At 49.6% G+C, this 922,746-nt stretch carries 777 protein-coding genes, 5 tRNA genes and 1 riboswitch (2 of these 783 only partly in view); of the genes, 407 read left to right on the top strand and 375 right to left on the bottom strand.

Features of this window, described 5'->3' with window-relative positions; translation table 11 throughout:
- Together def and J2Y43_RS07760 are read left to right on the top strand one after the other, a co-directional pair.
- Window positions 1-96, top strand: the end of a protein-coding gene (def, locus tag J2Y43_RS07765; RefSeq protein WP_223401476.1) for a peptide deformylase. 492 nt of this gene lie to the left of the window's left edge; 96 of the gene's 588 nt are visible here — the last part of the coding sequence; its start codon lies beyond the left edge, outside the window; its stop codon occupies window positions 94-96.
- A 26-nt stretch (window positions 97-122) separates the two neighbouring features.
- The gene (locus J2Y43_RS07760) at window positions 123-914 is read left to right on the top strand and encodes an amidohydrolase (protein WP_309980483.1); all 792 of its coding nucleotides are present in this window, start codon (window positions 123-125) and stop codon (window positions 912-914) included.
- A gap of 24 nt (window positions 915-938) precedes the next feature.
- Here J2Y43_RS07760 and gatC read toward each other — a convergent pair whose 3' ends face one another.
- Window positions 939-1,226 carry an Asp-tRNA(Asn)/Glu-tRNA(Gln) amidotransferase subunit GatC gene (gene gatC / locus J2Y43_RS07755; protein ID WP_090156047.1) on the bottom strand — a complete coding sequence of 96 codons (288 nt, stop codon included), beginning with the start codon at window positions 1,224-1,226 and terminating at the stop codon, window positions 939-941.
- 627 nt (window positions 1,227-1,853) lie between these two features.
- On the opposite strand from gatC, the gene J2Y43_RS07750 reads away from it, so the two are divergent.
- From J2Y43_RS07750 to J2Y43_RS07720, 7 genes are all read left to right on the top strand, one after another.
- Entirely contained in the window at window positions 1,854-2,693 is an 840-nt protein-coding gene (locus J2Y43_RS07750; RefSeq protein WP_106594043.1) for a MotA/TolQ/ExbB proton channel family protein, read from the top strand.
- A gap of 61 nt (window positions 2,694-2,754) precedes the next feature.
- The gene (locus J2Y43_RS07745; RefSeq protein WP_106594044.1) at window positions 2,755-3,369 is read left to right on the top strand and encodes a biopolymer transporter ExbD; all 615 of its coding nucleotides are present in this window, start codon (window positions 2,755-2,757) and stop codon (window positions 3,367-3,369) included.
- 25 nt (window positions 3,370-3,394) lie between these two features.
- Window positions 3,395-3,976: a biopolymer transporter ExbD gene (locus tag J2Y43_RS07740; protein WP_291205002.1), complete on the top strand. Its 582-nt coding sequence runs from the start codon at window positions 3,395-3,397 to the stop codon at window positions 3,974-3,976.
- A gap of 26 nt (window positions 3,977-4,002) precedes the next feature.
- Window positions 4,003-4,827, top strand: coding sequence for an energy transducer TonB (locus tag J2Y43_RS07735; RefSeq protein ID WP_291205006.1), 825 nt, complete (start codon window positions 4,003-4,005; stop codon window positions 4,825-4,827).
- A 3-nt stretch (window positions 4,828-4,830) separates the two neighbouring features.
- Window positions 4,831-5,052 (top strand): hypothetical protein, encoded by a 222-nt coding sequence (locus tag J2Y43_RS07730; RefSeq protein ID WP_106594047.1) that lies wholly within the window; start codon window positions 4,831-4,833, stop codon window positions 5,050-5,052.
- Entirely contained in the window at window positions 5,049-5,996 is a 948-nt protein-coding gene (locus tag J2Y43_RS07725) for a substrate-binding domain-containing protein (protein ID WP_309980490.1), read from the top strand. Before J2Y43_RS07730 ends, J2Y43_RS07725 begins: the two co-directional genes overlap by 4 nt.
- 90 nt (window positions 5,997-6,086) lie before the next feature.
- A complete protein-coding gene (locus tag J2Y43_RS07720; protein ID WP_309980492.1) occupies window positions 6,087-7,829 on the top strand; it encodes a tetratricopeptide repeat protein in 1,743 nt (580 codons plus the stop codon).
- Between the two features lie 92 nt (window positions 7,830-7,921).
- On the opposite strand, the gene J2Y43_RS07715 is transcribed toward J2Y43_RS07720, so the two are convergent.
- Window positions 7,922-8,128, bottom strand: a complete 207-nt coding sequence (locus J2Y43_RS07715) for a hypothetical protein (RefSeq protein ID WP_309980494.1) — start codon at window positions 8,126-8,128, stop codon at window positions 7,922-7,924.
- Between the two features lie 147 nt (window positions 8,129-8,275).
- On the opposite strand from J2Y43_RS07715, the gene J2Y43_RS07710 reads away from it, so the two are divergent.
- Window positions 8,276-9,631, top strand: coding sequence for a BatD family protein (locus tag J2Y43_RS07710; protein ID WP_309980497.1), 1,356 nt, complete (start codon window positions 8,276-8,278; stop codon window positions 9,629-9,631).
- Between the two features lie 4 nt (window positions 9,632-9,635).
- Window positions 9,636-10,715 carry a chorismate synthase gene (gene aroC, locus J2Y43_RS07705; RefSeq protein ID WP_309980499.1) on the top strand — a complete coding sequence of 360 codons (1,080 nt, stop codon included), beginning with the start codon at window positions 9,636-9,638 and terminating at the stop codon, window positions 10,713-10,715.
- On the opposite strand, the gene J2Y43_RS07700 is transcribed toward aroC, so the two are convergent.
- The 3 genes from J2Y43_RS07700 to J2Y43_RS07690 form a co-directional block, all read right to left on the bottom strand.
- Entirely contained in the window at window positions 10,716-10,865 is a 150-nt protein-coding gene (locus tag J2Y43_RS07700; RefSeq protein ID WP_223401483.1) for a hypothetical protein, read from the bottom strand.
- A 174-nt stretch (window positions 10,866-11,039) separates the two neighbouring features.
- Window positions 11,040-12,383: a Gfo/Idh/MocA family protein gene (locus tag J2Y43_RS07695; RefSeq protein ID WP_106594053.1), complete on the bottom strand. Its 1,344-nt coding sequence runs from the start codon at window positions 12,381-12,383 to the stop codon at window positions 11,040-11,042.
- 25 nt (window positions 12,384-12,408) lie between these two features.
- Window positions 12,409-13,419: a formylglycine-generating enzyme family protein gene (locus J2Y43_RS07690; protein ID WP_409014375.1), complete on the bottom strand. Its 1,011-nt coding sequence runs from the start codon at window positions 13,417-13,419 to the stop codon at window positions 12,409-12,411.
- A 111-nt stretch (window positions 13,420-13,530) separates the two neighbouring features.
- Here J2Y43_RS07690 and J2Y43_RS07685 point away from each other — a divergent pair, with 111 nt between their 5' ends.
- Window positions 13,531-15,423, top strand: a complete 1,893-nt coding sequence (locus J2Y43_RS07685; protein ID WP_309980507.1) for an ABC-F family ATP-binding cassette domain-containing protein — start codon at window positions 13,531-13,533, stop codon at window positions 15,421-15,423.
- Window positions 15,424-15,519: 96 nt separating this feature from the next.
- A complete protein-coding gene (locus J2Y43_RS07680; protein ID WP_309980509.1) occupies window positions 15,520-16,152 on the top strand; it encodes a VTT domain-containing protein in 633 nt (210 codons plus the stop codon).
- Window positions 16,153-16,156: 4 nt separating this feature from the next.
- Here the strand turns inward: J2Y43_RS07680 and J2Y43_RS07675 are convergent, their stop codons facing one another.
- Entirely contained in the window at window positions 16,157-16,426 is a 270-nt protein-coding gene (locus J2Y43_RS07675) for a helix-turn-helix transcriptional regulator (RefSeq protein WP_309980511.1), read from the bottom strand.
- 514 nt (window positions 16,427-16,940) lie between these two features.
- On the opposite strand from J2Y43_RS07675, the gene J2Y43_RS07670 reads away from it, so the two are divergent.
- The gene (locus J2Y43_RS07670) at window positions 16,941-17,309 is read left to right on the top strand and encodes a hypothetical protein (RefSeq protein WP_309980513.1); all 369 of its coding nucleotides are present in this window, start codon (window positions 16,941-16,943) and stop codon (window positions 17,307-17,309) included.
- On the opposite strand, the gene J2Y43_RS07665 is transcribed toward J2Y43_RS07670, so the two are convergent.
- Window positions 17,270-17,797, bottom strand: a complete 528-nt coding sequence (locus J2Y43_RS07665; protein WP_309980516.1) for a gamma carbonic anhydrase family protein — start codon at window positions 17,795-17,797, stop codon at window positions 17,270-17,272. The genes J2Y43_RS07670 and J2Y43_RS07665 overlap by 40 nt on opposite strands.
- A 90-nt stretch (window positions 17,798-17,887) precedes the next feature.
- Here J2Y43_RS07665 and J2Y43_RS07660 point away from each other — a divergent pair, with 90 nt between their 5' ends.
- Window positions 17,888-18,448 (top strand): YqgE/AlgH family protein, encoded by a 561-nt coding sequence (locus J2Y43_RS07660; RefSeq protein ID WP_309980518.1) that lies wholly within the window; start codon window positions 17,888-17,890, stop codon window positions 18,446-18,448.
- A gap of 5 nt (window positions 18,449-18,453) precedes the next feature.
- On the opposite strand, the gene J2Y43_RS07655 is transcribed toward J2Y43_RS07660, so the two are convergent.
- The gene (locus J2Y43_RS07655; RefSeq protein ID WP_223401493.1) at window positions 18,454-18,675 is read right to left on the bottom strand and encodes a hypothetical protein; all 222 of its coding nucleotides are present in this window, start codon (window positions 18,673-18,675) and stop codon (window positions 18,454-18,456) included.
- A gap of 159 nt (window positions 18,676-18,834) precedes the next feature.
- On the opposite strand from J2Y43_RS07655, the gene J2Y43_RS07650 reads away from it, so the two are divergent.
- The 3 genes from J2Y43_RS07650 (at window position 18,835) to gcvP (ending at window position 23,448) form a co-directional block, all read left to right on the top strand.
- Window positions 18,835-20,091: a metallophosphoesterase gene (locus J2Y43_RS07650; RefSeq protein WP_309980520.1), complete on the top strand. Its 1,257-nt coding sequence runs from the start codon at window positions 18,835-18,837 to the stop codon at window positions 20,089-20,091.
- 97 nt (window positions 20,092-20,188) lie between these two features.
- Entirely contained in the window at window positions 20,189-20,422 is a 234-nt protein-coding gene (locus tag J2Y43_RS07645; RefSeq protein WP_309980522.1) for a hypothetical protein, read from the top strand.
- 131 nt (window positions 20,423-20,553) lie between these two features.
- On the top strand, window positions 20,554-23,448 hold the full coding sequence (gene gcvP, locus J2Y43_RS07640) for an aminomethyl-transferring glycine dehydrogenase (protein WP_309980524.1): 2,895 nt from the start codon (window positions 20,554-20,556) through the stop codon (window positions 23,446-23,448).
- A 78-nt stretch (window positions 23,449-23,526) separates the two neighbouring features.
- On the opposite strand, the gene J2Y43_RS07635 is transcribed toward gcvP, so the two are convergent.
- The 16 genes from J2Y43_RS07635 to J2Y43_RS07560 all read right to left on the bottom strand — a co-directional run bounded on the left by J2Y43_RS07635 (window position 23,527) and on the right by J2Y43_RS07560 (window position 41,535).
- Window positions 23,527-24,045: an NADH-quinone oxidoreductase subunit J gene (locus J2Y43_RS07635; protein WP_106594063.1), complete on the bottom strand. Its 519-nt coding sequence runs from the start codon at window positions 24,043-24,045 to the stop codon at window positions 23,527-23,529.
- A gap of 35 nt (window positions 24,046-24,080) precedes the next feature.
- Window positions 24,081-24,674, bottom strand: coding sequence for an NADH-quinone oxidoreductase subunit I (locus J2Y43_RS07630; protein WP_106594064.1), 594 nt, complete (start codon window positions 24,672-24,674; stop codon window positions 24,081-24,083).
- 18 nt (window positions 24,675-24,692) lie between these two features.
- Window positions 24,693-25,772, bottom strand: coding sequence for an NADH-quinone oxidoreductase subunit NuoH (gene nuoH, locus J2Y43_RS07625; RefSeq protein ID WP_106594065.1), 1,080 nt, complete (start codon window positions 25,770-25,772; stop codon window positions 24,693-24,695).
- A gap of 41 nt (window positions 25,773-25,813) precedes the next feature.
- The gene (locus J2Y43_RS07620; RefSeq protein ID WP_309980528.1) at window positions 25,814-26,929 is read right to left on the bottom strand and encodes a 2Fe-2S iron-sulfur cluster-binding protein; all 1,116 of its coding nucleotides are present in this window, start codon (window positions 26,927-26,929) and stop codon (window positions 25,814-25,816) included.
- A 17-nt stretch (window positions 26,930-26,946) separates the two neighbouring features.
- The gene (locus tag J2Y43_RS07615; protein WP_309980530.1) at window positions 26,947-28,467 is read right to left on the bottom strand and encodes a hypothetical protein; all 1,521 of its coding nucleotides are present in this window, start codon (window positions 28,465-28,467) and stop codon (window positions 26,947-26,949) included.
- Entirely contained in the window at window positions 28,467-29,807 is a 1,341-nt protein-coding gene (gene nuoF / locus J2Y43_RS07610; RefSeq protein ID WP_223401499.1) for an NADH-quinone oxidoreductase subunit NuoF, read from the bottom strand. The genes J2Y43_RS07615 and nuoF overlap by 1 nt, the downstream gene beginning before the upstream one ends.
- Window positions 29,808-29,837: 30 nt before the next feature.
- Window positions 29,838-30,335: an NADH-quinone oxidoreductase subunit NuoE gene (gene nuoE / locus J2Y43_RS07605; RefSeq protein WP_309980533.1), complete on the bottom strand. Its 498-nt coding sequence runs from the start codon at window positions 30,333-30,335 to the stop codon at window positions 29,838-29,840.
- Window positions 30,336-30,360: 25 nt separating this feature from the next.
- Window positions 30,361-31,587, bottom strand: coding sequence for an NADH dehydrogenase (quinone) subunit D (gene nuoD / locus J2Y43_RS07600; RefSeq protein WP_223401501.1), 1,227 nt, complete (start codon window positions 31,585-31,587; stop codon window positions 30,361-30,363).
- 17 nt (window positions 31,588-31,604) lie between these two features.
- The gene (locus tag J2Y43_RS07595) at window positions 31,605-32,105 is read right to left on the bottom strand and encodes an NADH-quinone oxidoreductase subunit C (RefSeq protein WP_223401502.1); all 501 of its coding nucleotides are present in this window, start codon (window positions 32,103-32,105) and stop codon (window positions 31,605-31,607) included.
- 6 nt (window positions 32,106-32,111) lie between these two features.
- A complete protein-coding gene (locus J2Y43_RS07590; RefSeq protein WP_015813533.1) occupies window positions 32,112-32,654 on the bottom strand; it encodes an NADH-quinone oxidoreductase subunit B in 543 nt (180 codons plus the stop codon).
- A gap of 27 nt (window positions 32,655-32,681) precedes the next feature.
- Window positions 32,682-33,056, bottom strand: coding sequence for an NADH-quinone oxidoreductase subunit A (locus tag J2Y43_RS07585; RefSeq protein ID WP_090375516.1), 375 nt, complete (start codon window positions 33,054-33,056; stop codon window positions 32,682-32,684).
- Between the two features lie 196 nt (window positions 33,057-33,252).
- Complete coding sequence (locus J2Y43_RS07580; RefSeq protein ID WP_309980541.1) at window positions 33,253-35,280, bottom strand: sialate O-acetylesterase; 2,028 nt, start codon at window positions 35,278-35,280, stop codon at window positions 33,253-33,255.
- Window positions 35,281-35,669: 389 nt separating this feature from the next.
- Entirely contained in the window at window positions 35,670-38,855 is a 3,186-nt protein-coding gene (locus J2Y43_RS07575; RefSeq protein ID WP_309980542.1) for a T9SS type A sorting domain-containing protein, read from the bottom strand.
- 75 nt (window positions 38,856-38,930) lie between these two features.
- A complete protein-coding gene (gene obgE, locus J2Y43_RS07570) occupies window positions 38,931-39,938 on the bottom strand; it encodes a GTPase ObgE (RefSeq protein ID WP_309980545.1) in 1,008 nt (335 codons plus the stop codon).
- A 26-nt stretch (window positions 39,939-39,964) separates the two neighbouring features.
- A complete protein-coding gene (locus J2Y43_RS07565; protein WP_309980547.1) occupies window positions 39,965-40,537 on the bottom strand; it encodes an adenylate kinase in 573 nt (190 codons plus the stop codon).
- A 158-nt stretch (window positions 40,538-40,695) separates the two neighbouring features.
- A complete protein-coding gene (locus tag J2Y43_RS07560; RefSeq protein WP_309980549.1) occupies window positions 40,696-41,535 on the bottom strand; it encodes a T9SS type A sorting domain-containing protein in 840 nt (279 codons plus the stop codon).
- A gap of 169 nt (window positions 41,536-41,704) precedes the next feature.
- On the opposite strand from J2Y43_RS07560, the gene J2Y43_RS07555 reads away from it, so the two are divergent.
- The 5 genes from J2Y43_RS07555 (at window position 41,705) to J2Y43_RS07535 (ending at window position 49,712) form a co-directional block, all read left to right on the top strand.
- A complete protein-coding gene (locus J2Y43_RS07555; protein WP_309980551.1) occupies window positions 41,705-43,546 on the top strand; it encodes a HAMP domain-containing sensor histidine kinase in 1,842 nt (613 codons plus the stop codon).
- A 78-nt stretch (window positions 43,547-43,624) separates the two neighbouring features.
- Window positions 43,625-46,267 carry a valine--tRNA ligase gene (locus J2Y43_RS07550; protein ID WP_309980553.1) on the top strand — a complete coding sequence of 881 codons (2,643 nt, stop codon included), beginning with the start codon at window positions 43,625-43,627 and terminating at the stop codon, window positions 46,265-46,267.
- 265 nt (window positions 46,268-46,532) lie between these two features.
- Entirely contained in the window at window positions 46,533-47,528 is a 996-nt protein-coding gene (gene fbp, locus J2Y43_RS07545) for a class 1 fructose-bisphosphatase (RefSeq protein WP_309980554.1), read from the top strand.
- Between the two features lie 37 nt (window positions 47,529-47,565).
- Window positions 47,566-48,903 (top strand): DEAD/DEAH box helicase, encoded by a 1,338-nt coding sequence (locus J2Y43_RS07540; RefSeq protein ID WP_309980555.1) that lies wholly within the window; start codon window positions 47,566-47,568, stop codon window positions 48,901-48,903.
- Window positions 48,904-48,971: 68 nt separating this feature from the next.
- A complete protein-coding gene (locus J2Y43_RS07535; protein WP_309980556.1) occupies window positions 48,972-49,712 on the top strand; it encodes a hypothetical protein in 741 nt (246 codons plus the stop codon).
- Window positions 49,713-49,769: 57 nt separating this feature from the next.
- Here J2Y43_RS07535 and J2Y43_RS07530 read toward each other — a convergent pair whose 3' ends face one another.
- Complete coding sequence (locus J2Y43_RS07530) at window positions 49,770-50,846, bottom strand: DUF5074 domain-containing protein (protein WP_309980557.1); 1,077 nt, start codon at window positions 50,844-50,846, stop codon at window positions 49,770-49,772.
- Window positions 50,847-50,856: 10 nt separating this feature from the next.
- Window positions 50,857-52,839 carry a TonB-dependent receptor domain-containing protein gene (locus J2Y43_RS07525; protein ID WP_309980558.1) on the bottom strand — a complete coding sequence of 661 codons (1,983 nt, stop codon included), beginning with the start codon at window positions 52,837-52,839 and terminating at the stop codon, window positions 50,857-50,859.
- A riboswitch (cobalamin riboswitch) is annotated at window positions 52,829-53,030 on the bottom strand. (Overlaps the previous gene by 11 nt.)
- A 64-nt stretch (window positions 53,031-53,094) precedes the next feature.
- On the opposite strand from J2Y43_RS07525, the gene J2Y43_RS07520 reads away from it, so the two are divergent.
- Entirely contained in the window at window positions 53,095-54,015 is a 921-nt protein-coding gene (locus tag J2Y43_RS07520) for a DMT family transporter (protein ID WP_309980559.1), read from the top strand.
- Here J2Y43_RS07520 and J2Y43_RS07515 read toward each other — a convergent pair.
- On the bottom strand, window positions 54,012-54,374 hold the full coding sequence (locus J2Y43_RS07515; protein WP_309980560.1) for a glyoxalase superfamily protein: 363 nt from the start codon (window positions 54,372-54,374) through the stop codon (window positions 54,012-54,014). The genes J2Y43_RS07520 and J2Y43_RS07515 overlap by 4 nt on opposite strands.
- 100 nt (window positions 54,375-54,474) lie before the next feature.
- Here J2Y43_RS07515 and J2Y43_RS07510 point away from each other — a divergent pair, with 100 nt between their 5' ends.
- The 3 genes from J2Y43_RS07510 to J2Y43_RS07500 all read left to right on the top strand — a co-directional run bounded on the left by J2Y43_RS07510 (window position 54,475) and on the right by J2Y43_RS07500 (window position 55,575).
- A complete protein-coding gene (locus J2Y43_RS07510) occupies window positions 54,475-55,041 on the top strand; it encodes a DUF255 domain-containing protein (RefSeq protein ID WP_309980561.1) in 567 nt (188 codons plus the stop codon).
- A gap of 109 nt (window positions 55,042-55,150) precedes the next feature.
- A complete protein-coding gene (locus J2Y43_RS07505) occupies window positions 55,151-55,348 on the top strand; it encodes a type II toxin-antitoxin system HicA family toxin (RefSeq protein WP_309980562.1) in 198 nt (65 codons plus the stop codon).
- A complete protein-coding gene (locus J2Y43_RS07500; RefSeq protein ID WP_309980563.1) occupies window positions 55,345-55,575 on the top strand; it encodes a hypothetical protein in 231 nt (76 codons plus the stop codon). Before J2Y43_RS07505 ends, J2Y43_RS07500 begins: the two co-directional genes overlap by 4 nt.
- Before the next feature lie 18 nt (window positions 55,576-55,593).
- Here J2Y43_RS07500 and prfA read toward each other — a convergent pair whose 3' ends face one another.
- Window positions 55,594-56,667, bottom strand: a complete 1,074-nt coding sequence (prfA, locus tag J2Y43_RS07495) for a peptide chain release factor 1 (RefSeq protein WP_309980564.1) — start codon at window positions 56,665-56,667, stop codon at window positions 55,594-55,596.
- 132 nt (window positions 56,668-56,799) lie between these two features.
- Here prfA and J2Y43_RS07490 point away from each other — a divergent pair, with 132 nt between their 5' ends.
- Both J2Y43_RS07490 and J2Y43_RS07485 read left to right on the top strand, forming a co-directional pair.
- Window positions 56,800-57,384, top strand: a complete 585-nt coding sequence (locus tag J2Y43_RS07490) for a hypothetical protein (RefSeq protein WP_309980565.1) — start codon at window positions 56,800-56,802, stop codon at window positions 57,382-57,384.
- Window positions 57,385-57,426: 42 nt separating this feature from the next.
- Window positions 57,427-58,035: a Uma2 family endonuclease gene (locus J2Y43_RS07485; RefSeq protein WP_309980566.1), complete on the top strand. Its 609-nt coding sequence runs from the start codon at window positions 57,427-57,429 to the stop codon at window positions 58,033-58,035.
- A 65-nt stretch (window positions 58,036-58,100) separates the two neighbouring features.
- Here J2Y43_RS07485 and J2Y43_RS07480 read toward each other — a convergent pair whose 3' ends face one another.
- Window positions 58,101-58,976 (bottom strand): aldo/keto reductase family oxidoreductase, encoded by an 876-nt coding sequence (locus J2Y43_RS07480; RefSeq protein ID WP_223401535.1) that lies wholly within the window; start codon window positions 58,974-58,976, stop codon window positions 58,101-58,103.
- Between the two features lie 30 nt (window positions 58,977-59,006).
- The gene (locus J2Y43_RS07475; RefSeq protein ID WP_309980567.1) at window positions 59,007-59,363 is read right to left on the bottom strand and encodes a hypothetical protein; all 357 of its coding nucleotides are present in this window, start codon (window positions 59,361-59,363) and stop codon (window positions 59,007-59,009) included.
- Window positions 59,364-59,613: 250 nt separating this feature from the next.
- Here J2Y43_RS07475 and J2Y43_RS07470 point away from each other — a divergent pair, with 250 nt between their 5' ends.
- Window positions 59,614-59,949, top strand: coding sequence for a single-stranded DNA-binding protein (locus tag J2Y43_RS07470; protein WP_309980568.1), 336 nt, complete (start codon window positions 59,614-59,616; stop codon window positions 59,947-59,949).
- Window positions 59,950-60,026: 77 nt separating this feature from the next.
- Here the strand turns inward: J2Y43_RS07470 and J2Y43_RS07465 are convergent, their stop codons facing one another.
- A complete protein-coding gene (locus J2Y43_RS07465; RefSeq protein ID WP_309980569.1) occupies window positions 60,027-61,511 on the bottom strand; it encodes an FGGY family carbohydrate kinase in 1,485 nt (494 codons plus the stop codon).
- A 306-nt stretch (window positions 61,512-61,817) separates the two neighbouring features.
- Here J2Y43_RS07465 and J2Y43_RS07460 point away from each other — a divergent pair, with 306 nt between their 5' ends.
- The 5 genes from J2Y43_RS07460 to J2Y43_RS07440 all read left to right on the top strand — a co-directional run bounded on the left by J2Y43_RS07460 (window position 61,818) and on the right by J2Y43_RS07440 (window position 67,357).
- Complete coding sequence (locus tag J2Y43_RS07460; RefSeq protein WP_309980570.1) at window positions 61,818-63,281, top strand: M20/M25/M40 family metallo-hydrolase; 1,464 nt, start codon at window positions 61,818-61,820, stop codon at window positions 63,279-63,281.
- Between the two features lie 25 nt (window positions 63,282-63,306).
- The gene (ispE, locus tag J2Y43_RS07455; protein WP_309980571.1) at window positions 63,307-64,116 is read left to right on the top strand and encodes a 4-(cytidine 5'-diphospho)-2-C-methyl-D-erythritol kinase; all 810 of its coding nucleotides are present in this window, start codon (window positions 63,307-63,309) and stop codon (window positions 64,114-64,116) included.
- A gap of 88 nt (window positions 64,117-64,204) precedes the next feature.
- A complete protein-coding gene (locus J2Y43_RS07450) occupies window positions 64,205-64,816 on the top strand; it encodes a heme-copper oxidase subunit III (protein WP_223401547.1) in 612 nt (203 codons plus the stop codon).
- A gap of 75 nt (window positions 64,817-64,891) precedes the next feature.
- Window positions 64,892-66,067, top strand: a complete 1,176-nt coding sequence (locus J2Y43_RS07445) for a helix-turn-helix domain-containing protein (protein ID WP_309980572.1) — start codon at window positions 64,892-64,894, stop codon at window positions 66,065-66,067.
- A gap of 90 nt (window positions 66,068-66,157) precedes the next feature.
- Window positions 66,158-67,357 (top strand): acyltransferase, encoded by a 1,200-nt coding sequence (locus J2Y43_RS07440; RefSeq protein ID WP_309980573.1) that lies wholly within the window; start codon window positions 66,158-66,160, stop codon window positions 67,355-67,357.
- On the opposite strand, the gene J2Y43_RS07435 is transcribed toward J2Y43_RS07440, so the two are convergent.
- The 5 genes from J2Y43_RS07435 to ettA all read right to left on the bottom strand — a co-directional run bounded on the left by J2Y43_RS07435 (window position 67,338) and on the right by ettA (window position 75,329).
- Window positions 67,338-68,918, bottom strand: coding sequence for an OmpA family protein (locus J2Y43_RS07435; RefSeq protein ID WP_309980574.1), 1,581 nt, complete (start codon window positions 68,916-68,918; stop codon window positions 67,338-67,340). The two genes, J2Y43_RS07440 and J2Y43_RS07435, sit on opposite strands and share 20 nt — an antisense overlap.
- A 16-nt stretch (window positions 68,919-68,934) precedes the next feature.
- Entirely contained in the window at window positions 68,935-69,531 is a 597-nt protein-coding gene (locus J2Y43_RS07430; protein WP_223401555.1) for a TIGR00730 family Rossman fold protein, read from the bottom strand.
- A gap of 42 nt (window positions 69,532-69,573) precedes the next feature.
- Window positions 69,574-70,956: a Mur ligase family protein gene (murC, locus tag J2Y43_RS07425; protein ID WP_309980575.1), complete on the bottom strand. Its 1,383-nt coding sequence runs from the start codon at window positions 70,954-70,956 to the stop codon at window positions 69,574-69,576.
- 71 nt (window positions 70,957-71,027) lie between these two features.
- Window positions 71,028-73,295 carry a T9SS type A sorting domain-containing protein gene (locus J2Y43_RS07420; RefSeq protein ID WP_309980576.1) on the bottom strand — a complete coding sequence of 756 codons (2,268 nt, stop codon included), beginning with the start codon at window positions 73,293-73,295 and terminating at the stop codon, window positions 71,028-71,030.
- Window positions 73,296-73,661: 366 nt separating this feature from the next.
- Window positions 73,662-75,329, bottom strand: a complete 1,668-nt coding sequence (ettA, locus tag J2Y43_RS07415; RefSeq protein WP_223401562.1) for an energy-dependent translational throttle protein EttA — start codon at window positions 75,327-75,329, stop codon at window positions 73,662-73,664.
- A 72-nt stretch (window positions 75,330-75,401) separates the two neighbouring features.
- Here ettA and J2Y43_RS07410 point away from each other — a divergent pair, with 72 nt between their 5' ends.
- Entirely contained in the window at window positions 75,402-76,682 is a 1,281-nt protein-coding gene (locus J2Y43_RS07410; RefSeq protein ID WP_223401564.1) for a DUF349 domain-containing protein, read from the top strand.
- A 53-nt stretch (window positions 76,683-76,735) separates the two neighbouring features.
- Here the strand turns inward: J2Y43_RS07410 and J2Y43_RS07405 are convergent, their stop codons facing one another.
- Window positions 76,736-77,758, bottom strand: a complete 1,023-nt coding sequence (locus tag J2Y43_RS07405) for a LacI family DNA-binding transcriptional regulator (protein ID WP_090156108.1) — start codon at window positions 77,756-77,758, stop codon at window positions 76,736-76,738.
- Window positions 77,759-78,039: 281 nt separating this feature from the next.
- Here J2Y43_RS07405 and J2Y43_RS07400 point away from each other — a divergent pair, with 281 nt between their 5' ends.
- The 5 genes from J2Y43_RS07400 to J2Y43_RS07380 all read left to right on the top strand — a co-directional run bounded on the left by J2Y43_RS07400 (window position 78,040) and on the right by J2Y43_RS07380 (window position 83,262).
- The gene (locus tag J2Y43_RS07400) at window positions 78,040-78,651 is read left to right on the top strand and encodes an RNA polymerase sigma-70 factor (RefSeq protein ID WP_309980577.1); all 612 of its coding nucleotides are present in this window, start codon (window positions 78,040-78,042) and stop codon (window positions 78,649-78,651) included.
- Window positions 78,652-78,797: 146 nt separating this feature from the next.
- Window positions 78,798-79,985, top strand: coding sequence for a mannonate dehydratase (gene uxuA, locus J2Y43_RS07395; protein WP_309980578.1), 1,188 nt, complete (start codon window positions 78,798-78,800; stop codon window positions 79,983-79,985).
- Window positions 79,986-80,002: 17 nt separating this feature from the next.
- Window positions 80,003-81,430, top strand: coding sequence for a glucuronate isomerase (gene uxaC, locus J2Y43_RS07390; RefSeq protein WP_309980579.1), 1,428 nt, complete (start codon window positions 80,003-80,005; stop codon window positions 81,428-81,430).
- 153 nt (window positions 81,431-81,583) lie between these two features.
- Window positions 81,584-82,579, top strand: a complete 996-nt coding sequence (locus tag J2Y43_RS07385) for a sugar kinase (protein WP_106594104.1) — start codon at window positions 81,584-81,586, stop codon at window positions 82,577-82,579.
- 17 nt (window positions 82,580-82,596) lie between these two features.
- Complete coding sequence (locus J2Y43_RS07380; RefSeq protein ID WP_106594105.1) at window positions 82,597-83,262, top strand: bifunctional 4-hydroxy-2-oxoglutarate aldolase/2-dehydro-3-deoxy-phosphogluconate aldolase; 666 nt, start codon at window positions 82,597-82,599, stop codon at window positions 83,260-83,262.
- On the opposite strand, the gene J2Y43_RS07375 is transcribed toward J2Y43_RS07380, so the two are convergent.
- Window positions 83,263-83,907, bottom strand: coding sequence for a Uma2 family endonuclease (locus J2Y43_RS07375; protein WP_309980580.1), 645 nt, complete (start codon window positions 83,905-83,907; stop codon window positions 83,263-83,265).
- A gap of 39 nt (window positions 83,908-83,946) precedes the next feature.
- On the opposite strand from J2Y43_RS07375, the gene J2Y43_RS07370 reads away from it, so the two are divergent.
- Window positions 83,947-84,666, top strand: a complete 720-nt coding sequence (locus tag J2Y43_RS07370) for a DUF3784 domain-containing protein (protein WP_309980581.1) — start codon at window positions 83,947-83,949, stop codon at window positions 84,664-84,666.
- Here J2Y43_RS07370 and J2Y43_RS07365 read toward each other — a convergent pair.
- The 6 genes from J2Y43_RS07365 to J2Y43_RS07340 form a co-directional block, all read right to left on the bottom strand.
- Window positions 84,644-86,134 (bottom strand): tagaturonate reductase, encoded by a 1,491-nt coding sequence (locus J2Y43_RS07365; RefSeq protein ID WP_309980582.1) that lies wholly within the window; start codon window positions 86,132-86,134, stop codon window positions 84,644-84,646. The genes J2Y43_RS07370 and J2Y43_RS07365 overlap by 23 nt on opposite strands.
- A gap of 108 nt (window positions 86,135-86,242) precedes the next feature.
- Window positions 86,243-88,759, bottom strand: a complete 2,517-nt coding sequence (lon, locus tag J2Y43_RS07360) for an endopeptidase La (protein WP_309980583.1) — start codon at window positions 88,757-88,759, stop codon at window positions 86,243-86,245.
- A 135-nt stretch (window positions 88,760-88,894) separates the two neighbouring features.
- Window positions 88,895-89,527 carry a DUF6702 family protein gene (locus J2Y43_RS07355; RefSeq protein WP_309980584.1) on the bottom strand — a complete coding sequence of 211 codons (633 nt, stop codon included), beginning with the start codon at window positions 89,525-89,527 and terminating at the stop codon, window positions 88,895-88,897.
- Entirely contained in the window at window positions 89,509-90,825 is a 1,317-nt protein-coding gene (gene rseP, locus J2Y43_RS07350) for an RIP metalloprotease RseP (protein WP_309981844.1), read from the bottom strand. The genes J2Y43_RS07355 and rseP overlap by 19 nt, the downstream gene beginning before the upstream one ends.
- Before the next feature lie 152 nt (window positions 90,826-90,977).
- A complete protein-coding gene (locus tag J2Y43_RS07345; RefSeq protein ID WP_309980585.1) occupies window positions 90,978-92,801 on the bottom strand; it encodes a MutS-related protein in 1,824 nt (607 codons plus the stop codon).
- A complete protein-coding gene (locus tag J2Y43_RS07340; protein ID WP_309980586.1) occupies window positions 92,798-94,600 on the bottom strand; it encodes an ABC transporter transmembrane domain-containing protein in 1,803 nt (600 codons plus the stop codon). Before J2Y43_RS07340 ends, J2Y43_RS07345 begins: the two co-directional genes overlap by 4 nt.
- 294 nt (window positions 94,601-94,894) lie before the next feature.
- Here J2Y43_RS07340 and J2Y43_RS07335 point away from each other — a divergent pair, with 294 nt between their 5' ends.
- From J2Y43_RS07335 to J2Y43_RS07315, 5 genes are read left to right on the top strand one after another with little or no spacing between them, the layout of a single operon-like run.
- On the top strand, window positions 94,895-95,464 hold the full coding sequence (locus J2Y43_RS07335) for an RNA polymerase sigma factor (protein ID WP_223401607.1): 570 nt from the start codon (window positions 94,895-94,897) through the stop codon (window positions 95,462-95,464).
- The gene (locus tag J2Y43_RS07330) at window positions 95,445-97,046 is read left to right on the top strand and encodes a hypothetical protein (RefSeq protein ID WP_309980587.1); all 1,602 of its coding nucleotides are present in this window, start codon (window positions 95,445-95,447) and stop codon (window positions 97,044-97,046) included. The genes J2Y43_RS07335 and J2Y43_RS07330 overlap by 20 nt, the downstream gene beginning before the upstream one ends.
- 54 nt (window positions 97,047-97,100) lie before the next feature.
- Window positions 97,101-97,613 carry a Rieske (2Fe-2S) protein gene (locus J2Y43_RS07325; protein WP_309980588.1) on the top strand — a complete coding sequence of 171 codons (513 nt, stop codon included), beginning with the start codon at window positions 97,101-97,103 and terminating at the stop codon, window positions 97,611-97,613.
- A 12-nt stretch (window positions 97,614-97,625) separates the two neighbouring features.
- Window positions 97,626-98,513, top strand: coding sequence for a DUF5777 family beta-barrel protein (locus tag J2Y43_RS07320; protein WP_309980589.1), 888 nt, complete (start codon window positions 97,626-97,628; stop codon window positions 98,511-98,513).
- Window positions 98,514-98,521: 8 nt separating this feature from the next.
- Window positions 98,522-99,085, top strand: coding sequence for a YceI family protein (locus tag J2Y43_RS07315; protein WP_309980590.1), 564 nt, complete (start codon window positions 98,522-98,524; stop codon window positions 99,083-99,085).
- 96 nt (window positions 99,086-99,181) lie between these two features.
- On the opposite strand, the gene J2Y43_RS07310 is transcribed toward J2Y43_RS07315, so the two are convergent.
- On the bottom strand, window positions 99,182-102,580 hold the full coding sequence (locus J2Y43_RS07310) for a glycoside hydrolase family 2 TIM barrel-domain containing protein (RefSeq protein ID WP_309980591.1): 3,399 nt from the start codon (window positions 102,578-102,580) through the stop codon (window positions 99,182-99,184).
- 176 nt (window positions 102,581-102,756) lie between these two features.
- Here J2Y43_RS07310 and J2Y43_RS07305 point away from each other — a divergent pair, with 176 nt between their 5' ends.
- Entirely contained in the window at window positions 102,757-103,524 is a 768-nt protein-coding gene (locus J2Y43_RS07305; RefSeq protein WP_309980592.1) for a type III pantothenate kinase, read from the top strand.
- Here the strand turns inward: J2Y43_RS07305 and J2Y43_RS07300 are convergent.
- The gene (locus J2Y43_RS07300; RefSeq protein ID WP_309980593.1) at window positions 103,514-103,912 is read right to left on the bottom strand and encodes a gamma-glutamylcyclotransferase family protein; all 399 of its coding nucleotides are present in this window, start codon (window positions 103,910-103,912) and stop codon (window positions 103,514-103,516) included. The two genes, J2Y43_RS07305 and J2Y43_RS07300, sit on opposite strands and share 11 nt — an antisense overlap.
- 93 nt (window positions 103,913-104,005) lie before the next feature.
- Here J2Y43_RS07300 and J2Y43_RS07295 point away from each other — a divergent pair, with 93 nt between their 5' ends.
- From J2Y43_RS07295 to J2Y43_RS07270, 6 genes are all read left to right on the top strand, one after another.
- A complete protein-coding gene (locus J2Y43_RS07295; protein WP_309980594.1) occupies window positions 104,006-105,466 on the top strand; it encodes a TonB-dependent receptor in 1,461 nt (486 codons plus the stop codon).
- A gap of 132 nt (window positions 105,467-105,598) precedes the next feature.
- Window positions 105,599-106,921, top strand: a complete 1,323-nt coding sequence (locus J2Y43_RS07290) for an Nramp family divalent metal transporter (RefSeq protein WP_309980595.1) — start codon at window positions 105,599-105,601, stop codon at window positions 106,919-106,921.
- 134 nt (window positions 106,922-107,055) lie between these two features.
- A complete protein-coding gene (locus J2Y43_RS07285; protein WP_309980596.1) occupies window positions 107,056-108,363 on the top strand; it encodes a Gfo/Idh/MocA family oxidoreductase in 1,308 nt (435 codons plus the stop codon).
- A gap of 79 nt (window positions 108,364-108,442) precedes the next feature.
- Window positions 108,443-108,775, top strand: a complete 333-nt coding sequence (locus J2Y43_RS07280) for a type II toxin-antitoxin system HigB family toxin (RefSeq protein ID WP_309980597.1) — start codon at window positions 108,443-108,445, stop codon at window positions 108,773-108,775.
- A gap of 1 nt (window position 108,776) precedes the next feature.
- The gene (locus tag J2Y43_RS07275; protein WP_309980598.1) at window positions 108,777-109,217 is read left to right on the top strand and encodes a helix-turn-helix domain-containing protein; all 441 of its coding nucleotides are present in this window, start codon (window positions 108,777-108,779) and stop codon (window positions 109,215-109,217) included.
- Window positions 109,218-109,252: 35 nt separating this feature from the next.
- Window positions 109,253-109,624 (top strand): DUF5618 family protein, encoded by a 372-nt coding sequence (locus J2Y43_RS07270; RefSeq protein WP_309980599.1) that lies wholly within the window; start codon window positions 109,253-109,255, stop codon window positions 109,622-109,624.
- 77 nt (window positions 109,625-109,701) lie between these two features.
- Here the strand turns inward: J2Y43_RS07270 and accC are convergent, their stop codons facing one another.
- The 9 genes from accC to J2Y43_RS07225 all read right to left on the bottom strand — a co-directional run bounded on the left by accC (window position 109,702) and on the right by J2Y43_RS07225 (window position 116,722).
- Complete coding sequence (gene accC / locus J2Y43_RS07265) at window positions 109,702-111,045, bottom strand: acetyl-CoA carboxylase biotin carboxylase subunit (RefSeq protein WP_106594124.1); 1,344 nt, start codon at window positions 111,043-111,045, stop codon at window positions 109,702-109,704.
- 28 nt (window positions 111,046-111,073) lie between these two features.
- Window positions 111,074-111,556 carry an acetyl-CoA carboxylase biotin carboxyl carrier protein gene (gene accB, locus J2Y43_RS07260; protein WP_309980600.1) on the bottom strand — a complete coding sequence of 161 codons (483 nt, stop codon included), beginning with the start codon at window positions 111,554-111,556 and terminating at the stop codon, window positions 111,074-111,076.
- A 4-nt stretch (window positions 111,557-111,560) separates the two neighbouring features.
- Window positions 111,561-112,127 (bottom strand): elongation factor P, encoded by a 567-nt coding sequence (efp, locus tag J2Y43_RS07255; RefSeq protein WP_106594126.1) that lies wholly within the window; start codon window positions 112,125-112,127, stop codon window positions 111,561-111,563.
- 47 nt (window positions 112,128-112,174) lie between these two features.
- Window positions 112,175-113,170 (bottom strand): beta-ketoacyl-ACP synthase III, encoded by a 996-nt coding sequence (locus J2Y43_RS07250; RefSeq protein WP_223401630.1) that lies wholly within the window; start codon window positions 113,168-113,170, stop codon window positions 112,175-112,177.
- Window positions 113,171-113,259: 89 nt separating this feature from the next.
- The gene (plsX, locus tag J2Y43_RS07245; protein WP_223401632.1) at window positions 113,260-114,198 is read right to left on the bottom strand and encodes a phosphate acyltransferase PlsX; all 939 of its coding nucleotides are present in this window, start codon (window positions 114,196-114,198) and stop codon (window positions 113,260-113,262) included.
- A 131-nt stretch (window positions 114,199-114,329) separates the two neighbouring features.
- On the bottom strand, window positions 114,330-114,524 hold the full coding sequence (gene rpmF / locus J2Y43_RS07240) for a 50S ribosomal protein L32 (protein WP_015813599.1): 195 nt from the start codon (window positions 114,522-114,524) through the stop codon (window positions 114,330-114,332).
- Window positions 114,525-114,681: 157 nt separating this feature from the next.
- Complete coding sequence (locus J2Y43_RS07235; protein WP_309980601.1) at window positions 114,682-115,293, bottom strand: DUF177 domain-containing protein; 612 nt, start codon at window positions 115,291-115,293, stop codon at window positions 114,682-114,684.
- A 45-nt stretch (window positions 115,294-115,338) separates the two neighbouring features.
- Complete coding sequence (locus J2Y43_RS07230; protein WP_309980602.1) at window positions 115,339-115,971, bottom strand: acetyltransferase; 633 nt, start codon at window positions 115,969-115,971, stop codon at window positions 115,339-115,341.
- 85 nt (window positions 115,972-116,056) lie between these two features.
- Complete coding sequence (locus J2Y43_RS07225; RefSeq protein WP_309980603.1) at window positions 116,057-116,722, bottom strand: hypothetical protein; 666 nt, start codon at window positions 116,720-116,722, stop codon at window positions 116,057-116,059.
- Window positions 116,723-116,829: 107 nt separating this feature from the next.
- On the opposite strand from J2Y43_RS07225, the gene J2Y43_RS07220 reads away from it, so the two are divergent.
- On the top strand, window positions 116,830-118,326 hold the full coding sequence (locus J2Y43_RS07220; RefSeq protein WP_309980604.1) for a M61 family peptidase: 1,497 nt from the start codon (window positions 116,830-116,832) through the stop codon (window positions 118,324-118,326).
- 112 nt (window positions 118,327-118,438) lie between these two features.
- Here the strand turns inward: J2Y43_RS07220 and J2Y43_RS07215 are convergent, their stop codons facing one another.
- Both J2Y43_RS07215 and J2Y43_RS07210 read right to left on the bottom strand, forming a co-directional pair.
- Window positions 118,439-119,347, bottom strand: coding sequence for a TIGR01777 family oxidoreductase (locus tag J2Y43_RS07215; protein ID WP_309980605.1), 909 nt, complete (start codon window positions 119,345-119,347; stop codon window positions 118,439-118,441).
- A gap of 29 nt (window positions 119,348-119,376) precedes the next feature.
- Window positions 119,377-120,237, bottom strand: a complete 861-nt coding sequence (locus J2Y43_RS07210; protein ID WP_309980606.1) for a lysophospholipid acyltransferase family protein — start codon at window positions 120,235-120,237, stop codon at window positions 119,377-119,379.
- Window positions 120,238-120,545: 308 nt separating this feature from the next.
- On the opposite strand from J2Y43_RS07210, the gene J2Y43_RS07205 reads away from it, so the two are divergent.
- The 5 genes from J2Y43_RS07205 (at window position 120,546) to J2Y43_RS07185 (ending at window position 128,318) form a co-directional block, all read left to right on the top strand.
- Window positions 120,546-122,015: a M48 family metalloprotease gene (locus tag J2Y43_RS07205; RefSeq protein WP_309980607.1), complete on the top strand. Its 1,470-nt coding sequence runs from the start codon at window positions 120,546-120,548 to the stop codon at window positions 122,013-122,015.
- A 157-nt stretch (window positions 122,016-122,172) separates the two neighbouring features.
- The gene (locus tag J2Y43_RS07200) at window positions 122,173-122,640 is read left to right on the top strand and encodes a MarR family transcriptional regulator (protein ID WP_309980608.1); all 468 of its coding nucleotides are present in this window, start codon (window positions 122,173-122,175) and stop codon (window positions 122,638-122,640) included.
- Between the two features lie 84 nt (window positions 122,641-122,724).
- Entirely contained in the window at window positions 122,725-124,056 is a 1,332-nt protein-coding gene (locus tag J2Y43_RS07195; protein ID WP_309980609.1) for a TolC family protein, read from the top strand.
- 61 nt (window positions 124,057-124,117) lie between these two features.
- Entirely contained in the window at window positions 124,118-125,170 is a 1,053-nt protein-coding gene (locus J2Y43_RS07190) for an efflux RND transporter periplasmic adaptor subunit (RefSeq protein WP_309980610.1), read from the top strand.
- Window positions 125,171-125,195: 25 nt separating this feature from the next.
- Complete coding sequence (locus J2Y43_RS07185) at window positions 125,196-128,318, top strand: efflux RND transporter permease subunit (RefSeq protein ID WP_309980611.1); 3,123 nt, start codon at window positions 125,196-125,198, stop codon at window positions 128,316-128,318.
- A gap of 203 nt (window positions 128,319-128,521) precedes the next feature.
- Here J2Y43_RS07185 and J2Y43_RS07180 read toward each other — a convergent pair whose 3' ends face one another.
- The 6 genes from J2Y43_RS07180 to J2Y43_RS07155 form a co-directional block, all read right to left on the bottom strand.
- Window positions 128,522-128,764 carry a hypothetical protein gene (locus J2Y43_RS07180; protein WP_309980612.1) on the bottom strand — a complete coding sequence of 81 codons (243 nt, stop codon included), beginning with the start codon at window positions 128,762-128,764 and terminating at the stop codon, window positions 128,522-128,524.
- 467 nt (window positions 128,765-129,231) lie between these two features.
- A complete protein-coding gene (locus J2Y43_RS07175; RefSeq protein WP_309980613.1) occupies window positions 129,232-129,609 on the bottom strand; it encodes a hypothetical protein in 378 nt (125 codons plus the stop codon).
- 14 nt (window positions 129,610-129,623) lie between these two features.
- Complete coding sequence (locus J2Y43_RS07170) at window positions 129,624-129,983, bottom strand: helix-turn-helix transcriptional regulator (RefSeq protein WP_309980614.1); 360 nt, start codon at window positions 129,981-129,983, stop codon at window positions 129,624-129,626.
- Window positions 129,984-129,995: 12 nt separating this feature from the next.
- Window positions 129,996-130,388 (bottom strand): hypothetical protein, encoded by a 393-nt coding sequence (locus tag J2Y43_RS07165; protein ID WP_309980615.1) that lies wholly within the window; start codon window positions 130,386-130,388, stop codon window positions 129,996-129,998.
- 274 nt (window positions 130,389-130,662) lie between these two features.
- The gene (locus tag J2Y43_RS07160) at window positions 130,663-133,146 is read right to left on the bottom strand and encodes a glutaminase domain-containing protein (RefSeq protein ID WP_309980616.1); all 2,484 of its coding nucleotides are present in this window, start codon (window positions 133,144-133,146) and stop codon (window positions 130,663-130,665) included.
- Window positions 133,147-133,251: 105 nt separating this feature from the next.
- Window positions 133,252-135,393, bottom strand: coding sequence for a cytochrome c biogenesis protein CcdA (locus tag J2Y43_RS07155; protein ID WP_309981845.1), 2,142 nt, complete (start codon window positions 135,391-135,393; stop codon window positions 133,252-133,254).
- Window positions 135,394-135,588: 195 nt separating this feature from the next.
- Here J2Y43_RS07155 and argB point away from each other — a divergent pair, with 195 nt between their 5' ends.
- The 3 genes from argB (at window position 135,589) to J2Y43_RS07140 (ending at window position 142,009) form a co-directional block, all read left to right on the top strand.
- On the top strand, window positions 135,589-136,377 hold the full coding sequence (gene argB, locus J2Y43_RS07150) for an acetylglutamate kinase (RefSeq protein ID WP_309980617.1): 789 nt from the start codon (window positions 135,589-135,591) through the stop codon (window positions 136,375-136,377).
- Window positions 136,378-137,070: 693 nt separating this feature from the next.
- On the top strand, window positions 137,071-140,400 hold the full coding sequence (locus J2Y43_RS07145) for a SusC/RagA family TonB-linked outer membrane protein (RefSeq protein WP_309980618.1): 3,330 nt from the start codon (window positions 137,071-137,073) through the stop codon (window positions 140,398-140,400).
- Window positions 140,401-140,419: 19 nt separating this feature from the next.
- Window positions 140,420-142,009: a SusD/RagB family nutrient-binding outer membrane lipoprotein gene (locus J2Y43_RS07140; protein WP_309980619.1), complete on the top strand. Its 1,590-nt coding sequence runs from the start codon at window positions 140,420-140,422 to the stop codon at window positions 142,007-142,009.
- A 99-nt stretch (window positions 142,010-142,108) separates the two neighbouring features.
- Here the strand turns inward: J2Y43_RS07140 and J2Y43_RS07135 are convergent, their stop codons facing one another.
- Both J2Y43_RS07135 and argH read right to left on the bottom strand, forming a co-directional pair.
- Window positions 142,109-143,665 (bottom strand): VCBS repeat-containing protein, encoded by a 1,557-nt coding sequence (locus tag J2Y43_RS07135; RefSeq protein WP_309980620.1) that lies wholly within the window; start codon window positions 143,663-143,665, stop codon window positions 142,109-142,111.
- Between the two features lie 10 nt (window positions 143,666-143,675).
- Complete coding sequence (gene argH, locus J2Y43_RS07130; protein ID WP_309980621.1) at window positions 143,676-145,010, bottom strand: argininosuccinate lyase; 1,335 nt, start codon at window positions 145,008-145,010, stop codon at window positions 143,676-143,678.
- Window positions 145,011-145,217: 207 nt separating this feature from the next.
- Here argH and tnpA (J2Y43_RS07125) point away from each other — a divergent pair, with 207 nt between their 5' ends.
- Window positions 145,218-145,661, top strand: a complete 444-nt coding sequence (gene tnpA, locus J2Y43_RS07125; RefSeq protein WP_310226414.1) for an IS200/IS605 family transposase — start codon at window positions 145,218-145,220, stop codon at window positions 145,659-145,661.
- Window positions 145,662-145,836: 175 nt separating this feature from the next.
- Here tnpA (J2Y43_RS07125) and J2Y43_RS07120 read toward each other — a convergent pair whose 3' ends face one another.
- On the bottom strand, window positions 145,837-146,343 hold the full coding sequence (locus tag J2Y43_RS07120) for a C40 family peptidase (protein ID WP_309980623.1): 507 nt from the start codon (window positions 146,341-146,343) through the stop codon (window positions 145,837-145,839).
- Between the two features lie 256 nt (window positions 146,344-146,599).
- On the opposite strand from J2Y43_RS07120, the gene J2Y43_RS07115 reads away from it, so the two are divergent.
- From J2Y43_RS07115 to J2Y43_RS07090, 6 genes are all read left to right on the top strand, one after another.
- Window positions 146,600-147,766, top strand: coding sequence for an AIR synthase-related protein (locus tag J2Y43_RS07115; RefSeq protein ID WP_309980624.1), 1,167 nt, complete (start codon window positions 146,600-146,602; stop codon window positions 147,764-147,766).
- A 158-nt stretch (window positions 147,767-147,924) separates the two neighbouring features.
- Entirely contained in the window at window positions 147,925-149,640 is a 1,716-nt protein-coding gene (locus J2Y43_RS07110; protein WP_309980625.1) for a PQQ-dependent sugar dehydrogenase, read from the top strand.
- 394 nt (window positions 149,641-150,034) lie between these two features.
- Complete coding sequence (locus J2Y43_RS07105; RefSeq protein ID WP_309980626.1) at window positions 150,035-150,982, top strand: SGNH/GDSL hydrolase family protein; 948 nt, start codon at window positions 150,035-150,037, stop codon at window positions 150,980-150,982.
- 85 nt (window positions 150,983-151,067) lie between these two features.
- Window positions 151,068-152,726 carry a hypothetical protein gene (locus J2Y43_RS07100; protein WP_309980627.1) on the top strand — a complete coding sequence of 553 codons (1,659 nt, stop codon included), beginning with the start codon at window positions 151,068-151,070 and terminating at the stop codon, window positions 152,724-152,726.
- Window positions 152,727-152,745: 19 nt separating this feature from the next.
- Window positions 152,746-153,468 carry an AraC family transcriptional regulator gene (locus J2Y43_RS07095; protein ID WP_309980628.1) on the top strand — a complete coding sequence of 241 codons (723 nt, stop codon included), beginning with the start codon at window positions 152,746-152,748 and terminating at the stop codon, window positions 153,466-153,468.
- Between the two features lie 25 nt (window positions 153,469-153,493).
- Window positions 153,494-154,642 carry an NAD(P)/FAD-dependent oxidoreductase gene (locus J2Y43_RS07090; protein ID WP_309980629.1) on the top strand — a complete coding sequence of 383 codons (1,149 nt, stop codon included), beginning with the start codon at window positions 153,494-153,496 and terminating at the stop codon, window positions 154,640-154,642.
- Window positions 154,643-154,647: 5 nt separating this feature from the next.
- Here the strand turns inward: J2Y43_RS07090 and J2Y43_RS07085 are convergent, their stop codons facing one another.
- The 8 genes from J2Y43_RS07085 to J2Y43_RS07050 all read right to left on the bottom strand — a co-directional run bounded on the left by J2Y43_RS07085 (window position 154,648) and on the right by J2Y43_RS07050 (window position 162,944).
- Entirely contained in the window at window positions 154,648-155,289 is a 642-nt protein-coding gene (locus J2Y43_RS07085; protein WP_309980630.1) for a response regulator transcription factor, read from the bottom strand.
- 2 nt (window positions 155,290-155,291) lie between these two features.
- Window positions 155,292-157,079, bottom strand: coding sequence for a 7TM diverse intracellular signaling domain-containing protein (locus J2Y43_RS07080; RefSeq protein ID WP_309980631.1), 1,788 nt, complete (start codon window positions 157,077-157,079; stop codon window positions 155,292-155,294).
- A gap of 73 nt (window positions 157,080-157,152) precedes the next feature.
- Window positions 157,153-158,454 carry a glycosyltransferase gene (locus J2Y43_RS07075; protein ID WP_309980632.1) on the bottom strand — a complete coding sequence of 434 codons (1,302 nt, stop codon included), beginning with the start codon at window positions 158,452-158,454 and terminating at the stop codon, window positions 157,153-157,155.
- Window positions 158,455-158,529: 75 nt separating this feature from the next.
- The gene (locus J2Y43_RS07070) at window positions 158,530-158,748 is read right to left on the bottom strand and encodes a hypothetical protein (protein WP_309980633.1); all 219 of its coding nucleotides are present in this window, start codon (window positions 158,746-158,748) and stop codon (window positions 158,530-158,532) included.
- 145 nt (window positions 158,749-158,893) lie between these two features.
- Entirely contained in the window at window positions 158,894-159,475 is a 582-nt protein-coding gene (locus J2Y43_RS07065; RefSeq protein ID WP_309980634.1) for a class I SAM-dependent methyltransferase, read from the bottom strand.
- Window positions 159,476-159,545: 70 nt separating this feature from the next.
- On the bottom strand, window positions 159,546-160,082 hold the full coding sequence (locus J2Y43_RS07060; RefSeq protein WP_309980635.1) for an antibiotic biosynthesis monooxygenase: 537 nt from the start codon (window positions 160,080-160,082) through the stop codon (window positions 159,546-159,548).
- A gap of 556 nt (window positions 160,083-160,638) precedes the next feature.
- On the bottom strand, window positions 160,639-161,823 hold the full coding sequence (locus J2Y43_RS07055) for a hypothetical protein (RefSeq protein ID WP_309980636.1): 1,185 nt from the start codon (window positions 161,821-161,823) through the stop codon (window positions 160,639-160,641).
- 80 nt (window positions 161,824-161,903) lie between these two features.
- Window positions 161,904-162,944 carry a PD-(D/E)XK nuclease family protein gene (locus J2Y43_RS07050; protein ID WP_309980637.1) on the bottom strand — a complete coding sequence of 347 codons (1,041 nt, stop codon included), beginning with the start codon at window positions 162,942-162,944 and terminating at the stop codon, window positions 161,904-161,906.
- Between the two features lie 136 nt (window positions 162,945-163,080).
- Here J2Y43_RS07050 and J2Y43_RS07045 point away from each other — a divergent pair, with 136 nt between their 5' ends.
- The 5 genes from J2Y43_RS07045 to J2Y43_RS07025 all read left to right on the top strand — a co-directional run bounded on the left by J2Y43_RS07045 (window position 163,081) and on the right by J2Y43_RS07025 (window position 165,948).
- Window positions 163,081-163,503 carry an Imm50 family immunity protein gene (locus J2Y43_RS07045; RefSeq protein ID WP_309980638.1) on the top strand — a complete coding sequence of 141 codons (423 nt, stop codon included), beginning with the start codon at window positions 163,081-163,083 and terminating at the stop codon, window positions 163,501-163,503.
- Between the two features lie 137 nt (window positions 163,504-163,640).
- Window positions 163,641-164,120: a hypothetical protein gene (locus J2Y43_RS07040; RefSeq protein ID WP_309980639.1), complete on the top strand. Its 480-nt coding sequence runs from the start codon at window positions 163,641-163,643 to the stop codon at window positions 164,118-164,120.
- 192 nt (window positions 164,121-164,312) lie between these two features.
- Window positions 164,313-164,546 carry a helix-turn-helix transcriptional regulator gene (locus J2Y43_RS07035; protein ID WP_309980640.1) on the top strand — a complete coding sequence of 78 codons (234 nt, stop codon included), beginning with the start codon at window positions 164,313-164,315 and terminating at the stop codon, window positions 164,544-164,546.
- 126 nt (window positions 164,547-164,672) lie between these two features.
- Window positions 164,673-164,957 (top strand): hypothetical protein, encoded by a 285-nt coding sequence (locus J2Y43_RS07030; RefSeq protein ID WP_309980641.1) that lies wholly within the window; start codon window positions 164,673-164,675, stop codon window positions 164,955-164,957.
- 328 nt (window positions 164,958-165,285) lie between these two features.
- On the top strand, window positions 165,286-165,948 hold the full coding sequence (locus tag J2Y43_RS07025) for a hypothetical protein (RefSeq protein ID WP_309980642.1): 663 nt from the start codon (window positions 165,286-165,288) through the stop codon (window positions 165,946-165,948).
- Between the two features lie 215 nt (window positions 165,949-166,163).
- Here the strand turns inward: J2Y43_RS07025 and J2Y43_RS07020 are convergent, their stop codons facing one another.
- From J2Y43_RS07020 to J2Y43_RS07010, 3 genes are all read right to left on the bottom strand, one after another.
- Complete coding sequence (locus J2Y43_RS07020) at window positions 166,164-166,412, bottom strand: hypothetical protein (protein ID WP_309980643.1); 249 nt, start codon at window positions 166,410-166,412, stop codon at window positions 166,164-166,166.
- A 244-nt stretch (window positions 166,413-166,656) separates the two neighbouring features.
- The gene (locus tag J2Y43_RS07015; protein ID WP_309980644.1) at window positions 166,657-167,268 is read right to left on the bottom strand and encodes a hypothetical protein; all 612 of its coding nucleotides are present in this window, start codon (window positions 167,266-167,268) and stop codon (window positions 166,657-166,659) included.
- A gap of 99 nt (window positions 167,269-167,367) precedes the next feature.
- Window positions 167,368-168,009, bottom strand: coding sequence for a hypothetical protein (locus J2Y43_RS07010; RefSeq protein ID WP_309980645.1), 642 nt, complete (start codon window positions 168,007-168,009; stop codon window positions 167,368-167,370).
- Between the two features lie 269 nt (window positions 168,010-168,278).
- Here J2Y43_RS07010 and J2Y43_RS07005 point away from each other — a divergent pair, with 269 nt between their 5' ends.
- From J2Y43_RS07005 to J2Y43_RS06985, 5 genes are all read left to right on the top strand, one after another.
- A complete protein-coding gene (locus J2Y43_RS07005) occupies window positions 168,279-168,554 on the top strand; it encodes a helix-turn-helix transcriptional regulator (RefSeq protein WP_309980646.1) in 276 nt (91 codons plus the stop codon).
- Window position 168,555: 1 nt separating this feature from the next.
- Window positions 168,556-169,803, top strand: coding sequence for a HipA domain-containing protein (locus J2Y43_RS07000; RefSeq protein ID WP_309980647.1), 1,248 nt, complete (start codon window positions 168,556-168,558; stop codon window positions 169,801-169,803).
- Window positions 169,804-170,036: 233 nt separating this feature from the next.
- Window positions 170,037-170,630, top strand: a complete 594-nt coding sequence (locus J2Y43_RS06995; protein ID WP_309980648.1) for a hypothetical protein — start codon at window positions 170,037-170,039, stop codon at window positions 170,628-170,630.
- A complete protein-coding gene (locus tag J2Y43_RS06990) occupies window positions 170,617-171,690 on the top strand; it encodes a DUF262 domain-containing protein (RefSeq protein ID WP_309980649.1) in 1,074 nt (357 codons plus the stop codon). Before J2Y43_RS06995 ends, J2Y43_RS06990 begins: the two co-directional genes overlap by 14 nt.
- 3 nt (window positions 171,691-171,693) lie before the next feature.
- Window positions 171,694-171,930, top strand: coding sequence for a hypothetical protein (locus tag J2Y43_RS06985; RefSeq protein WP_309980650.1), 237 nt, complete (start codon window positions 171,694-171,696; stop codon window positions 171,928-171,930).
- 154 nt (window positions 171,931-172,084) lie between these two features.
- Here J2Y43_RS06985 and J2Y43_RS06980 read toward each other — a convergent pair whose 3' ends face one another.
- The 3 genes from J2Y43_RS06980 to J2Y43_RS06970 form a co-directional block, all read right to left on the bottom strand.
- The gene (locus tag J2Y43_RS06980; RefSeq protein ID WP_309980651.1) at window positions 172,085-172,621 is read right to left on the bottom strand and encodes an antibiotic biosynthesis monooxygenase; all 537 of its coding nucleotides are present in this window, start codon (window positions 172,619-172,621) and stop codon (window positions 172,085-172,087) included.
- Between the two features lie 84 nt (window positions 172,622-172,705).
- Window positions 172,706-173,977 (bottom strand): relaxase/mobilization nuclease domain-containing protein, encoded by a 1,272-nt coding sequence (locus J2Y43_RS06975; protein ID WP_309980652.1) that lies wholly within the window; start codon window positions 173,975-173,977, stop codon window positions 172,706-172,708.
- Complete coding sequence (locus tag J2Y43_RS06970) at window positions 173,965-174,354, bottom strand: plasmid mobilization protein (RefSeq protein WP_019941598.1); 390 nt, start codon at window positions 174,352-174,354, stop codon at window positions 173,965-173,967. The genes J2Y43_RS06975 and J2Y43_RS06970 overlap by 13 nt, the downstream gene beginning before the upstream one ends.
- Window positions 174,355-174,922: 568 nt before the next feature.
- Between J2Y43_RS06970 and J2Y43_RS06965 the strand changes: the two genes are divergently transcribed.
- Window positions 174,923-175,915: a serine hydrolase domain-containing protein gene (locus J2Y43_RS06965; RefSeq protein WP_309980653.1), complete on the top strand. Its 993-nt coding sequence runs from the start codon at window positions 174,923-174,925 to the stop codon at window positions 175,913-175,915.
- Between the two features lie 41 nt (window positions 175,916-175,956).
- Here J2Y43_RS06965 and J2Y43_RS06960 read toward each other — a convergent pair whose 3' ends face one another.
- Window positions 175,957-176,556 (bottom strand): Imm27 family immunity protein, encoded by a 600-nt coding sequence (locus tag J2Y43_RS06960; protein WP_309980654.1) that lies wholly within the window; start codon window positions 176,554-176,556, stop codon window positions 175,957-175,959.
- Between the two features lie 427 nt (window positions 176,557-176,983).
- Between J2Y43_RS06960 and J2Y43_RS06955 the strand changes: the two genes are divergently transcribed.
- The 5 genes from J2Y43_RS06955 (at window position 176,984) to J2Y43_RS33550 (ending at window position 181,299) form a co-directional block, all read left to right on the top strand.
- Window positions 176,984-177,931: a histidine kinase gene (locus J2Y43_RS06955; RefSeq protein ID WP_309980655.1), complete on the top strand. Its 948-nt coding sequence runs from the start codon at window positions 176,984-176,986 to the stop codon at window positions 177,929-177,931.
- Window positions 177,928-178,683 carry a LytTR family DNA-binding domain-containing protein gene (locus J2Y43_RS06950; protein WP_309980656.1) on the top strand — a complete coding sequence of 252 codons (756 nt, stop codon included), beginning with the start codon at window positions 177,928-177,930 and terminating at the stop codon, window positions 178,681-178,683. The genes J2Y43_RS06955 and J2Y43_RS06950 overlap by 4 nt, the downstream gene beginning before the upstream one ends.
- A gap of 149 nt (window positions 178,684-178,832) precedes the next feature.
- Window positions 178,833-179,759, top strand: coding sequence for a DUF6268 family outer membrane beta-barrel protein (locus tag J2Y43_RS06945; RefSeq protein ID WP_309980657.1), 927 nt, complete (start codon window positions 178,833-178,835; stop codon window positions 179,757-179,759).
- Window positions 179,756-180,631, top strand: a complete 876-nt coding sequence (locus J2Y43_RS06940) for a lysophospholipid acyltransferase family protein (protein WP_309980658.1) — start codon at window positions 179,756-179,758, stop codon at window positions 180,629-180,631. Before J2Y43_RS06945 ends, J2Y43_RS06940 begins: the two co-directional genes overlap by 4 nt.
- A gap of 23 nt (window positions 180,632-180,654) precedes the next feature.
- On the top strand, window positions 180,655-181,299 hold the full coding sequence (locus J2Y43_RS33550) for a pentapeptide repeat-containing protein (RefSeq protein ID WP_310330792.1): 645 nt from the start codon (window positions 180,655-180,657) through the stop codon (window positions 181,297-181,299).
- A 65-nt stretch (window positions 181,300-181,364) separates the two neighbouring features.
- On the opposite strand, the gene J2Y43_RS06930 is transcribed toward J2Y43_RS33550, so the two are convergent.
- A complete protein-coding gene (locus tag J2Y43_RS06930) occupies window positions 181,365-182,480 on the bottom strand; it encodes a serine hydrolase domain-containing protein (RefSeq protein ID WP_309980660.1) in 1,116 nt (371 codons plus the stop codon).
- Window positions 182,481-182,642: 162 nt separating this feature from the next.
- Here J2Y43_RS06930 and J2Y43_RS06925 point away from each other — a divergent pair, with 162 nt between their 5' ends.
- A complete protein-coding gene (locus J2Y43_RS06925) occupies window positions 182,643-182,819 on the top strand; it encodes a hypothetical protein (protein WP_309980661.1) in 177 nt (58 codons plus the stop codon).
- A 381-nt stretch (window positions 182,820-183,200) separates the two neighbouring features.
- On the opposite strand, the gene J2Y43_RS06920 is transcribed toward J2Y43_RS06925, so the two are convergent.
- A complete protein-coding gene (locus J2Y43_RS06920) occupies window positions 183,201-183,647 on the bottom strand; it encodes a hypothetical protein (RefSeq protein WP_309980662.1) in 447 nt (148 codons plus the stop codon).
- A 418-nt stretch (window positions 183,648-184,065) separates the two neighbouring features.
- Between J2Y43_RS06920 and J2Y43_RS06915 the strand changes: the two genes are divergently transcribed.
- Window positions 184,066-184,389 (top strand): hypothetical protein, encoded by a 324-nt coding sequence (locus J2Y43_RS06915; RefSeq protein ID WP_309980663.1) that lies wholly within the window; start codon window positions 184,066-184,068, stop codon window positions 184,387-184,389.
- Window positions 184,390-184,424: 35 nt separating this feature from the next.
- Here the strand turns inward: J2Y43_RS06915 and J2Y43_RS06910 are convergent, their stop codons facing one another.
- On the bottom strand, window positions 184,425-185,519 hold the full coding sequence (locus J2Y43_RS06910) for an alpha/beta hydrolase (RefSeq protein WP_309980664.1): 1,095 nt from the start codon (window positions 185,517-185,519) through the stop codon (window positions 184,425-184,427).
- A gap of 206 nt (window positions 185,520-185,725) precedes the next feature.
- On the opposite strand from J2Y43_RS06910, the gene J2Y43_RS33545 reads away from it, so the two are divergent.
- Window positions 185,726-185,971 carry a DUF805 domain-containing protein gene (locus tag J2Y43_RS33545; protein WP_409014378.1) on the top strand — a complete coding sequence of 82 codons (246 nt, stop codon included), beginning with the start codon at window positions 185,726-185,728 and terminating at the stop codon, window positions 185,969-185,971.
- Window positions 185,972-186,187: 216 nt separating this feature from the next.
- On the opposite strand, the gene J2Y43_RS06905 is transcribed toward J2Y43_RS33545, so the two are convergent.
- The 8 genes from J2Y43_RS06905 to J2Y43_RS06870 form a co-directional block, all read right to left on the bottom strand.
- On the bottom strand, window positions 186,188-187,408 hold the full coding sequence (locus tag J2Y43_RS06905; RefSeq protein ID WP_309980665.1) for a site-specific integrase: 1,221 nt from the start codon (window positions 187,406-187,408) through the stop codon (window positions 186,188-186,190).
- A gap of 251 nt (window positions 187,409-187,659) precedes the next feature.
- Window positions 187,660-187,735, bottom strand: a tRNA-His gene (locus J2Y43_RS06900).
- A 127-nt stretch (window positions 187,736-187,862) separates the two neighbouring features.
- Window positions 187,863-188,471 carry a superoxide dismutase gene (locus J2Y43_RS06895; RefSeq protein ID WP_309980666.1) on the bottom strand — a complete coding sequence of 203 codons (609 nt, stop codon included), beginning with the start codon at window positions 188,469-188,471 and terminating at the stop codon, window positions 187,863-187,865.
- 64 nt (window positions 188,472-188,535) lie between these two features.
- Window positions 188,536-188,988 carry a nucleoside deaminase gene (locus tag J2Y43_RS06890; RefSeq protein ID WP_309980667.1) on the bottom strand — a complete coding sequence of 151 codons (453 nt, stop codon included), beginning with the start codon at window positions 188,986-188,988 and terminating at the stop codon, window positions 188,536-188,538.
- A 71-nt stretch (window positions 188,989-189,059) separates the two neighbouring features.
- A complete protein-coding gene (locus J2Y43_RS06885) occupies window positions 189,060-192,971 on the bottom strand; it encodes a T9SS type A sorting domain-containing protein (protein ID WP_309980668.1) in 3,912 nt (1,303 codons plus the stop codon).
- Between the two features lie 77 nt (window positions 192,972-193,048).
- A complete protein-coding gene (locus tag J2Y43_RS06880; RefSeq protein WP_309980669.1) occupies window positions 193,049-196,108 on the bottom strand; it encodes a glycoside hydrolase family 3 N-terminal domain-containing protein in 3,060 nt (1,019 codons plus the stop codon).
- A 174-nt stretch (window positions 196,109-196,282) separates the two neighbouring features.
- Window positions 196,283-196,993: an ATP-binding cassette domain-containing protein gene (locus J2Y43_RS06875; RefSeq protein ID WP_309980670.1), complete on the bottom strand. Its 711-nt coding sequence runs from the start codon at window positions 196,991-196,993 to the stop codon at window positions 196,283-196,285.
- Between the two features lie 178 nt (window positions 196,994-197,171).
- Entirely contained in the window at window positions 197,172-198,287 is a 1,116-nt protein-coding gene (locus J2Y43_RS06870; RefSeq protein ID WP_309980671.1) for a DUF5009 domain-containing protein, read from the bottom strand.
- Window positions 198,288-198,518: 231 nt separating this feature from the next.
- Between J2Y43_RS06870 and J2Y43_RS06865 the strand changes: the two genes are divergently transcribed.
- The gene (locus J2Y43_RS06865; RefSeq protein WP_309980672.1) at window positions 198,519-198,986 is read left to right on the top strand and encodes a hypothetical protein; all 468 of its coding nucleotides are present in this window, start codon (window positions 198,519-198,521) and stop codon (window positions 198,984-198,986) included.
- A gap of 212 nt (window positions 198,987-199,198) precedes the next feature.
- Here the strand turns inward: J2Y43_RS06865 and J2Y43_RS06860 are convergent, their stop codons facing one another.
- From J2Y43_RS06860 to asnS, 5 genes are all read right to left on the bottom strand, one after another.
- Entirely contained in the window at window positions 199,199-200,866 is a 1,668-nt protein-coding gene (locus J2Y43_RS06860; RefSeq protein WP_309980673.1) for an NADH-quinone oxidoreductase subunit M, read from the bottom strand.
- 29 nt (window positions 200,867-200,895) lie between these two features.
- Window positions 200,896-202,848 (bottom strand): NADH-quinone oxidoreductase subunit L, encoded by a 1,953-nt coding sequence (nuoL, locus tag J2Y43_RS06855; RefSeq protein ID WP_309980674.1) that lies wholly within the window; start codon window positions 202,846-202,848, stop codon window positions 200,896-200,898.
- 62 nt (window positions 202,849-202,910) lie between these two features.
- Entirely contained in the window at window positions 202,911-204,122 is a 1,212-nt protein-coding gene (locus J2Y43_RS06850; protein WP_309980675.1) for a serine hydrolase domain-containing protein, read from the bottom strand.
- A 96-nt stretch (window positions 204,123-204,218) separates the two neighbouring features.
- Complete coding sequence (locus tag J2Y43_RS06845; protein ID WP_309980676.1) at window positions 204,219-205,355, bottom strand: T9SS type A sorting domain-containing protein; 1,137 nt, start codon at window positions 205,353-205,355, stop codon at window positions 204,219-204,221.
- Window positions 205,356-205,439: 84 nt separating this feature from the next.
- Window positions 205,440-206,876, bottom strand: coding sequence for an asparagine--tRNA ligase (gene asnS, locus J2Y43_RS06840; protein WP_309980677.1), 1,437 nt, complete (start codon window positions 206,874-206,876; stop codon window positions 205,440-205,442).
- A gap of 211 nt (window positions 206,877-207,087) precedes the next feature.
- Between asnS and J2Y43_RS06835 the strand changes: the two genes are divergently transcribed.
- The 3 genes from J2Y43_RS06835 to J2Y43_RS06825 all read left to right on the top strand — a co-directional run bounded on the left by J2Y43_RS06835 (window position 207,088) and on the right by J2Y43_RS06825 (window position 208,669).
- A complete protein-coding gene (locus J2Y43_RS06835; protein ID WP_309980678.1) occupies window positions 207,088-207,708 on the top strand; it encodes a hypothetical protein in 621 nt (206 codons plus the stop codon).
- An 18-nt stretch (window positions 207,709-207,726) separates the two neighbouring features.
- On the top strand, window positions 207,727-208,506 hold the full coding sequence (locus J2Y43_RS06830) for an enoyl-CoA hydratase-related protein (protein ID WP_309980679.1): 780 nt from the start codon (window positions 207,727-207,729) through the stop codon (window positions 208,504-208,506).
- Between the two features lie 89 nt (window positions 208,507-208,595).
- Window positions 208,596-208,669, top strand: a tRNA-Arg gene (locus tag J2Y43_RS06825).
- A 372-nt stretch (window positions 208,670-209,041) separates the two neighbouring features.
- On the opposite strand, the gene J2Y43_RS06820 is transcribed toward J2Y43_RS06825, so the two are convergent.
- Genes J2Y43_RS06820 through J2Y43_RS06810 form a run of 3 tightly spaced genes read right to left on the bottom strand, consistent with a single transcriptional unit; the run spans window position 209,042 to window position 211,284 of the window.
- Entirely contained in the window at window positions 209,042-209,896 is an 855-nt protein-coding gene (locus tag J2Y43_RS06820; protein WP_309980680.1) for a HEPN domain-containing protein, read from the bottom strand.
- 12 nt (window positions 209,897-209,908) lie between these two features.
- Window positions 209,909-210,883 (bottom strand): hypothetical protein, encoded by a 975-nt coding sequence (locus J2Y43_RS06815; RefSeq protein ID WP_309980681.1) that lies wholly within the window; start codon window positions 210,881-210,883, stop codon window positions 209,909-209,911.
- Window positions 210,880-211,284: an EthD family reductase gene (locus J2Y43_RS06810; protein ID WP_309980682.1), complete on the bottom strand. Its 405-nt coding sequence runs from the start codon at window positions 211,282-211,284 to the stop codon at window positions 210,880-210,882. The genes J2Y43_RS06815 and J2Y43_RS06810 overlap by 4 nt, the downstream gene beginning before the upstream one ends.
- A 185-nt stretch (window positions 211,285-211,469) precedes the next feature.
- On the opposite strand from J2Y43_RS06810, the gene J2Y43_RS06805 reads away from it, so the two are divergent.
- On the top strand, window positions 211,470-212,075 hold the full coding sequence (locus J2Y43_RS06805; RefSeq protein ID WP_309980683.1) for a gluconate 2-dehydrogenase subunit 3 family protein: 606 nt from the start codon (window positions 211,470-211,472) through the stop codon (window positions 212,073-212,075).
- Window positions 212,076-212,089: 14 nt separating this feature from the next.
- The gene (locus tag J2Y43_RS06800; RefSeq protein ID WP_309980684.1) at window positions 212,090-213,805 is read left to right on the top strand and encodes a GMC family oxidoreductase; all 1,716 of its coding nucleotides are present in this window, start codon (window positions 212,090-212,092) and stop codon (window positions 213,803-213,805) included.
- A 40-nt stretch (window positions 213,806-213,845) separates the two neighbouring features.
- Here the strand turns inward: J2Y43_RS06800 and J2Y43_RS06795 are convergent, their stop codons facing one another.
- The 5 genes from J2Y43_RS06795 to J2Y43_RS06775 form a co-directional block, all read right to left on the bottom strand.
- On the bottom strand, window positions 213,846-216,011 hold the full coding sequence (locus J2Y43_RS06795) for a glycosyltransferase family 39 protein (RefSeq protein ID WP_309980685.1): 2,166 nt from the start codon (window positions 216,009-216,011) through the stop codon (window positions 213,846-213,848).
- Between the two features lie 159 nt (window positions 216,012-216,170).
- A complete protein-coding gene (locus tag J2Y43_RS06790) occupies window positions 216,171-217,118 on the bottom strand; it encodes a D-2-hydroxyacid dehydrogenase (protein ID WP_309980686.1) in 948 nt (315 codons plus the stop codon).
- A 194-nt stretch (window positions 217,119-217,312) separates the two neighbouring features.
- Window positions 217,313-219,694: a M1 family metallopeptidase gene (locus tag J2Y43_RS06785; protein ID WP_309980687.1), complete on the bottom strand. Its 2,382-nt coding sequence runs from the start codon at window positions 219,692-219,694 to the stop codon at window positions 217,313-217,315.
- Between the two features lie 28 nt (window positions 219,695-219,722).
- Complete coding sequence (locus J2Y43_RS06780; protein WP_309980688.1) at window positions 219,723-220,349, bottom strand: HupE/UreJ family protein; 627 nt, start codon at window positions 220,347-220,349, stop codon at window positions 219,723-219,725.
- A 133-nt stretch (window positions 220,350-220,482) separates the two neighbouring features.
- Entirely contained in the window at window positions 220,483-221,976 is a 1,494-nt protein-coding gene (locus J2Y43_RS06775) for a M14 family zinc carboxypeptidase (protein WP_309980689.1), read from the bottom strand.
- Window positions 221,977-222,257: 281 nt separating this feature from the next.
- On the opposite strand from J2Y43_RS06775, the gene hisH reads away from it, so the two are divergent.
- The 13 genes from hisH (at window position 222,258) to J2Y43_RS06710 (ending at window position 234,088) form a co-directional block, all read left to right on the top strand.
- Window positions 222,258-222,845, top strand: coding sequence for an imidazole glycerol phosphate synthase subunit HisH (hisH, locus tag J2Y43_RS06770; protein ID WP_309980690.1), 588 nt, complete (start codon window positions 222,258-222,260; stop codon window positions 222,843-222,845).
- A gap of 21 nt (window positions 222,846-222,866) precedes the next feature.
- A complete protein-coding gene (gene hisA, locus J2Y43_RS06765; RefSeq protein ID WP_309980691.1) occupies window positions 222,867-223,589 on the top strand; it encodes a 1-(5-phosphoribosyl)-5-[(5-phosphoribosylamino)methylideneamino]imidazole-4-carboxamide isomerase in 723 nt (240 codons plus the stop codon).
- 3 nt (window positions 223,590-223,592) lie between these two features.
- Window positions 223,593-224,366: an imidazole glycerol phosphate synthase subunit HisF gene (gene hisF / locus J2Y43_RS06760; protein WP_309980692.1), complete on the top strand. Its 774-nt coding sequence runs from the start codon at window positions 223,593-223,595 to the stop codon at window positions 224,364-224,366.
- A 62-nt stretch (window positions 224,367-224,428) separates the two neighbouring features.
- A complete protein-coding gene (gene hisIE, locus J2Y43_RS06755; protein ID WP_309980693.1) occupies window positions 224,429-225,070 on the top strand; it encodes a bifunctional phosphoribosyl-AMP cyclohydrolase/phosphoribosyl-ATP diphosphatase HisIE in 642 nt (213 codons plus the stop codon).
- A 13-nt stretch (window positions 225,071-225,083) separates the two neighbouring features.
- A complete protein-coding gene (locus tag J2Y43_RS06750; RefSeq protein WP_309980694.1) occupies window positions 225,084-225,419 on the top strand; it encodes a phage holin family protein in 336 nt (111 codons plus the stop codon).
- 60 nt (window positions 225,420-225,479) lie between these two features.
- Entirely contained in the window at window positions 225,480-225,818 is a 339-nt protein-coding gene (locus J2Y43_RS06745; RefSeq protein ID WP_309980695.1) for a phage holin family protein, read from the top strand.
- A gap of 97 nt (window positions 225,819-225,915) precedes the next feature.
- A complete protein-coding gene (locus J2Y43_RS06740) occupies window positions 225,916-226,320 on the top strand; it encodes a hypothetical protein (protein ID WP_291203180.1) in 405 nt (134 codons plus the stop codon).
- Window positions 226,317-227,090 (top strand): geranylgeranylglyceryl/heptaprenylglyceryl phosphate synthase, encoded by a 774-nt coding sequence (locus J2Y43_RS06735; RefSeq protein WP_309980696.1) that lies wholly within the window; start codon window positions 226,317-226,319, stop codon window positions 227,088-227,090. Before J2Y43_RS06740 ends, J2Y43_RS06735 begins: the two co-directional genes overlap by 4 nt.
- A gap of 149 nt (window positions 227,091-227,239) precedes the next feature.
- Window positions 227,240-227,431, top strand: coding sequence for a hypothetical protein (locus J2Y43_RS06730; RefSeq protein ID WP_223401799.1), 192 nt, complete (start codon window positions 227,240-227,242; stop codon window positions 227,429-227,431).
- A gap of 34 nt (window positions 227,432-227,465) precedes the next feature.
- Entirely contained in the window at window positions 227,466-228,113 is a 648-nt protein-coding gene (locus J2Y43_RS06725; RefSeq protein ID WP_309980697.1) for a hypothetical protein, read from the top strand.
- On the top strand, window positions 228,091-231,471 hold the full coding sequence (gene porU / locus J2Y43_RS06720; RefSeq protein ID WP_309980698.1) for a type IX secretion system sortase PorU: 3,381 nt from the start codon (window positions 228,091-228,093) through the stop codon (window positions 231,469-231,471). Before J2Y43_RS06725 ends, porU begins: the two co-directional genes overlap by 23 nt.
- A gap of 103 nt (window positions 231,472-231,574) precedes the next feature.
- Window positions 231,575-232,729, top strand: coding sequence for a type IX secretion system outer membrane channel protein PorV (gene porV / locus J2Y43_RS06715; protein WP_309980699.1), 1,155 nt, complete (start codon window positions 231,575-231,577; stop codon window positions 232,727-232,729).
- A gap of 78 nt (window positions 232,730-232,807) precedes the next feature.
- On the top strand, window positions 232,808-234,088 hold the full coding sequence (locus tag J2Y43_RS06710; RefSeq protein WP_309980700.1) for a pitrilysin family protein: 1,281 nt from the start codon (window positions 232,808-232,810) through the stop codon (window positions 234,086-234,088).
- On the opposite strand, the gene J2Y43_RS06705 is transcribed toward J2Y43_RS06710, so the two are convergent.
- The gene (locus J2Y43_RS06705; RefSeq protein ID WP_309980701.1) at window positions 234,089-235,417 is read right to left on the bottom strand and encodes a deoxyribodipyrimidine photo-lyase; all 1,329 of its coding nucleotides are present in this window, start codon (window positions 235,415-235,417) and stop codon (window positions 234,089-234,091) included.
- Between the two features lie 175 nt (window positions 235,418-235,592).
- Here J2Y43_RS06705 and J2Y43_RS06700 point away from each other — a divergent pair, with 175 nt between their 5' ends.
- Entirely contained in the window at window positions 235,593-236,456 is an 864-nt protein-coding gene (locus J2Y43_RS06700) for a DUF1080 domain-containing protein (RefSeq protein WP_309980702.1), read from the top strand.
- A gap of 70 nt (window positions 236,457-236,526) precedes the next feature.
- On the opposite strand, the gene murA is transcribed toward J2Y43_RS06700, so the two are convergent.
- The 4 genes from murA to J2Y43_RS06680 all read right to left on the bottom strand — a co-directional run bounded on the left by murA (window position 236,527) and on the right by J2Y43_RS06680 (window position 242,022).
- Window positions 236,527-237,834 carry a UDP-N-acetylglucosamine 1-carboxyvinyltransferase gene (murA, locus tag J2Y43_RS06695; RefSeq protein ID WP_309980703.1) on the bottom strand — a complete coding sequence of 436 codons (1,308 nt, stop codon included), beginning with the start codon at window positions 237,832-237,834 and terminating at the stop codon, window positions 236,527-236,529.
- Between the two features lie 45 nt (window positions 237,835-237,879).
- Window positions 237,880-238,680, bottom strand: coding sequence for a DUF4290 domain-containing protein (locus tag J2Y43_RS06690; RefSeq protein WP_309980704.1), 801 nt, complete (start codon window positions 238,678-238,680; stop codon window positions 237,880-237,882).
- Window positions 238,681-238,694: 14 nt separating this feature from the next.
- Window positions 238,695-241,427: a C25 family cysteine peptidase gene (locus tag J2Y43_RS06685; protein WP_309980705.1), complete on the bottom strand. Its 2,733-nt coding sequence runs from the start codon at window positions 241,425-241,427 to the stop codon at window positions 238,695-238,697.
- 91 nt (window positions 241,428-241,518) lie between these two features.
- Window positions 241,519-242,022 (bottom strand): dihydrofolate reductase, encoded by a 504-nt coding sequence (locus J2Y43_RS06680; RefSeq protein WP_309980706.1) that lies wholly within the window; start codon window positions 242,020-242,022, stop codon window positions 241,519-241,521.
- Window positions 242,023-242,367: 345 nt separating this feature from the next.
- On the opposite strand from J2Y43_RS06680, the gene J2Y43_RS06675 reads away from it, so the two are divergent.
- From J2Y43_RS06675 to J2Y43_RS06665, 3 genes are all read left to right on the top strand, one after another.
- Window positions 242,368-242,742, top strand: a complete 375-nt coding sequence (locus J2Y43_RS06675) for a PadR family transcriptional regulator (RefSeq protein WP_090151757.1) — start codon at window positions 242,368-242,370, stop codon at window positions 242,740-242,742.
- A 29-nt stretch (window positions 242,743-242,771) separates the two neighbouring features.
- On the top strand, window positions 242,772-245,312 hold the full coding sequence (locus tag J2Y43_RS06670; protein ID WP_309980707.1) for a PspC domain-containing protein: 2,541 nt from the start codon (window positions 242,772-242,774) through the stop codon (window positions 245,310-245,312).
- A gap of 69 nt (window positions 245,313-245,381) precedes the next feature.
- Complete coding sequence (locus tag J2Y43_RS06665) at window positions 245,382-246,077, top strand: head GIN domain-containing protein (protein WP_309980708.1); 696 nt, start codon at window positions 245,382-245,384, stop codon at window positions 246,075-246,077.
- Window positions 246,078-246,162: 85 nt separating this feature from the next.
- Here J2Y43_RS06665 and J2Y43_RS06660 read toward each other — a convergent pair whose 3' ends face one another.
- Entirely contained in the window at window positions 246,163-247,266 is a 1,104-nt protein-coding gene (locus J2Y43_RS06660) for a hypothetical protein (protein ID WP_309980709.1), read from the bottom strand.
- A gap of 131 nt (window positions 247,267-247,397) precedes the next feature.
- Here J2Y43_RS06660 and J2Y43_RS06655 point away from each other — a divergent pair, with 131 nt between their 5' ends.
- The 6 genes from J2Y43_RS06655 (at window position 247,398) to J2Y43_RS06630 (ending at window position 252,193) form a co-directional block, all read left to right on the top strand.
- Window positions 247,398-248,243, top strand: coding sequence for an outer membrane beta-barrel protein (locus J2Y43_RS06655; RefSeq protein WP_309980710.1), 846 nt, complete (start codon window positions 247,398-247,400; stop codon window positions 248,241-248,243).
- Window positions 248,244-248,261: 18 nt separating this feature from the next.
- Window positions 248,262-248,780, top strand: coding sequence for an acyl-CoA thioesterase (locus J2Y43_RS06650; RefSeq protein ID WP_223401820.1), 519 nt, complete (start codon window positions 248,262-248,264; stop codon window positions 248,778-248,780).
- 54 nt (window positions 248,781-248,834) lie between these two features.
- Window positions 248,835-249,203, top strand: a complete 369-nt coding sequence (locus J2Y43_RS06645) for a Rid family detoxifying hydrolase (protein ID WP_223401822.1) — start codon at window positions 248,835-248,837, stop codon at window positions 249,201-249,203.
- Between the two features lie 241 nt (window positions 249,204-249,444).
- Window positions 249,445-250,995, top strand: coding sequence for a glutamate--tRNA ligase (gene gltX / locus J2Y43_RS06640; RefSeq protein ID WP_309980711.1), 1,551 nt, complete (start codon window positions 249,445-249,447; stop codon window positions 250,993-250,995).
- A gap of 107 nt (window positions 250,996-251,102) precedes the next feature.
- Entirely contained in the window at window positions 251,103-251,360 is a 258-nt protein-coding gene (locus J2Y43_RS06635; RefSeq protein ID WP_309980712.1) for a hypothetical protein, read from the top strand.
- Between the two features lie 53 nt (window positions 251,361-251,413).
- The gene (locus J2Y43_RS06630) at window positions 251,414-252,193 is read left to right on the top strand and encodes a TIGR00266 family protein (RefSeq protein WP_106594214.1); all 780 of its coding nucleotides are present in this window, start codon (window positions 251,414-251,416) and stop codon (window positions 252,191-252,193) included.
- A gap of 54 nt (window positions 252,194-252,247) precedes the next feature.
- Here J2Y43_RS06630 and J2Y43_RS06625 read toward each other — a convergent pair whose 3' ends face one another.
- From J2Y43_RS06625 to J2Y43_RS06605, 5 genes are all read right to left on the bottom strand, one after another.
- Complete coding sequence (locus J2Y43_RS06625; RefSeq protein ID WP_309980713.1) at window positions 252,248-253,246, bottom strand: hypothetical protein; 999 nt, start codon at window positions 253,244-253,246, stop codon at window positions 252,248-252,250.
- Window positions 253,247-253,350: 104 nt separating this feature from the next.
- Window positions 253,351-255,420 carry a T9SS type A sorting domain-containing protein gene (locus J2Y43_RS06620; RefSeq protein WP_309980714.1) on the bottom strand — a complete coding sequence of 690 codons (2,070 nt, stop codon included), beginning with the start codon at window positions 255,418-255,420 and terminating at the stop codon, window positions 253,351-253,353.
- Between the two features lie 131 nt (window positions 255,421-255,551).
- On the bottom strand, window positions 255,552-257,132 hold the full coding sequence (locus J2Y43_RS06615; protein ID WP_409014380.1) for a RagB/SusD family nutrient uptake outer membrane protein: 1,581 nt from the start codon (window positions 257,130-257,132) through the stop codon (window positions 255,552-255,554).
- Window positions 257,133-257,158: 26 nt separating this feature from the next.
- Complete coding sequence (locus tag J2Y43_RS06610; RefSeq protein WP_309980716.1) at window positions 257,159-260,389, bottom strand: TonB-dependent receptor; 3,231 nt, start codon at window positions 260,387-260,389, stop codon at window positions 257,159-257,161.
- 700 nt (window positions 260,390-261,089) lie between these two features.
- Entirely contained in the window at window positions 261,090-262,181 is a 1,092-nt protein-coding gene (locus J2Y43_RS06605; RefSeq protein ID WP_309980717.1) for a Gfo/Idh/MocA family oxidoreductase, read from the bottom strand.
- Between the two features lie 215 nt (window positions 262,182-262,396).
- Between J2Y43_RS06605 and J2Y43_RS06600 the strand changes: the two genes are divergently transcribed.
- The 7 genes from J2Y43_RS06600 to J2Y43_RS06570 all read left to right on the top strand — a co-directional run bounded on the left by J2Y43_RS06600 (window position 262,397) and on the right by J2Y43_RS06570 (window position 273,264).
- Window positions 262,397-264,436 carry a hypothetical protein gene (locus J2Y43_RS06600; protein ID WP_309980718.1) on the top strand — a complete coding sequence of 680 codons (2,040 nt, stop codon included), beginning with the start codon at window positions 262,397-262,399 and terminating at the stop codon, window positions 264,434-264,436.
- A 15-nt stretch (window positions 264,437-264,451) separates the two neighbouring features.
- The gene (locus J2Y43_RS06595) at window positions 264,452-266,386 is read left to right on the top strand and encodes a DUF3857 domain-containing protein (protein ID WP_309980719.1); all 1,935 of its coding nucleotides are present in this window, start codon (window positions 264,452-264,454) and stop codon (window positions 266,384-266,386) included.
- A gap of 109 nt (window positions 266,387-266,495) precedes the next feature.
- The gene (locus J2Y43_RS06590) at window positions 266,496-267,428 is read left to right on the top strand and encodes a dihydrodipicolinate synthase family protein (RefSeq protein ID WP_309980720.1); all 933 of its coding nucleotides are present in this window, start codon (window positions 266,496-266,498) and stop codon (window positions 267,426-267,428) included.
- A 211-nt stretch (window positions 267,429-267,639) separates the two neighbouring features.
- Window positions 267,640-269,109 carry an aldehyde dehydrogenase (NADP(+)) gene (locus J2Y43_RS06585; protein ID WP_309980721.1) on the top strand — a complete coding sequence of 490 codons (1,470 nt, stop codon included), beginning with the start codon at window positions 267,640-267,642 and terminating at the stop codon, window positions 269,107-269,109.
- Window positions 269,110-269,244: 135 nt separating this feature from the next.
- Window positions 269,245-270,246, top strand: a complete 1,002-nt coding sequence (locus tag J2Y43_RS06580) for a 4-hydroxyproline epimerase (protein ID WP_309980722.1) — start codon at window positions 269,245-269,247, stop codon at window positions 270,244-270,246.
- Between the two features lie 198 nt (window positions 270,247-270,444).
- Window positions 270,445-271,704, top strand: coding sequence for an FAD-dependent oxidoreductase (locus J2Y43_RS06575; protein ID WP_309980723.1), 1,260 nt, complete (start codon window positions 270,445-270,447; stop codon window positions 271,702-271,704).
- Window positions 271,705-271,839: 135 nt separating this feature from the next.
- Complete coding sequence (locus J2Y43_RS06570) at window positions 271,840-273,264, top strand: amino acid permease (RefSeq protein ID WP_309980724.1); 1,425 nt, start codon at window positions 271,840-271,842, stop codon at window positions 273,262-273,264.
- Between the two features lie 79 nt (window positions 273,265-273,343).
- On the opposite strand, the gene J2Y43_RS06565 is transcribed toward J2Y43_RS06570, so the two are convergent.
- Entirely contained in the window at window positions 273,344-273,838 is a 495-nt protein-coding gene (locus tag J2Y43_RS06565) for an SRPBCC domain-containing protein (RefSeq protein WP_309980725.1), read from the bottom strand.
- Window positions 273,828-274,154, bottom strand: a complete 327-nt coding sequence (locus J2Y43_RS06560) for a metalloregulator ArsR/SmtB family transcription factor (protein WP_309980726.1) — start codon at window positions 274,152-274,154, stop codon at window positions 273,828-273,830. Before J2Y43_RS06560 ends, J2Y43_RS06565 begins: the two co-directional genes overlap by 11 nt.
- A gap of 159 nt (window positions 274,155-274,313) precedes the next feature.
- Here J2Y43_RS06560 and J2Y43_RS06555 point away from each other — a divergent pair, with 159 nt between their 5' ends.
- Window positions 274,314-275,345, top strand: a complete 1,032-nt coding sequence (locus J2Y43_RS06555) for a hypothetical protein (RefSeq protein WP_309980727.1) — start codon at window positions 274,314-274,316, stop codon at window positions 275,343-275,345.
- Between the two features lie 101 nt (window positions 275,346-275,446).
- A complete protein-coding gene (locus J2Y43_RS06550) occupies window positions 275,447-276,847 on the top strand; it encodes a S8 family peptidase (protein WP_309980728.1) in 1,401 nt (466 codons plus the stop codon).
- Between the two features lie 83 nt (window positions 276,848-276,930).
- Here J2Y43_RS06550 and J2Y43_RS06545 read toward each other — a convergent pair whose 3' ends face one another.
- Both J2Y43_RS06545 and J2Y43_RS06540 read right to left on the bottom strand, forming a co-directional pair.
- Window positions 276,931-277,329, bottom strand: a complete 399-nt coding sequence (locus J2Y43_RS06545; protein WP_309980729.1) for a type II toxin-antitoxin system VapC family toxin — start codon at window positions 277,327-277,329, stop codon at window positions 276,931-276,933.
- Window positions 277,326-277,571, bottom strand: coding sequence for a hypothetical protein (locus J2Y43_RS06540; RefSeq protein ID WP_309980730.1), 246 nt, complete (start codon window positions 277,569-277,571; stop codon window positions 277,326-277,328). The genes J2Y43_RS06545 and J2Y43_RS06540 overlap by 4 nt, the downstream gene beginning before the upstream one ends.
- A gap of 295 nt (window positions 277,572-277,866) precedes the next feature.
- Between J2Y43_RS06540 and J2Y43_RS06535 the strand changes: the two genes are divergently transcribed.
- A complete protein-coding gene (locus J2Y43_RS06535; RefSeq protein WP_309980731.1) occupies window positions 277,867-278,247 on the top strand; it encodes a hypothetical protein in 381 nt (126 codons plus the stop codon).
- A gap of 28 nt (window positions 278,248-278,275) precedes the next feature.
- Window positions 278,276-279,097: a DUF3800 domain-containing protein gene (locus tag J2Y43_RS06530; RefSeq protein WP_309980732.1), complete on the top strand. Its 822-nt coding sequence runs from the start codon at window positions 278,276-278,278 to the stop codon at window positions 279,095-279,097.
- A 189-nt stretch (window positions 279,098-279,286) separates the two neighbouring features.
- On the opposite strand, the gene J2Y43_RS06525 is transcribed toward J2Y43_RS06530, so the two are convergent.
- The 10 genes from J2Y43_RS06525 to J2Y43_RS06480 form a co-directional block, all read right to left on the bottom strand.
- Window positions 279,287-280,858 carry a glycoside hydrolase gene (locus tag J2Y43_RS06525; protein WP_309980733.1) on the bottom strand — a complete coding sequence of 524 codons (1,572 nt, stop codon included), beginning with the start codon at window positions 280,856-280,858 and terminating at the stop codon, window positions 279,287-279,289.
- A gap of 9 nt (window positions 280,859-280,867) precedes the next feature.
- Window positions 280,868-282,025 carry a divalent metal cation transporter gene (locus J2Y43_RS06520; protein WP_309980734.1) on the bottom strand — a complete coding sequence of 386 codons (1,158 nt, stop codon included), beginning with the start codon at window positions 282,023-282,025 and terminating at the stop codon, window positions 280,868-280,870.
- Window positions 282,026-282,103: 78 nt separating this feature from the next.
- On the bottom strand, window positions 282,104-285,865 hold the full coding sequence (locus J2Y43_RS06515; RefSeq protein WP_309980735.1) for a hydantoinase B/oxoprolinase family protein: 3,762 nt from the start codon (window positions 285,863-285,865) through the stop codon (window positions 282,104-282,106).
- A 423-nt stretch (window positions 285,866-286,288) separates the two neighbouring features.
- The gene (locus J2Y43_RS06510; protein WP_309980736.1) at window positions 286,289-287,161 is read right to left on the bottom strand and encodes an AraC family transcriptional regulator; all 873 of its coding nucleotides are present in this window, start codon (window positions 287,159-287,161) and stop codon (window positions 286,289-286,291) included.
- Between the two features lie 319 nt (window positions 287,162-287,480).
- Complete coding sequence (locus tag J2Y43_RS06505; RefSeq protein ID WP_309980737.1) at window positions 287,481-288,170, bottom strand: DUF3823 domain-containing protein; 690 nt, start codon at window positions 288,168-288,170, stop codon at window positions 287,481-287,483.
- An 11-nt stretch (window positions 288,171-288,181) separates the two neighbouring features.
- Window positions 288,182-290,029: a RagB/SusD family nutrient uptake outer membrane protein gene (locus J2Y43_RS06500; RefSeq protein WP_309980738.1), complete on the bottom strand. Its 1,848-nt coding sequence runs from the start codon at window positions 290,027-290,029 to the stop codon at window positions 288,182-288,184.
- Window positions 290,030-290,038: 9 nt separating this feature from the next.
- On the bottom strand, window positions 290,039-293,230 hold the full coding sequence (locus J2Y43_RS06495) for a TonB-dependent receptor (protein WP_309980739.1): 3,192 nt from the start codon (window positions 293,228-293,230) through the stop codon (window positions 290,039-290,041).
- Between the two features lie 277 nt (window positions 293,231-293,507).
- Window positions 293,508-297,248 (bottom strand): PVC-type heme-binding CxxCH protein, encoded by a 3,741-nt coding sequence (locus J2Y43_RS06490; protein ID WP_309980740.1) that lies wholly within the window; start codon window positions 297,246-297,248, stop codon window positions 293,508-293,510.
- A 48-nt stretch (window positions 297,249-297,296) separates the two neighbouring features.
- Window positions 297,297-297,770 carry an IS200/IS605 family transposase gene (gene tnpA, locus J2Y43_RS06485; RefSeq protein WP_309980741.1) on the bottom strand — a complete coding sequence of 158 codons (474 nt, stop codon included), beginning with the start codon at window positions 297,768-297,770 and terminating at the stop codon, window positions 297,297-297,299.
- A 448-nt stretch (window positions 297,771-298,218) separates the two neighbouring features.
- A complete protein-coding gene (locus J2Y43_RS06480; protein ID WP_309980742.1) occupies window positions 298,219-299,343 on the bottom strand; it encodes a Gfo/Idh/MocA family oxidoreductase in 1,125 nt (374 codons plus the stop codon).
- A gap of 302 nt (window positions 299,344-299,645) precedes the next feature.
- Here J2Y43_RS06480 and J2Y43_RS06475 point away from each other — a divergent pair, with 302 nt between their 5' ends.
- The 3 genes from J2Y43_RS06475 (at window position 299,646) to bioB (ending at window position 302,828) form a co-directional block, all read left to right on the top strand.
- A complete protein-coding gene (locus J2Y43_RS06475) occupies window positions 299,646-300,200 on the top strand; it encodes a GNAT family N-acetyltransferase (RefSeq protein ID WP_309980743.1) in 555 nt (184 codons plus the stop codon).
- A gap of 70 nt (window positions 300,201-300,270) precedes the next feature.
- Window positions 300,271-301,701, top strand: coding sequence for a glycoside hydrolase family 125 protein (locus J2Y43_RS06470; RefSeq protein WP_309980744.1), 1,431 nt, complete (start codon window positions 300,271-300,273; stop codon window positions 301,699-301,701).
- A gap of 146 nt (window positions 301,702-301,847) precedes the next feature.
- Complete coding sequence (gene bioB, locus J2Y43_RS06465) at window positions 301,848-302,828, top strand: biotin synthase BioB (protein ID WP_309980745.1); 981 nt, start codon at window positions 301,848-301,850, stop codon at window positions 302,826-302,828.
- Here the strand turns inward: bioB and J2Y43_RS06460 are convergent.
- The 7 genes from J2Y43_RS06460 to J2Y43_RS06430 all read right to left on the bottom strand — a co-directional run bounded on the left by J2Y43_RS06460 (window position 302,806) and on the right by J2Y43_RS06430 (window position 309,601).
- Window positions 302,806-303,084, bottom strand: coding sequence for a hypothetical protein (locus J2Y43_RS06460; protein WP_309980746.1), 279 nt, complete (start codon window positions 303,082-303,084; stop codon window positions 302,806-302,808). The genes bioB and J2Y43_RS06460 overlap by 23 nt on opposite strands.
- Before the next feature lie 326 nt (window positions 303,085-303,410).
- Window positions 303,411-303,794 (bottom strand): transcriptional regulator, encoded by a 384-nt coding sequence (locus tag J2Y43_RS06455; RefSeq protein WP_309980747.1) that lies wholly within the window; start codon window positions 303,792-303,794, stop codon window positions 303,411-303,413.
- Window positions 303,782-304,084 (bottom strand): type II toxin-antitoxin system HigB family toxin, encoded by a 303-nt coding sequence (locus tag J2Y43_RS06450; protein ID WP_309980748.1) that lies wholly within the window; start codon window positions 304,082-304,084, stop codon window positions 303,782-303,784. Before J2Y43_RS06450 ends, J2Y43_RS06455 begins: the two co-directional genes overlap by 13 nt.
- Window positions 304,085-304,194: 110 nt before the next feature.
- Window positions 304,195-305,370 carry a PepSY-associated TM helix domain-containing protein gene (locus J2Y43_RS06445; protein WP_309980749.1) on the bottom strand — a complete coding sequence of 392 codons (1,176 nt, stop codon included), beginning with the start codon at window positions 305,368-305,370 and terminating at the stop codon, window positions 304,195-304,197.
- 24 nt (window positions 305,371-305,394) lie between these two features.
- Window positions 305,395-307,869, bottom strand: a complete 2,475-nt coding sequence (locus J2Y43_RS06440; protein ID WP_309980750.1) for a TonB-dependent siderophore receptor — start codon at window positions 307,867-307,869, stop codon at window positions 305,395-305,397.
- Window positions 307,870-308,096: 227 nt separating this feature from the next.
- Window positions 308,097-308,924, bottom strand: coding sequence for a sugar phosphate isomerase/epimerase (locus J2Y43_RS06435; protein ID WP_309980751.1), 828 nt, complete (start codon window positions 308,922-308,924; stop codon window positions 308,097-308,099).
- 248 nt (window positions 308,925-309,172) lie between these two features.
- Entirely contained in the window at window positions 309,173-309,601 is a 429-nt protein-coding gene (locus J2Y43_RS06430; RefSeq protein ID WP_309980752.1) for an META domain-containing protein, read from the bottom strand.
- Window positions 309,602-309,860: 259 nt separating this feature from the next.
- Between J2Y43_RS06430 and J2Y43_RS06425 the strand changes: the two genes are divergently transcribed.
- A complete protein-coding gene (locus J2Y43_RS06425) occupies window positions 309,861-310,721 on the top strand; it encodes an AraC family transcriptional regulator (RefSeq protein WP_309980753.1) in 861 nt (286 codons plus the stop codon).
- Window positions 310,722-310,749: 28 nt separating this feature from the next.
- Here the strand turns inward: J2Y43_RS06425 and J2Y43_RS06420 are convergent, their stop codons facing one another.
- The 6 genes from J2Y43_RS06420 to uxuA (J2Y43_RS06400) all read right to left on the bottom strand — a co-directional run bounded on the left by J2Y43_RS06420 (window position 310,750) and on the right by uxuA (J2Y43_RS06400) (window position 315,890).
- Window positions 310,750-311,076 (bottom strand): helix-turn-helix domain-containing protein, encoded by a 327-nt coding sequence (locus J2Y43_RS06420; RefSeq protein ID WP_409014384.1) that lies wholly within the window; start codon window positions 311,074-311,076, stop codon window positions 310,750-310,752.
- Window positions 311,077-311,078: 2 nt separating this feature from the next.
- Entirely contained in the window at window positions 311,079-311,333 is a 255-nt protein-coding gene (locus J2Y43_RS33540; protein WP_409014407.1) for a type II toxin-antitoxin system RelE/ParE family toxin, read from the bottom strand.
- 178 nt (window positions 311,334-311,511) lie between these two features.
- A complete protein-coding gene (locus J2Y43_RS06415) occupies window positions 311,512-312,945 on the bottom strand; it encodes a Gfo/Idh/MocA family oxidoreductase (RefSeq protein ID WP_309980754.1) in 1,434 nt (477 codons plus the stop codon).
- A gap of 41 nt (window positions 312,946-312,986) precedes the next feature.
- Complete coding sequence (locus J2Y43_RS06410; RefSeq protein WP_309980755.1) at window positions 312,987-313,844, bottom strand: ThuA domain-containing protein; 858 nt, start codon at window positions 313,842-313,844, stop codon at window positions 312,987-312,989.
- 23 nt (window positions 313,845-313,867) lie between these two features.
- Window positions 313,868-314,659, bottom strand: a complete 792-nt coding sequence (locus J2Y43_RS06405) for a glucose 1-dehydrogenase (protein WP_309980756.1) — start codon at window positions 314,657-314,659, stop codon at window positions 313,868-313,870.
- Window positions 314,660-314,684: 25 nt separating this feature from the next.
- Window positions 314,685-315,890 carry a mannonate dehydratase gene (gene uxuA, locus J2Y43_RS06400; RefSeq protein ID WP_309980757.1) on the bottom strand — a complete coding sequence of 402 codons (1,206 nt, stop codon included), beginning with the start codon at window positions 315,888-315,890 and terminating at the stop codon, window positions 314,685-314,687.
- 143 nt (window positions 315,891-316,033) lie between these two features.
- Between uxuA (J2Y43_RS06400) and J2Y43_RS06395 the strand changes: the two genes are divergently transcribed.
- A complete protein-coding gene (locus J2Y43_RS06395; RefSeq protein WP_309980758.1) occupies window positions 316,034-317,062 on the top strand; it encodes a LacI family DNA-binding transcriptional regulator in 1,029 nt (342 codons plus the stop codon).
- 71 nt (window positions 317,063-317,133) lie between these two features.
- A complete protein-coding gene (locus J2Y43_RS06390) occupies window positions 317,134-317,688 on the top strand; it encodes a Uma2 family endonuclease (RefSeq protein ID WP_309980759.1) in 555 nt (184 codons plus the stop codon).
- Here the strand turns inward: J2Y43_RS06390 and J2Y43_RS06385 are convergent.
- The 7 genes from J2Y43_RS06385 to J2Y43_RS06355 form a co-directional block, all read right to left on the bottom strand.
- The gene (locus tag J2Y43_RS06385; RefSeq protein WP_309980760.1) at window positions 317,678-317,947 is read right to left on the bottom strand and encodes a Txe/YoeB family addiction module toxin; all 270 of its coding nucleotides are present in this window, start codon (window positions 317,945-317,947) and stop codon (window positions 317,678-317,680) included. The genes J2Y43_RS06390 and J2Y43_RS06385 overlap by 11 nt on opposite strands.
- Window positions 317,938-318,141, bottom strand: a complete 204-nt coding sequence (locus J2Y43_RS06380; protein ID WP_309980761.1) for a DUF2683 family protein — start codon at window positions 318,139-318,141, stop codon at window positions 317,938-317,940. The genes J2Y43_RS06385 and J2Y43_RS06380 overlap by 10 nt, the downstream gene beginning before the upstream one ends.
- 81 nt (window positions 318,142-318,222) lie before the next feature.
- The gene (locus J2Y43_RS06375; RefSeq protein ID WP_309980762.1) at window positions 318,223-319,545 is read right to left on the bottom strand and encodes a DUF3748 domain-containing protein; all 1,323 of its coding nucleotides are present in this window, start codon (window positions 319,543-319,545) and stop codon (window positions 318,223-318,225) included.
- Between the two features lie 56 nt (window positions 319,546-319,601).
- Window positions 319,602-321,821 carry a hypothetical protein gene (locus J2Y43_RS06370; RefSeq protein ID WP_309980763.1) on the bottom strand — a complete coding sequence of 740 codons (2,220 nt, stop codon included), beginning with the start codon at window positions 321,819-321,821 and terminating at the stop codon, window positions 319,602-319,604.
- Window positions 321,822-321,834: 13 nt separating this feature from the next.
- Window positions 321,835-322,884, bottom strand: a complete 1,050-nt coding sequence (locus tag J2Y43_RS06365) for a polysaccharide deacetylase family protein (RefSeq protein ID WP_309980764.1) — start codon at window positions 322,882-322,884, stop codon at window positions 321,835-321,837.
- A gap of 14 nt (window positions 322,885-322,898) precedes the next feature.
- Window positions 322,899-325,142 (bottom strand): two-component regulator propeller domain-containing protein, encoded by a 2,244-nt coding sequence (locus tag J2Y43_RS06360; protein WP_309980765.1) that lies wholly within the window; start codon window positions 325,140-325,142, stop codon window positions 322,899-322,901.
- Window positions 325,142-327,067: a PfkB family carbohydrate kinase gene (locus J2Y43_RS06355; protein WP_309980766.1), complete on the bottom strand. Its 1,926-nt coding sequence runs from the start codon at window positions 327,065-327,067 to the stop codon at window positions 325,142-325,144. The genes J2Y43_RS06360 and J2Y43_RS06355 overlap by 1 nt, the downstream gene beginning before the upstream one ends.
- A 571-nt stretch (window positions 327,068-327,638) precedes the next feature.
- Between J2Y43_RS06355 and J2Y43_RS06350 the strand changes: the two genes are divergently transcribed.
- Window positions 327,639-328,178: an RNA polymerase sigma factor gene (locus tag J2Y43_RS06350; protein ID WP_223401917.1), complete on the top strand. Its 540-nt coding sequence runs from the start codon at window positions 327,639-327,641 to the stop codon at window positions 328,176-328,178.
- 80 nt (window positions 328,179-328,258) lie between these two features.
- Here the strand turns inward: J2Y43_RS06350 and J2Y43_RS06345 are convergent, their stop codons facing one another.
- Together J2Y43_RS06345 and lgt are read right to left on the bottom strand one after the other, a co-directional pair.
- A complete protein-coding gene (locus J2Y43_RS06345) occupies window positions 328,259-328,873 on the bottom strand; it encodes a hypothetical protein (protein WP_309980767.1) in 615 nt (204 codons plus the stop codon).
- Window positions 328,874-328,958: 85 nt separating this feature from the next.
- On the bottom strand, window positions 328,959-329,789 hold the full coding sequence (gene lgt, locus J2Y43_RS06340; protein WP_309980768.1) for a prolipoprotein diacylglyceryl transferase: 831 nt from the start codon (window positions 329,787-329,789) through the stop codon (window positions 328,959-328,961).
- A gap of 50 nt (window positions 329,790-329,839) precedes the next feature.
- Between lgt and yidD the strand changes: the two genes are divergently transcribed.
- Window positions 329,840-330,049, top strand: a complete 210-nt coding sequence (gene yidD, locus J2Y43_RS06335; RefSeq protein ID WP_223401921.1) for a membrane protein insertion efficiency factor YidD — start codon at window positions 329,840-329,842, stop codon at window positions 330,047-330,049.
- A gap of 1 nt (window position 330,050) precedes the next feature.
- Here the strand turns inward: yidD and J2Y43_RS06330 are convergent, their stop codons facing one another.
- Entirely contained in the window at window positions 330,051-331,004 is a 954-nt protein-coding gene (locus tag J2Y43_RS06330; protein WP_106594270.1) for a MoxR family ATPase, read from the bottom strand.
- Between the two features lie 27 nt (window positions 331,005-331,031).
- Window positions 331,032-331,892 carry a peptide chain release factor N(5)-glutamine methyltransferase gene (gene prmC / locus J2Y43_RS06325; protein ID WP_309980769.1) on the bottom strand — a complete coding sequence of 287 codons (861 nt, stop codon included), beginning with the start codon at window positions 331,890-331,892 and terminating at the stop codon, window positions 331,032-331,034.
- Window positions 331,893-331,982: 90 nt separating this feature from the next.
- Between prmC and ribD the strand changes: the two genes are divergently transcribed.
- Window positions 331,983-333,047, top strand: a complete 1,065-nt coding sequence (gene ribD / locus J2Y43_RS06320) for a bifunctional diaminohydroxyphosphoribosylaminopyrimidine deaminase/5-amino-6-(5-phosphoribosylamino)uracil reductase RibD (RefSeq protein WP_309980770.1) — start codon at window positions 331,983-331,985, stop codon at window positions 333,045-333,047.
- Here ribD and aroE read toward each other — a convergent pair.
- Window positions 333,044-333,817, bottom strand: coding sequence for a shikimate dehydrogenase (aroE, locus tag J2Y43_RS06315; protein ID WP_309980771.1), 774 nt, complete (start codon window positions 333,815-333,817; stop codon window positions 333,044-333,046). The two genes, ribD and aroE, sit on opposite strands and share 4 nt — an antisense overlap.
- Window positions 333,818-334,074: 257 nt before the next feature.
- Here aroE and J2Y43_RS06310 point away from each other — a divergent pair, with 257 nt between their 5' ends.
- Both J2Y43_RS06310 and J2Y43_RS06305 read left to right on the top strand, forming a co-directional pair.
- The gene (locus tag J2Y43_RS06310) at window positions 334,075-339,465 is read left to right on the top strand and encodes a S8 family serine peptidase (RefSeq protein ID WP_309980772.1); all 5,391 of its coding nucleotides are present in this window, start codon (window positions 334,075-334,077) and stop codon (window positions 339,463-339,465) included.
- A gap of 87 nt (window positions 339,466-339,552) precedes the next feature.
- Window positions 339,553-340,536 (top strand): nucleoside hydrolase, encoded by a 984-nt coding sequence (locus J2Y43_RS06305; RefSeq protein ID WP_409014386.1) that lies wholly within the window; start codon window positions 339,553-339,555, stop codon window positions 340,534-340,536.
- Window positions 340,537-340,539: 3 nt separating this feature from the next.
- Here the strand turns inward: J2Y43_RS06305 and J2Y43_RS06300 are convergent, their stop codons facing one another.
- From J2Y43_RS06300 to J2Y43_RS06290, 3 genes are read right to left on the bottom strand one after another with little or no spacing between them, the layout of a single operon-like run.
- Entirely contained in the window at window positions 340,540-341,352 is an 813-nt protein-coding gene (locus J2Y43_RS06300; protein ID WP_309980774.1) for an aldolase/citrate lyase family protein, read from the bottom strand.
- Between the two features lie 14 nt (window positions 341,353-341,366).
- Window positions 341,367-343,784: a hypothetical protein gene (locus tag J2Y43_RS06295; RefSeq protein WP_309980775.1), complete on the bottom strand. Its 2,418-nt coding sequence runs from the start codon at window positions 343,782-343,784 to the stop codon at window positions 341,367-341,369.
- 3 nt (window positions 343,785-343,787) lie between these two features.
- Window positions 343,788-344,888, bottom strand: coding sequence for a heparan-alpha-glucosaminide N-acetyltransferase domain-containing protein (locus tag J2Y43_RS06290; RefSeq protein WP_309980776.1), 1,101 nt, complete (start codon window positions 344,886-344,888; stop codon window positions 343,788-343,790).
- Between the two features lie 157 nt (window positions 344,889-345,045).
- On the opposite strand from J2Y43_RS06290, the gene J2Y43_RS06285 reads away from it, so the two are divergent.
- The 4 genes from J2Y43_RS06285 to J2Y43_RS06270 are packed head-to-tail and all read left to right on the top strand — an operon-like array spanning window position 345,046 to window position 351,011.
- Window positions 345,046-347,652, top strand: coding sequence for a family 20 glycosylhydrolase (locus tag J2Y43_RS06285; RefSeq protein ID WP_309980777.1), 2,607 nt, complete (start codon window positions 345,046-345,048; stop codon window positions 347,650-347,652).
- A gap of 47 nt (window positions 347,653-347,699) precedes the next feature.
- The gene (locus J2Y43_RS06280) at window positions 347,700-348,530 is read left to right on the top strand and encodes an ROK family protein (RefSeq protein WP_309980778.1); all 831 of its coding nucleotides are present in this window, start codon (window positions 347,700-347,702) and stop codon (window positions 348,528-348,530) included.
- A 51-nt stretch (window positions 348,531-348,581) separates the two neighbouring features.
- A complete protein-coding gene (locus tag J2Y43_RS06275) occupies window positions 348,582-349,838 on the top strand; it encodes an MFS transporter (RefSeq protein WP_309980779.1) in 1,257 nt (418 codons plus the stop codon).
- Between the two features lie 12 nt (window positions 349,839-349,850).
- Entirely contained in the window at window positions 349,851-351,011 is a 1,161-nt protein-coding gene (locus tag J2Y43_RS06270) for a DNA-binding transcriptional regulator (RefSeq protein WP_309980780.1), read from the top strand.
- Between the two features lie 107 nt (window positions 351,012-351,118).
- On the opposite strand, the gene J2Y43_RS06265 is transcribed toward J2Y43_RS06270, so the two are convergent.
- The 8 genes from J2Y43_RS06265 to J2Y43_RS06230 form a co-directional block, all read right to left on the bottom strand.
- Entirely contained in the window at window positions 351,119-353,158 is a 2,040-nt protein-coding gene (locus J2Y43_RS06265) for a M13 family metallopeptidase (RefSeq protein ID WP_309980781.1), read from the bottom strand.
- A 37-nt stretch (window positions 353,159-353,195) separates the two neighbouring features.
- Entirely contained in the window at window positions 353,196-354,686 is a 1,491-nt protein-coding gene (locus J2Y43_RS06260) for a peptide MFS transporter (RefSeq protein WP_309980782.1), read from the bottom strand.
- Window positions 354,687-354,843: 157 nt separating this feature from the next.
- Window positions 354,844-355,752, bottom strand: a complete 909-nt coding sequence (locus J2Y43_RS06255; protein ID WP_309980783.1) for a hypothetical protein — start codon at window positions 355,750-355,752, stop codon at window positions 354,844-354,846.
- A 149-nt stretch (window positions 355,753-355,901) separates the two neighbouring features.
- Window positions 355,902-356,684 (bottom strand): YgcG family protein, encoded by a 783-nt coding sequence (locus J2Y43_RS06250; protein WP_106594285.1) that lies wholly within the window; start codon window positions 356,682-356,684, stop codon window positions 355,902-355,904.
- Window positions 356,685-356,687: 3 nt separating this feature from the next.
- The gene (locus tag J2Y43_RS06245; RefSeq protein WP_223401946.1) at window positions 356,688-357,131 is read right to left on the bottom strand and encodes a TPM domain-containing protein; all 444 of its coding nucleotides are present in this window, start codon (window positions 357,129-357,131) and stop codon (window positions 356,688-356,690) included.
- Between the two features lie 69 nt (window positions 357,132-357,200).
- A complete protein-coding gene (locus J2Y43_RS06240; RefSeq protein ID WP_090152000.1) occupies window positions 357,201-357,782 on the bottom strand; it encodes a LemA family protein in 582 nt (193 codons plus the stop codon).
- Window positions 357,783-357,929: 147 nt separating this feature from the next.
- Window positions 357,930-359,120: a deoxyribodipyrimidine photo-lyase gene (locus tag J2Y43_RS06235; protein ID WP_309980784.1), complete on the bottom strand. Its 1,191-nt coding sequence runs from the start codon at window positions 359,118-359,120 to the stop codon at window positions 357,930-357,932.
- 108 nt (window positions 359,121-359,228) lie between these two features.
- Window positions 359,229-361,172 (bottom strand): OmpA family protein, encoded by a 1,944-nt coding sequence (locus tag J2Y43_RS06230; protein WP_309980785.1) that lies wholly within the window; start codon window positions 361,170-361,172, stop codon window positions 359,229-359,231.
- A 474-nt stretch (window positions 361,173-361,646) separates the two neighbouring features.
- On the opposite strand from J2Y43_RS06230, the gene rpsL reads away from it, so the two are divergent.
- The 34 genes from rpsL (at window position 361,647) to carA (ending at window position 382,092) form a co-directional block, all read left to right on the top strand.
- On the top strand, window positions 361,647-362,060 hold the full coding sequence (gene rpsL, locus J2Y43_RS06225; RefSeq protein ID WP_026350530.1) for a 30S ribosomal protein S12: 414 nt from the start codon (window positions 361,647-361,649) through the stop codon (window positions 362,058-362,060).
- Window positions 362,061-362,180: 120 nt separating this feature from the next.
- Window positions 362,181-362,648: a 30S ribosomal protein S7 gene (gene rpsG, locus J2Y43_RS06220; protein WP_015813785.1), complete on the top strand. Its 468-nt coding sequence runs from the start codon at window positions 362,181-362,183 to the stop codon at window positions 362,646-362,648.
- Between the two features lie 227 nt (window positions 362,649-362,875).
- Window positions 362,876-364,996, top strand: a complete 2,121-nt coding sequence (gene fusA, locus J2Y43_RS06215; RefSeq protein WP_309980786.1) for an elongation factor G — start codon at window positions 362,876-362,878, stop codon at window positions 364,994-364,996.
- A 134-nt stretch (window positions 364,997-365,130) separates the two neighbouring features.
- Complete coding sequence (gene rpsJ, locus J2Y43_RS06210) at window positions 365,131-365,436, top strand: 30S ribosomal protein S10 (protein ID WP_015813787.1); 306 nt, start codon at window positions 365,131-365,133, stop codon at window positions 365,434-365,436.
- Between the two features lie 282 nt (window positions 365,437-365,718).
- Entirely contained in the window at window positions 365,719-366,339 is a 621-nt protein-coding gene (rplC, locus tag J2Y43_RS06205; RefSeq protein ID WP_015813788.1) for a 50S ribosomal protein L3, read from the top strand.
- A 5-nt stretch (window positions 366,340-366,344) separates the two neighbouring features.
- A complete protein-coding gene (rplD, locus tag J2Y43_RS06200; protein ID WP_106594289.1) occupies window positions 366,345-366,974 on the top strand; it encodes a 50S ribosomal protein L4 in 630 nt (209 codons plus the stop codon).
- A gap of 2 nt (window positions 366,975-366,976) precedes the next feature.
- A complete protein-coding gene (gene rplW / locus J2Y43_RS06195) occupies window positions 366,977-367,264 on the top strand; it encodes a 50S ribosomal protein L23 (protein ID WP_015813790.1) in 288 nt (95 codons plus the stop codon).
- A gap of 37 nt (window positions 367,265-367,301) precedes the next feature.
- The gene (rplB, locus tag J2Y43_RS06190; RefSeq protein ID WP_090152019.1) at window positions 367,302-368,129 is read left to right on the top strand and encodes a 50S ribosomal protein L2; all 828 of its coding nucleotides are present in this window, start codon (window positions 367,302-367,304) and stop codon (window positions 368,127-368,129) included.
- A gap of 7 nt (window positions 368,130-368,136) precedes the next feature.
- Window positions 368,137-368,415 (top strand): 30S ribosomal protein S19, encoded by a 279-nt coding sequence (gene rpsS / locus J2Y43_RS06185; RefSeq protein ID WP_015813792.1) that lies wholly within the window; start codon window positions 368,137-368,139, stop codon window positions 368,413-368,415.
- A 50-nt stretch (window positions 368,416-368,465) separates the two neighbouring features.
- Window positions 368,466-368,840 carry a 50S ribosomal protein L22 gene (rplV, locus tag J2Y43_RS06180; protein WP_309980787.1) on the top strand — a complete coding sequence of 125 codons (375 nt, stop codon included), beginning with the start codon at window positions 368,466-368,468 and terminating at the stop codon, window positions 368,838-368,840.
- 19 nt (window positions 368,841-368,859) lie between these two features.
- Window positions 368,860-369,684 carry a 30S ribosomal protein S3 gene (gene rpsC / locus J2Y43_RS06175; RefSeq protein WP_019941739.1) on the top strand — a complete coding sequence of 275 codons (825 nt, stop codon included), beginning with the start codon at window positions 368,860-368,862 and terminating at the stop codon, window positions 369,682-369,684.
- 44 nt (window positions 369,685-369,728) lie between these two features.
- Entirely contained in the window at window positions 369,729-370,157 is a 429-nt protein-coding gene (rplP, locus tag J2Y43_RS06170; RefSeq protein ID WP_019941740.1) for a 50S ribosomal protein L16, read from the top strand.
- A gap of 39 nt (window positions 370,158-370,196) precedes the next feature.
- Window positions 370,197-370,391 carry a 50S ribosomal protein L29 gene (gene rpmC, locus J2Y43_RS06165; protein ID WP_015813796.1) on the top strand — a complete coding sequence of 65 codons (195 nt, stop codon included), beginning with the start codon at window positions 370,197-370,199 and terminating at the stop codon, window positions 370,389-370,391.
- A 14-nt stretch (window positions 370,392-370,405) separates the two neighbouring features.
- The gene (rpsQ, locus tag J2Y43_RS06160) at window positions 370,406-370,669 is read left to right on the top strand and encodes a 30S ribosomal protein S17 (RefSeq protein ID WP_090380017.1); all 264 of its coding nucleotides are present in this window, start codon (window positions 370,406-370,408) and stop codon (window positions 370,667-370,669) included.
- A gap of 2 nt (window positions 370,670-370,671) precedes the next feature.
- Entirely contained in the window at window positions 370,672-371,040 is a 369-nt protein-coding gene (gene rplN / locus J2Y43_RS06155) for a 50S ribosomal protein L14 (RefSeq protein WP_015813798.1), read from the top strand.
- A 41-nt stretch (window positions 371,041-371,081) separates the two neighbouring features.
- Window positions 371,082-371,423 carry a 50S ribosomal protein L24 gene (gene rplX / locus J2Y43_RS06150; protein WP_019941742.1) on the top strand — a complete coding sequence of 114 codons (342 nt, stop codon included), beginning with the start codon at window positions 371,082-371,084 and terminating at the stop codon, window positions 371,421-371,423.
- A gap of 74 nt (window positions 371,424-371,497) precedes the next feature.
- Window positions 371,498-372,052: a 50S ribosomal protein L5 gene (gene rplE / locus J2Y43_RS06145; protein WP_015813800.1), complete on the top strand. Its 555-nt coding sequence runs from the start codon at window positions 371,498-371,500 to the stop codon at window positions 372,050-372,052.
- A gap of 29 nt (window positions 372,053-372,081) precedes the next feature.
- Window positions 372,082-372,351: a 30S ribosomal protein S14 gene (rpsN, locus tag J2Y43_RS06140; protein ID WP_015813801.1), complete on the top strand. Its 270-nt coding sequence runs from the start codon at window positions 372,082-372,084 to the stop codon at window positions 372,349-372,351.
- A gap of 77 nt (window positions 372,352-372,428) precedes the next feature.
- The gene (rpsH, locus tag J2Y43_RS06135) at window positions 372,429-372,827 is read left to right on the top strand and encodes a 30S ribosomal protein S8 (protein WP_026350532.1); all 399 of its coding nucleotides are present in this window, start codon (window positions 372,429-372,431) and stop codon (window positions 372,825-372,827) included.
- A 21-nt stretch (window positions 372,828-372,848) separates the two neighbouring features.
- Window positions 372,849-373,406 (top strand): 50S ribosomal protein L6, encoded by a 558-nt coding sequence (gene rplF, locus J2Y43_RS06130; RefSeq protein ID WP_309980788.1) that lies wholly within the window; start codon window positions 372,849-372,851, stop codon window positions 373,404-373,406.
- 47 nt (window positions 373,407-373,453) lie between these two features.
- Entirely contained in the window at window positions 373,454-373,807 is a 354-nt protein-coding gene (gene rplR, locus J2Y43_RS06125; protein WP_106594292.1) for a 50S ribosomal protein L18, read from the top strand.
- A gap of 14 nt (window positions 373,808-373,821) precedes the next feature.
- Window positions 373,822-374,337, top strand: coding sequence for a 30S ribosomal protein S5 (rpsE, locus tag J2Y43_RS06120; RefSeq protein ID WP_015813805.1), 516 nt, complete (start codon window positions 373,822-373,824; stop codon window positions 374,335-374,337).
- Between the two features lie 33 nt (window positions 374,338-374,370).
- Window positions 374,371-374,550, top strand: a complete 180-nt coding sequence (gene rpmD, locus J2Y43_RS06115) for a 50S ribosomal protein L30 (RefSeq protein WP_090152043.1) — start codon at window positions 374,371-374,373, stop codon at window positions 374,548-374,550.
- 12 nt (window positions 374,551-374,562) lie between these two features.
- Entirely contained in the window at window positions 374,563-375,009 is a 447-nt protein-coding gene (gene rplO / locus J2Y43_RS06110) for a 50S ribosomal protein L15 (protein WP_015813807.1), read from the top strand.
- A gap of 60 nt (window positions 375,010-375,069) precedes the next feature.
- A complete protein-coding gene (gene secY / locus J2Y43_RS06105) occupies window positions 375,070-376,383 on the top strand; it encodes a preprotein translocase subunit SecY (RefSeq protein ID WP_223401960.1) in 1,314 nt (437 codons plus the stop codon).
- A 1-nt stretch (window position 376,384) separates the two neighbouring features.
- Window positions 376,385-377,182 (top strand): type I methionyl aminopeptidase, encoded by a 798-nt coding sequence (map, locus tag J2Y43_RS06100; protein WP_309980789.1) that lies wholly within the window; start codon window positions 376,385-376,387, stop codon window positions 377,180-377,182.
- Window positions 377,183-377,194: 12 nt separating this feature from the next.
- Window positions 377,195-377,413 carry a translation initiation factor IF-1 gene (gene infA, locus J2Y43_RS06095; protein WP_015813810.1) on the top strand — a complete coding sequence of 73 codons (219 nt, stop codon included), beginning with the start codon at window positions 377,195-377,197 and terminating at the stop codon, window positions 377,411-377,413.
- A gap of 39 nt (window positions 377,414-377,452) precedes the next feature.
- Complete coding sequence (gene ykgO / locus J2Y43_RS06090) at window positions 377,453-377,569, top strand: type B 50S ribosomal protein L36 (protein WP_015813811.1); 117 nt, start codon at window positions 377,453-377,455, stop codon at window positions 377,567-377,569.
- A 5-nt stretch (window positions 377,570-377,574) separates the two neighbouring features.
- Window positions 377,575-377,952 carry a 30S ribosomal protein S13 gene (gene rpsM / locus J2Y43_RS06085; protein WP_090152054.1) on the top strand — a complete coding sequence of 126 codons (378 nt, stop codon included), beginning with the start codon at window positions 377,575-377,577 and terminating at the stop codon, window positions 377,950-377,952.
- A 42-nt stretch (window positions 377,953-377,994) separates the two neighbouring features.
- Complete coding sequence (rpsK, locus tag J2Y43_RS06080; RefSeq protein ID WP_015813813.1) at window positions 377,995-378,390, top strand: 30S ribosomal protein S11; 396 nt, start codon at window positions 377,995-377,997, stop codon at window positions 378,388-378,390.
- Between the two features lie 90 nt (window positions 378,391-378,480).
- Complete coding sequence (gene rpsD / locus J2Y43_RS06075; RefSeq protein ID WP_309980790.1) at window positions 378,481-379,086, top strand: 30S ribosomal protein S4; 606 nt, start codon at window positions 378,481-378,483, stop codon at window positions 379,084-379,086.
- 134 nt (window positions 379,087-379,220) lie between these two features.
- Window positions 379,221-380,210, top strand: a complete 990-nt coding sequence (locus J2Y43_RS06070) for a DNA-directed RNA polymerase subunit alpha (RefSeq protein ID WP_019941751.1) — start codon at window positions 379,221-379,223, stop codon at window positions 380,208-380,210.
- A 72-nt stretch (window positions 380,211-380,282) separates the two neighbouring features.
- Window positions 380,283-380,831, top strand: coding sequence for a 50S ribosomal protein L17 (rplQ, locus tag J2Y43_RS06065; RefSeq protein ID WP_223401964.1), 549 nt, complete (start codon window positions 380,283-380,285; stop codon window positions 380,829-380,831).
- A 151-nt stretch (window positions 380,832-380,982) separates the two neighbouring features.
- Entirely contained in the window at window positions 380,983-382,092 is a 1,110-nt protein-coding gene (gene carA / locus J2Y43_RS06060; RefSeq protein WP_309980791.1) for a glutamine-hydrolyzing carbamoyl-phosphate synthase small subunit, read from the top strand.
- Between the two features lie 59 nt (window positions 382,093-382,151).
- On the opposite strand, the gene J2Y43_RS06055 is transcribed toward carA, so the two are convergent.
- Window positions 382,152-382,853, bottom strand: a complete 702-nt coding sequence (locus tag J2Y43_RS06055; RefSeq protein WP_309980792.1) for a rhodanese-like domain-containing protein — start codon at window positions 382,851-382,853, stop codon at window positions 382,152-382,154.
- A gap of 128 nt (window positions 382,854-382,981) precedes the next feature.
- Between J2Y43_RS06055 and eno the strand changes: the two genes are divergently transcribed.
- From eno to J2Y43_RS06030, 5 genes are all read left to right on the top strand, one after another.
- Window positions 382,982-384,253, top strand: coding sequence for a phosphopyruvate hydratase (gene eno / locus J2Y43_RS06050; protein WP_223401970.1), 1,272 nt, complete (start codon window positions 382,982-382,984; stop codon window positions 384,251-384,253).
- A 60-nt stretch (window positions 384,254-384,313) separates the two neighbouring features.
- A complete protein-coding gene (locus J2Y43_RS06045) occupies window positions 384,314-384,646 on the top strand; it encodes a septum formation initiator family protein (protein WP_223401972.1) in 333 nt (110 codons plus the stop codon).
- Between the two features lie 40 nt (window positions 384,647-384,686).
- Window positions 384,687-386,219 (top strand): 2,3-bisphosphoglycerate-independent phosphoglycerate mutase, encoded by a 1,533-nt coding sequence (gpmI, locus tag J2Y43_RS06040; protein ID WP_309980793.1) that lies wholly within the window; start codon window positions 384,687-384,689, stop codon window positions 386,217-386,219.
- A 77-nt stretch (window positions 386,220-386,296) separates the two neighbouring features.
- The gene (locus tag J2Y43_RS06035; protein ID WP_309980794.1) at window positions 386,297-386,872 is read left to right on the top strand and encodes a hypothetical protein; all 576 of its coding nucleotides are present in this window, start codon (window positions 386,297-386,299) and stop codon (window positions 386,870-386,872) included.
- Between the two features lie 330 nt (window positions 386,873-387,202).
- Window positions 387,203-388,156, top strand: a complete 954-nt coding sequence (locus J2Y43_RS06030; protein ID WP_223401977.1) for a hypothetical protein — start codon at window positions 387,203-387,205, stop codon at window positions 388,154-388,156.
- A gap of 63 nt (window positions 388,157-388,219) precedes the next feature.
- Here J2Y43_RS06030 and J2Y43_RS06025 read toward each other — a convergent pair whose 3' ends face one another.
- The 4 genes from J2Y43_RS06025 to J2Y43_RS06010 form a co-directional block, all read right to left on the bottom strand.
- Window positions 388,220-389,113 (bottom strand): polyphosphate kinase 2 family protein, encoded by an 894-nt coding sequence (locus J2Y43_RS06025; protein ID WP_309980795.1) that lies wholly within the window; start codon window positions 389,111-389,113, stop codon window positions 388,220-388,222.
- A 31-nt stretch (window positions 389,114-389,144) separates the two neighbouring features.
- Window positions 389,145-389,720, bottom strand: a complete 576-nt coding sequence (locus J2Y43_RS06020; protein ID WP_309980796.1) for a non-canonical purine NTP diphosphatase — start codon at window positions 389,718-389,720, stop codon at window positions 389,145-389,147.
- 132 nt (window positions 389,721-389,852) lie between these two features.
- On the bottom strand, window positions 389,853-390,764 hold the full coding sequence (locus tag J2Y43_RS06015) for an FKBP-type peptidyl-prolyl cis-trans isomerase (protein ID WP_309980797.1): 912 nt from the start codon (window positions 390,762-390,764) through the stop codon (window positions 389,853-389,855).
- 47 nt (window positions 390,765-390,811) lie between these two features.
- Window positions 390,812-391,846 (bottom strand): bifunctional oligoribonuclease/PAP phosphatase NrnA, encoded by a 1,035-nt coding sequence (locus J2Y43_RS06010; RefSeq protein WP_309980798.1) that lies wholly within the window; start codon window positions 391,844-391,846, stop codon window positions 390,812-390,814.
- A gap of 205 nt (window positions 391,847-392,051) precedes the next feature.
- On the opposite strand from J2Y43_RS06010, the gene J2Y43_RS06005 reads away from it, so the two are divergent.
- Window positions 392,052-392,471 carry a nucleoside-diphosphate kinase gene (locus J2Y43_RS06005; protein ID WP_309980799.1) on the top strand — a complete coding sequence of 140 codons (420 nt, stop codon included), beginning with the start codon at window positions 392,052-392,054 and terminating at the stop codon, window positions 392,469-392,471.
- Window positions 392,472-392,544: 73 nt separating this feature from the next.
- Here the strand turns inward: J2Y43_RS06005 and J2Y43_RS06000 are convergent, their stop codons facing one another.
- Window positions 392,545-393,060, bottom strand: a complete 516-nt coding sequence (locus tag J2Y43_RS06000) for a fasciclin domain-containing protein (RefSeq protein ID WP_309980800.1) — start codon at window positions 393,058-393,060, stop codon at window positions 392,545-392,547.
- Between the two features lie 95 nt (window positions 393,061-393,155).
- Between J2Y43_RS06000 and J2Y43_RS05995 the strand changes: the two genes are divergently transcribed.
- From J2Y43_RS05995 to J2Y43_RS05950, 10 genes are all read left to right on the top strand, one after another.
- Window positions 393,156-393,791: a DUF1080 domain-containing protein gene (locus J2Y43_RS05995; RefSeq protein ID WP_309980801.1), complete on the top strand. Its 636-nt coding sequence runs from the start codon at window positions 393,156-393,158 to the stop codon at window positions 393,789-393,791.
- Between the two features lie 129 nt (window positions 393,792-393,920).
- The gene (locus J2Y43_RS05990; protein ID WP_309980802.1) at window positions 393,921-396,080 is read left to right on the top strand and encodes a TonB-dependent receptor; all 2,160 of its coding nucleotides are present in this window, start codon (window positions 393,921-393,923) and stop codon (window positions 396,078-396,080) included.
- Window positions 396,081-396,113: 33 nt separating this feature from the next.
- Entirely contained in the window at window positions 396,114-396,770 is a 657-nt protein-coding gene (locus J2Y43_RS05985; RefSeq protein WP_309980803.1) for a hypothetical protein, read from the top strand.
- A 25-nt stretch (window positions 396,771-396,795) separates the two neighbouring features.
- Window positions 396,796-398,244, top strand: a complete 1,449-nt coding sequence (locus J2Y43_RS05980) for a histidine kinase (RefSeq protein ID WP_309980804.1) — start codon at window positions 396,796-396,798, stop codon at window positions 398,242-398,244.
- A complete protein-coding gene (locus J2Y43_RS05975; protein WP_309980805.1) occupies window positions 398,228-399,010 on the top strand; it encodes a response regulator in 783 nt (260 codons plus the stop codon). Before J2Y43_RS05980 ends, J2Y43_RS05975 begins: the two co-directional genes overlap by 17 nt.
- A 317-nt stretch (window positions 399,011-399,327) precedes the next feature.
- Entirely contained in the window at window positions 399,328-400,080 is a 753-nt protein-coding gene (locus J2Y43_RS05970; protein WP_309980806.1) for an isoprenyl transferase, read from the top strand.
- A 6-nt stretch (window positions 400,081-400,086) separates the two neighbouring features.
- On the top strand, window positions 400,087-402,684 hold the full coding sequence (gene bamA, locus J2Y43_RS05965; RefSeq protein WP_309980807.1) for an outer membrane protein assembly factor BamA: 2,598 nt from the start codon (window positions 400,087-400,089) through the stop codon (window positions 402,682-402,684).
- Window positions 402,685-402,738: 54 nt separating this feature from the next.
- Window positions 402,739-403,392, top strand: a complete 654-nt coding sequence (locus J2Y43_RS05960; RefSeq protein ID WP_309980808.1) for an OmpH family outer membrane protein — start codon at window positions 402,739-402,741, stop codon at window positions 403,390-403,392.
- 11 nt (window positions 403,393-403,403) lie between these two features.
- Window positions 403,404-404,048 carry an OmpH family outer membrane protein gene (locus J2Y43_RS05955; RefSeq protein WP_309980809.1) on the top strand — a complete coding sequence of 215 codons (645 nt, stop codon included), beginning with the start codon at window positions 403,404-403,406 and terminating at the stop codon, window positions 404,046-404,048.
- 278 nt (window positions 404,049-404,326) lie between these two features.
- Window positions 404,327-405,928: a hypothetical protein gene (locus J2Y43_RS05950; RefSeq protein ID WP_309980810.1), complete on the top strand. Its 1,602-nt coding sequence runs from the start codon at window positions 404,327-404,329 to the stop codon at window positions 405,926-405,928.
- A 33-nt stretch (window positions 405,929-405,961) separates the two neighbouring features.
- Here J2Y43_RS05950 and J2Y43_RS05945 read toward each other — a convergent pair whose 3' ends face one another.
- Both J2Y43_RS05945 and J2Y43_RS05940 read right to left on the bottom strand, forming a co-directional pair.
- On the bottom strand, window positions 405,962-406,684 hold the full coding sequence (locus J2Y43_RS05945; protein WP_309980811.1) for a lipoprotein signal peptidase: 723 nt from the start codon (window positions 406,682-406,684) through the stop codon (window positions 405,962-405,964).
- 51 nt (window positions 406,685-406,735) lie between these two features.
- Window positions 406,736-407,938, bottom strand: a complete 1,203-nt coding sequence (locus tag J2Y43_RS05940; protein ID WP_309980812.1) for a proline dehydrogenase family protein — start codon at window positions 407,936-407,938, stop codon at window positions 406,736-406,738.
- A gap of 188 nt (window positions 407,939-408,126) precedes the next feature.
- On the opposite strand from J2Y43_RS05940, the gene J2Y43_RS05935 reads away from it, so the two are divergent.
- The gene (locus J2Y43_RS05935) at window positions 408,127-409,221 is read left to right on the top strand and encodes a chorismate mutase (RefSeq protein WP_223402017.1); all 1,095 of its coding nucleotides are present in this window, start codon (window positions 408,127-408,129) and stop codon (window positions 409,219-409,221) included.
- 71 nt (window positions 409,222-409,292) lie between these two features.
- On the opposite strand, the gene J2Y43_RS05930 is transcribed toward J2Y43_RS05935, so the two are convergent.
- Window positions 409,293-409,934 carry a GDSL-type esterase/lipase family protein gene (locus J2Y43_RS05930; RefSeq protein ID WP_309980813.1) on the bottom strand — a complete coding sequence of 214 codons (642 nt, stop codon included), beginning with the start codon at window positions 409,932-409,934 and terminating at the stop codon, window positions 409,293-409,295.
- Complete coding sequence (locus J2Y43_RS05925; RefSeq protein WP_309980814.1) at window positions 409,931-410,536, bottom strand: thymidine kinase; 606 nt, start codon at window positions 410,534-410,536, stop codon at window positions 409,931-409,933. The genes J2Y43_RS05930 and J2Y43_RS05925 overlap by 4 nt, the downstream gene beginning before the upstream one ends.
- 103 nt (window positions 410,537-410,639) lie before the next feature.
- Here J2Y43_RS05925 and J2Y43_RS05920 point away from each other — a divergent pair, with 103 nt between their 5' ends.
- Window positions 410,640-411,764: a hypothetical protein gene (locus J2Y43_RS05920; RefSeq protein ID WP_309980815.1), complete on the top strand. Its 1,125-nt coding sequence runs from the start codon at window positions 410,640-410,642 to the stop codon at window positions 411,762-411,764.
- Between the two features lie 59 nt (window positions 411,765-411,823).
- Here the strand turns inward: J2Y43_RS05920 and J2Y43_RS05915 are convergent, their stop codons facing one another.
- Both J2Y43_RS05915 and J2Y43_RS05910 read right to left on the bottom strand, forming a co-directional pair.
- Window positions 411,824-412,669, bottom strand: a complete 846-nt coding sequence (locus J2Y43_RS05915; protein WP_309980816.1) for a hydroxymethylglutaryl-CoA lyase — start codon at window positions 412,667-412,669, stop codon at window positions 411,824-411,826.
- A 283-nt stretch (window positions 412,670-412,952) separates the two neighbouring features.
- Complete coding sequence (locus tag J2Y43_RS05910; protein WP_309980817.1) at window positions 412,953-414,014, bottom strand: NAD-dependent epimerase/dehydratase family protein; 1,062 nt, start codon at window positions 414,012-414,014, stop codon at window positions 412,953-412,955.
- A 229-nt stretch (window positions 414,015-414,243) separates the two neighbouring features.
- Here J2Y43_RS05910 and J2Y43_RS05905 point away from each other — a divergent pair, with 229 nt between their 5' ends.
- Genes J2Y43_RS05905 through J2Y43_RS05885 form a run of 5 tightly spaced genes read left to right on the top strand, consistent with a single transcriptional unit; the run spans window position 414,244 to window position 422,513 of the window.
- Complete coding sequence (locus J2Y43_RS05905) at window positions 414,244-414,972, top strand: hypothetical protein (protein ID WP_309980818.1); 729 nt, start codon at window positions 414,244-414,246, stop codon at window positions 414,970-414,972.
- Window positions 414,969-417,740 (top strand): TonB-dependent receptor, encoded by a 2,772-nt coding sequence (locus tag J2Y43_RS05900; protein WP_309980819.1) that lies wholly within the window; start codon window positions 414,969-414,971, stop codon window positions 417,738-417,740. Before J2Y43_RS05905 ends, J2Y43_RS05900 begins: the two co-directional genes overlap by 4 nt.
- Before the next feature lie 15 nt (window positions 417,741-417,755).
- A complete protein-coding gene (locus J2Y43_RS05895) occupies window positions 417,756-418,886 on the top strand; it encodes a DUF4249 domain-containing protein (protein ID WP_309980820.1) in 1,131 nt (376 codons plus the stop codon).
- A 14-nt stretch (window positions 418,887-418,900) separates the two neighbouring features.
- Window positions 418,901-420,085 carry a DUF4249 domain-containing protein gene (locus tag J2Y43_RS05890; RefSeq protein ID WP_409021405.1) on the top strand — a complete coding sequence of 395 codons (1,185 nt, stop codon included), beginning with the start codon at window positions 418,901-418,903 and terminating at the stop codon, window positions 420,083-420,085.
- 25 nt (window positions 420,086-420,110) lie between these two features.
- Entirely contained in the window at window positions 420,111-422,513 is a 2,403-nt protein-coding gene (locus J2Y43_RS05885; RefSeq protein WP_309980822.1) for a hypothetical protein, read from the top strand.
- Here the strand turns inward: J2Y43_RS05885 and J2Y43_RS05880 are convergent.
- Window positions 422,510-422,971: an Lrp/AsnC family transcriptional regulator gene (locus tag J2Y43_RS05880; protein WP_106594330.1), complete on the bottom strand. Its 462-nt coding sequence runs from the start codon at window positions 422,969-422,971 to the stop codon at window positions 422,510-422,512. The two genes, J2Y43_RS05885 and J2Y43_RS05880, sit on opposite strands and share 4 nt — an antisense overlap.
- 172 nt (window positions 422,972-423,143) lie before the next feature.
- On the opposite strand from J2Y43_RS05880, the gene J2Y43_RS05875 reads away from it, so the two are divergent.
- Window positions 423,144-424,094: an NAD-dependent epimerase/dehydratase family protein gene (locus J2Y43_RS05875; protein ID WP_309980823.1), complete on the top strand. Its 951-nt coding sequence runs from the start codon at window positions 423,144-423,146 to the stop codon at window positions 424,092-424,094.
- Between the two features lie 101 nt (window positions 424,095-424,195).
- Entirely contained in the window at window positions 424,196-425,383 is a 1,188-nt protein-coding gene (gene kbl, locus J2Y43_RS05870) for a glycine C-acetyltransferase (protein ID WP_223402041.1), read from the top strand.
- Between the two features lie 267 nt (window positions 425,384-425,650).
- Here kbl and J2Y43_RS05865 read toward each other — a convergent pair whose 3' ends face one another.
- A complete protein-coding gene (locus J2Y43_RS05865) occupies window positions 425,651-426,451 on the bottom strand; it encodes a transglutaminase family protein (RefSeq protein WP_309980824.1) in 801 nt (266 codons plus the stop codon).
- A 183-nt stretch (window positions 426,452-426,634) separates the two neighbouring features.
- On the opposite strand from J2Y43_RS05865, the gene J2Y43_RS05860 reads away from it, so the two are divergent.
- The 4 genes from J2Y43_RS05860 to J2Y43_RS05845 all read left to right on the top strand — a co-directional run bounded on the left by J2Y43_RS05860 (window position 426,635) and on the right by J2Y43_RS05845 (window position 430,331).
- Window positions 426,635-427,168, top strand: coding sequence for a YceI family protein (locus J2Y43_RS05860; RefSeq protein ID WP_309980825.1), 534 nt, complete (start codon window positions 426,635-426,637; stop codon window positions 427,166-427,168).
- Between the two features lie 129 nt (window positions 427,169-427,297).
- Window positions 427,298-428,665: a neutral/alkaline non-lysosomal ceramidase N-terminal domain-containing protein gene (locus J2Y43_RS05855; protein ID WP_309980826.1), complete on the top strand. Its 1,368-nt coding sequence runs from the start codon at window positions 427,298-427,300 to the stop codon at window positions 428,663-428,665.
- Window positions 428,666-428,678: 13 nt separating this feature from the next.
- On the top strand, window positions 428,679-429,764 hold the full coding sequence (locus J2Y43_RS05850; protein ID WP_309980827.1) for a Gfo/Idh/MocA family oxidoreductase: 1,086 nt from the start codon (window positions 428,679-428,681) through the stop codon (window positions 429,762-429,764).
- Window positions 429,765-429,773: 9 nt separating this feature from the next.
- Entirely contained in the window at window positions 429,774-430,331 is a 558-nt protein-coding gene (locus J2Y43_RS05845; protein WP_223402051.1) for an acyl-CoA thioesterase, read from the top strand.
- A 193-nt stretch (window positions 430,332-430,524) separates the two neighbouring features.
- Here the strand turns inward: J2Y43_RS05845 and J2Y43_RS05840 are convergent, their stop codons facing one another.
- On the bottom strand, window positions 430,525-432,090 hold the full coding sequence (locus J2Y43_RS05840) for a helicase HerA-like domain-containing protein (protein WP_106594337.1): 1,566 nt from the start codon (window positions 432,088-432,090) through the stop codon (window positions 430,525-430,527).
- A gap of 221 nt (window positions 432,091-432,311) precedes the next feature.
- On the opposite strand from J2Y43_RS05840, the gene J2Y43_RS05835 reads away from it, so the two are divergent.
- The 4 genes from J2Y43_RS05835 to J2Y43_RS05820 all read left to right on the top strand — a co-directional run bounded on the left by J2Y43_RS05835 (window position 432,312) and on the right by J2Y43_RS05820 (window position 436,917).
- Window positions 432,312-433,316 (top strand): alpha-E domain-containing protein, encoded by a 1,005-nt coding sequence (locus J2Y43_RS05835; protein WP_106594338.1) that lies wholly within the window; start codon window positions 432,312-432,314, stop codon window positions 433,314-433,316.
- A 49-nt stretch (window positions 433,317-433,365) separates the two neighbouring features.
- The gene (locus tag J2Y43_RS05830; protein ID WP_106594339.1) at window positions 433,366-434,106 is read left to right on the top strand and encodes a peptidase; all 741 of its coding nucleotides are present in this window, start codon (window positions 433,366-433,368) and stop codon (window positions 434,104-434,106) included.
- 181 nt (window positions 434,107-434,287) lie between these two features.
- The gene (glmM, locus tag J2Y43_RS05825; RefSeq protein ID WP_309980828.1) at window positions 434,288-435,691 is read left to right on the top strand and encodes a phosphoglucosamine mutase; all 1,404 of its coding nucleotides are present in this window, start codon (window positions 434,288-434,290) and stop codon (window positions 435,689-435,691) included.
- A gap of 77 nt (window positions 435,692-435,768) precedes the next feature.
- A complete protein-coding gene (locus J2Y43_RS05820; RefSeq protein ID WP_309980829.1) occupies window positions 435,769-436,917 on the top strand; it encodes a cysteine desulfurase family protein in 1,149 nt (382 codons plus the stop codon).
- Between the two features lie 38 nt (window positions 436,918-436,955).
- Here the strand turns inward: J2Y43_RS05820 and hemH are convergent, their stop codons facing one another.
- From hemH to J2Y43_RS05775, 9 genes are all read right to left on the bottom strand, one after another.
- Window positions 436,956-438,029, bottom strand: a complete 1,074-nt coding sequence (gene hemH / locus J2Y43_RS05815) for a ferrochelatase (protein WP_309980830.1) — start codon at window positions 438,027-438,029, stop codon at window positions 436,956-436,958.
- Between the two features lie 77 nt (window positions 438,030-438,106).
- The gene (locus J2Y43_RS05810; RefSeq protein WP_309980831.1) at window positions 438,107-439,054 is read right to left on the bottom strand and encodes an N-acetylornithine carbamoyltransferase; all 948 of its coding nucleotides are present in this window, start codon (window positions 439,052-439,054) and stop codon (window positions 438,107-438,109) included.
- A gap of 70 nt (window positions 439,055-439,124) precedes the next feature.
- The gene (locus J2Y43_RS05805; RefSeq protein ID WP_309980832.1) at window positions 439,125-440,261 is read right to left on the bottom strand and encodes an aminotransferase class III-fold pyridoxal phosphate-dependent enzyme; all 1,137 of its coding nucleotides are present in this window, start codon (window positions 440,259-440,261) and stop codon (window positions 439,125-439,127) included.
- A 32-nt stretch (window positions 440,262-440,293) separates the two neighbouring features.
- Window positions 440,294-441,301 (bottom strand): N-acetyl-gamma-glutamyl-phosphate reductase, encoded by a 1,008-nt coding sequence (gene argC, locus J2Y43_RS05800; protein ID WP_309980833.1) that lies wholly within the window; start codon window positions 441,299-441,301, stop codon window positions 440,294-440,296.
- Between the two features lie 4 nt (window positions 441,302-441,305).
- Complete coding sequence (locus J2Y43_RS05795) at window positions 441,306-441,668, bottom strand: four helix bundle protein (RefSeq protein WP_309980834.1); 363 nt, start codon at window positions 441,666-441,668, stop codon at window positions 441,306-441,308.
- A gap of 34 nt (window positions 441,669-441,702) precedes the next feature.
- Window positions 441,703-442,905: an argininosuccinate synthase gene (gene argG / locus J2Y43_RS05790; RefSeq protein WP_309980835.1), complete on the bottom strand. Its 1,203-nt coding sequence runs from the start codon at window positions 442,903-442,905 to the stop codon at window positions 441,703-441,705.
- Window positions 442,906-442,958: 53 nt separating this feature from the next.
- On the bottom strand, window positions 442,959-443,363 hold the full coding sequence (locus tag J2Y43_RS05785; RefSeq protein ID WP_223402075.1) for a type II toxin-antitoxin system HigA family antitoxin: 405 nt from the start codon (window positions 443,361-443,363) through the stop codon (window positions 442,959-442,961).
- Window positions 443,364-443,376: 13 nt separating this feature from the next.
- Window positions 443,377-443,673 carry a type II toxin-antitoxin system HigB family toxin gene (locus J2Y43_RS05780; RefSeq protein WP_309980836.1) on the bottom strand — a complete coding sequence of 99 codons (297 nt, stop codon included), beginning with the start codon at window positions 443,671-443,673 and terminating at the stop codon, window positions 443,377-443,379.
- Window positions 443,674-443,836: 163 nt separating this feature from the next.
- Entirely contained in the window at window positions 443,837-444,568 is a 732-nt protein-coding gene (locus J2Y43_RS05775; RefSeq protein ID WP_309980837.1) for a GNAT family N-acetyltransferase, read from the bottom strand.
- 384 nt (window positions 444,569-444,952) lie between these two features.
- Between J2Y43_RS05775 and aat the strand changes: the two genes are divergently transcribed.
- From aat to J2Y43_RS05750, 5 genes are all read left to right on the top strand, one after another.
- Window positions 444,953-445,561, top strand: coding sequence for a leucyl/phenylalanyl-tRNA--protein transferase (gene aat / locus J2Y43_RS05770; RefSeq protein ID WP_309980838.1), 609 nt, complete (start codon window positions 444,953-444,955; stop codon window positions 445,559-445,561).
- A gap of 126 nt (window positions 445,562-445,687) precedes the next feature.
- Entirely contained in the window at window positions 445,688-446,719 is a 1,032-nt protein-coding gene (gene proB / locus J2Y43_RS05765) for a glutamate 5-kinase (protein ID WP_309980839.1), read from the top strand.
- Window positions 446,719-447,969, top strand: coding sequence for a glutamate-5-semialdehyde dehydrogenase (locus J2Y43_RS05760; protein WP_309980840.1), 1,251 nt, complete (start codon window positions 446,719-446,721; stop codon window positions 447,967-447,969). The genes proB and J2Y43_RS05760 overlap by 1 nt, the downstream gene beginning before the upstream one ends.
- Entirely contained in the window at window positions 447,963-449,045 is a 1,083-nt protein-coding gene (locus J2Y43_RS05755) for a M20 family metallo-hydrolase (RefSeq protein WP_309980841.1), read from the top strand. Before J2Y43_RS05760 ends, J2Y43_RS05755 begins: the two co-directional genes overlap by 7 nt.
- A gap of 39 nt (window positions 449,046-449,084) precedes the next feature.
- On the top strand, window positions 449,085-449,912 hold the full coding sequence (locus J2Y43_RS05750) for an enoyl-CoA hydratase-related protein (RefSeq protein ID WP_309980842.1): 828 nt from the start codon (window positions 449,085-449,087) through the stop codon (window positions 449,910-449,912).
- 42 nt (window positions 449,913-449,954) lie between these two features.
- Here J2Y43_RS05750 and J2Y43_RS05745 read toward each other — a convergent pair whose 3' ends face one another.
- The 3 genes from J2Y43_RS05745 to J2Y43_RS05735 all read right to left on the bottom strand — a co-directional run bounded on the left by J2Y43_RS05745 (window position 449,955) and on the right by J2Y43_RS05735 (window position 452,971).
- Window positions 449,955-451,517, bottom strand: a complete 1,563-nt coding sequence (locus tag J2Y43_RS05745) for an Rne/Rng family ribonuclease (RefSeq protein WP_223402089.1) — start codon at window positions 451,515-451,517, stop codon at window positions 449,955-449,957.
- Between the two features lie 267 nt (window positions 451,518-451,784).
- Window positions 451,785-452,636, bottom strand: coding sequence for a tetratricopeptide repeat protein (locus J2Y43_RS05740; protein WP_309980843.1), 852 nt, complete (start codon window positions 452,634-452,636; stop codon window positions 451,785-451,787).
- Window positions 452,637-452,665: 29 nt separating this feature from the next.
- Window positions 452,666-452,971 (bottom strand): HU family DNA-binding protein, encoded by a 306-nt coding sequence (locus tag J2Y43_RS05735; protein ID WP_015813879.1) that lies wholly within the window; start codon window positions 452,969-452,971, stop codon window positions 452,666-452,668.
- 159 nt (window positions 452,972-453,130) lie between these two features.
- Between J2Y43_RS05735 and mutY the strand changes: the two genes are divergently transcribed.
- From mutY to guaB, 6 genes are all read left to right on the top strand, one after another.
- Window positions 453,131-454,213, top strand: a complete 1,083-nt coding sequence (mutY, locus tag J2Y43_RS05730) for an A/G-specific adenine glycosylase (protein ID WP_309980844.1) — start codon at window positions 453,131-453,133, stop codon at window positions 454,211-454,213.
- A gap of 107 nt (window positions 454,214-454,320) precedes the next feature.
- Window positions 454,321-455,178, top strand: coding sequence for a phytanoyl-CoA dioxygenase family protein (locus J2Y43_RS05725; protein WP_309980845.1), 858 nt, complete (start codon window positions 454,321-454,323; stop codon window positions 455,176-455,178).
- Between the two features lie 230 nt (window positions 455,179-455,408).
- Window positions 455,409-456,614 carry a Gfo/Idh/MocA family oxidoreductase gene (locus tag J2Y43_RS05720; protein ID WP_309980846.1) on the top strand — a complete coding sequence of 402 codons (1,206 nt, stop codon included), beginning with the start codon at window positions 455,409-455,411 and terminating at the stop codon, window positions 456,612-456,614.
- Window positions 456,615-456,680: 66 nt separating this feature from the next.
- A complete protein-coding gene (locus J2Y43_RS05715) occupies window positions 456,681-457,184 on the top strand; it encodes a single-stranded DNA-binding protein (protein ID WP_309980847.1) in 504 nt (167 codons plus the stop codon).
- A 127-nt stretch (window positions 457,185-457,311) separates the two neighbouring features.
- Entirely contained in the window at window positions 457,312-458,628 is a 1,317-nt protein-coding gene (locus J2Y43_RS05710) for a transporter associated domain-containing protein (protein ID WP_309980848.1), read from the top strand.
- Window positions 458,629-458,704: 76 nt separating this feature from the next.
- On the top strand, window positions 458,705-460,177 hold the full coding sequence (gene guaB / locus J2Y43_RS05705) for an IMP dehydrogenase (protein ID WP_309980849.1): 1,473 nt from the start codon (window positions 458,705-458,707) through the stop codon (window positions 460,175-460,177).
- 155 nt (window positions 460,178-460,332) lie between these two features.
- Here guaB and J2Y43_RS05700 read toward each other — a convergent pair whose 3' ends face one another.
- Window positions 460,333-460,989 (bottom strand): DedA family protein, encoded by a 657-nt coding sequence (locus tag J2Y43_RS05700; protein ID WP_106594365.1) that lies wholly within the window; start codon window positions 460,987-460,989, stop codon window positions 460,333-460,335.
- A gap of 41 nt (window positions 460,990-461,030) precedes the next feature.
- Window positions 461,031-461,825 (bottom strand): phosphosulfolactate synthase, encoded by a 795-nt coding sequence (locus J2Y43_RS05695; RefSeq protein ID WP_223402106.1) that lies wholly within the window; start codon window positions 461,823-461,825, stop codon window positions 461,031-461,033.
- Between the two features lie 166 nt (window positions 461,826-461,991).
- Here J2Y43_RS05695 and J2Y43_RS05690 point away from each other — a divergent pair, with 166 nt between their 5' ends.
- The 4 genes from J2Y43_RS05690 to J2Y43_RS05675 all read left to right on the top strand — a co-directional run bounded on the left by J2Y43_RS05690 (window position 461,992) and on the right by J2Y43_RS05675 (window position 464,576).
- Complete coding sequence (locus J2Y43_RS05690; protein ID WP_309980850.1) at window positions 461,992-462,474, top strand: PaaI family thioesterase; 483 nt, start codon at window positions 461,992-461,994, stop codon at window positions 462,472-462,474.
- A 24-nt stretch (window positions 462,475-462,498) separates the two neighbouring features.
- The gene (mazG, locus tag J2Y43_RS05685) at window positions 462,499-463,332 is read left to right on the top strand and encodes a nucleoside triphosphate pyrophosphohydrolase (RefSeq protein ID WP_309980851.1); all 834 of its coding nucleotides are present in this window, start codon (window positions 462,499-462,501) and stop codon (window positions 463,330-463,332) included.
- Between the two features lie 108 nt (window positions 463,333-463,440).
- Window positions 463,441-463,911, top strand: coding sequence for a hypothetical protein (locus tag J2Y43_RS05680; protein WP_309980852.1), 471 nt, complete (start codon window positions 463,441-463,443; stop codon window positions 463,909-463,911).
- The gene (locus J2Y43_RS05675; RefSeq protein ID WP_309980853.1) at window positions 463,911-464,576 is read left to right on the top strand and encodes a thiamine diphosphokinase; all 666 of its coding nucleotides are present in this window, start codon (window positions 463,911-463,913) and stop codon (window positions 464,574-464,576) included. The genes J2Y43_RS05680 and J2Y43_RS05675 overlap by 1 nt, the downstream gene beginning before the upstream one ends.
- On the opposite strand, the gene J2Y43_RS05670 is transcribed toward J2Y43_RS05675, so the two are convergent.
- The 8 genes from J2Y43_RS05670 to J2Y43_RS05635 form a co-directional block, all read right to left on the bottom strand.
- Window positions 464,571-466,214 (bottom strand): M1 family metallopeptidase, encoded by a 1,644-nt coding sequence (locus tag J2Y43_RS05670; RefSeq protein ID WP_309980854.1) that lies wholly within the window; start codon window positions 466,212-466,214, stop codon window positions 464,571-464,573. The two genes, J2Y43_RS05675 and J2Y43_RS05670, sit on opposite strands and share 6 nt — an antisense overlap.
- A 27-nt stretch (window positions 466,215-466,241) precedes the next feature.
- The gene (locus tag J2Y43_RS05665) at window positions 466,242-467,222 is read right to left on the bottom strand and encodes a kelch repeat-containing protein (protein WP_309980855.1); all 981 of its coding nucleotides are present in this window, start codon (window positions 467,220-467,222) and stop codon (window positions 466,242-466,244) included.
- A 126-nt stretch (window positions 467,223-467,348) separates the two neighbouring features.
- Window positions 467,349-468,728, bottom strand: coding sequence for a glucoamylase family protein (locus J2Y43_RS05660; RefSeq protein WP_309980856.1), 1,380 nt, complete (start codon window positions 468,726-468,728; stop codon window positions 467,349-467,351).
- Window positions 468,729-468,762: 34 nt separating this feature from the next.
- Window positions 468,763-470,433 carry a glucoamylase family protein gene (locus J2Y43_RS05655; RefSeq protein WP_309980857.1) on the bottom strand — a complete coding sequence of 557 codons (1,671 nt, stop codon included), beginning with the start codon at window positions 470,431-470,433 and terminating at the stop codon, window positions 468,763-468,765.
- Entirely contained in the window at window positions 470,433-471,275 is an 843-nt protein-coding gene (locus tag J2Y43_RS05650) for a LamG domain-containing protein (protein WP_223402124.1), read from the bottom strand. The genes J2Y43_RS05655 and J2Y43_RS05650 overlap by 1 nt, the downstream gene beginning before the upstream one ends.
- Window positions 471,276-471,295: 20 nt before the next feature.
- Entirely contained in the window at window positions 471,296-472,789 is a 1,494-nt protein-coding gene (locus J2Y43_RS05645) for a RagB/SusD family nutrient uptake outer membrane protein (protein ID WP_309980858.1), read from the bottom strand.
- 13 nt (window positions 472,790-472,802) lie between these two features.
- Window positions 472,803-475,835, bottom strand: coding sequence for a TonB-dependent receptor (locus J2Y43_RS05640; protein ID WP_309980859.1), 3,033 nt, complete (start codon window positions 475,833-475,835; stop codon window positions 472,803-472,805).
- Between the two features lie 167 nt (window positions 475,836-476,002).
- On the bottom strand, window positions 476,003-478,804 hold the full coding sequence (locus J2Y43_RS05635; RefSeq protein WP_309980860.1) for a triple tyrosine motif-containing protein: 2,802 nt from the start codon (window positions 478,802-478,804) through the stop codon (window positions 476,003-476,005).
- Between the two features lie 185 nt (window positions 478,805-478,989).
- Here J2Y43_RS05635 and J2Y43_RS05630 point away from each other — a divergent pair, with 185 nt between their 5' ends.
- Window positions 478,990-480,366, top strand: a complete 1,377-nt coding sequence (locus J2Y43_RS05630) for a hypothetical protein (RefSeq protein ID WP_309980861.1) — start codon at window positions 478,990-478,992, stop codon at window positions 480,364-480,366.
- A 52-nt stretch (window positions 480,367-480,418) separates the two neighbouring features.
- Here J2Y43_RS05630 and J2Y43_RS05625 read toward each other — a convergent pair whose 3' ends face one another.
- Window positions 480,419-483,211: a TonB-dependent receptor gene (locus tag J2Y43_RS05625; RefSeq protein WP_309980862.1), complete on the bottom strand. Its 2,793-nt coding sequence runs from the start codon at window positions 483,209-483,211 to the stop codon at window positions 480,419-480,421.
- 174 nt (window positions 483,212-483,385) lie between these two features.
- Window positions 483,386-484,312, bottom strand: a complete 927-nt coding sequence (mdh, locus tag J2Y43_RS05620; RefSeq protein ID WP_309980863.1) for a malate dehydrogenase — start codon at window positions 484,310-484,312, stop codon at window positions 483,386-483,388.
- A gap of 208 nt (window positions 484,313-484,520) precedes the next feature.
- Between mdh and J2Y43_RS05615 the strand changes: the two genes are divergently transcribed.
- The 14 genes from J2Y43_RS05615 to J2Y43_RS05550 all read left to right on the top strand — a co-directional run bounded on the left by J2Y43_RS05615 (window position 484,521) and on the right by J2Y43_RS05550 (window position 503,680).
- Window positions 484,521-484,937, top strand: a complete 417-nt coding sequence (locus tag J2Y43_RS05615; RefSeq protein WP_309980864.1) for a YkvA family protein — start codon at window positions 484,521-484,523, stop codon at window positions 484,935-484,937.
- A gap of 70 nt (window positions 484,938-485,007) precedes the next feature.
- A complete protein-coding gene (locus J2Y43_RS05610; RefSeq protein ID WP_015813903.1) occupies window positions 485,008-485,208 on the top strand; it encodes a twin-arginine translocase TatA/TatE family subunit in 201 nt (66 codons plus the stop codon).
- A gap of 92 nt (window positions 485,209-485,300) precedes the next feature.
- Window positions 485,301-486,743 (top strand): Asp-tRNA(Asn)/Glu-tRNA(Gln) amidotransferase subunit GatA, encoded by a 1,443-nt coding sequence (gene gatA, locus J2Y43_RS05605; RefSeq protein WP_309980865.1) that lies wholly within the window; start codon window positions 485,301-485,303, stop codon window positions 486,741-486,743.
- A gap of 253 nt (window positions 486,744-486,996) precedes the next feature.
- Window positions 486,997-488,565, top strand: coding sequence for a LysM peptidoglycan-binding domain-containing protein (locus J2Y43_RS05600; RefSeq protein ID WP_309980866.1), 1,569 nt, complete (start codon window positions 486,997-486,999; stop codon window positions 488,563-488,565).
- 33 nt (window positions 488,566-488,598) lie between these two features.
- Window positions 488,599-489,189 (top strand): Holliday junction branch migration protein RuvA, encoded by a 591-nt coding sequence (ruvA, locus tag J2Y43_RS05595; RefSeq protein WP_223402144.1) that lies wholly within the window; start codon window positions 488,599-488,601, stop codon window positions 489,187-489,189.
- A 99-nt stretch (window positions 489,190-489,288) separates the two neighbouring features.
- Window positions 489,289-496,518, top strand: coding sequence for a cell surface protein SprA (gene sprA / locus J2Y43_RS05590; RefSeq protein WP_309980867.1), 7,230 nt, complete (start codon window positions 489,289-489,291; stop codon window positions 496,516-496,518).
- Between the two features lie 76 nt (window positions 496,519-496,594).
- On the top strand, window positions 496,595-496,975 hold the full coding sequence (gene gcvH / locus J2Y43_RS05585; RefSeq protein ID WP_106594383.1) for a glycine cleavage system protein GcvH: 381 nt from the start codon (window positions 496,595-496,597) through the stop codon (window positions 496,973-496,975).
- A gap of 80 nt (window positions 496,976-497,055) precedes the next feature.
- Window positions 497,056-498,339: a dihydroorotase gene (locus J2Y43_RS05580; protein WP_309980868.1), complete on the top strand. Its 1,284-nt coding sequence runs from the start codon at window positions 497,056-497,058 to the stop codon at window positions 498,337-498,339.
- Window positions 498,336-498,899 carry a DUF4199 domain-containing protein gene (locus J2Y43_RS05575; RefSeq protein WP_223402153.1) on the top strand — a complete coding sequence of 188 codons (564 nt, stop codon included), beginning with the start codon at window positions 498,336-498,338 and terminating at the stop codon, window positions 498,897-498,899. Before J2Y43_RS05580 ends, J2Y43_RS05575 begins: the two co-directional genes overlap by 4 nt.
- A gap of 6 nt (window positions 498,900-498,905) precedes the next feature.
- On the top strand, window positions 498,906-499,421 hold the full coding sequence (locus J2Y43_RS05570; RefSeq protein WP_309980869.1) for a DUF4199 domain-containing protein: 516 nt from the start codon (window positions 498,906-498,908) through the stop codon (window positions 499,419-499,421).
- 37 nt (window positions 499,422-499,458) lie between these two features.
- The gene (gldF, locus tag J2Y43_RS05565; RefSeq protein ID WP_309980870.1) at window positions 499,459-500,187 is read left to right on the top strand and encodes a gliding motility-associated ABC transporter permease subunit GldF; all 729 of its coding nucleotides are present in this window, start codon (window positions 499,459-499,461) and stop codon (window positions 500,185-500,187) included.
- A 243-nt stretch (window positions 500,188-500,430) separates the two neighbouring features.
- A complete protein-coding gene (locus J2Y43_RS05560; protein WP_223402159.1) occupies window positions 500,431-500,976 on the top strand; it encodes an RNA polymerase sigma factor in 546 nt (181 codons plus the stop codon).
- The gene (locus J2Y43_RS05555; RefSeq protein ID WP_309980871.1) at window positions 500,973-501,866 is read left to right on the top strand and encodes an anti-sigma factor; all 894 of its coding nucleotides are present in this window, start codon (window positions 500,973-500,975) and stop codon (window positions 501,864-501,866) included. The genes J2Y43_RS05560 and J2Y43_RS05555 overlap by 4 nt, the downstream gene beginning before the upstream one ends.
- A 92-nt stretch (window positions 501,867-501,958) precedes the next feature.
- Entirely contained in the window at window positions 501,959-503,680 is a 1,722-nt protein-coding gene (locus J2Y43_RS05550; protein WP_309980872.1) for an FAD-dependent oxidoreductase, read from the top strand.
- A 218-nt stretch (window positions 503,681-503,898) separates the two neighbouring features.
- Here the strand turns inward: J2Y43_RS05550 and J2Y43_RS05545 are convergent, their stop codons facing one another.
- The 4 genes from J2Y43_RS05545 to J2Y43_RS05530 all read right to left on the bottom strand — a co-directional run bounded on the left by J2Y43_RS05545 (window position 503,899) and on the right by J2Y43_RS05530 (window position 507,498).
- Complete coding sequence (locus tag J2Y43_RS05545) at window positions 503,899-506,061, bottom strand: AAA family ATPase (RefSeq protein ID WP_309980873.1); 2,163 nt, start codon at window positions 506,059-506,061, stop codon at window positions 503,899-503,901.
- A gap of 80 nt (window positions 506,062-506,141) precedes the next feature.
- Window positions 506,142-506,666, bottom strand: a complete 525-nt coding sequence (locus J2Y43_RS05540) for a hypothetical protein (RefSeq protein WP_309980874.1) — start codon at window positions 506,664-506,666, stop codon at window positions 506,142-506,144.
- Between the two features lie 89 nt (window positions 506,667-506,755).
- Window positions 506,756-507,070: a nucleotidyltransferase domain-containing protein gene (locus J2Y43_RS05535; RefSeq protein WP_309980875.1), complete on the bottom strand. Its 315-nt coding sequence runs from the start codon at window positions 507,068-507,070 to the stop codon at window positions 506,756-506,758.
- A 5-nt stretch (window positions 507,071-507,075) separates the two neighbouring features.
- Window positions 507,076-507,498, bottom strand: coding sequence for a helix-turn-helix transcriptional regulator (locus tag J2Y43_RS05530; RefSeq protein WP_309980876.1), 423 nt, complete (start codon window positions 507,496-507,498; stop codon window positions 507,076-507,078).
- A 177-nt stretch (window positions 507,499-507,675) separates the two neighbouring features.
- Between J2Y43_RS05530 and J2Y43_RS05525 the strand changes: the two genes are divergently transcribed.
- Window positions 507,676-507,948, top strand: coding sequence for a hypothetical protein (locus J2Y43_RS05525; protein WP_309980877.1), 273 nt, complete (start codon window positions 507,676-507,678; stop codon window positions 507,946-507,948).
- A 23-nt stretch (window positions 507,949-507,971) separates the two neighbouring features.
- On the opposite strand, the gene J2Y43_RS05520 is transcribed toward J2Y43_RS05525, so the two are convergent.
- Entirely contained in the window at window positions 507,972-508,265 is a 294-nt protein-coding gene (locus J2Y43_RS05520) for a DUF2695 domain-containing protein (RefSeq protein ID WP_309980878.1), read from the bottom strand.
- Window positions 508,266-508,352: 87 nt separating this feature from the next.
- On the opposite strand from J2Y43_RS05520, the gene J2Y43_RS05515 reads away from it, so the two are divergent.
- Both J2Y43_RS05515 and J2Y43_RS05510 read left to right on the top strand, forming a co-directional pair.
- A complete protein-coding gene (locus tag J2Y43_RS05515; RefSeq protein WP_309980879.1) occupies window positions 508,353-508,904 on the top strand; it encodes a 2'-5' RNA ligase family protein in 552 nt (183 codons plus the stop codon).
- Window positions 508,905-508,957: 53 nt separating this feature from the next.
- Window positions 508,958-509,407, top strand: coding sequence for a hypothetical protein (locus tag J2Y43_RS05510; RefSeq protein WP_309980880.1), 450 nt, complete (start codon window positions 508,958-508,960; stop codon window positions 509,405-509,407).
- On the opposite strand, the gene J2Y43_RS05505 is transcribed toward J2Y43_RS05510, so the two are convergent.
- From J2Y43_RS05505 to J2Y43_RS05455, 11 genes are all read right to left on the bottom strand, one after another.
- Window positions 509,397-509,927: a hypothetical protein gene (locus tag J2Y43_RS05505; RefSeq protein ID WP_309980881.1), complete on the bottom strand. Its 531-nt coding sequence runs from the start codon at window positions 509,925-509,927 to the stop codon at window positions 509,397-509,399. The two genes, J2Y43_RS05510 and J2Y43_RS05505, sit on opposite strands and share 11 nt — an antisense overlap.
- Window positions 509,928-510,036: 109 nt before the next feature.
- On the bottom strand, window positions 510,037-511,422 hold the full coding sequence (locus J2Y43_RS05500; protein ID WP_309980882.1) for a putative oxidoreductase C-terminal domain-containing protein: 1,386 nt from the start codon (window positions 511,420-511,422) through the stop codon (window positions 510,037-510,039).
- Between the two features lie 46 nt (window positions 511,423-511,468).
- Complete coding sequence (locus J2Y43_RS05495) at window positions 511,469-512,245, bottom strand: glucosamine-6-phosphate deaminase (protein WP_309980883.1); 777 nt, start codon at window positions 512,243-512,245, stop codon at window positions 511,469-511,471.
- A 14-nt stretch (window positions 512,246-512,259) separates the two neighbouring features.
- Window positions 512,260-513,450, bottom strand: coding sequence for an N-acetylglucosamine-6-phosphate deacetylase (gene nagA / locus J2Y43_RS05490; protein WP_309980884.1), 1,191 nt, complete (start codon window positions 513,448-513,450; stop codon window positions 512,260-512,262).
- Between the two features lie 147 nt (window positions 513,451-513,597).
- On the bottom strand, window positions 513,598-514,920 hold the full coding sequence (locus tag J2Y43_RS05485) for a sugar MFS transporter (RefSeq protein ID WP_309980885.1): 1,323 nt from the start codon (window positions 514,918-514,920) through the stop codon (window positions 513,598-513,600).
- Between the two features lie 268 nt (window positions 514,921-515,188).
- Window positions 515,189-516,565, bottom strand: coding sequence for a Gfo/Idh/MocA family oxidoreductase (locus tag J2Y43_RS05480; protein WP_309980886.1), 1,377 nt, complete (start codon window positions 516,563-516,565; stop codon window positions 515,189-515,191).
- Window positions 516,566-516,594: 29 nt separating this feature from the next.
- A complete protein-coding gene (locus J2Y43_RS05475; protein WP_309980887.1) occupies window positions 516,595-517,911 on the bottom strand; it encodes a hypothetical protein in 1,317 nt (438 codons plus the stop codon).
- A gap of 26 nt (window positions 517,912-517,937) precedes the next feature.
- Window positions 517,938-519,305, bottom strand: coding sequence for a neutral/alkaline non-lysosomal ceramidase N-terminal domain-containing protein (locus J2Y43_RS05470; RefSeq protein ID WP_309980888.1), 1,368 nt, complete (start codon window positions 519,303-519,305; stop codon window positions 517,938-517,940).
- Window positions 519,302-520,693, bottom strand: coding sequence for a DegT/DnrJ/EryC1/StrS family aminotransferase (locus J2Y43_RS05465; RefSeq protein ID WP_309980889.1), 1,392 nt, complete (start codon window positions 520,691-520,693; stop codon window positions 519,302-519,304). Before J2Y43_RS05465 ends, J2Y43_RS05470 begins: the two co-directional genes overlap by 4 nt.
- Before the next feature lie 31 nt (window positions 520,694-520,724).
- Window positions 520,725-521,744, bottom strand: coding sequence for a Gfo/Idh/MocA family oxidoreductase (locus J2Y43_RS05460; RefSeq protein WP_310226399.1), 1,020 nt, complete (start codon window positions 521,742-521,744; stop codon window positions 520,725-520,727).
- 324 nt (window positions 521,745-522,068) lie between these two features.
- Window positions 522,069-523,127, bottom strand: coding sequence for a LacI family DNA-binding transcriptional regulator (locus J2Y43_RS05455; RefSeq protein ID WP_309980891.1), 1,059 nt, complete (start codon window positions 523,125-523,127; stop codon window positions 522,069-522,071).
- Between the two features lie 185 nt (window positions 523,128-523,312).
- Here J2Y43_RS05455 and J2Y43_RS05450 point away from each other — a divergent pair, with 185 nt between their 5' ends.
- From J2Y43_RS05450 to J2Y43_RS05425, 6 genes are all read left to right on the top strand, one after another.
- Entirely contained in the window at window positions 523,313-524,521 is a 1,209-nt protein-coding gene (locus J2Y43_RS05450; RefSeq protein WP_309980892.1) for a sterol desaturase family protein, read from the top strand.
- A gap of 212 nt (window positions 524,522-524,733) precedes the next feature.
- Window positions 524,734-527,832 (top strand): TonB-dependent receptor, encoded by a 3,099-nt coding sequence (locus J2Y43_RS05445; RefSeq protein WP_309980893.1) that lies wholly within the window; start codon window positions 524,734-524,736, stop codon window positions 527,830-527,832.
- Between the two features lie 13 nt (window positions 527,833-527,845).
- A complete protein-coding gene (locus J2Y43_RS05440; protein ID WP_309980894.1) occupies window positions 527,846-529,441 on the top strand; it encodes a RagB/SusD family nutrient uptake outer membrane protein in 1,596 nt (531 codons plus the stop codon).
- Between the two features lie 151 nt (window positions 529,442-529,592).
- Window positions 529,593-531,032 carry a sulfatase gene (locus tag J2Y43_RS05435; protein ID WP_409014388.1) on the top strand — a complete coding sequence of 480 codons (1,440 nt, stop codon included), beginning with the start codon at window positions 529,593-529,595 and terminating at the stop codon, window positions 531,030-531,032.
- 55 nt (window positions 531,033-531,087) lie between these two features.
- Complete coding sequence (locus tag J2Y43_RS05430) at window positions 531,088-531,336, top strand: hypothetical protein (RefSeq protein WP_309980895.1); 249 nt, start codon at window positions 531,088-531,090, stop codon at window positions 531,334-531,336.
- Between the two features lie 471 nt (window positions 531,337-531,807).
- Complete coding sequence (locus J2Y43_RS05425; RefSeq protein ID WP_309980896.1) at window positions 531,808-533,253, top strand: arylsulfatase; 1,446 nt, start codon at window positions 531,808-531,810, stop codon at window positions 533,251-533,253.
- A gap of 57 nt (window positions 533,254-533,310) precedes the next feature.
- Here J2Y43_RS05425 and J2Y43_RS05420 read toward each other — a convergent pair whose 3' ends face one another.
- Entirely contained in the window at window positions 533,311-533,928 is a 618-nt protein-coding gene (locus J2Y43_RS05420; protein ID WP_223402207.1) for a response regulator transcription factor, read from the bottom strand.
- Window positions 533,929-533,978: 50 nt separating this feature from the next.
- Complete coding sequence (locus J2Y43_RS05415; protein ID WP_309980897.1) at window positions 533,979-535,910, bottom strand: sensor histidine kinase; 1,932 nt, start codon at window positions 535,908-535,910, stop codon at window positions 533,979-533,981.
- Between the two features lie 203 nt (window positions 535,911-536,113).
- On the opposite strand from J2Y43_RS05415, the gene J2Y43_RS05410 reads away from it, so the two are divergent.
- The 5 genes from J2Y43_RS05410 to J2Y43_RS05390 all read left to right on the top strand — a co-directional run bounded on the left by J2Y43_RS05410 (window position 536,114) and on the right by J2Y43_RS05390 (window position 540,521).
- Window positions 536,114-536,539, top strand: coding sequence for a hypothetical protein (locus J2Y43_RS05410; RefSeq protein ID WP_309980898.1), 426 nt, complete (start codon window positions 536,114-536,116; stop codon window positions 536,537-536,539).
- A 40-nt stretch (window positions 536,540-536,579) separates the two neighbouring features.
- Entirely contained in the window at window positions 536,580-537,485 is a 906-nt protein-coding gene (locus J2Y43_RS05405; protein WP_309980899.1) for a hypothetical protein, read from the top strand.
- A gap of 499 nt (window positions 537,486-537,984) precedes the next feature.
- Window positions 537,985-538,107 (top strand): hypothetical protein, encoded by a 123-nt coding sequence (locus J2Y43_RS05400; protein WP_262510530.1) that lies wholly within the window; start codon window positions 537,985-537,987, stop codon window positions 538,105-538,107.
- Between the two features lie 32 nt (window positions 538,108-538,139).
- Window positions 538,140-539,216, top strand: coding sequence for a sterol desaturase family protein (locus tag J2Y43_RS05395; RefSeq protein ID WP_309980900.1), 1,077 nt, complete (start codon window positions 538,140-538,142; stop codon window positions 539,214-539,216).
- Window positions 539,217-539,411: 195 nt separating this feature from the next.
- Window positions 539,412-540,521, top strand: coding sequence for a PDDEXK nuclease domain-containing protein (locus J2Y43_RS05390; protein WP_309980901.1), 1,110 nt, complete (start codon window positions 539,412-539,414; stop codon window positions 540,519-540,521).
- On the opposite strand, the gene J2Y43_RS05385 is transcribed toward J2Y43_RS05390, so the two are convergent.
- On the bottom strand, window positions 540,518-541,015 hold the full coding sequence (locus tag J2Y43_RS05385; protein WP_309980902.1) for a DUF1579 domain-containing protein: 498 nt from the start codon (window positions 541,013-541,015) through the stop codon (window positions 540,518-540,520). The genes J2Y43_RS05390 and J2Y43_RS05385 overlap by 4 nt on opposite strands.
- Before the next feature lie 217 nt (window positions 541,016-541,232).
- Here J2Y43_RS05385 and J2Y43_RS05380 point away from each other — a divergent pair, with 217 nt between their 5' ends.
- The gene (locus tag J2Y43_RS05380; RefSeq protein WP_309980903.1) at window positions 541,233-542,252 is read left to right on the top strand and encodes a helix-turn-helix domain-containing protein; all 1,020 of its coding nucleotides are present in this window, start codon (window positions 541,233-541,235) and stop codon (window positions 542,250-542,252) included.
- 56 nt (window positions 542,253-542,308) lie between these two features.
- On the opposite strand, the gene J2Y43_RS05375 is transcribed toward J2Y43_RS05380, so the two are convergent.
- Window positions 542,309-546,484, bottom strand: a complete 4,176-nt coding sequence (locus J2Y43_RS05375; protein ID WP_309980904.1) for a carbohydrate-binding protein — start codon at window positions 546,482-546,484, stop codon at window positions 542,309-542,311.
- Window positions 546,485-546,629: 145 nt separating this feature from the next.
- Window positions 546,630-546,890 carry a filamentous hemagglutinin gene (locus J2Y43_RS05370; RefSeq protein ID WP_309980905.1) on the bottom strand — a complete coding sequence of 87 codons (261 nt, stop codon included), beginning with the start codon at window positions 546,888-546,890 and terminating at the stop codon, window positions 546,630-546,632.
- A gap of 162 nt (window positions 546,891-547,052) precedes the next feature.
- Between J2Y43_RS05370 and J2Y43_RS05365 the strand changes: the two genes are divergently transcribed.
- Together J2Y43_RS05365 and J2Y43_RS05360 are read left to right on the top strand one after the other, a co-directional pair.
- Complete coding sequence (locus J2Y43_RS05365) at window positions 547,053-548,006, top strand: DUF898 family protein (RefSeq protein ID WP_309980906.1); 954 nt, start codon at window positions 547,053-547,055, stop codon at window positions 548,004-548,006.
- A 17-nt stretch (window positions 548,007-548,023) separates the two neighbouring features.
- Window positions 548,024-549,109 (top strand): M48 family metallopeptidase, encoded by a 1,086-nt coding sequence (locus J2Y43_RS05360; RefSeq protein ID WP_309980907.1) that lies wholly within the window; start codon window positions 548,024-548,026, stop codon window positions 549,107-549,109.
- 40 nt (window positions 549,110-549,149) lie between these two features.
- On the opposite strand, the gene J2Y43_RS05355 is transcribed toward J2Y43_RS05360, so the two are convergent.
- Window positions 549,150-549,989 carry a hypothetical protein gene (locus tag J2Y43_RS05355; RefSeq protein ID WP_309980908.1) on the bottom strand — a complete coding sequence of 280 codons (840 nt, stop codon included), beginning with the start codon at window positions 549,987-549,989 and terminating at the stop codon, window positions 549,150-549,152.
- Window positions 549,990-550,119: 130 nt separating this feature from the next.
- Between J2Y43_RS05355 and J2Y43_RS05350 the strand changes: the two genes are divergently transcribed.
- Window positions 550,120-550,308 carry a hypothetical protein gene (locus tag J2Y43_RS05350; protein ID WP_309980909.1) on the top strand — a complete coding sequence of 63 codons (189 nt, stop codon included), beginning with the start codon at window positions 550,120-550,122 and terminating at the stop codon, window positions 550,306-550,308.
- A gap of 65 nt (window positions 550,309-550,373) precedes the next feature.
- Here the strand turns inward: J2Y43_RS05350 and J2Y43_RS05345 are convergent, their stop codons facing one another.
- Window positions 550,374-551,231, bottom strand: coding sequence for an RHS repeat domain-containing protein (locus J2Y43_RS05345; RefSeq protein ID WP_309980910.1), 858 nt, complete (start codon window positions 551,229-551,231; stop codon window positions 550,374-550,376).
- 121 nt (window positions 551,232-551,352) lie between these two features.
- Here J2Y43_RS05345 and J2Y43_RS05340 point away from each other — a divergent pair, with 121 nt between their 5' ends.
- Window positions 551,353-551,553 (top strand): hypothetical protein, encoded by a 201-nt coding sequence (locus J2Y43_RS05340; RefSeq protein WP_309980911.1) that lies wholly within the window; start codon window positions 551,353-551,355, stop codon window positions 551,551-551,553.
- On the opposite strand, the gene J2Y43_RS05335 is transcribed toward J2Y43_RS05340, so the two are convergent.
- From J2Y43_RS05335 to J2Y43_RS05325, 3 genes are all read right to left on the bottom strand, one after another.
- Entirely contained in the window at window positions 551,554-552,408 is an 855-nt protein-coding gene (locus tag J2Y43_RS05335; protein ID WP_309980912.1) for a hypothetical protein, read from the bottom strand.
- A gap of 205 nt (window positions 552,409-552,613) precedes the next feature.
- Window positions 552,614-553,486, bottom strand: coding sequence for a hypothetical protein (locus J2Y43_RS05330; protein WP_309980913.1), 873 nt, complete (start codon window positions 553,484-553,486; stop codon window positions 552,614-552,616).
- A gap of 112 nt (window positions 553,487-553,598) precedes the next feature.
- Window positions 553,599-554,438, bottom strand: coding sequence for a hypothetical protein (locus J2Y43_RS05325; protein ID WP_309980914.1), 840 nt, complete (start codon window positions 554,436-554,438; stop codon window positions 553,599-553,601).
- Between the two features lie 168 nt (window positions 554,439-554,606).
- Between J2Y43_RS05325 and J2Y43_RS05320 the strand changes: the two genes are divergently transcribed.
- Complete coding sequence (locus J2Y43_RS05320) at window positions 554,607-555,398, top strand: SHOCT domain-containing protein (protein ID WP_309980915.1); 792 nt, start codon at window positions 554,607-554,609, stop codon at window positions 555,396-555,398.
- 53 nt (window positions 555,399-555,451) lie between these two features.
- Here the strand turns inward: J2Y43_RS05320 and J2Y43_RS05315 are convergent, their stop codons facing one another.
- Window positions 555,452-556,279, bottom strand: coding sequence for a hypothetical protein (locus J2Y43_RS05315; RefSeq protein WP_309980916.1), 828 nt, complete (start codon window positions 556,277-556,279; stop codon window positions 555,452-555,454).
- A gap of 246 nt (window positions 556,280-556,525) precedes the next feature.
- Here J2Y43_RS05315 and J2Y43_RS05310 point away from each other — a divergent pair, with 246 nt between their 5' ends.
- Window positions 556,526-557,398, top strand: a complete 873-nt coding sequence (locus J2Y43_RS05310) for a mechanosensitive ion channel family protein (protein ID WP_309980917.1) — start codon at window positions 556,526-556,528, stop codon at window positions 557,396-557,398.
- Window positions 557,399-557,449: 51 nt separating this feature from the next.
- On the opposite strand, the gene ahcY is transcribed toward J2Y43_RS05310, so the two are convergent.
- Window positions 557,450-558,766 (bottom strand): adenosylhomocysteinase, encoded by a 1,317-nt coding sequence (gene ahcY / locus J2Y43_RS05305; RefSeq protein ID WP_309980918.1) that lies wholly within the window; start codon window positions 558,764-558,766, stop codon window positions 557,450-557,452.
- 301 nt (window positions 558,767-559,067) lie between these two features.
- On the opposite strand from ahcY, the gene J2Y43_RS05300 reads away from it, so the two are divergent.
- From J2Y43_RS05300 to J2Y43_RS05275, 6 genes are all read left to right on the top strand, one after another.
- Window positions 559,068-560,165: a histidine kinase gene (locus J2Y43_RS05300; protein WP_309980919.1), complete on the top strand. Its 1,098-nt coding sequence runs from the start codon at window positions 559,068-559,070 to the stop codon at window positions 560,163-560,165.
- Between the two features lie 4 nt (window positions 560,166-560,169).
- Window positions 560,170-560,892: a response regulator transcription factor gene (locus J2Y43_RS05295; RefSeq protein WP_309980920.1), complete on the top strand. Its 723-nt coding sequence runs from the start codon at window positions 560,170-560,172 to the stop codon at window positions 560,890-560,892.
- Between the two features lie 149 nt (window positions 560,893-561,041).
- Window positions 561,042-562,511, top strand: a complete 1,470-nt coding sequence (locus J2Y43_RS05290; RefSeq protein WP_309980921.1) for a PKD domain-containing protein — start codon at window positions 561,042-561,044, stop codon at window positions 562,509-562,511.
- A 7-nt stretch (window positions 562,512-562,518) separates the two neighbouring features.
- Window positions 562,519-563,256, top strand: coding sequence for a hypothetical protein (locus J2Y43_RS05285; protein WP_309980922.1), 738 nt, complete (start codon window positions 562,519-562,521; stop codon window positions 563,254-563,256).
- Between the two features lie 9 nt (window positions 563,257-563,265).
- A complete protein-coding gene (locus J2Y43_RS05280) occupies window positions 563,266-563,589 on the top strand; it encodes a hypothetical protein (RefSeq protein ID WP_309980923.1) in 324 nt (107 codons plus the stop codon).
- A 25-nt stretch (window positions 563,590-563,614) separates the two neighbouring features.
- Window positions 563,615-564,439 carry a hypothetical protein gene (locus J2Y43_RS05275; RefSeq protein WP_309980924.1) on the top strand — a complete coding sequence of 275 codons (825 nt, stop codon included), beginning with the start codon at window positions 563,615-563,617 and terminating at the stop codon, window positions 564,437-564,439.
- 129 nt (window positions 564,440-564,568) lie between these two features.
- On the opposite strand, the gene J2Y43_RS05270 is transcribed toward J2Y43_RS05275, so the two are convergent.
- From J2Y43_RS05270 to murF, 3 genes are all read right to left on the bottom strand, one after another.
- Window positions 564,569-565,159, bottom strand: a complete 591-nt coding sequence (locus J2Y43_RS05270; RefSeq protein WP_309980925.1) for a carboxymuconolactone decarboxylase family protein — start codon at window positions 565,157-565,159, stop codon at window positions 564,569-564,571.
- Between the two features lie 109 nt (window positions 565,160-565,268).
- Window positions 565,269-565,820, bottom strand: coding sequence for a peroxiredoxin (locus J2Y43_RS05265; protein ID WP_106594439.1), 552 nt, complete (start codon window positions 565,818-565,820; stop codon window positions 565,269-565,271).
- Window positions 565,821-566,036: 216 nt separating this feature from the next.
- On the bottom strand, window positions 566,037-567,344 hold the full coding sequence (gene murF, locus J2Y43_RS05260) for a UDP-N-acetylmuramoyl-tripeptide--D-alanyl-D-alanine ligase (protein WP_309980926.1): 1,308 nt from the start codon (window positions 567,342-567,344) through the stop codon (window positions 566,037-566,039).
- Between the two features lie 110 nt (window positions 567,345-567,454).
- Between murF and J2Y43_RS05255 the strand changes: the two genes are divergently transcribed.
- From J2Y43_RS05255 to J2Y43_RS05160, 20 genes are all read left to right on the top strand, one after another.
- Window positions 567,455-569,722: an FG-GAP-like repeat-containing protein gene (locus tag J2Y43_RS05255; RefSeq protein WP_309980927.1), complete on the top strand. Its 2,268-nt coding sequence runs from the start codon at window positions 567,455-567,457 to the stop codon at window positions 569,720-569,722.
- An 87-nt stretch (window positions 569,723-569,809) separates the two neighbouring features.
- Window positions 569,810-570,892, top strand: a complete 1,083-nt coding sequence (gene rhaT, locus J2Y43_RS05250) for an L-rhamnose/proton symporter RhaT (RefSeq protein ID WP_309980928.1) — start codon at window positions 569,810-569,812, stop codon at window positions 570,890-570,892.
- 3 nt (window positions 570,893-570,895) lie between these two features.
- On the top strand, window positions 570,896-572,134 hold the full coding sequence (locus J2Y43_RS05245; RefSeq protein WP_309980929.1) for a DUF6786 family protein: 1,239 nt from the start codon (window positions 570,896-570,898) through the stop codon (window positions 572,132-572,134).
- Between the two features lie 118 nt (window positions 572,135-572,252).
- Window positions 572,253-572,852 carry a sigma-70 family RNA polymerase sigma factor gene (locus J2Y43_RS05240; RefSeq protein ID WP_309980930.1) on the top strand — a complete coding sequence of 200 codons (600 nt, stop codon included), beginning with the start codon at window positions 572,253-572,255 and terminating at the stop codon, window positions 572,850-572,852.
- Between the two features lie 87 nt (window positions 572,853-572,939).
- The gene (locus tag J2Y43_RS05235) at window positions 572,940-574,022 is read left to right on the top strand and encodes a FecR domain-containing protein (RefSeq protein WP_309980931.1); all 1,083 of its coding nucleotides are present in this window, start codon (window positions 572,940-572,942) and stop codon (window positions 574,020-574,022) included.
- 21 nt (window positions 574,023-574,043) lie between these two features.
- On the top strand, window positions 574,044-577,544 hold the full coding sequence (locus tag J2Y43_RS05230; protein ID WP_309980932.1) for a TonB-dependent receptor: 3,501 nt from the start codon (window positions 574,044-574,046) through the stop codon (window positions 577,542-577,544).
- 16 nt (window positions 577,545-577,560) lie between these two features.
- Window positions 577,561-579,453 carry a RagB/SusD family nutrient uptake outer membrane protein gene (locus J2Y43_RS05225; protein WP_309980933.1) on the top strand — a complete coding sequence of 631 codons (1,893 nt, stop codon included), beginning with the start codon at window positions 577,561-577,563 and terminating at the stop codon, window positions 579,451-579,453.
- A gap of 62 nt (window positions 579,454-579,515) precedes the next feature.
- On the top strand, window positions 579,516-582,593 hold the full coding sequence (locus tag J2Y43_RS05220; protein ID WP_309980934.1) for a SusC/RagA family TonB-linked outer membrane protein: 3,078 nt from the start codon (window positions 579,516-579,518) through the stop codon (window positions 582,591-582,593).
- A 14-nt stretch (window positions 582,594-582,607) separates the two neighbouring features.
- Window positions 582,608-584,377, top strand: a complete 1,770-nt coding sequence (locus J2Y43_RS05215) for a RagB/SusD family nutrient uptake outer membrane protein (RefSeq protein WP_309980935.1) — start codon at window positions 582,608-582,610, stop codon at window positions 584,375-584,377.
- Window positions 584,378-584,617: 240 nt separating this feature from the next.
- Window positions 584,618-586,354, top strand: a complete 1,737-nt coding sequence (locus tag J2Y43_RS05210) for a hypothetical protein (RefSeq protein WP_309980936.1) — start codon at window positions 584,618-584,620, stop codon at window positions 586,352-586,354.
- A 194-nt stretch (window positions 586,355-586,548) separates the two neighbouring features.
- Window positions 586,549-588,339 (top strand): hypothetical protein, encoded by a 1,791-nt coding sequence (locus J2Y43_RS05205; protein ID WP_309980937.1) that lies wholly within the window; start codon window positions 586,549-586,551, stop codon window positions 588,337-588,339.
- A 113-nt stretch (window positions 588,340-588,452) separates the two neighbouring features.
- Complete coding sequence (locus J2Y43_RS05200; protein WP_309980938.1) at window positions 588,453-589,487, top strand: tail fiber domain-containing protein; 1,035 nt, start codon at window positions 588,453-588,455, stop codon at window positions 589,485-589,487.
- 133 nt (window positions 589,488-589,620) lie between these two features.
- Window positions 589,621-590,709 (top strand): tail fiber domain-containing protein, encoded by a 1,089-nt coding sequence (locus J2Y43_RS05195; protein ID WP_309980939.1) that lies wholly within the window; start codon window positions 589,621-589,623, stop codon window positions 590,707-590,709.
- Window positions 590,709-591,767, top strand: coding sequence for a tail fiber domain-containing protein (locus J2Y43_RS05190; RefSeq protein ID WP_309980940.1), 1,059 nt, complete (start codon window positions 590,709-590,711; stop codon window positions 591,765-591,767). The genes J2Y43_RS05195 and J2Y43_RS05190 overlap by 1 nt, the downstream gene beginning before the upstream one ends.
- A gap of 93 nt (window positions 591,768-591,860) precedes the next feature.
- Window positions 591,861-592,895 carry a tail fiber domain-containing protein gene (locus J2Y43_RS05185; protein ID WP_309980941.1) on the top strand — a complete coding sequence of 345 codons (1,035 nt, stop codon included), beginning with the start codon at window positions 591,861-591,863 and terminating at the stop codon, window positions 592,893-592,895.
- 35 nt (window positions 592,896-592,930) lie between these two features.
- Window positions 592,931-593,926 (top strand): T9SS type A sorting domain-containing protein, encoded by a 996-nt coding sequence (locus tag J2Y43_RS05180; RefSeq protein ID WP_309980942.1) that lies wholly within the window; start codon window positions 592,931-592,933, stop codon window positions 593,924-593,926.
- 160 nt (window positions 593,927-594,086) lie between these two features.
- Entirely contained in the window at window positions 594,087-597,656 is a 3,570-nt protein-coding gene (locus J2Y43_RS05175) for a PVC-type heme-binding CxxCH protein (protein ID WP_309980943.1), read from the top strand.
- 53 nt (window positions 597,657-597,709) lie between these two features.
- Window positions 597,710-598,897, top strand: coding sequence for a VCBS repeat-containing protein (locus J2Y43_RS05170; protein WP_309980944.1), 1,188 nt, complete (start codon window positions 597,710-597,712; stop codon window positions 598,895-598,897).
- A gap of 6 nt (window positions 598,898-598,903) precedes the next feature.
- The gene (locus tag J2Y43_RS05165; RefSeq protein WP_309980945.1) at window positions 598,904-599,749 is read left to right on the top strand and encodes a sugar phosphate isomerase/epimerase family protein; all 846 of its coding nucleotides are present in this window, start codon (window positions 598,904-598,906) and stop codon (window positions 599,747-599,749) included.
- 109 nt (window positions 599,750-599,858) lie between these two features.
- A complete protein-coding gene (locus tag J2Y43_RS05160; RefSeq protein WP_309980946.1) occupies window positions 599,859-600,449 on the top strand; it encodes a Uma2 family endonuclease in 591 nt (196 codons plus the stop codon).
- Window positions 600,450-600,502: 53 nt separating this feature from the next.
- On the opposite strand, the gene J2Y43_RS05155 is transcribed toward J2Y43_RS05160, so the two are convergent.
- Window positions 600,503-602,029, bottom strand: coding sequence for a malate:quinone oxidoreductase (locus tag J2Y43_RS05155; protein ID WP_309980947.1), 1,527 nt, complete (start codon window positions 602,027-602,029; stop codon window positions 600,503-600,505).
- Window positions 602,030-602,271: 242 nt separating this feature from the next.
- Entirely contained in the window at window positions 602,272-602,865 is a 594-nt protein-coding gene (locus tag J2Y43_RS05150; protein ID WP_309980948.1) for a hypothetical protein, read from the bottom strand.
- A 320-nt stretch (window positions 602,866-603,185) separates the two neighbouring features.
- Between J2Y43_RS05150 and J2Y43_RS05145 the strand changes: the two genes are divergently transcribed.
- Together J2Y43_RS05145 and J2Y43_RS05140 are read left to right on the top strand one after the other, a co-directional pair.
- Window positions 603,186-606,107, top strand: a complete 2,922-nt coding sequence (locus J2Y43_RS05145; protein WP_309980949.1) for a C25 family cysteine peptidase — start codon at window positions 603,186-603,188, stop codon at window positions 606,105-606,107.
- Window positions 606,108-606,160: 53 nt separating this feature from the next.
- Window positions 606,161-609,469: a C25 family cysteine peptidase gene (locus J2Y43_RS05140; protein ID WP_309980950.1), complete on the top strand. Its 3,309-nt coding sequence runs from the start codon at window positions 606,161-606,163 to the stop codon at window positions 609,467-609,469.
- A 14-nt stretch (window positions 609,470-609,483) separates the two neighbouring features.
- On the opposite strand, the gene J2Y43_RS05135 is transcribed toward J2Y43_RS05140, so the two are convergent.
- The 8 genes from J2Y43_RS05135 to gcvT all read right to left on the bottom strand — a co-directional run bounded on the left by J2Y43_RS05135 (window position 609,484) and on the right by gcvT (window position 618,833).
- Entirely contained in the window at window positions 609,484-611,421 is a 1,938-nt protein-coding gene (locus tag J2Y43_RS05135; protein ID WP_309980951.1) for an asparagine synthetase B family protein, read from the bottom strand.
- 40 nt (window positions 611,422-611,461) lie between these two features.
- Complete coding sequence (locus J2Y43_RS33535; protein ID WP_409014389.1) at window positions 611,462-611,617, bottom strand: lasso RiPP family leader peptide-containing protein; 156 nt, start codon at window positions 611,615-611,617, stop codon at window positions 611,462-611,464.
- Between the two features lie 135 nt (window positions 611,618-611,752).
- Window positions 611,753-612,469 (bottom strand): hypothetical protein, encoded by a 717-nt coding sequence (locus tag J2Y43_RS05130; protein ID WP_309980952.1) that lies wholly within the window; start codon window positions 612,467-612,469, stop codon window positions 611,753-611,755.
- Window positions 612,470-612,491: 22 nt separating this feature from the next.
- The gene (locus J2Y43_RS05125) at window positions 612,492-613,145 is read right to left on the bottom strand and encodes a uridine kinase (protein WP_309980953.1); all 654 of its coding nucleotides are present in this window, start codon (window positions 613,143-613,145) and stop codon (window positions 612,492-612,494) included.
- A 48-nt stretch (window positions 613,146-613,193) separates the two neighbouring features.
- Window positions 613,194-615,020 (bottom strand): T9SS type A sorting domain-containing protein, encoded by a 1,827-nt coding sequence (locus J2Y43_RS05120; RefSeq protein ID WP_309980954.1) that lies wholly within the window; start codon window positions 615,018-615,020, stop codon window positions 613,194-613,196.
- A gap of 9 nt (window positions 615,021-615,029) precedes the next feature.
- Window positions 615,030-616,988: a hypothetical protein gene (locus tag J2Y43_RS05115; RefSeq protein WP_309980955.1), complete on the bottom strand. Its 1,959-nt coding sequence runs from the start codon at window positions 616,986-616,988 to the stop codon at window positions 615,030-615,032.
- Window positions 616,989-617,009: 21 nt separating this feature from the next.
- The gene (locus tag J2Y43_RS05110) at window positions 617,010-617,720 is read right to left on the bottom strand and encodes a 2-phosphosulfolactate phosphatase (protein WP_223402319.1); all 711 of its coding nucleotides are present in this window, start codon (window positions 617,718-617,720) and stop codon (window positions 617,010-617,012) included.
- Window positions 617,721-617,750: 30 nt separating this feature from the next.
- Window positions 617,751-618,833, bottom strand: a complete 1,083-nt coding sequence (gene gcvT, locus J2Y43_RS05105; RefSeq protein ID WP_309980956.1) for a glycine cleavage system aminomethyltransferase GcvT — start codon at window positions 618,831-618,833, stop codon at window positions 617,751-617,753.
- A gap of 160 nt (window positions 618,834-618,993) precedes the next feature.
- On the opposite strand from gcvT, the gene J2Y43_RS05100 reads away from it, so the two are divergent.
- On the top strand, window positions 618,994-620,163 hold the full coding sequence (locus J2Y43_RS05100) for a VCBS repeat-containing protein (protein ID WP_309980957.1): 1,170 nt from the start codon (window positions 618,994-618,996) through the stop codon (window positions 620,161-620,163).
- Between the two features lie 151 nt (window positions 620,164-620,314).
- On the opposite strand, the gene J2Y43_RS05095 is transcribed toward J2Y43_RS05100, so the two are convergent.
- The 4 genes from J2Y43_RS05095 to panD all read right to left on the bottom strand — a co-directional run bounded on the left by J2Y43_RS05095 (window position 620,315) and on the right by panD (window position 622,995).
- Window positions 620,315-620,989, bottom strand: coding sequence for a zinc metallopeptidase (locus tag J2Y43_RS05095; protein WP_309980958.1), 675 nt, complete (start codon window positions 620,987-620,989; stop codon window positions 620,315-620,317).
- 8 nt (window positions 620,990-620,997) lie between these two features.
- Window positions 620,998-621,486, bottom strand: a complete 489-nt coding sequence (gene rfaE2, locus J2Y43_RS05090; RefSeq protein WP_309980959.1) for a D-glycero-beta-D-manno-heptose 1-phosphate adenylyltransferase — start codon at window positions 621,484-621,486, stop codon at window positions 620,998-621,000.
- An 80-nt stretch (window positions 621,487-621,566) separates the two neighbouring features.
- Window positions 621,567-622,604, bottom strand: a complete 1,038-nt coding sequence (locus J2Y43_RS05085; RefSeq protein WP_309980960.1) for a lysylphosphatidylglycerol synthase transmembrane domain-containing protein — start codon at window positions 622,602-622,604, stop codon at window positions 621,567-621,569.
- A 40-nt stretch (window positions 622,605-622,644) separates the two neighbouring features.
- The gene (panD, locus tag J2Y43_RS05080) at window positions 622,645-622,995 is read right to left on the bottom strand and encodes an aspartate 1-decarboxylase (RefSeq protein ID WP_309980961.1); all 351 of its coding nucleotides are present in this window, start codon (window positions 622,993-622,995) and stop codon (window positions 622,645-622,647) included.
- Window positions 622,996-623,298: 303 nt separating this feature from the next.
- Here panD and J2Y43_RS05075 point away from each other — a divergent pair, with 303 nt between their 5' ends.
- Window positions 623,299-624,777: a Gfo/Idh/MocA family oxidoreductase gene (locus J2Y43_RS05075; protein WP_309980962.1), complete on the top strand. Its 1,479-nt coding sequence runs from the start codon at window positions 623,299-623,301 to the stop codon at window positions 624,775-624,777.
- Between the two features lie 87 nt (window positions 624,778-624,864).
- On the opposite strand, the gene panC is transcribed toward J2Y43_RS05075, so the two are convergent.
- Window positions 624,865-625,707, bottom strand: a complete 843-nt coding sequence (panC, locus tag J2Y43_RS05070; RefSeq protein ID WP_309980963.1) for a pantoate--beta-alanine ligase — start codon at window positions 625,705-625,707, stop codon at window positions 624,865-624,867.
- Window positions 625,708-625,913: 206 nt separating this feature from the next.
- Here panC and J2Y43_RS05065 point away from each other — a divergent pair, with 206 nt between their 5' ends.
- The 4 genes from J2Y43_RS05065 to J2Y43_RS05050 all read left to right on the top strand — a co-directional run bounded on the left by J2Y43_RS05065 (window position 625,914) and on the right by J2Y43_RS05050 (window position 630,273).
- On the top strand, window positions 625,914-626,720 hold the full coding sequence (locus J2Y43_RS05065) for a glycogen/starch synthase (RefSeq protein WP_019941941.1): 807 nt from the start codon (window positions 625,914-625,916) through the stop codon (window positions 626,718-626,720).
- Window positions 626,721-626,927: 207 nt separating this feature from the next.
- Complete coding sequence (gene glmS / locus J2Y43_RS05060; RefSeq protein ID WP_309980964.1) at window positions 626,928-628,769, top strand: glutamine--fructose-6-phosphate transaminase (isomerizing); 1,842 nt, start codon at window positions 626,928-626,930, stop codon at window positions 628,767-628,769.
- A gap of 126 nt (window positions 628,770-628,895) precedes the next feature.
- Complete coding sequence (gldD, locus tag J2Y43_RS05055; RefSeq protein ID WP_309980965.1) at window positions 628,896-629,489, top strand: gliding motility lipoprotein GldD; 594 nt, start codon at window positions 628,896-628,898, stop codon at window positions 629,487-629,489.
- Window positions 629,490-629,565: 76 nt separating this feature from the next.
- Window positions 629,566-630,273, top strand: coding sequence for a hypothetical protein (locus J2Y43_RS05050; protein WP_223402347.1), 708 nt, complete (start codon window positions 629,566-629,568; stop codon window positions 630,271-630,273).
- A 5-nt stretch (window positions 630,274-630,278) separates the two neighbouring features.
- Here the strand turns inward: J2Y43_RS05050 and J2Y43_RS05045 are convergent, their stop codons facing one another.
- Entirely contained in the window at window positions 630,279-631,070 is a 792-nt protein-coding gene (locus J2Y43_RS05045; RefSeq protein WP_309980966.1) for an SDR family oxidoreductase, read from the bottom strand.
- Window positions 631,071-631,134: 64 nt separating this feature from the next.
- Window positions 631,135-632,853, bottom strand: coding sequence for an IlvD/Edd family dehydratase (locus J2Y43_RS05040; protein ID WP_309980967.1), 1,719 nt, complete (start codon window positions 632,851-632,853; stop codon window positions 631,135-631,137).
- A 149-nt stretch (window positions 632,854-633,002) separates the two neighbouring features.
- On the opposite strand from J2Y43_RS05040, the gene J2Y43_RS05035 reads away from it, so the two are divergent.
- Window positions 633,003-634,217, top strand: coding sequence for a serine hydrolase (locus J2Y43_RS05035; RefSeq protein WP_309980968.1), 1,215 nt, complete (start codon window positions 633,003-633,005; stop codon window positions 634,215-634,217).
- Here the strand turns inward: J2Y43_RS05035 and J2Y43_RS05030 are convergent, their stop codons facing one another.
- Window positions 634,218-634,613, bottom strand: a complete 396-nt coding sequence (locus J2Y43_RS05030) for a MerC domain-containing protein (RefSeq protein WP_309980969.1) — start codon at window positions 634,611-634,613, stop codon at window positions 634,218-634,220. It abuts the gene before it with no gap.
- Between the two features lie 191 nt (window positions 634,614-634,804).
- On the opposite strand from J2Y43_RS05030, the gene J2Y43_RS05025 reads away from it, so the two are divergent.
- Window positions 634,805-635,215, top strand: a complete 411-nt coding sequence (locus J2Y43_RS05025; protein ID WP_291204040.1) for a Fur family transcriptional regulator — start codon at window positions 634,805-634,807, stop codon at window positions 635,213-635,215.
- Window positions 635,216-635,253: 38 nt separating this feature from the next.
- On the opposite strand, the gene J2Y43_RS05020 is transcribed toward J2Y43_RS05025, so the two are convergent.
- Entirely contained in the window at window positions 635,254-635,808 is a 555-nt protein-coding gene (locus tag J2Y43_RS05020; RefSeq protein WP_309980970.1) for a hypothetical protein, read from the bottom strand.
- A gap of 38 nt (window positions 635,809-635,846) precedes the next feature.
- Window positions 635,847-638,177 carry a TonB-dependent receptor gene (locus tag J2Y43_RS05015; protein ID WP_309980971.1) on the bottom strand — a complete coding sequence of 777 codons (2,331 nt, stop codon included), beginning with the start codon at window positions 638,175-638,177 and terminating at the stop codon, window positions 635,847-635,849.
- Between the two features lie 194 nt (window positions 638,178-638,371).
- Between J2Y43_RS05015 and J2Y43_RS05010 the strand changes: the two genes are divergently transcribed.
- A complete protein-coding gene (locus J2Y43_RS05010; RefSeq protein ID WP_309980972.1) occupies window positions 638,372-639,097 on the top strand; it encodes a hypothetical protein in 726 nt (241 codons plus the stop codon).
- A 49-nt stretch (window positions 639,098-639,146) separates the two neighbouring features.
- Here J2Y43_RS05010 and J2Y43_RS05005 read toward each other — a convergent pair whose 3' ends face one another.
- The 5 genes from J2Y43_RS05005 to J2Y43_RS04985 form a co-directional block, all read right to left on the bottom strand.
- A complete protein-coding gene (locus tag J2Y43_RS05005; protein WP_309980973.1) occupies window positions 639,147-640,208 on the bottom strand; it encodes a 6-bladed beta-propeller in 1,062 nt (353 codons plus the stop codon).
- A 72-nt stretch (window positions 640,209-640,280) separates the two neighbouring features.
- A complete protein-coding gene (locus tag J2Y43_RS05000) occupies window positions 640,281-641,240 on the bottom strand; it encodes a 1-phosphofructokinase family hexose kinase (RefSeq protein ID WP_106597721.1) in 960 nt (319 codons plus the stop codon).
- A 116-nt stretch (window positions 641,241-641,356) separates the two neighbouring features.
- Window positions 641,357-642,049, bottom strand: a complete 693-nt coding sequence (locus J2Y43_RS04995; protein ID WP_309980974.1) for an SDR family oxidoreductase — start codon at window positions 642,047-642,049, stop codon at window positions 641,357-641,359.
- Between the two features lie 112 nt (window positions 642,050-642,161).
- Window positions 642,162-643,406, bottom strand: coding sequence for an ATP-dependent Clp protease ATP-binding subunit ClpX (gene clpX, locus J2Y43_RS04990; RefSeq protein ID WP_223402369.1), 1,245 nt, complete (start codon window positions 643,404-643,406; stop codon window positions 642,162-642,164).
- Window positions 643,407-643,648: 242 nt separating this feature from the next.
- Window positions 643,649-644,323 carry a ClpP family protease gene (locus J2Y43_RS04985; RefSeq protein WP_106597724.1) on the bottom strand — a complete coding sequence of 225 codons (675 nt, stop codon included), beginning with the start codon at window positions 644,321-644,323 and terminating at the stop codon, window positions 643,649-643,651.
- A gap of 249 nt (window positions 644,324-644,572) precedes the next feature.
- Between J2Y43_RS04985 and J2Y43_RS04980 the strand changes: the two genes are divergently transcribed.
- Window positions 644,573-644,947 (top strand): helix-turn-helix domain-containing protein, encoded by a 375-nt coding sequence (locus J2Y43_RS04980; protein WP_106597725.1) that lies wholly within the window; start codon window positions 644,573-644,575, stop codon window positions 644,945-644,947.
- An 82-nt stretch (window positions 644,948-645,029) separates the two neighbouring features.
- On the opposite strand, the gene tig is transcribed toward J2Y43_RS04980, so the two are convergent.
- Entirely contained in the window at window positions 645,030-646,382 is a 1,353-nt protein-coding gene (gene tig / locus J2Y43_RS04975) for a trigger factor (RefSeq protein WP_309980975.1), read from the bottom strand.
- 166 nt (window positions 646,383-646,548) lie between these two features.
- Window positions 646,549-646,630: transfer RNA gene (locus tag J2Y43_RS04970), tRNA-Leu, on the bottom strand.
- A gap of 169 nt (window positions 646,631-646,799) precedes the next feature.
- On the opposite strand from J2Y43_RS04970, the gene J2Y43_RS04965 reads away from it, so the two are divergent.
- The 3 genes from J2Y43_RS04965 to J2Y43_RS04955 all read left to right on the top strand — a co-directional run bounded on the left by J2Y43_RS04965 (window position 646,800) and on the right by J2Y43_RS04955 (window position 651,090).
- Window positions 646,800-649,088, top strand: a complete 2,289-nt coding sequence (locus J2Y43_RS04965; protein WP_309980976.1) for a bifunctional (p)ppGpp synthetase/guanosine-3',5'-bis(diphosphate) 3'-pyrophosphohydrolase — start codon at window positions 646,800-646,802, stop codon at window positions 649,086-649,088.
- Between the two features lie 128 nt (window positions 649,089-649,216).
- Window positions 649,217-649,717: a Fur family transcriptional regulator gene (locus J2Y43_RS04960; protein WP_291204066.1), complete on the top strand. Its 501-nt coding sequence runs from the start codon at window positions 649,217-649,219 to the stop codon at window positions 649,715-649,717.
- Window positions 649,718-649,794: 77 nt separating this feature from the next.
- Window positions 649,795-651,090 carry an adenylosuccinate synthase gene (locus J2Y43_RS04955; RefSeq protein ID WP_309980977.1) on the top strand — a complete coding sequence of 432 codons (1,296 nt, stop codon included), beginning with the start codon at window positions 649,795-649,797 and terminating at the stop codon, window positions 651,088-651,090.
- 81 nt (window positions 651,091-651,171) lie between these two features.
- On the opposite strand, the gene J2Y43_RS04950 is transcribed toward J2Y43_RS04955, so the two are convergent.
- The 7 genes from J2Y43_RS04950 to J2Y43_RS04920 all read right to left on the bottom strand — a co-directional run bounded on the left by J2Y43_RS04950 (window position 651,172) and on the right by J2Y43_RS04920 (window position 658,825).
- Complete coding sequence (locus J2Y43_RS04950) at window positions 651,172-654,114, bottom strand: DEAD/DEAH box helicase (RefSeq protein ID WP_309980978.1); 2,943 nt, start codon at window positions 654,112-654,114, stop codon at window positions 651,172-651,174.
- 235 nt (window positions 654,115-654,349) lie between these two features.
- On the bottom strand, window positions 654,350-655,120 hold the full coding sequence (locus J2Y43_RS04945; protein WP_309980979.1) for an isocitrate lyase/phosphoenolpyruvate mutase family protein: 771 nt from the start codon (window positions 655,118-655,120) through the stop codon (window positions 654,350-654,352).
- 95 nt (window positions 655,121-655,215) lie between these two features.
- Window positions 655,216-656,028, bottom strand: coding sequence for a helix-turn-helix domain-containing protein (locus J2Y43_RS04940; RefSeq protein WP_309980980.1), 813 nt, complete (start codon window positions 656,026-656,028; stop codon window positions 655,216-655,218).
- A 100-nt stretch (window positions 656,029-656,128) separates the two neighbouring features.
- Window positions 656,129-657,664, bottom strand: a complete 1,536-nt coding sequence (locus tag J2Y43_RS04935) for an FAD-dependent monooxygenase (protein ID WP_309980981.1) — start codon at window positions 657,662-657,664, stop codon at window positions 656,129-656,131.
- 41 nt (window positions 657,665-657,705) lie between these two features.
- Window positions 657,706-658,524: a helix-turn-helix domain-containing protein gene (locus J2Y43_RS04930; protein ID WP_309980982.1), complete on the bottom strand. Its 819-nt coding sequence runs from the start codon at window positions 658,522-658,524 to the stop codon at window positions 657,706-657,708.
- Between the two features lie 78 nt (window positions 658,525-658,602).
- Window positions 658,603-658,688, bottom strand: a tRNA-Leu gene (locus tag J2Y43_RS04925).
- A 64-nt stretch (window positions 658,689-658,752) separates the two neighbouring features.
- A tRNA-Gly gene (locus J2Y43_RS04920) sits at window positions 658,753-658,825 on the bottom strand.
- A gap of 394 nt (window positions 658,826-659,219) precedes the next feature.
- Here J2Y43_RS04920 and J2Y43_RS04915 point away from each other — a divergent pair.
- On the top strand, window positions 659,220-660,293 hold the full coding sequence (locus J2Y43_RS04915) for a TerC/Alx family metal homeostasis membrane protein (RefSeq protein ID WP_223402392.1): 1,074 nt from the start codon (window positions 659,220-659,222) through the stop codon (window positions 660,291-660,293).
- Between the two features lie 25 nt (window positions 660,294-660,318).
- Window positions 660,319-664,314 (top strand): AAA domain-containing protein, encoded by a 3,996-nt coding sequence (locus J2Y43_RS04910; RefSeq protein ID WP_309980983.1) that lies wholly within the window; start codon window positions 660,319-660,321, stop codon window positions 664,312-664,314.
- On the opposite strand, the gene J2Y43_RS04905 is transcribed toward J2Y43_RS04910, so the two are convergent.
- Complete coding sequence (locus tag J2Y43_RS04905; RefSeq protein WP_309980984.1) at window positions 664,309-665,013, bottom strand: DUF1080 domain-containing protein; 705 nt, start codon at window positions 665,011-665,013, stop codon at window positions 664,309-664,311. The two genes, J2Y43_RS04910 and J2Y43_RS04905, sit on opposite strands and share 6 nt — an antisense overlap.
- A 127-nt stretch (window positions 665,014-665,140) precedes the next feature.
- Between J2Y43_RS04905 and J2Y43_RS04900 the strand changes: the two genes are divergently transcribed.
- Window positions 665,141-665,530 (top strand): HIT family protein, encoded by a 390-nt coding sequence (locus J2Y43_RS04900; protein ID WP_309980985.1) that lies wholly within the window; start codon window positions 665,141-665,143, stop codon window positions 665,528-665,530.
- 3 nt (window positions 665,531-665,533) lie between these two features.
- On the opposite strand, the gene J2Y43_RS04895 is transcribed toward J2Y43_RS04900, so the two are convergent.
- The 14 genes from J2Y43_RS04895 to aspS form a co-directional block, all read right to left on the bottom strand.
- Window positions 665,534-667,018, bottom strand: a complete 1,485-nt coding sequence (locus J2Y43_RS04895; RefSeq protein ID WP_309980986.1) for a capsule assembly Wzi family protein — start codon at window positions 667,016-667,018, stop codon at window positions 665,534-665,536.
- 107 nt (window positions 667,019-667,125) lie between these two features.
- Window positions 667,126-668,568, bottom strand: a complete 1,443-nt coding sequence (locus J2Y43_RS04890; RefSeq protein WP_309980987.1) for a capsule assembly Wzi family protein — start codon at window positions 668,566-668,568, stop codon at window positions 667,126-667,128.
- Between the two features lie 51 nt (window positions 668,569-668,619).
- A complete protein-coding gene (locus J2Y43_RS04885) occupies window positions 668,620-670,041 on the bottom strand; it encodes a capsule assembly Wzi family protein (RefSeq protein WP_309980988.1) in 1,422 nt (473 codons plus the stop codon).
- A gap of 37 nt (window positions 670,042-670,078) precedes the next feature.
- On the bottom strand, window positions 670,079-671,080 hold the full coding sequence (locus J2Y43_RS04880; RefSeq protein ID WP_291204107.1) for a sugar transferase: 1,002 nt from the start codon (window positions 671,078-671,080) through the stop codon (window positions 670,079-670,081).
- A 338-nt stretch (window positions 671,081-671,418) separates the two neighbouring features.
- Entirely contained in the window at window positions 671,419-672,486 is a 1,068-nt protein-coding gene (locus tag J2Y43_RS04875) for a glycosyltransferase (RefSeq protein ID WP_309980989.1), read from the bottom strand.
- A gap of 48 nt (window positions 672,487-672,534) precedes the next feature.
- On the bottom strand, window positions 672,535-673,650 hold the full coding sequence (locus J2Y43_RS04870) for a glycosyltransferase family 4 protein (protein WP_309980990.1): 1,116 nt from the start codon (window positions 673,648-673,650) through the stop codon (window positions 672,535-672,537).
- 29 nt (window positions 673,651-673,679) lie between these two features.
- Window positions 673,680-674,756 (bottom strand): glycosyltransferase family 4 protein, encoded by a 1,077-nt coding sequence (locus tag J2Y43_RS04865; protein ID WP_309980991.1) that lies wholly within the window; start codon window positions 674,754-674,756, stop codon window positions 673,680-673,682.
- Complete coding sequence (locus J2Y43_RS04860; protein WP_309980992.1) at window positions 674,749-676,056, bottom strand: hypothetical protein; 1,308 nt, start codon at window positions 676,054-676,056, stop codon at window positions 674,749-674,751. The genes J2Y43_RS04865 and J2Y43_RS04860 overlap by 8 nt, the downstream gene beginning before the upstream one ends.
- Window positions 676,046-676,777, bottom strand: coding sequence for a glycosyltransferase family 2 protein (locus J2Y43_RS04855; protein WP_309980993.1), 732 nt, complete (start codon window positions 676,775-676,777; stop codon window positions 676,046-676,048). The genes J2Y43_RS04860 and J2Y43_RS04855 overlap by 11 nt, the downstream gene beginning before the upstream one ends.
- 3 nt (window positions 676,778-676,780) lie before the next feature.
- Entirely contained in the window at window positions 676,781-677,932 is a 1,152-nt protein-coding gene (locus J2Y43_RS04850) for a glycosyltransferase family 4 protein (RefSeq protein ID WP_309980994.1), read from the bottom strand.
- Window positions 677,932-678,057: a hypothetical protein gene (locus J2Y43_RS04845; protein WP_309980995.1), complete on the bottom strand. Its 126-nt coding sequence runs from the start codon at window positions 678,055-678,057 to the stop codon at window positions 677,932-677,934. The genes J2Y43_RS04850 and J2Y43_RS04845 overlap by 1 nt, the downstream gene beginning before the upstream one ends.
- Window positions 678,058-678,180: 123 nt before the next feature.
- Entirely contained in the window at window positions 678,181-679,263 is a 1,083-nt protein-coding gene (locus J2Y43_RS04840; protein WP_309980996.1) for a Wzz/FepE/Etk N-terminal domain-containing protein, read from the bottom strand.
- A 2-nt stretch (window positions 679,264-679,265) separates the two neighbouring features.
- Window positions 679,266-681,689 (bottom strand): SLBB domain-containing protein, encoded by a 2,424-nt coding sequence (locus tag J2Y43_RS04835; RefSeq protein ID WP_309980997.1) that lies wholly within the window; start codon window positions 681,687-681,689, stop codon window positions 679,266-679,268.
- 132 nt (window positions 681,690-681,821) lie between these two features.
- On the bottom strand, window positions 681,822-683,591 hold the full coding sequence (gene aspS / locus J2Y43_RS04830) for an aspartate--tRNA ligase (protein WP_309980998.1): 1,770 nt from the start codon (window positions 683,589-683,591) through the stop codon (window positions 681,822-681,824).
- Between the two features lie 92 nt (window positions 683,592-683,683).
- On the opposite strand from aspS, the gene J2Y43_RS04825 reads away from it, so the two are divergent.
- The 9 genes from J2Y43_RS04825 to J2Y43_RS04785 all read left to right on the top strand — a co-directional run bounded on the left by J2Y43_RS04825 (window position 683,684) and on the right by J2Y43_RS04785 (window position 699,716).
- Window positions 683,684-684,622, top strand: coding sequence for a PE-PGRS family protein (locus J2Y43_RS04825; protein ID WP_309980999.1), 939 nt, complete (start codon window positions 683,684-683,686; stop codon window positions 684,620-684,622).
- A gap of 9 nt (window positions 684,623-684,631) precedes the next feature.
- The gene (locus J2Y43_RS04820; protein WP_309981000.1) at window positions 684,632-686,518 is read left to right on the top strand and encodes a CocE/NonD family hydrolase; all 1,887 of its coding nucleotides are present in this window, start codon (window positions 684,632-684,634) and stop codon (window positions 686,516-686,518) included.
- A 32-nt stretch (window positions 686,519-686,550) separates the two neighbouring features.
- Complete coding sequence (locus tag J2Y43_RS04815; protein ID WP_309981001.1) at window positions 686,551-688,641, top strand: prolyl oligopeptidase family serine peptidase; 2,091 nt, start codon at window positions 686,551-686,553, stop codon at window positions 688,639-688,641.
- A gap of 182 nt (window positions 688,642-688,823) precedes the next feature.
- Window positions 688,824-690,497, top strand: coding sequence for a T9SS type A sorting domain-containing protein (locus tag J2Y43_RS04810; protein ID WP_309981002.1), 1,674 nt, complete (start codon window positions 688,824-688,826; stop codon window positions 690,495-690,497).
- A gap of 26 nt (window positions 690,498-690,523) precedes the next feature.
- Window positions 690,524-692,383: a T9SS type A sorting domain-containing protein gene (locus J2Y43_RS04805; protein ID WP_309981003.1), complete on the top strand. Its 1,860-nt coding sequence runs from the start codon at window positions 690,524-690,526 to the stop codon at window positions 692,381-692,383.
- 24 nt (window positions 692,384-692,407) lie between these two features.
- The gene (locus J2Y43_RS04800; protein WP_309981004.1) at window positions 692,408-694,129 is read left to right on the top strand and encodes a T9SS type A sorting domain-containing protein; all 1,722 of its coding nucleotides are present in this window, start codon (window positions 692,408-692,410) and stop codon (window positions 694,127-694,129) included.
- A 26-nt stretch (window positions 694,130-694,155) separates the two neighbouring features.
- Window positions 694,156-695,988 (top strand): T9SS type A sorting domain-containing protein, encoded by a 1,833-nt coding sequence (locus tag J2Y43_RS04795; protein WP_309981005.1) that lies wholly within the window; start codon window positions 694,156-694,158, stop codon window positions 695,986-695,988.
- 251 nt (window positions 695,989-696,239) lie between these two features.
- Window positions 696,240-698,363, top strand: a complete 2,124-nt coding sequence (locus J2Y43_RS04790) for a bifunctional aldolase/short-chain dehydrogenase (RefSeq protein ID WP_309981006.1) — start codon at window positions 696,240-696,242, stop codon at window positions 698,361-698,363.
- Window positions 698,364-698,432: 69 nt separating this feature from the next.
- A complete protein-coding gene (locus J2Y43_RS04785) occupies window positions 698,433-699,716 on the top strand; it encodes a TIM barrel protein (RefSeq protein ID WP_309981007.1) in 1,284 nt (427 codons plus the stop codon).
- A gap of 76 nt (window positions 699,717-699,792) precedes the next feature.
- On the opposite strand, the gene J2Y43_RS04780 is transcribed toward J2Y43_RS04785, so the two are convergent.
- Together J2Y43_RS04780 and J2Y43_RS04775 are read right to left on the bottom strand one after the other, a co-directional pair.
- Window positions 699,793-700,812 carry a GntR family transcriptional regulator gene (locus tag J2Y43_RS04780; RefSeq protein ID WP_309981008.1) on the bottom strand — a complete coding sequence of 340 codons (1,020 nt, stop codon included), beginning with the start codon at window positions 700,810-700,812 and terminating at the stop codon, window positions 699,793-699,795.
- Window positions 700,813-700,954: 142 nt separating this feature from the next.
- The gene (locus tag J2Y43_RS04775) at window positions 700,955-702,256 is read right to left on the bottom strand and encodes a DUF6600 domain-containing protein (RefSeq protein ID WP_309981009.1); all 1,302 of its coding nucleotides are present in this window, start codon (window positions 702,254-702,256) and stop codon (window positions 700,955-700,957) included.
- Between the two features lie 128 nt (window positions 702,257-702,384).
- Between J2Y43_RS04775 and arfB the strand changes: the two genes are divergently transcribed.
- Both arfB and J2Y43_RS04765 read left to right on the top strand, forming a co-directional pair.
- Window positions 702,385-702,792, top strand: coding sequence for an alternative ribosome rescue aminoacyl-tRNA hydrolase ArfB (arfB, locus tag J2Y43_RS04770; RefSeq protein WP_309981010.1), 408 nt, complete (start codon window positions 702,385-702,387; stop codon window positions 702,790-702,792).
- Window positions 702,793-702,806: 14 nt separating this feature from the next.
- Window positions 702,807-704,048 (top strand): MFS transporter, encoded by a 1,242-nt coding sequence (locus tag J2Y43_RS04765; protein WP_309981011.1) that lies wholly within the window; start codon window positions 702,807-702,809, stop codon window positions 704,046-704,048.
- A gap of 4 nt (window positions 704,049-704,052) precedes the next feature.
- Here the strand turns inward: J2Y43_RS04765 and J2Y43_RS04760 are convergent, their stop codons facing one another.
- From J2Y43_RS04760 to J2Y43_RS04725, 8 genes are all read right to left on the bottom strand, one after another.
- Window positions 704,053-704,397, bottom strand: a complete 345-nt coding sequence (locus tag J2Y43_RS04760; protein ID WP_309981012.1) for a DUF6984 family protein — start codon at window positions 704,395-704,397, stop codon at window positions 704,053-704,055.
- A 30-nt stretch (window positions 704,398-704,427) separates the two neighbouring features.
- Entirely contained in the window at window positions 704,428-705,459 is a 1,032-nt protein-coding gene (locus J2Y43_RS04755; protein ID WP_309981013.1) for a hypothetical protein, read from the bottom strand.
- A gap of 49 nt (window positions 705,460-705,508) precedes the next feature.
- Window positions 705,509-705,715: a DUF433 domain-containing protein gene (locus J2Y43_RS04750; RefSeq protein WP_309981014.1), complete on the bottom strand. Its 207-nt coding sequence runs from the start codon at window positions 705,713-705,715 to the stop codon at window positions 705,509-705,511.
- A 410-nt stretch (window positions 705,716-706,125) separates the two neighbouring features.
- Window positions 706,126-709,557: a PVC-type heme-binding CxxCH protein gene (locus J2Y43_RS04745; RefSeq protein WP_309981015.1), complete on the bottom strand. Its 3,432-nt coding sequence runs from the start codon at window positions 709,555-709,557 to the stop codon at window positions 706,126-706,128.
- Between the two features lie 44 nt (window positions 709,558-709,601).
- The gene (locus tag J2Y43_RS04740) at window positions 709,602-709,925 is read right to left on the bottom strand and encodes a HigA family addiction module antitoxin (RefSeq protein ID WP_309981016.1); all 324 of its coding nucleotides are present in this window, start codon (window positions 709,923-709,925) and stop codon (window positions 709,602-709,604) included.
- 2 nt (window positions 709,926-709,927) lie between these two features.
- Window positions 709,928-710,206: a type II toxin-antitoxin system RelE/ParE family toxin gene (locus J2Y43_RS04735; protein ID WP_309981017.1), complete on the bottom strand. Its 279-nt coding sequence runs from the start codon at window positions 710,204-710,206 to the stop codon at window positions 709,928-709,930.
- A gap of 110 nt (window positions 710,207-710,316) precedes the next feature.
- Window positions 710,317-710,877 (bottom strand): Uma2 family endonuclease, encoded by a 561-nt coding sequence (locus J2Y43_RS04730; protein ID WP_309981018.1) that lies wholly within the window; start codon window positions 710,875-710,877, stop codon window positions 710,317-710,319.
- 75 nt (window positions 710,878-710,952) lie between these two features.
- A complete protein-coding gene (locus tag J2Y43_RS04725) occupies window positions 710,953-712,158 on the bottom strand; it encodes a DUF763 domain-containing protein (protein WP_309981019.1) in 1,206 nt (401 codons plus the stop codon).
- Window positions 712,159-712,315: 157 nt separating this feature from the next.
- On the opposite strand from J2Y43_RS04725, the gene J2Y43_RS04720 reads away from it, so the two are divergent.
- Window positions 712,316-713,608 (top strand): hemolysin family protein, encoded by a 1,293-nt coding sequence (locus tag J2Y43_RS04720; RefSeq protein WP_309981020.1) that lies wholly within the window; start codon window positions 712,316-712,318, stop codon window positions 713,606-713,608.
- Between the two features lie 84 nt (window positions 713,609-713,692).
- Here J2Y43_RS04720 and J2Y43_RS04715 read toward each other — a convergent pair whose 3' ends face one another.
- The 8 genes from J2Y43_RS04715 to atpA form a co-directional block, all read right to left on the bottom strand.
- On the bottom strand, window positions 713,693-714,382 hold the full coding sequence (locus J2Y43_RS04715) for an SDR family NAD(P)-dependent oxidoreductase (RefSeq protein ID WP_309981021.1): 690 nt from the start codon (window positions 714,380-714,382) through the stop codon (window positions 713,693-713,695).
- 20 nt (window positions 714,383-714,402) lie between these two features.
- Window positions 714,403-715,266 carry a UTP--glucose-1-phosphate uridylyltransferase GalU gene (gene galU / locus J2Y43_RS04710; RefSeq protein WP_015814067.1) on the bottom strand — a complete coding sequence of 288 codons (864 nt, stop codon included), beginning with the start codon at window positions 715,264-715,266 and terminating at the stop codon, window positions 714,403-714,405.
- A 184-nt stretch (window positions 715,267-715,450) separates the two neighbouring features.
- On the bottom strand, window positions 715,451-716,446 hold the full coding sequence (locus tag J2Y43_RS04705) for a mevalonate kinase (RefSeq protein WP_223402466.1): 996 nt from the start codon (window positions 716,444-716,446) through the stop codon (window positions 715,451-715,453).
- A gap of 184 nt (window positions 716,447-716,630) precedes the next feature.
- Window positions 716,631-717,158: a YceI family protein gene (locus J2Y43_RS04700; RefSeq protein WP_309981022.1), complete on the bottom strand. Its 528-nt coding sequence runs from the start codon at window positions 717,156-717,158 to the stop codon at window positions 716,631-716,633.
- Between the two features lie 126 nt (window positions 717,159-717,284).
- On the bottom strand, window positions 717,285-718,016 hold the full coding sequence (locus tag J2Y43_RS04695) for an outer membrane lipoprotein-sorting protein (protein WP_309981023.1): 732 nt from the start codon (window positions 718,014-718,016) through the stop codon (window positions 717,285-717,287).
- Window positions 718,017-718,092: 76 nt separating this feature from the next.
- Complete coding sequence (locus J2Y43_RS04690; RefSeq protein ID WP_309981024.1) at window positions 718,093-718,281, bottom strand: DUF433 domain-containing protein; 189 nt, start codon at window positions 718,279-718,281, stop codon at window positions 718,093-718,095.
- A 96-nt stretch (window positions 718,282-718,377) separates the two neighbouring features.
- Window positions 718,378-719,262, bottom strand: a complete 885-nt coding sequence (atpG, locus tag J2Y43_RS04685) for an ATP synthase F1 subunit gamma (protein ID WP_309981025.1) — start codon at window positions 719,260-719,262, stop codon at window positions 718,378-718,380.
- A gap of 88 nt (window positions 719,263-719,350) precedes the next feature.
- Window positions 719,351-720,928, bottom strand: a complete 1,578-nt coding sequence (gene atpA, locus J2Y43_RS04680; protein ID WP_223402478.1) for a F0F1 ATP synthase subunit alpha — start codon at window positions 720,926-720,928, stop codon at window positions 719,351-719,353.
- Between the two features lie 289 nt (window positions 720,929-721,217).
- On the opposite strand from atpA, the gene J2Y43_RS04675 reads away from it, so the two are divergent.
- Both J2Y43_RS04675 and J2Y43_RS04670 read left to right on the top strand, forming a co-directional pair.
- Window positions 721,218-721,976, top strand: a complete 759-nt coding sequence (locus J2Y43_RS04675; protein ID WP_309981026.1) for an FKBP-type peptidyl-prolyl cis-trans isomerase — start codon at window positions 721,218-721,220, stop codon at window positions 721,974-721,976.
- An 11-nt stretch (window positions 721,977-721,987) separates the two neighbouring features.
- Window positions 721,988-724,111, top strand: a complete 2,124-nt coding sequence (locus tag J2Y43_RS04670; RefSeq protein ID WP_309981027.1) for a carboxy terminal-processing peptidase — start codon at window positions 721,988-721,990, stop codon at window positions 724,109-724,111.
- A 79-nt stretch (window positions 724,112-724,190) separates the two neighbouring features.
- Here J2Y43_RS04670 and J2Y43_RS04665 read toward each other — a convergent pair whose 3' ends face one another.
- The 4 genes from J2Y43_RS04665 to J2Y43_RS04650 form a co-directional block, all read right to left on the bottom strand.
- A complete protein-coding gene (locus J2Y43_RS04665; RefSeq protein ID WP_309981028.1) occupies window positions 724,191-725,636 on the bottom strand; it encodes an efflux transporter outer membrane subunit in 1,446 nt (481 codons plus the stop codon).
- Window positions 725,637-725,702: 66 nt separating this feature from the next.
- Window positions 725,703-728,861, bottom strand: a complete 3,159-nt coding sequence (locus J2Y43_RS04660) for an efflux RND transporter permease subunit (RefSeq protein WP_309981029.1) — start codon at window positions 728,859-728,861, stop codon at window positions 725,703-725,705.
- A 27-nt stretch (window positions 728,862-728,888) separates the two neighbouring features.
- The gene (locus J2Y43_RS04655) at window positions 728,889-730,034 is read right to left on the bottom strand and encodes an efflux RND transporter periplasmic adaptor subunit (protein ID WP_409014408.1); all 1,146 of its coding nucleotides are present in this window, start codon (window positions 730,032-730,034) and stop codon (window positions 728,889-728,891) included.
- 190 nt (window positions 730,035-730,224) lie between these two features.
- Window positions 730,225-730,644, bottom strand: coding sequence for a hypothetical protein (locus J2Y43_RS04650; RefSeq protein ID WP_309981031.1), 420 nt, complete (start codon window positions 730,642-730,644; stop codon window positions 730,225-730,227).
- A gap of 374 nt (window positions 730,645-731,018) precedes the next feature.
- Here J2Y43_RS04650 and J2Y43_RS04645 point away from each other — a divergent pair, with 374 nt between their 5' ends.
- Both J2Y43_RS04645 and J2Y43_RS04640 read left to right on the top strand, forming a co-directional pair.
- Window positions 731,019-732,062 (top strand): GNAT family N-acetyltransferase, encoded by a 1,044-nt coding sequence (locus J2Y43_RS04645; RefSeq protein ID WP_309981032.1) that lies wholly within the window; start codon window positions 731,019-731,021, stop codon window positions 732,060-732,062.
- The gene (locus J2Y43_RS04640; RefSeq protein WP_309981033.1) at window positions 732,059-732,676 is read left to right on the top strand and encodes a YdeI/OmpD-associated family protein; all 618 of its coding nucleotides are present in this window, start codon (window positions 732,059-732,061) and stop codon (window positions 732,674-732,676) included. The genes J2Y43_RS04645 and J2Y43_RS04640 overlap by 4 nt, the downstream gene beginning before the upstream one ends.
- A gap of 54 nt (window positions 732,677-732,730) precedes the next feature.
- Here J2Y43_RS04640 and J2Y43_RS04635 read toward each other — a convergent pair whose 3' ends face one another.
- The 7 genes from J2Y43_RS04635 to J2Y43_RS04605 form a co-directional block, all read right to left on the bottom strand.
- A complete protein-coding gene (locus tag J2Y43_RS04635; protein WP_309981034.1) occupies window positions 732,731-733,312 on the bottom strand; it encodes an HmuY family protein in 582 nt (193 codons plus the stop codon).
- Window positions 733,313-733,331: 19 nt separating this feature from the next.
- Complete coding sequence (locus tag J2Y43_RS04630; protein WP_309981035.1) at window positions 733,332-734,723, bottom strand: HmuY family protein; 1,392 nt, start codon at window positions 734,721-734,723, stop codon at window positions 733,332-733,334.
- 36 nt (window positions 734,724-734,759) lie between these two features.
- Window positions 734,760-736,832, bottom strand: coding sequence for a TonB-dependent receptor domain-containing protein (locus J2Y43_RS04625; protein ID WP_309981036.1), 2,073 nt, complete (start codon window positions 736,830-736,832; stop codon window positions 734,760-734,762).
- Between the two features lie 133 nt (window positions 736,833-736,965).
- Window positions 736,966-737,496 (bottom strand): YceI family protein, encoded by a 531-nt coding sequence (locus tag J2Y43_RS04620; protein WP_309981037.1) that lies wholly within the window; start codon window positions 737,494-737,496, stop codon window positions 736,966-736,968.
- A gap of 24 nt (window positions 737,497-737,520) precedes the next feature.
- On the bottom strand, window positions 737,521-737,859 hold the full coding sequence (locus J2Y43_RS04615) for a n-acetylglutamate synthase (RefSeq protein ID WP_309981038.1): 339 nt from the start codon (window positions 737,857-737,859) through the stop codon (window positions 737,521-737,523).
- 53 nt (window positions 737,860-737,912) lie between these two features.
- Window positions 737,913-738,299, bottom strand: coding sequence for a VOC family protein (locus J2Y43_RS04610; protein WP_309981039.1), 387 nt, complete (start codon window positions 738,297-738,299; stop codon window positions 737,913-737,915).
- 67 nt (window positions 738,300-738,366) lie between these two features.
- Window positions 738,367-739,176 (bottom strand): helix-turn-helix domain-containing protein, encoded by an 810-nt coding sequence (locus J2Y43_RS04605; RefSeq protein WP_309981040.1) that lies wholly within the window; start codon window positions 739,174-739,176, stop codon window positions 738,367-738,369.
- A gap of 195 nt (window positions 739,177-739,371) precedes the next feature.
- On the opposite strand from J2Y43_RS04605, the gene J2Y43_RS04600 reads away from it, so the two are divergent.
- Window positions 739,372-740,226, top strand: a complete 855-nt coding sequence (locus tag J2Y43_RS04600; RefSeq protein WP_106597794.1) for a cupin-like domain-containing protein — start codon at window positions 739,372-739,374, stop codon at window positions 740,224-740,226.
- A 104-nt stretch (window positions 740,227-740,330) separates the two neighbouring features.
- Window positions 740,331-742,346 carry an excinuclease ABC subunit UvrB gene (uvrB, locus tag J2Y43_RS04595; protein ID WP_309981041.1) on the top strand — a complete coding sequence of 672 codons (2,016 nt, stop codon included), beginning with the start codon at window positions 740,331-740,333 and terminating at the stop codon, window positions 742,344-742,346.
- Here the strand turns inward: uvrB and J2Y43_RS33530 are convergent.
- The 3 genes from J2Y43_RS33530 to J2Y43_RS04585 form a co-directional block, all read right to left on the bottom strand.
- Complete coding sequence (locus tag J2Y43_RS33530; protein ID WP_409014391.1) at window positions 742,339-742,641, bottom strand: type II toxin-antitoxin system RelE/ParE family toxin; 303 nt, start codon at window positions 742,639-742,641, stop codon at window positions 742,339-742,341. The genes uvrB and J2Y43_RS33530 overlap by 8 nt on opposite strands.
- Complete coding sequence (locus J2Y43_RS04590) at window positions 742,628-742,840, bottom strand: hypothetical protein (RefSeq protein ID WP_309981042.1); 213 nt, start codon at window positions 742,838-742,840, stop codon at window positions 742,628-742,630. Before J2Y43_RS04590 ends, J2Y43_RS33530 begins: the two co-directional genes overlap by 14 nt.
- Window positions 742,841-742,930: 90 nt before the next feature.
- Complete coding sequence (locus tag J2Y43_RS04585) at window positions 742,931-743,464, bottom strand: 5' nucleotidase, NT5C type (RefSeq protein WP_223402516.1); 534 nt, start codon at window positions 743,462-743,464, stop codon at window positions 742,931-742,933.
- 115 nt (window positions 743,465-743,579) lie between these two features.
- Here J2Y43_RS04585 and J2Y43_RS04580 point away from each other — a divergent pair, with 115 nt between their 5' ends.
- Window positions 743,580-744,329 (top strand): DeoR/GlpR family DNA-binding transcription regulator, encoded by a 750-nt coding sequence (locus J2Y43_RS04580; protein WP_309981043.1) that lies wholly within the window; start codon window positions 743,580-743,582, stop codon window positions 744,327-744,329.
- Window positions 744,330-744,344: 15 nt separating this feature from the next.
- Here J2Y43_RS04580 and J2Y43_RS04575 read toward each other — a convergent pair whose 3' ends face one another.
- The 4 genes from J2Y43_RS04575 to ileS form a co-directional block, all read right to left on the bottom strand.
- Window positions 744,345-744,494 carry a hypothetical protein gene (locus tag J2Y43_RS04575; protein WP_309981044.1) on the bottom strand — a complete coding sequence of 50 codons (150 nt, stop codon included), beginning with the start codon at window positions 744,492-744,494 and terminating at the stop codon, window positions 744,345-744,347.
- 491 nt (window positions 744,495-744,985) lie between these two features.
- Window positions 744,986-745,765 (bottom strand): 3-hydroxyacyl-CoA dehydrogenase, encoded by a 780-nt coding sequence (locus J2Y43_RS04570; RefSeq protein WP_309981045.1) that lies wholly within the window; start codon window positions 745,763-745,765, stop codon window positions 744,986-744,988.
- Window positions 745,766-745,956: 191 nt separating this feature from the next.
- Window positions 745,957-746,400, bottom strand: coding sequence for a DUF6934 family protein (locus J2Y43_RS04565; RefSeq protein ID WP_309981046.1), 444 nt, complete (start codon window positions 746,398-746,400; stop codon window positions 745,957-745,959).
- The gene (gene ileS, locus J2Y43_RS04560; protein WP_309981047.1) at window positions 746,400-749,831 is read right to left on the bottom strand and encodes an isoleucine--tRNA ligase; all 3,432 of its coding nucleotides are present in this window, start codon (window positions 749,829-749,831) and stop codon (window positions 746,400-746,402) included. The genes J2Y43_RS04565 and ileS overlap by 1 nt, the downstream gene beginning before the upstream one ends.
- 177 nt (window positions 749,832-750,008) lie before the next feature.
- Here ileS and can point away from each other — a divergent pair, with 177 nt between their 5' ends.
- Window positions 750,009-750,638 carry a carbonate dehydratase gene (gene can / locus J2Y43_RS04555; protein ID WP_309981048.1) on the top strand — a complete coding sequence of 210 codons (630 nt, stop codon included), beginning with the start codon at window positions 750,009-750,011 and terminating at the stop codon, window positions 750,636-750,638.
- Window positions 750,639-750,854: 216 nt separating this feature from the next.
- On the top strand, window positions 750,855-752,015 hold the full coding sequence (locus tag J2Y43_RS04550) for a PepSY-associated TM helix domain-containing protein (protein ID WP_309981049.1): 1,161 nt from the start codon (window positions 750,855-750,857) through the stop codon (window positions 752,013-752,015).
- 28 nt (window positions 752,016-752,043) lie between these two features.
- On the opposite strand, the gene J2Y43_RS04545 is transcribed toward J2Y43_RS04550, so the two are convergent.
- The gene (locus J2Y43_RS04545; protein WP_309981050.1) at window positions 752,044-752,871 is read right to left on the bottom strand and encodes a glycoside hydrolase family 16 protein; all 828 of its coding nucleotides are present in this window, start codon (window positions 752,869-752,871) and stop codon (window positions 752,044-752,046) included.
- Window positions 752,872-753,056: 185 nt separating this feature from the next.
- Between J2Y43_RS04545 and J2Y43_RS04540 the strand changes: the two genes are divergently transcribed.
- The 8 genes from J2Y43_RS04540 (at window position 753,057) to J2Y43_RS04505 (ending at window position 760,331) form a co-directional block, all read left to right on the top strand.
- Window positions 753,057-754,070: a bile acid:sodium symporter family protein gene (locus J2Y43_RS04540; RefSeq protein WP_309981051.1), complete on the top strand. Its 1,014-nt coding sequence runs from the start codon at window positions 753,057-753,059 to the stop codon at window positions 754,068-754,070.
- A 3-nt stretch (window positions 754,071-754,073) separates the two neighbouring features.
- Window positions 754,074-754,697 (top strand): DUF4230 domain-containing protein, encoded by a 624-nt coding sequence (locus J2Y43_RS04535; protein WP_309981052.1) that lies wholly within the window; start codon window positions 754,074-754,076, stop codon window positions 754,695-754,697.
- Window positions 754,698-754,726: 29 nt separating this feature from the next.
- A complete protein-coding gene (locus tag J2Y43_RS04530; protein WP_309981053.1) occupies window positions 754,727-756,103 on the top strand; it encodes a glutamine synthetase family protein in 1,377 nt (458 codons plus the stop codon).
- A 41-nt stretch (window positions 756,104-756,144) separates the two neighbouring features.
- On the top strand, window positions 756,145-756,918 hold the full coding sequence (locus J2Y43_RS04525) for a glucose 1-dehydrogenase (protein WP_106597807.1): 774 nt from the start codon (window positions 756,145-756,147) through the stop codon (window positions 756,916-756,918).
- Between the two features lie 99 nt (window positions 756,919-757,017).
- Window positions 757,018-758,403, top strand: a complete 1,386-nt coding sequence (locus tag J2Y43_RS04520) for an aldehyde dehydrogenase family protein (RefSeq protein WP_309981054.1) — start codon at window positions 757,018-757,020, stop codon at window positions 758,401-758,403.
- A gap of 47 nt (window positions 758,404-758,450) precedes the next feature.
- Window positions 758,451-759,041 carry a Uma2 family endonuclease gene (locus J2Y43_RS04515; RefSeq protein WP_309981055.1) on the top strand — a complete coding sequence of 197 codons (591 nt, stop codon included), beginning with the start codon at window positions 758,451-758,453 and terminating at the stop codon, window positions 759,039-759,041.
- A gap of 8 nt (window positions 759,042-759,049) precedes the next feature.
- Window positions 759,050-759,754, top strand: coding sequence for a glutamine amidotransferase-related protein (locus J2Y43_RS04510; protein ID WP_309981056.1), 705 nt, complete (start codon window positions 759,050-759,052; stop codon window positions 759,752-759,754).
- A 58-nt stretch (window positions 759,755-759,812) separates the two neighbouring features.
- A complete protein-coding gene (locus J2Y43_RS04505; protein WP_309981057.1) occupies window positions 759,813-760,331 on the top strand; it encodes a phosphoribosyltransferase family protein in 519 nt (172 codons plus the stop codon).
- On the opposite strand, the gene J2Y43_RS04500 is transcribed toward J2Y43_RS04505, so the two are convergent.
- From J2Y43_RS04500 to J2Y43_RS04485, 4 genes are all read right to left on the bottom strand, one after another.
- The gene (locus J2Y43_RS04500) at window positions 760,332-761,789 is read right to left on the bottom strand and encodes an ATP-binding protein (RefSeq protein WP_309981058.1); all 1,458 of its coding nucleotides are present in this window, start codon (window positions 761,787-761,789) and stop codon (window positions 760,332-760,334) included. It lies immediately after the preceding gene.
- 90 nt (window positions 761,790-761,879) lie between these two features.
- Window positions 761,880-764,087 carry an alpha-galactosidase gene (locus J2Y43_RS04495; protein ID WP_309981059.1) on the bottom strand — a complete coding sequence of 736 codons (2,208 nt, stop codon included), beginning with the start codon at window positions 764,085-764,087 and terminating at the stop codon, window positions 761,880-761,882.
- Between the two features lie 95 nt (window positions 764,088-764,182).
- On the bottom strand, window positions 764,183-766,129 hold the full coding sequence (locus J2Y43_RS04490; RefSeq protein ID WP_309981060.1) for a KUP/HAK/KT family potassium transporter: 1,947 nt from the start codon (window positions 766,127-766,129) through the stop codon (window positions 764,183-764,185).
- A gap of 86 nt (window positions 766,130-766,215) precedes the next feature.
- The gene (locus J2Y43_RS04485) at window positions 766,216-767,568 is read right to left on the bottom strand and encodes an Nramp family divalent metal transporter (RefSeq protein WP_309981061.1); all 1,353 of its coding nucleotides are present in this window, start codon (window positions 767,566-767,568) and stop codon (window positions 766,216-766,218) included.
- Window positions 767,569-767,722: 154 nt separating this feature from the next.
- Between J2Y43_RS04485 and J2Y43_RS04480 the strand changes: the two genes are divergently transcribed.
- The 11 genes from J2Y43_RS04480 to J2Y43_RS04430 all read left to right on the top strand — a co-directional run bounded on the left by J2Y43_RS04480 (window position 767,723) and on the right by J2Y43_RS04430 (window position 779,714).
- Window positions 767,723-768,385 carry a metal-dependent transcriptional regulator gene (locus tag J2Y43_RS04480; protein WP_106597815.1) on the top strand — a complete coding sequence of 221 codons (663 nt, stop codon included), beginning with the start codon at window positions 767,723-767,725 and terminating at the stop codon, window positions 768,383-768,385.
- A gap of 14 nt (window positions 768,386-768,399) precedes the next feature.
- A complete protein-coding gene (locus J2Y43_RS04475) occupies window positions 768,400-769,482 on the top strand; it encodes an LptF/LptG family permease (RefSeq protein WP_309981062.1) in 1,083 nt (360 codons plus the stop codon).
- Between the two features lies 1 nt (window position 769,483).
- Window positions 769,484-770,407, top strand: coding sequence for a DMT family transporter (locus J2Y43_RS04470; RefSeq protein WP_309981063.1), 924 nt, complete (start codon window positions 769,484-769,486; stop codon window positions 770,405-770,407).
- A gap of 85 nt (window positions 770,408-770,492) precedes the next feature.
- Window positions 770,493-771,443, top strand: coding sequence for a glycosyltransferase family 2 protein (locus tag J2Y43_RS04465; protein ID WP_309981064.1), 951 nt, complete (start codon window positions 770,493-770,495; stop codon window positions 771,441-771,443).
- Entirely contained in the window at window positions 771,436-772,872 is a 1,437-nt protein-coding gene (locus tag J2Y43_RS04460) for a DUF6056 family protein (protein WP_309981065.1), read from the top strand. The genes J2Y43_RS04465 and J2Y43_RS04460 overlap by 8 nt, the downstream gene beginning before the upstream one ends.
- A complete protein-coding gene (locus J2Y43_RS04455; protein WP_309981066.1) occupies window positions 772,856-774,553 on the top strand; it encodes a hypothetical protein in 1,698 nt (565 codons plus the stop codon). The genes J2Y43_RS04460 and J2Y43_RS04455 overlap by 17 nt, the downstream gene beginning before the upstream one ends.
- Window positions 774,554-774,625: 72 nt before the next feature.
- Window positions 774,626-775,570 carry a glycosyltransferase family 2 protein gene (locus J2Y43_RS04450; RefSeq protein WP_309981067.1) on the top strand — a complete coding sequence of 315 codons (945 nt, stop codon included), beginning with the start codon at window positions 774,626-774,628 and terminating at the stop codon, window positions 775,568-775,570.
- Between the two features lie 4 nt (window positions 775,571-775,574).
- Window positions 775,575-777,044, top strand: a complete 1,470-nt coding sequence (locus tag J2Y43_RS04445; RefSeq protein WP_309981068.1) for an MBOAT family O-acyltransferase — start codon at window positions 775,575-775,577, stop codon at window positions 777,042-777,044.
- Between the two features lie 100 nt (window positions 777,045-777,144).
- On the top strand, window positions 777,145-777,525 hold the full coding sequence (locus J2Y43_RS04440; RefSeq protein WP_019942063.1) for a co-chaperone GroES family protein: 381 nt from the start codon (window positions 777,145-777,147) through the stop codon (window positions 777,523-777,525).
- 183 nt (window positions 777,526-777,708) lie between these two features.
- On the top strand, window positions 777,709-778,737 hold the full coding sequence (locus J2Y43_RS04435) for an aldo/keto reductase (protein ID WP_309981069.1): 1,029 nt from the start codon (window positions 777,709-777,711) through the stop codon (window positions 778,735-778,737).
- Window positions 778,689-779,714 (top strand): polysaccharide deacetylase family protein, encoded by a 1,026-nt coding sequence (locus tag J2Y43_RS04430; protein ID WP_309981070.1) that lies wholly within the window; start codon window positions 778,689-778,691, stop codon window positions 779,712-779,714. Before J2Y43_RS04435 ends, J2Y43_RS04430 begins: the two co-directional genes overlap by 49 nt.
- Window positions 779,715-779,776: 62 nt before the next feature.
- Here the strand turns inward: J2Y43_RS04430 and J2Y43_RS04425 are convergent, their stop codons facing one another.
- A complete protein-coding gene (locus J2Y43_RS04425) occupies window positions 779,777-779,968 on the bottom strand; it encodes a cold-shock protein (RefSeq protein ID WP_090386381.1) in 192 nt (63 codons plus the stop codon).
- A 114-nt stretch (window positions 779,969-780,082) separates the two neighbouring features.
- Between J2Y43_RS04425 and J2Y43_RS04420 the strand changes: the two genes are divergently transcribed.
- The 16 genes from J2Y43_RS04420 to J2Y43_RS04345 all read left to right on the top strand — a co-directional run bounded on the left by J2Y43_RS04420 (window position 780,083) and on the right by J2Y43_RS04345 (window position 804,762).
- Window positions 780,083-781,057 carry an alpha/beta fold hydrolase gene (locus tag J2Y43_RS04420; RefSeq protein ID WP_309981071.1) on the top strand — a complete coding sequence of 325 codons (975 nt, stop codon included), beginning with the start codon at window positions 780,083-780,085 and terminating at the stop codon, window positions 781,055-781,057.
- A gap of 236 nt (window positions 781,058-781,293) precedes the next feature.
- Entirely contained in the window at window positions 781,294-783,201 is a 1,908-nt protein-coding gene (gene serA / locus J2Y43_RS04415) for a phosphoglycerate dehydrogenase (RefSeq protein ID WP_309981072.1), read from the top strand.
- 90 nt (window positions 783,202-783,291) lie between these two features.
- Window positions 783,292-784,365 carry an aminotransferase class V-fold PLP-dependent enzyme gene (locus tag J2Y43_RS04410; RefSeq protein WP_309981073.1) on the top strand — a complete coding sequence of 358 codons (1,074 nt, stop codon included), beginning with the start codon at window positions 783,292-783,294 and terminating at the stop codon, window positions 784,363-784,365.
- A 77-nt stretch (window positions 784,366-784,442) separates the two neighbouring features.
- Entirely contained in the window at window positions 784,443-785,399 is a 957-nt protein-coding gene (locus J2Y43_RS04405) for an Rpn family recombination-promoting nuclease/putative transposase (protein ID WP_309981074.1), read from the top strand.
- A 153-nt stretch (window positions 785,400-785,552) separates the two neighbouring features.
- Entirely contained in the window at window positions 785,553-786,167 is a 615-nt protein-coding gene (locus J2Y43_RS04400; protein WP_309981075.1) for an RNA polymerase sigma factor, read from the top strand.
- 91 nt (window positions 786,168-786,258) lie between these two features.
- Window positions 786,259-787,404 carry a FecR family protein gene (locus J2Y43_RS04395; RefSeq protein ID WP_309981076.1) on the top strand — a complete coding sequence of 382 codons (1,146 nt, stop codon included), beginning with the start codon at window positions 786,259-786,261 and terminating at the stop codon, window positions 787,402-787,404.
- A 217-nt stretch (window positions 787,405-787,621) separates the two neighbouring features.
- A complete protein-coding gene (locus J2Y43_RS04390; RefSeq protein ID WP_309981077.1) occupies window positions 787,622-791,122 on the top strand; it encodes a TonB-dependent receptor in 3,501 nt (1,166 codons plus the stop codon).
- Between the two features lie 17 nt (window positions 791,123-791,139).
- Complete coding sequence (locus tag J2Y43_RS04385) at window positions 791,140-793,047, top strand: RagB/SusD family nutrient uptake outer membrane protein (protein ID WP_309981078.1); 1,908 nt, start codon at window positions 791,140-791,142, stop codon at window positions 793,045-793,047.
- Window positions 793,048-793,074: 27 nt separating this feature from the next.
- On the top strand, window positions 793,075-793,776 hold the full coding sequence (locus J2Y43_RS04380) for a DUF3823 domain-containing protein (protein ID WP_309981079.1): 702 nt from the start codon (window positions 793,075-793,077) through the stop codon (window positions 793,774-793,776).
- A gap of 49 nt (window positions 793,777-793,825) precedes the next feature.
- Window positions 793,826-797,398, top strand: a complete 3,573-nt coding sequence (locus tag J2Y43_RS04375; RefSeq protein WP_309981080.1) for a PVC-type heme-binding CxxCH protein — start codon at window positions 793,826-793,828, stop codon at window positions 797,396-797,398.
- Between the two features lie 36 nt (window positions 797,399-797,434).
- Window positions 797,435-798,163 carry a ThuA domain-containing protein gene (locus J2Y43_RS04370; protein WP_309981081.1) on the top strand — a complete coding sequence of 243 codons (729 nt, stop codon included), beginning with the start codon at window positions 797,435-797,437 and terminating at the stop codon, window positions 798,161-798,163.
- Between the two features lie 169 nt (window positions 798,164-798,332).
- The gene (locus tag J2Y43_RS04365; RefSeq protein ID WP_309981082.1) at window positions 798,333-799,451 is read left to right on the top strand and encodes a Gfo/Idh/MocA family oxidoreductase; all 1,119 of its coding nucleotides are present in this window, start codon (window positions 798,333-798,335) and stop codon (window positions 799,449-799,451) included.
- Between the two features lie 58 nt (window positions 799,452-799,509).
- On the top strand, window positions 799,510-800,382 hold the full coding sequence (locus J2Y43_RS04360; protein WP_309981083.1) for a sugar phosphate isomerase/epimerase: 873 nt from the start codon (window positions 799,510-799,512) through the stop codon (window positions 800,380-800,382).
- Window positions 800,375-802,450, top strand: a complete 2,076-nt coding sequence (locus J2Y43_RS04355) for a hypothetical protein (protein WP_309981084.1) — start codon at window positions 800,375-800,377, stop codon at window positions 802,448-802,450. Before J2Y43_RS04360 ends, J2Y43_RS04355 begins: the two co-directional genes overlap by 8 nt.
- Before the next feature lie 20 nt (window positions 802,451-802,470).
- Window positions 802,471-803,571, top strand: coding sequence for a family 43 glycosylhydrolase (locus tag J2Y43_RS04350; RefSeq protein WP_309981085.1), 1,101 nt, complete (start codon window positions 802,471-802,473; stop codon window positions 803,569-803,571).
- Window positions 803,572-803,592: 21 nt separating this feature from the next.
- Window positions 803,593-804,762 (top strand): cellulase family glycosylhydrolase, encoded by a 1,170-nt coding sequence (locus J2Y43_RS04345; protein WP_309981086.1) that lies wholly within the window; start codon window positions 803,593-803,595, stop codon window positions 804,760-804,762.
- A gap of 63 nt (window positions 804,763-804,825) precedes the next feature.
- Here J2Y43_RS04345 and J2Y43_RS04340 read toward each other — a convergent pair whose 3' ends face one another.
- Window positions 804,826-805,005 (bottom strand): hypothetical protein, encoded by a 180-nt coding sequence (locus J2Y43_RS04340; protein WP_309981087.1) that lies wholly within the window; start codon window positions 805,003-805,005, stop codon window positions 804,826-804,828.
- Window positions 805,002-805,454 (bottom strand): DUF6934 family protein, encoded by a 453-nt coding sequence (locus tag J2Y43_RS04335; protein ID WP_309981088.1) that lies wholly within the window; start codon window positions 805,452-805,454, stop codon window positions 805,002-805,004. Before J2Y43_RS04335 ends, J2Y43_RS04340 begins: the two co-directional genes overlap by 4 nt.
- 189 nt (window positions 805,455-805,643) lie before the next feature.
- On the opposite strand from J2Y43_RS04335, the gene J2Y43_RS04330 reads away from it, so the two are divergent.
- From J2Y43_RS04330 to J2Y43_RS04260, 15 genes are all read left to right on the top strand, one after another.
- Window positions 805,644-807,188 carry an arylsulfatase gene (locus J2Y43_RS04330; protein WP_309981089.1) on the top strand — a complete coding sequence of 515 codons (1,545 nt, stop codon included), beginning with the start codon at window positions 805,644-805,646 and terminating at the stop codon, window positions 807,186-807,188.
- Between the two features lie 122 nt (window positions 807,189-807,310).
- Window positions 807,311-808,324 carry a T9SS type A sorting domain-containing protein gene (locus tag J2Y43_RS04325; RefSeq protein WP_309981090.1) on the top strand — a complete coding sequence of 338 codons (1,014 nt, stop codon included), beginning with the start codon at window positions 807,311-807,313 and terminating at the stop codon, window positions 808,322-808,324.
- A gap of 103 nt (window positions 808,325-808,427) precedes the next feature.
- Complete coding sequence (locus J2Y43_RS04320; protein WP_309981091.1) at window positions 808,428-809,027, top strand: sigma-70 family RNA polymerase sigma factor; 600 nt, start codon at window positions 808,428-808,430, stop codon at window positions 809,025-809,027.
- A gap of 116 nt (window positions 809,028-809,143) precedes the next feature.
- A complete protein-coding gene (locus J2Y43_RS04315) occupies window positions 809,144-810,268 on the top strand; it encodes a FecR domain-containing protein (protein WP_309981092.1) in 1,125 nt (374 codons plus the stop codon).
- A gap of 190 nt (window positions 810,269-810,458) precedes the next feature.
- On the top strand, window positions 810,459-813,794 hold the full coding sequence (locus J2Y43_RS04310; RefSeq protein WP_309981093.1) for a TonB-dependent receptor: 3,336 nt from the start codon (window positions 810,459-810,461) through the stop codon (window positions 813,792-813,794).
- A gap of 37 nt (window positions 813,795-813,831) precedes the next feature.
- Window positions 813,832-815,271 carry a RagB/SusD family nutrient uptake outer membrane protein gene (locus tag J2Y43_RS04305; protein WP_309981094.1) on the top strand — a complete coding sequence of 480 codons (1,440 nt, stop codon included), beginning with the start codon at window positions 813,832-813,834 and terminating at the stop codon, window positions 815,269-815,271.
- 24 nt (window positions 815,272-815,295) lie between these two features.
- Entirely contained in the window at window positions 815,296-817,320 is a 2,025-nt protein-coding gene (locus J2Y43_RS04300; RefSeq protein WP_309981095.1) for an FAD-dependent oxidoreductase, read from the top strand.
- Window positions 817,321-817,480: 160 nt separating this feature from the next.
- Window positions 817,481-819,124 carry an FAD-dependent oxidoreductase gene (locus J2Y43_RS04295; RefSeq protein WP_309981096.1) on the top strand — a complete coding sequence of 548 codons (1,644 nt, stop codon included), beginning with the start codon at window positions 817,481-817,483 and terminating at the stop codon, window positions 819,122-819,124.
- Window positions 819,125-819,278: 154 nt separating this feature from the next.
- Window positions 819,279-820,520: an MFS transporter gene (locus J2Y43_RS04290; protein WP_309981097.1), complete on the top strand. Its 1,242-nt coding sequence runs from the start codon at window positions 819,279-819,281 to the stop codon at window positions 820,518-820,520.
- A gap of 226 nt (window positions 820,521-820,746) precedes the next feature.
- Window positions 820,747-821,268 carry a gluconate 2-dehydrogenase subunit 3 family protein gene (locus tag J2Y43_RS04285; RefSeq protein ID WP_309981098.1) on the top strand — a complete coding sequence of 174 codons (522 nt, stop codon included), beginning with the start codon at window positions 820,747-820,749 and terminating at the stop codon, window positions 821,266-821,268.
- A gap of 148 nt (window positions 821,269-821,416) precedes the next feature.
- The gene (locus J2Y43_RS04280; RefSeq protein WP_309981099.1) at window positions 821,417-823,129 is read left to right on the top strand and encodes a GMC family oxidoreductase; all 1,713 of its coding nucleotides are present in this window, start codon (window positions 821,417-821,419) and stop codon (window positions 823,127-823,129) included.
- A gap of 175 nt (window positions 823,130-823,304) precedes the next feature.
- A complete protein-coding gene (locus J2Y43_RS04275; RefSeq protein WP_309981100.1) occupies window positions 823,305-823,970 on the top strand; it encodes an RNA polymerase sigma-70 factor in 666 nt (221 codons plus the stop codon).
- Window positions 823,971-824,042: 72 nt separating this feature from the next.
- Window positions 824,043-825,059, top strand: a complete 1,017-nt coding sequence (locus tag J2Y43_RS04270; protein ID WP_309981101.1) for a FecR domain-containing protein — start codon at window positions 824,043-824,045, stop codon at window positions 825,057-825,059.
- A gap of 20 nt (window positions 825,060-825,079) precedes the next feature.
- Window positions 825,080-828,547: a SusC/RagA family TonB-linked outer membrane protein gene (locus J2Y43_RS04265; RefSeq protein WP_309981102.1), complete on the top strand. Its 3,468-nt coding sequence runs from the start codon at window positions 825,080-825,082 to the stop codon at window positions 828,545-828,547.
- A gap of 20 nt (window positions 828,548-828,567) precedes the next feature.
- Window positions 828,568-830,067 (top strand): RagB/SusD family nutrient uptake outer membrane protein, encoded by a 1,500-nt coding sequence (locus J2Y43_RS04260; protein WP_309981103.1) that lies wholly within the window; start codon window positions 828,568-828,570, stop codon window positions 830,065-830,067.
- Between the two features lie 101 nt (window positions 830,068-830,168).
- On the opposite strand, the gene J2Y43_RS04255 is transcribed toward J2Y43_RS04260, so the two are convergent.
- The 7 genes from J2Y43_RS04255 to J2Y43_RS04225 form a co-directional block, all read right to left on the bottom strand.
- A complete protein-coding gene (locus J2Y43_RS04255) occupies window positions 830,169-831,260 on the bottom strand; it encodes a phytase (protein ID WP_309981104.1) in 1,092 nt (363 codons plus the stop codon).
- Between the two features lie 61 nt (window positions 831,261-831,321).
- Window positions 831,322-832,599, bottom strand: a complete 1,278-nt coding sequence (locus J2Y43_RS04250; RefSeq protein WP_309981105.1) for a right-handed parallel beta-helix repeat-containing protein — start codon at window positions 832,597-832,599, stop codon at window positions 831,322-831,324.
- Between the two features lie 24 nt (window positions 832,600-832,623).
- Entirely contained in the window at window positions 832,624-835,380 is a 2,757-nt protein-coding gene (locus J2Y43_RS04245) for a TonB-dependent receptor domain-containing protein (RefSeq protein ID WP_309981106.1), read from the bottom strand.
- A 287-nt stretch (window positions 835,381-835,667) separates the two neighbouring features.
- The gene (locus J2Y43_RS04240) at window positions 835,668-837,383 is read right to left on the bottom strand and encodes a tetratricopeptide repeat protein (RefSeq protein ID WP_309981107.1); all 1,716 of its coding nucleotides are present in this window, start codon (window positions 837,381-837,383) and stop codon (window positions 835,668-835,670) included.
- A gap of 70 nt (window positions 837,384-837,453) precedes the next feature.
- Entirely contained in the window at window positions 837,454-838,782 is a 1,329-nt protein-coding gene (gene xylA, locus J2Y43_RS04235) for a xylose isomerase (RefSeq protein ID WP_309981108.1), read from the bottom strand.
- A gap of 234 nt (window positions 838,783-839,016) precedes the next feature.
- Complete coding sequence (locus tag J2Y43_RS04230) at window positions 839,017-841,131, bottom strand: peptidylprolyl isomerase (RefSeq protein WP_309981109.1); 2,115 nt, start codon at window positions 841,129-841,131, stop codon at window positions 839,017-839,019.
- 138 nt (window positions 841,132-841,269) lie between these two features.
- A complete protein-coding gene (locus J2Y43_RS04225; protein ID WP_309981110.1) occupies window positions 841,270-841,752 on the bottom strand; it encodes a hypothetical protein in 483 nt (160 codons plus the stop codon).
- A gap of 155 nt (window positions 841,753-841,907) precedes the next feature.
- On the opposite strand from J2Y43_RS04225, the gene J2Y43_RS04220 reads away from it, so the two are divergent.
- On the top strand, window positions 841,908-842,210 hold the full coding sequence (locus J2Y43_RS04220) for an SCP2 sterol-binding domain-containing protein (protein ID WP_309981111.1): 303 nt from the start codon (window positions 841,908-841,910) through the stop codon (window positions 842,208-842,210).
- Between the two features lie 64 nt (window positions 842,211-842,274).
- Complete coding sequence (locus tag J2Y43_RS04215) at window positions 842,275-843,726, top strand: Gfo/Idh/MocA family oxidoreductase (RefSeq protein ID WP_309981112.1); 1,452 nt, start codon at window positions 842,275-842,277, stop codon at window positions 843,724-843,726.
- A gap of 208 nt (window positions 843,727-843,934) precedes the next feature.
- Here J2Y43_RS04215 and J2Y43_RS04210 read toward each other — a convergent pair whose 3' ends face one another.
- Window positions 843,935-844,654 carry a pyridoxine 5'-phosphate synthase gene (locus tag J2Y43_RS04210; protein WP_309981113.1) on the bottom strand — a complete coding sequence of 240 codons (720 nt, stop codon included), beginning with the start codon at window positions 844,652-844,654 and terminating at the stop codon, window positions 843,935-843,937.
- A 318-nt stretch (window positions 844,655-844,972) separates the two neighbouring features.
- Between J2Y43_RS04210 and J2Y43_RS04205 the strand changes: the two genes are divergently transcribed.
- The 6 genes from J2Y43_RS04205 (at window position 844,973) to nadB (ending at window position 851,381) form a co-directional block, all read left to right on the top strand.
- Window positions 844,973-845,422: a GatB/YqeY domain-containing protein gene (locus J2Y43_RS04205; RefSeq protein ID WP_309981114.1), complete on the top strand. Its 450-nt coding sequence runs from the start codon at window positions 844,973-844,975 to the stop codon at window positions 845,420-845,422.
- Window positions 845,419-845,952, top strand: coding sequence for a CvpA family protein (locus J2Y43_RS04200; protein ID WP_309981115.1), 534 nt, complete (start codon window positions 845,419-845,421; stop codon window positions 845,950-845,952). The genes J2Y43_RS04205 and J2Y43_RS04200 overlap by 4 nt, the downstream gene beginning before the upstream one ends.
- 105 nt (window positions 845,953-846,057) lie before the next feature.
- Complete coding sequence (gene rlmN / locus J2Y43_RS04195) at window positions 846,058-847,110, top strand: 23S rRNA (adenine(2503)-C(2))-methyltransferase RlmN (RefSeq protein ID WP_309981116.1); 1,053 nt, start codon at window positions 846,058-846,060, stop codon at window positions 847,108-847,110.
- 87 nt (window positions 847,111-847,197) lie between these two features.
- Window positions 847,198-848,619 carry an inorganic phosphate transporter gene (locus J2Y43_RS04190; RefSeq protein ID WP_309981117.1) on the top strand — a complete coding sequence of 474 codons (1,422 nt, stop codon included), beginning with the start codon at window positions 847,198-847,200 and terminating at the stop codon, window positions 848,617-848,619.
- A gap of 155 nt (window positions 848,620-848,774) precedes the next feature.
- On the top strand, window positions 848,775-849,770 hold the full coding sequence (gene nadA, locus J2Y43_RS04185; protein ID WP_309981118.1) for a quinolinate synthase NadA: 996 nt from the start codon (window positions 848,775-848,777) through the stop codon (window positions 849,768-849,770).
- Between the two features lie 30 nt (window positions 849,771-849,800).
- A complete protein-coding gene (gene nadB / locus J2Y43_RS04180; protein WP_309981119.1) occupies window positions 849,801-851,381 on the top strand; it encodes an L-aspartate oxidase in 1,581 nt (526 codons plus the stop codon).
- 52 nt (window positions 851,382-851,433) lie between these two features.
- On the opposite strand, the gene J2Y43_RS04175 is transcribed toward nadB, so the two are convergent.
- Window positions 851,434-852,792 carry a vanadium-dependent haloperoxidase gene (locus J2Y43_RS04175; RefSeq protein WP_309981120.1) on the bottom strand — a complete coding sequence of 453 codons (1,359 nt, stop codon included), beginning with the start codon at window positions 852,790-852,792 and terminating at the stop codon, window positions 851,434-851,436.
- Between the two features lie 509 nt (window positions 852,793-853,301).
- Here J2Y43_RS04175 and J2Y43_RS04170 point away from each other — a divergent pair.
- The 4 genes from J2Y43_RS04170 to J2Y43_RS04155 all read left to right on the top strand — a co-directional run bounded on the left by J2Y43_RS04170 (window position 853,302) and on the right by J2Y43_RS04155 (window position 863,207).
- The gene (locus tag J2Y43_RS04170; RefSeq protein WP_309981121.1) at window positions 853,302-856,520 is read left to right on the top strand and encodes a TonB-dependent receptor; all 3,219 of its coding nucleotides are present in this window, start codon (window positions 853,302-853,304) and stop codon (window positions 856,518-856,520) included.
- 12 nt (window positions 856,521-856,532) lie between these two features.
- Window positions 856,533-858,407 carry a RagB/SusD family nutrient uptake outer membrane protein gene (locus tag J2Y43_RS04165; RefSeq protein WP_309981122.1) on the top strand — a complete coding sequence of 625 codons (1,875 nt, stop codon included), beginning with the start codon at window positions 856,533-856,535 and terminating at the stop codon, window positions 858,405-858,407.
- Window positions 858,408-858,499: 92 nt separating this feature from the next.
- Complete coding sequence (locus J2Y43_RS04160) at window positions 858,500-861,886, top strand: VCBS repeat-containing protein (protein WP_309981123.1); 3,387 nt, start codon at window positions 858,500-858,502, stop codon at window positions 861,884-861,886.
- A 13-nt stretch (window positions 861,887-861,899) separates the two neighbouring features.
- A complete protein-coding gene (locus tag J2Y43_RS04155) occupies window positions 861,900-863,207 on the top strand; it encodes a vanadium-dependent haloperoxidase (protein WP_309981124.1) in 1,308 nt (435 codons plus the stop codon).
- On the opposite strand, the gene J2Y43_RS04150 is transcribed toward J2Y43_RS04155, so the two are convergent.
- Genes J2Y43_RS04150 through J2Y43_RS04135 form a run of 4 tightly spaced genes read right to left on the bottom strand, consistent with a single transcriptional unit; the run spans window position 863,196 to window position 865,430 of the window.
- Window positions 863,196-863,954 (bottom strand): patatin-like phospholipase family protein, encoded by a 759-nt coding sequence (locus J2Y43_RS04150; RefSeq protein WP_309981125.1) that lies wholly within the window; start codon window positions 863,952-863,954, stop codon window positions 863,196-863,198. The genes J2Y43_RS04155 and J2Y43_RS04150 overlap by 12 nt on opposite strands.
- Window positions 863,955-863,956: 2 nt before the next feature.
- Window positions 863,957-864,346, bottom strand: a complete 390-nt coding sequence (locus J2Y43_RS04145) for a type II toxin-antitoxin system VapC family toxin (protein WP_309981126.1) — start codon at window positions 864,344-864,346, stop codon at window positions 863,957-863,959.
- Window positions 864,331-864,555, bottom strand: a complete 225-nt coding sequence (locus tag J2Y43_RS04140; RefSeq protein WP_309981127.1) for a hypothetical protein — start codon at window positions 864,553-864,555, stop codon at window positions 864,331-864,333. Before J2Y43_RS04140 ends, J2Y43_RS04145 begins: the two co-directional genes overlap by 16 nt.
- A 26-nt stretch (window positions 864,556-864,581) precedes the next feature.
- Window positions 864,582-865,430, bottom strand: coding sequence for an MBL fold metallo-hydrolase (locus J2Y43_RS04135; protein WP_309981128.1), 849 nt, complete (start codon window positions 865,428-865,430; stop codon window positions 864,582-864,584).
- A gap of 110 nt (window positions 865,431-865,540) precedes the next feature.
- Here J2Y43_RS04135 and J2Y43_RS04130 point away from each other — a divergent pair, with 110 nt between their 5' ends.
- Window positions 865,541-867,856 (top strand): GH92 family glycosyl hydrolase, encoded by a 2,316-nt coding sequence (locus J2Y43_RS04130; RefSeq protein WP_309981129.1) that lies wholly within the window; start codon window positions 865,541-865,543, stop codon window positions 867,854-867,856.
- 145 nt (window positions 867,857-868,001) lie between these two features.
- Window positions 868,002-869,150: an FAD-dependent oxidoreductase gene (locus J2Y43_RS04125; protein ID WP_309981130.1), complete on the top strand. Its 1,149-nt coding sequence runs from the start codon at window positions 868,002-868,004 to the stop codon at window positions 869,148-869,150.
- Here J2Y43_RS04125 and J2Y43_RS04120 read toward each other — a convergent pair.
- Complete coding sequence (locus J2Y43_RS04120) at window positions 869,147-869,329, bottom strand: hypothetical protein (protein WP_106597873.1); 183 nt, start codon at window positions 869,327-869,329, stop codon at window positions 869,147-869,149. The two genes, J2Y43_RS04125 and J2Y43_RS04120, sit on opposite strands and share 4 nt — an antisense overlap.
- A gap of 117 nt (window positions 869,330-869,446) precedes the next feature.
- Between J2Y43_RS04120 and J2Y43_RS04115 the strand changes: the two genes are divergently transcribed.
- Window positions 869,447-870,466 carry a GntG family PLP-dependent aldolase gene (locus tag J2Y43_RS04115; RefSeq protein WP_309981131.1) on the top strand — a complete coding sequence of 340 codons (1,020 nt, stop codon included), beginning with the start codon at window positions 869,447-869,449 and terminating at the stop codon, window positions 870,464-870,466.
- Here J2Y43_RS04115 and J2Y43_RS04110 read toward each other — a convergent pair.
- The 17 genes from J2Y43_RS04110 to J2Y43_RS04030 form a co-directional block, all read right to left on the bottom strand.
- Window positions 870,463-870,864: a DUF1398 family protein gene (locus tag J2Y43_RS04110; RefSeq protein WP_309981132.1), complete on the bottom strand. Its 402-nt coding sequence runs from the start codon at window positions 870,862-870,864 to the stop codon at window positions 870,463-870,465. The two genes, J2Y43_RS04115 and J2Y43_RS04110, sit on opposite strands and share 4 nt — an antisense overlap.
- A gap of 11 nt (window positions 870,865-870,875) precedes the next feature.
- Window positions 870,876-871,286, bottom strand: a complete 411-nt coding sequence (locus J2Y43_RS04105) for a hypothetical protein (protein ID WP_106597875.1) — start codon at window positions 871,284-871,286, stop codon at window positions 870,876-870,878.
- A 195-nt stretch (window positions 871,287-871,481) separates the two neighbouring features.
- Window positions 871,482-872,435, bottom strand: a complete 954-nt coding sequence (locus tag J2Y43_RS04100) for a DUF4249 domain-containing protein (protein ID WP_309981133.1) — start codon at window positions 872,433-872,435, stop codon at window positions 871,482-871,484.
- Window positions 872,436-872,444: 9 nt separating this feature from the next.
- Window positions 872,445-874,865 carry a TonB-dependent receptor gene (locus J2Y43_RS04095; protein ID WP_309981134.1) on the bottom strand — a complete coding sequence of 807 codons (2,421 nt, stop codon included), beginning with the start codon at window positions 874,863-874,865 and terminating at the stop codon, window positions 872,445-872,447.
- Between the two features lie 168 nt (window positions 874,866-875,033).
- Entirely contained in the window at window positions 875,034-875,954 is a 921-nt protein-coding gene (locus J2Y43_RS04090) for an SMP-30/gluconolactonase/LRE family protein (protein WP_309981135.1), read from the bottom strand.
- Between the two features lie 103 nt (window positions 875,955-876,057).
- A complete protein-coding gene (locus tag J2Y43_RS04085) occupies window positions 876,058-876,399 on the bottom strand; it encodes a protein-tyrosine-phosphatase (RefSeq protein ID WP_309981136.1) in 342 nt (113 codons plus the stop codon).
- 6 nt (window positions 876,400-876,405) lie between these two features.
- Window positions 876,406-877,518, bottom strand: coding sequence for a Gfo/Idh/MocA family oxidoreductase (locus tag J2Y43_RS04080; RefSeq protein WP_309981137.1), 1,113 nt, complete (start codon window positions 877,516-877,518; stop codon window positions 876,406-876,408).
- Window positions 877,519-877,596: 78 nt separating this feature from the next.
- Complete coding sequence (locus J2Y43_RS04075) at window positions 877,597-878,286, bottom strand: helix-turn-helix transcriptional regulator (protein WP_309981138.1); 690 nt, start codon at window positions 878,284-878,286, stop codon at window positions 877,597-877,599.
- Window positions 878,256-878,597 (bottom strand): type II toxin-antitoxin system HigB family toxin, encoded by a 342-nt coding sequence (locus J2Y43_RS04070; protein WP_309981139.1) that lies wholly within the window; start codon window positions 878,595-878,597, stop codon window positions 878,256-878,258. Before J2Y43_RS04070 ends, J2Y43_RS04075 begins: the two co-directional genes overlap by 31 nt.
- A 187-nt stretch (window positions 878,598-878,784) precedes the next feature.
- Complete coding sequence (locus J2Y43_RS04065; RefSeq protein WP_223402699.1) at window positions 878,785-879,165, bottom strand: DUF3244 domain-containing protein; 381 nt, start codon at window positions 879,163-879,165, stop codon at window positions 878,785-878,787.
- 290 nt (window positions 879,166-879,455) lie between these two features.
- A complete protein-coding gene (locus J2Y43_RS04060) occupies window positions 879,456-880,700 on the bottom strand; it encodes an MFS transporter (RefSeq protein ID WP_309981140.1) in 1,245 nt (414 codons plus the stop codon).
- 107 nt (window positions 880,701-880,807) lie between these two features.
- Window positions 880,808-881,578 (bottom strand): 3-ketoacyl-ACP reductase, encoded by a 771-nt coding sequence (locus J2Y43_RS04055; RefSeq protein ID WP_309981141.1) that lies wholly within the window; start codon window positions 881,576-881,578, stop codon window positions 880,808-880,810.
- Entirely contained in the window at window positions 881,575-882,720 is a 1,146-nt protein-coding gene (locus tag J2Y43_RS04050) for a Gfo/Idh/MocA family oxidoreductase (protein ID WP_309981142.1), read from the bottom strand. The genes J2Y43_RS04055 and J2Y43_RS04050 overlap by 4 nt, the downstream gene beginning before the upstream one ends.
- Window positions 882,721-882,894: 174 nt before the next feature.
- On the bottom strand, window positions 882,895-883,719 hold the full coding sequence (locus tag J2Y43_RS04045; protein ID WP_309981143.1) for a sugar phosphate isomerase/epimerase family protein: 825 nt from the start codon (window positions 883,717-883,719) through the stop codon (window positions 882,895-882,897).
- Between the two features lie 44 nt (window positions 883,720-883,763).
- On the bottom strand, window positions 883,764-885,146 hold the full coding sequence (locus J2Y43_RS04040) for a glycosyl hydrolase (protein WP_309981144.1): 1,383 nt from the start codon (window positions 885,144-885,146) through the stop codon (window positions 883,764-883,766).
- Between the two features lie 92 nt (window positions 885,147-885,238).
- The gene (locus tag J2Y43_RS04035; protein ID WP_309981145.1) at window positions 885,239-886,177 is read right to left on the bottom strand and encodes an AraC family transcriptional regulator; all 939 of its coding nucleotides are present in this window, start codon (window positions 886,175-886,177) and stop codon (window positions 885,239-885,241) included.
- Window positions 886,178-886,180: 3 nt separating this feature from the next.
- A complete protein-coding gene (locus tag J2Y43_RS04030; RefSeq protein ID WP_309981146.1) occupies window positions 886,181-886,735 on the bottom strand; it encodes a DUF4126 domain-containing protein in 555 nt (184 codons plus the stop codon).
- A 147-nt stretch (window positions 886,736-886,882) separates the two neighbouring features.
- On the opposite strand from J2Y43_RS04030, the gene J2Y43_RS04025 reads away from it, so the two are divergent.
- Entirely contained in the window at window positions 886,883-888,658 is a 1,776-nt protein-coding gene (locus J2Y43_RS04025) for an ABC transporter ATP-binding protein (protein WP_309981147.1), read from the top strand.
- A 67-nt stretch (window positions 888,659-888,725) separates the two neighbouring features.
- Here the strand turns inward: J2Y43_RS04025 and J2Y43_RS04020 are convergent, their stop codons facing one another.
- From J2Y43_RS04020 to J2Y43_RS04010, 3 genes are all read right to left on the bottom strand, one after another.
- Window positions 888,726-891,278, bottom strand: coding sequence for a transglycosylase domain-containing protein (locus tag J2Y43_RS04020; protein ID WP_309981148.1), 2,553 nt, complete (start codon window positions 891,276-891,278; stop codon window positions 888,726-888,728).
- An 81-nt stretch (window positions 891,279-891,359) separates the two neighbouring features.
- Window positions 891,360-891,755, bottom strand: a complete 396-nt coding sequence (msrB, locus tag J2Y43_RS04015; protein ID WP_309981149.1) for a peptide-methionine (R)-S-oxide reductase MsrB — start codon at window positions 891,753-891,755, stop codon at window positions 891,360-891,362.
- 65 nt (window positions 891,756-891,820) lie between these two features.
- Entirely contained in the window at window positions 891,821-893,368 is a 1,548-nt protein-coding gene (locus J2Y43_RS04010; RefSeq protein ID WP_309981150.1) for a DUF5723 family protein, read from the bottom strand.
- A 326-nt stretch (window positions 893,369-893,694) separates the two neighbouring features.
- Here J2Y43_RS04010 and J2Y43_RS04005 point away from each other — a divergent pair, with 326 nt between their 5' ends.
- Together J2Y43_RS04005 and J2Y43_RS04000 are read left to right on the top strand one after the other, a co-directional pair.
- On the top strand, window positions 893,695-895,125 hold the full coding sequence (locus tag J2Y43_RS04005) for a circularly permuted type 2 ATP-grasp protein (RefSeq protein WP_223402724.1): 1,431 nt from the start codon (window positions 893,695-893,697) through the stop codon (window positions 895,123-895,125).
- 113 nt (window positions 895,126-895,238) lie between these two features.
- Entirely contained in the window at window positions 895,239-895,970 is a 732-nt protein-coding gene (locus tag J2Y43_RS04000; RefSeq protein ID WP_309981151.1) for an alpha/beta hydrolase-fold protein, read from the top strand.
- 69 nt (window positions 895,971-896,039) lie between these two features.
- Here J2Y43_RS04000 and pheS read toward each other — a convergent pair whose 3' ends face one another.
- Window positions 896,040-897,080, bottom strand: coding sequence for a phenylalanine--tRNA ligase subunit alpha (pheS, locus tag J2Y43_RS03995; protein WP_309981152.1), 1,041 nt, complete (start codon window positions 897,078-897,080; stop codon window positions 896,040-896,042).
- Window positions 897,081-897,426: 346 nt separating this feature from the next.
- Here pheS and J2Y43_RS03990 point away from each other — a divergent pair, with 346 nt between their 5' ends.
- Entirely contained in the window at window positions 897,427-897,828 is a 402-nt protein-coding gene (locus J2Y43_RS03990) for a LytTR family DNA-binding domain-containing protein (RefSeq protein WP_223402727.1), read from the top strand.
- Window positions 897,829-898,065: 237 nt separating this feature from the next.
- On the opposite strand, the gene J2Y43_RS03985 is transcribed toward J2Y43_RS03990, so the two are convergent.
- Window positions 898,066-898,782: a porin family protein gene (locus J2Y43_RS03985; protein ID WP_309981153.1), complete on the bottom strand. Its 717-nt coding sequence runs from the start codon at window positions 898,780-898,782 to the stop codon at window positions 898,066-898,068.
- Window positions 898,783-898,947: 165 nt separating this feature from the next.
- Here J2Y43_RS03985 and radA point away from each other — a divergent pair, with 165 nt between their 5' ends.
- Window positions 898,948-900,321 carry a DNA repair protein RadA gene (radA, locus tag J2Y43_RS03980; protein WP_309981154.1) on the top strand — a complete coding sequence of 458 codons (1,374 nt, stop codon included), beginning with the start codon at window positions 898,948-898,950 and terminating at the stop codon, window positions 900,319-900,321.
- Window positions 900,322-900,356: 35 nt separating this feature from the next.
- On the opposite strand, the gene J2Y43_RS03975 is transcribed toward radA, so the two are convergent.
- Together J2Y43_RS03975 and J2Y43_RS03970 are read right to left on the bottom strand one after the other, a co-directional pair.
- Window positions 900,357-901,271: a DUF58 domain-containing protein gene (locus J2Y43_RS03975; RefSeq protein WP_309981155.1), complete on the bottom strand. Its 915-nt coding sequence runs from the start codon at window positions 901,269-901,271 to the stop codon at window positions 900,357-900,359.
- Window positions 901,272-901,285: 14 nt separating this feature from the next.
- Window positions 901,286-901,738: a septal ring lytic transglycosylase RlpA family protein gene (locus J2Y43_RS03970; protein ID WP_223402732.1), complete on the bottom strand. Its 453-nt coding sequence runs from the start codon at window positions 901,736-901,738 to the stop codon at window positions 901,286-901,288.
- A gap of 240 nt (window positions 901,739-901,978) precedes the next feature.
- On the opposite strand from J2Y43_RS03970, the gene J2Y43_RS03965 reads away from it, so the two are divergent.
- The gene (locus J2Y43_RS03965) at window positions 901,979-902,326 is read left to right on the top strand and encodes a DUF3276 family protein (RefSeq protein WP_019942161.1); all 348 of its coding nucleotides are present in this window, start codon (window positions 901,979-901,981) and stop codon (window positions 902,324-902,326) included.
- A gap of 162 nt (window positions 902,327-902,488) precedes the next feature.
- Entirely contained in the window at window positions 902,489-903,589 is a 1,101-nt protein-coding gene (gene ychF, locus J2Y43_RS03960) for a redox-regulated ATPase YchF (protein ID WP_309981156.1), read from the top strand.
- Window positions 903,590-903,650: 61 nt separating this feature from the next.
- On the opposite strand, the gene J2Y43_RS03955 is transcribed toward ychF, so the two are convergent.
- Both J2Y43_RS03955 and J2Y43_RS03950 read right to left on the bottom strand, forming a co-directional pair.
- Window positions 903,651-904,046 (bottom strand): hypothetical protein, encoded by a 396-nt coding sequence (locus tag J2Y43_RS03955; protein WP_309981157.1) that lies wholly within the window; start codon window positions 904,044-904,046, stop codon window positions 903,651-903,653.
- A 12-nt stretch (window positions 904,047-904,058) separates the two neighbouring features.
- The gene (locus tag J2Y43_RS03950) at window positions 904,059-905,339 is read right to left on the bottom strand and encodes a DUF5103 domain-containing protein (protein WP_309981158.1); all 1,281 of its coding nucleotides are present in this window, start codon (window positions 905,337-905,339) and stop codon (window positions 904,059-904,061) included.
- Window positions 905,340-905,438: 99 nt separating this feature from the next.
- On the opposite strand from J2Y43_RS03950, the gene J2Y43_RS03945 reads away from it, so the two are divergent.
- Complete coding sequence (locus tag J2Y43_RS03945) at window positions 905,439-906,017, top strand: Uma2 family endonuclease (protein ID WP_309981159.1); 579 nt, start codon at window positions 905,439-905,441, stop codon at window positions 906,015-906,017.
- A 37-nt stretch (window positions 906,018-906,054) separates the two neighbouring features.
- Here the strand turns inward: J2Y43_RS03945 and abc-f are convergent, their stop codons facing one another.
- The gene (abc-f, locus tag J2Y43_RS03940) at window positions 906,055-907,998 is read right to left on the bottom strand and encodes a ribosomal protection-like ABC-F family protein (RefSeq protein ID WP_309981160.1); all 1,944 of its coding nucleotides are present in this window, start codon (window positions 907,996-907,998) and stop codon (window positions 906,055-906,057) included.
- Window positions 907,999-908,106: 108 nt separating this feature from the next.
- Here abc-f and J2Y43_RS03935 point away from each other — a divergent pair, with 108 nt between their 5' ends.
- From J2Y43_RS03935 to J2Y43_RS03915, 5 genes are all read left to right on the top strand, one after another.
- The gene (locus J2Y43_RS03935; RefSeq protein WP_309981161.1) at window positions 908,107-908,694 is read left to right on the top strand and encodes a bifunctional precorrin-2 dehydrogenase/sirohydrochlorin ferrochelatase; all 588 of its coding nucleotides are present in this window, start codon (window positions 908,107-908,109) and stop codon (window positions 908,692-908,694) included.
- Between the two features lie 285 nt (window positions 908,695-908,979).
- The gene (locus J2Y43_RS03930; RefSeq protein WP_309981162.1) at window positions 908,980-912,339 is read left to right on the top strand and encodes a SusC/RagA family TonB-linked outer membrane protein; all 3,360 of its coding nucleotides are present in this window, start codon (window positions 908,980-908,982) and stop codon (window positions 912,337-912,339) included.
- 28 nt (window positions 912,340-912,367) lie between these two features.
- Window positions 912,368-913,840, top strand: coding sequence for a RagB/SusD family nutrient uptake outer membrane protein (locus J2Y43_RS03925; protein WP_309981163.1), 1,473 nt, complete (start codon window positions 912,368-912,370; stop codon window positions 913,838-913,840).
- Window positions 913,841-913,855: 15 nt separating this feature from the next.
- A complete protein-coding gene (locus J2Y43_RS03920) occupies window positions 913,856-914,788 on the top strand; it encodes a putative zinc-binding metallopeptidase (RefSeq protein WP_309981164.1) in 933 nt (310 codons plus the stop codon).
- A gap of 6 nt (window positions 914,789-914,794) precedes the next feature.
- The gene (locus J2Y43_RS03915) at window positions 914,795-916,099 is read left to right on the top strand and encodes a DUF4302 domain-containing protein (protein ID WP_309981165.1); all 1,305 of its coding nucleotides are present in this window, start codon (window positions 914,795-914,797) and stop codon (window positions 916,097-916,099) included.
- A 10-nt stretch (window positions 916,100-916,109) separates the two neighbouring features.
- Here J2Y43_RS03915 and J2Y43_RS03910 read toward each other — a convergent pair whose 3' ends face one another.
- On the bottom strand, window positions 916,110-916,901 hold the full coding sequence (locus tag J2Y43_RS03910; RefSeq protein ID WP_309981166.1) for a glycosyltransferase family 2 protein: 792 nt from the start codon (window positions 916,899-916,901) through the stop codon (window positions 916,110-916,112).
- Window positions 916,876-918,123, bottom strand: coding sequence for a glycosyltransferase family 4 protein (locus J2Y43_RS03905; RefSeq protein ID WP_309981167.1), 1,248 nt, complete (start codon window positions 918,121-918,123; stop codon window positions 916,876-916,878). Before J2Y43_RS03905 ends, J2Y43_RS03910 begins: the two co-directional genes overlap by 26 nt.
- Window positions 918,124-918,264: 141 nt before the next feature.
- Here J2Y43_RS03905 and J2Y43_RS03900 point away from each other — a divergent pair, with 141 nt between their 5' ends.
- Entirely contained in the window at window positions 918,265-919,173 is a 909-nt protein-coding gene (locus J2Y43_RS03900) for a class I SAM-dependent methyltransferase (RefSeq protein WP_309981168.1), read from the top strand.
- 78 nt (window positions 919,174-919,251) lie between these two features.
- Here J2Y43_RS03900 and J2Y43_RS03895 read toward each other — a convergent pair whose 3' ends face one another.
- A complete protein-coding gene (locus J2Y43_RS03895) occupies window positions 919,252-919,761 on the bottom strand; it encodes an ORF6N domain-containing protein (RefSeq protein WP_309981169.1) in 510 nt (169 codons plus the stop codon).
- A gap of 134 nt (window positions 919,762-919,895) precedes the next feature.
- Here J2Y43_RS03895 and J2Y43_RS03890 point away from each other — a divergent pair, with 134 nt between their 5' ends.
- Window positions 919,896-921,161: a nucleotide sugar dehydrogenase gene (locus J2Y43_RS03890; RefSeq protein ID WP_309981170.1), complete on the top strand. Its 1,266-nt coding sequence runs from the start codon at window positions 919,896-919,898 to the stop codon at window positions 921,159-921,161.
- A 7-nt stretch (window positions 921,162-921,168) separates the two neighbouring features.
- Here the strand turns inward: J2Y43_RS03890 and J2Y43_RS03885 are convergent, their stop codons facing one another.
- On the bottom strand, window positions 921,169-921,975 hold the full coding sequence (locus J2Y43_RS03885; RefSeq protein ID WP_309981171.1) for an FkbM family methyltransferase: 807 nt from the start codon (window positions 921,973-921,975) through the stop codon (window positions 921,169-921,171).
- A gap of 12 nt (window positions 921,976-921,987) precedes the next feature.
- Window positions 921,988-922,746 carry the 3' portion of a glycosyltransferase gene (locus J2Y43_RS03880; protein ID WP_309981172.1) on the bottom strand. Its footprint extends 135 nt past the window's final position, so 759 of the gene's 894 nt are visible here — the last part of the coding sequence; its start codon lies beyond the right edge, outside the window — the gene reads right to left on this strand; it ends in the stop codon at window positions 921,988-921,990.

Below are 922,746 nucleotides of genomic sequence, written 5' to 3'. Positions count from 1 at the left end.
ACGCTCAAAAAGCAGTTCATCAAAAAGAAACTGACCGATATTTCCAAGGGAAACGTGGACGCCGATTACCGCATGCGTTTTCCAAGCCGCAGATAGGCTTTTAACCCACATAATATTCGGTCATGCAGGAAAATAAGGAAATACTTTCCATCGCATTGGTCCAGGCCGATCTGCATTGGGAAAATGTGACGGCCAACCTTGCCTCCTTTGAAGAAAAGCTGGCTGCATTGCCGGAGCCGGTCGATGTGATCGTGCTTCCGGAAATGTTCAACACCGGTTTCACGATGAACACCGCGCTCGCCGAGCCGATGAATTTGACCACCACCCGCTGGATGAAGCAGATTGCCAAACAGCACAATGCATTGGTGGTGGGGAGTTTCGCAGTAAATGAAGGAGGAAGTTTTTTTAACCGCCTCCTTTGCGTACGCCCGGACGGTACTTATGCGCAAAGCGATAAGCGACATCTTTTCACAATGGGAGAGGAGAGTAAGCATTATACCGCGGGCAATGCGCGGCTCACACTGGAATGGAGAGGCTGGAAGTTGTGCCCGCTCGTGTGCTATGACCTGCGGTTCCCGGTTTGGAGCCGTAACCTGCAAAGCGATCCTTACGACATCCTATTATATGTAGCCAACTGGCCCACGCGCCGTGCGCATGCGTGGAGCACACTCTTGCAGGCGCGGGCGATCGAAAACCAATGTTATGTGGTAGGCGTCAATCGAATCGGTGCTGACGGGAACGGGCTGGAATACCGGGGAGATTCCGCGGCGCTCGATTACCTGGGCGAACCGACGGCTCTCCTGGGAAGCCAGGAGACCGAAAAAATCGTCCATATTTCGAGGGCCGAACTGGCCGCTTACCGAAAGAGTTTCCCCGCATTGCCGGATGCCGACGATTTTGAAATCCATTGTTGACGTATAGGACATTGTGTCCTATACTTACTCAATCACTTTCGGCACCATTATATAGGTACTATTTTTCGACGGGGCATTGAAGAGCGCTTCCTCGCGCGTGAGCGTATTTGCGCCTTTATCCTCGCGCCAGTTATTTTCTTCGTCGAGCACGTGCGTCAAAGGCTCCACTCCCTGCGTATTGATTTCGTTGAGCTGGTCCATCCAGGTAAGAACCGAATCCATACTTTGTAGGAGAGCCGCTTCTTCTCCGGGTCTGATCTCCAATCGTGCGAGGTGCGCGATCTTTTTGAGCGACTCCTGATCGATCTTCATGTATTTTAAGAATTTGTTAAGTTAACGGACACACTATCTGCCGAAAGCCAAAATTACCGGATTTTTGTCATTCCGCTAGTGGTAAGCTCCGGGAAATTGAGCGACGAGCGGTTGCAAGGGCGAAAAAAATCGGGGCGCGGGCCGGATTGATTTAGTCAAACTTTAGGGCGCGGCGGAAAATCCCGGTCGCCGAAATTTAAAATTGTTGTTAAGACACATAGTAGGAGAAAAATAATATTTGCTTTTCTAAGGTAATCTTGAAATATTTTGAAACGCAAATCTCCTCACTAAAAAACATGTTGTTACATATGAACGCAAAGAGTGCAATTATATAGAGGTTTGGGGGTAGTCGTTATATCCCTATAAGTCAGTATTAAAACTAGAAATTTTACTAAAAATAGAAGGGAGGGCATTCTTTAAATTATGCAATTCGGAGCCGTTTCGGAGAAAAATCTGAGAAAAAATCTGCCGAAACGCTTGCTTTTTTTTAAAAGGAAAACTCATACTTTTGTAGATGTCGTTTATCCGAAAAGCATTCAAAATTTTATTTTACGAAAACCAGTTTAAACCAAAAGTTTTATTTAATTCACAACCAAAATCTCAATTTAACCTTTAAAAGTAAGTCTGATGGAAAAGAAAGCTACAAGTCCGGCACCAGCTCCAAAGCCTGCTGCGGCAGCAACTAAAGGCAAAGGCGGTTTGAACCCGGCATTGGTAATCCCTCTCCTTTTTGCGATTGCATTGTGTGTTTACATTTTCGTTCTGGGTGCTCCGGAACACTTCAAAGATGGTGATCACGAAAAAGGGCCTATCGATGGTGATTACTACGGAATCGTTTACAAGGGAGGTCCTATCGTACCTATCTTGATGACGTGTTTCCTTGTTGTATTGACCTTTACAATCGAGCGTTTGATCACTTTGAGCAAAGCTAGCGGAACTGGCAGCATCGATTCGTTCGTGCGTAAAGTGAGAAGCCTGCTTGACAAAAACCAAATCGAAGAGGCTATCAAAGAATGCGACAAACAAAAAGGATCTGTTGGTAACGTAATCAAAGCAGGTCTTTTGAAATACAAGCAATTGACTACTGAAACTGCGCTCGACAAAGAGCAAAAACTGGCAGCTCTTCAGAAAGAGATCGAAGAAGCTACTACACTTGAACTTCCAATGCTTCAGAAAAACCTTACCATTATCGCTACACTGGCGGGTGCTTCTACCCTCTTGGCGCTTTTGGGAACGGTAATCGGTATGATCAAGGCGTTCGCGGCTCTTGGTACATCAGGTTCTCCTGACTCCGCTGCTCTTGCAACTGGTATCTCTGAGGCCCTTATCAATACCGCTCTTGGTATCGGTACTTCGGCTATCGCAACAATCTCTTACGCTTACCTGAACAGCCGTGTTGACGATCTTACTTACAGCATCGACGAAATTGGCATGAGCCTTCAGTCGAACTTTGCTGCACATTATTAATAGTTCTCTGAACTATTTTATAGTGAAGTTTCGTTAATATAAAAAAAACTTATATATTTGTATGGGAAAGGTAAGGCCTAAGAAACATGCGCCGCATACTGATATGACGGCCATGACGGATGTTGCCTTCTTGCTCTTGACGTTCTTCATTATGACGGCGACTTTTAAGTCGAACGATGCAGAGATTACAACGCCTACATCGATTTCGCAGATCAAAGTGCCAGATGATAAGATCATGGTCATTAGCATTGACAAAACAGGGAAAGTGTTCTTTGGTGTTGATGCCCAGCCTACTCGCGCTGCGATGCTGGACAACATTGGTCAGGCCAAAGGCATTACATTCACTGATGCTGAACGAGCTAAGTTTGCACTGCAGTCAAGCTTCGGTTTGCCTCTGAATCAGTTGAAGCCCTGGTTGAACATGCCGAAAGAGCAAATGAGCCAGGTGAAGCAGCCAGGGATCCCGGTTGACTCCACAGGCGCCAGCGAATTGGCAGACTGGGTTTATGCTGCGCGTAAAGCAGATAGCGGTCTACGTATTGCATTGAAGGGCGACAATCTGTCGAAATTCCCTGCGTTCAAAGACGTATTGGCTAACCTGCAATCGCAGAATATTAACAAGTTCAACCTGATCACAGGTAGCGAACAAGCACCGGCCGGTTATACAAACGAATAATGTTATCATTTAATAATTAGAAGAAATGGCAGCAATTGAAGAATCCGGTGGTGGTGGGCACGGTAAAGGTGGTGGTAAGGTTCGCGGTAAAAAAATGTCTACCCGTGTGGACATGACCCCGATGGTGGACCTAGGATTTTTGCTTATTACCTTTTTCATGCTTGCGACAACAATGTCTAAACCGACATCTATGTCGCTCGCTGTGCCTGACAAAACCGAAGATCAGGAAAAGCCGACAGAACCTTTGAAAGCGTCGAAAGTACTTACCCTGTTCATGGGAGCGAACGACGACGTTTATTATCTGGATGGTATCGCTGCAGATGACGATAAAGCACCTACTGAATTGAAGACTACCCGCTACGGGTTTGATCTCAGAAGCGTGATCTTCGCGTCTCAGAAGCGTATCAACGCGGCCAATCCAAAGGATAAAGACGGTAATGACGCGTTTGTGGTAGTAATTAAGCCAACGGACGTATCTACTTATAAAAACATGGTAGATGTTCTGGACGAAATGGCGATTACAAAAACCAAGCGCTATGCACTTGTGGACGCTTTGACCGATGCGGAAAAGAAAGTCCTGGGTGACAAAATCAAACCAAAAAACTAGTTTTAAACAAAATTAATCACAGCGCCATGGCAGAGATTAGCCCGAATGCAACACTGGATGATATAGTGTTTGCGGATCGTAATAAGGCGTACGGAGCTTTTGAACTTCGTCAGGGGTATCGTAAAGATGTGACGAAGGCCACTATAATCGGAGCTGCTCTTTTTGTTCTTGCCATGTTTACACCGTCAATTATCAATACGTTGACGGCTGGTAAGGAAGAAGAAGCGCCGATGGTTGAAGTGGACTTGATGAAGATCCCACCGCCGCCAATTGACCCGGCAGAACCACCACCGCCACCGCCGCCACCAGTGGAAGCGCCAAAGGTGAACACGGTGAAATTCTTGCCTCCTGAGGTTAAGAAGGACGAAGAGGTTCCCGAAGAGGTACCACCACCAACAGTTGAAGAAATTAAAGAAGCTGTTGTTGCGGATAAAACCGTAGAAGGTGATCCTAACGCGAATGAAATCATTGTTGCACCCGAAGCTGTTGCGGCGCCTAGCAAAGGAACAGTAGTAGAAGCAGCCCCTGAGCCTGAAAAGGTATTTACAGTGGTTGAGCAACAACCGGAATTCCCGGGAGGTACTGCAGAAATGTACAAGTACCTTGGAAAGAATATCAAGTACCCAAGTGCGGCATCCCGTGCTAACGTTTCCGGAAGGGTTTTCATGTCCTTCGTTGTTAACACTGACGGAAGTATCCAGGATGTTCAGGTTTTGAAAGGATTGGGTTTTGGTTGCGATGAAGAGGCGATCCGCGTAGTGAAAGCTATGCCGAAATGGAAGCCAGGAAAGCAGTCAGGACGTGCAGTTCGTGTAAAATATAACCTGCCTATCAACTTCCAATTGGAGTAAGGCATGAGGGAGAAACCATTGCACGAAAAGCTCGGTGATCTGGCCTCTTCGGTAATGGCTCTGGCATACGTAGGAGGAGGGGTCTTTTTGATCCTCTCCTCCTTCTCGTTTAGACTGCTGCCGATCGGCAGCGTATGGCGGTATGCTTTTGCTGGCACGCTTATTTTATACGGAGCCTACCGGGGTTACAGAGTGTTTAGAAATAACCAGGACGACGAGTCATGAAAAAGAGATTGGCTGGACTGCTGCTGTTGGTGACGCTCGGTATTGCAGGATTACTCAGATGTACCTCGTCCAATAGCGACCTGGACAACCCACGGCAAGGCACGATCACGATTGCGGCAGATGAATCCTTCAAACCGCTGATCAATTCGTTGACGAGTGCCTATGAGGGAATCTATCCCGACGCGCATTTCAAACTGGATTATAAGCCGGAGCAGGAAGCGATCCGACAGCTATTGAATGATAGCGCAAGGATTATCTTTGCAACACGGCAGTTGAACGACAAGGAGCTTGAAATTATCCGGAAGCAAAAAGGCAGCCAGAAATTTCAGCACATTGCAACTGACGGACTGGCTCTGGTGATTGGAAAGAGCAATCCGGATAGCCTTATCACGATTCCGGAGTTGAAAGCGATCATGGAGGGCAAACTGACCGACTGGTCGCAGATCAAAGGTGGGCAAGAGGGATTGATTACGCTGGTATTCGATAATGCGAATGCAAGCAATCTGAATTTTGTCCTCAATAAGTTTGGCATTAAAGATATCCAGAAGCTGAGGATTATTTCGGCAGGATCAAACGAGAATGTAATCAAGGACGTCAGAGAGAACCCGACACACCTCGGTTTTATAGGGGTGAACTGGATCAGCGACGGAAATTCACTGGCTTCGGAAGAGTTGTCGAAGGGGATTAGGGTAATGGGAGTTGCGAAAGATGCCCAGCCCGACTCACTTTCGGACTACATCCAGCCATTTCAGGCAGGATTGGAGTTTAAACGTTACCCGCTGCACAGGGATTTATATATTATCAGCAGGGAAGGATACTCAGGACTCGGAGGTGGGTTGATGACCTACATTGCCCGGGATGTCGGAGGGTTGATTATCCAGAAAATGGGTCTGCTACCGACCGTAGTTTATCCCCGCGAACTGGAAGTTAAGAAAGAGTTATAGTGAATGTAAACAATTAGTAGATTTGGGGCTTGTTATTGAAAAACCAAGTTTTTTATCATTATTTTAACCGGGTAAAAAATGAACAGAAACATGAGATTGAAATTAGTAGCATTGGTATTTGGTTTATTAGCGTTTGTTAACTTACACGCACAGACGGTACAGGATGGCTTAGCATTAATTCGTGGAGAACGTTATAACGAGGCGGGCGATATGTTGAAAAAGCTTGCCGAAGGAAGCCCTTCTGCTGATAACCAATATTACCTTGGTTATTACTATATCAAAACCAACCAACTGGACGAGGCGCAGAAAGCGTTTGACAAAGGTGTTACGCTGGACGACAAATCTTATCTGAACAGGGTAGGACAAGGAACGGTAGCGCTTGCGAAAGGCGACCGTGCAAAGGCGAAAGAACTCTTCGACGAAGCTGAAAAGAAGAAAAAGAAAGACGCAGAGGTTCTTTTCAGAATAGGCGAAGCATACACATTATTTGAAAAAAACAACGATCCGGCAGAAGCGATCCGTCTTTTGGACCTTGCTATTGCCCGTGACAAAAACCTGGCTGACGCTTACATCGCAAAAGGTGACGCGTTGATGTTGCGCAACGAGGGTGGTAATGCAGTAACAGCTTACGAATATGCTTTAACGGCAAAACCAAACTATGCAGCTGCACACAATGCGATTGGTTCTGTTTACCTGCGTGGTAAGAACTATAACCTCGCTTTGGAAAACTACAAAAAGGCGATCGAAGCGGACGCTAACTTTGCACCTGCTTATAAAGACCTCGCCGAGCTTTACTTCTTTGCTCAGAAATACAAGCAAGCTGCTGAAAACTTCGACCTGTATTTGCAGAAAAGCGGTAGCACAGACCCAGAAATGCAACTTCGTGGTGCTCAATTCGCATTTACTGCGGATGACTACACCAAATCACTTCAGTTCCTGGAACAAGCAAAAGGAAAGATCAACAACCCGATCATCAAGCGTATGTACGGATGGGCTTATTTCAAAACAAATAAGCCTGACGAAGCAATCCAGAACCTGGACGAATTCATCAAAGGGTCCCCTGATAAAGTAATCGGTGATGATTACAAATACCTTGGCCGTGCGCTTAATGCTAAATCAACAGATGGCAAAGGCTACGACTCATTGGGTATGGAGTATATGAAGAAAGGTGCTGAAATGGATACCAGCAAAGCGGATGCTGCTGCTGCTTACAAAGAAGTAGCTGGTTTGTACTATGCTGCGAAGGATTATCCTAAGGCTGCTGCTGCTTATGCAAAAGGTAATAGCTTGGATACTGCGAAAACAACTGCTAACGACTATTACTACGAAGGTCTTGCAAACTTCCAGACTGCTCAGGGTATCATTGTTCCCAAAGCCAGCGATGCCAACTTTGCTGATAGCGCGAAAATCGCTACCGACAAGCGTAACCAGTACCTCAAAGCAGATTCGATTTTCGCGATAGTAACCAAGAAATTGCCGGATTGGCCATACGGATACTACTGGCGTGCTAGTACGCTCTACAATGCGTACGACAGACAGGAAAACGTCGACAAAGGTATTTCACAGCCATATTACCTGAAATTGACGGAATTGGCTGAGAAAGATCCGGATCCAAGCAAATACAAATCTTATCTGAAACTGGCTTACGGCTACCTCGCATTCCACGCGCAGTCGACATTGAAAGACGAAGCGAAAGCGAAGGAGTACTGGGAGAAACTGCTTAAAGTAGACCCGGACAACGCCGCTGCAAAAGAGGCACTGGGACTTGCGGTTGCACAACCTGCGCAACCAGCTGCCGGAACAGCTGCGAAACCTGCTCCAAAGAAGAAATAAGTCCGAAATAGGCTATAAGCAAGAAAGCCGCCCGAATCCGGGCGGCTTTCTTGCTTTATAAGCTCTCGATTATCAAATGGTAGTTATTGTTGCTAATTCGAAGAGGAAAGTCGTTCAAAACAATTGTTCAGCACTGGCATATGGACGGTCGCGTAATGGTCGTAGCACCATTGTCTAAGTCTTTTAATCTCAGCGGGCATTAACATGCGGATCGCTTTTCGGAGTTCTTTTTCAAATAATTTGCGGTCGAAGCTGACTTTTTGGAGAATAATTTTAATGTATTCAAGCATCGAGGCCATAGTATTATGTAGTTTTGTGGTTTAGGGACAACGATAAAACAAAGAGAAACCCTTAAAACGCTTCGTTTTCAGCAATTCCAATAAAGATAACGAAAAACTGAAATGAAATTATATGCGTTATTAAATATTTTTTTGTGTTTTTTTAGTATGACCCTGGCGCAGACACCCGAAAATGCCGCCACAATCGAGTACGGATCCAAGAATCTGACAATGGATCAGCCGTTTCTGATATCGGTTGTATTGCGGGATGTGGAGACAAGGCCGTCCGTTATTTTTCCGGAAATCAAGGACCTGGAAAAGCGGAGCAAGTCGGCGACGAGTTCGATTAGTACCGTGGATGGTAGAAAGGTAGTTATCCAAACCATCACCCAGGAATATTATGCGACGAAGGCTGGAAATTACCTCATTCCTGAATTTACGCTAACAGTCAATAATGCAAAGTTACGCTCTGAGGAGACGATGGTCGTATTTGCGAAATCGGGCGAAGAGGGAGGAATTGCGGCAGCAGCTGAAAACGTTGATGTAGGCGAGGTCGATGACAATAGCCAGTCGGTGTTTTTATCGGTCCAGACAGATAAAAAGCAGGTTTACATTCGACAGGGCTTTGCGGTGAGGATATCCTTGTATATCGCCGAAAATGCCCCGGTTGAGATGGAATTTTATCGGTTCAACGAGCAGTTGCAGGCTATTTTAAAGACTTTGAGGCCCGTGAATTGCTGGGAGGAGAACGTGGGGGTCGAGGAAATCATTAAGCGAAAGGTGACGATCCGGGGTAGAAAATTCGCCGAATACAACATGTATCAGGCCCGTTTCTTCCCGATCACGACAGAAGATATCAAGTTACCAGCGGTGAAGCTGGATATGCTCGTAACGGAAAGTGGAAGGGTGGTGAATGTGGAGAAAAAGCTGGTGAAAGGCTTTTATTCGAGGCCGGTGACTGTGGTTGTGCGGCAACTTCCGGATCATCCGCTGCGCGATCAGCTGGCTGTCGGGCAATATAGCTTAAAGGAAAGATTGTCGAGTGACCTCGTGTATCCGGGCGAAAGCGTAAGGTATATGTTCAAGGTGGAGGGTGTGGGCAACATTACCGCGATTCCCGCGCCGGTAATCCAGGCGAGTTCGCCATTTGACATCTACCCTCCGGAGGTTAGCCAGATAACGAAGCGCAGCTATCAGAGTGTAGTAGGCGAAAAGACATTCAACTATTTTGTCGTTCCGCGAAAAGATGGTGAATTCCCGTTGGGGCGGTATTTTTATTGGATCTATTTCAATGTCGAAAAGGAGAAATATGATACGCTGCGATCGGCGGCCTCGCTGGAAGTGAGGGGAGAAGATTACAAATTGGCTAACTTGTCGCTTTCCGGCTCGTCGGGGTTGTACGACAACCTGGAAAACCTCGATAGCGGCAGGGAGACGATCGATTATAAAAAGATTTTGAAAGATTTAACCAACATCGTCATTGTGTTGTTGTTGGTAACAATGATTTGGGTATTTAGAAAGTAAGTTAATGGGCAGTACATACGGCAAGATATTTAAAATAGCCACTTTCGGCGAATCGCACGGGGTAGGGATCGGAGTAGTGATCGAAGGATGCCCGGCCGGCGTGACATTTGATTCTGATTTCATACAAAGCGAGCTGACCCGCAGAAAGCCGGGGCAGTCGAGGATTACGACGCAGCGCAAAGAAGCGGACGAATTCGAAGTATTGTCAGGTGTATTTGAGGGAAAAACGACCGGTACGCCCATCGCTATGGTGATCCGGAACGAAGACCAGCGAAGCAAGGATTACTCGCATATAGCGGCACAATTCAGGCCTTCCCATGCGGATTATACTTACCAGGTCAAATACGGCAATCGCGATTATCGCGGTGGTGGGCGCAGTTCCGCGCGCGAGACAGCCGCACGCGTAGCCGCGGGCGCACTTGCGAAGCTGATGTTGGCTGAACTGGGTGTGAGCATCCAGGCTTACGTATCGCAAGTGGGTGCCATGAAACTGGAAAAAAGTTACCAGGAACTGGATCTTTCAGAAACAGAAAACAATGCTGTTCGTTGCCCTGATCCTGAAATGGCCCAGCAGATGTTCGATTATATCGACAGCATTCGCAAGCAAGGTGATTCCATCGGCGGAGTTGTTAACTGCGTTGTTAAAGGCACACCGGCCGGTTGGGGAGAACCTGTTTTTGATAAACTCCACGCCGAGCTTGGCAAGGCAATGCTCAGCATTAATGCTGTAAAAGGCTTTGAATATGGTAGCGGTTTTGATGGCGTGTTGCTTCCCGGTTCGCAGCATAATGACGCATTCTATACCGACGAAAACGGCAATGTACACACCCGTACCAACCATTCTGGCGGTATCCAGGGTGGCATTTCAAATGGCGAGGATATTTACTTCCGCACGGCTTTCAAGCCGGTGGCTACGATCATGCAGGATCAGGAAAGCGTGGATCAGTTCGGGAATGTGGCGATTGTGCAGGGAAAAGGACGTCATGACCCATGTGTAGTGCCGCGCGCTGTTCCAATCGTGGAAGCAATGACAGCATTGGTATTGGCGGATTTTTATCTGCGGAACCGGTCAGCGAAGCTATAATCAGGCTTTGTGGCGTTTGCGGCGCTGGTTGAGGTATAATACCAGCCAGATTGTTCCGACGAATTCAATCGCAAGCCCGCTCAGAATGACCGGATCGCTGAATTGCGTTTTGGAAGAGTTTAAAAACGAACCGGTTGCCAGCACGATCATACCGGCAAGAAGGATAAGTACAGCGTTTCTCAGGCTAAGCTTCACCGACTACATATTTCGTTCCACAATAAGTATCGTCAAGAATTCTCTTACCGAATATAGGCATTCGCTCCGAGAAATACTATTATAACGCAAAATGGCCCTCGGCGGGCCATTTTGCGTTATAATCTTAAATTAGATCACCTGAGTTTTACCAGGGATCGCCACTGGGTAAAGTCCGTCCGGACCTGGCAGGATTTTTGGAGATGCATCCCACGCAAGTTTGTCAGGGAACAGGTTGATATCCGAGTTCAACGCTTCTTCCCATTTGATTTGCTTGCCAGAATATGTTGCCATACGGCCCATAATCGCTGTCATGGTACTTTTCGCGCCATTTTCAGCGTCAGCGAACTTGTACTCACCTTTCGCGATGGCGGCAAACAGTTCGTCGTGCTCTACCTGATATGGGTTTCTGTAATTCGAGTTATCGTGGTGATAAATCACGCCCCCTTTGTAGTCTTTTAGGATCGTTTTCTTATCATCGAAGCTGTCGATACGGCCTTTGGTACCTACGAAAGCCTCGTCAACACGGTTCCAGGTTCCTTCGAACTGGCGGCATTGGCTTGAAATCACCGTTCCATCCGCGTACACGAGGTCGAGCGTATGGTGGTCATATATCTCGCCATAAGCCTTGCCTGTGCGCACCTGGCGGCCGCCTGAGCCCTGGATGGTTACGGGATAACCTTGTTTCACCCAGTTCGCCACGTCGATATTGTGAACGTGCTGCTCTGAAATGTGGTCACCGCAAAGCCAGTTGAAATAATACCAGTTTCTCATTTGGTACTCCATTTCAGTCTGATTTGGCTGGCGCTCCTTCATCCAGGGGCTGCTGCCTACCCAGTAAACCTGACCACCTACGATATCACCGAGCGCGCCATCGTGAATGCGTTTGATAGCCTCACGGTAGTTTGCCTGATAGTGGCGTTGCAGACCTACTACCACGTTCAGTTTTTTCTTTTTAGCTTCTTCTGCCAGTTCAAGCACTTTACGGATACCTGGTGCGTCGGTTGCAACCGGTTTTTCCATGAAAATGTGCTTGTTGTTCTTCACTGCTTCCTCGAAATGCGAAGGACGGAAGCCCGGAGGCGTTGCGAGGATCACGACATCCACATCTTTCAATGCGATGGCCTTTTTAAATGCATCGAATCCTACAAATTTCCGGTCTTCGGGTACATCCACTTTCACTTTGGTGTCAACCGGCTTTCCTGAGGCATCTTTGTACTTTTTAGCAGTCAGGTTTTTGTAAGCATCGTCGAGACGGTCCTTGAAAGCATCGGCCATGGCCACGATCTGCACGTTTTGCGTGGTGCTCAATGCCTGCGCAGCAGCACCTGTACCACGACCTCCGCAACCGATAAGTGCCACTTTGATCGTATCACCTACCGCGCTGTTATAGCCGTAACCTGCGAGCGGGCTCAGGATGGCACCGCCGGCGATGAGGCCCGATGCTTTCAAAAAATTACGTCTGTTCTGTTCCATTTCGAATTTAAGAGTTTAAATATGATCAGTAGTCTTCAATCAACTTAGGGCTGTAATATGCTTTGATCTCCTCGGGAGAAGGCGTTTTCAGCGGTCTGACAACGCGAAAACCTACAAACGACGCGCTGGTCATCCACCATTCGGATTTCGGCAATTGTGGGTCGAGGATTTTCCATTCAGGCTTCGAAGCTACACGGGCTGCGCTGCGGAGATCGGCCGCTTCGTCGTCCCATGAACCACCGCGAACGGACGTAGGGTAAAGTTCGGTAACCGGTGCAAATGCTTCGCCTTTGGGCTGTTTCGCGTAATAATCAGGAATGTACTGGTCAAGCGTCCATTCCATTACATTGCCGTGCATATCGTGTAATCCCCATGCGTTCGGCTTTTTTGTTCCTACTTTTTTATAAGCGGCATCGCTGTTTTTGCGGTACCATGCATATTCATCGATTTTCGACTCATCACCGAAAGAATAAGCTGTTTTAGAACCGGCGCGGCAGGCATATTCCCATTCTGCTTCGGTTGGAAGGCGGTAGAAAACACCTGTTTTTTCATACAACCACTTGCAGAAATAGATTGCCGCGTATTGCGTCATGTTGATCGCCGGATAACCCGAACGGCCCATTCCGAAAGACATGTCTACATAAGGAGGGGAAGGGCGGGTACTTGCGTCGGTTTTCTGAACGCTCTTGTCAGGATCCGGGTGGCGTGCGCCCATTTCCTTTTCCATATTCTTGAAAGCGTACAAATCGTAAATGTCCCAGGTTATCTCAGTTTTGCCCATCCAGAAAGGCTCGATTTTGACCTTGTGCTGGGGACCTTCGTCGGCTCTGCGGCCTTTTTCATTGGCCGGGCTGCCCATCGTGAATTCACCGCCAGGAATCGCGACCATGTCGTACACCTGAGGGCTACCCCCGATTTTTTGGGTGTAAGTCTTGAAATTACTCTCCTGCGCTACTGCTTTAAAACAAAGAAAAACGGTTAAGATTAGGTAAAGGGATTGTTTGGACATGATAATGAATGTGTTCAATGGAACCATCTAACTGAATATAAGTGGCAATATTAGCCTATTTACCCTATGAAAGCGAATTTTTTCTTCGTTGTTTAATATCTGTCCTAACTTTGCATATACAGAATTTCACATTTGAACATGAACTATCTTTCGGCGGAAAATATAGCAAAGTCATTCGGTGACCGGTGGCTGTTTAAGAATATCAGTTTTGGGATCAGCAAAGGCGATAAGGTGGCGTTAATCGGAACGAACGGCACCGGAAAAACCACATTTCTGAATATCCTCACAGGCAAGATCCCCGCCGACGAAGGTGAGGTAAGCATCCGTAAAGACATCCGCGTTGGCTATCTCGACCAGAGCCCTGCATTTGATGAATCCCTGCCGGTGCTGGAAGTGATATTTTCATCGAATAACCCGGTTGCACAGGTGGTGAAGCGCTACGAGCATGCCATTGAGAATGACCTTCACGACGAGCTCGCGGAAGTAATGGAGGATATGGACAAGCTGAATGCATGGGATTTTGAATACAGAACAAAGGAAGTTCTTGGTCGGCTCGGCATTCACCACACCGATAATGCCTACGGAACACTCTCCGGCGGCCAGCGCAAGCGCGTGGCTTTGGCCAAAGTGCTCCTCGAAGATCCTGACCTGCTTATTCTGGATGAGCCAACCAACCACCTCGACCTCGATACCGTCGAATGGCTGGAAGAATATCTGAATACTTCAAATACGACATTGCTGGTAGTAACCCACGATCGTTACTTCCTCGACACCGTTTGCAACCAGATGCTCGAACTCGACCATGGTTCGGCATATACTTATAAAGGAAACTACTCATACTTCCTCGAGAAGAAAGCGGAGCGCGAGGAACTCGAAGCAGCGACGATCGACAAAGCGCGTAACCTTATGCGCAAGGAGCTGGAATGGATCAGAAGGCAGCCGAAAGCGCGTGGTACCAAGGCCAAATACCGCATTGACGCATTCGAGGATTTGAAAGAGAAGGCCAGTCAGAAGAAGTTTGATGTGCAAATGGAGCTCAATGTGCGGACCTCGCGCCTGGGCAGCAAGATCATCGAGCTGGAAAATATCAGCAAGGGCTTCGGCGAACGTCAGCTGATCAAAAACTTCGAGTATACGTTCCGTCGCGGCGACCGCATTGGTGTGGTGGGCAAGAATGGAATGGGCAAATCGACGCTCCTGAACATGATTACGGGCGAATTGCAGCCTGATAAAGGTAAGATCAGTACCGGAGAAACGGTCCAGTTTGGCTATTACAAACAAACGGATCTGGTGTTTAATGAAAACCAGCGCGTCATCGACATCGTAAAAGATGTAGCTGAGGTAGTACAGTTGGGGACTGGCGAAACAGTGACTGTGGGCGTTCTGTTGCAGGCATTCCTTTTCTCGCCGTCAAAGCAATATGATTTTATATCGAAACTAAGCGGAGGAGAAAGGCGTCGTTTGCAGCTTCTATTGATTCTGATCAAACAGCCGAACTTCCTGATCCTCGATGAGCCTACAAACGATTTGGATATCGATAGTTTGAATGTGCTCGAAGAGTTTCTGCTCAATTTCCCGGGCTGTCTGATGATCGTTTCTCACGACCGCTACTTCCTTGACAGGCTCGTGCAGCATATTTTCGTGTTCGAAGGAGATGGTAAGATCAGTGATTTCCCGGGTAACTATACTGAACTGAGGGATTATCAGGATGAGCAGGAGGCCGAAAAGAAACTAGCAGCGACGAATGCGCCCAAGCCTGCTGCGCCCGTTGTACTAGCTCCCAGGGAACCGGTAGCAGCAACGCCTGCGGCTACTGCAAAACGGAAACTAAGCTACAAGGAGCAAAAGGAAATGGAGCAGCTGGAAGCGGATATTGCTAAAATGGAAGTGACGAAAACACAGCTGGTAGAAAACCTGAACAAAGGGGGCTCCCACGAGGATCTGGCCAAATGGTCGAAACAGATAGAGGAAATCAACGACAGTCAGGCCGAGAAGGAGATGCGCTGGCTGGAACTGTCGGAAAATGCTTAATTTTAAAAAGTCAACAAACAGGTAGCTGCGGGCCGGAGACGGTCGCAGCTGGCCGCCGGCAGTTATTCGCCGGCAACCCAACTCAGATTATAGCTTATGGATTCAATTGTCGAGTTTTTCCAGTACATCGTTAATTCGGAGGAAATCATCCGTACTGGCGGGCTCCTGGTGATTACTTTTATTGTATTTGCTGAAAACGGGTTGTTTTTCGCATTCTTTCTGCCAGGCGATTACCTTGTTTTCCTCGCGGGGGTGTTTTGTGGTACCGGGATCCTCGATGTGCCGATCCTCATTTTGCTGACCAGCATGCTGACAGCCGCGATATTGGGCTCGCTGGTTGGCTATGTATTTGGAAAGTACTTCGGAGATATTTTCAAAAACCGGCCCGACTCTTTCTTTTTCAAGAAAAAACACATTGAAACCACCCATAATTACTTTGAAAAATACGGAAGCCGCACGCTCATTATCAGTCGGTTTCTGCCCATCGTGCGCACATTCGCGCCTATTCTCGCGGGATTGGTAAAAATGTCTTTCCCTTCTTTTCTGATCAATAATGTGGTGGGCGGAACGATCTGGATTTTTACGTTAACAGGCGGCGGCTATCTTTTCGGAGAAAAATTCCCATGGATCGTGGATTATGTGCAGTATATCATTCTCTTCTTCCTCGCAATTACGACTTTCACGGTGATTAAAGGTTACCTGAACGCCCGGAAAGGTATGGCCGAATAATACATCAGGCTGGAACAGGTAAGACCTTTCCGGGTTTCGGGGCTTTTTGCTTCGGCAGCGCCGCCTTTCCTTTAAACAGAACCGTTACTACCAGCGATATGTCCAGCTGCAAACTGGCCGCCAGCTTTTGCAGTATCTGAATATCGAGCTTCCTCTTATTGTTTTCGATCCTGTTGACGACCGAAGCAGATACATTCAAACTAATTCCCAGCGCCTCCTGGGAGAGCCCTGCCCATTCTCTCAACTTCCTGAAATTACTTCCAAAATCTGTCATAGTGTGCTTCGTTATGAGTGGCTTGACAAATTTAGTGGCTTTTTGAAATTGCCAAACAGCCCGCACCCTTTCCCATCAATTATGTGCGGAAACCGCAAGTACCCCTGCGCTTTCCGCAACAGCACCCGGCAAGTAATTCATTTGCTTTGTGAGGTAGTTTCACATAACGCAAAATAGATGGGTGATTCATCAACAAACTTGAACCGCAATGCACTGAATGAGGCATTATACGCCATAATGCTCCACTTCGACCGATGTGTAAAGGGTAATTACGTCTGCCTGGTTTCCGGTATTTGATAAATAGCTATTGAAGATGCTAAGCTGGATAAACCGCTATGTAATTTCGGTGTGCTTATTTTTGTTGTCAGCTTTTTCAGCTGCCTCAGCGCAGAAGCCTTACTTTCTGATTCAATCCGTCGAAACAAAACATACCATCAAAGTCAAAAGGGGGCAGTTTATACGATGTATCCAAAAGAATTCCTTCGGGCAGGAGGAATTCTTATTTGGAGAAGTGGTGACCATCCGCCATGACGGGATCGTTCTTCGTGCCAACCCATTCATTCCCGGAAGCGGCGGCTTCGCTTCTTATGAGGATATTGTCAATATTGATAAGATCAAACTAATCAAAAGAGCTATGCTGCCTTCATTGTTATGCGGTTTCGCTCTTGGGAAGTTGTCGTTCGCTTTTCAGCTTTCGAAGCCAGCTACGGGACCGCTCGTAAGTATCAGTACATATCTGGTAATGTACCGTTCCGTAAAACGCAAAAGAAAGTCGCTTTTCGAAAACCGCGTGCCAGAGGCAATGATCCTGATTCCGCCGGGTGTGGATGTCCGGAATGATCGTTATTTCGAGCCTTCTTCCTCCTTAAACCAGCCCGAATAAATCAGATAATTATTGGCGGTGCGATCAATGGCGGCGTTTAACTCCGGTGAAACGTCTTTCAGGTATTTGGCGGGGTTGCCGGCGTAGATGGTGCCGGGAGGGACTTTGGTGCCTTGGGTAACAATGGCTCCGGCGGCAATGATGGCCCCTTCGCCTACAACGGCGCCGTCCATCACGATGGCGCCCATGCCGATCAGAACGTGGTCTTCGATGGTACAGCCATGCACGATGGCATTGTGCGCAATTGAAACGTAACTTCCGATCGTGGTAGCGAATCGCTGGTAGGTACAATGGATCACGGCGCCGTCCTGGACATTGGAATGATGCCCGATCCGGATGCTGTTTACGTCGCCGCGGATCACCGCATTGAACCATACAGTGCAATTTTCTCCCATCACCACGTCGCCCACAATGGTAGCGTTTTCTGCAAACCAGCAACTCTCGTCGTAGGTAGGGTGATGTCCGCGGACAGGTTTTATCAATGCCATGATCTTATTTTTATTATATTTTGGGCAATATCAGTTTTTCAGTGCGAAAAATAAATATATTTCGTTGTTGAATTAACAATTTGCCAGGTCATGCCGTCAGCTGCGAAAGTTTCAAAAGGAAGCTTGCTCATCGCCAAGCCGTTTTTGGGCGATCCCAATTTTGAAAGGGGAGTTATCCTTATGTGCGAACATAATGAACAGGGAAGTTTCGGGTTTGTGCTCAACCAAACCACCGACTTGTTCTTGGGAGATGTGCTGGACGAGACCATTTATCAGGACATCACGCTGCACCTCGGTGGTCCTGTCGAAAAAAACACATTACATTTCATCCATCGCCGCCCCGACCTCGTTGCCGGGGGAACGGAGATTATGAAGGACGTTTACTGGGGTGGTGATTTCGAAAATGTCAAAACGCTGCTTAACCTGAATACACTCAAACAGGAGGACGTCATGTTCTTTATCGGGTACTCGGGATGGAGCGGCGGGCAGCTCGACGAGGAGATCAAGCAGGATTCGTGGATCATTTCCAGTACCACTTCCGATTTCCTGTTCTCGACACCGGCAGGGAATTTCTGGCGCGAAATACTCCGTAATATGGGCGGTGAATACCGTTCCATTGCACATTACCCCATCGACCCGCGCCTTAACTGACTCCGTTAGTTAGGCTGGTTCAAGCCTCTCACCGACTCATAATCCGACTTAATCCGCGCAACCTCGTGGGTGAGGAAATGCTGTAATTCCTCATTGAAAATCTTTTTCTCGTCATCAGGCAGCGACGCGTACAAATCTTTCAGTTCCTGATTGATCGCCGCTCTCTCCTGGTCCGATCCCGCATTCATCGACCGGATGTGGAACCGTTTGAAATCGTATTTGGGCATATTCGAGTAGAGTAAGGTACAAAAATACCGAAAACCGCTTAGCTGCCGAAATTAACCTTCATTCATCCATGACATACATTCATCCAAAATCCCGGTTGGCTGCTGAACGTGAAAGACTTTGCATATGTTTGTCGTTGATATGACAACTATCATTTTAAAATGAACAGAACCTTCTTTTTTATCATACTAACTTTTATACTCTTTGCCATCGACTGGTATGTCTGGCAGGGATTAAAACTGGCCGTCCGAAGCCTGAGCCCATTAACACAACGCTGGATCGGAGGGGCATATTGGGCACTGACAATCGTTACGCTGGGCGCTTATATCGGAATGCAATTACTCCCGCCCGATTATTTCAAAAGCACTACCCGGACATTTGTATTCGCATTTATTGCCATTCCCTACTTATCCAAATTACTGGCGGTTGTGATTCTGCTCGTCGACGATGTGCGTCGCTTTTTTCAATGGATCGTCAGCTTTTTTGCGCCTTCCGTTGCAACGCCTTCACCCGAAACGGGGGAGCTAACGATCCCACGTTCGCAATTTCTGGCGACGACAGCGGTTGTTGCCGGAGCGGGGTTAATGGGCACATTCGCATATGGTATTCTCTCCGGCGCGCACGACTACCGCATTCGTCGGGTGAAAGTGCCTTTGAAAAATTTGCCGAGACAATTTCACGGAATGAAAATAGCTCAGCTTTCGGATATTCACTCAGGTAGCTTTTTCAATAAAACGGCGGTAAAAGGTGGCGTTGAAATGTTGATGAAGGAAAAGCCTGACATTGCATTCTTCACCGGCGACCTTGTGAACGACCGTGCCAAGGAAGTGCAGGATTACATCCATATTTTCGATAAAGTGAAAGCGCCGCTGGGCGTGCATTCGGTACTGGGTAACCATGATTATGGCGATTATTTCCAATGGCCCGATGCGAATGCCAAGAGCAGCAACCTCGCCAATTTGAAAAAAGCGCACGAATTGTTGGGCTGGAAACTGATGCTGGACGAAAACCGGCCCATCACCGTAGATGGCGAATCCATCGGATTGATCGGCATCCAAAACTGGGGAGCCGGTAATTTTGCCAAATACGGAAATCTGGAAAAGGCTTACGCGCATACGGATGATTATCCTGTGAAAATATTGCTCTCACATGATCCCAGCCATTGGGGAGCGCAGGTTTTGCCTCAATACAAAGACATCGACCTCGCGCTTGCGGGGCACACGCACGGAATGCAGTTCGGCGTGGAAATCGGCAATGTGAGATGGAGCCCGGTGCAATACCGTTACAAGCAATGGGCAGGGCTTTATGAGGAAAATGACCAGTATTTGTATGTCAACCGTGGGTTTGGCTACCTGGGTTATCCGGGCCGCGTGGGTATCCTTCCCGAAATCACGATCCTGGAATTGGTAAAGGCTTAAAAATTTCGGAAAATTGTGAAAGGGTTGGCGCAATGCATACCGAAACCGGCGCGCATTGCGTTGCATTAGTAACCTTTGACGATCCATCACAACGAACATGATTAAGAAAATCACTCCCTGGCTTCTGGTACTGGCTCTGATTTGCAGTATTTCAGGCGTACAGACAGTTTCGGCAGCCGCAGCTTCGGCACCGGACGTAGCGACGCCCGATGCAACCAAAGTGGAATTGTTTGGTAAAAAGAAAAAATACAAAGGTTACAAGAAGCCAAGGTCCAAGAAATTTCTCGGAATCTTCAAAAGAAAAACCGATTGCGGCTGCCCTAACCACTAGGAACTTCCCGTTCATACATTTTGTACATATTCAAGAGTAAGCATAGCCATCGATCTCTGAGAGATTTGCTTGGATTTGCTTACTTTTGTATTTTAAAATCACCTAATAGCGGCATTCTCAGCCTAACTTGAATGAAAGTTAATCTTCGAAACCAGGACAAGTTTGAAAACCGTCACCACGGTAAAGATGAACAGGAATTGCAGGAAATGTTGAAGACTATCGGAGCCGGGTCAGTAGATGAACTGATTGACCAGACTCTGCCTTCTGCGATTCGTTTACAAAAACCACTGAATTTGCCGAGGCCCAAATCGGAGCAGGAATTTTTACAATACATCAAAAGAATTGCTTCCAAAAACGCGGTGCTGAAATCATACATCGGCACGGGCTACTACGACACCATTACACCGAATGTCATTCTGAGGAATATCCTCGAAAATCCGGCATGGTATACTGCCTACACTCCATACCAGGCGGAAATCGCTCAGGGGCGTCTTGAAATGCTGCTGAACTTCCAGACAGTCGTGACGGATCTCACTGGCATGGAAATCGCGAATGCATCATTGCTCGATGAAGCTACGGCGGCAGCGGAGGCGATGACAATGCTGCACGCGATAAAAGGTGCTTCAAGAAAAAAAGCCAATACATTTTTCGTTTCAGAGCTCTGCCATCCGCAGACGATCGACCTGATCTACACCCGTGCGAAACCTGTCGGAATCGATGTGGTAGTGGGTAACCACGCAACGGTTGATCTTACCGACGAAAATATTTACGCAGCGCTCGTTCAGTACCCGGCTACCGACGGCGAGGTGATCGATTATACCGACTTTATTGCTTCGGCTCATGAGCTGGGTATTTCAGTAGCGGTAGCGGCGGACCTGCTCGCATTGACGCTCCTGAAATCACCGGGTGAGATGGGTGCTGATGTCGTGATCGGTTCTTCACAGCGTTTTGGCGTGCCGATGGGCTATGGCGGCCCGCACGCAGCTTATTTTGCCACGAAAGATGCCTTCAAACGTCAGATCCCGGGCCGTATCATCGGCGTATCGGTGGATGGCGAAGGCAATCGCGCATTGCGCATGGCGTTGCAGACGCGTGAGCAGCATATCCGCCGTGAAAAAGCGACTTCCAACATTTGTACCGCGCAAGTATTGCTGGCCGTTATCGCCGGCGCTTATTCGGTTTACCATGGACCTGAGGGTATCAAGAGCATTGCCGCACGCGTGCACGGCCTTACCCGCCTGTTTGTGGATACAGTGAAGAAATTCAATTATGAGGTTGTTACCGAAACTTATTTCGATACGGTGACGATCAATACACCATTGACCCGCAAGCTGCGCGAGCAGGCGTTGAAATGGGGTATTAACCTGAAATACCACGGTGATGAAAGCCTCTCGGTTTCGTTTGATGAAGCCAAGACGTTCGATGATGTAATCGCATTGTTGAATGTATTCGCAGAGGTTTCGGGCTTCCAGGGCGAAATGGTGATCGATGAAGATCTCGAATTCTCGCTTCCGGAAAATCTGGCGAGAACGTCGGAATACCTGACGCACCCGGTGTTCAATACCCACCACACCGAGCACGAGATGCTCCGCTATCTGAAATCGCTGGAAAACAAAGACCTTTCTTTGGTACATTCCATGATTTCACTGGGTAGCTGTACCATGAAATTGAATGCGACCGCTGAAATGATCCCGCTTACCTGGCCGGAATTTGGTGGTATTCACCCGTTTGCGCCTACCAACCAGGTAGGTGGTTATGCACAGCTGGTGAGCGAGCTAAATACCTGGCTTTGCGAAATTACCGGATTTGCAGCGATGTCGTTCCAGCCGAATTCGGGTGCACAAGGTGAATATGCAGGTCTGATGGCTATCCGTGCTTACCACGAGAGCCGCGGCGAGGCACACCGCAATGTGGCATTGATCCCTTCCTCGGCACACGGTACCAACCCGGCATCCGCTGTTATGGCCGGTATGAAGGTAGTGGTGACCAAATGCGACGAGCGCGGAAATATTGATGTGGAAGATCTGCGTGCAAAGGCGGAGCAACACGCCAACGATCTGTCGTGTTTGATGGTAACTTATCCATCGACGCACGGTGTTTACGAAGAAAGCATTATCGAAATCTGTTCAATGATCCATTCATTCGGCGGGCAGGTTTATATGGACGGCGCGAATATGAATGCACAAGTAGGTCTTACAAGCCCTGCGAGCATCGGCGCGGATGTTTGCCACCTCAATTTGCATAAAACATTCTGTATCCCTCACGGCGGCGGCGGCCCTGGTGTTGGACCGATCGGCGTTGCCGAGCACCTGATGCCGTTCCTGCCAGGTCACGTGAATTTCAGCACGCAGCCTGAGCATTTGCCGAACGGACAGGCCGGAGCAGTTTCTGCGGCACCTTATGGCAGCGCCAGCATCCTGACGATCTCTTATGCGTACATCGCGATGATGGGCGGCGAAGGCCTTACCAATGCGACCAAATTCGCAATCCTGAATGCAAACTACATTAAGGAACGCCTGAACGGACATTATGAAGTGCTTTACACCGGCACAAATGGCCGCTGTGCGCACGAAATGATCGTCGACTGCCGTGGATTCAAGGCAGCTGGCGTAGAGGCCGAGGATTTGGCAAAACGTCTGATGGACTACGGTTTCCATGCACCTACGCTTTCATTCCCGGTTGCAGGTACATTGATGATCGAACCGACCGAATCTGAATCGAAAGCTGAGCTGGATCGTTTCTGTGACGCGATGATCGCGATCCGTAACGAAATCCGCGAAGTGGAAGAAGGCGTTGCAGACCGTACAGACAACGTTTTGAAGAATGCACCGCATACATCGCGTGTATTGCTGAGCGAAAACTGGACGCGCTCTTACAGCCGCGAAAAAGCTGCGTTCCCGCTGCCTTACCTGCGCTTCAATAAGTTCTGGCCAAGCGTAAGCCGCGTCGACAGCGCTTACGGTGACCGTAACCTGATTTGCTCATGTATCCCGGTTGAAGCTTACTCAGAAGTAGAAGAAGCTTAATCTGATAGCTGATAAAACAAAAATGGAGATGTCCGAAAGGGCATCTCCATTTTTTATGTCTTGAAATAAAATTCTAAACTAGAAGTGGCGCTCGCCGATCTCTCTTTTACCTAACAATACGGCTCCCACCATTGCTACGAGCAAAAGGATCGAGGCCAGTTCAAATGGCAACAGGTAATCGCGGAAAAGCATGTGTCCCAGGCTTTCGATCATACCGATCTGCGAATCATAAGTCTGCGGGTTGAATGGCTCGATAGCGGTTTTGCGGTAAGCACCGAAAAGGATCACGAAAACAGTCCCACCGACGATTGTCGCGGCTATTTTGGTCAAATTAGTCTTGGCTTCCTCCTGGTCCTGCTTCATATTGAGGAACATGATCACGAAGAGGAAGAGTACCATAATCGCCCCGGCATACACGATAATGTTCACGGCCGCGAGAAATTGCGCATTCAGCAGAATGTAATGCCCCGAGAGTGTAAAGAACGTCAGGATCAGGTACAGAACGCTGTGAATGGGGTTACGCGATACCACAACCATCACCGCGCTCAGGATGGTCAGGAAGGATAGAAAGTAAAAAAATGATACTGCTGAATTCATAATGTTAGTAACTGCTGACAGTCTTGGTTTACCAATCAGGGAATAGCTCGTGGAACAACGTTGGTGACCTCACCGCTGGCCCTTTTGGCATCCAGCGCACGCGCTTCCTCCTTCGTCCAGGCTTCGCGGGTATAGCGGTTGTTCATATCTTCCACGAGGAGGTCTTTACCCCAGATCACCTGGTCGCGCTCGGTAAATACCGGAACGAACTCATCGTGGCGCAGGTACACGGCCTGTTTCGGGCAAGCTTCCTCGCAAAGGCCGCAGAAAATGCAGCGCAGCATATTCACTTCGTACACTGCCGCGTATTTTTCTTCGCGATACAAGTTTTCTTCACCTTTCTCGCGCTCGGCCGCTACCATTGAAATAGCCTCCGCAGGACATGCTACCGCGCACAAACCACAGGCTGTACATCTTTCACGACCTTCCGCGTCTCTTTTCAGGATATGTCTTCCGCGGAAAACCGGTCCCAGGTACCGTTTCACTTCCGGGTATTGGATCGTTACTTTCTTTGAAAAAAAGTGCTTGATCGTAATCGCCAGACCTGTTGCGATAGCAGGCAGGTAGGCGCGCTCCGCCAGCGTCATTTCTTTATTGCTTACTTGCTTTGAGCGATTTGTCAATTGCATGGCAATACGATTTTGGAATTAATTCAACCACGCGGTGATCACAGGCTTCAAGAAAAGCACAGCTGCACCGGTGATAATAATGTTAAAAATAGCAAGAGGGATCAGCTTTTTCCAGCCAAGGTTCATCAATTGGTCGTAGCGGAAACGCGGGATTGTCCAGCGCACCCACATGTAGAAGAACACGAAGAACAATGCTTTTCCGAAGAAAACAGCCGTTCCGATCAATGTCGCAATGTTGTGACCTGTATCCGGCCCGAAAGACTTCACCAGTTGCGCATACACGAAATCCATTCCCGGATAGTTATAACCGCCGAAATACAGCACGGAAATAATCGCCGAAGAAATGAACATGTTGATATACTCGGCGAACAGGTAGAAACCGAGTTTCATACTGCCGTATTCGGTGTGGTAACCACCTACGAGCTCCGTTTCGCACTCGGGAAGGTCGAAAGGAACACGGTTACACTCCGCAAAAGAGCAGGTAATGAAAATGATGAAGCCCAATGGCTGGTAGAAGATATTCCAGTTCATACCATGCTGCTGCGCCACGATCTCGCCCAGTGAAAGCGAGCTGCTCATCATCAGGATGGCGATCAGGGAAAGCCCCATTGCCACCTCGTAGCTAATGTTTTGAGAAGCTGCGCGGATTGCTCCGAGAAGCGAGAATTTGTTGTTGGAAGCCCAACCACCGACCATGATACCATACACACCCAGCGCTACAACGCCGAAAACGTAGAGGATACCGATGTTAGATTCAACGCCCTGCAATGCCACTTCATGGCCCGCAATGCGGAATGTGCTGCCGAAAGGAATTACAGCGCTCGCAAGCAATGCCGTGAGCATCGCCAAACTCGGGCCGGCGATAAAGAGCCATTTGTTGGCCAGTGCGGGAATAAAGTCCTCTTTAAAGAACATTTTACCCGCATCGGCGAGCGGTTGCAAAAGCCCGCCCCAACCGGCGCGGTTAGGCCCGCTGCGGTCCTGGATGAAACCTGCTACCTTTCTTTCCGCCCATGTGGAGTACATGGCGATGAGGAGCGTTAGTCCGAAAACGGCAACGATGGTTACGGTTTTAACAAGAAATTCTACTAAATCCATTTGAAAGCAATTTTGTCCGGCTGCTTTGACTACTGATTCTCTTAATTATTGTTGGCGGCCAATGAACGGTGGTTGGCCTTGTCGTTATTCTCGATGCTCTGGTGACGGATAGTCTCTTCGTCCGTCACGTAAGGCCGCGAGTCGTCGATCTGTTTGAACTGCGATGCTGCCAGTTTCAATGCGAAATCCGGTTTTGCAACGAGATCTTTGCGGTATTTGTTGGCAGAGATTACCGAGCTGCGTTTTACTTTGGTAGGACCTTCCAATACCCAGTCACTGGTTTTTTTCTTCTCAAAACGGCAGGTATTACAAATGAAGTCATTCACTTCACCCCAGGTGTTTTTGCGGGCCGTCACGCGGATTATTTCATCACCGCGATACCATACAGTCGTTTTGCCGCAGCATTTGTCACAGTCGCGGTGAGCGTCTTCCGGTTTCGAGAACCACACGCGGTTTTTGAAGCGGAATGTCTTGTCGGTCAATGCGCCCACCGGACATACGTCGATCACGTTTCCGGAGAAGTCGTTATCGATCGCTTTCTCGATGTAGGTGCTGATTTCCGAAGCATCCCCGCGGTTCATGACGCCGTGCACACGTCCGTCGGTGATCTGGTCAGCGGTGTACACGCAGCGGTAGCAAAGAATGCAGCGAGTCATGTGCAGCTGCACGTGCGGACCGATATCGATCTTGTCGAACGTCCTTCTTTCCTCTTCGTAACGGGTTTTAACGGACCCGTGCTCAAATGCGAAATCCTGCAAATGACATTCACCGGCCTGGTCGCAAATAGGACAATCGAGCGGGTGGTTGATCAGCAGGAATTCTACAATGCTCTTGCGGGTATCGAGTACAGCCTGGTTGGTCGTGTTCTCAACCACCATTCCATCCTGAACCTGCGTGATGCAGGAAGGGACCAGTTTAGGCATCGGGCGGGGGTCCTTCGCGGAACCTGCCGACACTTTTACCAGACACGCACGGCATTTACCTCCGGAAACCGGAAGCGGTTTATAGTAGCACATCGCTGGCGGAACAAGGTGCCCCTGGCTCTCATCTGCCTCGGCAATCTTCCGCGCCGCCTGCATGATGGTAGTGCCGGGTTCTACTTCGACCTCGATGCCATCGAATGTAATTTTCAACAATTGGGGTTTAACTTCTTCCATGTCAGTAATACATTATGCTATCTCCTGTCGGCTTCATATATGTCGAACGAAGCCATTGTTGTCCTATATTTCAGCGTATTCGCAAAGTTATAGCCCAAAATGTTTGCAGGAGCTTTTCCTTTTGGTGAAATCACGTAACGAATTTCCCTTTCATCTACCATCCTCCTGAACTCGTCATAGTTGAATGTCCCGTTTTGGTCTGCAAGGTAAACCAGATCGGTGAAAGGAATCAAATTATTTTTATATAGAAACAAACTTAAAAAAGACCCTTGAAAATTCTCTGAAGAGGGACATATATATACATGTTCCGTAGGTTTCAGGCCCGCTTGCTGAGTCAGATATTCAGAAACTTTGCGGTCGTCTATGTAAAGCTTTTCAAAATTGTAAACCGCGCTGGCTCTGTATTTCATAAATACATACAAAGTGCAATGCAGGAACGTAAATGCCAGGAAGAGCGCGAGGCCGGCTTTGGTAAAACCGGTTTTCAGTCCTGAGAAATCGTTTGGTATCGAAAAGAACAGCGCGAGCTGAATGACCGCCACAATGAGGTAATCCTGGTAATAACCGACCCCGGCCCCGATTTTAAAGGCGGTCATAGTTGCAAAAAGGAAAAACAGGGCAGACGCGATTGCCAGAAAAAGATGAAAGCCGGTTGGGCGGTGAAAGAGGGTATATGCGCTCACAAGGGCATTCAGCACAATGAGTGCCGCGAATTGCAGCAGCCAATGTTGTAATGTCCAATCGTAGAACCAGCCCCAGCTCGTAGAGTTCGCTACGCCGCCGACGATATTGAGAAAAAACAGGTCGATGGTGTTAATGGGAAGAATGGCCAGGTACAATGCAAATGCCAGCAATCCGAAGCCCGTGAGTTTCAGGAACATCACGAAGTCGCGCTTGACCAACCAGTAAGTGCCTGCCGAAATGGCCAGAATGGCGCCGCTTTGTTTGACAAAAAACGCAGAAACACCAATGAAAATGGCCAGAAACCATAATTTCTGATCGCTGTTTTCCAGCGCATAATACACCGAAATAATAAAGAGCGTGGTAAGAAGTACCAGCAGGCTGTCGGGACGGGATGTGGTCAGAAACCAGAATGACAAAATATGAAAGAGCACCAACCCGGTAAGCAGGGCGGCGACCTTTTTATTTGTAACCCGGTAAATGAAATAACCCGCTGTACTCACGGTGAGTAATGTAAAAAAGTTTGACAAAAGGCGGCTCGCGACATAAATCTTGTGCACGTCGGTGCTCGCCCAGCCTGTGAGCTTCAAGAGGAATGTCACAAGGGTAAAATATAGCGGTGTGTATTGCGTCAGCCGGAACGGCGCTTTTTCAGGATCGGTGTAAATATCCTGGCCGTCCAGCAAGAGCTGAATAGCGGCGATCGAACTGGCTTCACTGCCGGAAATGTCTGGTGAATAGCTGAATACGGCCTGCATTTTCACTACCAACAACGCAATGCCGCTTAGCAACCCGAACACTGCCGATAGTAACAGAATTCTGTCTTTAACCCAAACAAAACCGCCTCTTACAATCATTAGCCCAATACCATTTCACCCATATAAACTGCGCCGGGCTGCGTTGCCTCGTGCGGATGGGTGATATGCCACACAAATTCGTCGCGGAAATGGCGGATCGCGCTGGCTACGGGCCAGGCCGCCGCATCGCCGAGCGGACAAATGGTGTTACCCTCTATTTTCTTCGAGATGTCTACGAGCAAATCGATGTCGTGCATGCTGCCGTGACCGTGTTCGATGCGGTGGAGCACTTTCTCCATCCAGCCGGTTCCTTCCCGGCACGGGCTGCATTGTCCGCACGATTCATGGTGGTAAAAACGCGAGAAATTCCAGGTGTTGCGAACGATACAGGCTGTTTCGTCAAAAACGATAAACCCGCCTGAACCGAGCATAGTACCTGTTGCAAAACCACCGTCTGAAAGCGATTCGTACGTCATCAGACGGTCTTCGCCTGCTGCGGTTTTCGTGATGAGATTGGCAGGAAGAATAGGTACAGACGAACCGCCTGCTACCAATGCTTTCAAATAATGCCCTTTGCGGATACCGCCGCAATATTCATCCGAATTTAAAAACTCATCCACGCTCACACCCAGCTCGATTTCGTAAACACCAGGCTTCTGAATATGGCCTGACGCAGAAATCAGTTTAGTACCGGTACTCCGGCCAATCCCGATTTGCGCATAAGCATCGCCGCCATTGTTGATAATCCACGGCATGTTGGAAATCGACTCCACGTTGTTCACTACGGTAGGGCTTTGGTAAAGACCTTTCACCGCAGGGAATGGCGGCTTGTTGCGTGGGTTACCTCTTTTTCCTTCGAGTGATTCGAGCAATGCAGTTTCTTCGCCGCAAATGTAAGCGCCGCCGCCCGGCTGCACGACTAGTTCAAGGTCATAGCCCGAGCCAAGGATATTTTTACCTAAAAAACCTTGCGCTTTCGCCTCCGCAATCGCTTTTTCGAGAATGCGGATCACGTACATGAGCTCGCCGCGCACGTAGATGAACGATTTGTTGGCTCCCAATGCGAAGCTGGAAATGATCATACCCTCGATCAAAAGGTGAGGGATAGATTTCATCAGATGGTGGTCTTTGAACGTACCCGGCTCCGATTCATCGGCATTACACACCAGGTAACGGGGAACGCCCTCGGGCTTGGCCAGGAAGCCCCATTTCATTCCCATCGGGAAACCCGCACCGCCTCTGCCGCGCACGCCTGATTTCTTTGCTTCTTCCACTACCTCTTCCGGGGTCATGGTTTTGATAGCTTTTTCAACGGCAGTATAGCCTCCCTGTTTGCGATAAACATCGAAGGTTTCGATACCGGGGACATTAATATGCTCCGTTAAAATTTTTCTAGCCATTTGAGGATAATATTTTCAGCTCCTGAAAGCTTATTTACTTAAATCTTCTATGATTTGGTCGACCTTCTCGTTGGTCAGGTTCATGTAGAACTGCTCGCGGATCTGGAAAACGGGTCCCCAGCCACATGCTGCGAGGCATTCTACTTCTTTCAATGTAAACTTGCCGTCGGCAGTGGTTTCACCCGCTTCGATGCCCAGTTTCTTTTTCAAATGTCCGTACACGTCTTCACCGCCCATCAGGCAGCAAGGTCCCGTACGGCAATATTCGATCACGTGCTTGCCAACCGGGTCGAGGTGGTACATGGTGTAAAACGTAGCTACCTCGTAAACCTCGACAGGTTTGATATCTAAAATACCTGCGACGTAATCCATCACCTCGCTGCTCAGCCAGCCCCATTGTTCCTGGGCTACGTGCAAAACAGGTAAGAGAGCCGATTTTTGGCGGCCCTCCGGATAACGTGCGATAATTTCTTTTACTGTTTCAAGTCGTTCGGGTGTGAACGCAACCAGATTAGGTGATTCGGTCATTTCTAAAATAGGTCTTTAACAAACTTTAAGCGTCCAGTTCACCTGCAATTACGTTCAGGCTACTCATCGTCAGGATTGCATCCGACAGAGATGAGCCTTTGCACATTTCAGGATATGCCTGATAATAAATAAAGCTTGGCCTGCGGAAATGCAGACGGTACGGAGCCCTGCCGCCATCGCTGATCAGGTAGAAGCCCAGCTCGCCGTTTCCTCCTTCCACAGCATGGTAAACTTCGCCCGCCGGTGCGTCTATTTCGCCCATTACAATTTTGAAATGGTAAATAAGCGCCTCCATATTGCGGTATACCTCATTTTTCGGAGGCAGGTAATATTCGGGAGCATCGGCGTAATACGGTCCTTCGGGAAGGTTGTTGATGGCCTGCTCCACGATGCGGAGGCTCTGCCACATTTCTTCGTTACGGACCATGTAGCGGTCGTAAGTATCGCCATTCTGTCCGATGGGGACGTCGAATTCAAAATCCTGGTAAGACGAATATGGGTTCATCACGCGCACGTCGTAGTCCACACCCGCAGCACGCAGGTTAGGGCCTGTGAAGCCGTATGATAATGCTCTTTCTGCCGAAATAGAACCTACATTAATGGTACGGTCCATGAAAATCCGGTTACGGTTGAGCAGTTTTTCAAGCTCTCTCAGTACCGGCGGGAAAGATTTGATAAATTCCTTGATTTTGCGGATAGCCGTGCTCGAAAGGTCACGCTCCATACCGCCGAGCCGACCCATATTGGTCGTAAGGCGAGCTCCGCACACCTCCTCGTAGATTTCGTACACTTCCTCGCGCTTCTGCATCACATACAGGAAACCGGTGAATGCACCGGTGTCTACGCCAAGGATACTGTTACAGATAATATGGTCGGTAATGCGTGCGAGCTCCATCATGAGCACGCGGATGTACTGCGCGCGCTTGGGAACTTCCACACCCAAAAGCTTCTCTACCGTCATGTGCCATCCCAGGTTGTTGATCGGGGAAGAGCAATAATTCATGCGGTCGGTCAGCGTGGTGATCTGGTAGAACGGCCTTCTTTCGGCTATTTTCTCAAAAGCCCGGTGGATATAACCGATCGTCTGCTCGCCCGAAACGATTTTTTCGCCATCCATTTTCAGGATGTTCTGGAAAATACCGTGGGTAGCAGGGTGTGTCGGGCCGAGGTTGAGGGTGGTCAGTTCTTCTACGAGTTCAGGCAACTCGCCTTGAGAAGGGACATTATGCGGTAATAATTCAATATCTGCCATATCTTACTCAATATAGATCATCGGCCGAAAAGGGCGTCAATTTTATCTTCACGGGTAGCATCTTCCAGCGGATATTCCTTGCGCATCGGGAAGTAATCCATTTCCTCGATGTTCAGAATGCGTTTCAGGTTCGGGTGCCCGTCAAACAAGATACCAAAAAAATCGTAGGTTTCGCGCTCCATCCAGTTGGCGCTGGCGAAAAGGCCTGTCGCTGTCGGAATGTGAATATCGGATGCCGGAATGGCCACTTTAATGCGGATGCGGAAGTTATGCACGAAGCTGTGCATATGGTAAACAACCACGTACTCTTTACCGGTATTGTCAGGATATTGGATACCTGTAATGTCGGTCAGGAATATCACCTGGTAGTTCTTATGGTCTCTCAGGAACTCCATCAACGGAATAATCTCTTCGCGGGTCGTTGAGAGCGTCAACAAACCATACGGCTCCTCAAAGTCGAAAACCTGATCACCGAATTTTTCCAAAAGCCCTTCGGCTACCTCCTGGTTCGTAAGCATAGGGGGTTACTGAATGTTATATGATGCCAATAGTTCCTGGTATTCGTCGGTATTCCTGCGGCGGAGCTTTTCATTCTGAGCCAGATACTGAATTTGCATCAGTCCGTCGATGATTTGCTCGGGGCGCGGCGGGCAGCCGGGCACGTATACATCCACAGGAATGATGCGGTCGATACCCTGCAAAACGCTGTAAGTATCAAAAATCCCACCGCTCGAAGCGCAAGCGCCAACGGCCATTACCCAGCGGGGCTCGGCCATCTGAAGGTAAACCTGCTTCACAACCGGCGCCATTTTCTTGGCGATGGTTCCCATTACCATCAGCAAATCGGCCTGCCGTGGCGAGAAGCTCGGACGTTCGGAACCGAAACGCGAAATATCGTAATGCGCGCCCATGGTAGCCATGAACTCGATCCCGCAGCATGAAGTAGCAAATGGCAACGGCCAAAGTGAGTAACTGCGTGCCAGACCGATCGCTTCGTCGAATGAAGTTGCAAAAAAACCGGATCCGCTATGTCCCTGCGGAGCCTCCACTATCTTTACTTCTTTCATAATTCTTTGTATTTCAATGTTCGAAGCCTATTCCTCCCAGTTCAGTACGCCCTTGCGGATCACATAATAGAAGCCGGATAGCAACAGAGCCATGAACAATAACATTTCTACAAAACCGAACATTCCCAGGCCTTTAAAATTCACAGCCCAGGGATACATGAAAATCACCTCCACGTCGAACAAAACGAAGAGGATAGCCACCAGAAAGTACTTAACGGAAATGGGCGTCCTGGCGTCACCAACTGACTCAATACCACATTCGAAGGGATCGTCTTTCTTTTTGCTTTTGCGGCTCGGACCGATAAGGTGAGTGACAATCATCGTGCCACCGATGAAGCCGGCGGCGAGCAAAAATTGCACAATGATGGGCAAATAATCGGAAGGGAGATATTCGTTTTTCATTATAATGATCCGGTTACAGAGGGCCAGGAATGAGAAAAAACTGTTGCCAGCGGGTTACATTCCTCCCCGTCTCTCAAAATTAGGCTTTGCAAATTTATCAATCAAATTCTTTCCTTTTTGTTTTGTCTAATTAGTATCATACTAAATAAGCCCCGTGGTGGCGGGGCTTATTTAGTACTTAATCAAGAAGGAATGTTTATCTTATCACAATTTGCTTCGTGAGGCTCTGTCCCTGGCCGGTTACACGGAGGATGTATTTCCCCGTCGGTAAAAGGCTTACATCGATCTGCATCCGGCCGCTGAGCAGCTGCGGAGAAGTCGTTTTGATCACGTTGCCGCGGATGTCGAAAAGCTCAATCGCCGCATCTTTTACATTATCCCGCGATTCGATGTAAATGTAAGCGCCCTGGCTCGGGTTCGGGTAAATCACCACCTCGTTTTGCTCATTGGTTTTGAACTCTCTGGAAGCGGTATCGGAGTAGCAAACCAGGTTATTACTGCCGATGGTATAAGTAACTTTCGCTTTCGTGGTATAAACGCCTGATTTCAGGATTTTAACCAGGGCAGCGGTAGTATCGGTTTCGAAACCCGGGCGTCTCCACAGGAATACTTCATTCACTTCATTGCCCTCCGGAATGCTCGCCGAGACGCTGAAAGGTCCTGACGGCTCGATGGTCGGTTTGGTGATTTTGGCACGAATAACCAATGAGGAAACCGAAGAGTTGTCGGAAGTACAACCAAAAATGTTCCGGCTTTTGACAAAGTAGTTGCCGCTTTCTCCCAATCTGGCAGACGCTCCTGTGGCGATGGCTGTATTAGAACCTTCTTTGTACCAACTATATATTTCACCGCCATTCTGCACGGAGAATTGGAATGTAGAATCTGCACATGCCTGTTGCTGGCCTTGCTGGATAATGCTTGGCTGCACCGGCTTCGCATCATTTTCCAAAACGATGATTGGCGTAAGAGTCGAGTTGCCAGAGGCATCTTTTACAGTGGCACGATACGTACCGGCTTTGGAAACTCTGATCGAGCTGGAAACCTCATTGGTGCTCCATCTGTAAGAAGAGAATCCGGCAGGGAGCGTCAGGGTAACACCGTTATTGTCTGTAACACAAGCTGCCGTAACTGTTGGAACAGTAGCAGGGTTAGCTGGTGTGACGGTCGAGAAGAAGTTGGCATCCAGCGTTCCAAGCCAGGCATTCGCCAGGATGGTTAAAGCTCTGAGCGTTCCTTCTTTGTCGTTCACGCCTTTGCCCACGAAGTGTGTTCCATCACCACGGTTAGGTACAAGGGGATCGGTTTCAGGACCCGGATAAGTAGGGTTAAAATTTGTATTGAGTACTGCGTTTTGCGCGGCAATGATTTCCGGGTTGATGTCCGATTCAATGTTGAATCCTGCTGATGTCCGGGAGGTACGGGCAATTACCCAGGTAATTCTTTTGCCGGTATCCGCACCGAGGCGGTTCATGATCGACTGAAGGTCACGGCTGTAATTCGCAGCGGGTGTCTTATATAATGCGTCGGTTTCGCCCTGCATCCAGAGAACGGCTCTTACTCCGTATTGGTTGGCATAGTTGCGCGCCGCAATGCGAAGGTTGGCGTAAGGCATTTCGGGAGCATACACAAAACCGCCGTACATGTTTTTAGTAGGGAGGCCTTTTGAGCTACTCGCCCAGTTTTCTACGGATGTACCTTCCCAGGCAGTGTTAATAAATACAACAGGCACGTTCAGTCTTGAAACCAGGAGGTCACCCAGGATACCCCAGCACCAGGCAGATTGCCCGCGCGGCGACATGATATCGAGGTTCTGATTGATTTTGCTAAACTCAGGTGGAGTAGGGTCGGTAAGTCTGTCAACGGAGTCGTTGCTGTAATTGGAAATATACAGTACGCGGTCGTCAGTGGCGGATGGCCCGGGGTAATTCCGGAGACCTTGTGCATTCGACTGCCCGGCAATGAGAAACACTTCGCCTACACCAAAACGGCTCAGTACATCGCGGCCTATTACCTTACCGTCGGACACACCCCGAACTTCCAGGGAGTACCAGCCGCCGATCAGTGTAATTGTTCCGGAAAACACGCCGCCCTGGGGAGCGCTCTGCAAAGTTTGCCAAGGTGTTTCAACGCCTTGCCCTTGAATGACAGGCACCGCTCTTACCTCAATTTTTTCAACAGGCATGGTGAATGTACCTGTCACCTGAATCTCCCTCTGACCGGCCATGTTCCGTTGGTAGACGGACTGAAAAACGGGGGAAGTAATTCTGATGGGGGATTTCTCTTGGGAAAATGCTGCTGATGAAAAAATGCAAATTAACAACAACACCTTAGCCACTACCGGAAGAATAAATCTACTACGCATTTGGGATTCTGATACAGGTAAAGTTTCTGAGCTCTAACGAAGTATAATTTTGTTAAAGTGTTCAATTACAAAACGGTCACAAATGTAACGGAATATTTTCGCTAAAATATCACTATTCCGTTTTTTTGATCAATCGGGTGTTCGTGCGGCATGTTACCGTTTGGCACGCCTACATTTTAAAATACAAAAAAGACGAAGCGTGTAACAGGCAGCGCTTCGTCCTCTTCGGCAAGCCCGGCCTGCTTCTTTACTTATCTTGCGATTACCAGCTTTTGGGTCTCACTGAACGTCGCCGAAGTCACGCGGATAATATATACGCCACTCGACAGGCCCGTCAGATTGAAGTACTGCGGGCGATCGAACTTCTGCACGCGGAAAGTGCGGTGGATGATACCCCGGCTGTCTATGATCTGAACATCGGCATTCACCAGATTGGCAAATGTCTCGACGGTCACTCTTTCGCTGGCATTAGGGTTCGGATAAGCCACAAAACCCGGATTATTCGTATCAAGGTAAAACAGGAACGGTTCTGAGAACTCGGAGTAGCAGGTAAGCGTCGGGCTGTACACAATCGTATTGTTAACGACATATTTACCTGCCTTCACGGCTTTCAGGGTCGCGCTGGTTTCTGGCAATTGCTCGTCGTTATATTTCCATACGTGATCGCCTGCATTAAGGTTGTTTTCTGCAAACAAGGTGTAAACGCCGGTTTTGCGGATTACCGGCACGCTTGGCGACGGCTTGACATCAATGGCTACCGGCGCGGAATAAGGAGAGTAGCATCCACGATCATCCTGGATGCGGGCCGAATAATTACCCGTTGCGAAAACTTCGATGCTTTCCCCTTCAAGCCCATTGTTCCAGAAAAATTCGTTGCCATTGGCAGCTTTCAGCATAATGGTGTCGCCGTCGCAGAATGTGGTTGGCTGCAATGCCGAAACTGCGGGGGCTGGTGGAAGTGCCAGCGTCTCGGTCGATATCTGGTTACTTGGATCCGAATAGCATTGAAACTCATTGATCGTTTGCACGGAGTAGGTTCCGGCAGCCGTTACTTTCAGCGTTTGCGAAGAAACGCCATTGCTCCATAAGTACCCCGCAGCGTTGGTTGAAATCAGGTTCACGCTCAGATCCGCGCAGAATGTGGTCGGGCCGTCGGCGGTGATCGTCGGCGTAGGCGGTAATGGGTTCATCACTACGACAACCACCGGGGAAACGGGCGAAACGCATCCATTTTCGTCTTTTGCAGAAATTGTAAAATTGCCTGATGCCCGAATTTCGATCTCTCGGTCGGTTGAGCCATTACTCCACAGGTAGGAGAAAGCTTCGCTGCTGCGTAATGTGGTATAATCGCGTTCACAGAAGGTAGTGGCGCGAAGGGCCGTTATGGTAGGTGTTGCCGGGAGTGGATTAACCTTGACATTTACTTCATCCGAAGTTGATTCGCATCCGTTTCCATCCCTTTGCTTCAAAGTGAATTTCCCGGTCGTGGTTACGGCGATGGACTTCGTGGTAGCGTTGGTGCTCCAGATATTTCCGGAATCGTAGCTGGAAGTCATCGTGACGTTGCCGCCGTCACAGAATGTCGTTTCTCCGCTCAGGGAAATTAAAGGTTTGGCAGGCAGTGGGTTTACTTTAACGGTTACCGGATCCGACTCAGGAGAGAAGCAGCCGACATCATCGAGCGCTCTTACGCGGAAATCACCCGAGTTGACGACCGTGATAGTGGCATTATTCGCGCCATTGGACCAGACGCTTTTCACTTTTGAGTCCGAGGTCAGGTTCACTTCTCCGCCCTGGCAGAAGGTGAGTGCGCCTGAGGCAGAAATCTTCGGTTTGGCTGGCAATGGAGAATTGAGCACCTGCATGGCCACTTTCTGAGAAGTAGACTCGCAGCCATAAATATTTTTGACCGTCACGAAGTACTCGCCCCCTGTCGTCACGGGGAGGCGGTCGCCGGTAGCACCCGTGTTCCAGACGGCATTTGTGGAAGTGCTTGATACCAGCGTAGCCGTGTTGCCGATACAAACCGGATTGCTTCCTTCGATAGTCACCGTCGGCTGGTTAGGCTGGATTTGCTCGTTTACACGGATTTCCGGCGAGAAAATGTAGTTGCCTTTGTCATCGCGTGCTTTCACATAGTAGGTTCCGTTACCGACCGTCACGCTGCTGGAAGACTGTCCGTTGTTCCAATTGAATTGGGAAAGCCCGACTGGGTCGGCGTTGATCGTTACATTGCCATTGCCAGCACAATCAACCGTGACTCTGAGCGGTCTTTGCGCTTGGTAGGGTTCTGATCTCGCGAAAAAATCATCCGTAAGGGAATTGGACCATGCATCGCCAAGCTGCATTAAACCGTCGCCGGAGAAATGGACGCCATTGGGAGCGCCATTCTCGCGGGGAATCTGGATAAGATCGGTGTTAGGCCCTTCGAAAACATTCGGAACATTAAGGATAACCTGCCTTTGCCCGTTTGTAACGTTTACATCGACGAGGCGTCCGTTGTCATAAGAAGTAATGGAAACCATCCATGAAATATTCCTTCCCGATTCATTCCGGCTGGCTTCAATGACGGCTTTCAGGTTATTGAAATAGGTATCAGTACTGGTATCTTTAAAGTTATCGGCCTCACCTTGAAGCCAGAGAATGCCACGGAGCCCAGTGATAGGTGTGTATCGCTGAATGACATTTCGCAGGTTGCCATAAGGCATTCCATCCGGCTGGATCCAAATCGGTGCATAGACAGACTGCGTATTGCCACTAATACTCTCGCGCCAGTTGACGGAGGCCATACCGTCCCAGCCCACATTGAAGAACAGAATAGGGACATTGAACCGTGATGCCAGGCGGTCGCCCAGGCGTCCCCAGCACCATGCGGCAGGTCCACGGGGAGAAATACGGCTTTGAGCGTCAATATGATGGAAAGACGGACGCTCTGGCAATTCAAATGGATAGTCGCCGGTTTCGTAATTATCGATGGAATTGACACGATCGTCTTGCGCGCCCTGGTTATTAAAGCTGGGGCCGTCAAATCCCTGTGCATTGGATTGCCCTGCTACGAGAAAAACTTCGCCGATACCGACGTGCTCGACGGTTCTGGAACCCACCAGCTGGTCGCCCTTCCAGCCCCGGACTTCAAGTCGGTACCAGCCCCCCTGGGCAGTAATGTAGCCAGAGAAAAAGCCTCCTTTAATGCTGGCGTCGCTAAGGCTGGTCCAGTCCTTGTCTGAGCCCTGACCGGGCACAAGTGCCGATACTTTGGCTTCCACACGATCGACTGGCTGCGTGTAACTGCCTGCAATGTTGATATTTGCGTTGTTAGCTTTATCTCGCTGAAGTACGATACGATCGGAAGGGAAATCAATGCTGATTTGTCCGTGTGCGGTAAAGGAAATAATACTTAATACTACCAGATAGAAATACGGTAGATAGTGTCTCATGGTGACTATAAATTCTTTGAAATAACTACTTGGACACACAATTTGCATCGAAAGGTTGCCTCTTTCAAGAAATTATTATTGTACGGGGAACGGTGAGTTGATCATTTCCCATATTTTATCTTTTAATTGTTCAATACCTTCTTGGGTTATTGCAGAAATTAAAAGCGTTGGGATACCGTTTGGTAGATTTTCTTGTAATGTAACCCGTTCTTCGTCAGTGATTACATCCATTTTGGAGATAGCTAGCAGGCGGCTCTTGTCGAGCAGTTGTGGATTGTATAAGCGCAGCTCTTGCACCAGCGTCTGGTATTCGGCCTGGATGTCCTCACTGGTAGCAGGTACGATAAAAAGGAGGATAGAGTTGCGTTCGATGTGTCGCAGAAACCGTAAACCGAGTCCTTTGCCTTGTGAAGCACCTTCGATGATGCCTGGAATGTCGGCCATTACGAAGGATTTATAGTCGCGGTAAGGCACCACACCCAGGTTTGGAACGAGGGTAGTGAAGGGGTAATCGGCAATCTCGGGCTTGGCGGCCGAAACTACCGAGAGCAATGTGGATTTTCCTGCATTCGGGAAGCCTACCAGACCGACGTCGGCCAGTACCTTCAGTTCGAGGATGAACCACTCTTCCTTGCCTGGTTCGCCGGGTTGAGCATATTGGGGAGTCTGGTTGGTAGCGGATTTGAAATGGTCGTTACCCATTCCGCCGCGTCCGCCGCGAAGCAGGATCATTTCCTGCCCGTCTTCGGTGATTTCGAAAAGCTGTTCGCCGGTTTCTGCATTTTTGGCGATCGTGCCCAGCGGTACTTCCAGGATAATGTCCTTTCCGATCGCTCCGGTGCGCCGCCCGCCCTCGCCGCCTTTACCGTCGAATGCCTTTACGTGTTTGGTGTATTTCAAATGCAGCAATGTCCAGAGCTGGGCATTGCCTTTCAATATCACGTGCCCTCCGCGTCCACCGTCACCGCCGTCCGGTCCGCCCTTCTCGACGTGCTTTTCACGCCTGAAATGCATGGAGCCGGCACCGCCGTTACCGGAGCGCGCATTGATTTTTACGTAGTCTATAAAGTTAGAGGAGGCCATGTGAGTATAGTGGGGGAAAAAAGAAATCAGGCTGCTTCGATCGCGTTCGAGATTTCCCCGAAAATCAAATCGATTTCACCTATTCCGTTGATGGCGACAAATTTACCTTGTTCCTGGTAATAGTCGGCAACGGGTTTTGTTTTACTGTTATATTCCTGAATGCGTTTCGCGATCAGCTCTTCGTTCTGGTCGTCTGGACGACCGGAAGTTTTGCCGCGGTTCAAAAGGCGGGCCAGGAGCTCCTCGTCATCGACAGACAATGCCACCATCACCGAAATGCCTTCATTGTAGCTCGCAAGCAGATTGTCCAATGCCTCGGCTTGTTTTACTGTTCTGGGAAAACCGTCGAAGATGAAACCCGCAGCGTCGCGGTGCTCTTTCAGCTTGTTATCGATCATCCCGATCACCACTTCGTCCGGCACCAGAATACCCTGGTCCATCAAAGTTTTGGCTTTCAACCCCAGCTCTGTTCCAGCCTGAATTTCCGAGCGCAGCAGATCTCCTGTTGAAAGGTGGATCAAATTGTACTTTGCAATTATTTTTTCACTTTGGGTACCTTTCCCGGCGCCCGGAGGGCCAAACAGTATAAGATTCAGCATAGTTGCTACAAAAATTGATGTCGCGGTAGATTGGTGAATAAGCGGCAAATTTACAACTCTTACTATGATGTGTGCGAAATTGTTGCATAATTTTTACAAGAAAAATCCCCGTTACCGTTTCCGGCAAAGGGGATTCGCTATCGTAAAAGTGGCTCCATTCAGGGAATAACCACCCTTTTCACCGCTCCATCTTCATTCTGAACCACCGTTACGAACAGCGTTCCTTTTGTATTTTTCTTAAGTTCGACCTGGCCAACGTACTCGCCTTCGAACTCGTGGATCTCTTTTTTGCCCACTTCTTTGCCTTTCGTGTCGGTTACGGTTACTGTCACATTGCCTTTTTGCGGTACGCTGAAACGCAGGTTAAGGACATCATCGGCGGGGTTATTGGTATAGGCATTCAATGCCCGGATGCTTGCTCCTTTCGCATTGTCGGCGTTATCCCAGGCGTAATCAAAGCTTTTACCGAAATTCCTGCCAAAATCCTCCATGTCCCGCATCATCATTTTGGCTTTGGGATGGAAGTTCTTGTCGAAATTTTTCTGGATCGATTTCATGCTTTCGTTGAATTTCTCCGAATCCCAGTCGAGGTCATGTTTGAAATCGCCGTCCCAGTGAAATACCATCGGTTCGCGTGGGTCGCGGTGGTCGACAATCACTTTTTTGCGTTTTTTAGCTGCTATCACACCGTCGGCGCCGTCATCCACGGTAATTGAAATGGTTTGTTTACCCTTTTTGTCGACATTCAGAGAATCGAGGACTTTGTCGATGAATTTCTGCCGTTCTTCATCGCTTAGCGCGCCCACCTTGTAACTTTTCTCGATGTCCCGGGTTTTGCCGTTATCATCCTCCATTACCCGGATTCGAATGCTGGTCTTCTGGTCGTCGTCATCCTTTTTAGGTTTTTTGTCGGATTGGGCCTGCGCAACGGATAGCAGTGCCGGTGCCGCTACGAGCAGCAGCGACCATGTCAGTTTTTGAATTGAAACAGTTTTCATAAGCATTTTTTGTTTTGAGTCTGAATGAATTGCAAAACCATGGCTATGTTGCTTGGGGCGTTGTTAAATAATGTTAAAAACACCTTTGGCCGGGGGCGAAACAGTAAATTTGTTCTTGGCAAAATGTCGGGCAAAGCACAGCCCGCGTTGCACATGGGAAGCGGAAATTATGACCAAGCGGAAAATACAAATTATCGTAGGGCTGATGTGTCTCGCATTGATCGGGCTCATCGGCTTTCAATGGTACTGGATCAGGGAGGCGATCGCGATCAGGAACGACCAGTTCAATCAGAAGGTCTCCGAGTCGGTACAGCAGGTGGTGCACCGGTTGGAAAAGCAGGAAATGATGTATCTCCTGCAACGCCGTATCGAAGCCGAGCAGCAAAAGAGCAAGCTCGACCGCATTGCGCAGCTGCGTGATATGCCCATGAAGCGGACCACCCCATCGAGTCCCAAAACACCCGTTCGCGAAGCGGTACCACGCGTGCAGCCTCGGATGGAAATCGCCATCGGCCCGAATGGCGAGGAAATACATTATCAGGTCATTACCGAGGCGGCGCCTACCGATGTGCTCAGCCCGAATATCAGGGTGATGGTGGATCATCAGCAGCGCATTATAGAGGAATTTTTTCAGGCACAGCAATATGGCATGGCCGGTATCGACGAGTTCATGCGCCGTCGGCTGGACGACGAGCGCCGTTTGGGAAATGCAATGCGCAGCATGGCTGATCCTGAGTTCCGCCGGAAAGGCAGTGATTTTCAGAAAAAGGATTCGGCTTCGAGAAATATAGCTAACCGAAAAGTAGCATTGCCGGACAATGCAAAAGGTGGCAAGCAAAAATCGCGTGCAATCCTCAGTGCCGGGGAGCCCGACCGCGCGGAGTTGCTGAAAGAGGTCATGAAAGATTTTGTTTACACCAAAAGGCCTATCGAGCAGCGAGTGAACCGTTTCTTGCTGGATACATTATTGAAAAAACAGTTGATCCAGAATGGCGTCACATTGCCTTACGAATTTGCCGTGAGGGGCGCTGTGCGTGGCCAGTCGCTGGATAGCCTCATTTTCTCGACTGTGAGCATGCGCCCGAGCGAATGGGAAGAGCGGTCGTATAAAGCGTCGCTGTTCCCGAACGAGACGCTGACCGCACAGAATGCATTATATGTATACTTCCCGGATCAGCAGCGTTACATTCTCAGCAATATGGGCGTGATGTTCGGTGGCTCCGGCATTCTGATCGTTGTGATTATGGCCTGTTTCTACCTGGCGGTTACCACTATTCTTCGTCAGAAAAAGCTTTCCGATATTAAGAATGACTTCATCAACAATATGACCCACGAGTTCAAAACGCCTATTTCCACCATTGCATTAGCGGCGGAAATGGCGCAGGAGAATTCGGCTTCGTTTATGGATAGCCCCAAGGGCTCACGGCTCGACCGCTACCTCGGCATTATCCGGGAGGAAAATAAAAGGCTCGGGACGCACGTGGAGAAGGTTTTGCAGATGGCATTGCTGGATAAGGGGCATGTCAAACTTAAAATCACGGAAACCAACATTCATGACCTCATCGGCGCTGCATTGAATGGACAGAGTGTGCAAATCGAACAGAAGGAGGGAGAAGTCGATCTGAACTTCGAGGCAGAGGAAGATGTAGTGGCCGCGGATGAGGTGCATATCTCCAATATTCTGAATAATCTCATCGACAATGCGATCAAATATTCGCCTGAAAAGCTGTATTTGAGTATCAGTACCAAAAATGAAAACGGTGGTATCGCTATTTCCATCTCCGACAGGGGCATAGGAATGAGCCGCGAGCAGCAGCAGCGCGTTTTCGATACTTTCTACCGCGTGCCTACGGGCAATGTGCATGACGTGAAAGGCTTCGGACTCGGGTTGAGTTATGTCAAAAAGATGGTCGAGGCACACGAGGGTACCGTTCGCCTGCTGAGCAAACCGGGTGAGGGGAGCACATTTACGATCTGGCTGCCGGTCCGCAAAGAGGAGCAAATAGTTTAGAAATATCGCCTGTAACCGCTAACTTGCCGTCTTTTTAAGATGACTAACCGACAGTTACGGTAAATTTCTGAACACGCAATGATTTCCAAAACTTATGCCCCTCAGGAGATAGAGGATAAATGGTACTCCTACTGGATCGAGAACAAGTTCTTTCAGTCGAAACCCAATCCTGACAAAGAACCCTACACCATCGTGATCCCGCCGCCGAACGTCACAGGCGTGCTGCACATGGGGCATATGCTCAATAATACCATCCAGGATATCCTGGTCCGCAAGGCGCGGATGGAAGGCAAAGAGGCTTGCTGGGTACCTGGTACCGACCACGCTTCCATTGCTACCGAGGCCAAAGTGGTGGCGATGCTCAAAGAGCGCGGCATTAACAAGCGTGACCTTACCCGTGACGAATTCCTCGAATATTGCTGGGAATGGACGCACAAATACGGCGGCATTATCCTGAAACAGCTTCGCAAACTCGGCGCTTCCTGCGACTGGGACCGTACGCGCTTCACGATGGAGCCGGATTTGTACGATTCAGTGATCGACGTCTTTATTGACCTCTATAACAAAGGAGAAATCTACCGTGGCCACCGCATGGTGAACTGGGACCCTCAGGCGCGCACGACCGTGTCCGACGAGGAGGTGATCATGAAAGAGGTGAATCAGAAGCTGGTATATCTGCGGTATCCTCTTGTTGGGGAGGATGGAGAAGGGAGCATGGAGGAAGGGGTTACTATCGCTACTACGCGGCCGGAGACTATTATGGCTGACGTGGCGATTTGTGTGAACCCTGCGGATGAGCGTTACCAGCATTTGATTGGTAAAAAAGTGCTGATTCCGTTGATCAACCGGGCTATTCCGATTATCGCGGATGATTATGTGGAGATGGAATTCGGAACTGGCTGTCTGAAAGTGACGCCGGCGCACGATACGAATGACTATGAACTTGGAAAACGGCATAACCTGCCCATTATCGATCTTTTGAATGAAGACGGTACGCTGAATGAAAAGGCGCAGATCCTGGTAGGTGAAGACCGTTTCATTGCCCGCAAGAAGATCATCAAATTGCTCGAAGAGTCGGGTAACCTCGTGAAAGTGGAGGAATATCGCTCAAACGTAGGGCATTCGGAGCGGACAGATTCGGTGATCGAGCCCAGGCTTTCGGAGCAGTGGTTTTTGAAAATGGAGAAAATCAGCAAGCCCGCATTCGAGAATGTGATGAATGACACAGTGCAGCTGATTCCCGCGAAATTCAAAAATACGTACCGCCACTGGATGGAGAATGTACGCGACTGGAATATCAGCCGTCAGCTCTGGTGGGGCCATCGCATCCCGGCTTATTATTTGAACGACGGCACCATGATCGTCGCGAAGTCGAAGCGGGAGGCATTGCGCAAGGCACAGCATGAGTTGCAGCTTTTTGCATTGACTGAGGAGGATATCAAGCAGGATGAGGATGTGCTCGATACATGGTTCTCGTCGTGGCTTTGGCCGATATCCGTTTTCAATGGTATTAAAGAGCCGGAGAATGAGGAAGTGAATTACTATTACCCAACCAATGACCTCGTAACTGCACCGGAAATTCTTTTCTTCTGGGTGGCGCGGATGATCATTGCGGGTTATGAATACCGCGGCCAGTATCCGTTCAAGAATGTGTACCTGACGGGTATCGTTCGCGACAAGCAGGGTCGCAAAATGTCGAAATCGCTGGGTAACTCACCCGATCCGATCGACCTGATCGATAAATATGGCGCGGATAGCATTCGTACCGGTATGCTTTTCAGCTCGCAGGCGGGCAACGACTTGCCTTATGACGAGAAGCTGATCGAGCAAGGTCGGAATTTTGGTAATAAAATCTGGAACGCATTCCGGTTGGTAAAAGGCTGGACTGTGGATAGCGAGCTTCCTGTTCCGGAAGGTTCAAAGCTGGCCGTTCAATGGTTTGAAAGTAAATTGAACCAGACTTTGGCCGAAGTGCAGGACCACTTCTCGAAATTCCGCATTTCGGATGCATTGGGCTCGATCTATAAGCTGATCTGGGACGATTTCTGTGCACAATACCTCGAAATGATCAAGCCGGGCTTCGAACAGCCGATCGATCTCTCGACTTACGATTCGACGCTCGACTTCTTCGATCGCCTGATGCGTTTATTGCACCCGTTCATGCCTTTTATTTCGGAGGAAATCTGGCAGAACATCATTGAAAGAGGGGAGAAGGAATCCATTTGTGTCGCGCATTTCCCGCAGGCCGGTGAATTCGATCAGGCACTGCTGAACGACTTTGATATATTGTTTGAACTCGTTTCATCGATCCGTAACCTGCGGAATTCGAAAGGTATCAGTCCTAAAACAGCATTACCGTTGGCGATTCGTACGGATTCAAACGAGCGCTACAATGCATTGACGCCGCTCATCGAAAAGCTGGCGAATGTGGAAGGCATCAGCTACGTATCGGGAGAAGCGGAAGGGACGTCGTTCCGTGTGAAGTCGGATGAGTTCTTTGTGAACCTGGCCGACGAGCTGGATGTGGAAGCTGAACGCGAGAATTTGCAACGCGAATTGGAATACACCAAAGGCTTCCTGGACTCGGTGATGAAAAAGCTTTCGAACGAGCGCTTTGTGGCCAATGCAAAAGGCGACATCGTTGAAAAGGAAAGGGCGAAGCAAGCCGATGCCGAAGCGAAGATCGTGACTTTGACCGAAGCGCTGGCAAGACTCAAATAAGCGTCAGAAATACAACTCTTTTGTAAAGCACAGGGCAATAGCGCCTTGTGCTTTTTTGTTGTGCAAGAATACCGTTTAATGTCCGCATGACATTTAAAAAGTGCAACGCGACGACCACGTAAATGGCTCACCCTTAGGATTAATCAATGAATTAATGGAGATAAAATTATATTAATTTTTAAAAAATTTTATTAGTTCAAACTGTTTGGAAATAGGAAAAAACCGGGCGTAAATTTCCCGCCAATCTCATGTAATTCAATTGACTATGGCGACGAAAACAGTACAGGATCTGGTGGTGCCGGTGGGTGTCACGCTCGACCGGTTTATCATGCACAGCCAAAGCGCATTCCCATACGCGACGGGCGAATTGTCGCAGCTGCTACGCGACATCGCGCTCGCAGGGAAGATTATCAACCGGGAAATCAACCGTGCGGGGCTGATCGATATTGCAGGTGGCAACGGGACTGAAAATGTGCAGGGTGAAGACCAACAGAAACTCGATATCGTCGCCAACATACGTTTCATCCGCGCACTGAAGAATGGGGGAGAGGTTTGCGCCATCCTTTCCGAGGAAGAAGAGGACATTATCCATACCGGCAACAACCACGGTAAGTACGTAGTAGCGATGGACCCGCTCGATGGTTCTTCCAATATCGATGTGAATGTTTCCATCGGATCAATCTTTTCTATTTACAGAAGGGTAACACCTATCAATGGTCCGGCTTCGATGGAAGATTTCCTGCAAGGCGGCCGGAAGCAGGTTGCGGCAGGGTATATTTTGTACGGTTCGTCGACCATGCTGGTGTATTCGACAGGGGACGGCGTGAATGGCTTTACGTTTGACCAGTCGCTGGGCGAATTTATTTTATCACACAAAAATATTGGTACACCTGCCGACGGTTCGATCTACTCCGTCAACGAGGGGCATTATCATAGTTACCCGCCGTTTGTGCAGCAGTATATTGCCCAATGCAAGTCGAGAAATTTCAGCGCCCGGTACATCGGTTCGCTCGTCGGTGATTTCCACCGGAATATGCTCAAAGGCGGCATTTACCTATATCCATCCACCAAAAAAGATCCCAAAGGCAAGCTGAGGCTGCTTTACGAATGCTACCCGCTCGCATTCATCGCCGAAAAATCGGGCGGGAAGGCAAGTGATGGATTTGGCAACATCCTTGATATTGTACCGCAGTCGTTTCACCAGCGTTCGCCGCTTTACATCGGCTCGGCAGGACTCGTCGACGACGTTGTGAAGGGCTGATAACCGGCTACCGTTTTAGTTTTCGTAACTTTGCGGAATGCAGACTACGCAAAACTCATTCGAGCAGTTTAAGCTCAACCGTCAATTGCTCAACGCGATTGAAGAAGCAGGTTACACCGAACCAACACCCATTCAGGAGCAGGCCATACCCGTGGCGCTCGCAGGACAGGATATACTGGGCATCGCCCAGACAGGCACCGGCAAGACCGCCGCTTATACATTACCATTGCTAATGCGCATCAAATATGCCCAGGGACAGCATCCCCGGGCATTGATTTTGGCTCCTACGCGCGAGCTTGCAATGCAAATCTCCGAAGCCATCGCACAGCTCAGCAAGTACACCGACATCCGTACCGTGGTGCTTTACGGTGGTGTGGGGCCTAAAACACAGATAGAGGCTATTCGCAAGGGCGTCGATATCATCGTAGCCACACCGGGACGGTTCATGGATTTGTATTTCCAGGAGGAGATTGTCGTGAAGCATTTGAATGTAATGGTGCTCGATGAGGCCGATAAGATGATGGATATGGGCTTCATGCCGCAAATCCGCAAGCTGCTGGAAATCATCCCGCGCAAAAGGCAGAACATGCTTTTTTCCGCGACATTTTCCGGCAAGGTCGAAAACCTTTCCTACGAGTTTCTCGAATTCCCTACCCGGATCGAAGTTACTCCGCAGGCTACCGCCGCGGAGATGGTAACGCAGGCGCTCTACGAAGTGCCGAATTTCCGCACGAAGATCAATCTGCTATCCTATTTATTGGAAGACAAGGAGGCCTTCACACGCGTACTCGTGTTCACGCGCAGCCGTGAGGTGGCGGGCTTAGTGCATCAGAATTTGCTGGGCAGAGTAGTACCTGAGGCGGAACTTCGCGTAATCCATGCAAATAAGGGCCAGAATACGCGGATCAATGCGATGGAGGCGTTCAGGGAAGGAAATATCAGGGTGATGGTTGCAACGGACGTCGTGGCGCGAGGGATCGATATCACGGAAGTGAGCCACGTGGTTAACTTCGACGTGCCCTTGATTTATGAGGATTATGTGCACCGGATCGGGCGAACCGGGCGCGCTAATACGGTGGGTAATGCGATCACGTTTATGACCATTGCCGATGAGTACCATATTCGCAAAATAGAGGCAATGATCCGGATGGAAATTCCGAGGGCGGAGTTCCCGGACGATGTTTACATTGCCGAGACGCCCTTCCAGGAGCGGCAGGATATGCTCCGCGAGATTGATAACCAGCGGCGTAAGGAAGATCCGACATTCAAGGGAGCGTTTCATGAGAAAAAACACAGTTACCCACCGGCTAAGAAGGGTTCGGGGAATACCAGTAGGGGGCGTAGGGCTGCGGGTGGAAGAAGTAAACGCCGGTAATGCAATACAATTCCAATAAAACCGTTTAACTTGGACAATAGAAACCTGTTCTTCTATTAAAGTCAATTATGAAAGAGTCTGTTGTAATTTGGCTTGCCCTGTTGATCCCTGTGCTGAGTTTTGCTCAAAACACGCATCTGGCAAGCGCGGGTCCAAGCACAGATACAAACGTAGCCCCCAAAAAGCCCCTTGATTTAAAGGAAAGGCGTATTATCCCGCTCTTCGGAGAAGTGAGTAAGACATCGGAGCAGATTGATGAAGAGATCAAATTCCTGAGTGAATGTGACAAATCATTTTCCAGCCGCACAGAGGCCAGCAGTTTTTTTGCGACCCGCGCCTGGGAATATTTGCAGGAAGGTTCTCTGGACACGGCCTGCTACCGGTTCAATCTCGCCCAACTGTTGAACGACAAGAATGTGGAAGCCTACTGGGGGCTCGGGGTTGTATCGTACCAGCGCGAAAACTGGGTGGATGCCAAAAGAATGCTGAGCAAAGGCGTAAGCCTGCAAGGCGACAATGTACCGTTGCTGGTGGATCTGTCGACAGTTGAACTTAAACTGTACGCGATTACCAGCCGGAAAGAGGAGTTGGACGAGGCGTCTGCGTTACTGAAACACGCGGTTTCCATTGATTCTACTTACGCGCTGGGCCAGTATAATCTGGCATTGCTGCACTACAATCTAAATGAACTCGACAAGTCGTGGGAGCATTTGCACAAGGGCCGAACGCTGGACTTCACCCAATTGAACCTCGACTTTGTAGAACTTCTAAAAGCGAAGATGCCCGATCCGCAAGGGTTTTTCAAATGAAGTGGTATCATTCCAAAACAAAAAAAGTCTCCCAAGCGGGAGACTTTTTTTGTTTTACTATTGAAAGAAGAAGCCTGCTGGTGCGATGCCTACTTTGACAGAATCGACCAGACTTCCATCGGCGCGGTAACGAACCGCGTAGCCTGCCTGTGTATAGGACGGGCTCACGCCTGCGTAAAGCAGTCCTTGTGACGGATCAACCGCAAGTCCGTAGAATGGGCGGGGGATCAATGGGGTTACCATGGCGATCTGCGTATCGGTAATCGAGAATTTGTAGGTCCCTCCTTGCTCTTTACCTGCGTTGTCATACCCCGAAAGCACGAAGAAAATGGATTTCAGGTCATTGCTGAATGTAAAATTGCCGGGTGTTTTGGTACCGCCCGTCGCAATCGTTAGCGTTGCTTCGGTAACATTGGTTTCTGTATTAATGCGTAGCATTTTATCGCCGGCATTCACCCACAGTTTTCCGTTGGCATCAACACCAACCGGATTGGCAGCGCCTGATGTCGCAATAGGCGATGTCGCCTCATCGGAGGCTGTATTGATAATCGCCAGTTTGTTTCCGGCACCCCATTGCGTAGTTCCTACATAGAGCTTTCCATTGGCATAGGCCAGGTTTTCGGGACCATCGGCGATGTTGATTTTTTTGGTAACCTTTTTAGTGGTCAGGTCAATAACCGCGATATAGCCGGTCGAATATTTGCCGACGTCCGTTCCCCAGCACGAAACATAAGCTTTCCGGCCTGCGATCACGACTTCGCGGGGATTCTCTATATCCGGCGCACCAATGGTACCTTCGTCCTTGAAAGTGTACCGTTGTACGAACTGGACTTTGTCCTGACCGGCAGACATATTATCGACAAGAATAATACCCTGTTCTTCGGAAGCTGTGTAATCCTGCACGCCGCCCTTCAACGCCGTTCCGTTTGCCACCGCGAAAACATCGGCGGTTGCCGTATTGTTTTCCCGCGCGAAGTAGGAAATAGCACCGTTATTCTGGGAGAAATTACCCTCATTCATTACAAAAACACCGCTCACATAATCGCCCTTCGGAGCCGGGTCGCTTTGGTTACAGGACCATACCGCGAGGGTAGAGAAAACTACTGCTAATGAACTGGCTAACTGTCTTTTCATTTTCATTGATTTATTGAGAATCGTAACTAAAGGTTAAACTTACTGCAAAACTTCTTCCCGGCATCGCATTATTTCGGACATTTAAATAAAACGTGTCGGTAACATTGCGGACTTGCCCCTGCAAAACCAGCTTGAATTTGTAAAATGCAAAGGTTGTTTCGGCCAGCAGGTTCACCAGGCCATAACCGTCCAGAAACTGTGAATTATCGAAGGTTGTATAGCGCTTGCTCGCTGCCTGTAACTGCCCGGTAAGCTTCGTGTATTTGAACTGCACGAATGCGTTTGCATTAGCCGTATGTTCAGGTACAAACACCAATTGTTTGCCTACAATATCCTGTGAGTAATTGTCATAGGCTTTCTCCTGGCTGCTTTTGTTGAACGCATAACCCGCATCCAGTCCTGTTCTCCAGGGGCCGGTTTGGCGCTGATAACCCAGTTGCAATTCAATTCCCCTGGCAAGCACCTGTTGCAGATTTTCGACCCGGTAGTTTCTGGAAGGATTCCAGTAAGTCCAGTCTTTAATGCGGTTGTGATAAAAGGTTGCGGAGGTCCGTAATGTGCCGCCTAATGCTGCTTTAAAAGTCTGTTCAAGGCCGATTTCCTTGTTCCAACCCGTTTCCGGACGGATATCCGGGTTACCGAGGTCTTTCCAGTAACGTTCGTTCAAAGTGGGCACCCGGTAGCTGCGGCCATAGGAGCCTTTCAGTGTAAGATTGTAAAGCGCCTTTTGAATTAAACCATATTCCAGACCAACAGATGGTGTGAACGGTGGATTGAAACCCGTAACGAGCCCTTGCCGGAGGTTCACAGAAGCAGTGAGCCGGGCTGTCGGCTGCCAGCGGGTCAGAAGGAAAAAGTCCGTGCGGTTCTCGTGCACGGGGGCGAGCGCATACCCGGGCACGCGCGAGCGATAATGTGTCCATTCTCCCCCGGTTTTGACGGAGACCGGATTGGCCTTACCTCCCAGACTTAGCGTAAAGTCCTTTTCAATCCTTGAAGCGAACTTGTCAGTTACCGAATGGTCGGGGTGGGAGAGGTCGCCTTTGGCATAATCGATGATGTCGCGTACCCAGGCTGTGCGTAGCGTGAGCGTGCGTACCTGGTAGCGGACCATCGTGCGATAGGCGGTGGTACGGGTCATTTCACGGCCTTGTACATCGTCGGGCGTCAGCGTCAGTTTATTGTCGGTGAGCCAAACGTGCGCGGAAATTTCCTGGTCGTTTTGTGAGCGTAGGAACAGGTCCTGTACAATGCCCTTTTGAAAAGTTTCGGTAGGCAGGAGTGCATACGTGTTCCGGGTTGGCTTCGGGTAGTCGTTGTTCATCCTGCCATAGTAAAGTGCCGTTTTGCCGGAGAATGCCCACGCGTTGTTTAGCGGGAACGCATATCGGATATCCGTTCTGCTCTGATGGTTGTGGAAGCTTTCTCGTTGTCTGCCGTCAGACACGTAAAGCGGCGTGACCGATGCACGGCTGTCAAGCAAAATGCTCCCGCCGACGGCATCGGAGCCCACAATGCTGGCCGAGGAGCCATACTGAACCGAAAGCTGGTCGAAACCTGCTACTGGAATGGTAGAGAAGTCCGTTTGTCCAAGCGTGGGCGCATTGATATTGAGCCCGTTCCACAAAACGGCGGTATGGTTGGCGGAGGTGCCCCGGAACGACGCGGTGCTGAGCTGACCAGGTCCGTAATTTTTAAATGCAATAGGGGTATATGCGGACAAAATGTCGCCAATATTCTGATAGCGTACTTGCGCGAGCGAAGCGGAGTCGATGCGCTGGATTTTCAGGCCGCTCATGAATTTTTGTGGGACAAATCCCTTCACAATGACGGGGTCGAGGGCAATGGAGTCTTTTTGTGCATAAACCGGCAACGCCAGTGCAAAACTTGCCCATAACATCCAGTAACCCACAAATCTCCGGTCGGTAAACACTCTAAATCGCAAATGATTGGCGGTGATCTTCTGTTTTTCCTCCGAAAACGATCCGATCAAATGCTCTGGCAGGTCTCCTGGCTCGTCTTTCGCACCCGGAGCCTTCCCGTCGCAGGACAGTGGCATGAAGAATCGGGCACGTGTTGGCAGACTTACAGTTGCGGGGACAGCTTCCGGTACTAGCGGAATTCCCTATTAAGCCTAATCGCTGACTAGAAGCAGCTTATGGCACCAAGCGGGTGCAAAGGTAGGTATTTCCCCCGACTTTTCGTTGTCTGCGATAACCGCTATCTTTGCGGCAAATTCTGATTGCTTTTGGCCGCTTCTACTGAAAATTTCCCGACCGCATCCTCCCTGAAAGGCATTTACCTCATGCTGGGCGCCGCATTTTTTTTCTCGCTCACATCCGCGATCTCGAAATGGCTGGGGAGGGAATTTCATATCGTACAGCTGGTTTTTTTCAGAAATATCGTTGGGGTGGTTTTTATCATCAGCAGCATCTGGCAACGGCCGCTGAGGCAGGAAGGCGGAAAGTTGGGACTGCTTGTTTTCAGAGGAGTTGTAGGTACGTTGTCGCTCTACATGCTTTTTTATGCGATCCAGACGCTTGGGCTCGGCCGGGCCTCTACCTACCAATATACCTACCCTATTTTTCTGGCGCTTTTCTCCTGGCTGCTCATCGGCGAAACGCTGAATGGGAAGGAGTGGATGGCCATATTCGTCGGTTTTACCGGCATTTTGTTCGTTTTTCGTCCCGATTTGTCGTCGTCGCTGCGAGATAATGCATTAGGCTTGGGTAATGCGCTGCTGACGGCCATTTCTTACCTGTCGATCCGTCAACTCGGCGTCGTGTACGACACGCGCGCGATCATCCTTTCATTTATGCTTAGCGGGATTGTAATGCCTATTCTGTCGATGCTGGTCGGTACGTATTACCCCATGGAGCATTTGGATTTTCTGATAGGTACATTCAAATGGCCGGAGAATGCCTGGCAATGGTTGGGCTTTCTCGCATTAGGCCTTACCGCGCTTTTAGGCCAAAAAATGCTCACGCAATCATTTACCTACGATAAAGCGGGGCGTGTCGCAGCGGTGGGTTATTCCAATATCCTTTTTTCGGTATTGATCGGCTTTTTGATGGGAGAGGCTATTCCCACGCTTTCGATGCTAACGGGCATGCTGCTGATCATCACGGGCGGTATTCTGGTGTCTTTGGCCAAAACTAAAAAAGCTTAAAGCCGCTCATTGAATGCGAGGCGGTTCATGAACGGGTCGATTACCGTTACTGAAATGGCATTCCACGGCTCCTCTTCTAGCCCAGGGTGGTTGTATTTGTATTGTTTTTCATTCAGCTCGCGGTGAAAATCCTGCACGCCAGTGCATTCGATGAAGATTTTGGCGCCGGGTGTGCAATCGCCGTGATGTTCTGAAAGGTGAAGTGTGACGCCACCACGTGAAACTTGCATGTAAAGTGGTGCATCGTCGGAAAAGCGGTGTTCCCAATCGACCGTGAAGCCAAGCCAGCCGATGTAAAATTCCCGTGCTTTGGTTTCGTCAAAAATGCGTAAAATTGGGATGACTTTGCTGGCTTCCATGTTATTGTGTTTTAAGGCTTAGACCGGACGCTTCATTCTAGACTCCACGCGATGATTTGTGCATGAGATTTGTTTAAGAGAAGAAATCTAAAAAATTACCATGAAACGACTCCTGTCATCACTGATAATATTTCCCGCAATGCTGGTATTGCTCGCCGGGTTCAAGACTGATACCGGTAAGAAGCGCGCGGCTGCCGAAGGTATTCAATGGCTGACCATTGAAGAAGCATACGCCAAAATTCAGAAAGAGCCCCGCAAAATCCTGATTGACGTCTACACCGACTGGTGCGGATGGTGCAAGGTAATGGATCGTGAGACGTTCAAGGACAAAGCCGTTACCGAGTATATCAACAAGAAATATTATGCCGTAAAGCTCGATGCAGAGCAGAAAGGAATGATCAAGTTGGGCGACAAGCAGTTCAAATATCTTGAACAGGGTGGGCGCGGCATCCATGAAATCGCATTGGCATTGACCAACAATCAGCCAAGCTATCCCACTACGGTATTCCTGGACGATAAATTTAACATGATCCAGCCGCTGCCAGGTTATCTGAAAGCCAAAGAGTTTCATCAGATCATTGCTTTTTTCGGTGAGGATTACCACAAAAAGCAAGACTTCGAAAGCTATAAAGCGAAGACGTACGGCACTTTGTATCCTGCGAAGTAGGATTTAAACTAGCAAACCACTCAACTTCCTGTCATAAAGTATTCAGCTGGCAAAATGTAGTTTGACTGAGTGTCAGATCACTTTTTGCATTAACCTGTAAACTCCTGATATGAAGTGCAGTGAACTCTTAAGGCTATTAAAGAGTGATGGTTGGTTTGCAGTAAGGCAAGAAGGCAGTCATGTCATAATGAGGCATCCCACTAAAAAGGGACAGGTGTCTGTTCCTAATCATGGCTCGAAAGAAGTGAAGAAGGGATTGTTGACAGCGTTGTTTAAGAAGGCAGATATAAAGACAAATAAGAGATGAAAAAGCCAAAAATAGTTCTGGAAGTCATCAAAGAAGAGGACGGTTTTAGCGCCATTGCTGACATTGACGACAAATTCATTGGCACGCAGGGCGATAATATGGATGAATTAAAACAAAACATCCTCGAAGTGGTCAATCTGACTTTCTCCGAGGATGGTTTCACTTATAGCATAGATGAGATTGAACTAAGGTTGCCTATCGAAAAACCTGAGACTTTGCTTCATTAAGTTAAAGGACAACATTTCCTAAACAACTTCACCTTCCTGCATTCTTTCCGCATTCTCAGCGATGCGCAGTTTTTCGATCAGCTCGGCGATGTCTCCTTCCATTACGGCTGGGAGGTTATAAACGGTGTAACCAATACGGTGGTCGGTAATGCGGCTTTGGGGATAGTTGTAGGTGCGGATTTTATCGGAGCGGTCGCCGCTGCCCACCATCGATTTCCGTTGCGAACTGATCGCGTCATTGTGTTTCTTCAACTCGATCTCGTACAGGCGCGAGCGCAATACGCTCAATGCACGTTCTTTATTTTTGAGCTGTGAACGCTCGTCCTGGCAGCTTACCACGAGTCCCGACGGAATGTGGGTCAAACGCACCGCGGAATAAGTCGTATTTACCGATTGTCCACCAGCACCCGACGATTGGAAAGTATCGATACGAACGTCATTCATATTGATCTGCACATCTACTTCCTCTGCTTCGGGCAGTACGGCTACCGAAGCCGCCGAGGTGTGAATGCGGCCCTGGGATTCTGTCGCGGGTACGCGCTGCACGCGGTGCACACCCGATTCGAACTTCATTTTGCCATACACATCCTCGCCTTCGACTTTGCAGATAATCTCCTTATAACCGCCGTTGGTACCTTCGGTGTAGTCCATTACGGATGACCGCCAGCCCATTTTTTCGAAGAAGCGCTGGTACATTCTGAAAAGGTCGCCGGCAAAAATAGCAGCTTCGTCGCCACCGGTACCGCCGCGGATTTCCAGGATGATGTTCCGGCTATCGTTCGGGTCTTTCGGGATAAGCAATTCCTTAATGGTCTGTTCGAGCTCTTCCAGTTTGGGGGCCAGTTCGTCGAGCTCCTCCTTGGCCATTTCGCGCAGATCTTCGTCTTTTTCAGTCGCTATAAGTTCTTTGGTGCCGGCGATGTCCTTCTGCAACTTCTGATAAAGTGCATATTGCTCCACGATCTTGCCAAGGTCTTTATATTCCTTACTGATCTTGGAATAACGTGTAGAATCGGATACTACTTCCGGTTGTATGATTTGTTGAGAAACCTCTTCAAACCGTTCTTTTATAGCTTCTAATTTATCGATCATCTTAATTGAATATCTTTGGGATCTCGCATTCGGGGCACAAAGATACGCATTTTAGCTAAATGAATGGTTTCAAGGGGCTGGCTGCGTGCTATGGGAGGAACCGTTTGATGGATTAAACTAATATTTGGAACAATGAAAAGGATCATATGCATCGCCATGCTGGCATTCGCTTTCACAAGCTGCGATTTTAAAAGCGGCCGCATCGAAAATACGAAAGAGCTAAGCAGGGAAATCAAAGCCTCGCAGATCAAGCGGGTTACGAATGTGCAGCTGGTGTCATCCGCTGACGAATGGGGCAAGAAAATCGCGCAGATCGCAGAGAAATCCTTGAAAGGCGAACTGGAAAAGAACCCGGATGCCGGATTGGCACATTGCCGTGACCTGAGCGGTATCCCGGTTATTGCCGCGTTGGAAAAGGAATATGGGGTTAAAGTCGAATTATTCGGTATTAATGACGTAAAGCGCGCCGATTTGCACGCCAAGGAGCGGGAAATACTCGACGCATACGCTTACAGTGCGAAAAGCAACACGCAAGCGGGAGATAATTTACAGCAGCTCAATGACAGCCTGCTCGTCTACAACGCACCCGTTGCCGCCGGAAGCGTCATTTGCAAAAAATGCATGGCTGCCCAGGATACTACTTTCGCCGTATGGCGTCTGCTTTTCAATAAAAAGGAGATCATCAGAAAGCTGGACGCGAAGCAGTTGAAGGATTGATTTACGTGTGATTTTTTGCTTACTTTAAGAAAACAAAGGATCATGATTACTCAGCAAAAAAAGAGCCTCTCTTGCCCGGAAAACTTCTCAAATCCCCTCGTTTTGGAGGAATGGGATGGTAAAATCTATTACCGGAAAGGATACCGCGAGGTTTTGAGCGGAGCCAAAACTGTTGAGCAAATCATGGGAAGCAGTAGCTTACAAGCTGAAATTATTTCCTACATCCTACAAGTTATCCTGCGGTCTGTCGATCTCCGGAAGTATCGAGTGCATACGAGTGAGCCGGGGATTCATATATCGAAACAGGTCAATATGGCGGGGGATATCCTGGTTTACGATAAATCCGTCCTGACCCCGGAGAAAATATCGCGAAAATATGCGGACGTACCTCCGAAAGTAGTCATTGAAGTAGACATTAGTGTTGAAGCGGAGGGGATCACTGAAATGGGATATGTTTTTCAGAAATCGGAACGACTTATAGAGTTTGGCTGTGAAAGGGTGATCTGGGTGTTGACTGAAATCCAGAAAGTTGTCGTCTTTACGCCGGGCGCTGAGGCGGAAATTCTTAGCTGGCACAGCGATGTCACTGTGCTGCATAATATGAGTTTCAATATAGGAACTTACCTTGACGCAGAAGGGATCAGCCTTTGATCTGGAAAGTCGGCATCGCATAAAAATGAAGGGATACTGTTAATGTGACAGTATCCCTTCATTTTTTATTTCCCGACAACCTGATAGATATCGTACCAATCTTCCCGGCTCAGCTTAATATCCGAAGCACTTGCACCGTTGCGGATGCGGGCTTCCGAGAGAGACCCGATAATGGGTAATGTCCCCAGTTTCATAAGCCAGGCAACGGCTGTTTGCTCGATATTGGCATCGTATTTCTTGCCGACCTCATCCAGTTTGGCTCTCAGCCGCACTGCTTTTTCGTCGGTGCCATTCAGGATTTTTCCTCCCGCGAGGGGTGCCCAGGCGAGCGGTTTGCTGAAACTCTGTTTGATAAAATCGATACGGCCATCTTCGATTGCAGTCGTATTCATGAGGTTCAGCTCAATATGGTTCGTTACGATCGGAATCCGTAGGTACGACGCGAGCAATTGGTGCTGGAAAACCGTAAAATTGGCGACTCCAATGTGTTTTGCCTTTCCTGAGGTCACGATTTCGGCCAATGCCATCGCTGTTTCTTCCGGGTCGGCCAGCAAATCGCTTTGATGCAGCAGGAAAATATCCAGGTAATCGGTTTTGAGCCTTTTGAGCGAACCGTTGATACTGTTGATAATGTGCTCGCGCGAATTATCGTAGTACGTGAGATACTTATCAGCCGACGTTCTGATGCCGCATTTGCTGAATAGTACAATGTCCTCCCGTTTGAAGGACTTGTTAGCGATGATCTTGCCGAAATGTTCTTCAATCGTATGGTCGCCGTAAACATCAGCATGGTCGAATGTGTTAATGCCCAGATCGAGGCAGAGGTTGACCGTTTTTTCAATTTGCGTGGTGGTAACGGCACCTTCGTCGGTCCATCTCCAAAAACCATAAATTGCTTCCGAAACCTTCGGGCCGGAATCGCTGAGGCTTACTTTTTTCATCGGTGGTAGTTTGAATTCCTGCAAAAATATCTATTTCTCCAATCGTTTATCCCTTACGATCAGATAAAAATCATTGTCCAGTTCAAGGTAGCCATAATCGTAAACGAAGCGGTAAATGCTTCCTTTGAGGGTCGGACGGACGTTGGTAATCAGGTTAAAATCAAAGCCTTTGGCCAGTAAAATGTGCTTGGTAGTTTTAGATTTTTCATCGGGACAAAGCTCTTCCAGAATCCGGCGGTTCTTCCGAAGCTGGTTATTGATGTTTCTCACGATGTTGTAAGAATCCGAATTGAGCCGGTTGTTGAAGCTGTTCCGGCACATGTCGGAGCAAAACTTTTTGTCGACCCTACCCGTGAGGGGTTTACCGCATTCCTGGCAATTGATCATATCTTTTTTGTTTCGCCGGACTGCTTGCAGCCCGGGCAGTGTGCATAGATTTTCCTGAACTGCAATATAGTGAAATTCATTTGCGAGGGCCGCCAGCCTGTATTTTTCCGTTTGCAAACGGCTGCAAATGCTTTCATATGATTATAAGCGCTTAAAAACCGACTCCTGTTTTCTGCTCCACACATCTTTGCATTGCCGGTTCACATTATCCAATCCGGCATCAGTATTCATCATCTAAACATGATTAACAATGAACTCAGTAAAATTAATCGGAAATGTAGGCCGCGAAATCAACGTGAAAGAGTTTGATGGGGGTAAAATGCTCTCCTTTTCACTGGCAACAGATGAAGGCTATGTTAACAAGGACAAGGAAGAGGTTAAGAGTACGGCCTGGCACACAGTTGTCGTGTGGCGGGAACTGGCGCAGCGCTGTGAGACATTCCTGACGACAGGCAAAATGGTTTCGATCGAAGGGCGGCTCACCTATCGGCAGTATGTCGACAAAGACAATCGTACGGTAAGGCGCATGGAAGTGACCGCGCACAAGGTGGAGGAAATCCAGAAGAAGCAGGCGACGGCGGTGTGAGGCTACTCCGGTGGTGCGGGCGAGTTAGTAACAGGCCTCATGCCTGGTTGTTCGACATGAGGCCTGTTTTATACTTATCAAAGGCTTTTTTCAAGCGTAGCTTTCCAGTTGCTGTACGCGTCGCGTGTTGCTTGTACGTGATTTGCGTCGGGCTCGATTGTGCGCAGCGCCGTAAGTCCGACAAATGCTTCTTCACGATTCTTGTAATAGCCGAGACCAAAGCCGGCTGCACGGGCTGCTCCTTGTGCGCCATCGGTGTTGTAAAGCTCGACAGTAGCTCCGGATACATTAGCAAAAGTTTCTCTGAAAACGGGACTGAGGAACATATTGGCTTCCCCGGCACGGATGTTCTTGAGAGACACACCCACCGTTTCCATGATTTCCATACCGTAGTACAGGGCGAAAACAATGCCTTCCTGCGATGCACGTGTGAAGTGGCTCAGCCCATGGCGGCTGAATTGAAGTCCTTTAAATGTGCTTCCGGGATCCTGGTTTTCGAGCATACGCTCGGCCCCGTTACCGAATGGAAGGCAGAAGAGACCGTCGGAACCCACCGGTGCCTGTGCGGCGAGGTTATTCATTTCAGGATAAGAGATATTCCCCTGGAAGAGTGCATTGCGGAGCCAGCCATTCAGGCTCCCGGTACCATTTACACACAGTAAAACGCCGTAACGGGATGCCGAAGAAATCGGGTTCACGTGCAGGAAGGTATTAACGCGTGATTTCGGATCAAACTTGATTTGATCACTGACGCCGTAAACTACCCCGGAAGTGCCGGCAGTTGCCGCAACTTCACCCGGTTCAAGTACATTGAGCGAAAAGGCGTTGTTAGGCTGGTCGCCGGCGCGGTACGTGACGGGAATGCCCGCGCGTAAACCGAGTTCGGCACCCGCAGCGGCGGTTACTGTTCCCTGCTCTGCAAATGTCGGGAGTATATCCGGAAGGATATTTTGATTGAACCCGAAATGGTCGAAGAGGAAATCGGCCGGACGTTGGTTCACGAAATCCCAGAATATCCCTTCGGAAAGTCCGGATGGGGTAGTCACCACTTCTCCTGTCATGCGGGCGGCGAGGTAATCGCCGGGGAGCATGAATTTATGGACTTTCGCGTAAACATCCGGCTCGTTTTGTTTCACCCAACCCAATTTGGATGCGGTGAAATTGCCCGGAGAGTTGAGCAAGTGAGGGAGTACGTATTCCTCGCCCAATGCTTCCATAGCCTGGTTACCCACTTCCACCGCACGGCTGTCGCACCAGATAATGGATGGACGGAGAACGTTCAGGTTTTCATCCACTACTACGAGCCCGTGCATTTGGTAGGATATACCGATCGCACCGACTTCGTCAGGGGATACGTTTGCTTTTTTGATAACAGCCTGAGAAGCAAGACATGCATTTTCCCACCACATCTGAGGCTGCTGTTCAGCGAAGCCCGGCTTGGGGGCTGCAATGGTCATTTCCCTTTCAGGATAGAATGCGGAGGCGGCAACTGCCCCGGTATCTGCGTGAATCAAACAAGCTTTGACGGACGAACTGCCTAAATCGAATCCAAGGAAATACATTGCGAAATATGATTATTTTGATTTGAAATGCTTCAATGTTTAAATATAAGTGCTAAAAAGTACAAAAATGTTCAAATAACTTTAAGAAAAGAAACATAATAAGTGTAATTTTTACACTTAAATATAAATGTGTTGAATACATACGGGAAAGTGACGTCAGAACAGTCAGAAATTGGGTATATTAATGACCTGATGAAACTAAAGGGTTGATTTTAGGGTCTCCTTTGTGTTTATCTTGCAAGAGGTCAAATATCTATGCGATATTTGAGGAAAATTTCAAGTTGCTGACATCCTTTATCGGGAATTATGAAGAAAGTTGTACAAGTCGTTCTCATTGGTGGGTTGTTTTTGTTGTTTTCGGAGTTTCGCCCGGTAGATCGGAAATGGGAGAAACAGTTCTCCCGCCTTGATCGGGAGATCAGGGAAAATAGTAAAGCCTATGCAACACTGGGGGATGCAACCAAAACCATCGGGCACCGGCTTACCGGAAGTGTCAATGGAGAAAAGGCGGAGGAATATGCATTCAAGCTTTTGAAAAGCTATGGCTTCACCGACGTGGTTTATCAGCCTTTCGAAGTGGAAGCATGGATGCGGGATACTGTGACGCTCTCCATCGCCCCTGGCAGCAGCGACAACTTTCGGGACGTTCCGGTAGTATCGCTGGCGCATTCGCCGGTGGAATCTAATCTGCAAGGCGAAATTGTGGACGTCGGCAACGGATTGGAAGAGGATTTTCTGGCACTTAAAGATAAAGTGAAGGGCAAGATTGCGATGGCGAACATCAATCTGGTGGGTGTAACGGGTAAAAAGAACCTGCACCGGTCGGAAAAGACTGCTTTGGCAATCAAATATGGAGCACGGGGAGTGATCATGGTCAACGGTGCACCGGGCAAGATTTTGCTTACCGGGACGGCATCGGTTACAGGAGCGATCATCTCTATTCCCGCCGTGTGTATTTCCAACGAAAGCGGCCACGAGATCAGAAAATGGATTCAGGACGAAGGACCTTTGGAGGCACATATTGATATGCACAACATTTCAAAGCCGATCAAAGCGCGGAATGTAATTGCCACGCTGAAAGGAAAATCGGACGAGAAAGTGATTATCGGTGGTCACCTCGATTCATGGGACCTGGCTACCGGCGCTATCGATAATGGTATCGGTTCGTTTGCGGTAATTGACATCGCGAGGGCGTTCAAGGCATTGAAAGTAAAACCGGAGCGAACCATTCAGTTTGTGTTGTTCATGGGGGAAGAGCAGGGCCTGCTAGGTTCAAAGCATTTTGTGAACGAGCTTAAAAAGTCTGGCACTATCGACAAGGTTTCATACATGATGAACCTCGATATGACCAACGATCCGAACGGGGCCAATACATTCGGACGGGATGAAATGACCGACTTTTTCGCGACGGTGGGGCAGGCTATCCGTTCCGTAGACAGTGACTATAAGAACGAAACGACAAACAGGGCCGGCCTGCATAGCGATCACCAGCCATTCATGCTGGAAGGTGTTCCCATTGCCGGTTTGTCGGGCCACCTCGATCCAAACGTTTTGCAATGCTACCATGCGGATTGTGATGATTTCAGCCTGGTGAACAAGGACCAGCTGGAAAATACCGTGCGCATTGCCTCTATGTACCTGTACGCTTTGTCCAATGCAGAGAATATTGCGGTAAAAAAATTGTCGGATCAGAAAACCCGCGATTATCTGATATCGCAAGGATTAAAAGAAGAACTGATTATCGGCCAGGAGTGGCGCTGGGAACAGTAAGCTGTTGGCCGCAATAGAAAGTACAATGCTAGTATTTCCAAATGCCAAGATCAATATCGGTTTAAATATCGTCGAAAAGCGCCCGGACGGGTTTCATAACATCGAGTCCTGTTTCTATCCCGTGGGTTGGTCGGATGCGTTGGAAATTACTTTGGCGGAGCAATTCTCGTTTCATTCCGACGGGATCGCGATCCCGGGCAATGCAAATGATAACCTCTGCGCAAAGGCGTACGAAATGCTCAGAACCGATTTTGACCTGCCTGCCGTCAAAATACACTTGTTGAAAACAGTGCCTATCGGTGCCGGACTTGGCGGAGGATCGGCAGACGCCGCTTTTACCATCAAAGCGTTGAATCAACTGTTCGACCTGGGGATTTCCATTGAAGAGCAAGAGAAATATGCCAGACTGATCGGCAGCGATTGCGCTTTTTTTATCCGCAACAAACCGGTGTATTGCTTCGAAAAGGGCGATCAGTTTGATGCAATCGATATTCATATTTCCGGGAAATGGATTGTGCTTGTGAATCCGGGAATCCATATCTCAACGATTGAAGCATATTCCGGGGTGGTCGCGAAACGCAGCACCGAAAATTTACGTAATATACTTAGGGAGCCTATTAGTGCATGGAAAGGTCGTGTCACGAACGATTTTGAAGCAACCCTTTTTAAGAAATACCGCTCTTTAGAGGAAATAAAGGAAAAATTATATGGCCTTGGCGCGGAGTACGCTGCCATGAGTGGTTCGGGATCAACGCTGTTCGGCATTTTCGGGCAGGAGCAAAATGTAAAAGAGCATTTTCCTGACTTTCGTCTCTGGCAGGGTTTTCTTAAATAAATTTAACCTTCGCGTTATGTATTAAGGTGCAAAATAGTCGTTATATTCACTTTGAATTGCGCTTTTCGAAGATATCAATGATTGGGAGATGAGTCCGAAGCACACAACTAAGCAAACCGAAAATCCTTTCACCAAACGTCGTGAGCCGCTTGGCTTTATGCTTTGGTTAGGGGTTGCAGGTAGTTCAGTGCTTTTTACTTCGATCTTCGTCATCTTTCTCTTGCGGGCACACAAAGAGACGGCGCACCTGGTTGCATTGCCGGATATGTTCTGGCTCAGTACGCTGGTTATCCTTTTCAGCAGTATCACTCTTCACGAAGCGAATCTCGCTTTTACAAACGAACGTTTCCTGCATTACCGGGTATTTTTGGGCGCAACGCTCTTGCTTGGGTTCACGTTCATCATGCTGCAAACGGGAGGATGGATGGAAATGGTCAATTCCGGCGTTTTTAGCGGTGTCAATACTTCCGAGGGATTCATTTACCTGTTGACGGGCCTTCACCTGCTGCACATGATAGGCGGTGTGTTATACCTGAGCTACCTGTTCAGAAAAGCCCTTAAAAACAGGAGCTATGTGGACTCTTTCGTGTACAGCGTCAATCCCCCGAACCGCCTTCGCATTAAACTCTTTACCCGCTACTGGCATTTCACAGGAGCACTCTGGCTTGTGGTATTTATTTTCCTGATCGTGCTTTACTGAGCATTCCGGCTGAAAAGATACCTTCCCTCAATTGCATTCCCGAATTCGTATATTTGGAATCCGAGATGTAACAACATGATCCCTGCTTCGCCGCCGATCCGTACCGACCTTTTTTCATTATTCATTCTGCTGGGTTGTGTGCAGGGGCTGATCCTTGCATACGTTTTCCTCTCGCATGCAAAGGGTAGCAACCGGGCTAATCTCTTCCTCGGAATGCTCATCCTGGCGATGTCGGTCATCATCAGCGACGTTTGGTTGGGATACACTCATTATATGTTCCGTGTGCTGTGGCTGGTCGATTTCAGTGAGCCATTGAACCTGCTGATGGCCCCGACGGCGTTTCTCTACACCCAAACAGGTGTGAACCAGAAAATATCTAAACGTGCATGGCTGCATTTTTTACCCTCGCTGGCGTACCTCGTGTACATGTGCCTGCTCATATACCCGCAAGACCTGGCATTTAAGTATAACTCGAACATCGGCTCTTTCCATCCTGAATTGGCGAGGATCGAGGCCGTGCGATATGGCAGCGATTGGATGTTCTATCCGAAATGGCACATCAACGACCTCACGTTCGCCAGCATGGTTGTTTACAGCATTGCCGGTTTCTGGTTCCTGACCAAGGCATTCCGGGAACGTGGGACGTCGTTCTTCACAGGTGAAAAGAACTCACTGACCTGGTTCAGGGACATGTCTTTACAGCTGACATTTCTGATAGTAGTTTTCTTTATCGTCCGGACTTCATTCCCGCACGATCTGGGCGATCACATTATAGCCGCATTCATTTCCCTGATCATTTACGTTATCAGTTTCACGGTGTTGAGAAAATCACTGTTTTTTCACGAACCGAGCGAGCGCACCACCCGGAAATATGAAAAATCGTCTTTGACCGAGGAAATACAATCTGCAACGCTGGTCAAGCTGGAAGCGGTAATGCTGGCGGAAAAGCCGTTTCTCGATCCCGGATTTTCTCTGCCGGCGCTTTCCAAAAGGCTCGGCGTATCGACCCACCATTTGTCACAAATACTCAACGAGGAATTGAAGCAAAGCTTTTTCGACTTCCTGGGCTCATACCGCATCCAGGAAGCGCAACGGTTACTCGCCGATCAGGAGAATGCTTACATCAAAATCGAGGAGATAGGGCAGATGGTCGGGTATAACTCGAAATCTGCATTCAACACGGCTTTCAGGAAAATAACCGGCTCTACGCCCTCCGAATACCGTAAAAAGCAGGCGAATCAGAAGTTCTGACTTATCGGGAAGAACTTCTAACGGATCAGGACGGTCGTTTCGGGCCGGTTTAGGGCACTAGTTTTGGGCATCACTCAAAACCTATTTGTCATGGAAACAAAGCCTGCCCAATCTCATTCATTATCCAATAACATCCGCCGGTACGACCTCGACTGGCTCCGTGTGCTCGCATTCGGAATTCTGATCTTCTTCCACGTCGGCATGTTTTTCAACCACTGGGGCTGGCACATTAAGAACAATGTGATCACGCATGCCGTAGAATGGCCGATGCGGTTCAGCAGCCAATGGCGCATGTCGCTGCTGTTCATGATTTCGGGGGCCGGCGTGTATTTCGCGCTTGGAAGTCGCGGACCGGCTGCTTTTCTGAAAGAGCGTTTTGTCCGGATTTTCGTACCACTTGTTTTCGGGATGTTTGTCATTGTACCTCCGCAGATTTTTTTTGAGCGGCTCACACAGGGGCAGACTTACGATTACGGAGATTTTTACAAAACCGTGTTTCAATTCGTCCCTTACCCCGAAGGCAGTTTCAGCTGGCACCATTTGTGGTACCTGGTCTACATTTTTTGCTATTCGTTGTTGGGACTGCCGCTATTGCTTTTGCTGCGTCGCCACGCAGGTTTTACACAACGTGTGGCGGCGTTCTTTGCAAACCCCTGGGCTTTGATCATCGTGCCGGTATTGTGGCATGTGGGGGGAAGTGTTTTACTGGAAGAACATTTTCCTACCACGCACAACCTGGTGAGGGACTGGAATGAGCATTTTCATGATTTTACGCTCTTTGTGACCGGTTTTGTAATTTGCACACAAACCCGCTTCTGGGAAACGCTTCAAAAATACCGCCAATTGACGCTGGGCATCTGGATTACGCTGACGATCGCTCTCTATGCCTATTACTGGACCGTCGACAGGGATATGGATGCGATGCAGTGGCTTGTTTATGATGCGATCAAAACGACGAACGCCTGGTGTATTCTGCTTTCGATTTTTGGATATGGATATACCTACCTGCAATTCACGAATCCGTTCCTGAAATATGCCAACGAGGCGGTGTATCCGTTTTACATCCTGCATCAGACGGTGATCATCTGTCTAGCCTACCCGATCATCCAGGCGCCTGTACATTGGTTCGTGAAGTTTGTATACCTGTGCATAGCCACATTCGTGATTTGCCTGGGTATGTACCACTTTCTGATTCGACGGAGCAATCTCCTGCGGGTATTGTTTGGAATGAAAACAGTGAAACGAAGGAAGCGCAGTGAGCCTGTGACGCCTATTTCTTCAATATCTTGAATTCCACACGGCGGTTCTGCTGCTGGCCTTCCGGTGTGTCATTTTTGGCAACCGGTTTGGTCTCGCCGTAGCCCTTGCTGGCAATGCGATCCGGTTCGATGCCTTTCCCGATCAGGTATTCGCGAACGGCGTCGGCCCGTTTCTGTGAGAGATCTATGTTGAATTCGGCACTACCCGTATTGTCCGTGTGCCCGCCTAGCTCGATGGAAAGCGTCTTGTTCTCTTCCATGGAGATAGCAATGCGGTTCAGCTCGCCAAACGATTCGTCGCGCAGCGTGGCTTTTCCGGTAGCGAAGAAAATATTGTTGAGCCGCACGATCTGCCCTTCTTCAATCGGGATCAGTTTCAGCGATTTGTTGGCGATTTCCTTGAAACCCTTATTGCCATGGCTGGTGGAGTCGGTAAGGTCGATATTTTCCCCTTCCGCGATGAAATTAGGGGCTACCGCCCGCCAACTGTATTTCTGGCCGTAGGGAAGTACGAGTTTATACTCGCCGGTAGTAGGGTTGGTCGTGGCGGTACCTACTTCTTCGCCGGTAGCAAGGTCTTCGTAAATAATCGTCGCTTCAACAGGTTTCCCCGTTTTGGAATCGATCACCTTTCCACTGATCATCACCACGGGATCCGAAGGCGGCACGACGGCCACGGGAGCCTCCGCAGCCGAATCAGCCGGAGAAGGTTTGGGTTGCAGGTTGTAGCGGACGATGTCGCCTTTGCCTTCGGTGTCTTTGAAGGAAACCATATAGGCGAAATCGCCCAATGCAGAAATGGTGTAGTAGGCGTCGTAGCCGTCGGTGTTAATGGCCGGGCCGAGGTTTACGGGCCTGCTCCATCTCTTCCACGATTTGTCGATCCGCTTGCTGTAATAAATATCGTTGCTACCCTGTCCGCCTTTCCGGTCGCTCGAAAAATAGAGCGTTACACCGTCAGGTGCTAGGAATGGGGTTGTTTCGGTAAAATCTGGGGTGTTGATTTCAGCGCCGAGGTTCAATGGTTTCGACCACGTACCGTCTTTTTGCTTGAAACTCACGTACAAATCGTCGACTTTGCTGTTTTTCTTTTCGCTGAAAGACATGACGAGGGTCTTACCGTCATTGGACAGATAACCGCAGTCGAACTGGCCTTTGCTGAGTTTGGTATAACCCGGAATATCCAGTTTGTTGGGAACGGACCAGCCCCGGGCTGTTTTTTTGCTCGTCGAAAACCCGCGTGTCTCGTAGGTGCCGTTTTTATATGCTCCCTTGATCAACAGGGTATTACCGTCGGGTGTGATGCTGTAAAGGCTGTTGTAATCCTCCTTGTTGAGGGGCGAAGGGAGCCTCCGGGCGGGCGTCCACTTGTCGCTTTTGAGTTCTGAATACCAGATATCCTGGCTGCCTTTCGGGCCGTGCGTATTCTGCGGATGGCTTACCCTTGAAAAATAGATCGTTTTACCGTCGGGGGAAATGATCGGACTGATCTCATTGTATTCGGTGTTGACCGATTTTCCGAGGTTTTCCAGCTGCGCATAGGCACAGATGGACGTGGCGACCGTAATGGCTAATAGGCAGAAAGCACGCATTGTTCTGACAGAATGGCTAGTTTTTATCTACATACAACGACCCATCCAACGGCTTATTTTCCGCGTTTTGCAAACGGAAGGCTTCCATTTTTTCAAGGAGCGTTGCGGGATCTTCCGCAACTACCAAAAGTGCGCGATTATCGGGCCTCAAAAAGCCTTCTTCCACCATTTTATCGAGTTGCAGAAGCAAAAGATCGTAAAATCCGTTGACGTTCAAAAGTCCGACCGGACCGTGAAATATACGGAGCTGTGCCCAGGTCAGTATTTCGAAAAGCTCATCGAAAGTGCCGTAGCCGCCGGGCAATGCAATGACGCCGTCGGACATCGATACCATTTTAGCTTTGCGCTCGTGCATCGTGTCGACGAAATGCAGCTCCGACAATGTCTTATGTGCCACTTCGAGCTTGGCCAGGAAGTTAGGGATAATACCCGTAACGAACCCGGCATTGTCCATTGCGCCGTCGGCCACGCGCCCCATCAGGCCCATGTTGCCGCCACCATAAATGAGTTTGATATTCCGCTTTGCCACTGCTGCGCCCAGTTCGTAGGCGGCTTCGGCATATAGCGCTTTCTTTCCCGGATTTGAACCGCAGTATACAACTATGGATTGCATCGGATAAACAGATAGGTGTTTTAAGGCAGGATACCCGGCAGGTTATGCCAGAATATCCGCAGCCAGTTTTTTCAGGTCAATATCGCCGAAGGTGCCGGAGCTCATCAGCAACAGGTTAGCGTCTTTCCAGGTAAGCGATCTCAAGAATGCTTCCAGTTCGGCGGAATTGGTAAACACTTTGAGATCATCGCGCTTGAATGCCGTTTTGATATCGTCTTCCGACAGGCTTTCCAGCCGCTTGTGTTCCAACGTCAGTGGGTTGAAATACACGATAGCCACATCGGCCGCTTTCAGCTTGCGGCGATATTGGGATAAAAATCCTTTATTAAGGCTGCTGAACGTATGAAGTTCCGCGCAGGCTACCAGCGTTCTGTCGGGAAACTGCTCTTTCAGCGCATTGGTAGTCGCCTCTACTTTGGAAGGTGCGTGGGCGAAATCGCGGTATACATTCACGGTGTCATTCGTTCCCAGCAATTCCAGGCGTTTTGAGGCTCCCTTGAATGTGCGGATCGCATTGTAGAACTGCTCGTCGGTCACGCCCAGTCGTTCGCAGACTTCGCGCGCGCCGCTGATATTTTTCATATTGTGGCTTCCGAAAACCAGTACCGGAACCTCACCCTGTTCGGCGGTGATCAATATCGTTTTATTGTCCTCGATCCGGTGTGGATGTACAGTATAAGGTGTACTCGCTACGTCCGGACGTTCCTTCTGTCCGATCACGTCGAGCATATCGTCGGTTTCGTCGAAGATGATCGCCCCGGCTTTCGGCAGGGAATCCGCCAGCAGTTCGAATTGCTTCACGTATGACTCCCAGGTAGGAAACACATTGAAATGGTCCCAGGCGATACCGCTGATCAATGCAATGTGCGGCTGGTAATGGATAAATTTCGGAGTAGGGTCGATCGGTGAAGTGAAGTACTCGTCGCCCTCGATCACGATCAGCGGAGCATTCTCGGAAAGCTTCACCATGTTGTCAAAGCCCTCGATCTGCGCGCCGACCAGGTAATTGAAATTTCTCTTATTGTATTTCAAAACGTGGAGTACCATGGAGGTAATGGTCGTTTTTCCATGGCTGCCCGCGATCACGACGCGCTGTTTGTTCTGGCTTTGCTCAAAAATATACTCGGGATACGAATATACTTTGATCCCCAGCTCTTTCGCTTTCGCGAGCTCGGGGTTGTCCTGCCTGGCGTGCATGCCGAGAATTACGGCTTCCAGATCGGTGGTGATTTTTTCCGGAAACCATCCCGTAACAGGCGGAAGCAGGTCATATTGTGCGAGGCGGCTGGACGATGGCTCATAGATCTCATCATCCGATCCCGTCACAATGAATCCCTTTAAATGTAGTTCGATGGCCAGATTGTGCATAACGCTACCGCCGATCGAAATGAAATGTATTTTATGCAAAGATGAAGATTGACTCATTGACAATTCTAAAAACTGATTCCGTTCGAAAGTTAGCAAGAATTGGCCTTTGGGCAAATCCCGGCCGTATGCTATTTCCCGGCCTCCTTCACGAACTTGATATTTTCCTGCGTGCCGTTGTCGTGCACAAGGCCGATTATGTAGGAACCCGAAGCAAGGTTCCGTATGTCGATCTCACGGCGTGGCTTGTCCGAACTATAAACTACCTGGCCTGCGACATTGATGATCCTGACTGATTTGACTTCCTCCCAGTCATCTGCCGCGATTGTGACCCTTTCGCTGGCCGGGTTGGGATAGGTACTTGCGATTGAGGATGTTTTGAAGTTCAGGCTGACGATCTTACTGTACGAGAAAGTCTGGTCGCGGTCGACCATTTTCAGGCGGTACAGATTTTCGCCGGCTACCGGGCTAATGTCGGTAAAATTGTAGCGTGTGACGGCATTCAACACGTCTCCTCCGGCAGGTAATGACCCGATGCGCGCCCATTTCCTGCCATCGGTGCTCCGCTCTACATCAAATTTCTCGCTGTTCACTTCTTCGGACGTCGACCAGGCAAGTTGCGCCTGCTGGCCTTCCTTCACCGCAGTGAAGTTGATCAGCTTCACTGGCAATGCACGCGTGACCGGAACGATTTTGGCTGCCGATTTGGCAACACAGCCGCTACGGTTCGATTTCGCGGAATAATTGTAGTCGCCAGGTGAGTTAGGAGCGTTGATGGTAATGGAGCTGCCGGTCCGGTTATTCGCTCCTTCGCCGCTCCAAACGTAGTTGGCAGTATTGCATTCGGGGCCCTGGCAATTGACGCTGAGTGTAATCTGACTGCCTACTACGGGCTTGCTGGGCGAGTTGCTCACATTGACGGAGTAGGAACACGGCAGGTAATTACCGCCTTCCCATACATTTTCCCAATAGCCCGTATCCGTCATCCTGATGGATTTCGGTTTAAGGTCCGTTTGCCCGAAGTCCTGTCCGCCGATCTGGTTCCAGGTCTCGAAGAGGAAGTTTCCGGTGAATACATTCGGATAAATATTGACCGTCACGGCTTCCGCCCGCGCCGGCGGCTGGTAGGAGGGCGTGAGGTATTGCTCGCGGCACAATGCGAGCGTGGGCGCGAGCTGCGCCATTTCAATATCATTAAAATGCATGGCAATATGCACGTAGTCCGCGCCATGTTTATAGGCACGGGGAAACCACTCGTACGGAATGCCGCCATTGATCCCCGAGCCTCCGCCGGGTTGGCCGAGGTCGGTCGGGTCGAATTCCAGGCCTGCTATTTTATTGGGATAAGTGCCTTTGATGACGTCGATCCCCATTATTTTTCTCCATAAATCCCATTGATGACTGCCGTCGGTATGGTAAATGCCATCCGAAAGCTCCAATGCGAGCAGGAGCGTGCTGCTGTGCAAATGCCAGTTGTTGCCCTGCACCGAGCCGAAGTCGGAAATGAAGTGTAGTACTTTAATCGAAGAATTACGGTTTTTGACGGTTTCGTAAAAACCCTTGAAAAGCTTCAACAAACCCCATCCTGCAAAGCGGTGCAGGTCGCGGCCCATCTCGGAATTGTAATTTCCGTCGGTTGGCTGGGGTGCCGTGGCGATAGGATAGGAGGTCCGGCCCCAGGTAGCGTTGGTCTGGCCCGGAAATCGCATCGGCAGGAACTTGGTACGCCAGGCCTGCAATGCCTTAGCTTCGAACATCCCGGCGTAGTTGACCGAGTTGACGACTTTGTTGGGCATATAAAACTCTTCGGATCCGTTGTTGCCCATCGCGACGTACAAAATCCTCGACGAGTAGCCCTGTACCTGTGCGAGCGCGTCGTCGACAAATGCCAGGAAACGCCCGGTGGCATATTCGGAGAATACAGACGGTACCGTGTGGGAAATGGCCTCGCGCATAAGCGAGCCGTTGGAGAGTTGCGCCACATCGACGGTCGAAAGAAAGTTGTCGTTCCAGTACCCGGGCCGCAAATAGGAGAAGTGAAGGGCGACCTTCATGTTTGGGTTGATGTCCAAAATGGCTTTGACGGCCTGGGCCATCTTTGCGCGCTGGTAATTTCCGAGCGTCGGCTCATAATGTTCCCATTGTATATGCAGTCTGACAGCCGTCGGGCTCGCGTCCTTTCCGTTGTATTTGAGGTTCGCAAATTTCAGGATATACTGCCATTGCTCGGTATTGATACCGTTGGGTGCCGTTCGGTCGAATCCATAGCCTGTGGTGTTGAGGATCAGCTCTCTTTGCGCCAGAAGCGCGGTTGGCCGGCCGGAGAACAGGGCCAGAAAAAGTGCGATGGTTAATAAACGTGAGTAATTGGGCGGCGACGTCAGACGTATGAAGCGCATAAAATTTTAGTTCGGTGGGCGGTTATAGCTTTTTAGGAATCGTTGAGACAGATTTAATTTTCTCTATAAGTGATATAGAAGTTTATGGAGTTACATGCGGCTGCCAGATTGGAGCGGTCGTTTGTAAAACCCTGTTGAGTGTCAGGATGGAAATAGAAGAGGAATCTTAGTTTTTAAGCCTTATAGGCGAACAGTTCAATATAATTTGAATTGACAACTTGATAAAGGATGGTATGAATAGGATAGAAAGGTAGAATATTAAAACTAGATTTCAAGAGAAATAGTAAATAAATTCTACAAGCGGTCACAAAAAAAGTGCTCGCCCGTGTAGGCAAGCACTTATTAAATGGTAAATCCGGCTTGTTACTATGCCAGCTTCTTGTATTTGATACGGGTCGGTGTAGCGTCGGTACCCAGTCTTTTGCGGCGGTTTTCTTCGTATTCGGAGAAGTTCCCTTCAAACCAGTAAACCTGAGAGTCGCCTTCGAAGGCCAGAATGTGGGTGGCGACGCGGTCGAGGAACCAGCGGTCGTGGGAAATGATTACCGCACAGCCCGCGAAGTTTTCGAGACCTTCTTCCAATGCACGGAGTGTGTTCACGTCCAGGTCGTTGGTAGGTTCATCGAGCAGGAGCAGGTTACCGCCCTCTTTCAATGTCATGGCAAGGTGTACGCGGTTACGCTCACCGCCTGAAAGCGTTCCTACTTTCTTCTCCTGGTCGCCGCCACCGAAGTTGAATCGGCTCACGTATGCACGGGCGTTCGATTGCTTGCCCCCGAGCATGATCCAGTCGTTACCGTCGGATACGCTCTGGTATACCGTCTTATTCGGGTCGAGGTTGTCATGTTCCTGGTCTACATAGGCGAGTTGCACGGTCTCACCTACTTCGAAATGGCCCGTGAGTGGTTTCAGCTGGCCGGTAATGAGTTTGAACAAGGTGGTTTTACCCGCGCCGTTTGGCCCGATAATACCCACAATACCATTTGGTGGCAATGCGAAGCTGAGGTTTTCGTAAAGCAGTCTGTCGCCGAAGCCCATCGATACATTATGCGCTTCGATAACCTTATTCCCAAGCCTTGGCCCCGAAGGAATGAAGATCTCCAATTTTTCTTCCTTCTCTTTGCCTTCCTCGCTGAGCAATCTCTCGTAAGCACCCAGCCTTGCCTTGGATTTGGCCTGGCGTGCTTTCGGTGCCAAACGCACCCATTCCAGCTCGCGCTGCAATGTTTTCTGGCGTTTCGATTCGGTTTTTTCTTCTTTTTTCAAACGTTCCTGCTTTTGTTCCAGCCAGGAAGTGTAGTTGCCTTTCCACGGAATACCTTCGCCGCGGTCGAGTTCGAGGATCCAGCCTGCTACGTTGTCGAGGAAGTAGCGGTCGTGGGTTACGGCGATAACCGTTCCTTTATATTGTCTCAAATGCTCTTCGAGCCACAGTACCGACTCTGCGTCGAGGTGGTTGGTAGGTTCATCCAATAAAAGTACATCCGGCTGGCGCAACAGGAGGCGGCACAACGCAACCCGGCGCTTTTCTCCACCCGAAAGTGTCGATATCAATGCATCCGATGGTGGGCAACGGAGGGCATCCATCGCGATTTCGAGGCGGTTGTCAAGATTCCATGCGTCGGATGCGTCGAGTTTTTCCTGCACTTCGCCTTGTCTTTCCAGCAATTTGTCGAAATCTGCGTCTTCTGCACCGAACGCCTCATTGATCTCGTCGAATTCTTTCAATAGATTTACGATTTCTTGTACACCTTCTTCTACAACTTCGCGAACGGTCTTGTTCGGATCGAGTTTCGGTTCCTGTTCGAGCATGCCGACAGAGTAGCCCGGAGAGAAAACTACCTCACCCTGAATGTCTTTGTCGATGCCGGCGATGACGCGGAGGAGTGTCGATTTACCGGAGCCGTTCAGACCGAGGACGCCAATTTTGGCACCGTAGAAAAAGGATAAATAAATGTTTTTGATAATATGTCTGTTGGGAGGAATGATTTTGTTAACCCCCGACATTGAGAAAATAATGGTTTCGTTACTCATTTTTTGTTTAATTTGTGCGTAACAAATATCGTTATATATCCCTACACTTAGCAGATAAAAAAAATTGAAAGAATGGAAAATGCCACATTGAATGATGAATACGGCTACGTTAAGGACAGCAAAGTATTTTTAAAGGGGTATCTGGATTTCCCCGACCGGCAAATTGGAGAAGTAAAAAGGACTGAGCAGGAAGCGATTGACTATTTCAAGAATCGTTTTAACATTGTCCTGAACAAAGTAGAGCAGCTGGAACGCGAAATTGATGAAGCACTTAATAAGGGCTCCTATCTTACCAAACTGATCCAGTTACAGCGCAAGTTGAAAAGTTTTGATGCATTGGGCGATTTTGTGCCTTTGCTCAGAAGGCTCGAAGAAAAAGAAGAATATCTCAAAAGCCTGATCGAGGTTAACCAGCTCAAAAACCTGGAAATCAAACGCGCACTGATCGAAGACGTGAAAGTTGCCGCCGCTGTTACCGATTACGCTACTGCAACGGACCAGATTCAGGAGATCAAAGCCAAATGGATCCGTACCGGGCCGGTCGACAAGGAATATCAGGAGGAAATCGAGACTACATTCCAGCAAATCCTGGATGATTTCTTCCAACGCCGTCGCGATTACTTCGACGAGCAGAACAAATTGAACCAGCATCGTATAGAAGAATACGAAAAGCTGATCAAAATCACTAAAACGCTTAGCTACGCCAAAGATCTCGACGAAGCTTACGCCAAAGCGAGAGATGTTCGTAATGCGTGGAATAATATTGGAGAGGTTCCGCCGAAGCGCTTTTTCAAAGTCAATAAGGCTTATCGCCACTTCCTTAAACTGTTCTACGATAAATATAATGCGGCCAAAGGCATCGAGCCGAAAGTTCGCGTCGACCCACGTATTGTTGAACAACAAAAGCTGCTTGCCCAGGCCGAAACATTGCTGAAATCGCCCGATATTATCGAGGCGTCACAGGAAGCCAAAGTCCTGCTTAGCAAATGGAAGGAGATCAAAATTCCGTTCAAACTTGCGGATAAGGAGCTCGCCGAAAGATTCCGGATGGTGTGCGACAAGATATTTGAACTCAGCTACCTGGCGCGCGTGATCAGCCGCAAATACCCGGCCTTCGACCTGAAAAGTCCCGAAGAGCAGCTCCGTACCAAATACCGCGAGCTCGAATGGCTTACCAAACGTGAGAAAAGCGACCTGGAATTCGCGCAGCTGGAATTTGACCGCACCGCTACCGGCGATCCTGAACAGGACAAGCAGGCAGTAGGCCGCATCAATATCCAGAAACGCAAGGTTCAGATGAAAGAGCGTATCCTCATTGAGTTTGAAAGAAAATTGAAAGCTATTACCGGGTGACGCTCACGGGCTGACCTTCAGCGGGTGACGCTCACTGGCTAATGTCTTACCGGCTAGTGTCGCATTGACGACTTATTAATCACCAAATTGGATTGCAATACCCTGGTCTCAAATTCGGCCGGGGTATTTTTGCTTTCAATGAGGTCCAAAAGCAGTGAGGTCGCCTGCTGCCCCATTTCGAACGACGGCTGCGTGACCGAGCTTACCGGCGGATCGAGGAGCGAGGACATGGCGATGTCGCAAAAACCTACTACCGCCACATCGTCGGGCATCTTGTAGCCGAGCTGCCGTAATGCCCAATGGATGCCCATCGTAATGCGGTCGCTGGCGCCGAAAATCGCATCGGGGCGCTCGCGGAGTGCCATAAGCTGGTAGGTGCGCTCGGTACCGCCGGCCTGGGTGATCTCGCTGTGGAGCACCCATTCTTCCTGGAAATCGATCCCGTATTTCCGCAATGCATCCTTATACCCTTCCAGGCGAAAGCGCGTAATGGACACTGGTTTCGGGCCGGCAATGTGTGCAATGCGCCTGCAACCCCTTTTAATCAAATGCTCCGTGGCATCGAATGCGCCTTTGTAGTCGTCCACACGCACCTTATGTGTGTGCATAGCGTCGCTCACGCGATCAAAAAACACTACGGGAATGCCCTGTTCCTGCAAAGATGCGAAATGGTCGATGTTCTCCGATTGACTTGAAATGGCAACCACCAGGCCATCCACCCGGCGCGACGCAATGTGGCGTGTTGCAGAGCGCTCCCTTTCGAGCAATTCATGACTTTGGTAAATCATCGTGTGGTAGCCGCGGCTGTACGCAATATCTTCCACACCGCCGATCGCCGAGGAGTAGAATCGGTTGGCAATGTCCGGCACGATCACGCCGATTGTCTGCGTGCGGTTTTTGAGCAGGCTGATCGCGATCGGATTGGGGTAATAGTTGAGCTGCTCGGCCAGGTCGATCACCTTTTGCTTGGTTTCTTCACTGATCTCACTGCTGTCGCGCAGCGCCCGCGACACGGTCGATTTGGAAATGCCGAGTTGTCTTGCAATCTCTTTGATGGTGATAGAAACCTTTTTCATAGGGCTGTATTGAAATAGTACAATCTTACTAAAAAACGTCGGAAATACCCCGACGGTCAATGTTGCGCAAAGTCGCTGGCGTCCGCACAAAGTTCCGGGAAAAATTGCGGGAATGGGAACGGTTCCGGGAACGGTTGCGTAAATTTATTGCTTTTTTTCAAGATTTATTTTTGTGTATCAGCGAATCAGTATTTAAACTAGGTAAATCATCGACGAAGACAAGGGGCTAAATACCACTACAATTCCAGGAAATTTTCTATAATTAACCTAGCTCAGCTAACATGGAGACAAACTCATTTGCCAGTGCATTACCATCAGCCTGTTCTCAGAAAAGTATACTGGAAACCCTGTTTGGCAGAGTGGTGACTAACGGTGATTATAATGCTTTCCGCGAGTTGTTCACGCGCCATTACCGGTCGCTTTGTAACTACGCCATGCGCGTGGTGGTGACGCGGGAGATCGCGGAAGAAGTGGTATCCGATGTATTTGTGAAACTTTGGAAAAATCGTGAGCAGATTGAAGTGCATACTTCGTTTCAGGCTTACATTTACAGGGCTGTGCGCAACCAGGCACTGGATTACTTGAAACTGCGTATCCACCGGCAGAATGAGCGGGATTCGCTGGAATCGGTGCAGTGGAATATGAACCACGCCGACCATTTCTCGCCCGCAGAGGAGCTGTCGTACAACGAGTTTTACTCGCATATAGAAGATTGTATCCAGGCACTGCCGCGCCAGTGCCAGCTCATTTTCCGCCTCAGCCGCGAAGAAGGCCTTCGCTACCGCGACATTGCGGAGCGTCTGGAAATCTCGGTGAAAACGGTAGAAACCCAAATGAGCCGGGCATTGAAGGTACTGCGCGAGAGGGTGCCGGAGCATAGGCTGGTGGCTTAAGGGGACTTCGGCAGTCGGCAATCGGCTGTCGGCCTTTTAATTCTTGTTAATAAATGTGTAAACCAAAAAAGCCGATGGCTGATTGCCGACGGCCGAAGTAAAAAAATGGCCGACGGCCGAAAGCCGACAGCCGAAGTACATTTAAAATGGCATTAGAACAAACCTGGCGTTGGTTTGGGCCTAACGACCCTGTTTCGTTGCAGGATATCCGTCAGGCCGGGGCAACCGGAATCGTAACCGCATTACATCACATTCCCAACGGAGAAGTTTGGGAGGTATCAGAAATTCAGGCGCGTAAGCAGTTGATCGAAGACGCTGGCCTTACGTGGTCGGTCGTGGAAAGCGTGCCTGTGCACGAGTCGATCAAGACGCGGTCCGGGGATTTTGAAAAACATATTCTGAATTACCAGCAGTCGCTCCGTAACCTGGGGCAATGCGGTATCGACACCGTCTGCTACAATTTCATGCCCATTCTCGACTGGACGCGCACCGACCTGGACGCGCCGATGAAGGATGGCTCCACGGGCTTGCGTTTCGATGCAACGCAGTTCGCCGCATTCGATCTTTATCTGTTAGAAAGACCGGAGGCCGGAGACTTGTACACCGACGACCAACAGCGCGCTGCCAAAATTTGGCTGGACTCGGCGTCAGAGGAAGATAAACAAAAACTCGTCCGTAACATTATAGCCGGTCTGCCGGGTTCGGAAGAGAGCTTTACCGTGGAAGAATTCAGGAAGGTTCTGAAAACTTACGAGCATATCGGCGATTTTGAGCTGCGTACGCATTTGTACCAGTTCATCCAGGCCATCGGGCCGGTAGCAGAAGAAGCGGGTGTTCAATTGGCGATCCACCCCGACGATCCCCCTTATCCGATTCTCGGATTACCACGCGTGGTAAGTACCGAAAATGATGCCGAAATGCTTCTCAAAGCATATGACAAGCAAGCCAACGGCATTTGTTTCTGTACGGGATCATACGGTGTAAGGCCGGATAACGATCTGGCCGGAATGGTCGACAGGCTCGGCAAGAGGATCCACTTCATCCACCTGCGCGCCACCAAGCGGGAGCACGACGGCAGCTTCTACGAGGCCGATCACCTCGATGGCGACGTGGATATGTATGGCGTGATGAGAGCGTTGGTGTTGGAGCAGAAAAGGCGGGAAAATGAAGGTAGAACCGATTTGAGAATGCCTTTCCGTCCTGATCATGGCCACCGTATGCTCGACGACCTGTCGGCTGCGAAGCGGACCAACCCGGGTTACACGGCCATCGGGCGCCTGCGCGGGCTTGCGGAGCTGCGCGGCCTCGAATACGGGATTGAAAGAAGTTTGTGATTGTAACAAGAAAGAGAATGGAAACGATTAGCACCGCTGTACAAAAGACCTTCATTTCCGAAGATTTCCTCCTCCGTTCGGAAACCGCGCGTATCCTTTACCATGATTATGCAAAGGAAATGCCGATCATCGATTACCACTGCCACCTTCCGCCCGATCAGATCGCCGAAGACAAGCAGTTTGAGAACCTGACGCAAATCTGGCTTTACGGCGACCATTACAAATGGCGTGCAATGCGTGCGAATGGTATCAACGAGCGGTATTGCACGGGTGACGCGAGCGATTGGGAGAAGTTTGAACAATGGGCGGCCACGGTACCGTACACGATGCGTAATCCGCTCTATCACTGGACGCACCTCGAATTGCTGCGCTACTTTGATATTGATATTGTTTTAAATAAACATACGGCGCGCGAGATCTACGATGAATGCTCGGCCAAGCTGCGCCAGCCCGATTATTCGGTGAAAAGTCTGCTGAACCGCATGAATGTGAAGGTTATCTGCACGACGGATGATCCAACGGACTCATTGAACTACCACAGCGCGATCAGCGAAAGCGGTTTCGATATTCGCGTGCTGCCGACATTCCGGCCGGACAAGGCGATGCTCCTGATCGAATCACCGGAGGATTTCAAACAGTATTTGACTAAACTGGCACAAGCGGCAGGCACTGGCGAGATTACTTCTTATGATGCATTGCTGGCCGCATTGCAAAACCGCCACGATTTCTTCGCTTCGATGGGCGGCCGCTTGTCGGATCATGGTTTGGAACATATTTACGCTGAATTTGATGAAGCAGCGGCGCGTGAAGCATTTGCGGCTGCATTGAAAGGCGAGAAGCCATCGGCAAACCAGGCGCTGGCGTTCAAATCGGTGCTGTTGTATGAAATGGCTAAAATGGACCATGCCAAAGGCTGGACGCAACAATTCCACCTCGGTGCATTACGCAATAACAACGAACGTATGCTTCGCGAACTCGGCCCGGATACCGGTTGGGATTCTATCGGCGATTACAGCCAGGCGCAGGCGCTTTCGAAGTTTTTGAACAAACTCGATTCGACGGACCAGCTAGCGAAAACGATTTTGTATAACCTGAATCCTGCCGACAATGAAGTGCTGGCGACCATGACGGGTAACTATAATGACGGTACCGTTGCCGGCAAAATGCAGTTCGGCTCAGGCTGGTGGTTCCTGGATCAAAAAGACGGTATGGAGCGGCAGATGAATGCATTGTCGAATATGGGCTTGCTGAGCCGTTTCGTGGGAATGCTGACGGATTCACGCAGCTTCCTTTCGTACCCGCGGCATGAGTATTTCCGCCGGATTCTTTGTAACCTCATTGGTCAGGACGTTGAGAATGGCGAGCTGCCGAACGATATTCAATGGCTGGGTAAGATGGTACAGGGTATTTCTTACAACAACGCCAACAAATATTTTGGCTTTTGATTGAAATCCGAATTTAAATACGCTAATAAAAGGAATAGCCCAGACATTTGTTGTGGGCTATTTTAATGTTAATACTTAATTTTGGCGCGTAATCATTTTTCAATGGCCCGTCAGGGAGCTTCATTCTTTCGCAAACGGGCAATAGTTTAAAATATGGCTCAGATAGTATCCTTCGGGGAAGTCCTTATGCGGCTTTCCACTCCTGGTTTTTCCCGTTTTGAACAAGCCCGTCAATTGAATGTAACATATGCTGGTGGCGAAGCGAACGTTTCGACTGCATTGGCATATTGGGGACACAGCACGGCGCATGTTACCCGTTTCCCTGACTCGCCCATCGGACGTGCGGCGGCTCAGTACCTGCATTTCCATGGCGTTGATACGTCACATATTCTTTTCGGGGGACCGAGAATGGCCGTTTACTTCCTCGAAACCGGCGCTGCTATGCGCGGTAGCCAGATCGTGTACGACCGCGCCAATTCATCCCTCGCAACGATCGACCCGAAAGAACTGGATTGGGACAATATCCTGAAAGACGCGAAATGGTTTCACTGGGCAGGTATTACCCCGGCATTGTCGCAAGAAGCTGCGGACGCATTGCTCGACGGTATTAAGGCTGCCCGCAAACGTAATATTACCGTTTCCGGGGACATTTTTTACCGTGCCAATTTGTGGAAATACGGCAAAAAGCCTTCCGATATCCTGCCTGAGCTGACTGCTGGAACGGATGTTGTAATCGCCAACAGCATCAATATCAAGGAGATTTTTGACATAGACGGAAACGATTTTGTCGAATCCTGCGTCAATTTACAGAAGGCTTTCCCGCAGGTGAAAACGGTGGTGGATACCAAAAGAACGTCAATCAGCGCGTCGCACAACCTGTTGCGGGCGTTTTTATGGAATGGCAAAGAGCTGCTCGAAACGGAAGACATCGAAATCAACCCGATTATTGACCGAGTAGGCGGCGGGGACGCATTCATTGCCGGCCTTATCCACGGCCTCATTACCTTCGACGACCAGCAAAAAGCGCTGGAATTCGGGGTAGCTGCTTCGGCATTAAAACATACCATTGAAGGCGATGCATTGATCTCGACGATCGCCGAAGTGGAAGCTATCCGTCAGGGAGAGACCTCAGGAAGAATCAAACGCTAGTAACCTGGCCAACAATCATGGATAAAGAAACAACACTGATACTTTTGAACGAAGTCGGCGTACTGCCGCTGTTCTATCATGCAGATATTGAAATTGCCAAAGAGGTGATCAATGCGGCGTACCGCGGAGGAGCGCGGGCATTCGAATTCACCAATCGCGGCGACAATGCCTTTAATGTGTTTACGGAGCTTCTGGCTTATGTAAAGGAAAGCCTGCCCGGCCTGTCAATGGGAATCGGTACGATTTATGATGCGGAAACCGCACAAAAATTCATCGATGCCGGCACCGATTTCATCGTAACGCCTTGCCTCAATCCGGCAGTAGGCGAGGCTTGTTTAAAAGCTGGCATCCCCTGGATTCCGGGGATTTCTACATTGACTGAAATCTACAACGCGCAGCAAGCCGGTGCGGAAGTAGTAAAGCTTTTCCCGGGCGAAGTAGTTGGTTCCGCATTCGTACGCGCGATCCGCGGGCCTATGCCGAAGGTGAAAATCATGGTTACAGGTGGCGTACAGCCTACCAAGGAAAGCATTAACGAATGGTTCGGCGCAGGTGCCTATGCCGTCGGTTTGGGCTCAAACCTCTTCCCGAAAGATGTAGTAGCGCAAGGAAACTACCCGTGGATCGAACAAAAAGTAGCAGAAAGCATCGCGCTCGTGAAAGAGTTCCGCGCGAACAGCTGATTAATACTCCAAAATATCGCTCAGGCGCGTGGAGAGGCCCACTAGCACTTCACCGCCTGAAAGCGTTTCTTCAAAATGTACTGCAAGCGGAGGCTTGCCCGGTTCGTAAACGTAGGTCGTCTGGCTTTTCAGACATACTAGCCAGGCAAGCCTCACGCCGTTTTCAAGCCACTTCACCATTTTTCGTTCCAGGTAACGGAGGCTATCTGTTTTGGATTGTAATTCAATCACAAAATCCGGAGCCATGTATGGAAACGAATTCTTTTCATCGTCTGTCAGCGCATTCCAGCGGTCTATTTGTATCCAGGCAACGTCTGGTACTCGCATGGACCTGTCTTGAAGAAAAAAACCTCCATTTGATTCAATTACCCTTCCTCCCTTTTTCTTGCGGTTCCAAATGATTAGTTCGCCGATTAATTCGCTGTTGTTAGAACTGCCAAGGAGAAAGGTAGGTGTCATAGTGATGTGTAGTTGACCGTGTTCATCCCTTTCGACCATTAAGTTGGGATTGGCCACGCAGAATGCGACCAACTCGTCATCGGTGAAGTGCGGATGCGCGGGTATGTTCAAGGGAAGAATCATAATGTGCTTTTTATCAAATATAAGCATTTGCCAAAATGAAAGCCAATTGACTTTCTCCTGCATAATTTTGTAACTTATAAGGCAATTAGCCGTGACAAAGTTATGCTTACCGTTGCCATCATCATTTCGCTGGTTCTGCTTTCGCTCGGGTTTATCGTTACGCCGGGTAATGCTAAATACCTGTTATCTGGGTACAATACGATGTCCGAAGCGGATCGCGCGAAAATGGACATTGTTTCCTACGTAAAATTTTTCAATCGCTTTCACATATTCCTCGGCATTAGTGAGCTGGCAGGAGTGTTGATCCTCAATGCCTTTAATCCCAACTGGGCTACGGTGTTCATGGTTACGTACCCGCTGCTGGCGTATGTGTACATGATCGCCGTGGGCAACCGCTATTATACGGGCACGAGCGGTCAGCGGGTGGGGACCTACATTGTCATGGCCATTATCCTCGTAGTGGTAGTAGGTGTAGGTTATTTGATGTTTACGGGCATGAGAAACAGCGAAATCTTCCTGACTTCACGTGCATTGGAAATCAAAGGCCTTTCCGGGATTAAAATTGCACGGGATGATGTGACCGAATTCGTTGTTACCGATAGTCTGCCCGACATTTCGAGCAAGGCGAACGGCTTCGCAGGCGGAGAGTTTGCCAAAGGTGCTTTCAAGACAGACGACGGCCGTATTGTCAGATTGTATATCAATAAAAAATCTCACCCGTACCTGCTGATCAAAACAGTGACGGATGAGATTTATTTCAGTTCCGATGCCATCTCGGCTAATGAACTTTACAATCAGCTCAAAGCGTGGAAGTCCCCGTGAATACCGGCTCGGTCATGTAACCTTTCACGGCATCGGCAAACCCCGGTAGCAATGTAAGGTCGGTATCCCAAAGTGATACATCGCTCAAAACCTGCTGAGCCAGATCGACCGGCGATGCTGCATTCTTCCATTTCTCATCAAAATAAGCCGCAGCGTCACAGCGGATGGAGTACGGCTGGCCGTCGCGTTCGCCATAGTAAGCGTTGTCTTTGTGCATTACCGGCTTCATAAATCGCAGGAATGCGGCAAAGCCTTTGGCAAATAGTGCAGGCACTTCATCCGATTTCTGGTAGTGGTTCAGAAGCGTCGGGATATTGCGCATTTTCATCTTGGCCGTGTATTGCACGGTAATGTCTATCAGCTGGTGGCGGATGAATGGATTGCGGAAGCGATCGAGTACCTGGTTGCCGAACTCCTGTGCCTGTGCGGGATCGACAGCGTACGGGATTGCTGGCGCGAGTTCTTTCAGCATCACATCCGCGATAAATTGCGCTGTTTCGGCATTTTCCATCGCTTCGCGAACTGTGTCCAGGCCGTGCAGGTAAGCAAGGCCCGAGGCCAGCGTATGGGTGCCATTCAGTAATCTCAGTTTCAATTCACGGAACAAGTCAATATCCGGTTCGATCACCACACCTTTGTCGGCCTGGGCAAAGCTCAGCACGTTGCGTACATGCTGGTCACCCTCGATGGCCCAGAGGCGGTACACCTCGGAAACGATCAGCAAATCATCGCGGAAGCCATGTTTTTCGGAGAGTGCAGCCACTGTTTCGGCGTCGGGTTTCCCGGGAACGATGCGGTCTACCAGCGAACTGCAAAAGTGGTTATAGTTTTCAAGCCAGTAGATAAACGCCCTGTCCAGATCATGCCGTTGGGCCTGTTCCAATACGATGGCTTTCAGTTTAGGGCCGTTACCGACAATCAACTCGGTAGGTACAATCACCATCCCCGATTCCGGAGCACCGTTAAATGCTTTGTAGCGCTCCAACAAATAGGCCGTAAGCTTACCCGGGAAGGACACCGGCGGGTTGGCGAAAATATCGTCGTCGACCAGCTGGATACCCACCTCTGTCGTATTTGAAATCACAATATTAAGCTCTGAGCTATGCGCACATTCGAGGATATCGGCCCAGTCGCTGCCGGCGGCCAGGGTGCGGCTAATGCTGCTGTTGATAACCGTTTCGTCGATTTGGTGGCCGTTTTCGATTCCACGAATGCTGTGCGAAAAAATATTCTGCTGCTCCGCAAATGCATCGGTTCCCCCGGTGCTGGTCGATTTCACCACCACGATCCGGCCATTGAAAATACCCTGCGCATTGGCCTTGTTTACAAAATAGTCGGGCAGGCCGCGCAACAGCACACCTGTGCCGAACTGGATGATTTTTTCCGGCAATGCAAGAAGTTTCCGATGATCGGCGAGAAGTTCGGGCTGCTGGTCGAGCAGTTGGGGAGAAAGCTGCGGTAACGACATTTTTTAGTAGATAAAAGGTTTGACAATATGACGCCGTTTGGAAAGCATAACCCCTAAACAAAAAGAGGCACCTTTTCGGTACCTCTTTCGCATATTTTTAAGCCTGGCCTAAACCGTCATAGTAACAAATCCGCTTTCTTCTCTTTCTTTCTTTTCATCGGGAAAAACGAAGTTCATCGGATTATTCACTTTTTCGGGAAGGAGTGCAATACCAAGCACTTCATCAACCTGGTCCACATAATGGAAGGTGAGGTCTTTGATATAGTTGGCTGGTACTTCTTCCACGTCTTTGCGGTTTTTAACACAAAGGATAATTTCTTTCACTCCCGCACGGCGCGCAGCAAGGATCTTTTCCTTCACGCCTCCTACCGGAAGCACCTTTCCGCGCAAGGTAATCTCGCCGGTCATCGCAATATACGGTTTCACACGGCGCTGTGTAAATATCGAAGCCATGGAAGTGGCCATCGTTACGCCTGCACTAGGCCCATCCTTAGGCACAGCGCCCGCAGGCACGTGTACGTGGAGGTCGTAATGGTTGAAAATGCGGTAGTCGATACCCAGCCGCTCTGCATTCGCTTTGAGATAGGATAATGCCGCCACGGCCGATTCTTTCATGACATCGCCCAGCTGGCCGGACAGTGTCAGCCCGCCTTTTCCGCGGCTCAGGCTCGTTTCGATGAAGAGGATTTCGCCACCTACCGAAGTCCAAGCGAGACCGGTCACAACGCCTGCGAAGTCGTTGTCCTGGTACAAATCCTTGTCAAAAATCTCCGCACCAAGGTATTTCTCGATCTGTTCGGCTTTCACGGTCTTGGGATAATCCTGCTCCATGGCCACCGATTTCGCGATCTTCCGTACCACCGTACCCACTTTCTGTTCGAGGTTACGCACGCCCGACTCGCGGGTGTAGCCCTCGATCACTTTCAGCAACGCCGCGTCGTCGACTTTCACGTCGGTCGATTTCAGGCCGTGATCTTTGCGCTGCTTCGGAACGAGATAGCGTTTGGCGATCTGCAATTTCTCTTCGATCGTGTAGCCCGTCATTTCGATGATCTCCATCCGGTCGCGCAATGCGGGGTGAATGGTGTCCAGCGAGTTGGCGGTGGCTACGAAAAGAACCTTCGAAAGATCGTATTCTACTTCGAGGTAATTATCGGTAAATGAGGAGTTCTGCTCTGGGTCGAGTACTTCCAACAATGCGGAAGAAGGATCGCCGCGGTAGTCGGAGCTCACCTTGTCGATTTCGTCGAGGATGAATACCGGGTTGGCAGAACCTGCCTTTTTAATGTTCTGGATGATCTTACCCGGCATTGCGCCAATGTAAGTCTTACGGTGGCCGCGGATTTCGGCCTCGTCATGCACGCCGCCGAGCGCCATACGGATGTATTCCCGGTTCAATGCCTTCGCGATGGACTTGCCGAGCGAGGTTTTACCGACACCCGGAGGGCCGTAAAGGCAAAGGATCGGCGCTTTCAGGTTACCTTTCAGTTTCAGTACTGCCAGGTATTCGATAATGCGTTCCTTTACTTTTTCGAGACCGAAATGGTCGGCGTCGAGCACTTTTTGGGCCCTTACCAGGTCGAAATTGTCTTTGGTATATTGTCCCCACGGCAAATCCACGAGTGTTTCCAGGTAATTCATCGTTACCGGGTATTCCGGGGCCATCGGGTTAACGCGCTGCAATTTGCTCAGCTCTTTCTCGAAATGCGCTTTCACGGGCTCCGACCATTTTTTCTGGCTGGCCTTCAGGCGGATTTCGTCGAGGTCGCGCTCGGGGCTATCCATTCCCAGTTCATCATGCAAAACCTTGATCTGCTGGCGAAGGAAATAGTCGCGCTGCTGCTGGTCGATATCCGAGCTCGCTTTCGTCTGGATTTCCCGTTTCAGTTCCAGCATTTCGATTTCGCGCATCATGTATTGCAGCAAAAGCGTTGCTTGCTTGTGGCCGTTGCGCTCTTCGAGCAATTTTTGCTTGTCGGCTATCTCTACATTGATGTTCGATGACAGAAAATGGATCAGGAAGATCGGGCTTTCGATGTTATCCAATGCAATGCGCGCTTCCTGCGGAATCTCCGGGTTCAGGCGCATGATCTTGTGCGCGCCGTCACGAAGCGATTGCAGCATTGCTTTCGCCTCTTTTTTGGTAGGTCCCACAAACGAGTCTTCAATCGGACGCACTTCGGCAGTCAGATAAGGTTCTTCGTTTATAATGGCTTTGATTTCGAAACGCTGGCGGCCCTGTACGATGATCGTCACGTTACCATCCGGCAGAGTGATCATTTTCAGGATTTGCGCGACGGTACCAATGTTGTAAAGGTCCTCGGCAGTAGGGTCTTCCTTGTTCGGAATGGCCTGGGTGACGGCACCGAGAATACGCTGATTGATATCGGAGTTGCGGTATATCTTTTTAACAAGCCTGATGGCTTTCTGGCGCACTACTGTCACAGGAATGACCATTCCCGGGAAGAGCACCGTTTGCCTGATCGGAAGTATCGCTAATTCATTGGGAAGTTCAAAAGGCTCGTCAGAGCCATCGGGGCCACCAAGAGGAACGATTTCAAGGCTATCCATGTCCGAGTCGGACATCAGCAGCCGGCTATATAGATCAGAAGGTTCAAATTTCATAGGCATTCTGTCAAATTGACAGATAATCTTTTCCCAATATATAAATAATGACTTTCAAAAGAAAGGCATTATAAAACAAAATAGCCGTGCCACTACACATTATGTCATGCATTTTTATGAGCGGTCACAAACTAATTACAGCAGGTGAGAAGTCTGTCCTTTTTTAAATAAAAACGTCTTTTTTTCGGACTGGAATTTAACGTTCGTCATATTAACCTGATCGTCAAAAACTTCCATGAGCGTAACATTCAAAAGTTTACAGCCGTTCAAAGCGCCCTGAAAAGGGATTTCGAGGTACACCCAAGTTGCATCCGCTTCCTGTTCCTTCCCGACATATTTGATAGGGGTATTTTTTTTCTGACTATCTGTCAAGACAAACGATTTGCGAATGTATTCTTCAACGAAGCGATCATTTTGATCATTGTCCTTGATCACAAAACGTTGTTTGGAGTGGCTTTGCGACAATGCTTTTTCAAGATCATCCGTAAATATCCGGATACTTACTTCGAACGATCGCGACGAGGCATTGTATTGCATTTGCGTCACCGAAACGTGGTAGTCGTGCTTCGGTTTGAAGGACGTCAGGAGGAGTAGGGAGGAAAGGAGGAAAGGGAATAATGGGAGGAAAGGGAGGAAGGAGGAAAGGGAAAAGGAAAAAGTCAGAAAGTCAGGAAAACGGAATGACCTTCCTGACCTCCTGACAACTACTTTCCTTTCTTCCCCTTCCTCCATTCTCCCCTTTCTCCCTTTTAGAATACAGCTTTCCATACGTCGTTGAAAATGGCGAATGCCATCAGGCCCAACAGGAGTACCATGCCTACTTTCTGAGCGTTTTCAAGGAATCTGTCGGAAGGCTTGCGGCCTGAGATGATTTCATAGGAAAGGATCACCGCGTGGCCACCGTCCAATGCAGGAATAGGCAGTGCATTCATGAATGCGAGTACCATTGATAGCAAGCCGGTCAGCTGCCAGAAACGGCCCCAGTCCCAAACGCCACCAAACATACGCGCGATGCCGATAGGGCCGCTAAGCGCTTTGGAAGCGGAAACTTCACCGCGGAATATTTTACCGAAACCTTTGATATTGTTATACACCACCCCAAAGGCATTCTCTGTGCCAATCGACACCGCTTCACCGAAAGAGTACTGAACTACCGTGGAGTTGAGGAGGCTCTCGGGATAGAAACCGAGCGTTCCGTCTTCGGTAATGGCCGCTTTCAATGATTTTTGTGCGCCACCGCGTTGCACCACCAGGATGGCTTCTTTTCCTTTCAGTTTTTCCAGTTCCGCCTGCAATTCGTGGAAGAAACGGATAGGCGTACCGTTGATCGAGGTAATCCGGTCGCCTACTTCTACACCCGCTTTTTCGGCAGGCATTCCCGGAATCAGTTCAGCGATTTTGAACGGTTCCATCGCACGAATGAAATTACGTTTCTCGTCCGGGTCGGATAGTTTTTCAATGAAATTGTTGGGAATTTCGATCTGTACTTCCTGGCCGTTGCGGTTTACGGTGTAAGAGCTGTTGCTTCCCAGGAAAACCTCGGGACCGATCACATCACTGAAATCCTTAAAAGACTTACCATTTACGCGAACGATTTTGTCGCCCGTTTTCAGGCCGATCTCCTGTGCGAGCTCACCTGCCACGATACCATATTTATTGACTTCGTCGATCGAAAGAAACTGCCTGCCGTCGTGATAGGCGATTGCGATGAAGATGATGATACCCACGACCACGTTCACGATAATCCCGCCAAGCATCACGATCAGCCGCTGCCAGGCTGGTTTCGACCGGAATTCCCACGGTTGCGGCTCCTGACTCATCGTCTCAGTGTCCATCGACTCGTCGATCATCCCGGAAATCTTTACAAACCCGCCCAGCGGGATAGCGCCTATGCCATATTCTGTTTCGCCTTTCTGAAAACTGAAAATTTTAGGAGGAAAGCCTATAAAGTATTTTTCAACCCTCATTCCGAACAATTTTGCGGCGGCCATATGCCCCCACTCATGCAACCCCACCAGGATCGACAGGCCCAGGATAAGCTGCCCTGCCATGATCAATATTTCCAATGCTTTCTGTAATTCCATTCAGGTTTTGTAATCGTTACGGGTTAATTGTTAATCAAAAAAAGTTCGATCTCCGCTACCGGATCAGTGTTTTAAACGTAAATGTAAACAGTAAAGTTACGCAAATCCTTAAACAACCGTGCAAATGCCCGGTATCAGTGTGCAAGCGGGGTTTTGTCGGGCCCGATGGCAATGCCCATCATCCGCATCAGCTCCGACGCGTTGAAACTCCGGCAGATGCCCTCGTGCAAGCGATAGTCGAAATGCAGCTGGCCATTCTCCACATCCGAGCGGAAGTGAAAGTTGTGGATGTAAGTTTCGGTTGCGCCCCACTCGCCGAGTTCGAGGTCGTGCGTGGATACCATACCAGAGGCAGTTTTTGCATGCAGCTGGCGGATCAGCGCCTCCGCACCCCGGTGGCGGTCGGCGGAGTTGGTACCTTTTAGTATTTCATCGAGTAAATAGAAAACAGGCGCATTAGCCTGCTCGTCGGCCAGTTCAAGGAGTTTTCGGAGCCTTTTTAATTCTGCATAAAAAGAAGAGGTGCTTTCTTCCAGGGAATCCTGTGTGCGCATGCTGCTGAACACCCGCACAGGCGAGCAAGCGAACGCGCCCGCGCTTACGACAGCGCCCATTTGCGCCAGGACGAGGTTCAGGCCAATTGTTCTCAGAAAAGTACTCTTTCCCGACATATTCGAGCCGGTTACCAGTATTGTTTTGCCCGTCCCCTGCATCGCGAAGTCATTACTGATCCGTTTGGCGGCCGGAATCAACGGGTGGCCGAGCGAAGTGGCGGCGATGGCAACTTCGGCAGCATTATCGACAGCGGGTACAATATATTCCGGATTGGCAAATGCGTGGCCCGCCAGACTGTTCATCGCTTCCGTATCGGCCAGTACGTCCAGCCAGTGGGTGAGGTGCCGGTGATGTACGGCTTTCCAGTCTTCCAGGCTGGCGAGGCAGTGCATGTCCCAAAGTGTGGGTATGCCGATGAAGACCGCAAAGTAGGGATTGTTGCGATAATCCAGCTTTTCGAAGAGGTTACCGACCTTCGCCAACGCAGCCGAAGAGCCGGTGATCTGCGCTTTTCTCACCTCCCACCACGCCGATTGATAGGGTGCGTGCTCTGCCTTTTTCAGCAAATCCGAATAAGCTGTGAGCGTTTGCCCCATTGAGGTCGTACGGTTTGCGAGTACTTTCACAAAATCGGCGTAGCGGCCTAATATGAAAAGATGGATTCCAAGGCTGATCAGCACGGCAATACCCGGGAGGACGCCTGCGAAATACAATAGCGCGATCAGCAGGGTAAGCACAGGGTACCAGCGTAGCGGCATTGCGCTTTTTAACGGGGCTGGAAATGGCTCCAATACCCATTCCTGAAATTCGCCCACGTGCTTGGCCGCGTGCTCGTGAAGCAATGCGGTCGCTTCCCATTGCTGGATGAGTTCGGGGTGATGGCTGAAATCGGTGGAGGCGGCTTGCCGGAGCCCTACCTCGGTTGCATCGGCCGGATTTTTGAGCCAGTTGGCGAGTCGGCGACTTCCTTCGGCGGTGCGGCTGCGGTTGAGCAGCTTGAATAGGGAAAACTCACCGAAAATGTCCAGGTCGTCGGAGTAGTTATGGTCTTTTTCGCGGAATTCCGAGCCGGTTTCAGGCCTCTTGAACCGCAGGTCTAGGCGCGCAAGCTCGTCATCGTTGATGGCAATCAGGTTTCTCTGGAAGTTGCGGTTGGTGCGGGCTTCCTGCTGTCTGCGCATTAAAATCAGGAATATTACCAGCAATATCAATATCCCGATGCCCCAATATCCCATGCCGGTTTTGTTCCAAAGCAGGGCCAGGATGACCATGCCTGTGAAAGTGCCCAGACGCATGAATGCGATGTTTTTGAACCGTTCATGTTCCTCTTGCTCCGCGATCGTTGCTTTTTGTTTTTGAGTCTGAAAAAATACTGCGGACTGATTTGGTTCAGCGTTTTTCATGAAAGGTTTTCAGCGGTTTCAAATTGTAGTTTGATGAGGTTGGCGTACAGGCCATTAGGAATAGTGCTCAATGCCTGGTGTGTGCCCGACTCCGCAATCCGGCCGTCGCGCAGGACGTAGATCATATCGACCTTCCGGATGGTGGCCAACCGGTGCGCGATCACGATCGTCGTGCGGTTTTTCATCAGCTCGTCCAATGCGATTTGTACCAGCTTTTCGGATTCCGCGTCGAGCGAACTGGTCGCTTCGTCGAGAATGAGGATTTTGGGATCTTTTAAAATAGCCCTTGCAATAGCAATGCGCTGCCGCTGGCCACCGGAAAGCTTAATACCCCGCTCGCCGACGATCGTCTCAAATCCTTCGGGAAAAGACTCGATAAATTCCAGTGCATGGGCGCGCTCGGCGGCATCAATAATGGCTTCACGCGAAGCCGAAGGTTTTCCGTAGGCAATGTTTTCATAGATCGTCCCGCCGAAAAGCATCACCTCCTGCGGCACAATCGCGATGTTTTTCCTTAATGCTGAAAGGCCATATTCCCTGACAGGCTTGCCGTCGACGAGGATTTCGCCGGATTGATATTCATAGAAACGCATCAGGAGTTGTACAATGGTGGATTTACCTGCACCGCTGTATCCTACCAAAGCTATTTTCTCGCCTGCCTGAACGTCCAGCGAAACACCTTTTAAAACCGGCAGATCAGGCCGTGAAGGGTAGGCAAAATGAATGTCCTCGTAAGTCACGCGGCCTTCCACATGACTTGCTACTGCGTTCTGAGCCTCCTCTACCGAAACTTCCGGTGTTTCTCCCAAAATTTCGAAAATGCGTTCCGACGCACCCACCGTGCGGTTGATCTGGGCATATAAATCGCCCATTCCGCTGATCGACGCGCCGATGAACGTGGTGTAGAGGATAAATGTAAATAAGTCCGAAAGCCCGAACTCGCCCGCCTGCACCAATGCTGCACCGTACCAGACCACACCCACTATCCCGCCAAACATGGCAAAAATGATGAACGAAGCGAATGCGCCGCGGAACCGCGCAGCATGCAATGAAAGATCGATCACGCGGTCGAGGATGGTCCGGTACCGATTGATTTCCAGGGATTCATTGGTAAATGCCTTCACCACATGTACCGACTGCAGCGTTTCTTCCACTACCACATTCGCTGCTGCATACTGGTCCTGCGCCTTGCGTGCGAGCAGGCGCGTGTGACGGCCGAAGAACACCGAAGCCACGCCCAGTACAGGAACCGTCGCGAGCATGAATAATGTCAGTTTCCAGGAAGTATAAAACAAAATGGACATCCCGACGATCAGCGTAGCGAGCTGCCGGAAGAGTTCTGCGAGTGTAAATGACAGCAAACCTTGCAGTTGCGAAACATCGGAGGTAATGCGGCTCGTGAGCTCGCCTACGCGACGTTCTTCGAGAAACGGAACAGGTAATGTGATGATCTTGCTGAAAACATCCATCCGGATATTGTTGACAGCCTTTTCGCTGACTTTGGAAAAAAGGTATATCCGGAAATACGAAAATACCGCCTGACCCAGCAACACGACGAAGAGCAACAGCGTGATCTGGTTGATCGTAAACGGAGATTTTCCCTCGATGACTTCGATAATGCTCCCGACGAGCTTCGGAAACGCGAGCGAGGTGCCGGTGGACAACACGAGGAACAGCATTCCCGCCGCGAACATCATGCGGTAGGGGCGCAGGTAGCGCAGCAGTTGCAGGGTAATTTTAAGGCCTTCCCATTTGATTTTTCTTACAGCAAATGGAGACGGGGTTTCCTTGTTGGCCATTATATCTGGTTAGGTGCACCGGAATTCAGCTTAAACCCGGTATTGATAGTACATTCGATAGCTTGCCTGTAAAAATAAGCATTATTTAAAAGCCGCCCGGTTGGGGCCGACTGGGTAGGGCCGTCAGGGCAAGGCATTCATGTCAAGTTTACGTGCGATTGTGGTTAAAAATTCCTAATTTTTCAATGAACGGACGATGTGCCTTTCTGCCGGTGTAAAAATGTTGTAAAAAACTTGCATGCGCCAGGCAACCCTGTGCCGGATTCCCTCGTATACGCTAAAAAAGCAAATAGCATGCCCGAGTATAACTCCGCCGTTCTTCAAGAACTACTCGACGGCTGTTTACAGAAAAACCGCCGCAGTCAGGAGCTGTTGTACAAGCAGTTCTACGGCTATGCTATGAGCATTTGTTTACGCTATACACGCAGCCGGGAAGAGGCGAAAGAAATACTCAACGATGGATTCCTGAAGGTTTTCACGAAACTGGAAAGTTTCGATGCAAGCCGACCATTTAAAACCTGGTTGAGCAGAATCATGATTAATACAGCCCTCGATCATTACAGACAGGAAGTTCGCAGAGATGTTTTTGACGACGTGGAAGTCGCGGAGCAGGTGTCCGTCGACGAAACGGTTATCAGCAAGCTTTCACACGAAGAGCTGATCGGACTGATCCAGCGCCTGACACCGGCATACCGGCTGGTATTCAGCTTGTCGGTTATCGACGGCTACACACACGAGGAAATTGCAGAACAACTGAATATTTCGGTTGGGGCGTCAAAATCCAATTTGTCGCGTGCAAGGGAAAAGTTGAGAGACATGTTATCCAAGATTAATATTGACGACTATGATAGAGTTGCCAGATGACGAACTGGACAAGCTCTTCAGAAAGTCATCAGAAGAGCTTGATCCGACATACGAACCCGATGACTGGAATGACCTGCGGAAGCGACTCGACAAGCAGGATGGAAAAACTCCGGCCGGATGGTGGCGGAAATGGTGGCCGCTGGGCGTACTGGTGCTGCTGATACCCGTGGGAATTGCGCTCTATTCCTTAGAAGGGGAGAATGGAGGAAAGGAGGAAGGAGGAAGGAGTGTTGCTTTAGAAGGGGAGAATGGAGGAAAGGAGGAAGGAGGAAGGGGTGTTGCTTTAAGAGGGGAGAATGGAGGAAGTGAGGAAGGAGCTAAGGATCGTGAGAGAACGGAGGATGGAGGAAGTGAGAGAGGGGTAGTGGAGGAAGGAGGCGTCAGTGAGTCAGGTGTGGTCGAGGAATCTGGTCGTTCGTCAGAAGTGGTCGGGAAGTCGGCTGAGGAAACAACCAAAAAACAAGCAATTGTTGATAACGGAAATCCGTCCGTGGATAACGAGCGTAAATTGGCTGCAGGTGTAAATGAAGTTGCACGCAACGGGAAAGCAGATATTAAAAACGAACTGAAAACCAGTGAAAACGAGGCTGGTAAATCTTCCTCGAAATCAGAATTGAATGCTGCTGTTGGTAACAATGGCAGAAACCCATTGCCCCGGAGCCAATCTAAGGCAGGCGGAGTGTTCTTAGAGCCTAACCGCTCAAAAGTGGAAGGAGGCGACGGGGCTCTTTCTTTTAAAAACAATGCAAAAGCAGCAGGTGGGGAGACGTCCCTGCCGCAAGCAGCGGGCCGGCCGGTAGCTACGGACGAGTCGGTGACGAAGGCCGATGAGCCAGCCCGGACGCTGATTTCCGCGTCCGCATTAAATAGTGAGGGCTTGAAATGGAATGCATTGCAGCTGCCCGGCATTACCGAACCGGTGTACGAGCTTCCGGAACCGCCTGCGCCGCCGAAGCGATCGTCGATGTCGGCAGAGGACCAGTCGCTTGTGGCAGTAAGGTTTGGCTATTCACCGGATCTGAGCACGGTCGGGTTGAAGGACTTTTCAAAACCGGGCACGTCGGTGTCGCTGCTCGTCGAATATTTGGTTTTACCGAGATTGTATTTGCAAAGCGGCGCGGTTTGGAGCAGGAAGGATTATTATGCTCCGGCAGAAGCTTACCAACTACCTAAAACTGCACACGTGTACCTGCCGAAAATGACCGGTATAGACGGCGTATGTAAAATACTCGAAGTGCCAGTCAATTTGAGATATGACATTGCACTGAAGCAGCGGTCGCGTTGGTTCGCAGGAGCGGGTTTCTCATCCTATCACATGAATAGCGAGAAATACAAATATTACTATGTAAACCCGAATGATCCTAATGCCGTCAAGTATCCGGGCTGGAATGGTAAAACCGGCTGGTACTGGCTGAGCCACGCCAACGTTTCGGCCGGCTACGAATACAGAATATCCCGTAAATTATCGCTCCTCGCGGAGCCTTCTATCCGGATGCCGCTCAAACGCGTCGGATACGGAAAAGTGAACCTCATTACTACCGGCCTCTGGCTATCGGTGCGCTACACCCCTGTTTTCAAGTGAGCACTATGCCCACATTATCATTGCATTTTATCTTCTAATTAATTTATCAATACTATGAACTCAATTGAAAAAGGAAGCATGAAAAGAGGCGAATTCCTGAGAAGTCTTGGGCTCAGCACCTCAACGTTAATGGCATTCTATTGTCTCGGCACCACTATGACGGCCTGCGGATCGAAAGACGATGATCCGAATCCTAATCCGAATCCAGATCCGGGTACCGGCGGCAGCGGAATAACAGGCACCACAAGCGGCACGGCTATCAATTTCACGGTTGACATGACCAAATCTCCCTACGACGAGCTGAAAACGGCTGGTAACGGTAAGGTAATCGGGGATGTGCTCGTAGCCAAAACGAGCGGCGGCAGCTATGTGGCTTTGAGCAAAATTTGCACTCATGAAGGAAATGAAGTCCGGTACCGGTCTACTTCTAACGACGTTTTCTGCCAGACTCATGGTTCTACATTCAGCACTTCCGGGGCAGTGACGAATGGTCCTGCCACAACTCCGCTTAAAACGTATAATATAACCGTTTCTTCCGACGGCAACACTTTAACGGTGAAGGCCTAATCTCAACCAATCATGAAAGTACTCCGCCTATTCGTGATGTTGATGTGTACATCAACAGTATTATATGCACAGGACGACTTGCTGAACGAGTTGTCGAAACAGGACAGCGCGCAAACCGTTCCGGTTACCGCCACTTTCAAATCGACCCGCGTGGTGAATGGGCAGTCGGTGGAAACGATGAAAAAGAAGCACCTCGATCTGCGTATTTCACACCGTTTCGGCAAGCTGAACTCGGGCGCCTACCAGTTTTTCGGGCTCGATCAGGCGACAATGCGGCTGGGCTTTGAATACGGATTGACAGACGACCTGATGATCGGCGTCGGCCGTAGCACGTCGCAGAAAGTGTATGATTTTTTTGGTAAATATAAATTGCTGAAACAGAGTACCGGCGCACGCAATATTCCGGTTTCGGTGACATTGTTCGGCGGAACGGGTGTGGCCACGGTGGATAAGGAGCGCGATTTTCAGGATAAGCTGTATTACTCCGCGCAGGTGCTCGTGGCACGGAAGTTCGGGGAGCGCTTGTCGTTGCAACTGTCGCCAACCTATTTGTATCGTACCATGCCGGACGTGACGGGTGACGAAAAAGTGCTCTTCGCGGTAGGTATCGGCGGTCGTTTCAAGCTCTCGAAACGCGTTTCACTGAACGGTGAATATTTCTATACCGCTCGCGAAAAGAATACTTTGACAGCCCCTTACCACGATTCAATGTCGTTCGGCGTCGATATCGAAACCGGCGGGCACGTTTTCCAACTGCATTTTACCAATTCCCTGGGCATGATCGAGAAACAGTTTATCGGCGAAACCACCGGCAGCTGGGGCAAAGGGGATATCCATTACGGGTTCAACATTTCCCGTACATTCAGCTTTGACAAGAAGAACAAGAAGCAGCCAAACTGATCCAGACTATGAAACCGCATTTTTTTCGCGTGGCCTGCCTGGCCATGTTCAGTACCGCTTTGCTTTCCGGAACAGCGTTTGCTCAAATGTTTGCCACTTCGGGCGGCAATACGCAATTCTCGGCGTCGACACCTTTGGAGAATATTGAAGCGGAGAATAAGAAGTCGCAGGTGATCCTGAATACGGCCAACAACGAGATCGCGATCCGGATGAACATGCGGGAGTTTTCTTTTCCCAATAAACTGATGCAGGAGCATTTCAATGAAAACTACATTGAATCGGAGAAATATCCGACAGCTACGTTTTCAGGAAAGGTCGATAAGGCACCGGACTACACCAAAAATGGCGATTATGATGTGTCAGCGACCGGAAAATTTACGGTTCACGGCGTTACCAAGGAACGGACGATCAAAGGGAAGATGAAGATCGAGGGCGGAAAGATCACGATCAGTTCCGATTTCGAGGTAGCGCTGGTGGATCATAATATCGAAGTGCCTAAGGTGGTTTTCGTGAAAATCGCGCAGATCATCAAGGTGAAGGCACAATATGCATTAGCTCCGTATAAAAAGTGATAAAGATCTGCGGTCCGGCGGAACGCAGGTCTTTATTAAAACTGTGGGGTGTTACAGACTTGGTAAGCCTTTCTTGAACTTGCCAAGTCTTTTTCTTTATCTCCTCCGGCGTCGGCGGGCGGGTTTTCTTTTGCGTACTACTTTTTTCCGTACCTGTGCTTTTTTGACAGTCGTTTTGCGTGCCGGTGTGGCTACGGCCTCCTCTTCCTCCTCCTCGCCTTGGCTTACAGCTTCTTCGGTGGAAGCTGCCGTTTCAGTGATGGCTACGGTCTCATTGGTTTCTTTCTGATCTACATAAGGCAAGCGAACAGCTGCAATTTGCTCGATATTCGAAGTGTTTTCGATCGGCCTCAGCCTGAATGCGTAGGAATAGGCTTTCGCGGGCAGCAGGTACGCATCGTGTACGCGCGGCGACCAGCTATCGTCACCACCGAGGCCCATTTGTGCGAGGTCGATGTTTACTACCGTCGAAGTACCGCGGCTTAGTACCGCCGCCCGGCGTTTGGCAGCGAGCAAGTCTTTGTCCGTATAATCATGGACGTTGAAATTGAATGCGGTGTCGCTCAGCACCAGCAGTCCGGCACCTTCCGCATTGGTCACCGCAGCCCAGCGGACGCCGGTTTTGTTGCCATTTTCCTGCGGAGTAATGTACGGGAAATGCTGCTCAGCTACTGTACCGGTGTAAATGCCTATTTTGCCGCTCGTTTTGCGATCGGGATACGTCTCATGCGGGCCATTGCCGTACCATTGCGTTTTGGTAAATGCAGCAGGCATTCTCAGCTGCATTCCCACCTTGGCCAGCGACGGCCATTCGCCCCGTGGCGTAAATGTGTTTTGTACATGAATGTCGCCCGAAGCATAAACCATATACACCGACTGTACATCCATTTCGCCTTTGGATTGCTTTAATGTCTGGTTGAGGGTCACTTTGTAAATCTGTGCTGTGAGCCGCTGGGTTTTCATTTCCGAGGACACACGCTCCAATGTGTCGAGGCCAAAATTGCGCCATTGGGTAGCATAGCTTTTCGCACCCCCGCCTTCGTCATTATCGGTTGGCACGCGCCAGAAGTTGGCATATGGGCCGCTTTCCAGCATTTCTTCCTTTTTGTTTTTGAAAGAAATCATACGGCCTTCGTTTTTATCGAAAACCACTGTAAAATCCTGTCCGGAAATCTGTACGCGTGCGGCGGTGATCTGCGCAATGCGGAGCGGACGTTCGCCATACAGGCTGAGGTTTGGCCGTGGAGTGGCCGATTTCACTACCGGTACCTGATGCCAGGCTACTTCGTGGCCTTTCGGCGCCCAGCGTGTGGCATCTTTTAATCTTATGCTGAGATTGAGAAAATACTCGGTATTGGGCTTTGCCGCAGCAGGAAGTTCATAAGGAATGGTTAGCTGCTGTTTCTGTCGTGCCAATGCATTCAAATTGGCAATGCTGCCGCCTTTACCTACCGGCTTGCCATTTTCAATCAGCGACCACACAAGTTCGTAACCGTGCAGCGATTGGAAATCGTAGGCATTGTGCAGCGCGATGGTCTTCGCGCCGGCTTTCAGCGTGTCCGGCATTTCAAATTTCACGTATTGATAAACCTTTTTCACCTCATTTAGCTCGGGCTGGGGTGTGCGGTCGGGGTTTACGAGGCCGTCGCCGGCATTGGCGCCATCGATGTAGTTGAAATAATCCCAGTAATCGGTACCATCCGCGCGTTTCAGTTTTAAGCCCTGGTCTACCCAATCCCAAATGAAGCCACCCTGCATAGTCGGGTACTTTTCGATCAGATCCCAATATTCTTTCAGGTTACCGATGCTGTTGCCCATTCCGTGCGCGTACTCGCATACGATAAGCGGTCGGGTTTTGTCCTTTTTGACGAGGTCGGTCATGTCCTGCGTGGACGGGTACATGACGGAAACAATGTCAAAACTGCTTAGTGTCGTCGGTTTGTAATCCTTGCGCCCTTCGTAATGGATCGGCCGGGTAGGATCGGCGAGCTTGATAAAATCCCCCATGTCCACGAAATTCTGCCCCATTCCCGACTCGTTACCCAGCGACCAGATGATTACCGACGGGTGGTTTTTGTCTCTTTCGACCAGCGCATTGCCCCGCGCCAGAAATGCGGCACGCCATTGCGGATTATCGGCCAGGATAATGTTTTTGCTCCACAGCTCGTGGCTTTCGATATTCGCCTCGTCCATTACATACAGGCCGTACTGGTCACATAGGTCGTACCATTCGGAGGCGTTGGGGTAATGCGAAGTCCGGACAGCATTGATATTATGCTGCTTCATTAAGGTAATGTCCTTGATCATCGACTCCCGGCTGACGACACGGCCCGTTTCCGGCTCGAATTCGTGGCGGTTGACCCCCTTAATGGTTATCGCCTTGCCATTTACCAATAGCTGGCCGCCTTTGATCTTCACATCCCTGAATCCCACGCGTTGGCTCGTCGCTTCGAGGACTTTACCGTCGGAATTCATGAGCTGGACCGTCAGCGTGTACAGGTTCGGCATTTCGGCGCTCCATTTGGCAGGGTTAACAACCGGCATTTCAGCGCGCACGGCGCCTTCTCGACCCATTTCCAATGTACCCACCATCTGGCTCACCGGCGTGGTGACCACGTTTTTGGACGCATCGTACAACGTGAAAAGCACCTGATGTGCGTGAATGGGCTGCTCGCCATAGTTTTTTACATATGCGCTCAGTTTCAGCGTTGCATGTTCATGGTTGGCGTCCAGAATCGTCCTGACAGAATAGTCGGTTAATACCACTTTGGGCAAAAGCAGCAGATCCACATCGCGGAAAATGCCCGAAAGCCGCCAGTAATCCTGGTCCTCCAAGTAGCTGCCATCCGACCAGTTGATCACCTCCACCGCGAGGTTGTTTACACCCACCTTCACATCCTCCGTCACATCGAACTCGAATGGAGTCATGCCATCCTCGTGATACCCTATCGCGACGCCGTTCAGCCATACGTAGCAAGCCGATTGTACGCCTCCGAAATGCAGGAACACCTGTTTATCCTTTAAATCCTGCGAAACAGTAAAGGTTGTGCGGTACATACCCACGGCATTGGTATCCGCGGTAATGCGCGGCGGCGTGGCTTTGAACGGGTGTTTGATATTGCTGAAAATCGGGCGGTCGTACTTGCGCCCCTCGCGTGCACCTACGATCTGCCAGTTGGACGGTACGGGGATATTGTCCCAGCCCGCATCGGCGATTTTGGGGTCATAGAAATTCAGTTGCGCTTTCGAGGGATGCTGCGCCCATTTGAACTTCCAGGTGCCATTCAGCGACTGCACGAACGGGCCTTTTCTGTCCATGGCCAATGCCGCTTTTTCCGTAGCGTAAGGGAAGAAATCGGCACGGGGTTTTTCGGTATTGATACTGATTACTTGTGGGTCCTGCCACTCGGGAATGGCCTGGGCCTGAACGTTCCGGTTCAGAATTTGTAGTAAAAAAAGCAGTATCGGAAGTCCGCGAAGGGTAGAAAATTGCATATTACTTTCTGTGGTAACATTCGGGCGGTGCTTTGTTTGAAAGGGAGAAAGCACGCGTTTTTATTTTGGAGGTTAAAATTAGGGATAATCAAAAAGAAACGGACGCAAAACCGGGGTACCATGAAGTTTTATTTGAAGAATGCCTTTATTTTGCCTCCACATGTAAATTCTCTGCTATGCTGTTAGCCGTCGACCTTGGCAATACCGACACTGTTTTCGGGCTTCATGATTCCGGTAACTGGGAGCACATCTGGCGGATGCGCTCGCTGGTGCAGGAAAACGAGGCACATTACGAGTCGAAGCTCCGGCTGCATTTCCTGGAAGCGGGTTTGTGGTTCGGGGATGTGGAAACGGTGGTACTGAGCAGCGTCGTTCCGGCGCTCACACCTGTGCTGCTGAGAGTGCTCCGGTCGCTGTTCGGCGATGGCGTGATTGTGGTCGGGCCGGAAATTTACCCTGCATTGTCCATCGAAATCGACCATCCGCATGAAATCGGCGCGGACCTGATCGCCAATGCGGTGGCGGTGTCGACGCGGTATAAAGAAAATTGCGTAGTCGTCGATTTTGGTACTGCATTGACATTTACGACTGTTTCCAAAGATAGCAAAATCCTGGGCGTAGCCATATTGCCGGGTTTGATCACCGCGGTGAAAGCTTTGTTTGCCAACACGGCACAATTGCCGGAAGTACCATTGCAGCTCCCGCCATCGGCTATCGGTAAAAACACCGTCGAGGCCATTCAGGCGGGTATTCTGCTGGGTTATGAAGGATTGGTCAAATCGCTGGTGGGCCGCATTCGTGCGGAGTTGGGCGGGGAGTGCATTGCCGTCGCAACGGGCGGTTTGTCTTCGATCATCGACACTCTGCGCGATGAATTCACTGAAATCGACAGAAAGTTAACGCTCGATGGCCTTCGTATTATCGGCGAGAGTCTCAGGGCTTAGTTTTGAAATATCCTTCTTCTATCAAAGACAAATCCAGAACCGGTTGATTGTACAAATACGCCCAACAATCAATGACCACCTCCTGACCACACCTGACAGGCACTACTTTCCTGACATACAAACTCGCCGCTTCATCTTCCAGAACATCTTCATATTCATCGAGTTCTTCAAATACTTCAAGGGAGTTTAGCTGGTAAATTTCCCCGTGTACGCGCGTAGGCGCATCGGGCTCGTACAGTGCGCCCGGGTACCATTCCACGCGAAACAATTTTCCATTGAAATACCCTTTTCCTATATAGTTTGAAGACAACCGGAGCTTCCGCGCGTAGGGGTTGTCAAAACCCTGCATCAAAGTGCCGTAAGTGAATAAACTATATAACTTTTCCATTCTGCTGCCAGAAGATCAGAAATTCCGCTAAATGCAGAACTGTATTTTTCTTATATTTACATGTAAGCTTCTTCATTATACTAATATACCGTTATGTACGAAAAGAATCTTGGTACAAAACAAAAAGCACTACGGATCAACCTCGACCGCCGGATCTACGGATCGTTTGCGGAAATCGGGGCGGGTCAGGAAACGGCGGCTTACTTTTTCAAAGCCGGCGGCGCATCCGGAACCATCGCTAAAACGATGTCGGCCTACGACATGACGTTCAGCGACGCGATATATGGGACAGAAGAAGGCGGAAGGTACGTGGTAGAATCCCGATTGATGAAAATGCTGAACCGCGAGTACAATCTCGTAGAAAAACGGCTTTCAGAAAAACGGGGTGTGGACAGCACCTTTTTTGCCTTTGCGAACACAGTTGTAGCCCTCAATTTTCAAAAAACAAACGAATCACACGGCTGGATCGGTCTGCAATTCCAGCTCACACCCATGGGCCCGACGAACTACGTCGTGATCCACGTGCGGATGCGCGATGATGAGAACATCCTGCAACAGCAGGCTTTGGGCATTATTGGTGTAAACCTGATTTACGGTTGCTATTACTACTATAAATCGCCCGAAATCCTGCTCATGTCGCTCATGGACGATCTGACGATCGATCGCATTGAAATTGACATGGTGCGTTTCAGCGGGCCCGATTTTGCCAAAGTCGATAACCGCCTCATGAGCCTGCGGCTGGTGAAGAATGGCTTTACCGACGCGGCATTGTTCGGCAGCGACGGCGGCGTTTTGCAGCCTTCCGAGGCATTGTACAAGAAGCACATTCTCATGATGCGCGGCCGCCTGCGTCCGATCACGAATGTGCATATAGACCTGATCAGCAACGGTCAGCGGCAGTTCCTGGCCGAGGAAGATGTGGATGAATCCAAAGTGGTGCTCATTTCGGAGCTCACGCTGCATAACCTCAAAGCCGGAGACCGCGACATCGACGAAAAGGACTTCCTCGACCGCGTCGATATTCTTTGCTCGCTGGGGCATATGGTAATGATCTCCAACCATCATGAATATTACCGGTTGGTGGCGTACCTGTCGAGACTGACAAAGCTGAAATCCGGCCTGCTCCTTGGCAGCCCCAATTTGCAGGACATTTTCGAAGAAAAGCATTACCAGTTCCTGCAAGGGGGTATTCTCGAATCGTTCGCGACGCTGTTCAGCCGGAAGGTGAAATTGTACATTTATCCTACATTGCAACCCGACGGTTCGGTTTACAGCTGTGAGAATTTCCGCGTACCGGATCACTTGCGGCCATTATTCCAGTATCTGATCGTGAACGACAAGATAGAGGATATTAAGAATTACAATACCGAGCATATGCACATCACTACCGACTCAGTGCTTGAAATGATCAAGCGCGGTGAGCCCGGTTGGGAAAAGCTTGTGCCGGAGAATGTGGCGCAGATTATTAAGGAGAAAGCGCTGTTCGGGCTTCCTAGTGAAAATAATTATGTGGATACGGTGAAGCAGATTCACCAGGCTGTGGGGAATTTGTAATAGCATTTAAAATGCCACCGCAGCGGCAGACCGTGAAGGCACGAATGTTACTCGAATACGTTTCGTGAATATTCGTGCCTTCGTGGCATTAAGAAATAGTCCTTCTTAGCTTTTGGATATAAAATCCCCCTTATGTCCAAAATCCTAACTCCGCCAACCACGTTCGTGGGTAGGCTCAAATACCTCGGTCCCGGTTTCATTCTTTCTGCTGCTATCGTCGGCTCTGGCGAACTTATCGCCACCACCGCATTAGGTGCCAAAGCCGGTTTCGTCATGTTCTGGCTGATCATCCTCAGTTGCCTTGTCAAAGTCGCATTGCAGCTGGAATTTGGCAAGAATGCCATTTACACCGGTACCTTCATCATGCACAACTTCAACAACCTGCCCGGGTTGCGGCTTGGCAAGGCACATTGGAGCATTTGGCTGTGGCTTTCATTACAGGGATTGAAATTGCTGCAAGTTGGCGGCATCGTCGGGGGCGTTGCTATTGTGCTCCATATGGCCTTCCCGCTGATTTCGGTGAATTTTTGGGCGATCATTTCCGTGCTGATCACTTCATTTTGGGTTTATAAGGGTAACTATGGTCCGGTCGAGAAAGGCTCGCTCGTAATGATCATTCTCTTTACGGCCGTCATTCTCATATCCGTTATTTCCCTTCAATGGACGCAATACGCCATCACCTGGCCGCAATTTGAAAGCGGCTTGCAATTTTCGCTTCCCACAGCGTTAGTCGCGACGGCCTTCGGGGCATTCGGCATCACGGGCGTTGGTGGTGATGAAATCATGTATTACAATTACTGGTGCATCGAGAAAGGGTACGCAGCTTACACCGGCCCGAACGACGGTTCGAAAGAATGGTCCGAGCGCGCCAAAGGCTGGTTTCAGGTGATGTACCTCGATGCGGTGCTGTCGATGGTGGTCTATACTATTGTAACGGCTGCATTTTATCTTCTGGGAGCCGCTGTATTGCACACGGGCGGTGCAGTGCCGGAAGGTTACCAGATGGTTGAGACGCTATCCCGCATTTTTACGGAAACGCTGGGCCCATGGGCCAAGAATATCTTTCTGGTAGGCGCATTCTTCGTGCTCTATTCTACATTGTTCACAGCCACGGCGAGCTGGGCGAGGGTTTGGGGTGATGCATTCGGGCAGATCGGCTGGATGAACTTCGGCTCGGAGCAGGAGCAAAAGCGGAGCATCGGCATAATGTCGTGGGTACTGCCTATTGCCTGGTGTTTGCTATTTCTCTTTTTTCAGGCGCCGGTGAGGATGGTCATACTCGGCGGCATTGCTACATCGGTGCTGCTGTTGCTGGTGGTATATGTGTCGCTCGTGTTCCGTTATCGCAACTTGCCCATTGCTTTGAAACCCTCCGTTTTATATGATGTATTTTTCTGGATCAGCGTGCTTTCAATCCTGTTTGTGAGCGGGTATGGTATTGTTCAAATTATTTAGGGAAGAATAGTACTTAATTTTAAATGAGTAGTACTTTTTGATAGCGAACGAATAGGGGAGTTACTTCTCATTTTCGTCTAACTGATTGCCGGTCAGGTAAAATGCATTCATTTCGAAATCCTAAATTCTTTCATATGGACAAACCAAACGAAGTATCGAGAAGAAACTTTATTAAGAACACCACGGGAGCCGCCGTAGCGCTTTCTATCCCGGCCATTATTCCCGCAAGCGCATTCGGCGCGAACGACCGCGTGCGCGTAGCGGTACTAGGCGTGAATGGGCGCGGACAGAGCCATATTTCCGGTTTCAATGCGCTGAGCAATGTAGAAGTCGCTACCCTCTGCGATCCGGACAACAACATTTTGCAGAAACGTGCGCAGGAATTCGAGCAGAAAACGGGTAAGAAGGTTAAGACGGAAAACGATCTTCGTAAGGTTTTTGATGATAAAACTATTGACGCAGTGAGCATCGCTACGCCGAACCACTGGCACGCATTAGCCGCCATTTGGGCGTGTCAAGCAGGCAAAGATGTGTACGTAGAAAAACCCGGCTCACACAACCTCCACGAAGGCCGCAAACTCGTGGAGGCAGCCCATAAATACAAAAGGGTGGTGCAGCATGGCGTACAGCTCCGCAGCTCGGAGGCATTAAAGGAAGCGGTGAAGCATCTCCGGGATGGCTTAATTGGCAATGTTTATATGGCAAGAGGCCTCGTTTACAAATGGCGGCCAGATATCGGTGATAAAGGTACCGAGCCCGTACCCGCAGGTCTCAACTACGACCTCTGGACCGGCCCGGCAGAAATGAAGCCATTCTCCCGCAATTACGTGCATTACGACTGGCACTGGCATTGGAACTACGGCAACGGCGACATCGGCAACCAGGGTATCCACGAAACCGACATGTGCATGTGGGGCCTTGGCGTGGAAAGCTTCCCGGATAAGATCACGTCCTCGGGCGGCAAATTCCTCTGGAACGACGCCAAAGAAACCCCGGAAGTGCTTAGTTCTTCATTTGTGTATACCAAAGAAAAGAAGATCATTGAATTCGAAGTGCGTCCGTGGATGACGAACGACGAGGGCGGCGTGGGTATAGGCAACATCTTCTACGGCTCAGAAGGTTATATGGTGGTGAAGGGGTACGATTATTACGAAACCTTTCTCGGCAAAGACAAAAAGGCCGGCCCTTCGCGCAAAGCCGGCGGCGATCACTATAAAAACTTCATCGACGCGGCGATAGCCAAAGATCCGAAGTTGCTCAATGGCCCTGTTGAAACGGCGCATTTGTCTTCGGGCCTGGCGCATTTGGGTAATATTGCCTACCGCGTCGGCCGTGCACTTACTTTTGATAACAAAACGGAGAAGTTTGTAGGCGATGAGGAGGCTAACAAGCTGCTGACAAGAAAATACCGCTCGCCGTACGCGCTGCCGCAGGTGGTATAGGCGCAGCATCGGAGTGATTTAATAATTGTTCATCGAAAAGTTCTCTTTATGAGAACTTTTCTTATATTCACACACTTGTATGAAAGTACATTTGATTAGAAAAGAAAGCATTGCGGGATTTGTTGCGGATCACGCAAGAAGTGCATCTTCATTTGATGATTGGCTTGGCAAGCTAAAAGGTGCAAATTGGCGATCGCCCGGAGATATCCGGGAAAATTACCCGACAGTCGATTTCCTTGGAAATGGATGTCCTCGCGTGGTATTCGATATCGGCGGCAACAATTACCGCATGGTTTGTAAATATGCATTTGGCAAGAGCTTTGTGCGCTTATATGTAAGCTGGATTGGCACTCATGCTGAGTACACGAATTTATGTAAACGCGGACGGCAATATTCTATAAATCAATTCTGACATGGGAGAGCTGAAATACAAGGTCATTAAGACCAGGGAACAATATTACGAGTATTGTAATGAGTTGGAAAGATTGGATGATTCGGGAGAATCCGAAGGCAAATATCAGGACGAAGCTGAGCTTTTGATGGTGCTCATCGAACACTACGATGCAGAGCACACGATCTTCAAGGGCGAGTTCGATCCTGTTGAGTTGCTCAAATCACTTATGAAGGACCATAAGATGAAGGCCAAGGATATCGCCGAGTTGCTGAATGTCAGCAAAGGATATGTATCCGAAATTCTTAACTATAAGAAAGGGATGTCGAAAGAAGTGATCCGCAAGCTGGCCACGCGTTTTGCGATGAGGCAGGAGGCATTCAACCGCCCTTATCGTTTGGAGGGAGAGAGAATGATGGAGGAAGAGGAGGACGCCGTAGCGCAGGAAGCCGTACATTCATAATGACACAATGTAATCACATTAATCACACTTTACTTATGAATCACTATCAGGAAATCACACGCTATCTCGACAATGCGCGGGAAATTTTGAGTACGAAGGCTAAGAAGGAAGGCCAGGAGTATAAAGACATTAAATACGTTCAAATGGCGTCAGGAACTGCTTATAACGCGGCCTTGATGATTGCTGACGAATATTTGAGAAAGAAGGAGGGAACGAAATTTTCGAAGCCTCAGAGTATCGACGAGTACAGAATTCGTCTTCGTAAACACAACCGGACAATGCTATCCTATTTGAATGAGGCGTATGACACATTGCATTTGGCTGGTTACTACCACGGAACCCCATCTGTAAGGACAATCAAAGACGGCCTGGATGCCACACAAAAAATGCTGGCAATGGTGGCTTAGTAACTTAAAACAAGTTAAAAAAAAAACGGCCGACAGGAATTACCTGCCGACCATTTGCGTATCTATTGCGGCGCTATTTAGAGCGTCGTAAAATCAAATGATTCCAAATATTTCGTCGTGAAATTGCCGGATTTAAACCCAGGATCGTCCATCAGTTTGATATGGAACGGGATCGTAGTTTTAATCCCTTCAATCACAAATTCCTGCAACGCGCGCTTCATGCGTGTAAGTACCTCCTCGCGCGACTGGCCACTCACGATTAGTTTCGCGATCATCGAGTCGTAATTTGGCGGTACGGTGTAGCCGCTGTACACGTGGCTGTCGATGCGCACACCGTGACCGCCGGGGAAATGCAGGTTGGTGATTTTACCCGCTGCCGGACGGAATCCGTTTGAAGGATCTTCCGCATTGATACGGCACTCCATCGCGTAGAGCTTTGGCGTGTAGTTCTTTCCGGAGATAGGCTCGCCCGCCGCTACTTTGATTTGCTCCTTAATGAGGTCAAAATCAGTAACTTCTTCGGTGATGGGGTGCTCTACCTGGATACGGGTATTCATTTCCATGAAGTAGAAGTCGCCGTGCTTGTCGACCAGGAACTCGATGGTACCGGCACCTTCGTAACCGATGGCCTGAGCGCCTTTGATGGCCGCAGCACCCATTTTCTCACGCAATTCAGGCGTGATGATCGGGGATGGCGTTTCTTCTACCAGTTTCTGGTGACGACGCTGAATTGAGCAGTCGCGTTCCGAAAGGTGGCATACTTTACCGAACTGGTCGCCGATGATCTGGATTTCGATGTGACGAGGCTCTTCCACGAATTTTTCGAGGTACAAACCGTCGTTTCCGAATGCAGCCGCAGATTCCGTACGTGCGTCGTTCCACGCTTTTTCGAATTCTTCGGGCTTGTTGATCACTCGCATACCGCGTCCGCCGCCACCTGCTGTTGCTTTCACGATTACAGGGTAGCCGATGCCTTCCGCGAGTTCTTTACCTTGCTCCAAAGATTCGAGCAAGCCTTCCGAGCCCGGCACAACCGGTACGCCGGCTGCGATCATCGTCGCTTTCGCAGTAGCCTTGTCGCCCATTCCGTTGATTTGGGCAGCAGTAGCGCCGATGAATTTAATGCCGTAATCCGCACAGATTTGCGAAAATTCGGCGTTTTCCGACAAGAATCCGTAACCCGGGTGAATCGCGTCCGCGCCGGTTACTTCCGCTGCCGAAATGATATTCTGGATGCTCAGGTACGATTGCCTGCTGGGCGGAGGGCCGATACAAACGGCCTCGTCGGCAAACCGTACGTGAAGGCTGTCGCGATCGGCTGTCGAGTATACCGCGACAGTCTTAATGCCCATTTCACGACAGGTCCTGATTACACGCAGGGCGATTTCGCCCCGGTTAGCAATGAGTATCTTTTTAAACATGTAATTCAGTGAGTTTTCGTTCGCTGCATTATGCAGGTTCAACCAGGAACAATGGCTGGTCGAATTCTACCGGAGTTGCGTTTTCAACCAGGATCTTCACGATTTTACCTGATACTTCGGATTCGATTTCGTTGAACAATTTCATCGCCTCGATCACGCAAACTACTTTTCCGGGTTTGATCTCATCACCGATGTTAGCGAATGCCGGTGTTTCGGGGCTCGATGCACGGTAGAATGTACCGATCATCGGGGATTTAATGGTAATGAGGTTCGAAGAAGCTGGTTCTTTGGAAACCGCTGGCTCGGCGGGAGCAACCGGTGCAGCTGCTGCGGGTGCCGCAGGAGCGATTGCAGGCGCAGGTGCCGCAACTTGTGCCGGCGTATAGGCTACTACCGGTGCAGTGGCAAAGCGTTTTACCTTGATTTTCAGGTCTGCCGTTTCAATATTCACTTCATCAAGTCCCGACTGGGCAATGAAGTCAATCAGTTTTTGGATTTCTCTGGTTTCCATTTAATTAAGATTTAACTCTTTCTACGTATTCGTATGTGCGTGTGTCAACTTTGATTTTTTCACCTTCGTCGATGAAAAGAGGTACCATGATGCGTGCACCGGTTTCTACTTCAATCGCTTTCTTCGGAGAGTTGGCGGTATCGCCTTTCAATCCCGGCTCCGAGTAAGTTACTACCAATTCCACGAAAGGAGGAAGTTCGCAAGTCAGCGCTGCATCGTTTTCAGTATTGATCAGGATCTCAACCTCTTGTCCTTCTTTCATAAGGTCGGCGTTGGTCACCAGTTTTTCGTCGATCAACACCTGGTCGAATGTCTCGGAGTTCATGAAGTTGTAGCCAACCTCATCTTTATATAGAAACTGGAACTTGTGTCTCTCCACGCGTACGGGCGTAATGCCTGCGCCTGACGAGAATGTGTTGTCCAGTACTTTGCCGCTAGTAAGGCTTTTCAGTTTGGTACGTACGAACGCGTTGCCTTTTCCGGGTTTCACGTGTTGGAATTCAATCACCTGAAAAAGATCATGGTTGAAATGGATCACCAAACCGTTACGCAAATCTGCAGTAGTTGCCATTTTTATGCTAATGAATTGTATGATAATGCTTTATTTAAATCACATGCCTACGCTCCGATACCCCATTTGAGGTACATTGCGCCCCAGGTAAAGCCTCCACCAAAAGCGGCCAGTATCAGATTATCGCCTTTTTTAAGTTGTGATTCGTAGTCCCACAAGCAAAGCGGAATCGTCGCCGCTGTGGTATTGCCGTATTTGTGAATGTTCATCATGACCTTGTCCATTCCCACGCCCATCCGATTGGCGGTTGCCTCGATGATCCGGCGGTTGGCCTGGTGTGGCACGAGCCATGCTACGTTATCGCTGTTCAGGCCGTTGCGCTCCATAATATCGGCGGCGATGTCGGCCATGTTGGTTACAGCAAATTTGAAAACCTGCGCACCATCCTGATAAACGTAATGCAGCCTGTTATCTACCGTTTCATGGGTAGGCGGGTAACGGCTTCCTCCGGCTTTCTGATTGAGGTAAGGATAACCTGCCCCATCAGATTTGATGATTGAATCCAGGATACCGTTTCCGGACGTGTCCGGTTCGAGGAGTACCGCCCCGGCGCCGTCGCCGAAGAGGATACAAGTCTTACGGTCGGTGTAGTCCACGATCGCGGACATTTTATCCGCCCCTACGACGATCACCTTTTTATATTTTCCGGTCTCGATGAATTGCGAGCCGAGTGTCAATGCATAAATAAAACCCGAGCAGGCAGCCTGGATGTCGAAGCTTCCGATATTACGGATGCCGACCATGTCGCAGATGAGGTTAGCTGTGCAGGGGAAAACAAAATCGGGTGTGGTAGTAGCGCAAATGAGCAGGTCAACTTCTTCGGGGCGTGTATTGGTTTTGGCGAGCAATCCCTTTACAGCCTCCGCACCCATATGTGAACTTCCTAAACCTTCGCCTTTCAGAATACGCCTTTCTTTGATACCTGTGCGGCTAACGATCCATTCATCGTTTGTCGCAACCATTGTTTCCAATTCTGCATTAGTCAACACATAATCAGGCACATAACCTTGTATTCCTGTTATAGAGGCTTTAATATGGGTCATGATAAATCAACTATTCAAAATCCGAATAGATTTGGTAAAAAGGGACAGTTTCAGTTTTTTCATAGTCATGTGGTTGTCAGCATCCGTCGTTAGCTCAATGCCTGGGCGATGTGCAGGTACGCTTTGGATTTCACCTGCTTGTAAGCCCAGTCAACCATATTTTTGATGGCCAGAGGTGTCGACACCCCGTGCGCGATCATCACATTTCCATTCACCCCGATAATGGGACTGCCTCCGATGGACTCGTAGTTCGTTTGGTCGATAAAATCGTCCTGGAAACCTCTTTTCTTCGAAATCTCATACAGAGACTCTCCGAGTTTAAACAAAATATTGCCGGTAAAGCCGTCGGTAACGATCACGTCGGCCTTGTTAATGAAGAGATCTTTCCCTTCTATATTTCCGATAAAATTGATTCGCTTGTTTTGTTTCAGCAGGGGATAGGTGGCCTGCGAAGTAAGGGAGCCTTTTTGCTCTTCTTCCCCGATATTCATCAGCGCAACCCGCGGCTTCTCGATCTGGAAAGTATGCTGGGCGAAAATCGAGCCGATTTCACCAAACTGAGAAAGGACCTCCGGCTTGCAATCGGCGTTGGCACCGATGTCGAGCATTACGGCATATCCTCCTCCTACCTGCGGCACGAGTCCTGCGATGGCTGGGCGAAGAATGCCTTCAATGGCTTTAATGCTGAAAAGGGCGCCCACGTGCATGGCACCTGTATTTCCTGCGCTGCAGAATATATCTACCTCTTTTTCTTTCAGAAGCTTGAAACCCACGCCAATGCTGGAATTGGGCTTTTGAGAAAGGGCTTTGGTAGGATGTTCCCCCATCTCGATTACATCTTCTGCGTGAACGACGTCAACATTAGTAGGAGTGAAATTGTGCTGGTTGAAAATCTCCCAGATCACGTTTTCACGGCCAATTAAAACGATTCTCGCCTCGGATGGTAGCTCAGAAGAGGCTTGAATGACCCCTTCAACAATTGCTTGCGGAGCTAAATCTCCCCCCATAGCATCTACCGCAATTTTCATTTACACGCTGTTATTTTGACAAATAAGTTAGAAACCGAAGGTGTAAATTTAGCAGATGTGCCGCAGTAAAAAAGAATTTCGCAACAACTTTTATAGGGCTGCTGCGAAATTGAATTGCTCATCGACTGAAACTAAACCGTTTTAGTATAGTTCTCAACTACAACTTTACCTCTGTAAACCAGGTTGCCTTCGTGTACGTGTGCACGGTGCAATTGGTGGATTTCTCCGGTTGTAGCATCAGTTCCCAACTGCTTTCCGGTAAGGAAATCGTGCGCTCTGCGTGAATCGCGACGGGTGCTGGAATGTCTCCGCTTAGGATGTGCCATGATATTTTTGGTCTATTGTTATTTACTATTTTATAATCTGAGCTGTTGTGCTCTATCTTTTTATCCGTCAGCTGAAGCAGACGGCAAATTGATTCTTTTTTGTTGCCTTTTAATCCTTTGCAGTTGATTTTAATCAACTGATCCAAAGAGAAAGCTTTTATTTTTTCAAATTCTTCAAGGCTTCCCAGCGAGGATCGATTTTTTCTTCATCCTCTCCTTCTTCCCCTTCCTCCGTTTCTCCTCCCGAAGTATACACCAGCGTTCCTTCTTCCTCATCATCCTCCAAATCGAACTCGTCTACCTCTGTCCGCAGGCTCGGGTGGAGCTTTTTCACGGGTAACGACAACGCGATGAAATCAAAAATGTAACGCGCTACGTTGATCCTGTTGGTATTACGGCTGATGATCTCGATCTCTTCCGTGAGTTCCTCATTGTGATCGCCGAACTTCAGTATAATGCGTTCGTCGGAATCAACCGGTTCTTCGAACGTTTCGAGGCTGCGGTCACAAGTCAGGGTTACGCTTCCTGTTGTGTGAAAACGAAGCTGGATCATCGTCGCCGATTTGCTGAGGACCACGTGCGTTTTGAAGTGCCCGTGCTCGATCAGATCCTGCTCCATTTCCTCAAAAAAAGCGTCGCCAGACTCCATATCATAGTCATACTGTTTGTCTTCCAAACCGTAAATGTCTATGTTGTATTTACTTAGCTCGTTCACTTTTTCTGTCAAAAGGAGTGCAAAGGTAATGTGTTTCAGTTTAATAAAAAACATTGGGCCGGAAAATTGTTGCCCGCCCGCCGCTATTCTTTGGTGTTATCAGATTTTCCGTGCCGGATTACCAAAATAGGTGGCACCAGCCGGTACATTCTCGACCACTACCGATCCCGCACCGATCCGCGCATTCTTGCCGACCTGAATACCCGCCACGATCACCGCACCGGAGCCGATGAATACGCCGTCTGCCAATGTCACGCGGTCGTTCACGATGGCGCCCGCGCCGATGGTTACGAAGTCACCCACAATAGCCGACGTGTCGATGATCGCACCCGTTTGCACGAGGCAATGATGGCCGACAACCGTGCGTGCGCCGATGGTGGCGCGTGCTGCAATGAGGTTACCATGCCCGATCGACGCCATGCCGGAGATTACCGCGCTGTCGTGGATCGCATTCACGGGCATATTCTTATACTCCTCGTTCAGTGATTCTACCAGGCGTTCCCGTACCGAGCGCTCGCCGATCGCGATGAATGCCTCGCATTTAGAGCCTATTATATTAAGGTAATTCGTGTCGTCGGTATTGCCGAGCACGCTCACTTCGCCGAACTCCTTGCCATGCAGCTCGGCGTGGTCGTCGAGGAAGCCGTACACGAGTACATTGTTTCTTCTGAAAATATCAAGGGCCTGCATACCGAGGTCGCCGGCGCCGAAGATTAATACGGGGTTTTCCATAATTGATGTTGCTATTGAATAAAAAGTCTTCATCCGAATGGTTAGTTCAAATGAAGACTTAAAAATTTAGGCCTGAATGCAATGCTTACAGGAATGTTACCCTGAAAACAAACGGGCTGCCGTAGGGCGACAGGTTCTGACCGCTGTATTTATCGATCTGGCTGTCGTAGCTGAAATTATACAGCGCCGTCAAATGCACCGCTTTGATAAATTTCCCGCCGATGGGCTGTGAATATGATGCCCCTGCCATAGGCGAACCCAGCCAATGCCGCTTCTGGTAAGATCCTTCAACATTCAATGCCTCGAACTCGCCGATGATATTGACAGGCGGAATTACATTATACATCATGAATGCACGGCCACCATAATAAGCGGTGTTGATATCATAATACTTATAGCGGAAATACATAATCGTCGCACCCACACCGCCCACGAGCTTTTCGGTGAGCTCATATCCCGCCATTGGCGAAAGGTTGATGTTCGTAACACTTCCAAGGCTCAGCCCGAAACTGCCGCCGAGGCGCAGCCTTTCGATGAACTTTTTGTCTTCGAAATCGGCCAGTTTCTTTTTCTCAGCCAGTACGGGTTTCTGATCTTGTGGTTTTCTTTCAACGGGAGGTATTTCCTTTCTTTCCGGCTGATCCTTCCGAAGCGAATCGGGGCGGTAGTATTCGTCGTTCTGCGCCATTAGCGAAGGACTTGTCAAAACCGCCAGGAGAAACAGGAATGGCAGGAGAATTTTACTTTTCATGTTAAAATCGTTTATTTTAGAATGTTGTAACTGGTAACGTAGGACTATCTGATTTTTGTCTACCGATACTGCGCTTCCGGCCCCTCTTAACACCACGCGTTTCGTATATGCTTTATCACATTTCGGTTCCTGACCCACAAACCCGTTTTCTTGACATTACCTATACCATCCCCGAAATCAATAGCGAACAGATCGAAATCCAACTGCCGGCCTGGCGCCCGGGGCGGTATGAGCTTCAAAACTTCGCCAAAAATATTCAATTTATCGAAGCGACCTCACCCGCTGGTCACAAACTGGCCCTTCATAAGGTAACCAAAGACCGATGGCGGGTTGGAACGGCCGGCCAAAACGAGGTGCGCATTCATTATACCTACTACGCATCCATTCAGAATGCGGGCAGCAGCTATGTAGATGAGGAATTGTGGTATCTCAACTTCATCAACTTCTGCATGTATACAGAGGGCAGAATCTCTGAGCCTTACCGCGTGGAGCTCGATTTGCCCGATGGCTACCAAATTGCCTGCGGATTACCCCCGGCCGGGAAAAACACATTATCGGCGAGAGATTTTTATCAATTGGTCGATAGCCCGATGCTCGCTTCGGAAACTTTGCAGAAATGCGAGTACGAAGTCCGGGGCATTCAGTTCAAAATATGGATGCACGGGAACCTGAAACCCAATTGGCGGCGTATCGAACGCGATTTCCGACGCTTTTCGCGCGAGCAGATCGGGATGATCGGAGAGTTTCCCGAAAAGGACTACCATTTCCTGAACCTGATTTTACCCAATGCATTCTACCATGGCGTGGAGCACCAGAACTCGACGATGATCGTGCTCGGACCAGACGACGAGGGCGAAGGCCTCTATTCCGACCTCCTGGGTGTGAGCTCGCATGAGCTTTTCCACGCCTGGAACATCATCCGCATTCGCCCGGCGGAGCTTTTGCCCTATGATTTTACCAAAGAAAACTACTTCCAAACCTGTTTCGTGGCCGAAGGCTGCACGACCTATTATGGCGACCTTTTCCTGAGACGTGCCGGCGTTTTCAACGACGATGCTTATGTGAAGGAATTGCAGGTGTATATGAAGCGCCATTTCGAAAGCAGCGCCCATGCGGCGCAGTCGCTCGCGGAATCGTCGTTCGACCTTTGGCTGGATGGTTACGAAAAAGGCATTCCGAACCGGAAAGTGTCGGTGTACCACAAAGGCGCATTGGTAGCGCTCATTCTGGATTTGTATTTAAGGAAGAAAACCAACCATGCCCAGTCGCTGGACGATGTGATGAGGCTGTTATGGGTGCGTTTCGGCAAGCCATTTGTCGGTTATACGCTCGAAGACTACATCAGCATCGTAGAAGAAGTAGCCGGCGAGTCACTGGAATGGTATTGGAATGAATGCATTTTCAGCGCTACCCCGCTCGAAGACCGCCTGAACGAAGCACTCGCATTTGTAGGGTTACAAATGTCGGTTTTCAGCAATGGCAATGTGCAGCTGAACGTGCTCGATGATTTTAAGGCACAAGTGCAGCGGGAAAAATGGCTCGAAACGGTGCAAGTGCTGACGATCGAGGAAGAGGAGTTGGAGGATGGGGATGAGGAAGAGTAAGGGAGGACTTCGGCTGTCGGCTATCGGCCGTCGGCTTTTTATGGGATGTAGCGTGGGAATGCAGTAGTTTTGTAACATTTTTCGATAGCCGATAGCCGATAGCCGAAGTTTATCACAGTTCCGCTCTCAAAGCCTCTTCGAGTTCCCCATATTGGTACCGAAACCCCGTCTCATTCTCAATCCGCTCGTTCACCACATAATTCCCTCCTAGTACCACCGCTGCCATTTCTCCGAAAGCGAGTTTTAATGCAAATGCAGGCACATTCGGAAACCATTGCGGGCGGTGCAATACTTTGCAAATGGCTTTGGTAAGGCCTTCGTTCGTGACGGGTGGTGCTGCAACTGCATTGTAAGCCCCGTGCCAGCTTTCATTTTCCAGCGCTTCCATATATAACCGGCACATATCATCGAGGTGGATCCAAGACATCCATTGCTTTCCCGAGCCCAGCGGTGCACCCACGCCGAAGCGCGCCGGCAGTGCCATTTTGGGGATCGCGCCGCCGTCTTTGCTAATCACAATGCCGGTCCGTAGCTTGACCGTGCGGATGCCCAATGCCTCAATTTCATCGGCTGCTTTTTCCCACTCGGTGCTTACGTGCGAGAGGAAATCGTTGCCTGCGGGCGTGTTTTCAGTATTTTTGGCGTCGCCGGTGTCCTGGCCGTAGTAGCTGATGCCCGAGGCCGACACGAATGCAACCGGTTTTACAGGCTTTTCGGCGAGTTTTCGGACGATAAGGCGGATCGATTCGGTGCGGCTTTCGAGGATGGATTTTTTGCGCTCTTCCGTCCAGCGGCCTTCGCCGACATTGGTACCAGCCAAATGCACGAGAAAATGCAGGTTATCCAAAGCTCCTTCTTCGATATAGCCTTTTTTAATATCCCATTCAAAAACCTGAACCGAAAGTATATTGGCCTTTTCCCGGCTCAGGAAAGCCACTTCATAGCCCTTTTCGAGCAGCATTTGCGTCAGCCGCTTGCCGATGAGGCCCGTGCCGCCGGTAATCAGTACTTTCTTTCCCATAAATACCGGTTTTAAAAAAGTATACCATGCTAGATTTCGGGGTGCTGAGAAACGTCGCCCGGCGAGGCGTCGCCCGGCGAACCGTCGCTCGGCGAACCGTCGCGCGGCGGCTCTTGCTCGATCGCCTGCGTTACGCGTGCGACCATTTCTTCCACCGTCTCGTCGGGGCGGAAATGCATGGGCGGTTTGAACTGCACCGTCAGTCGGGTGTTCCGTTTTTTGAAACGCAATCCTTTCTTATCAAAAGCCCTTCTGAAACCATTGATCACGACCGGGATCACGATCGGGTGGTGGTCGTTGATCAAATGCCCCGTGCCTTTGCGTACAGGGGCATACGGTTTGGTGGTTCCTTGCGGAAAGCTCACCACCCAGCCGTGCTGCAGACCCATGCCGATGCGGTCCTGTGCGGAGGTGTCGAGCTGGCGCTTCACGTCTTCGCCATTGGCCCGCCAGGAACGTTCGATGGTAATAGCGCCACCCATGCTGAACACTTTGGGTAAAAAACCACCTTTCATGGTTTCGGCCGCCGCCACATAGTACATCCTCGCCCGGGGCGAAAGCAGATAAAACGGCGGGGCCATGGTGTCTTTATAGCCCCATTTGACGGCGCAAAAAATATGAAAGAATGCGATAACGTCGGCGAAATAAGTCTGGTGGTTCGAGAGGAACAGCACGCCCTGGTCGGGCAGGTCCATCAGGTTTTCGGTGCCGGTAATGCGGATCTTATTGACGGCCGTGTAACGGTAATATGTAAACCAGCCTAGTATGAAAATAAGTAATCTTTTAACAGCCAGATAGTTGCCGAAGGGGTCTTTCTCAAAAAGACCCAGGAAATCCAGTCGGGCGAGCCAGGAGGGAAGCGCGCTATATGTGATCTTTTTAAAACTCATAGTGCAGTAAATGATGTCTCATGCAATGCAGATCGGGGTTTCTTTCGTAAAAGTTTTGTACCACCCGGGTGGACCCCGGGGTTGCGGACGAAGACGTAATTTAGATAATATGCGGAGGCAAAGGAAAATATTTTTTGCCGACCACCGTCAGCCGACCGCTGACCGCCGATCACATTGGTTCGCGCTCTCGGCCGTCAGTCGTCGGTGGTCGGTGGTCGACGTCACTATTTGGCATGATTCTTTGCATATAATTGGAGAGAACATTTAATTTTGACCATCTCCTTCTAACAAGTCATTTTTCAAATTTTATGAAAATGAAATACGCATTTCGCATTCTGCCGGCTTTTGTGGCGGCTGGAATGCTCGCAGGTTGTTCCAAAAATCCGGTGACGGGCAAAAAAGAGATCGTCTTTATGTCGCAAGAGAAAGAGATCGCGCTCGGGGCCGAATCGCACCCGTCTATCGTGGCCACAATGGGCATTTATGACGACAAGAACCTGCAATCCTTCATCAACGAAAAGGGTATGGCCATGGCGAAGATTTCGCACCGCCCCGATTTGCCTTACAAGTTCTTCATTGTGGACTCGCCGGTGGTCAACGCGTTTGCAGTACCCGGCGGTTACGTATATTTTACCAGGGGAATTATGGCGCATTTCAACAATGAGGCCGAATTCGCAGGTGTACTCGGGCACGAAATCGGGCACATTACCGCACGCCACTCGGCGCGGCAGCAGACTTCCCAGATCTTCGGCCAGGTAGGCTTGGCGGCCGGGATGATCCTCTCTCCGCAGGTACGCGCGATGGGTGAGCAGGCGCAGCAGGCGCTGGGTTTGCTCTTTTTGAGTTACAGCCGCGACCACGAGACCGAATCGGACAAAATTGGGGTCGATTATTCGAGCAAAATCGGGTATGATGCCAAAGAGATGGCCGATTTCTTTGGTACACTCAAAAGAATCTCTGAAAAAGCGGGCCAGGCCATTCCTACATTCCAATCCACCCACCCCGATCCGGGCGACCGTATGCAGAAAGTGGGCAAGCTGGCTGCCGAGTACCAGGCCGCACATCCGGGCAAGTACACCGTCAACCGCGATGTGTATCTGCGCAAGATCGATGGCGTGATTTACGGCAACGACCCGCAGCAGGGTTTTGTGGAAAACAATACTTTCTATCATCCGTCGCTGAAATTCCAGTTCCCGGTACCAAGCGGCTGGCAGTATGAAAACTCGCCAATACAGTTCCAGATGGCAGCCAAGGACGGTAAATCGATGATGCTCTTCACGCTGGCGCAGGGTAAGACATTGGACGAGGCGGCCCAGGCGGTGGTAAAAAATTATGGTTTGAAAGTGATCGAGAACGATAAGGCTACCATTAATGGCAATCCGGCGTTGGTGATGGTTTCGCAGCAGGCAGAGCAGGATGCGAACGGCCAGGCGGCGGCGGCAACGGCCAATACGATACAGGTTGCCACTTGGCTTATCCAGTACGGCGGCAACATTTACGCCATTCACGGCGTGGCTTCGGCGGGTAACTTCGCTGCTAATTCAGGCCAGTTCCGCTCGGTGGCGCAGGGTTTCAAGTCGGTTTCGGACCAGAATATCCTCAACCGCCAGCCCGAACGTATCCGTATCAAAACTGCTCAGCGTGAAGCTACACTCCGGGACTTGCTGAAAGACAATAACCAGCCCGATGGTAAACTCGACGAGCTCGCGATCCTGAACGGTATTGCACTGACCGACAAGGTGACGAAAGGTACTTTGTTTAAGACATTGGGAAGGTAAGACGGACTTTTAAAATAGTGAGAGCGGCGGCACGATCGATGTCGCCGCTCTTTTTGTTCACCGTTCATCCTGACCATTCTACCATTAGTCCAGAGATCAGAAACTTTTCACATTAAAATTTGGTTGACATATCAACACAATATACCTTTGTATCATCATGAGCGCAAACATAGATAGCTGGCAGAACCTTAGAGAAGAATTGAAGAACTCCTTGCAGTTTAAACTGGGGGCCGTAACAAAGACGGTTTTCAAGAAAATGAATGCGGAGCTCGTCAATGAAGGGATACCCGTTCTGGCAGAGCAGCTGCCTATCCTGATGGTTGTATATTTCCAGGAACAGGCGCGCACCCAGCAGGACATTGCCAATATTTTGCAAAAGGATAAAGCGGGAATCCAACGCTCTGTGCAGACTTTGCATAAGGATGGTTTCCTGAAAATAGAAAGTGATATTGAGGACAAAAGAAAGAACCTGATATCGCTTACGCCGAGTGGGAAGTTCGTCTGCGAGCGTATCCAATCACTCGCGATCGCATTCAATAGCCAGATTATGGAGCATTTTACAGAGCAGGAGTGGACGACGTTCCTGGGTTATCTGGATCGCGTCGTCAAAGTAGTAGACAAATAAATTTTTTTAAATTAATAGTTGATATATCACCAGTAGAGGTATCAACTATCGATCATTAGCCACAAATAATCAACAACAGGTCAGATGAAAAGTAAATGGATAGCCGCAATCATCGCAGTCGCCGCCTCGGTGGCGCCGGGCTGGGCGCAGACGCGCCTGACGCTCAAAGATTGCATCGCCTATGGAATCAAGAATAACGGGAACGTCAAAATAGCTCAGTACAAGGAAAGTACGGCGGTGCAGCAGGGACGCGAAGCATTGGCTGGTTATTTGCCGCAAGTAGCAGGTAATGCATCGCTCGACGATAACCTGAAACTGCAATCGACTGTGTTGCCAGGGGCACTTTTTGGGGGGGAAGACCGCCGCGTGGCATTGGGTACCAAATACCAGAGTAATGCATCGGCGCAGGTGGATCAGGTGATTTTCGACCAGTCGCTGCTTGTCGGCATTCAAGCCAACAAACCGAACCAGGAGAATGCAGCCTTGAACTCGCGCAAAACGAAGGAAACGATCATCTATAATGTAGCCAATGCCTATTACCAGGTGTTTGTGACCTCTCAGCAGATCGCGCTTTTGAAGGATAACCTGGATAAAACGAGCCAGATCCTGAGCACATTGAAACTGCAACTCGATAATGGCGTGATCAAAAAGGTAGATTACGACCGCACCCAGGTGAATTTGAACAATATCAAATCCCAGCTCACATTGGCGGAAAGCAACCTTACCCTTTCTGAAAACCAGTTGAAATTCCAAATGGGGATGCCGTTGAGCGACCAGCTCGTGCTGGCAGATAATCCGCTCGACCAGCCTTTCAAAATCGTAGAGCCCGTCGCATTCGATGCTTCCAACCTCACCGATTTTAAAATACAGAACCTGAACATGGATTTACAGCAACTGGAAAAAGCACGCATTAAAGCAGGCTATTTACCCAAAGTATCGGTTTACGGCCGTTATGGCGTGCAGGCACTGGGTAACGACCTCGGAGCTTCGTGGGGCAACTGGTTCAGCTACGGTGCCATCGGTTTGAAAGTGAGTATCCCGATTTTCGACAGCTTCCGCCGCGATGCACAATACAAACAGGCCGATTTGAACCTGATGACGCAAAAAGAGCAGTTGAAACTCAATGTTCAGAACTACGAACTGCAAAACAGCAACGCATTGACTCAGCTTCAAAAAGCGAAGTCGAACCTGGCCAGCGACGAAAACAACGTGACCCTCGCCAAAGAGGTGTACGATGTCACCACACTCCAATACCGCGAAGGCACCGTACCGCTAACCGATTTGCTCAATGCGGAAACTTCGTACAAAGAGTCGCAAAGCAACTATATCAATTCCATGCTGAGTTACTACCAGGCGAAACTCGGCCTAGAACAGTCGACCGGCAGTCTCAACGATTTTTACACAGCATTACCATAGCACTTCATCAACAACAAAAATTGACCTATTCGGTCATTCACTCATTCAAAATTGAATTCCCATGAAAAGAAAACTCATCATCATCGGTTCCATCGTCATTATAGGCGTTTTGATCGGCGTCAGATTGGTTGCCAACAAGGCGAAAATCGACGAGAAGAAGAAAATGCCCGAAAATAAGAACGTAACGATTCCCGTGACGGCCATTGCCGCGCAGGAAGGCAGCGCCGATCAGCAGCTGATTCGTACCGGTAGCCTTATTCCTTTCAAAGAAGCGGAAATCATGGCTACCGCGGCCGGTAAGGTATTGGCGGTTAAATACGAGCTCGGCTCGCACGTAACGCAAGGCGCGACGATCGTGAAAGTGGATAGCAAGCTGAAAGAGCTGTCGCTCGAAGCTACCGAGCTGAATATCAATAAACTGAAAAAGGACACAGACCGCTATTCCAAATTACTGGCAGGTAATGCGGCGACCGAAATTCAGGTGAACGATACTAAATACAACTACGAAAATGCATTGAACCAGGCCGAGCAGATCAAACAACAGATCAGCGACGCGTCCATTCAGGCACCGATCAGCGGCCGCATTGTGAAGAAAAACATCGAGCCCGGCGAGTTTGTGAACGTAGGTACTTCGCTGGGGACGATCCTGGACGTCTCACGCCTGAAAGTGCAGGTGATGATCAACGAGAATGATGTGTATAAACTCAAAGAAGGCCAGCACGTACAGGTAAGCACCAGCATTTTCCCAGGTAAGAAAATCGACGGCGTGATTTCCTACATCGCTCCGCAAGGCGACGAGTCGCACAACTACCCGGTGGAAATCGTCGTGAAAAACTCTACCGAATTGAAAGCCGGTACTTTCGTGACCGTTGAATTCCAGCAAAAAAGCAGCACACAATCACTCCTCATCCCGCGCAGCGCGCTCGTGGAGAGCGTGCGTAACCCGTATGTGTACGTGGTAGAAGGCGGCGTGGCGAAACAACGCAAAATTGAGGTCGGTCGCGAAGTGGGCGACAATGTAGAGGTGTTGACAGGCCTGAAATCGGGCGAAACGGTAGTTACGACCGGCCAAATCAACCTGAGCGAAGGCGCTGCGGTTACCATTACAAAATAATCTTCATCAGCAAACTGAAAGAATTATGTCAATTACCGAAGTAGCCGTAAAGAGACCGCTCTTCGTAACCGTAGTATTCGTGGTACTGGTACTATTCGGTTTGATCAGCTACAACCAATTGTCTTACAACTTGTTGCCCAAATTCGAGGCCAATGTTGTGAGCGTCATGACCACCTATCGCGGTGCTTCTGCGGACGAGGTGGAAACGAACGTGACGAAGCATATCGAGGATGCGGTATCGGCCATTGAAGGTCTGGATCAGATCAACTCGACTTCGCAGGAAGGTGTTTCGTCAGTGATTATCCAGCTGAAACAGGGTGTTAGCGTCGATTTGGCGCAGCAGGAAGCGCAACGGAAAGTGGAACAGGCGATTTCGCTCCTGCCCGATGACGCCGATCGCCCGGTTATCAACAAGTTCTCGACCGACGAAATCCCGGTTTTGAGAATGGGTGTGACTGCGAACCTTTCGCCGTCTGAATTGTACGATTTGATTGACGACAAGCTGAAACCACAGCTTTCGAACGTGACCGGCGTGGGCCAGGTGACCATTATCGGCGGTACCGAGCGCCAGATCCAGGTGAATATCAGTCAGGTTAAATTGAAGGCCTACCATTTGTCGATCAGCCAGGTTTCGGCGGCGATCAACAATGCGAACACATCTTACCCTGCCGGCCAGGTAAAAACCCAGGAAGACCAGTTGTCTATCCGTTTCGACGCCAAGCTCACTACTGTTGCCAATCTTAGGAATGTAATTGTTGGTAAATCCTCAAACGGCGGGCAGATCTTCCTGCGTGACATTGCCGAGGTGTATGATGGCGTGGCCGATGCTACGGCAGTGAACCATATCAATGGCCGTCCGTCTGTTGCATTGCAGATTCAAAAGCAATCCGACGCGAATGCGGTGGACGTGAGCAAGCTCACCCGCGAGCGCCTTACCAGTCTTGAAAAGCAATATGAAGCACAAGGTTTGAAATTCAACATCGCTTCCGACCAATCGATTTATACATTGGCTTCGGCGAATGCGGTGGTATTCGACCTTGGCCTCGCGGTACTGATCGTGTCCGTGGTAATGCTATTGTTCCTCCACAGTTTCCGTAGCTCGATGTTCATCCTCGTGGCATTGCCGTCGTCGATGATCCCGACATTTATATTGATGAGCCTGATGGGCTTCTCCTTGAACCTGATGACGCTCATGGCGCTCTCGCTCGTGGTAGGTATCCTCGTCGATGATTCCATTGTGGTTTTGGAAAACATCAACCGCCACATGGAAATGGGCAAAAGCCGCTGGCAGGCTGCATTGGATGGCCGGGCGGAGATCGGTTTCACCGCATTGGCGATTACCCTGGTGGACGTGGTGGTATTTGTGCCGCTGGCATTGACGCAGGGCCTCATCGGTAACATCCTCCGCGAGTTCTCCCTCGTTGTCGTGTTCTCCACATTGATGAGTTTATTGGTGTCATTTACATTAACCCCATTACTCGCTTCGCGTTTTGGTAAGGTCGAAGTTTTGGATAAAAACACCCTTTGGGGCCGTTTGAACCTCGGTTTCGAAAGATTTCTGGATAATGTAAAAGAAGAGTATGGTCGGATTCTGACCTGGGTACTCGGCCACAAACGCTATATTTTCCTGCTTTCGATCTTCCTCATCGTCGGTTCGATCGCATTGGTACCGGGCGGATTCGTGGGAGCGGCATTTATGCAGCAAAGCGATCGCGGTGAGTTGAATGTGTCCATTGAACTGGCACCGACCGCATCTGTTTACCAGACTAACCAAGTAGCGCAACGGGTTGAGAAAATCCTTTTGGCAAAACCGGAGGTGACCAAAGTATTTACAAACGTCGGTTATAGCAGCACCGGTTTAGGAACTACTTCAAATAGCAACATTGCTGATTTGACTGTTCAATTGGTTGATAAGAAAGAGCGTGCGGTATCTTCCGAAGAATTCGGTCAGAATATCCAGAAGGAAATCCTGCAAATCCCGGGCGTAAAAGTGACCGTTGCACCGACCTCGATCACCGGTAATGCCAATCAGGCGCCGATCCAGGTGGCTGTGAAGGGTACCGATATGGCCGTGATCCGCAAGACCGCCGCGCAAGTGAAGGACATTGTGGCTTCCGTGCCCGGTACTTCCAACGTCGATTACTCCGTGGACGATCCGAAACCGGAAGTGGGCGTAACCCTCGACCGTGAGAAAATGGCGCAGCTCGGCATTGATGCCGCCGAAGTAGGGGCCACATTGCAAACCGCATTCCGCGGCGACGACCGTTCGAAGTTCAAACAAAATGGTAAGGAGTACGATATTATGGTCAACCTCGACCAGTTCGACCGCTCCAAAGCCGACGATATTCGCCACCTGACATTCGTGAACAGCCAGGGACAGACCTTCGAACTCTCGCAATTCGCAACCATCCGCGAAGGGATGGGTGAAAGCGTGCTGCAACGCATCGATCGTCTGTCGTCGATCACCATCAACTCGCAGGTAGTGGGCCGCCCGTCCGGTTCCATAGGTGCCGACATTCAGGCCAAAATGGCGAAAGTGAAGCTCCCCGAGGGCATTAGCATCGAATACCGCGGTGACCTGAAAAACCAGGCCGACGCATTCGGTAGCCTTGGAGTGGCATTGCTACTTGGTATCGTGCTCATCTACCTCATCATGGTGGCGCTTTACGAAAGTACCATTTACCCGTTCGTGGTACTCTTCTCGATCCCGGTAGCGCTCGTAGGGGCACTAACCGCCCTCGCACTCACGATGGAAAGCCTCACGATTTTCTCTATCGTAGGTATGATCATGCTCCTGGGTCTGGTAGCCAAAAACGCGATCTTGATCGTCGACTTCGCCAACCAGCTCAAAGAAGAAGGCTACGCATTGAAAGAAGCCCTCATCGAAGCAGGCAAGGAGCGTCTCCGCCCGATCCTGATGACCACCATCGCGATGATCGCGGGTATGCTTCCCATCGCTCTCGCATCCGGCGACGGTGCCGAGGTGAAGAATGGTATGGCATGGGTGATCATCGGTGGTTTGACGAGCTCACTTACCCTGACGCTCTTCCTCGTACCTAGCGCATATTATGTGGTGGATCGGATTAAGGAGCGATTTGCGAAACGTAAGAAACGGAAGGTGAAGGAGGAGATGGTTTTGGAGGCCTAGGTTTTTCAAACAATGGCGCACCGTGAACAAATGTTACGGTGCGCTGCACCTACAAATATCTTGGGTGCTCTGCACCTGCTACAAGTATTACGGCGCTCTGCGCCTGGACCATAAAGCCAGGCGCAGAGCGCCGTAATACTTGTAGATGAAATTAAAAAAATCGGAAGGTGCCGCGCACCGTAAGACAATCGTGGGATGGTTCGTTACACCCTCACGCTTTCAATGCGTTGGATAAAGAACACCAGCTCCCGGAAAGTCATAAAAATGTCACTAACACGCGGGTTGTACCCGGCTTCCTGTTGAAATGCCATTGCATCGCTGTAAATGCACCAGAGATGGTCGAGCATTTCGGTAGGGGTGCCTGCGTTTAAAAGTTCTTTTACTTGCCTGCCATAAGCGAGGCATACCGAATCCTCGGATTCGGTAGTGTGTGATGAAGGTGTCATTACTTTACAATTTTTAGGTTGAAAAATAATGCCCTGCCTAAGGTGACCTAACGTATGTAACTACGTTCAGGGGGCTTTCGCCGCACCCACACCATCGCAGGGCAATGCTAGCAAGATTCTTCATTGTGTTACAAGTTTTTAGGTGAGTGTAAATTGGGGAGCGAGTGGAAAGAATGCAAGTAATTTCGCTATGAGTTTTCCTGCGGTAATGGAGAGGCAATAATTGAATATATCTAATGATCAGAGTTTGCTTACGAGGGTATATCTTAGTGGAGATCAATTATTCTTTCGCGCATGGCAATCGCAATTTCTATTGTTTCATTGTTAATCTCAGCTCTAACGTTTTAGGTGAGAGATTGCAAAAACGCAGTCCTTTTTGATTGGGCTCCAAATATGGGAGAATATATTTCAAGGGTAGGCAATTACAGTACCGAGCAAGCAGATTTAGGTAATCGTAAAGGCTAGAATCAAAACTCAATCAGCTCAATCACCTCGCATTCTCCAACACTTTTGTTGCCTTCCTTAAAATACTCAATTGTTCCGAGTTTCAAATACTCCTTATGGTAAGGGATAAAATCTTTGTTAACTATCCACATTGTAGCAGTCCCAGACATGGGTGCAAATTCCGATCCGTCAAGAATACGACCTTCTTCATCTTCGAACTCGGGCCAGATCATGTAGATTGAGTGTTTGAACTTGCCGTCGTTCTTGTAGTGAAAATCGCATCTATAATGTTGGGATGCGGGATTATACCTCCCACCTTCTTCGTAGGAAAAAAGCCGGTATTTTACCCGGAAATTGGGTTTGCGGTTAAAACTGATTTCGTAGGGCTGAAATTCCGGCATTGGAAATGAGTATTTTAATTAACGGAGATCTTTGAAGCCGGGTTATGTTTATTAGCAGCTTTCCTCCTCTTAGGTTTAACGTCCGCTTGCATCTGCGATGCCTCCGCTTTCAAAATCTGTTCAATCGTTTCGAACTGAATAATGGGCGCCTTTCCAACAAACAATGCCAGTTCAATCAATTTGGAAATCGTGAAGTTGAAATTTCCATTCAGAATCTGAGATACGTAGGAAGGAGAGACATTCAGTTTCTCTGCCACCTGCTTTTGGGTCAGATTGTTCTCTTCCATGTAAGTGTTGAGCAGGTTGAAAACCTGAATTTGAACTTTTGCCAGCCAGTAGCCGGTACCTCTCAAAATTTCTTCGCGTTCTGTCATGAATTCTTGCGGTTAAATTCCCTGTGAATGAATCTCCTTTAATAGGCCATGCAGATATTTAAAATCCGCTTTTTGATCAGTCTTGCGGCCGCCAATTAAAATTACTCTTCCTGTTTTTTCCAGCTTGAATAGATAGAAGCGTAAGCGTTTACTTTTGGCCTCGTAAAGCTGATATGGCAATTTGCCGAGCTTCAATTGGCGAAAAACAGTTTTCGGCAACGTTACAAGATTGCATGAATCTTCAATGGTGGAATAAATCTTTTCAATTTCAAAATTCAACGAAGCATCGCGCCTCATGGCTCTTTCAAACTCGTCGATTGGGCAAATCTGGTTAATAGCCAGCTTGAAAAGTTTAATTCTTGTAGATGATACCTTGCCAGATAACCGAATGCTGAACTTTGACATAAAGTTAAGTTTTAACTTAATATTTGTCAAGCCTGAAATCAAGCTTGTCTCAACATAAGGCATTGTGAGGTACTTCATTAACCTGTCTAAGAATAACCAATGAGTAGCCGGCTGGGACAAGTGTGTAAACGGTATCCTCCTTGCACATTTAACATCCAACGTTAAATTTACAAGGAGGAGATGCGGCAAAGGACCGCTAGAAGCAATACAGAAAGGGCCAGGAATCGCCCATACCTGACAACTCCTGACCCCATGACTTGTAACTCTAGAACTCCTATTTCCAGCGTTCCCCAAGCACCTTCATCCAATATCCCCCAACCACAGACCGTGCCCGGAAACCAACCGACTTCCCATTGGTCGTCTCATGCCAGTCCGAAAGGGGAATGCGGTCCGTAGTACCGTTGGCATACTTATAAACAGGCTGAATCAATGCCTGGAAGTCCTCCGGCTTTTCGGCCAGTGTTGCCGTCCAGACAATCCAGTCGGATTTCGTGTAGGTCTTCCGGCTATCAAGCGGCAGGCCGAAAGGCTGTTGTTTGGTGAGGTAATAGGCAATTTCTTTTTGTGCTACTGTTTTGGGAAACACATTCAATCCCAGAATCTTATCCCAAACGAGGTTATATTTCTGGCTCCAAGTACCTTTTTTGTCGAAGGTCAATGCATAGTGATCGCCGTCGGCGGCCATTTGCATCCATTTTTGGGCGAAGTCTTTGGTTAATGCATTTACTTCGGTGGCTTCTTTGGTATCGCCCAGTTGCTCCGCGAGCTTGGCGTAGGAGGCGAGGCCCATAATGGCTTTGATAGACAGGTTCGTGTTTCGGGCGAGGTGACCGGCGAAGTCATCGGTGCAGAGCTGGTTAGCAGGATCGAAGCCTTCTTTTTTCAGGTAATTGGCCCACACGCTGAGAGTTTTCCAATGCTTTTTGGCGTAATCGGCATTGCCTTCGGCTTTGGCGATGGCGTAAGCGAGGATGAGCATATTGCCGGACTCTTCCACGGGCATGTCCTCGCCGTATGTCTGCCCGTTCGCGAGCGGGTAGGTGCCTACGTCGTGTGCGGCGAAAGGTTTGGTCCATTTACCACTCTCGGAATAGTGGAAAATGGGCTCCATCATGCCTTTGAGCAATGTAGGGTTGTACAGCAGGAATAATGGCGCCGATGGATAAGTGATATCGACCGTTCCAATGGAGCCGTTGCTGAAGTTTTCTTTCGAGAAAAACAATGGCGTGCCGGTAGGGTCAGCGACGAGCTTGTGGGCTGAAATGGCCTGACGGTACGCCAATACACACAGCTCGGCGTATTGCTTGCCACCGGCTTTGAATGCGTCGTCGAAGATCGCCTTGTCGGTCTCGTTACAGGTTTGTAGGATTTTGGTGAAATCGGTTTCGGCGCTTTTCAGCTCGCCGGCGATGGTTTTGTTGCCGTCTTTATTCCACCACGGACGCAGGTTTTGGCCGAAATACTGCACTGAATAGCCGTCTTCATAAGCGAGCAATGCGTGCAGCGATTTGCTTTCAGCACCCACTTTTCCCGCATTCAATATCAGTCCCATTGATTTGGTATCCGCCGGAGCGGCGCCAGCCTGATCCACGCTAAGCGTGCCTTTGGAAGCAAATTCTTTAATAATATCCATTGAAAGGCCAATCGCCGAACCTTTCACAATGCCTTGCGGAGCCGCGAGGTATGCCTGGCCCCAGTCGATTCGGATGTCGTCGCCTTTTTTAGCCAGTAGGTTCTGGACGGTATTTTCAAGGGACAATGTAGTCAATCCATCCTGATTGGCCTTTTTGCCGGTTACCGACTGGCTGGCATCATTGGTGGCCCACAGTCCGGATACTGCATTCAAAATGCTTACATCATGCTGTTTGCCGTCGGCCGACTTCACTTCATAAACAATGTAATTTACCGGACGCGAAATCAGGTCGAGGTCCTTCATAATCAGCGGTGCCACAAACTGAACCGTCAGCTGCACAGGGCCCGCTTCGAAATGGTAAATCGACTGTGTAGCCGTCATTTCAAAGCCGGTTTGCTTCGCCGGCGCTACCGCGTCGGCACCTTTCGGAGCGATTTCGTCAGCCAGGCCAATATCGATATAACCCGGTCCAGCCCCATTTTTCACATAAGCAGCCAGCGTGTTTTTTCCCTTTTTCAAAGCCTTCACGGCTGCCGGGCTGATCGGTTTGAACTCGTAGTCGCTTGTAAAGCAAGGCGCGCAGTCGAATGCAGGCACCCCGTTGATGAATACCTGCACATCGTCGTCGTGAAAGATATTTAGGACAGGTTTTTCAAAATCGACATTGGTGAGGTTGAAATCGCGGCGGTACCAGAGCTCCTTCGGGAACTCGGTGCCGCCTTTCAGCATGGCATCGTTCCGGTCGTGCGTGCCGAATGGCGCGGGACCCTGTTTCCAGGTGCTGATATTGTAGCCTTCCTTGAACCACCATTTCGGGTCGGGTTTGGTGGTCGTGAATTTGGCAGTGTAGGCTTCCTGCTTGGCCGTCGGCAGAATAGTTTTCATTTCGGCCGTAGCGGCGCCCATGAAGCGGTAGGCTTTGCCGTCGACGCGGATGAGGCCGTCCATCGGATGCGGCTTGCCGGTCCAATGTTTGGTAATGGAGCCTGCCAGCTGGTCGCCGAATGACCATACGCTTGTGTAGGGATCGATAGTCACCAGCGGTGCTGCCGGCGGCCGGACAGATTGTGCAAAAATCGTTGAGGTTGTCAGTAGCGTCAGCGCGGTAAGCCAGCGTTTGAGCATGGTTTCGGTTGGTTTTATGGAAATAGGACAGCCCTGGACCTAAGTCCTGGGTTTAGAAAATCCCATAATGATAGGGGATAAGTTCTATAATGAACAGTCTGACACCTATTTCTTCAAAAACGCTGCCTTCCCGCTATCCAGAAATGCCGCAAACTTGGCCGGATCGAGGTCATAGTTTTTAGGCGCCACAAGCAGGTTCCCTTCGTGGTCAACCAGGCAGTAATGCGGCTGCGCATTGTTGTTATACTTCACAATTTGCAGGTCTGCATTCTGTGCGCCGATGGTCTTCTTCACCTTGCTGTCATATTTGGAAGTGTACCATTGGGCTTCGGGAAGTTCCGTTTTATCGTCGACGTACAATGCGACAATCACGAAGTCGTCGCGGAGGCGTTGCAGAACGGCGGGATCTACCCACACGCGGGCCTCCATTTCGCGGCAGTTGACGCAGCCGTGACCAGTGAAGTCGATGAAAACGGGTTTGTTCACTTTTTTAGCATAAGCCAATGCTTCCTGGTAGTCGTAGAAGCCTTCGAGTTCGTGGGGTAAATGAAAGAGGTCGGCATACTTGCGTGCTTCGCCGGCAAGGGCTGATGGCGTTCCAGCGGCAGCGCTTCTTTTATTCAGGTCGAAATCCAAAGTCGATTGCGGAGGCAGGTATCCGGCTAATGCTTTCAGAGGGGCGCCCCACATGCCCGGGATCATGTACACGACGAATGTGAATGTCACGATTGCGAGCAGCAGGCGCGGAACGCTTACTTTCTCAATAGGTGAATCGTGCGGCGTGCGGATTTTGCCGAGCAAATAAAAGCCCAGCAATGCAAAAATGACGATCCAGAATGCCAGGTACACCTCGCGGTCGAGCAAATGCCAGTGATACACCTGATCGGCAATGCTGAAAAATTTCAATGCCAATGCCAGTTCAAGGAAGCCCAGCACCACTTTCACGGTATTCAGCCAGCCGCCCGATTTGGGCAGTGATTTCAACCATTGCGGGAATAATGCAAACGAGGTGAACGGAATCGCAAATGCCGCGGAGAATGCCGCCATACCCACGATAGGCTTCACAACTTCACCGCCCGCCGAAGCCACCAGCAAACTGCCGACGATCGGGCCGGTGCAGGAGAATGATACGAGTACCAGTGTGAATGCCATGAAAAACACGCCCGCATAGCCGCCCTGATCGGCTTTCTGGTCCATTTTATTTACAAAGCCACTCGGCAGCACGATCTCGAAAAGACCGAGGAACGACAGACCGAACGTAATAAAGATCGCGAAAAACAGCAGGTTAGGCAGCCAGTGCGTGCTGAGGAAGTTGGCAAATGCGGGGCCATTCAGGCGCGAAACGACAGTACCTATTAATGTATAGATCAGGATAATTGAAATACCATATAAAAATGCCTTGAATTTGCCCTTCTCCTGATTGGTGAAAAAACTCACGGTCATCGGGATGATCGGGAAAACGCATGGGGTAAGCAATGCGAGCAAGCCTGAAAGGAACGCGGCTAATGCGAAGCCGAGTAATGAGCCTCCGCCAGCAGGAGTTTCGGCGCCGGACGCTAGGGTCCCCGATGCTTCGGATGCTGATTTCGGGGCTGCCTCGATTGCGGCTGAACTGTCGCCGGTTGCAGGAGTGTCCCCTGCTGAAACGGCTATCGAGGTGTCATTTGAGTTTGCGGGAGCGGCTGGCGCGGTGCCAGGTGTTACGGCTGGTTTGTCTGCCGGCGTGGCGGCTCCAACGGTGGGCTGCTCAGTTGTGTTGGTGGCAGCGGCAGTTACTTTCAAGCCTTTGAATTCAAAATCTTCTCCTCCCGGAATGCATAGCCCGCTCACGTGGCTGCAAGTCTGGTATTCGGAAGTGCCTTTGATGACCGGATTATCAGCAAGGATTTTTACGGTTTGTTTAAAAACACCCTTTCCTTCAAAATAGCGGACATTGCCCTGCCATACTTCTTCAAACTTGGTTTTCGGGTTCTGTGGTTTCAGTTTGCCGACGGTTTCGAAAGTATTGTTTTTTTCAAATGTAAATGTGGTGAGCATCGGGCCGAGATCGGGATCGAAGTCGGAGGAATACATGTACCAATCCTTGTCGATGGTCGCGGTAAAAACCAGGTCCACAGTCTCGCCTTTTTTGACTTCCGGTTTGGAAAAAGAATAAGTCCAGTGCGCCTTGGCTTTTTGTACTTGTGCCTGCGCGAAGCCGGTTATCAGTAGACAAAGGCTGAGAATAAGGATAATACCGCGTTTCATGTCGATGTTTGGGGTAATGGCTTTGGTCGGGATATTGTCGGCAGACAACCCGGCGATCAATCTACAATTTTGATAGAGCTTTCTTAACCAACGTAATTTTCACAAAAAAATTCATCAATTGAAATTCCCTTTTCACCGATTCGCGTTTCTGCTACCTTTGTCGGCTCAAATCCAGATAAGTTAACAGTTATTAACATGTCCCAGACCTTATACGTAGTCAAGATCGGCGGTAATGTGATCGACAATCCCGAAGCATGTACCCGTTTTCTGAAAGCCTTTGCGCAGCTCGATGCACCCAAAATTCTCGTCCATGGCGGTGGGAAGGTGGCGACACAGGTCGCAGCCAAGTTGCAAATCGAAACGCAGATGGTCGATGGCCGCCGCATCACCGACCAGCCAATGCTGGATGTGGTAACGATGGTATATGGAGGACTGGTGAACAAAAACCTGGTAGCGCAACTGCAAGCTGCCGGCTGCAATGCCATCGGGCTCACCGGCGCCGACGGCGGGATCATTCGTTCGATCAAGCGCCCCGTCAAAACGATCGACTATGGTTTTGTAGGAGATATTGAAGCTGTAAACGGAGAACAAATCAATGCCATTCTGTCAAGCGGTCTCACGCCGATCATCGCGCCATTGACATACAGTGCCGAAGGCCTGCTCCTCAATACCAACGCCGACACGATGGCCTCCGCAACGGCCGTGGCGATGTCGGAAGCATTTGAAGTTAATCTGATTTATTGTTTCGAGAAAAAGGGCGTGCTTTCCGATCCCGCCGACGACGATGCGGTGATCGGCAAACTAGTCCCGGGTACTTATGAAGAGTACAAAGCAACCGGTGCTATTAATAAAGGTATGATCCCCAAGCTCGACAATGCGTTTGCTGCATTGCATTCGGGTGTGAACCAGGTGACTATCTGCCATGCCGATGAACTTGGAAACGCAATTTCCGGCGGTGCCGGAACTGCAATTGTGCTCGCTTAGCGCAACTGCTAACCCCTAATCGGCTGTGGGCTCACTTAGGGGTTAGTTCCAGATTTAATGTCTTTTGGGACGGGTTTTCCGGGTTGTTTACGTATATAGATTAGCGTCCATATTTTTCGCCCGATGGATAATTGTTAACGTTAATATCTGGGTAGTTGCTCTTAATATTCAGGCAATATCCAATGCTTCAAGGGAGCAATCGGTGGTTCACGCCCGTTCAGCAAATTAATTTTACTAAAAGTGGTTACATACAAATAATATGTAACTAACGCCGCGTCCTTACCAAATACTCTATCCTTTTTAGGGACTATTTATTAATTTTTTTTAATAAATCTTGCTGAGTTTGTTAATAATATATTTATATTTGACATCCGAATATTACGGTAGTGTAAAGCCCTTTGACGCCGCCGGTACGTCCGGAGAAATAAAGAAGAAAATGACCCCGTTAAACCATCTAAAATTCATTTAAGGGACTGTATGACAAAACTAAAAATCTACTATTAATCCTTCTCGAACCCGCCTGACGCCGTCCCTGGATGTGTCCATACACCCGAAGGCACTTAGTCCAATCGCACAGTTTGCAATCTGTCGAACGTGTATGTATTAGTAAAAAATTTAATAAATGCACGATATTATACTAAATAATATTAAAATTGTATCCATTTTAATACCTTAATTAATCTAGCTTAACTCATGGGAAAAAATCTACTAAGACTTATCGTCATGTTGCTGATGGTAAGCGCCCCGGTTCTCGCTCAAACGATCACCGGAAAAGTAACCAGCGGTTCTGACGGCTCCACTTTGCCCGGCGTTTCCGTTCTGGTAAAAGGTTCTACCACCGGTACCACCACCGATGCCGATGGTACTTATAGCATTGCCGCTTCGGGCAAGGCTACGCTCGTATTTTCTTACATCGGGTACAAAACACAGGAAGTAGCGGTAGGTAACGGCAACGTATTGAACGTAATCTTGGTTGAAGACGCTTCTGTTTTGCAGGAAGTAACTGTAACGGCCTTGGGTATCGCGAAAGAATCGCGTGCGCTGGGTTACGCGACATCCACTATTAAGAGTGATGCGTTGATCAAAACTGCATCTCCCAACTTTGCAACAGCACTTTATGGTAAGGCTCCGGGTGTAACTATCAATGCAACACCTGGTGGAGCAACTTCCGGTGTGAGTATCAGCATCCGCGGGTTTAGCTCAATCACAGGTAACACCCAGCCATTGATCGTATTGGACGGTATCCCCATCCGTAACGGCGAATCCCGCAATGGTGATTACTGGGGCGATCAGCGTATCCGCGGTAACGGTCTCCTTGACCTGAACCCGGCTGATATCGAGAATATTACCGTATTGAAAGGTGCTTCGGCAGCTGCATTGTACGGTTCGGAAGCGGTGAACGGGGTATTGCTCGTGACTTCTAAAACCGGTAAAGGAAGAAAAGGAATCGGTGTTGATTTCAGCGCAAGTTACAGCGTTGATAAAATTGCATATCTGCCACGTTATCAGGATGTAAGAGGTCCTGGTTACCTGAAAAACTACGTAGATGCAGGCCAGGACGCAAACGGCTTCATTTATTATGATACAGATGGAGACGGTACCAAAGAAACCCGCGGCTTGCTGGGTGCGACTGTAAACTTCGGTCCTAAATTCGATGGGCAGCCGGTAATGGCATTCGACGGTAAAATTCGCCCTTATTCTCCATCAGGAAACAGCTACGCGGATTTGTTCCAGAACGCGAACAGCTCCAACATCAACCTTTCGGTGTCGAAAGCTACGGACAACTCTACCGTTCGTTTCTCTTTCACACGTCAGGACAACGGAATGATCAGCTACGACTCGAAAAACAGCAAGAACATTGCTAACCTGAACGCAAGCTTTAATGCGAACAAGAAGCTGAAAACGGATTTGATGGTGAACTACATCAACCAGAAGACGCATAACCGTCCATTCAAGGTTGACCGTATGATCAACAACTTCACCGGTATGATGAACCGTTTCGAGTCTGCTGACTGGTATTTTGATAAATATCAAACCAGCCAGGGATATAAATATGTAACGCAATCATCCGGTAACCCAAGCTTGACGCCGGCTGAAAACATCAGATACAACGGTTTCAAGACTGACATCGCTGACTATGTATGGAACACCAGAAAAAATACTGCTGACGAATGGAGCGACCGTGTGATTGCGAGCATTACCCAACACTGGCAAATCACCGACGAATTGAAACTCCGTGGCCGTATCGGTACTGACTTTACTTCGGAGCGTTTGCAAAACAACAACGCTACTGAGAAGCCATTGGCATTCGGTTACACAGGTGGTTTCAGCATGGCTAATAACATGTACAGAAACGTATACGGTGAAGCATTGGCGACTTACAACAAGAAGCTGACTGACGACATATCCATCGCATTGATGGCAGGTTACAACGCCTATAAGCAAATGGATACCAAAATGAGCAACGGTACCGACGGCGGATTGAGCACTGAGAATTTCTTTGACCTTTCTGCTTCTGTAAATAATGTTACAAGTTCAAGAGAACGTAACAACTGGACGCGTGACGCGCTTTTGGGAACAGCTCAATTCGACTATAAAGGAATATTCTTCGTTGAAGGTACTGTCCGCAGAGACCGTACTTCTACACTCGCTCCCGGAAACAACGCATTCGTTTATCCATCCGTGAACGCATCTTACGTATTCACCGACGGACTGAACCTGCCTTCTTTCTTTAGCTATGGTAAACTGCGCGGATCATGGGGTGAAGTAGGTAACTATCCTCCGACCTACGGCGCGAACGTAGCTTACAAGCAAGGTACATTGAACGTTCAGCAAAATGGTGGTCAGTCGGTATTGTACACTTATATCGATCCTAGCTACGGTAACGACAAAATCCGCCCGGAAAGAAAGCGCGAGTTTGAATTCGGTTTGGAGACTAAATTCTTCAACAACCGTATCGGCCTCGATGTTGCTTATTATAATGCACAAATCGTTGATCAGATCCTCCCTCTCACCATTGCAGCTACAACAGGAGCCCGCTCTATCCTGGCTAACGTAGGTACGCTGAGAAACCAAGGTATTGAATTTGCATTCAACGTTTCCCCAATCCAGGGTAAAACACTGAACGATTTCAACTGGGATCTGACTTTGAACCTCGCGAAAAACGTAAACAAAGTTGAGAAGCTGGCTAACAACTCTACCGAGTTGCTACACTCCGACCTTGATGGTAATGCAGCACAGATTCGTTCGGTAGTTGGTCAGCCAATGGGGGATATTTATGCGCACGGCATCCTTAAAAATGAAAAAGGTCAGGCTGTTGTAGGTCCTAACGGTCTTTACCAATTGGATGGAGCAAACTGGATCAAAGTAGGTAATGCAATGCCAAAACTGACCGGTGGTTTGATCAACAGCTTCTCGTGGAAAGGCTTTACGCTTGATGCGATTACCGACTTCCGTTTCGGTGGTTCGATCATGCCGACTGGTATCAACTGGATGACCTCACGCGGTTTGACCAAAGAAAGCTTGAACGCAATGGATGCTGAGCACGGCGGTCTTAGCTACTACCTGGATGCAAACGGAAAAGGCGTTCCTACAACAGCAGCAACAGGCCCTGCCGGACAGACTGTTTACCACGATGGTATGTTGATGGACGGTGTACTCGCTTCTGGTGAAGCTAACACCAACATCGTTTCACAAGCAGTGTACTACAACGCTACTTACAACTGGGGAGGTCCTCAATATGGTAACGCACGTTACGAGCTGTACGTTAAGAAAAACACTTACATCAAAATGCGTGAGATCTCGCTTGCATACCGCCTGCCTTCTTCTATCGGAAGCAAGATCGGTGCTTCGAACGTGACCGTCTCGGTATTCGGTCGTAACCTGTTCTTCATCTACCGTACTATCAAAGACCTCGATGCGGAACAAACCAACACTTCTACAAGATGGTATGAAAACATCTCCAATGCGGGTGCTAACCCATCGTTCCGCACTGCGGGTGTAATGTTGAGAGCCAGCTTCTAATTTCAATCAGACTATGAAAATGAAAAAGATATCATCAGTTATTTTGGCGGGGCTCATGCTGGTGGCAGCGTCCTGCAAAGAATCCGATTTCAGCGACATATATCCTGATCCTTCGAAGATCTCCGCAACGACGGTCGAGAAGCAATTCACAGGGTTCCTTCAATCCAACAAAGACTATGTATTGCCGGGTTATACGCATTACTTCACAATGCTCCGCATTACATTGAACCAGTATAACCAGTCCATCGGCTGGGTGAACGGTTCAGGTCAGTATGTACCGGGTTCGGCGGGTGTGGAGAACATCTGGTTCAACTACTACAACTTGCTGGCACAATACCGCGAGCTGCAAAAGGTTTACAATTCTAAAACTGCTGAAGAGCAAGCTGACCGCAAATTCTTCATGACAGTTGCGAAGATCTACCTCTACGACCAGACGCAAAGAATGGTAGACGTATTCGGTGCGATCCCTTTCACCGAAGCAGGTATGGTAAGTACAAATGGTGGTGACTACAATTCTTCTGCGGCGAAATTTGACGATCCTCAGGTGTTGTACACGATGATGCTGGACGATTTGAAAAGCATCGCTACCGAGCTGAATGGAACAACGATTAACGCAGGTTATCAGAAGTCGTTCCAGACTCAGGACTTTATTAACAAAGGAGACCTGACTGCCTGGAAACGTTATTGCAACTCCCTACGTCTTCGTATGCTGAACCGCGTTTCGGACGTAGCAGCATTCCAGTCGCGCTCCAACTCGGAAATCGCCGAGATCCTGGGCAATGCAGCAACCTATCCTATTGTTGAGAACAACGATCAGAACATTCAGATCAATGTATATGACCTCAACAGCCCGATCAACTCAAAAGGCTTCCAGGATGGTATGGGCCCTGGTACATGGTATGGTAACACCGCTGGTAAAAAGTTGATCGACTTCCTGAGCACTAACGCTGACCCACGGTTGCGCATGTTGTTCGAGCCGGGAGCTAACGCTGGTGGAAAGTATATCGGTATTGACCCAATGGCTACTGCTCAGGTGCAAACTGAACTTTCTAACGCAGGGGTCGTAGCGATCTACAACCGTTATGTAACCAACTACAACCAGTTCTTCCCAGGTATCATCATCAATGCGCCTGAGGTAAACCTGATCAAAGCGGAGTACTACCTGAGATCGGGTAACGATGCGTCTGCAAAAACTGCTTATGAAACGGCGATCGGCCAGTCGATGGATTTCTATAACCGTATCAGCAATGTGAGCAACGCGGCGCAAGGAACCAAACCTGCCAACGTAACAACGGCAGAAGCTGCGGCGTACATCGCTGGAAACGGCGTAAACTGGGCAAAAGCAACTACTGCTGCTCAGAAATTGGAACTGATCGCAGGACAAAAATGGGTACACTACAACCTGGTGCAACCATACGAAAACTGGGCAGATATCCGCCGTTTGAACTTGCCGGCATTGAGCTTCTGGGTTGACAACAACAACAACCAGACACTTCCTCCGGTAAGATTGAACTACCCTGGTAACGAGATTACTTACAATCCTGCTAACTACGCAGCGGTTCGTGAGAACGACAAACTCACTACCAAGCTTTTCTGGGACGTGAAATAATAATACCCGGATTGATAATACCAATCAGATTTAGTTAGGAAAGGAAAGAGGCGGGTCGGTTGACCTGCCTCTTTTTTTGTGTTAAACCGCCGTGGGATTTTATCTGCGCCGATTAGTGAGTACGAGTAGTTGCGGAAATGACAGCTGTCCCCGGGAGATCAGTTTGGTCATTTCGCCAATGGTGTGGAAATAGGAGCCCAGTACAATATCCGTGTCGCCGTCCTGGTCAAAATCGGCGGCTTCCATGGTGAGCCATTTGCCAGCCGCAGCCATCGGGGTAGAGAAGGCTTTGAAATCCATTTTGCCCTCATTGGACAGATAAACGAAACTGTGCGCCGGATTGGCAAGGTCTGAATAGAATGCGGTGGCGGCAATGTCGATATCGCCGTCGAGGTCGAAATCGCGGGCGACGGCCTTGCTGGCACCATAGAGCGGGAAAAACCAGGCGAGTTTGAAGTTATCCTTCCCGTCGTTCAAATACAGGCGCACACCGTGGTAGTTCTTGTCGATAGGCGATAGGTCCCAGTTGTCGCCATTGGTGAGCAGAATGTCCTGAAAGCCGTCCTTGTTAAAATCCACCATTTCAAAATAGCTCATGCCATAGGACGGCGGAAATTGCAAAACGCTTTTCTCTTTAAATTTTCCGTTGCCAAGGTTATAGAATATGGTTACCTGTTCCCAGGCCTGCGCCATAAGCGCTACGATATCAGGCTTTTTATCGCCGTTCAGATCCCGTATTTCGGCCCTTCTCGCTCCCGGTAGCTCTTTTAATATATGTTCCTTTCCCTGTTCGAAATTGTCCAGCCAGAATAGTTTCCCCGAGTGATTGCCAAAACCGCATATCAATGCGTCTTCTTTTCCATCCATATTCAAATCCCCGGCGGCAAATTGCACGGGACGCGGAAGGTTCTGCACGTTCACAAGCGATGGGTCCGTCGTTTTGGACAGGGACATCAGCCGGCCTGTGCGTTGGTCGGATGGTTTGAAAACACCGATGGAAAGCAAGCGCGGAGGGGCGTTTTTCGGGAAATCAATATCGGTCGGAGCGGAATCGATCCACCAGGTATCTTTCAATCCGGCCTTCCCGAATACATACAATGCATTCTGGTCGTCGCCAATGTAGAGTTGCGACGAGGCCGGATCATATTTCAAGAGTGAAGTTTTAGGAACCTCTTTGTCTCCTACGGTGAGGTCCGAGACGTGGAAAAGCCGTAGAGAGTCGGTTATGGGCGGCGCTTTTTCCTGCGGAAGCGGCTCGGCCGGGGCCGTTGAGTGGTAATAGGCCAGGATCTTTTTCCAATCACCCTCCGAAATGAGTTGCGTTTCGGGATAGACATTCAGTTCCTGCATTACGCGCTTTTCTTCCGGGATCAGATCGGCATAAGGATCCTCGCCATTTGCCCGGATACCCAGCCGCAGCCCCATATTAGGCAGCACGCTGGCCGCCCAGGTTTTTTTGTCCAGCAAAGTGGGATCGGGGAACAAATGGCAGCGCTGGCAATAGTCCATTGCCAGCTTTTTCCCTTCCTGAACGGAATCGGCTTGCAGCGCGCGGCTGGCGGTCCCGGATGCCGGCATCTTTTCCTGAAAAGAAAGAGAAAGCCCCGCCATTCCGATGGGTACAGAAATGAGCAGGGCCTTTTTTAAAAGTGTCATGACGGATCGCTTAACGGATCAGATTGTCGAGAGTGTCTAAAACTTTATCATACCCAAATGCCCCAATCTCCCGCTCCATCCGCGCACGAATGGCCTCCGTCTGCAAATTGCCGATGCTTCCTTCATGGCTATGCTTCAATTCGCGTGGTGCGGTATAAGTGCCGTCGCCGATTTCGGCGCCGACCTGCTTGTAGGCGTCGCGGAAAGGCACTCCGGCGATCACAAGTTCGTTCACGCGCTCTACACTGAACAGCAGATCGTATTTCGGGTCGTCGAGCAGGTTTTGTTTCACTTTTAAATGTTCCAGCATGAACGCGGCGATGTCGAGGCAGTCGAGGATCTCGTCGAATGCGGGCATCAGGATCTCTTTCAGCAGCTGCATATCGCGGTGGTAGCCCGATGGCAGGTTACTTAGCACCATCGTTACCTCCATCGGCAGCGCTTTCATGCGGTTGGTTTTCGCGCGCAGGAGTTCGGCTACGTCGGGGTTCTTTTTGTGCGGCATAATGCTGCTGCCGGTCGTAAGGTCGTCGGGCAAGACGATAAAGCCGAAGTTCTGGCTGTTGTAAAGGCATACGTCCATGGCGAGTCGCGAAACAGTCGCCGCCAGCGACGCAATGGCGCTTAATGCGGCTTGCTCCGTGCGCCCGCGGCTCATCTGCGCGTACACGACATTATGGTGCATTCCTTCGAAGCCCAACAACTCGGTGGTAAGCTGGCGGTTCAGCGGGAACGACGAGCCGTAGCCTGCTCCGGAACCCAGCGGGTTGCGGTTGGCGAGGCGGTAGGCGGCATTGAGCTGGATAATATCGTCGATAAGTCCTTCGGCGTAAGCACCAAACCACAATCCGAACGACGACGGCATCGCTATCTGCAAATGCGTGTAGCCGGGGAGCAGGTCATTTTTATGTTCTTCCGATTTACGCGTCAGCACGTCGAAAAGCTTTTCCGTAGCCTGCACCACCTCGAAAAGCCGCGCACGTGTGTACAGCTTCATATCCACGAGGACCTGGTCGTTACGCGAGCGGCCGGAGTGAATTTTCTTGCCGGTATCTCCGAGTTTGCGGGTAAGCAGCAGCTCCACCTGCGAATGCACATCCTCGATGCCTTCCTCGATGACGAATTCACCTTGCTGGATTTGCCCGTAAATGGCTTTGAGTTCGGTTTTCAATGCAGCCAGATCGTCGGCCGTCAGCAGACCGATGGTTTCGAGCATCGTCGCATGGGCGATGTTGCCCAGCACGTCGAATTCGGCCAGATGCAAATCCATCTCACGGTCGCGGCCGACCGTGAAACGTTCTATTTTTTTAGAAGTAACAGTATTTTCCTTTTGCCAGAGTTTCAAAATGCAGGAATGATAAAATTTATAGATCTAAAATTTCATCACAAATTTAACATCATTAGCCCATTCCTTTCCCTTTTTCCGTCGACTGAAGTCGACGGCCATCCAATTTTTTTGGTGCAAGTCGGGTTTTAGGGTGTTACCAAATTTTAGGTTTAGCGTATCAATGAGACCGCCAGGGGTTTATTGTTGGACGCGTTTAAATCTTTTATGGGTATGAGTTGGAGCCGGATTTGGATTCATGTCGTTTTTTCTACGAAATATCGTGCGCCAGTACTGCGGGACGAGATTCGAATGAAGGTGTTTATGCATATCAAGGAGTATGCCATGTCGAAGGGCATTGAGCTGGATGTGATTAATGGTTATTTCGATCACGCGCATTGTCTCATTTGTCTTACCCGCCAGCAGACGCTCTCGGATGTAATGAAGATCATTAAGGGAGAGTCAGCCTACTGGATCAATAAGAATAAGCTGACGACAACCAAGTTTGTCTGGCAGGACGACTATTGGGCTGTAAGCGTCAGCGAGCGGCATGTACTTCGTGTGAGGAAATATATTTTAATGCAGGAAGAGCACCACAAAGGCAAAACCTTTGAAACAGAAATCAACAGATTCATGCAAAAATATGGCTGGACAAATTCCAACAAGAACTAAGCTCCAAATACTCCTTGTCCCGTCGACTTAAGTCGACGGCAGGGGAAGTTTTCCCAATTTTGTGGCTGAATGAGCAGAAAAGCTGCCGCCCAGCCAAGAGCCAAAAAAGCAATCATCTTGCCGTCGACTTCAGTCGACGGATCAAAAGAGAAAGAAATTTTTTATTGATTAAAAATCATTCAATCATTCTTTTGATCGCCACAAACCGCTTACTGTAATAAGCTGCATTGAGCAAGTCATAGCGGATGCCGCCTTTCCAGGCTGAATGGATGAATTTGACGTAGCCGGGGGCCACTTCGGTGATAATGCCTACGTGCCCGATACGCTTGCTTTTGGTGCTGTTGCCTTTGAAGAAAATCAGGTCGCCGGGCTTGGCGTCGTCGAGTTCTACTACTTCACCGTGCTCGGCTTGCGCTGCGCTGGAATGTGGGAGCGTGATATTCCATTGGTTGAAACAATAGCGGACAAAGCCGGAACAGTCGAAACCTCGTTTGGATGAGCCGCCCGAACGATAGGGGATGTGTAAATGCTTGGTGGCGAACGATACCAGCGACTGGATCGGGTTCAAAGTGTCGGCGGCGATTTCCTGGGACTTCGGGGCCTGTGCGAAAGAACGGTTGCTAAATGAACTGGCAGCAAACAATAACGCGGATACAATGACTGAACGAATCAAAAAATGCATGAAATCAAAGGTGGTTCAGGACTTTAAAAGGTCAAACAGGAGATTCTATGGTTTTGTAATGCGAATACCTCAGCTTTGTAAAGCTAACGACTTTTTTGCATTTGTCTTATTTTAACAAATCGTTAATTTTTGCAATATTTTGTAAATCACTGATTTGCCTATTTAAGGGCTACTTTCATTAAAGTAAAGGTTTAAGCCCCCATTTTGACTACTTTTGTGCTGGAATCAGGATAGCTTACTAATTTAATACGCTCAGATGAAAACTACCGACCGTTATCTCCAGCGCGGTGTATCGGCTTCAAAGGAAGATGTGCATAAGGCCATCGAAAAGATCGATAAAGGGCTTTTTCCAAAGGCTTTTTGTAAAATAGTACCCGATACGCTCTCCGGCGATCCTGAGTATTGCACAATCATGCACGCCGACGGCGCCGGTACCAAAACTTCCCTGGCGTATTTGTATTGGAAAGAGACGGGTGATATTTCCGTTTGGAAAGGCATTGCGCAGGACGCGATCGTGATGAACACCGACGACCTGCTTTGCGTGGGTGCAACCGGCCCGATGCTCTATTCGTCCACCATCGACCGCAACAAAAACCGCATTCCCGGCGAAGTGATCGCGGAAGTGATCAACGGCGCGGAAGAAGTGCTGGACATGCTTCGCAGCTACGGCGTCGAGATTTACAGCACGGGTGGCGAAACGGCCGATGTAGGTGACCTCGTACGGACTGTGACCGTGAACAGCACGGTAATAGCCCGCATGAAGCGCTCGGAAGTAGTGGATAATGCCAATATCCAGGCCGGAGATGTGATCGTAGGGCTCGCTTCTTACGGACAGGCTACCTACGAAAGCGAGTACAATGGTGGGATGGGCAGCAATGGCCTTACCTCCGCAAGACATGATATTCTGGGCAAATACCTTTCAAAATATACCGAAAGCTTCGATCCCGAAGTGAGCGACGACCTTATTTACAGCGGAAGCAAAAAGCTGACCGACGAAGTAGAGGGAGCGCCTTTGAATGTAGGTAAACTAATCCTCTCGCCTACACGTACATACGCACCCGTAGCCAAAGCCCTGCTCGACGGAATGCGCCCGGAAATCCATGGCATGGTACATTGCAGTGGCGGTGCTCAGACGAAAATTCTACATTTTGTTGATAACCTTCACATTATCAAAGACAACCTGCTTCCCGTGCCTCCATTGTTCAGGCTTATTCAGGAAGAAAGCGGAACGAGCTGGCAGGAGATGTACAAAGTCTTTAATATGGGTCACAGGCTGGAAATTTACCTTCCCCAAGCGCATGCCGCGCGCGTGATCGAAATCTCCAAATCGTTCGGGATCGATGCGCAGGTGATCGGGCGTGTGGAAGCCTCCGACGAGAAAAAACTGACCATCAGCAGCGAATACGGGACCTTCTATTACTGATCGTCTTTTTAAATATTACAAAATACTGAACCTCCGGGAGTTACCTTCCGGAGGTTTTTTTTGTTTCCCTATTTTCGAGGGCAAATGCAGGCATGACAATTGTAGTATGATTTCGTAATAATAGTAGAAGTAGTGTTGTTTTATTAACCATAGCCAATATGAAACATATCAACCACTATCAAATACTGCGGGGCCATATCCTGGTACTTTGCTTCGTTCTCGCCGCCGTGCGCGTTTGCGCACAAATCCCGGATGTAACTATTAATCCGACAGCCGTTATCACCGGGCTGACCTCCGCCATGCAGCTTGTACATGCAGGAGACAATTCCAACCGGATTTTCATCGCCGAGCGCTCCGGTGTTATCACGGTGTTCAACCCGGGGGCATTGACGACCCCCATTCAATACCTCAACATGAACAGCGGCGGGCAGGTGGTTTCGCAGTCGGGAGAGGGAGGTTTGCTGAGTATCGCATTCCACCCCAATTTTGCTACCAATGGATTTGTCTACACCTACTACACCGATACAAATGGAGACCTGGTGCTGGCGCGCTATACTTCGGCGAACCCGTCGGGAAACATCGTGCCGGCCAATACGCGGGTGGAGATCCTGAAAATCCCGCATCCGGTTAACACCAACCATAATGGAGGGGAGCTGCATTTCGGCCCTGAAGACGGCTATTTGTACCTCTCTACCGGTGACGGCGGGGCCAGTTACGACCCTAATGCAAACGGACAAAGTACGACCAGCCTGCTGGGGAAAATACTGAGGCTGAATGTGGATCCGCCGCTGGGCTCCGGGCTTCCCTATGTGATACCGCCTTCGAACCCGTTTGGGAATGAGATCTTTATCCGTGGATTGCGAAACCCGTTCCGTTGGAGTTTCGACCGCGAAACCTATGACCTGTGGATCGGCGATGTAGGCCAGGATACCTGGGAGGAAATCAATCATGTAACGGCGAGCAATGCATCCGGAGCTAATTTCGGTTGGCGGTGCTTCGAAGGGAACGGCTACACGCCGGGCATCGCGATCAACGAATGCCCCGATTCCGCCAGTTTTACCAAGCCGGTTTACATTTACCCGACCCGTACCGCGAGGGGCAATTCCGTGATCGGCGGGGTGGTGTACCGCGGGAACGCCTGGCCGATCATGAAAGGTTACTACATCGGAATGGATTATGGCTCGGGTGATATTCATAAAATCAATTCGGACGGATCTGTGAAGGAATATGAAACGTCGACATTCACAGGTGTGAGGGATATCGGGGAAGACCAGTCCGGCGAGATTTATGCCGTTACAGCCACGGCTGTCTATCGCATTGAGACCGAGAATCCGCTTCCTGTAACACTGGTCGATTTTTCGGGAGCACCCAGCGCGGAAGGGGTCCGGCTTACATGGCAGACTTCCATGGAAAAGGATTTCGAGTCGTTCGATATTCAGTACAGTCGCGATGCCCGCCAATTCGAGCGTGTCGGCTCGATTCAGGGAGCCAATATGCCGGCTGGTAACCTGTATTCATTTACGCACAGTACTTTGGAAAACGGGGAGCTTTACTACCGGCTGAAAATGACGGATATGGATGAGAGTTTCAGGTATTCCAAAATAATAACGGTCAACCGTGGTACCGAGAGCAAAGGTGAGCTTTTTGTGCGGCCTTCGCTGATCAGTACGAGTGAAATGAACCTGTTTGTGGAAGAGCCTTTTCAAACCGTCGAGATTGTGAATGCGGGCGGGCAGGTGGTGCTGACGGAGAAAATCGGAGGCCGGAGCGGGCCCGTCAATATCCCGCTCGGCAATACTGCTTCGGGTATTTATGTGGTGCGCATGGCCGGCGCCGACCGGGTAATACAACAGAAGGTTTTAGTGTGGAGGTAGTTTCCTTTTCAATCCCTTAAAAACAGACATTCCGGAAGCAACACTTCCGGAATGTGATCATTATACAACCCTAAAACCCAATTTATGTATGGCAATATTGGATGTTCAAAGATAATGGAATTATTCCATAATACTGGATTTGATCCAAATTGTTTTGACCTAAACCTTGTAGAAATTTCCTGACAGTAGTTAGGCCGTCAACGCACCATTTGTGGAACGATTATTGCGATAATGCTTTGCACGCGTAGCTGCGTGTACCCGAAAGCACCTTTACAGCAACGTTCCATCCATGAAAATGAAGTCATTCCGACACACTAATCCCTGCCACACGACCGACAGGGGAATGAGCCGCAGACGCTTTTTTCGTCAATCTGGGGCAGCGGCCTTATCCACAATGCTCCTGACATCCTGCGATAATCTGCTCGATAAAATCATCCCTTCCAAAAAAGACAAACGCGACAAAACGCTCGCATTCTTCGGCGATAGCCTCACCATCGGTACCGGTGGCAGCAGGCCGATGGGCGCATGGGTAGGCGACGTTTTTACGGAACGGCCGGTATTCAGTGACGGCATCAACGGCCAGGTTGCATTATCGATCGCGATACGGCAGGGTGGGGTACCTCTAACGTTATCCGTGGCCGGCGGCAAATTCAACGGTGCGAAACCGGTGGCGGTCACGAAGATCAACAACGAATTCCTCTCGACGCCTCTGAACGGCAACGTTTACAGTCGTACCGGTACGCTTGCGGGTGTACGGTGCACCATTACGCGCAAATTCGTACCGGATTTAGGGGATCACTATACCGTGGAGCCGCTAGCGCAAAGCGACACAGCGGCTTCGACCGAAACGCCGGTTGACGTGGAGATCCCCGATGATTCGGTTTTTGAACTGGACGATGCCGTGAAGATGCGGACGGCGACACAGATTCTTTGGTACGGTCGGAATGACATTGGCCAGGGTAAACCGCAGGAAGGGATTCTTTCGGCGATCAAGAGTTCGGTGGATTACATTGCGGAGCCCAGGCGGTATCTCGTACTCGGCGTACTACCCGCGATTACAGAGAGCAAAGGATCGGCAGGATATGCCAAACTTACCGCATTCAACGACGAGCTCGCGCTGTTGTACCGCGATAAGTATGTTCCGATGACGCCGCCCACCGAGTCGGAGATGAACGACATCGGGTTTACACCGACCGCCGGCGATTTGGAGGATATCCAAAAGGGCATTTTCCCTTCGCGAATGCGCCCGGCGAATAAATCGGACGAGATTCACCTGAATGACTCCGGCTATCGGATTATAGCCAACAGGGTTGCTCAAAAAATCAGGGATTTGAAGTATTAGGCTGAAATTCACAGGGAGCTCGGGTATGAAAAGTATTTTTAGGGGACGACGTCTTTTGAAACTAATGGCGACTAAACTAACCCTTATGACAAAGTACAGACTCCTGACTTCCTTTTTGTTCGCCTTTCCGCTTGCTATGCAGGCGCAGCAAAAAGGCCCGGTTGAAAGCGTTACGGTTACGACTGAAAACACGAGAACCGGTGTTTATACCAACGACAAAGGCGAGCTGCAAGTGAATGTAGTGCCCGGGGACGTCCGCAAATACAAGGCTGCGGGTGTGGTGCACTATGGCGACTTTGGTGCGCGGGGCGATGGGAAAACGGATGATGTGGACGCGATCGCCGCGACCCACGCATTTGCCAACATGCACGGGTTGCCGGTGAAAGCCAACGACGGAGCGACTTACTATATGGGCGGAAAAGAACGTACCGTGGTAATCCAAACCGACACCGATTTCGGTAAGGCCGCGTTCATCATCGACGATGGAGAAGTGGAAAACCGGAATGCATCGGTTTTTACAGTGAGCTCAGGGCTCAAACCCTTTAAACTGGAAACCATTACTTCTCTGAAAAGAAACCAGAAAAAGATCGAAGCATCCCTGCCCGGCCCTTGCCTGATTACCGTTACCAATTCCAATGTAAAGCAATACATCCGCTTCGGACTTAACCAGAACAATGGATCTTCGCAAACGGATATTTTTGTAGTGGATAAAAACGGCAGGGTAGATATGAAAGCGCCGATTATCTGGGATTTTGATCAGATTACGGACATTACCGCGCTGCCAATCGACGAAAAGCCGCTGAAAATCACCGGCGGACGTTTCACCACCATTGCCAACAGGGCCGAGTCGAAATACACCTATTATAACCGCAACATCGCGATCCGCCGGTCGAATGTGCTCGTGGAGGGGATAGAACACCGCATTACCGGCGAAGGGGATCACGGGGCGCCCTATGGCGGCTTTATCAATATCGGTGACTGCTCCTATGTGACAGTGAAGAATGCGGTCCTGACAGGGCATAAGACTTATAGTACCATCGGTACGGCGGGTAAGCCTGTTACAATGGGTACCTACGACCTTCTGGCCAACCGTGCGCTCAATGTATCGTTCGTCAATTGCAGTCAGACAAACGACATTAACGACAATACTTACTGGGGCATTTTGGGTTCTAATTTCTGCAAAAACCTCCTTTACGACCATTGCACGCTCTCCCGGTTTGATGCTCACCAGGGTGTTGCCAACGCTACCATCCGGAATTCGACACTGGGGCATATGGGGATCAATGCGATCGGAAGCGGGTTGCTGCTGATCGAGAATTCCACCATCAGGGGCAGGAGTATCGTTAATCTCCGGCCCGACTACGGCAGTACCTGGCAGGGAGAGGTGGTGATCCGTAATTGCGTCTTCGTTCCTATGAATGGTAAGCCCGCCAATGCCTCTCTTGTGAGTGGTTCCTACTCCGGCCAGCACGATTTTGGTTATACCTGCTACATGCCCGAAAAAATTACCATCGAAAATCTCCGCATCGACGACGCCGCGCATCCTGAGAACTACCAGGGGCCAGCGATATTTGCCAATTTCAACCCGGAAATGACGGACGGCGCTTACCAGGAAAAGTATCCGTACGTTAAAACCAAAAGTGTTGTCATGAGAAATGTAACCACCGCCAGCGGCAAGGCTGTGAGGGTTAGCGATAATGCATTTATGTTTAAGGATGTGAAAGTGAATGGCGACGGGAAGTAATCCAATCGATTATTGGTTAATGCCTCCGGCTGAGGAGATCGCCCATTTGGTGGAGAGTTTTTGGATGCTGACCAACAAATCAGGAAAGCCTTTGGCGGTTACCGTGCTGCCCGACGGCCGGATCGATGCGAGTTTCTCGTTCGGCGAAAGGCAGGGTATTGTGTTGCTCGGGTTAGAGAGCGGGCCTTCGCGGGCGGAGATCCCACCGGATTTTACTCTTTTCAGCATCAGTTTCCGGCCGCTTGCCGCTACGTATTTGTTCAAAGATTTTTTGCCGATCCTGCCCGACAGCGCCACCGTTCTGCCTGCCGACTTCTTTGGGGTACCCCTGGATGGGTTTCAGGATATCGAACAGTTTTGTGCAAAGCTCACGGAGAACATCGCGGGTATGGTCAAAAAGCGCATTGATGAGCGCAAAAGGAAACTTTTCGACCTGATTTATGCGACTAACGGCGCGATTAGTGTGGGTGAATTATCCGAGAAGACTTTCTGGACGAGCCGGCAGATCAACCGTTATTTCCGCGATACCATTGGCGTATCCTTAAAGACCTATTGCAATATCATCCGTTTCAGGGCTTCATTTCTGCACATCAGGGAGGGAAGGCTGTTTCCCGATGAAAATTATGCCGATCAGTCCCATTTCATCCGGGAGATTAAAAAATACGCGGGCGTTGTTCCCAAAGAGCTCGCACGAAATAAAAACGACCGATTTATCCAATTTTCGACCCTGCCGCGAGCCTAGTTTTGTGTCATAAACAAAAGAAATTATGATACTTAACCATCTAAAAATAGCGATTGTCGGCGGCGGGCCGGGGGGCTTAACATTGGCAAGATTGCTCCAAATGGCAGGCGCTGACGTGCATGTGTTCGAACGAGATTTCGGCAAAGACGCGCGCGTACAAGGCGCCACGCTCGACCTGCACGAGGAGTCGGGGTTGGAGGCACTGCGGCGGGCCGGTCTGCTGGATGCATTTTATGATAACTACCGGCCCGATGCCGGGCGAATGAGGATTTTGGATAAGCATGGAGATATTCACGTGGATGACCACGTGACCGAAAAGGCATTTGCAGAGGACCGGCCGGAGATTGACAGGGCTCCCTTGCGAAGAATTTTACTCGAATCGCTGCAAGAAGGTACGGTGGTGTGGGACAGTCAGTTTGTCTCGATGGAGCGGCAGGACGCAGGCTGGCTAATGCATTTCAAAAACGGGACACGCGCTTATGCCGACGTCGTCATTGCCGCTGACGGCGCCAATTCCAGAATCCGGCCCTATTTAACAACAATAACGCCCCTGTATTCCGGTGTAACGATCGTGGAAGGCAATATTTATAATGCGTCCATCAATGCACCGTGCCTCTGGGAACTGGTAAAAGGCGGGAAGATCTTTGCATTTGGTGATGAGCAGTCGTTGATTCTGAGTGCCAAAGGAGAAGGAAGCCTGTCGTTTTACACCGGCTGTAAAGTGGGTGAAAACTGGGTACAGGAAAGTGGTATCGATTTTGGCAAAAAAGACGAGGTATTCGGCTGGTTTAAAGAAGCATTCGGGTCATGGAACGACGTGTGGCGGGAGTTGTTCGCCAGCGACGAAATAGGGCTCATTTCACGGCCGCAGTACCACTTTCCCGTCGACCAACATTGGGAATCTCTGCCTAACCTTACTATGCTTGGCGATGCCGCCCACAGAATGCCTCCATACGCAGGCGAAGGTGTAAATATGGCCATGCAAGACGCATTTGAACTGGCCGAATGTCTGACATCCGACGTATTTCCCGACATTCGCGCCGCCATTGCCGAATATGAACATCGGATGCTGAAAAGGGCGTCGGAAATCACGCAAGTGAGCCTGGAAATGACAGAAATGCTGCATTCGGCGGATCCGATACCTCAAATGGTGGCGATGATGAGCGGGGAATAGCCCTGTTACCCCCAGTTTTGCTCCAATGCAAACCGCAGCAGACTGTTCTTCCCCGTCAGGTTCAGCTTTTTGGCAATATTCATCCGGTGATTAGATACCGTTTTTTCACTGATGAAAAGTTCTTCGCCGATTTCCTTGCTGGACTTGTATTCCGAAATCAGCTTCATAATGTGCGTTTCGGAAGGCGTAAGCAATGCTTTCAGGTCGTTTTTCGATTGCCGTTGCAGGGCTGAGGTCTTTTTGAGCAGGTAGGCCGATATTTCGGGGCTTAGGTAAAGGTCGCCGTCTTTGGCCTTGTAAATGGCATGTACGATGTCGGAAACGGCATTTTCTTTAAGCACATAGCCCATCGCGCCTATTTCGAGGGCTTTCAGGAAAGGGGCCTTTTCCTTATGCATCGTAAGAAAAATGACCGGAAGCGTTGGCCGGATTTGCAGCATTGCTTCCGCCGCTTCGAGTCCGTTCATACGCGGCATGTCGATGTCCAGCACCACAACATCCACGTTTTGGGATTGAAATGCATGCAGCGCTTCCTGGCCGTTTTTGGCGCTGACGACCACTTTCAGATCGGCATCCATTTCGATCACTTCTTTGAGCCCTTTCAGAAATATAGGGTGGTCGTCGGCGATCAGCAGTCTGATTTCCATGGTCAAAAGGGAATTTGAATGTCAATAATGGTACCGGACGGTTTGTTTTCCAGGATCTCGATCTGGCCGTTGAGGATGTTGAGCCGCTCCCGGATGCCGATCATACCGAAACCTCCTTTGCCGGTTGAGGCGGGTCCGATGCCGACACCGTTATCTTCTATACGTATGGTTATCATTGCGTCTGTTTTGCTGATATGGATGCGCGCCGCCGTCGCCTGCGCGTGTTTGAGAATGTTGTTAAAGCACTCCTGAACGATCCTGAAAACGTTCATTTCATTGGATTTGGAGAGTATATTATCAAAGTTTTGAATGTCTGTTTCCACGTCGATCAGGCCCGTTTCGATCACATCTTCCAGTAAGCTGCGCAGCGACTGCGTGATCCCCAGCAGTTCCAGATGCAGCGGCCGTAAATTGTAGGAAATATTCCGGACTTCCTGAATGGCTTCCGTGACCATTTCTTCGAGGTCCCTGATCTGTTTTTCGCGCAATTCAGGTTTCTCAGTATCCCTTTTGATCATCAGTACCTTGTTCTTGACCATTCCCAGGCTTTGTCCCAGGCTGTCGTGCAGTTCGGCTGCGACACGCTTGCGCTCGCTCTCCTGCGAGCCGATCAGTTGCTGCGAAAAGCGTGTGGCCTGTGCCAGCGCCTCTGCCTGGGTCAGTTCTTTTTCCCTTTTAAATGTATTGAGCTTATTGGCCAATGCAAAGGAAAGGATAATGGCTTCCAGGCCGGAACCGATTTGGTAGGCGCCTTCTGTAAACCAGTTCTCCGGGAAAATAGCCATGTCCTTCATCATAAAAATAAAAATACCGGCCAGCAATGCCGTGAAGCCCATCAGGTAGTATCTGGCCGGCTTGAAACCTTGTTTCAGTACCGTAAAACCGACAACATTGGAGTAGATCAGGAAGAAGCCCACCGTGAGCCAGCTCAGTTGGAAACCCTGTAATAAATGCCCGGACAGTGAAAACCCAACGACGGCCACGCACGACACGACGATCAGCCAGCCCAGTTTCCGCAGCCGCGGGCAATAGTGCTTTGTATTCAGGAATGAATTGGTGAAAAGCAATGCGAATACAAAAGCAAGGCTGCCTGTATAGTTCGAATGGTTGGCCTGTGGGAAATCAGGGACGATAAATTGCAGAAAGAGGCCTTTGCTGTAACCGATATTCAATGCTACGAAGAAAATGTAAAACACATAGTACAGGTAAGTGTGCTCGCGTATTGAAATGAATACGAATAAGTTATAAATGATCAGCGCGGCGATCAGCCCGTAGTAAAATCCGTGCGCGATGTCGGTCTTCTGGCTGTTTTCATAAATGTATTGCAGGCTCGATATTTCAAGCGGCACGCGTATGATGGAGTTGCTGCGTACGCGCATGTAGATCGTCGTAGTGTCCCGCCAGACCAGGTTAAGCGGCAGGACCATCTGGTTGCTGAGGACGGGGCGTTCGCGGAACGGCAATGCCGAGCCTACATTCGTGATGTAATTAACCCAATTGTCGTAACTATGCGCCGTTTCCACAAAGAGGTCGACTTGTTGGAGGAATGGCGCCTTTACGTGGAGAAACCATTCGGCCGGCGTTCTGCTGACCACCCGCATTTTCAGCCAGAACGTGGAGGCGCTGGGGCCAACATTCAGCGTTTCCTGCGTCATTGGCCGGAATAGCTCTGGCTTGGCTTCCACATCGCTGTGTTGTAATTGATGGGTAGGGTCTTCCAATACCAGCATATTGCGCCCGACAGGATAATTGGGCCGCCCGTAAACCAGCTCGATTACAGGCGGTTCCATGTTTTGACCCATTGCGGCCATAGCGGACAGCAAGTGTAAAATGACTACGAATCGACCGATGGGTAACATTATATCAGTTCAGGACAGGTGTTTTGATATCGAGAAGGTCATCGATGTATTTCGTACAAAGTGACTGAGGGTTGTAATCTTTGAATTCCCGGCTGAGTTTTTTGACATTGTTCTTATAAGTATCATCCGCCAGTACTTTTTCCACACCCGTCCTGATTTGCGCCGGCGTCGGAAATTCCGTTTTAAGATCGATACCCAATTTGAAATAACCGATCCTCGCATTGATTTCGTTCTTGCCTTCATGAATACCGGCGGCAACCAGTGGCAGTTGATTTTGTATGCCCAGCATTACGCCTCCATAACCCCCGTTCGTGACGTAGACGTCGCAATGCGGCATGATATCGTTGAAAGGGATAAAGTCGCGTATAAGGATATTCTCCTGCGGGTACCGCGCCTGCAACTCCTCCGTGCCCATACCGCCTGTGGTAGCGATCACCAGCACGGGCGTGTCCTTAAATGCTTCCAACGTAGGAACCAGTATCTTCTCCGGATCCCTTTCCAGTGTGCCCTGTGTGACCAGGATCACCTTTTCATATTTTCTGAGTTGATCGCCGAGGTCGGTAACGTGCGTGCTGCCTTTCGAGAAGGGTAGGAGCGGCCCTACAAACCGGACTTTCTTGCTCAGATCGGACCGGCTATATTCGAATCCCGGGGTGCCGCTTTGCAGCATAAGGTCCGTTTTTTTACCGAGGACATCAAATATATTTCCCTCTACCGGCACCATTCCATGCTCGCGGAAAAGGCTGGCGAAGAGGTTCGCGGCTTCCCGGAAAATAACCTTGTCCGCGAAGAAGCGAAGCAGGTCCTGTTTTCTGCGCCCGAAAAAGCTGGTCGAAGGCGTCATAGCGAGCCCGGTAGGAGGCAAATCCCGGGAAGTTTCGACGAGTGGAAACACGCCCACCGACACCACTTTTTTGTTCAGCTTTTCCTTCACAAACGGCATACCGGTGAATGCGATGTCGCTGATCAGCAAATCGAAGGGCCACGACTCGTTAATCTCCCTGATATCTTCATAAAACTCTGTCGACCTGAGGATAAATGCGGTTTTCAGGTCATATTTCAGCTTTCCGATAGTCCCACGTATTTTGTCGCGCTCTGGAAAAAGGATATGTACATTGTGCTGGTTGAAATCAAGCGCATTCTTAAAAGGGTAGTAAGGAATGCCGAGACGCTCGATTTTGTCTTTGAAAATGCTTCCTGAATACCACCTCACATCGTGACCGAGTGATTTCAGGTGCATGGCGATACCCGTGAGGGGATTGAAATGGCCTTCGTAAGGCATGTTGGCAAAGAGTATTTTTTTCATGGCTAACTGGAATTGATATTATTGTAAACAGATGTATGCTATTGATTAATAGTGTATTGGTGCAAGGTTGACGGGTCAGTTTATATTCGCCAGGACGAATGCGACCTCGACACTTTTTGTGCCGTAAAACGGACCGGACGGAGCTTCCTCTTCACGCGTGAAAGCCCCGTTGCCGATCTGTACGGACTGCCCCGAGGTTGGGCGTACGGGAGCCGCAGACTCAGTCGCTGTTTCGCACGACTGGCTCAGAATGGACAGCGATATACTCAGGATCGATTTGAAGAATGTTTTCATGGCTGACAGACTTTGTGATTCAGATACATGTCTTTGTCTTTCGACATCACAAAATTACCAGCCGGAGTACCCGCGTAAAATGGAGGCTAACACCCATTTTTATGGGTAGTACTGCTCATATTGGGGAAGGGGGGAGGGGGCTTGTCTAATGCTTAACCGCATGGTAGTAATGATTGCCCCCTTCGTCTTCGAATTCTTCGATAAGCGAAAGCCCCGCGGCGGTTAGCAACGCTCGGTATCGATCCGCGCCAAGCGAACGCGACTCTATTTCTGTAATGGCATCTTTCCATTGCATTTGCCGGGCCGGAGCGGTAAATAACAGCTTTCCGCCAGCGTACAGTGCATTGGCCATTTTTTGAATCACCATTTCCTGTGTTTCTTCCGGCAAAAGGAACATCAGCCCCCAGGCAATGACGGCATCGAACTGCCGGTTGAAAAATGAAGAGTCTTCGGCGGCTTCACACGCGACGGGGCTATCCGGGAAACTCCGCTGGAAGGTTTGAACCATCGAAGCTGATGCGTCGATTCCGTAAACGCTCAAACCTTCTTCCACCAACGCCTTCGAAATCGGGTCGCCAGCGCCACAACCTACATCCACCACCGTTGCATTTGGAGGCAATGACCTGGCCCATTGCCGGACGGACGCCGCGCCGACTCCATCGATGCCTTTCGAGCGACAGCGGATAAAAGTTGTTGCATGGGTTTCGTATCCATTTGATTTGTCCATGGGGTAGTCTTTGCTTTTTGTTCAGTACTGTGGCTGCATTCGGGTGCAGCCATTTCTGTGACCAGTGATCTTACCTACTACTTCGCCGACTTCCGGTTAGCCAAGGTTTCAGCACCTTCGTAACCTGCGGCATCACAACCCAGGTAAGTAATCCAACCATACATCCGGCGACAATCAATGTCCTGAACGCAGGGTGCAGTCCCTGAATGAATGGGCCAAGCACATAGGTTAAGAATAAACTCGTGGGATATACACCGCAAAGCGTCGCAACTGCCATTTTCCATCTCGGCGGCGCAGTCGGAGAACGGAACCAGGCTTCCAGGCCCGTAAGCTCCCGGTAGACCGGTTCTTCCGTCAGCGTCGATGCATAAGCTTCCCAATCCTTGAATAGCTTCGAATTATAAAATGCATCCCGCTCAGCCTGATCGGCGAAGGTCCTTAATATGCCTATTTCGCGGCTTTCGCTGCCCGGCAGTGCCGTCATCATCGCCGCGCCGTGGACACCGCCGTGTAGAAATGAATCGCCCAGAAAGCGTCGTAAAGCTTCTTTGAACTCTTCTTCTTTTCCGGGGAGGACTTTGCGGGTGATGGCTACGTGGATGGGCATGGGGAAGCGATTGTCAAGTTCTAACAGGAGGCAATAATATAAATCAAATCTTTAATAATGCCACTTCCATAGGGTGAAACACTAAGGTTTCTCTTGTTATCTTTGAGTAAGGACAAAATGGAGAGTTTCGAGAAGATGGAGGAAGGTTTAGGAATACCTGGCTGTGGCAGCGGTCCTTGTTGTTGTGGTTCCATTCCATTTACGAGCACAAAAAAAGGTCCTGAATGTTCAGGACCTTGAAAACTTGGGGAGGGAGACGGGTCCCGAACTTTGCCTTTAATTGACTTGTAATCAAGTTTTTGTCTCCCGTATTTGAAGTGAACTACACGAAAGACTCACTATTTTTTATACATATAGTACAGCAGTATATTTGTTATGTATAATTCTTTTGGCGAAAATTGAGGTGTTTAAGTCGGATTTTCGCTGGTTTTTGAGTCTGTTTTCGGGTGGTTTTTGGTGTTCAAAGTTTGGAAAATGCCTGTGTTTTTTGGCTTTGGTAACTGTGATGTTGCAAGGTAAAAATAGCAAAAATTCGTTTGCTCTGGAAATGGTAGACTTAGTCCAATGTCATTCGAGGATTTGCTATTTCGTCGAGGTATGCTTCTAGCTTTTTCATAAAACGGTCATACAAAGGAATTAGCTCTGAAATTGCGACTTTTCGGTTCCAGCTTCCCAGTTTAAGAGGGTTTGGTGCAAGTCCGATAAAAATCGCAGCCGAATCGGCGCAGAAACGGTGATTGATATTGGATGGAATACCTAGGGCTTCAAGCTGCTTTTCAGCATAGCCTAACATGATTTGACCCCTTTTATCAAATGTCATAATACTAATTCTTAGCCCGCTTCCGGCCGGATCAGGGAATTGGAGTCCAAAACTGGATGTGTTCCATTCAACAGTTAGGCCAATTTGTTGACTATCTGCTATCACCTTTTTCACAAATTCGGCAGTATAGGAATTTGTATTTTGCAGCAGCTGCTCAAAATAATCCTGGGCTGAAAGTGTGGTTCGTCCTGATGATCTTCTTTGCAATGTTTCTGGTTCAGTCCCCAGGTCGCTGTCGATATTTAAAGTTAATCCAGTAGAATAGTCTCCTTCTACGCGTACAACAGCCCTTGTAATTTCCCTTGTCCTGGTCACGACTTGTGGAATGACTAACAAAGGATCAATAGAATCGCCAAGCCTGTATACTTGCAGTTCGACCAGTGCCAATGTAAAGTGTAGCTGGGGAGATTGTGACAGATACGCCACCATTTCTTCAACGCTTTCACGAATCCCGTCTCCAACGATTAAAAGTAAGATACGTCCTCTTCTTAGGTTTTTGTTGATGTTGTCGATCAGGGTATGTTCCTCGATGTCTTCGCATCCTGGCTGTTTGCGTACCTTTGCGATTAAGCCATCAGATATGTGAACGGAATTTCGCAGGCTGGAATCCAATTCGGAGAAAGTCCATTTACTTAATTCTTTAGCATAGTCAATGATTTGCCCAACCACCTCTCTTCTTGCCTGTGGGTTCCGCCAAAGTTTGGTTTCTACAATTGTTAAGTAGCCCTCTGGTGAGATAAACAGGTTATCTATAAATCCAGCATTCGTTTTTATTTCCCTCCCCATAGAAATTGCGGGTGCAAATCCGGACTCAATTTCACTGATTGGAAGAAGTGATGGGTTTTCGTGTATGAGTTTCTGCAACCAGTTCTCGCTAAACTCGTTGCAATGCAGTGCTACTCGCTCTATACTGCTGGCCACGTTGTTCGAGATTAACAGAGGTTGCCCATTCTGTCTCTTCCCATTTGCTATCATAGTCAATAATTTTCCGTTGAGTTTATTTAAGCGAGCGTAGAGGCGCTGGTGTTAGTTTGAGCAGCATCTGTCAAAGCATAGTCATCGAGTACTAGTTGTAGATTTTGAAGGTTGTTCAGAACGCGCGACATATCAAGCTCTTCATCTGGAGTCGATTGAAGAGCATTCACTGCAATAGCGAGCGTAGATGTATTCCCGAGCCTTAACTTTTGGGGCCTAATGACCAGAAGTCCATATTTTGACCCAAGTTCGCTTAGTTTAGAACACACGCGGTTCAAATAGTCTATGCTTGGCGCCCTGCCTTCAATTTTGACCTTGACCTGTATATCGACTCCGATTCTATTTTCGATTTGGATGTATAATTTAAAGCTGTTGATTTCAACCCAATGATACCAGAATCCCCAAAATCCGCCGGTGGGATTAGAAACGTAGTTCCAGTCAGTATGTTCGGGAATAAGCTCTTGCAGGTTTAGATAGAAGCCTTGGGCGGCACTTTCGTTAGTTTTGACTGCGTTGAAATTAGAGCAAGAATCTGTGAGCTCCTGCAATCGTCCTAGATGTGATCGAAAGTCATTAAAGATATCGTTGGTTACGGAGCGGGTATCGAGAATTTCCAACACCGTCCTTCTATCAACGATTTTATATCCTTCTTTGCTCTTAATCAGATCCAACGATGAAAGACTTTCGTTCCCGGTTTTGAGATATATAAATATGAGCTTGTGTGGCTTACCACCGAATTCACTTTCAACGAGTTCCTTATAACGTGCTAGTTGATTCGAATGCCTGCCGGTATTAGTTTTATCCTCTATGCTGATAAAATATTCCCCATTAATTTCTGCCCATACATCGATATTGTGCCATTGCCTGCCAACCTCTACTGTCATTACGGCATAGGTCTTAGGTTGCCCAATGAGCTTCCTTACGAAATCCTGTGCAGTATGATTCAAATCCGGGTTGATACCACCGTACTTTTCATCGGCCCACTGCAATAGCCATGCAAAGAATGCATCCTGGCTTAACTCCTTTGTTGCTAGTTTGAAGATGTTCGGGGTTTGGATTTCCTTCATATGTGTTTTTGGAATGATAAAATTTATGCAAATCTGATCGTGAAATTAGGAGTATCAGTGGGTGTTAGTATAGATGCACTTAAGTTGTGTGGTGAATTAATGTACATTGCTGCGGAGATTATCAAAATCAGCGAAGATGTGGCTATCACTAATTGAAAAATCCGAAGCGATACGAGCAATTTACCGCGATAGTATCCCACCGCTTGAAAATGTTACTCTTCATGAAATCAAGATCACGGTTGGTGAAGATACGATCATCACGATAAAAATTGATATCACCACGCTGCCTGGGGAGTTGCCCAAGAAGTGGCAGGCAAACGAAATAAATACAGTCCAACTGACATTCGATCTGATAAAGGCCAGAATCGAGAAATTCGATTTGAACTCACCAGTGTCTATGGTAACCCGAATATGCATACTTGAAGACAGCGGTAGCAAAAGAATGACTCTTACCAGTAGTTCTAATGCTGAGGTGCTTGTAATACGTTCGAGCTGGATATATCTTCAATCAATAAGTGCGTACCGAAATGCTTACAAGGCAGGTTCCGAATACAATTGATTTTTGGTGGTGTCGACTGCAATGTTGCAAGTGTCATATTCAGCCTGCGGTTATATTTTCGTTAACGGAATTTTGATTGGCCGGATTGTCGGAAATTCCTGATAAGTTACACACCTACCAATATTGATCTCAAACTTATGAGTCTTCCTGTCGCAAAGCAGATCGCCTGGGTTTCGTTGATTCCTCAGCTAGGTTTCATGGCCTTTTTAATAATAGTTTATTATTTAGTGGGAACTGATCAGTTCGTGATCTTTGGGGCAGGCACTTATATCGTAATATCCAATTTGCTCCGGTTCCTTGCATTGAAGGATCATAATGAAGCTGTCAAATCTATCAAAGAGGGTGATTTTAGGAATGCAATTCCCAGGTTTCAGTCTAGCTATGACTTTCTAGATAGCTATCCTTGGATTGATAAGTACCGGTATTTGACTCTTCTAAGTTCCTCGAAAATTTCGTTCAGAGAAATGGCGTTGAACAACATTGCCTTCTGTTACAGCCAAATCGGAGAAGGTGAGAAAGCGATATTCTTCTATAAGCGAATGCTCGAGGAGTACCCTGACAGCGACCTTGCAAAGGCAGCACTGAATTTCATCGCAGCGATCCAAAAGGATGGTTGACAGTATAAGAGCAGAAGGCTTGGTCGATAAAATAATCTGTCAGAGAGAAAATGCATCGGTTCATAACTGCTTATGTTGTCGTTTAACAACACTTTCGACATTTTTATTGATAATAATCAGCATTATTGCAACCCCAAAGCTGGTTCTTCTTCCTAGATTTCTGAAATACTGCAAAAATTCGGAGAAAACATAATGCTGGCTCGCAAGCGGCGGAAACTTACGACTATTCAGGTGTCTGAACGGGGAGGAATCGACCGCACCACGCTGTACCACATTGAAAAAGGCAATCCGCGTGTTTCTATTGGTGCATACTTCAATGTTTTGAGGGTTCTAAATCTGAATGAAGATTTTCTAAAATTAGCCGCAGATGACGAGCTGGGCAGGAAGTTGCAGGATTTGAAGTTGCTTGGTAAATCGAGCGAATAGCCGCTTATCAAAACGGGCTTCAAATCTTCTCCGCATGATAGCAATGACTTTAATCGACGTCATTGTCATCTAAGATTTAGCTGTTCGGTAAAGTACTAAGTTTGTCGAATGAAGGTAACGTGAATTATGAAAGCAAAATCAGTCAAAGAGATTGAAAAACTGTTGAGTCCAATTTCTGATGCGGAAACAATTGAGGTTAATTTAAAGCAACTTTTGTTGGTTTATCGGGCAATAGAAGACTGGCGAGGCTTCTTTCATAACCCGATGCACTACCCAACGGTAGAAGATGTATCTAAATATCTAGGGAACAGAAGGAGTGGGATGTACGCAGTAATGGACCATATTTATATGAAAACATTCGAACAGCTACTTCCTAGCGATATAGAGGACAGGTTGGAGGAGTTGTTGTAAGAAGACGCTACAGGCGGCGCAGCGAATGAATGTCGCCGCATTGTCCTTGCATCCGTTCGATTGTCCATCAGTTTTTTATTTGATGATAAATCAATTTTCAAAGCAGTGCAATCGCCTTTATAACTCAAAGTAAAAATTGGCGGGTTTACCCCTTGGCTGCAAAGCCTCAGGCGGTTTAAGGAGCGGCGGCAGCCGAAGGCGCCTAGCCGCGGTAAATAGCCTGGGGTTTTGTAGGCGGCAAATTTTGCTTTGTAACTTTTGTTGCGCTGAGTTGCAAACGCTTATATTTCGGCCCGAGTTGAATGCTAGAGACCTAAAACGTACAGACATGGCGATTCTTACATTGCACAGTGATCACTACGACGATATTGAGGATTTGATAGCATCTGTCAAAAGCGAGTTTAACGTGAAATTCGATAATGACGATTTTGTAAGCGTGAAGTCTGTTGGGCAGCTTTTTGATGTCATCGTTAACAAAGTGCCGTTAAGCAATTCTGAAACCTGCACGTCTCAGCAAGCATTTTACAAGCTTCGTGAAGCATTTAGCAATTTGGATTCTGTTTGCCCGATACAGCCAGCAACTCCGCTAGAAGACCTCCTGCCAAGACAAGGCCGCATTTCGACAGTCAAAGCGCTCGAACGGGAATTAGGAATGGCTCTCAATATATTGAGTCCGCCTCAATGGCTATCAAACATAATCTGGACGGCTGGGTTTGTTACGATAGGAGGGCTATTCTATGATACGCGAATCTTCTTGCCCTTACTCTTGGCTGTCATATTGATTGGAAAAATAGCTTATCAGTTTGGTAAAGAGTTGGATCACGTGACCGTTGCCGATCTCGCAAGACATCTTACCAGAAACAATTATTTGGTAGCTAGACGAAATCCAGACACCATTAACCGAAAAGAGCTCTCGCAAATTTTACTGGACAGGCTGAACTTGAATTATGACGAGGAAGGCAGGCTCGTGATGGAAACTGCGATAGGGTAACCTCTTCGGGATTTTTGATCCAAAATCCCATTAGGACTATATTGCTTGCCCAATGCACTGCCATTGAAGACGCACCATGTGCGGTGATCAATATATGTAATCCCGTACAGCATCCCTTCATAGTTCTGCCGTGTCACTGCCTTGATGCCGTCCTTTTCCAGAATGCCGAATAGCATTCATTGGCAGATCTGTTCATGAGCGTTAATATACCTATTCTAGCACCCCGAATATTCAGGCCGGAAAAGTCCATTGAGAGCGATGATTGTTTTCTCTGTAATGACCCTTCCGTCTTGCAGTTTGATGTAAGGTTGCGGATCGTTTGTGTGGATCTCATCTATGATGCCCTCTGCCCGTTCGAGCCCGTTGATGTCCAATATCATTTCCGCTTTTGCTCCACGATTTTTGCAGTCTGTCAACATTTCGAGAAAACTCTCGTTGACGGATAATGTCGTTCGTAAGTCCATTTTGTAAGTGAGAATGTTTATATTTTTAACATCGTCTGTAACACAAAAATGCCCGGCACTTGTGTTTTTTAACGAAAGTCGTTCATTTCTCGCTTTTGTACACGATAATAACGGTTCTTCCCTTCATCTTCCCTTTCCTCTTTAAGCGAAAAGGTGCGAAGCAGCCAGCAATACCTTGTATCGCTGGGCTCCAAGTGACATGGGGGTTCGACATTTCGACGATCTTTGAAAGCTATCGCCTACACTAAAATTTAGACACCTTTGTTCTAAAATGACCTTTCCCAAAATGCTCAGTTCTTTCGCCTTCATTGTCTGTTTCAATGGATTTGAATTCTATTTTTCCAAAAAGACTATCTCCAACAACATACTTGGGTTTATCCAATGTCAGTTTTTGGTATACGATCTTGTGTGTCGGCTTTACCTCCCACGGAATAATGTTGTCTGTTGCAAGGTATGCTTCCGTGTAGAATGTTTTGTCTTTGTAGTTGATTATAAAGCCTTGTCCACCGAAACCGTTGCCGATTCCGATTTTAATCGATAAAGTATCGGTGTTCCAGAAATAGGCTCTGCAATTATTGTACTTTGCATATTGGGTGTCACTGAGGTCAATTCGCTTGCCAGAGAAGTACGAGACATTGCTTGTCCTCCTTGCGAGTGGATCTCTATCGTCAAGTGCTGAAAATATCTCCTTTTCCTTGTCAAGCTGTTTGTAAATCGAGTCTTTAGAAAGATTAGCATCGATTGTGGCGTCGTCCCATTGATCTGTGGTTTTGTGGCCCGAGCAGTTGGATAACAATGGCATCATCGCTGAGAGAAGGAGAATACTTGCAAGTTTGGTTGTTAGTGGGCAGCGCATGGCTTAGTGTATCGGAAGTAAATGAAAATCAAAAGTGAATATATATAATTTAATTATATATAATAAAATTTACTTCCCGATTTCTTTTTACAGCTCTGTCTACTTGAGACCTTTTATCGACTTTATAATCATTGACAGGGTTTTCGACTTAGGAGCATCGCCCAGCCATGTCTCCATGACTTTTGTATCGAGCTCTTGCAAGTCATCTTCATCAATTCTCAAATTTTCGATGAGATATTCAGTAGCGGACTTCGAGCTATTTAGCTTTACGCCTATGGTAGTCACTACTTTATCAAATAGAGCTTTCTCCGGCGAAGCAATAAGAATATGTTGTTCATCTCCAAGTTTAAGGTTTCGAATCCCGAAGCTGTAATAGGGCAATGGCAGCCGCGCGAAGCTAAATGCGCCTATCGAGGTGATTAACCGCTCGGCACGTTTTGTGGTCGCTGAGGTCACTTCATATACTCGCTCAGGAATTAACCCGTAAAAGGATAGGGCACTGTCAAAGGATACATAGCTCGGGCCGAACAGATGGTTTGCGAGTAGGAATGGCTCCGGGCGAAAGGGGGAAAGCTTTTTAGTAGGCATATATAGGCCATCTCTCACGATTTCCAGAAGCCCGGCAGATAGCAGCTCATCGATTTTATGATTGGGCTCCTTGTGATCTTTGAGAAGCGATGCCAGCAGCTGCCGGGTAAGCGGTTGATTAGAGTGGCTTCTGATGCTTTGTAGGAGATTCATGACAGACTTTATATTATAGGTCTTTTAGATCACTAGCAATCTTACGATCTGGTCAAGGGATTTTGACTCAGTCCAAAGGTTCATGGTGGAAGACTTAAATGGTAAAAGCAATATAATGCTTAGTGGAATTTTAACCGCTTGCCAGTCACCCGAAATTATCCTTTGGGATTGTGCGACTGCTCACGAGCTGTAAACAATGTTGATTATTTTCAACATTATTTATATTTTTGTTTGTAATAATCAACATTATGCAGACTAAAAAGCAAGTCGTGCTACCCAGATTCCAGAAAATTCTGGAACAGCTGGGTGAAAATATCAAACTAGCTCGCAAACGGCGGAAACTCACCACTATTCAGGTATCTGAGCGGGCGGGGATTGATCGTACAACATTGTACCACATTGAGAAAGGTAACCCGAGTGTATCGATAGGAGCATATTTCAATGTTCTGCGCGTCCTGGGTTTGCAAGACGATTTTCTCAAATTGGCGGCTGACGATGAGTTGGGAAGGAAATTGCAGGATTTGAAACTGATTGGCAAGTCTTAGTATGGCAGACCGGACGGACATTTATGTTTATGCAGATTGGATCGGCATGGCAGGGCCAAAACTTATCGGGACGCTCTCCGCGCAACAGGCGAAGGGCAGGAAATCATTTAGCTTCACATATAACGGAGACTGGATCGCTTCTCATGAACAATTTCTGCTTGATCCCGACATCGCCTGGTTTGGCGGAGCGCAGTATCCTAACCAAAAGGAGAATTTTGGCGTGTTTCTCGATTCTATGCCGGATACCTGGGGGCGCACGCTTATGAAGAGAAGGGCGTCCATCCTAGCAAAGCAAAATGGAAAGCAGGCACCTACCCTGTATGATATAGATTTTCTACTAGGAGTCCATGACGAAAGCCGAATGGGAGCATTACGGTTCAAACTTGATCCGGACGGCCCATTTTTAGACAATGATCCTGTATCGCCTACGCCGCCCTGGGCGACCATTCGTGAGCTTCAACATGGAGCAGAGCTCATAGAATCCAATGAAGACACTGCGGAAGTGAGAAAATGGCTGGCAATGTTGATGGCACCGGGCTCATCTCTGGGTGGGGCAAGACCAAAAGCCAACATCCTTGACGAGAAGGGGCAGCCCTGGATCGCTAAATTTCCCTCCAAAAACGATACAATCGATCGGGCAGCATGGGAGTACTTGGCTTACCGACTGGCGATAAATGCAGGAATCGAAATGGCCGAAAGTAAATTGGAGCATGTGGCGGGAAAGTATCATACTTTCTTTACGAAGCGATTCGACCGGGAAAAGAGCTCGCGCATTCATTTTGCCTCTGCCATGACCATGACAGGTAAGAACGAAGAACTGATTCGCGACGACCTTCCTTCCTACCTCGATATAGTCGAATTTATACAGTTTTCAGGAGCTAACGTAGCCGAAGACCTAGCCCAGCTATGGCGGCGATTGGTATTCAATATACTCATATCGAATACGGATGACCATCTGAGGAATCATGGTTTTTTGCTCACTCCCGCAGGATGGAGGCTTTCGCCAGCTTTTGATATCAATCCCTCAATTGATAAGGATGGACTTGCGCTGAATATCGATATGGACAGCAATCAGCTTGATTTGGATCTGGCTAAGCAGGTTGGAGTTTACTTTCGCTTGGGGGAGAAGGAGATGGATGGAATTATAGTGGAAGTAAAATCAGCCGTGGCTGGATGGCAGAAGTTGGCAGGTGAAATTGGAATAAGTCGTGGCGAGCAAACGTTGATGGCTGCGGCGTTTCGGATTTAGTATTTATGGTTTACACAAATAGAACCAGGATGGACCAGTGAAAGCAGTATTGAATCCTGTTAAGTACTTGATTGTCAATTTTTTTTGCTCGTGTCTTTATCAGATATGGGATAAAGGGCTTGTAAGCTAGTAAATACTTAGGCCAGAAGGGGGGCAATCAATATTCATATAATCAGATTATAGGTAGTAAAGTAAAATTGTATACTTTTACATTTAACCTCCTCAAAAGCATAATGAATTATCTAGAATCAATTCAGCAGGGTCTGGATGCGCAAAGAAAGCACACTGATATTGCGCGAAAAATTTTCATAACGCATCCCACTTCGGCGTTTATAGAAAATGAGGAGAAGCAATTCGACATACTTGATGAAGTAAGTCAATTCTTTAAAATACCTATCACTCATGTTCATGTAGTTGGTTCCTCAAAGATTGGCCAAAGCCTACACAAAAAGACAAAATTTACCTTAGGGAAGTCAGACCTTGATATCGCGCTAGTTGATTCAAATCTATTTATATATTACTCAGAGATGATTTACACGATTACTCGCGGTTTTAACGATCTTAGTAATTTTTCTCTAAATAAGAACGGAGTTTCAAATTTTGAAGAGTATTCGCAATATCTGTTGAAAGGGATTTTTAGACCTGATTTAATGCCATCCTGTAAAGGAAGGGCTGACTGGCTGTCTTTCTTCGGTAAGTTGTCGAGAAAACACTCCGCATTGTTCGGAGGAATTAATGCTTCGATTTATCTTTCGCAACATTATTTCGAGGTGAAGCAAATTTCAACAATAAAAAATTATATCAAACTTCAAAATGGTGGACTATAGAGTTAGGTCTGTATCATTACTTAATCTCGTTAATGATATTCGTAATGAGCTGCTTATTCCCGATGCATACTTTCAAAGAAATCTCGTTTGGCGCGAAATTCATAACAAAGATTTTATAAAAACGATCTTGCTGGGGTTTCCATTTCCACAGATATTTATTTCAAAAGGGAAGGTAGATGTGATAAATATGACTACGGTCTCTTGTATCGTCGATGGACAACAGAGAAGTAACGCGATTATTAAGTTTATCGAAAATGAATTTGATGTTGATGGTCGATATTTTGACAATCTATCTCCCGATGAAAAATCGGCGTTTTTGAAGTATGAGATAGCAGTAATCGAGCTGGATATTGAGAATGATGATCCGAAAGTTCAGCAAATTTTCCAGCGAATAAATCGTACATCTAATGCGTTGACAGTAATTGAAAAGTTGGCGTCAGAGTACTCTGTTTCTGAATATATGCTCGTTGCTAAGCTTTTGTCGGACCAAATTGATTTGAATGGAAATGAGCAGGATTATGAGGATTTTAGAGAAGATCCGAATATTCCAAAATCTTTTTATACATGGGCTCGGGCACAGAAAGTATCAAAATTTGTTAGCTTAATAGTCGACAAAAACATATACAACCCCAGAGATATTGCAAGAAAGGTTCACTTAATGCACGTCTTAAATATGATGACATCAGTGCTTGCAGGATTTTTCAATAGAAATGAACTTTCTATGAGATTTCTTGAAGACTACACAGTAGACTTTGTAGAAAAGGAATTAGTTGTTTCAAAACTTGAGCGTTCCGCTGATATCATTTTAAAATTAAAATTGAAGGTGAAGTCCTATTGGCATAACAAGGCAAATATTTTTTCTTTAATTGTTGCGCTTGCTAATAATCTGGATGATATTGACATGTCTAAATTAGAAGACTTTAAAAATGCGCTTGCAGAGTTTGAAGCCGACATTCCGGCTGATTTTCGACTTGCTGCTACCGAGGCAGTTAATAATAAAAAGGAGCGAGAACTGAGGGACGATAAAATTGTTGCAATGATTCAGGAGTCCTTCGTCTAATCTTTGGCTGTAAAAGATATTGTGTTTCAGGGGATTGAGCCAGGAATTGCGAGCTTACGTGGTACGGCGGTGAGTCTCAGTTTGCTCGTTAACGCAACTGATATGGTTGGAGAGACATGGGGTGAATTTCGCTGCGCTTTCTCGCATCAGCTGATTTATCCTGTGGTTTATAATTGTCCTAATCAGGCAGATCAATTTCAACGCAGTGCAATCGCCGTTATTACTCAAAGTAAAAAGTGACGGGGTTTACCCTTGGGCTGCAAAGCCATTGGCGGTTTAAGGAGCGGCGAGGGCCGGGCGCCTAGCCGCGGTAAATAGCCTATGGATTTGAAGTCGTCACTTTTTGCTTTGTACCTTTCGGTGCGCTGAGACGCAGAGGGCGTTACCGGCGGTCTTACTTATTAACAGTCGAGCGCCCAGAAAGCCAAGGTTTCAGCACCTTCGTAACCTGCGGCATCACACCCCATGTCAATAGCCCGACCATGCACCCAGCCACAATCAAAGTCCTGAATGCAGGATGCAATCCCTGAATGTATGGACCAATTACATAGGTCAAAAACAAACTGGTAGGATACACACCGCAAAGCGTAGCCACCGCCATTTTCCACCTCGGCGGAGGAACGGGAGAGCGGAACCAGGCTTCCAGGCCAGTAAGCTCCCGGTAGATCGGTTCTTCCGTCAACGTCGATGCATAGGCCTCCCAATCTTTAAATAGCTTCGAGTTGTAAAAAGCATCCCGCTCAGCCTGATCGGCGAAAGTCCGTAATATGCCAATTTCCCGGTTTTCGCTGCCAGGCAAAGCAGTCATCATTGCTGCTCCGTGGACACCGCCATGCAAAAATGAATCACCAAGAAAGCGCCGAAGCGCATCTTTGAATTCTTCTTCTTTTCCGGGAAGGACTTTGCGAGTAATAGCGACGTGAATGGGCATGGGGTATTGTTGAGTTTTGAATTCGAGTAAGCATAAATATAATCAATGAGGGTTCTCGCATTACACTCCGTAAATCGCTTCACGTCAAAATCCCAGCGAAAACCCTCTCTGCTTTTTCTTCTTCGGTTTTCTGAGCTCCTGAGGAGTATAGCCATTATCCTGTAGAGGCGAAAACAGCGCATCTACTGCCGTCCTGCCGTTTTTGATTTGACCTACTGAACTTGCTTGTTGAGTATTTTGCTGATTTTCGGCCTGCTCCGCATTTTTACCGATCATTTGAGATCTCTGCTGGTGAAGAGAAAGATCAGTATCCCTGCACCATTCTGTAATCCCTTTCGCGCCGAATTCCTTTCCCAAAGCACTGCCATTGAAAACGGCTTTGCTGCGATGGTCTATGAAAGTAATGCCGTAGAGAGCTCCCTGCTCATTTCTGCGAAGCACCATATCAATTCCGTCCCGGCGCAAATTTTTGCTCAGACCAGGTAGCGTCGGATTCTTTTGACCATACATAACCAAACTGATGCTGTTTTTGATATTTCGATGTCCAATTTGACGGGTAACCTCATTTTCGACAAACAGTTTTTGGAGATTCTGCTGTGTCGGCTTAAAGTGAAAATCACTTGCTTTGATCGGAACGCCCACTTTGTTCCCAGCCTTGTCGAGTACCCGGTAGAGAATTCCTTTATTTTTCCTGATCTTCGACTCTGGGGATCCGATGTCAGCGGCTACATTATATAGGTTGAGCACAGCATTCAATTCTCCAATCGTGGTGAACTTATAGTCCTTGATAATCCTGCTTAGCACATTTGAGATAGCCTTCTTTGTTTCCATCTTCCCATATTCAACTTTGATGCTGACCGGCTGTATACGGAATTCTTGCGCATTTCTTTCCTGTGCTTTCACCAGTCCGAAACCAATCTCAATTTCCTTTCTGGTTTTCTCAGATTGGTTCCTGCCCAGGTTATGTAGCGAAATCCGACTCCCGTCGGCCTGAATGTTCGTTGTGACAATATGTACGTGCGGGTGACCTGCGTCCCGATGCTCGTAGACAAGCGCCGGTTGTTTTTCGAACCCGATGCCTTTCAGATAGGCTTTTGAAATCTCGGCCAGTTTTTCCTTGTCAAACTTTTCGGAAGGATCGAAGTTCAAGGAGATGTGAACCGTGTTGACCTTTGTCCGTTTGTTTAATGCGAGCTGCCGTTGAATCCGGTTCAGTTTCTGCTCGAAGGTGAGCGCGTCGGCGTCTTTTGGATAGTGAAATGCACTGATGCATTCGGCTTGTCCCTGTTTCAGCTTGTTCTCATTGTAATGCAGTACCGCCCGAAGCCGACTGCTGGTGTGAATCACTGCAACCATCGATCCGCCAGTTTATCGGTTTGCGCTTTGATCTGATCCAGCATTGAAAACAAGAATGTCTTTTCGACTTCATAACTGGCGATCCAGTTTCTGAACTCGGCAATCTGGTTGATGCTATGCAGGCGCTTGGTCGCTTGGTTAAAGTTGTTGCCAAGCCGGTTGAGCTCTTCGCGTAATTCGGAGAGCTCGGAAATCATTTGGTCTTGCGAGGCGTTTCTTTCGACCACGGTAACCGGCCTGTTGAAGATCAAAAGCCGCAAAAATTCACTTAATTTCCGGCACGTGGTCCGGCCGCGTTTGGCTTCCAGGTTAGCATATTCTTTGGGCGTCAGCCGGAAGATTACAAGCTTTGTCTTGTTCGATTTTTCTTCTTTCATCACGATCCTATCTACACTTTCAAACATTAAAACTCCTTCACAAACCTGGACCGACTTTGGAGGGGGAAGGCCAGATCGGGTGCGCAGCAACCGGCGATTGTATTACAATCGTACATCTGGCCAGACGCGCAAAGCAGGCGGCTCATTTGGATTTTGGGTTTCCGAAACTTTGCTGTTGTGCTGTTTTGTGAAGCTAGTTGATGGAAGCGAGATTTACCTATGCTGAGTAAATTTGACCTAGGATCAAAAGCTTTGATGATTGCTGATGGGCTGTTTGAAAAAAGTCGAGTTTGGTCGAAAAAAGTCGAAAATGGTCGAGTTTTTTCGAAGGGATAGTTTCCCGAGGCGGTTTGATGGCCTTAGTAAAACTTCTCTATCTAAAATGGACCCGGTTGTGACCGCTGGAAACTACTCATCAACACTATCAGCCAACAGGCATTCGAAATATCCATCGGTCTATATATACTTTCCCTAACAAGGATATTTCCGGACATTCATATCCAGTCGAACTTAGATACTGCAAATGAGGAAGTTTACATTACTCCTATTGAGCACAGCCTGTTTGCTCATGTATGTGCAATCTGCAACTGGCCAGAATCACAACAACCGTGCAGATCATATCGATCAGATGCTAGTCAAGCTCAAGTTTAATGGGTCAGTGCTGGTAGCCAGACGTGGAGAAATTATTTACGAGAAACAACTGGGTGCTGCCAATATGGAGTTTGACGTCCCGATTTCTAGGGATACAAAGTTTGAAATTGCCTCACTCACAAAACCATTTACCGCTATACTCACCCTCCAACTTGCGCAGGCTGGAAAACTGAATTTGGAAGACAGGCTGACAAAGTATTTTCCAGAACTTAGGCGGTCAGACGCGGAAACTATTACTATTCGGCATATGTTGTCCCACACTTCCGGCATTCAAGATTATGTTGGGATTTCTCCCGAGTTTGCCAGTTGGTCTGATAAAAAGGTGGTCGAGGAATTGGAGAAGGCAACCGTATCCTTCATTCCAGGGACTAAATTTCAATATTCGTCGTCGACATACATACTGCTTCGGATTCTGCTTGAAAGAGCAACTGGTAAATCATATGAACAGCTGCTTGAAGAACAAATTCTGACACTTGCTGGTATGACTGAAACGGGGGTTATTCATAATCAAAAAGTTATTAAAGGGAAAGCAGCGGGATATATTCGAACTAATGACGGGGTCAAAGGTGCATATCCTATTTTAAACCATGAGTTGTTTGTAGGAGCAGCTTCGGTATATACGACTGCGAACGATTTGCTTAAATTTGATCGCGCCTTGTATAGTGGGACCCTGCTGAACAATGAATTTCAGAAATTGATGTACACCCCTGTCCAAAAGCCTTACGGCTACGGCTGGTTCATAAAGGAAACCGATGGGCGAAATAAAGTAGTATCTCACGGTGGCGATACGTTCGGGTACACAAGCTTATTGCAGCGGGTGCTGGATTCGGAAACCCTGATTGTTGTATTAAGCAACATTCAATCGGTGGACCGAGATGCGATACTGAAGGTTTTGGAAGGATTGCTTTAGAGAATTGATGACCAGAATGATGAGGATCTACTCGCCATTTCTCATTCATCTGGAAACTGCGCAACCTTAGTTAGGATAGGTAGTCCGCCTCCATGATATCCGGAATCGGGGTAACTTTTAATCCATTTCGATCCGTCAGAATCCAAATAGTAGACATTCCAATCACTATCACCTCCCACGTTGACAAGAGTTTCCAGTTTAAGCTCGAGTCTTCTTCCCGTTAATACGATGTCAGGGGATCTGTTGTAGATGACAGAAAAGTTTGTTGCAAATGCCGGTAGGCAAATATCTATGTACCAGTCCTTTGGAATTTCTGGGAACGTCTCGTGGAGTTTTTCTAGAAATTCAGCCCACCCAGGCAGATCCTCACTGATAGAAAGAACCATGTCCTCATGGACGATATCCATGTCAATTCTATCTATTGTGATTAAATCTAACTTGAAAACACTGATTTGCGAAACAGCACTCCATTTTACTTCAGACGAAAACTCTTTATAGATAACCGTAAAGCCGTCAGAATCATAACGGAATGCACTGCTTTCACTATTTATCAGTTTTGTTGGATCCAGTAAAGTCCGATTCTGTTTATTGCCAAAAGAGCCAGCAATTCTTGACAGAGTCCCTTTAAGCCATTTCAGCATAAGACGTTAGCTAAACTATAACTGAGAAAATACCAGATTCAGATGAAATCTTGTCTTCTGCACAAGTATGTGCATTCAAACGGATGCAATTTTGTATAGCATACTTGAATATTCATTATGTTGGGCAAAGAGGCTTTTTCCTGAAAGTTACTATTTGTTGTATTAAGTATATGTCGCCAAGATATCTGCTGAGATGCTTGGGGCAGATGATATCGGACTGATCTGCGGGCGCGTTGATCAGGATACTGAAATTCATCCATCAAATAATGAACTTCGTCGGAAAAACCAGCACGATTGACCAATGGTCTGCCGGTAATCTTTTACTTTTCCGCCTTCATTGATTACGACACTGATGGTGAGGCAAGTAAGCGGCTTTAACGTAAAGCATATTTTCATCTTTTCTTCGTTATTGTATGCATTATGTCAGATGCTACTGAGCAACATCGTAATGCAGGACGATTTATGGGAAAAGTTTGCCATCCAGTTAACGGCCCATTATGTTGTGGTCCTGACAATGTGTGTGGCGGACTACAACTTGTTGCTATTCCTGAATAAACATATACCGTATTCTAAAAATATATTGTACCGCATCATAGCCGACCTGGCGGGGCTGACTTTGATATCTCTTGCGCTGCTATGGGTTTTTGATTTTATGATCTATAATATATTGCTTGTACCCCCGACGGGGCTGCCTCCGTTTGCAACCAAATTTGCATTGGGAATGCTCACCAATGCGCCGATACTGCTAGTCTTTGAGCTGATACATTATTTCCGGTCCGAACAAAAGGCGATCGCCGACTCTGAAAAGGCGAAACGTGAAGTGCTGTTGTTTCAGCATGAGACATTAAAAGCACAGATCAACCCGCATTTTTTGTTCAATTCCCTCAATGTGCTATCATCGCTCATATACCTGAACCCGAAGAATGCCAATAAGTTTACCAAGGCGCTTTCTAGAACTTATCGCTATGTGCTTTCCCTGAACCAGCAACCTGCCGTGACGGTCGCGGAAGAAATGGAAGCGCTTGACTCGTACATTTTCCTGATGCAGATGCGGTTTGAAAACGCTTTCACTTTTAAGGTTCATCAATCGGGTGGGATTGAAAACAATAAAATTGTTCCGCTCACCATGCAGCTTCTTATGGAGAATGTGTTCAAGCACAATATTGCCACCGAGGAAGCACCTTTGGATATTCAGATTACGATTGGAAACGAACATATTATCGTGGAAAATCAGGTACGACCGTCCAGCAACGCAGACAAAAGTGGTATCGGACTAAAATACCTGAAAAAGCAGTATCAACTATATGGTAAGGAAATTGCTGTCGAGCATACCGGCAATCAATTCATTGTGAAAGTCCCTTATATTGAGCCATGAAATACCTGATCGTAGAAGACGAACGGTTTGCCGCCGAAGAGCTGAAACGCATGATGACCGCATTGCGCCCAGGTTACGTTTTGGAGAAACGGACCAAGACTGTCATTGAAACCATAACCTTCCTAAAAACAACAAAAGTTGATCTGATACTCTTGGACATCAGGCTCGCCGATGGCAGTTGTTTTGAGGTATTCAACCACGTTGAGGTGAAAACCCCGGTTATATTTACAACTGCTTATGACGAACATGCGATCAGGGCGTTCAAGTTAAATAGCATCGACTACCTGCTCAAACCTTTTGAAGAAACAGAGCTGGAATCGGCACTCATCAAATTCGAGCATATTTTTCATAACCATTCATTTCAACCGGATTCCAGCAGCTTCAAATACCTGTTGCCAGCCAATACGAAGAACCGTTTCCTGATCTCAAAAGGGGAAAACTATCATTATATTGAAACGACCGATATCGCTCATTTTTACAGCGAGGAAGGCGTGGTTTTTCTGCATACGTTCAACGACAAACGTTACATTGTCAACTATACGCTGGATCAGATTGAACAGCAGCTCGATCATCAGTTGTTTTTCCGAGTTTCGCGCAACTGCATCGGCAATGTAAAAGCCATTGAAAATGTCGTCAAATATTTCAACAGCCGCTTACAGCTTTCGTTTTCACCGCCATGCCCGCACGAAGTGCTTGTGAGTCGCGTGCGCGTGCCGGACTTTCTGAAATGGATGGACGGCGTTCTTGAATAGCCGATAACCGGCATTCGAAATTCCATTTGCTGTATTCTGCACTTCAGCCTGCCCATTCTGAACCCCGTTGTTTTTGACTTTTGGTGTTGCATCATTCGGCTCACATTTGCTGAGAAATGAAACAATTAAACGCCAGTTAAGTCTAAGTCATGAAATCAGCATCATTATTTGCAGCAATGCTCGGGACCTTGGTCTGTCTGAAAGCAAACGCGCAACAAGCCTCTTTTAAGACCGAGTTCATCGGTAATTCAGGTTACTGGTTTTTGCCAAACGGAGATAAGCCGAAAGAAAAGATCGGTGATAGCAAAGGGTCTTCTATTGTGTACCAGGGCGCAGTGAATATCCCGCTGTCAACCAGACTCAATGAACATAACCGCCCAACCGCATGGGGCGTTGGCCTCAGCGGTGCTTACGCATCCCTGAACAACGAGAAATTCGCGCGCGAGATGGTTTCTGAGATCATGAACCTGCAAGTGGGCATTTATCACCTGCGGCCGCTCAACGAGAAATGGTCTCTCAGGGCCAGTGGAGGTATGGGTGTATTCACCCCATCGACCGATTTCTCAAAAATCAGGTTTAAAAACGTACTCGGAAGTGCCGGTGTTATTTTTATCCGCCATTTGAAACCAAACTTGTCGATTGGTGGCGGTCTGGCGCTGAACAGTTCGCTGGGCTATCCGATGGTATTCCCGGCCGTTTACGTGAACTGGAAACACCATGGGAAGTTCAATGTGAGCGCTGAATTGATTGATGGCCTGGACGTGGCAGCCAGCTACAAGTTGAACAACCATGTAAAACTTTCATGGGCATTAGAAATGAATGGGCAAGTGGCACTACTCGAAAGGGAGGGCAAAGATGTGATATTCTCTCACCAGTACATTGTCACCGGGCTGCGTCCGGAAGTGAAGCTGGGGAAAACCGGGCTCACGGCAACCGCTATGATCGGCCTGAACCTGTACCGCCCGGCTGCGTACAGCGACAGGACTTTAAAGGGGATGTTTGCCTCCAATAATGACTACTACTTTTCCGCATCTCCCTACGCGTCCATTGGCTTAAAATGGGATTTGAAACGATGAAACTCAAAGGCGCATTGGAAGACATCGGTTACAGGAGTGCCTATGGTTTCGCGTATGCATTGAGTCAGGCCCCGATGTCACTGCTGTACGGCATAGCAACCCTGGCCTTCATTTTAGCCTATTATATCCCGGGATACAGGAAAGCGGTGGTAGTTCAAAATGTTGCTCGCTCTTTCCCGGACATGCGGTATGGAGAGGTTATCGGCATTGTCAGGAAATTTTACAGCTGTTTCACCGGCTATCTCGCTGAAATCGTAAAAAGTATTTCGGCACCGGCAGCGGTGCTCGGCAAACGGATGGTTTTTGAGAACGTTGAGCTTATCAGAACGCACCTGAATGCCGGAACGAATGTCATTGTCTGCCTGGGGCACTGCGGTAACTGGGAGATGCTGAATTTGATGCCCTACAAACTTGGCCTGGACATGTATGCCGTGTATAAGCCTCTGCGTTCGCAAACTATGGACAAACTCATGATTAAACTGCGGTCGCGGTTCGGCATGAAGCTTATACCCGACAAGCAGGTGACGCGGCATATCCTCACCAGGAGATCAGCACCAGCCGCGTATTTGTTCCTGGCAGACCAGTGCCCGTCAATCGGGGATGATAAGATGAGGCTGGAACTACTGGGCCAGCCCACCTATGTCATTTCAGGCATGGAAAGGCTGGCCCAGCAGAGCGGCTCGGCGGTGGTGTTCCTGCATGTGACGCAGCTTTCGAAGGGATATTACAAAGTGCGCTGCCTGCCGATATGTTCCCAGGCGCAATGCACGGGCAAGGGAGAGATCACCAGCAAATATGTCTCCTTGCTGGAAAACAATATCCTCGCAGAGCCGTATGGCTGGTTATGGACCCACAAACGATGGAAAAGATAGGAGTGTAGCAACTTGATCCCAATATGAATATGTATCAATATCTTGCTGACGAGTCCTATCAAAACGAGTGCTTTTCTGATATCACAGATGTGAAATCAGATTTTAGCAAGCGCCAGTTTTTTAACTGCGTGTTCCGGCATTGCCGGTTCGAAAGGTCGAATTTCAGCAGCTGTAACTTTATCAATTGCCAATTTACCCGTTGCGAGCTGTATCGTGTCGATGTTCAGCATACCGGCTTTCACAATGCGATTTTCGATGAATGTGCAATCGTTGGTGTAGAATTTTCAAGTTGTAATGCTGCCTTGTTGTCCTTCGCATTCTCTGGGTGCGTTTTGGACTATTCCAGTTTCGCCCGGACGCGCATCGCGACGACCAGATTCGATAACTGCTCCCTGCGCAATGTCAACTTTAACGGAGCCGATCTGACGGGATCTTCCTTTGCCAACTGCGATCTCTCAGCTGCAAGATTTGACAAGTCCATATTGGACGACGCTGATTTTAAATCAGCATATAACTTTACCATAGATCCAAGGCTCAACCGGATTAAAAACGCGTCATTTTCAAGCCATAATATCACAGGGCTTCTGGACAGATTTGATATCCAGGTACATGAGCCTCAGTCATATTGTGAGCAGATCCTGGATGTGCTTATACTGCCAGAATTTTAACAGCATTGATCTAAATATCAGGCTATTATCCGCGTACGGAAACTTTCATATAAGAATAGTAAGCACTAGTGCCTGGTATCATTATATAAAGTTGCGATTAACGTTCTCCACTTGAAATAGTCGGATAGCTCTCCGTTCATGAGAATAACCAACCCTTTTTTCGAGAACGGGTCAAAAAGCATGTAGGTGGATATGCCAGGGCCAAGCCCGCTATGGCTGTACATGGGTGTCTCGGTATTGAGTAAATACATAAACCAGGTATGAAATCCCAAGCTCATATCTTTGGGTGTAAGCGCCTGAACTGCTTTCGCAGGAATGATTTGCCTACCATTAAAATTTCCGTCGTTAGACCAGCAGGCCAAAAAGGTGGCAAGATCCTTCAAAGTACATCTGAGCTGACCCGCCGGATAGTCGGGGTATTTCCCTTGCGGATGTTTGATGAAGGTTTTAAGTGAATCTGAATAGGAATGTGGTGTTGCCAGTTGGGCGTCAGGGAACTGGTGCGGAAACCAGCTTGTCTGGCTCATTCCCAAAGGTTTGAACAGATGTGTTTCGCAGTATCTATCAAATGGTACTTTTGAAATTCTCTCCACCAAATATCCTAACAACGCATAACCTACATTAGAGTATACGAATTGATCGCCTGGCGCTGCATTGATGAAGTTTTTGTTTGAATGAAATTTTTTGCCGCCCGCCATGAGGTATTCTCGCAGGAAGACGTCCAACGGAATATCCGTCTGCTGGTATTTGCTTTCCCAAAATGGCAAAAGATAATCCAGATTATCCGCGATCGAGGAGCGGTGCCGCAGTAACTGCCTGAATGTGATGGAAGCTCGTGGGAACGACGGGTTCAAGACCCGAAACGGTAGAAACCGGTTAATATCGTCATCCAGATTGAAGTAGCCTTTTGCATTAAGTTGCATGATGGCGGCTGCGGTGACTGTTTTTGATATGGAAGCGATATGAAAGACAGTTTCGGCAGTCACAGGTTTTTTCTGATCGATGTCTTGAAAGCCATAATGACGCATCCAGGAAATGTTGCCGTTCTCAATTTTTGCCGCGGCAAGTCCGGGAATATGCAATTCCTTCATCTGCGTTTCGATTAGGGAGTCCACTTCTATCTGGGCCTGTAAGGTGTGACACAGCAAAAGAAACACGCAGAAAAGTACACAATGCTTCATGAAGATTTTTAGAAGTGAGGCGTTGTCAAAAGCTGAAATTTAACTGCGATCAATGCAAACGAAAGTTACAATTCAAAGTATGGCGGTTATGTAAGCTTCCCCGCTATTGAAGAGAATTAATGAATTTCATTAAAGCTAGTTCTTACCGCTAACTTTGGTTATATGGAATTGATCAGCTTTGAAAACATAGTTTTCCTGGACGACAACTTCATTTCCGCGTTTGCCGATAAACCGAAAATTATCTTGCTGATTTTTCAGCTTGGCCTGGTAGTTGTCATCCAGGACGACGTAGTATCCCTGGCGGAAATCTGCATTTCCTTTGATGCGAATCGTATCTGAATTTGACAACCGAATTGTGAACGATTCTGTCAATGGGGCTCCCGACACGTAAAGCGTTATAGACCGAAATTCTTCTGTACAAATCACATCTTGCTGAGGCTGCTGGTCCTCGCAGCCTGATAGCGATATTGCTAAGAACGATATAAGACGTACGATGGAAATTCGAGTACCCATGATGCTATTGGTGTTGTAGATACTTCATAGACATAATTGGGTACTTATCCGTTGGAAATTGCGGAAATACCTTAGGGCAACTGATTATGAGATAGATTTTGTCTATGTCATTGATGATTCAAATCATTCGGTCGTTTTAGTGGTACATCGAATCAAATTGCAGCATATTACAACCATAGAGGTTAAAATGTAATTTGAGATGATTTCTTAATTCTGCTTTGCCAGCTTAATAGTAGTCGGAATATCGTTACCCATATTGTCGTAATCTATTATCATTCGGATTGTTAGGGTGTCGTTGAAAATTTGACCAGAGCCATTATACGAGACATTTTGACCATTGGCCAGGACGCGAGACGACTTAATATTTATCGACCGGTCGCTACTAACTTCAACGCTGTCTAGGGTATATGTATCAGTATAGTCATCAAACTCTCCCAGCAGTGATTCCCAGCGCTCACCTGCATTGATAGTCAATAGGGTATTTGAAATCCTTTTGATTTCATATGAGGTCCAGTATACTTGCTGGGTAGTTCTTTGCACTTCTGTTTTCCAGCTGCCGACATATTGCTGAGTTAGGTCTGGATTGGTTTCCTTTTCTGAGCATGATATCAGGCTGAAAATGAGGAGCACTGCGGCTACAATTTTATTTTTCATTTGTAATGATAGTTTTTTTCGATTGTAACGCTACATCGGAATTACTTTGAAAGATACGAGTGAATTGCTATAAGCACAAAATGGCAGTAGCAACTAAATTGCTACTGCCGGTAAGATGACTTCGTTGTAGTTAGTCTAGTACAATCCGAATCTTTTCAACAGGTTTATTGACTAATTTTGCATGATTTACACGTAGATAGTAGGTCCTGCGTGGAAGGTCCTTTACGTTGATTTCAATTTTGTTGTTGTCTTTGAAGGATTTCCTTCTAAAAAGGTCGACGGGACGGGTGGTTCTCAACGGCTGCTTGACAATCGAGTAAATCGGCTTATCCTTCCATCACAATCTGTTTGGGTATTGCAGCAGATTGCTCGACATTGTTGATATGTTAGTTAGCAGTCTCATAAAATAGCCGTAGCAATGAAAACCTTGACCGCAAATAGGTTCATATCTCGCGAAGAGCTTGTTTCAATTTTAGAAAAAGGACTGTCGCATGAGTACAAATACGAACTCGTCGACGAGAATCAGGAACGGTATGTGCTCGTGAAGAAGAATGCACTTGTTGGTGCCAAGATTTTTAATGTCGCAAACAAAATATCCATTGAGGGTGTGACGCCAACGCTCGGCGGGTATTTGTTCGTCTTTGCCGCTACATTTTACACCGGCATGTTTCTTGGGGTACCACAACCATGGCTCGATTTCGAGAAATCGGTCGGAACCGCGTTAGTGAAGGAATTGCAGTAAGAAATTATACAGCCCAACTCTCCCACGGAATAGCTTTATCGCGTAGTTTTCAATATCCAAGTTGATATTTCATCCAGGGCTGCTGGCGAAAACGTTTGTTTGAGCTTGGCGTACTCTTGCGGAGTGCATTCCTTGCATTCTTGAAAGAAGTGATTTAGGCCTGGCAATTCCTTCGTAATTACTAGATTATTGACATTCTTCAAAGCTCCCGCTATCGCCGTTAAGTTTTCCTTGGGAGTGACTTGCACGTCCTTATTCCCGTTCAACGCTAGAACTGGGCATGTTACCTTCGCGAGTGATGATACGGGATCGTACTTCAAAAAGAATATCCACCAAGGAGTAGTCACCGCCGCAACTTGCTGGCTAACGAATTGTTCTTTTGTAATATTCGCCGGCATTAGTTTCTTCGGATAGTCCTGAAACGCGTTTTCCGCCAACGTACTCAACTTCGCATTCCGCTCTTTGTCATTTACCGAGTTTTGAACGATGTGATAGGCTTCGCGACTTATAGCTTTCGCTCGACTTATCTCCGCCTGAGAAAGCCCCAAAGCCTTCGCAATCAGGCCAATTTGAATGAGTATTATGGAGTCTCCCCTAATTCCCGGAGCCGCTAGTAGCGTAATAAAATCAACGTCCTTCGAACGAGCCGCGACCATTGACGCGATCGTCCCTCCTTCGCTATGGCCAATAAGGCCTATTTTTGTGATATCGATTTCCTTTCTAGTTTTCAGATATTCAACCGCGCTTTCCACATCATCGGCGAAATCCATTGAAGATGCCTTTGCAAAATCACCAGTCGACTTTCCCACCCCTCGATCGTCAAACCTCAGAACTGCTATTCCTTGCTTCGTAAGATGGTCGGCCAATACGAGAAACGGCTTGTGTCCTCCACTTACTTCTTCGTCTCTGTTCTGCGGGCCGCTTCCTGTGATAAGCACGGTTGCTGGATATACGCCAGCCTTTCCGGGCACCGTTAATGTTCCTGCGAGTAGGTTGCCAGTTTTTGAATTCGTAAATACAATATCTTCACTGTAATAGGGATAGGGCTTCGAGGGCTCTTGTGGATGATTACTTCCAGAGGCATTTTCTTTCGAACCGCAGCTATCCTGAAAGATTGCTGCCAAAAGCATGCATGCGGCCAAGAGTCTTCCCCTTATCATTCGCATATGGGATATGTGCTAACTGCTAATGCTGTGAAATAAAATTCAATGACGCTTTGAAACTTAAAAGACGGCAAATCATAACACTTACTTACAAATTCAAAGCTCGTGCAATTCATAACATCTAACAGCTAACGGCGGGCAAGCCGTCGTGTCTCAATCCCTCTAGTCAAACTATGTCTGACAACCCTTTCGCATTCTATGGTCGCATAAGGCGCACGGAATATTGCCTTTCTTACCTTGGATGCTACGCCATACAAGTCGCGTTGCAGTTTCTCCTCGCCGACGCAGAAAAGGGAAGTGTCATTCTATTCCTTTGCCTTATCCCTCTTGTCTGGTTTATATTCGCCCAGGGAGCAAAAAGATGCCATGACATGGGCATAAGCGGATGGTTTCAAATGATCCCGTTATATTTTCTTTGATGTTCGCTCCGGGCCATCCGGATAGGAACAAATATGGGCCAAGCCCGAAGTACGCGGTTGAGCAACCTTCCTGAAATTTTGAACATTCCGTAAGTTCGAAGGATTCCCTGATTGTTGGTGGGTGAGGTCACAAACGTTAATTTATGGAATCATTTAGCCCATTGGTAGTGGAGCAAGCATGTATATGTATGAGTGATGCTTGCTCCACAGATTCTATCACACCTCCTTCAACCGCTCCCTTAACCCCTTCATATCCTCACTAATCTTCACATCCAAGATCTTAGCATAAATCATAGTCTGCTTCAAAGACCGATGGCCCAGCATTTTGGAAACCGTCTCAATCGGCACCTTATTACTCAAGGTCACCGTAGTAGCAAACGTATGTCGAGCAATATGAAAAGTAAGCGTCTTGGAAATCCCGCACAGGTTCGCTATCTCCTTCAAGTAAGCATTCATCTTCTGATTACTCAGCACCGGTAGCACTACACCCTTGTTACAGCACTGCGGATGCTCCTTGTACTTCTCGATAATATCAAGCGCAGTAGGCAATAATGGAATACGTGTAGGCGCATCCGTTTTCTGGCGAGTGGTGTCAATCCAGGGCTCGCCGTCCATGCCGACCACAATATCCGTCGTCTTCAATTGCTTTACATCCACATAAGCAAGTCCCGTATAACAACAGAACAGAAAAATATCCCGCACCTGGCTGATCCTTTCAACTTCAAAAACTTTCTCGGTAAGCCGTTTCAGTTCGTCTCTGGATAGTGGATTTTTAACAACTTCCTTCTTGGTCAGCTTGAAACCCTGAAAAGGATCTTTTTTCAGCCATTTATTATTAACACAGATCAGCACAACCTTTTTCAGATTGCTCATGTACTTAATCGCCGAGTTGTGGTTGCAACCTCGCGCACTACGGAGCCAGAAGTTAAATTCAGTGATGAACTCAAAGTTCAGGTCTTTGATCTCCATATCATCCTTCTTGTACTTCCACTTGATAAAGGAGGCAGTATGCTCCTTAGCGGTCTTGTACCGCTTCAAAGTGAGTGGTGCGAACTCCTGGCCGACCAGGGCTTCCATTTGCTCGTTATGTCGCTCGAAGACTTCAAGAATTGTGCGAGTTTCATTGCTCTTACCGAGCAGAATGTTTTTTAAGCCTTCGGCGGAGATTTCTTTGTCATCCTCGGTAAGAATCTTCTTAGCCTGGTAAACTTTGGCGGTGAGCATGTCCAAATAGGCATTCAGCGTCTTAGCATCTTCCTTGTTCCCGGCTGGTCGTCCGACTGAGGAATTCCACCTTTCGGTGTTCCATAGCTTCTTAGTTGATAGCTCGGCGACCTTGCCGTCGACGGTGATTCTCAGGTAAACGTAGCGGACTGTTCCCTTCTGATTTCTGGCGGGCTTTAAATAGAAAAGCAGGCCGAATGTTTTCTCCAACATAACACAAGCGTTTAAAAGTGGTTAAATATCGAGTTACCACGCTTGCCAGTCAAGATGTCCATGTGGTGAACATGTTGTCTATCAATTTGTTATGCCGTTCCCAGTGAGTCTTTTTCTCAAAGTGAGTGAACTACACGAAAGACTCACTGAAAACATGGGAATTTTTGCATTTTTTGACATAGTCTGAAAAACAAAAATGCCCGCAAATCATTGATTTACAGGCATTTTGTTTGACTTTGAACTTATTTCAAGGGAGGGAGACGGGTCTCGAACCCGCGACCTCTAGAACCACAATCTAGCGCTCTAACCAACTGAGCTACAACCTCCGTTTAAGTTGTTTCGAATGGGCAAAACCCTGCTTCGAGGACACAAAATTAGGAAAAGGTTTGCAGCTTGCAAGAAAATTTTGGAAAATTTTTGCGAACTGCAAAGCCTTTCGCAAGCCGGAGCTTGATTATTTAGCCGCAGTGTACAGTGCGTCAGCAGCTTTCCAATCTACAACGTTCCAGTAGGCGTCGATATAGTCGGGGCGCTTGTTTTGATATTTCAGGTAATATGCGTGCTCCCACACATCGAGACCGATCACCGGAGTGCCTTTTACTTCCGCGATGTCCATCAATGGGTTGTCCTGGTTAGGAGTTGAAGTGATGGCGATTTCTCCGCCTTCTTTCACGATCAGCCATGCCCACCCTGAGCCGAAACGGCCGATTGACGCTTTTTTGAATTCGTCTTTGAATGCCTGGAATGAACCGAATTTCGCGGTGATGGCTTTGCCTAGTTCACCGGTTGGTTCGCCGCCGCCGGTTGACGACAATGATTTCCAGAAAAAAGTGTGGTTCCAGTGACCGCCGCCATTGTTGCGTACAGGAGCCGGAGCTTTGCTGATGCCAGCCAAAAGTTCTTCTATGGTTTTGCCTTCCAGCTCAGTGCCTGCTACTGCTGCATTCAGGTTGGTAACATATGCCTGGTGGTGACGGTCGTGATGTATCTCCATGGTCAATGCGTCGAAGTGCGGCTCCAAAGCATTGTTTGCGTAAGGTAAGGGATCCAGTGTAAATGCCATTTTCAGTGTAGTTTAATGATTAATAAAATTGTTTTACCAGATAGGCTAACAGCAGAATGGCGCTTTATGTTCTTAACTCCCTGAAAAATTTGAGTAGTAACTGCTGGGATTCTATCGCCATTATGCCGGTTACAAGCTTGGTTTTCGGGTGTAGCAACGGTTGCCCGATCCTCGAAAATCCCCGCTTCTCGTCCGTCGCGCCCACAACCACCCGCTTTACCTGCGTCCAGTAGAGCGCGCCCGCGCACATCACGCAAGGTTCCAGCGTCACGTACAGCGTGCAATCGGTGAGGTATTTGGAGCCCAGGTGGTCGGCGGCGGCGGTGATGGCAATCATTTCGGCGTGGGCGGTTACGTCGTTGAGCCGCTCGGTCTGGTTATATCCCCTTCCTATAATCCTGTCCTTGGCGACGACAATTGCGCCCACGGGGATCTCGCCTTCTTCGTATGCCTTATGGGCGAGCGCGAGGGCTTCTTCCATAAAGTAGTGATCGGTAATGTCTGCCTGTATGTCCATATGCCGGTAAAGAAAACGGGACATCCATTGCATTGCAACAAATGTCCCGTGGTATTTTATTAAATCAATGATCAGGGCTTCATTACACGCTGAACGGTGCTCAGATTTCCATTCTGAATGCGCAGCAGGTAAAGTCCGGAAGGATAGTTAGCGAAGTCCACCTCTGTTTTTTGTTGTTTGATAACCTGTGTCGAGCGCGGGCGACCGTTGAGGTCTACTACTTCGATTTTCGCTTGTTTGGGCGAAATGGTGCCGGTTACTTCCACGGTGCATTTGCCGTTGATCACCGTCGGGTATACCTTCGCCCAATCTGCCGGAGCAGGCGGCTCCACGCCCAGGATGGGGTCAACCTGTACTCTCGCTGTACCCACACCCGTACCGACGCCGCAGCCGTTGGTCACTTTGGTGATCGCGTAGGTTGTCGTCGTTTTCGGCGCCAGTTTGAAATTGAATGGCGTTGCATTTGCGGTGATCAGCGTGTCTTTTGTTCCGTTGTTCAATGTGATTGTCCATGGCGCTTTTCCGGTGATGTCGGCTTTCAGGTTGGCGGACTCACCTACAAGAATGGTTTGTGTTCCTGTCAAAGTAGCCACCGGCAGCGGGCTTACATTGATCGTGATGGAGCTCACGCTTCCTTTTACGGTGAAATCGGGATTAGTACCCGAGCTGATAACCCTCACAAAATAGGTCCCTCCTTTGGTAGTGTCCGGGAATGTAGCCGAAACGGAGTTCGCTGTGGCTGTCGACGCAATCGTATAGAACTTGGCATCGACATTTTCTTTCGCTACCTGCAATTTAAAGGTATTGCCGGCAGGGAAATCACCCGACTGCTGGAATGGCACCGTAAATGCTTTGCTCGCGCAGATTTCCGACACGGACGGACTTCCCGAATTGATGGTCGGTACTTTTACGGTAACAACCGCCAGACCGTTGATAGTCCCCTTACCACAAGCATTGGAAACTTCGGTGAGAAGGTAGCTCGTGGTGGTGCTTGGCTTAACCTGCACCTGGTGGTCGGCCTGATCGGTCGTGTCGGTCAAGCCGCTCGACAAGATGTAAATCCACGGTCCGTCGCCGGTAAATTTGATATTGATCGTCGCTGTTTGTCCAAGGTCGATGGTCGGGTTACCCGAAATTGTCGCCGAAGGCAGCGATTTGATATGGATCTTAATCTCTTCTTTCGGGCTTTCGCAGCCATTAGAGCCGGTTTGGGTCACGTAGAAAGAGTAATCCTGAACCTTCTCTGTAAACGGTGTAAATGGAACTCCCTGGAAGTCGGTATCATTTGCTCCACGGTACCATTTGAGGATCGTTCCGGTTGCATCCAGTACCGGTGCCACTTCATTCTGGCAGTATTCGAGGTATGTTTTGGTTGCAGGTTTTGGAGTCGTGTTTACCTTAACGTCAATCTTCGCACGATCGCCAGCGCAACCTGCCAGTGTTTGTCCCACATAGTAGGAAGTAGTTCCACCCTCGGCAGTTGACGGGGTTGGCGCATTGGGGCTCGCAGAACCGCCGGAAGCGTTGGTGCCGTACCAGTCCAAAGTTGCATTAGCAGATGGCGTAGCTTCAAGCGGCTTTGCAGCGATAAACTGGCAATATTCGATCAGAGACTGGGAGATGCCTGGCAGGCCTGGAAGAGGCTTCACGAGGATTTTTTGTGAAACACGAGTGGTGCTTTCACAACCTTTGGCGCTCGACTGAGTTACATAATAAATTGTTTCTTTCGCTTCTTTCAGGTTAATCGTAGGTGCAGTTGTGTTGGCATTTCCACCGGTGGCGGCCGTATACCATTTCAAAGTGTTACCTGCGGATGCCTGTGTCGGGAAAGTGTAGTTTTTGTCCGAGCGCTCCTGGCAGAGTGCTTCCGAAAACGGGGCTAATGCTGCGGGAGTAGCATTGACAGTCACATCCAGCTTTGCACGCGGGCTCTCGCAGGTAAGGGTTCCGTAGGTGTTGGACTGGGTAACATAATAGGAAGTCGTCCCGGCAGTTGTCGCGGTCGGAGTCGGAGCTGTGGTTGTTCCGGTACCGCCGGTTGGCCCGTTGTACCATTTATAAACGGCGCCCGAAGGAGTCAACGGAAGAGGCTTCGCACCAACGCAATAATCCAATGGAGTAACGGCAGGTGCCGCTGGGGTATCTTTAATTACTACTTCAATTTTTGCACGTGGGCCTTCACATAGTCCTGCGGAGGTCTGGCTCACATAATAGTTTGTCGTTCCGACAGCCGTAGTAACCGGTACGGGGGCACCATCCAATGCAGTGCCGCCGCTTGAGGTGGTATACCATTTGAGGCCGGTACCGTTCGCCGTCAGAGCAGCTGGCGAGGAGTTCTGGCAAAGGTTTACGCTTGCGGTTACGGTAGGGGCAGTCGAAAAGTTCTTCACGACAACGGCCACTTCCTTTCTTTGTACGCTTTCGCATCCATTTACTGTCTGCGAAACATAGTATCGTGTTGTTCCTACGGCAGTGGTGATAGGTGTCGGAGCGGTGGTTGTTCCGGTACCGCCGCTGGATGACATATACCATTTCAGGCCGGAACCGGTGGCAGTCAGAGGTGTGGCGGTTTCATTCAAACAGTATTCAACCGGCGATGTAGCGGTTGGAGCAGGTGTTTCACGAATAGTTACTTTAATTTCCGCCTTCGCGCTTTCGCAGCCGGGAGGAACTCTTTGAGTAACAAAATAACTTGTAACACCTGCTGAGGCACTGGAGGGCTTCGGTGCTGACGCAAGAGCCGTTCCGTCGCTGTTATACCATTTCAAGTTTGTGCCGGTTGCAGTTAACGGCGTAGTCGGGCCATTGAGACAGAACTCTACGTCGGCAACACCTGGCTTCGCCGAAGGCGTACATGCGGTAACTACGACATCAATTTTAGCGCGTTCGCTTTCGCATCCGCTTACAGTCTGGCTTACATAATACGAGGTGGTTCCAACCGCATCTGTTTCAGGTACGGTAGCATCGGGGGATGCTGTTCCGCCGGTTGCATTGGGCCCGTACCAGTTGTGTGTTGCTCCACTCAGGAATGTTGCCTGTAATGGGGTAGCAGTTGTATTAACCACATAGTTAACGGGTGTTACTACCGTTGGTTTCGCTGGTGGGGGACATGCGGTAACTACAACGTCGATTTTGGCACGCTCACTTTCGCAGCCATCAACAGTTTGGCTTACGTAATAAGAAGTGGTTCCAACCGCATTTGTGGACGGTGTCGGGGCGGCGGGAGAGGCAGTACCTCCCGTGGCACTAGTTCCATACCAGTTTCTTGTCGCCCCCGAAACAACCGTTGCCTGCAATGGAGTTGCAGTCTGGTTTGTCACATAATTTACAGGGCTCACTACTGTCGGTTTCGCAACGGGCGGACAGGTTACTACCACGTCAATTTTGGCGCGCGGGCTTTCACAAGCGCCAGGCTTCTGAGATACCCAATAGCTCGTTGTTCCCGGAGTTGTAGTTATTGGTGTTGGGGCAGTTGCCGAACCGGTTCCGCCGGTAGCATCGTTATACCAAAGTAAACCAGTGTTTGGGGTTGCAGACAATGCGGTGGCGGTGGCACCCTTCGTATAATTTACCGGTGTAACCACAGTCGGTGCAGCCGGCACAGCATTCACAGTCAATGCATCACTCGGTGATCCTGTAACTTGTAGCACCAACGCAATCCTCGAAATAACCCTGATTTTATAAGCCGCACCGGCAGTTGTTCCGCCTGGTATTGTTGCGGTGATGGGCGAAGTTTTTGCCGAGCCGATTTCTGTGGGAGTTAAGCCAAATGCTCCCGCCGCATCCGATAATTGTGCGATAAAGTCTGTATTGGCTGCGGGGGTACCGGTGAAAGTAAATGCAACGCTGACATCGCTCCCTGCACAAACGGAGGTTGGCGTTACGGCCCCCGTGGTAATCGTAGTTTGTCCGAATGAAGCTGCCAGGCAGAATAGCGTGGCGAAAATGGTAAGGAAACTCTCTTTAATAAATGTTCTTTTCATGTATCTGTCTAAATATCTTTCCGCTAACCTTTTGACTGGTAAAGTTAGAGATATTTTTCAAATACGCTGAAGGTGATTTAAGGAAGCTGGCTTTTCCGTTGAATCAACGAACTGTACACTACATCCTGGATTTTCCGCCGTGTACGCTGGGTTGTAATAGCCGTATTTTCCGCATCAGGGTTCACCCGGTTGGATAGGAACACAAACACGAGGTCTTCCTCCGGATCCACCCACACCATGGTGCCCGTGAAGCCGGTATGGCCGAACGAGTTAACAGAAGCTTGCGGCGACACGTAGGAACTGTTGCCGTCCGCCGGTGCCTTGTCCCAGCCCAGTCCGCGGTGGTGCGACTCGTCATACATCCGCGAGAAGAATGGTACAGTTGCCTGCTCGTAATAGCGTTTTCCGGCGTAATTGCCCTTCCAGAGATTCATTTGAAGTAAAACGGCGAGCTCGCGGGCGGTACCGAAAAGGCCGGCATGGCCCGAAACACCGCCTACAATTGCGGCCATCTGATCGTGCACCGTTCCTTGCAGAAGCTGTCCGCGGAAGCGGTAATCCTGTTCGGTAGGTGCAATTTGTTTTTCAGGAAAACGGCGCAGCGGGTTGAAGCCCAGGTAAGGCAATCCCAGCGGCTCGTAAATATTGGCGGCCACAAAAATATCCAGCGGCTGCCCGGTAACTCTTTCTACGATTTTTTGCAGCGTCAAAAAGCCGAGGTCGCTGTACAAATAGCCATAATTGCCGGCCCGGTCGCGACGGTTGTTCATGGGCGATTCTACTACCCATTTCCAGACAGAATCGCGCAATGCGCCTTTGGCAAACAGCTTCGGCGCCACTTGCAAATAGTAAGCAGTATCCTGCTTCGAACTGTAATATTCGGGCAAAAGTCCCCCGGCGCTGGTTTTGGTCCTGTCCCAAAGCGATGGGTAGAACGAGATCAGGCCTGAGCGGTGCAGCAGCAGGTCACGAACGGTGAAGTTCTGTTTGGAAGTACCCGCCAGTTCCGGCAGGTATTTGGATGCTTTTTCGTCCAGGCTGATCTGCTTCCGGTCATAAAGCAGCATTACAGCCTGCAATGTAGCCGAAACCTTCGTGAGCGAAGCCAGGTCGTAGATCGTCTCAGGCGTAACGCGGTCGTTGGTGCGATAGCTCAGCCCGCCGAATTGTTTTTCATAAATGATCTTGCCCTGTCGGGCCACGAGTACCTCACAGCCGGGAAAAACATGGTCATTCACTGCCGCGGTGGCGATTTCATCGATTTTTTTAAGGGAAATACCATCCATGCCTACGCTCTCCGGTGTGCCGAATGCAATGCGGTTAATGGAAGTAGTGTTCACGCCGGTGCCTGTCTTGTAATCCAGTACCGACACCGGTAGGCGGCCTTTCGAGCTCAATGCGCCGAAAATAATCTGCGGTACGATCTCCTGTTGATCCTTTCCGTCCTGGTTAGCGCAGATCAGCACATCGGTCGTTGGAAAGTACTGAATCGCGTAAGGCGTTCCGAACAGACAAAGAATCACTTTTTTATTCTGCTGTTTGAGCTGGTTTACAAAATCAACCATACCCGTGGTCACGCCGTAATTCCGGCCCGGCTTAGAGCTGATGCCGTGAATGTCGACGATAATCGTATTGTAAGGTTCCAGGTAACCCAGCATTTCGGTGATCTGCTCCTGCGTCGACGGCCCGTCGTAAAACGAGTAGTTTCGCATGGGTTTATAGATCGAAAGCATTTTCTGGAATGCCGTGCTGCTGCCTTCTCCAATGCTGACGGACGCCATATTGTTGTCTATTACCGAGCCGATCGGGAGCAGGTTATTGTCGTTTTTCACGACGGTCACTGCTGCTTCGCACAACTCGCGGTACAGCTCCTTGCTCTTCTCGCTATTCAGGTCGGAATAGAGGTTGTTGATGTCAATAGGCTGGTACTTGCTCAATCCGGCCCAGTATTTCGCCTGCAAAATACGTTTGACCTTATCGTCGATGATCTTCTCGCTGATTTGTTTCGAGTTAATGGCGTCCTTAATGCGCGCCACCGTCTCGGCAATGCTCTCTGGGTAAAGCAACACGTCGTTGCCTGCTACCAGTGCTTTGAGGTTCACATCGGCAGGTTTGCCGTTTTTGAGCACACCACGCATATTCATGGCATCGGTAAATACCAGTCCGCGGAAACCAAGGTCTTTGCGCAGCAGGCCATTTACGACCTTGTCCGAAAGCGAGCTGGCCTGATTAGGCGTGTTATCCAATGCGGGAATGTACAAATGGGCATTCAGAACGCCCATAAGGCTATCCGCGATCATCTCGCGGTAAGGATAAAGATCCGTGTTATTGAGTTGCTCCAATGAATGCGTCAGCACCGGTAATGTGAAATGCGAATCCGCATCGGTGTCACCGTGGCCGGGGAAATGCTTGGCGGTGGCGATAATGCGGTTGTGCTGCAAGCCCTTCATATATGCGATCGACTTCCGGGCAACATTCTCCTTGTCCTCGCCGAACGAACGTATACCAATCACCGGATTGGCCGCATTGCTGTTCACATCCGAAACCGGCGCGAAGTTGATCTGAATGCCGAGACGTTTGCATTGGCGCGCGATATCATCGCCCATGCGGTAAATCAGCTGATCGTTTTGGATCGAGCCGAGTACCATTTGTTTCGGGAAGGAAATCGTGCTGTCGAGACGCATACCAAGGCCCCATTCACCGTCTATACCGATGAAAAGCGGGATATTCGAATGCGATTGGTAACGGTTGGTAAGTTGGGCTTGTCCCACCGGGCCGCCCTGAAAGAATATCAGGCCGCCGATCTGGTAATCGTTGATCAGCTTATCAATGTATTTGTAATGGGATTCGTCGCGGTTCGAGAAAGTAGCCACCATGAAAAGCTGGCCGATTTTCTGCTCGATGCTCAGGGATTGAAGGGTGCTGTCCACCCATTGGTTTTCAGGGAGAACAATGACCGGGTCGCGGTGTTTTTTAGGGGCTTTGTGCTTTGCTTCCGGAACGGCAGCAGGTACAGGTTTGACGGCCACTGTTTTGACCGTCATCATTTTCCACGCCACAGAAGCCATGGAGGTGAGCACTACCAGCGCCACTACGATCACTGCAACACGAAACCGGCCGAACCACCAATTTTTCATACCTGAAAACACTGACTTAACGAGGGAATGTTAGGTTTTACAACTTCAACAACTGATTATCAAAAGTTACAATAATAACAATTTTCCGGCGCTTTGAGTCCTGCAAAATATCGTTTTAATGCAATTCTAATATTTGCCTGGCCGAATATCGTCTTGGTAATTACTGTCGGTACATCAAACTTGCTGCGTGAGCTTTTTGAAAATATCTTCCAATGAACCGCCCGTTTCGCGCAGTGCCTGCAACGAGCTGTCGCTTACTACTTTTCCTTTGTTAATGATGATTACCCGGTCGCACAATGCTTCCACTTCCTGCATGATGTGCGTGGAGAACAGCACTGTTTTGTCCTTGCCGGCCGTGCGGATCACCTCGCGGATTTCCTGGATCTGGTTGGGATCGAGGCCGGTTGTCGGCTCGTCGAGGATCAGCACATCCGGATTGTGCAAAAATGATTGCGCTAATCCCACCCGTTGCCGGTAACCTTTTGAGAGTTGTCCGATCTTCTTCCTGCGCTCCGGTTCCAGCCCGCACATCGCGATCACTTCATCGACCCTTGTATTCAGTGCAGCACCGCCCATTCCGTACAGTTTTCCCGAAAAAAGCAGGAATTCGGTCACGTACGTATCCAGGTACAGCGGGTTGTGCTCGGGCAGGTAGCCAATGGCCCTGCGCGCAGGCATTGGCTGCTGCATCACATCGAAATCCGAAACTTTGGCCACACCTTCGGTAGGTTTGAGGTAACCTGTCAGGATCTTCATCGTAGTGGATTTCCCTGCTCCATTGGGACCGAGAAAACCTACGATTTCGCCTTTTTTGAGGGTAAATGAAATCCCGTCGACCGCGCGCTGCGTTCCGTATACCTTCGTCAGATTGGTGACTTCGATCATGTACTAATTTCGAATGAGTGAATAAAGAAGTCAGGAATTGTCATGTATGGTCATGTGTTGTTTCTTTTATCCTGGCATAATGGGCTATTCCTGACCACTCCTGACTAGACCTGACCCAATGACTATTCCTGACCACCCATGACTACACCTGACTATTCCTGACCATTCAAGACTTCCGTCAGACTTTCAGGAATAATTTATTTTTGTAAAGTAAATACATAAACGCCCATTGTACTGCGATAAATGCAATTACTTCACCCACCATTTCCACCGAATGCGGGAAATAGCTGAGCAGGCCGCCGAACAATGCACGGGCCGTATAGCCGAAGTCGATAAACCGGCCGACCATGTATATCACAATCGAATTCATGCCTATTACCACGAAAAACAGCGTCCATTTGCGGTAATTGAGCACATCCACTATCCAGTAGAACAACGCCAGCAGCAACGTGCTGAACCCGCCTGCGCAAAGCACGAACGAACTGGTCCACAGGTTTTTGTTAATCGGGAAAAAGTAATCCCAAACAAGGCACAGCAGCAGGCTGACGACCCCTGCAAAAACCAGGTAGGTAACTTTGCTTTTCTGAGAAATGATTTCGCCGCTGGTCCGCAGCAGCTCACCGGCGAAGATGCCCATTAGTCCGGTTGCAATGGCGGGGATCGTCGATACGAGCCCTTCCGGATCGTGAATGGTGAGGTGCAGGCGACCGGGGATCAGCATTTTGTCGATATAGCTCGCCGGGTTGCAATCGATGGTGAGCATGCCGGCACCGCAGCCCGGCACAGGATAGAACATCATGAACAGGTAATAGCCGATCAGCAGTCCGCCGAACCAGATCCAGCGTGCGCGGTAGCCGAAATAGAGGTAAATGATCTGCGCGAACATGCCCGCGAGCCCGATGCGCGCGAGCACGCTCGGGTAGCGCATCTGCGACCATTCCGTTTCGAAAAGGCCGTTGTTATAAATGATCCCTAAAATCACCAGGATAATGCCGCGCTGGATCACCTTACGGATCAGCTGCGACGGCGGTACACCTTTTTCGAGGCGGCTTCCGAGCGAGAAAGGCGTCGAAACACCGGCCATGAAGAGGAATGTGGGAAAAATAAGATCGTAAGCCCGGAAACCGTTCCATTCGGGGTGGGTAAACTGGTGAGCCAGGAATATCGCCCACGACCAGCCGGTCGCTTTGGCGAGCACATGGAAAATCTCTTCGCCACCCGAAATCCAGAACATATCAAAACCACGCAACGTATCCAGGGACAATAACCTTTGTGAAGGAGCACTATCTTTCATCTGACAAAACAGGGTGTAGGGAAATAAAATTTGGAAAATAGAATGGAGTTTGAAATAAAACCAATAGCAACTACTGTAAAGATTGCAAAAAATACCATTCGTGCTTCTGGCAAAAACTATATTTATTTGAATAAGTCTATAAGTCTCGCGGATAATGAAAAATGGGAGTGATATATGATGGTATACACAACTACCGTTATAAGCTTCGAATTTTTAACCCATCATCACCCCATGAAAAGAATCCTGACGCTGATTTTCGCTTTCGGTCTGCTGCTCGGCAGCCTTGTAACTTCCAACTCATTCGCACAAAGCCGCCGCGGTGGCGACCGCAGCGGTGGCGACCGCCGCGGTGACGACCGCCGCAGCGACGTCAGGCGGAGTGATGATTTCCAAGACGATGAGGCTGTCACCAACAGTAAGCTCAACAACCGGCGCCTCGAAAAGAACATGGACAAGTACGCCGACCAGCTTCAACTCACGAAGCGTCAGCAGAAACAGCTCAAAAAGATCGACCGCCGTTACGCGCGAATGGAAAGAAAAATGAAACGTCGAGGCGAGAACAAACGCAGTGACCGCCGGCGCCTGGCCGAAGAAAAGCGCATTGAAATCATTGAAGTACTAACACCCGAGCAACAGCAGACGCTGGAAGCACTATCGAAAAAGGGGCGGTTTAGTTTTGATCAGTTGTTTGGAAGATAGGACTCAGGATACCGTCAAATCGTAATAATTTGGGATTCAAATCCAGAATAATCATAATATTTTTGGATTTGAATCTTTAAATATTAGGAATGCCGGTTACTTAACGATCATTCCTGACCACCCTTGACCATTCCTGACAACTCTTGACCATCTCTGACCACACCTGACCATCCCTGACAACTCTTGACCATCTCTGACCACACCTGACCCCATCACTTCAACCCCTCCAACCAAGCCTCAACCGTCGGTCCGGACAAATCGAACAACAGCCCCGGCAGAATGCCAACCAGAATGGTAAGGATCACCAGCGGTACAAGCATGAACTTTTCGCGGCGGGTGAGGTCGGTAAGGACTTGAGTGGTGGCGTTTTTGTACCAGAACGAGCTGAAAAACATGCGTTGATAGGTCCACAGGAAATAGCCGGCAGCGAGGACGATACCTAATGTGGATAATGCGGGAATCCATACAGGCAGCGCATCGGACTGGAATGCACCCATCAGCGTGAACAATTCTCCGACGAAGCCCGAGAAGCCCGGTAGGCCAAGCGAAGCGAAGAATGCAATACCCGTGACGACGGTATATTGCGGCATCACGGTGATCAGGCCGCGGTAATGGTCGATGCGGCGGTCGTGGGTGCGGTCGTAAAGTACGCCGGTGAGCAAGAACAGCATTGCCGACAATATACCGTGGCTAACCATTTGGTAAATGGCTCCATTGAAGCCCTCGGGCGTGAATGCAGCGATCCCGAGCAACACGAAGCCCATGTGCGAAACCGAAGAGTAGGCGATCATTTTTTTCAGGTCGCTTTGGCCCAATGCATTGAAACCGCCGTAAACGATCGAGATCATACCGAGAATGGCGAGTGGGATGGCGCTGTACAGGGCTTCGGCGGGGAAGAAGCCGTCGACGATCCGGATGAATCCGTAACCCCCGATTTTCAGCAAGATACCTGCTAGCACGACGGATATGGGCGTAGGCGCTTCCACGTGCGCGTCGGGGAGCCACGTATGCACGGGCACGACGGGCAGTTTCACCGCGAAACCGATAAACAGGAACCAGAATGCGAGCAAACGTACCGGAATATCGGCAATGAAAAATTCCGATGCAGCATTCAGGATCGAGCCGGGAATATAATTGCCGGGATCGGCCAGGTAGGAGAAACGGAACGTGTGAATAAGTTGCTCCGGCGCGATCTTTCCATCAAAAAGCCATTGCTGGATCTGCGGGATCATGTCGGGGTGCACCGCGTCTTCGGGTCCGATGAGACCTACTGTACGTGCGGTTTCGACCGGATCGATCACCGAAAGGTAGAGGCCGATCATGACGATCAGGATCAGCAATGAGCCGAGGAATGTGTAGATAAAGAATTTCAATGCAGCATATTCACGCCGCGGGCCGCCCCAGAGGCCGATGAGGAAGTACATCGGCAAGAGCATGAATTCGAAGAACAGGTAAAACAGGAAGAAGTCCTGCGCGAGAAAACAGCCCATGACGCTCCCGCTGAGCAGCAGGTACAGGCTAAAATACGCCCTCGATTTGTGGTTGACATTCCAGGAACTGATAACACCCACCAGTAATACGACCACCGCCAGCAGCACCAGCGGAAAGCTGATACCGTCCACAGCCAGGGCATAATCAATGGAAACAACTCCTAATGAACCGATCGGGAGCGTGATCCAATCGCGTACTTCCGAAAGTTGCAGCGCAGCATCCTGACTACTAAATGACAAATACGATACCGCAACAACCACTACTTCCAACAGCAATGCAACCAGCGCGATAAGCCGGAAATTATGCTGGCTGTTGACCGGCCAGAATGCGACGGCGGCGGCGCCCAGTAATGGTATGGCAATTAAGAAGGTGAGTATATGATCAATCATCAAGCATTAGTTTAACCGGCGGGGCTGCATTACATCGCAACCAGCCACAATATCAACAAAAAGACGCCCATTATCGTCACGATGTAGTACGACTGTATCCGTCCGCTCTGCATATTCCGCGCGGCTTGTCCTGCTGAGCGGATGGAGAAAACGGTCAGATTTACGGCGCCGTCGACGAACATCCTGTCTATCCAGGCAATAAAGTGTCCGAACACCAGGCTGCCTTTGGCAACCAGATCGACGAGGGCGTCGACAATATTTTTTTCGAAGGCTTTGAGATACTTCGCAATCAACTCGAAGGGAATGAGGAAATATTGCTCGTTGGAATAGCCGCGCAGCCAGTTGAGCGGGCTCTGTGCAGGCTCGCCGGCTGGTATAGGATCATTCACTTTAAATGGGTTAGCAGTGATGGATTCGCGGTAAGCCATGAAAATCGAAACGAATGTAACGGCACTCGCTACAAACGGTACCCAAATCAAATGCTCCCCGTGCTCCTTGCCGATCCAATGCAGGAACCAGCCCTCGGCATTGAATGGATTGATCGAAAACCAGAAAAACAGCGACAGTGCCGAAAGCAGCGCCATAGGCAGCCACATCGCTATCGGCGACTCGTGCGGGTGCACGCTCGCGGGGAATCGTTTTTCTCCAAAGAATACCAGCCAAACCTGACGTGTCATGTAAAATGCCGTTAACCCGGCCGATGCAATGACCAGTATTGGAAATACGTAGCCCAACGCGCCAAATTCCGAAGCCCAAAGGAAACCTTCTGTGATAATGGCATCTTTGGAAAGAAAGCCGGAAAAGAATGGTAACCCGGCCAAAGCCGCCGCACAGATCACGTAGCAAATGAATGTGATAGGCAATGCCTTGCGCAAACCGCCCATGGTCCGCATATCCTGCGGGTCATAATCAGGCATTTCATTGCCCGGCGTTACCGCATGGATCACCGAACCGGCCGAAAGGAACAAGCCTGCTTTGAAGAAAGCGTGTGTCGCCAGATGGAACAAGGCCGTTTGCCAGCTTCCAAAACCGACAGCCATCACCATCAGGCCCAATTGCGACATCGTCGAATAGGCGAGAACTTTCTTGATATCCCAGCCTCTTAGTGCTTTCACAGCGCCGGTAACCATGGTAATGGCACCTATGATGAGGATAACTAGCCGCGCATCAACAGTGAGCAGAAAGGATATTCTTGCCAATAGAAAAATACCTGCGGCGACCATCGTTGCCGCGTGGATCAATGCCGAAACGGGGGTAGGACCCTCCATCGCATCGGGCAACCAGCTCGAAAGCGGGAATTGGGCCGATTTTCCTACACAACCACCAAAAAGACAAATGCCGATGGCGGTCAGAATACCAGGCGGAATAGTTCCGATTTCAAGCGAAAGCACTTCAAAGTCCGTAGAACCGATATAGTAGAAGAGCATTAATATACCCGTCAAGAAGGCGGCGTCACCGATGCGGTTGAGTACAAATGCCTTTTGCGCCGCCCAAACGGGTCTTTTTTTAGTATACCAAAAACCAATCAGCAGGTAAGACGACAGCCCGACCAACTCCCAGAAAATATACATAACCAGCAAACTGCCCGACAGCACAATGCCAAGCATAGAGAAAAGGAAGAGCTGAATGAATGCGAAATAGCGGTTCACATTCCGGTCGTCATGCATGTACGCAGTCGAAAACAGCTGCACGAGCAACGCCACGAAATGCACGATCACGAGCATCATCGCCGACAGCGAATCAAAGCGAAAGGAAAGATCAATAGAATGGCTGCCGATGGTGAGCCAGTGAAATCGAATGTAATGGTCGGCTCCCGGATCGGCGGACATCAGGCTGACCAACAGTCCCGCTGCGGTAACCAATACCCCGATCCAGCCTGCGAATTTATTTAGACTTTTTCCACCAATCCACAGCAACAAAAAGCACGAAAACGGCAAGCCCAACAGCAAATAAGCAGGTAAGTGGAATGCGGTGTCGGGCATAAGTGCGGGAATGCGTTTAATTTCGGCAAATATCCTGAATTCGTGGCCGAATTCAAACAATGCTAGATGTCTTTCTCAATATTGTCGATCTTCACCGAACCGTGGACAACTTCCAGCAGTTCGCGCAGGTCGTACGTGGAGCGGTTATACGTATTGCCGAGGACAATAATCACTGCGTCGTCTTCCGGGCATACCCATAGCATGGTGTTGTAACCTTTCCACCATCCGCCGTGGTAAATAAACCGGGGCGTATGGTCCTCCTTGATGTGCATACGGAAGCCATAACCATAATTGCGGATACCGTCGCGCTCGAAGCTGCGGGGCTTGAATGCCTCATCGAGCATTTTCTTTTCGAGGATCAGCCCCTTGGTGAGCCCATTGTAGAACCGGTAAATGTCCAGCGTGGTCGAGTAAAGGCCCTTGTCGCCCACCACATCATCGTAGTAATCCTTATCCAGCCTGCGCCCGTACTGGTGGCCGTCGGTGCGGTTTTTTGTAGCGGCAATGGTTGTGTCGGTTACGAGGTAGGTATTTTGCATGCCCAGCGGGGTGAAAATCTGGCTGTTCAGGTATTTCCCGAACGAATCACCAGTCACCTTCTCGACGATCGCGGCAAGGACGCAGTAATTGGTATTGCAATAGTTGAACGAGCGGCCCGGGCGATTATACGGCGTCGGGGTAGGGACCACTTTGGCATACCAATCCATGATATCGAGGTTATCCGGATATTTCCGGCCGTGCCGGACGCTGTCGTCGAACGAATAGATGTAATTGGGTAACCCGCTGCGGTGGCTGAGCAGCATATCGACCTTCACGCCGTGGTAAGGGAAGTCGGGGAAGAAGCGCTGCACCGAATCGTCGAGCGCCACACGGCCTTCCTGGATCAGCTTCAACACCGCAACCGCCGTAAATGGCTTGGACAGCGACGCCAGCTGAAAACGCGAGTCGGCTGTAAGTGTGTCTTTCGCCTTCATGTGCGCGAAGCCGAAGGAGTTTTGGTAAAGTATTTTGCCTTTTTGGACAATGAGCACATTGCCGTTGAAGCCGGCGTTCCGCTTGCGCCTGAAAATGTCCTGGATCTTCGCGATTTTCTCCTCCGTTTCGGCGTCAGGATTCGATACCGGTACGGGATCGAGGTTTTTGACAGACTTGCCAGACACGGCCACGTCCGGGGAATCGGCTTTGTTCTTTCTGACTAATCCCCAGGAGATCAACAAAATAACCAGGACGGCAATCGCCATCCACCACACTTTCGGCTGCACTTTTTTCAACATAGGCTTTTGGCCTTTAATAATCGGAACGTTGCCATGCTAACGACGGGTCGGAAGCATTTTCTATACTTTACTCTTACAAATTAAGTGCAGAATGCCTTACGGAACCAACACTTTCAAATGTTCTTTTCGACCATTCTTTTGATATGTAACAAAATAAATGCCAGGAACGAGCGCACGTATAGGGATAAGACGAATGTATCCGTGGGCATCATCTTCGCGCCGGAACGGGACAGGTATTCCCCATGATGTGTGCAGGGAGAGTGCTGCGTCGCGGCTGTCGGGAGCGATCAGGCGAATGGTTTGCGGAGTGGCGGGGTTGGGGGAGATCCGGATTTTAGCCAGTATCTCCGGGTTTAAAACGGCGATCGGTTTGCAAACGGTGAAGCGCCCGTCCTGGTCTATGAGTTTTAACCGGTAATAGCTGATTCCTGCCGGGGGATCGTTGTCGGAGAATGCATAGGAAGTCCGTCCGGCGGTTTCTCCGGAAGCAGCTATTGTTCCAATCGCGATGAAATTTTTCATATCGCCGCTTCGCTCGATCACAAATTTGCTGCTATGTTTTTCCCACGCGGTTTCCCATTTCAATGCCGTTTGCCCGCTTTCCGAACGGCCCTTAAAATAAGTAATATCAACCGGCAGTATAATGGCCAGCACATCTCCGTTCACCGAGATCTCGTCAAACCATAACGTCCCGTAAATGTCGATCGAATTGTAGGCATAAATGCGCACAGTGAAAGTGTTGCCCGACAGGTTATTGTAGCTCACCGGGATGTTGTAGGTATTGAATGTCCCGTTGTTGCTGATCACGAATGCATTCAGATCGGCGGCGAAGCCGTCCATACTCGTCCGCACTTTGATACTGTTGGGGCCGTTGTTGGAACGGCGAAGGCGGAAACCAATGGAAGTAATGTTGTATTTAAACGAATTGGCCGTAAAAGTGAACTCCATGTACCGCGAGGCTGAAAACGCGACCGGCCATGGCCTGATAATGTAACCGACCACAACAGCACCGCCGCCTCCGCTATAAACCGTGGGTAATGTAAATGTGTTGGCGCCGCCGGCCAGAAGGGCGTCCGAAGGGGTGAAATTGGCGTGGTCCGAAATACCTGCCTGCGTGTAATCCATCGTCCATTTGACGTGGAACGCCTCCTGCGCTTTTGCATTGAAAACAAAAAGCAGTATCGCAGCCAGGGCCACAATACTGCTCTTCAAAAATGGCATGTTCCTTTTCATGTGCGTGTTGTTTAAAGTAAAACTTACACCGACTGCTTTACTTTTTACGTAAAGCCATGAAAAAGGTAACAGCTTGTAGAATAATTAAAATTCTGCGCTCTTAGGGTAACGTGGGAATGGGATCACATCGCGGATGTTACCCATGCCGGTGACGAACTGTACAAGGCGCTCGAAGCCCAATCCGAAACCTGAATGCGGTGCAGTACCGAATTTGCGGGTTTCGAGGTACCACCACAGGTTTTCAGGGTCGATACCGATCTCTTTTACGCGGCCGAGCAGTTTCTCGTAGCTTTCTTCGCGCTGGCTACCGCCGATGATCTCGCCGATGCCCGGGAACAATACGTCCATCGCACGCACGGTTTTACCATCCTCATCGAGTTTCATGTAGAATGATTTGATCTCGCGCGGATAGTTGGTCAGGATCACCGGTTTTTTGAAATGCTTCTCCACCAGGTAACGCTCGTGCTCGCTCGACAAATCGATGCCCCAGCCCACCGGGAACTGGAATTTGCCCTCCTTATGCGGTTTCGATTTCAACAGAATGTCGATCGCCTCGGTATAGGTCAGTCGCTCGAACGGATTGTCCACCACAAATGCCAGTTTTTCCAGCAATGGCAGTGAGCGCTCGTTCTGTGGCTTGCTCTTTTCTTCTTCCGTCAGGCGGTTTTGGAGGAAATTCAGATCATCCTTGCAGTTGATCAATGCGTAAGTGATCACTTTTTTGACAAAATCTTCCGCGAGGTCCATATTGTCTTCCAACTCGAAAAACGCCATTTCCGGCTCGATCATCCAGAACTCCGCGAGGTGGCGGGTTGTATTGGAGTTTTCCGCACGGAATGTCGGCCCGAAAGTATAGATTTTCGAAAGTGCCATCGCGCCCAGCTCGCCTTCCAGCTGGCCGGAAACGGTCAGGTTAGCCTCACGACCGAAAAAGTCTTCTTTGAAATTGATAGCTCCTTCGTCCGTGCGCGGCAGGTTGTTCAGGTCGAGCGTGGTCACACGGAACATTTCGCCCGCACCCTCCGCATCCGAAGCTGTGATTACCGGTGTATGCAGGTAGAAAAAGCCTTTGTCATTGAAATACTGGTGCACCGCGAACGCCAATGCGTGGCGGATGCGAAGGATCGCGCTGAACGTGTTCGTACGCGGGCGCAGGTGTGCGATCTCGCGCAGGAATTCCAGCGAATGCTTTTTAGGTTGCAATGGATATTCCTCAGGATCAGCCGTTCCGTACACCTCGATGTCGGAAATCTTCACCTCCACCGTCTGGCCCGCACCCTGCGATGCGATCAGCTGGCCGGTTACTTTAAGGCACGACCCGGTGGTTACTGTCAGGAGCAGTTCGGCAGAAAACTGACCGGGTTCAGCCACTGCCTGGATATTATTGATGGTCGACCCGTCATTCAACGCGATGAAAATCGCGTTTTTGCTTTCTCTTTTTGTTCTTACCCAGCCCTTTACGACAACCGATTGGTTTTCAGGCGCAGTCTGTAAAATGTCTTTGATTTGCAACGGTCCCATTTTGTTCAATTCAATCTTTAAAATGTCAGCCGGGAAATGCCCGGTTTTTTACGAATGAGGCGCAAAATTACAAATTCGACCTCGAAAACCTATTGTAGCGCTGTAACTTACTTTTCTGTGGAACCCAATGATTGTACAGTCTGGTTTTCAACGTAATTTTACCCGCATCATCCTGATTAAAGACCCAATTGCCTTGAATAACCGACTTGCCATGATATTATCGGTGGCTTTCCACCCGCTGATACTCACTACATACTTGTTTGCATTGCTCTTTTTCCTCGCACCCGACCTCGTGGGCGTGAGCGCATTCGAGTTGCCCGCACTGGGGAGCCTGCTGCTGCTGCTTTGGCTCAACACCTTCATTGCGCCGGCAATCATGATGTTTTATTTTAAAAAGATGGGTATGATCACGTCGCTCTACGTGGAAGATGCCGCCGAGCGCCGCATTCCCTACATTGCCTGCGTGATCATTTATGGGTTAGCCACTTACCTGTTCGGCTGGCAACTGCAACCAATCGGTGAGATTGCACCTCAAATTTCCGTCATTCTCGCGAGTGTGACGCTTTCGCTCGTCGTTGTGGCCATGGTGAGCTATTTCTGGAAAATCAGTGCTCATGCAACGGGTATCGGCGGCACCATCGGTATGCTGGCGGGGCTCATGATCCGTTTCGAGGAAAACACGTTGCTGCTGCCGCTGCTGCTTACGATACTCGTCGGCGGCTGGCTCATGAGCGCTCGCCTGCAACTGAACGCCCACACGCCCTCGCAGATCGCGGCCGGCGTATTTTGCGGACTGCTCGTCAGTAGCGCCACCGTGTATTTCTACTTTTGATAGAAAACACTTCATGGCATGTATCAAAACCTCATTTTCGACAACCGTGACGGTGTCGCCCGCATTACGCTCAATCGCCCGGATGTTTTCCACGCGCTGAGTCCGGCGCTTATCGCCGAAATCACCAGCGCCATCCAGACCGCCGCCGATGACGACGCCGTCCGCGTAGTGCTCCTCACCGCCACCGGCGAAAAAGCATTCTGCTCCGGCGCCGACCTGAAAGAGGCCGCTGCATCCGGCAAAGGCGCGGGGGAGATACTGAAAGAGTATTACGAGCCGATGATCAACGTCATCCGCGACATTCCCAAACCTGTGATATGCCGCATGAACGGCCTGGCCGTAGGCGCCGGGTGCTCACTCGCGCTGGCCTGTGACGTAATCATCGCTGCCGAAGACACATACCTGAGCCTGCTGTTTGTGCAAATAGGCCTCATGCCCGACGCCGGAGCGACCTTTTTTCTGCCGAGGCTGATCGGCCTTGCACGGAGCTTCGACCTGGCCTCTACTGGTCGTCGGATTTCCGCTGTGGAAGCCGGGCAAATGGGTTTGATCACCCAGGTTGTCGCCCGCGAGGCGCTCGATGAAGAAACCGAAAAGCGCATAGTTTACTACCGGCACGCCCCAACCCAGGCTATCGGCGCCATGAAACATGCATTTAACCAGTCGATGCACTCGAACCTTCCCCAAATGCTGGAAAACGAGCGTGAAGGTCAGGAAATGCTGTTTGGTACGCGGGATGTGCAAGAAGGGATATCCGCTTTTTTACAAAAAAGAAAGCCTGATTTTCAGGGCAGATAGCGTTTTTCAGGAAAAAATTTCTTAAATTTATCTTCAAGAATTTGCTACTGCAAAAATCATCCCCTACATTTGCAGTCCGATTCGGAAACGGTTTCGTAGCTCAATTGGATAGAGCATCTGACTACGGATCAGAAGGTTTGGGGTTCGAATCCCTACGAGACCACAGAAAAAGCACCTCTCGCAAGATTGGTGCTTTTTTTATTTGTGCCGCAGGTGAATCACGGAAGAAGCGTTTTGAGTCTTCAAAATTAGGTTGTAATCTGATTTTGGAGACTTATTGCTAGCTTTGAGTTAGTCGTGGCTCCGGATTTATGCCGTAAGACTGAACTATGACAGCACTGCTCGTCCAGATGCCGTATTCGCCGAAATCAACTTTCAATTTAAAGCCGGCTTGCGTGCTTCGGGGAATTCGAAAATTTCCAGGATAGTGCCCGCCCGTAGTTCGACTTTTTCAAAATCGGCGCAGGTTATTTCTTGCATGTTTTGGTATTGGTTTTTTGAAACCACAACAAGCTGGTCGGCTTTCCTGTTCCGATCAGTCTCCGGTAAACTGCGCGATTCGCTCAATGCAAAGGCGTTCCGTCAAATATTTTAAAAGTTTCACCCGCTCGCCTAGATATTCGAGTTCGTGTTTCTCAACGTGATAGTGCATTTCATACCGTGCGTCGATGTAGGCTTTTTTGAGTAAGTCGAATAATCGCGCTTCCTCAGAAGTAGTTTTTGGGAAAATGGTTGCAAATGCTGAGTGCAGTTTTGCAACTTGATTGCCAAGTTCTTCAATATCATGAAGTTTTGGCTTGTAGTCTGTAAACACGAGCAGTATTGCTGAATAATATCTTTCAGTCGCTTGGTGCAGCTGAAATGCCGCAATTGTGAGGTCGTTCTCCTGAAAATTGAAGTGAAAAGTTTTCAGGAAACCATTTGCGTTCTCAAACCATTTATCAAATTGTGCTTTGGCTTTATTTGCTCTCGCTTCCGGCTGCAATTGTTTTGGCGCTGCCAGTCTTAAATTCCCGGAATCGAAAAGGATAATTCCTTCTTTTAGAATATCAATAAAGAAGTAAGAGTTCCGTTCGATTTTGTCATTGATAAATCCAATGCTATGTTGGATAATAGTAGTCCTTGTAACGTCTTCGTTGCCAGATAGTTCTTTATCCAACTCCCGCCATTTCTTATCGCGTTTAGCAGAAAGTCGATCTTCGGTAATCACCAAAATATCAAAATCACTCACATATTCATACTTATCCTGATAGTCCTCTACCCACTCACCGCGGGCATAGCTACCGAAAAGAATAATCATCTCCGCCGGGACCTTGAATCGAATCGTTTCCGTGACGGTTTTAAGTTCCTCTTGTTTGTTTTCAGGTAGATGGGATAGAGATATTTTCATAAATGTGTGTGATTATTGATATTTGATTAATTCAATCGCCTTATTGTCAAAAATAAGAATTCTGTCGCAGTCAATAGGATCCGAGTTCCCGGTGATTTCGCCGTCCTTGTAAATAAGTGTTATCGGATCATAAAATGAATAGGATATGAATTGGTAATTGTTCCTGTAAAGGCCATCTTTACTAATCGGATAGGAGTTGAATAGTGCTCGGTTGTATTTGGGTTTTAAAGCTTTAATAAGTGCTTTCTCAACATCGAGAAAGATCCGTTCTTGACTTGGTAAATCTTCTCCTTTAAACGCTGCGACCATTTGGTCGATTTGTGGATCTGCTCCGAAACTTTGAAATTGTACATTGTCAGCAAATTGAAACGCTAGTAGGGTGATCTCATTGGCAGGTAATTGTTTTTCGGTGACAGGTGTTTCCAGGGAAAGAATGTCTTGAAGTGTTGAATGTCCGGTAATTCTTTTGACGATATTTTGTTTGGTTGCTTTTCCCACATAATGTACTCGATATCGTGTAAAGAGCTCCAAGTTTCCCGCAAATGAGCAATTCAGGTGTTCATTCCACCAATTCCAAAGAAATTTCTCGGGCGAAAACCATGCGACAAATTGTTCTCTTAAATCAGATCTGTTTGTCAAAGAAAATCCTCGTAGCTCGTTGAATGGCATAAAGTAAGTCTGCTTGCCCGGATCCAAAAAATGAGGAGCAAGGCCAATATTTTGCGAATTCGCTAAATGGATGGCAGACTGTGTGAACGGCAGCTTGCAATGGAGGGTTTCGGGATTGTTCTTTTGACTAATATCAAACAACAATCCATCGCGGTCAAATCTCACATTGTCGAACGTCATCACCGGTCGCTGCGCCAAAATATACAAACTCGCCCGATCAAGCGCTTCTTCAAATTGCGGATCGTCTTTCATGACGGCAAACTCGTACGCCGTCAACGGCGCATAAGCGAGTTCAAGCTGATTGATCAGACGCTTCACCGCACCACCTCACTCACCAAAATCACCGGCATCACATCGGTATAATTCGCGAAATCCGCGCGGACGGTGTCGCGGTGCGGGGCGATGGCTTTTTGGTATTCGCTTAAACTTTTTACATAAAATGTACCGATCGCCATGTAGGGCAGGGGCTGGTTTGGAATGCCGCTGGCGACGCCTTTTTCTATCGTGTATTTCACCAGGTTTGTGCCCAAGAAAGCGGCCACCATCGGCATGTGTTTGGTTTCGTAGTAGGCCATGTCGAATTTTTTGCCCTCGGCGAACGGGTACATAATGCAAATTTTGATCAATCCCTTGTCATCGTCGGCACTGGGCTTATTGTCGGCAAATGACGCAATCGAAGCAGCAAAAAGCATAAGGGAGAAAAGAAGTTTTATTTTCATGACTGGTTGAATTAAAGTGATCGAATAGTCGAATAGTCTTGAAATATAGGTAATAAATTACATTCTGCTGCATAGTAAGCCAGCTGGGCGGCGGAGATATTTAGCACAGCCGAATATGGGTAAACGTCAAGAGCACAAAGCTTTTATCCCCGGTATATCGCCCGTTACATAGCCCGAATGAAACCATGAACAGAAGAAATGCCATTACGCACGTAGCTGCATTGTTCGGAGGCGCATTTTCCGCGCCGACTTTGCTAGCCATGCAGCGATGGGAAGCCTTCGCAAGGCCGGAAAGACTGGCGGAGTTTGCATTGACCGAAAACCAGCAGCGCATCGTCGCAGAGGCGGCGGAGCTGATCATCCCCCGCACTACAACGCCCGGCGCGAAAGACGTAGGCGTTCCGGCATTTATCGTGATGATGTTGCAGGATTGTTATAAATCGCCGGAGCACAAGAGTTTCACAGAAGGATTGGGAAATTTGGAAAAAAAACAGTTCCTGAGCCTGAGCGCGGAGCAAAAAATGGCGGTATTGAAGCAGGTCGAAATGGATTCCGTTGAAGAAATGAAGGCGTATCAGGTCCAGCAGACCAAAATGGGCGACAATGAAGACAGGGAACAAATGGCGGCCCAGGCAAAAGGGTTGCCTTTCTGGCGCCTGATGAAAGAGCTTACCATGCTGGGGTACTTCACTTCGGAGCAAGGAATTAAGTCGTCTTTTGAATATGTGCCTATTCCGGGTAAGCTGGAAATGATCAAGATGAAACCCAACCAGCGATCTTTCGCCTACTAATCGCCCATCTCACCATGAACTTAAATTTAAAATCGGATAAGGCACATACGTTCGACGCGATCGTGGTCGGTTCGGGAATGACGGGCGGGATGGCGGCCAAGGAGTTGACGGAAAGAGGATTGCAGGTGCTCATGATCGAGCGCGGACGGGAAGTGAAGCACATCGAAGACTACGACACGGCCATGAAAGGCCCGTGGGAGTTCGAGCACCGGGGAAAGGTTACTATCCATTCTGCGGAAGAATACTGGGCAAATAACCGTTTCGGGACCCTGGCCAATGAAGAAACTGGTCCGTTTTTTACCGATGATAAAAAGAATCCGTATATAGAGAAACGTCCTTTCGACTGGATCAGGGCATATCACACTGGCGGGAAATCCATGCATTGGGGCCGGCAGTCGTACAGGATGAACAAAAAGGATTTTGAAGCGAATGCCAAAGAGGGTATTGCGATCGACTGGCCGATCCGGTATGAAGATCTCGAACCGTGGTATACGCATGTCGAGAAATTTGTGGGCATTAGCGGCCAGGCGGAAGGCTGGGAGGTATTGCCGGACGGCCATTATCTGCCGGCCATGCCTATGAGCGCTCCCGAGCGGTATTTCAGGGAGACGATGATGAAAAAACTGAACCGCCCCGTTACGATCGGGCGCGTCGCCAACCTTACGAAACCGCAGCCCTGGCATACGGACCTCGGGCGGGCATCGTGCCAGTACCGCAGCAAATGCGCCAGGGGATGCCCGTACGGCGGCTATTACAGCTCGTTGTCGGGCTCGATACCGGCCGCGAGGAAGACCAACAGGCTCACGGTTCTGCATGATACCATCGCCAGTGAGATCATTTACGACGAAAAAACGCAGAAAGCCAAAGGTGTGCGGGTGATTAACCAGCATACGATGGCCGTGGAGGAGTTTTTTGCAAAAATCGTATTCCTCAATGCGGGATCGATGAACTCGGCCGCATTGCTGCTCAACTCGACGTCCAGCCGTTTTCCAACCGGATTGGGTAATGACAGCGATCAGGTGGGGAGGAATATCATGGACCATCACCTGGGTGTGGGTGCGAATGCGACGGTTGAAGGGTTTGAAAACGACTATATTTTCGGGCAGAGACCCAATGCATTGTACATCCCGCGTTTCAGGAACTGGGGATCCGATAAAAAGGACTTCCTGCGCGGATATGGGTACCAGGGAGGTGCGAGTAAGTCGGATTGGAAGCGGGGTATCGCGATGAACGGCTTCGGCGCCGGTTTCAAAGAGGATATGTCGCGCCCCGGCACGTGGATAATGGGATTTGGCGGTTTTGGAGAAATCCTGCCCGATCCGTCGAACCGGATGTTCCTGGACAAAGACAAGAAAGACAAATGGGGCATTCCGATGATCGTTTTCGACGCTGCTTTCGGCGAAAATGAGCTGGCGATGCGCAAAGATATGATGGCCTCGGCGGTGGAAATGCTGGAGGTGGCAGGTTTCAAAAACGTTGCGGGGTTCAACCGCCAGGACACGCACCCGGGCCTGGGCATCCACGACATGGGCACGGCGCGCATGGGTAAAGACCCGAAAACTTCTGTTCTGAATAAATTCAATCAGGTACACGCCTGCAAAAATGTGTTCGTGACCGACGGAGCGGCTATGGTGTCCTCCTCCTGCGTGAACCCGTCCATTACCTACATGGCTATGACGGCAAGGGCGGCTGACCACGCTGTGAAGGAATTGAAGCGGCAGAATCTGTAAGGGGATCTGTTTCGTTCGCCGCAGCCCGGGGGATTTTTGTTTAAAAAGGATATTTCTCGCAACTGATCTTTTTCAACTCCACCAAATGCAGCAGCTCGCTCGAATAAATGCGGGCGATGTTGCCTTTGGGTATGAACGAGTCGATCAGGGTCGGGTCGTCGGAGAGAATGTATTCATAGCAGAATTTTTTCTGCGCGTTTTTCAGCGGCGCCAGCTCTTTCATGTACCGGATGTAGTCCATCTGGCCGGGGCGCTGCACGTCGTTATCGGTAGCGCTCCAGAAGTGGTAGTAACCCACGTTTCTGCGGAACATTACACCTACGTTGCGATCAGCCGGGATATGCGAACGGATTTCCTTAAAGCTGAGGTAATTGTCGGGGTTGCTCAGGAAATAGGCCCTGTCGCGGTTCATGGACAGGATATTGGAAGTACGGTCCTGGTCGTAATAGCCCGCTTTTTCCAGCAATGCGAATACTTTGGTCCTTTCCGCGTAGTCGGGCCATCTCTTCAATGGATGGCAGTTGTCTTTGCCTGGAAATTCGTAGTAATCGCTCAGGTATCTTTCGTAAACTTTTCCTACTTCGGCGCTGCTTTCGCAAATCGCGATGGGAATATGTCCCAGGGCTTTTCGCGTCACAAAATTAATGGAAACAAGCTCTTTGCTGGGGTTGCCGTACACGAATGGCAGGGAGGAAATCAGCAGCGGAATGATCAGGTAAATAGCTTTCCAGCGTAATCTCAGCGAGTACACGCAGGCGATCATAATCGCGCCCATCGCGAACAGGGGCATTTGCGTACGCGTGCTCCAAAGCTGGAATTTCATTAATGTACAAAACAGCAGGAACCCGAGGGCCGAGCAGGTCCAGAACCATTTAATATCCCGGTTCAAAGGCAGAAATAGCAGGAGAACGCCCGCGCCGACGATCAGCCAGAAATGGATCGTATTCGGGATCATATCCTCATGCACGGAGTATTTGACCGAAAACGGATCGATGCTGAGATCGGGATCGTCGATGTTGACACCAATGGTTTCGTGAAACGCCCTGATCTGTTTGTCCACTGCCTGGTTGAAGCTGGTAATGGGCAAGCCGATATTCAATCCCGCGTTTTTGACCACATTGGACAGGGTGTAAACAACGGAGTGCTTTTTGGCAGGCAGCTCCTCGGAAGCGAACGGCGTGTTCTGCAAAGGGCTCATCACATGCCCGAAAAGCGAGTAGTTGCGGTAAAAGAAGGGAGAATAGGTAATGGCCATGAGGGCAAGCGCTACGCCCAGTACTTTCATGGCGTACGCGAAGCGGTATTGCAGCAGAATGCGGACACCGAAATAGATTGCAAACGGTATCGCAAAGATCAGGATCGTATATTTTGAAAACCCGCCGAATGCCAGCGATTGCATCATCGCCACCAGTGCCAATGCCGATTTCTTTTCCAGCAATTCAAATCCGAAATACACGAAAGCGATGAAGAAAAAGCATCCGCAGAGGTCGACCTGGGTGCTGGTACTTTCAAAGATGCCGATGGGTAGGGTAACGAAGCAGATCGCCGCCAGTAGTTGGCCGTCTTTCGCCAGGCCGAATTTTTTTGCGATCAGGCTGATCCCGCAGATCGAACCGATGAATGCACCGAACTGGATCAGGCCGGAGAATTGATCGGAACCGGATAGCAGCACGGTATCCAGCACAATATATTCTGCAAATACATTGAGGTACAGCTGCTGCAAATGCATGGTAGGGAAGTGGTCCAGGTTACCATTATAGATCCAGATCAGTATCCGGTTCAAATGGTACATATGGGAATCAAAGTTGTTCGGGGCGGCATATATCGCCAGGAACAGCAAAGGCAGCATGTAGAGCAGCGCTACCGAGGTGATTATTATTTTGTGGCTCGTTCCAAAGCCCGTGAGGCGGAATGCGCCTTTCAATACGTCCAGTTTTTTCAGATCGATTTTTCCGGACTGATGAAGGAAGTAAACCAGCCCCGACGCTCCCAATGCTTCTGCCATCCAGATTACCAGCGCCGATGTGGTATTAACGGCGTTGAAGAAAGAGGCTGTTTCGTTGTAAATGAATACAATGCCCGCGTTGGCGATCAGCGAGAGAATGAATGACCGGCGCAGGTTGGTATAAGCGCCCGTTTCGGTGGAACGCAGGAAAAAGATTGCAAAAATACAGGCAAACGAAATCAGGAGTAAACAAATACCCATAGGAGAAGTGTAAACGAACTGGAAAATTTCAGATCCGGGCTCTGGCGCAGCCGGTGCACCCCCGAAACGTGATTTAGTGATGCAAAGGTACGCGATTATTCGAGCCCGGAACAGGATTTGTTAGTGTACGCGCATGACACACGTATTTTTTGTCCATATTCAGGAAACCACATTGCGCGGGTTTCCCGATTGAAAACCTTCCAGATTGTCGGCCACCATTTGAAGTAACCGTTGTCGCGCCTCGAATGTCGCCCAGGCCACGTGTGGGGTAATCACGCAGTTGGGTGCCGATAGCAGTGGGTTATCGGCCTTCGGCGGTTCCACCGAAAGGACGTCCAGCCCGGCAGCTGCGATGACGCCATTTTTGAGCGCCTCAGAAAGATCTTGTTCATGAATGAGCGGGCCGCGACCGGTGTTGAGAACAATCGCGCCTGACTTCATTTTTGCAAGGCTTTCCCCGTTGATAATCTCTTTTGTCTCGTCGGTAAGCGGGCAATGGAGGCTGATAACGTCGCTCTGCCGGAATATTTCATCCAGCGGCACCATTTCCACGCCTTCGGTAGGTACGGGATGTTTCCGGTATGCGATTACCTTCATGCCGAAAGCCGCCGCAATTTTCGCGACCTGCGAGCCGATATCGCCGAGGCCGATCAATCCCATGGTTTTGCCGGCCAGCTCATGCAGGGGTGTTTTCCAGTAACAGAAATCGGCGGAGGCTGCCCAGTCGCCGGCAAATACACTCTGGCTATGCGTTTCCACGCGGTTCACGATAGCGAGCAGCAATGCGAATGTCTGCTGCGCCACCGATGCGGGGCCATAGGCTTTCACATTGGTGACGGTAATACCTTGTCTTCTGGCCGCCTCGATGTCGATGTTATTAAAACCCGTTGCCATCACGCCGATGTACCTGGCATTGGGCAGCTGCGCAAGTGTGTCGCCGGAAAGTACCACCTTATTAACAAGCAATATTTCGGCATCCTTGGCCCGTGCCACAATCTCCTCCTTCGCTGAGCGGTCATAAATAGTCACATTACCCAGCTTTTCAATAGGCGCCCAATCCTGGTCGCCGGGGTTCAAAGTATATCCGTCGAGAATTACGATGTTCATGAATTTGTATTTAAATGTTTTTCCAAGATGATACGTGCCCAGGTCCGCCGAGTACTACGAACGCCTTGTTCTACGGCTCAAACTTTGAAATTACATGAATTCTATTTTGAAATTACATAGACCCTATTTTGAAATTGCATAAAAAAGCCCTTCCGAAATAGCTCGGAAGGGCTTTGAAAATTATCGGTATAACGCTAATTCTTGGGATCTGTACTAACTTTTGCTCCGCCGACGCCTTGCATTTGCATCGGGTTAGGTGCTTTTTTCTGTTGCTGCTGCTTGAAGATCTGGAACCGGGTCGGTTGTGCGATGCGCGGGAACGAGTTGTTCTCGGTGTCGATGTCGGCGATCTGCTGGTAGGGGTCGAGCGTCCATTGAACGACCTTCTTTTTGGTTGAAATCACCTTGTTGATCTGCACATCGTTGAAACGCCAGATTTCCGCAGGGAATACCGCCACAGAATCGGTGCCGTCTTCGAAGCCCATTTTTACAATCACCGGCATCGGTACGCCGCCTTTGTTTTTGATAGACAATGTGTAAAAATTGGTATTCTCCTGGATCAGCTGACGCTCGCTTTCAGTCAATGTAGAGAGGTATTGCTCGTACTTCTGCTTGTCGGCGTCGGTCACCTTGAACGGATCGTAGCGGTTGTAGAAATCGGCCATGGTCGAATCCTGGGCCACTACGGTTTCACCTTTCGTTTTGGCATCCTGGATTTTGCTCATGGTCAATTTCTTGCGTGCATCTTCCTTGCGGGCGATTTCCTTCTCGATAGCCGGGTTCTGTGTGTCGATGCTGAACCAATCGACAGTTACCAGGTCCTGGTCAACAGGCTCGGTGCCATAGAACCAGCCCTTCCAGAACCAGTCGAGGTCCACACCCGAGGCATCTTCCATTGTACGGAAGAAATCGGCCGGGGTAGGGCTTTTGAAACGCCAGCGGGTGGCATATTCTTTAAATGCATGGTCGAACAGCTCGCGGCCCATGACGGTTTCGCGGAGGATGTTCAGCGCCGTTGCCGGTTTGCCGTAAGCATTAGGTCCAAGACCGATTACGTTCTCTGCCGAAGCCATGATCGGGCTCAGCACCGATTTGTCGGACGACATATACTCCGTGATCTGGTTAGGCTCGCCGCGACGTGTAGGGAAGTTGTAATCCCATTCCTTTTCGGCCAGGTATTGGCAGAAGGTGTTCAAACCCTCGTCCATCCATGCCCACTGGCGCTCGTCGGAGTTGACGATCATCGGGAAGAAGTTGTGGCCCACCTCGTGGATAATCACGCCGATCATGCCATATTTCACAGCTTCGGTGTAAGTACCATCTTCTTCCGGACGTCCGCCGTTGAAGCTGATCATCGGATATTCCATTCCGCCGCCTGCTACCGAGTGGCAGGAAATAGCCACAGGATAAGGATATTCAAATGTGCGTGCACCGTAGGATTTCAAAGTATGGGCTACTGCGCGGGTCGAGTATTGCTCCCATAGCGGGTTACCTTCTTTGGGGTACACCGACATACACCAGATCTTGCGGCCGCTTTTGTACACATCGCTCTGCATAGCATCCCAGATGAATTTCCGGCTGCTCGCGAAGGCGAAGTCGCGTACATTATCGGCTTTGTAGATCCAGGTTTTCTTGCCCGGGTTCTTGTTTTCGCGCTTCTCGGCCTTTTCCGCTTCCGCCTGCGTCACGATCATGACCGGCGTCTTGGAAGTTTCGGCTTGTTTAAGGCGTTGTTTCTGCGTTGCGGTAAGTACCTGTGCGTAGTTCTGGCATTCTCCGCTGGCTGCTACCACGTGGTCGGCAGGGACAGTGATGGCCACTTTATAATTACCAAAAATCAATGCGAACTCGCCCTGGCCAAGGAATTGCTTATGGTTCCAGCCATTCACATCGTCGTAAGGCGCCAGGCGCGGGAACCAGTGCGCGATGAAGTAATTCGCGTTACCATCCTTTGGAAAAAACTCGTAACCGCTGCGGCCATAGTATTCGGTGATATTGTAATTCCAATCCACACTGAACACGAATGGGGTACCGGGTTTCATCACGATGGGCAGGTCGATGCGCATCATCGTTCCGTTGATGGTGAACGGCAGTGCTTTACCTGCCTTATCCTTTACCGCGGTGATATTGTAGCCATATTCCACCTTGGGGTCCAGCGAAGAGCCGCGGCCGGTGTTCAGCGCCGCCAGTTGAGCGGTGCTCATTCCTTTTTCATTGACGGTGCCCGTACGCGAGAGTGCGGCGATGCCATCTTTTTTGAAAAGGTTCTGGTCGAGCTGCATCCAGATGTATTTCAGGTCATCCGGAGACTGGTTGTAGAATGTAATAGTTTCCGTACCCGTAATGCGGCGGTTGTCGTCGTCGAGTTCGGCTTTAATGTCGTAGTCGGCCCGTTGTTGCCAGTATTCCCTGCCGGGAGCACCGGAAGCCGTCCGGTAGGTGTTGGGCGTAGGCAATGTGGTGCCGAGTTGTTCAAAACGGTCGTTGGCCTGGTAGTTGGGGGAGGTGGGGAGCTGCTGTGCCTTGGCGCATAGCGACACGAGCAGCATTAGTAACGGGAGCAGCGTTTTTTTCATAAATCGTTGGTCATAGATAGTTTGGTTGTTATGAGTCGACAGGCATGCCTGCGAGTGTGCGGAAAAGTTCGTTGTTCAGGATCAGCGACAGCGCCATTCCGAAAATAATGCCGGATAATATCTGTATCCAGCTCAATTTCTGAACCCTCAGGAGTTCGATCATCGCAAATGCGATGACTAATATAATAAAGACGATAATGAGTTGCCCCAATTCGAGCCCGACATTAAAGCCGAGCAAAGGAGTAAAAATGTCCGCTTCCTTGCCCAGCAGTGCCCTCAGGTAGTTCGAAAAACCCAATCCATGAATCAAACCGAAGCCCAATGCGAGCGGATACCTGAAAGCCGGAGCCTTCTCTTTCGGGGCATAGGCGTTCTTGGGTGTTTTGTAAAAAAAATTGAGAAAAGCGGTAATGAGTATGGTAACCGGGATGAGCAGCTCGATCACGTCGGGATTGACATTGACATAACCCATGGTGGATAATGCCAATGTAATGGAGTGGCCCGCTGTAAATGCGGTTACCAGTACGATGACTTTCTTCCAGTCTACCAACGTGTAAACCGAGCATATGGCCATGATGAAAAGAATGTGATCATAGCCGTTGGAATCAGTAATATGGTTGAATCCTAATTGAAGGTAAGCCTGAAACTCGGACATTAAACTAGGGTTAGGAATATGTGACGCCAGACAATTTAATTGTCAAGACAAAAATAGATAAACCCGAAGATATTTCTTTCAGGAGTGGAAACCAACAATGTGGTTAAAATGCTACAAGAGGCAGCCCGGCTATCTATTCTACAATTCCCTGGCCTTTTTCGGCGCCGAAGTCGTCCAGATCGTGTACGAACCCGTTGATGACGGCATATTTCACTTTTCCTCCTTTTTTCAGGATGAACGTGGCGGTGGCGCCCAGGCCGGGTGTGCCGGTGGGTACCGCTTGCCCGCTTCTGAGAATATGCAATGGCGCGGTGGTAAAGTACAAGCCCAGCGCGCGGGTGTTCGCGTCGGGCGCGAGGCGTACGTAGGTGTAACCCTCTTTGAGCAGGTTCAGTGCATTCAGCTTGCTGATCTCACTGACATTCTTGAATGCGGTCGGATAAAGTTTCCCCTTTTCGATGGTAAGCCCCGTAGCGTCTACCTCCTGGCTGCCGTATTGCGGGTGAAGGTCGCCGAAGTCTTCGATCTTGCTGTAATAGAAGAACTTGCTGGCGTTGGCGTAATTGACTTCGCTCCGGTTAATGCCAAGGTCGGCGGTAAATGATTTGCCCGATTGGCGCACGGTTGCATTGCGTACCACGAGGTCGTATACCCAGCGGCCGTTTTCAGGGATATTGTAATATTCCTCGCGGTTCTCTTTGGTGAGTGAATTGTCCGAAATCTTGTCCAATGCCGACAAAATGGCCATGAAATTGAGCTGACGGATATATTGTTTTTCGGGATCGCCTACATAGCCGCCCGATTCGATCAATACCAAGGTGGTACCCCATTTTTGCACATTATCCCCGAACCCGCGCGGCTCGTGGTCGTCGGAGTAGCGCGCTACCTGGCCTGGAATGTACTTTTGCAGGACCTTGTTCATGCCCACAATGAGCTGCATCGAGCGCTCGCGCACATCGTTGATCGACAGCTCGTAATCATATGAAGTTGCCAGGAAAGAGATCGTTGCTACTTTCGGGCTGCGCCCGGCCGAGTAACGTGGGCTCTGGTCGTGGAGGTTGAAGCCGTAATCGGGTTTCAGGCGGTCCACAAGGCCTTTCAGGATTTGTGCTTCGGGTGTCTGGCGGGCGGCGGCGTCACGGTTCATGTCGATGCCCTGCATGGTCCGGCGCTGGTAACGTTCTGCCCCGTCCGGGTTTAGCATGGGGACGAAGTAAAGGGTGGTATTATCGAGGAGTTTCTTGCGGAGGTCGTCGAAACCATCGTTTTGGCCTTCGAGGAAGTTGAAAATATCGAAGCTCGCCATGGTGGCCGTCGGCTCGTCGCCGTGCATTTGCGTCCACAGGAGTACTTTCTTCTTGCCGTTCCCGACTTTGATCATCTGAATGGTCCTTCCCTCAAAGGATTCTCCCACTTTCTCGATCTGGTATAGGGCATTACCCTGCCGTTTTGAGATCAGCGGAAGGATGTCTTTTTGCTTGAAACGGCGCTGGGTAAGGGAGGCTTCGCGATAGGTCTCGTGGACTTTGAAAAGACGGTCGGCAAGTTCTTTGGATTGTGCCTGGGAATCAACGGTAATCAAGGTAATGAGCAGGAAAAATAGTGGCAGAATGATTGGTTTTGTCATGGTTCAGGGCCATTTGTTAACCGCAAGGTACGAAGTTTTCTCTAAGCAAATTTTAATGTAATATTTACGCCGTTTGTTAGCCGCTTATTGTAATTTTTGCTTACATTTGTGGCATGTTAACAGCTGAAACATATCATTTGCATCATAGCCTTTCGGCTTTCGGACGTCTAGGGTGATGTGTTTTTGCAAGTAGTGTTGTAATAAGGTTGAATACATAGTATCCCAGAAGCCCGATTGTTAAGATCGGGCTTTTTTGTTGTCGATTTCAAGCACAAATTGGTATGAAAACCGTCATTATCAAATACAATGCAGGCAACGTGCAGTCGGTCATGTACGCGCTCGACCGCATTGGCGCAAGCTACCTCTACACCGACGATGAAGCCGAGATCCGCTCCGCCGACAAGGTGATTTTTCCGGGCGTGGGCGAGGCCAGCACCACCATGAGCTACCTTCGCAATGTGGGGCTCGACAAGGTGATCCCCTCCCTCAAACAGCCCGTGTTCGGGACCTGCGTGGGAATGCAGCTTATGTGCCGCTTTTCGGAAGAAAACAATACCGAATGCATGGGCATTTTTGATGTGGATGTGAAGCGCTTTCCGGCTGCTTCCGGGCTGAAAGTGCCGCATATGGGCTGGAACAATATCTCCGGCTACCAATCTCCGCTTACCGCGGGCCTGCCCGATAATGCGTACGTCTATTTCGTACACAGCTATGCGGCACCGATCTGCGATTATACCGTTGCGAGCTGCGATTACGCATTGCCATTCAGTGCGATGCTGCATAAGGACAATTTCTATGCCGCCCAGTTTCACTGCGAGATCAGCGGCAATGCCGGCCAGCAAATCCTCGAAAATTTTCTCAAACTCTGATAAAACAGCCTGCCCTAATCCATGATCCAGATTATCCCCGCTATCGACCTGATTGAAGGCAAATGCGTCCGTCTCACCCAGGGCGATTATGGTCAGAAGAAGATTTATAATGAAAACCCGCTGGAAGTAGCGCTGCAATTCGAAGATGCAGGCTTGAAAAGGCTGCATTTGGTAGACCTCGACGGTGCGAAAGCCAAAAAGGTCGTCAATTGGAAGGTGCTGGAAAAAATTGCTTCCAAAACTTTGCTGCATGTGGATTTCGGAGGAGGGGTACAGTCGGACGATGATTTGAAAATCGCATTCGAAAGCGGTGCAAAGCAGGTTACCGGCGGCAGCATTGCCGTGAAACAGCCTGATTTGTTCGAGCATTGGCTTAAAACTTACGGTGGCGACAGGATCATTCTCGGTGCCGACGCCAAAAATGAGAAGATCGCGGTCAGCGGGTGGGAAGAGGGTACGAGCATTTGGGTGTATGATTTTGTGGAAGAATATGTGGCAAAGGGCGTGAAATACACGATCAGTACCGACGTAGCCAAAGACGGCCTGCTGCAAGGTCCTTCTTTTGATTTATATAAAAACCTCCAAGACAAATGCCCGGACCTGAATATCATCGCCAGCGGAGGTATTGCCGGCATCGAGGATGTGGAGAAACTGGCGGAAATGAACATCTACGGCGTGATCATCGGTAAAGCGATTTACGAAAACCGGATCAGCCTGTCCGATTTACAGCGTTTTTCAGTTTAAAATATGCTTACGAAACGAATCATTCCCTGTCTGGATGTAAAAGACGGCCGGACGGTCAAAGGAGTCAATTTTGTGAACCTGCGTGATGCCGGCGACGCCGTGGAGCTGGGTGCGATGTATGCCGCACAGGGCGCCGATGAGTTGGTTTACCTCGATATTACGGCCACTGTGGATGGCCGTTCGACATTTATCGACCTCGTCCGCAGAGTAGCGCAGACTATTAATATACCTTTTACAGTCGGCGGAGGTATTTCCTCGATCGCGGACGTATCGGCGCTCCTGCATGCGGGCGCGGACAAGGTTTCGATCAACTCGGCGGCGGTGCGCAATCCCGACCTGATCAACGAATTGTCGCTAGAATTCGGCAGCCAATGCATTGTGGTCGCGATTGACACGCGTTACATCGAAACCGAAAACGGCTTTGAGCACATCGTACACACGCATGGGGGCAGGAAGGCGACGGAAATCCGCTCGATACCCTGGGCGAAAGAAGTGGAAGAACGGGGCGCGGGCGAAATCCTGCTTACCTCGATGGACACCGACGGCACGAAGAATGGTTTTGCATTGGAACTGACGGCGACGATCTCGGGCAATGCGAATATTCCTGTGATCGCTTCCGGCGGCGCGGGCAGTATGGAGCATTTTTACGATGTATTTACCGAGGGTAAAGCCGACGCCGGACTGGCCGCAAGCATTTTCCACTTCCGTGAGATCGATATCCCGGATTTGAAAGATTACCTCAAAAACAAAGACCTGCCGATCCGGATGACCCGGTAATGGCGCGGAATTTATCAAATTATACCGCGGACAATGCGGGGTGTTTTAATTGACAATCAAAAATGAGCGAGACGTTTTCATCCATTGACTTTAATAAATCGGCCGACGGCCTGGTGCCGGCTGTTATCCAGGACGTAAAAACCGGTAAAGTGCTGATGCTCGGCTACATGAATGCCGAAGCGCTGGAAGTTACCAGGCAGCAGGGGACTGTTACTTTTTTCAGCCGGAGCAAGCAGCGCCTGTGGACAAAAGGAGAGACGTCGGGCAATTTTCTGTTTGTAAATGACATCGCGGCCGACTGCGACGGCGATACATTGCTCATTAAAGCTACACCGGCAGGACCTGTTTGCCACACCGGTGCGGATACTTGTTTTGGGGAAAAAAATAGCCAGCCGGAAATTGCTGACACACGTACAGGTGAGGCTGCATTCCTGAATTACCTGCAAAAAAGCGTGATCCGCGAAAGAAAGCTCAACCCGTCTGATTTATCCTATACCACCAGCCTTTTCAAGAAAGGGATCAATAAAATCGCGCAGAAAGTAGGGGAAGAGGCAGTCGAAGTTGTCATCGAATCGAAGGACAACGACGACAACCTTTTCAAGAACGAAGTGTCGGATTTGCTGTTCCACCTGCTCGTTTTACTGGAACAAAAAAACATTGACTTAGATGAGGTAATTGACGTACTTCGTAGCCGTCACCAATAAAAACCAGATCTATATGAAGCTACTCCTGCGTCTTATTATCAGTACTTTGGCGGTAACGGTTGCCGCAAATTTGGTGCCCGGGGTTGTTGTGGCCAGCACAGGCACAGCCATTATCGTGGCGATTGTACTGGGTATTCTCAATACATTCCTCAAACCGATCCTGCAAATCCTCGCATTACCCATTACGATCCTGACGCTGGGGTTGTTCTATTTCGTCGTCAACGTTTTTATTATTTACCTGGCTGCGTCGCTCGTCGATGGCTTCCGGGTCGACGGTTTCATTTCCGCATTGCTCTTCGGTTTGGTGATGTCCATTGTTTCTGCAATTCTTGGTATGTTTTTGGATTAATGTGAAAAAAGTCTGTTGTTCAGACCTTAAAACGTTTCACATGATTTGAAATATACCGCTATGCTGAGTCAACTGGAAGAAATCAAGGACACCCTTTTTAAATATTTCGAAACGAGGATCGATCTATTTAAAATCGAGACCCGCGACAGGATTGAGCGGGCCGTGGTGATCGGGATATATGCCGCCATATTGTTATGTATCGGTCTTACGATCCTGATTTTACTGGTCATTCTGCTCGGGACATTCCTGAACGAGTGGCTCCATAGCGATTATCTCGGGTTTGTGATATTGCTCGGCATTTTCATTATCAAGCTGGCGATAACCATCACCTGGCGGGAAACCTGGATCAGGCTGATCCGGAAAATAATCGTTCGTTTTGTCAGCACGAAAGAGGAATAATGCTTTTTGGCTGCTTTATTTGGCAATAAGTTTTCCTGAATTGCTATTTTTGGATTCCTTTTGAAAAATTCTCTGACGCTATTTAAACAGATTTGAAATGAGTTCTTCAATAGATTCTTCGGTAAAAATCACTAAGCCGTTTTCATCCGATACGGACAAAGAGAAAGAAGGTTTGTTGCAGGACGCCGATCTGTACCGCGACAAGCTGGAAACGCAATGGAGCGGACTTAAAAAAGAAGCTACTGAATATGGCAAGCAGGCGCTGATCATCGGCGGGGTGATGGCAACGACGTTTGTGGTCATGAATGCATTGCTGCCGAAAGGAAAAAAGAAAAAGGAAATTTTGGTCGAGCCGGTTGAACCTGTCGAGAAGAAAGTCACCAAAATCAAAACCCAGTCTGCGGTCGGACAAGCCGTTCAAAGTTTAGCCTGGACATTGGCTGTGGGGTGGGCGCGCCAGAAGCTGAAACATTTTATTGAAGACGAACGAAAAACCGAATGAAAGCAGCGAAACATCAAATCGCAGACCTCCTTTCCGAACGTAAGGCCGAAAAAAGGAAATCGTTTGCTGTTCTCCTTGATCCGGATAAAATTAACCTTTCCACATTTCCGAAATTCCTCGAATACGCGGCTGGGCATGGTGTTGACTTCTTTTTTGTAGGTGGTAGTCTCATTACCCACTACGCCATCGACAAACTCATTGCCGCTATTCACGAATATACCAGCATTCCCGCGATACTTTTCCCCGGAAGCAGCCTGCATATCGAGCCTACTGCCGATGCCATTTTACTGCTTTCGCTGATCTCCGGCCGCAATCCCGAATTGCTGATCGGCCAGCACGTTATCGCCGCACCGTTACTGAAAAGAAGCAACCTCGAAGTATTGCCGACGGGTTATATGCTTATCGAAAGCGGCAAGCTCACTACTGTATCGTATATCAGCAACACCACGCCGCTCCCGCGCGACAAGCCGGGCATTGCAGCATGTACCGCGCTTGCGGGTGAATACCTGGGGCTTCAAAACATTTTCCTCGATGCCGGCAGTGGCGCATTGTTCCCCGTTCCGGGCGAAACCATTGCGGCAGTACGCGCGGCGGTTGACACACCGATTATCGTCGGCGGAGGGATCGATTCCTACGAAAAAGCCGACGCGGCATTGCACGCTGGCGCAGATGTGATCGTGGTGGGCAACGGTATCGAAGCCAACCAGGAGTTGTTGCCGGAAGTGGCAGCTTGTGTGAGAGCTTATAACGAAAAGTTGCTGAGCGTTTAGGGGTAATGGCAGAATTAATAGGACAAATTAAAGCGAATTAAGAATTTTCTAAGGAAATTTTAAGTTCTTGGAAAAATACAAACTCAAAATTTAGGAATATTCAATTCGATCATATTACCTTTGCATCGAACCTTAATTACACCCAAGAAATGAAAAAATTCTTTGCATTTGCGTTTGTTGCCGGGATGGTAGCTTTCGCTGCTTGTACTAGCAAACCTGCTGACGAATCAGCTGATACTACTGCTGTAACTGTTGAAACTCCTGCTGTTGATACAACTGCAGTTGACACAGCTGCTGCTGCTGCAACTGATACTGCTGCTGCTGATACTACTAAGAAGTAATCAGACGTACAAGTCGAAAATCTTGAAAAGCCCTATGAAAGTAGGGCTTTTCTTTTTTTATTCGGGTATGAAAAACGTGTCTTTGGGTTCGTATGTGCCGGATGGGGCAGCCGAGTATTGCCAGGAGTTGTATCGCACCCACCGCTTTGATTTTTTTCTCTCGCGCCCACGTCGTACCCGCCTGGGTGATTTTACCGTAAAGCCCGGCATAGTCCCCCGGATCACGGTGAATGTCAATCTGAATCCATACAGCTTTCTCATTACCTACCTGCATGAGGTGGCGCACTGCGTTGTCCATGAGAAGTACAAAGGCCGCGGCCGCAGGAGGGTAGCACCGCATGGTGCCGAATGGAAGCACGAGTTCAGGGAGTTACTGGTGCCCGTCATGCATGAAAGTATTTTCCCGAAAGACATTCTGGCCCATTTGCTTCGTTATGCTCAAAACCCCGCCGCCTCTACCGGCGGTGATCAGAAACTTTTTAATGCGCTCAGAAAATACGATGAGCAGGAATTGAATACCGGCAAAGTATGCCTGTTTCAGCTGGATGAAGGAACCAACTTCGTTTTCCAGAACAGGACATTCACACGCGGAACGCTCAGGCGCACGCGCGTGCTTTGCACGGACAAGGCCTCTCAACGTCTCTACACGATCCCTGCTCATGCATTGGTTGAAGCCTGCTGATGTCCTGAAAATGGCCTGCCGAATAGCTTTAAGCTGTCTGGCGGTGCTGGTTTCTTTTATTTCCTATGCACAAAAATCGGTATTGTCGGAAGGGCTGTGGTTCAGGCTGGCTGTGACGGAATCGGGGATTTACCGTGTGGATGCCGATCTGCTGGCCAAAATGGGCGTCGATGTAGCCACTGTGCGGCCTGCCGGTATTCGTATTTACGGAAATGGCGGAGCAATGCTGCCGCAATCCAACAAATCGGGCTATGTGAATGCGTTGACGGAGAATGCGATCTGGGTCAGCGGTGAGGAAGACGGAAAGTTTGATAAGGGCGACGCTGTTTATTTCTACGCGGAAGGCCCGCATGTCATTCAATACGATGGTGCAAAGGCGGAGCTCCGGCATCAGCTCAATTACTACTCCGATTCGAGTTTCTATTTTATCACATTCTCTGAAAACAATGGGCTGAGGGTAAAACCGGCGGCCGGCCTTACCGTTGCGACCTCGAAGACAGTCCGCGAGTTTGACGATTACTGGTACCACGAAACGGAATCGTCCAATACGCTTAAATCGGGCCGGGAATGGTGGGGTGAATATTTGGGAAGCACGTCAGGTTTCAGCATCAACGTGGCCATGCCGGGCGTGATACCTTCGTCGGATTTTAAACTCAGGACCTCGGCGATCGGTGCCGCGCAGGTGCCTACCCGCTTCATCTGGCAGGTGAATGGCGGAGAGGTAGGGCAGGAGGGAATCGGGACGGTCAGCCCCGGCACTTACGACGTGAAAGCGTTGCAAACCGGGAATACGTATATTGTCAAGAATGCGCCGGCTTCGGGCAACTTTACCATTGGTGTAACCTATAATAAGAACGGCCAAAGCTCGGCAGAGGCTTATCTAGATTATGTCGGCTTGCAGGTAAAGCGGGAACTGAGGAATTACGGCGGTCAGCAGGTATATCATTTCCTGCCGCAGTTGACGGATACCGTTACCTACCAGTTTGCCGGTTCTTCCGACGGTTTCAGCGTTTGGAATATTACAAACCCGCTTACGCCGCTTGCAATATCGCAGAAAGATGCCGCGGGTGCCTACCGATGGACTGCTTCGGGCGCTAAAACGCTTCAAAAATACATTGGTTTCGAACCAGGTGCGGCATTTCAGCCGGTAAACTGGCAGCGTGTTGCCAATCAGAATATCGCTGCGTCACCGGCGCCGGATATGCTCATTGTTACGCCCGCCGCATGGGTGGCGGAGGCCAATCGCCTTGCTGGGTTCAGAAACAGCCGCGACGGCCTGGATGTGCTCGTTGTTACCACCGAACAGATTTACAATGAATATGCTTCCGGACGTCCGGACATCAGCGCAATCCGTGATTTTACGAGGCAACTTTATCAGAAGGCTCCGGGCAAGCTAAAATATCTTTTGTTGTTCGGCGATGCAACGTATGACTATCGAAATCTCGTCAATAATCAATCGCAGGCACAACGCGCTGCTTGGGTGCCCGTGTACGAGAGCAGGGAGTCGCTGAACCCGGTTTATACCTATTCTTCCGACGATTATTTTGGTTTTATGGATGCTAATGAAGGCGATTGGAACGAGACTACGGCCGGCGACCATACGGTGGACATCGGCATTGGCAGGTTACCCGTGAAATCGCTGGCAGAGGCAAAAATTGTTGTTGACAAGCTGATGCGCTACGAATCGTCATTCGGGATATGGAAGAATAGCGTGCGGTTTGTAGCCGACGACGGGGATGGGAATATCCATCAACGCCATGCCGATCAGCTTGCGAGCCTTATCCAGGGCAGGTTGTTTTCGACCAGATCGTTCCTCGACGAGGTGCCGCAAACGACCACCGACGCCGGGCAGAAAGCGCCAGCCATTAATCGGGCCATCCGCAATGCAATCGACAGCGGCACGCTGATATTGAATTATACCGGGCATGGCGGCACGAGTGGCTGGGCAGAGGAGCAGGTATTGACATTGGCCGATATGCTTTCGAGCCGCGGAATGGACAATCTGCCGTTACTGATCACGGCAACCTGTGATTTTGGCCGTTACGACGATCCGGGTGTCGTATCCGGCGCAGAGCTGATGGTTTTGAGCCCGAAAGGAGCGGCGGTTGGGGCAATCAGTACCACGCGACCGGTTTATTCCAGTACCAATTTTGCATTAAACAAAGCATTTTACGAGGCATTACTGAACGCGAAACCGGGCCAGCGGCTTGGAGATTTTTTCAAATACACTAAAAACAATGCGCTGGCAGGTAGCCTGAACAGGAATTTTACATTGCTGGCCGATCCGTCGATGATATTATCGCCCGGAAGAAAAGGAGTCCGGTGGAGTTCGCCGCCCGACACGCTGCGCGCCTTGCAGAAAGTGACGCTGAATGCCGAAGTTTTTGATCCGGGAACAGGGAAAGTCGATGCGGATTTTAACGGGACGGCCAGGCTGGTGATTTACGACAAGCCGATCGAGTTTCGCACATTAGGAAACGAGGGGAGCGCTGAAACCTATACCGAGTTCCGCAGCAAGCTATTCGATGGAAAGGTGACGGTGAAAAGCGGCCGTTTGCAATGCAGCCTGCAAATACCGAAGGACATCGATTACCGGATCGGCCTTGGGCGTGCGAGCGTGTATGTAATAGACAGCGACAGTACAGAGGATGCCTCGGCACAGCTGGCGTTGGTGGTTGGCGGAAGTGCGGTACAGCAGAAGGACAGCATTCCACCGAAGTTGGCGGGCTACCTTAACACCCCTGCTTTCCGGGACGGCGATACCGTGGAGCCGTCATCGGTACTGGTGCTGCAAATGAGCGATGCAAGCGGGATCAGCATTTCCCGCGCGGGTATCGGACATGATATTACGATGACTTTGAATGATACACTGACCGTCGTTTTGAATGATTATTATGTATCGGACTTGGATAATTATCAATCGGGTAGTATCAGTTATCCGTTGAATAATCTGCCTGCCGGAAAATATATTGTCCGCGTAAAAGTGTGGGATACGTATACTAACTTTTCTGAAATAGCGTTCGGGTTTCTAGTAGGTCCCGCCAAGGGAATAGCGCTCAACACCTTTAATATTTACCCTAACCCATTTCAGAAAGACCTTGTATTCGAACTCGGCCACAACCGGGTAAATGAGGACGTAGAATTAATTTTTAATATATTGCTTGTTAATGGGCAACGTTTGGGCACTTATAAAAAGCTTTACTATAACAGCGAACCGGTTATCAGGGAAATGCTGGACGTGACGCAGTGGCTGGGGACGGTACCGGTTGATCAATCCCTGGTTTACCATTTAGTCATCAGATCGTTAAAAGACAATTCTACCGATCTGAAAGCCGGTAAGTTAATCAGGTCTCCTTAAGATAATAAAACTTATCAAATTTTTAGTAATAACTATCTTTCATTGTATTTTTGACCCTTTAAAGAAGCTGACACAGGCACTTCCTATCGCAAATCCAATTTCTATGAAACTTTTTTTTGTTACATTATCCTCACTATTCTTTTTAACAACAGGTACGCTTTTCGCTCAGGATTCTACAAGGAGAATACCGGCATCACCACTTTCCTTTTTGACATTTGCCCCTGATGCTAGAAGTGCAGGAATGGGAGAGGCTGGTGTAGCACTCAGCCCGGACGCGAATTCAACCTACTGGAATGCAGCGAAGCTTCCCTACAATACCAAGGATTTTGGCGTTTCCGCTTCCTACACACCATGGCTCCGTTACCTGGTTGACGATATGTGGCTTGGTTACCTCACTGCCTACAAGAAATTGGGCGATCGCCAGGCGGTAGCGTTTTCTGTGAACTACTTCAACAACGGCGAGCTGGATTTGCGTGATGCGGTAGGTAACAATATCGGTTATTTCAACTCCCGTGAAGTGGCCATCAACGGAACTTACTCGCGCCAGCTGAGCAGAAACTTCTCCATGGGTTTGACCTTGAAATATATCTCTTCCAACCTCGCAGGAAATGCGGTAATCAACAACGTTTCACTGAGCCCTGCACGTGTAGCGGCGGGTGATATCAGCGCGTATTACAGAAAGGAATTCAAGAATGAAGATACAGGCAGCGAGCTCGTGTGGTCGTTGGGTGGTGTGCTCTCCAACCTGGGTGGTAAGATCAACTACGGTTCCAGCTCAGAAACAGAGAACTTTATACCTACAACGCTGAAAATCGGTACTGGTTTGTCATATACCGGCGACGGAAGAAACCGTTTCAATTTCATCATCGATTTCAGCAAACTGATGGTGCCTACCCCGGATGGCAAAACCAATATCAATACAAAACCATTGCTGAACGGCGTATTCGGCTCGTTCTCGGATGCTCCGGATGGGTTTAAAGAAGAAATCCAGGAAGTAGCGATCGCAACCGGTCTCGAATACTGGTACAACAATATCTTCGCGTTGAGAGCGGGTTATTTCGGAGAGAACAAAAACAAAGGCGACCGTCGCTTCTTCACTGCCGGTGCAGGTCTTCGTTTCGCCGACAAATGGGGTGCCGACTTCGCTTACATGTTCCCGACAACTCAGGGAAGTCCGCTTGCGCAAACATTGCGGATCACTTTGTCGCTTCAATTGAACAAAGCTGAGAAGCTGGACGTAGGCGACAACGAAAACTAAGCCTTAACAGAAATTTAATTATTCAGAACGAATGGCGTTATTGCAACGTCATTCGTTTTTTTATACTCACCGCTGCCCATGTCACTGGACCGTACTATTGCTCCTGATTTCAAAATCATTCAAACTGTAAACCTGCCGGAACCTCAAACCTACACCCTCGACAATGGGATCGCACTGCATGTGATCAATATCGGGGAGCAGCCGGTGGTGCGTCTGGAGTGTATTTTCGAAGCGGGCAACTGGTATGAGAGCGAAACGGCAGCCTCGTATTTTGCGGTGAAAATGCTGACCGAAGGTGTGGAGGGAATGACATCGCAGGAGATTAGCGAGGCATTCGACCGGCTTGGGGCATTCACCGATCTCACGCACACTTCCGACCGCGTGGGGATCGTGGTATATTGCCTTTCACGTTTCCTGCCGGAGGTACTGCCATTGGTGCAAAAGCTGATCCGCAGCGCAACCTTCCCGGAGAAGGAGTTTCAGGAACTGAAAAACATTACGGTACAGAACCTGAAAGTGAATAGGGAAAAAACGGCTTACCTGGCTACCACGGAGTTCAGGGCGCGGTTGTTTGGCGCCGGCCATCCCTACGGACAAAGCCAGAGCGCAGAGGAGATCGACGCATTGGGCATGGATGCCGTGCGTGCACACTATGAGCAGTTTATCCGCGACGGTAAGTTTACAGCCGTGCTCGCCGGCCAGGTTACCGAAGCCGATGTAGAGCATGTGAATGCTACTTTGGGCCAAAACTTTTTCGATGCAGCATCTGGTAAAGTTTCCTTTACTGCTTCGGAAGCGTATCAGGGCGACGAGGAAATCGTCGAACGACCGGAAAGCGTACAATCGTCTATCAGGATGGGCCGGGTGCTCTTTAATCGCCATCATCCCGATTATTTCAAAATGCTGGTCACGAATGAGATCCTTGGGGGCTATTTCGGGTCGAGGCTGATGAAGAATATCCGCGAAGAAAAAGGCCTTACTTACGGCATTTCCTCACACCTGGTGACCTTACGCAACGAAGGTTACCTGATGATCGGTACGGACGTGAAAAAGGAATTTACCCAGCAAACGATTGACGAAATCAAAAAGGAAATACATCGGCTGCAAACCGAGCCCGTCGGAGCCGAGGAATTGCAGACGGTCAAGAGCTTTATGGCCGGAGAGTTTGCCGGGTCGTTGAATACCGCATTCGAGGTTGCCGATCGCCGTAAGGTATTGCTGCTGGATAGTCTGCCTGCCAATTTTTTCAATCAATACATTGATCGCATTCACGCTACTACCGCCGAAGATGTGATGGCAATGGCGAATAGCTACCTGCGCCCGGAAGACATGGTAACTGTGATAGCGGGAGGCAAGTAGTTACTGATTGGCCTTGTCCAGCGCGGCTTTGTAGGTTTTCAGGCAACGCTCACGCGCCTCCTTATGATCAACCATCGGGGCCGGGTAGGCATCGGTACCAAACTCCGGAACCCATCGTTTGATATACTCCATTTTGGGATCGAATTTCTCTGCCTGGGAGGCCGGGTTGAATATCCGGAAATATGGTGCGGCATCGGTTCCTGAGCCTGCTGCCCATTGCCATCCGCCATTGTTAGCAGCAAGGTCGTAATCCAACAATTTTTCGGCAAAATAGGCCTCGCCCCAGCGCCAGTCGATGAGCAGATGCTTGGCCAGGAAGCTGGCTGTGACCATGCGTACCCGGTTATGCATGAAGCCGGTCGCATTGAGTTGCCGCATTCCCGCATCTACCAGCGGATACCCCGTTTTACCTTCGCACCACTTCTGGAAATCGGCCTTGTCGTAACGCCATTTAATGAGATCGTAGGCCTTTCGGAATGCCTCCCCCTTACCCACATGTGGAAAATTGGAGAGAATTTGCTGGTAGAAATCCCGCCATATTAGTTCATTCAGAAAAGTATCGCTGTGCCCGCGCGCCTGCCGTGCGAGCTCGCGTATGCTCACCGTGCCGAAGCGCAGGTGAATGCCCATGCGGCTGGTACCTTCTTTGGCCGGAAAGTCGCGGTCTTGGGCGTAATCCTTCAACAGCGCATTCCCGACATGGTCCGATGGAAATTCAATCTCGATTTTTTCAAAGCCCATATCCTTCAACGCAGGCAATGCTGCGCCATGCCATTTTTGAAAGCGCCCGAAGTACTTTTGGGTAGGGTAGGATTTGAGGTAAAAATCAGTGAGTTTTTCTTTCCAGGCCCGGCTGTAAGGGGTAAAAACGGTGTACGGCGTGCCCTGGCCCGTCAGTATTTCCTGTTTTTCAAAAATGACCTGATCTTTGCAGGTTTTGAAAGCAATGCCTTTTTTCTTCAAGATCCTGTACACCTCTCTGTCGCGGTCGGTGGCGTAGGGCTCGTAATCGGTGTTGGTGTACACTTCGGCGATGTTGTATTCATCCACCAGCTTTTCCCATATCTTAGCGGGGAAGCCGTATTCAACTAAAATATCGGCATTCTTTTGCCGCAATTCCTGCCGAATATTGGAAACAGCGTTGTGGATGAAAGTCAGCCTCGCATCTTTCTTTTCTTCCAGGTCATCGAGGATATTCCGGTCGAAAATGAAAAGCGGTACCACCGGATAGCCCGAGCGCAAGGCGTAGTAAAGCCCCGCATTGTCATGCAGCCGAAGGTCGCGGCGAAACCAGAATAGCGCGATTTTGTCTTTCGTTTTTAGGGGCATACAATGGTTTTAGACGTGGGTGAAGGAGATCCTGATATAACTTAACTACGAAGTAAGTCCATTTTTGGATGATGGGGATTTTCAAATCTTATATATTTACTGCGTGCGCCGGGCATCGGTCGCCATTAAATGATCCCCGATTGCGACGCAATACAATCTTAACTTAACTGTATTCATGAAATTACAACTCACGATCCTGTTCAGTCTCCTGTGCCTTACGGTTTTCGGCCAAAAGAATAATGCCGACAAGCAGGACTGGAAGCAGCTCTTTAATGGAAAAAACCTGGATGGCTGGGATATTAAAATCCGCGGTTATGAACTGAACGACAACTATAACAACACTTTCCGCGTGGAAGATGGTAAAATGGTGGTTCGTTACGACAAATACGATGATTTTGCCCAGAAATACGGGCATATCTTCTACAAAGGTGATTTCTCCTATTACCGCATTGCGGTTGAATACCGTTTCGTAGGCGAGCAAGCGCCCAAAGGCGAAGGCTGGGCGTGGCGTAACTCGGGTATTATGGTGCACGGGCAACCTGCTGCCACAATGGGTAAAGACCAGGATTTTCCTGCGTCGATCGAAGTGCAACTATTAGGTGGAAATGGCAAGACCCGCACGACTTGTAACCTTTGCACGCCCGGCACCAACGTGGTAATCGACGGCAAGCTCGTTACCCAGCATTGCGTTAACTCCAAATCGAAAACTTACAATGGCGACCAATGGGTGCGCGCTGAGGTGCTTGTATTGGGCGATTCGCTGATCCAGCATTTTGCCAATGGTGAAATGGTACTCGAATACAACAAGCCGCAACTTGGCGGAGGCAACTTGGGCGGCGCCACGGACCCGGAAGTGAAAATCGCCGGCAAATTGCTCGATCACGGTTCAATTTCACTCCAAAGCGAAAGCCATCCGGTGGAATTCAGAAAAGTGGAAATTCTTGATTTGAAGGGATGTATGGATCCGAAAGCGACAAATTATAAGTCTTACTACGTGAAGGCGGATAATAGCAAGTGCAGCTACGGGAAGAAGAAATAAATATTGGTAATAAAACAAAAAAATGCCCGGGGTTCATAAGAGCCCCGGGCATTTTTTTGTTTTATCACTATTACAATCTCACGATTTCCGCACCGATCGCGTTCAGGCGCGTGTCGATGTTCTGGTAACCGCGGTCGATCTGCTCAATGTTGTCGATAATGCTCACACCTTTGGCCGACATCGCTGCGATGAGCAATGCAACCCCTGCACGGATATCAGGGGAGGTCATACGAATGCCACGGAGTTGTGTTTCGCGGTTATGACCGATCACCGTTGCGCGGTGCGGGTCGCAAAGGATAATTTGCGCGCCCATTTCGATCAGTTTATCCACAAAGAACAGACGGCTTTCGAACATTTTTTGGTGGATCAGAACGGTTCCCTGCGCCTGCGTGGCCGTCACGAGGACGATACTCAGCAAGTCGGGTGTGAAGCCGGGCCATGGCGCATCGGCAACGGACAGTGTAGAACCGTCGAGGTAGTTTTCAATGCGGTAGCGTTCCTGTGCGGGGATGAAAATATCATCGCCACGGAACTCCATTTGAATACCCAACCTTTTGAAAACATCAGGAATAATGCCCAACTCAGGAATCTGGCAATCTTTGATCGTAATTTCCGACTGCGTCATTGCGGCAAGACCGATGAAGCTACCGATTTCGATCATATCCGGCAGCATGGTGTGCTCGGTACCTTTCAACTCGTTTACACCTTCGACGATGAGCATATTGGAAGCGATACCCGAGATTTTGGCACCCATGCGGTTTAGCATTTTACAAAGCTGCTGCAAATAAGGCTCGCAGGCCGCATTATAAATGGTAGTAGTGCCTTCGGCCATCACAGCAGCCATCAAAACGTTGGCCGTACCGGTTACCGAAGCCTCGTCCAGGAGCATATAAGTGCCTTTCAGGTTCGCAGCGTCCACGCGGTAGAACCCACCGTCTTCTTCATCATAGCTGAATTCCGCACCCAATTTCTCGAAGCCTAGGAAGTGGGTATCCAATCTCCTGCGGCCGATCTTGTCGCCACCCGGACGGGGAATGCGTCCTTTGCGGAAACGCGCCAGCATCGGGCCGAGCAGCATCACCGAGCCGCGCAATGCAGCGGCTTTCTGGCGGAATGAATCCGATTCGAGGTAATCGAGGTTGATATCGTCGGCTTCGAAGCGGATCGAAGTTTCGCTCAACCGTGTGCGACGCACGCCCAAATCGCCCAGAAGGTTGATCAGCTGGTTTACGTCGCGGATATTCGGGATGTTGTGGATCGTAACGGGTTCTTTGGTCAGCAGCACCGCACAGATGATCTGTAATGCTTCGTTTTTGGCGCCTTGCGGCACGATTTCACCCTTGAGACGACGATCCCCGGTAATTTTGAATGATGCCATATAAGATTTTGGGCAATTGAGACGGTATAAAATGAAACCTGGATGTTACATTCCAGGTTTTTTGCGGTTGTTATTCCGGTTGTTGTTATTGTTGTTGTTCCGGTTCTGGAACTTATTGTTCCGGTTGCGGTTCTGATTGCCCTGGTTGCCGCCGCCCTGCCTGTCGGAATTGTGGGGCTGAGCTTTGAAGTTGTTCCCGCCAGTCTGGTTCACGCGGTTGCGCTCCTGGTTGTTGTTGCGGTCTTTCGGTGCGGCATCGATTGGCCCCGATTTGCGGATATAATCGATTTCCTCCTTCAAACGGCCTTTGCTGAGTTGTTCCAGCTGGGCTAGTAAAACGTTGTCTTCGGGATTATCCTTGTTCCATGTGTTGAAGAACGAACGCATCAGGCGGAAAATGTAGGAAACAAATGCAAGGCGGTCTTCCGGATTTTCGGTCTGGGATGCTTTTTCCAGAAGCAGATCGATATTACGGCCGTAATGGCGGAATTGCAGGTTTTGCTGGTTGTACTCGACCCGTAGCGGTTTCTTGCCCAGCGCTTCTTTGGATGGCGGAGGGAAAGGGCTGTCGACATCCAGTTCGAAACCGGAAATAATGTACAGGTCGTCCCATAACTTGTTGGTATAGTCCTGGTTATCCCGCATGTTGGGGTGTATCTGACGCATGAGCTCGACCAGTATGTGCGCGTAGAGAGTGCGTTTTGCCTTATCCTCTATCTTGACGATGTGGTCGGCCAATTTTTGTACGTTACTGCCGTATTCTTTCAATGGGATATCTTTTTTATAATGGACAAAAATAATAAGTTTTTGTGGAAACAAAATGAGGTACAGCGGTAAAACAGGCATTCTGCGGCGCTACCTCAGGGAGCGTAAAGCAAATGTCCCCGCATACTTTCGAAGGGGAATGCAGGCAGGTGTGTAGCTTCCGGGGGACGGATCGTGTAGTGGTAAAGTCCGGCCGGAATTCCGGGAGAATGCGTGGCGGGGAACCAGAAGTACTCGTAACGGCCTGCATTGCAATGTAACAGTTTATGGAAAACCGTTGTTCCCAGCGTGTTGCGGATATTTAATTCCAGGTCGGCCGCAACTGGTGCCCGGTTTTGAATCGTAAACCTGAACCATCGGCCCGACGGGTTCGGAGAAACGGCTGCTTCTATGGGCTGGGCGCGGTCAGCTATTTCAAAATGAATCTGGTATGGCGGCGGCGAATGTCCCGCCTTGTCGCGACACTGGACGGTCAGCAGGTATTTGCCGGGGGGTAATGCAGGTTGCAGGGTAATTTCATAAAATCTCCCACCCTTATTTTTTCCGGTGGCGGTGCTTAACGGCACTCTGGCGTCGGTACATCCCGCGCAAATCTTTTTTAACCATACGGCCAACAGGGTCGTATCATTTTCAATATCCGGAAGGTTTTCATCGAAAATACGGACGCGGATAGACGGCTTTTCGGAGACGATCTCGCCATTTTGAAGCTGCCGTCCGTCTACGGAAACCTGCATTAATGGCGGCAGATCAACGAATTGGCTGTCGGCCACGGTGTCGGGCAGCAACGAAGGGAAAATGCGGATGGCCGGATCGCCGTGGAGCGTCATTTGCTGCACGGTAATGCTGTCGAGCATGTCGGGATCGCGCGCCAGGTTTCGGCGGACGGCTTCCCGCTGGATTATGCCAAACGGTTTGGTAGTAAATGCGGAGTCTGCGAGGACTTCGTAGAAAATTTCAGTGTACCGCTTCAATGCCGTCGACGGGCCGTTGAATGTATGTGCCAGAAAGAGTACTGCCCCGCTTTCGGGTGCGAAAATCCAGTCGGAACTCAATGTTTGGGTGGAATAGAAAATGCTGCCGGCCGCGCAGCCATTCACGATCACCGCCGGATAACGCGGATGGTTTCGGTAGTTGCGCGATAGATCGGTGGCGCGGCCGATGTCAATGTCGGTAATGTCAATGGAAGAATGGCCAAACAGAGTAATGAGCCCGACGCCCGCATTCACCTGTTTGTCGACGCTAACCTGCTCTACCGCATTGTCAGTAAGCTTCGAAATCGTTGTTACATCATTCGCGAGCGGTGTGTTTTCAAGCTTCTTTCCAAATGCCCGCATATAAGATCGGAACACATTCAACTCATCCCTCGACCTGCCGCCGCTTAAATGCAATATCCGTTTTCGCCAGGTTGCCAACGGGCGTTCGGCCTCCATCGCCTGCACTTTGCGAAGGTAATCGAGTAGCTGTTGTGAATTTAATGCATTGATGCGGCCGACAGGAACAATGGGATTGTGAGAGTCTTTCATGGTAACCAAGGCAATATCCGAACCCGGCCAGCCGGCATTCGGCACCATATCCGCCTGCCACGAATCCTTGATTTTTCGGGCTTTCTGGGGATCAACAGATCTGCCGGCCAACAATACAAATTGTAAATTTCCCTTGTCGTGCAGCCATCGGATCGCATTGCGGATGCCTTGCGGGCCCGGCTGCCCTGCATTGAACTGGTCATAGAGCTCGTGACTGTAAACGACGGACGTTTTATATCCACCGCCGTTTTCGGAAGCACGGTACCGCGCATATTCATCGACCGCATCTCGCCCGGCCACACGCATAAGCGGGTGTGTGATGATCAGGTATTCTGTTTCAGGGTCGATTCGGGAGAATTTCACAATGCGGGAAGGTAATGTCTGGAAATGCGCCGGGGCAATCCGCGGGCCTGCCTGCGGGTAGCGTATGCGTGCGTACGAGAGCGACACGTGTCCGCCAGTGCCCGCGGGGAGAAGTGCGACCGTCAGTTCACCGGTTTCATCGAAATCTTCAATGGGTATTTGAAACTGAATAACCCTGGTTTCACGGCCGTTTACATTCAAATCAACCAGTTTTCTTTTTAGATTTTTAGCATTACCGAGCCATAATACAAATGAATGCACGCCCGGCGACCAGCCTGCCAGGAGTATTTCACAATCAATGTCCTGTCGGCTATCCTTAAATAGATTATTGGTTTTAAATACAATTTCAAATGGCTTATGCTCTGCTATTTCCGGCCCTGTCCAGCCTTCTCCTTCGTCATAAGCACTCAATAGGGAGCCGGTTTCGTAAATGCTTTCTGAGGGGAAGAATCTCCCGGGGAGATAATGGGAGGTGAAAAGTTGCATGGACTCATCCCAATGGAATGCGGCGCTGTCGGTAGTCGTGCCGGGTGTTGGGAAGCTGGTCCTTAGTCCGGGTTTGCCGTTGTGCCAGGTCAGAAAATAGGCGGTGGTGTCGGAGTAAAGGTTGTAATAAGGATGCGGCATGGCGTCGGGCTTCGTGTAGAGTGCGGTATCGGCGTAGCCATCATTCTTTTTACCTGCAAATAACAGGTACCCATCGCGGGCTAACCTGCCCGAAGATTCGCCTGCAACTTCGATCGGAAGCTCGTTGCCGTGCGCGAAAATTTGAATGCCCGACGGCCATATCGAATCAATCGGAATGCCCTGGCGGGCGAGTTCACGGGCGGTAATTTTGTAAATGCCGGTTTCGACGACGGGGATGCGGAGGTAAGTCTGCCGGTAATCGATCCACTCGTTGCCGTAATGTTGCTGCGCATTGCATTTGGCATACCCAAGCATGCAATGGTAGATTAGTAAAGCGTGTGTAAAAATCCTTGTCATCGTTTTTCCGAATTTGATGCACAAGGATGGTCTGCAAAGACTGTCGGGCTTATGCCGGCTGTTTTCGGATATACAGGTTCATCGAAAACGAATAGGCATGATCGTCATCGGTGCCATGAAACTCCGAGCTTGCTAAATCCCAGTCGGCCAGGTCGAATACCGGGAAATACGCATCGCCTGCCACTTGTGCGTGTACAATGGTTAGATACATTCTGTCGGCAAGCGGAAGCATTTGCTGGAAAATACTTGCACCGCCTAATACGAATACGTCGGTTTCGCCGGAAAGTAACGCCAGCGCCTCGGAAATATCTTTGGCATATTCGGTACGGGGTTCGCCAGCGGCCGGTGGATTGGAAGTAATGATCACATTCCGGTATTCCGAATGCAGTGCGTCGGGAGCTTCAAAGCTCTTTCTACCCATGATGAACGCCTTGCCCGCAGTCACTTTCCGGAAATGCGCCCATTCATCGGGCAGGTGCCAGGGTAAGCTGTTGTTGAGCCCAATGACATGGTTCTCTGCCATGGCAGCGATGATATATAGTTGCTGTTTCATATTTAATGATTATTCTTTTTCTTCTTTTCTTCTTTCTTTCTTTTCTTCTTTCCTTCTCTCTCTCTCTCCATCCGTCGGTTGAAACCGACGGCAAAAGATAGTTTATTGCCCTCAGTTTTAACCGGCGGAGTATAGAGAAGGGTAGTGATTTGGCTGCGGCTTTTAGTAGTAAATCAATATTTAACCGATCGCCCATTTAAATTAACCATTCATCCCAACCGGAACATCTTTTTAACATGGTACCTTGCATCACAAAGTACCTGTGTATACCTTTGTATTGTTAGAAGTTTAAATTCTATCTGTTAGCCATGAACATATTCATTTAAAATTAACTCATGAAACCACATGAATATTGAAAATGCCCAAGTGCAGATGCGGAAGGGAATTTTGGAATTCTGCATCCTGCACATCATATCCCGGGGCGAAGTGTATGCCTCGGATATGTTGGATGAACTCACGTCCGCTCACATCATGGTGGTGGAAGGAACATTATACCCTCTTCTTACCAGGTTAAAAAACTCTGGCTGGCTGGATTATAAATGGGTGGAGTCGTCTTCGGGCCCTCCAAGGAAATACTATGTTTTGACGGATGAGGGGAAGGTCTTCCTGGACGCAATGCAAGCTACGTGGTTTGAGCTCGCCGACTCGGTGCAAACCGTGATTAAACGCACAGAGGAGTTGAGCAAAACGGCTTCAAGCAATCTTCCTGACCCTAACTGATCACTCAAAGACATTCGATTATTTCAATCATGAAAAAGACAATCAGCATAAATATAGGCGGCATTATCTTCCATATCGAGGAAGATGGCTACGAGAAACTGAAAGGGTATCTCGCCTCTATCCAGAAGTACTTTTCTTCATTCGCGGATAGCAAAGAGATCCTTTCGGATATTGAGGGGAGGATTGCGGAAAGGTTTCTGAATAAACAAAAAACGGAAAACAAGCAGGTAATTTCGCTGTCGGACGTCGATGAGCTGATCGCCGCCATGGGTACCGTGGCCGATTTCGAGGCGATCGAGGAAGGCGGGGAGTTCATTGCCGATCCGCTGGAAACGGCTTCCGCGCAAACATCGACGCCTAAGCAAGAGAGCTATTCAACCTACAATGCACCCAATCCGCCCAAAACAGAACCTGCAAAGCCCGGCACGCCCCGGAAACTTTACCGCGACCTTCGCCGGAAACTGCTCGGCGGTGTAGCGGCTGGCTTGGCGCATTATTTTACGATCGACGCGATTTGGGTAAGGCTTGCTTTCCTTTTCGCGGTGGTAGGCCTGCCGGCAGGTTCGGGTATGCTGGATATGAACGCGGAGGAAATCTTCGGACCTATTTCAGGGTTCAGTGTACTGGTTTACATTGCCATGTGGGTGGCATTCCCCGGCTCCACGACACTCGAAGAGGATGCGCATATCAAGAAATTTTACCGCGATCCGGACCGTAAGGTCGTAGGTGGCGTAGCGGCCGGTGTGGCCTCGTATTTCGGAGTAGACCTGGGCGTGGTGCGTTTTCTGTGGGTACTGTCGATCCTGCTGTTCGGAACGGGTTTCCTGATCTACATCGTGCTGTGGGTGATTGCGCCTAATGCGAATACGCTCACCGAAAAAATGGAAATGCAGGGGGAGCCTATTACCCTCTCCAATATTGAGTCGAACATCAAGCAGAGTCTCAATTTGGAAGAAAGAGGGGGAGAAGAGCATGTGGTTACCAAGATATTGTTGCTGCCTTTCCGTGCCATCGGGCTGGTTTTCTCGGCGCTGGGAAAGTTACTTAGAGGTCTCGGGCCTGTTTTGAGGGTGTTGATCGGCGCGTTCCTGATCGGGATGTCGGCCTTGGGACTGCTCGGCATTGTGATTGCCGCGGGCGTGGCACTGGGCCTCACCAGCGCCGGAGTATTCGACAACCTGCCGATCCCGATGCTGATTTACCAGGAATTGCCCGAAATACTGATTCTTTCCGGGATTCTGGTAGCCGCTATTCCTTTGGTAACCTTCCTTTTGCTGGGACTTACATTGGTTTCTAATAAAAGGATCGTCGGCGGAAGCGTGTGGCTCACATTACTGGGTCTTTGGATTGTGGGCGTGGTCGGCGCCACTGTCGGCGGGCTTAACTACCAGCGCAATTTTGCCAAAAGAGGCGAAGTGACCGAAACCACCTATTATGCGGTGCCGCGCGGGACGCTGACTTTGGATTACAATCATATATATGATGAAGAGAATATTGATGTAGATGTACGATTGGCCGGTTTCAATGCAGGCGACAGTATTAAGCTTGAAAAAACACTTCGTGCAAGAGGCCGCTCCCGCGAAGATGCAGAGAAGAATGCACGGGAGATCAAATATGACCCGAAGTTCCGCGATTCGGTTTTCGTTTTCACCGAAGGTCCGACGCTTTCAACCCGCACGCGGTTCCGCGATCAGGAGATCGATCTGACGGTGAATGTGCCTTATAATAAGCCTTTCGCCATGAAAAGGGACTTTTATCACCAATTGAACGATTGGGAGAGCAACCAGCAGCATCTGAAAAGATACAATCTGCATGACGCCGACGACGCGATCTGGAATAGCCTGATATGGGTTATGAAGCGCGATTCGGGACTGGTTTGTACCAACATTCCGCTGAAATACATCCGCAGCGAAAACAGCGAAGGCGATCAAGACGGTTATTCTTTTGAATACAACGACAACAGTGATCTTGAACTGGGCGAGCGCGGCAATTACAGCAAGCAATTCCCGGTTGCAGACTTCAAAAAAGTGGATATCGGCGGCGCATATTCGATTATCATCCGCCAGGGAACGGAATACAGCGTAACGGCCGATTCGGATAACCAGGAGAATATCGATGATATCAAAGTAGTGGTGGAAGATGGCGTCTTGCGTGTGAAGCGTAACCGCGAGCTTAACCTCTTCGATCATGAAAAATGGGAACGCATAGGCATCGTGATTACCATGCCGAGCATTGAAGACCTCTCGCTTTCCGGCGCTAACAAAACATTGGTAACCGAGTTCAAAGATGTGCCTAAACTGAATGTGGATATTTCGGGAGCTTCCAAAACAGAGCTGAATGTATTCGTAGATCAATTGTCGGTGAATGTCTCCGGCGCTTCGAAAGCTACGCTGAGAGGGTCGGCCAAGTCGGCTAAGCTCGATGCCCACGGAGCCTGCAAGGTGACGGCTACCGAAATGAATATCCAGAATGCGGAAGTGAGCGCTTCCGGTGCCTCGAAAGTGGAGCTGAGCCACGTGCCTAACCTGAACAAACATGCCAGCGGCGCGAGCAAAATCAATGTGCAGTAATATTTTGAATGCCGGTGCAACGTCGCCGGCATTCTTTTCATCTTTTCGGAAAATCTAACTTATTAAACCATGAAAAGAACGCAACTATTCCTTATTGCCGCCCTTTTGATCACCGCATTGTCGTGCCAGGTATCCGCGCAGGAGACCCGCAAATTCTCCGTTTCTGGTTTCAACAGACTTTCGATGGGCAGTGCATTCAAAATAGATGTGAAACAGGGAGGGAGTTTCAGCGTGACGGCTACCGGCCGTTCCGAAGACCTCGACGATATGGAATCGGCAGTGAAAAGCGGTACCCTGCATTTGGGCTATAAAAACAAAGGATGGAACAAAAACCGCAAGACCGTCGAGATCAGCATTACCATGCCGGCCCTCGAAGGCGTTGACTTTTCCGGAGCTTCCAAGGCCAATGTGGCCCGTTTCACTGGGGTAAAGAGTATGGAAATTGAAGTTTCGGGAGCATCTCAGGTGACGATGAGCGTTGCCGCTTCCAAGGTGGCTGTTGATCTTTCCGGCGCGTCGTCGCTCACGCTGACCGGCGAAGGCGACGTCCTGACCGGCGACGTTTCGGGTGCATCATCGCTCAAAGGCCGCGACTTTTCCGCTAAAACCGTCAATATCGATGCCTCCGGCGCCAGCAGTGCCGCAGTATTGGCCAGCAACACAGTAAATGCCGAAGCCAGCGGCGCGAGCAGCATCCGCTACTCCGGCGGAGCGAAGGACATTCATTCAAGCACCTCCGGCGCCAGCTCGGTCAAAAGAGATTAATGAGAATCATTTAATATTCACCACGAACTACAAAAAAGGCCTGCGGTTGCGGGCCTTTTTTGTTTATTTATGTCCTTGAGGATGTTCACGGACAATCTGTATACTTGTAGGTGAGTTTTGTGAAACCCCTGTTTACGCCGTTGTCGTTGTTCCAGCTGTCCATTTGGGTAGAAGGGTATTTGTTGGCATTGTAAGTATAAGTCAGGTTGATCGTTGCAATAAGGAGATTTTGCGTCTCCCAGCTCGTGGTCTCGATTTTTACCGGATTATTGACTTCGTCGTATCGCTGCCGGTTTTGAGGAGTGCCTGTTATGAACCAGGGCGTCGGTATACCTTTGTATGTAATGGAAATGGAACTTCCCGGCCTTGGGCTGTCGTCATACCAATATTGATATTGCGACCTTTTAATGTCATTCTTGGTTATATAGATTAACGTCAAATTCCCTTTCTGGTCGTATGTAAACTCCTGCGCGCTGCCGTCGGAGTTGGTAATCTTCTTCGTGAGTCCGTCTTTATACTCAAAAGTTTCAGTGTAGGGCCCATACATGTTGTTGCCGGTGATCGAGGTGATCAATCCGTTTTCATAATTGGTTATCGAATTCCATCCGGTCGATTCGGTAAAAATCAATGCCTTTAAATGGCCCTGCGAATCATATTGATAGACCTTTTTGTTCGTTAAAGTCGTGGTGATAGTGCCCAGGTTACTGGTCGTGTAGGCGACGGTCTGCTTGAAGCTGACCTCCTGCAACATGCCGTTTTCGTATCTAAAATCGGTTGTTTCCGAAGTTTCCGTATGCAGTTTCTTGGTCCGGTATTGCAGAAAGAAGATATCATCGGTTTCCGATTGCTGTTCGGTGACGTCGGTTCTCGTTATTTGCATGAGATAGCCGTCATTGTATGTGAAAATCGACTGATCGGAATCGGTGCTGGTGTACATATCGAGGCCTCTGGCGGTGTCGCGACGTACGTAGGTTCGCAGTGCCGAAATTTTCTTCGGATGGTGGTCGCTTGTTTGATCGATGTTGTAATCGTCGTTGAATACATTTTTTACGGCGCCGTTGTAGCTTTCCTGGACTTGGAAATACCCTTGATAAGTGCAGGAAGGTTGAGGTGGATGGTCTTCCAGTGAACAGGAGCCGACAACGAGCGGAATGAAGATGGCTTGCAGGTAGAACTTTAATTTCTTCATAGTTAGATGTGTGAATAGTAAATGGTTGCAAGTAAGACTCGTCAATGTAACTCGTATTAACTTCGCTAATTTGGGATAAATCAGTTTCTTTTACAACTTGCATCACTCAACACGCATTACTGACATCACACATGAGCCGAAAAATTTTACTTTCCTTCGCATTATTCCTGACCGTATTTCACCAGATGGCGATGGGGCAGGGCCGTTCCAAGTTCGGAGGACGCTATACCGATCCGTTCGGTGTGCTGAGCGTGACGGCGGGAGTAGGTGTGGCCTATTACATGGGTGATCTCAACGACGGCATTAATATGAAGCACCTCGGGCTCGGTCCGTCGGTGTCGCTGGGCGCGTTGTACAGGCTCACCGAGCACGTGAGCGCCCGCGGAGAGCTGCGTTTTTATCAGGTTTCGGGTGATCAGAAGTATTCCAAAAATTATCAGAATAACCTTTCATTCAAGACATTCAACCCGGATATTAACCTGGGTTTGCAGGCCGATTTGTTTGCCTATAACCGGCAGGCGCCGATCAATCCTTATTTGTTCGGAGGGGTAGGGTTCACGTACCTGAGCCCGAAAGCGAAACTGGGAGGCACCTGGTACAGCCTGCCCGAGCTTACAACCGAGGGCGTCAAGTACAAACGAATGCCGCTCGTATTGACCGCCGGTATCGGAGTTTCCATTAAAACTACCGAAAAACTGAGCCTCGGCCTCGAACTCTGTAATAACTTCGTCAATTCCGATTACCTCGACGACGTGAGCACGGTTTACCCTAACCCCGACCAGCTGCCGAGCGACATTGCCCGCGCGCTTTCCGACCGTGCGCCGGAAATCGGGGAGCAGCAGCGCCAGCCGGGCTGGAACCGTGGTAGCGCCAAAAGCAAAGACAGCTATTTGTTTTTGCAAGTGAGGGCAACTTATCTGATCGGCAACCGCGCCCAGAACCAGGAGCGCAAAAAGACCCGCTGCCCCAAGTTTTAAATACATCACCATATCAACATGCTGAAACCGAAAAAGCCCCATCAATCCGAAGTGACCATGACCGAAATGGTGCTTCCCAATGATACCAACACACTCAATAACCTGATGGGAGGAAGGCTGCTGCATTGGATGGATATTTGCGCGGCGATCTCGGCGCAAAAACACTCCAACCGCATTGTGGTGACGGCTTCTGTGGATAATGTTTCGTTTACCGAGCCGATCCGGCTTGGCAATATCGTGACCATGCACGCCAAGGTGACCCGGGCATTCAACTCTTCGATGGAAGTTTTTCTGGAAGTGTGGGCAGAGGATATTCCGGCCGGCCAGCGGGTGAGCACCAACCGCGCATTCTACACTTTCGTGGCGGTGGATCAGAACGGCCGGCCTATCGAAGTGCCGCCGCTGGAACCGGAGACACCCGAGGAAAACGAGTTATATCTGAGTGCCCTCCGCCGCCGCCAGTTGCGCCTCGTGCTCGCCGGCCGGTTGAATGCCGCCGAAGCCACTGAGCTAAAAGCGCTTTTTAAGGTAGAATAAGGCGGTATGCACGGCATAATTTGGTAATTTTGCGGCATTAACTCTATGTCACTTATGCCCAAACAAATCATATTTTCGGACAAAGCACCGGCCCCCATTGGTCCTTACAGCCAGGCTGTTAAAGTAAATGGTACTGTTTATGTTTCAGGGCAGATCGCCGCCGAGCTGGCGAAGTCCGGGGACATTAAAGCAGAGACCGGGATGGTTATGCAGAATATCGGGCATATCCTGGGAGCGGCCGGCCTAGGCTTTCAGAACGTTGTGAAAGCCAGTATTTTCCTCCGTGATATGAACGACTTCGCGTCTGTTAATGAAATCTACGGCAGCTTTTTTACCAAAGAACCTCCTGCCCGCGAGACGGTACAGGTAGCACGCCTGCCGAAGGACGTTAACGTTGAAATTTCCGTCGTTGCGGTTGAATAACGTCAGTTATGGTCAAGAGTGGTCAGGAAGTAGTCAGGTATGGTCAAGGGTAGTGAGGTAGGGTCAGTAAGTCAAGTAGTGAGAGGAGTGAGAGTTTAATAACAATGCTTGACAATCAATGACAGTACTTGACCGCGCGGCGGACCGCAATCAATGACTATTCATGACAACAAATGACAATACCTGACAATGTACGCTCGCGATGACAGTACCGAACCATTGAACTTAATTTTTTGAATAAATGAATAACAAACCTGTCAGGGTGCGTTTTGCGCCTAGTCCAACTGGTCCGTTGCATGCGGGCGGTGTGCGTACGGCCCTGTATAACTACCTGTTTGCCCGCCAGCAAGGCGGCCAGATGCTGCTTCGCATCGAAGATACCGACCAGAACCGCTATGTTCCGGGAGCCGAGGCATATATTCTGGAAGCGTTGGAATGGCTGGGTATCGGCATTGATGAAGGCCCGCAGCAAGGCGGCCCGCATGCTCCTTACCGGCAATCGGAAAGAAAAGAAATGTACCGCGAATATGCCGAAAGGCTCGTTCAGGAAGGAAAAGCGTACTATGCTTTTGACACTCCCGAGCAGCTGGACGATATGCGCAAGCGCCTGGAAGCTGCGAAAGTAGCTGCGGTGCAATACAATGCGATCACCCGCACGGAAATGACCAACTCGCTGACGCTCTCAGCCGAAGAAACAAAGGCACGGCTCGAAAGCGGTGATCCTTACGTGATCCGGATGAAGATACAGCCGAAAGAAGACGTTCGTTTCAACGACCTGATCCGCGGCTGGGTGGTGGTACACTCGTCGCAGATCGACGACAAGGTGCTTCTGAAATCGGACGGTATGCCTACTTACCATTTGGCAAACATCGTGGACGACCATTTAATGGGCATTACCCATGTGATCCGTGGCGAAGAATGGCTCCCGTCGGCTCCGTTGCACGTGCTGCTGTATCGTTACCTGGGCTGGGAAAGCACCATGCCGCAGTTTGCGCATTTGCCGTTGCTCCTTAAGCCGGACGGTAACGGCAAGCTCTCGAAACGCGATGCGGACCTGGGCGGTTTCCCGATCTTCCCATTGGAATGGACAGACCCTAATACCGGCGAAAAAGCCCGTGGTTTCCGAGAAGAAGGCTATTTGCCCGGTGCAACGGCCAACTTCCTCGCATTGCTGGGATGGAATGCCGGTACCGAGCAGGAGATTTTCAGCATGGATGAGCTCATTGCCTCATTCAGCTTCGACCGCGTGCATAAAGCAGGTGCAAGGTTCGATATTCAAAAGGCCAACTGGTTTAACCAGCAATACCTGAAACAACTGGACGATGCTGCGATCATCGAAGAGCTGAAACCATTGTACGCAGCGAAAGGCATTACTGTAAACCAGGATCAGCTCGTGCAGATCGTGCATTTGCTGAAAGACCGCGTACATTTCATCAAGGAAATCGTTTCGGAGTCGCTCTTTTTGTTTGCGGCGCCGGAGGAATACGACCAGGATGTAGTGATTAAGAAATGGAACGAGGAAGCGGTGAATGCGATCGGCGGTTTTAAAGACGCATTGATAGGCTTTGAAGGCAATTTCGTAGCACACGATATTAAGGAAGTACTTTCCGCGGCCATGGAATCGGCGGGTATCAAAATGGGCAAAATCATGCAGGCATTGCGCCTGGCGGTGACCGGCGCAGGCGCTGGCCCGGATTTGATGATCATCATGGAGATACTCGGTAAAGACGAGGTCGTGAAGAGGCTCGAAACAGCGCTCAGCCGCTTGTCAGCACAAATCAGGCTGGCGTAAGGCCGACGCAACCGCAGGATCAAAAACGATTGGCACGGCGGGGATCATTGCATATTTTCGTAACAAGTGAATAACGGACCGCACGGCGGCCCATTGGCATCAAACACATGGCTAAGAAAAAACAGTCGGAAACATCCAAGCCAGCACCTGAAAAACCACGCGTGCATAGGGACCTGGAAGGTTTTGATATCCAGATCAACTCGTTCGGTGAGATCACCACGAGCTTTGATATGGACCGTATCAATGAATTTTTGAATAAAAATGTGGATGATAAAAAACTCCGTGACCGGGAGGATATCCCCGGCCGAAAAACCCGGAAATCGAAGAAAAAGAGTTCCGAGGAAGAAGAAGAGGAGGAGGAATAACAGGCCGTCCACGCAGTTCATTTTGACCAACCTATAAAACTTTTTACGAAAAAATGATCTCACACGAAATCGATTACAAAATCATCGGCGACGACATTCAGGTCGTTGAAATCGAACTCGACCCGAACGAAACCGTGATCGCCGAAGCGGGTGCTATGCTTTTCATGGAAGACGGCATTCAGTTCGAAACCAAAATGGGCGACGGTTCGGAAGCGAACCAGAGCATTATGGGCAAGATTTTCCAGGCTGGAACCCGCTTGCTCACGGGCGAATCGCTGTTTATGACGCATTTTACCAACCGTGGTGTCGGTAAAAAGAAAGTAGCATTCTCGGCGCCTTACCCCGGGACGGTTATGCCGATCGATCTTTCGAAAATCTACGGAAACGAGCTGATCGTTCAGAAAGACGGTTTCTTGTGCGCGGCTATGGGCACGAGCATGAAAATCCATTTTAACCAGCGTTTCGGGTCGGGCTTGTTCGGTGGGGAAGGTTTTATACTTCAAAAACTGAAAGGCGACGGAATGGCCTTCGTGCACGCAGGCGGCGTGGTGATGGAGAAGCAGCTGAACAACGAAACCCTGCGGATCGATACCGGTTGCGTGGTAGCATTCGAGCAATCGCTGAGCTTCGATATTCAGCGTTCGGGTGGTTTGAAATCGATGGTATTTGGCGGAGAAGGAATGTTCCTGGCCACATTGCGCGGTACAGGCCGTTGCTGGATCCAGTCGATGCCGATATCCAAACTGATTCAGCGGCTTTCGGTTTACGGACCCAACAGCCGGAAAGAAAGCGGCTCGGTGATCGGAGGTTTGGGAAGTTTGTTTGAAGATTAATCTGCATTCATATTGATATAGGAGAGGCGAGCTTTACCAGGCTCGCCTCTCTTTTTATTTTAAAATATACACTCCCCGGCCGGTACCCAGCCATATTTCCCCGGTGAGGCTCTGGCCAAATGCAAAAATGCCTCCGCTTTCGTCGAGGTCTTTCAACTCCCATTTCCCGTTCCGGAAAATACCATATTCCTTATCGTCCCAGAATGCGGCCCATATCCGGTTGTCACGATCGACGAATACCTGCTGGGTCATATACACCTTTTTATCCTCTTCCGGCAGCTTGATTATCTGGGTTGATTGTCCGTTGAAACGGAATATCTGTGGGCGGCTTGGCGCAATGCTGCTCGAAAGTCCGTAGTTGATGGAAGCGAGCAAATCGTTGTTTTTGTCGGTTACAATATTGCCGTAATAGTAAGGGTTGAAACCGAGTTCTTTTTCGCCAAAAACATCCCATTTATCGTCTTTAATACGGACTATGGACGTAGCTGTAACTCCGTCGTTAAGTGCGATCCAGACGGTATTCTGCTGATCGATCGCAATGCCTCCTATCAGGTTGCCGGGAAGCTTGGAATTCTCGGGAGTGAATGCGGAAAAGCGTTTTCCATCATATTTTACCAAACCACCCTGGCGGGATGCGCCCGCCGAAAACCACACATTGTCGGCACCGTCGATGGCCACCGAACGCACCGCATTACGGGGCAGATTGTATTCGCCGGATCCGTACCGGGTGAATTTCGAACCGTCGTATTTGATCAGGTCGTCGGCTCCTAGCCACACATTGCCTTTTTTATCGATTTCGATATCCCAGATAGCCGCTTTGGTAAGAATAGAATTGGTGGAGTCAAATACTGCAATGCTCGTGCCGCTGTGCCGGATGAGCCCTTGACCGAGCGTACCGAGCCAGGCTGTACCCGATTTGTCGAAGGCGATGGAGATAACGTGGTAATCTTGCAGACTGGCGTCCGCAATTTCGAGCGGGACTGGGTTTTGGGTATCGTTCTTACAAGCATTCAGCAGAGCGAATGAGAGCACAATCAGTAGTATTTTTTTCATAGGGCAAGGGGTTTGCGGTTTGGGGAACGGAGAATCGACCTTAGGGACACGCCGTGTAAGGTGATAGTTGGAAGATGCTCATTATTAATAAGGTATGGGTTGTTTTAATTAAAAACAACGTTTCGAGAGCTGGTTTGCCCGTCCCAGGTTATTTGGAGAATGTACTTGCCGGCAGGTAATGGGTAACGCGGGCGAACGGAAACCAATCCGATGGCTTCACGTGAAGAGATTTGAACAGGGTGTTCACGACCCGCGGCGTCGAAAAGGCGGCAGGTAATGTCTGTTTCTGAGGTTGGAATAATGTAAAATTGCTGTTGCGTTACCGGGTTTGGGAAAACGGTCCAGGGTGCAGGGGCACCATCCCGGAATGCTGTGACAATCGTCGAATAGGCGGCCGCGCCATTTTCGTACACCATTTTGATTCTGTAAAAGATCGTCCCGCTGCCCGACTCGGTATCCGCGAAACTGAACACGCCCGACGAGCCGGCGGACAGGGCTGGTAAGGTTTCAAGATCCCTGTAATGCAAGCCGTCTGTCGTCCTCTGAACCGTCATCGAAGCCAGCCCGGGTGCCTGTGCTACGGCCCAGGCAACGTGGATATTGCCGCCTGCGTTTCGTAGGCCGATGGTATTCACGTATTCGATTGTCCGCGCGGAACGCTCTACATAAACCGGTTGGGAAACGCTGCCCGGCAAAACGTTGCCCGGCAGAGCGCTGCCCGGCAGCGTCGGATTCAAGCCTGTGAGCCGGATGCGGTATTGTCCGTCCGGCACTTCGGCAGGCATCCGGATTTTGAGCGGACTGGTATTGCCGGTGCTTATTTGAGCAACAAACTGCCCTTGCGCGTCCAGCAGCTCAGCGGCCATCTGCATTGTTACCGGGGCATTGCCTGTGATTGCAAAAGGCAGGTCGAATGCTGCGCCCGGGTATACACGTGCGGGCGTTACGCCTGTGTGTAATGCGTGCGCGGGCTGCAAGGGAATGGTTCGGGCAATCGCGGTGTCGGCCAGGCTTCTGTTCCAGGCTGCGGCTGCGAGGGTGAGCCCCTGTATGCCGCCGGGGACATTTTCAAAATGCGCCGAAGCAGGGCGCGGAATCTGGATGGTGTCGAGGTAAGGCCCCTGGAATGCATTGAAAGCGGGCAGGGCTATCAAGCGGTTCTGCGCATTCAGAACCGGCAGGTATGGATCTTTCAACTGGTTGCTGGCGGAGTTACGGGCAATGTACCAGGGTATATCGTAGCCCGAGTCCTTCCGGCTGTTCTGAATGAGCGTCCGGATTCCGTCGAAATATTGGGCCTCGTTAAATCCAAGCTGAGCGTCGTTTTCACCATGCGCCCACAGCACCGCGCGGACGCCCGTCAGGGATGTCATGTAACGCATCGTGTTGACGATATTGCTGTAAGGCTGCCTGTTGGGCCAGTATTTCCCTACATATAAGTTATAGGCGTCTTTGCCGGAGGCGGCGTCGCGATAATTTTCGGAGTTGGCAGCTGCCCAGGCGGTATTGAAAAACAGCACCGGGGTTTTCCATCTTCGAAACAGCAGGTCGCCCAATTCACCCCAGTACCACGAAGTTTCTCCGTTCGGAAAAATGTTGTGGCTGCTTTTGAGCGGCTCGAAGGAGGGAACAGTCATCGGGCCGTCGGGGGCCACGGTAATGTTTTCGTTGTTGAGGGTTTTGTTGATCGCATTAAAGGAAATCACATTCGAAGAAGCGTCTTTCGCACCGAGGCCGGGAAGGCCCATTGCATTGGAATTGCCGGCAATGAGGAAAACTTCACCTACACCCACGCGGGCGACCGTCGCCGAATCGGTGATTCCGTTGCTTGCCGTACCGGTCAGTTTGAGGCGGTACCAGCCGGTGCGGGCAGTGAATGCGATGTGCAGAAATCCCTGGGTCAGCTGGTCTGTTTCCAACAGCTGCTCTTGCGCAGTATTGGCATTTCCTTCGATGGGAATCAACGCAGCGCTGATCCGGGCGTACGGATAATGCGCGTAAGCGGTGACTGAAACGGAAGCCGCGCCCGATGCATTGCGCTGCATGACCTGGTTTGAAACCGGACTTGTGATCACCAGCTGTGCGTGCGCCGGCATCATACCCGCGAAGATGCACAGCAGGGGGAGCAAGCAATAGGCATGGCGTCCGGCAGCAGGGCAAATCCTATCCAACATCTGTAAATTGGTTTGGTAAACTTAGACTATGAATATAAACGAAAAATGGCTTTCGGGGGAGTATTGGTATAAGAACGAAAAAAACCGACCCTGAGATGAGGGCCGGTTTTTATAAAACAGATAAGAAAGTTCTAGTTGTAACCCGGGTTCTGAGGTTTCAGGTTCGGGTTGTTTCTCATTTCCTGGATACCTAACGGGAACAACAGGTGTTTTTCCAATAATGGAGCACCGCCGCTCACGTTCAGGTTTCTGTGACCAACGAAGTTGTCAAACTTCTTGGTTTCCTCATTGAACACTTTACGCAGACGTACCATGTCGAACCAGGTAATGCCTTCGTAAGCGAATTCATGCCAGCGCTCTTTCCAAACTGCCTCCTTGAAAGTAGCAGGCGTGTAAGTGCCGATGGCCGGAGTTTTCAACTTCGCGCGGTCACGGATGGCTTTGAATGCATCGTAGGCATCCTGATTAATAGTACCTAGTTCAGCTTGTGCTTCTGCGTACATGAGCAACACATCGGCATAGCGCATCTGGTTTACGTTCAAGTTGTTCAAACGCGTAGGGGTAATGCCAGGGCCACCCAATGCTGCGATGTTGAAGTACTTGAATACGTAAGGAGCGCCCAGGTCGAATTTATCACCGGTACCATTGGTATAGTAGGTGGTGTAGAACCAGCCTTCCTGATCTTTGGTACGAAGGTCGCCCGTCTCGTAAGAGTTATAGAACGACAGCGTAGGCACGGTGCTGCCCGTTCCGCTAGGTCCTGCATAAGTTACCGCCTTGAAGTTCGGGAAGAAGTCGTTAAGCGGGAAACCTTGTACCACGGTGTTGTACTGAATCTGGAACAGGTGCTCCATACGGTTTTTCAGTTTCTCGTCATGCAGCTCTTTGTATGTAGCGAACAAGCCCAGCGTAGAAGGGTTGGCCTTGGCATAGGTGATCACTTCAAACGCTTTATCAGCCGCAAGCTTGTAATGCGACTGCCCTTTCGACAACGGGAAACCAGCCATCGTCAGGTACACTTTCGCCAGATAAGCTTTTACCGCCATTTTGGACACACGTCCGTTGGTATTGAAATCAGCCAGGCCGGCAGCTTCCGCAGCTTGAAGATCTTCTACGATCAGTTTGTAAACTTCCTCCTGGGATGCTCTGGAAGGGAAGAAATCCTCTGAGCTTGCAGTTTGCGGCTTGGTGATCAAAGGCACATCACCCCACAATCTTACGGCATAGAAGTAAGCCCATGCGCGAAGGAAACGCGCTTCACCGAGCAGTCTCACTTTCTGAGACTCGTTGGCAGCAGGGAACTGGATACCCGGGATCTTTTCGATAGCCAGGTTCGCATTCGCGATCACTTTGTAAACACCGTTCCACCAGTTGCTGATGTGTCCGGTATTGCCATCGTAAATGAGGGCATACAGGTTGTTCAGGTCGGAATTCTGACCTGTTTCCGTTGTAGCGGTACCGGTAGGTGCTTCGAGCATTTGCCAGTTCGCAGAGAAAATACCGGCACCGTCACCAAAGAAGCGGGTATCCGCATAAATGGACGCCACCGCTGCTTCGGCGTGGTCAGGAATGGTATAGAAGGTATCCGGTTGAAGGTTCGACGGATCCTGCTCATCCAGGAAGTCGGAGCAGGCTGTCGGTCCCAGCAGGATTGCTCCGCAGAGCAAAAGTTGATAGAATTTTTTATTATTGAGTTTCATGCTGAATGTCATTTTGAATGATACAACGGTCCCGTCGATTAGAATGCAACCTGAATTCCACCCAGGAAAGTAGTTGGCTTAGGATAGCTGTGCCAGATCATACCTTGTGAGAACACGTTGTCGCCATCGCCACCACGGATAGGAGTCTGCTCTGGGTCGCCAAACGGATATTTGCTGATGATGAAGAAGTTTTGAGCAGACACGTAAAGTCTCAGTTTGCTCATTTTCAGCTTGCTCGCAAGTTCCGATGGGACGTTGTAGCCCAGCAACAGGTTCCGGCCACGAATGAACGAGCCGTCGAAGATCCAGCGAGTATCGACGTTGGTCACGTAACCAGCTTTGGTATCGCGAACCTGTGCGATCGGCGTGTTCTGGTTTTGTGGAGTCCATGCATCCAGTACGGTAGTGTAGCTGTTAGCCAATGCCTGGCGGTCTTCGCTGGCGTGCAGGTTCATGTCCATCAGGTCGTTTCCGTACGAGAATTGCAGGTCGAGGGTCAAATCGAAGCCCATGAAACGCAGGCTGTTGGAAAGTGATCCCCATCCTTTCGGAGAACCATTACCAATAATGCCGCGGTCGGCGTCGGTGATCGCATTGTCGCCGTTCACATCCTTGTACTTGATATCACCTGGCAGCATTTTCAGGTTACCGCGGTAGCTGGTGAATTTGGCAGCCTGGTCGGCTTCCGCTTCGCTCCATGTACCCAGACGGGTCAATCCCCAGAATGCACCCGCAGGCTCACCGATGCGGATTACGCTCGTTTGGTTGGTGATAGAAGGACCACCCACTCCGAAGATGTCAGCAGGAGTTGCCAGCGCCAATACCTTGTTTCTGTTGAACGAGATGTTGAAGCTGGTGTTCCATGAGAAGTTCTGCTTTTCAATGTTCACCGTGTTCAAACCAAATTCGAAACCTTTGTTCTCCATGGAACCGACGTTACGACGAATGGTCGCGTAGCCGCTTGTACGTGGTACAGGCGCATCGAGGAGCATGTCGGTAGTTTTGCGGTAATAGTAATCTGCTTCCAAAGAGATTCTTCCTTTGAGGAAACTGATTTCCAGACCACCATCCGTCTGAGCGGTTTTTTCCCAGCGCAAATCGCTGTTGGCAAGCCTGTTGATACCGGTTCCACCGAAGCGTGTATCGCCGTAAACCGCCGCATAGTTAGAACGCAGCAAGCCCAGTGACGAGTAGGCAGGAATTTCCGAGTTACCTGTCAAACCGTAGCTGGTTCGGAGTTTCAGGCTGGAAATGATCGGGTTGCCTTTCAGGAACTCTTCGTCAGACACTTTCCACGCGAGGGCCGCTGATGGGAAGAATGCAAACTTGTGGTTATCACCGAATTTCGAAGAACCATCCGCGCGGCCTGTCACTGTTACCAGGTATTTGTCAAGCAAGGTATAGTTCAAACGACCGAAGTACGAGTTAAACGCGAAACGTGATGCACCTGATACGTAAGGGTTAGACGAAGGCGCCACAGAGCCTGCGGCAAGGTTGTCGAACCCGTAATAGTCCGTCGAGAAGTTCTGAGAAGCTACGTTTGTCGTTGTCACATTGGTTTCCTGCCATGAAATACCCGCAAGGGCGTTGATCGAGTGGATACCGAATGTTTTGTTATAGGTCAACAAGTTCTCCCAAGACCAGAACGTCTCTTTTCTGTTTTCTTTTCTGGCAGTACCCAGTTCGTTAGGCGTCAATGTACGCGTCTGTGACTGGTTCACTTCCTGGTTGATCACGTTCACACCCAATACCGAACGGAATTCAAGTCCTTTTGCAAGCGTAACGTTTCCGTAAAGGCTACCCAGGGTAGTTTGGGTATTCAGGTTGTATTTGCGGCCCATCAAGCGGTGTACCGAGCTGAATGAACCCTCAGCACCAGGATAATCGCGGTTGTTAGCATAAGAACCATCCGGCCATTTCACAGGAAGGAAAGGAAAGTCTTCTACCATTTGACGAGGTACCGCGTCGTTAATATCGACAAGGTTCTCAGCCTGGTTGTTGTAGCTCAAAGTACCACCCAGACGCAACCATTTCTTCACCTGGTCGTCGATGCTGAAACGGGTTGCATAGCGTTTCAGGTAAGACGTTTTGATCAAACCCTGGTCGTCGCGGTAGTTGAGTGACAACGAGTAAGTTGTTCTTTCGTTACCGCCGCTGAAACCAAGCTGGTGGTTTTGAGAAACGCGGTGCTGGGTCGATTCTTTGAACCAGTCGGTGTCGTAGTTGGGAGCAAATGTACCGTCAGCGCGTTTGGTGAACACGTCGGGGTGAGCAGCCAACAATTGAGCACGACGGACGAGCGGATCGTGGGTTTTGTATTTACCTGCATCCCAACCCGCCTTGTCAAACTTCTCCATGTTCTTGTAAGCGAGGTCTTCCACGTCCATATATTGCTGGGCGTTCAATACTTTCGCTCTCTTCGGACCGGCTGTCGGCACGCTCAGGTCGAGACCGTAAGTAATGGTGCTTTCGCCCGATTTACCTCTTTTGGTGGTAATCATGATTACCCCGTTGGCACCACGCGCACCATAGATCGCTGTCGACGAAGCATCTTTCAATACCTCCACCGACACGATGTCGTTCGGGTTAATGAAGTCGATCGCCTGGCTTTGCTGGTTCTGGTTACCCTGAGGAAGCATTACACCGTCCACTACGTACAACGGGTTGTTAGACGAGTTGATGGAGCTGAAACCGCGGATACGCACGTTGGCACGACCACCCGGGCGACCCGAGTTGACGTTCACCTGTACACCCGAGATTTTACCTTGCAATGCCTGGTTCAAAGATGGAGCCGGGCGTTCCCGCAGTTGTTCCTCTTTCACGGAACCTACCGATCCCGTAAGGTCGGATTTCTTGGCGGTACCGTACCCGATCACGACTACTTCACTAAGCGCCTTGGAATCAGGAGCCAACGAAATGTCGAGAGAAGTGCGGTTACCAACGGCTACTTCCTGACTGATGTAACCTACAAAACTGAAAACCAGCGTAGCATTGTCGGGTACAGAAAGTGTATAGTTACCTTCTCCGTCGGTGGTAGTACCACTGCTGGTACCTTTCACAACCACGTTCACACCCGGAAGACCGTCGCCGGTTTCTTTGTCGGTGATCTTTCCTTTGAGTGTTTTATCGGCGCGGATCGTAGTTGTAATACCGGAGTTGGCGAGGGCTGCGTTCACCAGCAATGGGCTTGCGAGCGCGGGCAGAAGCAATAGAGAGTTACGGATGCTCCGCATTTGGAGCAACCATGGGTTGGTATCGGTAATTTTCATGTAGTAAGGCTTGTTAAACGTTTTTCATGCAGTCTTGGAAAACACGTAGAATTTTAGTCTCAGATCTCTGTTCGTTAGGCTTTTGCGTTTTTTGTTTAATCATAGTTTGCGGTTTACAGTTAAAATGTTTCGGTGAGTAGTTTAATAGTTATAGTTGGTATTCGATAAATCACATTCCAGTACGGCCGTAACTATCCTTGCCAAGGTTTTTGAATCACATCATGATCACGAGTCCTGACAGCACTATGTCAAAAAAGGGCAAAAAGATACGTTACGTTTTCTCTGACGGAGGATGGAATGGACGGCGGATGTTCGGGACTGCAACCGGTCATCTGCCAGGTAAATGCTTCAAAAAGTCAGTGGCGTCAGTTTGGTATTACTAAAAGTCTTTAAGAAAACGCGTTGCAATATTATAATATTTAACAATAGATTTCGAATAAAGCAGGCGGAAAAATGAAGAATTATTTATGCAAACGTTTGCATAGTGATTATACGAAATTGTCATTTTCTTACGAAAAATCAACCACTTAGAGGTTAATTTTGGATAAAAACAATGTTAATTTTCACTTCCGGCATCCGCTGAGATTTTGGTTAAAATCCTATAATAATGAAGTGTAACCGACCGGTTTTTTGCTAAAATACTATAAAAAAAAGCCCTGCTCCGAACGTTCGGAGCAGGGCTTTGAAAATGAACAGGAGATCAGGCCAGATCGACCGTGCGGCCGGTCTTCACCGATTCGTCGCACGCGAATGCAATCTGCAAGCTGGTCACGGCATCCTGCAAGTGGTCGGTAAGGTCGAGGTCTTCGCTGATCGCCCGCAGGAAATAGCGCTGCTCGCGGTTACAAAGTTCCTGGTGATCCGGCTCGTCTTCGAGGTTAATCCAGGTATCTTCCTTCGCGAATTCGTCAGAGCCGTTCAGGTCGGCATGGTGTACACGTATCGATTCGGTTTTCGTATGTGCTTCTACCGAAGAGGATTTTCCGGTCCCGCCCGCATCTTTGGCGACGATTGAAGCCGAACCTTTCGGTCCGATCACATCTTTCACAAAGAATGCCGTTTCGCTGATCATCGGGCCCCAGCCGGCTTCGTACCAGCCTACCGAGCCATCTTCAAACCAGATTTGCAGCTGTCCGTAGTTGTAGTTTCCTGCCGGGATATCTTCGGTAAGGCGGGCGCCGATCGCATTCACGCGGAGCGGCTTCGAGCGGGTCATCTGGCACATGACGTCGATGTAATGCACGCCGCAATCCACGATCGGGCTAAGGCTCTTCATCAGGTTGCGGTGCACACCCCACATATAGCCGTGGCTTTGCTGGTTGAGGTTCATACGCATGACCAGCGGCTTGCCGAGGCCCTGTGCTTCCGTTACAAAGCGTTCCCACGATGGGTGTACGCGGAGGATATAACCTACCACTACTTTCTTATTCGCTTTTTTGGCAGCCTCCACCACACGCTTCGCACCGTCAACAGTGTCGGCAAGCGGTTTCTCGATAAATACGTGGGCGCCGGCTTCGAGTGCCTTAATCGCGAAATCCTCGTGGGTATCAGGGTAAGTCGAGATACAAACCGCGTCGGGCTTCGTCTCTTTCAATGCCGTTTCGTAGTCATTGAAAAGGGCATAGCCGCCGCCTAATTTTTCATTGAGGACTTCCTTGCTTTTTCCGGTCGAAACGATCCCGCAGATCTCGAAACCATCCAGAAGCTGGTAGGCAAAGGCATGGGAAGCACCCATGTTCCCGCAACCGACTACCAGTACGCGGATGGGGCTTTCGTTTTGAAAAGATGACATAGATTAAAGATAAATGTTAAGATTATGGGTTAGCAGGAACAAAGGCATGCAACATTACAGCCTGGTTTGGGTGTCAAAATTAGGCATTAAAATCCGTATTCGTCCAGTTTCGTTCCAAGTGAAAAAAAATCCCGTTTCGGTGATAAAATTCTCTTTGAAAATCGAAATAAGTGTACGATAATGCATGAATTTTGTTACTCCTCACCTACTTGTTCATGACTAACTCTTTACTTCCTATCAGACTGTCCGGTCTGTGCCGCAGGAACGTTTTGTCCATCCCATTCCTGTTGTTTTTCTTCACTTTTCAAGCTTTCGCGCAAGATGAGTTCAAACCCAAACTGGGCCTGATCGACCGTGCTTCGCTCGAAATGATCGCTTACCCCGGCGATAGTACTGCCGATGCCGTTTACCTGTACGATTACGGCAAAGTCACATTCTCCTACGACAACCTCAAAGGCCTGCTCATGACGACCAATATCTGGGTCCGGATCAAGATCCTGAAAGAGTCGGCGCTCGACAGGGCCTCGGTGGCCATTCCGCATTATATGGGTTCCAGCTACAAGGAGCAGGAATGGATCGACGACCTGAAAGGCTACACTTACAACCTCGATAATGACCAGATCGTCCGCACAGAGCTGGAAAAGAAAGCCATCCGTCGCGAGAAAACTTCCGACACCCGGACTACTGTTAAGTTTAACCTTCCCAATGCCAAAAAAGGTTCGATCATCGAATACTCGTACTCGCTCGTTTCACCGTTGACCGTAAGGCATGAGCCTGATATGTGGGCTTTCCAGGGATCGACACCACGCAAATGGAGTGAATACAACATTACCATACCGGGTTTTCTGGACTACAAAATGACGATGGGCGGATACCTGACGCTCGATATCCACAAGCAGCAGCCGGAAAACGTGTCGGTTGGCCACTCGACCTATGACGGGCCCGGAATAGCCTACCGGTTTGTGATCAAAGACGTCCCTGCATTTGTGAATGAACCTTACATTACGACGGCGTCGGACTACATATCCAAAATCAACTTCGAGCTGGCGAGCATTACGATACCCGGAGAGATGAAGAAGAACTTTTCGCAAACCTGGGACAATGTGGAGCGGACGCTCGACGAAGCCCCCTGGTTTGGGGGTGAGCTGCGGAAAAGTAGTTTCCTGAAAGAAGTCCGGGATGAAATCACCGCGAAAACAACCGATCCGGCCGAACGCATGAACCTGGCTTACAAGCATATCCAGAACCACATGAAATGGGACGGCTACTCTGGCTTGTTTTCCGATACCGGTATTAAAAAAGCCTATGACAACCGAAAAGGCAATGCATGCGACATTAACCTGATGCTGACCGTGCTTCTCCGGGAGCTGGACCTGGAATGTAACCCTTTCCTGCTGAGCACGCGCTCGCACGGGTACCTTCACCAGGAGATCCCGATGATCGAGAGTTTCAATTACGTGGTGGCGCATGTTAAGATAGGCGAGAAAACGTATTTCCTGGACGCGTCAGAATCCTACACCAAGGCGGGTATGCTTCCGGAAAGAGCGTTGAATGGTTTTGGAAGGCTGATCCCGAAAAAAGGAGCGGGTAAGTTTCTGGAAATCATTCCGGGCGATTCACAAAGCAAACTGGAAATGATCACTGCCACCGTCTCGCCTGAGGAGGGGACAATGAAGGGTACTTACAGTATTTCCTACGGTGGCTACGAAGCACTCGACTGGCGCTCCGAATATGCGGCCGGAGCCGATAATGCAGTGCATGACGCATTAAAAAAAGAGGTGCCGGAATGGAAAATCCAGAATGTAAGTATCAAAAACAAAACGGAAGACCTCAAAGGCACCGTGAACGTCAGCTGCGATTTTGAGGCGGAGGATGAAAATGCTTCGCCGGGCGTGTTGTACTTCAATCCTATTATGGCTGGCCGTTGGACGAAGAACCCATTTAAATCCAAAGAGCGCATTTATCCGATCGATCTCGGAACGGGCATTTCAGCCTCATTCATCGGTAATTTCACATTGCCCGAGGGGTATGCTTTGGAGGAAATGCCGAAGGCGGAGATTGTGGTGCTGCCCGATAAGGGAGGTAAATTCTCTTACCAGGTGCGGCAGGTGGGCAATATCATCCAGGTCAACACGATGATCCAGGTGAGCCGGACCCGTTTCATGCCCGAAGAATATCCGGATCTGAAAGAGTTTTTCGAGCGTGTTGTGCAGAAGCACGCACAGCAATTGGTGATCAAGAAAAAGAACATTTAATATCCTCCTGTTTTCATGCAAAAATTAAAAATATCGGTCAGGCACGTGATAGCTGTGTGCCTGCTGTTTCCGCTCGGTGTTTCGGGGCAGTCGGATTTTAATGTAGATAAAATCAATCCTGCATTAATAAAGGATGCAAATGCTGTGGTGCGGGTGGATGAACTGATTTGGGAAATCAAATCGCAAGGTGAGGCCATTCAGAAGATCAGGACGGTAGTCACGATTTTGAATGAAACCGGGGAGGAAAAACACGGAGCGCTGTTCGTGCGGTACGACAAGTTCACGAAGATCTCCGATATCAGTGGAACCCTGTACGATGCGGGTGGCAAGCAGGTCAAGAAGCTGCGTAACTCCGATATCGAGGATTACGGCTATGGCTCAGGTGGTGACGATATCAGCGACGCCCGTGTGAAGCTCGCGAATTTCGGGAAGAAGAGCTATGCCTATCCCTACACGATCGAGTACGTATACGAGGCCCGCAAGCGTAACATGATGATGTACCCATGGTGGACGCCCGTGTCGGACGAGAAATCGGCGGTGGAGCTCTCGACTTACAAAATCAAAGCGCCCGCAGGATTTAAATTCAGGTATAAGGAATACAACGACGCCCCCGCGGTGGTGAAGTCGACAGACGCCGATGGGAGCGATCTGTACCAATGGACGCTCAAAGATTATGCCGTCAGAAAGTCGGATGATTTTTACCCTCTGCCCCAGGAAGACCGTGTGCCGCACATGATTGTGGCGCCTTCTGAGTTTGAGGTGCAGGATTATAGGGGCAATTTCAATACCTGGGCAGATTTCGGGAAGTTTTACCATTCGCTGAATGCCGGAAGGGATGTGCTGCCGGCCGGTACACTTGCGGAGATCAAGAATGTGGTGAAAACGGCCAAGTCGGACCGGGAGAAGGCCGAATTGATATATAAATGGATGCAATCGCGCTCGCGCTACGTGAGTATTCAGCTGGGGATCGGCGGCTGGCAGACGATCGACGCTACCACGGTGGCGAATACCGGCTATGGTGACTGCAAGGCCCTGACCAATTTCACGCTTGCTGCATTACGATCGGTTGGTATCCAGGGCTACACCGCATTGATCGCCGCCGGAAAAGATGAGCAAATTAAATCCGACTTTCCGAGTAACCAGTTTAACCACGCCATTGCGTGCGCATTGGTGGATAAGGATACATTATGGCTCGAATGTACAAGCCAGACTACAAAGCCCAATTTTATGGGTTCCTTCACGGGCGGGCGCTACGCATTGCTCGTGACGCCCGACGGCGGTAAGCTCGTGCGTACGCAAGACTATAAATCAGGACAGAACGTGCGGAACAGCCATGCGATGGTGAAGCTCGGCGAGACGGGCGACGGCGTGGTGGACGTGCAGGTGCTGTATACCGGCTTGCAGCACGAGAGCCGCGCGAGTGTGATCAACAGCGGGTCCAAGGAAGAGCAAAAGAAATGGCTTTTGAACCACATTAACCTGCCCAGCCTCGATTTGCAGCGCTTTGAACTGACCCAGGGGCCAGATCCCTCCGTGACGGAAAAGCTGACATTGAATGTGCGCAACTGTGCTACCAAAACGGGTACCCGGCTGTTTGTTAAGCCGAGCCTGCTGAGCCGGCCATTGGAGCTTCCTTCTGTGAGCGAGCGTTCATCGGATTTCTACCTGCCGGTTTCGGAATACAACTTTACCGATCTTGATACTATATCATATGAAGTTCCGGCCAACTATAAATTGGAAACTACATTGCCCGCATTCCAGATTGCTTCCGCATTTGGCAATTATGAACTGAAAACTACCTATGAGAACAACAAGCTCATTTGCGCGAGGAAAGTGGTAATGAACGGCGGACGCTACGGATCGAAGGATTTTGCGGCCTGGGTCGATTTTCTGAAAAAGATCAGAAAGGCGGACAGGGCGCAAGTGGTGTTTGTTGAAAACAAGCTTTGAGGCGATTTTGGAGAGTATGTTAAAATATGTAAGGAATTGATTAAAACATGTGAATATCCGCATGGCAGCATGGATTAATTTTGGACTAAAATTTTAACATAAGCAGGATATGAACAAAGAAGCATGGTCTGGCATTTTCCCAGCGTTGGTGACGCCATTCAAATCAGATGATACGGTTGATTTTGAGCTGTTCGGCAAGAACCTCGAAGCGCAGGTTGAAGCAGGTATTACCGGTGTAATCGTTGGCGGTTCGCTCGGGGAAGCCAGTACGCTCACCCGCGCCGAGAAAATGGAACTGGTGAAATATGCTAAACAGGCACTTCCTGCCGGCCTGCCCGTGGTGTTGGGGATCGCCGAACAATCGACAGCCGAAGCGATAAGCATTGCGAAAGAAGCAGAAAGCATTGGCGCCGACGGTCTGATGATCCTGCCTCCGATGCGTTACAAGGCTGATGATGACGAAACTGTGACCTGGTTTAAGACCATCGCCGAAAGCGTTTCGCTTTCGATCATGATCTATAATAATCCTTACGACTATAAAATCGAGGTGACGCTGCCGATGTTCGAAGAACTTGCCAAAGTTCCGAACATCCACGCGATCAAGGAGTCGACGCGGGACGTGAGCAATGTAACCCGCCTTTTCAATAAATTCGGCGATCGTTTCCGTGTGTTCTGCGGAGTGGACACCCTGATTATGGAAGAAGTAATGCTTGGTGCCGACGGCGTGATCGGTGGCTTGGTGGATGCATTCCCAAAAGAAACCGTTGCGATCTTCAATCTCGTGAAAGCGGGTCAATACAAAGAGGCATTGGCGATCTACCGCTGGTACCTGCCGTTGTTGGAACTGGATATTCATCCGAAACTTGTTCAAAACATCAAACTGGCCGCTGCCAAAATGGGTATCGGTTCGGAATACGTACGTGCGCCACGTCTGCCGCTTCACGGTGCAGAGCGTGAGAAAGTGCTCGCGATCATCGACCAGGCCATTGCCACACAGCCTGAATTGCCCGATTATCTGAATTTGACGGTTGACGTTGCGTAACACAAATCTTCCGGTGCGCTGCACCTACAAATGTCGCGGCGCTCTGCGCCTTGTGATTTTCAGAAGGTGCAGCGCACCGCAAGATTTGTAGCAAAGTTGTTATCCGGATGGTCTCTACCCAGCCAATAACCGTAATATTGACAAAAAAAGCGCCGTATCATCGTTAGATTCGCTGTGCAGGATTGTTACATTTTTGTCAAAACCATTCATTATGAAATTGTCCGATTTAGACCTTATTCTCGAAAAAGCCCAGGAGGCATTCGTTGCGATGAACGCCTATGCATTGCGCCGCCGGGTGGCGTTGATGAATACCATCGCCGATGAGATCGAAGCGCTCGGTCCCGAGCTGATCCAGACGGCCATGGCGGAGTCCAACCTGCCCGAAGCACGTTTGAACGGCGAAAAAGCAAGGACGGTGTTCCAATGGAGAAGCTATGCCGATGCATTGGGAAAAGGATATTCGCTCGACGCGAGCATCGATACCGCTAACCCGCAGCGTGCCGTGCCGAAGCCGGATATCCGCAAAACGAATGTCGGATTAGGCCCTGTGGCCGTATTTGGCGCGAGCAATTTTCCGTTCGCATTTTCAACGGCGGGCGGAGATACGGCCAGTGCTATTGCAGCAGGCTGCCCGGTGGTGGTAAAAGCACACCCCGGCCATCCGAAGACTTCACAGATCATGGCGGATGCCATTAGCCGTGGAGTAGCCAAAAGCGGTTTCCCGGAAGGCACATTTGCCCATATTTTTACGGATACCATCGAGGAAGCGCAGGCATTGGTTGCGCATCCGGTTATCAAGGCGGTCGGTTTCACGGGATCTAACCGTGGCGGGCTTGCATTGGTAGAGGTTGCCAACAAGCGGAAGGAGCCTATTCCGGTATTTGCGGAAATGGGAAGCATTAATCCTGTATTCCTGCTGCCCGGCAAACTGGGCACTGCGGGTGCCGAATTGGCAAAGCAATATGCCGGTTCGCTGACGTTGGGTGTGGGGCAGTTCTGCACTAATCCGGGGCTGCTGATCACAGAAGATAGCCCTGCCGTAGACGGCTTCATCGAAGCATTGAACCAGGAGATCGTGAATATCCTTCCCGCACCGATGCTGAATGCGGGTATTGCCGTTGCCTATCGCGGAAACCGCGAGAAAGTGATTGGTCAGTCGGGCGTGGAGCTGGTGGCGGTAGCTGCTGCGGAGGCGGCCGAAGGGCAGGGTGCGGCTACGGTGGCAACTGTTTCGGGCGTCGACTTCCTGATCAATGACGAACTGCAAACCGAAGTTTTCGGGCCGTTTGCATTGATCGTGAAATGCCGGAATGCGGATGAGATGCTGGCGGTAACCGAAAAATTGCACGGTCAGCTGACGGCAACATTGCTGGCGACAAGCGATGACCTGGCCTCGCACCGCGAGTTGGTAGCTGCCATTCAGAACAAATGCGGGCGCATTATCTTCAACAACTTCCCTACGGGCGTTGAAGTGTGCAAATCGATGCACCATGGCGGGCCATTCCCGTCGTCGAGCAATAGCCAGTTTACTTCGGTAGGCCCGGACGCGATCAAGCGTTTTACCCGCCCGTTGAGCTTCCAGAACTGGCCCGACGAGTTTTTACCAGACGAATTGAAAAACGCCAACCCGCTAGGAATCTGGCGGACGGTGGATAATGAGATAACGAGGGAAAGGCTGTAAGCTTTAGGCTATAAGCTGTAAACTATGAACACAGTTTGCATAGAAAAAATAGTAAGCTTATGGCTTAAAGCTTATAGCCTAAAGCCCCAACCATACCCGGCCTAAAGCATACAGCTTAAAGCCTAAAGCCACATTATGCGTAAAACTTTTTTCTGTATCGACGCCCACACCTGCGGCAATCCTGTACGCGTAGTCGCAGGTGGCGGGCCGCTCCTCGAGGGCAACAGCATGATGGAGCGCAGGCTCCATTTTTTGAGGGAATTCGACTGGATCCGCAAGGGCCTGATGTTCGAGCCCCGCGGTCACGACATGATGAGCGGGAGCATTCTATACCCGCCCATTGACCCGGCCAACGACATCGGCGTACTCTACATCGAAACCAGTGGCTGCCTCCCGATGTGCGGCCACGGGACGATCGGCACCGTTACGATCGCCATTGAAGAGGGCCTGGTAACTCCAAAAGTGCCGGGTAAGCTGCGCCTCGAAACGCCCGCCGGGCTGGTACTGGTGGAATATGTGCAGGAGGGCCGGAAGGTGAAGTCCGTCAAATTGATTAACATTAAGTCATTCCTCGCAGCGGAAAAACTGACCGTGGAATGCCCTGACCTGGGTACATTGACTGTCGACGTTTCGTACGGCGGCAATTTCTACGCCATCGTAGATCCCCAGGAGAATTTCAAAGGCATTGAAAACCACACGGCCGACCAACTCATTAGTTGGAGCCGCGTGTGCCGCCAGCGGATGAACGAGCAATACACATTCGTTCACCCCGAAAACGAGCATATCAAAGGGCTGAGCCACTTCCTCTGGACCGGCGCTCCGTTAGACCCTACTTCCACGGCGCGTAATGCGGTATTCTACGGCGACAAGGCCATCGACCGCTCCCCATGCGGCACGGGTACGTCCGCACGCATGGCGCAGTGGCACGCGAAGGGCAAGCTCAAAAAAGGCGACCGTTTCGTGCATGAAAGCATTATCGGCTCCAAATTCATCGGTACGGTGGAGGAAGAAACGACCATAGGTGACAAACCCGCCATGATCCCCGGCATCGAAGGCTGGGCCGTGATCACCGGCCACAATACCATCTTCATCGACGACGAGGAGGATCCTTATGCATTTGGGTTTCAGGTGATTTAAAGGCTGTAAGCTATAAGCTATAAGCTATAAGCGGGCGGTTGGTGCGGGTTGTAGAGAAATAAAAGAACCGATTTAAACAGCTTAAAGCTTACCGCGTAAAGCTGATAGCAGAATACCAATATTAAAAAAACGATAATAAAACAGCTGTAACATGTAGCCTAAGGCTTATGGCTTACAGCTTATAGCTTTCAGCTTCCAATGAACGTTCAAAAAGGCAGCTCCATCATCATCGGTGGCGGGATTTCGGGTCTGGCTTCGGCCTATTATTTGCTCAAAAGCGGATGGAAAGTGACGTTGCTCGATAAGGGCGATTTGTTTGATAATTGCTCCATCGGCAATGCGGGCATGATCGTGCCGAGCCATTTTATCCCGCTGGCTGCCCCGGGCATGGTTTCGAAGGGTATCAAATGGATGTTCAACAGTCGTAGCCCTTTTTATGTAAAACCGTCCCTCGATTTCTCACTCATTTCGTGGGGTTTGAAATTCATGAAAGCTGCTACCGAGGCTAACGTCGAGCGTGCCGCACCGCATTTGCGGGACTATCATTTGCTGAGTAAGAAACTGTACGAAGATCTCGTTCGTGACGAAAGCCTGGATTTTGGGCTGGAAGAAAAGGGCATATTAATGCTCTATAAATCCGACAAAACCGGCGAAGAGGAAATTCATGTAGGCAAGCAGGGGCAGCAACTCGGCCTGGACATCGATATGCTCAACCGCGAGCAGGTGCAGGCATTGGAACCGGGCATTAAGCTCGACGTGGCCGGCGCAGTGCATTACCGCTGCGACGCGCATTTGTACCCGACTGCATTGGTGAATGGTTTGATCAAAAGCATTACCGCGCTAGGAGCTGAAATTGTCAAAAACGCGGAGGGAACCGGGTTTGATATTCAAAACGGGGAAATCAAAAGAGTAAAAACCGCTGTTAAAACCTACGAAGGCGATTTGGTAGTGATGACCGGCGGCTCGTGGCTGCCGCAATTGGCCAGGCAAGCAGGGTTGTCCATCCCGGTGATGCCAGGCAAAGGTTACTCTTTCATGGAGCCGAATGCGGCGCATCCGATCGTACACCCCGCGTTGCTTCTCGAAGCCCGCGTGGCCGTTACGCCTATGAACGGGCAGGTGCGCTTCGGCGGTACCATGGAGCTTGCGCCGCTGAACAATCAGATCAATATGAACAGGGTGGAGGGGATTGTCAATTCCATCCCGCAGTATTATCCTGAACTCGATGTGGCTGTTCCGCAAAAGGACCGCATCTGGTATGGTTTCCGGCCTTGCTCGCCCGACGGCCTGCCGTATTTGGGTTATTCCAAAAAGCTCAGCAACCTGATTGTCGCCGGCGGGCATGGTATGATGGGCATCAGCCTCGGACCGGGTACCGGGAAAATAGTAGCCGAGTTGGCCGAGCGTGTGAAGCCTTCAGTGGATGTGGCTCTATATGATCCGGAGCGCTATCAGTAAACGGGTCCAAGGGTGCAGCCATACAGGCACTTTGGGGGCCATTTTAGCGCGTGGCGAGGCGGGGATATTGTGAGTAGTCCAAATACTTCGTAGTTTACACAGTTTAAAACCTGACCTAATAACCTATTACCCTTTATGCCACAAGAAAACACCTCTTTCAAGCCCTCACTAGGCCTTGTTGACGCCACGATGCTCGTTGCCGGCAGTATGATCGGATCGGGCATTTTTATTGTCAGCGCCGACATCATGCGCAATACCGGCAGTGTGGGCTGGCTGATGTTCGTGTGGCTCATCACCGGTTTTATGACGCTCACGGCCGCATTAAGCTACGGCGAGCTCAGCGCCATGTTCCCCAAGGCAGGCGGCCAGTATATTTATCTCAAAGAGGCTTACAACCCGCTCATCGGTTTCCTGTACGGTTGGAGCTTTTTCACCGTTATCCAAACCGCCACGATCGCCGCCGTGGCTGTGGCATTCGCGAAATTTACCGCTTATCTCATTCCACAATTCAGTGAAGACCTGGTCGCATTGGACCTCGGTTTTCTTAAAATAACTCCCGCCCAGCTACTGTCCATTGTGGTCATTGTCGTGCTGACGTTTACGAATACACGTGGTGTTAACAGCGGGAAAATCATTCAGACCACCTTTACATTAACCAAGCTTCTCAGCTTACTCGGCCTCATTGTTTTCGGATTAATATTCATGAAACCCGAAGTATGGGCCGCCAACTGGGGCGAAGGCATGTGGGATTTGCACAAACTTGCTCCGGATGGCAGCATTGAGTCGTATACCACCATTGCCGCTTTCGGCGCCATTGCCGCATCTATGGTAGGCTCCATTTTCAGCAGTGATTCGTGGAATAACGTGACATTCATTGCCGGTGAAATCAAGAATCCGCAACGCAATATCGGCCTTAGCCTTGCACTGGGGACCATTATCGTGACGGTCATTTACGTACTCACCAACGTGATGTACACCGGCGTGCTCTCTCTCGAAGAAATCGCGTCGTCCGATAAGGACCGTGTAGCTGTAACCGCATCGCACGTCATTTTCGGCAATTCCGGCACGATCGTGATTGCGGTAATGATCATGATTTCCACATTCGGCTGCGATAACGGACTGATTATGTCAGGCGCTCGTGTGTATTACTCGATGGCGAAAGATGGTCTGTTTTTTCAAAAAGTAGGGCAACTGAACAAGAATGCCGTGCCTGAAATAGGCCTTTGGCTGCAATGCGTGATCGCCTCCTTGTGGGCGCTCAGCGGCAAGTATGGTAACCTGCTGGATATGATTTCCTTTGTGGTGGTGGTGTTTTATATGCTTACCATCATCGGGATATTCATTCTCCGTAAAAAGCGTCCCGACGCTCCACGGCCATACAAGGCATTTGGCTATCCATTCCTGCCCATTATTTACATTATCATGGGTGTGGCATTCTGCGTGTTGCTGATCATCTACAAGCCAGAATACACCTGGCCGGGGCTGATCATTGTATTATTGGGGATTCCCGTTTATTATATGGTTGCCAAAAAAGAAGTGGCAGCTGTGGAGCAAGACTAACATCAACTGAAAGAAATAGTATGCCCCCTGACGGTTCCAACCGTTCAGGGGGCATTTGTTTGTTGATGAAATGCACTGATTACTTTTCCAGCAACTCATCCAGGTTACCAAGCGCCATTGTGAAGCCCTCCTTGAAGCCCATCTGCATGATTTGCTCGATGTCCTCATATTTGTCATATTGAATCACAACAGAAACGGTAGTGCTGCCGTTGGCTTCGGTGAAAGTATTGGTCCAGGTAGAGCGTGCAAAGTCCTTATTGATCTCCCCGTCGGCATCACAAAATGCGTCGATTGCCGAAAAGCTTTTTTTCGCATCGATGGAGAGGTAATCCGCTTTTGACCAATGCTCTTCGCCCTCGGGGCCTACCATAGCGTATAGCCAAGTGCCACCTTCGCGGAAGTCCATTGATTTGGTGCGTGCTTTCCAAGGGCGTGGTGCCCACCATTGATCGAGCAGCTCTTGCTGTGTCCAGGCGGCCCAGACTTTCCCCACCGGGGCGGCAAATTCCCGTTCCACATTGATACGGTTATTCTCCTTGTCTACCGAAAAATTCATTACTAAGCTAGTTTTCATCTGAATTGGAATTTAGGTTGATTAAAAGTTGATCTAATTGATTGAAGCGGTCTTCCCAGTGTTTTTTGAACTGTGTCAACCAGTGGTCGAACTCTTTCATTTTAACCGGATTGAAATAATAATGGATCTCCCTCCCGACCTTGTTCTGCGTGAGCAGCTCGCAATCGACGAGTACCTGAATATGCTTCGAAACCGCCTGCCTGGAAGTATCAAAATGCTCCGCCAAGGCATTAGGCGTCATGGACTGCGCCGCGATCAGCACGAGAATGGCCCTTCTCGTCGGATCCGCAATAGCTTGAAAAATATCTCCTTTCATACACGATCGAAATATGCAACTTGATGGTTGCAAATATATATGCAACTTTTGGGTTGCGCAAATTTTTTGTGAAAATTTTTGACAACGAATCGCTTCGCATGAATAAGTGACATTTAAAGCGTAGCTTCGGTAACCGATTATTTATTTACTCACCTCCTTATGAAACCTTTGTTGAGACTGTCTTTTGTAATTGCCTTGTTGTGTTATGTAGATGCCGCCTTCGGGCAGGAAATAACTGACGTGCGCTGGGTTTCCAGGGATACGACTGTCGGGACTGTTCAGGTGGTGGGTTACTGGAAAAAGGGCGAAAAGAAAAAGTTTCGGGCTTATAAGCTCGATAAAGTTTTTAAAGACGACAGTCTCATTTCCGAAAAGAAGGTATTGGATGCGATCATGCAGTTTGAAGTTACCGATTCTACCGCCAATTCGTATGACCTGGTATTCGCCATGCTGGAAAACAAGCAGATGAAGACCAATAAGGCTATCAGTGAGCTTCCGCTTGAACAATTGGACATACGGGACGAGGATTTGGCATTGCGATATACTACGGACGCCAATGGTATGCTGAAATCCTATACCAATCGCGTCGAGTTGGAAGGCAAGCTCGATCAAATCATGAAGATGGTCAGGCAAAAGCAAATGGACGCATTGAAAGATAAGAGTGAGGGTGAACGAAAACTGATTACTGCTGTCGGGGAAAAAATCGCAAGTGGCAAAGTGTTGTTCAGCACGATGTATGAAACATTTGTGAGCCAGTTCCATAATCTCCATGGCTACGCGACGGGCATTAATGACACGCTGAACTACCGCGAGTCGGTGATACACCCTGCGACTAACAAGCCGATCAGTTTCGATTGTTATCTGTACCTCAGTGCGATCGATACAATGGGCGTAGCGCAGTTCGATATCGAGAAATTTGCAGACATGAAAGATTTTGTCAAAGACTACGCCGCATTTCTTCAAACCACCCGCGAAGTATCCGGGCTGAAAAGGGATAAAAAATTCGAGCAGGAAGCTACCACCGTGGATATGCAAATGGAAACCTACGTCACGATGGTTGTTGATACGGAATCCGGCTGGCCCACATACATGAAGTTGACGCGCGCAATCTCCACCAAAGAGCCGAAAAACAAGGAAACGGATTATCGGTACGAGGTGTGGGAGTTGGACAGTGATTTGGAGGATCGGTAGTCTTGTTTGGTAATTTATTTGGAATTGTTTGTACTGAGCTCTTTACCGGAAGCTAATTTTTGTGCACCTTGGATCACAATCGCACCTTAAAAATTTGATCTATGAAAAGTATGTACAACTTCCTGACGTCGAAGGCATTGATTGCCTCGGTGGTCATCTCTTTTACCATTGCAAGTTGTCAGGAAACTTCCGTTGAAAATCAGTCGTCTGCACCGTCGGCCCCTACCGGCAGCGTGTTGCGGGTAAGCGGCGAAAGTGAGTTTGTGGAAGGGGAATTGCTCATCCAGTTTAAAGAAGGCGCATCGGCCGCTGCCAAACAAAAAGCTTTCGACAAAGTAAAAGGACAACCCGTGGAGAAGATCCTGACGAAAGCGATGGAACGGGCTGGTAGGAAAGAGGGCCTGGCGTTGGTGAAGGTCAATAAAAACGTTTTGGAGGCTGTTGCCGAGCTCAATGGAGCGGAAGGCGTCGAATTCGCCGAACCCAATTATTTGTACCAGCATACTGCCATGTCGACGGACACCTACTTCACAAACGGATCGCTCTGGGGCATGTACGGCCCGTCGACGAGTCCTGCGAGCCCTTACGGCAGCAATGCGGCGGCAGCCTGGGCGGCAGGAAACACCGGCTCAGCGACGGTGTACGTGGGCGTGATCGATGAGGGTATTCAGCTCACGCACCAGGATCTGGCAGGCCAGGTATGGGTTAACCCTGCCGATCCGACAGACGGCATCGATAACGACGGCAACGGACTTGTGGACGATACCAATGGCTGGGATTTTGCGAATAAGGATGGGTCTATCTACGACGGAGGCACCAAAGGCACACTCGACGACCACGGTACCCACGTGTCGGGCACCATCGGTGGTAAAGCCAACGGGCAGGGCGTTGTAGGTGTAAACTGGGATATCAAGCTCATTTCAGCCAAATTCCTCGGCCGCCGCGGCGGCACCACGGCCGATGCCGTGAAGGCTGTCGATTACCTCACGAGTCTGAAAAACCGTGGGATCAATATCGTGGCCAGCAACAACTCCTGGGGTGGCGGAGGCTATTCGCAAGCGCTTTTCGACGCTATCGCCCGCGCCAACAATGCGGGAATCATGTTCATCGCCGCAGCTGGCAACTCAGGAACCAACAACGACGTTACCGCTAGCTACCCATCCAACTACAATCTCCCGAACGTGATTGCCGTTGCTGCCATCGATAAAAACGGCGCCCTTGCCAGCTTCTCGCAATACGGCGCTACCACGGTAGACATCGGCGCGCCAGGCGTAGCCATTAACTCTACGACCGCTTATAACACCTACTCATCCTACAATGGCACTTCTATGGCTACCCCGCACGTGACGGGCGCCGTGGCGCTATACGCATCCACCCACCCGGGCGCGTCCGTCGCGCAGATACGTAACGCTATTCTGTCGAGTGCTGTACCTACGGCTTCGCTGGCTGGCAAGACGGTTACCGGCGGGAGGTTGGATGTGAATGCGGCTTTGAGTAAGTAATTGATTTTATATTGATGGAAGGGGATGGCTTTTGCTGTTCCCTTTTTTGTTGTGACGGGATTGATAGGTCTTCACCTATGTAATTAAATTGTCCAGTTTTCGAGCCTAATTTTATTGATTTTTTGAAGATGTCTGGTATTGTTGGTAACCATCGTCAGTTGATGTCTGACGGCGGTAACGCCAATAAAAAGATCAAAGTCGTCGAGCGGTGTGCCTATTCTTTGTAGCCGGGCCTTTTCTTTGGCAAATAGATCGATGGAATCAAAAATGGGTAATATCTGCACACCGCTCAGAAAGTTATGTAAGGCTCTGAGATTCTGTTCAGGCCGGTCGCTCTTCTCGACGCCAAATTTCAGTTCCGCGAGCGTGATTTCGGAAATATAGCATTGCTCAGGTGCAACTTTCTCGAAACGGCTTTGAAGATTAAACTTGCCTTTCATGAAGTAAATGGCAATGTCAGTATCAATGAGGTATTCGTTCAAAGCGGCTCTATTTGGCGGGTTGAAACTCGGCTGCTGCGAATGTCAGCGATGATCTCTTCGGCAGATTTGTCAGAAACGAATGCACCAAAGGCTTTGCGGAAGGTATTTTTCTTCTTTTTGGCAGACATTTCCTTTGTCTCGCTCAGTTTGGCTATGAGATCTATCTTGTCAGCAGGAGTCAGATTGCCCAAAATGGAGGCATAGGCATCTACAAGGGTGGTATTTCTTTTTTCTGGTTTCATATCAATTAAAATTACAAAAAAATGCCCGCATGTACACTAAGAGGGATACCCCTCAACGACCCGAGGTCGACCTTCATGCACCGCAGGCATTTTCGAAGTCTGGAATGCAAAGATAAATCGTCCGAAAGCGCTAAGTCAACTTGCTTGATAAGTGAAACCGACCGGTTATTCATTCCTATTTTTTTTAAGCGTTTTAGGCTTTGTAATTAGGAATAAGCGGTTTAAGTTTACCCCGTCCAATCCAAGAGTAGAGTTACTGCCGAACATTCCGTTAACAGCCATGAACTGGTTGTGAATGGTATTTCTATCAATGAACGGTGCCGTAACTACCGTAATGGATTACATTCCATTGCTCTACTCTTGGGCTGGACAACGGCAAGTGCGGCACCGTTTTTTGCTGCATTCCATCATCAACCTGATAGCTATGCACACCGATTTTCATCAACAGCGCCGTGATCACGCGGCATTCAAGTTGCTCAAAGATTTCCTGAATGACGATGTTGATCTTGTGGAGTTAGAACATGTTTTGAATGATATGCTTCTGCATTACCTGCGACCTGCACACGAATGGAACATCTCGCGCGAGCATGCGCTGTACGCGATTGACAATAGTGAAATTTTGATGCGGCTGTTGCGGAAAATGCGGGAGTTTGGGATGCGGGAGGAGATGATTTGAAACAAGAATTAACACACTTTTATATTACATGTCAACAATTATACTACCTACTTTTAAGCGCCATCGTTTTTTAGATGAAGCTGGTGATACAACCTTTTATGGTAAGGGTAAGGTGCCCATCGTGGGACAACAGGGTGTGTCGAAGTGCTTTATTTTGGGGATGTTAAAAATTAACGAGCCGCTGGAAAAGGTCAGAGAGAAGATTTTGAGTTTACAGGAGGCTATCGAAAAGGACCCTTATTTTGGTCAAGTGTCCAGTATAGAAAAACGCAAAGCAAAAGGTGGTTTTTATATTCATGCAAAGGAAGATATTCCGGAAATTAGGAGAATGGCATTTCAATTGATTAAGACTATTAATTGTAGATTCGAAGCCATAGTTGCACGAAAAATGTATGTTGTGTACGAGAGAAAGCATAACGGGACCGAAGCAGAATTTTATGCTGACCTACTATCGCATTTACTGAAAAATAAGCTAAATAAATATGATAAGCTAGTTCTGAATATTGCGAAAAGGTCAAAGTGTACTACACATGCGAATCTGCAAAAAGGACTCAATAAATCGGTGGAACGATCAATTATGCGAAATCCGGTCGGAGCTAATGACTGTGAGGTTGTTTTCAATGTGCAAGCGCCGACTTCGGAGCCTATTCTTAATATCGCTGACTATTTTTGCTGGGCAATTCAGAGAGTGTTCGAAAAGGGAGAGACAAGATTTTATGATTTCATCAGCGATAAGATTAGCCAAGTCATCGATGTTTATGACTTTGATAATTTCCGTCAACCGAAAGGTAAATCAGGTGCGCACTATGGTAAACGACGCAAGCTGACAAGTGAAAACCTTGTACAATAAAAAAGCCCGTAGGTGCACTCAGAGGGATACCCCTCAACGGCGTGAGGCCGACCTTCATGCATAACAGGCTGATTCAAAGGTAGCAATATTTGTGTTGAATATAAAAGTTCTTGATTTTTTTTCAACATTATTTATAGTGAAAGCCATATTTGGTTGAAAAATCAAGAATATTTGAATTGACAGATCACATTATTTTTTATTCAACACCACCGTCACCATCCCCCGCCTCGGAATCTTCACCCCGCCCTTCAAGTTCCCAACTTTCGACCGCTTCATATCAACCCCCTTCTCCCCGGTAGTCAGATAAACCTCCGCATTCTTTACTTTTAACCCACCGACCTCCGGCCGCAAAACCCGATCCTCATTCCCATAATTGATAGCCACCAATACCATTTGCTTCTCATTCGCATAAGCCGAAACCATCAGATCCTGCGCTATTTGCTCTTTGCTTAATTTATCGCCCCGCTCGATATTCAGCCGGTGCATTCCCGGCCGGACGAAGCGGCTGTAATGCCCTAATGCCCACAAATTCTTGGTAGCGGTAATCGTGCCATCCACGTACTCGCGTGACGAGGGCGCGAGGGCGATGAGGTAGTAGCGGGTATCAAAATCAGGATTTCCGGGTTCCCAGCTGTTCCAGAGCTGCCAGGCGGCGGCGTTGCCGTATACGAGGTCGTCGTGGATGACTTTGCAGAGGAACAATGCGCAGTCGATGGCGGGAATGGGGCCGGTTTTGCCTTCGCGGTAGCCATCGGCGAGCATGGAGTATTCGGTTTGCCAGAAGGTGACGTCGTATTTGGCGGTGGTGTCGGCCACGTGGCGGCGGATGGCGATGCGGGCGCTGTCGCCTTTATCGGTGAAGTAGCTGTGGCCGCCGATGAGGCGCGGGAGGTTACGGAGGCCGGTTAAGGTCAGCTTGCTTTTGGGGTCGAAGAAGGCTTGCGTTTGTTGGCTAGCGTTACCTGTTTTTCCGTATAGAAAATCGAGTTGCGCGGCTTCGGTGAGGAGGATTTTAGAGGTCGAGCTGGTAGCAGTCAATGCGCTGTCGAGGGATTTGGCTACGTGGGCGATTTCGTCGTTGCGCCACGGGCTGCCTTCCTGCTTGGCACCCTGGCCGGGGGCGTGGTACCAGTCCCATTGCGGCTCGTTCACGGGGCTGATGTAGTTGAAATGCAAACCTTCTTTATCGAAATGCTTCAAAACCGTGGCCAGGAAACGGGCATAGTCGCCGTAATGCTCTGGTTTGAGGTTCGATATGTAGTCTTTGGTTGTTTTATAACCCCGGCCGTTCTTCGTAAACTGCACCGGCGGCGTGTTGGAGAATGCGATCAGGTTTTCGACGCCGTAATCCCTTGCTTTTTTGGTAAACCAAACATACCCAGCCTGTTTCGTCCAGTCATAGGTGCCATCGGGCCTGAGAAAGCACTCCACGCGCTTGCGGAAATCGGTAATGCCGCTGCTGTCGCCCTGCTCGGCTGTACCACCGCCGATGTTGAAGCGCCAGGCCGAAAGTCCGATGCCTTTGGGACTACCGTTAGCATCGAATTCCTTACTGAAAAGCCATTCGGCCATTTGCTCGCGGTTTTGGGTGGGCCAATTCCTGGCAATGCCCTCGGTGAACCAAGCCCCGGCAGCACCGAAGTTGTCGATTTTTTGGGCCTTGTTTCTGATGTCTATTTTAATGACCAGCTCTTTGGGTTTTTGAGCGTAGCCAATAACTGTGGTAAGTATTGAAAAGGTAGTGAACAGCAGTTTTTTCATGGTTAACATTTAAAATACATTGAAACCCATTGCAAGGAGGATAAGCACGACGATCCAGCCCGCCGCTTGAAGCAATACGGGATGTTTATATTTTCTCATTAATCGCTGTTTACGGCTAGCTACAAGCAGAATGGCCAGGGCAATGGGAAGCACGAAGCCATTTAACGTGCCCACAAATACGAGTACTTTCACCGGCCGACCTGCCAGCAGGAAAATGATGGTAGAAATGAGGATAAACACAATGGTCACGTACGAATGGTACCGCTCGATCAAAGGATGAAATGTTCGAAGAAACGAAATGGAGGTGTAAGCGGCGCCCACCACCGAAGTAATGGCAGCCGCCCATATCATAAGCCCGAAAAGTTGCCTGCCGAATGCTCCTGCTGCATTTTCAAAGACCGAGGCGGCGGGATTGTCCGGGTTAATGCTTGCGCCGGTGAGGATAATGCCGAGCGTAGCCAGAAACAGCAAATAGCGGATCAATGCGGTGATAAGAATTCCGGTGGACGCCCCGCGATTCACTTCTTTCAGGGCGCTTTCGCCTTGCATACCCGAGTCGAGCAGGCGGTGCGCCCCTGCGAAGGAGATGTACCCGCCCACGGTGCCCCCTACGAGCGTGAGGGTGGCGATAGGGTCGAATTTTTCGGGGAAAAAGGTGTGCTGGATGGCGCTGCTCAATGGCGGATGCGAGGTGAATGCGACATAGAGAATGAGCGCTATCATGACAAAACCGAGGACTTTGGCGAAGACGTCCATGGCTTTGCCGGCCTCCTTGAACAGGAAAATGCCGATGGCTATGGCAGCGCTTAGGATGGCGCCGGTTTGCACGCTGACGCCGGTCATGGCCTCAATGCCGAGGCCGGCACCGGCTACGTTGCCGATATTAAAGGCCAACCCGCCAGCCACGATGAGAAATGCAAGAAGGTAGCCAAGACCAGGGAAAAGCTCGTTCGCGAGGTCCTGGGCCCGTTTACCCGAGACGGTGATGATCTGCCAGATATTGAACTGGACGGCGAGGTCGATCAATATCGATAGCAGAATGATAAAGCCGAAGCTGGTCGCCAGCTTTTCGGTGAAGACGGTCGTCTGCGTCAGGAAGCCCGGGCCAACCGCGGAAGTGGCCATCAGGAACGCGGCGCCTAGCAGGGCGTTTTTGTTTTTTGACATATTGTTTTTGCCACGGATTACACGAATTCACACGAAGTTTACATTCGTGCATATTCGTGTCTTCGTGGCATATTAAAGTTATACACCATACGCCCCGCCCCCGGGAGTCTCGATAGTCAAAACATCTCCCGCATTCACTTTCAGACTACAAATCCCAGGTAACTGACTAGATAAGCCATTTGATAACAACGTATGCCGCCCACAAAGCCCATCGCCACCACCAGCCATTCCATAAGGTGCATACCGCCGGTGCTGGCCCAGCAGAGTAACCTGCAACGGCGCCAGGAATTCCAGTTTCCGCACGATGCCATCCCCGCCGCGCCAGCACCCCGCGCCGCCGGAACCACGACGAACGCCGAATTCCAGCAGCCGCACCGGGTACTTCCGTTCCAGTTGCTCGGGATCGGTAATGCGCGTATTGGTCATATGCTGGTGCACCGCCGAGCGGCCATGGAACCCGTCGCCCGCGCCTACGCCGCCACCGATGGTTTCATAATAGCCAAACTGCTCGTTGCCGAATAGGAAATTGTTCATCGTGCCCTGGCTGCAAGCGGCTAGCCCGAATGCTTTCAGCAAAGTATCTACCAGCCGCTGGCTAACTTCCGTATTCCCGCCAACCACCGCAGGGCATTGCCAGGGATCGTCGGAAAACTGAGGATGCAGGAAGCTGTTTTCAGGTAGTTTGATCTCCACATCCTGCATTAAGCCATCATTCAAAGGAATTTCCTTATTTACCAAAAGCCTTAGTACATACAGAATGGCACTGTACAAAATGGAGATATTGGCGTTCAGATTATTCGGGTGCACGTCCGAAGTGCCCACAAAATCAAAGATTTGCTTATGATCGGCTACGCTGATTTTTACAGCTATCCGATGATTATCGTCCAGCAGTTCTGAGGCTTCAAAAGCCTGCCCCTGCAACGGTTGTAGTGCATTCCGAAGCTGCGAAACGGCCGTTTGTTTCAGCATTCCCATATATTTCCGAACCGTTTCCAAGCCGTGGTTTTCGACCAGTTTCAATAGCTGTGCGCTGCCCTTTTTCAATGCCGACAATGCAGCAATAATATCGGCCTCATTGGAAAGAAATGACCGGGTAGGATAAGGCCCGCTCGTGAATAGCTCCCGCAATGCCTCCCACTGAAACTCACCCGCCTTCACCAAATACTGCGGCATGATCACCACGCCTTCTTCGGCCAGACAAGTTGCGTCCGGCGGCATCGAACCCGGTGTTTTTCCGCCCACTTCGGCATGATGTGCGCGGTTGATCACATAGCCTACGCAAGTTTCATCCTCTGTGAACACCCCGGCTATCAAAGTAATGTCCGGCAAATGCGACCCGCCGTATTGCGGATGATTGGTAATCACCACATCGCCGGGCCCGATGGCGATGGCCTCGCGCACCAGGCGCCCGCATATGCCCATGCTACCCAGGTGCACGGGGATGTGCTGTGCGTTCACGAGGAGTTCGCCGTCGGCGTCGAGCAATGCGCAGGAGAAGTCGAGGCGTTCTTTCACATTCACGGAAAATGCCGTCCGCTGCAATTGAACGCCCATTTCATCGGCAACGGCCTTGAAACGGTTGGTGAAAAGTTGCAATGCTACTTCTTCGCTTTGTTTTTCTGCGCGTGTTTGCGCCACTTCCGTTTTCCAGGCAACAGCATCCAGGCCGTGCTGGATCACCAGTTTCCATCCCTCGGGCAAATAGGTTGTGGAAGTATTGTTGAGCAGAATGGAAGGGCCGTCCAGCTGATCGCCGGGTTGGAGATTATCCCATTCAAAAACGGTGATTTCAGGTCGTTTTAAATCAGTTAAAAATGGCTTGCTGTTACCTAAATACTGTGCTTTGGGGCCATTTTCAATGAGCTGCAATGGATTAATGCCGGGTCCGCGCTCCTGCACTTTTAGCTTAATACTTTCCAACTCCACTATCGCATTGGCAGGGTAGTAACCGAATTGCGTGCGATAGGTTTCTTCAAAAACAGCAAGCGTAGTATCGCCGGAATAGGGTATTTCAACCGTGTTTTCCTGGCCGGCAAAACGAAGGTAAACATGGTAAAATACAATTTCAAAAGCCTCAATACCCTGATTTTGTAAAATTCCGGCCGCTTGATTTCCAAGAACACCCTGCCATTCTGTAACGTTTTGGGCAGCTTCGGTCCAGGGCAGGAGAATCTGTTTGGAGACAATCGTGCTGATCAGCGCCTCACCAATGCCCGCTGCGCTGAAAAGTCCGCCATCGTAGGGTAGCAGCACGGTGTTCATCCCCAATAGCTCGGCGAGCTGGCATGCGTGCAAACCTCCTGCGCCGCCAAAAGTGACGAGCGCAAATGCATTAGGGTTAATGCCTTTTTCGACCGAAATTTTCCGGATGGCGTCGGCCATTTTCTCGTTGGCAATGCGTTCGAGGCCGATGAGGATTTCCTGGTGGCTCAGCAAGTTACCGGTTTGCGATTGAATGTAGGCCCGGAGCTCTTCCAGCCTCGCAATAGCGGCTTCGGCATTAATAGGAATGCTGAATTTCGAAGTTTCCAGCTTGCCGAGGAGCAGATTCATGTCCGTTACTGTCAACGGCCCGCCGGCTCCGTAGCAAGCCGGGCCGGGCGACGCCCCTGCGCTTTCCGGACCCACTTGAAGCGAAAAACCATCAAACCAGCAAACAGAGCCACCGCCCGCAGCCACAGTTTCAATGGCCAGCGTAGGGTTGTGGAATTCGATGCCGTCGATTTCGGTAATGTATTTTAATTCCGGTTGGCCGTCGATCAGCGCGGTGTCGGTGCTGGTACCGCCCATATCGAAGGTAATAGCCTTCGAAAAACCCATCTTTTGAGCGAAATTGGTGGCGGCTACCATTCCGCCGGCCGGACCGCTCAATAGGCTATCCTTTGCACGGAACCCGCCCACTTCGGAAAGACTGCCGGTGCTGGTCATCACTTGCAGACTGCCGCCGGTTAACGCGGCACGAATATTGGTCAGGTATTGGTCCAGGATCGGATCGAGGTAGGCATTCACTACTGCGGTTTGGGTTCTTCGCAAGTAATGCGAAAACGGAAACAGATCCGACGACGCGGAAATGTATTTTGCACCAATATTCCGGAACCACGTTGCAAGCTGCGATTCATGTTCCGGATTTTGATAAGAATGCAGGAGCGAAAGAGCAACTGACTTGTAATCAGTAGGTCTTTGTTTTGTGTTAAAATCAGCCAAATCCAATGCCTGAATCACATTCCCGACCGCGTCGAGCCGCTCATCCACTTCCAGTATTTCGCTGTAAAGTAATTTCGGCTCAGGGATATTGAGTTGAAAAAGAGATGGCCGTTGCTGATTGCCGATGTAAAGCAGATCTTTAAATCCCTTCGTAACAACCAACAGCGTTTTGGCCCCTTTCCGTTCGAGCAGTGCATTGGTACCCCGGGTGGTTCCTAGTCGCATGGCAATTGGCGGAAGTGGTTGATCGAGTGGTGTTTGTGTGAGCAGGCGCGCTGCGAGAATGGGCGCTTCTTCGCCGGTGGTTATTTCAAAATCGGCAGGCTGCGTAAATGAGAGATCGTCTGCTAATGTAATCGTTTGCCGCTGCCGGTCGATTTGTACAACGCGGCTTGGCGTATCGTTGCCGTGCAGTTTGAATGTATAATTTTTGAAAAGATCGCCGTCGTATGGCCATGCGGCTTCGAAACGGTAGGTATTCTGGCTGAGTTTTTCAGTGATGCGGCCGCGGAGGCAACTCGAACTGAGCACTTTGATGCGTGTTTTCTTTCCGGCGGGATCGATGCCCAGGCAATCGGTAAAGGTACCGCCGGTGTCGATCCAGATTTGCCAGCCGGTTGATGGGGTGTTTTTCAAAATGATGGTTTAGAATAGATAAATCCGTTTCCAATTTAGCCAATTCAAGGCATAGTGTGCGGATTTAAACGGTTATTAAATGGTCGGGGAGGTAGTTGGACGCCGGTCCGGTAGGAGGAGGCTCCGATGAGCCGCGACGAAGTTGTCGTATTATGTGCTATAAACAGGAGGCTCCGATGGAGCCGTGAAAATGGGTTCTATTGTGCTATAAACAGGCGGCCATTCTATGGCCTTGCGGTTCGCAGTTATGTGAACAAGCCCCACATGGCAGTAACGTGACCGCAGAGCGGTCCCCTATTTGTAGGAATGAAATGCATCACACACCGCCCGGCCCAAGCGGGGCCTCCTGACAATCCTTGACTATTCCTGACAACACATGACCATTCCTGACAATCCCTGACCATTCCTGACAACACATGACCCCTAAATATCCCTAAACCCCTTCTGATATTCCCCCGGCGACATGCCTGTCGTCTTTTTAAACACCCGGTTGAAATTCGTCACGTGGTCGAAGCCGGTCTGGTAGCAGATATCCGAGAAGCTGTCGAATTTCCCGGAAAGAATGATTTTGCAGGCCTCGTTGATCCGTACTTCGTTCAGGAAACTGACGAAGGTTTTGTCGGTATGCTTCTTGAAATACCGGCAGAATGCCTGCGGCGTGAGGTTGGCGATTTCGGAGATTTCGGCGAGGGAAATGTGGCGTTTGTAGTTGGTGACGAGGTATTGGAAAATGCGGTCCATGCGGATACCCTCGACTTCCGAAATGACCTGCTCGCTGTTGCTCGTTGCGAGCGGTTTCAGGTCGCGGGTAGTGGAGAATTGGTAGAGGAGCTTAATAAATGCGGCCACCCGCTGGCTTTCTTTGTGATGAATGATCTCTGAAATGATCTTCTGTACAGCCTCCCGCGCTTCTTCCGGGATTTGAAAGCCATTGTGTACGCCGTGGACGAACTTCCGGATATTGGCCATTTCCGGCAGGCTCAGGATATTTTGGGATAAATAATTGGGATCGAAAAAGATGGAAACGGAGTGGATCTGCCTGGGCTCATCGGGATTGAAATAGGACTCGTCGTTCTTGAAGATGTGTGATTGGTTGGCCCCGATAATGTAAATGTCGCCCGATTCGAACCGCTGCATGTAATTCCCCGCGACCAGGATTCCCGAACCTTCCACCACCCATTCGATCTGTACCTCGCGGTGGCGGTGCAAATGCGGGTAGTAATGCGGCAGCTTTTCCTCCTGAACAACAATTGTACTTTCGCGGGAAACGGGTATGGTGAATTGTACGACTTTCATAATATTAAATATACGCAGGAAGGTTGGTTAATGCTTCATGACGGACGATCTTTTCAATTGCGCTTTTGTATTTTTTGAGTACCATGGATGTGCGTGTGACACCCCGCCGACGTTCTATTCGTTGGTACATGCCTACGGCATTCATATGTCGCACCCGGTACGTTTTTGCGCGCGGCAACAATAACAATAGGAGGCAAAGAGGTAGAAATAATCAAATTTTATGAAACTAAATGGCGCCTCGATAGCTCCGTTATCAGTGAATCCTGGGCGCGACCAATCTGCGCGCCCAGGATGAGTAGTAAGAAAATGAATGGCCTCATTATCTCAGCATAACCTTCTGCGGCATGCCGAAAAGCATCTCGCCTACACCCGAGGTCTTCACACCTATACGCGCATAAATGTACTCGCGTGATGCAAGGTTAGCCGGAATGTTGGCTGTAAGCGTAATCGGTTTCGACAAGTCGGTAATATTCGCCGCCACTTCCTGTGCATTGCCGACATTGTTGCCGGGGTCTACGATTGTGGTGGTACCAATGTAAAGATTCACCCTTTCGATGGTACGGCCTGCTGTGACCTGCTGCACATTGAATGTCGCCGAAACCTTGCCTTCCCCTTTGGAATACACATCATTTTTGAGAATAAAGAAAGGATTAACCGGCACATCGATCTCCTTGGAACCGCGCAATTCCACATCGATGGAATCGGTATTGTCTACCCACGGGCCATTGCCGCGGAGCCTTACGAGTTTGTAATTGCCGTCGAACAGCGAGGCCGAAAATGTGCCGTCCTGGGCAACCATCACAGGTATTTTGGTAAAGAGCTGGTAGCCGTGCTGCCACAGTTCGAGCTGGACGCCGTTGGAGCGAAGACCGATCGGCTGCCCCTCAAAAACTACTTTTCCTTTCAAAACCGATTCAGGTTCGGTGCGGTTATCTTTTTCGCATCCCGAAAGGGCGGTCACCAATGCCAGCAGCAGCGCGGGAATGCTATGTATGATTCTTGATTTCATTGCTTTTTGGATTAATGGAATGGATTGCGGACGATTTTCGGATTGTTGTCGATCGCGTTCTGCGGGATGAACGAGTAGTAGTTCGCGATCTGGAAGAATCGCGGGGCTCGAAAACGCGGCGCTACCAGCTTGTCGAAGACATATTTGCCATGGGTAGCGTGGCCCGGGCGTACGACACGGTAGGGGTAGAGCGCATAAATCATCGCGTCGGGGTTGGCGGAGTTGCCATTCCAAACTTCATGGGCGGTACGCCAGCGCATCAGGTCCCACACGCGGTGATCTTCAAACGCCAGCTCGACACGACGTTCGTTTTGCAGTTTTTCGAGATTAATCGTTTTGAGACTATTGGCAGGGAAGCCGGCACGTTCGCGCAATGTATTGGTGTATTTCAATGCATCGGCGGTTTGTCCCAGTTCCAGTGCGGCTTCGGCTGCGTTCAAGTAAATTTCGCCTAGCCGGAATCTCACCCACCACATATCACTGCGGATGCCGCGCGTGCTCGACATGGCGGTTTGATCCACAAACTTACGCAGGTAAAAACCAGTGTTAGAAACCTCCGTTTGTGAACGCTGCGGGCCGGAAGCTCCGGTGAGCAGGCCGCCATCCTCGTAGGTCGAGCCCAGCACATTGGATTCGACGGTCTTGAATGCATTGGCTGCACTGTCCCAAACTTTTACACCGGCCTGGATTTGTACCTCTGTCCCGCGGAATGATGTGCCGGGATAGATAATGGTGCCATACAGCCGCGCGTCCTTGTTGGCGAAAATATCCTGCAATTTGTCGTAATACACGTAATCGGTATTGGCGGCGTTGCGGTTTTTCAGTTCGCCGGAAGTCCCGTCGAGGTATTCGTAATCTTCCACGAGGTTCAGCGACGGCGTGATGGACGACGACGAGAGGTTATCCTCGCGTACATTGCGCGCGATGTTGTCGTAGGTAAAGCCGTGCCGCTTGTCTTTGCTCACCAGGAAGTCCTGCGCCCAGATCACCTCCCGGTTGGCGCTTTTCTTGGTGATGGCTTCATAAAAATTCGCGCCTTTGTCGGGATTGGCTTTGTAGAGCTCAAAACTGCCGCTGTTGATAATTTCTGCCGATGCCGCCAGCGATTTGGCGTAGTAATCTTTAGCACGGGAAGCCGGAATGCCCACTTCGCCGCCCGGTGTCGAAATCGGCGAAGCCATCAGGTTGTTGTATTTTGCGATGGACGCCGCGTAAAGCATTGCACGGCTTTTTACCGCCAATGCCGTAAACTTGTTAGCCCGCGTATTGCTGGTGCCGTTGCCGAGCTGATCTTTCACCGCATCGAGCTCCGAGGCGATGAAATCGTACACTTCTTCCTCCTTGTTGCGCGGATTTTGAAGAGGCGACGGGTCCCCGCTGAAATCGTAAATGAGCTGTTTGGTGATCAGCGGAACACCTCCCATTCGTTTCACGTGCTCGAAATACACATAGGCCCGCAGGAAACGCAGCTCCGCGCTAAACTGGGCCTTTTGCGCATCCGAGAGCTTAACGGCGTGGGTTTCGATGCTTTCCAATGCGAGGTTAATGTCGCGGATCAAGCCATAATCCCATAGTGTCCAGCGGGTAGTGGGATAGTTGATGATGTTGTTACGCCCGTCGTCGTTGTTGGACCACATGGCTTCATCGTAAGCGGCAAATTCGGCCCAGCCGGTTGTCAGCGACGTGTGAGCAGGCAGGCGATCGTAATAGTTGGCCAAGAGCCCGGTGATCATCTTCGGATCGTTCCAGACCTGTTCTTCGAGAATGATATTCTGCGGCTTGCGTTCGAGCCAGTCGTTGCAGCCAGCGAAAACGAGCATGGAGGCAGCGACAAATATTTTTAGTGATAGTTTTTTCATAACCAGTTTTTAGAAAGTGAGGTTAAAACCTGCATTGAACAAGCGCTGCTGTGGATAAACCAATGCATTACCCGATGAAATCTCCGGATCGATCTCGTACTTCTTCACATTGTCGATCGAGAACAGGTTGGAGGCATTCACGTAAATGCGCAGTGCGGAGAGGCCTAGTTTTTTCGAGATTTTCTGATCGAAAGAATAGCCAAGCTCAATGTTGCGGAGGCGGATGTAACGCACATTGGTGATCCAGAAATCGCTTCCCCTGAAATTCACGTGGCTAGTATTGTCCTTGCGGATTGCCGGATAAGTGCCGGGGATCCATTTGCTGTTCGGATCGAACGGATCTTCGCGGTGCCAACGGTCTTCGAGCATGAAATGCGGCGAGGTACCGTTGTTCTGGTAAGGGATCTTTAACTCCCAGTTGCGCTGGAAGCTTTGCAGCGAAGCACCTGCGAAATCGAAGAATAGCGAGAAGCCTTTGTAAGCCACACTTCCATTAAATGCAAAGCTCAGATACGGGTTGGCTCCTTCTGCGTAACCGATTGGCCGTTGGTCGAGCTCGTTGATAATGCCATCGCCGTTCACATCTTTGTAAATGAAGTCGCCGGGCAGGTGCGAGCGGTTGCCCTGGCCGTCGTTGTCGATTTTGTAGCTTTCAATCTCCTCCATCGACTGGAACTGGCCGATTACCTGGTAACCCCAGTTAATGTTGCCCCAGCGATCTACGAACGAGGCACGGTACTCGTTGAAGGAATTACCAAAACGCGGTTTATAGAAATCCAGGTCGCGTCGGCGCGATAATGTCGCATTGGCACTCAAAGTATAATCAACCTGCCCCACCGAACTTTTGTAGGTCAAAACCCCTTCCAGACCGCGGTGCGTATCGGAGTTCAGGTTTTCGTTCGGCAGCGAGTAACCTACTTCGGAAGGCAGGAGTACGTCGTAACGGGCCGCAGGCAATCCTTCGCGCTTTCTTTCGAAAACATCAAACTGGCCGGTCAGCTTTCCATCCATTAAACCAAAATCCAGACCGATGTTGGTCGTAATGTTGGTGATCCACGAAAGCGTGGTAATCGGCAAACCTCTCGGGCGAACGCCAATGGTGTAGTTGCCGTCGAAAATAGCACTGCCTTGCAAAAAGTTGTAGCCCGGCAGGTAGCTGAATGGCGCCACCACAAAGTCGTTGTTGCTCAGGCGGTCGGCACCGGTGCGGCCGTAAGAGGCACGAAGTTTGAGGCTGCTGAATACATTTTCAAGCTTGCCTTTGAAGAAATTCTCTTCCGAAATACGCCATCCCGCCGAAACGCCGGGGAAGAAACCGTACCGCTTGCCGGGCGCGTACAGGAATGAGCCGTCATAGCGGCCTACGAGTTCGAGCAGGTATTTTTGCTTGAAATCATAATTGATCCTACCCACATAACCGGCCCGCGCTTCGGTGCTCCACTCGTCGATGAGCAAATCCTGGTTGGCGAACGACATCAGCGGGATGTAGTTGTTCGGCGGAACGGTGTGTACCACCAGGTAAGTATTCACATTATCGGAGCGCTCGTAAGCGGCCACGGCGGAAATATCGTGGTTGCCGAATGCCTTGGCATAGCTCAGCTGGAACTGTGCAAACCGGTCGACGATATTGCGTTTCCGGCGTTCGCGCCAGGGGTTCTGGTTACCGCCGCCGGGTACTACGTTATAGGAGTCGTTCTTGGCGTCGTAAGTGTAGGCGTCGTAGGTATATTCAAATCCGTCGAAATCGAAGTTGGTGAAGGCATAGGAATAAGTCCCTTTCGCTTTCAGGCCGAATTTGAAATCATATTCGGCATAAAAGTTGCCCTTCACATTCCGCCAGACCTCGTCGATATAGCCGGTTACGTCCTTTTTATAGGTAGCCGGATTCACGTTCACGTTGTGGGTCTGGTTGATGTATTTCGGATTGTCGTTCGCATAGGGACGTTCCGTGGGCCACATGGTGAAAATACTGAGGAACGGGTTGAAATAATCATCCAAACCCGGCACACCCACCTGGAACCGGTTTTCGATCCGGCCGCTGATCTGCGTTCCCACTTTCAAACCTTTCGTGAGGCTGGCTTCCACATTAGCCTGAATGTTAGTCCGTTTGAAGTTGTAGTCGCGGATCAATGCGTCCTGATTCAGGTGACTGATCGACAAGAAGTAGTTCATTTTGTCGCTGCCGCCCTGCACACTCGCATTACCGAAGTACTGGGGCACATTCGGGCGCATCACCATATCGTAATAATCGAAGCTCTGATAGCCCTTTTCGGTACCGACGCGCCATTTTTCCAGTTCAGCCGGCGTAATGGACGGCGTGCGACCCTGGTTCACATCCGACTCCACGAGCCCGCGCATGTGCTGGTAGGCATTGGCGGGCTTAGGATAGCGCGTGAAGTTCTGCAAACCATAGTAGCCCGACAGGCTGATCTTCGTCCCATCACCCGCCTTACCTCTTTTGGTGGTTACCAAAACCACCCCGTTGGCAGCCCGCAGACCATATACCGCCGCGGAAGCGTCTTTCAGGATCGAAACGCTTTCAATATCGTTCTGGCCCAGGTTGTTGAAACTGTTCGCGTCGGATGGTACACCGTCAATTACGAAAAGCGGCGTACCCATATTCCGGATTTGAATGGTGGTGGCAGCACCGGGGCGGGCGTCGGCCTTGCGGGCGGTGATACCCTGCACACGGCCCACCAATGCATCGGAAGTTCCGATAGACGGTGTACGGATCAGGTCCTTGGCCTGAATGTTGCTTACCGCGCCGGTTACCGCTGCCGAGGATTGTGTGCCATAACCCACCACAACCACTTCCGTGAGCTCCTCGCTGCTGGGCAGCAAAGTTACCTGGATGTTGGACTGGTTGCCGATCGCGACCTCCTGGGACGAGTAGCCGATGAATGAGAATGAGAGCGTCGTGGCTGTTTCCGCTACGTTCAGGGAGAAAGTACCGTCGGCACCCGTAATGCTTCCGGTGGTGGTGCCTTTCACGACGACGCTTACGCCGGGAAGCGGGCTGTTCTTTTCGTCGACGACCTTTCCGTTGATCGTTTTGTCGACCGGTTTCCGGTAAGTGACGGTCGGCTCGATGCGGAGTTTTTCCGACCAACCCTGCTGGGGCGACAGGCATCCTGCCGCCAAAAGGGCAAAAAGAGGCCTGCGAAGCCCCAGCAAGGGGTTTCGTCTGTTTGAGTTGTTCATTGTTAACCTGAGTTAGATGTGAGTAGTTATTACAGCATTGTCTTTTTATTGACCTTTATTATTATTTATTAATAAAAATTATTAAATAAATACTATTTAAAAAATGGTAAAAAAATAGCTCTCCGGTGGATCCTGACGATCCATCGCATATTTTGTGTTTTAAAATCAACCATCCAGATTCGCAAAGGCATTTTTAATGCCTTGCGAATCTGAACGTTGATAACTATACGCTAAACTTGAATTGCTTTTGAAACCATAGGCTAAGCGCAGTTTAGAATTATAACCCTTTGTCCTTTACAACTTTCATGACCCCGGTCATCAGACGCCAGTGGCCAGGGAACGTACATACATACGGATAGTCTCCAACCTGATCCGGTACTACAAACTTCAAGCGGTAAGTCTGGCCGGGGTTTACGAGCGGTGTCGCGGCCAAAACCTGAGGGATATTAGGTACATAATTCTTTTCTGCGCCGTCTTTGGCGGTGATCATTTTGTCGGCAGCAGCGCCGATGATCTCGGTAGACTTGGGACGTCCTACCACTATGTTGTGCTGCATCGCATCCGGGTTTTCGAACACGATTTCAACCGTTTTGCCAGCCACCGCAGTGAATTCGGTGACAGTAAACTTCATTTCTTCACGAATAGCCTTGATCGTCACAACCTGGACATTCGGGTCGGAAGCAACCTCTTCTTTGATGCCGTAAGATTCCAGCAATGTAGTGTAACGGCCGCTCAAATCGTCAGGAATCGTACTTTTCACGCTTGCCAACAGTTTTTTGCCTTCGTCGTTAGCCGTTTCCTGACGTTTAGGGTTCCATGCTCCGAGAATACCTTTCACGATCGCATTGCGGCCCTGTGCATCGAGTGATTGCGAGGTCTGGATGAGTTTCAGTACATCGTCACCGCTGGCATAAGAAGTATAGCCGCGTACGGTACGCTCCAATGCGAAGTCGGAGAGGCGATCCAGGCGACGCACTTCGAACGACTTGCTCATCGTGTTGTTTTTGTTCTCATCTTTTTCAGGAACCACATTATCCACATCCACGGTAGCTGTTACATTCACTTTACCCGCTTCGTCGGAACTAAAACCGAATGCGGTTTTCCAGGGGCCGTTGTTACCTTCCACGAGCTTCACCGTTTCGCCCGGCGCGATGCCGTTGGTCAGCTGGCGGCTGATGTAGTTGGTATTCAAAGAACGGCTGCGGATACCCACATTCACCGTCGGCACTTGCTCCTTGGTAACAGGTACTGATCCGATGTTGGTTATCTCGATCACCACGCGGGCATATTCACGTACGTAAGGCGTTTTCGGCTCGATGGTAATGTTAGTTACTGCGAGGTCTGCTGCACCCTGCACGGTCACTTTACTTGCGCCGTGCCCTTCGTGGTTCATTGCCGAGTGATCTGCGTGGCTGGCAGCGGCTGTTTGCTGGGTAGCCCCCGCTGAACCAGCTTTCGCAACACGTTGAGCAATGTATTTCGTACGCAATGCCCCGTCATGCGAGTTCAGGATGGCGGCAAATGCATCCGGCATCCAGCGGTCTTCTGCATTGGAATAGGTATCCAGCAACGTAAGTACTGCCGTTTCGATCTGCGGGGTCAATGGAATCTCAGAGAATGCGAGGAGCGTGTTCAGGACTACCAATGGCTCTTTGTCGTGCAATGCATCGGCGGTAAGCAACACTTCGCCCGTTGCGGCGGTGCGTGGGAGCACTTTCACAGCCGTTTTGCGTACGTCGTTGGATGGGTGTTTCAATGCTTCCACTACCACCGGCAATACTTGCGGGTCGGAGATGGCATTCAGGCCTTCCAATGTCCACAATGCGTGGATTGCAGCCGTATTCAGGCCGATTTCGTCAACCGATTTGTCTTTAACGAGTTCAACCAGTTTGGCTACCACATCTTTGTTGCCGCGTTCTACCAAAAGGCGTTGCGCGTGCTGGCGCCAGAACATGTTGTTGTTTTTCAAAGTCGCCACGAGCTCTTCCGGACGCGATTTGCTCAATGCAATCGGGGTGTACTTCGGCGCATTCTTCCAACCGATGCGGTAGAGGCGGCCGTGGGTGAAATCGCGCAGAGGCGTTTCGTAAGCGTTACCTTTTCCGTTTTCGGAGCCCTTAGGTGTAGGGTTGTGCTGGATAATGTAGCTGTACCAGTCGGCTACCCACACGGCGCCATCCGGACCAACTTCTGCAAATACGGGAGCAACCCATTCGTCGGCACCTGCGAGGAGGTTGAAGCCGAGCTGATCCTCATAATCCGTGCCTTTTTTCACCATTATGTTCTGGTGCAGAATGTGGCCGGTAGGCTCGGAAACGAATGCGACTTTGTTCCAGTATTGTTTCGGATAAGCGCGGGCGGTGTAGAAGTTGTGGCCTGCTGCGGCAGTGAATCCACCGAAAACGTCGACCTGGCGCACTTTCGGCGTGATAGGTTGCATGTCCTTGTGGGTATCGGTGCTGCGGCTGCCGTTATCCACTTTGCTTTGGCCGAAATAGCGGTTAGGAATGGCGCTGTACCAGCCGTGCGAGTTGTTGGCAGTAGAACCGAACAAATCGCCAGCCTCATTGAAGCCCAATCCCCAGGTGTTATTCGAAGTTTTAGCCACGATTTCCATGTCCGAGCCATCCGGCTTGAAACGGAACAATGCCTGACCGAAATCGAGCTGGTCGCTCTTGCCTACTTTGCCTTTGAAGCCGGAGTAACCTACTGATCCATAAACCCAGTTGTCGAAGCCGTAATGCAGGTTGGAAGGCCCGGCGTGCGTATCGCCGGTGCCGAAGCCCGAGAAGAGAATTTTCTTCACATCAGCCTTATCATCACCATTGGTATCCTGCAAGAACAGCATGTGCGGCGCTTGCGAAACGACTAATCCGCCGTTGGCAAATGCCATACCGGTTGGAATGCTCAAATCATCGGCAAACTTGGTGAATTTATCGGCCTTGCCATCGTTGTTGGTATCCTCGCAGATCAGGATGTAGTCGCTGCCGCCTGTGTCCTTGCGTTCGTTGGGGTAATCTTTGGTGATGAGCACGTACAATCTGCCGCGCTCGTCCCACGTCATCGCGATCGGGTGCATGACATCCGGCTCGTGCGCGAACACGCTCAGTGTAAAGTCTACCGGGATTTGAATGTGTTTCACAGATTCTTCCGGTGAAAGCGGCAACTGCTGCAATTGCGGGCCGGGGCGCTGCTCGTAGTTAGGAAGCTTTGCCTCGCGGTATTCGAACGGCTTCGGCGCCAATGCGGCCAATGCCTTGCGCGCATCGTCGTTTACAGCCCAGAGAATACCTTTTTCGATCAGGTCGGCAAATCCTTGCGTGCCCCAGGTGCGCTCGTCGTGGCCGTACGCGGTGTAGAAAATGCGGCCTTTGCCATGGGTTCTCACCCAGGTATAAGGCTCTTTCTGCTGTCCGGGGCGGTCTTTTTCCTGGTCTTTCTGGATCAGGCGTTCGGTAAGTACGATGTTGTCGGGTTGCAGCAACGTGTGCAAATACGTTTCATCCACCGTTTTGAATGGCTTCACGCCTGCGATGGCCGGGTGGTCGGGCTTGGTCCATACCGGCTGGATGGTATCCCAGGTATGGCGCCAGAACTGCCCGCCGATCAGTTTCACCACTTCAGGGTTGTTGCGGAAGCAATAAGAAGCGCAGTGAACAGGGATAAAGCCTTTTCCGCTGGCCACATAGTCGAGCAGCGACTTCGCCTGTTGCGGCGCAATCGAGTCCCAGTTGGCATACAGCATCAATGCGTCGTACTTGGCGAGCGTTTCAGGGTTCAGGTCGTTGAGGTTATCCGTGTAGGTAAAGTTGAAGCCTTTTGGACCCAATGCAGCCATGATCTGCGGAACGCGTTCGGCGGGCTTGTGATGGCCCTTATCGCCCAGAAACAGGATTTCCAAACGGCGAGCTTTCGCTTCGCTTTTGGAGCTTTTAACCGACGCGTTCTGGGAGTTTTGCTGAGAGGCACATCCCAGCAGGACAATACCTAAGATAAAGGATAACGCTTTGGTTTTCATTAGATTAATTGTTTCTTGTTGTATTTAGGAACTAATTAAAAAAATCTGTCAGCTCCATTTATAAATTTCCTGGAAATCAAACAGATATTCATTTTTGTATTCAACTTCAAAGTCTCGCAACATTTGAAGGTATTCTTCGCGGAACGTCGTTTTTCTATGATGCTCCTCCTGGTTGGCAATGTATCGAATCACATTGTCGATGCTGCTACGGCTGTACGAAAATGCTCCGTAACCTTTTTGCCAGCTGAACATCGGGATATTGTGATGCTCTTTAATCCATTTGTTCGAGGATGTTTTAATATCTTCAACCAATGTCGGTAACGGTGTTGATGGATTGTAACCGATCAGGATATGTATGTGATCGGGCATTCCATTAATCGCCAAAGGCTTCGATTTATGGTTGAGGATGATTCCTCCGATATATGCATACAGATCATTTTTCCATTCTTTGCTGACCAGACTTTCGCGGCCTTTGACCGAAAAAACAATTTGTATGTATAGCTGTGTATAGGTATTTGCCATTTTTGATAATGTGTGTGTTGTGATAAATTTTACTTGATTCTACAAATCTTGCGGTGCTCTGCACCTTGGCATTTGCGTTGGTTTACCGCGTTTTTTACAAATCTTGCGGTGCGCTGCACCTTGGCATTTGTGTTGGTTTACCGCGTTTCTACAAATCTTGCGGTGCGCTGCACCTTGGCATTTGTGTTGGTTTACCGCGTTTTTACAAATCTTGCGGTGCGCTGCACCTATGTTAATTTCCGATCCCTACGTATGGTGCAGAGCACCAAAATACTTGTAGAAAATCCAGGCATTGCGCATTTTTCAAGGTGCAGCGCACCGAAAGATTTGTGGCACAGAAAAATTTGTTGACGTTGTGGCGATTATGATTTGGTTATTGTTGTAATGGATCATAAACATTCATATTACCGTTTTATTGATTCATTTTATTCCACCCAAATCTTTTCACCTAAACATTCTTAAAATCCGGCAGCTTGATAAGCGCGCCGCCTTGCAATGCCGATTCGTGCGCGAGGATACCTACGCTCGTCCAGTTGGCCGACTGCCATGCATTCGGGAACGGTTCGCGGTCTTCGATGAGCGCGCTGATGAACTCATGCGCCAAATGCGGGTGCGAACCACCGTGGCCGCCACCTTGCACGAATGACAAGTGTGCGTTGTCGTCCAGGTTATAAACGCCGTGACCGGTAAAATGACGAATTTCCTCAGGCAAATAATGCGCGTAATCAGGCGTCGCTACTTTCTCAGGAATCTCATGCTCAGGCTTTTTCGCGGTGTGGATCACCGGATCTTCGCCTTCGATCAATGGCCATTCGAATGATTTTTTGCTGCCATAAACCTCGAAGCTTTCGCGGTATTGGCGTGCCACATCGAACAATGAGCGGTACACATAAGCCGACAAGTCGCTGTCTTTGAATTTAATATGTGCTGACTCAACGGCGAATGGCGAGTTGTGGATCTTGATCAGGTCCTCGGAGATCGTTCCTGAGCCGAAGCATGATACATATTCCGCTTCGAGTTTCAGCAAACCTGCTACCGGGCCTACGCAGTGCGTCGCGTAATGCATTGGAGGCAATCCGGGCCAGTAGTCGGGCCAGCCCTCCATATCCTGCTGGTGGCTCGCTTTGAGGAACTGAACTTTGCCGAGCTCGCCTTTTTCGTACAATTCTTTGACAAACAGGAATTCGCGTGCGTACACCACGGTTTCCATCATCATGTATTTCTTGCCCGTTTCGCGGGTAGCTTTCACGATCTCGATACAGTCTTCTACGCTCGTGGCCATGGGTACGGTACACGCCACGTGTTTGCCCGCACGGAGCGCTTTCAAGGTCTGCTCAGCGTGGTTGGGGATAGGGGAGTTGATGTGTACTGCGTCGATGTTCGGGTCTTTCAGCAACTCGTCATAGTCGGTGTAGCGTACTTCAATGCCGTATTGGTCGCCGATTTCATTCAGTTTCGATTCGGTACGCTGGCAAATCGCGTACATATTGGCATTGGGATGTTGCTGATAAATGGGAATAAACTCGGCGCCGAAGCCTAATCCGATAATGGCAACATTAATTTTCTTAGACATATTGATTAACAGGTTAATGATTCAGTAGATCAGCAGCTTAGCGAAAAAATCGATTTAGTTCTGCTCATGCTGCCCGCCGGATGGGCCGGTGTTTCAAGATGAGTTGGTGTGGATAGTAATCGACAATACAATTTTAAAGCAAAATAGTGCTAAAAACTTTTCAGGTTTTGATTAGTACTGTGCGTATTTTGATCTATTTTTGGGCTAATATCGGTTTTAATGCAAAAAATAGCTAGAAGGAGTGCCCGAAAATGCCGATTTTGCGATTATTGAGGCGTTTTCTTTACCAAAATTCCCACTTTATGATTCGATCCGCCCGCCCCGAAGATGTTGATGCAGTAGCCCCACTACTGATCCTTGGCATGGGACATATTGCAGGTATTTTTGCACGCTCGGATAACCACGCCGATGCAATACCTTTCTTCCGCGAATTTTTCCTGCATCCGGCCAATCAGTACAGCTATGCCAACACGCTGGTGTTCGAAACCGAGGCAGGCATCATCGGTTCCATCAATGGTTATGACGGGGCATTACTGCATGAGTTGCGGCAGCCTGTGCTCGATAAGCTCCGCGAGGCGGACCCGACCTTCGACCCGAACGACGAAACGGAGCCGGGGGAATACTATATCGATTGCGTGAATGTGCATCCCGATCATCAGGGCAAGGGCATTGGTAAAAAGCTGATCAATGCGCTTTGCGAACATGCGGGAGCCCTCGGACATGCGCGTGTGGGGCTTATTGTGGACAGGGAAAACCCGGCGGCAAAGCGGTTATATGAAAAATTAAATTTCCAGGTCGCTGGGGAAAAGGACTTTATGGGTCACCGTTATTTTCATATGGTGCGGGAGAGTTCGTAATGTCCCAAATTTCCCTAAATTGCTTTTTTATATTTAAAGAGCACCCGAAACCCATTAATATCCTACCTCTATGTTCTTAAGAAGAGACTTCATCAAGGCGGGCGCATTGGCGGTCGCTGGTATGGCTGTACCCAAATGGTCGTTTGCTAAAAGTGCCGACTTTCCGGTAGTGCGTATCCCGGTCGAGAAACGCAATTTCACAAGTCCGGCAGTGGAAGCGACCATTGCCCGAATGAAAAAGGTCATTAAGGATCCCGAGCTGGCTTGGCTTTTTGAAAACTGCTTCCCCAATACGATTGATACCACTGTACATTATAATCCGGTAGACGGTAAGCCCGATACATTCGTAATCACGGGGGATATCGATGCCATGTGGCTCCGCGACAGTACGGCGCAGGTGTGGCCTTACCTGCCGCTGCTGAAAGAGGATCCGAAGCTGAAAGATATGGTAGCAGGCCTCATCAACCGGCAGACCAAATGCATCCTGATCGACCCATATGCGAACGCATTTTACGATCGCCCTAAGGAAAGCGAATGGAGCAAGGACCAAACCAAGATGAACCCTATGCTCCACGAGCGCAAATGGGAGCTCGATTCGCTTTGCTACACCATTCGTTTGGCCTATAACTATTGGAAAACCACCGGCGACACCAAACCATTCGATGCCGATTGGTTGAAGGCCATGGAGCTCGTGCTGCAAACCTGTAAAGAGCAACAGCGCAAAGATGGGCCAGGCCCGTACCGGTTCGGTCGCGTTACTTCGTGGTCGACCGACACCGTGCCAGGCAATGGCTATGGCAACCCGATTAAGCCGGTGGGTTTGATTGCGAGCACCTTCCGGCCTTCGGATGATGCTACGATCTTTCCATTCTTCATTCCTTCGAATTTCTTCGCTGTCGTCTCGTTCCGCGAGGTGGCTGAATTGCTGGAAAAAGCATCCGCCACGAAAAACGCAAAATTGGCGGCTGATTTCAAGGCGTTGGCCAGCGAAGTAGAGGCTGCATTGAAAAAGCACGCGGTTGTCGAGCATACACAGTTTGGGAAGATTTACGCATTCGAAGCGGATGGCTTTGGTAACCATGTGATGATGGACGACGCCGGTATCCCGGGTCTTATCAGCTTACCTTACCTGAATGCTGTTTCAGTGAAAGACCCGATTTACATCAATACACGCAAATATGTGCTGAGCGATACCAACCCGTATTTCTTCAAAGGAAAGGCGGGCGAAGGGCTGGGCAGCCCGCATACGCTGGTGAACCAGGTTTGGCCGATGGGAATTATTGCACGTGCCATTACTTCTACCAGTGATAAGGAAATCGAAGCGCAGCTGAAACTGCTCAAAACGACCCATAACAACACCGGTTTCATGCATGAATCGTTCGATAAGGATGATGATTCGAAATTCACACGCAAATGGTTCGCGTGGGTGAATACGCTCTTCGGCGAGCTGATCCTGAAACTCGAAAAAGAACGTCCGCATTTGCTGGCGAAAGTATATTAAGGCATTGACATGATGCCATTCTCAAATGCCTCCCGGACTATAAACCGGGAGGCATTTTTGCATTACCGGACTATCACATTTCTTCCAAACCGGACGCAATCCTGCCCCGGCTGGCAGGCTACATTTGGTTCGAAAACAATGTCACCATGCAAACTGCAACCATCCGCAACGACTGGACGCTCGACGAGATCGAAGCCATTTATAACCGCCCATTACTGCAACTGATTTACGAGGCAGCGACTGTTCACCGCCAATGGCATGACCCGGAGCGCATTCAGGTGTGTACATTGCTATCCATTAAAACCGGTGGTTGCCCCGAAGACTGTGCCTATTGCGGACAGGCGGCACGGTACCAGACCGGTATTGATGTAAAAGCATTGATGAAAAAGGACGATGTGGTAGCCATTGCACGCCGTGCCCGTGAGGGAGGTTCAAGCCGTTTTTGTATGGCGGCTGCCTGGCGGGAAGTGAAGGACAACCGCGATTTCGACCGGGTACTCGAAATGGTGACCGAAGTAGCCGGGCTGGGGCTTGAAGTATGCTGTACCCTCGGCATGCTCACCGAAACCCAGGCCGAGAAGCTCAAAGCCGCCGGCCTTTACGCTTACAACCACAACCTTGACTCTTCCGCAGAATATTACGAGCAAATCATCACCACGCGTACTTACGACGACCGTCTGAACACCGTCGACCACGTGCGTAATGCGGGCATATCCGTGTGCTGCGGGGGCATCATCGGTCTGGGTGAAACCCGTGAAAACCGCATTCAGATGCTCCACACGTTATCCACCATGCCCGAGCACCCGGAGTCCGTACCCGTGAACGCGCTCGCCCGCGTACAGGGAACACCGTTGGGCGATATGAAAAAGGTGGATACCTGGGAAATGGTGCGCATGATCGCCACCGCCCGCATTCTGATGCCCAAAGCGATGGTTCGTCTTAGCGCCGGACGTATGGAAATGAGTGAATATGAGCAGGCGTTCTGCTTTATGGCCGGGGCCAATTCAATTTTTACGAATGAGAATGGGGAGTTGTTGGTGACGCCGAATCCGGGGATGGGGCAGGATCGGGAAATGATGGAGGTTTTGGGGTTGAAGGCGTTGATTAAAGAGGAGGTGAACGCTTAGCAATGTCGTCGTTACTGGCTTCGAGCTTCGCAATTAATGTCGCCACGCGCAGCTGATTGACAATGTGCTCTCGCATTTCGGGCGTGACGCGTGTGAGGTTTTCGGTAAAAAGATAGGCTTCAATTAAGGTGTTGAGGGATTCGATCATTTCGCTGCCGCTGTCTTTTTGGAAGAAGTTTTTGATGAGTTGTCGTTGGTAGCTGACCTCGTCGTTCAGTATGGCGGCGACGGTGGTTGAAGTTTCAAGTGTGTCCATAAGTGTGAAAATTTTAGGTGAATATTTGTGCAATTTTCCAACAAATGTGGTTGAAAAAAATTACTTCGGAGAATACTTGATCAAAGTCTGCACTTCTATTTCTCCGTACTCTGAAAGAATTTCTTTCATTCGTGCTTGTGAAATGCCCCTTTTATAAGTGAAGTCTCTCCAAGCGTAGGTCAGTTTTCCTTTCTTTACTTCGGCTGGAAGTGATGGGTAGATGTTCGTCAGCCACCACTGAAAAGCCTCCTCCATGGAAGTAAATGTCTTCATTGAGACAAATATAAGAATTTGTGTAGGCTTCCAACAAATGAGCTCGCTTTTGTTTACATGTGAGCTAACGTGATGTCAGCAGGAATGTCGAGTTTCTCTCTAATCACTTTCAGGAGCGAAATGTCCGGCCAATGATCTCCATCGATAATTGTTTGAAGCTCTTCGTTCGAAATTCCAAGTGTTTTAGCGAGGTCTTTACCTTCACACATCATATCGTACCTGCGAAGTTCGAGAATACCTTCGAGTGTCGACGGCTCGGGAATTTCGTATATACTTTGTTCGTAAGCCATTATTGCCTCTGCCATAGCACGTATCTGGGCATTTTCTTCGGCCGTAGTGTCAGCCTCGTCTTTTTCCATCAGGGCGCCCACTTTTTGGATCAAAGCAGCGTGCTCATCGTCGTTAGTAACTTTGTAATTCGGTGTTAAGTTTTCCATAGGGATCGAACGTCTATTTTGTCATATTGTTGATGCGTTCCAATAAATCGGATGTATACAGTGCGGCTGTTAAATTTGATCTTCACAATCAATCTGTAAGTGTTGCCTCGAATGTTAAACACATAAAGGCCGTGGCCAATTGCATCCACGGAGTTAAACGCTAGTTTCACATCATGAGATGTTGAGAAGCTAGCCTTCTGTGTTATTCTGTACCAGCTGATGAGTGCTTCTTTCGAATCAGGGTATTTATTGAAAAAGTCACGGAGGGTTGAATAACTAAATATAACCATAATGTGTGATGAAGTGTTAACAAAAATCCCTGATAAAGCTAAGTGAGTCTTAACTCTATCAGGGATCCCTTTATCAAGCAACCGGTTTGACTTACCCGGTGTAACAATGGCTAGCTAACAGTCACATTCGCCCGGCTACTGGCAGCAAGTGGCACAGCGTTTTTTCTTAGCTTCTTCTCCTTCTTCTTGAACTTCCTCCCAACCCAAATTACTACGCCGGTAACCGGCAACGTCGCGGTAATCAATGCTACAAGTAATGCCAGCACCTTCGAAGGCCAGCCCCAAATGCTGCCGGTATGGATCGGAAATACGAGCCGGCGCACTTTCATGCCGGTAGTTTCGTCGTCATAAAGGCGTTTGCTGATAAGCTTGCCGTCGGTTTGATCGAAGTAAAGGAAATCGACGACGTTGCTGACAGAGGCGTTTTCGTTGACTTTGGAAACGGTGATGGATAGGCTGTCGGATTCCGGTAGTGTGAGCTGAATGCGGCCCGGATGGGGGAGTAGGCGATGGGTTTCAGTGACGATTTTGGCTAATGTACCGATGGATAATGCATTAACGCTACCGATGTTCGCGGGTGCTTCACGTTTTTGCTGAAGCTTGCCGTCGAAGGTGAGGAAGATCATGCCGTTAACCCATTTGTAGCTCCAAACAAGGCCGGTTAGTGCGATCAGGAAGGTGAATGGCAGTACGTAAAAGCCGAAAACAGCGTGTAAATCCCAGTTGAGGCGCTTGAATTTAGCATTCCATTTGATGGTGAAGCGCTGTTTGGTTTGCTTGCGGTTGGGCCACCAGAGCACAAGGCCGGTGATCATGATCACAATGAACATAATGGTGGCGACGCCGGTAATGGCTTTGCCGGTGTCTTCCATGCACAGATAGCGGTGCAGTTGGAGTACAATGTGGAAGAACGAATCGTTTTCGCGGCGCGTATCGGTGATTTGAGCGGTGTAAGGATTTACAGCTACGGAAAAAACGTCTTTCTCTTTCTTACCTTTCACCAAACCGAATATGACCGTCCGGTCGGGGTGGCGCTCGATCTCAATGCGGGCAATGCGCTGCTTGGGATAGGCGTTTGCAACGGTAGCGCGGAGATTATCCATCGGAAGTCGCGACTGACCTTTCGGAGCTTCCACGACGTGGAATTTTCGGTAGATCACTGGTTCCAGCTCCTCTTCGAAAACCATGATACTACCCGTAAGCGCCACTACAAAAACCACAAGGCCGGAGGAAACCCCCAGCCATAAGTGCAGTTGCGATGCAATCTTCTTGAATGTCTTTTTCACGGATTTGATGAAACAGCACGCATTTTAGAAAGTATAAGAAATGGTCGCCATGAAATTGCGTGGCGCGCCCGGGAAGAGACGCAGGTAATCATACCCGCCTACCCAGTAGGTTTTGTTGGCCAGGTTGTTGAGGTTGACCTGGAATTGAAATTTGTCGATTTTGTAATAAACAGCCCCATTCAGCAATGCATAGCCTGGCAATGTCTGGGTGTTGTTCAGCGATAGGTTACGCTCCGTGACGAAGTTACCTCCGAGCCCGACGCCGAAGCCGCTCAGTAGGTTATCCACAAAGGTATATTTCGTCCAGACGCTCCCCTGGTTTTTGGGTGCATTGGGTTTTTGCAGGTTCACCAGCACCTGGTCGCTTGCCTTTGAGCCGGCATCGGTGATCTTCGCATCGTTGTAGCTGTAAGTGATGATCACGTTCCAGTTCGGAAGGATATTTCCTGTCACATCAAATTCTACCCCTTTTGCTGTTTCTTTACCAACCTGGATCATCAGGTCGGGGCGGTCGGCTGCATTGGCAGAATAGAGGGTGTTGCTTTGTGTGATTTTGTAAACCGAGACATTGGCAGTCAGGCGGCCGTCAAGCCATTCTGTCTTCAACCCGGCTTCCGAAAGGCTGCTGCGGATCGGGTCGAATGGCCCGCCGGATAATGGGTTGCTTTGTACAACCGGGTCCTGCGGGTTGTAGCCTTTGGTGTAAGTACCGTACACATTGACATGGTTCGTGAGCGAATAAACTGCCCCGATGCGCGGCAGTAATGCGTGCTGTGTTACATTCTGCTCGTTGTTGGTGGTATAGCCTTTCTTATCAATGTAGGTATCATAGCGTAAGCCAAGCAGAATTTGCAACTTTTTGATTTTCAGTTGTTCCTGTAAATACAAGCCATGCAATTTGTAAAGCACGGGCGTAGTTGCCGAGTTGGCGGTCACGTTGTAAATGTACTTGGAAGGGTCTTCCATGTTGTTGTTCTGCAACGTAAGGTCGTAATGCGAAATATTCGGCTTGGGAATGCTGTAAGTAACGCCGTTCTCGGTGTAGTTGTAGAAAACATATTTCTCAGGCGTTTTGGGATTGTAAGCCGCCGCGCCACCCGCTTTGAGCAGGTAACCGTTCGCGGTTTGCTGGCCGGAGCCTTTCGGGGTCGACGATTGGATAAAATCATAACCCGCCACCAGTTTGTGCTCTGCAATGCCCGTGTTGAAGTTATGGTTGAAGAATAGCGATACATTATCCATGAACGACTTCGTTTTGCGGACAAATACCTGCCGCGCTACGAGGTTTTCGATAGCCTTGCCAGCGGAATCCACCGCATTCACATTGCTGCTGCGGTGTTCGAGCAGGTCTTCGGAATAACCCGTGCGCAGGTAGGCGACATTGAATGAGGTATTTTGAGTAAACTGGTGGTTCAATGAAGTGGTAATCAGGTAAGTTTCTTCATTGAGATAATCATTCACCGCATTCAGCGACGTGCGGATTGAGCTGGAATAAAGGTCGTTGCCCTTTACCGACTGGCCGCGGTCGAGGCGGCTGTTGGAGCGGTTGAAAACGAGGTCGAAATTGATGCGGGTCTTCTCCGTAGGCAGGAATGATACCGACGGCGCGACAATGATGTTTTTGTCAAACTGCAAATTCCGAAAGCCCTGTGCATTCACGTATCCCAGGTTGAGGCGGTAAAGCAAAGTCTTGCTTTCGTTCATCGGGCCGGTAAAGTCGGCCAGGGTGCGTAGGGTGTTGAAGCTCCCGGTTGTAAAACTCAGTGATTTTTGTGGCGTGGCAAGCGGTTTTTTGGTCACCCGGTTGATCGTGCCGCCCGGCGAGGTGTTACCATACAATGCAGAGGCTGCACCTTTGATGACTTCCACGCGTTCGAGGTAGTTTACCGGCGGCTGTTTCCAGAAGCCCGAAAACGTGCGCAATCCGTTTACTAATTGGGTAGTGCTGCCGCCGTTCATGCGGAAGCCGCGGATCGTCAAATCGTCATAGAATGTAAACTGGTTCACACCGCTCATGTTTTTCACGGCATCGCCCATGAGGAAGGTACCTTGGTCGCGCATTACTTCCTTGGTAATGTAAGCGATCGCCTGTGGCACCTCTTTGATAGGCGTAGCAGTTTTGCTGGCGATGAACGAAAGGTCGTTTTTGTAGGTCGTTTCGCGACGACCAGTAATTTCCACCGTTTGCAATTCCTGGGTATTTTCCTCGGTGGTAATGTCGAGGGTAGCTGTTTCGTCGGCCTTCACGTGCACGGCGCGGTTGATACGCTTGATACCCACACCCGTACCTACGAGTACGTAATGGCCGGGAGCCAATGCCTTGAACTCAAAATCGCCGTCGGCGTCCGTCAGTGTTCCCTGGCCCGTTCCTTTGAGGATCAGGTTGATAGATTCCGCGGGTTGGCCTGCGGAATTTTTAATATTGCCTTTAATCTGGCCTGTTTGCGCGAATGTAAGGGAGCTGCAAAGAGAAAGGATGAGTAAACAAAATATCCTCATGATAATGGGGTTAAATAGACTGGCTGTTGGCAAAACGGTGTCAAAAGTAGTCTTATTTAGACCAATCCCAAATAATAGATTCTATTATTCTGCACTCATTTTCTTATTCGTTCTAATTGTTCAATTTTTTCTAATAATACTTTTATAGCCAGTTAAATATGCCTTTAATTTGCATTTAACTGGCTATAAGCTAGGTAGGACATCCTGTATGATGCAATTCCGGGCGATTACCCCAGGTTGGACTTGATGAATGCCAATCCATCGCGCATCAGTTGCTCTTCCGAAGCGAACATCTTGCGCCAGATGTTGGCTACCGGCAGTTTCGGGCTGAATGCCTCGATGCTGATCCAGCCGTCGTATTTGATGTCGCGGATCGACTGGAACACGCCTTCCCAATCCACATTACCCTTGCCGGGCGTGGAGCGGTCGTTTTCGGAAAGCTGGATGAATGAAATGCGGTCGCCGGCTTTGCGGATGGTGTCGCCGATATTTTTCTCTTCGATATTGGCGTGGAATGTGTCGAACATGATCTTGCAGTTCGGGTGGTTCACGTCGTCCACGAAGCGGATGATCTCGTCGCCGCAGCTGGTGAGGTACAACTCGAAGCGGTTGAGGTATTCCAAGCCGAGGGTAATGTCGAGCGATTCGGCATAGTCGGCTACCTCGCGGATTCCCTCGATTCCCCAGTGCCATTCTTCCTCGGTGGCCGGTTTACCTGTGAAGACGCCGAGTGCCGAATGGTACGGGCCCATCAGGCGGCTTGCGCCGAGTACGAGCGAGCAATCCAATGCACTTTTCAAATGATCGATCGTGTGGCGGCGCATGGCCGGGTCGGGGCTGATCAGGTGCTCAGAAGGACCGCAGATCGTGTCGGTCTCGCACGCGAGGCCCAAGCTGTCGAGCTTCTGCCGGAACTTGAACCAATGCTCGGGATTTGTATTGAAAATTGGCACCTCGACGCCGTCAAAACCGATCTCTTTAATGAGTTCGAGGGTAGGAAATAGGCTTTCGTCAATCTGGTTTCCCCACAAAAGGAGGTTCATGCTGTACTTCATCAAAAATCGAATTTATCTCGCTGGCGAATGGATTAGGCGGGATGCAAATGCCCCTGTCTTTTCAGTATACAATCTTAAAGTAAAAAAGTACTGTTCAATATACACGATTTGACGAGTAGTTAGCTGATATTGATAAGTTGGAATCTACTTGCACGAATATCAGGGTAAAATCGACTCATTGGCCCAATACAAAAGTGGCGGCCCTTTTGGAAAGACCGCCACTTTATGAATTTTATATTCAATGCACGCTACTGCACCCGGCTGAAAATGAGCTGATTGTTATTTTCGTAATACAGGATCAACCGGTTGGTTTTCAAATCATACAGGTTTACACTGGGCAGTGCATTGACGAACAGATTGCCCCAGTTCGTTTCCACTCTTTCGGTGCCGCCCCCCCCGATCTGGATCGTATTTTGTTGGGCGGTTTCGTAAAAACCTGTAAGAATATTGGTGGAAGTAGTGCCTTCCAGCTCGCCTTTCTCTTTAAAATTGAGACTTATATCCATCACTCCCTTCGTAGTAGCGGGCTTGCTGATGGTATCATCCTCCTGCACGATGCTCTCCAATTGCCATTTGCCGGTCAACTCCACATTGCTGCTGATTGTGGTAGTTTTTCCACAACCTGCCAGCAGCGAAAAAAACAGCACGGATGCTGTCGGAATTATAAGGGCTTTCATATGCGTAAATAAATTTCAGAACTACCTATGATTGACATCGTACTAGCAAAAAAGGTTGCAAAAAAGTTGAGCGGCTTTATAAATCTACAAAAAATATGCCAGTCGTCCGAGTAAGGACGGCATATTTTATAACGGTTCCAAACGCAGATTCTTTTGCCGATAAGGCAATCTATTTTTTGTGAATAAATTTCATTAATGATCGTATTTTGATAGTAATAATGTAATATTGCTGATCTTTTGGGTAAAATCCTGACAGAATATGAAAGCACCAATCCACAAAAACATCGAGAGTCAGGTCCGCACGGTGACGGTCCATGAGCTCAAAGAGCCCCATTTTGATCCCAATTGGCATTTTCATCCGCACTACCAATTATTTACCGTTCTGGAGGGAACCGGCAAACGGTTGATTGGGGATTCCATTCAAACCTTCGGTCCGGGCGATACGGTGTTTCTCGGCCCGGACGTGCCGCACCTTTGGCGCAGCGACCCGGCTTATTTCGAAGCAGGTTCGCCGTTGATGACCCACGGTATTGTACTCTATTTTCAGGAGGATTTTTTAGGGAAAGACTTTCTCGACAAGCCCGAAATGCTTGGTCTCCGTCAGCTGTTGGCCGACGCCAAGAGAGGGATTTCCTATAAGGGCGCGCTCTCCGAGCATATTCGCGAAGAGCTTATATCGCTTACGACTATGGAAGGGTTTAAAGGTATTCTGCAATTGCTGACACTGCTCGACAAACTTGCGCACGACAACTCGGGCGAGTTCATTTCAAGTTATGGTTATGTAAACAACTTCAAAGTATCGGAAACCGAGCGAATGCAGAAGGTACATAATTACGTGTTGCAGCATTTCTTCCAGGAAATCCGCCTGAGCGATGTCGCTTCCCTCGCCGGCATGACCGAAGCCGCATTCTGCCGCTATTTCAAGGCCCGCTCGAACAAGACCTTCATCGACTTCGTCAACGAAATCCGCATCGGCCACGCCTGCAAACTCCTGCTGGAAGACAAATGGACCATTGCACAAATCGCCTACGACAGCGGTTTCGATTCACTATCGAATTTCAACCGGAATTTCAAGAAGTACATCGGGCATACGCCGCGGGAGTATAAGGGGAATTATTGATGATATTGGAAGCTATTGGTATTTGTCGCTATCTAATGGTCAATGTTTGCTGATTGACTCTAACGTTGAACTGAACTTCTGCTTTTAAGGCGCTGAAAACTTTCAGGATGGTATCAATGGTTGCACTATTGGTGCCATTTTCGAGTTTAGATATCTGTGCCTTTTGCACCCCGACGAGTTCTCCAAGTTGCTCCTGCGTAAGATTCCGCTCTTTACGAATAGTTCTGATGGCCCGGCCGAGTAGGTCCATGCTTAGTTTATGTTCATGTGCATCTCTGGCAGGACTGCCAATAGGGCCTATGTACTGGTCTTTCAATTCTTCCAGCGTGTATACCTTCATTTTTGACTTTCCCATGATTATTGTTGTTCTTCAAAATATCTAGCTCTAATTCTTAACGCTCGTTGTATTTCCTGCGACGGGATTTTCGCCGACTTCTTAATGAAGCCATTGGAAGCTACTACCAGCGTGTTTTTTGTATCTGACTTGTCCCAAAAGGCAAGCAGCCGAATTTCATTACCATTATAAGTTGCCTTAATTCCCAAATATGCTGGTGAATTTTTTTTAACAGTCTGGGATCGTTCGTTTGTGCCGCCACTCCCATATTGTAGAATATTTTATCTATCGCCTGCGGATGAAGGGTACGAAGAAACCGATTGGCCTCTTCCAATATTAGTGTGTTGAAGTAGTGCATGTGGTCAATATAAAGATAATGTGTGTTTCTAAATTTGGAAACTCCTAAGGGAAAAAATATCCTGACCAGTCAATGCCGAGCCAGGATATTTCAAAGTATCAACCTTTTACATTATTCGTCCCATACTTCCCACGCTGAGGCCGTGAGAGCATTGCGGTAGCTTCCTTATCATTTATGAATTGCTCTTTTTTCGGGTCCCATTTCACTTTGCGGCCGAGTTTCATGGCCGTGTGTGCGAGGAGGCACGCGGTGCATGAGCGGTGCGCGATTTCGGCGTGGCTGATGGTCTGCTTGCCGCTCTGGATGCTTTCTATCCAGTTCTGGTGTTGCTCGGGGCTTTCGTACAAGTGGATTTCGTTGGGCTGGATGACCGAGCCCAGTATTTTTGGATCGCTGGCGTAGAATGCTTTGTTCTCTTTTGCATTCTGTGCCGCCACGGGGTCGGAGGCTGTAACGCCCACATTTCCCCGCGAAACGAAGATCCAGCCCTCCGTCCCTTCAAATTTTACGCCATTGGGGTTAGTGCCACCGATTTCCATTTGTACCCCATTTTCATACAATGCATTCACCAGGAAATCGCCATGCACGTCCCAAAGGCCGGAACCCTTTGCCGGGAACGTCGCCTTGCCTTCGATCTCGATCGGGCCGGTGAGCTCGGTGTCCATTCCCCAGTGCGCGATGTCGATGTGGTGCGACCCCCAGCCGGTGATCATCCCGGCACCGAATTGTTCCAGACGAAGCCAGCCCGGACGGTCGTTGATGTCCGTTTGTGAATGCACGCGGTCTAAAGTATAGTAAACCTCCGGTGTCGAGCCAAGCCACATATCGTAGTTCAGATTGGACGGAACGGGCATTTGGGCTGTATTTCCACCCGCAGGATCACCGGGGAGGCCCACATATACTTTTTTCAATTTGCCAATGCGGCCATTGCGCACCAGCTCACAGGTGCGCTTGAACTGCGGCCACGGGTTCATCGATCGCTGTTGGCTGCCCAATTGGAAAATAACCCCCTTCTTCTTGATCATATCGGCCATTTGGCGGCCTTCGCGTATCGTGAGCGAGGTAGGTTTTTGCATATAAATGTGCTTGCCGGCAACGGCCGCCTCCATGGCTGGCTGTGCATGCCAGTGGTCGGGCGTACTGATGATGACCGCGTCGATGTCCTTACGACCGAGAATTTCATGGTAATCGTCGTACGTTTTTACTTCCAGGTATTTGTCCTTTCCGGTACGCTCGACGTATTTCCGTTCGATCCATTCCTTGCCTTTCGCAAGGCGGTTTTTATCCAGGTCGGCCACGGCAATCACGTGTGCCGCCTCATTTTTGATAACTTCCGGTAAATCGTGCGTGGAGCCGATACGACCAAAGCCGATCTGTCCGATATTGATCTTGTTGCTCGGCGCATTTTTGCCGAACACACTCGATGGCACGATGGTTGGGAACATCGATGCCGCGATAATGCCCGCTGTACCTTTTGCAGTGGCTTTCAGGAATGACCTTCTGTCCTGATTTTGCTCCTTCTGATCTTTCATTTTGTATGCAGATTTAGGATTGATGACTGATATGGTTGTGGTTATTTCGAAAGTGCCGGAATAGTGTTCCGCACCGGATCCTGCGGGCTGGTAGCGTAAGCCTTGCTGTAATTTCTTGGTTTCTGCGGCCCGATTGCCCATTCAATGGCACCGAGGATGTGCTTGCGCAGGTCTTCCTTTTCATAGTCTTCCTTCTGATGCCCGAGTGAAGAGTAGAAGGAACGTCCGCCATCGTATTCATGCCACCATACCGACGGAAATACATTCCCGAAGGTATCCAGCGCTTTCCCGGCTGGTTTTTGAATGGTTGAGTGATCATTCACGGCCAATACATTCAGATTTACGCCGAGTTCTTTGATGAAATAAAATTCGTCGGTTTGCCGGGGCCATTCTTTGCCAAGGTGTGCAAGCGAGGGGTTCTTAGGATCCAGGATTTTTACAGAAAAGCTCTGCCCTGGCTCATGCCAGAAGAAAGTTCCGCCCAGCAGATCCTTGAACCACCGCCACTTACGCTCCGTACCGGACGCCGAATGCAGTCCCACAAAATTGCCGCCAGCCTGAATGTAGCGCATTAAAGCTACGCGCTGCGCGTCGGTGTCGAAAACGTCGTTGTTGGTATTCGAAAACACCAGGCAATCGTATTGTTTCAGGTTCTCATCGGTAAACTTCGACGGATCGGAAGTGGTGTCTACGGCAAAGCCGTTCTGTTTCCCCAGGGCGAGGATCGCTATTTTGGAATTGGCAATGTTGTCATGGACATAGCCCTTGCCGTTCTTGGTATAGACGAGGACCTTGACCTTGTTCCATTTGATTTTTTGCGCGTGTGTGCTTACGGACCCGCCCAGCCCGAGGAATAGCAGGCAGAGCAGGCATGTTGTCAGGATGTTTTGTTTTTTCATTGGTATTAAAAGAAAAGGTTTAACTAAAATCCAATTGAATTGCCGCCGTCCACGGGTAGTGAAACGCCGGTAATGAACTTAGCGGCCTCCGAGCTCAGGAACACGGCTGCCCAGCCGATATCGTCCGGTTTGCCCCATGTACCCATTGGCGTACGGTCCATGGCTTTGTCGCGCCGTGAAGGGTCGCCGTTCATGGCGGTGAGCATCATCGGCGTTTCGATGAAACCAGGCGCGATGGCGTTTACACGTACATTATAGGGTGAAAACTCCGTGGTCAACGCTTTCACCATTCCACCAACGGCCGATTTCGATGCAGTGTAAGCCACCACGCGATCGATACCGTACAATGCAGCCATGGAAGTGATCATGAGAATGGACCCTCGCTTGCGTTCCACCATGCGTTTACCGCATTCGCGGGTGATCGAGAAGACGGCATGCAGGTTGGTCTGGATAACGCGGTCGAAATCCTCGTCGGAAACTTCTACGGCGTGTTTTTTCATGTTAATGCCTGCGTTATTAACCAGAATGTCGATTTCTCCCACTTCCGCTTCGATCGTTTCGATCAATGCAGGCAGCGATTTGAGGTCTGTAACATCGTTGACAAAGTAGCGTGCATTCGCGCCGAGCTTGGGCAATGCTTCTTTCAAAACCTCCTCGCGTCTGCCGGTGATTACAAGCTGTGCGCCGGCTTGCGCGAGGCATTGTGCAATGTAAAAGCCGATGCCGCTTCCTCCGCCGGTGACGAGGGCAATTTTGCCTTCCAGTGAGAAGACATTCAGTGATGGTGTTGTTTCGATTTGACTATTTGTGGACATTACCTTAAAATCTATAAAACCTTGATTAAAACTCCCGGACTGACTGTGCGATGCTCATCTCCAATCCCCGCAGTTCTGCCAGCGCTTTGAGCCGGCCGATCATCGAATAACCGGGATACGTCTTTTTGTGCAGGTCGTCGAGCATCTGGAACCCGTGATCGGGCCGCATAGGCAGCAGGTTGTCGGTATAATGTGCGGCCTTGCGGCGCAGCTCCTCCTGATGCAGTGCCTTAACCACCTCATACATGTCTACGTCACCATCCAGATGTGGCGCTTCATGGAAATTGCGGTTATCTTCTGCTTCTCTTTTCGTTGTTCTGAGGTGGACGAAATGGATGCGGTCGCCCAAGCGCCGGATGATGCCCGGCAGATCGTTATCCGCGCGGACACCCAGCGAGCCGGTGCAGAAGGTAATGCCGTTGGCCCGTACGTCACACGCCTGCATCAGCTGCGCGAGATCGGCTTCGGTACTCACCACACGTGGCAGGCCGAGTAACGGCCGCGGCGGATCGTCGGGATGGATGCAAAGGTTAATGCCCAGCTCCTGCGCCACAGGCGCTACCTGGCCGACAAAGTAATAGAGGTTTTCGCGCAGCTCCTGGTCTCCGATTGCTGCATATGCATTGAGCAGCTCCTGAAAATTGGCAAGTTCAAATGCTTCTTCCGAGCCTGGCAGGCCCAGTAAAACCGTGTTTGTCAATCCCTGAATATCAGCGGGGGACATGCGTTGCAGTTTCTGCCTGGCCGATTCGCGCACCTGCTCGTCGTAATCTGCCTCAGCGCCCGGGCGTTGGAGAATGTAGAGATCGAACAATGCAAAGTCCTCCCACACGAACCGCAGCGTTTTATGGCCTTCTGGGAATGTGTAGGTGAGATCCGTGCGCGACCAGTCGAGTACAGGCATGAAATTGTAACACACCGTCCGGATCCCCTCCGCCGCTAGATTACGCAGCGATTCCTTGTAATTTTCAATGTATTGCTGGCGTGACGGCAGCCCTTTCTTTATATGCTCGTGTACCGGGAGGCTCTCTACTACCAGCCATTTCAGGGTGGTGTACCGCTCATTGCCCGCTTCAACCAGCGAGATCCTTTCGCGGATCGCCTCTTTTGTCCACACATCCCCAACCGGTATCTGGTGTAGCGCAGTGACGACTCCGCTGCATCCCGCCTGACGGATGTCCATCAGCGAAACCGGGTCATTCGGGCCGAACCAGCGCATTGTTTGAATCATAGCGGAACAAATTTTTTATAAAAATATAAATATTATCTTGTATTGTAACCGATTGCATTAACTTGCCGTAAATTTTGGCCGCAGGGATTCCTGCTCTGCAATAGACGGGAAATGCCCCTGTAATCCCCTACAAGAAAAGAATAATGGAAAAGGAAATTACCATTTACGACCTCGCAAAAATACTCTCCTTGTCGCCGGCCACCGTGAGCAGGGCATTGAACGACCATCCTGCGATTAACGCGAAAACCAAGGTGCTCATTGCTGAGAAAGCTGCCGAGCTCGGGTATCGCTCTAACACATTTGCGAGCCATTTAAGGACGCGCAAGACTAACACGCTCGGCGTGATCGTGCCGAGGTTGAATAGTAATTTCATGTCGACGGTACTGGCCGGAATGGAGGAGGTCGCCAATAATTTCGGGTATAACTTGTTGATCAGCCAGTCGTTGGAGTCCGAGTTGAAGGAGCAGGCCAATGCCAAAACTATGTTTAACAGCCGTGTGGATGGTTTGCTGGTTTCTGTGGCTTACGATACCGATTCATTTGAGCATTTCTCTACCTTCATCAACCGCAATATTCCGGTTCTGTTTTTCGATCGCATCATGAACCATCCGCAATGCGGCGCGGTGATTATCGATAACGAGCAGGCCGGGTACGACGCAACACGCCATTTGCTGGATCAAGGCTGCCGCAGGATCATGCATGTGACCGGTGACCTGCGAAGGAATGTGTACGCCGACCGGTTAGAAGGTTTCAAACGAGCGATTGCTGATCAGAACTTGCCGTTGGATAACCGACTTGTGATATCGACCGACCTCAGCCAGGAAGCAGGCAGGGCCATTGCGGAGCAAATTGACGGAATGGAGGAAAAGCCGGATGGCCTTTTTATTACCAACGACCTTTGTGCGGCGATCTGCCTGCAGGCATTGAAAGAAAGAGGATACACAATCCCACAGGAGATGGCCATCGTTGGTTTCAATAACGACCCGGTTTCGCAAGTAGTGTCGCCGCAGCTCACGACCGTTTTTTACCCGGGTTATCAGATGGGAAAGACGGCCATGACTACAATGATTGGTCAACTAAATGGAACGAAACTCATAGACAATTTAGAACCAATTATCCTACGCTCTGAATTGATTATCAGAAGGTCGTCGATTCGGTTGGAGAAGTCGTAAATTGCGTTACATTCAACGTTTGCCAATCGCATTCTCCTGTAATTCACTATTTTTGAAAACAAAGCAGAAATATGGAAGCTGTGGCTGAAAGACTCTATTCACTGGAAGAATACTTTGCCTTTTGTGAAACCCACGAAGGCCGGTTTGAATTCGTCAACGGAGAAATCATCGAGATGTCTGGAGAAACAACTACTTCCAACAGGATTGCCGGGAATATTCATCGCTACCTCGCTAAAATTTTAGAAGATAGCTCATACGAACTTTATCAAAACGCTGTAAAATTACGAGTGGAAGATGGCAGGGTTGTTCGTATCCCCGATTTTCTGATATGTGAAGAAAAGGGCGATGCTGTTCGGTATACTACCTTGCCATTGCTTATAGTAGAGGTATTATCGGAAAGCACAGCCAAAACCGATCGTGTTGAAAAGTTACAAGAGTATTCATCAGACCCATCATTGCAATATTATCTGATGATCGAGCAGACCAAATGCCGTGTTGAAATGTATATCCGCGACGGGGAACGATGGTATTTTGAATTCTACGACAAAATGGACGACGTGATCAGTCTGCCTTATTTCAAAGCAGAGTTGCCTCTTACCGTAGTTTACAGAAAAGTCAGCTTTTGATTTTGTAATGCCCTTTCAAAGAAAAAACGATGACATTGTCATCGTTTACGGAGTATACCAATCTGTGTTCCTTATCAATTCTCCTCGACCATTTGCCGGAAAGATTTCCTTTTAACCCTTCTGGTTTTCCTATGCCATGGAATGGTGCTGATTGAATGGCTTCCAAAAGTTGCTTGACCCTTTTTAGAATTTGTGTATTACCAGTCTTTTTCCAGTATTGCAAATCGTTCAAAGCGTCAGAAGTCAACTTTATTTCCATATGTCGTCCAGGGTTATCGTGGTAGTGCGTCCTCTCGCGACATCCTCATCACCCCGTTTGATTTTGGCTACAAAATCGGCGTCGTAAAGGGTTTCGCGATCTTCTGTTTTGAAAGTTATATTCAACTCTCTGAAGAATGCTTCGATCGCATTACGCTCATTCTGGTTCTTCGGCTGCACGATGAAAGTTTCCATAACTTTAAATGGTTTATATCAAAGTTAAGAATTTTCGAAAACCTCTCCAAAGCGATCAGAGGATATCAAATACCCAAATTCTCAATTTAGCCGCAACACAAACACCTGCTGCACACCCTTCCCGGCCTCATTCTTCAATAGTCTGTTAAATGCAAGCACCTTCCCGTCCGCTGACCACACGAGATTGCTCGCAGTAAATTCCGATGGTTCGGTCAAAACCTGGATTCTCTCTTCAAATGGTGCGTCGCTCACCTCACAAAGGACAATACTTCCATCATAAACATAGGTAACATGCTTGCCATCCGGATGCCAGCGGAGGTTGCCGGTAATGTTGGAAGTGCATTCGGTGACTTGGCGCGCCTTGCCGCCATTGGGCGAAATGGTGAAAATCTGGCTGATACCCTTTACGTCTTTGGCTATAAAGGCAAGCTGGCTGCCGTCCGGCGAGGAGCGAACAATACTCGTACAGCCTGGATGCGGTGTATTGGCCGTAAAAGTCAGACGACGTTGCATGGCGCCTGTGGGGGGCATCGGGAAGTCTGTGTGGGTTCCTTCCAATGGCCCTAGCGGTCCGGGCTGCGTAATGTCTTCTGGGATATCGACGATGAAAACTTCGGGTACGTCGTGGCCGTTTTTATCCTTCACGGTGCCAAGAAATGCCCGTGCGACCTGGCGGGTGCCATTTGTATTGATATAGCCATTCGTTCCAACCCAACTATCACTTGCAGCATGGCTGATTTCGTCGCTTCCCGGAGCAGGTTTTGGAACAACCCGTACTACTAATGCGCTGAACCATTCGCCGGAGACATTCTCCGCATTTTCATCTACTTTAACAGCCCTTACCTTTTTAGAAACACCGATCGTCCGCAGGTTACGCTTCTGACCGGTCGAGTCTTCCAGCGCTTTCAGGATGGCGTCGTTGTAGGTGAATCCGATCCATTGGCCGTCACCGCTCCACTCGTGCCGGTGCGTGCCCCCGCGTAGCGCGCCGGGCGTAAATGGGGGTGTAACGTCACGCGCATCGATGTACACGGGCACGTTCGGGCGGTTGTCGTAGATGATCACACCCGTGCGGCGCCATTGTTGGTAAGGATTCTCTTTGGTACTGGTGGAAAGGCCGTGAATGAATACAACAGCGTTTTCTTTGGGGCTATAACTCACAGCTCCTGCACCCGGACCCCAGCTTGCATTATCTTTAATATCAAAAAGGACTTGTTTCTCTCCCGTTTCAATATTCACACGCTCGATCCGCGCCGATTCTGCGATACCGCCGTCGTCGGTTCTGGTGTCATACACGAGCCATTCGCCATTGGGCGAAAAGTTGTCGTTGTTGTCCAGGTCGTGATGGTAGGTCAGGTCGTGCGTGATCTGTTTTTCTGCGATATCGGTCTGGCAGGATTGCATGCTCAAAAATGTTAGGAATGTTAAAACCGGGATAGAAACAAGTCTCATGGGCGAATCTACTTTTGAGGGCCGGTGATTATGCCCAGGTAGCGGCCCATCCAATAGGGGAGGAGCCAGATATCCCCGGCGCTATGCTCACCGGAACCGTTGCCGCCGCTCCGGTCGAGGCTGAACATATTGCCATTATGCCGTTGAATAGGACGTTCGTCAGGTGGCAATACTTCCTTCGTGGTTTGTTTGCGGAAATTGGGTTCGATTTTTTCAATATCCTTGCGGTGGCTGTTTTTAATCACCCAGTCGATCAGGTCCATTGGATGCTCCTGCAAATACCAAACAGATTCGTTCAGGTCAAAATCTTTGGTACCTGTTAATGCCGTGAAAATATTCCAGGCACCTTCTTTCTCCGGACGCTCCGCTTGCCAGTGGTCAATGATCTGCTTTTTGTAGCTGGCTTTCAGCGTATCGTTGAAAGCGTATCGGTACAGTCCCCAATAGCCGAGGAAATACATTTCATCGTCGGAGTGGTTCCAGCCGTCGGACATGTGTTTCGCGTGTTCGTCGGCATCCGCCGGAGCCATCCCGATTACGCTCATAGGCCGCATCATGTTCTCGTAGTAGCCGTGCTTGTTCATCAACTCGAATGCTTTTGCCTTGTATTTCTCCTTTTTGGTGAAATGGTAGGCGGTTTGCAGCATAGCTACAATGTTCGACGAGTTAAGCTTGCGGTCGCCCACATTGGTAGGGAATGCATTTACATAATCGGGGTGCCATTTACCCCACATTGTAGGCTTGCCATCGTAGTCGATCAGGTACATATTGTTTTTCACAATGTGCGACATGAGGGTATCGATGAGCATAACGGCCTGTTTCCTGATTTTCGGGTCGTCGATCAGTTCCGCTGCCGCGCCGAATGCGAAAATATGACCGATCACCTCATCGCTGCTGGTCGTCGATTTCCAATCCCATTCTTTTTCTGGCGAATGCTGCCAGCGCTCAACATCGTGCAGCTCATTGATATGTCCCGCACGCTCATAGGAACGGGCCGGGAATCCTGCCACGGGGTTCACGGTGTACAAGCGCTCCATGGCGTCCATCGACTCGCGGCAGTTTTGCAACGCATCCGGATCTTTGGTAGCCGCATACCGGAATATCTGGCCGCCAAGGTACATCGAGGTCCAGAGGCCATCATTGTCCGAATCTTCGGTATACCCTGTCGACAAATCGCCGTGATTCAGCCCGGTAAGCTGTGAATTGAAGCCATTGCGAATATGGCGCAGGCGTACCTGCTGGTCGAGCAGTTTGGCTTTCTCTTCCAAAGTCATCGATTTGAACTGGATTTGTCCCAGACCTTTGGTCGTTAATACCAGCACCGAATTTTTAGGTCCTTTTTCAATATCCAAAACATTGTTGCCGGGCAGCCAGCGTTCACCGAAATAATAGTCAAACTTGCCGTCCGTGCGCAATGCAAATGCGCCCATATCGGAGCCGAACCATACTTTGCCGTTCACTTCTTTCACTGCGGTAATTCTGGTAACAGGCAATTTGCGGTTGATGCTGCCGGTTTGCTTTCCGGTTGCAATATCCAATGAAAGATAGCCGTCCAGTGTCCCGATGATGATCTTCGTCTCTTTCGAGGCAATATCAAATGCGGTGAAATCGGTGCCGGTAAGCACTTTCGTCAGCTTTTTATCCTGTACACCCAGTTTGTAAAGCGACTTGTTCCCCAGAATCCAGAACTGGTTTGCATTACTCTGAAACGCCAATCCGATCACAGCATCGTCGGGCAGCTTGCCATTCCAGAGGCTTTTCGAGTCCTTGATCAATTCGAGCGAAGCGCCGTCGGAAACGAGGAAAGTAAAATCCTTGCCACCTGCGAGTAAGCCGGCCTTTGGAAGGTTATGTTTTGAAAACAGTGTTCCGGCCCATGCATTGCTGAATACCACCTGGTCGGTCAGATAAACGAGTTGGTTTTCGTAGGAAATAAGGTTGCTGATGTTCTTATCCTTCATGTAGCGGTAATTCCGGTCGGGAACGACTTTGCCCGGATACAGAAATTGCCCCGCAGAAGTATGGCGAAGGCCCTCTTTGGCGAGCATCTGTATAATGCCGTTTCGGTCGGCGGCCACCTGTTGGAGTGAGCTCTGGGTGGTATCAGCGTAATATTTGATACTTAAATCCTGCAAATAGGGCTTATCCTTATGCACAGGTTGTACCTGAGCATGCGTGGAAGCGGCGCCCGTCAGTAATAGGAGGGATAGTAAAAAGTGCTTTTGCATTGTATTGAGTTGGTTATTTAACTTTTTTCCTTCTTTCCATCATCTCTTTCCAGGTGGTGAGAATAATGCCTTCCGACTGGATGAAGTTTTTCAGGTCGGGATCGAGCATCGAGCGCATATCGGCATAGCGTGAGCCGCCGGATGCACTGATGTATTTGAAATCGTCGGTGACGTCGCTGCTGTGGACGATCATCATCGCCACGCCGGGTTGCATTTTGCGGATCGTTTCGATGAACTTTTGAGCCTTGTATTTGCCCCATTGCTCGGGCGTGACGTCGCTGCCCTCCGGTTTCCAGTCGCCGCTGATCGTGTGCAGGTCGTCGAGTACCGGTAAGCCCGCCGCCCATATTTTCTGCCCGAATTCTGCTGAGCGTATGGTAATTTCTGGCTCCGGCAGCTCCATTTCTTCTTTCCATTTGCCCTCCGCTTTCAGCTTTTTGACCAATGGATTGTTCAGGCATTCTTTCAAAAGCTGGTTATTCCCACCCGGGAACATCACCGGAATACCAAATTCCGCCCCGACTTTGATATATCTTTCCAAATAGGGAATGTGCGCGAACAGCGTGCCCATATGCGAATCCATATGAGTGGGTTTTAGCCCGAGTTTCAATGCACGGCTCAGTTGTGCGCGTATTTCCTGTTCCACCACATCCGGGCTGGCGTGTCTGATCACATCTTCTACCTCATGCCACATGCAGCCTTCATCGTCTACGAGCCCCTCCGAGTGCGTAATGCCGTTCAACGGAGGCCAGCGGTAATCCTGCCATTCCGACGTGAGCGTCAAATGCAGCCCGGCATCCATACCCGGGTTTGCCGATGCAAACTTGGCGAAACTGGCCGCCCATGGGCACGGCATCATAATGCTGCACGAGGTGGCAATGCCGTTCTGTATCGATTTTTTGGCGCCCTCGTTCGAGTAATGCGACATTCCCGCGTCGTCGACGTGGAATATGATGACCTTTGCGCCTTTGGGCCAGCCGAGTTTTTCGGCATAGGTCTGTTGTGCTGATGTTTCTTGCATGACCAGTAATAGCAGGTTGATGAGCAAAAGATAGGTCTTCATATCGAATGTTGTTTCTATTTTGAAATCATTCCCAAATACCGGCCCATCCAATAAGGTAGCAGCCAGAAAACCGGCTCACGTTCTACCTGCGGGTCGCCTCCGGCTAATGTCCAGGGGTTTTTGTCCCAACGGACGGTGAGCCGTATGCTGGCGGGCTGCAATTCACTAATTTGTTCGTCTTCCAGGACCGGCGTGCGTACCACTTTGATATCCTCCCTTTTCCGGTGATCGATCGGCCAGTCTACCAGGTCCAGCGGCGTGTCGATCAGGAAATCCACGGAGTTTTTCAGCTCCGCTTTCTTATCCAGGCTTTCGTTGTAAATAAAATTGACCAGCGGGTTATGGTCGCCTTTGCGCATCGCGAACCATTCTTCCAGGTGGTTTTTGTAAAATCTCAACCGCTCGGGATCCTGCTCGCAATGGATCAGGATCGGGTAGAGGTATGCCTGCAATACCACATCGAAATAGATGAACCACGCTGGATTTTGCCTGGTCACGTCCTTCATATTGTCGAGGTAGTGCTCCTTTTGGATCAGCCGGAGGTATTCGTCCTGGTATTTGGCATTGCCGGTCATGAAATGCGCCAGTTTCAGGAATGCGAGCATTTCCATCGAGTTCTGGTTACGGTCGGGCAGCCATTCCGGGTCGCGGTTCAGCTGGTCCGGTGACCATACCGACCAGCGCGTTGCCTTGCCGTCCACATCCGCGAAATTCAGGTGATGCTGCATCAGATAATCGACGATCCTGCCTACATGCGCAGCGATAACCTTCTTTTCCGCGGCGTCGGCCACGAGCGTATAGTAATGGTAATAGCCAAACATATGCCCGCACATTTCATCGCTGCTTGTATCGCCTTTCCAAAGCCACTTTTTATCGGCCGACAAGCGCCAGCGCGTTTCCACAGGTTTAAACCGCGGCTCTTTCACAAGTTCGTCCGCGCGCTCGCGTTCCGTGTAGGTGCGGTTGCCATCGTGCATGTGCGTCCACGTGGCGGGTATGATCGTGCGCGCGAAGAAGCCGTCGGTGCCGGTTACTTCCTGCAGCATTTTCAGGAAACCGAATGCTCTTTTTGCATTCTCCTTTGCGGCAGGATCTCTGGTAGCGGCATAGCGGAAGCTTTCCATGGCCAGATAGTTGCCGGTAAATTCGCCGTCATTGTCGTCGTCTTCCGGCTCCCAGGTGGTGGTATCGCCCGGAACGCGCAAATGTGCCTGTCCCGCGATCCACGGCGCTCGGATATGCCTCTTCATCAAGACGTCATAAAAGAATGCGTTTTTGGACGCCAGGGTCATATCCCGCTTTTTAATAGCACTTACACCTTGCGGCGTCGCTATCCACGCATTGCCTTCTTTGTCAAATGCAATATCATTGACCTGATCATCCAGGAGCCACCTTCTTGAAAACAGCAATGAATGACTGCCGTCTTTTCGGAAGCGCAACACGCCTGTTTGGGTACCGATCCACATCGAGCTATCGGGCGCGTAGCGGACGGCCGTGACGTAAGTAGAAGGAATGCCGTCCGTTGTCCTCAGTTCCGACTCTTTTTTACCATTGTTTTGAATGGTAACCCCACCCAGCCCGCCTATCCAGAGCTTACCGTCGTGATTGTATGCCAAACCTTTGGCATAGGCGGCGATCAAAGCGTCCGGTTTGTAGGTGTGTTCCAAATGCGAGGGAGTCCAGTGGTAAAGTCCTACATCGGAGGCTATCCACAATCCATCGTTCCTATCGCCGATCATATCGCGGATGGATCTCGCTATGACTGCTTTTTGTAATGTAAAGCCATTCGCATTACCCGTCCAAAAGCCATTCGGGCCGATGGCGTAAACGGTGCCTGCATTTGTGCAAATCGCAGAAATGGGCCCGGCCGGCCCATTCGCCTTTGAAATAACACCGTTTTGGTATTGATAAAGTCCATTCCAATTACCTATCCACACAACGCCGGACGAGTCCTGAGCCAATGCAAAAGCCGGCCCATCTGTTTTGCCGTCCAATACGGGTACCCAATTATGTGCATTGCCTATTTTACGAAAAACACCTTTTGCCGTGGCCGCCCACACATTACCGTCGCGGTCGGGTAAGACGGCCCTTACGTCGTTGCCCTCCATTGGATAGGCCTCATGATATTCCTGAATGAAAGCCTCATCCTGGTAAAAGGATGGTTCATTACCGACAGTTTTATCATTCCGGCACGAAAACAGCACAGGAAGTATGCCGTAAGCCAGCCAGGCAATCAGTTGTTTTTCAAAACGTAACATCAGGCTTCGGCGTAGTTTTCGCTCTCCTGGAACAGCAGGCTGATCAGCTTTTTATGCTGCGAGAAATCCGGGATGAGCAGTTGGGCACCTGCACGTACGAGGCGCGGACGCTTGGCCGGGTTATGTCCGAAGCGCTGCACTTCGTTGCTGGTAATACCCACCGAAATGCCGCCTGCGCGCCGCCCTTCGCGAATCTCGTCCGGTCCGTCGCCGAATACCGCCAATTCTTTGCCTTGTAAATTGTTGTCGCGGATGATTTTTTCGATCACCATTTTCTTCGAAAACTTGGTATAATCGCGCAATGCACCGTAAATGCCGCCGTCGAACAAATCGGCGTAGCCAAGCATTTCGGCTTCGTTTCTGACGTCGTCGGCATCGGTACCGCTGGCGAGATACATGGTTACGCCGCGCTCTTTGAGCTGTTTCAGAAACTCAACGGCGCCTTTCAATGTGTAATCTTCCTGACCGAGTTCCCCTTTGGCGAGCTTTTCCATGCGTTTGTTCACCATTTCCATCAGGCCGTCGTTGTAAATCTCCTTGTATTGGAATTTATCGAGGATCTGGTCTTCGGGTACAAAACCGAATTCGCGTACCAGGTTAACCAGCCCTTCCATCTGGTAAATGGTCTGAATGCCCGTGGTTTTGTGAATGAATGCCTTACATTCGGCCTGTACTTTATGAAACGTTCCGGCGTCGATGGTGTCATATTGTTCACCCAGAATGGATTTCATCATTACAGGCTCCATAATCTCCTCCCATCCCTGCCGCAGTGAGCTGATCGTACCGTCGTGATCGAAAACGGCATAGCGTATATGTCCGAGCTTGTCGAGGATCTCCGGTACGCATATTTCGAACTCCGTTTCGGGGTAGTAAACAGCTGCGCGCTCGTTTTCGGCGAGGTCGGCATTATAAATGTAGTCCGGGTCTTTGGCCACAATGGCAATTTCTTCACCGGTGGCTGTGCCGGTAGTAAACAGTTTTTGCACGGTCACCGCCGCCGCGAAGTTGCCGAACAATGCCGCTTCGGCCGGGGATAATCCGGCGGCAAGGCAAAGCGTAATGGCGCTGATCGCGGTATCGCCCGCACCGACGGTGTCGAGCTTGCCTTTCAACTGAATGCCGGGGACCTCGTGATAACCCTCATTGTCAAATGCGATAATGCCGCGCTCTCCGCAGGTCACGAACACCGGCTTGCGGTACCGATTGAACACTTCGGCGCCGTAACCTTTTACATCGCTTACGGGCACGTTTTCATCCGGCGTAACATTCAACCCATTCAAGGAGGCGATTTCACGGTCGTTACATTTAAGATAGGTATTCCGGAAACTGTCGTTGAAGTGCCGGGAATCCAGCATGACTATCTTGTCGGGATACTTATTAAAGAGGGCATTCACGTCGTCGATAAACGACGCGTTGGTAATGCTTCCGGTCACCTGCTGGTTAAAAATCAATGCATCGCACTCCTGCAATGCCTTTTCAAGCGCGGCCACGAGTTGCTTGTCCGTATCGACGCTTCTTTCATTATATACACCAAAATCGATGCGCGGTTCTTCCTTGCCGTCGACAAGCCGTTTGAGATAACTATATGTATTGAAACGCTCTTTCTGAATAATGAATGCGCTCGTGTCCGCACCGAGTTGTTGAAGCTGCGCCGTTAGTTCCCGTCCCTGCATATCGTCGCCCACGGCGCCGATCACCCGGATACCCGCTGGTTTCAGCGCGGCGAGGTTGGCCACCACATTCCCCGCGCCTCCCGGCGTATAGTAATGGCGGGCAACGGCCAGGGCCTGCAAACCGGTTTCAATGGAAACTTCGGAAGTGCGGTCGTCCATGACCCAGTACGAGTCGAGGCAGAAGTCGCCATACACGGCGACCTGAACGGTGGAGATTTTCTCCAAGATCTGATTGATGCGGCTTTGATCCATGAGCAAAGGTTGGTCTGGATTTAGGATAAAATGGATATGGATATTGAGGTGTTTTTGGGTAATACGACCGATGCCGGAAGGAGGGCTATCGCAACGTCCGCGATTTGAGGCAAATGTTATAAAATTGTTAAAAGCGGCATTCGTAAAACGAGGGTAAAACGGCCTGTTGTTTCAAAGTATTTTTTGCTAAGAACTGACTGGAAATGAGGAAATATGTGATAAATGATAAGTTACTATTATGTTATGATTAAATCGTACAATGGTGCGCAAAATGAAGATATTTTTACGCAGTTTGCGATTCAAATTTTAAAACGGGAGGTGTAGATTTATCAGACAATTGCAAATACGCCGCTCAATACAAAGCATCGCCGATTGTTTCGAAGGCAGAATTTTCCGCTGCCGGGGCGATGTTGGAAACAACTTTATTTTAATACCTGACTAATTACCTATTCATAATAAAGCAAATTTGATGCCGGCCGATAAATAGGATCAAACCAAGAATAAAAGTTTTTTAATTAACATAAGAATCTCATTATCTAGTCCCCTTTTCTATAAGCTAAACTGTACGACTGTGGCCTATCCCGACGAAAATACCCTGATCAGAGTGACGCAAGGCGACGAAGCGGCCTTTGCGGAGTTGTATAACCACTACAAAACACCTGCACTGCGGTTTACGGTTTCCCTGCTCAAAGACGAGGAAGAAGCTGAAAACATGGTCCAGGACGTGTTTATCAAAATTTGGGTGAGACGTACCCAGATCAAGCCGGACTATAATTTCAATTCATACCTGTTTACGTGCCTGCGGAATATGGCATTCGACCATTTTAAAAAGCTGGAAAAGAGCGAGCAGCTGCGTAAGCATTATATGGAGGCGATCCGTGCTGCGGGTGAGGAGGAGCGGGAAGAGGCCGAGAGAAGGCTGACCGTCGTGCAGGCGGCTGTCGAATCGTTATCGATCAAGCGCCGGCAAATTTTGAAACTGAATATTGAAGAAGGAAAATCCTATCAGGAAATCGCAGAGTTTTTGAGAATATCCAAAAATACAGTGAAGAACCAATTGGTGAAGGCAAAGCAGATCTTGCGGGAAAAAGTGGATCTGGCAACGATATAGCACCCGGATTAGTCCAGCATTACATATTCCTAAAACCTTGAAAAGCAGAAGCACCTACGCTTCTGCTTTCCTTTTTTGATCTATTTCATATCGTTCAGCTTGCTGAGGTCGATGGCTTTCAAGGCATCTTTCAGCTGGTCGACGCTCAGGTTATTGCCTTCCACATTTACGACGTAGCGGTCCGCGACCAACACGTTGATTTCACCGGACTTGCTTTCGTTGTTATATTTCTCAAAAGCCTTGTAGCCTTCGATTGTCGTGGTTTTTTCGTAACCGGTGGTGGTTTCCTTATCAATTTCAGCAATAGACCAGGCTGCGAGCGCCATCGTCGATACGCCGGCAATACCTCCCGTGTCCACGATTTCGACGTCGAGCGACTCATCCGAACTTCCTTTATATTTGGCCTCGGCCGTCGAAACGGTAAAGCCCATGGCGCCGGTTTTCTCGCCGGTAGCTTCCGTGCGGCTCATGCCGGCGAGGGTTTCGGGTAAAAGGTCTTTCAGCTTGCGGAAATCCACCGGGTCGACGGCCTTGCGGTCGCCCATTTCCTTGGCTTTATCGGCAATAGCCTGAAGAGCATCGGCCGGGCTGTCCGCGGCGGCTTTTTCTTCGGCTTCTTTTTCTTCCTGTTTGCTTCCGCAACCGGTCAAGAGCAGGGCGCATGAAAGAAATGCGGCTATAAAGGATGTTTTCATCTGACAATTGTTAGAGTTGTTTCAAACTAATTACAATGTAATGAAAACGCTGCACTGATGCACGCCTACTCTGTTGGGGGTACTTTCATCTTGCAACCTCCAGCGGATTCTGACGGGAGCGTATAATGAAATACAAGCCGAGCAGCACTGCGGGGATACTCAGGATTTGCCCCATATTCAATGCGTAGTTCGCCTCGAATGCCTCCTGGTTTTCTTTCAGGAACTCATACAGGAATCGCAACGTGAACACCCATACGAGGAACACTCCGACCATCAGCCCGCGTGGGGTAGCGGCCTTGTATTTGTTCCAGATCCCAAACAGGACGAACGTGAGGATGAAACACGTAATGGATTCATAGAGCTGGGCAGGGTGACGCGGGATTTGCAGGAACTCGGTATTTTGACGGAAAATGAATGCCCAGGGCGCATCGGAAGGCTTTCCGACAATCTCGGAGTTCATCAGGTTACCAAAGCGGATGAATGAGCCTCCCAATGCAAACGTGATGGTAAGGCGGTCGGTCACCCAGAAGAATGTCTGGCCTGTGCCCCTGCGCGAGCGGGCATACAACCATAGCCCGGTCACTGTTCCGATCACCGCGCCATGGCTGGCAAGCCCGGCGTAAGGAGGTAATATCACTTCCAGGGGATTTTTAAACAGTACTTCGGGTTCATAGAAAAGGAAATGGCCTACGCGGGCGCCGATAACGATCGAGAGCACCATATAAAGCGTGAGCGAGTCGATATCTTCCAGCGTCTTTCCTTCTTTCTTGAAAATATAGATCATAATTTGCTGGCCGATCAGGAAGCCGGCAGCGAAGAGAAGACCATACCAACGGACAGGGAAGGGACCAAAACCGGCGATTTCCGGAATAGTGAAAATTTCGGGACTTACGTCCCACATGATATAGGAAAGCATGCGTTTGTGATGTTAATGATCAAATATACTATTATGAGACAAGACGCGAAATGAAATTTTTACTCATAGCCCTCGTACGGTTTTATCAGGCGGCACTTTCCCCTTATTTGCCCAATTCGTGCCGTTACACGCCTACATGCTCGCAATATATGATTGAAGCTGTGCAGAAACATGGCGCGTTCAAAGGAGGCTGGCTGGGGCTGAAACGCTTTGCACGCTGCCACCCGTGGGGCGGCCACGGCCACGACCCGGTACCATGAATTATCCAATGGCAACTTTCCGGAGAATGGAATCGATGATCGTCATCGTGCGCACGCCGTCGGCTTCCGCCTCGTAATTCAGCAGGATACGATGGTTCATGATGTCGGGCGCGAGCTCTTTGATGTCCTCGGGCAATACATAATCACGCCCTTCGAGGTAGGCCAACGCTTTTGCCGCACGGTTGAGGTAAATGGTAGCACGCGGCGACGCTCCGAACTGAATGTAACGCGCTTCGTCGCGGAGCCCGTAATCGAGCGGGCGGCGGGTAGCGAATACGAGTTCGATAATGTAGCGTTCGAGCGTATCGGAGATATTGACCTTGTTCACTTCGTCGCGAATCGCGAAAATCTCCTCCTTATTTAATATCGGGCGGATTTTGTATTCATAGTTAATGTCCGACATCCGGCGCATTACTTCCAGCTCTTTCATCTTGTCGAGGTAATCGACGTAGACTTTCATCATAAACCGGTCGATCTGCGCCTCGGGAAGCGGGTAGGTTCCTTCTTGTTCCACCGGGTTTTGGGTAGCGAGTACTACAAAGGGCCGGTCGAGGAGGAATGTCTCGTCGCCGATCGTCACTTGCCTTTCCTGCATTGCTTCGAGCAATGCAGATTGCACTTTGGCCGGGGAGCGGTTCACCTCGTCGGCGAGGATGAGGTTGGAGAAAATAGGCCCTTTTTTGACTTCGTAGTCGCCTATTTTGGGTTTATAGATCATCGTCCCGATCAAATCCGCGGGAAGCAGGTCGGGCGTGAACTGAATGCGTTTAAATTCCAGATGGAGCACTTTGGCCATGACGTTGATGGTCAAAGTTTTGGCTAGCCCCGGAACGCCTTCGAGGAGGATATGGCCGCCGGTAAATAGGCCTATCAGCAGTCGGTTCAGCAGTTTGTCCTGCCCCACCACCACCTTACCCATTTCGTCCAGAACCTCCCTGATTTTTTCTACGTACATGAAAATGAGGTCAAAATTTTAAATGGATCAGGCCCAGATAGCTCTTACGAAGCGGTCCTTACCATTGATATCACGAAGGATTTCCACGTTTTTGTAATTCCTTTCTTCAAAAACCTTCTTGGTTTCCGCGCCGAAATGCTCGTTGATCTCGACATAGCATTTACCGTGCTGCTTCAAGTGGTGTACGCCAAAATCCGCGATGGCTTTGTAGAAAAGCAGCGGATCGTTGTCTTCTACAAACAATGCCTCGTGCGGCTCGAAACGGAGCACATTCGGGCGCATGCTTTCGGCCTCGGAATAGGTTACGTAAGGCGGGTTGCTCACCAGGCAGTCGAACTGGACGATGTTGCCGGGCAGCGGGAATGTCACATTGAGCATATCCTGCTTCGCGAACGTGACGTCGGCAATGAGCTGTCGGGCATTCTCTTTGGCTACTTCCAAAGCCTCGTCGGACACATCCCATGCATGCACGCTCACGTGCGGGAGGAAGCGCGCGAGCACGATGGCAATACAGCCGCTACCGGTTCCAATGTCGAGGATGGAGATATTCTTGTCCGGCTCCGCGTAGTCGCGCGTTACCATTTGTACGAGCTCCTCGGTTTCCGGACGCGGAATCAGCACCGCCGAAGAAACGCGGAATTCGAGGCCGCAAAACTCGGTAGAGCCGATGATATGCTGAACGGGTTCGTTGTTGTTCAGGCGTTTGATGATATTATCCCAATCGGGCTGCGCCGTGTTTTCGGGTATCGGGCGATCTACCAGCACATCGATATTACGGAGGCGCATATAATGCTCCAACAGCATGAACGAGATTGCCTGAGCCTCTTTTTCCGGATAAACTGTGATGTTTTTTACTATATATAAATAAAGCTGGCGTGCGGAAGTCATTTTCACTGATTTTGATCCAATGTCGGAAAGTTAGCAAATTATGGGAACTCCCGAAAGTTGAGTTTAAAAGGGCATTTGTATTTTTGCCACATGGAGACGCACAATCAATGGATGGAGCGGGCTTTGCAGCTCGCCGAATACGGCCGCGGGGCGGTGAGCCCGAACCCGATGGTAGGCTGTGTGATCGTCCATGAAGACAGAATTATCGGCGAAGGCTGGCATCGCGCCTATGGCGGCCCGCATGCAGAAGTACGGGCGATAGACGATGCCGACGCCAAAGGCAATTCGCATTTGCTGCCACAAGCGACGGCCTATGTTACCCTCGAACCTTGCTCGCACACGGGCAAAACGCCTCCCTGCGCGGACCTGCTTGTGAGCCGGCAATTGAAAAAAGTGGTCATTTGTAATGATGATCCCAATCCGCTGGTTTCGGGCAGGGGCATTCGCAGAATGCGTGAGGCCGGGATTGAAGTGGAATGCCACGTGCTGGAAGCACGAGGGTTGGAGCTGAACAAGCGGTTTTTTACGGCTATGACCCTCAAAAGACCGTATGTGATCCTCAAATGGGCCGAAACGGCCGATGGGTTTCTGGGATACGAAACCGGTAATCCCGTGCAGATCAGCGGAGCGTTATCAGGTATGCGCGTGCACCAATGGCGTACCGAAGAGGATGCCATTATGGTGGGTTATAAAACGGCTTTGATGGACAACCCGCGGCTGAATGTGCGCTATTGGGCCGGAACGAACCCGGTGCGGATCGTCACCGACAGGCGCTTACAACTACCTCCGCAACTTCACTTGTTCGATAATTCTCAAAGTACAATTGTGGTCAACTACAACCGTGAGACAGCACTTCCAGCCGATCCCGAACGCTACGCATTGCCGTCGACAGCCTATTTGAAAATAGACAAGGAAGGCGATGAAATAGCCCAGTTGCTCGAAGGCCTGCATCGGCGTAAAATACAGTCCGTTTTGGTGGAAGGAGGCGCAGCGGTGATCAATGCATTCCTGGAAAGCGGTTTATGGGACGAGATCCGTCGTTGCCAGGGTACACTCATCATTGGCAACGGCGTGGCGGCCCCGGTTCCGCGCGGCTTGTTCAAAGGTTCCGAGCAAATCGGTAATGATTTATGGACCCGCTATAACCGAATTTAAACACTCCAGAGATTTTCCTCGGTCGTCCAGATCTCCCAGGCTTTTTCTGCCTGCAATTCAAGCATTTTTAGCCCGTTCATTGTAGCGGCGCCTTGCTCGGTGCCTTTTTTCAGGAACAGCGTTTCGGCCGGGTTGTAAACGAGGTCGTACAGGTAATGGCTTCTTGTAATCCACTGGTAGGGGATCATAGGACATTCTTCGGTGTTGGGGAAAGTCCCCAACGGGGTTGTATTGATGATCAACCGATGGCCTTCGATTACTTCCTGGGTAAGTCCTTCATACGAAACGCAGTCGTCGCTTTTCTGGCGTGAAACGAGCGTGTACTCCATTTCAAGGTCTTTCAACGCCACCTGCACAGCTTTGGCGGCACCACCGTTGCCCAGTACGAGTGCCTTGATATACTTGCAGGACTCGCCCCGCTTGTCGAACCATTCCACGAGCGATTGCTGGAAACCGTAGTAATCCGTATTGAATCCTTTCGTACTGCCGTCGGCGTAGATTTTGATCGTATTCACCGCTCCTATGCGCTCGGCCGAGGCATCGTCGAGGTCGTCGAGAAAAGCAATCACATCCTTTTTGTAAGGGATCGTCACGTTCAGTCCGCGCAGGTCGTGCTTCTTTTTCAGCAATTCGGGCAATTCGTCGAGGGATTTTATCTCGAAAAGCTCATAGCTGCTCTCTTTGATTTTCTCTCTGATGAATTTGTCTGTGAAATATCGCTTTGAAAAAGAGTGGGTAAGCGGGTATCCGATCAGGCCGTATAAGTTCATAAGGATGCGTGTAGCGACGGTAAAATTTTGGGCTGCTAAGTTATACCAGCCACCAGCTAATTACAAATACGGGCAGAATTAGAGGCCCGGTAAATTCGCGTATACGATTTACGGTTCGCACGCTGGCGCGGCTTCATCGGGCTGAGTCTCAACTAGTTTCCTGTGCAGGTTAATTTATATTAAACAATGGCCGAATTAATTTGCATTATTATGCTAAATGAGGTAGAATTACCTATCCTTTATCTGTACCCAAAATTATGAAGTGGAAAAATCTTTACTACACACTATTGCTGGCTAGCCTGTTTACTGGGCATGTCAAAGGCCAGAAGCGCCACGACTACCAAATCCTCCTGAGAAGTGGCTCAATGCAACCGGAGCGGAATATTTCATCTGCCTCTGGTCGCTCCAATGCGGCATTCAGGCTTTCGAATGCGGGGCAGAAGTCGCTGGTAGTGATCCAATTCGATGACATTCCTACCGAACAAGAGCGACAAGAGTTGAAGCGGGAGGGTATCGAACTCCTTGAATATATACCAAATTACGCCTACACGGCAACGATAGCGCCAGGTAGTAATCCGGGTGCATTGGCAAGAACCAAAGGAAGGGCTATTATAGAACTTAGCGCCGAGCAAAAAATGCAGCCGGGGCTTGCTAACGGCAACATCCCGTCCTACGCATTTACCGGGCCGTCTACGATCGACCTGTGGATCAGCTATCCCAAATCTTTCAGTTACGAAGAGGTACGGGCCGCATTGCAAAGCCGGGAATACGAAGTCATTTCGGATCAATATAAAAACTACCAGATACTGACGGTCAGGGTGCCGCTGAAGGAGCTGAAAACGCTTGCCGGGCAGCCATTCGTGCAATATGTACAGGCAATACCGCAGACAGACCGTCAGCTGAACAACAAAAGCACTGCAAATGGCCGGGCGAATGTCTTGAAATCAGCGCTGCCAGGGAATAGAAACTTGTCCGGAGCGGGTGTGGTCGTCGGGATTGGCGACGAGTCTAATCCCCTGCGCCATGTTGATTTCAATTCCCGCATCATCAACCGGGCGCCTATCGAGGCCGGCTCGCACGGCCTGCACGTGATGGGTACGATGGCAGGTGCCGGCATTATGGACGAGCGTTTCGCGGGTTATGCGCCCAAGGCGACCGTCGTTGCTCAAAGCTATTCGTCGATCCTGGCCTATTCGCCGCAGTATGTGCAGGATTTTGGGATGGTGATCACCAATAACTCTTATGGATCAGACGTGATTACCTGCGAGACGAATGGAATGTATGACCTCTACTCGTATATTCTGGATCAGCAGGCGTTTGAAATGCCTTATCTGCAACATGTTTTTGCGGCCGGAAATAGTGGTAGTACCACCTGTGCACCGTTTGCGGTGGGTTTTGGAACAGTCCTGGGAGGATACCAGACCGCGAAGAACGTCATCACCGTAGGCGCTACCGGCGAGACCGGCGGGATTATGGCGAATTCCAGCCGGGGGCCCGTTAAGGACGGCAGGTTGAAGCCGGAGATTACAGCGCAGGGAAGTGGCATTATGTCGACGATTCCGGTTAACCTGTATGGGAGTGGAAGCGGGACGAGTATGGCCACGCCGGCGGTGTCGGGAGGGCTCGCAATGCTCTACGAACGATACAGGCAGCTGAACGGGAACCAGAATCCCAAGAATGGTTTGATGAAAGCACTGCTGGTGAACGGCGCGGTGGACAAAGGTAACGAAGGCCCCGACTATCGATTTGGATTTGGATGGCTGAACCTGCTTCGATCGGTCAAAATGCTCGAGTCGCAGAGCTATGCTACGGGCCAGGTTGCGCATCAGGGAACTAATAACTTTTCTATCAATGTCCCGGCCAATACGGCGCAGGTTAAGGTAATGCTCTATTGGAACGACCCGGCAGGCAGTACACTTGCATCCCAGAGCCTGGTCCACAATCTCGACCTTCAGGTGACGAATCCTGCTTCCAATGTGATTCTCCCGCGAATACTCGATCCTGCCGCTGCCAATGTCGGTAATGTAGCTACTACGGGCGTCGATAACCGCAATAACATGGAGCAGGTGGTGATCAACAACCCTAGTGCCGGGAGTTATACCATTTCTGTAAAGGGTACCACGGTAGGTCAGTCGCCTTCACAGGAGTATTTTGTCGTTTACGATATCATTCCCAATTCCCTCACCATTACCAACCCGATCGGAGGAGAGCGCCTGAAAGACGGCGACCCTATTTACATTTCCTGGGACGCATTCGGGAATAGCGCCAGCACTTTTAGCGTGCAATACAGCGGCAATAATGGGGGATTATGGACGAACATTTCTACGACCGTAGCAGCTGGTACCAGCCAGCTCGCGTGGGCTGTGCCCGTGGGGATGCGATCGGATAAGGTGCGTGTGCGGGTGATCCAGAACAGCACCGGTGCGCAAAGTATTTCCGAGCCTTTCACGGTGATCGGAGTGCCGGGTGTTACGCTCTCGGCCCTGCAATGCGAAGGGTACATTTCGCTGGATTGGACGGCGGTAACGGGCGCGGGTGACTACGAAGTAATGATGCTGAAAGGGAAGGAAATGGTTCCGGTGGCCATTACCGCCGGCACGACCTATTCGTTGGGTGGATTGTTAAAGGATTCGACCTATTATGTTTCCGTAAGGGCCCGCGTGAACGGGCAGCCCGGACGCAGGGCGCTGGCGATTTCGCGCAAGCCGGATACAGGAACCTGTGCAGGTAGTATTTCGGACAACGATCTTAAAATTGAGTCAATAGTTACGCCGACATCGTCGGGGCGAAAAAGCACATCCACCGAACTGAGTGGGGCCGTTTTTGTCAAAATGCGGATCAAAAATCTCGATGACGTAGATTTCAATGGTTCACTGGATGTCGGATATGAGCTCAATGGTACGGCGGTACCGGTTGAAACGATCACGCCTTTCATTGAAAAAGGTAAAACCTATGACCATACCTTCGCGGTGGGGGCCAATTTAGCCAACCCCGGGGATTACAATATCAAAGTGTATATCCATAGTAATGCGGATTTGGTGACGGCCAATGATACATTGACGAAGCTTTTCAGGCAGCTACCCAACGACCAGCTGACATTGCCGTTTAACGATGACATGGAAAGCCTTCCTGCACAGAATGTTACCGTCGCACAAATGGGGCTCACAGGAGATGGGCGGTACGATTTCAGCGCCGACACCGACGCAGGAAGAATCCGGACTTTCATTAATACGGGTTTTGCGGCTTCCGGTCAGAAAGCATTGACGCTCGATGCCAACCGGGCCTATTCGGCGGGCAACACGAGCTACCTCACAGGCACTTTCAACCTGGCGGGTTACAACATCAATGCCGACGATTTACGGTTGATATTTTCCTATAAAAACCACGGCCAGAAAACGAACAGTAATAATAAGGTTTGGATAAGAGGCAAGGACACCGACGCCTGGATCGAGGCTTACGATCTTTTCGCAAATCAGAACCTCACGACCCAGGGATACAAGACCACGGCTCCGCTTGAAATAAGCGCATTGCTTTCGGCAAATGCGAAAAACTTCTCGTCAAGTTTCCAAGTCCGCTGGGGGCAATGGGGAAAAATGATCACCTCCGATTACAGCAACGGCGCGGGCTATTCTTTCGATGATATCCGCATTGTGTCGGTGATCGACGATATTCAAATGCTGGCGTTGCTCGCACCGCCCACGGAAAGCTGCGGGCTGAGCAATGCGGAAACGATCGCTATCCGTATCCGGAACAGCTCCGCGCGGGATATTTCCAACCTGCCGATCGCATTGTCGCTCCCGAACGGGACCATCCTCCGCGATACGATCACATCGCTTGCCAAACGTACAACTATCGATTTTACTTTCGGTCCCAAGGCTGACCTTTCGGGGATCGGAGCGTTAAACCTCAAAGCATGGTCGGAATTGGCGACCGACAGCTTCCGGGACAATGACACGCTGGCGGTCAAAGTTTTTAATGCGCCGGTATTGAGCTCGTTTCCTTATCTTGAAAATTTTGAAAACGGTGATGGCTTCTGGAGTGCCAAGGGAACGAACAGCTCCTGGAAATGGGGTACGCCTACTTCGAGTGCTTTGAACAAAGCGGCCAGCGGAACCAAGGTGTGGAAAACAAACCTCGCGGGAGGGTATAACGACAAAGAAGAGTCGTATTTGTACTCGCCATGCTTTAATGTGAGCAGCCTGACTTCACCTACACTGAGTTTTAGTGCGGCAATCGACCTGGAAGTGTGCGAGCCTACGCCCTGCGACTACGTGTATATCGAATATTCCGGAAACGGTGGGCCGTGGACACGCCTGGGGGCGGTGGGACAGGGTACCAACTGGTATAACAAAACCTACTCGGGTAACGGCGCGTGGGCTATGCAGGACTACCTGCGCTGGCACGTGGCGAGCATGGCCTTGCCTACCGGATTTGTGAACCTCAAATTGCGTTTTGTACTGATCTCCGATGGTTTCACCCATCGCGAGGGAATTGCCCTGGACGACATTCACATTTTCGACAAGGTTGCCCCGATACTAGACAATACCGGCGGTGTGGCTACCCAGCAGGTGTCGGGCTCGGGTTGGGTGAATTTCACGACCAATGGGAAATTGATAGCTTCCATTAACCCCAACGGACAGAATATGGGCAATACCGAGGTACAGTCGTATCTGAACACAGTAGGCGTAAGAAACGGGAATGGACAGTATTATCTCGACAGGAATTTTACCATAAAACCTGCCAACAGCGAACTCGCAAGCCTGGCAACTGTCCGGTTCTACTTCCTCGAAACTGAAAGTGAAGCCTTGCTCAACGCGGTGGGCTGCGGTACTTGCGAAAAACCTGCAAATCCTTTTGAACTTGGTGTTTCCAAATACCGGAATGCGGCTAGTCCTGTCAAAGAGGATGGATCGCTATCCAATAGTGTCGATGGCGGCTGGTCGTTCCACCCCGCCGGCGAAGTGGCGATCGTCCCTTACGACAAGGGATATTATGTGGAGATGAAGTTGAAATCTTTTTCAGAATTCTGGTTTTCAAAGGCGTTTGTGGGAAATCCAGGCGCATTGCCTGTCGAGTTGGTGAGTTTCAATGCGAGGAAAAAGCAGGACGATCTGCCATCGAAAGACGTGATCCTGGAATGGGAAACTGCTTCCGAGGAGAATTTCGATCATTTCGATATTGAGGTGGCCAGCGGCGACGAAGCTTATCGGCAAGGGAATTTTGTGCGGCTGGCGCAGGTTTTCGGGGCAGGTAATTTGAAAAGCGGTCGAAAATATGAGTACGTCGATCAGCTGCCCGGCAAGTGGGGAAACTTGTATTACAGGCTCAAAATGGTGGATATCGACAGCACATATCAATACTCCCGCGTGCGGCCGGTTGCATTCGAAGCACAATCCGAATGGTCGGTTTATCCTAACCCTTCGAAAGGCGTTTTCTTCCTCGGCGACGACGTTCCTGCAAGCCGCTCGGTATCCGTGAATGTGTACGACCTGCAAGGAAGAATTTTGAAACAATTGGATGGTGATGCATTGAACCCGGCGCAGAAGCGCAAGGTTGACCTCTCCGGCCGCGAATTTGAGGAAGGAATATATGTACTGGAAGTAGTGAATGGAGAAACAAAACAGGCATTCCAGGTGTTGAAAAACTGATGTAACCTCTGCTATCGTTTAAAAAATCCTTCTGATGCAGCATATTGGCAGGTAAAAGCGAATAGCTTTACAACAGACCGCATTTTTATGAATGTCATGAACAAAGTTTTACTGATCCTTTGCCTCTTCACACTCTCTAATTCTTATGCTCAAACGGGCAGATCGGTCAATTCGCTGATCCTCGACACTGATATCGGTCCGGATTACGACGATGTAGGTGCGATGGCCATTATGCATGCAATGGCCGATAAAGGAGAGGTTAAGCCGCTTGCGGTAATTTCCTCTAATAAAAATGAACTGGTAGTACCTACGATCGAAATCCTCAATACCTATTTCGGCCGCCCTGAGTTACCCACCGGTGCCCCCAAAGGGAAAGGGGCGAGTTTCGGGGCCACGCAAAAATGGCCGGAAATGCTGGTGGAGAAATATCCGCATAAAATCGCCAAAACCTCGGATGCACCGGATGCGGTGGAAACCTATCGGAAGATTCTCGCCAAGCAGCCCGACCAGAGCGTTACCATTGTGACGGTGGGTTTTCTGACCAATCTTGCCGATTTGCTCGACTCCGGGCCGGATGCCAATTCACAGCTATCGGGTAGCAACCTCGTTCGCAAGAAGGTAAAGCAGCTTGTGTCGATGGCCGGCGGGTTCCCGAAAGGCCGTGAATATAATGTGCTGGTAGATTCGGTGGCGTCGGCCAAAGTCTTTGCCGAATGGCCTACCGAAATTCTTTTCAGCGGTTTTGAGATCGGAAAAGAAATTAAAACGGGTAAGCGGGTAATCGCTAACGAGAGTCTGAAAAGTCCCGTGAAAGATGTCTTTGCGATGGCAATGCCATTGTCCAAAGGCGACGCGGATGGCCGGATGAGCTGGGACCAGACGGCCGTGTTGGTGGCCATTCGGGGGATTCAGCCCTATTTTGGCGTCAAACGCGGAAGAATCATTGTCGACGGCGGTAACAACAGCTGGCAGGACGACCCTATGGGCCCGCACGCGTACCTCACGCCCAACATGCCCTTCGAGCAGCTTACTGCGCTGATCGAAGGACTGATGATGTGGCAAGGCAAGTAGGTTTTAAACGACCATTGAAGTATCAAGTTGAGCAGTTGGGACATCGCCGACTCCTCTTTTTATTTTGTCAAAATCCGCATTCAGTTTTTGCACGAAAAGTGCTACATCGAAGCTGTGTACAACGATATTCGCACCTTCTTTCATCCATCGAATCTGCCTTTCGGGTTCGAGCGAGAAGTGGATACCGATCGCTAATCCTTTGGCACGTGCGGTGCGGATGATGTAGGAAACGGCTTTTTCAAACTCCGGATGGTCGTATTGCTCTGGTAATCCAAGGCTGACGGACAAATCGTGCGGGCCGATGAAAACGGCGTCCAGCCCGGGCACCGACAATAATGCATCCAGATGGTCCATAGCCGGGACACTCTCAATATTAGCAATGCAAATATTTCCCGCATTGTATTTTTCCACATAATCCCGCATATGGTCGGGCATGGGCACAGCGCCGCTCAGGTAATTCTGCAAGACCTCGCCTTTCAGCGGCCGGTATTTGGTAGCACCGACCAGCTCCGTTACCTGCGTCACGGATTCCAGGTAGGGGGCGACAATGCCTTTTGCACCGGCATCGATGGCCTGGCAGGCCAGGTAGGGGTCAGGACACGGAATGCGGACGATGGGGGTAATGCCCAAATGCCGGAATTGCTGGCATAATGTTGCCATTTCCGTTCTGCCCAGCGGAATGTGCTCGGTGTCGATGAACACAAAGTCGACACCGGTCTTCTTCACGGCCGCAGGCCACATCGGGCCGGTGGAGGTAATGCAGGTGCCGTACACATTGGCGCCGTTTTTCAGTTTTTCGAGTAATGTGGATTCCATTGTGAGATCTTCAATTATTGTTTAATCAACCATATCTCCGTCACCTGCGAGCCGCGTTCCCCTTCGCCGCAAGTCCATTCAAAAATGACTTTGCCGTCGGCAGTCGCCGCCCTGGGTACACTGAATTCGAATGTGGGCTGCTCGCCGGTCTGGATAAAATCGTGGATTGTCTGGCCGTCGTCGGTGGTCATACGCATGCGCGAACGGAATCGTCCCGTGTACGAAATGCGGATGCGGTAAGCTGCTTCCGGATCGAGATTCTCGTAACGGATCTGTAAAGGCTGGTCGTAGAGGGTTTTGGCCTGTTTCATCCAGGCACGGGGTGTTACCTGCCCCTTGAAGCCGGTTGCTTGAATTTCATCCACCCATTCTTCTCCTACCAAACCGACGCCAAAACCGATCCGTGGCGATTGCAAACTACCCGGATCTTTTTCCCAGGACAGGCCGGGTACAACCCGGTACCAGCTTTCCGGATCACCGAAATGGTCGTAAAACCCGCCGGGTCCGGGGTCTGTGCGATGTAATAGCTGATCGATTTCCCGAAGCATTTCGGCTTCGCTGGTCAGCTTTTCAATCCTTTTAAATTGATCCAGCAAATAGGGAGCATCGTTCAGCGGCATATTGATCAGATCCACAAAATTACCGCGGCCGGACATAGCGCCATGTTTTTTCATGGTCAGCTGCGCGCCGATGCTTTTGAACAATGAGTCGGCCAGATCGTAGCATTTTTGCTGATGATCCGGAAGAATGCGTTCTTTCCAGGCCTTTGCCAGCAGGATCTCTGCATTGCGCATCGCTTTCATCGCCCCGGACTTGTCGGCAGATGCCAGGGCACGTCGGGCTTGCTGTTCCAGTTCGAGTTCGTAAATGAGCCGCTGGCGGGTGTAATCGTCAAAATAGGCGCGGATCAGCCCCATCTGGAACCTCGGGTTTTGCAGTAATTTTAAAGGCGCACTCTTTTCCATCGATTGCCATTGGCGGAGGGTAATTCCAATCCCGTTATTGTCGACAACCTCGCCACGCCAGTTCTTTTCAAGGTCGACGATCGCCTGTGCGCCTGCTTCTTTGTATTCAGGACCGAAAAAAAGGCTGGAATAATCGCGCAAGGTCTCGATAACCGGCATTTCCGGGTCCCAATCTTGGTCGCTCCACACAAACTTGTTGACGTCGTCGTTAGTACCTTCCGAGTAGCTCACACTCCCGATCCCATATTGGTCCAATGCATTATGGATCGCTTTTTCATCAAACGGACGCGGGTTGATACTCTCGCGCCCGAGCGTCATCGCCCACGCGAGGTCCCAGTGCGGTACCGGATATTGTGCCGAATAGTTGTGGGTGATATCAGGATAATGCCGGATCGGGATCGATGGTTTGAGCATCTCCCTGATCTTCTGTACCGGTATTTTTACCCATGGCCCGAATACCACGCCGCCGAACCAGGGATATTCCTTATTGGCGTGACTGAAAAACGCGTCGAACCATTTCTGGGTAGGGCGGAACACCTGGGGCGAAACCCATATTTTAGCTTTGGGATGATATTTCTGCAATAGCGTCGCCTCTTTTTCCAGCCACGCGAAAAGGACATCCGGCTCCAGTTCGCCCGGATCGCCTGCCGGTACAAACACGCCATCGAGCTTCGGTAAGCTTGCGAATACCTGGTCACGCTCGGCGAGCTCCTTTGCAATGGAGTCGGGGTGGACGTAATTTTTACCCATATTCGGATACCAGATCGAGACGTCGAGGCCATACGATTTGCAAATGCGCGACTGCTCGACGATCATCTGCGCGGCGGGAATTTTCATATGAGGGCTCGTAGCATCGTCGTCCGTGCGAGGAGGAAGAATTTCGATGGTATTGGCACCGAAAAGCGCCAGTTCGCGGATGTATTGATCGAAACCGGCGACGGTGAATGCGTCATACGCATTCGTTTTGGGGCGGTAGCCGAGCTGGTGACCGCGCATCGGATACCGCGGGCTGGTGCTGATCGCCAACCGGCCATCAACCTGCAATTTGCCACGGGTCATTTCCGCTTTCCGCAAGAACCGTCCTACGCCGTACAATATTCCCCGGGCGTCCTTTCCTACTATAATAAGAGTATTCGAAGGTCCTGCGACCAGTTTGAAACCCTCGCTTTTGAGTTCGGGCAATGCGGAAACAGCATTCCGGTATGGTTCCGGTAATTTGTCCAGTTCACTCTCCGATACGAGCAGGATCACATTTCCGCTTTTCGGGAGTTTTTTGGCTGCGGGGAGTTTAATGCCCGTCCGCTTTTCCACCTCATTTTGCAACACTTCAATGCTTCGGAGCAATGTAGCCTTGTCGCTAGGGCTGAAAATCTGGCTTTTGGATAAATCAATGGATTGCGAAAAGGCAGAGCCGGTCCACAGTACTAGCAGGAGGATAAGGAACCGGAAAGATGTTCGGTAAGGCATGGGTTAGAGCTTAATGAAAATCCGTTTTTTATAAAGAAGGTAGGCCGGGATGAAATTGATACACACGAAAAAGAGCGCGTAAAGCATGCTCGCCAGGCGCGGGTCCATTCCTGTCTGCGACAGCGCGGCCACAGCATGGTGGTTCAGAGTATCGCCACCGGCAGGCATAATGTAAAATAGCAATGCAAGAATATCGGCCAGAACGTAAGCGGCGATGGCATTTGCCCCGAAAATGACACCAGGTGCAATGCCTCGCCTGCCACAGCGAATGTCAATGAGGAAATACAGCGCGCCGAGCAGCATGGAAGCAAAGCCGGAAGTTACCAGCACGAAGGAGCTCGTCCAGAGGTTTTCATTGGTAGGGAAAATCAGGTTCCAGAAATAGCCCAATGCGGCAGTGGCCAGACCGGCGGTAAGGAGGTAGTTGCTTTTTTCGTTGGGAGATAGCGGCAGGAGCATCAATTGGCCTGCGAGCATGCCGGTAATGGTAGTTACGATAGACGGGAATGTGCTCAAAATCCCTTCCGGGTCCCAGGTCCCCTGCCACATTTTGCCGGGCAAATACTGCTGGTCGACCCAGGCGGCCAGGTTTACACCCGGTTCGAGCATTACCTTGCCGATGCCGGGCGTCGGGATGGTGGTCAATGCGAGCCAGTAGGCCAGGAGAATGGTAATGGCCAGTCCGAGTTGCTGCTTCCAGCTGGTGTTCAAGAAAAGGATCGCGCACACGAGAAACACGATCGCGATGCGGTGGAGCGTGCCGGTATAGCGAAGGTCGGAGAAGTTGAAATCGGGCAGCATGTTGAGGAACATGCCTACGGCGAATATTTTTAAGGAGCGAATGATGATTTTGCGGTACAAGGCACCCTTCGGCGCATCCCGTTTTTTGGAATAGGCCAATGCAATGGAAACACCGACGATAAAAAGGAAAGTGGGTGCGATGAGGTCTGTAAATGTCAGCCCGTTCCACCGGGTATGCCGGAGCGTGGGAAACACAAAATCCTCGTGTCCCGGAAAATTGACCATGATCATCGCTGCAATGGTAAAACCACGCATTGCATCCAGCGAGAGTAATCGGGACACCGAGCCCGAAGGGTTTTCCATATCAGCCGTTTTATAGGGTTATGTACGGAGGCGGTGCCCAAAAAGGCTATTCGCGACGCTTTTTGCACCCTTCACTAGTATATTTTGCGCAATTGTCAGTAATTAGAAAGTTATATTCCTAACACCGGAAAAATCATCCCCCAGCCTTTTTGACCCTATGAAGAAACTACTCCCGCTTTCGCTTGTCCTGTTTGGTATGCTGCTGTTTGCGAGCTGCAACAAATCGGGCAATGTATCCAAAGAACAGGCCGAGAAAATCGCGGTTTCGTGGAAGCTCGTCAGCAATTTTATCGAACCGCAGGGAAGGTTTGAGGCCCAGTTTACGATTAAGAACGGCAGCGATTTTACATTGGACGCCTCCAACTGGAAGCTGTTCTGGAACATGTCGCCCAGGCCGATCCAATCGAACAAAACACCGGAGCCGGCCACCGTCGAGCATATCAATGGCGACTGGTACCAGATGATAGCTGCGAAGGATTTCAAACTCGCGCCGGGTGATTCGGTGGTGATCAAATACACGGGTACCGAGGGAGTGGTGAAGGAAACGGATGCGCCGCTGGGCTTGTATTTCGTGTTTTATGACAATGAAGGAAAAGAGAAGGAGATCGTCGAGGTGGTGGATTATACCATCGAGCCTTTCACTACGAAGGAGCAGATCCTGCGGGGCAAAATGGATTTGAAAGAGGTGCCGACCGCCGAAACACGTTATAAAGCTAATACCGCATTTACCAAACTGGGCGAGGAGCAGCTTTTGAAAATCATCCCCAGCCCGGTGAAACTCGTTCCGGGTGCAGGTACATTCACATTGACGGGAAAAACAAATGTATTTTACCAGGAAGGGCTCGAAAACGAGGCTAAATACCTGATCAGTAAATTGAAAACGCTTACGGGTACCGACTTGCCAATGCGGGCCGGCTTACCGAACAAAGATTCTTCGGAAGAAGCTGCCATTGTTTTGAAAACGGGTAAAGTGGCGGTGAATGGTGTTTCCAGTGAAGCATATAACCTCAATATCGGGCAGACAGGCATTACAATCGAGGGTAGCGATGCTGCGGGTGTGTTCTACGGCGTTCAAAGCCTTTTGCAACTCGCGCCGACGGACGCCTATCAGAAGTCCGTCGCTTCGGTGGGTTTTGGGTTTGTGCAAGTGCAGGACGCTCCCCGGTTTCAGTTCCGCAGCTTGCATCTGGATGTGGCGCGTAACTTTCAGACGAAGGAATCGGTGAAGCACATTATCGACCTGCTTTCTTCTTATAAGGTAAATCATTTGCTGCTCTACACCACAGAGGACGAAGGCTGGCGAATCGAGATAGATGGTTTGCCGGAGCTCACGCAGGTAGGTGCGCAGCGCCAGCACACGTCGGGCATGAACGCGAACGCATTGCACCCGGGTTACGGGTCGGGGCCGGTTGCCAATGAGAAAGGCAAGCACGGCAGCGGCTACTATACCAAGGCCGATTTCATTGAAATACTCAAATATGCGCACGAGCGGCATATTAAGATTATCCCTGAGCTGAACTTTCCCGGTCACGCGCTGGCGGCTATCAAATCAATGGAGGCGCGGTATGAGCGGTTGATGAAGGAAGGCAAAGAGAAAGAGGCCAATGAGTACCGTTTGATAGACCCGGATGATAAGTCGGTTTACATTTCGGCACAGGGCTATAAGAACAATGTCGTGAGCCCCGCCCGGGAGTCGACCTACAATTTCTTTGTGAAAGTGGTGGATGAAATCGCGAAACTTTATGAGCAGGCGGGTTTGAAAATGGATACTTTCCATACCGGCGGCGATGAGGTGGCGGATGGTGTGTGGACGAAATCGCCGATGGCAGCCAAGCTGTTGCAGGAGCATCCCGAAGTGAAAGGGCCGCGTTATCTGCAAACCTATTTTTTCAGAAAGCTCCTCCCTATGCTCGAAAAGCGCAACCTGAAAGTGCACGGCTGGGAAGAAGTGGCATTGAATAAAACGGAAACCGGCGCTTATCTCGCGAATCCGGAGTTTGTGGGGCGCCAGGTGTATCCCTACGTTTGGAACAATGTGTATGACGTCGACCTCGGTAATCGCCTGGCCAATGCGGGCTATCCGGTGGTGCTCTGTAATGTGACCAACTTCTATTTCGACATGTCGTACAACAACGATCCCAAAGAGCCCGGCCTGTATTGGGGCGGGTTTGTAGACACGCGCGACAACTGGGCATTTGCGCCGTTCAATATGTTCCGCACCACTGAGGAAACCGCCATGGGCAAGCCGATGAAGGAAGAATTTGTAGGTAAGCAGCTGATGAAGCCAGAGGCGCGCAAAAACGTGTATGGTATCGAGGCGCAACTTTGGAGCGAGACGATCAAAGGCCGTGATATGATGGAATATTCGATCCTGCCTAAGCTTTTGGGCTTTTCCGAAAGCGCCTGGGCAGCCGAACGGAAGTGGGAAAACGTAGCCGACGATGCCGCCAGAAAAGCCATGATGGCCGAGGGCTGGAATATTTTTGCAAACTCGATAGCCCAAAAGCATCTCCCGAGACTAAAGTATATCAACGGGGGCTATAATTACCGCCTGCCTCAACCGGGCGCGATCATAGAAAACGGAATGCTGAAAGCGAATGTGGAGCTGCCGGGCCTGGCAATCCGCTACACGACCGACGGCTCCGAGCCTACCGAAACTTCACAACTTTACGAAAATCCTGTGAAGGTTTCGGGTACTGTTACGCTGAAAAGCTTCGATCTGGCCGGACGATCGAGCCGCAGCAGTGTAGTGACAGCCCGTTGACCGAACTGATCGTTTAACGCAGCTTACAGCTCAACTCCTCACCGTCGATGAACATTGGTGTAGATCTCGGCGGCACGAACATTCGTGCCGGCATCGAGTCGGGTGGCCATATTACCCGGCAAAATCAGACATTACTGGCCAACAAACATTCGCTGTCGGCAACGCTCGACCAGTTGATGGACGTGATTCGTCCGCTGACGGCCTACCCCGTAAAAGGGATAGGTATAGGGGTACCTTCGGTGGTGGATGTGAGCAAAGGCATTGTTTACAATGTCATGAATATCCCTTCGTGGGAGGAGGTCGCATTGCGCGATATTGTGGAAAAGGAGTTCAACCTGCCGGTTTCGGTGAATAATGACGTGAACTGCTTCATACTCGGTGAGCACCGGTTCGGACTGGCCCGGAAATTCCGGTCGGTAATCGGAATGGCGATAGGTACGGGCCTGGGCTCGGGCATTATCATCGATAACCATTTGTATGCGGGAAGGAACTGCGGGGCAGGGGAGATCGGAATGTTGCCTTACAAAGATTCCATCCTGGAAAACTATGTATGCAGCCGGTTTTTCGAAGATTCGTTGGGGATCGATGCATTTGCAGCGCACGAAGCGGCATTGAAAGGCAGCAAGGAGGCGATTGAAGTCTGGGAAGAATTCGGGGTGCATTTGGGCGCGGTGATCAAGGCAATCATGTACACTTACGACCCCGAGGCGATCGTCATGGGCGGCTCCATTGCCAAGGCCAACCGGTTTTTTCAGGATAGTATGCTGGAAAGCATTCAGGATTTTGCTTACCCCGAGTCTTTGAAAAAGCTGACATTACTGTTATCCGAAAACGAAAATATTGCATTGCTGGGCGCTGCGGCGCTGCTCGACGATTGATGTAATGCAGTTTTAGATTTAAATTAGGCTACCAAACCACGCGCGGCCCTCATGCAAAGGAACATTTTCATCGTAGTACTGATCTTCCTGATCTTTTTCGTCATTTCTTTCCTGACCAACATCCTCGGTCCGATCATTCCTGATATCGTCAAAAGTTTCGATCTCAGCATTGGCCTGGCGGGTTTTCTGCCATTCGCATTCTTTGTTGCCTACGGGGTGATGTCGATTCCGGCGGGATTGATGGTGGAGAAGTTCGGTGAGAAAGTAATGCTGATCAGCGCGTTCCTGTTAGCATTCGGGGGAGCATTACTCTTTGCATTGATCCCAGGTTTTGCCATTGCGCTATTTTCCTTGTTCCTGATTGGCATTGGCATGGCCATTTTGCAGGTAGTCATTAACCCGCTACTCAGGGTTTCGGGCGGGGAAGAGAAGTTTGCATTTTACTCTGTGCTGGCCCAGCTTTTTTTTGGCGCGGCATCGTTTCTAAGCCCGTTGCTTTATAGTTATCTGGTATTGAATGTGCATTCGGGGAATTCCGGTTTTTTGATTGATGTATTAAATGGCCTGGTGCCTGAGAACCTGAAATGGGTTTCGCTGTACTGGGTATTCGCGGTGATTGCACTGGCAATGGTAGTGGTGATCGCGTTGGTGAAATTTCCGAAGGTGGAATTGCTGGAAGACGAGCGGATCGATGTTGGAAAATCATTCGGTGAATTAGCCGGGAACAAATTGGTATGGCTCTTTTTCCTGGGCATATTTGCCTACGTAGGCACCGAGCAGGGCATTGCCAACTGGATTTCACAATTCCTGCAAACCTATCATGACGTGGATCCGGCGACGACCGGCGCTTCGGTTATTTCCTACTTCTGGGGCTTGCTCACGATCGGCTGTTTCCTGGGATTGATATTGCTGAAAATCTTCGATAGCCGGAAAGTGCTGATATTCTTCACCTGCGGAGGCATTGTGTCGTTGCTGATGGCCTTGTTCGGATCGAAAGAAATGGCTTTGATCGGCTTCCCGATGGCGGGTTTCTTTGCCTCTGTGATGTATTCGGTGATATTTTCACTGGCACTAAACTCAGTCCCGAAACATCACGGAACGTTTTCCGGTATTCTGTGCGCGGGCATTGCAGGCGGGGCGGTAGTTCCGCTGATCGTCGGCGGGCTGGGTGAGTTAGTGGGATTGCGCTTCGCGATGCTGTTCCTGTTAATCCCGCTGGGTTATATTTTGAGTATCGGAATGTGGGCCAAGCCGCTGGTGAACAATGAAACGGTATCGAGCGTGAAGGAGCTGTTCAAGCTCGGTTGAAAGGATATTTATATGTACAAAATCATTCTCCTGCTCGATTTTGCCGAGGAATACAGTAAGAGCCTGATGAAGGGGATCAATGCGTATTCCAAAGAATTCGGGCCATGGATCTTCTGCCGCATGCCGCTTTTCCATCGTGAGACGATCGGGATTGATGGTATCCTCAAATGGGCATTGGAATGGGGAGCGGACGGTATCGTAGGGCAATTGTATAATAAGGAGATCGACAAGATCGTCCGGGCCGGGATACCGGTCATTGCACAGGATTTCAAGGAGCGTTTCACCGAAATCCCCAACATCACCGGCGCCTACCACGAAGCCGGGCAAATGGGCGCCGATTACTTCCTCAAAAAGGGCTTTACCAACTTTGCATTTTACGGTTTCAACGACATTGTATGGTCGCGCGAGCGCGCGGAAGGCTTTGAAGAACATTTGCGGAAGAAAGGGCATAAAGTACACTACTTCGAGCATAAAAAGGCGCGTTCGACGGAGCTTTGGTATTATAAACCCAGCTCGCTGAGCCGCTGGCTGAAATCGCTGCCGAAGCCGATCGGCCTCATGACTTGCGACGATAACCAGGGTCAGCACATCACGGAGGCGTGCAGGCACGTGGGCATACGCATACCCGAGGAAGTGGCCGTGCTGGGTGTGGATAATGATGAAATGATCTGCGACCTGTCCGACCCTCCGCTTTCAAGCATTGCACTGGATGTGGAAAAAGGGGGGTATGACGCTGCGAAACTGCTCGATCACATGATCAGGCACGGCACCACAGATTACTACGATGTGGTGGTACGCCCTACCCAGGTCATCACCCGGCATTCGACGGACATTTATGCGACCGCCGATGACCATATCGCATCTTCATTGAAATACATCCACCAGAACATCGACAAAAACCTGCATGTGGATGAAGTCGTGAAACAGGTACCGCTGTCGCGCAGGGCGTTGGAAAAGCGTTTTCTGGAAATTACGGGGTACCCGATTTACAAGTACATCTTCAATTTGCGGATCGAGAAATTCACGCAGAAGTTGCTCGATACCGATATGTCGGTGTTTGAAATCGCGCTGGATATGGGCCTGGGGGACAGCAAAAATATAGCCCGCCAATTCAGGCAGGCCAAAGGATGCAGTCCAAGCGCTTATCGTAACAAATACGTTGCTGGGAAGTGAGGTTTGTGAAGTTTAGAGTTCAGAGTTTATGAGTTTAAAGTTGAGGGTTGAGAGTTAAAATTTAAAGTTTTGAACTTTCAACTCTGAACCCTCAACTCATAACTCCTCTACCAGATCACAATCCTCGACGAATCAGGCAGTACCATCTTGCTTCCGGCGCCGCAGCTCCATGCCGCCTGGAACTCCTTCAAATGCGGCAGCGGGCCGTTAATGCGGTCACGGGCGGGTGAATGCGGGTCGGTTTGTACCTGGTTGCGCAATGCCTCGTCGGTAGTGTTCATGTGCCATACCTGCGCCCAGCCGAGGAAGAAACGCTGTTGCCAGGTGAAGCCGTCGATCGGTGCAGGCTCTTTACCGTTGAATGATTTTTCCAAAGCGTAATAGGCCAATGTCAGACCGCCCAAGTCGGCAACGTTTTCACCGATCGTTAATGCGCCATTGATTTTGAAACCGGGCAATGCTTCGATACCGCTGAAATAGTCGATGTAACGCTTGGTCAGCTTGTCGAAGTTGGCGCGGTCGGCGGCGGTCCACCAGTTTTTGAGGTTGCCTTCATCGTCGAATTGCGAGCCCTGGTCGTCGAAACCGTGGGTAAACTCATGGCCGATTACGGCAATAATGCCGCCATAGTTGATCGCATCGTCGGCATTGCGGTTATAAAATGGCGGTTGCAGGATACCGGCCGGGAATACCACCTCGTTGTTCAGCGGGTTGTAATAGGCATTCACCGTCTGCGGGGTCATGAGCCATTCCTTCTTATCCACTTCCTTGCCGATCTTGTCTACATTCTCCTTATGCGCATACAGCGACGCTGAAATTACGTTCTCAAACAGCTTGTCCGGCGCGATTTCGATGGAAGAGTAATCCTTCCATTTATCGGGATAGCCTATTTTGTAGGTAAATGCTTTCAGTTTCTTATGCGCTTTGGCCTTGGTCGAATCGCTCATCCAGGTCAGCTTGTCGATGCGCTCGCCGTACACGGTACGCACGTTTTCGATCATTTCGGAAACTTTCTTCTTATCCTCTTCCGGGAAGTACTTTTTCACGAACAGCTTACCGAGCGGCATACCCAGCAAACCATCGGTAGAGCGGATCGCACGTTCCACACGGCCTTTCTGTTGCTTGGTACCACGCATAACGGTGGCGAAAAAGCGGAAATCTTCCTGATCGTACTTTTTAGGTAAATAGCCCGCAAAGGTTGAGAGCAACTGCCATTTGGAATATAGTTTCAATGTAGCAATCGGCGTCGCCTTCAACAGCTTGTTCAGGTTTTGTAAATAGGCTTTGTTTTGAACAATTAAGGTGTCGGTTTTGATATCCTGCTTATCTGCAAATGCCTTCTGGTCGAAATCGGGGATCAGCTTCTCGAAATCGGCGAAGGCCATTTTGTTATAAGTTTTCACCGGGTCGCGCAGCTCCACGTTGGTCAGTTGCAGCTTGGCTACTTTGGTTTCGAAGTCAAGAATGGTCTGGCCCGGGTTGGCTTCGGGAAAGCCTGCCATGGAGAACATTTTGTCGACGTGCTTCACAAACTCGCCGCGCACTTTCACCGTGCTGGAATCCGTACGGTCGTAGTAGCTGCGTTCGCCGAGGCTGAGGCCATTCTGGCCCTGGTAGAGGATATTGACCTTGCTGTTTCTCAAATCACCTTCTACGCCGAAGCCGGTTACGGTTTCCACGCCTACCTTCTGCATTTCGCCGGCAACAGCTGCAAGGTCTTTCAGCGAGGCAACTGCATTGATTTTATCGAGATAAGGTTTCAGAGGCTCCAATGCACGCTTTTCTACCGTTGTGGTATCGAGGAACGACTGGTAGTAATCGGCGATCTGCTGCTCTTCGGTACCTTTCTTGCGGTCCTGAACTTTGGTAATCTCCTCGATAATGCCTTTCAGGCGGACTTCTTTGTTCTCTTTATCCAAAATGCCGAATGCGCCCCAACGGCTTTCGGTGCCTGGGATCGGGTTTTTCTTTTTCCAACCGCCATTGGCGTAGGTGTCGAAGTCGTCGCAAGCTTTGGCTGTCGAATCGAGCGAGCTCACATCGAAGCCGGGTACTTTGGTGGTGTCCGTTTCCTCCTTTTCTTTTTTACATCCTGCCAGGCTCACTACAAGAGCCAAAGCGGCAGCACGGAATGCGGCTGATTTCATTTTTTGATGTATTTGTTTTTGAAGTATATAAAAAGACTTAGTGAATGCCGCCCATCCAGCCTTTGATCGGCTTCCAGAATACGAGCAGAATCAAACCAAAGATGGTCGTAATAATAGCCACCTGGTTGAACAATGCCGGCATTTGCAGGATATTGGATTCGTCGAAACCGCCCGCAAAGAGACCTGCAATGAGGTTACCCAGCGATGCACCTACGAACCAGATACCCATCAACTGGCTCACATAACGCTTAGGGGCCAGCTTGGTATAGGAACTCAACCCGACAGGGCTCACGCAAAGCTCTCCGATGGTGTGAAGGAAATAGGTAAATGTGAGGAAAAACGGCGAAGCCAGCTCGCCTTTCACCGCGATGTTCGAAGCCGCTACCATCACGAAGAAGCTTAGGCCGAGCAATATCAGACCCATTGCGAATTTGACAGGAATGGAAGGGTTGCGGTTTTGAGATGAAAGCGATATCCAGAGGCTCGCCAATACGGGTGCGAAGATCAGAACGAAGGTAGGCTGGAAGTTCTGAAACCAGCTTGATGGGACTTCCCACCCACCGATCACGCGTTGGGTGTGACGTTCGGCGAAGATCTGCAATGAAGTGCCCGCCTGCTCGTAACCCGCCCAGAACAATGCGATGGCAAGGAAGAGAATAATGAGCACGCCAACGCGGTATTTCTCCACGCGTGTAAGTCCTCCCGCTACGAGGATAAACAGGAAGTAGGCAGCAGAAATGGATACGATAATGATACCGGCGCCCTGCGCGAGGCCTTGGGCGGTGGTCATATTAATAGTACCTGTGGTTTGCAACACGATCAGGAACACGACCAGCAATGCAATCAATCCGTACCCCAGCATTTTGTTGCTGTTTGATGCAGGTGCGACTTCTTCGCTGGCTTCTTTTGCGGACGGCACCTCGCCAAGCCCTTTCAGGTGCGTAGCGCTTCCATACCGAAAGACGATCAATCCCAGCAACATTCCGATGGCCGCTGCTCCAAAGCCCATATGCCAGTTGACCTTTTCACCCAGGTAACCCACGATGGCAATACCCAGGAAGGAACCCAGGTTGATCCCCATATAAAAGATAGAAAACGCGGCATCGCGACGTGCACCGCCTTCGGGGTACAATTCGCCTACGATGGAGCTGATATTGGGTTTCAAAAGCCCGGTGCCGATTGCTACCGTACTTAACCCGAGAAAGAAAATGGCCGGTCCGGCGGGTACTGCCAGGATAATGTGCCCCAGCATGATGACGATACCTCCGTACCAGATGGCTTTTTTCTGACCCAGGATATTGTCTGCCAACCAGCCGCCGGGCAGTGTGAGCAAATAAACGGAAGCGGTATAAAGCCCGTAAATGGCCGTTCCTTCGGCTGCACTCATTCCCATTCCGCCTTTGATGTTATCGAGGAGAAAAAGCAGAAGAATGGCCCGCATGCCATAATAGCTGAAACGTTCCCACATTTCGGCAAAGAACAAGACATACAGTCCCTTGGGGTGTTTTTGGGAAATCTGTGAAGACATAGAAAGAGAAGTGTTTTATTTGGTTTTTGGGGTTGTAAACAGATGTTTTTATCGTGCAAGATAGGAATTATGGGTAAATATCAATCAATCATAAAAATAAAAGCGGTAGCAGTTTGTAATGACTGCTACCGCTGTGAATAAACGTTTTACGATCGGCTTATTTGACGGAGAAAGATCCTTCACCGATTGAAAATCCTTCTGAATAAAGCTCGATGGTATACTTGCCCGACGTGAATGGCGCGTCGCGGTCGTAGAGGATGCTTACATCCTGGTTGTTGTTGGTGTACAACACATCTTTGCTGATGGTATAGCCCTGTTCCTGCCCGTTATACTGGAAAACGCCGGAGCCGGTTTTGGTATCTGAAATGGTAGCGCCGCTTGGATCGATGATGCGGAGATAGATGGTTTTGTTGTCGGCCATCGTGAGTGGGTTCTTTTCAAGAATGAAGTCCACGCGGACTTTATCCACTCGCTTCGACTTCACATTTTCGCCCTCGCGCACCTTGCCTTTGGACGACACCGCGTACACTTTCACGTTACGAGCGCGCAGCGCTGCCGCCATGGTAACTTTCGATTCGAGCTCCGTGTTTTTGGCTTGAACGCCAGTCAGCGAGTCGCGTACGGCCTGACGGCTGGTCTGCAACTCGTTTCGTTCTTGGGTAAGTCCTTCATTCTGGCTGATGAGCTGCTGGTTTTCCTCGCGAAGCTGAGCAATCTCGGTGTCCTTTTTGGTGAGAAATTCCTCATATTCCTTGATTTTTCGACCCATGTTCGCGTTGCCTTTACGTAATGCGGCGCGGTCGCTTTCGAGAGAGGCTTTTACTTTTTGCAGTTCGGCAATATCGCCGCCCAGATTCTGTACTTCGAGAATGCGTGCGTCGAGCTGTTTGGAGATCGAATCCAGCTTGATTTCGGAGGCTGCCAGTTCCTGAACCCGGGCTGTCAGGTCAGTTTCCTGCTTTTGGGTGATGTTGTGTTCTTTATAATAAAGGTATCCGAACACTGCTGCCAGGATGGTCATCAGGATCAACCCGACTACCAGACCGGTATTGCTTTTCCTTTCCATAAAACTTTGTTTAGGTTTTGGTGATATAGTTTATGGAATATGTACAAAAAAGTATGCCACTAGTATACGTTGCGCTATAATGGTAAAACAAAAGCGGGTAGAAGACCGATGCTTCTACCCGCTTTCCTATTATGGATTGGTTTGGAATACTAATAATCACCACCTGCGCCGCCGCCTCCGAAACTACCGCCTCCGAATCCGCCGAACCCACCACCATCACCTCCGCCGAATCCGCCGCCCCAGTTGCCGGAACTGCTACCACGGCCTGAATGCGTAGTGTAAGGAAAGAAAATAGGAGGGATGCCGATATCGCGGTAGCCGCGGTTGCCGCCACCTCCACCCCGGTTACGGAATATGATGATGAGGATAATGATGAATATGATCACGACAATCAGTATAGGAGGGAAGCCGTCGCCCTCGCCGCTGTCCTGCTTCGGATCCGCCTTGTACTCGCCCGAAGCATATTTGAATATCATATCGACGCCGTCGTTGAGGCCCTGGTAAAACTGGCCAGCCTTAAACTGCGGCGTGATTACCTGCGAAACAATACGCTTGGCGATCGCGTCCGGGACTGCACCTTCGAGACCGTAACCCGTGGCGATAAACACTTTTCGCTCCTTTGGCGCCCACAGCAGCACGATACCGTTGTTTTTGCCTTTCTGGCCTACACCCCATTCTGTACCGAGCTTGAATGCGTAGTCGGCAATGGGATAGTCGCCCAATGTCGGTACGGTCACGATCACGATCTGGGAGGATGTAGAATCGTTGTAGGCCACGAGTTTCTGTTCCAGCATTTGCCGTTCATTAGGGCTAAGCTGGTTGGCAAGGTCGTTGACGAGCCTTGGAGGATCGGGCTTGGGCGGAATATCCTGCGCCTGTACGCCGGCAAAAGCCGCGATCACAAGCAGAAGGTAAATGATGAATTGCTTCATAGTTTATTGGCCGAATGAAATATCATCCGGAAGTTCATTGATGTCGCCGGACTGGTAGGGGAAGTGTTTTTTGAGTTGCAATCCCGCTTCCAGGATGCCATGGCGAAGTCCTTCCTTATACTCTCCTGCCTTGAAGTGGTTCCGAAGGAGCTCCTTGGTACTGTCCCAAAAGTCGGCAGTGACCTTCTCATCGATTCCTTTGTCACCGAGTACCGCAAATTTCCGGTCTTCATAAGCGAGGTAGAACAATACCCCGTTGCGTTCGGCGGTTTCGTGCAGGTGCAGGAAAAGGAACACTTCCTTGGCGCGCTCCATGACGTCGGGCGTAGGGCATTTCTTTTCGATATGCACTTTTACTTCCCCGGAAGTCTGTTTTTCTGCTTCCTGAATTGCCTCAATAATGTATTGCTGCTCCTCGTCGGTGAAAAATAGGGATTCGGTTGCCATGGGGCCGGATTGATACGGATGGATGAAAAACATTGCGCCGGGCTTTTTGAAATGGCCCGGCGCTGAAAGTTAGAATTGTACGGTAGGCGCTTTTTCGGAGCCCGGAGCAGCGGTGAAGTAGCCTTTCTGGGAGAAGCCGAACACACCGGCGAAGAGGTTGGTCGGGAAAGTGCGCACTTCCTGGTTATAATCCTTCACCACCGTGTTGAACTTGCCGCGTTCCACGGTAATGCGGTTTTCAGTGCCTTCGAGCTGGGCTTGCAGTTCGAGGAAGTTCTGGTTGGCTTTCAGCTGCGGATATTGTTCTACCGAAACGAGCAAGCGCGACAATGAACCGCTCAACTGATCCTGTGCCGCCTGGAATTTAGCGATGTTTTCAGGGGTAAGCTGATCTGCGTTGATCGTCGTTTGCGTGGCTTTGCTGCGCGCCTCGATCACGGCTGTCAATGTGCTTTTTTCAAAATCGGCAGCACCTTTCACGGTGTTTACCAGGTTGGGGATAAGGTCGGCGCGGCGCTGATACTGGCTTTCCACTCCGGCCCAAGCCTCTTTTACGACCTCATCTTTCTGCACGAGGCCATTATATTTACCGCAGCCAACAAATCCTAGAATCAGAACAACGACGATAACTGCAATGAGTCCTTTTGACATTTTAATATTCAGTTTAGAGTTATTGAATGTGGTTCAAAGTTGACCAAAGCTAGCAAAATCTTTAAGAAAAACTACATAACCGGTTCTCTGAGGCAATATGGGCTTGCTAGCGTAGGATGGCGGGTTTTGAAGTAAAAATCGGGTGAATTAATCTTCACCCACCCCGGCCAGGTTGTTCCAGCGGCCCCAGTTGACGGACGCTTCATAGTCCAGCAGCAGGCTTTCGAAATACATCGCGCCCCAGGTCCAGTTGATATCCAGGTCGTCCACCAGGTATTTGGTGGCGGTCTCGCGTTCCGCCGCCGTAATGAAGCCGGTAGCAGTTAGCTTTTGGACGATATCATTTACGGATTGGTTGTCGGTCTGCCCGTTTATCCATTTCTCAAATGCGGCATTATCATTCTTCCAACGGCGGTTGAAATGATGTTTCACACCGCTCGGCTTGAACATCCGCGGGCCGAAACGGAGCAATGTCCAATGCAGGAACTCCCTTTTCAGCAGGTTGATGATGATGGCGTCTTCCGTTACTGCATGTGACTGGGCGGTTTTGACGCTCCGATAAATGTAAGATGCCGAAATGCAGCCCAGCGAGAGCCAGTCGGAAAGCCGGGTGTCGGTAAGGGGTTCCGTCGAAGGGTAAGCAATGTCTTTTTTGACATACTGCTCCACATATTCTTTCAAAACAGCCAATGCATGGGTTTCTCCGCCGCGTGATACGTCCGAGGTTTCTGCCGGTATTTCGTTCGGATCGATGCCCAATTCGGGCAATCCGGGAATGGCCCCGGCTTCAAAATCCGCTGGCAATGTGATTGCCTCAGGTGTTGGGAACTGGTCCTTTATTTTAAGGTCGTTACTTAAGAGCCTTTCAAACTCCGGAAATCCCGACGGCAGCTTCGATACCCGGAATGGAAGGTCAAATGCACTGATCATCGTGTCCATCCAGAACAGTTTGATGTCGACGTTCGCTATTTTAAGGTTTTTGCTCAATGAAGATTCAATGCGGGTTTCCTGCGGGGCTATTTCCTTGCTGGTGTAAACATAGTCGGCATTGTAGTCTTCGGCCAGTTTAGCCACAATCTCTTCGGGCTTGCCGACGCGGATGAGCAAGTCGCCGCCCTTTTGCCGGATATTTTCACGGAGCTCGGCAACGGATTCGATCAGGAAGCGTGCTCGCAATGCACTCGTTCTGCGAAAGCCGAGTTTAGTTTTTTCGAATTGACGGGGATCAAAAACATATACGGGGATGATCTCACTCGCGGAACCAACGGCAGCAGAAAGCGCCTGGTTATCCTTTAACCTCAAATCATTCCTGAACCAATAGATTATGCGTCGGGCCATTAATACAAACTGATAAGTACTCTTTGGGAAATATTAAGAAATGCAATTATACGAAAAAGCCCGCTGCGAATAGTTCGGTTCACAGCGGGCTTTCCTATGGTTGGTAAATCAATAACTCAGGATCGTGAATTCCGTGCGGCGGTTGCGCTGATGCTCTTCCTCGGTCTTGGCGTTCGGGATAATGAGCTCCCTTTCCCCATAACCTTTGGCCTCCATTCTGTCGGCTTCGATCCCTTTGGAAGCGAGGTAAGCCACCGCGGATTCGGCGCGGTTTTGCGAGAGCGTCATGTTATAGGCGTCGGTGGCGCGCGCATCCGTGTGTGAGCTGAGCTCAATGGTCATCGTCGGGTTATCTTTCAGGATTTGAACGAGTTTATCGAGCTCTACCGCCGCATCCGGGCGGATATTGTATTTGTTCAAATCGTAATAGATGTTTTCCAGAACGAAGGTTTTGTTCAGTTCCAGCTTATCGAGTTTGATCGTCACATTGAATGTGGTGTCCGTCAGTTCTTTGGTCAGGAATATCGGCGGAATGTTGCGGCCCGACATCGAGAATGGCTCGCGCTTGCTGATATAGCCTTTACGCTGAACGAGGAGTTGGTATGACTTACCTTCTTCTACCGGCTGCGTACCAAACTTACCATCCTTGGCAGTCGGGAACTCGGCGATCTGCGTATCCGAGGTATCCGGCAGAATATGCACCACCGCCGAATCGATCGGGGTAGGGGTTTCTCCATTATCGAGCACGGTTCCGGCCAGGAAGTAGCGCACTACTTTCCGTTTGCCGTTAATGTAGTTCGGGTTGTTTGGATTAAGCGGGTCGTTCGGATCGTTGTGCTTGGCGATCTTCGTTGTGTCTTCTTCTTCCGGTCCGGCGAAGTAGTAAATGTCGTCGTCACCCTTGCCGCCATCGCGGTTGGATGCGAAGAAGCCTTTGGTCAGATTTTGGTAAAACACCAGTCCGAAGTCATCTTGCGGGCTATTGAACGGCAATCCCATGTTTTCGATCGTGATCACGCCTTGGGTTCTGGTTGCAGAAAACAAATCGAGCTTGCCGAGACCCGGGTGGCCGTCCGATGCAAAATAGAGCTTTCCACCTTCGGCTACGTAGGGGAACATGTCGTCGCCAGGGGTATTGATGTCACGGCCCATATTCACCGGACGGCTAAACCGGCCCGAGGCATCCATATTGGTGCGGTAAATATCGATGCCGCCTATGCCGCCGGCGCGGTTGGAAGCGAAATAGAGTGTTTTGCCATCGCGCGAGAATGCGGGCGAGCCGTCCCAGGCGAGTGAGTCGTTGATAGGCAAGATTGCAGGTGGCGTCCATTGGCCGTTGATATTGCGGCTCATGTAAAGGTCCACGTCCACGCCGCCATTCTTTTTACCGGTATTACCTCTCGCGAAAACGAGTGTTTTTCCGTCGGGCGAGAATGCAGGTGAGCCCTCGTTGGCGTCAGGCGAGAAAATCTCCTGGCTGAAAACAACGGGATTACCCTGTGTGTTGCCTGCATCGGATGCAATATTGATTTTGTATAGTCCCAGCATCGGCTGGCCGTTGTTCTTATAGATTTTTTCTTTTTTGGAAGAAGAGAAAACCAGCTCGTTACCGACTACGGTAGGCGAGAACTCGGAACCTGCCGTATTGAGGGGAAGCGATTTCAGCGTTACCTCCATTTTGGTAGTTTTCAGCCGATCGGCGATTTTCAGGATCTCCACCTCACGCAATGCACGTTCCTGCAAGTTCTGTGGTACGTTCTGGCCTTTGGCAAATTCAGTGAACTGGGCGGAAGCGTCGGCATAGTCCCCGGTTGTTTTCAATGCATAAGCATACTGAAAACGGGCATCAGGATTGGTAATGCCCCCGTCGAGTGCTTTTTTGTAGTAGGGGACGGCTTCTTTAAAGCGGTTGGAGAGGCGATAGGATTCGGCGATCAGGTAGCTTGTCTGTACCGGTTCAATGTTGGCCTCGGCAGCTTTCTGGAAACCCTTGATGGCAAGGTCGTATTCTCCGTTCGCAAATTTCTTTTGGCCGTCTTTGTATGCCTGCATCGCCGAGTTGCAGCCGGACAAGTATAAACACGAAGCAAAACAAACTATGAGAGTAAAGTAACTCCGGAAAAGTTTCATAATGTAGAGTATAAAATCAAACGATTCGACGCGCACTGGGTTTCTGAAAAACAATACTAATAAACAACGATTGGAAATAAAATTCGGGATACCAGATAGGAAGAATTTTATTCGAAAAATGAGCATTTCGTGATTTTTTGCTGCATTTCTCTGCCGGAACCCACCATTCTTTCAAATTCCAGCGGTTACATACTGACCATTTCCTGACAACAACCTGACTATTTCCTGACCACTACCAGACAACTCTTGACAATGAATGGTGGGAAAAACAGAAAAAAAGTTGTTAACGGTTTGTAAATCAAGGATGGTTTATTACTTTTGCAGTCCGATTTTTCGGGAAAAGTGTTTATATAACAAACGACCGGTTTGCTAACCGGATCAAAATCAAATTGTTAAATGCCTACTATTTCACAATTAGTCCGTAAAGGTAGAGAGACCATTACATGGAAATCCAAGTCTCCGGCTTTGGATTCATGCCCTCAGCGCAGGGGCGTGTGCACCCGGGTGTACACAACTACGCCTAAGAAGCCAAACTCGGCGCTTCGTAAAGTAGCCCGTGTTCGTCTGTCGAACAACAAGGAGGTGAACGCCTACATCCCAGGTGAAGGCCACAACCTGCAAGAGCACTCGATCGTATTGATCCGCGGTGGTCGTGTGAAGGATTTGCCAGGTGTTCGTTACCACATCATCCGTGGTGCATTGGATACCGCAGGTGTTAACGGCCGTAAACAACGTCGTTCTAAATACGGTGCTAAGCGCCCGAAACCAGGACAAGCTCCGGCAGCACCAGTAAAAGGTAAGAAAAAATAAAAAGTAACTCTCTCTGCTTTTATTAAGTAATTCAAATCTTATAAAAGGGAAGTAATCCTGATCATTACCTCAGGGTGAATAAGTTGCAAAACGAAACCTCGTTAAAAAAATTAAGACAAAATGAGAAAGTCGAAACCTAAGAAAAGATATATCCTTCCTGATCCTAAGTTCAGGGACGTACAGGTTACCAAATTCGTTAACAACCTGATGTACGAAGGAAAGAAGAGCATTGCGTTCACTATTTTCTACGATGCATTGGAATTGGTTGAGAAAAAAACCAGCGAAAACGGCCTGGAAACATGGAGAAAAGCATTGAACAACGTAACTCCATCCGTAGAGGTGAAGAGTCGTCGTGTAGGTGGTGCTACTTTCCAGGTTCCTACCGAAGTTCGTCCTGAGCGTAAGCAGTCACTGGGCATGAAATGGTTGATCAACTACTCCCGCAAGCGTGGTGAGAAAACAATGGTTGACCGTCTGGCCGGCGAAATCATCGCCGCTGCGAAAGGTGAAGGTGCTGCTGTGAAGAAGAAAGACGATACGCACCGTATGGCAGATGCCAACAAGGCGTTCTCGCACTTCCGTTTCTAATCAGGAGGGCAGACATAATTATGGTCGGGAGCCCGGTTTATCCGGGTTCCCGATTTTTATTTTAATGGTTTTGAGAAAAATAACTTTTCCTTAATTGTTTTTATAATCAACAATTTATACTTTTGCGCTCTGAATTTTCAAAACCAGCACTTTACGCTAAGAGGAAAGTTCGAACAGCTTCGCATTGAATTGCACTTTGAATATAAAAAAACACATCACCATCTGTCATGGCACGTGATTTAAGATTAACAAGAAACATAGGTATTGCTGCGCACATCGATGCCGGTAAAACAACGACAACGGAGCGTATCCTTTACTACGCAGGGGTTAGCCACAAAATCGGAGAGGTGCACGATGGTGCTGCTACGATGGACTGGATGGAGCAGGAGCAGGAGCGTGGTATCACTATTACTTCCGCTGCTACGACTGTTAACTGGAACTACCGCAACGAAAAATACCACATCAACATCATCGATACTCCGGGTCACGTTGACTTTACCGTTGAGGTAAACCGTTCACTCCGTGTATTGGATGGTCTTGTGTTCCTTTTCAGTGCAGTTGATGGTGTTGAGCCTCAGTCTGAAACAAACTGGCGCCTTGCTAACAACTATAATGTAGCACGTATCGGTTTCGTGAACAAAATGGACCGTTCAGGTGCTGACTTCCTGAAAGTTTGTACCCAGGTTAAAGAGATGTTGGGCAGCTACGCTGTACCTCTTCAATTGCCTATCGGTGCAGAAGATACTTTCCGTGGTGTAGTTGACCTCGTTAACTTCCGCGGTATCGAGTGGAACGAAGCTGATAAAGGTATGACTTTCACCGAGGTGCCTATTCCTGACGATATGTTGGAAGAAGCTACCGAATGGAGAGAGAAATTGCTCGAAGCGGTTGCTGAGTTCGACGAGACTTTGATGGAGAAATACTTCGAAGATCCAAACTCAATCACAGAAGACGAAATCCTTGCTGCATTGCGCGCTGCGACTATCAGCATGAAGATCGTTCCGATGGTTTGCGGTTCTTCTTTCAAAAACAAAGGAGTTCAAACCATGTTGGATTACGTGATGGCTATCCTGCCTTCACCTTTGGACCGCGAGAATATCGTTGGTACAGATCCACGCACTGGAAACGAAGTAAGCCGTAAGCCTTCAGAAACAGATCCTTTCTGTGCGCTTGCATTCAAAATCGCTACTGACCCTTACGTAGGTCGTCTTTGCTTCATCCGTTCTTACTCGGGTGTGCTTGAATCAGGTTCGTATGTATTGAACAACCGTTCAGGTAACAAAGAGCGTATCTCACGTATCTTCCAAATGCACGCTAACAAGCAAAATCAAATCGACAAGCTTGAAGCAGGTGATATTGGTGCGGTAGTAGGTTTCAAAGATATCAAAACAGGGGATACCCTTTCTGACGAGAAATCGCCTATCATCCTCGAATCAATGGTGTTCCCAGAGCCGGTAATCGGTTATGCGATCGAGCCTAAGAAAGCTGCTGACAGCGATAACTTCTCGAAAGCGATCACCAAGCTGATCGAAGAAGATCCAACCCTCCAAGTTGAATCAAACGAAGAGACTGGTCAGACGATCATCAAAGGTATGGGTGAGCTTCACCTTGAAATCATCATCGACCGTATGCGTCGTGAGTTCAAAGTGGAAGTAAACCAGGGTGCTCCTCAGGTTGCTTACAAAGAGATTCTTACCAAGAACTACGAGCACCGCGAGGTTTACAAGAAACAAACAGGTGGTCGTGGTAAATTTGCTGACATCGTATTCGAAATCGGGCCACGTGACGATAACGAAGAAGGCAAAGAGCCGAAACAAGGCTTGCAGTTTGTGAACGAAGTTGTGGGTGGTGCTATCCCTCGCGAATTCATCGCTCCTGTACAGAAAGGTTTCGAAGCTGCGATGATCAACGGTGCGCTTGCAGGATATCCATTGGATTCGATGAAAGTGCGTTTGTTCCACGGTTCATTCCACGATGTCGATTCAGATTCACTCTCTTTCGAATTGGCTGCCAAGCTTGGTTTTAAAGAAGCTGCGCGTCACGCCGGATCGAAATTGATGGAGCCTATCATGCACGTGGAAGTTCTGACTCCTGACGAGTACACTGGTCCTATCACAGGTGACCTTAACCGTCGTCGTGGTATCATGCGCGGTATGGATACCCGTAACGGTGCGCAGGTTATCAAGGCGGATGTACCTCTTTCAGAATTGTTCGGTTATGTAACTGACCTTCGTACGATGTCATCAGGACGCGCTACTGCATCCCTGACATTCGCTTACTACGAAATCGTACCGAATAACATCGCTGAGGCGGTGATCGAGAAAGCGAAAGGCCTCGTTAAAGCTTAATAAAACGAATGCGTTGCAGGAGCGATTCTGCAACGCATTTTCTATGATATAGCCTGTGAAGTAAATGGTTCTTTCGCAGGTGTAATTGTCAGGCAACCTGATGAGATTTTCTGAACCGGAAACAAACAAATACAATGAATCAAAAGATCCGTATCAAACTTCGGTCATTCGACCACAACTTGGTTGACAAGTCAGCTGAGAAAATCGTTAAGGCAGTAAAGGCAACAGGCGCGGTAGTAAGCGGTCCTATTCCTTTGCCTACAAAGACAGAGAAATTCACTGTTCTTCGTTCGCCGCACGTTAACAAGAAATCAAGAGAGCAATTCCAGCTTTGTACTTACAAGCGTTTGGTGGATATCTTCTCTACAAGTGCAAAAACGGTAGACGCCCTGATGAAGCTCGAATTGCCAAGCGGCGTTGACGTAGAGATCAAAGTTTAGTAATACCAGCTTATTCAGTTAAGCAACTACATAAATTGGATGAAGGTCCGGGTTCCTCTGGAAACCACATCTGAGCTCAGAAAAGCCTGACAGGCACAGGGTTATGCCACGGATCAGTCAGCTTCTCGAAAAATGAGGTCAGATGTTCGTTCATCTGACCTTTTTTGCTGATTATCAGCGAGAAATATTTTTAGGCTGTTAGGATATGAAAATCGTTTTTTCTACCTTTGCAGTCCGTTTTAAAGATTAAGGGGTTTTACCTGCTAAATTTAAATTTCAAACATGTCTGGTTTAATTGGTAAAAAAATCGGAATGACTAGTTTGTACAATGCTGACGGGCAGGCTCTGGCATGTACTGTGATCCAAGCTGGTCCTTGTGTTGTAACACAAGTTAGGTCCGAAGAAAAGGATGGCTATAAGGCTATCCAGTTAGGTTTTGGTGAGAAGAAAGAAAAGAACACCTCCCAGCCTCTGATTGGCCACTTCAAGAAAGCCAACACGACTCCCAAACAAAAATTGGTTGAGTTCAAGGAATTCGAAGTGGAACATGAACTTGGAACTTCATTGTCCGTACAGGACATCTTTGAAGAAGGCGAGTTTGTTGACGTAGTAGGATCTGCCAAAGGTCGTGGTTTCCAAGGTGTTGTAAAACGTCACGGATTCGGCGGGGTAGGTGGTCAGACACACGGTCAGCACAACAGGGCCCGTCACCCAGGTTCGATTGGTGCTTGTTCATTCCCATCACGCGTATTCAAAGGTATCCGTATGGGTGGACGCATGGGTAACAATCGTGTAAAGATTCAGAATTTGCGTATTCTGAAAGTGATACCTGAGCAAAACATTCTCGTTGTGAGTGGCTCGGTACCTGGTTCAAAGAATTCATTTCTAATCATTGAGAAGTAGTACCAATGGAACTGTCCGTATTAAATATAAAAGGAGAAGATACCGGCAAGAAGGTAAACGTGTCCGAGGAAGTATTCGGCATCGAACCTAACACGCACGCTATCTATCTCGATGTGAAGCTTTACCTGGCTAACCAGCGTCAGGGAACGCACAAATCAAAGGAGCGTGCAGAGGTTAGCCTCTCAACACGCAAGCTGAAACGCCAGAAAGGAACCGGCGGTGCTCGTGCAGGTAGCATGAAGTCGCCAGTGTTCGTAGGTGGTGGTCGTATTTTCGGTCCACGCCCGCGTACTTACGGTTTCAAACTGAACAAGAAAGTAAAAGCTCTGGCGCGCAAATCTGCGCTTTCAGTTAAAGCTGCTTCTTCCGCTATCTCTGTTTTGGAGGCCTTCACTTTTGATGCTCCTAAAACAAAGTCTTACTTGAATGTTTTGAATTCCCTTTCACTGGTGAACACCAAAACATTATTGATCCTTCCTGAGATCGATAACAATGTATACCTGTCGAGCCGTAACATTCCAAAAGCGAAAGTTACTACTGTTGATTCGGTAAATACATATGACCTGATGAATGCAGACCGTCTTCTGATTAGTGAATCTGCTATTTCTATTTTGGAAACCCAATTGAACAAATAACAATGAGTGTACTGAAACGTCCGATTATAACCGAAAAGGTAACGGCTCAGGGTGGTCAAGGTAAATACGCTTTCGAAGTCTCCCTTACTGCAAACAAGGTAGAGATCAAGAAAGCTGTTGAGAAACTGTTCGGGGTTACCGTAGAAAGCGTTCACACCATGCGCAGCATTGGTAAAAGCAAATCCCGCACATCGGGAGGTAAGTTTGTCACTGGAAAAACGTCAACTATCAAAAAGGCGATCATTACAGTAGCCGAAGGCGAAGCCATCGATATCTACGGTGAAGCCTAGTTGAACGATTTCAAATCATTAGACGAGTTAATAGCAAATGGCAGTTAAAAAATTAAAACCTACAAGTGCTGGTCAGCGTTTCCGCTCGGCTCCTACATTCGAGGAGATCACCGCGTCGAAACCTGAGAAGAGTCTTCTGGAACCCATCAAAAGAACAGGTGGTCGTAACAGCCAGGGACATCGTACCATGCGATATATTGGTGGCGGTCACAAGAAAAAATACCGCGTTATCGACTTCAAAAGAAATCGTTTCGACGCTCCCGCTACTGTCCTTACGATCGAATACGATCCAAACCGTTCAGCGCGTATCGCCCTGATCCAGTTTGAGGACCAAGAAAAACGTTACATCATCGCTCCGAACGGCCTGAAAGTTGGACAAGTTATCGTGTCCGGCAATTCAGTAGCTCCTGAGGTTGGAAATGCCCTTCCATTGGGATCTATGCCTGTCGGTACGATCGTACACAATATCGAATTGACTCCTGGTAAAGGTGGTCAGTTTGCAAGAAGCGCCGGTGCTTACGCGCAGCTGGTAGCGAGAGAAGGTGGTAAATATGCCGTATTGAAAATGCCATCAGGCGAAATGCGTATGGTATTGGCTACTTGTATCGCAACAGTTGGTGTTGTTTCGAATGCCAGCCACATGAACGTTTCGCTTGGAAAAGCAGGACGCAGAAGATGGTTGGGACGTCGTCCACGCGTACGTGGTGTTGCTATGAACCCTGTTGATCACCCGATGGGTGGTGGTGAAGGCCGTTCGTCAGGAGGTCAGCCTCGTTCTAGAAATGGTCAGTTCGCGAAAGGTCTTAAGACACGTAACCGCAACAAGCATTCTGAGAAATTGATTATCAGCCGTCGTAAAAAATAAGTAGAACATGGCACGCTCATTAAAAAAAGGACCATATATCGACTTTCGTCTCGAAGCCAAAGTTGAAACGATGAACAACTCGTCGCGTAAATCTGTCATCAAGACCTGGTCGCGGCGCTCAATGATTTCGCCTGATTTTATCGGGCACACATTTGCAGTTCACAACGGAAACAAATTCATTCCGGTTTACGTGACTGAAAACATGGTAGGACACAAACTGGGCGAGTTCTCTCCAACCCGTAACTTCCGTGGCCACACCGCAAAAAAAGATAAAGGAAGAAAATAATTTGTCGACGTAGCTGGTCCTAACGGACGAGCCGATATCTGAAAAGAAACATGGAAGCAAGAGCTATATTAAAAGACGTGCCTACCTCTCCTCGCAAGATGAGACTGGTGGCCGACATGATTCGCGGACAGAAGGTCAGCAAAGCGTTGGCACTTTTGAAATTCCAACCGAGAGCTTCATCGCCGGTTTTGCACAAAGTTCTTCTTTCTGCTGTTGCCAACTGGCAGCAAATGAATGAAGGATCAAAACTGGAAGACGCTGACCTGATCGTTAAAACCGTTTTCATCGACGGTGGACGTATGTTGAAGCGTTTGCGCCCTGCACCTCAGGGAAGAGCACACAGAATCCGTAAGCGTTCCAACCACATCACAATCGTGGTAGACGACGCGTCGGTGTCAGTAAATGAAGCAGTAATCGAATCATAAGTAAAACGATCTATTTCGAATGGGACAAAAGGTTAATCCGATAGGTCTGAGACTAGGAATTGTTAGAGGATGGGAATCTAGCTGGTACGGAGGAAAAGACTTCTCTGACAAACTGGTTGAAGACGAGAAAATCCGTAACTACATCAAAGCACGTATCCCGAAAGGATCGATTTCAAAAGTAGTTATTGAACGTACATTGAAGCGCATCACATTGACAATCCACACTGCCCGTCCGGGTATCGTGATCGGAAAAGGTGGTAGCGAAGTTGATAAAATCAAAGAAGAGCTTAAAAAGATTACAGGCAAAGATGTTCAGATCAACATCTACGAAATCAAACGCCCTGAAATCGATGCGAAACTGGTAGGCGAAGCAATCGCTCAGCAATTGCAGGCTCGTATTTCTTACCGTCGTGCGATGAAGCAATCGATCGCTTCTGCAATGCGTGTAGGAACACAAGGAATCAAAATTCGTTTGGCAGGTCGTCTGGGTGGTGCTGAAATGGCCCGTACAGAAGAATACAAAGAAGGACGTATTCCTTTGCATACATTGAGAGCGGACATCGATTACGCTATCTCCGAAGCACAAACTATCTACGGTAAGATCGGTATTAAAGTATGGATCTTCAAAGGTGAATTGTACGGAAAGCGTGACCTGACTCCAAGCGCGGCTACTGCGGCATCCGACAGAGCTGAAAGAAGCGCACAAGGCGGCGAGCGTGGTAACGATCGCGGTGGACGTGGCGACAGAAGAGGCGGTCGTGACAGAAACGACGGCGCTCCACGTGGCGAAGGCGGTGGCGGAGACGCAGATCGTCGCAAACGCAACAAGAACAAGAAGAAGTAATCAGATACTTTCCGGTATCAAACCGGTTCAAATAGAACAGAATCATGTTACAGCCGAAAAGGACAAAATTTCGCAAACAACAAAAGAACAAAGGTTCGCACAACGGTCTCGCGACCCGTGGACATGAGATCGCTTTTGGCTCGTTTGCAATAAAGGCACTGGAACCAGGTTGGTTGACTGCTCGTCAGATCGAAGCAGCTCGTATCTCGGTAACACGTGCGATGAAACGCGAAGGTCAGGTTTGGATCCGTGTATTCCCTGACAAACCGATTACCAAGAAACCTGCAGAGGTTCGTATGGGTAAAGGTAAAGGTGCTCCTGAGTATTGGGTAGCTCCTGTTAAGCCTGGAACTATCATTTTCGAAGCGACTGGTGTAGCGCTGGATACTGCAAACGAAGCATTGCGTTTGGCTGCACAAAAGTTGCCAATTAAGACAAGGTTCGTCGTACGCCGGGATTATCAGGAATCATAGTAGTCCGAACGTATTTAGAACCGCTAATTATCAAAAGCAATGACTAGTAAAGAAATAAAGAATCTGTCGCAGGATCAGCTGAAAGAGCAGATCGCCCAAGAGAGAGAGCGCTTACTCCGGTTGAAATTTGCGCATGCTATTTCTCCAATTGAGAACCCTTTGCGTATTCGCGCCTCACGTAAGGAAATTGCAAGACTCTTAACCGAGCTGTCGGCTAAATCTAACCAACAGTAAACAGTTTAGAAATTATGGAGGCAACAGAAAGAAATTTACGTAAAGAGAGAATTGGCAAGGTAGTGAGCAACAAAATGGAGAAATCCTGTGTGATCACTGTCGTGCGTAAAGTGAAACACGCCAAGTATGGTAAGTTTATGACTAAGACTACCAAGCTGATGGTTCACGACGAAACAAACCAGGTTGGTATCGGTGATACTATCCGTGTAATGGAAACTCGTCCGCTTAGCAAAAACAAGCGTTGGAGATTAGTAGAAATCCTTGAAAGAGCGAAGTAATCATGGTACAACAAGAATCAAGACTGTCAGTAGCCGATAACAGTGGCGCAAAAGAAGTACTCGTAATCCGGGTATTGGGCGGAACTGGAAAGCGTTACGCTTCGGTGGGCGATAAGATCGTCGTGACAGTGAAATCCGCTCTGTCTTCGAGCAACATGAAAAAAGGAACGGTTTCCAAAGCCGTGGTTGTACGTACTAAAAAAGAGGTACGTCGCAAAGATGGAACTTACATCCGGTTTGAAGATAATGCGGCAGTTTTATTGAACAACAATGACGAACCACGTGGTTCACGTATTTTCGGACCAGTTGCCCGCGAGTTGCGCGAGAAGCAGTTCATGAAAATCGTATCACTGGCACCAGAAGTGTTGTAAGAAACATCAGTATTTCTTTAAACTGTTAAGAGAATACCTCAATGGAAAGTACAAATAAAAAAGCACCGGCAAAATTGCACGTTCGCAAAGGTGATACCGTGAAAGTGATTTCAGGTAACGCAAAAGGCGAAACAGGCGTAATCACCAAGGTGCTTGTAGAAAAACAGAGAGCTACTGTGGAAGGTGTGAACATGATCACCAAGCACGTTAAGCCAAACGCGCAAAACCCACAAGGAAGCATCGAAAAACGCGAAGGCGCTATTCACATCAGCAACCTGATGGTAGTGGATCCTAAAACAGGAGAAGCTTCAAGAACCGGCCGCAAAGCGAACGACAAAGGAAAACTCCAACGCTTTTCGAAAAAATCCGGAAACTTATTGTAGTCCGGATTTGCCGAAAGCAGTCGAATTTTATAAAAAAGCGCGTGGGTCGGCAATCCACATAATCACTTTCAAACATGGCAACGCCTAGATTAAAAGAGAAATACGTTAGCGAAATCGTTTCGCAATTGAAGGGGAAGTTCCAGTATAAATCAAGCATGCAGGTTCCCCGCTTGACAAAGATTGTTATCAACAAAGGTATCGGAGCTGCTGTGGCAGACAAGAAACTTGTTGACACCGGTGTGGAAGAGTTGAGCCTGATCACAGGACAGAAAGCGATCGCTACTGTTTCTAAGAAGGCGGTTTCTAACTTTAAGTTGCGTGAGAACATGCCTATCGGAGCGAAAGTAACGCTTCGTGGTGACAAGATGTACGAATTCCTCGACCGTTTGACTACCATTGCAATGCCACGTGTACGTGACTTCAAAGGTATCAGCGACAAAGGATTCGATGGACGTGGAAATTATACGTTCGGTGTGAAAGAGCAGATTATTTTCCCTGAAATCAGCATCGAAAAAGTGGCAAAAATCACTGGTATGGATATCACTTTCGTGACTTCTACCAACTCTGACGAAGAGAGCTACGAACTGCTGAAAGCATTGGGAATGCCTTTCACCAACGCGAACAAATAAGATAAAATTACAAAGATTATTTACCGACAATGGCAAAAGAATCAGTAAAAGCACGGGAGAGAAAAAGACAAGCGCTAGTAGAGCGCTACGCTGAAAAACGTAGCAAGTTGAAAGCTGCCGGTGACTGGGTTGGTCTTGACAAGTTACCACGTAACTCTTCTCCTGTACGCCTGCACAACCGGTGCAAAATCACCGGAAGACCTCGCGGTTATATGCGTAAATTCGGAATTTCCCGGGTACTCTTCCGCGACATGGCGTCAGATGGAAAAATTCCAGGAGTTACAAAATCAAGTTGGTAAGAATACTTTCAATTCTGATTTCAATTACTTAACTTTGCACTCCCGTTCAAAAGGGGGTGTTTAAACTTGGCATAAACATGTTAACGGATCCCATAGCAGACTATCTGACGAGACTCAGAAACGCTATCAAAGCGAAGCACCGGGTTGTTGAGATACCTGCATCCAACATAAAAAAAGAGATTACAAAGGTACTTTTTGACAAGGGGTACATTCAAAGCTATAAATTCGACGAGGTTGGTCCTCAGGGAGTTATCAAGATCGCTTTGAAATACAATCCTGTGACAAAGCAATCTGCAATTGTGAAATTGGAGAGGGTTAGTAAGCCTGGACTACGTAAATATTCAGGTTCATCAACACTGCCACGTGTATTGGGCGGCTTAGGAACAGTGATCATCTCTACATCGAAAGGTGTAATGACAGATAAAGAAGCTAAGACACTGAATGTGGGTGGTGAAGTGTTATGTTTCGTGTATTAATATTTAAAAGTTATTCAGGAAATGTCACGAATAGGAAATAAAGTTATCACGTTGCCGGCGGGTGTATCCGTATCGGTTGCAGACGATAACGTAGTATCTGTAAAAGGCCCCAAAGGCACACTTACCCAAGCGGTTGATAGCGATATCACTGTTGAAGTGGAAGGCAGCGAGGTTAAAGTAACGCGCCCTACAGAGCAAAAGCGTCACAAAGCATTGCACGGCCTTTATCGTTCCCTGTTGAACAACATGGTGATCGGTGTAGGTGAAGGTTACAAGCGTGAGCTTGAAATTATCGGGGTAGGTTACAAGGCGAGCTCGGCGAACAATGTTCTCGAACTTCAATTGGGCTACTCGCACAACATCTTCATGGCGATCCCAGAGGAAATTAAGGTTGCTACGACCTCAGAAAAAGGTCAGAACCCTAAGGTGATTCTCGAAGGTATCGACAAGGAGTTGATCGGTGCAGTAGCAGCGAAAATCAAATCCCTTCGCAAAGTTGAGCCTTACAAAGGAAAAGGTATCCGTTTTGTTGGTGAAGTGGTCCGTCGTAAGGCAGGTAAGTCTGCTTCTAAGAAATAGTGCGTAGCCACCGATCAATGTTATAAACAAGTAAGATAAGATTTAAGATGGCTAACGCAAAAGCAGATAGAAGAACACGCCTTAAACTTCACATCCGTAAGCGGGTGAAGGGAAGCGCAGAACGCCCGAGACTATCAGTCTTCCGTTCGAACACAAGCATATATGCTCAGATTATCGATGATATCAAAGGAATTACCCTTGCAAGTGCATCATCGGTAGAACTGGGAGGCAGAAAAGAAAACGCAAACGTTGAAGTTGCTGCCCAGGTAGGTAAAAAGATCGCTGAGAAAGCGCAGGAAGCAGGTATCCAGGCAGTGGTTTTCGACCGTAACGGATATTTGTACCACGGTAAGGTAAAAGCATTGGCCGACGGAGCTCGTGAGGGTGGCCTGAAATTCTAAGTATAACAAAGACTATGTCTACAAATACAAGACCTTCAAAGGTTAACGAATCAGACCTGAAAGAGCGCGTTGTAGCGATCAACCGGGTAGCAAAAGTAGTAAAAGGTGGTCGTCGTTTCTCCTTCTCTGCCATCGTGGTAGTTGGAGACGGAAACGGAGTTGTAGGTTACGGATTGGGCAAAGCCAATGAAGTAACTGACGCGATCGCCAAAGGAATTGACGATGCTAAGAAAAACCTGATCCAAATTCCTATGCTTAAACATACCGTTCCTCACGAAATGGAAGGTAAGTTCAGCGGTGGTTTCGTTCTGATCAAGCCGGCTGCTCCTGGTACAGGGGTACTGGCAGGTGGCCCGATGCGCGCGGTATTGGAAAGTGCAGGTATCAAAGACGTACTTGCGAAATCCAAAGGTTCTTCGAACCCGCACAACGTAATTAAGGCTACAATTGACGCTCTTTTGAAAATGAGAGCTCCGCATCAGGTTGCTTTCCAACGCAGCGTTAAATTGGAAAAAGTATTCAACGGATAATCCTTCGGGATTATCCTCAATCTGAGAGTAATCATGTCAAAAGTACGTATTACACAAGTTAAGAGCACAATTGACCGCCCTGAGAACCAAAAGCTGACAATTAAAGCGTTGGGCCTTGGTAAACTGAACCGGTCTGTTGAGAAAGAAAACAGCGATGCCATCGCGGGAATGATCCGCAAGGTAAGCCACTTGGTTAAAGTTGAAGAAATTTAATATACGAATAGTATGAATTTAAGTTCATTAAAACCGGCTGCTGGTTCCGTTAAGGTAGGAAAGCGGGTTGGACGTGGCCAGGGTTCCGGAAAAGGAGGCACTGCTGCACGTGGACACAAAGGAGCGCAGTCGCGTTCAGGTTACAGCCGCAAGCTGGGCTTTGAAGGTGGTCAGATGCCTCTTCAAAGACGTTTGCCGAAATTCGGTTTCAACAACATCAACCGCGTTGAATACAAGGCGTTGAACCTGGATGCAATCCAGGCGTTGGTTGAGAAAACCGGAGCTGCGGTAGTAACTTTGGATCTGATTCGTGAAAATGGTCTCAGCGCAAAGAATGACCTGGTTAAGATCCTTAACCGTGGTGAAATCACTTCTGCGGTTGAAGTTCAGGCTCATGGGTTTTCTGCGTCGGCTATCGAGTCTATCGAGAAGGCGGGAGGTAAAGCAGTTAAATTGTAATTTAGCTGCGATACCCGACAGAATTTGTTTACTTTGAACAGAGCGTTGTAAGCCCAGAAGATGAAACGATTTTTAGAGACTATAAAACACATATTTGCGATTGAGGAGTTGAGAACACGTATTCTCAACACTCTTTTGTTTATAACGATCTTCCGGTTGGGGTCTTACGTTGCGTTGCCAGGTGTTGAACCTGATCAAATGAATGTATCCTCTCAGGGATTGTTGGGGTTGCTGGATACTTTCTTAGGTGGCGCTTTTAGCAAAGCGTCCATTTTTGCGTTGGGTATCATGCCTTACATCTCCGCTTCCATTGCAATCCAGCTTTTGACTATGGCATTGCCATATTTCCAGAAGATGCAGAAGGAAGGGGAATCAGGACGTAAAAAGCTGAACCAAATCACCCGGGTTCTGACTATCGTTGTTACACTTGTTCAAGGTACTGCGTATTTGAATACCACTGTACCTGACGAGGCTCTTCTGGTTTCCAGAAGCATGTTCACCGTTTCGTCTGTATTCGTACTGACAGCGGGTACAATGTTCTGTATGTGGCTCGGTGAAAGAATCACAGACAAGGGTATCGGTAATGGTATTTCGATGCTGATCATGATCGGTATCGTTTCGCGTTTCCCTGGTGCGATCTATAAAGAATTCGTATCAAGAGGTAGCGGCCAGATTCTTGTTTTTGTATTGGAAATTGTCGCTCTGTACTTTGTGATTATGGGTGCGGTAATGTTGACTCAAGCTGTTCGTCGTATTCCTATCCAGTATGCTAAGCAAGTGGTGGGTAACCGCGTAATGGGTGGTCAGCGTCAATATCTTCCATTGAAATTGAATGCAGCAGGTGTAATGCCGATCATTTTCGCCCAGGCTCTGATGTTCATCCCTTCACTGGGTGCGTCATATTTCGCTGAGAAAAGTGATTTTGCCAGCAACGTAGCCACGATTTTTGCTAACTACACAACCTGGCAGTACAACCTCCTGTTCGCAGTATTGATTATTGTATTTACGTTCTTCTATACCGCGATTTCGGTAAACCCTCAGCAAATCGCTGATGATATGAAGCGTGGAGGCGGGTTTATCCCCGGTGTGAAACCAGGTCAGCAGACATCTGAATACATCAGCTCTGTGTTAGACCGTATCACCTTCCCTGGCGCATTGATGCTTGCAGTAGTTGCTACTTTGCCGGCATTCGCAAGCCTGCTGGGAATCTCGACTGACTTCGCTCACTTCTTCGGAGGAACTTCATTGCTGATCATGGTAGGTGTGGTGCTAGATACCTTGCAACAGGTTGAAAGCTACTTGCTGATGCGTCGCTACGAAGGTTTGATGAAGTCGGGACGTGTAAAAGGACGCACCGAGAGCGTAGCAATCTGAAATGATTTATCTTAAAACAGAAGAGGAAATCAACCTGATAAAGGTTAGTGCTCAAGTGCTCGGCAAAGCACACGCCGAAGTAGCTACCTGGGTTAAACCGGGTGTTACAACCGGAAAGCTGGACGCAGTTGCTGAGGAGTATATCAGAGACAACGGTGGGATCCCTTCATTCAAGGGATTCAACAAGTTTCCGGCCTCTCTTTGTATATCGGTTAATGAAGTTGTAGTCCACGGGATTCCCGGGGGCTACGTGCTAAAAGAGGGGGACATCGTTTCCATCGACTGCGGGGTCAAGCTGAATGGCTATCATAGCGACAGCGCGTACACTTACCCGGTGGGAGAAGTTTCCAAAGAAGTGATGAACCTCCTTACCGCAACCAAGAAATCCCTGTACAAGGGTATCGAGCAAGCGGTAGACGGCCTTCGGATAGGAGATATCGGCCACGCGGTTCAAAGTTTTGTTGAAGACCGTGGTTATACAGTGGTGAGAGAATTGGTAGGGCATGGAGTGGGCAGGGATCTGCATGAAGCTCCGGAAGTACCGAACTACGGGAAGAGAGGCAAAGGAATACGGTTGAGAGAAGGGATGGTTTTGGCCATCGAGCCAATGATCAACCTGGGAGCGAAAGGAGTTGTGCAAGAGCGCGACGGCTGGACGATCCGGACTAACGACAGAAAGTATTCCGCGCATTTCGAACATACCGTAGTTGTGAGAAAAGGGAAGGCTGAAATTCTGACAACATTCGATTACATTGAAAAAGTGACGGCCAACACCAGCCTTATGGTTGAAGTACAGTAACAAACGCTACGAATGGCAAAACAAGCATCAATCGAACAAGACGGAGTAATTCTCGAAGCATTGTCAAACGCAATGTTTCGTGTTGTATTAGAGAACAAGCATGAAGTGATAGCGCACATCTCAGGTAAAATGAGAATGCACTATATCAAAATATTGCCGGGTGACAGAGTAAAGCTGGAAATGTCTCCTTACGACCTATCGAAGGCCCGGATTACATATCGGTACAAGTAAGGGGATCGATTACCTTAAATTAACACTTAGTTTAATCAGATGAAAGTCAAAGCATCAGTAAAGAAACGCAGCGAGGACTGCAAGGTTATCCGCCGGAAGGGTAAAGTGTACGTTATTAACAAGAAGAACCCACGGTATAAACAAAGACAAGGATAATAATTATGGCACGTATTGCAGGAGTAGACATTCCAGATCGCAAAAGAGGCGAAATCTCATTGACTTATATTTTCGGGATCGGCCGTAGCTCGGCTAAGAAAATCCTCGAAAAGGCAGGTGTTGATTTGAATAAAAAAGTGATCGACTGGACCGACGAAGAGTCTGGTGCGATCCGTGGGGTTATTGCTGGGGAATTTAAAGTTGAAGGCGCTCTTAAGTCTGAGGTTCAGTTGAGCATTAAGCGTCTTATGGATATCGCTTGTTATCGTGGTCTCCGTCACCGTAAAGGATTGCCTTTGCGTGGTCAGAGAACGAAAAACAACTCACGTACTCGTAAGGGTAAACGCAAAACTATCGCGAACAAGAAAAAGGCTACTAAATAATAAAGTGAGCGGTGGAGCGATCCACAACTTATTCCAAGAGCAATGGCACAGAATAAAAGAAAAGATAAAGCAAAAAAGAGAGTGGTTGTTGTTGAGCCTGTTGGTCAGGTTCACATCAAAGCTTCTTTCAATAATATCATCATCTCAATTACCAACAGCAACGGACAAGTTATCTCTTGGGGTTCTGCCGGTAAAATGGGATTCCGTGGTTCTAAGAAGAACACTCCATATGCAGCACAAACTGCTGCACAGAGCGCTGCGCAAGTTGCGTTCGACCTCGGAATGCGTAAAGCAGAGGTTTTCGTTAAAGGACCAGGATCAGGCCGTGAGTCTGCGATCCGTACTATCCAGAATGCAGGTATCGAGGTGACCACTATCCGTGACATCACTCCGCTTCCGCACAACGGATGCCGTCCTCCAAAACGCCGTAGAGTATAGTAATTAGTTAGTACCGCAAGGTACCCATTCGTAATTTGGACACTGGGGTTACAGAATGGTTTTTATCAATTTAGTAAACAAATAGTTTTAATGGCACGTTATACAGGTCCCAAAACCAAAGTCGCAAGACGTTACGGAGAGCCCATCATGGGCCCAAGCAAAGCGCTTGCAAAGAAAAATTACCCTCCCGGAATGCACGGAAAGGGTCGTCGGTCAAAGAAGTCGGAGTACGCTCTGCAATTGGCTGAGAAACAAAAAGTGAAATTCATCTACGGTATCCTCGAAAGACAATTCCGTAGCCTGTTTGAGAAAGCTTCTGTAAAAGACGGTATCACGGGTGAAAACTTGTTGAAGTTCTGTGAAGCACGTCTGGATAATACAGTTTACCGCTTGGGTATCGCTCCCACGCGTCGTGCTGCCCGCCAGCTCGTTTCGCACAAGCACATCCTGGTTGACGGTGAAATCGTGAACATCCCTTCTTATTCATTGCGTCCAGGCCAGGTTGTTACCGTTCGTGAGAAATCTAAATCTCTCGAAGCTGTAACCGACAGCCTTGCAGGACATAGTTCAAAAGGTTTTAGCTGGTTGGAATGGAACGGTCAGGAGCTTTCTGGCAAATTCATTACTTTCCCAGACCGCGAGTCAATTCCAGAAAACATCAACGAGCAGCTGATCGTTGAATTGTATTCTAAATAATAATCTTCATATTACATGCACTCCCCGGATATCCGGGGTAGTGCTTTTTTTGCTGGCAACAGCGCAATTTTGCGATCGCAAAGGTAAGGTAGCGTGATCAACTATCATTTACTACTATAAAAGGAGCAAGGACTATGTCAATATTAGCTTTCCAAATGCCTGATAAGGTCGTCATGGAGAAAGCAGACGACTTTCACGGGTTGTTTGAGTTTAAGCCTTTAGAGAAAGGATACGGCGTAACCATTGGTAATGCGTTGCGTAGGATTCTCCTTTCGTCTTTGGAAGGTTACGCCATCACGAGTGTGAAGTTCCCAGGCGTGCTTCACGAATTTTCTTCTATCGAAGGTATAGTTGAGGATGTTACGGAAATCATCCTGAACCTGAAAATGGTTCGTTTTAAAAAAGTTTCTGACCTGAGTGAAAGCAGGATCGTTGTAAACCTTAAAAATGTATCGGTAATCACTGCCGGCGACATTGGCAAGTTTACAAGCGCATTTGAGGTCCTGAATCCGGATCTGGTCATTTGCCATATAGATGATCAAAAGGAGTTCGAAATGGAACTTCTCTTGGATAAAGGTAGAGGTTACGTACCGGCAGACGAGCCACGGGCTAATGAGCTTCCGTTCGGCTACATCGCGGTAGACTCCATTTATACGCCTATCAAAAATGTGAAATACAGCGTTGAAAACACGCGTGTTGAACAGCGTACCGACTACGAACGTCTTTTGATCGACATCCAAACCGATGGTTCAATCCACCCGGAAGATGCATTGAAAGGCGCTGCCAATATTCTGATCCAACACTTCATGCTGTTCTCTGACCAAACTATGACGTTTGAGAAGCAGAAAGCAGAAGAAGACAATCAGGTTGATGAGGAAATGCTGCGTATGAGAAAACTGTTGAAGACTTCATTGTCTGAACTGGATCTTTCAGTACGCGCTTACAACTGTTTGAAATCTGCGGATGTGAAAACTTTGGGTGACCTGGTAAGACTCGAAATTTCTGATATGATGAAATTCCGGAACTTCGGTAAGAAATCACTCACTGAGTTGGAGCAACTCGTAGCCGACAAGCAGCTCACATTTGGAATGGACGTGTCGAAGTACCGTCTGGACGAGGATTAATTAAATTCCATCATAAGTATGTATTCTGTAGCGCGCTAACCGCGCCGCTCGAAGCAACTAAACAACAAAACAATGAGACACGGTAAAAAGGACAATCACTTAGGAAGAACCGCATCACACCGCAAGGCGATGCTCTCAAACATGGCTTCCTCTTTGATCCTTCACAAAAGAATTGAAACAACCCTGGCTAAGGCAAAAGAACTTCGCAAGTTCGTTGAGCCTCTGCTGACTCGTGCGAAAGAAGATACTACCCACAACAGAAGGATAGCATTCTCTTACCTGAACGACAAAGAATCTACGAAAGAACTTTTCGGTGTCGTTTCAGACAAAATCGCATCTCGTCCGGGCGGTTACACTCGTATCATCAAATTGGGCAACCGTTTGGGTGACGCGGCTGAAACTGCTTTGATCGAGCTGGTTGATTTCAACGATGCACTGTTGCTTGCTAACGCCGACAAACCTGCTAAGACTCGTCGTAGCAGAAGAGGTGGTAAGAAAGAAGGAGCTGTTGAAGCTGCTCCTGTAAAGAAAGAAGATCATCCGATCGTAGCGGAAACTGAGGCTCCTGCCGAAGAAGCTCCGAAAACAGAAGAAACACCAGGCGAAACTGAAAAAGAATAGTTTGGAAATCGGAAATTGAAATATAGGAAAAGGGTTGAACGGTTTCGTTTAACCCTTTTTTTTGAGTAAAAAGTCGTATTTTTGCACCAAAATTGAGCCGGCCGCCTGAAAATGGCCCAGAACAGGCCGGGAAATAGATTTAAACCATAATATGAATCAGAAAAAGGAAGCTCTGTTGTTGCTAGAAGACGGAACAGCATACAAAGGACTCGCTTTGGGTAAAAGTGGAACCACAGGTGGCGAAATTTGCTTTAACACGGGCATGACCGGCTACCAGGAGATTTACACAGACCCTTCCTATTACGGTCAGATCATCGTAAATACCAACTCGCACATCGGTAACTACGGCGTGCAGCTGGAAGACGAGGAGGAATCTGGCTCGGTTAAGATCCGCGGGATGGTTTGTAACACATTCTCACAGATCTACTCGCGTGACACCGCTGATTTCTCTCTGCAAGAGTATTTCGAAAGAGCAAACATCGTTGGTATCAGCAATGTGGACACACGCCACCTCGTGCGCCACGTGCGCGAGAAGGGGGTAATGAACGCCATTATTTCTTCTGAGATCCTCGATGAAGTGGAACTGATGAAAGAATTGAAGAAAGTGCCTTCTATGGATGGATTGGAGCTTTCTTCGGAAGTAACAACCGAGGAGCCTTACTTCATGGGCGACGAGGCCACTGCCAAGTTCCGTGTTGCGGTAATGGATTATGGCATTAAGAAGAGCATTCTGCTAAACCTGACTTCAAGAGGCTGCTATTGCAAGGTTTTCCCTGCACAAACGTCTTACGAAGAGGTACTGGAATGGAACCCCGACGGTTTCTTTATCTCGAACGGCCCGGGCGATCCTTCGGCAATGCCTTATGCGGTTGAAAACGTGGGCCAAATGGTGGAAACAGCTAAGCCGCTTTTCGGTATCTGCCTTGGTCACCAGTTGCTGGCGCTGTCGAGTGGGATCAATACCTATAAAATGCACCACGGCCACCGCGGCTTGAACCACCCGGTGAAAAACCTGATCACAGGTCTTTGCGAAATTACTTCGCAGAACCACGGTTTCGCAGTGAAGCCCGACGAGATCGAAAGCCACCCGGATATCGAGGTTACACACATAAACCTCAATGACAGGACAATCGAAGGTATCCGTAGAAAGGATTACCCGGCATTCTCGGTGCAGTACCACCCGGAAGCATCGCCTGGTCCGCACGATTCACGTTACTTGTTCGATGAGTTCATTAAGTTGCTCGAAGCAAGCAAAGCATAAAATCAAAAGGCTCCTCCACGTAATGTGAAGGAGCCTTTTTCGATAACGCTGGTATTGATTTACAGTTGGGCATCCAGCAACGCGCGAAATTCCTTTTCTTCCATAAAGCCGTTCTTGCGCGAAACGAGCTTGCCGTTTTTGTACAACAGAAATGCCGGGAGCTCTTCAACGCCGAGTTCTTTCACCAGTGCTTTATTGGGGTCGTAAGCGATCGTTTCGATCCTGGCCTTACCCATGTATTCCTTTTGCAAGTTCGCAACGGTAGGCAGCATTTTCACGCAAGGCGGGCACCATTTGGCGTGAATGTCGATCAGGACGACCTTTTCGGAATTTATGATTTTGTTAAATTCTGAGGAGCTCATTCCCTTCACGCCAGCCTTGTTGGCGCCTTCCACGGCCTTGCCCGAAGTATTCCATTTCAGGTAGCCGCCTTTCATATCATAAACTTCTTTAAAACCGCTTTCGTGCAATGCGGTAGCGGCTGCGGCGCTCCTTCCTCCGGAGAGGCAATACACGTACACCGGCTTGTTCTTGTCGAGTTTTGCAATTTTTCCCTTGAAATCAGGACTTTTATAATCTACGTTCGCAGCTTTCGCCAAATGGCCCTCGCCATACTCGTCGGGCGTGCGCACGTCCAGCAGCTGGGCGTCGCCGGATTTGGCCAGTTGTTTTTCGAATTCGTCGGTAGTGAGCTGTTTCTGAGCTTGTAATGCAAGGGGTAGGCTAAGTAATGCGGTGGTCAGAATGTGGGTTAATCTCATAGTAAATGGCATGGTTGACTAGCCTGTAAATTTAGCCTAAAATGAATTCGAGTTTATGGATAACGATTTTTTTGCGTTATTTTGTACCGTTAACCATATTCCAAATTTAATTAAACCACAAGCTGCAAATGAGTACGATTCAGTCAGTACATGCAAGACAAATTCTGGATTCAAGAGGAAACCCTACAATAGAAGTTGATATTCGTACCGAGAATGGTTATCTGGGACGCGCTGCAGTTCCTTCCGGAGCTTCTACCGGTAAGCACGAGGCAGTTGAGCTTCGCGACGACGACAAGAGCGTTTACGTTGGAAAAGGAGTTTTGAAAGCGGTTGAAAATGTAAACGACATCATTTTCCCTGAACTGATCGGCTGCTCGGTATTCGAGCAGAACCTTATTGATAAAATCATGCTGGAACTGGATGGCACGCCTAACAAAGCGAAGTTGGGTGCGAATGCGATCCTGGGTGTTTCTCTGGCTGCTGCGAAAGCTGCTGCACAGGAAGCTAACCTTCCATTGTACCGTTATGTGGGTGGTACCAACGCCAACACATTGCCGGTACCAATGATGAACATTCTGAACGGAGGTAGCCACGCGGATAACTCTATCGATTTCCAGGAGTTCATGATCATGCCTGCCAAAGCTGATACATTCTCGCAAGCATTGCGCATGGGTGTTGAAGTTTTCCATACTCTGAAAACCGTTTTGAAAAGCAAAGGCTACTCGACCAACGTAGGTGACGAAGGTGGTTTTGCCCCAAACATCAAATCGAATGAAGAGGCTATCGAAGTAGTGCTTCAAGCTATCGAGAAAGCAGGTTACAAGCCAGGCGAAGAAATCTTTATCGCTATGGATGCTGCTGTTTCCGAATTCTACGAAAACGGCCTTTACCACTTCAAAAAATCAGACGGCCGCAAGCTGACTTCTGATGAAATGGCTGACTACTGGACTCAATGGGTGGCTAAATACCCTATCATCTCAATTGAGGATGGTATGGACGAAGACGATTGGGCTGGTTGGAAAACCCTCACAGACTCTATCGGCAAGAAAACCCAGCTGGTAGGTGACGATTTGTTCGTTACAAACGTAACTCGTCTGCAACAAGGTATCGAATCACAAATCGCTAACGCGGTATTGGTGAAAGTAAACCAGATCGGTTCTTTGACTGAAACCATCGATACTGTAAACCTCGCAAAACGCAACAGCTATAAGAGCATTATGTCGCACCGTTCAGGTGAAACAGAAGATGCTACCATCGCTGACCTCGCGGTTGCATTGAACACAGGCCAGATCAAAACCGGTTCGGCTTCACGTTCTGACCGTATGGCGAAATACAACCAGCTTCTCCGTATTGAAGAAGAACTGGGCGAAAGCGCATACTTCCCAGGATTGAAATTCTAATTCAAACCATATAAGAGCCGGAGCCCAGTGCTCCGGTTCTTGTTTAAGGGTATTTCAAATATGAAAAACCACTCATTCTGGTCTCTGCACACATTAAAGAACTTCTATATCGCCACGTTCGTCGTGTGGCTGATATGGATATTGTTCCTCGACAATAACAATATCCGGGTCGTGATGTCGAACCGGATGAAAATGAAAGATCTCGAAAAGGAAAAAGCGATTCTGGAAACGAAGATCAAAGAGGTGAAAAAAGAGCGGAATGAGGTTTTCGGAAATCCTAAAATGCTTGAAAAGTGGGCGCGCGAGAAGTTTATGATGCGTAAACCCAACGAAGAAGTATATGTGATTGTGGACGAAAACAATCAGCCTGTCGAAAGTAAAAAGGAAGAGTAGGCTATTACTCTTTTAAATATCATCTTAATTTCAGAATACATTGAGCAAGAAAGTCATCCTCATTATCATGGACGGCTGGGGAATCGCCAAAGTCGGCGAGGAGAACCGTTCCGCTATCCTGGCGGCAAATACCCCATTCTACGATTCCATTCTTCAAAAATACCCGCATAGCAAACTCGAAGCGAGTGGCCTGGCCGTGGGCTTGCCCGACGGACAAATGGGTAACTCCGAAGTAGGGCATACAAATCTCGGTGCCGGTCGCGTGGTTTATCAGGACCTGGTAAAAATCAACCTCGCGGTATCCGAAGGCACGCTCGCACAGGAGCCCGCTCTCGCGCAGGCGCTCGACTACGCGAAAGCAGAAGGCAAGAAAATCCATTTCATCGGTCTCGTTTCAGATGGCGGCGTGCATTCGCACATCGATCATTTGAAAGGCCTTTGCCAAATCGCTGCTGACCGTGGTCTGAACGACGTCTTCGTACATGCATTCACCGACGGCCGCGATACCGATCCTAAGAGCGGGCTGGGCTTCCTGACCGAGTTGACCGAATCGATGGCGCAAAGCACCGGCCGCATTGCCAGCATTACCGGTCGCTATTACGCAATGGACCGCGATAAGCGCTGGGAGCGCGTGAAACTGGCTTATGATGCCATGGTGCACGGGGAAGGCAAGCACGTGCCGGCGGCCGACGTTTTGAAAGCTGTACAAGCTTCCTATGAAGAAGGTGTTACCGACGAATTCATCACGCCGATCATCGCTACCAATGCGGACGGATCTCCGCTTGCATTGATCCAGGACGGCGACGTAGTGCTTTGCTTCAACTTCCGCACCGACCGCGGCCGCGAGATCACGCAGGCGCTCACGCAGCAGGATTTCCACGAGCAGAATATGCATAAGCTCAATTTGAAATACGTCACCATGACCAACTATGATGACACTTTCAAAGGCGTGGATGTGATTTTTGATAAAGATAACCTCAACAATACCCTCGGCGAAGTGCTCGAATCGGCTGGTAAGAAGCAGATCCGCATTGCTGAAACCGAGAAATACCCACACGTTACATTCTTCTTCTCGGGAGGCCGCGAGAAGCCTTTCGAAGGTGAAAGCCGCTTGCTTTGCCCTTCCCCGAAAGTAGCGACCTACGATTTGCAGCCCGAAATGTCGGCATTCGACATTCGCGATGCGATCGTGCCTGAGTTGGTGAAAGAAGAAGTAGATTTCGTGTGCCTCAATTTTGCTAACCCCGACATGGTAGGCCATACCGGTGTTTTCGAGGCGGCTGTGAAAGCTTGCGAGACGGTTGATCAATGCGTACAGGCTGTGGTAACAACCGGTTTGGAGCACGGCTATTCGTCGATCATCATCGCCGACCACGGTAACTCGGATTACATGTCGAATGACGATGGCTCGCCGAATACTGCGCATTCATTGAACCTTGTGCCGTGCATTCTGGTGGATAATGAATACCAAAAGCCGATCAACAATGGAAAACTGGCTGACATCGCGCCGACTATTCTGGCATTGATGGGAATTCCGCAGCCGGCAGAGATGACGGGAACAAGCATTCTCTAAAACTTTCAGACATCGATTGATGTTAACCCACAGAGAGTCCTTCGGGCTCTCTGTTTTTTTAGCCACATCTTCAACCCATGCATTACCGCTTCCTTACTATCGTCGCAGTAGCTCTGTTATCTTTATTGGTATCCTGTCGTCCGGAAGAAACCCGCGACGACGCCCCGAAAGCCTATTATGATTTAAAGGGTTTCATTGAAAATCAGATCGTGTATTTGAATGAAAAGAAACCGGAAGTTAGCAAGACGGCGATCCTCGGAAGCAAACGCGAAACTTCGAAAACGCGCGAAGTAGATTGGAAGAAGGAGCTCGAACTGTTTGTACAGGCTGATATTAACAAACCTTCTTATCGCCAGAGTTACGAAGTGCTTCAAAACGGCCCACTCAGTTATGAATACCGCATTAAACCAGGCAATGACCTGCCCGTATCTTATTTGAAGATCGATACAGATTCCGTTTTAAAGCAGCCATTACGTGTCGAGGCTTTGATCCGCGCGTCAAATAAGGTCTATAACTCCGAGAAGAAACTACTTCTCAATGCGGTGAAACGGAATAACCTCCTGGAAATAAATACCTATGATGTAACCGGTTACCAGAAGCTCATATTTGTGGAGAAGAAGGTATTCGGTATTCATGGTGAAATAGGACTTTAACGGGGCAATTGCATTATTTTCTATGTACCTCTACACCATATTTTGTGGTAACATTACCCAATTTTCCAACTGTAAATTTGAGATAGCCAGCGGTTTGTAGGAATTTTCCGGATTGAAAAATATCATTTTAAAAGAGCCAAATTCATGATAATGAGGCTCTTTTTTGCATTTCAAGGGGATTTGTGGATTTCGAATATATGGCCTGTTTGAGTCGTCGGCATTGAGCGGCACAGAATTGTTTGATATGAAAGCAGAACAGCATGTAGACCCGGATTTAATTTTTAACCTGTCTCCATGAGAAACTAAATCACACAAGTAAACTTAATATCAATGCAACAAGAACAGAAAAATAAGCAGAGCATCGCCTGGGCAATGGTAGTTGTCCTTGGGCTTGCAACAGCCATGTTCGGCTACTTGTTCACAACTCAAAAACAAGAGTTGACCCAGCAAGAGTCAATGGTAGTCGAAAAGGCAAGAGAGTTGGCTGTAACCAAAACTAAACTGGATTCTATTTCCACCGTATTGGATGCGAAAATTGCGGAAGTTGAGAAATTGGGAGGTGATGTTACAGAGCTGACCAAAATGAAGGAGAAACTCGAAGCTGATAAGGTAGCATTCAGCCGCAGCAGAAGAGTTGAAACCAACAAGTATCTCGGCAAAATCAAGGAATACGAAAAATTCCTGGCTGAGAAAGACGAGATGATCGCACAGCTAAAAGCTGAAAATGAGCAACTGGTAGCAAGCAATGACTCCCTGCACACACACGTGGGAACGCTTACTAGCGAGCGTGAGCGACTGGTACAACGTCAGGCTGAGCTGACCGACTCGGTAACTACTTTCACTGCGCAAAACAAAGAGTTGAGCGCAAAAGTAAGCAAAGCTGCTGCACTGAAAGCACAGAACCTGAAAGTGCTTGCCGTGAATTCACGCGGTAAAACCAAAGACAAAGACGAATACAAAGCCAGCCGTGTTGACAAGCTGAAACTGGTTTTCAATCTTCCGGAAAACGAGTTGACTGCTCAGGAGCCAAAAGATATTTATGTACGTGTGTTGGATCCTGATGGAGCGGTTGTAGCTGACGATGCTACTGGCTCAGGTGAGTTTGAAATCGATGGCGCACCATCCAAATTTACAACCCGTGAGTCGATCGCTTATCAAAACAACAACCAGAAAGTGGAGATGTTGTACGATAACGCCAACAAGTTCCGCCCTGGAAAATATAATGTGGAGCTGTATGCGGAAGGATACAAAATTGGTGGCGGTAATTTCACCATCAAGAAATAAGATATAACTTCACACCATGCATAGCTATAAGGCCGTTGATCATTGATCAACGGCCTTCCTTTTTTAGGGCTGTTTCGTTTGGGCGTTGATAACGTCGATAAAATGGCGGAGCTCTTCGGTGCGCGCGGGCCCGGATTCGGGGTAGGACATTTTGAGCTTCTTCAATTCTTCGGCAACGATTTTAGCTACGGTCAGGCGCAGGTTTTTCTTATCATCAGCCGGGATTACGTACCACGGAGCCTTTTTGGAGGCGGTTTCATTGATACAATCCTCATATGCCTGCATATATTCGGCCCATTTGTCGCGTACTTTCACATCCTGCTCCTCAAATTTCCAGTTTTTGGAAGGATCTTCAATGCGTTCTATCAGTCGCTCGGCCTGCTCTTCTTTTGATACATTCAGGAAAAACTTGATTACCCGGATACCGTTGTGGTACAGGTATTTTTCAAGATTGCGGATATCGGAATAGCGGTGTTTCCAAAGCTTATCCAGATCCTCCGTCAGCTCCGCGGGCAGGCGCTGCGATTGCGTCAGGATTTCGGGCTGCACTTTTACGACCAGTACTTCTTCATAATAGCTCCGGTTGAAGATCGTGATCGTGCCGCGCTGAGGAAGTACCAGGTTGGTGCGCCAGAGAAAATCGTGACCCAGTTCGGTTTCGGTTGGTCGTTTGAAAGAATGGATTTTAACGCCAACAGGGTTCACGCCCGACAGCACGTGTTTGATAGTCCCGTCTTTCCCGGCCGCATCCATAGCTTGAAAAATAACCAGCAGGCCGTATCTATTGTGCGCGTACATCATGCTTTGCAATTCATCCAGCTCCTTCGCCGATTCTTCCTGCATCGCTTCATACTCTGCCTTGTCGGCGTAAATATCCTTGAAACGTGTTTTGGCCTTACTGATGTCAAATTTTTTGCTACCGTCGTAGCGATAATCATCCGAATTGAAGTCCGACATGTCCGTACGATTTAAATGATGAATAAAAATGTCACTGGCCTTTCAGGAAAGCCACGAGCTTCGCGAATGCGCGTGCGCGGTGGCTCAGTTCTGATTTTTCCTGCATGGTCATTTCAGCGAATGTGCGCGAGTGCCCCTCCGGAACGAATATCGGGTCATAACCAAAGCCATTGGTGCCGCGTTTCTCATCGATAATGGTGCCTTCCACGGTTCCTTCAAATTGATGGTACTGGCCTTTCCAGGATAATGTGATGACGGTCAGAAAGCGCGCCGCTTTGTTGGGCTTGTCTGCAAGGTTTTTGAGAAGCAGGTCGATATTGTCGTTGGAATCGCGCTGCGCACCGGCGTAGCGTGCGGATTTGACGCCTGGTTCGCCGTTCAGCGCGTCGACGACGAGGCCGGTGTCGTCGGCAAAGCAATCTATGCCGAAATTGTCCTGGACGAACCGCGCTTTTTCATGGGAATTTTCGGCGATGGTGTCGAACGGCTCGGGAATATCGGTATCGCAGCCGATGTCGCTTAATGTGACCAGCTCGAACTGGTCGCCGAGCAATGCCTGTATTTCTTCGAGTTTATGCCGGTTGTTGGTGGCGAAGCAAAGTTTCATGCGTAAAATGATTGTGATCGGAGTGCATTTTACGCAAAAAATGGGAAGGGTTAAATGCCACGAAGGCACGAATATTCACGAAACCATTCGTGTCAATTCGTGCCTTCGTGGCATTTATAAAAAGTCGAAGCTTTACTTAGCCGGAGCAGGTGTAGGTAATGCAGGGCCGGCAGCTGGTTTAGCGCCTTTTGTAAAGTCGATCAGTTCCATTTCGAACTGCAATACCGAGTTGCCCGGGATTGGTCCGTAAGTTTCAGGTCCGTAAGCAAGGCCCGAAGGGATCAGCAACAAGCCTTTCTCTCCTTTTTTCATCAGCGTAATACCTTCGTCCCAACCCTGGATTACCATTCCGGCGCCTACTTGCAAGTCGAGTGGTTTGCCCTGGTTTTTAGAGCTGTCGAACTCTTTGCCGTCGAGGAACTTGCCAGTGTAATGTACTTTCACATTGTCGCCCGCAGTAGGACTTGCGCCTGTTCCTTCGGTTTGTGGTACGTATACAAGGCCGGAAGCTGTTTTTCTTGCTTTTGCTTTCAGGTTGTTTTTAACCAGGTAATCGTCGATGATTTTCGCGTCGATATCCTTTTGTTTTTTACCAGCCTCAGCTTGCTGCTTCTGGAATTCTTCCGAAGTGAGTACGCTTACTACTTTCACGGTAAAGCTCAGTTCAGAACCCTTTTTGATCATCGGAGGCATTGGCTGACCGATTTTCGCGAACAACGTATCTGCATTAACCAAAAACTTAGCGCTGTCGCCGGTAGCGAGCATGGTAAGACCTTCCTCAAAGCTGCCTTTGTAAGGAGGAGCCTGTAATACCATTTTCACCGGATTTTTCTCTTTATATGTATCGCGGAGCGTAGAGTCGGTACCATTCTTCAATACCAGGTGGAATGTCATGATATCCCCCAGTTTAGCCTTTCTTGCATCGTCTTCGTGATCGAAAAGCGTGTATTTAAGGCCGCTTTCGGTAACCTGCTGACGATGTTGATTGCAAGCGGCTGCGAGAATAGTTATGCCCATCGCATAACCGATTGTTTTTAAATTCATTGGGACGTGTTAATTAGAAGATATTTTGGTGAATGTGGAATTTAAGTTTAGTCAACGCTTAAAAGTTCTTCCTGGTATGACGGAAGTATGCTTAAAAATCTTGCAACTGTTTCATTTACTGATTGTTCGGAACGGCCTCCCGATGCATTCTTATGCCCGCCACCGCTGAAATGCGTGCTGGCAAGGTCGCGCACCGAGAACGAGCCCACCGAGCGGAACGAGATCTTGACCTCGCCTTTGCGTTCGATAAACATGGCCGACATCACGACATTTTCGACCTGCAAACCGTAGTTTACGATCCCCTCCGTTTCACCCGATGCCGAGTTGAATTTTTGCAATTCCGCTTCGGTAAGGACCATATAAGCCGTGCGGTATTCCGGAAGCACGGTGAGTTTGTTGCAAAGCACATAACCCAGGAATTGCAGGCGCGAAAGCGGCGCATTGTCATAGATCAGTCGGTGTACACGGCTCGAATCGAAACCGGTACGCATCAGATCGGCTACCGCGAGGTGCACAGCAGGCGTCACATTGCCGTGGCGGAACGAGCCGGTGTCGGTCATAATGCCTGCGTAGAGGCATTCGGCCATCGGGATGTCGAAAATCTGTTCGGCAGGCAAGCCGCCTTCCATTTCCTTTACCAGTTCATACACGAGCTGTGCCGTAGCGGCCGCTGTGGTATCCCAAACCATCCATTTCGCAAAATGCTCCGGTTCGAGGTGGTGGTCGATCATCATTTTCGGTGCCGCAGCGTCTTGTACTACCTTACCGAGGTCTTTCAACCGCGATAATGCCGAAAAATCGAGACAGCAGATCAGCGTCGCCTGCTCGATTTTCTTCTTGCATTTACCTTGCTCGGAGGCCTTTTCGTACACGAGCACATGCTCCATGCCCGAGAGCCAGCGAAGGTTCGCAGCATAGTCGGTAGGGCTGATAACCGTTACTTCATGTCCTTTTTTGAGCAAATAACTGGCCCAGCCCAGGGATGAACCCAATGCATCAGCATCCGGATCGCGGTGCGTTGTGATAACAATTTTTTGGGGTTGGGATAAAAAAGAGCGAAGCTCTTCAATGGTTTGATTCACAGTGACTTAGTTCAAAAGAGGTATTTCCTGTTTGCTTAGAGCCCACAAAATTAACAAAACTGTTGGGATTTGCTTCATGATACGCGGTAAAGGCTGGCAATCAGGCGATGATTTAACATTAGGAGGCCGTTTGAGGACGAAAGGTTCGGTATTTTAAAATGAAATATAGTAGCTTGCAGTCAGTATCAATAATAGCCAAGTACGTATGCCAACGAATAAGACATTTACCATGATCAAGCCTGACGCTGTGAAGGATGGTCATTCGGGTTCCATCATCAAGATGATCGAAGCAGCAGGATTCCGGATTGTGGCCCTGAAAAAAACGCAACTTACCTCCGAGCGTGCCGGTGAATTTTACGCCGTGCACAAGGAGCGTCCCTTCTACAATGATCTTTGCCAGTATATGTCGTCCGGAGCGATCATCCCGATGATCCTCGAAAAGGAGAATGCAGTGGCAGATTTCCGTACGCTCATTGGCGCTACCAACCCGGCAAATGCCGACGAAGGTACTATCCGCAAATTGTTTGCGATATCGATCGAAAAGAATGCGATCCACGGATCGGATTCAGACGAAAACGCTGAAATCGAAGGGAATTTCTTCTTCTCGCATGTAGAGCAGTTTTGAGAAGATTAGCATATTAAAATGGAAAACCCCGAGGCGTGATGCTTCGGGGTTCTGTTTTTTATGCTTCGTATGACTATTTAACCTTTACAAACAAACTGTCGACTATCTGAATGATCGCATTAGATGCATTTACATTTCTTCTCGCGATTTCAGATCCGTTGATGGTAAATGAAGTGTCTTTTTTGGCAACTTCAAGTTTGAACTTTTTGTATACCGCATCATATTTTCCTGGTTTGAGTTCGGCATACGAATACAGACCTTTCAAAACGTGGCTGTTCAGGAAATCTCGTACAGTATCCTTCGGCATGTGTGTGATTTGCGATGCACTGGTAATTTTAGCTTTATTGAAAGCCGCGTCCGATGGGAGAAAAAAAGTAGCATCCTGCGCTTTTAAAGCATCAGAACCTTCTGTATAAATGACGAGCTCTTTCAGAATGCTGAACTCAGGATTTTCGCGAATAACATCGGAGACAGTTTTCTGACCGACCATGTCGGCTTTGTCTTCCTTACAAGAAATCAAAATCGTTGAAAATAGCCCTGCTGCCAAAAAAAATGTTGCCCAACGCCCCCCAAAACGGTTTTTTTTCATAGCTTTCCAAGTGGTTAATTTTCGTAAAACTAATGCAAAATGTAGTTTGATAGAATTTGTAACCATAAATTTTTAATCCTAATCCTATAACCACCATGTTAAAATTGAGACGATTGATCGTCGCCGGAGCAGCCGTATTGATGCTTAATTCGGCGTTTTTTGCGCTGAAAGGCCCCTCCGCCGATCCATTGAAAAAGCCCGTTAAATTATTCAACGGAAAAGACCTGAAAGGTTGGACCGTCCACGGTACCGAAAAATGGTACGTGGAGGGCGGCGAGCTCATCTGCGAAAGCGGCCCCGACAAGAAGTACGGATACCTCACTACCGACAAATTTTACCAGAACTTCGATTTGTCCCTGAAATTCAAACAAGAGGCGAATGGTAACAGCGGTGTATTTTTCCGCTCTACCGTGGAAGGCACCAAAGTTTCGGGCTGGCAGGTAGAAGTGGCGCCGCCAAACCACGACACCGGCGGCATTTACGAGTCGTACGGCCGCAACTGGCTCGTACAGATCCCGGAAGAGAAAGAAGGCTTCCTGAAAATGGGCGAATGGAACACGTTGCGCATCCGCGCGGTAGGCGATCGCACGCAAACCTGGCTCAACGGGCACGAAATGGTAGATCTTACCGACGCTAAAATCGGTGCGGGTGAAGGCTCGATCGCATTGCAGATCCACGACGGCGGCGGTATCAAGGTGCGCTGGAAAGACATCTTGCTGGAAGAGCTCTAAAACCGGCGGTTTTCATTCCGCCACCGGGCAAATTCATCCGCCCGAAACCGGCACTTCGTCGGAAATCACTTACTAAACGGCTTCATGGCCAATAGATTTGTGTCAACAGTTGCACATAATCTATTAGCCATGAAGCTTTTTTATTGTCTGTTGCTATTCGTTACCCCGGCCGTTTTTGCCCAAAAGAGCATTCAGGGCAAGGTAACCGACCACAAAGGAAATGCATTGTCCGGAGCGAATGTGTTCCTGAAAGGTACCTACGATGGCGGAACGACCGACGCGAACGGTGTTTTCGCATTCCAGACCTCGGAGTCGGATACAGCTACCATCGCGGCGAGCTATGTAGGTTTCGAAGTTTTTGAGAAGAAGGTTAATCTGAAAGAAAATATATCCGCAATGACTATCAAGCTTGATGAACTCGCTAACGAACTGAATACCGTGGTGATCACCGCGGGGGCGTTCGAAGCGTCGGATGAAAAGCGGATGGCCATGCTGAAACCGCTGGATATTGTCACTACGGCCGGTGCAGCGGCGGATATTACCGGGGCAATGCAGTTTTTGCCCGGCGCACAGCGCGTAGGGGAGCAGGAGGGGCTATTTGTAAGAGGCGGCTCCGGCCAGGAAACCAAGATCGTGATCGACGGGATGATCGTCCAGAACCCGTTTTTCAGCTCGCTGCCCGATGTACAGTCGCGGGGGCGGTTCAATCCATTTATGTTTAAAGGCACTTCATTCAGCACCGGCGGTTATTCGGCGCAGTACGGGCAGGCATTGTCGTCGGTATTGCTGCTGAATACGACGGATAAAATCAGTAATAATGGATTAGGGATTAGTCTCAACCTCGCGAATGCGGGTTTGAATTATGATTACTCCAATAAAAACCAATCGGTGTCGGCGGTGGTTTACTATGGCAACTTGCGGCCGCTGTTCAAGCTGGTGAAGCAGAATGTGGAATGGATCCACGCGCCGGAATTCAAAGGCTCTTCCCTGACCTACCGCTGGAAACCGACCAAAAATGGCGTGCTGAAAGTGTACGGCATGTATTCCGACAGTCATTTGAGCATGAGTAGCAAGGACCCGTCGTCGGAAACCGGCAAAATGCGGTTGGTTTTGAAAAACAACAATGCATTCACCACCAGTACCTATACCGACTCCTGGGCCGAAGGCCGCTGGACGCTGAACTCGGGCCTTTCGTACAGCCGTAATAAGGACAATATGACCTGGGACGGCGTCAACTTCGACCGCTTCGACGAGCGTACGCAGGCGCGGATCGTGCTCACGCGCCTGCTCACGGGCAACAATACCATTCTTTTCGGCGCCGAGGCGCATGCCATCACTATCGGGAATGGCGTGGATGGTACATTATATAAGTTGAAAGACCGGTATGCGGCCGCATTCGTGGAGTCGGAGATTTACATTACCCGGGCATTGGCGGGGCGCATTGGCGTCAGGAGCGAGTATTCGTCGGTGATCAGCCGTGCTAATGTGGCTCCCAGATTGTCATTTGCATTAAAAACCGGTCGGTACAGCCAGATTTCCCTGGCCGCCGGGCAATTTTACCAAAACCCTGACTACCGGTATTTGTATTTAAATAAATCCTTGAAATATGAACGCGCCGACCATTTGATCCTCAATTACCAGATCATCAAAAACCAGCGCACATTCCGCGTCGAGACGTTCTATAAAAACTACGCGCAGCTCGTCCGCGAATTCACCGGCCAGAAATACGACGCCGACCCCTATCGCTTCCCGTGGGGCACCACCAACAATGGCGGCAATGGCTACGCCCGCGGTTTCGACTTTTTCTGGCGCGACCAGAAATCCATCAAAAACCTCGATTACTGGGTTACTTACAGTTTTGTGGATTCCAAACGCCTTTTCCAGCAGTATGAACAGTCGGCCACACCGACATTCATTTCAAACCATAATATCAGCCTCATTACCAAAAAATGGTTCGAAAAGGCTAAAACCAACCTCAGCGCCACTTACGCATTCACCAGCGGTAGGCCTTACTACAATCCCAACAATGATGAATTCCTGAAAGACCGCACGCCCGCCGTGCATAATGTGAGCATTCAGGCCAGCAAGTTGCAGAGCATTAGAGGCAATCTGGTGATATTCTACGCCACGGTTGATAATATTCTCAATACCCGCAATGTATTTACCTACCGCTACACGCCCGACGGCAAAACGCGCTACGCCGTGGGCCCGCAGAGTTACCGGAGCTTTTTTGTAGGTATGCAGATCATGCTCTCGAAAAAGGCCAAAGTGGAGAAAGACGATTTTTAGATATTCATAACCAACATTTAAAACAGACAAGCAATGAAAAAGCTATTCACATTCGCGCTACTGTTCGTGTTCGCAACCGGCATCGCATGGGCGCAGAACGAAAAGTATACCCAGGCCATGGGCGACGGTATCAAAGCATTATTGGCCATCGACCGCTCCAAACCGGACCCGAAAAGCCTCGTGGACATTGCCAACCGCTTCGAACGCATTGCCGCAGCGGAGCCGAAAGAATGGCTGCCGAAGTATTATGCTGCCTATGCGAATGTGCTTCTCGGCTTCGCGGCGCCAACCCTGACAGAAAAAGATCAGTATCTCGATAAAGCAAATGCCTTATTGAAAGACGCGGATGGCATTGCCGGAAAGCCGAATGACGAAATCGAGGTTTTGAAAGCATATCAATCTCAAATCCACCTCGCGGCCGACCCGATGAACCGCTGGCAGGCGGACGGGGAGAAGTTCCAGGCGTTCCTGCAATCGGCGAAGTCGATCAATGCGGAGAACCCGCGGATATATTACCTGGAAGGTTCGAGCCTGTTTTTCACGCCCGAGGAATATGGAGGTGGAAAAAAGGTGGCCAAACCGATGCTCGAAAAGGCACAACAGAAGTTCAGCGCCTTCAAACCGGAAACTGCTATTCACCCGGATTGGGGTAAAATGGAAACCGAATGGATGCTTTCTCAGACAAACTGATATTAACGTTTAGGGTTTAAGTAGCATGGACGACAACAAGACGAAGCCGTTGCGCATGACAGCCTCATCGCTGGACGGAAGGGATTTCAGTAACATGGATCTGGAAAATGCAGATTTCAGCTTTTCGAGTTTGAAGGACATTAACTTCGACGGGGCCAATCTGCGCAATGCAAAACTTCGTTTCTCGGCCCTCGACCGGACGACCTTCCGGAACGCCGATCTGCGTAATGCGGATCTGAGTTTCAGTAGTTTGTCCGACGTGGACCTCAGCGGGGCAAGGGTAGAGGGGGCTAATTTCAGTTTTACTTCACAGGAAAGGTCATTCAACTGGCAGGATTTCAGCCTGATCGCCATTATCCAGAACCAGGGCTGGGTAGGCACACTCGTGGCCGCCATTCTCGGGGCGGTGATATTATATGGTTTTAATGCGATAGCCTATTTCACAGCTGAGTTGTCGTTTACCGAGGAGCCTATCCGGCTGGCTTTCTATAAATATCTGGTGATTCTCAATATCGCCACCGGCGTATGCACGATCCTGGTCACGCAGGGGCTCACGACCTGGCTGGATATGATTGTCAAAAGCTTGATTGCCAAGCATATTATCCTATCCATTGTTATCGTTTTCTTCGATAGTTTGCTGGCAATTTCAGTTCATTACTTTTTTGCGGCCGACATCGTAAGCCAGTACGTGGCGCGTTACCCGTCCGAGCCGTCGCAGAATGCACCCTGGTACTGGTACTCATGGGCGCCCATTGTAATTGCGAACGTGTTTTATTTCCTGAGCCGCGAAGGCCGGCAGATTTCGCGGAAGATCTCGGATCAGGAATATCAATTACTGAACCTCGAAAAGCTGAAAACCCGCGCCGAGCTGGACGCATTGCAGGCCCGCATTAACCCCCATTTTTTATATAATTCACTGAACAGCATTGCCAGTCTCGTGCACGAAGATCCCGACAAGGCCGAGGAGATGACACTGCTGCTTTCCAAACTTTTCCGCTACACGACCGGCCGCAAGACGAGCGATTATTTTGATACCATCGAAAATGAGCTGGAAATGGTGGAAACCTATCTGCAGGTGGAGAAAGTGCGTTTTGGCGACAGGCTGCGGTTTACGGTGGAAGTGGAAGAAGACTCTTTGAAAAGCCTGCAAGTACCGAAATTCATTTTGCAGCCCATTGTCGAGAATGCGATCAAGCACGGCATTTCACGCATGGCCGACCAGGGTAATATTGTGGTGAAGATTTATGAGAAAGACCAATGGCTGCATTTGTGCGTGCATGACAATGGTCCGGCATTCTCCGAGACTTTGGGTGCGGGTTACGGCATGCGCAGCATTCAGGATAAACTGAAACTGCTTTACGGTGACAATGCGCGCTTGGAACTGCTGAACCAACCGCACAAATCGGTTAATATTGCCATCCAGAAATCTGCTATTGAAAACCATCAACAATCCAATCATGCTTTTTCCGCTTAAAACGATCCTGATCGACGACGAACAGCTTGCTTTGAGCCGCCTCAGAAGGCTGCTCGAAAAGCACCCCGATACTTTCGACATCGTGTCGGAAGCCAAAAACGGCGCCGAGGGATTGGTTGAAATAGACAAACATCATCCCGACGTTATTTTTCTAGACATTGAAATGCCGCTGCTGAATGGCTTCGAAATGCTTTCCAAACTGACCAAAATGCCTTTGGTCGTATTTTCAACTGCTTACGACCAGTACGCGATCCGCGCATTCGAAGAGAACTCGGTGGATTACCTGCTGAAACCGGTAGAAAACGACCGGCTTTTGAAGACGATCGACAAGATTAAGAACATTACGCAGGCTGCCAACGGTAATGCGAGCAATCATAATCCCTATTCCGAAAACCTGTTACGGCTTTTGGAAGAAATGAAGCCGAAAAAGGAGATATTTTCGTTGTCGGTGAAATCCGGCGACCGCATTCTGCTGATCCCGATGACGGAAATCACGCATTTCGAAGCGGAAGAGAAATACGTTTTTCTGAATACACTCGACGGGCAGAAGTACCTGCTCAACTACACGCTTACTTCGCTTGAAGAGAAGCTTCCCAAGCATTACCTGCGCGTAAGCCGGGCGGGTATTGTCAACTCCCACCATATCAAGGAAATCCAGAAACACTTCAACGGCAAGTACGTGATCGTGATGCGCGACCGCAAGGCTTCGCAAGTCACCAGCGGAAGTACCTACGGTGACGCGATCCGCCATCTTCTTGATAATTAATCGAATTACACCCTGATTGTACCGGAATATTCATTTTGTAGACCTGATTCTTATTCCTAAATTGCGCCCTCGTTTAAATTTCCATTGTTATTTTGGAAGTTAATGTGTTGTCCATCAGGACTTTCTGATAGGCTGGTGGCGGGAGCAGGAATGAATTGTGCAGTTTTTCGGCACACATTGACAGGTTGCTGCGTATTAGTTTACTGGCAAAGTGATTCCTGAAATAACCCGAAGCGGCTGAAAATCATTCCCGACGGCAAGCGCTTCGAACATGTTGTTTTTGTTTTGTTAAAAAAGGTTAAAAGGAGTCAGGAGTAATGAAGGAGCTCATTGATACGGGCAATCTGCCAAAACACATAGCCGTTATCATGGACGGCAACGGAAGATGGGCCCAAAACCAGGGAGCAGCGCGTGTGTTTGGGCATCGTAATGCGATCAAGGCGGTGAGGGAAGTGACGGAAGGATGTGCGGAGCTCGGGGTTTCTTGTCTGACGTTGTATGCTTTTTCAACCGAAAACTGGGCACGCCCGGAGTTTGAAGTAAGGGCGCTGATGGAGCTGCTCGTGCAATCGATCGGTAACGAGTTGCCTACGATGATGAAAAACAACGTGAAGCTCGATACGATCGGGAATACGGCAAGCCTTCCGAAGAGCTGCCAGAACCAACTCGAAAAAGCTATCTGGGAGACACGCAACAATACCGGTCTGAATCTCATCTTGGCATTGGGTTACAGCGGCAAGTGGGACATTACCCAGGCAGCGCGCAAAATAGCCGAGGACATTCGAAACGGTGTTTTATTACCCGAAGAAATCAATGAAGAAGTAGTTGCAGGGAATTTGTCGACGGGCAGCCGCCCCGAGGTGGACCTGATGCTGCGGACAGGCGGTGACCACAGGATCAGCAACTTCCTGCTTTGGCAACTGGCATATTCTGAACTGTATTTTTATGAGGATCTTTTCTGGCCCGACTTCCGCCGGGAGCATTTGTACGAGGCGATACTTTCGTATCAGAACCGTGAAAGACGCTTCGGCAAAACGGGTGAACAAATTAAAGCGAATGGTGCTAAGTAGAATTATATGAACCCAGTGAAAAATTTGAATACATCATTAGCACATCTCAAAGGCCTTTCCGCATTACTCCTTTTGTGCTGCTGCATTTCAGTACAGGCACAGCGTGTAGGCCTCGGCGGCGCTAAACCGACAGCCGCTCCGACGAACCTCGGCATCGATCCGGCCAATCCCAAAGAATACACCATCGCAGAAGTGACCGTTTCGGGTACCCAATTCCTGGATCCCAACTCGATGATCTCTATTTCCGGTTTGAAGCCGGGCGACAAAATCCGCATTCCGGGACCGGCTGTGACTTCATCTATCAAGAAAATGATGGATTTCGGTACACTGGATGATGTGGAAATCATGGCAACCAAGATCGAAGGCGAAAAGGTTTGGCTCAATATCCACATTAAAGAGCGCCCGAGGCTTTACAAAGTTTCTTTCTCGGGTATCCGCAAAGGCGAACGCGAGACGCTGAATGACAAGGTGAAGCTGATCAAGGGCCGTGTCATCACGCCTACGATCATCAAGAATACCCAGCTGGTCATCAAGAAATACTATATGGATAAGGGTTTTTACTATACCAAAGTAAAAGTCCTCCAAATCCCCGATTCGACCCGCGGCCAGGCTACCCTGAACTTCTCGATCACGAAGGGCAAGAAGGTTAAGATCCAGAAAATCAATATTGAAGGTAATACTGCTATCAGCGATCAAACGCTGAAACGCAAAATGAAAGGCACCAAGCAGCGCCGCATTGGCCGCCTGTTCAACCCATCGAAATACATTCCTAAAAAATACGACGAGGATAAGGAGAAACTCATTGCTTACTACCGCAAAAACGGTTACCGCGATGCGACCATCCAGTTCGATACCATTATCAACGGCGATCAGACGATCAGCATCGACATGAAGATCGATGAAGGTCAGAAATACTATTACCGCAATATCAGCTGGTCGGGTAATTACCTGTATACCTCGGCATACCTGAGCGAGCGCCTGGGTGTGAAGAAGGGTGACGTGTACAATCCTGAGGAATTGGACAAGAAGATCAACGGTATCCCAGGTTCCGACGTTAGTTCGATTTACATGGACGACGGTTACCTCTATTTCCACATTGAGCCTACCGAAAGAGCCGTTGAAGGCGACTCGATCGACGTGGAGCTTCGCATGTTCGAAGGTAAGCAGGCGACTATCAACCGCATTCTTCTGAACGGTAACACCAAGACCAGCGACCGTGTTGTATTGCGCGAGCTATTTACGCTGCCGGGTCAGAAATTCAGCAAGACTGAGATCATCAACACCCAGCGCCAGTTGTCACAAATGGGTTATTTTGACCCGGAAAAAATCCAGATCAACCCGATTCCGAACCAGGCCGACGGTACTGTGGACATTGAATACACCGTGGAAGAAAAGCCGTCCGACCAGATCGAGCTTTCCGGTGGTTGGGGAGGTTATATCGGTTTCGTAGGAACACTAGGTTTGGTTTTCAATAACTTCTCCATCAAAAACATCCCTAACCGCGAAACATGGCGTCCATTGCCTTCCGGTGACGGACAAAAGCTTTCGTTGCGCTTCCAGGCCAATGGTAAGCAGTATCAGACCTACTCGCTGTCGTTCAGCGAACCATGGTTGGGTGGTAAGAAGCCGATCAACTTCGGGGTATCATTCCAGCGTACCGTTTATCGTATGACCGATTTGAGCTCCTACTACGGCTATAATACGAGCGGCGGCGGTGGAAGGGTTAGCTATCGTGGAGGTTACTATAACAATGGTATTACCTTGTCTCTCGGCCGCCGTCTGAAAGAGCCGGACCGGAACCTCGTGATGACGCACTCGCTATCATACCAGCGCTACCGTCTTGACAGCCTTGACATCTTCCGGATCGGTTACAGCAAGGGTGTGTCAAATAACATTTCATTCAACACCACCATTTCGCGGAACACATTGAGTGATTTCCAATTCCCGAGAAGTGGTAGCAATATCTCTTTGAGCGCTACTTTCACACCACCTTACTCGGTGTTCCGCAAGAAAGCATTCTCCGACAAAACCGACACCTACCGCTGGGTTGAATACCACAAATGGATGTTCGATGCGAGTTACTATGCAACCATCGTAGGGAAGCTCGTGATGAGCACCCGCGCACACATGGGCTTCCTGGGCGCGTACGGAAACAAGGTTGGTTACAGCCCGTTCGGCCGCTTCATTCTGGGTGGGTCCGGTTTGGCTGGGCAGGGTACATTCTCGCTCGCGGACCAGGATATCATCGGTCTTCGCGGTTACCAGGACCAGAAAGTTGGGCCATTGGCTGCTAACGGTTATCCTGCGTCGGGTGGAGGTATTGTTTATAACAAATATGTAATGGAACTTCGCTACCCTGTTTCGCTTAACCCGCAGGCAACGATTTTCGTACTCGGTTTTGCAGAGGGCGGTAACAACTGGGGTAGTTACAGCGAGTTCAATCCTTTCGACTTGAAACGTTCCGCAGGTATTGGTGCGAGGATCTTCATGCCGGCGTTCGGTTTGCTCGGTATCGACTGGGGTTATGGTTTCGACAAAATCCAGGGACAGACTACCCGAAGCGGGCCACAGTTCCACTTTACAATCGGGCAGCAGATCAGATAATAATCTGACGGGGGGATTCGTTAAGAGGTTTGCAAATTATATTAGCAGCTTGGCATGAAGAAGATCTTTATTTTACTAGTTTTGTCAATTCTATGCAGTTCAGCACTATATGCCCAGAAGATCGGGTATACGGACATGGAATTCATCACCAGTAAAATGCCCGAATACCAGGCAGCGCAGACAGAGATGAAGAAATTCTCTGACAAGTGGGCGAAGGAAATCCAGGACAAGTTTGCCGAGATCGACCGCATGCAGCGTGCTTATATGGCGGAGGAAATCCTGCTGACAGATGAGCTGAAAAGGAAGAGGCAGAGTGAAATAAAGGAGAAGGAGCTGGAAGCAGGCGAATACAACAGCAAGATATTTGGTGTGGAAGGGCTGATGTTCCAGAAGAAAAAGGAGCTGATGAAGCCTGTACTTGAAAAGGTACAACGCGCCGTGACCAAAGTTTGCAGCCAGCGCAGGCTCGATTTTATGTTCGATAAATCCAGCGATATTGGCATGCTCTACACCAACCCGAAACATGACTATTCGGATTACGTGATGGAGGAGTTGGGGATTGATCCAAAGGCTAACAAAGCAGGAGGTAATGATAAGAGCGGCAGCAATGACAAAACTGCCAAGCCCGATGAACCGGCCCAACAACAGCCAGCCGCGCCTGCGAAAAACTCACCAAAACAAAAAAGTACAAACAGTAAACTTAAATAAGTAACAAAGCAATGAAACAAAAACTGATGGCTATTCTGGTCGTGATGACCATAATCACCACCCCTCTCTTAGCCCAGACTACCCCGGCAGGCGGGCCTACTAAAATAGGTTACACGAATGTCGACTATATAATCAGCAAATTGCCGGAAGCAAAAGTGATGCAGAACCAGCTGGAAGTAACCAAAGCGCAGTTGGACAAAGCGATCGGCGAGACTTACAAAGAGGCTCAGGAGAAATACGAAGCATATCAGAAAAACGGCGCGAACATGACCGACGTTATCCGCGCTGATAAAGAGAAAGAGTTGCAAAACCTTTCGACCCGCATCGAGGAAATGCGTAACAACGCGCAGACTTCCCTGCAAACAAAACAGCAGCAGTTGCTCGAACCGATCCTGACGAAGGTGAATAACGCGATCCAGGAGGTTGGTAAAGAAGCGGGTTTCCTTTACATCCTGAACATGGATGCAGGTGCCGGTACAACGCCTATCATCCTTTTCGCAGCATCGGAAGAAAACAATGCGACTAACCTGATTCTTCGCAAACTGGGTGTTGATCCAGACAAAGTAGAAGCAGCGGCACCAGCAGCAACAACCCCTGCGGCTAAGCCTGCAACAACGCCTGCTACCACTCCGGCAACAGCTCCAAAGAAAAAATAATAAGGTAGATATTGAACTTTAAAAACCGGAGCGCAGTCTTAAAAAGGATTGCGCTCCGGTTTTTGTTTTGGGTATTGGAGAGTACCGGACTTGCTTTAATTATAATCCTCTTCGGAAGGCCGTATTTGAAAAGTACAAACAGATATCTCGCGTGGGCCCGTGCTTTCGCGAGTTTCAATTTTACAACTAATCACAGGGCATTCTATACAGGATTTACTAGTTTTGCGTTAAAATTTAAGTGCTCTCTCACCCATGGAATTAATTATATTTTTGATGTCATGCTAACAAGAAAAATTCATAAAATACTGATCCTTCTGATACCCGTTTTTGTAGTACTGAGGGCGCAGGGGCAGGATAATATGAAGAACAATACCTCAGCGGGCCCGTTACAGCTCGTGTTCCCGACGGAAGCGGAGTGGAACGTACTTTATGAGGGAAAAGAGATCAATTTTCATTTGCAGGTCAAAGGAGGAAAGAGTGATTCGGTGAGGTATTCGGTGGCCAGCGGCCTGGTAAAAGACATGAAATTTGACTCTACCGGTCATTTCGTATGGACTCCCGGGTTCGATATCGCCGACCGTATCAACACCACCAAATCGTTCCCGGTCGTGTTCGAAGCACAGAATACCGCCGGTGAAAGTGTGTCGCGCGAGATCGTATTCAAAGTTAACCACGTAAACCGCCCGCCGCAGGTCGACGAGCTGCAACCGTTCTACGTGCAGTACAAAACACAGAATGTTTACAAGATCGACATGGGCGCCGTTCGTGATCCCGATGGCGACCCTATCGTGTTCGTACCCATACTGGAAGAAATGCCGGAAGCGATGAAATTGTCTGCTGCCGGAGAAATTACCTGGGAGCCATCGAGCGTCCAATTTGGCATTTTGAAAAAGGGGCCGCGGTATATGGAGTTTTGGGTGGAAGATCAGCCGTCGAAAGCACGTACCAAGGGCCGCCTGAAACTGGATGTAACCCAGATGGACCTGGCGCCCGACTTCACTATCATTCCGCAGCAGTCGGTTATTCGCAGCGCAGAGAACAATCGCATTAACCTGCGCTTCACACTATCGGACCCGAATGGGGAGGAAGATATTACCACATTCAATTTTATTTCTGAAAACAAGAAGGTTCCTCAAAGTGCACTGGTGAAAAACACCGCCACCAGCTATGAGTTTATCTGGGAGCCGGGCTATGACTTCGTGAAGGATCCGTTCGATACACTGGCGTTCAATATCATATTCTACGTGCTGGATAAGGCGCAGAATAAGAAGGAACGTACGGTGAAATTTGTGATTAAGAACACCATCGACGAAAGCTTGCGCGACACGTACGTGTATAACCTGTACAGAGGCGCGCTCGTGAATGCGTGGGGACTTATCGAACAAATGACGGAGAAAGAGCAGGAGCTCAAAAAGGCTTATACCCGTGCCAAGAAGGGCAAGCGCAGCAGATCGTTGCTGAATGCCTCGCTCGGGGCTACAACAGGTCTTGCACCGGTGATCGCCACGGACAATCAGAAGACCCGCGGCTACATTACCACAATCGGTGGTACGACGGTGGCCACGGTGGGAACGCTGGAAGCAACGGAAGTAATCGGGAAATCGGTGAATGGCTTGCTCGACAGGTTCAACTATGTCATGCAGAAGAAAAACGAATTGCAGAACAAAGGAGACGTCTTTGCACGTGAATGGGGCCAGAAGTCGGCCCGCCGTCAGCCGGACTTTATCAGAAAGCTCGACGAGTTTAAAGCATTGATGAACCTAAGCGGCCTCGTTGCACTGGAACTCGACGCGAACTGGGAGAACAAAAAAGAGGCGACAGACGTAGCGATCAAAAAGACCTTCAAGGATTTTGTTCCGTATACCAAAGACGAGAACTGATCCCGCGTAAATCATATGCACAAAAAAAGAGAGCTAAATGCTCTCTTTTTTTGTGTCATCCTCTTCCTCCGTGGAGGTGGGTGTCGGAATATCATTTCGGGGATCTGCTTTGGATGGCCCTTCCTCCTTTTCTCCTTCTTCCCTTTCCTCCTTTACTTCCTCTTCCTCCGGCCCATGTGAGTGAAAGCTTCCCTGGAATATCAGAATGCTGCAAACGCCAAGGAAAATGCATGAATCGGCGATGTTGAAGATCGGAGTCGAGTAATACTGCCCGCCCCACACCGGAACCCAGTCGGGGATAAAACCTTCCCAGAAATCGACGAAGATCATATCGATCACCTGTCCGTGGAACCAAGGGGTAGGAGAGCCGTAGGGCGCATTGCCGAGCAGGACGCCGTAAAAGGTACTATCTATCACATTTCCTACCGCTCCGGCGAGGATCATCGCCAATGCCCAAAGCAAGCCCTTGGAGGCTCCCGCACGCGCGAGGTGGATCATATAGCCACCTATCGCGACCATCGCCACCAGGCGGAACAATGTCAGGAACAATTTGCCGTATTCGTGCCCGAGCTGCATGCCGAAGGCCATCCCGGGATTTAGTACATAATGCAATTTCAACCAATCCCCGATCAGCGCGATCTGTCCTGAAAAACCGGGCTGCATGTATTGATGAACCAGCAATTTGGAAGCCTGATCAATCCCGATAAGGAGTACGCTGAGAAGTAGGTAAGGGGTTGGATTTTTGGATTGGTTCATTCGGTTTTTAATACAATTGACAAATTTGGGAATGCGAAAGTAATAACTTACTTATAAAGAACCGATTCCTCTTCTCTTCAATTCACTTTTAACTAACAAAAACTCGCGGCTACTCTGGCCTGCAATGGACGTGTTTTCTTCGGCGCGGCGGATCAGGTACGGCAGCACCGCATCGATAGGGCCGTACGGGACATATTTGGCTACATTGTAGCCTGCCTTTGCCAGATTGAAGGAGATATTGTCGCTCATACCGAGCAGCTGCGCGAACCAGATGCGATCGTCTTTGCGTTCAATACCGAGCTTCTGCATTTTGAGCGCGCAATATTGGGAGCTGTATTCATTATGCGTGCCAAGGCAGATCGAGATGTGTTCGAGGCGGTCGAGGCAGAAATCGATGGCCAGATTGTAATCCGTATCGGTTGCCTCTTTCGAGGTGTGGATAGGATTGAAATATTCCTGCTCACGTGCGCGCAATCTTTCCTTTTCCATATAAGCGCCGCGCACGAGCTTGCCACCGATGTAATAGCCTTTTTGGCGTGCATCGAGGAAAGCGGTTTTGAGTGCTTCGAGGGTTTCGTGACGATAGAGTTGGTAGGTATTGTACACAATGGGCCGCTCGCGATTAAACTGCGCCATCATTTCATAGGCAAGGTCGTCGATCACTCCCTGAATCCAGCTTTCTTCGGCGTCGATGAAAATGCGTACATTATTCTCATATGCGTGTGCACACAGGCGTTGCACGCGCTGGCGCGCCCGGTCGAAGGCCCCTTTTTCTTCGTCCGACAGTTCTTCCTTCTTCTGCACCTTTTCGAGCAGGTCGGAGGAGGCTACGCCGGTAACTTTAAATACAGAAAAAGGAATGGTATCAGAGCCGGTTGCTTTGTCGATCGTTTTGAGGATTTCGGCCGCAGTGGCGTCGAAACTGGCTTCTTTATCTTCTCCTTCAACGGAATAATCCAGAATGGTACCAATGCCGGAGCTGCGCAGGGAAGCGATCGTAGCGTCGCAGTCGTTAATCGTCTCACCGCCACAGAATTGTTCAAAAATCGTGACCCGGATGAGATTTTTTATAGGTAAGTTAAGTTTTAGCGCGAGCTTTATAAAAAAAGTGCCTAAATTTACGACTCGAGCCTGATTCATAAGGCTGAATAACCAGTATGTCTTCCTGAGTTTAGCGTCTGATTTGGATGCAAAGGCAACGGAAGTATCTTCAAAAAATACAGGTATTTGGTCGTTTGGTGACGGATATGCCATTTTTGATGTACGTTTTTCCTGAGTAACTGTTTAACAATTCATTATCGGACCACAGGAAGAAAGTAATATGCATTAAGAAGTTGATTGACTTTTATGGGGTCAAATGTACGGGCAATCGAAGAAATACGCATAATGCCGGATCAAAATATTACAATTATCAATTTTTTATTAAGGACAAGTTTTTGAGTATGAATGCTTCTTTAGATATCCTACCGCTTAGCAGTTGGATCAATACCGAAGGAAAGCCTTTGGTAATCGCCGGGCCTTGCAGCGCAGAGACCGAGGAACAAATGTTAGAAACCGCAACCCAGATCAAAGAGGAAGGATTTGCGCACGTGGTACGTGCAGGGGTGTGGAAACCGAGAACTCGTCCAGGCAGCTTTGAAGGCATGGGAGAGGCAGCTTTGCCATGGTTGCAAGCGGTGAAACAGCAAACAGGCCTGCCTGTGGCTGTGGAAGTGGCTACGCCTCAGCATATCGAACTCGCATTGAAATACGGCGTTGATATCCTTTGGGTTGGTGCACGTACAACCGTGAACCCGTTCAACGTACAGGAACTTGCTGATGCCCTGAAAGGAATTGATGTACCTGTATTGGTTAAAAACCCTGTAAACCCCGACCTGCAACTGTGGGTAGGAGCCCTGGAACGTTTGAACCAGGCCGGCGTGAAAAAACTCGGTGCGATCCACCGTGGTTTCTCGAACGCACAGGAGCACAAATACCGCAACTCCCCCATGTGGAACATCGCGATCGAACTGAAAACGATTTTCCCACAATTGCCGGTAATCGGTGACCCTAGCCACATGGCTGGAAAGCGTGCTTACCTGTACGAAATCGCTCAGCGTGCGCTTGACTTGCACTACGACGGTCTGATCATCGAATCGCACCGCGATCCGGATAAAGCATGGTCTGATGCTGCACAACAGCTCACTCCTGCTGCATTGGGACAAATGCTGCACGATCTGCACGTTCGTAAAGAATCTTACGGCAGCGACTACGCGTCACAACTGGAAATTATCCGTGGCAAAATCGATAACCTCGACCGCGAATTGCTCGAAACGCTGGCAAACCGCATGGCCCTGGTTGAGAAACTGGCCGAATACAAACGCGATAACAACGTAGCAGCTTATCAGGTTGACCGTTTCCGCGAAGTGCTCGAAACCCGCGCTGGTTGGGGCCGCAGCCTGAATCTGTATCCAAACCTGGTGGACGAATTGTTCAAACTCGTTCACATGGAGTCGATCCGCAAGCAAACCGAGGTGATGAACCAGGTGAATGCCTAATCGGAACCGCATATAAACACGAAAGCCGCTCAGCAATGGGCGGCTTTTCTGTTTTTAAGCTAAATGCGTTTTTAGATACCTTTCTCTTTCAAAACCCTGCTGATCTCCCTAGCCCAAATCTTGTAGGCTTTGGTATTCAAATGCGTTTTGTCGATGGCATATTCGGCCCGCAGACCGGTGGAATCGGAAATGTATTGATTCAGGTCGATATAACTGATGTTCTTTTGGGTACAATATGAAACGAGAAACCGGTTCAGCGCGTCGACCTCCCTTTTGCTGTAAGGATCATTCTGCTCAAAGACTGTCAGCGTTACGACGGGCGTAATGTTATGTTCCATCAGTATTTCAAGTATTGCTTTATAATGGGCCTGAATTTGATCTTGCGCTACGCCGAGCGTAATATCATTGATACCGCCTTTGATGAAGCAAATTTTGGGATGAAGGTCGATTACGTACGAATCGATCTGTTTCAGGAAATGATAGGTGGCCTGCCCGGGTAATCCATTGTTCATGACGTCGGCCCGGCCCAGCAGCTCCACCCATTTGCCCTGAGCCGTAATGGAATTGCCGTACATGACGATCGTCGGGTTACCTTTCATTTTCACGAAACGCTGCACGATTTTATCGCGGTAGATGTAGCCGAATGCTAAAAAGGTTAAGATCAGTACCGCATTCAATGCAAGCGAGAAGACCAGCAACCTTTGTTTTTTCATCTCGAAAATAATTCTGACGCTTTGTCCCCCAGATTGAAGCATCTGCGGCAACGGGCTTCGTACAAATCCGTTTCGCCGAGCAGTACGCGCTCGTCGGAGGGCGAAAGCCGGTAGGAATGCGACGCCACTTCCCCACAAACCATGCAAACCGCGTGAACTTTGGTGACATATTCCGCAATGGCCATGAGCTGGGGCATGCAGCCGAAAGGCTTGCCTTTGTAATCCATATCGAGACCGGCGATGATCACACGCTTGCCGTTATTGGCCAGCTGGTCGCATACGTCCACAATGCCTTCGTCGAAAAATTGGGCCTCGTCGATGCCCACTACCTCGCAATTTTCCGCCAGGTCTGATATTTGCTGGGCCGATTGTACGGGTATCGAGGGAATTGAATTGTCATTGTGAGAAACAATGTTCTCTTCGTGGTATCGTTTATCAAGCGCAGGTTTGAAAATCTGAATCTTTTGCCGGGCAATTTTGGCGCGGTTGAGCAAGCGGATGAGTTCTTCGGTTTTTCCCGAAAACATCGATCCGCAAATCACTTCGATCCAGCCGGTGCGGGGATTTTGAAATTCTCTTCTGTGGGATGGTTCTGCAAACATATTTTGGTGCCCAACCGACCCATTGAAAGGTCGATTTTTATTTTATATTTACAAATCAAACATATTTTTCCCAACACTACGTTACCAAAAGCGCTTATTCGTTATGCCGGATAATCTGAATTCAATCGCACTCAACCAGTACTCAGCACGGTTCACAACAACAGTTTTGAACGAAGTGTACAGGTCGCAGGACGTCGTTACCGGTGCCGGATTATTAAAACTGACACCCGTAAGACAAGTCAACCTGGGTATTCTCAACCGTCTGTTCGAAGAATGGAAAAACAACGCCGAAGCCTTCCGCAGCCCTTATTTTGATTTTTCCAATGAAGAAGTAAAAAGTGCCCTGGAAGAATTCATGAACACGGCTTCGCAGCACATCGCCGTGAAGCGTGCCGACCTCGAACCGCTATTGTCCGATTCGGTAAAAGAATCGTTGAAACTCCTCCTGACACCCGCCAACTACTTTGAAGACAAAATCAGGGCTGTTCCCGACGCCGAGTTCACCCACGCGAAGGCCGAGCAGCTCGTAAAATATACGCACATCCATCGTGGCATCGCCGAAGCATTGCTCGGCCGACTTACCGACAGCGGTTCCGATTCGGTATACCAGACGCAGGCCGTAAGCTGGTTGTACGAATTCAAGGACAATGCCGATCTGATCGACGATACCGAACAGCACCTGATCCAGTTCGCGGAGATCTTCCCGATTAATATCAGCGAGCTGCTAATCAGGGAGACTGGCAAGTCGACTACTTCCCCGCAGGCGCAGCCTCATAAGCACGAATCATTCTTCGATTCGGCATTCAGCCAGTTGGAGCCCAGTACTGCTCGTCCGGTAGCGCCGCGGGCGGAGCCTGCTTCTGCGGTGATCGGTGAGATCGTCGCTAAATCGAATGCAGGATCGAGCCCGGAAAGAGATTCGTTGAACAATCGTTTCAAGGTAGAAATACCGAAGCCTTCGGAAGACAAATCGTATGGCACCGTGCCATTGAAGGTCGAAAACATCGCAGGCAGCATTCCGCTGGGCCAGCGTTTCATGTTTGTAAACCAGCTTTTCGATCGCAACAGTGAGCATTTCGATAAAGCCATTTACGAGCTCGATCGCGTGAAGAGCTTTGAGGAAGCCGAAAACCTGATCTGGCATCGGTATGCATCCAAGTATGCCTGGGACGTGAACGGGGAAGCGGTTACCGCGTTGCTCGCGATTGTAAAAAGGAAATTTGCTTAAAAAAGCATTTGAATATGGAATCCAATGCGCCGGGGGAAACTTCCGGCGCATTTTCTTTTTTATCCGACGATCTGCTGGAACATTGTACGAGCCTTTTGCAGCTCGTTGGCATCGAGGCAAAGCAGTTCCTTTTGTTCTTTGGCGAAATCCACCAGCCGCTCGGTGGGCATATTGCCTACCAGGTCGTCCTGGGCCATCGGGCAGCCGCCATAACCGAGCAATGCGCCATCGAAACGACGACAACCGGCATCGTAGGCCGCCTGTATTTTAGTGCGCCAATCGTCCGGGCGGGTGTGAAAATGCGCGCCGAATTCCAGCTCGGGATAGTAGGGGATCAAAGCTGTGAATAGCCAGCCGATGTCATTCACCTGCGCTACACCTACGGTATCGGCCAGAGAGAAAGTACTCGCGCCCAGTTTGGAGAGTTTTTCTACCCATTCCATCACAATTTCTGGCGCCCACGCATCACCATAAGGATTCCCGAAACCCATTGAAATGTAAATCACCAGTTCCTTTTTATGTTTCGTGCACAAATCAGCAATGCGTTTCAGCCTGTCGAACGACTCCGCGATGGTGGCTTGTGTATTTCGCATTTGAAAGGTTTCGGAGATAGAAAAAGGATAGCCCAGGTAACCGATCTGCTCGAATGCGCACGCGTCCGCGGCGCCGCGCTCGTTGGCGACAATGGCCAGCAGGCTGGTATTGCTGCCCGAAAGATCGAGCCGGTCAGCGATCCAGGCGGTATCCTGCATTTGGGGTATCGCTTTGGGCGAAACAAAGCTGCCGAAATCGATCGTATCAAAACCGACCCGAATGAGCTGGTTGAGATAGTCCAGCTTGATCTCCGAGGGGATGAAGGGGTGAAAGCCTTGCCAGGCATCGCGGGGGCATTCGATGAACTTCATATTTCAATGATTGAATGACTGAATGATTGAATGACCGAATGATTAACCGGGTCGCCGGAGCGATGACCGAATGTTGTAACGAATGAATGTGACCGGGGCGGACCTAAAAAACAAAGACTGCAATCAGGTAGTTCTTGGAAGCTACATGATTGCAGTCAGTATTTCTAAAATGGCCTACTATTCGCAGGCCTCCGGCCGGGCGATACCGCGAGGACGATTTTGCCATTCGGACCGGCCATAGGCCTGCAAGTGGCGTGCACGAAGCAAGAGCTTCGCGCTTTTCCTATTTCAAAATCGGAGCGAGGTCGGCTTCATTTTCGGCAAGCCAGGCAGTGATTTCTTCGACGATCTGGCGGATTCCGATCTTCGGCTCCCAGCCTGTCAATGCAGTTACTTTCGTGTTGTCTGTCACGTAAAGACGAATATCAGCGGTGCGGTTTTCAGGAACGACTTTGATAGGGATCGTTTTGCCCGTCACTTCCTGGCAGATTTTCGTCAGTTCCTGCAATGAAGCGCTGCTTTGCAAACCGCCCCCCGCATTGAGGATTTCGCCATTCACTTTATCGAGGTTGTGCAGCTGCCAGTCGATCAGGTTGTAAAGATCGGCGACGTGCAGCATGTCGCGGATTTGCTTTCCGGTACCGCCGTAACCAAAGTAGCCCAGCTGCTGTTCGAAATAGTGCTTCGCGATCCACAGTACCATCACGCCCTGGTCCACCTTACCCATTTGCCACGGGCCTGTGATCACGCCGCAACGGTTAATAACCGTTTTGAGATTATAAAACTCATTATATTCCTGAATGATCAGTTCGGAAGCCAGCTTGGTGGTTCCGTACAGTGAACGTGCACCATTCAGTGGGAAATCCTCGCCGATACCTTTGGCGGAAACGCCTGCCACTGGTTGCTCGTCCGACAATGCGAAACGCGTTTCTTCTTCCACAAAATTCAAGGTTTCGATCGTTTTGATCGGGTACACGCGGCTGGTGGAAAGGAAAATGAACCCGGCTTTGTGTTTCAATGCATAATTGAGGCAGTTAACCGTGCCCACCAGGTTGGTATTGATGAGGTAATCGGGCGTGCCGTCCAATCCGGCCAGCACCGACGGCTCAGCGGATGCTTCGATTACCGTATCGACCGCCGGAATGGCATCGAAATCTTCTTTGTTGCGGATGTCGCCGTGAACGAATTCCACGCCTGCCTTTTTGAGACGGGGTATATTCAGTTCGGAACCTCTTCTTTTGAGATTGTCCAGCGCGTAAACCTGGTAGTCAGGGTAATTTGTTTTCAAGGCTATGGCCAGCGAAGAGCCAACAAAACCGGCCCCACCGGTGATCAGAATTTTCATAGAAGGTAAGTGGAATGTGTGGTACTTATAAAAGGCCAAAGTTAGGGGATTAAGGGGATGCATTAGATAAATAGCATTTGATTCTTTTATGATTAGATTTAATTAATCGAATAAAATATTTATTTTAGATTTGAAGTATGTAACTTATGTTCACTTCATAAAGTGCAAGCCCCGGCACTGCAACATATCGATAGCCTTTGAACGTACTGCTTTAAAATCAACTGCGTAGATGCGTATTTTTACCACTGCATTATTTCTGTGTGCCCTGTTTTCCGGGAAAACCTCTGCCCAGGGGACATTAGCCGAAGCTTCTTCTGCCCGGGAAGTTGCTGCTTATCCGGTATCCCTTTACAAGGATGCCACCTCCATTTCCCAAAATCTTTACAATGGACGCCAGTATTACGTGTATGACGCACGTATGGAAGAACACCAGTTTTACCAGCAGCGGCGCTGGCTGAACGGCATGGTGCTTTACGACGGCCAGCAGTTCGATAGCATCCCGGTGCTCTACGATATTTTCCATGATGAGCTGGTGATCCGGCATTTCAATGGCGACCATATATTGTTGCAAACCGTGAAAGTGGATTCATTTATCGTAGACAACCACCACTTTGCACGACTTGAATCCGGGAAGGACATTAACCCGCAAATGCGGACTGGTTTTTATGACATCGTTTACGGCGGGAAGTCGCGTACGCTTGTGCGCAGGACCAAGTCGCGGCAAGAGAAAATCGTTGATAAAAAAGTGATTGCCTACTATCCCGAAAAGAACTTTTTCTATGTGCATAAGGACGGTCGCTACCATTCGGTACACACGAAGAAATCGATGCTCGAACTGTTCCCGGATCATAAGCGGGAGTTGCGCAAGGTGCTGCGAGAGAATAAGATCAAATTCCGTAAGAACCGTGAAATGGCCATTGTGAAGATGGTAGAAACCTACGATAACTTAGCCAAATGAAAATATTTTTACCACTGACCCTAATCTTCTGCTGCATTTTTACCACGCACTTTTCCTACGGCCAGAACGTGCCCGAGAAAAAGATCACCATGAAACTGGATTCGGCGAGGTTCGATCAATTTGTGAAGCAGGTGGAGTCGCAGACAGGCTATTATTTCTACTACGATGCCACGCGCTTCGATAGCCTCACCCTCGATTTGAATGTGAACAACCTTTCGCTCCGGGAGGTGCTCGACCAGGTTTTTAAAGGTTCCGAGTTCGAATACGCTATCGACGGACAAAAGCGCATTTACATTACCCACGGACAGAAGATCATTACCCAGCTCACCCCCGGATTGTTTAACCCCGAGCGTGCCGGCGAAAGTGATTCCATTGCCTATGCAGGTCCCGAGAGCGATATCAAAGAAAAGCTTCTGTCGACAGCCGAAAGCAAGGTCCACGAAATAGGCATACGAAAGCACAGGATCACGCCCGGTAACTCAACCATTACAGGTTACGTGCGGAATGCGGTAACGGGTGAGCCGGTGATAGGCGCTGCGGTGTTTATCACCTCGCCGTCTATTGGCGTAACTACGGATGCGCTCGGACAGTACGCGCTTACGATCCCACGCGGGAAGCAGATTGTCCGCATTAAAAGCACAGGTATGCGCGAAACACAGCGCCAAGTGGTGCTGTATTCGGATGGCAAACTGGATATTGAAATGCGTGAGAGTGTGATTGCATTGAAGGAAGTATCGGTGAAGGCCGGTATGGACAAAAACGTGGTGGGTACACAAATGGGTACCGTGAAACTGACCATCAAAAACCTGAAACAGGTGCCGACGGTGTTCGGTGAGACAGACTTGTTGCGGACGGTGCTTACGTTGCCGGGGATCAAGTCGGTAGGGGAAAACAGCACCGGTTTGAACGTCCGCGGCGGCTCGGTGGACCAGAACCTGATCCAGTACGACGATGCGGTGATTTACAATCCATCCCACCTTTTTGGGTTCTTCTCCGCATTTAATCCGGATGTTTTGAAGGAAGTGGAACTTTACAAAAGCACAATCCCATCCAGGTTCGGCGGCAGGCTGGCCTCGGTGCTCGATATCGCCAGCCGCGATGGTAACAAGAAGAAATTCGTGGCTTCGGGCGGGATCGGGCTTGTTACCGGCCGGGTTACACTGGAAGGACCTTTGGTAAAAGACAAAGCGTCGTTTATTCTCGGCGGCCGCTCTACTTACTCCAACTGGGTGATCAGGGCATTGGATAATGAAACTTACAACAGGAGCTCGGCCAACTTCTATGATGTGAACCTGCATTTCAACTATGAAATCAATGAAAAGAACAGCGTTTCATTGACGGGTTATACGAGCAATGATAAATTCCGGCTCTATGGCGATACTTTGTATTCCTACCAGAACCGGCTAGGCTCCATCAAATGGAAGCACACTTTCAATTCGCGTCTGTACGGCGTGCTCACGGCTTCACATAGCAAATACCAGTACGCGATGGAAGCGGAAGGCCTCCCGCTCAACTCTTTTGACCTGAAATTCGATATTAACCAATCCAATTTCAAGGCGGATTTTAGCTATGCGCTCAATCCGAAGCATATACTTGAATTTGGGGGAAGCACTATTTATTACAAACTGCACCCCGGCTCATTCAAGCCGCGGGGTACCGAGTCGCTCATCGTGCCCGACGAACTGGAAGCCGAGCAAGCGACCGAAAGTGCATTGTATCTCGAAGACAAATGGGAGGTCAGCCCGCGTTTGTCGATCTCCGGCGGTCTGCGGTGGTCATTTTTCCAATACCTGGGCCCCAAGTCGGTCAACACCTATTTGCCCGGCTTTCCGATCGACTACATTTATCAGGAAGGCGTTCAGGAGTACAAATCGGGTAAGAAAATCAAATCGTACGGCGGCCCTGAATACCGGGCCTCGGTGCGGTACAGTATCCTGGACAACCTTTCGCTTAAAGCCAGCTACAATACGCTGCGCCAGTACATCCACTTGCTGACGAACACCATGACGGTTTCGCCGACCGACATCTGGAAGCTGAGCGATCCGTACATCAAACCACAGATCGGCGACCAGCTTTCGGTTGGTTTGTACCGCAATTTCAGGGGCAACAAAATCGAGGTTTCACTGGAAGGTTATTACAAAAACATCCGCAACTTTCTCGATTACAAAGGCGGAGATTCGCTTTTCATGAACCACAACATCGAAGCGGCGGTGATCAATACGAAGGCAAAAGCATACGGTATTGAATTTATGATCAAGAAAATGACCGGGAAGCTGAATGGCTGGGTGGGCTACACCTATGCGCGAACGCTCCTGCGTGCGGTAGACCGCGACTCGCCCGATGCGCCTAACAACGGTAATTTTTACCCGAGCAACTACGATAAGCCGCACGATTTCACGCTGATTTCGAACTACCGCTTCTCGCACCGTTTCAGCCTGTCGTTCAATTTTACTTACAGCACAGGCCGGCCTTATACGCCGCCGATCGGTAAGTACATTATCGACGGTTCGCAGCGGGTATATTATGCAGATCGTAACCAGTTCCGCATTCCCGACTATTACCGGATGGATTTAGCGATGAATATCGAGGGTAATCACCGGATCAAGAAGCTGGCACACAGCTCCTGGACGCTCGCGGTATATAATGTTCTGGGTAGGAAAAACCCGACTTCGGTGTATTTCCAGACCGTCGCCGGAAGGGTAAATGGTTACCAGCTCTCTATTTTCGGACAGCCGATCCCGACTGTTACTTACAATTTCAGATTCTAAAACGGGATGCAGGCTATGAGATATTGGTTTTTAAAAGTAGGTTTTTTCGCATTGCTGCTGATCGTCGACAGCTGTATAGAGCCGTTTTCGCCGCCGGAAGTCAATTCGGATGAGAACTACCTGGTGATCGATGGCTTTCTGAACGTCAACGGCACCGATTCGACACGGATCGAGTTGCGAAGAACGCAGAATGTCAATGCAACAGCGCCCCCGACGATAGAAAGAGGTGCACAACTCACCGTAGAGGAAGAAAACGGCGAAACGCTGCCGATGAAGGAGACCGGCACAGGTGTGTACACCCTGCCGCCGCGGCAGTACAATCGATCCGGTAAATACAGGCTTCGGATCAAGACAAAAGACAATCAGGAATATCTGTCCGAATTCGTGGGTGTGAATATTACCCCTGTTATTGATAGCGTAACCTATAAGGTAGATCCGGTGCTGAATGCCGCTATATTTTATGTGAATACGCACGATGCACAGAATAAGACACAATTTTATCGTTGGAAATTCGAAGAAACCTGGGAATATGAAGCTACCTATTATTCCGCATTGATAGTAAGGAACGATTCAGTGGTTTTGCGGCCTGATAATATCAATAAATGCTGGGGGAAATTGAAATCCGGGAGCATCTTGCTGGGTAGTACCGTAAAACTGAGCAGCGACGTGATCAAAGACCTCCCGCTGAACCGGGTACCCATTCCTACCAACAAGCTGTACATCAAATACAGTATTCTGGTGAAACAATATGGCCTTTCACGCGATGCATTTGAATATTGGACGGCTTTGTCCAAAACAACACAGGGCACCGGTAGTCTTTTCGACGTGTTGCCGTCGCAAGTGACGGGTAATATCCGGCATACCTCCAACTCGCGCTTGCTGGCATTCGGTTATTTCAGCGCGGCTACGGAAGAAACCCGCCGGCTCACCGTTACGCCACGGCTTGGTATGTTCCCGCGTTGTACCGAACCCGATACAATTCCTATTCGCTGCTCCTCGCGGGATGCCGATGAATGTGCACTCAATACGGCCAAGCTGCTGCTTACTTATTGGGGGCCGCGATCCGACTCCGTTTTGGTAGCGCCCCATTCATGCACCGATTGCCGCCTGCAAGGCGGTACCACCGAAAGACCCTCGTTTTGGTAATGATTTTACAAGGAATGACTGTGAAAGGAATAGAATTCATCAAAAAACTGAAAGAGGCCAGCGGGGCCGGGAAGCGGCGTTTGGGAAGATGGACGTTGTGGGGAATGCTGGTCGCCGCCGGATTGGTGATCAACAGCTGCATTGAACCTTTTTCGCCACCCGAAGTGACTAATCCCGGTACTTACCTGGTAGTAGACGGTTTCCTGAATGTGAGCGGCGATACCAGCAGGATCACATTGAGCCACACACAGGCCGTGAACGACGATAAAGTGTTTGAAGTGGAGTCCGGCGCTACCATTACTGCCGATGCCGAAAATGGCGAAAGCTACGCATTCCAGGACATGGGTAACGGCTCGTACAAGCTGCCGCCAACGAATTTTAACCGTGATGTCAGATACCGGCTGAGGATTAAACGAGCCAACGGCAGGGAATACGAATCCGATTATGTGGTTGTAAGCAAAACCCCGCCCATTGACAGCGTTACCTACCGCGTGGACCCAGCCAGGAATGCGATGGTGATTTACGTGAATACGCATGATCCCAGCAATCAGACACGTTTTTACCGCTGGAATTTTGAAGAAACCTATGAATACCGGATGGCTTACTATTCGAGCCTGACGCGCGACTATACGACCAATCAGATCGTCCCGCGGAGTGACAATATCAACGTTTGCTGGCGCACATTGGCGTCGAGGGATATCAAACTCGGATCGACGATCAAGCTGAGCCAGGATATCATCCGCGATGTGCCCGTCAATATCGTGGACATCGGTACCAACAAATTGTATTTCGGGTATTCGATCCTCGTGAAACAGTACGGGCTCACGCGGGAGGCATTCGAATACTGGACTGATCTTGCCAAAACGACGCAGGGCACCGGGAGCCTTTTCGACCCGCAACCGTCGCAGGTAACGGGTAATATCCACGCGAAGGCCGATGCCAAAGAATTGGTATTTGGTTATTTCAGTGCGGCGCAGGAGCAAAGACAACGGATTTTTATCCGGGAAGCATTAGGCGCATACCCGCGCTGCACCCCGCCGGACACACTGAATTTCGAAGACGCGTTCAATGGTTCTGCGGTACTGCTTTACTTTTACATGGGTGAGCCGAAAAGCGGTTACCTTGGAACTTCGGAATCGTGTGCGGATTGCCGGTCGCAGGGCGGAACTACCACGAAGCCTTCATTTTGGTATCAATGATTATTCTATTGTCTGAAAATATACAATGAAACTCAGGACATTTATTTGCGGTTTGCTGGCGCTGGCATTTTACAACACGTCATATGCCCAGGACGACGCCATGCTGGCTTCCATTCGGCAGCGGTTCGGGCTTTACACCGAGCGGGCCGTGCAGGAAAAGCTGTTTGTGCATATCGACAGGCCGTTTTACCTCGTCGGGGAGACGATCTGGTTCAAAGCCTACAACCTCAACGGCGCCACACACCGGTTTCTGGACCTGAGCAAAGTAGCCTACCTGGAAGTGCTGGATAGTGAAAACAATGCGGTGCTGCAAACCAAGTTCGCCATGGTGGATGGCCGGGGTAATGGCTCTGCGATGGTGCCGTCCACACTCGTAAGCGGCAAATACAAGCTGCGGTGCTATACCAACTGGATGAAGAACTTCTCTGCCGAAAGCTATTTTGAAACCTCGGTCGCTATCCTCAACCCCTTTGTCCGCTTCGACCCCGACAGGGCCTCGAAGGAAGAAACCCGCTATGATGTGCAGTTTTTCCCCGAAGGAGGGCATTTGGTAAGCGGTATCGAAAGCAAAGTCGCATTTCGGGCCGTGGGCGTCGATGGCAAGGGTATCAAGTTTAAAGGGGCGGTCCTCAACCAACAGAATGAAACCGTCCGCGAATTTGAACCCGAACTGAATGGTATCGGCTACTTGAAGTTGAAACCGGAAGAAAACGCAGTCTACAAAGCGGCCATCACCGATAGTAAGGGACAGCGTTTCGAATACCAGTTTCCCAAAGTGGAGCCGCGGGGATATGTCATGGAGGTAAAAGACTCGACTTCGGCGCTGGTAAAAGTGACCGTAACAGGAAAGCTTGAAAGCGAGGATCCCGCGACCATATACCTGCTTGCACACACGCGTCAGGCGAATGCGGTGTTTGGCAAAAAAGGATTAGGTAAAAATCCGGCGGTTTTTGTGCTCGAAAAGGCGAAACTTGGAGAAGGTATTTCGCAGATCACGATCTTCAACGAAAAGCTGAAACCGGTTTGTGAGAGATTGTATTTCAAGCGCCCCGAAAAACAGCTGGCCATTGATGCGCAAGTAGGCAAAAGCTTCATTGGCCGTGAGAAGGTGGCGATGAATATCTCGGCTGCCGTAGGGCAGGCACTGCCGGCTTGGAGCAATTTGTCGGTGGCGGTGTACCTCGACGATTCGATCCAATACCAGCCGCAGCACGATATGCACAGCTATTTGTGGCTCACTGCCGATTTGAAGGGCGATATTGAAAACCCCGGCTATTATTTTCAAAATGTAAATCAGGATACCGACCGGCAGCTCGATAACCTGATGCTCACCCACGGCTGGCGGCGATTGCAATGGGACAAAGTGTTCGGCGGCCAGCTGGTGAGTTTTGAGCATTTGCCGGAATACGACGGACATTTCATCCATGCACGCGTGCTGAATCGCGCCGACGGGAAACCGGCGGTGAATAAAGATGCGTACCTGGCGTCGCTGGATGTGCCCGCGCGCCTGTACGTGGACAGAAGCGATAACGAGGGCCGGGTGAAATTTGAAGTACGCCAATTCACGGGACCGAAAGAAATTACACTCCAAACCGACCTGGCTTACGACTCGACCTACCGCTTCGAAGTGGCGACACCGTTTTCCAAACAGTTTTCGACGACCGCTGTGCCCTCATTTTTCTTTGATAAAACCCAGGAAAATCAGTTGCTGACACGATCGGTGAATATGCAAACCGGCAATGCGTTCCTTCCTCGGCTCTACACCGAGAAAAAGGCTGTCCTGACCGACTCGCTGCCGTTTTTCGGCGTACCGGACGAGAAGTATTTCCTGGATGACTTCACCCGTTTCCCAACCATGGAAGAGGTTTTGAGAGAATATGTGAAAGGCATCCTCGTTCGCAGACGGCAAAAGGAATTCCATTTGCGAATGATTGACAAGCTGGTTCCCAATACCTATTACACGACCGATCCGCTGATGCTCCTGGACGGTATCCCGGTTTTCGATGCCGACAAAATCATCGAAATGGACCCATTGAAGGTGAAGAAAATCGAACTGATCAGCGCGCGGTACTTCCTGGGCCCGATGACTTTTACGGGTATCGTGAGTTTCTCGACTTACCGGGGCGACCTGAGTGGGTTTGAGCTCGATCCGAAGGTGCTGGTTATGCCGTACGAGGGCGTGCAGGCCCAAAGGGAGTTCTATGCGCCGAAATACGATAGCAATAATGCCAACAGCCGCATCGCCGATTTCCGGAACCTCCTGCATTGGGCGCCGAATGTTACGACGGGTAAAGACGGTAAGGCGACGGTCGAGTTTTACACTTCCGACCAGACCGGCCGCTACAAGGTCGTGATCCAGGGCATTACCCCGGATGGCACGGCCGGCAGCAAGACTGTCTCCTTCGACGTCAGGAAAAGAAGCCTTTAAATGTAAAACTCCGAGGTGTGCTTGATCTCCTTCAAAACGAAGGTGCTGTTGAGCACGCCTATATTGTCGATCTTCGACAGCTTATATTTCACAAAATCGTGGTACTCGTCGAGGCTGGCGACGTTGATTTTTAGCAGAAAGTCAACCTGTCCGGCCATGTGGTAACATTCCTGCACCTCGTGGAGGTTTTGTATCTCCTGTTCGAACTTCTCGATAAATGCCTCATTATGGTAGCGCATTGATACCTGGCAGATGGTCGTAACCTGTCTGTTAATGAGTTTTTTATCTAAAATTGCTACATATTGCTTAATGTAACCCAGGCTCTCAAGACGCCTGATTCGCTCGTACACGGGCGATACCGTGAGATTGAGCATCGTCGCGATTTCCTTGGTCGTTTTTTTAGCATCTTTTTGAAGAATGCGGAGGATTTTGGTATCGATTTTGTCCAACTGTTCCATGGGGCAATAATATTTACTGGTACGGGTTTCGAATTGAATCTCAAAAAGTAAATTTTACTTCAAAAATCAAATAGTGTGGTAATGTTTCCTGAGAAACTGGGCGTTTGTTGAAAATAATTTTCACAAATGGGAAATTGCAAGTGATTTATGCTTTACCCAAAAGTTGTTTTTTATGAAAACGGACTGCGTTTTAGTAATAGGAGCAAACGGGCAGATCGGATCTGTTCTGGTAGAATATCTGAGGGAAATTTACGGATTGGGAAAAGTGGTGGCGACGGACATCCGCATGCCCGAATTCCCGACCGGTATCTTTGAACAACTCGACGCGACCAATGCCGCCGAAATGGCTGCAATTGTACGTAAATACGGCGTTACACAAATCTATCACCTAGCCGCGATCCTATCCGCGAAAGGCGAGCAGGACCCGCTCCGAACGTGGCATATCAACATGCAAACGTATTTCAACGTGCTCGAAGTGGCACGTGAAAACGGGGTAAGCAAAGTTTTTTACCCAAGCTCCATTGCCGTTTTCGGTGATCGTGTGGATACCCTGGCTGAGCAATGGTCGTACCTCGATCCGGCAACGGTTTACGGCATCAGCAAGGCGGCGGGCGAAAACTGGTCGAACTACTATTTCAAACGGTACGGCGTCGATATCCGCTCACTGCGTTACCCGGGCATTATCGGCTACCAGTCGATGCCGGGCGGCGGTACTACCGACTACGCCGTTGATATTTATCACAAAGCCGTAAAGGGAGAAGCATTTGAATGCTTTCTGAAACCTGAAACTACGTTGCCGATGATCTACATCAGCGATGCCATGGACGCCACGGTGCGCCTGATGGAAGCGCCCGCTGAGAAGATTTCGGTTAGAACGTCCTATAACCTCGCCGGAATGAGCTTTTCGCCCCAAGAAATAGCGCTAAGCATTCAAAAGATAATTCCCAACTTCAACATCACTTACAATCCCGACTTCCGCCAGGCTATCGCCGATTCCTGGCCTCAGGAGATCGACGATGCGCAAGCCCGGAAAGACTGGAGTTGGCGACCAAGCTATTCGCTGGACAAGATGACGGAGGAGATGATCAGCGAGTTGCGGAAGAAGTATCATTTGGTTAGTTAAGATATCGAGTCAGGAAGTCATGTGTTGTCATTTATTGTAAATCATTGACAACACATGACCTATTGACTCTAATTGTATCCAGTCATTCAAAATTCATCATCATGTACGGTACCATAAAGCAAGAACTTCAGGGCGAACTGGAAGCGATCCGGTCGGCTGGTTTATATAAAAAAGAGCGCGTGATCACCACGCCGCAGTCGGCACACATCGCTACGACCGATGGTGCGGATGTGCTCAACTTCTGCGCTAACAACTACCTCGGCCTTTCGTCACATCCCGACGTGATCCAGGCTGGTATCGACGCCATTCATTCTCATGGTTTCGGCATGTCGTCGGTGCGATTTATCTGCGGCACGCAGGATATCCATAAGGAACTTGAACGCAAAACGGCCGAATTCCTCGGCACGGAGGATTGCATTCTCTACGCTGCGGCATTTGACGCGAACGGCGGTATTTTCGAGCCGCTACTGAACGAGCAGGACGCCATTATCTCCGATGAACTGAACCACGCTTCGATCATAGACGGCGTAAGACTATGCAAAGCCAAGCGTTTCCGCTATAAGCATAACGACATGGCCGATCTCGAAAAGCAGCTCCAAGATGCGCAGGGCAGCCGCCGCATTCTGGTCGTGACGGATGGTGTATTTTCGATGGACGGCACCATAGCCCGCCTCGATCAAATATGCGACCTGGCCGAGCAGTATAAAGCCATGGTGATGATCGACGAATGCCACGCCACCGGCTTTATGGGCAAAACCGGCCGCGGAACGCACGAATACCGCAATGTAATGGGCCGCATCGACATCATTACCGGTACGTACGGTAAAGCATTAGGCGGTGCCTCTGGCGGTTTTACCGCTGCGAAAAAGGAGATCGTTGAGATCCTGCGCCAGCGTTCACGTCCTTATTTGTTTTCAAATACATTAGCACCTTCTATTGTAGGAGCTTCTATCAAAGTACTCGATCTACTCACCTCATCTACCGCATTGCGCGACAAGCTGGAACGGAACACGCAATATTTCCGCAAGGCCATGACCGAAGCCGGCTTTGACATTCTTCCCGGCGAGCACCCGATTGTACCCATTATGCTTTATGAAGCAAAGCTGGCGCAGGAATTTGCGGCCAAGCTGCTGAATGAAGGTATTTACGTGATCGGTTTCTTCTACCCCGTAGTTCCCCAAGGCAAGGCGCGCATCCGCGTGCAAATCTCGGCCGGGCACGAGCAGGAGGATTTGGAAAAGGCCGTTGCGGCGTTTACGAAAGTGGGTCGCGAGTTGGGCGTTATTTAATTGTCAAGTGTGGTCAGGTGTAGTCAGGTATGGTCAGGAGTTGTCATGTATTGTCAATTGTGGTCATGAAGGTCAGGCGTGGACAGATACAGTACCGGACCATATCTGACAACACATGACAACACCTGACTACACATGACCATATTAACAACTAAGACCAAATAGAGCGAAGCCGATACTGGATTTCCGGTACCGGCTTTTTGTTTACTTGACCACATCTGACAAAACTTGACTACACCTGACCATTCCTGACACGCCCTTCTTTCCTCACTGTTCCCCTTCCAGTAACTCGACCTCGACGTGCAGCGATTGCAGCGTTGCATTGCCGTACTGGGTAACCATCGCCACATCCGCAGCGTCGCGGCCATGGGCGATCTCGATGCGGTAACCTTCCGTTTTTTCCTGCACGGCATCAAATGTGTACCATTCGCCGCCGATGAACACCTCGAACCAGGCATGCAGGTCCATATCCTTCAATTTATCGAGATAACCAACGGTCATGCGCGTCGGGATGCAGAGATTGCGGCATAGTGCAATGGCGAGGTGCGTGAAGTCGCGGCACACACCCACGCGGCTGTGAGCGGTGTCGAGCGCTGTGGTGGCGGCGTTGGAAAACCCGTACTGGTAGCGCACGTTGTGGTGGATCCACGAGCGGATTGCCTCCACTTGCTCGTAGCCGGGCGTGAGGTTGCCCGCTATTTCCAGCGCCAGCATATTGATCTCGTGTAAATCCGATTGGCAATAGCGGCTCGGCAGGATGTAATGCATCACTTCATCCGGCAGATCTCCTACAAGCATATACGCAGGCGCGGGATCTGGAATCGGTTTTGTGGGGTTCACCTGTGCCTGCACTTCGGTGGTGATGGTGACCCGGCCCACAGGCAGGATTGTGCGCTGGCACGGGTTGCCGTAAATGTCGGTGTATTCCGAAAATGGCACCGGCGGCTCTATGTTGAAACCTTCCTGGATAATCGATTGGCCTTCCTGGCGTCGCGGGCGTAACATGGTCGTTACGGTGGTGGGGGCATACACGTCGTACGTGAATATGCTTCTGCCCTTCATTTTCATTTATGGGTCGAGTTAGTATTTATACTAAATGTAATGATGCTTAGTTACTTAAAAATTACGTGCCATTTATTTTATTGTGAACACCGGCGTTAGCCAGAATTAAATCGTTTTAATCGACGTTTGTACATCAGGAATGTTAATTTTAGAGCGAGTAGTATTTAGTGAAATTTAAATAATACACCTATGGCAGTTACAAAATGGATCGTAGACCCGGCGCATTCTGAAGTGCAGTTCAAAATCAAACACCTGGTCATTTCGACGATCACAGGTTCCTTCAACAACTTTGAAGGCGGGGCGACTTCGGACCTCAATAATTTTGAAAATGCGGAAATTCACTTTTCACTGGATGTGAACAGTATCGATACCAATGTGGAAATGCGCGATGCCCATTTGCGGTCGGCGGATTTCTTCGATGCCGATCAATTCCCGCATATTACTTTTCAATCCAACTATTTTCATAAAGTAAAGGGCGATAACTATAAGCTCTCCGGCCTTCTGACGCTGAAAGGGGTTACCAAACCGATCGAACTTGATGCTGAATATGGCGGGGCGGAAAAGGACGCTGAGGGCAACGTACGCATTGGTTTTGAGGTGGAGGGCCGTTTGAGCCGTCAGGAATTCGGCCTGAACTACATGCAGCTGACCGACTCGGGCGGCTTAGTAATTGGTGAGGACGTGAAGTTGATCGCGAATATCCAGCTTGTAAAGCAAGGATAGTCAGCGGGTTAGCTATTTTCATAAACTTTTAATACCCGGCATGGACCTGAAAACTGGTTTGCCGGGTATTTTTGATTTCAATAGAAAATGCGGGTTGCCGTCTTTTCATCAAACCTAAACTCGCAATCCATGAAAGTGCTGCGTATTATATTCAAAGTCATCGGGATATTCCTGCTGCTACTCGTACTTGCCATTGCCACCATGATCACCACCATGGATAAGACGCCGTACCAGGAAATGGCCTACTATAAGGAATGGAAGAGCCTGATCGGGGGCGCAAAGGCCGTAGGCGGCCCTGCCGATACCGTGGGCAGTTCCGGCGCATTGCAGGCAGGTTGGGCGAAGGTCAATATCACACCGGCGTCACCTACGCCTACCGCTGGTTACGGCAACCGCCGTGGCCGCCCGTACACATCCGTGCACGACTCCGTATATGTACGTGCGATGGTGATCGACAATGGCCACACCAAAGCCGCCATCATCGCTGCCGACCTGCTCATCATCCCACCGACGGTCATCGAATCACTGAAATCAAAGCTGAAACCGGGCGATATTCCGTTCGACCAGATCTATTTCGGTGCTACGCATAGCCATAACAGTGTAGGCGGTTGGGGAACGGGCATTTCCTCACTTTTCTTTTCGGGTAAATTTGATCCCGCTATTGTAGAGAACCTTGCCAATGCATTTCACAAAGCCATTACCGACGCTCAAAAGAAGGTGGAGCCGGTGCAGCTGACTTATATGGAGTCGCTCGATTCGGTCGATATCCGTAACCGCCTGGTAGGTGAGGAGGGAGGTATCGATCCGGAGATCCGTTCGGCGACGTTTGTTAACAAGAGTGGTCAGAAAGCGATTCTGAGCTCCTTCGCAGCGCATTCTACGGTTTTGAATTCCAAAAACATCGTGCTCTCGCGCGACTACCCGGGCGCGCTCGTGGATTCGCTAGAAAAAGGTCGTTACAATTTTGCGATGTACATGGCCGGAGCCGTAGGCAGCATGGGGCCGATCGAACAAGGAGCAGACGACTTCGATGAAGTGAAAAACCAGGCATTCGGCGTTCAGAATGCACTTTTGTCGCCCAATACGATCAAAGAAGAATCGAAAGGGGCATTGGTGGAAACACTTACATTACCGCTGCCGCTGCGCGATCCCTCTCCGAGATTGACCATGAGCATTGTACTGCGCCCCTGGGCATTCAAAAAGGCATTCGGTGAGTATCCTGTGTTTGTGAAAGCACTGCGGATCGGGAACATTCTCATGGTGGGCATGCCGTGCGACTTCTCGGGCGAGCTGACTGCCCCGCTGGACGCCTATGCGAAATCCAAGGGCCTGAATCTGATGGTGACAAGCTTCAACGGCGGCTATATCGGCTACATTACCCACGACAAGTACTTCGATCGCGATTTGTACGAGACCAAAACCATGAGCTGGTATGGGCCGTACAATGGTGCTTATTTGCAGGAAGTGATTAAAGATATTATTGATAAATTATCCTAAACCGTAACGAACGATGAGAACACTTGTAATCCTCTTTCTCGCATTCCTGAGCCTTTCTTCAATGGCGCAGAAACCTGTTCGCGTGGCAGTAGCGGGACTAAGCCACGGGCACGTCGGCTGGATTTTCAACCGGAAGGACAAAACGGACATTCAGCTGGTAGGGATCTGGGAAGCGAATCCCGACCTGGTGAAGCAGTTTACCGAACGCTACAAGCTCGATCCGAAGCTTTTTTATTCAGATCTGAACAAAATGCTCGATGAGGTTAAACCGGAAGCCGTTTCGGCATTCGGGGCGATTAATGAGCACGTGGTGGTAGTGCGCGCCTGTGCGCCGCGGAAGATCAACGTAATGGTAGAAAAACCGCTGGCAACCACATTTGCCGACGCGAAGGAAATCCAGAAGCTCGCGACACAGCATGGCGTCCACGTTCTCACTAACTATGAAACCTCGTGGTATGCGAGCAATCAGCACGTGAACCAGCTCATTCAGGATGGTAAACTCGGTGAAATCCGCAAGGTAATGGTCAACGATGGCCACCAGGGCCCGAAGGAAATCGGGGTTAGTAAGGAGTTTTTTGCTATTTTGACGGATCCGGTTAAGAATGGAGCCGGCGCCCTGGTGGATTTCGGTTGCTATGGTGCCAACCTCATGACCTGGCTCATGAAAGGCGAGCGGCCCCTTTCGGTAACTGCCGTGACACACCAGAATAAGCCGGACATTTATAAGAATGTGGACGATGAGGCCTCCATTATCCTGCAATATCCGAAGTCGCAATGCATTATCCAGGGCTCGTGGAACTGGTCTTTTGCGAGAAAAGACATGGAAGTATATGGTAACAAAGGCTACGCGATCGCCGTAAACCCTACCGTGGTACGCCAGCGTTTGCAGGAAAAGGCCCCTGAGGAAACGCTCAAACTCGACCCTCGCCCGGCACCTTATACGGATCCGTTCTCGGTACTGGCAGATGTCGTACAAGGCCGGATCAAGCTCGATCAGAACGACTTGTACGGATTGCCGGTGAATGTGACCGTCGTCGAGATACTGGAAACGGCCAAGGAGGCTGCTAAAACCGGTAAGACTATCTTTTTGAAAAAATAAAACATGCCCATGGAGCCCAGGCCCGTCAGTTTTTCCCAGACCACCCTCACCGAATTAATGATCCCTTCCTATGCCAATTTCGGCGGGAAAATCCACGGGGGCATATTGCTCTCCCTGATAGACAAGGTCGCGTATGCATGCGCATCACGGCACGCCGGGACTTACTGCGTGACAGTTTCGGTAGATGCCGTGGATTTTCTCGAACCGGTGGAGGTGGGCGATCTGGTGTCGCTGCATGCGTCGGTGAATTATGTCGGGAGGACTTCGCTGGTAGTGGGGATCCGCGTGGTAGCCGAGAATGTGCGGAACCGCTCGGTAAGGCACACCAACACTTCATACGTAACGATGGTTGCCAAAGACGACAATAACAAGCCGACCGTTGTGCCGGAGCTGGTATTGGAAAATGAGGACGACGCCCGCCGTTTCCTGGAAGCGATCAAGCGCCGGGAGCTGAAAGAGAAGTATCGGGACGCATTCGATAATGCCAAAACACGCCTCGATGTGCAGGATAACCTGGATAAATTAGCCGATCAGCGTTGCGTGATCGCTTATGATACCGATGTTTGATAACGGTGTTTAATTAGAATTGGTTATCACAAAAAGACAATGCAAAACAAATATTGCGGTGCGCTGCACCTTTTGTTTTGCTAATGCGAACTTATCTACTACAAATATTACGGCGCTCTGCACCTCACTTTTAGGTTGTAGAGCACCGTAATATTTGTAGATTAAAGGTGCAGGGCGCTGTAATAAGATTGCATTAGAACCCAAACAATCCCCCACTGCTCTTCCGGGACGTCGTTTTCTTGCCAAACAGCATTCCAAAAACGCCGCGTACTACCTCGCGGCCGATTTGCTTCGCCAGTGGGGAGTTGAGGGCGTCGGAAATCATGCTCGATTGCTCTTTCTCCTTTTTCGCCTCCACTTTCGCTTGCACCTCTGCTTCTTTCGCTTCGGTTTCCTTCCGTGCCTGCTCCTCCATCCGTTTGGTCAGGATTTCATAGGCACTTTCCGGGTCGATAGGGTCTTTGTATTTGGCATATACATCCGATTGTTGCACGTGCTTGTCGTAATCGGCCTGCACCATGGGTCCCATAATGGATGCCGGGGGCATTAAATGCGTGGCGGCAACTTCGGTAGGGATACCCTTTTCATTCAAAACGGTGATCAATGCCTGACCTATACCGAGCGTCGTCAGGACCTGGTCTATCGAATAGTAGTCCGATTTCGGATACGTTTTGACCGTTTGCTTCAATGCCTCGGCGTCCTGCGGCGTGAATGCGCGGAGCACGTGCTGCACGCGGTTACCCAGCTGCCCGAGTACGGATACCGGCACGTCCTGCGCCATTTGGGTACAGAAGAAGATACCCACACCTTTGGAACGGATCAGGCGGACAACCTGCTCGATCTGTTCGAGGAACGCCTTCGGAGCGTCTTTGAACAGCAAATGCGCCTCGTCGAGGAAGAATACAAGCTTCGGTTTGTCGAGATCGCCGGCTTCGGGCAGTTTGTGATATAATTCAGCCAAAAGGCTCAGCATGAACGTCGAGAATAGCGCGGGCTTGTCCTGCACGTCGGAGACATTCAGCAGGCTGATCACGCCCTGACCGTCGACCTTGTTGATCAAATCATCAATATCGAATGATTTTTCCCCGAAAATGGTGCCTACGCCCTGCTGCTCCAATGCGACGATCTTGCGCAGGATAGTACCTGCTGTGGAAGCTGAAATCGTACCGTAATCGGCTTTGATTTCAGCAGCGCCAGGGCCTTCTGCGAGGTAGTTGAGGACTTTTTTCAAGTCGTTCAGGTCTACCATCGGCAGGTCCTTGTCATCGGCATATTTGAACAGGATAGCGAGTACGCCGGCCTGGGTTTCGTTCAGTTCGAAGATTTTGGAAAGCAATATCGGCCCGAATTCCAGCACGGTCGCACGCATTTGTGCGCCTTTGTTGCCGCTTAGCGAATACAGTTCAACGGGAAATCCTTTCGGTTCGAAAACGGTACCGAGTATTTGGGCGCGTTCTTCGAGTGCTGCATTGGTCTTGCCCGGCTGTGCGATCCCCGAAAGGTCGCCTTTGATGTCGGACATGAAGACGGGTACGCCTGCCGCCGAAAGCTGCTCGGCAAACACCTGCAATGTGCGCGTTTTACCCGACCCCGTAGCTCCTGCCACGAGCCCGTGGCGGTTCATCATGCGCAAGGGAAGGTTCACGCGGGCCTCGCCGATGATCTCGCCGTCGAGAATGGCCGACCCCAAATGAATTACAGGTTTGTCAGTTTGATAAGATTTCTGAATTGCTGCAATAAATTGTTCTTTCTTTGACACAGAAAATACGGGTTATGGTTTGATGAAAGGTTAAGTTACAAATTTTAAAGGTTTCGGGAAGATTCCAAGGCAGGGAAGCGAATTATTGTAGAATAATAATTTGTGAGGAAATAATATAACTTTTTGCATATGCTTGTATTTGCAAAATATTATTAGGTATTTTGGTTTGATCGCATTAGAATTATTCTGAGTTGTATTTTTAGAGACATTACTTTCCACTTATGTTGAGCCGCGTTGCGAATTCTATTTACTGGATGAATCGTTACATGGAACGGGTCGAGAATTACGCCCGTTTCGTGGGAGTTAATTTTAACCTGGCCCTGGATCTTCCGCCCGATGTGGACGAACAATGGGAGCCGTTACTGATCGCAACGGCCGATCACTTTCTATTCTATAAGTATTACGACAAGCCTACAAAGGAGGACGTCATTCATTTCATGACGTTCGATAAACGCAACCCGAACTCGATCATCAGCTGCCTCTACGAAGCCCGTGAGAATGCACGGACGATCCGTGAGACGATCTCGAAGGAAATGTGGGAGAGTATCAACACTTTCTATCTGGCTATCAAAGGCACCTCGCCCGACGATTTCCGGAACATGGACCATATGCAATCGTATTTCACGGACATCCGGAAAAATTGCCAGCTTTTCCATGGCGTAGTCGATTCGTCGATCACGCGCAACGAGGCCTGGCATTTCGGACGGCTGGGCCGGCACATCGAGCGCGCCGACAAATGCTCGCGCTTCCTGGACGTGAAGTATTTTACGCTATTGCAGGATTCGGGTACCTCGGGTTCTACGCTGGATTTAATGCTTTGGACCGCGGTGCTGAAATCGGTGAGCGCCTATAACATGTACCGGCAGACGCACCGCGCGTTGACGCCGATGAATATCGTGGCGTTCCTGATCCTGGACAAGCTCTTCCCGCGCTCGATCGCGTATTGTGTGCGCCAGGCGGAACTTTCGTTGTATGCCATTGCCGGCTCCATTCCTGAGCGCGGCTATACCAACCCGGCTGAGCGGGCATTGAGCAAGATCAGGAGTGAACTGGAATTCACGGATGTGGAAGATGTTTTCAAAATGGGACTGCACGATTACCTCGATAAGTTCCAGATTAAGAACAACGAAGTGGATAACAAAATCTTCGATATGTACTTCGGATTGGAGACCGGGCAATCGCAAAGCCAGAGCCAGGGGCATTTCAAAAGCCAGTGGATGAACTGATCAAAACTTTTATATCTTAGCGACTCTATCATTTTTGAGCCGCTAAGACATGACATATTGCCTGGGTATCAAAGTCGCATCCGGCCTGGTGGCCATTGCCGACACGCGCCTTACTTCCGGAACCGAAGTTTCGACGAATAAGAAAGTGTCTGTTTATCAATCCGATAAGCATTCTATTTTCGTAATGACCTCGGGGCTGAGGTCGGTGCGGGACAAGGCTATTACCTATTTCAAAGAAGTCCTGGAAGAGCGGGACACTTCATTCGACAAGCTTTACAAGGCTGTCAACGCATTGGGGCAGCAGGTGCGGCGGGTGGCCGACGAGGACCGTTATGCGCTGAACAATGCGGGGCTGGTATTCAACCTGTTTGCGATCGTAGGCGGGCAACTCGAACACGATTCAGAGCACAAGCTTTTTCTGTTATATCCCGAAGGCAACTGGGTGGAGGTGGGCGACGGTTCGCCGTTTATCATCATCGGTAATTCGGGTTACGGGAAACCGCTGCTGTACCGGAGCCTCAAATTCGATTCCTCGATGCAGGACGCTCTGAAGATCGGCTTCCTGTCGTTCGATTCTACAAGAGTCAGCTCCAATGACGTGGATTACCCGATAGATGTCGTCATGTACGAAAAGGATTCGTTCCAGCTTGTGGAGCACCGTTTCGAGAAAGACGACCTCGACTATGTAGGCAAGCAGTGGAGTGCGTTATTGAGCAATTCCGTACAAAAATTGTCGTTGGAGTGGATGGACCCCGTATTCGGCAAAATGGGAGAAACTACAAAGGCGTAACCGCTTGTTTTAGCCTGAAAATGTATATAATGGCTGGTTTTCCGGGGAATCATTTAAGTAGTGAAGAAACGGAATGTGAGAGTCCAGAAACTCAATTGTAGTTTTTTGTTTGTAGAAAAATCTAATTGCGGAGAGGGAATTTAGTATTTTTGCAACCAAACATAAAGAGGAATTCTAGATCGTGACGTTAATTAAATCTATCTCAGGAATCAGGGGAATAGTGGGAGGAAAATCGGGTGAGGCGCTGACTCCGATTGATGTTGTTAAGTTTGCTGCTGCATACGGGACATGGGTGAGGCGTACAAATCCACAGAATCTTAAGGTGGTGATCGGCAGGGATGCCAGGCTTTCCGGTGAAATGGTAAGCCGCCTGGTAGCCGGTACTTTGCAGGGTGTAGGGCTGAATGTGCTCGACCTTGGCCTTTCCACTACTCCGACTGTCGAGATAGCCGTGAAAGCGGAAGGTGCGGCGGGAGGTATCATCCTTACAGCAAGCCACAACCCGATCCAGTGGAACGCCCTTAAACTGCTCAACCACGAAGGAGAATTCATATCGGAAGCCGAAGGCGCCGAGGTGCTCCGCATTGCCGACGAGGAAGATTTCCTTTTCCCGGATGTAAAAAAACTGGGAAGCTACGCATCGGACAACACTTATCTTCAAAAGCATATCGACCACGTTTTGTCGCTGGCACTCGTGGATGTGGAGGCGATCAAAAATGCGAATTTCAAAATCGTCGTAGATGCCGTCAACTCAACCGGGGGCATCGCGGTACCGTTTTTGCTCGAAGCATTGGGTGTTGATCCCAAGAATATCAAGAAACTGAACTGTGAACCGACCGGTAATTTCGCGCATAATCCCGAGCCGCTGTCGGAGCATTTGCACGATATCAGCAAAGAGCTCAACAATGGCTCTTACAACCTGGGTATCGTCGTGGATCCGGATGTGGACAGGCTTGCGCTGATGTGCGAGGATGGTACGCCGTTTGGAGAAGAATACACGTTGGTTGCCGTGGCGGATTATGTTTTGAAACATACACCGGGCAATACGGTTTCCAACCTTTCATCGACTGCTGCATTGCGCGACGTCACCATCAAAGCCGGCGGCCAATACCTGGCATCGGCGGTAGGAGAGGTAAACGTGGTGAACGCGATGAAAGCCAACAACGCGGTAATCGGAGGCGAAGGCAACGGAGGGGTGATTTACCCTGAAAGCCACTACGGCCGCGATGCATTGGTGGGTATCGCATTGTTCCTGACGCATTTGGCGAAATCGGGGAAGAAAGCTTCGGTTTTGAGAAGATCTTATCCGAACTATTATATTTCGAAAAACAAGATCGAACTCACACCGGAGATCAACGTCGACAACATTCTCGACCGTATCCAGACGCGTTATTCGAAACAGCCTGTGAACACGGTTGACGGTGTGCGTATCGAATTCGATCGCGAATGGGTGCATTTGCGCCGGTCGAACACCGAGCCGATCATCCGAATTTACTCGGAATCGGAAACGCAGACGACCGCGACCAGCCTTGCCAATAAGATCATTTCCGATATCAAGGAGATTATTTCGGAACCGAAGAAATAATAAAGCTGTTGCTAAGCTAATTTGGGTCACTTGTTGTCTGAACTGACAATGAGTGATCTTTCTAATTTTATATCCCAATGAAAGTCTATCTGGACAATGCGGCTACGACGCAGCTGGACCCTGAGGTCCTGGAAGCCATGCTGCCGCTGATGACCGAGCAATTCGGTAATCCCTCTTCCATTCATTCATACGGCCGTGCCGTGCGTTCGTCTATCGAGCGGGCCAGAAAGAATATCGCAGCGATCCTGAATGCGGCACCAGCCGAGATATTTTTCACATCCGGCGGCACTGAGGCCGATAACACGGCCATCCGTTCGAGCATCGAGACATTTGGCCTGAAACACGCCATTACCTCACGCATTGAGCACCACGCGGTATTGCACACGTTGGAGCACCTCAAAAAGCTGGGTGTCATCGAGCTGAGTTTTGTGAATTTGAATGCAAAAGGAGAGGTCGATCTCGAACATCTGGAAGCATTGCTGGCTTCGAAACCGCGTTCACTGGTTTCCTTAATGCATGGCAACAACGAAATCGGTAACCTGCTTGACCTGGAAACTGCTGGTGATATTTGCGAGAAATACGACGCTATTTTTCACTGCGACACCGTGCAGACGATGGGCCATTACCGCCACGATCTGCAAAAACTGAAAACGAATTTTATCGTCGGTGCGGCGCACAAGTTCAACGGTCCGAAAGGGATTGGATTCTTGTACGTTCGTCCGGGAATAAAAATCAATCCTTTCGTGCACGGGGGCGCGCAGGAGCGCAACATGCGCGGGGGGACCGAGAACATTTACGGCATTGTAGGCTTGGCAAAAGCACTGGAAATAGCTTACCGCGATATGGATGCACACCGCACACACATCGAAGGCCTAAAAAGCCGTATGATAGGGAAATTGAAGGAAGGCATCGAAGGCGTAGCATTCAATGGTAATTCAGCCGATTTGGATAAAAGTCTTTATACGGTTCTGAATGTGAGCCTGCCGCCGTCGGATATCAGCGATATGCTGCTGTTCAACCTCGACATTGCCGGAATCGCCGTTTCTGGCGGTAGCGCGTGTTCGAGCGGTACCGATATCGGTTCACATGTTTTGAATGAACTTAAAATCGATGAAAACCGTGCTAATGTGCGTTTCTCGTTCGGGAAGTACAATACGGAAGCCGAAATCGACTATGCGGCTGAGACGCTGATCGGCCTTTACAAGAAAGAAAGCATTATTTTATAGAGGTATCCCCTCTAAAAAGCCGAAACCCGGCCCCTGAATCAGGCGGCCGGGTTTTTAATGATGTCTTCAAGGCATTCGACCCAAATATCGCTGTCGTTGAGACTCTCGACGAGCTGCCAATGCACCCCGCCTTCTTTCTCGAACATTTCTTTATATTCTTCGCCTACTTCAATCGTCGTTTCCAGGCAGTCGGCAACGAATGCCGGGGAGAACGCTAACGCGCTTTTGACGCCTTTCTTTGTCAATTCGGGGATTACCTCGTCGGTGTAAGGCTTGATCCACGGATTTTTGCCCAATCTCGACTGGAAGCAGGTCGTATACTTACCTTCAGGGATACCCATACCTTTCACCAGCAAACGCGTCGTTTCAAAACATTGGGCGCGGTAGCAATGCTGGTTGCGGTGATCGAGCTTGTCGCAGCAGCTCCCGAACTGGCAAAAGCTGCCGGTAACATCGCCTTTGGTGATCTGCCGCTCGGGCAAGCCGTGGTAGCTGAACACGAAATGATCGTAGTCGTGCTGGGCCATGTATTTTTTACCCAAATCCACGAACCCTTTAATGAACTTAGGATGTTCGAGGAAACGGTTCACGAACCGGATCTCGGGCAGTACTTCCCAGTCTTTCACTACGCGCATCACTTCCTTATACACCGAACCGGTGGAAGCGGACGCATATTGCGGGAAGAATGGCACGACGATAATTTCCGTCAGGCATTCCTTGCGCAATGCAGTCAATGCTTTTTCAATGCTCGGGTTCTGGTAGCGCATGGCGAGTTCAACCACATAATCATTGCCGAGTACCTTTTGCAATTTATCTTTCACCGAATACCCGTAGGTTTTCAAAGGAGACCCATCAGGTTTCCAAAGCTGCTGGTAAACCTTCGCCGACTTTGGAGCGCGGAATGGTGCGATGATGAGGTTGATCAGGAACCAGCGGTTCAGGTACGGAATGTCGATCACGCGCTCGTCCATCAGGAACTGGCGCAGGTACTTGCGTACATCGGGCACCGACGGGCTGTCGGGCGTGCCAAGGTTCACGATTAATACGCCGGTTTTGCGGACCTCATCCAGCGTTGTAGTATCGAAGGGTTGAGCCAATGTGGTTGTACTCATTTCATTAACAGTTTCATGATGGGAAGTGGTCGTCAATGGCCGCTTCCTTATGTATTTCAGTCTTGCAAAAATAGCGATTACAATCCTAACAAGACTTCTTTCAATGCCGCCTGCGCCGACCATTCGCGGTTGGCGGCTTGCTCGATCACCAGCGAACGGGGACCGTCGAGTACTTCGTCGGCTACCTTCATATTCCGGCGCACGGGCAGGCAGTGCATGAATTTACCATTGTCGGTCAGAGCCATTTTTGCTTCGGTGATCATCCACGACGGATCGGTGTTCAGCACATGGCCGTAGCTGTTGTATGACGACCAGTTTTTGCCATATACAAAATCCGCGCCTTCCAAGGCCGTGTCCTGGTCATAGATCACCTGGCCTCTGCCAACAAAATCGGGTGAGAGGTCGTAACCCTCCGGGTGCGTGATCACGAAGTCCACATCCATCGGGTTCATCCATTCGCAGAACGAGTTAGCCACGGCTTGTGGCAATGCCTTGAAATGCGGCAGCCAGGTAAGGACCACTTTCGGGCGCTTTTTGAGCTTGAATTCTTCGATCGTAATGCAGTCGGCCAGCGATTGCAGCGGGTGCCGTGTCGCCGATTCGAGGTTTACGATCGGGGCATTTGCATATTTTTTGAACTGCTGGAAAACAATTTCGGAATAGTCCTTATCGCGGTCTTGCAAACCTGCGAAGGAGCGGATGCCGATGATATCGCAATAGCTACCGATCACAGCGGCGGCTTCCTTCACGTGCTCTGCCTTGTCGCCATTCATGATCACACCTTCCTCCATTTCGAGTCCCCAACCATCCTGGCCGACATTCATGGTAATCACATTCAAACCAAGGTTCTGGGCAGCTTTCTGGGTGCTGATCCTCGTCCTTAAACTCGAATTGAAAAACAACAGGCCTATGGTTTTGTTTTTTCCAAGCGTCTGATCTGCAAACGGATCTTTTTTGGCTGCGATACCGCTGCTGATGAGCTGTGGGAGGTCGGTGACGTCTTTAATGGAAAGAAAGTGTTTCATTCAGGTTAAAATTTCGGAGATAGGTGTTCCTATTCTCAACTAGGACAAGGATGGTATTAGTTCAAAAAAATCAAACAGCCGCGACAGATACTTCTTTTTTCAATGCTTCGAGGAAGAGATCAGCCTCCGTTTTGCCCAATGCGAGCGATGGCAGCAGACGGATCGTGTTCGCGCCGGCAACGCCTGTGAACATTTTGTGTTCAAACAAAAGCTTGTTGCGCAGGTCCTTTACGGGGAAATCATACTCGATCCCGATCATCAGCCCGCGGCCTCTCAATTCTTTATACCCGCCAATCGCCTTAATGCCTTCGAACAGGTAATCACCGATCTCAGCGGCATTCGCGATCAGGTTTTCTTCCTTCATAATATCCAGTACTGCCACGCCGGCTGCGCAAGCCAGGTGGTTGCCGCCGAATGTCGTTCCCAGCAAACCGTAGCTCGCTTTGAACTTCGGAGAAATCAGGATTCCGCCGATCGGGAAGCCGTTGCCCATTCCTTTCGCCATCGACATAATATCCGGCGTAATGCCGCTGAACTGGTGCGAGAAGAACTTGCCTGTCCGTCCGTAGCCGCATTGCACGCTGTCGAGGATCAGGATGGCGCCGGTTTCGTCGCATTTGCGTCTCAAAGTTTGTAAAAACTCATCCGTACAAACATTGATGCCGCCTACGCCCTGGATGCCTTCCACGATCACCGCGCAAACCTCGTCGGTAATGCCTTCTTCTGCCGCAACTGCGTCGTTGAATGGCAGGAAAGTTACGTGCTCCTTGTAATTCACAGGTGCAACTATCGACGGGTTGTCCGTGGCCGCTACTGCACCTGCCGTACGGCCATGGAACGACTTCGTGAAAGAAATCACCTTTGTTCTACCATTGTGGAACGAAGCGAGCTTCAATGCATTCTCATTGGCTTCGGCGCCCGAGTTGCAGAGGAACAGTTTGTAGTCAGGGTAACCCGAAAGCTCCCCCAGCTTCACCGCCAGCTCTTCCTGAATGGAGATTTTGACTGAATTGGAATAAAAACTGATCGCATTCAGCTGCTTCGTCAGCTTATCTACATAATAAGGATGGCAATGGCCAACCGAAATCACCGCGTGGCCGCCGTAAAGGTCGAGGTACTTGGTGCCATGCTGGTCCCAGAGGTAGCTTCCTTCGGCTTTCACCGGTTCTATATCGTAAATGGGGTAGACGTCAAAAAGGTGTGACATTGTGTGATCTTATTTAAGATGCTAAAAATGAATTAAAACGCCGGTGCTTTCAACCGAAGCCCTGCATCCTCCGGTAAACCGAACAGCAGGTTCATATTCTGCACCGCCTGCCCCGACGCACCTTTGGTGAGGTTATCGATAATGCTGGTGATCAGCAGTTGGCCATCGTGCACTTCCAGGTGAACGAAGCATTTGTTGGTATTCACGATTTGCTTCAAATCAATCGGCATATCGCTTACGTGCGTGAACGGGTGCGAGGCATAAAAGTCTTTGTAGAGTGCCTTCGCTTCTTCCAAAGTGCCTTCAAAACGAGTGTACACATTGGCCATAATGCCGCGCGTGTAGTCACCGCGATAGGGCACGAAGTTCACCGGCTTATCGAAACCTGCCTGCAATTTGCCGAAAGTCATTTTGATCTCGGTCAAATGCTGGTGCGTGAATGCCTTGTAAATCGACATGTTGTTGTTCCGCCAGGTGAAATGCGTGGTCGCGCTCAATGCTTGTCCCGCGCCCGTACTACCCGTTACCGCGCTCACGTGAATGTCGTCTTTGATCAAACCCGCATTAGCCAGTGGTAAAACGGCCAATTCGATGCTTGTCGCAAAGCAGCCCGGGTTAGCGATTTTGGTCGCACCCTTGATCTGCTCGCGCTGTAATTCCGGCAAGCCGTACACAAAGCCGTTCGACTCGTTCCGGAAATCAGTGCTGAGATCGATTACCTTCACCGTTGCCGGCAATTGATATTCGTCCAGAAATTTCTTCGATTCGCCGTGGCCGGAGCAGAGAAAAATCGCATTCAAATCTTGCTGATCGAGTAATGGCTGAATGTCATCCCCGGAAAATACCAGTTCTGTATCGCCCAGCAGATCCGTATGCGTCGCATACACCGGCTTGCCAGCCTGGCTTTTGCTATGCGCGAATGCGATGGCGACGTTCGGGTGGTTTACCAGGATTCGGAGCAATTCCCCTCCGGTATAACCTGCCGCGCCGATAATGCCAATGTTTAGAGAGTTTATGAGTTTATGAGTTAATGAGTCCATATTTTTAGTCTTGCGAAGAGCGTACCGTTTTTATAAGGGAAATAAGCATCGCTTTAATTTCCTTTATTTCCAGGTCACGACTCTCAAATACTTCAATAGTAATGTAATTGAGGTCTCGTGAGAGCAAAAGATAGTATTCTGTTTCATGAAGAGACCCCAATGATATTTGAAAAAACTTTGCAATGTCGAGTGTACCCTTCTTGCCACAGCCTTCGGCCAAGTTGGCTGGTACCGATACTGCGGAACGTCGCATTTGAGATATGAGGCCGAATGTTTCAGTTTTCGGGAAATCGTCAGTCAGCTTGTAAATCTCGAGTACAAATGCATGAGACTTCTGCCAAACCTTTAGTTCCTGATAATTTTGCATTCGACTAACTCATAAACTTTGAACACTAAACTCTCTACTTTTCCACCGAATCACTCACCTTACCATAAATCATCACCTGGTTCGAAGCTACTTTCGAGAAGCCGCGAACGTCGTCGCCGGTCCATGCATTGTTCATTTCGCCATAGCTGCCGAATTTGGATGACATCAGGTCGTAAGGCGATTCGATACCTTCTACGTGGAAGCGGTGTGGCGCAAGGTACACATGAACTTTACCTGTTACATGCGACTGCGTATCGCCCAGGAATGTCTCAATATTACGCATCACAGGCTCTACAAACTGGCCTTTGTGCAGCAAGCTGCCGTACCAGTTGGCAAGCTGTTCTTTCCAGTACAATTGTTGTTCTGTCAAAACATGCTTTTCAAGCGTATGGTGCGCTTTGATGATGATTAGCGGAGCCGCTGCTTCGAAACCTACTCGGCCTTTGATACCGATAATAGTATCGCCCACGTGAATATCACGGCCGATGCCGAACGGCTGAGCGATTTCCGCCAGCTTTTGAATCGCCGTTACAGAGTTTTCAAAAGTTTCGCCGGCAACGCCTTTCAATTCACCACCTACAAATTCCAGCGTAATGCGCTCCGGCTCCGTTTTGGTGATTTGGGTAGGCCATGCCGATTCAGGCAGGTATTGGTCGGAGGTCAATGTCTCCTTGCCGCCTACCGAGGTTCCCCAAAGACCTTTATTAATGCTGTATGCGGCTTTGGTCCAGTCGCGGGAAACGCCTTTGGCAGTCAGGTATTCGATTTCGGCCTCGCGTGAAAGTTTCAGGTCACGGATCGGCGTGATGATCTCAGCCTCAGGAACAATAATGCGGAATGCCATATCGAAACGCACCTGGTCGTTGCCAGCTCCTGTACTTCCGTGTGCAATGGCGCTGGCGCCGATTTCTTTGGCATATTCAGCCACTGCAACCGCCTGGAAAATACGCTCAGCGCTTACCGAAAGCGGATAAGTATTGTTTTTCAGGATATTACCGAAGATCAGGTATTTGATACAATCATTGTAATATTCTTTGGTTTTGGAAATTGTGGCATGTTGCTTCACGCCCAAAGCATAGGCATTCGCTTCGATCGTTTTCAGCTCTTCGTCCGAAAAACCACCGGTGTCAACCAAAACCGAGTAAACTTCATAACCTCTGTCTTCGGCTAAATATTTTACACAAAAGGAGGTATCAAGTCCCCCTGAAAACGCTAATACTACTTTGGGCTGTGACATTTTTTATTGGTATGGATACTGATTCTAAAACTGTTATTTTTCTAAACTATATTTCAACTTGCTGCCAAAAGCGTTTCCGCCGGAATGCCAAGGTTCTTGCTGATTTCCCGGATCATCTTAATGGTCAGGTTCCGCTTTTTATTCAATACTTCCGAAACCCGGTTTTCGCCACCGAAATAAGGAGCGACGTCTTTCCTGCTCAAATGCAGTTGCTCCATTCGTTCCTTAATCGCCTCGATAGGGTCGGGTTTAGGCATTGGGTAGTGCTTTTTCTCATAATCAATCGCCAGCACGGTGATGGCTTCCAGAATATCCAGTGCCTTTTTACGCTCAGCTTCATTTTCCAGCAAATCGGCATCCATCAGCGCATTAATCACCTTCCCGGCTTCTTCGAAGTCGGCTTGATTAGTGATCGGCTTAATGGTGATCTCATTTAAATTGATTGCTAGTGCGCTCATTATTTGTGATCTGCTAAATATTCTTAATGTCTGTTATCCTATCGTATTCCTTATGGCTTCCGATAAATCTTACAAAAACCAGCTGCCGTTCGTATTCAAACTTGGCGATTAGCCGGTATTTGTTGTGTGTGATATTAAACACGATCCTGCCGTTTCCGACGGTATCGGCATTCTTAAAGAACCGTATCACCTCGTTGGGATTTTGGAAGTTGCTTTTCTCGACAACATCATACCAAAATTCCAGCGCCGGCCTTGCGTCCGGCTGTTGATCCCAGAATGTTCTTAGTGTGCCTCGTGTGAATATCCTCATACTGACTGCAAAAGTACGCAAGTTTAGCCTAAACGTATTCCCAAACCGGGAAAAGCAGCTCGCTAATTAGTAGTAACAAAAAAATACCCCGCTTCGGACCTTTTTCGGTTGCCGGGCGGGGTATTAAAAATGAGATACTAAAATCTATCAAGTGTGCGATACACTAGTGTACCAGCACGGCCCCGGCGTTTTTCTTTTTGGCACGTTCTTCCCTTCGCAGCAAAATGCGTTGCTTGATACGCATCCAGCGCTCGTAAAGGCTCGATTCTTTCAAGAAATCCCAGGTATGGCTTTCTGTCGCTGCCGCTGTGCCGTTGTTAGGCGTGGCAGTAGGTTTCTTATCTTCCGGATCGTACATCATACCTGTGCAAAGGCAGTGCTTTCTGTTGGTCCGGGTCAATACGTCGTAATTCACGCAGCTCGCGCAGCCTTTCCAGAATGCGTCGTCGGCGGGTAATTCGCTGAACGTCACAGGCTCGTAGCCGAGATCCGAGTTGATTTTCATCACCGGAAGGCTCGTAGTGATACCGATAATTTTGGCATCAGGATATTTTTGCCGCGACAGTTCGAAAGCTTTCATTTTAATTGCTTTCGCCATGCCGCTGTTGCGGAAGTCAGGGTGGACGATCAACCCCGAATTCGCCACGAATTTTCCATGCTCCCAGGTTTCGATGTAACAAAACCCTACCCATTCACCTGTATCCGTAGTCGCAATGATGGCTTTTCCTTCCACCATCTTCTCCATAATATATACAGGGGAACGTTTGGCTATACCGGTACCACGCTTTTTGGCGCTCTCCTCCATTTCCGCGCAGATTTGTTCGGCGTAATGGAGATGATTTTCATTGGCAGTCTGTACAATAAACTTACTGCCCACTACTTCGGTATTTTTCATTGATGACTATGCTGACAAAATGTTCAAGACAATAATTAACTAACCCAGAGGAAAACGATGGGACGTCTAGAAATTGTAAGAAAGTTGCGGGTATTAGATATTTACCACGTAGGTAAAAGGAGATTATGCGGTCCGTGGGGACCTGAATCGGAAAGGCGTAGTATGCAGAACTGTATGTATGCCGTTGTGATTCATTGACTTGCTTGTGCGTCTAAGAGGCTGCAAATTTTCAAAAAAAAAATCTTACAGCAAAGAAACAGAAGATATATTTTTATGGTTCGTTTTGCATTATAAAGTTTTAAAGACCGAACTTACATATACGCCCGTTTTCGTGCTATTTACACTTCGATCAGCAATATTATTACCCTAAATCCAGTGGCTTTCATGTCTGCAATCAGTACCGACGACCTCCTGAACGGCTATATCAATGGTATTTTTCCAATGGCCGAGGCGGATGGTACAATCTATTGGTACTCGCCCAATCCCCGGGCGGTAATCCCCATCGATACTTATAAGCCGTCGAAATCGCTCCGGCCGGTGCTGAACAAAAAGCACTTCGAGATCCGGATCGATACCGATTTCGAAGGTGTCATGCGGGGGTGCGCGCTTCCGCGGGCGAGCGAGCCCGGCACCTGGATTTCGGAGGAAATCATCGCTTCCTATACTGCATTGCACGAGATCGGCTATGCGCACAGTGTCGAAGCCTGGCGCGAAAACCGGCTGGTGGGAGGCTTGTACGGTGTTTCTATCAATGGGGTGTTTTTTGGGGAATCGATGTTTACGATCGAGAGTAATGCATCCAAGGTCGCATTTCACTATTTGATACAGCTGTTGAAATTGAACCGCTTCGCATTGCTGGATACCCAGTTTATCAATGATAATGTGCTTCGCTACGGCGCAATCGAAATTCCGCGGGACGAATATCTGGACCAGCTCCATAAGGCATTAAAGCTCAGACGGCGGTTTAACGGGGCGGTTTTAAGCGAATTATAATGTGCCAAATGGGCTGCGGGTATAGATGCGGCATCCGTTTTCGCCTGAAAAGAAGTATTTTTGCGGCCAGATTGATTACCGGGCATCGGTCAAAACCATGACGATGCCGCTTATTTGAATACCAAAGTGTCAAAACCTATTCTCGTCATAAAGTTCGGGACGGCCTCTATCACGCTTCCTTCGGGTGAACCTGATGTCAGGATCATTTCGGAAATAGCCCGGCAAGTTTCGGAAATCCATTCGCAATACCGCATTATCATCGTTTCTTCGGGTGCGGTGGGTGCTGGAAAGGCATATATCAATGATTATAAGGGCACGATGACCCAGCGAAAGGCGGCAGCGTCCGTTGGTAACCCGTTGCTGGTAGGCCTGTACGCTTCCTATTTTGCGCCGAATAAAATTTACATTGCCCAAAGCCTTTGCGAGCGGCAGCATTTCGCGAACCGCAATAAATTCCTGCAACTCAAAGAGACTTTCGAAGAGCTTTGGTCGAACGGCATTATCCCGATCGTGAACGAAAACGACGTGGTAAGCGACCGGGAGTTGAAATTTTCGGATAACGACGAGCTCGCTACCTTGCTGGCTGTTGGTTTTGGGGCCGAATCGCTGATGTTCTGCACCTCGGTGGGCGGTTTGCTTGATGAGGAAGGCAAAATACTCAGGAACGTATCCAATGTGAACGAGGTTTTTAAGTTTGTGAGGACCGATAAATCTTTCCTCGGCCTCGGCGGAATGGCTTCCAAGCTGACCTTCGCCAAGCTGGCTTCCCGAATGGCGATCCGCGTGGTGATTTTTGGAATGAACCAGCAAAATGAACTGCTGAATGCATTGAATGGCGAGGCAGGCACATTGATCACGCCGGGTAAAAGTACATTATCGGCGCGTAACCGCTGGCTGGGAAGCGGTGGCCTGGTATCCGGCACATTGCGTGTCGATGAAGGCGCCTCCAAAGCGTTATTGAAGCGCAAGAGTCTGTTAGCGGTAGGAGTCACCGAAGTAACGGGCGATTTTGAAGCGGGTGAAATCATCGAAATATACTCGTCGGAAGACGAAATGATCGCGGTCGCACGGGCGCGGGAAACATCCTCGGCGATCCGCAGCAACCTGAAAACAGTGAATTTTGAAGTGGCGCATGCCAATGATATAGTTTTGTTATAATGGAATCGATAGTACCTCAATTAAAGGAAGCGCGGGAGGCCTCAGCTGCCGTTCGCCGGCTGACAGACAGGCAAAGGGCGGATCTGCTGATCAACCTTTCGGCCAGAGTGCTGGCCAATGCCGAAAACATCATCGCCGAAAACCAGAAAGACCTGGATTTGATGGATGATGCCGACCCGAAAAAGGACCGCCTGCTCCTGAACCAGAAGCGGATCAATGAACTGGCGCAAAGCCTGATCGAGGTAGCCGAGCTCCCGGATCCGACGGGCGAGGTATTTGTAGAGAAAACCATTCAGCAGGGACTTTCCCTGAAAAAAATCGCCGTGCCGCTGGGCGTGGTGGGTGTTATATATGAGTCGCGTCCTAATGTGACCATCGACGTGGCTTCCCTGTGCCTGCGCTCCGCGAATGCGTGCGTGCTCAAAGGCGGTAAGGAAGCACAAAACTCCAACAATTATCTGGTAAGCCTCATCCATGCATCGTTGGCGGAATTCGGTGTGCCTGCGGCGGCTGTAACCTTACTGCCAACAGGTCGCGAGTTTGTAGGTGAGTTGTTGACGGCCATTCAATATGTGGATATCATCATTCCACGCGGTTCCGAGGGTTTGATCAAATTCGTGCGCCAGAATTCACTGGTTCCTACCATTGAAACCGGTGCGGGTGTTTGCCATACTTATATTGAAAAGACCGGCGACCTCGATAAAGGCGCGCAGATCGTGGTGAATGCGAAGGTTTCGAAACCGGCAGCTTGCAATGCGCTGGATACCATTTTGGTTGATCGTGCAGTGGCAGGCGAGTTTTTGCCCAAATTGAGAGAAGACTTTATCAAGTGGAATGTGGAGGTTTTCGCGGACGAAGAGTCTTATGATATTCTTCAAAAAGCGCAGTATCCCTACCTGCAACACGCCAGCGAAGATGACTTCGGGAAGGAATTCCTGGATTTCAAATGCTCGGTGAAAGTGGTCAATGGGCTGGAAGATGCTCTGAAACAGATCGAAAACTATTCGTCGAGACATTCGGAGGCTATCATTTCAACCGATGAAGAGGCGATCGAAACATTTTTGAAAGAAGTAGATGCTGCTTCGGTTTATGCTAATGCTTCCACCCGTTTCACAGATGGCGGCGTATTTGCATTAGGTGCAGAAATCGGTATTTCGACCCAGAAATTGCACGCCAGAGGGCCATTTGCATTGGAAAAACTGGTAACCGAGAAGTGGATTGTTAAAGGAGACGGACAGGTAAGATGGTAAACACTTTGGAAAACATACAAACGCTCTCCAAGGAGGCTATCGAGCTGTTAAAAACGCTCATCGAAACGCCCTCATTCAGTAAGGAAGAGGAGCATACAGCGAAACTTCTTGCGGATTTCTTTACGAAGAAGAATATCCCGTTTCATACGAAAAAGAACAATCTCTGGGCCTTCAACAAGCATTTTGATGCGAGTAAGCCCACGATGCTGCTCAATTCGCACCACGATACCGTAAAGCCGAACAAATCCTGGACGCTCGATCCTTTCAAGGCGATTGAGCAGGATGGAAAGCTGTATGGTTTGGGGAGTAACGATGCCGGCGGCTGCCTGGTGTCGTTAATTGCTACTTTTTGTTATTTCTACGAAAGGGAGGATCTGACTTACAATGTCGCCATCGCAACCACGGCTGAGGAGGAAATTTCAGGGAAGGAGGGGCTCGAAATAGTGGCGCCTGAGCTTCCGGAAATCGCATTCGCAATTGTGGGAGAGCCTACTGAAATGCATTTGGCTGTCGCCGAAAAAGGCTTACTTGTGCTGGACTGCACTGCAAAAGGCGTTTCCGGCCACGCAGCACGTGAGGAAGGTGATAATGCGATTTATAAAGCATTGAAGGATATCCAGTGGATTACCGAATACAAGTTCCCGAAAGTTTCGCCAACGCTTGGCCCGATCAAAATGTCGGTGACGATCATTAATGCGGGCACACAGCATAATGTGGTACCGGATGCCTGCACATTTACCATCGACGTGCGTGTGACGGATCAGTACACTTTGGAGGAGGTTATTTCTGAAATCAAAGCCAATATCCAGTCGGAAGTAACGCCACGGTCGATTCGCCTGCGCCCGTCCAGCATTCCAATGGATCACCCGATCGTGCTTGAAGGCTTGAAACTAGGCCGTAATGCGTACGGTTCGCCCACGACTTCCGACCAGGCTTTGCTCGATTGCCCGTCGTTGAAAATGGGCCCGGGGCATTCCGCACGATCGCATAGCGCGGATGAATTCATTTACCTGCATGAAATAGAGGAAGGTATCGCACAGTATATTAAAATGGTTGAGGGCGTGGTGACCCGATAATTTGCTATACTTGCCAAAGCGAACTAACCGTGTTTTGGCATGCGATTCTACACCGAAGAAGATATCAAGGCTTTCGATAACGTCCGGTTTTTGCACATTAAAACTGCAAAGGCCGGACATCTTTTTATCATTACATTAGCCCGGCCGGAAAAGCGTAATGCATTCACGCCTACGATGGCGGAGGAGATTATTTATGCATTGGCGTATGCGCATTATCGAACGGAGATTCGGTGCGTGGTTTTGAAGGCGGAAGGGCCAGTGTTTTGTGCCGGGGCGGACTTGAATGCATTTCATGATCCTTCTGCGAACGCTGTGAATGATTTATTGCCACGAATACAAGAAGAGGCACGAATGGGGGATGCATTCAACGAATTGTTGAAACCTTGTATTGCTCAGGTGGAAGGGCCGGTGCTGGCTGGGGGATTTCTCATGATTTGTGGCTGCACATTTGTTTATAGTGTTCCAGAGGCTACATTCAGTTTACCAGAGGTAAAGCGAGGCATTTGGCCGATGCAGGTAATGGCGTCGCTTGCACCAATTCTGCCGCAAAGAAAAATTCTGGAAATGTCGATCACCGGAAAGGCATATTCAGCCAAGGATGCCCTGGAAATGGGCCTGATCACGCATTTAACCGAAAAAGAGAAGATAGCGGAAGAAGTAAATGCATTAGCCACACAAATCTGCAACAGCGCACCGCTGGCGATACAATCTGGAATGAGAAGTTTGCGGGAATTGATGAATGTCCCTCAAAATGAGCAGCATACTTTCCTGAAAGGCCAATTAGACAATCTACTTCAAACAGAAGACGCCAAAGAAGGAGCATTAGCCTTCAAAGAAAAAAGGGAACCTATCTGGAAAGGAAAGTAATTATCAATCGGCGGTCGGCGGTCCATCGTCAGGCCGCCAGGCCTAATTCACCGGCACAATCTCAATCTCCTCCCCATACCGGTTATGGAACTTGAAATCCACGACGCCCAATGAAGAATCCTTAATCAGTTTCACCCACGTTTTGTAATGGAAGAACCATTTCACCTGCTCGGAAATCAGTCCTTTGGTGAAGTACGAATGCAGGAAAGGATGGAGCGAAATGGTAATACCGCGCTCGTTCTGCTTGGTGAGAATGTAATCCAGGTTGTTGGCGATCACGTCGGATACGAGAATGCTCGCCTGGATCGTGCCCGTGCCGCCGCAGGTAGGGCAGGTTTCGCGGGTAACGATGTTCATTTCCGGCCGCACGCGCTGACGCGTGATTTGCAACAAGCCGAATTTGGATAGTGGCAAAACGGTGTATTTCGACCGGTCGCCCTTCATTTCATCACGCATGACATCGAACAGCGTGCGCTTGTTCTCTGCCTTTTTCATGTCGATAAAGTCGACGACGATAATACCGCCCATATCGCGCAGGCGTAGCTGGCGGGCAATTTCTTTCGCCGCTTCGAGGTTCACGCTTAATGCGGTCGCCTCCTGGTCTTCCTCCGAATTGGATTTATTACCGCTATTGACATCGATCACGTGCAACGCTTCCGTATGCTCGATGATCAGGTAACCACCGTTTGGAAGGCTTACCGAGCGGCCGAACAGCGATTTGATCTGTTTTTCCAGACCGAATTGTTCGAACAACTTGTTTTTGCCGTTGTGCAGGCGCAGAATGTTTTCCTTCTCCGGTGCGATGTTGTGGATGTATGCTTTGATATCATCATAAACATCTTTGGAATCCACGGTAATGCTGTCGAATGATTCGTTGAGCATGTCGCGGATAATCGAAGACGCACGATTCATTTCACCTATCACGCGGTCACGCGGCTTGGCGTCGCGCAGCGCTTTGATACCGTTTTCCCACTTGTCGAGACAGTCCTGTAAATCCTTGTTGAGCTCGTCCACATCCTTGCCGGTAGCTACCGTGCGGATGATCACCCCGAAATTCTGAGGTTTAATGGACGACATCAGCCGTTGCAAGCGGTTTCGCTCCTGCTTGTCGGTGATTTTCTTAGAAAGGTTAACTGAATTCGAGAATGGTACTAATACGATATACCGTCCGGCAATCGAAATGTCGCATGAAAGTCTCGGGCCCTTTGTAGAAATGGGCTCTTTGACGATCTGAACCAGGATAGGCTGGTTTTTGGAAAGGACTTTATCGATTTTACCAAGTTTCTCGATTTCTGGCTCCATCTTGAAATTTTTCAAGTTGCCCGTATGCGTGCGCTTGGCAATAACGTCCTTGGTGAGCTTGTTCAGCGAGTTGATATTGGGCCCCAAATCGAGGTAATGCAGGAACGCATCTTTTTCAAAACCAACGTCTACAAAGGCAGCATTGAGCCCTGCCACCAGCTTCCGCACTGTACCGAGGTAGATGTCGCCTACGGTAAAGCTCTGATCTGGTGTTTCTACGTGATATTCTAAAAGACGTTTATCCTGCAAAAGGGCTATACGCTCTCCCTTTTGAGTAGAATTGATTAGTAATTCGTTACTCAATGTTCAACCAACTGAATGGCTCGATAATGTTGATACTTAACTCTCCGCATATCAGACTGTTAGCGGGATACAAACGAGGGTAATAAGGATGACCGGATCTTAATAGTTAAAACCCGGTCATAGCCAATTATTTCTTCTTATGTCTGTTTTTTCTGAGTCTTTTCTTTCTCTTGTGAGTGGAGATCTTATGTCTTTTTCTCTTTTTTCCGCAAGGCATGATTATGTCGTTTTATAAATAAGTAATGTATTTCCTTAATGAACTGGTGATCAGTTGCCCAGACGGCCCTCCAACTCGCCAATGGCTTGCTGGATCACCGGATCTTTCTCCTCTTTTTTAACCTCCGACAGAACTTTGCTTGCTTGTTCCTTGTCACCCAATTCTACGAGCGAAAGGCCAAGATAAAACTTAGCTTTCGTATTCTTAGGATTGTTGGTTAAAATCTGTCTGAACCTGTCAGCAGCTTTTGAATATTGGTTAGATCTCATGGACAGGATCCCCAGATTGAACAATGCCAATTCGTTGGTAGGATCCGCGTCAATCACCTCGCGCAGCATCAGAATACCCTGCATCGGGTTCTCGGTGTTCACGTAGGTCATCGCCATGTTGGCTTTGGCAGTCAACAGGCCAGGATTCTGGTCAATTGCTTTTTGGTAATATTCGCGGGTTTTGATACCCAGGTTCTTTGCTTTCTGCTCGTCCACCGCGAATCCGTACGCCTCATAGTAACGATCACCCGCACGCATGAGGTTTTCGATGGCCGGGGACAGCAGGGCTACTTTTTCGGCGTAGAATGCTGCGCTGTCAAATTTTTGAAGCTTCGCAAACTCGTCTGAAAGCTTGATGCCCGTAGCAACCTTGTCTTTATCACCCGCTTGATTGAAGCCGCTTCTGAGCTGATCTACAACTTTCTGCTGATCAGGAGTTAAAGCGGCTCCATCATGCGATTTGGAAGAGGACTCAGCAGCATCGGCTGCCGCAGCCGGAGCCGTTGCAGCGGACTGGCCCTTTTCCTTGTCCACCTCTTTGCCCTTGTTGTTTACGACTACCTTGGGAAGGCTGAACAGCGTTCCTACCAGTGCTACCGCAAGCACGCAAGAAAGTAAAATGGACTTTTTCATACTCTTATAACTCAACCTTTTCAGGTAAATTACTTTTCAGCGACTGCTTTCAGTTTGTCACTTTCTTTTACCTGCTCAACAAAAACTTTTGCAGGCTTGAAGCTTGGAACAAAGTGCTCGTCAATAATCATGGAAGTTCCCTTTGAAATATTGCGGGCCACTTTGCGCGCACGTTTTTTGTTGATGAAACTACCGAAACCTCTAACATAAAGGTTCTCACCATCAGAAAGTGAGTCCTTTACCACGGTAAAAAACGATTCTAGCGTTTGCTGAACGTCGCCCTTGTCTACGCCTGTTTTCTCGGAAATCTGTGCGATTACGTCTGCCTTAGTCACTTTGATTGTTTACTTTAAGTGGATATTATTTCATTAATTTACTTACTCCTGTAAATTTTGGGAACACAAAGGTACGGTAATTTTAATAAAACTTAAAAGGATGATCTTCGCCTTTTTTATATAATTCATTAAAAAACAGTGCACATAAGTGAAAATAATATGATACCGGACGATTTGGAGGTGAACGACTTTAACAGAAGACTGAAATCCTGGTATCTTGAAAACCACCGCCCTTTACCCTGGCGTGAAACCAAAGATCCATATAAAATTTGGTTGTCGGAGGTGATTCTTCAGCAAACGCGTGTAGCCCAGGGGTTACCTTATTATGAGCGTTTTACCGAACAATACCCTACTGTATTCGACCTGGCCGCGGCCGACGAGCGCGATGTGCTGCGGTTGTGGCAGGGGCTCGGGTATTACTCCCGTGCACGGAACATGCATTTCACGGCGAGGCAGGTAGTGAATGATTACAACGGGAAATTTCCTGAAAGCGCTGAAAAGCTTTTGAAATTAAAAGGACTGGGCCAATATACAGCCGCGGCCATTGCTTCTTTTGCATTCGACGAGGCGGTGCCGGCGATTGATGGCAACGTCTATCGCGTCATGGCCCGGATTTTCGGTATTCAGTCGGATATGCTGGGTAATGAGGGTAAAAAGGAGTTTGCCAAGGTGGCGAAGCAACTCGTTTCGAAGGATGATCCGGCTACGTATAACCAGGCGATGATCGAATTTGGTGCGCTGCAATGCGTACCGGCCTCACCGAATTGTATGGTTTGCATTTTTAAGGACCGCTGCTTCGCCTATCAGCACGAAATGCAGGGCCAGTTACCCGTCAAAATCAAGAAACTGACCGTTAAACACCGGTTTTTAAACTATTTCATCATTAAGCAAGGCGATAGGCTGGCCATGCACGAGCGTCGTGGGCGCGATATTTGGCAGGGCCTCTATGATTTTCTCCTTATTGAATCCAAAGCCCCCGTCACAACGCTTGACCACCTGACCATCCCTGACTCCATTACCCAAAACCTCCTGAAAATAGGCCGCCTGGCTGAAATCCCCAAAGTGTATTCCCATATTCTTACGCATCAACGCCTGCAGGTGCGCTTCTGGTGGCTCGAAATTCCTGAAACCGAAAGGATAGATTTGCCCCACGAAATGGCTTTTTACAGTCATGAGGAAGTGGAAGTACTTCCAAAGCCGATTCTGATCGACACGGTTTTGCGGGAGGAGAATTATCTCTGAATACCTGATTATTGCTGTTGTTAATGAGGGCGTAGTAGCATTGTGTAAAAACAGAATATGGTTTAAATAATATATTTTTAAACTAAACACTTAACGGAGCGTCAGTCATGGGAAATTTCAGTTTGAATGCCAGCCAGATCGCCGACTATAACCGTGACGGTTATATTGTTGTAAAAAGCCTGTTTTCCACAGAGGAGGTTGAAAAACTTTACCATACCGCATTGGCAAATTCAGTGATGCAGAAGAATGCGATGGACCTGAACGACCAGACGGGGAAGAAAACAAAGCTGTCGCTGTGGTTTACGCCGGGTGACGATGTGTTCGGTTATCTGATCCGGAGTGAAAGAATGGTCAATTCGGTGTGGCAGCTGTTGCAGGAGGATAGCCAGGTTTGTCATTTTCATACCAAGCTTATGCAAAAGGAGCCCAAAGTGGGTGGTGCGTGGGAATGGCATCAGGATTATGGGTATTGGTATAAAAATCAGTTCATTTTCCCTGACCAGCTGATGAGCGTCATGATTGCGCTAACACCGGCTAACAAGGAAAATGGGTGTTTGCAGGTAATTAAAGGCTCGCATAAAATGGGCCGCGTGAACCACGGCTTCGCGGGAGAACAGGTGGGCGCGGACATGGAGATGGTGAACCACGCGTTGAAAGCCATGGATCTGATTTACTGCGAATTGGAGCCGGGTGACGCATTGTTTTTCCACAGCAATCTCATGCACCGGTCGGAGGCGAACCTTTCCGATCATCCTCGCTGGTCGCTGATTTCTTGCTATAACTCTCAGTCCAATATCGCCTACGCCGAAACTTCGACGTCGTGGCGGGTACCGGTTTCTATCGTACCCGACCATGCATTGCTGGAATGGAATGCGGAGTCGTTCGAAAATGCGGATTTTCTCAAAAAGGAAAATGATCCGGCGTTGAAATCGACCGGCTGGGAAAATGAAGTGAAGACGTCTTAATCTTAATTTGTTGTCATGTGTGGTCATTTGTAGTCATGTATGGTCATGTATTGTCATTTGTTGTCACGTATGGTCAATCTTGTTGAATTTTTCCTGACCACTCCTGACCTCTCCTGACCATACATGACTATAAATGACTATAAATGACTACTCCTGACTACCTCTGACAACAAATGACCACAAAATGACAACACCTGGCTTATTCCTAAAACTTTAAACTGATTGCTGATATGCAGAAAATTGCAATGCTGGGCTCTGGCTTTATCGGCCGTTTTTACGCCGAATCTATTCATGGGCAGCGCAGCCGTGACCGCGTGGTTGCCATTTACGCGCGGCGGGAAGAAAGCGCCAAAAAGTTTGCGGACGATTATGGCTGCGACTTCTGGTCGTCGAATATGGAAGAGGTGATCGCACATCCCGATGTGAATATGGTTTGCATCGCATTGCCCAACAATGTCCACGAAGAGGCGGTGCTGCTTTGTGCCAAGCATAAGAAGGCCGTGGTATCGACCAAGCCGCTGGGCCGCAATGGGGCAGAGGCATTGCGTATGCTTAAAGCGGTGGAGGAAGCCGGGATTTTTGCCGGTTATCTGGAAGATTTGTGCTACACACCCAAGTTCTTGAAGTCGCTCGAAAGTGTCAAAAATGGCTCGCTGGGCCGCATTATCTGGGCAAAATCACGTGAGGCGCATCCGGGGCCGCATAGCGAGTGGTTCTGGGATATCGAGCAGGCGGGCGGCGGCTGTATCCTGGATTTGGGCTGCCATTGCATTGAAATATCGCGGAATTTTATTGGAAAGGATATCAAGCCCGTAGAAGTAATGTGCTGGGCCGATACGCAGGTGAAACCCATCGACGCTGAGGACCATGCGATTGCACTGGTGAAATACGAAAACGGTGCCATCGGGCAGTTTGAGGTGAGCTGGACGTTCCGCGGCGGGATGGATCTGCGCGACGAGGTAATGGGTACCGAGGGTACGATCTGGATCAACAACTTTCTGAGAACAGGTTTCGAAATGTTCACGACAGGACAAAATCCGGACGGTGCCGGCGAGGAATATGTGGCCGAAAAAGCAGAGAGTAATACCGGATGGCTTTTTCCCGTGGGCGACGAGGTGAATGATCTCGGTTACAACCACATGTTCACGGATATGTTCAATTCTGTGGAAAAAGGGAATACCCCTGCGGAGACGTTTTACGACGGCTACATTGTGAATGCCGTGATTGATGCAGCTTATAAATCGGCCAAATCGAAGCTTTGGGAGAAAGTGGAGCTACCTGTGTGGCGCGGGCGCGAGGGCGTAGAGAAGCCTTCCAACTATGTTTCGTACAATGAAACGCATTACCTCATTAAGCAGGAAGTGACCCATGACGGTCGCAACAAACTGATCCTGAAAGATAAGGTTACCGGCAAGATCACCGAGCAGGATATTTAACAGGCATTTCTCCTGAAATATGCCTATATTTAAGGTTGCAACAAACATTAACCACGTTAAAAAATCATGGCAGGAAGTGTTAATAAAGTAATTCTGATCGGGAACCTGGGAAGTGACCCGGAGGTCCGGTACCTGGAAAGCGGTTCGGCGGTAGCGAAGTTCAATATCGCGACGACTGAGACCTATACGAACAAAAACGGCGAGCGCGTAGATAATACCGAATGGCACCGTATTGAGCTTTGGGAAGGACTGGCGAAAGTGGCCGAGAAATACCTCAAAAAAGGAAATCAGGTGTATATCGAAGGCCGTATCCGCACCGATACCTGGACGGATAAGGAAGGTCAGCAGCGTACTGGCGTCACAATCCGTGCGAACAGTATGACGCTGTTAGGCGGTCCGTCGGGCGGCGGTCCGTCGGGCGGGAGCTCTGGGGGTGATTATAACCAGGGCGGCCAGCAGGGTGGCTACCAGCCGTCGGGCAACGCGCCGCGCGGCAATGCGCCTCGGCCTTCGGACCCGATACCGCCATCTATGGCGGCCGGTAATGACGACGACGATCTGCCGTTCTGACGTATTCAACGAGATAGTGACGAATCCCGCTTAAAAATGTATTTATTCCGAAATAGATACAGTTATTAAGCGGGATTCGCTACATTTATCTGATTGAATACCTATTTTGAACATTCTCTGACATTTCGTGAAAGAAACAGAAGACAGTGACGACCCGCTTGCCCGAACGCGTACGGGGATTCATTTTCCCCAGAAAAGTACGCAAACCACTCTGGCAGGGGTGCTCATACCCTTTGATTTCCTGGCTCCTTACGACTTCATCCTTGTTATTTTTCTGCTGACTATATCTCTGTTTCTGTCGGGAATCCGGGCGGCCTATGCTGCTTCCGGTGCGATGGAAAACCCCTGGGACCGCAAGGCGGAAGGCGATAATCAATTACCTACACGTATTCAGCAACTGGCGCTTTCGCTCGTGCAGCGCGGCATTACGCTGTTTGCACTGCTTTTAGCGGCACGTCTGGCATGGCTGCATATGCAGGCTGGAAGCCTGGAAATGGTACGTTGGGCGGTGCTGGCGTTCCTGGTGATCTGGATTTGGCTCGACGCGATGGTGCGGTATAACAGTGCACGTAAGGCGCAAGAGTTTATTCCCAAAATAGCTGGCCTTACCCAGTTTCTGATCAAAATATGCAAGCCGCTCACCCAGCCGATCATGAAGCTAGGGTATTCATTCGGTGTACTTACACCGCAGGGTGCCGAAATCACCACCGAAATGCTGGAAGCGAAGGCGGAAAGTGAGGAGGAAACCGATTTGCTTCGGGGCTTGGCTAATTTCAGGCAAACCAACGCGCGGAAAGCCATGCAGGCGAGGGTACAAATTACCGCTTTCGACATTGAACTCGATTTTCACGAGTTGATGGACCGGATTAATAAGTCGGGCTACTCGCGGGTACCGGTTTATCGCGACGATCTGGATCACGTGGAGGGTATTTTGAATGTGAAAGATTTGCTGCCGCATATTCATCTGGATGAGCATTTCAACTGGCAGAAGCTGCTGCGCCCCGTCTACTTTATCCCCGAAAGCAAGCGCCTCGACGACCTGATGAAGGATTTTCAGAACCGGCGCGTGCATATGGCGATCGTGGTCGACGAGTACGGCGGAACCAGTGGATTGATTACGCTGGAAGATATTATCGAAGAAATTTTCGGGGATATTAACGATGAATATGACGAAGACGAGGAGGTGAATTTCACCCAGGTCGACGAGCATACCTATGTATTCGAAGGCAAGGTGCTGATTAACGATCTCTGTCGTATTTTGAACCTCGAAACCGATTATTTTGATGAGGTTAGGGGCAATAGCGAATCCTTGGCGGGGCTCTTGCTGGAACTGTTTTCACGGCTTCCAAGGACGGGTGAAATTGCCACACACCGCGAAGTAACCTTTAAAGTACAGTCGGCAGACAAGAAGCGCATTAAAAAGGTGCGGGTGTTGGTATCATAAAAAAAATACAATTCGATTTTATTTACTCAGAACTTCTTCTTAATTTTGCCCGGCAAATAACAATAGTTTATTTGCTATGAACACAGACCCATCCAAAGTCCTCTTCGAGGCGCTCACCTACGACGACGTTCTGTTAATCCCCGGTTATTCAGAAGTTCTGCCTCGTAACACATCAACAAAAACCAAGCTTACCCGCAACATCGAGTTGAACATTCCTATTGTTTCAGCTGCTATGGATACGGTGACGGAATTTGAACTGGCCATCGCCATGGCTCAGGAAGGTGGTATTGGAATAATCCATAAAAATATGTCCCTGGAAGCGCAAGCTGAGCAGGTGAGAAAGGTAAAACGTTCTGAAAGCGGCATGATCCTCGATCCGATCACGCTGCTTGACACTTCGACCCTTGGCGACGCGCATCAGATCATGCGTGAGTTCAAGATCGGAGGTATCCCTGTAATCGACAAAGACCACAAACTGGTCGGTATTCTTACCAACCGCGATCTTCGTTTCGAACGTGAAATGAACAAGCCGGTGACCGAGATCATGACGAAGGACAACCTCGTTACTGCATCGGAAGGACTTTCACTGGACGATGCGGAGAAAATCCTGCAAGAGTACAAAATCGAGAAACTTCCTATTGTGGATTCAGAGTACCGTCTGACGGGTTTAATCACCTACAAAGACATCCTGAAACGCAAATCACACCCTAATGCATGTAAAGACGAATACGGCCGCCTGCGTGTAGGCGCAGCCATCGGCGTTACGCCCGACGTGCTGAAACGAGTAGAAGCGTTGGTGAAAGCAGGTGTTGACGTGGTAAGTCTCGATACCGCACATGGACACTCCAAAGGTGTAATCGACGCATTGAGATCCATCAAAGCTGCATTCCCGAAATTGGACGTAATTGCTGGTAACGTAGCAACAGGCGATGCTGCCAAAGCATTGGCCGAGGCTGGTGCCGATGCGGTGAAGGTAGGTGTAGGTCCTGGTAGTATCTGTACCACCCGTATCATTGCCGGTATCGGTGTTCCTCAGCTGACCGCGGTAATGTGGGCGGCAGAAGGTCTGAAAGGCACCGGTGTTCCGGTAATCGCCGATGGCGGTATCCGTTTCTCGGGTGATATGACCAAAGCACTGGCTGGCGGCGCAAGCACGATCATGATTGGTTCGATGCTCGCTGGTAGCGACGAAGCTCCGGGAGAAGTAGTGATTTATGAAGGACGTAAATTCAAAGCTTACCGCGGAATGGGCTCGGTGGAAGCCATGGAGGATGGTTCAAAAGATCGTTACTTCCAGGACGCTGAGGATGATGTGAAGAAACTGGTTCCGGAGGGTATTGTGGGTCGCGTACCGTTCAAGGGCAAGGTTTCTGAGATCATTTACCAGATGGTAGGAGGATTGAAAGCAGGTATGGGCTACTGCGGCGCTGGTGATATCGAATCGTTGCAGAATGCACAGTTTGTGAAAATCACTTCTGCCGGCGTAAAAGAAAGCCACCCGCACGATATCATGATCCAGAAAGAAGCTCCGAATTATTCGAGATCGTAATGGAACTTCGGCTGTCGGCTATCGGCAGTCGAACCTTTTTATTATAGTAAAAGATAAGGCGTTGCAAGTGAATGCAACGCCTTATCTTTTATATACTTAATTGAAATATCACCGTGAATAAATGCGGACAGCCGATAGCTGACAGCCGAAGTCTCCTAAGCCGCACTCGGCTTTGCAAACCGGCTTTTCAGGTAGGAGAAAATCATTGGGAGAATAGAGATTCCGATGATGCCGAAAATGACCAGTTCGAAGTTCTTTTTAACAATCTCCATATTTCCGAAGAAGTAACCCAGCAATGTGAGGGTAGGAACCCAAAGCAATGCACCTACGATACAGAAAACAATGTACCGCGAATAGTTCATGCTGCCTGCACCTGCTACAAAAGGTGCTACCGTGCGTACAATCGGGATGAAACGCGCCATGATCACCGTGCTACCGCCGTGTTTTTCGTAGAAAGCTTCGGTTTTTTCGAGGTATTCTCTTTTCAGGAACAATATCTTTTCGCGTTTCTTGATTTGTCCGCCGAAGGTTTTTCCCATGAAATAATTGACATTATCGCCAAGCAATGCTGCAATAATGAGGATAATGATGATCAGCCAGACGTTCAGGCCGGTGGTCTCGTTGGCGGCAATGGCACCGGCGGCAAACAGGAGCGAGTCACCGGGAAGGAGTGGCATGATGACCAGCCCGGTTTCGGTGAAGACAATCAAAAACAGAATGACGTAAGTGAGTGTACCATATTCTTCCACGATGTTGAACAAATGCTTGTCGAGATGGAGGAAGAAATCAATGAACTGCGTTAAAAATTCCATAGCTATACGTTAAGTTGACAATCTGTTTTATGAGTCCTGACTTATTTGGAATCGATTTTCCACTTCTGTTTCGTCTTCGTATTCAGGAAGTGGTTGAAAGTATCGCCGCGAAGGCCGAGGCGGATTGTTTCGAGCGGGATCAGTTCGCTTGGGGCGATGTTGCCCAGGTTAACATTAGCGCCGAGCAGTTTTACAAACCATACTTGCTGTGATTTCTGGGGAGCTTCCCAGATCATATCTTCAAATGCAATTTCCGTAAGGATTTCTTCCACAAGCCCCTGACGCACCTCGCCGCTCGCGCGGAACAAACCGACATTACCCGACTCACGGGCTTCACCGATCACCTTCCAGGCCCCTGCCTGTAATTCAGATTTGATCAGCTGAATCCATTTATAGGGAGGAATGATTTTGTTCTCATCCTTGGAGCCTACTTCTGAGAGAACGGTAACTTGTTGGGAAAGCTTGTGGATATATTCGCATTTAACATCCTGCGGCATTTCAATGGAGCCATCGGAAACCTCAGCGTGAGACAATTGATATTTATCGAGTAACTTCCGGTAATCGTCAAACTGGTTCCTGACCACGAAAGCTTCGAACAGCGTTCCCCCGAAGTACACCGGAATATTGGCATTTTTATAAACGGCCAGCTTCTCGTTCAGGTTCGGACTTACGAACGAAGTGGCCCAACCCAGTTTTACGATATCAATATAAGGCGATGCCGTGGACAGCATATCTTCTGTTTCCCTGACACTCAGCCCTTTGTCCATCACCATGGTAAGTCCTTTTGTTCTGGGTTTCTGGGAACGCTCGGGAACCTGCGATAACGTAAAATTCATATATGAGTAAGCATTTATCTCTGGCAAAAAACTCCGGCAAAGGTAGTAATAACCTTCGATACGTAACAATAAAATCCATAGCATTGAACCGTAACCATCAATTTTTCTACGATAATTACTATTTTTAAAAATCGCATTCATACCTATTCAAATCTTTCTGACATCTATGAACACACACACGCAGATTGATCCGCAAACGGAAAACAAGCGTCTATCCTTTCTACGGCAATTCATCGGCAGGCCGATGGACCAGCATTTTTCACCCGTCGCCAAATGGCTCAATGGCGTTCTGCTTTTGATCGATGAAGGGGCCATGGAGGTTGAATACCACGTGCGGGAGGATATGTGCAACCCCATGGGCACATTGCATGGCGGCATTGCCGCTACTATTCTCGACGACATCGTAGGAACAATGGTTTACGCTTTGGGACGCGAGTTCGGTTTCACGTCCGTCAACTTGAACTGCGATTTTCTCAATCCAGCGGTGGTCGGAGATGTGCTAGTGGCGAAATCCGAGGTTATCCGGGCCGGGAAGAATATCGTACATGTGGAAGGACGGCTCGTGAATGCTCATGGTCGGATCGTCGCCAAATGTACGAGCAACCTCATTCAGACGGGCTTTAAATTACCATTGGTGCCGGGGCAGTAACAGGTTTCGCTGTATCTTTGTGATATGGAAAAACAATTCAGTGACCTGCCCGAAAGCCGCCAGCAACAGCTGATGGCTTTCGACCGTTTGTTGACGATCATGGATGAGCTCCGGGAGCAATGCCCGTGGGACAGAAAGCAGACCATGGACAGCCTGCGGCACCTGACGATCGAAGAAACCTACGAACTTTCCGATGCCATATTGAACAATGACCTGCCCGAAATCCAGAAGGAGCTCGGGGATGTTTTGCTGCACATTGTTTTTTATGCCAAAATCGGTTCCGAGCAGGCGGAAGGCAGGACTTACAACTTCGATATCAAGGACGTGCTGCACGGCATATGTGACAAGCTCGTGGCCCGTCACCCGCATATTTACGGTGATTTCGTGGCTGATACCGAGGAGGCTGTGAAGCAGAATTGGGAGAAGCTGAAATTGAAAGAAGGTAATAAGTCCGTACTCTCGGGCGTCCCTGCGTCCTTGCCCGCGCTCGTGAAGGCGATGCGCATTCAGGAGAAAGCAAGAGGCGTTGGATTCGACTGGGATGAAAAGCAGCAGGTATGGGCCAAAGTGGAAGAGGAGCTGCACGAATTCAAGGAGAACTTCAATATAGAATCGGCAGATATCATTGACCACAAGGAAGCCGAAGGCGAGTTTGGAGACCTGCTGTTTTCATTGGTAAATTATTCCAGATTTGTAGATATCAACCCCGAAACGGCCCTTGAAAGGACCAATAAGAAGTTCATCAACCGCTTTCAGTATCTGGAAGAAGCCTCGAAGGCGGACGGCAAATCGCTGTCGGATATGACGCTGGAAGAAATGGATATTTACTGGAACCGGGCGAAGGAAATGGGAGTTTAAAAATTTGGTCCAAATTATGTTACCAAATGTTGAATGTAGCGTATAAATAAATGGGCCGGATTGCTTCCGGTTGAAAACCATTTTTATACACTATAAACACATTAAATTATGTATCTGGAACAACGCATCGAGCAACTTGAAAATGTCACTGTTGAACATGGAAAGCAAATTGAGATGATAGCAACTGGATTAGCCACATTGACAACCACCGTCAACAATGGATTCAACGAAATGCGAAACGAGTTCAGGCTCGTCCACGAAAAATTCGCCGCGCAAGACCGGAGGTTTGAGAGACTTGAAGGTAGAATGGACAGACTTGAAGGTAGAATGGATAGACTTGAAGCCGATGTGGCGGTTCTTAAAACAGACGTGGCTATTCTTAAAACAGACGTGGCAGTTCTCAAAACAGACGTGGCAGTTCTCAAAACAGACGTGGCGGTTCTCAAAACAGACGTAGCGGTTCTCAAAACTGATGTGGCCGAGATTAAGGGTCGCCTGGATGTCATGAGCGGGCAGTTCGGTAAGATGACTGAGGGCATCGAGACACTCGTTGAGTTGATAAAAACTAAAATGAATTAATGTCATCACACCACATCGTTCGGGAGAAGCAGGAGCCTGCTTTGATTATTGCTAACGGGGAAGCCTGCTCTCCGGAATTATTGGGTCAGTTGCTGGAATGGAGTCCATTTATAGTGGTACTGGATCATGCTATTTACCGTGTGCTCGACCTGGGTATTAAAGTGGATGCCTGGCTGGGCGATTTCGATGTTGCGCATGATTTTGAAGCGATCCGGGAGCGGCAGCATCCATTGGAGATCGTGAATACACCCGATCAGGAGAAGACAGATTTGAATAAAGCCATTGAATTCCTAATTGAAAGAGGTTTCCCCGCGGCTAATATCGTATGGGCGACAGGACGCCGGGCGGATCACGCCATTACCAACATTACTGACCTCGTTCGGTATAAGGATAAGATCAAACTGGTGCTGCTGGACGACTATTCCAAGATTTTCCCGCTTACCGGTACGTTTGAAAAGTGGTATGCCGCCAGTACGCCTATTTCCCTGATTCCAGTAGGCACTGTCGACGGAATTGAGACCTCCGGCTTGAAATACAACTTAAATAATGAGACCCTGACGATGGGTCACAGAACCGGCAGTAGTAATGAAGCCGAGGCTGATGGCATGGTCAGGGTTTCCGCGCAGAAGGGCGACCTTCTGATTATGGAATGCTGGGACTTATAATGAAGCCTGTTTCGATTCTTTGGCTTCCACATAGAAGTTCCGGTCTACGCTCAATGACTTGTCTCCTTTCACTTTCAACGTTTTCCAGTTATTTGTCGGATAGAGGAATTCTTCTTTCCCGCTTGCCAGTTTCACTTTAACCGGCATGTCAAAATTTTCAATCGTGTTGATCCAGCGGTATTGCAGGCCTTTGCCTGTGAATGCGTATTCCAGAACCGGTATCCGCACATCCCGCAGATATTGATCGAAAACCTTCGAAAGATTCCTACCCGCATGCTCGCTGATGTAGTTTTCGATCTGAGAACCATCGACAGTCTGGTGATAGAAAGTTTTGTTCAGTCCACGAAGGATCTGGCGCCATTTTTCATCGTCATTCACGATCTGGCGAATGGTGTGGAGCATGTTCCCACCTTTATAGTACATGTCCTTCGACCCTTCCTGATTGACTCCATAAATACCTACAATAGGAATATCGTTCGCGATAAGTTCGCGGGTCCCGATCACATAATCTTCGCCGGCCTTTTTGCCGAAATAGTACTCGGTGTACAGGTTTTCTGAATAGTTGGTAAAGCTCTCGTGCACCCACATGTCAGCCACGTCCTTGTAGGTAATGTTATTGGCAAACCATTCATGCCCGCTTTCGTGAATGATGATGAAGTCCCATTTCAATCCCCAGCCCGTATTGGAAAGGTCTTTACCGCGGTAACCCATTTTGTAATCGTTGCCGTAGGTAACCGAGCTCTGGTGCTCCATTCCGAGGTAGGGCACTTCTACGAGTTTATAACCGTCTTCATAAAAAGGGTAGGGGCCAAACCAGTGCTCGAAGGCTTTCAGCATTTTCGGAGCTTGTTTGAACTGCTCTTTCGCCTTTTCCAGGTTTTGAGGCAACACGTAGTAACTAACCTGCAAATCGCCTTTTTCGCCCTTGAATGTCTCCTTCCAGCTTACATAGTTGGCCACATTCATATTTACCCCATAATTGTTAATCGGGTTTTTGACCACCCAATTAAAAGTGTGCGAATTGTCGCTGTTCTCGACTACCGACAGCAGATTGCCGTTCGATACATCCATTACATTTTTAGGGACAGTGATGCTGATGAGCATGCTGTCGGGTTCGTCGTACATATGATCTTTGCAAGGCCACCATACGCTCGCACCCAATCCCTGGCACGAGGTGGAAATAATGGTATTGCCTTTGCCATCTGGTACCCATTGCACGCCCCCGTCCCATGGCGGGCGTTTCGCCAGCCGGGGTTTTCCGCCGTAGAATACCTCAATGGATTCAGTTTTGCCGGTTTCCTGCTTTTTATTGAGCGTAATAAAAAATGCGTTGCCATCGCGGCGGTAGGCAAGCGCTTCACCGTCCTGAACCACTTTGGTAATCTGCAACGGCTCCTGCAAATCCACTTGCATGGTTTGGTAGGGTTTCAGGACTTTGTACCTGATCACCGTACTGCCGGTAAGCGAGCTGTCTTTATCGTTGGGCCTTACGCTGAGGTGGTAGTAGTTCAAGTCCCACCATTCCCTTTCAGGGGTAATGGAGCCTCGTAGCGTGTCGGCGTGGGTGAATGTCTTCTGCTGCGCGAAAGAAGAGATTGAAACAAACAGTAAACAAACACCGGCAAGTTTTCTGAGCATTGGAGTTAAGGTTAGCAATGAAGTGTATTATTTATCGAGTATTTCCATGTCGTTCAGCTCGGGGCCGCCACCGCGGTTGGCCGAGCCTGCTGCAATATAAATTTTCTTGTTAAGCGCTACGGCCTGCGTGCCATGGCGACCCTGGTGGAGGGAAGGCAGGTGTTCCCATTTCTGGGTTTGCGGATTGAATGCTTCCACCTCATTATGGGCCTCCTGGTGCGCGTCGCTTTCGCCGCCTATTACGAGTATTTTATTGTTGTAAACGACGGTAGTGTTGCCTGCACGAAGGGTAGGAAGGTTGTTCGACGCATCCAGTGTGGCCCAGTTGCCGGTTTTGAAATCATAAACATCCACCTCCTTTATAACGGTATTCAAAACCTGATTGATACGCGCGGTTGAGAGGCGCCCGCCTGCGACATAAAGTTTGTTGTCCAGGACAGCCACCTGCACGTGGTCGCGCGGGCGGGGAGCGTCGGCGAGGGTTTTCCAGGTGCCGGTTGCCGGGTCGAACTCGTCGAACCAGGTAACCTGGCCATCCCAGTGACCATCCTGAATGCCGCAGACGAGGTAAATCTTGTCATTCAATGTAAATGCACCTGCTGCGCCGCGCCTGCGGTTTTCGGGAATGGCCGCCCCTTTGCGCCATTCGTTTTTAGCAGGATTGAAAATATAAATATCCGGAATCGGGACTTCGTGCGGGTAGCCGCCTGTGAATGCGCCGAGCACGTAAATTTCATTCTTATAACTGACAGCCTGGAAATGGCTCATTTCGAGCGGTGACGGCGCAAGGCTTTTCCAGGAATCCTTTTTGAAGTCATACTCATCAACCGGCTTGATACCGCGTCCGCCCAGCAGGTACAACTTTCCGTTGGCCGTAGCCATCGCGTTTTCGTGCCGCTTCTCAGGCAGGTTCTCCGGTTCGGAAACTGTCCATATCTGTGCCGATCCCTGCAATGCGAACGCATTCAGCGCAATCAACAATGCAGCTTTGTGGTAGAGTGGTTTCATAGCGATTTGCGTTTAGATTAGCACTTTTTTGGCTTTTCAAAAACGATATCAAGGTACAATTATATTCTATAAAACAGAAAGACCAGCTTGCGGCCGGTCTTCCTGCGAATATTAGCTAAAAAGCGGTTAATTTCTGCTGGATGCGCCCAATGCGGGGCTTTCAAATCCGAGTTTTTTCAAACCTGCCTGAACTTCCGGATCTTTCATGAACAGCTTCCAGAGCAAACCCGTGCGGTAGTTTTCGATCATCACGATAATCGGCCCCTGGTCGATAGCCAGGTGCGATTTGGCATACCAGTTCTGCGTCTCGTTGAACGCGTCGGTAAAGCCGTACTCCGACCAGATTTTATCGCCCAGATCATCGTAAAAATGGCGCAATGCTTTCATCGACTGCTCCGGCGTGTATGGGAACGACGACAATGCCGCGGTAGGGGTGATGGTTCCAAAGTCGTTGGTAGGGGAATGCGCATTGTAGCCATTGTAAGTATCGCTTGCGGTCAGTCCCCAGCTGTTTTCGCCATAACCCTTAAACTTGCCCGGATTGACGACGCAATGCTTGTAGTTGATCAGCGAATGGTTCACATTCTGCTCCCAGTAGTCGGCATACTGATCTTTTAAATGGCGCGGATCGAGGCCTAGGAATGAGTAATGCGTAAAGAACAACGGTCCGCCATATTCGAAACCGAGCGGTAGTTTTATACCGTAATATTCTTTCCCGTTGCGGAAATGATCGCTTTGCGCCCAGCATTTATCATAAACCTGGCGGGTAATAGGGTAACGCGGAGAGGCCGCTCCCATAATGTAGGTGATCAGGGTCTCATTATAACCGCGCAGCTCGAAGTTCATCGCCCAGCCGTTGTTGGGGCTCCAGTGCCAGTAGAGCTGGTTGGGGTTTCCGCGGGTGTACCAGTCCCATTCGGCCTCGTTCCAGATCCAGGTAATGCGGCTGCGGAGTTCCCTTTCGAGGTCAGTGTCACGATCGAAATATTGCCTTACGGCCAGCAATCCCTGGAACAGGAAAGATGATTCTACCAGGTCACCGCCATCGTCTTTTCGGCCGAACGGTACGATTTTGCCTGTCGCGCCATTGAGCCAGTGAGGGAAAATGCCATGGTAGTGATCGGCTTTCGAGAGGAATTTGACCATTTTCAATAGTCGGGCCGCTACGGAATCGCGTGGCTGCCATCGGCGTTCAGCCGCAACTACCATGGCCATCACACCAAAGCCGGTACCTCCGATGGTACACACTTCATCGCCATAATCGAAAGCGATGTTACTCCGCTCGCGAGCCAGGCCGCTTACCGGATGCCCGAATTCCCAGAAATAGCGGAATGTCTGTTTTTGAACAAGTTCCAGCAATGCGGTGTCGGAAAGGTTTTTGGGCCGGTCGGCCGGATTGAACGCCGCGGGCTTGGCAGCGGTTGCTTTTTTCTTCTGTGCCCAGCTATCCACCTGCGAACCGGTAAATAGCGTGAGGCATAATAGTAATTGGAAGTATAGCTTCATTGTCGAGTAATGTTTATTGGCGGGATAAGTTTTGTTAAAGCGTCGGACTGTTGAATCCGAGCTTCGTAAGGCCGTTTTTGACCTCCGGACTGCTCATAAAGAGCTTCCAGGGCAGGGCAGTCCGATGGTTTTCGATCATGACCACAATAGGTCCTTGGTCGATGGCGAGGTAGGAATCGGCGAACCAGAGCTGATCCAGCGAGAATGCGTCATGGAATCCATATTCTCCCCAGAGTTTGTCGCCCAATTTGTAGTAAAAGAATTTCAGGGCTTTCATCGACTCCGCGGGCGTATACGGGAATGCAGACAACGCGGCCGTGGGCGTGATCACACCTTTGTCGTTGCCGGGCGAGTTGGCGTTGTACCCGTTCGGGATGTCGCTGGCGGTCAATCCCCAGCATTGGTCGCTGTATCGGTAATATTGCTGCGGGTTTGCTTTACAATAGTTATAGTTGATGAGGGTATGGGCCTTGTTTTGGGTAAAATAATTGGTAAAACGGTCCGTAAGCCCCGTCGGGTTTAATCCTAAAAACGAATAGTGCGAGAAGAACAACGGGCCACCCAATGGCTCTCCTAGCGGCAATATGATACCGTAGTATTCCTTTCCGTTGGTAAAGGTGCTGTTACCTGCCCAACCATTGTCATAAACCGTTTTACTGATGCTATGCGTAGGCGAAGAAGCTGCCAGGACGTAAGTGATCAGGCATTCGTTCCAGCCTTTGATCTGGTGGTTCATTTCCCAGCCGTATTCGGGGCTCCAGTGCCAGTACAGTACATTCTCGTTACCTTTCCGGAACCAGTCCCATTCCACAGCTTCCCATATTGCATTGATATCAGCACGTAGCGCAGTTTCAGCAACATTACTTTCACCGAAATACTGTCGGGCCGTAAGCAATCCCTGAATTAGAAAAGAGGTTTCTACCAAATCGGCTCCATTGTCTTTGGTACTGAACGGTACCGCCACGCCCGTAGCACCATTCAGCCAATGCGGGAAGGCACCGTGGAAGGTCTGCGCTTTTTTCAGGAACCCAACAATCTTCTGCATTCTTTCCAAACCTTGCGCCCGCGTGATGAACTTGCGTTCGATCGCAATCGGGATGGTCATAATGCCGAAGCCGCTTCCGCCGGAAGTAACTACATCGCCGGAGGTGTTGCGCTCGCGGGCAAGCCCGCTCACCGGATGCGCGAAGTCCCAGAAGTATTTAAATGTTTGCTGCTGCACCAGTGTCAGCAATGCTTCGTCGCTGATAGCCGGAAACTTATCGGTAGAGTCCAGCGCGGTAATCAGCTCCACTTTTACCTCATTCAGCAGCATTCCGCCGGCTTTGGATTTCAATGCCTTGGTAGCCGTAACCGAGTAGCTTGTGAGGTATTTCAAATCGGCGGAGGGGGTGATCACTACCGAGCTATCGCCGCCTTCCAGAGCGGATGTAAACGGAATGGCTTCGCCGGCAGCGGATCGGAAAGTAACCCCGCTCGCCATGGTCGCATTGCTGAGCGGGGCGGAAAATGTAAACCTGACTTTGGGTTTCAGGTTCACATCATTGTATTTGAATCCGGAATAGGCCCCGTTTACTTTCAGGCTGTTGAACCCGAACGACGTTGGTATTCCCGGATTGGATGGCCCGGGGTCTTCCTTTTCCGATTTACAGGAAACCCCGAGCCAGATGATTGCACCAAGAAAAAGGAAGTGTTTAAAAGGCATTATTTCCCTCTTGATTCCAGTTTAACCAGTGCATCTACTTCGGCGTCTTTCAAAGCAACGTTATAAATCCGCACCTCGTCGAGCAGGCCTGTCAGGTAGCTTGCCCAGTCTTGCGCAGTGGCTCCCGAGGTAAGGCTCGGTTTGGTCTGAAATTGCACGGTACCAAAAACCATTTTGCCCGGTTTCGCCCATTTCAGGTCGCCAAAGTTCGCCACAGTGCTCGTAGCCGTTTTAGAGCCGTTCACATATATATTGAAAGTTGAAGAAGTGGCATCGTAAGACAATGCGATATGCGTCCAGGAGTTGTAAAGGTTAACAATGCCTTCCTTTGCAATCCAGGTATCCTTTTTGTCATTCTGGATGTGCGCCTTGAAAATCCCGTCGGTTTCAGTGCCCCCGTTTTCAAAGAAAGTCTCGATATTTCCCCAGAAACCGTCTGTTTGCGACAATCCCACCAGGCCGATGATACCACCGGCAGATTTGGTCGACGGGCTGTTTACCCAATAGGTCATGGTGAAACTTTTCAGTCCGAGAATACTCGCCGTCGGGTCGAAAAGGACGTAGCCGTTTTTGGCACCTTTCATCGCCTGACCTTTCAGCCCATTGGCGAACGTGGTACCGGTATTGGTGCCGGCCGTGTTGGAAACCACATCGGAATAGTTGCCGTCAAAAGGGAAATGCGCTACCAGATTGGCCTTTGCGATTTCGTCAGAGCTGGTAAAGCCCCCGATCGTTACGCTGGGTGCGTAACTTTCGGGATCGAACTTTTCGTAGCAAGAGGTCACTCCGAGCACCGTCATTGCACACAATGCCACGGTCAGTTTATTCTTAAAAGTTTTCATCGATAGATCGTGGTTTTGGATTAATAACCTGGGTTTTGGGTCAGCACGCCTGCGCTAAGGTCGATTTCGTTCTGAGGGATCGGCCATACTTCGTTTTTGCCGGCTTTCCAGCCTTTGGGCCCGAAAACCTCCGTGCCCCGTCCCTGACGGATCACGTCGAAATAGCGGTCGAATTCCATCGCAAGTTCCGAGCGGCGCTCGTTCCAGATCGCGGTACGCAATGCAGCCTTGTCGGTCGTCGTCACTTTGGGAAGGATGGTTTTGCTGGCACCTCTCGCACGGGCACGCACCAGTTCCAGCGAAGCAAGTGCCTGAGTGGTATTACCGATTTCGTTGGCGGCTTCCGCATTCATCAACAGCACCTCAGCATACCGGATCACCCGAACATTTTGCTGCGAACCTTCACTGAAACCGGTCACGTACAGCTTGAACGGCACATACGATTTTTGGTTGTACATCGGGTTATCACCGGTTGCGGGGATAGCATCCCCTGCCGGCGTCGTTTCGCCGCGAAAGATAATGGTCGCATCCCGGCGCGGGTCGCCCGCTTCAAACGACTTCGAAAGTGCTTCGGTAGGAACATTGAAACCCCAGCCGCCGCCTGTTACGCCACGCACGCCTTGAACCTGTGAGTACTGCGAGTTGGATGCTTCTTTATTAGAAGGGATCAGCTCATTCTGAATCTCGAAAATCGATTCGGTCGAGTTTTCGTTGGCCACGCGGAACAATGCTTCGTAGTCGGCGAAGAGCGAGTACTGGCCCGAGTTGATTACCTGGGTCGTCAGATCGAAAACCTGCTGCCATTTACCCTGATACATCGAAACTTTGGCGTGCAACGACTGTGCGGCACCTTTGGTCACGCGACCGAGATCAGCGGCGCCATAGTTTTGCGGTAGTACCGCCGCTGCTTCGCTCAGGTCTTTTTCAATGGCTGCGTACACATCCGCTTTGGGTGTGCGGGGCAGGTTGTATTCCGAAGCGTCTTTGGGAAGGCTCAATCGCAAAGGCACATCACCAAATGCTCTCACCAGTCTGAAATATGAGTAGGCGCGTACAAATTTGGCTTCCGCGAGATATCTCGCTTTCAGGTTCTCGTCCATGCTGATCGCCGGGATATTGGTGATTACCTGGTTAGCGTAGTTGATGTTCTGATACTGGCCTTCCCAGAAACCTCCGAGCTGGCCATCTGTGGAACCTACTGTAAAAGTGTCATACAGGTTGAAGAAGGTCGCATCCGAAGGCGTGCTGCCTTTTTCGGCATCGTCGGAACCCATGCTTTCGACCGCGATAGCCGCGAAAGCAGTGTTGTTCCAGCTCCGTAAATTGGCATACATCGCATTCACGGCCTTGGTAGCATCGGCTTCATTTACCCAGAAAACGGCGCCGGCCTGTTTTCCCTGCGGATCAACATCGAGGAAGCTGTCGCTGCAAGAGGAAGGAACGATCAGGAGCGCTGCAAGCCCGAGATATAGCCCTTTCTGCTTCAAATTGGTTTTAAAATTTATATTTTTCATATCGCTTGTGATCTTAGAAAGTGACGTTAATACCAAAGTTGTAGGTCGCTGAAAGCGGGTACACGTTGGCGTCTATACCGGCTTGGGTCGGTTTGTTTTCGTTAGCTCTTACCTCTGGCGACAAGCCTTTGTATTTAAAGAAGTTCAGAGGGTTCTGCGCATTAGCATACAGACGCAGTTTGCGGATTTTCAGCCTTTCGTTGAATGCCTGCGGGAATGTGTAACCGATTTGCGCATTTCTAACCCGGAAATAACTGCCGCTCTGTACGAAGAATGTGTTAGGCAGGTAGTTCTGACCTCCACCGATGTTAGCAGAAGGGTATGTGTTCGAAGTACCTTCGCCGTGCCATCTGTTATCATAGAAATCCTTCGTGAAGTTTTCGTTACCATAACGCCAGCCCATGTTGGCATTGTAGATATCTACTTTGGCAACGCCCTGGAAATCGAGCATAAGGTCGATGTTCTTGTAATTCCAGCTGGTGTTGATACCGTAGGTGAATTTCGGGTTAGGGTTGCCGATTACCTGGCGGTCGAGCCCGGAGATCGTTCCGTCGGGTACACCGTTGGTTCCGCTGATATCACGGTATCTGAAATCACCGGGTTTTGCACCTGGCTGTGCCGAGTTTTTGATTTCTTCCTCATTTTGGAAAATACCGTCTACTACATAGCCGTAGAAAGAACCGATCGGGTCGCCTACACGGGTACGTGTGGCGAGCGCGCCGCTGGTAAGACCTACACCACCATCATAAATCGGGTTGGCACCGGATGATACCGCCAGGACTTTGTTGTTGTTCACCGCGCCATTGAAACCAATGCTGTAAGAAAGATCTTTCCCGATTTCATCACGCCAGTTCAAGGCAAATTCAAAACCTTTGTTTTGGAAATCGGCCTGGTTACCCACGATGCGGCCGGAGCTTGTACCAATGGAAGTCAACACCGGAATGTCGAAGATCGCGCGCTCGGTTTTCTTGATATAGTAATCCAATTCAACGGTCAATCTCGATTTGAGGAACGAAGCCTCAATACCCGCATCGGTACCTACACCACGCTCCCAGTAAGTGGTAGGAGGGATAATGGAGTTGATACTCGCGCCGGTATTCAGCTGGCCTCCGAAGATCGCCGCCAGGCCACCGCCGGTTGCCACTGTGAGCGTCGACAAGTTGGAAGGAACGGATGCATTACCGATTTTACCCCAGCTACCGCGGATTTTCAGGTTATCGAAAATCGTCTGGTCTTTCATGAAATTTTCGTTGCTGATTACCCAGCCTGCACCCACCGAAGGGAAATACCCCCAGGCATTACCACCCTGGAAGAATTTGGAAGAACCATCCGCACGAAGGGAAGCATTCAGCATGTAGCGCTCGCCGAAAGAGTAGTTCACGCGACCGAAGTAAGAAGCATACGTTCCGAGGTCGCCTTCGTCTTTCACGTTGCGGCCATCTGCGCTACCCAATGCCAGGTATAGGTCACCTTCGCTTGAATAAGGTACATTCAATGCATTGGCAGTCAGTTTGTACGACTGGTCGCGCTGAGCGGATTGACCGAGGAGGGCTGTAATGCTGTGCTGGCCGAAATCTTTGGTGTAGGTCAAAGTGTTTTCAAAGATCCAGTAGCGTGTTTGCGGACGTACGAATTCGAGGAAGCTGGTCGTGTTGCGTTGTTTGAAAGTAGCAACATATTGCGGCACGTAAGTACGGGTTTCGTCCTGTCCGTAACGTCCACCGAGGCTGGTGCGGAAGGTCAGACCTTTCAGGATAGAAAGCTCTGCATATGCATTACCGGTGAGAAGCGTCTTTTTGGTATTCTGGTTGTAGAAATCAATCGTAACCTGCGGGTTGAAGTTATTACCATCACCCAGGTTGTAATCGGTGGGATCTCCATAGGTACCGTCGGCATAATAAACCGGTACAACAGGGCCTGCTGCGTAGAGCTGACGGAAAATACCGCCCGCTTCATCTCTCGATTTGCTGAAAGAACCGGTTGCGGAATAACCCACTTTCAGGTTTTTCAGAACCTGGAAATCGTTTTGCAAACGGGCTGTGTAGCGTTTGAAATTGTTCTTTTCAACGATACCATCCTGATCCAGGTAACCTAATGAGAAGTTGTAGGTAGACTTTTCACCACCGCCGCTGATCGAAAGCTGGTGGTTGGTCACAAATGCATTGCGCAGGATCTGGTGGTACCAGTCGGTGCCTTCGCCGAATTGCGAAGGATCGAGGATATCTGATTTTCCATTGATGCGGCTCAATTCGTTGATCATCGTGGCATATTCGTTTGCATTGGCCATTTTGATCTGGTTGGTCACTTTCTGGTAACCTACGAAGCCATTATAATCGATAATAGGTGCTCCTGATTTTCCTTTTTTAGTGGTGATCAAAACCACCCCGTTCGCTGCGCGCACACCGTATATTGACTGGCTGGATGCGTCTTTCAGGATGTTCATGCTTTCGATATCTCCCGAGTTGAGGAAGCTGATATCGTCGAACCAAACCCCGTCGACTACGTACAATGGGTTGGCGCTACCGTAGGCTGTCCCGACACCGCGGATACGGATTTGCGGCGCCTCACCTGGTTTACCTGAGTTGTTAATCTGCACCCCGGCGACCTTACCTTGCAAACCGCTGACGGCGTTCATCGAAGGCTGCTTGGATATCTCCGCACCTTTGATCTGCGCGACAGAACCGGTAACGTCGAGTTTTTTCTGCGAACCGTAACCCATGATCACCACCTCATTCAGCGCCTTGGCGTCTTCCTGCAAGGCAACATTCAGTGTTGTCTGGTTGCCCACTGCGATTTCCTGGGTAGTCATCCCGATCATCGAGAAGACGAGGATGGATTGTGGAGACGGAACTTTTATAGCGTAGTTACCATCGGCATCGGTAGGAACACCGGTAGTAGTGCCTTTGATGAGCACGCTGGCGCCCGGCAGCGCCGAATTGTCGGCACTCGAAGTGACTTTCCCAGTCACATTTATTTCCTGCGCATAGGAGAAACTTCCCAGTGCCAGGAAAACGAGCATGTACAGTAATCGTACAATAGTTTTCATCAGTTTCAAATTGGTGATTGAATTATTATAAGAATTTATTGACTTCAAAATTAAGTTCCAAGCGGGAGAGGAATCAAAAAAAGCACTACATCACCACTACATCAATGAGAATAATGCAAGGTTTACTAGCACAATAAGGGGTAGGGTAGCGGATTAGTACAATCGTGTCAAATGTCCATCATAAATTGGGCCAGGTTGGCATCGTTGTCCAATCCGAGCTTTTTGCGAAGGCGGTAGCGCTTGATTTCCACACCGCGGACGGAAATCCCCAGCACGGGGGCCATTTCTTTGGTGGAAAGATTCATGCGAAGACATGCTGCGAGCCGGAGTTCGGAAGGGGAAATAGTAGGGTATATCTGGCGCAGCCTTTTGAAAAACTGTTCGTGCACCTCATCGAAGTTTTGTTCAAACAAAACCCAGTCGTCTTTGCCGGCGACATTCCGCTCGATGCTGTGCAGGAGTTTCTGGTAATGGATATTGGGGAGTTGTTGCCCCATCTCAGCTTTGACCTGTTTCAGCTCATCGCGGATTTCTTCCAGGATCTCGTTTTTCTTCACCACGTTGATCGCCACATTGCTCAACTGCTGACTCTTGCTCTGGATTTCACTTTGCAGTTTCTCATTCTGGATCTGCATAATTCTCCTTTCGCTGGAAAGGCGTTGCTGACGCAGCTTTTCTTCCTGCTCCTCGATGAGCTTCCTGCGGTGGCGGGCAAGCCGTTTCTCCTGATAGAGAATCAATGCAGCCAAAGCCAGTGCGACCAGCACCGCGAAAAGGATCTTGGCAAACAATGTCTCGCGCCAGTAGGGCTTCACGCTGAAATGGTAGGTGCCGATGGTGTCGTTGAGGCTGCTCCTTATTTCAAAAATGTAATCCGTCGATTCCAGGTTCGTGAATTCGACGAAGCTCTGGTCTGTCCACTCCGACCATTGATCGGTCAGGCCTTTGAGGCGGTATTTGTATTGCACGTTCTGGCCATACACCGGTAAAGCAAATGCAATGCGCAGCGAGCGTACCTCGGCCGGAAGCGACGGACTACCCGAAATCACGAAGGTCTCATTCAGGTTCCGCAGATTGGCTACTTTGCGGACTACCGGCGGCCCCGCGGCTTCATTTTGCTCATCGGGCGATTTGCGGTTGTACAATGCGTAACCGTTGTCGAGGCAAAAGAAATAGTATTCTTCCGATAACGGCACCACGGTTTCGCTGTTGCGCACAAGCGTTAGGGGGAGGTTGCGGGCCTCTTTTCCCCGCTGATAGAACGCAACGCGGTTCATGAAAACTTTGAACCAGTCACCATGAAGGCCCGTCCGCACCTTGTAATTTTCGTCTTCCCTGGAAAAATCCGCACTTGGGACCAGCTTGCCGGACGGATCAGGCTGGAAAAAAGCATTACCCGAGCGCACACGCACCTGCCCGTTCAGCCACTGCACCACTTCAATGGAAAACTCGCTGGGCAATTCCTGCGGAGCCTTGAACTCCTTCCATGACAGGGCCGAATCCAATGAGGGCGTCAGTTTAGCCTGAAACAGTCCTTTATAGGCATGCCCGAGCCAGAATGTGCCCGAATTGTCGTGCGCGATTTGCCGGATGGGGATCGGCGGTAGCTTTTTGACGGGATAGGCGTATGTCCAGATACCCTTCGCGTCTTTTTTGTACACGTGCAGGCCCACATAGGCGCCTTGCAGGAGTAATGTATCGTTCCCATTTCGCATTGGCACGAACACCCAGCCGCCGTTGATGCCGGAAATTTTTGTTACGCCGTTTTCCGAAATGCGGTAAGTAGCGTCGTTGTGGCCGCAAAGCAGCTGGTCGTCAACCACCGTGAGTGCCCAGGTTTGTCCTTCAAGCCCCCATACCGGCCGGAACGGTTCCGGGGAAAGCCATTTTTTGACAAATACGCCCTTATTGGATCCTACATAAAGGTTCCCGTGCCAAATAGCGGCAGCGTAGGTGGAACCAAGCGGATTATCGCTCGTCTGGTAGGCTATAATGGGCGACGACATTTTCACCATATCGATTCCCTGATCGAGCCCGATCCAGAGCTGCTGCTGCGCATCTTCTTCCAAAGCCAGTACCGTATTGTTCTGCAAGCCGGTCTCCTTGTTGAATTTGTATCTCAATGCGCCGTTCTTGGAAATGACATACACGCCATTTTGTATTGTCCCGAAAACGACGCTGCTATCGCGTGCCATTACGATGGCGCGGTTGATGATATTCCTTTTCAATTCGCTGGCAATGGCGATGTTCCAGGGAGTGAGCACTCCGTTTTGCCAGATATACAGCCCATGTTTGGTTGTCGTGATCAGAATGCCGCCATTTGAAGAAGGCAGAATGGAAGAAACGGTAGCAGGCGAAAGGATTTCAGTGCCGGGCAATGGTTCGAAACGCTCTCCTTTTAACTCATAAATACCACGGCCGATCGTCGGTACCAGTACCCGGTTTTGCACAAACCGCATGAACATAATGTTGCCTGATCCTTTGATTTCTTTCAGATTTTTGCCGTCGTACCGGTAAATGTTCGAGAAGGACTGGAAATAGATGTATTTCGGTGTTTTAAGAATATGCCAAATCTCCTCGGTACGCAGGCTCGCGAATCCCGCTTTTTTACTCAGCGAATAATACTTCAGCTGGCCGTCCGCTTCTTTTTTCCAATATCCGAACTCCGAAAAGCCGCCTACGTAAATACGCTGCTCAGGACGGGTCGTGCGGTTCAGCACTTTTCCTCCGACCGGTTCGGTTGATTGTTCGTCGTAAAGTACCGTCCGGACGATCTGGCCGTCGGGCAGGGGATATAGCTTCCATGACGCTCCATCGTGTTCCAGCAGGCCATCAGAATTGGCGGAATAGATCAGCCCGTCGGCACTTTGGCAAATGTCCCAGTTCTGGTTATGAGCCTTGTAAAGTGCGGCCGGATAGTTGATCAGCGGGGGTGTTTCCTGGGCCAGAGCGGGGAGGAAGATTGTCACCCAAAAGAGTATGGCAGTAGCGCAACCCGCCTTATATTTGAAGGCCCGGCCTGGGAAATGACTTTTTGCAAGTCGTTTTGCTACCGTGTTCAATATTATTTTCAATTAACTATTAATGTCGTTTTTAGCACTTTCAGGAGGGTTTTTAACGAGGTTAGTGTGTATGTAACTCAATAGTACTCTTAATGAAAAGGATCCTTTCCCTCATGCTCCTCGGCACTGCCGCCGCGGCGCAGCCCGCTATGTCCCAGGACAACAACAAGCGAAATGATATTCGTTACAATCTTAACGAATCCGGTTCACATTATGTAAAATTCACCTTCACGAATCAGGTATGGCTGAGGTTGAATGATAACAATCCCGGTACCACCGTTTTGAGCGACCCGAAAACCAACACTTTCGACATCGGCCTCCGTCGCACCCGCATGCAGCTGTTCGGGCAGCTTACCGACAGGATATTCTTCTACACGCAGTTTGGAATGAACAATTTCAACAAGGTGAGCGCTTTTCCTGCCTATAATACTGCCGGGACACCCAGCCAGCGTAAGATCGCCGCGTTTTTCCACGACGCCGTCGGCGAGTATGAAGTGCAGCGGAAAGGCAGCAATTTTATCCGTTTCGGTGGCGGGCTCACGATCGTAAGCGGTTTCTCCCGCTTTTCGCAGCCCAGCATCGGTACTATAATGACCATGGACGTGCCTGTTTTCGCGCAGGCTACGGTTGATCAAACCGACCAGTTTTCCAGAAAACTGACCGTTTACAGCCGCGGACAGATCGGTAAGCTCAACTACCGCGTCGGCGTGGCCGATCCTTTTCCGGTTGAAACCAGCGGCTCCACACCGGTTGCGCTGAATCAGAACGCCGTTTTCGCCCAGCGCAAAAACAGTAAACAATTCCAGGGACTATTCATTTACAATATCTTCGATACGGAAGACAATACGACGCCCGGCTACATGACGGGCACTTACCTCGGTAAACGCAAAGTGCTGAATGTGGAAGCCGGCATTACTTCCCAGAAAAATGCGACCTGGCGCAAAGAAGCGGTGGACACACTTTATAGTAACATGACACTCTGGTCGGTAGCGGCTTACCTGGATATGCCTTTGAATGTAGAGAAAGGAACCGCGTTGTCGGCCTATCTGGGCTATTTCGGAACGGATTATGGCAAGGGATATCTCCGCTACAACGGTATTATGAACCCAGCTACCGGTACCACACAGCCCATCGCGGGCGTGGGCGGCACGCACGGGAACGCGTACCCGATGTTCGGGACGGGCAATGTGATCTACGCGCAGGCAGGTTATAAATTAAAAGACGGCTTACTGGGGAGCCAGGGCACGCTAATGCCCTATGCCTCACTGCAACGCGGCGATTATGACCGGTTGCAGGATGCGGCGAATATCTACAATGTCGGCGTTAACTGGCTGATCAAAGGGCATAACGGCAAACTGTCGCTCAATTATGAGAACCGGCCGGTTTACAAAAATGCTTCGGTTGCGAGTGAGTTGGAAAAGAATGGCCGGAAAGGCAGCTGGACGCTGCAATATCAGATTTCGATTTAAATGCAAACATCCCGGGTCGGTTTCGGCCCGGGATGTTTGCATTTAAATTGACTTAAAAATTGAAATTAATCCTCGCAAATAAGTACCGCCCATTGAAACCCATTTGCTGTACACGGCGGGAGTATACGAAGCGGCCTGAGCTTACATTACCTGAATGGGTGTGTTTGTCCTGATAAACATCCAGTACATTGTTTGCGCCGATGGTGAGGCCGATGCCTTTCACCACGTCATAGCTCAATGCGATATCGGTCACCATTTTGGCGCCGAAGGTCTGGTCGAGCGTTTCTTTTTGTCCGGTTAACGCGTTTACAGGCCATGCATCCGGCTTGTTGGGATCGATGGTCGGGTCCCAATAAGTTACCTCTCCGAACCGCACGCCACGTAGCATTGCGCCAAACTTCCCAACCTTATAGTTGATCGTCAGGCTTTGCTTGTTCCGTGGACTTGCGATCTCAAACCTGCTCAAATCCTCCCGGTTGAAATAGGTGTTAACCTGGTTGGTCTGCACCAGGATGTCCGAAGCATGGATAATGGGCTTGCCATCGGCCCCTTTCTTCACTTTGTTTTGGATAAATGTCCCTGCCAGCACCGCCCGCAATGATTGGTTGCGGCCAAACTTGGTATTGTACGAAAGCACGCCCTCGATCCCGCGCGAACGTGTGTCGACCGCATTGGAAAAGAAATTGGCTGTTGTAGCATTCGCCGCGGCGAGCTGCGCTTTCAGGTTGGCATTACCACCATCATTGAAATTGTTGGTCAGCACAATGCGGTCGTCGATGTCGATTTGGTAAGCATCCACCGTGAGTTCAAATGCATTGCTGATTTGAATGGTGGTACCGACGGTGAAGCTTTGCGACGTTTCCTGTTTGAGCTTTGGTATGCCGAGGATTTCAGCCGGTTTGCTGTCGTTGGTGAATGTGCCGCTTTCCTGTGCTACCTGCTGGCCATTTTGAGTCACGAAAAGGGTATTCGTTTTGGCATAGTAACGTTGCTGCAACGATGGCGCGCGGAAGCCGCTGCTGGCCGAGGCGCGCAATGCAATGCCGTCGGTGATTTTATAGCGCGTGGCGACTTTGTAGTTGAGCGTATTGCCGAAGTCGGAATAGTTTTCAAAACGGAGCGCCGCGCTGAGAACCCACGATTTGGTAATGTCCTGTTCGAGGTCAAGGTAACCCGCCACGCTGTGCCGTGAATGCGATCCGGCATTCTGCGGAAAGAAGCCTGAAAACACCTGTGCGCCTGCGGGCACGCCTGCCGCTACATCATAATTTTTGTAGGAAGCCTCCTCGCCGGCCGTGATCGTGTATTTCTCGCTCCGCTGCTCGGCACCCAGCGCGACGTTGAGACCGTGAAGCACATCGAATTTGCGCCCGAAGTCGAGGTTAACGGTGTTTTGTGAAAACCCGTTACCACCCGCATTGAACTCCCGCTGAAAGTTGGCGATGGAAACGGCCTGGGTGTAATTCACCGAATTGGTAATGCGGTAATCGAAGTCGTTCTTGCCGAAAGTGTTGCTGAGGTCGAACCGCCATTCGCCCAGTTTCCCCCGGATACCCACGGCTGCCGAAATGTCGGTCACATCGCTGTTGATTTCAGGTAAAAAGCCATTGGGATACACCGCGAACACATTCGTACGCACAGCTGCGGGTACGCCATTGGGATACCTGTAAAAACCGGCTGCATTTCCCTTCTTGTTGTTGTACTGGCCAAATGCATACACATCGAGCTGGTCGTTAAGCGGTATGTCTGCGTTGATCACCACGCCGCCGCCTTTCACTTCCGAGTTGCCAATGCGCATATCGAAATCGTTGCGGGTGAGGCCTCTTTGCGCGAGGACCTCGTCATCTACGACCTTACCGTCCACAGCCGGGAACAGTTGGCCGGTGTAGGTGCCTGTGCGGTTGGTCGCGCCGCGCTTCACATATTCGCCCGTGATATTCACGAAGCCTTTCTGGCCCACTTTCAGCCCGTAATTGAGGCCTACCTGCGCGGTACTACCATCCGTAATGTTTACCGAAGCATCCTTATTATTATTGATAATGTAGTTCTTATCGTAGCTCGTCACGTTTTCTCCGTACGACACATTCCCGCTTAGCCCCGTACGGCTTTTCAATATGATGTTGATCACCCCCGCAATAGCATCCGAACCGTATTGTGCCGCGGCGCCGTCGCGCAGGATCTCGATTTTCTCCACAGAGGTAGCCGGTATCGCATTCAAATCGGTTCCTACGGTGCCGCGGTTGACGGTCCCATTGACATTCACCAACGACGACTGATGCCGCCTTTTACCATTCACGAGTACCAGTACCTGGTCGGGCCCCAGGCCGCGGAGCTGCGCGGGATCGATGTGGTCGGTACCGTCGGAAATCGTCTGCCGCGACGACTGGAATGAAGGCGCCACATAAGTCAAAATCTGGTTGATATCCACTTGTCCGACACTATTCGTGATCTGCGATACCGGAATAATATCCACCGGAACGGGAGAGTCGATACGCGAGCGGCCGCCGCTGCGCGAGCCGGTCACTACAATTTCTCCCAGCACTTCGGATGATTCCGCCAATGCGACATTCAGCGGTGAGGACTGCCCTGCCGAAACTGCCGTCGGGACGATCTTAGGTGTGTACCCGATGAAGGAAATCACGATGTTATAATTGCCATCGGCCACATTCAGCGAGAAGTTCCCGTCCGCGTCGGTCACAGTTCCGGTGTTGGTACCTTGTACAAGGATCGACACGCCGGGTAGCGGGGCTCCACTCTTTTCGTCGGTGATTTTCCCCTTTACGGATTGCGCCAGGGCGTGCAATGAAGCGGAAATGAGAAGCAGAAGTAATAGCGTTTTTTTCATAGACTGTGTGTTTAAATGATGAAATGTTTGTTGATTAATGGTATTAAATTGCCAAATTATTATACTATTTAAGCATAAGTTAAAATAAGTAGGCACTAAAACCAAATATCAGGGCAAAGAAAAAGCCGGCCCGGAAACCCGGACCGGCCTGTATTTTAGCTATTTAAGTTTTGCTTACAAGTTCAAAGCGGCATTCATTGACCGAACGGCCTCCGCTGACTTTTCAAACGCCGCTTTTTCGGCATCGCTCAGGCGCAGGTTGATGATTTTTTCCCAGCCTCCTCGACCCAATACCACCGGTACTCCCATACAAATGTCCTTCTGGCCGTACTCGCCATTCAGGTAAACGCTGCAAGGCACAACGCGCTTCTGGTTGCGGACAATGCTTTCCACGAGCATCATTGTGGCGGCGCCTGGCGCGTACCATGCCGAAGTACCGATCAGTTTCGTGAGCGTGGCTCCGCCTACCATTGTGTCGGCCGCTACTTTTTCGAGCTGGTCGGCCGAGAGGAAGCGGCTTACCGGGATCCCGTTGTAGGTCGCCAGGCGAGTCAATGGGATCATGGTTGTATCACCGTGCCCGCCGATTACCATTCCGTGAATGTCCAGCGGCGAAACGTCCATGGCCAATGCGAGATAGGTTTTGAAACGTGCACTATCCAATGCGCCGCCCATACCGATCAGCCGTTTTTTGGGAATACCCGATTCTTTCAAAGCCAGGTAAGTCATGGTATCCATCGGATTGGAAACCACGATCACGATCGCTTTCGGCGAATATTTCAGAAGGTTTTCTGTAACTCCCTTTACGATTCCTGCATTGATGCCGATCAGCTCTTCGCGGGTCATACCCGGCTTACGAGGCAGCCCCGAAGTGATCACCACCACATCCGAGCCTTTGGTTTTCTCGTAATCATTGGTCGAGCCGATGGGCTTGGTGTTGAATCCCAGCAAAGCGGCTGTCTGGTACATATCCAGTGACTTACCTTCGCTGACACCCTCTTTGATATCCAGCAACACCACTTCTTCTGCCAGCTCACGACGAATGATATTATCGGCAGTGGTTGCGCCTACCGCACCCGCACCTACAACAGTAATCTTCATAGGGAAATATGGTTAATTGTATAGAAATTGATGCTTTTTATATTTTTTCCTAAAAGTATGATACATAATTTGTTTAAACCAAGCGGAAATTGATTTTTTGCCGCAAAACCTCCGGTGACCATCCGGAACGCAATTTTTTCCGTAAGTTGATAGTTATAATGGCTTTATAAACCACTTTTCCCTGCTTTGTACAATGAATGACGAGTCAATGATTTCGCGGATTTTACAGTCGATATTTTTTAGGAATGCCAAAGGGAAAGCAGGACGTTACGCCAGAAATTCTACCCGCTTGTTCGAGCTTGCCAAAGAGGTGCTCGGGAAGCTCCAGACGGTGGGCTTCAAAGGAAACCTCTCCGAGTTTCAGTCGAGTGTTCAGCTGCTGCTCCGCATGGTGAAGGCGTATGCCTCCGGCGAATATAAAGCGCTTCCATGGAAAAGTCTGGTGTCGATAGTCGCTGTGCTCATTTATTTCGTATCTCCCATAGACCTTATTCCTGACTTCCTGCCGGTTATCGGTATCACCGACGACGTCGCGCTCGTGCTATGGCTCATCAAGACGCTGGGTAACGATATTCAGAAATTTGCCGATTGGGAGAAGGCCGCCAAGACAATTAATATCGGATAAAAGTCGCGGCAGGTCTGGTTGTTATTAAAAAGAATAGTTATTTTTGTAAACATTAATAAAAGAAACAGATATGGAATCAATAACCGTTTTAGGAATTATGGGGTTGGGCGGACAGGAGATCTTCCTGGTTGCTCTGTTCGTGTTGCTTTTCTTCGGAGCAAAGAAAATCCCAGAACTTATGCGCGGTTTGGGGCAGGGTATCAATGAGTTCAAGAACGCTACTAAAGACGTTAAGGAAAATATTGAAAAAAGCATGGAAGACCCCAAATAACGCTTCCATCTTATCGAAGGTTTGATCCAGAGCCATTAAGCTACCACTTAACGGCTCTGATTCTTTATTTACAACCCCACAAAAAAATTGCCTTGAAAGAGTATCTGACGCTGGCCGAAATTCAGAGAGATCTACGTGAAGAAGGTTTGACGTGCGTCAAGTTGGTTGACCACTATTTGGAAAAAATAGAGGCTAACAAGCATCTCAACGCTTTCGTTGAAGTTTATACAGAGGAAGCAAAAAAGGCCGCCCTGGCCGTGGATGCCAAGATCGCCAATGGTACTGCCGGAAAGCTGGCAGGGATGGTGATCGGTCTTAAAGATGTGCTTTCACTCACTGGCCACGGCTTGCAGGCCGGAAGCCAGATCCTGCAAAATTATACAGCACCCTATACCGCAACCGCCGTGCAGCGGCTCATCGATGAGGACGCGATCATCATCGGGCGGCAAAACTGCGACGAGTTTGCGATGGGTTCTTCGAATGAAAACTCTTCGTTCGGACCGGTGCTGAATGCTGTTAACAATGCCAAAGTTCCGGGCGGGTCGTCGGGAGGATCGGCAGTAGCTGTTCAGGCCGGGCTTTGCCATGCTTCGCTGGGAAGCGATACGGGCGGTTCGGTGCGCCAGCCGGCTGCATTCTGCGGGGTGATCGGCGTGAAACCTTCCTACGGGCGCGTTTCGCGTTACGGACTCATTGCCTATGCTTCGTCGTTCGACTGCATTGGTCCCATTACCAAAAGCGTTGCGGACTCCGCATTGCTTCTCGAAGTAATGTCCGGTGCCGATGATTTCGACAGCACGGTTTCGGAACGTCCGGTTCCCGCTTACACGGCCAACCTGGAATGGAACGGCAAAGCCAAAATCGGGTATATCCGGAGCGCGGTGGAGAATGAAGCGATTGCTCCCGAGATTCGCCGGCAGACATCCGAAGTGCTCAACCGCCTGCGCGCGGAAGGGCATGAAGTGACCGGGATCGATATGCCTTTGCTGGATTCGCTTTTGCCTACTTATTATATTCTGACCACCGCCGAGGCGAGTTCGAACCTGTCGCGTTTCGATGGCGTGCGGTACGGTTACCGCAGCCCCGAATCCGTGGATTTGGAAAGCATGTACAAAAAGACTCGTACAGAAGGTTTTGGCGATGAGGTAAGGAGAAGAATACTATTGGGTACTTTCGTATTAAGTGCAAATTATTATGATGCATACTATACCAAGGCGCAACGCGTTAGAAGATTGGTGCGGGAGGAAACGAGCCGGTTTTTTGAGCAGTTCGATTTCCTGATTTCCCCGGTAACACCTACCACAGCTTTTACGATTGGTGAAAAGACGGAAGATCCGTTACAAATGTATCTGGCCGATATTTTCACCGTGCAGGCGAATGTCGTGGGCAACCCTGCGGTATCCATTCCAAACGGGCTGGACGACCAGGGAATGCCTATCGGGATTCAAATCATGGCCCCTTACTTCGGAGAGGAGAAAATGTTGGCATTTGCCAACTACCTTACTGAGTTGAATAAGGAAGAGGCCGTAGCATAGAATCAGGCATTTGAATGTGAACGCTGTACTGATAACCAGTGTTTTAAAGAAAATTATCATGCCAGAATAACCGGCGACCATGTTACGTTATTCTGAATGAAGATATTGTGTGAGTATTAAAATGTATTAGAGATTATTCTGATTCATCTGGCCAATTCAAACTGAGAAGGACCCTTCTATCTGTGAATCGATCATCAACAGGTATAAGCCATTGAAAACCGTGAATTGATTAACCTTCAAAAAACATTTATTAATGAGGATTTCGAAAAGAGTATTGTGGCTCGGAGCCATGTGTGCAGGGTTTTGGAATGCGCCTGTGATGGCGATGGTTCCACAGGTGAGTTTGACGTCCGGGCAGGATACAGTTGAGACTATTGCTCAGGAAGAAGATGATTTGATGCCGTCACTCCCGGAGGTCGAGGAAATCGGAGCCAATCCGGCAGTACCGCAAGAGCTTTTGAAAGAACGGTTTGCAAAGCTTGAAAAGTCAATTCCGCTTACTTACCACAAATCTTCGCACGAATTCGTAGAGTACTTTATCTACAAAAAGGCAAAATTTACGCAGACGATGATGGAGCGCATGCCGCTCTATTTTCCTCTTTTCGAAAAGGCACTTGCCAAACACGGGCTGCCTACCGAGTTGAAATACCTTTCGATGATCGAGTCGGGGCTGAACCCGACGGTTATTTCCCACGCACGGGCAGGAGGCCTCTGGCAGTTCATGCCGGCCACCGGGCGGGAATTCGGTCTTTACCAGGATAAATACATTGATGAACGCTTCGAGCCGGCAAAGGCAACCGAAGCAGCTTGTCTTTATCTCAAACAGCTTTACAATATCTTCGGCGACTGGGAACTTGCGCTGGCTTCGTATAATACAGGACCGGGCAACGTGAAACGCGCCATGCGCCGCTCGCGCGGGACTACCTTCTGGACGATCTACAATGTCCTTCCCCGCGAAACGCGGTCCTACGTGCCGCAGTATGTAGCGATGAACTACATGATGAACTACGGGTACGATCACGGCATTTTTCCTGAAAATACGGAGTTTCAGATACCCAACGATACCATCCATATCAACGGCTACATCGATCTTGCAACGTTTTGTGACAATGCCAGCATCGATTTTGAAGTACTCAAAAAGCTGAATCCGCAAATCACCAAGACGATCCTTCCGGATCAGACGCGTGACTTCGTTTTGAAGGTGCCCAGCGTGCGCTTCACTTACCTGACGAGCAACCGGGCGGCGATTATGGATTCCTGCACCCGGAAATACCTTCGCTCCGGTGTGATGGTGGCGAAAGCCGACAGCACCAAAACAGATTCACTGGGCGGCAACGGATCGTTCCCTTACGTACTCGCATCGAACGTACAGAATGTATCGGATGATGAAAATTATGACGAAGACGGCGAGGAAGAAACGATCCAGCGGAGCCGTACCAAACGCGTATCGTACACCGTCCGCCGAGGCGATAATGTAGCCGGCATCGCGCGGAAATATGGAGTATCGGTAGCGGCGGTCCGCAAATGGAACCACATCCGCCGCAACAATATCCGCAAAGGGCAGCGCCTCGTGATCTACAAAGAGGTAAAAGAAGCTGTGCCGGCAACCCGTATCGCAGCCAAAGCAAGGCCACAGCAGGATGAAGAGCAAGTGGCGAAGCAGCAGCGTCATACCCGGAAACGTTATCATACCGTACAAAAAGGAGATACATTATGGATTATTTCGCAGCGATACGGTCTGGAAATCGGTCAGTTGAAAAAGCGGAACAAGATCAGGGGCAACTCGATCAAGCCTGGTCAAAAACTGATCATTTCTACCTAGAAATTAACGCTTCAACATACACATACTATTTTTATGATTGCCTACGTTAACGGGATTGTAACTTATAAAGACCCAGCGTACGCTATCATCGATGTCAACGGAGTAGGTTACGAGGTCAGGATCTCATTACAGACCTACACTTCGCTCCCCGACATTGGTGCCCGGTGCAAGCTGGTAACGTTTCTCAATATACGGGAAGATGCCCACGTCCTTTACGGTTTTTGGGGGAATGATGAGAAGAAACTGTTCCTGGATCTGACAAGTATTTCAGGAATCGGGCCGTCGACAGCGCTCGTGATGCTTTCTTCGCTTTCATCCTCGGAAATCCGGCAGGGGATCATTGATGAAGACCTGCGCCTGATACAGTCTATCAAAGGCATAGGGTCCAAGACTGCTCAACGCGTAATCCTCGAACTAAGAGACAAAATTCGAAAGGAAGAACTCGTTTCAACAGGTACCAAATCTGCTGAAACGTCGTCAAGCACTCTGCGGAGTGAAGCGTTGGCTGCGCTCGTTACTTTGGGTATTCCCAAACCGACGGCGGAGAAAAGTCTGGATGCCATCATCAAGCGTGAGGGGCAATCCATTAGCGTTGAAAATCTGATCAAACTAGCGTTACGTTAACCGGAACTGCAATGATATTTGGTGAAAAATTTTACAACCGTAAAATCGTGTTGATGGATTTGTTTGTAAATACAACCTTCTCTAAATAAGTATATTACCTTGTCATCAACGATCTACTCATTTCTTTTTAAGGTATTAAGCATTTCGGCCGGAGCGGCGTTACTCGTAAACGTTTCGGGCGGCAAGGATGAACCATATTCGGAGCAGGCACAGGAATGGGCCATACTTGCGGACACGCTTAAAGAAGATACCACCAAGAAAAACATCGACAGATCGGGCTCTCAGCTCATCATGCGATGGAAGGATTATTATTCCAACCGCCTCACAGAACCGCGGCCGCGTTCGCCATTCTATCTTCGGGAGCCTAGCAATATCTCCACCAACATTACGCTCGACAGTGCAGGGAAAGTTGCAGTGACCGAGAAAATTCAGACTCCGGGTGCCTCCACACCGGGTGCCGCCGCACCGGGTGGACCCGCGCCAGGCATTGCCATGCCGGGTGGTACATTGAATTACCGCTATCCCGAGCGGATGGATCTCGAAACGTATGACAAGATCCAGGAAGACCGCGCATTCAAAAGTCTCCTGCGCGAGTACGCGGGCAGGCAGGACGGCAACAGCGCTATGGGTGCGCGCGGGCTGCTACCCAAGCTCGACCTGCCTCCGGGGTTGACCAAGCTGCTCGGGGATGATTTCGTGAATTTCAAACCTACCGGTTTTGTATCGCTGGACCTCGGGCTTATGCACCAGTTCCTCGATAACCCCGCTATCCCGATCCGCCAGCGGAAGAATACCCAGTTCATTTTCAATGAGCAGATCAATATCAACTTTGACGCCAAGCTCGGCGACCAGCTCGGGTTTCAGACCAACTTCGATACCAAGGCCAACTTCAATTTCGAGAATGCGATCAAGTTGAACTATAAAAACCCGGAGGAGAGCTTTATCCGGAAAATAGAGGCGGGTAATATCAACTGGGCCATCAATAGCCAGCTGATCCCGGGTGTCCAGAATTTGTTTGGTTTGAAAACGGAATTCCAGTTCGGACGCCTGAACGCCACTTTTGTTGCTTCACAACAGAAATCCAGCAAAGAGCGGATCACACTCCGCGGCGGTGCGCAAAGCCGTGATTTTGAATTACGGGCCGATACTTACGACGAGAACCGCAACTTCTTCCTTTCCCAGTATTTCCGGAACATTTATGAAAGTTCGCTGCAAAACACACCGACGATTACTTCCGGGGTGACTGTGACGCGTCTGGAAGTATATGTGACTAACCGGACAACCACTACCGAGTCGCTGCGCAATATTGTGGGTTTTGCCGATTTGGGGGAGCCTGCACCTTACCGTGCCGGAAATCCTAACTTGCAGCCGGTGCGTTCCACGTCGCCGGCGAGCAACGACGCTAACGGCCTTTACAAGAAACTATCGGACAACACAGCTTTTCGCCAGGTAGACAATACCAATACCGCCATTGCGGGCCTCGGCCTTGAAAAAACCATCGATTATGAATTGCTGCGCGGTGCGAAACGGTTGATCCTCGATCGTGACTATACATTCCACCCGCAGCTTGGCTACATCTCGCTTACGAACGCGCTCCGCAACGACGAAGTCCTTGCGGTTTCTTATGAATACACTCTGAATGGCCGTGCTTTCAAGGTAGGGGAACTTACCGAGGATTATCAGGCGAGAAAGGATAATGAAGTAATCGCGCTGAAATTGCTGAAATCATCGACTATCCGGAACAACACCAAGTTGCCGATGTGGGATCTGATGATGAAGAACATTTATTCGCTTGGTACGAGCCAGATCGACAAGCAAGGGTTCCAGTTGAGGGTGATTTACAAAGACGACCAGACCGGTATCGATAACCCGAATTTGCAGGAAAGTAGCATCGCCAATATCCCGCTGATCCGCCTCTCCGGCCTCGACCGCCTGAACCCGGTCAATGACCTGCAACCCGATGGTAACTTCGATTTTGTGGATGGTATCACGATGGATAGCAAGACAGGCCGTATCATTTTCCCCGTACTCGAACCATTTGGTAGCAACCTATCCAAAAAGTTTGGTCCCGGTGAGGACGTGTACCGCAACAAATATGTGTTCAACGAGCTGTACCGCACGACGATGATCGACGCGCAGCAGGTTTCGGAACGCAACAAGTTCTTCATTAAGGGTGCTTACCAATCGAGTGGGGGAGCTGAGGTGCAGCTGCCATTCGGCGTGCTGGAAACTTCCGTAACCGTAACCTCGGGCGGCGTGCCGCTTGCTCCGGGTTCGGATTACATCGTGGAAGCGCAGATCGGCCGTGTACGGATTTTAAATTCCAGTGTGCTTGCCTCGGGACGTGAGATCGTGATCGAGTACGAGCGCCCGGATATGTTCCAGAACCAGATCAGGACTTTGGTAGGAACACGCCTTGATTATGTGGTCAATCGCAACCTGAGTGTCGGTCTGACGGCCATGAAATACAAGGAGCGTACCGCGGGCTTCCTTTCGAGGGTGTCTATCGGGAACGAACCGGTGAACAATACCATGCTCGGGTTTGATGTGAACTTCCGCAAGGATGCACCATTCCTAACGAAATGGCTGGATGCATTGCCGCTGATACAGACGAAGGAAATGTCGTCTATCCAGTTCAAAGGGGAATTTGCCAAATTGCTTCCCGGCGTTTCCAAAGATGTGAACAACCGCTCTCTGGTGGACGACTTCGAGGCCGCACGCACGGTGTATGATCTGTCGCGCCAGCCTCAGAAATGGCGCCTCGCCGCGGTGCCCACCAAATTCAGGGATGGATTTACAGGTAAAGACCTGAACTACGGCTATAAGCGTGCCAAGATTTCGGCCTATAGCGTCGATAACATCTTCGGGGGAGCGCAGGGGCTCGGAGGGGGGTACCAGCCGCCTACCAACTTCGATGATACGGATCGCAAAAACTATTACGAACGACTTTACCTGCCTAACCAGATTTTTCCCAACCGTCCTATTGCGGGGTTGGTAACATATCCGCAGCAGATACTGGATATTGCTTATTATCCAAGCGAGCGCGGAATGTACAACTACAATACCGATCTCAATCCGGACGGCCGCATGAAAAATCCGAGAAACAATTTCGGGGCATTGAGCCGTGCGATTACGTCGGATAACGATTTTGATAACGCCAATATCGAAAGCATCGAATTCTGGATGCTCGATCCGTTCATCAATGATGGCACTGAAAAAAGCCATATCAGGGATGGTTTTTCTAAACAATCGAACACTACCGGTGGAAAGCTGGTATTTAACCTCGGGGATATTTCAGAAGATGTAATCCCTGATGAGCGCTACAACTTTGAAAACGGACTGCCGCTTGTTCCCAAGCAAGTGGGAGTTAACGTAGATTCAACAGCCTGGGGCTATGCTACCAAATCGCAATACCTGATCAATGCATTCAGCAATGAGACTGGCGCCCGTGAGAAGCAGGATGTGGGCTTGGATGGTTTGACCAACGAAGAAGAGCGTGCTTTCTTTAAAACCTTCATCGACCGCCTTCCAGCAAACCTGACGGCCGAAGCACGTGCGAAGATCCTTGCCGACCCCTCCGGTGACGATTTCCAGTTTTTCCTGGGCGCCGACCTCGATGCCGAGGATAAGAAAGTGCTGGAACGTTATAAGAACTACATCGGGATGGAGAACAACTCGCCCGAAAGCCAGGGGAGGTCTGTAGATGTAACGCCGGCGTCGACGAATATTCCCGACGGAGAGGATATGAATGTCGATAACACCATCAACGACAATGAATCCTACTATGAATATGAGATAGACCTGAAACCCGGCCAACTCGCGGTGGGTAATGGTTATATTGTCGATAAAACGGTGAATACCGAGGATGGCCAGAGCTGGTACCTGTTCCGCGTTCCGATCAAGGAGTTTTCGGGAATGGTGGGAAGTATGAACGGTTTCAAGTCGATCCGCTTCATGCGCATGTACCTGACCGACTTCCAACAGCCGGTGGTACTTCGTTTTGCACAATTGCAAATGGTAGGGCAGCAGTATCGTAAATACACCTACAACCTGGATGCTCCGGGCTTGCAGGAAGTTCCGGAGCCTTATGACGCGAAATTTACAGTTGGAACAGTAAGTATTGAGGAAAATGGTCAGGCAAATGGCGCTACGAACAAGTATGTATATAAAATCCCGCCTACCTGGAAACGGGATCAGGACAATACGCAGCGTCCGCCATTGCAGCTGAACGAGCAATCGATGAGCCTTTGTGTGACCGGCCTTCGCGATGGGGATTCACGGGCAGTTTTCAAAAATGTGAACCTCGACTTGCTTTTCCGCAAGCGCTTGCGCATGTATGTACACATGCAGAACGAGCAGGACGAAGACAATATGGTGGGCGCATTTATGCGGATCGGTACCGACCTTACCCAGAACTACTATGAGATCGACCTTTCTGCCCTGAAAGCTACCCGGCCGGGAGAACAACCTGATACGGAAGTATGGCCGGAGAGCAATGAGGTCAACATTGCATTGGCAGACCTGGTAGATGCAAAGGCGCAGCGCAACCGGCAAATCGATAAAAATCTGAGTGTGCCCTTCACCGTTCTGAGCTCCGACAGAAGATACAAACTGACCGTAGTAGGTAACCCGGATCTGAGCGCAGTAAAAGTGATGATGATCGGTGTCCGCAACCCGAAATCGGTGGATGAGCGTGCGAAGACGTTTTGTATCTGGGTGGATGAAATGCACGTCGAAGGTTTCGACGATACCGGCGGTATGGCGGCCATTGCACAGCTGAACGCGAAACTGGCCGACTTTGCGACATTAACCGCGTCCGGCCGGATCGAGACGTTCGGTTTCGGTACCGTGCAACAGCGCATTGGTGAGCGCACGCGGAACTTTACTTCGGAATACGGATTCTCTTCCAATATTGCGTTGGATAAATTGCTGCCTGCCAACTGGGGTTTCCAGATCCCGCTGTTTGTAAGCTACGACCGGCGAAATGTGAAACCGCATTTCGATCCGCTCGACCCGGATACGCCATTGAGTACCTCGCTCGATAACCTCCGAACGGACGAGGAACGCGACGGTTACAGGCGAATGGTAGAGGAAAATGCCGTCAAGCGAGGGTTCAACTTCTCGAACGTCCGGAAGATCAAGACCAAACCGGGCGCGAAAAACCATTTCTTCGATTTTGAAAACTTCGCATTCAGTTATGCATTCAGTGACGATAAACGGAGGAATATCCTGACGCAGGAATACAACCAGCGAGCCTACCGGGCCGGCATCTCGTACATGTATGCAAGCCAGCCGAAAGCTATCGAGCCATTCAAGAAATGGAAGGCAACGGGGCGTTGGGCGGAGTTTATCAAGGAGTTCAATGTGACGTTGCTACCGAATATGGTATCGCTGCGTACCGATGTGGATCGCCGCTTCCTGAAAACCCAGCTGCGCAATGCCGACCTCACGACCGACGGTATCCAGCCGCTATATGAAAAATACTTCTGGTTCAACCGCTATTACGATTTCGGCTGGAACCTGACGCGCAACATGACGTTGACCTACGCCGCCACCGCCAACTCGATCATCGACGAGCCGGAAGGCGACATCAACACCAGCGTTAAGAAGGATTCGCTTTGGAGCAATTTTAAAAAGCTGGGACGTATCAAGAATTTCGACCAGAAAATTGACCTGACGTACCGCCTGCCGCTTGACAAAATTCCGGTGTTGGACTGGATGTCGGCAGACTACAAGCATTCCATTGGCTACAACTACCAGGCCAATGCATTGAACCTGAAAGACACGACGGGGCTGCCGTTCGGAGATATTATCCGTAACAGCCGCGAGCGGGGTGTTACCGGGAAGGTGGATTTTGTATTGCTTTACAACAAACTCCGCTACCTCAAATTCGCGAATACACCGTCCGTTGCGAGAAAGAACTTTGCGCGCAGCCCGGGTGATATCGAGGACATCGATATGCGCACGACCGACATTGTCAAGAGCCTTACAAGAGCCTTGATGACTGTGCGTGGTATCAACGTCAGCTACTCGGTTCTGGAAACGACGGCATTGCCGGGTTATCTGAGGGCGCCTAAGTACTTCGGGCTCGATAATGCCAATGCACCGGGGCTCGGCTTCGTGCTGGGCCAGCAGGACAGAAACTTCCAGATGAAAGCAGCGGAGAAAGGCTGGATTACGAAAAGCAAGCAGCAGAATATGCCCTTCCAGCAGACAATCGCCAAGAACTTCTCGGCGAATACCACATTGGAGCCCTTTAAGGATTTCAGGCTGATCATCGAAGCGCGGTTGACGCGGCAGGATGCTTACCAGGAGTTCTACCGGCCCGATTCGTCCGGGAATTTTGCGTCACAAAGCCCGCTGCGGAATGGGCAGTTCAGTATGTCGTTCATGTCGTTCCGGACGGCATTTGCCAAGATGCGCCGCGACAACTCTTCTCCGGTTTTCGATAAGTTCCGTGCTTACCGGGCTATCCTGCGTGACCGTCTGAACGCGGAGAACAAGAATGGTGGCGAATACAACGAAACTTCGCAAGACGTATTGATTTCGGCATTCTTTGCGGCATATACCGGTAAGGACCCGAAAACGGTGCGCACCAACCCATTCCTGAAATTCCCGATGCCCAACTGGGATTTGAGTTATACAGGCCTTTCGTCGATCCCGGCGTTTAAGCGGTTGTTCAGCTCGTTCACATTGCGGCATAAGTATATGTCCAATTACAGCGTCGGCAACTTCACCTCGTCGCTCGACTACGAGGCGCTTTATGTAAATCTTGCCGTGACGGGTTATCCATTATCGTCCCGATTGAACGACCTTGGACAGTACGTGCCGGTATTTGCGATGAGTACCATTACGCTATCCGAGAAATTCCAGCCACTTGTGGGCGTGGAAATGCGGACGCAGAGCCGGGTGACGGCGCGCGTGGAGTACAACCGCGACCGTACCATCGCCTTGAACCTCTCGAACTCGCAGGTAGCGGAGCTCTTCAACCAGGACATTACGGTCAACATTGGCTTTACCAAAAACAATGTGCCGCTGCCGTTCAAGATCAATGGCGTGAAGAAGAAGCTGAAAAACGACATGACGATGCAGCTCGCGATGACGTTCCGCGATACCCGCTCGATCCAGCGGAAGTTCGATGGGGAGAATATCCCGATCGCCGGAAACATCAACTTCCAGCTGCGCCCGACGGTGAATTACATGGTCAACAACCGTTTGAGCGTACAATTCTATTTCGATCGCACGTTCAACGACCCGCTGGTTTCCAACTCCTTCTACCGCGCGAGTACAGCCGGCGGCGTGCAGCTGAAGTTCAATTTGGCTGAATAACATTTTGATTTGGAAAATACAGCTTACATCGTGTAATTTGCGCTCCAAAGATGTTCACTACTTACCTGATTTTATCATGAATTTTCCATCAGAACTCAAATACACAGAAGATCACGAATGGATTCGTATTGAAGGGGATACGGCAACTATCGGCATTACCGAACATGCCCAGAATGAATTAGGTGACATTGTGTATGTGGACATTAACACCGTAGGAGAAGCACTGGGTAAAGGGGATGTTTTTGGTTCGGTAGAAGCTGTGAAAACAGTATCCGACCTTTTTATCCCGGTTGCAGGTACAGTGCTTGAAGTAAATCCCGACCTCGATGGCGAGCCCGAACTTGTCAATTCCGATCCTTACGGCAGCGGATGGATGGTAAAAATCAGTTTGGCCAATCCCGGCGATGAAGACGGGCTGCTTTCCGCAGAGCAGTATAAAGAATTCATAGGTGCCTGATATTAGGTTGAAGCTCCATCCGGAGCTTTTTTTTTGAAACCGGTTCGATGTTGCATTCCGGTGTTTAGTTTGAAATAAATATGAAATTGTTAGTTAGCTCGGTTCGGGTAATTGATAAAACATCACCCTTCAATGGTCAGATAAAAGATATCCTGATCGAGGGAGGGAAGATTAAACAAATTGGTGACAACCTCGACGCAGGCAATGCGCAGGTAGTCGACGGCACCGGCCTTAGCGTATCCGCGGGCTGGGTCGATATGCGCGTACAAGGGCGCGACCCGGGCTTCGAGCATAAAGAAGATTTACATTCGGTGCGCCAGGCTGCGGCGCATGGCGGGTTTACGGAAATCGTATTGCTGCCAAACACCCAGCCGGTGGTCGATACGAAGGATACGCTCAATTACATTCGGCATAGCGGCTTCGGCGGGCTCGTTACATTGCATCCGGCGGCGGCGGTTACGAAGAAAGCCGACGGCGTGGATTTCACCGAAATGATGGATTTGCACCAGGCAGGTGCCGTTGCATTCACAGATGGCGAAAACCCGGTTCAGAATGCGGATTTGCTTTTGAAAACCATCCTGTACCTGCGTCCGCTGAATGCATTGCTCATCAACCGTCCCGAGGACCGCGAGCTCACGCTTTACGGGCAAATGCACGAAGGCGTCACAAGCACGCTCGTGGGCATGAAAGGAATGCCGGCATTGGCAGAAGAAATGATGCTCATCCGCGACCTGAAACTGCTCGAATACGCATTAGAAAAAAATACTTACGATACCACTGCACCGGTACTGCACGTTTCGCTGCTGTCGACCGTGCGGGGTGTGGAGCTGGTCCGCGAAGCGAAAGCGAAAGGCCTGCCCGTTTCGGCAGATATCGCAGCGCACCAGCTGGCATTTGAAGACAAGGACCTGATCGGCTTCGATACCAACCTGAAAATAAACCCGCCGTTCCGCTCGTCGGAAGATAATGCGGCGCTACGGCAGGGTTTGGCGGATGGTACCATCGATGCCATCGTGTCAGACCATAATCCGCACGACGAGGAAAGTAAAAACCTCGAATTCGACCACGCCGATTTCGGTATTACCGCTCTGGAAACTGCATTTGCATTAGCCGTTATGCATAGCGGCCTCGTGGTGGACGATATCGTGGAGAAGCTGACTGTGCAACCACGCCGCATCCTGCGCCTGCCGGAAGTGAGCGTAGCAGAAGGCGCCCCGGCCAACCTCACATTCTTCGACCCGAACAGCGAATGGATATTCGGCAGAAGTTATTCGAAATCCAAGAATACACCGTTCCTGGGACAGACATTGAAAGGGCAGGTGAGAGGGGTGATCAATAATGGTAAACAGGAGTGGTTCCAATGAATTCGATTATAGCATATTTTAATAAACCTATTTTAAAACTGTCGCTGCTGTTCGGGCTGGCGCTGGGCATACTGGTCTTTGCGTTTTTCCTGGGATTGTATGCGATGGGCATTGTGCCGCTGGGGAATAACAAGGTGCTCGACATCGGTATTCATATTATCCTTATCGCGGGCGCATGCTGGTATTACCGCAAGAAAGTCGGGAACGGCTTTTTGCATTTATGGGAAGCATTAACCATCGGTTACGTTGTGAATACCGTTGGTGCATTGATCGCCGGTTGGCTGATCTATTTTTTTGTAACTTACATTGACCCTTCTGTTTTTACGGCATACGTTGCCCAAATGAAGGACCTGATGCTGCAAGGCAAAGCCGAGCTCGTCAAGAATATCGGGGAGGCCGAGTTTCTGAAGATGTATAACGGTGTGGGAGAAATGGCTACCTCGGAAATCATCACGGATGAAGTAGGGAAGAAAACAGTCATGGCCATCATCCCGATCCTGGTGATTTCATTGATTTTGAGAAAACAGGATTACAGCATCATGCAAAACAACAAATCTTAAACCTTCATGGAAGAAAAAACCTCTACCGCTCGCGTTGCCCTGAAATATGGGGTTCTGGCTGCCGTTGTAACGATGGTATATTCGACGATCTTGTATGTGGCCGGACTTGGGTCCAACAGATTGCTGGCGTCGGTGACGTACGCTTTCATGATCATCGCGATCATTTTGGCGATGAAGGATTTTCGCGAGAAGAATGGAGGGTTTATCAGCTATGGTGAAGGATTGGGGCTCGGTTCCCTTACATCGGCGGTACTGGGTTTGCTGAGCTCGGCATTTACGATTTTCTATATCCAGTTTATCGACTCAAATATGCTCACGCAGAGCCTCGACCAGATGCGCGAAGAGCTGGAAGGAAAGGGAATGGACGACGCGCAGATTGAACAGGCGCTGGAAATGTCGCAGAAGTTTATGTCGCCCGGTATCATGTTCGTGACGGTCGTTTTCGGATACCTGATCATGGGCTTCATTTTCTCGCTGATCATCGCCGCCGTTATGCGGAAGGAAAAGCCCGTCTTCGAGTAACGGATTCCTGAAAAGACTTTATTAAAATCCCCGAATAGTGTTAGCAATCTTCCGAAAAGAGGTAGCCAGTTTTTTCAACTCACTGATCGCCTATATCGTGATGGCGGTCTTTCTGACGGCTATCGGCCTGATCGTATGGGTTTTCCCGGATTCCAATATCCTGGATTATGGGTATGCAGACCTTGGCTCGTTTTTCGGCCTGGCGCCTTATGTGCTGATTTTTCTCATTCCGGCCATTACGATGCGGTCGCTGGCCGAGGAATCGCGCAATGGCACGCTGGAATTGCTCCTTACCAAGCCTATCCGAAATATCGATCTGGTGCTCGGAAAATTCCTCGCTAACTGGGTGCTCGTGGTGCTCACCTTACTGCCGACGCTCATTTATTATTACAGTGTTTATAAACTGGGGAATCCTGTCGGCGACGTCGATTCCGCAGCTGTGGCCGGATCTTACCTTGGCCTGCTGCTGCTCAGCGGTGTGCTGGTGGCGATGGGAATCTGGGCATCCTCCCTGAATGATAATCAGATCGTCGCATTCATTCTCGGCGTGTTCCTCGCATTCATCTGGTATGTGGGTTTTGGGGCCGTTTCGGGCATGTTTGGCGATGGTTTCGGGGCTAATTTGCTTTCCGGTATAGCCCTGGACGTTCAGTACCAGGCATTGGGGAAAGGGCTCATCGATTCCCGTAATGTGATCTATCTGCTCAGCCTGATCATCTTCTTTATCTTCCTCACACTCTGGCGCGTGGAGAACCTGCGCAAGTAAGGCACGTATTTTGTATAAGTACTCAGGGGGTCGATCCATCGAGGTGCGCTGTTCGTATATGACTAAAAGCACACTACGATGGTGAACTCAGACAGACAACCCCGAATGCAGGCAACTGCCCCCTCTCTGGTAGTTTCCCTTCTGTACGGCGATGAGGCAATAATTTGGTATGGCCCATCCAGGCGTGTAGGAAAATTTACTAGATTGCCAGTAACTAATTTACAATTAAATGTTAAGCGACTCTTGGCGACCAGCAAGGTAAAATACTCGGAAGAGGAATTGGTGTCAGCTCTGAAACGAAACGAGCGAAGCGCCTTCGAATTCCTGTACGACCATTACTCAGGAGCTTTGTTTAATATCATTTCAAAAACGTTGAAGGACGAGGAGAAAGCCGCAGATGTATTGCAGGAATGCTTTCTGAAGATTTGGAAGAATATCGCTTCCTATGACCCCGAGAAAGGACGATTGTTTACATGGATTATGAATATCGCACGGAATGGCGCGATAGACGCGGTCAGGGCGGAGGGACGGAAGCCGGCAATGGATGATATTGAAAACACGGTGGTCCTGAATGAGAAGGATACGTACGAAGATTCACAGACGATCAGTTCGGACATGAAAGCGATCATCGACATGCTCCGGCCCGAGCGGAAAATACTCATCGATATGGCCTATTTCCAGGGTTATACACATGAGGAAATCTCCGAAGAACTGAGCATACCGTTGGGCACCGTGAAATCGCGGATCCGGACCGCATTACAAGAGTTAAAACATTACTTTGCAGTATGAATATCCAAGCCTATATAGAGTCCGGTATATTGGAGGAATATGTATTGGGCACTGTTACTCCCCAGGAGAAACAGGAGGTGGAGTGTATGTCGCATATTTACCCTGAAATCAAGGCGGAGCTGTTGCGTACCGAAAGTGCATTGGAAGAATATGCACTGAAACACCAGGCAACACCCCCACCATCCTTGAAGGAGTCGATTTTTGCACAAATGAATTTCGATGCCCCCGCCGAAGCACCGGAAGCGGAGGATGCGACAGAACAGCAGACTGTAAGCCAACCTGACGACGCAGCACCTGCGGAGCCCGTACGCACGGAAGCACGCGTGATCGACAATGCATTCGACCGCGTGGAAACGCAGGTAGTGACGCCCGCGTGGGCCAAACTCGCCGTGGCCGCGGCAGTATTGCTGGCAATTTTTGCGGGATGGTCGGCCATGCAAATGACCGATATGAAAAACGCCAGCAACGAGGCGGTAGCGAAAGTGGAAAGTATGCAGGCCGATATGGCAGCGATGAAAGCGCAGACCGAATACAACGAGGCCGTAGCCGCGCTGTTTCGCAGCCCTTCCTACAAGCACATACATTTGGCAGGATTGCCCAAATCGCCCGGAAGTGCTGTTTCCGCATTCTGGAACACGCAAACGAATGAAGTAATGATCGATGTCCAGAGCCTGCCCGCAGCGCCCCAGGGCAAGCAATACCAGCTTTGGAGCATTGTGGACGGCAAGCCGCTCGATATCGGGATGATCGACAATGCATTTACAGGCAAGGTACTGAAAATGAAGAACACCAAACCCGGTTCCGCCGCATTCGCCATTACCCTAGAAAAGGAAGGCGGCAATCCGACCCCGACCATGGAGGAAATGTATGTGATGGGGAAAGTGGTGTAGCAACTGATTTTTAGATTGATATGCGCTCATTGTGAGGCTCCGGCCTGACAATGAGCGTTCTTTTTATTACTTACCTAAATACCTTAAACCTTATGAAACGCCGTAATTTTTTGGGAAGTGTCACATTAGGCAGCAGCTTGCTCGCAGGAACTTCCGAAAAACGCGAAACCGGGAATGCGCCTTCCGGCAAAGAAACGAATGCCAAAACCGCATTGAATGCCGATCTCGTGATCGCAGGCGGGGGCCTGGGCGGATGCGCGGCCGCATTGGCCGCATTGCGCAATGGCCTATCCGTAATCCTCACCGAAGAAACCGACTGGATCGGCGGTCAGCTCTCGCAGCAGGGCGTACCGCCCGACGAGCACCCGTGGATCGAAACGCACGGCGCCACGAAGGCTTACCGCGATTTCCGCACCGCCGTGCGCGAATATTACCAGAAAAATTACCCGCTCACCGCCGAGGCCCGCACCCGCAAAAACCTCAATCCCGGCGACGGCTCCGTATCCAAGCTCTGCCACGAGCCGCGTGTAGCCGTAGCCGTGCTTACCGACATGCTGAACCCGTACCTCAGCACCGGCAAGCTCACATTGCTTTTGGAACACAAAATCGTGGCGGCCGACGTGAAAGGCAACATAGTACAAGCCCTCACCGCGCAGAACCGCCGTAACAAAACGCAGATAACCCTCACCGCGCCCTATTTTGCGGACGCTACCGAGCTCGGCGACCTGCTGCCCATGACCGGCACCGAGTTTGTCACCGGCGCCGAATCCAAAGCCGAAACCGGCGAATTCCACGCCCCCGCAAAAGCCGACCCGAACAATGTGCAGGCATTCACCGTCTGCTACGCGATCGACTACCGCCCGGGCGAAAACCACGTGATCGAAAAGCCGCAGGAATACGATTTTTGGAAAAATTATGTGCCCAAAATGACCAAACCCTGGTCGGGCAGGCTGCTGGACCTCTCGTACTCCAATCCCAAAACCCTCGAACCGAAACAGCTCGGCTTCCACCCCGAAGGCATCCCGACCGGCAATAATCTCAACCTCTGGCTCTACCGCCGCATTATCAACAAGGCCAACTTCGCCCCCGGCACCTACGCCGGCGACATCACCATCGTAAACTGGCCGCAAAACGACTACACCCTCGGCAACCTCATCGGCGCCAGCGAAAAGGACTTCGACAAGCATTTCGAACGCGGCAAGCAGCTCAGCCTCTCGCTTCTGTACTGGCTCCAAACCGAGGCCCCACGCCCAGACGGCGGCAAAGGCTGGCCCGGCATCCGCCTCCGCAAAGACGTCATGGGCACCGAAGACGGCCTCGCCAAATACCCCTACGTCCGCGAATCCCGCCGCATCAAAGCCCTTTTCACCATCAAAGAAGAACACGTAGGCGCCGAGCAACGGGCCGCCATCACCGGGCAATCCGCGGGCGCAAAGGCCGCTGCTTTTGAAGACAGCGTCGGAATTGGTTATTACCACATTGATTTGCATCCGAGTACCGGCGGAGATAATTACATTGATTTCGGGTCACTGCCGTTTCAGATTCCGTTAGGCGCGCTGCTGCCGGTGCGGATGGAGAATATTCTGCCTGCTAATAAGAATATTGGGACCACGCATATTACGAATGGGTGTTATCGGCTGCATCCGGTGGAGTGGAGTATTGGGGAAGTGGTGGGGTTGTTGGTGAAGTTTGCTTCTTCGAAGAATGTTCTTCCGCGGGGTGTTAGGGAGGATAAGGGGTTGTTGGCGGGGTTTCAGGGGTTTGTACGAGGAGAGGGGATTGAGTTGGAGTGGAAGGGGGGAGGTATTAATTGATTGATTTTTGGAAAATGCGTTTGTGTGAATTCTTACGGTGCGCTGCACCTTTGGGAAATCTTTTTTGGACACATTTTCTACAAATATTACGGTGCTCTGCACCTACCTCGGGAAAGGTGCAGAGCACCGCAAGATTTGTGGAAACGGGTTAGACAATCGACAGTGTGAGGTGCAGCGCACCGTAAGATGGGGTAAATCACAAATGATCTAGTGCACTTCTACTTTGCCATCTTTTTGTAATGATCTTCGTACCCGCAGATTTTGAACATTGTAGCAAATGCTTCGCGGAAGTGATCGTAGTCAAATTCTTTTATGTCGAAGATGTTTTGGCCGAGTGAATGCGACTCCCGATTAATATATCTATTAAAGGCTTGAAATTTTGCTTCTTGCATCTCCTTTTTCTGGAACACTACGTTTAGATCGCTTTTTTCCACAAAGTTGTAGAAATACTCAATAATATTTCTCATGCAGTTCGCTATCAAAGCTGGTGGCTGATCCTTATCATTCACAATATGCCAATATGATTGATAATCATTTTGAATTTCCTCATATTTCATTATTAGGATTTCGCTCCCGTTTTCATTTTTTCTTAACCTGAAAAGTTTTTGGTTTACGTCACGTCTCTCCTTTTTTGTATCGGTGAGTTCATAGAAGAAATATAAGCTGTGAGTTAGTATAAAAATCTGTTCATACTTGTTGCTTGACATAAATTCATTCATGATTAACCTACCGATATTGAAGACATAAATGTGTGACAAACTCGATATTGGATCATCTATGACAACAATTTTTTTTCGCGCAAGGGAAGTTGAATTTCGCCTTCCGCGGCAAAGTTCCAGAAAATATAGGAAGCTAATAATCATCTTTTCCCCTTCACTCAATGAATGAAATATTTTACTGTCGCTTTCTTGTCGTTTTATCTTGTAGAGAACGTCCGAATGTTTGACAATGCTAAACCCATCAATGCCGAGGTCCAAGAGCGAATTATTAATGCTTGTAATCGCTTGGTCAATGTTGATTGTTTTCTTTTGCTGATTTGATATATTTGTTTTGTGAAAGATGATTTCCTTATTTATACTCTCAATCGTCTGCTCAGCTTCGATTAGCTTTTGGCCAAATGCATTCCTATCTAGGGATAGATTAGATAATGTTTGGTCATAATCCCATCGATTGATCTGCCAGAAGATACTCTTCAAGTTCGCTACTGCCTTTCCTTTGCTATCTATTTTATCATTATGCTCTTCTATTAATTGGTTAGTTGTGCTAACAATACTTGCAAGTTCATTAAGTATTGATTTAATGGGTGTGAGATTGATCGGTTGGCTAGGTGACTGTATTTTGTACTCAATTAGTCTTATGTTTTCAGTTGTTGTTTTTGTTAAATCGCTGAAATGCGATTCTATGTCTTTTCTGAAATTATCACATTTTGGGTTGTCGAATGGTGCCTTGTTTAAAACAGAGGTTGTTAGGCAGATGTATTCATTTAGAGCGGTTTTGAGACTGTTTACATCCATTTCATAGGCTTCGTCAAAGTAATTCCTGATATCAGATATTAAGGCTGTTGATATGGTTTCTTGTTGACAAAACGGGCATTGTTGATTTTCACTATCGACGCTATTTGAAAGATAGGTTAGGCCTGATAGTATCCAGTCTGAATTATTTAACTTAGAAATGAATTCGGAGACAGAACTGTTTTTATTACCGACGATCTGTTTTTTGAAAATTGGATTATTCTCCAAATTTTCTGGAACCTGTTTGATGGGATCGAGCTTCGGGTATTTTTGAGCTTGCTCGCCGATAAGGGAGTTTGCCTCTTCTTTAATGGCTTCAATAGTTAATGTCGGCCTGGTTTCGCTTTTTGGTATCGATTCTAAGTAGTTCAGCAGTCTGGTACCGTCACTTTTTAGCCCTTCCAAGCAGAACTCAAGCACTCTGTCTCCACCTGAGTATTTCGTTTTTATTTCCCATATTTTAGTTTTGGCATTGTTTATTTTTGTTTCTAGATCTGATCTCAACTCCGATATACGGGCTCCAATGGAGGCTTTTTGTTGCTGCAAAGATTGAAGCGTTTGTTCTGACTTAGCGATTTCTATCTCAGCTTCTTTGTTGGCTTGGGAGAGTGTGAAAATTCCATTGATGTTCTCGGTTTCAAAGAAATTATCTTGTATAAATGTTTGGTTATAAACTAAGACATCTACATCTTCAATTCCTTCGATTGAACAATCTTTGAAATCAGAATGATTAGATTTGTAAAACAGATTCGATATAGTACTTTTTCCGGTACCGTTCAGGCCATATATTAGATTTACCTTTTTGTCGGATTCAAGTATCGTTGGATTTTTAAAGCTGGCTACTTTGTGAACTTTAACCTTGCCTATCATATAGCTAAGAGTTTAAAGTGATTTCAGAATGGAGATTAGATATTCGACCGCTGTTTTCGCTTACAAATCGTTGAATATACTTATATTTTAACTGATAAGTCGCTGTTGGGTCCAGGTGGTAGTCCCAACAAGGTATCGAACCACACATTTTTTCTCAAATCATCCAAAAGTGCAACTGGATCAATTTGCTTTCCGATCAAAAGTTCTGACTCCGGTCTAGGGTTTTCAGATGCCCTTGCGCGATAAATGGTTAAAGGTTTCTTGGTCTGAATCGCTTGTAGTGCGAGGGCCCTCATATAGAACCTATTAAACTCACTTTCGGCAAGTGTTTGACTGGCGGTTTCCGGTATTTTGGAGTATATTACACCTTTCTTGGTTGTCCTAGTTTCGGTGTCTGCAAAGCACTTTTTTTCTTTTAATGCTGCCGCTAGGCTTTGTTCGTTTCCGTTCTCGATTGATTCCAACAATAAGTCTGCGTAGTGTCGGTGGCCCGCTTCGCAAAATCTTTTACTGTAATAGAGTTGCTTGTTTTGAATGTCTGATTTAATCTCAGACATCATTAGTACCCTTGTTTGGGCGGTCAGATTGTCAAATTTAAAATTCATGTATAGGGAGAGTTAAAGATTTAACTCAAAAAAGTCAATTTTTGAGCAATATCTCTTACTGCGCCTAATAAATTATTTAGCGGTAGTTGCTATGGTAAGATTGAATGGTTCAATACTGGCTGTTTTTGCAAGTTCACGAGCTCGCGAACAAGAGGGTTCATTTTGGCTCGTTCCTCTAACAAATCAACTTGCCGCCCGAACAAGTCTTGCAGCGCAAATTTGAAGTTAAAATAATTGTCAGCATATTCCTCTACCTCCATATCAAAGAAGTCGACGATCAAATCGATGTCACTTTCATCGGTGAAGTTTGCGGTCAGGACTGACCCAAATGCATATAGTGTCTTTACTTTGTAGGTGCTACAAAGTGACTCGATCTCGGCTCGATAATTTTCCAGCCATTTCATAAGATTTACTTACTCTCAATCAACCGCTCCAATCGCCCCATCATCTCATCCTTCTCCCTCAACATCCGCTCGTACAATGCAATCTTCTCCTCATGAAGCTGCATGAGTTTATCAATAGGATGGAAAGTGGGATTATTGTTCACTGCATTGAGCATTGCATTGTCATTGAATGTATTAGAAATCACATTCACCGCCTTTTCCTCATCAAAATTCCGAATCGCTTCCACAGGTATTTTCAGTATCGCTGCTACTTGTTCCAAAATGTCGGAATCGATCTTTTCGCGCTGTTCGAGCGTGGAGATTCTTTGCTGGTTCCAATCGCTGCCGAGCTCGAAGGCGAGCATGTCCTGTTTGATTCCGAGCATTTCGCGGAACCGTTTCACGTTGCGGCCTTCGTGGATCTTCGGGTTGGAGGTAGTATGTGTCATACGGGGGCTATTTCGTTGAAAAGGCAATTTATATAAATCCATCGGGAAGTGTTCCGGTAATTTACAGGTATTTCGGCGTAAGTTACGGGGCGCGCGGGTTGGGTACGGGTTGCAGGAATGCGTGCTTTACGGAAAACGTAAATGCACGGTTTGTCTCACACTTCTTACACCCACAACATGAACAAAGAAACAACACACCCTATCGAATGCACGGATGCGATGTTGCTGGCCTATGGCCGCGAGGTAGGAAAGCTTCTGAGCAGCAGCAGCCCCGAAAGCTGGCGCAACGAACTCTGGACGATGTTCACCGGCTACATCATCTCCCTCAAAGAACAAGGCCACGCGCCGGACCTTTGCGATACTTACTTTTCGTTTAGGGAGCTGATTGCGTTTTTTGAGAATGTGGAGCGGATTGGGAGAGGCGAGGGCGTGGAAACTGCTACCGAATGATGCGCAGTCCCCGTCCGATGGAGTCAATCAAAATGCTCTTCAACATTGGCAAGTACCTCGCAATCACAATATCCGCCGTGGTTTGCCAACCAGCTCATCACCTGTTCTGGATTTGAAATATTATGGTTGTGAAGGAAGGTGATGGTGATTGTCAATCGGTTGTCGCATTCATTGTTTTGTAATTCGTCGTCTAAGAAGTCGAATAGCTGACGAAAGTTTTCCCTGCTCATAGGAAGGCTATTTTCGAAGTCGGCAGCAGCTTTTTGGCGTAAATCGGCTTTTAATTGTTTACGGAGCTCCTTCTCACTTTTGTTCATAGATACATTGGTATTTTGAAATAATCACTTTTCATGAAAACACTCTATAAATAATTATTTTTCAAAATAAATAAGTGTTTTTCACAAATGAACCAGCCGATCCGCTATATCATCGCCATCCGCCCGCCCGCAGATATTATCTCCGAGGTGAAAGAAATGAAGCTGGCCTTGAAAAACGCTATTGACGGATTCTACAATAGCGTTAATTCGGAGGCACACATCACGCTCTTTGAGTTTTATGCCTTTGACGAGCATTACCCGGCATTGTTGGAAGAATGTGCAAGGGCGGCCAGAACTCTGGAACCATTCGAGTTGGAATTTCAGGGTTTTCACCACTTCGTAGAAAGCGGAGCGTTTTATGTGCATTTGACCGGACAATCGTCGTATTCGATTACCGAGCGGTGCATTCAATTCCGGCAGACATTCAGTCCCGAGATTCTAAGTATCCACACAGAAGGATGGACAGACATGTTCGACACGCCGCATATGACCATCGGCCGACGGCTGCAACCGCATTGGATCGATATAGCTTATTCGCTTTTTAAAGAATTCAACGCCAGATTCTGGTGCGACTCACTCGCCATTCGAAAATTCAACGATGATCGAAAGCAGTTCGATGTCATTGCTGAGCCCCCATGATGGGAACGAACTTTAAGCCTTAGCTACTAACCTTCTAATTGAGATATAGAGCCATGAAATCAGACCACTTCTTACACGGGCGCCGGGTAATCCTCATCGAATACGATACTGCCACAAACTGGTCTAACGGGCTTCCAAATGCAAACTGGCTTTGCGTTCTCGCGAGCGACGACCGTGAGCGACGGTATCTGGATGAGATAATCAGTAAAATCATTGCGAAAGATGTAGGTTGGGTCGCAACGATTGGAAACCAATGCGAAGTAGTACATGACCTCATTGACGACGAAATTGCCTTTCGCCTGGCAGACATTGAACCGCTGTATTTGCCAAAGCATGATATTATGACGACTTTTCACCATGATTTTGCCGATGGAATCTGGTTTTCAATAGTAGCTGCACATGACGATGATTTTGAAATTGAAACGGTCGTCATTTTGGATTTGACGAGAGGGGCGAGGAACGACGAGATTCAAGCAGCATTGCAGCAGATTATTAATGAGTAACCAAATTCCAAGCCTCAAGAACGCTTAACCAAATCAAATATAACCCAACATTAACAAGCACAGTCAGCACTATCTTCAATCGCCAGGCCCACAGCGGATGAGAAGAATAAGTGCATTCCCAAATCATCAGCGTGACAATCGCCGATGCCAACAATGGAAATGCCAGGCCCTGCTTATCCCGGACCTCGCCGTAGTAGAATGTAGAGCCGTAATACAGTTCATACCATTGGAAAAAGGATGCTGCAAGGCCTGAAAGAAAGAAAACGTACAGGAGAAAGCGCTCCCTGTATTGCGGCTTGATCCTCATCAGTACCAGGCTGCCCGCAAACACTACCCTCGATAACAGCGATGCAATGTTGATCCTGATAATCCCCGGATCGCGCCTGTAAGCACTGAATGGATCGTCTTCGAAGCGGGCTTCGGACAAATCGCTCAGATCAAAGACAATAATCAGGAGGATAGTGAGCCCTATCCAGCCCACGAGAATCAGTTCCGCTACCTGCAGTGGAATGGGTTTCATCAGATTGAAAATCAATAGTTCAAAAAAAGGACGAGCAGCAAAGCACCGCTCGTCCACGAAAATCTATTCCAAAATCTCTTGCCGTTATCTTAAGACGACGGCAAGAGGATTATTTCTTCTCTTTCGCCTGCTTCAACGCCGCGGTCGTCAGCCAATACTTAGCAATCATATTCGGCACCTCCCATTCCGGCAACTTCCCGGCTTTGAGATACCCCATATAAGCATTAGCCACCTGGGCAAAGTGCGATTCGTGGCCGGTGTCGTATTTGGCATCGATCACCACTTCCCAGCCCGCAGGGATCTTTTTTAACTCCACGCCGGGGAATTTGGCTTGTACGGATTTGAATGCGGCCGCAACAGCGTCTTCGTAAGCCTTGCTCTTATCCGTAGTTTCAATGTAAAGCACAGGCTTATATTTCTGCTCCTTGCCCTGGCGCACGATCAGGTTGGCTTTGGAGCCTTTCATGATCGAGTAATGCGTGTCGCCGGTGCCTTCGGGGGCCTGGAAGTTCCAGATCACGGATACTTTCGCGTGTACGCCTTTCAGGGTATAGTTCAGTTCGCCGTTGGAATACACGTTCAGCAAAGTGTCCTTAATGTCCTTTTTGAGGAATTCAGGATAGGTTTCGCTTTTGGTGACTAGTTTGAACTGCGACGGCGTGAGCTGGGTTGCGGTGCGCTTCGTCGAGAGGAGTTGAATGTCCTTTTGATAATCGAGGGACACATTTGGGAAGCAGCTCCATTGTACGAGGTCCACGAGGTGGGTCGTCACGTCTACCATGCCTTCGCCTTGTTGGTTTACATCAAAAAACCAGGTAGGGCGTACGAGCGGCTCACCGGAAATGTATTTGAAAAAGTGGTGAACGCTTTCTTTCGATACCGCAGGGTTTTCGGGCGTGCCTTTTTGCAGTTCGCCGAAGATCTCGGGCAGCAATGCGAGCTCGCGTTGCAGGGTGTTGGTGATCTCGTAACGCTCGGTCATGATGTCGTACAGGAGCACCTTGTTCTTGTCGGCGCTGGCAAATGCTTCTTTCAGCTTGTCGAAGCCCGCCGCGTCGATCGCCATCGGTTTGTCGGCGAGGACGTTCAGGCCTGCATCGACGGATTTTTTGATGTAATCGGTCTTTTTCTGGTTGTTTCCGGCCAATACCACCACATTACCCTTCTTTTCGGAAAGCATTTTTTCGAGGAAATCGGGGCCGGTGTAAACCTCCTCTTTCCAATGCGTCGGATTTTCGGGGCGGGTGTTGTATTTTTCCACCTTGTCGAGGTAAGCCTTCACATCCGGGCCTTCGGATGCGTACACGTGCACGACCGAATCCACATCGTCATACATTGATTTCTGAACCAGCGCCGCATGGAAGTGGCCGGGCTCTACCACGATCAGGCTCAGCGGCTTCTTCTCCTCATTCTTGGCCTCCTCTTTCTTCGAATTACATCCCTGATTGAATACCATTGCGCTCAATAAAGCGATTGTCAAGAGTTCTTTTCTCATTTGAATGGGTTGAGGTAATACATTGCAAGATAGCTCCGGTGCGGAACTATGCCTGCGAGTATGACGAAATTTCTTTGAGCTTCCCTGAACTCGCCTGGTCGATGAACAAGATCGCGTGGGGGTGCTTGCGGAGGATGGTCGACGGGTAGGCTTCCTGTATGTCCTCGGCCACGGTGTGGTATATGGCCTGCGCCTTTTTCTCCCCAGGGACGATGCAGAAGGCATATTTGGCCTTCATCAGGGTCGGAATGGTAAGGGTCAACGCGGTTTGCGGCACTTCGTCGAAGGTGTCGAAGCATTCGTCGTTCACCTGCTGCTGGCGGCAGGCGTCGTCGAGCTCAACCACTTTTACTTCCAATGGATCATCGAAAAACGCCACATGCGGGTCGTTGAATGCCAAATGCCCATTCTCGCCGATACCGAGGCACACAATGTCGATCGGGTTGTCGCGCAGCAACTTTGCATAGCGTTCGCATTCGGCAGTGGCGTCGGTAGCGTTACCGTCGAGATAAGCCACTGAACGCACCGGCACGTGGTCGAACAGGCGTACTTTCAGAAAATACCCGAAGTTCTGCGGCGCGTCGGCGGCGATGCCAATGTACTCGTCCATATGAAACGCATTGATTTTCTCCCATTGAATGCCCGGCTCGTCCTTCAAAGTCGCCAGAAACTCGTTCTGCGAAGGCGCCGAGGCGAATATGATATTTACAAACTCTTTGGTATCCTGAATCTCCCGGATCTTGTCCGCCACGGCTTTCGCCGCAGCTTCACCCATTTGCTGGCGGGTTTCGGAGATGTTGATTTCCAGTTGGTCGACTTTCATTTTTTTGTGGTAGGTTAAGATTGGGGTATCGCGTTTAGGTATATGGTTTTTCCTTTGATAATCGTCCTTTGAATGCGGATGTCGGCGTCGAAAATCACAATATCGGCGTCTTTGCCCGCTACTAATGTGCCCTTGCGGTCGTGTACGCCCATAATGCGTGCGGGCGTGGCGCTCGCCATGCGCACGGCGTCGAGCAGCGACACGTCGGCCATATTCACCATCGTGCGCACGAGGCGGTCGGCCGTGGAGACGCTCCCGGCAAAGGAGGTACGGTCGGGCAGCTTCGCCACGCCATCCTCGACGATCACTTTCAACCCGTTTTTCAGCGAGCCAAGCGTACTTTCGCCCTCCGGCATGCCCGCCGCGCGCATGGCGTCGGTGATCAATGCAATGCGGTCGGGACCTTTGATTTTATAAATGAGTTTCAACAGCGGTGCAGGCAAATGCACCCCATCGGCGATGATTTCCACATCCATATCGAGCAAAAAGGCGCTTTCGATCGTGCCCGCGTACCGGAACGCATTCCTGCGCGTCACGCCCGACATGGCCGAGTACAGGTGCGTCGCGAGCGTGTAGCCGTTTTCATAGGCTTCCAACACCTCCTCGTAAATCGCATCGGTATGTGCAACCGCCGCCAGAATGCCTTTTTGTTTTAATCTTTTTCCAAAATCAATAGCCCCGGGCAGCTCCGGTGCGGCGCTCCATCGGGTTATGGAATTAGAATAGGCCAACACTTCTTCATACTCGGCAGGATCGGGATTGCGGATATACCGCGGGTCCTGTGCGCCCCGCTGACTCAATGCGAAATAGGGGCCTTCCAAATGCATTCCGAGAAATTGGGCACCATTCGCATTAGCTGCATTCGCCTTTTCATAGCAATCCAGCGTTTCGAGCAAATCCGCTTTTTCGGCCGTCAAGGTAGTCGGGACCATGGCCGTGGTGCCATATTGTGCATGTGTTTCGGCAATTTTCAGAAACGCCTCGGCGCTGCCATCCATGAAATCATGCCCGCCCCCGCCGTGAATATGCAGGTCGATGAAGCCGGGCGCAACGTAATGTCCTTCGGCGTCGACCACCTCCGCACCCGGGAAATCCACATCCCGCGTTTCAATCCCCACAATCACCCCATTATCAATCAAAAGCGTCCCGCTACGAATGTAGCGGTAGGGGGTGATGATGGTTCCGTTTATAATCTTTAATCGCATTTGTTTATTACAATTGTCGTGATTCGGTGCATCCACAAATCTTACGGTCTACAAATCTTGCGGTGCTCTGCACCTTACCGATAAAGGTGCAGAGCACCGCAAGATTTGTAGAATGCCGTAATAGTTAATTAATGCATGGCGCATTTTTCAAAAGCCCCATTTGCGCAATTTGTGCCCTTTTACGGCATAAAAAACCAAATACAAATAGCAAGGGAACAACACCCAATACGCCTCCCGCACATTCACGGTGTCGGCAAAATGTCCGTAGAAAAGCGGCATAATCGCATTTCCGCAAAGGCCCATGATCATCACCGATGCGCCGAGTTTGGTAAACCTGCCCAGGTCATCGAGCGCGAGCGGCCATATCCCTGCCCATACGAGCGAGTTGGCGAGGCCAAGCAATACGACGAACCAGATGGAAATGTCGGTATCGTGCCCCAGGAAGGTTACCTGGCCGTGCGTGAAGATGATGAGTAAGGTAAAAATGGTCCCTAAAATCGTGCAGATCCGCAGCGCGTTCACCTGGCTGATGAATTTTGGAATAACGGTAATCCCAATCAGATATCCGCAAATGGTGCAGAATAGCGTGTAAGAGGGGAAAACTTTCGCTTCCAGTAGGTCAATACCCATGGAATTGGCATAACCAATAATGGTATCGATCGCGATCACCTGCGTGCCTACGTGCAGGAAGATTGCCAGTGCACCCAGGATCAGGTGCGGGAAGTCGAAAATGCTCTTTTTACCTGCATTGGCCGATGCGATTTCCTGGCTTTCGTGCTCGGTATCAATTTCGGGCAATGGGGATTTGAATACCAGATAACCCAATACGAAAAGGAACGTTCCCAGGCCAATGTAGGGATTAATTACCCTTCTGATGAGCTCGTCCAGTGCCGCACTCCGTTCGGCATCGCTCATGGTGCCGAGTTGGGCGAAAAGATCGGTGTCGGTGGGTTTCAATATCACAGCCGCGAACACGATCGGCGAGAGAATCCCGGCGGCTTTGTTGCAAATGCCCATCATACTGATCCGCTGCGCCGCACGTTCTTTGGCACCAAGGATGGTAATGTAGGGATTGGCAGCCGTTTGCAGAATGGCAAGGCCGATGCCGATTGTGAAAAGGCCCATCAGGAATATCTCGTAAGTGCGCGACATTGCCGCGGGCACGAAAATGAATGCGCCCAACGCCATTGCCCAGAAACCAAGCATCATACCCTTTTTGAAACCAACAGCCTTCAACAAATACGACGAAGGCACCGACATCACGAAGTAGGCAATATAAAATGCGAATGCGACGAGGTAAGCCTGAAAGCTCGTCAGTTCGCAGGCGATTTTGAAATAGGGGATCAATATCGAATTGACCCACGACACAAAACCGAAAATAAAGAACATCAGGCCGATCAGGAAAATCGAGATCGTCGTTTCCCGCTTCGTCAGATTTTCTACTTTAATGGCAATGGCTTCGCTTTTCATTAAAATTGTTTTTCAAATGAAAATTTATTTGCAACTGAAATCTCAATTATTGAATTGGCTCCAATTGAATCCTTTTCCTATCTCTTTTCCGTCAGATAAATCTGACGGCAATTGATTTTAAGCTGAATCTGAAAACCTCAGGCCTCTAATTCAAAATCTATTACCGTCGACTTTAGCCGATGGAAGGCCGGGAATTTGAAACTGGCCGTTTCCAGCAAGCGGACTCTATTTCCGTCGACTTCAGTCGACGGGAGGCGGCTTGCTCCTTCTAAACCGTCGGTTCCCAGCCTTTTTGATACTCCCGTTTCCAGAATTTCTCGGCCGCTTTGTTGCCTTTGATATGGCCGTTGCTTGGGTCGATATTCAGCGTCTCGCCGGAGCGGATCGCGATATTACCCAGCTGCGCCAGCAATGTGCTTTGGTGCCCGCCTACAATCTCGGCCGCCAGGGGAATACCTTTTTTGATACCGTCAAAGAAATTCTGAATATGAAATGCATCCAGGCTTTGCGACGGATTCATTTTATTACGCGGATCGATCACAAGGTCATTTTTTACCTCCTTTACCAGCTTGTTGTCCAGGTCGTAAATCTTGTAATTATTGCCCTCGCCGATTTGCAATGAGCCTTTTTCACCATAAAACACCACGCCTACAGAGCTGCCTTCGATCGTGCGGCCATTGCAGCTGCGGCCTTCCCAGGTCATGCCGGTATTGTTCGCGAATTCGAGGTTGATCACCTGCGTATCCGGCGTTTCCCAGTCGTCCTTGTAACGGAAGCGGCCGCCTGAGGAGGTCACGCGCGTCGGGAAATCCACTTGCAGGCCCCAGCGCATGAGGTCGAGCATGTGGGTGCCGTTGTTGAGCGCCTCGCCGGTGCCCCAGTTCCAGAACCAGTGCCAGTTGTAATGCACGACGTTGTCCTTGAACGCGCGGCGCGGTGCAGGACCTTGCCAGAGTTCGTAGTCGAGCCAGGATGGAACGGCGGTTTCTTTGCCTATGCCAATAGAAGCGCGGTTGTTGGTATACCAGCCTTTGGCAAAATAGGCCCGGCCGATTACGCCGTCGTGCACCTCTTTAATACCCGCCGCTACATTCGGCCAGGAGCGGCGCTGGTTACCCATCTGGATCACATTCTTGTACTTTTTCGCTACTGCCACAAGCAGTTCACCCTCGTGCGGGTTATGGCTGCAAGGTTTTTCGAGATACACATGCTTGCCTGCTTTCGAAGCCAGAATGGCCGCCGGCGCATGCCAATGATCCGGTGCAGCTACTACCAATGCATCCATATCCTTGTTTTCGAGCGCCTTGCGGAAGTCGGGAATATTGGCGGGCTTTGACTTTTGCGTATCATTTACAACGCCAATGCATTTCTCCGCAGCGCGGGTATCGACATCGGAAATGGATACCACTTCACAGTTCGGCTGCAATGCGTAGTTGGTCGCCAAAGCAAGCCCGCGGCTATTGACGCCCATCATGCCTACGCGCACCTTCTCGTTCGCGCCGATGATTTTGGCATAGCTTTTCGGACTGAAACCGGGCAATACGCCGCCGAATGTGAGCAATGCGCTTCCAGCCAGTGATTTTTTAAGAAAGCTCCTGCGGTCGTCGTTGCTACTAGGGTTGTTATTTGAGTTTAAATTTTCCATTGAGAAAAAGGTTAATAGCTGGTTTAGTATTAAAACGGGCTTGGTATCCTGACAAGGTCCTGGATAATCTTGCCCTCATGCTCGAATCTTGCGAGTGTATAAACAGTGCCATCCGCACCAACGGCAATGGAGTTCACATAAGTAGGCCGCTCGCCGTCTTCATAAAAGATCGCCCCGTGGTCTTTATATGTATCGGTGGGCAAATGATAGGTAATTAAATGCAAATTTTCCAGCCCGCGCGCTGCGCCTTTGGCGATTTGGTCCTCGCCTTTTACGCGTTTGCCGTCCTGATAAATCGGCCCGCCGGTGAGGTAATAGATCGTTTCACCATCCGGGCCGAGCTGAAAACCGAGGTAACCATAGCTGAACTGATCGAACATGCCGCTTTTGCGTGAAGGTTCGGAAGTAATGCGCTCAACGAGTTCAATTTTTTCCGCCCGAGGATCAAAACGGAAGAGGTAACCCGAATTGCCGTGCACGCCGTAAGCCACCTGCTCTTTGGGATGCCAGAAGATCTTCCGCCAGTTGTAGCACATGCTGCCGGGGCGAGTCGGATCGTATTTGCCGAAATAATCCAGGCGGAGGTCTACGTTTTCGAGTTTGTGCAGGATTTGGGTTTCAGGGTTGTAAGTAAAAATATCGCCATCGGCGGTGGAGAAATACACGTCACCCAGCTCCGCGTCGACGAACAACGACCTGCATAATGAACGGAAATCAGTCCCCGGCGTACCCGCTTCGCCTTTGTGTGAAATGGGGCCGAGGTTTTTCAGGGTATTATTTTCAATATCATAATGGACAAAATTGCCATAAGGCCAGGTGATGCCATACAAATGCCCGCGGTCGCGGTCCATGGTCATGGATACCATTCCCTCGCCGTTCGGAACAATGGCGAGGTCTTTGAATGCGCCTGTTTGAAGGTCATAGGAAAGGAAATGGCCGCCCGGATATAATGCATAACCCTCAGGTGCCTGCTCGGGAAGGCGGTCCATGCCGTCGATGAGCTGGTAGTAGCCTACGTGTGTCGAAAAATAGAGTTTTCCATTTCTTTCATAAAAACGCACATGACTTTTGCCTTGCGGGATAGCTTTCAAATCCTTTTCACCACAAATGTCGGTGAGGTCGCCGAGAAACGTGGTGGCATCGCTGGCCGGATCGTAGACAAACATCTGCCCGCCTATTTCATGGTTATCCGAAGACAGCAGGTAGTAAATCTTCCCATCGCTCGCGGCCGAGAGCGCGTTGTACGTGTCATGCGCACGCGAGAAGCCGGAATAGTAATGTTTGGCGATCAATGGTTTCGGGTCGGTCAGTGGCTCGAAGGCTATGGAATAATCGATACTGTTCACGGGTAGAGGTACACTTTGGGTAAACACTAATTTTTAATAACCTTCGACTCCGGTTTGACGACGCCGGCTTGCTTCGCCAGTTGCACCATTCCGTTCAATATTTCAATCTCCACGTCCGATGCCCAGGTAGCGGGCAGGCCGTACACAATAGCGGCTACTTCGCCCTCATACCCACCCTCGCGCAGGATGGTCGTGCTCGGAATGTAGGTCATCACGTCATTGGAGTAGCCCATCACGAACGTATCCTGGCCGAATATCTTCTTCAAATTAATCGCATAATCCACCATCAGTTCGCCACCGAGGGTCATAATGGCCTGTTCGCCGAGCTTCCATACCTGCAATGGAAAAGGGTAGGAGGTCTGGAACGGCTTTTTCCCGTCGATCTGTGCGATCATTCTTTTCGCCCATTTCTGCTGGTAACCGGTTGTTTTTTCGGCCATAGCCGACAGTTGCTCACGGGTAGGAGCGGTGGTTAATGAGAGGGTTACCTCATTATAGGCTGTCGAAAGCTGCGGTGCCAATGGCTTCATTTCTTCACTCAAAACCCGCTCCACAGCCGCTGCGAGCGTTTTGCCGTACTGAATGGCCAGCGGAACGGTGTGCCGGGGCAATGGATTCTGGTCCGCTCCTGCACCCTGAAAAAACAATGCGGTGGCGCCCGGATACAGTTTTTCCAATTCAATCTGCGCCCAGCCGGGGTAGTCGCCCGACCATTGGTAGCCGTCCAAAACCGTAGGATGGCAGGCATAACCGAATGCAATGGCGATGATTTTACCTTTGGCATCCGAAACTTTCAGCACAGGTACGGCTGCGTCGCCGGGGCCGGTGATTTCCGTTAGTCTTTCCAAGGTCGCCGCGTCGTTATTCCGGCGGTTCACCTGGAAGCGCGTCACGCCGTTTCTGGTTTCGATCGTCGCTGGTTGTAGTGCTTTCAATGCATCGCCGGTCAGCGCTACAATTTGCTCGATGAGCTTGACCGAGTATTGATCAATCTTCTTCTGCTCACTTTCATTAATTGGATAAATATCCGAGAGTGCAGCCCCGAGCACGGGCCCGGAATGCGTGTGTGAACTGTTGAGGATAATCTGTGCTTTGGTCAGTTTATAGCGGTCGTTGATTTTCGCCCGGATCTCGTCGGACATCGCTTTGGGAAAACCCAGCAGATCCGTAGTGATAAGCACCGCCTGCTTGCCATTGGCATCCTGAATAGCCAATGCTTTTGCCCAAATATCGTGCAGCTTGCCCTCCGACGCGTGCGTACGTGCCGCGAAGCCCGCCATCCACATGGGCTCCGCCGGGGTAATCGCTACTTTGGCCACGCCCGCTCTCCATCCCTGCGCGCGGGTGGGGAGGTAGGTTAAAAGCAGTAAAGACAAGGCAATGGCTATCCTCATTTCTGTCCGAGTGTTTTGATCTTATCGACGTTATGATGCACTTTTTCAATGGCCGCGGCAATCGCCTTCATATCGTCCTTTGTGCCGAGGAGCATGTTTTGGGTAAGCCAAACGGCCTCCTCATTACAGATTTGATCGTTCACCGGGCATCTGTTCTGCTCGTTGTATTGGTTAATGTCCAGCATTTCCTTCGGATACATCCTCCGGTAGTTCTCCGATTTAAAGGTTTCACCCAAGAACGGCTGTGTATTCAAAGTCGAATAGCCGCTCATGCAGGGCACGCCTTCCGCCTTCACGGCTTTGATAAAGTTCTCGCGGGAAAGCCCTTTGAATCCGTCCTTATGGTACCTGAACGCAAACAAATGGAAAGCGCCGCGGTTGACCTTGTCGTATAATTTGTAGGGAACAATGCCCGGGATATCCTTAATCAATGATTTCAGATAGGCTGCATTCTCATTACGCGTGGTCGTTTGTGCATCCAGGCGTTTCAGTTGCGCGATGCCGATGGCCGCCTGGTATTCCGAAAACCGCAGCTTGGTACCCGGCATTACGCTGCCGGTACTCACCGAGCCGACAGCCGTTCCATATGGGTTCCCAAAATTGTGATACGAATAGCACAAGTCCATAAAATGCTCGTCGTTGCTCACAATAGCTCCTCCTTCACCAATTGGCAGGTTTTTTGAGTTTTGAAAGCTGAAACAGCCGACATTGCCAATCGTGCCTACCTTCTTTTTATCATATTCAGCCAAATGCGCCTGGCATGCATCCTCGATCACCAGCAGCTTATGCTTTTTGGCAATGGCCATAATGCGGTCCATGTCCACAGGCAAACCCAGCACGTGTACGGCCATGATAGCTTTGGTCCGAGGTGTGATTTTAGCCTCGATTTTCGCAGGATCGATCTGAAACGTTTCTGCATCGATATCCACGAAAACCGGCATTGCGCCATTGGACAAAATCGAGGAAACCGACGCGATAAACGTGTAGGGTGGCACCAAAACTTCGTCACCCGCCCCGATACCCAGCTGGTTGATGGCGATCACGAGTGCATTGGTGCCGTTGACCACCGCAAGACTTCTTTTGACATTCAGAGCTGCCGCCCATTCCTTTTCAAACTGTGTGACCACATTCGCCCTCGACCAAACCCCGCTCCTTACCACTTCCAGCAGCTGTTTTTCGTCCGTCGCCGGGTTCCATTGCGGCCATATCGGCCATTTGTCCTCGGCCCAGGCCTGGGGCCCACCTAATATCGCCGGCACCTGCGCCGACTTGGAGCCGATCACCGGCAGCGCGGCTACCGATGAGGATGCAAGGGCCACACCCAGCCCCGCCAGTGAATTCTGTTTAAGAAACGTTCTTCGCGACAATCGGGAGCTGAATGCTTTCATGGTACAATGGATTAAGGGTTGATTTTGAGGCTTATTTCTTCCTGGCTTTGGCGAGCACACTTTCCAGCGTTACGCTCCTGCCGCCCTGGCGCTTGCTTTCATCGGCTGCTTCCATGAAAGCGAATATTTCAATGGTTTCCTCGGGCGTAACCGGTACCTCACCGGTTTTGAAATACTTGATAATATCGACTAAAAGTGGTTCATAACCGCCGTATGGACCTAAAACTTTGTTGCCGTCTTCGGTGAAAACAGTGCCGCCGTAATCGTGCTTGCCGGTGCGGGTGCCACGGAACGTGCCCGTGCGGCCATCGCCCCAAATGCCCACTACGATGTCCGTATTAGGCGTATTCACGCGGGTTACGCTCTTGCAGCCCGTTCCCATGACCGTGTAAAGCGTCTCCACACCGTGGATGCCGTACCAGAAGAAATCCGGGTGTGTTTTTTCGAGAACGGCCGGGCTATACGTATCTGCGCCGAGGACCTTCTTTTTATCAATACTCTCAATGCCCTTAATGTAACGCAGCGAGGATGCTGTGAAAATGGGGACATTGTATTTTTTAGAAGCCTCGTAGATTTTCAATGTATCCGAAAGCGAAGCGGCGACAGGCTTGTCGATGAACATCCGCTTACCTGCCTTGAAAACTTCCAGTGCCTGTTCCAAATGCAGGCGGCCGTCGTTGGTTTCCAGCAAAATTACGTCGGTTTTACCCAGTAACTCCTTGATCGAACCGACGATCTCCACGCCCATTTTCTTCACTTCCTCAATATAACCGGGAATGCGTTTCACGCTCGATTCGATGTCCTTGCTGCCGTAAGGGTAGGCGGCCACCACCTTATAACCGTCGTAAACGGGGTCTTGCTGTTCGGCATTTAGTGCTTTCGCAAATGCTATGGCATGCGAGGTGTCGAGCCCGATAATCCCGACCCGTTTACCGTCCGCCGGGCTAGTCAATGCGGGCCGCGCCAATGCAGGCAAATGATTCATTAAGCCCAGACCAATACCGGCAGTTGCCGATTGAAAAATAAACTTTCGTCTGTTAAGCGAATGCATAAAACAAAGGGAAAAGAGTTCAGGAATAGCCAGCCCGTTTTTGATTTCGGGTACGTACCCGTAAATATACACACATATTTTAATTTACAAGTATTCGCGGTTATTGTTTACAGGAAATTTTGTGCAGATGTTGATTCTGGTGATTAAATGTTGCCTTTTGGTGTCATGGCAATATTTGATGCGCGCTTGCGCGCTCGTGCAAATCTCATGATTTGTACCAACTATTCGCAGGCCTCCGGCCGGTCGGAGATGCAATATCGTTTTTTCGGTACCGGCCGGCCGGAGGCCTGCGAATAGTTGGCGCGAAGGTCCACCTTCGCGCCATTAGTTCTGATAAAACGCCTGGTTTTCCTTCGTCACAATATCGATCGGCATGAAATGCGTCTTTTCTACCGGAGCGCCCAGGACGAGCGTCTGGTAGAGCGCCATGAGCCCGCGGTAACCCTGCTCTTCGGGCTTATGGCAGATCAGGAAGTCGATGAGCTCCTTGTTCAGGTAGGCGATGTTCTCTTTCAAATAGTCATAACCAATGAGCGAAATGTCGGAACGCTTATTCTTTTCCAGGAATGCCGCAACGGAAAAAACGCGCGAGTTGGTCACGAAAATAGCTTCGATGTCCTCGTGTGTGTGTAATGCGCGCGTAAGGTCGCGGGTGACCGACAGGCTGTCCGTATCTTTGATATCGATCCGGATAATCTCGATCGGCAGGTTACGGTCCTTGAAATAGCTGCGGAAACCCTCCTCGATTTGCAGGTAATTGTAGCTGTCGGTCTCCTTGGAAATGTTCACCACAGCCACTTTGTGCTTCTCTTTCAGTCGGTAAGTCGACAGTTTTGCGCCTACATAACCACTCTGAAACAAATGCGGGCCGATGTAGCAAAGGTTATCCTCGTCGGGCACGTCGGAGTCGATAAACACGAACGGTATTTTTTTCTCCCGGCACGCACGGACGAATTTCCGGGATTCCTCAATGAACGAGGGGGCCAGCAATACGCCTTTGAAATGACCATCCAGAATGGCCGCGGCCTGCTCATTAAATGTCGTGGGATCATTGAGGTCGAAATAGAAAGTACTTACTTGTACACCATATTTTTTGATCTCCGAATCGGCGCGGGAAATGCCTTTCATGGGTGCTTCCCAGAAATCGGTTTCCTTCGAAACGCTCGGAATGAGCACGGCCAGCGAAATGATTTTCTTCGAAGCGAGGCGGCTGGCGAGGATATTCGGCTGGTAGTCGAGCTCCTTGATAATGTCGTTGATCTTCTTCTTGGTCTTTTCCGAAACGCCCGAGCGGTTGTGCAATACGCGATCGACCGTCGCGATGGAGACGTTGGCACGGCGGGCGATTTCCTTCACGCCGTAGTAGGTATTTTCTTTTTCCATCCGGAAAAGGGAGGTTTGGTATCAGTGGTTAGTCCCGCAGGCTCACGTACCTGCGTTGTAAAACCACGAATAAAAGGGTTTTAGATTTTATTTAATGGTTTTCCCTCAAATTTTTGGCAAATACAATCGCGCATTCAATATTTGTATATATAATCTATCAATTAAATATAGTAAAAGAATCGGTTATGGCGCTGAATTACATGGCATTGGCCGTCCCATTGTTCCTCTTGCTGATCGGTATCGAATACTGGGTTTCTAAGCGCCTGGGGCGGCAATTGTTCAATTTCAACAGCTCTATTGCTAATATGAATGTGGGTGTTTTGGAGCGGCTCATCGACATGTTTACGGCCGGGTCGTTCTTCTTTTTTTACGATTACCTCCAAAAAAATTACGGGCTGTTCGAGATCCGCCCCACCTTGTTGGTCTGGATCGCATTGATACTGGCGACCGATTTTGTATGGTACTGGTATCACCGCGCGGGCCATAAGATCAACCTCTTCTGGGGATTTCATGTGGTGCATCATACAAGCGAAGAGTTCAATTATACGGCCGGAACGCGCATTACCATTTTCCAGGCGGTCGTCAGGACGGCCTTTTGGTCGGTGCTGCCGTTGATCGGCTTCCCGGCTCCGATGATCACGACGATGCTCATTGTGCACGGCCTCTATCCGTTTTTCACGCACACGCAGGTGATCGGCAAGCTCGGCATTCTCGAATACATATTGGTAACGCCCTCGCACCACCGCGTGCACCACGCGAGCAATGAGGCATACCTCGACAAGAATTTCGGGGATATGTTCATCATCTGGGACAAGCTTTTCGGCACCTTCGCCGAGGAAAAGGAGCAGCCCGTTTTCGGTCTCACCAAGCAGCTCGATAGTTACAGCTTCCTCTGGCAGCATTTCCATTTCCTGGTGGAGATCTGGTACTCGGCGCAGCAGCAAAAGGGCATTCTGGCGAAACTGAAAGTTATTTTCGGCAGTCCCGAAAATTTCGATCCGGCCGTGCGGCGGATCGTGGAAAGACGGTTTTTGTCCAAAAACAAAGTGCGTGTGCGCTCGCAGAAGTTCAGGCGGTATGTGCTGGTGCAATTTACGGTGACGGTCATCACGCTGTTCTTCCTGCTCCTTTTCGAGCATCAGGAAGAAACATTCCTGCAAGTAATGGTCGCGCTGGTGATATTTGTAACGCTCATCAACTGCGGCGCCATCCTCGAACAGCGCCGTTGGGTATTCTATCTCGAGTTCGCACGCGGTGCATTGATTTTTGTAACGGCCTACCATTACTTCCCGCACCCCACGCTGCTGTTCCTGATCTGGGCCGTACTCATCGGAGGCGTGCTGTACTTTTCGACACTCCAAAAACAATACCTGCAAACAATCTACGGGCGATGAGTAAAATCGATTGGCTTGTATTTTTTACATAAGAAGTGGCAGTAATCCTTGAAAAATGCCCGATTTGGGCATAATAAGTAAACTCAGGTTGCTTGTTGCTGATTCTGTATTTTACTTTGCCTATATGTTTAATAGGATTTATAGTTTATTCTGAACCCATTACCAACCACCAACCTTGGCAGTCGCACCCCGGCGCCATTTTACTAATTACTATGTTCCAAAATCTATCCAGAAACTCTCTCCTGAGCAGAGGCCGGCTACTCGTGGCCTTGCTGCTCTTCGGCCTCAGCGCCGCCGCCCAGAACATTATTGTGAAAGGCACCGTCACGTCCGCTGCCGATAACGGTTCGCTGCCGGGCGTCAATATTGTGATAAAAAATACGCTTACCGGCACGTCAACCGACGCGGATGGCAAGTTTGAGATCAACGCACCGTCGAATGGTACCCTTGTTTTTTCCGGAATCGGGTACGTTACCCAGGAAGTGACTGTGAATGGCCGGGCCACGATCGATATTAAACTGGCTGCGGATACAAAGCAGCTGGAAGAAGTGGTGGTGGTCGGCTATGGTACGCAAAAGCGCAACAGTATGACCAACTCCGTGTCGCAGATCAGCGGCGAAGCCATTACCAAACGGCCGGTATCGAATATCCAGCAGTCGATGCAAGGGCTTATGCCCGGCGTAACAGTGCTGGACCAGGGCGGTTCGCCGGGTAAGTCGAATACCAACATCCGCGTTCGGGGTATCACTACATTTAATATCAACGGAAGCAGCACGAGCGGGTATGATTTAGGTAAAAACGATGCGCTCGTGATCGTGGATGGTATTGAGCAGCGCCTGAGCGACATTAACCCGGACGATATCGAGTCGGTTTCGGTTTTGAAAGATGCTTCCTCAACCGCCATTTACGGTTCCCGCGCGACGAACGGCGTTATCCTTGTTACCACCAAACGTGCCAAAGGAGGCAAAGTGCAAGTGGATTATAACGGTTACTACGCCATTCAGAAGTCGAATAATGTGCCTAAAATGATGGGAATCGAGGCATACATGCGCGAGCAGGTAGCTGCGTACACGAATGCAGGCCTGGCGGTTCCGGCGCGTTTTACGGAGGAGTCCATTCAGGCATACGTGCACGCGACCGACCGCGAGAAGTACCCGATGCCCAACACCTGGTTTGAAACCATGCTCCGTTCTGCGCCGCAGCAGAACCACACCATTTCGGTAGCGGGTGGCACGGAAGTGATCCGGACGCGTTTGAGCGCCCGTTTCCAGGACCAGCAAGGTGTCATTGCAGGTTATTCCAATAAAATAGGCGAGTTCCGCCTCAATACCGACTACACGGTTTCGAAACGTTTACGCGTGAGCGGTGATATCAACTACCGTTACGCCCGCGCATTGAACCCGACGCTGAACAATTCCGGTCCAAATCCTCCGCAACCTTTGAACAACTTCTTCCACGGTACATTGTGGGCGGTACCCAAATATCCGGATGGCACGTACGGATTGAGTACGCAGGGTAACAATCCTTTGATGTTCAATGAAATCGGCGGACAGTCGCGGCAGGTGACCGATTACCTGGCGGGTTATGTCAAGGCGGAATTTGACATTGCCGAGGGGCTGACGTTTTCCACGCAAATCGCGGGCCGGGGCACATTCACGAATCAGAAGAACTACACCAACGCCTACACCAATACCGATAAGAACACGAATATCACAAAAACAGTGGCGATCAACTCGCTAACCGAAGTCCGCAATACATTACGTGAATACACGATCAACAATTTGCTGACTTATGAAAAGAGCTTTGGTAGCCATGGTTTGAAAGCATTGGTGGGTTACTCGCAAATCGGGAATACGCAGACTTTCCTGTCGGCCTACCGCGAGCGGTTCTATAATAATGATATTGGGTCTATCGGGCAAGGTGCGAACGATGGTACCAAAAGCAATTCCGGTAATGATGCCGAATATGGCCTGCGTTCGTATTTCGGTCGTGTGAATTACGATTATAAAGAGAAATACCTTTTTGAAGCGAATGGCCGTTATGACGGTTCTTCCAAATTCACAGGTCCCAAGCAATACAGCTTTTTCCCTTCTTTCTCTGCGGGGTGGCGCATTTCGAAGGAGAACTTCTGGCAGGGATTGGAAAAGACGGTCAATGACCTGAAACTCCGTGGCTCGTGGGGGATTACCGGAAACCAGTCGGTGGACTTGTACAGCTACTACTCCGCATTGACCGCCCTGGGTTACAGCTTCGGAGGCACGCCCGTGCAAGGCTACCGCCCTACAACATTGGCTAACACCAATCTCGGCTGGGAATCGACCACCCAACTTGACCTGGGTATCGACGCGACGTTCCTGAATAAACGGTTGACATTCACCGCAGATTATTACCGCAAGCTTACCGACGATATTCTCCTGAACCTCGATATTCCCGCGACGATCGGTCTGAAAGCGCCGCCGCAGAATGCAGGATCCGTTGAAAACAAGGGTTGGGAGTTTAGTCTGAATTACCGTGGCGCTGCGAGTACTTCCGGCTTCCGTTACACGCTCGGCGGGAATTTGAGTATTAATGAAAACAAAGTCGTGGATCTGAAAGGTACCGGCCCGTATATTACAGGTTCGGATATCGACCCCCGCTATATCATTGCCAAAGGGTTGCCGATCAACACGCTGTGGGGTTACCAGACCGACGGTTTGTTCCAGACCCAGCAGGAAATTACCGAGTACAAGGCCACTTATGCGGCCAACACCAAGCCCGGCGACGTGAAATACGTCGATCGTAACGGGGATAAGAAGATCAATGCCGATGATATGACGGCGATTGGTAACTCGTTCCCGAAATACACCTTCGGCTTGAATGGCGACTTCTCGTACAAGGGTTTCGACCTGAGTATTCTCTTCCAGGGCGCGGCGAAGGTGGATGCGCGCCTCGCGGGTGCATTGGCCGAAATGGGGAACCAGGAAGGGTTCACCCACGAGATTTACACCAACAATTACTGGACACCCGAAAACCCCGGCGCCCGCTTCCCGCGCCCAACGAAGTTCGATCTCCGCAATGTGGCTACTTCCGACCGTCTGGTAATCGATGGCTCGTACTTACGCCTGAAAAACGTGCAGCTGGCCTACAACATTCCGGCCGAAATCGTGAGCAAACTGCGTGTGAGCCGCATCCGCGTGTACACATCGGCTACCAATTTGCTCACATTCTCGAAACTGAATGAATGGAACCTCGACCCCGAAGTTCCCTCCGGCCGTGCGGTGTATTTCCCGCAAACAGCCTTGTACACATTTGGGTTGAACCTCTCATTCTGACCGCATTGATTTTATGAAAACAAATACATTCAAACATACCATTTACGCAGGTATCGCTGTGCTCACGCTTGGACTTGCTTCCTGCGACTCCGGCCTGCTGGAAACCGTTCCTAATGACCGCCTTTCCGAAGATTTATTCTGGAAAACCGAAAACGACGCTAAACTGGCCGTTAACTCACTCTACACCGATCTGGACAGCACTACGGCCGTAACCTGGGACGGTATTACCGATCTGGCGCATACCAACCAGAGCTTCAACGTGGCCGCTTACATCGAGGCGGGGAGTTACGATGCGACGAGTTCGGTGATTTACGACGAATGGAAACGGGCCTACCGAGGCATTCGCGGCGTGAATTATTTCCTCGAAAATGTCGATAAAGTGCCGAGTACCAATGCCGCATTGATTAACCAGCTGAAAGGCGAAGCGAAGGCATTGCGTGCCTACCATTATCTGAAACTGGCAGGTTTGTTCGGTCCGGTGCCGCTGGTGACGTCTTCGATCAGTATCGATGAGGGCAGGACATTGGTGAACACGCCGGTGGAGGAAATCTGGAATTTTGTAGAGAAAGAACTGACCGAAGCTGCGGCGCTTTTGCCGACGACCTATGGCGCCGCCGACAAAGGCCGGTTTACCAAAGGTGCTGCATTGGGCTTGCTCGCACGTGCGGACCTGTACGCAGGGCGTTACCAGAAAGCCGCCGATGCCGCTGACCAGGTGATCAAGCTCGGGGTGTATGGTTTGTATGATTCCTATGAAAAGCTATACAGCTATGCCGCGGAGAATAACAAGGAAGTGCTTCTGGATAAACAGTATTTGAAAGATGTGTATCAAAACAATGTCTTCAACCTGCTCGCGCCATACAGCCAGAAGAATGCGCAGAGTACCTATGTACCGACAAAGGCTTTGGTGGATACCTATGAAACACTCGAAGGCAAGAAAATCACCGATCCTTCGAGCGGGTATGATCCGGCTAAGCCTTATGCCAATCGTGATCCGCGTCTGAAATTCTCGGTCTTTCTTGAAGGCGACGCGTTGCCGAGCGGCATTACCTTCCAGCCCCGGCCGACGAGCACCACCGCGGACGCGATCGGAAGTACTTACATTGCCTCTACGACTGGTTTTAACATTAAAAAGTATATCAATACCGAAGATTTCGCCAACCCGACCAACAGTGGTATCAACATTATCCTGCTGCGCTACGCCGAAGTATTGCTGACTTACGCGGAGGCAAAGATCGAATTGGGGCAAACCGACGCAACCGTACTGGCGGCCATTAACCAGGTTAGAAATGGCCGTACGGATGTGAAACAGCCTTCGGTAACGGCTACCACGCAAGCCGCATTGCGGGACATCGTGCGCCGCGAGCGGACCGTGGAGTTGGCATTTGAAGGGCAGCGGTTGTATGATATCCGCCGCTGGAAAATTGGTGAGCAGGTGATGAACGGGCCGGTGTTCGGCATCACTTATCCGGATGCTACGGGTAAACTGGTTACGGTGCAAGCCGCATCCTCCGATCGCGTTTTCGATGCGGGCAGGCATTACCTCTGGCCCATGCCGCAAAAAGAGCGTGATTTGAATCCGAATCTAAAACAAAATCCGAACTGGTAGTTAATTTTGGGCGATATGGCACCAAGCTCCTGCTTGGTGCCTACTATTATCCAGCCTCAGGCTGGCGGACGCAATTCCGGCCAGAGGCCTGCAAATAGTAAGCACCAGGCAAGAGCCTGGCGCCAGTTTTACCTAAAACCACCTTAAAAACATGCTTAGAGTACTTTCTCTGCTGCTGGTATCAATGGGCTTATGCCTGCTGATGGCCTTTCAATCCGAAAAACCGGCAGCAAAAACACCCAACATCGTTCTCTTTTTCATCGACGATCTCGGTTACGGCGACTTGTCCGTGAATGGCGCATTGGGCTATAAAACGCCCAACCTCGACAAAATGGCCACAGAAGGGACGCGTTTCACCAACTTCATGGCCGCTCAGGCTGTGTGCAGTGCTTCCCGTGCCGCTCTGCTTACTGGTTGTTATCCCAACCGCCTGGGTATTTCAGGAGCATTCGGACCCAATGCTGGTGTGGGCCTCAATCCCAAAGAAGAGACTATTGCCGAACTCGTAAAGGCGCAGGGCTATGCGACGGGTATTTTCGGCAAATGGCACCTGGGCAGCGATCAGGAGTTTTTGCCTTTGCAGCAGGGCTTCGATGAATATTATGGCGTGCCCTATTCGCACGACATGTGGCCGCTGCACCCGTGGCAGGAGCGAGCCAAGTACCCGCCGCTGCACTGGATAGAGGGAAACAAGCCGGTGAAGGAGATCAAGAGCCTCGAAGACGCCAGCGAACTGACGCCGGTGATTACCGAAAAGGCAATCTCATTTATTAAAAGAAACAAAAACAAGCCTTTCTTCCTGTATGTGCCGCACCCGCTTCCGCACGTACCTTTGGCTGCTTCGGCAAAGTTCCGGGGTAAAAGTCAACGAGGTATTTTTGGGGATGTGATGATGGAGCTTGACTGGTCGGTAGGAGAGATCATGAAGGAGCTCAAAGCGCAGGGATTGGATAACAATACCCTCGTAATTTTCACTAGCGACAATGGTCCGTGGCTTAACTACGGTGACCATGCCGGTTCTGCGGGGGGCTTCCGCGAAGGCAAAGGAACCTCTTTCGAAGGCGGCCAACGCGAGCCATGCATTATGCGCTGGCCGGGCGTAATTCCCGCAGGAAGGGTTTCCAACAAACTCCTTTCGACGCTCGATGTTCTGCCTACCATCGCCAAACTGACCGGCGCGAAGTTGCCGAAGGAGAAAATAGACGGATACGATTTCACCGCGTTGCTCAAAGGCGACGAAAGTCAGACGCCGCGTGAAAGTTTCCTCTATTATTATCGTAAAAACAACCTCGAAGCCGTTCGCAAAGGCGATTGGAAACTTGTTTTCGCCCACCCGGGACGTACCTATGAAGGTTCATTGCCAGGCAAAAACGGTCAGCCGGGTCCTGCGCCGGAGGATCATCAGTTCCCGAAAGCGCTCTACAATCTTGCACGCGACCCAAGCGAGCGCTACGATGTGCTGGAACAAAACCCGGAAATCGTAGCCGAACTCGAAAAAATCGCCGACGCGGCGCGTGACGATATGGGGGACGACTTGCAGCAAAAGACGGGTAAAAACGTTCGGGAGATAGGACGTACCGTTAAAAAATAAGGATTGGATTTCAGGAGTACTTGTCTTAAATTTACTTAACATGTAAATTCAAATCATGGGTACTCCTGCCATTTCTCAAAAGGATTTCGATGCTCTGAAAGAGGAAAACGAATTGCTTAAAAGGCAATTGGAAGCCTTGCACGGTAAGGAATTTAGGGATAAACCGGAATGGGTACATCGATCGTTTCAGGAATCCTCCAACGCATCAAAACTTAAATTGAAAAGAGGCTCAGGCAAAAGCATTATATCTCGCGTTCCCAATAATTTTACGGATGAACTAACAGATTTTAATGCGCTTGAATGAGAATACTACTTGATACCCATATTCTTCTATGGTTGACTTCTGGCTGCTCACAGATGATTGTAAATTCGACAGCTACCCGGTGAAATTGCTCAAATAGATAAAGATTAACCGTCAAAAAAACACAAATTCTTTTAAGTGCATTTGGTTGTTTGAATGAATTATCCTTACTTTGTCTATCAAACAAGTAGATTATATCAGGCTCCCGCTTCGCAATATTCAGAACGTATCTGCTTTCCGATACCCTAAGAGACAGTCCAGGCTCGACTTGCCGGAATTTTCGGTGGTTGTCAATTCATGCCAGTCGTCCGGGCTGTCGTAGGGTATCGGGAACAAAGATACACCGCAATTTACAAATCTGGTTACCACTGCCGAAACACGCTGTTCTCCCCAATTTTAAAGGCGTCGCCCACGTTGAATTCAAGTAATCCAAGGGTTGCAATGTCTTTCTGAAGTGTATTAATCTACTCCACAATGAAAAAGTATTGTTTTCTGGTTTCCCTCCTTGCTACATCGTTCTTTTGCCACCATTCCCAAGCCCAGGCGCCAAAACCGGCGCGCCCTAATATCGTATTCATCCTGGCCGACGACCTCGGCTATGGTGATGTAGGTTTCAATGGACAAAAGCTCATTAAGACACCCAATATCGATCGCCTCGCAAGGGAGGGAATGATCTTTAACCAGTTTTATGCGGGGACCTCTGTATGCGCACCCTCGCGGTCGTCGCTCCTGACAGGCCAGCACACGGGGCATACGTATATCCGGGGGAACAAAAGCGTCGAACCGGAAGGGCAGCAACCGATTGCCGACTCTGTTGTTACAATTGCAGAAGTTCTAAAAAAGTCGGGATATGTGACGGCGGCCTTCGGGAAATGGGGCTTAGGGCCCGTCGGCTCGGAAGGCGATCCGAACAAGCAAGGTTTCGACCGTTTTTACGGGTACAATTGCCAAAGCCTGGCGCACCGTTATTATCCGGAGCATCTTTGGGATAACAGCAAGAAAATACTTTTGGAAGGAAACAAAGGACTGATCAACAACAAAGATTACGCTCCCGACCTGATCCAGAAAAAGGCGCTCAGCTTTGTAGATGCGCAAGATGGCAAGCAGCCTTTCTTCTTGTTTTTACCTTATATTCTTCCACATGCCGAGTTGATGGTGCCGGATGATAGCCTGTTCAGATATTACAAGGGTAAGTTTGAAGAAAAGCCGTACAGAGGGGCTGATTATGGCCCTGGCGCGACAGATGGCGGATATGCGTCACAGGAATTCCCCCATGCTACCTTTGCGGCAATGGTGGCGCGTCTCGATTTGTACGTCGGGCAGGTTGTGAACAAATTGAAGGAAAAAGGTCTCGACAAGAACACGCTGATCATTTTCACAAGTGATAATGGACCACATGTAGAAGGTGGTGCTGATCCGAACTTCTTTAACAGCAGTGCGGGTTTCCGGGGTGTGAAACGGGATCTGTATGAAGGTGGTATCCGCGAGCCGTTTGCAGCCCGCTGGCCGGCGGTTATCAAGCCGGGCTCGAAAAGCGATTACATCGGTGCATTCTGGGATGTACTGCCCACCTTCGCCGAGTTGGCAAATGCTTCCGCACCCCGTAACATCGACGGCATTTCATTTACCGATGCATTGAGAGGCAAGCCTACCCAGAAAAAACATGATTACCTGTATTGGGAATTTCATGAGCAAGGTGGCCGGCAGGCGGTGCGGCAGGGCAATTGGAAGGCCGTCAGGTTGAAAGCGGCTGGTAATCCCGATGCGCTGGTAGAGCTCTACGATCTTTCAAAAGACCCGCAGGAAAAAACCAACCTGACCCCGCAATTCCCCGAAAAAGCCAAGGAGCTCGGCCAGATCATGAACCGGGCGCACGTATCGTCAGCCATTTTCCCGTTCGGGAGTTTGGCGACTAACTAAGCAAAGAAGCCCTGACCATATGCCAATGATCAGGGCTTCTTTGTTCTGAAAGGCTTTTCAAATCAACCCCAATCCCGCGGCCAGCTTGATCAGTGAAGCGGTGTTCGATACTTCGAATTTGATCAGCAGGTTCTGCCGATGACTGTTCACAGTGGTAACGCTAATAAACAGCTGCTCTGCGATTTGTGGGTTGGTGAGTCCTTCGGCAATCAGTACCAGCACTTCTTTTTCGCGCCTGGTGAGAAACGGTACTGTTTTAGGCGCTGTGGCCGGGGTTACCTGGTCGAATTGGACATTCATAAAATAGCCCCCTGCCTGCACTTGCGCGATGGCTTCGAGGATATCTTCCTTCCCCGAGCTTTTGATCAGATACCCCGATGCGCCGTTCTGGATCATACGCGACACATAGGCGCGCTCGTTGAATGTGCTCAACGCAAGTGTTTTTACCTCCGGAAATTGGTCTTTTACCTTTTTGCAAAGGTCGATGCCGCTGATGTCCGGCAGGTTGATATCGAGAAATGCAATGTCGACTTCGTTGCTTTTCAGGAATGCGATGGCATCAATGGCGTTGGTCGCCGTTCCGACAACCTGCACTTCTTCCACGTCGGCAAGCAGTGATTTCAATCCTTCCAATACCAGCGGGTGATCGTCCACGATGAGGATTCTGACACTCATAATTTCTTTTTATTTTAGGTTAAAGCCATTTCTGGCATTGCTATCAGTCATTAAAGCACAATTTCAACCAGTACCGATGTGCCTTCGCCGGGTTTCGACTGGATGTCGAGCGTGCCGTTCAGGTAATCCACGCGGGCCTGTACGTTGCGAAGCCCGGCACCTTTGTTCTGTTCGAGGTTTTTAATGTCAAAACCTTTGCCATTGTCTTCCACAGTTACGCTCACATGGTTTTCGACCCAGGTAAGCTGCACCTGCGCTTCACTGGCGTCGGCGTATTTGAGCACGTTGTTGAGCAACTCCTGGATGATCCGGTAAAGAACAACCTCCACTTGGGAGTCGAGGCGCTTGTCGTCGAAACCGAAGGCCTGCATGTGTACTTTCAATCTGCCCGAGGCGCTGATGCCCTCGCAAAAGTCGCTCAGCGCGTCGATTAATCCGAACCGTACAAGCGATTCGGGCATCATACTGTGGGCTACGCGGCGCATTTCGCTGATTGCGCCGTCCAATTGGGTTAGGGCCCTGGTAAACGTCATGGCGCTTTCTTCGGGCAGGATTACATTTCCTTTCACTGAGTTCAGAGTTAGTTTGATGCCTGATAATAGTCCGCCCAGACCGTCGTGCAGGTCGCGGGCTACGCGGGTGCGTTCTTCTTCCTGTCCTTTCAAAATAGAATTGGTGGCTACCAATTGTTTTTCCTGCTGCAATTGCAGCACTTCCTGCTCGGCCACGCGTCTGCGGAATGCAATGTTCCTGTAAACCAATATTGCGATTATGAGCAATCCGACAAGCCCGGCGACAAGGCCGTAAATCAGCGTGTTACGCGTTTGCTTCTCTTTTTCGAGCGTAACGATCTGGTTCTCCTTCTGGGCCGTCAGGTATTTCGTGTCAAGCTCCTGTAATTGTTTTTGAATATCGATTCCCTGAATGGAGTCGTTCAGGATCGAGTATTTCATCAGGTAGTCGTAAGCGCCTTTGTAGTTGTTCTGGCGGGCAAGGTCGGTTGCGTAATCTTCGTAAAGCTCCACCAAATGGTCGGTCATATTGTTGGCCTCCGCGATGGTGAGTGCTTCCTTGGTGTATTTGGCCGACAGATCGATTTTTTTGGCATCCTCAGCGAGGAACATCAGCGCTCTCAGGCAGTCGAGTTCCAGAAACACATTACCCGATTTCCGTGCAAGGTCAAGTCCTTTCTGGCCGTAGATCCAAGCCTCATCCAGGTTTTTGAGCAGCCGGTTGGTGCGGCAAAGTCCTGCATAGGCTTGCGTGATGAAAATGTCCGAATGAATTTTTTCAGCCACTACCAGCCCTTCTTTGAAATGGGCGAGCGCCTCATCGTATTTTTTGAGATTGAAATAACAACCGCCGATATTGGTCAGGATATCGGTCAGTTGCAAGCTGTCCTTCATCGGCCGGGCAAGCTGTAATGCTTTTTGCTTGTAAACCACCGACTTATTGAAAAGATTGGCATGCTCGAAAGCTGTACCGATACTGATATAAAGCCGGGGCAGAAACTCCTTCATCCCCAACTTATCAAACTGACTGGCCGATTGCTGGTAGTATTTGATCGCTTCGGTGAAATTGCCCATGTAAGTGTAACTGGCAGCAATATTGGCATAGCTCTTGCCGATATTCACCTGGTGCTTCATCCTTTTGGCTATTTCAAGGCTCTCACGGTTCAATTTCAACCCTTCCTCGAATTTTCCCTGCAAATTGAGAATATAGGTATAGTTTGAACGGAATTTAAACCGGCCGATATCGTAGTTCAACTGTTCGCTGAGAGCATCCGCTTTCAGGTAATATTTAGCGGCGCTGTCGAGGTTCTGGTTTTCGAGATATTGCCCGTACTCAATATACGCGAGCACGCGGTTGGTATCCTGCTTGCTGGTCTGAATGCGTTTCAGAATCGCCTTCGGATCGGGGCTCTGAGCAAGCGCAGGGATGCATAAAAAGACTATAAAAAGTGTTCGTAAATATAATTTCATCGGACCCGGAGAGTAGAATGGATGGGAAAATTACGGTGGCAAAAGTCTGAAATAAAACCTTTTAATAATATCCTATAAACATATGATTTTCGAAAAATCATGCTTTTATAGGATTGATCTGCGGCTTCCGGACAGGCTACCTTTGTCATGTCGAAAGGCAAAAATTATCTCATCCATTATCCATTTTCAAATCAAATACAGCCATGAAAAAAATTGCATTCCTGAAAAACATTTTCGCTCTGTTGTTGCTTAGCACATTGATGTTCGCTTGTGAAGACAAGGATAAAGACGTATCCCCGGAATTAAGCACAAAAGTGGCAGGGACTTATAAAGTGACCAAGTTGACAGTGGATGGCGATGACTATCCGCTTGAAGTTGCCAAGGCGAGCATCACAATCCAGCTCGATAAATTCTCCGCGGAAGTTGTGACGGGAAAAATGAAAGTGACCCTTGACGGTGACCGCGAACCGGATGAGGATCTCGGAACTTTGAACCTGAAAAATGCCGGCAGCACAGGCATCGATATTTACGAAAACACCGAGAAAGTAGGGAACCTGAAAGATGATAAACTGAATATTTTCGTGGTGTTCGAAGGCCAGGAGGTTGAGATGATCGCGACAAAGCAATAAGCATTACCAACACAGAATACCCTTGATTACAATTACAGCCATGAAAAATAAAATCATCCCCTTTTTCCTCTATGCGTTTTGCATTGCGTTCCTGAACTTCACTTTCAGCGATGAGTTCGAAGAATATGGAATTAGTCAGAAGGATATTCAGAATCGCCTCTGGAACGTTTTGCAGGCCCCTTCGGTAAGTGTGCCGTATTTAGGGAGTTCCGTGAAGTCGGCGTGCCGCTCGCTGGCACCCGAAGCGCAGGCGACGGCCATTAAGAAAGCCGGTACTTTTGTGAAGACCTATTTCAATTCAGAGGATTTTCAGAAACGATACACCGACGCGATCGCGAAAAAGTACCCGAAACTGGAAACGACCGTGAGCGAGCAGCGCAAAGCGGAAATCAGGGCGAACCGTTTGAAAGGCGTACAAGGGTTGCAGGCGAAGGATATGGAGCCGGTGGTGGATATTCAGATCCAGTCTGCGGAGACTTTCGTGGGTATGGAAAGCATGCTCAGCAGCATTCCGGCCGATCAACGGGCGGATTTCAAGAAGCAGATCGAGGACGGGAAGCGTAATGCTGCGTTCTTCAAGAAGATCAAACCGCTTTTGAAAACCAATATGGAGGAATTTAAAAAGCAATATGCCGAGTACCTGGCGGCAGACGAGATCAGGCAGTCGGAGCAGACGCTGGCGCGCAACGCGAAAAGCAATGCCGATGAGTACGAGAAGCTGAAAGACCCGAAAAAGGTACTCACTGCACGGCTCACCGACTTCCTGAACCAGAGCAAAGCCGTGGATTTCGCAGCGCAGACGAAAGAAATGAACGGTCGGAAAAAGTTTGTGAATGCGGCCTACGAGGGGAAAAGCGATGTGTGGAAGTTCTGCTACCGGATGGGCTCGACGCCGACAAACACTGCCCGTGCATTTGCGCAGCAGTGGCTTGCAGAGTTGAAATAAATTGGTTTATATAAGGATGTACAGAGAGGTGCTATTGGCTCCTTTTCTGTCTGATCCGTGGCCGGCAGCGCGTTACTGTCGCCACGGATTTTTTTATTTTCAAGAAAATTAGGCGAAGCTATTGCATTTTAAAAAACATTAAACTTACTTTGTCTATCAAATAAGTATACTATTAAAAAGCAAAGCTCCTGAACCACCCTGAGCTGAGTATTAATCCAGGCATCTTAGATATGAGCGCGGTTAATTTACTTTGTAAGGCCCCATTGAGGGTAGGTAGGAGGGGCACCTTCATGCTTTGTTTTCATTCCCATTGCTGTTGTTGAAACGGCGATCCATCCCTGACATTTATCGGAAATATCCCGCCTGACAGTCATGGCTGATCATCTGAAATTTTCGGTGGTTGGCGATTTCAGTTGCCGGCTGTGCTGTCCCGGGGTATTTCCGGTCCATATTATTTGCTGCGTTTATACTAAACCGGTACTACTACACTACTTGTTATATGTTCACATTCTCAGACGTGGTGCTGCTCGCGAGGAAGATCGCCGTCGGCATACTGCTCACATTAATTCCTTTTGTACTGATCGCCGGAGGCATTTGGCTGGCGTGGAAATTCTTTATCTGATCGCTCATTTCACCATAAAAATTTAATCACGCATGAAAGTGGATAATGCATTGGCCCGGAAGATTACCCGCGACGGCCTGATCAGCGTGGTGCTGTACCTCGCGCCTATCGTTTTGATGTTTGCCAGCTTCCAGGTATTCGGCTATCGGCCTTGGGAGGGCAGTAACGAGTTTCCTTTCAAAGCCCCCGCATTCATCGAGGCGGTATTCAAAAACCTGAGCAGCTGGGGATTGCCGGTGATCGTGCTCGTGCTGGGTGCGATCGAGTTTGCGGCCGGCTTGTATGAAAACAAATGGACCAAGAATGAAAGGATTCTGGATATTGTCTGCTTTGTAGTTCCCAAGCTCATTATCCGGCCATTTGTTGCCTATTTCGGATTGAAATTCCTGCCGCTGGTCTTGCCCGACGCGAAAAATGCTTTCGAATGGGTTCCCTTCTGGTGGGCATTCCTGATTATCGCTGTGGCGGATGACCTCACGCAATACTGGTACCACCGCTTGCATCACCAGGTGCCCTGGCTTTGGCGTTTTCACCGCACGCACCACTCCGCCAATTACATGGGAATGGCTATGGCGAGCAGGCAGAATGTGATTTACACGTTGTTTTTCTCACAAACCTACCTTACCATTGCACTTACTTACCTGGGCCTGGGCTATGCGGCCTTGTTTGTGAAAGTGATCAAATCGTTTATCACTACCGGCGCGCATTCGAGCATTCCCTGGGACAAACCTTTCTACGAAATCAAATGGCTGAAACCGATCGGCTGGGTATTGGAAAGGCTGATTTCCACTCCGGCCACACACCATGCACACCACGCCGACACGACCGACGATGGGATAGGCTATTACAAAGGCAACTTCGGTAATATGTTCTTCCTCTGGGATATCATCTTCGGGACCGGCATCATTACCCGCAAGTACCCGTCGTCGTACGGGATCAAGCATTACCAGGAAGAAGAATGGTATGCCCAGTTTCTGTGGCCCATTTTGAAGTCCAAAAAAGAGGGTAGCGAGCTATCGCACAACGGTCCGGTAGTGGGCGACGCCGTGCCGGATACGCCGGAGCCTATTACGCTTCAACCTGATACCACGAATGTCGCAGTCGCTTAAAATTCCAAGATGACCATTGGCTAGACCGGTGGTCATCTTTTTTGTGTATTAATCTTCGAATTGAAAGGTTTATTTTCCCTATTAGTAGAGTCGTCAGCCTTAGGATAATAAAGTCATACCATTGGAGAATCGGATTTGAGCGGCGGGTTTGAACAAACAGATATTCGCCTTTTCCCATCTTAAAACTTCATCAATATGACGAATTTCAATTCTTTGGTGTCGACGATTCAAGAAACCAACTTCACCCTCCAACAAAGTGCCTCAAAAGCCATTAACCGGTACTTGACGATTCGCAATTGGTTAATAGGCTTTCACATCGTGGAGTTTGAGCAAAATGGGGAAGACCGCGCTAAGTACGGGCAGCGGTTGGTCGACGATCTGGCCGATGCATTGAACATCGCCGGCCTCAGCGGTAGAAATTTAAAATTGTTCAGGCAATTCTATCTAACCTATCCTCAAATTGTGCAGACGCTGTCTGCACAATTGGGAAGCCTTGGAATGGCGGAATGGAACCTATTACCCGTGAGAATTAAAGCCATTAACGGTGACGTTGAAAGCAGAAGCTTCAATTTTATTGATCCGGAAATGCTGCTTTCTCGCCTGTCATTCTCACACCTTACTTTATTGCTCCCCTTGCGCGAACCCGAAAAGCGGGCATTCTACGAACGACAATGCATCAAAACTAATTGGAGCGTAGCCGAACTGAAAAGGCAAATCAATACCCTTTATTACGAACGTTCAGGTATTAGCCTCGATCCGGAAGCGTTGGCTCGGAGTGTGGAGGAGCACGCAGAGCGCCCCTGCGTCACCGATATTATCAAATCCCCCTTCACTTTCGAGTTCCTTGGTTTGAAAGCCAAGAATGTAGTCTACGAAAACGATCTGGAACAAGCCCTTGTTGATAACCTGGAAGCGTTCCTGATCGAATTGGGCCATGGTTTTTGCTTTGAAGCCAAGCAGAAGCGGATCATCATCGGGGATGAATACTTTTTTGTCGATCTCGTATTCTACCACCGTATTTTGAAATGCCATGTTTTAATCGAGCTGAAAACCAATGAGGTCAGGCATGAGCATATAGGTCAGCTCAAAACTTACATTAACTACTACAAGAAAGAAATAATGGCCCGGGACGATAACCCGCCAGTGGGACTACTGCTGGTAACGGATCAGAACCGGGCGCTGGTTGAATATGCGGTTGCGGACAGCGATATGCAGCTGTTTGTAAGTAAATATGTCGTGAATCTTCCCAGTAAGGAACAATTGCAGGACTTTATTCAGCATGAACTGGCGCAAATGCAATGTTAACCAATGCGTTTGTAGACAGTCTCGGTAGCTTTGTCTTCCTGGCCTTCCGGCGAGATATTGTAAGCAGTGATGATTAAGGTATCGGGGTCTGTAAGTTCGGCAACGGTGCGCCAGTTCCAGGGGGCGGGGTATTCTGGGACGCTGTATTGTCCCAGGACTGAAAAGCCATTCCCGGTAGGAGTGCCGTTGGAGAGCATCATGCCCGTACCCATATGAAAACTATCGATCCAGAATGCCTGTGCGTTGCTATTAGGAATGTCGAAACCATAAACGGCAATGCCCTGGAATGGTTTGCCGTTGAGGCTGCCCTCGTATTCGTGCAGGAGGAAGCTGCCGCCGAGGATGGCTTTGATGGTGCCTTTCATTTCGGATTCGTCGGCGAGGACGTCGGGCTCGAACCAGGTTTTCGTAGTGCCCTGCCAGTTGCCCGTTAACGCTTGCAGTTGACGATGCACCCCAGCTTCCAGTGATGTTTCAAATTTACTTTTGCTCATAAGGATTCAGATTTAGCTTGCCACAAAAGGTATCCGAGCGCGTTGGTGCAAATTCGTGTCTTTGCAGCAAATTATTGTTAATATAATCACTCAAAATTTGATAAAAATGAGACGGAAAACAACTGCTTAAAATGCCAATTGAGAGGGGGTTTTGGGACAAAATTTCTATATTGGTGCCCGCTTTGACCTGAATGTCAAAGATTAAACCATCAACAACATGTTACAACTAGGACTATTAATTACCAACCGGCACCGCTTATTGAGCGTCGCAGCGATCCTCGACGTATTCGAGTCGGTCAACAGTTTCTACGAGCGGGCCAGCCAACCGCACTTTTTCAATATTACGCTGTTTTCGCCGGATCCCGAACCCGGTAAGTTTTACGGGGCTTACCCGATGAAACCGATCAATGAATTTACCAAGCAGGACCTCATACTTGTGCCCGCATTCGGCTCGGGGGACGTCCAGCTTTCGATTACGAGCAATCAATGCTGCATTCCCTGGCTTTGGGAGCAATATAAAAATGGCGCTGAACTTGCCAGCTTTTGCACGGGCGCGTTCCTGCTTGCTGCCGGCGGCCTGCTGAATGGCAAGCACGCCACTACACACATAGACGCAGCGGAGGCATTGGCTTCCAATTTTCCGGATATCATCATGAAAAGCGATGCGGTAGTAACGGAAGATAAGGGGATTTTTACCAGCGGAGGCGCCACAAGCAGCTTCCATTTGATGTTGTATTTGATACAGCGCTTTTGCGGAAAAGATTTCACTTTACGAACGGCCAAAATGTTTGCCATCGACATGGATCGTGAGCAGCAGACCTATTTCGGGACGTTTGCCCCGCCCCAAAATCACGGCGACGGACTGGTGAATATGGCGCAACAAAAAATCGAGAAGGAATACCAGGAGGGAAGCACCATCGAAGTACTCATTCAGGACATTCCAGCCAGCCGCAGAAATGTCGTGCGGCGCTTCAAACAGGCAATCGGTGTGACGCCCATTGAGTATTTGCAGCGGACGCGTATCGAGGCAGCCAAGAAATTGCTTGCACAAACGGACCAGAGCGTGCTGGAAGTCATGCTGAATTCGGGGTATAATGATTTGAAATCTTTCCGGCAGCTGTTCAAGAAAAGTACAGGCGTGACGCCGAAAGAGTATCGCGACAAGTTTAACATAGCCAGGCTGGAAACCGGCGGGCGCTGGAACCGGCGCATGAGCGGCGCTTCTTATCTCGATTAAAAACCAAAAGCCCGGACTTAACGATCCGGGCTTTTGGTTTGCTATATGGTCCGTTGTCAGTTAACCTTGGCAATCTTGCGGAATGCGCGGTCATTACCTTGCTTGATTTCGACAATATAAATGCTGGCAGGCAGCTGCGTAATGTTGAGTTGGTGCGAGAATCGGTTTGCTATTTTATTCACTTGCATATGCTTGTAAAGCGTTCCCGATTTCGCATCGAAAATGCGGATCTCAATTTGACCGTTTTTCTCGTTGGCGAGGTCAATGCTGACAAAGTCCGAACTAGGGTTGGGGTAAACTTTTGCTTCGGCATGCAGTGATACTTCTTCCTTTGTCTCCGGCACTGCCATTTCTACGGCGGCCTGCCTCGCATTCTGGCCATCGGCTGCCATTACGAAAATCGGCGTTTCTCCTGCTGTAACCGTTACTTTGCCATCCACGATCGGGAGCTCGGTCATCGCCATATTGTCTGCACCGGCGGTCGGCGTGTAAATACGCGCAACGCCCGACTGGTTCAGATTGACGGTATATTCCGCTGTTCTTCCTACTTCATCAGGTACGGTCAGAATGAAGAGCGATTTGCCATTCAGTTCGTATCGGTCAACGATCGGGTCGTTGTGGAGCGTTTCCTTGTATTCGTATTGGCCGAATAGTTTCTGCGTTTGCAGGAAGTAATCGGCAGATGGCCTGCGGGTTTGGTCATTGTTAACAAACCCCGCGGATGCGAACATTCCGCCGCTGCCGTTGTCGTCATACATTTGATAGAAAAACAGTTTTTCAACCCCATTGCGGGCTGTGAACAGCGAGGTACGCAAAATCCAGTCGGCCTGTGTTTGCAATGCGGATTTGTTGCCGATAGGGATGGCTTTTAGCGGGCTGTCCTGATGTACGTCGTAGCCTGCCTCTGTGTTCCATATCGGAAGGTCGTTCGATAGTTCGCGGGTTACTTTTACAAAATTTTCGAGGATCTGTTTGGCATTGGTCACCTCTGGTGCCGCGCCGCGGGTGGATGTGCCGCTCTGGCTCGACGATGCGTTGTCGGTATAGAGGTGGAAATTCACCACATCCCAGCAGAGATTCACGGTGCCGTCGGCATTATATCCGCGGAATTCTTTGCACCAGTCTACCATTCCTTTTACAAAATCAGGGCCGGTAACGAGTCCGGCGATGACCACTTTCATGTTGGGATCGGCGTTTTTAACACCTACGCCGGCACCCATCGTGTTCTTGTGGCCATCGTAGAATGCCGACATATTAGCAGCGTATTCACGGGCTGTCTGGTAACCTTTGCGGCCTTTCCACCATTTATCGCGCTCATTGTCGCATTCGATGTATTTGATGTATCCCAACCCGATTTTTACTTCATTAACAGGGTCATTCGTCCATCTCGGAGTCGTCGAAACGCTCAACAGCGAAGGATCTACATTGGTATTGCTTCCGTAACGTGCTGCATATTGAAATGCAACTTTGGCTTGTTCGACGTAAGAAAGGGGATCTGCGAAGTTCTTGCCGTAGCGTACCGGCACGTTTTCGGGGTCGCGCTGGTCTTCCGGATAGGTCTCACGCATCCAGGCGGGCTGCGTTTTAAGGCAAGCCAGTACCTCAATGCCTTCCTGTTTGCAACGTTGGTAAATCAGGTCGTAATTCCAGCTTCCGCTTAATGTAGGATTGTAGGAATAAACACCTTCCGAAGATTCCAGTTTTTCCCAATCCATGTAATGCCGCAGGCCTGTAAAGCTCTTGGCTACCTGAACTTTCGCTTCTACCAGCGACTCGGTATGCACGCCATCCTGGAAATACCACTCATATCCGTTCACGCCGAGCATGTCATTCAGGGTAATGTGCTTGGTCCGTGCCGGTTTCGGGGTTTCAGTTCCCGGCGTGTAGCTTCCATAGAACTCGATTTCGGTCGGTAATGTGTTGGACATCGTCATGACCAGGTACCGGATGTTGCTCATCGGCTGATCAAGTTTAAACTGCGTGTCGCCGGATAGCTGGCGATCGGGGTAGGGGCCTACCCAGCCGTTGTAAATTTCGCCCGTGAATGTTGCCACTGGAATGCGTTCCCATTGATCCGTGATAACCGACAGAACCAGTGGGAAATCCTGTGTAGAACCGGTGAAATCAAAGAATTTGACCCCATTGAGCGTAATCTGCTCCCCTTCTTTCAGCGGATAGTAAGCTTCATAGTTGTTGATTATCTTACCCCAGCCAGTGAGAACGTTCTCCTGCGTATTGCCGTCGAACAGCCCGTCGAGGCCGTTGGCAGCATTGGTGAGCTGGTACCAGCGTTTCGGGTCGATCGGGATTTTGGTACCCAGCGCCGGGTTATTGGGATTTGAGTTATCGGAAACGGTAAATGTCCTGGCTACGTTGTCGGCCGTCAGATAATTGTTATTGCCAGCCTGCGAGGCCGTGATAGTCACTTGTCCGGCAGTATGAATGGTTGCTTTCCAGATACCGGTTGCATTGGAAACGGACACAATCGAAGGATTGGAAGAAGTGAACTGCACGGGCGTTTCCGGATTCGTGCTGCTGGCGGTCAGGTTGAATGAACCATCGGTGAGGTTTTTGTCTGAAATCGCCTCAAAAGTAATCACCGACTGTCCCTGAACGGATCCGGGGATTACTTCAAACCAGTTGAAATTGAATGCGCCGCGGTTGGCGAAGATGCGGAAAATCTGACTACCGGCTTCCAGCTGAACAGTCGTGCGGACGGTGGTGTAGTTCTGCCAACCGCCGGTTTGAGGCACATCCACGCTACCGAGTACGGTGCCGTTTGTATTTTTGAACTGAATATGACCATTGCCCCATTGGTTGGCTACCCTGAAATTGATCGTGTAGGTGCCGGCCGTTGGTACATTCACATTGTAATCCATCCAGTCGTTATCGTCGATGTAGTTCACATTGATGTCTCCATCTACATCGCCCGTAACCTCCGTACGCACGTCTGATGCGGCGTCGAATGTTTCAGCTTCAATCCGGCTTGTCAATGCGCGGGATTCTTTGGCTTCGAACCAGTTGAAGTTCCAGCCGCCTTTCGTGGCGAAAACTCTTAACCTCTGGTTTCCGGCAGGGAGCGACGCCAGCATGCTGACGGTCTTCCAGCCCTGCATACCACCCGTTTGAGGTAACAGAATGCTGCCCAGCTCTGCGCCATCGCTGTTTTTCAAGGCAAGCGTGGCCTCCGGGCTGTACCCGTTTGCAATGCGGTAGTTGAATGTGAAAATACCCGCCGCCGGAACGTGTACATCATACTCCATCCAGCTATTGTCCTGGATCCACTCTACATTCTGGCCGCCGTCGGTATCCTCGGTATTTTGAAGCTGTACGCTGTAAGAATCATTAAAACTTTCTGCTTCGACCTTTGCAGGGAGGATCGTGCCCGTGATGCGGGCGCTGGCTGAGACAAATTCAAACCAGTTGAAATTGAATGCCCCGCTTCGTGCATAAAGCCGGATCACCTGGCTGCCTGCGGGAAGGGGCACGGTGGTAGTAATGGTCGCCCAGTTTTGCCAGCCGCCCGTTTGAGGCACATTTACTTGTCCGAGCACGGTACCTGCCGCATTCTGTATCTCGATGACGCCGTTTCCGTAAGCATTGGCAACGCGGAACTGCATTTCATAATCCCGTGCATTAGTGAGGCTGATGTTGTATTCCATCCAGTCGTTATCGTCGATATAGCCCACGTTCTGACCTCCTCCTTCGTCGCCGGTAGCTTCCGTGCGCACTTCGTACATGGCATCAAAGCTTTCCGCCTCTATTTTTCCGGCCGCTATGGCACGTGAGGCGCTTACCTCGAACCAGTTGAAGTTCCAGCCGCCTTTTTCGGCAAAAACGCGAATTACTTGGTTGCCTTGTGGAAGTAATGCGATGAACGAAACCGTTTGCCAGCCTTGCATACCGCCGGTTTGCGGCAGCACGATCCGGCCGAGCGAAGTGCCGTTTGCCGATTTCAAAACCAGCGCCGCTTCGGGGCTGTATCCGTTCGCAATGCGGAACCTGAACGTGTAGTAGCCCGCCGACGGTGCCTGGACGGCATAATCCATCCAGCTTCCATCCTGAATCCAGCCCACATTCTGGCCTCCGTCGGCATCCGAAGTGCTTTCAGTGCCAACAGCATTCATTGCCGTGAATTCTTCTGCTTCGATCTTTCCGGGGAGTAGCTTATTCGACTGTGCCTGAATAGAGAAGGAGATGAGTAAAAAACAGAGTGTAAAAATTTTAACCATTCGTCGGGTCTACAAAGAAATTTGAGTGAAGATACGACGAATTTAATTTCGGCTACAATTTTTGTAGTAGTTTTTGTGGCAGCAATTTGAAAGATAACTGCTTTGTTATGAAAAACTTCAAAATAGTACAGTTTGTAAAATTCGGTTACTTAAATGCCGGTATGCCAGGCTCTTCCCCCGGTAGCGGCTCCACTTCGGGAACGACGGGTTCCACGGGCGGCAGCTCGGGCTGCGGCTCTACCGGCGGCGTTTCGGGTTCCTTCTCGTAAGGCGGGGTTTCTTCCGGTATATCAGGCGATGGTACTTCCGGCCGGGGATCGAACGGGGGCGTTTCGCGCGGGTCGCTGGGATCGCCACCGCCATCCATAGCGCCCAGATATTCGTTTGCCAATTGATAAATATCCATGATTTCCAGTTTTTTTGATGAAATGAACGTCAGTCAACTGCTAAAATAACTGTGCCGGAAGGTAAATGACACTATGCTTTTTTGTGCCTGATAACATGCTATTCATATAATAGCGAGTTGAAATTTTTATATTTGACCTTCTTCAAATTCAAATCTAACTAAATGGAACAGCAAGAAACCCGCCAGCTCACTTTTCATGGAGAAGGAGCTAAACTCTTCGGCATTTACATCGTCAATATTCTTTTGACTATCGTGACGTTCGGGCTCTACTATCCTTGGGCAAGGGCCGCTTTGTTGAAATACATGTATGAGGAATCCGAGTTCGAAGGAAGCCGTTTTACGTTTCATGGAACAGGTAAGGAAATGTTTGTCGGTTTTATCAAAGCGATCGGGATTTTCCTGGTGCTGTACGGCATTTTCTTTGGTGCAATAGCCACACAAAAACCGACGATTATGTTTCTCGGTCTTGCTGTTTTATATATTGGTTTGCTGCTACTCATTCCGATCGCTATTCATGGAGCGCTTCGTTACAGAGCTTCAAGGTCATCGTGGCGGGGCATTCATTTTGGTTACCGGGGCGATAGGAAGGAGTTGTTGAATACATTCATTATCGGAAGTATCATTACTCTCGTCACATTTGGTATTTACGGTGCATGGCTTGTGATTGAACTTCGGAAATACATTTTCAAAAACCTGCGGTTCGGAAACATTACATTTTCATATGAAGGCGAAGGCGGCGCTTTTTTCTGGCTTAATATAAAAGGCTATTTCCTGACGCTGCTCACTTTCGGGATTTACGGTTTTTGGTGGGTAAAAGACCTTTTCAATTATTACGTGAACAATATCCGGATGTACCAGGGCGAAACGCGGCTGGCTTTCCGCTCGACGGCCACTGCCGGAGGGTATTTCAAACTGCTTATCGTTAATGTGCTGATCGTCGTTCTCAGTTTGGGTCTGGCAACCCCCTGGGCGACCGTGCGCACCATGCAATTTGTATTTTCAAATATCCATATCGATGGACCGCTGGATGTCGATGCAATCATTCAGACCGAGGCCGATTATACCGATGCAACCGGTGAAGATCTCGCGGATATGATCGATATTGGGATTGTTTAACCGACTTTACTGGCTTCATGTACAATTTTAGTGTCCGTTACCACGACGGCCGGCTGTCCATCGCGCACGACGCGACGCTCACCCTCATGCCCGATCACTGGCTCATTCATTACCGTGATCCCTCCGGCGAGCTCACTTCGGTGCGATGGGCAATACCTGGTATTGTGACGGACGAGAATTTCAGTAATCTATTCATTTTTCGCTACGGGGAATTTCCGCAGCAAACCGTTGAATGCAAGGAGGACAATCTGCCCGAGACACTTAAAAAGCGTTATCCGGAAAAGGTATTTTTCAGAAGGCGAATCACGGATATTTTCAAGCTGAATAATACCACTATCGTGGGCGTGGCTTTGGCTGTCTTGATGCTGATGGGCCTGGGCTATTGGTTTGGGCTACCCTGGCTTGCCGGGGCTGCGGCGTCGCGGTTTCCTGTAAGTACCGAAGTGCAAATGGGCGACACGATGTATGAGAACATGATCCGCGCCTACGACGTGGATGAGGGCCTGACAGCCGTCACCAACGACTTTGCAAAAACTATCGATTTCAAAACCCATTACCCTATACGCATAACCGTCGTAAAGGATAAAGAAGCCAACGCATTTGCATTGCCCGGTGGGCGCATTGTGGTGTTCGACGGCATCCTTCGGAAAATGCATACGAAGGAAGAGCTCGCCGCCTTGCTTGCCCACGAGGTTTCGCATGTGCATTACCGGCACTCTCTCCGCAATATTTTCCGAAGTCTGGGCGGTTATTTGTTCCTCTCGCTGCTCCTGAACGACATCAACGGCGTCGTCACCGTCCTGGCCGACAATTCCAATATGCTCGCCAATCTCACCTACTCTCGCGAGCTCGAAACCGAAGCCGACCAAAAAGCCATGGTCATTTTCAAAGCCGACGGACTGAATTTGAAAGGCTTTGTCGATTTGTTTACCGTGCTTAAAAGCGCGCATGACGATGTGGAAAGTTTGAAACTGCTGAGTACGCATCCGTTAACTGCTGATCGGCTGCGTGCGGCGGAGGAGATGGTGAAACGGCAGGGAAAAGTAAGGGAGGATGTGGTGTTGGAGAAGAAATGGGAGGCGATTGAGGATGAATTGAAATGAACTCGGGCCGTTTTGAACGGCCCGAGTTGAAAATGCTTTTTTACAAACCCGGCCAGGCGGTCACGTAGCTAAGGGAATCGGTTAAGACGTCGAAGGTAGGTTCATATATGTTGGGATAATATGTGTCTGTCCTTGTTGTAACGTATCCGTCCGCATTCAGGGTGTAGATATAGTTGCTGGAAGATGCCGTTCCGTCTAAATAATCCGTAATAACATCCTGTACCAGCTTATCGCTAAATGTTCCAAAGATCCGCAGGTATTTATCAAGCTGAGTATGGTAAGGATTCAGAAAGTACTTGTCCTGAAATGCAGAATAGCTGAACTTGTATTCCATAAACGGGCCCGACTCGCCAATATATGTGATCTTATCAAGCCGTTGAGTGTTTGGTAGAATTGCCTTGTAGGAAAACTGTTGTGTAAGGACATGAGCTCCGAAGTACCTCTTAATTTCAATCAGCGATCCTTGTACATTGTATTTGTACTCATAAGCAAATTTAGAGGTCAAATCCTTGCTTGCCACACACCGCCCGTTTACTATATGGTATGTTTTATGGTTTGCGAGCTTGTTATTTGATTTGGCGTATTTTTTGCTTGTAATCCATAGGTCTCCGGAACTGTCGTCGTAAGTGTATTCTGTGTAACTGTAAGTGTCAATTACCTTCCACAGTTTGCCTGCAAATTTTCCGAATTTTAAATATTGCAGTGAGTTCTCGCCATCTTTTACTAAAAAGACCTCCGCCGACATTTTTGCATTTTGATTGTTGTTTACAGTACTTGTGACATCAGAAGGTGTAGTTATTTGATCGTTTTGGCATCCTGCCAGCAACGCCGCCAGCAAAAGGCCTTTTGTTATTTTTCCTGCAATTTGAAATGCTTCCATAATTTTAGTTTTGATAGATTAAATTAAAAGTTGAATTTATTTCAAACTTAGCGGGAAGTGTAAATGACTGAAAATTCGATTCTCCAACGGTGTGAATTAATAAGTATTTGGAGAGAAGCAGGGGTTCTATTTGCGTTATTTGTTTGCCGTCCTTAAAAGCGTGCATGGCGATGTGAAAGTGGAACTGCTGAATACCCATCCAGTGACGGTTGATCGGTTGCGGACGGCGGAGGAGATGGAGAAGCGGCAGGGAAAAGTAAGGGAGGATGAGGCGTTGGAGCGGAAATGGGAAGCGATACAAGGTGTGTCAAACAAATAGCGGGCCTCAGAAGACCCGCTATAATTTAATGAACTTAACTATGAAACTGCACTAAAGTGATCTGCCTAAATTCCCTGCCAATATTGTGAGTACTTAAAATTCATAGTAGAAGTCGACAACGATACGTTGCTTCCCTTGCCAAATGGATGATATACCTGTGTCCTGGATGCGACGTAACCAGCATTGTCCAACACGTAATTGTACTCCCTGAAATTTGTCCATTGCGTCCCCGATATTGACTTGATCTCGATATCCTTTATAAGTACGTCGCTAAATTTGCCAAAAAAAGGAAGCAGTGGGTCAGCGTTGATATTTTCTGGATTTAACTGATACTTATCAGCTATTGCGGTATAGGAAAATTTAGCTTCGTGAACCGGTCCGGCGTTGTTGATAGCCACAATTTTATCAAGTCGATATGCATTGGTCGCGGCGTTGAATATGTAAGAGTAATTCCACTTGGCCCATGAGCTTTGGTAAAACATTGTAACTTCATCCAATAGGCCTGATGCATTGTATTTGTATTGATATGTGTCGCCATTGGATCCTGTGATTGCAATGCAACGACCGTTGGCTATTTCATATACAGATTCACCGGATTTGGCGTTTGTAGCTTGCGAATAGGAGGCGCAAGTGATGAAAAGATTGGTAGTTCCATTGTTGTCATTGTAAGTGTATTTCCTGTAAGTGGTAGCATTGCTTACTCTTGATACCATACCCATAAATTTTCCACTTTTGACGTACTGAACGCCGTCATCTCCGTATTTTACCAGCTTTAATACGTTATTTATTTTGGCATTTTGGTCGTTAATCTCCGTCGACGAATTCTGTGTCGGAATAACTGGTTCATCATGATTACAAGCTGTTAGTAGTCCGATAGCCAAGAGGTATTTTAATGATATACCGGCAATTTTAATTTTTTTCATAAATTTTAAATTAAATAGTTAAACGAATTTATTTTAGATTCAAATTTAGCATGCGCGAAAGAAGAAAGTGAGGCTATTGTTTTATGGGTAGTTCTGGGTTATCAAAAGTGTAAACCACGATGTGGAAAGCCTGAAAATGCGGAGTGTCCATCCATTAACCGAAGACCGATTGCGTGCGGTGCAGGAGATGGTGAAAAGGCAGGAAAAGGTAAGGAAGAATGAGAAGTTGGCGAAGGATTGGGAGGCAATTGAAAACGCATTAAATGAACATCAGGCCGCTTTTGACGGCCCGATTTTATGTTGGAATTTTGTTGTTGCCTAATCAGATTCCTTGCCAGTTATCGGAGTATTTGAATATTTCGATGCTGACTGTGGCGTATTTTACCTTTTCCCGGGAAATGACAAGCCCATCACTGTTTAATACATGACCTGTATAAAATGTTTGCACACTTTTATTTGTCTCTAAGTTTTCGTCGGTAATAGATTCGATTATTAGATCACTATGATTTCCAAAAAAAGGCAGATAGGTATCTACTTTTCCGTCTTCAATATTTAGCGGATTGTTCAAAGGATATTTATCTTGAATTTGCTTATATGTAAAATTGTAATTGATCCATGGCTTGCCATTTTTTTTTCGTTCAATTTTGTTAAGCCGATAAATTTGACCCGAACCACTGTAAGTGTAGGTGTATTTCCAGGACTGCAACAAGTTCCCCTGGTAATTATATTTTATTTCATCAAGATATCCCTGCGGGGTGTATTTATATTCATGAATAGACCCATAGTCATCCTCACTGAGTACACATAGGCCGTTGACAACTTTGTATCTTTCTTCCTTAATGAAAGCATTGTTAGAGCTTTTGTACATTTTTCTGTGTATCCACAGGTCGCCAGATGGACTGCTGTCATCATATGCATATGTGAGATAGTAACCGCTCCATGGTGCTTCATTTACTCGGGATACTTTTCCCAAAAATTTTCCACTTTTTACATACTGGATATTCTGTTGATCATTTTTTACAAGCCTAGTTAGTAACGATATTTTGGCATTTTGGTTACTAACATCTGTAACTAACTTTTGTGTAGGAGTAACTGGTTCATCATGATTACAAGCTGTTAGTAGCCCGATAGCCAAGAGGTATTTTAATGACATACCTGCAATTTTAAGTTGTTTCATAAATTTGAAATTAAATAGTTAAACAGATTATTTTCGATTCAAATTTACGATAGCTACAAAAAAGGAAAGAAATCGTTGTCTGAACGGTTGTGCTCGGTTATTTAAAGAACTTCAACAAAAATTGTATTAGTGCGATGGAGCTGATAAATAAAAAGCAGACAATCGGAGAGATTATCTGCTTTTTAATATTTACAAGAAGTCAATATTAAATTCCTCCCCAGGCAGTGGAATAATCCAGCCCACTATAAAATGCTTGTTTTCCAGCTTCGTATCCATAGCCAAGTGGGAAGAATTCTTTATTTCTTCCAACAGCATAGCCATCCGCATTGATGCTGTAAAAATATCGATAATATGGCTTGGCTTGATTGGTATAAGGAAGCGGTGTTATCTGCACCTGCTGAATTAATACATCGCTGAATTTACCAAAATATGGCAAGTATGAATCCAGTCCCAAATGTTCACTGTTCAAAGGATACTTATCGTTCTTCTCCGCGATGACACCATAGGTATAAATGAAGTTAACCTGCTTGTATGCCCCTGTTGGAGTTGAGAACACCACTTGTTTCAGCCGTTCTGCACCTGTGGCTGAAATGTAATCATAAGTAAATACCTGTTTTTGTGTAAGCGCCCCGGATGACAGGTTGATTTCGTTGAGCCGACCAACTTCATTGTAAACAAATTGGGACGTCCAATTGTTACTGAGGTTGATGCTGGTAATACAGCGCCCATTTACAATCTTGTATTTTATTTCTTGTATCAGAGCATTAGTGCTTTTGTTGTAAGTCTTGCTGGTGATCCAAAGGTCTCCTGTGCTGTCGTCGTAGGAATATTGCGTGTAATCGCCAGTTCTCGAGACTTTCGAAAGCTTTCCGGTGAAGCGACCTTGCTTAACGTATTGAAGTATCGTCGTGCCATCCTTGACGAGCTTTAACTCTGCATTTACTTTCGCATTCGGGTCATTTACGGTCACACCCGCGGTTTCTTGCGGCGATAGGATGTCGTCGTTCTGGCAGCCGGTCAGCAATGCGCCGAGCATCAATGCTTTTAACAAATTTCCTGTAATGTGTAATTTTTGCATAACGTTTTGTGATTTAATGTGTGAATTAATTGGCATATTATGATTTAACGTTGATTAGTGGGAGGCAGGAAATCTGATAGAAGAGCGATTTAATTATGAATTTGGTATTCACTTATAACTTAGGAGTGGTGTATGTACGACTTGTGGAAACGGTCATGCCATTCATGCTGTTTGTTGAATTGATTGTCTTAGGATATCCGCTTGCATTGAAAAGGTATGTAAAACTGTATCCTGGAAATGATTCTCCATTCCAGGGTAGATTTTTTGTTGATTCGTAAGTAGGTAAATAGGAGTGAAAAGTTCCGAATATGGGCAGGTATTTGCTGGTTATGCCGAGTACGTCCGGATTGGTGGGGTACTTATTCTCCATTGGGTTCCCGCCTTGAACGATATAGTTGAAACTAACTTCTTTTGTAGCTACACTGGCCTGATTGAAGAGATTGACACTTTTCAGCGCTGTAATAGTACTCTGTTCGTATCCAAATTCCATTCGCTCATTTGGATTTGCCTTATTGTAAACTTTTATCAACCTGTTAAGCTGTCCATACTCATATTTCAGAGATTTATTGGTTTCGGTGCTTAAACTTTCAACACAGCGTCCCAGCCCGTCAAGTTGATAGGTTACTTGGTAAATTAGTGCGTCGTTGAAAACATTCTTCCGTTGTGCTACGATGGTCGATCCATTGTATTTGTATTCTGTGTAAACATTTTCAATAGTGTTTGATACTTTTTTTAGCTTTCCTCTATTTACATCGTAATCTCCGTAATATTCCAACTCATTTGCCCCCTCTTTTAATAATTGGGGTGTAAAAATAGTTTTAGCATTGTAGTCGCCGGATGTAATAACAGTTTCCGGATTTTGTGTTACTAAATCTTCATTTTGACAACTGGCCAGTAGTGTGACTAATGTCATCACTTTCAGCAGATTTCCGTTTAACGTAATTCTTTTCATAACGTTTCGTGATTAAGTATTAGACAAATTGACTGACGTCGATTCAAACTTAATTTCCTTGTAGAAGTCGCCGGAAATCCGATGCGTGAATGGCAGTGTTGAATGTGTTGCCGGTTTGAGAAGGGCTAATGGCATTGTTTTTGTGACGCTTTTTCAAAACGCAATCCCATGAAAACACTAAGCGCAGACGGGCAGCAGCAAGTGAATGCGATCGCTGTCCGATATAACATACAGCCGGAAACGGTGGAGTCGCTTTTGAAAGCGATTATCCGTGGTAATGGTACGATGGCCCAGTTCAACCTGCCGGAGCTCGGGGGGCAGGGACAATGGATGAAGGGCGGGATGACGATGGTAGGCGATATGTTCAACAACGAACTCCGTGGTACTGTGGATAAGCTCTGTAACGAGCTTTCGGAGCTGGTTACTTCGACACTCTTATTTGAAATCAACGATGATCCGCTAACTGACTCTCCCAAGGGCACGCGCGAGCAGCAAAATACACGAAACGGGTTTTTCAGCGAGCCCAGCAGCTCCTGGCCGGCGATCTTTGGTAACCCGACGGCGAGCGGTTCGCAGAACAATTTTCGGTATGCCTATTTCGCGCCGGTGCACAGGCTGGTGATCGAGGACAGTGGTAAACGAACGATCTATGACACCAAGCATCATCAGATCACCGGTGTTTCGCAGCAGCAGGATCCTGCGAGCTCCTACCGGTTTACGAGCCAGGAAGGGGTTGTCGATGTGAACTCACTGGAAAAAGTCGCTGACCCGGACCGGCAGCAGCCAACGCCTGAGATGATTTATGATGTGACGGAAAGTGCCAGCCTTCAATCACAGGATAAAAGTCCCGAAGACATCATTCTTGCAACGATTGAGAAATTGAATGTACTTTTTGAGCGAGGGCAGATTACCGAGGAGGAATTTAAGGCGAAGAAGAAGGAATTGCTCGAAAGATTGTAGCAGGCCAGAATACGATACGGCCCGCATAATCGCGGGCCGTGCAATAGTAATTTCTAGAAGTTATAGGTTGGCACTGAGTATTTTCTGTCGGTCGAGGAGACAATTGTCCCGTTTGCTTTCTTCATAGTGACATTTTTGACCTTACCTGCATAATCCAGCGCATAGCTATACGAATATTGAGTGCTGGATAATTTTTGGCCATTTAGAAGATATTTTTCTTCGGTCAGGGTTTTAACGAGATACGTGTTGAAAGTACCGAATACCGGCAGATATCTGCTGATACCGTCCGGGAGTATATCTGGTGTTAGGGGATATTTATCCGGGATAACTTGCTCTGGTGCCCCGTAGCTGAATTTTAGCACCTTGGTTTTTGTGCCGGACTCATCATAGAATGTTACCATGCCAAGGGATTTTTTCCAACCGGTGGCATCCGTTACATACGAAAATACCAGCCGCTCGTTCGGTTTATCTTTATTGTACCATTTGGAGAGCTGGCCGTTGGTGTTGTATTCATATATATAGGTTTTGTTTGTGACGGACTGAACACAACGTCCGAACGTGTCGAGGATATATTTGTATTCTGCTGGCGGAATACCGTATTTATATCCCTTAGCCGTAATCAGTTGCGGTGCATAGATGAACTCAGAGTAAGCGGTGGCATAAATTTCCTTCCATAAAACGCCCGATCCTTGATAGGACAGGTCAACCTGACCATCCTTGATTAAAAGGCCTACTGCCTGAGCAGTTTTCGCATTGCGATCACTGGTTGTCTCCGGTGTCTGCGGTGCGGGTACCGTATTGTTTTCAGGTTGGCAGGCCCCCAGTATTCCCGCGACCATAAATCCGTTGGCTAGAATAGCCATGTTTCGAAGTAGTTTCATAAGTATACTTTTGATTGTGAATGGATTGATTTTGAACGGGTCCAAACTTAAGACGGCTTCGGAATGCCAGGAAAAGCGATGGGCAAGTGGTGGGGTCTGAAGAGCCTTCGGTCAAGGCGTTGTGGATAGGAGCCGGGAATTTCAAGGGATGTGTTTTTGCAAACCGCACAACATTTGCGAGTTTTGCCTTAATTACAAGAGGCTGGTCGCATATTAATTCGATGGACGGGCCGCATTAATAGCACCATGATTTTCGCACAAATTTCTAAAATAGTAGAACCGTTTGCCATCAAGCTCGACCGCTGGACGGTGGAGGCTTACCGTCTTTTGCCCAACCTGCTCATCGCCATTCTGATCCTGGTCGTTTTCAGGTTTCTTTCGAGGCTGGGCGGGAAGTTTATCGAGCGTATATTGGGCCACGCGTCGCAGAATGTGGCGCTGGTGGGCTTAATATCGACCATTACCCGCATTACTATCATCACCACGGGTTTCTTCTTTGCATTGGGTGTTTTGGGGCTGGATAAGACGGTTACCTCGCTGCTTGCAGGCGCGGGCGTGCTGGCCTTGGCGCTTGGTTTTGCATTCCAGGACCTTACTACCAACTTCATTTCCGGCGCATTCATCGCTATCCAGCGGCCGATTCAGGTAGGGGATGTTATTGAAACAAATGGCTACACCGGCAAGGTGCTCTCGATTGGATTGCGTTCCGTGAAACTGGATAACTTCGAAGGACAGCAGGTGGAATTGCCGAGCAAGGACATTTTCCAGAAACCGATCGTCAATTTCACGCATTCGGGGGAAAGACGTGTAAAAATGGAAGGCAGCATTGGTTATAAAGACGATCTCGCAATAGTGGAAAGCCTTGCATTAAGTGTCATTAAGAAGCTGGACTTCATCGATCCTCTGAAAGTAGTCGAATTCAACTTCACACGTTTCACCGAAAAGAGCATCGATTTTGAAATACTATTCTGGATCCGTCAGGACAAGACCGGCCCGGGGCCGGCGAAAAGTGCGGCTATGAAGGTGGTGAAGCGGGTTTTTGATGAGAATAATATCTCGTTTCCGACGCCCGCAAGACCGGCGGATTTGCCGCCCGCATCAGGGAAGCCGGAAGCATAAAAAAGACCCCGCCACGAACGCAGCGGGGGCTTTTCAATATCAATCCTATTATTAATAACGGTAAGTCTCCGCTTTGAAAGGACCTTCTACGGTTACGCCGATGTAAGCAGCTTGCTCTTCGGTCAGTTTGTCGAGGTTCGCGCCTACGTGTGCGAGGTGCAATGCAGCAACTTTCTCGTCCAATGCCTTTGGAAGAACGTATACTTTCTTCTCGTAAGCAGCGGTGTTAGTCCAAAGCTCGATCTGCGCCAAAGTCTGGTTAGAGAATGAGCATGACATTACGAATGAAGGGTGACCCATTGCGCAACCCAGGTTCACCAGACGGCCTTCTGCCAACACGATGATGTCTTTGCCTTCCACATTGTAGATATCAACCTGTGGTTTGATCTGCGATTTGGTGTGGCCGTAAGATTTGTTCAACCAAGCCATGTCGATTTCGTTATCGAAGTGGCCGATGTTACAAACTACCGCTTTGTCACGCATTTTAAGGAAGTGACGGTCGGTGATGATTTTGTAGTTACCGGTTGCCGTAACGAAGATGTTAGCGCGGTCGGCAGCTTCGTCCATGGTTACTACTTCGAAACCGTCCATAGCAGCCTGCAATGCGCAGATAGGGTCGATTTCGGTAACCAGTACGCGGCAGCCAGCACCACGAAGTGATTCGGCAGAACCTTTACCCACGTCGCCGTAACCTGCTACTACTGCTACTTTACCAGCCAGCATCAAGTCGGTTGCGCGGCGGATAGAGTCAACCAATGACTCGCGGCAGCCGTATTTGTTATCGAATTTAGACTTTGTAACTGAGTCGTTTACGTTAATGGAAGGCAGGTGGAGCGTTCCGTTTTTGTAGCGCTCGTACAAACGGTGAACACCGGTTGTAGTTTCTTCCGAAAGACCTTTGATACCGTCGATCAGCTCAGGATATTCGTCGAATACCATGTTGGTGAGGTCACCACCGTCGTCGAGGATCATGTTAAGCGGCTTACGCTCTTCGCCGAAGAACAAAGTCTGCTCGATACACCAGTTGAACTCCTCTTCGTTCATTCCTTTCCATGCGTAAACAGGGATACCCGCTGCTGCGATAGCTGCTGCTGCGTGGTCTTGGGTAGAGAAGATGTTACATGATGACCAGGTAACTTCCGCACCCAACGCTGTAAGGGTTTCGATCAAAACCGCAGTCTGGATCGTCATGTGCAAGCAACCTGCGATACGCGCACCTGCCAAAGGCTGTGACGGACCGTATTCGGCACGGATCGCCATCAAACCAGGCATTTCAGCTTCTGCCAATGTGATTTCTTTACGGCCCCATTCGGCCAGCGAGATGTCTTTTACCTTGTACGGAATGTACGTTTCGGTTGACGTTGCCATTATTTTACAGTTTAGTTAATATCTTGATTTTACCACAAAACTAAGTAGAAAAACCACCGTAGGGAATAAATGCAGATACAAATTCTGATTTAAGGCCCTAATTTGGATATTTTATCTTTCAAAGCCCGCATATCGCTGCATTATGAAGTGAGGGGCCTGTGATTCACCGGTTAAGGAAGATATTTTGTCTGTACACCAAATAATTACCCGTTTAGGTGCTGTTTGTCGACAATAGTATGACATTGGTCGACAATGCTTTTCTAACCCTGTATTGGCCTCCTAAATCGTTATCTTTGTTCCTATGCGCCCTGTTTTCCCGGTCCTGAATAAAAGTAAACATCAAAGAGTTTTCCTGCATATCCTGTTCTGGCTCGCCGTGCTGACGATCCTGACGATCATTTACGGTGCAGGCATGCCCGATTATTGGCTCACAATCGGCATTGTGGGTTTGTTTATGCCTATCCACATCGGTTATTTCTATCTGATCGCCTACGTGATCATCCCGCGGTATTTCGACCGTAAGAAATATGTGCAGTTCGTACTGTTCTTTTTGCTGATTGTCATCAGTTCCACGCTGGCTTTCAGGTTGATGGAAATACTCGTTGCCGACCCGATCATTTACAACGCGGTCAAAAAGAACGACCCGACGTTTGTCTGGCGAAAGCTCGAAGGGACGTTCCGGCAACAGCTTGCCAAACCGACTTATCTGATCAGCGCATTTGAGCAGACCAATATCTTCGTCTGGATCGCATTGTCGGTGAAGTTTTTCAAAATGTGGTTCGACAGGCGGCAGGCGGCGATGGAGGCCGAGCTGAATTTTTTGAAAGGCCAGCTGCACCCGCATTTTTTGTTTAATACACTCAATAACCTCTATGCGTTGACCCTGAAACAATCGCCGCAATCGCCTGGTGTTGTAATGGGGCTGGCAGAGATATTGCGGTACATGCTTTACGAGGCCAATACGGAAATTGTACAGCTCGAAAGGGACATTAGTATTCTTAAAAGTTATATTGAACTGGAAAAAATACGGTACGAGGAGCGGTTGGATATCCATTTCAGCATCAACGGAATGTCGCCGGAATACCGCATTGCGCCGCTGCTGATATTGCCGCTGGTCGAGAATGCATTCAAGCACGGCGCGAGCGAGCAGATCGGCCAGGCGTGGATTAATATGGATTTGCGGGTGAAGAACAATGCATTGAAATTCAAGATATCGAACAGCAAACCAGAAACTGCCGTGCACGACGACCGCCCGCATCACGTGAGTATAGGCCTCGCGAACGTGCGCAAGCGGCTCGAAATCCTCTATCCTTCGGCCCATAACCTCAAAATCATGGACGAAGAGGACGTATTCGCCGTGATCCTGGAAATTGACCTTGACAAACGACTGGAAATCTGATATTATGAAGCTGAAAGCCATTCTGGTGGACGATGAACCCCACGCGATCGAAGTACTGGACAACTATCTCGCCAATTTTGCGGAAATAGAAGTCGCGGCACGTTGCCAGGACGCGATCCAGGCATTCCAGGTGTTGCAGCAGCAGAAGATCGACCTGATGTTCCTGGATGTGAAAATGCCCGGACTGAAAGGGACCGATCTGCTCAGAAGCCTTAAAAACCCGCCGAAAGTCGTTTTTACCACGGCGTATCAGGATTACGCCGTCGAGGGCTTCGATCTCAATGCGGTTGACTATCTGCTGAAACCTATTCCGTTCGAGCGTTTCCTGCGGGCGATGGACAAGGTGTTTACGGGTTTGAACATTTCCAATCAATCCGTTTCTGTGGCGCAAAAGGCTGCGTCGGCAAGCCAGGATGTGTTTTTGTATTTAAAAGTAGACCGCAAAATGGTGAAGGTGAACGTCAACGACATTTATTGGATCGAGAGTCTGCGCGACTATATTAAAGTAGTTTTGAAAGACAAGGCCCTCATTTCAAAACAGAAAATCAGCCTTTTGGAAGAACTCCTGCCCGAAGACGGTTTCATCCGCATTCACCGGTCGTTCATTGTATCGGTGGATAAGGTGGAAAGCTACCATTCACACAAGCTCGAAATCGCCGGGAAGGAGCTGCCGATTGGCCGCAACTTCCGCAACGACTGCCAGCGCCGCTTCAAGCTGACCTTTTAAATGGCGCTGCAAATGGCGTTTGTCGACAAAACCCGCTGTTGATCGACACTCGCTTTCCAGGGCTTCCCAGGCTCGCCAAATCGGTTTAAAATTGCACCGCCATTGAAAAATGGAAGTGAAATTCATTTAAATCATTTGGATTATTAGCCATGTTAAAAGCAAGAAGAATTCTTTGGGCAGCCTTGTCCTTTGCCCTGTTGCTGGGTAGCTGCAAGGAGGACGAAGATCCAACACCATCCAACACATTGACCGCCAAAGCAGGCGCGGACCAGAATGTAAACGCAGGCTCTGTTGTAAACCTCGACGGTAGCGCCTCTACCGACAGCGAGAACAAGCCTTTCGAATTCAGCTGGGCGTTCAGCAAAAAGCCGGCGGGTAGTGCCGCCAACCTCGCTTCGGCTACCACTGCCAAGCCTACTTTCACTGCCGATCTTCCCGGTGAGTACGAAGTGGAACTGACCATCAGCAATGCGAATGGCCAGAGCAAGGACAAAGTCGTGATCACCGCTACGGTGATCGAACCGATCGTGATCGACGCCAACATCCGCACCAAACTGACGCTGACGGACCGTATCAACAACCCTGCCATTCCGGATTACATCGTGAATGCGAACGTGTCGGTGAATGCGGAGCTGGAAATCAAACCGGGTGTGGTGATCGCATTCGCACGGGATACCCGCATTGAGATCAACGACGGCGGCGGTGTGTTGCTCGCAAAAGGTGATTCAGCGAAACCGATCCGCTTCATTGGTAAGGAAACGACCAAAGGTTTCTGGTCGGGGATTGTATTCCGCTCGTCGAGCAGTGCGAACACGCTCGAAAACGTACAGGTAATGCACGCGGGCAGCAAGCCGCTTTATGCGACCATCAAAGCCGGTATGGCGGTTCTCGGGGCCGGCCGTGCAGAAGTGAATATCAAAAACTGCCTTTTCGAGCAGAATGCAGGTTATGGTCTTTACCTCGAATATTCAGTGATCCTCGCGTCATTTGAAAAGAACAACTTCAAGGATAATACCGAAGCGGGTATCCTCATGGGCGCCGAAAACGTAAAGAACCTGGATACGGATTCTAAATTCACGAATGGTAACGGCCGCAATGTAGTCGAAATCTTCGGATCATCCCTGCCTAAAAATGCTACTACCGAAGTGGTATGGAAAGGTTTCAAAGACAAAACGCCTTACCGCATTCTTGAAAACATTGCTTCCGACGCTAACTGGAAATTGCTTCCGGGTGTGATTATCGAAGTAGGCCGCGCGGGCTACATTACCATCGAAGACGGCTACTTTAATGCAGTAGGTACCGAAACGAACAAGATCATCATCCGCGGTGCTGAAAACTCAGCCGCTTATTGGAAAGGTCTGCTCTGCTTCTCGACCAGCGACAAGAACGTGATCGAAAATGCGGAAGTATCCGGTGGCGGTAACATTGCTATCGTGTCGGGCAAGAAGGCCAATATCGCGATCTACGGTGGGCAGTCGCGTATGGCGATCCGCAAGTCGGTGATTTCCAACAGTGGTGGTTATGGAATCTTCGTCAACTATCAGGGGACCATCAACGGCGACGTCGAGACTGTCAACACTTTCAGAGACAACGCACAAGCGAAGCTGCTGAAAGAGTAGGGTCGTAATGGACAGTTCCACGTATTGTACCAGTATCATATTCGGCCTGGTCACACTCCTGGTGGTATTTACCTTCCACCAGGCTGTGAGAGGCTCCCGGCTCTTCGCCGCACTGGTCGCCCTCTGGATAGCGATACAATGCGGGACCGCCCTGGCGGGATATTTCAAAGTGACCGATACCATTTTTCCAAGGCTGCTATTACTGGTGGTCCCGCCCGCTGTCCTGATGGCCTGGCTCTTTCTGAGTGGGCCCGGGAAAGTGCTTGTCGACCGGATGAATGTAGACTTGCTCACGATGATCCACGTCGTGAGGGCGCCCGTGGAGGTGGTATTGTACTGGGCTTTCATCGACAAAATGGTGCCGCATGAAATGACTTTCAGCGGCGGTAACCCCGATATCCTGGCCGGACTTTCGACGCCTTGCATTTACTACATCGGTGTGATGCGCAGCGGAATGAAATGGCGGCTGATGGTGCTCTGGAATTTCCTGTGCCTGGGATTGCTGCTCAATGAAATATTTCGTGCCGTATTGTCTGCACCGTTCGTGTTTCAAACCATCGGTCTCGACCAGCCCAATGTGCTGATATTGCAGTTTCCATTTGTGCTTTTGCCCGGCGTAGTAGTGCCGATCCTCCTGTGTGCGCACATGGTCGTGATACGCAACCTCGTGAAGGCGCACTGGCAGGAGCCGAAATTCATGAGCTCGGGACGGGCGGTGATCAGCCATTTTTTTCAGTTGAAATGAGATGTTGCCATGAATAGCATCACGCAATATATGTTGGCGGGCCTCCTGGTGGCTGCGGGTGTTCAGTACCAGGCCGAGAGCAAAGGCACGCGATCTGCCCGGCAGCCATTTCCTGAAAAGGGCTTCTGGGTGGCGGAAACCGGGCCGGATAAAAAATCGACGGTAGTCAGGTATTACGCCAATAGCACCCACCTCGTGTCGGAAACGACGGAGCCGGAGGTGCTCGACGTCCGGAAGCTTTCGGTTCGAAAACGCCTGAATGAAAAGCTTCGCAAGGAGCTCGAAAAAGACACGACGGGCCAGTCGGCCATCAAGCTTTATGAAATGAATTGAAATCTAAATTAATCTGAAATTTGCCATGAAAATTCAAATTGCACCCTCGCTGGCCATCAGCCGATTGGCTAAATCTGCATTGGCCCTGGCCGTTCTGGCCATGTCGTTTGCTGCTTGTAAGGACGACGACGATCCAAAGCCCGACGGCGGAAACGGCGGCGAAACCGAGAAAGTATTTATCCCTACGAAAGGCAAGACTTACAGCTACAAGATCACCGACTCGGACGGTGAAACCGGCGACATTATCACCAAGGTAGCAAGTACCAAAGATTCAGCCGGACTGACTGTTCATACGATTGAAAATTTCGTTCGTGAAAACGAAGAACAAAAGACATACTTGTCCAAGGCATATGCCAAAGGTGGTACCACCACCAATGTGCTGCCATACCCAGTCGTGCTCAAAGAGCTTCAAAACCAGATCAACGACATCGCCTACATTTCAAAATTCGAGGTGACCGGCTTCCCGCAGTATCAATTCCTGGAAAACAATGGTAAGGTCAACAGCGCGCTTACATTCCAGGGCGACCCGATCAAGATACTCATGGAGCTGGAAATCCCCGCCGGCGACGAAGGCTCGGTGCTGGGTAAACTGGAAGCCCGCATGACCAACAAAAATGGCAAGGCAGTGGCCGAAGAATCAATCACCACACCAGCAGGCGAATTCAATTGCACCAAATGGGAATATTCGTACGATGTTTATACCAAGTTTGAAACAGAGGTGACTGCTCCGGAAATTTCTACGGAAACCATTCAGGTGACGCTCTGGACTGCACCGGGCGTGGGTATCGTGAAAACGATCGAGAAAGGAGAGGACGGCTCTTCTACAACAGAACTGCGTAAAGTAGAGTAACGCAGGATTTAACGCGGCCTTCGTGCATGCTGACGTGCGAACCGCCGCATTCAAAAAAAGAGAAACAATAGAGAAATAGGATGGATAATTTGGGACTAGCCAGATCTTAAAGACCTGGCTAGTTTTGTTTTATATCAAAACAGAAAAGCTCTTGAAAATAGCTCCGAGCCTAACTGCGTCAAATATACGCGCCTGAGTACCGCCGTGGTTCAATACCGATTGCTCATGCGAAGTCACGCACATTTCGCAGCCGTTCAACGCCGATACAACGAGGCTTAGCAATTCGAAGAATTCTTTGCCGAGCACCGGGTTCACCATAATGCTCATTTTAATGCCCGCAGGCGCATTATCGTAAAATTCCTTGTGCATGAAGTGGCGGAAACGGTAGAATACGTTGTTCGCGTTCATTAGTGACACACAGGCTGTTACTTCCGCGATTTCTTTCTCGTCCGCACCTTCCTGCGCGGCAAGCTCTTCCAGCGCTGATATCAACGCCGCGTTCTTTTCGTTCACTGCTACCGACAATGCGAGCAGCAATGCTTCTTTACGGTTCAATGTCTGTGATTTCAATACATTACCTACATTGATTTTCAGATCTTTGAGGTAACGGTGGTCGAGCGCCGCGAGCTTGTTGATCAGCACGCTTTCGAATTCCGCAGGCAAATTGACCTCTTTATACAGGGACTCTTTCGTGTTCCCTGTGGCTGCAAATGGATACATGTTGGTTTGAATTTTTGGTCGGGAAGGCTTTCCCGTGGGTGGTAAAAAAAGCAGTTCACAGAACCGGCGTTCGAATGACTGGCCGCTGTGAACTGCTTTCAATGGGTAGTTATGCGATAGTCGCTTCGCCTTTTTGCCAGTTGCAAGGGCAAAGTTCATCAGTTTGCAACGCATCGAGTACGCGCAAAACTTCCGGTACGTTACGGCCTACTGAAAGGTCGTTTACAGATACCCAACGGATGATACCTTGTGGATCCACGATGTAAGTCACGCGGTAAGCGATTTTCTCGTTCGCTTCGAGGATACCCAGCTCTTCTGCCAATGATTTAGAAGTATCGGCCAGCATCGGGAATTGCAGGTCGCGCAGGTCATCGTGGTTTTTGCGCCATGCCAGGTGCACGTATTCGCTGTCGGTAGAAGCACCGATCAGGATCGTGTCGCGGTCAGCGAAGTCTCCAGTGTGTTTGTTGAATTCTGCAATCTCGGTAGGGCACACAAAAGTGAAGTCTTTTGGCCACCAGAACATTACCATCCATTTCTCAGCGTTTTTGTGGTCTTCTGAGGTAATATCGTAGAATTCGTTTCCTTTTTCAAGCGATACTACGGATGTCTTTTTGAATTCCGGGAAAACCGATCCCACTGATAACAGTCTATTAGCCATGATTGCTCGTTTGTTTATAAATTGTATTTTTTGGTGTTACAAAACTACGAACGGTGAGTGCATGGGACAAACCCTAACCTGGTATTATGCCAGGAAAGAGTTGTTTTAAACAAATGAATTTAGTTTTATTTATAGGAACGGAGTTGTTATAAATAAAATTGATATCGCCATCAATTTTTGCAATATAATTATACTAATAATAACTGTAATTATAAATTATTTATCGGGCATGACGCTGAGCACCGTTTCCAGCGACATACCCCGCGAGCCTTTGATGAGGAAATATGTATTTTCTTGCGGATTATCCATAATCCAGTTGTGAAGCGAGAATTTATCAGGAAAATAGTAGGCTTTCGGCAACGCGGGCAGCGCGTGCTGCATGAGTTTTCCTGCAAGTATTACGACGTCGAACTTCTCACCGGCAATTTGTTTTCCCAATGCCAAATGTTCCTCCGGCGCGGCATCGCCGAGCTCGAACATGTCGCCCAGGATCAGTATTTTGCGCGGGGCGTCCATTCTGCCAAAATTGGCCACGGCAGCTGCCATCGATGACGGATTCGCATTATAAGCATCCATAATCACAGTGTTCGTGCCTTTTTTGACGATCTGCGATCGGTTATTATCAGGTTCGTAAGTCGCTACGGCCTCATAGGCATCCGCGTCCTCCACTCCGAAATGCTTGCCGACGGCCAGCGCGGCGCAAATGTTGTCGAAATTGTACCTTCCGGGTAAATGCGTGGTTACGGTCTTGCCGCGGTTGCTGAAAACGACGTTCGGATTCTCTTCGATCAGCGTCGGGTTCACCGGGCTGTTTTCGGAGCAATAGAATACGATCTCACCAAATGCGCGACGCTTGCTTACCATGTCCATGATCACCTCCTGCGTGGAGTTCACAAACACGGTCCCCTTCTTTTTGGAAAGGTAGTCGAACAGCTCGCCCTTGCCTTTGATAATGCCCGCAACGCCTCCGAAGCCTTCCAAATGCGCCTTACCGATGTTGGTAACGAGCCCGTGGGTCGGCTGCGCAATGCTGCTTAGCAACGCAATCTCCTGCTGGTGGTTGGCACCCATTTCGACCACCACCATTTCATGCTTCGCCGGATCGATGCTCAGGATCGTGAGCGGCACGCCGATGTGGTTGTTCAGGTTCCCGCGCGTGGCGTATGTGTTAAACTTCATCGAAAGCACTTTCGCGATCAGTTCCTTGGTGGTGGTTTTGCCATTCGAGCCTGTTAATGCGACGACCGGGAATTCAAAAGTTTTACGATGATGCCGCGCCAGGTCCTGCAAGGCGGTAAGGCCGTCTTCGAACAGCAAAAAGCGGTCGCTGGTAACCACGTTCGGGTCGTCTACCACGGCATAAGCGGCTCCTTTTTGCAATGCTTCCGCGGCGTACTGGTTACCATCGAATTTGTCCCCTTTCAATGCGAAGAAAATGCAGCCCCCGGTAATCTGACGGGTGTCGGTGGAGACTTTGGCACCTTTGCGGTATATATCGTAAAGTGTTTCTATGGAAGTATACATGAATTGACCGGTCGTTATAAAGTAATGCTGGCTTATTTCGTTAGGTTTAGGACAAACTAGCCGTGCGGCGTGTCCGAAAACCTGCAAAACTAATAGATTATTCCTCAACGATGCGAACCAAATTTACCTCCTTCATCCTGTGCCTCATTTGCTTTTACAAACCATCCCCACTGCTGGCCCAGCAAGCCTGGTTCAAGCTGGATACGCTGACAAGCATGTCGACCGGCGGCGTGAAAATGACGAATCCCTGGGGTGGGGGGCTCAATGCCTCGCAGTTCCTGAAGATGCATTTGAATAACGACGCCGACGAGGACCTTGTCGTGTACGACCGTACGAACAGCAAGGTTACCACGTTCGTGGCAGGCCCCGACCCATTGAATGCAGGTAAAAAGACCTTCATCCACGCCCCTTATTATGAAACGCTTTTCCCGCAGGTGGATAACTGGATGATTCTCGCCGACTACAACGGCGACGGCCTGAAAGACCTTTTTGCGAGCACGTCGCTGGGTATTGTGGTTTATCAGCAGGTTAAAACGGGAAATGCGTGGTCGTGGAAAAAAGTCCGTGATGTGTTGTATACCAAAGGCTTCTCGGGGAATATCAATATGCAGGTGTCGGGTACCGACATTCCAGCCATTACCGACATCGACGATGACGGCGACCTGGACCTTTTGACTTTCGATTTCTCAGGAAATTACATTGAACTCCACCAGAACCTGAGCATGGAGAAATTCGGGGTGCGGGATAGTCTCGGCACCCAGGCAAGCCCGGTTTTTCAACGCAATGGCGATTGCTGGGGGAATTTTCATAAAGGAGATGCCGAAGATTTTGTGGTAGGGGTGGATTGCGGCGTGGTAACCGATCCCTCAAAGCGGGTGGCCTCGCCTCTGGGCATCCGGCACGCGGGGAATTCGATCCTCCTCCACGACCTGAACGGCGACGGTACCAAAGACCTTCTCGCCGGCCACGTGAGCAATGACCACATTTCATTTCTGACCAATTCCGCCAAAGGCATTATTGCCAATTTTACCGCTTTCACCAACACCTATCCCGCGGTGGATCCCGTAGCGCTGCACATTTTTCCCGCTGGTTTTTATGAAGACGTGGATTTCGACGGCGTCAAAGACCTGCTCATCGCGCCGAGCCTGCCCGCCAGCGATGCAAATATGACCGATTTTAAATCCTCGGGCTGGTATTACCACAACGAAGGCACGAGTGACAAGCCCGTTTTCAAATTGGTGCGAAAGAACTTCCTGCAAGACCAGATGATCGACGTCGGAGAGAATGCAGTACCCTCCTTTTTCGACATCGACGGTGATGGCGACCAGGATATGCTCATCGGCACGGGCGGAATGCCTTATGCGGGCGGGTTCAAGGGGAGCTTCTGGCTTTTGAGGAACACCGGAACGGCCACGGAGCCGAATTTTACATTCGAATCGCAGGATTACCTCGAACTCCTTCCCAAACTTTCGGTTTACAATATCAAACCCCAATGGGCGGATTTCAATGGTGATGGCGTTCCCGACCTTGGTTTTGCAGCTACGGCTTCTTCCTCCTTGAAACTCGAATATCGCTACATTCCCAACAAAGGCACAAATGGCGGCGCCGCGCAGCTGAACCTCGCCGATGCCGTTACGATCGCATTGCCTTCGGACCTGCAAATCGGCGATTCGCCGTATTTCTACGATGCCGACGGCGATGGCGACCTCGACCTGCTGATCGGCAAAACGCAGGGTAATATTTACTACTACACCAACACCGGCAGCAACAAGCAATACACATTCAAACTCGAAACCGACTCCTTCGCAGGCGTGGGGATCAATTTCGCCGGTCGCTTCTCGCAGGTAGCCGTGGCGGATTTCGACCTCGACGGCAAGCCTGACCTCGCAACAGTCGATCACACCGGGGCGATCCGCGTGTTCAATAACGCCGACTGGGGCAAATGGACCGACCGCGCCAGCGCCATCATCAGCGTGAATGGCAAGGCGGGTAATCCGTATTTGGGGAACTACCTGTCCCTGGCCGTTGCGGATTTGAACGGCGATAAAAAGCCGGACGTCGCGATCGGGAACAATGCCGGCGGCGTGCGGCTGCTGACCAACATACTGCCTGTTTCAATCACCGGCGTCGAGCCTGGCGATGACGCGGAGGTAAAGGTTTTTCCCAATCCATCGGTCGACTATTTCAGCATTCAGTCTTCCAAAACAGGCACTTTCGATGTGCTCACGGCTGGCGGTGTGCGGATGCTTCGCAACCGCAGTATCAGGGCCAACGAGCCGCAGCAAATATCCACCGCGCAATGGCCCGCCGGGCTGTATCTGGTGGAGCTCAGGGCAGGTAACAGCCGGGTGGTGAGGAAGGTTGTCGTGGGCGACTAAGTATTCCATCGATTCTAAAGACTTGCCTGGCTTGCCAGTAGATACCCGGAGGATCGCTCTTACATGATAAAATTCTAAAAATATTTCATGCAAGCTCTTCTGGGTGTTATCTTCCATTTCATCGGTGGCTTCGCCTCCGGCAGTTTTTATATTCCCTACAAGCAAGTCAAAGGCTGGGCCTGGGAATCTTACTGGATCGTGGGAGGGCTGTTCTCCTGGCTGATCGTCCCGCCGCTCGCGGCATATCTCACCATTCCGGGTTATACCGAAATCATCGCCCATACCAACGGGGGTATTCTGTTTCTGACCTATTTTTTCGGGGTGCTCTGGGGCATAGGCGGCCTCACTTACGGGCTGGGCGTACGCTACCTGGGCGTGGCGCTCGGGAGTTCGATCATCCTCGGGCTCTGCTCTGTGTTCGGTGCATTGATCCCCTCGGTGTACTACGAGTTCAACCCACAGCCAGGGAAGGATACGATTTCAATGCTTTTCAGCAACGCCTGGGGCCAGTGGGTACTCATTGGTTTGCTCGTTTGTGTGATCGGGATTGTCATTTGCGGTAAGGCAGGAGCGATGAAAGACGCCGATTTGCGTAAAACGGGCCACGTTGCGGCGGATAATACCGAGTTTAAAATCGGGCTTGGGCTCACGGTGTCGATTATTTCGGGTATCCTCAGCGCCTGTTTCGCATTCGGGATCGACGCCGGCAAGATCATGGCACAGGAAGCCAACGAGATCTGGAAAGCGGCCAATCCGGGGCAGGGGGAGTTTTTATTTCAGAACAATGTGACTTATGTTGTGATTCTCTGGGGCGGGCTTACTACCAATTTCATCTGGTGTATGCTCCTCAACGCACGCAACAAAACCTTCGGCAACTACACCGATTCCTCGACGCCGCTGGTGTCGAACTATATTTTTTCTGCATTGGCCGGTACAACGTGGTTTCTGCAATTCTTCTTTTACGGCATGGGAGAGAGCAAGTTAGGCAATGGCCCGAGCTCGTGGATACTGCACATGGCATTCATTATCCTGGTGGCCAACTCGTGGGGACTAGTCCTGAAAGAGTGGAAAGGAGTAAGTAAAAAGACCATTTCCTCGATCATCATCGGTATTCTGGTGATCGTGCTCTCGGTGCTGATCGTCGGGTATGGCAACTATTTGAAAGAATAACCTATGAAAGCGCATTACCCGGTAATTCTGGCGGCGATAATGACGGCTGCGGGCTGTTCGTCGGACCATAAAAGTGATCAGAAGAAATTGGAAACACCACAAACACAGGCCGCGGGCACGTTCGGCTACGACCTGGCATTTTTGAAGAAATATAAAGACGCTGTTGTGCTTACAGCGCCCGATAATGCAGAGGCGCAGGCCATTATCATTCCGGCGTATCAGGGCCGGGTGATGACCAGCACTGCCAATGGCGATGGTGGAAACAGCTACGGATGGATCAATTACAAGCTCATCGAAAGCGGTCAGCATCAGCCGCATATGAATGGTTTCGGCGGCGAAGAGCGTTTCTGGCTCTCGCCCGAGGGCGGTCAGTTTTCGGTGTATTTCAAAAAAGGACAAAGCTTTGATTTCGAAAACTGGCAAACACCGGCGCTGATCGATACGGTTGCCTACAAAGTGGTGGAATCGGATGCTTCTTCTGTGAAATTTCAGATCAATGCGATGATCGAGAATTATTCGGGCAAGAAGTTCGTGATCGAGATCAGCCGGGAGGTTCAAATGCTGACGAAAGAAAATATCGCTAATCTGCTCGGTTTGGATGCATGGAGCGGCGTGAAGGCCGTTGCGTACCGTTCCACCAACGTTGTGACCAATAAGGACGAAGCCTGGAAACCCGAAACGGGAATGCTTGGTATCTGGCTGCTGGGCATGTTCCGGCCGTCGGACCAGACAACGATTATCGCGCCGTTTTCGAAAGCATTGTCCGAAAAGCCGCTCATTACCGACGATTATTTTGGCCAGATACCTGCCGACAGGCTCGTCGTCAAAGACTCGGTATTGTTTCTCAAAGCCGATGGCAAGCACCGCAGCAAGATCGGTATCGCGCCCAAATCGGCCCGGAATGTGGCCGGAAGCTATGATGCCGAAAAAGGCATTCTCACCATCATTCAATACGATCTCGACCCGCAAGGCCAGTACATGAAGTCGACCTGGGAGCTGCACAAAGATCCCTACAACGGCGACGCTTTAAATGCCTACAACGACGGCAAATTGGCCGACGGTACGCAAATGGGCCCCTTTTACGAGCTGGAATCGAACTCGTCGGTAAAGGCATTGAAGGAAGGGGAAGCCATTAAGCACCGGCAGAGCACGTTCCATTTCGAGGGCGACAAAGTAGCATTGAACGCGATCGCTCAAAAGGTACTTGGTGTAAATATTGACCAAATCGGAGAAATTTTTTAAATAAAACATGACAGGGCAGGATAGTTGAGGGATAGTCAGTACAGATATTTACGTACTGATGCCAGCATTTGCCGGACATCAAGGAGCGTATTTCAGACCGCTGACTATTCCTGATCCTGTGAAAAATTCAGAACGTTCATCAGAAACCTATCTGATCACACGCTGGCAGCAGTTTTGTGCGGGGGATAAAAGTGCGTTCGGTGAGCTCACCGAAGTGAATTATGCTGCGCTTTACCATTACGGCACGCGTTTCACGCCCGACCGCGACCTGATCAAGGATTGCTTGCAGGACCTTTTTCTCGAAATCTGGGAAAAACGCGAGACCCTCTCTTACATCGCCGCCATTAAACCCTACCTATTTCAATCGCTGCGGAACAACCTTATCCGCCGGATTCGCAGGCAATCGGTTTTCTCCGACATCCGCGACGACGACGTGCAGGACGACATTTCACCCGAATCCGACTGGATCGTTCAGGAAACGGACCAACTCACGAGCCACCGCCTGAAACGAGCCATCGACGCACTGCCCAAACGCCAGAAAGAAGCGCTTTACCTCAAATATTACGAAAACCTGTCCTACGAAGAGATTGCAACCGTAATGGGGCTGCAACGGCAGGCGGTGGCCAATTATCTGCAATACGGCATCCAGAAATTGCGCGAACACTGGCAGCACACCGCGATTTTCCTCGCCTTATGCTCCCAAATTGCCTGGCATTGAAAAATTTCTGAAAATTTTTTGAAACCCATGGGTACTATTTGCAAGCAAGCTACTCATCGTATCAAAGCAAATAGTTAAAGAAAATCCATGAATAATTATAGTCACTTCCAGGTAAAGGATTGGCTCGATGATCCGGCATTTCAGCGTTGGGTCTATCATGGCGAGCAGGATGCGTTTTGGCAAGAAATTATTCAAAACCATCCGGGCCAGCAAGCCAACATCGAGCAGGCCCGCGAGCTATTGCTGGCCGTCCGCGGTGAACTCGACGTCTTGCCCGACTCGGAAGTGAAGCTGCGTGTGAGCGAAATCCTGAATGCCATTCCGGATGAGAAGCTGCGTGGATTGCCCTGGTGGAGAAGTGATTGGCTCAAAATGGCGGCCATGCTGTTGCTCGCATTAGGCATTGTGACGGCATTGTTCAGAGAAAAAGAAAGTCTCCAAAGCCTGCAAACTTTTGTAGCCGGCCTTAGGGACGAAGACAAGCCGGGGCTGCTGGAAATTCATAATCAAACCAACACCATACAGCTCGTAAACCTGCCCGACGGCAGTTCGGTAATCCTCAAAAAGCACGCTCGGATCAGTTACCCGCAGGCATTTGCAGCCGATCGCCGGGAAGTTACGCTGCGCGGCGAGGCGTTTTTTGAAGTGGTGAAAAACCCGGAACAGCCGTTTTTCGTGTTCGCAGGTTCGCTGGTGACCAAGGTCAAAGGCACGAGTTTCAGTATCAAGGCCAACGACGATGATGAAGATGTGGAGCTGGTGGTGAAAACGGGTGTGGTGGAGGTTTCGGCATTGGAAGAGGAAGGGAAAAATGAGGCTAGTGCCGGGAAAAAGCTGATTTTGAAGCCGAACGAGCAGGTTACTTTCAATCGCAAAAGCCTGAATATGATTACGAAAACGGTGCAGAAGCCGGTCCTGCTCAATCTGCCGGCGGAAAGTCAGAATTTCGAATTCAAGCGAACGCCCCTGGCCGAGGTGTTTGCCGAGTTGGAAAAAATATATGGAATCCGCATTCAGTTTGACGCGCACGCCATTGCGCATTGCACGCTCACCGCGAAGCTCGGCGATGAACCTGTGCACGAAAAGCTTGACCTCATATGCGCGGTCGTGAATGCGCGGTATGAGACGCGCGGAAGCACGGTGGCTATCGCCTCGGAAGGCTGCGAATAGCATTACTTAACCTTTTAACTTATGGGAAAACATTACAAGGAGATCATTTGGCAGATCATGAAAATCAGCATTGTCCCGTGTTTGCTCTGGATGCTCTGTGTGCAGCTCTCGTTGGCCAAAGACCTGCGTGCACAGGAAATTTTAAGTCAGCGTATATCAATATCCGTTACTGAAATGGATATGGAAAAAGTGCTTGAAAAAATAGAAGGCCAGACGAAGGTTCGCTTCATTTACAGCGCCGAGGTAATCCACGCCGAACGGAAAGTGACGCTCGATTACCAAAACCAGCGGCTCGACACCGTGCTGGAAATGCTGCTCGGTCCGCTGGGGATTGAATACAAGGTTTCCAAAAAGACCATTCTGCTGCGAAAAGCAGCCGAGAAAAAGACGTCTTTAAAAACAGAACCCTTTGAAAATACCATCCCGAGAGCGCAGGCCGACCGCGATATTACCGGCAAAGTGCTCGACGAAAAGGGCGAACCCATCCCCGGCGCAAGTGTGGTGGTGAAGGGTACAACAGTGGGGACTTCCACCAATATCGAGGGCATTTACCAGCTTTCGGTGCCAGAGGATAAGGACATTGTGATATTCAGTTTTGTGGGGTATATCAGCCAGGAAATCCGCATCGGCAATGCCGCAAACCTGGATATTACCCTGAAAGTGGACGAAAAAGCATTGGAAGAAGTGGTCGTCGTAGGCTTCGGCGAGCAGAAAAAGGTATCAGTGACCGGCTCGGTATCGTCGGTCACGTCGGAAGTATTGCAGCAGAGTTCATCAGCAAGCTTGGCCAATTCTTTGTCGGGACGCTTACCGGGCCTGACCTCCATCCAATCGGGTGGGGGCCAGCCGGGACGCGATGACGCCACGATGTACCTCCGGGGCGCGGCAACGACCAATGGCCGGAGCCCGCTGATCCTGATCGACGGTGTGCCGCGCGACAATATCCGCACGCTCGACGCCAACGAAGTCGCGTCCGTATCCATTTTAAAGGATGCTTCCGCGACGGCCGTTTTCGGTGTGAGAGGGGCCAACGGGGTGATCCTGATCACCACCAAACGCGGCACCGCGGGCAAGAACGAGCTGACGATCAATGCCGAACAAAGCTTCACCTCTTTTACACGCGAGCCCGAACGCCTGCACTCGCTCGAATACATGGCGCTGCGTAATGAGGCTTCCAAAAACGACGGCATTACACCCTTGCCTTTTTCGGAAGAAACTATGGCCAAATATGCCAATCCGCTCGCCGGGCTCGACCCAAATGACCCGGATTATGCCCGGAAAGCGATGGTGAGAAAATACATTTACCCGGATCACGACTATTACCGGGAATACATCTCGCGGTACGCACCCCAGACGCGCGTAAACATGAACGTGACCGGCGGTACCGACAAGGTTTCCTATTTTGTGAATGGCGGCTACCTGCATCAGGGCGGTAACCTCAACACCGAGCCGAAATCGGTGCTGGGCTACGATCCTGCCGCCAAAATGGACCGCTACAACTTCCGCGCAAACCTCGATTACAAGGTGACTAACTCGCTGAAATCGTTCCTGAACATCGGCAGCTACATCGAACAGGTGAATATGCCCGCCGCGTGGCTCTATGGCAACAGCGATACCGGCTGGATGATGAGCGACCTCATTTACCAGGCGCAAACGATATTGCCCATTACGCCCGGCCCCACGACCATCGAGGGCTTTGGCGTTGCCCCGGGCCAGATCGTAGACCCCGGTTACATGGACCGTTCCGCTTTCGAGATTATGAACCGCATGGGCGCCCGCAACGAAGTCCGCTCGAACCTGAATGCGTCGTTCGGTGCCGAATGGGATTTGAGTAATGTGATTACAAAGGGTTTGAGCCTGAAAGGAATGCTTTCATACGATTCAAAAGCTACCACGGCTATGCAGGGCAAGAAGTCCGAAAGACTTTACCTGGCGGAGGTAGATATGGCGAAGGACCAGCTGAGCTACGCCGTGAAACGTTCCGATGAATCGCTGCTGACGCTCACCAAAGGCGCCGACTCTCGCTACAATATCAATGTGCAGGGCTCCATTAACTACGCCCGGGCTTTCGGCAAGCACGACGTGACGGGTATGATCCTCGGCCAGCGCGATACCTGGGAATCGACCGCCGGTGAAATTCCGTTCAATGTGTTGGGCGTCGCGGGCAGGGCTACCTATGGGTACGACGAGCGCTATCTGGCGGAGGTGAATATGGGCTACAATGGCTCCGAGCAGTTTGCACCGGGGCATCGCTACGGCTTTTTTCCTGCGTTTTCGGCCGGTTGGATTATCAGTAATGAGAACTTTCTCAAAAACAACCGCTATATCACCAATCTGAAACTGCGGGCTTCCTATGGTAAAGTGGGAAATGATAAAATGGGTAGTGCGCGATTTCTTTACCAGAGTAACATCACGCTCGGTGGCGACGGGCCATTGGGTAGCCTGGGCTTGGGGCAGACGATCAACCAGGGCTTGCTGGGTAACCCCAATATTACCTGGGAAATTGCCAAAAAACAAAACTACGGCCTTGACTTGCAGATTTTGCGCGACCTCAATCTCTCCGTGGATGTATTCAAAGAGCGCCGCAGCAATATCCTGATTACCCGCGGAACGGTACCGGAATTCCAGGGTGTGCCGCTGGGCAATATCCCGAAAGTGAATATGGGGTTGGTGGATAATAAAGGTTTTGAAATTGAATTGTCCTACAACAAAGCATTCTCCAAAGATTTCAAAGTGATGGTTTCCGGAAATTACGGCTACAACCATAATACCGTGAAGTTCCTCGACGAATCGGTGCGTGACGAAACTTACGCCTACCGCTACCGCTCCACCGGCTTTTCACTTAACCAGTCGTGGGGATATAAAATCGATTACGGCAATGGGAATGGGTATTTCAATTCAAAAGAAGAGCTTGACAGCTACCTCAAAACGACCACCTATGGTTTCGGCGAGCCGAGGGTAGGCGATTTCAAATACATTGACCTGAACAAGGATGGGGTGATCAACGACAAGGACCAGGCGCCGATCGGCTATTCCAATATTCCGCGCGTGATCTACGGCCTCTCGCTCACTTTCGAATACAAGGGCTTCGATCTCACGACATTCTTTCAGGGGGTAGGCAAATATTCCAGCAACTATTCCCAGCAAGGTGTGTATGAATACATTATCCGGGGGACTTATTTTGATTACCACAAAACAGCCTGGACACCCGAAAGATATGCCGCCGGCGAGAAGATCACTTACCCGGCCCTCAGCACGCATAGCAATACCAACCACAATGCAAATGACTTTTTTGTGATGAACCGCTCGTTCACACGCCTGAAAAACCTGGTACTGGGTTACACGCTGCCCGCAGGCGCGTTGAAGGCGGTGGGCGTGAGCAAAATGCGACTGTATGTGAGCGCGCAGAACTACTTCACCTGGGCGCATTTGAAAATGGGCCACCTCGACCCCGAGAATGATGCTTCGCTGGGTTACCCGGTTACGAAAATGGCCAATTTCGGTTTGAATATCACTTTCTAATAGCCGCAATATGAAAATGAGAGCTTTACGATATGCATTGATACTGGCGATGCTTACAGTCACTTCCTGCAAGGACGTGCTGGACATGGCCCCGGACGGCAAGCTGACCATGGATGAGATTTTCGCCGATAACGACAAAACCGGCGCATTCCTGAACAGCTGCTATGCCAATATTCCCGTAAAAGGCACGCGCTACTTCTTTTGGAGCCGCGGGCCGGTGAATTGGAGCGACGAGAGCTGGGATACCGACGCCGAGGCCGAATCATGGATCATGTCGGGGCGAATGTACAATGGCGATGCTTCCGCAGGCAACCACCCGATCACCAACATCAGTGCCGATGCCGGTAATGGCGATTACTGGGCGCGCTATTGGAGCGCCATCCGCAACTGCACGCTGTTCATCAGCCGCATCGACAAGGCCACGGTTCGTAATCCGGCCGACCGTGCCCGTTGGAAAGCCGAGGCGCATTTGCTTCGCGCCTATTATTATTCCGAACTGCTGAAATGGTTCGGTGCCGTGCTGCCGATCGAGCGCGAGCCTTACGACTTTCAGCAAGACTTTTCGAATGTCACCAGGGCTGGATATTACGAGGTTGTCAAGTTCATCATGGAAGATTGCGACGTGGCATTAGGCACGGCCGAACTGCCCTGGCGCATTACGACTGACAGCGAAGGCGGCCGTGTGAACAAGGCGCTGGCGGAGGCGATCAAATCCAAAATGATCCTTTTCGCAGCCAGCCCGATGAACAATGCAGGCAAGGACTACTGGCAGGAGGCTTACCAGGTGAATAAAACTTCATTGGAAAACCTGCGGGCGAACGGGTACGAGCTCTACAACAAGGTGAATCTGCCGCAGACCTATTTATCGGACGTGGCTTTCCTCGGGCCTGACAAGAATGAAAAAACGGCGCTTTATAACGAATATTTCACCCAAACCATGAAGTACGCGCCCAATCCGGTGGACCGCGAAACGATATTTCAGAGTCGCGAAAACCAGGGAAACATCTGGAATATTGATGGGATAGGGTCGCAGGACGGCTACAAATCGGGCACTTGCCCTACGCAGGAGCTCGTGGATGCCTACGAAACCATCGACGGCCAGCCGGTGCTCGACCTCGATAAACCGTACCTCGACGAGCAGCATTTACAGCCGAATTACAACACGGCCAACAAGACCTACGATCCGAAAAACCCTTATGCCAAACGGGACCCGCGATTTTATGCTTCCATTTATTACAATGGTTCCAAAAGAAAGGCGATGTGGAACTTTGCCGAAGCGCCGGAATCGTTTGAAAATTATCCCGCCCCGATCGGTAACCGTGCCCGCGTGATTGCTACCTACAAAAACGAACCGCAGACGGGCATTCATCCGAGCACGCGCAAGGCTACGCGCACGGGCTACTATGAGCGGAAGTTCCTCCACCCCAATTCCGGCGGGGATAACCCCATTGCCGGGGCCAACTGGAAGCTCTTCCGCCTGGGTGAAGTGATCCTCAATTTTGCCGAAGCCGCCGCGGAGGCCGGTCAGCTGGCCGATGCCGCCAAGGCCGTGAACGAGATCCGCGCCCGCGCCGGAATGCCCGCATTACCCGCCTCACTTTCGAAAGCGGATTTGGTCAAACGCATTCACGCCGAGCGACGGGTGGAACTGGCGATGGAGGAAAACCGCTATTTCGATCTCCGGCGTTGGTCGAAACCGACCGATGACCTGGCGCAAACCGACCGCTGGGTAACTGCCATGGAAATCACCCGCAATGCCGACGGCTCCTTTACATATGCCCGCAGGCCTGTGCGCACGACCGAGCGCAAGAACTACACCAACAAGTTCCTGTGGGTGCCCATCCCGCTGAACGAAGCGAACCGCCTCCGCTCCATTACCGGGGCCGACTGGCAAAATGCAGGTTGGTAATCAATGGCTTCAAAGACTAGATCTTCAAGAATATGATACATTTTATCAAATCGAAATTAATCATGGCATTGGCTTGCCTGCTAGCCGGTACGCCGCTTTACGCGCAGGAAATTACCGCGACGGTGGCGGGTACGGTGCTGAATGAGTTTGGTCAGCCGCTTGCCGGTGTGACTATCCTTTCCGAAAATGGCAAAAACGGCACGTCTACCAATATCAAAGGAGAATTTACCGTGTCGGTCGACGATGGCAGCCGTGCGCTGGTATTTTCGCTGTATGGTTACGGTAATGAGAAGGTCGCCCTTTCGGGAAAGCAGGAAATGGACGTGCGTTTGAAATGGGACGCACATTTCAAGGACGAGGTCGTGCAACTCGGTTATACCTCCCAACTGCGCAGCGAACTCTCGGGCGCGGTATCGACCATAAAAGGGGAAGAACTGGAAAAGTCGCCCGTCGCGAATCTGACGCAAACTATGGCGGGCCGGCTTTCGGGTCTTACCACGCAGGAAGCATTCTCGGAACTCTCCCGTGCCACGACAAACCTGTCCATTCGCGGGCTTTCAGCAGCCCGCACATCCGGCCCGCTCGTGATCATCGACGGCATTATCAATGCTTATAACAGTAACCAGACGCTGGAATACATCACCGCCAATGAAATCGAATCCATTATCGTGCTGAAAGACGCTTCCACGCAGGCATTGTACGGTATTCAGGGCGCGAATGGCCTGCTGGTGATCACCACCAAGCGGGGCAGGCGAGGCCCTTTGCAGATCCAGACACGCTTTGACCAATCCATGCAGCAGGTTACCACCAAGCCCGCCTTTTACAATGCCGCCGAATATGCCGAAATGCGCAACCAGGCCGCTTGGAATGACGGTTTGGGCGCGAACTACCTGTTCAGCCAGCAGCGGATCGAAGGCTATCGCGCGGGGCAGAACCGCGATTTATACCCGAACAATAACTGGTACGACCGCTATCTCAAAAACTTCGCGGCCATGCAGCGTGCGAGCGTGAATGTGACGGGCGGTAATGACAAGGTGCAGTTTTTCTCGAACATCAACTTCATGCACCAAGGCGGTTATTTCAAAACCGATCAGCCGCGCTACGATCCGAACGCGAACAACATTTGGGTCAATTACCGCTCCAATATTGATATGAGCCTGAACCGCTACCTGAAAGCGTTCATCCGCCTCGCGGGTAACGTAAAGCGTGAGCGCACGCCGGGGGGCGCGAGTAATGCGGACGTGTACAAAAGCATTTTCCAAATCCCGCCGACTGTGTATGGCCCCGTCACGCCGGCGGTAACCAGCACATCGGGTGAAGTGCTCGATGCCGGAGGGAAAGTAATTACCACCGAACGCGTGGAATCACCAACCTACGGTATGCTCAATCGCACGGGGTACACCAGGCACACCGTTACCAATATCGTGTCCCAGTTTGGTTTGGACCTCGATATGGGTTTTCTCACCAAAGGCCTCAACCTGACGGGTACCATGGCTTACCAGACCAATTCCGTAGGTAGCCTTTCTACCAAGCAGGACTACGAACGCTGGGTGCAAACGAGCGATTCGGCATTGACATTTGCCAAAAAAGGAGCCCAGAACAACACGCCGCTGGCCTATTCCAAGGGCCATTCTTACTATTACCATCTTACCTACAATATTGCAGCCAACTATAAGCGCGATTTCGGACGGCACCGGGTGGGCGGAATGGCCTATATGTTTTATCAAAACCTGACAAAGGCCGATAATTCATCACCCAACTTGCTGCCTTATAATCGCGTGAGCTCCGGGTTTGAGGTTTCCTATGGGTTTGATAACCGCTATTTAGTGAAGCTCGACCTCGGCTATTCGGGCTCGGAGCAGTATGCCCGGAATGTGCGCTATACCAGCACGCCCGCGGTTTCGGCGGCCTGGGTGGTATCCAACGAGCCGTTTTTGAAAAACAATGCATTGCTGACCAATCTGAAACTCCGTGCTTCCTACGGCAAAACCGCCAACGACCAAAGTGGGTTGATGCGCTTCGCCTATCTGGACAATGTGACCGTCAAGGGCGGCGGGCCGATCGGGTCGCTTCAATACCTGGTCGAGGAAGGCCAGGTGGGTAATCCCAATATCCGTGCGGAAGTTTCCAAAAAGCAGAATTTCGGGATTGATCTTGGCTTAATGAATGCATTGTCCGTATCGGTGGATGTGTTCAAGGAGCGGATGGACAACATGGTAGTGGGCGCGCTGTCGACGATCCCGCTTTACCAGGGTATTCCTTTGGAAAATTATCCCAAAATCAATGCGGGTATTTTTGAAAACAAAGGTGTGGACTTGAATTTGAGTTATACCAAAATGTTTAACAAGGATTTTTCCGTGCATGCGGGACTGATGCTGAGCTATGCCAAAAACAAGGTCATCAGCTGGAACGAGGCACGTAAAACGGAGGATTATGCCTATCGCAAATGGGAGGAAGGTTATGCATTCGGGCAGGCATTTGGTTACAAGGTCGATTACAGCAACGGCAACGGCTTTTTCAACTCGCAGCAGGAAATCGATAACAGCAACCTCGCATATAGTTTCGGCACACCCCGCGCCGGTGATTTGAAATACCAGGACCTCAATGCCGACGGCAAGATCGACGAGCGCGACAAGGCGCCGATCGGCACCGGTACACTGCCCAGCGTGATTTACGGCATTTCAGCCGGCATTACCTACCACAATTTCGACCTGAGCGTGCTGTTCCAGGGTGTAGGCAACTATTCCACGATGTACGGCGGCACCGGCATTTTCGAAACCGACTACGACGGCGTGTTCGGCTCACTGCACCGCAACGCGTGGACGGCCGAGCGGTATGCGGCGGGAGAGAAGATTACCTCGCCCGCATTGTCGCTCGCGAGGACTGTGAACCACGTAGGGAGCGATTACTACCTGTACGACCGGTCGTATGTGCGGCTCAAAAACGTCGAGCTGTCGTATACGCTGCCGCTTTCGATATCTAAACTTATCCGGGCGGATAAACTGCGGGTGCTGGTAAGCGGGCAGAATCTCATTACCTGGGACAAGATGAAATCCGGCGATTTCGGTCCCGAAGGCGATGGTTACCTGGCCTTTCCGGTGTACCGGGTTTACAATGCGGGTATCAGTGTGACTTTCTAAATCAGGTTTTTGATATGAAAAAATATAAACTTCTTCTGCTGACCTCGGCGGTTACCGGCCTGCTGGCTGCCTGCAACGAGCAGCTAGACCTCCCCACCGACGGCCGCATTACCATGGATCAGGTTTTCAGCGATTACAACCGGACGCGCGGCTATCTGAATTCCTGCTACGGCTCTGTTCCCAAACCCTATATGGACCGCGCCTCGTTCACCGACGAAGCCCAGGACGCCGACGACATTACCCCCGGCTCGCGCTACATCGTGTGGTACGGAGGCAATGTTACCTCCAATACTTATGGACAAAACTCTGCTGACGGCAGTCCGTGGGGGGATTTGTACGAGGGTATCCGCAAATGCAATGTATTTATTGAAAACATTAAAACCGCTCCCGTGTATGCGAGCGAAGGCGAGAAAAATGCCTGGACGGCGCAGGCGCACACGCTGCGGGCATTGTATTACCTGCAACTGATCAAGCGCTACGGCGGCGTCCCGATTTTTGACAAGCCGCTGGGCATCGATCACGATTTCTCGACCGACAAACGCGCGAAGTTTTCGGAGGTAGTGACATTCATTTTGTCGGATTGTGATAAAGCATTGTCTTACCCGGCTACGCGCGAGGGGTTGCCCTGGGAGATTTATGACAATCAATATGGTATAATGACCAGGGCCGTGGCTTATGCGGTCAAAAGCCAGGCTGTGACCTACGCCGCTTCCCCGCTCTGGAGCGACGGCACCTACACCTGGGCGAAGGCGACGGAGATCAATGCAGAGGCATTGGCGCAATGCCTGGCTAATGGTTACTGGCTCTTCGATGAGAAACCGGCCACCAATATTGCCCAGAACGCCTATGCGCTGTTTTTCTTCACCAGCTCCAACGACCAACGGGCTACCGATAAAGAAACCATCTATCACGTAGGCGATAAAATGCAGGTGTGGCGCTACGCGGGCATGCCTACCAACGCGGGTATGGAGCGCACAGGCCCGTGCCCTACGCAGGACCTGGTGGATGCCTACGAAATGGCCAATGGCGAAGCGCCTATCACGGGTTATTCCGACGATAACCGCACGGCCCCGATAATCAATGCGAAATCGGGATACAAAGAAGATGACCCCTATGCGGGCCGCGACCCGCGTTTTTATGCTTCCATTTATTACAATGGGGCTGTCCGTAATCTGGATCAGCCGGGTGGGAAAAAAGTGGAGACGTTTGTGGGAGGTGCCGAGGAGATTTCGGATATCAACCGGAAGCATACGCGCACGGGCTACTATTTGAGAAAGTTCAACAACTTCCGCTCGGGGCAGGATAATGATGCCGACGGGGCAGTGCGTTTGCTGAGGCTGGCGGAACTGTATCTGAATTTCGCGGAATCCGCTTACCAGTCGGCCGGGCCGGACGTCCCGGTGAAGGCAGGTGCATTCTCGATGTCGGCCCGGGACGCAGTGAACGCCGTGCGCACCCGTGCCGGAATGCCGGGCTTTCCGTTGGGTATGAGCAAGGATGCATTTGAAAAGAAATACCGCAACGAGCGCCGCATTGAGCTGGCATTTGAAGAGCATCGCTTTTTCGATGTCCGCCGCTGGAAAATCCTCGACCAGACCGACCGTTTCGTGACAGGCATGCGCATTACCAAAAGCGGCTCCAACTTCGTTTACAAACGGTTTAAATTCCAGAACCGCAATGCATTCTCGGATAAGTACCTCATGTACCCGATCGACCAGAACGAAGTCGACAAGATCATCGGCCTTTCAGGATCCGACTGGCAGAACCCGGGCTGGCTGGATTGAGGTTAAATGGACCGCCGACCGCTGACCATGGACCGCCGACCGCCGACCATGGACAATTGATGAAATTTATGCAAAGCATTGTCCATCGTCGATGGTCCATGGTCGTTCCCAAAAATCGGCGGTCGACGGTCAATGGTCGACTATCGGCGGTCAGCCGTCGGCGGTCCGGCAGCTTGACGATAGCCTGTAACAGCAGAAGCCGCAGTAATGCCTCATACGTTCACTCAACAGTCAGAATCAATGCAAAAACACGTAACGCTATATTTCATCATTATTCTTGCAGTCATGACCCGTGTCGTGCAGGCGCAGCCGCTTGCCGGTACGGACGATCTCGGGCGCACCTTACCGCAAAACGAGGCCGTAGGCGATCCGAAAGCCAACCGGCAGGTCGGAATGTTCTATTTTTTGTGGCACGATGTGGCCCCGGCCAAAGCCTGGGACCTCAACGAAATCGTTACCAAACATCCCGAAGTGCTCGAAGACTTCGATCATCCCAATTGGGGCGGCGATCCGAAGAATAATGTGGGGATGTACTACTGGGGACAGCCTATTTACGGATACTACAAAGCCGATGATTACTGGGTGCACCTCCGCAGCATTCAACTGCTGACCGACGCCGGGGTGGATTTCCTCGTTATCGATGCTACCAACCGGCTTACTTATCCCAAACAGGCCGATGTGCTCATGAAAGCCATGGACGCCGTGCGGGCACAGGGGCGTAATGCACCCAAAATTGTGTTTTATACCAATACACAATCCGGCGAAACGATGCAGGAGGCCTATGATATGTTTTACAAAGAAGGTGCTCCCTACCGCCATCCCGACTGCTGGTACCTGCTCGACGGCAAACCGCTGATCATCGGCATCACCAGTGAGGCCAAAGGCAAGAATTTCGAGTCGTTCTTTACCTTCCGCGAATCGCAATGGCCTACCGAGAAACAGAAGGTGAATGGCTGGCCGTGGATTTCGTTCACACGTCCGCAGAAGGTACATTATAATACAAAAGGAGAAGGGGAGATCATCAACGTGTCGGTAGCCCAGCACCCGAACCCGACGGCGGGAATGGGCGGTTCGGCCTTTTATGGCAATATGGATAACTGGGGCCGCAGCTACCGCAACGGCTCGCACGGCGATCCTAAAAAGGATATTGCCTATGGCTACAATGTACAGGAACAATGGGACTACGCCATCAAACAAAACACCCCATTTATATATGTGACGGGTTGGAACGAATGGATTGCCGGCAAATTCCCGAGCCACGACAAGAACCCGGAGCATTCGTGGTTCTGCGACCAGGCCAGCCCTGAGTACAGCCGTGACATTGAACCCTCGCTGACGGCCGGGTTGAAAGATCATTATTATATGCAGCTGGTAGGGAATGTTCGTCGGTACAAGGGTATAGAAGCCAATGCCGCATTGGGTAATGCCCAAACCATCAAAGCACTCGACGACTGGAAGACCATAACGCTTACCTACCGCGATTACACCGGCGACACGCAGGCGCGCAATCACCCAGGCGCGCAAACCGAGCCCGCGCATACATATGTGAACCAAACTGGGCGGAACGATTTCGACCAGCTGAAAGTGGCGCATGACGCTAAAAATCTCTATTTCTACGCCCAAACCGCCGCTGAAATAACGCCTAACTCCGGTGACAGCTGGATGCGTCTCTACCTGGATACCGACCGTAAGCCCAACACGGGCTGGAAAGGCTACGATTATCGCATTGTGGCGGGCAACACTTTGCAGCAATACCGCGGCGGCAACTGGTATGATGTGAAGAAAGTAACCTACCAGGTGCAGGGAAACCGCATGATGGTGACGGTTCCCCGAACGTATCTGGCGAATTTGAAAGTGCCGATAAATATGGAATTCAAATGGTCGGATAATATGCAGGAGGATGGTAATCCGCTCGATTGGTACGTCAATGGCGATGTGGCGCCGGGAGGGCGGTTTAATTTTATTGTAAATCAATGAATCAATTTTCAACAAATATTACGGCGCTCTGCCCCTATGCTGCAAAAGGAACGTCACATTCCAACAAGGTGCAGCGCACCGCAAGAATTGCAGAAAGGTCACATTCGCAACAAGGTGCAGCCGCACCGCAAGAATTGCAAAAAATAAAAAAGGTCACATTCCAACAAGGTGCAGCGCACCGCAAGAATTGTAGCATGAAAATCAGATTCGGTAAAATAGTGTGGATATTATTTTCGGGATTTTGCATTCCGAATGCATTTGCCCAGAATTACACCGCCGACGTCACCGCTACCGACGCCGTGGGCCGCAAACTGCCGGACCATGCCGAAGTCGGTGATTTGAAAAAAGACAAGTTTGTAGGGCTTTTTTATTGGACCTGGCACACGCAGCAGGCCAAAAACAACCCGCCGCTGAACGTGACCGAATACCTCGCGAGGGATCCGAAGGCGGTCCACGATTACAAAAATCCGATCTGGCCGAAGCGGAACAGCCCGTGGTTTTGGGCCGAGCCGTTGTTTGGCTATTACATCGATACCGACGAATGGGTACTGCGCAAACATGCCGAAATGCTCGCCGATGCGGGCGTGGATATGATCATTTTCGATTGTACCAATGGCAATATCACCTGGAAAGAGTCCTACATGAAGCTTTGCGAGGTGTTTACACAAGCCCGCAAAGACGACGTGAAAACACCGCAAATTGCATTCATGCTGCCATTTTGGGTGGATGACGGCGGGAAGGAGATCATTCGCGAAATTTACCGCGACCTCTACAAACCCGGCAAATACAAGGACCTGTGGTTTCAATGGAAAGGAAAGCCTTTCATCATGGCCGATCCGGCATTTACAGAGACTATCAAAGGTCAGTCAGCACAGCCGGAGCTGGAAAAAGAAATGCGGGAATTCTTCACATTCCGCCCTGGCCAGCCGGTATACAACAAAGGCCCCGAGAAAGCCGATCATTGGGGCTGGCTGGAAATTTATCCGCAGCATGGTTTTAAAAAGAACGCCGACGGCAGCTTCGAGCAGGCCACGGTGGGCGTCGCGCAAAACTGGACCAAAGAGCGCGGCCTTACCGCATTGAATGCAACCGGCTCGTTCGGTCGCAGCTACACGCATGCGAAGGGGCACATTACCGACGCGGGCGCGGTGAATTACGGCCATAATTTCCAGGAGCAATGGGACCGTGCGCGGGAAATTAACCCCGAACTGGTGTTCATCACCGGCTGGAACGAATGGATCGCGGGCCGCTATGAAGTATGGCAGCAGCAAACCAATGCATTTCCCGACGAATTTGACCAGGAGGGCAGCCGCGACATCGAGCCGATGAAAGGCGGGCACGGCGATAACTATTATTACCAAATGGCCGCCAATATCCGGCGTTTCAAGGGCTTGCCTGCACCGCAGCCGGCCTCAACCGCGGCTACCATGAAAATGGACGGGCAGTTCAAAGAATGGGAGGACATTTTACCGGTATTCAAAGCCCACAAAGGTAGCACGCTTCACCGCAATAGCCCGGGCTGGGGAAGTATGGTCTACCGCAACACCACGGGGCGCAATGATATCGTCCTTTCCAAAGTAGCCCGCGATCAGGACCATATTTATTTTTATGTAGAAACAGCCCAACCACTCAGCCCAACTACCGACCCCGGCTGGATGCGGCTCTTTGTCAATACCGACCGCGATAAGAACACCGGCTGGGAAGGTTACGATTTCGTGATTAACCGCCTCAACCCGGCACAAAAAGCCATTTTAGAAAAAACGGATGCCGCCTGGAACTGGCAGAAAGCCGGGGAAGTGGAATATTCGGTATCAGGAAACAAGCTGGAAATCAAAGTACCAAAATCCCTGCTGGGCATTTCCGGCGAACCTGATTTTGAATTTAAATGGAGTGACCACATGCAAAATGACGGTGATGTGATGGATTTCTGGCTGAATGGCGATGCGGCGCCGAGCGGGCGGGGAAACTATCACTACCAACCGTGATTCCGGGAAATAAATGGTCGGTACCACTTGGGTATCAATCTGTGTGATTGTAGGTCAATTGACTGACATTCGGGCATTTTATGTCAAATGTTAAACTTTTACAATCACGCACGATGAAAAAATTAACGAGAGCTGGGAAAGTGGCATTGAGTGCCGTCGTCCTGAGTTTGATTACGCATGTTTCGGAAGCGCAGGTGGGGATTGGGACAACGTTACCGCAAGCGATGCTGCATGTTCATGACGGCTCAGTGTTGGCTACCAGTAAAAACATGGATCCTCAGAATAATCCGTTTTATGACCCGTCTAATCCAGAGCCTGTTGAATATGTGGTCAAATGGTTTCACGATAAGGGTGCTTTCAGGATAGTAAATCAAGTTGTCGGCGCAGGCTTTTTGGATCCGATGACAATAGCAAACTTTTCGTTTGCCTCAGGGTTTGAAGTCTTTGCCAAAGGCATCGCAGGTACAGCGTTGGGAATCAAAACAGAGGCAAATGGGAGAGCTTCGCTGGCAACAGGGTATAGTTCCCTTGCAAGTGGTTTACAGTCGTTCGCGCACGGAACGTATTGCATAGCCAGCGGAGATCGTTCCGTTGCAATGGGTTATCAGGTTTCAACAAACAATAAAAACGGCTCATTCATATTTGGGGACGGTACAGGTGCTTCACAGAACGATGTCGATCACCAGATGATGATGCGGTTCGCAGGAGGATACAAGTTATTTACTAGTGCTAATGCCGGGACGGGTGTTTTTTTGTCCCCTAATGGGAACTCATGGTCAATGGTTTCCGACGTCAATAAAAAAGAAAACTTTGCTCCCGTCAATGGCGAGGATTTCTTGCAAAAGATCAGCAAAATGAAGCTGACTTCCTGGAACTACAAAGGTCAGGATCCCAAACAATACCGGCATTATGGCCCGATGGCGCAGGATTTCTATAAGGCATTTGGACAGGATGCTTATGGCACCATCGGGACGGATACGACGATTAACCAAGCTGATTTCGATGGTGTGAACCTGATCGCAGTCCAGGCGCTGATTCGAAAAATGGAAGAGATGAGCTCGGAGATTGCCACAATCAAGGCAGAGTTGGCGGAGGCCCGATCTGAGCAAGGAAGGAAGAAGAAACGTATACTGGCAATTCAAAAATAGTATGGGTGGAAGTATCTGCATTCCGGCAAATAAACGTGAAGCGCCACTTGGGTATTCGTACGTGTGATTGTAGGTCAAGTGACTGACATTCGGGCATTTTATGTCAAATGTTAAACTTTTACAATCACGCACGATGAAACAGTTAAAGAATGCAGGGCGCATTGCATTGGGTGCAATGGCTCTGAGTTTGATTACACATTTTTCCAAAGCCCAGGTTGGGATTGGTACCGAGACGCCGCAGGCTAAGCTGCATGTACATCACGGGGCAATTATGTCTACGACCAAAAATTTCGATCCAGCATTCGATCCGTTTTATGATCCTCAGTTGCCGGGGGATTCAATTCAATTTGGCTTGAAATGGATTTACGACAAGGGAGCTTTACGAACAGGCGGATTCAGGGAAGGCCAAAGTGATTTCGATGCACCTAACGTAGGATTGTACTCTTTTGCTTCGGGTTACGAGAATTCAGTTACCGGACGAGCGGCGGGGGCAATTGGTTTGCAGAATACTTCAAGTGGTACAGCGGCGTTTGCAGTCGGGATTGGATCCCAAGCTTTTGGTAACTATTCTTTTGCACATGGAAACCAATCCAAGGCAAGCGGATCGAACGCTATTGCAATGGGAAATGGCGCAATTGCCGATGGGAATAATTCTGTCGCTATTGGCAACGGTTCGACCGACGGTAAAACAGGCTCTTTTGTTTTGGGTTATGGAAATACGCAGGTAAAGAGCGTTTCTAATAATCAAATGACAATGGCATTTACAGGCGGATACCGATTATACACGGACAATATGAGCACCATAGGAGTTTTGCTTCCAGCCAATGGAAACGCCTGGCAGGTTACTTCCGATGTCAACAAAAAGGAAAACTTCGCACCCGTGAATGGCGAGGACTTCTTGCAAAAGATCAGCAAAATGAACCTCACCTCCTGGAACTACAAAGGTCAGGACCCGAAACAATATCGTCATTACGGTCCGATGGCGCAGGATTTCTATAAGGCATTCGGACAGGATGCGTATGGTACAATCGGATCGGATACGACCATTAATCAGGCGGATTTTGATGGCGTGAACCTGATCGCCATTCAGGCGCTGGTGAGGAAAATGGAGCAGATGAACAGCGATCTGCTGGCGGAGATTGCGACGATCAAAGCGCAGCTCGCGGATGCGCAATCTGCGCTGCGACGGAAGAATAAACGTGAGCTTGTAAGTAGGAAGTAATGAGAAACTTACTATTCAAATTCAGTTTGCCCGGGCTAATGTACCTGATAAGTTGCACTATGGTCTTTGCCCAGCTTGGCGTCGGTACGAACCTTCCCCAGGCCAGGTTGCACGTATACAACGGAACGTTTTTGTCGCAGACGCCGAAGCTGGATCCGCAAACGAGCCCGTTTTATGATATGGTCAATTTCGACGACGATTCGGTTCATCATGCATTTAAATGGATGCCCGAGAAAAGTGCGCTCCGAGCGGTAGGATCGAGTATTTACAGCAATACACTCGATCCTACAAAGGTTGGCAAGTTTACCGTTACATCTGGGTTCGACACTTTCGCGACGGGGTTGGGTGCTTCCGCCAGAGGTTTGCGAGCGAGTGCTACTGCGCTGGCTACATTTGCCAGCGGGCAGACAACCGTTGCGAGCTACGATCTTTCGTTTGCACAGGGATATTTCACAAATGCGAATGGTCTTCACTGCGTTACAATTGGCACAAATCTCTCCAATAATTATACGACAGGTGCTTTTGTAATGGGGCACAGCTCTTTCAGTTTTCAGAACACCAATGATCATCAGTTCAGGATGTCGTTCGAAGGGGGCTATCGCTTTTATTCAAGCAATCTATTGATCAGTGGCGTAATGTTACCTGCCGGGGCGAATGCATGGAGTATGATTTCCGACGTGGCGAAAAAGGAGAAATTTATTGCCGTGGACGGTCGGAAGTTTCTGCAAAAAATCGAAGCAATGCCTCTTCCCTCCTGGAACTACAAAGGCCAGGATCCGAAACCTTTCCGCCATTACGGGCCAATGGCTCAGGATTTTTTCCGGGCGTTTGGCAGTGATGCATGTGGCGCGATTGGAACAGATACAACGATCAACCAGGCAGACCTCGATGGTGTGACGCTTATTGCTATTCAGACGCTGGCGAGGGAAACCGAGGAGTTGCAAAAAGTCAATGACGATTTGGAAAAGGAGCTTGCAGCTCTCCGCAGGCGCATTGCGAGTGGACCCGGTCCCCGCCATCCTCCTAAAAATATCTTGATGGCAAACAGGAGACGGTAAACTATTCGAAGATCATTTAACGAGAATCACACTATGAGAACTAAACGTAATTATCGGTTAATATCTACTGTTTCGGGTCCAACCAGGAAAGGAGTGTTGCTCATTTCCGGCTTTATGCTGCTGCATTTGCCGTCGAAAGGGCAGGTAGGAATTGGTACCACGCAGCCACAGGCTATGTTACACGTACACGACGGGTCAATATTGTCGAGTACGTTGCCTCAGAATCCTGCCGACAACCCCTATTATAATCCGGCCTTCCCCGACCCTGTGGAATTCAAAATGAAATGGTTTCATGATAAAGGTGCATTCAGATCCATTGGGTTCCGAGCGGGAAGCGGTGCTTTGGACCCATTCGTTACAGGTATGTATTCGTTCGCCTCGGGATTTGAGTGCTTTGCGACGGGTATCGGTTCTACGGCATTCGGTTTAAAAACACTAGCCTCCGGAAAGGCCTCACTGGCAAGCGGAGAAAGCTCATCGGCAACCGCCTTTTGCACATTTGCGCATGGGGAGTCTGCGATTGCCAGCGGCGCTAATTCGGTGGCGCTGGGCACGCTGGTTTCTACCAATGGAAAAGCGGGGGCATTCGTATTTGGAGATTACAATAAGAATATGCAGCTCACCAGCACTGCCGATAATCAGATTTCCATGCGGTTTGCAGGTGGGTATCAATTCTATACCAATAGCCAGGCATCGGTAGGTGTAAGTTTAGCATCAGGCGGCAATTCGTGGCAGATCGTATCTGACCGGAACAGGAAAGAGAATTTCAGCCCGGTGGATGGAGAGGCTTTTCTGGAAAAGATCGAAAAAATGCCGCTATCCTCCTGGAACTACAAGGGGCAAGATCCAAAACATTTCCGGCATTACGGTCCGATGGCGCAGGACTTCTTCGAGGCCTTCGGGCATGACAGCTATGGCACAATTGGGACGGATACTACGATCAACCAGGCGGACCTGGAAGGTGTGAACCTGATCGCAGTTCAGGCGCTCGCTAAAAGGACGCAGCAGTTGAGAGAGAAACATCGTGAGTTGCTTCTGGAAATTGAAAGCATCAAGGAGCACCTCGCAAACAATGAGCCAAGCTCAGTGACGCGGAAGCGAAGAAAAGTGCTTTTGACGAAACGCTAGGGAAGTATTCCAACCAGAAAAATCATTTGAAGATTATGAAAAGAAATAAACTAATCACAGGTCTGCTGCTCGTCTTGTGCGCGGCACAGGCTAAATCGCAGATCGTGACGGGGAGTAATATGTATGTTAAAATCGGGACGATATTGTCGATGGACAGCCTCGTACTCGTACCCACCGAAGATCTCAACCTCGGCAATAATTATTCCCTCACAGTAGCGCATACGGCTGTGCCGGGTAACCCGAATGCGAGTATCAATAAGAAATATGTTTTCAACAATCCGGTCAATTTTCATGGCAACGTAGGCATTATCTACAATCCGACCGAGTTGAATGGCAATACGGAATCGATGCTGGAATTGGCGAATTCGTGGTCGGATGAGTCGGGGTTTGTGACGATGTCGGGCTCCACGCGCGATTTAGGCCTGCATTATGTATCCAAGGACGTTGCGGACCTGGATATCCGATTGCTTACGCTCGTGAATGCACAGAGTGCGCTGCCGGTTACGCTCGTGACATTCGATGCGGAAAAGGAAGAGAGAAGTGTAAGATTATCGTGGAAAACGTCCCTTGAAACAAACAGCGATTTTTTTGAAATCCAGCGGAGCCAGGACGCGAAGAACTGGAAAGAACTGCATCGGGTGCAGGCGGCTGGGGAAAGTAGCCAACAGGCAACCTACGGCTATACTGACGCCGAGCCGATTGCCGGAACGGGCTATTATCGGCTGAAAATGGTGGACCGTGACGGCACATTTGCATTCAGTCAGATCAGGAAGGTGGCGTGGGATGGAATGGATCTGGTGGTATTCCCGAATCCGGCAGGCGATCGGCTCGAGATGGACTTGAAAGACTGGTCGAAAGTAACGAAGGTAAGCGTGCTGAACGCAGGAGGCGGCATTGTGAAAGAAACCGCCGGTCCAAGAGGGGCAAAGGAAAAATACATTCTGCTAACCGGCTTTCAACCGGGGAGCTACATTCTGCAAATCGAGTACCGCGACGGAAGTTCTGAACGTACGCATTTTATGAAGTATTGATATTTGCCCGATCCGGGCTATGGTGTTGCCGGTAACGCACACAATAGCCCGGATTCTGATTTTAATCCTAATTATCATAGTAAAATTACCGGCTTGCCGGGTTTAATTACCAGAATTTATTCAACGAGATTCCTTAACCCTGCTTTTCCTGTTCGATCGTATGCTGCCATTCCGAAGTAGTTTCAGAATCGGTCTGCCATTGCTGACCGCCTCCCTGTTGTTTAATGCCCAAAGTTGTAAACCTCCCCAAAACAAACCGGGCCAGAATGTAACAGTGGCCAATGCACCTCAAAAACTGGAAACCGACATTTATGCCGAGCATATCCGTACAACCGGTTTCCAAACGCCGGAAGAGGAGCGCCTCAGTTTTGTGCTGCCGGAAGGATTCGAAGTAACACTTTTCGCTTCCGAGCCTGACATTACCAAGCCAATGAACATGGAGTTCGACGATCGCGGCCGGTTGTGGGTGACGCAATCGTCGGAGTACCCGGTGGCGGCGGGAGAAAGCGACGGCAAGGACCGGATCACGATCCTCGAAGATAAAAACGGTGACGGCCGGGCCGATAGCTTCACGCATTTTGACGATAACCTCAATATCCCGATAGGCATTATGCCGGTTGCCGACGGCGCGATCGGGTACAGTATTCCCAATCTTTATCATTTTAAAGACACTAATAACGACGGCAAGGCCGATGGCAGAGAGATATTGCTCGGCGGCTTCGGACATAAGGACACGCACGGGATGGTGAATAACCTCATGCGCGGATTCGATGGCTGGCTGCACGTATGCCACGGGTTTTCCAATGTGTCGAATGTTGCCGGGACCGACGGCGACTCGATACGCATGAATTCAGGAAATACTTTCAGAGTGAAAATGGATGGGAGCCATGTGGAACAGACGACCTTCGGGCGGGTGAACCCGTTTGGCTATGCCTATGATGAGAAGGGGTATTTGTATTCCGTGGATTGCCACACCAAACCCATTACCCAGCTCATTTTTGGCGGGGATTATCCGCATTTTGGCAAGAAGGCACCCGTCGGGCTGGGTTTCGCCCCTGCGATGATGACCTACGACCTGGGATCGACAGCGTTGGCAGGACTTGTTTATTACACAGGGAAACAATTTCCGGAAAAGTACCGGGGCAGCTTCTTCACCGGCGACGTCGTTACCTGCCGCATTGACCGGAATACGGTTACCTTCAATGGTTCCACACCTTCTTCAAAAAAGGAAGAGCCGCTTTTGGTCAGCAAAGATCCGTGGTTCAGGCCGGTGGATATCAAGGTCGGGCCGGATGGCGCATTGTACATCGCCGATTTTTACAACCGGATTATCGGGCATTATGAAGTAGCCCTGAACCACCCCGGTCGCGACCGGGTTAGCGGGCGGATTTGGAAAGTAACTTACAAAGGCAATGAGCCGCATGAGAACTTGCCGGTTACCGACTGGTCCAAAGCGTCGATCGCGCAGTTGCTGGAAGGGCTGAGGCATCCGCAGCTGAATACGCGCCTCAAAGTGGCCGACCGGCTTGTCGATACCTGGAAAGAGAAAGCCATCGAGCCGGTAAAAGGGCTTCCAGGCAATGCCGACGCGATTACGGAGGTACACGCATTGTGGATATTGCACCGCCTGGGCGCGCTCGACGACCGCCTGCTCGACCACGCGCTTGCAAGTACGAAGCAGGTGGTGAAAATTCATGCATTGCGGATTTTGGGAGAACGCAATGCCATCACCGATGAACACTACCGGAGGGTCACGGAAGCATTGAAAAGCAACGACCCATTTGTCCGGCGAGGGGCTGCGGAAGTTTTAACACGCTTCCCCAGGCCTGAAAACCTGGCATTGCTGATGGATCTGTATGAAAAAGCACCGGCCGAGGATACGCATTTGCGCTATACCGCATTGCTGGGTGTCCGGAATAACCTGAAAAATACCAGCGTAATGTGGCGTGTTCCTGCCATGCGATGGACGGATACGCAACTGGCATTGCTGAATAGGGCATTGCTCGATGTGCCGTCGTCCGCGGGCGCAGCATTCGTGCTCGACTACACACTCACCCATGAGCTGGATTCCCAAGATCTGTTAAACAACCTCGAATATATTGGCCGGCTAGCAGCACCTTACCAGATCGAAAAGGCCATTGGCCTGATCAACGCGAAGTTTGCGAATGAACCGGAAAAGCAGCTTTCACTGTACCGGACGATTCAGACCGGGATCCGGCAAAGCGGGGTAGCGCCAAGTCCGAAGATGGTTGCCTGGGGTGAACAATTGGCCGGCAAGTTTTTGAACGATGTATCTGCCGGAACCGAAACGTGGAAGATCAGGAAAGTTGCGAAGAATGCCGATCCGGTGAATTCCTGGACGGTTTCGGACCACTTTCTCGTGGATGTAATGCCTGCCTTCCGCATTGTTTTAAGTGAAAAAGGAGGGTATGGGCCGCAATCGGCATTGTACTCGGTGCCGTTCAAGCTGCCGGCAACACTAAAAATGAATGTGTTTGACAACGATGTCCATAACCGGGCGGAGAAAAAGGGAATTTCGAAAAACTCGGTTAAAATCCGTTTGGCAAATAGCGGAAAGGTGGTTGCGGAGTACCGGGTTAATCAGGCGGAGGCCATGCAGTTCAAGGAGCTGATCCGCAACGCGACGTTCAATCTGGCCGGGTATGAAGGGCAAATGGGGTATATCGAGGCCGTGGATAGTTCGCAGACGGGTTCGGTGGGGATCGGGCAATTTGAACCTGCGGTGGTTGCTATTCCTGAAAAGGGGCCGTCTGCGATTTCGGAGCAACGAATTGCCGCGGCGGAAATAGCCGGGGAATACCGCATTCAATCGCTTCAACCCGCATTAAGAAGTATTTTACAAACCAAATGGATGGATTACACGGTCAGAAGTGCCGCCGCCGGCGCATTGATGAACATGGATCCGAAAGAAAATGTGAATGTGCTTTCGGATGTATTCAATGATCCGGCGGAGCTGCCGACTTTGCGTGAGAAACTGGCTGTGGCTATGGGGCAGGCCGCCTCTCCTTCCGTTTACGAAACACTGAAAAAGCAGTTGGCGAGTGGGGCGCGCAACCTCCAAATCGTGATTGCGAGCGTGCTGGCTAACACTTCTGAAGGCATTGGCTATTTGCTGAGTGCATTTAAGGACGAGGAGCTTGGTGCGGATATCGCTACGGAGGTGCCGGTGCAGGAGCGGCTTACCAATAATGCGGACGCTTCGCAGCAAACGCAAATGAGGCAGTTGCTCACGGCCGGCGCGTCCGAACGTGAGGAGCGTCAGAAGCTGATCGATGCACGCATTGCAAATTTCAAGCCGGCTACTGCGTTTTCGGATGCGGGAAAGGTCATTTTCGTGCAGAATTGCAGCGGTTGCCACCAGATCCAGGGATCAGGAGGGCTCGTCGGCCCGCAACTCGACGGTATCGGAAACTGGGGACACAAGGCATTAACCCAAAAAATCCTTGACCCCAACAGGAATATAACTGAGGCGTTTCGTACTTATAATATCACATTGAAAAATGAAAAGACCCTTACGGGCTTGTACCGCAGGACAGAAGGCGAGACGATTGTGTTCGCGGACATGACAGGGCAGGAGTTTTCAGTGGCGAAAGGCGATATGAAAGAATACCGGGCATCCAAATACACATTAATGCCCGACCAATTCCGGAATATCATTCCTGAAAAAGATTTTTATGCATTGCTCGACTACCTCCTCGGAGTAAAATGATATTTGAGTATTAATCCTAACCCATAAATCCGATGCTGTTAACCGGAAGAGTTTTGAAATGGTTTTGTTTGATCAATATGGTTGCATTTGCCTGGACCAATGCGTCGGCGCAGAAGAAAGGGAAGAGCGGTTCAGCGCTTGCATTTAAGAAAACGGAGCTTACCAAACGATTCATCGCAGAAGGTGCCGCGATGGGCGATGTCAATAAAGACGGCAAAAAGGACATTCTTTCGGGGGCCTATTGGTTCGAGGCGCCGGACTGGAAGGAGCACGAACTTGCCAAGCCGCAAGAGTTTATCGTGAATGGCAGTTACAGCGATTCTTTCCTGGATTTCGCCATGGATGTTAATCAGGATGGGTGGATAGACCTCATCCGTATTGACTGGCCGGGGAAGGCCGCTGCCTGGCACGAGAACCCGCAAAACAAACCTGGACATTGGCCGGTACATACCATTTATTCTTCGGTAGGGAATGAGTCGCCGCAGCTGGTGGATATCGATGGTGACGGCCGGTTGGATCTGCTTTGCAATGATCCGACGGGGAAGAAGGTAATCTGGTTGAAATGCCCTTCCAAAAAGGGTGAAACGAACTGGGAGAAATACGTGATCAGCAACGATCCCAACAACTCCACGCATATGTACACCCACGGGATCGGTTATGGTGACATTAATGGCGATGGTCGCAAGGATGTGCTGGTGCGGAGCGGATGGTGGGAAGGACCAGCAGAAGGACCTGCCAAATATCCCAAAGAGAAGGATTGGAAGTTCCATCCGGCTGATCTGGGACAGGATTGTTCTCAAATGTATGTGCTCGATTTGAATGGCGACGGCCTGAACGACGTACTCAGTGCGTCCGCACATAACTACGGTATATGGTGGCATGAGCAGCGGAAGGAGGGTAGTGAAACAGTCTGGATCCACCATGACATCGACAAAACTATTTCGCAAACGCACGGTTTGGCACTGAAAGACATGAACGGCGACGGGCACCCCGATTTTATCACGGGCAAGCGTTATTTTGCGCACAATGGAAACGATCCAGGCGAGTTCGAGCCTGCATTTATATCCTGGTTTGAATACAAACCGGGCAAAGTACCGACGTGGATCAGGCATGATATTGATGATAATTCGGGCGTAGGCCTGCATGTGACTGTCGAAGACCTGAATGGCGACGGCCTGCTCGACATCGTTACCGGCAATAAAAAAGGTGTACGCATTTTTACACAGCAAAAAGGGAAGTAAGCGCGGATGAAGTTTGGCATCAATACCTATCTGTTTTCTTCACCATTCACGAACGAAAGCACCTCTTTTTTTCCCCAGTTCAAAAACTGGGGTTTTGACTTTGTGGAGATTGCCTTGGAGGATCCTGCGAATATCGATCCCGTGCTTGTGCGCAAAGCTTTGAACGATAGTGGGCTCGAATGCAGATCCGTGTGCGCGGCCACCGGCCCGGGGCGCGACCTGCGCGGCACGCGTAAGGACCAGGTGACGGCGATAGAATATGTGGAAGCGCTTGTTCGCATTGCACCGGTACTGGGAAGCAAGCTGGTGGCCGGGCCTATTTATTCTGCGGTAGGCCGGGCGGAACTCGTTTCCGATGATGAAAAGCGCAGACAATGGGAGCTTGTTGCGGGCAATCTGAAAGTACTGGCGGATTTTGCTGCAAAGCACGATGTGAAACTTGCAATAGAGCCGCTGAACCGCTACGAAACCGACTTTATCAATACCTGCGACCAGGCATTGCGAATGATCGAAACCGTGGGCAGCGACGCATTGCAGGTACACCTTGATACCTTTCATATGAACCTGGAAGAAAAAGATCCGGCGCTCGCCATTCAGAAGGCCGGGAACAGGCTGGGTCTCCTGCACGCATCCGGCAGCGACCGCGGTACCCCCGGCGGCGATCAGATCAATTGGGACCGCATTTTCGCAGCGCTGGACCGTATCCATTACCCGGGTGACATTGTAATCGAATCATTCACGCCCGATGTGAAGGTCATTGCCAAAGCGGCATCCATCTGGCGGCAGGTGGAGCCCTCGCGCGAGGCTATCGCGGTGGAGGGGCTGCGCTTTTTGCGCTCGCTGGCGTTTTGAACGTTCGGTCTTTCAGCCGATGTTTTCGCACATTGAAACCACTCCATTGGTCTCGGTTAGTGGGAATAGGCATGCGGATTTGGTAATATTGTAAAAAACGAACCGGCTCATGATCACAAGTTTTGACCAACTGGATCCCACTAAGCAGTATACTTACGCTGATTACCTGAAATGGCAGTTCCAGGAACGTTTGGAGCTGATTAAGGGGTATATTTATAAGATGTCGCCTGCTCCATCGCGTCGGCACCAGGATATTGTGTGGAACCTGAACGTGGCGATAGGTAACCATATTAAGGGACACCCTTGCAAAGCCTATTCAGCCCCATTTGATGTAAGACTACCCGTTAAGGATAAGAAAAGCAACCAGGAAATTACAACCGTCTTGCAGCCGGACATCTGTGTGATATGCGATCTGTCAAAACTAGACGACAAGGGGTGCCTAGGGGCTCCGGATCTGGTGATTGAAGTGCTATCGCCCGGCAATTCGCTGAGGGAAATAGATCAGAAGTTTAATGTTTATGAAGAAAGTGGCGTGCGGGAATATTGGGTCGTTTATCCGGAATATAGTCACGTTAATATCTTTTTGTTGGATGAATCGGGCAAATTTGTAGGTCAGCACCCCAAGAATAATGGAGAATTGCTGCGCTCTACTGTTTTTCCGGAGCTTGTTATCAATCTTTCCGAAGTATTTTCAGAGTAAATCAAAAGCCCCGAAATTTTCCGGGGCTTTCATACTTCGATGCCAATTTGTTTTCAGGCAGTAACTTCCTCTTCCAAATGCGAGGCACTCAAATGCAGCACCTCGGTGGTATAGGCACGGGTTTTGGCAGCCAGGTCTTTTTCCTTGGAAAGTGATTTGCCGAATGAAGGGATGATCTTCTTGAATTCGCGCTGCCATTCCGGAGATTTGGCTTCCGCGAAACATTTGTGAATCAATTCCAGCATGATCGACACGGCGGTCGAAGCTCCTGGTGAGGCGCCCAGCAATGCGGCGAGTGAACCGTCGGCGGCAGTTACCATTTCGGTACCGAATTCGAGCACACCACCTGCTTTTTTATCTTTTTTGATCACCTGAACGCGCTGGCCAGCCGTTTCGAGATCCCAGTCTTCGAGTTTCGCTTCCGGGAAGTAGTCTTTCAGCGCTTCGAGGCGGTCTTGTGGCGATTGGCGAACCTGGTCGATCAGATACTTGGTTAACGGGATGTTGTGCAGCCCCGCCGCCAGCATGGGTTTGATATTGTTCAGCTTAATGGAAAGCGGAAGGTCCAGATAAGAGCCGTTTTTCAAAAACTTGGTTGAAAAACCAGCATATGGCCCGAAAAGCAATGCCTTCTTGCCGTCGATAATGCGGGTATCGAGGTGGGGAACCGACATCGGTGGTGAACCCACGGAAGCCTTGCCATATACTTTCGCCTGGTGTTTTTCAACGATTTCAGGCTTGTTGCACACCAGCCATTGTCCACTTACCGGGAAGCCACCGAACCCCTTACCTTCCGGGATGCCGGATTTTTCGAGCAACGGCAATGAGCCGCCCCCCGCTCCGATAAATACGAATTTGGCGTTGATCTTGCTTGTTTTTTTTGTAGCACGGTCTTTCACCTCAATGTGCCAGGAGTTATCCTTGTTGCGGGAAAGGTCGTCGACCTCGTAGTTGAGGAAAAGATTTACGCCGTCCTGCTTTTCCAAGTAACTGAACATCGCTTTGGTCAATGCGCCGAAGTTAACGTCGGTGCCAAGTTCCATGCGTGTTGCGGCTACCTTTTCATCCGCATCTCTGCCGTTCATGACCAGTGGTATCCAACTTTCGATGGTGTCCTTGTCCTCGGTGTATTCCATTCCGTGGAACAAATGGTGACTGGTCAGAGCCTTGTAGCGCTTGCGGAGATACTCCACGTTTTCCTCGCCCCATACAAAGCTCAGGTGAGGAATGTTGTGGATAAATTCATCAGGTGAATCAATCACACCATTTTCAACCAGGTACGCCCAAAACTCCTTCGACACCTCGAATGATTCGGCGATTTTAACGGCCTTTTTGGTTTCAATGGAGCCGTCGGCCAGCTGTGGCGTGTAGTTCAACTCGCAGAAAGCGGAATGGCCGGTGCCGGCATTATTCCACGGATCTGAGCTCTCCGCCGTAACGCGGTCAAGGCGTTCGAAAACGGAGATGGTAATGGATGGATTAAGCTTTTTCAGTAGAACCCCGAGCGTAGCGCTCATAATGCCTGCCCCAATCAAAACCACGTCAGGTGAGCTCGTTTTTGAAGACTTTTTGGTATTCATCACGAAAAAAAGGAAATATGGTAAGAAGGCCTAAGCCCGGAAAAGTACAAATCACTGTTAGGTAACAATCGTCCTAACAATATTTGTTTCGAAAATAGTATAATTTCAAAAATAAAAGTTATGGCAAGCTGTAAGTTCTTGGCAGGGGGCAATTAAAACTTTCTATGTTGCAAAAGTGGGAGTGGAAAAATAAAAAAGCCGCCTTCATCAGGCAGCTTTTTGTTTGGGCTGTTGCGGCGTACTTAATCCGCCTGGATCGCGTCAGATTCGTTAAGATTTAGGGCTTTTACAACAGCATTGTAGTCTTTCCAGTCGATTGCAGCACTGCGTCTGAATTTCTCTGTCGGAACGAAAATAACCCTAACTGATTCCAGGTCTCTCACGGGCGCAGTAGGTGTACCATCGGTCCAGCTAACAGGTTTGATTTGAACGAAGAACGTTCTTCCGTTGCGAAGCGCATAGCGGAAATGGAATGTGGTAGTGTCACCACTAGCAAAGCCTACCGGGCCCGGAATAGACCACCAGTAATTCTGGCTTTTAATGTAAACAAACACGCCGGCGTCTGTAAGCATAGCAGTATCTGCAGGCGTTAGATTGCTGACACCGAACGAGTAACCACCGTCTGCTTCTGTTTTCAGTGCACCGGTTGTGATGATTCTCGCGCCGAGCGCGTCTTTACCAGCTACACCCGTGTCGCCCTTAGGACCCTGGGCTCCCGCGGGCCCGGTAGCTCCGTCTTTACCTGCTGGCCCCACATCGCCTTTTTCGCCATCACAGTTTACCAGTGACATACCGATTAAGACAACCGAAGCAAAGAAAATTAGTCGTTTCAACATACTGATCGTTGGTTTGGTTAGAATATTAGAGTACTTGTTGCGGACAAATATAAGGATGAAATTATTTGTCGGTCCAAAAAATCATGCCTGCGGTAGCATCATTCACGCTTTGTCGAAATGATTCATTCTTTAAAATGCGGGGTTTGCAGTTCATTGTTCTGTTTTGAAATTATTGTATTTTTGTTTAACTATAATAGAGTTCCAAATCCCACGTTGCAATCATTAAAGAGTTTATCGTTTATCATATACACTAACGGTGTAATTTATGCACTATTAAATTTGAGCTTATGAGGTTAAAAAGTTTTACTTCCCTTTTTGGTGTGCTTTTACTGTTTTTTAGTCTTGGCATATCCAATGTATTTTCCCAAAAATTCGGCGGAGCTAATGGGAATGAGTGGCTTGCGGGCAAATACGGCCAGCAGTGGGTGCGCGTAGGGGTATCTGCCAAGGGGATTCATCGCATTGCCATTTCTTCACTGCCCGCGGCGTTCCAGTCGGCTGATAAAGCGAAGCTTCAATTGTGGCACCGCGGAAACCAGGTTAGTATTCTGAAAGCCGATAATACGGAAATACTTTTTTATGGGGTGCCCAATGACGGTGCGTTCGACGAATTATTGTACCGCTTGCCTAGTTCGCGGAAGAACCCGTATTTTAGTACTTATTCCAATGTAAGTGCTTATTTTCTAACTATCGGAGCCGATAACGGTTTGCGTGCTGAAGTAGAAAACACGGCTGTTGATAATGGGGTGGCAGCATCTGAATTTCACAATCAAGTTGAGTTAAAAACTTATCAGACCGAGTACACTCACTTTACCTTTTATTCGTCACGTCCGGCTACTTTCAACAGTTTTTTTGAAGATGGAAAGACAGGAACCGGAACGCGTCTTCCTGTTGGTGCCCCGGCAACTAGCCCGGTCTACACCGCTAACCCGGTGTCGAATGCGCAGCCAAGTACTCCTGCTTCCAATTTTAATTTTGCAGCTAAAAATGTCTATGGTGGAGGCATTCCTAAGGTCAAGATATTGTTGAGCGGGCGGTCAGGTAGTGCGCAAGTGCAGATCAAGGCGGGTAAAAATGCGTCGTCTCTGCGTCAAATTACTACTGTCAATACATTTGATTTTGGTCCGCTGGAAGTGAATTTTGACCTGGATCCCGCGCAGGACTATGATGCAAACGGCGGTACCCTCGGTTTTCAGAGTGTTATTCCGTCGTCTTGGTTTTCAGTCACCTATTTCACGGTATCCTACAATCAGACAATTGATGCCCAGGGGTTAAATTCGTACGAGTTCAACTTTCCTGCAGCCCCTGCCGGGTCAAAGTCGAGAATTCCCATCGCAAACCCTCCGGCCAACGCGTTGTTCTATGATATTTCAGCCATCGATAACCCCCGCATTATTCAGGGTGCAGCAGCTAACCTGATGGTAAGCCGCAACGGTAACGCTTTGAAATTGCTTACTACGAATGATAGCCAGAACATCAATGTTCAGGCAGCGAACATATCTACGGTAACATTCCAGGACATTAATCCGGCTTCCTTCAATTATCTGATCATAGCAGCCGATAATCTTATTAGTTCGGCACAGGCTTTCGGTGCTTATCGTCAGAACGACTCGCCAGGTACCAAGTATTCGCCACTCGTGATTAAAGTGAAGGATCTCTACAATGAGTTTAACTATGGTGAGCCAAGTCCTGTTGCCATCAAACGCTTTGTGGACTATATGATTTCGGATGGCAACAAGGAGAAGTTTCTGTTGCTTGTTGGTAAATCAATTACACGACCTGACAAAGTTGTAAAAGAGTTGCCCGACGAAGTTCCAACCGTAGGTTTTCCAGGCTCAGACCTGCTGCTGGTCGATGGTCTTCGCGGTACTCCGGATGATGTTCCGGCAATTCCGGTAGGTCGTATTTCGGGTTTGACGGATGCCGAAGTAAATGGCTATTTACAGAAAGTGAAGGATTATGAAGCTCAAAAGGACATTGCATGGAGAAAGAATGTGATGCACGTGAGCGGTGGTAAAGATACAGGAGAGATCAACCAATTCGCGAACTATCTTTCGACTATTGGTAATATCGTTAATACTTCGCCGTTTAACGGAAGCGTTATTCAAAAGATCAAGACCCAGGCTGCGGACGTTATAGAAGAGGTAAATATTGGTACAGAGTTGAATGGAACGGGCCTCGGAATGATCAGCTACTTTGGCCATGGTTCAACTTACCGTACAGACCTAAATCCAGGCTACGTGACGGATCCTGCCAAAAACTACAACAATACGACGAAGTTTCCAGTGCTGTTTTATAACGGCTGCGGTGTAAACAACATTTTCAGTAACCTTTTCGGCAGCGCGCCGAACTCTAGTACTTCACGTCCTCTTTCACTCGACTGGCTTATCGCGCCGGGTAAAGGAGCAATCGTTGTTTTCGGAAATACCTGGGATGCTTACGCGAGCACTTCAAATGAATACCTGGACCGCCTTTATCCGCTGATTTTCTCGAAATCGGATAAAGATCGTGGAACAATCGGGGAAATTCTTCAGGAAGTTGCTCTGCAAACCAAAATAGCTAAGGGTTACAATTACAACCCCGGACAAAATAGTCGCGTAGCTGCATTCTACGATGCTGACCGCGCGAATATTCACCAGGTGCTTTTACAAGGTGACCCAGCTCTTAAAATCCTGATCAATGAAGCTCCGCTGCCGGTTAACTTGATTTCGTTTAATGCGAAAGCTGCCGGAACTAAGGTGGAAGTTACCTGGAAAACTGCTTCTGAAAGGAACAACAGCCACTTCATCATTGAAAGAAGTTACAATGCCCGCAATTTTGAGGAAGTAGGAAGAGTTGAAGGTAAGGGTGATTCGAATTCCGAAGTTTCTTACTCGTTTACTGATTCAAAACCTTTGGCAGGTACAAGCTACTACCGTCTGAAGCAGGTTGATTTTGATTCGGTTGTAGAGGGATCGGTTCAGAAAGGAGAAGAAACATTGTCAAGAATCGTTTCGGTGGAGCTCGACAAAACTTCGGCAATGTCGGTCGCCCCGAATCCTTCGACAGAATACTTTGAGATCAAGCTCGATGTTCCGACTAAGATCAGTAAGTGGAGATTGGTGGATATCAACGGCCGATTGGTGAAAGACAATGGAACCGGTAGCCGAGTAGATCTTTCGAACCTTTCTCCGGGTGAATATATCGTCGAAGTTGTTACAGCCAATGGCGATAAATACATCAAGAAAGTAATCAAACTTTAATATTTTGGGGGGCATGGGTACAGTACTCATGCCCCATTTTTTTTATTTGAGCTATGTCACTGAGAGTTTTACGGTATTTGCAACTGGTTCTGTTGCTTGTGGTGGGTGTGTGTGGTGGAGCCTTTGCTCAATGGGGAGCACCCTACACTAACGCATGGATCACCTACGATCAGCCTTACGTAAAGTTGAAAGTTTCCCAGAAGGGAGTTTATAAGGTGCCGTTTTCGGCGTTGCCGACGGGGTTTCCTGTTAATCAGCCTGAAAAGCTTCAACTATGGCACCGGGGCACTCAAGTTGCGATTCTCAGCGTAGCAAACAATGAAATTCTGTTTTACGGCATTCCTAACGATGGCGCCATCGATTCGCTTTTGTATCGGCCGATGAGTAGCCGGTTAAATCCTTATACCAGCCTGTATTCTGATGAAAGTTCCTACTTCCTTACTGTTGGAAAAGTCAATGGGTTACGGGCTGAAACTGTTGGTTCCGCGTCAGGAAGCGGTTCGGCAGTAGCATCGCATGTGCAGACGGACGTGAAGGCTTTTGCCAATGAGTATTCTCTTAGTACGCTAAGTGCGATCAGAGCTAATTTTTTTAACAGTTTCTTTGAAAATGGCGCAAGTAAAACCGGCGTTACTGTCCTGCCAGGAAAATCCGTCACTTACAACTTTCAGTTGACGAAACGTGTGACGGGAACAAAGCCTCAGGTAAAACTGATGGTACACGGGCGTAGCAACAACTCGCGCTCGATTGAAGTGTATGCAGGTAAAACGGAAAGCTCCGTTCGGAAAGTTGGAGCTATTCCCAATGCAAACTTTGTAGCTTCGTTATATTCATTTGAACTCGAAGAGACAGACCTCGCCGCGGATGGTAATGGCGTACTTCTGTTGAAATCTGTGGCCTCGGACACGCGGGACAGGTTCTCACTGGCCTATTATACTATTACTTACAACCAAACTACAAGTATCGGCACTGAAAAGAGCCTCGAGTTTAATTTTCCTAAAACATCAGACGCCAACACACACGCGAAAATTGCAGGCACTTCGGCTACGAGTAAACTCTACGACATTTCCAATCCGGATGTCCCAAGAATTATTCCCGGGACAGGATCCGATTTTACAGTGCCTCGCATCAAAGACAAAGCACTAAAATTGCTCTTGACCAATGAAGTGCTGACGATTGCTGCTGCTAAGATCAGCTCAGTTACGCTGACTAAACCAGATGTCAAGAAATACAATTATCTGATCGTTACCAACCAAACTCTGGAAGAGGGGGCTAAAACTTATGCTACCTATCGTGCTTCAGCGGAAGGCGGGGCATTTGTTCCTCTGGTGATCAAGATCACTGACATCTATGATCAATTCAACTACGGAGAGCCGAGCCCTGTCGGGATACGGCGCTTTGTGGATTATATGCTTTCGGACGGTAACCGTGAAAAGTATTTGTTCCTGCTTGGCAAATCGATCACGTTTAACGAAAGAATGGTGCGTGAACTTCCCGATGAAGTTCCGACAATTGGATTTCCCGGCTCCGACATATTATTGATAGAAGGTCTGGCAGGAGCTCCTAAAGAAGTGCCTGCAATACCCGTCGGAAGACTTTCTGCATTAACGAATCAACAGGTGTACGATTACCTGGCCAAGGTGAAGGAGTACGAGCATAGCAATGTCCAGGATGTAAGCTGGAAAAAGAATATTCTTCATTTGAATGGAGGCAAGTCATCGTCAGAAATCACTCAGTTGAAGAATATCCTTGCCGGTTTGGCTCCGCAAGCAGAGCAAGGGTACATCGGGGCAAAAGTTACACCTTTCGTTAAACAACAAGGAATAAGTGAAGTTGAATCGGTTAATATCACACCGGAAATTAACGCAGGGGTGGGGCTTTTGACGTATTTCGGGCACGGTTCTACTACTGTTACTGACCTGGACATTGGTTACATCACGGATGCGGCACGTGCATATAATAATCAGGGTAAATATCCATTGCTGTATTTCAATGGCTGCGGGGTAGGGAATGTGTTTAGCGCCCGGTTTAATATGAGCCCTTCGTCCTCAGATAGAATTGCATTGTCACTCGACTGGATACTGGCTCCAAAAAGAGGAACGGTGGCCTTGATTGCAAATACATTTGATACCTACGTTTCTTCAACCAGCAATTATCTCGACAAGCTATATACAACTTTGTTTCTTGATGCTAATACATCAAAGCAATCGATTGGTAAAATTCAGTTGGAAGTCGCTAAACGCATTTTTGCAGAAGGTTACAATTCGTATGACGTTGCTAACGTTCACCAGGCGTTGTTGCAAGGGGATCCGGCGTTGAAAATGATATATGTAGCTTCTCCCGACTATTCGGTTGATCCGGATGAAAGCATCCTGATCTATTCCGAGTCGGCGGATAAGACCATAGAGAAATCCGCGACATTGACTGCTGCGATCGCTATCAAGAACCAGGGTAAATACAATGCGGGCGAGAAGCTACCTGTGGAGCTCACTTACGGCTTTCAGGACGGCACCACTGAGGTGAAAAGCCAAACCGTAGCCGCGATGCCTTATTCTGATACAATTCGAATTGCGTTCCCGAGTAAAGGGGCGTTGAAATTTGTCCAGGTGAGATTAGACAGGGCGAACGTGATCCAGGAATTAAATGAATCCAACAATATTGCCGAACTCGTAGTTGATTGGGAAGTAGCGAAAACACAGCACATTTACCCGGCTGAAAGAGTAAAGGACATTATAGCCCCTGTGTTGAATGTAACCTTCAATGATCGGGTGATAGAGGATGGTGAGGACGTGGGTGCTAAGCCGACGATCAGGTTTGTCCTAACCGATGACCGTCTGATGTCGGCGGATACCAATCTCATGGATATTTTCATCAAGCCATGCCTTGATAATACTTGTGACTTTAAGAAATTGGCTTATAAAAACTTGGTTATTAGTAAATTAGGAGATCGGGTAGTTCAGGTAGAATACCGTGCTGATTTTTCTGCGGTTGGTGGTTACGAACTTCTGGTCAACACACAGGACGAATCAGGCAATGCGGCCGCAAATCCATATCATATAACGTTCAGAATAGGTGAAGGAGAAGATGGAATTGATTTAATAGCCTCGCCTAATCCAGCTACCGATTACGTACGGTTCCGTATCAAGGGCATAAAACTGGAATCTGTTCAGCAGGTTCAGTACGTCATCTACGACTTGCGAGGCATTAAGCTCTTGGATCATAGCTTCAAGCCGGTTTCGACACTTTCAGACTGGTATTGGACACCAGGCATAGGCTCGGGAATGTATGTTTATAAAGCGATTGTGAGCAAGAATGATGGTTCTGAGCAAACAATCACTGGTAGAGTAAATATTCTTCGATAGCGGATTTCCGGCGCCTATTGGAGGATTTTTTCTGATTTAAGCCATTCAAGCCAAGCTGCAACCGAAACTGTTCTTGTTACATGAAACAGGCTTCGGTTGTAGTTTTCCACAGGTAGGTGGTCTGTTTGGAGGAATTTGATTGTATCGTCAAATTTTCTCCTGTCGATGTATCGCCAAACCTCATTCGTGTCGCAAAGCATTTCTTTGGCCTGGACGTAAAGTTGAAGGGTCGCATTTTTTCCTCGTTGCCCGATGAGTGCTTTTTGTGACCTAAGTCTTACCTTCTCCGGTAGTATCCCCTTCATTGCCTCGCGAAAATGCATTCGTCCCGAACCATCGCCAAACTTGACAACCTCGGGGACAGACATGCACAATTCGAAAAGTGATTTATCTAAAAAAGGAGATCGGTTCTCGAACCCGTAATAGCGCCCAAAAATGAACCTGCTCTCATTTTGGCACACGAAATGCTGATTAAAAATCTCCTCAAATGATTGCCTGAAAGTGGCTGGAAGCTCGCCGCGCAAAGATGTGGAAAGCTCGTTGGTGCCTACCTCGGTATTGCTGGTGCTTTCCATAAAATCCTGCCTCAAGAGTGTGATGGGGGGAAGAGTATCTCCGTTAAACTTTTTCAAAAACGAGTTGAACGCATGGGTTGCGAAGTAAACAGGAGACAGGTGGAAATGAGCTGAAACTTCGCGGTATAGCGTGCTCAACTCGCGAAGGCGCATTGTTCTGAGCGACGGGGAAAGCCTACGGTAAAGAAAGTTTTGTTCCACAATGTTATTCTGCTGCTCAAAGCTTAGCTGTTTCCAGTTCTTGTGCTGGTATGCTTTGGAATAATATTGGGTGCGTTTGGAAAGTAATTCTTTCAAAAGACCCCATTTTCTTTCCTTGAAAAGCACTGTTAGGTATTCAAAACCGCTACCTACGATAGAATCGCCTCCATTACCGTTTAAGAGGGTCTGGCATCCTAGTTGTGACGCAAGTTTCAAAACACCATCATAAAACGTTGGTGCTACAAATGCTGCCTGGGGATACCCAAGTACTCTCGTATGTAGTGCAACGGTGCTGAGTGAGTCATCCGATATCATGATTTCCCGGTGATCCGATTTGATATTTCGGGCAACTTCCAGTGCATAACTTCTATCGTCGGAACCTGCACCCTGGGTATCATAGTAAAACGTATACAGGGGGTTCTCAGGTGCTAGTATCTTAGTAAACGTACTGACAGATGAAGAGTCGAGCCCGCCACTTAGGTGCGAGCCGATTGGTGCAGTTCCGGATGGTAGCGAATTACGGACGGCGTTCTCAAGAAGTATCCTGAATTGCTCCGCATATCCAGGCAGTGTGTCAACACTTTGTGGAATAAGAAAACGGGTATACGGCGCGGAAGAACATCCCTGCGGTGTTACCGAGAGTATATGCCCGGGCAGCACGCATTTTATCTCCTTGTAGAACGTTTCACCGTTGTAGTCAACGGACTGGTCCCGTCCAAAAGTTAGAAAAGCATGAAGGCGACTTTCGCTTGGCGTAAGGCTTATTCCCTTGCTTTTCGCTGATTTCAGGAGTGCGTGTAGATTGGTAGAGAATAAACAAAGCTGGCCTGGTAAAAACAAATAGTACAAAGGGTGAGTGCCAAAAAGATTCCTCACCAGATGGAGTCTTCTCTCATCCTCTTCATACCAAACTCCTACGCCAAGCTTGCTTCCGGATGATTTGAGGTAGGCCTTAAAATCAAAAAACGATGTCAAAAACGGGGTGTTTAAACCCCATATTTTGACATCGTTTTGATGATATCCTTCAAAACCAAGAATTGTGGTCTCGGAGAATGAATGCTGATTAAAGTCGCTTGGATACTCTAAGATCCCTTTATTCCAGCTGATTGACTGGCCTGATTCTGATTTTTGTAGCTGAAAAGTTGCTCCCAGTAAGATAACACCTTGAATCAGCATTAGCACAAATTCAAAAGGCAAGGCCTCAGGTCACTTTAAATCAGGCATCTGGTGCGTAATTCTGCTCGCTTGTTTCGTCGTCGAATTGGCTACCCAATTTACCTTTAGTCAACTTGCTAACACTTCCGTGCTGAACGAGGACCGGCTTGCGGTAAGACTTTTTTGTCTGTGTAGAGTGCGATGTCAATGTTTTCATTGTTTATCGGTTAATGAATGATTAATACCAGTATCCGTCGTAAATTTAGACAGATAAATTGAATTTGCAAACATTATTGCAAACGAATATGAAAAAATCAAGTTTCGACTGACTGAACTGAATCGCTTTCGATGGTTACCGGCTGCCAAATTCTATGATTTTGCGTGTTTTGTGGTTGCCCGATTCTACTTTCCCCGATCCGATGCAGTCGTCGTTTTGGCAAAATTCAAAGGCAGTCTGATCGTCAGAGATAAGCCCCACACCCACGCCATATTGCTTGATGGTGACATATTTGTTAATAATCGACGTGTCGCTGCGCTCAACGACTGTTAGTACATTATCAAACGATTGCTCCCCGATTTTGACGGACTTGAATCCTGGTTCATAATAACAATCCTGTTTTTCGAGGTTGTTGTAGCTGTTACCGTTCCACGTTGTACGCGAATCGATCGGAAAAGTAAGAGAGAGGAAAGGCTGGTTATCTATATTAGTCAGCAGCTTGTCGGGGTATTTATGAATGGTGTATTCTTTTACCTTTTGCCAATAATCAGCCGTTGAATTCCGGGTAGATCTCGCAATAACATATGTGACAATCCCCGCAGAGTCGGACGCAACCCGATCGACTTCATCCTTTTCCTGCCATTTAGTAACAACAGGTGCTGTCTGGCCAGCGGAATAAACTTCCTGATTGACATCGTACACAATATAGTGGCCTATCTCCAGTGGGTAATAGTCGTAGGGATCAAGCGGGTCCGTAGTGTCGTCGCAAGCAGAAAAAGCGATTGAAGCAATTGCAAGGATAGTAATGTGTTTAGCGAAAGTCCCGCAAATCGTCCGTAAAGAGTTCTTCATTAATTCGGTTAAATTTTGATGGCTATGACGAATGTTTATATTGTTCTTTCAATTTCCCTTTCAGAAAACCTATCAGCACCTGTAAACCAGTATCAAACCGGGAATTGTTGTTGATGATCATGTCCGCTTCCGCGCGCAGGGGAAGTATAAATTTGTCGTAAGTCGGGGCGACGTGATGCTCCCAACGGTAAAGGACATCATCGAGATCGTAGCCGCGCTCGTTATTATCACGAATAATCCGGCGTTTTATTTTAACGTGCTCTTTGGCATCTACAAAAATCTTCAAATCAATCAGCCTGGCAATTTCGGGAAAATAAAAAACAAAGATCCCTTCCACGATGATGATGGGCTTCGGTTCGAAATGCAATATCTCGGGCTTAATGAGCGGATTGTTGAACGTATATTCCTTTTGCTGTACGGAACGGCCGGCCCGGAGTACGGCAATGTGCTCCGCGAATAGGTGATGGTCTATCGTTTCAGGTAAGTCGAAATTTTCCACCCCGTTTTCGTCCCGAGGGATTTCATGGATCGGGCGGTAATAATTGTCTTGCGAGATTCGTGTGACTTCATCCGCACCAAACGCGTCGATGAGATTTTTCATGAAATAGGTCTTCCCCGACGCACTTCCGCCGGTGATACCTACAATGTAGGGTGCTGTTTCCTGATTCGACATCATATAGTCTGCGGCGCCCGCTAGTCTGAACGCCTGGATTAATTTATGATTTTAATTAATAATTGCCAATTTACCGGCCTGTTGCTCAGTGCCGTCGGCTGACACGACGAACACCATATATATTCCTGCCCGGGCCCGACGCCCGGTGTAATCGTTCAGGTTCCACGAGGCAAGGCCTCCTTCCGACCGTGTTTCGAACACGAGCCGGCCTGCCAGGTCGGTGATTTTGACAGTCGACTGGCCAGTAAGGCCGCTGATCCCCACATTGCCTGAATAGCCCGGCCTGATGGGGTTCGGGAAAATGGTGATACGGTCAATGTGTTCGGCTGCCGCTTTGGTATCGCTCTGGTAGGAAACCATTCCGGTGGGTGTGTCGATGAACAGCAAGCCGGTTTCGGCTTCAAACCGGAGTGCTTTGATTACATCAGACGGCAGCGGGCTGTCCGAGGATGTGAATTTCCGGATCAGCTCGGTACCATCTTCATTGAAAAGGTAAAGCCCCGACCGGGTGCCGATCCATTTCCGGTTCCCTGGTTCAACAGCCAAAGCAGTACATTCTTCATTGTTGAATAGCCTCCGCTGGCCGTACACAGGGAGGATCGCATCTACGCGGGCTGCTTCCAGAACGCCGTCGGGGATAAAATAACCCACCCCCTTTGCTCCGGCAAACCATACAAAACCGTCCTGATCAAGTGCGAGACTGTTGACCTTCGAAGCAGGCAATGTACCGGTGCCTACCGATGTTGAGAGCACTTTTTTTCGCGAGCCATCCGCATTGCTTACCATGATGCCGCCACCCAGCGTTTCGGGCAGGCGGGTCCACGACAAGCCATTGAGGTCGGTGATTGTCGAGTCGGAGCGAGGTGAAATAGTAGTGTCCCCCTGTGCAGGCGAAACCTGTTTGAACTCTGAAAATTGATTGGTAATCAAACCATTTTTCTGATCGGCGATCCACAGGGCTTTCGTGCTTTTACGAATTCCGGACCGGATATTTCCCCAAAATGGGCTGCTGAAATTCTGGGCTGCGTAAAGCGTATCAAGTGTCAGCACAGCGTTTTGAGTAGAGATGGTTAGTACCTCACCCGCGTCGAGGATTCGCAAGGCAGGAGCATTGGAAGCGTAAACCAGTTTCCAAATTCCCTTTTCATATTTTAAAATACCCTTTCCCGGAACAGCTGCATGAATAGCCCCTGCAAAGAGCGCAATGCCCGAAGCGCTGCCGGGGCTGGTCACTGATTTCCAATTACCAAAGTATTGCCTGTTTACATCCCCACGCATGGATGTGGCCTGTATGCCCTGTGAGGTGATGAGGTAAAGCGAATCTCCTGAAAATGCGAGATCGTTCACGGCTAGCTGCGTGCCATTAGGACCGATGTAGCGATAGGTTTCTTCTACTTGCCGAAGCTGGGGATCGAGAACGAGCACCCCGAAACTGGTTGCGAGGTAGGCAAGATTGTCTTTAAAAACGACGCGGCTAATAGCCTTATCGGCCGGCAAACCCTGAGTTTCGTTCAAAAGGTTCCAGGTTTCGATCTGGTCAGGCTCGGCCTGTTCATTAAGATATGCAAAATCGATGGTCCCGTTCCGGTAAGCCAACATGAGAAGCCTTGCTTCTGGCAGGTAACCCATTGTGCTGATGCCCGTATGGCTCAGGCCGTCGGCTTTGGAGAGCGTCCGCGTTTCCCCGGTTTCGGTATCGACTGAAAAAAGGCCGTTGTAGGAAGCGCAATAAATCCGCGAGCCGGCATCAACAACCTGCTTGGCAGAAAGGTAATTGAAGTGGCTTTGCCATTGGCCCAACGGCAAAGCCTGTCCGAGAATGCGCGAAGGGCCGAATGCGGCAGCCAACAAGAAAAACAGTATCTTCCCTTTGCGCATGGCTGTATGCTAGTTTTCGACCGTCACGACGGCGGAGCCGCGCCCGGTGCCCGTTCCGCATCCACTTTTCAGTGAACTGATGGTATATTCTGTGGTAGAAGCCGGTGAGACGGAAATCAGATAGGGATTAAGGAAAGTCCCGTTAATCGCCGTGCCGTCGGAAAGGGTGAATGACCACGGCGGAAGCCCGTTTTTGAATCTCAACTGAATGCGGGTAGAGCGACCTGCGGAAACTGTACCGCGCCCTGAAACTTCTGCAATAGCCTTGTCTGGCGCGATTACTTCCAGCTCTTCAATAGCGCTCGAAACAGCCGGAGAAGAAGAAACAATGCGGATCTTCTGAATTTTGCTGGTGTCTCCCGGTGCTGCCGCCGCAATTTTAACCTGCATTGCAGTGGGTGTTACAGTTGTTGGAAGCGTTACAAAACGGCCGGATTTGTCGGTCATTTGTACCGTAAATTTGTTATTCGGATTATACCGGCCTTCCGTTTTGTAAGGAATGTCAATGGTAGAACCCGCGCAGACCATATTCTGCGGCAGCTTATCGAGCGTAATGCTAGCCGGAGGAGCTTTTACAGTGACTTTGGCCGAGCCGGAGAATTTACCAACACCACATAAGCCGCCGGCGGAGCTGATCTGGTAGTTGGTATCATAAAAAGGTTTTACCTTGACCTTATGAGGGGATTCCTGAATGTTGTTTTCATAGGTTCCGTCCGAAAGCAGCACGAACCACGGGCCGCCGCCGGTGAATTTCACTGTGAGTTCGCCCGATTCGTTTTCGCCCAATCGCAATGAATCCTTTTGAAGGGTTGCCACGGTAGGGGATACGATCGAGACGTTCGTGGTCTGGCTTACCAGGTAAGGCGCCGTGGAAGTCACACGCAGGCGGTATTCGCCGGGTTTGTAGCTGTCGGGGATTTGTGTGGTAATATAGCCGGATGAATCAGGCGTTGAAATGTTTTTGAATGCGCCGTTGCGTTCGGCGATTTGAACGACAAACTTATTGCCCTCCTTATACTTGCCGGTAGCATTGAAAGGCACCTGAAATGGCACGCCGGCGCAAAGCTTGGCGATTTTCTCCATTTCTTTCAATTCCAGTTTAGGCTCCGGGTTATTATTCACATTCACAATGGCCTCACCGGACGTAGTACCGCTCCCGCAGGCATTGGAAACGCCTGTCACGCGGTAAGCTTTTACGTCTGCCGGTTTAACAGTAATGTAATGCGGGTTCGAAAGCGTTTGCAAAACTGTGGTACTGTCCGAAAGCCGGAACGACCACGGAGCAGCGCCTGTGAGGTTTACACGCAAATGCGCTTCCTGCCCGGGCATAATGCGCACGGTCTGCGTACCGTCGATCAGGTCGATCTTCGCAGCGGGCGCTTGCAGCAGCCTCAACGGCACTTCCTGGCTTTTAATAACCGGGATCGAGGAGATGATTTGAAGCCGGTACACTTCGCCGCCCACCTTATACGAAGGTATCACCGCTTTGGCAGGACTTTTCTTCACCGGAAGCGAAATAGGTACCGACTTGCCGGTAGCATCTATAATATGTACAATAAATGTATTGTCCTCGTCGAACGGTCCTTCGGTTTTGAATGGGATGGTCACATTAGTGCCCGGGCACACCGAGAGGTAGGAAATATCCTCGATGGTGATCTTGTAGGCATGCATGCTATCGGCCTTTTCCACAGGAAGCCTCGCCTCGTTCGCTGCTTCGGTGAGCGTATCTCCGGTGGCCGAAACTGCGCTCGGCATGGTGGTATCCGCCACAGCCGGGTCACCAGCCGGAACTGCGGGAACCTGCGTCTTTGTCGTATCCTTTGCAACCGGTGCCTGCCTGGCTGGTTCGGGGGCTTTTTTCTTGGGAGCAATGAGCTGTTTTCTTGGAGAAACGGTCCTGCGCTGGGCCTCTGCGTAGCCAGTCATTAGAAATAACCCAAGAAAAATGACAAAGACGAATCGGAACATGCAATTGGGATTGAGTAAATATTAATTCATGGAAACCAGCGTGCTGCCTCTGAGGACCGGAACTACGTCGTACAGGTCGGTTTGCAGGCAGTAAGAAATGTCTTTCTGAATGCCCAGGCGTTGCAAGCGCCGCACGTGCGAGGAGTTGGATACACTCGCCAGCAGGTTGTCGCGGCTTTGGAGGTATAAACGCTGCGCCATCAGGGTTCCGTCTTCGAGCAGCATAAATTGATCCTTCAATGCTTCGGCCAATGCCCCCGCAAACAGGGTATCTTCCAGATTAGGGCGGCCTTTCCAGCCTGCGCAGAGTACCAGCACGTCATAAGGCTCAGTTTTCAAATGATTAGCTAACGCACCCAGGTTCAGGAACGAGCCGATCATCACTTTCACCGCCGATGATTTTGCTTTGGAAATAGACAATGTCCCGTTCGTCGTCGTCATCGCGATCTGCGCACCGATGAGGCTTTCGTGCATGTAGCTGAAAGGCGAATTGTCCAGGTCAAAGCCTTCTACTTTGCGCGCATCGCGCTCGGCGGCGGCTATATATCCTTTGTCTTGCAAGAATTTACATTCTTCCACACTGGCAACGGGGGTAATGCTTTTTACGCCGTAAGCCAGGCCCGTCACCATACAGGAAGTAGCCCTGAAAATATCGGCCACTACTACTATTGAATTATCGAGTTTGTGTAAATGAAGTAAATCCGGGGTAAGACAAACATCAAGTTGTTTCATAAAAATGCAATCGGACTGAATAGGAGGGGATTAGTTTTTAACAAAAGGCGTTTTCACAACTTGCGCTTTCAACAACCTGTCGCGCACTTTTACGAAAATCTCGGTGCCGGCTTTGCTGAATTCGGTAGGAACGTAGCCCAATCCGATGCCCTTTTGCAAAGTAGGCGATTGTGTACCGGATGTTACTTCGCCCAGCTTGTTGCCTTCTGCATCGCACAGCTCGTAATGCCCGCGTGGAATACCGCGGTCGATCATTTCGAAGCCGATCAGTTTTCTTTTCAATCCGGCCTCTTTCTGTGCCTTCAATGTTTCGGAATTGATGAAGTCTTTGGTGAATTTGGTCACCCAGCCGAGGCCGGCTTCCAAAGGTGACGTTTCGTCGTCGATATCGTTACCGTAGAGGCAGAATGCTTTTTCCAGTCGCAGGGTATCGCGTGCGCCCAACCCAACGGGCTTGATACCGAACTCGGCACCCGCTTCGAAAATGGCATCCCACATTTTTTCAGCATCCTCATTCTTTACATATATTTCAAAACCTCCTGCGCCGGTGTAGCCCGTTGCAGAGATGATAATGTCCTTAATACCCGCCATTTCGCCGATTTTGAAGGTATAATACTCCATCGAAGCGAGATCCACGGCAGTTAGTTTCTGCAATGCAGCGGTAGCGTTAGGTCCCTGAACGGCCAGCAAGCAAAGCGAATCCGACAGGTTTTCCATCGCTACGCCTTCGGTGTTCTGGCTCTGGATCCAGTTCCAATCCTTTTCGATGTTCGAAGCATTCACCACCAGGAAATAATCGTCCTCGGCAATGCGGTATACCAGCAGGTCATCGACTACCCCTCCGGTAGCATTGGGCAAATAGCTGTATTGCACTTTTCCGTCATACAATGCCGTGGCGTCATTTGCGGATACTTTCTGGATCAAAGCGAGCGCACCAGGCCCTTTTACGCTGAATTCGCCCATGTGCGATACATCAAAAACACCCACGGCGTTTCTTACGGTGTGATGTTCATCCAGATCCGACGAGTAACGGACAGGCATTTCAAAACCTGCAAACGGGACCATTTTTGCACCTAAACGGATGTGGAGCTGATGTAAAGGGACTGTTTTCATGAACGATATTTGGTTTTACAATAATTCACAAAAGTAGGGAATGCAGGGCAAAGCGACACAAAAAACTGTTTTTTCAATGTCCGTAGAGTGCATTTTGAAGTATATTGTTAAAAAATAGGTTAAAACATTTATCCATCGGCGGCTGCCGATTTTCAGGAATATGAATAAACGACTATTGTTCTCGATCGCATTTTCAATAGCCGGAAGCGCATTTGCACAAACGGCCACTTTCAAAGGCGAGACGATCGACGATAAGGTAAATATCGGCTATGGCGTGGCGTCCGGTGATGTGGATGGCGACGGGAAGCTGGATATTCTCATGGCCGATAAGAAGGAAATTGTATGGTATAAAAATCCCGGGAAAAAAGACGGCGCATGGACGCGCTACGTGATTGCGAAAGACCTCACCGAGCAGGACAACGTCTGCATCGCCGCCCGCGACATCGATGGCGACGGGAAGGTAGAAGTAGCCGTAGGAGCAGGCTGGAACCCTTCTGAAACCAAGGATTTAAAAACCTCGGGTGCGGTATTCTACATGGTGGCCTCAGACGATCGCACCAAACCCTGGGAACCTGTGCGCCTGCATCATGAAGTGACCATTCACCGGATGCATTGGGTTAAAACCGCGGATGGACCATTTCAGCTGGCGGTGCTGCCTCTGCACGGCGAAGGAAATACCGGCGGAAACGGCGCGGGCGTGAAACTGATCGTTTTCGATGTTCCTGAAAACAAAAAGGGCATTTGGCCGTACAGTCTGGTTGAAACCAATATGCATATGACCCATAATTTCCAGCCGATGGAAATTCCCGGCAGAATGGCCGGATTGTCCATCGCGAGCAAAGAAGGTGTGCAGGTATTTCTGAATGGAGCGGATGGCTGGGCGCCATCGGGTAACTGGATGGTGCCGGAGCGCGGGGTAGGGGAGATCAGAACGGGAAGTTTGGGTAAAAAGCAATTGTTTACTGCCACTATCGAACCCATGCATGGAAATACATTAGTGGTGTATACCAAAGACAGCCGCACTGTTCTCACCGACCGTATTAAGGAAGGCCACGCATTAGCCTGCGCCGATTTCTTCGGCCAGGGCCGCGACCAGGTGGTAATGGGCTGGCGTAACCCGAACGTAACCGGCGAAACCGGCGTGCGTATTTATGTAGGAAGTGATCCGGAAGGCAAGAAATGGACTGAATACACTTTGGATGAAAGTATCAAAATCGCCTGCGAAGATCTGCTGCCGGCAGATCTGGATGGCGATGGCGATCTGGACATTATCGCCGCCGGTCGCGCGACCCACAATCTGGTCGTGTATTGGAACCAGCGGAAGAAATGAGTTTATGAGTTTAGGGTTTATGAGTCTAAGGTTTTAGAGTTTAGAGTAAAATGTAGGGACAAAAAATGTCAGTCCCCGCGAACGAAGACTGACAACAATATCGACTTAGTCTTTAAACTCTAAACTCTAAACTCATAAACTCTGAACTCCACTAGTCCCGACGTCCCATCAGCAGGCTCACGTAATAAAGCAATGTGGCCAATGAACCGATCGCAGCAACCAGGTAAGTACGAGCCGCCCATTTCAATGCATCGGCAGACATAACGTATTCCCTTTCGTTCACAATGCGGTTTTTCTGAATCCATGCCAATGCACGGTTACTCGCATCATATTCAACGGGCAATGTGATAAAGCTGAACAATGTGGTTACCGCGAACAGCGCCACACCGATAGCCAGCGGAATAATGGAGGTATTGATCAGCAACACGCCAATGAAAATGATCCATTGCATGTACTGCGACGCTACGCTCAGGAACGGTACCATTTGCGAGCGGAACTGCAGCCAGCTGTAAGCGGTAGCATGTTGCACCGCGTGCCCGCATTCGTGGGAAGCCACAGCCGCAGCAGCTACGCTACGTCCGTAATATACATCGGGACTGAGATTGACTGTCTTATCCTGTGGATTGTAATGGTCGGTCAGCCGGCCTTCCACGGACACCACTCTTACGTCGTAAATGCCGCTTTCCCGGAGCATGGTTTCCGCGATTTCCTTACCGCTCATGCCGTTGCTCAATCCCACTTGTGAATATTCCTCAAACTTGCTCTTCAAACGCCATTGTACGTAAAAGCTGACGCCCATTACGATCAAAGCAATCAAAATTCCCATAGTTATTGCTATTTATATCCTTGTTTTATCTTTTCGATCAGTGCGGTAGTCGAGTAGCCCTGTACCAAAGCAATCGTTTTTACCTCACCTCCTCTACCCAAAACAAAATCCGCGCCAGCAATGTTCTCGACCTTATAATCGTCGCCTTTGACCAAAATGTCAGGTTTTATAGCTTCGATTAACTGACTAGGCGTCGGTTCGTCGAACAAAATGACAGCATCGATGAATGATAATGCGGCCATCAGCCTTGCTCTTGCATATTCATTTACGACTGGTCTCAATGGCCCTTTCAGACGGCTTACCGAGGCGTCGGTGTTCAGGCCGAGCACCATTCTATCGCCCAATGCGCGGGCTTTTTCGAGGTAGTCGATGTGCCCGAGATGCACAATATCGAAACATCCGTTGGTGAATACAACTTTCTGTCCGGCGCGTTGCCATGCTTCAACGGTCGGGATGGCTTCTTCTAGTCTCAGGATCTTGCTTTCTGTCAAATTCATCGTAAAAGACAATATGGATTTAAGAAATGGAATAACGTAACATACTCCATTTCCATTTTTCAGGACTATTAAAGTTACAATTAGTTTGCCGCAGATACCTGCTCGGGCTCCTCGACTTTGTTTTTGTTCACGATCAGCACGTATAAAAATGCCAATGCGCCAATCACCAGCATGAACAGCATTTGTGCGCCGTGGATGAATGTCGCCAATGTGATGCCGTCGTTCTGCGAAAGTCCGTAAAGGACCATTACATTACCAACGAGCAGGTGGTAAGCACCGATACCGCCCTGGGTAGGGGCCGTCATACCGATCGCACCGACAACCAGCAATGTGAGACCGGCCAGCGGCCCGAGGTGGGAAGTTTCCGGAATGCAGAAGAAAAGCACGTAGGAAACCAGGTAGTAAAGCACCCAGATCAGAATGGTGCTGAAAATGAAAAGGCCGGGATTGCGCAGTTTGCGCACGCTCAAAAGCCCTTCCAGCATGCCTTGTGCGAAACCGACGATCTTGGCGATGATCGCATTCTGCTGCAATTTGTTACGCAACGCGGCATTTCTGAAAATAACAGTAGCTACAACGCCTACCGCCAGCAAACCGACGATCAGAATGCTCAGCAACATGCCGCTACCAGAGCCGCCGCCCTGGCTTCCGCCTATTTTACTTTGAAAAAAGTCGGTGAAGAAAGTGCTGAGCCGATCGAATTCCAGGATGAAATTCAATCCAATCATCAATACCAAAATAATTACATCGAAAATCCGCTCGGCGACTACGGTACCGAAGCTGAGGCTCACAGGAATGCGTTCGAGCCGGTAGAGGGTCCCGCAACGCGTTACTTCGCCCATGCGCGGTACGATGTAGTTGGCAAAATAGCCGGTAAGCACCGACATTGTGCTATTCACGATGCCCGGCTTATGGTCCAGCGGCTCGATGAGCATTCCCCAGCGCCAGGCACGCACCATGTGCGCGAGCAGGAGGCAAAAGCATGATACGGCGATCCACCGCCAGTCGGATTGGGCAAAACGGTCGAGCATTTCGCTCAGGTTGATATCTTTGAATACAAACCAGAGCAGACCGCCTGCCAGGACAAGCGATATCGTGTAACGCAGTATATTTTTCATGCTATGCTAAATTGCTGTATAGTGTAGGGAATGCCGGAGGTTAGCCTACCAAATGATTGTTGTGATCCGGGAAAACCACCATCGGCTTGAACGTCCTGGCCTCTTCCTGGCTCATGCTGCCGTACGCGATGATGATGATAATGTCGCCGATCTGCACCCTGCGCGCCGCTGCGCCGTTGAGGCAAATCATACCCGAACCCCTCTCGCCTTTGATAACATATGTGACAAAACGTTCGCCATTGTTATTATTCACAATGTGAACCTGTTCATTTTCTATAAGTCCCGCTGCGTCGATCAGATCCTCGTCGATCGTGATGCTGCCAACGTAGTTCAATTCCGCCTGAGTCACCTTAACCCGGTGAATCTTCGATTTCATTACTGTGATTTGCATTACCCGGTGGTATTGGTCTAATTGAAATGCATTACCCCGCAAAGTTACAGGAATAATACCCAGCCATCAAAACATAGTCGCCGGTGGGACGGTTCCCGCGCGCGTATGCAGGAGATTTATTCCCGTAAATAGCCTGAAATGCAACGATTCGTCGTATTGGAAGTAATAATTGAAATGACCCTGTTGGTGGGTTTCATGAGAACATTATTATATTTAAGCGGGATTTAATAGTATTCGATCTGTAATAAGAACTTATTCCTTTCATCTATATTAATCTACTTTATTTTTTCATTACCAAAACCGATGAGTACAGAGAACAAACCGAAAGACGTTAATCGCCGGGACTTTATCCAGAAGACCTCCGCGGCGGCCATTGGAAGTTTCTTCATAGTACCCCGCCACGTGCTGGGGAAAGGATATAAAGCCCCCAGCGACAAGCTGAATATCGCCGGTGTCGGTGTGGGTGGCAAAGGTTTTTCTGATACCAACAATGCATGGAACAAAGGCGCCGAGAATCTGGTGGCACTTTGCGACGTGGACTGGGGACAGCCGCAAGTGAAAAAGAACTTCGAACTGCATCCTGACGCGAAGAAGTACAAAGACTTCCGCAAGATGTTCGACGAAATGGACAAGAGCATCGATGCGGTAACCGTTTCGACGGCCGACCACATGCACGCGATCATCGCGATGGCAGCTATGCAGCGCGGCAAGCACGTGTACGTACAAAAACCCCTTACCCACGATATTTACGAGGCACGTATGCTCACGGAAGCTGCGCGCAAATACAAAGTCGTAACCCAAATGGGTAACCAGGGCGCTTCCAACCCTGCGCAGAACCAGATGAAGGAATGGTTTAACAAAGGCCTCATCGGTAACGTCCACGAAGCGCATGTTTGGACCAACCGTCCCGTTTGGCCGCAAGGCATTCCCGTTCCGACCGGCAAGCACGAAGTGCCTGCGGACATCGACTGGGAACTGTGGGTAGGCTGCGCTGAATGGGTGGATTACAACCCCGCATGGCACCCGTTCAAATGGAGAGGCTGGTGGAACTTCGGTACCGGTGCATTGGGTGATATGGGCTGCCACCTGATCGACCCGGCGTTCCGTACGCTCGGCCTGGGTTATCCAACGGAGGTTGAATGCTCGGTAGGCCAGGTGTTCATCAAAGACTGGACAGCCGAATACATTCCCGAAGGCTGCCCGCCGTCATCACGTGTTCAATTGAAGTTCCCTGCGAACAAAATCAATAAATCGGAAGTGACCTTGACATGGCACGACGGTGGTCTGCGTCCGTTCCACCCGGATTTGATCCCTGCGAACGATCCGCTAGGAGAGCCGGACAGCAGCAATGGCGTGCTTCTGATCGGTGAGAAAGGCGTAATGACTTGCGGAACTTACGGTATCGCACCAAAAGTGTACCTCAAAGACGGCACCAAGCTGGAATACAAACAAGGCGATTTCGGTAACAAATACACCACCATGCCTGAGTTTGGTCACCACGTGTCATGGAGCGATGCTTGCAAAGCTGGTTTCAACAGCAAAGAACACAAAGCGCTTACTTCATCGTTCGACTACGCGGGTCCATTGACAGAGACCGTGATCATGGGTAACCTCGGTATCCGCAGCTACAACCTCCGCACCGCGAAGGCCGATGGCAAAGGATTCGACTACCCGGGCCGCAAGAAACTCCTGTGGGATGGCAAGAATATGAAGGTTACCAACTTCGACGAAGCGAACCAGTTCGTACAACGCAAGTACCGCGGCGACTGGAAATTGGCGTAACACCTGGTGACGCTATAAGACGCGATAAAATGCATAAAGGCTCCGATGAGGGGCCTTTATGCATTATTGAGGTTTTTTAAGCCGGTATCAGAATATGATATTGTCGATCAGCCTTACCGGGCCCAGGAAAGCCGCTACACAGATCGCATTCGTGCCCGCCAGACCTATTTTCTCAATAGGTAGCAGGGTTTTAAGGTTAATGACTTCAAAATAGTCGAGAGTGAATTCTTTGATCTTCTCAAATTCACTTTTTGCCCAGCCGATTACCTCGCTCACATGCTTACCAGCGCGCAGGTCCTCGCCCGCGCCTGCGAGTATACGGTATATATGAGGCGCGATCGCGCGCTCGGTGGCGTTCAGGCGCGTGTTGCGCGAGGACATCGCCAGTCCGTCCGTTTCGCGAACGGTGGGGCATACCACCAGCTCGAACCCGAATGCGAGGTCATTGACTAACTGGCGCACTACCGACACCTGTTGCAGGTCTTTCTGCCCGAAATACGCACGGTGCGGCCTTACGATATTAAACAGCTTCGAAACCACAATGCCGACGCCATTGAAATGCCCCGGTCGCGAAGCACCTTCCATGACAGTTTCCAATGCACCGAAGTTCATTTTAACGACAGGCTGTTCGGGATACATTTCTTCCACCGACGGCGCAAAAACAGCGGAGCAGCCCGCATTTTCGAGCATGATACTGTCGGCTTCGAACGTTCTCGGGTATTTGGCCAGGTCCTCGGGGTTGTTGAACTGCGTCGGGTTCACAAACACGCTGCAAACGACGATATCAGTATCTTTTTTCGCGGCTTCGATCAGCGAAATATGGCCTTTGTGAAGGGCTCCCATCGTGGGCACGAGGCCTATGGTTTTTTGCTGTAAAACTTGCTGATCCAGGTATTGGCGGAGGCTTTTGACCGAAGTGAATACTTCCATGTAAAATTCGAAAACTGAGGGAGTAACCTGCGGGCTACGATTGCTTTTTCAAAATAGCACTAACCGTAAAGCAGATTATGGAAACATCAGGACAGGGAAATCCCAAACTGGGCGCAATATGACAATTAGTTTGGAATATCTTTTGAAATTGCCATTTTTTTTGTATAATTTTGCAAAACTTTTTTTCACAAACTGCTAAAAGATCTATGGAGAAACTACGAATTTTGTATGTAGCCAGTGAAATCAATCCCTTCCTCCAAACCACTGATGTTGCCGACTACGTGAGAAAACTCCCTCAGGCAATGCAGGAAAAAGGGGCAGAGATCCGGATACTCGTTCCGCGTTTCGGGTTGATCAACGAACGCAAAAACAGGCTTCATGAAGTAGTTCGACTGTCAGGAATCAATATTACCGTAGGAGATGAAGAAAAGCCGCTAATCATTAAAGTAGCTTCGATTCCCAATGCGAAGTTGCAGGTCTATTTTATAGATAACGACGATTACTTCCATCGCAAATCCGTTTTCTTCGATAAGGAAAACAACTTTTTCGACGACAACGACGAACGTGCGATCTTCTTTTGCAAGGGTGTTTTGGAAACAGTTAAGAAACTGGGATGGGCCCCGGATGTGGTGCACTGTAATGACTGGATGACGGCTCTGATTCCACTGTACCTTAAAACCACTTATCGCAACGATCCGATGTTTAAGGATACGAAAAGTGTGTTTACCGTACACAACAATGCATTTGACTACAAATTCGATGCGGATTTGCAGAGCAAGGCCAAGGCCATGGACGTGAGCGATGAGGCGCTGGCGCATTTGCATTCTGCCGATTTCGAAGGTTTTGTCAAAATCGGATGTGCTTATGCCGACGCGGTGTTGAAAGCCGAAGAGCATTGCAGCGCGAGTCTGAACGAAATTTTCAACAATGCACCGAAACGCGTGCAGCTCGACGAGCAGGATGAGAATTTCTCGGAGTCGTACTACAACCTCTACAACGATCTGGTAAGCTAACAGATAGATTTCACAGGGCAGAAAAGCCGGCGATTCTCAGAGTCGCCGGCTTTTTTGTGTTTTTCAGGAATGTTTTGTGTGTTCGAGCACTGTTCATAAATTGGATATTTTTTAGTATTTAATTAAAAATAAGCTTGCTAACGACCGCTGTTTGCCATTTATTTGCCCCGTCTAGGACATACACAAAAATTAAAATATTTTAAGAATATGTGCGGAATTGTGGCTTATGTTGGAAACAGGGAGGCATATCCTTTGATTTTAAAAGGACTGAAACGTCTGGAATATCGCGGCTATGACAGCTCGGGAATCGCGTTGCTGGAAAATGGCGAATTGAATATTTACAAGAAGAAGGGGAAGGTGACAGACCTGGAATCGGAGTTGAATGGAAAGCAGCTCCCGGCGACGATCGGCATTGGCCACACGCGCTGGGCTACCCACGGAGAGCCGAACGACGTGAATGCCCACCCGCATTACTCCAACAACCGCCGTCTGGCGATCATCCACAACGGCATTATCGAGAATTACGCTTCAATTAAGCAAAATCTGGTAGGCAAAGGCCACAAATTCCTGAGCGATACCGACACCGAAGTATTGATCCATTTCATTGAGGATGTGCAGAAAGAAACGGGTGCTACGCTCGAAGCGGCTGTAAGGCTGGCATTGAAGGAAGTGGTAGGGGCCTATGCGATCGTAGTAATGTCGATCGACCATCCTGGTCAGCTCATTGCGGCACGCAAGGGTAGCCCGCTGGTGATTGGTGTGGGTGAAAATGAATATTTCCTCGCTTCCGATGCTACGCCGATTATAGAATACACCAAAGACGTGGTGTACCTCGACGATTATGAGGTGGCAGTGATTAACGAAGGCAAGCTCAGCATTCAGCATCTGGATAGTACCAAAGAAACCACCCCATACATTCAAAAGCTCGAAATGGAGCTCGAAACCATCGAAAAAGGCGGTTACGACCATTTCATGATCAAGGAGATCTTCGAGCAGCCCCGCTCCATAGCCGACTCCATGCGCGGACGCCTCCGTGCGGACGACGCGCACCTGCAACTCGGCGGCCTGAACGACTATCTCGACAAGCTCGCGCAGGCAGACCGCGTCGTGATTGTCGGCTGCGGTACCTCATGGCACGCCGGATTAGTGGCCGAATACATGTTCGAAGAGCTGGCGCGCATTAATGTGGAGGTGGAATATGCGTCAGAATTCCGCTACCGGAATCCGGTGATTAAAGAAAACGACATTGTGATAGCCATTTCGCAATCGGGTGAAACGGCGGATACCCTGGCGGCGATCGAACTAGCGAAGTCGAAGGGGGCGACGATATTCGGTGTGTGTAACGTGGTGGGCTCGTCCATTGCCCGCGCTACACATGCAGGCGCTTACACACACGCGGGGCCGGAGATCGGTGTGGCCAGTACGAAGGCATTTACAGCCCAGGTGACTGTGCTCACGCTGATGGCCATTGCCGTAGCCAAGCGTAAAGGCACGATTTCGGAAGAAACTTACCGCCAACTGCTGATCGAGCTCGAAACGATTCCCTCGAAGGTAGACAAGGTGTTTGAGAATGCGGCCAAGATCAAAGAGATCGCATTCATATTCACTTATGCGCGCAACTTCATTTACCTGGGGCGCGGTCTGAACTTCCCTGTGGCATTGGAAGGCGCATTGAAACTCAAAGAAATTTCCTACATCCACGCCGAAGGTTACCCCGCGGCGGAGATGAAACACGGCCCGATCGCGTTGATCGACGAGGATATGCCCGTCGTTTTCCTGGCTACGAAAGACAGTTCGTACGAGAAAATCGTGTCGAACATCCAGGAAGTGAAAGCCCGCAAAGGCCGCGTGATCGCCATCGTGACAGAAGGGGATACATTAATCCCCGGCATGGTCGATTTTGTGATCGAAGTGCCGAATACTCATGAAATTCTGACGCCGCTTGTTTCCGTGATCCCGCTGCAACTGCTATCGTATTACATCGCAGTGATGCGGGGCCGGAATGTAGATCAACCAAGAAATCTTGCCAAATCCGTTACCGTCGAGTAGCGGAGGAGGGTGCCGGAGAGCGAGACTGTCACAGACGGTTTCGCTTTTTTGTTTTCAGGCAGCGATGAAAATAATGTTTCCCGGTTTTCGTTAGTTTTGCGCATGTTTGCCAACGGGACCTATTATATGTACAAATTCATTTTCGCGATTTTCCTGCCTGTGTCAGTGCTGTTTATCTCAGGTTGCAAAAAAGAAGGAGAACAAACCTATATCCCGAAACCCAAAGGCTATAACCGCATTGATCTGCCCAAGCACGGCTACCGCCAACTGACCGACGCGCATCCGTACACATTTCAGTATTCCAAATATGCGGTGGTGGAGCCGGATACGTTCAAAACGGCCGGAAAAGACTGGATTTTCATTAATTATCCCCAGTTTAAAGCCAATATCCAGATTACGTACAAGGCGCTCAACAACAATCCTGCATTGTTGAAAGCTTTCATCGATGATAGCTACAAGCTAGCCAGCAAGCACCAGATCCGGGCGTCGTCTATCCAGGAGCAGCGGGTTTTGGGCAAAACAGGTCGTACGGCAATGCTGTTTAAAATTGAAGGTGATGTGCCGAGCCCGTACCAGTTTTACACGACCGACAGTACCAGGCATTTCCTGAGAGGAGCCATTTATTTTCCAACCGCTACCAAAAATGACTCACTGGCGCCTGTAATCGATTATTTACAGGCCGATATGTTGCAACTGCTCAACACGTTGGAGTGGCGATAATATTACCTGCCTGCTGTTGCGGCGGAAATCGGAAGGACGTATCTTTGAAAGTTAACACCTCAACAACGACTTCGAAATGGCCCGCAAACAGCCCAAAAACCAACTCCTTCTTGATTACTCCGTCCGCGGTAACCGCATTGTCCTCCATTTGGGCCAGGTAGAAAGCCAGCGGATTGCGGACCATCTTTTTGAGGGCCTGGTGAATGGTGACTGGATGATCGAGCCCGCAGGTGAGGTGGCTGATATTTCCTACGCGCAGGATATCGTGCATCAGATCGGGCATAAGCTGCCGTACCCCGACGGTATCAAAATCGCGCAGCTGCATAATGTTGACCCGCTTTTCAAAGGATTCTCAGCAATCTATCACCAGAAAGGCTGGGTGTTTGTGAACGCCGCCTCGGATATCAACGAGCGCAATTACCACATTCATTTGCTCACGGTTTCGCTTGGCCTGCATACGATTTATGCCAATACGGCTTCGCTCGCGGCCCGTTCGGAGCAGCTTATTTTTGAAGCATTACTACCTTTCGAAGAAGTGGAAAGCTTTTTCAGAAATGATATTTCCAAAATCCCGGAATTCCTGGCTTCGGATATTGCCAACTTTTTCAAGGTGCCGTTCCCTATGGTGCTGAAAAGGGCATTGAATCTGAAAATCATTACCGACGACCAGTACCGCAGCTTCATGACCGTCAACCCGAGCGCCGCTGCCAAGCCACGGGAGCTGTTCTTTTCAAAAGACGGCAGCATCGATGACCTGGAAGCGCAGCTTTTTTCGGGGGAATAAGGGGGCTATTTCACATTCATATTGCTCAGATCGGGTAGAGGGCTCACAGATGTCCAGCCTCCGTCGACGATCAGGCTTTGACCTGTTATGTGCCCCGAATGCGGCGACAGCAGGAACAATGCGGCATTGGCAATGTCTTCACAAATGGCCGGCCTGCCCATTGGCGTGATCGCCGACCATGTTTTGGGATACGTCGGGTCCTCTGCTAGCGTCCGTTCGGTCAACGTGGCACCCGGCGCCACGGTATTAATGGTAATGCCATGCGGGGAAAGCTCGATCACCAGGTTTTTGGCCAGCATTTCCAACCCCGCCTTCGTCATTGCGTACGCGCCCAGGAACTGGTGCGCCTGATGCCCTACCACCGACGACATCAGCAATATCCTTCCGCCTGATTTCTGCTTCCGCATTTGCTTCGCGGCCGCCTGCGCGAGCAGGAAAGAGCCCATCAAATTCACTTCGAGTACTTTTCTCAGATTTTCGGCAGGGTATTCAAAGAAATCGCCAAATAGGGTAATCCCCGCGTTGCATACGGTCAATGTGAGCTTACCGAAGCATTTGACGGCCTCGTCGACCATCGCGTCGATCACTTCCGGATGCGAAGCGTCGCCTGCAAAAGCCACGCATTCCCCCTCCTTGTTCCGTATTTTCTTGGCAGCCTCGGCGGCGAGGGCTTTGTTGGTATCGTTCAGGATAACCCCGGCGCCCTGACAGGCCAGTTGTTTTGCTATTTCGAAGCCGATTCCCTGTCCGGCTCCGGTAACGATGGCGACGTGGTTATCAAAAAGTTGACTGCTCATTGTTATGCTATTTGAAAGGTGGTAATGTGCCGCCGGAACGCCGGTCCGACACATTACCAGCCCGTTAATGCGAATCTCTTGTTACCTTATCGCCCGAACCACCCTTGAGGAAGTCGAGGTCGGCGCCTTCGTGCGCCTGCGTCACGTGGGCTATGTGCAAGTGCACGTAACCCCGGTTGTAGCCCAGTTCGAGCGGTTTCCAATGTTGCCGGCGGCGTGCCAGCTCTTCGTCGGATACTTCCAGATGGAGCTTTCTGTTTTCCACATCCAGCTCAATATAGTCGCCATCCTGCACCAATGCGAGGTTACCGCCCACAGCGGCTTCGGGTGACACGTGCAAAACAACCGTCCCAAAACCGGTCCCACTCATCCGGCCGTCAGAAATGCGTACCATGTCGATCACGCCTTGCGCGAGCAGCTTTTTAGGTAACGACATATTGCCCACCTCCGGCATGCCCGGGTAGCCTTTCGGCCCTACATTTTTCAATACCAATATACTGTTTTCATCCACATCCAGGTCCGGATCATCGAGGCGGGCCTTGTAATCGTCAATATCCTCGAAAACGATTGCTTTGCCGCGGTGCTGCATCAACTCGGGTTTGAGGGACGCTGATGGTTTGATTACTGCGCCGTTTTCGCAAAGGTTACCACGCACTACGGCGAGGCCGGTCAGGTCCTTAATAGGCTCCTCCATCGTACCGATTACCTCCGGATTGAAGCATTCCGCACTCGCGGCGTTTTCGGCCATCGTTTTACCATTAGCGGTAATCACAGATTGGTGCAATATGCTGCTAAGCTCCTTGATCACCACCGGTAAGCCTCCCGCGTAGTAGAAATCCTCCATAAAATACCCGCCGGAAGGCTGCAAGTTGAGCAATAGCGGAATTTTTTTGCAGAGGTCATTAAAATCATCCAGGTTCAAATCCACCCCAATGCGGCCTGCGATGGCCAGCAAGTGGATCACAAAGTTGGTAGAACCGCCAATCGCTGCATTGATCATGATTGCATTCTCGAATGCCTCGCGGGTGAGGATCTGCGACAGGCGCAGGTCTTCCTTCACCATCTCCACAATGCGCCGGCCCGACAAATGCGCCAGTACCTTCCGCCGCGAATCCGCCGCCGGGATAGCCGCATTCTCGGGTAATGTAAGTCCCAGCGATTCCACCATACACGCCATCGTAGACGCTGTGCCCATTACCGCACAGTGGCCGTCGGAGCGGCACATGCAGGCTTCGGCGGTGTAGAGTTCTTCCTGCGTGAGCTCGCCCTTGCGGTGCATTTCGCTGAAACGCCACACGTCGCTGGTGGCGATGGTTTTGCCCCGGTAGCGACCGGTGAGCATAGGCCCGCCCGAAACGACGATCGTAGGGATATTCACACTCGCCGCGCCCATAACGAGCGAGGGTGTCGTTTTATCGCAGCCGCAAAGCAGTACCACACCGTCGATCGGGTTGGCGCGGATGGATTCTTCTACGTCCATACTCGCGAGGTTACGGTAGAGCATCGCCGTGGGTTTGATGAGCGTTTCGCCCAGTGACATCACGGGAAATTCGAGCGGAAAGCCACCCGCTTCCCACACGCCGCGCTTCACCGACTCGGCCAGCTCCCGGAAATGCCCGTTACAGGGCGTGAGCTCCGAAAAAGTATTACAAATGCCGATCACCGGCCGTCCTTCAAACTCATCAGAAGGGTAACCCTGGTTTTTCATCCAGGCACGGTAAATGAACCCGTCCTTACCCGATTTGCCAAACCAGCCCCTGCTGCGTAACTTGTTTTCTTCCATTATTCGCCCTATTTTATGTCTAATCAGAAAAGGAGCCGGGGAGTAAAAACTAATTCCGGGTACCCTTTAAAATAAAAATCGTATATTCGGCTAACACGTGCCCGGTATTCTCCATGCTCTTTTTTAGAAATTATAAACTGTTGCTTTTCTTGACTTTACAGCTGGCAGCCCTGCCCATTCACGCACAGTACCATTCGGATAATTTCATCGAAAAATTACTAAAAAAGCATCCGGAACGCTTCTCGGCGATCCTGCAAAATCCTGATAAATACAAGGTGCAGGTGCTCTACACGAAGATCGACCGAAATAAAAACAACGTTCCGCACTTTACTACGCACGGTTACCGGGTGAATACCGGGGAGTATTTTTATCCGGCTAGTACGGTTAAGCTACCGGCAGTTGCACTCGCATTTGAAAAACTCAACAAGCTGGGGATCGACAAGTACACGCCCATGTTTACGGATGCTGTAAGGCCCGAGCAGACTGCCGTGAAGGCTGATACCAGTTCGGAAAACGGGCTGCCATCGGTAGCGCATTATGCCAAAAAGATATTACTGGCCAGCGATAACGATGCATTCAACAGGCTATATGAGTTTATTGGCCAGCAGGAATTCAACGATAGTCTGCACAGCAAGGGATTTAAGGACGCCCGCATTCTCCATCGCCTCGATTCACCGATCGGGCCGGAAAACAATCGTTATACCAATCCAATCCGGTTTGAGCAGGACGGCAAGATTGTTTTTGAGCAGCCCGCGAAGTATAATGAGCATGAATACAATGCGCCGGGACCTATTATGCTGGGTAAAGGCTACATGAAAGACGGCGCATTGGTGAACGAGCCCTTTGATTTTACCAAAAAGAACTTCTTTCCGCTCGAAGAACAGCACCGGTTGTTGAAAACGCTTTTCTTCCCCGACCAGGTACCAGCGTCGCAGCGTTTCAACCTGACTGAGGACGATTATCGGTTTATTTACCAGTACATGTCTCAGTTCCCGGTGGAAACGAGCTATCCGGCGAGTTATACTGATGATTATTACGATGGTTATGTAAAATTCCTGCTTTTTGGCGCAACGAAAACGCGCCTTCCGCGCCATATCCGGCTTTTCAATAAGTGCGGAGATGCCTACGGCTTCCTGCTCGACAATGCCTACATCGCCGATTTCGAAAAAGGAATAGAATTTATGGTGACTGCCGTGATCTACTGCAACGAGGATGGCGTTTTCAATGACGATAAGTACGATTACGACACCGTCGGGTTCCCGTTCATGGCGAATCTTGGGAAAACATTCTTCGAATACGAACTCGATCGCAAGCATCCGAACCGCCCCGATTTAAGTCGCTTTGAAGTGGAATACGATAAATGATCAGCGGGTTTTGAACTTCAACCGCGGCGCGATCTGGCAAATGTAGAGGTTAATAAGGTGGCCGATGATCAGCAAACCCGACCCTACGTAACCCAACCAGGAGAATACCTGATGGCGGCCTTCGAAAATGAGTGAAATCGCGAAGATAACCAATGCGCCCCAAAGCAGCACGCGAATGCCGGTAGAACGGTGGTCGCGGGTAGCGTAATATACGGCAATGCCGTTGATGAGGATAAACAGGTAATCCAGCGAAATGAGGCCGATATGTGCGTGGTTATGCGTCGCAACCGACGAGCCGAGCGCCAATGCGGGAACCAGTATGCAATGGATAATGCACAACACGGATCCTAAAATCCCAATGTAGTCGGCCCTGCCATGTGAGTGTACTGCTTTCATTTCCTACATACAATAATGTTGCAAAAATAACACCCCCGGCCCGAACTTGCAACGGGGTTGCAGAATATTTTTAGCCAATGGTGCGCCGGTCCATGAAAGTGTAATCGGAATCCTTGGAATTTGAACCGGTTAGAACTTAACTTTGACGGGAAAGGTTTTAGAAGGGAGGAATTATTAAACTGTTGGAAACAATGGACCAGTTAAGAGAAACGCTGAAAGTACATCACCTGCGCACGACGACGTGTCGCGAGGACGTGCTTTCAACATTTATCAACCGAAAAAACGCATTATCGCACGGTGACCTGGAAGGGGAGTTGGGAGAGAATTACGACCGTGTAACCATATACAGGACACTCAAAACGTTCCTCGAAAAAGGCATAATACACAAGGTGCTCGATGACGAAGGGCTGCGCTACGCATTGTGCTCGCACAGTTGTTCGGAAGAAAAGCACCAGCACGACCATATCCATTTCAAATGCAGCTCGTGCGGTGAAACCAATTGCCTCGAAAACCTGCACATTCCGGCAGTGCAATTGCCGGAGGGTTACCACCCCGAGCATTTCAATCTGCTGATACAGGGCGTTTGCCCCAAATGCAATTAGCAAAAAGGGATTAGTCACACGACTAATCCCTTTTTGCTTTATTGTACTTTCAAGTGAAAATCCAGATTCACATCATCGCTACCGGGCGTCGGTGTGCCGTTTTTAGCACCGGGCTGGTGGCGTAGTTGTACTTTCAGCGTGCCGTGACCTGCCGCGCCGGTCTTGGCGGAGCCTGTGAGGCCGATAGGGTAATTGTTTTTGTCCTTATCGCCGTAGGTGTAAGTGAGCAATGCAGCAGGGCTGGGTGTGTACACAAACAAATGTTCGTCGGATTCCTCCTCCACTTCCTTCGTAATATCATCTACGGGCGACTTGCTTTCGTCGAGTAGTTCAATCGCCAGCGTATAAGTCGTATTCGGTTTCAGCGCAATCGTATCGAATTTGGTAGGTGCATTACCACCGTCGCCATCGGCGTCCTTGTAGGCGAAAGTACTGACGTTGGACGTGCCTTGTTCGGTGAATTTCAACGTCACGGAGGTGATCAGCTCATTCTCATCGTCCGGCTCTACGTCGTCGCCCGAGTCTTTACATTGCACAAAGGCCATTGTCATCGTGGCGAGCAGCATCCAGCTCAGCTTACGGTTCATTTTCATACGTAATAGGTTTAAGTATTGTATTAAAATTCGTTTTATCAAGCGCCGAACTTCCATTTCAGGCGGAGCGACGCATTGCGGCCCATATCGTCGGCATAGTAGCGGAAGCGGTTCAGGTAATCGCGGTAAACCGTATTGAACAGGTTCTGCACATTGATCCCGATTTCCAGCTGCTGTTTTTCCGAGACTTTCAGTGTCGCGCCGGCTTGCAGGCTCCACAGCGAATAGGCTTTCGGCGGAGGCAGGAAATCGCTGTTTACAGGAACGCGTTTTTGTTCAGCCACCAGCAGGTTACCTATTGAAATAAACCCGTCCTTCCATTTTCCGCGATCGGCAAGCTGGTATTTCAATGCATTATCGAGCCGGTTTGGCGGGATCATCACCAGGTAACCGTCGTTGCGCTCGTCGTACACGCGCAGGTAGGTGAGCTTGCTCGAAATCGTGGTGCGTTTCACAAATTCCCAGCTTCCCGAAACGTCGATGCCTTTGAAAGAAGCGTCGGTTTGGGTGTATTTGAAATAGGGAAATGCGCCTCTGATTGTCAGAATGGGTTCCGGTTGTGGTTTCAGGTATATAAAATCAAAAATGTAATTGTAGTAGCCTCCTATTTCCACGCTCCATTTCGGTGTGGCATATTTCACGCTCGCGATCGAATTGAGCGCTTTCTCGGGTTGTAATGTGGCGTCACCCTTCTCGTACGCGGCCGCGCCGTGATGCACACCGTCGCTGAATAGCTCGCTCACGTTAGGCGCGCGCCAGGCCGTACCCACGTTCACACGCGCGGAGAAACGTTCGGAAAAGTTACGGGTAGCGCCGGCAGTCCCCGAGAAATTGCTGAAATCAAAATGGTCGGCAATTTTTTCGCGGTTCACGATCCGGTAAGTTTTCAATGCCCGGTAATCGTAACGCAGGCCGGCTTCGAGTTCCCATTTACTCGTCACGTACCGCTCAATCCAGAACAGCCCGATGTTGAACTGGTTGAAGTTCGGAATCAGCGGGCGGCCGCTCATGAGGTTGTATTGGTATAATGTGCTCATACCAACCTGCCCGCTGATTTTCCCGGCGAGGGGTTTGTGGTCCCAGACCACGTCGTTTGTCAATGAAGTGAGTTTAAATGTCAGCTCAGGATGGTTAAGGGCCGCTATACTGTCGTTGCGCGGCCGGTGCAGGTCAAACTCGTTACGGTTGTTGTACTGCCGGGCGATCGTCCATTGCAGCCGGTTTCCATCCTTGAAATGGTAATGCGTTTCGGCTTTGAGCAACTCGTGCGTCGCATTCTGGTTGGGCCGGTTAATGGCGTAGCTGAACCCGGATTTGACGAACGGCTCGCCGTTCTTGATCACATTCAGCAAATCGGTTACACTACCAATGTGCGAGCCGGAGAAAATGCCTATCTGTGTGTCAAAGCGGCTGTAAAACACGTCGATGCCCAGGCCCTTATGACGGTAGCCTGCCGCAACTGAGAAGTTATTTTCGCTGATTCCCGTGTTATCGAGGTAGTAGTTCGGCGTGCGGATGTTGCCGCCGCGTTTGATCGTCCCCTGTGCCCGCCAGCCGAAGCCTTTCACTAAATTCAGCCCGCCCTGCACGGTGCCCGATAGTACACCTTGCCGGCCATTGGAAAAGCCTACCGCATTCAGTTCGCCGGTAATGGGCTTATCGACCGGCAGCTCTTCCGGCTCCACCAATATCACTCCGCCGATCGCATCCGAGCCATAGCGCACACCCGCAGCACCCTTCACGACCGAAATGCGCGTCGCGATGAACGGGTCGATTTCCGGAGCGTGCTCCGAACCCCATTGCTGGCCTTCCTGGCGAATGCCGTTGTTCATGATCAGCACGCGGTTGCTATGCAGGCCGTGAATGACGGGTTTGGCAATGGATGAACCGGTTTGTAATGTCGTCACGCCGGTCACGCCCTTTAAGCTTTCACCGAGCGTCTGGCCGCGGGTTTTATCTAAATCTGCACCCGAAATCGTAGTTAATGGCTGCGAGGAAGGGGCATCCGTCCGGTGCGCGGTGATTTCCACATCGTGCAAATGCACTTCCTGTTCGAGCAGATTAAAGTTTTCTTCATGCCCTGCCGTCAAATCAATTTTTTGCTGGAATGGGCTGTATCCTATAATGCGGCATTCGAGCGTATAATTTCCAGGACAAAGGTTGCGAAGCTCATAGCGGCCGTTCTGGTCGGTAAACACTCCGGTACTTTGCCCCACAATGAGCACGGTAGCGCCTATAAGCGGCTGGGCCGTATGCTGATCCTTCACGACCCCCTTCACAAAGCACTCGCACGCCGGTTTCTGGGCAATGGCCGTCCGCGAAAACAGCGATAGCAAAAGGATGAGGAGTGAAAATCGGACAGCGGGCATGCAGATGCGCGGGTAGCGGGTTACGTTCTTCTTGTTACAACGTTGCAAAAATAAGATCATTGCAACTTTGTTGCAATTAAAATCAGGAAGTATTTTATCAAATTTTCAGTGGATTAGGGTCTTAAACGTAAATTTGTGCTCCATTTTGCCGCTTTAAACCGTTGTCGGATATTCTTTTAACCAAAATCATGCTGATGCCCCCGCTCATTGCCGGGGTAACGATGGCCGTTCGTAAATGGGGCGAGGGGCTGGGCGGCTGGATCGGCGGGTTCCCCTGGGTGGCGGGGCCGATCTCTTTCTTCATAGCACTGGAACATGGCGCTGCGTTCGCGGCATCCACGATCCCTTCCGCATTACTGGGGTCCATCGGAACGATGTGCTTTGTATTGGTATATGCTTCACTTTCCGCGAGAATGCGTTGGCTGCCCACCGTATTGCTTAGCTACGCAGCGTTTTTCGTGGTAGCATTGCTTTCTTTGGGACGTGATATTTCGCTTGCAGCAGGGGTAGGGCTTAACCTGATTGTGCTGACACTGGTTTTGTATTTCTTTCCAAAACCCAAAACAAAAGCGGATTTCAAGAAGCAGCCTTCCTGGGATATTCCGTTGCGGATGCTCGTAGCGACACTTTTCGTGGTGGTGGTCACGCAAGCTGCCGATTATCTGGGCCCGACTTGGAGCGGGATATTGACGCCCTTTCCGATCATGACCTCCACGCTGGCGGTGTTCACCCATTCGCAGCAGGGCTCCGACGCGGCGATCCGGATATTGTATGGCTTGCTTTTGGCGGGATACGGGTTCGTCGCTTTCCTGATAGGCGTGGCCTGGCTGGTGCCGCAAATGCCGATCGGCGTGGCCTACGGCATTCTGACGGTGTCGACCATGGTGGTGAATGGGATTACAATAAAAATGATCCGCTAGCGCAGCCAACGGATCAGATATTTCGTTTGGGTAAAATCTTATGGTTTGCTTAGACTCTTTCGAGCTTCACCGGGTAGGTTTTCTTCGCATTCCACTGGCACACGTAAATGTTGTGGTCGTTATCGACGCACACATCGTGGCAATGCATGAATATCGGTTTCTCCTGCACCATCAGTTGCAGCTCGCCGTTACGGTATTCCGGTTTGGTACCGCCAGGGTTTGAAATCACTTTATTGGCCTTGTCAATAATTGTGACGAAGCCCGAATTCGGCGTTTGGTTCAGGTAGCGCAGGCGTGACCAGCATACCCCCGCGTAAAGTGTGTCGTCTTTGAAAACCGGGCGGCAAACGAATGCGCCGGGCAGGAATATGGTGCTCAGGTATTTGCCATCCAAAGTAAATTTCTTGAATGCATTGTGCGCGCGCGAAGTGACGATGAGCGTTGGGTTCGCTTTATCACGGTAATCGATCGCGATGCCGTGCGCGGTAGAGAACTGAGAATCACCGTCGCCGGAGCCACCGAACTTATCGATGAACTCGCCCTTGGAGGTGTATCTCAAAATCCATTGCGAGCCGTAGCCGTCGGCAATGTAGATGGTACCGTCGGGGCCAATGGCCGTTTCGGTAGGCTTGAATGGATCTGCTTCTTTATAGGCGCCTACTTTCGAAGGGTGCTCGATGGTGAGCAGGATTTTGCCTTTCAAATCTGTTTTGAAGACTTTACCAATGTTCGGGTCGCTGATGAACAGGAATTCTTCTCCGTTCGCATTCCATAGCGTAAGCCCGTGCCCGCCGGGGAACTCGTGTCCCCAGCTTTCCAGCAGCTTGCCCGAGCGATCGTAGATAAGGATATTGTTTTTAACCTCATCACCCACCATAATCAGCCTGCCTTTGCTGTCCTGTACCATTTCGTGGCAGTTGTTGACAGGAAACTGGGACGCGTCGAGGTTACCCCAGCCCTGGTGTACCTTATAACGGTGGCTACCATGACCGATTACCTCGCCATCCACCTTCGGCTTGGCGTGCAGGATGTAGAACGGTTTAAATGTAATGGCTGCGGCAGTGGCTGCGGTAATCTTTGCGAACTGACGGCGGGAATGTGTTTCGAACATGACGAATCTTTTTAATTTTTGAAAAAAGACCCAATATCCGAATTCTTACTATTTGTTCATACATAGTTTTGATCAACTGGCGGAGTAGCGTTTTCCGTATCGGTTCAGCCAGTCGAGTAAGCGGTTGACGTCCTGCATTCTAAATAGCTCGCTGCCAGAGTTCATGGTGGCGGCGGTACCGCATGCAACCCCCATCCGGACGGCTTCGCGGTAGGATTTGCCTTGTGACAATGTCCATACAATGCCTGCGAGCATACTGTCACCGGCGCCCACGGTGCTTTTCGGCTGCACAGGAGGAGCGGGGATGTGCTCTACCTGGTCTTCGGTGACGAGCATCGCGCCCATCGCGCCCATGGATACGATCACGATCTCGCATTGCCCGCGTATGATGAGCGCGCGCGCAGCATCGTCGACTTCGTCCATTTCAAGCTTATCCACGCCCACCAGCTCGCTGAGTTCGGTAATATTCGGTTTTAAAAGATATACACCGGCCTCGGTAGCATAGCGGAGCGCGTCGCCGGAGGTATCGGCAATGAACCGTGCGCCCTGGTTATGGGCTATTTTGGCGATTTGTCCGTAGAAGTCAGAAGGTACGCCGGGTGGAAGGCTGCCGCTGGCGATAATGTAAGACGGCTTCGGGTCGAGTTCCTCCATGGTTTCGAGGATCGAGCGTACTTCGGTAGGCATCATTTCGGTGCCGGGCATTCCGAAGCGGTATTGGAAACCGGTGCTTGTCTCAAGCACGTGAAAGTTTTCGCGTGTCCATTGTTTTGTTTCGATCACCATGGTTTCCACTCCTTCGCTTTTCACCAGCTTGTGCAGGCGCTGGCCGGTAGGGCCGCCCACAGTGAAAATGGCGATCGGGTTACCTCCCAGCCGGTGAATGGCCTTGGCTACGTTGATGCCACCTCCTCCCGCTTCAAAATTCGGTGCGTCGCAACGCAGTTTGTTGTCGGGGACGATGCGCGGCACATTAGAGCTTTTGTCGAGCGCGGGATTTATTGTAAGGGTTACAATCGGTCCGGTAGCCATAGGAGTACGGTGTCTGGTGAACTATTTTACGCGAATAAAAGAAAAAAAGCGATTCTCTCTGCGTTCGTATTGCATTCGCAGCAATTTCTTCACAACATAACCGTTTAAGTAGGCTGCTAGTATTGCTCTTCCAACACACTCTTACCGCCGTCGACCACGAGTACTTGTCCGTTGGTAAAGCGGGCGTGGTCCGACAACAGGTACACCGCAGCGCCGTCGAGGTCCGCAGGCAGGGAAGTGTCCGTCGCAATTACATTAATGCGAATATCGTGCCCGGCATAAGCCGCCGCGATGGATTTGGAAAAGCCGATCACCGCCGCTTTGGAGGTGGCACCTGCATGGCTTGCGAGGTTGCTGTCCGTCGACGGAATCTCGGGGCTAAGGTTAAGGATAGACCCACCCTTGTTCATCCCCATAAATGTCCGTACCGCAGCCTGGTTCGAGAGCATGAGCGATGTCAGGCTCTGGTCCAGAGTTCTGCGCCAGCTTTCCAGGCTCAGACTATGTAGCGGACCATCGGTTGCAGGTTCCTCATGCTCTTCCGGTGCATGATACAATGCGTCAAAACTCCCGAATTCACGTATACACAGTTGGATCGCGTCCAGCGCCGTTTGTTGCTGCGTTGCGTCACCTTGTTTGGCTCTTGCATTGCTTCCCAGGTTCAGTTCTGCCATCAGGCAGCTTTCCGGGTTGCGCCCCACTACCACCACGTTCGCGCCGTTTCGGACAAAGGCTTGTGCCGCGGACAAGCCCGCGCCGGTGGTTCCTCCGATAACGACGATTGATTTGTTTATGAGCCAAGTTTCCATTTAAAACAATATACTGTTTTAGTGTAAAAATAGGATTATTGGGGTGAAAAAAGAAGCGCCCTGCTTCTATGGAAGAGGCAGGGCGCTTTGAAATGTGCTAATGCAATGATTGCTAGGCCACTGAGCGAAGCAATGCCATCGAAGATTTTTCGAATTTGTCTTTCGCGTAATCGAGCGAGAGCGTGAATTCTTTCACATCCTTTTGGGAAGGCAGATCGAACATCGCGTCGGTCATGATCGACTCGCAGATCGCGCGCAGACCGCGGGCACCGAGTTTGTAGATCATCGCCTGGTCCACAATGTAATCGAGCACCGCGTCTTCGAAATGCAGGGTTATGCCCTCCATCGCAAAAAGTTTGCTGTATTGTTTTACCAAAGCATTTTTCGGCTCGGTCAGGATGCGGCGCAATGTCTCGCGGTCGAGCGGGTTCAAATGCGTCAGTACCGGCAGACGACCGATCAATTCGGGGATGAGTCCGAACGATTTAAGGTCCATCGCCGTCACGTAGCGCATCAGATTACCTTTATCAAATATCTCGATAATGCGGTTGTCGCCATTGAAACCGATCGGGCGGGTGTTGATCCGCTTTCCGATGTGGCGCTCGATGCCGTCAAATGCACCGCCGCAGATGAAGAGAATGTTTTCGGTATTCAAGGAAATCATCTTCTGATCCGGGTGCTTGCGGCCTCCTTGCGGCGGCACGTTCACGATCGAACCTTCGAGGAGTTTCAGCAATGCCTGCTGCACACCTTCGCCGCTTACGTCGCGGGTGATAGAAGGGTTATCCGACTTGCGGGCGATCTTGTCGATCTCGTCAATATAAACGATACCGCGCTCTGCCGCTTCCACATTGTAATCCGCAGCTTGGAGCAGGCGGGTCAGGATTGTTTCAACATCTTCACCCACGTAACCGGCTTCGGTAACCACCGTTGCATCGGCTACGCAGAAAGGTACTTGCAGAATGCGTGCGATGGATTTCGCGAGATAGGTTTTACCGGTACCGGTTTCGCCTACCATAATGATGTTGGATTTCTCGATCACCACGTCGTCCTCGGAGCTGGCCTGGTTCAGACGTTTGTAGTGGTTATAGACAGCCACTGCCAGCGAGCGTTTTGCTTCGTCCTGGCCTATGACATATTGTTCGAGGAAATGCTTGATATCAGCAGGAGGAATGGGCTTTAATTTCGGAAGCTTCGATTTCTTCTCTTTCTTATCCTCCTTCGGTCCCAGCTCTTCGGTAACTACCTGATGCCCCTGGGCAATACAGTGGTTACAAATGTGAGCGTCAATCCCGGATAGAAGCAAATCCACTTCGCTTTTCTTACGTCCGCAGAACGAACAACTTACTTGTGCCATCGATTCGATTTTAGCAGTTTTTGTGAATGTTTCAGGCTATTAAAAGCCATGGTAAACAAACGTGTGAGTCAAGGTAACAAGAAGACTGAGTGTTATGTTCAATCTTCGTTTCAATTGACAATTAGCGGTTATCTTATTGCAAATTTCCGGTTTTTTGACCGGGTTACCAAATCAAGGTTAGGCCATATACTAAAAACGCCCCGACAGCCAGGCTGCGGGGCGATATTGAAAGGTCGTTCAACTTATTTTTCGCGGGTCAGAACCTCGTCGATCAAGCCATATTCTTTCGCTTCGGTCGCTTTCAACCATTTATCGCGGTCGGAATCCAGGCCGATTTGCTCCGGTGTCTGACCGGTATGGTGTGCCAGGATTTCATACAGCTCATGACGCAGTTTCACGATCTCACGGGTGGTGATCTCGATATCAACCGAGGTTCCCTGCGCGCCACCTGATGGCTGGTGGATCATCACACGAGCGTGCGGGAGCGCCGAGCGCTTGCCTGCCGCGCCGCCTGCGAGCAACACCGCGCCCATAGACGCCGCAAGGCTGGTACATACGGTCGCTACGTCCGGACGAACATATTGCATGGTGTCGTAAATCCCCAAGCCCGCATAAACCGAGCCGCCGGGGCTGTTGATATACATCAGGATATCCTTCTTAGGATCTGCCGATTCGAGGAAGAGTAGCTGGGCTACGATGATGTTGGCGATATTGTCGTCCACGCCGGTGCCCATAAAAATAATGCGGTCGGCCATCAGGCGGGAGAATACGTCGACCTCGCGGAAGTTCATCGGACGTTCCTCGATTACCGAACGGGTCATGTTTTCAACAGAGTGGTTCATGTAACCGTCCACGGTCAGACCATTCATTCCCAGGTGGTGAACGGCATATTTTCTAAATTCATTTCCGTAATTCATCGAAAAAATTAATTTTTAATTTATCAATAGTTAAAGGGCAACTGAGTTCGAGAACAAAAAGCAATATAGCTTAGTTTCTGTTTATATCGCCGCAGGTTTCCCGGTTGCATGGCACAAATTTGACTATTTCACCGAATAATCCTTGTCAATTTCGGCGATAAATTATCGAAAAATGCGACAGTCATCAGCCCTGTTCAATGACTAGACTGCAGCATAAAAACGTTATACCACGCTTAATAACCGGACATTATGAACGTGACATCCAATTTATCAGAGAAAATACGGCAGATAAGGCTGCAAAAAGGCCTTTCGCAGGAAAATATGGCAGACATGCTCGGGTTATCGACGACAGCCTACGGAGACATCGAACGCGGCCGCACCGAGCTTTCCGTTTCAAGATTAGAGAATGTGGCCAAGCTGCTCGACGTGCCATTGCCCGAATTGCTCGGCATTGACGTATCGATGTCGGAAACCGAATGGCTCCGGCAGGAGAACACCCGCATACTAGCCGAGAACCGTCGGTTGCAAAATGAGCTGGATCAGTGGAAGCTGAAATTCAGGCAGCTGTTTGGCGACGGCATTATCCGCCAGATAGGAGAGGAGCGCCAGCGCATTGGGTTTTAGAATGCATTTGGCGCAAACAAAAAAAAACACCGCCCGGTTACCCGGGACGGTGAAAAAAAATGCTTTTTATATCTTCCGAAAATTAAGCTTCGGCTTCCACTTCGCCTTTCGCCAATTTTTCGAACTCGCTAACCTCTACGGTTTGCTCGTCGGTACTTACCTGGCCGCGGATTACTTCGAGAACCTTGTTGTCGAACACCTGGTTGAACACACTCGTATAGTTATCCCGTTCTTTGTCGGCAAGGTAACCCTGTGCTACGCGGTCGATCGTTTCACGCATCGATTCGTCGTCACCGTAGATACCGAACTGTCCTTTCACCATTTCACGTGTGAATGCGAGGATTTCAGGGTATTCCACTTTTACCTCCGATTTGTCGGCGATCTTGTTTTTGATCAGGCTCAGTTTCAAAGATTTCGCGAAATCACCGAACTGCTCGTCGATTTGCTCGCGGGTGAATTTGCCTTCGTTGGTACGCTCCAACCAGTTTTTGAGGAATTCCTCAGGCAATTCAATTGAAATAGCATCCAGCAATGCATTCTCGATATCGCGACGGAGCAATGCTTCGGTTTCGCGCTCGTAGTTGCTTTTGATGATTTCAAGAACCTTTTCGTTGAATTGCTCTTCGCTTTCAACCTGGCCTGGTCCCAACACTTTGTCGAAGAACTCCTGCGTCAATGCGGCTGGTGCAGAGCGCGTTACGTCTTCAACGGTCAATGTGTATTCGCCTGAAAGATCAGCGATATCTTCTTTTTTCTTACCGGTTACGTGAGCGATAGCCGATTCATCCGAGAATGTATCCTGAATGTCGAAAACGATCACATCGCCTTTTTTCACGCCGATGAACTTCGCAGCAGCTTCTTCCTTAACTTGTTTGGTAGGGATCGCGGTGCGGGTTGTGAATTCGGTCGATTCCTGTTTCAGCTCACCGAAGATCATGTCTCCCGCTTCGCTTACCTCAGGGTGAATGCTGTCGGCGAAACGCTCGCGAAGGCTGTCGATGGTCTTCGTCAGTTCGTTGTCGTCCACATTGATCGTGTAACGCTTAATCGCAGGCAATGCGCTGAGGTCAGCGTCGAAATCCGATGCAATACCCAGGTCGTAGCTGAATTCGAATGAACTTGGGGTGTCCCAGTTCACTTCTGCCGCTTTGTCGCGATCAGGTACAGGATCACCTACTACCTGCAATTTGTTTTCGCGGATGTAGTTGCTTACTGCATTGCTGAGGATGTTGTTCACCTCGTCAACCAGAATGCTTTTACCATACATGCGCTGGATCACATGGGATGGTACTTTGCCGGGACGAAATCCTTTCAGGTTCACGCGTTTCGAATAATCCTTGATCGTTTTATCAACTTTTGGCTGATAATCTTCCTTGGTCAACGTTACTTTCAGAGAGGCTAAGGTCGGCGAACTCTTTTCTAACAAAACTTCCATGTGTCGCTAAGCTATTGGTAAATACCTTTGTTACATTTGAACAGAAAAAAACAAAAATGCCCTCAAAACGAAGTCCTGAGGGCATTTGACGGGTTTCAATACTACGGAGCAACTCATTTTCCCAGATAAAGAGGAATCTGACGCCCCGTCATTCCCTTGTATTTCGTACGGGCGGAGGGAATCGAACCCCCACGCCTTGCGGCACTAGATCCTAAGTCTAGCACGTCTACCAGTTCCGCCACGCCCGCTCACTTAGTCCCGTTTTTCAACACGATCGTCGAATTGGGAGTGCAAAGGTATTTCTATTTTTCCAAAACATGCAAATTATTTTCAAAATTTTATCTTTGGGTAAAAGCGTATTGAAAAATGTCGCTAAAATTTGTTATTTTGGTGAAGCATACCAATTAGAAAATAGCAGTGGAGCAACTGGTTGAATCCCTCAACATTGACCTGGAACAGGAGCGTAAGGACATCCTCAAAAAATACCGCAGGCTTTTACGAACAGCGAAGCCTTTTTTGAAGGATAATGATGCTAAATTAATCAAAAAAGCCTTTTATACTTCCGTCGATGCGCACAAGGACATGCGGCGCCGGTCGGGAGAGCCATATATTTACCACCCCCTCGCAGTAGCACAAATCGTGGTCGAAGAAATCGGGCTCGGTACCACCGGCATCGTGGCGGCATTGCTGCACGACGTCGTGGAGGATACCGACATGGGTATCGACGATATCGAACGGTTGTTTGGTAAAAAGGTTGCCAAGATTATCGACGGCCTGACGAAAATATCGGGCCGCTTCGAATACGGATCGTCGCAGCAGGCGGAGAACTTCCGCAAAATGCTGCTCACGCTTTCGGACGATGTACGGGTAATCCTCGTGAAGCTCGCCGACCGCCTGCATAATATGCGTACGCTCGACAGCATGCCGCGCGACAAGCAGCTCAAAATCGCTTCCGAAACGATATTCATTTATGCGCCGCTCGCGCACCGGCTAGGGTTGTACAGCATCAAGTCGGAGCTCGAAGAGCTTTATTTGAAATACACCGAACCCCAGGAATACCGGGCTATTGCCAGAAAGCTGCGCGAGACGAAAAACATTCGTGACCGCTTCATTTCAAAGTTTATGGAGCCTATCGCGCAGGACCTTGAATCGGCGGGGCTGAATTTTATCCTCAAAGGTCGTCCCAAATCGATTTACTCGATCTGGAATAAAATGCGGAAGCAAAACAAGCCTTTCGAGGAAATCTATGACCTGTTTGCGATCCGGATCGTGCTCGAATCGCCGCCGGAAAGCGATCGCGAAAAAGCGATCTGCTGGCAGGCCTATTCCATCGTTACCGATCATTATAAGCCCAACCCGGACCGGTTGAAGGACTTTCTCAGTACACCGAGGGCGAATGGATACCAGTCGCTGCACTCGACCGTAATGAGCAAAAGCGGGCAATGGGTAGAGGTGCAGATCCGTACCTCGCGCATGGATGAGATCGCCGAGAAAGGGTATGCGGCGCACTGGAAGTACAAAGGAAATGATACCAAGGTAAAAGGTAATATTGAAACGTGGATCACGCAGGTGCGCGAGACGTTGGAGAATGGTTTTGGGGATAAGACGGCCGCTATTGAGTTCCTGGATGAATTCCGGAGCAATCTTTTCAATGAGGAGGTATTCGTATTTACCCCGAAAGGCGAGCTGAAGGTATTACAGGCAGGTTCAACTGCGCTGGACTTCGCATTCGATATCCACTCCGAAGTGGGTGCGCATTGCATGGCCGCCAAAGTCGGCGGTATCCTCGTGCCGATCAGCTATGTCCTGAACAATGGCGATCAGATCGAGATTATTACTTCGAGCAAACAGAAGCCGAATGAGGACTGGTTGCGCATTGTGGTCACTTCCAAGGCAAGGGCGCGGATCAAGGATTTTCTCAAAGAAGAAAACCGCCGGTACGAAACCGATGGACGCCAGTTGGTTGAGAAAAAACTCAAAATACTCGGAATGGACGCTACCGCAGAGGTAATGAACCAGCTCCGGGCGTTTTTTGAATGCAAAACCACGACCGACTTCTTTTACCGCATCGGCAAGGGCTACATTCCGATCGACGACCTGAAACGCTTCAAGCGCGACCGCGACGCGAAAGAGAAGAAGGCAGCAGAGAATAGCGCCGCCAACAGCACGCCGCCAGCCACCGGTACTGACGGAAAGACATTAACCAAATACCTGAAACAAATCCACGGCGACCGTGCGGACAGCGATACGCTGCTCATCGGCGACGACATGGACAAGATCGATTACAAACTCGCCCAATGCTGTAATCCGATCGCGGGCGACGACGTTTTCGGGTTTGTGACGATCAACGAAGGCATTAAAATACACCGTACTACCTGCCCGAATGCGGCCGAGCTGATGTCCAAGCACGGCAACCGCATTATCAAGGCTAAATGGTCGGGTAAGGAAGAGGCATTCCTGGCGGGGCTGTACCTCTCGGGTACCGACCGCGTGGGTTTGGTGAACGACGTCACGCGGATCATTTCCAACGAGCTGCACATCAACATGCGCGGGCTCACGATCGATACCAAGGATGGCGTATTTAACGGGGATATCAAACTTTACGTGCAGGATACCAGGCACCTGGACATTCTGATCGCCAAACTGGAAGAGGTCGAAGGCGTGTACAATGTCCAGCGTTTCGATACCAACCTGAACGGCAAGTAGCCATTTTGAACCATTGCCGCTCCACAGTGTTATTGAATTGGTAATTAATGAGGTTAGCAGCACTATGCTTGCGAATGTGAGAGTGATTTAAGTAAAAAAGCGTATTTTCGCGCAAGATTATCAGAGATATGCCACAAGCCAGCAAACCAAATTTCGAGGCCGCTAAGAAAATTTTAACGGCTTACCTGGAAAACAAGGGACTTCGTAAAACGCCTGAGCGCTTTGCGATTCTCGAAGAAATTTACACCAGGGAGGATCATTTCGATGTAGATGAGCTGTATATCAGCATGAAAAACAAGCGTTACCGCGTGAGCCGTGCAACGGTTTACAACACGCTCGACGTTCTGGTGGATTGCGACCTGGTTACCAAGCACCAGTTTGGCAAAAACCTCGCGCAATTCGAAAAGTCGTACGGCAACAAGCAGCACGACCACCTGATCTGTACAGATTGTCATAAAGTAATGGAGTTCTGCGATCCACGCATTCAGTCGATCCAGAACATGGTAGGGGAAATGCTGAATTTCAGCGTAATGCACCACTCGCTTATTTTCTACGGAAACTGCAACAAGGAAAACTGCCAGAACCGCACGGAGGCACCGCGGGAAACTGCCGTTTACGAAGACAGATAATTATCACATCAGGCCCGGTAATGCACCCATTGCCGGGCCACTTACACCATATTAAGTTTCAGTAATCCAATATTTGAATGAAAGTTGACGTACTACTTGGTCTTCAATGGGGAGACGAGGGAAAAGGAAAAATTGTGGATGTCCTGGCGCCACGCTATCAGGTTGTAGCCCGTTTTCAGGGTGGTCCTAATGCCGGACACACATTGGAGTTTGACGGTATCAAACACGTTCTGCACCAGATCCCGTCAGGGATTTTCCGCAGCGATATCCAGAATATCATCGGAAACGGCGTTGTGCTCGACCCGGTTGTGTTCAAAAGAGAGATCGAAGGACTTGCGAAATATAACCTGGACCTGATCAGCAACCTGTTCGTGTCCAAAAAGGCTTCCATCATCGTTCCTACCCACGCCCTGCTCGACGCTGCTTATGAGCGTTCGAAAGGGGATTCGAAGATCGGCTCAACTTTGCGCGGTATCGGTCCTGCTTACCAGGACAAAGTAGCCCGCCTGGGCTTGCGCGTAGGAGACGTTCTTTCTCCGAATTTTGCAGCCAAATACAAGAAGCTCGTTGATGCGCACAAGGTAATCCTCGACTTCTATTCATTCGATTACTCCGAAACATTGCCTGCTGCCGAAGAGAAATTCTTCGATGCGATCGACTTCATGAAGCAATTCACGCTCGTGAACAGCGAATACATCGTGAATGGCGCATTGGCCGAAGGCAAAACCGTGCTCGCGGAAGGTGCACAAGGTTCATTGCTCGACATCGATTTCGGTTCGTACCCATTCGTGACCAGCTCTACTACCATGACAGCCGGTGCATCTACCGGGCTGGGCATTGCGCCACGTCAGATCGGGGAGGTATTTGGTATTTTCAAGGCTTACTGCACACGTGTAGGTAGCGGTCCGTTCCCTACCGAATTGAACGATGAAGTAGGCGAGGAAATCCGTAAAGAAGGCCGTGAATTCGGTGCTACTACCGGCCGCCCGCGCCGTACCGGCTGGCTCGACCTGCCTGCATTGAAATATGCGATCATGATCAACGGCGTAACTCAGCTGATTATGATGAAAGTGGACGTTCTGACCATTTTCGATAACATCAAAGTTTGTACGCATTACCGCCTGGCCGACGGTACTCTGACCGACCAGGTTCCTTATGACCTTTGCGACGAAGCCGTTGAGCCGGTTTACAAAGATTTCAAAGGCTGGAAAACTTCCCTCGACGGTGTGCGCGATTTCGACGCGATCCCGGCGGAACTGAATGCTTACGTGAAGTTCCTCGAAGCGGAATTGAACCTGCCTATTACATTTATTTCAACCGGTCCTGACCGTGAGGCCCTGATCAGCCGGGAAGCGGCAGCTGCGGAAGCATAGTCGTTGAAGTATATCAATATGAAAAGAGCCCTTGAATGTTCATCATTCGAGGGCTCTTTGTTTTTATAATGTAGTCTTGGATTAAGACAGCAGATTCAAAACATCCTCCCGCGTGAGCGACTTAATAAATCCTTCTTCACTCGAAATCAAATCATCCGCCAGCTGTTTCTTGGAGCGCTGCAATGCGAGAATCTTCTCTTCCACTGAGTTTTTGGTAATAAACTTATAAGTAAACACCGTCCGGTCCTGACCAATGCGGTGTGCGCGGTCCACAGCCTGTGCTTCAATGGCCGGGTTCCACCATGGATCGAGGATGAAAACATAGTCCGCCGCCGTGAGGTTAAGGCCTAACCCTCCGGCTTTCAGCGAAATGAGGAAAATCTTGATGTTCTCGTCGTTCTGGAAAGATTCCACCTGTTCCTGGCGGTCGCGCGTGGCGCCATCGAGGTAGGCGTAACTGATTTCTTTTTCGTCCAGATAATGCCGGAAAAGGTCGAGGTGCTTAATGTATTGACTGAAAATCAATATTTTATGATCTTCGCTCATGACGGTTTGCAGTTTGTACAGCACGTCCTCGAATTTCCCCGAATCGTATGCATACTCGGGATCGACCATCACCGGATGGTTGGCGAGCTGCCGGAGCTTGGTAAGGCCCTGCAATACCACGAGTTGCGATTTAGACATGCCCTCCGAGTCGATACTTTGTAGGATGAGGTTGCGGTAATAGGCTTTCGCTTCCTCGTATGCCTTTTCCTGCTCGTCCGACATGTCGCAGTATTGAATGCTTTCGACTTTTTCGGGCAAATCTGTTGCAACCTGCGATTTTAATCTCCTTAATATGAATGGCTTAATGAGGTTGTAGAGCCGTTTGGTTTTTTCCTCATCCCCTTTCTTTTCGATCGGAATTTGAAATTCGTCCCGGAAAAACGTCTGGCTACCGAGTAATCCGGGGTTCACAAATGACATTTGCGACCACAAATCCAGCGTATTATTTTCAATGGGCGTACCTGTCAACACGAGCCTGTGCGCAGAGTTGAGGCGCCGCACGGCCTTGGTAATGATCGACCCCGGGTTTTTGATAGCCTGCGATTCGTCGAGGATCACGTAATTGAAACGGTAATCCTCCATGAGTTCGATATCCAGCCTGACAATGCCGTAGGAGGTCAGTATCAGGTCATAATTGTCGAACTGGGCGGTGTCCTTCTCGCGGTTCGTGCCTGTGTACAGGAGTACGCGCATGTCGGGTGTGAACTTGCTGGCTTCAAGCTGCCAGTTGTACAGCAGCGAGGTCGGCATGATGAGGATCGACGGGCGATCCGCGCCGCCTTCTTTTTCGGATTGCAGCAATGCGAGCGTCTGCACCGTTTTACCTAACCCCATATCGTCGGCCAGGCAGCCTCCGAAGCGGTATTGTTTCAAAAAGCGCAGCCAGTCGTAACCTGTTTTCTGATAAGGACGCAGCAAGCCCTGGAAATTCATCGGAGATTCCGCCGGTTCGATATGCTGGAAATTCCGCAGGTTTTCGAGCTTGCGGCTGATCACCGCCGTGGCCAGATTGTCCTCTTTCAACTCCTGTACCAATGCCAGATGGTGCATTCGCAGGCGCAGCTGATCATTTTCATGGCTGCTTTCCGTGAAGGAGAAAAACTCCGAATATTTGGTGAACCACCATTCAGGGATTACCGCTATTTCGCCGTTGGGCAGCAGAAACTCCTTTTTTCGGTGGAGAATGTAGTTCCGCAGTTGGATAAATGGTATTTCAAACTCGCCGAAAAGCACTTTGGCGTTGATATCAAACCAGTCGCGGCCTTCCTGTATGGAAATATCCAGCGAGGAGTAACCCAGGAAATAGCGCTTGGTATCCGCCGTATTCTGCCGCACCGCGATACCCTGCTCGGCCAATGCGATCGCATTACTTTGCAGCCAGCCGAATGCTTCCGATTTGGGCATCTGAACCTTTCCATTACGGATATTCAGGCCCATATCTTTCAAAATCCGCACATGCGCGCCTTCGACCTCGATATTTCTTTTAACCTTATTGAAAAAATACTCGTTGCCTTTCTTCTCCATGTGTACGCTCGACGCATGCGCGAAGCTGTCGTAATGGAACGAAAAGCCGGCATACTGAAACGATAACTCGAATGCTACGTCGTTGTCTTCTTCCTCCAACACTTCCACTTCCTCGCTGTCCTGGAAAAGCACGGCGGATTTTTTTGGATTGGATGAGTATTCTGAAATCGTAAGAATGGTTTTCGGCAGGGACGACACATTTCTGATCTCGAACCCGCGCGCTACCACATCATACGAAGCAATGAGCGGCGCTACGAAACGGCCGTAATACTGCTCCTCGACCTGCCCGGGAATCGCAATGAACTTCTTCGCCAGAAAAGGTTTGATCTTTTTCCCATCCACATTGCCCTCGAAATGATAAAGATGCCCGTCGAGCACGAGCCATGCGGGGTCTTCGCAGATCAGGAATGCATTTTTATACTGGAATTCCAGCTTCTGCATTTTGAACCGGATCGTCGGGAAGTAATGGGTATTATCCTCGTTCCGTATGAAATGGAAGCGGATCGTCGCTTTTTCAGACTCCCAGGTGACGGGCTTCCAGAGCGGGTTGCCGTCGTTACCCATGATGAAAATGTCCTTTCCGGCGAGCCTTTCGAGGATCCGCGATTTACAGCTTTCAAGGTAGCCCGCAATCGTTTCCTGAATGGCCTTGTCGCCTTTTTGAGGGTCATAAACTTTCAGGAAGAAATCTACCGCATTCAGTTTCTTCGGGTTATATTTTTTGAGCACCGCGTCCTGCTGAATGTCGTCGATCAGCTTGACGAGTTCAAAATCCCTGGTATCGAGGCCCGAGCGGAACTCCTTGATGTTTTTAGAGGAAATGTTCTGCACCTGAAACGAAAAGTCGCCCTGCGCATTAAGTTGGACGACAAAGGCTTCGAAGATGTACCCCAGATACTCATGGTTAAGAATTGAATAAACAATTTTAAACGGCTCTGAGGGAGAAACTTTCATTAGGATATCGTTGGCTAAGATTCGTGTTGATGCCGAAGAAGCCCTTCCATAAATCAGCAGGGATCTTTCGATTTGGGAAACTTCAAATATAATTTAAAACAACCCGAAAAGAAAGACCCCTTTTGCCATTCTCTAAAAAATAGTGTAGAATAAATTTGCGTTCCGGCTGAAATCTTTTCGATGCCGGACCACTACATCCGTTTAATTTTAATACAAAATATAAATGGGTGCCGCGTTAGGAAAAAAGCGGTGCGAAACTCTGTGCTTCTAATACATTTTTAGCCAATATGCCCGTTTGCGCCGTCATTTTGTTGAAAAGAAAAGGTCCCATGCTGATCCTTTTGACATTCAGCGATTTCAGCGTATGAAAGTCGGGTAATGCGGGCATGCACATCACATTCACGGGCAGGACAGTTTCGCTGGTGATGGTGCGGATATCTTCGGACCGGACCACGCAAGGCACAAAAATCCCATGTATCCCGGTGTTTTCGTAGCTATTAATGCGGCTGATCGTTTCGTCGAGCGCATTGGGCAGGCCCAGCAGGAACGGATCGGTTCTTACATTCAGAAATACTTTGATGTTTTCCTGTTCAAGGCGGTTCACGATTTCAACCAGCAGTTGACGGAAATCCGCGGTGGGGCGGAGGTGTCGGGTGAGTTTTGCGAGCGTGTCTTCGAGGTTAACCCCGGCAACTCCCGCTTCGTAAAGCATTTTGATGTGCGTTGCTATTCCGGCCGCGCTATCGCTGTATCCGCCTTCAATATCGACAGTCAGCGGAATTTTGACCGTTTCGGTAACCCGCTTTGCCACGCGCAGGATCGAATCGAAGGGAAGGTTTTCGCCGTCGTCGTAGCCGAATGCGGTGGCTAGGGCGTGACTCGATGTGCCAATGGCCTGGTAGCCCGCCGCCTCGTAAATGTGCGCGCTGTTGACGTCCCAAATGTTACCGAGCAGAAATGGTTCTGTTTGTTGATGAAGCTGCGAGAATGTTTCGAAAGTGCTCATTGTCTGAAAATTTGCCTTTGTTTGAAAATGAATTGATATGACAAAGGTATTTCAGCGCCAGGGCCTGTAATTGTACAAACCGGAACAGGCCGGTTTTAGTTGATCAGCATTTGATTGACGGTCGAAAGATTGCTCAGGTAAGCCGTGGGAGTGAGCCCTGTAAATGATTTGAAATCCCTGATAAAATGCGACTGATCGAAATAGCCGGCATCGTAGGCAATGGATGTGAGTGGCAATTTGTTTTCCCCGATCAGTTTAAGGCTCGTTTTGAAGCGTTGGATTTTATCGAATGACTTGGGTGAAAGACCGGTATGCTGGTAAACCAGCTTGTGCAGGTACCGGGTAGTGATCCCGAATGCACCGGCTATCCGGCCGATGTTATTTTCGGCGGGGTCTTTTGTAATGCTCGTGAGAATGTGGGCTACTCTGTTCAATCGTTCATGCCGGCCGGATGTACGCATTAATCTACCGGTGAAAAAGTCATCGAGCAGGGCAATGCGGGTGGTATTTGACTCCGTTTCCTGCAATCGACTGTGCAAATCCCGGATATTCCGCCCGATCACATCCGTCAGGTCAGAAACCTGATCGTTGAAAACGCCGATCTCGTCGTCGAGCAAAAAAGAGGTGGCATGCGTGAAGAAGCGGACGCCGAGCATCAGATGTACCCCCGACGACCGGATTTGCAGCGGCCTCGTAACTTGTCCCCAAAGCTCGATGGCCGGGTTCCTTCGAAAAGCATTATCTTGAAAGGATTCCCAAATTCCACCGCCGAGATTAAAGATCACCTCCATATCGCCGCTGGGGAATACGGTATCCTCATAGGCCGTATGCTCCGACGAAACGAAGAGGTAGTAATGCCGGATGTAGGGGGCCAGCGCCTTTGCCGGCTGGAAATACTGGAATTCCATATGAATACCTGTTTACTGGGTCATTTGCCTTTTTGAGCACATTGCAGGCAGGTAAATGTACAAAAGGCAAACGAGCGGTAATTGTATAAAACGGAACAAATCAATGCACTACAACATTCCAATACTGACGTAGAATTTGGGTTAAATGCGCGGCGCCATCGGCGCTACCGTCGAAAGTCCAGGCGAGGATCCCGTCCGGACGGATCAGTACAGCGCTTAAACCCAGTTGGTCTTTTGCATGGCCTGAAATGTATTTGATCTGGCCGGCATAGGTATTTGCCAAAGCTTCAAGTGCAGCGTTTTCTTCAAAATCCAGCAGTATCATTCGACCGTCGTGCATTAGTTCGCCGATTTTGGTACCATTTTCAAACTGAAAATCAGGCACGCTCCGGCCGACAAGAGGGTGGCTTCCGTCGAGGTCGTAATGCATATGAATACCCCAAACCCTGCCGGCCATGTAGGTAGCGCCGTCGCGGGTGTTGATCAGATCGCGGAAAATCGCGTGCAACGCGCGTGCATGCGGGGCGGGACGCATAATGGCTACCTGCGCACGAGACCAATCCAGCACCTGTGCGCCGATTGGGTGGCGTTCGGCGAAATAGCTGTCCAGCAGGTTTTCGGAAGCGCGGTTTTGGATGGTGGCGGCGAGCTTCCAGCCGAGGTTCATGGCATCCCCCAGGCCGAGGTTGAGTCCCTGGCCGCCCAACGGAGAATGAATGTGTGCGGCATCGCCGGCCAGTAATATCCGGCCGTTGCGATAGCGGGTAGCCTGGCGGGCCCGGTCCGTCCAGGAGGTGGCAGTATGCAGGGTGTTAATCGTTACATCGGTATTCGAAACGCGACGCAGCACTTCCTGGATGTGCTCGCGCGTGATGGCCGTTTCGGAGCTGTGGAACGCGCCGCCATCGAAGTCCTGAATGAGCACATAACCCGGCTGCGACTGCATGTACATGCCTTTGGAGGTCACATTACGCCCGGGGCGAAGCTTTTCAGGGTCTTTGATGTCAGCAAGTGTCGTATAGCCCGTGAACTCCGGTTCGGTACCGGCAAACTCAAAGCCGCCCATCTTGCGGACCGTGCTGCGGCTTCCGTCGCAACCTACAAGCCATTTGGCCTGAAAAGATTCATTAGCCGACCATACTGTTACATTGTCGTTCGTTTGGCCGACGTCGGTAACCGGAAACCCGCGTCTGATTTCCACACCCAAAGTCTCAGCACGTCGCGTGAGGATTGTTTCGAGCTCTGCCATTTCGGATATCAAACTGGTTTCGGGCGAGCCCGGAAGGCGGTATTCCCATTGAGTGGTGTCGATGTTGCCTTCGTGAAATGGAATGCCGGCAAAATGCCCCGCCTGGCGTTGCGGCCCCTGGCCGGAAGAGGTGTGTGGGTTTTTGAGTCGCTTGTGGATTTCCAGCTCCGCGAGCAGCCCGCGGCGGTAGAGTGCCTCAATCGTGGGGGCCGAGAGTCCGCGTATCCCGAACGGTAGCTGTTTCAGCGGTGAATGCGGGTTTTCGGCCTTTTCCAGGATCAGCACCGAGCATTTCGACAAAGCGAGTTCACAAGCGAGAAACAGGCCCACAGGCCCTGCACCGGAAATGATTACATCGTGTATGGATTGATTGATTGTAGCTTTCATAGTTGAATAATTGAGCTACAAAAGTCCGCATTGCCGCCGCCTCAGGCTTGAACAAACGCGACAAAATCATTACTTACTGCCTGTTTCCGTTTTTTTGCATTTCGGGCAAATGCGGCGGGTGTCGTACCACTGTACCGCTTGAACTCCCTGCTTAGATGCGCCTGGTCGGCGTACCCAAGTTCGTGTGCCAGGCCGGCCAGGTTGGCCCCGGGGTAATGCCAGAGGTGGTTCCGGACCTGCTCAAATCGTATCAGGCCGGAGACGTCTTTCACAGTAAAACCGGAAGAACGTTTGAATTTCCGCTCCAACGTGCGGACTGTCGCATGTGCAGCCGTTGCCACATCGCTCACGGGGATGGCACCATTCGCCTGCCGCATGGCAGCGCCTGCCCTGGCCAGCATGCTATCCACTGCAATCTGCGATCGGGTAGTGAGAAAGTACTTTTCCAATGCCGCTATTACCTCATTGACTTGCCCGGAGGCCATCAGCGGACTGAGCGTAGCTTGAAGTTCCGCTATGGGATGCGCGAAGACATGTACACCGTTTTTTCCGGAGGGCAGGAGGGAAAGCAAATCGAACACCGTCCAGGGGAAGCACCTTACACCAATAACCTCCAACCGGCCTTTTGTTTGAAAAACGGCGGGCCGATTGAGTAAACCCATTAAAAATGGAGAAGGCAATGGCTGCAAGCCGCCATTTTCGGAAATGTAATGAAGGTTTCCGAAATAGAAGATGATCTCCGCATAACCATCCGGCTCGACCTGGAAAGTAGCTTCCCGATCTCCAAAGTGGCGATTATCATACCAAAAGCATTTGATGGTGTCCCGAAGTACCTCGGGCGGTTCAAATTCCTGGTGCATGTTGCAAGATAGCGCATGCAGGGAGGGAGCGCAACAAAAAAGGAGCTGCGATTGCTCGTAACTCCTTGGGAAATTCAGTACCGGGGACGGGAATCGAACCCGTACGGGCGTTTCGGCCCACAGGATTTTAAGTCCTGCGTGTCTACCAGTTCCACCACCCCGGCAAAGCCAGGTACCGGTACCAGTGAAGAGAAAAAAAGCACCGTCTCCGGTGCTTTGTTCTCTCTGAGCGAAAGACGGGGTTCGAACCCGCGACCTCGACCTTGGCAAGGTCGCGCTCTACCAGCTGAGCTACTTTCGCGTATTTTTCATAACCGTTTCCGATTATTGTGGTGCAAATGTAGGGACGTCTGGTATTTGACGCAAGTTTTTGGTGAAAATATTTGATAAAAAAATTGCGTAAAAACATTAACAAATTGTAAATCAATTGATCAAGCTTGAAAATTTTTTGGACTCAAAAATAGCGTAGGCGGTGAATTGAGGCGGTTTGTCTCTCAAAAGTGCTCATCCTCCGGAAACAGACGGAATGCACGCTTCATTTACCGCCCGTCAGTTTTCGCCTATCCACTTCATATTTTGCTTACCTTTGCCTCCTTTAACCGACCTAGGCTGCGACTCGCCCGGACGGCCCCGCCGGGATGGCCCGGTTTTGGTATGAGTCCGGCCTGTTCTTTCAAAACTAAATTTGCTTGTTCATGTTTTCCAACGAAGTGTTGTTTTTTGGAGGTTTTATTCTGGTGATCAGCGTGATGCTGCTTCTGGATCTGGGTGTTTTCAACAAAAAAGACCATGTGGTCAAGTTTGGTGAAGCTGCCGCCTGGACTGTCGCCTGGATAGCCCTTGCGTTGGCATTCTACCTGGTCATCAATACGCACGGGGACTTGGTGCACGGCATGGACAATTATGGCGAGCTCGAAACAATTAAAAATAAGTACGCGCCGCACTTGAAACTCATACCCGGCGATTTTGAGGAAAGCCTCGAACTCTACCGGAAAAACATGTCGCTGGAATTCATTACCGGCTACTTGCTGGAATATGCACTTTCGGTCGACAATATTTTCGTCATTATCCTGATATTCTCGTCGTTTGGTGTTCGGCCCAAATACTTCAAAAAAGTGCTTTTCTGGGGCGTTTTGGGTGCGATTATCATGCGCTTCGTCTTCATTTTTGTGGGTTCGGCGCTCATGCAGCGTTTCGAATGGATTATCTACATTTTCGGTCTGCTGCTGGTTTACCAGGGCGGCAAGATATTCTTCGAAGGGGGAGAAGAGGAAAAAATCGATCCTGCGAAACACCCGGTTGTGAAATTCGCTTCCAAGTACCTGCCCGTGTTCCCGCGCTACGTACATGAGCATTTCTTTGTATTGAAAAAAGGCAAATGGCTCGTTACGCCACTTTTTGTAGTGGTATTGATCGTCGAGTTTACCGACCTGATTTTCGCGGTGGATTCAGTGCCGGCGGTATTTTCGGTTACCAAAGATCCCTACGTGGTTTTCTTCTCGAATATCTTCGCGATCATGGGATTGCGCTCAATGTTCTTCTTCCTGAGCAACATTATGGGGCTTTTCCGCTTCCTCAAATATGGTTTGGGAGTATTGCTGGTCTTTATCGGAAGCAAGATGCTCGCACACCATTACCTCGAATCGATCGGGTTCAAAACCGTGTATTCGCTGTATGTGATCATCGGTATTCTGGCGGTGAGTATTCTGGCATCGGTGATCGTTCCTGAAAAAAAGGAGGTAGAGGACGAGGTCTTATCCAATAGTTAGGCATCGGGCAGCGTTTTGAGTAACTATGAGCCGGATTCTTAAAGCCTATCTAAAACGACTTACCAATCTTAGTACCCGCAACAAGTCGCTGTTACTTACGAGCTTGTCTGCCGAACAGTTCCTGGATTTCCACGATACGGATTTCCTGTTGTCAAAGCCGTCTATCGATGTGCTCAAACAGGTGATCCAAGGGAACAACCGGGTCGCGTTGTGCGACGTGGCCGATCCACGTTTCGAGAAGGTGAATGAAGCTAGCAAGCGGCTACGCAAAATAGCCCGTACCGAGCGCTTCATCGAAGAGGAACGAGGCTCGCGTGACCTGTATGTGGGCTATCCGTTCGTGAAAGGCAAGCTTTCCGACAGCACACCTATTCACGCCCCACTGTTGTTTTTCCCGGTGACGTTGCGGATGGACCGTGAACAATGGTGCCTTTTCGAGCGCGACGACAGTGCCGTGGCTTTAAATCAGAGTTTCGCGCTGGCTTACGGACATTTCAATGAGGCAAAAATTCCCGATGAAGTGCTCGAAAAGTCATTTGAGGATTTTCCAAAGGATTTTCTCGAATTCAGGACGCAGCTCTATGAATGGCTGAAATCGACGCCATTCAAGATCAATTTTAATCAACAGCTTTTTGAAGATAAACTAGTTGCATTCAGTGGCGAAAAGAGTTCGGACCTTGCAGCAAATGAGCGTAATGGGGAACTGAAACTCTACCCGGAGGCCGTTCTCGGTATTTTTCCGCAGGCGGGTTCGTACCTGGTTCCGGATTATAACAGGCTCCTGGACCTTGAAGACACCGAGGGTTTCAAGCTGCCGTTGATTGATTTGGCAGAGGAAACCGAAGACGAGAACCATTTACAGCCGGAACTTTCGGTGCGGGAAACCCGGCAGGCGAGGGAAGAGGATGTGCTGACGCCATTTCCGGTGGACGAGTCTCAGGAAGAGATTATCCTCGCGGTCAAATCGGGCAGTTCTGTTGTGGTACAGGGCCCGCCGGGAAGCGGTAAATCGCAGCTGATCTGCAATCTGATTGCCGACTTTACTTCGAAGGGCAAGCGTGTTTTATTGGTATGCCAAAAGCGGGCGGCGCTGGATGTGGTTTACCAACGTCTGGCGACCACCGGTATGAAGGATTTTACCGGCCTCATCCACGACTTTAAAAACGACCGCTCCGCATTATACAGCCAGATTGCGTCTCAAATAGAAAAAGTAGAGGCATATCGTCAGCAGAATTATAGCCTCGATTCGGTATTCCTGGAAAGACAATTTACCCAGGAAAGCCGCGCGATCGATAAGACGGTGGATGAGCTGAACGGCTTTCGTTTCGCATTGTTTGATGAAAATGAATGCGGCGTGAGCATTAAAGAACTTTACCTCACGAGCGATCCCAACGCGGCGCATGCCGACATGCGGCCGTATTACCGCCAGTTCAGCATTGACACCTGGGACGGTTTTAAAAGGCACTTGAAAACCTATTCCGATTACGCATTCCTCATTCATCCCGCGCATCCGTGGCGAAACCGGCGGAGTTTTGCCGCATTCGGCATGGCGGAGCTGCGGACAATGGAAAATATGCTGTCGGAATGGCCTGCCGCTTTTGAAAAGCAAACCCGAAGCTTTGAGCAGATAGCAGGTGTTCCATTTGACAAGTCGTTTATCCGGAACCGCAAAGAAATTACGGAGCGCCTTACCGATATCACCGAACTGGTATCTGATGAAGCTTCATGGGAACTGGTAAAGAAATACACGGCCGGGTCGGCAAATGCCCATGAGCGCCTGGCGTTCGTACGGCAGGCTGTGGATGTAATGGAGGGTTTTATTGCCGAGGGGGGGATCGAAATGTCCCTTCCGGCATCTCAATTGAATGCATTTGAAGTTATACTGAAAAAGTCGCTTGAAACAAAGCAGTCGGCGGTTTCGGGCTTTTTTTGGGATGTATTTAGTAAGGAAAAGAAAGAGATAGAGCGGGTGGCGATTGCCAACGGTCTCACGACTTCCCTCGAACATATGGTGCGGCTGGAAGAACGTTTAAGGAACCGCCGACAGCTGGAATCGTGGCTGCAAAATGCGAACCTGGGTTTTGAACCGGTATTTATCGATGATTTTTCGGCAGATCGTGCCGGCGAGTATCTGGCCTTCTTTAAATCTGCCGAGCGTGCTTCCGACGCCGTAGCGCGTATGGATGCGGGTGCGTGGACGAAGGCTTTTCATGAAATTGTTGGTTCAAATGGGCAGCTTGATCAGTTTACGGAAACCATCCAAAATCTCCGACAATGGCTGCAAATCTGGGATCGTATGGAGAAAGCCATGCTACCGTACCTTTTGCCCGAGCAGATCGCCGCACTAGTCGACGATCCTGCCGGTTATAGCGAAATCCTGTTGGATGCCTTACACAACGATTTTGACTCACTGACCGATATGGACCGGCTGTGGGAAGAAATGACCGAATCGCAGCGTGGCGCAGTAAAGGCAACTTTGACGAAAGGGACAGAACTTGGTTTTACCAATGCGCAGGAAGTACTCGCCTTATTTGAAAATAGTATTAAACTGGCCTGGATCGAACATATCGAGAGCAAATACCCGGTATTGCGATCGGTGACTTCACTCAAAATGAAGCAGTGGGAAGATCAGGTGCAGGGCAGCATTGAGTTGAAGCAGAAGCTGAGCTCGGATATTACGAATATTAAATTGCGCGAGGCCACTTACGAGGATGTGGAAAAGAACCGCCTGGGGAACCGCGTAACGTACCGCGAACTCGGGCACCAGGTCACGAAAAAGCGCAAGATCTGGCCGACCCGGAAATTACTCGAAAACTACGCCGACGAGGTATTTGCCCTCATACCTTGCTGGATGGCTTCTCCGGAAGCCGTTTCGGCGATTTTTCCGATGGAGAGCGGGTTGTTCGATCTGGTTATTTTCGATGAGGCATCGCAATGCTATGCGGAGTATAGCTTACCGGCGGCATTCAGGGGGAAACAATGGGTGGTTACCGGGGATAGCAAACAGCTTTCGCCAAGCGATCTTTATCGCGTGCGTTACGAAGACCGGACGGAAGATGAAGAGTATTCGGCCGCCATTGAAATCGAGTCGCTGCTGGATCTTGCGGGGCAATCGCTGGATCATTATCAACTGACAGGCCATTACAGAAGTTTGTCACTCGATCTCATTGATTTTTCAAACCGAAATTTCTATAAAAAGAGCCTTAAACTGCTGCCCGATTTCCATAAGATCAACAACCGCGAGCCTGGGATTGAATACATTAAAACCGAGGGTATTTGGAGGAACAATACCAACGCTATGGAAGTGGACGAAGTATTGCGGCTGATCCGTGAGCTTGCCGGAAGTGGAAAGAGCATTGGCGTAGTAACCTTCAATTTTTACCAGCAAGCCGCCATTCAGGATGCATTGGAGAAGGAAACCGCATTGCCCGACGGCCTTTTTGTAAAGAATATAGAGAACGTGCAGGGCGATGAACGCGACATTATCATCTTCTCAATGGGCTATGCGCCGGATGAGAAAGGGCGTGTGTCTATGCAGTTCGGGACACTGAATATGCAGGGAGGGGAGAATCGCCTGAACGTGGCTGTTACGCGTGCGAGAGAGAAAATCTACTTTGTAACAAGTCTTTGGCCGTCGCAGCTGCAAACGGAACAAACGGCCAACGAAGGTCCGAAGCTGTTAAGGGCTTACATGGATTATGCATTGCAGGTATCGGAAGGCAAGTTTGAGCCGGCGCCGCTTGCTACCGGGCAATTCCGTTCCGAATGGCTGTTGAAAGAACGGCTTGTGCGGCAAAACCCGGCATTTGAAAAAGAACTCCCATTTGGCGATATCACTGTAAAGGAAGAAGGGGCCTACAAGGGCTTGGTACTTACGGACGACGATCTTTACCATTACAGCAAGTCGTCCAAAGAGCCTCACGCTTATTTGCCCCTTCTGTTGCGGTTGAAAAACTGGCCTTTCAGGCGCGTTTACAGCCGCGAATATTGGTCAGGAAACCTTAAAAACGGTGTATTATAGTTCCTTGATGCGGATATTGCGGTAAGAAACTTTGTCGCCGTGGTCTTGCAATGCAATCTTGCCTTTGGAAGATGCACCGAATCCCTGCCAGGTTTTGAACTTGCTGTTGGCAACGAGTTTGTCCCATTCAGCACCCTGAGTCGGGAATTCCACTACTTTTTTGCCGTTCAGCCAGCTCTCGCCTTTGCCACCTTTGATCACGATTTTGGCCTTGTTCCATTCCCCGGCAGGTTTTACCGCAGAGAAATTGGATGGAGGAAGCATGTCGTACAGTGAACCGGCTTTGTGGTTACCGTCTTTACCAGCTTTTGCATCGGGATGTTTCGCATCGTCGAGTACCTGGATTTCCGGGCCGGTAGAGTAAGGACAGCAATACTTTTTGTCTTCTATCACGTGGTAAATGATTCCGCTGTTACCGCCTTCGGAGATTTTCCATTCCAGTTCGAGTTCGAAATCACCGTATTCTTTGTCGGTAACGAGGTCTTTACCGCCTTTTTCGGCCAGCACTACCGCACCGTCTTCGATTTTCCACTGTGGCAGAACTTTGTCCTGTTGCCAGCTATGCCAGCCGTTCAGGCTTTTGCCATCAAAAAGAGTAACCCACTTTCCTTTTTGCGCTTCTGCGTCATTTGAAAAGGCCAAAGCAGCCAGGGCGATAACGGATGCTTTTCCGAAAGCCTTCCATTTTGTGAAATTCATGTTTCGCTTGTTAAAGTTTTAGTCCACAATATTAAGTACTTTTTGAGTTTTCAAAGGCATATTTGGATCGAAAGTTGGCGGCTCCTATTTTTGGGAGTAGCTCAAAATAATCCGACAACCTATCCACATGGCTTCTATATTTTCAAGAATCGTAGCGGGGGAAATTCCTTGCCATAAAATTGCCGAAACAGAGGATTTCCTAGCATTTCTCGATGCATTTCCCATTGCGAAAGGGCATACGCTCGTCATTCCGAAGAAAGAGGTGGATTACCTTTTCGATCTCGACGATGAGTTGTACACCGGCCTGTTCCTGTTTGCCAAAAGCATTGTCCCTGCATTGGAAAAGACGGTTCCGTGCCTGCGCATCGGCGTGAGCGTAATAGGCCTGGAAGTGCCTCATGCGCACGTACACCTGCTCCCGCTCAACAGCATGGCAGACGCCGATTTCAGCCAAAAAATAAAAACGTCGCAAGAAGAACTCGCGACGCTTGCTGAAAAGATCAGAAGTAATTTATAAGGCTCAGTAAAACGAGAAGTCTTTTCGAACACCCAGCATGAATCCGTACGTTTTGCGGTACAAGTCGCCGATATCCGCTGCATAAGCCCCTTTGACGGTCAAACCGCCCAGAACGTCGAGCTTGGATTGCATCATGAGCATGCCGGAGAATTGCCTGGGTGAACCGAGGAACGGTTCGAGGTAGGCGCCGCTGTTTTCAGAGAAGGAGAACTTGCCCATCCACTGGATTTTCCGGAATAATGTACCTTCTAACCCAAGGTGCAACATCATGACGCGGTTATTGCTTGTGAAATTGTCGGCATAATTCGGCCATTTCCACTTGGTCTGCGAAGTTGGAGGGATAAATGGCGTTCCGATTGTCCTATCGTAATAGCCCCAGCCGTCGCGTACCTGCTGATTATTGAAATAGTTGTCGTGGCCGCGTTTTTTGCCATTAGTCAATACAAAATCGTCGCCTCCCTGGTCTTTGGTATACAAAAATTCAAGGACAGCCGCATTGATCTCGAAATTGGCTCCGTAGGAGTTTTTACGCTTGATTCTGGCACCATACAGGCCGTCTTTGAGGCCGGTTAGGTAAAATAGGGAACCGTCTTCGTAGATGAACTGCCGATAAAGAAAGATGCTGGTCTCGTAAGTTTCGACCTCCATCGCGAGATCGATCGAACCAAGGTGGTTTCCGATCCGGCTGGTACTATCGAAATAAGTGATGTCGTCGCCGCTCCCGCCGATGGACCCTATGACGGCATTGACGTAGTTTTTAAATCCGGTAGGCATTTGCAGCCGATCGCCCGTAAGGCCCAGGTTCTTTTTAAGTTTTCCGCCCCATTGAACTTGATGGTTGAAGCCTCCGTAGAGTTTCAGCATCGAATTCGCCTTCCCGATGCGCATATATAAGGCTTTCTGATGGAATTTCAGATTTTCCGTAATAGGTCTGCTATTTTCAAATAACCCATCGGAATAAAATGCCTGGAATGAAAGCCAGCCTTTGGTGAAGGGGATGGGCACGAACCGGGTTGTTCCCAGGTAAATTTTGGGGATAGGTAATGCATTACCCGACCAGGCGTAAGAGCCGGAACCGATCGTGGAGTCTGCCAGGCCAAGCGCCTGCTTCTTACGTCCTACATAAAGCTCCCAGTTTTTATATCGCAATGTCACGTGCGCCTGGGGGAGTATGAACTTGTTGGTTTGTACAAAATTGCCAACCGCTTCTACGCCTGCACCGACGCGCCATTCATTGCGGGTTTTATTTTCCGATATAGTCCAGTAATGTTCCAGTCCCGCACGCGCGCTCAGGTTGGGCCCCGTTTTCGGAACGATCCCATACTGGTTGGATTGGATCCAGAAGGGGGTGTACCCATTGGTACTGCCCATTCCCACGAATTCCACGTAGTTGGTGGTCGAGTCGGTGTAGATTACAGGTTCCTTGATCTCAGATTGGGAAAAGCCAAGGATGGGCACTAGTGTTAATATGAATAAAAGAAATCTCATAGGTGTGCCCTCACGCATTGTCCATAATGTGTATAATAGCCAACAAAAATAAGTATAACTTTTCTATTATCATATTGAACATATACGCCGCTTGATTGCTAAACGGATTAATCCAGGAAACCGCTTTTTCGCAAGCCGATGGATAACCCGTAGGTGTTAGGATATAGCTTGCCAATATCCGACGATAATGCGGAATAAACACTGCATCCTTTTAAGATATTTAAGTTTTTTTCGGCACCCAGCCACAATGATACTTGCTGCTTTACTCCCTCAAATGGTGTAAGAAAGGAGCCTGAATTGCGCGAATAAGTACCGCGGAACGACAATTTCAAGTGCATCCAGGTGGCGGTTACTCCTGTATGAAACGCCCAGAAACGATTATTATTCGTGAATTCTGAATTATTACGGGGTAAATCACCGTCCGTGGTAGTCGATGCCGGGGCTAACGGCGAGCCGATACCGGATCCGTAATATGACCAACCCCGCTGATATACGTAGCTATTGAAGTAGTTTGCCCTTTCAAATAATGCGAGTTCGGATATCGGATAACGGTTGATCTGGTTGCGCGTTCCTATCACTTCGAGCAGAAATGAGTGAAATGCAAAATAGGAAGAACCTTTCGGAAGCGGCTTGGTGCGTTTCACGCTCAGCCCGTTCAGGCCGTCTTCAAAATTGGTAACCTTGAAAAGTGAGCCGGTTTCATAGATGTTCTGCCGGTACAGGAAGAAATTCCAATCTTTTCCATGCCATTCACCACCAATGTCGAATGTTCCGAAATGGTTGCCTATCTTTCTGTAATCCAGGGTTTTGCCGGAAATAGTATACCAATAGGCTTTCAGCATATCGAGCCGGTATAGCGGCATTATTTCCTTTTCGCCGCCCCAGATAGCCTGGTGATTGGCGCCCAGGTAGACGCGGTAGCGGTGGGACTTCCTGCCAAGCCGGAAATAAAGCTGCTTTTGATGCAGATAGGTATCCGAAATGCGGGGAACGCTGCCGTAGTTAATACCGCTGGCCCCCAGGTATCCATCCGAGTAGGTGAATTTCAGCGCCACGAAGTTGTTGGTGAAGTAAAGCGGCAGGTATTCCTGAACCGCAACCTGCACCCGGGGATGAGGCCTTGCATTGCCGGCCATTGCAAGTGAGCCGGAAGAAAGGGTCGTGTCGACGAGCCCGGCGGTCATCCTTTTTTGTCCGGCGAGGATTTCAATCTTGCCGATTTTCACCGCGGCGTACAGATCGGACAGGAAACCATTGGCCGATTTACCATAACTGGCAATGCCCTGAACGCCCGCGCTCCATTGGATCAGCCGCGGGTTGTGCGGGTTATAAACCTTGTATATTCCAGCATCGACAACGCCAAAATTGCCGTTTAGCGGAATACTACCATTTTGGTTGGCGTGTTGCCAGAAAGGAGTTTGGGCCGTTGCCCCGGCCGCCATCACCGACGCTTTATAGTATACTGTCGAGTCCTGGGCTTGTAATTTGAAAACGATGAGTAACAGATAAAGGGGTAAGTAAACTCGTATCAGGGAAAATAGGGACGACATTTAGTAAAACAGGGAAATAGTTCAGCCGCGTATGTATGTGAAATCTTAAAGTTACCAGATAAAGCCGGATTTCCGCCAATTGATCATTATTGCCATATTTTGTGTGTACAATTGGCCAAAATCAGAGGCTAAACTTAATCCGAAAACATCTCTTTTGGAGTTCAAAAGCGGCGCTTCAATTCTTAATAGCAAGGAAGTTTGATTCGCAACCGGTCTGATCGGATCATCATAAGTGCCCGAGTTTTGGGAAAAACTGCCTTTCAGTAAAAAATTAAACTTCTTCCACGAAGCTTCGGCGCCCAAATGGTAGGCGACGATCAGGTTGTTCGCGGTGAAAAGGTTTTTGGTTGTAAGCAGGTTATCCCGTGTGGTTGTTTGCGGAGCGATCATCGGAGTGCCGAGGCTTCTTCCACGGTACGACCATCCCTGGTTGTAAACGTAATGATTGAAGTAATTGTCTTTTCCGAAAATGCCATTTAGGTAGTCGAATATCGCTCCACCCTGGTTTTTGGTGTAGAGGAATTCAAATAGCAGGGTGTTGAAGCGGAATGCGGGGGCGTTTTCGCTTCTTTGCCTTCTTTTAAATCGTAACCCGCTCAACCCATCGGATACCGTGGACAGATTGCTGAGGGAGCCGTCCTCGTAAATCGTTTGGCGATACAAAAAAATATCCCACCGTTTTCCCTTCCATTCCGCTGCGACGTCGATGGTCCCGAAATGGTTTCCTACACGGCTGTGGCTCCACGGTTTTCCGAAGATGACATACTCATAAGCTTCGGCCTTTTTGAGGCCCCCGGTAAAGATTTTATCTTCGCCGCCCCACATGGCCTGGTGATTAAAACCTCCGAACAAATTGAGTCGATGCGTGCGCTTGCCCAGTTTGAGATAGAGGGATTTTTGATGCAGATAAACGTCTGGAACGCTGGTGACGTTGCCATAATGCACCCCTGCCGAGCCGAGAAGCCCGTCGCCGTAAGAGAACTTGAAGGAAAAAATGTCGTTGCCAGGGATCAGGCTTACGAAATTGGGCGTTGAAAGCTGGATCTTGGGATAGGGGCGGTAGTTGGGCGACATGGCAATTGGCCCCATCGTGAGGAGGCTATCACCCAGGCCCATGAACTCCTTTCTTTGCCCAATACTCAACTCCACCGGCCCTGCCTTACCGGCGATGAATAAATCGGTAAAGAATGCATCGGATTTCTTACCGGCAAAGGCTACCAGTTCAGCTCCTCCCGACCATTGAAAGAATCGGGGGTTATTTCGGTTGTAAACCCGGTGAAAACTGGCGACTCCTTGCACAAACGAGCCTTTTTCCGGTATTGAGGCATTTCTATTGGCATATAGCCAAAGCGGCACACCAGCGGTAGAGCCGGCTGCATTGATTCCGGCGGAGTAGAAAAACGTAGAATCCTGTGAGTAGCTTTCAGCACAAAGTGCTGCCCAGAATAGCAGCACATAAAAGAATTTCCTCATTCCAGGACTATTAAGAATTTACGAGGTGTCAGAGGGATTACCTGCCTTTCTTGCCGAAAATAACCACGGCCGTCAGGAGTATGATTTTCAATTCCAGGAACAAGTTCCAGTTTTTGATATAGTAGAGATCATACATGAGTTTGTGGCGCGCGTCGTACACACCTGCTCCGTAGGAATACATTACCTGCGCGTAACCGGTGATGCCGGGCTTGATATTGTGGCGAAGGTTGTAATACGGAATGATTTCGTCGAATGTTTCGGTAAACACGGGACGTTCCGGACGAGGACCGATCAGCGAGAGATCACGTCTGAAAATATTGATGATCTGAGGCAATTCGTCGATACGTGTCAGACGCATGAATGAGCCGTACGAGAATATCCTGGAATCGTTCTTTTTCGAAAATGATGCTCCGTTCCGCTCTGCATCCAGTCTCATCGATCTGAACTTGATACAGTTGAACGGCCTGTTATTCATGCCTACGCGCTCCTGAAAATAGAATACAGGCCCTGGGGATTCCAGTTTGATTCGGAAATAGCTGAGAATCCAGATCGGGAATGTGAGAAGGAACAGGATGATGGAAATCGTGATGTCGATGATCTTCTTGGGGTAACGAACCCTTCTGCCGAACGTGGGGACTGTCAGAAGATTTGGATTGATTTCGGTGACGTCGTCGGGAATGTATACTTTTTTGAGGTCTCTCTCGCAGAAATCGTAAACGGTGGTGATTCGGATCGATTTGTTTTTTCGGACTACCAGCTCGTAGATTACTCGGTTGCGTCGGTCGTACTGCGGATTGGTAACCAGGTGTATTTTTTCAAATCTGTCGAGTAGCGGCCTTACGGTGTGGTTGAGAAGATAATCGTCGTTATCTGAGTGTGGTATCAGGATAATCTCCTTGTATCTTTTGAGAAGTAACGCCAGATCTTTTTTTTGAAGGAAGTAGTCGTAGCTGGTGACAATCAGGACTTCTTCTGAAACGGCAGTTTTGCTTAGAAGCCGGTGAATGTACTTGCGGTCAGATACGTAAGTGTTGCTCATATGTGTGTATTTTATGAACTAAAAATAGTGTGATTGTAGAATATACGTGTGTTGAAGCTACAAGTTTAGGAATAAACTTTTGAAATACGAAATTATAAATATGGTCAAATCAAATATAATTTTTGGCAGAGAAGGGCTTTTGTGCTAAAAATTAATATTTGGCGGAGAAGGGATGAAACTACTACCGGCAAATATAGGGAAGGTTTCGGCACAAAATATTATTTTACTGTAAAGAATTTTTCCGTTTTTTTTCAGCTCCGGTTACTTTCCGTTGATTTGATCGATTTATCACATTTCCTATAATCATTACCTGCCCGTATGTGTCCGTGCGGTGAAGTTCAGGCTATCGATTTGTAGAGGGAAAGGTACATCCGGTACATTGCCCCCACTGTGAAATACTGCTCATACGACTTCCTGGCCTCGGCTTTTGCAATAGTAAGTTCGGCCGGATGGTTCGCATAATGCAATATCTGATCTGCGAACTCGCTTGCCGTGTTGGCTACCGCCCTGCCATTCAGTCCGTTAAGTACCTCTCCGATGCCGCCTACGTCGGAGGCAATTACAGGAACGGAGTAGCACAAAGCTTCGAGAATCGACATCGGCATACCCTCGTAATTCGAAGGAAGCATAAACAGGTCGGCGTATTTCAGCAGACGGTGAGCGTCTTCCGCTTCCCCGAGGCAGTAGGCATTTTCCGGAAGATCGGCCATTTTATCTTTATTACCTATCCAGAAAAAATGGATATCGTGGCCGGCGAGCATTTCCGCTACTTCACAAAAAAGCTCGAATTTCTTCTGAGGCGAAATCCTTGCAATGCACATCACCTTAAAACCGGATTTTGACCGGATCATTTCGGCCAGGCGATTGTAACTTTCGCCGTGATTCTCAGGAACGTCGGTAGAGTAATCGGTAATGCCATTATAAATGTAGGAGACGTTTTTCTTGATCCCCTCACTCAGCAGGTTATTGTAATCGTACTTGCTCACTCCAACAATATGCTTGGCCCTGATCTGAAGCAGACGTTCGAGATGGAGAAATTTCCTGAACGCAACCCGGATGGAATCAAAGCCGTGGACCGTGTAGACGATTTTTTTTCGCGGAAACGCCAGTCGACCGAGAATCCCGATTTTGGAGGAATGCAGGTGAACGACGTCAGGCTTGAAAACCTGGTAAAGACGGCGCAGCTCGTTCACCACCTTATGCTCTTTCGAAAGGCTGATAGAGCGTTGTAACGGATTGATCTTCCATTGCCCCACTTCCGAGGGAAGTACCTTCCACAACTCTCCGTCCTCCGACGACGCCACCATTACCTCATGACCGTCATTGACAGACTCCCGTGCCAGATTGATCACCACGGATTGGGCACCTCCGAGTTCAGCAAGCGTGATGACATGTAATATTTTCATAATCTCAATAACAATTCCAAAGGAACCGCTTCCCTATAAAACGCGATATTAATGGCTGCCTGCGGCATTACTTTCTCTAAGGACACCTCCGATACTGCGTATCAGGGATTCGGAATAGGTGCCTACCGTTTTAAACCCGTCGTAACTGCTTGTCGAGATCCGGTCGTAAAGACGCGGATCGGCGATCACGGATTCCAGCTTTTTCAAAGAATGACCCAATGCTTCGGGTGTACTAATATCTGCAAAAATTGCTGTCTTCATGTCCTCCGCGTAGTTCGGAATTTCACCCACCGCGGTGACGAAGCAGACCAGCCCGTTTTGCATCGCTTCCGCCACGCTCATGGCCATTCCTTCGTTGGTACTCAGCTGAATCAGGAAGTTATAGTTCCTGAATAATTCCAGCTTTTTGCTCCCGTTCACTTCGCCCCGAAACCGTACCCGACTTTCCAGCTGTTGGGTGCGGATATATTCCGTTACCGTTTCGAGCATTCCATCGTTCCTGCCATAAATATCGAGCGATGCATTGTATCCGCGATCGGCCAGGTACCGGATGGTGTCGACAGCCAAAGGTAAGTTTTTTACGGAATTGATCCGCCCGAGAAACATAAACCGCACATCCTGGTTATTGAAGGGCGGGGCTGTTTTAAAATCCGGTGAATGGCCGGTAAAAAAAGAAATGACTTCAACAGGTACGGAAGGCTTGAACTGCCCGGTTACAAACGTGGCCGTAGCGCGGGAGTCGGTAAAGATCGAATCGGCGTGACGGATAGCTGCCTGGCTGAACAGCCGGTCGAAACGATGAAAAAAAGCCGTATTATGAATAAAAGAGATGAATCGTATTTGTGGCCTTAGCTTTTTGGCCATGACGCCAAGCAACGATGCCCGCCAAAGCGAGCAGATCATGACGTCGGGGGAGAAACTCAATATGAAGCGGATCATTTTGGGAATGACCAACGGGTACATACTTAGCCTATAATCGAACGAAACCATACAAGCCTTTTCCGCAGCGGAAAGGTGGCTGGTTATATTCGCATCGATGCTTCCCAAAACCATCACTTTCAGGTCGAACTGCCTGTTAAGCTCCGGCAATGCCGATAGCATGGCTACTTCAACGCCTCCGATCTGCACATCGTGCAGTATGTAAAGTAGTTTTTGTTTTTTCAAAGCTAGTGTGTTCTACATATGGTAGGTTTCTATTTCAGTACGCTGCTCCATTGCTCCATAATACCGCCGAGTTCGAGTGCGTGGAGTCTTTGCGATTTGTATTTTCTCATGCGCCCGCGGAGCGCATCGTCGTTCATCAGCCCCGCCAGTGATTGTGACAATTTACTTACATTGCCTGCATCCACCAGGATACCGTTTTGCCCCTGCTCGATCAGTTCTTCCGGACCGGTGTCGCAATCGAAAGCCACAATGGGCAAATGGAATGCCAAAGCTTCCAGGAGTACCATCGGCAAACCTTCGAACCGTGAACTCAGGCAGTAGATGGATGCTGTTTCAAAATAAGCAAAAACGGCTTTTGTAGCACCCACGAGTTCAACCGAACTCCCAATTCCAAGTTCCGTTATATTCTTTTCGAGAAGAGGTTTGTCTTCCCCATCACCGATAATGAGCAGCTTCCATTCATTCCGAAGTTCTGTGGGGAGTTCGCCCCAGGCGTCTACAAGCAAGTCGAAGCCTTTCTGGTAGGTAATTCTTCCAACGGAAATGACTGTTTTGGAAGGGCTGTCATTGACCTTTTGTTCTTCCAGAAACATGGGATTGGGAATGTGTACGAGTTGTGCACGGCGGTACCATGCTCCCTGTTTCCAGAACTGTACATCGCGGGCGGTCAGGGTTACAATCCTGTCGGCGAAGCAAAGCGCAAGCTGCCGTGCGAACGACCGGGCCGCGATGCCCAGGTTTACCTTGAAATTGAAATGCTCCCACACCACATGCCGGATGCCGGTAAAGGCCAGCGAGGGCACTGAATATGTCGCCATGATCGATTCGACTGTCACGAATGTATCGATATGGTTACTGTTGACGAACTGCCGGATCTTGTGCTGCGAGTAAAGGATTTTCCGAACGCCTTTCAAATCTTCGATATGCAGGCTGGTTACCTTTACATTCGGCTCGAAAGGAAAGAAAATCTTGTCCGGATCGCCATAAAGGCCCAACACGTGAACATTATAATTTCTTTTGGCAAGTTCGTTGATGATGACCGAAGCTACACGTTCCGTTCCGCCAACCGCCGAGATATTATAAATAAAGAAAACAATATTAGGCATACGATTTTGATCCGGTGATCACTTGGAGCACCATGTACAGGATTTTGGCTACCACATAAGATACTGTCAGGAATAGAAGGGCCCAGAAGCTTGTGTTACCAAACAGCAAAAGGTCGTCTACGAGGCGGGTTGAGCAGCTGATCAGGACCACGATGAACAGGAACGAGTAGTAGTTCATATTTATCGGGTTGAGGTTTTTATAAATACTACGCAGATAGCCCAGCAAAAGACCGATGATCAACGCATAGATAATACCGCCCCAGAGTCCGAAGAAATGGTAGGCGAGGTAATTGTATCGTCCGTTTGCCCCCGAAGTCCGGCGGCCGGAATAATATGCAAATACATCTACGCCGATGGGCTCAGGCGGTGTAATCTCGAACCCGAGGTTTTTCAGAATTGTTCCCCAGCCTGGATAAAATGCATATTTTAAAAAAGAGGATTCCTGAATGCTGTCCATGACGTCGTCGTAATAGCCCAGCAGGAAAATATCGCCGCTCGACATAAGCCGCAAGCCCACCTGCTGTATAGCCGAAGATGGATCGGCACCCACGGAGATCATTACGATACCAACGGGAAAGCTAAACAAGACCACCATCAGCGGCCAAGAGATCTTGATCGTGCTCATCCGCCCCTGAGCGACCATCGGATAGGTAATCAGGAAATACGTGACGAAGAAAACCACAATACCCGATTTGGATCCGCTCGTAGCAAGGTCGAGCAGTAGTACGAAACAGATGAATAACTCGAACAGATTGAGCCTTTTTTTGAGGTAAAGTATCTTATAATACAGCGTCATGATTACCAATGACCGGTAGGACACAAGAAATGCCCGGACAATTCCGTGGCCCTCATAGGCGGAAACGTGGTTTTGCTCGGAATTGAGGAGTACAACCCCGACCGTTTTCAGGTTGACAGCTTCTACAATTACATAGGCAGTACAAACTACGAAAACGAACAGATCGAACTCGCTTATACCGCGGGTTGGAATTTCAAGTTTACTGGTGTGGCCTCCGAATTTGATTACCGGGATATAGGCTGCAACTGTCATCCCCAAGAATAGGGCGATTTCTGTCCCCAAAAAGGACCAGCCGTATATTGGTTTGAGAGTCTGATCGGAATATAGAAAGTATACGCAGAATGCCCCTCCGGTAAGGTTGACGACCGTAATCAGGAAGGGGTCGAGGATGCCCCAGTAGATTTTTCGATAGAGGAAAAGATAAAGGCACAACAATCCTGCGTAGATGGCCCCATAATAGAACCAGTTATCCAGGATTGCCCTTACGAAAATATCATTTCCCACCTTTCAAGCTGTTTTTGAAATTCGAAACCTTTACACGGAGCCAGTAGTAAGAGCCCACCGCGCTGCCCAGGTTGTCGTAAACGATCCCGATGATGTCCTTCTTATGCCGATGGTCAATATTTACTGAGCTCATACCCAGGTCATTGTATATCGAAATCAGTTTGGGCATGTAAACGAAGTGAGCAGCAAAGCGGCTGTACAGTTCAACATTATAGACGTGATCGGCCGTTAATTTATAGTCTAAGTTATACTTCTTTTGCTTATAAATGGACCGGGGGTAGAAAATGGCCTGATGCGAAATGTTCCGCAATGCGATATTCCATCTGCTGACTTTGCCGGTGTAAATCTGATTGCTTTTTTTCAGATAGGTGTTCCCATAGTAAATGCCGTCGGCGTCAGTCATCTCGGCGACAACCTCTTCAATGATCGTCGGCGAAGCCAGCACATCGTCACATCCCAGAAAGAAAACCCAGTCACCTGTGGCGAGATCGAGCCCCTTGTTCATGGCATCGAATATCCCGCGGTCGGCCTCGCTTTTCCAGAGGGCGATCCCATGCTCGTATTTGCGGATGATATCCAGTGTCCCATCGGTCGAGAGCCCGTCCAGGATGATGTACTCAATGTGAGCATAGCTCTGGCTAACGACACTTTTGATGGCACTTTCGAGGTCTTTCTCGCCGTTCCTTACAACTGTAATGATCGAAATTTTGGGGTACTGCATAACTTAGCTTTGACGGCAACTTTCTACTTCCCTGATGAAGTTGTCGCGATATTTTGTAATCGTGAAATTTTGAAAAACGTGCTCCCGTGCGCGCCCGGCCAGGCCCGCGTAAAGGGAATGGTCATTGAGCAACCTCTCTAATTCAGCGGCAAGGCTATACTCGTCGGACCGATAGAGCAGTCCGGTCTGCCCGTGTTGAACGATCTCACTGGTGCCGGCCGAATCGAATGCCACCACCGGAACACCGTACATCATTCCCTCGATCGTCACGCGTCCAAGCGCCTCATTAGGCGAGCACATGAGCAACACATCCAACCGGCGATAAATACTTTGGATATCCTTGGTAAACCCGGTGAATTGAATATGTTCGCTGATACCTTGTTCCTTGATGTAGGCTGCAATTTCTTCATAATAAGCCGTATCGCCAATTTCGCCTACAATTTCCAATTTGATGGGGATGCCTTTTTTAACGAGCGCATTCACCGCTTTTACGGCTATCATCTGGCCTTTGGCGGGATCGATGATACCTACTATGCCTGCTAGGGGCGTTTCAGGACGCACACGCGGGGATACTTCCGGAAGTGTGTCCACCAATCCATTGTATATCACGACATGTGGTGCGGTTACACCGGCCTCGATCACCCTTTTCTGGGCAATGCTTTTGGAAATACAAATAATGCGTGCTGCCTTGTTGGCCCAGAACCGGAATGAAGACTTACCAAAGTTGTATTTTAACTGATAATCCTCGTATACGAACTCCCGGATATGCCACAGGTGTTTCCGGCCCGAAAAGAATGCAACGAGCGCACCAAAGAAGATCACCGACGAGTTGGTATGGATCAGATCGATCCGTTTTCTGATAACTAATAAGGCAATGTATAAGGCCGCCAGCACATTGAATACAAACCTTTTAATGCTGTGAAACCATTGCGGGAACCGGGGGGCTTTGTGAATATCGTTGGCAAATTTGACAACCCTGCATTCGATACCGTTCCTGGCCAGTTCTTTTGGGAAATCGCCGTCTTCAAGGCATATCACCCACCAGTCGATCTGGTCCCGGGTTGCCGTAAGTAAAGTTAAAAGGGACCTGTTCGCACCGTAAAGTGGGCCATAGTGGCTGAATGACAGTATTTTAGGTTTTTTATCGGTCCTCATTACTTACTTTTCAAATGGCTCAATTGGGTGAAAGGCGTAGAGGAGCGCAATGCGAATGCGACAGCCAGCACAAAGCTGATCAATACGCCGATCGCCCCTATCTTGATTTCCTGCTGAACTTTCATCGGCCAGTTATATTTGAACGGAGTTCAGATCGTTGGCGACAAGCAGTGCAGATATCTGTGAGGTAAGCCGGGAAATCAAAATAGGAAGCATGTGTAAAAAGTTGAGTATGGGCGCACTATATTCTATTCGCTTGCGCCCGAAACGATCTTCTGAATTACTTTTTCTTTAACGAGGAGAATATACAGAAGGGTGAAAAAGCCACCAAGAAAGCCCCAGATCAAGCCTATACGTAACCTCTTCGGGCTACTTTTCACCAACGGTACTTTCACTGGTTCGAGCACTTTGAATACTGGACGCTCTTCTTTCACCGTAACTTTGGCCTGCTCATACCGCCTCACCAGGTCGCTGTATAGCGATTCCGACAATATATATTCGGCCTGTAAACGTTGCTCTTCGATTTTGGCCGTGTTCGAAAAGATATTTCTGTTCTGGTCGCGATAGCTCTGAAGCGCATATTCCGCGGTACGGAGCCTGGCTTTTGCTTCTTTCACGCGGTCAGCGAGCAAGCCTTCACGCTGGCTTGCTTTGGACGAGCGGTAATCTTCTACGTAGTCGACCAGGTATTTTTGAGCCGCTTCCACCACGATCGCCGATACGAATGGATCGACGGTTTCCGCGCTGATCATAATCACGCCGCTCTTTTGATCCACTTCTGCCGAAAGCAGGGAAATAGCCCCGGCGATATTGGATTGTTCCGAAAGCGAGTAGGAGAGGATTCCTTCTCTTTTCAGCTTAACCTCTTTGGCAGGAGCCTTGGATGAAGAAGAAAACAGGCCGGATAGCAACCCGGGTTTAGCCTGCGCTCTCATGAAATCCATGAGCGTTTTGTAGGACTTGTTGTCCTTGTCCACCACCGGTTGTTTGAGCAGGTACTCACCAAAGGGCGAGCTTTGCATAATGGTGGGATAGAGATCCGGCTGCAACTTTTCCGCGCCGTCGCCATTAAGGCCCGCACCCAACAGGGAGAACGAGCCTCTTCTGGATGTTCCGTATTCAGGCAACAAACTTACTTTGGCCTCATATTTCTTCTGAAGCGTGAAACTATACGCCACCCCGGCTACCACCGCTGCGACTGCAACCAGCATCAGCAATTTGATATACCTTCCTACAAACAGGATGATATCGATAAAACGTATTTCCGAAGCATTGAATGAACTTTCCTTGCTCTCGGTAGCTACCGGCTTTTTTTCTGGATGGGATATCATGGTTAATTATTTCTGCTCAGGGTAATTACCGCCAATGTGAGTGTACTAACCATCGAAGCGATGAAAGAGAACAATGCGATGCGCTCGCCAGGTGTTTTCTGACGGTCCGGCTCAGCTACTTTCACCGGCACGGTCACAACCGCACCCGGTTCAACTTTGGGATAAGACCTGAAAAACAGGAAATTCTTGGTTCTGTGCGTCCGGCCGTTGGGATACGACACGTACACGCGTTTTTTCCAACCCTGCTCGGTATAACCACCGGCCTGGGAGATGTAATCGTCGTAGCTGAACTTGGAATCGAAGTTCATAACCGACGGGTTGTGTACGCCACCCTGGATACGCACTGTTTCGAGGCGTCTCGGGATCACGAGCGTATCGCCGTGCATCAATAGCAGGTTCGAGGGAAGCGAGGGCTTATTGACAATCGCTTCAATGTCGACCGCAATCAGCTCCTGGCCCCGGTAGAAACGTGCACCGGGCAAATATGCCTCTGACCGCAGCCCACCCACTTTACCGAACAAATCTGAAATCCGTTCGAAATTATTGATAATGGTATAATTACCCGGATACCGCACTTCACCTATAACCGTCACTGATTTCTGTGGTTCGTAACGCGGCGACTTGCGCACGACGATGATGTCCTGAGGTTGAAGCTTGAACTTCTGGTCGTCAGGGTTGAGAACCAGATTATCGGCCACGTCAATCGAGAAAATGCGGACGTTTTGCGAAGAAGGCAGGTCGAGCGTATCGTTTTTCACACGACGCGACACTTCGATGCGATAGGGGATACCACCTTCCGTGTAACCGCCAGCCTGGAAAATAAGGTCGGCGATGGTAATGTCTTTATAATAATAATAGTTACCTGGGTTGATCACGGATCCCGAAATGGTCAGGAATGTGAATTCTTTCAAGTCTTCCACGGATTTGATCGTCAGGATATCACCTGCGAGCAGCGGAATATCCGCTATTTCGCCGTTCACAAGCTTGCGAAGGTCTATCGCCACAATGCCTGTTTGGGTTTCGCCGCTGGATCGTTCGAGGATGGCGCGGTTCAGGAAGGCGCGCGGGCTAAGTCCCTGCGCCATCTGGATCAGTTTCAGAACAGAATTACAACGCTCTTCCAGGGCATACGGGCCAGGCAATGTAACGGCACCCCGGATTTCGACCTGATTGGCTACAATATCGAGTATCCGCTTTACATTGAAAATGTCACCGTTTTTAGGCGCGAAAGTTTCGATCTGAAGCGAGTCAATGCTACCAATCATATAATTTGTGCCGGTATTGCGCTGGTAGGTAAAAGTCTTCGTATAAGCTTCCGGCGTGAAACCTCCCGCATATCGGATCAGGTTTCCCAGGGTTTCGCCTGGTTTGGCTTCGAAAATGCCGGGGCGTTTTAATTGGCCGTTCAGTTCTATTCTCGTTTCAAACGGTCTGATGAGGATAATGTCCTGATCTTGCAACGCAATGTTGTCGCGAAGGTCGGCATCCACCAGAAACTTGTAGAGGTCAATTTTTCGGATAATCTTGTTGTTCCTGATTACCTCGATGTTGCGGTAGGAACCGTTCAGGCTTGGGCCGCCGGATATTGACAGCGCATTAAATGCAGTGGCGAGCGACGACACGGTGTAAGTGCCCGGACGAGCCGCTTCCCCCGTGATCATCACATGTATGCTACGCACATTCCCGAGTGTAATGGATGAATAGGTCCCCGAACCCGGGCGGTTGAGCGTCGAATATGCCTGGCGCAAGCGGTTTACAATGCGTTCGCTTGCTTGTTCGATCGTCAGCCCATTGACGTATACGGGAGCCAGGTTGAGCATTTTTACCGTTCCTTCCGGACTGATTTTCATGCGGAAGTTATCCACCGCATTTCCGTAAATATCCACGACGATTTCGTCCTCGGGTCCTAGAATATAGTTCCTGGGGGTTGCAATGCGAAGGTTAGGCTCGAAGGTAGAAGTGGTACGCGAAAAGAAAGCGGAGCCAAAAGTGCGGCTCAGGCGGCGGTTTCGCGCGCGTCTTGCATTGGTGGAGTCACGCTCGTTGTTGGCTTCGTCTTCGAGCTGATCCGCATCGTCCTGGTCCCTGGTTTCATCCAGTTCGTCCCGGTTGGGATCATTGGTTTGTTTTTCATCCGGCTTTTGTTGAAGCCGTTTGCGCATGGTGGATATCTGATCCAAAGTGTAGCCCCTCTGCAACGCTGCTTTTTCGATATCCATGTCCGACATCCCGGCCGATTTAGCCTGGTTGTAAAAGTCGACCGCCTGCTGGTTGGTTACTTGCGAAGGGTCGATCTTAGGTTGTGTCGGATCCGTGGGAAGCTGGGGAGAAGTATTGTTTTGAGCAAAAACCCCGATGTTGGTCAGGAGGAGCAGCAACAATAAGGTATTCCTGAAACAGGATCTTACGAAGGATTGATAATGCATGCAGTGTAGTTTAATTACAATCAGGACCGCTCCGTTTCCGGATGGTCCTGTGGTTAAATTTAAATGATGCCCGGGGCAAATCTACAAAATCTTACTTTATTTAAAGTATTAGTCAAATCTATCTCGTGTTGGTCATGCATTTGCACCTTCTACGCGGATTGCCAGCTCTTTAAGCTGCCCGTCCGAGATCGTCGACGGAGAATCAATCATCACGTCACGACCTGAATTGTTCTTAGGGAATGCGATGAAATCCCGGATCGAATCTGCGCCGCCAAAAATAGAGCAGAGCCTGTCGAAACCAAATGCAATACCGGCATGAGGAGGGGCGCCGAATTCAAATGCATTCATCAAAAAGCCAAATTGTTCCTGGGCCTCTTCTGCCGAGAACCCGAGGATCTCGAACATTTTTCGTTGAAGCTCTTTTTCGAAGATCCGGACAGAACCTCCGCCAACTTCAACGCCGTTGATCACCATATCGTATGCATTGGCCCTTACCAGCCCCAGATTTTTGTCCAGCAGTTCGATATCCTCCGGTTTCGGGCTGGTGAACGGGTGGTGCATCGCGAACCACCTGTTTTCTTCTTCGCCGAATTCAAGAAGCGGGAAGTCGATCACCCACAATGCGCGGTATTCGTCAGGGTTGCGTAGCCCCAGGCGTGAACCAATTTCGAGGCGTAGCTCATTGAGCTGCTTACGCGTTTTATCGCCCTGGCCCGACAGGATCAATAGCAGATCACCTGGCTTTGCATCAAACGCTTCCACCCATTTTTTAAGCTCTTCTTCGGTATAGAATTTGTCAACGGACGACTTGATTGATCCATCGGGGTTGTAACGAACATATACCAGGCCTTTCGCTCCGATTTGCGGACGCTTAATCCAGTCGGTCAGTTCATCTACCTGCTTTCTTGTGTAAGCAGCGCAGCCGGTAGCATTGATACCCACTACAAGGCCAGCATCGTCGAATACGCCGAAACCTTTTCCGGAAGTAAGGTCGCGGTCGTCGCCTTTCAGTTCCACGAATTGCATATCAAAGCGGATATCCGGCTTGTCGGAACCGTAAAGGCGCATCGCATCCGCATAAGTCATGCGCGGAACTTCGGGGAGATCGATATTTTTTACTTTCGCGAAAAGCTCGCGGATCATGCCTTCGAATGTGTTCAGAACGTCTTCCTGCGTCACAAACGACATTTCACAGTCGATTTGCGTAAACTCCGGCTGACGGTCAGCGCGCAGGTCTTCATCGCGGAAACACTTCACGATCTGATAGTAACGGTCGAAACCGGCCACCATCAGCAGCTGTTTGAATGTCTGTGGTGATTGGGGTAATGCATAAAATTCACCCGGATTCATACGGCTTGGTACCACGAAATCGCGGGCGCCTTCGGGAGTGGATTTGATCAGTACCGGGGTTTCTACTTCGATGAAATTCAGGTTGTCGAGGTAAGCACGGGTGTAACGCGCTACCTGGTGGCGCAATTGCAGGTTCTGACGGACCGTATTTCTGCGCAGGTCGAGATAGCGGTACTTCATGCGGATATCGTCGCCGCCGTCGGTTTCGTCCTCGATCAGGAACGGAGGAAGCTTTGCGGGGTTCAGAATATGGAGTTCCGATACGCGGATCTCGATATCGCCGGTCGCGATCTTGTCATTTTTTGACAGACGTTCAATTACCGCACCTTTGGCTGAAATCACGAATTCGCGGCCCAGAGAGCGGGCAGTTTCCAACACATTTGCGGGGGTTTTTCCCTCTTCGAACAGCAGCTGGGTGATGCCGTAACGGTCACGCAGATCGAGCCAGATCATGCCTCCCTTATCGCGGACGCGCTGAACCCAACCACATAATACAACGTCTTGATTTACATGTTCTAAGCTTAATTCCCCGCAGGTATGTGTACGTAACATATAACTATTTTAATACTGATATAATGAAAGTCGCTGATAATAAATGCGGCAAAAGTACGTATTTTTAGCAAATCTAACATGAAGTGTTTTCTATGAAAATATATGACGGCGTGAGCGGACGAGTGGGGTTGATGCTTTCTTCACTTGTATTTTGCGTAACCTGTTCATGCGGCGACCCCGAGCCTTCTCCCGGAGGAAACGGCCTGTCGGACCAGTTTGAAACGACGCCCGAGCAGTTTCCGATTGCAGCGGGTATTATTGATGAAGCATCCGGTCTGGCGGCAAGCGCAACCATGCCCGGCTACTTATGGACAATCCAGGATTCGGGTCAGCCGAACTCTTTATATCTCATCAGTAAAGACGGCAAAACCATCAAAGAATATAATGTACCCGGCAGCAACAACCACGACTGGGAGGAAGTTGCCGTAGGTCCTGGCCCGGATAACGGCGTGTCGTACGCCTATATAGCGGATATCGGCAACAACAATCAGCCGGTAACCTCCACCAATACCATTTACCGCATTCCGGAAATCAAAGGTGCGGATGGCTCTTTCAGCCAAAGCGCATTGCAGAAGATCACTTTCAGCTACCCCGATGGTGCCAGGGATGCGGAGGCACTGATCGTCGATCCCGTGACGAAGGACATTTTCGTTTTATCGAAGGAAATGCAGGGAACCAACATTTACCGCCTGGCATTCCCGCAATCTACTTCGGATGTAAGTGTTGCGGAAAAAATAGGCACGGTTCCGGGCGTGTTATTTGCAACGGCGGCCACCATTTCCAGGGACGGTAGCGAAATAATGGTTCGCACCTACACGAACGGATTTATTCCGGCTGTATACTATTGGAAAAGAAGTAATGGTGAAACGGTGGGTCAGACGCTCGTAAAATCTGCGAATAAAACTTTGACAGTCGAGTCTGAACCGCAGGGCGAGGCAATCTGTTTCGAAAACGATGGCAAAGGCTTCTATACCTTAAGTGAAAAGGCAAATGCTGCCAGTGTGTCATTGAATTACTATAAGAGAAAATAATCACAAACTATGATCAAAAATCTACTCCGCGCAGCGCTTTTCGTGCTGGCACAGCATGCTTATGGGCAGATTGCCTCCGACGAGCAGTACATCCGTGAAAACTATTCCAAAGCAGAATACGACATTCCGGTGAGGGACGGTGTGAAGCTGCATACCATTGTTTATTCTCCTAAAGATGCCTCGGCCGACAAAAAGTATCCCTTTTTAATGCAGCGCACCTGTTACAGCGTGGCCCCTTACGGCGCAGATAAGTATCCGCCACGCCTCGGCCCAAGCCCGGCGCTGATGCGCGACAAGTTCATATTCGTATACCAGGACGTGCGCGGGCGTTACCTGAGCGAGGGCACCTGGACGAACATGACGCCGCATATCGATCAGAAGAAAGGCAAAAACGACGTCGATGAAGCGTCGGATACCTACGACACCATTGAATGGCTGCTTCAAAATGTGGCGAACAACAATGGCCGTGTGGGGCAATGGGGCATTTCGTATCCCGGGTTTTATACCACGGCCAGCGCATTGGCCGGCCACCCCGCATTGAAAGCTTCTTCGCCGCAGGCCCCTATCGCCGATTTCTTTTTTGACGATTTCCATCACAATGGCGCATTTACCCAGGGCTATTACCTCACATTCCCGGTTTTTGGTATCAAGCCGCCAAAGCCGACCACCGATTCGTGGTTTGCAGGCGAAATGTTCACGCCTAAGCCGGATGGATATACATTCAACCTCGAAATGGGTTCTTTGAAGAACTTTGATAAATACTATTCACAGAACTTTTACTGGCAGGAGACGGTCAACCACCCTAACAAGGACGAGTTTTGGAAAAAACGTGATATTCTGCCGCATTTGAAAGGGGTGAAACACGCATTCATGACCGTGGGTGGCTGGTTCGATGCCGAGGATTTGTATGGTCCTTTGAATACCTATAAAACATTGGAAAAGAACAACCCTTCCATTTACAACACATTGGTGGTAGGGCCATTCGGTCACGGTCGTTGGAGCCGTGAAACCGGACATACTTTGCACAACGACATTTACTTCGGCGATAGCATTGCCACGTTTTACCAGAACAATATTGAAGCGAAGTTCTTCAAGCATTTCCTGAAAGAGGCTGGCGATGGAAAGACCGGTTTGCCGGAGGCTTATTTGTTTGATACGGGTAAAAAAGAATGGAAGACATTCGATAAATGGCCCGTAACGAATGCTGAAAAGCGCAAGCTGTATTTTCATTCAAAAGGTAAGCTGGATTTCAATGCACCGAAAGAAGGCAAATCGGCGACCAATTATGTGAGCGATCCTTTGAAACCGGTGCCTTATACGGCCAACTACAAACAAATGTCGGGCTTTACGCCGTTCGAATACATGTCGGAAGACCAGCGTTTCGCGGCTACACGGCCGGATGTTCTGGTTTTTGAAACAGATATCCTGACCGAAGATGTTACCCTGGGCGGGGAGATCAATGCATTGCTGAAATTCAGTACTACCGGTACCGACGCCGATTTCTTCGTAAAACTGATTGACGTTTATCCGGACGACGAAAAGAACCACGCCTATATGCCCGATCCGAAAGTGGTGCTCGCCGGGTATCAGCAAATGGTACGCAGCGAAGTAATGCGCGCCCGCTTCCGCAACAGCTTTGAGAAGCCCGAACCAGTGGTAGCAGGCAAAGTGACCGACCTGAAATTCCGTTTGCAGGATGTGCTGCATACTTTCAAAAAAGGGCATCGTATTATGGTGCAGGTACAGAGCACGGCATTCCCGCTTTTTGACCGTAACCCACAGAAGTACGTAGAAAACATCTACAAGGCGCAGGATTCGGATTTTACCACTGCCAAACACACTATTTATCATCAGGCCGACGCTCCCAGCGCATTGGAAGTGGAGATTATTAAATGACGGCCGTTATTATGGATTCAAAAATTTTTCTGATGACTTTGATGACAGCATCGGCATTGTCGGGGACCGGCAACGCACAGCAACTAAAATACCCTGAAACGAGAAAGCAGGAGCATTTTGATGAATACCACGGCGTGAAGGTCGCCGATCCTTACCGCTGGCTCGAAGATGACCGTTCCGAAGAAACGGCGGCGTGGGTGAAAGCGCAGAACGAGGTGACGTTTGGCTACCTGAATGCGATTCCGTTTAAGGGGAAGATATTTCAGGACCTCGAAAAGGCCTATAACTATCCCAAATATTCGGCTCCAAAAAAGAAAGGAGAGTATTTCTATTTCTACAAAAACGACGGCCTGCAAAACCAGGCTGTATTGTACCGTCAGAAGGGGCTCTCCGGAACGCCGGAAGTAGTAGTCGACCCAAACAAGCTCTCTCCCGATGGCACCACACGACTTACTGTTTTCAGCCTGTCGAAAGACGGCGCATATGCGGTTTTGGGTTTTTCGAAAGGCGGTTCCGACTGGCAGGAATACCAGGTGATGAATATGAAGGACCTTTCAATGCTGGCTGATAAGGTGGAATGGGTGAAGGTCTCAGGAGCGTCGTGGCAGGGCGACGGCTTTTATTACAGCCGCTACCCAAAACCGGATGGCAGCGCATTGGCCGCTAAAAACGAGAATCATCAGGTATTTTTTCACCGCATCGGCACGAAGCAGGAGCTGGACAAACTGGTGTTCGAAGACCCCGCAAACCCGCAACGCTTTCATACTGTGGGTACAACCGAGGACGAACAATACGCTGTGCTGACCGTAAGCGATCGTGGAAAGGGTAAGGACGGTAATGGGGTTTGGGTGTTGAAAAAGGGTGAAAGCCGCTTCGTGCCTATCCGAGAGGAAATTACTGACGCCAGCTTCCGCATTATCGAAAACATAGGCGCTGATTTCCTGATCGAAACCAACGACGATGCACCGAATGGCAAGGTAATGCTTTTCAAAACAGCTGGCCGGACATGGGAAACCGTGTTGCCGGAGCGCGAGGAACCGCTCGAATCTGCTCAGCTGGCGGGCGGGAAGTTGTTTGCATCCTATTTGAAAGATGTGACCTCTCGCGCGTACGTGTACACACCCACGGGTGTGCTTGAAAGTGAGATCCAAATGCCCGGACTGGGCTCGGCGGCAGGCTTTGGAGGCGATCAGGAGGATACTTTTGTGTTTTATACCTATACTTCCTTCAACTATCCTTCGACGATCTTCCGCTACGACATTGCGAGCGGAAAAAGCAGCGTTTTCCGGGAACCCGAAGTGACGTTCAAACCGGCGGATTATGAAACGAAGCAGGTATTTTATCCAAGTAAGGACGGTACCCGTATTCCCGCATTCATTACCTATAAAAAGGGACTGAAACTGGATGGCACCAATCCTACGATCCTTTACGGCTACGGTGGCTTCAATGTGAGTCTGCCGCCTGCGTTTAGCCCTACCCGTATCCCGTTTTTTGACCAGGGGGGCGTGTTTGTACAAGCCAACCTGCGCGGTGGAAGCGAGTACGGTGAGAAATGGCACGAGCAGGGTATGAAGCTGAAAAAGCAGAATGTGTTCGACGACTTCATCGCCGCAGCGGAATTCCTGATCCGGGAGAAATATACCTCACCGGAGCGGCTGGCCATTCAGGGCGGTTCCAACGGCGGGCTGCTCGTCGGCGCCGTGATGAACCAGCGCCCCGAGCTTTTCAAAGTGGCGTTCCCGGCGGTAGGCGTAATGGATATGCTCCGTTTCCACAAATTCACCATTGGCTGGAACTGGATCGCCGATTATGGAAGCAGTGATAATGCGGAAGAGTTCAAGGTTTTATACGGATATTCTCCGCTCCATAACATTCAAACAGGCGGCCATTACCCCGCTACGATGATCACCACCGCCGACCACGACGACCGCGTTGTTCCGGCGCATTCATTTAAATACGCGGCCGAGTTGCAGGCAAAGGCGGGAAATACTTCTGCCAATCCATTGCTGATCCGGATTGATACCAACTCCGGCCACGGCGCCAGCAATACCAAAAAAGCGCTGGAAACCCAGGCGGATATTTACGCATTCCTCTTCCGCAATATGGGCCTCACCTGGAAGTAAACAGGCCTCACAGAAACTACCCTATTAAGCTTCAATAATTTTTTGTAACCGGTGTGCAATTTTGTTGTGCATTCGGTTACATTTGTATATACAATATTCTTACAGTATCCCGGCAGCATGTTCTGTCGCCCCAGGCACCCGCTCAACGTTCGAGGAATTTCTTAACCTTATTTAATGACGCTATGAAAAGATGTCTACTTGGGCTCGTCTGCCTTTTTGTTTCAATTTATTCGTTTGGTCAGACGCTGGAAAGCGATCGGTTGGCGCTGGTGGCATTCTATCAGGCTACGGGCGGAAATAACTGGTATGACAACACGGGCTGGGTGGTTCCGGGGAGCCCCGGCGATAATCCTTGCGGATGGTACGGAGTCACTTGCGAGGGCGGGCGTGTCACGAAGCTTATAATAGAAGAGAATGACATCGTCGCACCTATTCCGGCGGTTGTAGGGAGCCTCTCTGCATTGAAACATCTGGACCTTTCGGGGGCAGGAGGGGAGTTTTCTTATTTCTACGGCGATTTGCCTGTGGAACTCGGGAATCTAACTAATCTTGAATACCTGGATTTAAGTGGCAATCAGTTGACAGGGGTTAATGTTTCGGTAATCAATAATCTTACAAACCTGAAACACCTCTCTCTTTCACCATACATGAACTGGCCTGCTCTTCCCTCGTTGGCTAATCTGGTTAATTTGGAGTATTTGCGTCTTGCGGTTGAGGACGCGGCGATGCAGGGTGAGGGCTCAGTCGGAGCTATTCCGGCATACATCGGAAATTTTACTAAGCTCAAAACGCTGATTATGCGTCATGGAGGTGTTACCGGAACTATCCCGTCGACTCTGGGTGGTTTGACAGATCTCGAAATACTCGATCTAAGTGAAAATAAGCTGACGGGCGCTATTCCTGCGTCGTTTAACAACCTGACCAAACTGACTAAACTGGACTTGTCTCATAACGACCTGAATGGTCCTGTTCCGAACATCCTGGGAATTCCTGTCGCGGCTGATGTAAGAATCAATAATAATGCTTTCACCTTTTCGGGCATGGAAACGAATATCAGCAGGCTGGATTCCTATGGTAATCAGAAGAAATTTAAGTTGACAGCCATTATTCCGCTGCGAACCGCTAATAATTTGAGGACAGCAAGAGCTTTGGGCGGAACGTTGGTCGCGGATTTTGCCGGTGGAACAGCGGCCAATAATACCTATAAATGGTACAAGAGTGGGGTGCTGGTTGCTACGACCGTGGGCATCCAGTATTTCAATACCCCAGACGGAATTTACCGGGCGGAAGTAACAAATAGCCTGGTACCGGGGCTTACCATGGTCAGCGAGGATCTCGTTCTCATCGGAATGCCTGTAACGCTCATCTCATTTGATGGGAGGTCGGAGAATAATCAAAACAAACTTATCTGGAAAACTTCTGCTGAAATCAACAATAATGGCTTCGAAATAGAGCGCAGCGCGGATGCCCGCACATTTGAAAAGATTGGTTTCGTAGATGGGAGCGGAGACACGAAAGAAGATCAGTTTTATCACTTTACCGATCTCAACCCATTTGCGACCAGTTACTATCGCTTGAAGCAGTTGGATCACGACGGCCAATTTGAATACTCGAAGGTTATCATGGTGAAAAGCGACGCGGTAATCTTGAAGGTGTATCCCAACCCTGCCCAGGATTATCTGACCATTTCAGGAATTAGTCAAAAACAACCTTTTTCGGTCGTCGACGGGAACGGGCGTGTGGTGATTGAAGGTCAGGTAACTGATAAGCAGCAGATTAATATCAGGAAACTGGGTGCTGGCCGATATGTAGTGAGAGTTGGTGAGGAGAGCAGCAGGTTATTGATAAACAGGTGATTAGAATGAGCATAAACGAAAGAGCCATGCGTAAATTTTTACTATTTCTTCTATTCATTTCATTCAAGTCATTCGCGCAGTCTCTTGAAAGTGACAGGTTGGCTTTGGTGGCGATTTATAATGCGACCTCCACGGGTGTCAATGAAGTGTATGGTGAGCCTAACTTTAATGACATCACCGGCTGGAATATTCCCGGCGTGCCGGGAGATAGCCCCTGCGGCTGGCCGGGCGTCACCTGTGAGGGTGGCCGCGTAACGCGGCTGGATTTGTCCCAAAATCAGGTTTTTGGACCTATTGCACCGGAAATTGGTAATCTGACAGAGTTGAAATATCTGAATCTCGAGGGCGGTGGCGGCGAAATGAATCCCTGGACCGGAGAACTCCCTTTGACATTGGGAAATCTTACAAAACTGGAATACCTCAACCTGAGCCATAATAGGATTAGTATAACCAATATGGGAGTGATAGGGAATCTTACCGGCCTTAAACAACTGGCGGTAACTCCACTTGGAGAAATACCGTCCCAATGGGCCAGCCTTGTCAATCTCGAGGTGCTTTTTTTGGGTAGTAATGAAGCGTTTCCTCCCGGAGAAAGCTTTACATTTCCAGTCTTTTTGACAGGGTTTACAAAATTGAGGGAGTTGTACCTGATGGGGCAGTTGGCAGGGGCCTTGCCGTCTCAGATAGGCGGTATACCTAATCTCGAAATTCTGGAAATTGTAAGGAACTACAATTTGACCGGTCAGATTCCTGCTGCAATTGGGAACCTGTCGAAATTGAAGCAGTTAACTATCCGCCGTAGCTTCGACGGCGGTCCAATTCCTGTTGAAATCGGGAACCTGGTGAATCTGGAAGGACTGCGTATAAGCGATATCCCGCTAACCGGCAGTATTCCCGCGCAGATTAATAACCTGACAAAGCTGGTACTTATAGACATCGGAAGTACCAATTTAGGAGGTCCATTGCCTCCCATCAATAACCTGACGGCGTTGACTGTCCTGGATATCAGGTATAACAAATTCAAGGGACCGCTCCCCAGCCTTGCAAATATTCCAGTTTCGGGATATGTGAATGTAGGATCTAATGCCTTCACATTTGCCGGGCTAGAAGAGAATTTTAGTAAGCTGGATGGTTATCTTATCCAGGCGAAAATACCCATGCTTGCTCAATTTGCGCCTGGCGGAGCCAAGTTGTCCGTTCAGGCCGGTGGAACCTTGGCGAATAACACTTACAAATGGTTTAAGAATAATGTGCTGTTTGCAACCACCGTTGGTGACAATTCGCTAATTGTAACAGAAGAAGCAATGTATCGGGTAGAAATCACGAACAGTGTCGTGACAGGGTTGAAATTGGTGAGTAATAACTATGACTATGTGAAGCTGCCGGTAGCCCTCGTTTCCTTCGCAGGCAAATCTGAATCCAACCAAACCAAACTAACCTGGAAAACGACCTCGGAGACCGACAACAAAGGTTTCGAAATAGAGCGCAGCGCAGATGCGCGAAGCTTCGCAAAAATCGGATTTGTGGATGGAAATGGTGACACGAAAGAAATCAATACCTATCATTTTACCGACGTTAGCCCATTGGTAAGAGGCTTCTACCGCTTGAAGCAGCTCGACTACGACGGCAAATTCGAGTATTCAAAAATCATTGAAGTAAAGGGTGACGGTGCCATCGTGAAGGTCTATCCTAATCCGGCAGAGGATTATCTGACCATTTCAGGTATCAGTCAGAAACAGCCGTTTTCGATTGTTGATCGCAATGGGCGTGTCGTGTTGAAAGGATTTGTGAAGGAAAAGGATCAGATTGATGTAAGAAGGTTGGGAGCCGGTAGTTATGTAGTGAAAGTAGGCGAATTTGCTGGTAAATTATTTATTAGTAGGTGATTGTGATTTAAAATATAAAGTACTATGCGTAAATTTTTACTACTTCTTCTGTTCATTTCCATAGAATCAATAGGGCAGACACTGGAAAGTGATCGCCAAGCACTTGTTGCGATTTATAATCAGGCCAATGGTCCTAGCTGGTTGGTCAATTGGGTAGTCCCGGGCAATGTGGGCGACAACCCTTGCGGATGGGATGGTGTGACTTGTGCGGGTGGCCGGGTTACACGTCTTAGTATCAGTAATACTTCCGAGCCTGCAATACTGCCGTCGGAAATCGGGAACCTTACGGAACTGACGCACCTTGACCTCGCTACGGGTTATCTAGGACCGGGATTTGGGGGGACCATTCCATCAGAAATCGGTAATCTCACCAAGCTGGAATATTTGAATTTTCTGGGAAATGGTTTCAGTTCAGGTAGTATGTCTGTTGTTGGCGGTCTTACGACCCTGAAAGAATTACACGTCAGTCTTTCGGGCGATGTCCCCGCAAGTTTCGGGAATCTGGTTAATCTTGAGCGTTGCGTGATGGGGAGGTTCGGACCACTTGAAGGAATTAACACAATTGCATTTCCTGACGTTGTTTGCACATGGCCTAAAATCAAACTTTTGCGTATGGGCGGTGTTGTGTTTTCCACTCCGATACCAAGCCAGATAGGAAACCTCACGACACTGGACACATTGGAACTAACCGGAACCCGGCCTTTCGCGCTTGGTTCCTACGCCAGTGTGGGAGGAATTCCTGCTGAAATAGGTAATCTCACAAACTTGCGCTGCCTGAACATTTCATACAATGGTATTAGCGGCGCAATACCCGCCTCGTTCAACAATCTGACTAACCTGATGACACTGGATTTGTCATATAATAACCTGACTGGCCCGATTCCGAATCTTTTGGGGATTCCGATTGCGGCATCTGTGAATATCAGCAACAATTTTTTCAATCTAGCCGGCATGGTCGACAACCGGTCGGTTCTGGATATTTACGCTCCACAGGGGCTCATTAACTTGCGGGAGATTAAGGGAATGCTGCAATCAACTATTAAGGCGGAGGATGGCGTGGATTACGACGCCAATAACAGCTACACTTATTTTAAGGACAACACACAGGTGCCCTCGCAGGGCTACTATAATGACTATACTGTATTCGCGTCACAAAGAGGACTTTATCGGATCGAAGTAAGAAATAGCCTGTTGCCGGGGCTAGTATTAAGTACCGGCAATGTGTTGGTAGAGCCTCCGCTGCCCGTAACACTTGTTTCCTTTGGCGGCAAATCCGAAAACAACCAAACTAAACTCACCTGGAAAACTGCCGAGGAAACCAATAACAAAGGCTTCGAAGTCGAACGCAGTGCCGACGCAAGGACATTTGAAAGGATTGCTTTTATAGATGGCAGTGGGGATGCGAGAGAGGAGCAGTTTTATCATTTTACTGACGACAATCCATTCACAATAAGTTATTACCGATTAAAGCAACTGGATTACGACGGCAAATTTGAGTACTCGAAAGTGATCAAGGTAAAGAGTGATGCTGCGATGGTGAAGGTTTATCCAAACCCTGCGCACGATTACCTGATCGTTTCAGGCGTCACTGAGAAGCAACCGTTTTCGATTGCGGACGGGAATGGGCGTATCGTCTTGGAAGGTCTGATCGCGGACAAGCAGCAGATTAACATCAGGAATCTTGTAAACGGCAGGTATGTGATAAGAGTAGGTGAAGTGAGCAGCAATTTACTGATTCTTCGGTAATTTAATCAGGTAAAATTCAGATAGGCATGCGTAAACTTTTATTGGTTCTTCTATTCATTTCGTTCCGATCATTTGGCCAGACATTGGAGAATGACCGTTTGGCCCTGGTAGCACTTTACAATGGTTTTGCCGGTGCGAACTATCCGGAACTATCCAACTGGGTTATACCTGGTAACAATGGTGACAGTCCTTGCGGCTGGTATGGCGTTACGTGTGAAGGAGGACGTGTGACGAAACTGGTGTTAAAGGAACTGCTGTTAGGGGGAGAGCTTGCGCCCGAAGTTGGTAATCTAACGGCTTTAACTACCTTGGATCTTTCGAAAACGGGGACGTGGATGGGTAGTCTGACGGGGAACATTCCTGTCGAATTGGCAAATCTGACTAACCTGGAATACCTGTATATCGCTGACCAGACATTTGAAAAAACAAGCCTCGGAGTGATCGGGAGTCTTACCAAGTTGAAGGGGTTGGCTCTCACTCCGACTGGCGAAATTCCTGCCAATTTTACTAATCTTGTCGACCTGGAAACTTTATACCTGGGGTCGGGTGATCCCATGGGTGGGTTTTCTGATTTTTCTTTTCCCTCCTTCCTCTCAGTCCTACCCAAATTGAAGGAATTGTATTTACAGGGTTGGGTAAAAGGTGAATTTCCGACCGCCATTGGAAGCTTTTCGAATCTTGAAGTTTTGGAGCTTAATATCAATGGATTTTCAAATGCACTTCCACAGCAGCTTGGTAATCTGTCGAAACTAAAACGACTCTACATCAGTCGCTACGAAGGACTAGGCGATTTCACATTTTTGAACGACCTGTTAAATCTCGAAGAACTGGAACTGCATGATTGCTACTTTGCTGGAAAACTGCCGGAGGGTATTGGTAACCTTACCAAACTAAATAAGATAGTCATAAACAGTGCAAGCTTTGACGGCGTCATCCCCCCGGGTATCAGCACCTTGTCCAATCTGACGGTTCTGAATCTGAAATACAATGCATTTACCGGTCCGATACCTGATCTTTCCAACGTTCCGGTGTCAGGGCTAATCGATCTTTCCAATAATGCATTTACGTTCGAAGGCATGGAGTCCAATATTGCCTGGCTTGATCAGTATTCGCCTCAGGAGAAAATTGTGATCAGCGCGCAGCCAGTGCCTGGCGGGGCGCTGTTGACTGTAAATGCCGGCGGGACCTTGGGCAACAACACTTATAAATGGTACAGGAATAATGTACTTTTTACGACCGTTGTGGGAAATAACTCTCTAACAGTAACTGACGTTTCGACCTACCGCGTGGAGGTGACCAATAGTGTGATGACCGGATTGACTCTGGTAAGTTTGAATTACAGAAATGTTCAACTACCTGTTGCTCTGGTATCCTTCAACGGCAAATCCGAAAACAACCAAACCAAGCTCAGCTGGAAAACCACTTCCGAAACCAATAACAAAGGCTTCGAGATCGAGCGCAGCGCGGATGCGCGGAGCTTTGAGAAGATCGGCTTTGTGGATGGCAGTGGCGATACCAAAGAAAATCAGTTTTATCATTTTATCGATGTCAATCCATTAGCAACAGGCTATTATCGATTGAAACAATTGGATTATGATGGGAAGTTTGAATATTCGAAAGTGATTGTTGTACGGGCTGGTGAGGGTATTGTTAAGATGTATCCAAATCCGGCGCAGACGGAACTTACCGTCGAAGGCGCTGGGGAAAACGAGGTGGTGTCGGTATTTACGCCAGCAGGTAGGCCGGTCCTGACGGGTGCGAAACTGTCGGGCGGTAAGCTGGATGTGAAGGATTTGAAAGAAGGCATGTACACCATCAAAATCGGCGATGTAGCAAAGAAATTGCTAATTAAGCGATAGGGTAAGTAAGGTAATTTTAGCTTTTCGTGGTCTGAACTGTTACAAGCATGGTTCAGACCATTTGTTTATATCAAAACTTCCAAATCTCACATTAATTCTCGATTTATTTCAACATGCAGGATACAACAGGACGGTGTGCATTGCTAAGTTTCCTAATCTTGCACATACGTTCAGAGTAGTATTAATCTGTTAAAATACTTTCAGGAAAGAAGAACTTTTACCTCAAAAACGATAAATAACAGGAAACAAATATGAGCAGTTCTAAAGTAAGCCAGTACAGGTACGTAAGCTATTTATGGGATGAAGAGAAAGCCGCCTCCCTGGGTGATGATCAGGTTGCACTTCTTCTGTACCGTTCAAATCTGTTGGGTGCCGATCTACGCCTGACCAACTATGCTGGTGGAAACACGAGCTGTAAAACTATCGAAAAAGATCCGCTGACAGGCAATCCTGTCGAGGTAATGTGGATCAAAGGCTCGGGTGGAGATATTGGTACTTTAACAAGAAGCGGACTGGCCGGTCTGTACGTCGACCGCCTGCACAGCCTGAAAAACATCTACCGCGGACTGGAATTCGAAGATGAAATGGTGGAACTGTTCAACCATTGCATTTACGACCTGAAATCGAAAGCGCCGTCTATCGACACGCCGCTGCACGGCTTGCTGCCTTTCAAACACATCGATCACCTGCACCCTGATGCATTGATCGCGATCGCGGCATCGAAGGAAGGCGAGGCTATTACCAAAGAATTGTTCAATGGTGAGTTGGCGTGGGTACCTTGGCAGCGTCCCGGTTTCGACCTCGGTCTGCAACTGGAACAGGCATTGAACAACAACCCGGGCATTCGCGGTATCGTTTTGGGCGGTCACGGATTGTTCACCTGGGGTGATACTGCATACGAATCTTACATTAATACGCTCGATACGATTGAAAGAGCGTCGGAATACCTGGCTGAAAACTATGGCAAAAAGCGCCCGGTTTTCGGAGGAGTACGCCTGGAAAGCGAGCCGAAAGAGCGCCGCGCTTCTATCGCGGGCAAGCTGGCGCCTTACCTGCGTGGACTGGCTTCCGAGCAGCAGGCAATGATCGGTCACTTTACCGATGATGAGCGCGTATTGGAATTCATCGCAAGTAATGACCTGGACAAATTGGCACCACTCGGTACCAGCTGCCCTGACCACTTCCTGCGCACCAAAATCCGCCCGCTGGTACTTGACCTGCCATTCGAAAAGCTGGAAGCGGCCGATGCCGAAATCCTCGAACACATCCGTCCGCAATTCGAAGCATACCGTGCGGATTACATCGCTTACTACGAGCGCTGCAAGCATTCCAACAGCCCCGCCGTGCGTGACCCGAACCCGGTGATCATCCTGTTGCCAGGCGTGGGTATGTTCTCATTCGCGAAAGACAAGCAGACTGCGCGGGTTGCGGCTGAATTTTATATCAATGCAATTAATGTAATGAAAGGCGCCGAGGCGATCTCTTCTTACGTTTCATTGCCGGAGCAGGAAGCATTCGACATCGAATACTGGTTGCTGGAAGAAGCGAAATTGCAGCGTATGCCGAAAGAAAAATCAGTATCCCGCAAAGTGGCATTCGTAACCGGTGGCTCGGGGGGTATCGGTAAGGCTATCGCGCAGAAATTGTTACAGGAAGGCGCTTGCGTGGTGATTTCGGATATCGATGAAAAAGCATTGGCAGAAACCAAAGCGGAATTCGATGCGAAATTCGGGAAGGATTTCTCAGATACCACCGTTGCAAACGTACTCGACGACGAGGCGATCAAAGCAGCATTGCATGCTACCAAATTGAAATATGGCGGTTTGGATATCGTGGTAAACTGCGCCGGTTTGTCGATCTCGAAACCATTGGCGGATACAACTATTAAAGACTGGGATATTTTGCAGGATGTATTGGTGAAAGGCCAGTTCCTGGTATCGCAGGAGTCGGTGGCCATTATGCGTCAGCAAGGCCTGGGTGGTGATATTATCAATATCGCGAGCAAGAATGGTATCGTTTCAGGCCCGAACAACGTAGCTTACGGAACAGCCAAAGCTGCTCAGCAACATATGTCGCGCTTGTTGGCTGCGGAACTCGGTCCGGATAAGATCCGCGTGAACGTGGTGAACCCTGATGCGGTAATCGCCGGAAGCAAGATCTGGGAGAGCGGCTGGGCTGCGGGACGTGCCAAAGCATACGGCATCAAAGTAGAAGAACTGCCGGCTTACTATGCGAAAAGAACGGTATTGAATGCAGAAATCCACACGGACGATATTGCAAACGGCGTTTATATTTTCGTGAGCGGTTTGCTCAACAAGAGCACCGGAAACGTGATCAACGTCGACGGCGGTGTTCCTGCGGCATTCCTTCGCTAATGATCAAAATATGTTAAATCAGACTTGGTGGGTTGTAGTGACTTGCCAAGTCTTTTTAATTTTATCCAGATGAAAATTGAACAATATCAGATCGACCAGCACAACGACAGTCTGTTTTCGCGGCATAACAACCAGTTTATCTTCCTGCAAGAGCAGCTGGGCGAGCAGGGCATCCATGCAAAGGACATTGTAAAGTCGCTGGAAGCATTCCAGGTGGCGATCCCGAGCTGGGCATTGGGCACCGGCGGCACGCGTTTCGGACGTTTCTCGGGCGTAGGGGAGCCTCGTTCACTGGAAGAAAAAATCGAAGATGTGGGCTTGCTGCATGCGTTGAACCGTTCGAGCGGCTCTATTTCGTTGCACATTCCCTGGGATATTCCCGGCCAGGCACAGCCGATCATCGATCTGGCGACGTCGCTGGACCTGAAATTCGACGCGGTTAACTCCAATACTTTCCAGGACCAGAAGGACCAGGAGCTTTCGTACAAATTCGGCTCGCTCTCGCACGTGGACGCGAAGGTGCGCAAGCAGGCGGTCGAACATAATATTGAAGTGATCAAACATGGCGAGAACCTCGGTTCGAAGGCATTGTCGATCTGGTTGTCGGATGGTTCGTGCTTTCCAGGCCAATCGAACTTTGTAAAAGCATTCCAGAATACGCTCGAATCCTTGCAGGAAATCTACGCAGCATTGCCGGATGACTGGAAGGTTTATGTAGAATATAAGGCCTACGAGCCTAATTTCTATTCCACAGTAATTCAGGACTGGGGCAGCTCGCTGCTTTTCTGCCAGAAACTCGGCCCGAAAGCGGATGTACTGGTAGATTTGGGACACCATTTACCTAATGCAAACATCGAGCAGATCGTAGCGACATTGATGATGGAAGGCCGCCTCGCAGGTTTCCATTTCAATGATTCCAAATATGGTGATGACGACCTCACGGTAGGCGCTATTCGTCCTTACCAGCTGTTCCTGATCTTCGTAGAACTGGTGGAAGGTATGAAACGTGCTAATCGGGCCGCCGACACCTACGCGTGGATGATCGACGCAAGCCACAATGTGAAAGACCCGCTGGAAGACTTGCTGCAGTCGGTAGAAGCGATCCTGATCGCGCAGGCACAGGCATTACTCGTCGACAGAAAGAAACTGGAACAGGCCCGCAACGAAAACGACGTGGTACTAGCCCAGCAAATACTGCAAAATGCATTCCGCACCGACGTGCGCCCGCTTGTACGCGAGGCCATACGCCTGAGCGGCGGCTCGCTCGATCCGATCGGTTTGTATCGTCACCTCGGTGTCCGTAACGAACTGCTGAACGAACGCGGCAAACTGACCGTGGCGACAGGTTTATAAATAAAAAATGTTGAGTAATTGTATTAGATAAAAGTCCGGGAGCATTTTGTTTCCGGACTTTTTACTTGCGGTTATATCAAAGCGATTTCCGGCGGATCAGTGTAAACGGATTTTTGACCAGCGCCCTTTTTCCCTCCTTGATAATCTCTGCCGCGGTTTTACCCATTTCCTCATGGTCGGTGGAAATGGTGGTAATGCCGTCGAGCAGGATTTCTTTCAGCGGCGTCTCATTGTAAGAAATAATGCCCACATCTTTACCCACGACGAGCTGCTGCTCTTTGCATTGCTTGATGAGGTTTACCAGGTCGTTTTCTTCGATCACGACATAAGCCGTATCCTTCACCGCCGTGCTGTTTTCATGAAAATCATACATGATCTCATGCTCAAACTCGTGCTGAATGCAAAAAATGCGGAAGCCTTTGAGGATTTCCTTCGGATAGCGGATCATCGTCGGGAAAATGAGGACCAGCTTTTTGTAAACTTTCAGTAAGTCCACCGCCTCGTTCAGGGCGTAGACAATATCCTTCTCGAAATTCTGGTAAACCGCTGAATGCTTTTTAGTGGTGAATTCAATGTCCTTGTCAAGCAAAATCAGCTTCTCCGGAGGAATCATTTTCAGCGTCTCGATCGCCTCATCCATCTCTTCATAGAAATGCGGCATGATCACGTAGTAGTCGTACTCACCCAGGCTGTTCTTGATCAGGTTTTTGAAAATATTGGTATTCGAGTGGTGAATATGCAGGTCGACGTTCACATTGGGGCCGATATTCTCCACAAATGCATTGTAAACCTGTTTCTTATAGTTGCTTATTTTGTTGAAAACCAGCAGGATCCGAAGCGATGTTTCGATATCCACGCGGTTGATGAAGTAACCTTTTCCGCGAACTGAAATCAGCACGCCGTCCTTGATGAGATGCTTGTAAGCCTTTTCGACGGTATCGCGGGAAAGCAGATATTCCTCACTTAACTGGTTAATGGAAGGGATCTTGTCGCCTCTTTTCAGCTTTCCTTTACTAATCGCCTGCAACAGCGATTTGATAATCTGCATGTACTTGGGTGCACTCTCCTTGAACTCAATGTCAAATTGTATTTCCATTCAATGCCGTGGGTTGGGGATCAGGCTAAAAATAACATTTTTATCTGTTTTCGAAGCGTAAATCGAAAGTCTTCATAAACAAAAACAACCCGACGGAAAATACTACTATCCCGCCGGGTTGTTTTTATGTTAAGGGCTGAAATTATCTCGGTCCTCTGCCACTGCGTTCGCTGGAACCACCACCGTGGTTACCGTTGTCGCCGCCGCCGCGGTTACCCCCGCCATTGTCGCCGCCACGGTTGCCGCGGTCGTTACCGCGCGGTTCGGGAGCACTTCTTTCCTGGCGTTCTACACGTGGTGCGGGCTCATAAGAGCGGTTGCTGCGTTCCTGTCTTTCCGGACGTTCGATATTCGGGCGTTCCACGCGTTCCTGGCGGTTGCCGAAGTCGCGGTTACGTTCGGAGTTATTGCCAGGGTTACCATAGTCGCGGTTACGTTCAGAGTTATTGCCAGGGTTGCCATAGTCGCGGTTACGTTCGGAGTTATTGCCGGGGTTGCCATAGTCGCGGTTGCGGTCGGAGCGGTTGGGTGCTTCATAGCGATCGTTGCGGCCCGGATTCGGCGTTTCGTAACGGTCGTTGCGGTTGTCATTCGATTCGCGGTTACGCTCAAAGCGGCCGTTACGCTCTTCGTATGGGTTACGCGGGCCACGTCTCGAATTGTCACCCGGCTCAATGCGGTTATCGTCGTTGCGGTTGCTGCGGTCGATGCGGCCATTGTCGCGGGTACCGTAGTCGTAGCGGCCGTTTCCACGGTCGGCGATAATCACCCGTCCGCGGCCTCTTGGGCTGGCGTCGATTGTACGGATAGGTACGCTTCTGCGGGTGATACGCTCGATCTCGTCGCGGCGCGGGCCGTATACATACGTGCGGTTGTTGCTGCGGTAATAGTTGTTGATGACAACCGTATTGTTATAGTAGTGCGACACGCGGCGTTGCGGAGCGCAGTATGAATGCCAGCTTGGGCTCAGGACGTAGCGCTGCGGTACAAACACCCACCAAAACGACGGAATATTGATGGAAACATTGATATTCACCCCGGGGCCCAGCGGTGCCCAGCCATAATAGCCGCCACCCGAGCGCCAGTTTACCCACGCAGGGCCCCATTCGTAATCGGGTACCCAAAACCAACCATAGTAGTCGTCGTACGACCAGCGGCCGTAGTGGAACGGCGCCCAGCCCCAGTCATATTCCGAAACCCAGGTATTTCCGTATTCTGTTTGCTCCCAGTAACCAGCGGTGGAGTAAGGCTGGAACCCACGGGGAACGTCGGGGATCCAGACGGAACCATACTGCGGATTACGCATCCAGCGGCCGTAAGGGGCAAGCTCGTCGTAAAAAGTTTCGAATGTAATCCTGAAACCAGGCTGTGCCTCGGTTTTGTTGGACACTGAAACTCCGATGAACATGAAAATGAACAGGCCGATTATTCTTAGTGTACGCATGGTGCCCATTGCTTTATGTGTTAATTGTTTTCCTGTTGTTTAAAAATCGATTCTTGGACGTTACTTTTAGATTCTGGTTTAATGTTCCCGCCGGACATTAACACGTGTTAACAAAACTTCCATTTCAAATGATTGATCCTGAAATCCTGCATCCCGAACTCGTCTTTCAGACAGCCCGGAGCGGTGGTAAGGGAGGGCAAAATGTGAATAAGGTCGAAACAAAGGTAGAACTGCGTTTTGATATTCCGAATTCGCAATTCCTGACCGGCGAGGACAAGCAAAAGCTGACCGAAAAATTATCCAACCGATTAACGAACGGTAAAGTGCTCGTATTATACCACCAAACCGAGCGTTCGCAACTGGCCAACAAGGAGAAGGTCGTCGAAAAATTCGACCGGCTTGTCCGCCAGGCGCTTACGGTGGAGAAAGACCGGAAAGCTACCAAACCTACATTGGCTTCCAAGCTCGAAAGATTGAGAGCCAAGCAGCGTACGGCCGCCGTTAAATCAATGCGCCGGAAGCCTTTTGAAGAATAAACGAAAACACCCTTATGACCGCCGTCACTCCTGTTCAGCCCAAACTCAGCGCCGTTTTCACACTACCTGTTATCGTAGCTTCGCTCGGCTATTTTGTGGATGTGTATGATTTGCTGCTTTTCAATATCGTGCGTGTCCCGAGCCTGAAAGACCTGGGGCTTTCGGAAGAGGAAATCTCGCAGATCGGCGCCAATATTTACAACTGGCAGCAGGCTGGGTTGCTCATTGGCGGTTTTTTATGGGGGATATTGGGCGACAAGCTCGGTCGCCGCTCCGTCCTTTTCGGCTCGATACTGACCTATTCGCTCGCAAATATCGCCTGCGGATTCACGCAGAATGTTGAAATCTATTCGGTCCTGCGGTTTATCGCCGGTTTTGGTCTCGCCGGAGAATTGGGTGCAGGGATTACACTGATCGCCGAAATTTTGCCGAAAGAATTGCGCGGTTACGGCGCCTCGGTAGTGGCTAGTGTGGGTCTCGCCGGTGCCATTGCCGCATTCTTCGCAGTGAAGCTCACCGACTGGCGCATGGCCTATTTCATCGGCGGCGGCATGGGGTTGATATTACTCATCCTTCGTGTAAATGTGTTGGAATCCATTGTTTTCAATAAAAGTCTTGAAAAGAGGGGATCGAAACCCGTGCCGTGGTGGACGATCTTCACGAGTTGGTCGCGGTTCGTCCGCTATATGCGCTGCATGGGGATCGGCCTGCCGACTTACATGGTTATCGGCATTTACTCGACCTTCGGAAACGAGTTCGCGAAAGCATTGGGCATTGCGGAGGAGGTTCAGGCGGGCACGTGCGTGCTCTACACGTACATAGGCGTGGTTACGGGCGACTTTTTCAGCGGAATACTTAGCCAATGGCTGCATTCGCGCAGGAAAGCCATTTTGCTGATGATGCTCATGACGCTCGCCGGCGTAGCCTGGCTGTTATCCGGTGGTATCAACAATGCCACTACGCTTTACATTTGTTACGTGTGGCTTGGTTTCTCCATCGGGTACATTGCCATGTTCCTGACCACCACGGCGGAGCAATTCGGAACCAACCTTCGCGCGACGGTAACTACCTCGGTGGCCAACAACGTGCGCGCGACGGTGCTGCTTACGCTCCCACTATTCCAGTTCCTGAAAAAGGATTCGGGCGTATTGCATTCAGGTGCGATTGTCGGTGCGTTATGTTTCTCACTGGCATTACTCTCGCTGTGGCGCATGGAAGAAACCTACGGCAAAGAGCTGGATTACGAAGAAAATTAACGGCTCATTCTTCGGGCGTTTTGCCGAATATCAGCTTATCGGGAGTAGGGTATTCCAAGAGTTTGGTAAAATCCACTTTCCAGAAATCGAGGTCGAGGAGTTGGCCATCGGTATCCTGGGTTAATGTAATCACCACGGGTGTATCGTCGATATCGACATACTCAGCTTGAATGAGGTCTCCGGCGTATCCATTTACATTGCCGCCGAGGCTGATACTCCCCATTTTTCCGCCCTCATATTCATCCACCATTTCATTCACCGGGAAATCGATCGGGTCGAGCCCCAGTTTTTCGAGGAGGAAGTGAATAATGTCCAGCTCTTCACCGCGGATGGGTCTGATATTGCTCATGATATTGTTTTTGTACTAAAAATAAGTGGGTCAACCGGCGGTTTTGCCACGCCATTGCTCGGCTTTTTTGGCCACAAACCAGAAGGATAACGCCAGTAATGCAAAGAAAATCCCCGCATTGGTACGATCCCAGAAATATTCGAAATAGCGGGTGTAAATATTTAAAAGGAAGAAAACCAGGCACAAGTCACGTAATGTTTCCTGCTTGTATTGAAATGCATAATAGAGCATTCCCGCAAGCACGAGCGTGAAACTCAGCGCCCAGAACCAGAAATGGCTTTGTTTGAGCGCCTTCCAGCCTTCATAATCGGCATAATTGCCAAAAATGGAAAGCGTCCAGCCGGCTATCAGAAAGAGGAGCAACCCAACCGTGTACGTAACGTCCTTCAAAAAAGCCAGCGGTCGAATTTGCCCTATTATAAAAGAAGCTCCCCAGATCACCAGCCCGAAAACCGTCATACGTAGCGGGTAATTCATGCCGAGGAACCGGAAGTTACCACCTGACCAGTAATGCGTCTGCGCGCCCCACCAGCCTGCCAATGCAATAATGGCCGTAACCCAAAGCAACGTCGATCGCAGAAAAATAGCGACGCCTCCATAAGTCAATGCTGCAAATAACAGTGGTAATGCATAGTTGCCGGGCCCATCGAGCAAGCCACGCGTCCAGTAAGTGATCGCGATCGCGATCGTCAGGATAATGGCGATATTGTAAACTTCGTTACTCGCTTTCGCACCTTTGGAACTATCCATGCGCCGTTTGGCGAGGTACACAAGAAGTCCTGCAACAAAAGTGAAGAGTATGCCGACGATATTCTCCGAAAAACCCCAGCGCTTACGCAGCAGCTCGATCCATTTTTCGTCCAACACCAGCGCCCCAAAGGCCAGCAAACCGCAGGAAACGGCAGAAATCAATGCGTAAATAGCGATCGCATCCACATTTGCATTTCTCACACTATAACTGCCCCGAAGTTCCGTCGCAAGTTCCTTAGAAATACGCGCGTCATCTTCCCAGGACTGTATCGCCCTGCCTACAACTTCTGCTTCCTTTTTGTCGAGTTCCATTCAAATTTTTTGATGTTGATGAAATTAAAACCGTGCCTATAAATGGGCGTTACAAATAGCTGTTTTTGAAACTAATACATGCTTCGATATCTTCTATTTCTAACGCGGGATATTGGTAGAGCAACTCTTCCGTCGTTGTTCCGGCAGAAAGAAAATCGAGGACAGTTTTGACAGTAATACGCATTCCGCGGACGATAGGTTGTCCGTTACAGATTTCGGGATCGATAGTAATACGTTCTGTTAGATAGGTTATCATATTCATTCATTAGGGGGCTCCTCCGGAGCCAGGAATGTGTGTTTTGCCAACCTCTGCTAAAAACAGGGTGATCCTACGGATCAGGGATATTGGCACCGTTTGCCGCAGGGCGGCATCCTGTTTATAGCAACCCGATCCGTCCTTCTAATGTGGCTCCGGAGGAGCCTCCTAAGTCTGCTAAACTTCGCTATAAAGCAATTTCCATCCAGTCGGTATGCGATTAATTTCTTCCACAGTACAGATAAATTTAAGTTACGAATACGCTTCTTTGGTGCAGCCGAGTCGGAACATCTTGGTTCAAATATACTCATTTCGAAATACCGCAAACATTCGATTAATAATTCCCGGTTACATAAAAAACAAACCCCGGGACGATTAAATCCCGGGGGGTGAAATAGAATGGAATATTATTACTTCTTCAAACCCGAAAGGAACTCTACCACATCGCGGATCTCTCTCTTCGACATGATATTACCCATCGGAGGCATGCTCGAAGGTACGTTTTCACGTTTCGCAATGCGTGAAGTCGCAATTTTTAACGGTTCGGCTTCGGAGGTTTTCAGTACCAGTTCGTGCTCGTTTTCCTGGGCCAGGATTCCGGCTGCGGATGTTCCGTCTTTCAGTGTCAGCATCACCATGCCAAATCCGGGCGACAGGCGCGCGCTTGGTTCGATGAGCGCTTGCAGAATTTGCTCGCGTGTAAGGACGTTTCCGATGTTCGAAAGGTTAGGGCCTACTTCTCCGCCCTGACCACCGATCGAGTGGCAGCGTACGCATTCAGCAGCCGAACTGGTCATGAAATAACGACGGCCTGCCTGGGCATTTCCTCCGAACAAGGCATCCTGGTAGTCGGCCGCGGTGTTGCCTTGCTTGCGCAGCGGTGCTATTTTGGCGATCAGTGTGCTGGATTTGGTAGAATCAACAGCCTCTCCGAGGTCGAGGAGCAGGTTATTCGGCAACTTGTTATCGGCCATTTTACTGATCAGACCGGTAAGGATGGTCTCTGTTTTAGCAACGGGCAGGCTACCCAGTACTTTCAGGATTTGTTGTTGCTCACGGACGCTCCCTTTTTCGAAAATGGTGTTGGAAATATCCGCGAGTGCTTCTTTCGACATATTTACGCTTCCTACCATGCCCAAAGCGGCCGTACGAACATCTGCGTCCGAGTCGCTCATACCTTTCTTCATTACGGTTTCCATGTCCGTATATTTCAGGTCGTTCAATGCCACGAGCATTGCCGCGCGGACTTTCGGATCGTTGCTGTCGCTCAGGATTTTCGCCAATGCAGCGTTATTATCGCTTACATTCAGGTTGGTCAGCATTTGCGCGGTCGCGATCAGGATTGCGGGCTCGTTTTCCTGTAAAAGATCAGCCACTACCGGCTTGATTTTCGCTTTCACACCAGCCGGATCGCGCTCCATCGGGCCACGGTAACGGCCATCTACGCGGTCGGTTACCGACGGGCTTGCCCAGGTTCCGAGCGTTGCCAGTGCCTCTGCACGCATTGCTTTATCAACATCTTTCCGTTTTGCAAATGCGATCAGGTCGTTCAATTGCGCATCGCCGCCTACGCGCAGGGCCGCATTGATTGCACGGCGCAGCAATGGTTCCGAAGTGAATCCTTTCTCGTTCAGCACGGCAGCCAATGCAGGCAATGCCGCAGGAATGGAAAGGTCGTCGTTGATACCGCGGGCAGCTTCTGTTACAATGTATTCGTCCTTGTCTTTCAGGAATGCGCTGATCTGCTCGTTTTTCATGCGGCGGAGCACGAGTACCCCTGCAATGCGCAAGGATTTTTCGGGGCTGCTGGCCAATGCGGCGATAGGTGCCACCTCGCCTATGCGCGAAAGTGCCAGCACACCCGCATGACGGATGTACACGTCCTGATCATTATTCGCTTTCACCATGTCAATCAACGGCTGCACGGCATTCTTGTCCTTCATCCGACCGAGTGCCTGCGCCGCGAAGAACTGTACACGCGGATTTTTGCTTGCCAGCATCGGGATCAGCATCGGCCCGGCTTCTGCGATTTTAGCATCGCCTAGTACTTTTGCAGCTTGTACGGTAATTTCTTCGTCAGAATCCTTCAACAAAGTCATCAGCACATTGGCATACGACTTATCCTGGCGCGCCAGTTGGCCCATTCCCCAGATACCATGAATGCGGCCAAACTGGCTGCCTTTTTGTTCAATGGCTTTGCTCAACACCGCAGCACCTTTCGCGCCTCTTGAAGCGAGTTCAAACTGTGCTTTCTGGCGGATGCGCATGTCTTCGTAAGAGAGAAGCGGTAGTAATGCATTGTCGGATTGTTTGGAATAATCCAGCTGCATGAGGCGCTTGGTTTCGGTACGGACCGTTTTCAGGTCGTTTTTCTCGTCGGTAACGTCGAGTTTCCACACGCGGCCGTAATTTTTGGTATCCCAACCGTTGATCCAGTCGGCCACGTATAATGCACCATCCGGGCCGAAACGGATACCGGTTGGCAGGATGCCCGTCAGAATGTTTTTCTCGCCGTCCAGCACGAATGAAGCACCTTTTGGTTTCAAACCAAATGACCAGATCGGCGAACGCGCAGGGTTACCCACAAATTCAACCAGGAAGAACTTGTTTTTCCATTCCTTACCCAACGCAGTTCCCGGGTTGTATTGCATACCGGTAGGACCATTGTGGTAGTTTTGAATAGGAGGAATGATATATGCTGCCTGACCGTCCCAGCGTGGTTTGAACAACTTTTCGTCCATCCACACCTTGTAGCTGTTGTTTTTAGGGTCGGTATACTTACCGTATTGCCAGTTGGAGCGCCAGCCTGCATCCGAGCCTTCTACCACGTGCACCAGACGCTCGCTTTCGCCGGGGTGGTCGCCGTCGTTGTCGGAGCTGATGAGGTTACCATATTCGTCGAACACGAACTCGTGCGTGTTACGCAACCCGTGCGCGAAGATCTCGAAATCGCTGCCATCCGGGTTTGAGCGGGCAATGATACCCGAGTTAGGGTGCTCATGTTTCACGCCGTCGGCCGTGGTAATGTTGGCGCCAATGTCGCCGATATTCCAGTAAATCTTGCCATCGGGACCTTCAATCGGGTTGGACATTCCGTGGCCGCTGAAACCGATGTGCACGCCATAACCGTGGCTGATCGACGTTTTTTCGTCCAGCACGCCGTCTCCATTGGTATCTCTCAAACGCCACACATCCGGCGCAATCGTTACGAAAATGTCTTTCGCACGCACGAGCAAGCCACCCGCTACGTCGGAAACTTCGTCGAAGAAATCGTCGAGGATACGCATCGATACGTCGGCGATGCCGTCGTTGTCGGTGTCCTCAATGCGCCATACTTCGTCTTTTTCTACCGCGAGGTCTTTCCAGTCGTGAGAGCCGTCACCGTTGAGGTCTTTCAGCCAGTTGTTTTCTTTGCTTTTTTCGGGAGCAAATGTCTTATGCAGGAACTTGCGGCGATCTTCGACCGTCTGCAATGCGATGGATTCGGTAATCCAGTTGCGGTGCCCGCGAATATCGAATTCGGAGTTTTTCTGGCGATTGGTCCGGTTGAGATACACCCTTCCGGCGTCATCCATTGCAATCGCTACCGGGTCCGGCGCCAGCGAATCGGATGCCCATAGGTCGAGTTTCAACCCGTCGGCGAGCTTAACAACCGTCTTTTCGCGGATTTCTTTGGCTCTCGCCTTACCAGTAGCGGCGTCTTCTTTGACGATTACTTTGGTGCTGTTCGTTTTGACGACCGGCCCGGACGACATCGGAGCCATTTTCATACACGACACTACCGCCACCGTGGTAGCCGCCATCAGGGTTAGAGGTGTTTTGAGATGTTTTTTGGAGATCATTGAGTATTAGGTATTAACATAGATTCAGTGATAGGAGGCCAGTGTTAGGCCGATTGTAAGCTGCGCTTCTGAACGAAATGCTGAATGCTCGCCCTATTAACTTTCTGTTCAGCATGCCAGAGTTCATAGTCGCGTTGCAATTTCAGCCAGAATTCAGGGCTAGACCCAAATGCTTCGGATAATCTGACGGCCATTTCCGAGCTTAAACCCCGATGCCCGTTCAAAATATTGGAAAGCGTTTTAGGTGATATTCCTAATCCTTCTGCGACTTGTCTTATCGTCAGATCGTTGCCGGTTTCTTCTTTTATTCCCTCCAAGATATCCCGGATCATCGAGCCCGGGTGCGGAGGCATCATTCCTCTTTTCATAGTCAGTGGTAATCTAAATAGTCGACGTCGAAAACCTGCCCATCTTCAAACCGGAACGTCATCCGGTAATTGCCATTCACTTTAACAGACCAGTGGTTTTTCAACTCACCTTTCAGCGGATGGAGATTCCAGCCGATAATGTCCAGCTCTTCCAAGGCGCGGGCCTCGTCCAGCCGATATAGGATTCTTCTTATTTTTTCAACGTGGTGTGGTTGCAGCCGGGCGGGATTGTTGGTTTCAAAAAACAATCGCAAACCTTTATGCCTGAAACTATTGATCATAGCCGTTCCAAAAGTAGTATATACTCTGCGAAGTACCTAAGTTGTTTAAATGCAGATTGGAACGTTGTAAAATCTAATGAAGCAAAGTGTTGAGCAAATTAATCTGAATTTTAAAGATGTCGAAAAAGCAGTTCACGCACCGAAATTTCGAAATCTTCCATCACAGGATATGCCGAGCAAATGTCGTGTTCTGTGCAGATTTTGACATTTTTTCGGGAGGAATAAACGTATACTACCTCGTTGTCGGGGTAAATGTGCCAAACGACTTGAACAGAAGAATTGAAATATTCAGCCAGCTTTTCCTCGACCTTTTCGGCGTCGTCGGTGGGTGAGATTACTTCTATGAGAAATTCAGGAACGGGCTCGTCATCGGATGTGGCAGAGGCGTCGATTTGCTCGCCGGAGAAAAAAGCTAAGTCAGGCCGGCGCATTTGAATGCCGCTGAGCATGACGTCCTGTTCCATGATCAGCGCGCCGCCTTTGGAGAAAGCCGCGGTACCGAAGAATAGCTGTTGAAGTCTCCTGATGATGAAGAGGTGTTTTTTCTTCACTTTCCCGAATCTGATGATTTTGCCGTCGTTCCATTCATACTTAAATCCATCGGCGGTTTCCCACTGGACGAATTCATCCAGCGTGCGGGGTAAAACCGAAGATGTGGAACGGAGTATCATAGCTTGGGTATCAGTTGTTGTACTTGATATTAGGTGACAAAGACTATTCTAAAATTACGAATCAAAAACTCACAATCAAAACAACTCCAGCTGCCCGTCCCAGCCTTTCGGTTTTTTTGCTTTGCCTTTCACTGTCCGGCCTTCGTACTTCCAGGAGGTGTCGCGTTCGTGCTGGACGATGTCGTTGAAGCGGTTATTTGGCTGGAACTCCTTTTCGAGCTGTGCCGACACTTTGGAGAGGTTTTTCAAGGCGTCGTATTTGTCCTTATCACCCATTTTAGCGAGTTGAATGGCGCGGTCGAGCGTGAGGATGGATTCGTCGTACACGGTAATGGGCACGGGAAACGGATGGCCATCCTTGCCGCCGTGTGCAAAGGAGAAGCGGGCGGGATCACTGAAACGCGACGGCGTGCCATGGATGATCTCGCTCACGAGCGTGAGCGACTGAATCGTACGCGGACCTACGCCTTCGAGCATGAGGAGCGATTCCATATTGTCGACGGGATTGTCGTGCGCCAATGCGAGTACGGCCCCGAGCCTTTTCAGGTTCACATCTTCCGCGCGGACATCGTGGTGATCGGGCATGACCAGCTTCGAAACTTCCCGCATGATTTTATCGGGGTTTTCTTTGGTAAGGTCCAGAATGCCCGAGCGGGTAGGAGCGGCGGCTTTGGCAGTGAGGTTGAGGATATTGCCCTGATTTTGCCCATAAATGAATGTGTGGGGCTCTTCAATGAACGACTGGATACTCGGAGAATGCCAGTGGTAACGACGGGCAAGGCGGTCGTCGGTGTTCATGCCTTGCTGGATTACCGCCCAGTTGCCTTCTTTGGAAAGGACAAATGAATGCAGATACAGCTGAAAGCCATCCTGAATGGCGGTGTTATCGACTTTGGCTGAGAGCTTGCTGTGATGCACGAGCAGGTTCCCATTCAGCCCCGTTTTATCCGCAATCGCCAGCAGTTCCGACGGCGTTTGCCGCGAATATTTACCCCGGCCCCCGCAAATGTAAATGCCCAGATCCGACGACCGGCGGTTCACGGATTGCTTCAAAGCGCCCATGACCGACGTGGTGATGCCCGACGAGTGCCAGTCCATTCCCAGCACGCAGCCCAGCGACTGAAACCAGAACGGATCGCTCATTTTTTGCAACAATGCATCGCGTCCGTACTCCATCACGATCGCTTCCACGATGGCGCCACCCAGCGCGCTCATACGTTGTGCGAGCCAGACGGGAACTTTCCCATAGTGCAGGGGTAAATCGGCGTGACCACTTTTCATAGGGAATCCATATGGGATTCAATTTACGAAAATTCGGGGTAGCACCGGGTAACCGCAAATGCATTTATGGCAGCCGCCGTTTCTCAATGGCCCGATTTTTTGTTAAAATGCAGCTTTAAAACGCATTTTCACTTCAAAAACGGATTCACCGGCCTCCATGGTTTTACAGGTTATCATTACCCTTGTACTCGTTCTGCTCAATGGCTTTTTTGTTGCTGCCGAGTTTGCAATAGTCAAAATCCGCGCTTCGCAGCTCGAACAGAAAGCCCAGGAAGGGAATCGGATGGCCATTCTTTCCAAGCAAATTGTCTCCAATCTCGATGGGTATCTGGCTGCTACTCAGTTTGGTATCACGCTTGCGAGTCTTGGGCTGGGTTGGATAGGGGAGCCGGTCGTTTCGAAAATGATCATTGGCGCGATGGACCTCGTAGGCCTTTCCATTGACCCGGAAGTGGCGCACCATATTGCATTACCTACCGCTTTTGCGATTATCACTGTACTGCACATTGTATTCGGCGAACTCGCACCGAAATCGATCGCGATCCAGCGACCGGAGTCGACGACCCTGGCTTTGTCCTATCCGCTGCATGGCTTTTTCCTGGTATTCAGACCGGTGGTGTGGCTGCTGAACGGCATCGCTAATGTGATTTTGAAAGGCGTAGGTATTACACCGTCGCATGGTAGCGAAGTGCATAGCAGCGACGAGTTGCGTTATCTGGTGCAGCAGCAGAAAGATAGCGGGATGATCGAAGCGGCGGATTATGATTTAATTAAAAATGCATTTGACTTTTCGGAAAGGGTAGCGAGGCAAATCATGATCCCGAGGCCACAGGTCGTGGGTATCGATGTCAATGACTTTACGGAGGCCAAACTTGAAAAAGTAATAGAAGAAGGCTACTCCCGAATGCCGGTTTACGAAGATACGCTCGACCAGGTGATCGGCGTGTTGCATTTGAAGGACCTGTTACTCAAAATGCGGCAGGGCAAGGATATTGTTCTTCGTGATTTGATAAGGCCTATCGCTACGGTGCACGGTTCCAAGCCCATCGGCGCATTGCTGCGCGAGTTTCAGGTGAACCGCCAGCAATTGGCCGTGATTGTGGATGAGTATGGCGGTGTGGACGGCATTGTGACTATGGAAGATATTCTGGAAGAGCTCGTAGGCGAGATTCAGGACGAGTATGACAATGAATTACCGATCGTCAAAAACGAGGCGGATAATACCTACACCGTGCAAGGTTCGGCGCCCATCGCGGATGTGAACGAAAAACTGCCGCACGACATTACCAAACGCCCCGATTATGAGACACTGGCTGGCTACCTGATCTGGAAGTTCGGCCGCATCCCTGCGGTGGGAGAGACGCTAAAATCGAAGCATTACGAGTTTACCGTGCTCAAAAAGCAGCGCAGCTCGATTTCGCAGGTGAAGATTGCGGTGCTTGAAAGTTAGTGGGGGACCGCCGACCGCCGATGTGCCACTAGGTCAGGTATTGTCAGGAAAGGTCTGACAGCCGACTGCCGAAGTACCATTAGGTCAAGCCTCATTATAGAGTTTCAGTACCGTCTGACGCAATTTTTTTCCTGTATCACTTAATACAAATGCGATGCCTTCGGCCATGTCAGAGGCGGGGATCCATTTGCTGAAATCGGAATTGGGCATCGCGGCGCGGTTGTCGGGCGTGTCGATAATGCTGGGGACGATCACCGTTGCAGTGATATTCTTCGATTTCCCCTCTGCATTAATCAAATCAGCCATTTGGAAGATCAGTGTCTTGGCAAGCGTATAGGCAAAACTTCCGGTACCCGCCTCGGGCACGAGCGCCGGGCGGGCGCCTATGAAGATGAACTGCCCGCCACCATTTGCTTCGAAATGCTTCATTAACGGCTTCACGATGTGGAATGCCGTTTTGAAATTCATCGTCAGCATTTGCTCGATGTCGGCGTCGTTCGTGTCGGTCAATTTGGCCATGGCGAAACCGCCTGCGAGTAATATCCCGGCCTCAATTTTACCTGCATTGGTAATGGCTTCGGCTACGAATAACTCAGCTTGTTCTGCGTTGGCGAGGTCGGCGAGGTAATTCGAAACGCTCGCATTGTCGGCGTATGCGTTGGTTTTGCCTTCGCGGACATTGATATGCAAGCCATAACCAAGCTCCGTCAATTTTTTCACAACGTCTTTACCAAGGTTTCCGGTGGCTCCCGTTACGATGACTTGTTTGGGCATGGCTATGGCTTTTTAAGTGCTTATTTGTTTAGAATATCAACCAGAAATTTCCGGAATGGTTCAGCGAATTCCTTTCTTTTCAATGCAAACTCGACGGTTGTTTTGAGGTAATCCAACTTATCGCCGATATCGTGGCGCTTACCTTCGATATGGTGTGCGAAGATATTCTCACGTTTCAGAAGGAGCAACAGCGAGTCGGTAAGCTGGATCTCATTGTTTTTGCCTTTTGGCGTTTGCTCGATCGTGTTGAAAATCTCAGGCGTTAGCACGTAACGGCCTGCAATAGCGAGGTTGGAAGGCGCTTTGTCGATCGCTGGTTTTTCCACCAGCGTGCTCAGTTCCAGAATCGAGTCGCTTAGCGAGTTTCCACCGACGATACCGTAGCGGTTTACTTTATTGGCAGGCACTTCTTCCACCGCGATCACCGAGCCGCCATATTGTTCGTAAGTATCCATCAATTGCTGCGTTACCGGGATCACCGAATCCATAATGGTATCGCCCAATAGCACTGCAAATGGCTCGTTACCCACGTGGTGGCGTGCGTAGTAAATCGCGTCGCCAAGGCCATTGGCCTCTTTCTGGCGCACGAAATGCACATTGGCCATATCCGCCAGGCGGCGCATTTCATTGAACCAGAGCAGGTCTTCCTTCTCTTCGAGGCGGCTTTCCAGTTCTACGTTTCGGTCAAAGTGATCCTCGATGGCGCGCTTGCCTTTTCCGGAAATAATCAGAATATCTTCAATACCCGAATCCACAGCTTCCTGTACCACATATTGAATGGTAGGAATATCGATAATCGGGAGCATTTCCTTCGGCATTGATTTGGTTGCAGGAAGGAACCGGGTCCCAAGTCCGGCAGCAGGTATAACGGCTTTGCGAATCATGTCTTAAGTGAACTTCGGCTTTCGGCTTTCGGCCGTCGGCCTTTTTTGTTTTTGATATGAGTATGATAATTCTATTACATATTTTCCCTTTCGACAGCCGACAGCCGACAGCCGACAGCCGACAGCCGACAGCCGACAGCCGACAGCCGACAGCCGACAGCCGACAGCCGACAGCCGACAGCCCTCAAACCACAAACGGCCTGATCACCCGTGCGTTGAATTTTTTCAACTGCACAAATAGTTGGTTCAGCATGTCATCGTCTTTGTAAATGCCGATGATGGTACCGCCGGAACCGGCAAATTTAGCGGATGCTCCGCAGGCGCGTGCCGCGTTGATCAGCTTTTTATTGGATTCAGGGACATTATAAATTTTGCAGCGCAGGTCGAAATTCTCGTTCATCAGCGAATGCAGGTCGTCGGAGCGGCCTTCCAGCAATGCTGTGCGGCCATCTTCGGCTTTTTGGGCAATCTGGCCGAGTACGTCGATCACGTCCTGCTCACCCCGGTCGTAGCGTGCTCGCACGTCGTTATGCACCTTGCCTGAGACTTTGCTGAGGTTGGTATTATAAGCCACATACAGTTTGGGCAGGAGCTCAGGGTTAATGCGCTCGTAGCGGCCGTGGCCTTGGGTCTGGATCATGGTTTTATCAAAATCCATATACACACAGCCTTCGTAGCACTGGATCACGCGGTCTTGCAAGCCGGCGGTAATGCCGAGCTCCTCGGTTTCGGTTACCATCACCAGCTGCGGCAGTATTTCGAGGGGGATTTCAACTTTGTAAAACTGCATCAGCGCCCGAAACAATGCTACGATAATCGCGCTGGAACCTGACATGCCTACCTGGCGCGGGATTGACGAGCGGTAGCGGACCGTAAAATTCTTGTTAGGAAGTTTGATATTATTCTCCTCGCAATAGTCCCCGAATTTCTTGATACCGGCCTTGATGAGCGGAATACCGCCATTATACCCCAGCATATTCACCGAATCGCGCAAGTGGAAAATGCTGCGGAATGTGTTCAGGTCCTGCGGCTGCGGCTCGATGTGCAGCTCCGGCGACTCGTAAAGCGAGATGGACGCTCCGAAATTTCTTACAGATATGGAGATCGTTTTACCGAAAAAGCCATCAGAAGGATTGCCTAAAAGCCCCGCACGGGCATAGGCGCGTGTTTCAATGATCAATGTAAATGCGTGTTTAGCCGGAAGTAATAACTATCTGGACGATAAAATACCATTTTGCCCTTATAAGCAGGTATTTCGGAATTTTACCCAATGCGGCTTGAAATCTATGAATGAACGGCCTGGAAACAAAAAAAGCGCGGATAAAAATATCCACGCTTTTCGTAAGAGGAACGGTTTATTAATATTATTGCTTCACGACCTGAACGTTCGCGATCAGTTTTACTTCATCACCTACAACCACACCACCTGCTTCGGTTACTGCGCTCCAAGCCAGGCCAAAGTCCTTACGGTTGATTTTTCCGTTAATCTCAAAACCTGATTTGTTGTTGCCATAGAAGTCGGTCATGTTACCACCGAATTCCGCTGCGAAATCAACAGTCTTGGTTACGCCCTTCACAGTCAGTTCGCCTGTCAGGTTGTAGTTATCACCGCCTTTCTTAGCCAGTTTACCCGTAAACGACAATTTTGGGTGGTTTTCAGCGTCGAAGAAATCAGCTGATTTCAGGTGCTGGTCACGTTGTTCTTGTTTGGTATCTATGCTTTCTACGTCAGCAGAAAAATGGACGGTAGCACCGTCGAAATCATCACTAGTTGTTTCAACACCGCCTTCGAAGCTGTTGAATGCGCCAGTTACTGTGGAGATCACAAGGTGTTTCACTTTAAACTGGATTTCTGAATGTGTTGGGTCAATTACCCATTTAGTAGTAGCCATTGTCTTTGTTATTTAAGTGTATTGACATTTAATGTATATACATCTAATTGGGAGGTTTAGTTTCAAATGCATAAAAAAAATCCCGAAAAAATTATTCCGGGATTTCAAAAAGTGCTTTGGGAGCGTCTATTGAGGCATTTCAAAAATTTTAGGATCAATTTTGGGGTTGATTTCCAGCGATGTGATTTTAAGCCCCATCTTGGTGCCGGGCATTGCCGAGGTAGTCACTTCCGAAGTAAACGGATAATAAATCCCATCCACGGCACGGAAATCCGATTGCACGTTTTCTGACATGATATCTTGCCCGTTCATCGACGTTTGGGCAACAATTTTCAGAATGTAGAATGTGTCTTTGGAAATGTAGTTGATCCTGCGTACGCCATTCGGTAAAGTCATGGTTACCTTATAAACCTTTGCGCCGCCCAGGTCTTCTTCCCCATCAAGGGTGACTTTGTAGCCTTTTTCCTTGTAGTTGTAAAGGCCGGTTAGGTCGGTTTCATTGGCCAGGGATTTCACGGCGTCCTCCGGTAATGCGGTCGGTTTGGTATTGCCGGCCATCGGGTTGATCGTCCAACCTGCATTGCCGCTCACAGCCTGCACGACCGTCATGCCTTGGACGGTACTCTCGCTCCGGAACCCTTTGTTCTGCACGATGATCGTGGTAATCGGCACTTTCATATTCATGATGTCCATTTCCGCCGAGATCTTCATGCTTTGTAGTTGGCCGAGTTTCGAACCGCCCATGGCTTTCACGTGTTTGGCCACAATGTCGTCGACACTTTGTGCGCTTACAGGGCTGGTAATGCAAGCGATGATCAGGAATGCGAGTAGTTTGAAAAGGCTTTTGGAATGTTGCATATGGTGTGGTTGGTTGGTAATGTTTGCCAGTTGTAGTCAAGAATAGTCAGGTGTAGTCAAGGATAGTCAGGTGTAGTTAGAAGTTCACGCACGCGTCTATGTCGGCATTTTCCAGTGACGGAAATTGATGCAAAATAGTCTCCCGGTCATCACCGCCTGCCAAGTGCTCTAATATCGTTTGCACGGTAATCCTTTTATTCCTGATCGTCGGCTTCCCATTACATAAATCAGGACTAACCGTAATCCTTTCAATCAAATCAGCCATAATTCGTTCATTTAAATGACAGACTACATTAGTAAATAAACAAAAAAACGGCCGGATTGTTGCAATCCGGCCGTTTGGAATAGGGTTGGGGTAACCTTAGTTTTTCAATGCTTCGGCACCACCTACGATTTCGAGGATCTCCTTCGTAATCGCTGCCTGACGCGTGCGGTTGTACACGAGGCGCAGGTCTTTCAGGAGCTCCTGGGCGTTTTCCGTTGCTTTGTCCATCGCTGTCATACGCGCTCCCTGCTCCGATGCATTGGATTCGAGAACGGCGCGGTACAACTGGATTTTCAGCGACTTAGGAATCAGTTCCGCAAGGATTTCTTCTTCGGCCGGTTCGAAAATATAGTTAACCTCGGTCTTTTTCGACTTGGTCGATTTGTTTTCAGCTACGATCGGAAGGTATGGATCGGTGTGGATGATTTGTGTAGCCACGTTTTTAAATTCGTTGTACACGATATCCACCGCATCGTAACGGCCTTCCGAGAAATCTTTCATGATCTCTTCGGCTGCGCTTTTCACGTTTACAAAGCTCAAACGGCCGAAAAGGTCGGTGTAAGCAGTGTTTACGGTGAAGCCGCGGCGTACGAGCGTTTCTGCTCCTTTTTTACCGATGGCAAAAATCTCTACATTCCCTTTCGCTGCCTGAGCCGCATATTTCGACTCGATCAGCTGGATTGTAGCTTTGATAACATTGGTATTGAATGCTCCGCACAATCCACGGTCGGAAGTTACGACAATGACGAGCACCTTTTCCACCGGGCGAACGGCTTTCAATGGGCTGTCGGCAGCGCTTTCCGATCCTGACGAAACTGTCAGAAGCATTTCTCCAAGCTTCTGTGCGTAGGGGCGCATTTGCAGAATGCTGTCCTGTGCACGACGCAGCTTGGCTGCCGCCACCATTTTCATGGCTTTGGTGATTTGCTGTGTGGAATTAACCGAAACGATACGGTTACGTACTTCTTTTAAGCTTGCCATTTTCTGGGTGTTTTAAGCGATCCGGTGATCCTATTATATATGTACTAGGAAAATGCCGGAACGGGTGCCGCTCCGGCATTTTTACCGGTTAACGATATTTTACAGCAACTTCTTTAGCTACTTTCTCGATAACGTCTGTTACGCTGTTGTCCAGTTTTCCGGCACGCAAAGCAGCGAGTGCTTCTTTATTCTGGCTAGCCAATACGGTCGTGAAATCCTTTTCGAATTCTTTCACACGTGCTACGTCTACGGTATCCAGCAAACCTTTGGTGGATGCGTAAACGGTCGCTACCTGCAATTCAACAGGAACCGGCGCGTATTGAGCTTGTTTCAAAACTTCCTGGTTGCGGCGTCCCCGGTCGATCGCCAGCTTGGTAGCGGCATCGAGGTCGGAACCGAATTTCGCAAATGCTTCGAGCTCGCGGAACTGCGCCTGATCCAGTTTCAGGGTACCCGAAACTTTCTTCATCGATTTGATCTGCGCGTTACCACCCACACGTGATACCGAGATACCTACGTTGATCGCAGGACGGATACCCGAGTTGAACAGGTTGGATTCGAGGAAGATCTGGCCGTCGGTGATCGAGATTACGTTCGTAGGAATGTAAGCCGAAACGTCACCAGCCTGTGTTTCGATGATCGGAAGGGCTGTGAGTGAACCACCACCTTTTACTTTACCTTTCAATGAAGGCGGAAGGTCGTTCATGTTCGCAGCGATGCTGTCGTCAGCGATTACTTTCGCAGCACGTTCCAAAAGGCGGCTGTGGAGGTAGAATACGTCACCTGGGTAAGCTTCGCGGCCCGGAGGACGGCGGAGGAGCAGGGACACTTCGCGGTAAGATACCGCTTGTTTCGAAAGGTCATCGTAGATTACGAGTGCAGGACGGCCGGTGTCACGGAAGTACTCACCAATCGCAGCACCTGTAAACGGAGCGTAGAATTGCATTGGAGAAGGATCCGAAGCGGCAGCAGCCACGATTACGGTGTAATCCATCGCGCCGTATTTGCGAAGGGTAGCTTCGATCGACTTGATAGTCGAAGCTTTCTGTCCGCAGGCAACGTAGATACAGAATACGGGTTCGCCTTTGTCGTAGAACTCCTTCTGGTTAATGATTGTATCGATCGCCACCGCAGTTTTACCTGTCTGGCGGTCACCGATGATCAGCTCGCGCTGTCCGCGTCCGATGGGGATCATCGCGTCGATCGCTTTGATACCGGTTTGAAGCGGCTCGGTTACCGGCTGACGGTAGATTACCCCCGGAGCTTTGCGCTCGATAGGCATCTCGAAAGTCTCGCCAGTAATAGGTCCGTTTCCGTCGATCGGCTCAGCCAGCGTGTTCACCACACGGCCAACGATTCCGTCACCCACTTTCACGGAAGCGATTTCTTTGGTACGTTTTACAGTAGCACCTTCTTTGATGTCACTGAAATCCCCCAGCAATACGGCACCCACATTGTCCTCTTCGAGGTTGAGAGCAAGAGCCTTAAGGCCATTCTCGAAAACAAGCAGCTCACCTGCCTGTACCTGGGAAAGACCATAAATGCGGGCAACACCGTCACCAACTTGAAGGACTGTTCCTACTTCTTCGAGTTCTGCTTCTGATCTAGCGCCTGCAAGTTGTTCGCGCAGGATGGCCGAAACTTCATCCGGTCTAACAGATACCATAGTATAATTGACTTATTTAGAGTATAGTAGTAAGTTTTCTGAAAACTGCCGCAAAGGTAGAGTTTTATTTTGGTAAAAACAGAATGATTTAACTAAAACCTGCGATATAAAATTAGATTTTTCCAAGGAACGGGGCAGAAGGGCGTCGCCGGACGCAAATTTACCGTTTATCAGCTTCTAATAACATTTTTAAAACTTTTTTAGGTACTGATTGTGTTTTTGTTGTAATTGAGATCGTTAATAACACTTATCTAATAAATTCTAATCTTTTCGACCGTCTTTCAGTATAATGTACAAATTAGAAAAAACCATTTTAGCAGCCCTGGCATTTGGAGTATTGGCAACCGCGGAAGGCAACGCACAGACTATCAAGAAAACAACAAAACCCGCCGCAACTGTAAAGAAATCAGCGGCAACACCTGCAAAAACAACAGCAGCCCCTGCAACATTGAAAACAACAGCCGACTCTTTGTCTGCGGCAATAGGGGTGAGCTTTGCAAATTCGATATCGTCACAGGGGATTAAGGACCTGAACGCCGACCTGCTTACACAAACCGTAAAAGCAGCTTTGAAAGGCGAAAAAACTGCATTTACGTCGGATGAGGCGAATATGTTCATCCAAGGTTACTTCACCAAGATGATGGAAGAGAAAGGAGCAGTAGTGCGCAAGGAAGGGGAGAAGTTTTTGGAAGAAAACAAGAAGAAGGAAGGCGTAGTGACCACTGAGAGCGGCCTGCAATATCAGATTATCAAAACCGGCGAAGGGCCTAAACCCGCAGCTACGGATAAAGTAAAGACACACTACCATGGTACATTGACGAATGGAACGGTTTTTGACAGCTCGGTCGACAGAGGCGAGCCTGTTGAGTTCCCGGTCAATGGCGTGATCAAAGGATGGACCGAGGCGCTTCAGTTAATGCCTGTCGGATCGAAATGGAAGCTTTTTATTCCATATCAGCTGGCTTACGGTGAGCGTGCGGCAGGACCTCAGATACCGGCTTATTCGGCCCTCGTATTTGAGGTTGAATTATTGGAAATCGTAAAATAGCAAACGTGCAAATGAAAAAGTATCTTATCACTCTTATTCCGGTTGTGTTGCTGGGTTGGCAGCGGGGCCCTGTTCAGGAACGAGTGGGGGTAACGGCACCTACGGCCGCCTCCATGGATGAAGATATCAAGCCGATTCCGGCGCAATACAAAGCGGAGGAGCTGACGACGAGGATCTTATCCAGCTATCATTATAGAAAAACGAAGCTGAACGATTCTCTTTCGGTGGCGATTTTCGATAAGTATATCGATGCGATCGACCACGGTAAGCTCTATTACCTGGCCTCCGACCTTGCGGATTTCGAGCAGTATAAGAACTCTTTCGACGACTATTTGCAAAAAAGAGAGCTGGACGTTCCTTTTCAGATGTATAACGTTTTCAGAAAGCGCTATAAAGAAAGAAGCCAGTATATCCAGACATTGCTGAAAGAACCCAAACCGTTCGATTTCAATCAGGACGAGTCCATGAACACCGACCGCGAGAAGGCGGCATGGGCTAAAAATACCGACGAACTCAACGACACCTGGCGCAAGTACCTGAAAAGCGAGGCATTAGACCTCAAACTGTCGGGCAAAGCGGACACTGCGGTGATAAGCACCCTGCGTGATCGCTATAAAAGCCGCGATCGTGCGTTGGGCCGCATCCGTACCGAGCAGGTATTCCAGATGTTCATGAATGCGTATTCCGAATCATTGGATCCGCATACGAGCTACATGGCGCCTACTTCGGCCGATCGTTTCAAGCAGGAAATGAGCCAGTCGCTGGAAGGTATCGGTGCATTGCTTCGTGAGGAAGATAATTATATCAAAATCGTGGAAGTAATTCCGGGCGGTCCTGCATTCAAAGGAAAACAACTTAAAAAAGAGGATAAGATCATAGCCGTGGCGCAGGGCGATGAAGGTAAGTTCGTGGATATCGTCGGCTGGTTTGTGGACGATGCCGTGAAACTGATCAAAGGCCCGAAATCGACGGTGGTACGCTTGCAGATCATCTCTGCGGATGCATTACCGGGCACTCCGCCTAAGGAATACCGCCTGGTTCGCGAGAAAATCAAACTGGAAGAGCAGCGGGCGAAGAGTGAAATCGTATCCATTAATAATGGCAACAAGGATTACAAAATCGGTGTAATCGACATTCCGTTGTTCTACCGCGACTTTGAGGGCGCACAGCACCGCGAGAAAGAGTTTTCAAGTACCACCCGCGATGTTCAGAAACTAATCACCGATTTGCAGGCTTCGAATGTGGACGGTATCGTGATCGACCTGCGTAACAACGGCGGTGGTTCATTGACAGAAGCAGTTTCACTGACAGGCTTGTTCATTAACCGTGGGCCGGTGGTTCAGGTGAAAGAGAGCCAGGGCGAAATCGAAGTACAATCCGACAACGACCCTAACATTGCTTACGACGGACCACTTGCAGTTATGGTGAACCGTTTCAGTGCATCGGCATCCGAAATCTTCGCCGCGGCGATCCAGGATTACAAACGCGGACTGATTGTAGGTGAGCAAACTTATGGTAAAGGAACCGTTCAAACGCTGATCGATCTGAACCAATGGGTGCCGAAAGAGCAGGATCAACTCGGACAAGTGAAATTGACTGTTGCGAAATTCTACCGCATTAATGGCAGCAGCACGCAGCTGAAAGGTGTGACGCCTGATTTGGAACTGCCTACCGCATTCAAAGTGAATGAATACGGCGAAGGCTCACAGCCAAGTGCATTGCCTTGGGACCAAATCGCTTCCTCCCGCTATGAAGTGACGAGCAACATCAATCCGAAGATCTTAGAGCAACTCCGCGATAAATACAAGCACCGCCTCAAAACCGACGAGGAACTGAAAACGCTTGTAAAAACGCTGAACGACTTCAAAGAAGCACGTGAGAACAAAATCGTTTCGTTGCAGGAATCCAAGCGCAAAGCTGAACGCGACGAAGCCGAGAAGAAACGTGCGGCTATGAAGCAACTGGGTGAGGATAATGTAGACGAGGATGAGGACGAAGCGGACTCGAAAGTAGCAGAGGCTCCGAAGGATGTGAAAAAGAAAAAAGACATCTATCTAACCGAAACCGGCAGAATGCTGGCAGACCTGATCGTGATCTCGAAAGAGCCAAGTTTGGCTGGGACTAAAAAGAAATAGTATCCGGAAACTGATAAATGAAAAGAGCACAGGTCGTGAGACCCGTGCTCTTTTTTGTTTATATGGGTTGATAATGCGTTTACTCCCAGCCTCCGCCAAGCGCCCGATACAACTCCACCAATGCCAGAAACTGCTCCTTCTTAACATTTGTCAAGTTCAACTCTTCCTGCAAAACACTGCGCTGCGCGGTGATTACTTCGAGGTAGGATGCATAACCGGTTAGAAAGAGGTCTTTGGACGTTGCTACGGCTTGTTGCAGCACCTCCACTTCCTGATTCTTTAAATCGCCGATCTGGCGGGTGTTTTCGAGTTTTTTGAGGCTGGTACTTACCTCGCGGAAGCCATTCAAAACGGATTTGTTATAGGCATAAAGTGCTTCCAGGCTTGCCGCTTCGGCGCGTTTCTGGTTTGCTTTTAATGCTTTCCGGTTCACGAGAGGGGCTGTCAGGCCGCCGAGTGCGCTGTATGCGAGCGAGCCGGAAGAGAAGAGCAGGTTGCTTTTAAATGCGTTGAACCCGAGGAATGCGGTGATATTCAAAGATGGCAGAAATGCCAACTGCGCCGCTTGCTGCTCGGAATAATTGGCAAGCAAGTCGAGCTGTGCCTGCTGAACGTCGGGTCTTCTGCGCAGCATTTGCACAGGTATACCCGCGCTAACGGATTGTGGCATAACCTGTTCCAGTGTGGTGCTTCTTGTTATCGGTTGTGGAAAGCGGCCGGTGAGCAGGTTCACATTGTTTTCAATTTCAATGATTTTCTGCTGTACTTCGAATTCCAGACTGCGGGTGTTGAGCAGTTGGGCGGTCAGCTGGCGTACGCCGAGTTCGTTGGCGCGGCCTGCTTCCTTCTGGATTTTGATGGTTTCAACCGCCGACTCCTGCAATGCAATGTTCTTACGGATAATATCCAGCTCTGTATCGAGCGCCATCAGTTCATAATAGGACCGTGCGATTTCCGCGATCAGGCCGGTAACGATCGCCTGGCGACCTTTTTCACTTGCCAGGAAACGGGTGTAAGCGGCCTTCTTCTGGTTTTTCAGTTTGCCCCAGATGTCGATTTCCCACGAGCTGCGTAAGCCGAGGAAGTAATCGGGGAGGAAAGGGTCGGGAAGGCGTCTGTCGTTGTCGAGATTTTGGGAGAAATTAGTGTCGTAATTACCTACCCCGTCCATGGTATAATCGCCGAATTTGCGGCCGCCGCCCGACACATCGCCTGTTACCACAGGCAGCATTGCGCCGTGTGCTGCCATGATATTGCTTCTGGCCATTTCGATGCGCTGGACAGCCATTTTCAGGTCGAGGTTATTTTGCAATGCGGTGTCGATCAGCGAGACGAGGTGCCGGTCGTTGAAAAAGGTTTTCCATTGCAATGCCCCGATAGTCGCCGAATCGGCCTGGCCTGCGAATGTTGCCGGGGTCTTGATCTGTGCACGCTGCTCTACTGGCTGTGTTAGCTTACAACCTGTTACAGAGAGCAGGATGGAGGCGAACAACAGGACGTAAGCAAACTTTTTATTTCTTTTCATTAATATAAAATCTGATTTGAAAGGCCGCAGGGAATTCCCTGCGGCTAAAACTGGATTCGAGGGGGCTTAGTGCAGCAATGCTTCCTCTTCCGCAGCCACTACCGGAGGAGGGGTCTTTTTCTTTTTGGCCATGCTCGCAAACACGACATACAATCCCGGAATGATGATTACCCCGAAGATGGTACCGATAAGCATACCTCCGGCCGCCGCCGCACCGATAGACCGGTTACCGATCGCACCGGCTCCCGAGGCCATGACGAGCGGGATAAGCCCGGCCACGAAAGCGAACGAGGTCATCAGGATAGGGCGCAGGCGTTCGGTAGCACCTTCCAGCACGGCTTCTATGACGGTACGCCCTTCTTTCTGGCGAATAATGGCATACTCCACAATCAGGATCGCATTTTTACCCAACAAACCAATGAGCATGACGAGTGACACCTGGGCGTAAATGTTGTTTTCCAGCCCCATTAATTTCAATGCAAGGAATGAACCGAACACGCCGGTAGGAAGCGACAAAATAACCGGCAGGGGCAATAGGAAGCTTTCGTATTGCGCTGCGAGCAGGAGGTATACAAACACCAGACAGATCGCGAAAATGAATATGGCCTGGTTTCCGGAAAGGATCTCCTCCCGCGTCATACCCGACCAGTCGTAGGTAAAGCCCTTCGGCAAGCTCGTTGCCGCCACGCGCTCGACGGCTTTGATCGCGTCGCCGCTACTGTAACCCGGCGCCGCATCCCCATTGATCATCGCCGACGTATACATGTTATAGCGCGTTACCAATTCGGGGCCGTACACTCTTTCCAGCTTGATGAAAGTAGAGAATGGCACCATTTCGCCCCGGTTGTTTTTGACATACAATTTGAGAATGTCCTCAGGGTTTTTGCGGAAGCTCGCATCGGCCTGCACCATCACCTTGTACATCTGTCCGAAACGGATGAAGTTGGAGGCATAGTAGCTACCAATCATGGTTTGGAGCGTGCCCATCGCAGCGTCAACTGAAACGCCTTTTTTGGCGGCAATGTCGGAATCGACGTGGATCATATATTGCGGGAAGCTGGCGTCGAAGCTGCTGAATGCGGCGGCGATCTCCGGCGTAGCGACGAGGTCCTTTACAAATTTGTTGGTGATCTCGGCCGTTTTCTGCAAATCTTCATTGCCCGAGCGGTCCTGAACCCTTAGCTCGAAACCACTGGAATTACCAAAGCCAGGTACGGTAGGAGGAGGGAAAAACTGGATCTCCGCATCCGTAATGTGCTTCGTTTTGGCCTCCATTTCCTTGATCACATCCTGAACCGAGGCTGTACGTTGATCCCAGGGTTTCAAATTGATCATCGCCATACCGTAAGACGAACCAGCCGATTCGGTAAGCAAGCTGTAACCCGACAGTGAAGAAACGGATTCAACGGGTTCGAGGCTTTTGGCGACCTTTTGAATTTCGTCCAAAACTACCTCTGTACGTTCCACAGTTGCGCCTACCGGCGTTGTCACGTTCACGTTGATTACGCCCTGGTCTTCCGTCGGGATAAAGCCGCTTGGGAGAATGCTGTTAATGCCAAAAGTGGCAACGCAGAATCCGAGCAACAATGCGATGGTGATCATCCGGCGGCTTACAATGGACGAAAGCAGCTTCCGGTAGCCGCTTTGCAAGCCATCGTAGCCTTTGTTAAACCCATCAAAAAACCTTGTAAGCGGGTTCTTCTTCACTGGCTGCCCATGCGTATTCTTCAACATGAGTGCGCATAATGCAGGTGTGAGCGTAAGTGCATTGATACCCGAAATGACAATGGATATCGCGAGGGTAATGGAGAATTGCCGGTAGAAAATACCAACCGGACCGGACATAAATGCTACCGGAACGAATACCGCAGACATGACCAGCGTGATGGCGATGATCGCGCCGCTCATTTCCTTCATCGATTCGATGGTCGCTTCCTTCGCCGGCAGATGCTTTTCGGCCATCTTGGCATGCACCGCCTCGACGACCACAATGGCATTATCGACCACAATACCGATCGCCAGTACCAACGCGAAAAGCGTGAGCAGGTTAATGGAGAACCCGAACATCTGCATGAACGCAAACGTACCCACGAGCGCTACCGGCACCGCCAGGGCCGGTATGAGTGTGGAGCGGAAGTCCTGCAAGAACAAATACACGATCAGGATTACCAATATAAATGCTTCGATGAGCGTACGGATTACCTCATGAATGGACGCATCGAGGAAGCGGGAAACGTCGTAAGAAACGAAATAGTCCATTCCGGGAGGAAATGTGGTCTTTTTCAGCTCGGCCACTTTATCCTTGATATTCTGAATAACCTCCTGGGCATTGGAACCCGGGCGCTGCTTGATCATGATTGAAGCCGAAGGTCTTCCATTCGATTTGGAAGCCATATCATATTCCAGCGTACCAAACTCGATCGTGGCTACATCTTTCAATTTCAGAATGGAGCCATCGGGGTTCGAGCGGAGTACGATGTTTTCGTATTGTTTCGGTTCGAAGAGCTTACCCGTGTATTTCAATACATATTGCAACACATTCTTTTCACGGCCGGAACTCACGCCGGTTTTACCGGGTGCAGCTACCACGTTCTGGTCGCGGATGGCCTGGATCACCTCGTCGGCGGATACATTATAGCTGTTCATGCGGTCGGGTTGCAGCCATACGCGCATGGAGTAGTCTTTGCTACCCATAATCTGCGCACGGCCCACGCCATCGATCCTTTTCAGCTCTTTGAGGATATTGATATCGGCGAAGTTGTATACAAAGTCCTCGCCAACGGTCGTATCGGAGCTCATGATGTCGAGGTACATGAGCATACTGTTGACCTCTTTCTCGGTCTTTACACCTGCCTTGATAACTTCTTCCGGAAGCTCGTCGATTACGGTCTGGACGCGGTTCTGTACGTTTACCGCCGCGAGGTCGGGGTCTACGCCCACATTGAAGGAAATATTGATCGTCGTTACGCCGTCGTTACCGGAAACGCTCGTCATATAGGTCATGCCGGGCACGCCGTTGATGGCTTTTTCAAGCGGAACGGCTACGGCGTCGACGCCGGTTTGCGCGTTGGCACCCGTGTAGGTGGCCGTCACGACCACCGACGGCGGAACGATGTCGGGGAACTGGGAAACAGGCAATTGTACCACTGCCAGAATACCCAGCAGGGTAATAAATATGGAGATGACCAGCGATAGGACTGGTCGCTCGATGAATTTTTGAAACATGATCTACAATTCAGGTGATAAGGAATGCTACCGCGCGGTAAGCTCGATTTTTTGGGTCGACACCGTATCCGAAGAGACGGTTTTCGGGTTGATCGTCGCGCCGTCGCGGAGGGATTGAAGCCCTTCGCAGACAATTGTTTCGCCTGATTCGAGACCTGATTTTACAACATAAAAAGTAGATAGCCGGGATTGCGGTACAAAGCTGCGTGTCTTGATCTTATTATCCTTACCAAGCACGTATACGAAATTTTTGTCCTGAATTTCGAATGCAGCCTGCTGCGGGATCAGGATCGCGTTCTCGACTGTGTTGGTCAGGCGTACGGTGCCGGTGGAGCCGTGTTTGAGCAGCTTTTCAGGATTCGAAAACCGTGCACGGAATGCAATGGAGCCGGTGCCTTCATCGAATGCGCCTTCCATGGTTTCGATCACACCTTTGTGTTTGAAAAACGAGCCGTCGGCCAGTTCCAGTTCTACAACCGCCTGTTTGGTAGCGCCTTTGTCGCGGGCCTTTACGTATTCGAGATACTCATTTTCGGATACATTGAAATAGGCGTATACTGTTTTGGTATCGGAGAGCGTGGTGAGCAATGTGCCTTCGTCGATGAGGCTACCCATTTTAGTCGGCAGGCGATCGATCACGCCGTCGAATGGCGCTTTGATCACGGTATGCGCCAGCTGAATGGCCGCATTCGATTTCTCCGATTTTGCTTCTTCGATTTTCGCATTAGCGGCAGCCAGTTTCGCCTGCGCTACTTCGAGCTCGCTTTTGGCAACCACATTCTTGTCAACGAGCAGTTTTACGCGCTTCACTTCCAGTTCGGCACCTTTCGCGTCGGCAATCGCACTTTGCAGGTTAGCCTTGGCCTTGGCCAGCTGAGCTTCGTATTCTTCATTATTAATGCGGAACAAGGTCTGTCCTTTTCTGACTTCCTTGCCTTCGTCCACATACACTTCTTCGAGATAACCCTTCACACGGGCATATATTTCGACGTTCCGCAAGGCGTGGATATTGCCTACGTATTCGCGGTGCAGTTCGGTTTTCTGGGGCCTGAGTTCCGTTACGGGGATTGTCGGAACACTATCCTTAGTCTCCGTCAACGTTTCACTTTTCGAAGCGCAGCCGTAAGCGAAAATGCTGACGAGCAAAAGGAGTGGCCATTTTAAGTCTTTCATCATGATGCGTTTGTATAAATTGGTTGGCGGTAATGCAAGGGAATAGGAATAGCCCTTTGGCCGCGCGGGAAGGCCGTGCAGCAAAAGGAATAGCATGAATGTCGGGAGCGGCTCGTGTATGCGCGTGCAGGCATAGCGAGACGGTTCGTCAGCTACGAAAATTTTGGATTAAAGAACGCTTGCGGCGAGTTCAAAAAGGGCAAAGGCGATGGAGGAAGCTGTAATAGTCGGGCAGCTTGATGTCTCCATTGCTAACGAAAAGCAGTTGAACGGATTCCCGGATAAGCTTGGGAACCCGGGTGATTTCGTACTGGGGCGCTGTTTGCGAAACCAGCGTGAGAAAGCGGTAGGTGGAGTGCCGGTGGCGTAAAAGATCGGAAAGGGATTCCTTCCATTCTGTTTCGTCCGCTCTTACGATCGTTTCGTTTTTACAGATCGTATCATCGATTAACACAATATGTCCGGTACCTTGTTTCTCCTCGATTTCGTAGGGAGAAAAGGCCTCTGTTCCGATATCAATCTTGCACGCAACGGCCCTCTGTTGCCCCAGGAGCAACGAAACGGCGAATTGAGCGAGCCAGAAAAACAATACAAAAGTTCTTTTTGTCATGATGCTGATGGAAATCAGGTCATTGAAAAATTCATACTTTTATAATGAATTCAAGAATGATTGGAACTATTGGAACGGAATTGTGATACTAAATGGGCAATACTTCAAATATAACGTTTCAAATGTAGATTGCAAATTTTCGGGATTGTTAATGAACGTTAACAAAAAATATCTGGCTGGTAATGAATGCAAATATGTCCTTTTATGTACTCACAGGCAGGATTGAATATTCGGTTTCAAACTTGTGTTTTTCCGCTCAAACAGAGAACTTAACCTCATGAAAACCGAAGCTTGAAAATGATGTAACTTTTCTGATTAAAAGTGTATATTAACAAGCCGATCCGATTTTCGCGAAACGCTCAATGCCGCTTACAATGGTCGTTACACCTATTTATACAGAGCATTTTGTACTGACTAAAATGACGGCCGGAGACGGTGACAAGTATTTCAGGCTGAGCAATAATGCCAATGTAATGAAATATGTCACCGGCTATTCGCTTACCCGCGAGGAATCGGACGACATGCTCAGAAGTTTCCTGGAAGAGTACGGTATGGATACGTACCTGGGCAGGTATCTGATCGAGGACAGGTTTTCGGGGGAGTTGGTGGGGGCAGCCAAGCTGGACAAAGTAGGCTCGGCGATCGAGATCGGGTATCGGGTCATGGAGGAGTACTGGGGGAAGGGTGTAGCGACAGAAATCGCGAAAGGGCTGATCCGCTTCTCGAAAAATGTACTGAAAGCCCCGGATGTGATTGCATTTGTGAATGTCAACAACCTTGCGTCTATCCGCGTATTGGAAAAAGCCGGAATGATGAATACCGAGTTGATTGAAGACCTTGATGAAGTCAAGTACAGGTTTAATTATTCACCAAAAAGTACCCCCCTTATGAAAAAAGTGCTCTACATTATCCTTGGACTCATTGCGCTCGTCCTGATTGCCGCTTTCATCATGCCGAAAGACTATGCCGTCGAGCGTGAGATTGTTGTGAACAAACCCAAAGCGGAGGTTTTTGAATACCTGAAATCGCTTAAAAAACAGAACGACTGGAGCGCATGGGGACGCAAAGACCCCAAGATGGTCAAAACCTTTTCCGGCACGGATGGAACTGTCGGCTTCGTGTCGATGTGGGATGGTAACGACGAGGTGGGGAAAGGCGAACAGGAAATCACTAAAATTGACGAAGGAAACCGCATCGATACCCAGTTGCGTTTCCTGAAACCGTTTGAGAGTACCAGCGACGCATATATGATCACAGAGGGGATCGACTCCACGTCCACGCGTGTCCGTTGGGGTTTTACCGGTAAAATGCCTATTCCGATGAATGTCATGCTTCCTTTTTTAAATATGGATGAATCTGTCGGAAAGGATTTTCAGGAAGGCTTAACGAATTTGAAGGGAATATTGGAAAAACAATGAGCCATACTGACCCACGTATTGACGCTTACATAGTCAAATCTGCCAGCTTCGCGATTCCCATACTCGAATACCTGCGCGCGCTCGTACACGAGACGTGCCCGGAGGCGAAGGAAACGATGAAATGGAGTTTTCCGCATTTCGAATACAAGGGAAGTATCCTGTGCAGCATGGCTTCTTTCAAACAGCACTGTGCATTCGGTTTTTGGCTGGAATCCCGCCTGAGCGATCCGAACAATCTGCTCGCAGTGAATGGCGAGCGGGTAGGAATGGGAAGTCTGGGTAAGATTGGAAGTATCGAAGACCTTCCGGCGGCGGAACATCTGCGCGGTTTTATCCTCGAAGCCATGCGCCTGATCGATAGCGGCGTGAAATTGAAAAAGGATAACAAACCGCAGGAAACGAAGGAGCTGGTTATTCCGGCATATGTGACCGAAGCCCTGGCCGGCAATGCAGCTGCCCGGAAGGTTTTTGAGGAATTCAGCTATTCCAATAAAAAGGAATATGTGGAATGGTTCGAAGAGGCCAAAACCGAAGCCACGCGCGAAAAACGCATTGCACAGGCGTTGGAATGGCTGGCAGAAGGGAAGGTGCGAAACTGGAAATACGTCAGATAACAAAAAAATCCCGGAGCGATCCGGGATTTTTTGCATTTAAGGGATTGCTACCGGTTAAAACTTCCCGTCCTCTCCCGCGATCGTGTATCTGAAAGTGTAGTAGCTCGATTCTTCCGTAGGTACATCTTCCGGCGCGCCCTTGTAGTAACTGATAATCTCCACCTTTGCGATTTTGCCATTGGCGGTTTTGACCAGTATTGTTCTGCCCGGGATCGGCAGGATCGCGTGGACGCTCATATCGTATTTATACCAGCTGTTGCCGCTTCCGCCCGGAATGGCGAAACCTGCATCACCATCGGTTTTGTAGCCGTCGCCGGGCGCATCGCTTACCTGGTCAAAAGGTTTTGCCAGAACGATTGCGCCGCCCGCTCCCGGGCCGCTGGTGCCGCTGTTGGTGGCGATGGTGGTTTTGCTGAATGCGATATCCCAGTTCTTCGTCTTGGCGTCGGAGGCTGGCACTTCTTTGCCGGTAGCCAGGCTGAAATAAATGTAAGACTTGGTATTCGCGTTCAAATCTTTGATCATCGTGATTTGGGGCTTCGCTGGTGCGGTCCACCGCGTTTTACTAACCGTGACCGTCATTTCCGGTGTTGCCGCCAGCGTACAGGCCGCAAGGATAATGGATTTCAATAGCATAATTCAAGAGTTTTGAACCTTAGGCTCCTTTTTTAACAAGCTTGTACTCCAATTTTGGCTTGCCGCGCTCGCCGCCGTCGCTGGCATGGAAGCTGATGAATTTCAGCTTGTAAATGTTGCCGGATGGATCCTTGATGAGATAGAAACGATCGGTTTTGACACCTACGGTTCCCTGCGTAACGCGCCATTTTGAACCAATCACATCAGCGGCTTTGCTAAACGTGATGCCTGTAAGATTGCTTTCAGCAAATGCATCGTAAGTGGCCGTTGCCGTGAGTACTTCCGCAGCTTCCACGCCCCCCAGGCTGTTGGTAAACACCAGGTCGGAGAAACCGTATGGGATGAGTCCGGAGCCGAAATTGGTGAAATACATGCTGTAACCCCATTTCAGGTCCCAACGATCTTTGGCAGGCTCAACATCGACGGTCGCGCCTTTTTCGAGGGATACAAATTCGAAGTTATAAGCTGCGTCTTTGGTAATATCCAGGGTTTTGAAAGTGGTATCGTTCACTTTGGCATATTGCAGTGTATAACCCGATTCTTTCCGCAGAATGCGTATTTTGTACAGATCTGCTACCGGCAGAACGTCCATCGATCCGCCTTTGCGGTTGAGGATATAAACTTTGTTGTCCGCATCGGTAGCCGACACCGCAGCAATCACGGTTTTGGTAATGTCGCCGGCGGCGTCGTCTACCAGCGAAAGTTTCCCAACGCCCTGTCCGACAGCCAGTGAATCCGTTTTGAAATCCTTGTCCGAAACGGCATTGATATCCGTTTTATTGATAGCCAATGCGGAAGCGCCGTTGGTACCGTTGATGGTTACGCGGAAGTCCGAGCCGCCGTAAAACCCAAGGTCCCAGCTGCTGCGGAGAACGGGCGTCTGCTGGTTGGAGCTAAGGTCGAGGAACACCGAATTAGCGGCGCTGCTGCCAGCTTCGGAGCCTGCGATACCATTCAGCTGAATGCTGGTACCCTCGGAAATAATCGCTTTGAAGCTCAGTTTCAGTGCGGAATTGGTACCTACCAGTACCGGTGTACCCACCGAGGCGATTTTGAATGCAATGCTCTCGTCCCCATCCAGGAGGATACCCGATTTCTTGTTCACTTTGAATGAAACAGACGATTGTCCGGCCGGGACCGACAAGGCGATCGTGTTGTTGGCCGCGGCAGGAGTGGTCGTGAACTCCGTGTCATAGGTAAGCTGTGTCGGGGTTAATGTGACCGAAACCGGTGTAGCCGCGTCAACCGCTCTCGTAAGCGAGATTTTGATCTCGGTTTCTTCTCCTTCAAAACCCTTTTCCGTCGCTTCAAAAGCTGCCAGGTTATCCGGTAATGGTGGTTCGTCGTCGCTGCATGCATTAAATGTTCCCAGGAATGCAACCAGTAATAGCGACCGGACTATTTTCTTCATAGTTATTGGAGTTATAATGAAAGGGTATTTTGATTGTTAATGCTTTGTCCATTGAAAACTGAGGCCGAGGAAATACGACCAGCCGAACGACATCGGTACCGCGCCGCCTGTACTGTGGGCGCCGCCGGTATCGGTGGAGGTATTGCGCAGGTTGGTGACGTCGAAGAGATTCTTGATGCCGCCCAGCAGGTTGACATATTTGCCAAGCGTTTTGCTGACCGTCAGATCGGCCATATGGAAGCCTTCTGTTTCCGCCAGATGGATATTAACCAAATCGGCCGTTTCGTAAACGGGGCGCTTGCCCGAGTATTTGTAAAAGAGGTTAATGCTCGCACCCGCCTTTTTGAATGTGTACAGCAGGTTGGCATTAACTTCCGTTGACCAAACAAACTCCGGCAGCGAGCCGAAATCCTCCGGAGATTCCGAAAATTCGTTGTAACGGCCAATGTAAGTGGCGCCTAGGGTGGCTTGGAGGTTTTTCCAGAACAGCTTGTTTTCCAGGGAAAAACCGGTGGTTTTGAATAAATGAATATTCAGGTAGGTAGTCTGCGTCCGGTCGTTGGGGTCGATGCCGGCGTCGATCAGGTCGTGGAATACATTATAAAAACTGCCAAGTGTGGAGCTGACGCGTATCTCTTCGCGGCTGACAACCTGCCACACAAAGAAAGCGTTGACGCTGTTGGAATACTCCGCTTTCAGGTTGACGTTCCCGTTAATGGAATGCGACGCGTCATGAAAATCGAAATACAACTCGCGTAATGCAGGCGAGCGGAAGCCGCGCGCATATCCGAACCGGAAATCCAGCGATTTGCTCAAAGTAAGCTTGCCGTTCAGCGACGGGATCATCGGAGGGGCATCATACACCGAGTTTTTTAGAATTCGCAAACCAGGCGTGAGTTTAAAAAAATGCCCGAAGCGGATTTCCGGTGCTACGAACAATGCATATTCATTAACAGTAGGCGTGCCGTTTATGCGCGCGCCGGAGGCATTGTTATTCGAAAAGTCGACCCCGGCCAGCACCGAAAGCTGGTCGCCGGCTTTGTAAAAAGCCGTCCCGCGGAAAAACGCAGTTTTAAAAACCGATCTATCCTGCGAGCCGGGTTCGAGAGAAAGCGTACGATGATCGTTGATATCGATATTGGTACTCAGGGTTCTGCGCGAATAGTCGGTATAGGAGCCTACGGCGGTAAAATTTAGCTTGTCGGTCGGCCTGATTTCGGATTGTACCTGATGAAACCAACGCTTGGTGATATAATCCCGGTCGGATGCAATGCCCGTATTCGGGTTCCGGTTGCCAAGGTCTTTGATCGTTTCGTCGGTGCCGTTGAAGCGGTACCAGGCATTCCATCGTTTACCGGTAATGCGGGTGCCGGCGGTATACAGCATCTGATCTTTGGGCATCCAGGCCTTTTCGCGGCCGGTGGAGGCACCCTGCCAGCCACCGAAGTTGTTCCTTGTTACGTTGCCCGAGAACAGTAAATGCTCATTTTGCCAGGTAATGCCCACGCCCTGATTATGTGTGCCCTGTTTCGTTAATGCGTTATATTCATCGCCGGCGGTTTCTTCCTGTATCCGGGCATTGACAGAGATCGACTGGCCGCCGTTGCCCTTTTTGGTGATGATATTGATTACCCCCGCCAGCGCATCGGTGCCATACATGACCGACATCGGGCCTTCGACGATCTCGATACGTTCGATGGTGTTGATATCGATCTGCCCCAGGCTCTCGCGCGTGCTGCCGCGGTCGACCATCGGGATGCCATCGAGCAGTATCTTAACACCCTGCCCCGACATCCCCATGAGTTGAATATCGCTGGTACCGAGGGTTAAATCATTTGAAAACCGTATTCCGAGTTCGGTATTGAGGATCGTTTGCAGATTGGTTGCGCCGCGCAGACGAATGCGCTCGCTATCGATCGTGCGCACCTGGTACACTGAGTTCCGCAGCGATTGCGGCTCGGATTGCCCGGTAATGACCACTTCGTTCAACGATAATGAGTCCGACAGCTTCGCATCGTTCCTCCCAAGCGCAGCAGTGCCGGCACCTTCCTGCGCCATCAGGCGACTCATTACCAGCAATATCAGGGTGATGGTAAAATAATATCTCACGGAGGATTTAATTTAGACTAATTATAATCACAAAGGAAAATATTATTTAGACTAATTACAATTACAATGAAAATATTTTTTGACTATGCCCGACCACACCTGACCAGTCACAACCGGGCGTAACGCTTCGAGGCTACTTAATTGTCGCTTGAAGATTGACGGTGACGATGTCTTTCAGCTTCCAGTCCTTCTCGCCGATTTTGTAGTCCAGGCGGTTGATATCGAATGTGCTCGTGAGTGAATAGGTGCCATCCGCATTCTTTTTGGCGTCGAAGGGGAGACTCACGGTTTTGGATACATCGCGCATCGTCAATGTGCCGGTTGCTTGATACTTGTCGCCTTTCTTCTCGACTTTGGCAGATTTGAAATGGATATCGGGATATTTCTCGACCCAGAAATACTTGTCGCTTTTCATATCCTTATCCCGGGAGTTGTTGTTGGTTTTGAAAGTACTAGCAGCGATCCTGACGTCGAATTGCGCGTTTTCCGGGTTTTTCTCATTGAAAACAGCCTCGCCGCGCGGTGCATCGAACGTACCATTGCAAGTGCCGAGGATAAATTTGACGCTGAATTTCGTAGAGCCGGAAACGATTTTGGAAGTCTGAGCGGATACCTCGCCGGCGAAAACGGCAAGGATAATCCACAATGTAAGTTGGAGTCGCATTTTGGTTTTAGTTAGGATGAAATATCACAGTTCTTCCAGCAACGATTCTCCCTCCGAACGGTCGCCGGAAGTCCATTGCCATTTTTCATGCATACGGATTTTGCCGTTCGGAAGTTGCTCGGGTGTCGATTTGCAGATACCCGTTGTGATCTCGCCCTGATCGTTCACCTGGTGGTAACGCATATCCAGGTTCCCCTGTTCGTCCACGAGCGCGATCAGGTGCCCGCTGCGAATGCGCCCGCCCGTGTACGTGGACGTGACGATATTACCTGTTTGCTGATATACAAATTGCATGCCCAGATCCACCTCGCCGTTTTCGGAATTGGACAATGGTACGAATACTTTGTTGTTATAGTTGATCATAGGAAAAAGGCCGTCTTAATGCGTTAAATATAGGTATTAAGACGGCATTCTGATCAAATAACGGAGGTAATCCACCACGTATTGCCGCACGGATCGGATACGCCGCAGCTCCGGCCGTAATCCTGGTCGGCGGGGGGCATTACGCTCGTTCCGCCGGCGTCGAGCGCCTTTTGATAGCTATCGTCGGCATTTTCGACATATACGAAAAGGTTGGCGGGTTGCGCCGGCCATTCGGGGCGCGCGTCGCAGAACATAATGACGCTGCCGCCGATCGAAACCTCGGAATGTTTGATCATTTCGGGCGCATCTTCCTGGTAATGTGTGGTGGAAATAGTGCCGTCGAATACCTTCGTGGTGAATTCCCTAAACCGCGCGGCGCCGTCCAGCATCAGGTAGGGGATCACAGCCTGGTGGCCGTTGGGGATTTTTACATTGCTCATCTTTTTTTGCTTTTGGTTTAAACAAAAGTAACCGTGCCCTCGGCCCCGGAATTGGAAAAAAACGACATCATACATCGCGGTAACCCATTCCTTCCGCATTGCCGGAAAAATAGGTTTTCGGATGGTCGCCGGAGAATGCCTTGAAATCGTGGATGAAATGCGACTGGTCGTAATATCCGCATTCATAAGCGATTTCCGTGAGGGATTTCTCCTTGTTACCATATTCATTGAGGGCGGAATGAAACCGGATAATGCGGCTGAAAAGCTTCGGGGTGAAACCGGAGAATGCGAGGAATTTTCGTTCAAATTGACGGGTAGACAGAAAACTCTGCGCGGCGAGGTCGGGGATTTTGGCGAGGCCATTAGAAAGGATCACGCTGCTGATTACGGAAAATACTGCCGGCTCGCGGACCTCGTGGCTCCGAATGCGTTTTCTTAGAAATTCTGAAACTATCTGAACACGTTCCGGATGATCGCCGGCGAGCATTACGCGCTCTTCCAACTCGGTACCCGTTTGGCCCAGAAGTGTAGTAAGGTCGGGCATTTGATTACTGAGTTCCGATGCCGGAATACCAAAAAGTGCCGGAACGGCAAAAGGGTAGAGGTATACCCCGAATATCCCGAAATCTTCGCCGATGCGAAACCGCCGGAAAGACTGCGACTGCCCGTGAATGCCTGAGCGAAAGGAAATCTCGGACTCGTCGGTTTTCAGGATTTCATCGAACCGGCCTTTGAAATGGAACACCATTTCGGCGCAGCCATCGGCCATGGTTTTATGAAAATATGGCTCGCTATCGGCCAGGTTGTGTTCCAGCACCCAGAAGAATCGGATGTACCGGGCAAGGTCAGCGGAGGGAAGTATCGTGAAATATTTCATGCGTAACCTATTTAGTCTATCTGGATTAAGGATATACTTTTATTATATTTTGCGAAATTTATATTTTTGCGATCTGTTTAATACATTTGACCGGATATTTCGAAGGGTTTTAAACTCTGGCCGTTATCCTCCCGTTATAGTTGAAAATGTAACGGTATTCCATTAAATAGTCGATTACCTACTCAGTTTCTTACTATGAAATTAGTGCCAATAGAGAAGCGCACCGGACTTACGCGCGAAGAATTCATCGAAAATTACTTAAAACCAAGTCGCCCGGTTGTGTTTACCGACCTGGCAAAAGATTGGCCTGCTGTTCAGAAATGGACTTTTGACTGGCTCCGCGAAAACCACGGCAGCCTGGATGTCCCTCTGGTGGATAACCACATTCACGACGCTGACAAATATTTCCAGATCGCCAAAACCATGAAGTTCGGGGATTACCTGAGCCTCATTGAAAAGGGCCCGACCGATCTTCGTATTTTCCTTTTTGATATTTTCAAGAAGATCCCGGAACTCGCGGATGACATCCGTTTTCCGACGATCATGGACGGCTTTTTGAAGTCTTATAAATATGTATTTTTCGGAGGTGAGGGCTCTATCACCAACCTGCATTACGATATGGACTGCTCGAATGTGTTCCTCACGCAGTTCCAGACCCGCAAGCAGCTGATTTTGTTCTCTCCGGAGGAAAGCCGCCGTTTGTACCATCACCCATTCACGGTGATGAGCAAGGTGGACCCACTCAACCCGAATTACGAGAAGTTCCCTGCGTTGAAGGGTGCTACCGGTTATGAAACGATCCTTTACCATGGCGAAACGATTTTCATTCCTTCGCTTTGGTGGCATTATATTCGCTATGTCGATGGCGGTTTCAGCCTCGCATTGCGTGCCAATAACTCTATTTTCACAGCAGTTCGCGGCGGTATGAACCTTGTTCGTCACCAGTTTGTGGATAAAAGCATGACCAAGTTGCTCGGCCTCGACTGGCAGCATTGGAAAGAGAAAAAAGCGGTCGAAAACGCACAGGAGCTTCTGCAAAAGCAGGCATAAGAAAATCCGGCGGCCATAGCCGTCCACCCGCAACCAGGAACGCATTTCAAAGAAACTAATCTATCTTTGAAATGCGTTCCTTTTATATTGCCTTACAACAAGCTATGAACTTCGAACTCACTTCTCAATACCAGCCGACGGGCGATCAGCCGGAGGCCATCAACCAACTAGTACAAGGAATCGAAAATGGAGAGCCGGCCCAGACTTTGCTCGGGGTGACGGGCTCCGGAAAGACATTTACGGTGGCCAACGTGGTGGCGCGCGTGAACAAGCCGACCCTCGTTTTGAGCCACAACAAAACGCTTGCCGCCCAGCTTTACGGCGAGTTTAAGCAGTTTTTTCCTACTAATGCCGTCGAGTACTTTATCAGCTACTACGACTATTATCAACCGGAAGCATTCATTTCCAGCACCAATACCTACATAGAAAAGGACCTGATGATCAATCAGGAGATCGAAAAGCTGCGGTTGCACACGGTATCGTCGCTGATGAGCGGGCGCCGGGATGTGATCGTGGTGGCGTCGGTGTCGTGCATTTATGGCGCAGGAAACCCATTGGAATATAAAAAGAGCATTGTCAGCGCCAAGCTCGGAGATATTGTGAGCCGGAACCAGTTTCTATTTCGACTGGTGGAAATCCTTTACAGCCGGACAGAGGTGGAATTTAACCGGGGTACTTTCCGCGTGAAGGGCGATACGGTCGATGTATTCCCGGGTTATGCGGATTTTGCTTACCGGTTTATCTTTTTCGGGGACGAAATCGAGGAAATCCAGCGTATAGAACCGGAAACCGGCAAAAAGCTGTCTTCCGAAAAAGCCATCGCTATATTCCCGGCCAACCTTTTCGTGACGGGCCGTGATGTTTTGAACCAATCCATTAAAGAAATACAGGATGATCTGCAATCGCAGATCAAGTACTTCATCGCCGAAGGAAGGCTGGCCGAAGCCGAGCGCGTGAAGGAACGCACCGAGTTTGATATGGAAATGATGCGCGAACTTGGTTATTGCTCCGGTATTGAGAATTATTCGAGGTATTTTGACAGGCGGATGCCCGGCCAGCGTCCATTCTGCCTGCTTGACTATTTCCCGGAAGATTTCCTGATGGTAGTCGACGAGAGCCACGTTACAATGCCGCAGATCCGCGCCATGTGGGGCGGCGACCGCTCGCGGAAGGAAGCATTGGTGGAATATGGTTTCCGTTTGCCGTCTGCACTGGATAACCGGCCGCTGACCTTCCAGGAGTTCGAAGACATGACGCCTCAGACCATTTTCGTGAGCGCTACGCCTGCGGATTACGAATTGAGAAAATCAGAAGGCGTGGTCGTGGAACAGATTATCCGCCCTACCGGTCTGCTGGACCCTGAAATTGAAGTAAGGCCAAGCCTGAACCAGATCGATGACCTGCTGGAAGAAATCACCGAACGCATTAAGCTAGGCGACCGCATTCTGGTAACCACTCTCACCAAGCGGATGGCCGAGGAGCTTAGCAAATACCTGGACCGTGTAGGCATTAAATGCCGCTACATTCACTCGGAAGTGAAGGCGCTCGACCGCGTGGAGATATTACGCGAGTTGCGCCTCGGGATTTTTGACGTGCTGGTGGGTGTAAACCTCCTGCGCGAGGGCCTCGACTTGCCCGAAGTATCGCTCGTAGCCATTATGGATGCGGACAAAGAAGGCTTCCTGCGCGATACCCGCTCGATGATCCAGACGATCGGCCGCGCCGCGCGTAACGACCGTGGAAAAGTGATCATGTACGCCGATACCATTACGGGCTCCATGCAGCTGGCGATTGATGAAACGAACCGTCGTCGTAGCATTCAAATGGATTACAACATGGAGAATGGCATCACTCCGAAAACGGTTCGCAAATCGAAGGAAGCCATTATGGAGCAAACTTCCGTCGCTGATTCCAAGGTCCGCAAGGTGTACGTCGAACCGGAGGAAGTACGCATTGCTGCCGATCCGGTTGTTCAATACATGGGTAAAACCGATCTGCAAAAACTCATGGCCGAAACCCAACGTAAAATGGAAGCCGCCGCGAAGGATCTGGACTTTTTGGAAGCTGCGCGGTTAAGGGACGAATTGATGCAGTTGAAGGCCCGGGTGCAGGCTAGCTGAAAAACTTCTTTGGATTGCGACTTGTATGGAAGATCGAAACGATATGAATCACCCGATCATCTTTTATAGCCCGATAGGCTATAATAAATGGGAAAACTAGCACGGGTGCAAAACGTAATTCGTAGCCGTATCGCTTTGAATATTTGTAAGGGTTGCCGGCTATGGAGCTCAGACAGCTGGAAATTGCTCCAATGAAATTATTGCCAAGTCCCACTTTCTGCTTTTCATACCATTCGTATGATTCATTAAGCTCGATTTCAGCAGTTTTAAGAAGGAGGATGTTATATAGGGCCAAAGTCTTTTTTTATGTCGTTCCAGGGACGTGCCGTTAACTTACCGTCATCGAACGCAGCTAACCTTTTGAGCAGTTCATTTAATCCTTCCGGAGATAGCTCAAAATCTTTTTTTGAAACACCAATAGTCGTGTTATCAACCTCTTCCAGGTTTTTTACAAGTGCTTCCAATTGGTCTAAAGAAAGTTGCTGCGTGTTCATAAGTCGGTAGTTAAGCTTCAAGATAGTAGCTGGAACTATATAAAGTTACACAAAATACCCGAACTAACCCGTTGGATGAGCAGCCGGTAGTTACACCAGTTCCGAAGCTAATAACTCCAACACCTCTTCCCAACTATTCACCCGGGTATGCCTCTCTACGCCCCGGTTATGCCCCGCCGTGAAGAGAATGGGCTTGCCTTTATGGAAATCCAGGTTTTTGAAATGGTCGTCGATCAGGTAATCGGTGTTGATGACGCTTTTATCTCCGCAGAAAATGATGTTTCTCCACGTAATGGACGGAAAGTGTTCAGCGAGCCAGTCGTACTTTTCGGGTAGGGAATTGGGAAATTCCATCGCTGCCGAGACGATGTAGACGTCGTAATTTTCCTGTAATTTGATAATGGCCTCCTGCGCACCGGGGATAAGGGGTGCGTAACGGAAAAAGCCTGGTTTGTAGAGGAGGCTCCGTGCGGCGAGTGGGTCGGGGAACGCCTGATCTTCGGGAATGCCGTGCATGGCCTCCTTGGTGACCGTCACGCCAAATGCCTCTGCGTAGTGGTTGATCCAGTTAGCCTCTATGTCCACAATGACATTGTCCATATCCACTGCAATCGATTTTCTCATGATGTTGTTAATTGGTATTTGCAATTATTTGCAACAAATGTAATTGTTTGATGCAGTATTTTGCAATATTAAATTTAAAATGTTTGTTAAATTTGCAGGCATAATCGGGATACCAATGTTAAAAGAAGAACGTTTCCAGATCATACTGGATCAGCTGGGTCATGAGCAGAAAGTCTATCTGGGACATCTGAGCACACTTTTGAATGTGTCGGAGGATACGGTAAGGAGGGATATCAAGGAGTTGGCCGATCAGGGGTTGCTCAAATCGGTACGTGGGGGCGCGGTGCCGCATTCTCCGGGTCCGCACCATTTCCGTGACCGGATCAAGTATGATAACGACCAGAAGCAAATTATTGCAAGAAAAGCATTACAGTTTCTCAAAGACGGTCAGGTCGTGATTTTCGATGGCGGTACCTCGGCGATGCTGATTGCCCAAATGCTTCCCAAAGACCTGAAATTGACGGTCATTACGAATAGCTTTCCGATTGCCTCCATTTTGGAGGAGCACGAGCACGTCGAAGTTTTATTTGCGGGGGGGCGATTGCTGAAAGATTCGTTCGTGACAATCGGCAATGACGCCATTCAGTTTTTCAAGAAGTTCCGGGCGGATATTTGCTTGCTGGGCATTTGCAGTATCCACGCGGACCTCGGGGTGACCGGCCCTAATTTTGAGGAAAGCGAGGTCAAACGGACTATGATCGAGTCTTCTAAGGAGGTGATCGCATTGGCGACGACCGAAAAGCTGGGCACTGCCGAAGCGTACTATGTTTGCCGGACAGAGCGATTATCGGCGATTGTGACGGATAAGGAGGCTGAAAATGAGGATTTTAATATTTATAGAAACCTTGGGATCAGCATGGTCTGATCCCAAGGGCTTCGTCTATTTTTTTGTTGTTTCTTCAATTTTTAAAGTAGTATCGTCGATGCTCTTCGAGTCCTGATTAATGGCATTCGAAAACCCGAGCATAAACGAAATAGCGATCCGCAGAAGCCATTTCCGCAGAAAGAATGCAGTTCGTCTGATTCCCATTTTCCATTTGATTTACATTCATGAAGCACACGGGCGCGCATAGCACGGCCCCGGAGCGCGTTTGCGCAACATTATGGGCACCTGCGAAATGCAGAAACCGGATTATGAATGGAAAATGGAATGATCGTCGGAGGAAAGCGAACGGCTCCGGAAATGCTGATTTTGAACATGAAGTTCGGCAAGCGCCCGATGAAGCCTTAACCCGGGATAACCAGAAATGGAAGCGGTTAGTGAATTGGAAAGGTCGGTGAGCCTATTGTACTGTGTGTTTTTGAAGTAAACAAAACCTGCGGAGCAAGCTTTGGAAAGCTTTTGACAATACCGAAAACCGGGAATGCGTTTTTGGACAATCTTACTGCCGGAAAGCAGTCGCTCAGTCCGGTAATGGCCAATGGAAGCGTTCTCGCGAAAATGGAGGACGCTGACGGAAAGCACCGTCAGAAATAGCCATTTGAAAAAGTAGTGTCCTTTCATCATTGCGCGGTTTCAAGCTATCTGGGGGCCATTCTGATCGCGCCGTCAAGGCGGATGACCTCGCCGTTCAGCATCGGATTTTCCACAATGGATTTGGCTAATAATGCGTATTCCGAAGGCTTCCCGAGCCGCGAAGGAAAAGGAATCTGCTGTCCTAGCGAAATGCGGGCTTCCTCCGGCAGCCCCATCAGCAAGGGCGTTTCGAAAAGTCCCGGAGCAATGGCCATTACCCGGATACCGGATTTTGCTAAATCGCGCGCAACGGGCAGCGTCATACTCACAATGCCTCCTTTGCTGGCTGCATACGCGACCTGGCCCATTTGACCATCATAAGCGGCTACGGAAGCGGTATTGATGATCACTCCACGCTCGCCTTCTGCATTAGGCTCGTTTTGCTCCATCGCAAAAGCCGCCAGACGCATCACATTGAACGTGCCAATCAGATTAATGCGGATAGTTTTCTCAAAAAGCTCAAAGGAATGCGGTCCGTAAATGCCATCGGCTTTGCCGACGATCTTACGTGCCGGTGCGATACCCGCGCAGTTGACGACGATTTGAATGCTGCCGAACGCTTGCAAAGCAACGTCCAGAGCATTTTGGACTTCGCTTTCGCTGCTGACGTCGGTTTTGATATATGTAATTTGACCGGGGAATTCGCTTTCAAGTGCCTGGCCCGCCGCTTCATTTAAATCAAGAATAACAATTTTCGCCCCTTGACTAACAAGCAGCCTCGCAGTCGCTTCTCCAAGGCCGGAGGCGCCGCCGGTGATGAGGGCAGTGGAGGTGGATAGCTGCATAAGGTGTTACTTCCTGTGCAGATGCTCTGGAAGCGGATTTGCTTCAAAGAATTTGCGCGCACGTTCCGCTTTCTCCAAGGCCACTTTTGAAACTGGGAGATTGTCGAGGCTAGGGTCGTATGTGAACTTCCCAGGTTTGATTGTTTTTCTATCTAAAATTTTCATTTTTCAGAAAGGCTATTTCTATAAAATTAAAACTTTTTCTTTACTAAAAAACCTTCAAAACGGATATTGGGTTCAAACAGGACCCACTGTCCATCTTTGTAGCCTTCAATCAAAAGATCGGAATCACCAGGATCAAAGACCTGGGAAATTGCGATTTGATATAAACGGGTTCTAGCCGCTGTGCTGCCTTCAAAATATATTTTTTGACCGGGATTTGAGTCGAGGAAGCGCTGAATAATCGTGATGACGGTTGCGATCACTTCCGGCATGTCCCCGTTGTCAGTGACAGAAATGTCACTGTATTTATTGGTAGGAAGGTCGTAATCAAGTAATGCCAGGTTATGTATATTCGGGGAGATGGGAATGAATTCGACAATCTTATCGAAAACGCCTCGCTTGCCGATGCTTTGAAATCGGAAGCGGGCGTTTTCAACGTCGAATGTTACCGGATATGCCTGGTATTGCTTCATCAGCCAATCACCTCAATCTTCACCTTCAACAAAAACTCATCCATCTCAATTTCCGTAGCTTCTCCATTCAGGTCGCCTACGAGGTCGAGGTCCAGGGCTTGTACTTCCTGGCAGATATAGTCTTTGTTGGCGGTTACTGCGCTGGCGAGCAGGCCGTCGTTGTTTTGTAAGGTAATGCGAATCTTGTCTGTTACTTCGAAGCCGCTGTCCTTACGCAGGTTTTGCACGCGGTTTACGAAATCGCGGGCGATACCTTCGAGACGCAGGTCTTCGGTTACGGTGATGTCGAGGGCGACGGTAAGGCCGCCTTCGCTGGCTACGAGCCATCCCGGAACGTCTTCGGCGATGATTTCCACGTCGGTCAATGCGATTTCGATCGGGCCGCTGGCTGCCGTCAATGTAATGGCGCTGCTGGCTTCGATTTCACGAATCTGCGTTTCATCCATAGCTGAAATGGCGGCTGCTACCTCCTTCATTTTCGGCCCGAATTTCGGTCCGAGGGTTTTGAAGTTAGGCTTGATTTTCTTTTTCAAGATACCGCTGTCGTCGTGAACGAACTCGATATGCTTCACATTCACTTCGGAAAGGATAATGTAAGCCACCTGCTCGATCTGACGTTTCGTTTTCTCGCTCAATACCGGGATCAGGATTTTGGACAATGGCTGGCGAACTTTCAGCTTATGTCCTTTCCGGATCGAGTGGACGAGCGAGCTGATGCGCTGCGCGAGGTCCATCGCTTCTTCCAGGTCAGTATCCACTACTTCCGCTTCGATTTTAGGCCAGTAAGTCAAATGCACCGAGTCGTATTTGAATGGAGCATTGTGCTGGATAGAAGCTTCGCGATCGCTGTCTGTCAGATTTTTATATAACCATTCCCCAAAGAATGGGGCGATCGGCGACATCAACTGCGCCACGGTTACCAGACAGTGGTGCAACGTCTCATAAGCAGCCGCTTTATCATCCGTCAAACCGGCACCCTGCTCAGCCGATGGGTTCCAGAAACGGCGGCGGTTGAGGCGGATGTACCAGTTTGAAAGCTGATCCGTCACGAAATCCTGCACGAGACGGCCTGCTTTGGTCGGGTTGTAATCGTCGAATTGCTCGCCTACTTCTTTGATCAATGTATTCAGTTTGGAGAGAATCCAGCGATCCAGCTCGGTGCGCTTTTCGATAGGTACCGAATTCGCTTCGTGGAACTCGTAACCGTCGAGATTCGCGTACAATGCGAAGAAGTTGTACGTATTCACGAGCGTCCCGAAGAATTTGCGCTGCACTTCGCCAATACCGTCGATATTGAATTTGAGGTTATCCCAAGGCTCGGCATTGGTAATCATGTACCAGCGCGTTGCATCAGGGCCATATTGTGCCAATGTCGCAAACGGATCCACGGCATTACCAAGGCGTTTCGACATCTTGTTACCATTCTTGTCGAGTACCAAGCCGGTCGATACTACATTTTTGAATGCAACGGAATCGAACAACATGCCCGCAATGGCGTGCAATGTGAAGAACCAGCCGCGGGTTTGGTCGACACCTTCTGAAATAAAATCGGCAGGATAGGCCTGGTTGAAGATTTCCTGATTTTCAAACGGGTAATGCCATTGTGCGTACGGCATCGCGCCCGAGTCGAACCATACATCGATCAGGTCCGGCTCGCGGTGCATAATGTGGCCTGTTTTACCTACCAATACCACATCATCCACGTACGGACGGTGCAAGTCATAGTCGCCGTGTTCCAGTTTTTGCAGGTAATCCGAGTTGTGCAATGCCTGCTCGCGGGTCAAATGGCCCGAGATAATGGCTTCTTCCAACTTGTCTTTCAGCTCTTCGATCGAACCAATGCACACTTCATCACCATAGTCGTTCCGCCAGATCGGGAGCGGCGTGCCCCAGTAGCGCGAGCGCGAGAGGTTCCAGTCGACCAGGTTTTCGAGCCAGTTACCGAAGCGGCCGGTACCAGTGCTTTCGGGTTTCCAGTTAATGCTTTTGTTAAGCTCCACCAAGCGGTCTTTCACCGCTGTGGTGCGGATAAACCAGCTGTCGAGCGGATAGTAGAGCACCGGCTTGTCGGTACGCCAGCAATGTGGGTACGGGTGCTCGTATTTTTCTACTTTAAATGCCTTGCCTTCTTCTTTGAGCTTGATGGCGATCAGCACGTCGGTGGGGCGGAACTCCGGATCGTCCTGCTCTGCCTGTGAGTAATATTCAGGTTTTACAAAACGGCCTGCATAATCCGTAATTTCTTTCACAAAACGACCCTGTCGGTCAACGATCGGCACTTCCTTGCCGTTCTCGTCTTTCACCATAATGGCCGGGATGCCATTTGCCTGCGCTACCCGGAAGTCGTCCGCCCCAAAGGTAGGAGAGGTATGAACCACACCGGTACCGTCTTCGGTCGTTACGAAATCGCCGAGGATCACACGGAATGCGGGAGCCTCAGGTTGGATATATGGTAATAGCTGCTCGTACTCAATGCCTTCGAGGTCTTTTCCTTTGAACTCATTTACCACAGTCCATGGCAATACTTTCTTATCGCTGGCTGCATAGCCTTCGAAATCGCCGTCGTGGCCTTTTTCGGAGAAATATTTGCCTACCAGATCCTTCGCGAGCACAACCGCCACGGGCTCGTGCGTGTAAGGATTGAAGGTTTTAACCAATACATAATCAATATTGCCTCCTACGGTCAGTGCGGAGTTGGCAGGAAGTGTCCAGGGGGTGGTGGTCCAGGCTAGAATGCGGATGTCCTCGTTAGCAGAACCAGCCAATGCAGGCCAATTTGCCGCGTCTTTCACCTTGAACATCGCCACGATGGTGGTATCCTTCACGTCCTTGTACGTACCGGGCATGTTCAGCTCGTGCGACGAAAGGCCGGTTCCGGCGGCGGGTGAATAGGGCTGGATTGTGTATCCTTTGTACAGCAAGCCTTTGTCATACAGCTTTTTAAGCAGGTTCCAGAGGCTTTCGATGTATTCGCTTTTATAGGTAATGTAAGGATCGTCGAGGTCCACCCAGTAACCCATTTTCTCGGTCAGGTCATTCCATTGGTCGGTAAATTTCATGACCGTCTGGCGGCATTTCTCGTTATAATCCGCAACCGAAATTTTCTTCCCGATATCGTCCTTGATGATACCTAGTTCCTTTTCAACTTGTAATTCAACCGGCAGGCCGTGCGTGTCCCAGCCGCCTTTACGCTTCACCTGGAAGCCTTGCAGCGTTTTATACCGGCAGAAAATATCCTTGATCGCCCGTGCCATCACGTGGTGGATACCCGGCGTACCATTGGCGGACGGCGGTCCCTCAAAAAATGTGAAAGTAGGAGCGCCCTCGCGGGTTTCTACCGATGCCTCAAAGATTTTCTTGTCTTTCCAGAATTTCAGTACTTCGTCCCCGATTTGCGGGTAACTCAGATTTTTATATTCGTTGTATTTCATATGGGTTGTTAGCGTCGGGCATCTGCCCTGGCCGATCATGTAAATAGCACTATTTATAACCCTCTCCGGATTTTAAGAGTGCAAAATTACGGATTTTTTTCCGCTAAAAGGATGTACGCTTTTGAATGAATCTGAGAGAGATTGTATTATTTTGGTACTTCAACCATCAATTACAAAATGGAACTTATTAACCGCCTGTTAACCGCCAACAAATCCTGGGCAGCCCGGCAGCTCGAAATTGACGAAACGTATTTTGACAACCTGGCCAAAGATCAGAAGCCGGACTTCCTCTGGATCGGGTGCTCCGACAGCCGCGTACCTGCCGAAGACCTGACGGGCTCGCAACCGGGCGAAATGTTCGTACACCGGAATGTGGCCAATCTCGTGGTGCATACCGATATGAATATGCTGAGCGTGCTCCAATATGCGGTGGAAGTGCTGAAAGTGCGGCACATTCTCGTGGTAGGACACTACCAATGCGGGGGTGTGAAGGCGTCGATGATGCATAAGGACCTGGGGCTGATCAACCGCTGGCTGCATAATATCAAAGACGTGTACGACAAGTTTGCGACCGAGCTGGATGCAATCGAAGACGAGAAAAAACGCTTTGACCGTCTGGTGGAACTGAATGTGATCCAGCAGGTGCATAACCTCGCGCAAACGAGCATCGTGCAGGGCGCATGGCACCAGGGGCAAGAGCTGCATTTGCACGGTTGGGTATTCGGCCTGCACGACGGACAGCTCAAAACCCTCGCACATATGCCGCCGACTACGAAGGTGGAGGGAATTTATCGATATGATTTTTAATTTTTTGGGAGGAAGGGAAGAAAGGGAGACGAACAATTAGTCAGGTTTAGTCAAATATAGTCAGGCATTGGGTAATTATAATTGCTTGGTATCGCACAACACCTGACCACGCATGACTAGACATGACTAAGCCTCCTTCCTCCCTTTTTGGTAGTTAAAATCGTACGCCCTATATTCGTAGTCTTAATTGAGTCTAAATAAGATAATCGGCGGCGAATGATGAAAAAACTGATTGGGAAACTGCATCTTTACCTGGGACTTATCTCGGGCATTATGGTGTTCATCATTTCCGTCACGGGGTGTATTCTGGCATTTGAGCAGGAAATCAAAACGATTACGCAGCCCTACATGTTCGTGAATGGCCCGACAGGCGGCAAGGTGTTGCCTCCCTCGGAGCTCGCAGAGATTGCCAAAAAGGCATTACCAGGCAAGATCGCCAAAGGGGTGCTTTACGATACGCCCGACCGCAATGCGCAAGTCGGTTTTTACAACCTCGATCCCGAATACTACTACGTCGCCTACATCAATCAATACACCGGGAAGTTGGAGCACGTCTGGAACGAGGACGACGATTTCTTCCACTTCATCCTGCACGGACATTATTACCTGTGGTTACCCGAAAAATACGGTCAGACGGTCGTAGCCTCGGCCACGTTGGTTTTCTTTTTCATGATGATCAGCGGAATCGTGCTCTGGTGGCCCAAAAACAAATCGGCTGCCAAACAGCGGTTTTCGATCAAATGGAATGCAGCCTGGCGGCGTAAGAACTATGACCTGCATAATGTACTGGGTTTTTACATCATGTCAATCGGCGTGATTCTGGCGGTTACCGGTTTGGTTTGGGGTTTCCAGTGGTTTTCGCAGGGGCTTTACACTGCCACTGGCGGCGAGGGGTCGGATATGTATTATAACCCGCCTTCCGATACTGTTTCAACGGCGCAGGTAGCTGGCCCTATGCAAGCAGTCGATAAAGCCTGGTTTCAATTACAAAAGGAGTATCCCAAATATTCAACCCTCAATATTTCGTTTCCCACCGAAAAAGCCGAGTCGATTTTCTCGTACGTGAACTTCCGTGAAGGGACTTATTATAATGTCGACTATCATTATTTTGATCAGTATTCGGTCAAAAAGATCAACGCGACGGGGCCCTACACCGGCAAATACAGCGAAGCAAATTTCGCACAGACGCTGCGCCGCATGAATTACGATATCCACACGGGTGCTATCCTGGGCTTGCCGGGCAAAATCCTCATGTTCTGCGCCAGCCTCGTGTGCGCTTCGTTGCCCATCACCGGCTTTGTGATCTGGTGGGGCAGGAGGAAGAAAGCGTCGAAAAAGGTCAGAAAGAGCGTTCCTGTCTTGGCGACTCCGCAGTGAGAACAGCAGTTTGATAGGGGTACCCGCCTCACTGTTTTTGATAAATCCTCACATAATCCACTTCAAAACGTGCGGGGAATTCTGTTTTCGACAAATCACCGCCATTATCGCCGCCCAGCGCCATGCCCAGCAGGATGTAGTGCGGCTGCTTAAAAGGCGTAATGTCCTTGTTTTTGGCATTAATGGCCTTGGCCTGGTCCTGTGAAGCCATAAGCATATCGTCGACATAAATTTTAATCGAATTCTCGTCCCAATCCATCCGCCATACGTGGAATTTCGATGACCAATCCGGGTCGTTGAAAGCACTGATCTGCTTTTTATTGGTATTCCAAACAGGTTTGTAGCGTTCATTGGAACCCCAGGCAAGATTTGCCAGCAGCATCCCCCGGTAAAATTCCATAATGTCGATCTCGCCGTTATCCGGCCATTCGCCCTTGTCGCCGAGCGTCCAGAATGCCGGCCAGATGCCTGAGCGCGTATCGATTTTGGCGCGCATTTCGAAGCGGCCGTACTGAAAGCTCTTTTTACCGCGGGTAATGATGCTGGCCGAAGTGTACTCGGCGTACTCGCGGCTTTCTTTCCAGTTGCTGCTGCCGGGTTTGTAGTTGGGGTTTTTGACCCGTTCTTTTTTGGCTTCGATAATCAGGTAACCGCCTTTGCAGTAGGCATTGTCGCCCTGATACCATTGATCTTCGTGGTTTCGGGTAAAGCCTTTTTCGGGTTGCCACACATTCGGGTCGGGCGCACCGTCGTAGTCGAATTCGTCGGCCCATACGAGCTTGTATTGTGCGGTCGCGGGAAGGAAACTCATAACCGTGAGGATGATCGTTAATAGTAATTTGTCAGGAGTTGCCATGAGTGGTCAGTTGTTGTTGTGCTGTCATTGGGGAAAGTGACGGTGCCCGCTCATTTACCCGAAATGCCAAAATGAAAAGAATTGACACTATAAATGGCGGCACCGGGTTTTATTTCTGACAGTTTTCCATTTTCTTGTAAACAATAGTTTGCCGCAGTCCTTATCGGCCGGCGTTGATTTTTAATATGCGTAAATTCATTGATACTGCTAAAAAAGCCGGTTTGGACGGTTTCATGCTCGCATTGCTCAGCATGATCCTGCTCGCCTGGCTCTGGCCGGCGCCGGGTATGCAGGACAGCCCGCTGCATCTTTCGACCGTCTCTACCTACGCGGTTTCAGTCATATTCTTCTTTTACGGCCTCCGGCTCAGCCCCGAAAAACTGAAAGCCGGGCTCGTGAACTGGCGGCTGCACGTGATGGTGCATTTGTCGACATTTGTACTTTTTCCGGTACTGGCGCTCGCATTCAGGCCGTTTTTTCAGAGCGAAGAAGGGCAGGTGATGTGGCTGGCAATCTTTTTTCTGACCGTCCTGCCATCTACGGTTTCGTCGTCGGTAGTCATGGTATCCATTGCGCGCGGCAACATTCCGGCGGCGATATTCAATGCGAGCATTTCCAGTCTGATCGGCGTTTTTATCACACCATTGTGGATGGGCCTCGTGCTGGAATCCGGGCCAGAACATTTTGATCTGCTTTCGGTAGTCGGAAAACTGGCAATGCAAGTACTACTTCCGGTATTTGCCGGGATTGCCCTCAACAGCCGCTGTGGGCATTTCGCGGAGCGCCACAAAAAGTACATCCGCTATTTCGATCAGTCGTCGATTTTGCTGATCGTCTACACTTCTTTTTGCGAATCGTTTGGAGAGCACCTCTTTGATTCGCTCGGAATAAAAGAAATTGTATTTTTAGGGATAGGAATGCTCGCGCTGTTTTTCGGGATCTATTTCCTGCTGACGTTCATTGCCGGTTTGCTGCATTTCGACCGGGAGGATAAGGTTACCGCGGTATTCTGCGGTTCCAAGAAATCGCTGGTGCAAGGTGCCGTGATGTCGAAAGTATTGTTTGCGGGCCCGGAAGCCGGTTTAATGCTCCTGCCGATCATGCTTTATCACGCATTGCAGCTGATTGCTGCGAGTATTATCGCCCAGCGAATGGCCCGGGAGCCGGGAGTAGCGGAAAATTTTGTACTTAAAAAATAAGGTATGCGGATCATATCGTGGCTGGTGCGGCTGGTAGTTTTGATTTTGCTTTTGGCGGGGATTAACGCATTATGGTCGGGTTTCAAGACCGGCAGCTGGCTGCCCGAATGGCTTGGAGGAGAGGATAAGGCGGAGACAATGCATACCGTGGTGTTGCAGGAAATCAGCTCGATGGGCAAACTCGAAGTCGTGAAATACAACTTCAAGGATGTGGTAGAGCAGGAACTTGTGAAAATGTGGCTACCCAACGCGAAAGCGATCCTGATCGTACAGGGAGAAGCGATAGGTTGTGTGGATCTGACCAAAATTTCCATGGAAGACATTACCTCCGATGCCGAAACGCTGGTGATCAACATGCCGGAGCCGGAGTTGTGTGTTTTTAAGATAGACCATAGTAAATCAAAGGTTTATAATACGGAATATGCCTTTACCGACGAGGCGAAACTGGTGCAGGAGGCTTACAAACAAGCCGAAAAACAAATCCAGCAATCGGCCCTCGACATGGGCATTCTCGACCAGACCAGGGAGAATGCCAAAAAGATATTGACCCCCATGCTGGAAAAAGCTTCCGGTAAAAAGGTGGTGCTGAAATTTCCGATGAATGCCAAAGTAGACAAGTTGCGATAATATAAACTGCGCTAAACCAACCCTTTCTAATGAGTAAAAAAGGATTTCTGACACTGGATGAACTTTCGGGCAAGATTGGGGGAGGGGAGATTGAAACAATTGTAGTTGCATTCACGGACCATTACGGCCGGCTTATGGGCAAGCGCGTCGACGCCGATTATTTCCTCGATTCGGTTTCCAAATCGGGCACGCACGGCTGCAATTACCTACTCACGACCGATATGGCCATGGACCCGGTACCCGGCTACCGGTATGCCAACTGGGAGCTCGGTTACGGTGATTTCCATCTGGTGCCCGACCTCGCTACCCTGCGCATCGCCGACTGGCTCGACAAAACCGCATTGGTGATCTGCGATGTGCATAACGACAAATCACACCAACTGGAATCGATAGCGCCGAGGTCGTTATTGAAAAAACAACTGGCCTCGCTCGCGGGCGATGGCGTCGAATGCTTTGCTGCTTCCGAATTGGAATATTACCTGCTCGAAAACAGCTATAAACAAGCATTTCAGCAAAACTACCAGAACCTGAGCCCGGCGGGATATTACCTGGAAGATTATCATATTATGCAGGGCACGAGGAACGAAAAGTATACTTCGGCAGTCCGCAGGCATTTGAAAAACTCCGGCATCGCGGTCGAAACTTCCAAAGGTGAATGGGGGCTAGGGCAACACGAATTGAACGTCAAATATGCGGACGTGCTCTCGATGGCCGACAACCACATTGTGTACAAGCAATGTATGAAGGAAGTGGCCGACGCAATGGGCATTTCCGTAACTTTCATGGCCAAGTTCGCGACCGATCAGGCGGGTTCCAGCAGCCATATTCACATGAGTCTGTGGAAAGACGGCAAGAATATCTTCGACGGCGACCAGCAGTTCGGACCGGTGAAAGGCTCCGATATTTTCCGCTGGTTTCTCGGCGGCTGGATCAAGCACGTGCCCGACGTTATGCCATTCTACGCCCCGACCGTCAATTCCTATAAACGGTTTGTGGACGGCTCCTGGGCGCCTACGCGGCTTGCGTGGAGCTATGATAACCGCACAGCCGGTTTCCGGGTGGTAGGCAGCGGTGCCAGTCTGCGGATCGAATGCCGCATTCCCGGTGCCGATTGTAATCCTTACCTTGCATTTGCTGCGTCGCTCGCCTCGGGCCTCGACGGGATCAGGAACCGCATTGAGCCCCCTGAATGCTTTATCGGCGATATTTACGCCGCCGCGCATTTGCCTCGCGTGCCTTACACGCTCGCGGAATCCGTGGCATTGTTCGAAAACAGCCCGTTTGCCAAAGAAGCATTCGGCGAGGAAGTGGTGGAGCATTACACGCATTTTTTCAAAACCGAGCAGCGGGCATATGATAGCTCCGTGACGGACTGGGAGCGGAAGCGGTATTTTGAACAGATTTAATCACTCGTTACTATCCAAAAAAACATAACCAATCAAACCCCATGCGCTTAGAAAACAAAGTCGCGCTTATTACAGGTGGAAGCGGCGGAATCGGTCGTGAAACTGCTATTTTATTTGCCAAAGAAGGAGCTAAGATCGTCGTGACGGACGTGAACGACGCCGCTGGTCAGGAGACGGTCGATGAGATCGTGAAAAACGGCGGAGAGGCTTACTTTTTGCATTCGGATGTTTCCAAAGCGGCCGACTGCGAAGCGGCGGTGGCGTTTACCGAAGAGAAATTCGGAAAGCTGAATATCCTTTTCAACAACGCGGGTATCATGCACAGCGACGATGACAATGCCGTTACTACCGAAGAAGCGATCTGGGATCTGACAATGAATATCAATGCGAAAGGCGTTTTCCTGGGGTGCAAATACGGTATACCGGCATTGAAGCGCGCAGGTGGCGGCTCGATCATTAATACCGCATCGTTTGTAGCTATTTTGGGCGCGGCTACACCGCAGGTGGCTTATACGGCGAGTAAAGGAGCGGTGCTCGCACTTACGCGTGAGCTCGCGGTCATCCACGCTCGGGAGAACATCCGTGTGAACGCATTATGCCCGGGCCCGCTGCGCACGGAACTGCTGATGAAGTTTTTGAATACCGAAGAAAAGAAACAGCGCCGCCTGGTACACATCCCAATGGGCCGTTTCGGCGAAGCGAAGGAAATGGCTTATGCTGCATTGTTCCTCGCTTCGGATGAGGCATCTTTCGTTACCGGCACCGACTTTCTCGTCGATGGCGGTATTACTTCGGCATATGTAACACCTCTTTAATGGGAGGAAGGAGAATGGAGGAAGGGGAGGATGGAGGAGGCTCTATCCCGGTTCTCTTTCCTCCGTCCTCCCTTTCCTCCCTTTTCTCCCTTCAAAAAAATGATTCAAAAAACAATAAGCCCGATCGACGGCTCTGTGTATGTGGAGCGCGAATTGGCGAATGCTGAGGCCGTGGAGGCTGCTTTGGAAAAAGCGGTAGCCGCGCAAAAGGAATGGAAAAAAACGACGCTGGCGGAGCGTGAGGCGATTTGCAGGAAGGCGGTCGAATATTTTCTGAACAATGCCGACGAAATCGGATTGGAACTGACCTGGCAAATGGGGCGCCCCGTGCGCTACACGGCGAACGAGATCCGCAGGGGCTTTCAGGAGCGGGCCAACTATATGATTTCGGTGGCCGAGAAAGCGCTGGCAGACGTCGAAGTGGATGAAATTCCTGGTTTTAAAAGATTTGTGAAAAGAGCGCCGCTAGGTGTGGTGTTCGTGGTGGCGCCGTGGAATTATCCTTATCTGACGTCCGTGAACTCGGTGATACCGGCCATTATGTCGGGTAATGCGGTGATTTTGAAGCATGCACAGCAGACACCCCTTTGTGCCGAGCGTTATGCAGCCGCATTCGAATACGCCGGCTTGCCGGAGGGTGTGTTTCAGTATCTGCATTTGAGCCATGAGCAGGTGGCGCAAGTGATTGGTGATGCGCGGGTCGACTATGTGGCATTTACCGGATCGGTGGAAGGCGGACATGCGGTGCAGAAAGCTATCAATGAGCGGTTTATTGTCGGTGGGCTCGAATTGGGTGGAAAGGATCCTGCGTACGTACGCGCGGATGCGAACCTGGCCGATGCAGTTGAAAACCTGGTGGACGGCTCTTTCTTCAATTCGGGGCAGTCGTGCTGCGGAATCGAGCGCATTTATGTGCATCAGACCGTTTATGACGAATTTATCAAGGGCTTTGAAGCATTAACCAAAACCTACGTTCTGGGCGATCCGCGCGATGCTGAAACGACATTAGGGCCGATGGTAAGGACATCAGCAGCCAGCTTTGCCCAGAAGCAGATCGATGACGCTATTGCACAAGGTGCTACCGCGTTGATCGACCCTGCATTGTTTCCGGCGCACCAGTCGGGCACGCCATATCTGGCACCGCAAGTGCTGGTGAATGTGAGCCATTCGATGGACATTATGACGGAAGAAACTTTCGCGCCGGTGGTAGGCATTATGCCCGTTGCGAGCGATGAGGAGGCCATTCGTTTGATGAACGACAGCCAATACGGCCTTACTGCCTCCATCTGGACCTCGGACGTCGATGCGGCATTGCAGATCGGCGAGCAAGTCGAAACCGGTACCTGGTTCATGAACCGCTGCGACTACCTCGACCCTGCATTGGCATGGACGGGCGTGAAGAATTCGGGACGCGGTTGCACGTTGTCCGTGGTCGGTTACGAGGCATTAACGCGGCCTAAGTCTTTTCATTTGAAAATAGGGTAACTTGGTTTGTTAGGCTATCTTTAATCGAAAACCAGCCAATTTGAGATATGAAGAGCATCGACACACTGGATTTGAATGGCACGTATAGCTATGCCGACTATTTGCAATGGGAGTTTGAGGAACGTCTCGAATTGATCAAAGGGCAGATCTTCAAAATCCCGTCTGCACCAGGCACTCGTCATCAAAAAATATCAGGGATGCTTTTATCCGAAATATGGCAATTGCTTAAATACAGAGATTGCCAGGTTTTTGCAGCTCCATTTGATGTGCGACTTCCAAGGTTCGATGTTCAATCAGACAAGGAAATTCTCACAGTTGTGCAGCCTGACATTTCAGTGATTTGTGACCCGGCTAAAATAGATGAAAAAGGCTGTCTGGGCGCACCCGACTGGATTATCGAGATACTTTCTCCCGGCAATACCAGGAAGGAAATGGACAACAAGTTTGACGTGTACGAAGAATCTGGTGTGAAGGAATATTGGCTGGTAGAGCCGAATGACGAAGTGGTTTTCGTGTATGTATTAATTGAAGAAGGAAAATTTATTGGATTGAAGCCGTATACCGTAGGTCAGGCACTTACTTCGATTACACTACCCGACTTTACCATTGAACTGAACCAGCTTTTTGATAAAAAGTAGCATATAGTATGACAAAAGTCGGATTGCTGGAATGCGACCATGTGCGCGAAGAACTTTTGCCGATCGCGGGGGATTATCGCGATATGTTTCCGGCATTGTTCTCACAGGTTGCTCCGGATTGGGAGTTTGTATTTTATGATGTTTGCAACGGGCATTTTCCGGCTTCGGCGGACGAATGCGAGGTATATGTTTGCACCGGTTCCAAGTTTTCGGTTTATGACGATGAGCCGTGGATTCATCGGTTGAAAGAGTTTGTGCGTGAAATCCGTGATTCGGGGAAAAAGTACCTGGGCATTTGCTTCGGGCATCAGATGCTGGCCGAAGCATTGGGTGGTAAGGTGCAGAAATCCGCTGTGGGCTGGTGCGTGGGTTTGCATAATTTTCAGGTATTAAGCCAGGAAGAATGGATGGTGCCGGCACGGCAGTCGTTCAACCTGCTGATGATGTGCCAGGACCAGGTAATGGAGCTGCCACCGGACAGCAAGCTGCTGGCCGAGTCGCAGGACTGCCCGATCGGCATGTTCAGCGTCGGTAAAAATATGGTGGCGATACAGGCACATCCCGAATTTCCGAAGCCTTATGAAAAAGCATTGATGGAAATCCGGACGGAGCGCATCGGGCAGGCGAAGGTCGAAATGGGTATTGTAAGTCTGGAATTGCCGCTCCACGAGTTGACTTTTGCGAATTGGTTAAAGAATTTCGCTGCGCTATGAAGTGGCATGATGGTTTGCTATTTTTACCGCTGCTAAGATTTTAACTTACCAATACCCAATGACCGAGAACAGCAAGGTATCCAGGCGTCAGATTTTGAGTGCCCACCAAACAGGCCAGAAAATACGCCGGATCGCTTTTGAAATATATGAACAGAATTTTGAGGAAAAAGGCATTATCATCGCCGGAATAGCCGGTGAAGGTTTTGCATTTGCCAAAAGACTGGTAGCCGAACTCACAGAAATTTCACCGCTCAACGCGCAACTTATCGAGCTCCGTTTCGACAAAAACATCCACCAGCAAAGCCCTGTTTTGTTCGATCATGAACTGAACGTGGAAAACCAGGTGATCATCATCGCGGACGATGTTTTGAATACCGGTCGCACACTGGCTTTCGCATTGGAACCGTTTCTGAAAGTACCGATGAAAAAGGTTCAGGTAGCGGTAATCGTAGATCGCAGCCACCACAAATTCCCGATCCACGCCGATTATGTAGGATATTCATTGAGCACCACGCTTACCGAGCATGTGGAAGTGGTTTTGAGCCGAGCGGAGGAAGAAGGGGTTTATTTGAAATAATCACAATTTGCCGCGTATTTCCAGCGTGTTCACACCCACGATATAGGCGTAAATAGCGGAAGGGACGAAGTTAAGCGTTATGCCGTTTTTTTCTATCGTCCCTTCCTTATCAATGGTTGTGACAAGGGCGGATTTCAGATTGTTCTTTTCACAAAACTGTAACAAGCTCTTTAACTCCTCGGGGCGCTCGTAGTACCTGTTGCTCCATTTTACCTCCACGGCCCATGCAGGTTTCAGCGATTTGTTATCCAAACCGATCATATCCACTTCGCCCTGAAATTTTCCATTTGTCCAGCGGGCGTACCAGGGCGTGAACCAGAAGCGGTGTATCCACTGCGAAAAGATGGCTGTTTCAACCATACTCCCAAATAAATCGTCGGTGGCTTCGAGAGGCACGAAAAGGGCGCTGCGCAGCGAAGGATTGGTAAGGAAAATTTTGTAAAAATTGGCTCGCTGGAATTTTTTGGCCGTGTCGTCGACGCGGTGGATAACTCGCACCAGGAATGCGGCTTCAAGGTATTCCAGGTATTTTTTCAAAAGGTTTTTATCGATACCACTGCTTTTCGAAAGCACATCCAGCGACACCTCATTGCCGCTGTAATACGCGAGCGTCGTGAAGAATGCGTTGAGTTCCTGCACATCCTGGATACCATAAAGACTGGGCAGGTCACGCAAGAGAACTTTATCCACTATGTCGCTTTTGATGTACCTCCCGGGATTGGCCTGGATCGTCTCGGAAAATATGACTTCGGGATAACCGCCGAAATTGATGTAGTCGATGAAATGCTTGTTGAGTTCGGTCAAATGGCTGCTGGTGAAGAACTTGTTTACATTGCCATTCCAGGCAATGGACGAAGGACGGATCAGGTGATCAAATTTCTTTAGCTGGATATACTCGTGAAAAGTCAGTGGTGGAAGCATGAATTCGGTAAACCGTCCTGCGCCGCTTTCATTGCTTTTAAGCCTAAGCGCTGCGGCAGCCGATCCGGAAACAATGATCTTGGTGTGAGGATAGCTGTCAACCATCACCTTTAAATGCACTTCCCAGTCTTTGAGATACTGAATTTCGTCGAAAAAGAGGTACCAGTCGCTCAGATCGTCACTTGCCACCGCCTTGCGTACGAGCGCAAACAGCTGTTCCAACCCCATGTAAAGATAGATGGGATTGTCGATGCTGATAAATGCGATCTTTTTAGGGTTTACACCGTCGTCCAGTAGCTTTTGGACGCTGTGGTGCATCATCACTGTTTTTCCTACCCGCCTGGGGCCCATCAAAACCACAGCCCGTTTTACACTCGTTTCACCGACCAACTGGTGCAACAGCCCGAAGTACAGCCTGGGCTGCATGCCGTGATACTCCGGATCGATTTTACCTGACACCCACCAGGGATTTTCAAACCGGAGCCTGCTTAAAACCAGTTCTTCGGATATGGGTTTGAGTTTGATCGATTTTGCCATAAATCAACAAATTTCTCAAAATAATATAGATTGATCTATACTAAATTAACAAATTTGTTGATATAAGAAAAATATCGCTTAAATTGATTCTTATTTTACCTCTAAAACCTCCAAGATCACACTCGCTCTCCTCGCATTCACAACCGGATTGAACCCGGCCGTCATCAAAAAGTCCCCCGAATAAACCTGCTCTTCCTTAACCGGCGATTTCGAATCCGGATAGAGGTTCAGCTCTTTAACCTTGTATTTCTTAGCCGAATCCAGTCCCTGCAAACGAACGGCGATGTCCGATCCCGCGCCGTTGCGGTTACTCACTAAATAGGAGAACACGATTGCCCTATCCTTATTCTTACTCGCAAAAAGCAGCGATGCAAATTCATTTTTCTTCGGATCTACCAGTCGATAAAGGTCGCCGTGCCAGATCACGTCCTTGATCGCGTTGTAAGTAGCGACGGACTGCTGGGCGAATTGCAGGTCTTTTTCATTCAAATGGCTCACTACAATGTCGTATCCGAGCTTGCCCATCATCGCTACGTCGGTGCGGAATTTGAGTGGCTGCTTGCCCCAGTCGGTCACGTGCGCGCTTTGGGCGAGGGCGGGGTAGAAGTAGGAGTATTCCCATTGCATGAAAATGCGTTCGAGCGGGTCGGTGTTGTCGCTCGGCCAGAACTCGGTGAAGTATTTCAATGCCTCGTAATCGACCCGGCCGCCGCCGCCGGAGCATAGCATCATAGGTACTTTCGGATATTTGGCGCGGAGCTTTTCGAGGACTTTGTAAAGGCCTTTTACGTAATCGACATACAGCTGCGATTGCTTTTGCTTGCTCTTCTCGAGGTACGCCGAATGCGCGTTGAAAGTAATGGCATTGCAATCCCATTTGATGTACGCGATCTCGGGATTTTCGGTGAAAAGCTTATCCAGAATCCCAAAAACAAAGTTTTGTACTTCGGGATTCGACAAATCGAGCGGCAGCTGGTTACGCATATAGTGCTCGGGACGCTGCGGTTGGCGGATCACCCAGTCGGGGTGTTTTTCGTAGAGTTCACTTTTAGGGTTTACCATCTCGGGCTCTACCCAGATACCGAATTTAATACCCGCATTTTTGGCCTCCTTCACGAGGTAGCCAATGCCGTGCGGGAGTTTTTTGACGTTTTCCTGCCAATCGCCAAGCCCTGCACGATCGTCGTTGCGGGGATATTTGTTGGCAAACCAGCCGTCGTCGAGCAGGAACAGGTCTACGCCCAGCTTCTTGCCGTCTTTGAACAACCCCGACAGTTTTTCCTCATTAAAATCGAAATAAGTGGCTTCCCAGTTATTCAGCAGCGTAAGACGAGAGCCTTCCCCGTCGAGAATGCGATATTTACGCGCCCAGTTGTGGAGGTTCCGGCTGGCTTCGCCCTTGCCGTTTTCCGAAAATGTGTAGATAAACGAAGGTGTCTTGAAATCCTTGCCGGATGCCAGCGGATATTCGGAAGCATAGTTGTTAATGCCGGCAATGAGGCGTAGGTTATGGTAGGAATCGACTTCGAAATCCATCCGGAAGTTGCCCGACCACGCCAGCGTTCCGAGCAGGACTTTGCCTTCGGTTTCGGTAGCGGGCTTATCAAAGGAAAGCTGGAAGCTGGGAGGCTGGAAGAGGTTGGCACGGGTACCGAGTTTGGAGTCCAGCACGCGGATACCGGCCGTAAGCTGCTCCTCTTCGGGGTTCATTTCACGCGCCCAGGTGCCGTTGTAATGTGTCAGATAAAAGTCCTTGCCGGGGAAATAGAGGTTCGCAGAAGCGTATTTGTTCAATGTAATTTCTCCTTTTTCAGCGCTTTTGATCACGCTCCATTGCTCCACCACATTCTCGCGGGCGTAGGTTTTGTAAAACAATGTCACCTCCACCGCGTACACGGGATCTTTCAACTGAATGCTGGTGGTTGCTACATTGTCGCCTTCGCGCGTGGTTTGGTGGTTTACATAAACGAGGTCCGTGGATTTGTTGCCGTCGGCGTGTGTAATTTGCAAGGCCGGCTCGGAAATGCTCCATGAGCCAGCCGGCGTGTAAGCCGAATTGTAAATGCCCGCATTGCCGTCGCGCTGGCGGTTTTGGGTGCTTACCAGCTCATATTCGGCGGCTTGGGCCAGTTTTTTGCCAAAGTAAATGATCGACAAATGCTTATCCTGATCGGTTTGCAATACCAGCGCATTCTGGGTGGTTTCGATGGGGATGGTCACCTTGTTTTGGGCCGTTGAGTCGATGGCGTGCATGAAAAGTACTAGCACAGGAATGGCAATGCGCCGTAGGAGATTCATTGGAATAGTAAAGGGAATAGTTTGAAAAAGAAAAGGATCGATACCGGCAATGTTACTGGCAATATCGATCCTTTCAAAGTTCTTAGTAGCGGTTATTAATGGAAAACGCGCCTTAGTTTCACGTTTTCTACCGGCCGGATAATGAGCGGTACCTTCTCGATTTTAACGGAACTGCTGTCGAGCCCGAACCATTTGTCTTCCGGCGTCGTGAAATCCTTGACGAAGAAGTAGGTTTTCATTACGAGCTGTTCCAGGAATGGGAGGTCGTTTTCAAACGAAAGGAATCTTTCCAGTACCACAAAACGGAAGTCTCCGGTAATGTTCTGCTTGCTCAGCGACTCGTACCGGCTGGTAATGTCTACCTCTTTGTTCAAAACCATATCCTCGACTACTTTCCGGAAGAACATATTGATCCGCTGGTCGACGCGGAAACCGAGCCGGAAGTTGATTTTGATCACATTGTCGTGCGCGTCTTCGTCGGATAATACCTTGTATTCCATCGTATAAGGATCATCCGTAATGTCGACGTGGATGAACCAGTACACATCGGCGCGTTTCGGACGTTTCTGAAAAATGGAGTAGATAACCTTCGTTTCGATTTCCGACGCGCGCGAGGCGTTGGTCATGAAAACAAGGTGGGTCGTATATTTTGGAATACTGATATCGCGGCTCAGCTCGTGCAATGCCGGCAGGTATTTTTCCAGTTTGGTGTATTCGGTGAGCCTGAGCTTGATGTAGAATGCTTTGAGCCAAACGGCCATCAGCCCTGCCACCAGCGTGCCGACCATGATCGTGAACCAGCCTCCGTGGGTGAATTTAAGCAGGTTGGCGCCCAGGAACATGCCTTCTATGAACAGGTATATAAGCATGAAAACAATTACTATCCAGAGGTTGACCCGTTTGACATACAAATAATAGGAGAACAGGATCGTAGTCATGATCATCGTGAGCGTAATCGCGAGGCCATACGCCGCTTCCATGTTGGATGATTTCTGGAAAAACAGCACCACACCGCAGCAGCCCAGCCAGAGGAGCCAGTTAATGCTCGGCACGTACAGCTGGCCTTTCTGATCACTTGGATAAATGAGGCGGACCTTGGGCCAGAAATTGAGGCGGATAGCCTCCGAAATGAGCGTAAATGAGCCGGTAATAACGGCCTGGCTGGCAATGATAGCAGCCAATGTCGCGATGACGACGCCTGGCAGCAGCCACCATTCAGGCATGATCTCATAGAATGGTTTGCGGGCGTCGAGCAGGTTGCCCATTTCGGTGATCAGCCATGCGCCCTGACCAAAATAGTTCAGTATCAGGCATATTTTAACGAATATCCAGCTGATCCGGATGTTTTCGCGGCCGCAGTGACCGAGATCGGAATACAGCGCTTCGGCACCAGTCGTACAGAGAAATACCGCACCGAGCATCCAGAAACCACCGGGGTGTTTCGTCAGGAGGTCATATCCGTAGATCGGATTAAGGGCTTTCAGGATTTCAGGGTGGTCTTTGATCTGGTTAAGACCCAGCACGCCTAGCATCACGAACCAGGTTACCATCAACGGCCCGAATGCACGGCCTACCACTTTGGTACCGAATGCCTGGATGATGAAGATCGCCGTAAGAATGGCAATGACGATCGGGACCGTCTGAATATTAGGGTATAATAGTTGTAAACCTTCTACCGCAGAAGAGACGGAAATAGGCGGCGTAATGACGCCATCGGCCAGTAGCGTACTTCCCCCGATCACCGCGGGCACCGTGAGCCACTTCGCATGCTTGCGCACGAGCGCGTAAAGCGCGAAAATCCCACCCTCGCCGCGGTTATCGGCCCGGAGGATCAGGATTACGTATTTAACGGTGGTTTGGAGCGTCAGCGTCCAGAAAATACAGGAAATCGCCCCGTAGATAATTTCTTCGGTGATGGGCTCATTCATGATAATCGCCTGCATTACATAGAGCGGCGACGTACCGATGTCGCCGTAGATAATGCCGAACGCCACCAGAAGCCCGGCGGCCGTTACCTTGTCAACTTTGTGTTTTGATTCCATCCACCTTTTATGAAAAACGGCGAAAGTTAGGAAACCGCTAGCAAAGACGGAATTACAGTATACAAATTTAATTTGTCAATGCGACACTATGCGGTAAAAGTGTTGAAAAGCAGGTACCCATTCAACCCGATAATAATCAACGCAATAACCCAGCTTACAACGCTTAGCAGCCTGGAATTGGCAAAAGGCCCCATGATTTTGCTGTTGGAGGTGAAAAACACCAGCGGTACCACGGCAAAGCTCAGTTGCAGAGAAAGAATTACCTGGCTGAGTACGAGCAGCTCGGCTGTACCCCGTTCGCCGTACAAATAGGAGACGATGAGCGCAGGGATAATGGCGATACCGCGCGTCAGGAGTCGACGTACCCAGGGTTTGAGGCGGATGTTGAGGAAGCCTTCCATCACGATCTGGCCTGCGAGGGTACCGGTGAGCGTGGAACTTTGGCCGGATGCCAGCAACGCAAGCGCGAAGAATATGCCCGCGAGGCTCACGCCAAGCACAGGGTCGAGGAGGTGGTAGGCATCGGTAATGTCGGCGATTTCGAAATGGCCGTTGGCGTGGAACGCCGAGGCGGCCAGGATGAGGATGGAGCCATTGATAAAGAAAGCCAGGGCCAGCGAAACGGTCGAATCGATGGTGGCGAAGCGGATCGCGGAACGTTTGCCTGTCTCGTCTTTCCTGAAATTACGGGTCTGAACGATGCTGGAATGTAAATACAGGTTGTGCGGCATCACGGTGGCACCAAGGATACCGATGGCGATATAGAGCATTCCCGGGTCGGTCACGATCTCTTTTTTAGGCATCAAGCCTCCCACAATACCGGCCAGCGATGGCTGCGAGACGATCATTTCGTACAAAAAGCTGAGCAGGATAATGGTCATCAATCCCGCCACAATACTTTCAATAATGCGGAATCCTTTTTGCTGGAAATACAACACAATGAGCACGTCGAAAGCCGTGAAAACGACGCCGACAGGCAATGGGAGGCCGAAAAGGAGGTTCAATGCAATAGCGGAACCGATCACTTCGGCGAGATCGGTGGCTGCGATGGCGATTTCTGAGAGAAGCCAGAGTACAAATGATACTGGACGCGAGTAGTAATCACGGCAGGCCTGCGCAAGGTCGCGGCCGGATGCGATGCCGAGTTTCAGCGACAAATGTTGCAAAAGCATGGCAAAGAGGTTCGAGATCAGGATCACGGAGAGCAGGGTATAGCCAAACCGCGAGCCGCCTTCGATATCGGTAGCCCAGTTGCCCGGATCGATGTAGCCGACGGCCACCATCAGGCCAGGGCCCGCAAATGCGGCCATTTTTTTCCAGAAACCAGCTCCCTCCGGTACCGAAATAGAGGAGTGAACTTCGGACAATGAGCGGAGCTGCTCATCATGGCCCGGTGTTTTCTCTTGCAAAGACTTATCTATTTTTAAATCGTCAATCATTCCCGTAGTCTCCGAAATAAACAATTTAGTTCTCTGAAAACAAAGATAAGGAAATTCTGAATATATTTTTAGGTTAGTCTAAATTTTTTAATTTACAGATAGTAAATCGTACTTTTGCCGGATATTTAAGATTGGTAACCGGGGCTTACAAGGCATGCAGAATTCTTTCACAGAAGAAAATTACTTAAAGATCATCCACGCGCTTTCCGGACGTGACGGGGTAGAGGTGAGCACGAATGCGCTCGCGGAGAGTACGTCAACACGTGCCGCGTCGGTGACGGACATGCTGCGCAAGCTGGCTGACAAAGGATTGATCCATTATAAAAAATACCAGGGTGTAACATTGACGGAGAGCGGGGAGAAAGTGGCGATCAAGGTGATCCGCAAGCACCGCCTCTGGGAGGTTTTTCTGGTTGAAAAGCTGGGTTTTGGCTGGGACGAGGTGCACGATATTGCCGAGGAGCTGGAACACGTTCCATCGGAAGTGCTGGTGGAAAAGCTCGACGCATTCCTGGGGCATCCGAAGTTCGATCCACATGGAGATCCTATCCCCGATGCGAAAGGAAATCTTACGGAACCCGATTATCTGATCCTTACCGACGTGCACGTTGGTGAAAAAGTGTTAATGATGGGGGTACTCGATCATGCCCCTTCTTTCCTGCAACACCTTGACCGGTCGGGGATTACGCTCGGCGCGGTGATAGAAGTGAAGGAAATTAATGAATATGACAAGTCGGCGTCCGTACAGATTAACGGCGGTCCGACGTTGTTTATCAGTCTCGAAGTGTCCAAAAACCTGCTGGTACAGCGCCGATGAGACCATAACCAGCCATGAACTTTAAAATCCTCGATCGGTACCTGATCAAAAACTTCCTGATTACCTACGTATTCGTGGCGTTCGTCATCGTACTGATTATCTGTATGATCGACTACACCGAAAAGGTGGACGACTTCCTCGATAAAAAAGCGCCGCTCAGGGAGATCCTCGTCGATTATTACCTCAATCTGATTCCCTACTGGATCAATTATATCAGCCCGCTGATGGTGTTCATCGCGACGGTGTTCTTCACCTCGCGCATTGCTGCGCGCACGGAAATCATCGCGATGCTGAGCAGCGGGATCAGTTTTACGCGGATGCTGATGCCCTACATGGCCGGGGCGATTGTGCTCGGTATCCTGACGTTCATCCAGGTAGGATGGGTTTTGCCCAAGGCCAACAAGATCCGGGTTGGTTTTGAAAAAACTTATGTAAAAAACGAGTTCTATTTCAGCGGGCATAATGTGCATATCACGATCGCGCCTGATGTGTATGCCTACCTGGAAAGCTACAATACCACCACGCAGACCGGGAATAAATTCACAATGGAGACGATCAAGGGTACGAAATTGCTCCAAAAGTTTTATGCGGAGAAAATCGTCTGGCAACCAAAAAAGAAGAAATGGACGCTGCAAAACTACCAGGTACGGACGCTCGACAGCCTCGGCGAGCGGCTTAGCCGAGGAACGGAGATCGATACGACCATTAACCTCTCCCCCAAAGATTTCGAAAGTGATTATAACCTCTACGAAACATTTACACTACCTGAGCTGAATGCCTACATAGAGCTGCTGAAAAGCCGCGGCGCCGATGGTCTGGAGGTGTATTTGATCGAAAAGTATATCCGCTTCACTCAACCGTTCGCGATCCTGATCCTGACGGCGATCGGGGTGATCGTTTCGGCCCGGAAGAGCCGTCGCGGGGTGGGCTGGCAGATTGCCCTGGGCTTTATGCTGGCATTTGTTTACATCCTTTTCTTTTTGTTATCCAAAGGCGTGGCCGAAGCGGGTACGATCAACACGCTTTTTGCGGTGTGGCTGCCTAATATCGTATTTTCACTGATCGGGGTGCTGCTTTATAAAACATTACCGAGGTAGTATGCTTTCCTCCACTTCCGTTCGCTCGTACCTGCATTTGCATTTCCTGGTGATGATCTGGGGCTTCACGGCCATTGTGGGGCTGATGGTGTCGATTTCGCCGGTTGCATTGGTATTGTACCGGACGTTTTTTGCAGCTATCGGCCTGGGGGTTGTCCTGCTGTTATCAAAAAAGCGCTTTGCGGTTGCCGGTCGCGATCTGGCCAGGATAGTGGGGGTGGGGTTTTTGCTTTCCGCCCATTGGATGCTGTTTTTCGCGTCGGCCCGGGTTTCTACCGCTTCGGTTTGCCTGGCGGGAATGGCCACTACGTCGCTTTGGACCAGTCTTTTGGAACCGTTGGTGAATAAACGGAAAATTAGTCCGCTCGAAGTGGGACTGGGTATTCTCGCATTTGCCGGTTTATATGTGGTTTTCAGATTTGAATTTGACCATGCATTAGGCCTGGGGCTTGCCATCGCTTCGGCCATGCTTGCGGCAAGTTTTACAGTAGCCAACAGCCGGCTCGTGCAGCGGATTGATGCCTGGGTGATCACTTTTTATGAAATGTCGGGGGCGTCATTGTTTTCGCTGCTGTTTCTCGGGATTTCAGAAAGCAAAGATTGGAACGGCGGAGCGCCATTCATTCCGGCGCAGGGGGATTGGGTATGGATATTGTTCCTCGCGCTCGTGTGTACCGTGTACGCAAGTACGATGGCGACGCAGCTGATGAAGCAATTTTCTGCGTACCTCATTAACCTGACTATCAATCTGGAACCCGTTTACGGCATTGCACTGGCCTTTTTTATTTTCGGAGAAAAGGAGCGAATGACGCAAGGCTTTTACATGGGTACGCTGCTGATTTTGCTGGCAGTAATCCTGTATCCGTTGCTGACGACGACCGTATTGAAGAAGAATAACCGTAAGATAATTGAAGCCGGTAAATAGATCATATTGAGCTGCCGGTTGCCGGGAAGGGGAGCTTATTAACTTATTACTACTATTTTTGTCGATTCAACCAACAGGGTGACATATGAATCCAGCTCGTTTACTTTTAGTCGTGCCATGCTACAATGAAGAAGCAATCTTGTACCGGACGTACGCTAAATTAAACACCTACTACAACGGCATCAAGGAGCAGGGCCTCATCGCAGAGGACAGCCGCATTTGTCTTGTGAACGACGGCAGCCGGGACAAAACCTGGTCGATCATCGAAGACATTTGCAGCAAGGATTACAATATCATCGGTGTCGGGCTTTCCCGGAATTTTGGCCACCAGAGTGCTATTATGGCCGGTTTGGAGCAGCATGTGAACGATTACGACTGTTTTATCACGATCGATGCCGACTTGCAGGACGATATCAATGCCATTACCGGCATGATTGAAAAGCACCGCGAGGGCGCGATGGTTGTGTACGGCGTGCGCGGCGACCGCAGCTCCGATAGCTGGTTCAAGCGGGTCACTGCCGAAGGCTTCTATGTGTTAATGCAAAAAATGGGCGTTCCGGTGGTGTTCAATCATGCGGATTTCCGTTTGATGGACCAGCGGGTACTCAAAGAGCTTGGAAACTTCCGGGAGATCAATATGTTCCTCCGGGGCATTGTACCGCTGATCGGTTTTAAAAACGAAAAGGTGTTTTACAGCCGTCTGGAACGTGAGGCAGGCGAGACCAAATACCCGCTCAGCAAGATGCTGCTTTTCGCCTGGAACGGTATTACGTCGTTTTCTACATTCCCAATGCGGCTGGTGCTGTATTTCGGGTTTGCCAATTTCTTTATCGCGATGCTGATCGTCGTGTACATTCTTTTTTCATACATGATCGGTCACACAGTGGCGGGGTGGACGTCGACTATGCTGCCGCTCACATTTTTCAGCGGATTTAATATGATGGCGCTTGGCCTGATCGGGGAGTATATCGGTAAGATTTATGAAGAAGTAAAAGGCCGTCCACGCTATATCATAGAAAAAATTGTCAATGAATAGATTTTATCGAAAATACCGGGTTGTCGGCAACTGGGCGAATATCCTGCTGATGCTGACCGTACTGGTGCCGTTGCTGGCGCTTTCGTACTTCAACCATCCGTCGCCGGCGGACGACTTCTGTTACATTTTTACAGTGTTCAAAATTGGCTGGTTCGAGGCCATGAAACTGTACTATACCGAATGGACGGGCCGCTACTTTGGAATATTCCTCAACCACACGAGCCCGCTGCTCTTCCATTCGATCGCCGGTTTTAAAGTGTTGCCGGTCATATTGCTGCTCGGAATGGTCTTTGCATTGTACAGCCTCTTCCGGCACCTAACGCCTACATTGTCGCGATTGGCGCATTTGGGATTTGCGGGTGTGGTTTTCTTCCTGTACATCCTCAAAATGATGAGTATTTCGGAGGCATTCTACTGGATGGCGGCATTTGTGACCTATACGGTTCCGAATATCCTTACATTGCTCTGGATCGTGCTCGTGCTCCGCTGGTACCGCCAGGACACGCAACCTGCTAAGCTCTTTGTAGGGGCGCTTTCGGGCTTCTTGATATTTGCGGTGATAGGAAGCAGTGAAACGAACCTGCTGATTATGGTGCTGCTCGTAGGCGCGTGGCTTGCTTACCGGGTACTTTTCCACCGGAAGGTCGATGCATTTATGGTTTCGATGGCGGTGGTGACGGCGCTTTCCTGCTATTTCTACTTTGCATCACCGGGTAATGCAGCGCGTATCGGCGGTAACCCATTGGGCGGAAACATTCCTTTCTCGGTAGTTTCCTCGTTTAAAAAACTGGCCTATCTGGGTTTCGACTGGGTTTTCAGGACGCCCCTTATATTTTTCACGCTGGCCTGGCTTTTCGTGCTCTCGCGGCTGTCGGACGGCGCGCGTAATTACTTCTCGATCCCGGTATGGTACGCGGTGCTGCTCTTTATCGGGGTGCTCTCGGCGCAACTGTTCCCTTCTTATTACGGGGTGGGGATCGAGCCTACGCCGCGTGTGATCAACTGCGTATATTTCTTTTTCCTGATCGGCTGGTTCTATATCATCGGAGTGCTTTTTCATTATTTCAAAAAGAGAAAAATCACGCTCCTGAGCCTGACCGCCGTGCGGTATGGCATCGTTTGCGCGATACTAGTAGCGTCGGTGGCGCTTTCGTTTGTCCGCAGCAGCAATGTCAAAATGATGTATACCGATCTGCTGAAAGGTAAAGCGGCCGCATTCGACAAGGAAATGTACCAGCGTTATGCATTGATCAAGAGCTCGCAGGAAGACATTTTGTACCTGCCGCCCATCCGTTCGAAACCGATGACGATTTTCCTCGACGACGACATTAAAACCGACCCTACCCACTGGTGGAATAAATGCACAGCGGGTTATTTTGGGAAGGAGGCCATTTACATGAAAGATACCGAAGGTGGACAACAGCAATAAAAAGCCGCTTTTCTTCCTGGTAGCGGCAGTGCCCGTGACGTTGTGGGTAGGAGTGATCCTGTACTACTCGGTAAACCTGCCCTGGTACGACGATTTCGATCCGTTCCCCGATTTTCTGCACAAATGGATCACCAGTGATTCATTACCGGAACGTTTGAAACTGCTGTTTCAGCCTAATAACGAGCACCGGATGGTGGTGGGGAAGCTGGCTACACTCGTTTACTATTGGGTTACAGGGCACCTCAATTTTACACTCCTGCATATTGCAGCGGCATTTTTTACATTAGGAACCCTCGTGGTGTTCTGGCGGGCGTTCAAGCGCTCTACTCTGAGCATATGGTATTTCCTGCCCGTTCCATTTTTGCTTTTTCAGCTTCAATACCATTTGATTTTCCTTTGGGCTATATGCGGTTGGCAGCATCAGCCGGTGGTTTTCTTTGTGGTACTATCCATGTTTTTGCTCTCGGGTAAGCGCTTCACAGGTGCATTGCTTGCGGGTGTGTGCGCTACGTACGCCATGAGCAGCGGGATTTTCGTATGGCCGGCGGGTGTGGCGGTGCTCTTGCTCCGATCGCAGTACAAGCAATTGGTTGCCTGGGTTTTGGTAGGTGCCGTGGCAGTAGGTTTGTATTTCTACGGCATGTCGGCGCAGGGTAACGAGTCGAGCTTCGCGTTTTTTGTCAAAAATCCGCATTTATCGGTCCTTGGCTTTTTTACATTCCTGGGCGGGCTGTTTGATTTCTTTCCTGAGAAAAGCATCGTTGTGCGCTCTGCATTACCGGTGGTGATGGCTTTCATGGTCATGATCTGGGTGGTAATCTGGCTGTGGCGGCAAATTACGCCCTGGCTCGCGCGTACATTTGGTTTGTTCAAAAATGGCCCGGTCGTAGTTCAGAGCGAAAGTGCCGGCAATCTGAATGCATTTCTACTAGGTATTCTGAGCTTCCTGCTGGTGGAAGCGCTGGTGATCGGTTTGTTACGTCCCCGGTTCGGCTTTTTTGTGATGATAGTAAGTAATTACAAAATATATCCGGCTCTTTTCCTGGTTGTTACCTATTTGTCCTTTGTTGTTTCAACCCAAAACCAAAGCGTGCGCAGGCTCGCATTGCAAGGGGCTGCGGTAGTAGGGCTGGTGATCTGGAGCGTATCCATTTACTCGTATTTGCCGGTTATTTCGGAGCGCAGGAAGTACTACACCGTAAATGGCTACAATCAGGAGCATAATGGTTTCGGATTGGGGCATGTGCCTTATTCGGAAGGCGCCCGGTACGTGGATAATGTCATGAAACACCTGGTGAAAGCCGGTGTCTACAAATATCCGGAAGAAGGAAACGAACTCGGCCGGCAGGTGAATGCACTCACTACGGCATTCCCGGTTGAGCGCCAGGTAACCGTCACGCACCGCGAAAAGGGTATTTATGTGAACGACCCGGAAGGGACTATCTCCCTGTCGCGTTCGAATGGCGAGTATGCATTCGTGCGTAACGGAGAACGCCTGTATTTCTTCAAAATGGAGCCGCATAAATACAACGGGCGCAACTTTTTCAAGCAGTACGATAAGGGTTTTGACATTGAAATACCACACTCCTCCCTGTTGCCGGGAACGTACGATCTGGGAATCGTGAACGTGGAAGGAGCCGCTCTCAAAGGTGGTGTTCTTGGAAAAGTGACAATACCTTAAATAACAGAATGTTTCGATAATAGACCGAAAGGTGTATTTTTGCCTCTATTGGTCATTGAAAAACTCAGCATATTGAAAACTCCTCAAATTTCAATCGTCGCGCCGCTATATAATGAATCTGAGACGCTCCCGCTACTGGTACAGCGTATCAATGCGTTAATGGACGTCAGTCCACTTGCTATTGAAGTGGTATTGATCGACGATGGAAGTAAGGATGATACAGCGCTTAAAATCAGGCAGGTGGCCCTGACGGACGAGCGATACCACGGTGTTTTTTTATCACGAAACCACGGCCACCAGCTGGCGCTGACCGCCGGTATTTCCGCCGCACGCGGCACGGAAGCGCTCTTTGTGATCGATGGTGATTTGCAGGACCCGCCGGAGCTCTTGCCGGAATTTTACAAATTGTTGCAGGAAGGAAACGACGTAGTGTACGCCATTCGCAAGAAGCGTAAAGAGGGATTTGTCAAGAGAATGGGTTATCATTGGTTTTACCGCATCCTTCGTTCGATTTCCTATGTAGATATCCCGCTCGACAGTGGTGATTTTGCATTGATCAGCCGCAGGGTAGTCGATGTTTTGAACAAAATGCCTGAGGAAAGCCGCTACCTGCGTGGAATGCGCTCCTGGATCGGCTTCAAGCAGGTCGGATACGAGTACGAGCGCGACGCGCGCATCGCGGGGGAATCCAAATATACTTTCAAGCAGCTTTTCAGGCTGGCTTACAACGGGATTTTCAATTTCAGTGAATTCCCGATCAAGTTCATGAGCCGGGTGGGTATGACGGCCATTGTGATTTCGTTGATTTATTTCGCGACGGTGGTACTCAAAAAGTTATTTTTCGCCCACGTGATCGAGGGTTTTGCGGCCTTGTTGTTTGTCATCATCCTGTTCAGCGGGGTGCAATTGCTGGCGCTGGGCATTATTGGAGAATATGTGCTCCGGATTTTCTTTCAATCCAAAAACCGTCCCCTGTTCATTATCAAAGAGGAAATAGTCAACCGGGAGTACATTTGACCTGATGGATTTTCATTCGATTCAATTTGCAGTTTTCTTTATAGTAGTCACGCTGGCGTATTTCAGCCTGTCGTGGACCGGCCGTTGGGTGCTTTTGCTGCTCACCAGCTGCTATTTTTATATGGTTTTCAAACCGGTATTCATCCTGATCCTGTTTGGAACCATCATTATCGACTATTACGCCGGAATATGGATTGAAAAGTCGCAGGAACAGAAGCAGAGGAAGCTACTGCTTGTGATCAGCCTCATTTCCAACATCGGTATTCTCGCATTTTTTAAATATTACGATTTCGTGCAGGATTCGGTGAATACCATTCTTAGTAACCTGCATCTAAGGCCGATGTTCCCTGCATTCACGCGGATCGTTCCCGGCCCGATCGCAGAGTGGATGACTACCGGGAGCGGGAAACTGCTGTTGCCGATCGGATTATCGTTCCATACTTTCCAGGCCATGAGCTACACCATCGAGGTGTACCGCGGCAACCAAAAGGCCGAAAAGCACTTCGGGATTTACGCATTGTACGTGATGTTTTACCCGCAGCTCGTGGCCGGCCCGATCGAACGTCCGCAGAATATGCTGTTCCAGTACCACTCGTTTTTCAAGTACGATTTCGAGCAGGTAAAGGAAGGGTTAATGCAAATGGCCTTCGGTTTTTTTAAGAAAATGGTGATTGCCGACAGGCTCGTGATGCTTGTGGATGCAGCTTATCAAAATCCGGCAGAGCATAATGGTCTGACGCTCATCGTAGCCACTGTTTTCTTTGCGTTTCAGATCTACTGCGATTTCTCCGGCTATTCGGATATTGCCATTGGCGCCGCTCGTGTGATGGGTTTTACCTTGATGGACAACTTCAAGACGCCTTATATTTCCAAATCCATTTCGGAGTTCTGGGGCAGATGGCACATCTCGCTTTCCTCGTGGTTTAAAGATTATCTCTATATACCATTGGGCGGTAACCGCAAAGGCGAATGGATGAAATACCGCAACCAGTTTATCGTATTCCTCGTGAGCGGGCTCTGGCACGGCGCGAGCTGGAACTACGTGATTTGGGGCGCATTGCATGGCTTTTACCAGGTAGCGGCCTCCCTACGCGACAAATGGTTGAAAAAAGCAGGCATTGAAATACCCAAAAACGCAATTACCAATGCGCTGAGCGTCGTTTTTACATTCGCGTTGGTAACCATCACCTGGGTTTTCTTCCGGAATGACAAAGCGCCGGTGGGGCGTTCGTTCATGATTTTGAAAAAAATGGCCGGCTTCTCATTCTCGGAGCCGCTGCAAACGCCTATGAACCATCTCGAAATGTGGTTCTGTGTGTTCCTGGTTATTTTCCTGCTGATCAAGGAGCATTATTATCTCAAGATACCAACACGAAATACGACCGTGTTCTTCTTATTGTTCCCGCTGATTCTGCTGGCGAATTACTTTTTGGGTGTCGTATCCGAAAACCAGTTCATTTACTTCCAGTTCTGAAAAGGGAGGAGATCGCGGCAAACATTTGCGCTTATTTATTTGTTACCCAATTTTTGCAGGACTACCTGACGTTCTTATTACCGATTAAGCATTTATTACAATGTACGAAGTAACATCCGACAACAGGCTCAAAAGCCTGATCGTAGTGGGGGACCGTGTTTTGATCCGCCCCAAAAGCCCCAGCGACCGCACGAATAGCGGCCTCTACCTGCCTCCGACCGTCACCGAAAAGGAACAGGTGCAAACCGGCTACGTGATCAAGGTTGGTCCGGGTTACCCTATTCCTGTGGCTGCGGAAGACGAGCCCTGGAAAGAGACCGAAGAAAAAGTGAAATATATGCCTTTGCAATCCAAAGAAGGCGACCTCGCTATTTACCTCCAGCGTAACGCCATCGACCTCGAATACGATGGCCAGAAATACGTGATCGTTCCGCAGTCGTCGATATTGATGTTGGAGCGGTCGGAGGATTTGTTTGAATAACGTTTTTGACCGCTGACTGCCGACCGCCGATGGCTGACCATGGACCGCCGACCATTGGCCATGAGTAATCCGAAATAGCATCGAACAACATGGTCTATGGTCCATCGTCCATGGTCAGAAATACAAACGGCGGTCGGCCGTCGGCGGTCCAAAAAACATTCGTCACACATAACAGCAACACGCATGAAATATAACTTCCTGGGCAACACCGGTGTGCTCGTTTCCGAGCTCTGTTTCGGGACGATGACTTTTGGTGGCGACGGTTATTTTGAAGTAATTGGAAAAGTGCAGCAGGATGAGGCGAATGCATTGGTGAAGACGGCTCTGGACGCCGGGATCAACTTTTTCGATACCGCCAATGTGTATTCATATGGCAAATCCGAAGAGATTCTGGGGCAATCGTTCAGGACGCTGGGCGTGAAACGCAGCGATGTTTTTATCGCCACCAAAGCCCGTGGCCGGATGGCGCCTGGCGCGAACCACGTAGGGCTGTCGCGGTTGCACATTATGGATTCTGTGAACGAAAGCCTCGCCCGGCTCGGCTCCGACCATATCGATCTGTTTTACATTCACGGCGTGGATGCGGAAACGTCCCTGGAAGAAACCATGCGCGGCCTGGAAGATGTCGTGCGCTCGGGTAAGGTGCGTTACCTGGGCGTGAGCAATCACGCAGCGTGGCAGATCATGAAGGCCAACGGCATTGCGGAGAAAAACGGCTGGACGAAGTTTGTGGCTTGCCAGCATTACTACACCATCGCCGGTCGCGACCTGGAAAGAGAACTCATCCCGATGATGAAAGATCAGCACCTGGGATTAATGCCTTGGAGCCCGCTGGCAGGTGGGTTTTTATCCGGAAAATATACCCGCAACAGCGAGTCTACGGGTGAAAACCGCCGCGATAACTTCGATTTTCCACCGGTGGATAAAGAAAAGGCTTACGACATTATTGATGTTATTCAGCCCATCGCGCAGGCGCACGGGGTTTCGGTAGCGCAGATCGCATTGGCGTGGCTACTGCATCAGAAAGCTGTGACCAGCGTGATCATCGGTGCCAAAAAGCCGGAACAATTGGCTGACAATATCGCCGCTACAAACGTGGTACTGAACGCCGACGAGCTGGATCAATTGAATAAAATCAGCGCGTTAAAACCCGAGTATCCGCAATGGATGATCGAACGGCAGGCGCGGGAACGCATTCCGGGGAAGCCATGATGAAGCGCCATCTGCCCGCCATGAAAAAGCACCTGCGGAACATGCGCGTGCACCTGCTCGCCACAGTCGCGTATGCGCTCGCATTACCTGCACACGCGCAAGAGCGAAGCGTCGCTATTACTATCGATGATGTGCCGAATGTGCATTTATATACAGCGGACGGTCATTCATCCCGGTTGTTGAAAAAACTAGATTCATTGGACCTGCCGGTTGCGATTTTTATCAACGAAGGACATTTGAAACAGAACCAGGATTTTGAGCAAAATAAAATGCTGCTCCAAAGCTGGATTTCAAAGCCTTACATGACCGTCGGTAACCACAGCTATTCGCACCCGAATTACGGAGAAATCGGTTTTGACGCATTCAGCGAAGATGTTTTAAAAGGGGAGGAGTTGACCCGGAAAATGGCGGAGAAGGCTGGTAAAAAGCTGGACTATTTTCGTTTTCCTTTTAATGGAATGGGTAAGGACAGTGCGGAGCAGGTGCGAATGCGGGCTTTCCTGATTGAACATCAATACATTTCAACACCATTTACCGTTGAGAGTGAGGACTGGCTGTTTACACAGCTTTACGAAAAGGCTTTGAAAGAAGGTAAGTTGGAAGAAGCAAAAGCGATCGGTAACCGTTATGTGGATTTGAGTCTGAAACTTTTCGATCACTTTGAAGGTGTAGCATTGAAAGTGGTAGGCAAGCCGATCAAACAAATTTACCTGTGCCACGACAACCGGCTCAACACGGATTATCTGCCGGTTTTGGTTCAAAAACTGAAAGAGAAACAATACCGGATGATCAGCCTGGGCGAAGCGATGGCTGATCCGGCTTACAAGTTACCATTGCATTATCATGGAAACTGGGGCTTCTCGTGGGTTTACCGGTGGGTTAAGGATGCAGGTGAGCGCCGTTCGCTCATGCAGAGAGAGCCGTCGGATAAAGAAGCGCAGCAGGCTTACGAAGCTTTAACGAAAGGCAGGAAATAGGGCATTAAAAAAGCACGCCCTGGAGGGGCGCGCTTTCGAAATGTCTTTATTATGAACTAACCTTAGATAACGCGTACGTTAACTGCGTTTAGGCCTTTTCTTCCATTTTCTACTTCGTAAGACACTTTGTCGTTTTCACGGATATCGTCCTGAAGACCTGAAACATGAACGAAAATGTCTTTCTCTCCTGATGATGGTTGAATGAATCCGTATCCTTTTGATTCATTGAAAAACTTAACTGTACCTTCTGCCATTAGAATTGATCTTATTAATTGTAAAGACCAAATTTAGACATAAAAAGCAGATATACAACATTAAACTTTCTTTACCTTAGAATTATTCCAATATATCAGAATGCGTTTTATATCATGCCGCTAGTCCACCTTAAATCGAAAATATCCCCTTACTGGCTTCCAAATGGACATTTTCAGAGCATTTACCCGGCGCTCTTCCGGCAAATAAATGGTATAAAATATTTTCGTGAAAAAATTGTAACTCCCGATGATGACTTCCTGAATCTGGACTGGTCGCGTGCCGAAAATGAGGGGCCGAAGCCGCTCGTGATCCTCTCGCACGGCCTCGAAGGCGACACCACGCGCCAGTACATAACGGGCATGGTTAAACTCCTGAACCGCCACGGATTCGACTGCCTGGCCTGGAACTTCCGGAGCTGCGGCGGTGAAATGAACCAGACGGCCCGGTTTTACCACAGCGGCGCTACGGAAGATCTGGACGCGGTGGTGCAGAATGCATTTGAAAAGGGATATTCCGATGTGCGGCTGATGGGTTTTAGTCTGGGTGGGAACCTGACTTTGAAATACCTCGGCGAACAAGGCGCTAGTATCGATAGCCGCATTAAAGGTGCGATCGTGTTCAGTGTGCCGATGGATCTTAAGGCATGCAGCCTGTCGATCATTGAGCCTCGTAATCAGATCTATATGCGCCGTTTTTTGAATACATTAAAACCCAAAGTGGTGGAAAAGGCGCGTTTCTTCCCGGAAAAAATCAGTCTGGATGACCATCAACTGGTGAGGACATTGTACGATTTTGACGACATCTACACGGCGAAGCTGCATGGTTTCAAAGGCGCCGACCACTATTATACCGAATGTAGCTCGAAGTTTTTCGTCGAGCAGATAGCGATACCAACGACGATCGTGAATGCAGAAAATGATCCGATCGTGCCGTTCGAAAGCCTGCCGATCGACATGCTCCGAGCGCACCCCAATGTGACTTTGCTGGCAACAAAGGACGGCGGGCACTGCGGTTTTCGCCCCGCCCGCCTCACCGACGAGTTCTATTGGTCAGAAAAATACGCCCTCCAATTCCTAACTACCCTGTGACCATTCCCTAACTACACCTGACAATCCCTGACCATCTCCTGACCACACCTGACTAATTCCACCTCGCCGTTCGCATTCGGCGAGACTTCGTCGAGTAAGAAAACTGTTCCAAACATTATTTTGTTAGCAACATATACCAATAGATTTTGGTAATTTTGTGGCCTGTTTCAAACAGGTCGGACCCTTAGCGATTAAAATTCCGTTAACTCGATCATTTTTCAGTTATTCCCCGTTTCATGTCCACATTAACTCTCAATCCAGCACCGTACATTATCATTGATTTCGACAGCACGTTCACGAAAGTGGAAGGGCTCGACGAATTGGCCGCGATCGCCCTCAAAGGCCATCCGGAGCGTGATCAGATTGTTCAGAAGATTTCTGATCTGACCAACAAGGGTATGAATGGCGAAATGTCGTTTGCGGATGGTCTGCGCCAACGAATCGCCTTACTGAAAGCTAACCGTTCGCACATTGAAGAACTGGTTTCCTTCCTGCGCACAAAGGTTTCGGATTCGTTTAAGCGCAACACGCAGTTTCTGACGGAGAATGCGGAGCAGATTTTTATCGTTTCCAGCGGATTTAAGGAGTTTATCGTTCCCGTGGCTACCGAGCTCGGCATCCTGGCCGACCATGTGTATGCCAACGAGTTCGTGTTCGACGAGGAAGGGAATATCGTTGGGATCGACGAGGAAAACGTGTTGTCTATGGACGGTGGAAAGATCAAGATCCTTTCTGCGTTGAACCTGTCGGGCGACGTTTACGCGATCGGTGATGGCTATACGGACTATGAATTGAAAGCATCCGGCCTGGCCAATCGTTTCTATGCATTTACAGAAAACGTGGAGCGTCCGAAAGTGACGGCGGTAGCGGACCATATCGCTACTTCATTCGACGATTTTCTTTTTGATAATAAATTCAGCAGAAGCCAGTCTTATCCCAAGAGCCGTATCAAGGTATTGCTTCTTGAAAACGTGCACCCCGTTGCGCGCAAGGCATTTGAGGAAGAAGGCTTCAATGTGGAATTCGTGAAAGGCGCGCTCGATGAGGACGAATTGTGCGAGCGCATTAAGGACGTATCTATTATTGGTATCCGTTCTAAAACGACCATTACCAAACGCGTGCTCGAAAATGCGAACCGTTTGATGGCGATCGGTGCATTCTGTATCGGTACCAACCAGATCGACCTCGACGAGGCTGCTAAAAAAGGTATCGCGGTATTCAACGCGCCTTACAGCAACACCCGCTCTGTGGTGGAGCTGGCGGTGGGTGAAATGATCCTGCTGATCCGTAACATCGTTGGCAAAAGCAACCAGCTGCACAAAGGTATCTGGGACAAATCTGCAAACGGCAGCTTCGAAGTACGTGGTAAAAAACTGGGTATGGTAGGCTACGGGAGCATTGGTACCCAGCTGTCGGTTGTAGCCGAAGCATTGGGTATGGAAGTTTATTTCTATGATACAGTCGAAAAACTGTCGATTGGAAATGCTAAAAAGGTGAGTACCCTGGAAGAACTTCTTTCGATTTCCGACGTGCTGAGTTTGCACGTGGATGGTCGCAAGGAGAATACCAACATGATCGGTAAACGCGAGTTTGAGCTCATGAAAGACGGTGTGATCTTCCTGAACCTCTCACGCGGACACGTAGTCGACATTAAGGCATTGGCAGAAGCTGTGAAAAGCGGTAAAGTAGCCGGCGCAGGTGTGGACGTGTTTCCGAAAGAACCGAAAACCAACGATGAAATGTTCGAAAGCGAGCTGCTTGGCTTGCCCAACGTGATCCTGACACCGCACATTGGTGGTAGCACCGAGGAGGCTCAGGAAAATATCGGTCATTTTGTGCCTTCCAAATTGCTGGAATTCATGAACAACGGTAGCTCATATGGCAGCGTGAACTTCCCCGAGGTACAACTGCCGAAGCTGAAAGACTCGCACCGCCTGTTGCACATCCACGCGAACGTACCGGGTGTGCTGGCGAAGCTGAACCAGATTTTTGCCAAAAACAATATCAATATCACTGGCCAGTACCTCAAAACCAATGAGCATATCGGCTATGTGATCGTGGATATTGCCAAGGATTATACAGAAGAATTTATCCAGGAAGTGAAAGAGGTAGAAGGAACGATCCGTTTCCGGATGCTATACTAAGAAATGATTCGAATGGTCAGCCGTTACAAGCTGACCATTTGATTTTCAGAACGGCTCTTCACCTAATTATTTAATTCTTTAACATTACCAATGTCATTAACTTTTTTCACTCCTGGACCAGCCGCTCTGTACCCGACGTTCGAGCAGCATTTGAAGGCATTTGTCGAAAACCAACTCGGCTCTATCTCGCACCGCAGCCAGCAGTATCGCGATTTACATAAATTCACCGTAGACCAGCTGCGGACACTGCTGAATGTGCCTGATACGCACGCGATCCTTTTTCTCGGCTCGGCTTCGGAAGCATGGGAGCGCATTCTGTTCAGCACCGTGGAGCTCGAAAGCTTCCACCTCGTGAACGGCTCGTTTTCCAAAAAGTTTTACGATTATTCGAATGCACTGAATAAATATGCCCACAAGTTTGAAAAACCAATGGGCGAAGGTTTCACGGCGGGCGAAATAGCCGTGCCGGAGTATGCCGAGCTGATCGCAACCACGCACAACGAAACCAGCTCAGGTGTGCAAATGCCGGTTGCCGAGATTCACAAATTAAAGCAAAAGCATCCCGACAAGTTCATCGCCGTGGATATGGTGTCTTCTGCTCCTTATCCCGAACTCGATTACGGCATTATCGACACGGCGTTTTTCTCGGTGCAAAAAGCATTTGGTTTGCCGGCAGGTTTGGGCGTATGGATCGTGAGCGAGCGCTGCCTGGAAAAAGCTAAAAATATCCGTAACACGTATTCCATCGGCGCACACAATGACCTTCCTACACTTTGGAAGAATGCGCAGAACAATGAAACTCCCGCGACCCCGAACGTAATGCTCATTTACTTGTTGGGTAAGATAGCCGAGGATTTTAACCGTATTGGTGTGCAGAATATTCGTAAGGAGACCGAACACAAAGCAGAGTTGCTTTACAAGTTTATCGAGAAAACGGCTGGTTTCTCTCCGTTTGTCAAGGAAAAGGCATTCCGTTCACAGACTGTGGTCGTTACGGACACTGAGGCTCCATCCGCTGATATTATTAAGCGTATCAAAGAAAAGGGCATGGTGATCGGCAGCGGTTATGGCGCCGGTAAAGCTACGCAGCTTCGCATTGCCAACTTCCCTGCCACATCTTTGGAAGAAACCGAAAGGCTGATCCACGAGCTCGGTAAGCTGTGAAAAAATAGCTTGTAGAATAGCGTTACCAAAAGGGTGCATGAACGTCTAAATGTTCATGCACCCTTTTCTTTTTTGAAATGAAGCGTAACGACATACTATGGAAATCGATACTGGAAGACATCTTTGATGACTTTCTCAAATTCTTCTTTCCCAACGCAGAGATCCTCTTCGACCTGGAAAGAGGTTTCGAATACCTCGATCAGGAACTCGACCAACTATTCCCGCCGGAAGCAGACACATTTGCGACCCGGTATGTGGATAAACTGGTGAAAGTACACTGCCGCTCCGGCGCCGAAGCCTGGCTGCTGGTGCACATTGAAGTACAAGGCTACCGCGACGAGACTTTCCCCGACCGGATGTTTACCTATTATTACCGCATCTGGGACAAGCACCGCAAGCCCATCACTGCATTCGCCATCCTCACGGACGATTGCAGGCATTTTCTGCCCAGCCAGTTCGAGCAGGCTTGCCTGGGTACGAGCGTTTGTTTTCGGTTTAATAGTTATAAGGTGCTGGATCAGTCGGAGGCGGAGTTGGAAGCGAGTGATAATCCGTTTGCGCAGGTGGTACTGGCAACAAAAATTGCCATCATTGGAAAGAAGCTTTCGGTGGATGAACTTTACCGTTTGAAAATTGATCTGGCTAAAAGGCTGTTAAGCCGCAATATTCCGAAGTGGAAGATTGGAAAGTTGATGGAATTTTTGAAATTTTATGTAAGGTTGGGAAATGATAAAATGGATGGACAGTTAGATCTGGAAATTGATCATGTAGTTAATCAATCGCATATCCCTATGACATTCGAAGAAGCTATTTTGCATATTGTAAAAGAGGAAGCCAAAGAGTACGGCAAAGAAGAAGGTTTAGAAGAAGGACTGGAACAGGGTTTAGAACAAGGACTCGCTAAAGGCCATCTCGAACGTGACACACTCTTCGTCCAGAACCTTCTCCGTAAGACGAAATTCACGCAAAAGGAAATCGCAGAACTGGCGGGTGTAACGATAGAGTTCGTGAAGGAAATCAAACGTACCCTATAACAAATATATATTCCAAATTGACCAAGCTGCCCTCAAAGGCAGCTTTTTGCATAAATAGCCGATAGCCGAAGTAAGATAGCCGACAGCCTCAATAGTATTTTAAGGATAAATTTTTAGCTTTATGCTTTCTTACGAAAACAGACAGAAGCGGTGATGCAAATTGCTACCTCAACGGGGGAAACCAAAGATCATGATCTATGGCAGAGGATTCGCGTGGGCGATGAGCAAGCCTTTACCACGATCTTTGAGAAATACCACCGCACGCTCTATAACTACGGCAGCAAGCTTTCGACCAATTCTTCACTGGTAGAAGACGCAGTTCAGGATGTGTTTATCGATATCTGGCGGTTGCGTCATAATCTTACGGAGAACGTTACCTCCGTTAAATTTTACCTCTATCGCGCATTGCGCCGCCGCATTCACGTGGCGCTCGACAAGTTTCCTTCGATGGAGGAAATCAGTGAACTGGATGATGAGGACACGCCCGCAAATCACACGCATTCGGAAGCGATCCTGATCGAAGCGGAGTCTTCCTCCGCGCGTGCGCAACGTATACAGGAGTTGCTTGCGCAATTGCCCGAACGCCAGCTCGAAGCACTTACGCTGCGCTATTTCGATGATTTTAGCATTGATGAAATAGCGGAAATCATGAGCGTGAATGAAAAATCTGTCCGTAATTTCATCTATAAGGCCTTGACATCCCTCCGTCAGAGCCGGGAGATGCTGCTGATTTCTTCCCTGATTTTCTGGGTGTTACTATTTTTTTAAAATTTTTCTTCAAAAAATTTCATTTTGAAGAGGTCAAATCTGCATTTCGTCGCTCTGTACTGTTGAACGACGTAACTGCATCCCGCGAAACATGAAGCATGATCCTTATTCTCTGACCGAGCTGATCAGAAATGAAGAGTTTATCGCCTGGGTAATGCATCCCGACGAACTCAGCGACCGCAAATGGCGGGCGTTCCTGGAAAAACATCCCAGGAAGCGCAAAACCGTTGAATCGGCCAGGGAGTACGTCATTCTGTTGGCGAAGGATACAGGCAGGCACCAGCCTACCCAGAAACAAAGCGACAGAATGTGGAGCATCGTCGAAAGCCACATGCATGATGAGGCACCGAACCCTCAGGAAAAGGAGCCGGAAGCCGTTTTCAAAACGAGCCGCGGGCACGGATGGCGCTGGGCACGTGTGGCGGCGTCGGCGGCGTTGATCCTGAGCATCGGCTCGGTGAGCTACTGGTTCTACTATAAAAAGGCGGATGGTCCATTGCAGGAAGTAGCGGTGCGTGAAGAGATAGAATTGCCGAATACGATCCAGAAATACAATGATACCGACAAACCCATGACGGTATTGCTGCAAGATGGTAGCTCGGTGGTGTTGCAGCCTGGCGGTCGGCTTAGCTACTCGGAGGGTGCCAACAGGAAGCGGAGAGAGGTTACTTTGACCGGAAAGGCATTTTTTGAAATAGTAAAAAATAAACAGAAGCCATTCCTGGTATATAGTTATGGTCTGGCTACGAAGGTACTCGGGACCAGCTTCACCGTCGACGCTTCCTCGGAAAGTAAGGATATCAAAGTAGAAGTGCGTACGGGGACGGTTTCGGTGTTTTCCATCAATAATCTGGATAACAGCCAAAAAGAAGCCGTTCTCGACAAACCGGAACTGGAAGGAGTGACCCTCAATCACGATCAGCGGATCGCATTCTCGAAAGAGAGCGGTAAAATCATTCCATTGCCAGCTGCTGTGGCGGCATCTTCGGACAAGGATGTTTCAAAACAGCAATTTGTATTTGATGAAACCCCGGTTTCGGAGGTGTTCCGGATACTGGAAAGCGCCTACAATGTCCGGATCGTTTACGACCGGGAAAAGATGGGCAGTTGCCCGCTGAACGCGACTTTGATCGGGCAGCCTTTGAAGGAAAAGCTCGAAGTGATCTGCAATGCGCTCGACGCGCAGTACGAAGTGGCCGATAACCAGATAACAATCCTGGGAAAAGGATGTAAGTAGTTTTTGACACCACATATCAACATTTTACCCTGAACGCCGCCTATGACGTAACGCTACCGTATTGCCTAAAAAATAAAAAAGACCAGCCATGTTCCAGCATGACTGATCCTGGGTTCCCCAACAGTAACGGACATTACTGCACATCCATTTGGACGATGGATGAACCGGGGAAGATTTCGTTGAATAATCTCCTTAAACAACAAATTCATTCAAAAATATGAAAAAAGTTCGACGACCTGAAGACTTTCTCATCAAGCTCATGCGAATCACATTAATGCAATGTATCCTGGCTGGCCTGTTCGCGGGCATCACGTGGGCGAACGACGGGAGGGCTCAATCCGCATTGAGCCAGAAGGTTACCGTTGACATCCGGAACGAGGAGATCAAGACCATCTTTTCGCAGCTGGAAAAGCAAACGAATGCCAAGTTTATATTTAGCTCAAAATTGATCCAATCCGATCGCCGGGCTTCGATTAAGGTTAAAAATGGTTCATTGTCAGCTGTTTTGGATGCTTTGCTGAAACCGCTGGAATTGCATTATCGGATCAAGAACGACCTGATCGTTATCAAGCCCGATCATCCTGAACAAGCCGTTGAAACGGTTTCCGAAGAAATTCCGGTGGTAGAATTCAGTGCTGCTACGGTGGACAAATCCATATCAGGTATGGTGAAAGACGAAACCGGCGCCGGGTTACCGGGTGTGAGTGTGGTATTGAAAGGTACCCAAACCGGTACTTCAAGTGATGAAAAGGGCCGATACTCGCTCAATGTTCCTAACGGCGAGCATATTCTGATATTCTCGTTTGTAGGCTTCCTGTCGCAGGAAGTGACGGTGGCATCCGGCCAGAGCGCATTGGATGTTACGCTGAAAGTGGATAACAAGGCTTTGGAAGAAGTGGTGGTGGTAGGTTATGGTACACAAAGAAAAGAGTCGCTGACCGGTGCGATCGCGACGGTGACCAGCAAAGACCTCGAACGCGTGCATGGTGGCTCAACGGTGAGCTCCGGTTTGGCAGGTAAAATCCCCGGCGTGACCTTCCGTATGCCCGACGGCCGTCCTGGTGCGAGTGCCAACATCCAGATCCGCAATATGGGTAACCCGTTGTTCGTAATCGACGGAATCCAGCAGGATGCGGGCCAGTTCAACAACATTTCTCCCAACGATATTGAGAGCATTTCGGTGCTGAAAGACGCTTCTGCGGCCATTTACGGCGTTCGCGCGGCGAATGGAGTAGTGGTAGTTACAACCAAACGCGGTAAAATGGGGGCCAAGAATACGGTAAGTCTGGACGCTTATACGGGCTGGCAAAACTGGTCACGGTTCCCGAATGTGGTGAACGATTCGTATCAATGGATGCACGGTAAAGCCGAGGCGGAAATGAACCAGTATGGCAAAACGTCGATCACGCAGGCGGAATTGGAAAAATACCGCGCCGGCACGGAAATGGGTTACAAGACATTTAACTGGAAAGATTTCATTATCAAGAAGAATTCGCCGTTGAGCTCCGTCAACCTGAACATGACCGGCGGTTCGGACAAGATTAACTACTACATCTCAGCAACCAGGTTACATCAGAACTCGGTACTGGGCCGCGAGTTTACATTCGACCGCACGAACATTCAAAGCAATGTGGATGCGAAAATCACCGACCGTTTGAAGCTCGGTGTGCAGATTAACGGCCGTATAGAGAAGCGCGACCAGCCTGGTATCCCTGGCGGTGACGATTATTGGCTGCCACGTTTCGCTATCCTGCGTAACCGCCCGTTCGAGCGCCCGTACGCGAACGATAACCCCGAGTATCTGAACGATATTAAGCACAACGAAACCAACTGGGCGTATAATAATAAGAAACTTGGTGGTTACTGGACCGAATACTGGCGTGTTTTGCAAACCAACTTCTCGGCTGAATATCAGATTCCGGGCGTGAAAGGGCTCAGTGCGAGAGGAATGTACTCCTACTACATAGCCGACCGCGTGATGAACGGCCACGAGTACACCTACAAAGCTTACACCTACAACCCGAACGACGATACCTACACCGTGACCGGCGGTAGTACCAATCCATGGCGCGAGCGTGGTACCCGCAAAGTAATGCGCAATGTGTACCAGGGACAGTTGGCTTATAACAACACATTTGGAAAGCACACAGTGGGCGCCACATTCGTATCGGAATGGCAGGATGAGCGCGTGCAGGACCAGTGGGTGCATGCCGTTCCCAAAACAAACGTGCTGCCATTGATCTACTTCCCCACTGTGGATACTTACAATGACAGCGATACGGAACTTGCACGTATAGGGTATATCGGTAGAGTGAATTACGACTACGCAGGCAAATATTACCTCGAGGTTTCAGCTCGCCGCGATGCTTCCTGGAAGTTCGCGCCGGACCGTCGCGTGGGATACTTCCCTTCCGCGTCGGTGGGATGGAGAATTTCGGAGGAAGGCTTCTTCAAAAACCTCATTGGCGAGCGCAGCATTCTGGACGACCTGAAATTCAGAGGGTCTTACGGTATCCTTGGAGACGACAACATCCTTTTCAACAATGATCCCAACCGACCATTAAGCCCTTATGCCTACCTGCCTGGCTACGACTACAACAAAGGCAATGTAATTCTGAGCGGCAATGCGGTGGTTACAAGCCGTGACAAAGGCCAGATTATCAACAACATTTCCTGGTTCAAAAGTAAGATCACTGACGTCGGCGCGGATTTCTCTTTCCTTGGAACGAAAATCACCGGTAGCGTCGATTACTTCTATCGTCTGCGCACAGGATTGCTGGGCCGTAAATACGATATCCTGGTTCCAAGCGAGTTGGGTTATTCATTGCCTGATGAAAACGTGAACAGCGATTCGCAGCAGGGTTGGGAAGGCGCGCTTACCTACAATGGCAAAGCGGGTAATATCAACTACTCCATCGGTGGAAACGTGTCGTTCTCGCGAAGCAAATTCGTGTCGTCATACAAACCTATTTTCAACAACTCGTGGGACCGCTACCGGGCTTCGGGCGAAGATCGCTACACCAACATTTTCTGGGGCCTGGAAGCGATCGGCCAATTTCAGTCGCAGCAGGAGATTGCCGAATACCCTGTTAATATCGACGGACAAGGCAACCGCACATTGCTGCCGGGTGATTTGATTTACAAAGACCTGAACGGCGATAATGTGATCGACGGGTACGACCAGCGGCCGATCGGCTATAATGCGACCGGCCAGCCGAACGTCAACTTCGGATTGAACTTCTCCGTGAGCTGGAAGGGTATTGGCTTCGTGGCCGATTTCTCGGGTGGCGGCATGTATTCGTGGAACCAGAATTACGAGCAACGCTGGCCATACCAGAACGAAGGTGCATTGAACAGCATTTTCCTCGACAGATGGCACCGCACCGATCCGTTCGATGTGAACAGCCAGTGGATTCCCGGAAAATATCCGGCGCTGCGTTATAACGACAAAGACCATAGCAATAACAGGAATTCGACTTTCTGGCTGCATAATGTGAAGTACATCCGTGCAAGAACGATCGAGCTCAGCTACTCGCTGCCGAAATCGGTGCTGGAAAAGCTGAAAATGTCACGTGCCCGGTTCTATATCAATGGGTATAACCTGTTCTCTATCGACAACTTGAAGAAGTTTGGTGTGGATCCCGAAATCCAGGATGACAACGGATTACAGTATCCGCAGAACAAGTTCGTGAACGTGGGCATCAACCTATCTATTTAAACCGATTGGAATTCAACATGAAAAAGATATTTCAAATACTATCGATTGCCGTATTGACCCTGGGTTGGAGCTGTAACGACGACGAATTCCTGAACCGTCCGCCTACCGGGCAGCTCTCCGAAGATCAGATATGGAACGACGAAGGCCAGGTGCTCTCCGTGCTGGGAGATTTGTATAACCGTTATGTGGATATTTCAACCTTCAAAACCATTAACGACGTTCCGGGATGGATGACTGTGAGCGACTTTAATGAGGCATTCTGGTCGGAAGCGGGCCGCTATAACAACTTCCAGAACAGCGGCTGGGATGTGCGGTCGTGGAGCGCGTGGGACTATGGCTATATCCGCGAAATGAACCTGTTCATCCAGAAATGTACGGCGGCCGATAAACTTGCACCAGCCGTCCGTGAACGCTATCTGGCGGAAGCACGCTTTTTGAGAGCCTCCTACTATTTCGAACTCGTGAAAAGAATGGGCGGAGTGCCGCTCATCCTCGAACCGATGGTGTACGATTTCAGCGGCGATCCTTCTTACCTGCAACATCCTCGGGCCAAGGAATCAGAGATCTATGATTTCGTGATTAAAGAAGCCGAAGAAATTAAGGACAAATTGCCGGCCAGCGTGGCTGAAAAATCGCGTGCTACCAAAGCTGCGGCACTGGCCATGGAAGTTAGGGCGGCTATTTACGCAGGTTCTATTGCGAAATACGGCGCGAACACGCCTCAGGTTTCATTGCCGGGCGGCGAGGTAGGTATTCCGGCCAATGCGGCTAATGGTTACTATACCAAAGCGTTAGCGGCTGCAAAGGAGATCATTTCAGGAAATGCGGGAGCATATGCTTTGTATACCAAGAAGCCCGATCTTTCCGAGAACTTCGCCAGCATTTTCTATGACAAGGCCAACAACCCGGAGGTCATTTTTGTAGAGGATTTCAAACTGCAAAGCGGAAAAGTGCATTATTTCACCGGCTGGAACCAGCCCCGTTACGGTGCCGAGGAAGAGGAAGGAGGCCGCATTAACCCGTCGCTGCAACTAGTAGAGGCATTTGAAAAACTCGACAACACCTTTGCGCCGATTCCGACGAACAATGCAAACGGAACACCGATTTACTACAACGAGCAAACCGACATCTTCGCAGGACGCGACGCCCGCCTCGCCGGAACGGTCATGCTGCCTGGAACTACTTTCAAAGGTCGCAAAGTCGATATTTGGGCAGGTTACCAGCTGGCAAACGGCACGATTATCAGCGGGGACGACCGTGGTGCGCAAAAAACGCTTCCCGGCAAAACGGTACCTGAGCAGGTCGTAGGTTTCGACGGCCCGATCGACGGATTCGAATTCACTGCCCAAACGGGTTTCTATCTTCGCAAATACCTCGATCCCGTCGTAGGTTCAGGTCAACGCGGGGTGAACAGCGAAGTATGGCTCGTTCGCTATCGTTTTGCGGAAGTACTTCTGAATGCCGCTGAGGCTGCATTTGAACTCAGCCAGACAGCAGAAGCGGCGGGTTATATGAACCAGGTCCGCGCCCGCGCAGGATTGGCAACGCCTCTGAAAGCATCCGAAATCAATTTCGACCGCCTCGTGCATGAGCGCCGTGTGGAACTCGCATTCGAAGGGCACCTTTTGTTTGATATGAAAAGATGGCGGATCGCGCACCAGATCCTGGACGGCAACGCGATCACCGCTGCCGAACTTTCCAAAGACCTCGGTAAAGCGACCAAGCGTAACACGCAGCCATGGGGATTGTGGTCGTACAAAATCTACGATCCCGGCTCGCTCAACAATGGTAAATGGGTTTACAAGCAGGTTAAACTCAGCCGCGTAACCGGAGCCGACCGCTTCCAGCTCGGAAACTACTATTCGTACATCGACGACGCCATTATCAGCAATAACCCCAAGCTCGTCAGAAACCCGAATCAATAGGCCATCACATTCAAACGATACGATATCATGAAGATCAGATTTCATATTATGCCGCTTGTCGCGATGGTAGCGCTCCTGTCGGCTTGCGAAAAGGACAACTATACCGAGCCCAAATCTATGCTTTCGGGTAAGGTCGTCTACAAGGGCGAGCCGGTAGGCGTGGAAGCCGGGCAAGTGCGCCTGCAACTCTGGCAGCCGGGCTTCGGTAAGCTGGCCGCCATCGATGCGCCTATTTCGCAGGACGGTTCCTATTCGGCGCTTTTGTTTGACGGAAATTACAAACTGGTTTTTCCCAAAAACCGCGGGCCGTTCAAGACCATCGTAAAAGACGCTGCTGCCAAAGACACGTTGTTTGTGAAGCTGGCAGGCAACCAGGCGCTCGATGTGGAAGTAATGCCTTACTACATGATCCGCACGCCGCAGTTTTCAGGAGGTGAAAGTAAGGTGAATGTTTCGCTCAAACTCGAAAAAATCCTAACCGGCGCCGAGGGTAAAGACATCGAAAGGGTCTCATTATATGTGAACAAAACCGATTTTGTTGCGCGCGCTACCAACGTGGCCGTGACCGACGTGCCCGGGACCGACATCAAAGACCTGAATGCGATCAACCTCACCGCCACCGTACCAACGCTTTCGCCTGCCCAGAACTACGTGTTCGCCCGGGTAGGTGTGAAGATCAAAGATGTGGAGGACATGGTTTTCTCGCCGGTCCAGAAAGTCAATTTGTAAGGATTGATTCCAATACTAAAACCGAAACGTTTCTTTAAAACCAATTTGAATGAGGAATTACATTGCACTTCTGCTTGTCGGGCTCATGGCGCTGGCATGTGCAAAAAGTAAGATTGGGGGGCCGGCCTCCCGGGCGTCGGCCGCCGGGACGCCGGACCACAAGGCCGGCGCTTCCAAAGGCCGCAGGGCCGAAGTATTGTTCCTGGGGCACAACAGCAAGCACCACGATTCTGGCAAGTACGCGCCCTGGTTGTCGATCAAGCTGTTCAAAAGCGGCATTAATATGTCGTACACGACCAATCCCAACGATATTAATCCTGAAAATCTGGCTAAATACGACGGACTGATCATCTACGCCAACCATGACTCGCTCTCGCCTTTGCAGGAAAGCGCCATGAAAGCATTTGTAGAAGGCGGAAAAGGGCTTATCCCGATCCATTCGGCTTCCGGTTGTTTCAGGAATTCTACCTGGTATATCAAAACAATAGGCGGCCAGTTCGCTTCCCACAAGACGGGCTCATTTAAAAATACTATTCTAAAACCGGAACACCAGGTCATGAAGGGCATCACCGACTTTCAGACCTGGGATGAAACTTACGTCCACAAAAACCTGAACCCGGACAAAACCGTCCTGGGCGAGCGAGTGGAAGGCCGCCTGGAAGGGGATGTGCACGAGCCCTACACCTGGGTGCGCAACGAGGGCAAAGGCCGCGTGTTTTACACTGCATATGGGCACGAGGATAGCACCTGGACTAACAAAGGCTTTCTCGACCTCGTCAGAAACGGTGTGCTATGGGCCATTGGTGACCAGGTACAGGCGCAAATCGCCGCATTGAACCTGCCAGACGTGGACATTTACAATTCGGACACCATTTCGCATTACACCAAACGGCATGTGGTGCCGAAAATGCAGGAATCGCTTTCACCGGCCGAATCCAATAAGCTGACGCAGATCCCACCGGATTTTGAAATACAACTTTTCGCCTCTGAGCCCGACATTACCAACCCTATTGCCATGTCGTGGGATGAGCGGGGGCGGCTCTGGGTGGTGGAGTCGGTCGATTATCCCAACACATTCAAGGAAACGGATGGCGCTTCCAACGACCGCATTAAAATTTGCGAGGATACGAATGGTGATGGTAAGGCTGATAAGTTCACCGTCTTCGCCGACAAGCTGAACATTCCTACCAGCATGGTATTTTCCAATGGCGGCGTGATTGTCTCCATGGCACCGGATTTCGTGTTTTTGAAAGACACCAACGGTGATGATGTGGCCGATGTACGTGAGGTGATCATTACGGGCTGGGGCAAGAACGATACCCACGCCGGTCCTTCCAACCTGCAATATGGTTTTGACAACAAAATCTGGGGAGTACTGGGCTACTCGGCGTTCAACGGGACTATCAACGGCAAGAAGATGAGCTTCTCGCAGGGGCTTTACAATTTCAAACCGGACGGAAAAGAGTTTGAATACCTTGGCAGCAGCAGCAACAACACCTGGGGGCTCGGCTTCACCGAGGATAACAACGTATTTCTTTCTACTGCCAACAACACCCACAGCGCATTCTTTTCGATGCCTGGCCGGTTAATGCAGCGCACATTAGGGGAAGAGCAGCCTTCGGTACAAGCTATTCAGAAAATCGACGGGCATTACGATGCGCACGCTGTAACACCCAATTTGCGGCAGGTCGACGTGGTAGGAGGGTTTACTTCCGCCGCAGGCCACCATTTTTACACAGCCAGAAACTATCCGAAAGAGTACTGGAACCGCGTCGCATTGGTGACCGAGCCGACGATCCGGCTGATACACAAAGCCATTCTCGAACCGGACGGCGCAGGTTTTAAGGAAAAAGACGGCTGGAACTTCATGGCCAGCTCCGACGAATGGTTCGGCCCGGTACAAGCCGAGGTAGGCCCGGACGGAGCCGTATGGGTTGCCGACTGGTACAACTTCATTATCCAGCACAACGTGTTCGTGCCGGCGCAGTCGCCTTCGAAATTCATCCTGCCATTTGAAGAGCAGCCCCACGGCCCGGGCAATGCATTCAGCAGCCCGATGCGCGATTTGAACCACGGCCGCATTTACAGGATTGTTTACAAAAACGGCAAGAAATCGCCTGCATTGAAACTCTCCAAAGATGATCTGCCGGGGTTGGTGGCCGCGTTGGAAAACGACAATATGTTCTGGCGCATGACCGCGCAGCGCTTGCTCGTGGAATCGAAGAAACTGTCGGTACTGCCGGATTTGTATAAAATCATTAATAATCCGAAAGTCGATGAAATAGGCCTGAACAGCCCGGCTGTACATGCATTGTGGACATTGCACGGCCTTGGGGCACTCGACGGTTCGAATGCCGAGGCATTACAGGTGGTGAGCAAAGCATTGACCTACCCGGCAGCGGGCGTACGTAAAGCAGCGGCGAGCGTGTTACCCAAACAGGCGCAAAGTTTTGAAATACTCGAAAAAGGTATGAAAGATGCCAACCTCAATACTCGCCTCGGTGTATTCGTAGCCATCGCGGAATTACCGGCTTCCGAAAAGGCGGGAAGGGCCATTTACCAGGCATCTCTCGACGAGCAGAATGCGAAGGACCCCTGGCTTTCACGCGCTATTCTCGCGGCGGCCATCCAGCACGAGAAGGGCTTCCTGGCCGCGGCCGGCAAGCAATCGCAGCCATCTGCACTGACGTCGCAGGTAACCGAAGCGTTGAGCCGAGAAGTATATCCATTGGGCAGAAGAAACACATTGCAATTCCCGCCGGATGTTTCGGGCAAAGAAATCACAATCCGCGCTAGCATTACCAAAGCCCGCGACCGTGCATTGCAAGGCTTCATCGCAGGCCAGGGTGGGAAAGACGGTGGTTATGCGCTGTACATCCAGGACGGCAAGCTGATTATGGCCGTGAAGCAGCACGGCATGCTAAGCAAAGCTTCGACGAAGGACCCGTTGCCCGACAAGTTCGATGTGGTGGCAAGCCTTACGGAAGGTGGTAATATCCGCATCGAAATCGACGGGAAGGAAGCTGCTACCGGCAAAGCACATATGCTTTTCAATGCGCCGCTGAGCAACTCGGTACGTTCCGGCGAAGATATGGAAGGCGAGGACAAAGTTGGAGATTACGAAGGCCGTTTCGGGTTTGTGGGTAATTTTCAAAAAGCATCCCTCGAACTGAACCGTCCGAATGAAGGAGGTAGCAATGCGGCTTCATTGGCCCAATCTGCTTCCAAGACAGCGGCTTCCAATGCGACGGTGATCGAGCTGAAAGTGGAGAAGGAAATCATGCAGTATGATAAAAAGCTGATTACGGCGAAGGCGGGCCAGAAAGTGGTGATTAATCTCGAAAACCCGGACGGAATGCAGCATAACTTGCTTATCATCAAACCTGGCACGTTGCAGAAAGTTGGAAAGGCTGCGGATGAGCTTCTAGCTAATCCGAAAGCCGCTGAAATGCAGTATGTTCCGAAGATTCCGGAAGTGTTGTTTTCGACAAGACTGGTGAATTCGGGTGAAACCGTTACGCTCGAAATAACGGTGCCAAATGAACCGGGCGATTATCCGTACGTGTGCACATTCCCCGGTCACTGGCGCGGAATGAATGGCATCCTGCGCGTGACGAAGTGAGTCGAACTTTAAACTGATAAACTTAACAACTTAAAAATGACGCATTCAACCTCAAAGTTCATCGCCTCGTTATTGCTTCTGTTAGCCATGATTTCCAATAGTGCGATAGCGGAAAACCCCGAAAAGAAAAAGGCGATCCGCGTGCTGCTGGTAGGCGGTGGCTCCTCACACGATTTCGACCGGTGGTACAAGCAGGAAGATGTGCAAACGCTGCAAAAAGGCGGCCTGGCAACGGTGGAATACACCAGCGACCCGTCGACGATCCTGGGCAAGCTGAAAGACATCGACGTGCTCTACCTTTCAAACAACCAGCCTATCGCCGACAAAGCCACACGGGAAGCCATTTTCGCATTCGTGGATGCGGGAAAAGGCCTGGTACTGGCACACCCCGCGCTTTGGTACAACTGGGCCGATTGGCCGGAATACAATCAGAAGCTTGTAGGCGGCGGCTCGAAAGGTCATGATAAATACGGGCCGTTTGAGGTGACTGTTACAAAAAAGCACCCGGTGACGAAAGGCGTACCGGCGAGTTTCAAGCTGGACGACGAGTTGTATTATTTCAAACCCGATGCGGCCGGAACGCCCATTGAAGTACTCGCAACTGCCAAAGCCGAAACATCGGATAAGGTTTTTCCAAGCATTTTCATTGTAAAATATCCGAAAGGGAGAATAGTGGGCATCGCGTTGGGACATGATGCCAAATCGCACACCATCGAGCCTTATCAAACCCTGCTACGCAACGCCATAGCATGGGCGGCTAACTAAGCCCCATTCCTCCGGGTTGAAACCCGGGGACAAAAAATGGGTGAGCCTCTGGCTCACTGTCAGCAATTCAAAAGGGCAGCGCCCCCAGAGCCGTAGGCTCGAAAAAAACAAAGCAAATCAATCCATTTCTTAACCCCGGGTTTTAACCCGGGGACTAACCAAAGTAACAATGAGCGACAAGCAAATCACAGTAGTTATCGTGGGTATGGGTTTCGGGAAAGAATTTATCCCTATTTATCAAAGCCACCCGAACATCAAGGCGGTAGGGATTTGTACCCGCAGCAAACAAACCCGCGACGAGCTGACAGCCAAGTTCAATCTCGACCCTGACCTCGTTTTCGAGCATTTCGAAGACGTTCCTAAGCGCGACGACGTAGACGCGATACACGTGGTAACCCCCGTACCCGACCACGCACGCATGACCCTGGCATCCCTCAATGCCAATAAGCATACCGCCTGCACCATCCCAATGGCCATGACAGTGGAGGATTGCAAAGCCATCGTAGAAGCTAAGCGCCGCTCAGGTAAGGTGTATATGATGATGGAGACCGCACTCTACACCCGCGAATTCCTCTATGGCCTCAACCTCGCACAAACGGGGCAATTAGGTCGCATTCAGTTCGTGCGCGGCTCGCACATTCAGGATATGAGTATGGAAGGCTGGGGCGAATACTGGAAGGGTTACCCGCCGATGTTGAACGGTACCCACGCCATTTCCCCACTTTTGAAAATCAACAATACCATTGCTGAAACGGTGGTTTGCCACGGCTCCGGCCGGTTGAGCGACGACCTTGCAAGCCGTTACGGGTCTCCATTTGCTGTGGAGACAGCCACATTTACCTTGAAAGGCACCGACGTGGTAGCGGAAGCGACCCGCTCATTGTTCGATGTGGTGCGCCAGTATCGCGAGAGCTACGATGTGTATGGTACCAAAATGTCGTTCGAATGGGAGCAATTACAGGACGAGGAGCACGTGATATTTGACGGCGGTGAAAACGCGTCACGCATCAATGTGCCTGATACCGACGATTTGCTGATCGAACCGATCAAACATTTTACGAAGCGCGAGAAGATTGATGACCCTAACCACGTATCGTTCCTTCAAGGCGCGGGCCATGGCGGTTCGCACCCGCATTTGGTGCAGGAGTTCGTGGCGGCGATCGTGGAAGGCCGGGATTCGGCGGTGGATGCTGCCCTGGCTGCCAACTATACCTGCGCGGGCATCTGCGCACATGAGTCGGCGATGAAAGGCGGTATCCGTGTGGATGTGCCGAGTTTCGAAGAATAATTTATCCAATAAAAAAGCCAGGCCCCAAGACCTGGCTTTTTGCTAAACCTGAACCCTTATGCTATTCGGAGCCAGCACATTCATCTGGGTATCCCCGTTTTCTACGGCCAATATAGACCTGCTCGCCAAGGTCAAAAACATGGGCTATGACATCATCGAAATAGCCGTGGAAGATACCCGCATCATCGATTGGAAGCTTATCAAAGACACCGCCCGCGACCTCGACCTGAAAATCACCATCAGTGGTGCATTCGGACCGGAGCGCGATATTTCGAGTACTGATCCGGCATTCCGCGAGATTGGGAAACAGTACATTATCGACTGCATTCGCATTGCCCAACAAATGGATAGTCCGGTTTTCGGGGGACCATTGTACTCGGCAGTCGGCAAAACGCGCATTGTTTCGCCGGAACAGAAAAAGCAGGAGCGTAAATGGTGTGTGGATATTTTAAGAGAAGTAAGTCAAATAGCCGGAGATTGTGGCGTGACGCTTGGCTTGGAACCGCTGAACCGTTTTGAAACCGATATGGTCAACACGGTCGATCAGGCATTGTCGATTCTGGACGAGGTCGGAAATCCGAACCTGAAAATCGTGCTGGATACTTTCCATTCGAACATCGAGGAAAAAGATATTCCGGCTACGATCAGGAAAATCGGGAAAGATTTGCTTTGTCATGTACAAGGTAATGAAAGCGACCGCGGAACTCCCGGAACCGGCCATTTGGAATGGCAGGGCATTCAGGAAGCGTTGACCGAAATCGGTTACAACGGCGCCGTAGTGATCGAAACCTTCGGACAACCCTCCAAAGAACTGGCCCGCGCGGCCTGCATCTGGCGGCCATTGGCGAACAGCGCCGACGAGCTCGCCGAAGAAGGACTCGCCTTCTACCAAAAAATGTTTGTTCCAACACACTCTGCTATCAATGCGTAACATCCTGCTTGCTTTCTTGTTGGCCATCTCTACGGGGCTATACGCCCAAGTGCCTGTCGATTTAAAAGGTTTTGACAAGAAAAGCGGCGTCCAGGCGAGCGTCAGAGACGCCATGCTGAACATCGAATGGCCCGCCGGTAATGCGGAAACCGGCAGGGTTTCTATTGATTTAAACAAAACAAATGCGCTGATCGGCAGCCTTGGCATTGGTACCAAAGAAAAACAATACACCATCGCCCGCAACCTCGACCCGGGCATTATCCTCACAGTAGGCAAGCGAGACCTCGTTTCGCAGAATGGCTGGAATATTTTCTTTGACAAAACCGCTTATCTGAAATACCAGAGCTATGTGGTAAAACTCGATAAAACCGATGTGAAAGTAGCCAGCAACGGCTCCCGGACGGAAATCACCGTCAATGGCGCCAAAGCCGGACCGTTTTCGGGCTCCATCCAATTTACAATGTACAATGGCAGCCCGCTGATGAACGTAGCGGCGGTTATGTCGACAAACGTCGATTCGCTGGCTGTGATTTACGATGTTGGCCTTACTTCCCGTGAAATGCCCTGGCAGAAGCTTTTCTGGGCCGATACCGAGGATTTTATGCGCAACGCGGAGGTAACCAAAATGGATACCGTCGAAATGATGGCCGTGAAATACCGGACGATCATCGGGCAGGGCAAGGAAGGTAACCTCGCAGTGTTCCCGGCGCCGCACCAGTATTTCTATCCGCTGGATAATTGCTACAACCTCGAACACATCTGGTACGGTGAGAATTACCGTAAACTGTTGCCTGGTTTTGGAATAGGTATTCGTCACGATTTGCTTGGTGACCGTCGCTGGGTGCCGTGGTTCAATGCGCCTCCGGGAACGCAGCAGCGTTACAATTTCTTCTGTCTGCTTAGCCGCGAAAAGGACGGCAAGGTGCTGGAAAACGTAAAGGCATTTACACATTCGGATAAGTATGAGCCGCTTCCGGGGTACTACACGATGTCGAGCCACTTCCATCAGGAGCATGTGGATGACGTGCTCACGCGTAAGCCGCTGCCCGATATGCCGGGTTTTGTGAAGGCATTCCGGAATACAGGTGTGAATATTGTGCATCTGGCCGAATTCCACGGCCCGGGTAGCCCGCGCGGACCGGAGGCTAAACGCTGGCCGGAGCTGAAAATGATGTTTGCAGAATGCGCGCGACTTTCGGGCGGTAACTTTTTGCTGCTGCCGGGCGAGGAGCCTAACAATTTCTTCGGCGGGCACTGGATGAATATTTTTCCCAAACCGGTTTACTGGCTGATGTCGCGGGAAAAGGACCAGCCATTTGTGGAGGACCATCCCGAATATGGCAAAGTCTACCGCATTGGTAATAAAGAAGAAATGCTGAAACTATTGGAAATGGAAAACGGCCTCGCGTGGACCGCACATGCGCGCACGAAGGGCTCCACCGGGTTTCCTGACAAGCATAAGGACGAGGCATTCTACAAATCCGATCATTTCCTAGGTGCAGCATGGAAGGCCATGCCGGCCGATTTGTCACAGCCCAAACTCGGCAAACGCGTGCTCGACCTGATGGATGATATGGCCAACTGGGGCTATAAAAAGAATGTCCTGGCCGAGGCGGATCTGTTCCGTATCGAGCCCAATTACGAATTGTACGGGCATTTGAACGTCAACTACCTCCAACTCGACCAGCTTCCTCGTTTCGAAGATGGTTGGCAGCCGGTACTGGACGCCATGCGGAAAGGGAAGTTTTTCGTGACAACCGGTGAAGTTTTAATCCCGGCATTTAAAGTGAATAATGCCGTGGTGGGCGAAACTGCCAGGCCGGATGCGAAAGGAAATGTGGAAATCAGCCTTGATGCGAAATGGACTTTCCCGCTCAACCGCGCCGAAGTGATTTCCGGCGATGGCAAAGATGTTTTTCACGATATCATTAATTTGAACGACACACAGGCTTTCGGTCAGAAGAGTTTTAAATTTACTCAAAACCTCAAAGGCCGTAAATGGCTGCGGGTTGAACTCTGGGATGTAGCCGCTAACGGCGCATTTACCCAGATTATCTGGCTCGAATAACGATATTAACCAAATCTGAAATGATCAGACCACTCTTATCACTGCTATTACCACTGATTTTAACGTGTCCCCGACTGGATAGTCCCGGACTGGATCGCCCCGGACTGGATAGTCCCGGAGTGGATACTCCCGGAGTGGATACTCCCGGACTGGGCGATAAGGAATACAAGAACCCGGTTTTCGAACCCATTCTCGCCGACCCTACTGTTGTGAAGGGCGACGACGGGTATTTTTATGCCTACGGTACGCAGGACGACTGGGGCGATGGCCACGGTTCGCGGCTGATACCCATTGTTCGTTCCAAAGACCTCGTGCATTGGGACTATGTGAAGGAAGCATTTACGGCCAAGCCCGCGTGGAAGGAAAAGGGCGGCATATGGGCGCCCGATGTCGTGAAAGTGAATGGCAAATACCATATGTACTACGCCTATTCGACCTGGGGCGATGTCAATCCGGGGGTAGGTCTCGCCATCGCAGACTCGCCGGCGGGCCCGTTCGTGGATCAGGGGAAACTATTCAATAGTGCCGACGTGGAAGTACCCAATTCGATTGACCCTTTTTACCTCGAAGCCGATGGTAAAAAATATGTTTTCTGGGGCAGTTTCAGTGACAAGCCTACGCAGGGCACTTACGGTGTGGAATTGTCTGCCGACGGTAAATCGGTAACCGATCTTTCGAAGAAATTCAAAGTCGCTGCGGGCGATTTCGAGGCCGTGATGATCCAGAAGAAAGGGGATTACTACTACTTTCTGGGATCGAAGGAAAGTTGCTGCGAGTTTGAAAAAAGCAGGTACCATGTGCGAATGGGCCGTTCGAAATCCCTTTTCGGGCCGTTCGTCGATCAGGAGGGTAAGGATTTGAAAGAACGCGGCACCGGCACGATGCTGCTTCACGGAAATGATGTGTACGCCGGGCCGGGGCATAATGCGCGCTGGATCACCGACGACGCGGGTGCCGACTGGCTCTTGTACCACGCCATCAGCAAGGCCGAGCCAAGGGTATCGAGCGGCGCTAACCGCCGCGTGTTAATGCTGGATAAATTGACCTGGAAAAATGGCTGGCCCGAAATTTCCAACGCAGAGCCAAGCATAGAAAGCCGGCCTGCACCGCTTTTTAAATAACAAAACCAATTCTAACACCTGATGAAATTGTTAAAAACGACGATCTGGGCTGTTGCGGCCTGCCTCATGTTGCAGAACTGCGCCAAGAAAGCCGACGAAGAGAAGAAAGACGAGGCGGCATCGACCGAGCAAACCGCCGCTGGCCGTGAAATATGGACGAAAGAGCAAGCCAAGGAATGGTATGCCAAACAAGGCTGGCTCGTAGGCGCCGACTTCCTGCCCAGCACGGCCATCAACCAGCTCGAAATGTTCCAGGCAGAGTCGTTCGACACTGCTACTATCGACAAAGAGCTAGGTTGGGCGCAGAACATCGGAATGAACACCATGCGCGTATACCTGCACGATTTGCTTTATCAGCAAGACTCTGCAGGGTTCATCAAACGTCTCGACACGTTCCTGAACATTACCAAGAAGCACAATATCAAACCGGTGCTGGTACTTTTCGATTCGTGCTGGGATCCGTTCCCGAAACTGGGCAAGCAGCGTGATCCTAAACCGGGTGTTCACAACTCCGGCTGGGTACAAAACCCTGGTTTTGATGCCTTGAAGGATAGCACACAATATCCGCGTCTGGAAAGATACGTGAAAGGCACCGTTGCCGCGTTCGCGAACGACGACCGGGTATTGATGTGGGATATCTGGAACGAACCGGATAACACGAACAACAGTTCGTACGGTAAAGTGGAATTGCCTAACAAAGTGGACTACGTATTGCCGCTTATGGTGAAATCATTCGAATGGGCACGTTCGGTGAATCCGTCGCAGCCACTGTCGTCCGGCGTGTGGGCGGGCGACTGGTCATCACCCGAAAAGCTGAAACCGATCGAAAAAGCGCAGATCGAACAGTCGGATGTTATCACATTCCACAACTACGAAAACGCACAGGAATTCGAGAAGCGCATTAAATGGCTGGAACCATATGGTCGCCCTTTGATTTGCACGGAGTACATGTCGCGTGGAAACGGCAGCTTCTTCGAAACATCTTTGCCCATTGCCAAGAAATACAACGTAGGTGCCATCAACTGGGGCCTCGTAGATGGCAAATCGCAAACCATTTACCCTTGGGACAGCTGGAAAAAGACTTACACCAAAGAACCTGATTTGTGGTTCCATGATATTTTCAGAAAAGACGGAACGCCTTACAAGCAGGCTGAGGTAGATTTGATTAAGAAATTGACTGCTGCGAAGTAGGATTAATTCAGGAGGCCAAGAGGGGCAAAGGCCGTGCGAGCCGTATAGCTAGCACGGCCTTTGTTATTGTGCAATACGCTGCAAAAGAACTGATAAATCCAGCTCTGGTATCACCTCTAATAATTTTGCTTTTTTCGCCTCAATAGCCTCCTCAATAGTGGCATATTCGCCAATAATACTATCTGGACGAGATGATGAGGGGCGTTTTCTCTTTTTTCCGATTTTAACACTGGAATTATTCATGTTGATAAAGATTTGATGGTTACAAAAAAAGCCTGATAAGATTGGTTGATTTGGAATGGCTCATGCTTCCTATTATCGCAGCGGACTCCCCAAATCAAGTATCTATCAAGAAAACGATCCAGATATTTGGAAATCGCGATTCGGTACAATCTTGTTTTCGCTACTGTATTTCCCTGAAAGGCAATTAGAGCTCTCGGATTGTTGTTCAGAAACTGCTCGATTGTTCTATACACAGTCGTTAAATTCTTGATCATATCACCATTGTTGCTTCGGCTTTCTGTTGAAATTGAACCATCTGTTTCAATATCCCCGAGAAGTAACGAATACAAAAATGGGACGTTCAGTTCATAAAATATGATAGCCTTTTCAATAATCGTGGACCCGATACTGACATAGTCAAACCGATGCCCATCCCATAGTGATTCGACACTGTAATAAGACTCATCCATAGTATAGTGGTGGAATATGATAACCGCAACAAGAACAACGTTACGCATTCCACTCCGCCTTCTCCAAATCCGTTTATCAGGCGGTTAATTTATTTTCAAAAGATCTCCTTAGGGTAAACTTTCGCTTTTCAACCGGCAAAGTCGGGCTGAATGAATATCTTCACAGCCGGAATTCTTAACCCCAACCTTATGAAATTAAAGTACTCCTTCGTAGCGTCGTGGCTATGCGCGGCGGTTCTGCTCTTGCCATTTGTGGTAAATGCTCAGAAAAAACAATCCAAACCCAATGTCATCTTCATTTACGCCGACGACGTCGGTTATGGCGATCTGAGTGCCTATGGCGCCACGAAAATCAGTACGCCTAATCTTGACCGCCTGGCTAAGGAAGGTATTCGCTTTACCAACGCGCATGCGAGCTCGGCCACATGTACACCCTCGCGCTTCGCGCTCATGACGGGTAAGTATCCATGGAGGCAAAAGGGTACGGGTGTGCTTCCCGGCGATGCGTCGCTGATCATCCCGACAAATCAATTGACGTTGCCTGCTATTTTTCAAAACGCAGGCTATAAGACCGGCTCGGTAGGTAAGTGGCACCTTGGCCTGGGCGAAACCAATAAGCAAATCAATTGGAATAAACCCATATCCAAAGGCCCGAATGAGCTCGGTTTTGATTATGCATTCTTCTTCCCTGCAACTTCGGATCGCGTTCCGACGGTTTTCGTAGAAAATCATGATGTGCAGGACCTCGATCCGAACGACCCTATTGAGGTGGATTATTCCAAAAAAATAGGCAACGAACCGACAGGACTCGAAAATCCCGAATTGCTGAAACTCCCGGCTTCACCGAATCACGGACATAACAATACGATTGTAAATGGTATAGGCCGCATAGGCTGGATGACAGGCGGCAAGCAGGCCCGCTGGACCGATGAGGAAGTGGCGCACGTGTTCCTGAGCAAAGCCGAGCAATTCATTGAGGATAACCGCAAGAGTCCATTCTTCCTGTACTTCTCGCTGAACGACATTCACGTTCCCCGGATGCCGAGCACGCAGTTTAAAGGCAAAAGCAAAATGGGCTTGCGCGGCGACGTGATCCTGCAAATGGACTGGACGGTAGGAGAAATATTGAAGAAGCTCGACGAGCTGAAAATCGCTGAAAATACGCTGGTGATCTTTTCAAGCGATAATGGCCCGGTACTCGACGACGGTTACGCCGATCGCGCGGTAGAGCTGGCGAAAGGGCACAGTGCCGCCGGCCCGCTGCGCGGAGGCAAATACAGTGCATTCGAAGGTGGTACGCGCGTGCCCTGGCTGGCGCGATGGCCACAGGCGATCAAGCCGGGTATGGTTTCGGACGCATTGATCTGCCAGATCGATATGATGGCATCGTTCGCCAATTTCTTTCAGCAAAAAACGGGAAGCGAAGAGGCTGTGGATAGTTTTAATGTGATAGACGCCATGTTAGGCAAAAGCCAAACCGGCCGCAGCTGGCTGATTAAGCAAGGCGGTGCATTGTCGATCACGCAGGGTAACTGGAAGTATATCGAGCCGCGCGAGGGCAAGGCGGTTGCCGAGCTTACCAATATCGAAACCGGTGCTAATCCCAAGCCGCAGCTGTATGATTTGAGCAAGGATATTGGTGAGAAAAACAATGTGGCCGACAAGTATCCGGCGAAGGTGAAGGCGATGGCTGCGGAGCTTGAAAGGTTAAGGGAGGCTGGGAGAAGTCATTGATTTTCATGCCACGAAGGCACGAATGTTACACGAATGCCGTCGTGGCATAAAAAAATTTACTACTACAACCCGTTACCATTCCAAACCTTCGACGTCTAAAAGCATAAACTCCAAACCGGTTTATGCTAAAACGATACTTCACCTCCGCATTGGCGCTGCTGGCTTCATTGACCGGCAGCGCTCAAACGATCTACTTCCACCAGGATTTCAGTCAGACCACCGGCCTGATCAACCCGCAGCCCGACACCGGGCAGTTCAGTCACGTCATTCTCACGGCGCCGGCACTTTCTTACCACAAATTTCACAAAGGCAATATGGAGCTCACCCGCAGCCGGTTGGATTCGGCAACGGGGGGTATTATACGTGCCATGCGCGCCACCCCATTCAACCCCAATCCCGAGACACTGCTTGTGCGCATTACATTTAGTGCGGAGGGGATTCAGGCGCCCGCATTGAATGCGATGTATTTTTATGTGGGGGAAGATTTCAACCCGGTCAACAACTCATTTCCCGGCAATGGGTTAATGTTCGCGAAATGCTCGGTCAACTTCCTCGAGGACGGGTTCAATATCAAAGACCTCGAAACCCGGCAGGTGAGCAGAACTTATGCTGAAAAGAAGCTGGTTACCCTCACCTGGGTGCTGAACAACTCGAAAGAGTCGTTGGCCTATCGCTTGAATGCAACGTCTGCCGAAGAAACCACAGCGCCCGGGACATACGATCTGTGGGTAGATGACGAGCCGGTTGCCAGGGCTGCGAAGGCTTATCCGGGTACGTCGGTTTACTCCAAAACCAAATTATCCAACTTCGAAATGCGCTACCGCAATGGTGTGGGCAAGATCCGGATCGATGAAATATCTATTGACGACGGCAGGCGGGCCCCTGTTGCCGACAATGCGATCGTGGCCCCGAATCCGGCGAAAAGGGACCGGATTTCACTGTCTGGAAAAGGGGTAAATGCATCCTCGGTTCGTCTGATCGATTTGAATGGCAGGGTGCTTCCATCGAAAACAGTGCCGGAAGCGCCGGGTAAGTTAAGCCTGAAACCGCTGAGTCCGCTTGCACCCGGTATTTACATTTTGCAATTTCAAAACCAGGATGGTCAGAAACAGGCGGTTAAGATCATGATCGAGTAACTGTTTGGATAGGACGATAACCTGATTCAATTAAACTAATCTTGTAAAATAAATTGAGTTTGCGGTTAAGTTTGACTTATTTAGTCGTCCTTTTCAACAAGTTATGAATTCAACATCCCCTTTTCCGGAAGATCGCGTGCTCTGGCAGGATTTCCTGGCGGGGGAAGTGCGGGCATTCGAGAAGCTGATGTCCGATAATTTTCGCCTGCTTTTCAGGTATGGGAGCAAGTTTTCCAAAGATCGGGAGTTGGTAAAGGACAGCATTCAGGACCTTTTTCTGATACTATGGGAAAAAAGGGATAACCTCAATCCCGATGCAGCCGTAAAGCCCTATCTGATGGCCTCGCTCCGGCGCCTCATGCACAGGCAGGTATCCTCCCGCACGTGGGTAGGCGGGGAGGCGTTGCAGGAGGAGGACGATTATTTCGAGATCGAGTTTTCGGTAGAAGACGACTATATCCGCAACGAAGCGACCCATTCCCGCACGCATCATTTACAAAAGCTGATCAATGCGCTGCCCCGACGGCAGAAGGAAGTGGTGTACCTCAAATTTTTCCAGGAACTCAGCCGCGAGCAGATTGCCGAGGTAATGGGCGTGTCGCCGCAGACGGTTTCCAACCTGCTTCAAATCGCTATCCGGCATTTGAAAACGCATTGGAAAGCTGAATTCCTAATATTTTTTCTGCTGCATTTTCTGTTCTAATCCACACTCCGTCAGTTGCTCAGGCGGTTTTTATTCTTTTTTGAAGAAATAATTTAAAAATTATTGGTATCCCGCGCCCGGCCTTGTCTATACACATTTAGACACAATGAACTGGTATGGACCGCTACAACGATTTTTCTGTTGAAGACTTTGTCTGGGACGATTTCTTTCGTCAATGGACATTGTCGCCCACCTCTGAAACCGACGCACTTTGGGACGATTGGATTGACGCCAATCCCGAAATGCTCGAAAAAGTGGAGCAGGCCAAGGCCATTGTGCTGTCTCTTCGCTTGCACGAACCGGAGATCGACGATTCGGAGATTAACCAGGTGGTGAAGCAGACTGTCGGCCGGATTACGGAAACCAATGAGGATTCTGCACGTGCCCCACGTCGCCTGGTGCCGGTATTTTCCATTCCCTGGATGCAATTTGCAGCTTCGGTGGCATTGATCATGCTCATGGGCTGGGCCGTGTATTCGGTGATGATCAAAAGGGAAGAAAAGCCGGAGCTTACCCAGCAGGATAGCGCCATCGAACACAACGGGGCAATGACCGAAAAGACCAATTCAACTTCCCAAACCATCGAATTTGCATTGAGCGATGGCAGTAAAATCAGCCTCGCCCCGAAAGGCCGCATTCGGTATCCCGAGCGGTTTGACGGAGAGCGGCGTGAGGTTTTTCTGGAAGGAGAAGCGTTTTTCGACATTGCCAAGGATCTCCAACATCCGTTCCTGGTGTATGCGAATGGTTTGGTCACAAAAGTGTTGGGTACTAGTTTTCGCATTAAAGCTTACGGCAATTCCAGGGAAGTGACAGTGGAAGTGAAAACCGGAAAAGTGGCGGTGTTCGCCCAGTCCGACCCGCATTTGAAAGAAAAAGTGGCCGATAAGCAGTTACAAGGCGTTGTGCTGACCCCTAACCAGAAGATCATCTACGCCCGCAACGAGGTCAAAATGGTGAAAACGTTGGTAGAGAGGCCTGAAATGGTCGTTTCCAAAGCCGAAATACCCCAGTTTGAATTTGAGGACACGCCTGCGAGCGAGGTTTTTAACACGATCGCCAGGGCCTATGGCATCGACATTTTATACGACGAGGCACTATTGAAAGATTGCCCGCTTACCGCACGCCTCGATAACCAGACACTTCACGACAAACTCAGTATTATATGCAAGGCCGTAGAATCGAGCTACGAGATCGTCGACGGCCAGGTGATTATCCATAGCAAAGGATGCAGGAATTAACCCAAAACAATCACGTAACCCTTTAAATCCCAACAGAAAAAACAGAAAGCTTATCCTTAAAAGAAGAGCCGGCAATGTTCCCGCATTACCGGCTCGGAGAATTCCCTGACAGGTTGGTCGCCATTACCCTCCCCAGCGGGAGGCAGGGATCGTTTTGCCAAATTTCCTATTCTACAAAACAATCAAATCTATGAAAAAACCTTTAAAGTACCGTAGGGTATTACTGTGGACCATGCGAATGACAGCTACTCAACTCATGCTTGCCTTGGTGTTTATCGTCACGGGTTACGCACGTGAAGGTAGCGCACAATCCCTTCTCAGCCAGAAAATTTCCGTGACAGCGAACGGCAGTGAAGTCAAAAAGGTACTCAGCCAGGTGGAAAAACAGGTCGATGTGCGCTTCGTGTTCAGCTCCAAGCTGATCAAGTCGGCCCGGAAAGTGACAGTTTCCTTGAAAGACAAGCCTTTGTACGAAGCGCTTGACCATATTCTGACGCCGTTGGGCCTCGACTATGAAGTTTCCGGCAAGATCATCATTCTCCGAAGGCTGGAACATGCCACACCCGACGCTCCCGCAGGGCAACCTTTACCTGCCAATGCTCCCAAAAGAGCGGTTTCGGGTAAGGTACTCGACGGCGAGTCCAACACGGGGCTGCCGGGTGTCAGCATTGTGCTCAAAGGAACGCAGACCGGTACTACCACCAACCCCGATGGTAACTTCCAGCTGGAAATTCCCGAAACAAGTGCGCCGAATTCGGTGCTGGTTTTCAGTTTTGTAGGTTATAAATCGCAGGAAATTGTGCTGGGCAGTCAGGCGGAGCTGACCATCACCATGATGCTCGAAGATAAGTCGTTGCAGGAAATAGTGGTCATCGGTTACGGCCAGATCAAGAAAAGCGATCTTACCGGAGCGGTTTCTTCCATTAAATCATCAGAATTGAATGCGTATCCGGCCACGAACCTCGTGCAGTCACTCGCGGGACGCGCGGCGGGCGTATATGTATCGCAAAATACGGGCGCGCCGGGTAGTTCCATCAGTGTTCGCGTGCGGGGTACCAACTCCATTCAGGGTAGTAACGAGCCATTGTATGTGGTGGATGGATTCCCGTATTCAGGTAACCCCACGTTGCTGAACAATGCTGACATTGAATCCATTGAAGTTCTCAAAGACGCTTCCGCTACTGCCATTTACGGGTCACGCGGTGCGAACGGCGTGGTGCTCATTACGACCAAAAAAGGCAAGGCAGGCCGCGTGAGCGTCGACTACGACGGATACTATGGCGTGCAGACCATCCGCAAAAAGCTGGATTTGATGAATGCGACCGAATACGCCAATTTTTACAATGAACAAGCCGCCAATGATGGCCTGGCCCCGCATTTCACAGCGGACCAGATAGCGGGTTTCGGCAAAGGCACCGACTGGCAGGATCTGGTATTTCAGAAAGCGCCCGTCCAGAACCACGCATTGACCGTGAGCGGTGGCAATGAAAAGACGCGATTCTCGGTAGCAGCCAGCAATTTTAACCAGGATGGCATTGTGATCGGCAGTAATTACGTGCGTAACGCGCTGCGCATTAACCTGAGCTCCGACATCGGCAAGAAATTCAAATTCGATCTCAGTTCATTGCTGAGCCGTATCAATTCCGACCGCAAAAATTCCGAAAGAGGAAACCGCGGAGGAACGCTCATGTCGGCCATGCTTTCCGGCTATCCTACCATTCCTTCCACGCTTCCCGACGGCAGCTACTCGAAGCTGGCCGAGGCTTATGCATGGGGTTCGAATGTGATTACTAATCCTTTGAATTTCCTGTACCAGTTTTCGGATGTGATCCGCTCTAATAAAGTACTGACCAACGGCGCCATTACTTACGAACCTTTCAAAGGATTGCAGATCAAAACCCTGGCCGGTATCGAAAGCACCGATGACCGCACTGATACTTACACGACTACCAAGTTCGTGAACTCGAAAGGTAGTGCGCAGGTGGGTACGCAACGAGTGACCAGTATTTTGAGTGAAAACACTGTGAGTTATATGAAGGATTTCGGCAAACACAGCGTATCTGCCGTGGCCGGGTTTACCTATCAGGATTATACGACTACCTCGCTGAGCGCCTCCGGAAGTGGATTTATCAGCGATAATCAGGAAACCTATGATATCGGAGCGGCTGCAACGCAGGGCGTGCCCAGTTCTTCGTATTCCAAATGGTCGCTCCTTTCCTATCTGGCGCGTGTTAATTACACCTTCAATAACAAGATTCTCGCCACAGCCAGCTTCCGTGCGGACGGTTCGTCGCGGTATAGCGAGGGACAGAAATGGGGCTTTTTCCCTTCCGGTGCGCTTGCCTGGCGTTTGTCTGAGGAAGAGTTTATTAAAAATATCCCATTCATTTCCGACCTGAAACTGCGGGCGGGCTATGGAGAAACGGGTAACACGTCCATTCAGCCCTACTACACATTGAACCAGTTGAACTCGGGGCAGGTAGTGTTCGGCGATGCATTCATGACATCCTATGCGCCCGGCACGCGGCTGGCGGGATCGTTGAGATGGGAAACCACGGCTCAAACCGACTTCGGTATCGACCTCGGGCTTTGGAACAACCGTGTCAATGTCACGGCTGATTATTATATCAAAAACACCCGGGACCTGTTGAACAACGTGGCCCTGCCGTCGTCGCTGGGTTACACATTTACCATTCAGAATATCGGAAAAATTCAAAACAAGGGTTTTGAGCTCGGGGTTAATGCGGCAGTGCTGGAAGGTGCATTCAAGTGGAATGTGTCGACCAATTTGTCGATCAACAAAAACAAAGTCGTGAAGCTTTATGGCGGAAACGACATCCTGGGGCAGACAATCGGTGCTGCGGTGAATGACAACGTGAACATCCTCCGCGAAGGTTATCCGCTCGGGTCCTTCTATGGTTATGTGGAAAAAGGCTACGACGAGAAAGGCTTTATCGCTTATGAAGACTTCAACGGCAACGGCAGCCGCGACGCGGGCGACAAGCAGATCATCGGGAATCCTAATCCTAAATTTACCTATGGTTTGAATTCGAATATGTCCTTCAAAAATTTCGAACTGACATTCTTTATCCAGGGCTCGCAAGGCAACGATATTTTCAACCTCAGTGCGCAGGGGCAGGGCTACGACTACGGCCAGGCGTTGAATATGCCACGGGAAGTGTACCTCAACCATTGGACACCTCAGAATACCAATGCGAAATACCCGGTCATCAAAACTTCTTCGCAGGCGCAGATGTCGAACCGTTTCGTGGAGGATGGCTCTTATCTCCGGTTTAAGAACATCCAGCTGAGCTACAATCTCCCGGTTGCCAAACTGCACATCAAATGGATGAAATATGGCCAGGTGTATGTGAGCGGCCAGAACCTGATCACCTTTACCAAGTACTCGTGGTACGACCCGGAAGTGAACTCTTACGGAGGCAGCAACTCTATCGTGCAGGGTGTGGACCACTACGTTTACCCCGTGGCTAAAACCACCACAGTAGGCCTCAGAATTGGGTTTTAAGGTCAGTTTAATCACCGGTTAAAGAGAAATCATCATTATGAAAAAGATATTCACAAGTTTGTTTTTCGCGGCGGTTTGCATGGGTTGTTCCGATATTCTGGAAGAGAAACCCAAGTCGCTGGCCTCCGAAAATTTTTATAATACCGCAGCGGAAGCCAAAGCCGCTGTGAATGCGATCTACGGTCCAATGCGTACCGATCCGGCACTTTCGACCAACTATCCTGCACAGCTGGAAGGTCTTGCGGATTATGGTAATTCAAGAGGTACGCAGACGCCCGTGAGCTTGTACCAGGGGCTTGATAATACGAACATTAACCGCGTAGCGACGATTTGGGACAACTTTTACCAATCTATCCGAAATGCGAACCTGGTTATCGCGAATGTGCCGAAGGGAACGAGCATGACGGATGCGGAAAAGGCTTCGTTTGTAGCGGAGGCCAAATACATGCGTGCGCTGATCTACTTCGCGCTCGTGCGTAACTGGGCAGGTGTACCCCTGCGCACGGAAGAGAACATGACGGTAGCCGACATTCCGCGGTCGAGTGTGGAGGATGTTTACAAGCTCATTGTCGCTGATGCATTGGCGGCCGAAGCCGGGCTTCCCGACAACCCTTCGGAAATCGGACGCCCTACCAAATGGGCTGCGAAAACCATGCTGTCGGAGGTGTATCTCTACCTCGAAAAATGGGAAGATTCGCGTGCGAAAGCAAAGGAGGTGATCGATTCGAAGAAGTATTCATTGGTGGCGGTGAGTGTTTCGGAGGATTTCCAGAAAATATATGGTCCCGAAGTAGTGAATACGAGCGAGGAGATTTTCTATTTCAAATATTCGCGTCAGCAAGGCTTCGGGTTGGTGAGTTATGCGCACCGCAAGATTGGCCAGTACAATTACTATGGCCCGGGTGGCGTGTACGCGCAGTATACCGATTCGGTGTCCAATTCGGTAATTAAAAACTGGGATTTCAAGGATTTGCGCAAGAATCACATGTTTTATAATGTCGATATAGGCTTGGGTTCCACGTCCCTCTTGTACCGTAAGTACCGCGACCCGCTCGCAACCGGCGGCGCAGGCAACGACTACCCCTGGTACCGCTACGCCGACCTGCTCCTTTTCCATGCGGAAGCCGATGCCCGTGCAAATGGCAAGCCTACCGCCGACGGCCTCGAAAGCCTCAACAAAGTGCATCGCCGCGCTTACGGCAAGCCGGCCGAAGCGGCTTCGACGGTCGATTTTAAACTCGCCGATTTTGCCACATTACAAACCTACATCGACAAAGTGGTACAGGAGCGGGGTTATGAAACCATGTACGAGGGCAAGCGCTGGAACGACCTGAAACGGTTAGGAATAGCCAAACAGCGCATTTTAGAAGTGAAAAACATTGTCGTCGCCGAAAAGCACATGCTGTGGCCGATCCCGAATTCCGAGATTTTGTATAACAAGGCCATTACCGCCAAAGACCAGAATCCGGGTTATTAAGCATTTTTAATCATTTCAAATACAATGAGAAAAAAGATAGCAGTAGCACAGTTCGCTTGTCTGTTTGCGTTCCTGTTGTCCGGCTTTCGGTTCCATATGGAACCGAAAGCCGTCGCTCCTGTGCAGGCGGATGTCTGCATTTACGGTGCAACGGCGGCCGGGGTAATTGCGGCATACACGGTCAAAAAAATGGGCAAGTCCGTCGTACTCATCGAGCCGGGCGGGCATTTGGGCGGCATGACTTCCGGTGGCCTCGGCTACACCGATATTGGCAACAAATATGCTATTACCGGGCTTTCCAGGGACTTTTACCGTCGCATTGGCAAGCACTATGGTAAATTCGAGCAGTGGACTTTCGAGCCGAGTATAGCTAAGAAAACCTTGCAGCAATACCTGGACGAAGCGGGTATTAAGGTAATGTACCAAAGCCGGATCGTAAGCGCCCGTAAATCCGGGACGGGTATTCAGTCCATTGTTTTGGAAAACAGCCTCAAACCCGGTGCCCAATCCAACCAGGTTATTTCTGCCAAAATGTACATCGATTGCACCTACGAAGGTGACCTCATGGCGAAAGCGGGCGTTTCCTACACAGTCGGCAGGGAGGACAACAGCCAGTACAACGAAACCATCGATGGCGTTCAGCTCATGCACGGCCACCAGCTTCCCGATGGTATTGATCCCTACAAGATCGAAGGAAAACCCGAAAGCGGCTTGGTTTGGGGCGTATCTCCGGCGAAATTGGAACCTAATGGCACCGGCGACAAGAAAGTGCAGGCCTATAATTACCGCATCTGCCTCACATCCGACCCGGCTAATATGGTGCCTATTACCCAGCCGGCGGGCTATGATCCCGTTCGCTATGAACTGCTCGCCCGGCTCATCGCCAAACAGCCGCAACGCAAAACGCTGAACGATTACTTCATCTGGAGTAAAATGCCGAACAACAAGACGGACATTAACAACCGCAACGGCTTTTCGACGGATATGATCGGCATGAACCATGATTACCCCGACGCCGATTACAAAAAGAGGGAGGAGATTATTAAGGCGCACGAAACGTACACCAAGGGATTGCTCTACTTCTTCGGCCACGATCCCCGTGTGCCTGCGGAACTACGCGAGTCGATGTTGAAGTGGGGATATCCCAAAGATGAATACGTAGAAACCGGCAACTGGTCGCCGCAGCTGTACATCCGCGAGGCCAGGAGAATGGTGGGCAGCTACGTGATGACCCAGGCGCATTGCGAGTTAAAAGAAGTGGTGAAAGACGGCGTAGGTATGGCGGCTTATCAGATGGATTCGCACAATATTCAGCGCATTGTGGTGAATGGCATGGCGAAAAATGAGGGTAATGTGGAGGTAAGCGCCTCGGGCCCTTACCCGATCGCCTACCGGTCGCTGGTGCCGAAAGAAAAGGAATGTACCAATTTGCTGGTGCCGGTGTGCCTCTCTGCCACGCACATTGCCTATGGTTCTATCCGTATGGAGCCGGTGTTTATGGTACTCGCCCAATCTTCGGCCGTCGCCGCGGTGATGGCTATCGATTCGAAGAAAAGCGTGCAGCAGATCGACATCGCCAAATTGCAGGCAAAGCTCAAAACCGACCCGCTGGTAAACGGCAAAACACCCGAAATACTGGTCGATAATGAGGATAGCAGTGTCTCGGTTAAAGGAAACTGGCAGCCGGTCAAAAAAGGTGGGTACGGCCCGTCGTTTCTGGCTTCAGAAAGCGGTCAGAATGGTGGCAATGTCACTTTCACACCTGAAATCGCGGCTCCCGGTAATTACCAGATCTACGTTTATTTCCCCAAAGTGGCTAAGCCGGCTTCGGAAATAAAACTTTCGGTGCAGGCGGGAAGTGAAACCAAAAACATTTCAGTGCTTGAAAAAGACATTGTAGTGGAAGGTCAGACTTCCGGTGAATGGTACCACGTAGGCAAGTTCAATCTGCCGAAAGGCAATGCGTCCTCGGTGAACATTTCGGCGGAAGGGGCATCAGGAGCGGTGGCCGCCGATGCGGTGCTATTCGTACCGACGGGTGAACGGTGAAGGGGGCTGACCGCCGACCATAGACCACCGACTAAAGATCATCGAGAAAGGTTCGGCCGTCGGCGGTCGGCGGTCAGATTAAAAATGAAACATTCTGCCGTCGGCGGTCCATGGTCGATGGTCCCAATGACGATTAATCAATCCCAAATCAGACATTTTAATGAGAAAAATACTCTTACTAGTCGCAATCCTCATTTCTCAGGTTATGCCGCGGGCTGTTTCAGCACAGTCGTATGAAGCCGATGTAATCGTTTACGGCGGTACCTGCGCGGCGGTTACTGCGGCGGTGCAGGTGATCAAATCGGGGAAAACGGTACTTGTAGTCTCGCCCGACAAGCATTTGGGCGGACTTTCATCCGGTGGGCTGGGTTTCACCGATACCGGCAACAAATCGGTGATCGGCGGCCTTGCGCGTGAGTTTTACCACCGTGTTTACCAGCATTATGATACGCCCGGTGGCTGGCATTGGCAAAAAAAAGAAGAATATGGCAACAAAGGCCAGGGCACGGTAGCTATGGACGGCGCCGAGCGCACGATGTGGATCTTCGAACCGCATGTAGCTGAGCAGGTTTTTGAGGATTTTGTGAAAGAAAACAATATCAAAATCTACCGCGACGAATGGCTGGACCGTAGCAAAAATGGTGTGCAGAAAAGCAAAGGCCGGATTACCTCTCTGAAAACGCTCAGCGGCAAGACATTCAAAGGCAAGATGTTCATCGACGCTACCTACGAAGGTGACCTGATGGCGGCTGCCGGTGTAAAATACCACGTAGGCCGTGAGGCCAACAGCGTTTATAATGAAGAATGGAACGGTATCCAGGCAGGCGTTTTCCAGCACAGGCATTATTTCGCGAAGAATATCAGCCCCTACAAGGTCGAAGGTGATCCCAAAAGCGGCCTGCTGCCATATGTTACGGGTGAAAAGATCGGGAAGAACGGGGAAGGCGATCACAAGATCCAGGCCTATTGCTTCCGCATGTGCCTCTCGTCGCACCCCGACAACCGCATTCCGTTCGCGAAGCCGGAAGGGTATGATCCGGGCAAATATGAACTCCTCTCCCGCGTGTACAAAGCTGGCTGGACCGAAACTTTCGACAAGTACGACCCCATTCCCAACCGTAAAACGGATACGAACAACCACGGCCCGTTCAGCACGGACTTCATTGGCCAAAACTACGACTATCCCGATGCTTCTTACGAGCGCCGCAAGGAGATCATCAAGGAGCATGAGTTGTATCAAAAAGGCCTGATGTACTTTCTGACCAATGACCCCGCGGTACCGGCAGATGTGCGCGCGAAGATGAGTGAATGGGGTTTACCGAAAGACGAATTCAAGGACAATGGCGGCTGGCCGCACCAGATTTACGTCCGCGAAGCGCGCAGAATGCTGGGGAAAAGCGTGATGACCGAAAATGAGACGCTGGGCAAAAAGGCGGTGGAACAATCCGTAGGCATGGGCTCGTACTCGCTCGATGCGCATAATGCGCAGCGCTATGTGAAGGAGGATGGTTTCGTGCAGAACGAGGGCGATATCGGCGTGCACCCCAAAACGCCTTACAGCATTTCCTATGGCTCCATTGTTCCCAAGAAAGCCGAATGCGAAAACCTGCTGGTGCCGGTGTGTGTGTCGGCATCGCATATCGCTTACGGGTCCATCCGTATGGAGCCGGTGTTCATGATCCTCGGCCAGAGCGCGGCTACGGCTGCGGTGCAGGCGATCGACGGTAAAGTGGCCGTTCAGGACATCGATTATGCCAAATTGAAGGAGCAGCTTTTGAAAGACAAGCAGAAACTTGAACTGTAAGCACTTGCCTGATATGAAACTTGCAGCGGGTGCGGATATTTCAAAACAAAACTTTCTCTTTAAATTTTATTAATTTACCAACGAATAGCCGGGCTTATGTCCGGCTATTTGCATAATATTGCAAGTTATTCCGATGAAACCCATACAAAATCAAATGTCATCCGTCCCAGCAACGCGCTCAGACGCTTCCTACCTTTTCAGTGCTCCCGTAATTGTCGCTGCCCTTGGTTACTTCGTAGATATTTATGATTTGCTCCTTTTCGGGATCGTGCGCCTGCCTAGTCTGGCTGCATTAGGCCTTTCCGAAGCAGATATTTCCGTCACCGGCGCCAGTATTCTGAACTGGCAAATGACTGGGCTGCTCATCGGCGGGATATTGTGGGGTGTGCTCGGAGACAAGAAAGGGCGCCTTTCCGTACTGTTCGGCTCCATTATCACTTACTCCCTTGCCAACATTGCCTGCGGATTCGTGCAGGATGTGACGGTTTACAAAGGGCTCCGTTTTATTGCGGGCATCGGCCTTGCGGGCGAGCTGGGTGCGGGAATCACATTGGTTTCCGAAATCCTTCCCAAGCACCTGCGTGCGATCGGTACTTCGCTGGTGGCCGGCATTGGTTTGCTCGGTGCTGTGGTGGCCTATTTCACGGTCGAGTTTTTCGACTGGCGCTATGCCTATTTCATCGGCGGCGGGCTGGGTATTTCACTGCTTCTGCTTCGGATAGGCGTTTTTGAATCGGGTATTTTCAAGGATCTGAAAGAAAAAGAGCATATCGAGAAGGGCAACTTCTTTGCATTGTTTACCAATAAAGACAGGCTCGGGCGATATCTCAGGTGCATTGGTATCGGGCTTCCTACATGGTTTGTGATTGGTATCCTGGCTACATTCAGCAACGAATTCGGCAAGGCATTGGGCATTGCAGAGCCTATCAAGCCGGGCCTTTCTATTATGTGGTGCTATGTTGGTCTTTCGGTAGGCGACCTTTGCAGCGGGTTCATCAGCCACTGGCTCGAATCGCGCAAGAAAGCGGTCTTCTACCTCATGCTATTTACATTGGTATTCAGCCTGGTTTATCTTTTTGCAGGTATTAAATCGGCCTCTCTTTTCTATACAATCGCCACTTTGCTGGGCTTCGGGATCGGTTACTGGGCCATGTTCGTGACTATCGGGGCAGAGCAATTCGGTACCAACCTGCGGGCTACGGCGGCCACTACCGTCCCCAACATGGTACGCGGCACCGTGGTGGGAATGACTACATTATTTGCTATTTTTAAAGATTCTTTCACGGTCATTCAGGCTGGTGCGCTCGTGGGGCTGATCTGTTTTGCAATAGGTATCTTCTGCATTCTCACCATTCCCGAAACACATGGTCGCGATCTCGACTTTCTCGAGGAATGACGGTGGTAGTCAGGAAATGGTCAGGTGTGGTCAGGAATAGTCAGTCAGAAAGAGAGAGAGAGAGAGAGAGAAGAATGCTATAATTTCAATAAAAGACAACTCGTGACAACAAATGACAATCCCTGACAATGAATGACAACTTCCTGACAATGAATGACAACAAATGACAATTCCTGACAAAAAGTAACAATACAAGTAACGACGTTCAAACAAAATAGAAACGAAAATGGAGAGACGCGTAGCGCTTAAAAGCATGGCGGTGGCCATGGGCGCCATGGCGGGTTTGCCTTCCTGGGCATCCGGTTGGAACAAGAGTGCGGTGGCGAAGAGCGGGTTGCTTTCGGCAGACCAATCCAAAAACCTTACGATGATCGTCGAAACCATTATCCCTAAAACCGATACACCGGGAGCGGGAGAGCTGGGAGTAGGGGATTTTGTACAGAAAATGGTGAAGGATTGTTACGATTCCAAAGCGCAGGCGAGCCTGGCAAGCGGCGTTTCGAATATCGATGAGCAAAGCATTCAGCGTTTCGGGAAGTCGTTTGTAGATGCCAGCAAGGAGCAGCGCCTGCAAATCCTGTCGGATATCGAAAAGGGCAGCGACGCGGCACAGAAGGGCTTTTTCAGCATGGTCAAAAACCTCACGATCCAGGGCTACATGACCTCCGAATTTGTGATGACCAACATTACCCATTACGAAATGATCCCCGCCCGTTACCATGGGTGTGTACCTGTTAAAAAAGGATAAAGGAGGAAAGGGAGGAAGGAGGAAAGGGAAGAAAGGGACTAGAATTTAAGTCATTGAGTCATGAGGTCATTGATTGTTTTTTCTCCCTTCCTCCATCCTCCCCTTCTTCCCTTTCCTCCCCTTCTTCCCAATTTTCTCAAACCGAACTATGGCAAATTTTAATATTGATAGTAAAAAAGCCCGCACCTACGATGCCATTGTGATTGGCTCGGGGATCAGCGGCGGCTGGTCGGCGAAGGAGCTGACCGAAAAAGGCTTGAAGACGCTCGTGCTCGAACGTGGGCGCGATGTGCAGCATATTAAAGATTATCCTACGACGAACATGATGCCGTGGGAGTTTGAACACCGCGAGCGGCTAACCAAGGAAATCGCCGACGCTAACCCGATCGCGGCACGTTGCTACAACTTTAAGGAATCGTCGATGCACTTTTTCGCGAAGGACAATGAGCATCCCTACATTCAGGAAAAACCTTTCGATTGGCTGAGGGGCTATCAGGTGGGCGGAAAGTCGTTGCTATGGGCACGGCAGACGCAGCGTTGGAGCAAGTATGATTTCGAAGGCCCGGCACGTGATCAATTCGCCGTGGAATGGCCGATCGGCTACGACGACCTGGCGCCGTGGTACAGCCATGTAGAGAAATTCGCAGGCATTACCGGCAACAAGGACGGCATCGACGCACTGCCCGATGGCGAGTTCCTGCCCCCGCACGACCTGAACTGCGTGGAAAAGTATTTCAAGGAACAAGTTTCCAAACAATATAAGGACCGCCACATTATCATCGGTCGCGCGGCACATATCACCGATCCGCAGCAGATTCACCTCGACCAGGGGCGCGCCAAATGCCAGCATCGCGTGATGTGCGAGCGTGGGTGCCCGTTCGGAGGATATTTCAGCAGCAATGCATCCACCATTCCCTGGGCAGCGAAAACAGGCAATATGACGCTCCGCCCGCATTCGGTGGTGCATTCGATTATCTATGACGACAAAACGCAGAAAGCCTCAGGCGTGCGCGTGATCGACGCGAACACGAAGCAAATGATCGAGTTTTATGCCAACATCATCTTCCTGAATGCGGCTGCGCTGAACTCCAACCTGGTATTGCTGAATTCGGTATCCAGCCGTTTCCCGAACGGATTGGGCAATGACAACGGCTTGCTGGGTAAGTACGTCGCATTTCACAACTACCGGGCAACGGTTTCAGGAGAGTACGAAGGTTTCCTCGACTCGACTACCGACGGAAAACGCCCCAATAGTGGTTATATCCCACGTTTCCGTAATGTTTACAAGCAGGAAACCGACTTTTTGAGAGGATATGCGGCCGGCTTCGGTGCCAACCGCAATACCTATAACGACCGCAACGGCCTGGGCGAATCGCTGAAAGCCGGCTTGCACGAAACGAAATACGGCAATTGGAGTGTGGGCTCTCACATGATGGGCGAAACAATCCCGAAGGAGAGCAATTACGCGGCACTCGACAAGGTTGAAAAAGACCCGTTTGGCATGCCGAAACTGAGAATCTCGGTCGATTACGATGATAACGACGAGAAGATGATCAAGGATTATATGGAGCAGGTGAGCGAAATGTTTACCAAAGCGGGCTTCACCAATGTGAAAACGCATGACAATCACCGTAACCCGGGTAACGATATTCACGAAATGGGCGGTGTAAGGATGGGTAAAGATCCTAAAACGTCGCTGCTGAACAAGTGGAACCAGCTGCACCACTGCAAAAACGTATTCGTGACCGACGGAGCCTGCATGACTTCGACCGCGACGCAAAATCCTTCGCTTACTTATATGGCACTCTCTGCCCGCGCAGTGGACTATGCCGTAAAACAGATGAAGGCGAAGAATTTGTAACCCGAAATAACTAGTTTTTAATAAAGGCCGCTATTCGCAAGGATAGCGGCTTTTTTAATATCTGGTCAGTTTGGGTTAAGATATGATTAAAAAAAGTTTTAATTTTTTTAAATCAAGGGTAAGGGATTTTAAGTGCAAGAAAGTCTTTTAATTATTACATACGAACAGATACCCGATGCACGATCCTTTGCTTAACCCGGAAACGAAGCGCCCTGGGCCATTTGTGTCTCCTGCACACGAAGGCAAGGCCCCCGTAAGTGAGATTGATTCTGCTACTTTCCTGAGATCGGCTTTTGAGCAAAATCCGGGAAAGGGTCTGGAACTCCTGTTTAAAAGGTATTATAACCCGCTTTGCAGCCATGCGGTGCGGTTTGTGTATTCCAAACAGATCGCCGAAGACCTGGTGAGCGAGGTGTTCTTTCAGTTTTACCGCACGAAGGCCTACGAGAACATCACGACATCGTACACCAGCTATCTGTTCCGCTCCGTACGCAACGAATGCTATACGTATATGCGTAGAGAGTTTGGCAAAACCGACACTCTCGAAATGAACGAGGAGCATTCGATCTCCACGTACCATCAGCAGCCTGATGCTGAAATCCACTATAATAACCTGTTCCTCAAAGTGAACGAGGTGATCGCCCGGCTGCCTATGCAATGCCAGAAGGTGTTTTTGCTGAGTCGTTTCGAGAACAAAAAATACCATGAGATAGCTGACGAGCTGCATATCTCTCCCAAAACCGTTGAAGTGCACATCTCCAAGGCATTGAAACATCTGCGCTCTGCCCTTCACGGCGAATGGATGATCTCGCTATGCCTGACCATTTTAAGTATCCTCTGAAATCCGGCCTGAGAAGCTGGCCCGGAAGGCCCATCCGGAGGGGCCCCGTCAACGTTGTAAACCGAACAGAAAATGGAAAGAACTATATCTAAATATACGCTTTTCGAGTACCTGAGCGGGCGCGCTAATCCGCTCGAAAGGCAACTCGTAGAAGAATGGATCGTGCGGAAAGAGAACGCAGAGACATTTCACCGGTGGTTGCTGGAATACGAAACCCAGTCGCCGCAGTTTGTTCCCAACCAGGATATTGCCCTCGAAAATCTCCTGCTCCGACTGAATTCGACGATGGAAGAGGAGGGAGCATGGAAGAAGGAGGAAGGGGAGGAGGAAGGTGGGGCCCCTTCCTGGTTTGCCAGGCGGAGCAACCGGTTCTGGATGGCGGCCGCGTCGGTAACGTTACTCGTGAGCTGCGGCTGGTGGTTTCGCGAGCCGCTGCAATACAAATCGTACCAGACAGCATATGGGCAGACTACCGACGTGTACCTCGAAGACGGAAGCCGCGTAGCATTGAATTCGAACTCCAAACTGAAAGTGCCGAGGCTGGGTTTCTGGGGAGATGTACGTGAAGTGGCACTGGAAGGCGAGGCCGAGTTTTCGGTAAGCCATACGATTGATCATAAGCGCTTTGTGGTGAAAACATCCGAGAAGTTTCAGGTGGAAGTGCTCGGTACCACATTCTCTGTATTTGCCCGGCCAAGGGGTACCAAAGTGGCATTAAAATCCGGCAGCGTGCGCATCGATTATTCACAGGACAACCACCGCAGGGAAGTCATGATGGAGCCTGGCGATCTTGCTTTTCTGGATCAGGAAGGGGCGGTGCAGCTCGAAAGAAAGCAGGACGTCAAAACATTCGCTCCCTGGACCGAGCAGCGCTATGTATTCAATGGGACGCCCGTAAAAGAAATACTAGCGATGATCGAGGAGAATTTTGGACAGAAAGTAAGCCTCTCCGATTCCAACATCGCCCAACGCTCGATAACCGGCAATTTCAAGACCAAAAACGCGGAAGAACTTTTGAAAACGATTTCGGAAGTACTTGATCTCCGGGTCGAGCAGAACGGCGCAAGCATCCTTTTAACGAACAATTAATTATTCCAAACCACTTGATTATGAATCTAACGCTATCAGCCAAGCAATGGGTGGCGATCGGGATTGTGTTGATGACGCAGTCGTCCCGGATCGTGCATTCACAGGTCATTGCCTTTGCGTCGATGCCGGCCAAGCAACATACTTCGCTCGGTCAGGAAATGAAGCTTAAAAATGTTTTGCTCGACCTTCAGAGACATTACGGAGTAGAAATCATTTTCGAAGACCGACTGGTAGGCTCAGTGAACGTAGCTTCCAGCAACCTGGATTTCAACCAGCCCATAGAAAAAAACCTGGATATACTGCTGCGGCAGAATGGTTTGAAATATAAAAAGACCAGAAAGAACACATTTGTTATAACCGAAGGCAAGGCAAAGGAAGCGATGCCGGTGAGGGAAAGCAAGGACGAGGCGATGGCACTGCCGGAGGGGCAGATGACGCAGGAAAACCTGACCGCACCGGCACAGGTAACCCAGGCAGCCGTTGATAGGACCGTGAAAGGAACGGTTTCGGATGAAAAAGGAGCGTCTCTCCCGGGTGTAAGCGTTGTGCTGAAAGGCACCCAGCGCGGGACTTCCACGGGCGCTGCGGGCGATTTCAGCCTGGATATTCCGGAGGGCGGCCAGCCAGTGCTTGTTTTCAGCTTTGTAGGCTACAAATCACAGGAGGTGACAGTGGGAAACCAGTCGGCGCTGACAGTAAACATGGCGCCGGATGAGAATGCTTTGGAAGAAGTAGTTGTGGTAGGATATGGTACTGTCAAGAAATCCGACCTTACCGGTGCTGTGGGCACGCTCAAAGCGGAGGTTTTGCAGGAGCGTCCGGCTTCTTCATTGAACCAGGGACTTTCGGGCCGTATTACCGGGGTAAACGTGTCGTCTAACTCCGGTCGTCCGGGTGGTCGCGCTAACATACGTATTCGTGGAGCCAGCTCTATCAGTGTTTCCAACAACCCTCTTTACGTGATCGATGGTGTGATCCTGAATGCGGTAGACCTGCAAAATGGTAGTACGCCGATTGATTATCTTAACCCGAACGACATTGCTTCCATCGAGGTGTTGAAAGATGCTTCTTCGACGGCGATTTATGGTGCGCGGGGTGCCAACGGGGTGATCCTCGTTACTACCAAACGCGGTACATCGGGAGGTGGAAAAGTTACCTACGACACCGATTTCAGCATTGGCGTAGCTCCGCGTAAGTTGCCTGTGTTGAACTCGAAGGAATTCTTGCAAGTAGAGGAAACCCTTTATGCCAATGCGGCGAAATATGATCCTGTGGGCTGGGCTACCGGTACCAAATACACCGATCCCAAGCTGAAACGGACTAATCCGCTACTTTTCGATTCGAACGGCAATCCATTATACGACACCGACTGGCAGAAAGAAGCGTTCCAAAAGGCATTTACGCAGAACCACCAGCTAGGTCTTACCGGTGGTAACGAAAAAGGCAGCTTCGGGGCTTTCCTGAACTACCGCAACGAGGATGGTATCATCAAGGAATCGTGGCAGAAACGCTTCTCGGGTAGGTTGGTATTTGATTCACAAATTAAAAGCTGGCTGAAAGTAGGCGGTACGCTGGGTTATACCGATCAAAACGAAAAGCAGATCGACCAGTTGGGCGGCGGCGGTATCACCGCGATGCGCCAGGTGCTGGAAGCATTGCCGATCATTCCCGTGAAATACCCCGACGGCAAATGGGCTTCTAACCGCGATTATCCGGGCATGGAAGGTGGAGATAGCCCATTGAGGGTGGTAAATGAGCGTCTCTATTACCTGAAAACGCAAACGATGCTGGGTAATATGTATGCCAATATCCGCCTGGCCGATGGTTTGGAACTGCGCTCTACCGTGGGTGCTAACGTGATCAACCAGCGCAACGACTATTTCGCTGCGGCGGGCTTGCAGTACATTACCAGCAACGGTGAGGCCTGGGTGACCAACAACCGGTACAATTCCTGGCAGTTTGAAAATTATTTGACCTACTTCAAAGACTTCGGCAAAATCCATTCGATCAATGCAATGGTTGGTTTGTCGTGGCAGCACGTCGACCGGTTCGAGGCTCAGGCACGCGCCCAGAATTTTACGGACACTTATTTTCAATACAACAACCTGAGCGCCGGTGCTATTGCAGTAGCTCCGACCTCGAAAGCGGAGGCTTACGGGCTCAACTCTTATTTCGCCAGGATCAATTACAGTCTGATGAACAAGTACCTGGTGACGTTCACCGGCCGTATGGATGGTTCGTCTAAATTCGGGGAGGCCAACCGTTACGCATTCTTCCCGTCGGCGGCATTGGCGTGGCGTGTGAACGAGGAGGAATTCCTGAAAAACTCCAACACGATTTCCAACCTGAAACTTCGTACAAGCTACGGTGCTACCGGTAACTCTGAAATTCCCGCCTATCGTGCATTGGCCGGGATGGCAAGCTCGGACGTTATCTTCGGAGGCACGCGTAACATCGGTATCGGTGTAGGCCGGATGTCGAACTCGAACCTGCAATGGGAAAAAACACAACAGGTGGATTTCGGGGTAGAGTTGGGCTTGTTCCAGAACCGCATCAATTTTGAGCTCGACCTGTATCGCAGAAAGGTGAACAAGATGTTGTTGGATGCACCACTACCATCAAGCAGTGGCTACACCAGCATTTTCACCAACGTTGGCAGCATGGAGAACAAAGGGGTTGAATTCGCGATTAACTCAACCAATATTAAAGCGGGTGATTTCTCGTGGAGCACGACATTCAATATCTCTATAAACAAAAACAAAGTACTGGCACTCTCGGGCGGTAGCGATATCTTTTCCGGCGCCACGGTGATCCGCGTGGGAGAACCGGTAGGCTCGTTCTTTGGACGCGTACATCAGGGCACCTGGTCGACTGCGGAGGCTGAGCAGGCCAAGAAGTACAATATGCTGCCGGGTGACGTGAAATATGCCGACCTGAACAACGATGGCGCGATCAACGATAATGACCGTACGATCATCGGTAAAGGTATTCCTGATGGTTTCGGAACATTCCTGAACACGTTCAGCTACAAACAGTGGTCATTGACGGTGGATTTGCAATATATGTACGGTAACGACGTACTCGACCGCAGTATTCACTCCGCTGAGGACCGCCAGGGGATCGCAAACAGCTACAAAACCGTGTTGAATGCGTGGACGGAAACCAATCAGAACACGCCGATCGCGCAGGTACGTCCGATCAACGCTTATTACACGACCAACAATGACAGCCACAAGGTAACCGACGCATCTTTCATCCGCGGCCGCAACCTGTTGCTCGCTTACGTGTTCCCGTCGCACATTGCTTCGAAAATGAAACTGGAACGTCTGAGAGCTTATGCATCCGTTCAGAACTTCTTTGTAGCTACCAAATACAAGGGTTATGATCCCGAGGTATCCAACTCCGGATCGCCATTCGACCAGGGTTTTGGTTTGTATGACTATCCAAAGCCAAGAGTATTTATGCTCGGCCTGAACATCGGTTTATAACATTAAAGACGCAAAGCACAATGACTATCATATCAAAGAAAATCGGCTTGCTCGCATTATTGAGCTTATTTGGAGCGACCAGCTGCTCCGACTTTCTGGACGAGTCCGATCCCAGTAACTTCACGGAAGAAAACTATTTCACGCAGCCGGCGCACGCGCGCAGTTCCGTAAATGCGATCTATACGCCATTGCGCGAACCAATGGTGAGCGGTTTTGGTGGAGGAACCTGGATGATGCCCGAGTTTGCGACCGGATTGGCTGGTACCGACCTTGGTCAGGCTGTGAACAGCTACTTTATCAAGGATTTGCGCAATACCTCCGACAATAGCTATGGGCAGACCTACTGGACCCAGTATTACAAAGGGATTGCCGGAGCTAACCTTTCGATTGCGAGGATTCCGGGCATTACCATGGATGCCGCCGAAATGAAAAGAGTGCTTGGCGAGGCATATTTTCTTCGCGCATTCTACTATTTTCAACTGGTTCAGATGTTCGGTAATATTCCGCTGATTACGGCGCCGGTGAACCTGCAATCGGACCAGCTGCGTCCTAATGCAGCAACCCCCGAAGCCGTGTATACCCAGATCGTGGAGGATTTGAAAACAGCGGAAGCGTCGGGACTGCCTATGACCGAAAACAGCGGTAAAGTGACGCTCGGAGCGGTGAAATCGCTGCTGGCCAAAGTTTATTTGACAATGGCTGGTTATCCATTGCAAAAAGGTGCAGCATATTATGAGCTCGCTGCCAAGAAAGCGGAGGAGGTAATCGATTCGAAAGCATTCAAATTGTTTTCTACCTACGACGACCTGCATAACCCGGCCAAGAAGAATGTTGAAGAAAACATCTTCATGATCCAGTATAAAACCGGGTTGATCGCTTCCAACTGGCAGGTTTCCATTATCCCTTATAACAAAAATATCTCGGCCTATTCCGATGAAACGGGCGGTATTTACGCAACGGGTGATTTTGTGAAGTCCTACGAAGCCAATGACCTGCGCGCCAAAGAGAAGCAATTCTTTTTCACCAAGTTTACCAATGAAAGCGACCGTAACAAGGTGGTCGATCTGGGCGGCTACTTTATTTACAAACACTTCGATAACGTGGCCCAAACCAGTAGCGCCAACAGCGATTTGAACTGGCCGGTGATCCGATACGCCGATGTGCTTTTGATGTACGCCGAAGCGGCCAACGAAGTAGGAGGGCCATCGGCCAAAGCTTACGAGGCTGTGAATGCGATCCGTACGCGTGCGGAGCTGCCCGCGTTGGCCGGTCTTACCAAGGATGCATTCCGGGAAGCTGTATGGAAAGAGCGCTGGCATGAGCTGTGTTTCGAAAATATTACCTGGTTTGATATGGCACGTTTGCGGAAGGCTTTCAATGTCACCACCAAGAAGTTTGAGAACTACGTTGGGCACAAATTCTCTTACGGCCCAACTTTGACGGAGCGCGAATTGCTTTTCCCGATCCCGACGGCCGAAGTGCGTAATAACACGAATCTGAATCAGAACAAAGGATATTAGCAGAACAGGTTAATCATTAAACTCAGTTTAATAGTAGATAGTAATCAAAAAGCCGCCGGGGACTTTCCGGCGGCTTTTTCGCGTCATAACGGATTCCAGTTTTACCGGATGGACTTCAAGTGCTTCCCCGCAATATCTTCCCAGCGGTAAAGGTGAAATGTCTTATCATCGCTCATGGCTACGAAAAGGCCATTGGGGAACCGGGCATTGAGGGGGATCGAAACGATATCGGAGCCATCGCTGTGGCTTGCTTTGACGGTGACTTTCCTTAAAAGCGGGTGGTTATGCGGTTTGCCGGATGTGCCTTCCCTTGGAAAGATCTGGAAACTGTTGGCACCCTGATCCGACACGAGGATATAGCCGGTACTGTCGGTGAGCTGGTAAATGGAAATACCTTCGTGGTCTTCGGTGAAGCCATTGGTGGCAAACAAGGCCAGTTCCTCATTTCCTTTTTCAGGATCAGCGTAGTATTTGCGGACGCCTTTGCCTTCATCGGAATAGTAAACATAGCCCAGCTGATCGTCGACGGCGATGGCTTCGATTTCCTTCAACCCGCTGTATTGGCCGAACTTGCGGACCAGCGATGCTTTTACCTGACCTTTGCCGTTGTCTTCCAGCAGGTATTGCCAGAGGTAAGTGCCGTCGGTAGGTCCCGATTTGCGGCCCACGATCGCGTATATTTTGCCGCTTTTGTCCTTGTAAAGTGCTATGCCCATCAAATCCCTGACATTCTCGCCGGTTTCTCCCATAAATACTTCTATCCCGCCGTTGTCGAACGGCTTCATGTCGGGTACGCTGTAAATGCGCAGCTTGTGCGTAAAACGTTCGGTGGTAACGGCGATATCCACCGGCTTGCCAGCGAGCATGAGGCCGTATTCGATGTCTACATTATCCGGGCGTTTCAGGCCGGTCACGGTTTTATCACGCTGTAATTTGCCTTGCAGGTCGAATACATACAACCCGCCGTCCTGGTCTTTGTCGGTGCCGATAATGAGGCTTCGGGAAGGATCGGCCGGGTTGATCCAGATCGCCGGATCGTCGGTATCGTGGGCTACGGTGTCGGTGATGAAAACCGGCTGGATGACCGCGCTCACCGTATCGGCTTTGGCGGAATGAATGGGCGTGTTGTTGCCGGACTGGCAGGCCACAAGCGATGCAGCCAGCCCAACGGCCGGGAGAATGAATGCTTTCACTGGTGTTGGAATAAAAAGCTCCCGGCCGGGAGTGCGGGCCGGGAGCAGAATGAAGGAGAAGTTATTTAGTACCAAACGCACCGATGTAGTCGGCGGGTGCAGGCGATTTGTAGGTCACGCCGTTGATCACGATCCCCTCGGCATACAGGCGGGTAAAGGTAGTTTTACCTTTGCCCAACGCTGGTGAACCGGCCTGCAAATGGAAGTCCCATGCAGTATTGAATGCGGCGTTTTTGCTGTCGGTCGTCAATGGGTAGTTTACAAATTTTGGATCGTTATCACCCACTTTGGCAGATACGAGGTCATTAGCACCTTTCAGGATCTCTACCGATGGCTGGAACTGCTTTACGCCTTCTTCGGTAGCCCCATAATACAATGTGTTGCTGATCACCGAACGGTCGTCTACCGATTTATCGACATTCTCTTTCTTGATACCGAAGCGGTCGTTGGCCAGCAGGTTATTGTAAAGATCCGCACGAACACCTTTTTCGAGCCAGATAGAACCGCCTTTGGTGGTAGGCCTTCTCCAACCGGCATTGATGATCGTGTTGTTATAACCTACGATGTAAGCCTGTGGAGAGCGGTCGCCGCTGTTAGAAAGCTTCAATGCATTGGTGTTAGGGCTGTAAACCACGTTGAATGCCACATCAGCCTGCACACCCGACTTGATGTTGATCGCATCGCCGCCTGATACGCCGGTCGTGTTGAAGGTATTGTTGGCAATGATCACCTTTCCGCCTTCGATGTAAAAGCCGTCCTCATTGAAATTGCGGATGGTGCTGTTTACGACCACCAGCTTGCCATTGATATTGGGATAGTAAATAACAGGTACGTGCTCACCGGCAATGGCTTTATACAATTTCGCTTTGACGGAGGGTGATTCGTCCGTCGTCACCGCGCCGCCATATTCAATGATGGTGTTGCTCAATACGAATTCAGCCGAATTAGGACCGGCAATAAGCCCGCCCCAAAGGTTACCAAATTGGTTGCCCGTCGTTTTCCAGGCATCAGGTACGGTGAATTTCACCGGAGCCGCGGCAGTACCGAGGCTGTACAGGTTCCCTTTTACCACCACTTCCGGCTTGATCACCGAGTCGCTGAACAATACAGTTACGCCTTCTTCAATGGTGAGTGATTTGCCGTCGGGGATCTGGAGGTGGCCGGTTACTTTATAGGTATTGCCTTTGGTCCAGGTGCCGGAAACTTCGCCGGATACCGATTGCTCGGTCGGCTTTGGGTCCACGGGCGTTGGGTCGGACTTGTCGTCGCTGCAACCGGTGATCAGGAATGCGGCGAGCGCTGAAAGCATGAATAGCTGTTTCATTTTGGAATTGTTCATGAGATTTAAAATTTTGATGACTGATTAAAACTTATAGCGTACGCCGAGCAAATAGGAGCGCTGGTAACGGTCGCGGCGGATGAGCGTTTTCCCCGGTATGTCCTGATTGGGGATGTTGACATTGGAGGCGCTCGTATTTTTCATGTAAACTTCCATCGGGGTGTCGAGCAGGTTATTGGCTTTCAGGTACACGCCGAGGCCGTTGCGGAAGGTTTTTTCAACAGAGGCATCCATTTGAATAAATCCTTTTTGCCAGAGGTCGTTGTCGAGGAACTGCGAAACCGTGTTGATACGCTCACCCGTGTAGCCGCCCGCGAGCTGTGCATCGATGCCATTCTCCTGATTTTTGTAAAGAACCGAGAGGTTGGCCACATGCGCCGACTGTCCGTAAAGAGGCCGGGTTTGCTGTACATTGATGGTTTCCAGATCGCCGCTCTCGTTGCGTATACGCTTGGATTTGGGCGTGGTAATGCGCGAATGCGTGTAGGTGTAATTGGCTTTGATCCCAAACTGCTTCACATATTTGATATAGTCGATTTCGAGACCGTAGTTCTTCGCATTCCCGAAATTGCCAGGCGAATAGTAAATGTCCTGTCCACGGATAGCGTCGCGTTGGAGTGTATACTCGATGGGGTCTTTGATTATTTTGTAAAAAACACCCACCATAAATTGCTCCGAAGCGCGTGGGAAAAGCTCGTAACGCAGGTCGATGTTATCGGCAATGGCACGTTTCAGATCGGGGTTGCCGCGTTCCTGGTATTCCTCCTGCACAATGCGGTAGGGCACGATTTCGAAGAAGCCCGGGCGGTTGACCGAACGGAAGTACGAGGCCCGAAGGTTGATATGCTCCTCCGGCTTGTATTTAAGGTGCAGGCTGGGCAGGACATCGGTGTATTTCTGGTTGCCCTCAGGCCGGTCTTCCCCAATCGTGAAGCGCATGGTGTAGCCCTGGTCGGTGTTTTCCACACGGACGCCGCCGAGTATTTCCAGGTTCTTCGTTTCAGTTTTGAACTGCATAAAACCGGCTTTGATTTGTTCGGTCGCATCGTAGGTCAATGCACTCCCAACCGAGCCGCGGGGATTCTGGATCGTCCAGCGGATCTGGGTATAGTCGGTGAAATCCTTACCGTATTCCGCGAACGGGTCGGCCGGGCGAAGCTGGTAGTTATTGTAGAAATTGGAGCGCGATTTGTCGCGGAAGAGGCCGCCTGCGGTCCATTCCACGTTCGTCGAGCCTATGGTTGTATTGTAAATCAGATTGAGGTAACCCGACAAGTCGCGGTCGGAATTGTGCTCCCAGCGACGTGAAGCGTCGCCTACCGTCGTTTTTCTTTCCTGGAAATTCTGCCTGATACCTGTCAGCGGCACAGTCATGTTGTCGGGAACCTCGTTGGTGGCTTTGGAATACACGGCCGACCATTGCATTGCGAGCGCATCGAGCAACTGGTGCTTGCCTTGCAATGTGCTGTTGAATATCTGCTGCTTCGTCAGCCGCGAGCGGGTGGAGTAGCTGAGGGTCGCATTACCTGCCACCGGATCGTAGCCGCCGATGGTCAATTGCGTAGACTTTACATCCCTTACCTGCACATTGGTCAGGTTCATGAATGCATTGTAGAACTGGATTTTGTGCTTGTCGCTGAATCGGTAATCTATCTTCGAATGCAGCCCATAGCGGATCTGTTGTTCCGAGTACTGGCGTTCGCTCATTTTCGTGAGGGCTTCACCACGTAGGGTATCCACTGCTTCGGAGTCATAGAAGAGGCTGTTGTTTCCGCGGTGGGTGTTCTGGTAGCTGCCGGCGAGCAGGATACCCAGCTTGTCTTTCAGGAAACGGTTGCCTACCGCAATGCTGCCCAGCAGGTTGGGTGTAGGTGTTTTGAGTTTATAGTTGACGGCCGCCGTTGAAAAATCGGCCGGGGTGGCATTGTACTGGTTGCCATTCAGCTCATAGGGTGATTTGGATTGAATGCTTCTGAAAGCATAACCCATAAACTTGCGATCCATAAACAGCTCATTATAGCCTGTGGAGACATTGGCCGAGAAGGTTAACTTGTCCGGCGCATCTTTCATGACCATATTCACCGCACCGCCGATCGCGTCGCCCTCCATAGCAGGCGTGAGGGCCTTGTACACTTCGAGGCGGTCGAGGAGGTCGGAAGGGAAAATATCCAGCGGAACGTAGCGGTATTTGTTGTCGGGGCTGGGGATCTTCACGCCGTTCACCAGGGTGTAGTTGTAGCGCTTGTCCATGCCGCGCAGGATCGCATACTGGCCGTCACCATTGCTGTTGCGCTCGATGGAAATCCCTGAAATGCGCTGGATCACGTTCGCAACGGTGAGGTCGGGGGAGATCTGGATGGTTTTGCCGGATACGATATTCATTACCTGGCTCGCATTGCGCTCCATGAGGCGGGCGGTGTTGTCGCTCGCGCCGTCACGCTTGCCGGTGACAGCCACCTCTTCCAGTTTCATGCCGGCGGCGGCTTCCAGCGAAAAGTCCATTTGAATTACCTCGTTCCCGCTGATCGCAAACTCCTTTTGCATGGGTGCATAGGAAATGTGGCGGATGTTAAGTCGGTAGGAGCCCTTTTGGAGGTTTGGAATCGAAAACGAACCATCGAGCCCCGAAATGTCGTGCAGGTTGGTGCCTTCAATAGAGATTACCACGCCCAACGCGGGCTCGCCGGTGGCTGCTTCGAAAAGCTTGCCTTTCAGCGTCCCGGCTTGGAGGCTGGTGATTTTGAATAGCGAAAGGAGGATATACAGGTAACTTCGGATCATCGTATCAAAGTTGTTGTTGGCGGTCGGCGGTCGGCAGTCGGCAGTCGGCAGTCGGCAGTCGGCTGTCAGCGGTCAGCGGTCGTTTTTTGACGATGCGAAAGTGTGCAGAACAAACTCAGTGATCCAAATCAGCCCCGTTAACAAAAGAGCAACAGGCCATTTCCGGGCGTTACATCAAGGCAACAAGCGTTAAGTTTTTTGTGCAACGTGTTATTTTCCAGGGATTTAAATCCCTGGTTCATGGCATTATGATTGCATTACCGCACTGTTAAGAAATTGTGAAGTGGCTAAATGGACTGGATATAGGCCGAAAGATTGTCGCCTGCGGCCAGGTTCAGTTTCTTGCGCAGGCGGTGGCGGATCACGCGCAGGCTGTCCTGCGAGATGCCGAGTAGCGTGGCAATATCGGTGGAAGTGAGGTTCATTTTAATCAATGCGATCAGCCGCAGGTCGTTGGCGGTGAGCGGGCCGGTTTGCTGCTGGAGGCGGTCGAAAAACGACTGGTGTACCTGCTCGAATATCCCCCGGAACTCTTCCCAATGCTGATTGTCCTGCAAGCCGTCACCGATCTGCTCGGACAGTGCTTTGATCTGCTTCCGCTGGTCGCGCTTATCGTCTTTGATCATTTCATCGAGCTTCGCGCGCAGGTCTTCCAGCAGCTGATTTTTGCGGATCACGTGCAGCGTGTAGCTGCTTAGCTCCTGTGTTTTGGTTTCAAGCTGCTGTTTGAGGTGCTCTTCTTCGAGCTTTTTGTTCTTCAACTCAACCTCCATCAACTGATTTTGGGCTTCGTACACCTGCTTGTGCTGCGCGCGTAGCTTCTGCTCGTTCCTGATTTTGAGACGCTGCCGGCTAATAATCAATGCCGCCACCACGATCACCAATACCACCACAATACCCGTTGCAATGGAGATAAGCGTGTCGATGCGGCGTGCCTGGGTCAGCTGTTCAATTTCATTGTCCTTTTTCTCGATTTCGTATAGCGTTTGCAGTAATGCGAGCTGCTTGTTGCTTTCCTCGGAATAAATGTCATTGAGCATGCCGCGGCTCAGCGTGAGGTAGTGAAATGCGCTGTCGTTGCGGGCCAGCAGGTTGTAGGCTTTGGAAATATCACTATAGGCGCTCGAAATCTGGTAACGTTCGCCACTGGTTTGAGCTAGTTTCAAGCTCTGGAAACTGTATGCGAGCCCTTCCCGAAACTTCCCGGTTTTTCGTAGTACATCGCCCAGGTTATTCACCACTTCTACTTGCGCGCGTCGGTTGTGCGTCTGCGCGTTGAGCGTGTAAGCTTTGTTGAAATAGAAATAGGCTGAGTCGTATCTTTCGAGGTCTTCGTAAATGCTGCCGATGTTTTCGTAAATCTTCGCGGCGCCGTCGGTGTGGTGGTCGAGCTGGTAGGAATGCAGGGCCTTTCGCTGGAAATAAAACGCGCTGTCGTACATTTCGCGCTTTTCGTAGAGGTGACCGATGCGCCCGTAAATCTCTGCCTTACCTGACTCCTGCCGGAGGTTTTGGTAAATGGCCAATGCCTCGTCATATTGTTTCCGGGCAAGTTGCGGCCTGCGTGTTCGGTAATAGAGCTCACCGAGCATATTCAGGTTCACAGCCAGCATCTTTTTCTGGTCTTTGTTACGGAATATCTTCTCGGCTCGGAGCAAATAGTCGAGCGACTGCGGGTAATGTCCCGAAATGAAAAGAAGTCTGCCGATTTGCTGCAAATAGCCTGCGGCTTCCACATCATTGTTTTTCCCGACGGCGGAATTATAGTTGGCTTTCAAGCCTATCAGCAACGAATCGGAGTTTTGCGGACTTGCAGGAATGTTACGCTCCGGTTCCTGGGCAAATGTCGTTTGGATAAATACGCAGGATATAGTTACGATCCACACCGCAAGCAGGGTAATGCGGAGCAGGATAGGAGAGGGGGAATGCTTCTTGGCGCGGCCGGTATGCATGGCAGAAAGCGCTGGGTTAATTTCACGCAAGTTACGGCGGCGTACCTGCATGAATGCCAAAAGCCATTGAAATACATCAATGGCTTTTGAAAATTAATATTGAGGTAACATTGTGTTAGTCTCAGATGAACCGGTTGATCAGGTTTTCGAGGTATTCCTGCTTGCCGGAAGTTGTTGCAGGCTCCCCTTTGGTAGCAGCCAGGTCGAACAGGTCTTCAAGTTTCAAAGCACCTTTCTCAAACTCTGCACCTTTGCCGCTGTCGAAGCTCGCGTAGCGGTTCTTGCGGATCTTGTCGTAATCTCCGTTCTGGATGATCTTGTCGGCGATCACCAACGCACGTGCTACGGTGTCGATACCGCCGATGTGTGCGTGGAATACATCATCCACGTCGGTAGAGTTACGGCGACGTTTCGCATCGAAGTTGATACCACCGCCTTGCAGACCGCCCGCGTTCAGGATCACGATCAATGCGCGGGTCCATTCTGCGATGTCGTTCGGGAACTGGTCGGTATCCCAGCCGTTCTGGTAGTCACCACGGTTGGCGTCAATCGATCCCAGGATGCCTGCGTCGGCAGCTACCTGCAATTCGTGCTCGAAAGTGTGCCCCGCCAAAGTAGCGTGGTTCACTTCGAGGTTCAGGCTGAAATCAGCCAACAGGTCGTGCTGGCGAAGGAAGCCGATCACGGTAGCCGCGTCGTAGTCATATTGATGTTTGGTAGGCTCGCAAGGTTTCGGTTCGATGAAGAACTTGCCTTTGAAACCATTCGCACGGGCATAACCCACAGAGATTTTCAGCATTTGTGCGAAGTGCTCCTGTTCGCGTTTCATGTCGGTGTTCAAAAGGCTCATATAACCCTCGCGACCACCCCAGAACACGTAGTTTTCACCTCCCAGAGCAATAGTAGCATCCAAAGCCATCTTCACCTGTGCACCTGCGTGAGCGACCACGTCGAAATCAGGGTTGGTGGAAGCACCGTTCATGTAGCGGTGGTGACCGAAAAGGTTGGCAGTACCCCAAAGGAGTTTCACACCGGATGCCTTTTGTTTTTCACCCAAATAGGCTGTCAATGCTTGCAGGCGTTTTTCGTTGGTGCGCACGTCGTCGGCGTAGTCCACCACGTCTACATCGTGGAAGCAGTAGTAGGGAAGACCCAGCTTGGTAATGAATTCGAACGCAGCATCCGCTTTGTCTTTGGCGCGGTCTACGGCATCAGATTTTTTATCCCATGGATAGAAAAGCGTAGGTCCACCGAATGGATCCAGACCAGCACCGCAGAATGTATGCCAGTAAGCCACTGCGAAGCGCAGGTGGTCTTTCATCGTTTTGCCGGCGATTACGCGGTTTTCGTCGTACCAACGGTAAGCCAGTGGGTTGTCGGTTTCCGGGCCTTCGAAAGAGATCTTTCCGATACCCTTAAAATACTCCTGTTCTCCGAGTAGAATGCTCATTGTAATGTAGTTAATCGTTTTTTAATGCTTTACTAAACCGGCCGATGTATTCCAAGGAGAACCCATTCTCCCTTTCCTCCATCCTCCTTTCTCCCTTATTTAATTAATAAGTGTAAAATTGACATTTCATACTGCAATACTATCACTTTTTTCTGAAAATTTTGCAGTACCAATAAAAAAGAGGAGCAGATTTAATTTCTGCTCCTCTCAGGATAAGTTTTTAAGCGGTTCTGATCAGAAGAATTTCGCGCGGTGATCTTCGATTTTCGCGTTTTCGCGGATGGCTTCGTTCACCAGGTACGACATGCGGCTTTCCAGTGATTGGGTCAGCTGTGTTTTGTACTGAGTGAAGTCTGCGATCTTAGGTGCATCCGTTTTGCTTGAAAGCTCCATGATGAACACCCCGTTTTCGCCGGTGAATACGCCTGATTTTTGTCCGGCTTTCAAACCGAATGCTTTTCCAAGTGCGATAGGATCGAAACCTGCGCTGGTCAGGAAGCCGGTTGCGAGTGAAATGTCGTTCGCTGATTCAACCAATGCACCTGCACCGTATTTCTTCGCGATGTCTTCAAGTGATCCGGTTGCACCTTTCAGCTTCGCAGTGATTTGCTCTGCTTTGATCTGGTTACGCACTTTGGTAGTCAGTTCGTCGCGGAAATCATCTACTTTCACGTCTTTCGCATCCGATTTGCCTGTCAGGACAGCTACAACATATTGTTCTTCGGTTTCGAAAACCGGTGATACCGATGAAGGCTTGGTATCCTCTTTGAATGCCCATCTCACGATGTCACGTGCATTCTGGATCGCGTTGATATTCGTAGCTGATTCAGGAATGCGGTTTGCATTCGCGAGAACCAATGCTTTGTTTTTCTTCACAGCTTCTTCGAACTGCTCGCGGCTTTTTACGGCGTTTGCAAATTCATCAGCTCTTCTGTAAGCTTCGTCGCGCGTCGCCTGGCTTGGAGCAATTGTCTTACCAATGGTAGCAATGCGGTACAGGGTATTCGATTTCGGAGCAGTTACTTTAATAATGTGGAAACCGAACTGGCTTTCTACCAAACGTGGGATCAGGCCGGGAGCGGTTGCCGAAAACACAGCTTCTTCAAATGGCTTCACCATTGCGCCGTTGTTCTGGAAGTAACCCAGGTCACCACCGCGTTGAGCCGAGCCCGGATCTGCGCTGGAAGTAGCAGCCAACGCTTCGAAGTTGGCCCCTGCCTTGATCTGCGCAAGGATGCCTTCTGCTTTCACACGTGCAGCCGCTTTGGCAGAGTCCGACTGGTTTTCAGCACGGATCAGGATGTGGCTTGCTTTGGCAGAAGAAACGGTATCGGAACGGGTTCCGCCGTATTTGTAAATGAAATAGGTATTGCCTTCGCGGTAAGGTCCGTAAACACCACCCGGAACGAATGTCTTCACAGCTTCTTTCAACTGGTCGCTCATGGTAGCGTACGACTGGTTGATCGGCATTGGAATGTCGCTGTTCATCGCGGCAAATGCAGAGTCGCTTTGTGCCGTGGCGAGGCCGCGTGCGAGTTCTTTAATTTCGGTATACAAAGCAGCGCTGTCGTCTTTCGCAGGCTGAACCGGGAACGTTACGTACTCGATCGAGCGGGTGTCGGTTCCTTTATATTCTTTTTTGTGTGCGCTGAGATAGTCTTGCAGCTGCGCGTCGGTTACTTTAATCGTAGTATCTACAACCGAGAAATACGGTACATACAAATAGCGCAGGTTGGCTTTGGTATTTTGCGCTATGTACTCTTTTTCAGCTTGCGCTTTTGGGGTGTAGGTCGAGAGGCGAAGCATGTTTTCATATTTCGCACGGGTACGTTCTTCACGAAGGCTTTTCTCAAAATTCTCCCATGATTTTTGTTGTTCCAAAGGAAGTGTTTTGAGGTTTTTCAGGTAGTTGATCACCGCGTTTTTGTCGAAACGGCCGGTGGTAGGATCTGAAAATGCTTGCAGAATCGATGGGCTGATGTGGTTACCCTGTACCATGTCGTACAGTTCTTCGTCAGTTACCGCCAGTCCAAGTTTGTCGTACTGCTTTTTGTAAGCAATATCCACCACGAACTGATTCCAGGCCTGATCTCTCAAAGAAGCCAGCTCGCCTTCGTTCAGGCTGCGGCCCGACTGCGCCTCGTAGTTCTGACGGAACCCGTCCACCCGGCTTTGAAAATCTTTGATATTAATTTCTTTCCCGGCGATCTCTCCCACGACCTGTTTGTTGTCGCCAAGTAGAGAATTAGGGCCCAGCAAATCGCCTCCCACCATAAAAAGAATTAAACTGATAGCGATAACCGTCACGGCTACCCCGGATTTTTCTCTGATTTTGTTAATTAAAGCCATTTTCTCGATTCAAATTAGTGCGCAAAATAAAAAGTTTTCTTTATGGAATGCAAGAGCTTACATCCGTATTTACAATTATTGGCAACATCCGGTCGCTGCGCGGCGGGCCGGAGAGAGCAAGAGGACGGTTGCAGGGCTTTAATACATGTGTTTCAGATTGAAAGCGTAGAGGATCGCCATGAAAATGCTGAAAAATATGCCGGCCATGGCGGTAATGACGCCCATCCATCCGCCGATCATCAGCAACGGCGCTGCAAATGCGACCGCCATACCGCCCAGATAGAGGTAATAACCCCTCCGTTGCAGGTTCCACATCAGGTAGGCTGCATACAGCGAAAGTGATTCGAAAATAAGCATGATGATGGCGCCGGTTTTGATGTTCTCGGCGGTAGTCTGCTCAATCACAGCTTCAAACATCTTGTCCATCGTCTTCGCTTCGGCGGTATTATCCTGGCGTTCGAGGTTTTCACGGACAGCCTCAAACGTTTCGCGGGTTCTGTCGGCGGTAATTCCCGGGTTCCAGAGCCTTTCGGATTGGGTCCAAAGGCCCGAAACAGCACTCATGAAGGTAAGAAAACACAAAATCGTAAGGAACGTGGGGCGATTCACAGGTGCACTCATTCAGTTAGTAACAGATCAGCAGGTTTTCTGATGAAGGATGTAAAATTTGCCGTTTTCGGTGAAAACACCAAAGGCATTTGAATATTCTTCCAGTCGGCCTACATTTGTCGTTTTTTAATCCAATAAAAACTCAAACTTTCTAACAAACAGTACTTATGAGCCTTCAAATTCTGACTGAACGCATTGCAAATATCCTGGGGACCGATAGCGGACTGGATGCCACAGCCAAATTTGTAACCGATGAAGGAGTCCTGTTTGTCGATGGTAAATCCGTACCCAACAGCGTTTCCAATACCGACGGCGAAGCGGACTGCACTTTCGAAGTATCGGTGAAAAATGCATTGAAACTCATTGACGGCGACCTGAACGCGATGATGGCGCTCATGACCGGCAAGTTGAAAATAGACGGCGATATGGGCGTGGCGATGAAGATCGCAGAAACCTTCGGACGCCGATAGTAGGCTTTCAGGCCGGGTGCCTTTTTCTGGATACCATCAGTTTTCAACAAACGATCACACAAGCATGGACAACCACGAAAAGGCATCCGGAAATACCACCAAAAGAAGGGATTTTATCAAGGCCGGTGCATTGGCGGCCGGCGGTTTCATGATCGTCCCGCGGCATGTACTGGGCCGCGGCTTCACCCCTCCGAGCGACAAGCTCAATATCGCAGCAGTAGGCTGCGGCGGCAAGGCCGACTTCAATATCAAACAGGCATATAATAATGGTACTGAGAACGTCGTCGCGCTCTGTGATGTCGACGACCGCCAATCGGAAAAGTACCGTAAGCAATTTCCCAACGCACCTTACTATAAGGATTTTCGCAAAATGTTCGAGAAGGAGGCTAAGACGTTCGATGCGGTCCTCGTCACCACGCCCGACCATATGCATTATCCCGTTGCTATCGCTGCAATGGAGCTGGGGAAACATGTATATGTTGAAAAACCATTAACAAAAGATATCTGGGAAGCCCGGATGCTGACCGAGGCTGCCAAAAAATATAAGGTGGTAACCCAAATGGGCAACCAGGGCAGCAGCAGCGACGGTACCCGCAACACCGAAGCGCTCGTGCAGTCGGGGGCGATCGGGGACGTGCATACGATAGAGGTGTGGACGGACCGGCCCGTGTGGCCGCAAGGCGTGAAATCACCGAAAGACAAAGGCGAGTCGCAACCCGTACCCGCGGGCGTCGACTGGGACCTGTGGCTCGGTACCGCCCCAAAACGGGACTACCATGAAGCCTACATGCCTTTCCGCTGGCGTGGTTACTGGGATTTCGGCACCGGCGCCTTGGGCGATATGGGTTGCCATTTCCTCGACGTGCCCTTCCGCGCATTGAAACTCGGCTATCCAACCTCTGTGGAATGCAGCGTCGGCTCCGTGTATGCCGATTTCTTCCAGCAAGCATTCTTCGACGATGTAGCTCCGCCTTCGGCGAGCATCCATTTAAAATTCCCTTCCAAAACACCCGGCAAGGAAATCAACCTGAACTGGTACGACGGCGGAATGCGCCCGCAGCTGCCCGATGGCTGTGATTACAAGACCGTTTTCGGGAGTGTCGACGGTGGTATGTTGTTTATAGGTACCAAAGGCATTATCAGCGCGGAAATGTTCGGCGAAAACCCGCGGCTGTGGCCCGAGAGTAAATTCGCGAACGTCCGCATTGCTACCAAACCGCGTGCATTGGTGCAGGGTGGCTGGCAAGGACACCAGCAACAGTTTGTGCAGGCTTGTAAAAAGGGATATGGGGCCTATACAAGCTCCTCATTCGACCAGTCGGGGCCGTTGACCGAGATTGTGCTCATGGGTAACCTGGCCGTGCGGTCATACCTGCACCGCGAGGCGAAGGCGGATGGCAAAGGGTTTACATTCCCGGGCCGCCAGCGGCTGATGTGGGATGGGGCCAATATGAAGATTACCAACTTCGATGTGGCGAACCAGTTTGTGAAAAGGGAGTACCGGACGGGATGGTAATATGGTTACACCGTATTTGTTGTTGCATGCCTACGGCATTGCGGGTGATGTCGGTTGTATATGTTTTCTACCAATATTACGTCGCTAACGCGACTGGGCAACCAGCAGTGAAGTGCCGCTAGGCACGTAATATTGGTAGAATGGATGATTAACCCCGTATACTTAAATCCCGTAGGGATGTAACATCAGCGCTTATCCAATACGAATTTTACAACTCCAACTCTCGCAAATACATCTGGATCGTATTCTCTAATCCTATATATAATGCATCGCAAATCAATGCGTGACCGATGGAAACTTCATCCAGCCAGGGAATGCTTTGTTTCAAAAAATGAAGATTATCGAGGCTCAAATCGTGCCCCGCATTCAATCCTAATCCTACTTCCCGCGCCTTTTCAGCAGCTTTGATAAATGGAAGCACCGCTTTCTGGCGGTTATCGAAATAGCCGGCTGCGAAAGGCTCAGTATAGAGTTCCACGCGATCGGCGCCGCAGATTTTGGCACCTTCCACCATTTCTTCATCCGGATCCACAAAAACGGAAACGCGGATTCCCGCCGATTTGAATGTACCTACCAGGTCGGTGAGAATGGATCGGTGGGTGATCGTGTCCCAACCTGCATTGGAAGTAATGGCCCCCAATGCGTCGGGTACTAATGTTACCTGGTCGGGTTTGTTGGCCAGCACCAGCTCCACGAATTTCTTTTCCGACGGGTTGCCTTCGATGTTGAACTCGGTCGTAACGAACTCGCGGAGGTCGTACACATCCTGATAGCGGATATGCCGCTCGTCGGGCCGTGGGTGCACCGTAATGCCCTGTGCCCCGAACCGCTCGCAGTCCAGCGCTACTTTCAATACATTGGGATTGTCACCGCCACGGGAATTGCGAAGGGTGGCGATCTTGTTGATGTTGACGCTTAGACGGGTCATGGAGCTTTAATGTTGAATGATTGAATGATTGAATGTGTGAATTTAAAGAAGTCAAGTATTGTCAGTGGGTCATGGGTTGTGTGACCGGTCGCCGGAGCGAAGTGTGAGTTTTGATTCTTAGAGATGAGTTTTCAAGTGAATCACTAACTTTGCCAGGTCTGTTACAAATTTAGCATTCGAGTGTAGAAAAACACTTTTAATGCCAATTTTTAGCCTAAATCAATATGACAAACAAGAAATGACCGAATGACAATGCCTGACTAACACTGACACAATATTCGGTCATTCAATCATTCAATTATTCAAAATTAAGTAACGATGTCACTAAAATCCCAAGTAGAATCCGGCATCAAGGACGCGATGCGTGCCAAAGACCAGGATACATTACGTGCATTGCGCGCCATTAAATCATTGATTTTGTTGGAAGAAACCAAAGGCGGTGCCAGCGGCGAGCTTTCTGCCGACGACGAACTGAAACTTTTGACGAAAGCAGCGAAGCAACGTCGCGAGTCAGCGGATATCTACAAAACACAAGGCCGCGCCGATCTTTTAGAAAAAGAAGAAGCAGAATTGGCCGTGATCGAGCAGTTTTTGCCAAAACAATTGACCGAAGACGAGGTGAAAGCCAAATTGCAGGACATTATTGCAAGAGTAGGCGCCGCCGGGCCTTCGGATATGGGCAAGGTAATGGGCGTAGCTACCAAAGAACTCGCCGGACAGGCCGACGGGCGTGTCGTTTCCACGCTGGTTAAGGCATTGCTCGCATGAAATTACTGGATGTTCTCATCCTTCTTCCCCTGCTATGGGGCGCATTACATGGTTACCGCAAAGGCCTGCTGATCGAGATCATCGGGATTCTGGGCATGGTGGTAGCCATGGTTTTGGGTTTCAAATTCCTGGGCTTGGGGATGGAGGTCCTCACGCCGTATTTCAGCGAGGGCGTCGCACGGAAAATCCTGCCTTATGTGGGTTTTTCGGCGATTTTCTTTCCTACTATTTTTTTATTGAATCAATTCGGCTACACCATCCGGCGGTCGCTTCGGTATTCTATCCTGGGTACTTTCGACAGTTTTGCCGGCGCCATGGTGGGCGTTTTTACGTGGGTGTTCGGTATCAGCGTGTTTTTCTGGCTGGTGGACGCGATCGGCGTGAAAATCCCCTCGCACCGCACGGATGATACCTATCTGTACCCGCTCGTGGTGCCCGTAGCCCCCACGGTGATCACTAAAGGATTATCGCTCATGCCCAAAGGCACCGACATTATCCGTGAATGGAAACGCGATTACCTCGAAGATTGAACTTTCAATTTTCCGTCTCGGTTAAGCATTCGTTATTGACTTTCAGTACCTTTGCAGAAAATTTACAGTTGAATGCCCTGTGTGTTTGACAGATTATAGCAGAAAATGACCACGATACAGCAAAAGCAGGACATCCGTAAACTCAATGTCGACCAGATCAAAACCTGGATGACCGAACACGGAGAGAAGGCTTTCAGGGCAAAACAGATATATGAATGGATCTGGAAAAAATCGGCCCATTCATTCGACGAAATGACCAATCTCTCGCTCGCCACAAGGGAGCTGATGAACGAGCATTTTGTGATCCACTCACTCGACGTTGCGAAAAAACAGCACAGCAACGACGGTACGATCAAATCCGCATTCAAACTTTTTGACGGTAACCTCGTGGAAGGCGTGCTCATACCCGCCGCCGACCGCATGACCGCCTGCGTGAGCAGCCAGGTAGGGTGCTCCCTGACGTGCAAGTTCTGCGCGACGGGCTATATGGACCGCAAGCGGAACCTCGAAGCAGGGGAGATTTACGATCAGGTAGTCGCCATTGCACGTCAGGCCGAGAACACCTTCAATGCGCCATTGACCAACATTGTATATATGGGAATGGGCGAGCCGTTGCTCAACTACGCGAACGTGCTCCAATCGATCGAGTACATTACTTCGCCGGAAGGCCTCAATATGTCGCCGAAACGCATTACCGTTTCTACGGCGGGGATTGCGAAGATGATTAAGAAGCTCGCCGACGACGAAGTACGGTTCCGCCTCGCATTGTCGCTGCACGCGGCGAATGACGAAAAGCGTAACCAGATCATGCCGATCAACGAGTCGAACTCGCTCGATAACCTGGCCGAGGCATTGAACTATTTTTATAAGAAAACCGGCAACCGCATTACCTTCGAGTACATTGTATTTAACAATTTCAATGATACTTTACAGGATGCGAAAGAGCTTTGGGAGTTTTGCAAGCGTGTTCCGGCCCGGGTGAACATCATTGAATATAACCCGATCGCCGAGGCTGATTTTAAAAATACGGAGGCCGACCGGCTGGATAAATTTGCCGCTTTCCTGGAAGACAGAGGGGTTTCGGTGCACGTGAGAAGGAGTAGAGGGAAAGATATCGATGCCGCTTGCGGGCAGCTGGCTAACAAAGAAACAAACTGAGATTAACCTGACTTAACAATTTCTTAACATTGGGTCGGCGGTTTATAAGTAGTTTTGCGTCAATAATTCAACCTATCAACTTCTTTTATGTTTGGTCTTGAAACCGACATTTTCATCCTCCTCGCGTTTAGTATTTTAGCGGCCTGCGCATTCGAATTTGTTAATGGTTTCCACGATACCGCCAATGCGGTGGCGACGGTTATTTATACCAACTCCCTGAAACCGAATGTAGCGGTAATATGGTCGGGTTTCATGAACTTCTGCGGTGTATTCTTCGGCGGTATTGCCGTGGCCATGGGTATCGTGAACCTGCTGCCGGTAGAGTTGCTGATCGATCAGAACGTGTATCACAGTGCCGCGATGGTCTTTTCGCTGCTTTTTAGCGCCATTATCTGGAACCTGGGTACCTGGTATTTCGGCTTGCCGAGTTCCAGCTCGCACACGCTCATCGGTTCGATCCTAGGCGTGGGTCTTGCATTTACATTGATGCCTGAAAATACACAGGGAACCGGTGTGAACTGGTCGAAAGCACAAGAGTTGTTCATGTCGCTGCTGACCTCGCCGATCTTCGGTTTCGCGCTGGCGATCATTATTATGTTTATTCTGAGAAGATCATTGTCGAAGCCGCTCCGTGAGATCGTTTTCAGCGAACCTAAGAAAAATGAGGCGCCGCCGATCTGGATCCGCGCCATTCTGATTACAACCTGTACATTGGTAAGTTTCTTCCACGGCTCCAACGACGGCCAGAAAGGGGTAGGGCTCGTGATGCTCATCCTGATAGGTATCGTACCTGCGCATTTCGCATTGGATAATTCCAAAGATCCTATCGGAATGAAAACCGACCTCGTTGGTATCGAGCGGGCTGTGAACAGTATTGATTCATCCCGCCTGTCGATCTCCGACCGCGCGCATTTGTATACCATTAAAGCAGAGCTGACGCATTTGCAGGCGCAGATCAACAGCCCATTGCCGGAGCATCGCCTGCCAAAAGAGCAGCGTATGGAGGCACGTCGCTCGTTGTTGTTGATAAGCCGTAATATCAAGACGATTCTGGATAACGGAGACGCCAACCTGAATGCCACCGACCTCGCATTCCTGAAAAAACAATCGGGCAGCGAGCATGGTATCAGAAGATATACCGACTACGCTCCCGACTGGGTTATCCTCATGATTTCATTGTCTCTCGGCCTTGGAACTATGGTAGGCTGGAAGCGGATTGTAGTGACGATCGGTGAGAAGATCGGAAAGCAGCATTTGACTTACGCACAGGGCGCTTCCGCTGAATTAGTGGCGGCGAGTACGATTGGAGTGTCGTCTTACCTGGGTCTTCCGGTAAGTACCACACACGTACTTTCGTCCGGTATTGCGGGTTCGATGGTGGCCAGCAAAGGGGTGAAAAACCTGCAAGGCGGCACCATTCGTAACATCGTGATTGCGTGGGTTTTGACATTGCCCGTAACCATGTTGCTGGCGGGGACGCTGTACGCATTTTTCCGCTGGATCTTGTAAAAGCTAATATTTTTGAAGGTATAAAAAGCCGTCGGGACCGTTCCCGGCGGCTTTTGTTTTAGCGTGGCGGCCGCACTTTCTTTGCTTTTCATTGGTTTAATATCGTAAATTCGGCATGGATTTTAGTATTAAATAAAAGCCAATTATTCACCATAATGACTACAATTGAAGCGCAGGTTAACCGCTACGGTTATGTGACGGAGGCGATCGCGGAAGATATCGATCTGGTGGCGGAGATCAACCGCCTGAAAAAAGAAAAGAATGCGGTCATTCTCGCGCATTATTATGTGGATGGGGAAATCCAGGACCTGGCGGATTATATCGGCGACAGTCTGGGCCTTTCGCAGCAGGCAGCCGCTACCGATGCCGACATGATCGTTTTCTGCGGCGTGCACTTCATGGGCGAGACGGCCAAGATCCTCAGCCCGAATAAAAAGGTGGTGATCCCCGACCTGAATGCGGGTTGTTCACTGGCGGATTCCGCGCCGGCCGATAAGTTTGCGGCATTCAAAGCGCAGTATCCCGACCATATCGTGATCAGCTATATCAACTGCTCGGCGGAGATCAAGGCGTTGACCGACATTGTCTGCACTTCTTCGAATGCATTGCAGATCGTGGAAAGCCTGCCGAAAGATCAGAAGATCATCTTCGCGCCGGATGCGAACCTGGGCCGTTATGTGGCGCACAAAACCGGCCGGGATATGGTGCTTTGGGATGGCGCCTGCATTGTACACATTGATATTTCGAGGGAAAAACTCGCGCAGCTGCGTGAAGAAAACCCGGACGCATTGCTGATCGCCCACCCGGAATGTAAAGAGGATATTCTTAAACAGGCGGATTTCGTGAGCTCGACGACCGGCCTTTTGAAATTCGTGAAGGAATCGAGCCACGACAAGTTTATCGTTGCTACCGAGGCAGGTATTTTGCATAAAATGAAGCAGTCGGTGCCCGACAAGAAGCTGATTCCGGCTCCCGGCTCCGACAACAACACCTGCGCTTGCTCCGAATGCCCTTATATGAAAATGAATACCCTCGAAAAGGTCTATAATGCGCTTCTGTACGAACAGCCGGAGATCTTTGTTCCCGAGGATATCCGCCTGAAAGCTTATGATTCCGTAGCACGCATGCTGGAACTGAGCAAAGGCATCTGACACCCGATATAAAACCCTATTCCTGAAATTATGCCCCAATTTGATTTTCTGATTATCGGTTCGGGAATTGCCGGACTTAGCTATGCCGCCAAATTAGCCCGCCATTTCGATGAATTGAAACAGGAAGTGTCCATCGCTGTAATCACCAAGGTTCAGGCCGATGAAACCAACACCAAATATGCCCAGGGAGGCATTGCGGTTGTCTGGGCGGAGTCCGATTCATTTGAAAAGCATATTCAGGACACGATGGATGCGGGGGATGAGGTCAATAAAAGGAATATCGTTGAAATCGTTGTGCGCGAGGCGCCGGAGCGTATCCAGGAGCTGATCGACTATGGTACACGCTTCGATAAGGAAAAGGGCGGCGAATACGACCTCGCCAAAGAAGGCGGGCATTCCGATCACCGTATTCTGCATTTCAAAGATATAACCGGGGCGGAAATCGAGCGGGCATTACTGGAAGAGGTGAACCGCCATAAAAGCATCCAGATTTTTACGCATTACTACGCGGTGGAACTGATCACTCAGCACCACTTGGGCGAAACAGTTTACCGCTACCGGGAAGATATTAAATGCTTCGGCGCTTATGTGCTCAACCGCCAGACGGGTGAAGTAGAGAAGTTTCTGGCTAAAACGACGTTGCTCGCTACCGGCGGCATCGGCAATATTTACCAAAGTACTACCAACCCTACCATCGCCACCGGCGACGGTATTGCAATGGCCTACCGTGCAAAAGGCATTTGCGATAATATGGAATTTATCCAGTTCCACCCCACAAGCTTTTACCAGCCTGGCCAAAAGCCATCGTTCCTGATTTCGGAAGCAGTACGTGGTTTTGGAGGTATATTAAAGAGGGCCGACGGAAGTACCTTCATGGAAAACTATGATGCCCGCCTCTCGCTCGCCCCGCGCGACATCGTCGCCCGCGCTATCGACTCCGAAATGAAGAAAAACGGGGTCGATCATGTGTATCTCGACGTCCGGCATTGCGATTACGAAAAGTTTCTCGAACACTTCCCGAACATCACCGAATACTGCCTGCAACAGGGTGTGGATGTGCGGAAGGATATGATCCCCGTCGTGCCTGCGCAGCATTATATGTGCGGGGGCGTGCGCGTGAATGAGTGGGGTAAAACCAATATCGAATTTTTGTACGCGGTAGGCGAATGCGCCTGTACGGGGCTGCATGGCTCCAATCGCCTCGCTTCCAACTCCCTGCTGGAAGCAGTCGTTTTCGGGCACCGAGCGTATGAAAGCACAATCGCCAATTTCGGGAATGCGATTATCGCGCAAAACATCCCTGAGTGGGACGATAGCGGTACCACGCATCCCGAAGAGCAAGTGTTGGTAACCGAAATGACCCGCGAGCTCAACAGCATTATGTCCAATTACGTGGGCATCGTACGCACCGATCGCCGTTTGAAACGTGCCTACGACCGTCTGGAACTACTGCACCAGGAACACGAGCAGCTGTACCGCGAATCAAAGGTATCGGTAGCCATATGCGAGCTGAGGAACATGATTTCGGTTTCTTACCTGATCATTAAAATGGCAATGGCCCGACGAGAGAACATCGGGCTGCATTACAATGCCGATCATGTGCATGCTTAGAGTTCAAAGTTTAAAGCTCAAATTTCAGAGCTTACAGCTTAGAGCCTAAAGCTTACAGCTTAGAACCTTGTGCGAGCATGTTCCGGCTGCGGCGCGTTACCGCTCTTTGCCAAACGTTTTCTCCTACTTTCTGGCCCAGGTGAGTGCCTTCCTCCACGCCGTCGCGGTAGTGGATACCGCCGTAAACCCGGCTGATGGACGCATCCCAATAGGCTTCTTCAAATGACTTGAAGGACTTGATACCGTGTCCGTATTTCTTTTCGGTGGTGTCGGTGAATGCTACATTAGCCCCAACCAGATGCGTAAGCACAACACCGCAGGCTGCTGAAATGGAGCTGTGACCGCTCACGTATTCAGGGAATGCGGGTGTTTCCAGGAAGGGCCGCCAGTTAGGGTCCCAGTTGCTGTTGATCACCGTTTCGGGGCGGATCCGGACCGTGCGGTATTTCTCATCCCAACACGCAATGAACGCGTCATAAATTGAAAGTGCTCCCAGCGTATAGGCCTCTACCGATTGCATCAGGTCCAGTTTTTTGTCCGTTGCTACGGTTCGCACGATTGCCATCCAGTGACCGGCCGGGGTCATTTTTTTATTGGCAAACATGGCGTGTCCTACTACGTTGGTCACAAACGCATTGTCATCCCAGAAGTAGGCCGTCGCTTTCTGCTCTTCGGTGAGGTTGTTGCCGATGTTATAAACCTCCATTGCCAGTTGCATAAATTTGCTGCTCTTCGCGAGGTCATACGGTGCCGGCGGGGGGCAACGGAACTGCGTCACCGAGTCAAGTGCGAAAGTCCTCACGGTATTCCACATAGGCTCGCACGCATCCGCATATGCGGGTGGCGTGGGTACCCATGTGCCGGGTTTATTGGTTACCGTATAGCGGTATCCGCGTATCTCTTTATAGTGGTCTTTGGCCGAATATGCCAGTACATGCTTCGCTACCGTATCACCGTATGCGATGGAGCGTTCATATACTTCCTCGGGAATGCCCATTTCCTGGAATTTTTTGAAAAGCCCCTTTTCATAGTCATCCCACATATTTCCCGAGAAGGTAAGCGTCCTGGCGACGACCGTAAAAGCCTTGATGCTCGCAAGTGGAAAGCAATAGGCCAGCGTCGTATCCGGTCTGGGCGGGGTTTTGAATTTAACCAACTGGTTTCCAAGTGATTGGTATTCTTTGTTGCCCGGAGATAGCGCCTCGTAAGCGGCAAGGAACGAATAGCCATAGATACGGCTTGCAACCGGCGGCTTAAATATATCGTGAATAATCACGTCCGTAAGATGCGTCGCGGTCTCATGGAAAAGCTGAGGATCGGCTGCTTTCGCATTATACTCGTTGGGCGAAGACTCTTTTTTACATCCGTATAAGAAGCAGACAAGCAAGAGGGAGAGTAAAGGAAACTTCATTCGATTGAGTTGGGAAATTTGTAACTGGAAACGTCTACGAATATAGCAAGAAATGAGAATTCGGCGATAATAATGTACAAAAGTGTGATTTATTGTAACTTATATATCACTAGTTCATAAAAATTGTTCGATTGGTACTACTATTTATTGTTATTTTTTAAGAATGCATATTCATTAATCGGGAAACCTTTTTTTTGTTAAAAAATTGATATCTTTTTGTACAATCAAACGAGTATATAAAATCTAATGGTACTTCTCCTACAAACAACAGGAGTATCTATATGAGATTGTGTATGATATACACTGTTTGATGTCCTGAACTCTGATCGATGAAAGTACTCACCCTTATCACTAAAATTACTCTATGTAAAAAATTCTCCTGGCTACACTTTTTCTGACTCGCTACGGCAGATTTTCGGAATGGAAATCACCGTCTGACGCTACGTTCCGTGCTTATACGGTTAAGCAAACATTCTTACTACAACATTTTTTAATCTAACTATTAATCTATGAGATTTTCTACTGGATGGACGCCTCGTGCTGTATCACGAAGTGTTTTTTCTCTTTGTCTGGCCCTGTTGACGGTCGTGGGTGCATTCGCCCAGAACACCATCAAGGGTAAGATCAAAGATGAACAGGGACAGCCGCTGCCTGGTGTGAGCGTTGTCGTGAAGGGAACCACCGCAGGTACAGTAACCGACAATGAAGGACTCTACACCGTGAATGCCGAAAGAAACGGCACACTCGTGTTCTCATTCATCGGTTACCTCACGCAGGAGATCCCCGTAGGCGGCAAAAGCATTCTCGATGTGATCCTGCTGGCTGATACAAAAGCATTGGAAGAAGTAGTCGTGGTAGGTTATGGTACCGCCAAAAAGGCGACCCTGACCGGCTCGGTTACTGCTGTAAAAGGTGCTGAACTTCAGAAAGCGCCTGCCGCCAACTTATCCAACACACTGGGCGGTCGTTTGCCCGGTATTTCGGCGGTACAATCAAGCGGTGAGCCTGGTTATGACGGCTCTGCGATCCGTATCCGTGGTACCAACTCATTGGGTAACAGCAACGCGCTGATCGTAGTGGACGGTGTTCCTAACCGTTCCGGTGGTCTCGACCGCATCAACCCTGCCGACATCGAGAGTATTTCGGTACTGAAAGATGCGGCTGCGGCAATCTACGGTTCACGTGCAGGTAACGGGGTTATCCTCATTACCACCAAGCGCGGTAAGTCGGGCAAGCCACAGATTTCTTATGATATGAACCTGGGCGTGTCGCAACCTACGCGTACGCCTGAAATGTCGAATGCAGCTGAATATGCGACGATCCGTAACGAATTGCAAATTTATGACAACCTGCCGGTAGGCCAGTGGCAAGGTGCATTGCAAGGTTTTAACACCAACGGGTCTTACACCAGAACTGACAACGGAAACGTAGTTAACGCTGTGTTTACGCCGGACGATATGAAGAAGTTCCGCGACGGATCAGATCCTTTCTTGCACCCTAATACAGACTGGTACGGCTCGGTGATCCGCAAATGGGCACCTCAGCAACGCCACAACCTGCAATTGACAGGCGGTAGCGAGAACGTAAAATACCTTGCTTCCATCGGCCACATCAACCAGGATGGTTATTACGTGAATTCTGCGACTGGTTACAAGCAATATGACATGCGTTTGAACCTCGACACGAAAATCAACAAGTATGTAACTGCAAACTTGGGTGTGACTTTGCGTGAAGAGTTCCGCCATTTCCCGAGTGGTGGTAACAGCGCAGGTGCGATCTTCCGTATGCTGATGCGCGGTAAACCAACCGAAATCGCAATCTGGCCGGACGGACGTCCAGGTCCTGATATCGAGAACGGTCAGAACCCGGCGGTGATCACTACCAACACAACAGGTTATAACAACGACAAGAGAGACTATATCCAAACTAATGGAGGTCTGGAAATCCAGGTGCCAGGTGTGCCAGGGTTGAAAATCAATGCAATGGCCGCTATTGACAAGCAGCTGCGTCGTCAGAAAAACTTCGAAACTCCCTGGACATTGTATTTCTGGGACAAGAAAACGTATGAAGCCGACGGTAAAACACCATTCCTGACAGGAACTGTACGTTCTACATTCAAAGACCCACGTCTGAGAGAAAGTGCTTCACAGGAATTGTCGGTTCAGCTGACCGGTCAGGTTTCTTACGAAAAATCGATCGACGGCCACAACTTCAACCTGATGGGTGGTATTCAGCGCGAGAAAGTGGATGCTGATGGTTTCTATGCATTCCGTCGTTACTTCATTTCTCCGGTTGTTGACCAGCTTTTCGCAGGTGGTACGCCTGAGCAGGATCTGGGTAACTTCGATTTGTACAAAAGAGCACGTTTGAGCTACTTCGGTCGTGCAGGTTACAACTTTAAAGAGAAATACCTTGCCGAATTCCTGTGGCGCGTGGATGGCTCTTACGTATTCCCTAAAGATGGCCGTTTCGGTTTCTTCCCGGGAGTATCGGCAGGATGGCGTATTTCAGAAGAAGGCTTCTGGAAAAACAACATCTCACGTTACGTGAACAACGTGAAGCTGCGCGGATCGTGGGGACAGATGGGTGCAGAGCCTTACAACCTCGGAAGCGATGTACTGGCTGAGTATCAATACTTGTCGACAATGGGCTTCGGAACCTACATCATCAATGATCAGGTTGCAAAAACATTGCTTGAAACCCGTGTTGCTAACCCAAGCTTTACCTGGGAGGTTGCCAACAACTCCAACTTCGGTATCGAAGGTACGTTGTTCAACGACAAGCTCTCATTCGAATTCGACTATTTCGTAAACAACCGTTCGAAAACACTGATCCCGAAAACAGGTTCTACACCTTCAACTGCGGGTATCGACGGCAAGCTTCCTCCCCAAAACCTGGGTAAACTGCAAAACAAAGGATGGGAGTTCAAGCTGAGCTATGACGGCAATGCGGGCGACTTCACTTACTCTGTGAGCGTTAATGGTGGTTATGCCAAAAACAAAATCAAGTACTGGGATGAGGTTCCGGGAGCTCCTTCTTATCAGCGCTCAACCGGCATGCCTTACGGATCATTCCTTGTATACCAATTCGACGGCGTATTCAGGAGCCAGGAAGAAATCGATGCTAAAACACTCGATTATGGCCCTATCACAGGTAACCTGCGCCCTGGTGACATGAAGTTCAAAGACGTGAACGGCGACGGCAAAATCAGCGCCGACGACCGTATCCGTACCGAGAAAGTATCTCGTCCATGGTTCACAGGTGGTGCTTCGGTCAACCTGGGTTACAAACAATTCGATTTGTCGATGTTGTTCCAGGGAACACTGGGAGGGCTACAAATCGTAGGTTTGACAGAGTCGGGTGACATCGGTAACTATCTGAAATACGACTTCGACCACCGTTGGACAATCGACAACCCAACCGACAAATACCCACGTCTGACCAACCGTAACAACCGTTACTACACCAACACAGGTCAGGCAGGTATCAACAACTACTTCCTGAAAAGCAACAACTACCTGCGTTTGAAAAATATCGAAATCGGGTATAACCTGCCTTCGGAAATCGGTTCGAAAATCGGTTTGAGCAACCTGAGAGTCTATGTGAACGGATTGAACCTGTTGACTTTCGACAAAATCAAGGTTTGGGATCCGGAAGCGACTACCAACAGTGGTCAGTACTATCCGCAATCAAGAGTTGTCAGCGCAGGTGTACGTCTAGCATTTTAACGAATCAGAAATATGAAATTGACATATAAGTTTTTATTGGTTGCTGCACTGATGACGGGAGGCTTGTCATCATGCGATACTGATTTCCTCGATGTAACGCCACCGACCGAAATCGCGGGCGACGCGGTATGGGGGGACGGTGCCTTGTCGGAAAGTTTTGTCACGGGTATTTACGCTGGTTTGCAGCAGGGCGGTTTCAGCGAGCAAATGCTTGCTTCCCTGACGGACGAGGCGGTATTTACCCACACAGGCCGTAACATTAACACCGTAAACGAAGGTAGTTTGAGCCCTTCCAACCTCGGTTGGGTGGATGCTACCTACGGTTGGAGCCAAATGTACCAATACATTCGTGCTTCGAACCTGGCCATCTCTAAACTGGCGACTGCCACTTTTACAGATGAGACATTGAAAGCACGCCTGAGAGGGGAAGCGTATTTTATGCGCGCCTACTATTATCAGCAGCTCGTACGCTACTATGGTAGTGTGCCTATTATCAAGAAAGTGTATGCTTTGAACGAAGATTATTCCGTAGCACGCGGCACTTTCGACGAATGTGTGAAGCAGATCGTAAGTGACGCCGACAGCGCAGCTCTGCTGCTGGACGGTAAAAATCCGGCTAAGGGCCGCGCTACCAAGACTGCTGCGCTCGCATTGAAAGCCCGGGTATTGTTGTACGCTGCCAGCGACCTGCACGACATTCCGACTGCTAAGGCGAACTCACCAGTGATCGCAGCTTTCCCGAATCCTGAATTTCTCGGATACACTTCGGGCGACCGTAAAGCTCGCTGGGTGGCCGCGCAAGCTGCTGCGAAAGCTGCTTTGGACGCAAGCGGTAATGGTTATAAGCTGAACCTGACTGCGCCGGTAACTGCGGAGCAAGGTCGTCTTAACTACATCTCCTTGGCGATGGCTGGTGCCAGTGCGGACAAAACCCTGGATGCGTCGGCGAACGATATCATTTTCGGACGCTATTTCACGCCAAGCCAGAACGAAGGTGCGCGCCAGACCGGTTTGAACAACGGTCCTAACGGCTATCACAACTGGGCGGGTAACACGCCGATCGGAACGCTGGTGGACGATTATGAAATGATGGATGGTACGTCGTTCTCATGGACTAATCCTACGCACAAAGCGAATCCTTACGTAAACCGCGACCCACGTTTCTATGCAACGATCATGTACGACGGAGCTAACTGGAAACCACGTCCTTCGGATGCGAAAGACCCTGCTAACCAGATTCAGACCGGTGCATATGACCTCCTGGACGACAAAGGTGCGTTGATCAACCGTAAAGGATTGGATACCCGCAGCAGCTCAATCGAAGACTGGAACGGTAGCCGCACGGGTTACTACATGCGTAAGTTCATCGATCCGAACCCGTCGCTGTACGACAACACCGATCGTCAGAACATTCCATGGCCGTTCTTCCGTGTAACTGAAAACGTATTCAATTACATCGAGGCGAGCATTGAGCTAGGCGAGGACGCAGTGGCATTGGAATGGCTGAACAAGATCCGTTTCCGCGCTGGTATGCCTGCATTGAAAGTGTCAGGTGCTGCTTTGAAAGAAGCCTTCCGCCACGAGAAACGCATTGAAATGGCTTATGAAGAGCAGCGTTACCACGATGCACGCCGCTGGATGGTTGCTCCTACTACTTTGGGCCGCTCTTTGCAGTACATCAACGTAATCGGTAAGTTCAAGCCTGGTAAGTCGATGAAAGAGCCATATCACTACGATCCAACGGTTTACGACTATACTTATACGCCGGTAGAAGAGAAATCGCATGAGAACCGTACGTGGGTGGACAAGATGTATTTCCGTCCGTTCAGCCGCGACGAAATCAACCGTAACGCAAAACTGGTACAAAACCCGGGTTACGATAAATAGTTATATTTTATTGACTAATTTTACTGAAACTATGTCTTGGCTTACAAGGCATAGTTTCTTTTTTTACTCCTTCAAAACTCTTCATTCCTGTCATGAAGCAAATATGGCCCTGGAAAGCAGGCAGCATTGTTCTGATCGCTGGACTGGCACTTTCCGGATGTGACAAATCCTCCGATTCCAAAGAAGAAAAGAAAGGTGCCGACGGCCCGAAGCTTTTTACACTCCTGAGTCCCGAACAGACAAAAGTAGATTTCTCCAATACACTCACCGAGGGGTTGAACACCAACGTGCTGATGTACGAATACTTCTATAATGGGGGAGGGGTTGCTGTGGGCGACCTCAATGGCGACGGGCTCGACGATATCTACTTCACCGGCAATATGGTGCCGAACAAGCTGTATCTGAACAAGGGCAAGATGGTATTCGGGGATATTACGGCCGTTGCGCACGTAGGAGGGCGTGAGCGCCCGTGGAAGACAGGCGTGACGATGGCCGATGTAAATGGGGATGGTAAACTGGATATTTACGTTTGCTACTCCGGCGCCGTTTCGCCCGAGAGCCTGAAAGACCAGCTGTTCATTAACAAAGGCAACAATGCGCAGGGAATTCCGCAGTTTGAAGAAATGGCGGAGCAATATGGCCTGGGTGTATTAAGCAACAGCACGCAAGCAGCATTTTTTGATTTCGATAAAGACGGGGACCTCGATATGTTCCTGCTTAACCATAATCCCAAAGCCCTGCCGATCCTCGACGAGGCAAGCACGGCCGATATTCTCAAAAAGGAAGACCCCGTGACCGGCGTGAGGCTGTTCCGGAACGATCCGCAAAATGGCACACCACATTTTACAGACATTACTAAAAAAGCAGGCATCCACAGCTCGCAACTGACCTACGGCCTGGGTATAGGCATTGCCGATATTAACCAGGATGGCTGGCAGGATATGTACATTTCCAACGACTACTCCGTACCGGATTTTTTATACATCAACAATGGAAACGGCACATTCACCGATGTGCTGGACGCCAGTATCGGTCACACATCGCACTCTTCGATGGGTAACGACATCGCCGATTTTAACAACGACGGACTGCCCGACATTTTCACGCTCGACATGCTTCCCGAGGATAACCGCCGCCAGAAACTGCTGACGGGCCTCGATAATTACGAGTTGTTTGATTTTAATGTCAAAATGGGCTTTCATCATCAGTATATGCGCAATATGCTGCAACTGAATGAAGGCCTGGGCAAGGGCACGAAACATCCCCTGTTTTCCGAAATCGGTCAGCTTTCGGGCGTTTCCAATACCGACTGGAGCTGGGCGTCGCTGTTTGCGGACTACGATAACGACGGCTGGAAAGATCTTTTTATTACGAATGGCAACCTGCGGGACTTCACCAATATGGATTTTGTGAAGTTTATGGGTGATCATCTGAAGCGCATTGAAGGCCAGGTGAAGCGTGAAGACGTGCTCCAACTGGTGTACCAGATGCCGTCTTCGAATATGAAAAACTATCTTTTCCAAAACAGAAAAGACCTGACATTTACCAACGTAGCCGACAGCTGGGGTCTCGGAGAAATATCCAATTCCGGCGGCGCAGCCTATACCGACCTCGATAACGACGGCGACCTGGACCTGGTCGTGAACAATATCAACAAGCCCGCATTCATTTACCAGAATGAAGGGGATAAACATTTGAAAAATAATTACCTGAAAGTAAAACTGAACGGGTCCGGCCAGAATACACTCGGCCTTGGCGCGAAGGTGACGATCTACCAGAAAGGCCAGCAGCAGTACCTCGAACAAATGCCGACCCGCGGATACCAGTCGAGTGTGTCGCCGACACTGCATTTCGGATTGGGTAAGGAAGGGGCGGTTGATTCGCTGGTAGTAACCTGGCTGAATGGCAAGCAGGAAATGGTGATTAATCCTAAAACAAATACCACGCTGGCGCTGTCAGAGGTGAATGCCAAAGAAAAAGCGAAGGCGGTAAAAGTGGCTGCGCCGGTGTTTGTGCCGGTTGCTTCGCCGATCGCATTCAAGAGCCCGGCTGTGAAAATGAATGACTTCAAACGGCAGCCCTTGCTGATCAACCCCATTTCCTTCTCGAACCCGTGCATGCGGAAAGGCGATGTAAATGGGGATGGCCTGGATGATGTGTTTATCGGAGGTACCTCGGGTGAGGCGGCTAAGTTGTATATCCAGCAAAAGGGCGGCGCATTTACCGCAAAGCCCGTTCCCGCTTTTGAGGCCGACAAGCGAAGTGAAGATACCGACGCATTGTTTTTTGATGCGAATGGCGATGGCTCGCAGGACATATTCGTGGCTAGCGGCGGTTACGCGAGCTTCATGCCGGAGGATCCATTGTTGCAAAGCCGGTTGTACATCAATGACGGCAAAGGCAATTTTACCAAAGCCTCGGGCGCTTTGCCTGCCATGCTCACGAGCACGAGTTGCGTACGCACGGCGGACATCAATGGCGACGGCAAACCTGACCTTTTTGTGGGAGGCCGGGTCATTCCGGGCCGGTACCCCGAAATACCCCGCAGCTATGTCCTGATTAATGACGGCAAAGGCAAATTCACCGACCAGACGGCTTCCATTTCCAAAGAGCTGGAAAACATAGGCCTGGTGACCGATGCGGCCTGGACAGATCTGAACGGTGATAAAAAAGCCGATCTGATCGTGGTAGGAGAGTGGATGCCGGTCACGGTTTTGATCAACAACAATGGCAAGCTCGAAAACAAAACCACTGAATACTTTGACAAACCCTACAACGGCTGGTGGAACAAAATCCTCGTGGAAGACCTGAACGGAGACGGAAAGGACGACCTCGTGATCGGGAATATGGGTACCAATACCCAATGCAAAGCCAGTGATAGTGAGCCGGTGGAAATGGTGTACAAGGATTTCGACGGCAATGGCTCTGTTGACCCGATTATGAGCTTTTACATTCAGGGCAAGAGCTACCCTTATGTTACCCGCGACGAAATGCTCGATCAGATGAGCATCATGCGTACCCGTTACCAGGATTACAAAAGCTACGCGGATCTGACGGTGAAGGAGATTTTTACCAAAGAAGAACTGGAAGGAGCGAAGGAATTGAAAGCGACCTATCTGAAAACGGCCTATTTCGAAAGGGCCGCGAACGGCAAGTTTGTGGAAAAAACATTGCCGTTACAGACACAGGTATCGCCCGTGTACACCATTACCTCGCTCGATTACAATGGCGATGGGAAGAAAGACCTGTTGCTTTGCGGTAATATCAGCAAGGCGCGGCTCCGTTTCGGGAAGTACGACGCCAATTACGGTATTCTTTTGCAGGGCAATGGCAAAGGGCAATTTGAATACGTCAATCAGGATAAATCGGGTTTTGGCTTAAAAGGCGATGTGCGCAGCGTACTGCCGGTCGGTAACAAGCTGCTATTCGGGATCAATCAACAGGAAATTAAAGCATATCAAATTGGTAAAGTTCAGTAACCTCCTTCTGGGAATGCTGCTGGCTCTCATGTGGGCGGCTTGCAAAAAAAGTGAATCAAAAAAGGAGATCGATCCGACGGTGATCGGTCAGGTGACGCAGCACATGACCGATGTAATGGTACATGACGTCACTAATCCGCCGCTGGGCGCGCGGTTTTATTCCTACGCGTGTCTGGCAGGATACGAAGTGGTAGCTGCCAACGACAAAGCGTATCCCACCATGCACGGGGTCCTGAATGACTTCCCGGAAATCGAAAAGCCGAAGGTTGCCGAGTACTCCTATCAACTGGCGGCAGTTTTGGCGATGCTCGAAACGGCAAAAAAAATGCAGCCGTCGGGTGGTTTGCTGCTCAAAAAGCACCAGCAGAGTCTGGTGGATTCCTGCAAGAAAATCGGGTTCACCGAAGAGGTACTGGCCGGATCGCAGGAATATGCGCTGGCCATCAGCAAGCAGATCCTCAAATATGCCAAAGCCGACCGTTACAATAAGATCAGCAACTTCCCGCGTTATGAGCCGCACGGCGGCCCGGGAACCTGGTACCCGACGCCCCCCGGCTATTTTCCGCCGGTAGAGCCTTATTTCAAAACCGTACGGCCATTCACATTGGACTCGGCATCGCAGTTCAAGCCCGTGCCGCCTGTCGCGTTTTCGGAATCGAAAGACTCGGAGTTTTTTAAGCTCATGAAGCGCAACTACGACGACGATCAAAAAGCGGAAGAGCACCGGGTAATCGCTGCGTTCTGGGATTGTAACCCATTTGCATTAGAAAATAAGGGCCATTTATTGGTAGGGATGAAGAAAATCTCCCCGGGAGCACACTGGATGGGCATTACCGATATTGCCTGCCGGAAGGCAAAAACCGATTTTTCCAAAACCATGCTGATCAATACCTCGGTGGCGATCGGGTTGATGGATGGTTTTATGGCCTGCTGGGACGAGAAGTACCGCAGCAACCGCATCCGCCCCGAAACTGCCATCCGCAAATACATCGACCCGACCTGGAAGCCATTTCTCCAGACACCGCCATTTCCGGAATACCTGAGCGGACACTCAGTCATATCAACAGCGGCTGCCGTTATTCTTACCCATTATTTCGGCGACAATTTTGCCTATACCGACACTGTGGAGGAACGTTTCAATCTGAAAGCACGTCCATTCAGGTCCTTTCTTCACGCCTCGGAGGAATCCGGCATTTCGCGTTTTTACGGTGGTATCCACTTTATGGATGCGATCGAGAATGGTCAGAAGCAAGGCCGGAAAGTCGGAGAATGGGTGATCGGGAAGCTGGGCAACCAGGCGGTGGCGGCGTCAGGAAAGTAGGATCTTGCGTTCGCGCAGGAGCGCTTGCGCGAATGTGTATCCGACTTCAAAAAGCTGATCTGCTTTCCGAAAATCAAAAATGCTGAAACGGCTCAACGCAGGCGGCTCTATGAGGAGGTCGCATTTCGCGGACCGTGTCTTGGTTTTGGTATGCATGGCCAGAATGAGGCTCCGGTAGACGATCTCCGTGGTGCGTTTCAGCGGTTTATCCAGGTTAAAAGGATTGCAATGGCTCCCGATAATATAATCTGCTTCGTCGAGCACCGGTTCGACGGGCAGGTTGTTCAAAACGCCACCATCGACCAGGTCGCGGCCATGGTAATGCATCGGGCTGAAAAGCCCGGGAATGCAGCACGAAGCCAGCACCGGCAAAGCCAGTTCTCCGCTTCGGAAACGGACTTCTTCGCCCAAAACAATGTCGGTAGCGGTCACTACCAGTGGTATTTTAAGTGATTCAAAAGCATTTTCAGGAATGAACCTGCGGAAAACGTCCTCCATCTTCCGCATGTGCAGCAAGCCATTCGCTCCGATCCCAAATCTCAGATAGGGATAAAAGCTCGTGTCGCGAATGATTTTCAATATCTCCATAGGCTCATATCCGTAACCCAGCAACGCTCCCACAAACGCGCCCGAGCTCGTCGCGCTGATCACATCCGGCCGCACGCCATGCTCCCACAACGCCTGCGCCACGCCCACATGCGCGATACCACGCGCGCCCCCGCCTGAGAGGACTAGTGCTGTTTTCATGGTTAGGGAAGAAGTATTAACTCATCGACTCGTTCGAAATGCTTCACATTCAACGTTATTAGCGGCAAGCGGTAATGGATCGCCGTAGCGGCTATGAAAAGATCTGCCATGCCGATTAATTTGCTTTGCTTCTTGAGGGCCTTGTTGATGTCGACAGCCGTGCGAGCGACTTCTTTGTCGAATGCCAAAACCTGCGTTCTGAGCAAAAAGTCCTCCCAATAATCTATTTGATTTTGGGTAGTGCCGGTGTAAATTTCGAATTCTGTGACCGCCGAAATGCAAAAGCGGAAACCCCCTGTTGTTAGTTTCATCAGCCGGGAATTTGCTTTGTCGGATTTGCGGAAAAAATCGATGAGAATGGAAGTATCAACAAGCACTAGTTCTTTCGCCATTGGTCAATTGCCTTTCTGGTTTCTTCAATCGTTTTTACTTGATCTTCAGAGAACGTTGGGGCTGACAGTAGGAATTCTTCGAGTGAATCGCTGGTAGATTCATTTTCCATTCGGTTAATCTCGGCTTTCAATTGGGCACGCTGAGTGTCCGATAGGCCTCTGATCAGGCTGATCAATTCATCGAATGATATGTTTTCCAGCGCTTGCATATTCAAATATAACGAAATGGCCGCATTTACTCAACCAGAAAATCTCCCAGCATTCCCCGCTCCCGAATCCTGATGCCTTTCTCGGTTTGCTCTACCAATGCCGCCTCATACATAAGGTCATGCTCGAAAAGTAATATGCATTGCTCGTCGACGGCCTGTTGAAGGACGCGCTGTTTTTCTTCGATCGTCTGCAATGGCCGCATGTCGTAACTCATGATCCAGGGAATGGGAACGTGGTAGGACGATGGAAACAGGTCGGCGCAGTAGATGATCTTCTGGCCCTTGTATTGGATAACGGGCAGCATCATTTGCTCGGTATGGCCGTCGACATGAATTAGGCTGATGCCTTCAAATGGCGATTGGCCATTCTCAACAAAGCGCAACTGCCCCGATTCCTGCAACGGAAGGATGTTCTCTTTCAAAAAAGAAGCCTTCTCGCGTGGATTGGGATGCGTGGCCCATTGCCAGTGCGCTTCGTTGGACCAGTAGGTGGCATGGGGGAAAGTCGGTTCGAGTCGGGAGCCGTCGCGGCTGAATTGCACGGCGCCCCCGACGTGGTCGAAATGCAGGTGGGTTAGAAACACATCGGTGATATCGGCGGGACTGAAACCTTTTGCTTCGATGGACGAATGCAGTGTAGCCTCGCCGTGGAGGTCGTAGTGCCCGAAAAACTTGTCGTCCTGCTTGTTTCCCATTCCGGTATCGACCAATATCAGTTTCGCTCCATCCTCGATAAGCAGGCATCGCATGGCCCAGGAACAGAGGTTCTTTTCATCGGCCGGGTTCTGTTTGTTCCAAAGAACTTTCGGAACCACGCCGAACATGGCCCCGCCATCGAGCTTGAAAAAACCGGTGTCGATGATATGGATTTTCATAGGGTTATTTGGATTTAAATCGTCCTGATCAGTGGAATATCAACATTCTATCGACCTAACATACCATTATTTTTTCGATCTTCCGACCTGAATTAATAACAAGCCTAACCATGCGCGTACCGTTCCTCTCAGTCAGTTTTCTGTTGTTGTCGACTTTTTTTGTTGATAATCAATCTTATGCACAAAAAATGCCCGTCGATTACGTGGCGACAATGATTGGCACCGCGCCATCGGCCACGGAGAGCGCCAAAGCGCATAGCGAGGCAGGCAGCGAGCTGAAAGGGCAGACCATCCCTGCGGTGGGCGTCCCGAATGGTATGACGCAATGGACGCCGCAGACGCGTTCCACCGAAACCAAATGCATTGCTCCGTTCTACTATAACGATAACAAGTTTCAGGGTTTCCGCGGGACGCATTGGCTGAATGGCTCGTGCGTGCAGGACTACGGATCGGTGACGGTTATGCCGCTCTCGGGCGAGCTCACTACCAATCCTGAAAAGCGGGCCAGCCTGTTCAGTCATGAAAAGGAACAAAGCACGCCCGATTATTACAGCGTATGGCTGCAAGACCATCAGATCAATGCCGAGGTAACAGCCCTCGCCCGAACGGCCCTCATGCGGTTCAAGTTCGAGAGCGGGGAGGAATCGTTTATCATCATCGAACCCAATAGCGACGAAGGGGAAGGTTTCGTGGAAGTGCTTCGCGAGCGGGGAGAAATTGTAGGCTACAATCCTGTTCACCGCATTTACCAGGGCTCAGGGCAGCCGGCGGGGATCAGCGGATACTTTGTGATCAAGTTTGATAAGAAATTCATGCAGTCGGGCGTGTGGCTGGGCGACACCATTACGCCGATGGGCAGGATACTTACCGGCAAGGGGAACCGCGAGAAGCTCGGGGCTTATGTAGGCTTTGGGGATGAAAAGCAGGTGATTACCGTGCGCATCGGTACTTCTTTCACGAGCATTGAGGGGGCAAGGGCGAATCTTGAAAAGGAATTGGGTACCAAGCCATTGGAGGCTGTCCGTAAATCGGCACGTGAAGCGTGGAATGAAGCATTGGGTAAGGTGAGGGTAGCCGGTAGCGACAATGATAAAACACTTTTTTATAGTGCTCTGTACAGAACCAAGCTTTCGCCAAGGCTCTTCTCGGATGTAGATGGCAGTTACCCCTCATTTGGAGGCGGTACCCCGCTGCAAAAAGCAGAGGGATTCGATTACTATTGCGATTTCAGCATGTGGGATACATTCCGCGCGGCAATGCCTCTCGAAATAATGCTCGAACCCAAACGGGCAGGTGATATGATGCAGTCGCTGGTGAAAAAAGCGGAGCAAGGCGGTTGGATGCCGATTTTTCCCTGCTGGAACCATTACACGGCGGCCATGGTGGGCGACCACGCATTGTCCGTCATTGCGGATGCTTATGCCAAGAATGTGCGGAATTTTGATGTGAACAGCGCCTATCAGTTTTTGCACAAAAACGCATTCGAGGTGAATACCAATGCCAAAAGCTATGAGGCCGGACAGGGGCGCCGGGCGCTGAAATCCTACTTGCAATATGGCTATGTGCCGCTGGAAGACAGCGTTTGGCAGGCTTTCCACAAGCGCGAGCAGGTGTCGCGTACGCTCGAATACGCGTACGACGACTTTTGCCTGTCGACGCTGGCAAACGGCTTGGGGAAGACAGAGGATGCCGACCAGCTCCGCAGCAGGGCGCTCAATTACCGGCATGTGATCGACCCGTCGACAGGCTATGCACGCGGACGATATGCCGATGGGCGCTGGATTGCCAATTTTGACCCTTTCGCCAAGCGGGCCAGCTTCATTACGGAGGGCTCACCGGCGCAATACACGTGGTTTGTGCCGCAGGATATGGCAGGGTTACAAAAGATCATGGGCGGGAAGGCCCGCTTCACCGCGAAACTCGACACATTGTTCGACCAGGGGCATTACTGGCACGGCAATGAGCCGAATCATCAGATTGCCTACCTCTACGCGTTTGCAGGCCAGCCGTGGAAGACCCAGCAATGGACGCGGACCATTATCCGAAGCGAATATGATGCCAGTGTAGGCGGATTGAGCGGTAATGAGGACGGTGGGCAGATGTCGGCCTGGCTGGCGTTCAGTATGATGGGCTTTTACCCCGTGGCGCCGGGAACGGATCAGTATGTACTCGGGAGCCCTGTTTTTGAAGAAATTTCCATTGAGACCGGCAAGAATCGCAAGTTTACCGTGAAGGCGAAAGGGGTTTCCGACAATGCCCGGTACATTCAATCGGCGACGTTGAACGGCAAGCCTTTCACCCGGACCTACATTACCCACGGCGAGCTTTTGAAAGGCGGTTCACTGGTGCTGCAAATGGGGGACAAGCCCAATAAGGAATGGGGCGTGCAGGCGGCTGATATGCCTTTTTCACTGACTAAAAACTGAGAGGCCCTGGTGATGGCTGTCAGGTTGTTGAAATTGTGTTTCAAGAAAGAATGTTTTGATGTTTTTTAAGACTACCATATAAAATTTGCATTCATAGCGGTTGGTGGCTAAATTCCACAATTCCATTACTATTCACTCCCAACCCATGAACCGCAGAAATTTCTTTGAAAAGGCCATTCCGGCAAGCTTTGCATTAGGTGCAGTGGCGTCGTCCTGTGCGCCGAGAACCGAGTTGAGGTATCCCGACAAGCATTTCCACATTAGCCGGGGGTATCATCAGATCCCCAAATTACGCCTTTCTATGGACCGCATTGTGAAGGAAACGGTCGGTTTGCGGCCCTTCCGCGCATCCGGCCCGCGCCTGGATGTGGAGCAACTGGGCAACAAGACGATCGTCCATAACTATGGCCACGGCGGCAGCGGTTGGTCGTTGTCGTGGGGTACAGGCAACATTGCCCGGAAAAATGTACTGGCTACCGGCGAGAAGAAGATAGCGGTACTGGGCTGCGGAACCGTGGGCATTGCGACTTCACGATTGTTACAGGAAAGCGGCTGCGAGGTAACCATTTACACCAAGGATGTTCCCCCCAATGTGACGAGTAATCTGGCTACCGGAACCTGGTCGCCGGCGTCGCGGGTGTGTGATAAAAAGATTGCAAAACCTGAGTTTCAGGCCATATGGGAAGAAGCGACCCGTTATTCCTTCCGCAGGTTTCAGTTTCTGCTGGGCATGAACGACATCGCCAGCTGGGCAGAGGAATATGGGGTGTTTAAGGAAGCACCGGTGTATACGCCGGGAGCCGGCGGTGAAGATTTTGAAATACACGGCCTGCTACCCGAGCGGGTGCGATTAGAAAAGAAGGAGCATCCTTTCAAAGCCGACCACGTGACGCGGCGGACCAATATTATGTTCAATATCCCCACTTACCTGCGCCATCAGTTGCAGGATTTTACGATGTTTGGCGGGAAGGTGAAAATCCACGAGATCAAAAAACTGGAAGATATCGACGCATTACCCGAAAAAGTGGTCGTGAATTGCATGGGGCTTGGTGCAAAGCCGGTTTTCAATGACCAGGAGCTAACGCCTGTTTCGGGCCAGCTTTCGTGCCTTATTCCGCAGGGGGATGTGAACTACAAATTGTACACGCAGGGCGCCAACTTCATTGCCCGCAAAGACGGCATTTACATCGGTAGTAATGGCATTGTAGGCAACTGGGACACAACGCCGAGTAAGGAGCAGACCGAGAAGACCGTAGGGATACTGATGAAGCTGATGGAAGAAATGCGGGGTTAATCCTCTTTGAGAAGATAACGCCGGCGGATCTCGTTGATCAGGAATTTTTTATGGGCAGTGAAGCTTTCGGGATGCATGGTTTCAAAAAGGCCGCTCCATTCCTGGTAGCGCAAAACATCGCCCTTTTTGAATGCCCCGGCGTCTATTTTTTTCGATTTCAGATATTCTTCGAATTCCATGTTGCTTGAATTTGCTTGCAATATACCCGTTTAAACTAAGCAATAGCTGCCCGGAAATCAGCTTTAAGCATTAATTTGGCGGGAAATTGCAGCGAATATCCCATGAATGTTTTTGAAATGAAAATAGACCTCCGCAGCGACACCATCACCAAACCCACCCGGGAAATGCAGGAAGCCATGTGGGGCGCCGAGGTGGGCGACGATGTTTTCGGTGACGACCCGACGGTGAATGCATTGCAGGAGAAGGCCGCCCGGCTTTTCGGAATGGAAGATGCGCTTTTTTGCCCTTCCGGCACCATGACCAACCAGCTGGCGATTCGCGTACATACGCGCCCAGGTAGCGATGTGATCTGCGACAAGCATTCGCATATCTACTTGTACGAGGGAGGAGGCATTATGCTCAACTCGTTTTCGTCGGTGAAATTGCTTGACGGCGACTGCGGAAGGCTCGCTGCACAGCAGGTAAGCGAGGCGATCAGCCCGGAAAATGATGTGCATTCGACGGTAACCAGGCTGGTTTCACTTGAAAATACCATGAACAAGGGGGGCGGCTGTTACTACGATTTTAAAGAGATCGAAGCGATCCGCGACGTTTGCCGCGAGCGTAATATCCCTTTGCACCTGGACGGTGCGAGGCTTTTCAATGCATTGGTGGAAACGGGCGAAACACCTGCACAATATGGGCAGGTGTTCGACAGTATCAGCATTTGCCTTTCCAAAGGGCTTGGTTGCCCGGTAGGATCGTTGTTGCTCGGTACTCACGAAATGATCCGTGAAGCGCGCCGTTTCCGCAAAGTAATGGGCGGCGGCTGGCGGCAGGCCGGCTTCCTGGCCGCGGCAGGTATTTATGCGCTCGATAACCACGTCGACCGGCTAAGGGAAGACCACCGCCGGGCCAGAACCATAGGGGAACTGTTTGCAGCCAGGGCGGAAGTAGCCGAGGTATTTCCGGTCGATACGAATATCGTCATCGTCCGACTGAACGATGGTATATCCGAAAAAGAATATGTTAACCGCCTGGCCGATGCCGGAATCCTGGCCGTCACATTTGGGAAAGGGCTCGTCAGGTTTGTGACGCACCTCGATTTCACCGACGACTTGCTGGACACCATGCAGACCAGGCTCCGGACATTCTAAACCTCAGGGATCATTTCCTCGTACTCATATTCCGAATTGGGACCCTGATAAATCACTTTCATGCCTGTGAGATCGGCTACGTAGGTGTGTATACCCGCAGCACCGATCTCACGCAGGAAAGTCGGGTAGTCGGTAAGACCATCTTGATTGCGTTTGATAGCCGCCTTCACTTCTTCCAGTTCGAATGTCTCCGCACATTCAAATTCAGGTAAATCACCGGCTATAATCAACTTGTCGCCGTTAACGGACGTATAGGTACGTTTGTGATTTTTAACCTTCACTTCATAGTTGTCGACCCCGATGGCTTTCAGGTTTTTGACAAATAGCGGGTAGGGCTGGCCGGCCGACCGTTGCTCGGCTGATTCAATGAGTTCTTCGGTCAATTCAATTATTTCCATATCAGTTCACTTTAATGCGCCATATCGTCGTCTTCCGGGTGGACGATCAGCGAGCTGCGCGTGTCCAGTTTTTTGATCATTTCGTTGGACATCGCGTCGGCATACACGCCGTAGCTGCTCACCAGGGTTCCTTTCAGGCCGTCCTTCGATTCGATAGCGTACAAAATCGACATATCGGAAGGGTTGGTCATGCCTTCGAAACGGTAAACCTGTACAATATCGAAATCCTCAGGCGATAATGTGAGGCAGATGCCATCGTCCTTATGTACTTCCAGGGCATGGGCTGTAAGATTAAAATCATAGGTATAGCCTTGCTCCTGCAAATCTTCAAGCGTTTCGATGAGCGTATCGGGCTCGCTCATGTTTTTGTTGGAAGGATGCGGTTTCTTAACCTTATCCTGGTCTGTTCCTTGCAAGTCCATAGTGTTTATTTTTTAAGATGGATGATCTGCTTGAATCAACAACTGATAGCGATTTTGAACATCATCCGGGAAAAAAGTATGCCTTGCTGAACAGCCGTTTTTGCTGTGAAAATGTCAATCCGGCGATGTACAGATTGAGGTACTTTGACCTCAGTTTGCCAGATTTTGTAGAACCTCAATAGTACATAAACCGGATTATTTGGGACGATACACCAATTGTCCTGAGTTGTAAGCACCAAAGCATCCAAGGCCACCCTCGATATTGGTATAGATCAGTGACGGTTCCACAAATGGGTTATCCGAATCACCCCGCGTTTGCACCGAGCGATGGTATTTAAAATAATGCTCGTCGGTATTGTACACCTCCATCGTGATGGATACGATTTTACTTTTGGGATAAGAAGTGTACACAGTGCCATTGGAACTGTAACTAAGCGGGTCGGGAAGGTTTACGCGGCCGATCGGCGAGCTGAACTCGGTACCGTCCAGGTTTACGTCGCTACGGAAATCGTTTCGGCCGATGGTATCGTCCCAGTTGAAATTGAAGCGGTTTCTTACCCTTTTCTCCTTGAATTGGCCGCTATTGGAAAGTTCTTCCGGAATGCTGTATTCCAGGTCCAGCGCCGCGCGGACCCGATAGTAGTTGGTCTGTCCGGCGATGTCGTTCCAATTGTATTTTACGGTCAACAGGGTGTCCCTGGCTGACATGCTGCCGGAATAGGAGGTGTCTATCTTGTAGGTCGCCGGTACGACGGCAATCGCCGGTACGGTACAGGTTGCATTTACCGACCGGATACCGTTGACAACCGATAGGAAATAGGTTTTCCCGGGCAGAATGGCGAGAGCTGATTTGTCGGCGGAGTAAAGCTGGTTGGCAGTGTCGAATGGGATCACAGCCTCCCGGGTGCCGTCGGATAATCTGACGACCGCATTCGGGATCACGCCGCCTTTCAGATCGGGCTCGGCAAAAAGCGGTATCGACTCTGTAACGACCACGTTAATGCGTGCAGACTGCGGCGAAATAAAGCATTGCACGACCAGCTTCGATTCTACTTGTGGAAGATCGCCCTTGTCGACGTCCGTCACAAGCGATTCGCATGCCGCCAGGAACAATGTAACGATCAGGAAAATGATGTATCTGAGAAACATAGCCTCTTTTTAGAATTTAAAGTTATAGCTGAAATAGGGCAGTACCGGAAACAATGAATAGCGCTTCAGCGTGTATTTCGGCACTGGCGTAGCCGGCATTACATTGGGAAGAATTACCATTTCTTCGTCGATATTGTAGAAGAACGGGTTCCTGCGGTTGTAAGCATTGTAAACCCCAAACTCCCACGTGCGCTCATGCCGTTTCTTCTTTTTATGGAATTGAATGGCGATGTCCATTCGATGAAACGGCTCGGCGCGGTAGCTGTTTTTTTGCCCGTATTCGCTGACGGTCGGGCCAAACCAGTTGATGGCGGGCTTGCCGTCCCCCGTGATGCGCGTCACAAAGTTGTCCGTTGCCGCCCGGTAGCTCGACACTGGGAGCGTCAACGCATTGCCGGTGCCGTACACCCACGTGGCCGAGAGTGTAATTTTTTTGCTCAATTCATATATCCCTACTACCGAAAGATCGTGGCGCCGGTCGTAACGCGGGAAGAATGTTTTGCCAAAGTTCAGCTCCGGGAATTTCCAATAGGTCCACGACAATGTGTAACCGATCCAGCCGGAGAATCGGCCGGTTTTCTTCTGAACAAGAAACTCACCGCCGTACGACCAGCCCTTGCCGGAAGTCACATTATCCTCCCAGCTCAGCTCATTAGCATTCTCGCCATTGATGCTCAGAAACGACGAACCCTCCTTATAGTTAAGGATGTTGTTCATTTTTTTATAATATCCTTCGAGCGTAACCGTGAGCGCGGGGCGCTCGAAGTCTTTGGCCAGGCCGGCCGCAATTTGTTCCGACTGCTGGGGCGCAACGCGGGCGGTGGTGGGTACCCAAAGGTCGGTTGGGAGCCCCAGGCCGGTATTGGACAGCAAATGCACATATTGGTTCATGCGCGCATACGAGGCTTTGAAAGAAAGGTTCTCGGCAAGGCGCAATGCCGCCGAAATGCGTGGTTCGGGACGGACATAGGTCTTAACTTCCGTTTGAAACGTACTCAACCGCAGTCCGGCATTGACTTTCAGGGCGTCCAGTGCCTGCCAGGTGTCTTCGATGTAAAGCCCCGTTTCGAGGGAGTGGACCGGCTTGACCGATCGTTCGATGGGGTTATCGGTAAATGTACCCGCGATCGCGAGCGCCGAGGGGACGAATTTGTGAAAAGTGGCCTGCCCACCAAACTTCACTGCGTGTTTGGAGGAGGGGTAAAAATCAAAATCCGTTTTAATGCCAAGGTCGCGGATACGCGAATCGTATTCTAGGCTGAACTCGTCGTCGAGGGAGCCGTCGCTATTCAGTTCTTTGGAATAACTGGAAACCCCGAATTTGAAGTTGCTGAATATGAAGGAGGTATTGACAAACAATTTCTGGTTCAAAACATGGTTCCAACGCATCGTCGCTGTCGCATTGCCCCAATCGAGGCCGGCACGGGTTTCGGAAGTGCTGCTCTTCTCATTCGCATGAAACTTGTCGCGACCGAAGTAGCCGCTCACGTAAAGTTTATCCTTGCTGCCGAGATCGTAGTTCATCTTGGCATTCAAATCATAAAAATAATAGCCGGGCTTCACCTGGCTGTCTTCGCCGCGCTGCTCCCGGGCGATCAGCGGTGCAGCCAGAAAATCGATGTACGTCCGGCGGCCGGAGATCAGGAAAGAGGATTTTCCCTTTGAAATAGGTCCTTCGAGGGTTAGCCGCGAGGAAATCAGGCCTATTCCGCCTTCGCCGTGTAGTTTCTCCTTACTGCCTTCCTTCATATTCATTTCCAGCACCGACGACAGCCGACCGCCATACCGCGCCGGAAAGCCGCCTTTGGTCAGCTCCACGCTCCTGAGCGCATCCGAATTGAAGATTGAGAAGAAGCCGAAAAGGTGATTGGCGTTATAAACCACCGCGTCGTCGAGGATAATAAGGTTTTGATCGGGCCCGCCGCCGCGTACATATAGTCCCGTTTGCCCCTCAGTCCCTTTTTGCACGCCCGGCATGAGTTGCAGGACGCGCAATACGTCCTTTTCGCCAAAGAATGCCGGCACTTTTTTCAGCTGCTGTATCGGGATTTCGATTTTACTCATTTGCGCGGTCCGGCTGACATAATCCTCCTGCTTGCGCGCGGACACGACCACTTCTTCCAGTTGTGTGATGGTAGGAAGAAAAATGTTCAGTTCGGTGTCCGTCCGGAGCGCCACTCGTTTCTGCTGTTTTTCATAACCGACAAATGAGAAGGAAACCGTGGCGGAATCTGACGCGGGCAAGGTGAGGGAGTAAAAGCCGTAGGTGTTCGTCACTGCGCCGTAGGGGGTATTATCGATGTACACGTTTACTCCCGGAAGCTGCTCCTGGCTGCCTTTTTCCCGCACAAAACCGCTGATCGTAACGCGGTTCTGTGCAACAGAAATGATGTGGGAAAGAAGAAGAAAGGCCGTAAAAATCAGACGCATAGACGAGATTGCGGTTAGTTTGAGTAACGAGTCGGTCGGTGATCTAGTATGGTGCAGTTGTATTTGACCATGACGATATCCGGGCCAAAACCGTTGCAGCTGATACAAAAAGAATGGCGGAACTCCCCGCTAAACCGGGAACTTCCGCCATCATCAAAGCCGGATAGGTTACTTTACGCCCTTAACCCTCATTTTTAACCCGTAAACTGCTGTTTCGGCAGTGATAAACAGCATATCACGATTTTTGCCGCCAAAGCATACATTCGCGGTCCATCCTTTGTGCACGGGGAAATGGGCGATTTGGGTACCCGTTTTGTCAAATACCGTCACGCCGTCGCCGGTGATGTAAAGGTTGCCTTCCTCGTCGAGGATCATGCCATCGGAGCCTTTGGAAACAAACAGCTGCCTGTTGGCTAGTGTCCCGTCTTTCTGGATATCGTAAACATAGGTTTTGCTGTCACCAATGTCGGCTACGTAAAGTTTCTTACCATCGGCGGTGCCGATAATGCCGTTGGGCTTTTTCAGCTTTTCGTCCACCCGGGTGAATTTTCTGTGATCGGGGCTGAGGTAGTAAACGTGTTGGCCATCCTGCTGCATAGCTGGGTCGCGTTTCCAGTAATCGCGTTTGTAGAGCGGGTCTGTGAGGTAAATGCCGCCTTTGGGGTCGATCCAGAGATCGTTGGGGCCGTTGAGGAGCTTACCTTCGTAATCTTTCACCAGCACCGTCGGGTTGCCTTTTTTATCGAATGACCAAACCTGGTTCTCCTCGTCGGAGCACGCGATCAGGTTTCCCTTTTTATCGAAATACATGCCGTTGGCCCGGCCTGCTTTGTCGGAAAACGTGCTGAATGCGCCCGTTTCGGCATCCCAGCGGATAATTTTGTTATTAGGCTGATCTGTAAAAAACACATTGCCGTTTTTATCTGAAACAGGCCCTTCGGTGAATTTATACCCATCGCCCAGCTTCTCGACCTGTGCTCCGGGCGCGACGATTGATTTCGAATCCATGATTTGTGCGGATAGTAAAACAGGAGTAAACAGCGCGGCCAAGCCGGCCAGCACGGGGATGATGATTTTGGATTTTTGCATATAAAACGCGCCCGGTGTTGTTTCGAACCGGGCCAATGTATTAAAGCCGGGATGGCGGGGGCTTTACTGGTTGACGGTTTGGGGCTATGCGTTCTTCGTCTTTTCAGGCCTCGAAATGCATTTCCAGCAAAGTGTTGATTTTGGTTGTAAGGATTTCGATCAGTTCTTCCTCCATAAACTCATATTCGTCCGGAATATCGAGTACCTGAATGGGCGGTAAATCCAAATGGGCGTACAGTTTTCGAATCTTGGATTTATGATCGCTTTCCATGACCAGCGTAATGTCCGCCCAATTAAGGTCACCCTCCGAGATTTTTCTGTTGCTCTGAGGGCTTAACCCGGCTGATCGGATATTGAAGCGCTGGTCGTTTTTGAAAACATATTCGGCCGTACGACTGCGGCGCTTGTTCTTGCCGCAAATGACCAGAATGTTGGGACGATGCATATTCTATTATTTTCCGGCGAGCATAATTTTAGCGCCGCCTTTGCGAATGGATTCATAAACGGCATCCACGACGATCATATCTTTCAATCCCTCCTCGCCGGTCACGTTCGGATCCGGTTTGTTGTTGAGGATAATATCGGCGATGCCGTCCATTTGGAGCGTCTGATGTGTAACCACGGGCTGGTTCATCGGGCCAAGGTGGGTACGGCCTTTAATAGGACCATAACCGAACGCCGGGCTCAATTCCACAAAACCCTTTTCTCCGACGACATAAAGCCGCTCGTAATTATTAAATGCGTAGGTAGTACCACAGCTGGCCATAATGCCGCTGGGGAAACCCAGCTGGAACATGATCGTCTCGTCGACTTCTTTGAATTTGACAGGATCGGTCTTGGTTTCTTGCGCTGTTACCCAGATCGGCTCTTCACCGGTTGCGTAGCGGGCGCCGTTCAGCGCGTAAATACCCACGTCCATCATCGCGCCGCCGCCCGCGAGGGCTTTTTTCAGCCGCCATTGGTTCGGGTCGCCTGATTTGAAACCCATATAATTGTTCACATGCATGATCTTGCCCAGTTCGCCGGCCTCGCGCATACGTATAAGCTCGCGGGTGTGCGGCTCGAAATGCATCCGGTAGCCGATATAGAACTTCACACCGGCCTTTTTACAAGCCGCGATCATCTCCCGGGTTTGCTTTGCATTGTCGGCAACGGGTTTTTCACAGATCACGTGTTTTCCGGCAGCCGCAATTTGCAGCACGTGTTTGTGGTGCAGGGAGTTGGGCGTCGTGACATATACAATATCGATATCCGGATTGTCCTTTATTTTACCGACCGTTTCGTAGTTGTAGGTATTCTTTTCTGGAATATTGTATTTCTGTTTCCAGGTTTCGAGCTTGGAAGGCGTACCGGAAACAGCCCCGACGAGCGTTGCCATTTTGCAATCCTTCATGGCCTCCGCCACGCGGGTTGCATAGCTGCCCAGCCCCATCAACGCTACGCGTAGCTGCTTGTCGGCCTTCGGGCCCGAGTAGAGCTCACGAGCCGATGCAGGGAGGTCGGTCAACGCCGTTGCGCCGATGCCCAATGATAGTTTTTGCAGGAAATCTCGACGGGTATCCATATTGATGAGTGATTTTCAGTTGAATATTCAAAAGGCAAAAAGTGGGCTTTGCTGTTGATCTCCTTGAAATTTTGTAACTCATTTATTTGAAAGTGTCAATTCGTCGGCGTGTTTTTCCGGTTCGGTTTCTTCCTCCGCATCTTCCTCATCCCAGTTATCCGGCAGGAAGCCTTTCGCCACCGGACGATTCGCTAACGTTTCACGCAGCAACTTCGCTTTTGGGTTAAAGGAAGAGATTTTGTCTATCGCGGTTTCCAATCGGCTCAGTGTTTCCTGTGAAGGAATGGTGATAATGAGATCCGTAAGCGGGATTTCGAATAGTAAATGAATCAATTTTAGATCATTGGTCGAAAACGGCCTGACGCCATTAAGCAATTCGGAGGTGTAGGATTTGCTGTGGTTTAGTAGCAGCGCTAGGTCTTTTTGTTTTAATGAAAGTTCTTGGAGCTTTGCGAGAATGAGATTGCGTCGTTGCCTGATGAATACGTATTCTTTTTCGGCTTGGATTACTGCTGCGTCGCTTTCTTCGATCTGGGCGTCCGTAATAAGTGATCTGTCTGACCAGCGCCTGTCTTCAAATTCAATAATCAGGTTGCTCAACGCCTTTATGGTCGTGCCAAGATCCGGCAGATTTTCCTCGTGGAGCCTTAAATATCGTTTGGCGAGTGTAACCTGTTCACATTCAAGTTCGGTTTCAATCCGACCGGCGTCCAATATTCTTTTGATATTAGGTTCGTTTAGTTCCAGCTGGTGTTTGCTCTTAACCATTTCTCGATCGTGTTTGTGTTATTTTTGAAAACCCTTACATATTCCTCATGTGTCCCAGCCCATAGAATTTCGGCCTGATCCTTCTCAAGTTCTATGAAAACCAAAGTCCTATGAATGTGCAGGTTGAAGAAATATAGCCCTTTACTATGCACTCGGTCAGCATCGTGCCTGATTTTCAGGAGATCTCCGATATCATCTACAGAACTCGTTCTAAGGTCCTTAATAAGTTGGTCGACAGCTTTTGCCAGTCGCGAGTTTCCTCTATTCTTTCTTATAAGCCTTTCTAAAATCCTTTTACCTTCAATAACCATATCCCGGCTGTACAATTTAAGAAAAGTTCTACTAAAAAGTGAACTTTCAGGTTTGGGCTTTCTCTTGATACGCCGGTTTTGAAAAAGGTAACGGAAGAATTATTTGCAGGTCAAAAATGGGAGGAGTGCAAAAAAAGCGGCACCTCCCGCAATGGGAGGTGCCGCCTGGATACTATGTATTTGAACCTTACTTAACTGTCAGAATACGTTCTACTTTTTGGTCAGCCAATTCGAAAGTTTTGGTTTGGACTTCGTTGCCGCTGATGATGTCCAGCTTGTATTTGCCGGGTTCCATGGCGTCGAGGTTCAGGGTACGGCCGAATTTCTTGTGGTCTCTCGAAATTGTTTCGCGGTATACCACGACTCCCTCCGCGTCTTTAAGCAACAATGTTGTTTTGGAATCGGTACTACCCTTGTCTACAAGGACGTTGATTTTACCGGTTTTGGTGGCATAAATGCCAGTTCCGAAAGTGGAAGCTTTTTTGGCTTCTTTGTCTCCTGCCTGGGCAGTGAAAGAAACGGCTGCAAGCGCAAATGCGCAGATGAAGGTTTTAACTGATGTTTTCATGGCTATTTTATTTTTATGGCTATAAATTTTGTTCTATTTCAAGAACACGACAAAGGTAAGAGCAGGCTCGTGTACGATCTGAATCAAAGTACACGAGCGGAATTTCGGGTGGGACAAGTGGTTGATTCCCAGCATAAGCAATTGAACGGTATCTCATGGCTATTTTTCAAAAATGTAACCAAGAGACGTAAGACCTGATAGGAGTGTTGCTTGGAAAAGTGTTAATAACTGTTAAAAAAAAACGGCCCTCCATCTGTGGGGGCCGCTTTTAACTAAAACTAAAACCGAAACTATTCTTTTTCTACAAAGTCCATGTCCTTTGTAAATGTCTCTTCCAGGAAATATAAGGCGATCAAGGCCACCAGGGACGTTGCTATGCCTATTGCCAGCCCGGCCTGGATCACTCCCAGGTCAGGTTTGAAACTCACAAACAATGACGCCAGCGGAATAGTCGCGCCGCGCACAAAATTGGGTACCGTTGTCGCGACCGTCGCGCGAAGGTTCGTACCGAACAATTCCGCAGCAATGGTAATAAATAATGTCCAGTAACCATTGCAGAACCCGAGCAAGGTACAAAGCAAGTAGAAGGAGAACAAATCTTGCATCGGAATAAGCAAATAGCCTATCACCATGGCAAGCGAAAGCATGATAAACAGCCTGATCACTTTTTTCCTGCTACGCATGTACTGGCTAAGTAATCCACTGACGATATCTCCGCCCACTTGCCCCGAAAAAGCCAGCATTACCGCTTTCCCGGCATTAATTCCCTCAATACCTTTCGCAGCTCCGAATTCGGGTGAAAATGTAATAAGAATTCCTACTACAAACCAAATCGGAAGCCCTACCAGGATCGCCATCAGGTATTTACCGAGGCGTTTTCCATTGGTCAGGATCATGAAAATATTACCGCGATCCACCGAACGCTCCTTGGCATGTTTGAACATGCCCGATTCAAAAACATTGAAACGCAATACCAAAAGCAGCAAACCCATTCCACCTCCTACAAAATAAGAGATGCGCCATGCAAATAAATCGGCTACGAAGTAAGCTAAAATTGCGCCCAAAACACCGAGGGTAGCCACCAATGTGGTACCATAGCCCCGTATTTCTTTGGGCAGTACTTCCGTAACAAGTGTAATCCCGGCTCCCAGCTCACCGGCCAGCCCGACGCCCGCAATAAAGCGAAGAAGCGCGTATTGATCAAGCGAGTTGACAAAGCCATTGCCGATATTGGCCAGGGAGTACATAATAATGGATCCGAAAAGAACGGAAAGCCGGCCTCTTTTATCTGCAATCACCCCCCACAACACACCGCCGATCAGCATTCCGGCCATTTGGTAATTCAATAAACTAATGCCTTCATTCAGCAGCTGATCGTCGGCGACGTTCAGCGCTTTCAGACTCGGCACCCGCACCACACTGAACAAAAACAGGTCGTACATATCGACCAGGTAGCCCAATGCAGCCACTATTACAGGTACTTGCAATAACTGCGAAAGCAGCGAAGGTTGAGGATTGTTGGTTGTTGTTGACATAGGGTTAGGTTTTACTTCGGCTTTCGGCTTTCGGCCGTCGGCCTGTGTTGTTAAATGTCAATCAATTCTTTTTTTGACCGCCGACTGCCGACCGCCGAAAGCCGAAGTCATAATCGGTCGATCAGCATTCCGCCATCCACGCCGATCACCTGGCCGGTGGAGTAGGGGAAATCACCTCTCGTTAACGATGCAACCGCCTTGCCTACATCCTCGGGCGTGCCCCAGCGGGGCTGCAATGCAATGCCGCTCTGGAACAGGTTGTCGTATTTCTCCTGTACTTTGGAAGTCATGTCGGTGGAAATAATACCCGGACGGATTTCGTAAACCGGAATATTGTACTCGGCCATGCGCACTGCAAAAAGCAAGTTGGTCATGGCAAGCCCGGCTTTTGAAATACAATATTCTCCGCGGTTAATGGAAGCCACCGTGGCTGAAATGGACGTTACGAAGATGATCGCCGCTTCAAACGCATGGTTATCCTGCTTCGCCGCCGCCATGCGCTTGCCGATGGCCTGGGTGAAAAAGAACGGGCCTTCGAGGTTGGTCGTCATCACTTCCTGGTAATTCTCGACGGTCGTTTCCAGGATGTCGAGCCTCACACGCGGCGCAATGCCGGCATTGTTAACGAGCAGGTTGATCTGCCCAAAAACGGAATAGGCCTTTTCAATAATCGCCTCGCGATCGGTCGCGTTGGCGATGCTTCCCTGGCAATAAGCCACTTCCGCTCCCAGTTCGCGCAGTTCGTTAAGCGCATCAGCAGCGCCCGCTTCGTCGCGGACGCCGTTGATGGCCAGGTTATATCCTTCTTTGGCAAGCGCTTTGGCAATGCCAAAACCAATGCCCCGACTTCCGCCGGTGATTAATGCGGTCTTTTTCATAGTTCCTGCACGTCAACCCATTGGCGTTTCTCCCAGCTTTCGAGGCCTTTTTCGGCTAGTTGCACGCCGCGCGCACCGGCTTTCAGATCCCACGGGAATGGCTCGTCTTTTACAATGTGTTTCAGGAAAAGCTCCCATTGCGCCTTGAATGCATTGTCGTAAATCTCCTGCTCCGGTACTTTGGACCATCCGTCGAAGAATGGGATCGGTTGTGCGATGTCCGGGTTCCAAACGGGTTTCGGCGTGTTACCGTAATGCTGGATGTAGCAGTCGCGCAGACCGGCAACGGCTGAGCCGTGTGTTCCGTCCACTTGCAGCGTAAGCAAATCGTCGCGGCGTACGCGTACGGTCCATGATGAATTGAAATGCGCGACCACATCGCCTTCCAGTTCGAATGTCGCGTAGCAAGCGTCGTCGGCGGTACATTTATAGGTATTGCCATTCTCGTCCACGCGTTCGGGGATGTGCGTTGCACCCAGGCAGGACACCGCTTTCACATTTCCGAACAGGTTATCAAGTACATAGCGCCAGTGGCAGAGCATATCCACGATAATACCGCCATCGTCTTCCTTACGGTAGTTCCACGAAGGACGTTGTGCAGGAATGCTCGTTCCTTCAAAAACCCAGTATCCGAACTCGCCGCGTACCGAAAGGATTTTGCCGAAGAAACCCGCTTCCATCAATCTTTTCAGTTTCACCATACCAGGCAGCCAGAGCTTATCTTGCACCACACCGTTTTTCAAGCCTGCTTTGGTAGCCAGTTCATAAAGCTCCAATGCCTCCTCGGTGGTAGTACCGGTCGGTTTTTCACAATAAATATGTTTTCCAGCCTCGATAGCCTTCTTCACAGCCGCTGCACGGCGACCGGTCACCTGTGCATCGAAATAGATCTGGTAATGTGGATCGGACATGACGGAATCCAGGTCAGTCGTGTATTTCTGCACACCCGATTGTTTGCAAAGTGCTTGCAGTTTCGCCTCATTGCGGCCTACGAGGATCGGGTCGGGCATAATCACCTCGTCGGAAGAGATCTTTACGCCGCCTTGCTCGATAATGGCTTTGATCGAACGCAATAAATGCTGGTTGGTACCCATACGGCCGGTTACGCCGTTCATGATAATGCCAATGGTATGTGTTGTCATTTTTGTTTTGTTTTTTTAGTTAATGGCGCGAAGTTTCCGTTTCCTGGCGCGAAGCTGTGCTTCGTGCCCGCTATTTCGGAGGCCCGGCCGACTTGATTTACGTTACGCTAACTGACGCCGGCCAGAGGCCTGCGAATAGTTTGCACGAAGCAGAGCTTCGCGCCATTTGCGCGATTACACCGTTCTTACAAACGCTTCGGTAATTTCGCTGAGGAACAAATGCTGGTCTTTCGCCCAATGGATATTCGAGAAGATCTCCACCTCGCAGAAGCCCTTGAAACCCGTCGCTTCCACCCAGCCTCTGATCTTTTTCAGATCAATACACCCTTCACCCATGAGGCCGCGGTCGTTCAAAAGGTCGATCGTATTCACTTTCCAGTCGCAGACATGGTAAGCGAGCAAATTGCCATTCGCTCCGCAGCGGGCGATCTCTTTTTCCAGATCGCCATCCCACCACAAGTGGTACACATCCACGGCCACGCCCACATAAGGCGATTTGAAATACTCGGCCATGTCATTGGCCTGCGCCATGGTGTTAATGGCCGAACGGTCGGCGGCATACATCGGGTGCAATGGCTCGATGGCGAGTTTCACACCTAATTTTTCAGCCAGCGGCAAAATGGCTGCAATGCCCTCGCGGATCTGATCGCGGGAAATTTCCAGCGACTGGTCGGGTGAAGCACCGCATACCAGTACGATCATGGGTGCTCCCAAAGCTGCGGCTTCTTCGAGGAGCTTGCGGTTATGATCGATCGCCTGTGCACGCCCCGCGCTGCTGGTATGCGGGAAAAAACCGCCGCGGACATAAGAGACAATTTCCAGCCCGGCAGCGCGGATGATCTCGCCCGCACGGTGCGGCCCGGTCCCTTCCGTGGCATTCTGCCAGACGCTAATGCCTTTTACCCCGGCAGCAGCATAGTTTTCCACCGCCTCCGAAAGTCCCCAGGGCTTCGTAGTAATGGTGTGGATACAGCACCGGTCGAGTGTTATGTTTTCCAATTCGGAGAAATGGTTATGGATTTAATACTGATTTGAATGCACGGTTACTTCACCGCTCCCAGGTAGCTGTAATAAGGTAGCCCTTTATTGATCCGGTGCAGGTAAAGTGCCACTTCTCTTGCGTGGTAATCGCCCCACATGCTCGACTCGCCGCATGGGATCTTCTGGCCCGCAGGAATATTATCCCAGCCATTTGGCCGGTGGTAGATCGAATGCAGGATCAATCCCTGGTGCGTAGGATCGGTAGAGAGGTAAGGCTCTGCGAAAAGCGAATCCACAGCCGTAAGGCCAGCTTGCCAGTAGCGGTTGCCAGCTTCGGTTTGGCCTTTATCATTCAGATATTTGCCCAAACGGAGCAATCCTTGCGCGCCGATGGCCGCCGCCGAGCTGTCGATCGGTTCGAACTCGTTGTAAGGATCGGAAACGCGGGAAGTGTAATCGCCCAGTTTATGGATTTGCGGAGCGCCGGTATCCCAGTAAGGAATGCCGTCGGATGCCGTGTTTTCAATGTAAAAATCGCAGGTAGCTTGTGCAGCTTTGAGGTAAATGCGCTCGATTTCGGCACGGCCGCCGAGCGGTGCCAGTTCCTCGTCGGAGAAGCTGGCCAGAGATTCGAGTTGTTCCGCGAAGCCTACCATCGCCCACGCGAGGCCGCGCGTCCAGGTGGTGAAGCCCGAGAAGCCTTGCTGCGAGTTGGGGCAGCGGTAGTTGCCGTCGTTGGTATTGAACACGCTTTCGTGCGCGGTACGTCCCCAGAGATCATAGCTGTCGCGGCCTTCGCCGTAGTAAACCGAATAGTTGGCGGTGGCAATGGAGTGCAGCGTTCCGCGTTCGAGCAGGCTGGTTTTCAAGTCGTTCTCACCCATGTAGCTGTGGCCGAGCAAATGCGAAACCATCAGAGCCCTTACCGAACGGATCGTATCCACAAACAACGAGTGCGGCCCGTTGAATGAGTGGATAAAGCCCTGGCCGTTCTTAATGCTCGTCCAGCGGCGTGCCTGTACGGCTCCGGATACTTTCAGCGCGATCTCGTAAAAGTTGCGCTCCCATTCGTTTTCCGCAATCACCCCTTCGTTCATCAGGCGCAGCAGGTTGCCGTATGTGCTCACGTTGTTGAAACCATGATCGTGCACGCCGAAATGTCCTACGTGCGAAGCCATGAAGTCTACCGTGTTTTTGCGTGCGCTCGCGAGGTAGCTTTCGTCGCGGGTCGCGTCAAATTGCAATACCTCCGCGCCATACTGGAATCCCTGCGTCCATTCTGTCCAGCCGCGAAGGGTGTATTTGCCATTTACGGTGAAAACCGGCGTTCCTTTTGAATTGTCATACTCCTTATTAATGAGCTTGATTTTTTCACCGGAAACCTCCCAGAAACGGTCGAGTTTGGATTGGAGTGAAGCGGCAGTCAGTTCGTTTTTTATCTGCATAACTTATATCAATAGTATTATTTAGCCATTTTAATTTTGGATAATACAAAGATATTTGCCGTAAAAAGCGATAGCAAGGTACAAATCTGCTATTAAATGGTACTTTTCCGAACATGCTCGCGGTACTCGTTCGGGGTGAGACCGGTTTTCTTTTTGAAGATGCGGCTGAAATAGGACGGGTCGTCCATATGGATGTGATAGGCGATTTCCTTACTGCTCAGATTGGAGAAAACCAGGAGCCGTTTGGCTTCGAGCAGCAGCTTGTCAAGAATGTATTCCTGGCAGGAAATGCCGAGGTGTTTTTTGATGATTTTACTCAAATAATCAGGTGTGACCGATAGCTGGCTGGCATACTGCTGCACTTCATGCATTTGCCTGAAATTTTTTTCCACCAGCTCCTGAAAACGTCCTGCGAGCTCGGGCACGCTTAATGCGGAAGATTCTGTCGGCTGTGCGCTATGCTGGGTGAGGAAAGCACATTTTTGTAACAGCAATCCCAAATACCTTCCAATGAGTGCCTGGTCGGTTTCAGCACTCAAATGGTCGGTGACCATGTTTTCGAGGATATTGTGGAAATAATGCTTGTCGCTTCCCGACAGTGCGATGATAGGCTGCCGCCTCGCCGGCTGGAAGAACGGCAGCTGCGAAAGCGACGGGTTCATCGGATTATAAAATGTGTAAAAATCTTCCGAAAACGCGACGATGTAGCCCTGGAAAGAACTCGAAAAAGTAAGCAAATGCACCTGCCCCGGCGTCAGGAAATGCAGTCCGGCTCCCTGAATATTGTAAGAATGAAAGTCGATCTCGTGAAAGCCCTGCCCTTCTTCGATAAACAGGATTTCATAATAGGTGTGGCGGTGCGGTGCGTCGGTCGGGAGTGGGGTAATGGGCAGGGAAACAGGGCCGGACTGGATAGTCCCCTCGTGCTGGATTTCAGTACTGTTTTTAAACCTGAAAATCTTTAATGCGGGTACCTGGCTGGGCGTTTTGGGAAGCGAATGGACCGGGATTGCATCAGACACGAAAACCATGCATCAAGACTTTTTCAAATTCATTAACCGTTTCAAAAGCCACACAGCCAGTAAAACTACCAGTACCAACGCGATGACGGGCAGAAATACCGCCAGGCCCGACAAGCCGAATGATGCGACATTCTCGGCGGTAGAAACCACCGGGTTGCCGAGGCCGGCCGTTGTTTTGGACGAAAGAAGCCGCAAAATACCCGTACCCGCCTGCACCAGCCCGGCCGTGCCGCCTCCGAGTATGAGCCCGAGCCCCCAATGCAGCATCGGGTTGTCTATTTCGATGAATGAGGTCGTGAGCAGGGTTCCCGCGATCACCGCAGCGGGAGTAGCCACAGTATCGAGCAAGTTGTCCACAAACGGAATGTAATATCCGGCTATTTCAAGCAATGTAGCAGTACCCAATGCAAAGAAGGCCGTCCAGGTGCTCAGCCACCCAAATTGTTCTCCCGGTGTGATCCAGCCGTTCATGGCGGCAATATTTGCGACCAGCATAGGCAGGAATATCCTGAAACCGCAGCTTGCGCTGAGGCCAATTCCCAGGCATAAACTCAGAAACAGCTCCATTTTGACTAGTTCGAGGCATAAAAACGTTAATGTAGTGTATTTGAAAAAGATATGCGCCGATTGGTAGTTTTTTTATCGCCTTTGTGACATTTTCTACCTTTGCATTGTTGATCCAAGACAACCACTGTATTACCTAATAGCTACCCGGTGAACCAGGAAACCAAAAGCGGCCAGATATTCGATCTTCCTACCCTAAGGCGTCTATACACATTCGTTCGTCCTTACCAGAAGCAGTTTTACCTGCTCATAGCCATTATATTGCTTAATGCGGTCCTCGCACCGCTGACGCCGCTGCTGATCCGGTATACCATCGACACACCGATCGCGAACGGGGATTATTCGCAGCTCACCATGATGCTGATCGTCATGCTGGTGGTAACATTGGCCCAGGGATTGGCGCAATTCTGGAACACATACATGTCGGGCTGGCTGGGGCAGTACATTATCCGCGACATCCGCGTGCAGTTGTACCAGAAGATCATCGGTTTAAGGCTCAAATTCTTTGATAATACACCCATTGGTCGCCTCGTAACCCGCACCATCTCCGACGTGGAAACGCTTTCCAATGTATTCAGCGACGGTATGGCAGCCATTGCCGGGGATATACTGCAACTGGTGTTGATCATCGCCGTGATGTTCTACACCGACTGGAAACTTTCGATCATCAGCCTTTCGATGATTCCGCTGATGCTTTTCTGTACCTATGTTTTCAAGGAAAAGATCAAGGACTCATTCAACGAAGTGCGCGCGGCCGTTTCCAATCTCAATGCATTTGTACAGGAGCACATTACCGGCATGGGTATCGTACAGATTTTCAGTAGCGAGGATATCGAATACAAGAAATTCAGGGAGATTAATAAGGTGCACCGCAATGCGAACATCCGGTCCATTCTCTATTATTCGGTGTATTATCCGGTGGCGGATGTGATCGCTGCGGCAGGTACCGGCCTCGTGGTTTGGTATGGCTCGAAGCAGATTCTGGGCGCCGAGATTACATTTGGTACGGTTACCGCATTTGTGATGTTCATCAACCTTTTCTTTCGCCCTATCCGGCAGCTCGCCGACCGTTTCAACACGCTGCAAATGGGGATCGTCAGCACGGACCGCATTTTGAAATTACTCGATAGCGACGAGTACACCGTCAATGAAGGCACATTTGCGCCCGAGTCCATCAAAGGTAATGTCGAATTCAAGGATGTTTGGTTTGCCTATAACGACGAGGAATACGTTTTAAGAGATATTAATTTTAAAGTAAAAGAAGGAGAGACCATTGCCTTTGTAGGTGCCACCGGGGCTGGGAAATCTTCGATCATCAACCTGCTCACGCGTTTTTATGATATTAACAAAGGGAATATCTACGTGGATGGCATTGAGGTGCATGACTATGAACTGAATGCATTGCGCAAGCACATCGGCGTGGTGTTGCAAGATGTGTTCCTTTTCTCGGATACCATTGAAAACAACATCCGGCTCGGCGATGAGAGCATTACGCATGAAAAAATCGTCGAAGCTGCGAAGCTCGTGGGTGTGCACGATTTCATCGAGCGTTTGCCGGGCGGTTATACCTATAATGTAATGGAACGTGGTGCAACGCTCTCGGTAGGGCAGCGGCAGCTCATTTCTTTCGTGCGCGCTATGGTGCATGAGCCGAAGATTATCGTGCTCGATGAAGCAACCTCGTCTGTCGACAGTGAAACGGAAGAGCTCATTCAGCACGCCATTGAGAACCTAATGCACGGCCGCACGGCGATCGTCATTGCTCACCGATTATCGACGATCCAGGAGGCGGATAAGATTATTGTGGTGGATAAAGGACGGATCGTGGAAGAAGGTAACCACGAGCAATTACTGGAAAAAGATGGAGCTTATGCGAATCTTTATCGTATTCAGTATAAAGAGGTTCATAAGATCGGGACATTGTAGATGTTTATGCTATAAGCTTTAGGCTATAAGCTATAAGCGCGTTAAGCTTACAGCTTATAGCCCAAACTCAATTCCTCTTACTAGTATCCAAAGGAATCGGCGGAGGGCCGATCAGGAATTCGTCTTCGTCGTTCTGTTTGGCTGGTGTACTGTCGCCTTCGATTCCAAGCGAGTCACTCACAGCCGGTGCCCATTGCGTAGGGCAGTTGTAGGTTTTAGATATTTTAAAGCTCGGTTTCGGGAACGGCCCTGGTTCGACGGATTTGTCCTTATAAACCTTTTCCAGAAATGCTCCTACGATCGGCAATGCAGTTTTGGCACCCTCGCCGAGGTTGGTAGTCCGGAAGTGGATGCTGCGGTCGTCGCCGCCTACCCAGGCGCCCACCACGAGGTCGCGCGTCACGCACATGAACCAGCCGTCGGAGTTGTTGGAGGTTGTTCCGGTTTTGCCTCCTAGTTGATTGCCGTTCAATGTCACATTAAATCTCCACCGGATACTTCCCGAAGTACCCCCGCCTTCTTCCACACCCGCGCGCAGCATTTGCAGCATCAGGAACGCCGATTCCTCGCTGATCGCCTGACGGTGCTCGGGTTGGAATTCTTCGATGACCTTTCCATTGCTATCCTCGATTTTGGTTACGAGAATAGGCTGGGTGTAAGTTCCATTGTTCGCGAAAACGCCGTAAGCCGCCACCATGTCATAAAGTGACACGTCAAACGGCCCCAGGCCGATTGACGGAACCGCTTTCAACGGCGTGGTAATACCCATTTTTTTAGCATACCGGACCACATTTGCGGCACCAACCTGGTCGGTAAGTTCTGCGGTAACCGAGTTAATGGACTGTGCCAATGCCCGGCGGAGCGTCATAGGGGCGTAGGTGTAAGTTCCGGTCGCGTTTCTGGGTTTCCAGACTTTCTCCTCACCGTCTTCTTCGTAAGTTTTTTCAAATGGCTTGTCGACGATTTCGTCGCAAGGGTTCATATTAAATGACGAATCGTCGATTGCAGTCGTGTAGACAAACGGCTTGAATGTAGAGCCGGGTTGTCTTTTACCCTGCTTCACCGCGTCGTATTTGAAATAGTTGTAATCCAAACCACCTACCCAAGCCTTAATCTGGCCAGTTTGCGGGTTCATGGCCATCATACCGGCGCGGAGAATGCGTTTGTAGTAATCGAGAGAGTCCATCGAACTCCAATACTTCTTCATTTCCCCGCTATTTTTCCAGTCGTAGACGGTCATCGTGTCCTTTTTATTGAGGTAGTAGGTCACACTGTCGGGGTTGTTTGGGAATTTGGCGGCCAACGCGCGGTATTTGCTGGTACGCTTCACGACGGTCGGAAGGAAGTCGGTGATCTCGTTGCCATCTTCATCGCGCCATGGGTTCTGGTTGCGCCAGTGATCTTCGAAGACGCGTTGCAGCTGCTTCATTTTCTGGGTCATGGCCTCTTCCGCATCTTCTTGCATGCGCGAGTCGATGGTGGTGTAGATCTTCAAGCCATCGGTATACAGGTCATAGCCGTTTTCATCCCCCCATTTTTTAACAAAATCAACTACCGCATTCTTGAAATAGTTGGCATTGCCGTCATAAGGTGTTTCGAATTTGGTTTTCAGCTCAATCGGCAGCGCGCTGATAGAGTCGGCTTGCTTGGCGCTCAGATACCCGTATTTGCGCATTTGATCGATCACCACATTGCGGCGTTCGAGCGAACGTTTCATGTTGCGGATCGGGTTGTAGGTCGTGGTCGCTTTCTGCAGACCTACCAGTACCGCCGATTCCTGTACGTTCAGGCTGTCGGGCGATTTGCTGAAATACGACTTGGCAGCCGTGTTGATACCATAAGTATTGTTGCCGTAATCGACCGTGTTGAAATACATGGTCAGAATCTCCTCTTTGGTAAAATTCCTTTCCAGCTTAATGGCCGTGAGCCATTCTTTGGTTTTGTAAATCAATGTGCCCAGGCCGGGAACATAGCCCAGTAGTCCGCGAGCACCCGATTTACGTGTTTTGAAAAGCTTCTTGGCGAGCTGTTGGGTAATGGTACTACCGCCCCCGCGATCGGTAGCGCCGGTAACGATGCCCCAAGCTACGCTGGCCATGGCTTTGTAGTCAATACCCGAGTGCCGGTAGAAACGCGCATCCTCGGTGGCGATCAATGCTTTGACGAGGTTGGGGGAGATTTGTTTGTAAGGAACGGGCGTCCGGTTTTCAGTGTAGAATTTGCCGATCATGATGCCGTCGGCGGTGTAAATTTCGGATGATTGCGCCACTTTCGGGTTTTGCAGGTCTTCCACGCTCGGCATGCTGCCCATGAGCCAGAGGAAGTTCGTTTCAACGCAGAAGATGTACAATGCAAATGCGACGATCCCATAAACGATGGTTTTCCAAACTGTTACAATGGGGCGGTAATATTTCGAATTAACGTCCACATTATCCTCCCACCAGTTACGCATCGACTTTTTATTCTGCCGGTAGGAATGGAAGAGCTCGTCGGCTTTGGGTTTGCCGGTTACAAGCGAAGTGATTTTATAAGCAATCCTGTTGATGAGTGTGGCAAGACGTGACCGGAGTGCCCGGAACAGCGTTCTGATTGTGTTAAAAAACGATCGGATAACTTCCATCAAACGTTTTGGTTCGTAATGTGTCAAAGATAAGAAAAGCCGGATAGATATGATTCAATCCGGCTTTTTCTAAGATTTATTCTATTCAGCTTTGTGAAATTTCAATGCGGCTCCGTTCATGCAGTAACGAAGTCCGGTTGGTTTGGGGCCGTCGTTGAAAACGTGTCCGAGGTGCCCGCCGCAAGTTCTGCAAACTACTTCCGTACGGATCATGCCATGGCTTTTATCCACAATTTCTTCTACGTTTCCTTTTGCTACCGGCATAAAAAAGCTCGGCCATCCCGAACCTGAATCGTATTTCGCCTCGGAACTGAAAAGCGGCGTCCCGCATGCGGCGCATACATAGGTGCCTTCTTCTTTATTGTCGTTATAAGGATGCGAAAACGGCCGCTCGGTACCCTTGTCGAACAGAACAAAGCATTGCTGGCCGGTAAGCTCCTGCTGCCATTCTTCCCTGGTCTTTTGTACTTCTCTCATGGATTTGTTTTTTAGGAATGGTCAGAAAAATCATACCATATCCCTTGATAACGTTGAAGCGGAATTTATCGTTTAGAAAAAATGCGGCGAAGCCATGAATCCTGCGGTGGCCAGCACTGGTTTTGGGATTCGGGCGGTCGGCGGAAAAGGCCGCCCGAAATGCCGAAATACAAGTTGAACGACCTCGGGTTGCCGATATTCAGCAGCCCCGTAAGGTGGTCGGTGCCGATCCAAAGCGGGCCGATGCGCCCCGCAAGCCCGATGGCCGGAGAGCGATAGCGGTTCATGAGCGACAAGGGTACCGATATTTCGTACCATTTGTGTTCGTAGCGGGGGGTAACACCGATATAAGATTCTGCCTTCATACCAAATGCACCCTGCGGGACCAGGTTCTGCACCCAGAGACCATTGACATATACATTCGGCTTTACATTATAATCCACGCTCGCCTGGAATGCCATGGGTAATATCGATTTGAAGTTCGGTGCGATGGGTTGCCCGCCATCGAGGGAAGAGTTGATCGCATTGAAAATGCCTTCGGAGCCTTTGAGCTTCTGGAAGGTATCGTACCTGAATTCCTTGTTTGTCGTATGGGTTTCCTGTTGCAGGATGTAAGCCGGGTTTTTGAAATGGACACGGCCGATGTCCGTCAGCGAGACGGCTATGCGGTATAGGTATTTGTTTTTGGATGCGTCGCGTTTGCGTTCGCCCCTTTCACGGTAGGTTGCCTTGTGAACGTCGGGCCGGTACTCGTAAACAGCGCCGAGGTCGAAGCCCCAGCCGCTTCCCGGAGGCGCGCCGCCAAAGAGCCAGGCAGGCGATGGCTTGACGTTCTGAAAACCCTCGTCGCGCGTGAGTGCATAGCGTACGTTGATTTCATTGACGTTGATATACTGCCGCTTGTTTTCCCAGGCAGCATCAGGCTGAATGTCGTAGGATGAGTTCTCGATAATGGCGTGGGCATTGTAAAGGCCTATCAGTCTTTTAACCGTAAAACCTACTTTCAGATAATCCGTTTCATCGTCGAAAACGGTGCCACCCAGCGTAACCGCAATCTCGCCAAGCCCGTTCAAATGCAACTGACCCGATTGGTGCTCGTATACCTGGTCCTGCAATTCCTTGAATTGCGTAGTCTTGCTGATCAGCCTCGCCAGCGGCTCTGTTACCTGCGTGGTGTTGAGGATATAGCGGGCCCGCGATGAAATTCCCACACCGACGCGGCCTTTGAACATATTGAACATAATCGACGGCAGACGTGTATCGCCACCGGCGTTCAGGTATTTTTTGTTGCCATTCAGTTTTTCGCCCAGGTAGGAGCGGGGGAATAACAACATGCCTCTTTCATTATAGTATTTGGCAGGCACGGTCCCGGTGAGCAGGCTCAGGAACGAATAGGGTGCCTCGTATTTGACGTGGTTGTTAGCGGTGTAAAACTGCGTGCCCACCAGGTTTACATATAAGCTGTAACGACTGTCGGCCACAAATGCCGGATTATGGTACAATGCGTTCGTTCCGGCAAAATTGCTCATGGCGGTGCCAGGCAAATGCTGGGCTTGGGCGTTGATGGTTAATCCGCAGACCAGTCCTAATATGGATAACCAACTTCTTTGCATAGGGAACGTGATTCGGTGGGGTAGCCGACATTTAATCTGGTTACAAAGAAAACGCTAACGGCATTGACTTGCAACAATGTTTACTGAAAGGGTAAAGAATATTCCATAACGTTGGGCGGCATGATTTTAATACGAAGGAAATGCGCAAACGGTTGCCCTGTGGTAACTTGTCACCGTCAGAGGTTTAGATCGCTTTTGGCTTTTTCCGGGAATTTGAAGAAGTGGTAAGCTGTCAATGCTTGTTGGTATTTGTTTTGTTAATTCATACATTGACCATATATTGTTCTGTGAACTATCGGTATTGACTTATTCAAATTTTGAATTGTATGAATTTTTCATTTTCTAATTATCAAATAGAAAATTTCTTCGATGAGATGTTTACTCCGGAGGGCGAAATACGTCAGGGCTATGAACATTTAAAGAACAAATTTGAAAATCTGACGCACGAAGACCTTACCAACCGCCAGCTAGCTACCGAGCGTGCGCTGTTATCGATGGGTATTACTTTCAATGTGTATTCCGAAGGCGAGGGTACCGAGCGTATCATGCCGATCGACATTATTCCCCGGGTGCTGTCGAACGCGGAATGGGAATGGCTTGAAAAAGGGCTGAAACAACGGATCAAGGCGTTGAATATGTTCATTGACGACGTTTATAACGAGCAGAATATATTGAATGACGGCGTGGTTCCGCGTGAACTGATCGAGTCGAGTAAATGCTTTCTTAAACCCTGCATCGGTCTGAAACCGCCGAAAGGCATCTGGTGCCACATTACCGGTACCGACCTTATTAAGGGCGACGACGGCACATTTATGGTGCTGGAAGATAACCTGCGTTGCCCATCAGGGGTTTCCTATATGCTGGAAAACAGGGAGTTGTCGAAGCAGATATTTCCGGATGTGCTTGCTCGCACCGGCGTGCGGCCCGTATCCGACTACCCTACGCGCCTGCTCCAAATGCTGCAACACTTGGCCGACCGTCCTAACCCGACCGTGGCCGTGCTTACCCCCGGTATTTACAATTCGGCCTATTTCGAGCACTCCTATCTGGCGCAGCAAATGGGCGTTGAGCTCGTGGATGCGCGCGACCTCGTGGTTTCGGATGGCTATGTCAAAATGCGGACAACCAATGGTTTGCAGATCGTCGACGTGATCTATCGCCGGATCGATGACACGTTCATGGACCCCGAATCATTCCGCGAGGACTCGCTGATCGGCATTCCAGGCATATTTGAGGTATACAAAAAAGGACGTGTGGCATTGGCTAATGCGCCGGGAACGGGTGTGGCCGATGATAAGGTGGTATATGCCTATGTGCCGCGCATTATCAAGTACTATCTCGGCGAAGAAGCGATCATTCCCAATGTGAAGACCTACATCTGCGGCGAAGAGGATGACATGAACTATGTTCTTGAGAATATCTCACAATTGGTTGTAAAAGAAGCGAATGAGGCTGGTGGTTACGGAATGCTCATCGGGCCTAAGGCTACGGAAGAAGAGCACGAGCTTTTTCGCCAGAAAATAAAGGACAATCCGCGGAATTATATTGCCCAACCAACGATTTCACTATCAAGAGTGCCTTGTATGGTCGATGGACACGCCGAAGGACGGCATGTTGACCTCCGGCCTTACATATTATATGGCGACGATATTAACGTAATTCCCGGCGGGCTCACCCGCGTGGCATTGCGCAAAGGATCGCTTGTGGTGAACTCGTCGCAGGGTGGTGGTGGAAAAGACACCTGGGTATTGTATTAAGTTATCATTAACAGTTACTGGCAGTCTGTTCATGATAACGGTTTATGTGTTTTTCGGTAAACCTTGTTTGAACTGCCTGAATTAGAATAGTCAGTAACTTAAATGATTCAACAATGCAACGCCATATAACCGGATGGTTCAGTCCGGCGCTTAACAAAGAAATGGAAATTGCCGTTTACGGACATTACGGAGTTGCACTTCTGATGATCCCCACCGCGGCATCCGATTACCTGGAATACGAACGGAATGGGCTGATCGACGCTATTGAGCCGCATATCTATTCCGGGAAGGTGAAAGTTTATTGTATCAACAGCATCAATGCGGAAAGCTGGCTGAATCCTTACATGCATGGCTACGATAAAGCGGTGAGGCATCAGGCGTTCAACGATTATGTGATCAAGGAAGTAGTGCCGTTTATCAAGGAGGATTCCAGTCCGACGAATGAAATCATTGCCGCCGGCGCTTCGTTTGGAGCATTGCACGCAGCCAACCTGTTTTTCAAACACCCCGATTACATTCACGGGGTAATTGCGATGAGCGGCTGTTACGATTTGAGCGTGTATACCGACGGCTATTACGATGATAATGTGTATTTCAACTCGCCGGTGCATTATTTGCAAAACCTGAAAGCCGAGTGGCACCTGCAAATGTACCGCGATAGCCGCCATATTCATTTTGTCACGGGCTCGGGCGCGTACGAGGTTCCGGATTATTCGAGACATATTTCGTCCATTCTGGCGGCGAAGAACGTGCCGCACGAACTGGATATATGGGGGAGCGACATTCCCCATGAATGGTGGGCCTGGAAGAAAATGTTGCCTTATTACCTCGAAACGAGATTCTGATACTGCTTAAAAAGCGAAAGCCCTGGAATGTGATCATTCCAGGGCTTTTTACTTTTAGAATATAGTTGATCAGGCTCCTTCGAACTGACGGAGGAACCTTACATCGTTTTCTGTAAACAAGCGAAGGTCGTTGATGCCGTAGCGCAGCATCGTAATCCGCTCGATACCCATGCCGAATGCAAACCCGGTATATTCTTCACTGTCGATCCCGCAGTTTTCCAGAACGTTCGGGTCCACCATCCCCGATCCCGCGATTTCAACCCAGCCGGTATGTTTACAGACATTGCAGCCTTTTCCTCCGCATATGAAGCAGGAAACGTCTATTTCGGCGCTGGGCTCGGTGAAAGGGAAGTAGGATGGACGGAGGCGGATCTTGGAGTCCTTGCCAAACATCTCTTTCGCGAAGTGGTATAATGTATCTTTCAGATCTTTGAAGCTCACATTTTTATCCACATAAAGGCCTTCTACCTGATGGAAAACGCAATGCGCCCGGGCGGAGATTGCCTCGTTCCGGAACACGCGGCCCGGCATAATGCTGCGGATAGGCGGCTTCTGGCGCTCCATCAGGCGCACCTGCACGTTGGACGTGTGCGTACGCAGGAGAACGTCGTCCTTCACATCGCCTTCGCTTTTGGAAATAAAGAAGGTGTCCTGCATCTCACGTGCCGGGTGGTTATCGGCAAAGTTCAACGCGCTGAAATTGTACCAATCCTTCTCGATTTCCGGCCCATACGAGACATTGAAGCCCATGCGTTCGAAAATCTCGATGATCCGCCGACGAACGATCGTTAGCGGGTGGAGGCTTCCCTGTAAGTTGGGGGTGACGGGCAAGGTCAGGTCTATCAGCATTTCAGGATGGCTGTCTGCCGAATTTTCCAGCGCCGTTTGAAAATCCTGAAAGCGTGTTTGGGCCAGGTTTTTGAGTGTATTCAATTCCTGCCCGACGGCCCGGCGATCTTCCTGCGGAATATTTTTTAGGTTATCAAAAAGCTCGGTTACCGCACCTTTCTTACTGATATATTTCAACCTGAAAGCTTCCAGCTGCTCTTTGGTGCTGACTGTTGCCTGTTCAATTTCAGAAACTAACTCTTTTACCCGCTCGGTAATCATAAAAGCTTGTTGTTATTGGTGACTTACACCGCGTCTGTTGCGGCATGAGGCTCTTTTTGAGGGCCCCGAAATTCCTGCAAAGATAACGAAAGTTAGCTCGCAGGCGGAAGTGAAATGACGTACTTGCGTTTATTGGGTGGGTTTATTGGAAAAATCCATGTTTTTGAGACTACGTAAAATTACGCATTTAACTAAGTTTGCTTACGTCATTTTACATATTGCCTAATTATTAAATGTCTGATTTTCAGGATTTTGTATTGTGATGCGTACTTTTACGTATTTTCTGAACACTACGCGATGTGCTAATTTTGAAACAAGAAATCACAACAATATTAGCGTAGTTACCATGAAAAATTTCCCCAGCTTTACTCGCCCCAACCTGTCAGACAGATCTTACAACGACAGCCGCTCTTATATTTCGGTTCAATCGATGGGTAGAACGATCTTTTTGACGCCCGACGTAATCACCTTCCTGGAAGGTGAAGGAAACTACACATTCATATATACGAACAACGGGAAGAAGTACCTGGTTTCGAAAACTTTGAAATCTCTTGCAGAGCAGTTGAGCGCTAAATTCCTTCGCGTTCACAAATCATATCTTGTTAATGCCGACTACGTCGTGGAGCGTCTCGAAGACGATCGCATGTTGAAACTTTCATGCGGTAAAGAAGTAGTCGTATCGCGCCGGAAAATCAAAGAAGTGTCTGGTCTTCTGGATCACACCAACCTCATCCGCATCAGCGCATAAAGACATTTTGGTGAATTAAATTAGTGGGTTATTCATAAAAACAGCAGCCATCGCTCGATCGAAGGCTGCTCGTTTTGTTTATGGGCGAAGGCGAATTTTGAATAATTGAATGATTGAATGAGTGAAGAATAAAAGTCAAGTATAGTCATGAGGTCAGATGTTATTTTTCTGGCAATTCATGACCACTTCTGACTCAATGACAATTATTCGGTCATTCAATCATTCAGTCATTCAAAATTAGAACAACTTCAGTCCAAGCGTCACCTGCCACGAACTCACTTTCTGCTTCAACGAGGCGCCACCGTTCACAGGCTGGCCGCTTACCTGAAATGAGGCCAGGTTAGTGAAAGAGCCTTCTTTTCTTACGTCCAAACTAAAATTGCCCAAATCCAGGCCTGCTCCAAGTTGGTAGCCGAACGTCGCTTCGGACATGGCATTGTTCAAATCGGATGTGTAGTATTTGAATGCGTCGCGCAGGCGCTGGTTGTCGCCGATCCGAAATGAAGTAACCGGCCCTGCAAGAATGCGGAACGGACCGCCTTTCAAACCGATCAGCAATGGCACGTCGATATTGCTGTATTTCACATTAATTGTTTTTTCAACCGGTGTTTCCTGGTCATTCTGGATTATTTTGAATGAACCTCCCTTCGTTGAGACGAGTACCTCGGGCTGGATGAATATCGTTTTGCCGAAGCGCATCCAGATCCCGCCTACGGCGCCGGTCCTTGTGTTGAAACTTTCTTTCAGGTTATCCCGAACCTCTTTACCGTCATATCCGAGATATGGATTTCCATTATCATCGTAACGTGTTGTGAAAACGTCGCCCATCGTAAGCCGCGACAAGTTCACCCCTCCTTTGATACCAAACGCAAAACCTTTCTTCTGGGCCTGCACATTTGAGAATGCGAAAATGCAGAGCAAACAGGCACAGGCCACTTTTGTCAGGATGTTCATGGATAATATGATTTTTTAAGTAAAACAGGTTAATAACGCCAATTTGCAAAAAACTATACCTATCCTACATTTTTTTTGATTTTATGGCCAAAACATGCAAAAATTGGATTAATATCGTCGGAATTACGTTAGTCACCAAGGGGATATAAATTAGACTATTCTATTATGGCCAAAGCCAAGACGGCATATTTTTGTCAGGAATGTGGGTATAATTCGCCAAAATGGGTGGGCAGATGTCCGTCGTGCGGTGAATGGAATACTTTCGTTCAGGAAGTTATTGAAAAGGAGGACAAAAAAACAGCGGTTTCCTGGAAATCGGTGAATCTGGCTAGCCGACCGCGGGCGATTGCTGAAATTGTCTACGAAAATGAACCGCGCATTCGCACATTCGACGAGGAGCTAAACCGCGTACTTGGAGGAGGTATCGTGCCTGGCTCGTTAGTGTTGATCGGCGGCGAACCGGGAATAGGGAAGTCGACATTAATGCTGCAAATTGCATTGACGCTTTCCGATAAAAAGGTGCTATATGTTTCTGGCGAGGAATCCGAAGCGCAGATCAAAATGCGAGCTGAGCGTATGGCGGCCAAAAGTGATAACTGCTTTATTCTCACAGATACTCAAACCCAGAATATTTTCAGGCAAATAGAGGACTTTCAGCCGGAAATCCTGATTGTTGACTCAATACAGACCATGCAATCGACTTATATCGAGTCGGGCGCGGGTAGTGTGTCGCAGGTACGCGAGTGTACGGCCGAATTTATGAAGTATGCCAAGGAAATGGGTGTTCCGGTGTTCCTTATCGGGCACATTACCAAAGATGGCTCGCTTGCCGGCCCGAAAGTGCTGGAACATATGGTGGATACCGTGCTTCAATTCGAAGGGGACCGCCACAATACATACCGGATACTGAGGACGATGAAGAACCGTTTCGGAAGCACTTCCGAACTGGGCATTTATGAAATGCAGGGAACCGGTCTCCGGCAGGTGAGCAACCCCTCGGAAATCCTTATTTCGCAGCGCGATGAGCCGGTCAGCGGTATCGCGATTGGCTCGATGATGGAGGGGAATCGCCCGTTGCTCGTGGAAATCCAGTCGCTGGTAAGTGTGGCAACCTACGGCACGCCACAGAGGAGCAGCACAGGATTCGATGCAAAACGATTGCAAATGCTGCTGGCCGTGCTCGAAAAACGGGGCGGTTTCAGGCTTGGCGTGCAGGATGTGTTTTTGAATGTCGCCGGAGGTTTGAAAGTGGAAGATCCGGCCATTGATTTGGCGGTGATTGCTTCGCTGGTGTCTTCTTATGAGGATAAATTCATTCCGCCATCGGTATGTTTTGCAGCGGAAGTGGGGCTAGGTGGCGAAGTACGCGCGGTGAATCGCATCGATAGCCGCGTTTCAGAAGCGGAAAAGCTGGGATTTAAGAAAATTTATATTTCAAAATACAACAGCAAAGGCCTGGATTTGCAAAGAGGGAAAATCGAAGTGATACCTGTTGCACATTTGGACGAGCTGTTTATGTCGCTCTTTTTGAATCAATAGCCTGGATTCACAGCTGTTAATGGTGGCCAAATGCATTAACGCATTTTGGAATGCTTCACCAGGTAGGCGAGCAATACGGGGTCGAAACCTTTGGCAATATCCGCTTCGATGAAGTCGATTTTGTATTGCCCGCATTTCAGCTTCAATTTTTGATAAAAATCGCCGACAAACTGCTGGTACGATTCGCGTACCTGCTCGGGCTGGACTTTGATTTTTTCCCCGGTTTCGAGGTCCACAAACTCGTAAGGACGGTTTTCGAATGCGAAATTCTCTTCCGTTTTACGGTCGGTGACGTGGAAGAGCAGTACTTCGTGCAGGTTATGCCGTAAATGCTGCAATGCGGAGAAAATCTTGTCGGCTTCCTCGATATTATCGAACATATCACTGAAAATGACCACCAAAGAGCGCTTATGGATCTTTTCGGCGATCTGATGCAGCACGTCGGCCACCGAAGTTTTCAGCAGCGGACGGTTGGCTTGTAGCTGCTGTTCCAGTTCGAGCATGATCTTGTGCACATGCGAGGGCGTGGATTTTACAGCTGTTTGTACTTCAATTTGTTCCGAAAAAGTGCACAGGCTCACGGCGTCTTTTTGCCGTTGCAGCAAATAGGTAAGGCTCGCCGCAGCCATGACGCTGAATGTCATTTTGCCGTAATTGTCCTCGGGATAATACATCGAAGACGACGTGTCCAGCAGAATATGGCACCGCAGGTTAGTCTCTTCCTCGTAGCGCTTGACATATAGCCGATCGGTTTTGGCAAAAACCTTCCAGTCGATATTCCGTGTGGATTCGCCTGTATTGTAAAGCTGATGTTCGGCAAACTCGACTGAGAAGCCGTGAAAAGGGGATTTGTGAAGACCGGTGATGAAACCTTCTACCAACTGTTTTGCAAGAAATTCCAGATTCCCGAATTCTCTGACTTTGGCCAGATCCAGTTGGCGGACACTCATGTTAGCATCAAGGCTTACTTACTTCTCATCGAAATGACTTTGCCCGATTTCGGGTCGATTTCTTCGTTGGGTGACAAGAGCACCATTCCTTCCATTCCAACAACCCTTACCGAAACATTGGCGACGCCTTTGGCGAGGATGCCCAGCAGACGGGCTGCTTCTTTGCTGAGATCTATCACACGGTGCCTTGAAAACGGACCACGGTCATTGACTCTCACAATCACTTTTTCATCATTATCCAGATTCGTCACTTCGAGCATGGTATTGAGCGGATAGCTCCGATGGGCGGCCAGCAGTTCACTGCTTTTATGTACTTCCCCGAATGAGGTTTTCCTGCCGTGGAAGCGCGCCGAGTAGTAGGAGGCGGCCCCGGTTTCCGTTTTGCCGAGTTTTACCTGAGCCATGGCTTCCGGTAACAGCGCGACAAACGCTAACATGGTGAGAATCAGAATCCGACGATAAGTCATTTTTCTGGATTTAGGTGAAACATAATAAGGTAAAAGTCCCTTATCTCATATCTTCCTTTGGTGTTTCAGGTCAATTTTAAAACCCACGAATTTCAAAACTAGTGAAAAGATCTAAACAAACCAGCAAAAATTGCAGTTAATTTCAACGCGGCGGTCGACTGTACTTGTAACCCACAACTAACAAATTGCTAATATGTTCCGGTTTTTTTGGAAGCAGCAATAAACTTTATATTTTAGCGTTTGGAAACCTATTTAAAACTAAACATAGTGGAAGACAGAGAGCAAATCTACTCCAAAAGGGTCAGGGCGGGAAAAAGGACTTACTTCTTCGATGTTCGCTCTACGCGATCTAACGATTACTATCTTACCATCACAGAAAGCCGTCGCCACCCTCAGGGAGACGGATTTACCTACGAAAAACACAAAATGTTTTTGTACAAGGAGGACTTCGACAAGTTCGTGGAGGCATTGAAAGAAGCGGTGGATCACGTGAAGACAGAATTGATGCCAGAGGTTGACTTCTCGCAATTCGAATCCAAAGGAGACGAGGTAGACGTAGTAGGGGAGTCGGACCTTAAGTGGGATTAAGAAATTCAGATATTAAGTAGAAGCCTTCGCAATTGATTACGAAGGCTTTTGGTTTTTGTACCTGCTAAATAGTAATTTTGCGAAAATTATTATTCAGCAGGCGGGCATGCTTTGCATTACAAATCGGGCATGCGGCCGCCGTTCACTGCTTACCATTCATATATGAGTCTTCAATGTGGGATTGTCGGATTGCCGAACGTTGGAAAATCCACCCTTTTTAATGCCATCTCTACCGGCAAAGCCGAAGCTGCCAATTATCCTTTTTGCACCATAGAGCCCAACGTGGGCGTTGTGACCGTTCCTGATGAACGGCTGGATACCCTTACCAAGCTGGTGAACCCTCAAAAGGTGATCCCTACGATCATTGAATTCGTGGATATTGCAGGCCTTGTAAAAGGCGCTAGCCAGGGAGCGGGATTAGGTAACAAGTTTTTGGCCAACATCCGAGAGGTGGATGCGATCGTGCACGTGGTACGCTGCTTCTCCGACGACAATGTCGTGCACGTGGAAGGCCGCGTTGACCCGGTATTCGATAAGGAAATCATCGATGCCGAGTTGCAGCTCAAAGACCTGGAATCAATCGAAAAGAAAATTCAGCGTACAGAGAAAGGTGCTCGCGCCGGCGATGCCAAAGCGAAAGCCGAACTGGAATGGCTGAAAAAATATAAAACTACGCTCGAAGAGGGCAAGAATGCCAGGGCCGTTGAAATCGATGCGGAAACGAGAGAATCGGTGATCGGTGACTTGCAATTGCTGACAGCGAAACCTGTGCTTTACGTAGCGAACGTGGACGAAGGCTCCATGCTGACTGGCAATGAGTATTCTGAAAAACTGAGAGAAGCTGTAAAACACGAAGGAGCGGATGTGATCGTACTTTGTGCGGCCATTGAATCTCAGATCTCTGAAATCGAGGATCCGGAAGAGCACGAAATGTTCCTGAGTGAATACGGGTTGAAGGAATCGGGCCTCAGCAAACTGATTAAAGCTTCTTATGCGCTTTTGAATCTTATTACTTATTTCACTGCCGGTGTTAAAGAGGTGCGTGCATGGACAATCGTGAAAGGTTGGAAGGCGCCGCAAGCTGCCGGTGTGATCCACAGCGATTTCGAAAAAGGCTTCATCCGTGCGGAGGTAATCAAAATCGCGGATTATGAGCACTATAAAACGGAACCTGCCGTAAAAGAAGCCGGTAAAATGGCGGTGGAAGGCAAGGAATATGTCGTCGCAGACGGTGATATCATGCACTTCCGTTTTAATGTCTAGTTTCTGACTAATGCATTAGATATGAAAAGAGCGGCCATGTGCCGCTCTTTTGTTTTGTATATCAATCCTCGTAATAATCGGGTGCGTCTTTATGGATCACGGCACGAAGCGTTTTGGCCATATGCAGGATCGTATCGACTTTGTAATGCGCTTTCTTAAAGATTTCAGGATTGTGTCCTTCGTTGATCAGCTGCATGAACATCTCGCGCAAAAACACCAGGTCATCGATATTCTGCGAAAAGTCCTCCACGACGTACATTTGGAAACCCCGGTCGTCGAGCTGCTGGAAGTAGAGGACCAGGTAAAGGTCGGTCTGCACGTAGAAGCTAATCACATGGTTCGTCTCGAAATTGGTTGGCATTTCATCATGGTCAACCAGACAATCGACAATGTAATTCTCGTCGTTCGTAATCGAGAGATTGGATGTGAGGTATACGCTGTTTGCTGATGATTTCATAACGTTAAGTAATTAACGCCGCCGGTTCCATTCTACGGTGCGGTAGCCAACGAGCAAATCGGCACGGCTGGCAGGCGGACGGTGATAGATCAATATATCATAGTCATTCTCGGTAGCTGCAAAATTTCCTTCAATATAAGATTCGTCAGGCTTCTGATTGCCTTTAACCATGGTGTAATTGTAGTTAATCACACCCTGTTTCACCATCATTTCTACCTGGTATGCCTGTGCGGTGGCATCATAAGTCATTTTATTGTGATCGGTAAGCTGCCAAAGGGTGAAAGCACCGTTCACATAAAATGTCGCGCCAGGATCTTCCTCTGTTTTCAATGTAAACACAACCGGCGTGTAATCGGCCTCAACGCTCCCGCGACCTGATTCCCGCTGATCTACAATGTATTGGCCGTTGAAATCATCGATTTGTATATAAGGGACGTGAGCGCGGGGCTTATCAGGGAAGAGGAACAGCTTCGTGAAATCATCTGTCCGCTCGATTTCGTTCACGCCATAACCGCGGCCGGTGAGCGAACGGCTATCGAAATACCGGAACTCATTTCCGCCCTGGAAAGTGTTTTCCAGGTCGAAAAATGTGTATTCAAGCAGCTGATCAAATGGGCGCACGTTGGTCGGTTTATAATTTGTCTTCGCCTGGTCCCAACGGAAGTTTTTCCGGATCACCACTTTGAGATCTGTCTGCGGGGCATTGAGCTGGTAACCTTTGTAATCGACCGAAAAATCAATCTGTTGATCCGAGAACTGTTGCTCGATTCCCTGGGAAAAACGTGCCTTCGCGGTAACATTCACACGCGGTTGATAATGCATAAACCGCCGGCTGAACATTAGTTTCCTGTCACGGTCGGAAAACACATAGATTACATAATTCCCCGGCAGCTTCAATTTGGGTAGTTCAAAACGATAATGCGTGTAAGGCACCTTCGTGCTGAACGACTGGTCGTAAGTATTTACCGGGTATTCGTTGAACTCGTAGGTGAATTCGATATCGTTCAGATTCGATTTGGTCCAATCGGCATTGCAATGAATGATTTTTGCGCGGTAACCCTCTGGCTGACCCGTCATATCATCGAATTCGAGTACGAGCGGGGCCGGATTACCCAACGGTGTAATGGGTGGTGTGAGCAGGCGGGTCGGGTTTTCAGGATCGTCAAGGGCCGGGTACAACAGTACGGTTTTGATCTTGTCCTGATAAATAAAATCTTCCAGGCGAAGTCCTTGCGGCTGCGCGTAAGCGTGTGTGCAAAAGAGAAAAAGAGCTATCAGCAATACTAAACGCATCTCGGGATTTTTAAATGAGTAACGATACTTTTTACGGTAAGGTACATATAGTTTGGAAAAGGTGATTTGAACATTATTAACTATTTTTGATTAGAAACCATGACAGCCGTAGCGATCAAAATGTACACACAGGAAGAATATCTTGAACTGGAACGCGCCGCGGAGTACAAGAGCGAGTACTATCGCGGGGAGATATTTGCGATGTCGGGAGCGAGTCGGTATCACAACCGGATTACGGAAAATTTGTCCATTGAAATTGGTACCTTCCTCAAAGGAAAGTCTTGCCAAAGCTTTTCCCGAGATATGCGTGTTCATATTCCGGAGAATACGCTGTATACCTATCCTGACCTGTTGATAGTTTGCGGTAAACCGGAGTTTCAGGATAATGAATTCGATACATTACTCAATCCTTCGGTAATTATCGAGGTACTTTCACCCAGCACAGAAGGCTATGACCAAGGAAAGAAATTTCATCTATACCGAAGTCTTCGGACACTCGCGGAGTATGTGCTGATCGATTCTCAGGAGGCCAGAGCTGAGGTGTATCGGAAGGGAAGTGATGGTATCTGGGCACTTGCATCCGAAGCAAGCGATATTGAAGGCAGCATCGAAATTGGTCACATCGGCCTCATGCTAGAAATGTCTGACATCTATGCGCAAACCGAAGATTTGAAATAAAAAAACGGGGAGCCATTCAGCTCCCCACACATTCATTCTATTTCCCCGAAAGCTCTTCCACTTCCAGCATCAGATTTTCCCAATCCTCTGTACTCTGTTCCAGCTTTTGCTTAATATCCGCATAAAACCGGTTCAGCTCAGCTAATGCGACAGAATCATTATAAATCTTAGGGTCGGCTAGTTTGCCTTCGGTTTCCGCTTTTCGTATTTCGAGGTTGTTAATGGTATCTTCCAGTTCCTCAATCTTCTTTCTGGCCTTTTTTAGCTTTTGAACATCTTCGTTGGATTGAGGTTTCCCATTGTTCTTATTCTGCGCAGGTGCAGACTGGTTTTTTTGCGGTGGAGCGCTGCTTACCTGCACTTTTTCACTTACAGCCGATTGCAATCCTCGTTCTTCTACCCAAATCTCATACTCCTCGTACGTGCCAGGGTATTCTTTGATTTGATGGTCTTCGATGTACCAGATCTTGTTCGCAATATTCTCCACGAAATAGCGGTCGTGGGAAACGACAATGTAGCTGCCTTCATATTGTTGCAACGCCTGGATCAGAATATTGACCGACTGCATATCCAAGTGGTTGGTAGGCTCATCGAGCAGCAGGAAGTTGGCCTGTGAAAGCAGTACCTTGGCCAATGCAACCCGAGATTTTTCACCTCCGGAAAGTACCTTAATCTTCTTGAAAACATCATCCCCCGTAAAAAGAAAGCAACCCAAAACGGTCCGCAATTCGGTTTCGGTCTTGGTAGGGTTGGCATATTTCAACTCCTCGATGAGGTTATGCGCCACGTTGAGGGATTCGAGCTGGTGCTGGGCGTAGAATGTAAACGACACATTGTGCCCCAATCGCCTTTTGCCTTCGATAGGCTCGGTGCCGGCTACAATGCGAAGTACGGTGGATTTACCACGACCGTTAGCACCGATCAACGCGATTTTGTCGCCGCGCTCCATGCTGATGTTGGTTGCGTCGAGGATCACCTTGTCGCCATAAGCTTTGGAGGCGTCTTCCAGTTGGAACACGTGACGGCCCGGCTGAGTCGTAAACTGGAAACGGAAATGCACTTTCGCGTTTTCGTCCAATACTTCATCCACCATATCCATCCGGTCCAACGCCTTCACCCGGCTTTGTACCTGGCGTGATTTGGTTGCCTTGGCTTTAAAACGCTCGATGAAGCGCTCTGTCTGGCGAATCTTGGCTTGCTGGTTTTCGTACGCACCGCGCTGGATATCGTTGCGGAGTGCTTTTTCTTCCAGGTAATAGGAGTAGTTTCCGGCGTAGTAGTTGAGTTTCCCACCCGAAACTTCCACAGTTGTATCAATGGTATTGTCGAGGAACTGGCGGTCGTGGGAAACGACGATCACGGCGCCTTCGTAGTTCTGCGTATATTTTTCCACCCATTGGATTGAAGGAAGGTCCAAGTGGTTGGTGGGCTCATCGAGCATGAGGAGCGACGGTTTTTGCAAAAGTAATTTCGCAAGCATTACGCGCATCCGCCACCCTCCGGAGAATTGGCGAAGCGGCAGGTTCAGATCAGCCGTTGAGAAGCCGAGACCTTCCAGGATCGCTTCGGCCTTGGACTGTACCGAATATCCGTCCAATGCTTCAAACTCTTCCTGCACACGGGCGAGCTTGTCCACGAGGTCGTCGGTATAGTTATGCTCCATATCGTGCAGGATTTTATCCATTTGCACTTGAAGAACATTCTGTCTTTCAAATGCCTGCATAGCCACCGAAAGGATCGAATCTTCGGTTTGGTATGAAAGCAGATCCTGGTTGAGGAAGCCGATCGTACAATCACCGGCTTTGGAGATCGAGCCGCCGTCGGGCTGGAATTCCCCATTGATCATGCGCAAGAGGGTAGACTTGCCGGTACCGTTCAGTCCGATAAGTCCGATCTTTTGTTTGGGCTTTATATGTAGCGAGGCGCCGTCGTACAATGCACGGTCGCCCAGGAAATAGCTGAGGTTCGTAATCGCGATCATGGTGCAAAGGTACGGGGAAAGAAGCAGATAGAAAAAGCGCGATGTTGGAATAGTTATAAAGGCAGTTGCGGTGTCGTTATGAACGGGTTATTTATGTAAATTTGGTCAATGAACAATCTATTCCCGATATTCCTCAAACTCGAAAACCTGCACACGCTCGTTGTGGGCGGCGGCTACGTGGGTTTGGAAAAAATTACCGCCGTTCTTGACAACTCTCCGCTCGCACGCGTGACGCTCGTCGCACCGGAAATCCGCGGGGAAATAAGGGAGGTTGCAGCGGCCAATTCCCGAATAAATCTAATTGCCCGGAAGTTCGAGGACGACGATCTTCGGGAAAAAGACCTGGTGATTGTGGCAACCAATGATAAGGCGGAGAATAAACGGATATGGGAAGCCGCCAGAGCCCGGCATATACTCGCTAACGTGGCCGATACGCCCGACATTTGCGATTTCTACCTCTCCTCGGTTGTCAGAAAAGGCAACCTCAAAGTGGCCATTTCTACAAACGGAATGTCGCCCACATTTGCCAAACGGCTCAAAGAAGTCCTTGGAGAAGCGCTGCCGGATAACCTTGAAACGGCGATGGAGCAACTCAAAGCGGTCCGCGATATGCTGAAAGGTGATTTTGCCTCGAAGGTCGACGAATTGAACCGCATTACTTCGGTTTTGACAGAAAAGAAAAAAGATGTCTCCTGAAACTGCTTAAATCGCAATTTCCAGACAATAAAATGCGATTTTGCAGTGTTTTTAGAGAGATTATTTGTCGGAATAACGCTACGCACTTCAACAGTATCGGGATTTTGTGCGTATTGAGTATATTCTTTTGTTTTTGCACAATTGGCATTGCTTTAATTTTTGTCACCGCTGGTGGTGGAATGTTTTCGCTTTTCGTGCGATAATCCGTATTATTGAATCTATTAATTTTTAAACCCGCTTCGGGCGGACGGACAGTTATTTGGGGTTAGACTTATACTTATTTATATGAATCTTTTCTATCGGATCAGTGGCCTGAGTCGGCTTATTGCGTTGCTCCTGGGTTTCTTCTTTCTGTCCGTTTTCGCTTCTCCGTTTTCTTCGTTTGCATTTGCCGCAGATATCGACGTGAAAGGTGTCGTAAAAAGCAGCACCGGTGAGCCGCTCATCGGGTCGACCGTGCGGGTGAAAGGCTTGCAGAAAGGTACCGTCACCAACGAAAAGGGTGAGTTCCTGTTGCAGGGCGTTTCCGATAATGCTACGCTTGTGATCACCATGATCGGCTTCCTTCCCAAGGAAGTGAAGGCGGCCAGAAGCCTGACCATCGAACTTGTAGAAGATGCAGTAGGCTTGCAGGATGTGGTCGTAACCGGTTTTCAGCAAATCAATAAGGACAAATTCACGGGCTCGGCAGTAACACTTAAAACCGATGATGTAAAAATTGACGGTCTGCCGGACGTTAGCCGGATGCTGGAAGGCCGTGCTGCGGGTGTTTCGATCCAGAACGTATCCGGTACTTTCGGGGCCGCACCCAAGATTCGCATTCGCGGTGCGACCTCGCTGAATGGCGCCAACAAACCCCTTTGGGTGATCGACGGCGTTGTGCAGGAAGACATTGTAAATATCTCCAACGACCAGCTTTCCAGCGGCGACCCGACGACATTGCTCGGCTCCGCCGTGGCAGGGCTTAATCCGAACGACATCGAGACTTTCGACATATTGAAAGACGCCGCCGCCGCTGCATTGTACGGCGCCCGTGCAATGAACGGGGTGATTGTGATTACCACGAAAAAGGGAAAAAGCGGCAAGCCGGTGATTACTTATTCGGGGAACTTCAGTACGCAGCTCGTGCCTTCTTACCGCAATTTCAATATCATGAACTCGGCACGGCAAATGTCGGTGCTGGGAAATTTGGAGCGGGATGGCTATTTGGGTACGGATATCCTTTCCAAACCAGACTACGGCGTTTATGGAAAGATGTACAATTTGATTCAGGTGGGCAATGACCAAGGGAACTTTGATCTGATGAATAACGCGGAAAAGAGGCGCCAATTTTTGTTAGGCTATGCGAATGCCAATACAGACTGGTTTGACGTCCTTTTCAAGCAGAATTTCATCCACGAGCATTCCCTGAGTGTTTCGTTCGGGACGGAGAAATCTAATTCGTACGCGTCGGTCAGTTACCTGGACGACAATGGCTGGACGATCGCTGATAAGGTAAAAAGGTATACCCTTAATTTTAACAATAACTACCAGCTTTCCGATCGCCTGAGTATTGGGCTGACTACACTGGCTTCGGTAAGGCGGCAGCAGGCGCCGGGTTCATTGAGCAGAAGGAGTAACCCGGTGGAGGGTAAGTTTGACCGCGATTTTGATATCAATCCATTCAGTTATGCATTGAACACCAGCCGGACGCTCACTGCTTACGATCAGAACGGCAATCTTGAATTCTTCAGAAGGAATTTCGCTCCGTTCAATATCATTTCCGAGCTTGCCAACAACAGGCTTAATCTGACATTGGCGGATATTAAACTGCAAGGAAACCTATCCTATAAACTTACGGATCACCTGAGCTACGATTTCCTTGGCGCGTTACGGTATATCCAGACAGGCCGCGAGCACATTATCACCGAGCACAGCAACATGGCTAATGCTTACCGGGCAGCCGACAACGCTACTATTGCGGCAGCTAATAAATACCTCTACGTCGATCCTGATGATCCGAATGCGAATCCGGTGGTGGTTCTGCCGAGTGGCGGTTTCTATAACCGCAATGAGGACCAGATGCTTTTTTACAACGTAAGGAACAACCTTCGCTATAACCAGAAATTCGGGGAAAGGCATGAAGTCAATGCACTGGTGGGGCAGGAAGTGAAATTCACCAATCGCCAGAATTCCAATAACACAGGTTACGGGTTCCAATACGATCAGGGGGGGACGCCGTTTGTCGACTACCGCATTTTGAAACAAACGATTGAAACCAACTTCCAATACTACGGAATGCAAATGGATTATGAGCGTTTCGCGGCATTCTACGGGAGCCTTGGTTACACGCTGGACGGCAAGTATAACGTAACAGGCTACGTGCGTTACGATGGTTCGAACCGTTTCGGTAAGTCAGCGATCGCGCGGTGGTTGCCTACGTACACCATTGCCGGTTCCTGGAACTTCGACCGCGAGAATTTTTTCAAAAACCTGAGCTGGTTGAGCATGGGGCGTCTGCGGTTGAGCTACGGGCTCTCGGCAGATACGGGTCCGGCTACCAATGCGGCGGTGTTGCTGCAAAGCATTATCACCCGCAGGCCATACGCGGATGAAAAGGAATCGGCTATCCAGCTTGCCGCGCTGCAAAACAAGGAGCTTACCTGGGAGAAGCTGTACAGCGGGAATGTTGGGTTAGATGTAGGATTGTTCGCCAACCGTATCAATTTTACTTTGGATGGCTACATCCGTAACAGCTTCGATTTGATCGATCAGATTAAAACATCCGGGATTGGCGGACAAATCTATAAAGTTGCCAACTATGCCGATATGGAGTCCTATGGTGCCGATTTTTCTGTGGACGGCGTGTTACTTAAGACCCGCGACTGGGATTTTCGCTCCCGTATTACATTCGGCTATTCGCATACGCGCATCACGAATGTGGATAACAGCCCCGGTATATTTGATCTTGTGAAAGCTGAAGGCGCGAATGTACAGGGCAAACCCGTGCGCAGCCTGTACTCGATCGATTATAATGCACTAAACCCTAAAACCGGTGTTCCTATCTTTATCAATGAAAAAGGGGAAGTAAGCTCTGACGTGTATTTGCAGGATCAGAATGTTCAGTATCTCAAATATGAGGGGCCGGTTGATCCGCCATTTACAGGTGGTTTTAACAATACATTGAGCTATAAGGGGCTAACGCTGAACGTGTTCTTTACTTATCAGGCGGGTAATAAAATCAGGCTTAACCCCTTGTTCAGGGGCGCATTTAGTGATCTCGACGCGATGCCGAAAGAATTTTACGATCGCTGGGTAATTCCGGGAGATGAAAGGTATCCGGCAAAGCCTTCGATTTCGGATCAGTTGGAATTGCTGTATCTGCAGGGGACTTATCCCTACAACATTTATAACTATTCAACTGAACGTGTTGCGAAGGGGGATTTTGTGCGGTTGAAGTCGGTGTCGCTGGCGTATAAGTTGCCGTTACAGGTGATTTCACGCTATGGATTTAAGGCAGCAAGTGTTCAGTTGTCGTCGATCAATCCGTGGTTGATTTATGCTGATAAGCGGCTGAAAGGTCAGGATCCTGAGTTTTTTAACTCGGGAGGAGTAGCGCAGCCCATTCAAAAGCAATTTACAGTTGCTTTGAAACTGACATTGTAAGGTTTGAAGATGATCTATTAGGAATGATATGACTACGATCAAAAAAATAAAAACAATCGCGATGATCTTCCCGCTGCTGGCGCTGGCCGGTTGTGAGGATTTCCTGTCGAAGGAACCGGACAGCACTAGGGCCATTATCAATACTCCCAAACAGGTGTCCCAGTTGCTTACGACTGCTTATCCGCAGGCAGGCTACATTGTATTCTCCGAAGGAATGAGTGATAATGTGGCCGATAAGGGAGCCGGTCAGGACGATAAAACAAACCGTGCTTCTTTCCTTTTCGAAGTAGTGGAAGCAACCGTGGATGAACAGGATTCGCCGGATCAGTATTGGGCAGAATGTTATCGGGCAATTTCGGTAGCGAACGAAGCGCTGGATATTATCAGCAAAGTTGCAGATCCCGATAAATACAATGCACAGAAGGGGGAGGCATTGCTGGCGCGAGCGTACGCGCATTTCATGCTGGTAAACTACTACTGTCGTTTTTTCGACCCGCAACAAGCCAACGACAGTCCGGGCGTTCCATATGTAACTGTACCGGAAGATGTCGTGATCAAGCAATACGAGCGCGGGACGGTAGCCGGCGTATATCAAATGATCGAAAAAGACTTGCTCGAAGGGCTTCCGCTGATTAGTGACGGCTCATACACGGTGCCTAAATACCATTTCAATATCGCCGCTGCGAATGCATTTGCGAGTCGTTTTTATCTGGTTAAAAAAGACTATCAAAAGGTTTTGCAATACACAAATGCCGCATTTCCGGGCAACAACTTTGCGGAAAACCTCCGTCCATGGAATACAACTTATTCCAGCCTGTCGCCGGAAGAGTTGTTCCGGCTTTATTCCCGAGCAAACCAGAATGCCAATTTGCTGCTCATTGAAACGTCATCGACATACGGACGGTACGTGGCCAATTACAGGTATGGCATGACCTATCCGAAATGGCAGGAGATTTCGGACAGTGAACGGATTATCACCGGTGGAGCCGGATGGGCGTACCCACTTTATTATCGGGGCGATAACAATTACTTTATTCCAAAACTGACGGAGTATTTCGTGCGCGAGTCGGTTAATGCCGAGATTGGACTTCCCTACGTGATGTTGCCCGCTTTTACTGTGGAAGAGGTGCTCTTCAACAGGATTGAAGCCAATGCTTATCTCAATAATACAGCCGCCTGCATTACCGATTTGAATACTTACATCAGCAAACGGGTCGATAACTATGATGCGTCACAGCATAAGGTTACTGCGGCCAGTATGCAGAGCTATTTCAGGACAGGTAATCTAAGAAACAACATTATAGAAACCGTATTAGCATTCAAGCGCGTCGAGTTCGTACAGGAAGGAATGCGCTGGTTTGACATTCAGCGTTATAATAGGACGGTGACACACGAAACCCGCAGCGGATCGGTTGTTTCGGTTCCTGCGGGGGACAACCGCAGGGTATTGCAGATTCCGCAGACAGCAGCACTTTCAGGCATAGCACAGAATCCAAGGTAAGAAAGCCATTCAACCATGAAAATGATATTAAGAAGTTTTACCAACTGCATTATTGCTGCCCTGCTGGCGGGCACGACCATGATGTCCTGTAAGGAAGAAAGCTTGGGCAATGTAGACGATATTCCCGGACTGGGTGGCGACGTATGGGCGGAGGGGCCGATTGATAAATGGATTCAGGACAGCCTGGTTGTACCTTACAATATTTCCGCAAAATATAAGTGGGATCAATTCGAATTCGGGAATTTAACGAAAACCCTCGTGCCACCGGATGAAGCGCAAGTGATCCCGTTGCTTAGCACTATCAAAAAGGCATGGACAAACCCCTACGTGGAGGAGGCAGGAAAGGTTTTTTACAATAAATATTCACCCAAATTTTTCATTCTCTCGGGTAGTAACGAGTATAACACCGAGGGTTCCATTACGCTGGGAACCGCAGAGGGGGGACGGAAAGTGATTTTGTACGGAGTAAATCTTTTTAAGATTAAAGGGATGACAGGCTATGATCCCGGAAGAGATTCTTCTTTTGTAAAAGACTGGTTCCTGCACACGATTCACCACGAATTCGGCCATATTCTGCATCAGACAGTGTTTTACCCCGTTGAATACAAGAACATTTCAAAAGCATATTATCAGGGTGGGAACTGGATCAACTGGAGTGATGCGGACGCCCGACGAGACGGGTTTATTACCGCTTATAGCTCATCCGCCTTCGACGAGGATTTTGTAGAGATGATCGCGATGATGCTCACCGAAGGAAAGGCAGGTTTCGAGAAGATCGTGAACTCGATCCCGGAAGGAACTAGCCCCAGCGGTGTAACAAAGGCCCAGGCGCAGGCCGCATTGCGTCAAAAAGAGGCTATTATTGTAGCCTATTATAAGAATACCTGGAAAATTGATTTTTACAGTCTGCAAAATAGAGTGCGGACGTCAATGAATAAACTTTTTTAATAGCAGATGAAGATATCATTTTTACACCTGTTGTTGCTGACCACTGTTTTCTTCTCCTGCGAGAACAAAGACGACACGGTTTTTGAAGAATCGGCGGACGTGCGTCTGAATGCAGCGCTGGCTTCTTATGAAAAACAGCTTGTAGAAGCGCCGTACGGCTGGAATGCGGTGATTTATCCGGGCGGAGGGGGTAGTTACGGGTTTTATTTCAAATTCGACGATAAGAACAGGGTAACGATGTACTCCGATTTTTCGGATGCCTCTGCTGCCAAACCGAAGGAAAGCAGCTACCGGTTAAAAGCCATGCAAACGCCTTCATTGATATTTGATACTTACTCTTACCTGCATGTCCTGGCTGATCCCGATGAGGAAGTCAACGACGGAGTGCGCGGAGAAGGCCTTAAATCCGATTTCGAATTCAGTATTTATGGCGATTCCCTGACGGCGGACCGGATGGCGTTCGTTGGTCGCAAGAACCAGAGCCGTCTGGTGCTCACGAAAGCTACGCAGGCGCAGGCGACTGCCTACACGAATGGCGATTTGGCCAAGGCCTTGCTGTTCAATAACATTGCGAAATACATACCTTACTTCAAGCGCGTTACGCTGGGAGCCAATACCTACGAGATCACGGTGAATCAAAATGCCAGGACTGTGAAACTTACCTGGCTGAACGGGAGTACACCAAAGACATTCACAACGAGCTACTACCTCACTCCCGCGGGCGTTGCGTTCGTGTCCCCGCTCGTGAATGGCTCGCAGACGATCACAGGTTTCGGGAATATTACCTGGAATGCGAATTCGACCCAGCTGGGTTTCTCCGGCGGAGGAGCAACAGGTACTGTCGTCAGTGCGATCAAACCTATTTCGGTAGACTTGGCAGCGTCTAAAAGATGGTGGCAGACGCCGATTGAGTCAGGGGGAGACTGGCGGTCGGCGACCGGGTTCCATGTCAACGGCGTAGACGATGCATTCAAAGTAGCTGACCTGAAATCGGATGAGTCGATATTCGCATTTTACGTCTATCAGCCGGGCGTTAGTGCCCGCAACGACTTGTTTGCGCCCATTTTTTATGATGGCAAGAGCATCTTCCTCGATTATGGGCATGCTCCGGCTCCGCCGACATTTACGGCCGACGGGCGAGCAATATTTTCGCCGGCAGGTACTTATGGTACGATCCCCGCGGCGGGTGCGGCGGCCGAATCAGCCAAGTTGCTTTACGATCCAAGCGGTTTTTACCTGATCCAGACGTCGGATGAAACGTATGATATGGTAAGCGCGAAGGATGCGAAGTCGTGGATTACCTGGGAGTAGCAGGTTTTGCCTACCAGTATTTGCCGTTTTTCCGAGCGAACCAATAGCCCCGCCAGAATATGCGCAGGTGATTGAACAGCGTTGGTATAAGACCGAAGTGTTTTCTGAGCACTTTGTACCGGTCGGTAAGCGATCGGCGATGGTTTTTGACTGATAAACCTCCTAGCAAGTATCGACAGAGCGTAAACGGCAGAAATTGCACGGTTTCGGCCCGTTTCAGGCATTCGATTTCCCAATCGATATCGGCGCTAAGATTTTCGTATTCGTAGAGCGGCGCAATGTCTTTCCTCGCTATGAATGCCTGATGACAGACTTTCATGCCTAATGCAAAATCCTGCCAGCGAAGGTTTTCAGGCAAAGTGTGGGGCGTAAAATGGCTCCGCAGGCCAACCTCGGTACCGTCTTCACGAACCATCATGGCGTCGCTGTAATATACGCCAGCCCCGGTTTCGAGCGAGGATAGAAGGTTGTGTAGTGTATGACTATCAAAGACCTCGTCGCCTGCATTCAAGAACCAGACATATTTCCCTGAGGCAAGCCGTAAACCTTTGTTCATGGCATCGTAAAGACCCTTGTCTTTCTCGGAAATGATTTTTGAGATAAAGGGATACCGCTCCGCAATTGCGAGCGTCTGGTCTTTGGAACCACCATCTATAATCAGGTATTCCAATCGTGCCGGATGGTTTACATCGGATAGGGCCCTTTCCACACTGTTGAGCGTGCGCCCGAGGAATTTTTCGGCCTGGAACGTAACGGTAATGATCGTTAGCAGCGGGCTATTGTCCATGAAGCAGGGAGTCATAAAGTTGGGAATACTGCCTCGCGACCACTGCTTCCGAATAATGCTCCAGAACCTTCCTGCGTGCATTGGCCGAAACGCTGCCATTAGTATTGTGTTTCAATACCCATTGGATACCCTCTGAAAGCCAAGACGCAGATTTGGGTGCGGCCACGAAGCCGCTTTCCAAATGGTCTATCATTTCCGGAATGCCTCCTGTGCCGAAACCTACCGCCGGTGTGCCGCATGCCATGGCTTCCATAATCGTGTTCGGCAGATTGTCTTCCAACGATGGGACTATGAGCATGTCGGCTGCACGATAGGCTTGCACCATTTGGCTTACATCCGATATTTTGCCCAGAAAATGTGTCTTTACGGGCATATTCTCGAAATCATCGGCCTTTCCCTTACCAAGGATCATCACTTCGACGTCGGCGAGGTTGGCATGGCGCATTGCCTCCTGAAAATAGGTAAACCCCTTGCGCGGATCTTGTGTGTTGGCTCCGGCAAAAAGGAGCAGCTTCTTGTCCGTGGGGAGTCCAAATGCTCTCCGGGCATCGTCCTGGTTGCCGGGTTTGAAAAAATCGGTGTCGATACAATTCGGGATTGCCCGGGAAGCCATACCACTGGTCAATGCGGCAGTTTGAACAAGGCTGTCCAGCCAACGGCTGGGAGAAACGAATGTCACTGATGCTCCCTGAAAAAGACGATGTTTCTTCTCGAATTGGGCAAATGCAAGATCGTATTCGCCCGGTTTTTTGAGGTAGGGGCAATAGCAGCAATGCGAAAGATAGCGCTCGCAGCCTCGGTTGTAATGGCAGCCGCCAGTGAATGCCCACATATCGTGCAATGTCCAGACGATCGGTTTCCCCAGTGCAAACAGCTTTTCGAGCGATTGGAGTGAAAGAAACCCGAAATTGATCCAATGCAAGTGAATGACACTCGCTTGCCTGACGAGCGGGTGATCGGCAATGTCGGCTCCGATCGCTGCAGGGGAAAAGGCAAAACGGACCGACTTGTCCTTTTCATAAGGGAGGAAACTAAGCCTTTCCAGGACGAAATTTGCCCAGGCCTTTCTGGATTTCCAGGGACTATCCGCCCAAGCTGTGGTTTGCGGGCCGGGGTGGGAAATCTCCGAAACCATCAGGCGAGAATCGACGTGGGCATTGAGTAATGCCTGGTGTAACCTTGCCGCAGCGACCCCGGCGCCTCCTTCCCAATGAAAAGTACTTAGTTGAAGCACCATTTGATCGCAATCGATAATTCGTGTTTTGGCCGGATGATTGTCCCCGGCGGCATTCCATGCGGGTAAAATTAATAGTTCTGCCTTTAAATACTTTTTTATTCGATGAAACTATCTTTATCGCTAAATCAGTAAACCGGAAAGATGTCAAGCGAAAAACGAAGCCACGAGGCGCATTCGGAATGGTATGAGTTGCAGTTTGGAACTCAGGAGGCGAAAAACAAGGTCATCGAATTGTGGGAGTATGATAATGCGCATCAGACGATTAATCACTGGATTCACAAACGTATGCTCGATCTAACCGATCCGTTTGTGAATGAGAAGAAATCATGGCTGACGGTGGGGGATGGTTACGGGTTCGATGCGAACCATTTTTTCAAAAAAGGGCTGGATGCCACTGCAAGCGATATTGCCGGTACGTTTTTGCCCTTATCGAAGGAACGAGGATTCATTGAAAAGTATGCAGTCGAAAACGTGGAGCACCTTACGTTTGCCGACAATAGCTTCGATTACATTTTTTGCAAGGAGGCTTATCATCATTTCCCGCGCCCGTACCTGGGCGTATACGAGATGCTGCGGGTAGCGCGCGAGGCCGTGATCCTGGTGGAGCCGCACGACCCGATCTCGAAAATGCCTTTTTTGCTGGCATTAAGAAATATTTTCGATCGCTTCGATACCACGGCCTTGCAGAAGTACTGGAAAAACAGGTATTCTTTCGAAACGGTGGGCAACTACGTTTTTAAGTTGTCTGAGCGCGAAATGGACAAGCTCGCGAATGGGATCGGCCTACCGGCAGTCGCTTTTAAGGGTATCAACAACAACTATTATCATCCGTCTTATGGACGCGAAAAGGCGGACGATTCCTCGCCGGCGTTTCGTAAGATCAAGCGCAAGCTAGCATTCCACAATTTCCTTGTAAAGGCTTCATTAATGCCTTCACAGATCTTGTGCGCCATTATTTTCAAGAAGCTGCCTTCTGAACAAGTGATGAAGGCAATGCAGAAAGAAGGTTTTCAGGTGCATATTTTTCCGCCTAATCCCTACGCACATTGAGGTTGATGTAGCGGCGCACTGATTTCTCTAAGGTCACAATTTGTGACCTTAGAGATTTAGCAAGTGCTCGTGCGCATTTTATTTTGCTGACTTCTGCCTGAAACCGACCCGCCTTCTTTCCTTCTGCGGCGGTTCCAAAAGGTAACTGAGTGCCTGGTGGATGTCGTTGAATTTTACCTGCATTTCATCTTCCAGCTTGTCGATTCGCTCTCTAAGTTCCTTTGAATCAATATAATGCTGTCGTATGCTTACAAATGCGCGCATGATCGTAATGTTCACTTGTATCGCTTTGTAGCTGTTCAAAACGCTCGATAACATGGCTACTCCCTGTTCGGTAAAGGCGAAAGGCAGATACTTCGCGTGGCTTCCCCGACCTTTCTTTAAGATCACAATTTGTGATCTTAAAGATGCAAGCTCGTCCGCAGTCAGTTCGAACATAAAGTCTTGGGGGAATCTTTCCATGTTTCTTCGTACTGCCTGTTTTAGGGATCTTGTCTCGATTTCGTAAAGCTCTGCGAGGTCGAAGTCCAACATGACTTTATAGCCACGAACGGTAAACACTTTGTTTTGAATGACTAGTAGATCCATTTTCGAAGACCAGTTTAGGTGTCACTTTATTCAAATACGCTCGCATTTCACTTTGGTCACGCATTCGTCGATAATTTTTTGGTAGGCTGAAATATGCCTAGTTTTATGGCCGAACATTCAATAAAGTACCTTCCATGTTAGCTGGATCAGATGTTAGAATTGCCGTTATCGGGCTTGGTTATGTCGGTTTGCCGCTGGCCGTGGCTTTTAGCAAAAAGTATCCCGTAACCGGCTTCGATATCAACAAGAGGCGCATTCAGGAACTGAAAGATGCTTACGACACGACCAAGGAAATATCGCGTCAGGACCTGCGCAAGGCTGTTAACCTTGCATTCTCATGGGATGAGGCGGCATTGAAGGAATGCAACGTATTTATCGTAACCGTCCCTACGCCCGTAGATCATTACAAGAAGCCAAACCTTACCCATTTGCTCAAAGCCAGCGGGATGATTGGTCAAATGCTGAAAAAAGGCGATGTGGTTATCTACGAATCTACGGTTTATCCTGGCTGTACCGAAGACGATTGTGTGCCGGTGCTCGAACGTGAAAGCGGCTTGAAATTCAATGAAGGGTTTTTCTGCGGCTATTCGCCGGAGCGTATCAATCCGGGCGACAAGATCAACACGTTCACAAAAATCAAAAAAGTAACATCGGGCTCCACGCCGGAGACGGCTCGTTTCGTCGACAGCCTGTACGCATCGGTGATCGATGCGGGTACGCACCTGGCGTCCAGCATGAAGGTCGCGGAAGCGTCAAAAGCGATTGAAAATGCGCAGCGGGACGTAAATATTTCGTTTGTAAATGAGCTGGCGTTGATTTTTGACCGCATGAATATCGACACCACCGAGGTGCTCGAAGCTGCTGCCACGAAGTGGAATTTCCTGAAATACAAACCGGGGTTAGTCGGCGGGCATTGCATTGGCGTCGATCCGTATTATCTGGCTTATAAGGCGGAGTCGTTGGGATATTATCCGCAGGTAATTCTCTCCGGCCGTAGGGTAAATGATATGATGGGCGTATTTGTAGCTAACAAGCTCGTAAAGCTCATGATCCGCAAAGGGCATAAGATCGAAGGCAGCCGCGTACTGATCCTCGGCATTACGTTCAAGGAGAATTGCCCCGACATCCGCAACACGAGGGTAATCGATGTTTACCGCGAGCTTACCGACTTTGGTATGCAGGTTGAAGTGCACGATCCCTGGGCATCGGCTGAGCAGGTGTTGAGTGAATACAATATTGCAACGCTGGACAAACCCGCGGGCAAATACGAAGCAGTCGTCCTGGCGGTGGCGCATCAGGAGTTCAAGGCAATGGAATTCGGCGAGTTCACCGCGGCGGATTCGGTGATATTCGATTTGAAATCGGTGTTGCCGCAGAATATGGTCGATTCCCGGCTTTGACAGCCGGTTATTCCCGCCAGCCGAAGATATTCAATTGCAGATCCATCACATCATTACCCCGATAACGATGGTTCACAAATGGCCGGAGCCGGTGCTGATTGGTATCCACATAATAACGAAAACCGTTTTCTTCGAAAATCTTCACTACATCTGCCAGGCCCTGCGCGTTGCCGATGTAGGAGTGAAATTCCACGAAAAGGTTCTGCACCTGTGTCAGCGAGCCCCGGCAATCGTGAAGCACATCGATCTCAGCACCTTCAATATCCATTTTCAGGAAATCAATCCGGCTTTCCTTTTCCAGAAAGTCTTTCAAGCGAATGGAATCGATTTTTCGTTTCTGCGCCGTTGAATAAATTGAGGAAGAGTCCGCCGATTCGCTTCCGAACCAAATGCCTTTCTCATTAACCCACACAGCTTTGTCGATAATTTCGACATCGTTCACACCATTGTTTTCCAGGTTCTGGCGGAGCAATGAGGCTATTGCCGGCTCGGCTTCGAATGCGAGCAATCTAGCCTTCGGGAACAGTTTTTTGAAATATAGAACGCTCATTCCAATATTCGCGCCGCAGTCGAAAATCACAGGTTGGGATTGCTCACTTTCAAAGTAGTAGAACTCGTCTGCGAAGATTTCCTTATGTTGCCAAAGAAACGACATGGTATCGGGGACTTTCAGTTTGAACCCGCCGAATGTCACGTCGGTCAGCTTGTATCGGGCGCGGTTGCCGTATTTGAGCAGCAACGCCATAAATTCCCGGTTCCGGGCCGAGCCGAGGGCGTGATAAGGTTCTTTAAGCAGGTAGCGAAGCCAGTACATATGTGTAGTAGGTCAAATGCCGTATTTGACCCGATTTTTAATTTTTAAAAGGAAAGATAACCGGTAATATTGCTGGAATGCGCGGATCAAATCAGCATCAGGCTTCAAATCGGCGGGCATAGCCACATCCCCCTCCGCCATTTCTTCCCCATATTCCCCGGATTTAAAAGTGAAATTAGTACCGCTGCCGTCAGTTCCGATATTTTTGATTTTGGAATGGACGGGATACAGTCCATAGGCGTCATTGGCGAACTGTGAATAAGTCCAGCGGATAGCCCACGAATCGATGACACCTTTTTGTTGCTTGGCCAGCATTGGCCACAGGTCGTCACCTCCCTGATTAAATGCATTTCGCCGTTTGCCGTCGTTTTTCAGGCTTGGGAAATCGCGTACCTGCCAATCGGCCTTCGCCCATTTGTGTGCCCAGGTTCCCCAACCCCAGGAGCTCGCCCGTGGTGCGAGGTACAGCTCATGCGGGTAATTTTCAGGAACGTCGATAGGCGGCGTGTAGCCGGTAACCGAGTAAATATCGTCGCGCTCCGCATACGCATCCAACGCATTGTTCATAAATGACAGGAAATCGGTGGTACTGAGCATGTCATCTTCCAGCACAATTACTTTCGGATACTTGGAAAGAACAAAACTGACGCCCTCTATCACAGAAGCCGCCAGACCTTTGTTTCGCGGAGATTCGAAGATCGTCACCTTTTTGAAACCTGAAATGCCCGAAATGTATGCACGCACCTCGTTCACCGCTTCCGCCTCCTGCGC

Origin of the sequence: Dyadobacter sp. BE31, assembly GCF_031457695.1 — a bacterium.
In the GTDB taxonomy this organism is placed as follows: Bacteria; Bacteroidota; Bacteroidia; order Cytophagales; family Spirosomataceae; genus Dyadobacter.
The sequence above is the reverse complement of the archived record's forward strand: the minus strand, read 5'-3'. Positions and strand labels throughout refer to the sequence as shown.

Coding starts and splice junctions, on each gene's coding strand:
- guaB (WP_309980849.1), top strand. CDS start 458,705: ATGAACACAGACCCATCCAAAGTCCTCTTCGAGGCGCTCACCTACGAC.
- J2Y43_RS05050 (WP_223402347.1), top strand. CDS start 629,566: ATGGCCCGCAAACAGCCCAAAAACCAACTCCTTCTTGATTACTCCGTC.
- hisA (WP_309980691.1), top strand. CDS start 222,867: ATGATCCAGATTATCCCCGCTATCGACCTGATTGAAGGCAAATGCGTC.
- J2Y43_RS05370 (WP_309980905.1), bottom strand. CDS start 546,890: ATGGATATTTATCAATTGGCAAACGAATATCTGGGCGCTATGGATGGC.
- J2Y43_RS06520 (WP_309980734.1), bottom strand. CDS start 282,025: ATGTCAAAAAACAAAAACGCCCTGCTAGGCGCCGCGTTCCTGATGGCC.
- J2Y43_RS04785 (WP_309981007.1), top strand. CDS start 698,433: ATGAAAATTGAACAATATCAGATCGACCAGCACAACGACAGTCTGTTT.
- J2Y43_RS06240 (WP_090152000.1), bottom strand. CDS start 357,782: ATGTCAAAAGGACTCATTGCAGTTATCGTCGTTGTTCTGATTCTAGGA.
- prfA (WP_309980564.1), bottom strand. CDS start 56,667: ATGATCGATAAATTAGAAGCTATAAAAGAACGGTTTGAAGAGGTTTCT.
- J2Y43_RS04955 (WP_309980977.1), top strand. CDS start 649,795: ATGAAAGTTGACGTACTACTTGGTCTTCAATGGGGAGACGAGGGAAAA.
- nuoD (WP_223401501.1), bottom strand. CDS start 31,587: ATGGCAGATATTGAATTATTACCGCATAATGTCCCTTCTCAAGGCGAG.
- J2Y43_RS04805 (WP_309981003.1), top strand. CDS start 690,524: ATGCGTAAATTTTTACTATTTCTTCTATTCATTTCATTCAAGTCATTC.
- aroE (WP_309980771.1), bottom strand. CDS start 333,817: ATGAACTTATACGGCCTGATCGGATACCCGCTTACCCACTCTTTTTCA.
- ruvA (WP_223402144.1), top strand. CDS start 488,599: ATGATTGCCTACGTTAACGGGATTGTAACTTATAAAGACCCAGCGTAC.
- J2Y43_RS05885 (WP_309980822.1), top strand. CDS start 420,111: ATGAAACTCAGGACATTTATTTGCGGTTTGCTGGCGCTGGCATTTTAC.
- J2Y43_RS04930 (WP_309980982.1), bottom strand. CDS start 658,524: ATGCACCAGGAATTTGAACCGCCCGAGGTACTTCGGGACACCATCAAA.
- J2Y43_RS07345 (WP_309980585.1), bottom strand. CDS start 92,801: ATGAAAAACGCTGAACCAAATCAGTCCGCAGTATTTTTTCAGACTCAA.
- mdh (WP_309980863.1), bottom strand. CDS start 484,312: ATGAAGATTACTGTTGTAGGTGCGGGTGCGGTAGGCGCAACCACTGCC.
- J2Y43_RS04735 (WP_309981017.1), bottom strand. CDS start 710,206: ATGATCAATAGTTTCAGGCATAAAGGTTTGCGATTGTTTTTTGAAACC.
- J2Y43_RS07220 (WP_309980604.1), top strand. CDS start 116,830: ATGCTTTATCACATTTCGGTTCCTGACCCACAAACCCGTTTTCTTGAC.
- J2Y43_RS05125 (WP_309980953.1), bottom strand. CDS start 613,145: ATGATGTCGAATCAGGAAACAGCACCCTACATTGTAGGTATCACCGGC.
- fbp (WP_309980554.1), top strand. CDS start 46,533: ATGGCGACGAAAACAGTACAGGATCTGGTGGTGCCGGTGGGTGTCACG.
- J2Y43_RS05650 (WP_223402124.1), bottom strand. CDS start 471,275: ATGAAAACTTTTAAGAATAAACTGACCGTGGCATTGTGTGCAATGACG.
- J2Y43_RS03915 (WP_309981165.1), top strand. CDS start 914,795: ATGAAGATATCATTTTTACACCTGTTGTTGCTGACCACTGTTTTCTTC.
- rpsH (WP_026350532.1), top strand. CDS start 372,429: ATGTTAACGGATCCCATAGCAGACTATCTGACGAGACTCAGAAACGCT.
- obgE (WP_309980545.1), bottom strand. CDS start 39,938: ATGGCCTCCTCTAACTTTATAGACTACGTAAAAATCAATGCGCGCTCC.
- J2Y43_RS04845 (WP_309980995.1), bottom strand. CDS start 678,057: ATGAAAGTTCAGCAGGAAATCAAGATAGGGGCGATCGGCGTATTGATC.
- J2Y43_RS05465 (WP_309980889.1), bottom strand. CDS start 520,693: ATGAAAGCATTCAGCTCCCGATTGTCGCGAAGAACGTTTCTTAAACAG.
- J2Y43_RS07615 (WP_309980530.1), bottom strand. CDS start 28,467: ATGATTGTAAGAGGCGGTTTTGTTTGGGTTAAAGACAGAATTCTGTTA.
- J2Y43_RS07085 (WP_309980630.1), bottom strand. CDS start 155,289: ATGGAAATCAGACTGCTGATCGCCGACGACCACCCTATATTTCTGAAA.
- J2Y43_RS07175 (WP_309980613.1), bottom strand. CDS start 129,609: ATGCCGGAATTTCAGCCCTACGAAATCAGTTTTAACCGCAAACCCAAT.
- J2Y43_RS04535 (WP_309981052.1), top strand. CDS start 754,074: ATGCGGATCATATCGTGGCTGGTGCGGCTGGTAGTTTTGATTTTGCTT.
- J2Y43_RS05275 (WP_309980924.1), top strand. CDS start 563,615: ATGAAAATTCAAATTGCACCCTCGCTGGCCATCAGCCGATTGGCTAAA.
- J2Y43_RS06850 (WP_309980675.1), bottom strand. CDS start 204,122: ATGTTGAAAAAAGTGCAGCCGAAAGTGTGGTGGATGGCGATTGCCGTC.
- pheS (WP_309981152.1), bottom strand. CDS start 897,080: ATGATTACCGAGCGGGTAAAAGAGTTAGTTTCTGAAATTGAACAGGCA.
- J2Y43_RS07205 (WP_309980607.1), top strand. CDS start 120,546: ATGAAAATGAAATACGCATTTCGCATTCTGCCGGCTTTTGTGGCGGCT.
- J2Y43_RS04800 (WP_309981004.1), top strand. CDS start 692,408: ATGCGTAAATTTTTACTACTTCTTCTGTTCATTTCCATAGAATCAATA.
- J2Y43_RS04745 (WP_309981015.1), bottom strand. CDS start 709,557: ATGATCTCCAAAAAACATCTCAAAACACCTCTAACCCTGATGGCGGCT.
- J2Y43_RS05405 (WP_309980899.1), top strand. CDS start 536,580: ATGAAAAATAAAATCATCCCCTTTTTCCTCTATGCGTTTTGCATTGCG.
- J2Y43_RS07445 (WP_309980572.1), top strand. CDS start 64,892: ATGATCCCTGCTTCGCCGCCGATCCGTACCGACCTTTTTTCATTATTC.
- J2Y43_RS04900 (WP_309980985.1), top strand. CDS start 665,141: ATGGCTTCTATATTTTCAAGAATCGTAGCGGGGGAAATTCCTTGCCAT.
- J2Y43_RS07080 (WP_309980631.1), bottom strand. CDS start 157,079: ATGGAACCGCCTGTAATCGAGCTGGTTTACGGGCGGCCCAATTATCCT.
- J2Y43_RS07560 (WP_309980549.1), bottom strand. CDS start 41,535: ATGAAAACTGTTTCAATTCAAAAACTGACATGGTCGCTGCTGCTCGTA.
- J2Y43_RS06700 (WP_309980702.1), top strand. CDS start 235,593: ATGAAATTACAACTCACGATCCTGTTCAGTCTCCTGTGCCTTACGGTT.
- rplD (WP_106594289.1), top strand. CDS start 366,345: ATGGAACTGTCCGTATTAAATATAAAAGGAGAAGATACCGGCAAGAAG.
- J2Y43_RS07235 (WP_309980601.1), bottom strand. CDS start 115,293: ATGTTTTTTATTAAACTGAAACACATTACCTTTGCACTCCTTTTGACA.
- J2Y43_RS04160 (WP_309981123.1), top strand. CDS start 858,500: ATGAAGCAAATATGGCCCTGGAAAGCAGGCAGCATTGTTCTGATCGCT.
- J2Y43_RS04760 (WP_309981012.1), bottom strand. CDS start 704,397: ATGAGCAATATCAGACCCATCCGCGGTGAAGAGCTGGACATTATTCAC.
- J2Y43_RS06410 (WP_309980755.1), bottom strand. CDS start 313,844: ATGAAAAAACAAAACATCCTGACAACATGCCTGCTCTGCCTGCTATTC.
- J2Y43_RS04470 (WP_309981063.1), top strand. CDS start 769,484: ATGCTTTCCTCCACTTCCGTTCGCTCGTACCTGCATTTGCATTTCCTG.
- J2Y43_RS06865 (WP_309980672.1), top strand. CDS start 198,519: ATGAAAAGAATCCTGACGCTGATTTTCGCTTTCGGTCTGCTGCTCGGC.
- J2Y43_RS04370 (WP_309981081.1), top strand. CDS start 797,435: ATGACGCATTCAACCTCAAAGTTCATCGCCTCGTTATTGCTTCTGTTA.
- J2Y43_RS06960 (WP_309980654.1), bottom strand. CDS start 176,556: ATGCTGAAATGGCTTAAAGGGACTCTGTCAAGAATTGCTGGCTCTTTT.
- J2Y43_RS05740 (WP_309980843.1), bottom strand. CDS start 452,636: ATGAAAAAGTCCATTTTACTTTCTTGCGTGCTTGCGGTAGCACTGGTA.
- J2Y43_RS06620 (WP_309980714.1), bottom strand. CDS start 255,420: ATGTTGGATAGGATTTGCCCTGCTGCCGGACGCCATGCCTATTGCTTG.
- J2Y43_RS05680 (WP_309980852.1), top strand. CDS start 463,441: ATGTATCTGGAACAACGCATCGAGCAACTTGAAAATGTCACTGTTGAA.
- J2Y43_RS05865 (WP_309980824.1), bottom strand. CDS start 426,451: ATGAAAATGAAGGGCAGAAGCATATTCACGTACGACGTGTATGCCCCC.
- J2Y43_RS03935 (WP_309981161.1), top strand. CDS start 908,107: ATGAACAATCTATTCCCGATATTCCTCAAACTCGAAAACCTGCACACG.
- J2Y43_RS04620 (WP_309981037.1), bottom strand. CDS start 737,496: ATGCGACTCCAACTTACATTGTGGATTATCCTTGCCGTTTTCGCCGGC.
- J2Y43_RS07190 (WP_309980610.1), top strand. CDS start 124,118: ATGAAAAGAAAACTCATCATCATCGGTTCCATCGTCATTATAGGCGTT.
- glmS (WP_309980964.1), top strand. CDS start 626,928: ATGTGCGGAATTGTGGCTTATGTTGGAAACAGGGAGGCATATCCTTTG.
- rplV (WP_309980787.1), top strand. CDS start 368,466: ATGGAAGCAAGAGCTATATTAAAAGACGTGCCTACCTCTCCTCGCAAG.
- J2Y43_RS07655 (WP_223401493.1), bottom strand. CDS start 18,675: ATGCCCAAATACGATTTCAAACGGTTCCACATCCGGTCGATGAATGCG.
- J2Y43_RS06845 (WP_309980676.1), bottom strand. CDS start 205,355: ATGAAAAGGAACATGCCATTTTTGAAGAGCAGTATTGTGGCCCTGGCT.
- J2Y43_RS04060 (WP_309981140.1), bottom strand. CDS start 880,700: ATGTCAACAACAACCAACAATCCTCAACCTTCGCTGCTTTCGCAGTTA.
- J2Y43_RS05480 (WP_309980886.1), bottom strand. CDS start 516,565: ATGGAAAATTTAAACTCAAATAACAACCCTAGTAGCAACGACGACCGC.
- J2Y43_RS07105 (WP_309980626.1), top strand. CDS start 150,035: ATGCTCCTGACATCCTGCGATAATCTGCTCGATAAAATCATCCCTTCC.
- J2Y43_RS05095 (WP_309980958.1), bottom strand. CDS start 620,989: ATGGGAATTTTGATTGCTTTGATCGTAATGGGCGTCAGCTTTTACGTA.
- gldD (WP_309980965.1), top strand. CDS start 628,896: ATGTACAAATTCATTTTCGCGATTTTCCTGCCTGTGTCAGTGCTGTTT.
- J2Y43_RS05135 (WP_309980951.1), bottom strand. CDS start 611,421: ATGCTGATTCAAGGTGTTATCTTACTGGGAGCAACTTTTCAGCTACAA.
- J2Y43_RS04740 (WP_309981016.1), bottom strand. CDS start 709,925: ATGAAAAGAGGAATGATGCCTCCGCACCCGGGCTCGATGATCCGGGAT.
- aroC (WP_309980499.1), top strand. CDS start 9,636: ATGGGCAGTACATACGGCAAGATATTTAAAATAGCCACTTTCGGCGAA.
- J2Y43_RS05920 (WP_309980815.1), top strand. CDS start 410,640: ATGCCGGATAATCTGAATTCAATCGCACTCAACCAGTACTCAGCACGG.
- J2Y43_RS04275 (WP_309981100.1), top strand. CDS start 823,305: ATGCACGATCCTTTGCTTAACCCGGAAACGAAGCGCCCTGGGCCATTT.
- J2Y43_RS04585 (WP_223402516.1), bottom strand. CDS start 743,464: ATGAGAAAATCGATTGCAGTGGATATGGACAATGTCATTGTGGACATA.
- infA (WP_015813810.1), top strand. CDS start 377,195: ATGGCAAAACAAGCATCAATCGAACAAGACGGAGTAATTCTCGAAGCA.
- rplB (WP_090152019.1), top strand. CDS start 367,302: ATGGCAGTTAAAAAATTAAAACCTACAAGTGCTGGTCAGCGTTTCCGC.
- J2Y43_RS04245 (WP_309981106.1), bottom strand. CDS start 835,380: ATGATCCGAAGTTACCTGTATATCCTCCTTTCGCTATTCAAAATCACC.
- J2Y43_RS06405 (WP_309980756.1), bottom strand. CDS start 314,659: ATGTCCACAAATAGTCAAATCGAAACAACACCATCACTGAATGTCTTC.
- J2Y43_RS04645 (WP_309981032.1), top strand. CDS start 731,019: ATGGTCGTTACACCTATTTATACAGAGCATTTTGTACTGACTAAAATG.
- panC (WP_309980963.1), bottom strand. CDS start 625,707: ATGGAAGTATTCACTTCGGTCAAAAGCCTCCGCCAATACCTGGATCAG.
- J2Y43_RS05880 (WP_106594330.1), bottom strand. CDS start 422,971: ATGGAACAGTTGGACAAAATCGATACCAAAATCCTCCGCATTCTTCAA.
- J2Y43_RS07030 (WP_309980641.1), top strand. CDS start 164,673: ATGAAAGCAAAATCAGTCAAAGAGATTGAAAAACTGTTGAGTCCAATT.
- mutY (WP_309980844.1), top strand. CDS start 453,131: ATGATACCGGACGATTTGGAGGTGAACGACTTTAACAGAAGACTGAAA.
- J2Y43_RS07725 (WP_309980490.1), top strand. CDS start 5,049: ATGAAAAAGAGATTGGCTGGACTGCTGCTGTTGGTGACGCTCGGTATT.
- J2Y43_RS06890 (WP_309980667.1), bottom strand. CDS start 188,988: ATGGACATACAGGCAGACATTACCGATCACTACTTTATGGAAGAAGCC.
- J2Y43_RS04600 (WP_106597794.1), top strand. CDS start 739,372: ATGAAATTAGTGCCAATAGAGAAGCGCACCGGACTTACGCGCGAAGAA.
- J2Y43_RS07645 (WP_309980522.1), top strand. CDS start 20,189: ATGATTAAGAAAATCACTCCCTGGCTTCTGGTACTGGCTCTGATTTGC.
- J2Y43_RS07630 (WP_106594064.1), bottom strand. CDS start 24,674: ATGCAATTGACAAATCGCTCAAAGCAAGTAAGCAATAAAGAAATGACG.
- J2Y43_RS04690 (WP_309981024.1), bottom strand. CDS start 718,281: ATGGCTGATTTGATTGAAAGGATTACGGTTAGTCCTGATTTATGTAAT.
- J2Y43_RS04885 (WP_309980988.1), bottom strand. CDS start 670,041: ATGAGGAAATTCTTTTATGTGCTGCTATTCTGGGCAGCACTTTGTGCT.
- J2Y43_RS06055 (WP_309980792.1), bottom strand. CDS start 382,853: ATGAGATTAACCCACATTCTGACCACCGCATTACTTAGCCTACCCCTT.
- J2Y43_RS06775 (WP_309980689.1), bottom strand. CDS start 221,976: ATGACAAAACCAATCATTCTGCCACTATTTTTCCTGCTCATTACCTTG.
- J2Y43_RS05390 (WP_309980901.1), top strand. CDS start 539,412: ATGACGAATTTCAATTCTTTGGTGTCGACGATTCAAGAAACCAACTTC.
- J2Y43_RS05660 (WP_309980856.1), bottom strand. CDS start 468,728: ATGAAGCTATACTTCCAATTACTATTATGCCTCACGCTATTTACCGGT.
- rpsK (WP_015813813.1), top strand. CDS start 377,995: ATGGCACAGAATAAAAGAAAAGATAAAGCAAAAAAGAGAGTGGTTGTT.
- J2Y43_RS05700 (WP_106594365.1), bottom strand. CDS start 460,989: ATGGAATTTTTAACGCAGTTCATTGATTTCTTCCTCCATCTCGACAAG.
- rplX (WP_019941742.1), top strand. CDS start 371,082: ATGGAAAGTACAAATAAAAAAGCACCGGCAAAATTGCACGTTCGCAAA.
- J2Y43_RS05850 (WP_309980827.1), top strand. CDS start 428,679: ATGAGAACACTTGTAATCCTCTTTCTCGCATTCCTGAGCCTTTCTTCA.
- J2Y43_RS05785 (WP_223402075.1), bottom strand. CDS start 443,363: ATGAGCGCACTAGCAATCAATTTAAATGAGATCACCATTAAGCCGATC.
- J2Y43_RS03990 (WP_223402727.1), top strand. CDS start 897,427: ATGAAAAATTTCCCCAGCTTTACTCGCCCCAACCTGTCAGACAGATCT.
- J2Y43_RS06880 (WP_309980669.1), bottom strand. CDS start 196,108: ATGAAAAATTGGTGGTTCGGCCGGTTTCGTGTTGCAGTGATCGTAGTG.
- rpsL (WP_026350530.1), top strand. CDS start 361,647: ATGCCTACTATTTCACAATTAGTCCGTAAAGGTAGAGAGACCATTACA.
- J2Y43_RS07305 (WP_309980592.1), top strand. CDS start 102,757: ATGCTGTTAGCCGTCGACCTTGGCAATACCGACACTGTTTTCGGGCTT.
- J2Y43_RS04950 (WP_309980978.1), bottom strand. CDS start 654,114: ATGAAAGTTTCTCCCTCAGAGCCGTTTAAAATTGTTTATTCAATTCTT.
- argB (WP_309980617.1), top strand. CDS start 135,589: ATGTCCCAGACCTTATACGTAGTCAAGATCGGCGGTAATGTGATCGAC.
- J2Y43_RS05270 (WP_309980925.1), bottom strand. CDS start 565,159: ATGTATCCATTTGCAGCCACAGGGAACACGAAAGAGTCCCTGTATAAA.
- J2Y43_RS07050 (WP_309980637.1), bottom strand. CDS start 162,944: ATGAAGGAAATCCAAACCCCGAACATCTTCAAACTAGCAACAAAGGAG.
- J2Y43_RS04460 (WP_309981065.1), top strand. CDS start 771,436: ATGAATAGATTTTATCGAAAATACCGGGTTGTCGGCAACTGGGCGAAT.
- J2Y43_RS05100 (WP_309980957.1), top strand. CDS start 618,994: ATGAATAAACGACTATTGTTCTCGATCGCATTTTCAATAGCCGGAAGC.
- J2Y43_RS04390 (WP_309981077.1), top strand. CDS start 787,622: ATGAAAAAAGTTCGACGACCTGAAGACTTTCTCATCAAGCTCATGCGA.
- J2Y43_RS06625 (WP_309980713.1), bottom strand. CDS start 253,246: ATGAAAAAAATACTACTGATTGTGCTCTCATTCGCTCTGCTGAATGCT.
- J2Y43_RS06460 (WP_309980746.1), bottom strand. CDS start 303,084: ATGGACACACTTGAAACTTCAACCACCGTCGCCGCCATACTGAACGAC.
- rpsN (WP_015813801.1), top strand. CDS start 372,082: ATGGCAAAAGAATCAGTAAAAGCACGGGAGAGAAAAAGACAAGCGCTA.
- J2Y43_RS04660 (WP_309981029.1), bottom strand. CDS start 728,861: ATGTTTCAAAAATTCATCGAGCGACCAGTCCTATCGCTGGTCATCTCC.
- J2Y43_RS06500 (WP_309980738.1), bottom strand. CDS start 290,029: ATGAAAAAACTATCACTAAAAATATTTGTCGCTGCCTCCATGCTCGTT.
- J2Y43_RS06980 (WP_309980651.1), bottom strand. CDS start 172,621: ATGCCCATTCACGTCGCTATTACTCGCAAAGTCCTTCCCGGAAAAGAA.
- J2Y43_RS04985 (WP_106597724.1), bottom strand. CDS start 644,323: ATGAATTACGGAAATGAATTTAGAAAATATGCCGTTCACCACCTGGGA.
- J2Y43_RS05420 (WP_223402207.1), bottom strand. CDS start 533,928: ATGAGTGTCAGAATCCTCATCGTGGACGATCACCCGCTGGTATTGGAA.
- ychF (WP_309981156.1), top strand. CDS start 902,489: ATGAGTCTTCAATGTGGGATTGTCGGATTGCCGAACGTTGGAAAATCC.
- J2Y43_RS06895 (WP_309980666.1), bottom strand. CDS start 188,471: ATGGCATTTACACTGGATCCCTTACCTTACGCAAACAATGCTTTGGAG.
- J2Y43_RS06015 (WP_309980797.1), bottom strand. CDS start 390,764: ATGAATTTAAAAACAATCGGTTATGCGATGGGCATAACTATTCTCGCA.
- J2Y43_RS07000 (WP_309980647.1), top strand. CDS start 168,556: ATGGCAGACCGGACGGACATTTATGTTTATGCAGATTGGATCGGCATG.
- J2Y43_RS05220 (WP_309980934.1), top strand. CDS start 579,516: ATGGCATTGGCTTGCCTGCTAGCCGGTACGCCGCTTTACGCGCAGGAA.
- J2Y43_RS04350 (WP_309981085.1), top strand. CDS start 802,471: ATGATCAGACCACTCTTATCACTGCTATTACCACTGATTTTAACGTGT.
- J2Y43_RS06530 (WP_309980732.1), top strand. CDS start 278,276: ATGTCAACAATTATACTACCTACTTTTAAGCGCCATCGTTTTTTAGAT.
- J2Y43_RS07750 (WP_106594043.1), top strand. CDS start 1,854: ATGGAAAAGAAAGCTACAAGTCCGGCACCAGCTCCAAAGCCTGCTGCG.
- J2Y43_RS03975 (WP_309981155.1), bottom strand. CDS start 901,271: ATGAGTGTCCGCCAACTGGATCTGGCCAAAGTCAGAGAATTCGGGAAT.
- rpsD (WP_309980790.1), top strand. CDS start 378,481: ATGGCACGTTATACAGGTCCCAAAACCAAAGTCGCAAGACGTTACGGA.
- J2Y43_RS06905 (WP_309980665.1), bottom strand. CDS start 187,408: ATGTTGGAGAAAACATTCGGCCTGCTTTTCTATTTAAAGCCCGCCAGA.
- J2Y43_RS04665 (WP_309981028.1), bottom strand. CDS start 725,636: ATGAAAAGAAATAAAAAGTTTGCTTACGTCCTGTTGTTCGCCTCCATC.
- J2Y43_RS07335 (WP_223401607.1), top strand. CDS start 94,895: ATGCCCGAGTATAACTCCGCCGTTCTTCAAGAACTACTCGACGGCTGT.
- J2Y43_RS06495 (WP_309980739.1), bottom strand. CDS start 293,230: ATGAACAACTCAAACAGACGAAACCCCTTGCTGGGGCTTCGCAGGCCT.
- J2Y43_RS05600 (WP_309980866.1), top strand. CDS start 486,997: ATGAGGATTTCGAAAAGAGTATTGTGGCTCGGAGCCATGTGTGCAGGG.
- J2Y43_RS07290 (WP_309980595.1), top strand. CDS start 105,599: ATGTCCAAAATCCTAACTCCGCCAACCACGTTCGTGGGTAGGCTCAAA.
- J2Y43_RS05695 (WP_223402106.1), bottom strand. CDS start 461,825: ATGAATTTTACGTTATCGCAGGTTCCCGAGCGTTCCCAGAAACCCAGA.
- J2Y43_RS05545 (WP_309980873.1), bottom strand. CDS start 506,061: ATGATAGGCAAGGTTAAAGTTCACAAAGTAGCCAGCTTTAAAAATCCA.
- J2Y43_RS06395 (WP_309980758.1), top strand. CDS start 316,034: ATGGAAAAGGAAATTACCATTTACGACCTCGCAAAAATACTCTCCTTG.
- J2Y43_RS05065 (WP_019941941.1), top strand. CDS start 625,914: ATGGAGAAACTACGAATTTTGTATGTAGCCAGTGAAATCAATCCCTTC.
- J2Y43_RS06785 (WP_309980687.1), bottom strand. CDS start 219,694: ATGAAAAAAACGCTGCTCCCGTTACTAATGCTGCTCGTGTCGCTATGC.
- J2Y43_RS05440 (WP_309980894.1), top strand. CDS start 527,846: ATGAAAACAAATACATTCAAACATACCATTTACGCAGGTATCGCTGTG.
- rpsS (WP_015813792.1), top strand. CDS start 368,137: ATGGCACGCTCATTAAAAAAAGGACCATATATCGACTTTCGTCTCGAA.
- J2Y43_RS05930 (WP_309980813.1), bottom strand. CDS start 409,934: ATGAAAAAACAAAGGTTGCTGGTCTTCTCGCTTGCATTGAATGCGGTA.
- J2Y43_RS06725 (WP_309980697.1), top strand. CDS start 227,466: ATGAAAGTAGGGCTTTTCTTTTTTTATTCGGGTATGAAAAACGTGTCT.
- uxaC (WP_309980579.1), top strand. CDS start 80,003: ATGGAAACGATTAGCACCGCTGTACAAAAGACCTTCATTTCCGAAGAT.
- J2Y43_RS05925 (WP_309980814.1), bottom strand. CDS start 410,536: ATGTTTGCAGAACCATCCCACAGAAGAGAATTTCAAAATCCCCGCACC.
- J2Y43_RS04020 (WP_309981148.1), bottom strand. CDS start 891,278: ATGGAAGTTATCCGATCGTTTTTTAACACAATCAGAACGCTGTTCCGG.
- J2Y43_RS07465 (WP_309980569.1), bottom strand. CDS start 61,511: ATGTATTTCCTTGGATTCGATTTAGGCAGTTCGTCCGTCAAAGCTTGT.
- J2Y43_RS05890 (WP_409021405.1), top strand. CDS start 418,901: ATGACTGTGAAAGGAATAGAATTCATCAAAAAACTGAAAGAGGCCAGC.
- J2Y43_RS05750 (WP_309980842.1), top strand. CDS start 449,085: ATGCGATTCTACACCGAAGAAGATATCAAGGCTTTCGATAACGTCCGG.
- lgt (WP_309980768.1), bottom strand. CDS start 329,789: ATGCTTTCCTATATCATGTGGGACGTAAGTCCCGAAATTTTCACTATT.
- J2Y43_RS06345 (WP_309980767.1), bottom strand. CDS start 328,873: ATGAAAACATCCTTTATAGCCGCATTTCTTTCATGCGCCCTGCTCTTG.
- J2Y43_RS05385 (WP_309980902.1), bottom strand. CDS start 541,015: ATGAGCAAAAGTAAATTTGAAACATCACTGGAAGCTGGGGTGCATCGT.
- J2Y43_RS06475 (WP_309980743.1), top strand. CDS start 299,646: ATGATTCGATCCGCCCGCCCCGAAGATGTTGATGCAGTAGCCCCACTA.
- J2Y43_RS05155 (WP_309980947.1), bottom strand. CDS start 602,029: ATGAATACCAAAAAGTCTTCAAAAACGAGCTCACCTGACGTGGTTTTG.
- J2Y43_RS05980 (WP_309980804.1), top strand. CDS start 396,796: ATGGACGACAACAAGACGAAGCCGTTGCGCATGACAGCCTCATCGCTG.
- J2Y43_RS05630 (WP_309980861.1), top strand. CDS start 478,990: ATGAAAAGGATCCTTTCCCTCATGCTCCTCGGCACTGCCGCCGCGGCG.
- rpsQ (WP_090380017.1), top strand. CDS start 370,406: ATGGAGGCAACAGAAAGAAATTTACGTAAAGAGAGAATTGGCAAGGTA.
- J2Y43_RS05085 (WP_309980960.1), bottom strand. CDS start 622,604: ATGAAAAATATACTGCGTTACACGATATCGCTTGTCCTGGCAGGCGGT.
- kbl (WP_223402041.1), top strand. CDS start 424,196: ATGTACGGTACCATAAAGCAAGAACTTCAGGGCGAACTGGAAGCGATC.
- J2Y43_RS05720 (WP_309980846.1), top strand. CDS start 455,409: ATGCAGAAAATTGCAATGCTGGGCTCTGGCTTTATCGGCCGTTTTTAC.
- J2Y43_RS04395 (WP_309981076.1), top strand. CDS start 786,259: ATGAAGCATGATCCTTATTCTCTGACCGAGCTGATCAGAAATGAAGAG.
- rplN (WP_015813798.1), top strand. CDS start 370,672: ATGGTACAACAAGAATCAAGACTGTCAGTAGCCGATAACAGTGGCGCA.
- J2Y43_RS05835 (WP_106594338.1), top strand. CDS start 432,312: ATGTTGAGCCGCGTTGCGAATTCTATTTACTGGATGAATCGTTACATG.
- J2Y43_RS07365 (WP_309980582.1), bottom strand. CDS start 86,134: ATGTCGTTACCGCAGCTTTCTCCCCAACTGCTCGACCAGCAGCCCGAA.
- J2Y43_RS05320 (WP_309980915.1), top strand. CDS start 554,607: ATGAAAACACTAAGCGCAGACGGGCAGCAGCAAGTGAATGCGATCGCT.
- gcvP (WP_309980524.1), top strand. CDS start 20,554: ATGAAAGTTAATCTTCGAAACCAGGACAAGTTTGAAAACCGTCACCAC.
- J2Y43_RS04520 (WP_309981054.1), top strand. CDS start 757,018: ATGATTCAAAAAACAATAAGCCCGATCGACGGCTCTGTGTATGTGGAG.
- J2Y43_RS04940 (WP_309980980.1), bottom strand. CDS start 656,028: ATGGAATTCCAGTATTTCCAGCCGGCAAAGGCGCTGGCCCCCTACATC.
- J2Y43_RS07170 (WP_309980614.1), bottom strand. CDS start 129,983: ATGACAGAACGCGAAGAAATTTTGAGAGGTACCGGCTACTGGCTGGCA.
- J2Y43_RS07115 (WP_309980624.1), top strand. CDS start 146,600: ATGAAAACTACCGACCGTTATCTCCAGCGCGGTGTATCGGCTTCAAAG.
- J2Y43_RS07110 (WP_309980625.1), top strand. CDS start 147,925: ATGAAACATATCAACCACTATCAAATACTGCGGGGCCATATCCTGGTA.
- J2Y43_RS07435 (WP_309980574.1), bottom strand. CDS start 68,918: ATGCGTGCTTTCTGCCTATTAGCCATTACGGTCGCCACGTCCATCTGT.
- J2Y43_RS06940 (WP_309980658.1), top strand. CDS start 179,756: ATGAAACTCAAAGGCGCATTGGAAGACATCGGTTACAGGAGTGCCTAT.
- J2Y43_RS06595 (WP_309980719.1), top strand. CDS start 264,452: ATGCAAAAATTAAAAATATCGGTCAGGCACGTGATAGCTGTGTGCCTG.
- J2Y43_RS07760 (WP_309980483.1), top strand. CDS start 123: ATGCAGGAAAATAAGGAAATACTTTCCATCGCATTGGTCCAGGCCGAT.
- J2Y43_RS05445 (WP_309980893.1), top strand. CDS start 524,734: ATGTTCCAAAATCTATCCAGAAACTCTCTCCTGAGCAGAGGCCGGCTA.
- J2Y43_RS06955 (WP_309980655.1), top strand. CDS start 176,984: ATGCTACTGAGCAACATCGTAATGCAGGACGATTTATGGGAAAAGTTT.
- J2Y43_RS07745 (WP_106594044.1), top strand. CDS start 2,755: ATGGGAAAGGTAAGGCCTAAGAAACATGCGCCGCATACTGATATGACG.
- J2Y43_RS07595 (WP_223401502.1), bottom strand. CDS start 32,105: ATGCTTACGAACCAGGAGGTAGCCGAAGGGCTTTTGGAAAAATTCGGT.
- J2Y43_RS05140 (WP_309980950.1), top strand. CDS start 606,161: ATGTCACTGAGAGTTTTACGGTATTTGCAACTGGTTCTGTTGCTTGTG.
- J2Y43_RS05640 (WP_309980859.1), bottom strand. CDS start 475,835: ATGAAAACTATTGTACGATTACTGTACATGCTCGTTTTCCTGGCACTG.
- ispE (WP_309980571.1), top strand. CDS start 63,307: ATGCTAGTATTTCCAAATGCCAAGATCAATATCGGTTTAAATATCGTC.
- J2Y43_RS06610 (WP_309980716.1), bottom strand. CDS start 260,389: ATGAAAATTACCGATACCAACCCATGGTTGCTCCAAATGCGGAGCATC.
- J2Y43_RS04070 (WP_309981139.1), bottom strand. CDS start 878,597: ATGGTTATTGAAGGTAAAAGGATTTTAGAAAGGCTTATAAGAAAGAAT.
- J2Y43_RS05360 (WP_309980907.1), top strand. CDS start 548,024: ATGTACAATTTTAGTGTCCGTTACCACGACGGCCGGCTGTCCATCGCG.
- hisH (WP_309980690.1), top strand. CDS start 222,258: ATGAAAACCGTCATTATCAAATACAATGCAGGCAACGTGCAGTCGGTC.
- rplE (WP_015813800.1), top strand. CDS start 371,498: ATGGCAACGCCTAGATTAAAAGAGAAATACGTTAGCGAAATCGTTTCG.
- J2Y43_RS04310 (WP_309981093.1), top strand. CDS start 810,459: ATGAAAAAACCTTTAAAGTACCGTAGGGTATTACTGTGGACCATGCGA.
- J2Y43_RS04215 (WP_309981112.1), top strand. CDS start 842,275: ATGGACAACCACGAAAAGGCATCCGGAAATACCACCAAAAGAAGGGAT.
- J2Y43_RS07695 (WP_106594053.1), bottom strand. CDS start 12,383: ATGGAACAGAACAGACGTAATTTTTTGAAAGCATCGGGCCTCATCGCC.
- xylA (WP_309981108.1), bottom strand. CDS start 838,782: ATGAGCATTCTACTCGGAGAACAGGAGTATTTTAAGGGTATCGGAAAG.
- J2Y43_RS06035 (WP_309980794.1), top strand. CDS start 386,297: ATGCATTACCGCTTCCTTACTATCGTCGCAGTAGCTCTGTTATCTTTA.
- J2Y43_RS04505 (WP_309981057.1), top strand. CDS start 759,813: ATGACCGAGAACAGCAAGGTATCCAGGCGTCAGATTTTGAGTGCCCAC.
- J2Y43_RS06330 (WP_106594270.1), bottom strand. CDS start 331,004: ATGTACGTAGAAAAAATCAGGGAGGTTCTGGACGAAATGGGTAAGGTG.
- J2Y43_RS07515 (WP_309980560.1), bottom strand. CDS start 54,374: ATGGAAGCCAGCAAAGTCATCCCAATTTTACGCATTTTTGACGAAACC.
- J2Y43_RS07530 (WP_309980557.1), bottom strand. CDS start 50,846: ATGAAAAGACAGTTAGCCAGTTCATTAGCAGTAGTTTTCTCTACCCTC.
- J2Y43_RS04340 (WP_309981087.1), bottom strand. CDS start 805,005: ATGAATAATTCCAGTGTTAAAATCGGAAAAAAGAGAAAACGCCCCTCA.
- rplW (WP_015813790.1), top strand. CDS start 366,977: ATGAGTGTACTGAAACGTCCGATTATAACCGAAAAGGTAACGGCTCAG.
- J2Y43_RS06885 (WP_309980668.1), bottom strand. CDS start 192,971: ATGAAAAGAACATTTATTAAAGAGAGTTTCCTTACCATTTTCGCCACG.
- J2Y43_RS06915 (WP_309980663.1), top strand. CDS start 184,066: ATGAAAACCTTGACCGCAAATAGGTTCATATCTCGCGAAGAGCTTGTT.
- J2Y43_RS04265 (WP_309981102.1), top strand. CDS start 825,080: ATGAATCTAACGCTATCAGCCAAGCAATGGGTGGCGATCGGGATTGTG.
- J2Y43_RS05905 (WP_309980818.1), top strand. CDS start 414,244: ATGCGTATTTTTACCACTGCATTATTTCTGTGTGCCCTGTTTTCCGGG.
- J2Y43_RS05820 (WP_309980829.1), top strand. CDS start 435,769: ATGAAAGTCTATCTGGACAATGCGGCTACGACGCAGCTGGACCCTGAG.
- J2Y43_RS07430 (WP_223401555.1), bottom strand. CDS start 69,531: ATGCAATCCATAGTTGTATACTGCGGTTCAAATCCGGGAAAGAAAGCG.
- J2Y43_RS07505 (WP_309980562.1), top strand. CDS start 55,151: ATGAAGTGCAGTGAACTCTTAAGGCTATTAAAGAGTGATGGTTGGTTT.
- panD (WP_309980961.1), bottom strand. CDS start 622,995: ATGCAAATCACAGTAATGAAATCGAAGATTCACCGGGTTAAGGTGACT.
- J2Y43_RS05110 (WP_223402319.1), bottom strand. CDS start 617,720: ATGAAACAACTTGATGTTTGTCTTACCCCGGATTTACTTCATTTACAC.
- map (WP_309980789.1), top strand. CDS start 376,385: ATGATTTATCTTAAAACAGAAGAGGAAATCAACCTGATAAAGGTTAGT.
- J2Y43_RS05190 (WP_309980940.1), top strand. CDS start 590,709: ATGAGAAACTTACTATTCAAATTCAGTTTGCCCGGGCTAATGTACCTG.
- J2Y43_RS04765 (WP_309981011.1), top strand. CDS start 702,807: ATGACCGCCGTCACTCCTGTTCAGCCCAAACTCAGCGCCGTTTTCACA.
- J2Y43_RS07155 (WP_309981845.1), bottom strand. CDS start 135,393: ATGAAACGCGGTATTATCCTTATTCTCAGCCTTTGTCTACTGATAACC.
- J2Y43_RS04725 (WP_309981019.1), bottom strand. CDS start 712,158: ATGAAAAGTGGTCACGCCGATTTACCCCTGCACTATGGGAAAGTTCCC.
- hisIE (WP_309980693.1), top strand. CDS start 224,429: ATGAGCGAGACGTTTTCATCCATTGACTTTAATAAATCGGCCGACGGC.
- J2Y43_RS04960 (WP_291204066.1), top strand. CDS start 649,217: ATGCCACAAGCCAGCAAACCAAATTTCGAGGCCGCTAAGAAAATTTTA.
- J2Y43_RS06230 (WP_309980785.1), bottom strand. CDS start 361,172: ATGCAGGCATACAAAGACGGCCAAAAGAAATTTGCGAACGGAGAATAC.
- J2Y43_RS05005 (WP_309980973.1), bottom strand. CDS start 640,208: ATGTTCGAAACACATTCCCGCCGTCAGTTCGCAAAGATTACCGCAGCC.
- J2Y43_RS33545 (WP_409014378.1), top strand. CDS start 185,726: ATGTCTGACAACCCTTTCGCATTCTATGGTCGCATAAGGCGCACGGAA.
- asnS (WP_309980677.1), bottom strand. CDS start 206,876: ATGGGACCGTTGCAAATCAAAGACATTTTACAGACTGCGCCTGAAAAC.
- J2Y43_RS05000 (WP_106597721.1), bottom strand. CDS start 641,240: ATGGCTACCGGACCGATTGTAACCCTTACAATAAATCCCGCGCTCGAC.
- J2Y43_RS06680 (WP_309980706.1), bottom strand. CDS start 242,022: ATGAAACAGCAACTATATATCATCGCTGCCATGGCAGAGAACCATGTC.
- J2Y43_RS06005 (WP_309980799.1), top strand. CDS start 392,052: ATGCCAACGAATAAGACATTTACCATGATCAAGCCTGACGCTGTGAAG.
- J2Y43_RS04365 (WP_309981082.1), top strand. CDS start 798,333: ATGAGCGACAAGCAAATCACAGTAGTTATCGTGGGTATGGGTTTCGGG.
- J2Y43_RS06535 (WP_309980731.1), top strand. CDS start 277,867: ATGGTATTTCTATCAATGAACGGTGCCGTAACTACCGTAATGGATTAC.
- J2Y43_RS06265 (WP_309980781.1), bottom strand. CDS start 353,158: ATGAAATCAGCCGCATTCCGTGCTGCCGCTTTGGCTCTTGTAGTGAGC.
- mazG (WP_309980851.1), top strand. CDS start 462,499: ATGGAAAAACAATTCAGTGACCTGCCCGAAAGCCGCCAGCAACAGCTG.
- J2Y43_RS06810 (WP_309980682.1), bottom strand. CDS start 211,284: ATGAAAATAAAACTTCTTTTCTCCCTTATGCTTTTTGCTGCTTCGATT.
- J2Y43_RS04850 (WP_309980994.1), bottom strand. CDS start 677,932: ATGAGGACCGATAAAAAACCTAAAATACTGTCATTCAGCCACTATGGC.
- J2Y43_RS07740 (WP_291205002.1), top strand. CDS start 3,395: ATGGCAGCAATTGAAGAATCCGGTGGTGGTGGGCACGGTAAAGGTGGT.
- J2Y43_RS07330 (WP_309980587.1), top strand. CDS start 95,445: ATGATAGAGTTGCCAGATGACGAACTGGACAAGCTCTTCAGAAAGTCA.
- J2Y43_RS05015 (WP_309980971.1), bottom strand. CDS start 638,177: ATGCCCGCTGTCCGATTTTCACTCCTCATCCTTTTGCTATCGCTGTTT.
- J2Y43_RS05690 (WP_309980850.1), top strand. CDS start 461,992: ATGAACACACACACGCAGATTGATCCGCAAACGGAAAACAAGCGTCTA.
- J2Y43_RS05570 (WP_309980869.1), top strand. CDS start 498,906: ATGGAAGAAAAAACCTCTACCGCTCGCGTTGCCCTGAAATATGGGGTT.
- J2Y43_RS03955 (WP_309981157.1), bottom strand. CDS start 904,046: ATGAAATCATCAGCAAACAGCGTATACCTCACATCCAATCTCTCGATT.
- J2Y43_RS04375 (WP_309981080.1), top strand. CDS start 793,826: ATGAGGAATTACATTGCACTTCTGCTTGTCGGGCTCATGGCGCTGGCA.
- J2Y43_RS05760 (WP_309980840.1), top strand. CDS start 446,719: ATGGAATCGATAGTACCTCAATTAAAGGAAGCGCGGGAGGCCTCAGCT.
- J2Y43_RS04380 (WP_309981079.1), top strand. CDS start 793,075: ATGAAGATCAGATTTCATATTATGCCGCTTGTCGCGATGGTAGCGCTC.
- J2Y43_RS05935 (WP_223402017.1), top strand. CDS start 408,127: ATGAATGCTTCTTTAGATATCCTACCGCTTAGCAGTTGGATCAATACC.
- J2Y43_RS05200 (WP_309980938.1), top strand. CDS start 588,453: ATGAAAAAATTAACGAGAGCTGGGAAAGTGGCATTGAGTGCCGTCGTC.
- J2Y43_RS03970 (WP_223402732.1), bottom strand. CDS start 901,738: ATGACTTATCGTCGGATTCTGATTCTCACCATGTTAGCGTTTGTCGCG.
- J2Y43_RS03885 (WP_309981171.1), bottom strand. CDS start 921,975: ATGTACTGGCTTCGCTACCTGCTTAAAGAACCTTATCACGCCCTCGGC.
- J2Y43_RS05755 (WP_309980841.1), top strand. CDS start 447,963: ATGGTAAACACTTTGGAAAACATACAAACGCTCTCCAAGGAGGCTATC.
- J2Y43_RS06650 (WP_223401820.1), top strand. CDS start 248,262: ATGCTGAAACCGAAAAAGCCCCATCAATCCGAAGTGACCATGACCGAA.
- J2Y43_RS04580 (WP_309981043.1), top strand. CDS start 743,580: ATGTTAAAAGAAGAACGTTTCCAGATCATACTGGATCAGCTGGGTCAT.
- J2Y43_RS07690 (WP_409014375.1), bottom strand. CDS start 13,419: ATGGTTCCATTGAACACATTCATTATCATGTCCAAACAATCCCTTTAC.
- J2Y43_RS04465 (WP_309981064.1), top strand. CDS start 770,493: ATGAATCCAGCTCGTTTACTTTTAGTCGTGCCATGCTACAATGAAGAA.
- J2Y43_RS07040 (WP_309980639.1), top strand. CDS start 163,641: ATGAGTCTTCCTGTCGCAAAGCAGATCGCCTGGGTTTCGTTGATTCCT.
- rhaT (WP_309980928.1), top strand. CDS start 569,810: ATGCAAGCTCTTCTGGGTGTTATCTTCCATTTCATCGGTGGCTTCGCC.
- J2Y43_RS05020 (WP_309980970.1), bottom strand. CDS start 635,808: ATGAAAATGAACCGTAAGCTGAGCTGGATGCTGCTCGCCACGATGACA.
- J2Y43_RS07420 (WP_309980576.1), bottom strand. CDS start 73,295: ATGCGCTTCATACGTCTGACGTCGCCGCCCAATTACTCACGTTTATTA.
- J2Y43_RS06295 (WP_309980775.1), bottom strand. CDS start 343,784: ATGCCTTACCGAACATCTTTCCGGTTCCTTATCCTCCTGCTAGTACTG.
- J2Y43_RS06635 (WP_309980712.1), top strand. CDS start 251,103: ATGGCTAAGAAAAAACAGTCGGAAACATCCAAGCCAGCACCTGAAAAA.
- J2Y43_RS06440 (WP_309980750.1), bottom strand. CDS start 307,869: ATGAGGATATTTTGTTTACTCATCCTTTCTCTTTGCAGCTCCCTTACA.
- J2Y43_RS06565 (WP_309980725.1), bottom strand. CDS start 273,838: ATGAAAACTAGCTTAGTAATGAATTTTTCGGTAGACAAGGAGAATAAC.
- J2Y43_RS33535 (WP_409014389.1), bottom strand. CDS start 611,617: ATGAAAACATTGACATCGCACTCTACACAGACAAAAAAGTCTTACCGC.
- lon (WP_309980583.1), bottom strand. CDS start 88,759: ATGAAATTTGAACCTTCTGATCTATATAGCCGGCTGCTGATGTCCGAC.
- J2Y43_RS07210 (WP_309980606.1), bottom strand. CDS start 120,237: ATGAGTTTTAAAAAGATCACATATAGCGCGCTTCCCTCCTGGCTCGCC.
- J2Y43_RS05575 (WP_223402153.1), top strand. CDS start 498,336: ATGAATTCGATTATAGCATATTTTAATAAACCTATTTTAAAACTGTCG.
- J2Y43_RS04435 (WP_309981069.1), top strand. CDS start 777,709: ATGAAATATAACTTCCTGGGCAACACCGGTGTGCTCGTTTCCGAGCTC.
- J2Y43_RS03930 (WP_309981162.1), top strand. CDS start 908,980: ATGAATCTTTTCTATCGGATCAGTGGCCTGAGTCGGCTTATTGCGTTG.
- J2Y43_RS04225 (WP_309981110.1), bottom strand. CDS start 841,752: ATGAGTGCACCTGTGAATCGCCCCACGTTCCTTACGATTTTGTGTTTT.
- J2Y43_RS07295 (WP_309980594.1), top strand. CDS start 104,006: ATGTACGAAAAGAATCTTGGTACAAAACAAAAAGCACTACGGATCAAC.
- rpmC (WP_015813796.1), top strand. CDS start 370,197: ATGACTAGTAAAGAAATAAAGAATCTGTCGCAGGATCAGCTGAAAGAG.
- J2Y43_RS04210 (WP_309981113.1), bottom strand. CDS start 844,654: ATGACCCGTCTAAGCGTCAACATCAACAAGATCGCCACCCTTCGCAAT.
- gltX (WP_309980711.1), top strand. CDS start 249,445: ATGAATAACAAACCTGTCAGGGTGCGTTTTGCGCCTAGTCCAACTGGT.
- J2Y43_RS06390 (WP_309980759.1), top strand. CDS start 317,134: ATGGAAGCTGTGGCTGAAAGACTCTATTCACTGGAAGAATACTTTGCC.
- J2Y43_RS06745 (WP_309980695.1), top strand. CDS start 225,480: ATGCTGAGTCAACTGGAAGAAATCAAGGACACCCTTTTTAAATATTTC.
- J2Y43_RS07140 (WP_309980619.1), top strand. CDS start 140,420: ATGAAAAAGATATCATCAGTTATTTTGGCGGGGCTCATGCTGGTGGCA.
- J2Y43_RS06790 (WP_309980686.1), bottom strand. CDS start 217,118: ATGAACATCGTAATTCTCGACGGATATACTTTGAACCCCGGCGACCAG.
- J2Y43_RS06305 (WP_409014386.1), top strand. CDS start 339,553: ATGAATGTCATGAACAAAGTTTTACTGATCCTTTGCCTCTTCACACTC.
- J2Y43_RS05495 (WP_309980883.1), bottom strand. CDS start 512,245: ATGAAAGTCGACCAACTGGAAATCAACATCTCCGAAACCCGCCAGCAA.
- J2Y43_RS06450 (WP_309980748.1), bottom strand. CDS start 304,084: ATGGTTATATTTAGTTATTCAACCCTCCGTGACTTTTTCAATAAATAC.
- J2Y43_RS07225 (WP_309980603.1), bottom strand. CDS start 116,722: ATGAAAAGTAAAATTCTCCTGCCATTCCTGTTTCTCCTGGCGGTTTTG.
- tig (WP_309980975.1), bottom strand. CDS start 646,382: ATGGAAGTTTTGTTAGAAAAGAGTTCGCCGACCTTAGCCTCTCTGAAA.
- J2Y43_RS04530 (WP_309981053.1), top strand. CDS start 754,727: ATGAGTAAAAAAGGATTTCTGACACTGGATGAACTTTCGGGCAAGATT.
- rpsG (WP_015813785.1), top strand. CDS start 362,181: ATGAGAAAGTCGAAACCTAAGAAAAGATATATCCTTCCTGATCCTAAG.
- J2Y43_RS05455 (WP_309980891.1), bottom strand. CDS start 523,127: ATGGAAAAAGAAAATACCTACTACGGCGTGAAGGAAATCGCCCGCCGT.
- J2Y43_RS04295 (WP_309981096.1), top strand. CDS start 817,481: ATGAGAAAAATACTCTTACTAGTCGCAATCCTCATTTCTCAGGTTATG.
- J2Y43_RS07450 (WP_223401547.1), top strand. CDS start 64,205: ATGAGTCCGAAGCACACAACTAAGCAAACCGAAAATCCTTTCACCAAA.
- J2Y43_RS04325 (WP_309981090.1), top strand. CDS start 807,311: ATGCTAAAACGATACTTCACCTCCGCATTGGCGCTGCTGGCTTCATTG.
- J2Y43_RS06665 (WP_309980708.1), top strand. CDS start 245,382: ATGAAAAGAACGCAACTATTCCTTATTGCCGCCCTTTTGATCACCGCA.
- J2Y43_RS07405 (WP_090156108.1), bottom strand. CDS start 77,758: ATGAAAAAGGTTTCTATCACCATCAAAGAGATTGCAAGACAACTCGGC.
- J2Y43_RS05500 (WP_309980882.1), bottom strand. CDS start 511,422: ATGAGAAAAGAACTCTTGACAATCGCTTTATTGAGCGCAATGGTATTC.
- J2Y43_RS04320 (WP_309981091.1), top strand. CDS start 808,428: ATGAATTCAACATCCCCTTTTCCGGAAGATCGCGTGCTCTGGCAGGAT.
- J2Y43_RS05290 (WP_309980921.1), top strand. CDS start 561,042: ATGTTAAAAGCAAGAAGAATTCTTTGGGCAGCCTTGTCCTTTGCCCTG.
- nuoE (WP_309980533.1), bottom strand. CDS start 30,335: ATGACCGAATCACCTAATCTGGTTGCGTTCACACCCGAACGACTTGAA.
- J2Y43_RS05230 (WP_309980932.1), top strand. CDS start 574,044: ATGGGAAAACATTACAAGGAGATCATTTGGCAGATCATGAAAATCAGC.
- rlmN (WP_309981116.1), top strand. CDS start 846,058: ATGACCACGATACAGCAAAAGCAGGACATCCGTAAACTCAATGTCGAC.
- J2Y43_RS06740 (WP_291203180.1), top strand. CDS start 225,916: ATGAGTTCTTCAATAGATTCTTCGGTAAAAATCACTAAGCCGTTTTCA.
- J2Y43_RS06615 (WP_409014380.1), bottom strand. CDS start 257,132: ATGACATTCAGCATGAAACTCAATAATAAAAAATTCTATCAACTTTTG.
- rplP (WP_019941740.1), top strand. CDS start 369,729: ATGTTACAGCCGAAAAGGACAAAATTTCGCAAACAACAAAAGAACAAA.
- uxuA (WP_309980578.1), top strand. CDS start 78,798: ATGGCATTAGAACAAACCTGGCGTTGGTTTGGGCCTAACGACCCTGTT.
- J2Y43_RS07715 (WP_309980494.1), bottom strand. CDS start 8,128: ATGGCCTCGATGCTTGAATACATTAAAATTATTCTCCAAAAAGTCAGC.
- J2Y43_RS07460 (WP_309980570.1), top strand. CDS start 61,818: ATGAAGAAAGTTGTACAAGTCGTTCTCATTGGTGGGTTGTTTTTGTTG.
- J2Y43_RS07275 (WP_309980598.1), top strand. CDS start 108,777: ATGGGAGAGCTGAAATACAAGGTCATTAAGACCAGGGAACAATATTAC.
- J2Y43_RS05375 (WP_309980904.1), bottom strand. CDS start 546,484: ATGGTTAAAATTTTTACACTCTGTTTTTTACTCATCTCCTTCTCTATT.
- ettA (WP_223401562.1), bottom strand. CDS start 75,329: ATGAGTAACGAAACCATTATTTTCTCAATGTCGGGGGTTAACAAAATC.
- J2Y43_RS06605 (WP_309980717.1), bottom strand. CDS start 262,181: ATGTCATCTTTTCAAAACGAAAGCCCCATCCGCGTACTGGTAGTCGGT.
- J2Y43_RS04775 (WP_309981009.1), bottom strand. CDS start 702,256: ATGCGTACACTAAGAATAATCGGCCTGTTCATTTTCATGTTCATCGGA.
- J2Y43_RS03920 (WP_309981164.1), top strand. CDS start 913,856: ATGAAAATGATATTAAGAAGTTTTACCAACTGCATTATTGCTGCCCTG.
- tnpA (WP_309980741.1), bottom strand. CDS start 297,770: ATGGCAAATACCTATACACAGCTATACATACAAATTGTTTTTTCGGTC.
- J2Y43_RS07095 (WP_309980628.1), top strand. CDS start 152,746: ATGCCTCCGGCTGAGGAGATCGCCCATTTGGTGGAGAGTTTTTGGATG.
- J2Y43_RS04875 (WP_309980989.1), bottom strand. CDS start 672,486: ATGAAAATATTACATGTCATCACGCTTGCTGAACTCGGAGGTGCCCAA.
- accC (WP_106594124.1), bottom strand. CDS start 111,045: ATGTTTAAAAAGATACTCATTGCTAACCGGGGCGAAATCGCCCTGCGT.
- J2Y43_RS05150 (WP_309980948.1), bottom strand. CDS start 602,865: ATGTTGAAACGACTAATTTTCTTTGCTTCGGTTGTCTTAATCGGTATG.
- J2Y43_RS07300 (WP_309980593.1), bottom strand. CDS start 103,912: ATGGAAAAGTTATATAGTTTATTCACTTACGGCACTTTGATGCAGGGT.
- J2Y43_RS05970 (WP_309980806.1), top strand. CDS start 399,328: ATGAAGGAGCTCATTGATACGGGCAATCTGCCAAAACACATAGCCGTT.
- rpsM (WP_090152054.1), top strand. CDS start 377,575: ATGGCACGTATTGCAGGAGTAGACATTCCAGATCGCAAAAGAGGCGAA.
- J2Y43_RS06290 (WP_309980776.1), bottom strand. CDS start 344,888: ATGGAAAACCCTTCGGGCTCGGTGTCCCGATTACTCTCGCTGGATGCA.
- J2Y43_RS04145 (WP_309981126.1), bottom strand. CDS start 864,346: ATGGCGAAAGAACTAGTGCTTGTTGATACTTCCATTCTCATCGATTTT.
- J2Y43_RS05525 (WP_309980877.1), top strand. CDS start 507,676: ATGAACAAAGAAACAACACACCCTATCGAATGCACGGATGCGATGTTG.
- J2Y43_RS04820 (WP_309981000.1), top strand. CDS start 684,632: ATGATCAAAAATCTACTCCGCGCAGCGCTTTTCGTGCTGGCACAGCAT.
- J2Y43_RS04480 (WP_106597815.1), top strand. CDS start 767,723: ATGCAGAATTCTTTCACAGAAGAAAATTACTTAAAGATCATCCACGCG.
- msrB (WP_309981149.1), bottom strand. CDS start 891,755: ATGAGAGAAGTACAAAAGACCAGGGAAGAATGGCAGCAGGAGCTTACC.
- J2Y43_RS06510 (WP_309980736.1), bottom strand. CDS start 287,161: ATGAAAGTCGTACAATTCACCATACCCGTTTCCCGCGAAAGTACAATT.
- abc-f (WP_309981160.1), bottom strand. CDS start 907,998: ATGATCGCGATTACGAACCTCAGCTATTTCCTGGGCGACCGTGCATTG.
- radA (WP_309981154.1), top strand. CDS start 898,948: ATGGCCAAAGCCAAGACGGCATATTTTTGTCAGGAATGTGGGTATAAT.
- J2Y43_RS04410 (WP_309981073.1), top strand. CDS start 783,292: ATGTCATTAACTTTTTTCACTCCTGGACCAGCCGCTCTGTACCCGACG.
- J2Y43_RS06560 (WP_309980726.1), bottom strand. CDS start 274,154: ATGAAAGGAGATATTTTTCAAGCTATTGCGGATCCGACGAGAAGGGCC.
- J2Y43_RS05450 (WP_309980892.1), top strand. CDS start 523,313: ATGGCGCTGAATTACATGGCATTGGCCGTCCCATTGTTCCTCTTGCTG.
- J2Y43_RS04865 (WP_309980991.1), bottom strand. CDS start 674,756: ATGCCTAATATTGTTTTCTTTATTTATAATATCTCGGCGGTTGGCGGA.
- J2Y43_RS06430 (WP_309980752.1), bottom strand. CDS start 309,601: ATGAAAGCCCTTATAATTCCGACAGCATCCGTGCTGTTTTTTTCGCTG.
- J2Y43_RS07250 (WP_223401630.1), bottom strand. CDS start 113,170: ATGACCCATATTAAAGCCTCTATAACAGGAATACAAGGTTATGTGCCT.
- J2Y43_RS06555 (WP_309980727.1), top strand. CDS start 274,314: ATGAAACCTTTGTTGAGACTGTCTTTTGTAATTGCCTTGTTGTGTTAT.
- ahcY (WP_309980918.1), bottom strand. CDS start 558,766: ATGGCAACGTCAACCGAAACGTACATTCCGTACAAGGTAAAAGACATC.
- J2Y43_RS06630 (WP_106594214.1), top strand. CDS start 251,414: ATGATCTCACACGAAATCGATTACAAAATCATCGGCGACGACATTCAG.
- J2Y43_RS07285 (WP_309980596.1), top strand. CDS start 107,056: ATGGACAAACCAAACGAAGTATCGAGAAGAAACTTTATTAAGAACACC.
- J2Y43_RS06750 (WP_309980694.1), top strand. CDS start 225,084: ATGAAGCTACTCCTGCGTCTTATTATCAGTACTTTGGCGGTAACGGTT.
- J2Y43_RS06380 (WP_309980761.1), bottom strand. CDS start 318,141: ATGGAAACTTTCATCGTGCAGCCGAAGAACCAGAATGAGCGTAATGCG.
- secY (WP_223401960.1), top strand. CDS start 375,070: ATGAAACGATTTTTAGAGACTATAAAACACATATTTGCGATTGAGGAG.
- J2Y43_RS07320 (WP_309980589.1), top strand. CDS start 97,626: ATGAAAGTACTCCGCCTATTCGTGATGTTGATGTGTACATCAACAGTA.
- J2Y43_RS04910 (WP_309980983.1), top strand. CDS start 660,319: ATGAGCCGGATTCTTAAAGCCTATCTAAAACGACTTACCAATCTTAGT.
- eno (WP_223401970.1), top strand. CDS start 382,982: ATGAGTACGATTCAGTCAGTACATGCAAGACAAATTCTGGATTCAAGA.
- J2Y43_RS05215 (WP_309980935.1), top strand. CDS start 582,608: ATGAAAAAATATAAACTTCTTCTGCTGACCTCGGCGGTTACCGGCCTG.
- J2Y43_RS05615 (WP_309980864.1), top strand. CDS start 484,521: ATGATTTCGCGGATTTTACAGTCGATATTTTTTAGGAATGCCAAAGGG.
- J2Y43_RS03945 (WP_309981159.1), top strand. CDS start 905,439: ATGACAGCCGTAGCGATCAAAATGTACACACAGGAAGAATATCTTGAA.
- hemH (WP_309980830.1), bottom strand. CDS start 438,029: ATGAGTACAACCACATTGGCTCAACCCTTCGATACTACAACGCTGGAT.
- nadA (WP_309981118.1), top strand. CDS start 848,775: ATGACTACAATTGAAGCGCAGGTTAACCGCTACGGTTATGTGACGGAG.
- J2Y43_RS07135 (WP_309980620.1), bottom strand. CDS start 143,665: ATGACACTTTTAAAAAAGGCCCTGCTCATTTCTGTACCCATCGGAATG.
- J2Y43_RS06365 (WP_309980764.1), bottom strand. CDS start 322,884: ATGAAGACCTATCTTTTGCTCATCAACCTGCTATTACTGGTCATGCAA.
- J2Y43_RS06260 (WP_309980782.1), bottom strand. CDS start 354,686: ATGTCTTCACAGATTTCCCAAAAACACCCCAAGGGACTGTATGTCTTG.
- J2Y43_RS07535 (WP_309980556.1), top strand. CDS start 48,972: ATGAAAGAGTCTGTTGTAATTTGGCTTGCCCTGTTGATCCCTGTGCTG.
- J2Y43_RS05900 (WP_309980819.1), top strand. CDS start 414,969: ATGAAAATATTTTTACCACTGACCCTAATCTTCTGCTGCATTTTTACC.
- rpmD (WP_090152043.1), top strand. CDS start 374,371: ATGTCAAAAGTACGTATTACACAAGTTAAGAGCACAATTGACCGCCCT.
- J2Y43_RS05910 (WP_309980817.1), bottom strand. CDS start 414,014: ATGAAAATTCTGATCACCGGTGGGGCCGGTTTTGTTGGCTCTTCGCTG.
- J2Y43_RS03950 (WP_309981158.1), bottom strand. CDS start 905,339: ATGCGTTTAGTATTGCTGATAGCTCTTTTTCTCTTTTGCACACACGCT.
- argG (WP_309980835.1), bottom strand. CDS start 442,905: ATGTCACAGCCCAAAGTAGTATTAGCGTTTTCAGGGGGACTTGATACC.
- J2Y43_RS06685 (WP_309980705.1), bottom strand. CDS start 241,427: ATGCTTGGGTATGCCAAATGCAATGCGCAGCAACATTACGGCAACGAG.
- J2Y43_RS04795 (WP_309981005.1), top strand. CDS start 694,156: ATGCGTAAACTTTTATTGGTTCTTCTATTCATTTCGTTCCGATCATTT.
- J2Y43_RS05990 (WP_309980802.1), top strand. CDS start 393,921: ATGAAGCTTTTTTATTGTCTGTTGCTATTCGTTACCCCGGCCGTTTTT.
- J2Y43_RS04385 (WP_309981078.1), top strand. CDS start 791,140: ATGAAAAAGATATTTCAAATACTATCGATTGCCGTATTGACCCTGGGT.
- J2Y43_RS04815 (WP_309981001.1), top strand. CDS start 686,551: ATGACTTTGATGACAGCATCGGCATTGTCGGGGACCGGCAACGCACAG.
- J2Y43_RS07540 (WP_309980555.1), top strand. CDS start 47,566: ATGCAGACTACGCAAAACTCATTCGAGCAGTTTAAGCTCAACCGTCAA.
- rplC (WP_015813788.1), top strand. CDS start 365,719: ATGTCTGGTTTAATTGGTAAAAAAATCGGAATGACTAGTTTGTACAAT.
- J2Y43_RS07730 (WP_106594047.1), top strand. CDS start 4,831: ATGAGGGAGAAACCATTGCACGAAAAGCTCGGTGATCTGGCCTCTTCG.
- J2Y43_RS07590 (WP_015813533.1), bottom strand. CDS start 32,654: ATGAAAGAAGTAAAGATAGTGGAGGCTCCGCAGGGACATAGCGGATCC.
- J2Y43_RS05535 (WP_309980875.1), bottom strand. CDS start 507,070: ATGAAATGGCTGGAAAATTATCGAGCCGAGATCGAGTCACTTTGTAGC.
- J2Y43_RS04675 (WP_309981026.1), top strand. CDS start 721,218: ATGTACAAATTAGAAAAAACCATTTTAGCAGCCCTGGCATTTGGAGTA.
- J2Y43_RS07215 (WP_309980605.1), bottom strand. CDS start 119,347: ATGGGAAAGAAAGTACTGATTACCGGCGGCACGGGCCTCATCGGCAAG.
- J2Y43_RS07280 (WP_309980597.1), top strand. CDS start 108,443: ATGAAAGTACATTTGATTAGAAAAGAAAGCATTGCGGGATTTGTTGCG.
- J2Y43_RS04330 (WP_309981089.1), top strand. CDS start 805,644: ATGAAATTAAAGTACTCCTTCGTAGCGTCGTGGCTATGCGCGGCGGTT.
- J2Y43_RS06425 (WP_309980753.1), top strand. CDS start 309,861: ATGAAAGCACCAATCCACAAAAACATCGAGAGTCAGGTCCGCACGGTG.
- J2Y43_RS05855 (WP_309980826.1), top strand. CDS start 427,298: ATGAAAGTGCTGCGTATTATATTCAAAGTCATCGGGATATTCCTGCTG.
- J2Y43_RS04035 (WP_309981145.1), bottom strand. CDS start 886,177: ATGGTTTTCGTGTCTGATGCAATCCCGGTCCATTCGCTTCCCAAAACG.
- J2Y43_RS04115 (WP_309981131.1), top strand. CDS start 869,447: ATGAAAATAGACCTCCGCAGCGACACCATCACCAAACCCACCCGGGAA.
- J2Y43_RS04125 (WP_309981130.1), top strand. CDS start 868,002: ATGAACCGCAGAAATTTCTTTGAAAAGGCCATTCCGGCAAGCTTTGCA.
- ykgO (WP_015813811.1), top strand. CDS start 377,453: ATGAAAGTCAAAGCATCAGTAAAGAAACGCAGCGAGGACTGCAAGGTT.
- J2Y43_RS04315 (WP_309981092.1), top strand. CDS start 809,144: ATGGACCGCTACAACGATTTTTCTGTTGAAGACTTTGTCTGGGACGAT.
- J2Y43_RS05355 (WP_309980908.1), bottom strand. CDS start 549,989: ATGGAAGCATTTCAAATTGCAGGAAAAATAACAAAAGGCCTTTTGCTG.
- murC (WP_309980575.1), bottom strand. CDS start 70,956: ATGAGTCAATCTTCATCTTTGCATAAAATACATTTCATTTCGATCGGC.
- J2Y43_RS07440 (WP_309980573.1), top strand. CDS start 66,158: ATGGAAACAAAGCCTGCCCAATCTCATTCATTATCCAATAACATCCGC.
- J2Y43_RS04130 (WP_309981129.1), top strand. CDS start 865,541: ATGCGCGTACCGTTCCTCTCAGTCAGTTTTCTGTTGTTGTCGACTTTT.
- J2Y43_RS05645 (WP_309980858.1), bottom strand. CDS start 472,789: ATGAAAAATATAAATTTTAAAACCAATTTGAAGCAGAAAGGGCTATAT.
- J2Y43_RS05335 (WP_309980912.1), bottom strand. CDS start 552,408: ATGAAACAACTTAAAATTGCAGGTATGTCATTAAAATACCTCTTGGCT.
- can (WP_309981048.1), top strand. CDS start 750,009: ATGGAACTTATTAACCGCCTGTTAACCGCCAACAAATCCTGGGCAGCC.
- J2Y43_RS05485 (WP_309980885.1), bottom strand. CDS start 514,920: ATGAAAAGCGAAGCCATTGCCATTAAAGTAGAAAATCTGACGAAGCGG.
- bamA (WP_309980807.1), top strand. CDS start 400,087: ATGAACCCAGTGAAAAATTTGAATACATCATTAGCACATCTCAAAGGC.
- J2Y43_RS07635 (WP_106594063.1), bottom strand. CDS start 24,045: ATGAATTCAGCAGTATCATTTTTTTACTTTCTATCCTTCCTGACCATC.
- J2Y43_RS06245 (WP_223401946.1), bottom strand. CDS start 357,131: ATGGCAACCGAATCCCTATTTTTCACCGACGAGGAGCAGCAATACATT.
- J2Y43_RS04615 (WP_309981038.1), bottom strand. CDS start 737,859: ATGATCAACTATAACAACAAAGTATTCGTACCATTGTCCAATTCCGAA.
- J2Y43_RS07015 (WP_309980644.1), bottom strand. CDS start 167,268: ATGCGCTGCCCACTAACAACCAAACTTGCAAGTATTCTCCTTCTCTCA.
- J2Y43_RS04360 (WP_309981083.1), top strand. CDS start 799,510: ATGCTATTCGGAGCCAGCACATTCATCTGGGTATCCCCGTTTTCTACG.
- J2Y43_RS06300 (WP_309980774.1), bottom strand. CDS start 341,352: ATGGAATCCACATTACTCGAAAAACTGAAAAACGGCGCCAATGTGTAC.
- J2Y43_RS05315 (WP_309980916.1), bottom strand. CDS start 556,279: ATGAAACTACTTCGAAACATGGCTATTCTAGCCAACGGATTTATGGTC.
- J2Y43_RS04135 (WP_309981128.1), bottom strand. CDS start 865,430: ATGAAAATCCATATCATCGACACCGGTTTTTTCAAGCTCGATGGCGGG.
- J2Y43_RS04565 (WP_309981046.1), bottom strand. CDS start 746,400: ATGAAGCAATACCAGGCATATCCGGTAACATTCGACGTTGAAAACGCC.
- J2Y43_RS06045 (WP_223401972.1), top strand. CDS start 384,314: ATGAAAAACCACTCATTCTGGTCTCTGCACACATTAAAGAACTTCTAT.
- nuoF (WP_223401499.1), bottom strand. CDS start 29,807: ATGGCTAGAAAAATTTTAACGGAGCATATTAATGTCCCCGGTATCGAA.
- atpA (WP_223402478.1), bottom strand. CDS start 720,928: ATGGTATCTGTTAGACCGGATGAAGTTTCGGCCATCCTGCGCGAACAA.
- J2Y43_RS05040 (WP_309980967.1), bottom strand. CDS start 632,853: ATGGAAGAAAACAAGTTACGCAGCAGGGGCTGGTTTGGCAAATCGGGT.
- J2Y43_RS07660 (WP_309980518.1), top strand. CDS start 17,888: ATGCCGTCAGCTGCGAAAGTTTCAAAAGGAAGCTTGCTCATCGCCAAG.
- J2Y43_RS04005 (WP_223402724.1), top strand. CDS start 893,695: ATGAATTTTTCATTTTCTAATTATCAAATAGAAAATTTCTTCGATGAG.
- J2Y43_RS06375 (WP_309980762.1), bottom strand. CDS start 319,545: ATGCAATCCTGCCAGACCGATATCGCAGAAAAACAGATCACGCACGAC.
- tnpA (WP_310226414.1), top strand. CDS start 145,218: ATGGGTATGAGTTGGAGCCGGATTTGGATTCATGTCGTTTTTTCTACG.
- hisF (WP_309980692.1), top strand. CDS start 223,593: ATGCTTACGAAACGAATCATTCCCTGTCTGGATGTAAAAGACGGCCGG.
- J2Y43_RS05300 (WP_309980919.1), top strand. CDS start 559,068: ATGCGCCCTGTTTTCCCGGTCCTGAATAAAAGTAAACATCAAAGAGTT.
- J2Y43_RS06570 (WP_309980724.1), top strand. CDS start 271,840: ATGCCACAAGAAAACACCTCTTTCAAGCCCTCACTAGGCCTTGTTGAC.
- J2Y43_RS04400 (WP_309981075.1), top strand. CDS start 785,553: ATGCAAATTGCTACCTCAACGGGGGAAACCAAAGATCATGATCTATGG.
- J2Y43_RS04300 (WP_309981095.1), top strand. CDS start 815,296: ATGAGAAAAAAGATAGCAGTAGCACAGTTCGCTTGTCTGTTTGCGTTC.
- J2Y43_RS04835 (WP_309980997.1), bottom strand. CDS start 681,689: ATGCATTATCAATCCTTCGTAAGATCCTGTTTCAGGAATACCTTATTG.
- J2Y43_RS04545 (WP_309981050.1), bottom strand. CDS start 752,871: ATGGCAACTCCTGACAAATTACTATTAACGATCATCCTCACGGTTATG.
- J2Y43_RS05030 (WP_309980969.1), bottom strand. CDS start 634,613: ATGAAAGCAGTACACTCACATGGCAGGGCCGACTACATTGGGATTTTA.
- J2Y43_RS04090 (WP_309981135.1), bottom strand. CDS start 875,954: ATGCAAAAATCCAAAATCATCATCCCCGTGCTGGCCGGCTTGGCCGCG.
- J2Y43_RS07145 (WP_309980618.1), top strand. CDS start 137,071: ATGGGAAAAAATCTACTAAGACTTATCGTCATGTTGCTGATGGTAAGC.
- J2Y43_RS07180 (WP_309980612.1), bottom strand. CDS start 128,764: ATGACACCTTCATCACACACTACCGAATCCGAGGATTCGGTATGCCTC.
- rfaE2 (WP_309980959.1), bottom strand. CDS start 621,486: ATGAATTTGACAGAAAGCAAGATCCTGAGACTAGAAGAAGCCATCCCG.
- J2Y43_RS05280 (WP_309980923.1), top strand. CDS start 563,266: ATGAATAGCATCACGCAATATATGTTGGCGGGCCTCCTGGTGGCTGCG.
- J2Y43_RS04935 (WP_309980981.1), bottom strand. CDS start 657,664: ATGAAAGCTACAATCAATCAATCCATACACGATGTAATCATTTCCGGT.
- J2Y43_RS06505 (WP_309980737.1), bottom strand. CDS start 288,170: ATGAAATCAAGAATCATACATAGCATTCCCGCGCTGCTGCTGGCATTG.
- J2Y43_RS05330 (WP_309980913.1), bottom strand. CDS start 553,486: ATGCAAAAATTACACATTACAGGAAATTTGTTAAAAGCATTGATGCTC.
- J2Y43_RS05265 (WP_106594439.1), bottom strand. CDS start 565,820: ATGGCTAATAGACTGTTATCAGTGGGATCGGTTTTCCCGGAATTCAAA.
- J2Y43_RS04175 (WP_309981120.1), bottom strand. CDS start 852,792: ATGAAGTTTCCTTTACTCTCCCTCTTGCTTGTCTGCTTCTTATACGGA.
- J2Y43_RS07710 (WP_309980497.1), top strand. CDS start 8,276: ATGACCCTGGCGCAGACACCCGAAAATGCCGCCACAATCGAGTACGGA.
- J2Y43_RS04840 (WP_309980996.1), bottom strand. CDS start 679,263: ATGATATCCCATCCAGAAAAAAAGCCGGTAGCTACCGAGAGCAAGGAA.
- J2Y43_RS07090 (WP_309980629.1), top strand. CDS start 153,494: ATGATACTTAACCATCTAAAAATAGCGATTGTCGGCGGCGGGCCGGGG.
- J2Y43_RS07550 (WP_309980553.1), top strand. CDS start 43,625: ATGATTTCCAAAACTTATGCCCCTCAGGAGATAGAGGATAAATGGTAC.
- J2Y43_RS06655 (WP_309980710.1), top strand. CDS start 247,398: ATGAGCCGAAAAATTTTACTTTCCTTCGCATTATTCCTGACCGTATTT.
- J2Y43_RS06920 (WP_309980662.1), bottom strand. CDS start 183,647: ATGAAAAATAAAATTGTAGCCGCAGTGCTCCTCATTTTCAGCCTGATA.
- J2Y43_RS04150 (WP_309981125.1), bottom strand. CDS start 863,954: ATGAAAACAGCACTAGTCCTCTCAGGCGGGGGCGCGCGTGGTATCGCG.
- J2Y43_RS07675 (WP_309980511.1), bottom strand. CDS start 16,426: ATGACAGATTTTGGAAGTAATTTCAGGAAGTTGAGAGAATGGGCAGGG.
- J2Y43_RS06275 (WP_309980779.1), top strand. CDS start 348,582: ATGCAAAGGAACATTTTCATCGTAGTACTGATCTTCCTGATCTTTTTC.
- J2Y43_RS06250 (WP_106594285.1), bottom strand. CDS start 356,684: ATGAAGCAATTCATCATTTACCTTCTGCTTGTGATCGCGGCTTTTGCC.
- J2Y43_RS07060 (WP_309980635.1), bottom strand. CDS start 160,082: ATGCCCATCCACGTAGCCATCACCCGCAAAGTCCTCCCCGGAAAAGAA.
- J2Y43_RS04095 (WP_309981134.1), bottom strand. CDS start 874,865: ATGCGTCTGATTTTTACGGCCTTTCTTCTTCTTTCCCACATCATTTCT.
- J2Y43_RS04200 (WP_309981115.1), top strand. CDS start 845,419: ATGAAATTACTGGATGTTCTCATCCTTCTTCCCCTGCTATGGGGCGCA.
- J2Y43_RS04880 (WP_291204107.1), bottom strand. CDS start 671,080: ATGAGCAACACTTACGTATCTGACCGCAAGTACATTCACCGGCTTCTA.
- J2Y43_RS07665 (WP_309980516.1), bottom strand. CDS start 17,797: ATGGCATTGATAAAACCTGTCCGCGGACATCACCCTACCTACGACGAG.
- J2Y43_RS07500 (WP_309980563.1), top strand. CDS start 55,345: ATGAAAAAGCCAAAAATAGTTCTGGAAGTCATCAAAGAAGAGGACGGT.
- gatC (WP_090156047.1), bottom strand. CDS start 1,226: ATGAAGATCGATCAGGAGTCGCTCAAAAAGATCGCGCACCTCGCACGA.
- J2Y43_RS04270 (WP_309981101.1), top strand. CDS start 824,043: ATGGAAAGAACTATATCTAAATATACGCTTTTCGAGTACCTGAGCGGG.
- J2Y43_RS04220 (WP_309981111.1), top strand. CDS start 841,908: ATGAGCCTTCAAATTCTGACTGAACGCATTGCAAATATCCTGGGGACC.
- J2Y43_RS07620 (WP_309980528.1), bottom strand. CDS start 26,929: ATGGAAGAAGTTAAACCCCAATTGTTGAAAATTACATTCGATGGCATC.
- J2Y43_RS05115 (WP_309980955.1), bottom strand. CDS start 616,988: ATGTTCCGATTCGTCTTTGTCATTTTTCTTGGGTTATTTCTAATGACT.
- J2Y43_RS03985 (WP_309981153.1), bottom strand. CDS start 898,782: ATGAACATCCTGACAAAAGTGGCCTGTGCCTGTTTGCTCTGCATTTTC.
- J2Y43_RS07700 (WP_223401483.1), bottom strand. CDS start 10,865: ATGATCGTGCTGGCAACCGGTTCGTTTTTAAACTCTTCCAAAACGCAA.
- J2Y43_RS05810 (WP_309980831.1), bottom strand. CDS start 439,054: ATGAAACACTTTCTTTCCATTAAAGACGTCACCGACCTCCCACAGCTC.
- J2Y43_RS04750 (WP_309981014.1), bottom strand. CDS start 705,715: ATGATAACCTATCTAACAGAACGTATTACTATCGATCCCGAAATCTGT.
- J2Y43_RS07185 (WP_309980611.1), top strand. CDS start 125,196: ATGTCAATTACCGAAGTAGCCGTAAAGAGACCGCTCTTCGTAACCGTA.
- J2Y43_RS04635 (WP_309981034.1), bottom strand. CDS start 733,312: ATGCTATTGAAATCCATTATCCTTGCGGCCTGTACGCTGGCGGCAACA.
- nagA (WP_309980884.1), bottom strand. CDS start 513,450: ATGCGATTAAAGATTATAAACGGAACCATCATCACCCCCTACCGCTAC.
- J2Y43_RS04000 (WP_309981151.1), top strand. CDS start 895,239: ATGCAACGCCATATAACCGGATGGTTCAGTCCGGCGCTTAACAAAGAA.
- prmC (WP_309980769.1), bottom strand. CDS start 331,892: ATGACTTCCGCACGCCAGCTTTATTTATATATAGTAAAAAACATCACA.
- galU (WP_015814067.1), bottom strand. CDS start 715,266: ATGATTCGCAAAGCCGTTATACCTGCTGCCGGACTTGGGACCCGGTTC.
- J2Y43_RS06675 (WP_090151757.1), top strand. CDS start 242,368: ATGAATATTGAAAATGCCCAAGTGCAGATGCGGAAGGGAATTTTGGAA.
- J2Y43_RS33550 (WP_310330792.1), top strand. CDS start 180,655: ATGAATATGTATCAATATCTTGCTGACGAGTCCTATCAAAACGAGTGC.
- J2Y43_RS04995 (WP_309980974.1), bottom strand. CDS start 642,049: ATGGAAACTTGGCTCATAAACAAATCAATCGTCGTTATCGGAGGAACC.
- J2Y43_RS03910 (WP_309981166.1), bottom strand. CDS start 916,901: ATGACTCCCTGCTTCATGGACAATAGCCCGCTGCTAACGATCATTACC.
- aspS (WP_309980998.1), bottom strand. CDS start 683,591: ATGTTACGTACACATACCTGCGGGGAATTAAGCTTAGAACATGTAAAT.
- J2Y43_RS05045 (WP_309980966.1), bottom strand. CDS start 631,070: ATGAGCAGTCAACTTTTTGATAACCACGTCGCCATCGTTACCGGAGCC.
- J2Y43_RS07585 (WP_090375516.1), bottom strand. CDS start 33,056: ATGAAAAACGAATATCTCCCTTCCGATTATTTGCCCATCATTGTGCAA.
- J2Y43_RS04190 (WP_309981117.1), top strand. CDS start 847,198: ATGTTTGGTCTTGAAACCGACATTTTCATCCTCCTCGCGTTTAGTATT.
- J2Y43_RS05875 (WP_309980823.1), top strand. CDS start 423,144: ATGAAAACGGACTGCGTTTTAGTAATAGGAGCAAACGGGCAGATCGGA.
- J2Y43_RS04100 (WP_309981133.1), bottom strand. CDS start 872,435: ATGTTTCTCAGATACATCATTTTCCTGATCGTTACATTGTTCCTGGCG.
- J2Y43_RS04915 (WP_223402392.1), top strand. CDS start 659,220: ATGTTTTCCAACGAAGTGTTGTTTTTTGGAGGTTTTATTCTGGTGATC.
- J2Y43_RS07325 (WP_309980588.1), top strand. CDS start 97,101: ATGAACTCAATTGAAAAAGGAAGCATGAAAAGAGGCGAATTCCTGAGA.
- J2Y43_RS04425 (WP_090386381.1), bottom strand. CDS start 779,968: ATGGCAGAAGGTACAGTTAAGTTTTTCAATGAATCAAAAGGATACGGA.
- J2Y43_RS06480 (WP_309980742.1), bottom strand. CDS start 299,343: ATGTCTAAGAAAATTAATGTTGCCATTATCGGATTAGGCTTCGGCGCC.
- J2Y43_RS06525 (WP_309980733.1), bottom strand. CDS start 280,858: ATGAAAAAACTGCTGTTCACTACCTTTTCAATACTTACCACAGTTATT.
- J2Y43_RS05540 (WP_309980874.1), bottom strand. CDS start 506,666: ATGAATTTTAAATTTGACAATCTGACCGCCCAAACAAGGGTACTAATG.
- J2Y43_RS05580 (WP_309980868.1), top strand. CDS start 497,056: ATGAAATTGTTAGTTAGCTCGGTTCGGGTAATTGATAAAACATCACCC.
- rplF (WP_309980788.1), top strand. CDS start 372,849: ATGTCACGAATAGGAAATAAAGTTATCACGTTGCCGGCGGGTGTATCC.
- J2Y43_RS04895 (WP_309980986.1), bottom strand. CDS start 667,018: ATGAGATTTCTTTTATTCATATTAACACTAGTGCCCATCCTTGGCTTT.
- J2Y43_RS05380 (WP_309980903.1), top strand. CDS start 541,233: ATGTTACAACTAGGACTATTAATTACCAACCGGCACCGCTTATTGAGC.
- J2Y43_RS04430 (WP_309981070.1), top strand. CDS start 778,689: ATGGATGATCGAACGGCAGGCGCGGGAACGCATTCCGGGGAAGCCATG.
- J2Y43_RS06355 (WP_309980766.1), bottom strand. CDS start 327,067: ATGGATCAAAGCCGCATCAATCAGATCTTGGAGAAAATCTCCACCGTT.
- carA (WP_309980791.1), top strand. CDS start 380,983: ATGAATCAGAAAAAGGAAGCTCTGTTGTTGCTAGAAGACGGAACAGCA.
- J2Y43_RS04640 (WP_309981033.1), top strand. CDS start 732,059: ATGAGCCATACTGACCCACGTATTGACGCTTACATAGTCAAATCTGCC.
- J2Y43_RS07270 (WP_309980599.1), top strand. CDS start 109,253: ATGAATCACTATCAGGAAATCACACGCTATCTCGACAATGCGCGGGAA.
- J2Y43_RS05235 (WP_309980931.1), top strand. CDS start 572,940: ATGAATAATTATAGTCACTTCCAGGTAAAGGATTGGCTCGATGATCCG.
- J2Y43_RS05120 (WP_309980954.1), bottom strand. CDS start 615,020: ATGCGCAAAGGGAAGATACTGTTTTTCTTGTTGGCTGCCGCATTCGGC.
- J2Y43_RS07680 (WP_309980509.1), top strand. CDS start 15,520: ATGGATTCAATTGTCGAGTTTTTCCAGTACATCGTTAATTCGGAGGAA.
- J2Y43_RS04630 (WP_309981035.1), bottom strand. CDS start 734,723: ATGAAGAAAATAGTCCGGTCGCTATTACTGGTTGCATTCCTGGGAACA.
- J2Y43_RS07200 (WP_309980608.1), top strand. CDS start 122,173: ATGAGCGCAAACATAGATAGCTGGCAGAACCTTAGAGAAGAATTGAAG.
- J2Y43_RS06710 (WP_309980700.1), top strand. CDS start 232,808: ATGTCACTGGACCGTACTATTGCTCCTGATTTCAAAATCATTCAAACT.
- atpG (WP_309981025.1), bottom strand. CDS start 719,262: ATGGCAAGCTTAAAAGAAGTACGTAACCGTATCGTTTCGGTTAATTCC.
- aat (WP_309980838.1), top strand. CDS start 444,953: ATGTCTGCAATCAGTACCGACGACCTCCTGAACGGCTATATCAATGGT.
- J2Y43_RS07475 (WP_309980567.1), bottom strand. CDS start 59,363: ATGATCAATTGCCAGGAATGCGGTAAACCCCTCACGGGTAGGGTCGAC.
- J2Y43_RS06795 (WP_309980685.1), bottom strand. CDS start 216,011: ATGGGTATTTGTTTACTCCTGATTTCGTTTGCCTGTATTTTTGCAATC.
- J2Y43_RS04905 (WP_309980984.1), bottom strand. CDS start 665,013: ATGAATTTCACAAAATGGAAGGCTTTCGGAAAAGCATCCGTTATCGCC.
- J2Y43_RS04510 (WP_309981056.1), top strand. CDS start 759,050: ATGACAAAAGTCGGATTGCTGGAATGCGACCATGTGCGCGAAGAACTT.
- J2Y43_RS07375 (WP_309980580.1), bottom strand. CDS start 83,907: ATGCAGGAGAAAGTCAATTGGCTTTCATTTTGGCAAATGCTTATATTT.
- J2Y43_RS07685 (WP_309980507.1), top strand. CDS start 13,531: ATGAACTATCTTTCGGCGGAAAATATAGCAAAGTCATTCGGTGACCGG.
- J2Y43_RS06800 (WP_309980684.1), top strand. CDS start 212,090: ATGAACTTAAATTTAAAATCGGATAAGGCACATACGTTCGACGCGATC.
- J2Y43_RS05550 (WP_309980872.1), top strand. CDS start 501,959: ATGAAACGCCGTAATTTTTTGGGAAGTGTCACATTAGGCAGCAGCTTG.
- J2Y43_RS04575 (WP_309981044.1), bottom strand. CDS start 744,494: ATGGGAATCAGACGAACTGCATTCTTTCTGCGGAAATGGCTTCTGCGG.
- J2Y43_RS04780 (WP_309981008.1), bottom strand. CDS start 700,812: ATGGAAATACAATTTGACATTGAGTTCAAGGAGAGTGCACCCAAGTAC.
- J2Y43_RS05180 (WP_309980942.1), top strand. CDS start 592,931: ATGAAAAGAAATAAACTAATCACAGGTCTGCTGCTCGTCTTGTGCGCG.
- J2Y43_RS04085 (WP_309981136.1), bottom strand. CDS start 876,399: ATGCATCGTCCCAACATTCTGGTCATTTGCGGCAAGAACAAGCGCCGC.
- J2Y43_RS04475 (WP_309981062.1), top strand. CDS start 768,400: ATGAACTTTAAAATCCTCGATCGGTACCTGATCAAAAACTTCCTGATT.
- arfB (WP_309981010.1), top strand. CDS start 702,385: ATGATTGATCCTGAAATCCTGCATCCCGAACTCGTCTTTCAGACAGCC.
- J2Y43_RS06820 (WP_309980680.1), bottom strand. CDS start 209,896: ATGAAAATATCTCTATCCCATCTACCTGAAAACAAACAAGAGGAACTT.
- J2Y43_RS04075 (WP_309981138.1), bottom strand. CDS start 878,286: ATGGTTAAGAGCAAACACCAGCTGGAACTAAACGAACCTAATATCAAA.
- J2Y43_RS07735 (WP_291205006.1), top strand. CDS start 4,003: ATGGCAGAGATTAGCCCGAATGCAACACTGGATGATATAGTGTTTGCG.
- J2Y43_RS06660 (WP_309980709.1), bottom strand. CDS start 247,266: ATGAAGAAATTAAAGTTCTACCTGCAAGCCATCTTCATTCCGCTCGTT.
- J2Y43_RS06235 (WP_309980784.1), bottom strand. CDS start 359,120: ATGGCCCGACGCATAATCTATTGGTTCAGGAATGATTTGAGGTTAAAG.
- J2Y43_RS07385 (WP_106594104.1), top strand. CDS start 81,584: ATGGCTCAGATAGTATCCTTCGGGGAAGTCCTTATGCGGCTTTCCACT.
- J2Y43_RS04525 (WP_106597807.1), top strand. CDS start 756,145: ATGCGCTTAGAAAACAAAGTCGCGCTTATTACAGGTGGAAGCGGCGGA.
- J2Y43_RS07380 (WP_106594105.1), top strand. CDS start 82,597: ATGGATAAAGAAACAACACTGATACTTTTGAACGAAGTCGGCGTACTG.
- J2Y43_RS06585 (WP_309980721.1), top strand. CDS start 267,640: ATGAAATTGTCCGATTTAGACCTTATTCTCGAAAAAGCCCAGGAGGCA.
- J2Y43_RS04730 (WP_309981018.1), bottom strand. CDS start 710,877: ATGATACTCCGTTCCACATCTTCGGTTTTACCCCGCACGCTGGATGAA.
- J2Y43_RS05410 (WP_309980898.1), top strand. CDS start 536,114: ATGAAAAAAATTGCATTCCTGAAAAACATTTTCGCTCTGTTGTTGCTT.
- J2Y43_RS07480 (WP_223401535.1), bottom strand. CDS start 58,976: ATGAAAAAAGTAAGCCTCAGCGATTCCGGCCCGAAGGTTTCGGAAGCA.
- J2Y43_RS06385 (WP_309980760.1), bottom strand. CDS start 317,947: ATGGAAATAAAGTTGACTTCTGACGCTTTGAACGATTTGCAATACTGG.
- J2Y43_RS07485 (WP_309980566.1), top strand. CDS start 57,427: ATGATTACTCAGCAAAAAAAGAGCCTCTCTTGCCCGGAAAACTTCTCA.
- J2Y43_RS05255 (WP_309980927.1), top strand. CDS start 567,455: ATGCGAACCAAATTTACCTCCTTCATCCTGTGCCTCATTTGCTTTTAC.
- J2Y43_RS03895 (WP_309981169.1), bottom strand. CDS start 919,761: ATGGATCTACTAGTCATTCAAAACAAAGTGTTTACCGTTCGTGGCTAT.
- bioB (WP_309980745.1), top strand. CDS start 301,848: ATGCAAACTGCAACCATCCGCAACGACTGGACGCTCGACGAGATCGAA.
- J2Y43_RS07010 (WP_309980645.1), bottom strand. CDS start 168,009: ATGAATCTCCTACAAAGCATCAGAAGCCACTCTAATCAACCGCTTACC.
- J2Y43_RS07020 (WP_309980643.1), bottom strand. CDS start 166,412: ATGGACTTACGAACGACATTATCCGTCAACGAGAGTTTTCTCGAAATG.
- J2Y43_RS06730 (WP_223401799.1), top strand. CDS start 227,240: ATGAAAAAATTCTTTGCATTTGCGTTTGTTGCCGGGATGGTAGCTTTC.
- porV (WP_309980699.1), top strand. CDS start 231,575: ATGAAACTTTTTTTTGTTACATTATCCTCACTATTCTTTTTAACAACA.
- J2Y43_RS05310 (WP_309980917.1), top strand. CDS start 556,526: ATGATTTTCGCACAAATTTCTAAAATAGTAGAACCGTTTGCCATCAAG.
- J2Y43_RS04945 (WP_309980979.1), bottom strand. CDS start 655,120: ATGAGCACTTTCGAAACATTCTCGCAGCTTCATCAACAAACAGAACCA.
- J2Y43_RS05025 (WP_291204040.1), top strand. CDS start 634,805: ATGGACCAGTTAAGAGAAACGCTGAAAGTACATCACCTGCGCACGACG.
- J2Y43_RS07310 (WP_309980591.1), bottom strand. CDS start 102,580: ATGCAATTTTCTACCCTTCGCGGACTTCCGATACTGCTTTTTTTACTA.
- J2Y43_RS05345 (WP_309980910.1), bottom strand. CDS start 551,231: ATGAAAAAAATTAAAATTGCCGGTATATCATTAAAATACCTCTTGGCT.
- J2Y43_RS07510 (WP_309980561.1), top strand. CDS start 54,475: ATGAAACGACTCCTGTCATCACTGATAATATTTCCCGCAATGCTGGTA.
- rplO (WP_015813807.1), top strand. CDS start 374,563: ATGAATTTAAGTTCATTAAAACCGGCTGCTGGTTCCGTTAAGGTAGGA.
- J2Y43_RS04290 (WP_309981097.1), top strand. CDS start 819,279: ATGTCATCCGTCCCAGCAACGCGCTCAGACGCTTCCTACCTTTTCAGT.
- J2Y43_RS04280 (WP_309981099.1), top strand. CDS start 821,417: ATGGCAAATTTTAATATTGATAGTAAAAAAGCCCGCACCTACGATGCC.
- J2Y43_RS06025 (WP_309980795.1), bottom strand. CDS start 389,113: ATGTCGGACTTCAATTCGGATGATTATCGCTACGACGGTAGCAAAAAA.
- J2Y43_RS06455 (WP_309980747.1), bottom strand. CDS start 303,794: ATGGAAAACTTAACACCGAATTACAAAGTTACTAACGACGATGAGCAC.
- J2Y43_RS05555 (WP_309980871.1), top strand. CDS start 500,973: ATGAATATCCAAGCCTATATAGAGTCCGGTATATTGGAGGAATATGTA.
- J2Y43_RS04030 (WP_309981146.1), bottom strand. CDS start 886,735: ATGGAGCTGTTTCTGAGTTTATGCCTGGGAATTGGCCTCAGCGCAAGC.
- murA (WP_309980703.1), bottom strand. CDS start 237,834: ATGGCATCATTCAAAATTACCGGGGATCGTCGTCTCAAGGGTGAAATC.
- J2Y43_RS06470 (WP_309980744.1), top strand. CDS start 300,271: ATGTTCTTAAGAAGAGACTTCATCAAGGCGGGCGCATTGGCGGTCGCT.
- J2Y43_RS04790 (WP_309981006.1), top strand. CDS start 696,240: ATGAGCAGTTCTAAAGTAAGCCAGTACAGGTACGTAAGCTATTTATGG.
- rplR (WP_106594292.1), top strand. CDS start 373,454: ATGGCTAACGCAAAAGCAGATAGAAGAACACGCCTTAAACTTCACATC.
- J2Y43_RS05175 (WP_309980943.1), top strand. CDS start 594,087: ATGCTGCCATTCCGAAGTAGTTTCAGAATCGGTCTGCCATTGCTGACC.
- J2Y43_RS04155 (WP_309981124.1), top strand. CDS start 861,900: ATGCTGCTGGCTCTCATGTGGGCGGCTTGCAAAAAAAGTGAATCAAAA.
- yidD (WP_223401921.1), top strand. CDS start 329,840: ATGAAATTTTTACTCATAGCCCTCGTACGGTTTTATCAGGCGGCACTT.
- J2Y43_RS06020 (WP_309980796.1), bottom strand. CDS start 389,720: ATGAAACTTTGCTTCGCCACCAACAACCGGCATAAACTCGAAGAAATA.
- J2Y43_RS04110 (WP_309981132.1), bottom strand. CDS start 870,864: ATGGAAATAATTGAATTGACCGAAGAACTCATTGAATCAGCCGAGCAA.
- J2Y43_RS05510 (WP_309980880.1), top strand. CDS start 508,958: ATGAAATCAGACCACTTCTTACACGGGCGCCGGGTAATCCTCATCGAA.
- J2Y43_RS04345 (WP_309981086.1), top strand. CDS start 803,593: ATGAAATTGTTAAAAACGACGATCTGGGCTGTTGCGGCCTGCCTCATG.
- J2Y43_RS05435 (WP_409014388.1), top strand. CDS start 529,593: ATGCTTAGAGTACTTTCTCTGCTGCTGGTATCAATGGGCTTATGCCTG.
- J2Y43_RS04755 (WP_309981013.1), bottom strand. CDS start 705,459: ATGGAACTCGACAAAAAGGAAGCAGAAGTTGTAGGCAGGGCGATACAG.
- J2Y43_RS05610 (WP_015813903.1), top strand. CDS start 485,008: ATGGAATCAATAACCGTTTTAGGAATTATGGGGTTGGGCGGACAGGAG.
- murF (WP_309980926.1), bottom strand. CDS start 567,344: ATGTATACTTCCATAGAAACACTTTACGATATATACCGCAAAGGTGCC.
- J2Y43_RS05430 (WP_309980895.1), top strand. CDS start 531,088: ATGGGTACTCCTGCCATTTCTCAAAAGGATTTCGATGCTCTGAAAGAG.
- J2Y43_RS06705 (WP_309980701.1), bottom strand. CDS start 235,417: ATGCCCCTAAAAACGAAAGACAAAATCGCGCTATTCTGGTTTCGCCGC.
- J2Y43_RS07355 (WP_309980584.1), bottom strand. CDS start 89,527: ATGGAAAGCTGTATTCTAAAAGGGAGAAAGGGGAGAATGGAGGAAGGG.
- J2Y43_RS06835 (WP_309980678.1), top strand. CDS start 207,088: ATGATATTATCGGTGGCTTTCCACCCGCTGATACTCACTACATACTTG.
- J2Y43_RS05075 (WP_309980962.1), top strand. CDS start 623,299: ATGAGTACAGAGAACAAACCGAAAGACGTTAATCGCCGGGACTTTATC.
- J2Y43_RS06780 (WP_309980688.1), bottom strand. CDS start 220,349: ATGTCCGAGTTTCAGGCTTACCTTCAATTAGGATTCAACCATATTACT.
- J2Y43_RS04605 (WP_309981040.1), bottom strand. CDS start 739,176: ATGAAATATTTCACGATACTTCCCTCCGCTGACCTTGCCCGGTACATC.
- J2Y43_RS07195 (WP_309980609.1), top strand. CDS start 122,725: ATGAAAAGTAAATGGATAGCCGCAATCATCGCAGTCGCCGCCTCGGTG.
- J2Y43_RS04240 (WP_309981107.1), bottom strand. CDS start 837,383: ATGCAGGTACGCCGCCGTAACTTGCGTGAAATTAACCCAGCGCTTTCT.
- J2Y43_RS05505 (WP_309980881.1), bottom strand. CDS start 509,927: ATGAAACCCATTCCACTGCAGGTAGCGGAACTGATTCTCGTGGGCTGG.
- J2Y43_RS04250 (WP_309981105.1), bottom strand. CDS start 832,599: ATGAACAATTCCAAAATGAAACAGCTATTCATGCTTTCAGCGCTCGCC.
- J2Y43_RS04700 (WP_309981022.1), bottom strand. CDS start 717,158: ATGGCTACTACTAAATGGGTAATTGACCCAACACATTCAGAAATCCAG.
- J2Y43_RS05625 (WP_309980862.1), bottom strand. CDS start 483,211: ATGAAAAAAACGCTATTACTTCTGCTTCTCATTTCCGCTTCATTGCAC.
- J2Y43_RS04420 (WP_309981071.1), top strand. CDS start 780,083: ATGCCGCTAGTCCACCTTAAATCGAAAATATCCCCTTACTGGCTTCCA.
- uvrB (WP_309981041.1), top strand. CDS start 740,331: ATGAACTTCGAACTCACTTCTCAATACCAGCCGACGGGCGATCAGCCG.
- J2Y43_RS06360 (WP_309980765.1), bottom strand. CDS start 325,142: ATGTTACGTTTTGAAAAACAACTGATTGCCTGGCTGGCTTACGGCATA.
- ileS (WP_309981047.1), bottom strand. CDS start 749,831: ATGAAATACAACGAATATAAAAATCTGAGTTACCCGCAAATCGGGGAC.
- J2Y43_RS04650 (WP_309981031.1), bottom strand. CDS start 730,644: ATGACAAAAAGAACTTTTGTATTGTTTTTCTGGCTCGCTCAATTCGCC.
- J2Y43_RS04335 (WP_309981088.1), bottom strand. CDS start 805,454: ATGGATGAGTCTTATTACAGTGTCGAATCACTATGGGATGGGCATCGG.
- J2Y43_RS07035 (WP_309980640.1), top strand. CDS start 164,313: ATGCTGGCTCGCAAGCGGCGGAAACTTACGACTATTCAGGTGTCTGAA.
- J2Y43_RS05160 (WP_309980946.1), top strand. CDS start 599,859: ATGATCACAAGTTTTGACCAACTGGATCCCACTAAGCAGTATACTTAC.
- J2Y43_RS05945 (WP_309980811.1), bottom strand. CDS start 406,684: ATGAACCAATCCAAAAATCCAACCCCTTACCTACTTCTCAGCGTACTC.
- J2Y43_RS06000 (WP_309980800.1), bottom strand. CDS start 393,060: ATGAAAAAAAACCGTTTTGGGGGGCGTTGGGCAACATTTTTTTTGGCA.
- J2Y43_RS05520 (WP_309980878.1), bottom strand. CDS start 508,265: ATGAACAAAAGTGAGAAGGAGCTCCGTAAACAATTAAAAGCCGATTTA.
- J2Y43_RS04655 (WP_409014408.1), bottom strand. CDS start 730,034: ATGAAAGACTTAAAATGGCCACTCCTTTTGCTCGTCAGCATTTTCGCT.
- J2Y43_RS05780 (WP_309980836.1), bottom strand. CDS start 443,673: ATGAGGATATTCACACGAGGCACACTAAGAACATTCTGGGATCAACAG.
- J2Y43_RS06435 (WP_309980751.1), bottom strand. CDS start 308,924: ATGAAGTACAGCATGAACCTCCTTTTGTGGGGAAACCAGATTGACGAA.
- J2Y43_RS07400 (WP_309980577.1), top strand. CDS start 78,040: ATGGAGACAAACTCATTTGCCAGTGCATTACCATCAGCCTGTTCTCAG.
- J2Y43_RS06870 (WP_309980671.1), bottom strand. CDS start 198,287: ATGAAAGATAGTGCTCCTTCACAAAGGTTATTGTCCCTGGATACGTTG.
- J2Y43_RS06735 (WP_309980696.1), top strand. CDS start 226,317: ATGAAAGCAGCGAAACATCAAATCGCAGACCTCCTTTCCGAACGTAAG.
- J2Y43_RS04570 (WP_309981045.1), bottom strand. CDS start 745,765: ATGCAGCTATCCACCTCCACTGCCCTCATCACCGGCGGCGCCTCCGGC.
- J2Y43_RS07555 (WP_309980551.1), top strand. CDS start 41,705: ATGACCAAGCGGAAAATACAAATTATCGTAGGGCTGATGTGTCTCGCA.
- J2Y43_RS04080 (WP_309981137.1), bottom strand. CDS start 877,518: ATGGATACCCGTCGAGATTTCCTGCAAAAACTATCATTGGGCATCGGC.
- J2Y43_RS07580 (WP_309980541.1), bottom strand. CDS start 35,280: ATGGCCGGTCAGAGGGAGATTCAGGTGACAGGTACATTCACCATGCCT.
- J2Y43_RS04305 (WP_309981094.1), top strand. CDS start 813,832: ATGAAAAAGATATTCACAAGTTTGTTTTTCGCGGCGGTTTGCATGGGT.
- J2Y43_RS04120 (WP_106597873.1), bottom strand. CDS start 869,329: ATGGAATTCGAAGAATATCTGAAATCGAAAAAAATAGACGCCGGGGCA.
- J2Y43_RS05665 (WP_309980855.1), bottom strand. CDS start 467,222: ATGAAACCACTCTACCACAAAGCTGCATTGTTGATTGCGCTGAATGCG.
- J2Y43_RS07160 (WP_309980616.1), bottom strand. CDS start 133,146: ATGCTCAAACGCTGGCTTACCGCGCTGACGCTACTGACAACCTCAACG.
- J2Y43_RS06925 (WP_309980661.1), top strand. CDS start 182,643: ATGGAATTGATCAGCTTTGAAAACATAGTTTTCCTGGACGACAACTTC.
- J2Y43_RS04515 (WP_309981055.1), top strand. CDS start 758,451: ATGAAGAGCATCGACACACTGGATTTGAATGGCACGTATAGCTATGCC.
- J2Y43_RS04550 (WP_309981049.1), top strand. CDS start 750,855: ATGATGAAAAAACTGATTGGGAAACTGCATCTTTACCTGGGACTTATC.
- J2Y43_RS04065 (WP_223402699.1), bottom strand. CDS start 879,165: ATGAAAACATCAGTTAAAACCTTCATCTGCGCATTTGCGCTTGCAGCC.
- J2Y43_RS06965 (WP_309980653.1), top strand. CDS start 174,923: ATGTATGTGCAATCTGCAACTGGCCAGAATCACAACAACCGTGCAGAT.
- argC (WP_309980833.1), bottom strand. CDS start 441,301: ATGGACTCATTAACTCATAAACTCATAAACTCTCTAAACATTGGCATT.
- J2Y43_RS05210 (WP_309980936.1), top strand. CDS start 584,618: ATGCAAAAACACGTAACGCTATATTTCATCATTATTCTTGCAGTCATG.
- J2Y43_RS06805 (WP_309980683.1), top strand. CDS start 211,470: ATGAACAGAAGAAATGCCATTACGCACGTAGCTGCATTGTTCGGAGGC.
- nuoH (WP_106594065.1), bottom strand. CDS start 25,772: ATGGATTTAGTAGAATTTCTTGTTAAAACCGTAACCATCGTTGCCGTT.
- J2Y43_RS05460 (WP_310226399.1), bottom strand. CDS start 521,744: ATGCATTCGCTTAACAGACGAAAGTTTATTTTTCAATCGGCAACTGCC.
- J2Y43_RS04825 (WP_309980999.1), top strand. CDS start 683,684: ATGAAAATATATGACGGCGTGAGCGGACGAGTGGGGTTGATGCTTTCT.
- J2Y43_RS04230 (WP_309981109.1), bottom strand. CDS start 841,131: ATGGCTTTAATTAACAAAATCAGAGAAAAATCCGGGGTAGCCGTGACG.
- J2Y43_RS05950 (WP_309980810.1), top strand. CDS start 404,327: ATGCTAACAAGAAAAATTCATAAAATACTGATCCTTCTGATACCCGTT.
- J2Y43_RS07370 (WP_309980581.1), top strand. CDS start 83,947: ATGCTTACCGTTGCCATCATCATTTCGCTGGTTCTGCTTTCGCTCGGG.
- J2Y43_RS04720 (WP_309981020.1), top strand. CDS start 712,316: ATGGTTTTACAGGTTATCATTACCCTTGTACTCGTTCTGCTCAATGGC.
- J2Y43_RS07165 (WP_309980615.1), bottom strand. CDS start 130,388: ATGTCAAAGTTCAGCATTCGGTTATCTGGCAAGGTATCATCTACAAGA.
- J2Y43_RS06830 (WP_309980679.1), top strand. CDS start 207,727: ATGTATCAAAACCTCATTTTCGACAACCGTGACGGTGTCGCCCGCATT.
- J2Y43_RS03905 (WP_309981167.1), bottom strand. CDS start 918,123: ATGGTGCTTCAACTAAGTACTTTTCATTGGGAAGGAGGCGCCGGGGTC.
- J2Y43_RS05830 (WP_106594339.1), top strand. CDS start 433,366: ATGACATATTGCCTGGGTATCAAAGTCGCATCCGGCCTGGTGGCCATT.
- J2Y43_RS05395 (WP_309980900.1), top strand. CDS start 538,140: ATGAAAGTGGATAATGCATTGGCCCGGAAGATTACCCGCGACGGCCTG.
- J2Y43_RS06930 (WP_309980660.1), bottom strand. CDS start 182,480: ATGAAGCATTGTGTACTTTTCTGCGTGTTTCTTTTGCTGTGTCACACC.
- J2Y43_RS07575 (WP_309980542.1), bottom strand. CDS start 38,855: ATGAGACACTATCTACCGTATTTCTATCTGGTAGTATTAAGTATTATT.
- J2Y43_RS04610 (WP_309981039.1), bottom strand. CDS start 738,299: ATGAGCAATGTAAAAATCCCCAACGGCCACCAGGCTGTGATCCCCTAC.
- uxuA (WP_309980757.1), bottom strand. CDS start 315,890: ATGATTCAAACAATGCGCTGGTTCGGCCCGAATGACCCGGTTTCGCTG.
- J2Y43_RS05975 (WP_309980805.1), top strand. CDS start 398,228: ATGCTTTTTCCGCTTAAAACGATCCTGATCGACGACGAACAGCTTGCT.
- J2Y43_RS06490 (WP_309980740.1), bottom strand. CDS start 297,248: ATGAAAACCAAAGCGTTATCCTTTATCTTAGGTATTGTCCTGCTGGGA.
- J2Y43_RS04500 (WP_309981058.1), bottom strand. CDS start 761,789: ATGGCAAAATCGATCAAACTCAAACCCATATCCGAAGAACTGGTTTTA.
- J2Y43_RS06975 (WP_309980652.1), bottom strand. CDS start 173,977: ATGGTTGCAGTGATTCACACCAGCAGTCGGCTTCGGGCGGTACTGCAT.
- fusA (WP_309980786.1), top strand. CDS start 362,876: ATGGCACGTGATTTAAGATTAACAAGAAACATAGGTATTGCTGCGCAC.
- J2Y43_RS05165 (WP_309980945.1), top strand. CDS start 598,904: ATGAAGTTTGGCATCAATACCTATCTGTTTTCTTCACCATTCACGAAC.
- J2Y43_RS05675 (WP_309980853.1), top strand. CDS start 463,911: ATGTCATCACACCACATCGTTCGGGAGAAGCAGGAGCCTGCTTTGATT.
- J2Y43_RS04105 (WP_106597875.1), bottom strand. CDS start 871,286: ATGGACTTGCAAGGAACAGACCAGGATAAGGTTAAGAAACCGCATCCT.
- J2Y43_RS06860 (WP_309980673.1), bottom strand. CDS start 200,866: ATGATTGATCATATACTCACCTTCTTAATTGCCATACCATTACTGGGC.
- J2Y43_RS06910 (WP_309980664.1), bottom strand. CDS start 185,519: ATGCTTTTGGCAGCAATCTTTCAGGATAGCTGCGGTTCGAAAGAAAAT.
- J2Y43_RS04855 (WP_309980993.1), bottom strand. CDS start 676,777: ATGCAGTACCCCAAAATTTCGATCATTACAGTTGTAAGGAACGGCGAG.
- J2Y43_RS06600 (WP_309980718.1), top strand. CDS start 262,397: ATGACTAACTCTTTACTTCCTATCAGACTGTCCGGTCTGTGCCGCAGG.
- J2Y43_RS04495 (WP_309981059.1), bottom strand. CDS start 764,087: ATGAATCTCCTACGGCGCATTGCCATTCCTGTGCTAGTACTTTTCATG.
- J2Y43_RS04170 (WP_309981121.1), top strand. CDS start 853,302: ATGAGATTTTCTACTGGATGGACGCCTCGTGCTGTATCACGAAGTGTT.
- J2Y43_RS06070 (WP_019941751.1), top strand. CDS start 379,221: ATGTCAATATTAGCTTTCCAAATGCCTGATAAGGTCGTCATGGAGAAA.
- J2Y43_RS04890 (WP_309980987.1), bottom strand. CDS start 668,568: ATGTCGTCCCTATTTTCCCTGATACGAGTTTACTTACCCCTTTATCTG.
- J2Y43_RS05915 (WP_309980816.1), bottom strand. CDS start 412,669: ATGAAGTTCATCGAATGCCCCCGCGATGCCTGGCAAGGCTTTCACCCC.
- J2Y43_RS05670 (WP_309980854.1), bottom strand. CDS start 466,214: ATGCTCAGAAAACTTGCCGGTGTTTGTTTACTGTTTGTTTCAATCTCT.
- J2Y43_RS07410 (WP_223401564.1), top strand. CDS start 75,402: ATGGAAAATGCCACATTGAATGATGAATACGGCTACGTTAAGGACAGC.
- J2Y43_RS06875 (WP_309980670.1), bottom strand. CDS start 196,993: ATGATCGAAGTCACCAATCTGACGAAGGTATACGGAACGCAGCGCGCG.
- J2Y43_RS06030 (WP_223401977.1), top strand. CDS start 387,203: ATGCAACAAGAACAGAAAAATAAGCAGAGCATCGCCTGGGCAATGGTA.
- J2Y43_RS05805 (WP_309980832.1), bottom strand. CDS start 440,261: ATGTCACACCTTTTTGACGTCTACCCCATTTACGATATAGAACCGGTG.
- J2Y43_RS06990 (WP_309980649.1), top strand. CDS start 170,617: ATGGTGGACTATAGAGTTAGGTCTGTATCATTACTTAATCTCGTTAAT.
- J2Y43_RS07650 (WP_309980520.1), top strand. CDS start 18,835: ATGAACAGAACCTTCTTTTTTATCATACTAACTTTTATACTCTTTGCC.
- J2Y43_RS05400 (WP_262510530.1), top strand. CDS start 537,985: ATGTTCACATTCTCAGACGTGGTGCTGCTCGCGAGGAAGATCGCCGTC.
- J2Y43_RS05940 (WP_309980812.1), bottom strand. CDS start 407,938: ATGGCATATCCGTCACCAAACGACCAAATACCTGTATTTTTTGAAGAT.
- J2Y43_RS04405 (WP_309981074.1), top strand. CDS start 784,443: ATGAAGCGTAACGACATACTATGGAAATCGATACTGGAAGACATCTTT.
- J2Y43_RS05415 (WP_309980897.1), bottom strand. CDS start 535,910: ATGAAATTATATTTACGAACACTTTTTATAGTCTTTTTATGCATCCCT.
- J2Y43_RS06255 (WP_309980783.1), bottom strand. CDS start 355,752: ATGGAAAGGAAAAGCAATACCGGTCTGGTAGTCGGGTTGATCCTGATG.
- J2Y43_RS05425 (WP_309980896.1), top strand. CDS start 531,808: ATGAAAAAGTATTGTTTTCTGGTTTCCCTCCTTGCTACATCGTTCTTT.
- J2Y43_RS07070 (WP_309980633.1), bottom strand. CDS start 158,748: ATGAAAACATTCTTCAAATCGATCCTGAGTATATCGCTGTCCATTCTG.
- J2Y43_RS05325 (WP_309980914.1), bottom strand. CDS start 554,438: ATGAAAAGAATTACGTTAAACGGAAATCTGCTGAAAGTGATGACATTA.
- rplQ (WP_223401964.1), top strand. CDS start 380,283: ATGAGACACGGTAAAAAGGACAATCACTTAGGAAGAACCGCATCACAC.
- J2Y43_RS06970 (WP_019941598.1), bottom strand. CDS start 174,354: ATGAAAGAAGAAAAATCGAACAAGACAAAGCTTGTAATCTTCCGGCTG.
- J2Y43_RS06280 (WP_309980778.1), top strand. CDS start 347,700: ATGAACATTGGTGTAGATCTCGGCGGCACGAACATTCGTGCCGGCATC.
- J2Y43_RS04050 (WP_309981142.1), bottom strand. CDS start 882,720: ATGACAACACATACCATTGGCATTATCATGAACGGCGTAACCGGCCGT.
- rpsE (WP_015813805.1), top strand. CDS start 373,822: ATGTCTACAAATACAAGACCTTCAAAGGTTAACGAATCAGACCTGAAA.
- J2Y43_RS05725 (WP_309980845.1), top strand. CDS start 454,321: ATGGGAAATTTCAGTTTGAATGCCAGCCAGATCGCCGACTATAACCGT.
- J2Y43_RS04440 (WP_019942063.1), top strand. CDS start 777,145: ATGTACGAAGTAACATCCGACAACAGGCTCAAAAGCCTGATCGTAGTG.
- J2Y43_RS05515 (WP_309980879.1), top strand. CDS start 508,353: ATGAACCAGCCGATCCGCTATATCATCGCCATCCGCCCGCCCGCAGAT.
- J2Y43_RS07025 (WP_309980642.1), top strand. CDS start 165,286: ATGGCGATTCTTACATTGCACAGTGATCACTACGACGATATTGAGGAT.
- J2Y43_RS05955 (WP_309980809.1), top strand. CDS start 403,404: ATGAAACAAAAACTGATGGCTATTCTGGTCGTGATGACCATAATCACC.
- J2Y43_RS04205 (WP_309981114.1), top strand. CDS start 844,973: ATGTCACTAAAATCCCAAGTAGAATCCGGCATCAAGGACGCGATGCGT.
- J2Y43_RS04285 (WP_309981098.1), top strand. CDS start 820,747: ATGGAGAGACGCGTAGCGCTTAAAAGCATGGCGGTGGCCATGGGCGCC.
- J2Y43_RS04055 (WP_309981141.1), bottom strand. CDS start 881,578: ATGAAAAAGACCGCATTAATCACCGGCGGAAGTCGGGGCATTGGTTTT.
- J2Y43_RS06550 (WP_309980728.1), top strand. CDS start 275,447: ATGAAAAGTATGTACAACTTCCTGACGTCGAAGGCATTGATTGCCTCG.
- J2Y43_RS05130 (WP_309980952.1), bottom strand. CDS start 612,469: ATGAAGAACTCTTTACGGACGATTTGCGGGACTTTCGCTAAACACATT.
- J2Y43_RS04040 (WP_309981144.1), bottom strand. CDS start 885,146: ATGCAGATAAAAAACGAACTGACTGCCGCTTCACTCCAATCCAAACTC.
- J2Y43_RS07490 (WP_309980565.1), top strand. CDS start 56,800: ATGAAAAGGATCATATGCATCGCCATGCTGGCATTCGCTTTCACAAGC.
- rpsC (WP_019941739.1), top strand. CDS start 368,860: ATGGGACAAAAGGTTAATCCGATAGGTCTGAGACTAGGAATTGTTAGA.
- J2Y43_RS05995 (WP_309980801.1), top strand. CDS start 393,156: ATGTTAAAATTGAGACGATTGATCGTCGCCGGAGCAGCCGTATTGATG.
- J2Y43_RS05205 (WP_309980937.1), top strand. CDS start 586,549: ATGAAAATCAGATTCGGTAAAATAGTGTGGATATTATTTTCGGGATTT.
- J2Y43_RS06310 (WP_309980772.1), top strand. CDS start 334,075: ATGAAGTGGAAAAATCTTTACTACACACTATTGCTGGCTAGCCTGTTT.
- J2Y43_RS05530 (WP_309980876.1), bottom strand. CDS start 507,498: ATGACACATACTACCTCCAACCCGAAGATCCACGAAGGCCGCAACGTG.
- nadB (WP_309981119.1), top strand. CDS start 849,801: ATGCCCCAATTTGATTTTCTGATTATCGGTTCGGGAATTGCCGGACTT.
- clpX (WP_223402369.1), bottom strand. CDS start 643,406: ATGGCACAAGTAAGTTGTTCGTTCTGCGGACGTAAGAAAAGCGAAGTG.
- J2Y43_RS04490 (WP_309981060.1), bottom strand. CDS start 766,129: ATGGAATCAAAACACAAAGTTGACAAGGTAACGGCCGCCGGGCTTCTG.
- J2Y43_RS05195 (WP_309980939.1), top strand. CDS start 589,621: ATGAAACAGTTAAAGAATGCAGGGCGCATTGCATTGGGTGCAATGGCT.
- J2Y43_RS05960 (WP_309980808.1), top strand. CDS start 402,739: ATGAAGAAGATCTTTATTTTACTAGTTTTGTCAATTCTATGCAGTTCA.
- gcvT (WP_309980956.1), bottom strand. CDS start 618,833: ATGAAAACAGTCCCTTTACATCAGCTCCACATCCGTTTAGGTGCAAAA.
- J2Y43_RS06670 (WP_309980707.1), top strand. CDS start 242,772: ATGAAAAAGACAATCAGCATAAATATAGGCGGCATTATCTTCCATATC.
- J2Y43_RS05795 (WP_309980834.1), bottom strand. CDS start 441,668: ATGCAAAATTATCAGGAACTAAAGGTTTGGCAGAAGTCTCATGCATTT.
- J2Y43_RS07100 (WP_309980627.1), top strand. CDS start 151,068: ATGACAAAGTACAGACTCCTGACTTCCTTTTTGTTCGCCTTTCCGCTT.
- J2Y43_RS05655 (WP_309980857.1), bottom strand. CDS start 470,433: ATGCCTTTTAAACACTTCCTTTTTCTTGGTGCAATCATCTGGCTCGGG.
- J2Y43_RS06285 (WP_309980777.1), top strand. CDS start 345,046: ATGAAGAAACTACTCCCGCTTTCGCTTGTCCTGTTTGGTATGCTGCTG.
- J2Y43_RS05715 (WP_309980847.1), top strand. CDS start 456,681: ATGGCAGGAAGTGTTAATAAAGTAATTCTGATCGGGAACCTGGGAAGT.
- J2Y43_RS04485 (WP_309981061.1), bottom strand. CDS start 767,568: ATGATTGACGATTTAAAAATAGATAAGTCTTTGCAAGAGAAAACACCG.
- J2Y43_RS05470 (WP_309980888.1), bottom strand. CDS start 519,305: ATGAGGATAGCCATTGCCTTGTCTTTACTGCTTTTAACCTACCTCCCC.
- J2Y43_RS07565 (WP_309980547.1), bottom strand. CDS start 40,537: ATGCTGAATCTTATACTGTTTGGCCCTCCGGGCGCCGGGAAAGGTACC.
- J2Y43_RS04670 (WP_309981027.1), top strand. CDS start 721,988: ATGAAAAAGTATCTTATCACTCTTATTCCGGTTGTGTTGCTGGGTTGG.
- gcvH (WP_106594383.1), top strand. CDS start 496,595: ATGAATTTTCCATCAGAACTCAAATACACAGAAGATCACGAATGGATT.
- J2Y43_RS06950 (WP_309980656.1), top strand. CDS start 177,928: ATGAAATACCTGATCGTAGAAGACGAACGGTTTGCCGCCGAAGAGCTG.
- J2Y43_RS04590 (WP_309981042.1), bottom strand. CDS start 742,840: ATGAACACGCAGCAACTTTCTTTAGACCAATTGGAAGCACTTGTAAAA.
- J2Y43_RS04715 (WP_309981021.1), bottom strand. CDS start 714,382: ATGCCCAAACAAGTCATCGTAACGGGAGCCACCGGAAACCTTGGTAAA.
- J2Y43_RS04810 (WP_309981002.1), top strand. CDS start 688,824: ATGAAAAGATGTCTACTTGGGCTCGTCTGCCTTTTTGTTTCAATTTAT.
- J2Y43_RS04445 (WP_309981068.1), top strand. CDS start 775,575: ATGGATTTTCATTCGATTCAATTTGCAGTTTTCTTTATAGTAGTCACG.
- J2Y43_RS05985 (WP_309980803.1), top strand. CDS start 396,114: ATGAAAAAGCTATTCACATTCGCGCTACTGTTCGTGTTCGCAACCGGC.
- J2Y43_RS07470 (WP_309980568.1), top strand. CDS start 59,614: ATGAACTCAGTAAAATTAATCGGAAATGTAGGCCGCGAAATCAACGTG.
- J2Y43_RS05010 (WP_309980972.1), top strand. CDS start 638,372: ATGCCCCCGCTCATTGCCGGGGTAACGATGGCCGTTCGTAAATGGGGC.
- J2Y43_RS07075 (WP_309980632.1), bottom strand. CDS start 158,454: ATGAAAAAAATACTCTTTGCCAACATGCCTTACGAAGGCCATTTCAAT.
- J2Y43_RS04260 (WP_309981103.1), top strand. CDS start 828,568: ATGACTATCATATCAAAGAAAATCGGCTTGCTCGCATTATTGAGCTTA.
- J2Y43_RS05775 (WP_309980837.1), bottom strand. CDS start 444,568: ATGAAAAATACCGAAGTAGTGGGCAGTAAGTTTATTGTACAGACTGCC.
- J2Y43_RS06580 (WP_309980722.1), top strand. CDS start 269,245: ATGCGTAAAACTTTTTTCTGTATCGACGCCCACACCTGCGGCAATCCT.
- J2Y43_RS06415 (WP_309980754.1), bottom strand. CDS start 312,945: ATGAAAGATCAGAAGGAGCAAAATCAGGACAGAAGGTCATTCCTGAAA.
- J2Y43_RS04695 (WP_309981023.1), bottom strand. CDS start 718,016: ATGCAACATTCCAAAAGCCTTTTCAAACTACTCGCATTCCTGATCATC.
- J2Y43_RS04355 (WP_309981084.1), top strand. CDS start 800,375: ATGCGTAACATCCTGCTTGCTTTCTTGTTGGCCATCTCTACGGGGCTA.
- J2Y43_RS07045 (WP_309980638.1), top strand. CDS start 163,081: ATGTGGCTATCACTAATTGAAAAATCCGAAGCGATACGAGCAATTTAC.
- J2Y43_RS06690 (WP_309980704.1), bottom strand. CDS start 238,680: ATGCCTGTTTTACCGCTGTACCTCATTTTGTTTCCACAAAAACTTATT.
- J2Y43_RS07230 (WP_309980602.1), bottom strand. CDS start 115,971: ATGGAAAACCCCGTATTAATCTTCGGCGCCGGCGACCTCGGTATGCAG.
- rpsJ (WP_015813787.1), top strand. CDS start 365,131: ATGAATCAAAAGATCCGTATCAAACTTCGGTCATTCGACCACAACTTG.
- J2Y43_RS05860 (WP_309980825.1), top strand. CDS start 426,635: ATGGCAGTTACAAAATGGATCGTAGACCCGGCGCATTCTGAAGTGCAG.
- J2Y43_RS07315 (WP_309980590.1), top strand. CDS start 98,522: ATGAAACCGCATTTTTTTCGCGTGGCCTGCCTGGCCATGTTCAGTACC.
- J2Y43_RS03890 (WP_309981170.1), top strand. CDS start 919,896: ATGTTAGCTGGATCAGATGTTAGAATTGCCGTTATCGGGCTTGGTTAT.
- efp (WP_106594126.1), bottom strand. CDS start 112,127: ATGGCAACTACTGCAGATTTGCGTAACGGTTTGGTGATCCATTTCAAC.
- J2Y43_RS06420 (WP_409014384.1), bottom strand. CDS start 311,076: ATGGGAAAGTCAAAAATGAAGGTATACACGCTGGAAGAATTGAAAGAC.
- J2Y43_RS07120 (WP_309980623.1), bottom strand. CDS start 146,343: ATGCATTTTTTGATTCGTTCAGTCATTGTATCCGCGTTATTGTTTGCT.
- J2Y43_RS05285 (WP_309980922.1), top strand. CDS start 562,519: ATGGACAGTTCCACGTATTGTACCAGTATCATATTCGGCCTGGTCACA.
- porU (WP_309980698.1), top strand. CDS start 228,091: ATGCATTGGTTGAAGCCTGCTGATGTCCTGAAAATGGCCTGCCGAATA.
- J2Y43_RS07340 (WP_309980586.1), bottom strand. CDS start 94,600: ATGGCCAACAAGGAAACCCCGTCTCCATTTGCTGTAAGAAAAATCAAA.
- J2Y43_RS07720 (WP_309980492.1), top strand. CDS start 6,087: ATGAGATTGAAATTAGTAGCATTGGTATTTGGTTTATTAGCGTTTGTT.
- J2Y43_RS04540 (WP_309981051.1), top strand. CDS start 753,057: ATGCGTAAATTCATTGATACTGCTAAAAAAGCCGGTTTGGACGGTTTC.
- J2Y43_RS03925 (WP_309981163.1), top strand. CDS start 912,368: ATGACTACGATCAAAAAAATAAAAACAATCGCGATGATCTTCCCGCTG.
- J2Y43_RS06270 (WP_309980780.1), top strand. CDS start 349,851: ATGTACAAAATCATTCTCCTGCTCGATTTTGCCGAGGAATACAGTAAG.
- nuoL (WP_309980674.1), bottom strand. CDS start 202,848: ATGCCCGACACCGCATTCCACTTACCTGCTTATTTGCTGTTGGGCTTG.
- rpmF (WP_015813599.1), bottom strand. CDS start 114,524: ATGGCACATCCTAAGCGGAGACATTCCAGCACCCGTCGCGATTCACGC.
- ribD (WP_309980770.1), top strand. CDS start 331,983: ATGGAGACGCACAATCAATGGATGGAGCGGGCTTTGCAGCTCGCCGAA.
- J2Y43_RS06590 (WP_309980720.1), top strand. CDS start 266,496: ATGAACAAAGAAGCATGGTCTGGCATTTTCCCAGCGTTGGTGACGCCA.
- J2Y43_RS05365 (WP_309980906.1), top strand. CDS start 547,053: ATGGAACAGCAAGAAACCCGCCAGCTCACTTTTCATGGAGAAGGAGCT.
- J2Y43_RS03900 (WP_309981168.1), top strand. CDS start 918,265: ATGTCAAGCGAAAAACGAAGCCACGAGGCGCATTCGGAATGGTATGAG.
- J2Y43_RS06575 (WP_309980723.1), top strand. CDS start 270,445: ATGAACGTTCAAAAAGGCAGCTCCATCATCATCGGTGGCGGGATTTCG.
- J2Y43_RS04980 (WP_106597725.1), top strand. CDS start 644,573: ATGAACGTGACATCCAATTTATCAGAGAAAATACGGCAGATAAGGCTG.
- J2Y43_RS05895 (WP_309980820.1), top strand. CDS start 417,756: ATGAGATATTGGTTTTTAAAAGTAGGTTTTTTCGCATTGCTGCTGATC.
- plsX (WP_223401632.1), bottom strand. CDS start 114,198: ATGAAAATTGCGGTAGATGCTATGGGGGGAGATTTAGCTCCGCAAGCA.
- accB (WP_309980600.1), bottom strand. CDS start 111,556: ATGGAAACCAGAGAAATCCAAAAACTGATTGACTTCATTGCCCAGTCG.
- J2Y43_RS07065 (WP_309980634.1), bottom strand. CDS start 159,475: ATGGACAAATCAAATGGATACGAAACCCATGCAACAACTTTTATCCGC.
- J2Y43_RS06370 (WP_309980763.1), bottom strand. CDS start 321,821: ATGCAAAAGCACTTTTTACTATCCCTCCTATTACTGACGGGCGCCGCT.
- J2Y43_RS05245 (WP_309980929.1), top strand. CDS start 570,896: ATGAAAGCGCATTACCCGGTAATTCTGGCGGCGATAATGACGGCTGCG.
- J2Y43_RS06540 (WP_309980730.1), bottom strand. CDS start 277,571: ATGAAACCAGAAAAAAGAAATACCACCCTTGTAGATGCCTATGCCTCC.
- J2Y43_RS04140 (WP_309981127.1), bottom strand. CDS start 864,555: ATGCAAGCGCTGGAAAACATATCATTCGATGAATTGATCAGCCTGATC.
- J2Y43_RS04165 (WP_309981122.1), top strand. CDS start 856,533: ATGAAATTGACATATAAGTTTTTATTGGTTGCTGCACTGATGACGGGA.
- J2Y43_RS05225 (WP_309980933.1), top strand. CDS start 577,561: ATGAGAGCTTTACGATATGCATTGATACTGGCGATGCTTACAGTCACT.
- J2Y43_RS06995 (WP_309980648.1), top strand. CDS start 170,037: ATGAATTATCTAGAATCAATTCAGCAGGGTCTGGATGCGCAAAGAAAG.
- J2Y43_RS05845 (WP_223402051.1), top strand. CDS start 429,774: ATGGAGCCCAGGCCCGTCAGTTTTTCCCAGACCACCCTCACCGAATTA.
- J2Y43_RS04010 (WP_309981150.1), bottom strand. CDS start 893,368: ATGCAAAGAAGTTGGTTATCCATATTAGGACTGGTCTGCGGATTAACC.
- serA (WP_309981072.1), top strand. CDS start 781,294: ATGTCCACATTAACTCTCAATCCAGCACCGTACATTATCATTGATTTC.
- J2Y43_RS05295 (WP_309980920.1), top strand. CDS start 560,170: ATGAAGCTGAAAGCCATTCTGGTGGACGATGAACCCCACGCGATCGAA.
- J2Y43_RS06945 (WP_309980657.1), top strand. CDS start 178,833: ATGAAATCAGCATCATTATTTGCAGCAATGCTCGGGACCTTGGTCTGT.
- J2Y43_RS06645 (WP_223401822.1), top strand. CDS start 248,835: ATGCCCAAACAAATCATATTTTCGGACAAAGCACCGGCCCCCATTGGT.